At 54.8% G+C, this 852,264-nt stretch carries 747 protein-coding genes, 17 tRNA genes, 1 rRNA gene, 12 pseudogenes, 3 riboswitches and 2 other annotated features; of the genes and pseudogenes, 185 read left to right on the top strand and 592 right to left on the bottom strand.

From position 1 onward, the window contains the following. Nucleotides 1-426 precede the first annotated feature (426 nt). The 3 genes from COHPA_RS0121070 to COHPA_RS0121060 all read right to left on the bottom strand — a co-directional run bounded on the left by COHPA_RS0121070 (nucleotide 427) and on the right by COHPA_RS0121060 (nucleotide 2,358). Nucleotides 427-1,131 (bottom strand): hypothetical protein, encoded by a 705-nt coding sequence (locus COHPA_RS0121070; RefSeq protein ID WP_027088131.1) that lies wholly within the window; start codon nucleotides 1,129-1,131, stop codon nucleotides 427-429. 194 nt (nucleotides 1,132-1,325) lie between these two features. Continuing rightward, nucleotides 1,326-1,523 (bottom strand): cold shock domain-containing protein, encoded by a 198-nt coding sequence (locus tag COHPA_RS0121065; RefSeq protein WP_027088130.1) that lies wholly within the window; start codon nucleotides 1,521-1,523, stop codon nucleotides 1,326-1,328. 91 nt (nucleotides 1,524-1,614) lie between these two features. Then, entirely contained in the window at nucleotides 1,615-2,358 is a 744-nt protein-coding gene (locus tag COHPA_RS0121060; RefSeq protein ID WP_027088129.1) for a class I SAM-dependent methyltransferase, read from the bottom strand. Between the two features lie 203 nt (nucleotides 2,359-2,561). Here COHPA_RS0121060 and COHPA_RS0121055 point away from each other — a divergent pair, with 203 nt between their 5' ends. The 4 genes from COHPA_RS0121055 to COHPA_RS0121040 all read left to right on the top strand — a co-directional run bounded on the left by COHPA_RS0121055 (nucleotide 2,562) and on the right by COHPA_RS0121040 (nucleotide 5,602). Beyond that, a complete protein-coding gene (locus COHPA_RS0121055; RefSeq protein WP_027088128.1) occupies nucleotides 2,562-2,795 on the top strand; it encodes a hypothetical protein in 234 nt (77 codons plus the stop codon). 32 nt (nucleotides 2,796-2,827) lie between these two features. Beyond that, nucleotides 2,828-3,001 (top strand): hypothetical protein, encoded by a 174-nt coding sequence (locus COHPA_RS25880; RefSeq protein ID WP_035119712.1) that lies wholly within the window; start codon nucleotides 2,828-2,830, stop codon nucleotides 2,999-3,001. Nucleotides 3,002-3,238: 237 nt separating this feature from the next. Next, nucleotides 3,239-5,032, top strand: coding sequence for an oligoendopeptidase F (gene pepF / locus COHPA_RS0121045; protein ID WP_069202126.1), 1,794 nt, complete (start codon nucleotides 3,239-3,241; stop codon nucleotides 5,030-5,032). A gap of 36 nt (nucleotides 5,033-5,068) precedes the next feature. Then, nucleotides 5,069-5,602: a YfiT family bacillithiol transferase gene (locus tag COHPA_RS0121040; protein WP_027088126.1), complete on the top strand. Its 534-nt coding sequence runs from the start codon at nucleotides 5,069-5,071 to the stop codon at nucleotides 5,600-5,602. 52 nt (nucleotides 5,603-5,654) lie between these two features. Here the strand turns inward: COHPA_RS0121040 and COHPA_RS0121035 are convergent, their stop codons facing one another. The 7 genes from COHPA_RS0121035 to COHPA_RS0121005 form a co-directional block, all read right to left on the bottom strand. Then, a complete protein-coding gene (locus tag COHPA_RS0121035) occupies nucleotides 5,655-7,397 on the bottom strand; it encodes an SGNH/GDSL hydrolase family protein (RefSeq protein WP_156926715.1) in 1,743 nt (580 codons plus the stop codon). A 31-nt stretch (nucleotides 7,398-7,428) separates the two neighbouring features. Further along, entirely contained in the window at nucleotides 7,429-8,349 is a 921-nt protein-coding gene (locus tag COHPA_RS0121030) for an ABC transporter permease (RefSeq protein ID WP_027088124.1), read from the bottom strand. After that, the gene (locus COHPA_RS0121025; RefSeq protein WP_027088123.1) at nucleotides 8,346-9,218 is read right to left on the bottom strand and encodes an ABC transporter permease subunit; all 873 of its coding nucleotides are present in this window, start codon (nucleotides 9,216-9,218) and stop codon (nucleotides 8,346-8,348) included. The genes COHPA_RS0121030 and COHPA_RS0121025 overlap by 4 nt, the downstream gene beginning before the upstream one ends. Before the next feature lie 76 nt (nucleotides 9,219-9,294). Then, nucleotides 9,295-9,792 (bottom strand): DNA-deoxyinosine glycosylase, encoded by a 498-nt coding sequence (locus COHPA_RS0121020; protein WP_027088122.1) that lies wholly within the window; start codon nucleotides 9,790-9,792, stop codon nucleotides 9,295-9,297. Between the two features lie 96 nt (nucleotides 9,793-9,888). Further along, entirely contained in the window at nucleotides 9,889-10,719 is an 831-nt protein-coding gene (locus COHPA_RS0121015) for a carbohydrate ABC transporter permease (RefSeq protein WP_027088121.1), read from the bottom strand. Further along, entirely contained in the window at nucleotides 10,719-11,597 is an 879-nt protein-coding gene (locus tag COHPA_RS0121010) for a carbohydrate ABC transporter permease (RefSeq protein WP_027088120.1), read from the bottom strand. Before COHPA_RS0121010 ends, COHPA_RS0121015 begins: the two co-directional genes overlap by 1 nt. 71 nt (nucleotides 11,598-11,668) lie before the next feature. Beyond that, on the bottom strand, nucleotides 11,669-13,066 hold the full coding sequence (locus tag COHPA_RS0121005; RefSeq protein ID WP_027088119.1) for an extracellular solute-binding protein: 1,398 nt from the start codon (nucleotides 13,064-13,066) through the stop codon (nucleotides 11,669-11,671). Between the two features lie 204 nt (nucleotides 13,067-13,270). On the opposite strand from COHPA_RS0121005, the gene COHPA_RS0121000 reads away from it, so the two are divergent. The 3 genes from COHPA_RS0121000 (at nucleotide 13,271) to COHPA_RS0120990 (ending at nucleotide 15,824) form a co-directional block, all read left to right on the top strand. Beyond that, complete coding sequence (locus tag COHPA_RS0121000) at nucleotides 13,271-13,993, top strand: MBL fold metallo-hydrolase (protein ID WP_027088118.1); 723 nt, start codon at nucleotides 13,271-13,273, stop codon at nucleotides 13,991-13,993. Next, nucleotides 13,990-14,553 carry a TetR-like C-terminal domain-containing protein gene (locus COHPA_RS0120995; RefSeq protein WP_027088117.1) on the top strand — a complete coding sequence of 188 codons (564 nt, stop codon included), beginning with the start codon at nucleotides 13,990-13,992 and terminating at the stop codon, nucleotides 14,551-14,553. Before COHPA_RS0121000 ends, COHPA_RS0120995 begins: the two co-directional genes overlap by 4 nt. A gap of 143 nt (nucleotides 14,554-14,696) precedes the next feature. Beyond that, nucleotides 14,697-15,824, top strand: coding sequence for an HD domain-containing phosphohydrolase (locus COHPA_RS0120990; RefSeq protein ID WP_027088116.1), 1,128 nt, complete (start codon nucleotides 14,697-14,699; stop codon nucleotides 15,822-15,824). 64 nt (nucleotides 15,825-15,888) lie between these two features. Here COHPA_RS0120990 and COHPA_RS0120985 read toward each other — a convergent pair whose 3' ends face one another. The 13 genes from COHPA_RS0120985 to hemE all read right to left on the bottom strand — a co-directional run bounded on the left by COHPA_RS0120985 (nucleotide 15,889) and on the right by hemE (nucleotide 31,071). Beyond that, on the bottom strand, nucleotides 15,889-16,080 hold the full coding sequence (locus COHPA_RS0120985; RefSeq protein WP_027088115.1) for a DUF6954 family protein: 192 nt from the start codon (nucleotides 16,078-16,080) through the stop codon (nucleotides 15,889-15,891). A gap of 40 nt (nucleotides 16,081-16,120) precedes the next feature. After that, the gene (locus COHPA_RS0120980; protein ID WP_027088114.1) at nucleotides 16,121-16,747 is read right to left on the bottom strand and encodes a fumarylacetoacetate hydrolase family protein; all 627 of its coding nucleotides are present in this window, start codon (nucleotides 16,745-16,747) and stop codon (nucleotides 16,121-16,123) included. Beyond that, on the bottom strand, nucleotides 16,747-17,589 hold the full coding sequence (locus tag COHPA_RS0120975; protein ID WP_027088113.1) for a glycerophosphodiester phosphodiesterase: 843 nt from the start codon (nucleotides 17,587-17,589) through the stop codon (nucleotides 16,747-16,749). The genes COHPA_RS0120980 and COHPA_RS0120975 overlap by 1 nt, the downstream gene beginning before the upstream one ends. Continuing rightward, a complete protein-coding gene (locus COHPA_RS0120970) occupies nucleotides 17,570-18,859 on the bottom strand; it encodes a CapA family protein (RefSeq protein WP_027088112.1) in 1,290 nt (429 codons plus the stop codon). Before COHPA_RS0120970 ends, COHPA_RS0120975 begins: the two co-directional genes overlap by 20 nt. Nucleotides 18,860-18,980: 121 nt before the next feature. Then, nucleotides 18,981-20,558, bottom strand: coding sequence for a beta-N-acetylhexosaminidase (gene nagZ, locus COHPA_RS0120965; protein ID WP_027088111.1), 1,578 nt, complete (start codon nucleotides 20,556-20,558; stop codon nucleotides 18,981-18,983). A gap of 37 nt (nucleotides 20,559-20,595) precedes the next feature. Then, entirely contained in the window at nucleotides 20,596-22,233 is a 1,638-nt protein-coding gene (locus COHPA_RS0120960) for a response regulator transcription factor (protein ID WP_027088110.1), read from the bottom strand. Next, nucleotides 22,205-24,106: a cache domain-containing sensor histidine kinase gene (locus tag COHPA_RS0120955; RefSeq protein ID WP_027088109.1), complete on the bottom strand. Its 1,902-nt coding sequence runs from the start codon at nucleotides 24,104-24,106 to the stop codon at nucleotides 22,205-22,207. The genes COHPA_RS0120960 and COHPA_RS0120955 overlap by 29 nt, the downstream gene beginning before the upstream one ends. A gap of 205 nt (nucleotides 24,107-24,311) precedes the next feature. Next, the gene (mobB, locus tag COHPA_RS23935) at nucleotides 24,312-24,839 is read right to left on the bottom strand and encodes a molybdopterin-guanine dinucleotide biosynthesis protein B (protein ID WP_027088108.1); all 528 of its coding nucleotides are present in this window, start codon (nucleotides 24,837-24,839) and stop codon (nucleotides 24,312-24,314) included. A gap of 16 nt (nucleotides 24,840-24,855) precedes the next feature. Next, nucleotides 24,856-26,127 carry a molybdopterin molybdotransferase MoeA gene (locus COHPA_RS0120945; RefSeq protein ID WP_027088107.1) on the bottom strand — a complete coding sequence of 424 codons (1,272 nt, stop codon included), beginning with the start codon at nucleotides 26,125-26,127 and terminating at the stop codon, nucleotides 24,856-24,858. Between the two features lie 27 nt (nucleotides 26,128-26,154). Next, the gene (gene mobA, locus COHPA_RS24675; protein ID WP_027088106.1) at nucleotides 26,155-26,751 is read right to left on the bottom strand and encodes a molybdenum cofactor guanylyltransferase; all 597 of its coding nucleotides are present in this window, start codon (nucleotides 26,749-26,751) and stop codon (nucleotides 26,155-26,157) included. Nucleotides 26,752-27,596: 845 nt separating this feature from the next. After that, complete coding sequence (hemG, locus tag COHPA_RS0120935; RefSeq protein WP_027088105.1) at nucleotides 27,597-29,078, bottom strand: protoporphyrinogen oxidase; 1,482 nt, start codon at nucleotides 29,076-29,078, stop codon at nucleotides 27,597-27,599. Next, nucleotides 29,075-30,019 carry a ferrochelatase gene (hemH, locus tag COHPA_RS0120930; RefSeq protein ID WP_027088104.1) on the bottom strand — a complete coding sequence of 315 codons (945 nt, stop codon included), beginning with the start codon at nucleotides 30,017-30,019 and terminating at the stop codon, nucleotides 29,075-29,077. The genes hemG and hemH overlap by 4 nt, the downstream gene beginning before the upstream one ends. Further along, nucleotides 30,016-31,071: a uroporphyrinogen decarboxylase gene (gene hemE, locus COHPA_RS0120925; RefSeq protein ID WP_027088103.1), complete on the bottom strand. Its 1,056-nt coding sequence runs from the start codon at nucleotides 31,069-31,071 to the stop codon at nucleotides 30,016-30,018. Before hemE ends, hemH begins: the two co-directional genes overlap by 4 nt. 202 nt (nucleotides 31,072-31,273) lie before the next feature. Here hemE and COHPA_RS0120920 point away from each other — a divergent pair, with 202 nt between their 5' ends. After that, nucleotides 31,274-32,479, top strand: a complete 1,206-nt coding sequence (locus COHPA_RS0120920) for an MFS transporter (protein WP_027088102.1) — start codon at nucleotides 31,274-31,276, stop codon at nucleotides 32,477-32,479. Between the two features lie 373 nt (nucleotides 32,480-32,852). Here the strand turns inward: COHPA_RS0120920 and COHPA_RS0120915 are convergent, their stop codons facing one another. From COHPA_RS0120915 to COHPA_RS0120890, 6 genes are all read right to left on the bottom strand, one after another. After that, a complete protein-coding gene (locus tag COHPA_RS0120915; protein WP_027088101.1) occupies nucleotides 32,853-33,809 on the bottom strand; it encodes an ABC transporter ATP-binding protein in 957 nt (318 codons plus the stop codon). Continuing rightward, on the bottom strand, nucleotides 33,806-34,822 hold the full coding sequence (locus COHPA_RS0120910; protein WP_027088100.1) for an ABC transporter ATP-binding protein: 1,017 nt from the start codon (nucleotides 34,820-34,822) through the stop codon (nucleotides 33,806-33,808). The genes COHPA_RS0120915 and COHPA_RS0120910 overlap by 4 nt, the downstream gene beginning before the upstream one ends. 32 nt (nucleotides 34,823-34,854) lie before the next feature. After that, a complete protein-coding gene (locus tag COHPA_RS0120905) occupies nucleotides 34,855-35,790 on the bottom strand; it encodes an ABC transporter permease (protein WP_027088099.1) in 936 nt (311 codons plus the stop codon). Between the two features lie 3 nt (nucleotides 35,791-35,793). Further along, nucleotides 35,794-36,723 (bottom strand): ABC transporter permease, encoded by a 930-nt coding sequence (locus tag COHPA_RS0120900; RefSeq protein WP_027088098.1) that lies wholly within the window; start codon nucleotides 36,721-36,723, stop codon nucleotides 35,794-35,796. A gap of 110 nt (nucleotides 36,724-36,833) precedes the next feature. Further along, nucleotides 36,834-38,528: a peptide ABC transporter substrate-binding protein gene (locus COHPA_RS0120895; protein WP_027088097.1), complete on the bottom strand. Its 1,695-nt coding sequence runs from the start codon at nucleotides 38,526-38,528 to the stop codon at nucleotides 36,834-36,836. A gap of 481 nt (nucleotides 38,529-39,009) precedes the next feature. Then, nucleotides 39,010-39,651 (bottom strand): O-methyltransferase, encoded by a 642-nt coding sequence (locus COHPA_RS0120890; RefSeq protein WP_027088096.1) that lies wholly within the window; start codon nucleotides 39,649-39,651, stop codon nucleotides 39,010-39,012. Nucleotides 39,652-39,777: 126 nt separating this feature from the next. Here COHPA_RS0120890 and COHPA_RS0120885 point away from each other — a divergent pair, with 126 nt between their 5' ends. The 3 genes from COHPA_RS0120885 to COHPA_RS0120875 are packed head-to-tail and all read left to right on the top strand — an operon-like array spanning nucleotide 39,778 to nucleotide 42,246. After that, entirely contained in the window at nucleotides 39,778-41,748 is a 1,971-nt protein-coding gene (locus COHPA_RS0120885; protein ID WP_027088095.1) for an LTA synthase family protein, read from the top strand. 60 nt (nucleotides 41,749-41,808) lie between these two features. Then, entirely contained in the window at nucleotides 41,809-41,985 is a 177-nt protein-coding gene (locus COHPA_RS0120880) for a hypothetical protein (RefSeq protein WP_156926714.1), read from the top strand. A 27-nt stretch (nucleotides 41,986-42,012) separates the two neighbouring features. Then, nucleotides 42,013-42,246: a hypothetical protein gene (locus COHPA_RS0120875; protein ID WP_027088093.1), complete on the top strand. Its 234-nt coding sequence runs from the start codon at nucleotides 42,013-42,015 to the stop codon at nucleotides 42,244-42,246. Between the two features lie 134 nt (nucleotides 42,247-42,380). Here COHPA_RS0120875 and COHPA_RS0120870 read toward each other — a convergent pair whose 3' ends face one another. From COHPA_RS0120870 to COHPA_RS0120815, 11 genes are all read right to left on the bottom strand, one after another. Continuing rightward, entirely contained in the window at nucleotides 42,381-42,638 is a 258-nt protein-coding gene (locus tag COHPA_RS0120870; protein ID WP_027088092.1) for a YuzB family protein, read from the bottom strand. Continuing rightward, the gene (locus COHPA_RS0120865; RefSeq protein WP_027088091.1) at nucleotides 42,625-42,927 is read right to left on the bottom strand and encodes a HesB/IscA family protein; all 303 of its coding nucleotides are present in this window, start codon (nucleotides 42,925-42,927) and stop codon (nucleotides 42,625-42,627) included. The genes COHPA_RS0120870 and COHPA_RS0120865 overlap by 14 nt, the downstream gene beginning before the upstream one ends. A 69-nt stretch (nucleotides 42,928-42,996) precedes the next feature. Continuing rightward, on the bottom strand, nucleotides 42,997-44,256 hold the full coding sequence (locus COHPA_RS0120860) for a carboxylate--amine ligase (RefSeq protein ID WP_027088090.1): 1,260 nt from the start codon (nucleotides 44,254-44,256) through the stop codon (nucleotides 42,997-42,999). Nucleotides 44,257-44,335: 79 nt separating this feature from the next. Next, on the bottom strand, nucleotides 44,336-44,590 hold the full coding sequence (locus tag COHPA_RS0120855) for a hypothetical protein (protein ID WP_027088089.1): 255 nt from the start codon (nucleotides 44,588-44,590) through the stop codon (nucleotides 44,336-44,338). Nucleotides 44,591-44,674: 84 nt separating this feature from the next. After that, on the bottom strand, nucleotides 44,675-45,571 hold the full coding sequence (locus COHPA_RS0120850; protein ID WP_027088088.1) for a M14 family metallopeptidase: 897 nt from the start codon (nucleotides 45,569-45,571) through the stop codon (nucleotides 44,675-44,677). Between the two features lie 126 nt (nucleotides 45,572-45,697). Next, complete coding sequence (gene racE, locus COHPA_RS0120845) at nucleotides 45,698-46,510, bottom strand: glutamate racemase (RefSeq protein WP_027088087.1); 813 nt, start codon at nucleotides 46,508-46,510, stop codon at nucleotides 45,698-45,700. Between the two features lie 168 nt (nucleotides 46,511-46,678). After that, nucleotides 46,679-46,999, bottom strand: a complete 321-nt coding sequence (locus COHPA_RS0120840) for a YtxH domain-containing protein (protein ID WP_027088086.1) — start codon at nucleotides 46,997-46,999, stop codon at nucleotides 46,679-46,681. A 73-nt stretch (nucleotides 47,000-47,072) separates the two neighbouring features. Next, on the bottom strand, nucleotides 47,073-47,501 hold the full coding sequence (locus tag COHPA_RS0120835) for a hypothetical protein (RefSeq protein ID WP_027088085.1): 429 nt from the start codon (nucleotides 47,499-47,501) through the stop codon (nucleotides 47,073-47,075). Nucleotides 47,502-47,966: 465 nt separating this feature from the next. After that, complete coding sequence (locus COHPA_RS0120830; RefSeq protein ID WP_027088084.1) at nucleotides 47,967-48,611, bottom strand: helix-turn-helix transcriptional regulator; 645 nt, start codon at nucleotides 48,609-48,611, stop codon at nucleotides 47,967-47,969. A gap of 98 nt (nucleotides 48,612-48,709) precedes the next feature. Continuing rightward, nucleotides 48,710-49,165, bottom strand: a complete 456-nt coding sequence (locus COHPA_RS0120825; protein WP_027088083.1) for a DUF86 domain-containing protein — start codon at nucleotides 49,163-49,165, stop codon at nucleotides 48,710-48,712. Nucleotides 49,166-49,320: 155 nt separating this feature from the next. Then, the gene (locus tag COHPA_RS0120815; RefSeq protein WP_027088082.1) at nucleotides 49,321-49,608 is read right to left on the bottom strand and encodes a Dabb family protein; all 288 of its coding nucleotides are present in this window, start codon (nucleotides 49,606-49,608) and stop codon (nucleotides 49,321-49,323) included. A gap of 106 nt (nucleotides 49,609-49,714) precedes the next feature. Between COHPA_RS0120815 and COHPA_RS0120810 the strand changes: the two genes are divergently transcribed. Next, nucleotides 49,715-49,966: a hypothetical protein gene (locus COHPA_RS0120810; protein WP_027088081.1), complete on the top strand. Its 252-nt coding sequence runs from the start codon at nucleotides 49,715-49,717 to the stop codon at nucleotides 49,964-49,966. 75 nt (nucleotides 49,967-50,041) lie between these two features. Here COHPA_RS0120810 and COHPA_RS0120805 read toward each other — a convergent pair whose 3' ends face one another. The 11 genes and pseudogenes from COHPA_RS0120805 to COHPA_RS0120760 form a co-directional block, all read right to left on the bottom strand. Further along, nucleotides 50,042-50,416: a cupredoxin domain-containing protein gene (locus COHPA_RS0120805; protein ID WP_027088080.1), complete on the bottom strand. Its 375-nt coding sequence runs from the start codon at nucleotides 50,414-50,416 to the stop codon at nucleotides 50,042-50,044. 133 nt (nucleotides 50,417-50,549) lie between these two features. Next, entirely contained in the window at nucleotides 50,550-51,974 is a 1,425-nt protein-coding gene (locus COHPA_RS0120800) for an NAD-dependent malic enzyme (RefSeq protein ID WP_027088079.1), read from the bottom strand. 83 nt (nucleotides 51,975-52,057) lie between these two features. Beyond that, a complete protein-coding gene (locus tag COHPA_RS0120795; RefSeq protein ID WP_027088078.1) occupies nucleotides 52,058-52,477 on the bottom strand; it encodes a phage holin family protein in 420 nt (139 codons plus the stop codon). 69 nt (nucleotides 52,478-52,546) lie between these two features. Continuing rightward, the gene (locus COHPA_RS0120790; protein ID WP_027088077.1) at nucleotides 52,547-52,864 is read right to left on the bottom strand and encodes a hypothetical protein; all 318 of its coding nucleotides are present in this window, start codon (nucleotides 52,862-52,864) and stop codon (nucleotides 52,547-52,549) included. Beyond that, a pseudogene (locus COHPA_RS25300) lies at nucleotides 52,861-53,027 on the bottom strand (helix-turn-helix transcriptional regulator). The gene COHPA_RS0120790 and the pseudogene COHPA_RS25300 overlap by 4 nt, the downstream one beginning before the upstream one ends. 368 nt (nucleotides 53,028-53,395) lie before the next feature. Continuing rightward, nucleotides 53,396-56,143, bottom strand: coding sequence for a discoidin domain-containing protein (locus COHPA_RS0120785; protein WP_027088076.1), 2,748 nt, complete (start codon nucleotides 56,141-56,143; stop codon nucleotides 53,396-53,398). A gap of 116 nt (nucleotides 56,144-56,259) precedes the next feature. Next, nucleotides 56,260-57,705: an ABC transporter substrate-binding protein gene (locus tag COHPA_RS0120780; RefSeq protein WP_027088075.1), complete on the bottom strand. Its 1,446-nt coding sequence runs from the start codon at nucleotides 57,703-57,705 to the stop codon at nucleotides 56,260-56,262. A 148-nt stretch (nucleotides 57,706-57,853) separates the two neighbouring features. Then, nucleotides 57,854-58,735 carry a carbohydrate ABC transporter permease gene (locus COHPA_RS0120775; RefSeq protein ID WP_027088074.1) on the bottom strand — a complete coding sequence of 294 codons (882 nt, stop codon included), beginning with the start codon at nucleotides 58,733-58,735 and terminating at the stop codon, nucleotides 57,854-57,856. Next, nucleotides 58,735-59,652 carry a carbohydrate ABC transporter permease gene (locus tag COHPA_RS0120770; protein WP_027088073.1) on the bottom strand — a complete coding sequence of 306 codons (918 nt, stop codon included), beginning with the start codon at nucleotides 59,650-59,652 and terminating at the stop codon, nucleotides 58,735-58,737. The genes COHPA_RS0120775 and COHPA_RS0120770 overlap by 1 nt, the downstream gene beginning before the upstream one ends. 93 nt (nucleotides 59,653-59,745) lie before the next feature. After that, nucleotides 59,746-61,074: a response regulator gene (locus COHPA_RS0120765; protein ID WP_027088072.1), complete on the bottom strand. Its 1,329-nt coding sequence runs from the start codon at nucleotides 61,072-61,074 to the stop codon at nucleotides 59,746-59,748. 24 nt (nucleotides 61,075-61,098) lie between these two features. Beyond that, nucleotides 61,099-62,913 carry a sensor histidine kinase gene (locus tag COHPA_RS0120760; protein WP_027088071.1) on the bottom strand — a complete coding sequence of 605 codons (1,815 nt, stop codon included), beginning with the start codon at nucleotides 62,911-62,913 and terminating at the stop codon, nucleotides 61,099-61,101. A gap of 195 nt (nucleotides 62,914-63,108) precedes the next feature. Here COHPA_RS0120760 and COHPA_RS0120755 point away from each other — a divergent pair, with 195 nt between their 5' ends. Together COHPA_RS0120755 and COHPA_RS23925 are read left to right on the top strand one after the other, a co-directional pair. Beyond that, a complete protein-coding gene (locus COHPA_RS0120755; protein ID WP_027088070.1) occupies nucleotides 63,109-65,076 on the top strand; it encodes a methyl-accepting chemotaxis protein in 1,968 nt (655 codons plus the stop codon). Between the two features lie 186 nt (nucleotides 65,077-65,262). Beyond that, nucleotides 65,263-66,183 carry a class I SAM-dependent methyltransferase gene (locus COHPA_RS23925; protein ID WP_027088069.1) on the top strand — a complete coding sequence of 307 codons (921 nt, stop codon included), beginning with the start codon at nucleotides 65,263-65,265 and terminating at the stop codon, nucleotides 66,181-66,183. Between the two features lie 93 nt (nucleotides 66,184-66,276). Here the strand turns inward: COHPA_RS23925 and pgmB are convergent, their stop codons facing one another. Together pgmB and COHPA_RS0120740 are read right to left on the bottom strand one after the other, a co-directional pair. Continuing rightward, a complete protein-coding gene (gene pgmB / locus COHPA_RS0120745; protein ID WP_027088068.1) occupies nucleotides 66,277-66,912 on the bottom strand; it encodes a beta-phosphoglucomutase in 636 nt (211 codons plus the stop codon). Further along, on the bottom strand, nucleotides 66,905-69,214 hold the full coding sequence (locus tag COHPA_RS0120740) for a glycoside hydrolase family 65 protein (protein ID WP_027088067.1): 2,310 nt from the start codon (nucleotides 69,212-69,214) through the stop codon (nucleotides 66,905-66,907). The genes pgmB and COHPA_RS0120740 overlap by 8 nt, the downstream gene beginning before the upstream one ends. 140 nt (nucleotides 69,215-69,354) lie before the next feature. Between COHPA_RS0120740 and COHPA_RS0120735 the strand changes: the two genes are divergently transcribed. Next, nucleotides 69,355-69,693: a L,D-transpeptidase gene (locus tag COHPA_RS0120735; RefSeq protein ID WP_027088066.1), complete on the top strand. Its 339-nt coding sequence runs from the start codon at nucleotides 69,355-69,357 to the stop codon at nucleotides 69,691-69,693. Nucleotides 69,694-69,709: 16 nt separating this feature from the next. On the opposite strand, the gene COHPA_RS0120730 is transcribed toward COHPA_RS0120735, so the two are convergent. Together COHPA_RS0120730 and rarD are read right to left on the bottom strand one after the other, a co-directional pair. After that, nucleotides 69,710-70,738, bottom strand: coding sequence for a hypothetical protein (locus COHPA_RS0120730; RefSeq protein WP_156926713.1), 1,029 nt, complete (start codon nucleotides 70,736-70,738; stop codon nucleotides 69,710-69,712). A gap of 102 nt (nucleotides 70,739-70,840) precedes the next feature. Next, nucleotides 70,841-71,719, bottom strand: coding sequence for an EamA family transporter RarD (gene rarD, locus COHPA_RS0120725; protein ID WP_035121560.1), 879 nt, complete (start codon nucleotides 71,717-71,719; stop codon nucleotides 70,841-70,843). Between the two features lie 201 nt (nucleotides 71,720-71,920). Between rarD and COHPA_RS0120720 the strand changes: the two genes are divergently transcribed. After that, nucleotides 71,921-72,223 carry a ferritin-like domain-containing protein gene (locus tag COHPA_RS0120720; protein WP_027088063.1) on the top strand — a complete coding sequence of 101 codons (303 nt, stop codon included), beginning with the start codon at nucleotides 71,921-71,923 and terminating at the stop codon, nucleotides 72,221-72,223. Nucleotides 72,224-72,279: 56 nt separating this feature from the next. Beyond that, nucleotides 72,280-72,636 carry a spore coat protein gene (locus tag COHPA_RS0120715; protein WP_027088062.1) on the top strand — a complete coding sequence of 119 codons (357 nt, stop codon included), beginning with the start codon at nucleotides 72,280-72,282 and terminating at the stop codon, nucleotides 72,634-72,636. Between the two features lie 66 nt (nucleotides 72,637-72,702). Here COHPA_RS0120715 and COHPA_RS0120710 read toward each other — a convergent pair whose 3' ends face one another. The 3 genes from COHPA_RS0120710 to COHPA_RS0120700 all read right to left on the bottom strand — a co-directional run bounded on the left by COHPA_RS0120710 (nucleotide 72,703) and on the right by COHPA_RS0120700 (nucleotide 75,183). Next, nucleotides 72,703-74,205 carry an RCC1 domain-containing protein gene (locus COHPA_RS0120710; RefSeq protein ID WP_281173030.1) on the bottom strand — a complete coding sequence of 501 codons (1,503 nt, stop codon included), beginning with the start codon at nucleotides 74,203-74,205 and terminating at the stop codon, nucleotides 72,703-72,705. A 163-nt stretch (nucleotides 74,206-74,368) separates the two neighbouring features. Further along, complete coding sequence (locus tag COHPA_RS0120705; RefSeq protein ID WP_027088060.1) at nucleotides 74,369-74,602, bottom strand: hypothetical protein; 234 nt, start codon at nucleotides 74,600-74,602, stop codon at nucleotides 74,369-74,371. 230 nt (nucleotides 74,603-74,832) lie between these two features. Then, nucleotides 74,833-75,183 (bottom strand): helix-turn-helix domain-containing protein, encoded by a 351-nt coding sequence (locus tag COHPA_RS0120700; RefSeq protein WP_027088059.1) that lies wholly within the window; start codon nucleotides 75,181-75,183, stop codon nucleotides 74,833-74,835. A gap of 353 nt (nucleotides 75,184-75,536) precedes the next feature. Between COHPA_RS0120700 and COHPA_RS0120695 the strand changes: the two genes are divergently transcribed. Then, nucleotides 75,537-76,520, top strand: coding sequence for a glycoside hydrolase family 43 protein (locus COHPA_RS0120695; RefSeq protein ID WP_027088058.1), 984 nt, complete (start codon nucleotides 75,537-75,539; stop codon nucleotides 76,518-76,520). A 140-nt stretch (nucleotides 76,521-76,660) separates the two neighbouring features. Here the strand turns inward: COHPA_RS0120695 and COHPA_RS0120690 are convergent, their stop codons facing one another. Further along, the gene (locus COHPA_RS0120690) at nucleotides 76,661-76,855 is read right to left on the bottom strand and encodes a hypothetical protein (protein WP_027088057.1); all 195 of its coding nucleotides are present in this window, start codon (nucleotides 76,853-76,855) and stop codon (nucleotides 76,661-76,663) included. A gap of 573 nt (nucleotides 76,856-77,428) precedes the next feature. Here COHPA_RS0120690 and COHPA_RS0120685 point away from each other — a divergent pair. Then, on the top strand, nucleotides 77,429-78,097 hold the full coding sequence (locus COHPA_RS0120685; RefSeq protein ID WP_027088056.1) for a DUF559 domain-containing protein: 669 nt from the start codon (nucleotides 77,429-77,431) through the stop codon (nucleotides 78,095-78,097). Nucleotides 78,098-78,432: 335 nt separating this feature from the next. Here the strand turns inward: COHPA_RS0120685 and COHPA_RS0120680 are convergent, their stop codons facing one another. After that, entirely contained in the window at nucleotides 78,433-78,660 is a 228-nt protein-coding gene (locus tag COHPA_RS0120680) for a cold-inducible protein YdjO-related protein (protein ID WP_027088055.1), read from the bottom strand. A gap of 63 nt (nucleotides 78,661-78,723) precedes the next feature. Beyond that, entirely contained in the window at nucleotides 78,724-80,616 is a 1,893-nt protein-coding gene (locus tag COHPA_RS0120675) for a hypothetical protein (protein WP_027088054.1), read from the bottom strand. A gap of 134 nt (nucleotides 80,617-80,750) precedes the next feature. Between COHPA_RS0120675 and COHPA_RS0120665 the strand changes: the two genes are divergently transcribed. After that, nucleotides 80,751-82,256 (top strand): nitrate/nitrite transporter, encoded by a 1,506-nt coding sequence (locus COHPA_RS0120665; RefSeq protein ID WP_027088053.1) that lies wholly within the window; start codon nucleotides 80,751-80,753, stop codon nucleotides 82,254-82,256. Between the two features lie 66 nt (nucleotides 82,257-82,322). Here the strand turns inward: COHPA_RS0120665 and COHPA_RS0120660 are convergent, their stop codons facing one another. From COHPA_RS0120660 to COHPA_RS0120640, 5 genes are read right to left on the bottom strand one after another with little or no spacing between them, the layout of a single operon-like run. After that, a complete protein-coding gene (locus tag COHPA_RS0120660) occupies nucleotides 82,323-82,514 on the bottom strand; it encodes a hypothetical protein (RefSeq protein ID WP_027088052.1) in 192 nt (63 codons plus the stop codon). Between the two features lie 5 nt (nucleotides 82,515-82,519). Continuing rightward, nucleotides 82,520-83,038 carry a QcrA and Rieske domain-containing protein gene (locus tag COHPA_RS0120655; protein ID WP_027088051.1) on the bottom strand — a complete coding sequence of 173 codons (519 nt, stop codon included), beginning with the start codon at nucleotides 83,036-83,038 and terminating at the stop codon, nucleotides 82,520-82,522. A gap of 19 nt (nucleotides 83,039-83,057) precedes the next feature. Continuing rightward, on the bottom strand, nucleotides 83,058-83,603 hold the full coding sequence (locus COHPA_RS0120650) for a 4Fe-4S dicluster domain-containing protein (RefSeq protein ID WP_027088050.1): 546 nt from the start codon (nucleotides 83,601-83,603) through the stop codon (nucleotides 83,058-83,060). Continuing rightward, nucleotides 83,581-85,758: a molybdopterin oxidoreductase family protein gene (locus COHPA_RS0120645; RefSeq protein WP_027088049.1), complete on the bottom strand. Its 2,178-nt coding sequence runs from the start codon at nucleotides 85,756-85,758 to the stop codon at nucleotides 83,581-83,583. Before COHPA_RS0120645 ends, COHPA_RS0120650 begins: the two co-directional genes overlap by 23 nt. After that, nucleotides 85,733-86,890, bottom strand: coding sequence for a hypothetical protein (locus COHPA_RS0120640; RefSeq protein WP_027088048.1), 1,158 nt, complete (start codon nucleotides 86,888-86,890; stop codon nucleotides 85,733-85,735). Before COHPA_RS0120640 ends, COHPA_RS0120645 begins: the two co-directional genes overlap by 26 nt. A gap of 126 nt (nucleotides 86,891-87,016) precedes the next feature. Here COHPA_RS0120640 and COHPA_RS0120635 point away from each other — a divergent pair, with 126 nt between their 5' ends. The 3 genes from COHPA_RS0120635 to COHPA_RS0120625 all read left to right on the top strand — a co-directional run bounded on the left by COHPA_RS0120635 (nucleotide 87,017) and on the right by COHPA_RS0120625 (nucleotide 89,407). Beyond that, nucleotides 87,017-87,790 carry a P-loop NTPase gene (locus COHPA_RS0120635; protein WP_027088047.1) on the top strand — a complete coding sequence of 258 codons (774 nt, stop codon included), beginning with the start codon at nucleotides 87,017-87,019 and terminating at the stop codon, nucleotides 87,788-87,790. Nucleotides 87,791-87,902: 112 nt separating this feature from the next. Continuing rightward, nucleotides 87,903-88,532, top strand: a complete 630-nt coding sequence (locus COHPA_RS0120630) for a polysaccharide deacetylase family protein (RefSeq protein ID WP_027088046.1) — start codon at nucleotides 87,903-87,905, stop codon at nucleotides 88,530-88,532. Between the two features lie 104 nt (nucleotides 88,533-88,636). Then, nucleotides 88,637-89,407 carry a (2Fe-2S)-binding protein gene (locus COHPA_RS0120625; protein WP_027088045.1) on the top strand — a complete coding sequence of 257 codons (771 nt, stop codon included), beginning with the start codon at nucleotides 88,637-88,639 and terminating at the stop codon, nucleotides 89,405-89,407. Between the two features lie 517 nt (nucleotides 89,408-89,924). On the opposite strand, the gene COHPA_RS0120620 is transcribed toward COHPA_RS0120625, so the two are convergent. From COHPA_RS0120620 to COHPA_RS0120600, 5 genes are all read right to left on the bottom strand, one after another. Beyond that, the gene (locus COHPA_RS0120620; protein WP_027088044.1) at nucleotides 89,925-92,021 is read right to left on the bottom strand and encodes a penicillin-binding transpeptidase domain-containing protein; all 2,097 of its coding nucleotides are present in this window, start codon (nucleotides 92,019-92,021) and stop codon (nucleotides 89,925-89,927) included. Continuing rightward, nucleotides 92,018-92,503: an SRPBCC family protein gene (locus COHPA_RS0120615; RefSeq protein ID WP_027088043.1), complete on the bottom strand. Its 486-nt coding sequence runs from the start codon at nucleotides 92,501-92,503 to the stop codon at nucleotides 92,018-92,020. Before COHPA_RS0120615 ends, COHPA_RS0120620 begins: the two co-directional genes overlap by 4 nt. A 114-nt stretch (nucleotides 92,504-92,617) precedes the next feature. After that, a complete protein-coding gene (locus tag COHPA_RS0120610) occupies nucleotides 92,618-93,424 on the bottom strand; it encodes an ABC transporter permease (RefSeq protein WP_425393718.1) in 807 nt (268 codons plus the stop codon). A gap of 11 nt (nucleotides 93,425-93,435) precedes the next feature. After that, the gene (locus tag COHPA_RS0120605; protein WP_027088041.1) at nucleotides 93,436-94,446 is read right to left on the bottom strand and encodes a daunorubicin resistance protein DrrA family ABC transporter ATP-binding protein; all 1,011 of its coding nucleotides are present in this window, start codon (nucleotides 94,444-94,446) and stop codon (nucleotides 93,436-93,438) included. 152 nt (nucleotides 94,447-94,598) lie between these two features. Then, nucleotides 94,599-95,984, bottom strand: coding sequence for an MFS transporter (locus COHPA_RS0120600; RefSeq protein WP_027088040.1), 1,386 nt, complete (start codon nucleotides 95,982-95,984; stop codon nucleotides 94,599-94,601). 132 nt (nucleotides 95,985-96,116) lie between these two features. Here COHPA_RS0120600 and COHPA_RS0120595 point away from each other — a divergent pair, with 132 nt between their 5' ends. Further along, a complete protein-coding gene (locus tag COHPA_RS0120595) occupies nucleotides 96,117-96,959 on the top strand; it encodes a helix-turn-helix transcriptional regulator (RefSeq protein WP_027088039.1) in 843 nt (280 codons plus the stop codon). Between the two features lie 90 nt (nucleotides 96,960-97,049). Here COHPA_RS0120595 and COHPA_RS0120590 read toward each other — a convergent pair whose 3' ends face one another. Further along, a complete protein-coding gene (locus COHPA_RS0120590) occupies nucleotides 97,050-97,388 on the bottom strand; it encodes a winged helix-turn-helix transcriptional regulator (RefSeq protein WP_027088038.1) in 339 nt (112 codons plus the stop codon). Between the two features lie 175 nt (nucleotides 97,389-97,563). Between COHPA_RS0120590 and COHPA_RS0120585 the strand changes: the two genes are divergently transcribed. The 3 genes from COHPA_RS0120585 to COHPA_RS0120575 all read left to right on the top strand — a co-directional run bounded on the left by COHPA_RS0120585 (nucleotide 97,564) and on the right by COHPA_RS0120575 (nucleotide 100,942). Further along, the gene (locus COHPA_RS0120585; RefSeq protein ID WP_027088037.1) at nucleotides 97,564-98,280 is read left to right on the top strand and encodes an SDR family oxidoreductase; all 717 of its coding nucleotides are present in this window, start codon (nucleotides 97,564-97,566) and stop codon (nucleotides 98,278-98,280) included. A gap of 44 nt (nucleotides 98,281-98,324) precedes the next feature. Then, nucleotides 98,325-98,909 carry a P-loop nucleotide/nucleoside kinase family protein gene (locus COHPA_RS0120580; protein ID WP_027088036.1) on the top strand — a complete coding sequence of 195 codons (585 nt, stop codon included), beginning with the start codon at nucleotides 98,325-98,327 and terminating at the stop codon, nucleotides 98,907-98,909. Nucleotides 98,910-99,058: 149 nt separating this feature from the next. Then, nucleotides 99,059-100,942 (top strand): YncE family protein, encoded by a 1,884-nt coding sequence (locus COHPA_RS0120575; protein WP_027088035.1) that lies wholly within the window; start codon nucleotides 99,059-99,061, stop codon nucleotides 100,940-100,942. A 71-nt stretch (nucleotides 100,943-101,013) separates the two neighbouring features. Here the strand turns inward: COHPA_RS0120575 and COHPA_RS0120570 are convergent, their stop codons facing one another. The 11 genes from COHPA_RS0120570 to COHPA_RS0120520 all read right to left on the bottom strand — a co-directional run bounded on the left by COHPA_RS0120570 (nucleotide 101,014) and on the right by COHPA_RS0120520 (nucleotide 116,373). After that, on the bottom strand, nucleotides 101,014-102,552 hold the full coding sequence (locus COHPA_RS0120570; protein ID WP_027088034.1) for a glycoside hydrolase family 43 protein: 1,539 nt from the start codon (nucleotides 102,550-102,552) through the stop codon (nucleotides 101,014-101,016). Beyond that, nucleotides 102,552-103,586, bottom strand: coding sequence for an endo-1,4-beta-xylanase (locus tag COHPA_RS0120565; protein WP_027088033.1), 1,035 nt, complete (start codon nucleotides 103,584-103,586; stop codon nucleotides 102,552-102,554). The genes COHPA_RS0120570 and COHPA_RS0120565 overlap by 1 nt, the downstream gene beginning before the upstream one ends. Nucleotides 103,587-103,634: 48 nt before the next feature. Then, a complete protein-coding gene (locus COHPA_RS0120560) occupies nucleotides 103,635-104,573 on the bottom strand; it encodes a carbohydrate ABC transporter permease (protein ID WP_027088032.1) in 939 nt (312 codons plus the stop codon). Next, a complete protein-coding gene (locus tag COHPA_RS0120555) occupies nucleotides 104,566-105,420 on the bottom strand; it encodes a carbohydrate ABC transporter permease (RefSeq protein ID WP_425393717.1) in 855 nt (284 codons plus the stop codon). The genes COHPA_RS0120560 and COHPA_RS0120555 overlap by 8 nt, the downstream gene beginning before the upstream one ends. Nucleotides 105,421-105,473: 53 nt before the next feature. Beyond that, nucleotides 105,474-108,026: a DUF5696 domain-containing protein gene (locus COHPA_RS0120550; RefSeq protein WP_027088030.1), complete on the bottom strand. Its 2,553-nt coding sequence runs from the start codon at nucleotides 108,024-108,026 to the stop codon at nucleotides 105,474-105,476. A 17-nt stretch (nucleotides 108,027-108,043) separates the two neighbouring features. After that, complete coding sequence (locus COHPA_RS0120545) at nucleotides 108,044-108,676, bottom strand: Yip1 family protein (protein WP_027088029.1); 633 nt, start codon at nucleotides 108,674-108,676, stop codon at nucleotides 108,044-108,046. Beyond that, complete coding sequence (locus COHPA_RS0120540; RefSeq protein WP_027088028.1) at nucleotides 108,651-110,120, bottom strand: SMP-30/gluconolactonase/LRE family protein; 1,470 nt, start codon at nucleotides 110,118-110,120, stop codon at nucleotides 108,651-108,653. The genes COHPA_RS0120545 and COHPA_RS0120540 overlap by 26 nt, the downstream gene beginning before the upstream one ends. A 15-nt stretch (nucleotides 110,121-110,135) precedes the next feature. After that, nucleotides 110,136-110,942: a carbohydrate ABC transporter permease gene (locus COHPA_RS0120535; RefSeq protein WP_425393716.1), complete on the bottom strand. Its 807-nt coding sequence runs from the start codon at nucleotides 110,940-110,942 to the stop codon at nucleotides 110,136-110,138. Nucleotides 110,943-111,013: 71 nt separating this feature from the next. Further along, complete coding sequence (locus COHPA_RS0120530) at nucleotides 111,014-111,970, bottom strand: carbohydrate ABC transporter permease (protein WP_027088026.1); 957 nt, start codon at nucleotides 111,968-111,970, stop codon at nucleotides 111,014-111,016. Nucleotides 111,971-111,986: 16 nt separating this feature from the next. Then, the gene (locus COHPA_RS0120525) at nucleotides 111,987-114,860 is read right to left on the bottom strand and encodes an extracellular solute-binding protein (protein ID WP_035121545.1); all 2,874 of its coding nucleotides are present in this window, start codon (nucleotides 114,858-114,860) and stop codon (nucleotides 111,987-111,989) included. 124 nt (nucleotides 114,861-114,984) lie between these two features. Continuing rightward, nucleotides 114,985-116,373, bottom strand: a complete 1,389-nt coding sequence (locus tag COHPA_RS0120520) for an extracellular solute-binding protein (RefSeq protein WP_027088024.1) — start codon at nucleotides 116,371-116,373, stop codon at nucleotides 114,985-114,987. A gap of 275 nt (nucleotides 116,374-116,648) precedes the next feature. On the opposite strand from COHPA_RS0120520, the gene COHPA_RS0120515 reads away from it, so the two are divergent. Beyond that, nucleotides 116,649-117,404, top strand: coding sequence for a response regulator transcription factor (locus tag COHPA_RS0120515; RefSeq protein WP_027088023.1), 756 nt, complete (start codon nucleotides 116,649-116,651; stop codon nucleotides 117,402-117,404). A 298-nt stretch (nucleotides 117,405-117,702) separates the two neighbouring features. On the opposite strand, the gene COHPA_RS0120510 is transcribed toward COHPA_RS0120515, so the two are convergent. From COHPA_RS0120510 to COHPA_RS0120460, 10 genes are all read right to left on the bottom strand, one after another. Beyond that, on the bottom strand, nucleotides 117,703-119,337 hold the full coding sequence (locus COHPA_RS0120510) for a response regulator transcription factor (protein ID WP_027088022.1): 1,635 nt from the start codon (nucleotides 119,335-119,337) through the stop codon (nucleotides 117,703-117,705). Continuing rightward, on the bottom strand, nucleotides 119,330-121,075 hold the full coding sequence (locus COHPA_RS0120505; protein ID WP_027088021.1) for a sensor histidine kinase: 1,746 nt from the start codon (nucleotides 121,073-121,075) through the stop codon (nucleotides 119,330-119,332). The genes COHPA_RS0120510 and COHPA_RS0120505 overlap by 8 nt, the downstream gene beginning before the upstream one ends. Nucleotides 121,076-121,100: 25 nt before the next feature. Further along, nucleotides 121,101-122,789, bottom strand: coding sequence for an extracellular solute-binding protein (locus COHPA_RS0120500; protein WP_051421771.1), 1,689 nt, complete (start codon nucleotides 122,787-122,789; stop codon nucleotides 121,101-121,103). 1,218 nt (nucleotides 122,790-124,007) lie between these two features. Continuing rightward, nucleotides 124,008-126,011: a family 43 glycosylhydrolase gene (locus tag COHPA_RS23920; protein WP_027088018.1), complete on the bottom strand. Its 2,004-nt coding sequence runs from the start codon at nucleotides 126,009-126,011 to the stop codon at nucleotides 124,008-124,010. After that, nucleotides 126,008-127,825 carry an endo-1,4-beta-xylanase gene (locus COHPA_RS0120485; RefSeq protein ID WP_027088017.1) on the bottom strand — a complete coding sequence of 606 codons (1,818 nt, stop codon included), beginning with the start codon at nucleotides 127,823-127,825 and terminating at the stop codon, nucleotides 126,008-126,010. The genes COHPA_RS23920 and COHPA_RS0120485 overlap by 4 nt, the downstream gene beginning before the upstream one ends. Before the next feature lie 34 nt (nucleotides 127,826-127,859). Further along, nucleotides 127,860-128,753 carry an ABC transporter ATP-binding protein gene (locus tag COHPA_RS0120480; RefSeq protein WP_027088016.1) on the bottom strand — a complete coding sequence of 298 codons (894 nt, stop codon included), beginning with the start codon at nucleotides 128,751-128,753 and terminating at the stop codon, nucleotides 127,860-127,862. A gap of 3 nt (nucleotides 128,754-128,756) precedes the next feature. After that, on the bottom strand, nucleotides 128,757-131,627 hold the full coding sequence (locus COHPA_RS0120475; protein WP_027088015.1) for an ABC transporter permease: 2,871 nt from the start codon (nucleotides 131,625-131,627) through the stop codon (nucleotides 128,757-128,759). Nucleotides 131,628-131,679: 52 nt separating this feature from the next. Continuing rightward, a complete protein-coding gene (locus COHPA_RS0120470; protein ID WP_027088014.1) occupies nucleotides 131,680-132,735 on the bottom strand; it encodes an efflux RND transporter periplasmic adaptor subunit in 1,056 nt (351 codons plus the stop codon). Continuing rightward, nucleotides 132,698-133,438, bottom strand: a complete 741-nt coding sequence (locus COHPA_RS0120465) for an ABC transporter ATP-binding protein (RefSeq protein ID WP_027088013.1) — start codon at nucleotides 133,436-133,438, stop codon at nucleotides 132,698-132,700. Before COHPA_RS0120465 ends, COHPA_RS0120470 begins: the two co-directional genes overlap by 38 nt. A gap of 194 nt (nucleotides 133,439-133,632) precedes the next feature. Further along, entirely contained in the window at nucleotides 133,633-134,664 is a 1,032-nt protein-coding gene (locus COHPA_RS0120460; protein ID WP_035121538.1) for a LacI family DNA-binding transcriptional regulator, read from the bottom strand. Between the two features lie 225 nt (nucleotides 134,665-134,889). Here COHPA_RS0120460 and COHPA_RS0120455 point away from each other — a divergent pair, with 225 nt between their 5' ends. Next, the gene (locus COHPA_RS0120455) at nucleotides 134,890-136,959 is read left to right on the top strand and encodes a sugar-binding protein (protein WP_027088011.1); all 2,070 of its coding nucleotides are present in this window, start codon (nucleotides 134,890-134,892) and stop codon (nucleotides 136,957-136,959) included. A gap of 324 nt (nucleotides 136,960-137,283) precedes the next feature. On the opposite strand, the gene COHPA_RS23915 is transcribed toward COHPA_RS0120455, so the two are convergent. The 3 genes from COHPA_RS23915 to COHPA_RS0120440 form a co-directional block, all read right to left on the bottom strand. Continuing rightward, on the bottom strand, nucleotides 137,284-138,771 hold the full coding sequence (locus tag COHPA_RS23915; RefSeq protein WP_027088010.1) for an RCC1 domain-containing protein: 1,488 nt from the start codon (nucleotides 138,769-138,771) through the stop codon (nucleotides 137,284-137,286). Nucleotides 138,772-138,909: 138 nt separating this feature from the next. After that, nucleotides 138,910-139,842 (bottom strand): agmatinase, encoded by a 933-nt coding sequence (gene speB, locus COHPA_RS0120445; RefSeq protein WP_027088009.1) that lies wholly within the window; start codon nucleotides 139,840-139,842, stop codon nucleotides 138,910-138,912. Between the two features lie 69 nt (nucleotides 139,843-139,911). Beyond that, nucleotides 139,912-140,742 (bottom strand): MerR family transcriptional regulator, encoded by an 831-nt coding sequence (locus tag COHPA_RS0120440; RefSeq protein WP_027088008.1) that lies wholly within the window; start codon nucleotides 140,740-140,742, stop codon nucleotides 139,912-139,914. 157 nt (nucleotides 140,743-140,899) lie between these two features. Between COHPA_RS0120440 and COHPA_RS0120435 the strand changes: the two genes are divergently transcribed. Continuing rightward, a complete protein-coding gene (locus COHPA_RS0120435; RefSeq protein ID WP_027088007.1) occupies nucleotides 140,900-142,231 on the top strand; it encodes an APC family permease in 1,332 nt (443 codons plus the stop codon). 153 nt (nucleotides 142,232-142,384) lie between these two features. Here the strand turns inward: COHPA_RS0120435 and COHPA_RS26210 are convergent, their stop codons facing one another. From COHPA_RS26210 to COHPA_RS0120410, 5 genes are all read right to left on the bottom strand, one after another. Beyond that, on the bottom strand, nucleotides 142,385-143,662 hold the full coding sequence (locus tag COHPA_RS26210; RefSeq protein WP_027088006.1) for a putative bifunctional diguanylate cyclase/phosphodiesterase: 1,278 nt from the start codon (nucleotides 143,660-143,662) through the stop codon (nucleotides 142,385-142,387). A gap of 62 nt (nucleotides 143,663-143,724) precedes the next feature. After that, the gene (locus tag COHPA_RS26205) at nucleotides 143,725-145,443 is read right to left on the bottom strand and encodes a LacI family DNA-binding transcriptional regulator (protein ID WP_027088005.1); all 1,719 of its coding nucleotides are present in this window, start codon (nucleotides 145,441-145,443) and stop codon (nucleotides 143,725-143,727) included. A gap of 147 nt (nucleotides 145,444-145,590) precedes the next feature. After that, nucleotides 145,591-146,841, bottom strand: coding sequence for a flagellar filament capping protein FliD (fliD, locus tag COHPA_RS0120420; protein ID WP_027088004.1), 1,251 nt, complete (start codon nucleotides 146,839-146,841; stop codon nucleotides 145,591-145,593). A gap of 18 nt (nucleotides 146,842-146,859) precedes the next feature. Then, nucleotides 146,860-147,261, bottom strand: coding sequence for a hypothetical protein (locus COHPA_RS0120415; protein ID WP_156926712.1), 402 nt, complete (start codon nucleotides 147,259-147,261; stop codon nucleotides 146,860-146,862). Nucleotides 147,262-147,324: 63 nt separating this feature from the next. Next, a complete protein-coding gene (locus tag COHPA_RS0120410) occupies nucleotides 147,325-148,029 on the bottom strand; it encodes a response regulator transcription factor (protein ID WP_027088002.1) in 705 nt (234 codons plus the stop codon). A gap of 302 nt (nucleotides 148,030-148,331) precedes the next feature. Between COHPA_RS0120410 and COHPA_RS24670 the strand changes: the two genes are divergently transcribed. Beyond that, nucleotides 148,332-151,721, top strand: coding sequence for an S-layer homology domain-containing protein (locus tag COHPA_RS24670; RefSeq protein ID WP_027088001.1), 3,390 nt, complete (start codon nucleotides 148,332-148,334; stop codon nucleotides 151,719-151,721). A 121-nt stretch (nucleotides 151,722-151,842) separates the two neighbouring features. On the opposite strand, the gene COHPA_RS0120400 is transcribed toward COHPA_RS24670, so the two are convergent. Then, complete coding sequence (locus COHPA_RS0120400) at nucleotides 151,843-153,984, bottom strand: sensor histidine kinase (protein ID WP_027088000.1); 2,142 nt, start codon at nucleotides 153,982-153,984, stop codon at nucleotides 151,843-151,845. Nucleotides 153,985-154,262: 278 nt separating this feature from the next. Beyond that, nucleotides 154,263-157,925 carry an Ig-like domain-containing protein gene (locus tag COHPA_RS24665; RefSeq protein ID WP_027087999.1) on the bottom strand — a complete coding sequence of 1,221 codons (3,663 nt, stop codon included), beginning with the start codon at nucleotides 157,923-157,925 and terminating at the stop codon, nucleotides 154,263-154,265. Nucleotides 157,926-158,294: 369 nt separating this feature from the next. Between COHPA_RS24665 and COHPA_RS0120390 the strand changes: the two genes are divergently transcribed. After that, nucleotides 158,295-160,754: a winged helix-turn-helix domain-containing protein gene (locus COHPA_RS0120390; protein WP_169733286.1), complete on the top strand. Its 2,460-nt coding sequence runs from the start codon at nucleotides 158,295-158,297 to the stop codon at nucleotides 160,752-160,754. 49 nt (nucleotides 160,755-160,803) lie between these two features. Here the strand turns inward: COHPA_RS0120390 and COHPA_RS0120385 are convergent, their stop codons facing one another. The 5 genes from COHPA_RS0120385 to COHPA_RS0120365 all read right to left on the bottom strand — a co-directional run bounded on the left by COHPA_RS0120385 (nucleotide 160,804) and on the right by COHPA_RS0120365 (nucleotide 167,932). Beyond that, entirely contained in the window at nucleotides 160,804-162,453 is a 1,650-nt protein-coding gene (locus tag COHPA_RS0120385) for a helix-turn-helix domain-containing protein (RefSeq protein WP_027087997.1), read from the bottom strand. Further along, nucleotides 162,428-164,194, bottom strand: coding sequence for a sensor histidine kinase (locus tag COHPA_RS0120380; protein WP_027087996.1), 1,767 nt, complete (start codon nucleotides 164,192-164,194; stop codon nucleotides 162,428-162,430). Before COHPA_RS0120380 ends, COHPA_RS0120385 begins: the two co-directional genes overlap by 26 nt. A gap of 99 nt (nucleotides 164,195-164,293) precedes the next feature. After that, nucleotides 164,294-165,193, bottom strand: a complete 900-nt coding sequence (locus COHPA_RS0120375; protein ID WP_027087995.1) for a carbohydrate ABC transporter permease — start codon at nucleotides 165,191-165,193, stop codon at nucleotides 164,294-164,296. Between the two features lie 13 nt (nucleotides 165,194-165,206). Next, entirely contained in the window at nucleotides 165,207-166,106 is a 900-nt protein-coding gene (locus COHPA_RS0120370) for an ABC transporter permease (protein WP_027087994.1), read from the bottom strand. An 80-nt stretch (nucleotides 166,107-166,186) separates the two neighbouring features. Next, complete coding sequence (locus COHPA_RS0120365; protein ID WP_027087993.1) at nucleotides 166,187-167,932, bottom strand: extracellular solute-binding protein; 1,746 nt, start codon at nucleotides 167,930-167,932, stop codon at nucleotides 166,187-166,189. A gap of 266 nt (nucleotides 167,933-168,198) precedes the next feature. On the opposite strand from COHPA_RS0120365, the pseudogene COHPA_RS26355 reads away from it, so the two are divergent. Next, nucleotides 168,199-168,426 (top strand): annotated as a pseudogene (locus COHPA_RS26355) (EcsC family protein); the annotation flags it as partial. 86 nt (nucleotides 168,427-168,512) lie between these two features. Further along, complete coding sequence (locus COHPA_RS26350) at nucleotides 168,513-168,635, top strand: EcsC family protein (protein ID WP_342667813.1); 123 nt, start codon at nucleotides 168,513-168,515, stop codon at nucleotides 168,633-168,635. Here COHPA_RS26350 and COHPA_RS24880 read toward each other — a convergent pair whose 3' ends face one another. Together COHPA_RS24880 and COHPA_RS24660 are read right to left on the bottom strand one after the other, a co-directional pair. Further along, complete coding sequence (locus COHPA_RS24880) at nucleotides 168,636-169,442, bottom strand: response regulator (RefSeq protein WP_027087991.1); 807 nt, start codon at nucleotides 169,440-169,442, stop codon at nucleotides 168,636-168,638. Beyond that, nucleotides 169,433-173,239: an ATP-binding protein gene (locus COHPA_RS24660; RefSeq protein ID WP_027087990.1), complete on the bottom strand. Its 3,807-nt coding sequence runs from the start codon at nucleotides 173,237-173,239 to the stop codon at nucleotides 169,433-169,435. Before COHPA_RS24660 ends, COHPA_RS24880 begins: the two co-directional genes overlap by 10 nt. Nucleotides 173,240-173,598: 359 nt before the next feature. Between COHPA_RS24660 and COHPA_RS0120345 the strand changes: the two genes are divergently transcribed. Continuing rightward, entirely contained in the window at nucleotides 173,599-174,822 is a 1,224-nt protein-coding gene (locus COHPA_RS0120345) for an IS256 family transposase (RefSeq protein WP_027087989.1), read from the top strand. 332 nt (nucleotides 174,823-175,154) lie between these two features. Here the strand turns inward: COHPA_RS0120345 and COHPA_RS0120340 are convergent, their stop codons facing one another. The 4 genes from COHPA_RS0120340 to COHPA_RS0120325 form a co-directional block, all read right to left on the bottom strand. Beyond that, nucleotides 175,155-176,261 carry a response regulator gene (locus tag COHPA_RS0120340; RefSeq protein WP_156926711.1) on the bottom strand — a complete coding sequence of 369 codons (1,107 nt, stop codon included), beginning with the start codon at nucleotides 176,259-176,261 and terminating at the stop codon, nucleotides 175,155-175,157. A 7-nt stretch (nucleotides 176,262-176,268) separates the two neighbouring features. Next, nucleotides 176,269-178,098 (bottom strand): sensor histidine kinase, encoded by a 1,830-nt coding sequence (locus tag COHPA_RS0120335; RefSeq protein WP_027087987.1) that lies wholly within the window; start codon nucleotides 178,096-178,098, stop codon nucleotides 176,269-176,271. Nucleotides 178,099-178,193: 95 nt separating this feature from the next. Further along, on the bottom strand, nucleotides 178,194-179,573 hold the full coding sequence (locus COHPA_RS0120330; RefSeq protein ID WP_027087986.1) for a sensor histidine kinase: 1,380 nt from the start codon (nucleotides 179,571-179,573) through the stop codon (nucleotides 178,194-178,196). Further along, nucleotides 179,551-180,225, bottom strand: a complete 675-nt coding sequence (locus COHPA_RS0120325) for a response regulator transcription factor (protein WP_027087985.1) — start codon at nucleotides 180,223-180,225, stop codon at nucleotides 179,551-179,553. The genes COHPA_RS0120330 and COHPA_RS0120325 overlap by 23 nt, the downstream gene beginning before the upstream one ends. Before the next feature lie 140 nt (nucleotides 180,226-180,365). On the opposite strand from COHPA_RS0120325, the gene COHPA_RS25990 reads away from it, so the two are divergent. Further along, nucleotides 180,366-181,130: a hypothetical protein gene (locus tag COHPA_RS25990; RefSeq protein ID WP_027087984.1), complete on the top strand. Its 765-nt coding sequence runs from the start codon at nucleotides 180,366-180,368 to the stop codon at nucleotides 181,128-181,130. A 532-nt stretch (nucleotides 181,131-181,662) separates the two neighbouring features. Here the strand turns inward: COHPA_RS25990 and COHPA_RS0120315 are convergent. The 7 genes from COHPA_RS0120315 to COHPA_RS0120285 form a co-directional block, all read right to left on the bottom strand. Continuing rightward, nucleotides 181,663-181,911 (bottom strand): type II toxin-antitoxin system HicB family antitoxin, encoded by a 249-nt coding sequence (locus tag COHPA_RS0120315; protein WP_027087983.1) that lies wholly within the window; start codon nucleotides 181,909-181,911, stop codon nucleotides 181,663-181,665. A gap of 17 nt (nucleotides 181,912-181,928) precedes the next feature. Further along, nucleotides 181,929-182,534 carry a type II toxin-antitoxin system HicA family toxin gene (locus COHPA_RS26200; RefSeq protein ID WP_245590313.1) on the bottom strand — a complete coding sequence of 202 codons (606 nt, stop codon included), beginning with the start codon at nucleotides 182,532-182,534 and terminating at the stop codon, nucleotides 181,929-181,931. 48 nt (nucleotides 182,535-182,582) lie between these two features. Next, complete coding sequence (locus tag COHPA_RS25290) at nucleotides 182,583-182,951, bottom strand: DUF4368 domain-containing protein (RefSeq protein ID WP_027087981.1); 369 nt, start codon at nucleotides 182,949-182,951, stop codon at nucleotides 182,583-182,585. Further along, nucleotides 182,884-184,161 (bottom strand): recombinase family protein, encoded by a 1,278-nt coding sequence (locus tag COHPA_RS23880; RefSeq protein WP_027087980.1) that lies wholly within the window; start codon nucleotides 184,159-184,161, stop codon nucleotides 182,884-182,886. Before COHPA_RS23880 ends, COHPA_RS25290 begins: the two co-directional genes overlap by 68 nt. A 115-nt stretch (nucleotides 184,162-184,276) precedes the next feature. Beyond that, complete coding sequence (locus tag COHPA_RS0120295; RefSeq protein ID WP_027087979.1) at nucleotides 184,277-184,465, bottom strand: hypothetical protein; 189 nt, start codon at nucleotides 184,463-184,465, stop codon at nucleotides 184,277-184,279. Between the two features lie 33 nt (nucleotides 184,466-184,498). Beyond that, nucleotides 184,499-184,906, bottom strand: coding sequence for a DUF6075 family protein (locus COHPA_RS0120290; RefSeq protein WP_027087978.1), 408 nt, complete (start codon nucleotides 184,904-184,906; stop codon nucleotides 184,499-184,501). A gap of 132 nt (nucleotides 184,907-185,038) precedes the next feature. Next, nucleotides 185,039-185,218 (bottom strand): aspartyl-phosphate phosphatase Spo0E family protein, encoded by a 180-nt coding sequence (locus COHPA_RS0120285; protein WP_027087977.1) that lies wholly within the window; start codon nucleotides 185,216-185,218, stop codon nucleotides 185,039-185,041. 164 nt (nucleotides 185,219-185,382) lie between these two features. Here COHPA_RS0120285 and COHPA_RS0120280 point away from each other — a divergent pair, with 164 nt between their 5' ends. After that, complete coding sequence (locus tag COHPA_RS0120280; RefSeq protein ID WP_035119698.1) at nucleotides 185,383-185,595, top strand: helix-turn-helix domain-containing protein; 213 nt, start codon at nucleotides 185,383-185,385, stop codon at nucleotides 185,593-185,595. A 456-nt stretch (nucleotides 185,596-186,051) separates the two neighbouring features. On the opposite strand, the gene COHPA_RS25725 is transcribed toward COHPA_RS0120280, so the two are convergent. From COHPA_RS25725 to COHPA_RS0120265, 4 genes are all read right to left on the bottom strand, one after another. Further along, complete coding sequence (locus COHPA_RS25725; protein ID WP_169733285.1) at nucleotides 186,052-186,231, bottom strand: hypothetical protein; 180 nt, start codon at nucleotides 186,229-186,231, stop codon at nucleotides 186,052-186,054. Beyond that, a complete protein-coding gene (locus tag COHPA_RS26545; protein WP_425393715.1) occupies nucleotides 186,191-186,343 on the bottom strand; it encodes a DUF6061 family protein in 153 nt (50 codons plus the stop codon). The genes COHPA_RS25725 and COHPA_RS26545 overlap by 41 nt, the downstream gene beginning before the upstream one ends. 16 nt (nucleotides 186,344-186,359) lie before the next feature. Continuing rightward, complete coding sequence (locus COHPA_RS0120270; protein WP_027087975.1) at nucleotides 186,360-186,668, bottom strand: DUF6809 family protein; 309 nt, start codon at nucleotides 186,666-186,668, stop codon at nucleotides 186,360-186,362. A 138-nt stretch (nucleotides 186,669-186,806) separates the two neighbouring features. Beyond that, nucleotides 186,807-186,986, bottom strand: coding sequence for a CopG family transcriptional regulator (locus tag COHPA_RS0120265; protein ID WP_027087974.1), 180 nt, complete (start codon nucleotides 186,984-186,986; stop codon nucleotides 186,807-186,809). Between the two features lie 221 nt (nucleotides 186,987-187,207). Here COHPA_RS0120265 and COHPA_RS0120260 point away from each other — a divergent pair, with 221 nt between their 5' ends. From COHPA_RS0120260 to COHPA_RS0120245, 4 genes are read left to right on the top strand one after another with little or no spacing between them, the layout of a single operon-like run. Continuing rightward, on the top strand, nucleotides 187,208-187,441 hold the full coding sequence (locus tag COHPA_RS0120260) for a helix-turn-helix domain-containing protein (protein ID WP_027087973.1): 234 nt from the start codon (nucleotides 187,208-187,210) through the stop codon (nucleotides 187,439-187,441). Nucleotides 187,442-187,456: 15 nt separating this feature from the next. Further along, a complete protein-coding gene (locus COHPA_RS0120255) occupies nucleotides 187,457-188,389 on the top strand; it encodes a DNA cytosine methyltransferase (RefSeq protein WP_027087972.1) in 933 nt (310 codons plus the stop codon). Further along, a complete protein-coding gene (locus COHPA_RS0120250) occupies nucleotides 188,386-189,354 on the top strand; it encodes a DNA cytosine methyltransferase (protein ID WP_027087971.1) in 969 nt (322 codons plus the stop codon). Before COHPA_RS0120255 ends, COHPA_RS0120250 begins: the two co-directional genes overlap by 4 nt. Further along, nucleotides 189,314-190,567, top strand: coding sequence for an HNH endonuclease (locus tag COHPA_RS0120245; protein WP_027087970.1), 1,254 nt, complete (start codon nucleotides 189,314-189,316; stop codon nucleotides 190,565-190,567). The genes COHPA_RS0120250 and COHPA_RS0120245 overlap by 41 nt, the downstream gene beginning before the upstream one ends. A gap of 318 nt (nucleotides 190,568-190,885) precedes the next feature. Here the strand turns inward: COHPA_RS0120245 and COHPA_RS26540 are convergent. Continuing rightward, nucleotides 190,886-191,035, bottom strand: a pseudogene (locus tag COHPA_RS26540) (RHS repeat-associated core domain-containing protein); the annotation flags it as partial. Nucleotides 191,036-191,246: 211 nt separating this feature from the next. On the opposite strand from COHPA_RS26540, the gene COHPA_RS0120240 reads away from it, so the two are divergent. The 4 genes from COHPA_RS0120240 (at nucleotide 191,247) to COHPA_RS0120225 (ending at nucleotide 195,793) form a co-directional block, all read left to right on the top strand. Continuing rightward, nucleotides 191,247-192,104, top strand: coding sequence for a hypothetical protein (locus COHPA_RS0120240; RefSeq protein ID WP_027087969.1), 858 nt, complete (start codon nucleotides 191,247-191,249; stop codon nucleotides 192,102-192,104). A gap of 110 nt (nucleotides 192,105-192,214) precedes the next feature. Continuing rightward, a complete protein-coding gene (locus COHPA_RS0120235) occupies nucleotides 192,215-193,735 on the top strand; it encodes a tyrosine-type recombinase/integrase (protein ID WP_027087968.1) in 1,521 nt (506 codons plus the stop codon). Between the two features lie 11 nt (nucleotides 193,736-193,746). After that, nucleotides 193,747-194,847, top strand: a complete 1,101-nt coding sequence (locus COHPA_RS0120230; RefSeq protein ID WP_027087967.1) for a tyrosine-type recombinase/integrase — start codon at nucleotides 193,747-193,749, stop codon at nucleotides 194,845-194,847. Between the two features lie 16 nt (nucleotides 194,848-194,863). Further along, nucleotides 194,864-195,793 carry a tyrosine-type recombinase/integrase gene (locus COHPA_RS0120225; RefSeq protein WP_027087966.1) on the top strand — a complete coding sequence of 310 codons (930 nt, stop codon included), beginning with the start codon at nucleotides 194,864-194,866 and terminating at the stop codon, nucleotides 195,791-195,793. Nucleotides 195,794-195,938: 145 nt separating this feature from the next. Here COHPA_RS0120225 and COHPA_RS24650 read toward each other — a convergent pair whose 3' ends face one another. The 9 genes from COHPA_RS24650 to nrdR all read right to left on the bottom strand — a co-directional run bounded on the left by COHPA_RS24650 (nucleotide 195,939) and on the right by nrdR (nucleotide 207,844). Beyond that, nucleotides 195,939-197,327 (bottom strand): toll/interleukin-1 receptor domain-containing protein, encoded by a 1,389-nt coding sequence (locus COHPA_RS24650; RefSeq protein WP_169733283.1) that lies wholly within the window; start codon nucleotides 197,325-197,327, stop codon nucleotides 195,939-195,941. A gap of 69 nt (nucleotides 197,328-197,396) precedes the next feature. Then, nucleotides 197,397-197,684: a DUF2726 domain-containing protein gene (locus COHPA_RS26535; protein WP_425393714.1), complete on the bottom strand. Its 288-nt coding sequence runs from the start codon at nucleotides 197,682-197,684 to the stop codon at nucleotides 197,397-197,399. A 405-nt stretch (nucleotides 197,685-198,089) separates the two neighbouring features. Beyond that, entirely contained in the window at nucleotides 198,090-198,647 is a 558-nt protein-coding gene (locus COHPA_RS0120210; RefSeq protein ID WP_156926709.1) for a PIN domain-containing protein, read from the bottom strand. 132 nt (nucleotides 198,648-198,779) lie between these two features. Continuing rightward, nucleotides 198,780-201,347 (bottom strand): SNF2-related protein, encoded by a 2,568-nt coding sequence (locus COHPA_RS0120205; RefSeq protein WP_027087962.1) that lies wholly within the window; start codon nucleotides 201,345-201,347, stop codon nucleotides 198,780-198,782. After that, complete coding sequence (locus COHPA_RS0120200; RefSeq protein ID WP_027087961.1) at nucleotides 201,340-202,557, bottom strand: ParB/RepB/Spo0J family partition protein; 1,218 nt, start codon at nucleotides 202,555-202,557, stop codon at nucleotides 201,340-201,342. The genes COHPA_RS0120205 and COHPA_RS0120200 overlap by 8 nt, the downstream gene beginning before the upstream one ends. Before the next feature lie 54 nt (nucleotides 202,558-202,611). Beyond that, nucleotides 202,612-205,428, bottom strand: a complete 2,817-nt coding sequence (locus COHPA_RS0120195; protein WP_027087960.1) for a DNA-directed RNA polymerase subunit alpha C-terminal domain-containing protein — start codon at nucleotides 205,426-205,428, stop codon at nucleotides 202,612-202,614. A 445-nt stretch (nucleotides 205,429-205,873) separates the two neighbouring features. Beyond that, nucleotides 205,874-207,040 carry a tyrosine-type recombinase/integrase gene (locus COHPA_RS0120190; RefSeq protein ID WP_027087959.1) on the bottom strand — a complete coding sequence of 389 codons (1,167 nt, stop codon included), beginning with the start codon at nucleotides 207,038-207,040 and terminating at the stop codon, nucleotides 205,874-205,876. Between the two features lie 189 nt (nucleotides 207,041-207,229). Beyond that, nucleotides 207,230-207,305, bottom strand: a tRNA-Ala gene (locus COHPA_RS0120185). Between the two features lie 77 nt (nucleotides 207,306-207,382). Continuing rightward, a complete protein-coding gene (nrdR, locus tag COHPA_RS0120180; RefSeq protein WP_027087958.1) occupies nucleotides 207,383-207,844 on the bottom strand; it encodes a transcriptional regulator NrdR in 462 nt (153 codons plus the stop codon). 117 nt (nucleotides 207,845-207,961) lie between these two features. Between nrdR and COHPA_RS0120175 the strand changes: the two genes are divergently transcribed. Beyond that, the gene (locus COHPA_RS0120175; RefSeq protein ID WP_027087957.1) at nucleotides 207,962-208,186 is read left to right on the top strand and encodes an alpha/beta-type small acid-soluble spore protein; all 225 of its coding nucleotides are present in this window, start codon (nucleotides 207,962-207,964) and stop codon (nucleotides 208,184-208,186) included. Between the two features lie 100 nt (nucleotides 208,187-208,286). On the opposite strand, the gene COHPA_RS0120170 is transcribed toward COHPA_RS0120175, so the two are convergent. The 5 genes from COHPA_RS0120170 to polA form a co-directional block, all read right to left on the bottom strand. Beyond that, nucleotides 208,287-208,859: a lytic transglycosylase domain-containing protein gene (locus COHPA_RS0120170; protein ID WP_027087956.1), complete on the bottom strand. Its 573-nt coding sequence runs from the start codon at nucleotides 208,857-208,859 to the stop codon at nucleotides 208,287-208,289. Beyond that, nucleotides 208,859-209,452 carry a dephospho-CoA kinase gene (gene coaE, locus COHPA_RS0120165; RefSeq protein WP_027087955.1) on the bottom strand — a complete coding sequence of 198 codons (594 nt, stop codon included), beginning with the start codon at nucleotides 209,450-209,452 and terminating at the stop codon, nucleotides 208,859-208,861. Before coaE ends, COHPA_RS0120170 begins: the two co-directional genes overlap by 1 nt. 14 nt (nucleotides 209,453-209,466) lie before the next feature. Then, nucleotides 209,467-210,150, bottom strand: coding sequence for a sporulation membrane protein YtaF (gene ytaF, locus COHPA_RS0120160; protein ID WP_027087954.1), 684 nt, complete (start codon nucleotides 210,148-210,150; stop codon nucleotides 209,467-209,469). A gap of 115 nt (nucleotides 210,151-210,265) precedes the next feature. After that, nucleotides 210,266-211,177, bottom strand: coding sequence for a DNA-formamidopyrimidine glycosylase (gene mutM, locus COHPA_RS0120155; RefSeq protein ID WP_027087953.1), 912 nt, complete (start codon nucleotides 211,175-211,177; stop codon nucleotides 210,266-210,268). 45 nt (nucleotides 211,178-211,222) lie between these two features. Next, nucleotides 211,223-213,892 carry a DNA polymerase I gene (gene polA / locus COHPA_RS0120150; RefSeq protein ID WP_027087952.1) on the bottom strand — a complete coding sequence of 890 codons (2,670 nt, stop codon included), beginning with the start codon at nucleotides 213,890-213,892 and terminating at the stop codon, nucleotides 211,223-211,225. 235 nt (nucleotides 213,893-214,127) lie between these two features. On the opposite strand from polA, the gene COHPA_RS0120145 reads away from it, so the two are divergent. Next, complete coding sequence (locus COHPA_RS0120145; RefSeq protein ID WP_027087951.1) at nucleotides 214,128-214,604, top strand: cupin domain-containing protein; 477 nt, start codon at nucleotides 214,128-214,130, stop codon at nucleotides 214,602-214,604. Nucleotides 214,605-214,915: 311 nt separating this feature from the next. Here the strand turns inward: COHPA_RS0120145 and phoU are convergent, their stop codons facing one another. From phoU to COHPA_RS0120085, 11 genes are all read right to left on the bottom strand, one after another. Next, nucleotides 214,916-215,575: a phosphate signaling complex protein PhoU gene (gene phoU, locus COHPA_RS0120140; protein ID WP_035121512.1), complete on the bottom strand. Its 660-nt coding sequence runs from the start codon at nucleotides 215,573-215,575 to the stop codon at nucleotides 214,916-214,918. 21 nt (nucleotides 215,576-215,596) lie between these two features. After that, the gene (pstB, locus tag COHPA_RS0120135; protein ID WP_027087949.1) at nucleotides 215,597-216,358 is read right to left on the bottom strand and encodes a phosphate ABC transporter ATP-binding protein PstB; all 762 of its coding nucleotides are present in this window, start codon (nucleotides 216,356-216,358) and stop codon (nucleotides 215,597-215,599) included. A gap of 28 nt (nucleotides 216,359-216,386) precedes the next feature. After that, nucleotides 216,387-217,145 (bottom strand): phosphate ABC transporter ATP-binding protein PstB, encoded by a 759-nt coding sequence (gene pstB / locus COHPA_RS0120130; RefSeq protein ID WP_027087948.1) that lies wholly within the window; start codon nucleotides 217,143-217,145, stop codon nucleotides 216,387-216,389. Nucleotides 217,146-217,157: 12 nt separating this feature from the next. Beyond that, nucleotides 217,158-218,045 carry a phosphate ABC transporter permease PstA gene (gene pstA, locus COHPA_RS0120125; protein ID WP_027087947.1) on the bottom strand — a complete coding sequence of 296 codons (888 nt, stop codon included), beginning with the start codon at nucleotides 218,043-218,045 and terminating at the stop codon, nucleotides 217,158-217,160. Continuing rightward, nucleotides 218,042-218,944 carry a phosphate ABC transporter permease subunit PstC gene (gene pstC / locus COHPA_RS0120120; protein ID WP_027087946.1) on the bottom strand — a complete coding sequence of 301 codons (903 nt, stop codon included), beginning with the start codon at nucleotides 218,942-218,944 and terminating at the stop codon, nucleotides 218,042-218,044. The genes pstA and pstC overlap by 4 nt, the downstream gene beginning before the upstream one ends. A 77-nt stretch (nucleotides 218,945-219,021) precedes the next feature. After that, the gene (locus COHPA_RS0120115) at nucleotides 219,022-219,960 is read right to left on the bottom strand and encodes a phosphate ABC transporter substrate-binding protein (protein WP_027087945.1); all 939 of its coding nucleotides are present in this window, start codon (nucleotides 219,958-219,960) and stop codon (nucleotides 219,022-219,024) included. 86 nt (nucleotides 219,961-220,046) lie between these two features. Further along, on the bottom strand, nucleotides 220,047-221,201 hold the full coding sequence (locus COHPA_RS0120110; protein WP_027087944.1) for a methyl-accepting chemotaxis protein: 1,155 nt from the start codon (nucleotides 221,199-221,201) through the stop codon (nucleotides 220,047-220,049). A gap of 357 nt (nucleotides 221,202-221,558) precedes the next feature. After that, nucleotides 221,559-222,770: an S-layer homology domain-containing protein gene (locus COHPA_RS25875; RefSeq protein WP_027087943.1), complete on the bottom strand. Its 1,212-nt coding sequence runs from the start codon at nucleotides 222,768-222,770 to the stop codon at nucleotides 221,559-221,561. Between the two features lie 1,341 nt (nucleotides 222,771-224,111). Then, nucleotides 224,112-225,248 carry a Gfo/Idh/MocA family protein gene (locus COHPA_RS0120095; protein WP_035121510.1) on the bottom strand — a complete coding sequence of 379 codons (1,137 nt, stop codon included), beginning with the start codon at nucleotides 225,246-225,248 and terminating at the stop codon, nucleotides 224,112-224,114. Between the two features lie 20 nt (nucleotides 225,249-225,268). Further along, the gene (locus tag COHPA_RS0120090) at nucleotides 225,269-226,231 is read right to left on the bottom strand and encodes a sugar phosphate isomerase/epimerase family protein (protein WP_027087940.1); all 963 of its coding nucleotides are present in this window, start codon (nucleotides 226,229-226,231) and stop codon (nucleotides 225,269-225,271) included. Between the two features lie 453 nt (nucleotides 226,232-226,684). Beyond that, nucleotides 226,685-227,761: a Gfo/Idh/MocA family protein gene (locus COHPA_RS0120085; protein ID WP_027087939.1), complete on the bottom strand. Its 1,077-nt coding sequence runs from the start codon at nucleotides 227,759-227,761 to the stop codon at nucleotides 226,685-226,687. A gap of 124 nt (nucleotides 227,762-227,885) precedes the next feature. Between COHPA_RS0120085 and COHPA_RS0120080 the strand changes: the two genes are divergently transcribed. Beyond that, nucleotides 227,886-228,755, top strand: a complete 870-nt coding sequence (locus COHPA_RS0120080; protein WP_027087938.1) for a helix-turn-helix domain-containing protein — start codon at nucleotides 227,886-227,888, stop codon at nucleotides 228,753-228,755. Nucleotides 228,756-229,575: 820 nt separating this feature from the next. Beyond that, on the top strand, nucleotides 229,576-230,274 hold the full coding sequence (locus tag COHPA_RS0120075; RefSeq protein WP_027087937.1) for a hypothetical protein: 699 nt from the start codon (nucleotides 229,576-229,578) through the stop codon (nucleotides 230,272-230,274). A gap of 124 nt (nucleotides 230,275-230,398) precedes the next feature. On the opposite strand, the gene COHPA_RS0120070 is transcribed toward COHPA_RS0120075, so the two are convergent. The 4 genes from COHPA_RS0120070 to COHPA_RS0120055 all read right to left on the bottom strand — a co-directional run bounded on the left by COHPA_RS0120070 (nucleotide 230,399) and on the right by COHPA_RS0120055 (nucleotide 236,296). Beyond that, nucleotides 230,399-231,916 (bottom strand): RCC1 domain-containing protein, encoded by a 1,518-nt coding sequence (locus tag COHPA_RS0120070; RefSeq protein ID WP_027087936.1) that lies wholly within the window; start codon nucleotides 231,914-231,916, stop codon nucleotides 230,399-230,401. A gap of 151 nt (nucleotides 231,917-232,067) precedes the next feature. Continuing rightward, nucleotides 232,068-232,796, bottom strand: a complete 729-nt coding sequence (locus tag COHPA_RS0120065; protein WP_027087935.1) for a response regulator transcription factor — start codon at nucleotides 232,794-232,796, stop codon at nucleotides 232,068-232,070. A gap of 110 nt (nucleotides 232,797-232,906) precedes the next feature. Next, a complete protein-coding gene (gene pnpS, locus COHPA_RS0120060) occupies nucleotides 232,907-234,709 on the bottom strand; it encodes a two-component system histidine kinase PnpS (RefSeq protein WP_027087934.1) in 1,803 nt (600 codons plus the stop codon). 36 nt (nucleotides 234,710-234,745) lie between these two features. Then, nucleotides 234,746-236,296, bottom strand: a complete 1,551-nt coding sequence (locus tag COHPA_RS0120055) for a fumarate hydratase (RefSeq protein WP_027087933.1) — start codon at nucleotides 236,294-236,296, stop codon at nucleotides 234,746-234,748. A 104-nt stretch (nucleotides 236,297-236,400) separates the two neighbouring features. On the opposite strand from COHPA_RS0120055, the gene yfbR reads away from it, so the two are divergent. Continuing rightward, nucleotides 236,401-236,985 (top strand): 5'-deoxynucleotidase, encoded by a 585-nt coding sequence (gene yfbR / locus COHPA_RS0120050; RefSeq protein ID WP_027087932.1) that lies wholly within the window; start codon nucleotides 236,401-236,403, stop codon nucleotides 236,983-236,985. A 107-nt stretch (nucleotides 236,986-237,092) separates the two neighbouring features. On the opposite strand, the gene COHPA_RS0120045 is transcribed toward yfbR, so the two are convergent. The 8 genes from COHPA_RS0120045 to citZ all read right to left on the bottom strand — a co-directional run bounded on the left by COHPA_RS0120045 (nucleotide 237,093) and on the right by citZ (nucleotide 247,206). Next, complete coding sequence (locus COHPA_RS0120045) at nucleotides 237,093-237,929, bottom strand: hypothetical protein (RefSeq protein WP_156926708.1); 837 nt, start codon at nucleotides 237,927-237,929, stop codon at nucleotides 237,093-237,095. Nucleotides 237,930-238,291: 362 nt separating this feature from the next. Next, nucleotides 238,292-239,440: a glycerate kinase gene (locus COHPA_RS0120040; RefSeq protein ID WP_027087930.1), complete on the bottom strand. Its 1,149-nt coding sequence runs from the start codon at nucleotides 239,438-239,440 to the stop codon at nucleotides 238,292-238,294. A gap of 20 nt (nucleotides 239,441-239,460) precedes the next feature. Continuing rightward, nucleotides 239,461-240,609: an MDR family MFS transporter gene (locus tag COHPA_RS0120035; protein WP_027087929.1), complete on the bottom strand. Its 1,149-nt coding sequence runs from the start codon at nucleotides 240,607-240,609 to the stop codon at nucleotides 239,461-239,463. 143 nt (nucleotides 240,610-240,752) lie between these two features. Then, nucleotides 240,753-241,184, bottom strand: coding sequence for a DUF2269 family protein (locus COHPA_RS0120030; protein ID WP_027087928.1), 432 nt, complete (start codon nucleotides 241,182-241,184; stop codon nucleotides 240,753-240,755). A 174-nt stretch (nucleotides 241,185-241,358) separates the two neighbouring features. Beyond that, nucleotides 241,359-242,813: an RCC1 domain-containing protein gene (locus COHPA_RS0120025; protein WP_027087927.1), complete on the bottom strand. Its 1,455-nt coding sequence runs from the start codon at nucleotides 242,811-242,813 to the stop codon at nucleotides 241,359-241,361. 246 nt (nucleotides 242,814-243,059) lie between these two features. Then, nucleotides 243,060-244,004, bottom strand: a complete 945-nt coding sequence (gene mdh / locus COHPA_RS0120020; protein ID WP_027087926.1) for a malate dehydrogenase — start codon at nucleotides 244,002-244,004, stop codon at nucleotides 243,060-243,062. 655 nt (nucleotides 244,005-244,659) lie between these two features. Next, entirely contained in the window at nucleotides 244,660-245,952 is a 1,293-nt protein-coding gene (icd, locus tag COHPA_RS0120015) for an NADP-dependent isocitrate dehydrogenase (RefSeq protein ID WP_027087925.1), read from the bottom strand. Nucleotides 245,953-246,090: 138 nt separating this feature from the next. After that, nucleotides 246,091-247,206 (bottom strand): citrate synthase, encoded by a 1,116-nt coding sequence (gene citZ / locus COHPA_RS0120010; RefSeq protein ID WP_027087924.1) that lies wholly within the window; start codon nucleotides 247,204-247,206, stop codon nucleotides 246,091-246,093. Between the two features lie 294 nt (nucleotides 247,207-247,500). Here citZ and COHPA_RS0120005 point away from each other — a divergent pair, with 294 nt between their 5' ends. Beyond that, nucleotides 247,501-249,048, top strand: coding sequence for a Ppx/GppA phosphatase family protein (locus COHPA_RS0120005; RefSeq protein ID WP_027087923.1), 1,548 nt, complete (start codon nucleotides 247,501-247,503; stop codon nucleotides 249,046-249,048). A gap of 3 nt (nucleotides 249,049-249,051) precedes the next feature. Here the strand turns inward: COHPA_RS0120005 and ppk1 are convergent, their stop codons facing one another. After that, nucleotides 249,052-251,121, bottom strand: coding sequence for a polyphosphate kinase 1 (ppk1, locus tag COHPA_RS0120000; protein WP_027087922.1), 2,070 nt, complete (start codon nucleotides 251,119-251,121; stop codon nucleotides 249,052-249,054). Nucleotides 251,122-251,271: 150 nt separating this feature from the next. Here ppk1 and ytvI point away from each other — a divergent pair, with 150 nt between their 5' ends. Then, nucleotides 251,272-252,387: a sporulation integral membrane protein YtvI gene (gene ytvI, locus COHPA_RS0119995; RefSeq protein WP_035119689.1), complete on the top strand. Its 1,116-nt coding sequence runs from the start codon at nucleotides 251,272-251,274 to the stop codon at nucleotides 252,385-252,387. 7 nt (nucleotides 252,388-252,394) lie between these two features. On the opposite strand, the gene COHPA_RS0119990 is transcribed toward ytvI, so the two are convergent. The 9 genes from COHPA_RS0119990 to COHPA_RS0119950 all read right to left on the bottom strand — a co-directional run bounded on the left by COHPA_RS0119990 (nucleotide 252,395) and on the right by COHPA_RS0119950 (nucleotide 263,571). Beyond that, on the bottom strand, nucleotides 252,395-252,802 hold the full coding sequence (locus tag COHPA_RS0119990) for an FxsA family protein (RefSeq protein WP_027087920.1): 408 nt from the start codon (nucleotides 252,800-252,802) through the stop codon (nucleotides 252,395-252,397). A gap of 22 nt (nucleotides 252,803-252,824) precedes the next feature. After that, a complete protein-coding gene (locus COHPA_RS0119985; RefSeq protein WP_027087919.1) occupies nucleotides 252,825-254,567 on the bottom strand; it encodes a SulP family inorganic anion transporter in 1,743 nt (580 codons plus the stop codon). A gap of 121 nt (nucleotides 254,568-254,688) precedes the next feature. Beyond that, nucleotides 254,689-255,036, bottom strand: a complete 348-nt coding sequence (locus COHPA_RS0119980; protein WP_027087918.1) for an ArsR/SmtB family transcription factor — start codon at nucleotides 255,034-255,036, stop codon at nucleotides 254,689-254,691. Then, nucleotides 255,033-255,545: an acyl-CoA thioesterase gene (locus COHPA_RS0119975; RefSeq protein WP_027087917.1), complete on the bottom strand. Its 513-nt coding sequence runs from the start codon at nucleotides 255,543-255,545 to the stop codon at nucleotides 255,033-255,035. The genes COHPA_RS0119980 and COHPA_RS0119975 overlap by 4 nt, the downstream gene beginning before the upstream one ends. Before the next feature lie 88 nt (nucleotides 255,546-255,633). Then, nucleotides 255,634-257,388: a pyruvate kinase gene (gene pyk, locus COHPA_RS0119970; protein WP_035121502.1), complete on the bottom strand. Its 1,755-nt coding sequence runs from the start codon at nucleotides 257,386-257,388 to the stop codon at nucleotides 255,634-255,636. A 46-nt stretch (nucleotides 257,389-257,434) separates the two neighbouring features. After that, nucleotides 257,435-258,400, bottom strand: a complete 966-nt coding sequence (locus COHPA_RS0119965) for an acetyl-CoA carboxylase carboxyltransferase subunit alpha (protein ID WP_027087915.1) — start codon at nucleotides 258,398-258,400, stop codon at nucleotides 257,435-257,437. After that, the gene (gene accD, locus COHPA_RS0119960) at nucleotides 258,393-259,256 is read right to left on the bottom strand and encodes an acetyl-CoA carboxylase, carboxyltransferase subunit beta (RefSeq protein ID WP_027087914.1); all 864 of its coding nucleotides are present in this window, start codon (nucleotides 259,254-259,256) and stop codon (nucleotides 258,393-258,395) included. The genes COHPA_RS0119965 and accD overlap by 8 nt, the downstream gene beginning before the upstream one ends. A gap of 81 nt (nucleotides 259,257-259,337) precedes the next feature. Next, nucleotides 259,338-259,526, bottom strand: a complete 189-nt coding sequence (locus COHPA_RS0119955) for a hypothetical protein (RefSeq protein WP_027087913.1) — start codon at nucleotides 259,524-259,526, stop codon at nucleotides 259,338-259,340. Nucleotides 259,527-259,932: 406 nt separating this feature from the next. Next, nucleotides 259,933-263,571: a DNA polymerase III subunit alpha gene (locus tag COHPA_RS0119950; RefSeq protein ID WP_027087912.1), complete on the bottom strand. Its 3,639-nt coding sequence runs from the start codon at nucleotides 263,569-263,571 to the stop codon at nucleotides 259,933-259,935. A 168-nt stretch (nucleotides 263,572-263,739) separates the two neighbouring features. Between COHPA_RS0119950 and COHPA_RS0119945 the strand changes: the two genes are divergently transcribed. From COHPA_RS0119945 to COHPA_RS0119935, 3 genes are all read left to right on the top strand, one after another. Further along, entirely contained in the window at nucleotides 263,740-264,066 is a 327-nt protein-coding gene (locus COHPA_RS0119945; RefSeq protein WP_027087911.1) for a YtrH family sporulation protein, read from the top strand. A 17-nt stretch (nucleotides 264,067-264,083) separates the two neighbouring features. Further along, nucleotides 264,084-264,578 (top strand): sporulation membrane protein YtrI, encoded by a 495-nt coding sequence (locus COHPA_RS0119940; protein ID WP_027087910.1) that lies wholly within the window; start codon nucleotides 264,084-264,086, stop codon nucleotides 264,576-264,578. 105 nt (nucleotides 264,579-264,683) lie between these two features. Further along, on the top strand, nucleotides 264,684-264,992 hold the full coding sequence (locus COHPA_RS0119935) for a YtpI family protein (protein ID WP_027087909.1): 309 nt from the start codon (nucleotides 264,684-264,686) through the stop codon (nucleotides 264,990-264,992). 1 nt (nucleotide 264,993) lies between these two features. Here COHPA_RS0119935 and COHPA_RS0119930 read toward each other — a convergent pair whose 3' ends face one another. The 15 genes from COHPA_RS0119930 to COHPA_RS0119860 all read right to left on the bottom strand — a co-directional run bounded on the left by COHPA_RS0119930 (nucleotide 264,994) and on the right by COHPA_RS0119860 (nucleotide 283,798). Further along, nucleotides 264,994-266,337 carry a DRTGG domain-containing protein gene (locus tag COHPA_RS0119930; RefSeq protein ID WP_027087908.1) on the bottom strand — a complete coding sequence of 448 codons (1,344 nt, stop codon included), beginning with the start codon at nucleotides 266,335-266,337 and terminating at the stop codon, nucleotides 264,994-264,996. Nucleotides 266,338-266,451: 114 nt separating this feature from the next. Further along, nucleotides 266,452-267,141 carry a hypothetical protein gene (locus tag COHPA_RS0119925; protein WP_027087907.1) on the bottom strand — a complete coding sequence of 230 codons (690 nt, stop codon included), beginning with the start codon at nucleotides 267,139-267,141 and terminating at the stop codon, nucleotides 266,452-266,454. 472 nt (nucleotides 267,142-267,613) lie between these two features. Further along, a complete protein-coding gene (locus tag COHPA_RS0119920; protein WP_027087906.1) occupies nucleotides 267,614-267,844 on the bottom strand; it encodes a response regulator transcription factor in 231 nt (76 codons plus the stop codon). Nucleotides 267,845-267,987: 143 nt separating this feature from the next. Next, a complete protein-coding gene (locus tag COHPA_RS0119915) occupies nucleotides 267,988-268,707 on the bottom strand; it encodes an SDR family NAD(P)-dependent oxidoreductase (protein ID WP_027087905.1) in 720 nt (239 codons plus the stop codon). Between the two features lie 149 nt (nucleotides 268,708-268,856). Beyond that, nucleotides 268,857-269,081: a helix-turn-helix domain-containing protein gene (locus COHPA_RS0119910; protein WP_027087904.1), complete on the bottom strand. Its 225-nt coding sequence runs from the start codon at nucleotides 269,079-269,081 to the stop codon at nucleotides 268,857-268,859. 496 nt (nucleotides 269,082-269,577) lie between these two features. Beyond that, on the bottom strand, nucleotides 269,578-270,183 hold the full coding sequence (locus COHPA_RS24645; RefSeq protein ID WP_027087903.1) for a YhcN/YlaJ family sporulation lipoprotein: 606 nt from the start codon (nucleotides 270,181-270,183) through the stop codon (nucleotides 269,578-269,580). A gap of 94 nt (nucleotides 270,184-270,277) precedes the next feature. Next, nucleotides 270,278-271,009 (bottom strand): SDR family oxidoreductase, encoded by a 732-nt coding sequence (locus COHPA_RS0119900; protein ID WP_027087902.1) that lies wholly within the window; start codon nucleotides 271,007-271,009, stop codon nucleotides 270,278-270,280. Between the two features lie 845 nt (nucleotides 271,010-271,854). Continuing rightward, entirely contained in the window at nucleotides 271,855-273,927 is a 2,073-nt protein-coding gene (locus COHPA_RS26290) for a LuxR C-terminal-related transcriptional regulator (protein WP_027087901.1), read from the bottom strand. Nucleotides 273,928-274,070: 143 nt separating this feature from the next. Next, complete coding sequence (locus COHPA_RS0119890) at nucleotides 274,071-274,541, bottom strand: DUF2269 family protein (protein ID WP_027087900.1); 471 nt, start codon at nucleotides 274,539-274,541, stop codon at nucleotides 274,071-274,073. A gap of 164 nt (nucleotides 274,542-274,705) precedes the next feature. Then, nucleotides 274,706-276,664 (bottom strand): YjhG/YagF family D-xylonate dehydratase, encoded by a 1,959-nt coding sequence (locus tag COHPA_RS0119885; RefSeq protein ID WP_027087899.1) that lies wholly within the window; start codon nucleotides 276,662-276,664, stop codon nucleotides 274,706-274,708. 38 nt (nucleotides 276,665-276,702) lie between these two features. Further along, nucleotides 276,703-278,184 (bottom strand): alpha-ketoglutaric semialdehyde dehydrogenase GucD, encoded by a 1,482-nt coding sequence (gene gucD / locus COHPA_RS0119880; protein WP_027087898.1) that lies wholly within the window; start codon nucleotides 278,182-278,184, stop codon nucleotides 276,703-276,705. Beyond that, complete coding sequence (locus COHPA_RS0119875) at nucleotides 278,168-279,094, bottom strand: fumarylacetoacetate hydrolase family protein (RefSeq protein WP_035121491.1); 927 nt, start codon at nucleotides 279,092-279,094, stop codon at nucleotides 278,168-278,170. The genes gucD and COHPA_RS0119875 overlap by 17 nt, the downstream gene beginning before the upstream one ends. A 92-nt stretch (nucleotides 279,095-279,186) precedes the next feature. Further along, entirely contained in the window at nucleotides 279,187-279,945 is a 759-nt protein-coding gene (locus COHPA_RS0119870) for an IclR family transcriptional regulator (protein ID WP_027087896.1), read from the bottom strand. 124 nt (nucleotides 279,946-280,069) lie between these two features. Then, on the bottom strand, nucleotides 280,070-281,893 hold the full coding sequence (locus COHPA_RS0119865; protein ID WP_027087895.1) for a family 43 glycosylhydrolase: 1,824 nt from the start codon (nucleotides 281,891-281,893) through the stop codon (nucleotides 280,070-280,072). Between the two features lie 39 nt (nucleotides 281,894-281,932). Further along, entirely contained in the window at nucleotides 281,933-283,798 is a 1,866-nt protein-coding gene (locus tag COHPA_RS0119860; RefSeq protein ID WP_027087894.1) for a beta-L-arabinofuranosidase domain-containing protein, read from the bottom strand. Nucleotides 283,799-284,262: 464 nt separating this feature from the next. Between COHPA_RS0119860 and COHPA_RS0119850 the strand changes: the two genes are divergently transcribed. Then, on the top strand, nucleotides 284,263-284,598 hold the full coding sequence (locus COHPA_RS0119850) for a hypothetical protein (protein ID WP_027087892.1): 336 nt from the start codon (nucleotides 284,263-284,265) through the stop codon (nucleotides 284,596-284,598). 17 nt (nucleotides 284,599-284,615) lie between these two features. Beyond that, complete coding sequence (locus tag COHPA_RS25275; protein ID WP_084760832.1) at nucleotides 284,616-284,792, top strand: YgaP family membrane protein; 177 nt, start codon at nucleotides 284,616-284,618, stop codon at nucleotides 284,790-284,792. Between the two features lie 762 nt (nucleotides 284,793-285,554). On the opposite strand, the gene COHPA_RS0119845 is transcribed toward COHPA_RS25275, so the two are convergent. The 4 genes from COHPA_RS0119845 to COHPA_RS25720 all read right to left on the bottom strand — a co-directional run bounded on the left by COHPA_RS0119845 (nucleotide 285,555) and on the right by COHPA_RS25720 (nucleotide 288,155). Then, the gene (locus COHPA_RS0119845) at nucleotides 285,555-286,469 is read right to left on the bottom strand and encodes a phosphotransferase (protein WP_027087891.1); all 915 of its coding nucleotides are present in this window, start codon (nucleotides 286,467-286,469) and stop codon (nucleotides 285,555-285,557) included. 199 nt (nucleotides 286,470-286,668) lie between these two features. Then, nucleotides 286,669-287,157: a GyrI-like domain-containing protein gene (locus tag COHPA_RS0119840; protein ID WP_027087890.1), complete on the bottom strand. Its 489-nt coding sequence runs from the start codon at nucleotides 287,155-287,157 to the stop codon at nucleotides 286,669-286,671. Between the two features lie 22 nt (nucleotides 287,158-287,179). Further along, nucleotides 287,180-287,590 carry a VOC family protein gene (locus COHPA_RS0119835; RefSeq protein ID WP_027087889.1) on the bottom strand — a complete coding sequence of 137 codons (411 nt, stop codon included), beginning with the start codon at nucleotides 287,588-287,590 and terminating at the stop codon, nucleotides 287,180-287,182. 157 nt (nucleotides 287,591-287,747) lie between these two features. Further along, nucleotides 287,748-288,155 (bottom strand): hypothetical protein, encoded by a 408-nt coding sequence (locus COHPA_RS25720; RefSeq protein WP_156926707.1) that lies wholly within the window; start codon nucleotides 288,153-288,155, stop codon nucleotides 287,748-287,750. Nucleotides 288,156-288,434: 279 nt separating this feature from the next. Between COHPA_RS25720 and COHPA_RS0119830 the strand changes: the two genes are divergently transcribed. Both COHPA_RS0119830 and COHPA_RS0119825 read left to right on the top strand, forming a co-directional pair. Further along, the gene (locus COHPA_RS0119830; RefSeq protein ID WP_027087888.1) at nucleotides 288,435-289,328 is read left to right on the top strand and encodes a hypothetical protein; all 894 of its coding nucleotides are present in this window, start codon (nucleotides 288,435-288,437) and stop codon (nucleotides 289,326-289,328) included. Nucleotides 289,329-290,360: 1,032 nt separating this feature from the next. After that, the gene (locus tag COHPA_RS0119825; RefSeq protein ID WP_027087887.1) at nucleotides 290,361-291,380 is read left to right on the top strand and encodes a ketoacyl-ACP synthase III; all 1,020 of its coding nucleotides are present in this window, start codon (nucleotides 290,361-290,363) and stop codon (nucleotides 291,378-291,380) included. Nucleotides 291,381-291,419: 39 nt separating this feature from the next. Here the strand turns inward: COHPA_RS0119825 and COHPA_RS23860 are convergent, their stop codons facing one another. The 12 genes from COHPA_RS23860 to COHPA_RS26530 form a co-directional block, all read right to left on the bottom strand. After that, entirely contained in the window at nucleotides 291,420-292,874 is a 1,455-nt protein-coding gene (locus COHPA_RS23860; protein ID WP_027087886.1) for a glycosyltransferase family 4 protein, read from the bottom strand. Further along, on the bottom strand, nucleotides 292,871-293,974 hold the full coding sequence (locus COHPA_RS0119815; protein ID WP_027087885.1) for a CgeB family protein: 1,104 nt from the start codon (nucleotides 293,972-293,974) through the stop codon (nucleotides 292,871-292,873). Before COHPA_RS0119815 ends, COHPA_RS23860 begins: the two co-directional genes overlap by 4 nt. 34 nt (nucleotides 293,975-294,008) lie before the next feature. Then, the gene (locus COHPA_RS0119810; RefSeq protein ID WP_027087884.1) at nucleotides 294,009-295,109 is read right to left on the bottom strand and encodes a CgeB family protein; all 1,101 of its coding nucleotides are present in this window, start codon (nucleotides 295,107-295,109) and stop codon (nucleotides 294,009-294,011) included. A 363-nt stretch (nucleotides 295,110-295,472) separates the two neighbouring features. Further along, nucleotides 295,473-295,799: a hypothetical protein gene (locus COHPA_RS0119800; RefSeq protein ID WP_027087883.1), complete on the bottom strand. Its 327-nt coding sequence runs from the start codon at nucleotides 295,797-295,799 to the stop codon at nucleotides 295,473-295,475. Beyond that, on the bottom strand, nucleotides 295,796-296,134 hold the full coding sequence (locus COHPA_RS0119795; protein WP_027087882.1) for an alpha-helical endospore appendage domain-containing protein: 339 nt from the start codon (nucleotides 296,132-296,134) through the stop codon (nucleotides 295,796-295,798). The genes COHPA_RS0119800 and COHPA_RS0119795 overlap by 4 nt, the downstream gene beginning before the upstream one ends. A gap of 29 nt (nucleotides 296,135-296,163) precedes the next feature. Then, nucleotides 296,164-296,457, bottom strand: coding sequence for a hypothetical protein (locus COHPA_RS0119790; protein ID WP_027087881.1), 294 nt, complete (start codon nucleotides 296,455-296,457; stop codon nucleotides 296,164-296,166). Between the two features lie 48 nt (nucleotides 296,458-296,505). After that, nucleotides 296,506-297,927 (bottom strand): glycosyltransferase family 2 protein, encoded by a 1,422-nt coding sequence (locus COHPA_RS0119785; protein WP_027087880.1) that lies wholly within the window; start codon nucleotides 297,925-297,927, stop codon nucleotides 296,506-296,508. Nucleotides 297,928-297,939: 12 nt separating this feature from the next. Continuing rightward, nucleotides 297,940-298,917: a GT-D fold domain-containing protein gene (locus tag COHPA_RS0119780; RefSeq protein WP_027087879.1), complete on the bottom strand. Its 978-nt coding sequence runs from the start codon at nucleotides 298,915-298,917 to the stop codon at nucleotides 297,940-297,942. Continuing rightward, nucleotides 298,914-299,639: a sugar phosphate nucleotidyltransferase gene (locus COHPA_RS0119775; RefSeq protein WP_027087878.1), complete on the bottom strand. Its 726-nt coding sequence runs from the start codon at nucleotides 299,637-299,639 to the stop codon at nucleotides 298,914-298,916. Before COHPA_RS0119775 ends, COHPA_RS0119780 begins: the two co-directional genes overlap by 4 nt. Nucleotides 299,640-299,666: 27 nt before the next feature. Continuing rightward, complete coding sequence (locus COHPA_RS24640; protein ID WP_027087877.1) at nucleotides 299,667-300,770, bottom strand: hypothetical protein; 1,104 nt, start codon at nucleotides 300,768-300,770, stop codon at nucleotides 299,667-299,669. A 6-nt stretch (nucleotides 300,771-300,776) separates the two neighbouring features. After that, the gene (locus COHPA_RS0119765; protein WP_425393697.1) at nucleotides 300,777-301,649 is read right to left on the bottom strand and encodes a glycosyltransferase family 2 protein; all 873 of its coding nucleotides are present in this window, start codon (nucleotides 301,647-301,649) and stop codon (nucleotides 300,777-300,779) included. A gap of 334 nt (nucleotides 301,650-301,983) precedes the next feature. Next, a complete protein-coding gene (locus COHPA_RS26530; protein ID WP_425393713.1) occupies nucleotides 301,984-303,030 on the bottom strand; it encodes a WIAG-tail domain in 1,047 nt (348 codons plus the stop codon). A gap of 688 nt (nucleotides 303,031-303,718) precedes the next feature. On the opposite strand from COHPA_RS26530, the gene COHPA_RS26525 reads away from it, so the two are divergent. Continuing rightward, a complete protein-coding gene (locus COHPA_RS26525) occupies nucleotides 303,719-304,525 on the top strand; it encodes a pentapeptide repeat-containing protein (RefSeq protein WP_425393712.1) in 807 nt (268 codons plus the stop codon). Nucleotides 304,526-307,755: 3,230 nt separating this feature from the next. On the opposite strand, the gene COHPA_RS0119755 is transcribed toward COHPA_RS26525, so the two are convergent. Then, entirely contained in the window at nucleotides 307,756-308,901 is a 1,146-nt protein-coding gene (locus COHPA_RS0119755; RefSeq protein WP_027087874.1) for a glycosyltransferase family 4 protein, read from the bottom strand. Nucleotides 308,902-309,066: 165 nt separating this feature from the next. Here COHPA_RS0119755 and asd point away from each other — a divergent pair, with 165 nt between their 5' ends. The 3 genes from asd (at nucleotide 309,067) to COHPA_RS0119740 (ending at nucleotide 311,126) form a co-directional block, all read left to right on the top strand. Next, on the top strand, nucleotides 309,067-309,858 hold the full coding sequence (asd, locus tag COHPA_RS0119750) for an archaetidylserine decarboxylase (protein ID WP_027087873.1): 792 nt from the start codon (nucleotides 309,067-309,069) through the stop codon (nucleotides 309,856-309,858). Nucleotides 309,859-309,975: 117 nt separating this feature from the next. Further along, nucleotides 309,976-310,320, top strand: coding sequence for a helix-turn-helix domain-containing protein (locus COHPA_RS0119745; protein ID WP_027085583.1), 345 nt, complete (start codon nucleotides 309,976-309,978; stop codon nucleotides 310,318-310,320). After that, on the top strand, nucleotides 310,242-311,126 hold the full coding sequence (locus tag COHPA_RS0119740; protein WP_084760823.1) for an IS3 family transposase: 885 nt from the start codon (nucleotides 310,242-310,244) through the stop codon (nucleotides 311,124-311,126). The genes COHPA_RS0119745 and COHPA_RS0119740 overlap by 79 nt, the downstream gene beginning before the upstream one ends. Nucleotides 311,127-311,178: 52 nt before the next feature. On the opposite strand, the gene COHPA_RS0119735 is transcribed toward COHPA_RS0119740, so the two are convergent. Beyond that, complete coding sequence (locus tag COHPA_RS0119735) at nucleotides 311,179-311,964, bottom strand: helix-turn-helix domain-containing protein (protein ID WP_027087871.1); 786 nt, start codon at nucleotides 311,962-311,964, stop codon at nucleotides 311,179-311,181. 168 nt (nucleotides 311,965-312,132) lie between these two features. Between COHPA_RS0119735 and COHPA_RS0119730 the strand changes: the two genes are divergently transcribed. After that, nucleotides 312,133-313,434, top strand: coding sequence for an aminotransferase class I/II-fold pyridoxal phosphate-dependent enzyme (locus COHPA_RS0119730; protein ID WP_027087870.1), 1,302 nt, complete (start codon nucleotides 312,133-312,135; stop codon nucleotides 313,432-313,434). Nucleotides 313,435-313,864: 430 nt separating this feature from the next. Here COHPA_RS0119730 and COHPA_RS0119725 read toward each other — a convergent pair whose 3' ends face one another. From COHPA_RS0119725 to COHPA_RS0119700, 6 genes are all read right to left on the bottom strand, one after another. Further along, nucleotides 313,865-315,130 carry an ABC transporter permease gene (locus COHPA_RS0119725; RefSeq protein WP_027087869.1) on the bottom strand — a complete coding sequence of 422 codons (1,266 nt, stop codon included), beginning with the start codon at nucleotides 315,128-315,130 and terminating at the stop codon, nucleotides 313,865-313,867. Further along, the gene (locus COHPA_RS0119720; protein WP_035121463.1) at nucleotides 315,123-315,869 is read right to left on the bottom strand and encodes an ABC transporter ATP-binding protein; all 747 of its coding nucleotides are present in this window, start codon (nucleotides 315,867-315,869) and stop codon (nucleotides 315,123-315,125) included. Before COHPA_RS0119720 ends, COHPA_RS0119725 begins: the two co-directional genes overlap by 8 nt. A gap of 228 nt (nucleotides 315,870-316,097) precedes the next feature. Next, on the bottom strand, nucleotides 316,098-317,354 hold the full coding sequence (locus tag COHPA_RS0119715) for an S-layer homology domain-containing protein (protein ID WP_027087867.1): 1,257 nt from the start codon (nucleotides 317,352-317,354) through the stop codon (nucleotides 316,098-316,100). Between the two features lie 163 nt (nucleotides 317,355-317,517). Further along, on the bottom strand, nucleotides 317,518-318,954 hold the full coding sequence (locus COHPA_RS0119710; RefSeq protein WP_027087866.1) for a DEAD/DEAH box helicase: 1,437 nt from the start codon (nucleotides 318,952-318,954) through the stop codon (nucleotides 317,518-317,520). 21 nt (nucleotides 318,955-318,975) lie between these two features. Next, a complete protein-coding gene (locus COHPA_RS0119705; protein WP_035121460.1) occupies nucleotides 318,976-319,755 on the bottom strand; it encodes an SDR family NAD(P)-dependent oxidoreductase in 780 nt (259 codons plus the stop codon). 112 nt (nucleotides 319,756-319,867) lie between these two features. Further along, nucleotides 319,868-320,323: a chemotaxis protein CheX gene (locus COHPA_RS0119700; RefSeq protein ID WP_027087864.1), complete on the bottom strand. Its 456-nt coding sequence runs from the start codon at nucleotides 320,321-320,323 to the stop codon at nucleotides 319,868-319,870. A 223-nt stretch (nucleotides 320,324-320,546) separates the two neighbouring features. Between COHPA_RS0119700 and COHPA_RS0119695 the strand changes: the two genes are divergently transcribed. Continuing rightward, nucleotides 320,547-321,503 carry a zinc dependent phospholipase C family protein gene (locus COHPA_RS0119695; RefSeq protein WP_027087863.1) on the top strand — a complete coding sequence of 319 codons (957 nt, stop codon included), beginning with the start codon at nucleotides 320,547-320,549 and terminating at the stop codon, nucleotides 321,501-321,503. A gap of 107 nt (nucleotides 321,504-321,610) precedes the next feature. On the opposite strand, the gene COHPA_RS0119690 is transcribed toward COHPA_RS0119695, so the two are convergent. From COHPA_RS0119690 to COHPA_RS0119680, 3 genes are all read right to left on the bottom strand, one after another. Continuing rightward, complete coding sequence (locus tag COHPA_RS0119690; RefSeq protein ID WP_245590311.1) at nucleotides 321,611-322,936, bottom strand: MFS transporter; 1,326 nt, start codon at nucleotides 322,934-322,936, stop codon at nucleotides 321,611-321,613. Nucleotides 322,937-323,007: 71 nt separating this feature from the next. Continuing rightward, nucleotides 323,008-323,589, bottom strand: a complete 582-nt coding sequence (locus COHPA_RS0119685; protein WP_027087861.1) for a PadR family transcriptional regulator — start codon at nucleotides 323,587-323,589, stop codon at nucleotides 323,008-323,010. Nucleotides 323,590-323,594: 5 nt separating this feature from the next. Further along, entirely contained in the window at nucleotides 323,595-325,178 is a 1,584-nt protein-coding gene (locus tag COHPA_RS0119680) for an MDR family MFS transporter (protein WP_027087860.1), read from the bottom strand. Nucleotides 325,179-325,381: 203 nt separating this feature from the next. Between COHPA_RS0119680 and COHPA_RS0119675 the strand changes: the two genes are divergently transcribed. From COHPA_RS0119675 to COHPA_RS0119660, 4 genes are all read left to right on the top strand, one after another. Then, nucleotides 325,382-326,284: a LysR family transcriptional regulator gene (locus COHPA_RS0119675; RefSeq protein WP_027087859.1), complete on the top strand. Its 903-nt coding sequence runs from the start codon at nucleotides 325,382-325,384 to the stop codon at nucleotides 326,282-326,284. A 17-nt stretch (nucleotides 326,285-326,301) separates the two neighbouring features. Then, nucleotides 326,302-327,114: a histidinol-phosphatase gene (locus COHPA_RS0119670; protein WP_027087858.1), complete on the top strand. Its 813-nt coding sequence runs from the start codon at nucleotides 326,302-326,304 to the stop codon at nucleotides 327,112-327,114. Nucleotides 327,115-327,315: 201 nt separating this feature from the next. After that, nucleotides 327,316-328,287 (top strand): cation diffusion facilitator family transporter, encoded by a 972-nt coding sequence (locus tag COHPA_RS0119665; protein WP_027087857.1) that lies wholly within the window; start codon nucleotides 327,316-327,318, stop codon nucleotides 328,285-328,287. A gap of 116 nt (nucleotides 328,288-328,403) precedes the next feature. Next, complete coding sequence (locus tag COHPA_RS0119660) at nucleotides 328,404-328,712, top strand: winged helix-turn-helix transcriptional regulator (protein WP_027087856.1); 309 nt, start codon at nucleotides 328,404-328,406, stop codon at nucleotides 328,710-328,712. 48 nt (nucleotides 328,713-328,760) lie between these two features. Here the strand turns inward: COHPA_RS0119660 and COHPA_RS0119655 are convergent, their stop codons facing one another. Continuing rightward, on the bottom strand, nucleotides 328,761-330,752 hold the full coding sequence (locus COHPA_RS0119655) for a methyl-accepting chemotaxis protein (RefSeq protein WP_027087855.1): 1,992 nt from the start codon (nucleotides 330,750-330,752) through the stop codon (nucleotides 328,761-328,763). 169 nt (nucleotides 330,753-330,921) lie between these two features. On the opposite strand from COHPA_RS0119655, the gene COHPA_RS0119650 reads away from it, so the two are divergent. Beyond that, on the top strand, nucleotides 330,922-331,779 hold the full coding sequence (locus COHPA_RS0119650; protein WP_027087854.1) for a M15 family metallopeptidase: 858 nt from the start codon (nucleotides 330,922-330,924) through the stop codon (nucleotides 331,777-331,779). A 382-nt stretch (nucleotides 331,780-332,161) separates the two neighbouring features. Here COHPA_RS0119650 and sdhB read toward each other — a convergent pair whose 3' ends face one another. Genes sdhB through COHPA_RS0119635 form a run of 3 tightly spaced genes read right to left on the bottom strand, consistent with a single transcriptional unit; the run spans nucleotide 332,162 to nucleotide 335,412 of the window. Next, nucleotides 332,162-332,926, bottom strand: a complete 765-nt coding sequence (gene sdhB / locus COHPA_RS0119645) for a succinate dehydrogenase iron-sulfur subunit (RefSeq protein WP_027087853.1) — start codon at nucleotides 332,924-332,926, stop codon at nucleotides 332,162-332,164. A gap of 3 nt (nucleotides 332,927-332,929) precedes the next feature. Beyond that, the gene (sdhA, locus tag COHPA_RS0119640) at nucleotides 332,930-334,687 is read right to left on the bottom strand and encodes a succinate dehydrogenase flavoprotein subunit (RefSeq protein ID WP_027087852.1); all 1,758 of its coding nucleotides are present in this window, start codon (nucleotides 334,685-334,687) and stop codon (nucleotides 332,930-332,932) included. A gap of 59 nt (nucleotides 334,688-334,746) precedes the next feature. After that, complete coding sequence (locus tag COHPA_RS0119635) at nucleotides 334,747-335,412, bottom strand: succinate dehydrogenase cytochrome b558 subunit (RefSeq protein ID WP_035121451.1); 666 nt, start codon at nucleotides 335,410-335,412, stop codon at nucleotides 334,747-334,749. Between the two features lie 204 nt (nucleotides 335,413-335,616). On the opposite strand from COHPA_RS0119635, the gene COHPA_RS0119630 reads away from it, so the two are divergent. After that, the gene (locus tag COHPA_RS0119630) at nucleotides 335,617-336,525 is read left to right on the top strand and encodes a LysR family transcriptional regulator (RefSeq protein WP_027087850.1); all 909 of its coding nucleotides are present in this window, start codon (nucleotides 335,617-335,619) and stop codon (nucleotides 336,523-336,525) included. An 81-nt stretch (nucleotides 336,526-336,606) separates the two neighbouring features. Next, nucleotides 336,607-336,785, top strand: a riboswitch (cyclic di-AMP (ydaO/yuaA leader). Nucleotides 336,786-336,794: 9 nt separating this feature from the next. Then, on the top strand, nucleotides 336,795-337,445 hold the full coding sequence (locus COHPA_RS0119625; protein ID WP_027087849.1) for a 3D domain-containing protein: 651 nt from the start codon (nucleotides 336,795-336,797) through the stop codon (nucleotides 337,443-337,445). A gap of 1 nt (nucleotide 337,446) precedes the next feature. Here COHPA_RS0119625 and COHPA_RS0119620 read toward each other — a convergent pair whose 3' ends face one another. From COHPA_RS0119620 to COHPA_RS0119610, 3 genes are all read right to left on the bottom strand, one after another. After that, on the bottom strand, nucleotides 337,447-338,262 hold the full coding sequence (locus COHPA_RS0119620) for a polysaccharide deacetylase family protein (protein WP_027087848.1): 816 nt from the start codon (nucleotides 338,260-338,262) through the stop codon (nucleotides 337,447-337,449). Between the two features lie 81 nt (nucleotides 338,263-338,343). Then, on the bottom strand, nucleotides 338,344-339,006 hold the full coding sequence (locus COHPA_RS0119615) for a potassium channel family protein (protein ID WP_027087847.1): 663 nt from the start codon (nucleotides 339,004-339,006) through the stop codon (nucleotides 338,344-338,346). A gap of 11 nt (nucleotides 339,007-339,017) precedes the next feature. After that, nucleotides 339,018-340,397, bottom strand: coding sequence for a TrkH family potassium uptake protein (locus COHPA_RS0119610; protein ID WP_027087846.1), 1,380 nt, complete (start codon nucleotides 340,395-340,397; stop codon nucleotides 339,018-339,020). 47 nt (nucleotides 340,398-340,444) lie between these two features. After that, a riboswitch (cyclic di-AMP (ydaO/yuaA leader) is annotated at nucleotides 340,445-340,623 on the bottom strand. 233 nt (nucleotides 340,624-340,856) lie between these two features. Between COHPA_RS0119610 and COHPA_RS0119605 the strand changes: the two genes are divergently transcribed. Beyond that, complete coding sequence (locus COHPA_RS0119605; protein ID WP_027087845.1) at nucleotides 340,857-342,569, top strand: CPBP family glutamic-type intramembrane protease; 1,713 nt, start codon at nucleotides 340,857-340,859, stop codon at nucleotides 342,567-342,569. Between the two features lie 254 nt (nucleotides 342,570-342,823). On the opposite strand, the gene uvrC is transcribed toward COHPA_RS0119605, so the two are convergent. Beyond that, nucleotides 342,824-344,764 (bottom strand): excinuclease ABC subunit UvrC, encoded by a 1,941-nt coding sequence (uvrC, locus tag COHPA_RS0119600; protein WP_027087844.1) that lies wholly within the window; start codon nucleotides 344,762-344,764, stop codon nucleotides 342,824-342,826. Nucleotides 344,765-344,941: 177 nt separating this feature from the next. On the opposite strand from uvrC, the gene COHPA_RS25715 reads away from it, so the two are divergent. Then, nucleotides 344,942-345,088 (top strand): YqzM family protein, encoded by a 147-nt coding sequence (locus COHPA_RS25715; protein ID WP_156926706.1) that lies wholly within the window; start codon nucleotides 344,942-344,944, stop codon nucleotides 345,086-345,088. Nucleotides 345,089-345,209: 121 nt separating this feature from the next. Here COHPA_RS25715 and COHPA_RS0119590 read toward each other — a convergent pair whose 3' ends face one another. The 8 genes from COHPA_RS0119590 to COHPA_RS0119555 all read right to left on the bottom strand — a co-directional run bounded on the left by COHPA_RS0119590 (nucleotide 345,210) and on the right by COHPA_RS0119555 (nucleotide 351,850). Further along, the gene (locus COHPA_RS0119590) at nucleotides 345,210-345,419 is read right to left on the bottom strand and encodes a YezD family protein (protein WP_027087843.1); all 210 of its coding nucleotides are present in this window, start codon (nucleotides 345,417-345,419) and stop codon (nucleotides 345,210-345,212) included. 29 nt (nucleotides 345,420-345,448) lie between these two features. Further along, nucleotides 345,449-346,321: a sulfate ABC transporter permease subunit CysW gene (cysW, locus tag COHPA_RS0119585; RefSeq protein WP_027087842.1), complete on the bottom strand. Its 873-nt coding sequence runs from the start codon at nucleotides 346,319-346,321 to the stop codon at nucleotides 345,449-345,451. Nucleotides 346,322-346,325: 4 nt separating this feature from the next. After that, a complete protein-coding gene (gene cysT, locus COHPA_RS0119580) occupies nucleotides 346,326-347,174 on the bottom strand; it encodes a sulfate ABC transporter permease subunit CysT (protein ID WP_027087841.1) in 849 nt (282 codons plus the stop codon). A gap of 28 nt (nucleotides 347,175-347,202) precedes the next feature. Next, nucleotides 347,203-348,318, bottom strand: coding sequence for a sulfate ABC transporter substrate-binding protein (locus tag COHPA_RS0119575; protein ID WP_027087840.1), 1,116 nt, complete (start codon nucleotides 348,316-348,318; stop codon nucleotides 347,203-347,205). A 193-nt stretch (nucleotides 348,319-348,511) separates the two neighbouring features. After that, complete coding sequence (locus COHPA_RS0119570) at nucleotides 348,512-349,459, bottom strand: ATP-binding protein (RefSeq protein WP_027087839.1); 948 nt, start codon at nucleotides 349,457-349,459, stop codon at nucleotides 348,512-348,514. A gap of 39 nt (nucleotides 349,460-349,498) precedes the next feature. Then, the gene (locus COHPA_RS0119565; protein WP_027087838.1) at nucleotides 349,499-350,989 is read right to left on the bottom strand and encodes a DnaD domain protein; all 1,491 of its coding nucleotides are present in this window, start codon (nucleotides 350,987-350,989) and stop codon (nucleotides 349,499-349,501) included. A gap of 123 nt (nucleotides 350,990-351,112) precedes the next feature. Beyond that, on the bottom strand, nucleotides 351,113-351,514 hold the full coding sequence (locus COHPA_RS0119560; RefSeq protein WP_027087837.1) for a GtrA family protein: 402 nt from the start codon (nucleotides 351,512-351,514) through the stop codon (nucleotides 351,113-351,115). A 36-nt stretch (nucleotides 351,515-351,550) separates the two neighbouring features. Beyond that, nucleotides 351,551-351,850 (bottom strand): YuiB family protein, encoded by a 300-nt coding sequence (locus tag COHPA_RS0119555; RefSeq protein ID WP_027087836.1) that lies wholly within the window; start codon nucleotides 351,848-351,850, stop codon nucleotides 351,551-351,553. 133 nt (nucleotides 351,851-351,983) lie between these two features. Here COHPA_RS0119555 and hemQ point away from each other — a divergent pair, with 133 nt between their 5' ends. Beyond that, the gene (gene hemQ, locus COHPA_RS0119550) at nucleotides 351,984-352,736 is read left to right on the top strand and encodes a hydrogen peroxide-dependent heme synthase (RefSeq protein ID WP_027087835.1); all 753 of its coding nucleotides are present in this window, start codon (nucleotides 351,984-351,986) and stop codon (nucleotides 352,734-352,736) included. A 54-nt stretch (nucleotides 352,737-352,790) separates the two neighbouring features. Here the strand turns inward: hemQ and aspA are convergent, their stop codons facing one another. The 3 genes from aspA to COHPA_RS0119530 form a co-directional block, all read right to left on the bottom strand. Then, nucleotides 352,791-354,233, bottom strand: coding sequence for an aspartate ammonia-lyase (aspA, locus tag COHPA_RS0119545; RefSeq protein ID WP_035119673.1), 1,443 nt, complete (start codon nucleotides 354,231-354,233; stop codon nucleotides 352,791-352,793). A gap of 463 nt (nucleotides 354,234-354,696) precedes the next feature. Continuing rightward, nucleotides 354,697-354,978 (bottom strand): hypothetical protein, encoded by a 282-nt coding sequence (locus tag COHPA_RS0119535; RefSeq protein WP_027087833.1) that lies wholly within the window; start codon nucleotides 354,976-354,978, stop codon nucleotides 354,697-354,699. Further along, nucleotides 354,978-356,171, bottom strand: a complete 1,194-nt coding sequence (locus COHPA_RS0119530; RefSeq protein ID WP_027087832.1) for an NAD(P)/FAD-dependent oxidoreductase — start codon at nucleotides 356,169-356,171, stop codon at nucleotides 354,978-354,980. The genes COHPA_RS0119535 and COHPA_RS0119530 overlap by 1 nt, the downstream gene beginning before the upstream one ends. A 248-nt stretch (nucleotides 356,172-356,419) precedes the next feature. On the opposite strand from COHPA_RS0119530, the gene COHPA_RS0119525 reads away from it, so the two are divergent. Continuing rightward, nucleotides 356,420-357,415, top strand: a complete 996-nt coding sequence (locus COHPA_RS0119525) for an NAD(P)/FAD-dependent oxidoreductase (RefSeq protein ID WP_027087831.1) — start codon at nucleotides 356,420-356,422, stop codon at nucleotides 357,413-357,415. 75 nt (nucleotides 357,416-357,490) lie between these two features. After that, nucleotides 357,491-357,724, top strand: coding sequence for a hypothetical protein (locus COHPA_RS0119520; protein ID WP_027087830.1), 234 nt, complete (start codon nucleotides 357,491-357,493; stop codon nucleotides 357,722-357,724). On the opposite strand, the gene sda is transcribed toward COHPA_RS0119520, so the two are convergent. From sda to COHPA_RS0119500, 4 genes are all read right to left on the bottom strand, one after another. Continuing rightward, nucleotides 357,721-357,864: a sporulation histidine kinase inhibitor Sda gene (gene sda / locus COHPA_RS25270; protein ID WP_084760815.1), complete on the bottom strand. Its 144-nt coding sequence runs from the start codon at nucleotides 357,862-357,864 to the stop codon at nucleotides 357,721-357,723. The two genes, COHPA_RS0119520 and sda, sit on opposite strands and share 4 nt — an antisense overlap. Nucleotides 357,865-358,136: 272 nt before the next feature. Then, nucleotides 358,137-358,796, bottom strand: a complete 660-nt coding sequence (locus COHPA_RS0119510) for a YheC/YheD family protein (protein ID WP_027087829.1) — start codon at nucleotides 358,794-358,796, stop codon at nucleotides 358,137-358,139. A 742-nt stretch (nucleotides 358,797-359,538) separates the two neighbouring features. Next, nucleotides 359,539-359,898 carry an iron-sulfur cluster insertion protein ErpA gene (erpA, locus tag COHPA_RS0119505; protein ID WP_027087828.1) on the bottom strand — a complete coding sequence of 120 codons (360 nt, stop codon included), beginning with the start codon at nucleotides 359,896-359,898 and terminating at the stop codon, nucleotides 359,539-359,541. 51 nt (nucleotides 359,899-359,949) lie between these two features. Beyond that, nucleotides 359,950-360,393 (bottom strand): hypothetical protein, encoded by a 444-nt coding sequence (locus COHPA_RS0119500; protein ID WP_027087827.1) that lies wholly within the window; start codon nucleotides 360,391-360,393, stop codon nucleotides 359,950-359,952. Between the two features lie 299 nt (nucleotides 360,394-360,692). Here COHPA_RS0119500 and mqnE point away from each other — a divergent pair, with 299 nt between their 5' ends. Together mqnE and COHPA_RS0119490 are read left to right on the top strand one after the other, a co-directional pair. Continuing rightward, a complete protein-coding gene (gene mqnE / locus COHPA_RS0119495) occupies nucleotides 360,693-361,763 on the top strand; it encodes an aminofutalosine synthase MqnE (RefSeq protein ID WP_027087826.1) in 1,071 nt (356 codons plus the stop codon). 86 nt (nucleotides 361,764-361,849) lie between these two features. Continuing rightward, nucleotides 361,850-362,908 (top strand): NAD(P)/FAD-dependent oxidoreductase, encoded by a 1,059-nt coding sequence (locus COHPA_RS0119490; protein ID WP_027087825.1) that lies wholly within the window; start codon nucleotides 361,850-361,852, stop codon nucleotides 362,906-362,908. Here COHPA_RS0119490 and COHPA_RS0119485 read toward each other — a convergent pair. After that, nucleotides 362,905-363,171, bottom strand: a complete 267-nt coding sequence (locus COHPA_RS0119485; protein WP_027087824.1) for a YuzB family protein — start codon at nucleotides 363,169-363,171, stop codon at nucleotides 362,905-362,907. The genes COHPA_RS0119490 and COHPA_RS0119485 overlap by 4 nt on opposite strands. 91 nt (nucleotides 363,172-363,262) lie before the next feature. Between COHPA_RS0119485 and COHPA_RS0119480 the strand changes: the two genes are divergently transcribed. Continuing rightward, nucleotides 363,263-363,508: a NifU family protein gene (locus COHPA_RS0119480; protein WP_069202072.1), complete on the top strand. Its 246-nt coding sequence runs from the start codon at nucleotides 363,263-363,265 to the stop codon at nucleotides 363,506-363,508. A 142-nt stretch (nucleotides 363,509-363,650) separates the two neighbouring features. Here the strand turns inward: COHPA_RS0119480 and COHPA_RS0119475 are convergent, their stop codons facing one another. The 7 genes from COHPA_RS0119475 to COHPA_RS0119445 all read right to left on the bottom strand — a co-directional run bounded on the left by COHPA_RS0119475 (nucleotide 363,651) and on the right by COHPA_RS0119445 (nucleotide 371,521). Next, nucleotides 363,651-364,427: an SDR family oxidoreductase gene (locus tag COHPA_RS0119475; RefSeq protein WP_035121438.1), complete on the bottom strand. Its 777-nt coding sequence runs from the start codon at nucleotides 364,425-364,427 to the stop codon at nucleotides 363,651-363,653. Between the two features lie 26 nt (nucleotides 364,428-364,453). Then, the gene (locus COHPA_RS0119470) at nucleotides 364,454-365,161 is read right to left on the bottom strand and encodes a Cthe_2314 family HEPN domain-containing protein (RefSeq protein ID WP_084760813.1); all 708 of its coding nucleotides are present in this window, start codon (nucleotides 365,159-365,161) and stop codon (nucleotides 364,454-364,456) included. A 111-nt stretch (nucleotides 365,162-365,272) separates the two neighbouring features. Continuing rightward, on the bottom strand, nucleotides 365,273-367,054 hold the full coding sequence (locus COHPA_RS0119465; RefSeq protein WP_027087820.1) for a UbiD family decarboxylase: 1,782 nt from the start codon (nucleotides 367,052-367,054) through the stop codon (nucleotides 365,273-365,275). Next, nucleotides 367,051-367,998, bottom strand: a complete 948-nt coding sequence (locus tag COHPA_RS0119460) for a COX15/CtaA family protein (RefSeq protein WP_169733282.1) — start codon at nucleotides 367,996-367,998, stop codon at nucleotides 367,051-367,053. Before COHPA_RS0119460 ends, COHPA_RS0119465 begins: the two co-directional genes overlap by 4 nt. Before the next feature lie 142 nt (nucleotides 367,999-368,140). After that, nucleotides 368,141-369,517 carry a glycosyltransferase family 4 protein gene (locus COHPA_RS0119455; protein ID WP_035119670.1) on the bottom strand — a complete coding sequence of 459 codons (1,377 nt, stop codon included), beginning with the start codon at nucleotides 369,515-369,517 and terminating at the stop codon, nucleotides 368,141-368,143. Nucleotide 369,518: 1 nt separating this feature from the next. Beyond that, a complete protein-coding gene (locus COHPA_RS0119450; protein WP_027087817.1) occupies nucleotides 369,519-370,493 on the bottom strand; it encodes a GDP-mannose 4,6-dehydratase in 975 nt (324 codons plus the stop codon). A 2-nt stretch (nucleotides 370,494-370,495) separates the two neighbouring features. Next, the gene (locus tag COHPA_RS0119445) at nucleotides 370,496-371,521 is read right to left on the bottom strand and encodes a mannose-1-phosphate guanylyltransferase (RefSeq protein WP_027087816.1); all 1,026 of its coding nucleotides are present in this window, start codon (nucleotides 371,519-371,521) and stop codon (nucleotides 370,496-370,498) included. A 218-nt stretch (nucleotides 371,522-371,739) separates the two neighbouring features. Between COHPA_RS0119445 and COHPA_RS24630 the strand changes: the two genes are divergently transcribed. Continuing rightward, on the top strand, nucleotides 371,740-373,107 hold the full coding sequence (locus COHPA_RS24630; RefSeq protein ID WP_027087815.1) for a glycosyltransferase: 1,368 nt from the start codon (nucleotides 371,740-371,742) through the stop codon (nucleotides 373,105-373,107). A gap of 84 nt (nucleotides 373,108-373,191) precedes the next feature. On the opposite strand, the gene COHPA_RS0119435 is transcribed toward COHPA_RS24630, so the two are convergent. From COHPA_RS0119435 to metA, 11 genes and pseudogenes are all read right to left on the bottom strand, one after another. After that, nucleotides 373,192-373,581 (bottom strand): hypothetical protein, encoded by a 390-nt coding sequence (locus tag COHPA_RS0119435; RefSeq protein ID WP_027087814.1) that lies wholly within the window; start codon nucleotides 373,579-373,581, stop codon nucleotides 373,192-373,194. A gap of 135 nt (nucleotides 373,582-373,716) precedes the next feature. Next, nucleotides 373,717-374,049 (bottom strand): heme oxygenase, encoded by a 333-nt coding sequence (locus COHPA_RS0119430; RefSeq protein ID WP_027087813.1) that lies wholly within the window; start codon nucleotides 374,047-374,049, stop codon nucleotides 373,717-373,719. A 222-nt stretch (nucleotides 374,050-374,271) separates the two neighbouring features. Continuing rightward, nucleotides 374,272-374,622 (bottom strand): thioredoxin family protein, encoded by a 351-nt coding sequence (locus COHPA_RS0119425; protein WP_027087812.1) that lies wholly within the window; start codon nucleotides 374,620-374,622, stop codon nucleotides 374,272-374,274. Between the two features lie 34 nt (nucleotides 374,623-374,656). Then, a complete protein-coding gene (locus COHPA_RS0119420) occupies nucleotides 374,657-376,291 on the bottom strand; it encodes an oligosaccharide flippase family protein (protein ID WP_027087811.1) in 1,635 nt (544 codons plus the stop codon). 18 nt (nucleotides 376,292-376,309) lie between these two features. Further along, nucleotides 376,310-376,887, bottom strand: a pseudogene (locus COHPA_RS23835) (ThuA domain-containing protein). 28 nt (nucleotides 376,888-376,915) lie between these two features. Continuing rightward, nucleotides 376,916-377,671, bottom strand: coding sequence for a Cof-type HAD-IIB family hydrolase (locus COHPA_RS0119405; protein ID WP_027087809.1), 756 nt, complete (start codon nucleotides 377,669-377,671; stop codon nucleotides 376,916-376,918). 69 nt (nucleotides 377,672-377,740) lie between these two features. Next, the gene (gene mqnC / locus COHPA_RS0119400; RefSeq protein WP_027087808.1) at nucleotides 377,741-378,880 is read right to left on the bottom strand and encodes a cyclic dehypoxanthinyl futalosine synthase; all 1,140 of its coding nucleotides are present in this window, start codon (nucleotides 378,878-378,880) and stop codon (nucleotides 377,741-377,743) included. Nucleotides 378,881-378,962: 82 nt separating this feature from the next. After that, nucleotides 378,963-380,342 carry an EAL domain-containing protein gene (locus COHPA_RS0119395; RefSeq protein WP_027087807.1) on the bottom strand — a complete coding sequence of 460 codons (1,380 nt, stop codon included), beginning with the start codon at nucleotides 380,340-380,342 and terminating at the stop codon, nucleotides 378,963-378,965. A gap of 124 nt (nucleotides 380,343-380,466) precedes the next feature. Further along, on the bottom strand, nucleotides 380,467-381,654 hold the full coding sequence (locus COHPA_RS0119390; RefSeq protein WP_035121433.1) for a MalY/PatB family protein: 1,188 nt from the start codon (nucleotides 381,652-381,654) through the stop codon (nucleotides 380,467-380,469). Nucleotides 381,655-381,672: 18 nt separating this feature from the next. Beyond that, on the bottom strand, nucleotides 381,673-382,830 hold the full coding sequence (locus tag COHPA_RS0119385; RefSeq protein WP_027087805.1) for an aminotransferase class I/II-fold pyridoxal phosphate-dependent enzyme: 1,158 nt from the start codon (nucleotides 382,828-382,830) through the stop codon (nucleotides 381,673-381,675). Between the two features lie 35 nt (nucleotides 382,831-382,865). Next, entirely contained in the window at nucleotides 382,866-383,807 is a 942-nt protein-coding gene (metA, locus tag COHPA_RS0119380) for a homoserine O-acetyltransferase MetA (RefSeq protein WP_027087804.1), read from the bottom strand. A gap of 91 nt (nucleotides 383,808-383,898) precedes the next feature. Next, nucleotides 383,899-384,011: riboswitch (SAM riboswitch) on the bottom strand. A gap of 381 nt (nucleotides 384,012-384,392) precedes the next feature. Between metA and corA the strand changes: the two genes are divergently transcribed. Then, nucleotides 384,393-385,328, top strand: coding sequence for a magnesium/cobalt transporter CorA (gene corA / locus COHPA_RS0119375; protein ID WP_027087803.1), 936 nt, complete (start codon nucleotides 384,393-384,395; stop codon nucleotides 385,326-385,328). Nucleotides 385,329-385,389: 61 nt separating this feature from the next. Here corA and COHPA_RS0119370 read toward each other — a convergent pair whose 3' ends face one another. Further along, nucleotides 385,390-386,775, bottom strand: a complete 1,386-nt coding sequence (locus COHPA_RS0119370; RefSeq protein ID WP_027087802.1) for an MATE family efflux transporter — start codon at nucleotides 386,773-386,775, stop codon at nucleotides 385,390-385,392. A gap of 114 nt (nucleotides 386,776-386,889) precedes the next feature. Then, complete coding sequence (locus COHPA_RS0119365) at nucleotides 386,890-387,894, bottom strand: HRDC domain-containing protein (protein ID WP_027087801.1); 1,005 nt, start codon at nucleotides 387,892-387,894, stop codon at nucleotides 386,890-386,892. A gap of 240 nt (nucleotides 387,895-388,134) precedes the next feature. Between COHPA_RS0119365 and COHPA_RS0119360 the strand changes: the two genes are divergently transcribed. Together COHPA_RS0119360 and COHPA_RS0119355 are read left to right on the top strand one after the other, a co-directional pair. Next, nucleotides 388,135-388,425, top strand: a complete 291-nt coding sequence (locus COHPA_RS0119360; protein ID WP_027087800.1) for a DUF3055 domain-containing protein — start codon at nucleotides 388,135-388,137, stop codon at nucleotides 388,423-388,425. 60 nt (nucleotides 388,426-388,485) lie between these two features. Then, nucleotides 388,486-388,734 carry a hypothetical protein gene (locus tag COHPA_RS0119355; protein ID WP_027087799.1) on the top strand — a complete coding sequence of 83 codons (249 nt, stop codon included), beginning with the start codon at nucleotides 388,486-388,488 and terminating at the stop codon, nucleotides 388,732-388,734. On the opposite strand, the gene COHPA_RS24625 is transcribed toward COHPA_RS0119355, so the two are convergent. The 14 genes from COHPA_RS24625 to COHPA_RS0119280 all read right to left on the bottom strand — a co-directional run bounded on the left by COHPA_RS24625 (nucleotide 388,731) and on the right by COHPA_RS0119280 (nucleotide 401,890). Continuing rightward, a complete protein-coding gene (locus COHPA_RS24625; RefSeq protein WP_084760809.1) occupies nucleotides 388,731-390,218 on the bottom strand; it encodes a phosphodiester glycosidase family protein in 1,488 nt (495 codons plus the stop codon). The genes COHPA_RS0119355 and COHPA_RS24625 overlap by 4 nt on opposite strands. A 290-nt stretch (nucleotides 390,219-390,508) precedes the next feature. After that, entirely contained in the window at nucleotides 390,509-391,375 is an 867-nt protein-coding gene (locus COHPA_RS0119345; protein WP_027087797.1) for a 5'-3' exonuclease, read from the bottom strand. A gap of 78 nt (nucleotides 391,376-391,453) precedes the next feature. Continuing rightward, a complete protein-coding gene (locus tag COHPA_RS0119340; RefSeq protein ID WP_027087796.1) occupies nucleotides 391,454-392,680 on the bottom strand; it encodes an aminotransferase class I/II-fold pyridoxal phosphate-dependent enzyme in 1,227 nt (408 codons plus the stop codon). Continuing rightward, nucleotides 392,677-393,057, bottom strand: coding sequence for a Spx/MgsR family RNA polymerase-binding regulatory protein (locus COHPA_RS0119335; RefSeq protein ID WP_027087795.1), 381 nt, complete (start codon nucleotides 393,055-393,057; stop codon nucleotides 392,677-392,679). Before COHPA_RS0119335 ends, COHPA_RS0119340 begins: the two co-directional genes overlap by 4 nt. Further along, a complete protein-coding gene (locus tag COHPA_RS0119330) occupies nucleotides 393,054-394,034 on the bottom strand; it encodes an RluA family pseudouridine synthase (protein ID WP_027087794.1) in 981 nt (326 codons plus the stop codon). The genes COHPA_RS0119335 and COHPA_RS0119330 overlap by 4 nt, the downstream gene beginning before the upstream one ends. Nucleotides 394,035-394,037: 3 nt before the next feature. Next, nucleotides 394,038-394,616 carry a cob(I)yrinic acid a,c-diamide adenosyltransferase gene (locus tag COHPA_RS0119325; protein WP_027087793.1) on the bottom strand — a complete coding sequence of 193 codons (579 nt, stop codon included), beginning with the start codon at nucleotides 394,614-394,616 and terminating at the stop codon, nucleotides 394,038-394,040. Nucleotides 394,617-394,716: 100 nt separating this feature from the next. Further along, nucleotides 394,717-394,908, bottom strand: coding sequence for an aspartyl-phosphate phosphatase Spo0E family protein (locus COHPA_RS0119320; protein WP_027087792.1), 192 nt, complete (start codon nucleotides 394,906-394,908; stop codon nucleotides 394,717-394,719). A gap of 94 nt (nucleotides 394,909-395,002) precedes the next feature. Continuing rightward, nucleotides 395,003-396,208: an aminotransferase class I/II-fold pyridoxal phosphate-dependent enzyme gene (locus COHPA_RS0119315; protein WP_035121425.1), complete on the bottom strand. Its 1,206-nt coding sequence runs from the start codon at nucleotides 396,206-396,208 to the stop codon at nucleotides 395,003-395,005. A 60-nt stretch (nucleotides 396,209-396,268) separates the two neighbouring features. Beyond that, nucleotides 396,269-396,760, bottom strand: a complete 492-nt coding sequence (locus tag COHPA_RS0119310) for an Lrp/AsnC family transcriptional regulator (protein ID WP_027087790.1) — start codon at nucleotides 396,758-396,760, stop codon at nucleotides 396,269-396,271. Then, a complete protein-coding gene (locus COHPA_RS0119305; RefSeq protein WP_027087789.1) occupies nucleotides 396,757-397,497 on the bottom strand; it encodes a hypothetical protein in 741 nt (246 codons plus the stop codon). Before COHPA_RS0119305 ends, COHPA_RS0119310 begins: the two co-directional genes overlap by 4 nt. Before the next feature lie 8 nt (nucleotides 397,498-397,505). Further along, nucleotides 397,506-398,423, bottom strand: a complete 918-nt coding sequence (cysK, locus tag COHPA_RS0119300; protein WP_027087788.1) for a cysteine synthase A — start codon at nucleotides 398,421-398,423, stop codon at nucleotides 397,506-397,508. Between the two features lie 12 nt (nucleotides 398,424-398,435). Continuing rightward, nucleotides 398,436-398,969 carry a hypothetical protein gene (locus COHPA_RS0119295; protein ID WP_027087787.1) on the bottom strand — a complete coding sequence of 178 codons (534 nt, stop codon included), beginning with the start codon at nucleotides 398,967-398,969 and terminating at the stop codon, nucleotides 398,436-398,438. Nucleotides 398,970-399,083: 114 nt separating this feature from the next. Further along, nucleotides 399,084-399,503, bottom strand: a complete 420-nt coding sequence (locus COHPA_RS0119285; RefSeq protein WP_027087786.1) for a DUF350 domain-containing protein — start codon at nucleotides 399,501-399,503, stop codon at nucleotides 399,084-399,086. Between the two features lie 17 nt (nucleotides 399,504-399,520). Further along, nucleotides 399,521-401,890 (bottom strand): endonuclease MutS2, encoded by a 2,370-nt coding sequence (locus tag COHPA_RS0119280; protein ID WP_035121423.1) that lies wholly within the window; start codon nucleotides 401,888-401,890, stop codon nucleotides 399,521-399,523. Between the two features lie 127 nt (nucleotides 401,891-402,017). Between COHPA_RS0119280 and COHPA_RS0119275 the strand changes: the two genes are divergently transcribed. Continuing rightward, nucleotides 402,018-402,380, top strand: a complete 363-nt coding sequence (locus COHPA_RS0119275; protein ID WP_027087784.1) for a phage holin family protein — start codon at nucleotides 402,018-402,020, stop codon at nucleotides 402,378-402,380. Between the two features lie 215 nt (nucleotides 402,381-402,595). Beyond that, nucleotides 402,596-402,970: a cupredoxin domain-containing protein gene (locus tag COHPA_RS0119270; RefSeq protein ID WP_027087783.1), complete on the top strand. Its 375-nt coding sequence runs from the start codon at nucleotides 402,596-402,598 to the stop codon at nucleotides 402,968-402,970. 330 nt (nucleotides 402,971-403,300) lie between these two features. Here the strand turns inward: COHPA_RS0119270 and zapA are convergent, their stop codons facing one another. From zapA to pheS, 3 genes are all read right to left on the bottom strand, one after another. Continuing rightward, nucleotides 403,301-405,394, bottom strand: coding sequence for a cell division protein ZapA (gene zapA, locus COHPA_RS0119265; protein ID WP_027087782.1), 2,094 nt, complete (start codon nucleotides 405,392-405,394; stop codon nucleotides 403,301-403,303). 152 nt (nucleotides 405,395-405,546) lie between these two features. Next, a complete protein-coding gene (pheT, locus tag COHPA_RS0119260) occupies nucleotides 405,547-407,994 on the bottom strand; it encodes a phenylalanine--tRNA ligase subunit beta (protein WP_027087781.1) in 2,448 nt (815 codons plus the stop codon). A gap of 47 nt (nucleotides 407,995-408,041) precedes the next feature. Then, nucleotides 408,042-409,076, bottom strand: coding sequence for a phenylalanine--tRNA ligase subunit alpha (gene pheS / locus COHPA_RS0119255; protein WP_027087780.1), 1,035 nt, complete (start codon nucleotides 409,074-409,076; stop codon nucleotides 408,042-408,044). A gap of 55 nt (nucleotides 409,077-409,131) precedes the next feature. Then, nucleotides 409,132-409,397: a binding site (T-box leader), on the bottom strand. Nucleotides 409,398-409,589: 192 nt separating this feature from the next. Between pheS and COHPA_RS0119250 the strand changes: the two genes are divergently transcribed. After that, complete coding sequence (locus tag COHPA_RS0119250) at nucleotides 409,590-411,047, top strand: ABC transporter substrate-binding protein (protein ID WP_027087779.1); 1,458 nt, start codon at nucleotides 409,590-409,592, stop codon at nucleotides 411,045-411,047. Between the two features lie 356 nt (nucleotides 411,048-411,403). On the opposite strand, the gene COHPA_RS0119245 is transcribed toward COHPA_RS0119250, so the two are convergent. The 8 genes from COHPA_RS0119245 to pxpB all read right to left on the bottom strand — a co-directional run bounded on the left by COHPA_RS0119245 (nucleotide 411,404) and on the right by pxpB (nucleotide 420,733). Beyond that, entirely contained in the window at nucleotides 411,404-412,000 is a 597-nt protein-coding gene (locus tag COHPA_RS0119245; RefSeq protein WP_027087778.1) for a YcnI family copper-binding membrane protein, read from the bottom strand. Between the two features lie 130 nt (nucleotides 412,001-412,130). Next, entirely contained in the window at nucleotides 412,131-412,817 is a 687-nt protein-coding gene (locus COHPA_RS0119240; protein WP_027087777.1) for a response regulator, read from the bottom strand. Continuing rightward, nucleotides 412,817-413,656 carry a sensor histidine kinase gene (locus tag COHPA_RS0119235; protein ID WP_027087776.1) on the bottom strand — a complete coding sequence of 280 codons (840 nt, stop codon included), beginning with the start codon at nucleotides 413,654-413,656 and terminating at the stop codon, nucleotides 412,817-412,819. The genes COHPA_RS0119240 and COHPA_RS0119235 overlap by 1 nt, the downstream gene beginning before the upstream one ends. 39 nt (nucleotides 413,657-413,695) lie before the next feature. Continuing rightward, complete coding sequence (locus COHPA_RS0119230; RefSeq protein ID WP_027087775.1) at nucleotides 413,696-415,372, bottom strand: copper resistance CopC/CopD family protein; 1,677 nt, start codon at nucleotides 415,370-415,372, stop codon at nucleotides 413,696-413,698. Between the two features lie 188 nt (nucleotides 415,373-415,560). Next, nucleotides 415,561-415,956, bottom strand: coding sequence for a gamma-glutamylcyclotransferase family protein (locus COHPA_RS0119225; RefSeq protein ID WP_027087774.1), 396 nt, complete (start codon nucleotides 415,954-415,956; stop codon nucleotides 415,561-415,563). Beyond that, nucleotides 415,953-418,079, bottom strand: coding sequence for a putative bifunctional diguanylate cyclase/phosphodiesterase (locus tag COHPA_RS0119220; RefSeq protein ID WP_027087773.1), 2,127 nt, complete (start codon nucleotides 418,077-418,079; stop codon nucleotides 415,953-415,955). The genes COHPA_RS0119225 and COHPA_RS0119220 overlap by 4 nt, the downstream gene beginning before the upstream one ends. Before the next feature lie 105 nt (nucleotides 418,080-418,184). Then, entirely contained in the window at nucleotides 418,185-418,946 is a 762-nt protein-coding gene (locus COHPA_RS0119215) for a LamB/YcsF family protein (protein ID WP_027087772.1), read from the bottom strand. Beyond that, nucleotides 418,943-420,733, bottom strand: a complete 1,791-nt coding sequence (gene pxpB / locus COHPA_RS25265) for a 5-oxoprolinase subunit PxpB (RefSeq protein WP_027087771.1) — start codon at nucleotides 420,731-420,733, stop codon at nucleotides 418,943-418,945. Before pxpB ends, COHPA_RS0119215 begins: the two co-directional genes overlap by 4 nt. A gap of 88 nt (nucleotides 420,734-420,821) precedes the next feature. Between pxpB and COHPA_RS0119205 the strand changes: the two genes are divergently transcribed. Both COHPA_RS0119205 and COHPA_RS0119200 read left to right on the top strand, forming a co-directional pair. Continuing rightward, nucleotides 420,822-421,133 carry a hypothetical protein gene (locus COHPA_RS0119205; protein WP_027087770.1) on the top strand — a complete coding sequence of 104 codons (312 nt, stop codon included), beginning with the start codon at nucleotides 420,822-420,824 and terminating at the stop codon, nucleotides 421,131-421,133. A 6-nt stretch (nucleotides 421,134-421,139) separates the two neighbouring features. After that, nucleotides 421,140-423,611, top strand: a complete 2,472-nt coding sequence (locus COHPA_RS0119200) for an MMPL family transporter (RefSeq protein ID WP_211237886.1) — start codon at nucleotides 421,140-421,142, stop codon at nucleotides 423,609-423,611. Between the two features lie 6 nt (nucleotides 423,612-423,617). Here COHPA_RS0119200 and COHPA_RS0119195 read toward each other — a convergent pair whose 3' ends face one another. The 16 genes from COHPA_RS0119195 to ilvB form a co-directional block, all read right to left on the bottom strand. Continuing rightward, entirely contained in the window at nucleotides 423,618-424,226 is a 609-nt protein-coding gene (locus tag COHPA_RS0119195; protein WP_027087768.1) for a hypothetical protein, read from the bottom strand. Nucleotides 424,227-424,299: 73 nt separating this feature from the next. Beyond that, nucleotides 424,300-425,262: an aldolase catalytic domain-containing protein gene (locus tag COHPA_RS0119190; RefSeq protein ID WP_027087767.1), complete on the bottom strand. Its 963-nt coding sequence runs from the start codon at nucleotides 425,260-425,262 to the stop codon at nucleotides 424,300-424,302. A gap of 108 nt (nucleotides 425,263-425,370) precedes the next feature. After that, nucleotides 425,371-425,652, bottom strand: coding sequence for a HesB/YadR/YfhF family protein (locus COHPA_RS0119185; protein WP_027087766.1), 282 nt, complete (start codon nucleotides 425,650-425,652; stop codon nucleotides 425,371-425,373). A gap of 63 nt (nucleotides 425,653-425,715) precedes the next feature. After that, nucleotides 425,716-426,993 carry an MFS transporter gene (locus COHPA_RS0119180; RefSeq protein WP_027087765.1) on the bottom strand — a complete coding sequence of 426 codons (1,278 nt, stop codon included), beginning with the start codon at nucleotides 426,991-426,993 and terminating at the stop codon, nucleotides 425,716-425,718. A 28-nt stretch (nucleotides 426,994-427,021) separates the two neighbouring features. Then, nucleotides 427,022-428,521 carry a leucyl aminopeptidase gene (locus tag COHPA_RS0119175; RefSeq protein ID WP_027087764.1) on the bottom strand — a complete coding sequence of 500 codons (1,500 nt, stop codon included), beginning with the start codon at nucleotides 428,519-428,521 and terminating at the stop codon, nucleotides 427,022-427,024. Nucleotides 428,522-428,584: 63 nt separating this feature from the next. Then, nucleotides 428,585-429,982, bottom strand: a complete 1,398-nt coding sequence (locus COHPA_RS0119170) for an ATP-binding protein (RefSeq protein ID WP_027087763.1) — start codon at nucleotides 429,980-429,982, stop codon at nucleotides 428,585-428,587. 150 nt (nucleotides 429,983-430,132) lie between these two features. Next, on the bottom strand, nucleotides 430,133-431,332 hold the full coding sequence (locus COHPA_RS0119165) for an anti-sigma factor domain-containing protein (RefSeq protein WP_027087762.1): 1,200 nt from the start codon (nucleotides 431,330-431,332) through the stop codon (nucleotides 430,133-430,135). Next, nucleotides 431,329-432,123: an RNA polymerase sigma-I factor gene (sigI, locus tag COHPA_RS0119160; RefSeq protein WP_027087761.1), complete on the bottom strand. Its 795-nt coding sequence runs from the start codon at nucleotides 432,121-432,123 to the stop codon at nucleotides 431,329-431,331. The genes COHPA_RS0119165 and sigI overlap by 4 nt, the downstream gene beginning before the upstream one ends. Nucleotides 432,124-432,246: 123 nt before the next feature. Continuing rightward, nucleotides 432,247-432,672, bottom strand: coding sequence for a hypothetical protein (locus COHPA_RS0119155; protein ID WP_027087760.1), 426 nt, complete (start codon nucleotides 432,670-432,672; stop codon nucleotides 432,247-432,249). A gap of 139 nt (nucleotides 432,673-432,811) precedes the next feature. Further along, complete coding sequence (locus COHPA_RS0119150; protein ID WP_027087759.1) at nucleotides 432,812-433,360, bottom strand: peroxiredoxin; 549 nt, start codon at nucleotides 433,358-433,360, stop codon at nucleotides 432,812-432,814. Nucleotides 433,361-433,502: 142 nt separating this feature from the next. Then, on the bottom strand, nucleotides 433,503-434,582 hold the full coding sequence (leuB, locus tag COHPA_RS0119145) for a 3-isopropylmalate dehydrogenase (RefSeq protein WP_027087758.1): 1,080 nt from the start codon (nucleotides 434,580-434,582) through the stop codon (nucleotides 433,503-433,505). A 576-nt stretch (nucleotides 434,583-435,158) separates the two neighbouring features. Beyond that, nucleotides 435,159-436,355, bottom strand: a complete 1,197-nt coding sequence (locus COHPA_RS0119140; protein WP_027087757.1) for an aminotransferase-like domain-containing protein — start codon at nucleotides 436,353-436,355, stop codon at nucleotides 435,159-435,161. Nucleotides 436,356-436,377: 22 nt separating this feature from the next. Further along, complete coding sequence (locus COHPA_RS0119135) at nucleotides 436,378-437,928, bottom strand: 2-isopropylmalate synthase (protein ID WP_027087756.1); 1,551 nt, start codon at nucleotides 437,926-437,928, stop codon at nucleotides 436,378-436,380. A 112-nt stretch (nucleotides 437,929-438,040) separates the two neighbouring features. Beyond that, nucleotides 438,041-439,033, bottom strand: a complete 993-nt coding sequence (ilvC, locus tag COHPA_RS0119130) for a ketol-acid reductoisomerase (protein WP_027087755.1) — start codon at nucleotides 439,031-439,033, stop codon at nucleotides 438,041-438,043. 155 nt (nucleotides 439,034-439,188) lie between these two features. Further along, entirely contained in the window at nucleotides 439,189-439,674 is a 486-nt protein-coding gene (gene ilvN, locus COHPA_RS0119125) for an acetolactate synthase small subunit (RefSeq protein ID WP_027087754.1), read from the bottom strand. Continuing rightward, nucleotides 439,671-441,416, bottom strand: coding sequence for a biosynthetic-type acetolactate synthase large subunit (ilvB, locus tag COHPA_RS0119120; RefSeq protein WP_027087753.1), 1,746 nt, complete (start codon nucleotides 441,414-441,416; stop codon nucleotides 439,671-439,673). The genes ilvN and ilvB overlap by 4 nt, the downstream gene beginning before the upstream one ends. A 539-nt stretch (nucleotides 441,417-441,955) precedes the next feature. On the opposite strand from ilvB, the gene COHPA_RS0119115 reads away from it, so the two are divergent. Next, a complete protein-coding gene (locus tag COHPA_RS0119115) occupies nucleotides 441,956-442,429 on the top strand; it encodes a GNAT family N-acetyltransferase (RefSeq protein WP_027087752.1) in 474 nt (157 codons plus the stop codon). A gap of 72 nt (nucleotides 442,430-442,501) precedes the next feature. On the opposite strand, the gene COHPA_RS0119110 is transcribed toward COHPA_RS0119115, so the two are convergent. From COHPA_RS0119110 to COHPA_RS26345, 6 genes and pseudogenes are all read right to left on the bottom strand, one after another. Continuing rightward, nucleotides 442,502-442,792, bottom strand: a complete 291-nt coding sequence (locus COHPA_RS0119110) for a hypothetical protein (RefSeq protein WP_027087751.1) — start codon at nucleotides 442,790-442,792, stop codon at nucleotides 442,502-442,504. Nucleotides 442,793-443,005: 213 nt separating this feature from the next. Further along, nucleotides 443,006-443,365: a 50S ribosomal protein L20 gene (gene rplT / locus COHPA_RS0119105; protein WP_027087750.1), complete on the bottom strand. Its 360-nt coding sequence runs from the start codon at nucleotides 443,363-443,365 to the stop codon at nucleotides 443,006-443,008. A gap of 32 nt (nucleotides 443,366-443,397) precedes the next feature. Then, nucleotides 443,398-443,598 (bottom strand): 50S ribosomal protein L35, encoded by a 201-nt coding sequence (gene rpmI / locus COHPA_RS0119100; RefSeq protein WP_027087749.1) that lies wholly within the window; start codon nucleotides 443,596-443,598, stop codon nucleotides 443,398-443,400. A 15-nt stretch (nucleotides 443,599-443,613) separates the two neighbouring features. Next, nucleotides 443,614-444,108 (bottom strand): translation initiation factor IF-3, encoded by a 495-nt coding sequence (infC, locus tag COHPA_RS0119095; protein ID WP_035119665.1) that lies wholly within the window; start codon nucleotides 444,106-444,108, stop codon nucleotides 443,614-443,616. A 350-nt stretch (nucleotides 444,109-444,458) separates the two neighbouring features. Next, nucleotides 444,459-445,697 carry a glycosyltransferase family 2 protein gene (locus tag COHPA_RS0119090; protein WP_027087747.1) on the bottom strand — a complete coding sequence of 413 codons (1,239 nt, stop codon included), beginning with the start codon at nucleotides 445,695-445,697 and terminating at the stop codon, nucleotides 444,459-444,461. A gap of 319 nt (nucleotides 445,698-446,016) precedes the next feature. Then, a pseudogene (locus tag COHPA_RS26345) lies at nucleotides 446,017-446,232 on the bottom strand (glycosyltransferase); the annotation flags it as partial. Nucleotides 446,233-446,417: 185 nt separating this feature from the next. Between COHPA_RS26345 and COHPA_RS0119085 the strand changes: the two are divergent. Continuing rightward, nucleotides 446,418-446,663, top strand: coding sequence for a phosphatase PAP2 family protein (locus tag COHPA_RS0119085; protein ID WP_027087746.1), 246 nt, complete (start codon nucleotides 446,418-446,420; stop codon nucleotides 446,661-446,663). A 123-nt stretch (nucleotides 446,664-446,786) separates the two neighbouring features. On the opposite strand, the gene trmB is transcribed toward COHPA_RS0119085, so the two are convergent. The 7 genes from trmB to COHPA_RS0119050 form a co-directional block, all read right to left on the bottom strand. Then, nucleotides 446,787-447,557, bottom strand: coding sequence for a tRNA (guanosine(46)-N7)-methyltransferase TrmB (gene trmB, locus COHPA_RS0119080; protein ID WP_035121409.1), 771 nt, complete (start codon nucleotides 447,555-447,557; stop codon nucleotides 446,787-446,789). A gap of 33 nt (nucleotides 447,558-447,590) precedes the next feature. After that, nucleotides 447,591-448,253 carry a phosphatase PAP2 family protein gene (locus COHPA_RS0119075; RefSeq protein ID WP_027087744.1) on the bottom strand — a complete coding sequence of 221 codons (663 nt, stop codon included), beginning with the start codon at nucleotides 448,251-448,253 and terminating at the stop codon, nucleotides 447,591-447,593. Between the two features lie 71 nt (nucleotides 448,254-448,324). Continuing rightward, nucleotides 448,325-449,008 carry a hypothetical protein gene (locus COHPA_RS0119070; RefSeq protein ID WP_027087743.1) on the bottom strand — a complete coding sequence of 228 codons (684 nt, stop codon included), beginning with the start codon at nucleotides 449,006-449,008 and terminating at the stop codon, nucleotides 448,325-448,327. Beyond that, nucleotides 449,005-449,901 (bottom strand): ABC transporter ATP-binding protein, encoded by an 897-nt coding sequence (locus COHPA_RS0119065; protein ID WP_027087742.1) that lies wholly within the window; start codon nucleotides 449,899-449,901, stop codon nucleotides 449,005-449,007. The genes COHPA_RS0119070 and COHPA_RS0119065 overlap by 4 nt, the downstream gene beginning before the upstream one ends. Further along, entirely contained in the window at nucleotides 449,894-450,268 is a 375-nt protein-coding gene (locus COHPA_RS0119060) for a GntR family transcriptional regulator (protein WP_035119662.1), read from the bottom strand. Before COHPA_RS0119060 ends, COHPA_RS0119065 begins: the two co-directional genes overlap by 8 nt. Before the next feature lie 402 nt (nucleotides 450,269-450,670). Further along, nucleotides 450,671-451,075 (bottom strand): VOC family protein, encoded by a 405-nt coding sequence (locus COHPA_RS0119055; RefSeq protein ID WP_027087740.1) that lies wholly within the window; start codon nucleotides 451,073-451,075, stop codon nucleotides 450,671-450,673. A 132-nt stretch (nucleotides 451,076-451,207) separates the two neighbouring features. Further along, nucleotides 451,208-451,396 (bottom strand): hypothetical protein, encoded by a 189-nt coding sequence (locus COHPA_RS0119050; RefSeq protein ID WP_027087739.1) that lies wholly within the window; start codon nucleotides 451,394-451,396, stop codon nucleotides 451,208-451,210. A gap of 378 nt (nucleotides 451,397-451,774) precedes the next feature. Here COHPA_RS0119050 and mnmL point away from each other — a divergent pair, with 378 nt between their 5' ends. From mnmL to COHPA_RS0119020, 6 genes are all read left to right on the top strand, one after another. Next, nucleotides 451,775-452,767: a tRNA modification radical SAM protein MnmL/YtqA gene (gene mnmL / locus COHPA_RS0119045; RefSeq protein ID WP_027087738.1), complete on the top strand. Its 993-nt coding sequence runs from the start codon at nucleotides 451,775-451,777 to the stop codon at nucleotides 452,765-452,767. Beyond that, a complete protein-coding gene (mnmM, locus tag COHPA_RS0119040) occupies nucleotides 452,764-453,351 on the top strand; it encodes a tRNA 5-(aminomethyl)-2-thiouridylate-methyltransferase MnmM (protein WP_027087737.1) in 588 nt (195 codons plus the stop codon). The genes mnmL and mnmM overlap by 4 nt, the downstream gene beginning before the upstream one ends. A gap of 12 nt (nucleotides 453,352-453,363) precedes the next feature. Then, entirely contained in the window at nucleotides 453,364-453,762 is a 399-nt protein-coding gene (locus COHPA_RS0119035; protein ID WP_027087736.1) for a VOC family protein, read from the top strand. A gap of 3 nt (nucleotides 453,763-453,765) precedes the next feature. Continuing rightward, nucleotides 453,766-454,737 (top strand): type I phosphomannose isomerase catalytic subunit, encoded by a 972-nt coding sequence (locus COHPA_RS0119030; protein ID WP_027087735.1) that lies wholly within the window; start codon nucleotides 453,766-453,768, stop codon nucleotides 454,735-454,737. 76 nt (nucleotides 454,738-454,813) lie between these two features. Then, nucleotides 454,814-455,293 carry a hypothetical protein gene (locus COHPA_RS0119025; RefSeq protein WP_027087734.1) on the top strand — a complete coding sequence of 160 codons (480 nt, stop codon included), beginning with the start codon at nucleotides 454,814-454,816 and terminating at the stop codon, nucleotides 455,291-455,293. A gap of 12 nt (nucleotides 455,294-455,305) precedes the next feature. Further along, nucleotides 455,306-455,833 carry a MogA/MoaB family molybdenum cofactor biosynthesis protein gene (locus COHPA_RS0119020; protein WP_027087733.1) on the top strand — a complete coding sequence of 176 codons (528 nt, stop codon included), beginning with the start codon at nucleotides 455,306-455,308 and terminating at the stop codon, nucleotides 455,831-455,833. A 553-nt stretch (nucleotides 455,834-456,386) separates the two neighbouring features. On the opposite strand, the pseudogene COHPA_RS23825 reads toward COHPA_RS0119020, so the two are convergent. Both COHPA_RS23825 and COHPA_RS0119005 read right to left on the bottom strand, forming a co-directional pair. Beyond that, nucleotides 456,387-457,276, bottom strand: a pseudogene (locus COHPA_RS23825) (acetylxylan esterase). A 114-nt stretch (nucleotides 457,277-457,390) separates the two neighbouring features. Further along, nucleotides 457,391-459,127 carry a B12-binding domain-containing radical SAM protein gene (locus tag COHPA_RS0119005; RefSeq protein ID WP_027087730.1) on the bottom strand — a complete coding sequence of 579 codons (1,737 nt, stop codon included), beginning with the start codon at nucleotides 459,125-459,127 and terminating at the stop codon, nucleotides 457,391-457,393. 171 nt (nucleotides 459,128-459,298) lie between these two features. Here COHPA_RS0119005 and COHPA_RS0119000 point away from each other — a divergent pair, with 171 nt between their 5' ends. Further along, nucleotides 459,299-459,862, top strand: coding sequence for a sigma-70 family RNA polymerase sigma factor (locus COHPA_RS0119000; RefSeq protein ID WP_027087729.1), 564 nt, complete (start codon nucleotides 459,299-459,301; stop codon nucleotides 459,860-459,862). Next, nucleotides 459,859-461,361: an ABC transporter substrate-binding protein gene (locus tag COHPA_RS0118995; RefSeq protein ID WP_027087728.1), complete on the top strand. Its 1,503-nt coding sequence runs from the start codon at nucleotides 459,859-459,861 to the stop codon at nucleotides 461,359-461,361. The genes COHPA_RS0119000 and COHPA_RS0118995 overlap by 4 nt, the downstream gene beginning before the upstream one ends. Before the next feature lie 1,025 nt (nucleotides 461,362-462,386). On the opposite strand, the gene COHPA_RS0118985 is transcribed toward COHPA_RS0118995, so the two are convergent. Beyond that, nucleotides 462,387-463,733: a GH1 family beta-glucosidase gene (locus tag COHPA_RS0118985; RefSeq protein WP_027087727.1), complete on the bottom strand. Its 1,347-nt coding sequence runs from the start codon at nucleotides 463,731-463,733 to the stop codon at nucleotides 462,387-462,389. Between the two features lie 213 nt (nucleotides 463,734-463,946). On the opposite strand from COHPA_RS0118985, the gene COHPA_RS0118980 reads away from it, so the two are divergent. Next, nucleotides 463,947-464,750: a Cof-type HAD-IIB family hydrolase gene (locus tag COHPA_RS0118980; RefSeq protein ID WP_027087726.1), complete on the top strand. Its 804-nt coding sequence runs from the start codon at nucleotides 463,947-463,949 to the stop codon at nucleotides 464,748-464,750. Nucleotides 464,751-464,796: 46 nt separating this feature from the next. On the opposite strand, the gene COHPA_RS0118975 is transcribed toward COHPA_RS0118980, so the two are convergent. Then, on the bottom strand, nucleotides 464,797-466,803 hold the full coding sequence (locus COHPA_RS0118975; protein ID WP_027087725.1) for a GTP-binding protein: 2,007 nt from the start codon (nucleotides 466,801-466,803) through the stop codon (nucleotides 464,797-464,799). A gap of 21 nt (nucleotides 466,804-466,824) precedes the next feature. After that, nucleotides 466,825-467,199: a helix-turn-helix domain-containing protein gene (locus COHPA_RS24620; protein WP_027087724.1), complete on the bottom strand. Its 375-nt coding sequence runs from the start codon at nucleotides 467,197-467,199 to the stop codon at nucleotides 466,825-466,827. 272 nt (nucleotides 467,200-467,471) lie between these two features. Here COHPA_RS24620 and COHPA_RS0118965 point away from each other — a divergent pair, with 272 nt between their 5' ends. Further along, nucleotides 467,472-467,675 (top strand): hypothetical protein, encoded by a 204-nt coding sequence (locus COHPA_RS0118965; protein ID WP_027087723.1) that lies wholly within the window; start codon nucleotides 467,472-467,474, stop codon nucleotides 467,673-467,675. A gap of 13 nt (nucleotides 467,676-467,688) precedes the next feature. Here the strand turns inward: COHPA_RS0118965 and COHPA_RS25260 are convergent, their stop codons facing one another. From COHPA_RS25260 to COHPA_RS0118930, 7 genes are all read right to left on the bottom strand, one after another. Further along, a complete protein-coding gene (locus COHPA_RS25260) occupies nucleotides 467,689-468,657 on the bottom strand; it encodes a GNAT family N-acetyltransferase (RefSeq protein WP_027087722.1) in 969 nt (322 codons plus the stop codon). Nucleotides 468,658-468,748: 91 nt separating this feature from the next. Beyond that, nucleotides 468,749-469,738: a sulfate ABC transporter substrate-binding protein gene (locus tag COHPA_RS0118955; protein WP_156926763.1), complete on the bottom strand. Its 990-nt coding sequence runs from the start codon at nucleotides 469,736-469,738 to the stop codon at nucleotides 468,749-468,751. 129 nt (nucleotides 469,739-469,867) lie between these two features. Further along, on the bottom strand, nucleotides 469,868-470,935 hold the full coding sequence (locus tag COHPA_RS0118950) for a sulfate/molybdate ABC transporter ATP-binding protein (RefSeq protein WP_027087720.1): 1,068 nt from the start codon (nucleotides 470,933-470,935) through the stop codon (nucleotides 469,868-469,870). Between the two features lies 1 nt (nucleotide 470,936). Beyond that, entirely contained in the window at nucleotides 470,937-471,734 is a 798-nt protein-coding gene (locus COHPA_RS0118945; RefSeq protein ID WP_027087719.1) for a sulfate ABC transporter permease subunit, read from the bottom strand. Then, a complete protein-coding gene (gene cysT, locus COHPA_RS0118940) occupies nucleotides 471,731-472,534 on the bottom strand; it encodes a sulfate ABC transporter permease subunit CysT (protein WP_425393711.1) in 804 nt (267 codons plus the stop codon). Before cysT (COHPA_RS0118940) ends, COHPA_RS0118945 begins: the two co-directional genes overlap by 4 nt. Nucleotides 472,535-472,696: 162 nt before the next feature. Continuing rightward, a complete protein-coding gene (locus COHPA_RS0118935; protein ID WP_035121401.1) occupies nucleotides 472,697-473,335 on the bottom strand; it encodes a YigZ family protein in 639 nt (212 codons plus the stop codon). Nucleotides 473,336-473,460: 125 nt separating this feature from the next. Then, complete coding sequence (locus COHPA_RS0118930; protein WP_027087716.1) at nucleotides 473,461-474,810, bottom strand: glucose-6-phosphate isomerase; 1,350 nt, start codon at nucleotides 474,808-474,810, stop codon at nucleotides 473,461-473,463. A 222-nt stretch (nucleotides 474,811-475,032) separates the two neighbouring features. Here COHPA_RS0118930 and COHPA_RS0118925 point away from each other — a divergent pair, with 222 nt between their 5' ends. Continuing rightward, complete coding sequence (locus tag COHPA_RS0118925; protein WP_027087715.1) at nucleotides 475,033-476,304, top strand: NAD(P)-binding domain-containing protein; 1,272 nt, start codon at nucleotides 475,033-475,035, stop codon at nucleotides 476,302-476,304. Between the two features lie 339 nt (nucleotides 476,305-476,643). Here COHPA_RS0118925 and COHPA_RS0118920 read toward each other — a convergent pair whose 3' ends face one another. The 9 genes from COHPA_RS0118920 to COHPA_RS0118880 form a co-directional block, all read right to left on the bottom strand. Next, nucleotides 476,644-477,471: a carbohydrate ABC transporter permease gene (locus COHPA_RS0118920; RefSeq protein ID WP_027087714.1), complete on the bottom strand. Its 828-nt coding sequence runs from the start codon at nucleotides 477,469-477,471 to the stop codon at nucleotides 476,644-476,646. Between the two features lie 2 nt (nucleotides 477,472-477,473). Beyond that, complete coding sequence (locus COHPA_RS0118915; protein ID WP_027087713.1) at nucleotides 477,474-478,349, bottom strand: carbohydrate ABC transporter permease; 876 nt, start codon at nucleotides 478,347-478,349, stop codon at nucleotides 477,474-477,476. Nucleotides 478,350-478,410: 61 nt separating this feature from the next. Further along, entirely contained in the window at nucleotides 478,411-479,715 is a 1,305-nt protein-coding gene (locus COHPA_RS0118910) for an extracellular solute-binding protein (RefSeq protein WP_027087712.1), read from the bottom strand. A 54-nt stretch (nucleotides 479,716-479,769) separates the two neighbouring features. Then, nucleotides 479,770-481,509, bottom strand: coding sequence for a glycoside hydrolase family 13 protein (locus COHPA_RS0118905; RefSeq protein WP_027087711.1), 1,740 nt, complete (start codon nucleotides 481,507-481,509; stop codon nucleotides 479,770-479,772). Nucleotides 481,510-481,530: 21 nt separating this feature from the next. Further along, nucleotides 481,531-482,481, bottom strand: coding sequence for a LacI family DNA-binding transcriptional regulator (locus COHPA_RS0118900; protein WP_027087710.1), 951 nt, complete (start codon nucleotides 482,479-482,481; stop codon nucleotides 481,531-481,533). 473 nt (nucleotides 482,482-482,954) lie between these two features. Beyond that, a complete protein-coding gene (ppnP, locus tag COHPA_RS0118895; protein ID WP_027087709.1) occupies nucleotides 482,955-483,269 on the bottom strand; it encodes a pyrimidine/purine nucleoside phosphorylase in 315 nt (104 codons plus the stop codon). Between the two features lie 26 nt (nucleotides 483,270-483,295). Continuing rightward, nucleotides 483,296-485,308: a transketolase gene (gene tkt / locus COHPA_RS0118890; RefSeq protein WP_027087708.1), complete on the bottom strand. Its 2,013-nt coding sequence runs from the start codon at nucleotides 485,306-485,308 to the stop codon at nucleotides 483,296-483,298. 138 nt (nucleotides 485,309-485,446) lie between these two features. Continuing rightward, entirely contained in the window at nucleotides 485,447-486,352 is a 906-nt protein-coding gene (purU, locus tag COHPA_RS0118885) for a formyltetrahydrofolate deformylase (RefSeq protein ID WP_027087707.1), read from the bottom strand. 32 nt (nucleotides 486,353-486,384) lie between these two features. Then, nucleotides 486,385-487,521 (bottom strand): deoxyribonuclease IV, encoded by a 1,137-nt coding sequence (locus COHPA_RS0118880; protein ID WP_027087706.1) that lies wholly within the window; start codon nucleotides 487,519-487,521, stop codon nucleotides 486,385-486,387. Nucleotides 487,522-487,658: 137 nt separating this feature from the next. Here COHPA_RS0118880 and COHPA_RS0118875 point away from each other — a divergent pair, with 137 nt between their 5' ends. From COHPA_RS0118875 to COHPA_RS0118865, 3 genes are all read left to right on the top strand, one after another. Next, nucleotides 487,659-488,093: a DUF2621 domain-containing protein gene (locus COHPA_RS0118875; protein WP_027087705.1), complete on the top strand. Its 435-nt coding sequence runs from the start codon at nucleotides 487,659-487,661 to the stop codon at nucleotides 488,091-488,093. An 81-nt stretch (nucleotides 488,094-488,174) separates the two neighbouring features. After that, complete coding sequence (locus tag COHPA_RS0118870; RefSeq protein ID WP_027087704.1) at nucleotides 488,175-488,600, top strand: hypothetical protein; 426 nt, start codon at nucleotides 488,175-488,177, stop codon at nucleotides 488,598-488,600. A 17-nt stretch (nucleotides 488,601-488,617) separates the two neighbouring features. Continuing rightward, complete coding sequence (locus COHPA_RS0118865) at nucleotides 488,618-489,523, top strand: TIGR01777 family oxidoreductase (RefSeq protein ID WP_027087703.1); 906 nt, start codon at nucleotides 488,618-488,620, stop codon at nucleotides 489,521-489,523. A 10-nt stretch (nucleotides 489,524-489,533) separates the two neighbouring features. Here COHPA_RS0118865 and COHPA_RS0118860 read toward each other — a convergent pair whose 3' ends face one another. The 14 genes from COHPA_RS0118860 to COHPA_RS0118795 form a co-directional block, all read right to left on the bottom strand. Continuing rightward, nucleotides 489,534-491,072 carry a DUF6382 and FHA domain-containing protein gene (locus COHPA_RS0118860; protein WP_027087702.1) on the bottom strand — a complete coding sequence of 513 codons (1,539 nt, stop codon included), beginning with the start codon at nucleotides 491,070-491,072 and terminating at the stop codon, nucleotides 489,534-489,536. Between the two features lie 13 nt (nucleotides 491,073-491,085). Next, nucleotides 491,086-491,571, bottom strand: coding sequence for an A24 family peptidase (locus tag COHPA_RS23810; protein WP_027087701.1), 486 nt, complete (start codon nucleotides 491,569-491,571; stop codon nucleotides 491,086-491,088). Nucleotides 491,572-491,582: 11 nt separating this feature from the next. After that, the gene (locus COHPA_RS0118850; protein ID WP_027087700.1) at nucleotides 491,583-492,536 is read right to left on the bottom strand and encodes a TadE/TadG family type IV pilus assembly protein; all 954 of its coding nucleotides are present in this window, start codon (nucleotides 492,534-492,536) and stop codon (nucleotides 491,583-491,585) included. After that, nucleotides 492,499-494,691, bottom strand: a complete 2,193-nt coding sequence (locus COHPA_RS0118845; RefSeq protein WP_027087699.1) for a hypothetical protein — start codon at nucleotides 494,689-494,691, stop codon at nucleotides 492,499-492,501. The genes COHPA_RS0118850 and COHPA_RS0118845 overlap by 38 nt, the downstream gene beginning before the upstream one ends. Before the next feature lie 18 nt (nucleotides 494,692-494,709). After that, on the bottom strand, nucleotides 494,710-495,387 hold the full coding sequence (locus COHPA_RS0118840) for a hypothetical protein (protein WP_027087698.1): 678 nt from the start codon (nucleotides 495,385-495,387) through the stop codon (nucleotides 494,710-494,712). Next, entirely contained in the window at nucleotides 495,384-495,581 is a 198-nt protein-coding gene (locus COHPA_RS0118835) for a Flp1 family type IVb pilin (RefSeq protein ID WP_027087697.1), read from the bottom strand. Before COHPA_RS0118835 ends, COHPA_RS0118840 begins: the two co-directional genes overlap by 4 nt. A gap of 26 nt (nucleotides 495,582-495,607) precedes the next feature. Further along, nucleotides 495,608-496,456, bottom strand: a complete 849-nt coding sequence (locus tag COHPA_RS24610; RefSeq protein ID WP_027087696.1) for a type II secretion system F family protein — start codon at nucleotides 496,454-496,456, stop codon at nucleotides 495,608-495,610. Next, complete coding sequence (locus COHPA_RS0118825) at nucleotides 496,453-497,193, bottom strand: type II secretion system F family protein (protein WP_027087695.1); 741 nt, start codon at nucleotides 497,191-497,193, stop codon at nucleotides 496,453-496,455. The genes COHPA_RS24610 and COHPA_RS0118825 overlap by 4 nt, the downstream gene beginning before the upstream one ends. Further along, complete coding sequence (locus COHPA_RS0118820; protein ID WP_027087694.1) at nucleotides 497,193-498,434, bottom strand: TadA family conjugal transfer-associated ATPase; 1,242 nt, start codon at nucleotides 498,432-498,434, stop codon at nucleotides 497,193-497,195. Before COHPA_RS0118820 ends, COHPA_RS0118825 begins: the two co-directional genes overlap by 1 nt. Next, nucleotides 498,397-499,557 carry a CpaE/TadZ family protein gene (locus COHPA_RS0118815; protein ID WP_156926703.1) on the bottom strand — a complete coding sequence of 387 codons (1,161 nt, stop codon included), beginning with the start codon at nucleotides 499,555-499,557 and terminating at the stop codon, nucleotides 498,397-498,399. Before COHPA_RS0118815 ends, COHPA_RS0118820 begins: the two co-directional genes overlap by 38 nt. 131 nt (nucleotides 499,558-499,688) lie before the next feature. After that, nucleotides 499,689-502,241: a beta-mannosidase gene (locus tag COHPA_RS0118810; RefSeq protein WP_051421766.1), complete on the bottom strand. Its 2,553-nt coding sequence runs from the start codon at nucleotides 502,239-502,241 to the stop codon at nucleotides 499,689-499,691. Nucleotides 502,242-502,387: 146 nt separating this feature from the next. Continuing rightward, complete coding sequence (locus COHPA_RS0118805; RefSeq protein WP_027087691.1) at nucleotides 502,388-502,975, bottom strand: guanylate kinase; 588 nt, start codon at nucleotides 502,973-502,975, stop codon at nucleotides 502,388-502,390. A 154-nt stretch (nucleotides 502,976-503,129) separates the two neighbouring features. After that, nucleotides 503,130-503,714, bottom strand: coding sequence for an RNA polymerase sigma factor (locus COHPA_RS0118800; RefSeq protein ID WP_027087690.1), 585 nt, complete (start codon nucleotides 503,712-503,714; stop codon nucleotides 503,130-503,132). A 331-nt stretch (nucleotides 503,715-504,045) separates the two neighbouring features. Further along, nucleotides 504,046-504,732: a TerC family protein gene (locus COHPA_RS0118795; RefSeq protein WP_027087689.1), complete on the bottom strand. Its 687-nt coding sequence runs from the start codon at nucleotides 504,730-504,732 to the stop codon at nucleotides 504,046-504,048. 114 nt (nucleotides 504,733-504,846) lie between these two features. On the opposite strand from COHPA_RS0118795, the gene COHPA_RS25985 reads away from it, so the two are divergent. After that, entirely contained in the window at nucleotides 504,847-505,206 is a 360-nt protein-coding gene (locus tag COHPA_RS25985; RefSeq protein WP_156926702.1) for a hypothetical protein, read from the top strand. Here the strand turns inward: COHPA_RS25985 and COHPA_RS0118790 are convergent. Beyond that, the gene (locus COHPA_RS0118790; RefSeq protein WP_027087688.1) at nucleotides 505,178-505,411 is read right to left on the bottom strand and encodes a hypothetical protein; all 234 of its coding nucleotides are present in this window, start codon (nucleotides 505,409-505,411) and stop codon (nucleotides 505,178-505,180) included. The genes COHPA_RS25985 and COHPA_RS0118790 overlap by 29 nt on opposite strands. Before the next feature lie 221 nt (nucleotides 505,412-505,632). Between COHPA_RS0118790 and COHPA_RS0118785 the strand changes: the two genes are divergently transcribed. From COHPA_RS0118785 to COHPA_RS0118775, 3 genes are all read left to right on the top strand, one after another. Further along, nucleotides 505,633-507,096 (top strand): DHA2 family efflux MFS transporter permease subunit, encoded by a 1,464-nt coding sequence (locus tag COHPA_RS0118785; RefSeq protein WP_035121372.1) that lies wholly within the window; start codon nucleotides 505,633-505,635, stop codon nucleotides 507,094-507,096. 92 nt (nucleotides 507,097-507,188) lie between these two features. Beyond that, the gene (locus COHPA_RS0118780) at nucleotides 507,189-508,073 is read left to right on the top strand and encodes a helix-turn-helix transcriptional regulator (protein WP_027087686.1); all 885 of its coding nucleotides are present in this window, start codon (nucleotides 507,189-507,191) and stop codon (nucleotides 508,071-508,073) included. A gap of 110 nt (nucleotides 508,074-508,183) precedes the next feature. After that, on the top strand, nucleotides 508,184-509,464 hold the full coding sequence (locus COHPA_RS0118775) for a glycoside hydrolase family 27 protein (RefSeq protein WP_027087685.1): 1,281 nt from the start codon (nucleotides 508,184-508,186) through the stop codon (nucleotides 509,462-509,464). Between the two features lie 88 nt (nucleotides 509,465-509,552). On the opposite strand, the gene COHPA_RS0118770 is transcribed toward COHPA_RS0118775, so the two are convergent. The 5 genes from COHPA_RS0118770 to COHPA_RS0118750 all read right to left on the bottom strand — a co-directional run bounded on the left by COHPA_RS0118770 (nucleotide 509,553) and on the right by COHPA_RS0118750 (nucleotide 517,687). After that, on the bottom strand, nucleotides 509,553-512,438 hold the full coding sequence (locus tag COHPA_RS0118770; RefSeq protein ID WP_027087684.1) for a glycosyl hydrolase 115 family protein: 2,886 nt from the start codon (nucleotides 512,436-512,438) through the stop codon (nucleotides 509,553-509,555). Between the two features lie 87 nt (nucleotides 512,439-512,525). Next, the gene (locus COHPA_RS0118765) at nucleotides 512,526-513,641 is read right to left on the bottom strand and encodes a threonine aldolase family protein (protein WP_027087683.1); all 1,116 of its coding nucleotides are present in this window, start codon (nucleotides 513,639-513,641) and stop codon (nucleotides 512,526-512,528) included. A gap of 90 nt (nucleotides 513,642-513,731) precedes the next feature. Next, a tRNA-Leu gene (locus tag COHPA_RS0118760) sits at nucleotides 513,732-513,817 on the bottom strand. A gap of 103 nt (nucleotides 513,818-513,920) precedes the next feature. Next, a complete protein-coding gene (locus COHPA_RS0118755; protein WP_027087682.1) occupies nucleotides 513,921-515,342 on the bottom strand; it encodes a family 43 glycosylhydrolase in 1,422 nt (473 codons plus the stop codon). Between the two features lie 17 nt (nucleotides 515,343-515,359). Continuing rightward, nucleotides 515,360-517,687 carry a glycoside hydrolase family 95 protein gene (locus COHPA_RS0118750; protein WP_027087681.1) on the bottom strand — a complete coding sequence of 776 codons (2,328 nt, stop codon included), beginning with the start codon at nucleotides 517,685-517,687 and terminating at the stop codon, nucleotides 515,360-515,362. A gap of 100 nt (nucleotides 517,688-517,787) precedes the next feature. On the opposite strand from COHPA_RS0118750, the gene COHPA_RS0118745 reads away from it, so the two are divergent. Beyond that, a complete protein-coding gene (locus COHPA_RS0118745; protein WP_027087680.1) occupies nucleotides 517,788-518,591 on the top strand; it encodes a helix-turn-helix transcriptional regulator in 804 nt (267 codons plus the stop codon). Between the two features lie 399 nt (nucleotides 518,592-518,990). Here the strand turns inward: COHPA_RS0118745 and COHPA_RS0118740 are convergent, their stop codons facing one another. From COHPA_RS0118740 to COHPA_RS0118695, 9 genes are all read right to left on the bottom strand, one after another. Then, complete coding sequence (locus COHPA_RS0118740; protein ID WP_027087679.1) at nucleotides 518,991-520,781, bottom strand: type 2 periplasmic-binding domain-containing protein; 1,791 nt, start codon at nucleotides 520,779-520,781, stop codon at nucleotides 518,991-518,993. Between the two features lie 43 nt (nucleotides 520,782-520,824). After that, nucleotides 520,825-521,721, bottom strand: coding sequence for a carbohydrate ABC transporter permease (locus tag COHPA_RS0118735; protein ID WP_027087678.1), 897 nt, complete (start codon nucleotides 521,719-521,721; stop codon nucleotides 520,825-520,827). Further along, nucleotides 521,718-522,632, bottom strand: coding sequence for an ABC transporter permease subunit (locus COHPA_RS0118730; RefSeq protein ID WP_027087677.1), 915 nt, complete (start codon nucleotides 522,630-522,632; stop codon nucleotides 521,718-521,720). The genes COHPA_RS0118735 and COHPA_RS0118730 overlap by 4 nt, the downstream gene beginning before the upstream one ends. A 602-nt stretch (nucleotides 522,633-523,234) precedes the next feature. Then, a tRNA-Leu gene (locus COHPA_RS0118720) sits at nucleotides 523,235-523,320 on the bottom strand. Nucleotides 523,321-523,368: 48 nt separating this feature from the next. After that, nucleotides 523,369-523,444, bottom strand: a tRNA-Lys gene (locus tag COHPA_RS0118715). A 3-nt stretch (nucleotides 523,445-523,447) separates the two neighbouring features. After that, nucleotides 523,448-523,522 (bottom strand) — tRNA-Glu (locus COHPA_RS0118710). A 319-nt stretch (nucleotides 523,523-523,841) separates the two neighbouring features. Continuing rightward, nucleotides 523,842-525,233, bottom strand: a complete 1,392-nt coding sequence (gene ltrA / locus COHPA_RS0118705) for a group II intron reverse transcriptase/maturase (protein ID WP_027087675.1) — start codon at nucleotides 525,231-525,233, stop codon at nucleotides 523,842-523,844. A gap of 461 nt (nucleotides 525,234-525,694) precedes the next feature. After that, nucleotides 525,695-525,785 (bottom strand) — tRNA-Ser (locus COHPA_RS0118700). 1 nt (nucleotide 525,786) lies between these two features. After that, a tRNA-Asn gene (locus tag COHPA_RS0118695) sits at nucleotides 525,787-525,862 on the bottom strand. Nucleotides 525,863-526,083: 221 nt separating this feature from the next. Here COHPA_RS0118695 and COHPA_RS0118690 point away from each other — a divergent pair. After that, entirely contained in the window at nucleotides 526,084-526,614 is a 531-nt protein-coding gene (locus tag COHPA_RS0118690) for a TetR/AcrR family transcriptional regulator (protein ID WP_027087674.1), read from the top strand. Nucleotides 526,615-526,766: 152 nt separating this feature from the next. Further along, a complete protein-coding gene (locus tag COHPA_RS0118685; protein ID WP_027087673.1) occupies nucleotides 526,767-528,191 on the top strand; it encodes an MFS transporter in 1,425 nt (474 codons plus the stop codon). On the opposite strand, the gene COHPA_RS0118680 is transcribed toward COHPA_RS0118685, so the two are convergent. Next, nucleotides 528,154-528,627 (bottom strand): SprT family protein, encoded by a 474-nt coding sequence (locus tag COHPA_RS0118680; protein WP_035121364.1) that lies wholly within the window; start codon nucleotides 528,625-528,627, stop codon nucleotides 528,154-528,156. The genes COHPA_RS0118685 and COHPA_RS0118680 overlap by 38 nt on opposite strands. A 106-nt stretch (nucleotides 528,628-528,733) precedes the next feature. On the opposite strand from COHPA_RS0118680, the gene COHPA_RS0118675 reads away from it, so the two are divergent. Both COHPA_RS0118675 and cmpA read left to right on the top strand, forming a co-directional pair. Then, nucleotides 528,734-529,090 carry a hypothetical protein gene (locus COHPA_RS0118675; RefSeq protein WP_027087671.1) on the top strand — a complete coding sequence of 119 codons (357 nt, stop codon included), beginning with the start codon at nucleotides 528,734-528,736 and terminating at the stop codon, nucleotides 529,088-529,090. A gap of 78 nt (nucleotides 529,091-529,168) precedes the next feature. Next, nucleotides 529,169-529,306 (top strand): cortex morphogenetic protein CmpA, encoded by a 138-nt coding sequence (gene cmpA, locus COHPA_RS25695; RefSeq protein WP_156926701.1) that lies wholly within the window; start codon nucleotides 529,169-529,171, stop codon nucleotides 529,304-529,306. A gap of 119 nt (nucleotides 529,307-529,425) precedes the next feature. Here cmpA and COHPA_RS0118665 read toward each other — a convergent pair whose 3' ends face one another. The 8 genes from COHPA_RS0118665 to COHPA_RS0118630 all read right to left on the bottom strand — a co-directional run bounded on the left by COHPA_RS0118665 (nucleotide 529,426) and on the right by COHPA_RS0118630 (nucleotide 537,678). Continuing rightward, nucleotides 529,426-530,079, bottom strand: a complete 654-nt coding sequence (locus COHPA_RS0118665) for a nitroreductase family protein (RefSeq protein WP_027087670.1) — start codon at nucleotides 530,077-530,079, stop codon at nucleotides 529,426-529,428. Nucleotides 530,080-530,292: 213 nt separating this feature from the next. Continuing rightward, the gene (locus COHPA_RS0118660; protein ID WP_027087669.1) at nucleotides 530,293-530,775 is read right to left on the bottom strand and encodes an Rrf2 family transcriptional regulator; all 483 of its coding nucleotides are present in this window, start codon (nucleotides 530,773-530,775) and stop codon (nucleotides 530,293-530,295) included. A 133-nt stretch (nucleotides 530,776-530,908) separates the two neighbouring features. Continuing rightward, nucleotides 530,909-533,089, bottom strand: coding sequence for a Tex family protein (locus COHPA_RS0118655; protein ID WP_027087668.1), 2,181 nt, complete (start codon nucleotides 533,087-533,089; stop codon nucleotides 530,909-530,911). A 34-nt stretch (nucleotides 533,090-533,123) separates the two neighbouring features. After that, nucleotides 533,124-534,368 (bottom strand): aminopeptidase, encoded by a 1,245-nt coding sequence (locus COHPA_RS0118650; protein ID WP_027087667.1) that lies wholly within the window; start codon nucleotides 534,366-534,368, stop codon nucleotides 533,124-533,126. A 75-nt stretch (nucleotides 534,369-534,443) separates the two neighbouring features. After that, the gene (locus tag COHPA_RS0118645; protein WP_027087666.1) at nucleotides 534,444-534,794 is read right to left on the bottom strand and encodes a type II toxin-antitoxin system PemK/MazF family toxin; all 351 of its coding nucleotides are present in this window, start codon (nucleotides 534,792-534,794) and stop codon (nucleotides 534,444-534,446) included. 3 nt (nucleotides 534,795-534,797) lie between these two features. Then, the gene (locus COHPA_RS0118640) at nucleotides 534,798-535,079 is read right to left on the bottom strand and encodes a CopG family ribbon-helix-helix protein (protein WP_027087665.1); all 282 of its coding nucleotides are present in this window, start codon (nucleotides 535,077-535,079) and stop codon (nucleotides 534,798-534,800) included. A 134-nt stretch (nucleotides 535,080-535,213) separates the two neighbouring features. Further along, a complete protein-coding gene (gene alr, locus COHPA_RS0118635) occupies nucleotides 535,214-536,407 on the bottom strand; it encodes an alanine racemase (protein WP_027087664.1) in 1,194 nt (397 codons plus the stop codon). 161 nt (nucleotides 536,408-536,568) lie between these two features. Continuing rightward, nucleotides 536,569-537,678 carry a LolA family protein gene (locus tag COHPA_RS0118630; RefSeq protein WP_027087663.1) on the bottom strand — a complete coding sequence of 370 codons (1,110 nt, stop codon included), beginning with the start codon at nucleotides 537,676-537,678 and terminating at the stop codon, nucleotides 536,569-536,571. Between the two features lie 225 nt (nucleotides 537,679-537,903). On the opposite strand from COHPA_RS0118630, the gene COHPA_RS24605 reads away from it, so the two are divergent. Further along, the gene (locus COHPA_RS24605; protein WP_027087662.1) at nucleotides 537,904-540,045 is read left to right on the top strand and encodes a cellulose binding domain-containing protein; all 2,142 of its coding nucleotides are present in this window, start codon (nucleotides 537,904-537,906) and stop codon (nucleotides 540,043-540,045) included. Nucleotides 540,046-540,107: 62 nt separating this feature from the next. Here COHPA_RS24605 and COHPA_RS0118620 read toward each other — a convergent pair whose 3' ends face one another. The 4 genes from COHPA_RS0118620 to COHPA_RS0118605 all read right to left on the bottom strand — a co-directional run bounded on the left by COHPA_RS0118620 (nucleotide 540,108) and on the right by COHPA_RS0118605 (nucleotide 543,447). Beyond that, nucleotides 540,108-540,803 (bottom strand): ABC transporter permease, encoded by a 696-nt coding sequence (locus tag COHPA_RS0118620; protein WP_027087661.1) that lies wholly within the window; start codon nucleotides 540,801-540,803, stop codon nucleotides 540,108-540,110. Next, nucleotides 540,796-541,719, bottom strand: coding sequence for an ABC transporter ATP-binding protein (locus COHPA_RS0118615; RefSeq protein WP_027087660.1), 924 nt, complete (start codon nucleotides 541,717-541,719; stop codon nucleotides 540,796-540,798). The genes COHPA_RS0118620 and COHPA_RS0118615 overlap by 8 nt, the downstream gene beginning before the upstream one ends. Before the next feature lie 62 nt (nucleotides 541,720-541,781). Next, nucleotides 541,782-542,747, bottom strand: coding sequence for an ATP-binding protein (locus COHPA_RS0118610; protein ID WP_027087659.1), 966 nt, complete (start codon nucleotides 542,745-542,747; stop codon nucleotides 541,782-541,784). A 1-nt stretch (nucleotide 542,748) separates the two neighbouring features. Then, the gene (locus COHPA_RS0118605) at nucleotides 542,749-543,447 is read right to left on the bottom strand and encodes a response regulator transcription factor (protein WP_027087658.1); all 699 of its coding nucleotides are present in this window, start codon (nucleotides 543,445-543,447) and stop codon (nucleotides 542,749-542,751) included. Nucleotides 543,448-543,616: 169 nt separating this feature from the next. Between COHPA_RS0118605 and COHPA_RS0118600 the strand changes: the two genes are divergently transcribed. The 5 genes and pseudogenes from COHPA_RS0118600 (at nucleotide 543,617) to COHPA_RS0118585 (ending at nucleotide 547,742) form a co-directional block, all read left to right on the top strand. Beyond that, nucleotides 543,617-545,206, top strand: a complete 1,590-nt coding sequence (locus tag COHPA_RS0118600; RefSeq protein WP_027087657.1) for a spore germination protein — start codon at nucleotides 543,617-543,619, stop codon at nucleotides 545,204-545,206. 14 nt (nucleotides 545,207-545,220) lie between these two features. Then, a complete protein-coding gene (locus COHPA_RS23795; protein WP_342667820.1) occupies nucleotides 545,221-546,102 on the top strand; it encodes a GerAB/ArcD/ProY family transporter in 882 nt (293 codons plus the stop codon). Nucleotides 546,103-546,302: 200 nt separating this feature from the next. Next, nucleotides 546,303-546,524, top strand: a complete 222-nt coding sequence (locus COHPA_RS0118590) for a hypothetical protein (RefSeq protein WP_027087655.1) — start codon at nucleotides 546,303-546,305, stop codon at nucleotides 546,522-546,524. Between the two features lie 26 nt (nucleotides 546,525-546,550). Further along, nucleotides 546,551-546,676, top strand: a pseudogene (locus COHPA_RS26565) (Ger(x)C family spore germination protein); the annotation flags it as partial. Nucleotides 546,677-546,764: 88 nt separating this feature from the next. Continuing rightward, nucleotides 546,765-547,742, top strand: coding sequence for a Ger(x)C family spore germination protein (locus COHPA_RS0118585; protein ID WP_027087654.1), 978 nt, complete (start codon nucleotides 546,765-546,767; stop codon nucleotides 547,740-547,742). Between the two features lie 5 nt (nucleotides 547,743-547,747). Here the strand turns inward: COHPA_RS0118585 and COHPA_RS0118580 are convergent, their stop codons facing one another. Next, on the bottom strand, nucleotides 547,748-550,201 hold the full coding sequence (locus tag COHPA_RS0118580) for an EAL domain-containing protein (protein ID WP_245590310.1): 2,454 nt from the start codon (nucleotides 550,199-550,201) through the stop codon (nucleotides 547,748-547,750). Nucleotides 550,202-550,405: 204 nt separating this feature from the next. On the opposite strand from COHPA_RS0118580, the gene COHPA_RS0118575 reads away from it, so the two are divergent. Then, nucleotides 550,406-551,578: a M20 family metallopeptidase gene (locus COHPA_RS0118575; protein ID WP_027087652.1), complete on the top strand. Its 1,173-nt coding sequence runs from the start codon at nucleotides 550,406-550,408 to the stop codon at nucleotides 551,576-551,578. 41 nt (nucleotides 551,579-551,619) lie between these two features. Here the strand turns inward: COHPA_RS0118575 and COHPA_RS25690 are convergent, their stop codons facing one another. From COHPA_RS25690 to COHPA_RS24600, 10 genes are all read right to left on the bottom strand, one after another. Next, entirely contained in the window at nucleotides 551,620-552,396 is a 777-nt protein-coding gene (locus tag COHPA_RS25690) for a hypothetical protein (RefSeq protein WP_156926700.1), read from the bottom strand. Nucleotides 552,397-552,731: 335 nt separating this feature from the next. Continuing rightward, a complete protein-coding gene (gene groL / locus COHPA_RS0118570; RefSeq protein ID WP_027087651.1) occupies nucleotides 552,732-554,360 on the bottom strand; it encodes a chaperonin GroEL in 1,629 nt (542 codons plus the stop codon). A 121-nt stretch (nucleotides 554,361-554,481) separates the two neighbouring features. Then, nucleotides 554,482-554,766 carry a co-chaperone GroES gene (gene groES / locus COHPA_RS0118565; protein ID WP_027087650.1) on the bottom strand — a complete coding sequence of 95 codons (285 nt, stop codon included), beginning with the start codon at nucleotides 554,764-554,766 and terminating at the stop codon, nucleotides 554,482-554,484. 245 nt (nucleotides 554,767-555,011) lie between these two features. Next, complete coding sequence (locus tag COHPA_RS0118560) at nucleotides 555,012-556,283, bottom strand: methyl-accepting chemotaxis protein (RefSeq protein WP_027087649.1); 1,272 nt, start codon at nucleotides 556,281-556,283, stop codon at nucleotides 555,012-555,014. 135 nt (nucleotides 556,284-556,418) lie between these two features. Next, nucleotides 556,419-557,198 carry a twin-arginine translocase subunit TatC gene (gene tatC / locus COHPA_RS0118555; protein WP_027087648.1) on the bottom strand — a complete coding sequence of 260 codons (780 nt, stop codon included), beginning with the start codon at nucleotides 557,196-557,198 and terminating at the stop codon, nucleotides 556,419-556,421. Nucleotides 557,199-557,291: 93 nt separating this feature from the next. Next, the gene (tatA, locus tag COHPA_RS0118550; RefSeq protein ID WP_027087647.1) at nucleotides 557,292-557,528 is read right to left on the bottom strand and encodes a twin-arginine translocase TatA/TatE family subunit; all 237 of its coding nucleotides are present in this window, start codon (nucleotides 557,526-557,528) and stop codon (nucleotides 557,292-557,294) included. Between the two features lie 52 nt (nucleotides 557,529-557,580). Beyond that, on the bottom strand, nucleotides 557,581-558,642 hold the full coding sequence (locus tag COHPA_RS0118545; RefSeq protein WP_027087646.1) for a molybdopterin-binding protein: 1,062 nt from the start codon (nucleotides 558,640-558,642) through the stop codon (nucleotides 557,581-557,583). Further along, a complete protein-coding gene (locus tag COHPA_RS0118540) occupies nucleotides 558,639-559,133 on the bottom strand; it encodes a MogA/MoaB family molybdenum cofactor biosynthesis protein (protein ID WP_027087645.1) in 495 nt (164 codons plus the stop codon). Before COHPA_RS0118540 ends, COHPA_RS0118545 begins: the two co-directional genes overlap by 4 nt. Before the next feature lie 34 nt (nucleotides 559,134-559,167). Beyond that, nucleotides 559,168-559,671, bottom strand: a complete 504-nt coding sequence (moaC, locus tag COHPA_RS0118535; protein WP_027087644.1) for a cyclic pyranopterin monophosphate synthase MoaC — start codon at nucleotides 559,669-559,671, stop codon at nucleotides 559,168-559,170. Nucleotides 559,672-559,700: 29 nt separating this feature from the next. After that, a complete protein-coding gene (locus tag COHPA_RS24600) occupies nucleotides 559,701-560,342 on the bottom strand; it encodes a 5-formyltetrahydrofolate cyclo-ligase (RefSeq protein WP_027087643.1) in 642 nt (213 codons plus the stop codon). Between the two features lie 186 nt (nucleotides 560,343-560,528). Here COHPA_RS24600 and COHPA_RS0118525 point away from each other — a divergent pair, with 186 nt between their 5' ends. Beyond that, complete coding sequence (locus COHPA_RS0118525; protein WP_027087642.1) at nucleotides 560,529-562,460, top strand: ABC-F family ATP-binding cassette domain-containing protein; 1,932 nt, start codon at nucleotides 560,529-560,531, stop codon at nucleotides 562,458-562,460. A 330-nt stretch (nucleotides 562,461-562,790) separates the two neighbouring features. On the opposite strand, the gene COHPA_RS0118520 is transcribed toward COHPA_RS0118525, so the two are convergent. The 6 genes and pseudogenes from COHPA_RS0118520 to thiL form a co-directional block, all read right to left on the bottom strand. Continuing rightward, the gene (locus COHPA_RS0118520) at nucleotides 562,791-564,386 is read right to left on the bottom strand and encodes a 2-isopropylmalate synthase (RefSeq protein WP_027087641.1); all 1,596 of its coding nucleotides are present in this window, start codon (nucleotides 564,384-564,386) and stop codon (nucleotides 562,791-562,793) included. Between the two features lie 413 nt (nucleotides 564,387-564,799). Beyond that, nucleotides 564,800-565,054 (bottom strand) — a binding site (T-box leader). A 1,236-nt stretch (nucleotides 565,055-566,290) separates the two neighbouring features. Beyond that, nucleotides 566,291-567,322, bottom strand: a complete 1,032-nt coding sequence (tsaD, locus tag COHPA_RS0118505; protein WP_027087638.1) for a tRNA (adenosine(37)-N6)-threonylcarbamoyltransferase complex transferase subunit TsaD — start codon at nucleotides 567,320-567,322, stop codon at nucleotides 566,291-566,293. Further along, entirely contained in the window at nucleotides 567,319-567,831 is a 513-nt protein-coding gene (rimI, locus tag COHPA_RS0118500) for a ribosomal protein S18-alanine N-acetyltransferase (RefSeq protein ID WP_027087637.1), read from the bottom strand. The genes tsaD and rimI overlap by 4 nt, the downstream gene beginning before the upstream one ends. Before the next feature lie 4 nt (nucleotides 567,832-567,835). Next, nucleotides 567,836-568,612, bottom strand: a complete 777-nt coding sequence (tsaB, locus tag COHPA_RS0118495) for a tRNA (adenosine(37)-N6)-threonylcarbamoyltransferase complex dimerization subunit type 1 TsaB (protein WP_027087636.1) — start codon at nucleotides 568,610-568,612, stop codon at nucleotides 567,836-567,838. Then, a complete protein-coding gene (gene tsaE, locus COHPA_RS0118490; RefSeq protein WP_027087635.1) occupies nucleotides 568,605-569,123 on the bottom strand; it encodes a tRNA (adenosine(37)-N6)-threonylcarbamoyltransferase complex ATPase subunit type 1 TsaE in 519 nt (172 codons plus the stop codon). Before tsaE ends, tsaB begins: the two co-directional genes overlap by 8 nt. An 81-nt stretch (nucleotides 569,124-569,204) precedes the next feature. Beyond that, a pseudogene (gene thiL / locus COHPA_RS0118485) lies at nucleotides 569,205-570,161 on the bottom strand (thiamine-phosphate kinase); the annotation flags it as partial. A gap of 258 nt (nucleotides 570,162-570,419) precedes the next feature. On the opposite strand from thiL, the gene COHPA_RS0118480 reads away from it, so the two are divergent. Beyond that, nucleotides 570,420-571,103: a CAP domain-containing protein gene (locus COHPA_RS0118480; protein ID WP_027087633.1), complete on the top strand. Its 684-nt coding sequence runs from the start codon at nucleotides 570,420-570,422 to the stop codon at nucleotides 571,101-571,103. Nucleotides 571,104-571,421: 318 nt separating this feature from the next. Here the strand turns inward: COHPA_RS0118480 and COHPA_RS0118475 are convergent, their stop codons facing one another. From COHPA_RS0118475 to COHPA_RS25685, 3 genes are all read right to left on the bottom strand, one after another. Further along, entirely contained in the window at nucleotides 571,422-571,988 is a 567-nt protein-coding gene (locus COHPA_RS0118475) for an FAD-dependent oxidoreductase (protein ID WP_027087632.1), read from the bottom strand. Nucleotides 571,989-572,092: 104 nt separating this feature from the next. After that, a complete protein-coding gene (locus COHPA_RS0118470) occupies nucleotides 572,093-572,281 on the bottom strand; it encodes an H-type small acid-soluble spore protein (RefSeq protein ID WP_027087631.1) in 189 nt (62 codons plus the stop codon). After that, nucleotides 572,278-572,451: a hypothetical protein gene (locus COHPA_RS25685; RefSeq protein WP_156926699.1), complete on the bottom strand. Its 174-nt coding sequence runs from the start codon at nucleotides 572,449-572,451 to the stop codon at nucleotides 572,278-572,280. The genes COHPA_RS0118470 and COHPA_RS25685 overlap by 4 nt, the downstream gene beginning before the upstream one ends. Nucleotides 572,452-572,569: 118 nt before the next feature. On the opposite strand from COHPA_RS25685, the gene ku reads away from it, so the two are divergent. The 3 genes from ku to ligD are packed head-to-tail and all read left to right on the top strand — an operon-like array spanning nucleotide 572,570 to nucleotide 575,370. Continuing rightward, nucleotides 572,570-573,523: a non-homologous end joining protein Ku gene (ku, locus tag COHPA_RS0118460; protein ID WP_027087630.1), complete on the top strand. Its 954-nt coding sequence runs from the start codon at nucleotides 572,570-572,572 to the stop codon at nucleotides 573,521-573,523. After that, the gene (locus tag COHPA_RS0118455) at nucleotides 573,523-574,455 is read left to right on the top strand and encodes an ATP-dependent DNA ligase (protein WP_027087629.1); all 933 of its coding nucleotides are present in this window, start codon (nucleotides 573,523-573,525) and stop codon (nucleotides 574,453-574,455) included. Before ku ends, COHPA_RS0118455 begins: the two co-directional genes overlap by 1 nt. A gap of 24 nt (nucleotides 574,456-574,479) precedes the next feature. Beyond that, nucleotides 574,480-575,370: a non-homologous end-joining DNA ligase gene (gene ligD / locus COHPA_RS0118450; RefSeq protein ID WP_027087628.1), complete on the top strand. Its 891-nt coding sequence runs from the start codon at nucleotides 574,480-574,482 to the stop codon at nucleotides 575,368-575,370. A gap of 2 nt (nucleotides 575,371-575,372) precedes the next feature. On the opposite strand, the gene cls is transcribed toward ligD, so the two are convergent. Both cls and rfbA read right to left on the bottom strand, forming a co-directional pair. Beyond that, on the bottom strand, nucleotides 575,373-576,806 hold the full coding sequence (gene cls, locus COHPA_RS0118445) for a cardiolipin synthase (RefSeq protein WP_027087627.1): 1,434 nt from the start codon (nucleotides 576,804-576,806) through the stop codon (nucleotides 575,373-575,375). A 657-nt stretch (nucleotides 576,807-577,463) separates the two neighbouring features. Further along, nucleotides 577,464-578,372: a glucose-1-phosphate thymidylyltransferase RfbA gene (rfbA, locus tag COHPA_RS0118440; RefSeq protein ID WP_027087626.1), complete on the bottom strand. Its 909-nt coding sequence runs from the start codon at nucleotides 578,370-578,372 to the stop codon at nucleotides 577,464-577,466. A gap of 225 nt (nucleotides 578,373-578,597) precedes the next feature. On the opposite strand from rfbA, the gene COHPA_RS0118435 reads away from it, so the two are divergent. The 5 genes from COHPA_RS0118435 (at nucleotide 578,598) to COHPA_RS25680 (ending at nucleotide 583,195) form a co-directional block, all read left to right on the top strand. Beyond that, a complete protein-coding gene (locus COHPA_RS0118435; RefSeq protein ID WP_027087625.1) occupies nucleotides 578,598-579,710 on the top strand; it encodes a nucleotidyltransferase family protein in 1,113 nt (370 codons plus the stop codon). A gap of 3 nt (nucleotides 579,711-579,713) precedes the next feature. Further along, nucleotides 579,714-581,504 carry an ABC transporter ATP-binding protein gene (locus COHPA_RS0118430; protein WP_027087624.1) on the top strand — a complete coding sequence of 597 codons (1,791 nt, stop codon included), beginning with the start codon at nucleotides 579,714-579,716 and terminating at the stop codon, nucleotides 581,502-581,504. Nucleotides 581,505-581,686: 182 nt separating this feature from the next. Beyond that, nucleotides 581,687-582,478: a hypothetical protein gene (locus COHPA_RS0118420; RefSeq protein WP_027087623.1), complete on the top strand. Its 792-nt coding sequence runs from the start codon at nucleotides 581,687-581,689 to the stop codon at nucleotides 582,476-582,478. After that, nucleotides 582,478-582,738: a PqqD family protein gene (locus tag COHPA_RS0118415; protein WP_027087622.1), complete on the top strand. Its 261-nt coding sequence runs from the start codon at nucleotides 582,478-582,480 to the stop codon at nucleotides 582,736-582,738. Before COHPA_RS0118420 ends, COHPA_RS0118415 begins: the two co-directional genes overlap by 1 nt. Beyond that, nucleotides 582,728-583,195, top strand: coding sequence for a S24/S26 family peptidase (locus tag COHPA_RS25680; protein ID WP_156926698.1), 468 nt, complete (start codon nucleotides 582,728-582,730; stop codon nucleotides 583,193-583,195). Before COHPA_RS0118415 ends, COHPA_RS25680 begins: the two co-directional genes overlap by 11 nt. A 56-nt stretch (nucleotides 583,196-583,251) precedes the next feature. On the opposite strand, the gene COHPA_RS0118405 is transcribed toward COHPA_RS25680, so the two are convergent. The 4 genes from COHPA_RS0118405 to lhgO form a co-directional block, all read right to left on the bottom strand. Continuing rightward, complete coding sequence (locus tag COHPA_RS0118405; RefSeq protein WP_027087620.1) at nucleotides 583,252-587,070, bottom strand: fibronectin type III domain-containing protein; 3,819 nt, start codon at nucleotides 587,068-587,070, stop codon at nucleotides 583,252-583,254. A gap of 94 nt (nucleotides 587,071-587,164) precedes the next feature. Next, a complete protein-coding gene (locus COHPA_RS0118400) occupies nucleotides 587,165-588,199 on the bottom strand; it encodes an NAD-dependent epimerase/dehydratase family protein (RefSeq protein ID WP_027087619.1) in 1,035 nt (344 codons plus the stop codon). Between the two features lie 2 nt (nucleotides 588,200-588,201). Beyond that, nucleotides 588,202-588,771, bottom strand: a complete 570-nt coding sequence (gene rfbC / locus COHPA_RS0118395) for a dTDP-4-dehydrorhamnose 3,5-epimerase (RefSeq protein ID WP_027087618.1) — start codon at nucleotides 588,769-588,771, stop codon at nucleotides 588,202-588,204. After that, nucleotides 588,758-589,978 (bottom strand): L-2-hydroxyglutarate oxidase, encoded by a 1,221-nt coding sequence (gene lhgO / locus COHPA_RS0118390; RefSeq protein ID WP_027087617.1) that lies wholly within the window; start codon nucleotides 589,976-589,978, stop codon nucleotides 588,758-588,760. The genes rfbC and lhgO overlap by 14 nt, the downstream gene beginning before the upstream one ends. A 229-nt stretch (nucleotides 589,979-590,207) precedes the next feature. On the opposite strand from lhgO, the gene COHPA_RS23785 reads away from it, so the two are divergent. Beyond that, nucleotides 590,208-592,025 carry an apiosidase-like domain-containing protein gene (locus COHPA_RS23785; RefSeq protein WP_027087616.1) on the top strand — a complete coding sequence of 606 codons (1,818 nt, stop codon included), beginning with the start codon at nucleotides 590,208-590,210 and terminating at the stop codon, nucleotides 592,023-592,025. Nucleotides 592,026-592,092: 67 nt separating this feature from the next. On the opposite strand, the gene COHPA_RS24865 is transcribed toward COHPA_RS23785, so the two are convergent. Then, nucleotides 592,093-595,332 carry an apiosidase-like domain-containing protein gene (locus COHPA_RS24865; RefSeq protein ID WP_027087615.1) on the bottom strand — a complete coding sequence of 1,080 codons (3,240 nt, stop codon included), beginning with the start codon at nucleotides 595,330-595,332 and terminating at the stop codon, nucleotides 592,093-592,095. Nucleotides 595,333-595,502: 170 nt separating this feature from the next. On the opposite strand from COHPA_RS24865, the gene COHPA_RS0118375 reads away from it, so the two are divergent. Next, nucleotides 595,503-596,612 carry a glycosyltransferase family 4 protein gene (locus COHPA_RS0118375; protein ID WP_027087614.1) on the top strand — a complete coding sequence of 370 codons (1,110 nt, stop codon included), beginning with the start codon at nucleotides 595,503-595,505 and terminating at the stop codon, nucleotides 596,610-596,612. Nucleotides 596,613-596,686: 74 nt separating this feature from the next. Here COHPA_RS0118375 and COHPA_RS0118370 read toward each other — a convergent pair whose 3' ends face one another. The 19 genes from COHPA_RS0118370 to COHPA_RS0118280 all read right to left on the bottom strand — a co-directional run bounded on the left by COHPA_RS0118370 (nucleotide 596,687) and on the right by COHPA_RS0118280 (nucleotide 614,750). Next, on the bottom strand, nucleotides 596,687-597,214 hold the full coding sequence (locus tag COHPA_RS0118370) for an acyltransferase (protein ID WP_027087613.1): 528 nt from the start codon (nucleotides 597,212-597,214) through the stop codon (nucleotides 596,687-596,689). 42 nt (nucleotides 597,215-597,256) lie between these two features. Next, nucleotides 597,257-598,300, bottom strand: a complete 1,044-nt coding sequence (locus COHPA_RS0118365; protein ID WP_027087612.1) for a glycosyl hydrolase — start codon at nucleotides 598,298-598,300, stop codon at nucleotides 597,257-597,259. Further along, entirely contained in the window at nucleotides 598,297-598,941 is a 645-nt protein-coding gene (locus COHPA_RS23775) for an acyltransferase (RefSeq protein WP_027087611.1), read from the bottom strand. Before COHPA_RS23775 ends, COHPA_RS0118365 begins: the two co-directional genes overlap by 4 nt. A gap of 23 nt (nucleotides 598,942-598,964) precedes the next feature. After that, nucleotides 598,965-600,341 (bottom strand): sugar phosphate nucleotidyltransferase, encoded by a 1,377-nt coding sequence (locus tag COHPA_RS0118355; RefSeq protein ID WP_035119650.1) that lies wholly within the window; start codon nucleotides 600,339-600,341, stop codon nucleotides 598,965-598,967. Between the two features lie 27 nt (nucleotides 600,342-600,368). Beyond that, complete coding sequence (locus tag COHPA_RS0118350) at nucleotides 600,369-601,736, bottom strand: lipopolysaccharide biosynthesis protein (protein WP_027087609.1); 1,368 nt, start codon at nucleotides 601,734-601,736, stop codon at nucleotides 600,369-600,371. Then, nucleotides 601,729-602,604, bottom strand: a complete 876-nt coding sequence (locus COHPA_RS0118345) for a glycosyltransferase family 2 protein (RefSeq protein WP_027087608.1) — start codon at nucleotides 602,602-602,604, stop codon at nucleotides 601,729-601,731. The genes COHPA_RS0118350 and COHPA_RS0118345 overlap by 8 nt, the downstream gene beginning before the upstream one ends. Continuing rightward, nucleotides 602,601-603,362 carry a WecB/TagA/CpsF family glycosyltransferase gene (locus tag COHPA_RS0118340; protein ID WP_027087607.1) on the bottom strand — a complete coding sequence of 254 codons (762 nt, stop codon included), beginning with the start codon at nucleotides 603,360-603,362 and terminating at the stop codon, nucleotides 602,601-602,603. Before COHPA_RS0118340 ends, COHPA_RS0118345 begins: the two co-directional genes overlap by 4 nt. Further along, entirely contained in the window at nucleotides 603,359-604,654 is a 1,296-nt protein-coding gene (locus COHPA_RS0118335) for an O-antigen ligase family protein (protein WP_027087606.1), read from the bottom strand. Before COHPA_RS0118335 ends, COHPA_RS0118340 begins: the two co-directional genes overlap by 4 nt. Before the next feature lie 45 nt (nucleotides 604,655-604,699). Further along, nucleotides 604,700-605,302 carry a CpsD/CapB family tyrosine-protein kinase gene (locus tag COHPA_RS0118330; RefSeq protein ID WP_245590357.1) on the bottom strand — a complete coding sequence of 201 codons (603 nt, stop codon included), beginning with the start codon at nucleotides 605,300-605,302 and terminating at the stop codon, nucleotides 604,700-604,702. 16 nt (nucleotides 605,303-605,318) lie between these two features. Then, on the bottom strand, nucleotides 605,319-606,047 hold the full coding sequence (locus COHPA_RS0118325; RefSeq protein WP_027087604.1) for a YveK family protein: 729 nt from the start codon (nucleotides 606,045-606,047) through the stop codon (nucleotides 605,319-605,321). Between the two features lie 41 nt (nucleotides 606,048-606,088). Further along, nucleotides 606,089-606,748, bottom strand: coding sequence for a sugar transferase (locus COHPA_RS0118320; protein ID WP_051421865.1), 660 nt, complete (start codon nucleotides 606,746-606,748; stop codon nucleotides 606,089-606,091). 65 nt (nucleotides 606,749-606,813) lie between these two features. Then, nucleotides 606,814-607,704 (bottom strand): UTP--glucose-1-phosphate uridylyltransferase GalU, encoded by an 891-nt coding sequence (galU, locus tag COHPA_RS0118315; protein WP_027087602.1) that lies wholly within the window; start codon nucleotides 607,702-607,704, stop codon nucleotides 606,814-606,816. 46 nt (nucleotides 607,705-607,750) lie between these two features. Beyond that, nucleotides 607,751-608,911: an NAD(P)-dependent oxidoreductase gene (locus COHPA_RS0118310; protein WP_027087601.1), complete on the bottom strand. Its 1,161-nt coding sequence runs from the start codon at nucleotides 608,909-608,911 to the stop codon at nucleotides 607,751-607,753. A gap of 1,104 nt (nucleotides 608,912-610,015) precedes the next feature. Then, nucleotides 610,016-610,987, bottom strand: coding sequence for a GNAT family N-acetyltransferase (locus COHPA_RS0118305; RefSeq protein WP_156926696.1), 972 nt, complete (start codon nucleotides 610,985-610,987; stop codon nucleotides 610,016-610,018). A gap of 145 nt (nucleotides 610,988-611,132) precedes the next feature. Continuing rightward, nucleotides 611,133-611,945, bottom strand: a complete 813-nt coding sequence (locus COHPA_RS0118300; protein ID WP_027087599.1) for an ABC transporter permease — start codon at nucleotides 611,943-611,945, stop codon at nucleotides 611,133-611,135. Continuing rightward, a complete protein-coding gene (locus tag COHPA_RS0118295) occupies nucleotides 611,938-612,864 on the bottom strand; it encodes an ABC transporter ATP-binding protein (RefSeq protein ID WP_027087598.1) in 927 nt (308 codons plus the stop codon). The genes COHPA_RS0118300 and COHPA_RS0118295 overlap by 8 nt, the downstream gene beginning before the upstream one ends. 82 nt (nucleotides 612,865-612,946) lie before the next feature. Further along, nucleotides 612,947-613,090, bottom strand: coding sequence for a hypothetical protein (locus tag COHPA_RS25675; RefSeq protein WP_156926695.1), 144 nt, complete (start codon nucleotides 613,088-613,090; stop codon nucleotides 612,947-612,949). A 111-nt stretch (nucleotides 613,091-613,201) separates the two neighbouring features. After that, nucleotides 613,202-614,272 (bottom strand): LCP family glycopolymer transferase, encoded by a 1,071-nt coding sequence (locus tag COHPA_RS23770; RefSeq protein WP_156926694.1) that lies wholly within the window; start codon nucleotides 614,270-614,272, stop codon nucleotides 613,202-613,204. Nucleotides 614,273-614,291: 19 nt separating this feature from the next. Beyond that, nucleotides 614,292-614,750 carry a PilZ domain-containing protein gene (locus COHPA_RS0118280; protein WP_027087596.1) on the bottom strand — a complete coding sequence of 153 codons (459 nt, stop codon included), beginning with the start codon at nucleotides 614,748-614,750 and terminating at the stop codon, nucleotides 614,292-614,294. Between the two features lie 226 nt (nucleotides 614,751-614,976). Between COHPA_RS0118280 and COHPA_RS0118275 the strand changes: the two genes are divergently transcribed. Further along, nucleotides 614,977-615,348: a helix-turn-helix domain-containing protein gene (locus tag COHPA_RS0118275; protein WP_027087595.1), complete on the top strand. Its 372-nt coding sequence runs from the start codon at nucleotides 614,977-614,979 to the stop codon at nucleotides 615,346-615,348. 433 nt (nucleotides 615,349-615,781) lie between these two features. On the opposite strand, the gene gltB (COHPA_RS0118265) is transcribed toward COHPA_RS0118275, so the two are convergent. Further along, nucleotides 615,782-620,389 carry a glutamate synthase large subunit gene (gltB, locus tag COHPA_RS0118265; protein ID WP_027087594.1) on the bottom strand — a complete coding sequence of 1,536 codons (4,608 nt, stop codon included), beginning with the start codon at nucleotides 620,387-620,389 and terminating at the stop codon, nucleotides 615,782-615,784. A 306-nt stretch (nucleotides 620,390-620,695) separates the two neighbouring features. Between gltB (COHPA_RS0118265) and COHPA_RS0118260 the strand changes: the two genes are divergently transcribed. Continuing rightward, the gene (locus COHPA_RS0118260; protein WP_169733281.1) at nucleotides 620,696-621,970 is read left to right on the top strand and encodes an SGNH/GDSL hydrolase family protein; all 1,275 of its coding nucleotides are present in this window, start codon (nucleotides 620,696-620,698) and stop codon (nucleotides 621,968-621,970) included. 84 nt (nucleotides 621,971-622,054) lie between these two features. Here the strand turns inward: COHPA_RS0118260 and COHPA_RS0118255 are convergent, their stop codons facing one another. Both COHPA_RS0118255 and COHPA_RS0118250 read right to left on the bottom strand, forming a co-directional pair. Beyond that, nucleotides 622,055-624,289 (bottom strand): Ig-like domain-containing protein, encoded by a 2,235-nt coding sequence (locus COHPA_RS0118255; RefSeq protein WP_027087592.1) that lies wholly within the window; start codon nucleotides 624,287-624,289, stop codon nucleotides 622,055-622,057. Between the two features lie 117 nt (nucleotides 624,290-624,406). Continuing rightward, the gene (locus COHPA_RS0118250; protein ID WP_027087591.1) at nucleotides 624,407-624,787 is read right to left on the bottom strand and encodes a kinase-associated lipoprotein B; all 381 of its coding nucleotides are present in this window, start codon (nucleotides 624,785-624,787) and stop codon (nucleotides 624,407-624,409) included. 164 nt (nucleotides 624,788-624,951) lie between these two features. On the opposite strand from COHPA_RS0118250, the gene COHPA_RS0118245 reads away from it, so the two are divergent. Next, nucleotides 624,952-626,067: an MGDG synthase family glycosyltransferase gene (locus COHPA_RS0118245; RefSeq protein WP_027087590.1), complete on the top strand. Its 1,116-nt coding sequence runs from the start codon at nucleotides 624,952-624,954 to the stop codon at nucleotides 626,065-626,067. Between the two features lie 92 nt (nucleotides 626,068-626,159). Here the strand turns inward: COHPA_RS0118245 and COHPA_RS0118240 are convergent, their stop codons facing one another. The 11 genes from COHPA_RS0118240 to COHPA_RS0118190 form a co-directional block, all read right to left on the bottom strand. After that, nucleotides 626,160-627,035, bottom strand: coding sequence for a carbohydrate ABC transporter permease (locus COHPA_RS0118240; RefSeq protein WP_027087589.1), 876 nt, complete (start codon nucleotides 627,033-627,035; stop codon nucleotides 626,160-626,162). Nucleotides 627,036-627,051: 16 nt separating this feature from the next. After that, the gene (locus COHPA_RS0118235; protein WP_027087588.1) at nucleotides 627,052-627,933 is read right to left on the bottom strand and encodes a carbohydrate ABC transporter permease; all 882 of its coding nucleotides are present in this window, start codon (nucleotides 627,931-627,933) and stop codon (nucleotides 627,052-627,054) included. Nucleotides 627,934-628,019: 86 nt separating this feature from the next. Next, nucleotides 628,020-629,390, bottom strand: a complete 1,371-nt coding sequence (locus COHPA_RS0118230) for an extracellular solute-binding protein (protein WP_027087587.1) — start codon at nucleotides 629,388-629,390, stop codon at nucleotides 628,020-628,022. A 139-nt stretch (nucleotides 629,391-629,529) separates the two neighbouring features. Beyond that, complete coding sequence (locus tag COHPA_RS0118225) at nucleotides 629,530-630,330, bottom strand: response regulator transcription factor (protein ID WP_027087586.1); 801 nt, start codon at nucleotides 630,328-630,330, stop codon at nucleotides 629,530-629,532. Beyond that, nucleotides 630,327-632,096, bottom strand: a complete 1,770-nt coding sequence (locus COHPA_RS0118220; protein WP_027087585.1) for a sensor histidine kinase — start codon at nucleotides 632,094-632,096, stop codon at nucleotides 630,327-630,329. Before COHPA_RS0118220 ends, COHPA_RS0118225 begins: the two co-directional genes overlap by 4 nt. A gap of 96 nt (nucleotides 632,097-632,192) precedes the next feature. Then, nucleotides 632,193-634,223 (bottom strand): alpha-glucuronidase family glycosyl hydrolase, encoded by a 2,031-nt coding sequence (locus COHPA_RS0118215; protein ID WP_027087584.1) that lies wholly within the window; start codon nucleotides 634,221-634,223, stop codon nucleotides 632,193-632,195. 150 nt (nucleotides 634,224-634,373) lie between these two features. Beyond that, entirely contained in the window at nucleotides 634,374-635,303 is a 930-nt protein-coding gene (locus COHPA_RS0118210; protein WP_027087583.1) for a carbohydrate ABC transporter permease, read from the bottom strand. 16 nt (nucleotides 635,304-635,319) lie between these two features. Next, nucleotides 635,320-636,291, bottom strand: a complete 972-nt coding sequence (locus tag COHPA_RS0118205; RefSeq protein WP_027087582.1) for an ABC transporter permease — start codon at nucleotides 636,289-636,291, stop codon at nucleotides 635,320-635,322. Nucleotides 636,292-636,399: 108 nt separating this feature from the next. Then, on the bottom strand, nucleotides 636,400-638,115 hold the full coding sequence (locus COHPA_RS0118200; RefSeq protein ID WP_027087581.1) for a type 2 periplasmic-binding domain-containing protein: 1,716 nt from the start codon (nucleotides 638,113-638,115) through the stop codon (nucleotides 636,400-636,402). Nucleotides 638,116-638,241: 126 nt separating this feature from the next. Next, the gene (locus COHPA_RS0118195) at nucleotides 638,242-639,993 is read right to left on the bottom strand and encodes a sensor histidine kinase (RefSeq protein ID WP_027087580.1); all 1,752 of its coding nucleotides are present in this window, start codon (nucleotides 639,991-639,993) and stop codon (nucleotides 638,242-638,244) included. A 17-nt stretch (nucleotides 639,994-640,010) separates the two neighbouring features. Further along, nucleotides 640,011-641,588, bottom strand: coding sequence for a response regulator transcription factor (locus COHPA_RS0118190; protein WP_027087579.1), 1,578 nt, complete (start codon nucleotides 641,586-641,588; stop codon nucleotides 640,011-640,013). Nucleotides 641,589-641,792: 204 nt separating this feature from the next. On the opposite strand from COHPA_RS0118190, the gene COHPA_RS0118185 reads away from it, so the two are divergent. Further along, the gene (locus COHPA_RS0118185) at nucleotides 641,793-642,587 is read left to right on the top strand and encodes a Nif3-like dinuclear metal center hexameric protein (protein WP_027087578.1); all 795 of its coding nucleotides are present in this window, start codon (nucleotides 641,793-641,795) and stop codon (nucleotides 642,585-642,587) included. Nucleotides 642,588-642,649: 62 nt separating this feature from the next. Here the strand turns inward: COHPA_RS0118185 and COHPA_RS0118180 are convergent, their stop codons facing one another. The 5 genes from COHPA_RS0118180 to COHPA_RS25255 form a co-directional block, all read right to left on the bottom strand. After that, a complete protein-coding gene (locus COHPA_RS0118180; protein ID WP_027087577.1) occupies nucleotides 642,650-643,861 on the bottom strand; it encodes a C40 family peptidase in 1,212 nt (403 codons plus the stop codon). A gap of 945 nt (nucleotides 643,862-644,806) precedes the next feature. After that, nucleotides 644,807-645,265 (bottom strand): hypothetical protein, encoded by a 459-nt coding sequence (locus COHPA_RS26180; protein ID WP_051421763.1) that lies wholly within the window; start codon nucleotides 645,263-645,265, stop codon nucleotides 644,807-644,809. A 145-nt stretch (nucleotides 645,266-645,410) separates the two neighbouring features. After that, nucleotides 645,411-647,033, bottom strand: coding sequence for an ABC-F family ATP-binding cassette domain-containing protein (locus tag COHPA_RS0118165; protein ID WP_027087574.1), 1,623 nt, complete (start codon nucleotides 647,031-647,033; stop codon nucleotides 645,411-645,413). Next, a complete protein-coding gene (locus COHPA_RS0118160; RefSeq protein WP_245590356.1) occupies nucleotides 647,030-647,947 on the bottom strand; it encodes an MBL fold metallo-hydrolase in 918 nt (305 codons plus the stop codon). The genes COHPA_RS0118165 and COHPA_RS0118160 overlap by 4 nt, the downstream gene beginning before the upstream one ends. Nucleotides 647,948-648,835: 888 nt before the next feature. Further along, entirely contained in the window at nucleotides 648,836-650,029 is a 1,194-nt protein-coding gene (locus tag COHPA_RS25255; protein ID WP_169733280.1) for a peroxiredoxin family protein, read from the bottom strand. A 249-nt stretch (nucleotides 650,030-650,278) separates the two neighbouring features. On the opposite strand from COHPA_RS25255, the gene COHPA_RS0118150 reads away from it, so the two are divergent. Beyond that, nucleotides 650,279-651,409, top strand: a complete 1,131-nt coding sequence (locus COHPA_RS0118150; RefSeq protein ID WP_027087571.1) for a virulence factor — start codon at nucleotides 650,279-650,281, stop codon at nucleotides 651,407-651,409. A 341-nt stretch (nucleotides 651,410-651,750) separates the two neighbouring features. Here COHPA_RS0118150 and COHPA_RS24595 read toward each other — a convergent pair whose 3' ends face one another. The 3 genes from COHPA_RS24595 to COHPA_RS0118135 form a co-directional block, all read right to left on the bottom strand. Next, nucleotides 651,751-652,644, bottom strand: a complete 894-nt coding sequence (locus COHPA_RS24595; RefSeq protein WP_027087570.1) for an alpha/beta hydrolase — start codon at nucleotides 652,642-652,644, stop codon at nucleotides 651,751-651,753. 97 nt (nucleotides 652,645-652,741) lie between these two features. Next, on the bottom strand, nucleotides 652,742-653,209 hold the full coding sequence (locus tag COHPA_RS0118140) for a hypothetical protein (protein ID WP_027087569.1): 468 nt from the start codon (nucleotides 653,207-653,209) through the stop codon (nucleotides 652,742-652,744). Nucleotides 653,210-653,339: 130 nt separating this feature from the next. Next, nucleotides 653,340-654,167, bottom strand: coding sequence for an MBL fold metallo-hydrolase (locus COHPA_RS0118135; protein ID WP_027087568.1), 828 nt, complete (start codon nucleotides 654,165-654,167; stop codon nucleotides 653,340-653,342). 163 nt (nucleotides 654,168-654,330) lie between these two features. Between COHPA_RS0118135 and COHPA_RS25980 the strand changes: the two genes are divergently transcribed. Then, a complete protein-coding gene (locus tag COHPA_RS25980; protein ID WP_027087567.1) occupies nucleotides 654,331-655,077 on the top strand; it encodes a hypothetical protein in 747 nt (248 codons plus the stop codon). Here the strand turns inward: COHPA_RS25980 and COHPA_RS0118125 are convergent. After that, on the bottom strand, nucleotides 655,048-655,761 hold the full coding sequence (locus tag COHPA_RS0118125) for a TVP38/TMEM64 family protein (RefSeq protein ID WP_027087566.1): 714 nt from the start codon (nucleotides 655,759-655,761) through the stop codon (nucleotides 655,048-655,050). The two genes, COHPA_RS25980 and COHPA_RS0118125, sit on opposite strands and share 30 nt — an antisense overlap. A gap of 168 nt (nucleotides 655,762-655,929) precedes the next feature. Between COHPA_RS0118125 and COHPA_RS0118120 the strand changes: the two genes are divergently transcribed. Both COHPA_RS0118120 and COHPA_RS0118115 read left to right on the top strand, forming a co-directional pair. Beyond that, nucleotides 655,930-656,508: an RNA polymerase sigma factor gene (locus tag COHPA_RS0118120; protein WP_027087565.1), complete on the top strand. Its 579-nt coding sequence runs from the start codon at nucleotides 655,930-655,932 to the stop codon at nucleotides 656,506-656,508. Then, the gene (locus tag COHPA_RS0118115; protein ID WP_027087564.1) at nucleotides 656,501-657,292 is read left to right on the top strand and encodes a DUF4367 domain-containing protein; all 792 of its coding nucleotides are present in this window, start codon (nucleotides 656,501-656,503) and stop codon (nucleotides 657,290-657,292) included. Before COHPA_RS0118120 ends, COHPA_RS0118115 begins: the two co-directional genes overlap by 8 nt. Nucleotides 657,293-657,346: 54 nt before the next feature. Here COHPA_RS0118115 and COHPA_RS0118110 read toward each other — a convergent pair whose 3' ends face one another. From COHPA_RS0118110 to COHPA_RS0118090, 5 genes are all read right to left on the bottom strand, one after another. Further along, nucleotides 657,347-657,694 carry a hypothetical protein gene (locus tag COHPA_RS0118110; RefSeq protein WP_027087563.1) on the bottom strand — a complete coding sequence of 116 codons (348 nt, stop codon included), beginning with the start codon at nucleotides 657,692-657,694 and terminating at the stop codon, nucleotides 657,347-657,349. Next, entirely contained in the window at nucleotides 657,691-658,170 is a 480-nt protein-coding gene (locus tag COHPA_RS24585) for a DUF6147 family protein (RefSeq protein WP_027087562.1), read from the bottom strand. Before COHPA_RS24585 ends, COHPA_RS0118110 begins: the two co-directional genes overlap by 4 nt. 153 nt (nucleotides 658,171-658,323) lie before the next feature. Further along, nucleotides 658,324-659,922, bottom strand: a complete 1,599-nt coding sequence (locus COHPA_RS0118100) for a xylulokinase (RefSeq protein WP_027087561.1) — start codon at nucleotides 659,920-659,922, stop codon at nucleotides 658,324-658,326. Between the two features lie 24 nt (nucleotides 659,923-659,946). Continuing rightward, nucleotides 659,947-660,654, bottom strand: coding sequence for an L-ribulose-5-phosphate 4-epimerase (gene araD / locus COHPA_RS0118095; protein ID WP_027087560.1), 708 nt, complete (start codon nucleotides 660,652-660,654; stop codon nucleotides 659,947-659,949). A gap of 95 nt (nucleotides 660,655-660,749) precedes the next feature. Further along, a complete protein-coding gene (locus tag COHPA_RS0118090) occupies nucleotides 660,750-661,853 on the bottom strand; it encodes a GntR family transcriptional regulator (protein WP_027087559.1) in 1,104 nt (367 codons plus the stop codon). Nucleotides 661,854-662,016: 163 nt separating this feature from the next. On the opposite strand from COHPA_RS0118090, the gene COHPA_RS0118085 reads away from it, so the two are divergent. Next, on the top strand, nucleotides 662,017-662,220 hold the full coding sequence (locus COHPA_RS0118085; RefSeq protein WP_027087558.1) for a hypothetical protein: 204 nt from the start codon (nucleotides 662,017-662,019) through the stop codon (nucleotides 662,218-662,220). Here the strand turns inward: COHPA_RS0118085 and COHPA_RS0118080 are convergent. Continuing rightward, a complete protein-coding gene (locus tag COHPA_RS0118080) occupies nucleotides 662,193-662,864 on the bottom strand; it encodes an HAD family hydrolase (RefSeq protein ID WP_027087557.1) in 672 nt (223 codons plus the stop codon). The genes COHPA_RS0118085 and COHPA_RS0118080 overlap by 28 nt on opposite strands. A 221-nt stretch (nucleotides 662,865-663,085) precedes the next feature. Between COHPA_RS0118080 and COHPA_RS0118075 the strand changes: the two genes are divergently transcribed. Both COHPA_RS0118075 and COHPA_RS25870 read left to right on the top strand, forming a co-directional pair. After that, complete coding sequence (locus tag COHPA_RS0118075; protein ID WP_027087556.1) at nucleotides 663,086-663,826, top strand: winged helix-turn-helix domain-containing protein; 741 nt, start codon at nucleotides 663,086-663,088, stop codon at nucleotides 663,824-663,826. A 93-nt stretch (nucleotides 663,827-663,919) separates the two neighbouring features. Then, the gene (locus COHPA_RS25870; RefSeq protein ID WP_169733279.1) at nucleotides 663,920-664,081 is read left to right on the top strand and encodes a hypothetical protein; all 162 of its coding nucleotides are present in this window, start codon (nucleotides 663,920-663,922) and stop codon (nucleotides 664,079-664,081) included. 76 nt (nucleotides 664,082-664,157) lie between these two features. Here COHPA_RS25870 and trxB read toward each other — a convergent pair whose 3' ends face one another. From trxB to COHPA_RS0118005, 13 genes are all read right to left on the bottom strand, one after another. Next, nucleotides 664,158-665,078 carry a thioredoxin-disulfide reductase gene (gene trxB / locus COHPA_RS0118065; RefSeq protein WP_027087555.1) on the bottom strand — a complete coding sequence of 307 codons (921 nt, stop codon included), beginning with the start codon at nucleotides 665,076-665,078 and terminating at the stop codon, nucleotides 664,158-664,160. 131 nt (nucleotides 665,079-665,209) lie between these two features. Continuing rightward, nucleotides 665,210-665,473 (bottom strand): hypothetical protein, encoded by a 264-nt coding sequence (locus tag COHPA_RS0118060; protein ID WP_027087554.1) that lies wholly within the window; start codon nucleotides 665,471-665,473, stop codon nucleotides 665,210-665,212. 4 nt (nucleotides 665,474-665,477) lie between these two features. Next, nucleotides 665,478-666,284: a hypothetical protein gene (locus COHPA_RS23740; RefSeq protein ID WP_027087553.1), complete on the bottom strand. Its 807-nt coding sequence runs from the start codon at nucleotides 666,282-666,284 to the stop codon at nucleotides 665,478-665,480. A 229-nt stretch (nucleotides 666,285-666,513) separates the two neighbouring features. After that, the gene (locus tag COHPA_RS0118050; RefSeq protein ID WP_035121286.1) at nucleotides 666,514-667,980 is read right to left on the bottom strand and encodes a sialate O-acetylesterase; all 1,467 of its coding nucleotides are present in this window, start codon (nucleotides 667,978-667,980) and stop codon (nucleotides 666,514-666,516) included. A gap of 146 nt (nucleotides 667,981-668,126) precedes the next feature. After that, complete coding sequence (locus tag COHPA_RS0118045; protein ID WP_027087551.1) at nucleotides 668,127-668,489, bottom strand: response regulator; 363 nt, start codon at nucleotides 668,487-668,489, stop codon at nucleotides 668,127-668,129. A 110-nt stretch (nucleotides 668,490-668,599) separates the two neighbouring features. Beyond that, the gene (locus tag COHPA_RS0118040; protein ID WP_027087550.1) at nucleotides 668,600-669,718 is read right to left on the bottom strand and encodes a response regulator; all 1,119 of its coding nucleotides are present in this window, start codon (nucleotides 669,716-669,718) and stop codon (nucleotides 668,600-668,602) included. Further along, nucleotides 669,715-672,759 carry a histidine kinase gene (locus COHPA_RS0118035; protein ID WP_027087549.1) on the bottom strand — a complete coding sequence of 1,015 codons (3,045 nt, stop codon included), beginning with the start codon at nucleotides 672,757-672,759 and terminating at the stop codon, nucleotides 669,715-669,717. The genes COHPA_RS0118040 and COHPA_RS0118035 overlap by 4 nt, the downstream gene beginning before the upstream one ends. Before the next feature lie 215 nt (nucleotides 672,760-672,974). After that, complete coding sequence (locus COHPA_RS0118030) at nucleotides 672,975-673,787, bottom strand: TPM domain-containing protein (protein ID WP_027087548.1); 813 nt, start codon at nucleotides 673,785-673,787, stop codon at nucleotides 672,975-672,977. Beyond that, nucleotides 673,787-674,350, bottom strand: a complete 564-nt coding sequence (locus COHPA_RS0118025) for a LemA family protein (protein ID WP_027087547.1) — start codon at nucleotides 674,348-674,350, stop codon at nucleotides 673,787-673,789. The genes COHPA_RS0118030 and COHPA_RS0118025 overlap by 1 nt, the downstream gene beginning before the upstream one ends. Before the next feature lie 396 nt (nucleotides 674,351-674,746). Beyond that, entirely contained in the window at nucleotides 674,747-675,730 is a 984-nt protein-coding gene (locus COHPA_RS0118020) for a glycoside hydrolase family 43 protein (protein ID WP_027087546.1), read from the bottom strand. Between the two features lie 36 nt (nucleotides 675,731-675,766). Further along, complete coding sequence (locus COHPA_RS0118015; RefSeq protein ID WP_027087545.1) at nucleotides 675,767-676,609, bottom strand: carbohydrate ABC transporter permease; 843 nt, start codon at nucleotides 676,607-676,609, stop codon at nucleotides 675,767-675,769. 2 nt (nucleotides 676,610-676,611) lie between these two features. Further along, nucleotides 676,612-677,493 carry a carbohydrate ABC transporter permease gene (locus tag COHPA_RS0118010; protein WP_027087544.1) on the bottom strand — a complete coding sequence of 294 codons (882 nt, stop codon included), beginning with the start codon at nucleotides 677,491-677,493 and terminating at the stop codon, nucleotides 676,612-676,614. A 90-nt stretch (nucleotides 677,494-677,583) separates the two neighbouring features. Beyond that, on the bottom strand, nucleotides 677,584-678,900 hold the full coding sequence (locus tag COHPA_RS0118005) for an ABC transporter substrate-binding protein (RefSeq protein WP_027087543.1): 1,317 nt from the start codon (nucleotides 678,898-678,900) through the stop codon (nucleotides 677,584-677,586). Between the two features lie 153 nt (nucleotides 678,901-679,053). Here COHPA_RS0118005 and COHPA_RS0118000 point away from each other — a divergent pair, with 153 nt between their 5' ends. Further along, on the top strand, nucleotides 679,054-680,118 hold the full coding sequence (locus COHPA_RS0118000) for a GntR family transcriptional regulator (RefSeq protein ID WP_027087542.1): 1,065 nt from the start codon (nucleotides 679,054-679,056) through the stop codon (nucleotides 680,116-680,118). 18 nt (nucleotides 680,119-680,136) lie between these two features. Here the strand turns inward: COHPA_RS0118000 and COHPA_RS0117995 are convergent, their stop codons facing one another. From COHPA_RS0117995 to COHPA_RS0117980, 4 genes are read right to left on the bottom strand one after another with little or no spacing between them, the layout of a single operon-like run. Next, entirely contained in the window at nucleotides 680,137-681,210 is a 1,074-nt protein-coding gene (locus COHPA_RS0117995; RefSeq protein WP_027087541.1) for an ABC transporter substrate-binding protein, read from the bottom strand. Beyond that, the gene (locus COHPA_RS0117990; protein ID WP_027087540.1) at nucleotides 681,207-682,016 is read right to left on the bottom strand and encodes an ABC transporter permease; all 810 of its coding nucleotides are present in this window, start codon (nucleotides 682,014-682,016) and stop codon (nucleotides 681,207-681,209) included. The genes COHPA_RS0117995 and COHPA_RS0117990 overlap by 4 nt, the downstream gene beginning before the upstream one ends. Further along, on the bottom strand, nucleotides 682,003-682,815 hold the full coding sequence (locus COHPA_RS0117985) for an ABC transporter permease (RefSeq protein WP_027087539.1): 813 nt from the start codon (nucleotides 682,813-682,815) through the stop codon (nucleotides 682,003-682,005). The genes COHPA_RS0117990 and COHPA_RS0117985 overlap by 14 nt, the downstream gene beginning before the upstream one ends. Continuing rightward, complete coding sequence (locus COHPA_RS0117980) at nucleotides 682,808-683,929, bottom strand: ABC transporter ATP-binding protein (protein WP_027087538.1); 1,122 nt, start codon at nucleotides 683,927-683,929, stop codon at nucleotides 682,808-682,810. Before COHPA_RS0117980 ends, COHPA_RS0117985 begins: the two co-directional genes overlap by 8 nt. 166 nt (nucleotides 683,930-684,095) lie before the next feature. On the opposite strand from COHPA_RS0117980, the gene COHPA_RS0117975 reads away from it, so the two are divergent. Next, nucleotides 684,096-684,950, top strand: coding sequence for a VOC family protein (locus COHPA_RS0117975; RefSeq protein WP_027087537.1), 855 nt, complete (start codon nucleotides 684,096-684,098; stop codon nucleotides 684,948-684,950). Nucleotides 684,951-685,021: 71 nt separating this feature from the next. Here COHPA_RS0117975 and COHPA_RS0117970 read toward each other — a convergent pair whose 3' ends face one another. Further along, nucleotides 685,022-690,214, bottom strand: coding sequence for a cadherin-like beta sandwich domain-containing protein (locus COHPA_RS0117970; RefSeq protein ID WP_027087536.1), 5,193 nt, complete (start codon nucleotides 690,212-690,214; stop codon nucleotides 685,022-685,024). 226 nt (nucleotides 690,215-690,440) lie between these two features. Then, nucleotides 690,441-691,184, bottom strand: coding sequence for a ThuA domain-containing protein (locus COHPA_RS0117965; protein ID WP_027087535.1), 744 nt, complete (start codon nucleotides 691,182-691,184; stop codon nucleotides 690,441-690,443). A gap of 196 nt (nucleotides 691,185-691,380) precedes the next feature. Here COHPA_RS0117965 and COHPA_RS0117960 point away from each other — a divergent pair, with 196 nt between their 5' ends. Next, a complete protein-coding gene (locus COHPA_RS0117960) occupies nucleotides 691,381-692,301 on the top strand; it encodes a helix-turn-helix domain-containing protein (RefSeq protein ID WP_027087534.1) in 921 nt (306 codons plus the stop codon). A 104-nt stretch (nucleotides 692,302-692,405) separates the two neighbouring features. On the opposite strand, the gene COHPA_RS0117955 is transcribed toward COHPA_RS0117960, so the two are convergent. Beyond that, nucleotides 692,406-692,879 (bottom strand): C40 family peptidase, encoded by a 474-nt coding sequence (locus tag COHPA_RS0117955; RefSeq protein ID WP_027087533.1) that lies wholly within the window; start codon nucleotides 692,877-692,879, stop codon nucleotides 692,406-692,408. Nucleotides 692,880-693,157: 278 nt separating this feature from the next. Here COHPA_RS0117955 and COHPA_RS0117950 point away from each other — a divergent pair, with 278 nt between their 5' ends. From COHPA_RS0117950 to COHPA_RS0117925, 6 genes are all read left to right on the top strand, one after another. Then, nucleotides 693,158-694,009, top strand: a complete 852-nt coding sequence (locus COHPA_RS0117950) for a sugar phosphate isomerase/epimerase family protein (RefSeq protein WP_027087532.1) — start codon at nucleotides 693,158-693,160, stop codon at nucleotides 694,007-694,009. Nucleotides 694,010-694,223: 214 nt separating this feature from the next. Beyond that, complete coding sequence (locus COHPA_RS0117945; protein WP_027085160.1) at nucleotides 694,224-694,559, top strand: transposase; 336 nt, start codon at nucleotides 694,224-694,226, stop codon at nucleotides 694,557-694,559. Nucleotides 694,560-694,570: 11 nt separating this feature from the next. After that, nucleotides 694,571-695,434 carry an IS3 family transposase gene (locus COHPA_RS0117940; RefSeq protein ID WP_245590327.1) on the top strand — a complete coding sequence of 288 codons (864 nt, stop codon included), beginning with the start codon at nucleotides 694,571-694,573 and terminating at the stop codon, nucleotides 695,432-695,434. Between the two features lie 255 nt (nucleotides 695,435-695,689). Further along, entirely contained in the window at nucleotides 695,690-696,493 is an 804-nt protein-coding gene (locus COHPA_RS0117935; RefSeq protein ID WP_027087531.1) for an ABC transporter ATP-binding protein, read from the top strand. Then, nucleotides 696,490-697,293 (top strand): ABC transporter permease, encoded by an 804-nt coding sequence (locus tag COHPA_RS0117930; RefSeq protein WP_027087530.1) that lies wholly within the window; start codon nucleotides 696,490-696,492, stop codon nucleotides 697,291-697,293. Before COHPA_RS0117935 ends, COHPA_RS0117930 begins: the two co-directional genes overlap by 4 nt. 5 nt (nucleotides 697,294-697,298) lie before the next feature. Continuing rightward, entirely contained in the window at nucleotides 697,299-698,093 is a 795-nt protein-coding gene (locus COHPA_RS0117925) for an ABC transporter permease (protein ID WP_027087529.1), read from the top strand. A gap of 71 nt (nucleotides 698,094-698,164) precedes the next feature. Here COHPA_RS0117925 and COHPA_RS0117920 read toward each other — a convergent pair whose 3' ends face one another. The 4 genes from COHPA_RS0117920 to COHPA_RS0117905 form a co-directional block, all read right to left on the bottom strand. Then, a complete protein-coding gene (locus COHPA_RS0117920; protein ID WP_027087528.1) occupies nucleotides 698,165-698,647 on the bottom strand; it encodes a VOC family protein in 483 nt (160 codons plus the stop codon). 221 nt (nucleotides 698,648-698,868) lie between these two features. Continuing rightward, on the bottom strand, nucleotides 698,869-699,744 hold the full coding sequence (locus COHPA_RS0117915) for an ROK family protein (RefSeq protein ID WP_027087527.1): 876 nt from the start codon (nucleotides 699,742-699,744) through the stop codon (nucleotides 698,869-698,871). Between the two features lie 86 nt (nucleotides 699,745-699,830). Next, nucleotides 699,831-700,568, bottom strand: coding sequence for a hypothetical protein (locus tag COHPA_RS0117910; RefSeq protein ID WP_027087526.1), 738 nt, complete (start codon nucleotides 700,566-700,568; stop codon nucleotides 699,831-699,833). Continuing rightward, nucleotides 700,561-701,826 carry a M48 family metallopeptidase gene (locus tag COHPA_RS0117905; protein WP_027087525.1) on the bottom strand — a complete coding sequence of 422 codons (1,266 nt, stop codon included), beginning with the start codon at nucleotides 701,824-701,826 and terminating at the stop codon, nucleotides 700,561-700,563. Before COHPA_RS0117905 ends, COHPA_RS0117910 begins: the two co-directional genes overlap by 8 nt. Nucleotides 701,827-702,898: 1,072 nt before the next feature. Between COHPA_RS0117905 and COHPA_RS0117900 the strand changes: the two genes are divergently transcribed. Further along, nucleotides 702,899-703,987 (top strand): ParB/RepB/Spo0J family partition protein, encoded by a 1,089-nt coding sequence (locus COHPA_RS0117900; protein ID WP_027087524.1) that lies wholly within the window; start codon nucleotides 702,899-702,901, stop codon nucleotides 703,985-703,987. Nucleotides 703,988-704,007: 20 nt separating this feature from the next. On the opposite strand, the gene COHPA_RS0117895 is transcribed toward COHPA_RS0117900, so the two are convergent. Then, the gene (locus COHPA_RS0117895) at nucleotides 704,008-704,874 is read right to left on the bottom strand and encodes a LysR family transcriptional regulator (protein WP_027087523.1); all 867 of its coding nucleotides are present in this window, start codon (nucleotides 704,872-704,874) and stop codon (nucleotides 704,008-704,010) included. A 112-nt stretch (nucleotides 704,875-704,986) separates the two neighbouring features. Here COHPA_RS0117895 and dapA point away from each other — a divergent pair, with 112 nt between their 5' ends. The 3 genes from dapA to COHPA_RS0117880 all read left to right on the top strand — a co-directional run bounded on the left by dapA (nucleotide 704,987) and on the right by COHPA_RS0117880 (nucleotide 706,610). Continuing rightward, a complete protein-coding gene (gene dapA, locus COHPA_RS0117890; protein WP_027087522.1) occupies nucleotides 704,987-705,877 on the top strand; it encodes a 4-hydroxy-tetrahydrodipicolinate synthase in 891 nt (296 codons plus the stop codon). A 120-nt stretch (nucleotides 705,878-705,997) separates the two neighbouring features. Next, the gene (locus COHPA_RS0117885) at nucleotides 705,998-706,414 is read left to right on the top strand and encodes a hypothetical protein (RefSeq protein ID WP_027087521.1); all 417 of its coding nucleotides are present in this window, start codon (nucleotides 705,998-706,000) and stop codon (nucleotides 706,412-706,414) included. Then, nucleotides 706,407-706,610, top strand: coding sequence for a type II toxin-antitoxin system HicA family toxin (locus tag COHPA_RS0117880; RefSeq protein ID WP_027087520.1), 204 nt, complete (start codon nucleotides 706,407-706,409; stop codon nucleotides 706,608-706,610). The genes COHPA_RS0117885 and COHPA_RS0117880 overlap by 8 nt, the downstream gene beginning before the upstream one ends. A 59-nt stretch (nucleotides 706,611-706,669) precedes the next feature. Here COHPA_RS0117880 and COHPA_RS0117875 read toward each other — a convergent pair whose 3' ends face one another. The 5 genes from COHPA_RS0117875 to COHPA_RS0117855 all read right to left on the bottom strand — a co-directional run bounded on the left by COHPA_RS0117875 (nucleotide 706,670) and on the right by COHPA_RS0117855 (nucleotide 712,077). Then, nucleotides 706,670-707,425 carry a class I SAM-dependent methyltransferase gene (locus COHPA_RS0117875; protein ID WP_027087519.1) on the bottom strand — a complete coding sequence of 252 codons (756 nt, stop codon included), beginning with the start codon at nucleotides 707,423-707,425 and terminating at the stop codon, nucleotides 706,670-706,672. 3 nt (nucleotides 707,426-707,428) lie between these two features. Continuing rightward, nucleotides 707,429-708,712: a serine--tRNA ligase gene (gene serS / locus COHPA_RS0117870; protein WP_027087518.1), complete on the bottom strand. Its 1,284-nt coding sequence runs from the start codon at nucleotides 708,710-708,712 to the stop codon at nucleotides 707,429-707,431. 17 nt (nucleotides 708,713-708,729) lie between these two features. Beyond that, nucleotides 708,730-709,818, bottom strand: a complete 1,089-nt coding sequence (gene serC, locus COHPA_RS0117865; RefSeq protein WP_027087517.1) for a 3-phosphoserine/phosphohydroxythreonine transaminase — start codon at nucleotides 709,816-709,818, stop codon at nucleotides 708,730-708,732. Between the two features lie 277 nt (nucleotides 709,819-710,095). After that, on the bottom strand, nucleotides 710,096-711,055 hold the full coding sequence (locus tag COHPA_RS0117860; RefSeq protein WP_027087516.1) for an aldo/keto reductase: 960 nt from the start codon (nucleotides 711,053-711,055) through the stop codon (nucleotides 710,096-710,098). 26 nt (nucleotides 711,056-711,081) lie between these two features. Then, nucleotides 711,082-712,077, bottom strand: a complete 996-nt coding sequence (locus tag COHPA_RS0117855; RefSeq protein ID WP_027087515.1) for a Gfo/Idh/MocA family protein — start codon at nucleotides 712,075-712,077, stop codon at nucleotides 711,082-711,084. 122 nt (nucleotides 712,078-712,199) lie between these two features. Between COHPA_RS0117855 and COHPA_RS0117850 the strand changes: the two genes are divergently transcribed. The 5 genes from COHPA_RS0117850 (at nucleotide 712,200) to COHPA_RS0117830 (ending at nucleotide 716,776) form a co-directional block, all read left to right on the top strand. Further along, on the top strand, nucleotides 712,200-713,036 hold the full coding sequence (locus tag COHPA_RS0117850) for a helix-turn-helix transcriptional regulator (protein WP_027087514.1): 837 nt from the start codon (nucleotides 712,200-712,202) through the stop codon (nucleotides 713,034-713,036). Between the two features lie 88 nt (nucleotides 713,037-713,124). Further along, a complete protein-coding gene (locus tag COHPA_RS0117845; RefSeq protein ID WP_027087513.1) occupies nucleotides 713,125-713,499 on the top strand; it encodes a VOC family protein in 375 nt (124 codons plus the stop codon). Nucleotides 713,500-713,919: 420 nt separating this feature from the next. Then, complete coding sequence (desA, locus tag COHPA_RS0117840; protein WP_027087512.1) at nucleotides 713,920-714,936, top strand: Delta(5) desaturase DesA; 1,017 nt, start codon at nucleotides 713,920-713,922, stop codon at nucleotides 714,934-714,936. An 86-nt stretch (nucleotides 714,937-715,022) separates the two neighbouring features. Then, nucleotides 715,023-716,180: a sensor histidine kinase gene (locus COHPA_RS0117835; protein ID WP_035119634.1), complete on the top strand. Its 1,158-nt coding sequence runs from the start codon at nucleotides 715,023-715,025 to the stop codon at nucleotides 716,178-716,180. Further along, nucleotides 716,177-716,776 (top strand): response regulator transcription factor, encoded by a 600-nt coding sequence (locus tag COHPA_RS0117830; protein ID WP_027087510.1) that lies wholly within the window; start codon nucleotides 716,177-716,179, stop codon nucleotides 716,774-716,776. Before COHPA_RS0117835 ends, COHPA_RS0117830 begins: the two co-directional genes overlap by 4 nt. Nucleotides 716,777-716,822: 46 nt before the next feature. On the opposite strand, the gene COHPA_RS0117825 is transcribed toward COHPA_RS0117830, so the two are convergent. The 6 genes from COHPA_RS0117825 to COHPA_RS0117800 form a co-directional block, all read right to left on the bottom strand. Next, the gene (locus COHPA_RS0117825; protein WP_027087509.1) at nucleotides 716,823-718,307 is read right to left on the bottom strand and encodes a glutamate synthase subunit beta; all 1,485 of its coding nucleotides are present in this window, start codon (nucleotides 718,305-718,307) and stop codon (nucleotides 716,823-716,825) included. Nucleotides 718,308-718,331: 24 nt separating this feature from the next. Beyond that, the gene (gene gltB / locus COHPA_RS0117820; protein WP_027087508.1) at nucleotides 718,332-722,942 is read right to left on the bottom strand and encodes a glutamate synthase large subunit; all 4,611 of its coding nucleotides are present in this window, start codon (nucleotides 722,940-722,942) and stop codon (nucleotides 718,332-718,334) included. Between the two features lie 273 nt (nucleotides 722,943-723,215). Beyond that, nucleotides 723,216-723,899, bottom strand: a complete 684-nt coding sequence (locus tag COHPA_RS0117815; protein WP_027087507.1) for a CAP domain-containing protein — start codon at nucleotides 723,897-723,899, stop codon at nucleotides 723,216-723,218. Between the two features lie 54 nt (nucleotides 723,900-723,953). After that, a complete protein-coding gene (locus COHPA_RS0117810; RefSeq protein WP_027087506.1) occupies nucleotides 723,954-724,139 on the bottom strand; it encodes a hypothetical protein in 186 nt (61 codons plus the stop codon). 81 nt (nucleotides 724,140-724,220) lie between these two features. Beyond that, complete coding sequence (locus COHPA_RS26175) at nucleotides 724,221-724,361, bottom strand: ATP-binding protein (RefSeq protein WP_281173027.1); 141 nt, start codon at nucleotides 724,359-724,361, stop codon at nucleotides 724,221-724,223. Between the two features lie 329 nt (nucleotides 724,362-724,690). Then, nucleotides 724,691-726,043, bottom strand: coding sequence for a glycoside hydrolase family 30 protein (locus COHPA_RS0117800; RefSeq protein ID WP_035121264.1), 1,353 nt, complete (start codon nucleotides 726,041-726,043; stop codon nucleotides 724,691-724,693). Between the two features lie 132 nt (nucleotides 726,044-726,175). On the opposite strand from COHPA_RS0117800, the gene COHPA_RS0117795 reads away from it, so the two are divergent. Beyond that, on the top strand, nucleotides 726,176-726,988 hold the full coding sequence (locus tag COHPA_RS0117795; RefSeq protein WP_027087504.1) for a helix-turn-helix domain-containing protein: 813 nt from the start codon (nucleotides 726,176-726,178) through the stop codon (nucleotides 726,986-726,988). A gap of 81 nt (nucleotides 726,989-727,069) precedes the next feature. Here COHPA_RS0117795 and COHPA_RS0117790 read toward each other — a convergent pair whose 3' ends face one another. The 16 genes from COHPA_RS0117790 to udk all read right to left on the bottom strand — a co-directional run bounded on the left by COHPA_RS0117790 (nucleotide 727,070) and on the right by udk (nucleotide 745,925). Then, nucleotides 727,070-727,606: a DinB family protein gene (locus COHPA_RS0117790; RefSeq protein ID WP_027087503.1), complete on the bottom strand. Its 537-nt coding sequence runs from the start codon at nucleotides 727,604-727,606 to the stop codon at nucleotides 727,070-727,072. A 57-nt stretch (nucleotides 727,607-727,663) separates the two neighbouring features. Then, nucleotides 727,664-728,164 (bottom strand): hypothetical protein, encoded by a 501-nt coding sequence (locus COHPA_RS0117785; RefSeq protein WP_027087502.1) that lies wholly within the window; start codon nucleotides 728,162-728,164, stop codon nucleotides 727,664-727,666. Nucleotides 728,165-728,492: 328 nt separating this feature from the next. Continuing rightward, nucleotides 728,493-730,724 carry an ATP-dependent helicase gene (locus COHPA_RS0117780; protein ID WP_027087501.1) on the bottom strand — a complete coding sequence of 744 codons (2,232 nt, stop codon included), beginning with the start codon at nucleotides 730,722-730,724 and terminating at the stop codon, nucleotides 728,493-728,495. A 73-nt stretch (nucleotides 730,725-730,797) separates the two neighbouring features. Continuing rightward, the gene (locus COHPA_RS25665; RefSeq protein WP_156926691.1) at nucleotides 730,798-731,076 is read right to left on the bottom strand and encodes a hypothetical protein; all 279 of its coding nucleotides are present in this window, start codon (nucleotides 731,074-731,076) and stop codon (nucleotides 730,798-730,800) included. Next, a complete protein-coding gene (locus tag COHPA_RS24580) occupies nucleotides 731,067-731,555 on the bottom strand; it encodes an RNA polymerase sigma factor (protein ID WP_084761035.1) in 489 nt (162 codons plus the stop codon). The genes COHPA_RS25665 and COHPA_RS24580 overlap by 10 nt, the downstream gene beginning before the upstream one ends. Then, nucleotides 731,521-732,432, bottom strand: a complete 912-nt coding sequence (locus COHPA_RS0117770; protein ID WP_027087499.1) for an ABC transporter ATP-binding protein — start codon at nucleotides 732,430-732,432, stop codon at nucleotides 731,521-731,523. Before COHPA_RS0117770 ends, COHPA_RS24580 begins: the two co-directional genes overlap by 35 nt. A gap of 20 nt (nucleotides 732,433-732,452) precedes the next feature. After that, nucleotides 732,453-735,242: an ABC transporter permease gene (locus COHPA_RS0117765; RefSeq protein ID WP_027087498.1), complete on the bottom strand. Its 2,790-nt coding sequence runs from the start codon at nucleotides 735,240-735,242 to the stop codon at nucleotides 732,453-732,455. Further along, entirely contained in the window at nucleotides 735,242-736,297 is a 1,056-nt protein-coding gene (locus COHPA_RS0117760; protein WP_035119622.1) for an efflux RND transporter periplasmic adaptor subunit, read from the bottom strand. Before COHPA_RS0117760 ends, COHPA_RS0117765 begins: the two co-directional genes overlap by 1 nt. Continuing rightward, nucleotides 736,257-736,928, bottom strand: coding sequence for an ABC transporter ATP-binding protein (locus COHPA_RS0117755; RefSeq protein WP_027087496.1), 672 nt, complete (start codon nucleotides 736,926-736,928; stop codon nucleotides 736,257-736,259). Before COHPA_RS0117755 ends, COHPA_RS0117760 begins: the two co-directional genes overlap by 41 nt. After that, nucleotides 736,925-738,409, bottom strand: coding sequence for an ABC transporter substrate-binding protein (locus COHPA_RS0117750; RefSeq protein WP_027087495.1), 1,485 nt, complete (start codon nucleotides 738,407-738,409; stop codon nucleotides 736,925-736,927). The genes COHPA_RS0117755 and COHPA_RS0117750 overlap by 4 nt, the downstream gene beginning before the upstream one ends. 128 nt (nucleotides 738,410-738,537) lie before the next feature. Further along, a complete protein-coding gene (locus tag COHPA_RS0117745; RefSeq protein WP_027087494.1) occupies nucleotides 738,538-740,046 on the bottom strand; it encodes an ABC transporter substrate-binding protein in 1,509 nt (502 codons plus the stop codon). 438 nt (nucleotides 740,047-740,484) lie between these two features. After that, complete coding sequence (locus COHPA_RS0117740; RefSeq protein ID WP_027087493.1) at nucleotides 740,485-741,753, bottom strand: sensor histidine kinase; 1,269 nt, start codon at nucleotides 741,751-741,753, stop codon at nucleotides 740,485-740,487. Then, the gene (locus COHPA_RS0117735) at nucleotides 741,753-742,430 is read right to left on the bottom strand and encodes a response regulator transcription factor (RefSeq protein ID WP_027087492.1); all 678 of its coding nucleotides are present in this window, start codon (nucleotides 742,428-742,430) and stop codon (nucleotides 741,753-741,755) included. The genes COHPA_RS0117740 and COHPA_RS0117735 overlap by 1 nt, the downstream gene beginning before the upstream one ends. Nucleotides 742,431-742,501: 71 nt before the next feature. After that, nucleotides 742,502-743,428: a phosphotransferase family protein gene (locus COHPA_RS0117730; protein ID WP_027087491.1), complete on the bottom strand. Its 927-nt coding sequence runs from the start codon at nucleotides 743,426-743,428 to the stop codon at nucleotides 742,502-742,504. A gap of 5 nt (nucleotides 743,429-743,433) precedes the next feature. Next, nucleotides 743,434-744,912 (bottom strand): amidase family protein, encoded by a 1,479-nt coding sequence (locus tag COHPA_RS0117725; protein ID WP_027087490.1) that lies wholly within the window; start codon nucleotides 744,910-744,912, stop codon nucleotides 743,434-743,436. Nucleotides 744,913-745,304: 392 nt separating this feature from the next. Continuing rightward, nucleotides 745,305-745,925: a uridine kinase gene (gene udk / locus COHPA_RS0117720; protein ID WP_027087489.1), complete on the bottom strand. Its 621-nt coding sequence runs from the start codon at nucleotides 745,923-745,925 to the stop codon at nucleotides 745,305-745,307. A gap of 156 nt (nucleotides 745,926-746,081) precedes the next feature. On the opposite strand from udk, the gene COHPA_RS0117715 reads away from it, so the two are divergent. Both COHPA_RS0117715 and COHPA_RS0117710 read left to right on the top strand, forming a co-directional pair. Further along, on the top strand, nucleotides 746,082-746,423 hold the full coding sequence (locus COHPA_RS0117715) for a nucleotidyltransferase family protein (RefSeq protein ID WP_027087488.1): 342 nt from the start codon (nucleotides 746,082-746,084) through the stop codon (nucleotides 746,421-746,423). Beyond that, a complete protein-coding gene (locus tag COHPA_RS0117710) occupies nucleotides 746,393-746,785 on the top strand; it encodes an HI0074 family nucleotidyltransferase substrate-binding subunit (protein WP_035119617.1) in 393 nt (130 codons plus the stop codon). The genes COHPA_RS0117715 and COHPA_RS0117710 overlap by 31 nt, the downstream gene beginning before the upstream one ends. Nucleotides 746,786-747,011: 226 nt before the next feature. Here the strand turns inward: COHPA_RS0117710 and COHPA_RS0117705 are convergent, their stop codons facing one another. Together COHPA_RS0117705 and COHPA_RS0117700 are read right to left on the bottom strand one after the other, a co-directional pair. Continuing rightward, complete coding sequence (locus COHPA_RS0117705; RefSeq protein WP_027085582.1) at nucleotides 747,012-747,869, bottom strand: IS3 family transposase; 858 nt, start codon at nucleotides 747,867-747,869, stop codon at nucleotides 747,012-747,014. Beyond that, on the bottom strand, nucleotides 747,818-748,162 hold the full coding sequence (locus tag COHPA_RS0117700) for a helix-turn-helix domain-containing protein (protein ID WP_027087486.1): 345 nt from the start codon (nucleotides 748,160-748,162) through the stop codon (nucleotides 747,818-747,820). Before COHPA_RS0117700 ends, COHPA_RS0117705 begins: the two co-directional genes overlap by 52 nt. Before the next feature lie 202 nt (nucleotides 748,163-748,364). Between COHPA_RS0117700 and COHPA_RS0117695 the strand changes: the two genes are divergently transcribed. The 4 genes from COHPA_RS0117695 (at nucleotide 748,365) to COHPA_RS0117680 (ending at nucleotide 753,746) form a co-directional block, all read left to right on the top strand. Then, the gene (locus COHPA_RS0117695) at nucleotides 748,365-749,102 is read left to right on the top strand and encodes a hypothetical protein (RefSeq protein WP_027087485.1); all 738 of its coding nucleotides are present in this window, start codon (nucleotides 748,365-748,367) and stop codon (nucleotides 749,100-749,102) included. Nucleotides 749,103-749,114: 12 nt separating this feature from the next. After that, on the top strand, nucleotides 749,115-750,803 hold the full coding sequence (locus tag COHPA_RS0117690; RefSeq protein ID WP_027087484.1) for a VWA domain-containing protein: 1,689 nt from the start codon (nucleotides 749,115-749,117) through the stop codon (nucleotides 750,801-750,803). A 100-nt stretch (nucleotides 750,804-750,903) separates the two neighbouring features. Continuing rightward, complete coding sequence (locus COHPA_RS0117685) at nucleotides 750,904-752,043, top strand: toxic anion resistance protein (protein ID WP_027087483.1); 1,140 nt, start codon at nucleotides 750,904-750,906, stop codon at nucleotides 752,041-752,043. A gap of 182 nt (nucleotides 752,044-752,225) precedes the next feature. After that, on the top strand, nucleotides 752,226-753,746 hold the full coding sequence (locus tag COHPA_RS0117680; protein ID WP_027087482.1) for a methyl-accepting chemotaxis protein: 1,521 nt from the start codon (nucleotides 752,226-752,228) through the stop codon (nucleotides 753,744-753,746). A gap of 156 nt (nucleotides 753,747-753,902) precedes the next feature. On the opposite strand, the gene COHPA_RS0117675 is transcribed toward COHPA_RS0117680, so the two are convergent. The 5 genes from COHPA_RS0117675 to COHPA_RS0117655 all read right to left on the bottom strand — a co-directional run bounded on the left by COHPA_RS0117675 (nucleotide 753,903) and on the right by COHPA_RS0117655 (nucleotide 757,556). Then, complete coding sequence (locus tag COHPA_RS0117675) at nucleotides 753,903-755,126, bottom strand: IS256 family transposase (protein WP_027086000.1); 1,224 nt, start codon at nucleotides 755,124-755,126, stop codon at nucleotides 753,903-753,905. A 296-nt stretch (nucleotides 755,127-755,422) separates the two neighbouring features. Next, nucleotides 755,423-755,737: a DMT family transporter gene (locus COHPA_RS0117670; RefSeq protein ID WP_027087481.1), complete on the bottom strand. Its 315-nt coding sequence runs from the start codon at nucleotides 755,735-755,737 to the stop codon at nucleotides 755,423-755,425. Then, nucleotides 755,737-756,096 carry a DMT family transporter gene (locus COHPA_RS0117665; RefSeq protein ID WP_027087480.1) on the bottom strand — a complete coding sequence of 120 codons (360 nt, stop codon included), beginning with the start codon at nucleotides 756,094-756,096 and terminating at the stop codon, nucleotides 755,737-755,739. Before COHPA_RS0117665 ends, COHPA_RS0117670 begins: the two co-directional genes overlap by 1 nt. Beyond that, the gene (locus COHPA_RS0117660) at nucleotides 756,093-756,710 is read right to left on the bottom strand and encodes a TetR/AcrR family transcriptional regulator (RefSeq protein ID WP_027087479.1); all 618 of its coding nucleotides are present in this window, start codon (nucleotides 756,708-756,710) and stop codon (nucleotides 756,093-756,095) included. Before COHPA_RS0117660 ends, COHPA_RS0117665 begins: the two co-directional genes overlap by 4 nt. 117 nt (nucleotides 756,711-756,827) lie before the next feature. Then, the gene (locus COHPA_RS0117655; RefSeq protein WP_027087478.1) at nucleotides 756,828-757,556 is read right to left on the bottom strand and encodes a YqjF family protein; all 729 of its coding nucleotides are present in this window, start codon (nucleotides 757,554-757,556) and stop codon (nucleotides 756,828-756,830) included. 142 nt (nucleotides 757,557-757,698) lie between these two features. On the opposite strand from COHPA_RS0117655, the gene COHPA_RS0117650 reads away from it, so the two are divergent. After that, complete coding sequence (locus COHPA_RS0117650; RefSeq protein WP_027087477.1) at nucleotides 757,699-758,112, top strand: hypothetical protein; 414 nt, start codon at nucleotides 757,699-757,701, stop codon at nucleotides 758,110-758,112. A 312-nt stretch (nucleotides 758,113-758,424) separates the two neighbouring features. On the opposite strand, the gene COHPA_RS0117640 is transcribed toward COHPA_RS0117650, so the two are convergent. Then, complete coding sequence (locus COHPA_RS0117640; RefSeq protein ID WP_027087476.1) at nucleotides 758,425-759,147, bottom strand: type II toxin-antitoxin system prevent-host-death family antitoxin; 723 nt, start codon at nucleotides 759,145-759,147, stop codon at nucleotides 758,425-758,427. 243 nt (nucleotides 759,148-759,390) lie between these two features. Further along, nucleotides 759,391-760,647: a helix-turn-helix domain-containing protein gene (locus COHPA_RS0117635; protein WP_027087475.1), complete on the bottom strand. Its 1,257-nt coding sequence runs from the start codon at nucleotides 760,645-760,647 to the stop codon at nucleotides 759,391-759,393. A 112-nt stretch (nucleotides 760,648-760,759) separates the two neighbouring features. Here COHPA_RS0117635 and COHPA_RS0117630 point away from each other — a divergent pair, with 112 nt between their 5' ends. Next, nucleotides 760,760-761,416 (top strand): SGNH/GDSL hydrolase family protein, encoded by a 657-nt coding sequence (locus COHPA_RS0117630; protein WP_027087474.1) that lies wholly within the window; start codon nucleotides 760,760-760,762, stop codon nucleotides 761,414-761,416. 42 nt (nucleotides 761,417-761,458) lie between these two features. Here the strand turns inward: COHPA_RS0117630 and COHPA_RS0117625 are convergent, their stop codons facing one another. Further along, nucleotides 761,459-762,241: an alpha/beta fold hydrolase gene (locus COHPA_RS0117625; RefSeq protein WP_027087473.1), complete on the bottom strand. Its 783-nt coding sequence runs from the start codon at nucleotides 762,239-762,241 to the stop codon at nucleotides 761,459-761,461. Nucleotides 762,242-762,388: 147 nt separating this feature from the next. Continuing rightward, on the bottom strand, nucleotides 762,389-763,630 hold the full coding sequence (locus COHPA_RS0117620; RefSeq protein WP_027087472.1) for an MFS transporter: 1,242 nt from the start codon (nucleotides 763,628-763,630) through the stop codon (nucleotides 762,389-762,391). A 107-nt stretch (nucleotides 763,631-763,737) separates the two neighbouring features. Here COHPA_RS0117620 and COHPA_RS0117615 point away from each other — a divergent pair, with 107 nt between their 5' ends. Further along, entirely contained in the window at nucleotides 763,738-764,190 is a 453-nt protein-coding gene (locus COHPA_RS0117615) for a hypothetical protein (RefSeq protein ID WP_027087471.1), read from the top strand. 387 nt (nucleotides 764,191-764,577) lie between these two features. Here COHPA_RS0117615 and COHPA_RS0117610 read toward each other — a convergent pair whose 3' ends face one another. Beyond that, the gene (locus COHPA_RS0117610; protein WP_027087470.1) at nucleotides 764,578-765,423 is read right to left on the bottom strand and encodes an SDR family oxidoreductase; all 846 of its coding nucleotides are present in this window, start codon (nucleotides 765,421-765,423) and stop codon (nucleotides 764,578-764,580) included. Between the two features lie 5 nt (nucleotides 765,424-765,428). Next, nucleotides 765,429-766,511, bottom strand: coding sequence for a mannonate dehydratase (gene uxuA, locus COHPA_RS0117605; RefSeq protein ID WP_035119607.1), 1,083 nt, complete (start codon nucleotides 766,509-766,511; stop codon nucleotides 765,429-765,431). A 285-nt stretch (nucleotides 766,512-766,796) separates the two neighbouring features. Between uxuA and COHPA_RS0117600 the strand changes: the two genes are divergently transcribed. Both COHPA_RS0117600 and COHPA_RS0117595 read left to right on the top strand, forming a co-directional pair. Further along, complete coding sequence (locus COHPA_RS0117600) at nucleotides 766,797-767,417, top strand: TetR/AcrR family transcriptional regulator (RefSeq protein WP_027087468.1); 621 nt, start codon at nucleotides 766,797-766,799, stop codon at nucleotides 767,415-767,417. A 50-nt stretch (nucleotides 767,418-767,467) separates the two neighbouring features. Next, nucleotides 767,468-769,777, top strand: a complete 2,310-nt coding sequence (locus tag COHPA_RS0117595; RefSeq protein ID WP_027087467.1) for an MMPL family transporter — start codon at nucleotides 767,468-767,470, stop codon at nucleotides 769,775-769,777. Between the two features lie 187 nt (nucleotides 769,778-769,964). On the opposite strand, the gene COHPA_RS0117590 is transcribed toward COHPA_RS0117595, so the two are convergent. The 4 genes from COHPA_RS0117590 to COHPA_RS0117575 all read right to left on the bottom strand — a co-directional run bounded on the left by COHPA_RS0117590 (nucleotide 769,965) and on the right by COHPA_RS0117575 (nucleotide 774,775). After that, a complete protein-coding gene (locus COHPA_RS0117590; protein WP_027087466.1) occupies nucleotides 769,965-771,584 on the bottom strand; it encodes a glycerol-3-phosphate dehydrogenase/oxidase in 1,620 nt (539 codons plus the stop codon). Nucleotides 771,585-771,651: 67 nt separating this feature from the next. Next, nucleotides 771,652-773,145, bottom strand: coding sequence for a glycerol kinase GlpK (glpK, locus tag COHPA_RS0117585; RefSeq protein WP_027087465.1), 1,494 nt, complete (start codon nucleotides 773,143-773,145; stop codon nucleotides 771,652-771,654). A gap of 69 nt (nucleotides 773,146-773,214) precedes the next feature. Next, a complete protein-coding gene (locus COHPA_RS0117580; protein ID WP_027087464.1) occupies nucleotides 773,215-774,015 on the bottom strand; it encodes a polysaccharide deacetylase family protein in 801 nt (266 codons plus the stop codon). A gap of 16 nt (nucleotides 774,016-774,031) precedes the next feature. Beyond that, nucleotides 774,032-774,775: a class I SAM-dependent methyltransferase gene (locus tag COHPA_RS0117575; RefSeq protein ID WP_027087463.1), complete on the bottom strand. Its 744-nt coding sequence runs from the start codon at nucleotides 774,773-774,775 to the stop codon at nucleotides 774,032-774,034. 104 nt (nucleotides 774,776-774,879) lie between these two features. Here COHPA_RS0117575 and COHPA_RS0117570 point away from each other — a divergent pair, with 104 nt between their 5' ends. After that, the gene (locus COHPA_RS0117570; RefSeq protein ID WP_027087462.1) at nucleotides 774,880-775,617 is read left to right on the top strand and encodes an MBL fold metallo-hydrolase; all 738 of its coding nucleotides are present in this window, start codon (nucleotides 774,880-774,882) and stop codon (nucleotides 775,615-775,617) included. A 34-nt stretch (nucleotides 775,618-775,651) separates the two neighbouring features. Further along, the gene (locus COHPA_RS0117565; protein WP_027087461.1) at nucleotides 775,652-776,113 is read left to right on the top strand and encodes an acetyltransferase; all 462 of its coding nucleotides are present in this window, start codon (nucleotides 775,652-775,654) and stop codon (nucleotides 776,111-776,113) included. A gap of 52 nt (nucleotides 776,114-776,165) precedes the next feature. Here the strand turns inward: COHPA_RS0117565 and COHPA_RS0117560 are convergent, their stop codons facing one another. Both COHPA_RS0117560 and COHPA_RS0117555 read right to left on the bottom strand, forming a co-directional pair. Beyond that, on the bottom strand, nucleotides 776,166-776,720 hold the full coding sequence (locus COHPA_RS0117560; RefSeq protein WP_027087460.1) for a hypothetical protein: 555 nt from the start codon (nucleotides 776,718-776,720) through the stop codon (nucleotides 776,166-776,168). A gap of 320 nt (nucleotides 776,721-777,040) precedes the next feature. Then, nucleotides 777,041-777,487: a V4R domain-containing protein gene (locus tag COHPA_RS0117555; RefSeq protein ID WP_027087459.1), complete on the bottom strand. Its 447-nt coding sequence runs from the start codon at nucleotides 777,485-777,487 to the stop codon at nucleotides 777,041-777,043. Between the two features lie 196 nt (nucleotides 777,488-777,683). Between COHPA_RS0117555 and COHPA_RS0117550 the strand changes: the two genes are divergently transcribed. Continuing rightward, entirely contained in the window at nucleotides 777,684-778,190 is a 507-nt protein-coding gene (locus tag COHPA_RS0117550) for a MerR family transcriptional regulator (RefSeq protein ID WP_027087458.1), read from the top strand. A gap of 4 nt (nucleotides 778,191-778,194) precedes the next feature. Further along, nucleotides 778,195-779,109, top strand: a complete 915-nt coding sequence (locus COHPA_RS26340; RefSeq protein WP_027087457.1) for an SRPBCC domain-containing protein — start codon at nucleotides 778,195-778,197, stop codon at nucleotides 779,107-779,109. A 96-nt stretch (nucleotides 779,110-779,205) separates the two neighbouring features. Here the strand turns inward: COHPA_RS26340 and COHPA_RS0117540 are convergent, their stop codons facing one another. Next, complete coding sequence (locus tag COHPA_RS0117540; protein WP_027087456.1) at nucleotides 779,206-779,922, bottom strand: hypothetical protein; 717 nt, start codon at nucleotides 779,920-779,922, stop codon at nucleotides 779,206-779,208. 152 nt (nucleotides 779,923-780,074) lie between these two features. Here COHPA_RS0117540 and COHPA_RS0117535 point away from each other — a divergent pair, with 152 nt between their 5' ends. Then, on the top strand, nucleotides 780,075-780,623 hold the full coding sequence (locus COHPA_RS0117535; RefSeq protein ID WP_027087455.1) for an SLOG family protein: 549 nt from the start codon (nucleotides 780,075-780,077) through the stop codon (nucleotides 780,621-780,623). Nucleotides 780,624-780,673: 50 nt separating this feature from the next. After that, a complete protein-coding gene (locus COHPA_RS0117530) occupies nucleotides 780,674-781,774 on the top strand; it encodes a metallophosphoesterase (RefSeq protein ID WP_027087454.1) in 1,101 nt (366 codons plus the stop codon). Here COHPA_RS0117530 and COHPA_RS0117525 read toward each other — a convergent pair. The 28 genes and pseudogenes from COHPA_RS0117525 to COHPA_RS26510 all read right to left on the bottom strand — a co-directional run bounded on the left by COHPA_RS0117525 (nucleotide 781,756) and on the right by COHPA_RS26510 (nucleotide 820,499). Then, complete coding sequence (locus tag COHPA_RS0117525) at nucleotides 781,756-782,577, bottom strand: DUF817 domain-containing protein (RefSeq protein ID WP_027087453.1); 822 nt, start codon at nucleotides 782,575-782,577, stop codon at nucleotides 781,756-781,758. The genes COHPA_RS0117530 and COHPA_RS0117525 overlap by 19 nt on opposite strands. After that, a complete protein-coding gene (locus COHPA_RS0117520) occupies nucleotides 782,567-782,779 on the bottom strand; it encodes a helix-turn-helix domain-containing protein (protein WP_027087452.1) in 213 nt (70 codons plus the stop codon). Before COHPA_RS0117520 ends, COHPA_RS0117525 begins: the two co-directional genes overlap by 11 nt. 11 nt (nucleotides 782,780-782,790) lie before the next feature. Next, nucleotides 782,791-783,273, bottom strand: coding sequence for a DUF2975 domain-containing protein (locus COHPA_RS0117515; protein WP_027087451.1), 483 nt, complete (start codon nucleotides 783,271-783,273; stop codon nucleotides 782,791-782,793). A 159-nt stretch (nucleotides 783,274-783,432) separates the two neighbouring features. Further along, a complete protein-coding gene (locus tag COHPA_RS23730) occupies nucleotides 783,433-783,939 on the bottom strand; it encodes an S-layer homology domain-containing protein (protein WP_027087450.1) in 507 nt (168 codons plus the stop codon). A 327-nt stretch (nucleotides 783,940-784,266) separates the two neighbouring features. Next, on the bottom strand, nucleotides 784,267-786,462 hold the full coding sequence (locus COHPA_RS0117505; protein ID WP_027087449.1) for a tetratricopeptide repeat protein: 2,196 nt from the start codon (nucleotides 786,460-786,462) through the stop codon (nucleotides 784,267-784,269). 2 nt (nucleotides 786,463-786,464) lie between these two features. Further along, on the bottom strand, nucleotides 786,465-787,670 hold the full coding sequence (locus tag COHPA_RS0117500) for a hypothetical protein (protein WP_027087448.1): 1,206 nt from the start codon (nucleotides 787,668-787,670) through the stop codon (nucleotides 786,465-786,467). A 513-nt stretch (nucleotides 787,671-788,183) separates the two neighbouring features. Continuing rightward, on the bottom strand, nucleotides 788,184-788,966 hold the full coding sequence (locus tag COHPA_RS0117490) for a hypothetical protein (RefSeq protein WP_027087447.1): 783 nt from the start codon (nucleotides 788,964-788,966) through the stop codon (nucleotides 788,184-788,186). Between the two features lie 60 nt (nucleotides 788,967-789,026). Then, nucleotides 789,027-793,424 (bottom strand): helix-turn-helix transcriptional regulator, encoded by a 4,398-nt coding sequence (locus COHPA_RS0117485; protein WP_245590353.1) that lies wholly within the window; start codon nucleotides 793,422-793,424, stop codon nucleotides 789,027-789,029. Nucleotides 793,425-793,524: 100 nt separating this feature from the next. Next, a complete protein-coding gene (locus COHPA_RS0117480; protein ID WP_027087445.1) occupies nucleotides 793,525-793,857 on the bottom strand; it encodes a hypothetical protein in 333 nt (110 codons plus the stop codon). A gap of 23 nt (nucleotides 793,858-793,880) precedes the next feature. Then, a complete protein-coding gene (locus COHPA_RS0117475) occupies nucleotides 793,881-797,024 on the bottom strand; it encodes a type 2 lanthipeptide synthetase LanM family protein (protein WP_027087444.1) in 3,144 nt (1,047 codons plus the stop codon). Nucleotides 797,025-797,109: 85 nt separating this feature from the next. Next, nucleotides 797,110-797,550: an NHLP leader peptide family RiPP precursor gene (locus COHPA_RS24575; RefSeq protein ID WP_027087443.1), complete on the bottom strand. Its 441-nt coding sequence runs from the start codon at nucleotides 797,548-797,550 to the stop codon at nucleotides 797,110-797,112. Nucleotides 797,551-797,568: 18 nt separating this feature from the next. After that, complete coding sequence (locus COHPA_RS26160) at nucleotides 797,569-798,450, bottom strand: GNAT family N-acetyltransferase (protein WP_027087442.1); 882 nt, start codon at nucleotides 798,448-798,450, stop codon at nucleotides 797,569-797,571. Nucleotides 798,451-798,460: 10 nt separating this feature from the next. Continuing rightward, nucleotides 798,461-798,880 (bottom strand): NHLP leader peptide family RiPP precursor, encoded by a 420-nt coding sequence (locus tag COHPA_RS24570; RefSeq protein ID WP_027087441.1) that lies wholly within the window; start codon nucleotides 798,878-798,880, stop codon nucleotides 798,461-798,463. A 108-nt stretch (nucleotides 798,881-798,988) separates the two neighbouring features. Continuing rightward, nucleotides 798,989-801,733: an NHLP bacteriocin export ABC transporter permease/ATPase subunit gene (locus COHPA_RS0117455; RefSeq protein ID WP_035121220.1), complete on the bottom strand. Its 2,745-nt coding sequence runs from the start codon at nucleotides 801,731-801,733 to the stop codon at nucleotides 798,989-798,991. Between the two features lie 30 nt (nucleotides 801,734-801,763). Next, complete coding sequence (locus COHPA_RS0117450; RefSeq protein ID WP_084761030.1) at nucleotides 801,764-803,926, bottom strand: NHLP family bacteriocin export ABC transporter peptidase/permease/ATPase subunit; 2,163 nt, start codon at nucleotides 803,924-803,926, stop codon at nucleotides 801,764-801,766. Nucleotides 803,927-803,989: 63 nt separating this feature from the next. After that, nucleotides 803,990-804,949, bottom strand: coding sequence for an NHLP bacteriocin system secretion protein (locus COHPA_RS0117445; RefSeq protein WP_027087438.1), 960 nt, complete (start codon nucleotides 804,947-804,949; stop codon nucleotides 803,990-803,992). Nucleotides 804,950-804,964: 15 nt separating this feature from the next. Then, a complete protein-coding gene (locus COHPA_RS0117440; RefSeq protein ID WP_027087437.1) occupies nucleotides 804,965-806,089 on the bottom strand; it encodes an ABC transporter substrate-binding protein in 1,125 nt (374 codons plus the stop codon). Nucleotides 806,090-806,442: 353 nt separating this feature from the next. Beyond that, the gene (locus COHPA_RS23715; RefSeq protein ID WP_027087436.1) at nucleotides 806,443-806,937 is read right to left on the bottom strand and encodes an IS3 family transposase; all 495 of its coding nucleotides are present in this window, start codon (nucleotides 806,935-806,937) and stop codon (nucleotides 806,443-806,445) included. Further along, nucleotides 806,934-807,239: an IS3 family transposase gene (locus tag COHPA_RS26520; RefSeq protein WP_425393710.1), complete on the bottom strand. Its 306-nt coding sequence runs from the start codon at nucleotides 807,237-807,239 to the stop codon at nucleotides 806,934-806,936. The genes COHPA_RS23715 and COHPA_RS26520 overlap by 4 nt, the downstream gene beginning before the upstream one ends. A gap of 92 nt (nucleotides 807,240-807,331) precedes the next feature. Further along, nucleotides 807,332-807,517 (bottom strand): annotated as a pseudogene (locus COHPA_RS26515) (hypothetical protein); the annotation flags it as partial. Next, nucleotides 807,508-808,017, bottom strand: a complete 510-nt coding sequence (locus COHPA_RS23710) for a helix-turn-helix domain-containing protein (protein WP_211237883.1) — start codon at nucleotides 808,015-808,017, stop codon at nucleotides 807,508-807,510. The pseudogene COHPA_RS26515 and the gene COHPA_RS23710, both read right to left, overlap by 10 nt. A 156-nt stretch (nucleotides 808,018-808,173) precedes the next feature. Next, a pseudogene (locus tag COHPA_RS0117425) lies at nucleotides 808,174-808,513 on the bottom strand (helicase-related protein); the annotation flags it as partial. A 192-nt stretch (nucleotides 808,514-808,705) separates the two neighbouring features. Then, nucleotides 808,706-810,096: pseudogene (gene ltrA / locus COHPA_RS0117420) on the bottom strand (group II intron reverse transcriptase/maturase). Between the two features lie 1,258 nt (nucleotides 810,097-811,354). After that, complete coding sequence (locus tag COHPA_RS26285) at nucleotides 811,355-812,896, bottom strand: anti-phage dCTP deaminase (RefSeq protein ID WP_027087431.1); 1,542 nt, start codon at nucleotides 812,894-812,896, stop codon at nucleotides 811,355-811,357. 219 nt (nucleotides 812,897-813,115) lie between these two features. Continuing rightward, the gene (locus COHPA_RS0117400) at nucleotides 813,116-814,786 is read right to left on the bottom strand and encodes a DNA methyltransferase (RefSeq protein WP_027087430.1); all 1,671 of its coding nucleotides are present in this window, start codon (nucleotides 814,784-814,786) and stop codon (nucleotides 813,116-813,118) included. A 103-nt stretch (nucleotides 814,787-814,889) separates the two neighbouring features. Next, the gene (locus tag COHPA_RS0117395; protein ID WP_027087429.1) at nucleotides 814,890-817,652 is read right to left on the bottom strand and encodes an ATP-dependent helicase; all 2,763 of its coding nucleotides are present in this window, start codon (nucleotides 817,650-817,652) and stop codon (nucleotides 814,890-814,892) included. Between the two features lie 122 nt (nucleotides 817,653-817,774). Then, nucleotides 817,775-819,379 (bottom strand): Tn7-like element transposition protein TnsE, encoded by a 1,605-nt coding sequence (locus COHPA_RS0117390; RefSeq protein ID WP_027087428.1) that lies wholly within the window; start codon nucleotides 819,377-819,379, stop codon nucleotides 817,775-817,777. Continuing rightward, a pseudogene (locus COHPA_RS26510) lies at nucleotides 819,367-820,499 on the bottom strand (TnsD family Tn7-like transposition protein). Before COHPA_RS26510 ends, COHPA_RS0117390 begins: the two are co-directional and overlap by 13 nt. A 71-nt stretch (nucleotides 820,500-820,570) precedes the next feature. Here COHPA_RS26510 and COHPA_RS26505 point away from each other — a divergent pair. From COHPA_RS26505 to COHPA_RS25660, 3 genes are all read left to right on the top strand, one after another. Further along, nucleotides 820,571-820,756: an IS3 family transposase gene (locus COHPA_RS26505; protein WP_084760770.1), complete on the top strand. Its 186-nt coding sequence runs from the start codon at nucleotides 820,571-820,573 to the stop codon at nucleotides 820,754-820,756. Nucleotides 820,757-821,306: 550 nt separating this feature from the next. Then, a complete protein-coding gene (locus COHPA_RS0117370) occupies nucleotides 821,307-821,918 on the top strand; it encodes a hypothetical protein (RefSeq protein WP_027087425.1) in 612 nt (203 codons plus the stop codon). Between the two features lie 32 nt (nucleotides 821,919-821,950). Further along, nucleotides 821,951-822,505, top strand: coding sequence for a zinc metalloprotease (locus COHPA_RS25660; protein WP_156926689.1), 555 nt, complete (start codon nucleotides 821,951-821,953; stop codon nucleotides 822,503-822,505). Nucleotides 822,506-823,146: 641 nt separating this feature from the next. Here the strand turns inward: COHPA_RS25660 and COHPA_RS0117365 are convergent. From COHPA_RS0117365 to COHPA_RS0117220, 30 genes are all read right to left on the bottom strand, one after another. Continuing rightward, nucleotides 823,147-823,902 (bottom strand): hypothetical protein, encoded by a 756-nt coding sequence (locus tag COHPA_RS0117365; RefSeq protein ID WP_027087424.1) that lies wholly within the window; start codon nucleotides 823,900-823,902, stop codon nucleotides 823,147-823,149. Between the two features lie 367 nt (nucleotides 823,903-824,269). Continuing rightward, nucleotides 824,270-824,470 carry a helix-turn-helix domain-containing protein gene (locus COHPA_RS0117360; protein WP_027087423.1) on the bottom strand — a complete coding sequence of 67 codons (201 nt, stop codon included), beginning with the start codon at nucleotides 824,468-824,470 and terminating at the stop codon, nucleotides 824,270-824,272. 139 nt (nucleotides 824,471-824,609) lie between these two features. Continuing rightward, on the bottom strand, nucleotides 824,610-826,442 hold the full coding sequence (gene glmS / locus COHPA_RS0117355) for a glutamine--fructose-6-phosphate transaminase (isomerizing) (RefSeq protein WP_027087422.1): 1,833 nt from the start codon (nucleotides 826,440-826,442) through the stop codon (nucleotides 824,610-824,612). Nucleotides 826,443-827,035: 593 nt separating this feature from the next. Next, on the bottom strand, nucleotides 827,036-828,376 hold the full coding sequence (glmM, locus tag COHPA_RS0117350; RefSeq protein ID WP_027087421.1) for a phosphoglucosamine mutase: 1,341 nt from the start codon (nucleotides 828,374-828,376) through the stop codon (nucleotides 827,036-827,038). A 55-nt stretch (nucleotides 828,377-828,431) separates the two neighbouring features. Next, entirely contained in the window at nucleotides 828,432-829,733 is a 1,302-nt protein-coding gene (locus COHPA_RS0117345; protein ID WP_027087420.1) for a CdaR family protein, read from the bottom strand. Beyond that, a complete protein-coding gene (cdaA, locus tag COHPA_RS0117340) occupies nucleotides 829,726-830,559 on the bottom strand; it encodes a diadenylate cyclase CdaA (protein ID WP_027087419.1) in 834 nt (277 codons plus the stop codon). The genes COHPA_RS0117345 and cdaA overlap by 8 nt, the downstream gene beginning before the upstream one ends. A 200-nt stretch (nucleotides 830,560-830,759) precedes the next feature. After that, nucleotides 830,760-831,368 carry a zf-HC2 domain-containing protein gene (locus tag COHPA_RS0117335; RefSeq protein ID WP_027087418.1) on the bottom strand — a complete coding sequence of 203 codons (609 nt, stop codon included), beginning with the start codon at nucleotides 831,366-831,368 and terminating at the stop codon, nucleotides 830,760-830,762. A gap of 102 nt (nucleotides 831,369-831,470) precedes the next feature. Next, on the bottom strand, nucleotides 831,471-832,037 hold the full coding sequence (gene sigW, locus COHPA_RS0117330; protein ID WP_035119598.1) for an RNA polymerase sigma factor SigW: 567 nt from the start codon (nucleotides 832,035-832,037) through the stop codon (nucleotides 831,471-831,473). A 2-nt stretch (nucleotides 832,038-832,039) separates the two neighbouring features. Continuing rightward, complete coding sequence (locus COHPA_RS0117325; RefSeq protein WP_027087416.1) at nucleotides 832,040-832,972, bottom strand: EamA family transporter; 933 nt, start codon at nucleotides 832,970-832,972, stop codon at nucleotides 832,040-832,042. Nucleotides 832,973-833,046: 74 nt separating this feature from the next. Then, nucleotides 833,047-835,839, bottom strand: coding sequence for a phosphoenolpyruvate carboxylase (gene ppc / locus COHPA_RS0117320; protein ID WP_035121209.1), 2,793 nt, complete (start codon nucleotides 835,837-835,839; stop codon nucleotides 833,047-833,049). Nucleotides 835,840-835,972: 133 nt separating this feature from the next. Further along, nucleotides 835,973-836,764 carry a DUF1906 domain-containing protein gene (locus COHPA_RS0117315; protein ID WP_027087414.1) on the bottom strand — a complete coding sequence of 264 codons (792 nt, stop codon included), beginning with the start codon at nucleotides 836,762-836,764 and terminating at the stop codon, nucleotides 835,973-835,975. A 97-nt stretch (nucleotides 836,765-836,861) separates the two neighbouring features. Continuing rightward, nucleotides 836,862-837,329, bottom strand: a complete 468-nt coding sequence (locus COHPA_RS0117310) for a phage holin family protein (protein WP_051421862.1) — start codon at nucleotides 837,327-837,329, stop codon at nucleotides 836,862-836,864. 36 nt (nucleotides 837,330-837,365) lie between these two features. Continuing rightward, the gene (locus tag COHPA_RS26280) at nucleotides 837,366-837,488 is read right to left on the bottom strand and encodes a CD1375 family protein (RefSeq protein ID WP_281173016.1); all 123 of its coding nucleotides are present in this window, start codon (nucleotides 837,486-837,488) and stop codon (nucleotides 837,366-837,368) included. Beyond that, a complete protein-coding gene (locus tag COHPA_RS0117300) occupies nucleotides 837,488-837,787 on the bottom strand; it encodes a hypothetical protein (protein ID WP_027087412.1) in 300 nt (99 codons plus the stop codon). Before COHPA_RS0117300 ends, COHPA_RS26280 begins: the two co-directional genes overlap by 1 nt. Before the next feature lie 15 nt (nucleotides 837,788-837,802). Continuing rightward, nucleotides 837,803-839,398: a hypothetical protein gene (locus COHPA_RS24565; protein ID WP_027087411.1), complete on the bottom strand. Its 1,596-nt coding sequence runs from the start codon at nucleotides 839,396-839,398 to the stop codon at nucleotides 837,803-837,805. Further along, entirely contained in the window at nucleotides 839,398-839,976 is a 579-nt protein-coding gene (locus tag COHPA_RS0117290) for a YmfQ family protein (protein ID WP_027087410.1), read from the bottom strand. The genes COHPA_RS24565 and COHPA_RS0117290 overlap by 1 nt, the downstream gene beginning before the upstream one ends. Before the next feature lie 4 nt (nucleotides 839,977-839,980). Then, nucleotides 839,981-841,018 (bottom strand): baseplate J/gp47 family protein, encoded by a 1,038-nt coding sequence (locus COHPA_RS0117285; RefSeq protein WP_027087409.1) that lies wholly within the window; start codon nucleotides 841,016-841,018, stop codon nucleotides 839,981-839,983. Between the two features lies 1 nt (nucleotide 841,019). Continuing rightward, nucleotides 841,020-841,400 carry a DUF2634 domain-containing protein gene (locus COHPA_RS0117280; protein WP_027087408.1) on the bottom strand — a complete coding sequence of 127 codons (381 nt, stop codon included), beginning with the start codon at nucleotides 841,398-841,400 and terminating at the stop codon, nucleotides 841,020-841,022. Continuing rightward, nucleotides 841,397-841,687, bottom strand: coding sequence for a DUF2577 domain-containing protein (locus COHPA_RS0117275; RefSeq protein ID WP_027087407.1), 291 nt, complete (start codon nucleotides 841,685-841,687; stop codon nucleotides 841,397-841,399). Before COHPA_RS0117275 ends, COHPA_RS0117280 begins: the two co-directional genes overlap by 4 nt. Nucleotides 841,688-841,691: 4 nt before the next feature. After that, nucleotides 841,692-842,672: an XkdQ/YqbQ family protein gene (locus COHPA_RS0117270; RefSeq protein ID WP_027087406.1), complete on the bottom strand. Its 981-nt coding sequence runs from the start codon at nucleotides 842,670-842,672 to the stop codon at nucleotides 841,692-841,694. Nucleotides 842,673-842,678: 6 nt separating this feature from the next. Continuing rightward, nucleotides 842,679-843,455, bottom strand: a complete 777-nt coding sequence (locus COHPA_RS0117265) for a LysM peptidoglycan-binding domain-containing protein (RefSeq protein ID WP_027087405.1) — start codon at nucleotides 843,453-843,455, stop codon at nucleotides 842,679-842,681. A gap of 71 nt (nucleotides 843,456-843,526) precedes the next feature. Continuing rightward, nucleotides 843,527-845,506, bottom strand: coding sequence for a phage tail family protein (locus tag COHPA_RS0117260; protein ID WP_027087404.1), 1,980 nt, complete (start codon nucleotides 845,504-845,506; stop codon nucleotides 843,527-843,529). A 59-nt stretch (nucleotides 845,507-845,565) separates the two neighbouring features. Continuing rightward, nucleotides 845,566-845,739 (bottom strand): hypothetical protein, encoded by a 174-nt coding sequence (locus COHPA_RS25865; RefSeq protein WP_169733274.1) that lies wholly within the window; start codon nucleotides 845,737-845,739, stop codon nucleotides 845,566-845,568. Further along, nucleotides 845,739-846,158: a phage tail assembly chaperone gene (locus COHPA_RS0117250; RefSeq protein ID WP_027087403.1), complete on the bottom strand. Its 420-nt coding sequence runs from the start codon at nucleotides 846,156-846,158 to the stop codon at nucleotides 845,739-845,741. The genes COHPA_RS25865 and COHPA_RS0117250 overlap by 1 nt, the downstream gene beginning before the upstream one ends. A 38-nt stretch (nucleotides 846,159-846,196) precedes the next feature. Continuing rightward, nucleotides 846,197-846,658 (bottom strand): phage tail tube protein, encoded by a 462-nt coding sequence (locus COHPA_RS0117245; protein ID WP_027087402.1) that lies wholly within the window; start codon nucleotides 846,656-846,658, stop codon nucleotides 846,197-846,199. Nucleotides 846,659-846,676: 18 nt separating this feature from the next. After that, nucleotides 846,677-847,993 (bottom strand): phage tail sheath family protein, encoded by a 1,317-nt coding sequence (locus tag COHPA_RS0117240; protein WP_027087401.1) that lies wholly within the window; start codon nucleotides 847,991-847,993, stop codon nucleotides 846,677-846,679. Between the two features lies 1 nt (nucleotide 847,994). After that, nucleotides 847,995-848,180 carry a hypothetical protein gene (locus COHPA_RS0117235; RefSeq protein WP_027087400.1) on the bottom strand — a complete coding sequence of 62 codons (186 nt, stop codon included), beginning with the start codon at nucleotides 848,178-848,180 and terminating at the stop codon, nucleotides 847,995-847,997. Next, nucleotides 848,177-848,605 (bottom strand): phage tail terminator family protein, encoded by a 429-nt coding sequence (locus COHPA_RS24560; protein WP_027087399.1) that lies wholly within the window; start codon nucleotides 848,603-848,605, stop codon nucleotides 848,177-848,179. The genes COHPA_RS0117235 and COHPA_RS24560 overlap by 4 nt, the downstream gene beginning before the upstream one ends. Nucleotides 848,606-848,609: 4 nt before the next feature. Beyond that, nucleotides 848,610-848,972, bottom strand: coding sequence for a phage scaffolding protein (locus COHPA_RS0117225; protein WP_027087398.1), 363 nt, complete (start codon nucleotides 848,970-848,972; stop codon nucleotides 848,610-848,612). 173 nt (nucleotides 848,973-849,145) lie between these two features. Next, on the bottom strand, nucleotides 849,146-849,622 hold the full coding sequence (locus COHPA_RS0117220) for a sigma factor-like helix-turn-helix DNA-binding protein (protein ID WP_027087397.1): 477 nt from the start codon (nucleotides 849,620-849,622) through the stop codon (nucleotides 849,146-849,148). A gap of 207 nt (nucleotides 849,623-849,829) precedes the next feature. Between COHPA_RS0117220 and COHPA_RS0117215 the strand changes: the two genes are divergently transcribed. After that, nucleotides 849,830-850,165, top strand: coding sequence for a helix-turn-helix domain-containing protein (locus tag COHPA_RS0117215; RefSeq protein ID WP_035121195.1), 336 nt, complete (start codon nucleotides 849,830-849,832; stop codon nucleotides 850,163-850,165). Continuing rightward, entirely contained in the window at nucleotides 850,166-850,645 is a 480-nt protein-coding gene (locus tag COHPA_RS0117210; RefSeq protein WP_027087395.1) for an ImmA/IrrE family metallo-endopeptidase, read from the top strand. A gap of 337 nt (nucleotides 850,646-850,982) precedes the next feature. On the opposite strand, the gene COHPA_RS0117205 is transcribed toward COHPA_RS0117210, so the two are convergent. The 11 genes from COHPA_RS0117205 to rrf form a co-directional block, all read right to left on the bottom strand. Beyond that, nucleotides 850,983-851,056, bottom strand: a tRNA-Gly gene (locus COHPA_RS0117205). A gap of 24 nt (nucleotides 851,057-851,080) precedes the next feature. Beyond that, nucleotides 851,081-851,157, bottom strand: a tRNA-Pro gene (locus COHPA_RS0117200). 23 nt (nucleotides 851,158-851,180) lie between these two features. Beyond that, a tRNA-Arg gene (locus COHPA_RS0117195) sits at nucleotides 851,181-851,257 on the bottom strand. Nucleotides 851,258-851,260: 3 nt separating this feature from the next. Then, nucleotides 851,261-851,335 (bottom strand) — tRNA-Gly (locus tag COHPA_RS0117190). A 7-nt stretch (nucleotides 851,336-851,342) separates the two neighbouring features. Beyond that, nucleotides 851,343-851,425, bottom strand: a tRNA-Leu gene (locus COHPA_RS0117185). Nucleotides 851,426-851,438: 13 nt separating this feature from the next. Continuing rightward, a tRNA-Lys gene (locus COHPA_RS0117180) sits at nucleotides 851,439-851,514 on the bottom strand. A 9-nt stretch (nucleotides 851,515-851,523) separates the two neighbouring features. Continuing rightward, a tRNA-Gln gene (locus tag COHPA_RS0117175) sits at nucleotides 851,524-851,598 on the bottom strand. Between the two features lie 22 nt (nucleotides 851,599-851,620). After that, nucleotides 851,621-851,696, bottom strand: a tRNA-Val gene (locus tag COHPA_RS0117170). Between the two features lie 7 nt (nucleotides 851,697-851,703). Then, nucleotides 851,704-851,778, bottom strand: a tRNA-Glu gene (locus tag COHPA_RS0117165). 19 nt (nucleotides 851,779-851,797) lie between these two features. Then, a tRNA-Thr gene (locus tag COHPA_RS0117160) sits at nucleotides 851,798-851,873 on the bottom strand. A gap of 42 nt (nucleotides 851,874-851,915) precedes the next feature. Continuing rightward, a 5S ribosomal RNA gene (gene rrf, locus COHPA_RS0117155) occupies nucleotides 851,916-852,032 on the bottom strand. Nucleotides 852,033-852,264 lie beyond the last annotated feature (232 nt).

The raw sequence follows: 852,264 nt of genomic DNA, 5'->3' as shown, positions 1-852,264 counted from the left end.
CCCCACCAACGTCTCAGTTACCCGATTTTTTCAGACACCTCCTGCTCGCTAACCCCACCAACGTCTCAGTTACCCGATTTTTTCGGACATCTCCTGCTCGCTGACCCCACCAACGTCTCAGTTAACCGATTTTTTCGGACATCTCCTGCTCGCTAACCCCACCAACGTCTCAGTTACCCGATTTTTTCAGACACCTCCTGCTCGCCAACCCCACCAACGTCTCAGTTACCCGATTTTTTCGGACATCTCCTGCTCGCTGACCCCACCAACGTCTCAGTTACCCGATTTTTTCGGACATCTCCTGCTCGCTGACCCCTCGAACGTCTCAGTTATCCGATTTTTTCGGACATCTCCTGCTCGCTAACCCCTCCTACGGGCCAGTTACCCGATTTTTTCGGACATCTCATCTCCTGCTCGAGACCCCCACTATCTGAGACCCCCTGCGAGCTCAGTTAGTTGAAAGAGATGTGCTCTCCTCAAACTTCCGCCAATACCTTGGAGGATTCCGCGGGAAATCAGACTTCGTATGACCAAGCGAGCCGTATCATCCTTAAGCTGCAGCCACTCGCACGCCTCCTTCATCCCGAACGGCCTGTTGTGCAGCCATGCGCAGCGGATGAGTTCCCGCTCATAGACAGGAAGCTCCATCCAGCCGAGTCCGCCGCCGTGGGCTATGCGTCCGTTGCCGAACCGGCCGAGCATCTCGTATACGGAACGGCGGCATGCATCCGGCTTCTTGTCGAGCTCGTCCCAACTGAACGGCATGTAGCGGCAACCCAGATTCATGAACGTGCGCACGCGCATCCGCTCGAACGAAAACCGGTCTCTCGTGATTTTCTCCGCGTGCACGACAAACCCGTCCGCCTCGAACACGATTCGCCATACCCGGTGGAACACGTCCACGTAGATCTTCACGCCTGACAGACTCGTCACCTCGTATTCGAGGATCAAATCTTCAAACGAACCAAGCACCGGCCACAGCATCTCGAGCAGCTTCTTCGTGCCGGTTAGATCCTTGTTCAACATCTCCAATCGCATTCCCGTAGCGTTCCGTCTCTGTTCCGCTAGGAACGCCTCAAACGCCTCTTCAAAGCCAACCATTCGATCTTCATCCCGATTTCGCATAACCATCCGATCCCCTCCCCATCCCGATTTCGCATAACCCTCCGCGCAATGAAACAAAAAAACCGCCCGCTCCCTAAAGGGAAAGGACGGCGCGTGCCTCGCACCAAGCAGTTATGAAAAACCCCTTGCCCGGCTGACCGGTACAAGGGGCGTCGATGCTCGATTCGTGATTATGAAAATAAGTCCTCGCAACGCGAGACTTACAGTTTCACCACGTTGGATGCTTGAGGACCACGGTTGCCTTGAGTGATTTCGAACTCAACCGCTTGGCCTTCTTCCAAAGTTTTGAAGCCATCGCCTTGGATTGCGGAGAAGTGAACGAATACATCGTTGCCGTCTTCTACCGAGATGAATCCATAGCCTTTTTCTGCGTTAAACCACTTAACTGTTCCTCTCAAATGAAAAACCTCCTAAAATCTCGCCGTTCTCGGCGAATGAGGTAATTATAACCGAATCGCAGGCAAGTTGCAATATACCCGACCCTCGCCGTTAACCTAGTTTAACCAGTCGCAGCAAGGAACTAGGGGTCGGAGTAAACGGCAATCCGGTCGGAACGAGCTCCGCTTCCGCAAGCCCCGCCACCCTATCAATTAGCTTTGGAAGATAGGGGATCGGCTCCCACTTTAAGGTAACGAGCGGATAGATCCGCAGCTGTCCTCCCGGCTTCAGCACGCGAAGAAGCTCTTCGATCGCTGCCGTATGGAACCGTTCGTCGAAAGCGTCGGCATATAAGAACAAGAAGTGGCTGCACACCGCAAGCGAAAAGAAGCCGTCCTCGAAAGGCAAGCTCGGCAACGCCGCCGCGACGTAACGCTCTCGCGCGCCTTCGCTGCGGAAATCCTCCGCGAACCGCCGAAGCGATTGTTCCCGCAGCTTCCGATGCTGCTCCGGCGAGCCGTAGAAGCTCCAATCGTAAGCATTGGCATTCGCCGCGATTTTGGCGGAGGACACTTCGATCTCCTTCTCCGCGTCCGCGATCACTTGCTCCGTCAGCCCCGCGTAGAACGGGTCCGCGGCGTACGCGTCGACGCCGATCCCGCGCAAATGCGCCGTGAACGACGAGCCGCCTCCCGCGACGTCCAGCACCGGACCGGCCTGCCAATCGGCTTCCGTCAGCCGGAACATCGCCTCGTACTCCTTGAACGCCCGGCACGTGTTCGCTACGCCCGTCTGCGGATACGCCGGCGGTTTGCCCTCTCCAGCGATCCGTGAACCTTCATGAAATTCATTCATTGCACTCGTCTCCTCTCGTCTCGTCAATGCTCATCTCGTCTGACCTCGGCTCCCACTCCATGACACCATGAAATGATTACCCGTAGAATTGCACAGCGAAGCCTCCCTGTCAACCGATTCTGACGGCGCGACATTGCTTTCTACGCCCATCTCTTCTATGATGAAAAAAAACGGCAATCGCTGCCAAGACCAGGAGAGTACGCATGTTCGCGAAACATACCGTCTACAAACACGATAATTACAATATGCTTACCGTAGAAGTGCAAGGAAAGACGCTCGTCGTACGCGAAATTTCGGATCAATGGGGCGAAGAATGCCACAAATTCCTGAGCCGCCCGGAGATGATGGACTGGGCGCAACGCCGATTCCGCGCCGAAGATTTCCCCGGAGGCGAAGAGGAACTGCAGCTTACGATGGAGAAGCTTCGCAACATCTAAACCGCTGACCGCCAGGAGGTTTCGTCGTTCACATGGAAGCCAATATCATTTTCATCATTGCGTCATTCGCGCTTGCCGGCGTCATTATCATGATGCGCGACCGCATTCCGCAGAACTTGCGCCGCGGGCTCGCGCTGACTTCGATCGCGCTGGTGCTGTTCGCCTTCTTCCTCATCGTGTATAGCTTCTATAAAGCAGGCAGTTAGGCGCCGGGACGATGTAAACAACAGGCCGCGCAGGGGCATACTGTTCCAGGAAACCATTCCCGATAACCGGAGGTTCCTATGAGACTGCATCCCCTGCCTGTCGCCGCCGTCATGGCGGCTTTCGTATTGATGGCTGGCACGATCCAGCACTCATCCGCTTATTCCGCGTCGGCCGGCGAAGGAATCCGTTCTTCGCTAGCCGCGCGCGACAAACCCTTAAGGAGGTCATCGAACCCTATGAGCCAAGTACCTAAACGAAGCGAGACGCCGCAGGAGCACCGTTGGAAGCTGGAAGACTTATACCCTAACCAGGCGGCATGGGATGCCGAGTACGGCAAAGTAAAGAAGCTGTTGGGCGAAATCGCCTCCTTCCAAGGCAAGCTGAAGGACGCTGACGCGATCGACCGCTGCTTTACGCTCGATGACGAAATCTCCTTGCTCACGGAGCGCCTGTACGTGTACGCCAACATGCGGCACCACGAGGACACGGCCGAACCGACGTATCAAGCGTTGTCGGACAAATCGAAGAAGCTGAGCGTAGAAGCGAGCGAAGCGACTTCCTTCATTACGCCGGAAATCCTAAGCCTGTCCGAGTCCGAGCTGAAGGCGCTGACGGAAGCTCCGAAGCTGGCGAAATTCAAGCGCACGCTCACCGAGATGCTCCGCCAGAAGCCGCACACCTTGTCGAAGAACGAGGAATCGCTGATGGCGCAAGTCGGCAACCTGTCCCAAGCTCCGAACACGATTTTCGGCATGCTGAACAACGCGGATCTGAAGTTCCCGAAAGTCAAGGACGATCAAGGCGAAGAAGTCGAGCTCTCCCACGGCCGCTACATTCAGTTCCTCGAAAGCCGCAATCCGGAAGTCCGGCGCGAAGCTTTCAAGGCGATGTACGATACATACGCCAAGTGGAAAAACACGCTGGCCGCCACATTGAACGCCAACGTGACCAAAAACCTGTTTTACGCCAAAACCCGCAAGTATCCGTCCGCGCTCGAGATGTCGCTGTTCGGCGACAACATCCCGCAGTCGGTATACGACAATCTGATCGCGACGATCCACGAGTTCCTGCCGCTCATGCACCGGTACATGGAACTGCGCAAAAAGCTGCTGAAGCTGGATGAGCTTCATATGTACGACCTGTTCGTTCCGCTCGTCGACGAGTACGACCTCAAGATCTCGTACGAGGAAGCGAAGCAGAGGGTTTACGACAGCTTGGCCCCGCTCGGAGACGACTACCGCAAGGTGCTCCAGGAAGGGTACGATAACGGTTGGATCGACGTGTACGAGAACGAAGGCAAGCGCAGCGGCGCCTATAGCTGGGGAGCATACGGCACCCACCCTTACGTCCTGCTGAACCATAAGGACAACTTGAACAGCATGTTCACGCTCGCGCACGAGATGGGCCATGCGCTTCACTCGTATTACTCGGACACGACACAGGAGTACCGCGACGCGCAATATACGATATTCCTCGCAGAAGTGGCTTCCACGCTGAACGAAGCGCTGCTCATGCACGACATGCTGGAGAAGGCGGACGATCCGAAGGCGAAAATGTACCTGCTCACGTATTACGCCGACCAATTCCGGACGACCGTGTTCCGCCAGACGATGTTCGCGGAGTTCGAGAAGATCATTCACGCCAAAGCCGAGGAAGGCGAAGCCTTGACGCCTCAAGTACTTAGCCAAATCTACTACGACCTGAACGTGCAGTATTACGGCAAAGATATGGTCGTCGACAAAGATATCGAGATGGAATGGGCGCGAATCCCCCACTTCTACACGAGCTTCTACGTGTACAAGTACGCGACGGGCTTCTCGGCCGCGACGAGTTTCGCGAAGCAAATTCTCGACGAAGGCAAGCCGGCCGTCGACCGCTACTTGGGCTTCCTGAAGAGCGGCGGAAGCGACTACTCGATCAACATCTTGAAGAAAGCCGGAGTCGACATGTCGTCGCCTGAACCGATTCGCCAAGCGATGAGCGTGTTCCAAGGTTTGATCGAGCAAATGGAACAGCTTACGGCGAAGTAAATGTCCGTCCAAAGCCCGGGAGAGGGGAAGTTGAACATGACCGCGACATCAGAGCAATTGAAGTTCCCGATCGGCAAATTCGTCAAACCGGACGGTTTGACGGAAGCGCAGCGCGCAACGTTGATCGAAGAGCTGGCAAAAGTGCCGGCGAAGCTAAAGAAAGCAACTGCGGGGCTTAACGACGAACAGCTCGATACGCCCTACCGTCCGGACGGCTGGACCGTACGCCAAGTCGTCCATCACCTCGCGGACGCGTCGATCAACCAGTACACGAGGTTTAAGCTGGCTTTGACCGAAGACAATCCGACGATCAAACCGTTCGAGGAAGATCCGTGGGCATCCTTCGCGGATTCCAAGCTTCCGATCGCCTCCTCCATCGCGTTGCTGGACGGCTTGTTCGATCGCTGGATGGCGCTCCTGCGCGCGATGTCCGCCGAAGACTTCGCCAGAACGCTCGTGCATCCGGCGAGCAGCCGGATGGACTTGAACCTCTTGCTTCCGTTCTGCGTCTGGCACGGTAAGCACCATATCGCCCACATCACGTCGCTCCGCGAACGAATGGGCTGGTAAACGCGCGAAGCGCTCCTCGACGATCGAGGAGCGCTTCGCTTTATTACGGAATTTATTCGACGTACCCGAACCCAAGCACGGTGAAGCTCTTATTTTCTTCGCCTGCCGCCATTCGGATTTCCGCTTCGCGTACCTTCGTTTCCTCGCCGCGAACCAACAGAACGGCGTTGCAATGCGTCCAGTTGATCAGATGGGGATCGGCGACGAGTACCGGCTTCCCGTCGACGATGACTTCCGCTTTGCCGAAATCGCCATTCCCCGAGTCCTTGAACACGAGAATGAGACATCTGCACGCGAGGGTCAGCTTAAAGCTGGCGTTGCCCGAAGAAGCCGTACGCATCCAGTTGTACGGGAATTGCGGCGTGCCGTACGGATGATCGTCCATCTCCGCGTTCTGCAGCTCGGAATCGGTTTCCGTGAACCCGCCTTCTGCGATCTCTGCGACGCCATTATAGTTGCTGCGGTCGAGCAACCGCATGCCTACGAAGTCGTTGCCGATGATAGGCGGCTTATCGATCGAGATATCTTCCGCATCCGCTTCGGCTTGATCGGCCGCGGCGAACAGACGGTCGAGGCAATCCGCCATGACCGTATGGCCGGCGTTGGTCGGATGATAGATATCGTAGAAAAACTGCCTCTTGGAAATGACGTTGCCTTCCGCTTTCGTCAGACGGAACTGTTCCGCCACCGCGTCTTTCACGCTGACCATCGGCAAGCCGTAATGTCGGCCCACCTGAGAAAGCCTATCCTGCAGGTTCCAATCGTTAATGAATACGCTGAATAGGAGAATGACGGCCGGATGGTTCGGACTCGTCAGAATGTTCAGGACAAGGCTCTCGAAACAGTTCCCTTTCGTCTCGTCCCCTTCGTCGTTGACGGCGAATTCGACGACGACGATATCCGGACTTACGGCCCCGTCTCTCGTAATGTCGCGGTCATACCGGACGATGCCGAGCTCGGACGGGGTACCGCCCACTCCGGCTTTCACGAAACGGACGTTACCGCCGCCCGCCGGCTCGAACGACCGCTTGAATCTTTCGTAAGACCGGTAAGCATAGCAGTTCGTATGAATCGGCTTTGCTCCCGCGCCCTGAGTGATGGAACCGCCGATATAGGCGATCGTCACCTCCTCGCCCCGCTTCGCCTTCTCGATCGCTGCTTTTAACCGCTTATTGTTCCCCTGACTGAGCAAAGATAGCTCGATCATATCCCGGTATGCCTGGGAGCCGAATTCGACCGGAGGCTCGATCTCGATATCGGGCACCTCGTAGCCATCGTGGAGATAGAAAATCAGGCTTACGGTAGCCAAAGCTCCGGGTTGGGCAAATTCGAAGGCGTATTTGCCCGGACTATCGTCGTCCTCGGACCATTCCGCTTGCGACAGCTCGATGACCTGCTCCGTGCCGTCGACCGGACACGGAACCCTCAGCTTCGTTCCCGTCTCGTATTGGCTCGTCTTCCCCCAATTCTCCAAGACGAAGAAGACCGGCGCGTCCTCTACCCGCCGAACCTTGACGGTTACGCCGATGCTATGCACCAGCTTGCGGAAACCGCCGCAAGTTCTAAGCATTTCCAATATCCCTTCGTCTTCGATTCCTCCGTTGAATTTCGCTAGACTGGCCAAGCGACCGTTATCCAAATACACTTCCTGCGAATGGATTCCGTTGCCGCGGTCGGTCGCTTCGACGTCGGTTTCGTACATCACGTAGAAAGCGCTGCGCCTTTGGACCGGATCTCTAGGCGCCGTCGGACCTCCGTTTACCGAAATTCGAGATTCTGCGAATCTATCGTTCATCATACGTTCTCCGCCTTTTCCTGGTGTTGGATTAAATTTGAGCGAACTTAGCGTACTTTTTCTTGTACTGTTTCTCCAAGCCAACCGAAATGAGGTGGAAGCCGACGATGTACAAGACATATCCGATTAGCGGGACGAGCAATATCCATTGGTACACGTAGAACATGTTCCTAGCCTGACCGATCAGGCCGCTCCATTCGTTCGAACGGCTCATGTAAATCGGAGGCAGGAACGGATCGAGGTACCTGATCGTCCCGCCTACGAAAATATTGAATATCGCCAGTTGGCCGAACAACCCGAGCACGAGAACCGCTTCCTGCACGAACAAGATGACGACGTTCTCCTTCATGCTCGGATAAATATGGCGGCGTACGATCGCCCAAGGGCTTGCCCCGAGCGCTTTCGCCGATAACACGAACTGCTTCTCTCTCACGACCATCGCTTTCTCCTGAATCGTAACCGCGACGGAGGGAATGCCGATTATCGCCAGAACGACCGCCAATAGGGATGCCAAATATGCCGGAGAGACGCTTGGATTCATCGAGATTCCGACCATGATCATCCACGCGATGATGAACACCGGAATGCCGTTAAGCAAGCTCCATACGGAGAATTGGCCGGTGCTGCGTCCCTTCTTCTTGCCGTAATAACCGAGTATAAGTCCGATAATGCCTCCGACGAGCACGCGGACGAAGGCGATCGAGACGGATAATAAAATCGTGTATTTCGCGCCGTCCAACATTTTCGCCAGCATGTCGAAGCCTTGTTTGTCCGTACCGAGCGGGTATTCGCTTCCCGGAGCGGCCGGAGGCGCAACGACCGTGTTCTCTTCGGCAACGTAATGGATTTTCATTTGTTCGTCAACGCCGTGAGGAGAGAGATAGCGACCGAAAAGAGTGGCGAGAATCATGAGGACCGTAATCGTCAGTCCCGTCAGCAACGTCTTATTCATCTTGCGAACACCTTCTCCATGCCGAATAGCAATAATCGTTGCAAAGCGTACACGATGACATAGAGGACGAGCAACGCGACGATCCCGTTCACGACAAGCGAATATTGGTACCCCTCGTGCGCGAATGCGTTATTGAACACCATCATCGTTAATCCGCTAATGTTGTACAAATATTCGAAAATGAACAAATTCCCGAACATGATGCCCATAAATTTATGCAAGTCCGCTCTCATATAAGGCAGCACGTTCGGAAGCGCGTGGAAGAAGACGATGTACGACTTCCCGAGTCCGCGGGCTTTGGCATAGCTGATATAATCCTCGGATAGCGTATGGCCCATATGCATCGCAACGTTGCGGAGCATATAATTGGCCGGAATGATAATGGCAGAGATGAGCGGCAGCGCGATCGCCGGATCGTCCCTCGTGAGGCTGGCAACCTCGAAGACCAGCCAATCCGTTCTCGCATAAACATATACGATCAGGAACTGCAGCACGATGACGACGACGAAATCCGGCAGCACGCCCGTCAATTCTACGAATCTCTTCAACCCTTGGCGGCGGCTTACTCCGAAATAAATGCCGAGCATCATGCCGATCAACGTTCCGATTACGGCGCCGATCGACACGTAGAAGAATGTGGTACCGAAATTAGCGCCGATCTGCTCCCAGAACGACAGCTCGGTCTTACCCGCCAAATAGCGGAACGAATGACCGTTCCCGATGCCCGCGAAATAATCGCGAACGCTGGAGAAGCCTTCGCCCCAATGCAATCGGCGATCGGCTTGAAGCACGACCGGAAACATCGCGAACAGGAATACGAACAGCAATATTGCAGGTACGATCAAGGTGAGTTGTATTGCTCTCGGCATGCGCGCGCTTCCTTTCCGTCGGATATCAAAGCATTCAATTTCACTAGACTAGTATAGCTAACATCTACTTGCGTGCCTATTCCTTCATGATCTTCCATGCTTCGAGCCGGTCTGCAAGCCCGCGGTACTTGGGCGTCGGAATCGGACTTGTCGAAGGCAGCTTACGTACGCGCCGCCTAGCGACTTCCGGATGATCGCCGTAATGCTTCATCAGCTCGGCATGCGACTTCGTTCCGTTGCAGATGATCGTATGGACGTTCGGGAAGTCCTCAAGCAAACCCGGTATGTCGTTCGGTTCCACGTCCTTGATATCGCTGTCCAAGCTGCCGGGACGATCGCACGCCGCAATCGCGTCCCACAGCGCCACGCCGTGCTTAAGCGCGAACGCCAACCGATCCTCATAGGCCGGATCGGGCTCCCGATCCCCGAACACCGCGTACAGGATCCGCCACATATAGTTCCGCTCATTGCCGTAATATTGATGCGCTTTGAGCGATGCCGCGCCCGGCATGCTGCCAAGCACGAGCAGCCGCGAGCGCTCGTCGATGACCGGAGGAAAGCTGCGTACTCTCATCGGTTATTCGCCTCCTCGACTTGCCTTTGCCTCATATATAACACAAAAAGCGTCCATCCCCTAGCGGGAATGAACGCCAATCGACAACTCCTCGTTTTACCCTTTCAAACTTCCGGCCGTAAGCCCTTCGATGATCTGCTTCTGCAGCACGGAGTACAGGAGAAGAACCGGCACGACGCTGAACACGATGCCCGTGCTGATCAGGGCGTAGTTCGTCTGGTAGGCGTCCCTGAACCCGACCATGCCGGTCGGCAAAGTGCGAAGCGAATCCGTGCTGATGAAGAAGTAAGACAGCAAGTATTCGTTCCAGTTGCCGAGGAAGTTGATGATGAAGACGGTAACGAGCGCCGGAACGGTGAGCGGAAGAATAATCTTGAAGAACAGCCCCGCCGCGCCAAGTCCGTCCATAATCGCCGCTTCCTCCAGTTCGCCCGGAATCGACTTCATGAATGCCGCGACAAGCAGCACGCTGAAGGGGAGCGCGCCCGCGGTGTACGGGAGGAACAACGACCAGTGCGTGTTCAGTATCCCGAGCACGTCCACGAGCTTATATTGCGCGATGAACAAGACGTTGCCGGGAATCAGCATGGCAATCAGCACGATTCCGTAAATGAGCTTGCTGGACACGCTGAACTTCATCCGCGTAATCGCGAACGCCGTCGCCGCGGCCAAAAGCACGCCAACGACCGCGGAAGTCACCGCCAAGTACGCGCTATTGAAAAAGTAAGTGCCGATTTTCGCTTTCACCCATGCGTCCGAATAGTTCTGGAAATTCAACTCCGTCGGAAATCCGAACGGACTTTGCGAGATTTCGACGTTGTCCGTCTTGAGCGAAGAGAACAGAACGAATACGAAAGGGAACAAAATAATGGCGACATAGATCAGAAGTACGACGTGAGGCACCGAGTTTTTGAGCGATCTCGTCATCAGTATTCAATCCTTTCCGTCCGCCCGAACGTACGCTGGTAAATGAACGTAAGCACGAGAGCGAATGCGAAAATAATGAGGGCGAGCGCGGTACCGTAGCCATATTCGCCGTATTTCATCGCCTTGTTGACCATGTAGGAAGCCATGACTTCCGTCGAGCCGTAAGGACCGCCGTTCGTCATGACGAGCACGATATCGACGACGCGCATCGCGCCGGCGATGGAGAGCATGACGACGACCGAGATGATCGGCTTGATTAGCGGCACGGTCAAATACCAAGCGCGTTGCCTTGCGTTCGCGCCGTCGATGGCAGCCGCTTCGTCGATATCTTTCGGTATCGCCAAGATGGCCGCCAGAATCAATACAATATAAAAACCGACCCACTGCCAAGCGTTCGTAATCAGGATCGCGACCATGGCCCATTCGGATTCAGCCAGCCAATAGATCGGATCGATGCCGAACCAACCGAGGAAGTCCGTGATCGGTCCAATGTCCGGATCGTAGATAAACTGCCACAGAATGCCGATAACCGACGTGGACAGAATGGACGGCATGAATACCGTCGTCTTGTAAAAGCCCTTCAATCGTTTAACGTTGCTGATCAAGAGCGCGAAGATGATGATGACCGGCACCTGAATGCCGACGGAGAACACGATGAAATACATATTGTTAATGATCGCGGTGCGGAAGTTCGTATCCGAGAACGCGTTCTTAAAGTTGTCCAAGCCTACATATTCCGTTGCATCGAGCCCATTGTAATCCGTAAAGGCGAAGTAGACCGACGAAAACATGGGGTATAGGAAAAACAGCCCGTAGAGGACGAGTGTCGGCAGTACGAACATAATGTAGACAGCGGGATTTTTAAGTGTGCTTTTCATAGATCCTCCCCACTATTGGAGAAGGAGGCGCCACTCGCAGGCGGGTGGTGCCTCCTTGTCGGAATGCTGGCTTATTTCGTTTTGGCGTTCTCTGCTTCCTGCAGCTTTTGGATCGCGTCGCCGACTTGTTGGCCGGATGCTTTGCCGTCGATCAGCTTCTGCAGTTGAAGCTCGGTTTCGCTGTATACCGCTTTCTGAGCGATCGCGTCGAAGTGGACGAACGTCGTGCCCGCCGCTTTCATGACGTCAAGCACTTGCTTAACGACCGGATCCGTCACTTTGGCGAGCGATTCGTCGGACAGCTTCATCGAAGGAAGCACGCCGTCTTCAAGCAAGCCGCGAAGCTGCATTTCGTCGCTGTACAGGTTTTTGATGAAGCCTTTGACCGCGGCAAGCTCTTGATCGTTCAGATCGGAGGAGAAGCCGTAGCCGTTGGAATAGTTCGCGTTCAGGGACGTTTGGTCGCCCGCTGCGTTAGGCAATGCGGGAAGCGCCACGAAGCCTACTTTGCCGGCCATGGAAGCCGCCACCGCGCCTTCTTTGAAGGCGGAAGAACGCCAGGACCCGTCGAACATCATGCCGGCTTTGCCGGCCGCGAAGTCGTTGAGCATATCATCGTAGGATTTGCCGAGCTCGCCTTTCGTGAAGTAGCCCTTGCCCACCCAATCGCTGTAGAGGTCATAAGCCGCCACGACTTCAGGTTGGTTCCACTTCACTTCGCCGGTTACGATGCCGTTAGGGAAGCCGTTCGTATAGCGGCCGATTATCGTATTCACGAGCATGTTAGGTACCCAAGCCGCTTGGGAGCCCATCGCGAACGGCGTAATGCCTTTGCCTTTAAGCGCGTCGGCCGCTTTGATCAGATCGTCCCAAGTCGTCGGAGGGTTGAGGCCGTTCTGCGAGAACAGCTCCGTATTGTAGAATACGCCTTCCACGGAACCGCCGATCGGCAAGCCGTAGATTTTACCGTCAAGGGTGAATTGACCGAATACGTTAAGGAACTTGTCCTTGATGCCCAGCTCGTCAAGGATTGGAGTTAGATCCAGCAAGCGTCCCGCCTTCGCGTATTTCAGAGCGTCCGCGTTACCGCCGAACAAGTCGAAAATTTTGGGTTGGTTGCCGGCCGCCATTTCCGCAGGAAGCTTCGTGAAGCGGTTCGCCGCGTCCTCGACGCCGTCGAGCTCGAACTTCAACCCGGGAACCTCGGCTTCGGTTTTCTTAACGACGTCATCCAGGATCGCTTTGCGGAATTTCTGCGCATCGCCGATCTGAATGTGGCGAAGCGATACGGTGAAAGGCTCTGCTTCTTTGCTCGGTTCGGCGGACGGGGAAGCGGATTCGCTTGCCGGCGGCGCGCTGGACTCCGCTGCTTTGGACGGCTCGGAGCTGTTATTGTTGTTTCCGCAAGCTGCCAACAAGGTCGACATTGCCAATGCCGTCGTTAAAGCGAGTGTCAATTTTCTGTTCACGCGGTAGACCTCCCAAAATTTATAAGTTGTATGGCTTACAACTTTATTGTAAGAGCAGAACGGAGCGGCGTAAGGGAGTCAAACGGCTAAAGTAGGGATAAGATCATCTAGCTCGCGAACCAAAGAGAGGTGAAGTAGCCTCTTGCTTAAACTAATGTAATTAGTTATAATGTGAACATAGTTAGTTTATAAGGAGCGATGGATATGAAAATGATCCAATGGGGACCCGTCTCGCATTTGCCTTTCCTTCCGAGATTGTTTCCGATGGGCTGCACGCTCGTGAAGGAAGACGACGGCTTAACGCTTATCGACGCCTGCATGCCGCCGATGGCCAAGGCGATCGCCAAGGCGATCTCGCGGACAGGACTGCCGCTGGCGCGAATCGTCCTGACGCATGCGCACGGCGATCATATCGGCGCGGTTCCCGCGTTGAAGAAGCTATACCCCGATGCCGCCATCGGCATCTCCCGAAGGGACGCCTTATTGCTGAAAGGCGATCGCGGCTTGCTCCCGGGCGAACCGCAATCGCCCGTCCGAGGCGACGTGCCCAAGCAAGCGCCGTTCGCGCCCGACTTCCTGATCGAGGACGGAGATCGGATCGGCTCACTCGTCGCGATCGCCGCGTCAGGCCATACGCCAGGCCATATGGCGTTCATGGAGACGAGAACGAATACGATCATCGTAGGAGACGCCTTCTCGACGAAGGGCGGTATTGCCGTATCGGGTCATATGAAGCTAAGCTTCCCATTCCCGGCTCTCGCCACATGGCACGGCCCGACCGCGATCGAAAGCGCGCGCAAGCTGGCTGCGCTTCAGCCTGCAAGGCTCGTCGTCGGCCATGGTTCCCACGTGGAGCATCCCGTAACGGCCATGAACGACGCGATCGCCGCCGCCGAGCGTTATTGGCAGAAGAAGGCGGCCCTATGAGAGCGGGCATTAAGCCGGATGCCGTGATCGCCGCCGCTGCCGAAATCGCCGACCTCGGCGGCTGGAACGACGTTACGCCGTCGAACGTTGCCGCTAGGTTAGGCATTAAGACCCCGTCCCTATACAACCATATCTCGGGACAGGACGATCTGCGGCAGAGGCTCGCCGTGCACGCTTCGCGCCAGTTGCTAGAGCGGATGATCGATGCGGCCGTCGGTCAATCGGGTAAAACCGCGATCGTGAACGTCGGCTCGGCTTACGTACGATTCGTGCGCGAGCATCCCGGCTTATACGAGGCGACCTATCGCGTCGGCATGCCGAGACCGCCGGAATACGAACAGATCGCGCAAGATATTCTTCGACTCTTATATCGTCTGCTAGAGCCTTTCCGGTTAACGGACGAGGAAGCCGTGCATGCGGTCAGAGGGCTGCGCAGCCTGCTGCACGGCTTTGCTTCGCTCGAAGCGTCAGGCGGGTTCCAGATGCCCGTGGACAAAGACGCGAGCTTGACCCGCATTATCTCTCGCTATATGGACGGATTTCATCCCGAGGACCTCTAAAACCGCCGATATCCGCGCGTTCGAATCCTTCCACGGAAGGATCAGCGCGCGGTTTTTGAAGCCTTTTATCCTAAAATAGGAAGGATTTCGACAGCTTTCAGCGAATTAATGAGAGTGCAACGTAGAAGGAGTGAGTGTCTCTCATGGCAAAAGCCGAGCTGTCGCCGGAACAATTACTAAAAATTATTTTCGAATATACAGCCAAAATCGCGGGGGAAAACAACCTGAACTCCGTGCTCATTCTCATGGCGAACATGGGAAGGGAGATGATCCTGTCCGACCGATGCACGGTGTGGCTGATCGACGACGTTCGCAAAGAGCTGTATACGACAGTCGCTCACGGCGTCAAAGAAATTCGAATTCCGTACGGCACCGGCTTCGTCGGCTCCTCGATCATGAGCGGCGAACCGCTCATCATCAAGGATGCCTATAACGATCCGAGGCACAACAGGGACAACGACATCAGAACCGGTTATCATACGAAATCCGTCATTACGGTGCCGTTCACGAACAACGACGGCGAAATCATCGGAGCGTACCAAGCGATCAACAAAATGACGGAAGTCGACTACTTCACGACGAGAGACCTGGAGCTCCTGTCGCTCGCCGCATCGTATGCCGGCAAGTCGCTCGAATCCGTCATGCTTCACCAGGAGATCATCAACACGCAACGCGAGATTATATCGACGATGGGCGAAGTCGGCGAGATCCGATCCAAGGAAACCGGAAACCACGTCAAACGCGTTGCCGAATATTCCTACGTGCTGGCGCTCGGGCTCGGGCTGCCCATCGAGCAAGCCGAGCTGCTGCGCACCGCTTCCCCGATGCACGACATCGGCAAAGTCGCCATTCCGGATGCCGTGCTGAACAAGCCAGGCAAGCTGACCGAAGAAGAGCACGACATCATTAAGTCGCATACCAAGATCGGCTATCAACTGCTGCGAGGCTCGAAGCGCGAGCTGCTGCGCACCGCCGCCATCGTCGCGGAGCAGCACCATGAGAAATGGGACGGAACCGGATACCCTTCCGGACGCAAAGGAGAAGATATTCACCTGTTCGGCCGCATTACCGCGGTCGCGGACGTCTTCGACGCGCTAAGCGCCGAGCGCGTCTACAAAGCGGCTTGGCCGCTCGATAGGATCGAGAATTTGTTCCGCGAGGAACGCGGGCGGCACTTCGATCCCGCGATCATCGACGTCTTTTTCCAAGAGCTGCCGAAGCTGCTGGAAATACGCGAGCGTCTGACGGATCCTCCCGAGCAACATGGATAATGCAAAGGCTGCCTGACGGCGATTCGATTCCGTGAATCGATCCCGCGAGGCAGCCTTTATTCATTCAGATCCGGTATTTGGGGCGCAAGAAAGCAAAATGAGCGAATACGAGCACGATCACGATGACGATGACGACGACCGCCGTCCATACCCGCTCCCCTAGCGTCCCGTCCGCGAATAAGAGCGGACCGGCGCCGAAGACGAACACCGCCAAGTATAACGCGGCGAATACCGCGTTAATAAGCCATCTCACCATCTAACCCCCATTCCTTAAGGACGCTCTTGCCGCGAAGCGGCTAACCTTCCGTCTTTACGGTTGCCCGCCCGAGCTCATCTTCATTCCACCAAACTTCAAGCTCGTCGCCATCCGATAAAGCGCCAACGCCGGCCGGTGTCCCCGTGAATAGAAGGTCGCCGGCTCCAAGCCCATAAGCGCTTCCCGTGAAATCGATCAATCGCTGCAACCCGAACACCATATCCTGCATGAGTCCCCGTTGCGCTTCCGCTCCGTTAAGGCGGAGTCCGAACGCATGGGCGGACACGTTGTCCAGTCCCGGGTAATCGAGCCACCGTCCGAGAACCGCGGAGTTGCGGAATCCTTTGGCCGGCAGCCATGGAAGCCCCTTCTTCTTGATCGTCTCCTGTACGTCCCGCAGCGTGAGATCGAGACCGACCGTGAAATGCGTAATTAAATCGTCGGGGCGCATGCCCGGTTCATAAGCGCGGCCGACGGCGAACACGAGCTCGGCTTCGTAGTGCACCGCTCCCTGGCCCGTCGGGATAACGAGCGAACCGCTCTCCATCGAGGCGATCGCATGCGTCGGCTTCGTGAAAAGCATCGGCGAAGCAGGAACTTCGTTGCCAAGCTCCTCCGCATGCAGCCGGTAGTTGCGTCCAACGCAATAGATGTTGCGAATGTCCATTAATGACCCTCTCCTTCTCTAGTTGCCGCATGCCAGCGGTCCGGATAGTTCGTACAGATTTGGAAGGGCTCGTTCCTGCGCGACAACTTGGCCAGATCTTTACGCGAATTAACGGTCCAGACCATCACCTCGATACCCGCTTCGGCCGTTCGCCGAAGCAGCTCGGTCGTCATGTGGGTATAGCCGATCGACAGCGTCGTCGCTCCAAGCCCAATGACTCTAGCCGTCAAATCCGCGGGACTGTCGTCGATAATGAGCCCGAGCTTGATCGACGCGTCATACTCGCGAACCGCCTTCAGAAGCTCCGGACGGAACGAAGTGATCACCGTATCCCGAGCCATTCCTTCGGCCTTAATCGCGTCCACTGTCCGACGGGCAAGGCTCCTCTTCGTCTCCTCGTCGGCCCGATCGTCCCCTTTGAGCTCGACGTTAAGCTTGCATCTCCCGGCCGCAAGCTTAAGCACTTGCCCGAGCGTCGGCACGCCTTCGTCGGCGAAGGAACGATGGAACCAGCTGCCCGCATCCAGTAGACCGAGCTGCTCGGCCGTATAATCCCGCACGTTGCCCTGCCCGTTCGTCGTCCGCTTGAGCGTGCTGTCGTGAATGACGACGGGAACGTCGTCCCGCGACAGATGCACGTCGAGCTCCATCCATCCGACGTACGGCTTGGACAGCGCGAGCTTGAACGCGGCCATCGTGTTCTCCGGCGCCTGACCGGAGAAACCGCGATGCGCGACGCACGGATGCAGCCTCTCGCGCTCTTCGGCGTTAAGCTCCTTCCCGGGTTTGTGGGTCTTCAACCCGATTACTCTCCTGATCGCTTTACGGACCGATTGCCACAATCGTGCCATCCTCCTCTATTGCAGCCGCGAAGGAAATGCTCGACAAGCGCGCCAGCAGCGCTTTGCCCGTCTCGGCGTCCATCGGCTTGGGTTGAGCCAGCTTCGCGATCATCGGGGCGAAATGCAGCGAGCATTCGCCGCCTGTCTTACACGTCGCGGTCAATATTCCGGTCTCCGCCGTCGTTGGCGGAGACATTCCCGGGAACACGAAGTTGCCCAAACTATAAGCGATCCACTTGCCTTTGTAGGATTCAAAGCCCTGAAGCACGTGCGGATGACTCCCGACGACGAGATCCGCTCCCGCGTCGATGAGCGCGCGGGCCAGCGACTGCTGCTGCTTGACCGGCATATCCTCCCTTTCTTTTCCCCAATGGACCATAACGACCACGACGTCCGCGTTGCCGCGGGCTTCCTTAACCGCCGCCACGGCCCGTTCGAACGAATAGGCTTCCGCCAAACCCGGATGCTTGCGGTCCGCTTTCCATTCGACCTTCGGAACGACTTGCGTCAACCCGACGAAAGCGACGTTCTTGCCGCCCGCTTCCACGTAAGCCGGCGTGAACGCCTCGATATCGTCGTTGCCGGAGCCGGCATGCCGGATACCCGCTTCGTCGAGCGCGTCCATCGTATCGCTCAGCCCTTCCCAACCATAATCCATCGTATGGTTATTCGCTAGCGATAAGAAGTCGAACCCCGCCTCCTTGATCGGAACGAGCGCTTCCTGCGGGCCGCGATAGACGTATTCCTTGTTCTGCTCCGGCGTTCCCCGCTTCGTAATCGAGGATTCGAGGTTGCCGGCGGTTATATCCGCCGCCGTAAGCAGGCGGCTTGTCTCGCGGAACGGATAATCGAAGCCGTACTGATTCATATAATCGAGCACGCGCGCCGCCGGCAGAATATCGCCGACGAGCGCGATCGTCACGGTATCGCGGCCAGGGTCCGCCTGGCCCTCCTCTCCTCCGCCGGGCGGTACGCCATCGTTGACGACGTCGTCTTCGTCTTCCGTTGCATCGCTCGGCTCCGCCTTGTCAGGCGCGCTTGCTTCCTCCGTCGGCCGTTCTCCCGCCTCTGCGGAAGGCGAGCCCGATACGATCGGATCTGTCTTTGCCTGGCTGCCGCTTGCGCCGTCGTCCTTCTGACCAAGCCAGATGAACGCCGCCGCCCCGACGATGCATACGAGCATCGCCAGGTTCATCGCCAACAACCGACGCGTCCGCCTGCCCCGCCGCTGCCTTCTCTTATCGTTCGTTCGCGTTCGCGAATAGGTCATCGTGCGATTTCCTCCAAATCCGCTTTCTCCCTGCCCGTATTATACAGGATGCGTCGCAAAAAGACGATTGGCGTCAAGACCCATAAGGATCCGTACGCCAATCGTCCCAATGAGGTTCGATTTATGGAAGGGGATATCGTCCGATCGTAACCGGTTGCTTCGCTCTCATACGAATATCGCCTGCAAGCACGCCCGCGAGCGCGGTCATCATCGCCGGTTTGTTCTCGTAACAGCAAATGTAGATCGGGGCCTCCGGCGCCTGCAGCAGATCGTATGGCGTCCGCATCGCCGCCCACGCGAACGCATAGCTCGTATCCGAGGCGAGCTCCCGGATCAACGCCGTCTGCGATTCGGAGAAGCAGGCGTCGTAAGAAGCGAATACGACAGTATCGCTGCCCGCGGCCGCCGAGCGCGCGGCTTCCGCTTCCTCGGCCGTCGGGTTCAGTCCGACCCGAAGCTCCTGCACGAGGTAACCTCTGGCTTTAAGCGCCGCGCCAAGCGTCCATGACTGCTCGATGACTTCGACGACTTCGGTGGCGACGCGCGCTTCCGTCCAGACGACGAGCGTGCGGCCGGCTTTGGACAGCGGCAATGCTTCTTTGCCCTTGACGACCGTGACAGCCGCCTCGCTAAGCTCGTTCCTGACTCGCTCCGCGCGAACCGCGTCAGCTTGCGGCTTCACGCCGCCGAACAGGCCTCGAAGCTGCTTCAACGCCCAAATCCGCTTCGCCGATTGCTCGATGCGCGATAACGGAATTTCGCCCGTCAGCACCGCTTCATGCACCGCCTCGAGCGCCGTGGTCTGCCGTACGAACCTATGGCTGACGAGCACGAGATCCGCGCCCGCTTTGACCGCCTCGACGGCGCCGCGCGCGACGCCGATCGTCTCCGATATCGCGTTCATCTCCAGGCAGTCCGTCACGATTACGCCCGAATAGCCGAGTTGCTCGCGCAGCAAGCCGGTCAGTATCCTGCGCGACAGCGTCGCGGGCACTCGGTCCGGCTCGAATGCCGGGAACACGACGTGCGCGGTCATGATCGCGTCGACGCCCTGCGCGATCGCCTCGCGGAACGGCGCGAGCTCGACCGCGTTCAGCCGGTCGACGGCGTGCGGCACGACGGGAAGCTCATGGTGGGAATCCGCCGACGTATCGCCGTGTCCCGGAAAATGCTTCGCCACCGCGCTTATGCCGCCCTCGCCGTAGCCTTTGATCGCGGCGATGCCCATGCGGGCGGCAAGAGCCGGATTCTCGCCGTACGAACGAACGCCGATTACCGGGTTAAGCGGGTTGTTGTTCACGTCCAGGCAAGGCGCGAAGTTCATGTTGATGCCGATGCCGCGCAGCTCGGCTCCCGACAGCTTAGCCGCTTCGCGAGTTAAGTCCGGATCGTTCGCGGCGCCTTGCGCCATCGCGCCCGGCATGACGGTCACGCCATCCTCGAGCCGCACGACCATTCCACCTTCTTGATCGATGGCGATGAACAGCGGAGTTGCCGAGAGCTCCTGCAGCTTGGAAGACAACGCTTCGACTTGCTTCGCGTCGCGAAGATTGCGGCGGAAGTAGATGATCCCCCCGATGCCGTATTCCGTTACTAACGCTTCGATTTCGGCGGACGGCTCGGCGCCCTCGAATCCGCACATGAAGAGCTGACCGATCTTTTCTTTCAAGCTAAGCTGGTCAAAACCGGCAGATGCCATTTATTGGTTTCCCCCTACTATACGGTTCGTCATCGTCTTATTCTCGCTGCTGCAACGCCCACGCCGGAACGTCCGCTTCGCCCGACTGATTCTGGTGCCTGTCGCGGAACTCGGACGGCAGCATTCCCGTGTACTTGCTGAACACTCTCGTAAAATATCTGCGCTCGACGTAACCGACCATTTGGCCGATCTGGGTGACGCTCTTGTCGCTAAGCGCAAGCAGCGATTTCGCCATCTCCATCCGTTGCTTCGTTACGTATTCCACGAACGTCTCGCCGACGTGCTGCTTGAACAGCAGGCTGAAATAACTCCCGCTGATGCCGAGATAATCGGCAAGCGCGTCGATGCTCAGCTCGGAAGACAAATTCCGTTCGATGTAGTCTTTCGCGGACAGCATGAGCACGTCGCTCGTCTTCTTCTTCATGACGCTGTCCAGCGACAGGTCGACGAGCTTGTTAATGACCGACAGCGTCTCCCGAATGCCTTGATTGCGGTCGATCTGGCGCCAGATGGCCGCCTCCTCTTCCTTCGTCATCACGTCCATCCCGCGCATCTCGCGAAGCAGATGAATGCATAGATAATGGAGGATCGGCGCGATTCGTTCGAACGAGGCCTCGGGCAGCATGCGGAAGCTTTCGTTCAGCTCCTTGAGCGCGGATTCGGTCCGGCGCCGGTCGCAGCGTTTGAGGCCCGTAACCATCTCCTCGATGCGGTCCCACAGTTGCTCCGGCGTATCTAACCCGCCTCGCGCTTTCTCCGAAAGCACGACGCTGGCCGTGGCGTTCTGGAACAAGTTGAGCGAACGCTGCAAGCTTTTGTACGTGCGCGCAAGCTGCTCGAGCGATACCGGCGACGGATGCAGCGCGACTCGGATCGTCAGCTTCAAGTAGCTTTCGACCGCTTGCCGCAGCTGTTCGCCCCACTGGATGCAGCGCTGGCGCTCGAACGTCTCCGGCGGAAGCGTCTCGACGAGCACGCACCATTCCCCGCTCCTTACTTGCAGCACGGAGCTGGCTACCCCGAAAGAAACCATATTCTCCTGCAGCAGATTGTGGATCGCGAAGTTCCAGAGCTTGCGCTCCTTCTCCTCCCATGTGCGTTCCTTCTTCGTGTAATCGGCGACGTCGACGAGCATCATCGCGAAGCTCAGCGAGCTTTCGTCCAGCTCGTGCAGTTTCGCGAACGGCTTCGTGGAGCCTCCGCCTAAGTCGACCAAGCGGTCGTACAATATTTTCTCGTAGGCGAGATGAAACACTTGCTTCCATTCCTGCTGGATGGTGATCTGCTCGACGCTGCGTTCCCGGATGCCGTCCGCGAGCCGCGAGATCGTCTTCTCGAGCTCCTCGTAATCGATCGGCTTCAGAATGTAATCCTTCACTTCGTATCTCATGACCGAGCGAACGTAGTTGAAATCTTGATATCCGGTCAGCATAATGACCTCGGCGTCCGGGTCGAACTCGCGAAGCGCGCCAAGAAACTCGATACCGTCCATGACGGGCATCCGGATGTCGCACAAGATCAACTGCGGCCGATGCTCCCGCGCGATGTCCAGCGCAAACTGCCCGTTCTTCGCCGTGCCGATCACTTCGATATCGAGCGAGTCCCAAGGGATGACGAGCTGAAGGTTCTTCAGAATATTGATCTCGTCATCGACCAACAACGCCTTTAGTTTCATCGTCCTCGTTCCCCCTTGCGGCCTTAGGTATGATGCACTTGATCGTCGTTCCTTGCCGCGGCGCGCTGCACACGATCAAGCCGTATCCGTTGCCGTAATGGATACGCAGCCGGTCGGCGACGTTGCCGAAACCGAGTCCCCGGCGTTCCCCCGTCTCCGGAGATTCTTCATGCCGGTCTTCGAACGAAGAGATCGCGTTCTCCGTAAGCGACGCCATCCGATCATTGGACATGCCGATGCCGTTGTCCTCGATGTAGATCGCGATGTTTCGCCCTTCTTCGCGCGCCCTCACTTGAATACGGCCCATGTAATCGATCCCTTCGAAGCCGTGCTGGATGCTGTTCTCGACGAGCGGCTGCAGCGTAAGCTTCAAGATCGAATTCCCTAGCAGCTCCCCGGGGATGTCGATCTCGTATTCGAACAGTTCTTCGAACCGGTACTTCTGAATTTCGAGATAGCTGGTCAAGTGTTCGAGCTCCTGCTCGATGTTGATCTCTTCTTTCTGCTGAATGCTGATACGGAATATGTTCGCCAGCCGCTGCACCATCCTGCTCACTTTGCGGCCCTCGTTCTGCACGGCGAGTATGTTGATCGATTCCAGCGCGTTGAACAGAAAATGCGGCTTGATCTGCGCTTGAAGCAGCATCATCTCGGCTTTGCGTATGCGGCGCTGCTCTTGCTTCACGTCGCTTAACAGCTCCGACACCCGAATAACTAGACTATTGAAGCCTCTCGCCAGAATCGACGTCTCGTCCTGTCCGATAACCGGAACGCGGGTGGACAGATCGCCCCGCTCCACTTGGCGCATCGCCCGGACGACGCGCACGATGAACGTGACGATACGGCGTACGAACATCAGGTTGAACATGAGCGCGAGCAACAGCGTAATCGCCGTAACGATGACCATCCACCGGAGCACGACGATCATATCGCCGGACAAGTAAGACCAGGAAGTGACCATGACAAGCTTCCAATCTCCTACGCCTAGCCGCTCCAGTTGCAGGTCTTGCACCGACACCAAGCTTTTGTCGCCGTCGAAGTCGAGCGTTCGGGTCTGATACTCGTTCCCGTTAATATCGATGCCTTTAACGGTGTCGACTAAGCTGCCGATGGATTCCCCTTGCGCTGTGCCCCGATTATCGAATACGACTTTTCCGTCGCGTCCGACGATGAGGTATCGCCGGTCCGCGCTGCCTTGGCTGTTATAGAAGCTGAAAATGCGCGAAAGCTCGTTCATCTGGAACCGAGTGACCAATATGCCCCTGCTCGTCAACGTATCGACGTCCAGCAGCACGCGGATTTGAGTAAAAAGGTTGTTCTTGCCGTTCAACACGGGATCTTCGTTCGGACCGATCCATACGGGCGCCCCATACTTGCGCAGCACTTCCGGGTAAATCGGGTTCGACTCCAAGTCCTGTCTGTCGATCGGCGTCTCTTTGCCGAAGTTGACGTTCACGTTCCGCCCGTCGTTGCGGTACAGCGTTACGGACTGAATACCCGGATACGTGAGGAGAACGCGCTGGCGCAGCCTTTCCTTCTCCTGCAGCTCTTGGTACGACACGTTGGCGTCCATTTCGGTTGCCGACATCGTCGCGTCGTCCGTCGCCGTCGGTTCGTCCCTTGTGCCGTCGATCGACTGCTCGACCGATTCCACGCTGTCTTCCGTCGTCACCCAGAAGTCCGAGAAGTAGTTCGCTTCCTTGATCATGTTATGGATGTTGCGGCCGATCGCTTTCAGCGTGAGTTCGGTCTGCTCCGCGTATTTCTCTTGGGTCACGTTCTGAAAGACGAGATAAGAAACGCTGCCGAGCACGAACAATGGAGCGATAATAAAAGCTAAAAATGCCGCGAAAATGCGTTTGCCTAAGCTCATCCGTCGAAGCCCGTCCTCTCGCGTAAGTTGCTCTCATTATAACAGGAGGAGGCACCGGTGAAGAGATCGCAAGCGTGCCTATCGCTTACTTCCCATTATAGAGAGGATGCGAGGCGGCAATAAGTCTTCATTCCGATAATCGGGGGATAAAAATAACTTGTTAGGGCATTAAAAATCGCCTGCTCCGGTAGGAGAGGCGATCGATTTAGGACGTGCGCGCGATGGCGGCCGAGACCCATGCATCTATAAAGTCGAGCATACCGTCGAGATTCGCGTTCTCGGTTAAGTATAACGGCAGCTTTGAGGCGCGGACGGCTTCTTCAAGCCGGTCGTTCCGCCGCCGTAACGCCGCGGCGACGATATTCGGAAGAGTTAGCAGCTCGGCGTCCGCCTCGTCCCGCAGCAGGACGACTTTCGGATAAGCGGCGTCCTTGAAGCCTTCGACGATTACCGCGTCTAGCGGATGCCGGCGCATTGCGTCCAGCAGGTCTTCGAGCGGCGTCTGGCGCTCCACCGTCCATGCCGTTCGCGCGGGCGAAGTAATCGCCGTCGCGAACGCGCCGGCTTCGCGGTGCTTCCAGCTGTCCGTCCCCGGAACGTCCGGCTCGAACTCGTGCGCGTCGTGCTTAATCGTGCCGACAAGGCGGCCTCCGGCGCTTAATCGGCGGACGACGGCGGTTGCGAGCGTCGTTTTGCCCGAGTTTTTGTAGCCTGCGATTTGCAAGACGACCATAGTCGGCCTCCTCCATCTAGGATAATCGCCATGCCGTGACGAGCTGACCCGCTTCAAGACCTGCCTTGAGCGGCGGAATTTCGATGAGACAGTCGGCTCCGACGATCGTCGTCATTAAGCTGGACTTGTCATCTCCGGTCGGGAATACGTTCACCGTTCCGGCTTCGAGCTGCGTACGGCCGCGAATGTAACGCCGATAAGCATTGACTTTCGGGAACGGTACGCCCAGGCGCGCTTGGAAGCTTGCCGCATAAGGGTCTTGAACGCGAAGCATGCGCTTGATGACCGGCAACGCGAACAGATGGAACCCGACGAAGCAAGCGCCCGGATTGCCAGATAGCGCGATGATGAGCTTGTTGTGTATCGTTGCCGCGGACGTCGGGCTGCCGGGTCGCATCGCGACTTTATTGAACAGCAGCCGGACGTCGGCTTGCGCGAGCACATCGACCATGACGTCGTAATCGCCGACCGATACGCCGCCAGTCGTAAGCAGCAAATCGCATTGCGGCAGCGTCCGGCGGATGATCGCCTCCGTCTCCGCGCGATCGTCCGTCGCCGTCCCGAGCACGAGCGGTTCCGCCCCGGCCTCCCGGATCATCGCCGCGAGCATCGGCACGTTGCTGTTGCGGATTTTGGCCGGTTCCAGCGGTTGATCTACGCCGAGCAGCTCGTTGCCCGTAGCCAATATCGCGACCCGCGGCCGACGGACGACCGCAACGACGGCTTGTCCGCATGCCGCGAGCAGCGCGCTCTCCCCGGCTTGGACGATGCTTCCGGCCGGCAACAGTAGCTCTCCGCTCCGCATCTCGCAGCCGATATCGGCTACGTTCAAGCCGGACGCGATAGGCTTGGCAATATGCACGAAACCATGCTCTCCATCTTCGCGCGTGTCCGCGGTCGTCGTAGTCGCTTCGAGCATGACGACGGCGTCGGCGCCGTCCGGCACCATGCCGCCGGTCATGATTCTCGCGGCTTGCCCTTCGCCGATCATTCGCGCGGGCTCCACGCCGCAAGGCAACTCTTCGACGACGATCAGCGTTACCGGACGTTCGGGAGTCGCATCGCGGAGATCGGCTGCGCGAACCGCATATCCGTCCATGCCGGATCTGCGGAACGGCGGGAAAGGGTGCGGTGCCGCGAGCGGCTCCGCCAACCTTCTCCCCCATGCCTCGAATAAGGGGACATGCTCTATGGACAGGGGGTTCGCCTGTTCGAGAACTAACCGCTGGGCTTCCTCCGGCTGAAGCGTATGCCGTCGGAACCGATCGGATAGGGTGTCGTTATGCATCGTTACCGCTCCTTCATCGAGGTTCCGCTAACTTCGTAATCGGCCGTATTGCTCGGGAGTATCGATATCGTCGGCGAATCGGGCCGATATTCCTTGGGCTCCGAAGTCGCTTGATTCCAAGCCGATCCAATCGATTCTATCTAGTAGCGACAGCAATTTGCGCTCTCCGGAAGCGAGCAGCCGCCCGGCGATCTCGCTCGTCTCTGCTCGATAAAGGGCATGCAGCGGCTGGGGGCGGCCATCGATGATCGGGAGCGCCGCTTGATGGCCTCCATCGCGCATTCGCTCCAGCAGAAGCCGGGCCGCATTCGCGTCGATCAGCGGCTGGTCGCAGCCGATCACCCAGGCGAACGGTTTGGTCGTCTCTTGGAGCCCCGCATGCAAACCCGCCAGCGGCCCTTCGCCCGCATAGCGGTCGAGGATGACGCGAACGTCGGCTGGGACGCTTAACTCGGCAGCGCGGCTCGCGTCGTTAACGACGACGATTCGCTCTTCCGCCCATTCGCCAGCCAATCTCAGCTGCCGATCGATGAACCGTTCGCCGTCCAGCGCGAGGTGCGCCTTGTTGACGTAGCCCATGCGCCGGCCTTGTCCTCCGGCTAGAATTACCGCCGCGATGGTCATCGGTCCGCCCCCCTCTCTCTGCCTGTCCTTTATAACGATATCCCCTTCGCTCAGGAGAGAAAAATAGTGTCACCGCGCGTGCTTATTTCGGACTAATGCCTCAGTTGGAGCGATTTAGTGTCACCGCGCGTGCTTATTTCGGATTAATGCTCCGGTTGGAGCGATTTAGTGTCACCACGTGTGCTTATTTCGGACTAATGCTCCGGATGGTGCGATTTAGTGTCACCACGTGTGCTTATTTCGGACTAATGCTCCGGTTGGAGCGATTTAGTGTCACAACGTGTGCTTATTTCGGACTAATGCCCCGGATGGGGCGATTTAGTGTCACCGCGCGTGCTTATTTCGGATTAATGCTCCGGTTGGAGCGATTTAGTGTCACCGCGTGCGCTTATTTCGGACTAATGCTCCGATTGAAGCGATTTAGTGTCACCGCGTGCGCTTATTTCGGACTAATGCTCCGATTGAAGCGATTTAGTGTCACCGCGTGTGCTTATTTCGGATTAATGCACCGATTGAAGCGATTTAGTGTCACCACGTGTGCTTATTTCGGATTAATGCTCCGGTTGGAGCGATTTAGTGTCACCACGTGTGCTTATTTCGGATTAATGCTCCGGATGGTGCGATTTAGTGTCACAACGTGTGCTTATTTCGGACTAATGCTCCGGATGGTGCGATTTAGTGTCACCACGTGTGCTTAGAGGTACATATACCTTTATTCCGACGCTCCGGGGCTCCCGCGAGACTGCGACGTCCAACTCCCGCAGGCTTCCTGAGCGAACGGGATATCGATATAAATACGCTATGAGACATTGTATCGCTCATAGCGTATTCCGTACAGATTTATGTTAGGTATTGTTCCGCATGCGCTCTGCCGCTGATCGGCCTTGGGCGACGCAGTCCGGCAGGCCGACGCCGCCGAATGGCACGCCCGCCGCGAATACGCCGGGAAGCGAGCGCGATAGCTCGGCGCCGAAAGCGGAGATCGCTACCGTATGACCGACGGGATATTGCGGCATAGAGTTGCGCAGGCGCGTAATTTCCACGAATTCCGGAGCGGCGTTCACGCCCATGAGATCGCGTAAATCTCGGCGAACGGCCGCCGTCAGCTCTTCGTCGGACAATTCGACGCCCGCTTCGTCGCCGGCGCGTCCGACGTAGCAGCGAACGAGCCGCTTGCCTTCCGGCGCGGTATGCAGCCATTTGGCCGACGTCCACGTACTGGCGGTAATCGTGCGTCCTTCGTCTCTCGGAACGAGGAAGCCCGAGCCGTCCAGATCGTGGCCGAAGCTTGTCGCATCGTATCCGAATACGACGTTAGCGACGGAACCGTAGTGAATCCGTTCAAGCGCGGAAACATCGACATGCGACGAGAGCAACTTCGCCATCACGCCTGCCGGAAGCGCGAGCAGCACTTGATCGGCCTCCAGCACCGTGCCGCCGTCTTCCAACCGAAGGCGATATCCCGCCTCCTCGGCGCCGCTCGCAACCTTCTCCAACGCCGACACCTGCGCGCCAAGCCGAATCTCGCAGCCGCCATTGCGCAACTGCTGTTCCAACGCTTCTATTACCGTCGACAACCCGTTGCGGAACGTGTAGAAAAGCGAAGCCGGCTGCTTGGCGGCGGAGCTCGCAGAAGTCGCGAAGCCCCCGCCGACCGCCTGAGCGGAAGCAGCGCTCGCCCCGGCCCGAGCCGCGATCGTCCCCTCGATCAAGCTGCCGTACTCCCGTTCCATCTCCTTGAACTGCGGGAAAGTCGCCTGCAAGCTCAAACCATATAGATCGCCGGCATAGATGCCAGCGAGCAACGGCTCGAATATCCGCATCACCATCTCGGCGCCCATGTGACGCTCGAGGAACGCGCCGACCGTCTCGTCGTCGTCCGAAGTACCCGGCTTATACTCGCGATCTTCCAAGGCGCGAAGCTTCCCTGCCTCGGACACGAGCTCCGTCCGCATGAACTTCTCCGCATCGGTCGGCACGCCTAGCACGAGACCCTCCGGCATCGGCAGCAGCTTGCCGTCGCGCGATATATAAGTCTTCTTCGCAGCCGGATTCGTCCCGGTCAGCTCGCCCGTCAGCCCAAGATCCTCGGCAAGCCGAATCATCGGAAGCTTACGGGCCAAGAACGAATCCGGCCCCCGCTCGATCACGAACCCGTCCCGCCTCAGCGTGTTCACGCGCCCGCCGAGCCTGCCGGAACCCTCGAGCACGGTCAGTTCGATCTCCTCGCCGCGTTCTCTCGCTTCCCGCATCAAGTAAAAAGCGGCGCTTAGGCCGGTCAACCCCCCGCCTAATACCGCCACTTTGCGCGCGCGCCGCCGAGTCACAGCGCACGCTCCCCGATCGCCGCCAATACGGATTCGGCCATCGCTTTCATATATTGAGCGTCATCGTTCAGCATGCGAATGCGCTCGAGCTTAATGCCGCGCTCCTCCGCGAAACGCTTCGCTTCGATATCGATATCGTATAGAACCTCGAGATGATCGGACACGAAGCCGACCGGAGCGATCAGCATCGCCTTCGCGCCTTCCCGTCCCAGACGCTCGATCGTCTCCAGAATATCCGGCCCGAGCCAAGGCTGTCCCGTCTGTCCGGCGCTTTGCCACGTGAACTGCCAATGCTCCACGCCCGCTGCCTCCGCCACCGCGCGGGAAGTCGCAAGCAACTGCTCCGGATAAGGATCCTTCAACTCGAGAATTTTCTCCGGCAGGCTGTGGGCGCTGAACAGCACCATCGTATCGGACGAACCGCCGCCCAATCGCTCCAAGCCCTCGGATACGCGCTTTTTCAAAGCATCGATCAACTCGGGATGCAAATGATACTCCTCGATCCCCGCGAACGCGACGCCGTGTTTATCCGCTTCTTCCTTCGCCCGCTTCAAGTATCCGCCGACGCTCATGATCGAATATTGCGGCGTTAGCACGATGCCTACCGCTTCCTTAACGCCGTCCGCCGCCATCGCGGCAACGCCGTCTTCGATGAACGGAGCCGCATGCTTCAGCCCCTGATAGCAGACGTAGCGCCCCTCGCCAGCCAGCTCGTCAAGCGTGCGCTGGAGCGCCGCGACTTGGCGGTTCGTATTCTCGCGCAGCGGAAATACCCCGCCCACGATCGCGCGGTAACGGCTTGTCAAATCCTCCAATTGCTCGGCGGTAGGAGGATGCCCCCTGCGGATATGCGTGTAATAGGCTTCTACGCCCTCTAAGCTCTCAGGCGTGCCGTAGGACATAACTAACACGCCTACCCGCTTGTTACCGTTCGCGCTCATACCGACACCCCCGCCTTGATTTTGTCCGCGCTATACGTATGAATGAACTCCGTCAACTCCCGCAGCTTCTCTAATGAAGCTTCCGGATACAAGCCGTGTCCGAGATTGAAAATATACCCGCGTTCCTGCATCCCCTCATCCAGCAGACGGCGAGCGTGCTCGTGAATGACGGCGGACGGCGCTTCGAGAATATACGGATCGAGATTGCCTTGCACCGCGAATTTGCCTTGCAGCCGGCGTCTGCCTTCCGCGATCGGCACTCGCCAGTCGAGCCCGACGACGTTCGCGCGCAGCCCCGTCAAGTGAGGCAGCAGCTCGCCCGAGCTGACGCCCGGGAAGTAGATTTTCGGAATGTCGAGATCGGATAACCGTTCGAAAATACTCTCCACATGCGGCAGCACGAACGCTTTGAAGTCGTCCGGCGCAAGGGAGCCGACCCAACTGTCGAACAGTTGCACCGCTTTAGCTCCCGCCTGAACATGCGCGCGCAAATACGCCGCCTGCATGTCGGCCAGCTTGCCCATCAAGCGATGCCATACGTCCGGCTCGCCGTACATGAGCGCTTTCGTGCGAATATATGACTTCGAAGGACGTCCTTCGACGATATAGCTGGCAAGCGTGAACGGAGCGCCTCCGAACGTGATGAGAGGAACTTCGAGCTCGCGATCCAGAATGCGAATCGTCTCCAAGACGTGCGACAAATCGCCCTCGACGTCGATCGGTTTCAGACGATCGATGTCCGAGGCCGTGCGAACGGGATTATGAATGACCGGGCCGACGTCTTTGACGATGTCGAAGTCGATGCCGATCGATGCGACGGGATTCATAATATCGGAATAAAGAATGGCGGCGTCCACGCCCAGCTTGCGAATCGGCATCATCGTCACTTCCGCGGCAAGCTCCGGCTGACGGCAAATTTCCAGCAGCGTGTACTTTTCTTTGATTTTGCGATAATCGGGATCGTATCTGCCGGCCTGCCGCATGTACCACACCGGTATGCGATCTACGGCTTCGCCCCTGCAAGCCCGCAGGAAAACGTCGTTGTAGCTCATCTGTCCGACCTCATTTTTGTTCGTATCGTAGGGTTTTCATGGTTTGGCATTCATTGCTTTCATTATGCCCTTTTTGCCACTTGGGAACAACCTTGCCGGATGGCAGGACTATGACAATAGTATGACAATGGCGTGAATATGGCGAACGCCTTACTGTGATATACTAGCATAACGTGAAAGCCTGTCTGTGAAGGAGATCACTATGCAGCGCTGGAAAACAAACTTGGGTATCCTTATGTTCGGCAACTTCCTCGTGATGGCCGGCATGACGATGATTACTCCGTTCCTTGCTCTCTATTTGAAACAAGACCTCGGACTGACGGACGAGCATGAAATCGGAGTTTGGGCAGGGATCATATTCGCGGGGAACTTCGTGACTTCGTTCGTGTTCCAGCCGATCTGGGGCAAGCTGTCCGACCGCTACGGGCGGAAAATGATGCTGCTCCGTTCGGGCTTCGGCATGTCCGTAGTCATGGTGCTTATGGGATTCGCGACAACGCCGTGGCATTTGCTCCTGCTGCGCATCATGAACGGCGTCATCGCCGGATTCCAGCCCGCCGCCGTCTCGCTCGTCGCCTCGACGACGCCGAAGGATCGAATCGGCTTCGCCATGGGAACGTTGCAGTCCGGCGGGGTCGCCGGTTCGATCATGGGTCCGTTCATCGGCGGCTTCCTTGCCGATACGTTCGGATTCCGGCCTATATTCTATATCACGGGCGGATTGCTGTTCCTCGCCTCCTCGGTATCTTGGATTATGGTCAAGGAGAACTTCGATCGCCAAGCGGCGGCAAAGACGCCGCAGATCGGCGTTCTCAAAGGCTTGCGCGAGCTGATGACCATCCGCCAGATGCCGGTGCTGCTGTCCGTCACGTTCTTGATCCAATTCGCCATGCTGAGCCCGATGGCGCTCATCCCTTTATATGTAGAGAAGTTGCACGGGACGACGGAGAATCTCGCCTTCTATGCGGGCTTCGTCGGCTCGGTTACCGGGCTCTCCAACATGATAAGCTCGCCGATCTTGGGCCGGCTAAGCGACCGAATCGGTTCCAAGCGGATTCTGCTCGTCGCGCTCGTCGGATCGGCGGTCATGCTCATCCCGCAAGCGTTCGTCGGATCGGTCGGACAGTTGCTCGTCTGCCGTTTCCTGCAAGGCTGCTTCATGGGCGGACTGATCCCAACGGTCAACGCGCTCATTCGCAAATTCACGCCGGACGGCAAGGAGAGCCGGTCTTTCGGCTTTAACGGCAGCGCGCTGGCGCTCGGCAACATGATCGGACCGATCGTAGGCGGCGCTTTGTCCGGGCCGATCGGCATCGAGGGACTGTTTATTTTCTCCGGCGCCATGCTGATGCTGACCAGCGGCTGGGCGTACGTCGCGCTCCGGGCGGAGAGACCGGCAAGCCGATGATCGGATGAAACTACAATTGCCTAAGTCCGCGATCGATCGGCGCATAAGCCGCAGAACGTACAACCGACTTCCGCTTCGACTGCATGGAGTACAGCTCGTTATCGCCATATCGGCATTTTTCTACTGAATAACTGCATCGCATACACCTCATTACCGCCATAACGATCGAAACGCTCGTTTTCAACCCACATAGCTGCACTTCGTACCGTTTATGGTCAAGGTGTATCCCCTCGATTGGAATACCTGCCATTCATGCAGTTAATCGCGAGCGATGACGCTTCGTAGGCCTAGTTGATAGCGACCCGTAAACAACAAAGAGATTGTCGCTCGGTCGAATCGACCTTGGGACAACCTCTTCTGCTAGACTGACGATTTATGCGTAGTGACAGGCCGCAATATGTCCAGGACGCGTCTCGCGAAGCATAGGCGCTTCCGCGGCGCATCTTTCCGTCGCCGCCGGGCAGCGGGTACGGAACGGGCAGCCGCTAGGCGGGTTAACCGGGCTCGGCAAGTCGCCCTTCAGGACGATGCGTTCCTTGCCGGCTTCGAAGTCCGGATCCGGTACCGGAATCGCCGACAGCAGCGCCTTCGTGTACGGATGCTGCGGGTTCGCGTACAAGTCTTCGCTCTTCGCGAGCTCGACGATTTTGCCCAAGTACATAACGGCTACACGGTCGCTCATGTACTTTACCATCGAAAGATCGTGCGCGACGAACAAGTACGTCAGGCCCATCTTCTTCTGCAAATCGATAAGCAGATTGATGATCTGAGCTTGGATCGACACGTCGAGCGCGGAGATCGGCTCGTCGAGAATCATGAACTGCGGTTGTACCGCCAAAGCGCGGGTAATCCCGATCCGCTGCCGTTGTCCGCCGGAAAATTCATGCGGATACCGGGAGGCATGCTCGCCGTTCAAGCCGACGATTTCGAGCAACTCTTCGACGCGGCGCTTTCTTTCCGCTTTGCTCTTCGCGAGGCCGTGAATATCGAGCGCTTCGCCGATAATATCGAGAATCGTCATTCGGGGATTCAAGGAAGCGTAAGGGTCCTGGAACACCATCTGCATCTGGCTGCGGTAAGCTTTGAATTGGGACTTGGATACTTTCGTAACGTCGGTACCGTCGATCTTGATGCTGCCCGCGGTAGGCTCGTACAACCGAATGATCGTACGTCCCGCCGTCGATTTGCCGCAACCCGATTCGCCGACGAGTCCGAGCGTCTCCCCTTTGCCGATCGAGAAGCTGATATCGTCGACGGCTTTCAGAATTTGATGATTGCCGATGTCGAAATGTTTCTTCAACCCTTCGATTTCAATGAACGGTTTGCTCATACGCTCGCCTCCTTCGCCCCGGCCGACGCCGGCCGCTTCGCTTCGGGATGCTGCAGCCAGCAACGCAAGGCGTGAGTGTCGCTGAGTACGGTGGTCTCCGGACTTTCCGTCTCGCATATATGCATCGCTTCGTCGCAACGGGCGCAGAATCCGCACCCTTGCGGCGGCTTGATCAGATCCGGAGGAGATCCGAAGATCGGAACCAGCGGTTCGTTCTTATCTTGATCCAGACGCGGCAACGACTTCAACAAGCCTTGCGTGTAAGGATGCTTCGGATTGTGGAAAATATCGTGTTTCGTGCCCGTCTCCACGATTTGTCCCGCATACATCACGATGACGCGGTCGCAAATATCGGCGACGATGCCAAGGTCGTGCGTAATAAGGATGATCGACGTCTTCGTCTCTTGCTGCAAATCCTTCATCAATTGAAGGATTTGCGCCTGAATCGTCACGTCGAGCGCGGTCGTCGGTTCATCGGCGATCAAGAGCGACGGGTTGCAGGCGAGCGCGATCGCGATCATGACGCGCTGACGCATGCCGCCGGAAAATTGGTGCGGGTATTGGCTAATCCGGGTCTCCGGATTCGGAATGCCGACCATCTTCAGCAATTCGATCGCGCGGGTTTTGGCCGCTCCCTTGCTGAGGCTCTGGTGCTGAATCAAGCCCTCCATGATTTGCTTGCCGACCGTCATCGTAGGGTTAAGCGAAGTCATCGGATCTTGGAAGATCATCCCGATCTTATTGCCCCGCACCTTCTGCATCTCTTTCTCCGACAGCTTGAGCAAATCCTGGCCGTCCAGAAGCACTTCGCCGGCCTTGATTTTCCCCGGCGGAGTCTGAATCAACCGCATGATCGTCTGGGCCGTAACGCTCTTGCCCGAGCCGGATTCGCCTACGATCGCGACGGCTTCCCCTTCCTTCACGTCGAAGCTGACGTCCCGGATGGCTTGCACTTCGCCGCCGTAGACGTGGAAAGATACGCTCAAATTTTTAACGTCAAGTATCTTTTTCATGAGGACCAAGGCCTCCTTTCCGGAAAAATGCTTTATTTTTTCAACTTCGGATCGAACGCGTCGCGCAGACCGTCGCCGAATACGTTAAAGGCGAACATCATCAAGCTTAGGAATAACGCAGGGAACATCAGACGCCAAGGATACAACGTCATCGATTTGACGCCGTCGTTGATCATCGTGCCCCAAGACGCGACAGGCGACTGAACGCCGAGACCGAGGAAGCTGAGGAACGCTTCGGTGAAAATCGCGCTCGGTACGGTAAGCGTCAGCGTAACGAGAATCGGGCCCATTGCATTGGGGATCAGATGACGGAAAATAATGCGCATAGCGCCTGCGCCAAGCGCCTTGGACGCAAGCGCGTACTCTTGGTTTTTCAACTGCATGATTTGTCCGCGCACGATCCAGGCCATGTTGATCCAGCCCGTAATCGACATCGCGACGATAATCGTCGTCAAGCTCGGTTCCATCACGACGAGCAGCAGAATCGTAACGAGCAAGTGCGGAATCGCGTAGATGATCTCGGCGAACCGGTTCATCGCTTCATCCACTTTTCCGCCGTAATAACCCATGATACCGCCGTAAATAATACCGATGATCAAGTCGATCAGCGCCGCCGCAAAGCCGACGAACAGCGAGATTTGCGCGCCCTTCCACGTTCTTTCGAACATGTCGCGGCCGAGGTCGTCCGTTCCGAACAGGTGCTGCCAGCTAGGCGCCTGGTTAGCGTTAGGCAAATCGTTCGTAAAGTGGTCATGCGGCGATATCATAGGCGCGAATATCGCGAAAAGCAGCACGACGCACATAATATAGAAACCGGTCATCGCCAGTTTGTTAGAAACCAGCCGGTAACGGATATCCTGCCAAGCCGTGAGCCGTTTGCGCTCGATTCTCTCGAACACGTAGTTGCTCCGGTCGATCTTCTGAAACTGTTCGGGGCGAATAGAGCCCCTGTTCGTATCGTTGTTCAAGGTCTATTTCCCCTTTCCGCCGGCTCTCATTCGCGGATCCACCAGCACGTAGGCGATATCGGCGAGGAAACGGCAAACCATCAACAGAACGGCATAGAAAATCGTAATCCCCATAATGAGCGGATAATCGCGGTCGCTGACGCTTTGCACGAAAAACTTGCCGAGTCCGGGAATCGCGAAAATTTTCTCGATGACGACGGAACCGGTAATGACGCCGGCCGTCAAATAGCCGAGGAACGTGACGACGGGCAGCATCGAGTTACGAAGCGCGTGACGCCATACGATCCAATGTCCGGCAAGACCTTTCGCCTTCGCCGTCTTGATGAAATCCGAATTTAATACTTCTATCATGGTCGAGCGGATCAACCTAGCTATAAAGGCGATCGAAGCAGCGGAGAGAGCGATGGTCGGCAGTACGTAATCCAGCGGGCCATTCAAGCCTGCTACTTCGAACGCTCTAATTTTCACGGCCAAAGAGTACTGGAGCAGCGGCGCCATGACGAGGCTCGGGATGGAAAGCCCGATAACCGCTATTACCATTGCGAAATTATCGATAAACTTTCGATGGTGCATCGCTGCGAGAATGCCTAGCAAGCAGCCGACGACAATCGAAGTAATGACGGACGCAATACCGAGTTTAAGAGAGTAAGGGAACGATTCTTTAATAATTTTGTCTACGGCTTGGAACTTCTTCTTCATGGAGATGCCTAGATCGCCTTGCACCAAGTTTTTCAGATAGATGCCATATTGCTCGATCATCGGTTTATCTAACCCGTAATAGGCTTCAAGGTTTTTCTGAACGGCTTCGCTAGTCGCTTTCTCAGACTGCAGCGGACTGCCCGGAATGGCATTCATAAGAACGAATGTAGTCGTGACCAGGAAAAACAAGGACACGAGCATAATAACGAATTTTTTTAAGATATAGCGAATCACACATTCTCACCCGCCCTTTCTTTCCTTATTAAAGAACTAAAAAGGGTATATATAGGGGTACTATACATGCCCTTTTTAGTCCAATGTTATCTCATGCAGGTCTTTACGAATTACTTCGTTTTCTTACCGAATGCCCAATCCAAGTGACCGGCGTAGTCGGAGACAACGTCTTCGAAGCCGTCTTTTTTCATGGTAACCGTCGTGTAGTAGTAGATCGGCAATACGGCCGTGTCGTCTTGCATCGCGATTTTTTCCGCTTTCGCGATCAAGTCGATACGCGTTTTTTCGTCAGCCGCAACGACCGCTTCGTCCAGCAATTTGCCGACTTCCGCGTTTTCGTATTTGCCGTCGTTGTTCAAGGATTTCGGATGAATCAAGTCGTACGTGAAGTTGATCGCATGGTTGAAGTCTGCGCCCCATCCTGCGCGAGCGACGTTGAATTGACCGGCGTCGCGCGTCTCGAGGAACGTGCCCCACTCTTGGTTGGACAGTTTCATTTCGACGCCGAGGTTTTGACGCCACATGTCGACGATTGCTTCCGCGATCGCTTTGTGGCCTTCGCTCGTGTTGTACAAGAGCGTCGTTGCGGGAATTGCGGTCATGCCTTCTTCTTTAAGACCTTCGGCAAGCAATTTCTTCGCTTCTTCTACGTTCTCGGAACCGAAGCCGGTATCCGGATACAACTCGCGGTATCCTTTGCCGTCTACGCCTGCGATGGAAGCAGGAACGAGGCCGAACGCTGGCGTTTGGTTCGCTTTCGTTACGTTGTCGATGATCGCTTGGCGATTGATCGCCATCGAGAACGCTTTGCGGATTTTTGCGTTGTTGAACGGTTTTTCTTTCGTATTGAACAGGTAGTAGTAAGTCGAAGCGATTTCTTTGATTTCCGCTTTGCCTTCTTTAACGAGTCCAGGAACTTGATCGCTTGGTACGGAGCCAGCTTGCGCGCCGATCCAGTCGATTTTGTCCGTCTCGAACAGGTTGAACACGGTCGATTCGTCTTCGACCAACGAAATCGTCGCTTTCGTGAAGCTTACGTTAGCAGCATTGTAGTAGTTCGGGTTCTTTTCAAGCACGAGCTTGTCGCCGTGCGCCCATTCTTTCAACAGGTACGGGCCGTTAGAAACGATCGTGGATGCTTCAGCAGCCCATGCAGGCTTGCCGTCAACCGCGTTCTTGTTAACCGGCGCGTAAGTGTAGTGAGCTACCAAGCTGACGAAGTATGGCGTATTCGAGATAAGCTTCGCTTCTAGCGTGTGCTCGTCGATCGCTTTGACGCCGACTTGGCTTGCGTCAGTGATTTCACCCGCGTTGAATTTTTCGCCGTTCTCAAGGTAGAACAGCATGTACGCGTATTCCGAAGCCGTTGCCGGATCGAGCGCGCGTTTCCAAGAATATTCGAAGTCCTGCGCGGTAACCGGGTCGCCGTTCGACCATTTCGCGTCGTCGCGCAGATGGAACGTATAAGTTTTGCCGTCTTCGGAAACATCCCACTTCGTTGCGATCGCAGGCTCAGGTTCGCCAGCGGAGTTCAGGCGGGTAAGACCGTCGAACAGGCCTGAAGCAACGATCGACGATTGAGCGTCGGTCATCAGAGCCGGATCCAAGCTAGGCGGTTCGCTTGCGAGCGTAAAGCGGAACTCTTGCGGTGCGTTGTTCGCAGGAGCGGATGCCGAAGCGCCCGGACTTGCGCCCGTATCAGGCGAAGCAGCGTTGTTGTTGCCGTTGTTATTGCTGCAAGCAGCAAGCAACGAGCCCGCCAGCGTGAGGACCATCGCCGACGAGAGAACTTTTTTGAAATTCATTGTGTAGCCTCCCCGATTTCTATTCATTTCTACTGTGTCCTTCATTCCAATACGATGTCCTATTTAGTGGGCGATCACTCATCGGAACGATAACATCACACATCTTACACCGCTTCGTTTGCTTTTCGCAATGAAAGATATTGCCATTGTTATGTAATATAACTCGGTTGGTAATATTAAATTACATAATCATGACAGGTAACGCTTTCATTTTGAATTATCCATTGAATATAGTGAATAATCATGCGTTATTTTTGCGCGATTTGTTCAACTCATTTTTAACTAGATGAAAATATGTTCATTTTCGATTGAAACTTTGGAATGCTCTGCCTGTTTAAACCTCGGAGTGGTAATTTGTTTTGTATTATTCTAATTAAAATCAAAAATAACGGTTGTATAGGATATACATACCTAAAAAAGCCTCCAAAACGACTGAATTAGTCATTGTTGGAGACTTTCATAAATGGATTGTTAAGTTTTCTCATCCCGAAACGCGGGCTATTGCCAGCCCGTCATAGGAAGGGAGATGAACGCCGAGCAGTCTTGGATCGTTCGCGATTCGCCGATTGAACTCGCGAACCGCCAGCACGGACGGCCCTTGCTTGGCGGGATCGAGCGTTCTCCCCCGCAACAACGTATTGTCGGCGGCGATAATCGCCCCCGGATTCGCCAATCGGATGCATGCCTCGAGATAGTTCGGATAGTTTTCCTTATCCGCGTCGATGAAGAAAAAGTCGAAGGTTGCTCCTTCCCCGGCGAGATCGGCCAGACTGCGGATTGCGTCTCCGATTCGATACTCGGTCAATGCGCCGTAGCCGGCGGCGCAGACGTTCGCTTCCGCAACGGCTGCATAGTCGGCGCGCAGCTCGAGCGATACCAGCTTGCCCGATTCGGGAAGCCCGCGCGCGAGGCATATCCCGCTATATCCTCCCAAAGCGCCGATCTCCAGCGCCTTGCTCGCGCCCGATACCTTCACAAGCATCGTCAATAGTCGGCCGTATCCGGGAGCTACCGATATTTCCGGCATTCCCGCCGCTTTAATCGCCTCGTTCACGCGTACGAGCTCCGCGTCAGGCGGGAATAATTCGTCGAAATACGCATCCGAGGACCGTGATTGTTCCATCGCGCACACCTCCATGATTGATCATTGTACCTCAAACCGTAATCTAATTGTAATCTCCCTGTAAAGAGAGCTATACTTAATCTTGTTGGATTGTAAATGGATTGAAGAACGAGAGGAAGACGTCTAATGGGATTGCGGTTGAAAACCGCCATGACGAAATTAGGACCGCTGCTGCTGAAAGGACTGCTGCATTGGCCCTATTGGGGGTTCATGCTGTTCGTTCTCTCCATCGTATATAAGCTGGGCTGGCTGGATCATCGGTTCAACGTCGGCGGCATGAACGATTGGAAATGGAAAGTGAACTACGGCGCGGTTATCTTATCGGCCTTCTGGACGCTTCTGCTCGGACGCCGAGCTCGCTGGATTGCGCTTGTGATCATCGATCTTGCGCTATCCGCGCTTTTATTCTCGGATCTCGTGTACTTTCGGTATTTCAAGGACTTCATCTCGATTCCCGTGCTATTCCAAGCCGGCCAGGTCGGCGCGCTTCAGGAAAGCATCTGGAACCTCATTCAACCATCGGATTTCATCTTGTTCGCGGATCTTCCGATCGGCCTGATCGGTATCGTCTGGATTCTATGGCGCAAGCGCGTCGAACGCAAGGAACAACGCGCGAAGCCCGCATATCGCAAAGGCCGCCGGCTGCTTCGGCTGATTCCCGGCACGATTGCGTTCACGATCGGCTGGGCGCTCATCTACTATCCGGTCGAGACTCAGAAGGACGGTTGGGCGCGCGGCCTGTTCGTCGGCAACTGGTGGAACGTTCCGATCTACAACGTAACGGGGCTGCTCGGCTTTCACGGTTACGACACTTATCGGTACGCCAAAGAAAATTGGTTCGGCGACGGACTCTCCGAGGAAAAGGAACAAGAAGCACGCGCTTGGTTCGAGGCGCGCCGCGCCGTTCAGAAGCAGATGGAATCAGAGCCCCTCTTCGGGGAATATAAAGGAAGCAATGTGCTCGTCGTGCAGATGGAGGCATTCCAACAGTTCGTCATCGGCCAATCGATCGGCGGCGAAGAAATTACGCCTAACTTGAACAAGCTGATCGGTCAGAGCTTATACTTCCCCAACTTTTATCATCAGACCGCGCAAGGGCGGACATCGGACGCCGATTTCGCGACCAGTTGCTCGATGCATCCGCTCCCGACCGGTTCCGTGTTCATTCGGTTCGCGGGCAACGAATTCGATTGCGCGCCATCGATCATGAAAACCCAAGGCTACGATACGACCGTGCACCACGCATACGACGGCAGCTTCTGGAACCGGTACAGTATGTACAACAACATGGAATACGACCAATTTTACACCGTCAAAAATTTCAAGCTCGACGAGCCGCTCGGTTGGTCGCTCGGCGATAAATCGTTTTTCCGCCAGACCGTCGAACAGTTACAGACGCGGGACGAATCTCCGTTCTACGCGATGGCGATCACGCTTTCGAGCCATCACCCGTTCCGGATGCCTTACCAGAACCGGGCGCTGGACGTTGCGCCGTTCAACGGCACGACCTTCGGCGATTACTTGCAAGCGACCCATTACGTCGATGCCGCGGTCGGCGGGTTGATCGAGCATCTGAAGGAAGCCGGGCTATGGGAGAACACGATCGTCCTCTTTTACGGCGACCACGACAACTCTCTTTACGATATGAAGGAATACGAGCAATTTTTCGGCCATTCGCTGAACAAGATGGAGCAGGACGCGATCATTAGGAACGTGCCTTTCATTATCCACTTACCGAACGACGGGCATGCCGGCATCATGGAGAAAGCCGTCGGACAGATGGATACGCTGCCGACTCTGTTGCATTTGCTCGGCTTATCGACGGCTAACGAGCATTTAATGGGCGTAAGCATGTTGTCTGCGGCGCCGAAGTCCGTCGTATTCCGCAACGGCGGCTTTACCGACGGCAGCGTTTACTTCGTCCCGAGCTCGGACGGCGTGATCGATCACGGAGCCTGCTACTCCTTCCCTTCCGGCGACGAGGCCGGAATCGCGGCTTGCAAGCCGGGCGCGGAAGCTGCCAGGAACGATCTGACGATCTCCGACCGGGTGGTCGAGCATGATCTGATCGCGAAGTTCCGTAAAGCGGCCGAGTGATATCCGCAAATGCAGGTGCTTGTTGTCGATCTTGAGAATATTGTAGCGGAGAGCGACAATATGCGGCTGGTTTGGTTGGATTGGGCGCAGATTGTAGCGGAGAGCGACAATATGCGGCTGGTTTGGTTGGATTTGGCGCAGATTGTAGCGGAGAGCGGCAATATGCGGCTGGTTTGGTTGGATTGGGCGCAGATTGTAGCGGAGAGCGACAATGTGCGGCTGGTTTGGTTGGATTAGGCGCAGATTGTAGCGGAGAGCGACAATGTGCGGCTGGTTTGGTTGGATTGGGCGCAGATTGTAGCGGAGAGCGACAATCTGCGGCTGGTTTGGTTGGATTGGGCGCAGATTGTAGCGGAGAGCGACAATGTGCGGCTGGTTTGGTTGGATTGGGCGCAGATTGTAGCGGAGAGCGACAATGTGCGGCTGGTTTGGTTGGATTTGGCGCAGATTGTAGCGGAGAGCGACAATATGCGGCTGGTTTGGTTGGATTGGGCTTAGATTGTAGCGGAGAGCGACAATGTGAGGCTGGTTTGGTTGGATTGGGCGTAGATTGTAGCGGAGAGCGGCAATATGCGGACTGGTTTGGTTGGATTGCGCACAATAAATGAAGGCTGCCCATCGGCAGCCTTCGTTTATTTCAAATATTTGCGCGCTTTCTCAATCGCTTCGTCTTCGGTCGGCGCGGTGACGTACCGCCCGTTGATGAAGATGAAAGCGTATCTGGAACATGGGCCGCAATACGACTTGCAGGCAACTTTGACGTCGGCATTCGGATCAAGCTTCTTCAGCTTAGGCAGCATCGTCTTCACCCGCATATGCTTGCACTTGTCGCATATACGAATATCGTTAGGCGACGCCGATACCGATTGCCGGGTATCAGTGGTCTCCATGATTGCCTTTGCTAGGGTTCGTAATGACGAACCCTTCGTTCGGGAAGTACAAGTAATCGATCTTTACCCCATCAAGCAAGTCCTGATCCTTCGTCAGCAATACGTCGATCCCCTTGTCCGTCGTAACCAGCTCGTCCTTATCGGTTGGCGTGCCCAGGTCCATGCCGTAATGCGCATGGTCGCCGTGGCTATGCGTAATGAATACGCGAAGCTTCTTGTCCGCGTTCTCCGGTTTGTCCAATTCGCGGCGCAGCACGTTTGCGGCGTTGCGCGTAATCTTGCAGTTCATATTCCTTCCACTCCCGTCATTATCCTCTAAGCTATTGTAAGATAACGCCATCGCGCTTGCAACATTCGTTTAACAGCGCCGACTATCAGGAGATCGTGCTAGCCCTTTATCGAAGTAATATCGCCGAAAGTTGTTTATATGACTGAGAGAATAACGCAAAATGATGATGATTCGCTTCACGTTCAAATCCTTGTTGTCCCAAAGCGATCTGATCACTTTCTTCTGTCTGTAGAGTCCGGCAATCTCTGCCGACAACTCAAGATCCTTGACGTAACGCGTCAATACCGATCTCGGCACGTTGGTCCATAGGGCAGTTGATTGACCGTATACGCAATCTCTATCTTTGCCGTAGACGACTTGATCGATAAGCGCCTTGATCATGTTTAGCCCCGCAGCCCGTACGAATAGGCTGCTTCTTCCAAGCCGCGGATTAATCTCAAACATCATGTACTTGCCCGTTCTGCTGTCGTACTTCATGTCGATGTTGGAATATCCCACATACCCTATTTGCTCCAGAAACGCTTTGATCTTCGAATATAGTTCTTTCTCGGATCGACTAATGACGGCAGCGTAATTACCGAGCGTTGCAGGTGCATATTCCTCCAGTACGGGCTGGCCGAGACACATCATAGTCACTTTCCCATTATTATCGGAAAAACTATTAACTACACGCATCGAACTGTCGCCGCCGGGAATGAATTCTTGAATAATCAATTTACCGTGATAGTCGGAAGTATTCAAGTTGCATATCATCGCCAAATAGTCATCGCGATTATCGAAAAAGAACACCTTTTTCTTCCCTTCAAAGCGACAGTGTATGTAGTCATATGCGTTGCTGTTCTCCGGCTTAACAACAATCGGAAAACGAAACTCCATTCGTTCCAATACGATCTCTCGTTCGTGCGGCTCGCATATGATCGTCTTCGGATAGTCCAAGCCGAATCTCTCGCACAGTTCGTAGAACTTGTCCTTCGTATCGAGCGCATCCAACAGCGTTCTCGAGATGAAACGGTTCGCGATCAATCCTTTAAATTGATCGTAGTTGCGAGACAACATCCCCGCGTAATAATCGGAGCAAGGAATGACGATCAGCTTCTTATTCGGCGATGCATGCTTCTCCAATACGGACAACAACGCGCCGGGAAATACATCCTCGCGGTCGAAGCCTTCAATCTGGACAAGATCGAACAAGCCGCTATGCATCGTCGGGATTAACAGACGCGTGCAGAGCAGGAGCGGCTTTATGCGATACGTTTCATATATGAGTCTGACGTTGCCATAGGCGTTCTCGTCGCTTCCGAGAATAATCGGCACAAAATCGATAGGCATGGGACCTCCGCGTTTTCAGCAAGTTATTCGACACAAGCTATTATAGCTTACTATCAAACGCGAACAATAGCACCTATGCTCATCTCGATCGCCTTACGCCGTTACCGTATTTGCGCTCCATCGCGTTAACGAACCAATTGGCCGCGAAACCTGTAACGGTTATATCATCTATAGGGAAAAAAGGCAGCAAATCCGGCAGCACCCAATACAGCGCGACGGCTGCGACGAAGAGCAGCTTGTCCAACGCCGGCACTTGGCGAGAGCGCATGACGCGCCATAAGCGCGAGGGCAATCGCCGCAACCGGTATAGCCAAAGTAGACGAGAACGGGGCATTCGGCATCCGCCTTTCGCCCCGCGTTCGATAACGGAGCAAGTGGTGTTAACAAAGGCAGTATGCCCCTTGTTGCCGGATCTGTCTCAGGACGGAGACAGATCCAGCGCTTCGGCCAGCAGCTTAAGCACGTCGTCGTACATTTCCTCTAGATCGTCGAGCGGAAGCGGATTATGTCCCCAGCCCGCTTCGACCGTAAATCCCGGGCGGCGAAATTTCTCGATAAACCAATCTTTATATCCGGCGTCGCTTCCATCGAGCTTCACCGCGCGATACCCCGAAGCCAGCGCAAGCCGATGAGCCCAAGCCTCGGATTGAATCGGCTCGCAATCCCGATAGTTCCAATAAATCTCCTCGCCTTGCGTATGCAGGGCGAGCACCGCGTGCAAGTCCATCCGCTCCGTCCATTCGGCGAGCGCTGCCGTTTCCGGTTCGGTCAGCGGCCCGGTCCCGCAATGATCGCGGGGTCCCGGTCGATCGGCCGATCGGCGGTCCCGCTCCTCCTCCCAGTGCGCGGGAAACTGATCGTTCAAGTCGACACCGCGAATATTCGCCTTCCAACGGTGAAAGAGACCGGAGCCGCGATTCCAGATTTTCAGCTCTTTGTAAAATGGATGCTTCGGAGTCACTCCCTGTTGGACGAGCTCGACTCCGTCCGGATTGAGCATGGGCACGATCCACAACGTGGTTCGGTTGTATAGTTCCCTTGCCGTCTTCCCGCCGATTTGTCCTCTTTTGCGGCACGCCTTCGCATAATCTCCTGCGAACCTCATCAGAAGCAAAGACGTAATCCATTCGTTGGCATGGCAGGCCCCGTTGAAATGCCAGCGAAACGTTCCTTCTCCGATTCTGATCGCATGTATGGGTTTGCCAAGCACGCTTCGCCCGATCGTGCTTACGTTAACGAAAGGAAATTTTCTTTCCAGCCTGCGAATGTCGTCCGCCAATTGAGCCGGTCCGTAACCGGATTTGGTTCTGCTCATTGTCGCTCCCCTTTGTCGTCACGATTGTATGATCTATGACGGGGAAAGGGCGTATATGCCGTAACATACGAAAAGCTATGAACGTCTGCGCCGGGCAGCGATTCATAGCTAATAGTAATCCTGCTGTTATAACCGAATTTGCGGGAATTGCCAGACGACCGTGGCCAGGCGAATCGGATTACCGAGCCAATCCTGCGCGATCTGCTGAAATTTGACCGGATCGCCGCTGCAAAAAAAATGATGTACCGGGACCGCGCTTGCTTCAGCTAACTGATTGTTCGCCGTAAGAATGGCGGCGATCTCCTTCGCGGTCTCTTCGGCGGAGTGGACGAGCGCCACATCATTGTCCATCGCCTCCGAAATCGGAGCGGCCAAGAACGGATAGTGAGTACAGCCAAGAATCAAGCAATCGATCTCGCTTCTCTTGATCGGCAGCAAAGCTTGAGATACGGCCGCGTAAGCCTCCCGGGTACGGAATAGACCGTTCTCCACGAGCGGCACGAAGGTCGGACAAGCAAGGCTGACAACCTGTACGTGCGGGGCAAGTTTCGTAAGCGCATGGACGTAAGCCCCGCTCTTGATCGTGCCCTCCGTCCCGATGACTCCGATTTTTCCTACGTTCGTCAGGTCGATCGCGGCTCTGGCGCCGGGCTCGATGACACCGATGACGGGCAGGTTTACCCGACCGCGAATATCTTGGAGCGCGACCGCCGTTGCCGTGTTGCAGGCGATGACAATCATTTTGGGTTCGAACTGCGCGAGATAATCTACGATTTCACGGGTGAATGCGATAACTTCTTCAGCCGGCCTAGGACCGTATGGCGCACGAGCGGTGTCGCCAAAGTAACAGATTTTTTCCCAAGGGAGCTGTCTCATCAGTTCTTTGACAACGGTCAGACCGCCAACGCCGGAGTCCAAGACCGCAATCGCTCGCTGCACGAGAACACCGCTTTCTTCATCGTTGATGAGGTCGATTCAAGATACTGTATGAGCAACTTTCGAAAAAGGTACCTGTAGTCAACGCTTGTCCGAACCATGTAACGCAATAGGCCAAGGACCGTCTTGCGGGAGCAGGCGGCCCTTGGTTGTTCTATGTTTCCCGGGAAATTAGAGTAAAGCCGAATCCTCCGACGCGTTGGCACCCGCATCCATCGAGCCGCTGGCCGCACCATTCAACGGGCGCGAACCGAAATGCTTGCCTGCCGCTTGCTTCGTATCTACCGCGAAGCCGGAAGCCCGTTTGGCGAGCGATTGCACGGCCGAACCGGCTTGGCGACTCAGATCTGCCGTCTTCTCGCCGACTTTGACCGCCGCGTCGCCGATGTCCTTGCGCAGCTCGCGTCCGGATTTCGGCGCCAGCAACAGAGCGGTTACCGCCCCAGTCACTGCACCCGTTAACGCGCCCCATAAAAACGATTTTTTGCTCATTCCATTCACTCTCCTAAACTTGATCCGCACTCGTCCCCGCGAACGCAAGCAACTCGGCGTCGCGCAATGTTGATTATCTGGTACGCCAACCATCGAGCAGCCCTCTGAAGACGCTATGCCAGTCGATCCGTTCGCCGGCTGGACGTTCCTCTTCGGCTTCGGTTTCCGCCGCTTTACGGAAGCTCAGCCGATCCCGCCAATAGGCGGAAACCCGCGTCGCGGTTTCCCCTGCGGCCTGCGCCGCTTCGCCCAGCGCCCGCGCCCCTTCCGCGAACGTTGCGATGCTCTCGAACGTCTGCCTGCCGCTGCGGGCAATCGCCGTCGCTTCCTCTGCGAGTTCTCTAAGCTGCCGAAGCGAACTTTCCGTCTCGCCGCTTAAGCGCGTTATCGTTCGCTCGATCTTGCCAAGCGTCCGAACGGCACGAGCGACTGCAACCACGACAACTGCCGCGATAGCTATTACGGACAAAGCAATCGCATAAGCGGTTATCTCCCATCCCACGCGAACCCCTCCTCCGGTCGGCCAGCGCTCGGCTAGCTGCTTGCGGTACCCGGGCGAATGCCCATGCGGTTAAGATAGTATAAGAAGGATGGGCTTGACTTGACACTGCGGACGGGCAAGAAAATAGCAGCGGTCTGCGAAACCGTTGCAGGAACGGTGTGCGCTAGTTCTGTGCAACAGCGGTCTGTTTAGACCGTTAGCAGGTACAGGAAACTTCGGTTTCGCGTTGCTGCGGTCTACGAGACCGTTGCAGGTTCAGTTGGCGCTAGTTCCAAGTTTATCGCGCTACCTGAGAAACATTGGCGGGAACGCACACAATAGCACGCTATCATCGAGTTACTGGAGTCACTCTGGCGGAAACGCACACTTTTAGCGCTGTCATCGAGTTGCTGGGTCGTAGTTGGCGAAGCGCAGCAAAAGAACCGCCCGCATCGAGCGCGGACGGTTCTATAAGTTACATCGGCGTTAATCCGTCTTCGGCCTAATCGCATACGTGCAACGCGTGCCGCCGTCGGCTAAGCATTCTGTGCGTTCTACGTCGGCGTCGAGCAGGCGGACGAACAGTTGCTGCTCGCAATGGCATGCTTGCCGGAACTGGCCCGCCACATGCGCAATCGGACAGTTGTACTCATGCAGAGCATAAGCATCCTCTTCTTCGGTACGCTCCCACGACGCCATATAACCGCCGCCGTTCTGGATCAGCGCCAGCTCGCGAACGCGTTCCTCGAGCGGCTTATGACGCATTCGCTCCTCGTAACGCTCCGCCAGCTTATCCCGCCGACCTTGGAACATGCGATCGATCACCTCGGCGCCCTCGTCCTCTTCCTCCAGCTCGGCGAGAAGATCCAACGTTAGCTGGGCGTAGTTCTTGGGGAACCATTCATCCGCATGTGCCGTTAGGGAGTATCGATAAAGAGGACGCCCCATGCCTTGTCGGACCACGGTTACGGCGACTTGGCCGTTCTTCTCCATCGCATGAAGATGGCGTCTGACGGCCATCTCCGTAAGCGATAGCGCGCCCGACAGCTCGCTGACCGAACAGGAGCTTCTCGTTCTGAGCAGATGAAGCAGCCGGCTTCTCGTCGAGCCTTCTTCCTTCCGCAGCGGCATGCCGTCGCCCCCCGTCCTCGCGCCAACCTCGCACCCAACCCTAGCGCGGTTCATATGGCTCCATTGTAACGGAATCGGTTCATGACGTAAATCGGCACCTATTGGTCGCCCGTACCTTCGCTCCCCGGGAATCCGCGAAGCTCCTTCTCCATATACGATCGGACTTGCCGGCCGAACTCTCCGAGCAGCTCCGGCAGTTCCGGCGTCAGCTTGTGCAGCTCGTGCCGCGGCCATTCCACGTAATCCTGAACGAGCTGTTTGCGAAGGAGTACAAGCTCCCGCATAGGAGCCGCAATGTTCCCATCGATGACGTTCTCCATCGCGATAATATCGACGATATCCTCGTAACTGCTAGCATCGCGCATAATAAAACCGTCGATCAGCGCATTGCCGACGTCCGTCACGATTTCCGCGGCCAGATGCAGGGCGCGCTCTTGAACGAGTCCTTCGCTTAACGTGCCTTTCCAGCCGCGAGAGACGACGTTCATGGCCAATGCGAGATCGGAAATGCACGCCAATCGGTCGTTAATGAATTTTTCGTTTACGTAATACATGGGCGGACGGCCCCTTTCATTTACGCTTGCGCTTCGCTCGGCGTTTCAGCCAATATACCATAACGACGGAGCTTATAATGATTACGAGCAAATAAGTCATCATCTCGTAAACATCGCGCATACTTTGCGGATCCTTCTCCACGACTTTCTTCCTCTCAGCTCTCGTAGTCGACGCTAACCGATGCTTCTCGTACGGACGTCATATGTTCGATAACGAGTTTATGAACGGGGTGAACCTGATAAGCGTTAAGATCTTCCATCGAATCGAACTTCGTGTACAAAGCGATGTCGTACGACCGTTCGGAATACAGCACGTCCGTACCGACTTCCAGGTGGCGCAGCACGTCGATTTTCCCTTCCATGTCGCGCAGCACGGCTGCCGTACGAGCGATGCTTTCCGGATTGCGGTCTTTCAGCTTAAAGAGAACAATGTGCGTAATCATGGTCAAATCCATCCTTTCGTTATTCGAATAGGCTTCCCGAAGGCAACGCATGAGAACCGGCAACGGCGTGCATACTACGGGCACTAAGAGGCGGAAGGAGTAAAACATGCGTTATCCAATGACCTTGGCGTGCACGCTATTCGCCGTCGCATTGTGCCTGTTCAACGCTACCGGCTACGACCCTCACAACTTGTTCCTATTCATGTTCAGCATCCCGGTTTGGTTAACCGAACTGTTCACGGACATTCATAACGTCAACGTGTGGTTCATATACGTACTCACCGTTCTCAGTTGGGCGCTGATCGGGTATCTAGGCGATTTGGGCATTTCCCGTACCCGCGCGCGTCGTCAATCGTAACCTTACCATGCGAATGCAAGATCAACGCCGTGATGGAAAAAAAGGAGCCGCTAGGCTCCTTTTGCTGTGTATAACCTACTCGACGATAATCTTCGAGATCATGTTGCCGTGCCCTTGTCCGCACATGATTTCGCACCTGATTTCGTATTCCCCGGGCGTATCGAACGTGATGTCCGCTTCCGGAGTATCGTTGGACAAATCTACGCCGTTAACCTTCACGCCGTGTACGCCAAGCTTATTCGCGAGCTTGACCTTATAGAGCGTGCCTGCTTTAACGCGGTATTCGCTCTTGTCGAACTCGAAGTTCGTCATCGTAATCTTAAGCAACTCTTGACCTTCCGCCAAGCCTGCCGTCTCGCTCTTCGGCTTATCCGGCAATCCGGAGGACAACAAGTATACGCCCAACAAGCAAGCGATAACGACTAAAGTGGACATTACCCATTTATGCATTTGTCTGCTCCCCTGCTTCCTACAATTGTCTACCTCATATAATACCTAAAACCCGCGATCGAACTCAAGAGGTTGAAATGCGGTTCCGGACAACTTTATTAAACTTATGACAAAATGATGAACGATTTCGCGATCAATCTCCTTTCCGGAAATCGCTCGGCACTTTGCGGGACACGCCCGTGCGAATCGCTTCCAGGACGACGGCCCGCCGCACGGCCGGAACGACTTTATCGTTGAATACGCCCGGTATAATATAATGTTCGTTCAGTTCTTGCTCCGAGACGATGGACGCGATCGCCCGCGCCGCCGCCAGCTTCATCTCCTCGTTGATCGTGCTCGCTCTCGCATCCAGCGCTCCGCGGAATATGCCCGGAAAAGCGAGCACGTTATTCAACTGGTTCGGATAATCGGAGCGTCCCGTCGCGAACACGCGCACGTAAGGCAACGCTTCTTCCGGCGCAATCTCCGGCTCGGGATTCGCCATGGCGAACACGATCGGGTCCTTGTTCATCCGCTTCACGTCTTCCGAATGCAACAGCCTAGGCCTGGACAACCCGATGAATACGTCCGCATCTTGGATGACGTCGGACAAGCGGCCGGTTTCGCCGCTTGGATTCGTCTGGCGGGCAAACTCGTTCCAAACCTCGTTCTCGTAGTGTACGCCGCGATGGATGGCGCCATCCTTGTCGACCCCGATCAAGTTGGTTACGCCGGCTCTGAGCAGCATGCTCGAGCAGGCGATGCCCGCTGCGCCGATGCCGCAGACGACGACTTTGATCTGATCGATCGGCTTGCCGACGATTTGGAGCGCGTTGATTAACCCTGCGAGCAAGACGATAGCCGTACCGTGCTGGTCGTCGTGAAAGACCGGGATATCGAGCGATTCTCTAAGCCTTCTCTCGATGTCGAAGCAGCGCGGCGACGCGATATCCTCGAGATTGATCCCGCCGAACGTCGGGGCGATCGCCTTGACGATCGCGACGATCTCGTCGGGATCCTTCGTGTCGAGACAGATCGGGAACGCGTCGACGTCCGCCAGCTCTTTGAATAGCATCGCCTTCCCTTCCATGACCGGCATCGCCGCGTAAGGGCCGATGTCGCCAAGCCCCAGCACCGCCGTACCGTCCGAGACGACTGCTACCGTATTGCGCCGGATCGTCAGCGAGAACGCTTTGTTCGCGTCTTCGTGGATGGCCATGCAGACTTTGGCGACGCCCGGGGTATAGACGCGGGACAGATCGTCCCTGTTCTTGATCGGGACTTTGGAATGGACTTGGATTTTCCCGCCGAGATGGAGCAAGAACGTTCGATCCGACACGTTAATCAGTCGAATGCCGGGTATCGTCCGAACCGCTTCGGTAAGCCGATCGACGACTTGCGGATCCGGCAAGCTTACGGTTAAGTCCCGAATCTCCATCCTTTTGCCCGGTTGGATGACGTCGATCGCCACGATATCGCCGCCGTTGGTCCCGATCGCCGATACGAGTTCGCCGAACGTAACCGCTTGCTTGTCCATCTCGACGCGAATAATGACGCTAGAACCGCCGACTAGGCGCATACGAATCAACTCCGTCTCTTTTTTCATACTATACATAAGCTTAACCATTCGGCCCGATAAGCATCACAACCCCGACCGGCGGCTCAATCGGGGTTGTCGGTCGTACCTTCGGACTTATCGCCTCGGTTACGCAACGTGCGAACGAATTGCTTCAATTGCGGCGGCAGCGGAAGACCTAGCCGTCCATAGTTCTCTATAATGGATAATAGCTCGTTTACGGTATAGAACGCAATCGCTCCGCCCATCGCCACATCGACCCCGAGCACGAGATCGATCCGATGGGAGAGCAGAACGACCAGAAGGATCAAGCCTTTTTTCATCAATCCCCAGAATCCGACTTTGCTATCCAAGCCGCTGCCGTCGTAAACCGCGGCGATAATCCCCGTAACATAGTCTATGGCCATCGCGACCAACAAGAACGTCAACGACTCCGTCCACGTGCCGAAAGCGAACGTGATCGCGGAGCCGAAGACGATGCTTACTCCTGCTAAATACACATTCATGCGGACCGCCTCCAGTCTCCCTACATCATATGTAGGAAGGACAAGACCGTCACAACGCAGCCAAGCCTATTACATCTCTTTATTGAACATTAAGCGGTAATAAGTACCATATCCGACGATAAACATATAGGCAAAAACCATTAGCAATAATACGAATAATTCGATACCCATCAAGGCAATGGCGGCGGGATTATTCATCATCGCTAGCCGGACGATCGTTTCCCCCATGCCGTGACCGAAGATCGCACAGCCAAGCCCAACGCAGATAAAAGGCAAAGCTCGCCATGCGCCTTGCGGATCTTCGATTGTTCGGATGAAGTACACGCCGCAGCCCAGTAGTCCTGCGCCTACAATAATCAGAAGAAAATACGAGCCGGCCTTGTTCATAGGCTTTCATCCTCCTCATAAATAAAGATCTCTTCGATACTCATGCCGAAGTACCGGGCGATCTTGAACGCTAAAAGGATCGAAGGGTTATAGCGTCCGTTTTCAAGCGAACCGATCGTTTGTCTAGAACTTCAAGAGCCGCAGCTAAATCGTCTTGCTTCATTCCGCGTTGCTTGCGGGTATCTGACCACAATCGATCTGTTCTATGTAACGGAGTTCCTCGCTACCACAACTGCACGGAGTACTGTTCGTTATCGCATTATCGTCATTTTTCTACTGAATAATTGCATTGAATACATTTCATTATCGCCCAAACCATCAGAACTCTCGTTATCTACCCAAATAGCTGCACTTCGTACCGTTTACAGGTCAAGGAGTTCCCGCAAGTTGGAATACCTGCCATTCATACAGTTAGTGTCGAGCGATGACGCTGCGTAAAGGCCTAGTTGATAGCGATCAGTAAAAACAAACGAAAGAGGCGTCCCTCGGTCGAATCGACCTTTGGGACCCCCCTTCCATGCCCAACGCTAGTTATTCATATACTTCGATCTCGGATATCTGCGCTGCCGGCCAAGCCGTGTTCGAAGTCATCGTCACCCGGATGAATCGCTGCTTGACCGCCGATTCTAGCGGAAGCTCTATCTTGTTGTCACGCTTCGGATCGAACGTATACGGCTTCGCGGGCAGCAGCGACGCGAACGCACGGCCGTCCGCGCTGCCGAGCACCTCGATCTCCTGGTCGCGGGCTTCCCACGCATCCTGAGGCGGCAGCGCCAGCATCACCTTGCCGACCTGCATCTCCGAACCGAGATCGACCGTTAGCGACTGAGGGAATTTATTCGCGGTGCTTTCCCAATACGTGAAAGGATCGCCGTCCGTCGTCAACTTCGGATCGAACGCTTCGGCCGTGACCGAAGTCGCCAGCGCCTTCGTTCCGGCCGCGATGTTCACTTCGAGCTTCGCTTTCTCGAACGTCTCCGCGACTTGCGTCTCGGCCTCCGAACGCTTCAATTCCACGTAAGCGACCTTCCGCTCTTTAATGACGCCGACATAATCGAATATCGCGTAATCGCCTTCGTTCTTCACCCGAAGCTCGGCGATCTTCGTTCCGTCCGCTTCGTATGCCGCAGCGGAAGCGAACGGCCATCCGTCGCCCTTCTTGATCTTCAGCGTCGTGTCGGAGCCGATCGGCTGATAGACGCGAATCGAGTCCTCGCCCCGCGCTTCCACGAGGTCATGTTCTCCGATGTCCAGATCGAACCCGTTGTAGCGCGAGTAGTTCCCCGCTCTCACGGCGCCGTCTTCGGCGACGATATCGAAGCCGCCTGCCGACAACGTCGTTTCGGCGTCAAGCGCGTAAGGCTGTTTCGTATCCCAGTTCGCCGTCGCCCGATGCGTGCCGAAATCGGTTCTCGTCACCGCGGGCGCGACTTGCTCGAACCCTTGCGCGAGCGAGTCCGCATACCGGGACAGCACGAATTTCTGGAACACGCCGACCGCGTCTACCCAAGGGCTGCTTACGCCGTTGTAGAAGTCCGCGCTCAGGTTGTATCCCATCGCGACGTTCCAGCGCAACAGATCCTGATCGTCCGTCATCGTCTCCCCGGCCAAGTTATGCTGATATTGCATAACCTTGTCTCTGAACAGCATGCCGGCCAGCGGATAATAGTCGGTGTAGATCGCCGTATTCTTGCGATAGCCGAGCAAGTCCCACAAATACGTCGCGCCCATGAAGCCGATCGAATCGTCGGCCAGCACGTCCGTGCCGTCTTCGATATAGATGCGATGCTTCAGAGCATCGAAATATTGACGTACTCCCGCGAAATAAGCGGTGGAAGGATCCGTTCCCGCCGGTCTCGCATCGTTATAGACGTACGGCGAGTTGCGAATGCCCCATTGGTCCTCGAAGACGCCGTCGAAGCCCGCGACGTTAATCAGCTTGTCGTGCTCTTCGCCGGTGCGTCGCAAGAAGAACGGATCGGCCGGATTTACGACGTAGCCTTCATGCATGCCGTAGGACTCGGACGCGATCGTCTTGTTCTCCTTCTGCACGACAAGGCTTTCGAGCGTCGTCCCCGCAGGCAAATTCGCGAGCGTCGGGGAGCTTTTGCCCCACCAGGACATGTTCGTATACGGCACGATTCTGTTGCCCTTATCTTTCGCGCGCTTGACGAACTGCTCGAACGTCGCGGACGATCCCCACCTCGGATCGGGCGGTATGAAGTCCGGATAGTTCTCGTCATGGCCTCCCGTCTGGAACCCGACAAGATGGATCATCCCCGGGTAGTTCATCTTGTCGATGAAATTCGACGTCAGATTGCTCCAGTCGGCATCCTTAATCGCGGAGATATCCGTCTTATATAGAGGCAATTGGAAATAGACGTCCGCGTCTTCCCCGAGTTTATCGCCCAGCGTACGGTACTTGTCGATGGCGTTAAGCTTGCGGTAGCTCGCGATCGAGCTCGGATAGTCCCCGCCGATCTCCAAGACGACGTCCGGGCTCTTCCACTCCGCCTTGGATTCGATCCACGTGCGATAGCTATGCACGAACGCCGTTTTGCCTTTGTCGTTCGTTTGACTTTTGTATCCGATCTCGGTAAGCGGCGTGATCGACCCGCCAATATCGTAGACTGCCATGCTGCCGGCGTTCGTGCGCATCGCGAGGTACGAGGCGAACATGACCCCCGGATATTGATCGGAGAACGAGTTGCTGTCTTTGAAGAACGCATTCTTCAGCTTCGCGCCCGGCAGCATCGGAAGCATCGCGTCTTTCACGCCGTCGACTTCGACTTTCAGCTCGTATGGGAAGCGGAACGACTTGATCGTCAGATCGGAACCGTTCAACACGCCGGCGTTCATGTAGATGCGGCGATCGTCTCCGAACCTCGTCTTGATGTCTACTTGAACCGAACCGCCGTAACGGAACGTCAGTTCGCTCTTCTTGCCGTTCCAATCGTAAGTAAAATCGGTCGTTTTCGCGCTGCTGACGGACGTGTCGTCGTTCATGATCGCCCACCAAAGCGCGCCCTCGCGATTGCCGTGCGTTAAGCTGCCTTCCGCGTTCTTGTCCTTTATATAGGAGACTCCGCCGTGCGAAGCATCGAACGCGATCTCGTAATCGGAGTTGCTTATGACGAGCAGACCGTCCCGCTTCGCCATGCTCGCGTTCGCTCTCCCGCCCAGCAGGTCGGCGAACAGAAGCAGAACGCCGACCGCCGCGACTACAACGGCGCTTGAGCTGATCCATACCCACTTCTTATTCAGCATGCGCTTAGTCACATGTACACCACCTGTTCGTTGTGCTGGCAGCTGGTTCGCTGCTGACGGACAGAAAAGGGTTGCCCCCGTAGATGACGGCATCTACGAGCGGGCAACCCTCCCTCATGCGGTTTCTGTTACAGCTGGATCGTGTCGTAGAATTTCTCTTGAACCGTCTTTGCAGTCGCGTCCAACGAAGCTTTCATGTCTACGCCTTGCTTGGAGAATACTTCCTGAATGACGTTCGTCATCGCTGCGTAGTAGTCTTGCGTATTGTATTGAGCTTCCAGTTTGGCGTCGAGCAGATCCAGGAATTCTTGTTTGTATTGATAAACGTTGTCGTGCTTTTCGTATACGGCTTTCACTTTTTGGCCGAATTCGGACGTCATGTCGAAGTACTCGAATACCGGCGGGATGAAGTACTTGTTCTCGGCTTTGCGAGCCTCGATGTTCGCGTCGAGCGAAGTAAGGAAGTCGTCATTGAAGTAGTCGAATACCGCGTAACGGAATGCCATCGCTTGCTCGTCTTTCGAGGCGTTCGGATTGATGACGAGGAAGTCGCCGCCGATAATGCCCGCATGCGAGCCGCCCGGCGCAGCCGCGTTCGGATAAACTTCGATATCGCTAGGCGACATGCCGCCTTGGTTCAACGCTTGATCGACCGGGTCGCTGGCACCGGCAATAACCATTGCCGTTCTGCCTTGCGCGAATGCGCCTACCGCGTCGCCCCATCCGAGCGCCCAGTCCTGCGGAATCGCGTTCGCTTCCCATTTAAGCTTGTTGTAGAACTCGATCGCTTTCAAACCTGCATCGGAGTTGAACGCAGCCGTAACCTTGGAGTCGACCGTTTGGATATCGCCGCCGGCTGCGAACAGGAAGTTCGTCCAGTTCCAGCCTGCTTCGTTGCCTTTGCCCATCGGAGCGAAACCGGAAATGCCGGCGTTAGGATCCGCGGCGGCTTTAGCCGTGTTCAGCATGTCGTCCCAAGTCCAGTTGAACGGAGGAGGCGCGATGCCTTTGTCTTTCAGCATTTTCGTATTAACGACCGTTGCCGTGATATAACCGCGTTGCGGGATACCGTATACTTTGCCGTCGATAATGAATTGGCTGGAGAGCGTTTTATTGAATTGGTCTTTCTTCTCGTAGGAGTTCCACAGCTCCGTAATGTCGGCAGCCCAGCCTTTTTCAACGAGGAACTTGCCTTCCGTAGCATACGTATTGAACAACGTCGGCGCTTCGTTGGCGCCCATCTTGATCCCGATTTCATTCGGGTTGTATTGCCAATCGCTCTTAATGATCTCAACGTTCGGGTAAACTTGGTTGAAGCGCGCGATTTTGTCGTCCTCGAGCTTACGCTCTTGAACTTTGTCAGGCGTCGGAAAGTAGATGCTGATCGTCGCTTTCACTTGCGTAGGGTCATCTGCAGGAGCAGCGCTTCCCGTGTCGGCAGGAGACGAAGCTGGAGTCGCTGCAGCCGGAGCGGAGCTCGAAGCCGCGTTGCCGTTATTATTGTTGCTTCCGCACGCTGCCAGTACCAAGCTCGCGGCCATGAGTACCGAGATGACGCTTGTAATCTTACGCATGTTGTTATTTCCCCTTTTCGTTTCAGAATTTGACTTACACGCTCATCATAATGGAGGCGTATTCATAGAGCGATGTGTATTCCTATTTCGATTGTGTGCAGATTTACGCTCTGTCGATATCGGACAGAAAATAACATCAATGTTTGAATTACCCTTTTACTCCGCCTAGGTATAAACCCCTTAAGATATACTTTTGAAAGAAAAGGAAGATCATGATCGGCGGGAACATCACGATCGTCAAAATCGCGAACTTCATATTCAAATCCAGCATCCTCGCGTCGAGAACTAACGTTTTGATCGCGGCGGAGAGCGGCTTATAGTCTTGACCGAGCATGAAATTCGGCCAGAACCAGTCGTTCCATGCGGTGGCGAATACGAATATCGCAAGCGTGGCGAAAATCGGAATCGACAGCGGAAACGCGATTTGGAAAAACGTGCGGATTTCCGACGCTCCGTCGATCCGGGCGGATTCGAACGTCTCGTTGTGAATGCCGTCCATGAATGTCTTGAGCAGCAGCAGATAGAACGCGTTCGCGCCAGCCGGCAGCCAAATCGCGCCGTACCATCCCATCAAGCCGAGCTCCTTTAGGTTGACGAAGTTCGGAATCGCGTACGTCGTGGCCGGAACGAACAACGTCAGCAGGAAGTAGTAATAGATGCCGCGTCTGAACGGAAACTTCATCTTCGACAGCGCGAACGCCGCGAAACCGATGACGATGACGATAATCAACATATTGCCGCCGAAGATGAACAGCGTATTTTTCAAATATTTCGGCAGATCGATATATTCCCAGGCTCTCTTATAGTTGTCGAAGTGCCAGCCGTCCCGCGGAAGGAAGGTCGGCGGGAACGAGTTCACTTCCTTGTTCACCTTCAGACCGTTGAACAAGGAGATGAGCAGCGGATACACCATGACGCACATCATGACGAGAACGATCAAGTTCATCAAATAATAGCCGAGCCTGATCGACGGCTTCTGATGATCGTAGCTGGATAGAATGCCTCTTTCGAGCGATTTGGACGCCTTCATCAGTCGATCCCTCCGTTCCTGTTCAGCCTGTACTGGATGATCGCGAGGATGACAAGAGCGAAGAACATGATTACGCCCATCGCGGAAGCGACGCCATAGTCTTGACGAACGAACGCGTAACGGGTAAGCAAGAGAGCGTATGTCAACGTGGCGTTGTTCGGGCCTCCGTCGAGCATCGCGTACTGCGTCTGGAAGCCTTGCGACGTAGCGATCAACTGCAGCATCAGCAGCAATAAGATCTGATTCTTGATCGCCGGCAGCGTAATATGGCGTATGCGCTGCCAAACGCCGGCGCCGTCGATCTCCGAGGCTTCATACCAATCCCGCGGGATGCTGAGCACGGCGGCCAAGTAGATGAGCATCGCGGATCCGAAGCTTTGCCACGTCTCCATGATGACGATCGCGGGCATCGCCCACGCTTTATCGACCATGAACAGTACGGGGTCGATCCCGAACGACTTGATTACTTGGTTAATCGGACCGACCGGGTCGTACATCCACCTCCAGACGCCGTACAGCACGACGAACGGCACGACGTAAGGCAAGTAGGCCGCGACGCGGGCGAAGCCCTGGAACTTCCGCATCTCGGAGATCATAATGGCGAACAGAATCGGTACCCAGAAGCCGATGACGATACCTAGTCCCATGTATTTCAATGTATTTTTGACCGCAATCCTAACGTCCGGGTCATTAAAGACCGTCCGATAATTGTCGAATCCGACGAACGAATCGCCTTTGACGAAGTCGATCTTGTAAAGGCTGTCCATCAGACCTTTGACGATCGGATACCAAAGGAATAACGCGAAAATAACGATGGCGGGCAGCACGAAGAGATAACCCCAAAAATTCCGTCTGAACTTCCTCTTCGGTCGCTCGCGCGGCTGCAGCTGGATTGGAACGGCTGTTGTTTGCTCCATTAGATGTCCCTCATTCCTTTTTCTATCTTCCATCATTGTAGAAGGAGCGGCCGCTCCTGAACATGTGCATATCTATTCGGATGATAGGCGATCTTACTTCTTCATCTCGCTGGGGCTGATCCCGAAATATTTTTTGAAAATTTTGCTGAAATGCTCCGGAGATTCGTAACCGACGCGCTCGGCGATCTCGTAACGGCGCAAATCCGAATGCTGGATCAGCCGCTTGCTTTCCTCCATGCGCAGCTTAATCACGTATTCCCATAGGTTAAAGCCGGTATTTTTCTTAAAAAGATAGCTGAGGTAGTTCGGACTGACGTGGTTTTTCTGCGCGACATCGCCCAGCGTCAATCCTTTCTGCGCGTAGTTCTGGTGGATGTATTCGGTCGCCCGTTCGACGATCAGGTTGTTCTGGGCGGCCATCTCCTCTTCGGAAGGCTCTTCCTCCGACAAGACTCCCCACTTGAAGTCTCCGTAATAGAATACATGGTGGTCCTTGTGCTGACGCTGCCAGAGCATCGCCTTGATCGCCTGCTTGCCGAGCTCGCCCAAGAACGCGTGGCCTCTCAGGATGTGGCTAATGCCGACGACGCACTGGAAGCCGAGGAACTTATGGACGTTGAAATGCAGGCTTCTCCCGATCATCTCGAGCTGATTGATTGTATCGACGCTCGAATCGCCGTACTTGGCCTCGTCCCATTGAATGACGATTCCGATCTCGTGACCTTCGGAATAGAACGCTTGATGGTCCCATTCTCGGTCGAGCAGCTCGCTTACGATGTTGAGCACGGCGTATTGCAGCAGCTTGCCGTCCTTGCTCGCCACGTCGCGGCCTCCGGACGACAGATCGAGCCGAAGCTTGATGACGGCGAAGTACGGACCGGTTAAATGAATGTCGTGAACGTTGGACAGTTCGGCGACGAGACCGTCCCGTTCTCCGGCATGCTCGTCCAGAAGCCAGTTAAGCAGCTCCGCGCGCTTCGGGTTAGGCGTCGACAGGTGAAAATGCTCGCGCAGATCGGACATGAGCTGGTCCTGATCCTGCGCCGGCTTATCCATATGCAGGAGCACGTGTCTGACCGAGCCGAGGAACTGCTCGCTGTTCAGCGGCTTGATGAGATAGTCTTTCGCCCCCAGCCGAATCGCTAATTGGGCGTATTGGAACGTCTCGTGCGCCGAAATAATGATGACCTGCACCCAAGGTTTGATGATTTTGGCCTGCTGCATCAGTTCGATCCCGCTCATCGAGCCCATCTGGATGTCCGTCACGAGCAGGTCGATATTCTCCATCCGCAAGTAATCCAGCGCTTCGTATCCGTTGTGCGCGGTATATATATGTTCGATATTCAGTCCGGAGGCGTTCAGTAAGCTGGCTAACCCTCGGCAAATGAGCGGTTCGTCGTCGACAATGAGAATGTTGTACATGAGAGGTTGCCTCCTTATAGGTGTTTACGGTTGGTCCGTAACGGGCTGCGCGCGCAACGGCAATGTCATGATGACTCTCGTCCCCTCGACTTCCCTCGGTTCGAAGGTCAGCCCGTATCGCTCTCCGAAATGAAGCTGAATGCGCTGCTGTACGTTGCGAATCCCGTAACCCGAAGCGGAGTTCGCGTCCGCGAGCATTCGGTTGATCGCTTCGTAATCGACTGCCTTGTAGCCGTTGTCCTCGACCGTAATTCGGATTGAATCGGTCAGCTTCTTGGCGGAGACGGTGATTTCGCCATCCTCCCCCATGTTCATAACGCCGTGGATGATCGCGTTCTCGATGAGCGGCTGGAGCGTGATCTTCGGAATTTCGTAAGCGAACGTGTCGTCGTCGATTCGCCATTCGATTGCGAAGCCGTACTCGTATCGCTTTTGCTGCAAGCTCGCGTAAGCGCTCGCGTGTTCGAGCTCGTCCTTGATCGCGATCAGCTCGCGACCCCGGCTGAGGCTGATCCGCATCAGCTTCGACAACTCCTTGATCATCTCCGCCGACCCGGCATTTCCTTCGAGCGAGCTCTTCCAGTAAATGCTCTCAAGCGTGTTATAGAGCAGATGCGGATTGATTTGCTGATAGAGCAATTGCAGCTGAGATTCCTTCTGCTTAATCTCCATCAAATATTGATCGCGGATCATGTCGTTAAGCCTGTGCGTCATACTGTGCACCGAATAGATAAGCACGCCGACTTCATCGTTGCGCTCCCGCTGCGGCATCTTCGGCAACGGTTTGCCCGGCTCGTACGATCGCGAGAACGTCGCCAGCTTCTGCAGCGGAGTCATGAGCGAGCGCCAGAAATACACCATGACGACCAGCGCGAACAGCGAGTAAACGATCGAGATGAGCTGAATGACCCGCTTCAACTCGTCCTGCTTCTGAAGCAGCGATTTGGTCGGTATTTTGTAAATGAGTTTTTGCTGTTGCGCGTATCTCGTATGGGCTACGTAAATGTACCCGTCAGAAATCATGCTTATCGTGTTTTCGAATTCGGTCTCGTCTTCAATCGGATCCGGGAGGCTTATCGTCCGTCCGATCATGTCTGTCGTCGAGGAAAGCACGAGATTGTTCCAGTCCGTCAAATACATCTCGCCGCCTACCGGGAGCGATACCGTACTGAAAGACTCTTCGATCTTCTTTTCCATCTTCGTCGCGACGAGAATGCCGATGACGCTGTTGCCGCGGGAGATGTTGTTGACGACCCGCATGTACGCGAGCGTCCTCTGGTCCGACTTCGGGCCGAGGTTGTCCATGTAAGCGAGCACGCCTTTGCCCTTCTGCGCCAGCGCCGCGTCCATCCACGGAAGTTTGTTTTCGTCCGAATAATAGAATACGTTGGACGAGGTGTCCAACTTGTCGATGTTAATATTTTTCGGCGCGAAGCCGAACCGGTCGTTCGGATCAAACACGAACAAGAGGTAATAGACGGCTTCCCCGCCGAAAATACCCACCGAGTTGCTGCGAAGCAGCTTCGTCATGTCGGAGTATTTGCGAACGAGGTCGATTTCCTCGTCTCCCTTCTCTACGATCATGCTTTGCGTAATCGGATTCTGAATGATCGTCGACATAATCCGGTTGATCGTGTCGATATCCCGGTTAAGCAGGAAGTGATTCTGCTTGTTAAGCTCCTCGTACGCGCCTGTTACCTGAGTCGTTAAAATCCGCTCGGCCATCAAGTTCGCGTACCAGTTCAGGATGAACACCGGGCTGACCAGCACCAAAAACAGCAGGATCAGCTGCTGTTTGACGTTCATCTTCGTCAAGGGATTTCTAATCGATGCCTTCATCCTGGGTCCCCCCCCCGTCGGACAGATCTTTACCTCTATTATTACGGCTTGCCAGTAGATTGTGGAGCCTCCGGGCGATTTCCCGTACGAGCGCACATCATATGCGTAGAACGACACATTATCACGAATCTATCTCCGTTTACAATGATTGGTATAGACAGAACCAATAACGTAAAGGGGATGTTTGGCGTGACAATGCTGCGTTCGGTCGGTACCAAGCTTTTCTTGCTCTTATTCGCATCTACTCTCGTATCCGTGTTGCTCGTAGGCATGATCTCCTACGACAAATCCCAATCCATCATCGCGGGCCAGATGGAGGCGGTATCCCAACAAACCGTTAAGGAGTCCGCGGATAAAATCGGGCTGCTGCTCAAACCGTTCGAGGACATGTCGCTTCAATTTTCCACAAGCAGAGATTTGCAAGAAAGCTTGTCCGCGATCTTCGACCCGAACGCGGAAGTCTCCGGCAAAACCCGCGGCAAAGCGGATTTGCAGGATACGCTTAATCAGCTGGCTCGCACGAATACGTTCATACTGTCGATCACGCTGCTCGATACCGTTAACGTGAACGAGACGGTCAATTCCATCTCCGCAGGATTGATTCCGATCGATCGTAAAGCCGGGTGGTACGCCGAGACGATGGCGCTTAAAGGCAAAGCGCTGTGGCTGCCGCCCAAGAACGACGGTTATACGGGCATGGCCAAGGGCAACGTGTTCGCGCTGGCCCGCATGATCGGCAAATCGATGATCGTCTTCGAAATCGATGCCGAGCTGCTCTCGCAGACGCTGGGCTCGGTCCGGTTCAGCGAAAGCTCGCGGATGCTGCTCGCCGACGCTCAAGGTAACGTGCTGTTATCGTCCGTTGCCGAGAATATCGGACAACCGTTCTCGCCCGAACCGTGGAAAGACGATCATCTCGTCGTCTCCGAGCCGCTCTCAAGAACTTCTTGGACGTTATCCGGCATCGCGCCGCTGAAGGAGCTTGTCGCCGATACGAAAGCGATTCGCGATCTGACGATCGTCATGTGCCTCATCTCCGCAGCGCTCGCGATCGGTTTGGGATACTTAGTCATTCTGCACGTAGGCAAACCTCTCCTGCATATTCGCGGTATGCTGAACGAAGGAGCAAGCGGCAATCTATCGGTTCGGACGAAGCTGCGAAGACGCGACGAGATCGGCGAGGTGTCGGGCAGCTTCAACCGGATGATGGAACAAATGACGCGTCTCATCGATCAGACGCGTCATTCCGCGAGCCAAGTGCTTCAAACGTCAAGCGTTCTGCTCGGGGTATCGCGGCAAACCGCGAGCGCGGCAAGCGAGATATCGATCGCGACGAACGAAATCGCGGAGGGCTCGGCTCAGTTGGCCTCCGAAGCCGAGACCGTCCATCATATCGTCGATTCGATGAACGGCGATCTGGAGAGCGTCATCGGGGCGACCGACCGAATCAACGAGTCTTCGCTCGAGGTGAAGTCGGCGTCCTCCGAAGGCAAGCGGTTCATGGAGAGCATCGTCTCGGGCACGATCGAATCGGAGCAATCGATCGACCGGCTCGTCGGACGGGTCGGCCGGCTGGAACAAAGCACGGAAGCGATGCAGCGCATCTTGGATCTGCTGGACAAGATTACGAAGGATTCGAAAATACTGTCTCTTAACGCGGGTATCGAAGCGGCAAGATCGGGATCGTCGAGCAGCGGCTTCAAAGTGATCGCGTCGGAGATGGGCCGTCTGTCCGACCAGACGAACGAGTCGATCGCGACCGTGCACGAGATGACGGATGCGATCCGAGAGGAGATCGTTCAGACCGTTAAGGCGCTGTCGACCGCGCTTCCGCTGCTGCGATCCCAGATCGAATCGATTCGAACGGCGGGCGGGATCTTCGCTTCCGTCTACGAGAATTCCGAAGCTTTCTCGCTGCTCGCGGAGCGGATCAAGCACGACGTTCGCAAGCTTGGCGAGAAGCAGCGGCAACTGAACGCCTCGATCGCGAGCGTCAGCAGCTTCTCGGAGGAGGCGTCGGCAACGTCCGAGCAAGTGGCCGCGCTAAGCGCCGGGCAGCTGCATTCGAGCCAAGAGGTCGTCGACATCGCCAAGGAGCTCGAAGGCTTGTCGGGCGTGCTGCAGAAGACGCTGATGGGCTTCAAAGCGGGGGAAAGCCGTTAAACGAAGATGGGTACAATCGCTCATGAGCAATGAGGCGGTCGTACCTTTTCTTTTATCTAGCAAATAACCATTTATTAGCAGGATTTCCGCTTCACGTGCATAAGTATTAGAGTATTAACTCATGCGAGGTGATGGACGAACGCAAATGGTAAGCGTTTACAAACATTGATAAGGAGGGAATGATTCATGGGAGAACGCAGCCTCTTGGACCGCACCTTCGAAGCTTTCAAGAACGACCGAATCGAGAATGTCGTGAACGATTTTTTCTACGGTTTAGGACAAATCCGTCGTACGTTAACCGCAGAAGCCTGGAAAACTTTTATTAACGATTGTCGGGCGCATCCGGTTATGGGCATTTTTCAACAAGATCCTTTTACCCGCAGATGTTATCAGAAGCCTCGCGGATACCCCGGAGATCCCGTAGTGATGGACCTCATCTACAATGAAGATCCGGAACTTATCGCAAGCTTAAAGCAAGAATCGGATCTGGGGCTGCGTATATACCGGGAATTTCTGAAACATCCGGAGACGAGCGCGGTCCGGTCGAGGAAAGCGATACTGACCTCGAAAATAGACGAGACGCTGCAACGCTGCCCATCGCCCGCCATCATGTCCGTCGGGTGCGGCCATCTTCGCGAAGCCGAAGCATGCCAAGGCATGAGAGACCATCAAGCGGTTCGCTTTACCGCGATAGATCAAGACACGGCATCGCTTGAGGTCGTCCGCAAGACTTGGAACGGAAGGATCGGTACCGCCAGCACGTCGGTCGTCGACATCCTCCGCAAAGATACCATCCGGGATACGGGGTTTGACTTGATTTATGCAGCCGGTTTGTACGATTATTTGAATGATAACCTGTCGGAGCGGCTTACGGCCGCCTTATTCGGCAAGCTCCGTTCCGGCGGAAAATTGCTGATCGCCAACTTTATCGCGGAACCGCCTAATGTCGCGTTCATGGAAGCGTGCATGGATTGGTGGCTCATCTACCGGGTAGAGGAAGATATGATTCGGATGACCGCAAGAATCGATCGGAAGAAGCTGGCCGAGCTTCGCCTATATACCGATGATACCGGCTGCATTATGTTTCTGGAGCTGACTTCGCAATAATCTTAACAAAGAGGCGCAACCGGCTCTTAAAGCACAAAGACGACCCGCAACCCTCATAGGGATGCAGTCGTCTTCTGTTTTTGCTTTCCCCCGTTAAGACACCAACTCGTGAAGCCCGGCAACGACTTCGTCGGCTTCCCCCAGCACGTCGCCGTCGCCGATGCCGACGACGTAGATGCCGGCGGCTTTCGCCGCTTGAACGCCGGCGGCCGCGTCCTCGTATACCGCGCAGTCTCGCGGCGCCAGTCCGAGCGATTCGCAGGCGACGAGGAACACTTCGGGATCAGGCTTCGCCTTGGTCACCTTCGTGCCGTCGATTACCGCGTCGAACATGCCGCTGAGCCCTACGCGCTCCAGGATGAACGCCGCGTTCTTGCTCGCGGAGCCGAGCGCGATCCGAACCCCCTTCGCACGCAACGAGGCCATATACTCCTTCGCCCCGGGCAGAATTTCGGACTCGTCCATGCGGCGAATGTAGTCGAGATACAGCTCGTTCTTGTACGCCGCCATCGCTTCCTTCTCTTCGTCCGGCAACGTGAATCCTCCGAGCTCGAGAATAATGTCCAACGACCGCATCCGGCTTACTCCCTTCAACCGCTCGTTGTCGTGCTCGGTGAACGGAATGCCGCGTTGGTCGGCAAGCCGTCTCCAAGCCAAATAATGATACTTGGCCGTGTCGACGATGACGCCGTCCAAGTCGAATATCGCGCCTTTGATCCGGTTAAGCATGACGCGCACCTCTCTCGGCTTTATTGATCGTCCAGGAGTAAATGGCCCCGGGAGCAACGGATGCCGACTTGCCGTTCGCGATGAACGGCTGTGCGGATTCGTTGCCTGCGTCCGCGCTGACGTGGACCTCCGAACGCGACACTTCGATGCGATAACGTCCGCCTTGGAAGGCGATGCCGAACTTGATCGACCGCCACCCTTCGGGCAGCGCAGGACGAATGCGCACGGCTCCTTCGCCGGCGTCGACGCCGGCGAAGCCGAGCACGGCCGCCATCCAGGCGCCGCCGTTCGCCGCGGGATGCGTCCCGCCGATGTACAGCGTGCCGACGTATTGCTTCGACTCGCCGGTCAAATCGATCGTCGCCGTCCGGAGGAAATAGCGGTAAGCCCAATCCGGATTGCCGATATCCGAAGCGACGAGCGCGTAGATGCATGCGCTTAAGCTGGAGCCGTGCTCCGTGCGCGGTTCGTAGTACTCCCAGTTGGCTCGTTTGACGTTCTGCGAATAACGGCGCTTGAACAGATGCAGCAGGAGCACGACGTCGGCCTGCTTCAGAATTCTCGTCGTCGTCGCCAGCCCGTTGCCTCCGCCCAAATATTCGCTCTCGTTCAGAATGCGGCTTTTGAGCGTCCAGAGATCGACGTCTTCGAGCTTGCGATAGCCGTCGAATTGCTCGATGATCGAGGTTTCCGGATCGGGCCGCGGAACGTAAAGACGCTCCAGCATCTGCTTCAGCATTCGCGCATCCTCGCGGTAATTAAGCTTCGCGATCAGCGACGCGCCGTACTGCGGATGCCTTGCGGCCAGCCATTCCAGCGTCTGCAGCGCGATTTCGATCGTCTTGTGCGCCAATGCGTTCGTGAACGCATTATTATTGACGCGCTCGTGGTATTCGTCGGGACCCGTCACGTCGAGAATTTCGTAACGCTGCTTGTCATGCTTGTAGTAAGCGTACGAATAGAAGAAACGCGCGCACTCCAGGATGACTTCGGCGCCGCCTTCCAGCAGCACGCTCTCGTCGCCCGTGAACTCGTAGTACTGCCAAATTCCGAATGCGGCGTCCGCGCTAATATGAATTTGCTTGTCGCGGAAGTACGTCCGCATCGGCCGATTCGTGAACACGTCCGTAAGGTTGAACAATGTGCAGGCGTCATCCCCGGTATCCTGGCTTTCCCAAGCATAGAAGGCGCCAAGGTAGCCGTACTCGGCCGCTTTCCGGCGCGCTCCGTCCAGCGTGTGCACCCGATACATGACCAAGTTGCGGGCGATCTCGGGCTGCGTGTGGAGGAAGAACGGCAGCATGAACATCTCCGTATCCCAGAATACGGCTCCTTTGTACACTTGGCCCGACAAGCCTCTAGCCGGAATCGAGACGCGCTCGGAATGCGTCGGCGCGATAATGTGCAGCTGATATAAGCTGTAACGAAGCGCGAATTGAGCCTCCTCGTCTCCGTCGATCACGATGTCGGATGCTTCCCATTTCCGTTCCCAATGCGCGCGATGCTCCTGCAGATGCGTCTCGTAGGAGAGCGGCAACGCGGCGTTGACGATGGACAACGCGGTTGTCGCCGACGATTTCCCCTCCGATTCCCCGTAGCTGATGCAGACGTATTTCGTGAAACCGTAAGACACGCCGGGCTCGCAGCGAAGGCGGAATCGCCGGATCGATGATCCGGGGTCCCGGTTCTCCTCGATCCGCCGTGCGCCGACGTTCCATCTCACCGCTTCGGCAACCGTCAATTCCATTCGCAGTTCATGCGTGATCGCGGTTAGTCCGACGATGCCATCCTCGGCCCATACCGTCTTGTTCTCGAGATGGGGACCGTTAATGTCCCATACGTCGCCGTCGATGCCGGTCTCCACGACGATGTCGCATGCCGCTGAAGCAAGGAACTCGTACTTCATCGCGATCAGGTTCAGCTGTTCCATGCTGACGAACCGCTCGGAACGGATTTCGACCGTACCTCCGGAGCGGACCGCGAAAACCGTATCCCGACCGAAGCTCGCCTGCGAGAGATCAAGCGAGTGCGAGTGCCGGGCGACCTCCGAATGCAGTGCGCTAAGCGGCTCGCCATCGCATACGATCCGCGTGAATAATCCGTTCGGCGCGTTAATCGGCTCGCGCCACCCTTCGCCGACTTTGTCGTACAGCCCCGCTACCGTGCTCGCGGTCAATTGCTCCTTCGTATACTCCTCCAGCGTCCCCCTGTACCCGATCGCTCCGTTGCCGATCATGAACTTGTTGCCGTTCATGGCGATCCGGTCCGGATCGAACGCGTTCTCTTCCACTTTCCAGCTCAATTCGTTTCCCCCGCTTTCTATCGATGTTCTAGCTTCATTATGAAAGACATCGATAGGCGGCCCAATGAGCGATTTTACCGAGATGATGGCTAATTCCATGGATTTCGCGAATAATCTGATTACCAAAGGAGAGTGTGCGTATGCCGAAATACCGAATCATCGTCGATCTGTCGGATCGACAGCTGTATTTGCTCGATGGCCATACGGTCGTGCGAGGATTTCCGGTCGGGATCGGCAGGATGGTGACGCGAACGCCCTCCGGAGAATTTACGGTCGTCAACAAACAAGCCCATCCCGGAGGTCCTTACGGAGCCTTCTGGATGGGCTTGTCCAAGCCTCATTATGGGATCCACGGCACGAACGATCCCGCTTCGATCGGCAGGGAGGTCAGCCATGGCTGCATACGAATGTTCAATGAAGACGTGCTGCTGCTGCAATCGCTAGTCCCGATCGGCACGAGGGTCACGATCCGCCCGTAAGGAGGAGCAGCCCCGTTCACTCGATCCAATGCTTGAAGATAAAGATACCGCCGAGCGCAGCCGCCGCCCCCAGCGCGAGGGAGAACAAGAGCTTTAATCCGTATTTGTGAAAGAACCTGGTCATGATGCCGGATTGCTCCAGCCATATGCCGCGAATAAGTTCATTAAACGCCTTATTGTTCGACGATAGCAGCGTTCGGCGGATTTTGCCGTTCTTGAGAGCGCCACGGCCTTCGAAATCGAAGTAGCGAACGAGCGCTTGCTCGAAGGCCGGGGTTAGCTGTATCGGGTTGGCGGCTTTCCATGTCATGAATTCGTATACGACGCTGCTTCGGCTGCCGAAATCGTAGACGTAGGACAGCATTTCGCCGTGCTCGAAATCCCCGTAGCCCAGCTTCGAACGCCGCGAGCTCAACCGTATGTAGAAGGCGTATACGACTCTACGAAATTGCGCGTATTCCAATTGGTCCCATAGCAATCTGCGGAGAAGTTTCTGCGTGAGGTCGAACGGGGCAACTTTCATGTTGTCCAGCTTCGTTACAATATCCTTCTCGTTATAGATACGGCTATCCATAATGAAGCATAGCGCTTCTATGACCTGCCAGTTATCCCGTTCCTCGGCGGCGAGGGCGTTGCCAAGTCTAGCGACTGGCTCTACGACGATCGTTCTTAAGCATTCAAGCTCGGAAGCCGTAAGGTGATTAAGCTCAAGCCTGCCTAGCAAGGTCGCCGCGATCATCGTCTCGAAACGAGCCTTCGCTTCCGCGAACCCCGCGTAACGCCGCGCCAATCCGCCGATGCGATCATGCAACGCTTTCCCGGACTGGATCGGCTCCCGATCCGCTCCGAGCAAAGCGTGTGCCTTGCGCGAGCATAGATCGATCAGGTCATCGTCCGGTTCCGCGGCAGGCGATTGCTCAAGCCAATGATCCATGGCCAGCAATAACGACTTGAGGGTAATCGTCTGTTCCAGCCGTTCGCGCCATGAGCCGGATATGTCGGAATCTTCGGAGAGGTGCCGTTCCATGCGGTGTGCGCCGCTCATTCCAATAGCTCCTTCCTGCTCGATTAACGCGCCGAAATTAACTTCATTCATCATACCGTTCCCGTGCAGAAAATGCCATAGTATCCAAGATCCGTACGGGACTCACGCCGTCCGCAACGATCTGGCCGATTGTACCGAAGCCCAGGCGTAGACGATCAATGCGGACCATATGAGCGTAAAGCTAATGAGGAGCACCGGAGTAATGGTTTCATTGAAGACGAATACGCTTAATCCAAGCGTCAATGTAGGCCCGATATACTGGATGAAGCCGAGCATCGACAGCGGAAGCCTGCTCGCCGCTCGCGCGAAAAACAAAAGCGGAACGGCAGTCGCCACGCCCGACGCCAACAACGCGAGGAAAGTTCCCGTCGGCAAAGACCAAGCATGCGCTTCATGCGAGTAGCCGATGTATAAGAAGTACAAGAGCGCCAACGGCACGACGACCGCCGTTTCCAGCAACAAGCCGTCGGTTGCGTCTACTCTCATCCGCTTTTTCACAAGACCATATAATCCGAAGCTTATAGAGAGCGAAAGCGAGACCCAAGGGAAGCTGCCGTAATCGATGGCGACGAGCAGCACGCCCGAACCCGCGATCGCGATCGCCGCCCATTGACCCGTCGTCGGTTTCTCGCCCAGGAATGCGATCGCCAACACGACGTTGATGAGCGGCGTCAGATAATACCCTAAGCTCGTCTCGATGACATGCCCGTTATTGACGGCCCAGATGAAGATAAGCCAGTTCGAAGTAATGAGAAGACTGCTTGCCGTCAGCGTCAGCAGCGTCGCCCGATTGCCGAGAATCGCGCGGATTTCTTTCCCTCTGCGCTGGACGATGATGAGTCCCGCGACGAATACGAATGACCATACGATACGATGGGACAGAATTTCTCCCGCGCCGATCGTCTCGAACCATCTCCAATACAACGGGAGCAGACCCCACATCGTATAAGCGGCTATTGCGTACAGTAAACCTTTTCTCATGCTGTCCATTCGCCCCATCCTGCATTTTCCACGATATGAACGGAATTATACCACCATCGCTTCTTCCGTAGACATGGAAAATGTTAAGGAAAAGCGCGCGGATGCCGTGGCGGCTTCGTGAGGAATCGATTCTTGTACGGATATTTACGGCTGCGATGGCAAATTATAAAATCGCCTACATCACAATCAAAGGAGCTTTGTATGACGCCGAATACGAGTATGAACGCCGGACAACAGGGCGTGCCGATTCCGTTTCCGCCGCGGGTCATTACGACGAAAGACTTATCCTATCTGAAAGACGCGCTTTCGTGGGAGCTGAACGCGTTCAAGAAGCTGCACCATTTCGCCGGAGAGGCGAAGGATCCGCAGATCAAGCAAGCGCTCGACAGCGCGGGGCGGATGCATCAAGCGCACTACGAACAGCTGCTTAAGCATCTGCAAATCGACAACAACGCCGCCATGGCCGGACTGCCGCAGCAGCAAGCACAGCAGCTCTCGCACTGAAGGGCGAGTCAGGTCGAGCCTGACGAATATTCTATTTTATCGAGGAGGACGAACCGATGCCAAGCCAGAGCCAGAGCCAGAATCAAATCGCGAACCCGCAGACGGGACAGCTGCCGACGGTCAAAGGTCCGGAGATGAACGACCGGGATTACGTGAACGATGCGCTTAGCACCTGCAAATATTTGACAGACAGCCTGAATATCGCCGTCAAGGAAGCAAGCCACAACGAGCTGCATGCCGACTTCCAGCGCCTATTGAACGAAACGCACCAAAGCACTCGCGAACTATACAATCTCATGTTCCAGAAAGGCTGGTACAAGCTGGAGGCCGAGGACCAGCAGAAGCTGCAGACGACGTACCAGCAGTTCAGCGGTTATTCGTCGCAGTACCCGTATCCGGCAGGCGCGCAATAAAACGAGGGCTGTCCCTCAGTCGTGATTGACTGACGGACAGCCCTTGTTCGCTCTAACGCTTTTCGGTTATTTAGACGGAATTAATCGCAAATCGGTATTGTCCGGCAATTGAAAGATTTTCTTCGGCTGCGCGAAAATAGACTCGGACTGGGGAGACTTTCTGTCATCCCCGTCCACGGTGACGACTCTGAACTCATATGGTTTGAATGGACTGTATGCGAGTCCATTCACCGTATAGGAATAGGTTCCCGAGTTATTCCCGCTCAATATAATCGTAGCAACCGTCTTGAAAGGGCCGGTACTTCCCTCTCTCATTAATACGATATTGGACTTGGGATAAGGCACGTCCGAATTCCATGTCAACGTCACCTGACCCTCTCCCGCCGCAGCCTTCAGATTATATGGAGGACTCGGCGCATATTCTTCGAGCTTGAAGCCTCTCGGATAAGGAATAAATACGTTGGGCGACGGGCCGGATTGGTTCACGTCGTTCAATCCCCAAGCCCACAGTCGCCCGGAACTCGTCACGGCTAACGAATGCAGATCGCCTGCCGCTATCGATTTGATGCTGATAGGAGTTTCAATCGTTGTCGGCACTTCATGGACAGCAAGATCAGCATACAGATCGTCATTCGTCATTTCGCAGCCCCAGATGCGAATTTTGCCGTCTTTGCCAAGCGCAAGATTGTGAACGTCGCCCGCCGAGATCGCGACGATATCGCTCAGGCCTTCTACTTGAAGGGGCGTGTTACTAGATGCGATTTCCGAAGGTTTCCTGCCGAGCGCGCCGCAACTATTGGTACCCCACGCATAAACAGTACCGTCATACTTTAACGCGAGCGTATGCATTCCGCCTGCGGCGATCGATTTAACGTCATCTATACCGTACACCGAAGCCGGCGTATCCCAAAATTCGTCCGTCATGCCTATACCCAATTGGCCTTTATCGTTCGCGCCCCAAGCAACCAAAGTCCGATCGGCCTTAATGGCAACCGTGTGGTAATAACCGGCGGCAACTTCCTGCACGCTTTCATTGCCAGGAAAGTAAGGAACTTGCCTAGGAATATGGAAATCACGGTAATGGGTATCCCTTGCAGAGAAATCAGAATAGTTTTTGCCGAATTCCCAAAGCGTGCCGTCGTTTTTCAGCACGACCGAGTATAGATAGCCCGCCGCCGCAGACTTTATGTTGCTGATGCCGGGGATTTTCTTAGGCATCGACGTTGCGAACAGCTCAACCGAATCAATGCCGAGTTGGTCTTCGGAGTTATCGCCTACCCCCCATAGATCGCCATCTTTCACGATAAGCGTATGCGATCGGCCAGCCGATAAGGACGATACGCCGGTAAGTTCGAGTTTGAGCGGACCGCTATCGTATGGGGTATCGATGCGCGGTAAGGCGGGTATATAATAACGATTATTTCCCCCCCAGGACCACAACGAGCCATCCTCGCCCAACGCGTAAGATCGGTTTAGACCTGTTGCAACGGATTTAATCTTCGGAAATGCCGCCGCCGCGTCTCGCGACCCAATAACGGTTACGGCGCTTGAGCCTATAACCGCGCACATTGCGAGCTTAATTGCTAGACTCGCTTTCTTCCTCATCCTGCTTCTCATTTATTTCTCTCCTTTATCCTTTTATCGAATGTCAAAGACATCCAAAGTGATATATCGGAGTAAAATAAACAAAATTTATATATTTTATGTATTTTTTATTTAAATTTACTTTTTTTTAATAATGAAGAGGGCGATAAAAGTTAACCGCTGAGTATTCTCGCCCCGTTCGTCCAAGCCCAATGCCAAGCTCCATAGTTACGACGACATCGTCGCCGGTCACGCGAACAGCCGTATTCACGGCACGCTCGTAGTCTTCGGTCGGCAGCCGCGCCTCCGCATCCAGCGCCAAATCCGGGTCGATGGCCGCAGCCTCGCAAAACTCGTTCCAATCGTACCCTTGCGCCGCCATCGAATTTGAAGTACGTTTATCGCGAACGATTCCCCGGTGTGGTATTATCGATTATTCATGCGCAACGCCGGTCAGCGCTTGGCCAGAGGCGCCGATAAATTTCGTTGTCTCGCTATCGCTTTGCTGACGGCAGAAGTAGTATTGGACGGCGGGATTCGTTTCGGGAGGAGAAGATTAGACGAAAGACAAGAGGAGAGTCAAGAATGGCCCAAGCGTTCTACAAACGCTTGCTAGCCTTCCTTCTTAACGTTCGATAACGATTCTTTGACTAAGGCGTTAATCATATGGATCGATCTCTTCTTCATCTCCCCGTCCATCCGTTTAAGCAAATACAGAATCTCGTTCAAATCCTGCTCCTCGGAAGGCTCCTTGACCGCTTGCGGGTCTTCCCCCACAAGCAGATAGTCTACGGACACATTGAAGAAAGCTGCCAGCTTGATGATCGTCTCATAGACGGGTTGCCGGCTATTGCTCTCGTAATGGCTATAAGCCGAGCGCGTAATGCCGATAAATTGCGCTACCTCCGTTTGAGATATTCTTCGGCAATGCCGCAACGTCCTTAGACGCGCCCCCAAATTCATTTTATCACCTCAAATTCTGACAAAAATGTTATAACCGCGTAGGCCGGCGGGTTCTTGCAAACCCCATATATCGATTAATACTGATTTCTTTATAATTGATACAAAACGTATCCACAATCTCAACATTATGCTACATTTCGATTGGTGTCAATACAAAATGTATCATTATTAAAGCGATTTCATTTTTTAAACAACTCGGATCTCATCCATGCTGCTTGTGTATCGCGAATATTCTAAACATTTTAGAGTGTTAAACATAATTTTGTAGGGTTAAAACCCCTTGCTTGTCTGATACTATAGGGTGGATACGCTTCTAAACTTCGACAATGGGTACAGACTAAGGAGGAACTTAGATGGCAGACGCTACAAAACGTAATGAACCGATCGTCAAGCATATGTATACCGCGGACCCTTCCGCTCACGTATTCGAAGGAAAAATTTATATTTATCCTTCTCATGATCTGGATAATAATAATGTGATTAACGACAACGGCGACCAATACGATATGGAAGATTACCACGTCCTGTCCATGGAAGACGAAGGCGCGCCATGCGTAGACCACGGCGAAGCGCTTCACGTTCGCGACGTTCCGTGGGCCAGCAAGCAAATGTGGGCGCCGGATGCCGCTTTCAAGAACAATACGTATTACCTGTTCTTCCCTGCTAGAGACAAAGAAGGGATCTTCAGAATCGGCGTTGCGACGAGCGCGTCCCCGTCCGGCCCGTTCAAAGCCGAGGAGAATTATATCCCGGGCAGCTTCAGTATCGACCCTGCCGTATTCGTCGACGACGACGGCAAGTCGTACATGTACTTCGGCGGCCTATGGGGCGGTCAGTTGGAGAAATGGCAGACCGGAACGTTCCTGCCTGAAGAAACGGGTCCTACCGGCAATGAGCCGGCACTCGGACCTCGCGTGGCCGAGCTAAGCGACGATATGCTGTCGTTCAAGAACGCGCCGCAAGAAATTTCGATCGTCGATGGAGACGGCAAGCCTCTGACGGCCGGCGACGAGGATCGCAGATATTTCGAAGGTCCTTGGGTGCATAAGCATAACGGTTACTACTACTTGTCCTACTCGACCGGTTCGACGCACAAGCTTGTGTACGCGATCAGCAAAAATCCGATGGGCCCTTACGTATACCAAGGCGTAATCCTTACCCCGGTTATCGGATGGACGACCCACCACTCGATTATTCAATTCAAAGACAAATGGTACCTGTTCTACCACGACAGCTCTTTGTCCGGCGGCATCGATAACAAACGTTCGGTGAAATTTACCGAGCTGAAGTACAATCCGGACGGCACCATTCAGACGATCGACCCTTATAACAACTAGTTGGAATAGAACGGCCGAGCGGTGTAAACTAACCGCTCGGCCGTTTTTCGTTAGGTTACTCGTTCCGTTCATCCACGTTCTCTTTATTTCCCTCCAATTGTTCGATAGAAATTAGTTCATCTCATGCAGGCGTTCGATCGCTAACCGGTCTTCGAACACCCGTCTTCCGTCTTGCATACGATCGCGTACCGGATTCCTTCTGCCCCCGCTTCGTCCGACTGGGACGGTGTATCCCGGACCGCGGAGACGATTAGCGCAATGCCGATCGAAATCGCAACAATCGTTAAAGCAATGATCCAGAAAAGTTTTTCGTCCTTGTCGCGCCCAGCATTCACAATAATCGCAGCCCCCTATTCTCTTAAATTGACTTACCAGTACCTCCAACAGACTAATGCCCCCCTAAATACTGTCAATGACCGGAGTCCGAATTGCAAACTAGATTAAATAAAATGTCGATCTCGCATAGGGAGCGGGATGATTGTACGGCGTCGTAGCAGCGTGATCGCAAGCGGCGATCGTGCCTCTGGTGCGAAGGGGAGAAACGTGATCGCAGCGGCGATCGTGCCTCTGGTGCGAAGGGGAGAAGCGTTTAAATGTAGGATTCCTGCAAAAGTGCGGTTATTTGAGCCCCAGGCTCAGTCTAGCGAAAAACACCTGCGATAATACTGTTAATATTCTAAACTTCCAACTAACAGCCGATTTTTTTATCGATCGCCTGTACTTTCGCATTTACTGGACATCGGCAATACCGGTTTGTTCAAAGACCTGCATATTTGCATTTATTGCCACGATACACCTAGTCAGACCAACGAATATGCGCTACAATACACGCAACGAGACGAAGAACGTCCCGCTCCATCATTCTGTGGAGCCGGGACGTTTTTTTCATTATGGAGGTGTTGGAGATCATGTCGTTCGAACAAGCTCATCCTGCCTTTATTCAATACCATCTCTCTAAACGTTCAGGCGAACGCAGGGGGAGATTGGAGCGCGGGCATCGGGAGGCCGAGCAACAATTCTGCCGCAAGGTATGGTGGGAACTGCAGGGTAACTTCGACAATCTGCATCCCGAATACGAAGTGCTCGATTGGCGGGGTCAATCCTATTTCTGCGACTTTGTATGGATAACGTTAGCCGTGAAGCTCATTATCGAGATCAAAGGATTCGGTCCGCATGTTCGCGACATGGATAGGCAAAAGTACTGCAACGAGTTAAACCGTGAAACCTTCTTAACCGCAATGGGGTATCAGGTCATATCCTTCTCCTACGACGATGTAGCCAATCGCCCCGATATTTGCGTTATGTTGCTCCGAATGCTAATTAGCAGATATCGTACGCAAACTCCGAATCCTCAAAGAATGAGTCTGTACGAGAAAGAACTGATCCGGCTTGCGTTCCAGCTCGCACGTCCGATTCGCCCGATCGACGCAGAGAATCACCTCCGCATCAATCACCGTACCGCTGTTCGCACGCTGCAATCACTGTGTTCCAAAGGTTATTTCATTGCTGTAACAGGTGCATCCGGGCAGAAAATCGTTCGTTATGAGGTGCGTCTTGGCGCTATGCAGTGTCTATAGGAGGTGTAAAAGTGCACCTGTCTTACCGCGTCTTTGAGCGAAACCAATATTGACCTGCAAAAGTACAATTATTCCTCTCGTTTCACGCGTACTCGAAGTTTTTTAGTGATTTTAAATGCACTTTTGCAGGAACACCTTAGAATGAAGGGATGTACAAGTCAGTAGATGTAATTTTGCAGCTTCGGGTGCCTCTCCCGGCGTGCGTTTATGGGGTCGAAGGCGGCGTGTGTCACACATCGTAGAAGGATGGTTACCGCACACCGCTTACTTCCGATCGGTACAAGAAAAGCAGCCCTTTGGGGCTGCTTTCCTTGAAACACACAAACACATAATCGCTAGCTCAACCAAGAATCCGCCGAATCCTTCGGTTTCTTCGCGGCCTTATGCTTTTTGATCAGTTTGGGCAAATGCTTGATTCCTCGCACCATCGTTCCTTTGCACATCGGACATTCCGGAGAAGGCGAGTTCGCTAGTTCTTCCCTGATCCACGCTTTGCACGATTGGTCCCGGCAGCGCCAGATCGGAACCGGCGCCAAGTCCGGTTTAGCGACATCCGTTGCCATAGGTTCTCCACCTCCGCGCAAGTAAGATACCCGCCGCAGACGGCTTCCATTCGCTAAATCCGGCTATTCGTCGTTCAGCGCGAATTTGTAATTCGACATCGTAAATTTGCCCGCTTCGTACGCGACATCCGCGTTCACGTACCCGATAAACATCGGCGACGGAAAATCTTCCAAGAACACGCCGACGCCGAATCGCGCCTTTAATCGGTCTTTGTCCGTATCAAAATGAACGATGCTGCCGAACCAGATTCTATCCTGAACGAACCCCGAATTATCCGATTCATATTCCTTTAGGCTGACTTTATGGGTTGTACCGCCGATCTTGACTTCGCCGAACCATTCTCCGGACTCCGTTGTCGTCCGAAACCCGATGCCGGCTTGCTCGAGCTGCTCCAAGTAGTCCTCCTCATGGAAAATAACGTCCTTCACCGGGTTGTCGTTGATTTCGACGATATGCAGCTCATCGACGGCGACACCCGTGCCCGATCCGATATTCAGATTGACGAACAGCTCCTCTTGGCCGTCCTTGTCGTAATCCCGAACATCCATGGCGGGCATAACTTGCCTCGGGGTCGTATATTCCCAATCATAGGCGTACACCCGGTCTTCGACGTGCAGATCCGCGCCGTTCTCTCTGCCGTACAGAAAGATGCCGCGTTCCGGAAGCGCGGCAACTAACGTCTCCGTGAATTCGGGCGATAGCTCCGCGTCACTATGAACATTCAAGTCCATCATTGTCCGCTTCTTGATATCGTACACGTAATTTCCGACGTAATTTTCGGAATTCTGACCCATCCAAGTGAACGTCACGTTCACATGGGTATCGTCCACCCAATCCGCGAATTTAAAATAAGGGTCCGGACGATTGTCCGATACGGTCGTCTTGCCCTTCCACTGCTTGGCTACGTCATCCATGCCGGGCAGGGAAAACTCGGAACCGTCCTTCGCGTCCACGACGACCGTTCCTCCCCATATGCGCGCCTCGTGGTAGACCGAGACGTAGCGGCTATCCGGGGACCACTTAAACTCCTGAACGTAATACCCCGGCATCGACCAGATCGTAGCTCCCGAAGATTGGTCGATAAGCCGTATCCCTTCGACGGGATAAAGCCCGGCAGCCGTGATTCCTTTGTTCTCGCCATAGGTTTCGATGACGAACTTGCCGTCCGGGGATTTCTTCGACGTCTGATTGGCGATCGGTTCCAAAAACTCCCGTTCGCTCGTTAGCAGCGTCTTGACCTCGGTGGTCGCGGTCGCTCCGAAGCTAAGCGCGTCGGTTGCGGGATAATAAGCAAACCGCACGGAGGTACCGTCCGTCAGCTCGATGCGAAATAGACGATCTCCCTCGGACGTGTCCAGCGTTAGCTTCTTGGGATCGACGTAAGGGAGCTCGAGCGCTTTGACGACGAACAACTCGGCGTTAGCCTGAGGCAACTCCCGTACCGTCTGGCCGTTCGAGCGGTCTTCCTCGATGATGGCTTTCACTTTGCCGGCGACATCGAGCACTTCTTCGACGCTGCTCGCGTTCGGATTATCGTTGATTTGATACATGCGCCCGCCAGCGATAAGACGGAACGAGGTCTTGTAGCCTTTCATCGCGTAGATCGTCGTTCCTGCGGACAGGAACGACGCATCCCCGTTCGCGGGGACATGCTCGAGGCATGCGTTGCCGTACATCGTATAACCCACTTCTCCGACAGGGTCGCCGGCAAGCCTATCTGCTTGGTTTCCGGAATCGTTAGAAAACTCGGTATCGGCGTAGTACATCCTATCGTTTAACTTCACGAAATCGATGTAGTCGACGTTCGCGTCCGTCGTGCATTCCGACTCGCTTGGCGAGACGCTACCGCTTGAGCTAGGCGATGCTTCCGGCGTTTCTTGCCTATTGTCTGCGCAGCCCCCGGTTACCCATGTAATGACGCATGCTAATCCGATGACTTGGATTAATTTCGACACGAATCTCACCCCACCGTATTAGACGCGAACGGGGGCGATGCAGTTGCTAGATTTCGGAAATTTTCTGGAGATGATATTCGTTGCGCCACAGGAAATAATATGGCGTATCAACGACAATCGAGGGATGTATCGCGATGAACAAGAACATTCAACTGCCCCTGCAGACCGCAAGCTTAACGCTCGGCTTTATGGCCTGGGTCATTCTGTCTTCCTTAATGCCGTCCATTAAAGAAGATATCGCTCTGACGTCCGGGCAGCTCGCCTGGGTAACGGCCACTCCCGTCTTGCTTGGCTCCGTGCTGCGCGTGCCCGTCGGTTACTGGACGAATCGGTACGGAGCGAGGCCGGCGTTCGCGATCGGATTCGTGCTGCTGATCGCGCCGATCTTATGGCTCGGCCTGATCGCCGACACGTTCTTCGGATTGATCGTCGGCGGGTTTTTCTTGGGCATCGGCGGAGCGCTCTTCTCCATCGGCGTTACCTCGTTGCCGAAGTATTACCCGAAAGAAAAACACGGCTTCGTCAACGGAATTTACGGAGTCGGCAATTTGGGAACGGCCATCTCGACGTTCGGCGCGCCGGTAGCCGCGATTTCGCTCGGCTGGAGGCGCACCATTCTTCTCTATATCGTACTGCTGGTGCTGTTCGCGCTATTGAACGGGTTCCTTGGCGATTCCAAGGAACAGAAGAGCAACGTGTCGTTATCGACCCAGATCCGGTCGGTGTACCGCAACGAAAAGCTGTGGCTGCTGTGCTTGTTCTATTTTATTACGTTCGGCAGCTTCGTCGCGTTCACCGTCTATCTGCCCAATTTCCTCGTCTCGCACTTTGGTCTCTCGAAAGTGGACGCCGGCCTGCGAACGGCCGGATTTATCGGCGTAGCTACGCTGTTCCGGCCGATCGGAGGCTGGCTCGGGGACAAATTCAATCCGTTTACGATTCTCATGGCGGTATTCGCCGGATTAACGGTATCGGCGATTCTGCTGTCCTTCGCTCCGAACATGGGATGGTACACCGCAAGCTGCTTGACGATCGCGGTGTGCGCCGGCACCGGGAACGGGACGATATTCAAGCTCGTGCCGATGTATTTCGCCAAGCAAGCGGGCATCGCGAACGGAATCATCTCCATGATGGGGGGATTGGGAGGTTTTTTCCCCCCGCTCGTTCTAACCCTTATCTTCAATGCCACCGGACAATACGCCATCGGGTTTATGGCGCTGGCCCAGTTCGCGCTCGCCAACTTGATCCTCGTGTCCTGGATGTATTATCAAGACAAGCTGTCGGTATACGCCAACATCGTCAAATCCACCGAGCAAGGCGTCATGATTACCGACCCTGACGGCGTAATCGTGTCCGTGAACGACTCCTTCACCAAGCTTACCGGTTATACGCGGCAAGAGGTCCTGGGCCAAAATCCGAGCATATTGAAATCCGGGCGGCAAAGCAAAGACTTCTATGACCGCATGTGGGATTCGATACGCGACACCGGCTCGTGGCAGGGGGAGATATGGAACCGCAAGAAGAACGGCGACGTCTATCTCGAATGGCTGACGATCAGCAGCATCCGAGGCGACTCCGGCGACCTGAAGCAATATGCGGCGCTGTTCAGCGACATCACGGCTTTTCGCAGATCGGAATAGCGATAGGCAAAGCACGAAGATCGCCTTCCTTCATCAGGTAGGCGATCTTCATCATGACGGAATCGGTTAATCCTTGGTATCGTCCACGTTGCGAAAATACAAATACATCAGCACCCCCATGACGAACACGAACCCGGTAGCCGCGGAGTAATACGGCAGCTTGTCGTGGTGGCCGGCCAAATACTCTTCGGCCATGAATTGAATCAAGATCATCTGGGCGGCCAGGAAGAAAATAAAAAACCACCACAGCATTCTCATTCCCGCTACACCCCCTCGTGCCCTTCGATCGGCATTAATCCTACCGCGTATATCCCGTTCGAACGAAAATCCAGCTTAACCGCTGGCAATGCCCGCTGAGGCGGTCCCGCCAGCACCGAACCGTCCTCGACGTTAAAGAAGCCGTGGTGGCACGGGCATTTCATCTTGCCGGAGTCCCTGTCCCAGAAGACCGGACAGCCTAGATGCGTGCATTTGATATGGTAAGAGCGGTACTGATTGTCGGACAGCCGGATAAGCAGAGCAGGCTCGTTATCGTGGGGATACTGGAACGGCTTGCTGTCGCCGATCTGCAGCTCGTCCAATCCGGCGATTCTGTATGCGGGCGTTTGTCGTTGCTTGACCGCCCTGTACGCGCGCGCCGTGAACGGGAACGAGCTGAGGAAGAGGACGCCCAGCAAACCGAGCGAAGCGGCGATAAACCCTCTTCTGTTCATATCCAGTTCTTTTTCCCGTTTAATATTCAACGCCTGCTCGCGCAAATATTGATCGATTCGTTTCCACATGGCCGCTCTCTCCTTCTGATCAGTGGTAACCGAACTGGTGCGTCTGCTTGTCCGGGATGCCGATGACCGTTCGCGTCTCGATGGTCGTTCCCCCGAAGTCCCATACGTATTGGACCGGCTTGTTCCGCTTGTGGCGGGCTTCCTCTTCGTCCAAGAACAGGATCGTATCGGTCGGGCAGACGCTGACGCACATCGGCGGCCGTCCCTTGGAGGTTCGATCGTAACAGAGATCGCATTTGTACATCAGGTTGCGGGTTTCGTCCACTCTCGGAATGCCGAACGGGCACGCGTACGTGCAGTTTTTGCAGCCGATGCATTTCTCGTGGGAGGCGGACAGAACGACGCCATCCAGCACCGAGATCGCTTGGACGGGGCATGATTCCGCGCAAGCCGGCGTGACGCAGTGCATGCACGGCGTCGGCGACGTCGCGACGGTCTCCCCGGGATACAGTTCGTCGACGAACATGCGGGAAAGCCGGTCGTGGCCGCTGCATTCCTCGCAGCCGATCATGCAGGCCCGGCAGCCGATGCATCGCTCGAAATCAATGTACAGCACTTTGGCCATTCGGAAGCTCCCCCTTCTTAGCTTTCTCTATCTTAACCGCGCATACTTTGAATTCCGGAATTTTCGATTTCGGATCGAGCGCCGGATTGGTCAGATGGTTAATCGCCAGTTGCTTGCCCCAGTGGTAAGGAACGAACAACGAATCCTCGCGGATCGCCTTGGTGACCTTGGCCGGCACGAAGATGCTGCCGCGCCTGCTGCTGACTTTGACCATCTCGCCGTTGCCGATGCCGTGCCTCGCCGCCAAATTCGGATGGAGCTCCAGATACGGGTCCGGGCAAAGCTTGCGCAGCGCCTCGATCCTTCGCGTCTGATTGCCGCTCAAATAGTGAAAGACGACCCGTCCCGTCGTTAGGATGATCGGATATTCCGCATCCACCTTCTCGTTCGGTCCGGTATGCTCGAACGTGAGCAACCGTGCCCTGCCGTCCGGAAAATTGAACTTCAAATCCTCGAACAACCGCGGCGTTCCTTCATGCTCCTCGGAAGGGCAAGGCCAGAATACCCCGTTCATCCTGTCGATCTTGTCATAGGTGATCCCGGAATAATCCGCGATGCCCCCTTTGCTTGCCGTCCGCAGCTCGTTGAAGATTTCCTCGGGCGAGTCGAATTGAAAGTATTGCCCGCGTCCGAGACGCTCGGCGATTTCGCAGACGATCTTCCAATCCCGCTTGCTCTCTCCCGGCGTGCGATCGATCCCTTTAATGTGAATGACGCGGCCTTCGACGTTCGTCGTCGTGCCGTTATCCTCCACCCATACGGTCGAAGGAAGCACGACGTCCGCGAGCTCGGCGGACTCCGAGAGGAACATGTCGATGCAGACGAAGAAATCGAGCTTCTTGAGATATTCCCCGACGTCGCCGACGCTCGGCGCGGACACCATCGGATTGCTGCATACGAGGATCATCATCTTGATCTCTTCGCCAAGCGATTGGAGTATTTCGTAGGCGGAGATGCCCGGTCCTGGAATTTCGCTCTCGTCGACGCCCCATACGCTCGCGATGTGGGCTCTAGCCGCCGGGTCGTAAATTTTGCGATAGCCCGGCAACTGGTCCGCCTTCTGCCCGTGCTCGCGGCCGCCTTGCCCGTTGCCTTGACCGGTGAATGTCGCGAACCCCGCGCCTTTGCGCCCCACCTTGCCGGTCGTCAGGCACAGGTTCACGTAATTCGATACCGTATCGGAGCCGGTCGAATGCTGCTCGATGCCCCGGGCGAACAGGACGAATCCGTTCTTCGCCCGGCCGAACAGGCGGGCGGCTTCCACGATTTTCTCGCTCGCGACGCCGGTAATCCCGGATGCGGTCGCCGGATCGTACTTCCTCGTCATCTCCTCCAGCGCCTCGAAGCCGGCCGTGTGCTCGTCGATGAACGCCCGATCGATTAGACCTTCGTTAATCAAGACGTGGAGGATGCCGTTCGTCAGCGCGATATCGGTGCCGGGACGCAAGTCGAGATGGATGTCCGCGACAAGCGCGGTTTTCGTCTGCCGCGGATCGGCCACGATCAGCTTCGCGCCGCGGTCGCGCGCTCCCCAGACGTACGGCATGGACAGCGGATGGCATTCCGCCGTGTTCGAGCCGGCGATCAGCAGCACGTCCGCGAACTTGATGTCGGACCATGGCCCGGTCGAACCCCGATCGATGCCGACCGTCTGGTTGAAGCCGGTCGCCGCCGCCGACATGCAGTAGCGGCCGTTATAATCGATATGCTTCGTTCCTAATCCGATTCGCGCGAACTTGCCCATGATATAGCACTTCTCGTTCGTCATCGAAGATCCGCTGTACAGTCCGATCGTATCTTTGCCGTGCTTCGATTGAAGCTCTTTGATTTTGCTCACGATGAGATCGTACGCTTCGTCCCAGGACGACTCCGTCAACACCCCGTTCTTGCGGATGAGCGGCTTTAGCAGCCGTTCCGTATGCTCCGCCTGCCGATACGCCGATACTCCCTTCGGGCACAACCTGCCGCCGTTCATCGGAAAGTCGTACCTGGGCTCGACGCCGAGCACCGCCATCGTATCGTTGTCGACGCGAATGTTCATCCCGCACTGCATGCCGCAGAACGCGCAATGCGTGGCCACCAGCGACTCCCCTTCGCGAGTGATCGGCTCGTAGGGACGCTGGGAGAAATCATCGTTCTGGCTGTGCTGTTGCATCCGAATCCGTCCCTCCTCTCGTTTCCGTACGGCCGCTTACGACGGTTAACCCGTTGAACCCGTTGCCTTGCAGAACCATCTGGCTCTGACCGAGCTTGACGAACGAACCGGAGGCCGCGAGCCGGTTGGATACCCTTCTGCATTCGGAGCACAGATCCGACATCTGCAGATTCGTACCGCCGATCCGAACGGGAATGTTGCGCTCCGTCAGCACCGCCTGCACGTCTTTAATTTGCCTTTCGGTGGCGTATTCGCGCCCGCAGCGGGAGCAGCCCTTCTGGGCGTACGACGCATGGTACATCGGAATGACCACGCCAAGAAAGCGGAGCGGAATATGCCAGAACTTGCTGAAAGGCATGTAGAGCAGGAAGACGCATACGGCGACCTGATGAGACAGCGCGATGCCCAAGTAGAATACGCCTTCCATCCACAAAGCCGACACGGTCAGCAGAGAACCGGTAATGGAAATCGCGATCAACAGCACCAACGGGAAAATATCGAAATCTTTCGTCTGCTCCACCAAATTTTTGCGATCCCGCTCTCTTCGGCTCATGGCCATCAGGCATCCGATAATGACGGCGATCCCGGTCCAATTCAGCCCGTGATAGAGCATAATGGCGAGGAACGATTCGACGCCCATCCGGAACAGAGGAATGCCGAATACGACGACAGAGTATGTTCCTGGCTCCACGAGCTCGAAATGCATCCAATTCAGCACGAGCGCGTACGTAATTCCGAAGGAAAACAATACGCCCCACGACAGCAGCATATGCTGCCCCCATCGGTACCACGAGCGGCCGGAGATGAACCGCTGCCTCCCGATATTGTCGAACAGCGTGCCGATGAGGAACTTCCAGCCTCTCGCGCTTGCGAACAGCTTCATCCCTTGTTTCCATAAGGTGCGCGAAGGCGGCCTGCTTGTCCATGCCGCGATTCTGGCGGTGAACAGCAGGATGCTGATGACCGTCGCCCACAAATAGCCGTAAAGCGCAAGATCGACGTATCCGAACCGTTCCGACCCGATGTATACGGATAACAGAAGAACGACGGCCATGATACAGACATACAACGCCGCCTTCGAGAAAAACCGGCCTTTAGGGAAAGCCGTATAAGCTTGCGACTCTCGGTTCAATCCAACTTCCTCCTTGGCGCATATTCGGTTTGAATTGTTCCCTTTCCATCTATTTTCCATTCTTGTCCGATAAAGCGGCCGATTATGGGTAGCATGGATAGCATATCGATAGGAGGTTGAACAAAGATGAGAGCCATGGGACAACAACCCGTATATTTGAGTATCGTCAGCGGCAAAGGAGGCGTCGGCAAATCGACCGTAGCGGCGAACCTAGCGGTCGCACTGGCGGATCGCGGTTATCGCGTCGGATTAATAGACGCCGACATTTACGGCTTCAGCATCCCGAGCCTGATGGGTGTCCGGGACGAACCGAAGACGCTTGATGATCGAATAATCCCGGTAGAGCGGTTCGGCGTTCGGCTCATGTCCAGCGGATTGATCCGCGGCGACAATCAACCGGTCATCATGAGAGGGCCGATGCTAGGGCGCGTCATTCGCAATTTCTTGCAGGACGCAGATTGGGGCGAACTCGATTACATGCTGTTCGACATGCCTCCCGGTACCGGCGACATTCCGCTGGACCTGCATGAGATGCTCGGTCATAGCAAGGAACTGCTCGTTACGACGCCCAACGAGACCGCATCGGAGGTCGCGTTCCGCGCCGGAGCAATGACCGCAAGGACGGGGCACGAGATAATCGGCATCGTGGAAAATATGGCCTATATGGAATGTCCGGGCTGCGACGGGAAGATTTATCCTTTCGGAGAAGACGGAGGCGATAAGCTTTCGGCCGTGCTGCGGACGCCGGTTCTCGCCCGGTTTCCGATCGAGCGAACCGGAGCCGGTGCTCCCGCGCCCGGCGTATATGATCCGAGCAGCCCATGCGGCCGACTCTATTCGGCTTTGGCAGACAGCGTCGTTCGGTTGACCGGTTCGGCTCCCGCCGCGGAAATCCGCTAAGATAAGTTAACTCCCATCGCGTCCATAGCGGTGGGAGTTTCTATTAAACCCGCGTCCGATCAGGTATAATATAGCCGTAGCTATCATGCGGATTCTCGAGGGAGAGATAGGAATGGTTAAAGCAGCGAGTTACGACGAAGTGCCGACCAAAGAGAAGCTTGTCGCGTTCACGTTCGACGACGGGCCGAATCCGGAATGGACGCCTCTCTTTCTGGACGTGTTTCGGAAACATGGGGCGAAAGCGACCTTTTTCTTCATTGGATCGCATATTGAACAGTATCCGGAGCTAGCGACAAAGACGTTCGAGGAAGGACACGAGCTGGGCAATCACACCTACTCTCACCCTTTCATGTCGAAGCTCTCGAAAGAAGTGCAGCTCGAAGAATTGTCCCGGGCCGATCGGTTGATCGCCGGCGTTACCGGACGCAATCCGAGCACGTTCCGCCCTCCGTATTTCGACATGAACGACGACTTGCTCGAAGCATGCGCGGAGCGCGGTTATTCCATCATCAACGCGTTGAACACGGACTCCACGGACTGGGAAGATGCGACGAGCGCGGAACATATCTTGACAACGTCTCGCGCGCATGTCCGTAACGGAAGCATCTTTATTTATCACGACGGCTTCGGGAACCGCTCCTCGACGTTAGAAGCGGTATCGATTCTAGTCCCGGAGCTGATCGAAGCCGGCTATCGGCTCGTGACGATAAGCGAGCTGCTGGCATCGAGAGACGACGCGTAACTATCGATCGAAACAGGCTTGGAGCATACCCATCGTTGACAATCTTAGCTGAGAACGATTATCATTATTAGCTGAAGCCGTTGCTCAACGCGAGGAGTGTATCCATGCTTCCCTTCGACCCGAATCTGTTAGTCAGCCGCCATAAATTGATGTTCGATGCGCCCGATCGCGCCGCGACGACGTATTCGTTCGCCGGCTCGGACGCAGCCGGGCAGCTTTCCGTGCTTCTCGACCGATTCGGCGAGCAATTGGAGAGCGACGACCCCGGAACGACGGCCCGGATATTCTTCAAACGGTACTGCCCGCTCTTCGCGGGAGCCGTCTATGCTTGGATCCGGCATCGTTATCCGCTTGACGTTGCCTTCGGCAATATGCGACTCGTGCAATCCGGCGCGAATATGAAGTTCTACCTGATCAGCGATGCGCCGGCGGAAGGAATCGACGATAATGACGAAACTTATCTTCGTCACCTGTTCCATGAGCATGCAGCGCCGCTGATCTCCTTAGTCGCCGCTGCTTCCGGCGTGTCTCGGCCGGCTCTATGGCATACGATCGCATATGCCATCTCCTATTGGAAGCATGAATGGCTTTACGAGTCTTCCTCCGCCGAAACGAGCGAACGCATAGAACGTTGGTTTCAATATGCGACTGCCCGGGCTAATCCTGCATGGCTGCCCGGGAAATCGGCCAATCCGATCGCATGCGAATTTCGCGCGGTGGACGATCCCCTGCACGAAGGACGCAAAATTCTGATTCGCAAAGCCTGTTGCCTGAATTACAAGCTCGCCGGCGATGATCGGGGCTATTGCGTTACGTGCCCGCTCATCTCCGACGAACGGCGGCTCGATCAATATTTGGAATCGCACGCTCATTAATCGCGGAATAGAGGCTGTCCAGTAGGTCGATTCGACCGAGGGACGCCTCTTTTTATTGATCGATAGGAACTCAGCCAACGCACCGTCACCATCCACTCGACACTAACTGCATGAATGGCAGGTATTCTAAACGTTGGGATACGCCTTGAACTGTAAACGGTACGAAGTGCAGTTATTTGGGCAGAAAATGGGAGTTCCGATGGTATCGACGTTCATGCAATGTATTCAGTGCAGTTATTCGGTAGAAAAATGCCGATATGGCGATAACGAACTGTACTCCATGCAGTCGAGGTGGAAAACGGCTGTATGTTCTACAGCGTATGTTCTACAGCGTATGTTCTACAGCGTATGTTCTGAAGCGTATGCACCCGGGCCATGGCCGGAACGTGGTCGGGACGTGGCTTGAACCCGTAGCCGGAAGGGCGTTCCTGCCGTACGACATGCCTGACTTCACCCGATCCAATCCGATCGGTCGCGGACTCAAGCATGAAAGAACGCGCCTACTCGGCGCGTTCTTTCATTCGGTCTTCGATCCGGCGGACTCAAATACCCGTTTGACGATCGGCGTCACGTACTTGCTCCCCCCGCGCTTGCCGACGTCTTCGACCATGACCGACAGCAGCAGCCTAGGATCGTTCGCGTCGAATCCGACGAACCAGCCGTATTCGAGTCCTTCGACGCCTTTGCTCGCTTTCAGCTCCGCGGTTCCCGTCTTCCCGGCGATCGCCGCTCCTTCGATATAAGTTCCGTGACCGACCCCTTCGGGCGAAGCGACGGCTTTCACGAGATCGTCCTTAAGCAACGCGGCCGTCTCCGGCGACATGGCGCGTTCCTTCCATACCTGCGGGGATTTCGCTTCATCGGTCAGGATGAGCTTCGGATAGACGATATGGCCATCGTTCGCAAGGGTGGAATAGATCAGCGCGGCATGCAGCGCCGATAGCGTGACCTGTCCCTGCCCGTATCCCGAATCCGCCAATTGGATCTCGTTCTTGATCGCGCCGTTCGCGAGCTGAGAAGCGTTAAACGGGTATTCGATCGGGAGCTTCTCCCCGATTCCGAATTTCGCCGCTCCCTCCGCGAACTTCGTCTTGCCTATCTCAAGCGCCGTTTGCGCAAAATAGATGTTATCCGAATGAAGCAGCGCCTTCGACAGATCGACCGAACCGACCTCGTGCACCCGCTTGACATAATAATTGCCCCACGATTTGTCTTTGGCCCAGGTTAATCCGGCAATCTTCTTCCCTTCGTTCGGATCGAGCGATTTCGTATCAAGTCCGATCGCAGCCGTAACGAGCTTGAAAGTCGAACCCGGTACGAAAGCTTTCGAGAACCGATTCAAGAACGGATGGCGCGGATCGTCGTTCCAAGCGTCATACCGCGCCCTGGATATCCCTCGCGCGAACGCGTTCGGATCATAGGAAGGAGTACTGAGCAGCGCGAGAATGTCTCCGCTCTTCGGATCGATCGCCGAGACGGAGGAGGCGTCTTCCTTAAGCTCGTCATACAACGTCTTCTGAAGCTCCGCGTCGATCGCAAGCTGGAACGTCTTCCCTTGAACCGCCGGCTGCTCGGCTAGCGTCGATTTGACGAAGCCCTTCCCGTCCGATAAGACGACCTTAATGCCGTCCGTTCCTCTGAGCTGATCCTCCAGCAACTGCTCAAGTCCCGCTTTGCCGATATAATCGCCGTTTTCGTAGCCTTTGTCTTTCCTCTTCGCCAGCTCGTCGGCGTTAATCTCGCCTACGTAGCCGGTTAAGTGCGCGGCGGCTTCGCCAAGCGGATAGACGCGAAGCTTTTTGCCTTGGATGACGACGCCGGGAATGTCCGCGAATGCGTCCTCGCTTCCTTCGGGCACGATCGCGATCGGAACGAACAGATCGGGCTTGACCCACGAGGCGCCAAGCTTGCGATCGATGTCCTTGACGGCGATGCCCAGATTCTCCGCGATCGACGCCTTCGCTGATTCCGGATCGTCTCCGAGCTTGCCCGGCACGATGCCGAGCTGGGGAACGGTTCCGTTCACGGCCAAGCCGACCCCGGTACGGTCGACGATCTCTCCGCGCTCCCCGCTCGAATGTTGCACGCGGACGACGTCCCCTTCCTCCATGCCCGGGAAGATCAGCGACGGCTTCCAATCGATCAGCCATCTGGTCTCGCCGCCATCCTCCGACTTCCGGAGCCGCCCATGCTGCTCGAACGCGATCGGACCCGCGACCGAATCCATGCTTACGCTGTAATCGAATCCTAGCACGCTTGTATTCGGGGATAGCTCTTGCGAGCCTGCGTTAGAGTCGGGATGCGCGGAAACGGCAAGACGGTCGGCTTCGATGCCATCGTAAATTCGCTCGTAGCGTTCGACGAACTCCCGCTCGGCGATCAAGTCTTTGGCGGCAGGGGCGAGCAGCGCGTACATTCCCGCGAAATCGCGTTGCTGCCACTTCGCCAAGTAGGCCTGAACGACTTGGTCAGGAGCGGACTCTTCGATATTCGTCTCCGAAGGCGTCGGCACGGAAGACGGCGTCGGCTCGACGGTCTCGTTCTTCGCATCGTTGCACCCGCATAGCGCGACCAGCAGCAGGAAGCCGCAGATTAACGTCCCTCCCCGCTTCATCTTCCGCCACTCTCCTCGCCCGATACAGCGTATAAGCTCTCGGCTTTATTCCGGATATATTCGTTACGCCGCAAGAGTAAGCGTTCCATATACGATCTTAGGAACATCCTGTCTGCCAGTCTTCCAAGCGGTCCGAAAGGAGAAGTATAATCGAATGCATCCGTCATCAGAGTGCCGCCGTCTCGACTTTCGAACGTATGCACGTGTCTAAAACGTTTAAAAGCGCCGCTAACCATTTCATCCACGAATCGATAAGGCGGATCGAACTCCGTAATCATCGAAGCGAGTCGTTGGCGAATGCCGAAATGGGTAGCTTCCCACGTGACGGTCTCCCCTAGCGCGATTAACCCGCTCGTACGGCCCTTTATCGCCCTTTCATTGGTGTGCGAGGTCGATTCCATATGAAGCTCAATGCTGCGGGACAAATCAAAACATACCTCGATTGGTGCTCTAATGAACTGGGATAATTGAATATTGGGCATGAGTCGCGCCTCCCGCTTCATCGGCTTTGACTTCATTTTAACATGAATTAATTCGTTCCGATCATCAATATAAAAACAAGGAACGCCCGGCCTCAAGCCGAGCGTTCATCTGGGTTATGTCCGGCGCATGTAGGCGCGAACCGTAATCGGAGCGAAGATCGCCACGATAACCGCGGCGCCCGCGAGCGAGATGACGAGGTCCTGACCGACCGTTCCTTCGTTGACGAGGTCCCGGACGGCCGATACGAGGTGCGAGATCGGATTGATGTTCACGAACCATTGCAGCCAATTCGGCAGCGTCTCGACCGGCACGAACGCGTTCGACAAGAAGGTGAGCGGGAATAGAATCAGCATCGATATTCCCGAGACGCTCGCGGCCGTTCGGGCAATGACGCCGAAGAACGCGAAGATCCAACTGACCGCCCACGAACAAGCGATGACGAGAACGCCCGCCAGAGCGACATTGCCTAATCCGCCTTCCGGCCGAAGACCCATCATATAACCCATCGAGAACGTGAGCACCGTCGCGAGCGCGTATCGGATCGTGTCGGCGAGCAATGCGCCCGCAAGCGGGGCGATTCGCGCGATCGGCAGCGATTTGAAACGGTCGAAGACCCCTTTGTCCATATCCTCGCGCAATTGGACGCCGGTAACGATCGAAGTCGCGATGACGGTCTGAACGAGAATGCCGGGAATAATGACGGGCAAGTAGCTTTGAACGTCGCCCGAGATCGCCCCTCCGAATATATAGGTGAACATTAAGGTGAAAATGATCGGCTGCAGCGTCACGTCGAACAATTGCTCGGGGGTGCGGCGGATCTTGAGCAGTCCGCGATAGGCCATCGTGAGCGAGTTCCGTACCGTCTGACGGAAACTCGTACGTTTCTTAAGCGGGCTTCTTCGTACGATACCCGTCTTCATCGTTGCGTTAGTCATAAGCTCGCCACCTTCTTTGGATTCGATTCGGCGGATTCCCGCGACGAGCGATCTTCCGCCGGATGCCCGGTAATCGTCAGGAACACTTCGTCCAGCGTCGGCTTCTGCACGCTCATCTCTTCCAACCCGATGCCTTGCCCGCGAAGCGCGATGAGCAGGTCGGTTACCGCGTCGGCGTCCGCCATAGGCGCGGTTATCGTTCTCGCTTCGGACGATACGCTCGATGCGACTCTCAGCACCCGCTCGATCGTACGGCGGGCTTCCTCGATATGCTCCGGGTTCTGGACTCTCAGATGCAGCGACGAATTGCCGACCGAAGCTTTCAATTCGTCCACGGTTCCTTCCGCGACGACGTGCCCTCTGTCGATCACCGCGATCCGGTCCGCGAGTTGATCGGCTTCGTCCAGATATTGCGTCGTCAGCAAGACGGTCGAGCCCGTCTTTACGAGCCTTCGGATCGTATCCCACATCTGGGCGCGGGTTCGCGGATCGAGTCCGGTCGTAGGCTCGTCGAGGAAGATGAGGGGCGGCTGCGCGATCAAGCTTGCCGCAAGGTCCAATCTGCGGCGCATGCCGCCCGAGAAGTGCTTGAGCGGCCGCTTCGCGGCTTCGGTCAAACCGAATTCCTCAAGCAATTCCGCGGCTTTGCGACGAGCCTCCTCGCGGCCAAGTCCAAGCAATCTGGAGAATATAACGAGGTTCTCCGTCGCGCTAAGCGACTCGTCTACCGAAGCATACTGCCCGGTAACGCCGATGAGCTGTCTTACGATATGCGATTCCTTCGATACGTCGTGTCCGAAAATCCGCGCCGAACCGGCGTCGGGCCGAAGCAGCGTCGCGAGCATGCGGATCGTCGTCGTCTTGCCTGCCCCGTTCGGGCCGAGCACGCCGTAGATCGATCCGGCGCGCACGTTCAGATCGACGCCGTCTACGGCGCGGTTATCTCCGAACGTCTTGACGAGCCCGCGCGCTTCGACGGCCCATTCGTTGTTGTGCGAGTAGGTCATGAATGGTTCCTCCCAGTTCTATGATGCTTATAATCTAATGCGTAGATATGAATTGAATATGAACGTGAGGTTCATAAGTAAAAAAACGGCGACCTTCTCCCAAGTTCGGGACAAGATCGCCGCTCAGCAGCGTGACTCGTTGCCGTTATTCATTACATTCTATTTCGATTCACAAACGCGAAGGAGAGCAAACCGCCGCAAGCCATGATGACGGCTGTTACGATAAGAGATACGCGCATCCCGGCAATGAAAGTGCCTCCTCCGCTCACGATTGCTCCATAGATCGCTACGCCGAGCGTCGCGCCGAGCTGACGGCTTGAATTCAGCGCTCCCGAGGCGGCGCCTGCCTGTTCCTTGGGGACGGAAGAGATTACGGCCGCCACCAGCGAAGGAAGCGTAAAGGATACGCCGAAACCGCACAAGAGCAGGCCGACGAACGTTAACCCGTAGCCGGAGCTTTCGTCTATGCCGATAAGCAGCGAAGCACCGATCATCCCAAGGCCGAATCCTAACGTCATCGGCAATCTCGGCCCGATCTTCCCCACGAGCCGCCCCGTGAATAGGGGATTGACGGCCATCGGAATCATCATCGGGAGCAGAGATAAACCCGCCGACCGTGCCGTCTGCGCGAGCTCTTGTTGAAAAAACAGCGGCATGATGAACAAAATTCCCGAAAACCCCAAATTAATCGCCAATCCGGCAATCATGCCCGCGGATACGGTAGAATTGCGGAATAGCCGGAGAGGCAGCAACGGCGCCTTTCCTTTCGACTCCGCCATCACGAATAAACTTGCGCTTATAAACGCTAGACCGAACGCTCCCATGATAACGGGCGAGCCCCAGCCGAAATTCCCGCCTTCCATAAGCGCATAGGATAATGCGGCGATCGCCGCGATCGCCGTGATCTGACCCGCGAGGTCTACGCTCAGTTGCGGCTTGCGGTTGCCTTCCCCGATGTAAAGCGCGGCGAGCAATAAACTGACGGCTGCAAGAGGCACGTTAAGCAGGAACACGCTGCGCCAACCGAATGTATCGACCAGGATGCCTCCGGCGACAGGTCCCGCCGCCATCGCGATTCCGGTGACCGCCGCCCATGAGCCGATCGCCCGCGCGCGCTCGGCGGGATCGGGGAAAGAATGGGCAATCAACGTCAACGAGGCCGGGAGCACGGCGGCCCCTCCCGCGCCAAGCAACGCGCGCAAGACGATTAGCGTACCGAGCGATGAGACGTTCGCGGAAGCTGCCGACGCGATGAATAGAACAATCAACCCGGCGATGTACGTTCGTCTCGCTCCCCATTTGTCGGCTACCGTCCCCATCGATAAGAGCAAACCCGCGAATGCGATCGTGAAGGCGTTAACGATCCATTGCAGATCGCGAATGCTCCCGCCCAAATCTTCATGAATGGCGGGCAGGGCCACGCTGACGACCGTCATGTCCAGAAGCACCATGAAATATCCGATCGCGATTCCGGCAAGAAGCAGCGTCTTGGCGCTTCTGCCCGTCATTCGAATCTGTTTCTTCGTCGCGATTTCCAAGCTAAGTTCCCCTTTGCTGCTAGAATGTTTTCCAATTCCTCCTTTAGCAGTGTATAGTAGACCGTATACTAGAACGAGTTGAGCGTTTATCATAGGAGAAATTGTCCTAGGCAAGGAGGCTGCATCGAAATAATGAAAGCTTCGACGAACGAACGTTTGCTGGAGCTCGCCAGATTTCTAAAGACGCGGCGAGCCCGGGTTTCTCCCGAGCAAGCCGGCTTGCCCAGCTCGGGCCGTCGGCGGACTCCCGGGTTGCGGCGCGGGGAAGTCGCTCAGCTATCCGGCATTAGCGCCGACTGGTATGCGTGGCTGGAACAGGCAAGGAACATTCAAGTATCCGCTCAAGTATTGGAAAGCATCGCTCGCGCGCTACAGTTGGATGCAGTCGAGCGCCGGCATCTGTTCCTGCTCGCTTTGCAGCAATTACCCGCGGATCACCCTACGGCCGAGCCAGCCGTCAGCCCGAAGCTGCAAAGCTTCCTTGAACGGCAGGGATCTAGTCCGGCATTCATTACGGATCAGCGTTTGAATGTCCTGGCTTGGAACAAAATCACCACTTTGATATACGGCGATTACGGGACGATGTCGGCGATAGATCGCAACTCCGTCTGGCGCACGTTCACTTCGTCCTACGTCCGGCAATTGCTTCGGGAGACGTGGGAGGCCCATGCCAGGCACCGGTTGGCTCAGTTTCGGGCCAACTATGCGAAATTCGCCGGCGATCCGTGGTGGATGGAGTTCATCGAGGCGTTGAGAGAGACTAGCGTTGAATTCGACTCGTGGTGGCCGCAGCACGACGTATTGAACGGACCGGAAGGTACAAAGTTCAATTACCATCCGACAGGCGGATTACTCGTATTCGATCAAATATCGTTCGCCGTTACGGATGCTCCCCATCTTACCGTGACGATCAACATGCCCGCGAACGACGACACCCAAGCGAAAGCGGAAAACCTTCTGCTCGCCGAACGCTAAAGAGCGCAGCCTGCGTTAGGCTGCGCTCTTTACGTTAATCACCCTCTCCGTCAGACGACCTCGATGCTCTCCCGATGAAACGGGATCGTCCTACAGGTTCAACCCGAATCTCTTCAGCTCGATAAAGACGCCTTCCAAGCGCTTCCCTTGTTCGGTCAGCGTGTACTCGACGCGCGGAGGAACTTCGGGATACACCTTCCTGCTTAATAGGCCGTGATCTTCCAGCTCTCTCAGCCTGAGAGACAGCGTCTTCGGGCTGATCCCGTTCATCGACTTCAGCAGATCGCCGAATCGGAGCGTCCCTTCGATCAATAGATCGCGAATGATGAGGAATGTCCACTTCGTCCCGATAATGTCTAGCGTCTTGGCGATGGGACAAGTCGCGCCCGTGGTTCCCTTCTCCAGCTTAACCGGTGCAAGATCGCTCATTGGTTCTCCTCCTGGATAATAAATCCGACTCCATATGCTTAATATATCCCATTACTTCATTAAAGGAAACTATATGAATAATATATCACTTCTTCCGAAAATGAAATTACGGTTCTATAATGGCGTTGTGGTTGGATTCAGCTGTTCAAGGCCATCGTGATTAGGAGGTAATCATATGCTGCGTAATCGCAAAATCGTTATCATCGGCGGAAGCTCGGGCATCGGATTGGAAACCGCGAGGCAGACGATCGAACTTGGCGGGGACGTCATCGTTGTCAGCCGCTCGGAGCAGAAGTTGCGGCAGGCTAAAGAGATACTCGGATCGAAAGCCGTGACGTACGCGCTCGATACGACGGATGAACGGCAAGTGAAGGACTTCTTCGGCACCGTCGGACGGTTCGATCATCTCGTCGTCAGCGCGGCGGAAACTTCCGGCGGTTCTTTCTTGGACACGGACGCCGCGCAAGCCCGGCAATTGTTCGACAACAAGTTTTGGGGTCAATACTACGCCGCCAAACACGGGGCCCCGAACGTGATCGGGAACGGATCGATCACCTTATTCTCGGGCGTCGTCGCATATAAGCCGATGGTCGGTTCGGCTGCGCTTGGCGCGGTGAACGCCGCCGTCTCGAACTTGGGCCGAACGCTTGCCTTGGAGCTCGCTCCGATCCGCGTCAATGTCGTATCGCCAGGCATTATCGACACGCCTGCTAGAAGCCGAATGGCGGAAGAGGCCCGGAATTCATTGTACGAGACGATAGCCGACAAGCTCCCGGCGAAACGGGTCGGAAACGCCGAAGACGTTGCGCAAGGCGTGCTTTACCTCATCCGGAACGGATTCGTGACCGGCACCGTTCTGCATGTGGATGGCGGGCATCCGTTGGTATGCTAAACTGGCAATATCGGTTACTTCATCGCTAGCTAGGAGGCTGTCTTGTGAGCAAACTTATTTTCTTCCTCGGCCCTGCGGGCGCCGGCAAAACGACGTTGGCCGAAGCTTGGTTGCGACGGCACGGAGGCGCTTACCTGGATATGGACACGCTGCTTCGCCCCGCGGCGGAAGCGATCATGACGCTCGCCGGCGAAGATCCGGAGGATCGGGATTCTCCGTTCTATAAGAAGCACTGTCGCGATCTCGGCTATCGGATTACGATGGATGCGGCGCTGCAACAGCTTAAGCTTGGTTTGGATGCCGTCATTGTCGGCCCCTTCACGCGAGAGACGGAGGATGCGGTCTGGCTGTCGAACGAGCTGGCGCGCATCGGCGTTACGACGTCCCAGGTACGCGTCAAGGTCATCCTCGTCAAGCTATCTTCGGAAGCCGATTACTATGCGCGCATCCGGTCGCGAGCCTCCGCGCTGGACGCTTGGAAGCTAGCCAATTGGGAGCAGTTCCGGCAGTCGCTTCGTCCCCGCGCGATCGCATGGCCGCTCCCTGCGGATTCCGTCCTTCCCTTCGACAATTCCGCGCCTTTGACCGACGCCGCGCTTGCCGATCTAGAACGTTTCATCTTGGGTTAGTTGCCGCCCAATCTTGCTCCTTAGGGACGGAATGCCAGGGACAGCTCTGCTCCTGCGGCATAATCTGGTTATAGAATCCGGGTAGACAAGCTTCCTCTGCCGGCTTGCGCCGGATTACTATACGGTCTCCGCGCCGTAGGAGAGTGATAGTGATAGCCAATCTGCCTAGAAATTACCTTATTGCGGTCGAACGCGGTCAACGCAGAATCAGCTTCGTTGACGCGGATACGTTAGCCGTCGCGTATCAACTTGGCATAGACGGCGATCTCATCGACGTGACGGTGTCCAGCGATTACCGTACGGCGGTCGCCACCGCCTATGAGCCCGGCCGGCTATTCGAAATCGATCTGACCCAAGATCCACCGTCGGTCGTCCATCAATATGCTTCTCAAACACCGCTCGAAGACGTCAGCATAACCGCCGATAATCGTTACGCGATAAGCGTCGACGGTCTGCAACAGGCGCCGCAGGACATGATTTCATACCGCTTAGGCGCCGACACGGCGCAGCTTACTGCCTCAGATGCGCAAGCCGTAGCTGCCTCACCTGTCTCGAGCGACATAATTCTCGCCTCCCGTGCCCCCCAAGGGCGGGTCAGACGTTATTCAATCGACGCGGGCGGAGCGCTGACGGATACAGGCCAGGAAGTGACGGCGGGCGAGTTTCCGGTCAACCTTGCCTATACGCCGGACGGGCAATTCGCTTTCGCAGCCGATCGGCAGTCGAACCAGATTATCGTCCTCGCGACCGGGCAATATCTGGGCGAGACGAGCCGGATCGCGTCGGCGGACGAGCCCCAGACGATCATCGTGTCCGCCGACGGCGACAAGGTGTACGTTCTCTCCTCCCAAGAAGTGGGCATCTACGCATTCGATCCGGTCGCGCAGGAATTGACCAAAACCGGAACGTTCCTTCACCATCTGGCTATTCCGAGCTATTTCGGCGTAGATCAGATGACGCTCGATGCTAACGAGACGAAGCTTTTCGTTGCCGGCTCGAATCAGCTTGAGGCGTTCGACTTGCAAGGCAACCCACTCGGCATCGTTCCAGGGGTGGAAGCTAACGGCGGACTTGCCGCGGGTATCGGGGGCTGCCGGTTGCCCGACAATACGCTGCTTGTGAACACTTTCGGAGCGCTGATCTTCTTGAATCAAGATTTAATGAGTATTATCGGCGATGTGGACACTAATGGTTCGGAGAATGTCGTAATCTCCGAAGACGGCAACCGGGCAGTGCTTCCCGCATTCATAGAGAGTCGCTTGCTGGACGTCGATCTGACGACATGTCCGCCTTCATTGAAACATATCGCGCCATCCCCGATCTCTTTATTGAGTCTGAGTTTTACCCCGGATAGCCGGTTCGTGGTAGGGGTACCTTCTTCGGTCAACGGGCAGATGGTTTCTTATTCTTTGGCGAATCAAGCTGTTCAATCGATTCAGGCGGACGCTCAGGCGGTCGCCGTTTCGCCGGACGGCAGCGGGTTCATAATGGCAGCAAGACATGATAAGGGACTTGCGAGACGTTATAGGATCGATGCCGCGGGAAATCTGAGCGATACGGGCAACGAGGTGATCGTCGGACAATTGCCGATGAATGTGACGTATTCTCCTGACGGCGCGTTCGCTTTCGTACCGGTATGGGGCGATCAGGAGATTGTCGTCCTGTATACGGCCAATCCGTCCTATTTCGGAGTCACGCACAGAACCCCGGTTATCGGAAGACCCCAGACCGTTCTTGTATCGAAAGACGGAAGCAAAGTTTATGTGCTGACAACCCAAGAGGTGCAAATTTTCAACTTTGACCCGGTAGCTCAGAGACTGACCTTGTCCGGCGGCTTCCCTCATAACCTGACCGTCGTAAATATTTATGGAGTGAGGCAAATGCAATTGAATTCGGAGGAAAATATCGTATTCCTAAAAACGCGGGTTACGCAATCGTTGGATGGGATTACCGGCTTCACTTTATCCGGAACGATGTTGAACCAGAGCAACGGATTCAGCCGCGGCGGATTCGCGATTAGCAACCGGGCATAACGATACGTAAAGAACAACATCCCGCATCCTTTCGTCTAAGAAGGGATGCGGGATGTTGCATATCGGCCGGCTTACGAGGAAATCATTGCCTGGTTCTGTATGGCATACCGGAAATAGTCGAAATCCGCGACTCCGCCGATTTGCTTCGTCGCGTAATGGAACAAACCGATGCGGTAGCCCATGAAATGATCCAACGTATACTTCATTCGCAGCGGACGGCCGATCGGATTCCACGTCTCGCCGTCTTCCGAATAATAGAAACGAGCAAGATCGATGTTATCCGCGAAGTTAAACTCGATTCTACAATGAATCGTGTAACCTTCGAATCGAATGCGATCGGCCTCTGCGTCGCTCCCGTCTTCCTTGACATGCATCGTTACGTAGCGATCGCCGTCGTCCCCGACCCGAACGCCAACGGTCCCGTAATGGCTTTGCAAAGCGACTAGCCCGGCATGATCGCCCGGCTTCATGCCGGTCGTATCTAACGCCGCCGTGGCGACGCAGGCAGGCCCTTCCGTTCGCTGCGTCAACGTATTACGGGCGAACTCGACGCTGCGGGCGATGTGCCCCGTCGTAAGCCGGAGAAAACCGGGACGCGCGGTGACCGACCAATGCCGGTCGTCCGGGTTGTGGTTCCACTGCCAGTTCAGCGCCAGCTTGTTCTCCGCGTAATCGAATTCGTCGCTAATGACGAGCGGACTCGCTCCGCTGCCCGGCAACGGAACCTCGAACGTCCCCGGCACCTTGCCTCCGACGCCTAGAACCGGCCAATCTTCTTCCCAAGTGACAGGGACGACGCACGGAATTCGTCCGACGGCGCCGTGATCTTGGAACAATATCGCGTACCATTCGCCGGTCGGCGCATCGACGATTCCGCCTTGAGCGACGCCGTTGTTGTAATAGCCCATGTCGTCATCGAGCACGATTCGGTTCTCATACGGGCCTAGCAGCTCCCGCGAGCGATAGACGTTCACCCTGCGGCGGCCGTGCCCGACGCGCGGCCAATCGATGAACAACAAATAGTAGTAACCGTTAAGCTTGTAGGCGTGGCAGCCCTCGCAGCGCAATCCGATACCGTCTCGCTCCGTCTCGAACAACAAGCGATCGATGCCGCCCGGCTTGCGCGCGGCAAGGTCGGACGTAAGCTCCGTTATGCGAATGTCTCCGTTGCCGTGGATCACGAAGACGCGCCCGTCGTCGAACAGCAAAGCCGGATCGTGCATAAGTCCTTTCATGGCGGTGCGCTCCCAGCGTCCGCGCTCGATATCGTCCGTTCGGTAGACGTAAAATTGCTGCATGTCGTTGCTCGAGAAGCATACGTAATAGACGCCTTCGTGTTCCCGCAAGCTTGCCGCCCATGAACCGGCGCCGTAGATGCCCTTGCCGTCCAGCAGATTATGGGCATCGTTGTCTTCAAGCGTGTCGAACACGTAATTCACGAGCTTCCAATGCATGAGATCCGTAGATTTCATGATCGGGCAGCCGGGCATCGAATGCATGCTCGTGCTGACCATATAGTAATTCGAACCGACCCGGATGACGCTAACGTCGGGTACGTCCGCCCAGACGACCGGATTGCGTACGATCGTTGTACTTGCCTGAGGGTTCATCAAGATTCCTCCCGAGAAGCTTCGGCCGCGCGAACGACTTCCCCGAACGACGGCTTCGGCTCGTGTTTCGCGTCGAATAGGAGCGGCCAGTTTTTGCGGCCGCGCACGGGGAAGTGATCCAGCCACGTATAGTCGTCGGCCGCGCCCCAGAAGGTCACGGAATCGATATGCTCGCTATACTCCGTAAACAGCCGGAAGAACTGCCCGTACCGTTCGGCTTGCTCGGCAAGCATCGCTTCCGTCGGCTCTTTCAAGTCGGTGCGTCGATCCTCGAATTCGAACATGGAGACGTCCATTTCCGTAATGTGCAGCTTGAGCCCGAGACTCGCATAACGCTCGATCGCCTGGCGAATCTCATCGACGGACGGCCGCTTCAAATTCCAGTGCGCTTGAAGCCCGACGCCGTGAATGGGCACGCCTTTATCCTTCAACGACTTGACCAGCGTATAGATCTTTTCTCTTTTCTCCGGATCCGACTCGTTATAATCGTTGTAAAATAACAGCGCGTTCGGATCGGCCTCATGAGCGTACATGAAAGCTTTGGCAATGAAATCCTCTCCGGCGATCTCGAGCCACTTGGACGGCCGAAGCTGCTCCCCGCTCTTGTCGGACACCGCTTCGTTGACGACGTCCCATGCGTAGACAATCCCCTTGTACCGCTTAACGACCGTCTCGATATGCGTCTGCATGCGCGCAAGCAGCGTGTCGCGGTCAACCGCGCCGCCGTCCGGATTCTCGAACATCCATATCGGCGTTTGATTATGCCATACGAGCGTATGGCCCCTGACTCCCATGCCGTTCGCCGCAGCGAAATCGACCATTCGATCGGCGTCGTCGAACCTGAATAAGCCTTCGACGGGCTGCAAGCTTACGAATTTCATTTCGTTCTCGGCCGTAAGGCTGTTAAAGTGTCGCTTCAGAAGCTCCGATTGCGTGTTTAACGTGATCGGATTCACGGCCGCGCCGACCCGGAAATGCGGGTTAAAAACTTCGCAAAGACTAGGCATGCCGCCCGTGTGATTCAGTTTCGTCATGATGCTCGTTCCTCCAATGCATAGTCACGGTCGCTATCCATTATAACATTAGCCGACGATCCCCGTCCGCTCGACGCTTTCGACGAAGTACCGCTGCACGAAAATATAAATCAGAATTAGCGGCACGATGGCGAGCAGCATGCCCGTATCGAGCACCATGCTCTGATAGAATGGATCGGCCCTTGATGACACGCCGTCGCTCAACATAATGCCAAGATTGTAAGGCAGCGAAGACAGTTGAATCGACATCACTTTGCTTGTCGTCAAGTACGTCGTCGTATAGAAGCTGTCGTTCCACTGCCATACGAACGCGAAGAGCAGCACCGTCACGATGGCGGGAAGCGCGTTCGGCAGCATAATTCGCCCGAACGTCTTACTGACCCCCGCGCCGTCGATATAAGCGGCTTCCTCGACCTCCTTCGGAATGCCCCTGAAAAATTGGCGGAAGATGAATATATACAGCCCCGCCTTCATCGAGTTCGCCGTGAGCGACGTCAGAATGAACGGCCATTGCGTATTCAGCAAATTCAAGTCTTTCAGGTTCAAGTATACGGGAATCAGAATCGTCGTCGGCGGCACGAGAATCGTCAGGATGACGCCCGCGAACAGCAGGTTGCTTCCTTTGAACTTCAACCTGGCGAATCCGTATCCCGCGAACGCGCACGAAATCGCGGTCAGCACCGTCGTCATCGCCGACAAGGTGAACGTGTTGCCGAGCGTCGTCCAATAGTCCATGATCCTTATCGCCTGCCTGAAATTATCCCATGTAAAGTGCTCGGGAACCCAGATGACGATCGGCGAGTATAAGTCGGTTTTATCCTTGATGGCCGTGGCGATCTTCTGAAGAATCGGATAGATGATCACGAACGACAGCCCCACGATCAGACCGAGCCGCAAGAGCGACCACAGCCCTCTTTTCCAGGATTGCAATGACAGCAAACGGGCTACCATCCATCCTCCGATGAACCCCATTCTCGCTCTAATCATAGTAGAACACCTTCCTAGAAATCAGATACGAGCTAATAAGCAGGATCAGGGACACCGCCAAGAAGTAAATCCAAGCCATCGCCGAGCTTAGCCCGAAATTAAAGGTGGTGAATCCGGTTTCCTTGATCAAGTCCGTCATGGCGTTCCTCGAGAACGAATCGATGATCGTGTAGACGACGTTCACCAGAATAAGCGGGCTGACCATCGGGAGCGTGATTTTCCAGAACGCTTCGTACCCGGTGGCGCCTTCCATCTTGGACGCCTCGTATAGCTGCGGAGATATCGTCTGAATGCCGGCCAAGAAGATAAGGATCTGTACGCCCGACTGGCTTACGATCTGATAGATGCGGTCGACGGCGCCCGTCAAATAGTTAATAACGCTTTCGCTGACGCCCGCGTCCTCCATCATCATCGACAGCTCGAAGCTGCTGAGCCCGCCGACGACGGGACCCCCCGCGTTGCTGTCGTTGACCGCTTGCACCAAGCTCGTGCTGTCGAGGGCCATGATGACGCCGGAAGCAAGGATGACCGGCAAGAAGAAGATCGCTCTCGCGAGCGTCCTTCCGATGAACTTCTGATTGAGCAGCACCGCCAGGAACAAGCTGAAGATGACGATGAGCGGCACGTTGACGACCATGTTCGTGATCGATTCGGTCAGGATGCGGTTGAAGCTCGTATGAACCGTTAACGCTTCCGCGTAATTTTTGAAACCGATGAAATTCACGATAATGCCGCCCGAATTGGCTTCGACCTTGCTCAAGCTGAACCGCAGCGAGGAGATCAACGGCACGAAGAAAAAGAAGATGAAGCCGATCAGCCACGGCAAGACGTAAATAAAGCCCCACATCGCTTTGGTCTGCGCATAAGTTCTCCGGCTTAAGCGGAGCTTCGCCAGTAATCTCAAGGTTGCTCACCACCCGTCACGTAGCTTTCGGCCTCGATCGTCATGCCGTCCGCCTGCGCCGGCGAACGGTTATAGTTCACGATGACGTAGGTTCCGTTCTCGTAGACGGTTCTGAATACGCCTTCGTCCAGCTTCTCGTGCGAGATCATCCGCTGGCCTTGCACGCGTCCCAGAACCCCGTTCACCTCTTTATAGATTTCGGCGGCTTGATCGATCCACAATTCGTAATTCACGGCGAACAGTCTGTCGTAGTCCGTTTTGTTCACCTTGTAGTTCGGTTCGTAGATCCAGTCGAAGTATACGCCCGCTCCGTATTCGATGCTTCTCAGCACGTACTGTCTGACATCGTTATAGGTGGACAGATTGTACGGCTGGCCCGTGTAGTCGATATAACCGCGAACGACCATTTGATAGAACGGAATTTCTTCGTCCTCCAGCTTGAACCGGCTATTCGACATCGGCGCTTCCGTAATATCCGACAAATACGGGAGCGCGTAGGCGTTGCCTCCGTTACCCATGATCTCCAGCTTGTCGTCCCGCAGCTTGCCGAGAGCGTCCGCCGATATTCCTTGGGACTGCACCCGATCGATCAGCTTGTTCTCCCGGAAGTCGCTGTTCAACGTATCGGCCATATCCCGCAGCGAGATGCCGCCGGCCTTATATTCGCGCAAGCTCTCCCGCATCTTGTCTACGTACCGCCCGATTAGCCGAGGCGATACGACGTAGGAAGGCGGCTTGGTTCGGTCGCGCCGGTTCAATGCCAAGTTGACCGGGAACAGCATGGCCGGTTCGTCCCTCAGCGTTCTGGAAGCATCGTCGGATTCGTCGAAGCTGTCTCCGGTGTTCGCGACCAGGAAGGCGACGTCCGGGAAGAAAGCAATCGCCCGGTCGCGCGCGAATGCGACGAAGTCCTGCAATCCCTTGCTTCCGCCTACGGCCTTATCTACCGACACGCTGTCCGGAACCTCGTGGTCGAGCCCTTCGTTGAACCAGCCGGCGAATTTAACCTTGAGGTTGCAAATGCCGCGCTCCTGCGCCTGCGCGACGATATCCCGCGCTTGCCCGAACGTCGTCAGCGACTCGAGCGAGTCGTACGGGATGCCCGCGAAATGTTTTTGCTTGGAGATGCTGCCTACCAACTGCAAGTAGAACGGGACATCCTTCGCTTCCGGATTCGCCTTCGATTGCGGGAGTCCGTTCCGCTTCAGCAGGTACTGCTGGTAATAATGCGCCATCCCCGCGACGGAGGCCTCTTCCCCGCTCAGGAAAGCATACCGGACCGCGTAATCCGTCATCATCGGCCGCTCTTGGAACTTCGGCAGCGAACGCTGCTGTTCGTTGGCGAACAAAGTGACCTCGTCTTTATTGATGACGTAGAAGCTCGGATATACGTAGTTGTAGCCGTTCAGTCTGCCGGCGACGTCCGCGTTGATCGTGGCCGCGGCCGCGCCCTCCTCGATAATGCCCAGGAACGCCTCGCCTTCCCGTACCATTCCGAATACCGGCAGACGCACGTCTTGCTCCCTGGAGGGGTCCTCGGTCCGATCGACCGTCTGGTCGGAACCGTACACGACCTGTTGATACGCCGGATACTTGGTTTTACCGTTATTGAAACGAATGAGCGCTCCCGATCCGTCCGGAACGAATATCGAGCCTTCCGCATCCGCGCCTCCCGCGCCGAAGAAGCTCAACATCGATATCATGTTCACCGGGTATTCCTCGGGATAGTAGATGCTGTCCGCGGGAATCTTGGCCACGAGGCTGTCATCGTCCAAGAGGTACTCGATCGAAGCCCGGAAAATACGCGGCTCCGGCTTGGACAAATCCATGTTCAACTCGGCGGCGTCTTCCAGCAGATCTTCTTCCGTGTAATCCGCCGACTCGAGCGCTTTAAGCGCCCGGTCCAATTGAACCCCTTGCAACGCCGCGTCGTTCCGGACGAATATTCCTTTCTCTATGTCTTCCTTATAGGCGATGCTAAGCGCTCGTTGCTCCGTCTTGTTCAACTTGCCCGACAATTCCTCGAACCGGGCTTTGCTGAACAGCGGCGGCATGTCTTCGAACGATTTTTTGGCCGTCCCGAACTGATAAGACGCTCTCACTCCGCCCGGGATCGGTTCGAAACGGATTTGCTTGTACGCCGCGCTGTCCGTATACGTATTGATCGAACTGAGCTGTCCGAGATTATTGTAGAAATCCACCTTCATCTGGGATGACAGCAGATCTTTGTTGACCCCCGAAGCAAGGGAATCCGACTCGCGCCCCGGAGGATTGCTGTGCCAGATCGCGCCGGTATGCTTATTCAGCACGGCAATGGCGCCCGACGCTTCTTCCACGAACAGACGCAGGCGATCGTTCTCGGCGACGCCTTTCATGTTCGCCGCTCGGGCATCCGAGAACGCCGCGGTCAACGGTTTGCCCGGCGTAAAGGCCGTGATGGCCGGGCCGTTCGCTTGGGTCGAAGCATTCGGCGCGGAGTCGCCGCATCCGGAGACGAGTACGAGAACCACGCAGCTTGCGATCATCAGCGCCTTGTTGGCGAACCTCATCGGTAAGCCTCCTTTCATCAGCTTCTCAAGGAAATCTCCTGGGATATCGTGTAGACGAAGTTTGCGATTTGCTGAATCAGACTAAAGAACAACAGGCACAGGAACGCCATGAACGCCATCGTTACGATCGTGAGCAGAATCGTCCATACCGTCTTGACGGGCGTGAATTGATGCACCGTCATATTGCCGACGAACAAGAGGAATACGAACCAAAGGCTCGCGAGATTGCCGGAAAAATAATAAAAGGAAGCCTCTTGCAGCGAAATCACGTTACTGAGCAGCACCCACGGCAAGTTCACGATGACGATCGGAGTCAGCGCGTAGCAGGTCGAGACGAAAATTTCCTCGAATCGCCCTTCCCCGTCCATCAGCGTCGTCAGCGACCAGTTCGCCACGCACCAGAACAGCACGGGCACGACCACGTACACGATTTCCATGATGCTGTTCATGTCGTCCGGGTCGGAAAGATTGACGACGAATCCGTTGTACTGGCTTTGCAGGACGTTCGTGATAACCATCAAGATCAGGATGGCGAAGGAAACGATCAGGTTCGTCTTCGAGCTTCGTTCGTATTTCAAATCCCAATAACCTTTAAAGGGATGCACGATGAGATGAAAAGGGAATTTATACTCTCTGCTGAGCGGCGACAATGTTCTTTCCCCCTTTCGCTTTCCGGTATCTTCTCCATAGGTATAGGCTCAGGGCGAGCGCGAACAAGACGCCGGCGATCTCGGTGAAGTGATCGCGAAGCACTTGCTTGCGGTACAGAACGAACGCCTTCGAATAATTTTTCTGATCCAAGCTTCGTTCGAAGTAATCCATGGCCTCCGCGTATTCGCCTTGACGCAGCTTCGCCTTGCCGATGCCCGAATAGGCGAAATCCAGGTTCGCGTTCATCCGGGTCGCCTTCTCGTACAATCGGTCCGCCTGCTCCTCGTCGCCTCTGTAGTAGCTTCTGACCGCTTCGTTGAGCGTTCGCCCGTACTCCGTCGTCTCGAATACCGTCAATTCCCCGAGCGCCTTATCCAGTACGAGGAAGTCGTCCCCGACCCGGTCGAACGCGGACGGCGTATCGAATTCGCCAAGCTGGTTGCCGAGCTCCCCGAACACGTACATCAAATACCCGTCGCCGTTGTACGTCAGGATGCGCCCTCTCTTTACGTCGAGAAGCGAGTAGATATCGCTGTCGGTTACGTCGATGTCGGTGAGCCTCGGGTAGCCGTCGTAAGAGCTGGTCCACCAATCGCCCCCCGGAGGAAAATACCCTTCTCTTCTCAGAATATCGTTGCCCCGCGCGTTCAGCTTCTTCACGTCTTCGTACCCTTGGCCGTTCGTCGCGTAAATAAACCCTTGATCGTCGATATCGAGATTCGTGAATTCCGTCGGAATGAACATGACCATCTGGCTCTTCTGCGCTTTGGTCGACAGCATCTTCCAGAAGCGTTCCGCCGGACTGAATTGCACTTTATTGGCGCCGATGAACGACGTAAAGGCCCCGTCCGCGCTGAATTCCATGAATCCGTCGTACACGCCCGTCGCCATGACGTACATCCGCTGCGCCTTGTCCACGACGATTCGCACCGGTTTGAACTGGAAGTCGGCCGGCAGCGACTCGGACTTCGGCGAATCGACGATCTGCGCCAGCTTGCCGTCCGGATCGAGATGGACGATACGCTTATTCCCCGTATCCGCCACGTAGACGTGACCGTTATCCGTCACGAACAAGCCTTGCGGATTGTTGAACCTATCCGCTTGCCCGTCGCGGTCGAAGGAATCGATCGTTCCGATCGGCTTGAACCGATCGTCCATGGCGACGATCCGATTGTTGCCGGAGTCCAGCACGTAGATGCGCCGATCCGAAGTGACATGAAGATCGGAGGGCTCTTTGAATGCGCCGACGCCCAGCTTCTCGCCGGTCCAGAGCGTCGTCGCCTGGTAAGCCGACGGCGAAGCGACCGGATTCCCTCTTGCCGAGTAATTGTAGGAACCGCCGCTCTCGTCGGCGTAGACGGCACTGCCGCAGGCGCCGACGCCAATCATGCCGCATAACGCGACGAGGATGCAGGTTTTCACTTTCAGCATGCTTTTCGACATCTGCACGCATCCTTTCTACTCTTTCATCCCGGAAGTCGTCATCGTCTGGATGACGCTGCTCTGGGAGACGATGAAGAGCGCGATCGGCACGATCATGAGCATAAGCGCAACCGCCGCTCCGACGCCCGCCCGGGCGATTCCCCCCTGAGTGATCTGGCCGAGCGCATAATGAAGCGTCTTGAGATTCTCGCTGTAAATGAAGTTGCCACCGTCGCTTCCCCACAGGATCGGGAATTGCAGGATCATCAGCGTTAACCACGCGGGCTTCACGTTCGGCATGACGATCGTCCAGTAAATCCGATATTCGTTCGCTCCGTCGATCTTGGCCGCTTCCAGCAGCGCGTCCGGTATTTGCTCCATGAATTGCTTCATGAGGAACAGTCCGAGCGAAAAGCCGAGCGAAGGCACGATGATCGACGCGTGCGTATTGATCCATCCGAGCCAAGACATCACCATATAGTTCGGAATCGACGTAACCGCCCCGGAGAACATCAACGAGAGGACGACGATGCTGAAAAGCGCCTTGGAGCCCGGAAACCGATACTTCGCGAGCGGATAGGCCGCGGCCGATGCGAACAGGATATGTCCGACGGTGCCCGCGATCGTAATGAACAGCGTATTGGCGATATAGCGGGAAAGCGGCACCCAAGAATTCCCCATAAGCGCGAACAAATCGTAAAAGTTATCCGTCGTCGGGTTGTTCACGAACAGGCGTGGCGGGAAGACGAACAGCTCGTCGAGCGGTTTGAAAGCGTTGTTCACCGCGAAGAGCAGCGGCAGCGCCATGAAACACCCGAAGACGGCCAAGAGCAGGAACAGCATGAAGCTGACGGTAAACGAGCGGTTGAGCTTTCTCGATAGCCGAAAACCGGATAGCACTTTGACGCCCAACGTCACTCACCTACCCTTCTGAGCAATTTTTGCGTCAGCATGTTCGCCCCGATCATCATGAAGAAGAGCACCGTTGCGATGGCGGACGCGTATCCCATCTCGAAACGTATCGTTCCGTAGTCCATGAGATGCGTAACGATCGTATGTCCCGCATAGTTGACGCTCGGGAAGCCCGCCAAGGCGATCGATACGTCGGCGACCGCGAACGACGCGGTAATCTGCATGACGGCCCCGAACATTAGCTGAGGCCTCATGGAAGGCAACGTAATATACCAAAGCTCCTGCCACCGGTTCTTGATTCCGTCCATCGCTCCGGCTTCGACCAGCGACTTGTCGATCGTCTGCAGACCGGCGATGAAAGCCAGGAAGCTCGTGCCGAGACTAAGCCACAGTTGCACGACGATAATGATGGGCAGAATGTACTTCTCGGTCGTCAGCCACAATACCGGTTCCAGCTTGAATCCGTATTTCATCAAGAAACCGTTCAAATAGCCGTACCTGTCCCCGGAGAATACGATCAGCCAGATGAAGTACACGTTTCCCGCGATCGACGGAGCATAGAACACCAGCGTCATGAAGGCGCGAACCTTGGGCGACAGCTCGTTAATGATCCACGCGAACAGGAAGCAGGCGACATAGCTGATCGGACCGGTAATCAGCGCGAACAGAAGCGTATTTTTGAGCGCGATCATGAACACGTCGTCGTCCAGCAGCAGACGCGAATAGTTCTGCAATCCGACGAACCGGGGGAATTCGAGCATATTGAAATAAGTGAAGCTCAGGAACAGCGAGAACGCGACGGGAATGACGGTGAAGGTGAAGAAAATGAGCATGTAGGGACTCATCAGGATGTAATAATGCTTGTTTCTCTTCAGTTCCTTCCACTTCAGCGCGAAGCGCGACGGTTTGTTCGTCCGAACGTGGTTCGGCACGGTCGAATGCGATGTTTCGGCTTGCATCGTCTATCACCCCCAGCTAGTTCGGCAATTTGAATTCTTTGCGCTTGACCGCGATTTCGTTATTGATGTACAGGATATAGTCAGACAGCGCCTCGCGCGGATTCTCGTTCGCGTTGATGACTTTCCGGAACGCGTTGTCCAGGTGCCGTCCGGTGAAGTAACCGCCCGGTACTTGCGGGATGCCTTCGACCCATTGCCATTGGCTATCCAGGTTGCGATAATCTTTGACCGGCCAAGGCAATTCCTGCAGCGCGTCGATGTTAGCCGTCGGATAGCGCGCCGACTCGCCGAGCAGCCCTTCCATCTCGCGTCCGAAGGCGACTTGCGTCTCTTTGTCCGTCCACCACTTCATGAACGTCCACGCCGACTGCTTGTCGTCCGAACGGTCGAGCAGCATGACGGACGTCGTATGGCTGGCGACATTGTGGTTGACCGTTCCGTCTTCCTCCTCGGTGCCGGGAACCATCGTAAAGTCCCACAGGCCTTTGATCTCCGGCGCCAGCACCGTCAGCATGTTATAGGTCGTATAGTCCGCGATGCCGATCGGCATCTCGCCGGTCCGGAACCGGTTCGGGAAGTCCGCGATGACCGGAAACTTATAATTGGTATAAAACTGCGTCCATTTCTTGAACACTTCCATGGACTTGTCGGAGTCGAGAGCGCTCTTCTTCCCGTCGTCCGAGTAGAACGTTCCTTCGTTCTGATAGAGCAACATGGAGAACGTGGCGTTCGGGACGAGCATCGCGTTGTTCGTCGCCGTACCCGGATTCTCGATCGGCAGCCAGAAATCCATGTTGTGCTTCTGCAGCACGGGTATCATGTTGTAGACGTCCTGCCACGAATGCGGAGGCTCCACATTCAGTTCCTTAAGAATATCCTTGCGATAGAACAGCATCGGGAACGTCTGCTGCTCGGGAAGAGCGTAGACGCCGCCGTTGTACCGGTATGGCGTCAGCGCGCTGTCCCGGAATCTCGCGGCGACTTCCTCGAAGTCGGAGAACGCGGATAGATCGGCGGCCGCCCCCCTCATCGCGTAGTTGACGGGCACGTCTTCTCCGATCTGCATCGCGACGTCCGGGCCTTCGCCGGCCAGCGTGGCGGGAAGCAGAATATTCGCCGGCACGAGCTTGAGATGCACCGAGATGTTCGTCTCCGGCGAGAAGGATTCGTCGATCAGGCTCTTGAGCACTTGCGCCTGGTCTCGCCCCGTCGTAATCCAGACGTCTACGGAGCGGTCGCTTTCGCCGGTATTGCCGATGCTGTCGTAGTCCTCGGTGTACGATGCCGCGAAGGCGCCCAACTCGTGGCCCACCGTCGTCAGGAACGACGCTCCCGCTTTCGGAAGCTCGCGATCGGGCGATGCGACGACGATATAATCGAGCAGCAGCGGCTGCTCCCGGACGGTCAGAATCCACGTGCCCAGACCGCCGATGTTGATTTTGAAAGAATTCAAGCGTTTGGCCACCGTCTCCGGATCGTCGGCCATTAACTCCAATTGGTCGACCAACGTATGAAGAACGGCGACCTTGTCGCTTCGTTCCCCGGTCGCTTGCTCCAAATAATCGGCGACGCTCTGAATCGTAGCGGCTTGCTTCTCGAACACGTCCACCATGCTCGGTATTCGTTTCTCCAATTGATAATCGCGATACGGATCGGGCGTGTTCGAGGTGATGATCAGAATTTTGCGGTACATCTCGTTAAGCTCCAGGACGCTCGATTCGATCGTCCGAAGCAGCGGGGCGATGTCGCCGAGCGTATTCGTCAGACGGAGGACATGCCTGCCCTTCGTCAGATGGAACAAATACGGCTCGTCGCCGCCCAACACGTCCATTTCCCATTCCCTGCCGAAGTCGAAGCGAATCCGTTTCATCTCCTTGAACGGATACTCCCCGTCGATCGTCAGGCTTCTCGTGGCATAAATCCCCCGCAGCTGGTCTTGCTTCCGCTTCAGGGCGATCTTATACAAGCCGTCTTCCGGCACGTCGATTGCCCACTCGATCCATTGGCCGGGCAGCTTCCAGTTCGTTCCGCCGATCGTATTGATTCTGATCTTCGAATCGTCCTGCGGCATGACCGACGCGCTGGACCGGTCCGAGACCGGGTACAGCGTAGGGGAAGATTTCAAGATCGCGTCCTCCGCTTGGAAGAGAAGGAGTTGATCTTTCGCGGACCGTATGCCCGCGGACTCGTACGCGCTCTTCGTCTCCTCGTACGTCTTCGGGCTTCTGTCCTGATACAGCTCGATATAATCAATGGCCATAGGCTCTCTAAGCGCCGTCAGCGTAAGGGTCTGAACCCCTTGGCCGAAGCGGAACAGGTAAGGCTCGTCGTAATACCCTTCGCTGTCCGCGAACGCCGTGAGCTGCCATGCTGGTTTCTCAACTTGTTTCGGCCGCAGATCGTTGCCTCTGTCGTCGCGTACCACTTCCGCGTCCCGATTGCCCCACAGACGGTTGAATAGAATCATCTCCGCGCCCTTGAAGGGTACCTCCTGATTGATGGACAACTCCCGCTCGATCGACGAGCTTTTGCCTTGAATCGGATAATAGTGAATCCTAACGTTGTACAAGCCCGGGTTATCGATCCGAACCTCCCAACTGATCGACCCCGTATCCGGCGTAATCACGGCTTTGCCGCTCAAACCCTCATACCCGTCCGCGACTTCGAATCCGTCTCCTTCCGTTCTCGCGAAGCTTTCCCCCTCGACTCGTACGGTTTCGTTCGGACGTTCCGCGTTCGAGGCGCTGCGCAAATAAGCGTCGTACCCGTCCTGCTCGTCCGAATCGGTCACCGCTACGAAATCGGGCATCGCCTGAATGCGTCCGATTCCCGAACGATCCGAAGGGTAGAACGCCCAAACGGACAAAAAAAATAAGACCGCGACGAGCATGATCGTTCCTTTTCTTTTCTTGATGAGCTCCAATGCTTCTCCCCTCCTGCGGCGAAAGATCGAAATCCAATAATAGTCCCCATGTTAGAGGAGATCTAAATGGGGACTATTGGCTGCCTATAGATTATTGCTGGTAAACCTTATCGATCGACGCTTGCGCAGGCGCCTTGTACTTCTCGATGACCGTCGATACCGATTCGCCGTTAAGCAAATCGCCGCCGATCGCGTAGTACGGGAAGTCCGGCATGAACGTGCCGTGCTCCAGAACGGTCAAGCCTTCGACCGACAGCTTCGCGTTGTTGATGTCTTCTTCCGTGGTCAGATTGGCCTCGAAGTCCGATTGTTCCGGATAATCGTAGATCGAGTCGATGTCGTTGAATTTCTCCCAAATGTACAGAAGCTTATCCGGATCCTTGGCCGCCTTAGGAATCGTCAGCGCCTGATAGGCCGGCTCCAAGGAATGGTAGGAGCTTGCGCTCGGCCCTTTCGGGAACGGAACGAAACCGATATCGTAGTCTTTCATATCCGTCTTCAAGCCGCCGATCTCATAGAACGCGCCCGAGTACATGAGCGTGTTGCCCTGACGGAAAAATTGCCCCGGCTCGGTCCAGTCCCCGCCTTCCGTCGGTCTAGCGACTTTCTCGGTCGCTACGCGGGACACGAAGTTAAGCACTTCGACCGTTTTCGGATCGTCCAACGTCTGCTTGTCGCCGCTCGTCAGCGCCGCTTCGTTGGAGTACAATCCCGGGTCCATCATGTTCGGATTCGCCAGACCCCACGTATCCAGCTTGCCGTCGTTATTCGTATCTTTGTTCGCGTCTTTCGCGACCTGAATGAACGTATCCCAGTTCCAGTTGTCCTCGTTCACGTAGTCCTGCAGCGGCTTGATGCCGAGCTGGTTCATCAACGTGCGATTGTAGAAGACTCCCTGCACGAGATCGCCGCGCGATTCGGAGAACAAATAACCTCTTCCGTTGTATTGACCCCACTTATTCGTCGCGTTCTGGTCGAACGCGTTCGCGTTCTTCGTATATTCGTCGACCGGCCAGAACAGATCCTGCTTCACGAGCGCCGGGAACGCGTAGTTTCTGCCCACTCTGACGATATCCCCGATCGGCTCTCCCGCAAGCAGGGAAGCCGTCACCTTCTCCTGATACTCGCCGTAGTCGACGTTAACGAATTCCATCTTGAAATTGTGCTTCTTCTGGAGCTCTTCCAGGTTTTTCTTCTTGGCGATTTCGTCGGGATTCCTCTCTTGCGGAGTCATATCCCACCAGGAGACGACTTTGATCGTCCGGCCGCCCAGATCGAAGTCCATTTCGGGCGAGCCTTGGTCGATCTCCTCCGACGCCGGAGCGCTAGCGGACGCGGAAGGGTCGGCTGCCGCCGAGCTGCTCGGGGCTTCGCTCGGGCTCGCGCTGCCGTTATTGCCGTTATTCCCGCCGCCGCAAGCGGCTAAAGCGGATACCATCAACAAGCTCACTAACGTTGTTGCAACCTTCTTGTTACGCATCGTATACCCCCCAGGAAAAGTGTCGTACTGGATTACACCGAGAAGTGTAACGCTTACATTTTGGAGCAACAACCTGTCGGTATTCAGATGTTATACCCGCCTATTTATAGGTGTTGGTACCGCTTTCACGAACTTCTCCGAAGAAGGTAAACAAATGCATACGGTGTAAAGAGTTGCACATTGTCGCCTACTGCCCGAGTTGTTATTAATAGAGTAACCCGTTCGCGAAGGGTTCTCTGATTCGTAGCCGATTGAAGATAAGCGAGGTGCTTCTTATGCATTCGGTATTGCTTGTCGATCCGAACACGCAGGCGAGTGAAATCATGCGGCGAATGATCGACTGGAACGAGCTGGGCTTTGACATTCAAGCCTGCGCGAACGATCCGCGCGATGCCCTGACTCTCCTTAGATCGCAACGTTATTCGATCGTTCTTCTGAATATAAAGCGCTTACAATTTCAAGGGCTGCAGCTTTGCGGACAGATTAGACAATTCAGCCGCGTTCCGATCATCGTGGTCGGCGGCGACCATGACTTCGAGCTCGCCAAAGCGGCGTTGACTTATCAGGTCAACGACTATTTGGCCGATCCCGTTCAACCGTCCGATCTCATCGCCAGCCTGAAGAGGATGAGCCGGGAGTTCGGCGGCAGAGCCGGAATCGATCCGCAGCTTCTCGCCACCATTCCGTGGAAACGTCGTCCTCAAGCCTCGATTATCGACGTCGTCAAAAAATACGTGCAGGACGAACTTCATCAAAGCATCTCGCTCAAAAAAATATCCGACGCTTTGCATTTCAACTGCGCGTATTTGGGTCAGAAGTTCAAGAACGAGGAGAAGATGTCCTTCAACGAATACTTGCTTCAGCAACGGATGGAAAAAGCCAAACGGCTGCTGGAACAAACGGATATGCGGATCTACGAAATCGCGGGCCATGTCGGGTATACCGAGATCGACTGGTTCTATAAGAAGTTCAAGCAATATACGGGAATCAGCGCCAACGAATACAGGAAGCAGGCTCTGGTTACGGCATAAGGCTTCTGGGAACCTCGACTGCATGGAGTACAGTTCGTAATCGCAGCTTCGTCATTTTTCTACTGAATAACCCCATCGAATACATCTCATTACCGCCGAAGCCGTCAGAACGCTCATTTTCTACAAAATAGCTTCACTTCGTACCGTTTACAGGTCAAGGAATATCCCCTCGATTGGAATACCTGCCATTCATGCAGTTAGTGCAGAGAGACGAGATGATGCTGCGTTGGTCTAGTCGATATCGATCAATAAAAAAAGCCGTCCCTCGGTCTCATCGACCTTGGGACAGCTCCTTGCATTATCCGACGCTCGGTACGTTCTCCCGATACTCCTGCGGGGTCATTCCGGTTTCCTTCTTGAAAAAGCGGGTGAACGAATGGGCCGCTTCGTAGCCGACGGAAACCGCGACCTCCCTCACCTTGAGGTCGCCGTCCCTGAGCAGCTCCATCGCCTTCTTGATTCGGCACCGCTCGATATACTCCGAAAGATTGATGCCTCGCTCTTGTTTAAAGAGACGGGACAAATAAGTCGGATTAAAGTAATTGAGCTCTGCCAACCGCACCAAAGACAAGTCCTCGCCCAGATGGTCGTGAATGTACCGGCAAATTTGATCGATGACCCCGGACGTTCTCTCCCGATCGTCCATCCGCTTTCTATTGAAGAGGCAGTCCGCGATTCGGGACAAATAACCGAATGCCTCCTTCATCGACGAATGGTTATCCAGGCGAAGCAGCTTGCCGCAGCTGTCGATTTCCTTATGCAGACCGTTGCGATTGATAAAGGAATAAAGCACGAGCGCAATCATGTAATACGTCTCGGTCGCCAGATTCGCGTTATCGCGGTCTTGAAGGACGCTTGCGGCGACCTCCCCCAAGCATTCCTCGAACTTCTCTTTCCGATCGGCTTCGAGGTGCGCCGCCATGATCTCGGTCTTCCTGGAGATCGGCAACGCCTCTCTCGCTTCGCTCGGCTCCGGCTGGTCGGCACGATCGGTGATAATGACGGGAATCTCTTCGCTGAGCTTCAGCTGCAGCAATTGGCGGAGCCTTTCGTATTGGGCGGTTATGTCCTTCCATTCGCATGAAGCTCCGCTCAAAGAAAAGGCGACCTTCAATTCCAAAGCAGCTAACCCCGCTTCCTGCACAAGCTCCAAGGTCCCCTCCAGAAACCGGATAAAGCGGCCGCCCGACTTCTCTTCCGCAGCCGGAGCCGGCTGCACGAACCAGATGTGATCGCCGTACTTATCCACGATTCCGACGTAACGGGACTGTTCGGACAAATGCGAATGCCAAATTCCGTCGAAGGAACGAGCGATTTCGTTCCTTTCGATATAGGCGGCGGAATCGGGATAGAACTGGCGGCCGACGACCATCGCGACGGGTGCGGCGGGGTCCAATCCGACGGCTAGCGCTTCGAATTCCTTGCTTAGCGTCTCCAGCTCAATGCACAGCTCCGAGCTGTCCTGCAGAAGATGCCTGAAGTAATCCTTCTGCGCCATCAGCTCTAATGCGAGCTTCTGTTCCCGGGACTGCTGGGCGAGCTCGTTCGCCTGATCTCCGCGCCGAATGTCCTCGATGGCGTCCATGACCGTCCGCGTTACTTTGTCGTAGCCTTCCGTCTTCAGCAAATATTTGACGTCGGGCATCTGGATCGCTTTATAGGCGTAATCGAACTCGCTATGGCCGGTCAAGAAGATCACTTTGCATCTGGGCCAGTAGGCAAGAATGTTCTCGGTCAGTTCCAGCCCGTTCATTCCGGGCATGCTGATGTCCGTCAAGACGATATCGATTCGGGAACGGGACATCCAGCTCAGCGCCTCTTTGCCCGAATACGCTTTGCATACGTCCAGCTTATCGGGCAGCAGCCGCGCGAACACCTCGTACAGACTATCCGTAATGATCTCTTCGTCGTCGACGATCAGCAACCTATACATGGCCTTCCTCCCTCTCCGACCGGATTCGTACCGTAACCTTCAGCCCGCCAAGCTCGCTTCTCGATAAATACAGGCCGCTGCCTTCCCCGTAAATCAGAACGATTCTACGATGAATATTGAATATGCCCGTCATCTCATGAACTTCATTCGCGCGAACCAACCGCTCGTTCAATGCTTTAATTTCTGCATCGCCGATCGTTCCGCTGTTGTCGACGATAATTCGCGATTCGCCGGGTTCGGTTTCGAACGACACGCGAAGCTTCCCTTCATCCACCATTTGCTCGAGACTGTGTTCGTAGGCATTCTCGATTAACGGCTGAATGATCAGCCTTGGCACCCGAACGTGCTCCATTTCTATCGGCAATTCATCGAATTGAACGCTGATCCGCCTCGAGAAACGGAGCTTTTGAATTTCGGTGTACATGCGCGAGTGCTTGATCTCCTCCGCCAGCTTCACGTTGTCTTCCCCGTTGCGCGTGATGAAGCGGAAATATTCGCCGAGCATAATCGTGAATTGTTCGATTCGCTCCAAATCGCCGGTTTTGGCCAGCGAGTTCAGAATAAAGAAGCTATTGTATAGAAAGTGCGGGTTGATCTGCGATTGCAGCTGCTTCAGCTCCGCTTTCTGCATCATCAGTTTCTGTTTGAAGTCCTGATCGATCAGCGCCTGCAATTTCCTTAACATCATGTTGAAGCGGTTGTACAAATAGCCGAATTCGTCTTTCTGCTCGTGCTTGATTTGAATGTCCAAAGCCCCGCCTTCCATCCTGCGGAAGCTTTGCACGAGGAGCAATAGCGGTTTATGAACGAACCGATACGTGGAGAAGGCATAGATCAATATGGCGCATCCGGAGGTAAACGCGAATAACCACCCCCACTGTTCGAACCGGCTTAGCGGCCGTTTGACGGCTTCTTCGGGCAAGCAGGTCGCCACGGTTAAACCCATTTCATCGGAATGAACCTGGTCTACATGATACTTCGTTCCGTCTACCGTCAGTACCGGCAAATTCCCGTTCGCGTCCCGCATGGCGTCCAAATAGCTTGGAAGCATTTTGTCCGATTCCGCATCGCTCCCCAGCGTAAATCCAGACGCGCTCGACAGCAGGAACGACCGGCTTTCCGGATACAAACTCACTTGCCTCAACGATTCCTTCAGCTTCTGCGAATCCAGTTCGATCTGTACGATGAACAGCGGCTCCTCTCCCTTCGCTCCGCTTTGTCTGGCGACGCTGAGATTGATGGAGTTGTCCCGGTTGATCAGCCGGCTTTCCTTCTTGTACGTTATCGAACGAAAAAAGTCATAGCTGTCCGCATTGAATTCGTGCGCGGCATTGCTAGCCGATACGGTCTTGCCGATGGAGCGGATATGCACTTCGACATCCTTTATATAGGCGCTGCTCGTCTTCAACGTCATAAGCCGATGAACCAAATCATTCATGCTCATCCGTCTTTCGACGTTATCCATCATGTCCCAAGTGACCGCAAGCCTGTTCAGGTCTCCGTCTTCCAGCAAATCGAATTGCTGGATTTCCATCCAATCGATCTCTCGGTTCAGATCGCCCAAATAATCGGACAGCTGCGACAACGTCGCTCTCGACAGATCCTGGCTGGCGTTCTTATAGCTCCAATTGTATAGATAGAAACCTAATAAAATAACCGGTAGAATAACGACCAAATAAGTGACGACCAGTCTGACGAATATCGTCTTTCGAAACAAACTGGCGGGAAATTTCAACAAGAGGATTCCTCCGATGCGATCATGCCTATTCCTTCAGATTGCGACCCCGGCCGATATACCATTCGTTGACCTCGGCCGTGATCTTGTCGCCGCCGAGCCGGCGCCACTCTTCTACGAATCTGTCGAAATCCGCGATCGGATTTCCAAGGATGATATTGATATACGTATCGTATAGCAGGTTGTTCAGAATGGACTGTTTCTCGATCATCGTCTTCGTCGGTCCGCCCACGAAGTTCTCGTAGAGCAGCCGCCCGTTCCTCTCGTATTGGTCGAGAATCGCGAATGCCCCCGAGGGACCGTACGTCCGCTCCCAGCCCCAGCCCGTTTCTTTATCCGGGCCGCCGGCCAAGTACAGATCGATGTTCTTCTGGATCGCCTTCGCTTCATCCCGGAGCACCGACTTATTGCCTGTTCTGCGCGCTTCGGCGAGCTGAAGGTACGCCTCAAGATTTTTCTTCGGCGGGAACGGAGTCACGGGAGACAGCTGCCAAGCGGGATAGGGCGTACTATAATAAGTTTCGTATTCCGCCGTCGCCCCCCAATTTTTCTCCAGATGCAAATTGATGAGCTTTACGATCGCTTCCGGATGGGCGTATCCTTTTCTGACGGCTAAATATTGATTCGTGCTGAAAGGAAGCGGCACTTGGGGCGTGAGCCCGGCAATGCCGACGATCGGGTAAGCCTGCCAATCCGCTTTCGGATTACGTTCGCGGCTCAATCCCAGCCAGAAAGAGCTCCATTGTTCGCCGTATACGATTCCGATCTTGCCGTTTGCCGTATCGTTCTTGACTTTGGCCCCGTCCTTCATCGCGAATTCGCCGTCGATCTGACCGCTCCGATACATCTCTTGAAGCGTTCGCAGCGCCGCTTTGACCTCGGGCTGAATGCCGCCGAAGACGAGGCGTCCCGAATCGTCCTTCAACCAAAGCCTAGGGTAAGCGCCGTATCCGGCCATGAAGCCCATTAAGCCTGCCACGGGATCCCATATATAGTTGGTTATCGCAAGACCGTGCGTATCCTTCATCCCGTTCCGGTCCGGATCGTCTTCTGTAAACGCTTTCGAAATCGCTAGCAGCTCTTCCATCGTACGCGGAGGCTGAAGTCCGAGCGTATCCAGCCAATCCGTTCGGACCCATACGTACTGCGCACCTTCAATGGAAGACGACGTTTCCGGAATGCCTGCGAGCTTGCCGTCGATCTTAGCCGCTTCGAACGGTCCGCTGCCTTCCTGGCTAAGCACCTGCTTCGTGAACGGAGAAGCGTATTCGGCGTAAACCTCGGATAAGTCTTGAATCAGCCCGGCGTTGCTTAGCTCCCTAAGTTGCTGCGAATCGACCCGCACGACGTCCGGGATATTGCCGGTGGCGAGCGAGATACCGAGCTTCTGACGATATTGATCTCCTTTGGCCGTCCAATCGTATTTGATCCTTATGCCAAGCTCCTGCTCATAGATTCGGGTCCACCGATTGTCCTCCAGCGTCTCTCCCGGAAACTGCTTGAGTAAATGGTCCAAATCGGTCGTCTCCCGAACGAACGTGAGAGCGATCGGCTGACGGTCCGCGTTAAGCGCAGCCCCCGGCGAACGCTCTCCGGCCTGGCTCCCCGAAGAATTCGGCGTAAGGCTTGAGCCCCCTCCCTGAAAGCAAGAGGATAACAGCGCGATCGAGAAGAGGATGGCGAGGAACGGCTTCGCGCCTGAATTCATCCTTGTCATAACGGCCTCCCTGTGAACCGACATGGGGATTGGGATACAACTCTACGCTAATAAATAACCCTATTATCCAAGCTATCTCCCGTGAATACAAGGTGCAAATCTTGTTATCGTTACCCGATCTTTACGATTTGCGCATACGCGCGTTAAAAAAAACCGATACTGCTGGCTCGGTCAGGCGTGCTCGTCTCGGTCGGGCGTGCTCGTCTCGGTCGGGCGTGCTCGTTCGGTCGCCAATGTGCCGTTGCCAATCTTTTCCCGCGGCTCTCCCGGCTTCCGTCGCTGCATCGGGGATTCGCACACTTTGTCCCCACTACTTCCGTCGCTGCATCGGGGTTTCGCACACTTTGTCCCCCCTTCCGTCGCTGCATCGGGGTTTCGCATACTTTGTCCTCCCTTCCGTCGCTGCATCGGGGTTTCGCACACTTTGTCCCCCCTTCCGTCGCTGCATCGGGGTTTCGCACACTTTGTCCCCCCTTCCGTCGCTGCATCGGGGTTTCGCACACTTTGTCCCCCCTTCCGTCGCTGCATCGGGGTTTCGCATACTTTGTCCCCCCCTTCCGTCGCTGCATCGGAGTTTCACACACTTTGTCCCCCCTTCCGTCGCTGCATCGGGGTTTCGCACACTTTGTCCCTTACTGCCGTCGCTGCATCGGGGTTTCGCACACTTTGTCCCCCTACTGCCATCGCTGCATCGGGGTTTCGCACACTTTGTCCCTTACTGCCGTCGCTGCATCGGAGTTTCACACACTTTGTCCCCCCTTCCGTCGCTCCACACCTGCAATTCTGCTGTTCATCCTACCCGAAATCGCTCGTTTATCCCTTCATCCTGCAAAACTGCAGGTACTAGTCCTTCAAACCATCAACGGAGTCACTCGGCTAGCTATCACCTGCACAATTGCATCTATTGATTTAACACCCTACCAGTTCTATGAAATAGCTGTACGATCGCAGGTTCTATTGGTTGGCGGAGAGAGTGGGATTAGCTCCGTCGCTGCGCGGCCGTATTCACGGTCACACGATAGCGACTATCACGCCAGTACCTACGAACATGCCTCCCGGGCATGTCCGTTTTACGACCCGTTCTCATCCCGCATCACCCTATTGAAATAGGGCAGCCCCTATCCCCAAATTTTATACTTTCTGATAGACGCAAAAAAGCCGCACGCCAATCGTGCGGCTCTTCGTCTTAGTTTATGTCGCTCCATCTTGCTGCGGAATTTACTCCGCGAACTGCCAGCTCTTCCATTTGAACAGGTTCTGTCCCGGCTTGCCGCCGAAAACGAGGTACAAATCGTGAACGCCGACAGCCCCGGCCACTTTCGTCGTAAACTCGTACCAATCCTCTCCGGACGTCTTGGATACTTCAAGGATGCCGATCGACTTCCCGTTCCGGGAATCGAGGCGAAGATCGATAGAAGCGGGCTCGGAAGCCCCGGATATCGAAGCGGAGAACGAGGCGGCTCCTTTGCTGCCGAAATCGACTTTGGACAGAGCGATCCAATCCGCGTCGTCGATGCCCGACACGATCGCCGACTGCCGGCCTTTGTCATCGACAACCTTCACCGTCGAGATGCCTGCGTTCCATCCGATCGTGGCCGCCGCGACGGTTGCGTATGGATAGAGCGGCTTAATCTGCGGCACGCCCGCATAATCGGCTTGGATCTCCCGAATAGAGCCGTCGTCGCCGAAAGTAACCTGGTTCAATTGCGTGGAGCGGTAACCTTTCGGCACGCCCATCGCCTTTGACAACGTTTGGGCGTGATAGGCGATATACCAAGCATCCCGGAACCGGAATATGACGTGGTGATTGTTGCCGCCGACGCCGAAGAAGTGGCCCGGGTTTTTCAGGATCGAGCCGTGATACGTCCACGGTCCCATCGGACTGTCGCTCGTCATATACGCGATCTCGCCCGCGGGCGGACTTCCTTCCGGGCGTGCTCCTTCGTAGAAGTTGGAGCAATACGTATAGTAATAAGTGCCGTTCACCTTGTTGATGCCCGCATCCTCGAACATGAAAGGCGCCGGAATCGTCTTCGCTTCGCCGACCACGCTGATCATATCGGGGCCTAATTCCATGACTCGGGCGGTGTCCGGCATCGCATCTTTGCCTTCCGGAACGCCGCCTCCGAAGTAAAGATACGCTTTGCCGTCGTCGTCGACCAGCACCGCAGGGTCGAATAGCCAGGTAACGGTCTCGACGCCCGGCGTCGCGCGGGTCACGAGAGCTTGACCGATCGGATCCACCCAAGGTCCGGTCGGGCTGTCGCTCGTCAAGACGCCGATTCCGCTCGCATTGTTCGCGAAGTAGAGGAAAAACTTGTCTTGTCCGTCGATTACTTTGTGAGCGGCGGCCGGCGCCCACGATTGCGTCGCCCACTTGGCCGCGCCTTGCGGACCGGCGACGGCGATCTCGCCATGATCGGTCCAGTTGGCTAGATCGTCAGAGGAAATGACGGATAGCGTGTTGATGCTGGCATATGTATTGTCTTTCACGTTGCCGTCCGCATCGTATTCCAGCACGTCGTTCGTCGCGAACAGATAGACTCGGTCTCCGTATACGAGCGCGTAAGGGTCGGCGCCGAACCGGTGGGAGACGAGCGGATTCCCGTTCGGCGGCAGCTTGCCGACCGCATCGGCAGGCGCCGTGTAATGGACTTTGACGGAAGCTCCCTCCACGTCGTAGGATACGGCGTTATTGTCGTTGTCTTCGATCTCGAATTGGCTCAATGTAATAGCCTCCTTATAGGAATGCGTCAAATTTTGGTTCAGTCTGAATTCGACCGCGGCCCATTCTCCGCTCGCGTCCGCGTTCTTGAACGTTACCGCAGCGTCGTCCGCGCGGCGGACGACGAACTCCACGCTGCCGTTCGTCTTATTATGGAATGCCACGTCTGAAGTTGGCAAGTTGTTTCGGTTAAGAGCGATGTCGGTCACTTCGAATTCGGCGGGAAAATCGACGGTTGCGCGAATCAGATTAACCCGCCCCTCCGCCTTGTATTCGTCCATCAGCAATTTTAACGTATAGGTCGCGCCCTGGTCACGGCGAAGGTTCAAGTCCGTCTCTTGTATGCCGGCCCGTAAGCCTGCCTTCGGTTTCGTCGCCGGATCGACGTCGCTCTCGGCACGCATCGCTTGATCGGTCTTCGGCGATAAAGTCGAATAGAGAATCGCGGCCGCCCCGACTAGAACGGCGGAGAGAACGATCAGCTTCGCGGCCTTCATTTCAGCCTCAGCTCCCCGAAGTCCGTCGTACTCTGATACGACTGTCCGGACGTATCGCTCCATACCGCGACGCTGTCGCGCGCGCCGTCTCCGTCCTCGTCGTCGTTGACCTGTACGTCGAAGCCGATCTTATCTCCCGCGGCAGGCGCAGCGTCCGGCCAAGCGATGGAGGCTTCCACGATGTAGCCGGTTTCCGTCCGCTTCACTGCCGATTCGAGACGGCTCTTCAGCGAATCGGGATTTACGGAGCTTTCGTTGTCGATATTAATGCGATATTGCCCGTCGTCCGGCTCGTAAGCCGCCGTCTTCGCGTTGTTCGCGTCGATGAAGATTTCGATGGAATCCTGCTCCCACGCGTTCGCGCTTCGGTTCGACAGCTTCGAATCCGTTACTTCGGCGAGGACATAAAGATGGCCTTCATCCCATAGCGTCCGTACGCGCGCTGTCGAGCCTTTGACGCCGATGACCCAGCGGTCGGTCGCCAGCTCGTGCGTACCGTTCCAAGCGGCTTCCCTCTCCCCGTCGATGACCGGAGTGCCCGGCTTCGCTGCCGTTTCGAGCTTCGTCGCGGCCACGGTCGGCATCGTGTCTTCCGGCAGCTTGCTCGGGTCGACAAGCGCCCAATACGCATATTTCGCTTGAAGCCGTTCGTCGAACAGCAGCGGCCAATTGTTGCGTCTGACCGGGAACGTTCGCAGCCAAGTGTTCAAATCGTCCTTGCCCCAGAAAATAACGGCGCTGAGCTGGTCCTTATGCTTCTTGAATACGTCGAAAATTTCTTTATACCGGTACGCCTGCCTAATCCGCAAGTCCTCCGGGAACGTATCGAAAGCTTCGGAGTCGCTCGTATAGACGCTCATATCCATCTCGGTGATTTGCTGGTCGATGCCCAGATCCGTGAACGCTTGAATCATTTGATCGAGCTGGAGCGAGGACGGATACAGCATTCCGATGTGCGTCTGATGGCCGACGCCGTCGATCGGCACGCCTTTCGCTTTCAGCCGTTTGATCAAATCGTGCAGCATCTGGCGCTTGTCGGGCATATCCGTGTTGTAATCGTTAATGAACAGCTTGGCGTCCGGGTCGGTTTCATGCGCGTACTCGAACGCTTTTACGATGAATTCTTCTCCGGCGATTTGATACCATAAGCTGTTGCGAAGCCCGCCGGGCTGCTTGTCTCCGGGCTCGATCACCTCGTTCACGACATCCCAAGCGTATACTTTGCCTTTATACCGCCCGACTACCGTCTCGATGTGCTTCTTCATTCTCTCGAACAGCACTTCTTTGCTTACGAGGTCGCCTTTGTCGTCGCGGAACACCCAGTTCGGAGTCTGGCTATGCCAGATCAACGTGTGTCCGCGGAAAGCGATCCCGTTGTTCATGGCGAAATCCGCGATTCGGTCCGACCGCGAGAAATCGAACCGCCCTTCCCGCGGCTCGGTCGCGTCCCACTTCAATTCGTTGCCGGCCGTCAAGCTATTGAAATGCTTCTTGACGAGCCGAGCGTCGGGTCCGTCCGGATCGGAAATTTCGTTCACTAGCAAAGCGGTTCCAAGCATGAAGTCGTCTTTGAATACGTCCTTAAGAGAAGGGATGTCCTGCTCTGCTTCGATAGTCTGCGTCTCCTGAACGCTTGAGCTCGGAGAAGGCTTCGCAGCCGTATCGGATGGCGGCTTCGTGCCGGCTTCCGCGATCGGAGACGGCGATACGACAATCGAACTCTCGTCCTTCTGCATGCCGAACAGGATATACGCGATCGCCGCTGCCGCGGCAATGGCCATGGGCATGACAATCGCAAGCCTCTTGGTCTTCAATGCGTCCACCTCGTATTATCGCTTTAGCCGGGAGTCAACCGGTTTGCCTCTCCTCGGACGGATACAGTATAATCCGCCCGTCTTCCATCTCTACGCGAACTTTGTTGCTTCCCTTGAACCCTTCGGAGTCCAAATAGCCGCCGGGGATTTGCAGCCGGCCCGCCTTATCGACGACCGCGAACTCCACATGGGTCTCGGGATCGGTATGCGAGTGCTCCGCTTGAAGCTGCTCCAATTCCGCGGCGTACGATACTTTGCGAATCATCTCCGCCGACGTCTTTCCGTCCCGAATCTGAACGACTCGATCCACCTTGCGCGCGAGCAGCGGATCATGGGTCACGATAACGATCGTAATGCCCATCGTCCGGTTCAACGACCGGAATAGGTCCAGCACTTGATTGGACGTCGCCGTATCCAAGGAACCGGTCGGCTCGTCGGCGAGCAGCAGCCGCGGCTCGTTCGCGAGCGCGATGGCGATCGCTACTCGCTGCTGTTCGCCGCCGGAAAGCTCGCTAAGTTTGTTCCTCATGCGGCGGCCGAGACCTACCGCTTCCAACAGCTCCATCGCTCTCAATCGCCGGCGCTTGCCCCGCAGCAGAATGGGCAACTCCACGTTCTCCAGCGCGGTGAGATAAGGGATCAGATTCCGTGCGTTATTCTGCCAGACGAACCCGACCGTGTCCCGCTTATACTTCACGAGGTCCCTTTCGCGGAACTTCAACAAATCTTGGCCGTCCACGAGCAGCCTGCCGGCGGAAGGCTTATCCAAGCCTCCGAGCATGTTCAGGAGCGTCGACTTGCCGCTGCCGGAATTGCCGATGATCGCCATCAGCTCGCCGCTCTCGACATGCAAATCCAATCCCTGCAGGGCGACGACCTCCAGGTCCGCGGTTTTGTAAATTTTGACGAGTTCGTCGCAATGTATCATGGATTACTCCTCTCCCAGCTTCAGCGCTTGGGCGATCCGGATCCGCGAGAGACGGTAACCGAGAACGAGCAGGCCGAGCGCCAGCATAACGCCGACAATGCCGTAAAGCTGCACGTAATCGCTGAGCCGATTGACGATTTCGAACGGCGGGACTTGATCCTTCGTCTCGAACGACATCTCGAAGAGCGGAACGAACCGTTCGCTGACCGCATTGCCGATGCCGACGCCGATGAGAACGGCCGCCCCCGAGGTGAGGAACTGTTCGCTCGCCAGCATGCCGAGGATCTGAGGGAACGATATGCCCATCGCGCGCAGCACTCCGTACTGAAGCGTACGTCCGGATAAGGTCAATACCCAGAAGAGCAGGAATCCGCAAAAACAAATCAGCATGGAGACGACGAAGCCTAGCGTCATGACTCCGTTAATCGCGAGTCGGAACGGATCGTTCTTGGACTGGATCAGCTCTTGCTTCGCGTCGCGAAAGCTTGCGATCTTCAGCTTCCGCTTCTCCAACTGGTCGTAAATATGCGAATAGGAAGCCCCCTCCTTCAGCTTCAGCCATACCTCGTAGGGCTCGACCGCAAGCCGGTTCTGAATCGTGGATAAATGACCGACGATCAGATTGGGAACGACCGTCCTTGCGTCGCTTCCGCCGCCGTCGGAAGACGGCAGCGGGTTCCAGCTTGGCCAGTAATCGATGATGCCGTATACGGTAAATTGAGCTTGGTCCAACCCGTCCCAGGATACTCGGATCGGATCGCCCGGCTTGAGCTGCGCTTTGTCCGCGAGGGATCGCGAGACTAACACGGCCTTCGGATTCGGCGCGATCAGGTTCAAATAACGGTTGATGTGATGATCGAGCAGTCCGTCCTTCATCCAGGCGGTCTTGCCGAAACCCATCGTATCGATGCCGTACAGCGCCGTGCTGCCGGACGTATTCTTGCTGCCAGCCGAGAACCGGGCTTCATTCTTCTTGAATACTTTCGTAGCCGATTGCACGCCGTCCAACTCGAGGAACGGTTCGAACGGAGGCTCCGTATATTGAACCCGCTTCGCTTGCGAGGATCCGTCGCCGCTGTTCGCCGAGGGCGGTTGTCCGACGGATATCGGCGGCCTATCGCTCTCCCACCTTGTCGTTAACGCGATATCCGCCCCGACTCCGTACTGAATCTTGCTCTCCATGTTGTCGTTGATCGTGCGGGCCGCGTTCGCGCTGAACAAACCGGTGGCGACGGTCATGACCAAGAATACTTTGATCGTTAAATACTGACCGGACGAACGGCTGATCTGAATCAGCGTATGATACAGCGCTGGAGACCACCATCTGCGGCCCGCCCAGAAAACAAGCCGAATGAACCAAGGGTATATCCGCAGGACGAGCAGTCCGCAGCCGAGCGTGAACAGAGCCGGCATAAGGAATAGCAGCGGATCGAGCTGCAAGGCATCGCTGTCAAGCGCAAGCCGCTTCAGATCGGCTTGGCGGTTGCGGAAGTTGGTCAACAAATAAATCGAGAGACCGACAAGGATGACATCCAGCCCTGCTTTATGCCAGAAAGACAGCTTGGCAGAACGCGCCATCTGCTGCTTCTGGCCGACGATGCTGACCCGCGTGGCCAAGAACGCGGGAATCAGGATGAGGAGGACCGCTCCGCCCACAGCCGCTGCCGATACTTTGTAGGCGCCGCCGGATAAGCTCACGTCCAGCGCCGACCGGTTCACGAACTCCAAGAAACCGTCCGCGGCGCCGAGACCTCGCGTAAAGACGACGCCCAGGAACGGTCCCGCCGCGAGCGCGCTCAGCCCTAGAATGAAGCTCTCTATCGTATAGGCCGACATGATCTGCATGCGGCTGGCTCCGCGGCTGCGAAGAACGGAGATTTCCGTCTTCTGGCGATCGATGATCAGATTAGCCGTCATATACAAGTAGAACGCGAGCATCAGCATGACGGGGACGTACAACGAGAGCAGCATGACGTCGAGCTTCTCTTGTTTGCCTTGAAAGGAAAGCACGGTAGCGTTCGATGGAACGCTGAATTCCGCGGAACCGAGCCGCCCTTTGTAATAGCGACGAACGTCTTTGTCCGCTTGGATGAACGTCTCGATCGCATCGACGGATAATTGCTCGTAATTCAGCGCGTATCGCCACTCCATCTCCGCGACTCTAGCTTTGCCTCCTATCGTAAATTCCCTTTCGAACTGGTCGAAAGGCACGAGGAAGCCGTCGGAGTCCTCTTGGGTCAGGAACGGCAAGTAGGGATCGGCGGCGGAATCCGTTCCCATGATCCCGACGGGTACGATGCGGAACGTTCCTTCTCCGGCCGACTCCGCGACAAGCTCTTCCCCCAGATCCCGCTTCGCCTTAAGCAAGAAAGACTGCGTGACGAGCGCTTCGAAGACGCCGTCCGCGCGATCGACCGGCATTCTTCCGTCGATCAGGCGCACGCGCTCCTCCAGGTCCGATAACGATTTGATGGCGCCGGTCGTCTTCTGGGCAATCTTCTCCTTATCCGAGGCGTCCGCGCCGTACACTTTCATCTTCTGGGTGAACCGCTGCCGATAGAAGGAAAGCGGATCCAAGCCCATGCGCTGCGGAATGGACTTCGCGAACTGATCGGCCTTGGCGATCGCCTCTATCGTCTTGTCGTCCATCGTCGCGGAAGAGTTGGTCGTGCGAACGCGGACGAATCCCGGATAGACGCCCTCTTCGCTCTGAATCTGCTGCAGTTCTTTCACGAGCGTACGCTGGAGGATCGCATGGGAATAAAGCGGCATCGAGCTGAACAAGGCCACGCATACGGTCAGGCCCGCCCACAAGTTCAGTTGGAGCCATTTGTTATTCGCCATCTTCCGCAGAATCATCGTCCACAAGGCCATGCGTCACACCTCATCCTTGAACCCGATGCGATCGGGCGTTCATGGTTGCGAATTAGTTGTTAAGGATGACCTTCTGGCCTTCCTCGAGCCCGCGAACGATCTCGGCTTCGGTCGGCGTCATCAGACCGACCTCGACGTCGATTTCCTTGCGGCGCTCTCCTTCCGAGATTTGAACATAGTTGCGTCCCATATATGCCCGAAGCGCCGCCCGCGGCAGCACGATGACGTTCTCCCGCTTCTGAAGCTCGATCGTCATCTCGGCGACGTCGCCCACATGGATGCCGCCCGGCGGGTTATCCATGCTCATGACGATCGTCGTCGCGTTGCGATCGGCTTTGGCCTTATCGGCAACGACGGGCGCGCTTGAAGGCGTTTGCAACACTTTGCCCGCGTATGCCTTGCCTTTGTATTTCAAGCTGACCGGCATGCCCGGTTCAACCGCGCTCACGTTCTTCGCGTCTGCCGCCGCATAGGTCAATTGCAAGCTGGAAGGGTCGGCGACCGTAACGACCGGTTGGAACGCATTCACGTAGTCGCCCGTTTTCATCGTATCGACGAACGTCACCGTGCCGGAGAGAGGCGAATAGAGCCGCGCTTCGGAGAGCTTCTTCTCCATCACTTCTAACGAGATTTGCTCCCGCTGGAGATCGATCTCCCGAAGACGAAGGTCGGTCTCGTTCGCTCCGGATAACCTCGCTTGCTTGTATAACAGCTGCGCTCGCTCTACGTTCAGCTTCTGCAGCTTGAGCTGGACATCCAAGTCTCCCGTCTCCAGCTCCGCGATCAAGTCGCCGGCCTTCACCTCCTGGCCGAGCTCGACGTTAATCGATTTCAAGCGCCCGCCGGATTCCTTGTACGAGAGAGACTCGACGGCCGCCGATGTGAAAGTCGCGTTGCCTCTAAGGAAGGTCTGGATATTCCCCTTGGCCGCTTCCACGGCATCGAATTGTTCCTCCGCCGGCTGGATCAGAGGCGGTTGCAAGGCTTCCTCGTCCGGGAGAAGCGAGCAGCCGGCAAGCGCTATCGATGCGGCAAGCAGTACCGCCGTGCCTGCGGCGCGCGAATACAGTCTAGACGAGCGGCGCTTCGTTGGTCGTATACGATGCAATGGTTCCATCCTCCAATGCGATGACATGATCGACTAGCTCCATGATGTCCGGGTCATGCGTCGTAAGGATGACGGTCATTCCGGAGCGCTTCACGAGCTCCCGGAAGACGCGCATCACTTGCAGTCCCATCCGGCTGTCCAGCTCCGCCGTCGGTTCGTCCGCGATTAACAGACGCGGCTCGTGCACGATCGCGCGTGCGATCGCCACGCGCTGCTGCTCTCCCCCGGACAGCTCCGACGGCCGATGCCTCATCCTGTCCCGCATGCCGACGCGTTCGAGCGCCGATTCCACGGCCGAGCGGTTGCCTTCCATCGATCGGCCGGCGATACGAAGGCCGAACTCCACGTTCTCGTAGGCGGACATGAGAGGTACGAGGCCGAACGACTGGAAGACGAGGCCGATTTCTTTCCGCCTGAGGGCATTGCGCTCGGCAACCGGCAAGCCGGTTATCTCCTTGCCCTGGAACGACACCTTGCCTTCCGTCGGATCGTCAAGCCCGCTAAGAATGTTCAGCAGCGTCGTCTTGCCGGAGCCCGACCGTCCTTTGAGCGCGACCATCGAACCCGCGGGGATCGCCAGGCGAATATCCGCAAGCGCGGTGACGGACGCATGGCCTTTGCCGAACACTTTGGTAACTCCCGCCGCCGATAAGATCGTTAAGGCGCCCGTTGGTCCGCTATCCTCCGTAACCGGAACGAACACTTCTATCCCTCCGCCCCACCTGTTGCTTAGGAAAACTTTATCGTTTCCCCACGTTGGCTACAACCTGCCGATTCCCTTGTAATTACCTGCCGATTTATAGGTCTCCCGCTGCCCGGAGCCGAACTTGCAAATGCAAATAGCCCCGATTCCTCTTCACGCTGGAAGGAACCGGGGCTAGCTTTATCGTATTTGTGTCATATCTCGTAGCCGAAGCCCCCGCAGGATTCGCGGAAAATGAACGGCGTCTCGAACACGATTGATTTCGGCGGGGCTGCCGGATCGAGAATTCGTCCCATGACCAAGCGGATGCATGCGTCAGCCATTTCTTCGACCGGCAGCTTCACCGTCGATAGCGACGGAACGCTGTACTTCTCCGAATCGTGGTCGCCGTACGTCAAGATTTCCATCCGGTCCGGGATTCGGATACCTGCCTTGTGGAACACGGGCAACGCCGCGACGGCCATGATTCCGATCGGGAAGAACATCGCGGTCGGCAGTCCGCCGCCTCCCTCGACGATCTTCCTTGCTGCCGCGTTGCCGCCCTCCATCGTCATCGGCGCGGCCTGAACATGCCGCTCCTCCAGTTCGAGTCCAAGCTTCGCGCACGACTCGACGAATCCTCTGAAGCGCAAATTGTTCTCCGATTTGACGAGATAGTCCGGCACGATCGTGCCTACCTTCTTATGCCCTCGGGCCGCGAACAATTCGGCCGACTTGCGTCCGATTTCGTACGTATCCACGTAAGCGCAGCTAAAGCCGGCGCTCAGGCGATTGAACAATACGCACGGCACGCTAAGCGGTTGCTCTTCCAGATAACGCTGCTCCTGCGCGGATATGCCCGTCAATATCGCTCCATGATAGCTTCCTTGGTCGCATATCTCTTTAATGCGGTGCAGTTGCTCCCTCTTGTACGGTTGAATCGTCATTTCGAATTCGAATTCCTGTTCCAGAATCGAGCTCTGAGCTCCGAGGAAGAACCGGCCGAGCAAATCCGGCGCAAGGTCGGAGGGCCAGAACGTGGCGATGGACGGAATGTTCCGGGCATTCGATTGCCGCAGCCTTCTTGCCGAGACGTTCGGGATATAGCCGATCCCCCGCGCGGCTTCCAGAATACGCTGCTGCGTTTTTTTCGAAATGCGCATTTCGTCGCCGCGACCGTTAAGCACGATGGAAACCGTTCCGATCGAGAGCTTCGTTCGCTCCGCGATTTCATGAATCGTTGACATACTCATCCGTCCCATTCCCGTCGTAATACTCCATTAATACGGATTGGAGCCGCGATTGTCAAGGAAATAACGCTTATAGGATCTATTTTGCGTTATACGTTTTAGCTAGACAAGAAATTCGTCTTTCGACAATAATCACATATTGACAGATGACAATGCTAAAGTTACGATTCACTCGTAATGCTAAAACGAAATTGCAATCTATCATGCGAGGAGGAATTCATTATGAAGAATGGATCAAGAATGTTGCTGCACCCCGCTATGGCGATGTTGTCAATCGTATCTTTGGTACTCATGATTGTTCTCGGTCCATTGTCCTCCGTCTCCGCGGCGGCCGACAAGGCTAAGCCGACATTCAAGACGAAGGGAGCCGTAGTCCTGTCGGTGGGCGATACCTATTCGTTCGAAATCGTCAATAAACCCGCAGGAGCATCGTATCAATGGAGCATCGATAAGAAATCCGTAGCCGAGGTAGACCGGAACGGAAGCGTTAAAGCCGTCGGAGCCGGCTCGGCAACGGTCAGCTGCGTCATTACGGTCAATAAGAAGAAGGAATCTCTCTCGGCGAAAATCATCGTTAAGGAGGCCCCCGTGGCAACGAACCCAGGCAAAATACCCGTGGATAAGAACGGATTGGATGAACACGGAAGAATAGTCGCTTATTTCGGTTCCCCGACCATTGACGGCACAACCGATCCGATCTGGAATGGGGCGCAGCCGGTATTGCCGAAGCAAGTATCCGGTACAACCGATGTATCTCCTACGTTCAAAGTGATGTGGGACGACCGCGCGCTTTACATTCTCGCGGAGGTCAAAGACAAGAACCTTTCCGTCCAGTCCGGAACGCCGTATATGCAAGATTCCGCGGAAATTTTCTTGGACGAGAACAATGACAAGAACAAAGAATACGGCGCGGACGATCTGCATATCCGCATCAATTACGACAACGTGCTGACCGTGGACAACGGAGATGCCAGCCTGTATTATTCGGACGCGAGGGCAACGAACGACGGATACGTCATCGAAACGAGAATCGCTCTGAAAACGAAACCGGCGAACGGAAAAGCACTGGGCATCGACCTGCAGATTAACGATGCCGTTGGCACGGAGCGCGTAGGCACCCTGAACGTGTTCGATGCGACGGGCACCGCATGGAACGATCCGTCTAAATTCGGCGAAGTGTTGTTAACCGGCAAAGGAAAGAACGATGTCAGCGGATTGAATCCTTATGATCTCATGAACTTGATCAAGAGCACGCTCAAGATGGATTTCAAGCTTTACAAGAACGCTTCCATCGTAACGGACGCCATTGTCAAAGTGATATCCGATAGCTTGCTCGGCGGAACCAAAGTCACCCAACCGCAGATCGACGGACAGTTGGCCTCGATCAAGGCCGCGATCGGCAAGCTTGAAATGACGGAGGAAGCGGCGAACGAGAAATACTTCAAGCCGGTTCCGGACGACTATCGGGCGGAGAACGACAAACCGGGTACGATCGAAACGCTTCATTACACTACGCCTAATCTAGACAACGGTGTGGACGATAAGAAATTGCACGTTTATCTGCCGTATGGTTATGACGCCTCCGCAACCGACAAGAAATACAATGTTCTCTATCTGATGCATGGCGGCGGCGAGAACGAGGATTTGATCTTCGGCGGACCTGACCAAAGCAAAGAAATGAAAAAGATCTTGGACAATATGATCGCCAAAGGCGACATTGATCCTCTGATCGTGGTGACGCCTACCTTCAACGGAGGCAAGAACGATGTCGCCCTCTTCCACGAAGAACTGGTTGCTTCCGTCGTTCCGTTGGTCGAGACGAAGTACAACACTTATGCCAAGTCCGGAAGCTTGGCAGACTTGAAAGCTTCCAGGGAGCACCGGGCGTTCGGCGGATTCTCGATGGGTTCGGTCACGACGTGGTACAACTTCATCCACGCGCTCGACTACTTCAAATACTATTTGCCGCTTAGCGGCGACAGCTGGATTATCGAACAGCGCGGAGGCGGCCTCCAACCGGAGAAGACGGCCGAGTACCTTGCGGATGTCGCGAGGAAGTCCGGATACAAGCCGCAGGACTATTACATCTTCAGCGCAACCGGCACCGCGGATATCGCCTATCCGAACCTGAAGCCTCAGATCGATGCGATGAAGCAACACAAGGATGTCTTCGTCTACTCGTCCGATACGACGAAAGGGAACTTCTACTTTATCGCGGCCGACGGCGGCACGCATGCTTGGAACTGGGTGAACCAGTACGTTTACGATATTCTGCCGGACTTGTTCGAATAAATAGACAACCCGGCGAACATAGGAATAGAGAGGGTGTCACCTCGGTCGAATCGACCGAGTGACACCCTCTTTGTCGTTTGTTTATTGCTGATCGATTTCGACTAGATGTATTCGATGCAGTTATTCAGTAGATAAATGACCATACCGTGAAAACGAACTGTACTCCGTGCGTTGAGGCGGAAAACGGTCGTCCCTTCTGCAGCGTAAGCACAAAATTCGACCAAAAACGCGAAATGGCGGCATAGGGATAGTACCCCTATAGCCACCATTTCTATAAAATGATCGGTTTTCTTCCAGCGAGTTATCCTTGAAGCAAGCCAGTTGCTATCGTATTACTCGCACTACTTTCGCGCCCTTCAAAACGAAGATGCTGCTCTGCGGCGAATGGAATCCGTCATTATCGACGGCCTCTATCTTGAATTCATTATCCACAAACCAGTTGATTGGGAGCGAGTAAGTAGTGGCGTCATATACTCGATGCGACGAGAAGGTTGCTTCGCCTTGCCTTTTCGCATGGATAATGTAGTAGTCGATATCCGTTTCAGCGGAAGGGTCCCAGCTCACGCTCGCATCGCCGGTGAGCAACATTCTTGTTACTTTCAAGCCGGTCGGCGTGCTAGGCGGATCGTAGTCGACTACCGACACGGGACTGTACTGATCGTTCGTCGTGCCGTTCCCGACTTGGCCTTTTACGTTAAAACCCCAGCCATAGACATGACCGTCGCCCGTCATCGCTAAGCTATGCGCGAATCCTGCAGCGATCGCGACGACATTATTCAGACCTAAGGTTACCGGCGTCGCTCTCGCTGTCGTCGTACCGTCGCCAAGACGTCCTTGATAATTGCTTCCCCATGCGTAGACGAGTCCATTCTCGCCTAGAGCAAGACTATGGTCGTCGCCTAATGCGACTTCCTTAATATTCGTCAGCCCGACTACCTCTACAGGAACGTTGCTCGGCGCGTTCGTACCGTTGCCGAGCTGTCCCATCTCGTTCTTGCCGAAGGCGATGACCGTTCCGTCTGTTTTCACGGCAACCGTATGATTGTCCGACACGGCCACCGACTTGATTCCCGATGCCACTTTAACCGGCGTATAACGGGGGCTGTTATCGCCCACGCCCAACTGGCCGAATTCATTGTCGCCCCACATGTAGAGATCGCCGGACTCGGTGATCGCCCCGGCGTAATTATCGCCGGCGGCAATGGCCTTAATGTCGGTAAGTTCCGTCACTCGCTCAGGGATATGCTGACCTGCCGACTGCGTTCCGTCGGGATTGTTCACGACCCCGTCCATCAATCTCTGATCGAATGGATTATAACCCCATACCCATACGGTTTTGTCGGTTTTCAACGCCGCCGAGAAATTGACGCCTGCCGCCGCGGCTTTCACGTTATCGATCCCCGGGATGTTGATCGAAAGCGGCAAATAAGTCCAGCTATACGGATAACCGAGTTGACTGTTGTAATTCGCTCCGAAGCCTTGAAGCGTTCCGTCTTCTTTGACCACGAGCGTATGTTGCCGGCCCGCATGGATCGATTTAACGTTATCGATGTAGTGAAGCGTCGGGTTCAATACACTCGTGTCGTTCGAAATCCCGCCAAGCTGCTGAATTTCGTTCCTTCCCCATACCATTACTGTATCGTCCGTTAACAGCGCGAAGGAAGTTTCTCCCCCCGCCGCAAGGCCGGGCGCGGATTTCGCATCCGCCGAGGCTTGCTGAGGCGCTCCTCCGACCCATATTCCCGCCCCGAGGACCACGGCTAGCGCGAGTTTGAACGCTCCGCCTAATTTCTTGCCATACGAATTTACCATCCTGCTTCTCCTCTCGGGTCTAAGCCCATGTTGATTGGATTACACCCGGAGAATACAATATAAATGTCGAAAAATAAACAAATATAGTTAAAAATAGTACTTTTTGTTCATTTGACACATGTCGAACGTCACAAGTTTTCAGTCCGTTGCCGGACCTTCCCCTTTTGCCGACAGTAAATACAGCAAGTCGTGGGCGATCGTCGCGGCTGCCAATTGCGTGCACTCCGTCGGATCGTAAATCGGACACACCTCGACTACGTCCGCAGCCACTATATTCAGCCCGTGCAGGCGCGACAGCAAGGCCCTGACTTCTCGCGTGGACGGCCCGCCGACTACAGGCGTGCCCGTTCCGGGCGCATATGCCGGATCGAGCGCGTCGATATCGAAAGTCAGATATACCGGACGTTCGCCTACGATTGACCTGATCGTATCCGCCAATTTATGCGGTCCGAGCTCAAACGCATCTTCGGCGGTAATGATCCTATAGCCGCAGCCGGGCGAATTCGTTCGAATATACGCTTGCACCGACACGGACGGATCTACCCAACCGCTTAGGACGGCATCATAGGCGAAAGTACCATGGCACCGTTCGTTCGGAATCGTATCTTGATGGCTGTCCAGATGAATCAGCGCGAGCGGCCCGTAAATTTCGCTGGCTGCCCGGAGGGGGCCGTACGGAATCGTATGGTCGCCGCCGATCGTAAGCAATCTTGCGCCGGAACGAAGGATACGGCGGGCATGCTCATAAGTATCTCCTACCATGAATCCCATGCCTTCCACGCCATATCCGTAACCGACATCGCCGTAGTCAATGATTCGGCACAAATCGCGGACGTTGAACGACCACGGATGATGGAATATCCCCGCTTGCAACGAAGCTTCCCGAACCGCCCGCGGCCCCATTCGCGCGCCCGCCCGGTTCGATACTCCGTTGTCGAACGGCACGCCTACGATCGCGATATCCGCGCCTTCAAGATCGCGAGTATAATCGCATCTGAAGAACGACACATTGCCTGCATAGGGAAGGAATTCAAGGTGATCTTTCATCGACGCCTTGGCCAGATCGGTCATTCCAGACAGCTCCTTGTTACCTAATTGGATGGAAACAAGGACATCTTAAACCTTTGTCTAACCTCAAAGTCAACGCACGCGTCGCACGGGGATTTGGATTTCATAAAGAACTTCCGATACTTTGTCCGTTACGGTAATATCAATCTGAACGATCTGAACCGCATCTCCGGCCAGACGCCATCCGTTCGCCTTGGCGTATTCCATTATTCGCGAGATCGTGTTCGCGCGACCCCAAAAATCGCCGTGATAGTACGAACATAAATATTTCCCGGCTTCAACGACCTCCACATAGGCGTGATTGCGAGGCAGAAAACGTCTAAGGAAGATGAACAATTCCGACGACGACGTATAATCGCCGGCTTCAATGCTTGCCTGACTGATTAGCGAACCTAACCGATTGCTGGCGAGAATCGGGGCCGTCTCTTCCAGAATGTCCTCCAACTCAAGAAAACCGTAACCTAACTCGACCCAATCGTTCACCTGGCAACGCTTGGTTATGATCCAACGTTTATCCAAATCTTTCAGAACGACTGAGGAGATGTCGCACAGACGCTGCATCTCTTCGATATGCCGGATCTTCTCGCGCACGTTGTATTCGATCTCCTGCAGCTCTTGAATGTTCCGGCTGAGCGTCTCGACTTTGGCCTTCATTAGCGCGAGCGATTGCTCTACGTTCCGATCGGTGAAATATTGCTTGATCTCGTCCGTCGTCATTCCGATCTGGCGCAGTTCTCGAATCGTGCCGATCTCTTCATATTGCAACACCGAATAGTAGCGATACCCTGTCAGCGGATCAACGAACTTAGGCTTGAACAGCCCGATCCGATCGTAATGCCGAAGCGTCTCCGGAGTGATTCTCCGCAATTTTGCCAATTCGCTTACCGTCAACTTGTCCTTCATTTTCGCCCTCTTTTATGATAAAAGTCTAAATATTGACATTTTTGCAACGCAAAAGTTTACCATTTTCCCGTGGCGCAACCGAGCCGCCAAGTCCCGGTTGAGCCAAACATAGAAGTTCGGAACATTTTTGTAAGAAGAGAGGAGAGAATGGATAAAGATGAATCGTTCGATACAAACAAAAAAATCTTTATCGCTTGCGCAACTTGTCAGTCTCGGAATTGCTTGGACCAGCCCTATGGTTGTATTTACGAATTACGGGATCGGTTACGATGTGGCCGACGGGATGCTGGTCACGGCTTACTTATTCGCATTTATCGCAATCGGCTTCACGGCTTACAGCTACTCTCGAATGGTGCAGGCATTCCCTCAATCCGGTTCTGCCTATACCTACATCGGCAAAACCATTCACCCGGTTGCGGGATTCCTTGTCGGATGGACGCTGCTGTTAGACTACCTGTTTACTCCGATGATCTGTTGCCTCGTATTCGGGCTCTACTTAAACGCGGAGTTCCCTTCCGTATCCGTAGATTTATGGGTCGTGATCTCCGCGGTACTCATCACCGCCTGCAACCTGCTCGGCATACGGATTTCCGCTAATATCAGCCGGCTGTCGGTACTCATTCAGCTCGTATTCATTGCGGTATTCTGCGTACTCTGCATTCGATTCGTCATCAATGACGGTTCAGCCCTCATGTCATCGACGCCGATCTTAAACTCGGATTCCTCGTTAATGGCAGGATTTTCGGGCGCGGCCATACTTTGCTTCTCCTTCCTGGGATTCGACTCCGTCACCATTCTGTCGGAAGATACGAAGACGCCTAAATCTTCTATCCCCAAAGCCCTTGCGATCATTGTCGCGATCGTAGGCTTATCCTACTTGGCGGTATCTTACTTCGGCGTTCTGACGCATCCGGGGGCTGCGTTCGAAAGCCCGGACACCGCATCGTACGATGTGATCCTCAATATCGGCGGCGCTTTGTTCGGCTCTTTCTTCATTACCGTATACGTGATCTGCTGCTTAACCGGCGGCGTCGCCTCCTTGGCCAGCATATCGAAGCTGCTCTTCGCCATGGGCCGGGAATCCGCGTTGCCTAAGCCGTTCTTCGGCTACCTTCACCCGCGGTTTCAAACTCCGGTTTACAACATCCTGCTATCCGGAGCTTTGACGATGCTCGCGCTGGTCATTACCTTGGAGACGGCGATCAATTTCGTCAACTTCGGCGCGCTGACGGCATTCTTCTTCGTCAATTTCAGCGTCATCGCCCATTTCTACGCGAAGAAAGGATTGCGTTCCGGAATGGATTCGATCCGCTATCTGTTGCTTCCGCTTTGCGGCATGGCGTGCATCGGCTGGCTGTTCAGCAAGCTGTCGGTGGATGCCTACACCATCGGAGGTTCTTGGCTTGCGGCGGGCATTGTCTATGTGATCATAAAGACACGCGGCTTCCGCAACATTCCGCCGACCATCCAGTTGGATGAGAGCGCCTGATACTACTTATATCGCAAAGTCGGGAACAAAACTGAATATCCGCGGCTATAAAGTTGGTCCATGATCCATAGTATGAACAAAGAAACCGTCCCTTTCGTAAATGGCGAGTTACGCTTCCATTTACGAAAAGACGGTTTCTGCGCGTATAGCCGCTTAATCATAATTCCTCATATAAGTTAGGCACTCCTCAGGAGGAAGCGGCTTGCTATAGATGTAGCCTTGAATGCAATTGCACTGTTCCTGCATGAGCAGCTTCTGCTGAGCTTCCGTCTCTACGCCTTCGGCAATGACGATCATGCCGAGGTTGCGCGCCAACGTGATGATAGCGGTCGCAATAGCGGCGTCATCCGGATTCGCGACCATATCCTGCACGAACGATCTATCGATCTTCACGTTCTTAATCGGCAGCAGCTTCAACATGGACAAAGAGGAGTACCCGATACCGAAGTCGTCAATGGCAATATGTACGCCAAGATCATGAAGCTGCTGCAGCTTATTAATGCTGTCTTGCATGTTCATGATCGCCGTGCTTTCGGTAATCTCGAGACATAGCGCTTCGGGCGGCAGTTCCGTATCCACTAAAACCGTCTTGACCATATCCACGAAATTGTTCTGATGAAGCTGGCTGGCCGATATATTCACGGATACGACCGATTGTCGGAGTCCGAGATCGATCCAGCGCTTCTTCTGAAGGCAAGCTTCCCGGAGCACCCATTGGCCAATCGGAATAATGAGTCCGCTATCCTCGGCAAGCGGTATGAACTCTGCCGGCGATACCATTCCCCGCTCCGGAGACCTCCATCGGATTAAAGCTTCGACGCCGTAGATTTCATTTTTGTCCAGTTCGATCTGAGGTTGATAATGCAGCTCGAATTCGCAGCGTTCCAATGCTCTTCTCAGCTCATTCTCCATCGATAGCCGCTCGAAGGTTAGGGAATTAATCGCTCCGTTGTATATTTCGCTGCGATTTTTGCCGTTCTCTTTGGCCTTGTACATGGCGATATCCGCGCAACGGTATAAAGCGTCAAGATCCGAGCCGTCGTCCGGATAGAGGCTCATGCCGATGCTGGCCGTCGTAAACAACTCGAGATTCTCGATGACGAAAGGCTTCTGAAACCCTTGAATCAATCGGTCCGCGACGAGCTGCATCTGCGCAACATCCTGCACGTCCTTGAGCAGCACAATGAATTCATCGCCGCCCAATCTCGCAACGGTCGAGCCGCCTTCCCGATCCGCGCCGTTCGCCGGGCTTCCGGAGTAGACGATATCCTCCATCATGCGAGCGACGCCTTGAAGAAGCCGGTCTCCTGCCTGATGCCCCAACGTATCGTTAATAATCTTGAACCGGTCCAAGTCGATCAACATAATCCCTAGTTTGGATCGGCTGCGGTCCGCATCCCATTGGGAATGCTCGAAGCGCTCCCGGAACAATTGCCGGTTCGGGAGACCCGTTAATACGTCATGATAAGCAAGGCGGGTGATTTGGTTCTCGGCTATTTTTTTCTAAGTATGTTGGTTAGAGATCCGATCGTTCGAACTTTGTTGCCGTGTTGATCCCGAATCGAGTCGCCCGCGGCATATAGCCAGAGCTGTTTCCCTTTGTCGCAGCCTTGGATTCTGAATTCGATCTTCAAAGGCGTTCCGTCATCGATATGTTTCTGGAACGCCGAGGTTACATGATGATGATCTTCAGGATGGACTAATCCAAAAAACGAATCCGGATCGCTCGTTAAAGTCTCCCCGATGGAGCTGAACATGTCGTGCGTACGGGTGCTCCATTGAATCTGGCCGGTGACGAGATCCCAATCCCAAATGCCGTCGTTCGTCGTCCGCGATACGATCTCGAGCTGCTCGGCAATGGACCGGACTTGATTGTACAGCTGGTCGCGAACTAAGGCGGTAACCGATATGTTACAGCTGATACGGGTAATATCGACTTCGGATACTAATACCAGCTTGTCTATTGGGCCGACGAGAACGATAAAACCTAAATCTTCTCGCTCGCTGCGTATCGATTGGACGCGTACGTAATCGTTCTCTCCCAGCTTCGGCAGCCAATTGACGGGCGGGAATTGCTCGATAGGAATCCTTAGCCCGATCGGAGGCACAGGTTCGTTGGATTTGCTGAATGCCTGCTTAATGATCAGATGCCTGTGATCGTTCTTGTCCGTCTCCCACGAAGCCAGGCAGCCCCAATGGCTGATTCCCCTGAACATTCGGGAGAGATCGAAGAACCCTTCTCTGGACGCGGACGCCCAGTTGGACGCCAGTTGATTATGACTGCTGATTAACTGATCGATATTGGCTTCCGATTGCTCTAACTTTCTGTGCAACGCATCGATCGGCACGTCCTTGGACCGATAGGAGCAGCCGCAAGAAGAACGCTCGATAAACGCGGTCGGAATGTAGGTGACGTTGTGGGGCAGTTCCTCTCCGTCTAGCCTCCGGTACAGCAATTCGACGCTCGCCCGAGCCAAATCGGCAATCGATTGGTGAACGGAAGTAAGCGGCGGGTCGAAAGTTTCGGCAGACGGCAAATCGTCGAAACCGATCACCGCCATCTCTTCGGGCAGACGGTATCCATTCGCTTGCAGGGTTTCAATGAGACCCATGGCGTTCAAATCCGTAGCCGCGATAACGGCAGTGAAGTCAATCCCTCTGTCCAGCATGGCCTGAGCAGCGGACGCTCCTCCATGACGCAACGAATTGTTAGCGCGAAAATACAGTTCCTCGTCATAATCGATACCGTTGTCCTGAAGCGCCTGCTTGTATCCTTCGAATCGCTCGATTAGATCCACGTGCTCCGTGCTCCCGACGTAGGCGATTCGCCGGTGTCCATGATCGCGTATGAGATGAAGAACGGCATCCTTGATCGCTTGACGGTTATCGATGACGACGGAGTGACACCGTATGGATGTCTCTTGGTAACCGATCGTAACGATCGGTTTGCCCGATGCTTCGATAGCCGCTAAGAACTTCGGCGAAGACGGCAAGACGGAATAGGGATTCATCAGAAGCAGCCAACCGTCCGTGTCCTCCGTTCCGATCTGATAATCGAACGCCGCGGGATTCTCGACGCTCGCTAAAGCATGAATCGTAAACAGAGTAGACTTGCGTTTGTTGATCTCGCGATGCAAGGTAGTGAAGATGGTACCATAGTATTCTCCGTCTAAATAAGGAATCAGTAGATTTATACGATAATGTTCCGCCATGATGTGCGCTCCTTATTATCAGAAAATATACCCTTCGACGCTATTTGAACTTAATTCGTCAAAAAGTCCCAAATCTCCTGCCAAATTCCTAGACAAAGCGAAGCCCCCTTGCCAAGCAAGGGGGCCCCGAGATCCATCCTTATAAAGTTAATACCATGAATTTACGATCCACCCGTTTGCCTGTGTGGGCATAGCCATGAGCATCGATGATTGGTACATCGCGAATTGCTGCACCTGGCGAGCTTTCGAGTTCAGCAAGCTGCTTGCCGGTACTTCATTGTATTTTTCCGCCGCTGAAGACAGACGGTCGGCTAGGCCATAGTTGCCGCTTATCGCTTTCGTTGTTTGTTCGAAATTCGAGCTTATGCTCTTCTTAAGCAGCCCTTCATCCAGTTGGAGAGTACCATCGCCGTTGCGGTGAATACCGATTCGCTCGTAGGTAGATGAATCGACTAACGATTCCATTCTTTTACGGACCGATGCATTCATTACGCCACCGGCTTCTTTCAAACGATCATGCATCGTGTTGTAACTCGACACCAGATCTTTAACTTGCGCGAGGATTGCGTCTTCGTCAGGTTTAATCTTGATCTTCACGGTGTCCGAAGATGCGGCCTCCAGCGTCGCCGTAACTTTGCCCTTCTCCAGCTCAATCGCGTTCGACTGCGAAGTTTGAGTTGCGCCGCCGTTCACGCTGTAAGAAGCATTGGAAGCAAGATGCGAAACGCTCCGAACGCCGGTTGCCGACATCGCGTTGCCGGTGACGTCTTCAACTTCGAAAGCCTGATCGGTTCCTGTCTTGTCGCTGCTTAGTTCAAGCTTCCTATGGCCTGTCGTCTCATCCGTTACAATGCTTGCGGTTACGCCCGTCTTCGCGCCATTGACCGCATCCCTCAGCTTGTTCAGCGCTTGATCGTTCGTATCGTTATCGGAGATAGCAGCCGATATCTTCGTCGTCTTGCCGCCGATCGTAAGGTTGAACTGATTGACGCCGTTGCTTACGACGGATGGATCTGCTTTGGACAAGAATGTTCCGGTGTTCTTCTGAGAAGTCGCGATCGCATTCACTTTGACTTCATAGGTTTTGTTCGCGGCACCGGCCGATGCGGTCGCTGTAACCTTCTTGCTGTCCGATGACTCCGCCGTACGCGCCTGGAAAGACGACTGTTCCTTTTGCATGATTCGGTGCGCCGACGCTTGCATCTCCTGCGCGGATTTCAAAAAATTCGCGATCCCGGTTGCCGCCGTCTTGATATACTGCTCATACGGCTTGCTCTTCGAGAAAAAATAAGAGAGATTTGCGCTCAAACTAACAGAAGACGGGAAATTCAAGGATGCCGGTCTGCTAATCGGACTCATCAAGTTCATCGAATTCGCCGGCTTAATCGACAATGTCATATACTTACCCTCCTCCGCTCACCTAAGTGAGGCATATTGGCTCGATCGCACGAACTCGCGATGGGCTTCCCGAATCGAGTTCACCCGCATCAGCAGCTCCTCGGAGCCGCCATGCTTCAGTTGCCCGGCGATCTGCAAAAGCATGTACGTATTGTATTGGTTCGCATCCGCTTTGCTGCGGCTGAACCTCAAAGCGTCCTCATAGGCCTGGCGTTCCAACGAGAGTCTCGTTGCTTGAAGATGCAAATTGGGATCATGTCGCTGTAAGTAGTCCATTTCGTCGGTGCGCAGCTTCTTGCCCTGCATGAGTATGCTCCGAATCGATGCGACGCGGGTCTGATCTTTCGTCGCGCTCGCGTTCTTGAATGGCTGCATCGTTCTAAGATAATCTCTGACCGACTGCGCGGATATTACATTCACGCCAATCTCCCCCTTATTTACTATATCGGAATATTGGAACGCTTTATTAGCAATCATTGCCATCTATATACTTTTATCCTGCGGGTAACCGGCAACCAGCATATATCCAATCCCCCGAATCGTAATGATTTTCTCGGGATTGGCAGGGTCGGCCTCGATCTTCTTGCGTAAATTGCTCATGTGTACGGCGACCGTTCTCGTATCCTCCAGACTCTCCATTCCCCAGACGAGCTGGAACAACGCATCGACGCTGACGACACGATTCGCGTGCTGTGCCATATAGGACAATAGACTGAACTCTTTTTTCGATAGAAAGACGGTTAGGCTACCCAAGTGGACGGATTGCGCGTAGTAATCGAGCGTCAAACCCGGCAATTCCAGTTGTCGCTCTTTTTTGCCCGTCGACACTCTGCGAAGATGCGCCTTGATCTTGGCCATGAGCACGCCCGGACTGAACGGCTTGGTCACATAATCGTCGCCGCCATAGGATAATGCGCTGATCTTCACTTCGTCTTCCTCTCGGCTGCTTAGGAACACGATCGGAGCATTCGTATAGTTGCGTGCGTTCATGCACCAATCAATGCCGTTTTCATTAGCCAGAAGTACGTCCAGTACGATTAAATCCGGCTTGAATGACCCAAGCAGATTCATCGCTTCTGTCCCGTTGTGACTGTAAGAGGTTTGGAACCCTTCCCTCTCGCAATACGCCTGAACAATCTCGCATATATGGGGATCATCGTCGACGATCATTATTTTTTGCGTGTCCATTACGCCGTCACCTTCCTTCTTTGCAGCCTCTCAGACAATCGTTCACCCGAACCGATAACCCGCACTGCAGGCGACAGGTTGTTGGTTATTACCTATTTTATCACGGTAGAACCTCTAATTAATGAATGTAAAGGAATCTTTAGAATTAACCTTGCCCTGCAACTCCAGCCCTTCTCTCCGATCCTTCGAACCCCGACTTTAAAGTTTTCTTTACAATTCCTTAATGTGCTGATCCGCAATGATATATTAATAGCGATAATTTTTGACCGCCATGCATCCTATCACAGGGGGAACTAAACGTTATGAAAAAGCGAATGTTGTATTTATTATTGGCGCTGCTGGTAAGCCTCCCCCTCCCTGCTGCCTACGCAGCAAGCGAGGGAGCCGTATCAGACGTCCAAGGGCATTGGGCGGAGAAACAGCTTGAGAAGTGGATCGGCAAAGAATGGATTAAAGGATATGGGGATGGCTCGTTCAAGCCGGATGGCTCGATTACAAGAGCTGAATTCATGGCACTAGTGAATCGGTCGTTCGAACTGACCGACAAGTCAGAGATGACGGTAAAAGATGTAAAATCGAATAGTTGGGAGTACGAGCAGGTCTCCATCGCCATGCATGCCGGGTATATTAGCGGCTATAGCGATGGCACGATAAGAACGGGCAATAAGGTCACACGCCAGGAAGCGGCAGTGATACTGACCAAGCTGCTGAAGCTGGACACGTCCGCGAATGCCGATCTGAGCAGATTTACTGATGCCGCTCGAGTCCCCGCTTGGAGCAAGTCTATGATTGGCGCAGTCGTTGCAAGAGGGATATTCAACGGTTATAGCAACGGTACAATTGGCTTCGACAAGGCCCTGACCCGCGCCGAGACGATCGTCATGCTCGAGGGCGCACTGAATGTCAAAGTCTCGATCGCCTATGATCAAGCAGGCATATATGGACCTGCAACCGGTCATGAGACGATCGTCGGCGACGTTCATCTTAACGCTAGCGGTGTGTCGCTAAGAAACGTAACGATCAAAGGGGATCTAACCTTCGGCGAAGGGATTGGCGAAGGCAAAGCGATGATTCTGAACGTTAAGGTAGATGGAGACACTTTCATTCGCGGCGGTGGCGTGAATTCGATCTATATCGTGGGATCGACGCTTGGCGAGGTTGAAGTGAATAAGCCCTCCGGCGATGTGAGAGTCGCGATCGATGATCAGAGTAAGGTCAATCATATTACGACGTACAACAACACAACAATAGACTCGACAACGGCCGCTCAAGCGAAGGCTGCAGTAGCACCACAAATCGCTAAAGAGCCGGAAGTCAAAGTATTGGCGACGCCTCAAAAGCCTATAGCGCCTACAACGCCTCCTGTGGGCTCGAAACCTGAGGTTTGGTCTGAGTATTTTAAACAAGTGACGAAATACCAAGAGGATTTACTAGCATACGCATTGTATATATCAAGTCTACCTAATGTAACGAGTGCAGGAAGCAATACAACAACTTCAGTAAACGGCAACGTACACAATGCTACTAATACCGGGAACAATTCACGAATGAATGTAACAGGATCAGTCGAGAACCTTGAGAATTCCGGGAGCAATTCACAATTGAATGTAGGTGGGGGAGTTGGTAACCTTTCGATTACCGGAAGCCATTCACAAACCACGATAACAGATTTCGTTAGTGACGTTTCTGTTTCCGGCAACAATACGCAATTGCGCGTTGGGGGCACTACCGGCAGCTTGAATGTTTCCGGGAATCATTCGAACATCCAGATCGATGGTCCAACCGGTGACGTTACGATAGGCGGAAACGATACGCAGCTTCAGCTTAACGACACCAATAACATCAATCTTGTCGGGGGTAATAACACGATCACGAGCAGCGGTGGGATCGGGAACCTCACCGTCGGCGACAATTCATTGGGCAATCAGTTGGGTTTGGTAGGCAATGCGAACGACATTGCGAAGCTCACTCCACTAGAAAGGGCAGCCAAATATTCGGGAATTAGCTCCAGTAATCTGCCAAATCCGGTGCTTGTAATGCCTCCTCCTGCTCCAACGACACCTCCTGCTAATACGCCGCTCTCCTTGCAGGATGCGAAGGCAGTAGGCGCGAAGAAGATTGAAGTGAAGTTCAATAAGAGCATCGATCCAGCATCGATTCGTCTATCCGTCTCAAAGAATGGCTCATCTATAGCTTTTCAAGCCGTCCCTAATAGTGCGACGAACGTCTATACCTTGACCCTAGCTGAGAAGTTGACGAATGCAACATACACCGTGACCGCAAGCTACACCGATTCGTCAACTATAGGTTCAGCTCGATTCACGGCAGAGAACGAGAAAATTGTTAAGATTGAATATGTTACCCCTTCGGATACAGTAGCCAAAGGGACTCGGATCGGCATTGAGGTGTCGGCTCGGAATCAATACGGCGAGTCGATGCCGAATCTGTCCGGATTTGCAGTAAGCAGTACTGTTCCCGCTACAATCGAACCGAATCGTTCGATAGTTGTTGTGGATACTTCGTCCGGGTCCTTGCAATCGGGTATTTCCATTATTCCGATTACAGTGACAGATACGGCTAGCCAAGTCACAGTCGCTAAAAATTTCAGACTTGGCACTGCGCCCACTGTCTCAAAAGCAGAGCTCAGAGGCTCGCTACGGGGCACAGATGGCCAAGAAGTATCCGAAGCGGATTGGTCGCGTACTTATCATCTGAACTTCGATCTCTACGATCAATACGGCCATATGCTGCTATATCCGTTGACATCGGGCGCGGGTACTATTTCAACTACCCTTACCCCTAATTCGGCCAGTATCTCCGTTGGCGCGTTAGGCGCGGCCCCTGCTGGCGAGCCTGGTACACTCTCGCTGCCGATCACGTTGAATACGTCCGGACCGGAGGAAGGCAAAGATTACACTCTCACGATTAACGTAGGCGGGGCAACTGCCAGTAAGACTTTCCAGGTGTCCGAATCGCCGGGACCGATTCTCGCGACTCCGACAGCCGATCCTGCTGGCGGAGCTGTCGCGTCCGGTACGCAAGTATCGCTTATCGCGACGAATGGCGCAACGATTTACTATACGACAGACGGCAGCACGCCGACGAGGACGAATGGCTACGTATATAGCGATCCGATCGTCGTGAACAGCGCATTGACGGTCAAGGCTATTGCGGTACAAAATGGCGTGAGCGACAGTAATGTCATGGAAGAGTCGTATACGATCATCTTGACGAATTCGGCATTGGATTTGATCAATGAAGCGGCTGCTTCGGGCGATTGGACGGGGATTTCTGAAACAACATTTGCCGATGCTGGAATTACGGGTGTCACTTCCGAGTACTTATACGGCATTCAAGGCATCTTGCAAGACCATGATTACCCTTCAGCAGCAGTACCTAAAACAGCGGCTACGATCCAATCGATTGTTACCGAGACGATTAACTTAACTCTAATCAATAACTATTTTGCCTATGGTTACGGAACTGAACCTGATAGAGAAACTTTTGAACGCGCTGATCTCGACGGAGTTACAGACTTGAACATCGCCGACATCGTAGCGTACCTTCAATCGCAATATGGCGGCGGCCCAGGCGGCGGATTCCCAGGCGGCGGATCCGGCGGGTCATTATACTCCGGATCCAGTAAACAAGATATCCAGAATGCGATTAACGATTACTTGGACTCACTCTAAAAAACAATAGTGGCGTAGGGGAACTGATCCCTACGCCGCTATTGCTTATGCCATAGCTCTACCGGCATATACCTGGAACTCTCGGCCGGAACGGCTGCATGTCCATTACGCCGTCACCTTCTTACCTCACCGTTACACAAGGAAGCGACACGTAGAATATGGACCCCGTCTCGCCGTCGCTATCCGCCCGAACGGTCCCTCCATGCGCTTGTACGATTTCCCTGCAAATCGCCAGCCCGAGCCCGCTGCCCTCTATTCCCTTATCCGTGCCCGGTCGATCATATCTATAATTGCGATTGAAAATTTGCTCTAGCTGGTCCGGGGGGATGCCCATGCCTGAGTCCTGCACGCTAATGATCGCTTGGCAAGGCAGATTCGCCACGTCCTCCGTTAGCGCAATACGCACAAAACCGCCGCTCGAGGTGAATTTCATCGCGTTCGAGACAAGATTGAAGAGCACCTGCTCTAATCTTTGGGCATCCATCTTGACGACCGGCCCGTTAGGTCGCTGATCCTCCGATTGACCGATATCGAGGATGAAATCCAATCCCGCGTCGCGCACGACAAGCTCGTATTGTTCATAGAACCGGCGCAGGTAGCGTATCACATCAACCGGCTCCATTCGGTACGAGACCTGTCCCGTCTCTAGATGAGACAAGAAGGACAATTCCTCGATCATGCGGTTAACCCTTATCGTGTTGTCCCGGATATACTTCAGGTACTGTTCGTTGCGTTCAGGCTTCACCTTATCCTGTACGGCTTCTACATATCCAAGCATGCTGGACAGCGGCAAACGCAGATCATGCGTAATATAGGCCAGGAGCTTCTTCCTCCCTTGTTCGGAGCGAAGCAACCGATCATAGGATATACGCAGATCATCATGAGCTGCGGACAAAGCATGCGTTCGTTCCTGCACGATCCGTTCCAAATTCATATTCATTTCGGTCAGTTTGTCGTTGGCTTCCTGCAGCTCGCGCGCAATCCTCTCTTCATTCGTTGCCGTCGTCGTGAATCTTGAAGAAAGCAGGATCATCTGCGCGATCGTAAACACCAACAGACCGAGCGGAGACGTATTGGCGATCGGCGACCATTCGTTAAAGTATAAAAAATCGTTGATGACAGCCACCAAAACGACTACCGATACCAGCAGGAAAATCAGCGCTCCCTCCATACGCCGCACGGCCGCATGGACGAGTCCCGCCATCAGATACACGTTATGCAAGACAACCATGATACCGATCGCCAACAACCATTTGGTAAACACGATCGCCGGGGTCGTTACAACAACGATACAAAATGCGCCGGTGACGATCCGCGAGCCTATACGAAACCAACGCGACACGTAATTCGGAAAAATACTATCGAAATATTTCGTAATGATATAACCGCCGCTGCAAAGAATCAGATACTCGATCTTGAATTGTATCCCCCATGGAAGCGCCGGCCACAAATGCGTGATCAAGTGCTCGCCGACCAGCAAAGACCGGATACCGAACATCAAAGTGAACAGGCCGAAATACAACGGCGCCCTGTCTTTGTGTCGCAATAGGAACAACAGCAGGTGATAGATGCCGATCACTAGCAAACTTGCAGTAATGAACATCTCGCCTGCGACAATCAGATTGGCCCTGACCGTTAACGCATCGCTGCCGCCCAGCTCGATATTTTTGGTGATGCCGCCTCGATTATGATGGAAATTGGCGACTTGCATGACCAGCTCCACCGTGTCGTTCTCTGGTTGGAAGAACGCCAGCTTCGTTGCCAACTGCGGCGTCGCGCTGCTCTCGTCTTGACCAACCGTACCGACCTCTGCCAGCACCTCGCCATTAACCCATAATTTATAGGCATGAAAGATGGTTGGCAAATGCAAAGCAAGTCTCTCGTTCCGATCCTGCTCGCTTAGCTTTATGACCATGCGAAAGGTTGCAAAGCCCGTACCCTTCAATTGCTGGCCGTCTAAACGATACTCTAGCCAGGAGCTCGGGATGTTGATCCAGCGGTCGTGAGTTCCTTCCTGCGCCGAACGCAACCGAATGTCTTCCGGCGACAACAACTCTTGCCAGTAGAACTCCCAATCCCCTTGTAACTTTATGGAATGGTTAGCGACGTGAATCCGGGTTAAATCCAGTACGCCTTCTTTGCTTTGAACTTTCGGAGAATACGGCGCGTAGACGACCGCATAGCTTACGAACAAACCAACGACAATGGCTGCGACGATATGAAGCAGGATATGGCGAGAACCGATTCGGAGTCTTCCTCTCATGTTGAACCCTACCTCATTCTACAAATTTCGCTATATGGGTTGATTATTTTCATCATAACATCGTTATCGGACCTTGCGCCTAATAAGTTTATCGTCATATGCCCAACGAGACAGCGATCGTAATCGGGTCAAGCTCCCCATTCGGGACTTTCGCCCAAGAGATGACGCCCATGCTGGGCGTACAACAAAAACGCAGTCCCGAAGGACTGCGTTTTCGTATCATTATGGTGGACCTTAGCGGGATAATGAAATTCTGATCTAAATTGCCATGAAATGATCTAATCCATTAAATCCAGCGATTGAAGCATTCTGACGAACACAACCGCCGCTTGCGCGCGCGTTGATTCGCCCTTCGGATCGAACGTATCCTCGCCCGTGCCCGTCATGATGTTCAGCTTCACCATCAGCCGTACATCCTCCAGGTAGGCGGTATTCATGCTCCCGATATCCTTATACCCGTCCAAGTTGACGAGTTCCTTCGTTATCGACGCCTTATTCAGCGCAATCGCCGCCGCCATCATGCTTGCCATTTCCTCGCGGGTCAGCGGCCTGTCGGGCATGAAGTTGTTCCCTTCCGCGAAATCAAGCAATCCTAGTTGCCGCGCTTTCGTTACCGCGCCGTAATACCATGCGCCTGGCCGGACATCGCCATATGGCGACGTAGGATTGCCGGTCGATGTACCGCGCCCCAGCGCATGGACTAGCATAGCGGCGAACTCCGCCCGAGTCACGGCTTTGTCGGGAGCATACTTGCCGCCTCCGACTCCGTTGACGAGTCCTTTCGCCGCCGCAAGCTGGACGAACGGTTTACTCCAATGCGATCGCGCATCCGTAAAGCCTACTTCGTTATTCGCAACGACGTACACGCTGTTGGAGTAAGAGTGAATCATCGCGTACCATACGCCGTCGATCCGAACCGACTGGGCAGGAACGAATTCAAACTGCTTGGCGGACTCGTTATAACGGAAGGCGCCCCACTGCTTGGGCATAGATGTCACGTTCTTCGGCATAGGTATGATTCTGACCAGCGCCTGTGTGAACTGGTCCGCGGCTCCAATGACCTTGCCTGTTGAGTTGTTAATGATATCGATACTGAAATCGACGATCGACCCCATCGTTCGCCCGTTAGGCAGCCGGCTGGCAAGAGCTTCGCGAATATCCTCGTTGCCCGACATGTCGATCAGGTTGATCTTAAAGCTGATGTCCTCGGGTTTGAGGTTGTTCGCGATCAACAGTTCCTCTAGCCCTGGAATAAGCGAAGCCAAATTAACCGGTATTTGATAGCTGCCGTATTGCGTCTTGATTTCGATCATGAAGGCGGCGTTGTTACCCTCAAGACTCGCTAATATACTTGCGGGAAAGCTGGCATAAGCAACGCCGTTCTTGGCCGTTACCTCAAAGGTGATAGCCGGCTTGGCGGTATCGATCTTGTCCGGGTCGAAAGAGGTCCCGTTCAGATCGATAACCGACCGTGACACCGTTGCCGTTGAGCCTCCGCCTCCGCCGCCTCCGCCGCTAGGCAATCTCGTAAAAGCAACTTGCGCGGTTTGATCTATCGTCACGTTGTCCGTCGTATCCTCGGCGGTATACGTGACGGTTTCCGCTCTCGCGTTCGTCACCGTGAACACGGCTTGTCCATCCGCATCGGTCGTCGAGTTAACGGCCGTGATGACCGAGCTGCCGCTGCCTTGCGTCAAGCTGATCGTGTGGCCGGTAATCGGGTTGTCGTTCGCATCCGTGATCGTGACCGTCAAGGTGCTGCTAGCCGCCCCGTCCGCCGTAACGCTCGCCTGCGAAGCCGTCAACGTCGATAACGCCGCATCCGCTGCGCCGGGGTTAAAGGTCACCGACGCGGTTTGCGTCACCGTCACGTTATCCGTCGTATCCTCGGCGATATAGGTGACGGCTTCCGCTTTCGTATTCGTCACCGTGAACACCGCTTGTCCATCCGCATCGGTCGTCGGGTTAACGGCTGTAACGACCGAGCTGCCGCTGCCTTGCGTCAGGCTGACCGCGTGGCCGGTAATCGGGTTGTCGTTCGCGTCCTTGATCGTAACCGTCAAGGTGCTGCCGGAAGTCCCGTCCGCCGTAACGCTTGCCACCGAAGCCGCCAACGTCGACTGCGCCGCGCTCGCTGCCCCTGGGGTAAACGTCACCGACGCGGTTTGCGTCACCGTCACGCCCGCCGTCGTATCCACGGCGGTGTAAGTGACGGCTTCCGCTTTCGTGCTGCTAACCGCGAACACGGCTTGTCCATCCGCATCGGTCGTATCGTCTACGGCTGTAATGACCGAGCTGCCTCCCCCTTGGGTCAGGCTGATTGCGTGGCCGGAGAGCGGATTGTCGTTCACGTCCTTGATCGCGACCGTCAAGGTACTGCTGGAAGTCCCGTTCGCCTCGGCGCTCGCCTCCGAAGCCGCCAGCGTCGAATGCGCCGCATTCGCCGCCCCTGGGGTAAACGTCACCGACGCGGTTTGCGTCACCGTCATGTCGGTCGTCGTATCCACGGCGGTATAGGTGACGGCTTCCGCTTTCGTGCTCCTCAGCGTGAACACGGCTTGACCATTCGCATTGGTCGTCGAGTCAACGGCGAAGATGCCCGAGCTGCCGCTTCCTTGCGTCAGGTTGACCGCGTGGCCGGGGATCGGATTGTCGTTCGCATCCTTGATCGTAACCGTCAAGGTGCTGCTGGCACTCCAGTTCGCCGTAACGCTCGCCTGCGAAACCGTCACCGTCGACTGGGCCGCATCCGCCGCCCCAGGGGTGAACGTCACCGACGCGGTTTGCGTCACCGTCACGTTGTCCGTCGTATCCACGGCGGCGTAAGCGACGGTTTCCGCTTTCGTGCTTCGCACGGTGAACGTCGCCTGACCGCTTGCATTCGTCGTCGCCGATGTCGGCGATATCGTCGAGCTTCCGCCTCCTTGCGATAAGCTAACATTGTGACCTGCAACCGGCTGGCCGAACGCGTCCAGACGGGTAACGGTCAGCGTGGCATTGTCCGTGCCGTCGGCTGCCAAAGTCGATGCCGAAGACGAAAGCGAAGAGGACGCGGCCCCTCCCGTGTCAATCGTATACGGGCTGGCTAACGTACCCACCCCCACGAGCTTCACGTCTGCATTCAAATACACAACAGGACGAAGTGGAGCAGCCCTTTTGGCTGTATGGGAACTAATAAAGTAGTCTCCTACGATTCTTACTGAGTCGGAAAACATGGTCATTGCATCTCGCAGCCAATATTGAGAAATAGAGTGTATCGCGAAATCCTTACCATCGTCTATGGCGTCTTTGTCGAGCAAGTCAAGGAATTCCTGGATGGAAAGCAGGGAGACGAGATCCGTCGTGTTCTTGTAAATAGCATTATCGTAGTTCTTATACGCATTCGCGAACGTGCCCGTATCGTAAGAATGGTCCTCCGTTCCTCCGTCTTTCACCGGTTCGTCAATCGGGGCAATGATCGATTTGTGCGTAACCGGTTGAATCAACGATCGCTCAAAAGCCGTAAAATTGTCGTCGGACAGGAAACCGGGCTCACCGCTGTACGGGTAATCTAGAACATGATCGGCATCCGGCGCTTGATGACTGTACGTCACGGACTGTTCGCTGGAATTCAGCCACTCCCTAAGGTTGGATTTCTCCCAATAACTACTCCCATTATTTATCCTATCGGTATCCGAGCGTCCATCCGTGCCGTCACCGACAGCGTCGAAGGGTTTCATACCGAGTCCTCCGTACGCAAAGAGCATATAACTGTTGGCGTCGATGTTAATGACCTGCCATCTCAACGGATACCCCCAATAAGAGCCGAACGCAATAAAATCGCCTTCCTCGACGGTCGCAGCCGCCGATGCGCGATCTCTCGGAAATCCACAGAAAATGAATAGATTCGATAGCACGAATAACACGATGAGCAACCGGACGAATGTTCTTACCGATGGCATAACATCAAACCTCCCATGACTGGATAAAATAAAATGCTCCGTTATCGGCAAGCAACATTTGTTGTATATTCCCATGATCTGTCGAATCTTAAATGATTCTAGCAATTTCATACCTAATCTAAACACACCGATGACTACATTTCCATCCCTCGCAAAGGATGAATTTCCTTATCCTTCGATATCCCTCTTTTTCTATGAATATATCCCTCTTTTTCTAATAAATCGTTATAATGAACCTATACTCATCCGCATATTGCCAAGGGAGATTAGATGATGCGCAGTGATCACGGAGTTTGGTCTTTAACAGATGCCGCTCCCAAATTGCAAATACCTGTCACGGATAAGCACGTGATCCATCGTTCCAGATGCATGAATCTATTAAAAAAGGAAGCTTACCGGTCTCTGATTGCGCTTGTGGCTCCCATGGGATACGGCAAGACGACGATACTGGGCGCATGGGCGAACGCGTTGTCCCCGTCTCATACGATCGGCTGGCTTACGTTGGATTCCGGAGATAATGATGTTCATCGTTTCTTGTCGTCCGTCATTCTTTCATTACCGCTTGACAAGGCCACAAAAAGCAACCTTCTAGAGCAATTGCGGATTGAACGGAACGCTCCGTCCCTATTACCGCTAATCGAATCGATCGCGAATCAATTGAACGCGCGCGGCGAAGTTCATTTATTCTTGGACAATTACGAGGCGATCCGTGAAGAAGCCGTCCATCGCGTGATGGAATTACTGATTGCGCTTTCGTTGAAGCATGTCCATCTTTACATCGCCAGCCGCGAGAAGCTGCCCTTCTACTCCAATATTCGCCATCTTCATCCGGGCCCTCTGACCTTATCCCGCGACCACTTGAAACTGAGCGGGGCGGAGATCAAACAATACGTGAAGCATGCGGCTAAGATACAGCTGCCGAACGATGAAACGATGCGTCTTGAACAAATCACGGAAGGGTGGTTTCCGGCTTTAACGATCTATTCGTCGTATCTGGATGGAAGCAGGGCGACGACATTCGGCGAACCCTATCCCCCCGTCGATGCGCTTCAGTCCGAATTGCATGAGCGGTTTTTAAACGATATTTTCAATCTACTGCCGCCAGACCTGCAACAATTTATGCTGCAAACGTCGATTCCGGATTTTTTCCATGCGGATTTCAGTTTAGCTTTAACGGACAATCCGCGGAACAACATCTATATTGAACGACTCGTGCGGCAAAACTTATTTCTCTTTCAAGAGAGCAACGGACAGTATCGTTATCACGGTCTGTTTCTCCGGTTTTTGCGCGCACACTGCATAGAAATGGATCAAGACAGGTTTATGTTGCTGCATGCCCGGAGCATCTCGTGGTTCGAACAGCAGGGAATGGTACTCGAAGCGGTTCGGCATGCCTTGCGCATCGCCGCTTATGATCGGGCATCCGAGCTGCTGCTGGCCGATATGGCAACGACCTTCTCTTATCCGATGCAAAGCTTAATCGAGCTTATGGAGCGGTTTCCCGATCCGGAAATCTATCGGCGTCCATCTATCGCGATGCTCTATGCCTGGTGTTTGACTGCCGAACATCGCATTACCGCGGCGGAGACGGTTCTTCACAAGACCGAGGCTTATATGACGGATGAACAGTATCCCTTCCCCCCGACCGGAGAGGATTTGCGAGGATATCTGGCATCGATTTATTCACGGATTTATTTCCTTCGCCGCGACACGGAGAAAGGAATGGCCTATATGAGGGAAACCGGGCAACGCTTGAACGGACCCGGCTATTTGTATAGCCATATCAACACCTTGAATCCGAGCGGGAGTTCATTGTTAAGAAGCGATGTCGGTCATTGGGGGGCGATCGATCAATCGATTGCGATGTGCGAGGAAGGGAAAGCCGGATGGAAAGGAATCAACCAAGGATACGGGATCATGGAGTCGCTCTTAGGCGAGTGTCTCTACGAAAGGAATCAATTGATCGAGGCAGAGAAGTTTCTATTAAACGGCCGAAAAATCGGGTTGGATCTCATGGATCCGGGCTTGCTGTTGCCGACTTCGCTGACCCTTGCACAATTGAAGCAAGATATAGGCGAGCAACAGGCTGCGCAAAGCCTGCTAGAGGAGACGGGGAAGTTACTAAGCAAACATACGCCGAACGCCTTGCCGGTCGTTCATGCTTGCCAGGCAAGATTGGATATGAAATCCGGGAATTGGGCACAGGCGAAAAGATGGCTGAGAACGCAACCTTTCGCCACGGACGGGGAACCGGACAAGCGGCATATGTACGGCTACCTGACCATTCTCCGCGCCTATATTCACTTACGCCAATATGGACAAGGAATCCGTTTGGGAGAGAAATTGCTGCAATTTTGCACAAACATGTATCTTCAATATTATATTGCTGAAATTCAAATGCTTCTGGCCATCCTTTATGAAAAGAACGGGGATACCGGAACCGCCTTGCGCAAAATCGGACATGCCCTGGAAATAGGCCGCGAAGAAGGTTATGTCAGGCTTTTCCTGAACGAATGGGATCTTGCAGAATCCGCCGTAAGACGTTATGGGAAAATGGAGCAATTATCCCCGGCCGGCCGTTCGTATGTGGAACAATTGATTCGGCCCGGCATTGAAAGCGAGCCGTCCAACGACAAAACCAGCCTTGCCCGGAACAAGCTTTCTTCCAAAGAATACGAAGTGTTGCAGTTGTTGATTCAGGGCCAATCGAACGCAATGATCGCGAAGAACTTGTCGATCACGATTGAAACAGTCAAGACGCATTGCAAGCACATTTATTTCAAGCTGCACCTGAAAAGCAGAAAAGAAGTGCAAAGACATTTCAATTGAATTCACGCCGATCATCGAATTCCGATACCCTACGCCATCCGGGCAACCTTTACGGGTTGCCCGGGATGGATTCTCTCGCGAACTCGCGATACTCCTGCGGGGAAACGCCCGTCGCTTTTTTGAAAAACCTCGTAAAGGAGTGCGGCGACTCGTACCCGACACGCATGCCGACCTCATGGACGCGGAGCTCCGCTTCGGCAAGCAGCGCCTTTGCCTTGCGGATTCTTGCCTCCTCGATATAATCGGACAAGTTCTGGCCTCGTCTCTGCTTGAATAAGCGGGACAAATAGACCGGATTGAAGTGAAACCGGCCCGCTAACCGGACCATGGATAAATCTTCCGCGATATTCGCGTCGATGTAACCGCATATTTCTTGAATGACTCCTTCGGCCCGGCTATTCTCGCTTGTGCGTCTTAAGGCGAACAACTGCTCCGCCGTACGGGCCAAATAGTCGAATGCGTCTTGCCAGGAGGCGTGCGCCTCGAAACTCATAAGCTCGGCCGCGGGCAACTGATTGCCGAGCTGTCTTCGGTTGATGTACGAGAGCAGCATCAGACTTATGGAATAATAGATCTCGATGACCTGGGAAGCATCGGGCGGCGGCTTGACCAGCACCGCTTCGGACGACTCGCGAAGCAATTGTATGAACGCCTCGCCGCGTCCCGATTCCAACAGTCCGGCAAGCGGTTCCAGCTTCTCGATGCTCAGCCGTTCATGCGTCTGGGAAGACTTGTCGAGCGGACCGACCTCTACGGTCAATACCATGCTGGTGCCGTCGCCGACCCTATGATGCTGCATCTGCCTAAGCCTGTCATAGGCGCCCGGCAGCGTCTCCCATGCGATCGGCGTGCTGCAGATCGTAAAGGATGTCTCCGAGCCAAGAGATTTCATGCAAGCCTCTTGGAGCAATTCAAGCGTTCCCTCGAGGAACCGGGTGACTCCGCCGAACACGTCGCCTTCGGCGTCGGCATGCTCGCCGGACGGCTGTACCATCCAGAGCAAGTCGCCGAACCGGTCAATCACGCCGACGCAGCTCGTTCTGTCTCGCAGATAGACATCTCCGAGCAGCTTGACCGCGAGCGCCGACTCCTGTCGGCCGACATAACTGCCGGGCTCCGCATGCAGAACGCTTCCTAAGACGACCATGATCGGCTGGCCCCAGCGAAGCGGAACGTTCAGCTTGCGGAAGTCCTCCTCTCTGTTCTCCGGCATGCCGCTGCCGATCCCGAGCAATAAGTGGCGGAAATAATCGCCATGAGCCAGGGTCTCGAGCGTATTGCGCTGTTCCATCGCTTGCTGCAGCAAGGCGTCCGTCTGAAGCGCCTCATCCAATTCGCGAAGCGTCTCCTCCAATACGGCAATGACCTTGGCATAGCCTTCCGTCTTCAGAATATATCGGACGCCCCACACTTGAATCGCTTGATATACCGCATCGAAATCATGGTAGCCGGTCATGAATATGACTCGGCAGCGAGGCCAGTCCCGGCGAATAATGTCGAGCAGCTCGAGTCCGTCGATCTCCGGCATCCGAATATCGGACACGACGATGTCGATGCGAGTATGGTTCAACCATTCGACGGCCTCGCTACCCGAATAAGCCTTGCAAATCTCGAGCCCCGGAATATCCAATTTGCCCAATACTTCCGCAACACCGTCCGTGATGATGGCTTCGTCATCCACGATCAGCAATCGGCGCATGTATCGTATCCTCCTTTAGCGGTATACGAATCGTCACTTTAAGCCCGCCCATCTCTCCTCGCGTAACGCTAAGCCCGCTTCCCTCGCCGCACGCGATCAGGAGACGTCGATGAATATTGACGATCCCGGTCGTTTCCATCTTCTCTTCCGGCCGCGAGAGATGATCCGTAATCCGCGCCAGCACTTCGTCCGTTAGACGATCTCCGTTATCCTCTACGATAATAGATAGACATGTCTCGCCTTGCTCGAACCGTATATCGATGATGCCGTTCTTCGCTTTCTTCTCTAAGCTATGCTCGAACGCGTTCTCGATTATCGGCTGTACGATCAAACGCGGAACTTGCAAGCGCTCATACGCGGACGGCAACGGGTCGAAGCGAACGGCAATGCGCTTATAGAACCGTAATTCCTGAATATCCGCGTAGGTTCGGGCATGCTGTATCTCTTGTTGCAGCGTTACGAAATCCGAAGCATTGCGGGTCACGAACTGGAAGTACTCCCCTAGCAGGGTCGTGAACATCTCGATGCGCTCGGTATCGCCGGTTCTAGCCATCGTGTTCATGATAAAGAAGCTATTGTATAGGAAATGCGGGTTGATCTGCGATTGCAGGTGTTTCAATTCGGCGCGCTGAGCCAGCAGCTTCTGCTTCCATGCCTGGTCGATCAACGTACGAAGATTGACCACCATCTGATTGAAACGCGTGTAGATATAACGGAATTCGTCATTCGCGTCATGCGCGATCGCTTGTTCGAGATCGCCGCTTTCCAGCCTGCGGAATCCTTTGACCAATTTGATCAAGGGCTTGTGTATGAACTTGTACGTCGACAGGGCATAGACGACCATAATGACCAGCGTGCCGATTCCGAATAGCCACGCTCGGATATAGAACTTATCGAGCGGCTTGCTCACGACCCGCTCCGGTATGAAGCGGTAGATGGACATATCCAACCGTTCGGAATAGGCATGGGATACCAGATAACTTTGCTCTCCGACGCGGATCGTATCCGAGGTGCCGCTTGCGATCCGATCGAGGTTCCGCTTCGCCTCGGGCTCCAGGGCGTGAATCGATCCGCTGCCGATGTGCAAGCCGGAATGACCCGTGCGCATAATCGTACCGCTCTCCGGATAGAGGTTGAACTGCTGCAGCGCTTCCCGCAGCTTGAGCATGTTCAGCTCGATCTCGATAATGAACAGCGGCTCCTTATCCTTCCCTCCGCTCGCTTTGGCCGCGCTTAAGTACAGGTTTCCTTTCCATTCGATCAACTTGGAGCCTCTGGCCCCGCGTTCCGGACGAATGGCCTGATAACGGTCGGCTTCGAACGCGCCAGCTCCGTTCAAGGAAGACAAAGTCTTGGCGATCGGCCTAATGTGAACGCTTACATCTCGTATCACATTGCTGCTGTTCTGCACCGAGAATGCGCGATTCAGCACGGAGGTCGTACTGTCCATTCGATCGATGTCGTCCATCGTTTCCCATGCAATGGCGAGCTTGTTCAAGTCCGTATCGTCAAGCAAGCTGTATTGAAGCAGCCTCATTCTCTCGATTTCGTTCTCGAAATCGTTCAAGTAGAAGGAGATTTGCGAGATTGCGGTTTTCGATATATCGTTGCTAGCCGTATTGACGCTCCACTTATAGATGGAAACTCCGACGGCAATGATCGGCAGCAGAATGAGCGCGAACGTAACGACTAAACGTAAGAATATCGTATTGCGCAATGAAAAGTCTCGGCGTACGAACATTGCGGTATCCCCCAGCCTTATTCTCGAATATATATACGGCATCGGCAACGTCGTGGACGGTACCCATGCCGTATATGTTCATAGCTTCGTGAATATAGACTAGCCTTTTACGCTGCCGAGCACAATTCCCTTGACGAAATATTTTTGCAGGAACGGATAGGCGACGACGATTGGCAGCGAGGCGAGAAAGATCTGCGAAGATCTTAGCGTTCGATCCGAGATTTGCGCCAGACTCAAAATATCCTCGCGAGACACCGCCGTGAAATTTTGTTGAATAACGATGGTCTGAATATAGCTTTGCAGCGGATAATTGGAAGGGTCGCCCATGAGAATCAGTCCATCGAACCAACTGTTCCAATGGTCGACCATGGAGAATAACGCAAGCGTCGCAATCGCGGGCTTCGAAATGGGCACGTAGATTCTCCATAGCGTCGTCCATTGACTCGCGCCGTCGATGACCGCCGACTCTTCCAGCTCTTTGGGCACCTCGCGGAAGAAATTAAGCAGCAGGACGATGCTGAACACCGGTACCGCCCCCGGGAGCACAAGCGCCCAGATGGAATCGAGCAGGTTTAATTCCTTGAGGGTAATATACCAGGGAATCAATCCGCCGTTGAATAACATGGTCATGAAGAAGATCCAGGCATAGACGAGACGGAACCGGAATTGCCTCCGTTCCTTGGAGAGCGGATATGCGACCATGACGGTTAGAAGCAAGTTCAAAGGGGTTCCAAGGGCAATCCGCTCGATCGAGTTCAGCATCGATGTCCAGAATCCCTCTCGTCCCGCCGTAAACTTGTAGGATTCCAGCGTGAAATCGACAGGCCATAGCTTCACGTATCCGGCGGCCGTAGCGGTGCTGGAGCTGAAGGACACCGCGATGATATGAATGAGCGGCAGGACGCACAGCAGAGCAATAATGATCAGGAACGTCATATTGATGCCTGCGAACCAGTCTATACGCTTGCCGGGGATAACCTTCGCGCTTTTGTTGGACATGTTAGCTCTCCCCTTAGAAGATTCTGTATTTCGCATACCGGTAAGCGAAGAAATACGAGCCTGCGATGAGAATGAACGAAATAATGGACTTGAAGAATCCGACTGCCGTCGCGACTCCGTATTGCGCGTCGAGCAGACCGATTCTGTAGACGAACGTGTCCAGAATATCGCCGCTCTCGTATACTTGCGGACTATACAAATTAAACACTTGGTCGAATCCGGCGTTCAGCAGCTGACCGAGGCTAAGCACGGCGAGCAATACGATAACCATGCGCATGCCGGGCAACGTAATATGCCACGCCTTTTTCCACCTATTCGCGCCGTCAATCGTGGCGGCTTCATATAAACCAGGATCGATCCCCGTAATAGCGGCCAAATAAATAATCGTACCGTATCCGAAGTTCTTCCATATATCCGATGTGATCAAGGTCGTCTGGAACCAATTGTTGCTGCCGAGGAAGAAGATCGGCTCTATGCCCAGCGAACCCAGCAAGCTGTTGACGATACCTCCCGAAGGAGATAGAAGGTCGATGAGAATACCGCCGAGCACGACCCAGGATAAGAAGTAAGGCAAATAAATAGCCGTCTGAACGGAACGCTTGACGGCTTCGTTCTTCACCTCGTTCAGCAGAATCGCGAATACGATCGGCACGACCAATCCGAGCACCAGCTTCATGCTGGCGATGGATAACGTATTCCAGAATACTTGCGCGAAGCTTGGCAAATCCATTACGTAGTTGAAATTATCCCAACCGATCCATTTCTGATCTCCGAACAGCCCCTTAGCCGGGATGAATTTCTGGAAGGCGATCACGATACCGGCCATTGGAATATACGAGAAGACCACGATTAACAATAAACCGGGCAATATCATGAAGTGCAGCGGGAGCTCTCTTTTCCAACGTCCACCCATTAAGTCAAATCCCCTCTCTGACTGCAACTTACAAATACAGGGGATAGGCGCCGAAGCGCCCTTTCCCCTGTATTAACCTATTACTTCGTCGAAGCGTACCAGTCGTTCACTTCCTGCGTCATTTGTTCGCCGCCTAGCTTGTTCCAATCCGCGACGAATTTATCGAAATTATCGATCGGATCGCCCAGAATAATCTTGATGAATGTCTCGTTCTGCAGCTTCTCAAGCGTCGATTTCCGTTCGACCATCGTCGGAGTCGGAGCCGCGACGAACTTATCGATCAGGAACTGGTTGTTCTTGTCGTATTGATCCGTGATGCCCATCGAGCCCTCCGGACCGTAGATGCGCTCCCAGCCCCATACCGCGAAGCCCTCTTCGGAACCGGAATTGTACAGGTCGATCTTCTCTTGAATCGTCTTGGCTTCGCCTTTCAGAACCGAGAAGTCGTTTGCTTTGCGCGCCGCGTCGATCTCGCGGAAAGCCGTTACGTTCTTCTTAGGAGGAGCGGGCTGTACCGGAGACAGCTGCCATACGCTTTCCGCTTCCTTCGGCGCATAGTAATAGTCGAACTCGGCTGTCTCTCCCCAGTTTTTCTCTAGATGCATGTTGAACAGTTTGATGACGGCTTCCGGATTTTTCGCGCCTTTGCGGACGACGAAAAATTTAGTCGTACTGAACTTCTGCGGAACCTTCGCCAGCTCTTCCGTCTCGGACACGATCGGGAATGCCCGCCATTGCCCGTCAGGCTCGTTGTTCTTGTTCAATTGAAGCGGCCAGATCGAATTCCACTGTTCGCCGTATTCCATGCCGACTTTGCCGGCCGTAATATCCTCGGCTACCTTGCCGCCATCCTTGATGCCGAACTCCTTGTCGATCTGTCCGCCTTTGAACATGTCCTGCAGCGCTTTAAGCGCATTCTTGATTTCCGGCTGGACGCTGCCGTACACGAGCTTGCCGGAACTATCTTCGACCCAAATGTTCGGGTATGCCTTGAAGCCGGCCATGAAGCCTTCCAAACCGGTGGAGCCGCCCCACAGGCCTTTGTTCACGCCTAACCCGTACGTATCCTTCTTGTTATTGCCGTCCGGATCTCCCTCGGTGAACGCTTTGGAGATCGCGAGCACGTCCGCCATCGTCTTAGGCGGCTGCAAGCTAAGCTTCTCGAGCCAGTCCGTGCGAACCCATAGGAACATGGAACGCTCGATAGACGGTTCGACTTGCGGAATCGCCATCAGCTTGCCGTCGAAAGTTGCGGCGTCGAACGGCCCCGTTCCTTCTTGCGACAAAATGTCTTTCGTCAATGGCGATGCGTACTTCTCATATAATGCCGTCATGTCCTCGATCATGTCGGACTCCGCCAATTGTTTCAGTTGGACGGCATTCACGGCCATGAAGTCGGGCAGATCGCCGGATGCGAGGGTGACGTTCATCTTCTGCACGTACTGATCCGATTCCGGATTGCCTTTCACGACCCATAAGTTGCGAAGCTTAATGCCCAGTTGATCCTCGTACACCCGTGTCCAGCGATTATCCTCGAACGTCTCTCCGTCCAGGACTCCCAGCACGTTATTTTCTACGACATCGCTCAAGTTTCTTACCGTCGTCACCTCGATCGGCGGATCGTACTTGCCGAGCGGATCAGCGGAAGAGTCCGGGTTTGCTGAAGCGCTTTCATTAGTGGCGTCGCTAGCCTTCGCGGACGGGCTCGGCGACTCGCTGCTTGCGTTGTTGTTGTCGTTGTTCCCGCTGCAAGCGGAAAGCACCAATACCGCCGCCATAACAAGCACGAATACTTGGATAAGCCCTTTCTTGCCTGACTTTCTCATCGTAACGCCCCCAATCGGTTTATTCGAGACACTGCCGCATGCGAATTGTCTGCGCTTTCATTATAGAAAGCATAGACACGGCGCAACAATGTTCATCTCTCTACTTCTTTAACCGAATTATACTATTATACGTTTATCATTTGCCGTTCTTAGGGATAATGGACTACGCGCGACTTTAGTCGAGCAGAGCCTCCTACCGCGGTCCGTTCCGAATGAAGGAGTTCTTCCGTACAATATAATCATAGATTTAAGGGGAGCGAAATGCCATGCGCTATGAACAGAAAGCGCGCAACGAAATCGCCGATTGGGAGCGGAAGTTATTCAAGCCGCCAGGTTGGCTGGAGAGAACGTCGAAGACGATCAGCAAGCGAATAAACAACATTCTTCCGCCTAAGGTGCACACCCTCCTAACCGCCACCATTAAGTCGATCGTGCGCACGGCGTTATTCGGCGCGGAATACACGCCGCAAAGGCCGGTGCAGCGTACTTCCTCTCTCGAGGCGGCCGATCAAGAAGCGAAACGTTTATTGTCCTTGTACCAGAAAATCGCGACTCGATCGACTTTCGAAAATTGCTCCAAATGGTGCCGGGAATCGGAGCGGCGGCCGGCGCGTGGGCGAATTTCACCATCCTCGAGGAGCTCGGCGAAACCGCAACGAACGCCTATCGGCTGCGAAGATTGAACGAGCAGCCTCATGTTTAGTTAATACCAACTGATCTCCTTCACGGACCTGTACACTTCGGTATTCAGCTTCGATTTCAGAACAACATACTGATTGTTCTCTTCGGCGACGACGGCGACCGTGCCTCTGCGGCTGAGCACGATGCGGATGAAGTCGATGAACGGCTGCAGCGCGGCGTCCTGCGACACCGATACTTTTTCCAGCACGATCACGTATTTGGCGTTGTAAATGTGCAACAACCCTTGCAGACACCCTGCCAAATACGGCAGCGTATGCTCCGTTACGTACTTGTACAGCGTAAAGATGATTTTCCCGCTCTCCATGCTGACGTCGAACGGCAAGCCGATCGCTTGAGGATCGACGATTTTCTCATACACAGTCTTGGATTTGGTTTTGGCAGCCCCCGTATCCGGTTCGGGGTCCCTCGCAGCCTGAGTCTCTTTCGCCGCCGGAACGGCAATCAACGACTCGGGCAGAATGGACTTCATGACCTCGTCCACTTTCTCTCTCGTAAACGGCTTAATGATATAATGCTTTGCGCCGAGCTTAATCGCCTCGTAGATCAAGTTGCGCTGCTCGACCGAGCTGATCATCACGATGCGCGCCTCCGGATCGAAAGCTTTGATCGTCCGCACCGCTTCTATACCGCTTTTGCCGGGCATCTGAATGTCCATCGTCACCAGATCGATTCTGTGGCTGCGGTACAATTCAAGCGCCTCTTCGCCATTCTGCGCTTCGGCCACCACCTCGTGTCCGCTCTCTTCGAGAATTTCGCGCAGGCTTCGTCTTATAATCGAAGAATCGTCGACTATCATAATCATGGCCATGGGTTCTCGCCTCCCTGGAATTGAAATAATGGAATCGGCATCGAAAACCGGAATATCGTTCCTTGTTCGACGTCGCTTACGACGGCATAGTCGCCTTGCAACGCATCTATCGCATGCTTTACCGCGCTCAAGCCGAAGCCGCGTCCGGATACGCGGCTGACGGTCCGTTTCGTCGAGAACGACTCGTGGAACAGATAACGGAGCTGCTCGGCGCGGCTGGCCTCATCGAAATCCGAGGCGGTCGCCAGCCCTCGGTTAAGCGCGACGCGCCGGATGTCCGCCGTATCGATGACGCTGCCGTCATTCGCAATCGCGATCGTCACCCGCCCGTCGCTCATGTCGATTCGGCAAGATATCTTGCCGAACGTGTCCTTGCCGATCGAGGCGCGATCCTCCGGCGTCTCGATGCCATGGTCGACCATGTTGGCGAACACGTGGCTAAGCGCGCGGGCAAGCGGTAAATACCGTTCGTGATCGACCGTGAATTGTCCGCCGATGACGGCTACGGGATACACCGACTTGCCGAGCTTGGCAGCCAGCCGCTGGACGTAGTCCGGATAGATCGCCAACAGGTCGCGGAACGGCTTATAATGGAGCCGCTTCAGCTCTTCGACGATCCAAGCCCCCTCAGAGGCGGGGAACGACTCTTCAACCTTGCGCTGGAGCTGGAGCAGCTTCGTCTTCCTCACGGCGACCGTATCGGTCTCGTCGGCGAATGGATCGCCGAGCGTCTCGCGCAACACCTGCATATCCGCTTCCAACCAATCGGCGTAATCGATTTCCGTCACCCATTCGGCGAAAACTTTAGCCGCCAATATATCTTCGCTTCCTCCCTCCATTCGCTTGCGCCATTCCAGCAACTGCGATTCGAACGCGTGCAGCTTCTCGACCACTTCTATAAAGTCAAGCTGGGCGAAATTGCCCTTGAGCGTATGTACATCGCGCATCATCTCGTCGATCCGGTCTTCCATCGCCGTATCCTTCGCAAGAATCTCGCGAATGCCGGAAGCCGCGAATCGCCGATATTCCTCGGTCAATTCCTTGAACATCGCACCGTGCACCACGACGCGCACGACCATCCGCAGCATGCGCCGCTCTCGCTCCATGGTCATCTCAAGCTCGCGCCGGCCGCTTATATCGGTCATAATCACCATGATACGGCCGGGCAATCTGGCTTCGCCGCCCAATTTCTTATACTGCAACTCCACATGCTTGCCCTTGATCTCGACTTCGACGGGCAGCAGCGAGAGCAGCACGGCGACCTGCAGTTCGTCCTGCTCGCGAATGATCTGCATCAGCAGTTCCTCCAGAAACCGCCGATCGGTCAGATCCGCCGGATAAATCAGAGGAGCGAACGGCTGCCCGGTCAACTCCGCCCCGAATATGCGCTCGCACTCGACGCTGTATTCCGGCATGACAAGCATATCCTCGGCGAACGACAGGAACCCTTGCCCCGCCTCGTCCAGCAGATTGCGAATCGCGAGCGTGCGCTGCAACAATTCGTTCTCTAGCGAGCTGTTCCATTGCGCCAACTGCAAATGCAGCTTGACCCGCGCGAGCAGCTCATGCCGCGAGATCGGCTTGCTAAGATAATCGTTGGCGCCGGAGCTGAAGCCTTCGACCAAGTCCGCAGTCAAGCCTCGCGCCGTCAATAGCAGGATCGGCAACCGGCTGCGCGAAGCATAGTCCGAGCGCAGCTTCTGACACAGCTCGTACCCGGACATGCGCGGCATCATCACGTCAAGCAGAATCAGATCCGGCCGGAGTCCGTCCTGGATCAGCGCCAGCGCCTGGAACGCGCCGGACGCTTGGACGACGCGGTAACCTTCCATCGTCAGAAAACTGTCAAGCACTTGCAGATTGATAGGTTCGTCGTCGACTACGAGAATACAGGCTTGCGACGTCGCCGAGAACCTGTCCGAACCCGAGTCGTCTCGGGCGGCTGCAACGGCGTTATCCGCCTGAACGATCGCCGTAATCTCTTCTTGCGCTTCCGCCGCAAGCTTCTCCTCGATCAACGGCATCCGCCAGCTCCCTTCGGCGGGGAGGCTTGCCGTCGAACCCGATTCCTGCGGCAATTCCGCGGCCGGAAGCTCGAACGAGAATGTCGATCCCTCTCCGACGACCGAAGAGACGGCGAGGCTGCCGCCTTGCAGCTCGACCAGCTTCTTCGATATCGACAGCCCGAGGCCGGTGCCGCCGTAATCCCTCGCGATCGAACCGCTTCCCTGCGCGAACGAATCGAATATGAACGGTTGCTGCTCCGGCGCAATCCCGATGCCGGTGTCCGCGACGCGGACGATCCACCCGAGCGTCGTACGTTCCGCCGTTACCTCGATTGACCCTTCCGCCGTAAATTTGATCGCGTTGCCGATGAGATTATACAGAACTTGGTGAATGCGCCCTTCGTCGCCATCCACGTAGCAGTTCTCCGGCATTTTATTGTCCAACCGCAGCGACTTCGCCTGCCACAAAGGCCTCAGCACCGTCGTCACCACTTCGACGCTCTGATGCATATCGACCGCTTGGCGCCGCAGCGCGATTTCCTCGTGCCGCAGTTTCGAGAAATCGAGAATGTCGTCGACAAGCGATGCCAGCCGCTTGCCGCTGGCGCCGATCATCGCGATGTGATTCAACGCTCGTTCGGGCAGCGGGCCGGCCGCGCCGGCCGAGAGCGATTCGGCGATGCCGATAATGCCGTGCAGCGGCGTGCGCAGCTCGTGAGACGTATTGGCGAGGAAATCGTCTTTGAGCTTGTCCAACCGCTGCAAGGCGACGTTCTCCTCGTTGAGCGTTCTATCCTGAATGAGAATGATCCAGCCTGCCATCTCCTTCTTCTCCGTGAAGACGGCGCTGACGCTGGCCCCGTAAAACCGCTCGGTATCGGTCTTGACGGAAAACCGTATATCCGCATTCCTATGATCGGTCAGCCGGGTCAGTTCCTGCGGCCACTCGCCGATCTCCGTTATTTCGCGGCCCTTGTGATGGTGGGATAAACCCGGCATTACCCGATAAGCAGCCGGGTTGGCGCTTACGAACAGCATATCTTTATCGATCAGCACGAACGCTTCTCGGATGGAATTCAACGCCATTGCGGATGCTTGGGGCAGGATATCGAAGATGTCGTACCGGATGATATTGATAAAGAAAAGCAGGTTTAATAGGACGAGGGACACCGGCGTGTAGTTGATGCCGTACACGTTCAGCTTCACTACGTACAGAATATTGGCGAGGACCGGCGTGATGACCCCAATGACCAAGAGCAATAGCTGTAATCTGTAACGCTTCCCCCAATGAATCAATCTGTGAATCAATATTCCGCCTGCCGCGATCATGCACAACAATGCGAAAACATGATTCAGATAGTACAGCTTCCCCGGTTCCATTGCCAGACGATGAATCGGCGCGTCCGAGATATAGGTGTAAGCGGAATAAATGAGAGTCTGATACTCGGATGTCCAGACGAGCACGATCACGAAGGAGGGGATCGACAAGAGCGGGATGAGAATGAGCGGCTTTGAAATCCGCGCTTCGCAGTAGTCCGCCACGAACAGAAGAAACAGCGGAGAGAAGAACGCGGAACCCATATACATGACCTTCGTAGCCGCCATGCCGCCATCCGAGGACGATGCCGTAACCTCCAACAAGTAACCGAGCACGAAGAGAAAGACGGATACGGACAGTAGAATAAAATACGTCTTTTTGGAGCTTTGGCAGTACAACAACGTAAAGACGGCAAGAAACAGGGTTATCAGCAATGCGCCGGACAGAATGGCCGCAACCGTAATATTGACCACGATACCCCACCTTCGGCATATCGACATGCTCGAACATTATTCTTATAGTCTACTAAACGCGAATAAAAGAATAATGAAAGAATCGCCGTCTTTTACTGATCGATACTAACCTAAAACGCAACGTCATCACTCGGCACTAACTGCATAGAATGCAGGCATTACAATGGACGGGATACTCCTTGACCTGTAAAAGGTACGAAGTGCAGCTATTTGGTGGCAAATGACTAGCTCCGATGGTTTCGGCGAGTTAAGTCCATATAATTGTGTAAAATGGTTGTCCTAAAAAAGGAGAGCCATAAATAAATTCCTCTCTTAAAATGAAAGTTGTCGAGACCCATTTTAGAGGAGGATTTTTATTTATGACTCAGTATCAGATTACCGTAGATACGGCATTGTTGCATCAACTGTTTTTAGGAAAAGGACAAGATTCTGGGGTGAATGGTTTGTTGGAATCCGTGTTAAACCAGGTTCTCCAAGCACAAGTAGCTGAGCAGGCAGGAGCAGATAAGTATGAGCGATCCGACGAAAGGACGGGATACCGCAATGGGACTTATCCTCGTAAACTAACGACTCGTGTAGGAAGCATTACACTGCATGTACCTCGGCTTAGGGACGGCAGCTTCTCTACGGAGCTTTTCGCCCGGTATCAAAGAAGCGAACAAGCTTTGATGCTCTCTCTTATGGAAATGGTGATTAACGGCGTATCCACACGCAAAGTAACCACGATTACGGAAGAATTGTGCGGAGCCGAGTTTTCTAAATCGACAGTGAGCGAGCTCTGCAAACAACTGGATCCTATCGTAAGCAGCTGGAATAACCGGCCGCTTCATGAAACTTCCTACCCGTTTATCTCGGTCGACGCCATGTTCGTTAAAGTGCGTGAAGATGGGCGGGTTCGTTCCCGTGGCGTCATGATTGGCTATGGCGTAAACAAGGACGGGCAACGTGAGATTTTGGGCCTCATGCTCGGTGACACCGAAAGCGAGGCAAGCTGGAGCGAGTTCTTTAGCTCGCTTAAGGCTCGCGGGCTTCGTGGTGTCGAGTTAGTGGTTAGTGATCACCATGGCGGCCTTGTACGCGCTGTAAGGCAACATTTCCAAGGTATAACGTGGCAGAGATGCCAAATGCACTTCATCCGCAACGTTCTAGACGCAGCGCCGAAAGCACTGAAGACCGAGATTAAAGGCCGTGTCCGATCGATATTTGAAGCGCCCGATCTAGAGACTGCTCGACAGTATCTGAAGCAGACCCTAGAGGCGTATTCGAGCAAAGCAGCTAAAGCGATGGAGACGCTGGAGAGCGGTTTTGACGATGCTACAGCTATTATTGTATATCCTGAAGCGTACCGAATTCGGCTAAGAACCACGAATGGCGTGGAGCGTTTAAATGCCGAAATCCGGCGGAGGGAGAGTGTGATACGGATCTTTCCTAACCGGGAATCTGTTATTCGCCTACTAGGCGCAGTCCTGATGGAGTACGAGGAAAAGTGGACAAGCGGCCGGCGCTATTTCAACATGGATGAGTATTACGAATGGAAGAAAACAGCACCAAACCCTGCTAGTAACGTCATCCGTATCGGTTAACTTTTAAGCAGAGGATTTTACACACAATTTTGGACTTGATCTTTCGGCGATAATGAAATGTATTCAGCGCAGTTATTCAGCAGATATATGACGAACATTTGATAACGAACTGTACTCCGTGCAGTTGAAGCGGAAATCGGTTGTTGCCCGATCCGATCCGATCGATCGCGGACCCAAACTTACGATGACGCCGAAGCTAAGCCTAGAGTCCTCGGATGGCAATCTTGGAGGTCGAATGGCTGCAATGGTCCGAAACAAAACCAGGATGGAGCAGATATTAACCCTGCCCATCCTGGTTTTTTACTTTTGTGTTAGATCCATAAGGGAACTCTCTAGACATCATCGGGCGACGTAGAGAAGGATTCGTAACACCGAGTCAGTTCCTCGGACGGACGAATGCCCAGCTCTTGATCGAGCAGCTTGACGTAATCGCGATAGAGATCGCTCATCCCTTTGCGGTCTCCTTGCTGATTCCGAATCGCGATGAGCTGACGGACGACCGATTCGTCGAACGGATCGTGCTGATTCAGCTTAAGCAACAGCTTCGACGCGGCCCCCGGATCTCCTTGCCGTAGATGCGCAAGGGCAAGCCTCTGGGCGAACGAAGCGTACAGTCCCGCATAACGCTCCGTTTCGCTCGTCGCCCATACGTACGCTTTATCACCGAACAACTCGCCCGTATATCGCCGCTCCGTCTGGATCGCTCGGTCGATGTTGCTTGCGTCGATATTCGGCAATGCTTCGACTTCTCGCTCGAAATCGGCGAAATCGATGACGGGCTCCTTCCAGTCCAGCGCGTAGCCGTCGTTCTCCGAACGGATCGCGCCCTGCACGCCGAGCGATTCGAGCGATTTGCGCAATTGGTACACCGTCGTATTCAAGTAATTGACAGCCCCCGCCGACTGCTCCGAGTCTCCGAAAATATCGGCGAGCAGCCTCGAGCGGGGAATGCGTTTGCCTCGATAGAGAAGCAAGTAGGCGAACAGCTCCGTACATTTCCGCGAAATCCATTTGATCCGGCTCGTTCCGTTGCTCACGGTCATGTCTCCGAGCGCCGTTACGACGAACTCGGTAGGTGCCGCGTTCGCTTCTTGGGCGGATTTCTTGGCCTGGTAATAGGTTAACGCCCGCTGTACCGTCCGCGCCAGCCGTTCCTGGGACACGGGCTTCACCAAATAATCGAGAACGGTCAGATCGTACGCTTCCAAGGCGAATTCCTTATGGGAGGTGACGAACACGACCTGCACGGGCAACTCCAGCGCCTCCAGCTTAGCCGCGAACATCAGCCCGTTCTCTCCTTGCATCGAGATGTCCGCGAACACCAAGCCGATCTCCGGGTTCACGCGCAAATAAGCCAGCGCCGACTCCGCGTCCCGGAAAGCGCCGGCCACTTGTATGCCGGGCAGCTTGGCGAGCATTTTGCGCAATATCAGATGCATCGCCGGCTCATCGTCCACCAAGATCGTTTTCAGTCGCCATCGCCTCCGTTCCGTTCGTGTCGCTCGGTTCCCGGACGCCCGCCGAGGCCGGCAAGGTGAACGAGAAGGTCGTACCTGCGCCGGGCGCGCTCTCGAACCAAAGCCGACCGCCGTGAATGCGCACGAATTCGCGGGTAAGCACAAGGCCGAATCTCGCGTCTCCCGACTCGTCTTCGAACATCGGCAGCTTGAAGAACGGCTCCTCCGTACGAAGCAGCTCCATCGTGGCCTCATCCATGCCGACTCCGTTATCGCGGACCGACACGGTGACCGACGCTTGGCCCGGAAAGGCCTCGATCTCGATGCTGCCGCCGATTCCGGTATATTTGATCGCATTCGAGAGGAGGTTGCGGAGAATCAACTCGAGCATCTCTTTGTCGGCGAAGACCGACAGCTTCTCGTCGATGCGCTCTATCATTCCGATTCGCTTCATGTCGGCTCTCTTACCCGCAAGCGACATCGCCTGACGGACGACTTGCCGCAAATTCCAACTGACCGGGCGGAAAGAAACCTTGCCCTTCTGGCTCCGGTACCAATCCAGCAAGTTATCGACCAAGTGAAACGTGCTCTGCACTTGCGCCCGAAGCTCCCGGACCAGCTCCGCCTGCCCGTTGTCCGCAGCCGCGATCTCGTCTCCGAGCAGCTCGGTCAAGCTGACGAGAAGCGCGATCGGATCGCGAATATCGTGCGCCACGACGGTGAACAGCTTGTCCTTGAACGCGTTCAGCTCCGACAACTGGCGGGCGTTCTCGCGCAGCCTCGCTTCATTCTCTTTCAATTCGGTAATATCGCTAAGAATGAGCAGCTTGCCGATCGGCTCGTTCGTCGAATCGTAGAGGAACGACAAGCTGCAACTGTAATATCGTCTACCGTTCGCTTCCTGCGTTTCAATCGGAAACCGCTCGTCTCCGCTGCTCGCCGCGCGAAGTCGGGCGATCAGCTCCGGCTTGGCCGACAGCACCTCGCTCGCGGCGTTCGCTTGCTTCCGCATCAAGCTTAGCTCGGGCAGCACGGCTTCGGCGGCTTGGTTATAGTTGACGATTCGTTCGTCCGAATCGAGCAGCACGACGCCGTCGCCGATCGTCTCGAATACTTTGGCGAGCGCGAGCGGCGTCAGCCGCAGCAGGTTGAAGCGCAGCACGCCCCAAGCGTACGTGATGCCGGTAATCGCGAAGCCGAACGGCGTCAGGTCGACGGTTACGCCGAACCAGAGCGCCATATTGAAGAGCATCGGCGCGATGGCTCCCAGGAATAGAATGACGATCTGCTTGCGCACGTTCGGCAGCGCTTGAATATACATCGGAATGAACAGCGCCATGCCGAAGAACATGACCAAGTAACTGTACAACCCGTGCACGGTGTACCAAGGGCCTTTGACCGTGTCGTAAAGCGGTATCGTTCCGTTCAAGTTGAGCTCGTACTGCGTAAAATACAGCCCGTGCCAGTCGTTCGTCATATGGACGACGAACACGAGCGTCGGGACGATGAACAGCGCGACCGTCAGCAGCTTGCGGTATTGGCCACCGATATTGGCAAGCTGGATAATCTGCAGCAGCCATAGCGTCGAGACGAACGGGATGCCGACGTATTCGATCTGCAGCGCCAGCTTCACTTCGCCCAACGTACTGCCGAGTACCTCGAATGCATATCCGATCGCGTAGAAGGAGGCTGCGGTCATCGTCCATACGATCGACTTAGCCATCGGCAGATGCCGGTTTCGATAACACAATAGCGCGACGAACATCATCAACGCCGTCGCCATCAGGAGAAGGACCGCCATTCCAAGCTTGATGTCCACTGCCGATCCTCCTCGGTCGATTGACGAATGCTTACGAACTTAGCTGTATTTTATGGCTAGCCATCGAAAACTGTCAATGAATGCCGGCATCGCTCCTATATCGGCAGACGTACCGTAAAGACAGTACCCTGTCCGACGACGCTATCCACATGTACCGTTCCGCGCGCGGAACTCACGATATGGTTGACGATCGCCAGCCCGAGGCCGTGTCCGCCGATTTGCCGCGTCCTCGACTTGTCCTGCCTGTAGAATCGATCGAAGATATGGGGAAGCGCTTCGGGCGCGATGCCCATTCCGCTGTCCTTGATCTCGACGAGCATGACCCGCTCCCCTTTTACCGTCGTATCGGCAAGATTGACTTGTACCCTGCCGTTCTCCGGCGTATATTTCACGGCATTGTCGACAAGCAGCGTAAGCAGTTGGGTGAATTTCTCTTCGTCCCACTCGGCGATGAAATCTGCCGGAGCAGCCAGCTCGATCGTCATGTTCTTTTTCTCCCCCAACGGTCGGAGACGATCGATCGCCTTTGTCGCGGCTGCGCCGACATGGAATGGGGATCGGTTGTGCGCAAGCTCGCCGGAATCGGAACGGGCAAGCTGCAGCAAATCTCCCGCAAGCTTCGTCATCGATCCGACTTCCTCTTTCATTCCCGCAAGGATGTTATTCGCTAGAGGAATGTCCGCAGCGGATTGGTCGAGCTCCAGTTGGAGCGCTTCGATCGACGTAAGAAGCACGCTTAGCGGCGTTCTCAGCTCATGAGAAGCATCCGCGGCGAATTCCTTCTGCTTCGCGTAGGAACGAGCGATCGGGATCATCGCTTTGCGCGACATCCAGAAACTGAACCACAAAGCGATCAAGAAGAACAGAAGCGCCGTTCCGACCAACAGGTTGAGCAGCCATCGGAACAAATCGCGCTGGAACGTAACGTCTTTCCCGATGTACAACATACTGCTCTGATTCCCGTCCCACGCGATTTCCCGTGCGGTAACCAGGAATCGCGCATCGTGCGCCGACCCGCCGCTGAACGTCTGCATCGAAATTCGGGTATATTCGTTCTTTTCGAACAGCCCTTGCGAGATCGCCTGCATCGCCTGCTCGCGCAATCGAGGCTGAATCTCGCCGCCTAGCTGGACGTTCCCGCCTGCGCCGATCAAATAATAGAACGACTGATCGTTGCTGATCGAGAAAGCATCCTCTACCTCGCGAGGGGCCGGGCGGCTCGAATCGCCGTCTTGCTCGCTCCATTGCTTGAGCGCTATAAATTCGCTATCCGCGATGGCGCCCAAGGCACTTCTCTGTTCACTCCATATCACCGTGTACAAGAGCGCATACACGCCGACGATGAACAGACTCAGGAATAAAACAAGCATGCCGCTATATTGAAGCGTCAGCTTCTTGCGGGTCATGGCGAACAGATCGCCGCCCGCCTTCCGCCTCTTGAACAAGCTGCCTTTAGGCTTCAACGCGATACCCAACGCCTCTCACGCTCCTAATGAGCTCCCGCGAAGGGGAAGCCCCGAGCTTCTTGCGTATTAATTTGACGGTCGCGTCGATCGTCTTCAAGTTCACGTCGGCGTCGAGTCCCCATACTTTGTCCAAGATGACTTCTCGCGTCAGCGTAAGATTCTTATTCTGCACGAGCAGATCCAGGATTTGAAACTCGCGGGGAGACAGTTGGATTACTGCGCCGCCGCTCTTCGCCATCTGGTTGTTCCTGTGGAGCTCCAGCTCGCCGATCCGGACCACGTCTTCTTGAAGCGGGACGAACGTTCTGCGCGTCAGCGCCCGCACGCGAGCGAGCAGCTCCTCGATCTCGAACGGCTTCACCAGATAATCGTCGGCGCCCGCATCCAGACCTTCAACGCGATCCTGCAACGCGTCCTTCGCCGTCAGCATCAGAATAGCCCCGGCATATCCGTTCTTGCGCAGCTTCGCGCAAGCGTCGAGACCGTTCCCGTCCGGCATCATCCAATCGAGAACGACCACGTCGTAGCTGGAAGCGGTTGCGTAGTCGTAAGCTTCGCTGCCCGACGTCACCCAATCGACCGTATAACCGGCTTTCCTTTTCATCAGATGTGCGGTCAACTCGCCTAACCGGACATCGTCTTCCGCGAGCAGTATTTTCAAAGGGCATCCTCTCTTCTTCCGGATCCATCGTTACCCAAGAGTATATTCGATAGCGTTCGCGCTTTCACTATATTTTCACCAAATCCTAGTAATCTTGGGATCAAGCAAGACAAATTCACGATGGAAGGAAGAGATTGAATATGACAAAAACGACAAAATGGATGGCGGTTACGTTGGCGGCAGCAGTAATCATCGGCGGGGGTGCGGCTCTTGACGGTTCCAATCGCGCCACGGCGGCAGATCCATCCGGACAGATCGATTGCGTTGCAGGCGCGAACGGGCAATCGCCGGCGCAGGGCAAGAGGCAACCACGCCCGCCTAAACCGCCCGGGCCTGACAAAGGAGGCCGGGCTGCCGCGCCGACCGACGCCCCTTCGTCCAGCAACTTGACCACGGTCACTACTTCGGAGGACGGCACCGTATCCGTTACCGTCTCGGGCGGTTACGAGACCGACCCGCAGGATCATGGCCGACCGGTCGTTCTCATCGCCGCGGCACTCGGGGTGCCGACCGAAGTTTTCCGCGAAGCGTTCAGCGGCGTAACGCCGGCCGAACTAAGCAGCGGCGGCCCGACCGCCGAAGAAGCGCAGAGCAACAAAGCAGCGCTGTTGAAGGTGCTGGCGCCATACGGCATTACGAACGACCGATTGGACGAAGTATCCAATTACTATCGGTACAACGGGCAGAAATCGAAAACGTGGAAGATCACGCCGGCAACCGCTACCGCGATCGTGAAAGACGGCGTCGTAACGGGAATCTCCATCACGAACCCCGGCTCCGGCTACTCTTCGGCGCCAACGATAACGATCAAAACTCCTGGAGGTACGACGACCGCAACGGCGACGGTGTCCTACTCGAAAGACTTTGCGAAGAACGGCAGTATTTCTTCTATCAAGCTTAATTAGGGGGAGGTTGGGACTTGAAGATGCACAACAGTTGCATCTTTAAGTCTTTAGAGAAAGACCTATCTCTGGCTTTCGTCGATGTGGTTTTCTTATTATTTACCCCTCACCAATACACAACAACAATAGCAGCCTTCCATCAGCGTAAAGTGCATAGCCCTAGACAAACGGCTTGCCCACAAGTTGATTCCCCCGCAGGAGTGGCTTGCAGCCTTTCCATCTCGTTGGACAGAGTATTCCGTCTCCAACGTCTAGAAAGGCTGTAAGCCGCCCTGCGGCCTGTGAATCAACAGCGGGCAAGCCGTTTGTCTGGTCATAAGGTTAAAGCGAGGCTCTTTATGCGGCCGTGAGGCTGCTAGGAAGTTCTGATTTATGACTTGTACAGCATGCTCAGCTTTCAACTCATGTGCTATGGAACTATGGGAGAAGGTGCTGTACGGCGGCTGGAGTAAGAAGATTATCGTCTAATCAGACCCGCCTGTTTTGGTGAAAAGAAAACCACATGGAGTTGTTTCACTCGCATGTGGTAAATAAATTATATGAGAATCTCAATTACAACAATTTCTTGGTTCTTGTTGTCTACAGTGACCTTTTTAGGATCAGTAGGTCTAGGAATAGATTTTTCATCCCAATCACTTAAATACAAGCTTAATGCCTCTTTCGACATCGCTATTGCTTCTTCCCGTGTAAATCCACAAGAAATACAACCTGGCAGATCCGGGAACTCAATTGTTATTCCATCAGTATCATATGAGAAAACCGCAGGAAATGATATTTGCGTCATTTTCGCGTATCCCCCGATCACTTAAATCTAGCTTGTTTCATTATGCTTTTAAGAGTTCCTTTAGGCAACGATTTATTTCCATGGACTGGAACGATTACCGTTTCGCCATTTGGTCCTCTTAATTTCACATGGCTACCTTCTTGACCAACTTGCTTGTATCCATTTTTCTCAAGAAACTTAACAACATCTTTACCACTCATTGAACCTGCAGGCCAACCTGTATATTTTGTTAGGCCATTAGGATCAAAATTCAATCCTGCAACAAAGTCAGGAAGACCTTGGTCTATCTGATCTTCCATGTACCCCATTAATGCACGTTTTCTTAATACCTTCTGAGTTTCAGGGTCTAAATTTGGCCAAAAGTTAGGATCATCAGTTGTTAGCCACGATACATACAAATAATCTTCAACAAATGAATCCCAATAATTAACTTTTACATCTACAGGAACTTTATTGCTATTACCTAAATAGCTATCAAGTTTCCCATTCTTTATTACTGGTCTTCCTTGGGAATCATCATCGTCACCTAAATAAATCGAAGTAGGTGAATTACACTCTCCACCATGTGCATGTAAGCCATCTGCAGAAACGCAGTAATTCCCGCTTGGATCAACATTCGTCAATGGAATAGTCTATTTTTAACGAAGCAACAACCTCAGTAGTTTACGAAATTAGACCGACGAATCGGTAATAAATATCATGCGCTGTACACGTTTGCCGCCCACCTTCTCAGCATCATACACAACAGCCTTGTCAATCAGTTCATTCAAAATCGGTTTTGTTAATTCCCTCATATCCGTATACTCGCGTACCAGTTCCAAAAATCGAGTCGTGTTTTCCTGCTTGTTCTCTGCTTTTTGAAGCTGATCATCCAGTTGCTTGAGCCGCTCCTTCAATTGAGCTTGCTCTGCTGTAAAATCTCGCGACAACGCCGCATACTGCTCGTCCGTGATTTTTCCTAAAGCATTGTCCTCATATAGTTTCCGCTGAATCGTTTGCAGTTCGCTTTCCCGGCTGTTTAACCTGACGCGCTCTTTCATCGCGGCGCTCCATTGTTTTTTCTGCTGGTTCTGGCTCACCATGGCAAGCTTCTCCGTAAAGGCGCTTTCCTTTTCCTTGGCGGTCTGCACATGTCGCCGGATATCGGCCAATATAATCTCCTAGATGTCCACATAGCTGATGAATGAAAGCTGCTATACGCTTTGCCGCGCGTCCGCCCTTACCGCCGCTGGTTTTGCTCCTGCCGCCGCGAGCGAAGGACAAGCCTTGGCCGCAGGTCGAGCATTTCAGTAATCCGGCGAAGATTTGATGCTCGCCCTCCTTGGTCGGGCGCTTCCTCACCCGAATGACCTTCTGTGCCAAAGCAAAGGTTTCTTCGTCAATCAGCGGCTCATGCGTATTCCGAACCTCAATCCATTCCTCCTCGGGTACGGCGACGACCCGCTTTTTCTTAAAGGAGGGCTTGGTTGCCTTATGGCTCACCATGTGCCCCAGATGCGCCTTGTTCTGGATAATAGACTTGACGGTCGTTGCGCCCCAATCATACGGATGCTGTGTATTGGCGACCTTCAGATAACGCTGATGTTGCTCCGCCAAATAAGCGCGAGGAGTGAGAACATGATCTGCCCGCAGCAGTCTGCCGATTTTAAAGGGACTGTGACCTTCCACCGCTAATCGGAAAATGCGTTGCACAATCGCGGCGGTCTTTTCATCAGGAATCAGCTTATGCTTGTTCAGCTCGTCCTTGCGGTAGCCGTAAGGGGCAAAGGCTCCTGTATAATCGCCGTTTAACGCCCGCTGGCGATAGCCGCTTTTGACCTTCCGGCTCGTATCGCGGACGAACCATTCATTGAACAGATTCCGCAGCTCCATGAAATCGTCTTCGCCCTTGGCGGTGTCAATGTTCTCGCTGACGGCAATAAAGCGTACCTGATGCTCCGGGAAAAACACCTGAATGCACAGGCTCGTTTCGATCTGGTTGCGGCCCAAGCGGCTCAAATCCTTCACCAGCACGATATCAAACGCGCCGCTCTCGATGTCTCGCTTCATTCGCTGGAAGTCGGGGCGATCAAAGTTGGTGCCGCTCCAGCCATCGTCCGTGTACATCTCAACTACTTCAAAGCCCTGCTCCTTCGCGTAACGCCGGAGCAAAAATCGTTGATTTTCGATACTCATGCTTTCGCCACTCTGTTCATCGTCCCGGCTCAAGCGGCAGTAAATTGCGGTTCGGTTTTGCTGTTGTTTCTTCATTCTCCGTCCTTTCCCAGCAACAAATCGGCTGATTTCAGTATACCGGATTTTGGAAGGTTGAGGTAGGGTGTCCCGCGTCTATAAGAAAAGGGAATCGCGTGGATTCCCTTCCGGATCATCGGCTTCTGAACGCTGCTTGCTCCCACGTCCGCAAAACAAGCCGTTCGATTTTATCACCGAGCGTTTCATTACCGATAAAGTGACATTTAACGATATACAAGCTTTTCCCCAACTGCATCTCGTGCATCGGATCGCGGTCGCAGTCTGCCGGAGTCGATGACAAAGGAAGCTTCTCTTCGTTCATCCGCATCTCTCCCTTCCGTAAATCTCCAAACGCTCACCGCGTGCGTTCGGCATGGGGCCTGATAGCGGGTGTCAGTTGGCGAGCATATTCCGGATAGCGCAGCCGTACTGCTTCAAAAAAGTAGGGAGCTGCTTCGCAATCAAACAGCTCATACGGGGTTGAATACCGTTCCTCGCCCGCTTGGCTCCAGCCGTTCCAGAGATTAAACGCCAACCGACAGATACGTAGAGAACCTCCGGTTTGCCAGGAAGCAGCTAGCCCTTCCGGTTTAATGCCTCCATCGGAAAAATCGAACAAGTCCTGAATATGGGCGCGGGTATCCTTCGACAGTCCCAGCGTGTAAAACAAAGCGCGATGGTAGCTGTCGGTACAACGACGTTCGGCTAACATTCGATAGTAAAAAGCTTCATGCCGGTCGTCACGAAAGACGGGGAACTTCATGATCTCGCTCTCCTCTCCCAAAATAAAACGGTTAGTCGGAGGGCTTCTCCAAACAAAGCCCTCTACTAACCGTTTCATTTTCGCGCCCAAATCAGACACCTCTGTGCCAGTTACCTTAAAAAAACAGGGATCTCAGCCTTGCGTGACCTGCGCTCCCGTTTTGACCGCTTGATACACATTCAACAGACGATCGAGTTCCCTGGATTTTTCAAGCATCGTCGGACTTGGAAGACTGTCATGCAAGGCTTGCTCATTCAGTTCCCGGCGAACGCTTTCGATACGCGCCAGCAGTTCTTCGACTCCTTTCACCATGATGTCCCCCTTCGCCGACCACATCGTTCTGGCTCGCCCCGGCATGAGTAAAGGCGTGTATAGAAAATTCTAGTGTATAACACACTGAAAGTAAATAGCGGATTATCCACTGAACTATACTCATCCTGAGGTGAGTGCTTGTGGTCTACGAACGAATACGTAACATGCGTGAAGATAAGGATTTATCACAGGAGCAGTTATGCGCGCATCTGAATTGCAAACAGCGGACGTATAGCGATTACGAACGGGGAAAGCTCGATATTCCGACAGCGCTCTTAATTGCATTAGCCGATTTCCATCAAACGAGTATCGATTATTTGCTTGGCCGCACGGATCAAAAAACGCCTTATCCGCCCCGCGTGAAGAAACGCTCTTGACTCTGGCAGCCCTTCCTATTGTTCCCGGCAGGTGCTTTATGGCGCCGTGTAACGGTGCAGCAAGCACTGAATTTGGTCTCCCAAATTCGCTTGTTGAGGGCTGCGCCTCCAAGCCCCCGACGATGAGCGACGTGACGCTATCGAACTTCACTGTATTGGAAGAAAGTGTGAATGGATGATTGCGAACTGATTCAAAAGCGACGGGGGAATGAATGGATGAATCTCGGCTGTCGAGAGGGGTATTAGGGGCTTCGCCCCTAACAAGCGAATTTGGATATCCAAATTCAGTGCTTGCTGCAACTTCGGACATCGTCCGAGGTTGCCTTCCGGGCATCTGCCGGGAAAAAGAATAAGGGAAGTGTCCAGTGACGATGCTTTCGATTGTCATCCGTCCTGGCGGTCGATTGACCCGAAAGCTCCCTCTGCCTTTTACGCTTCCCTCAATGAAAGTTGGCGTTAATCACCGCGCATCATGATTTCTCTCGCGATAGCCTGCGCATAGGCCTTATCTTGATAGTGAGCTTCAAGCTGCTTTTCCAGTTCATTTTGCTGTTTCAGGTATTCCCGGCTGTATTCCTCGGCATAGCGCTTCAAATTAATTGTTGAGAACCAACTCGGCATAAGCAAATGGCTCATTCTCTTTAAGCCAGATCAACCGTGAACGCGCCGATGCATGCATATCATAAATTGCTTCGATCTCGGAGCAGTTGAGGCGACGTGTTGTTCCATCCCCAAATACAACCGTCATGATATCGCTGCATTCATTATAGTGACACGCCCGCAACTTCATTCGGTACCAACGCCTCACGCTTATCCATGATTTCTATGATCATGTTGGCACCGAGCTTGAATCCATGAACAAAGGCAGCTTCAACATGCAGACTGTTCACGCTCACACATAAATCGGAATACTTTTCAAGCTCACGAAACATCTCGTCGCTGAGTTCTTTTCTCCATTTTTCAGTCATAGCGCCAAGTTGTCGGCTTAACGGCCGATATTCAGGATGAGTCGGCACAATGATCTCCTCGGGATGAACTTGTCCGCGGTACAGGGCTTCCAAAATCAATTTCATGGTCATCCTCCCATCATTGTCATCGCATCGCTTGAATGAGATTCCTGCACATGGTAGGATATTTATGCAGTCTGCTCACGTAGCGATTGCGGGTAGGAAGTAGCGGTGTTCTTCGCGGGACTCACGCTGCTTTCTTCTTTATTTTTGGAGCTCGTCATACACCTTTTCAATTCCTTTGCGAATAACATCGGAACGGGTTGTTTTGAGCTTTTCGGTGCAAGCATCAAGCTTGCTCAAAATCTCTTGGTCGGCCCGTACTCGAATCAATTCGCTTTTGGGCTTGTCAGATGGAGGACGCCCCATCTTCTTGGACGGCATCGCTTCACCTCGCTTTTTTTGTGTCCACAATAAATATATATTTGTAGCAACAGAAAGTCAATGTATGTTTCCAAAGCTACGCAATCATGGCAAAGTCAAGCTAAATATTTCTCGCAATATCATTTCAAATACAAGCTTTCTATTATATTTATACTATTATTCTTGCATTTAAGTTTTTTTATATGCTATAACGAAAAAAACCTCACTTTGGGGGAACTCTTATGAGCGTGTGTTACAATAAACTTTGGAAAATGTTAATAGACCGAAGAATGAAGAAAAAAGATCTTCAGAATCTTGCGGGGATAAGCGCATCTCTAATAACAAAGCTCGGGAGAGAAGAACCTGTTACTACAACGGTCTTGATGAAAATATGCGCTGCTTTGGATTGCGATATTGGAGAGATAATGGAGATACTTCCCGGAGCCCCGAAGCAACGTGGGGAAACTAGCAAGTAACAAAGGAGCATACGCATGAAGATAGTATCATTATTTAGCGGCGCGGGAGGCTTGGATTTAGGGCTGCTTCAGGCTGGTCATGACATTGTATGGGCAAACGACATTGATGTTGACGCTGTCACAACCTATAGTAAAAATATCGGCAACCATATTGTCTGTGCAGACATCAAAGACATAGATATTTTGGCAGTACCAAAATCGGATGTAGTGGTCGGCGGATTTCCGTGTCAAGGGTTTTCCCAAGCTAATCTTCTAAGAACGATAGATGACGAGCGCAACCAGCTATATAAATTTTTCTACAAGATTATTAAGCACACCCAGCCCAAGTTCTTTATCGCTGAAAACGTCCGGGGGATATTGAGTCTTGGTGGTGGCGCAGTAATAAAACGAATTACTTTAGATTTTGAGGAAGCAGGATATATAACGTCCGTAAACTTAGTGAATATGGCCGATTATGGTATTCCGCAAACACGGCAAAGGGTTATTATTATTGGTCAACACAAAGATGTTGGTAAAGAAATGCTATTTCGCTTTCCGCAAAAAACAAACGGAAAGAACGGAGAACCGCAACCTTGGATACCAATTAAAGCGGCCTTACAGCATTATCCAGAACCGAACGAACCCAATAGTTATTTGAATCATATCGGCTCATCGTATAAAGTCGAATATCGCAATTTCACAGGTCACCGTGCAACCGATCCTTCGAAGCCGTCTCCAACGATATTGGCACGAGGAAATGGTAAAGGAGGAGTCTGCGCTATACCTCACTACAATGGAAATAGACGTTTGACGATCAGGGAAAGTGCGACAATACAGACTTTCCCAGAGACGTTCGAATTTATCGGGCACATGAATTCCTGCTATCGACAAATTGGCAATGCAGTACCTGTAAGGTTCGCGCAATTTCTTGGTCAAGAATTAATGAGATTGGAGCATGAATTAGAATGAAGATAGTTTCCTTGTTCAGCGGAGCTGGTGGACTTGACCTTGGCTTTAAAATGGCCGGTCATGACATCGTCTGGGCCAACGATCTTTATAGCGATGCAGTAGAAACATATCGCACCAACCTTGGCGATCACATTGTCTGTGAAGATATATTCTCTGTGAATGTTGAAGATGTGCCGGACTGCGATATTGTCATTGGCGGATTCCCATGTCAGGGCTTCTCCGTGGCAAACATGAAAAGAAATATCACTGATGAGCGTAACCAGTTATACAAACAGTTACTGAGAATTATTGAAGCTAAAAAGCCTAAATTTTTTTTAGCTGAAAATGTAAAGGGTATTTTGAGTCTTGGCAAGGGACACGTTTTGAGAATGATCTTAGATGATTTTTCAAATATAGGTTATAACGTACAAGCAAAACTTCTTATGTCAGCAGATTACGGCGTTCCGCAGTTACGCCAGCGAGTATTTATAGTCGGAGTCAGAAATGATGTGGATTTTTCATTCGACTACCCGACACCTACGCACAGTTCTGACGGACAAGATGGACTTCCTTGTTGGATAAGTGTCGGAGATGCGCTCGCGAATTTGCCAAGTCCAGACGAACCCCATAATCTTTCTAACCATGAATATTCAAAATACAAATTGCGTTTTAACGGTTATCTTGGGCACAGGGTAATTGATCCGGAGAAACCTGCTCCGACTGTAACAGCTCGTGGAGACGATAAGGGCGGTGTTGTGGTTTTACATCACCCCAACAACCAGCGGCGTATGTCTTGCAGGGAACTTGCCACCGTTCAAAGTTTTCCTCTAGACTATGTTTTTTCTGGAAACCGTTCGTCTGTTTATAGACAGATAGGGAATGCGGTTCCCCCGCTATTAGCGTTTGCCCTAGCAAAACAATTCAACGATTATCAGGAGAGATACTATGTTGCTAAAGAACTACATACCTCAAAAGCCGTTCCCTGATTTCAAGTGGAAATGGGCAAGTCTACAGTGTACTGAGGGGCTGAATGATCCTGTAGTGTTGCTTGGCGTGCTTTTTCGAATGAGGAAATTGGAGGAACGCGGGTATAAATACAGTTCCGATGAGTTTGCCAAGGAACTACTTGAACTCTCCAATGATATCAAAGATTCTGTGGGTGTTGATTTGGCTCGAAGAACTGGTGAGCGCAATCTTATCCGCAATTCTGGGCAGTATTGGCGGGCCGTAGGACTTTTAGAGGAAGGAGATCATTCAGGTAAAATTCGCTTGACTAACTTTGGACAGAGAGTTGCTGACCACGACATATCTCAGACCGAATTTTCAGCAATAACTATCCAAACATTTAAATTACCGAACATCCATATTCAAAATGAAGTGGAATGCCAACAATGGTTTGATCATGATCTTACCATCTATCCTCTTCGAATAATATTGACCGTTCTGCGTGAGTTGCAGAAATTGGGACAGGGTTACATCACTACCGAGGAACTTATACGCATAGTTATACCACTTTCCGGCAGTAAAGCTGAGGTTACGGATTATGTGAATTTTATACTGTGGTTTAGAACAAAGCAGATTACGCTAATCGGATGGCCAGATTGTGCTCCGCGTGACAATGACCCACGAATCGCGAGGGAATACTTGCTATTCTTGTCGCACTACGGTTATGTAAACCGTCTTGAAGGAGCAACGCGAATGGACGAACGCTATACCTACAACGACACGATTGCTGCCGAAATAGACTCTATTCTCGCTGAACCACCGAAAGATGAGTCCCTGCAACTAGCTGTTGAACATATCAGAAAGACAGACATCGCCTCCGAGATGGAGAGAAAACGAGTTCAGGTGCAACGTGTGAGCAGACCAAATCAGGCACGATTCAGAAAAGAAGTTCTGAAAGAGTGCGAGAGATGTGTGATTACGAATGTTGCCATGCCGGAAGTGTTGGAAGCAGCTCATATAAAACCGTTTAAGTACAATGGGGAAGATACGGTCGCTAACGGCTTTGCGATGCGCATGGACATCCATCTACTTTTTGACGCAGGGCATTTGCGTATATCAGATACAGGCGAAGTTCATTTATCCACACGCGCAAGAATGGACTACGGTGCGACTGTGCCGCCGAGAATTGTTCTTCCCGACTATACTAACAGAGAGTTCTTGCGGTGGCGGTGGGAAAACTACAATGGTATTTAGGGGAAAGACGCCGAATAGATCGGCGTCTTTTGTTTCAGGCTACAAAATGCGAACGGACTCGGGTGCCGTTCGCTTCTCTTTTCCCTGGCTGGTTTTTGAAGGCAATACGAGACGAATGTCTCGCCGTATTGCACTTGGTTGCCCACCAAATTCGCTTATTAGGGGTATCCTCTCTATGCATTTCAACAGTGAGCCCTACCGCTCATAATCTCTCGCAACATGAGAAAGGCCACATTCCAGATCAATATGGAACGTGGCCCTTCATGCCGATTTGTTACTGATTCCCATGTTTTTCAATACACCTCGTAAAAAACAGAATACCGGGTTGTTGTGCACGTAGGTGTACAAATTCAACGTTAGAGGATTATCAATCTGCCCTTCATACGTATCCTCATTGATAAAACGCCCCATAGTTGGATCGTACCAGCTAGTCCGAAGATCCTGCAAGATCGTAGCGTGATCCCAATGTCGTAAGTGTAACTGGTTGCCGAATCCATTGCCACTCTACAGGCGTCTTTTCGTTACACAAGGCGCTTTGTACGATATTTCGTATATAACCCAAGTAGAGGTCTGCTCCAAAGTGGATTTACCAAATATTTACCGTATAAGATGTCTCAACCTGTCCAAGAAAACTTAGTTGGACTAAGAGTTTTTATCGAGTATTTCAAGCTGCGGTATCATGATTATTGGTGATGAACTTATGACGTCGGATCCGATAATGTACAAGACAAATCGCGATGCAGTAAATGAAATTTACAGCGAGTACTTAAATGTGATCCAGATGGATCATCCCGTACAAAGCGTATTAGTTGAGGCAAGAAATAAGCTTCTTAATCTTTGGCACTATGAGTTGCTTATTCTGCAGAGCTCTATCAATCAGTGGAAGATGCTACTGAACGATCCCAGTCTTAATTTCAGACGGGGATTATGTGCAAAGCTCTATAAACTAAAACAGTCAGATATCATGAAACAGTTAGACTTAACGAGTGGTGCAGTCAGCAACTTATTTAATGAATCTACAAAACCAATTTGGCCGCGGCCATTTCAACTTAGCGTTCTCTTTGAACATCCATGGCAGCTTGTCAATTATGAGTTTCCTGACCCAAATTCTTATCATGAGTCACCAGAGTATTTTGATGATGGAGTAGCTAAAAAAGTACACCTTAAAGATCTGGCAAACGAAAGATTAAAAGTAACGAGCATTCACGGATACGTGATTATCGATGCCCAAAAGCTATTCCAGCAGGAACTAACTGCTGTTACAGGGCGCTGGGTAACGACGTATCCTGAGTTTGATTACTTTGAATTCTTTTTAAGTAACGAACCATTAATTGATAAGACACTTCGGGAAACACTCCAAAAACCTTTCCCTGAGAGTAAACACATGATTACAACTTACCGTCCCTTCAAATCTTTAACGAAACGCGCATTATGGGTCATTATTCCTAAAAACGAAGCGCTGCCTTCGTATGAAGGAATGCTTCACGAATTAATAGAGTATCGTGAAAAAACTGAGTACCATAAATTGAAATCTTAAGTTTACCATCGCAATCAAATATGCCGTCTTAGTTAAACTAAGAAATCCTGCTTCCCTTTCCATTCATGTCAAAGCTGATTAGCAACAAGACTTGAATGGAGGAAAACCACGTGGAAAACAACGAAATAACCCCCTCAAACAACCCCTTACAACACCAGATCAACGATCTGGTTCATGAAGAAACCCAAGAATCTTTTCGGCAGAATCCTTATTTTGCCGAAAAGATTCTTGACCCCTCTGGTATGTTTCCGACTCTCAGCGACGATCATGATATTAGAAAAGTCACGCGGGAGATGGTGGAAGACATGCTTTATGCGCGGCAACTACAACCTGCTAATCAAAATTCCACGGAGCATATTAATCTCGGCCCTCAAGGCATTAATCAATGGGTTTGGGACAATAAAGTAAACATTGAAGATGGTATAGCATCTTTAATTTTACGGGAATATCTATTGCTAGGAATGAACAATACACCAACTGTGTTCTTCTATAAATTTCAACTAGTCCGCGACCTACTAAAGCGTGCTGCTGGATATTATAAAATCTCGACGATACAGGTTAAAGATGAGCAATTGCTTAATCCTGATTTTATTATCTACGCAATTGAGCAACCGTATGATCATTCACGTGCGTCAATGCTTTTTCGTTATTTAATGAAAAAATCAATTGAATCGAATTTGTTAGATAAGAATATCACAATAAAAAAAGCCCCTCTTAGAAAGGCTAATTTGCATCCACGTATCCTTGAATATCGTGTGCATCTTGAAGCTAAGGGCTTGTCTTGTAGTCATATCCAGAATGCAGTATGTGACGTTAATCAGCTCCTCATCTGGCTCTGTGCAAACTTTCGTATGTTTGCAGGAACTTCACCAGATGGAATTTCCATTCTTCAAATTGGAAATGTCCATTTAATGGCTTATCGCACGTACAAGATGATACAGGTCCGAGAAGGCCATTATAGCCTGATCAATTTCAGCCAATGCATCTACAGAATACGAGCGTTTTTTTGCTATTTATATGAACGTTTTGGATTTGATCCCCCCCTTCAACGTTTTCGGGCAATAAAAGCCCCCTCGTACAAACCTCGGGATATTCCAACAGATCAACAATTAGAAGCTTTTTTTCAGGTAGTAGATCGTTACGCAATCGATCCTGTCCGTGAGCATCTTGGATACCGCCTAATGTTAGATCTTGGACTGCGAGTTTCGGAGGTCTCGCGAATTAGATGGAGCGATATCAACCTAGAAACCCGAACAATTGTCATCCGAAGTAAAAAGAAAAAGAACCACTATCTTCCCCTTGCGGGAAAACTCTATCCGCTTCTATTACAGTTCCAAAAAGCGCCAACATCTAAATACTTTCTTATGGGTAATCAGCCTCAATCCACTGGACACAATTTATATCTAAATTATAAATTGTATGCCATGATAGCCGGTTGGCCATTACCTGGTGGTGTCCATTTGTTCCGACATTTATTTATAACGCGACTGGCTCAAAAAGGAATCTTGCCTCAAACCATAAAAGAGCTTGCACGCGTGTCAAGACTTGATACGGTTGGCTTGTACATGCATATAGCCCATCAAGATCGAATCATGATCAGTCAGATCAATATGCTAAACTACGAAACGTGAGGCGTTAATCAATGCCAATATATGATGATGCTATCGATAATGAGGCGTTTCTCGAAGCATCTTTTTCTCAACTTGCAGACCAGTTTGGACCTGAGACGTTTCAGCGCATACTCCACCGATTCGTACCTACAAAAAATAATGATGTAACTGAACGCAGTGAAGATGTTCTATTAGAAGATGCGGCATCTCACTATTTTGGAAGTGACCTGTACCTTAGCTTAGCGACGTCTTCACAAAAAGCATATCAATATGAAATGGATCTTTTCTTGCGCTATTGCCGGCGCTTTAAAGGCTCCATTCCTAAGCTTAGGGAAGTTGCTTCTGCTGTTTTTTTGACCGAATATTTGGCCCCCGTTCAAAAGCTAAATACACGCAATAAAAAAGCTGCTTTTTTACGGAGTTTTTTGAGAGAGGTTTTTGAACATTTTTTTAACAGCGATATCAAGAAATTAAAACGCACGCTGACAATTGAAATTGACAGAAACCGTGAGCCGCGCGCGTTTACCAAAGCACAGCTGGATGAGCTCCTATGTAATGTCAGACTAGGCCGTGAATCGCATCGCAACTTCACGATAATATGGACCTTTCTTGGCTCTGGCATTCGGTTAAGTGAGTTGCTACATTTACAAGTTGAGGATATTGTACCTTCCAGGCAGGAAATTCTGGTTCGCGGGAAAGGAAAAAGAGGATATAAGCAGCCCAGTAAAATGACCAAATCTTCGCTTGATATCCTGCAGGCATATATAAGATTTCGCTATGGCGGTGTGACGGAAGCAAATGATTACCCCAAGTTGTACATTTTTTCCGATGACAAGGGCAATTCTCCCCTTCATGAGAGTACGATTCAAAAAATGATCTCTTCCTTGATTGCTGAGGCACGTTCGATTCCGGAGTCAGACAAGAAGCCCTACCAACTTTCCGTTCATTCGTTGCGGCACTCGTTTGCCTTGTACTTACTGGAGTCAGGTGTAAACCTCTATTCCATCAAGGAACTGATGCGCCATGCTTGGCTGAGCTCAACAGAAGTCTACTTAAAATTATTTGACAGCATGCTTGTTAAAGCGATCGACCAACATCCCCTCGCCCAACTTAAAGCAAACGATCTATTTTGACATAGGGAGACGATATATGGAGATTTTACGTCAGTCCGAATATTTTAAGGTTTGGAGTGCGCATTTTTCACTGCGAAAAAGTACGAAAGTTAAATATATGACTGCCTTAAAAAAATTTGATTCTTTTATTATTAAAGAAGGCTTCGAAGGTACACTTGATTTTGACAAATTCCATGCTAGTCGTAAGCATCCCGATAGATTTCAACCTATTCAACGGAAATTCATTGACCGCTTCATTAGTGATTTGCGAAGAAGCGTTCATGTCAAGGACAGTCTGATAGCATCGACTGTAACTGCGCTAAAACATTTTTTTGGATTTCTCAGCGATATGGATTTAATTCAACACAACCCTATGCAAGGTTATCCGACTCCGAAATATGAACGACCAATTCAAAACACTGCGTTATCGAGAGAGGAGTGTTTTTCGCTCCTCAAAGCTGCGTTCCGTAAAAACCCATTCTATCGGCAGGAATTTGTTTTTATTTGGTTCATGCTGATAACAGGTTTACGCATATCTGAAGCCCGCTACCTAAAGCGAAAAAGGTTAAACTTAGATACACAAATCGTGCAAGTATTTCAGGCTCAGAAAACAGAGAAGCGCTCTGTTGCAATATCAATTGAACTAGCCAAAGAGCTTGAACGATATGTGCAACATCCTGAGTATTTGAAATATGCAAATCAGGGTGAAGAATTATTATTTGCTTTTAGGGGTAAAAGAATGACCTTTAATACAGTTAGGCAGCTATTGTCCAACTTAACTCGTGATGCAGGATTGACCAGACATATCCGTGCACATGATCTCAGAAGAACTGCAGGATATTTGATGCAAACCGGTGGCATGAGTATCGTTGATATACAGCATCAGTTACGCCATCAAGATTTGGGAACCACCCTGCGTTACGTTCCGCCATTAGCTGATATGGCCAGAATACTAAATGATGAGTAAATGCTTAACGATTTGTAAAAATATAATACGCGGCCATATAGGAACTTTTGGCCGCGCAAAAAACTACACTTAATAACACACCTGCTATTACACCACTATTTGACGTGAAACTGGCTTGTATACCAAGCTATTTAACTCCAAAGGGTCAATATGCAATGAGGTCATTATCAAATAGATCCTTCATGTCTTCCATCGGTTGTAATTTTTTTGAGATATCTTCAATCTCCGCTAATGACAATGAACTTTTACAATCCCGTAATAAGACGACTAATGAGCGTAGAATCATATCCACCTCACCATTATGGTAAAAATCTGCTGAAAGCGAATCTTGTCGCTCTTTGATTTTTATGCAAATATTCTCCTCTGTCAGCCCTTTAATAGGCAACTTTGATCCGATGTAACCAAAAACACTATTACTTAATTTTGATCTAAACAAAGCAGTTCTTAGCGCCTCATAAAGGCCTTTTACAGTGTGACCAGGTGTAAAAGAGTCAAAAATAGTATAGAAACTTTGAATATCCTGCGCTACATCGTGTAGTTGTCTAACATCTGATACGATGGTTGATTTTGCTTGATTATATTTCCTAAATGCTTTTATGTAAGCTGGATAAAAATTATCAACGATCAAACAAAGTTCTTCTGCCTCCGCAGAATTCAGAAGAAAACGATTATTGGGAAATTGAACGGAGTATGTATCATTGTTTTCATTGTATCCAACAAGAAATCCTCTTTTACAGTCTTTTGAATTTGTGTTCAGACCACGAAAAAGAGTTTCTATTAAATTTCTCCCATGCATTGTTATCATACAACCAGCTAAATCTTGTCTTGAAAATAAAAAAAGGCATGAACCCAAATCGTGTTGGTTAGGTAAAAATGAGTTTAAACTAATAAGCTTGCCATTATGTTTATGACTTTTATCATCGGATACATACATTTGGTTAAAGTACTGGGATTCCTTAATACCTAATGGGATAATTTGCTCCTTTGAAGATGAACCACTCACCCTCTCCACATTTTGCAACTTAGCAATGACGTAGTCAGGAGCATCCCCAAGTGGCGGTTCTTCATGTTCTGATGTCTCATAAATTGCATAAATTAACTGCTTGTATCCTGATTCAAAGAGTACTGTACTTGATAAATCAATGTAAATCATGTGTTCCATGTATGTAGGAATATAAACATCTCCAGTGTTACTACGCTGTGAAATGATAGGTATAAATTTTCGTTGGTCCACCTTGGTAAATGTCTTGCTGGAAATAATCTGAGATTCTATCCCAACTCCGCCTTCACGTCGATCCGCTTTGAGTTTATAGTTTTCATCACAAATAACTAGAACCTTAGTTGTATGTTCAGAAGTGATAGCTGCCTCCATAAATGCAAATCGATCTTGGCCAGGTTTTAATCTCCATTCATCAATAAAGGCATCAATACCATCTTGTCGAAGCCGCGATGCTAAATCTTTCACCCATTTCTTATGTTCTTCAGATGTCCAACAGTAAGATATAAAAACTGTAGGCACAGTATATCTTTTCAAAACCTTCACCTCTGAATTGTATGATGACTTTGTACTAGGTAGCATCTATTAACATTATAAGGTATTGCGTTATATTTTCATTGTGAAACTTAACCTTGGCTGAGTAAAATCACATCTTGCCGAATGTGATCTGTAGATATCTGCAAGGCGTTTGAGCAGCCGGGCTTCCTCGCCACTCTCACTAGTAGCCAACCGAAGAATAGGAATATTGTATTTAGCAAGAATAGCATCCTTCATCCGGTCTCGTTCCAGCTGCCTGGGGTTACTCGTATGAAACGCATAGCCGTCTGCTTCTACAACCATAATCGGCTTCTTGTCCTTATTGTTAAACATAAGAAAGTCCGTATGTGTTAAAATGTTTCTCCAACAATTGTGCTATAACATAAATCGTAAACTGAAAAGTTCAGGTGATACTTCTACCTAATCGCTTTTCATCACATTCTGTACATATAGATAACAATGCAATGTCAAATGAATCGCGAAGGTAACGACCATAAATATTACTACCCTGGCGATTACAAAAGTCGCAATTATATATCAGATGTGTAGGCTCTAATATTCTTTGTTCCCACTCTTCGTCTTTCCAACGAGCGTCTTCATCTTCAAGATATTTAATAACTGCCTCATTCCATTCTTCCATTACTTTCAAAGCTGCGGGTAGTGAAACCCAATATTTTAGATCACCTCTATGTATTAAATCACTTAGATCCGGGTGTAATTTCGTTTTTTCATTATGATCACCAAAATCATTACAATTACTACTTATAAATAATGTCTCATAGTAAGTTGCTTTCTCTGCGTACCTAATACGCTAAGGAAAATAAGTGCATCACCCATGCTTGCTTTTTTATTATGAAAGGGGGCTTGTCCTTTAAGACTCAGTTCAACAGCTTGCTTGTATATGAACAAAGAATCATTGATTTCGATTCGTAGGGTTTTGGGATGATTGATTATTTGTTCGATTAAATCTATTCGCTCATCTGTATCAAATTTTATCTCATCAATCTTTTCTCTCAAATATTGACTAACAGGTTCCAAGTATATTTCTTTAGTAGTTTGATCTGTGTCATTATATATTTTATTAATCGCACTCAGACTAGCTTTAAAATTTTGAAGCTCCCTCGAATCAGATAAATTGTTTTTGCGCTTGTTCCATTCGAAATAAACCTGCTCTGGCAATATCAGTTGAATCGCACCTTTTTCAACAAGGTCTTGCAACAGTTCTAGAAGCTTTTCATCTAGACTTCCATTCGCCAGGTCTAGCCAAACACATGTATCAATGGCAACACTTTTCGGCAGTATATTCACTTTCCATTTCATTTCCTTCCGATGGTCATCAACTAGTCTATAAAACATTTTCAATGTCCCGTGTGATTGTATTAGCAGCATTTAGTGGTATCAAACTTGATACCACCTCCTCATTCCAACCTAACCGCAGAGCGCGGGATTCATCTATAATCTAAGATCAGAAAATATAAGTTCTAAATCTTCTTCCGGTGTACTACCTCGTTCAAGCATGTTGTTCTCAATCGCATCTAACATTATCTGCTCTTTTTCCTTTAGACGGAGATATATCCTTTCATCTAACGAATATGGATCTCCATCTTTGGTAGAGAATATCTTCTGTGTGAAAAAGTATTGGGTGTACTGATTGTTTGGCAGTCCTAGGCGATGGATACGATCTTTAGACTGCAGGAGATGTACGAGATTATAGCTGTACTCGAAATATATAGCATCATGGCAAACAGTGTGCAACGACACAGACTCAGCCAAAGTATGAGGGTTAGTAATAAGGACATCAAGCTCACCTTTGCGAAAAGCTGATAAAATCACTTGACGCTCATCCATACTGATCGCCCCATAAATGCATGCAGTTCGAACCCCCGCTGCTTCCAAAGCCCCCTTAATATTCATCATAGAATCAAGAAATATGCACCAAATTATTACAGGTTTGTGCTCTCTATAAAGCTGTAGGGTAACTTCTATACACGCATCAAATTTTTTTGTGGTTTTAATATTATTTATGAGAGAAAGCACATCGTCGGAAAAATCCACATAATCAAATTGCTCTATATCACCTGAGATATCTAGAATATCCGAAAACTCCGACAAGTCGAGTGACTTTAATAACATTTGTGGATTCGATTCCAACTGCAAAAGACGAATGATTAGGGCAAGTTTATTTTTTGCGTATTTTAGCAGCAATATATGAAACAATTCGTTTTCAGGGCTACTGGCCATTACTTGGATAAGAGAATCTGGATTTGCATCAGGTACTTGTAATTCCTGTTTAGTTGTACGGCAAAAGAACGGCTGAATCTTCTGGTTAATAAACGAAATATCATCTGTGCTTGGGTCTTTCAATTGTGGAATGGTAAACCCAAAAAAATCAGCATATTCATCGTAATATAGAATATCCAAGAGGTTCCTAATGTCGGTGTATGAGTTTGGTATTGGAGTGCCTGTAAGTGCAATTGTGTAGCTAGAATCCTTTGCTACTTCAAGTGCATCAGATGCGCGGCGACCATTCAAAGCTTTCACTTTATGTACTTCGTCAAACACCAGCAATGTTTCTGCATCAATTAGTTTTTTGATTTCTGTCAAGTAAGTACCTAAACTCTCATAGTTAAATAACAAAAGATTCTTATTTCCTGTATCATATAGAATTGCTTGCTGTTTTTCTTTGGTGGATCGATAGCCAAGATCTTGTATGCTAAACAATTGAACCTGTTGCTTCGTATCAAAACAGGCTTTGAATTCATCAACCCATGAGCCAAAAGCATTTTTTGGACCAACTATAACAACTCTTTTGACCAGACCTTTTGTTTTCAAATATGCGTATACCCCTAAAACAGACGCCGTCTTACCTGATCCAGGGACAGAAAAGTTGCCGGATTTTTTCATGGTACACATGAAAAACGAATCCCACATTTGCTTGTCTCGAAGTTGTCGATAAAAAGCACAATCGACAACCGTTTTGTATTCAGCAAACTGCGCTTGCACAATAGGATCTTGATTTTTAATAGAAAGCCCAACATTTGCTCGCTTTTCAATATACATTTCTCGGCTTGTGATATAATCACGTAGTCGCTGCGTGGTAAAAAAGCGATAAGCTCGCTTCTGGGCATCTTGCTCTAGAATACGTATGATTCTCTTATAACCTGGATATGTTAACCTACTTTTAAATCGAATAACTTCTTCATTGCTCTGTTCCAGGTCAACATATTGCCTGAGTCGCAACTTATAGACAGCATTATTTAATAGAAGCGAGGGTTCGATCTTAATCTCAAGCTTTAACCCATCGTCATAATCCAAAAGGAGACAATTGGGTTCTAGCTGGGCAGTGTCGACAATAACCTTCCCTTTGCTGTGAGAAACAATTTCTTGGTAAAGAGTTAGGCTCATATCACAGACGAGGATATTTTCAGCCTTATTATTCCAAATACTTCCAAAAGTTTCTTTGCTTTTTGTGATTTTGGAGTAATCAAAAGTTGATGCCTGCCAACTGCAGGTAATGTCAAACGATTCGTAGTTGGTATTATAAGCTGCCGATGTCTCATTGTTTGATCCTCGAAAGCAGATCACATCACCAACTTCATCTTCCATGACTCCAAATTTGTCGTGAAAGATCCCCTTACGCGTAAAGGCAATCTTAATATCAATAATCCCAAGTGAAATCAAATAAGCAAGATTAGAGATACTGCGCTCTTCCTCTAGAGAAAGAGATTCTCTCAGCTTTTCTAACAGTCCTTGATTGACCTCTTCCCGCAACCGGTATCCTTCTTTGATTTGCCGATAGTCATCTTCTGATATTTCCGCCGAAACAATCATGCGACACTTGTTTCCTCGACGCGCAAACACTTCTAAACCTTTGGCATAGTTGGCAAGTGCTTTGGCTGAAAAATAAGCAGTAGCCCTGTCATAACTAATACACTCTCGCAAAGTTGGGGTATAGAAAGAAACGCCAACATCGTCTTCATAAGAAGAATATGTTGCTTTCAGTAAAAGATCCTTAAACATCGAGTTCTCCCCTAATGCTATCTAATAACCCTTGAACCAAATCAAGTTTTTCTCGGATATCATCTTTTAACTCATCCGACATTTTTTTAAAAATATTCATATCAATTGTATCAAGCATTTCGTACGCTTTTTCGACTTGCTGCGCTGGACGATTTCTGCTGGCATCACCATCTGCTTTGCTGATCCACTTTTCAGTAGATCTCGCGAAATCCGATTGAATTTCTTTCTTTGCTCGAATATGTTCATTGATAACTTTTTCGGTTGTAATTGGGTGCTGCTCCAAAACATCGCAAACTTTTTCTGTCAAATCTAATTGTTCAGCAAGATATTCATCCAGAAGTCTGGAGTTTGATGCAATTTTACCAATTTTTCTTATATATCTATTTGTATCTCCAACTGGTGCCATAAGTAATTGAGCAAACACATTGTTTTTCAAGTCCTCACGACTTTCATCATTGTTCACTTTGCTTAACATACTGTACAAATCTTTCAATGATTCGGAGAGATTCATGGTACGAGCTAAATAGAATTGTTTCGGAGCGTTAATGAACTCCAAAAATTCTACCATTAGTTTTGCTTTTTCCACCTCACGCTTGATATCCGCTTCTCCTTGATTAACGCTGCTGGCATACTCCCGTATTGTAAGAAGTTTATTTTCTACAATGTCATTATATATACCCACTAATCGATCAATCGGATTATAGTCAACAGGTTTGTCCACACCATGCTGAAGCAGTAATTCTAGCATTTTGATTTGTTTAGCATTGTGAGCAATATCGTGTTCTAAAATAACAGCTTCAAAGTATTGTGTTTTCCCAGTTATTTGTTCCAGATTACGCAAGCAAGTGAAGCGCCGATTACCATCAATGATTCTGCCATCAGTCAATACTACTCCGGCCTCTTGTTGTCCAATGAGTTCGATATTATTTTGTGTTTTTTTCAATGCTTCTGGATTGCTTTCGGTAATAAACCCTTGAATGATCCGGTTATATTGTTCTTTATCTTCCGAGTCCATATGAAAAGTCCCATTTTCTGCTTTATACTGACTGATCCAAGTAGCAATACGATCATTCTGATCATTATAATAGAGCTGATCTAGCCGGATTTTATATACGGTGTAAGTTTGTATATGATTATCCACCGAAAGCTTTTTTGTCAATGTTGTTGGTATTATGCTTCTGTTTTCAATGCCTTCTTTAAGTAAGTTCATTTGGATAGTGCCTCCTCATATTTAACATGTAATATCTCATCAAAAATCTGCAGGTTAAATTTCCTCAAAATATATATCGTAGTCAGCGTAAACCTTTTGAGTTATTGTGTCATAGTACATTACGCTACCCTTAATCGCTTCGACTATTTTATACCATTCAAGACGTATGTTGTATTCACTTAGTAGTTTTTCAACCAGCTCGCGCACATCTAAAGATAGTGATTCATTGGAATACAGAATCCATTCCAAAAAATCGACTAGGGATACATTCTTACTATCTCGTCTGAAAAGTTTGTTCTTCCCCATTCGACGACAGGAAAAATGTTCTTTATCTTCTGAAAGTAGTGAAGCATAAAACCACTCGTCAAACCCAAGCTCATCGAGGATATGGGTAAACCCTTTTTCTCGCAATGAATATACAGTAAAATATTGTGAATCAACTGCTTGATATGCTCTGTGGCAATAATCCAGTATGGATTCCTTTTCTACACCAGCACGATTTAACCGACGAAAATGAACATACTTTAATGGTGCATATTCTAAAATTTCATACGCTGCTTTTAGCTTATATAGCTCACCCGTATACGCTACTGTGTTTAGCATTTCCTTAGGAAATGACTGCGCATCTACGATATCCTCTGTAGTAAGAATCGCACGAAAGTACTCCGTTGCAGATGAATACTGGTCTTTAATTGCATAGTTCGCATAAACCCGAAATCCAAGTGCCTTAAGCGTGTATGGATTGAGCAGTTTGGGATCGTCCTGTGGAAATTCGCGCACGTACATCTTCCGAATATCGGACAAGAGATAGAATTCACTGGACAATAGTTGCTTCATTTTGGCAGCCATTATATCAGAGAGCATTGGCACATCTATTTTGTAAACTCCCGAATAAAAATACTGATCGAAGTTTTTCATGTAGTTGGCCAGCACTGTTTGTGACAATACGCCGTACGCTTGCTCATAGGCTGCAGCAAATTCTGTATTTCTAATCGGAGCGAGAGCCAACAACATATCCATCAGCTGAGTATCCCTGTCTGCTACCCCGAACTCTATGTTTGGCATTCGCTTGAAGTGTATATCTGGATATTCATCCTCTGAACATATCTTTTTAAGTAAATTATGCAACTCATATTCATCCTGAATGTCATAATCACTCATCAACTCTGGATATTCTTGAAAAAGCTTGCGTGTTGAGAACTCCACATTCATATAATCATTCAAATTGAGGCCATTAAAAAGATCCGTGTAATCATAAGCGTCAATATTGTAGTAGCGAAGTTTTTGTCCATATTTCCACAGAACATGGTTACTTGCAGCTAATTTGTTGGCATACCCTCGATCCATCACCGAAAACTTAGGATTATCTTGCAGATTTAAATCTTCTAGAAGCATCTTATATAATTGCGAAAACTCTTCAAAGGTAAGGCCTTCAACACCCGCTGTACGCAATATGTATTCACTAAGCTCGGAGCGACTACAGAGAACTCTCTCGCTACCAAGAACCACGTAATTTTTATATATTATTCGTTCTGCAGCCTTTTTAAAGTAGTCGGGAAAATCAGAGTCCGTTGCCAACTCATCTATGGAATATTCCCCTTTATTATAAGCAATAGCAAGGTAATTATATGTTATCTCCGATTCCTTGAATCCTATAAGAAAATCTTTTTTTGTTATGTCGTATTTCTGATAAACAAGCGCATATAAGTCCTCACTCAGTGTAGGCGCTTTACGGATACATTTGGTTTCAATTTGCTGTATTCGTTGTCTCGAAAGACTTAAATCATTACCAATGCTATCCAATGTCTGTCCGTATAGTCGCCCAGTTAAAACAGCACATTCTTGAGGTTTTGGCAATGAAGCAGCATATTCAAGAGCGGTTGGATATTTCCGCCTATACATCTGAGCGTGTAAGCAAAGTAAATTACCGTCCTGTATCAGTTCTGATAAAAGACTATCCACTAATACTTCGTTCTGCAAAAATGAAGGTAGGGAACTCACCAAATGAAACTTATCTAGTCCATAAGGGTTGGATTCCAGTTGCTTCAAAAAAGTGTCTTTGATTGCACATCTCAAAAGGGATAACCCATAAAGTTCAGATATCAGCTCCCCATCTATCTCCACAGCTGAATCCGCTTTAACAAACCTACCATTACAATTCTCAACCAGCGCAAGAATGTCCTTATATAACTGGCCTGCATGAACTCTTACCGTCTTAACAACTTCCTGTACGATATAAAGACAAAGCTCATCAGTTCCGGAAACTGAATCATCATTTGGGGAGCTCTGTGCAGCAGGTGCTGGTTCAAGAACAAGTAGATTTATGGCTTCAGTTATTTCTTTCACGCTCTTTGCGCCCATATTAGGAATTGCAAATAGGTCAGCCTCAGTCTTATCCAATAACTTGGAAATATAGTCAATTCCAGCTCCTTTTAAACAGTTAAATGATCTCTTTGATAGCTCAATGTCTTCTATAGGGACGTCTCGATATAATAGACCGTCCTTTCCAATGAACAGCGCAACCAACTCGTCTTCTGTCTTTCGTTCTGTATTGTAAATCAAAGGATTACTCTCAATAATTTCTATCTGCTCAATCACTTCTATAATTTCTGTTATAGTTTTAACGCCCAAGTTCTTCAGTCTCGGAAAGTTTTCTTTTGGAAAATCCATCAGATCGCCCACGCAATAGATGCCTGCTCTACGAAGGGCGTGATACGCTCTTGTGGATAGGTTCAATTTTTCTATTGGATCTAATCGCGTCATGTAGTTCACTACATTCCCCTCGTTTCGCAAAAGAATTGCATAAAGAAAGCGGCTGTACACTAAAGTTAGGGCTTGATTAACTTTCTTTTTCTCCATCAAAGGTTGCATTCCCTTCTATTCCCTCCCTAAATTTTGACACAAAATTACTCATTCCCCTTAAATTAGACATCGCATCGATATCGAGTTGATAATAGTTATCTAGACAAAAAAGAAAAAAGCAGCCATCACAAAGGTTTCTCTGCGACAACTACTTTCTCAGTTTAAGACCCAAACTTGCAAACCGAGATCTTCCTAAAACAAGAAGTTCATCGGTAGCTATGTGGAAGAAATGATTGTCTACAACGAGCATCTAGAAGTCACCATTATGGTCCCGTTGTGGATTTGGCATATGGAGATGAGGGGCTTATGAACCCCTTTCTGGGCGAACTCCTGATTTTATAAGCCACAGTCACGCCCTGCTACCGGCTTATAAGGTTCGAACTACTCCAGTTGAATTCAAATAATAATCCATATTTACAATTTAAGCATATTTTTACTAAACCTATTTCTCGAATCAAATTTCCCGAACGTCAAGTAATCGATTAAACGTGTTTGCTGCCGCATGGTCTGCTGTTCGTAATGCATGACCATAAATATTCATAGTCGTTCTAATGTCAGCGTGTCCAAGGCGACTTGATATAATCTTCGCATGTACACCTTGGTTGATAAGCAACGTTGCAGACGTATGACGTAAATCATGGAATCTTATTCTCTTTAAACCAACTCTATGGATGAAGCGTCTAAACCAAGTTCCTGGTGCTGTGTGATAAAAAGGCTTTCCAGTTTCAGAAAAGAAAACGTGAAATTCCACTCCGCCTTGCCAACAGTCCCCGAGCATTTTTCTTAATTGTACAGCATGAACATAATAAGCCCGTAGATCTTCAAGAAGAGAGTCCGGAATGGCGATTTTTCTCTTCGAGTTTTTTGTTTTGGGCTCTTTCAAGATGTTTACTCCCCTGCTGTGGCTTAGTGATTGAATCACTTCTATTGTACCTAGTTGTAGATCTAAGTGCTTCCATTCCAAGCCTAACAGCTCTCCGCGCCGCAATCCTGTAGTAAGCGCTAATGTGATCATAATACGCCAATGGATAGGCTCTTTCTCTAGAGCTTGAAAAAGTAATTCAACTTCCTGTTCGCCATACACATCGACCTCGTGGTCTTGAATTTTAGGCCGTTTAACGGCGGAAACAGGATTTAACTTTATGATTCGCCACTCCACCGCTCTTTCAAAAATATCTTTAAGAATCCTATGTACAAATCGAATCGAACTTGATGCAAGCCCTCCGGATTTACCATCTTTGCGTGATCCTTCTCGAGATAGCTCGTCCAATAAAACCATAATGTGTATTGGTTTCAAATCTGAAATCCGGCATGTACCAAAACTTGGAAGGATATGATTCTTCAGCATGATGTCATAGGTCTCTAACGTTTTAACTTCAAGATGTTTCTGTCCGTATTTTTCTCTCCATACTGCAAGGAAGGTATCGAAAGACATTTTTTCAGGAGCAATATATTCCCCAACTTCTACTTCGGTTTGAAACTTAACTAACTCCTTCTCAGCTTCTCTAATGCCCTTTGCCTTTACTGTTTTAGTACGTTTAACTCGCTTCCCCTTTGCATCATACCCAACTTCGACGATCAGCCGATATGAATCTTTTCCCCGCTTTTCGATACTTGCCACGGCACTCAACTCCCAAATTGAGAAAATGTATTATTCATCCTCTCCAGTTCAGGGGCCAATAAACGGGCAGATTTTTCTTTTCGTCCCCAATCCGTCCCCAAATCATGAAAACGCGACGAAAAAATGCATTCAAAGAAAAAGAAACAACAAAAAAACCCTTACGACTGTAAGGGTTTCGGCATTTTAATTTGGTGGACCTTAGCGGGATCGAACCGCTGACCTCTTCGCTGCCAGCGAAGCGCTCTCCCAGCTGAGCTAAAGGCCCGAAACTAGCGACAAAAATGAGTTTATCACAAGGCTGCCGGGACTGTCAATCGCGAATCGCATGAAAATCGCAACCCCTTAAATGCCGTGTTTATTCATTAAACCGTTCAGCTCTTTCAGGAACATGTTGATGTCTTTGAACTGACGGTATACCGAAGCGAACCGCACGTACGCGACCTCGTCCAAACTATACAACCGCTCCATCAACAGCTCGCCGATGATCTGGCTCTCGACTTCCGGTTGCGCCGTATTGCGGACTTCGCGCTCGACGTCGGAGACGATCACTTCAAGCTGGCCCACGGATACCGGACGCTTCTCGCAAGCCCGCAGCAATCCGCGCAGCAGCTTGTCCCGGCTGAATTCTTCGCGGCTGCCGTCCTTCTTGATGACCATCAGAGGCGTCTCCTCGATCGTCTCGAACGTCGTAAACCGGCGGCTGCACTTCTCGCATTCCCTGCGGCGGCGGATCGACTTGTTCTCGTTGGCCGGCCGCGAATCCAGAACTTTCGTACCGCTATAATCGCAATAAGGACATTTCATATGCTCCGACAGACTCCTTCGACATAATAAAAAAATCGCGATTCCCAACCCTTACCTTACATGTTCGAACGCAATACGCACATAATACCTTTACCAACCGCAAGGAGGTGAACAACAATGGCTAGCAACAACAACGGTAACAGCAACCAATTGCTCGTCCCTCAAGCGACAGGCGCATTGAACCAACTGAAATTCGAAGCTGCGCAAGAGCTAGGTATCGCGATTCCACAGGACGGATACCAAGGCAATATGACCACGAAGGATAACGGATCGATCGGGGGCCATATCACGCGCAACCTGGTTCGTATCGCCGAGCAGCAACTTGCAGGCGGCGTACGTTAATCCATTCGGATGGATGAGGAAGCACTTAATATCAAGGAGGTCTTGAAGCGAATTTCGCTTCAGGACTTCCTTTTCCTATTTTACCACGTATTTCTACAGATTACAGCGTCTCGTACAAATCCCGATATTTCTTATAGTAATACAGGACGCGCTGCACGTAATGTCTGGTCTCTCCGTACGGTATATCGCTTAGACGCGACTCCGTGCCGTCCCAGCTCCCGTCGCCCAGCCAGCCTTGAACTTTGCCCAATCCCGCGTTGTAAGCCGCCAAGGTGAGCGGAAGACTGCCATCGAACTCTCTGCTCAAGTATTTTACGTAATAGGCCCCCATTAGAATTCCGATTCGGGCTTCCTGCGCGGCTTGTTCGGCCGTGACGTTCTTGAAATCGCCCTGCGACAATATTTCTTGCGCCGTCTTAGGCATCACCTGCATAATCCCGACCGCGCCTTTAGGCGAAACCGCGGAATGCTTGTAATTCGATTCGACGCGTATAATGGCCGCGAGCAGCATCGGATCGAGATTGTACTTCGCAGCGCCCGCCTTAATCTCCTCTTTGTACGAGATCGGATAGATCAACCGTCCGAGCCAGTCCGACTGCACGAACAGAAGGCCAAGCACGATCAACAACAACGGCAGCACGATGCGTCTTCGCCTTTTATCCTTTTTACTCATCAGACCCCCCGTTCTCGCCGCCATCGATCGATTTGCGCTTCGGTGTGCGCCAAGTCCGAGCTATTGTCGATCACGATATCCGCGAGCGCTTTCTTATCTTCAATGCTCATCTGTGCCGCGAGCCGGCGCTCCGCATCCTCTTCGGACAGTCCGTCCCGGTTCATCAGCCGTTTCAGTTGCTCCTCTCTCGGCACGTACACGAGCATAATTTGTTCAAAATAAGATTCCAGCTTCGATTCGAACAACAGCGGTACGTCCACGACGACGAGTTGATCCGGATGGCTGCGTTCGCGCATGTCCATCCGCTCCTTCATGACCGCGCGTATGGCCGGATGCAGAATCTCTTCCAACGCTCTGCGCTGCGCCTCGTCGGCGAACACGATGGAGCCGAGCTTCTTGCGATCCAGCGTCCCGTCTTCCCGCAGAACGGCTTGTCCGAACCGCTCCGCGACGCGCGCCAATGCAGGCTGCCCGGGCTCGACGACTTCCCGGGCAATTAAGTCTAGATCGATCACATAAGCTCCGCGCTCCGCCAGAAGGTTCGCCACCGTGCTTTTCCCCGTGGCGATGCCTCCCGTCAATCCGATGTTCATCGTATCTCTTCCTTCTAGAACATTTTGAATATCCCCATCGCGATGAGAATAATACCCGGCAGCATCGAGAGCTGCCGTACCCACCGGATGCCCGACGCCCAGAAGCCGACCCTCGTTCCCATCCAGAGGAAAAGCCCGCTGGAGGCAGCGATCAGCAAAGCCGTGATCCCAGGCTGAAAACCGACCAAAGCCGCGCCGATACCGGCACCGAACGCATCGAGCGACAGCGCCGCGCCGAGCAGGAAAGCTTCGCCCGCGCTGATCGTGCCCGAACGATCCACGTCGGCGACCGACGGCGTGCGCAAGATCTGAATCATAATGCCGAAGAGCCGAAGCTCGAGCGTCAGAACGGCAACCCGATCGGGCGGATCTCCGGCTGCCGAATCGACAACCGCCGGCTTCGCAGGCCCTTCCTTCTCGTTATCCCCATTCGTCAGGAACCGATACAAGGCCCATGACCCGATCGCGATCAAGATGCCGGCGCCGATCATCGAAGCGCCGTGCGGAGACAACCAACCGCTCATCGCTACGCCGACCATCATCGACAGCAGAATGATGAGTCCCGAACATAAGGCGATGATGAAGATCGATAGCACCGGTATTTTGATTTTACGTATGCCGTACGTTATGCCGACTCCGAAACCGTCCAAACTTACGGCGAACGCCAGCAATAAGATCGAAGCAAGATGTGCAAGCATGACTGCGTTCCTCCTGCGCGGATGCGTTCCCGCCCGTCTGCCGGGCGGTCTACGTTCATCCTATGCACGCTTTCGGAGGAATGCCCCGCGTGTTTGCTCGATTGCAGGCGAATGCCTACTTCTTCCGCTTTCCGTCCAACCGTTGCTTCACCGCGTTCGTTCCCGCAGCGCGGCTGCGAACCGCCGCTCCGGTCTTCCCGCGGCGCTTCTGGCAGACCGGACACACATGCGTCCCCCTGCCCCCGACGACGGATTTCTCGATCAACGTTCCGCACCGGTCGCAAGGTTCGCCGGTTCTGCCGTAAGCGCGAAGGCGATGCTGGAACATCCCCATCTCGCCTTGCCCGTTTACGTAGGACTTGATCGACGAGCCTCCCGCTTCGACGGCGGCGGACAGCGTCCGTACGATCGCCGCGTGCAGCCGCTCCAGTTCTTGCGTCTTCAGCAGATCCGCTTCCGTCTCCGGGTGAATTCCCGCTTCGTGCAGCGCCTCGTCCACGTAAATGTTGCCGAGTCCGACGATCACTTCCTGGTTCAGCAACAGCGGCTTAATCTTCGTCGACCTCTTGCCGATCGCTTGGCGGAACGCCTCGAACGTGAACGACTCGTCGAGCGGCTCTATTCCAAGCTTATTCAGCGGCGCGGACGCTAATTCTTCCCCGGGCGAGAATAGATGCATCGTACCGAACTGGCGCACGTCTTTATATCGCAATTCCGTCCCGTCGGTAAAATGAAAAATAACGTGCGTATGCGGCTCCATCGGTTCTTCCTGCTTATACAGCCCGTACCGTCCCTCCATCCTCAGATGAGAGACGAGGACGAGTCCGTCGAGGAGCAGCCGGATGAACTTCCCCCGCCGCTCGACCGATTGGAACGTTCTTCCCGCAAGCCGGACTTCGAACAGGTCCGGATCGGCCGGCCGCTGGATGATCCGGGGCAGCTTCACGCTGACGCGGTCGATCCGCTTGCCTGCGATCAATTCGTTTAACGTACGACAGACGGTCTCGACCTCCGGCAATTCCGGCATCGCTCTAATCCACCTTTCTCGTGTTGCTAACGCCGCGCCGCGGCTTTATTTCGCTTCGTACCAGTTCATGCCGACGCTGACGTCGGCGACGAGCGGCACGTCCAGCTTCATCGCGGACGCCATCGTCTCCGGCACGAGCTTCTCCATAACGGCGAGCTCCTCTTCCGGCACCTCGAATACGAGTTCGTCATGCACCTGCAGCAGCATGCGGCTCTTCAGTCCGCGCTGCCCGATCGCGTCGTTCATCCGAAGCATGGCCAGCTTGATGATATCCGCCGCCGTCCCTTGAATCGGCGTATTCATCGCCGTCCGTTCCGCGAACGACCGCAGGTTGAAATTGGACGCTTTAATATCCGCCAGGTATCTACGGCGTCCTTGCAACGTCGTCACGTAGCCGTCTTGTCTCGCTTGCTCGACGACCGTGTCCATATAACGCCGCACGCCGGGGAACGCCTGAAAATATTGCTCGATAAACTCGGCCGCCTCGCGCCGCGTAATGTTCAAGTTCTGCGATAAGCCGTAATCGCTGATTCCGTACACGATGCCGAAGTTGACCGCCTTCGCTTGGCGGCGCATATTCGCGTCGACCTGGTCGGCGGAGACGCCGAATACGTCCATCGCCGTCTTCGTGTGTACGTCCAGCTCCTTGACGAACGCTTCCTTCAGCCCTTCGTCGCCGGAGATGTGCGCAAGCACGCGCAGCTCGATCTGCGAGTAGTCGGCGGCCAGAATGCGCCAGCCCGGCTCGGCCGGCACGAAAGCCTTGCGAATTTGCCGCCCTTCCTCCATCCGGATCGGAATGTTCTGCAAGTTCGGATATTGGCTGGACAGCCGTCCGGTCGCCGCGATCGTCTGCCGGTAGTACGTATGGATTTTGCCCGATTCGGGACGAATTTCTTTCAGCAAGCCCTCGATGTACGTCGATTGCAGCTTCGTCAACTGACGGTATTGCAGGATTTGGCGAACGATCTCGTGGTACGGCTCCAGCTTCTCCAGCACCTCGGCGTCCGTCGAATAGCCGGTTTTCGTCTTCTTGATGACCGGCAAGCCCAGCTTCTCGAAGAGTACTTCGCCCAACTGTTTCGGAGAGCCGATATTGAATTCGAAGCCCGCCAGTCGATGAATCGTCGTCATCATCTCTTCGATGCGGCGTTCGAACTGCGAGCCCAGGTCCTGCAGCGCGGAAGCCTGGACGGACACCCCTTGCTTCTCCATGCCCGCGAGCACGATGGAAAGCGGCTGCTCGAGCTCGTAGAACAACTCGTGCATGCCGAGCTCCTCAAGCTTCGCGGACTGCGAAGGCTTCAAGCGGCGAACCGCATCCGCCTTCGCAGCCAAGTGACCGGACAATATGTCGGCGTCAGGCACATGGAACTTCGCGCCTTTGCCGTACACCGATTCGTCCGATGGAATCGACGACAAGCCATGCTTTACGAGCAGTCCGTTCAGCGACAGATCGGTGTCGGTCGGATCGAGTACGTACGCGGCCATCTGGACGTCGAACGACTGTCCTTTCAATTCGATACCGGACCAAGCAAGCACGAGCTGCGTCCGATGGAAGTCGTAGCCCGTCTTCGGCGCGTCGGCGTTGCCGAACCATGAGATCAACGGTCCCGCATCGCTCGTCTTCAACAGCGAGTACGGAATCGTGAACACCTGAGTCCCGGCTGCGATCGCGATACCGATCCCTTCGCTCTGGTGAGGGTTGTCTCCGATCGCTTCCACGTAGAAAGACTCGGCCTGCGGGAGCGCATCGTTCAATCCGCTCCAGCCCACTTCTTCCACGCGAACGACATCGAACGCGTCGGCCTGTTCCACGCCTTCCGCGTCTTGAACCTCCGCGCCGCCGAGATCGAGCCGCTCGACGAGCGATTTGAACTCCAGCTTGCGCAGCGCCGTTCCGAGCGTTGCCGCGTCATAACCGGCATAGGTAACGTCGTCTACGGTATGGGTTAGCGGCACCTCGCGGAAGATCGTCGCCAGTTGCTTGCTCATCCGCGCGCTATCGCTGTGCTCCACGACTTTCTCGCCCAGCTTGCCTTTGATCTCGCCCGCGTGCACGAGTACGTTCTCGACCGAGCCGTACTCGTGCAGCAGCTTAAGCGCCGTCTTCTCGCCGACGCCGGGAATGCCGGGAATGTTGTCGCTCGTATCGCCCATAAGCCCCTTCAGATCGATAATCTGCGCAGGCGTAAGTCCGTATCGCTCCCCGATCTGCGCAGGGTCGTACCGTTCCACTTCGCTGACGCCTTTGCGGGTCAGCAGCACGGTGACGCGATCGCTGGCCAGCTGCAGCAAATCTTTATCGCCCGATACGACGACGACGTCGCGTCCATCCGCTTCCGCCTGCTTCGACAGCGTGCCGATGATGTCGTCCGCCTCGTACCCCGGCAGCTCGAACTGCGAGATCGAGAACGCCTTCAGCAGCTCTTTCAGTACCGGGAACTGCTCCTTGAGCTCCGGCGGCGTCTTCTCGCGTCCGCCTTTGTAGTCGGCATAACCCTCGTGCCGGAACGTTACCTTGCCCGCGTCGAACGCGACGAGCACGTGCGTCGGTTTCTCTTCCTCCAGCACCTTGAGCAGCATCGTCGTGAATCCGAAAATCGCGTTCGTCTGCAAACCGCTGCTGTTCGTCAGCGGCGGAAGCGCGAAGAAAGCGCGGAATACGATACTGTTGCCGTCGATCAATAATAGCTTGTCCTTCGGGTTACCCATGAGCGCCCACCCCGCCAGTTCGACTGTTTAAACAACCATACAGCCATTTTACCATAGTGTTGCAGGGGTCGCACGGCTCTGGATACCCTCGCGGATATTGACAGATTATTACATGGAAGCGATTATATAAATGATATTTATTTTTACATCCGCAAAATCGGGAGGAGGTGCCTATAACAGCTGGACGTAAGAAGATATAACGAATCAAAACAAACCTATTGTTAGGAGGATATTCATGGCGATTCAACCGATTTGCACGCAAGTTAATGATACGAATACGTTTAAGTTCTTAGGCAACACCTCGTCTCTGCTGGTGAGCGGCGATGAGACGGACGGACAATTCGCCATCTTGCAGATGGTGGAGACCAAAGGCTGCGAACCGCCTCCGCATGTCCATCACAGAGAAGATGAATCTTTCTTTATCTTGGAAGGCGAGATCGAATACACGATCGGCGATAAAGTCTATCATGCGAAACCGGGCACTTATCTGTTCGCTCCGCGCGGCATCGTTCATAGCTTTCGACTGGAGACGAACGAAGCGAAGTATATCGTCACCGCTTACCCTGCCGGATTCGATAAGTTCGTTAAGGAATTGGCGGTCCATCTTCCGGGCCCTCTGCTGCCGGGACCCGGGCTCCCTCCCAACCCGGAGGATGTGGGACTGCTGGTCTCGACAGCCGCCAAGTACGGCATAGATATTCTGGGCGGTTAGCTGGAAAAGCAAATCAGGATGGGCCACGGTGATATCCCTGTCCCATCCTGATTTTATTACAAGGAACTTCATCGTCGATTGCAAAATCCATGGCGGGAAGCTACATGAACAATGAAGCATTTCACCCAACGGGCATGCCGGCTCTTCGTTCCACGACGGGCCGCTCGATGCCCGCTTGTCCATCTCGATCGGCTCCCGATAATCTATGTTCATCACCTTATCGCTTCGCTGTAAAGACAACGTTTTCGTTCCGTTAACGAGGCGCAAAAAAGAGCCCATCCGACACGGATCGACTCTTCCTATGCGGTTCGTTATTGGTTCAAATCCGGGCGCGTGCCGGTGACGAGGTAGACGACGCTCTCGCTGATGTTCGTCGCATGGTCCGCGATCCGCTCGATATAGCGTCCCACGAAACTGAGCAGCATCGCTTGACCGACCGTCTTCGGATGCTCGACCATAAGCGCGAACAGCTCGCGGAGGATCTGCGCGTACAACGCGTCGACTTGGTCGTCGTCCTTGGCGCTTTTATAAGCAAGATCGACGTTCTCGTCCACGTAGGATTGCACGGACTCTTGAATCATGACGCTTACGATATCCGCCATGCGGGGCAGATCGAGCAGCGGCTTGATCAGCTCCTGTCCGTCCAGCCTAAGCACGGCCTTCGCGATATCGACCGACAGGTCGCCCATTCGCTCCAGATCGGATGAAATTTTGAAGGCGATCAGAATGCGGCGCAAATCCTTGGCTACAGGCTGCTGCGTAGCGATCAGCTTCGCTCCGATCTCGCTGATCCTCTCTTCCATCTGGTTCAGCTCGGAATCTTCGGCAACGATCTTCTGCGCGGTCGCGATATCGACGTCCTTGAGCGCCTTCATCGATCTCGTCAGCGCATTATCCACTCTCTCGCCCATTTCGGCAAGAATCTTCTGCATCTCTTCCAGTCCAAGATCGAACTCTTTGCGTTTAACCATCATTCTCGATTCCCCCCGGTATCAGCCGAATCTTCCGCTAATGTAGTCTTCCGTGCGTTGGTCGGTCGGATTGGAGAACAGCCGCTCCGTCTCCGCGTATTCGACGACTTCCCCGTTCAGGAAAAACACGGTCTGCTGCGATACGCGAGCCGCTTGGTGCATATTGTGCGTGACCATCACGATCGTATAGCGGTCCTTAAGCTCCTGCGCCAATTCTTCGATCTTCAGCGTCGAGATCGGGTCAAGGGCCGACGTCGCCTCATCCATCAGCAGAATATCCGGTTCGACGGCTAGCGCCCGCGCGATGCACAAGCGTTGCTGCTGGCCGCCGGAAATACTTAACGCCGAGCGTTTCAGATGGTCCTTCACTTCTTCCCACAACGCCGCCGAACGCAAGCTCGTCTCGACGATTTCGTCCAGCCTGCGGCGATCGGTAACGCCGTGGAGGCGAGGGCCGTAAGCGATATTGTCGTAGATCGACTTCGGAAAAGGATTCGGCTGCTGGAACACCATGCCAACGCGTTTGCGAAGCGTCTCCACGTCCACCTCGTTCGAGTAGATGTCGGTTCCCGCGATCGCTACTGTCCCGTCGATCCGCGTACCGGCGATCATATCGTTCATCCGGTTGAACGTGCGAAGCAGCGTCGATTTGCCGCATCCGGACGGCCCGATGAACGCGGTAATCGCCTTCTCCGGAATGTCCATGGATACATTCTTCAGCGCATGGAAATCGCCGTAATATAAGTTCAGATCGTTGATATCGATGATTGCGTTCGCAGTCATGGTCCTATCCCCTGTTCGAAAGGATGATTTATCCGAAACGACCCGAGATGTAGTCGCTCGTTTCCGCTCTTTCCGGATCCGTGAACATTTTGTCCGTCGAATCGTACTCCACGACTTGGCCGGTCAAGAAGAACGCCGTTTTCTCCGACACCCTGGCCGCTTGATACATGTTGTGCGTAACGATTACGATGCAGAATTCCCGCTTCAGTTCCGAGATCAGCTCTTCGATCTTCGCCGTAGAGACGGGATCGAGCGCGGAAGCCGGTTCGTCCATCAGAATCATGTCGGGCTTCACCGCGATGGAGCGCGCGATGCACAGCCGCTGTTGCTGTCCGCCGGACAACGCCAGCGCGGATTTGTGCAGGCGATCCTTCGTCTCGTCCCACAGAGCCGCTCTCGTTAGCGATTCCTCTACGATTTCGTCCAGCTTCTTCTTGTTCTTCACGCCGTGGTAGCGAGGTCCGTAAGCGATGTTCTCGTAGATCGATTTGTGAAAAGGATTCGGGCGCTGGAACACCATGCCGATCTTCTGGCGAATCGCGACGACGTCCGTGCCCGGAGCGTTGATGTCGCGGTCCTTCATCCAGATTTCCCCGGTTACTTTGCAGTTCGGAATAAGATCGTTCATCCGGTTCAAGCTGCGCAGGAACGTCGATTTGCCGCATCCCGACGGACCGATCAGCGCCGTTACCGACTTGGCCGCGAAGTCCAGCGAGACGTTGCGGACCGCGCCGTGGGCTCCGTAATGCACGCTTAAGTTTTTAGCGGATAGGGCGATTTCTGCCATGGTAATTCCCCCCTATTTCGTGGCTGTAAATTTACGGTGCACATAGCGGCCTAGCATCCGAGCGCCTAGATTGAATACGAGCACCAGGATGACGAGAACGGCGGAAGCTCCCGCGGCGATTTCCGGCGTATCGGGCGCGATGCCTTCGGAATTGACTTTCCATATATGAACGGCGAGAGTCTCGGCAGGACGGAACGGATTGAGAGGAGATACCGCGTCCAGCGGATTCCAATTCGTGAAATCCAGTCTCGGGCTGCTCATGCCGGCCGTGAACATCAACGCGGCGGCTTCGCCGAATATACGTCCTGCCGCAAGAATCGTTCCTGTCAGGATAACCGGAAGCGCGACGGGCAGCATAACCGAACGAATCGTTGTCCACTTCGATATGCCTAGAGCGAGACTCGCCTCTTTCTGGGACAAGGGTACGCCCTTCAATCCTTGCTCCGTAATGCGAACCATAAGCGGCAGGTTGAATACGGTGAGCGCGAGCGCGCCCGAGAACAGAGAGAATCCGAAGTCGAAAAAGTTAACGAACACGAGCAATCCGAACAAACCGACGATGATAGACGGAAAAGAAGACAACACTTCGACGACGAGACGAATGAACCCGGTCATTTTGTTCGGCTTGGCATACTCGCTCATGTAGATGCCCGCTCCGATCCCGATCGGGATCGTTATGATCATCGTAAGCACGAGCAGGAACACCGAGTTGAACAACTGCGGACCGATGCCGCCGCCTTCGCGAATCGTCTGGGGAGGCGACGTTAGGAACTGCCAGCTGATATGGCTGACGCCGCGAACGAGTATATAACCTAACAAGCTGGCAAGCAGAAGGACGATGAATGCCGCGATGCCAATGAAGACGCCTGTCGCGATTTTATCGACGGTTTTGGCTTTCACAGTTTCGATCTCCTTTCCAGCATGCGGATAATGAATACGAACACGAACGTCATCAGCATCAAGATCAGCGCCAGCGACCAGAGCGCGTTATTATGAACCGATCCCATCGACGTGTTGCCCATGCTGAGCGTGATGGCGCTCGTCAGCGTGGAAGTCGATTCGAATAAGGAATGCGGGATGTGCGGGGCGTTGCCGATGACCATTTGAACGGCCAGCGCTTCGCCGAACGCTCTCGCGATGCCGAGCACGATGCCCGTCATTTGCGCGGGCAGCGTCGTCGGAAGCACGATGCGGGATATCGTCTGATAACGGGTGGAGCCGAGCGCGTACGAGCCTTCCTTAAGTCCCGCGGGCAGAGCGGCGAGCGCATCCGTTGCGATTGTCGTAATGGTAGGTAGAATCATGACGGCGAGCACGACGGCGCCTGCCGCGATTCCGATCCCTTGACCGGGGAACGTATCCCGGAAGAAAGGAACGATGACGCTAAGACCGACGAAGCCGTATACGACCGAAGGAATGCCGGCGAGCAATTCGATAACGGGCTGCATATATTTGCGGCCGAATTTCGGAGCGATTTCGACCATGAACACCGCCGCGCAGAAACCGAGCGGAGCCGCTATGATCGCCGCTAGAATGGAAGTGCTGAAAGAACCGAAGATGAACGGCAATGCGCCGAACAACGGGATATCCGCTTCCGGATTCCACTTCAAGCCCGTCAGCAGATCGCCGACGTTAACGCCGTTTACGAGAAAGGTGCTAAGCCCTTTGGAAGCGACGAAGTAAACCATCGACGATATCGTGATGACGAGGAACATAATGCAAACGAAGGTGTAAGCCTTCCCGACCCATTCCTCCGTAAGATGCGGCTTCCCTTCTAGTCGATCGTAAGACTTAGCCATAAACCTCTCCCTTTACGCAGTCAGTCAAGGGGCGAATAGTCAGCCCCTTGACCGGACCATAATAAGCGATAGATGAATTACTTCGTTAGGTTGCCTTGCGCATCGCGCTTCACTTGCATCTTGCCGGTAGGGATATAGCCGAGCTCTACGACGTCTGCGTGCTGGACTTCGTCGCTGAGCATGTAGTCGAGGAAAGCTTTGACCGCGCCCGTAGGCTCGCCTTTCGTGTACATATGCTCGTAGGCCCAGATCGGATAAGCTCCGGTTGCTACGTTGTCTTCCGTTGCTTCCACGCCTTCGTATTTCACCGGCTTGACTTTGTCGTCCAAGTAGGACAGAGCCAAGTAACCGATCGCGCCAGGCGTTTCGCTGACGAGCTTCTTAACCGTGCCGGAGGAATCTTCCTGGATCGAGCCTTGAAGGTCTTCCGTCTTCTGACCGAGCGCGAACTTCTCGAACGTCGCGCGGGTACCGGAGCTGGCGGGACGGTTGATGATTTGGATTCTGGCATCGGCTCCGCCGACGTCTTTCCAGTTCGTGACTTTACCCGTGAAAATGTCGATCAACTGCTGTTTCGTCAAGTTGTCGACCGTAACGTCAGGATTAACGACCGCCGCCATCGCGACGACAGCGACTTGGTGATCCACGAGCTCGGCCGCTTTAGCGGCGTCAAGCTTCTCTTCCGCGAACGGGTCGGAATTGCCGATGTCCGCTTGGCCTTCGGATACTTGCGTCAAGCCCGTTCCGCTTCCGCCGCCTTGAACTTGGATCGATACGCCCGAGTGTTTATCCATGAATTTCTGCGCCGCTTGTTCGACGAGTTTCTGGATTGCCGTGGAGCCCGTTGCGAGGATCGATCCGCTGAGTTCGCTTGCCGACTCGCTCGGCGATTCGCTAGGAGATCCGCTTGCGCCTCCGTTAGAAGCGTTCCCTGCCGTGTTGTTGTTGTTATTTCCGCATGCAGCCAAGGTCAGTGCCAACATTAAGGTCAACGATAGGATCAGCCATTTTTTCATTTCGGTAGGTTCCCCTTCCAAACTCTTTTTTTTATCTTACGAGATTCATTGTATAAGCCGAACGTTAACCGAAAGTCATAGTTTTGTTAACGCGGTGTAAAATCCGATTGCCCGGAAGGTCCGTGAAGTTGGTTCATTAATTTGCCGAACTCGCTTCGAATTTGAAGCGAGATGTTCTGCGCCTCCGCGCAAGCTTCGATAAGCCGAATAGCCGCCTCGTGATTGCGCTCCGACGTCTGCCATAGCTGAGAGAACGTGTCCTCGGTCCGCTTCACCTGGACGAAGCCGCGATCCGCCCCTTCTTTGCCCTCTCGGATGAGCGTTGCCGCGCCGTTCACCGCCGCGGTCATCGCGTGCAACTGCCGCGTGATCTGAACGGCGGACTGCTTCGTCTGGTCGGCCAAGCCGCGGATTTCGTCCGCGACGACCCCGAAGCCTTTGCCGTGCTGGCCGGCACGGGCCGCTTCGATCGACGCGTTCACCGCGAGCAGGTTGCACTGGTCCGCCAGCTCCGCGATGAGCTTGATGATTCCGTCGGCGGCTTTCGTCCGATCGGTAAGCTCCGCGACCGCCTTTTCTTGGCGAAGCGCAATATCGGACCACATGTGGAACAAGATCAGCATCTCATCGAGCTCGCGACGGCCTCGCACCGTCATCTCCGCGATTCGGTCGCTCAACAGCCTGGTGTCTTGAGTCGTCCCGGACACCTTGTCGATCGATGCGTGTACTTGCCCGATCATGCTTTCCGTATCGCGTACCGTTCTCACTTGCTTGTTCGTCGCTTCCTTTTGCAGCAATCTGGACATTTGGAGCAGATCGTTCACCGTCACGATTCCCGCCAGCTTGCCGCGATCGGTCAGCAGCACCGCGTCGTAGAACGTCGTTTCGTCCCGCTTCAACGCGCGATCGATCAACTGCCAAGGCTGTATGCCGATGTCCGCCATTAGCGGCCGATCATCCATTAATCGCGCGATCGGTTGATGTCCGAACAACGAAAGCCCGAACGCCGAACCGAGCATGCGGAAAAACCGATGCCGCATCACGAGGCCGATCGGCAATCCCTTAAAGTCGCATACGACGACGGATTCGGCCTCCTTGTTATGGCGGAATAGCGCGACGAGATCATCGCATACCTGATCGGGCGTCACCGTCGGGCAACGTTTCATCCAGTCGGCGATCTTGATCGGTTCGAGCAACTCCTGAACGGGCTTAGGCTTATCCAATACAGCCGTTATGGTCATGAGAACCCCTCCTATGTATGACTTCTTTCGCCAACCCTACCATTCGCGTGTCAAGCCACTGTTCGGGCACGGTTAAGAGATTGTAAAGTTAAGCTCAATAACAACGATTTGCATTTATTTCGTCTAAAAATGTCACTTGCGCCGAATAACAACGATATGCAGCTGTTTCCCACCGAGATCAGTGAGTTCGATCCATGATGGTGAAATAACTTCGAGTTGTTGTTATTTTTCCTATTCACTCGTTTACGCCAACAATAACCGTCGATTTGTTGTTATTCGCTCTCCCTCACACCGAACCAAAAAAGCCGTTCGAAGCTTCCCGGTCAGGGAGCCTCGAACGGCTGATTGGAATAAAGGCTAGTTTATGAATTTAATGTAGTCGAGCAATCTATTAAGCGTGGAGACCGCTTCCGCGCGAGTCGCTTTCTGTTGCGGATTGAACTTGCCTTGCGCGTCGCCGCTCAATACTTTGGCGTCGACGGATTGCGCTGCGAAAGCTTTCGCCCAATCGGAGATGTTAACGTTGTCCGCGAAAGCGGCGAGCAAGCTTGATTGTTTAGCGGATACATCGGGTTGCCGGCCGACGAACGCCAATGCTTTCGCCAACATGACCGACATCTCTTCCCGAGTAATCGTTGCGCTCGGAGCGAACGTCGTGTCGGTTCGGCCTTGTACGATGCCGGCTTGTACGGTTGCTCGCACGGCTTTCGCATACCAGCCTGTAGCGGCTACGTCCGTAAAGGCCGTGTCGGATTCGACCATCTCGAGGCCAAGGCCTCTTGCGATTAGTGCGGCAAACTCGGCGCGGCTAATATCCTTGTCCGGGCTGAATGTATCAGCGGAAGTTCCTTTAACCAGCAGCTTCGAAGCCAGCGTCTCGATATCCGATTTTGCCCAATGGGACCGTATGTCGGAGAAAGTTACCTTCGCTTTCTCTACGATGGCGTATGTGCTCGCATGCGGTGCCATAATGACGATTTCGCCTTTTGCGTTTACGCTCGAAGGAATGAATTGCAATTCGCCTGTCTCCGAATCGATTATGACTGCCATATATTCCTTGCCCGCAACCTTCTCGGATACTTGGATTGTTCTCTGCACGTACGTCTTGCCGAAGCTCGTGATTTCTTGCGACTTGCCGCCGCCCGTTGCAGCTACGCTGAAGTTTGTAATCTTCGAGATATTGACGTTCTGCGCTTTGGCTTGCTCGCGAATTTTGTTATCTTGTTCGGCATTCGGCGCCGATATCGTTACGAATAGTTTAACGTCTTCAAGAGAGACGCCAAGCTGCTTGGCCAACTCTTGATAGTCGATGGCACGAATCGGAATATCGATACTGCCGATACCGGAACTAAAGGAGATAACCGTGTCCGAGCCGGACTTCGACTTATCGGCTAGCGCGCCTGCTGGAAGCTCGAATTTCGTGCTGTCGCTCTTCTGATCCACGTTAATGTGAATCTTGTGGGAAGCGGCAGCATTGGATTCAAGCGCTTCGAACGCCTTGCTCATATCCTTGCTCTCGAGCGATACCGTCGTCTCGGTCCTGCCGTCGGCAGTCGTCACGGTTTTCACGCTATCGGAGCCTGGCCCAAGGACTACCCCGTCATTACCCATGGTGATCTTACTAAAATTACCGTTATTCGTTGTGACACCCAAAGTACCTTCATTCGATGACGGATTTGACGGCGCCGATGAATCTCCCGAAGCAGAATCGCGAATACTTACGTCATTGAATCTATGAACATTCGTGAAATCAACAACTACATTGCCATCAAGTGTATAAGGATGTCCAAGTAACACAACTAAGTCGTAAGTACCTGCTGGAAGACGCTTAATTTCATCGCCTCCCGCCGTATTCGACAAAGAGAGTACATAATTATGTCCTCTAATCAATCCGGAATCGGTCTCAAACATGAGAATATCGAACGAATACATAGGATCGAGTCTATCATAATCAATGATGAAAGGATTAACTTTCGTTATCGGTACGACAGTGGGAGTGCTAGAAGCGCTAAGGTCATACAGGCTGAAGTCATCAGGCGTAATCCGACTCATATCGAATTGGTTATCCCTGCTAAAATGGAACCCGATACTTTTCATATTCCGTGTAAAATTGATATCATTCACGTCATCATCGGATGGCGTAAAATTGACTAAGACGTCGCCCCCTTGCATATAAGCATAGGTACCAGCCGAGACGGAAGAATAATCTTCCGTTGCCTTTATACGATAGACATCCAAATGAGGGTTTTCTGCAGGGTTCTTATACCCGAATGAATGATCATCTTGCGACAATGACAACGTTGTCCAATTATCGCCGTTATCGTCGGATACTTGTATGCTGGTAGGCATATTGTCGACATTATGAATATTCAAGGCGGTTTGCCAATATAAGTCGTTGTTATCATCGTATAAAAAAGAATACTTATTGAATATGAGGTCATCAACAACGGTATAAGTCGCTTCCGTAACGGAGGTTGTAATCTTAACCTGAATGCTAGATGGATCTTTTGATTCAATATACCCGCCCAAAATATTGTCATCTGGGTAAAAATTAATGATAGCAACGCTAAATGCATTCGCAGTTAGAGGGAGCATATTAGCAGAAATCAGCACAGTCAGCATGATCGCTGCGGCTTTTCGAATCAAGTTGTTTCGAAAGCTTTTCATCAGAATCATTCCAATCATTAGTGGTATTATGCAACGGATTATAGTTTAATCCAATTTTTGGTCGTTTGAAAAGCTATTTGCATGAAAATAAGACTATTTACATATTTCATCAACAAAAAAGCCGTTGGAATCTCCCAGTTGCTGGGGTTTTCCAACGGCTTCTTGTGACGTTCGAAGTATCTCGGTAACGGGACCAAAGAACGACCTCTATTTGTCCCACTATTAATTTTGCTGTATTTCGCTTTACACCTCGTCTACGTTAACCCAAGCGCCGCGCTCGATCGACAGATCGACCGCCTCGAGCACCTCTTGGCACTTCACGCCGTCGTAGAACGTCGGGGTGAACGGCGAGTTCGTCGTCATATGCTGCACGAACTCGTACACGATGTGAACGAACGCGTGCTCGTAGCCGATAATGTGGCCGGTCGGCCACCAATTGCCGGCGTACTTGTGGGATGGCTCGGTCGCCATAACGCGGCGGAAGCCCGCCAAGTTCGGCTCGTCCTCGCGGAAGTATACTTCGAGCTCGTTCAGCTTCTCAAGGTCCCAACGGATGGAGCCCTTGCTGCCGTGAATTTCGAACGTGTTGTGGTTTTTGCGTCCTGCCGCGAAACGGGAAGCCACGAAGACGCCCATCGCGCCGTTCTTGAAATCGGCCAGGAAGCCGGTCGCGTCATCGACGGTTACTTCGCCCTTCTCGGTCGCGGAGCCCTTACCGGACAATCCCTCGGAGCCGGTTAAGATCGGACGCTCCTTCACGAACGTGCGGTTATGGCCGACGACGCGATCGAACTCGCCGATTAAGAAGCGAGCGAGGTCGATGCTGTGCGCGTTGATGTCGCCGTGCGCGCCGGAGCCCGCGACTTCCTTCTTCAGGCGCCATGCGAGCGGCGTGTTCGGATCGACGAGCCAATCCTGCAGGTACGTCGCGCGGTAATGATGAATTTCGCCGAGGCGGCCTTCATCGATAATTTGTTTCGCCAACTGCACGGCAGGCAAAAAGCGGTAGTTGAAGCAGATCGCGTGCTTGATGCCCGCTTTCTCCGCCGCTGCGAGCATTTCGCGTCCGTCCGCGAGATTCAGCGCCAGCGGCTTCTCGCAGAAGACGTGCTTGCCGGCGGCGATAGCCGCCAGCGTAATTTCTTTGTGCGCGTCGCTCGGAGCGTTAATGTCGACGAAGTCGATGTCGTCGCGGGCGACCATCTTGCGCCAATCGGTCTCGTAGGACTCCCAGCCGAATTTCTCGGCCGCTTCTTTAACGCCTTGCTCGTCCCGTCCGCAGATCGCCTTCATGACGACGTCCGCTTCGGTATCGAAAAACATTCCTACGTCTTTGTAGGCATGACTATGGGCTTTGCCCATGAATTTATAGCCGACCATGCCGACGTTGATTTTCTTTTTTACGCCCACCACATTTCACCCGCGCTTTCTTTCAGGATGAGGCTATTGAGGAAGCCTGCGGCTTTCGTGAAGCCTTCGTTCACGCTCATGATGCCGTCCTCGTGTTCGATGCTGATCGTGCCGTCGTATCCGACGAGACGCAGCACGCTGACGAGGTCTTTCCAGAATTCGTCGTCATGACCGTACCCGACCGTGCGGAACACGAAGGAGCGGTTCAGGATATCGCCGTAATGCTTCGTATCGAGAACGCCGTTAAGCGCGACGTTGCGCTTGTCGATTTTCGTATCCTTCGCATGCACGTGGTAGATCGAATCGCCGAGCGCCTTGACGCACTCGATCGGGTCCATTCCTTGCCAGAACAAGTGCGACGGATCGAAGTTGACGCCGATGTTGTCTCCGGCTTCGCGGCGAAGGCGAAGCGCCGTCTCCGTGTTGTAGACGAGGAAGCCCGGATGAGCCTCGATCGCGACTTTGACGCCGTGCTTGCGGCAGAACGCGGACTGCTCTTTCCAGTACGGAATCGCGACTTCGTTCCATTGCCATTCGAGGATCGTCAGGAAATCCGGCGGCCAAGGGCAGGTGACCCAGTTCGGATATTTGGAGTTCGGGGAGTCGCCGGGACAGCCCGAGAACGTGATGACCGTATCGACGCCGAGCTTCTCGGCCAATTGCACGGTAGCGACGAAATCGTCGTGGTGCGCCTTCGCCAGAGATGCGTCCGGATGCAGCGGATTGCCGTGGCAGCTCAGCGCGCTGATCGTCAGCCCTCGGCTGTCGACCGCGTCGCGAATTCGCTTGATCGCAGCCTCGTCGTTCAAGATCGTCTGCGCGTTCACGTGAGCCGTTCCCGGATATGCACCGGTTCCGATTTCTACGGCTTGGAGTCCCGCCGCTTTCACGGTGTCCAATGCTTGTTCGAACGGTTTCTCGCCGAACAATACGATAAATACGCCAGCCTTCATGGTTACCTTCACCGAACCTTTCCTTGTAAAAATGAAGATAGAGATGACGCGCATTCATTATGTACACGCGTTCATCTTTGCTACATTCCTAGTTTACATGATATCTCTTCCATATTCTAATAAAAAATTCAAACGCCGCCCGATCCGACGTCCTCGACTCGATCCAACGTCTTCCGCTTATCGCACGAATAACAACTATTTGCAATTATTTCGAACAACTCGACCACCGACAGGATGTATAACAACCATTTGCCGTTATTTCGAACTACTCGACCGCCGACAGCACGAATAACAACTATTTGCAATTATTTTATAAGAAAACCCCTGATTGCATGGCATATGCGCATTATAACTATCGATTTGTCGTTATTTTACGCTCTCTCCACTTTCAAGGGTGCAATAACTGCAAATAGCTGATATTTCGCTCCAAACCAAATCCCTATCAAATCTACATTATTCGAAGCTGATCGCTTGACCTTTGTTCGCCGACTCGTAGATCGCCTCGAGAATTTGCTGGACGACGAGCCCTTGCTTGGCCGTGACTACAGGCGATTGGTCGTTCAGAATGGCGTTGATCCATGCCCGCGCTTCATGCTCCGACGCGTCGTCCGGAACCGAGCCGCCCCAGCCGGCGTAGCCGGACATTTGCACCTCGCGTTTATAGAGCAATCCGTGCTCCTCGCCGTTCACGTGAAGGCCGCCCCGCATGTCCGCGCCGGCTTTCGTCCCGCATAGCGTCACTTTGGCTTCGTCCGGATCGGAGATGTTGAGCGCCCAACTGGATTCGAGCCACACGGTAGCTCCGTTCTTCATCGTGATCATCGCGAACGCCGAATCTTCGACCGTGAACTTAGCCGGATCCCAAGGTCCCCACATATTCGCCCGGCTGCCTTGTTCGGCCAGCTTGCGGTACGACGAGCCCAGCACGATTTTCGGTTCGTAGTTGTCCATGAACCAGAGAGCGAGATCGAGCGCGTGCGTGCCGATATCGATCAGCGGACCGCCGCCTTGCTTCTCCAGATCGAGGAATACGCCCCAAGTCGGCACGGCGCGGCGGCGGGTCGCGTGCGCCTTCGCCATGTAGATTTCGCCGAGATCGCCAGCTCTGCACGCCTCGTGCAGCCACCGGCTATCCGCGCGGAATCGGTTCTGATACGCGATGCTCAGCTTCTTGCCCGTGCGCTCCGATACCTCGAGCATGCGCTGGGCGTCCACGGCCGTCTTCGCCATCGGCTTCTCGCACAACACGTGTTTGCCATGCTCCATCGCGGCGATCGACAATTCCGCGTGCGTGTCGTTCGGCGTGCAGACATGAACGACGTGAACGTCCGGATCGCGCAGCAGCTCGAATACGTCTTGGTAGATCCGCGCATCCGGCGTGCCGAATTTATGCTTCGCTTCTTGGGCGCGGTCGTTCGAAATATCGAAGAACGCGACAACCTGGGCTTCTTGGATTTTGGCTAGCGAAGGAAGGTGCTTCCCCATGGCGATTCCGCCGCAGCCGATCATGCCTACGTTAACTTTTGACAAAATACACGTCCTCCTTGCGGGTTTGCTGTATTCATTCTACAATTAGTTTAACATATTTGCTTCGGAATCCCATCCGCCCTGATGGGACGATTATATGCGATTTTGCCATCGGAGGGATCGACCCATGCAGGCAGTCAGAGAGAAGATCGAATACGAGAACCCGTTGCTCTCCTTGAAAATATGGCAGGCTACGCGAAGCGAGATCGGCAACATCGCATGGCACTACCATCCGGAATGCGAGCTTATGCTCGTGAAGTCAGGTAAGCTCGACATCGATTTAAGCGACGTCACGTATACGCTGCAAGCGGGCGACGTCGTTATACTCGGCAACTCTCAGCTGCATCGGGACCGGAACACGGGCGGATTCCTGGATTACATCGTGCTTCAATTCGACTTGAATACTTTCTTCGACCAAAGTACGATTCCCTACTTGCAATATTTTAATGAAACGAAAGTGCCTTTGAGCACGATGAATTACGTCTTCCGCGAGAATCCGCAGGCGAACGAGGAAGCCGCCGAGTGCATTCGCCAAATCCTCCAAGAAGCGATCGACAAAGAAAGCGGTTACGAGCTGGCGGTCAACCTGCTCATTAAGAAGCTGCTGCTGATTTTGATTCGCAACGACACCCGCGGACTGCTCGCCGATCAAGACCGCGTCGAGCGCATTCGCCTCAAGCCTGTGCTCGATTACGTCGAGACGAACATCGACGACCGCATCGCGGTGGAAGACGCCTGCAAGCTGGCGAACATGAGCTACTACTATTTCGTGAAATTTTTCAAGAAGATCATGGGGCTGTCGTTCACCGAATACGTTAACTTCCGCAAAATCAAGCGAGCCGAGCAGTTGCTCCTCACCCGCGACATGAGCGTCACCGAAGTCGGCGACCAGATCGGCATGGCGAACATGGCCCACTTCTATAAGATGTTCAAGCGCTTTAACGGCTGCTCGCCGAAGGAGTTCCAGCGCAAGATGTTGGCCTGGGGACGCAGGTAATTGTCGCGGAGCGCGACAATCTGACGCCCACACGTCGCAATCGCACCAACTTTGTCGCGCTCCGCGACAATCTGACGCCCACACGTCGCAATCGCACCAACTTTGTCGCGCTCCGCGACAATCTGACGCCCACACGTCGCAATCGCACCAACTTTGTCGCGCTCCGCGACAATCTGACGCCTACTCGCCGCTATCGCACCAACTTTGTCGCGCTCCGCGACAATCTGACGCCCACACGCCGCTATCGCTCCTACTTTGTCGTGCTCCGCGACAATCTGACGCCCACACGTCGCAATCGCACCAACTTTGTCGCGCTCCGCGACAATCTGACGCCCACACGCCGCTATCGCTCCTACTTTGTCGCGCTCCGCGACAATCTGACGCCTACTCGCCGCTATCGCTCCTACTTTGTCGCGCTCCGCGACAATCTGACGCCTACTCGCCGCTATCGCTCCTACTTTGTCGCGCTCCGCGACAATCTGACGCCTACTCGCCACTATCGCTCCTACTTTGTCGCGCTCCGCGACAATCTGACGCCCACACGTCGCAATCGCACCAACTTTGTCGCGCTCCGCGACAATCTGACGCCTACTCGCCGCAATCGCTCCTACTTTGTCGCGCTCCGCGACAATCTGCGGCCCTCACGCCGCTATCGCACCAACATTGTCGCGCTCCGCGACAATGTTCAACTAAACTATTGCTCCCGCACGCATAACATGGTACATTCACTCCATCATACACGGACGTGAAGCACACGCCGCTCTTAGCTGGGTCGAACCTAGCTGAGGGCGGCTATTTTTATACGAAGGCGGTAGATGAGATGCGCGCGAAAGAAGAACTGCAGATGGATCGAGACTTAAAGCTAGCTTACGACGCCTGGCTTGCAGAGCACCTTAAGCATAGCAAGGGCGAGCGTCGAAGACGATTGGAGCAGCGGATCGGCCATGCCGAGAAACTGTTCATCATTAAGGTGTGGTGGCCGCTTTTCGGTCATCTCAAAAACCTGCATCCTGAATTCGAAGTCAAAGACTTTAAAGACGGTTGGCGTTTTCTCGACTTTGCCTATTTGCTGGCCGGTTGTAAGATCTGCATCGAAATCGACGGTTTCGGTCCTCACTGGCGCGATATTAATCGCAACCAATTTTCCGACCAACTGATGCGGCAAAACCACCTCATCCTGGATGGGTGGTTAGTGCTTCGCTTCTCCTATGACGATATCCTTGAGAAACCGCGTGCGTGCCAATCTATCATCAGCCAATTGATCGGCAGACGGGCTCCAGATTTCAGCTCCGAATTACCCGCGTTAGAGCCTTTAGAGATGTTGCTGTATCGAATCGCTTTGTCCATGCCCGAACCGCTGACCCCGGCTTATGCCGCGCAACATTCCGGACTGCATCGATCGACGGCGGTCCGGCATCTCCGAGCGCTTACAGAGAAGCAAGTGCTTCTATCGTCCAAACGCGGTACCAAGAAAATATGCAGCTATCGCGTCAATCCCGAGTTTCAACTTATTCCGTAATTAGGCTATATGCCGAAAACTTCTTGATTCGTCGCGCCACCAGCATCGAGTATAGGAGGCAGCGAAGAATAAATAAAGAGCGTGCCCCGCGGATTGCAGCGATCCGCGAAACACGCTCATGAGATTAAGGTCGAATAATATCCGTAAACGGATTGTTGTCGTCTTGGAACGGAACCGTAATGACCCGTTGCGGCTTCGCGAATATCGAATCGGAGGTCGTCGACTTCTTGCGAGTTCCGGTGGCGGAGGAAACGGCGTAAACGTTAAATACGTAATCCGTTAAAGCGTAGTATTTAAGATTGGGCACTTCAAACGTATATACGCCCGTATCGGATACGCCTACCAATTCCGCTTCGGTGTAAGTGCCGCTCGTTTCGAGCCGCCATCGTATGACATGCGATTCGATATCGCTCGCCAGAGAGGACTGCGTCGTCCAAGTCAGCCTCACCTTGCCGGGCCCCGGTTGAGCCGTTAATCCCGACGGTTTGAATTCCGTATACTTAATGTTCAACGGCTCTGCCAGGAAGTCGGCGTTAACGGGTCCGACTTTATTGTAATCGTTGTCTCCCCATCCCCACAGCCGGCCGTCATCCGTCACGGCCAACGAATGATGGGCGCCTGCGTCGATCGATTTCACGTTGCCGGGGATATTGACGACAACCGGAACGTGCCGGTAACTCCCGGAGCCGTACATCGGACATCCCCATGATCGTACTTTCCCGTCCGCGCCAAGCGCGATGGCGTGCTTATCGCCTACCGCGACCTCAACGATATCGCTGAGCCATTTCACTTGCACGGGCGTTCTGGAATAACTCCTCGTCGGACTGCTCACGCCGAAAATTCCGCATTCGTTCGAGCCCCAAGCCCACAAGGTGCCGTCAGTCTTCAACGCGATCGTGAAGTTAGAGCCCGCATCAACCGATTTGACATCGGTCAGGTCGGGCACGCGGGCCGGCGTTTCCCATTGCGCCACGTTCATGCCGATGCCAAGCTCGCCATTGCCGTTATAACCCCAAGCGAACACTTCACCTTCGGAATTCACCGCGAACGTGCGGTTCTCCCCCGCGAAGACGGCTTCCACGGAGTCGTCTCCCGTAAAATGCGGCACTTGTATCGGAATGGAACGCTCTTCTAGCGGGCGCTGCGACGAAAAGTCATAGGGGCTGTCGCCCCACTCCCACAGCGTATTGTCCGTCTTCAGCGCTACGGTATGGAAATTGCCCGCCGCGGCGGCTTTCACGTCGGATATCCCGTCGATCCGCTTGGGGTTTGAGTAAAATTGACTGCTTCCGCCAGCAATTTGATTATGCGAGTTATCTCCTAGCGCCCATAAGACGTTGTTCCGGACATACAGCATATGAGTGCGTCCGGCCGAGACCTGCGACACGCCGCTTTCGACGATTTTCATCGGGTTCATGCTGAATGGATCCGAATTTTGGAATTGCACTCCCCATGACCACAATCTGCCGTCTTCCGCCAACGCGAACGACCGGTTTCCGGCGGCTTCCACGGTGTTCATCCGCGGCAATTCCGCTGCCGAAGCCTCCCTAAGCGCAACAAAGCTGAAGAAGAATGTTCCCATCCATGCGCACAATAAAAGCTTACATGTAAATCCGACTTCTCTTCTCCCCGTTGCGTTCATCATTCCATCTCCTTTTCGTAATTGGAATATTTTGTTGCAAACAAATATTATCAGTTAATTTGACTTTCTACAATATTATTCTATTAAATTTTACCATCTTCTGTTAACGATCTCCGTATCCGACACCGCAAAATAAAACAAGCTCTCCGACCTATCGGCCGGAAGAGCTTGCTTGGCGATTAACATATAGCTTATAACCGACGCCTCGGATCGACTCGATCTGAACGGTCTGCTGATTCAGCTCCAGCTTCTTGCGCAGCGAGCTGACGTGGACGTCGACGGTACGCTGTCCCCCGATATAGTCGAATCCCCATACGACGTTCATCAGATCGTCGCGGGTAACGACGATGCCCGGTCTCTCCGCAAGATAGAGCAGCACCTCGAATTCCTTCGGCCGCAGCGTAATCCATTGGCCGTTCACGAACACTTCGTATTTATCCGGATAAATCTGCAACTCGCCCAGCGCTATCATTCTTTCCCCGTTCGCGGATTTCGCCGGTTGGCTCTCTTCGTTGCGCGAGCGGCGAAGTACGGCGGAAGTGCGCGCGAGCAGTTCCGCTACGCCGAAAGGCTTCGTAATGTAATCGTCCGCTCCGAGCTTCAAGCCTTGCACGACTTCATCTTCGGCGTTCCTGGCGGTAAGAATGATGACTGGCGTCTTCACGCCGTTCTGGCGCAGCTTCTGAAGCACCTCGAATCCGTTCATACCGGGCAGCATGATATCAAGGAAAATAACGGCATACGTCTCGTGAATCGCCCGATGAAGTCCTTCCGCTCCGTTGCCGACGACCTCCGTCTCATAACCTTCTTGAGAGAGATTATAGGTAACGAGGCGCGCAAGCGTCGGTTCGTCCTCAATGATCAACACTTTGTCCGACATGAGTCCCTCCGGTCTAGCAGGCAGCCCCGCCATAGAATGACTTGATAGGTTAGTTTTATCATGCCCATGTAAACCGAACCGCATGAAAGTGTTAACGGAATGTAAAATCGTTACTGCTGGAGCATCGGCAATTCCATCATAAAATGCGACCCGACTCCGACCGTGCTCTCTACCCGGATCGTTCCGCCATGGAGTTCGATAAGGTGTTTAACGATCGATAATCCTAACCCGGTGCCTCCCGAGCTTCGGGAACGCGCCTTATCCACGCGATAGAACCGCTCGAAGATCCGGTCGATGTCCTTCTTCGGAATGCCGATCCCCGTATCCGATACCGTTATTCGGACGAGATCGACCGCTTCCTCTCCTTCTCCGGGGACGATCTCCGCCCGCACGCGTACTTTCCCGCCATCCGGCGTATAGTTGATGCCGTTCTGCATCAAGTTCATGACGATCTGGCCGAGCCGGTCCTCGTCCGCTTCCAAGAACAGCTCGGGCTCCGACTGTACGTCCAGCGTAATGGACTTCCTCATCGCGTCCGCGGACAACAGCTCCGTCATCCGCTCGAGGAAATGCGTTAGATCGATCGGCGAAAAATGGAGCGGCGAACGGCGTGACTCTATCTTCGAAAGCTCGAGAATGTCTCCGATCAGCCGGTTCAGCCGATCGCTCTCCTCGCGTATGATCGTGAGGAACGAAATCGCCGTTTCGCGATCGTCCATCGCTCCGGCGAGCAGCGTCTCGGCGAACCCTTTGACGGCGGCCACCGGCGTCTTCAGCTCGTGCGAGACGTTCGCGACGAACTCGCTTCGCATGCTCTCGAGCCTGCGGATCGCGGTCACGTCCTGCAAGACGAGCAACAATCCCGGTTCCTCGTCCTCGCTCATCGGCATCGGCACAAGACCGATCTCGAGCATTCTTTCCTCCGGATAATACACCGTCAATTCGTGATGGACGACGACCGACTTCGTCAGCCCTTCCCGGATTAACCCGAGCAGTTCGTAATGGTTGCGAATTTCCGTATAGCTTCGTCCGACGCGATCGCGCGCGGAGCTTCCGAGCATTTGTTCCGCTTGCCGGTTAAACAGCGTAATTCGACCGTCGCGTCCGATCATGACGACGCCGCTCGTCATGTTGTCGAGCACGCTTTGAAGCCTCGCGCCGTTATGTCGAATCTCGCCTAACTGGCCTTGCAGGCTTCTTGCCATCGCGTTCAGAGCCCTCGCCAGCTCTCCGATCTCGTCTTTGCCGCCTTCCGGCACGCGGATCGCGTAGTCCATATTGGCGATCCGCTTCGCGGCGGACGTCATTCGCTCGAGCGGTTTCGTTACGCTAAGCGCAATTCGGTAGCTTGCGACTGCAGCGAGTGCGAATAAGAGGAACAGTCCGAAGACAAGCGCCAGCCACATCCGGTCCAAGCCGTTCTCCACATCGCTAAGACTCATGGCGAGCCTAATCACCCCAGCCGACTCGTTGCCTTCTCTCGCGGATGTCGCCATCGCCACGTACAGCATATTCATATGCAGCGTGTCGCTATAGCGGATGCTGCTGCCCGTCCCCGTCTTGATCGCTTCTTGAACTTCCTCGCGGCTCAGATGGTTATCCATGGTCGATGGCACATGATCCGAATCGCCGAGAACCGTTCCGTCCGGGCGAATATACGTGACGCGCATGCCGGCGACTTCCCTGAACTTCAGCGCCTGCCGCTGCAAATATTCGCCGCGCGCTGCAGGATCAATGTCCGTCGGCCACGGAGAAGTAGCGTCCAGCACGCGCAGCTCCCGGATCATATGCTCCTTCAAGGCGGATTGGTGATTTTTCGTGTAAGAGTTTCCCGTCAGAAGCCCTGCCGCAAGCACGGAGAGTCCGATCAGAAGCATGAAAAGCGCGGTCAGTTTCCAACGAAATTTAGTCATGGCCTTAGGACTGCTCCTTCGGATATTAACGGACGTTTAGACGAAGACCGGATCTTTGAACTGCGCAAGCTTCTCCTTGGAATCTTTGTCCACGTCGGCATGCAGGCTGTTGCCGTGCGCGTCCATCGTAACGATCGCCGCGAAGCCTTCGACTTGCAGATGCCACATCGCTTCCGGGATGCCGAACTCCATGAAGTCCACGCCGTTCACTTTCTTGATGCACTCCGCATAGTATTGCGCCGCTCCGCCGACTGCGTTCAAGTAGACGCCGCCGTGCTCTTGGAGCGCTTTGAGCGTTTTCGGTCCCATTCCGCCTTTGCCGATCACCGCACGAATGCCGAATTTCCGCATGATATCGCCTTGGTACGGCTCCTCGCGAATGCTCGTCGTCGGTCCGGCAGCTTTCACGTGCCAGCCCTCGTCATCTTTCAGCATAACCGGCCCGCAGTGATAGATGACGCCGCCGTTCAGGTCGATCGGCGCGTCGTGGTCCATCAAATGTTTATGAAGCGCGTCGCGACCGGTGTGCATTTCGCCGTTCAGAATGACGACGTCGCCGACTTTCAAGCTGCGCACGTCTTCCTCGGTCAACGGCATTTGAAGCACGATTTCGCGACGTTCGGACGTAGCGGCGATATCCGCGCCCGTCTCCTCTTTGGAAGTTGCTCCCGCGTTCATCGGAACCGCGGAGCCTCCTTCGTACACCCAGCTCTTGATCTCATGCGTCGAACCGTCGAGGATGACGCCTTGACGGCGATAAGCCCAGCAGTTGTAAGCGACGGACACGAAGAAGCTGGCCGGCAAACGGTTGTTCACGCCGACCTTGCAGCCGAGCAGCGTTACGTTGCCGCCGAAGCCCATCGTGCCGATGCCGAGCTGGTTCGCTTTATCCATAATATATTCTTCGAGCTTAGCCAGCTCCGGAATCGGATTCACGTCCTCGACATGACGGAACAGCTGCTGCTTCGCCAGCTCGTAGCCGGTCGTCCGGTCGCCGCCGATGCCTACGCCGATGAAACCCGCGCTGCAGCCTTGGCCTTGCGCTTGGTAGACCGCATGCAGCACGCATTTGCGGATGCCGTCGAGATCGCGCCCCGCCTTGCCGAGTCCTTCCAGTTCGCATGGCAAGCTATATTGAATGTTTTTATTTTCGCAGCCGCCGCCCTTCAGAATCAATCGAACGTCGATCTCGTCCTTCTCCCATTGCTCGAAGTGGATGACCGGCGTACCCGGGCCGAGATTGTCGCCCGTATTGCTGCCCGTCAACGAATCGACGGAGTTCGTGCGCAACTTGCCGTCTTTCGTCGCGCGAGCAACCGCGTTACGGATCTCTTGGCGCATAATGATCTGGTTAGCGCCGACCGGCGTATGAACGACGAAAGTCGGCATTCCTGTATCCTGGCAGATCGGCGATACGTTGCATTCCGCCATCTCGATATTCTGGGCGATCGTCGTAAGGGATAATCCCGCGCGCGTCGCGCTGTCTTCTTTCTCGCGTGCCGCCGCGATCGTGCGGCGCACGTCAGCGGGCAGGTTGGTGGAAGTCTCCACGACGAGTTTATACATGCTCTCTTCGAAAATAGACATAACGAGTAAAACTCTCCTCTCTAGTCGTTGCTTCTCTCTAATACTATAATAACATATGACAAGCATATACGGTTGACGCCAACGGAGCAAAGGAGCTTGCCCCCATGAACCATTATCTCGCCTATCTATATCGACTGCAACATATCGAACGCTGGAGCCTGATGCGCAATACGAACTCGGACAATGTCGCCGAGCACTCGTTCCACGTCGCGCTGCTGGCCCATTCTCTGTGCACCATTTCTCGGGAAATATTCGGCCGCGACGTCAATCCGGACGAGATCGTCGCCTACGCTCTATTCCATGATGCAACGGAAGTGTTCACGGGAGATATACCGACGCCGGTCAAGCATCACAATCCGCGCATTCTCGGGAATTTTCGCGAAATCGAGGATTTGGCTGCGGAACGGCTGCTCGCGACCGTCCCTCCTGCTCTGCGTCATGTCTATTCCCCGCTGATCGGCCGCAAGCCGGCGAACCCCGAGCTCGCCAAGCTGCTGAAGGCGGCCGACCTGCTCGATGCCTATTTGAAATGCATCAGCGAGACGTCCGCTGGCAACCGGGAATTCGCGACCGCCCGCCGCCAAAGCGAAGAACGGCTGCGTAAGCTCGACCTGCCCGAGGTCGAATGGTTCCTCATGAATCTCGCCCCGAGCTTCGAGCGCACGATCGACGAGCTGACGGAGGATTAAAGATACGCGCAGCGGAATCAATGGGTACCGTTCATAAGAAATCCCCTTTAAGCAGTTCGTGCCAGGTTTCACACGATTTGCTTAAAGGGGATTCTATTGCCCGCAACCTAACGTTGTGTTGGCAGTTTTATCGGTAATATCGGCGGCTTCCAGGTCATCCTATACGTATCGTAAACGAATTGTCCCGGCACTTTACTTTCCCATGTTTCCACAACGAGCATATAGGAAGAATTCGCTCTGAAATCGCCTATATGTCCGCCGATGGGCGAGCGGTTAGTTGAATCGTAGAAATTCTCTCCTAGAAATTTGGCATCAGCACCCGTACCTGAGTATACTCTTACTCTCATTCTCTGATATTCGACATGTATAGGGTCGCCATCATCAAACCTTGGTTGGTTCCACGTATGAATACGTACCCAATCATTGTTCACTAACTGAAACGCGCTGAAATCGCGAGAAAGGGGTCTAAGCAGCGATTCGCCGCCTCGGGGATACCACACCATATTCATATGGTTTTCTCTTCTAATTCCATCCTTTTGCTCAGCGTACGCAGTACCTAAGATATAATATATTTTATTTTTATCTAAAACAAAACCCTGTTCACGGCTATTAAAAGTCCAACTTTGATTGGCAACTCTCTGATCCAAAGGATGTTTCACCCAACCTACGAGCGTCCTCTTTCCATCGCTTTTTGCTTCATATATATCGACGGCCATCATGCCCTCAAAATTCGAATATGCCGGATAGTCTGAGGTGAACGTCATTTTCGCTTCAATCTTGCTTGCGATCGGATGTTCGATAAAGTTGCCGCTCAATTTGAATGGATTCCCGCCAGCCGGTTCGATCGTGTCGGCAAACACCGGAACGGAGGATACGATAAGCGAACCTAACATGGTGATCAATAAGGCCAGTTTAACGAATTTGTTCGATCTCGATTTCATCACTTTGTTAATTCTCTCCTTTAACGGTTTGTCATTCTCATGGATTCGAGCTACGCAGGCGACAGCATTGATCGGATGATATAATTTGCCTAAAATAGTTTTATCTATATTTATTATATAAAAAATGTAAATTAAAGCATATAGGGATTTAGGCTGGGTTCGTTCGTCGCCAGCCTTACAAGTTATGGTTTCGAAGTCGGAACTTGACGGCTTCCGATTCGCATGGTTTCAGAGGACACCGGCATTGAACCAGCCTTCGAGCAGGAAGTACCGGAGCACCTCCGTCATTATCGACGCGACGCAAACGAAAACCAGTAAAGCGAGCCCGTCAACCGTAAAGGTTGCCGGGCTCATTTTACTGGTTTCTAACGTAAGACGATCCGTCCGCCCAACCTAATTAACCGCATTAATTGTTCGGTCCGTTCCCGCGTCCAAGCATGCGCGTTCTCCACCGCTTCGGTTAGCTCGCAGGGACCCGGGACGATAGATAAGCATGCGATCAGTCCAAGCTTATCCATCTCGCTAGCCGGAAGCGCAACGGCTCCGCACAGCGACACCACCGGAACGCCCCGCTTGCGCGCATGCCGGCAGACGCCGGAGACGACTTTGCCCGACAGCGTCTGCCGATCGAGCCTGCCTTCCCCGGTCATAATCAGATCCGCATCCTTGATCCGTTCGCCGAACCGATAGGTTTCGGCCAACAACTCGAAGCCCGGCCGCAGCTCCGCGCCGAGGAACGCGAGCGCCCCCGCCCCCATTCCGCCTGCCGCGCCTGCACCCGGAACCGATGCGACATCGATACCGAGCTGTTCCTTCACGACCACCGCATAGACGGCAAGCGCATTGTCCAGAACGCGAATATCCGCTTCCGTCGCACCCTTCTGCGGTCCGAATACCCGCGAAGCCCCTTCGTCCCCGCACAGCGCGTTGCGAACGTCGGTCACCGCCGTCACTGTCGTCTCGGCGAGTCGCGGGTCCAACCCCGACAGATCGATTCGCCCCAGCTTGCCCAGCGCTCCCCCGCCTTCCGGCAGCTCAGCGCCGTCGCCGTCAAGAAACCGCACCCCGAGCGCGCGCATCATCCCCGTGCCCCCGTCGTTCGTCGCGCTGCCCCCTAACCCGAGCAACACATTCCGATACCCCTCGTCCATACAGCGCGAGATCAACTGCCCCGTACCGTAGGTCGAAGCCGCGAGCGGATTACGTTCCTCCTTGGAGAGCAGCGTATGGCCGGAAGCTTGCGCCATCTCCACGACGGCCGACCGGCCGTCCGCCAGCACGCCGTACGAGGCAAGTACTTCGCGCCCCAGCGGGTCGCGAACCAGCGCTTCTCGCACGCTTCCGCCGAGCGCGTGAACCAAGCTTTCGATCGTTCCTTCGCCGCCGTCAGCCATCGGAAGATGTACGATTTCAGCATCGCGCTCAACGCTCCGAATCCCCTCCTGCATCGCTAAGCACGCCTTAGTTGCCGACAAAGAACCTTTGAAAGAGTCCGGCGCAAGCACGATCCGCATGCAATATCCCTCCGAATAAGTTACGTTCTGGACATGATTCGCCTTACGACCCGATATTGCATCGCGCCGGCAGCCAACAAGGCGACCGCAAGCACGGTGAACAGCGTTTCTCCGTTCGTCGCGGTGAGCACCCAACCTCCGAGCAGCGGTCCGATTCCTTTGGCTAGCAGTACGCTCGCCCCGTTGACGGAGAAATAAAACCCGCGCTCCTCTGGCGGAGCCATGATCGAGATCGCCTTCTGATAGTGCGGACCGTACAGCATTTCCCCGATCGTGAAAATAAACTCCGACAAAAAGAGCAGCCAGACGACTTCCGAATAGCCGTAGCCGATCGCGACGATTGCGAGCAAAGAATACGAAGCTCCGATGACGAGATGCGACGCCATCGACTCCGTCCTGCGGGCGATCCAAATTTGCAGCAGAATGACCGCGATTCCGTTAAAGCTGAGCATGGCCGCGAACACCGTCTTATAATGTTCGAACGACGTTTGAAGGTGTAACGGCAGCGTCGTCTCAACCTGGGCGTACAGCATCCCGATCGGCAATCCGAGCACCGTTAATAGAATAAGCGGCTTATGTACGGCCCATCTGAACGTGACGCTCGGCCTCGTCCGTTGCGGCGACCGATCGCCGCCGACGAGCAGCGGCGCCGTTTCCTTCAGCTTAATCGTCACGAGCAGCGCGTAGAACAGGAACATGCCGGCCGAGATCAGGAATACCGCGGAGGCGTTCCACTTGAACATGAACAGTCCGATCGCCGGACCGACGGCCGCGCCGACGTTAAATGCCGTATGCATGAGAGCGAACACTTCCGCGCGTTTTTCCTCCGGCACCATGTCCGTAATTTGCGCGTTGGCAGCGGGCATGAACAGAGCCGAACCGATCCCATTGATAACCGAAAATAACGCATAATGCCATACTTCGTCCGAAAATACGTACCCGATCATGCTTACCATCTGAAGCATTAAGGCAACGAACATCAGCGGCTTGCGCCCGTACCGGTCGCTTAGTCCTCCTCCCGTCCAGCTTACGACCATGCCGAACAGCGGTTGCAGCGCAACGACCAGCATCGGCAGCATGATCGAGCCTTCCAATCGGTCGAACAAATATAAAACCAAAAAGGGCCGAATCATGAACCCGGTTATCGTCGATAAAGCCGTCCCGAGCACCCTGATCCAAACCCCTGCGTCATAACGTCTCATGTATGCGGTAAGTTGGTTTGTCATACGTGCATTATAGCATAGTGATATTTGTCTAGAATTAAGCAAAAGCCCCGCTCGCGCTGGGCGAACGGGGATCAAGCCGACCTTGTTTATTTGAACCAAGGATTCGTCATCAACCAAATCACGACGAGGAAAAGAATAAAAATGATCGCGCTGATCGTCTGAACTTTCGTAATCGAAGCGCTCGCGTTCTGCGCGTTCGCCGCCGCCGATACGATTTTCTTGAGCGGTCCTTGAACGATGCCCGACAACGCGCCTAGCGCCAAGAACACCACCACGACCAAGATCATCCATGAAACGGCGTATTCGCCGCCGCCGTTCGAAACCAAATACCCTCCGGTGAGAAGCTGAATCACGAGCGCATATTGACCGATGCGGCCTGCCGCGACAAGTCCGCTTGCGAGCCCTTCCTGAGCGGCTCCCGATAATTGCTTGAACTTCCCGACGATGAACGGCAGCACCGCGTAAATGCCCATGCCCACGGCGCCTACGATATGCAGGAACAGCATTGTTTCGTACATGATGAATCCCTCCATTTGGTAGTAGACAAAGACAAGCTTAGTATACACGATTATCAGGACGAACAAAACCGCAAGGCAAGCTAATTTCAAAAGCAAAAAGCACGCCCGTAGACGAAGACCCCTCTACTGGACATGCTCTTGGCGCACAGGCTTGCAGTTCAATATCGATTACGGCTAAGATCGATTCGGTATGCCGAAGAACGGCGTCGACTTTTCCGATTGAAGCGATTCACCGTCATCGGCTACCATTACACGGAACTCGTAGTTTTTATCTACATCAAAGTAACTCTTCGCTAACGTGAGCGTCGTACCGCTAGTCTCCGCCTGGAAGTAGTCATCCGCATCCGTGCGTTTCCATAGGACTCTATACAGCGCGCCGGTGTTAACCGGATTCCATTTTACGGTTACCCCCTCGGAACTGTATTTGAGGGTTAAACCCGTCGGCTTAACCGGCGGACCATCATGGACTAGGACCGGATTATACCGCATCGTGTTCGACCCGTCTCCGACTTCTCTATGCACGTTGTAACCCCATCCCCACAACGAGCCGTCCGCCTTCATCGCGATCGTATGCCCGTAACCTCCCGCAATGTCGATCACGTTATTCAGCGTAGTCAGAAGAACCGGCGTTAAAGAACATTGGCCGTATACGTTGGCTTCATAACTGCCCCACGCATATAACCGGCCTTCCGTGTCTATAGCCAGTGAATGTTTATTGCCGACTGCCACCGATTTCAGCTTGACGTTATTCGGAAAAACGACTTTTTTCGGCGTTTTGTCGTATACATATTCGTTGTTGCAAGAATTCACGCCCCATTGATAGACGGAGCCGTCATCCGTCAACGCCGCCGAATGAAATTGCGCCGATACGACTTGTTTGACCTTGGCAATCCCGCCCACTTTCGTCGGCTTAGACAACCAGTTAGGCGACCCGTCGGGCGATTGGCTGTTCAGGAACGCATTGTTCAGACCCCATGCGTACAAATCGCCGTTCGTGGCAATGGCATAGGATGTATTCCAACCCGTTGCAACTGACTTCACCGTAACGCCTCTCGGCATGACGACTTCCCGCGGAATGTGCATGTCCCTCCAAGTGGTTAGTTTAGACGTGTCGTTCCCCCAAATATAAACTTTGCCTGCTTCCGAAAGCGCCAGCGCGTGATCTACGCCCGCCGCGGCTTGTTTAACTTTAATGCCGTCGAAATTTAAGTTAAGAGCCGGAGAATACCACACGGTAGCCATCTCCGTAGATTTGCCTAGCTGGCCTGTTCTGTTATTGCCCATCTCCCATAATTGGCCGTCTTCGTTGACGATGATCGTAAAGAAAGGCGAGGTCGAGACGGATTTAACGGACTTAACGGCGCTCAAATCAATCGTCGTAGTCGCAACAATGCTCCTCTGATCACCGGTCCCCAGTTGGCCGTAATAACTGTCTCCCCAGACGAAAAGCTTACCGTCCCTATAGGCCAACGAATGTTCATTGGCAGCCGCTACGAATCTAACTTCCGGATCGGCAGCGGCAGCCTTATTCAACCCGCCGACGTTCCAGATACATGCGCCTGCCCCAATGGCGAAAGCCAATGCAAGCTTGACGAAGTTCCCTGCTTTGTTGCGCATTACGAAGTTCATCCTTTAATTCACTCCAATTCGATCGATAATAGATTCGAAGTACAATTGACATATCGACATCATATTGCATAAAATTTAATTATTTTTAATAAATAATACCATTTTACTGGTTCGTTTAACTCAAATTAGTTCTAACGTCTCGGACGTTTCCTGCATTTGCATAAAAAAATGCAGCCCGTATTCCGACGAATACGAGCCGCATGGGGCGATACTTTCCGATAGCTATATGCTCACTTGACGATCGCCTTACGCGTTCTCGACGATCTTGATGACATTGCGCACCGATTGCGCGGATTTCTCGAGTGCCGCTTTCTCCTCGTCGGTCAGATCGATCTCGATGATTTTCTCGATCCCGTCGCCCCCGAGCACCGCCAACACACCGATGAATAGATTATCGTAGCCGTATTCCCCTTGAAGCAGCGCGATAACCGGAAGGATCCGTTTCTTGTCCTTCAGAATCGCTTCCGTCATCTGGACGATCGACGCCGCAGGCGCGTAATACGCGCTGCCGTTGCCGAGAAGGCTGACGATTTCGCCTCCGCCGACGCGCGTACGGGCAACGATCGCGTCGATCTGCTCCCTCGGAAGCAACTTCTCGACGGGAATCCCGCCGATCGTCGTGTAGCGCACGAGCGGTACCATATCGTCTCCGTGTCCGCCGAGCACGACGCCGCGAACATCTTCCACGGACACGTTGAGCGCTTGCGCCAGGAACGTATTATAGCGAGCCGTGTCCAGGACGCCGGATTGGCCGATTACGCGGTTTTTCGGGAAACCGAGCGCTTTATTCGCCACGTAAGTCATCGCGTCGACCGGGTTAGAGAGAATGATGACATACGCGTTCGGGCTCGTCGCCCGCACGTTCTCGCACACCGATTTCACGATCCCCGCGTTCGTGTTCACGAGATCGTCGCGGCTCATTCCGGGTTTGCGCGCAATACCCGCCGTAATAATCACGACGTCGGAATCAGCCGAATCCGCATAATCGGCCGTCCCGACGATGCGGGCATCCACTCCCTGCACGGGCGTTGACTCGAGCATGTCGAGCGCCTTCCCCTTCGTCGGATTCTCCAACTGCGGAATGTCCAATAACACGACATCCCCAAGCTCTTTCTGCGCCAGCATCAGCGCCGTAGTCGCCCCCGTAAATCCCGCGCCTACCACCGTAATCTTCGCACGTTTAATCGCCATCTCCATAACCTCCTTGGCTATATCCGCCTCAAAGCGGTAGTATCCCCAACTGCGAGACTGCATAACTACACTTCTCTCAACCGTCGAACTTGAACGAGATCCCAAACCTGCACATGTGCAGGCTTTATCACCGAAATCGCCGCCAAACCGCCTAACCAAGCAAATGAACCGCACTTTCGCAGGTATTGCGACCCTCTAAACAAAATCGCCGCCCATTAACTGCATGCTTGCAGGAATAGGCGGCGATGTAAACCACTATGAAGTTATTCTCCGAGTCGCGTCAGCGACGAGGACGCGCCACGCAGTAGGCGCAATGCTCTTCAAGCGAGTCGCGCCAGCGACAAGCAAACGCCGCGCAGCAAGGCGCAATGCCCTTCACGCGAGTCGCGTCAGCGACAAGCAAACGCCGCGCAGCAAGGCGGTAGTTCCGCGCACTCAAGCTTTTTCGCTTTGGGCCGATCAACCATCGGCCCAAGAGCGAAAACGCGAGCCCCGCACCAGCCACCCGCCCCTACACCGCACCATCGATCCTGCGAGGAACTACGGGCGGGAGTCCAGAGGGCTGGCAAGCCCTCTGGGGTCCCCCTTCCGGGGAAGGGGGATTTAGGGGGATGGGCGCCAACGGGGGTCGTTAGGGGGTGTCCCCCTAACCACCTTACATGTTAGAGATAACTTTATCAGCGAACGCCGAGCACTTCACTTCCGTAGCGCCTTCCATCAAACGAGCGAAGTCGTAAGTCACGACTTTCTGATTGATCGATTTTTCCAGGCCCTTATAGATGAGGTCGGCAGCTTCCAACCATCCGAGGTGCTCGAGCATCATAACGCCGGACAGAATAACGGAACCTGGATTCACGACGTCTTTGTCCGCGTATTTAGGTGCCGTGCCGTGCGTAGCTTCGAAGATCGCATGGCCCGTAGCGTAGTTGATGTTAGCTCCCGGCGCGATACCGATGCCTCCGACTTGCGCAGCAAGCGCGTCGGACAGGTAGTCGCCGTTCAGGTTAAGCGTAGCGATAACGTCGAAGTCGGTTGGACGAGTCAATACTTGTTGCAGCGCGATGTCCGCGATCGCGTCCTTGATCAGGATTTTGCCTGCGTCAAGAGCCGCTTTCTGAGCCGCGTTAGCCGCTTCTTCGCCTTTCTCCGCCTTGATGGCGTCGTATTGACCCCAAGTGAACGTTTGGTCTGCGAATTCTTTCTCTGCGACTTCGTAGCCCCAGTTTTTGAACGCGCCTTCCGTGAACTTCATGATGTTGCCTTTGTGAACGAGCGTAACCGATTTGCGGTTGTGCTTGATCGCGTATTCGATCGCCGCGCGAACGAGGCGTTTGGAGCCTTCGGAGGAAACAGGCTTGATGCCGATACCCGACGTTTCGGGGAAGCGGATCTTCTTGACGCCCATTTCGTTCTGCAGGAACGCAAGCAGTTTCTTAACGGCTTCCGAGCCGGATTCGTACTCGATGCCCGCATAGATGTCTTCCGTGTTTTCGCGGAAAATAACCATGTCTACAAGCTCCGGACGTTTGACCGGGGAAGGCACGCCGTCGAAATAACGGACAGGGCGCAAGCAAGTGTAAAGGTCAAGCTCTTGGCGAAGCGCAACGTTCAAGGAACGGATGCCGCCGCCGATCGGCGTAGTCAGAGGCCCTTTGATCGCGATGATCAGCTCGCGGATCGCTTCGAGCGTATCGTTAGGCAGCCATTCGCCGTAAGCATTGTATGCTTTCTCGCCGGCGAACACTTCGTACCAAGCGATTTTTTTCTCGCCTTTGTAAGCTTTCTCTACCGCTGCGTCAAGAACGCGCTTGGAAGCTTTCCAGATGTCGCGGCCCGTGCCGTCGCCTTCGATGAACGGGATGATCGGATCGTTAGGTACGTTAAGAACGCCGTTCGTAACCGTAATCGGCGTGCCGGATGCGGGTGCTGCGAATTTTTCGAGTTTCATGCTTAATCCTCCTAATGGGTTTCTTGAATCGTTAAGTATTCGGTCGCCTTAAGCAACCCCAGTATAGTCGCAAGAAACCGGCGCGCCGCCCTCGTTACGCTGAAGGAGGGGCAGCCCGCCGGTGCTAGCTATCGATCGTTAGCCGCGCTTGCCGACCGGAACGTAGTGCTGTCCGACCGGACCTACGTATTCCGCGCGAGGGCGAATGAGACGGTTGTCTTCGTATTGCTCCAAGATGTGCGCCGTCCAACCGGACACGCGGCTGATCGCGAAGATCGGCGTGAACAGGTCGCGCGGGATGCCCAGCATCGTATAGCAGGAAGCCGAGTAGAAATCGACGTTCGGCTTCAGTCCTTTCTGACCCGTTACGAGATCTTCGATCTTGACCGACATCTCGTACAGCGTCATATCGCCTTTCAATTCGCCGAGCTGGCGGGACATCTGCATCAGATGCTTCGCGCGGGGGTCGCCGTTCTTGTAGACGCGGTGACCGAAGCCCATCACTTTCTCTTTGTTGTTCAGCTTGTTCTGAATGTACGGCTCGACGTTAGCCAAGGAGCCGATATCGTCAAGCATCACCATAACCGCTTCGTTAGCGCCGCCATGCAGCGGGCCTTTAAGCGCCCCGATCGCGGACGTTACGCCGGAATAAATATCGGACAGCGTAGCTACGGTTACGCGGGAAGCGAACGTCGAAGCGTTCAGCTCGTGGTCCGCGTGAAGAACGAGCGCTTTGTCCATCGCTTCGACAGCGACGGCCGCCGGCTCTTCCCCGGTCAGCATATAGAGGAAGTTGTGGGCGATGCCTACTCCCTTCTTCGGAGCGACCGGCTCTTTGCCTTCGCGAATGCGCGCGAAAGCCGCTACGACGGTCGGGAGCTTCGCTTGAAGTTTAATGGCTTTAAGCAGGTTCGCTTCGCGGCTCATGTCGTTGGCCGCATCGTCATATAAGGCAAGACTGGACACCGCTGTTCTGAGCGCCGCCATGGAATTGCTTCCTTTCGGATACAATTTCAAACCGGCGATGACTTCGGCAGGCAATTGCGCGTGCTCGCTTAATTGCGCCTTGAGCCCGTCCAGTTGCTGCTTGGTCGGCAATTTGCCGTACCACAGCAAGTATGCCACTTCTTCGAAGGAAGCTTGTTCCGCGAGTTCATCGATGTTAATGCCGCGATAGGTCAGAACGCCGTCGATGATCGAGCTGATCGACGATGCCGCCGCGACAATCCCTTCCAAGCCTTTCGTTGCCGTCATGTTCATCTCTCCTTTATCCAAAAAATGCAAGTCGACCGGATGAGCATCGTCGCCTTCCGATCAGCCCCATGATCGCTTGTGCGGGAGCGAGAACGATTCACCGCTCAATAATGCACGTAAATCGCGAATTCCTTCACATTTTTTGACCTTTTTTAATGATAATCGATTTCAACGGCGAATGGAACCGATCGTCACATAGAATTGTTTTATCGCCACCATAAAGGTTCTTTTGCCAATCCCGCCTCTGATGGTACAATAATTCGAAAATGCACGTCCCTTTCGAAGGAGACCCTCATGACGAAAAATCGAATTACGGGGATTATAGATATCGGTTCGAATACGGTCCGGCTTGCCGTCTATCAGCTCTCGGACAACGGCGCGTACAGGGTCATCGACCAAGGGCGCTGGGCAGCGCGGCTAAGCCAGCGCATGGACGATGAAGGCAATCTGACGGACGAAGCGATCGAAGAGCTTACGGAAGTATTGCGGCATTATCGGCGAATATGCCAAATGCACGGAACGGGCTTCATTCGGACCGTCGCGACGGCAGCCGTCCGGCAGTCAGCGAATCGTGAACGTATCGTCCGGCGCTTGTCGGACGCGACCGGTCTTACCATCGAAGTGTTGTCCGGAGAGGACGAAGCCCGTATCGGCAGCCATGCGATGCTCTGCACGATGGGAACGGGAGACGGCTTCGTTATCGACATCGGCGGCGGGAGCACGGAAATCAGCCTCCTCTTGGATCGGGAGGTCAAGTTCGCCGTATCCTTCCCGTTCGGCTGCGTCAACCTGGCGTCGACATTCGCTTTAAGCTCGAATCCCGTACCTCCCGCCGTTCTCGAGGACATGCAGTCGTTCGTCATGCAGCGACTTACCGGCGAGCCTTGGATCGGCCAATATCCCGGATTGCCGATTATCGGCCTCGGAGGCACCGTGCGAGCGCTGGCGAAATTTCAACAGAAGATGACCGATTATCCGTTCCATCTGCTTCACGGCTATGAGCTTCGAGCGGAAGACGCGGCATCGAGACTTAACCAGCTAGCCGCTATTCCGGTAGATAAGCGCAGAAAGCTTCCCGGCCTGTCGAAGGACCGCGGCGATGTCATCGTGCCCGGCCTGGCGATCCTGCTCGGCATCATCAGGCACGCGGCGGCCTCCAGCCTCGTCGTGTGCGGCGCGGGACTCCGCGACGGGCTGTTCTACGAAACGTGCGTCCCGCGATTTCAGCCGAAGTCGGCAGAGTCCGTTCTGCAAGAAAGCATTCGCAATTTAACGGCATTATATCCCACTTCTCCCGAGGTTCACCTGAACCAGGTTCAGAAGTTGGCCGTAACGCTATACGAATGCCTAAGCGTCAAGTATTCGCTTCGTCCGGAATCGCGCCTGCTGCTGGAAACGGCCGCGAGGCTGCATCGGATCGGCGCCGCGATCGATTACAACAACAGCGCGGAGCACACGTTCTATATGCTGATGCATACGCACTGGAACGGCCTAGGCCACCGCGAGATGTTGCTTGCCGCATCGATCGCCGCGTTCGCGAGCGCCGGCCAGCACAAACGCAATCTCGCCCCGTTCCGCGCGATCCTGAGCGACGGGGATATCGAGCTTGCCGCGCGGCTTGGCACGCTGCTCCAGCTTGCCTCGGCGCTAGACCGCAGCGAGGCGCAGGCGATATCGGCCATGGATCTCGTCGTCATGGCGGGCAAGCTGCAGATCGTCGCCCATGCCTCGCACCCGCTCCCGGTCGAGCAGCGGGAGACCGACGCGATCGCCAGAGAGTTCCATAAAACTTGGGGGTTAACTCCCAAGCTTGATGTCAAGCTGCAAGCGACTTACCTGTAACGGTTAACGACGGCTCCGCTTCCATCGCCCGAGCTCCGCCGCCGCGAATTGGCTTCTCAGCGGATCTTGGGCTTCGTTATGGACTCTGATATACCCCCCCATCGAAGACAGCTTCCTTGCCTTTACGTCGTCCTCCAAATTCATTCGCAGAAGGTTCATGAGACTGCTCCGAATGCCGGCATCGTACACCGGACATAGAATTTCGACGCGACGGCTTAAGTTGCGGGTCATCCAATCCGCGCTGGAGATGTACACCTCCTCCTCGCCTCCGCCGGCGAAGGCGACGATCCTCGAATGCTCCAGGAACCGATCAACGATGCTAACGACTCTTATATTCTCGCTTAAACCGTCCACGCCCGGCCTCAAGCAGCACACTCCCCGCACGATCAACTCGATCTTTACTCCGGCTTGCGAAGCCTCGTAAAGCTTGTCGATCATCGACTGGCTCGAGAGCGAATTCATCTTCGCCACGATTCTCGCCGGTCTCCCGGCTTGCGCGTGCTCCATCTCCCGGTCGATCAGTTCGAACAGCTTCTCCTTCAGCCCGATCGGCGCGACGGCGAAAGACCGCCAATCGTGCGGGGTAGAATAGCCGGTCATCTCGTTGAATAGAGCGGAGGCGTCCTCGCCGATGCCCGGGTGACTCGTGAATAAGCCGGCATCCGTATAGAGCTTCGCGGTAATATCGTTGTAGTTGCCGGTGCCGACATGCACGTAACGTCTTAACGCGCCGGACTCCCGCCTAACGACTAGCGTTATTTTGACATGCGTCTTTAAACCGACCAACCCGTAAACGACGTGGCAGCCCGAATTTTCGAGAAGGCGAGCCCAGGCTATGTTCCGCTCTTCGTCGAACCGCGCCTTCAGCTCGACCACGACCGTCACTTGCTTGCCCGACTCGGCGGCTCTCGCGAGCGCCTGGATCAGCACGGAGTTGACGCTTACCCGATACAACGTTATCTTGATCGCCAGCACATCGGGGTCGGCGGCGGACTCCAGAATGAAGTCGTTCACGGCCTCGAACGATTCGTAAGGGTGATAGACGAGCACGTCCTTCTCCCGCAGCACGGACAGAATATCGTCCGCGTTCTCGAATTCCTCCGGATATACGGGCTCTATCCTCTCGTATTTGAGATGATCCACGTTCTGCAGCAATGAAGCGAATTTCGATAGAAAACTTAAGTCCAGCGGCCCGTCGATTTCGAGCGGTTCGTCTTCCTCCCACAGCTCGAGCTCATCCCTGAGCAGTTGCAACGCGTGCGGATGCATGCCTTTCTCGACTTCGAGCCGAACCGGCAAGCCGTGCTTCCTTCTTCTCAGCTCTTTCTCGATCTCTTGGAGCAAATCCTCCGCGCCTTCCTCGTTCAGCGTCAAATCCGAATTGCGGGTGACGCGGAAAGCATGGACGGCCTCCATCTCGTAACCGCTGAACAGCAGGCTGATATTCTCCTTAAGCAAGTCCTCGAGCAGAATGTAGCAGCTTCGCCTGCTATTCCGCCCGCTCAGAACCGGAATGACCCTGGGCAGGATCGACGGCACCTGAACGATCGCGCACACCGTCTTGTCTTCTCCTCCGGCTTCGGGCTTTAGAACGACGGCCAGGTAAATCTCCTTGCTATGCACGAGCGGGAACGGCCGACTGACGTCGACCGCCATCGGCGTTAACACCGGGTAGATGATTTCTTGGAAATGCGCCTTCATTAGCGTCCTCTGATCGGTCGTCAAATCTTTGACGCTAAGCAGCTCGATGCCCTCGCGCGATAGCAGCCGCATAAGGTCGCGATACACTTTATATTGCTGCCTCACCGTGCGGGTCGTTCTTTTCATAATGCGTTTCAACAGGCCTTGGGGCGTATACCCGGTAAAATCCGATTTGATGTAGCCTGCCTTGCGTTGATCTTGTAATCCCGCGACCCGAACGCTCATAAACTCATCAAGGTTGCTCGATACGATGGAAAGGAACGACAGGCGTTCCATCAGCGGCGTGCTCGCGTCTTCCGCTTCTTCCAGTACCCGGCGGTTGAACTCGAGCCAGCTTAAATCGCGATTAATGTACTTCTTGGCGCCGGACATCCTACATCCCCCCGTTCGTCATTCGACACTGCGGTTCAGGTTCGAGCCTGGTCCTCGATCCATTATGTTATCCGAATGTAAAGCCCGCGTTACCGAAGGATTAACCGAATGTTAAAAGACGGAAATTCGACATGAAGGAGGCGCATGCGCGTGGATCGAAAATTAACGGGCAGACTGAAGCGATTGCTGCTCGTGATCGGGATCGTTGTCGGCGGAGGCGCATTAGTCTGGTGGACGCTGCCCCTCCTATACCCGTTCCTTCTGGGGTGGCTGCTTGCTTATATGCTGAACCCGCTCGTTCATCTCTTTCAGCGTAAAGCCCGTTTGCCTCGTTGGCTGGCGGTTACGGTCGTACTGCTGATTTTCACCGCCGCCATGATCACGCTCCTTACGACCCTTGTCATGCGGCTTGCGGAGGAGCTGATGAACGCGGCCGGCTCGATGGACGACTTCGTCGATTGGATCGAGCGCTCCTATAACGATTTTATCGCCAGACCGGAAATTCATAACCTCATCGAGCGCATCGATCATTTTTATAACGAAAATCCGAACTACCAGGACATGATCAATAACCGCATCTCGGATGCGGCTAAAGCGGTCGCCAAAGCGGGCACGAACTTGATCAGCGCGTTCCTGATGGGGATCGTAGGCTTCATCTCCTCCCTTCCGGCTATCGCGATCATAACGGTCGTCGTTCTGTTGGCTTCGTTCTTCATAAGCAAAGATTGGAACAAGTACGTACAGAGGGGAAAAGCGTGGTTTCCGCCCGCTCTGCGGGGCAGGGTCGGCAACGTGTGGAAAGATCTGCGGCAAGCGTTGTTCGGGTATTTGCGTTCCCAGTTCATCATGATCTCCATCACGACGGTCGTCGTCATGATCGGACTGTTCGTCATCGGCGTTCATAACGCGGTTTCGATCGCCTTATTCATCGGCTTCGTGGATCTGCTCCCTTATCTTGGCGTCGGCGCGGCGATGATCCCGTGGTTCGCGTACGAATTTCTTGCCGGCGAATGGGAGCTGGGCACTTCTCTATCCATTCTATACGGGATCGTGCTCGTCGCGCGCCAGTTCATCGAGCCGAAGGTGCTTGCTTCCAGCGTAGGCTTGGAGGCGCTGCCGACCTTGATGGCGATGTTCGTCGGACTTAAGCTGTTCGGAGTGTTCGGTCTCATCATCGGACCGGTTACCGTCGTCTTCCTTACCGCCTGCCACCGGGCGGGCGTGTTCAGAGACATCGCCAAATATATTCAATACGGCTCCAGGTAACGTTCCTTTAACGGCCCCATGGCGGGCCTTGGCGAATCGTGAACGCGCCGTTCCTCATCCTTCTCTCCAACCAACGATAGAGAAGCCGGCGATAGATCGGACGCGTGAACGGCAGCAGCAAGGAGATGCCGACGATGTCGGAGACGAACCCGGGGAACAGCAGCAGCAAGCCGCCGGCCAGCACGCACAACCCGTCCAGCAGCGACAAGCCCGGAATTTGTCCGGCCTGCATTTGAAGCTGCGCCTGCCGGATCACTTTGCGGCCTTCGAACTGAGCAAGCCACGTCCCTAGCACGCCCGCCAGCACGAGCAACCCCAGCACCTGCCACCCGCCGATTTGTTTACCCATCTCAATAATGCCCCACAACTCAACGCCCGGGAAAATAACAATGAGAACAAGCAGCCATCTGCGCATCTTAACACTCCAGTCCAATCGGTCATTCCGCCGCGCGGCACAACTCCTTCCTGCCGCCGGCGATCGATAATTCGGCGCATTCCTTGAACGCGTAATGCTTGCAGCCTCGGCACGCTTCCTTGTCCAGCAGCGACAAGGCGCAGTTGATCGCGTCACCGGTGCTCGCGAATAGCTTCTCCTCGCCGATCTTGTCCAATAGCCCCGTCCTCCGGATCATCTCCAGCGGCTGCGGCTGCATGCCCGAGATCAGCACGGTTCCGCCCGACTTCGCGAAGGTTGCCGTGAGTCCGGCCAGCTTGGATTCGCCCGACAGATCCAGGTGAGGCATCTTGGACAACCGCAGGAGCAATACTTTCGTCCGTACGCCGGCCGACGTTCTTAGCAGCTCGTCGAATCGCTCGGCCGCGCCGAAGAACAAAGGTCCTTCCACCGTAACGATGCTGATCTGCGGACAATCGCGCTCCGCGCTGACGCGATGCGCTTTCACCTTGGCATGCTTATGTTCGGGATCGGGCAACATCTTCGCGATTTTAAGGCTTTCGCTCATCCCTTTCACGAACAGGATGACCGCGAGCAGCAATCCGACTTCGACGGCGACCGTAAGGTTAAAGAATACCGTGAGCAAGAACGTAATGACGAGCACGACGGAGTCGCTCGTCTTCGCCTTCAGCATATGCGCGAACTCCCTGCGTTCGCTCATGTTCCAAGCGACGATCATCAGGATCGGAGCCATGGCGGCGAGCGGGATATCCGAAGCGTACGGCGCGAAGAGCAAGAGCACGAGAAGGACCGACAACCCGTGCACGATACCGGATATCGGCGACACCGCGCCGCTGCGAATGTTGGCCGCCGTGCGCGCGATCGCTCCGGTGGCCGGTATTCCGCCGAACAATGGCGCCGCCATATTCGCGATTCCTTGTCCGATCAGTTCGCGGTTGCTGTCATGGCGCGTATTCGACATACGATCCGCCACGACAGCCGAGAGGAGCGATTCGACCGCGCCCAGCATGGCGATGACGAATGCCGGACGTATCAAGTCGGTAAGCCTCTGCCACGAGATCTCGGGCCAATGCAGCGCGGGAAGCGTGCCGGGAATATCGCCGAACTTCGAACCGATCGTCGCGACTTCCCCGGGATAACAGATCGCGGCGACCGCTGTCGAGACGAGCAATCCCCCGAGCGACGCCGGCAGTCTCGGCCACCGACTCCGCATGACGATCATCGCAAGCAAGCAGATGACCGAAGTCGCGACGCCGTAGACGTTAATCGTCCCGATGCCCGATAAGAGCTCCCGCATGTTCGGCAAGAAATTCTCGTGTTTCTCGATTCCCGTCAGCCCGAGGAAGTCCGCGATTTGTCCGCTGAAGATCAGCACGGCGATTCCGCTCGTAAATCCGATCGTAACCGGCTGAGGAATATAGCGGATGAGCGCCCCAAGCCGCAGCAGGCCCATCAATACGAGCATAATCCCGGCCATGAACCCGGCAATCAACAGGTTCTCATAGCCGTATTGTAACACAATCGCGAACAGGATCGGGATGAACGCGCCCGTAGGGCCGCCGATCTGGAAGCGCGAGCCCCCGAACAGGGAGATCAGGAGGCCGGCGACGACCGTCGTGTACAAGCCGTATTCGGGCTTCACCCCGGATGCAATAGCAAACGCCATTCCGAGTGGAATGGCGATAATGCCGACGATCAAGCCGGATAACATATCTTTGCGCAATGAATCAGACGAATAACCTTCGAATCTGCCGGTCCCTTTCATGGAGTACGCCTTCTTTTCATCGTATATTTGAATATTTGAATATATACAATGAAATAGTAAATCCGACGGTGACGAAAGTCAACGGGAACTTGACGGATTATTCGCGGAAGGTGCGATTCGATTATGGTTGAGGCTTTGTCGCCGATTCATTGCTCATAACCTCGAGAAGAGAGATCGCGTCGACCAGATGATTATTGAAAATTTGCTTGGCGACGTCCAACAAATCCTTGATCAGTGGATCGCGCAACGAATAAATCACGGAAGTTCCGTCTTTAATGCCGTATACGACGTTCTTGCTTCTAAGTACGGCAAGCTGCTGGGAGACGGCGGAGCCTTCGGAGCCGAGCAGCGTTTGGATCTCGTTGACGTTCCGATTCCCTTCGGACAACATCTCGAGAATGCGGATTCTCATCGGATGGGCGAGCGCCTTGAAGAAGTCGGCTTTGAAATGATGGATGCCCTGATTCATGACGGTGCTCCTTCGCAATTCGACTTTACGACTATGATACCATAATCTTCATCTGCCAGTTCGCGCATGCGTTCATACCATTCGGGCGCTTCGCGGTCGAAACGGGTCGGTTTCCACTCCCTATTCACCCATACGTGGCTCGTACCGCCAATAACAAGAAGCTCGCCCGGCGGCTCGTCGCCTTCATAGCTGGAACCGTGGGTTGCCGTCAGGTCGCCAAGGGCGATTCGGGATCGGAAACGAACCCTGATCTTCGAGATTTCGGCGACGCTCGTGCAAACCGTCACCCAGTCGTCGTATCTCGCCGGCGTACGGAACGACGCCTCGATCTCCGTGACCGGCAGCAGCAAGCCTCTCTCTTCCATCTCTTTATATGCGATTCCGGCATGGCGAACCCATTCGGTTCTGCCGATCTCGAACCAATTCAAATAGTTGATATGGTAGACGACGCCCATCTGGTCCGTCTCTTGGTATCGCACTCTAAGCGGGTGCAAGAACCATCTAGCCATGGAACGGGCAGCTCCTTTCTTGCACAAAATCCCGCAACGATCGGCACGGATGTGCCGCATGTTGCGGGACTCGGGTTCATCGTTAACCTTACAGTACTCTAGCTTGTCCGGAGTAGATCACGCCGTGTTCGGCGTACACCGTAATCTCCGTACCGTCCTTAAGGTGTTCGAACGCGTCGTTAACGCCTACGACGACCGGAATGCTAAGGTTCAAGCCTACGACTGCCGTGTGGCACGTAATGCCTCCGACTTCCGTAATGACCGCGGCGGCTTTCTCGAATGCCGGCATATATTCTTTGTCCGTGGACGGAGCGACAAGAATGGCGCCAGGCGTCATCTTGCGGACCGCTTCTTCAGCCGAGCGAGCCGTGACGACTTTACCGGTCGCGCTTTGCGAACCGATGCCTTGGCCTTTGGCGATCAGCTCGCCGACGTTATGAATCTTGATCAGGTTCGTCGTGCCGGAGCGGCCTACCGGTACGCCGGCCGTAATGACGATCGTATCGCCGAGACGAACGACGCCGGATTCGATGGCGCCTTGAACGGCGATATCGAACATTTCGTCGGTCGTTTGGGCAGGTACGCCTTTAACCGGAATAACGCCCCATACGAGCTGCAGGCGACGCAGCACTTGTTCGACCGGCGTTACCGCCACGATCGGCGATTTCGGACGGTATTTGGATACCATGCGAGCGGTATAACCGCTCTCGGTGGACGTAACGATCGCTTTCGCGTCGAGGTCGAGCGCGGAGTTGGCGACCGCTTGGCTGATCGCTTCCGTAACCGACTTCTGTTGCGCGTTCGCTTGCTTCGTGAAGATCTCGCGATAATGCAAAGCGGACTCCGCGCGCACCGCGATGCGGGACATCGTCTGTACCGATTCGATCGGGTATTTGCCCGCAGCCGTCTCGCCGGACAGCATGATCGCGTCGGTGCCGTCGAAGATCGCGTTCGCGACGTCGGAAGCTTCCGCGCGCGTCGGGCGAGGGTTGCGCTGCATCGAATCGAGCATCTGGGTCGCCGTGATGACCGGCTTGCCTACGCGGTTGCACTTCTCGATCATCATCTTCTGGACGAGCGGAACTTCCTCGGCCGGAATCTCAACGCCGAGGTCGCCGCGGGCTACCATGAGGCCGTCGGATACTTCGAGAATCTCGTCGAGGTTGTCTACGCCTTGCTGGTTCTCGATTTTGGAGATGATCTGGATATGGCGCGCGTCGTGACGCTCGAGCAGCTCGCGGATTTCGAGTACGTCGCTGGCGCGGCGTACGAACGAAGCGGCGATGAAGTCTACGCCCATCTCGATGCCGAAACGGATATCGTTCGCGTCTTTCTCGGTAATGCCCGGCATCGAGATCGCGACGCCCGGAACGTTAACGCCTTTTTTGCTTTTGATCGGGCCGTCGTTCACGATTTGGCATTTGATCTCGGTGCCTTGGATGTCGACGACCGTCAGGCCGATCAGACCGTCGTCGATCAGGATCGTCGATCCGACGCTCACGTCTTGCGGCAGTTCCTTATACGTAATCGGGATACGGTTCTTATCGCCGAGGAAATCTTCGGTAGAGAGCGTAATGTACTCGCCTTGCACGAGCTCAATAACGTCTACGGCCAGCTTACCCGTACGAATCTCCGGACCTTTCGTGTCGAGCAGGATCGCGACCGTCTTGCCGAGTTCTTGGCAAGCTTGGCGGATCGTTTTGATGCGGGTGCCGTGCTCATCATAATCGCCGTGAGAGAAGTTCAAGCGAGCGACGTTCATGCCGGCCGAAATCAGTTTTTTCGTGTTTTCCAGCGATTCGCTGGCCGGTCCGATGGTGCAGACGATTTTCGTTTTGCGCATGATTTCGTATTCCTCCGTTTTATCCATCACAAATCTTTATAAAGAGCTATTCAAGCTCAACAGTACCGAAATGTCCGATGTCGCGGAATTTCTGGTACCGGTCTTCCACCAATTGTTCGGGTGTCATCTTCATCAGTTCCTGGAGATGACGCCATACGGCTTCCTTGATCGCTTCGGCCTGCATCTCCGGATCGCGGTGGGCTCCGCCCATCGGTTCCGGAACGATCTCTTCGATTACGCCGAACTCCTTCAGGTCTTTCGCCGTAATCTTCATCGCTTCGGCCGCTTGATCCGCTTTGGATGCATCCTTCCACAGAATGGAGGCTGCCCCGTTCGGAGAGATAACGGAGTAAATCGCGTTCTCGAGCATCAATACGCGGTTGCCGACGCCGAGCGCCAGCGCTCCGCCGCTCCCGCCTTCGCCGATGACGACGCAGATAATCGGCACGCCGAAAATCGCCATTTCCGCAAGGTTACGGGCGATCGCTTCGGATTGACCTCTCATTTCGGCCGTATCGCCGGGATAAGCGCCCTTCGTATCGATGAACGTAATGATCGGACGCTTGAATTTATTCGCTTGCTGCATGAAACGCAGCGCCTTCCGGAAACCTTCCGGGTGAGGGCTGCCGAAGAAACGCTGAATGTTGTCCTTCGTGTCCTTGCCGCGCTGATGTCCGACGACCGTCACCGGCACGCCGTTCAGCTTCGCGAGTCCGCCGACGATCGCCAGATCGTCCGCGAATACGCGGTCGCCATGGATTTCAAGAAAATCGGCAAAAATCAATTTTATGTAATCCAACGTCGTTGGACGCTGATGATGGCGGGCCATGTGCATAATTTGCGGCGCGCTCAGGTTGCTGTAGATTTCCAGCTCCATCTGCTTATACCGCTCTTCGAGCCGTCCGATTTCGTCCGCGAAATCGATCTGCTTCTCTTGGCCGAATTTCTTCAGCTCGTCTATCTTCTTGCGATGTTCCGCGAGCGGCCGTTCAAAAGGCAAATCATTAGACATCGGCCGGCTCTCCTTTCCATGCATGCATATCTAGCAGTTGCGTGAGCACCGCTCTCATGTCTTTGCGGTGTACGACTTTATCGAGCTGACCGTGCTTCGCGTTGAATTCCGCCGTCTGGAAGTTGTCCGGCAGCTTCTGGCGAATCGTCTGTTCGATGACGATACGGCCGGCAAAGCCGACGATCGCTCCGGGCTCGGCCAAATTGTAATCGCCAAGGCTCGCGAAGCTGGCGGATACGCCTCCAAGAGTCGGGTCGGTAAAAACGGATATGAAAAGTCCGCCTTGATCTTGGAATTTCGCCAGCGCCGCGCTAGTCTTGGCCATCTGCATAAGGCTCAGGATGCTTTCCTGCATCCGGGCGCCGCCGGAAGTCGAGAACATCACGAGAGGAACTTGCTTCTCGATGGCCAGCTCGATCGCGCGCGTTACTTTCTCGCCGACGACCGACCCCATGCTGCCGCTGAAGAAATCAAAGCTCATCACGCCGATCACGACGGGAAAACCGCCGATTTCGCCTTCGCCGGTTACGATCGCGTCGTTCAAGCCGGAGTTGCTCTTCTGCTGCTCCAGCTTCGATTGGTAACCTGGGAAATTAAGCGGATCTTCGGATACGAGATTGCCGTCAATCTCAAAAAGACGCCCCTCATCGAGCGTCATCGCGATGCGCTCCCAGGCGTTAAGGCGGAAATGGTGTCCGCAAGTCGAACAGATCTTCAGGTTTTTCTCAAGTTCTTTGCTGAATTGAATCGTACCGCATTTAGGACAGCGGTTCATCAAGCCTTCGGGAATGTCACGTTTCGTGCGTTCCGAAGGGACGACCGCGTACTTTTTTTTCTGAAATAAATCCTTGAACACAGCGACACCTCTCAAGCGGAAAATGGCGACCGACTCGTCCATACGGCTTCGCCGACAGATGAAAGCGGGTATCGTACAGCATTACAGATGCAGTATACTTCCGAGCACTTCTTGCACTTCCCGTACTTCGCCTGATGGTACCAATATTTCATACTGCGGTTTCGTTAGGTTAATAGGGCGTACCTGTACGAGAAATCCTTCCTCGGTTAGACGCTTCTGAATCCGTTCGGCGATCTTCGCGGTCGGTGCGATGTAGATGACCGTCCACATGAAGCGGTACCCCCAATAGCAATATCATTCGCTGGAAAAGAAAAGATAAAGAAATCATAGCACAGATGGCGCAACACTAGCAACCAAACATCGACGGCAAGCACGTCGACTAGCGGCGCGGGACTTCATATAGGAGGATATCACGAGCGAGCTGGGACCGAGCATATAGTGACACCGTGTGTGCTTAAATCCAGGAATCGAGCTGGGACCGAGCATTTAGTGACACCACTTGTGCTTAAATCGAGGAATCGAGCTGGACCCGAGCATTAGCGCCACCACGTGTGCTTAATTCAAGGAATCGAGCTGGTCTCGGGCATTTAGCGACACCACTTGTGCTTAATGTGAATGAATCGCGATACAAAACGGCACCGTCGTTAGTTGACGATGCCGTTTTGTAACAACATTGTTACTTCGCCCGGATGCTGTCCGCGCCTAGCAGCTTCTCGACCTTATCGAACAGCTCCTGCGTCGGAGTGACCTTGAACTCGTCGCTGAGCGCGACGGTTCGCTTGGTCCGCTCGTAGCGAAGCACCGTCGGCACGGGACCGGCATGCGATTTGAGCAGCAACTTTAACCGTATAAGCGTCGCAGGCTGCTCGTGCGGCTCGTCGATGCGAATGTATACTCGCTCCGGCAAACTCTCTTGGACGGCGGAAGAAGGCTTACCCGATACGGGCTGAACGTCGGAAGCTGCGGACGGCTTCGGCTGCCCGGGAGCATTCGCTTGTACCGTCGCCTGTTTCGATGCAGCCGGCTGCGCCGGCGCCGGCCTCCTAGGCTGCTGGCTGATCCGGCGAAGCCGCTCGACCTGCAGCTTCAAGTCCGGCGCGTCCAGCGGCAGGATGTCGTCGGCCAGCAGCTTGTAATCTTCGTCTCCTTGCTGCACTTTGGCTCGCACGAGGACAAGCGCTCCCTTCTTCGCGTAGGACGAAGCGTTCTTCCATACGGTCGGGAACGCGACGAGCTCCGCCGCCATAATGCGGTCCTCCAGCTCGAGGAACGCCATCGCCTGCCCCTTCTTCGTCGTAAAAGGCTTCAAAGACACGATCATGCCCGCCGTAAATACCGTCGAGCCGTCCGGCGCATCCGCGATATCGACAAGGCGGTCCAGCTTCAACTCTTCGGCTAATCCGTCGTAGGCGTCCAGCGGATGGCCGGACAAATACAAGCCCATCAGCTCGCGCTCGAATTCGAGCGTCTGAGCCTGGGAATACGGCTCGATATTCGGCAGCTCCTCGATCCAGTTCGGCGTTTCCTCGAAGTCGAACAGCTCGATCTGCAGCTCCTCTCGTTCTTTGCGCCACTGGACCGCGGCGTCCAAGGTCGGCTCCAGCGCGGCCAGAAGCTGCGCGCGATGGCCCGGCAACGTATCCATTGCCCCCGCGAGCAAAAGCGACTCGATGACCCGCTTGTTGCACACGCGGGAATCCACGCGCCTGCAGAAGTCGCCCAAGCTCTCGAACGGTTCCTTGGCCCGCTCGCGCAAGATGCTGTCGATCGCTTGCGTGCCGACGTTCTTCACCCCCGCGAGTCCGAAGCGAACGCCGCCGTAAGCCCGCGCTCCCCCATCGTCCGGCTCCGCGGAATCGACCGGCGTGAACAGCACGCCGCTCTCGTTCACGTCCGGCGGGAGCACCGGTATGCCCATATGGCGGCACTCGTCCACGTACTCCGCCGTTTTGCGCTGATTGCCGACGACCGCAGTTAACATCGAAGCCATGAACGCGACGGGATAGTGCGCCTTCAAATACGCGGTCTGGAACGCAAGCACGGCGTATGCCGCCGCATGCGCGCGGGGAAATCCATAGTCCGCGAAGCGGACGACCATATCGTATACGCGATTCGCGTCCGCTTCGGAGTAACCCATGCGCAAGCTCCCGCTAACGAACGCGACGCGTTGCTCATCCAATACTTCGCGCTTCTTCTTGCTGACGGCGCGGCGCAGCAAATCCGCCTGTCCGAGCGAGAACCCGGCCATGACCGACGCGATCTGCATGATCTGTTCCTGATATACGATAATGCCGTACGTGTCCTGAAGAATCGGTTTCAAATTCGCGTGCGGATATTCCACCTCGATAAGACCGTGCTTGGCGCGAATGAATTGCGGGATAAATTCCATCGGTCCCGGGCGGAACAGCGCAAGCACCGAGACGATATCCTCGAACGAACTCGGCTTCATGTCCTTCAACACGCGCCGCATGCCCGGCGACTCGAGCTGGAACACGCCCGTCGTCTCCCCTCGGCCCATCAGCTCGTAAGTTTTCGCATCCTCGTAAGACACGTCTTGCCAGCGCAGCTCCTTGCCGGTCAGCTCCTTGATCCATCCGAGCGTCCGCTCGATGATCGACAACGTGCGAAGGCCCAGGAAGTCCATCTTGAGCAAGCCGACCGATTCGAGGTTTTCCATCGAGTACTGCGTCAGCGGAACGCCGTCTGTCCCCTCCTGCAGCGGAACGTAATCGGTAAGCGGCCCCGAAGAGATGACGATGCCGGCCGCGTGCGTCGACGCATGGCGCGGCATCCCTTCGACGCGCCGCGCCATCGCGATCAGCTCCGCGGCGTTGCCTGCGCCTTCGGCCAACGTTCGGAACTCCGGGCTTTCCCGCATCGCGCGCTCGATCGACATGCCCGGCATGCCCGGAATGAGCTTAGCGGCTTTATCTACTTCACCATAAGGAAGATTCATGACTCTGCCGACGTCCCGCACCGCCGCCCTGGCGGCCAGCGTGCCGAACGTAATAATCTGCGCCACGTGCTCGCTGCCGTATTTGTCGACGACGTACTTAATGACCTCGTCCCGCCGCTCGTCGCTGAAATCGACGTCGATATCGGGCATCGTGATCCGCTCCGGATTGAGGAACCTCTCGAACAGCAGCTTGTGCGCCAGAGGATCTACGTCCGTAATGCGCAGCGTATAAGCCACGAGACTGCCCGCGGAAGAACCGCGGCCCGGTCCCGTGACGATGCCGTTGTCGTGCGCGAACCGGATGAAGTCCCAGACGATCAGGAAATAGTCGTCGAACCCCATCTCCCCGATCACCTTCAGCTCGTACTCCAGCCGCCCTCTGGCCCGCTCCCGAAACGGTTCGTCCGCGTTCCATTCCGGCAGTTGCCCATAACGTTCCGTCAATCCCGACTCGCACAGCTCCCGCAAATACGCGCCTGCCGTCTTCCCCTCGGGCAACGGCGAGAACGCAGGCAATATATGTCGGCCGAACTCCAGCTCCAGCGAGCAGCTATCGGCGATCCGCACCGTGTTCGCGATCGCTTCGGGCACATGGCGGAACAGCGCCGCCATCTCCTCGCCGCTCTTCAAATAAATCTCGTTCGTCGTTATTTTCAGCCGATCCTTATCGTCCACCGTCTTGCCCGTGCCGATGCAGATCAGCACGTCCTGAAGCCCCGCGTCGTCCGGATTCAAGTAGTGGGAGTCGTTCGTCGCCGCCAAAGGGATGTCCGTTTCCTCCGCGATCCGCAGCACGCCGGCCGCGATTTTCTTCTGCTCCAGAATCCCGTGATCCTGAAGCTCGAGATAGTAGTCTGCGCCGAACAGCGCTTGATACCGGAGCGCAAGCGCCTTCGCTTCCTCGTATTTGTCGGCCGCGAGCAATTGAGACAGCTCGCTGCTCATGCAGCCGCTCAAGCAGACGAGTCCTTCCGCGTGCGAGGACAATACTTCGAAATCGATGCGCGGCCGGTAATAGAACCCTTCCAAATGGCCGATAGACGTCAGCTTCATCAGGTTGCGGTAACCCGTCTCGTTCTTCGCGAGCAGCGTCAGGTGATAGATCGGCTGGTCTTTGCGGGATTGCTTGTCGTGCCGCGCCCCCGCCGTGATGTACGCTTCCATGCCTAGAATCGGCTTGATCCCGTGCTCTTTGCAAGCTTTATAGAACGGAATCGCCCCGTACATAACGCCGTGGTCGGTCAAAGCGAGCGACGTCATGCCGAGCTCCGCCGCCTTGGCTGCCATCTCCTTGATCCGCGCCGCCCCGTCGAGCAGACTGTATTCGCTATGAACGTGCAAATGAACGAAATCGCACATGACCGTCACCGCCTTACTCGTATTCGAACTTCGCCGCAAACAGAATAGAACCATTATAGCACATACGTTCGGTTTTGTCCGACGACGCTTTTTCGACCCGCGGTCGCGATAACTAATAGGAATCAGGCGGGGACAACCTCGCTATATATAATTAAAGGAGGGGTTGTTATGGGAGACTTCTATACGAGGGCCGCGTTCTGTTTTCTCGTCGCTTTCGGGATCGTGCTCGGCGGGGCGCTGCTGGCGGGCCTAGGCTCGGTCTTGCTGTGGACTCCCCCCAAGGAGAAAATGATGCAGGTCGCGGAACATTTGAAAATATGGGCGTTAGTCGCGGCCGTCGGAGGTACGATCGATCCAATTCGTGTCATCGAGTCGAATATGCTGGGGGGATATATCTCTCCCGCGATGCAGCAAATCGGCTATATTATGTTCGGGTTCCTCGGCGCGCATATCGGTACCGAGCTAGTACAATGGATGTGCCGCAGCGGCACCTAAAAGATGGAGAGATCGCGATGCGAGTGCCTTCCTTCGATAGATTCCGACGGTTCATGCAGTTGACGGCATTCTTCGTGTGCGGCTTGATCGTCGGCAGCGCCGTGTTCGGCGCGTTAATGAACGACCAATACGATTATGTAGCCAAGCAGAACCTGCTCCTTCAACAGCAGCTCGCCGGGCTCGAGAAGAACTTGGCCCAATCGGAGAAAATCCGCAAGTCCAACGTCATCAAGAGCATCGTTCCCTACGTGATCGAACAACCGGGCAAATCCCCGCTCGGCGTGCTGACCGAGACGGAGATCAAGAAACGGCTGCGGAAGGACCTCGACATTTTCCTCGGGCGAAGCATCTACAACATCGATTCCGATGCGCCTCTTGCCCGAAAGCTGCTGAACAAAATCGTCTACGAGGACATCGGCGACAAAGACTACGACGTGTCCATCCAGACGATGCTCGTCGAAGGCGGCGTGCTTCACGTATGGGTGAACGTGAACGTGCATTTGCCGAAATGAGCGCGACGATAAAGCCGCCCTTCTCCTATGGAAGCGCGGCTTCGTTCTTTTATGGTACAATACGGTTCATTACAGCCTAAATCCCGGAAGGAGCAATCTTCACCCATGGTCTTCGCGATACAACTGGCGCTCACCGTTCTCGTCATCGTCACTTGCTGCTTGTCCGTCTACTTCAGCTTCAAATCCCGCAAATCGGCCGACGTCAAGCAGCGCGGACTTTACGCCGCCCGCTTGAATATCAACATGGGGCTCATGCTCGTGTTCATCTCGATTCTGCTCATGGTTCTGTTCTCCGGGTCCAGCGTTCGCGTCGTCGTAAGCTCTCTGTTCTTCCTGCTCGGCATCTTCAACCTGTTCGCCGGCATGAAAAACCACTCTCATTACACCCGCTTGATGCAGCAGCAATCGCGCTAAGCTACGCCTGATCGATCGTCTGCACGGTCAGCATCGCTTTGGCGATCGCGTCCCCGTCCTGCATCGTCTGCACCTCGACCTTCACGTGCCTGCGGCTCGCTTCGATGATGTGCGGCGTGATCGTTACGCTCGCGTCGATCGGAGCGGTCCGCAGAAAATACGTCGTCATATTGTCGAGCACGTGCTCGCGTTTCCCCAGATCGGCCACCGCGCGGCTTGCCGCCTGCTGCATGAGCGCCGTCAGCACGCCCTCCGATATCGTCCCGAGCGGCCCCGACATTTGCGGCGTCGCCGTTCCGACGTAATAGGCCCGTCCTTCCGCATCCCGATGTTCCGTAAACCCGCCCCACATGAGCGCGTCGAACGTCTCGCCAAGCTGGGCGGGCCGGTTGGCGAACTGCATCGCCCGCAGCACCTCGCCCCTGCTGATCGCGCCGATCAGCTTCCGCTGGCGGTCTACGACCGGCAGCAACTCGATGCCTTCCGACACCATCCGGTGCGCCGCGGACGCGACCGGCGTGCTGAGCGTCACCGTCATCGGGCGCCTCGTCATCAGCTTGTCGAGCGTCTGATCCGCCTTGGAGCCCACGACGTCCTTGGACGTAATCATCCCGACGACGCGATTCCATTCGTCCGTAACGGGAAACCTGCCGCTTCCCGTCTCCGCGCTCAGCTTCAGAAACTCGGTTACGTCCGCCGATTGCTTAAGCGCGTACTGCCGGGACGACGGCGCGATCAGATCGCCGATCATCATGATTTTGCGCTTGATCAGCTGGTCGTACATCGCCCGGTTGATCATCGAAGCGACGGTGAACGTGTCGTGACGGCAGGTTAAGATCGGAAGCTGGCGTTCGTTCGCCAGCCGTTTCACTTCCTCGCTCGTGCCGAATCCCCCCGTCACGAGCACGCCGGCCCCATGCTCGAGCGCGGTGCGATGAGCGCTCTCGCGGTTGCCGACGATGAGCAGGCTGCCCGCGTCGATGTACGCCATCATCTCGTCCAGCTCCATCGCGCCGATGACGAACTTGTGCAACGACTTTTCCAAGCCCTCTTCGCCGCCGAGCAGGCTGCCCTGGACGATGTCGAGCACTTCCGCGAACGTCAGCTGCTCCGGATTGCCGCGCCTCTTCTTATCGACGCGCACGGTTCCGATCCGTTCTTTCGTATTGACGATGCCGAGCTGCTCCGCTTCCTTGAGCGCGCGATAGGCGGTGCCGTCGGACACGCCCTTGTCCTTCGCCATCTGGCGAACGGACACTTTCGTTCCGATCGGAAGCGCTCGGATATAATGCAACAATTGCTCGTGTTTCGTCGCTTCGCCGTGACTTGTCTCGTTCCCGGACATAGGGGTTCCTCCCGCTAACGGTTCATCTATATACATTAGCTTATAACAGAAGGCTGCCCCGAGCGCAATCCGCGCTTGGAGCAGCCTTCTTCGATTCGATCCGAACGATCGGCCTTACGTAAAGAGCAAATACACGATATAGACCGCGACTCCGAATCCGCCGACGGATTGGTAGATGTACGGGAATACGCGCTCGCGGCTAACTTCGTGCAGCGCGAGGCCTTGAATGACGAGCACGACCAGGCTGAGAAGGAGGAACAGCGTCGCGACGAGAGCGCCCAGCTCGGCCGAGATGAACGTGAGAATCCCGGCGATGATGAGCCCCGCGCCGGTTTGCAGTTGCGTACCGCCGTAGTATGTCGCGGCTTCCTGCCAGGTGCGCTTGCGTCCGCCGATCCAGTTGCCGACGAGCGTGAACGCCACTGCCGCAAGTACGATCGCGCAGACGCCCAGGATCAAATATTTGCCGGCGCCCATCGCGCCGTACAGGCTCCAGAACGGCGAATCGAATGCGCGGCCGAGCGAAGCCAACGCCCCGAGCGCGCCGGCAAAATCGTCGCCGAAGTCGGGAGTCGTCTCCTCATGCAACGCCCACACGAAAAACCAGAATCCGATGACGCCGATCGCGGCGCCGATAACGCCGTAGATCCAGTCGGTCGCCGGCTGCAGCTTCACGCTAGCGGTCGGATTTTTGAGCAAGCCAAGCAGCTTCTGTCCATCGATGTTGGCAGCCGGGTTCGTCGGCCGTTGCGGGGCAGGCGCCCCTCCCGGCGCGTTCTCTAAGCCGGTGTTGTTGTCGGACATCCCATATTCCTCCTCGAGATAATTGCTCTTCGTCGGGCTCGAACTAACTCGCCCTCAGAACAACTTTGGAATGATTTGCTACTTACCGTCATTCGACGGCAAAGAATGAAATCCTTTAATCTTGCCAGCATTTTAAGCCGATTAAGCTCGCCCTTCAATGTCACGAGATCCTCGTACGCGCCGATCTCGAAGCATTGGCCCATCCTCGTGACGATGATTCGGCCTTGCTCATATAACTGATATGCAGCACCCGGGTCGGGATATTCTGCACGATGACGACCATTATCCTTCTTCGCGATATTAATGAGGCTAGTCGAGACGATTTGCGATATTTACTCCATGCAACGGTCTGCGAGACCGCTACAGCGGCGCACCGGAGGGCCAAGCAACCGAAAAGCCCGCGCTTCGAATCGCTTAACGAGGTCGTCGTCAGCGAGACGAAGAACGGGCTTCGCGCACCGCGTATGTATGCTTATGCGCCGATAAGCCTTAGTATGAGCGACGCCTTGGATTTGACGTTCATCTTCAAATTGATCCGGGAGATATGAACTTTGACCGTATTCTGGCTAATACCGAGCAATAAGGCAATTTCGCGATAATTGAAATCTTTCATCCAATACCCGATGATCTCTTTTTCCCGCTCCGTCAGATGATACTCTTCGCTCGCCTGCAGCAGCATGTCCTCCAGCTTTACCTGATTCAATGTGCACGCATCCCCTTTACTCGTATCGTCCCCCGACCTCACTCCGCGAAATGAGCGTCTATATCGACGATTATAGGAGATCGGCTGCGAGAATGCTGTCGAACCCTCGTGTCGGTTTATATAATTCTAGCGATTGATTACCATTACCAGGGCAAAGGCTTGCCGAGTAGATCGACGTAAGCCGGCTTGTCGGTTCGGAATCGCTCCGGAATCCGCGCAAGGGCGATGATGTGGCCGGCGGCTTCTTCGGGCGTGTAGGTCGCGCCCGCGTCGAGTTTGCCTTGCATGAACGTCCGAATCCAGCCCGGATGCACGGACAGCACGGCCGCACCGGCCTCCTTCACGTGATTGTGCAGCAACGCGGTTTGCATGTTGAGCGCCGATTTCGACATCGCGTAGGCGAACCAATTGTTCCGCCAGCAATCGCCGACGCTGCCCGCTTCCGACGAAATATTCATGATCAGCTTATGGGCCGAGCGCTTAACGAGCGGGAGCAGCGCTCCGTTCACCCTGAGAGGACCGAGCGCGTTGACGTCGTAGACGCGGAGCATCTCCTCGTAGTCCAATTCATCCTCGATCGTACGCGTAATATCTCCTAGAATCGCCGCGTTATTGATCAGCACGTCGATCCGATCCGCGAAAGCTTCGATCGATCTCGCCGCCGCTTTAACGCTCGTATCGCTGGCAACGTCCATATGAACGAGAAGCAGCTTGTTTCCGTATATTGTACGCAGCGCGACGTGCTCTTCGATCTCCTCAGCCGCGTAGCGCCCCGCGATCACGCTCGCGCCTTGCTCCAGCCATCCTCGGACGAGCGCGAGCCCTAATCCGCGATCCGTTCCCGTCACGCACACCGTCAACATCCTACCGCCTCCAATGTATCCGTTCTATTTTCCATTGTAATCGGTAATCGACCGGAATCAAAAAAGCCTCCTCCCGTCCCCCATTGCTGGGCGGCGTTGAAGAAGGCTCGCGCTACATCGACGAGCGGCAGAAGTCGTGCATGTTGTCTTTAAATCTTCAGCTCCCCGAGCTTGATCAGCTCGACAACCGCTTGCGAACGACCTTTGACATTCAGCTTTTGCATCACATTTGAGATATGGTTTCGGACCGTTTTCTCGCTGATAAACAACTGCTGTGCAATGTCACGAGTCGTCTTGTCCTGCACAAGCAGTTCAAAGACTTCGCGTTCCCGAATGGTTAGGAGAAACTTGCTTTTATGGTCGCTGCCTTTCAACGTGTGTCACCCCTCCTTGCCCGGGAATGTAGTGAATACAAGGTATAGGGATACAGTCAACTTTATCATATGAAAGGGCTTTTCGGTCGGTGCGGCGGACGGGGAAAATGGGCGGTCTAAAATGCACCTGGGCGACATAACATAGCGGAACGCAAAAAAGCGGGTGTCCCAAAAGAGTATCTAGCTTCATCCGCCCAAACGCGCTCTCCGGCTCGATCATCCGTTTGACCGATAGCTCATCACTTTCCTCGCTACCTCAACTGCACGGAGTACAGTCCGTTATCGCAATATCGTCATTTTTCTACTGAATAACCGCATCGAATACATCTCGTTATCGACGAAACCGTCAGAACTCTCGTTATCTGCCCCAATAACTGCACTCCGTACCGTTTACAGGTCAAGCGTTGGCCTAGTTGATAGCGATCAGTAAACAACAAAAAGGCGTCCCACGGTCGAATCGACCTTAGGACAGCCTCCTTGTCTTGACAGTTCTCGATTAGCGCGGACTGCGGCTGGATTCGGCCGGGAAGATCCGCTCGACGAGCGCGTTGAACTCCGATAAAAAACCTTGGATCGGATGGCCTTGGCGCGTCTCCTCCGCGAAGTTGCGCATGCGGCTCGCGAAATCGGGATTCGCGGACACGTAGACGTTCTGCGTGGAGGTAGACATCGATTTGACGTTGTCGGCGATTTTCGTCTTCAGCGAATTGGACAACCCTGTGCCGTGAACGTGTCCGCCGCCCTTATTGTTCTGCGTTACGGCGACGTAGGCGTTGCGGTCCGTCATCACGACGTAAGCCGCGTCGATCTCGGGCATCGCCGCCAGATGGTTCGCGATCGCGTCGCTCATCTGCATGTGGGAATTGCCGTGAAGGCCGATGACGTTATTGTTATTCCTTTGGTTGCCGTTGATTCGATTCATCTCGTTCCGCTGATCGTTCGCGAACCGCGATTTCATCGTGCCGTTGCCGAGTATGCGATCGGTCCTGCCGGAATTCGGCCTGATGTTCTTGTTGCCGACGTCGCCGGTATTCTGCATGCAGCCCGTAACCGTCAACGCGGCCGACAGCAGCATCGTACCTATGATCAATCGTCTGCGCACTGATGAATCCCCCTCTTGGTGTGCTTGGCTTCTGCCATTACAAGATAAGATTCGCAAACAGGCGATTCGGTATGCATAGGCGCGATGTTCTAAACTACCACGGAACAGGGCCTTCCTCGTTGTAAAATCCGCCGGTCGGGCCGTCAGGCGGGAGAGTGGCCAAGCGTACGGCGGCGATCGCCCCTTGCGCGGGACTCCTCGAGCCGGCATGGCCGGTCATATCCGTTGCGCAATATCCGGGATCGGCCGAATTGACCTTGATCCGGGCGCCCCTTAGTTCATTCGCGAAAAATACGGTCAAGGCGTTGACGGCCGTCTTGGAGGAGTTGTACCCGAGGACTAAGAAAGAAGCAAGCTCGAAGCCGGAGTCGCTGTTCAGAGTCAAGGACCCCAAGGAGCTGGACATATTGACGATCCGTCCGCCCGCTGATTTCCGCAGCAAAGGCAGCATCGCTTGCGTCGTCCGAAATACGCCGAATACATTCGTATCGTAGACTTGCAGCAACGTGGCAACGTCGTTCTCGCTCGGCGGCTTCTCCTCCAGGAAAATACCCGCGTTATTAACGAGAATATCCAGCCTGCCGTACTTCCCTTCAATAAATTCGGCAGCCCGGTCGATCGATTGATGATCGAGGACATCCAATCGGACGAACTCCGCCGCGATCCCTTCCGCCCGCAACCCGCCTGCGGCCTCTTGGCCGCGCGCTTCATCCCTTGCTCCGAGCAACACCGTGACGCCGTGCTGCCCGCCAAGCTGCCTGGCGATTTCCAAGCCGATGCCTTTGTTCGCCCCGGTGACTAAGGCGATCCGTTCGAGTCCAGCCATGTTCATTCGACCTCCGCTGCCGCATAATTGTTCAGTCTCTTCTACCGTGTAGTACTGCTATGATTCCGTTGGCAGATCAGCCTCATTTAACCACTTCCTTTGTCATTGCGGACAGTGACTCCGGTCATCATAACTGTCACGATAGCGTCATTGCTTCCGCGCCGTACCTAGCGTTCGCATCTTCCGCTGATCATGACTTAATATAACGCCTGACGAGGAAGCGTCCCATTCTACGAAAGGATAAGGTTCGGTAGACTTTCGTCGATTTCTATCGGCTGTTTCGAATAAAAAACCGATCCTGCTCGGATCGGTCGGGCGTGCTCTTCTCAACCGCTAAGGTATCTTTGCCAATCATTTCGCGCGGCTCTCCCGGTGTGCGCTTTCTGCGCCAAATTCTGCGTGCGTCAGAGCGCAGCAGGATGGACGGCCCTCCCTACTTCCGTCGCTCCATCGAGGTTTCGCGCACTTTGTCCCCCTACTGCGTCGCTCCATCGGGGGTTCGCGCACTTTGTCCTCCTCAGGAGTCGCTCCACACCTGCGATTCTGCAGATAATCCTATCCTAAATCGCTCGTTTAACCCTTCATCCTGCAAAGGTGCAGGTATTAGTCCTGCAAACCCTCAATGGAGTCACGCGGCTAGCTATCACCTGCACATTTGCATTTGTTGATTTAACACCATATCGGTTCTATGAAATAGCTGTACAATCGCATGTTCTATGTCCGCTTTACGACCCGTTCTCATCCCACATCACCCTATTGAAATAGGACCGCCTCTATCCCCAAATTTTATATGGTGTGTCAACGAAAAAACCCGCTCGTCCGAGCGGGTCGCTGCATGGGATTCATTATCGGTTGATATCGTGCCGACCGAGACGCAAAGCCAGCTGGCTTCGGCGCTTAAGCCCTAGCTTCTCGAAGATCGTCGACAGATGCTTCTTCACCGTTGCTTCGCTGATGAACAACTTAGCCGCGATATCGGCGTTGGACAACCCGTCCGCCGCAAGCGATGCCACCTCTCGCTCCCGAACGGAAAGGAGCTTCGCCCCTTTCTGGTCTTCGGCCGACTGCTCCTCCGCTTGCCGCCAGGCGACGCCCGCCCGGATTAATAGCTGCTCCAGCAACCGGGCCAATCGTTCCCCTCGCGTATCGAGCACCAGCATAGGGGCAGGAATTCCGCCGTAGCATTCGTGTTCCGAGCCGGCAGCCGCTTCGAATCCCATTCCTTCGTGCGTTCGCATGAACACCTCGATCGGCGGCGGACAGCAAATAAGCAGCTTGCCCGAACATAAGTAGCCGAACATCAGCGAGAAAATTTCCGTATAGCTGAGATGATCGGCCCAATCGCGATAGTCGATGCAACGGATGAACCAGCCTGCCGGATGGTCGGGCGAAGCCTCCATGGACCGGCGCACCGCCGCCGACAGCGTAGCCAGATACGGAGCGCTGAACGGATCACGGCTCATATAGGCAAGCGTCCCGGCATGAATCGGCAGTATCGCTGCCAGTCCGGCAACCTCCCGATTGTGATCGCGAAGCAAGTGAAGGCTTCGAGGGTCCATCTCGTACCATTCCCGCGGATCCAATCCTTGCAGACTCGCTTTCGGCATCGCGTCCGGGAAAGACGCGCGAACTTCTTGACCGCTGTCCGGTTTAATGGCGATCGCCGAGATGACCCGCTCGGGCGCCGCGAACCGTTGCTGTACATATTGTTCCGCTTCGGTAACCGTCTCGCTGTTCACCTGCTCCCACGACGAATACGTTCGGACGTTGCGGTAAAAGGCGGATATCGTCTCTCCGCCGACGAATTGATAGAGCTCGCCGACTTCGGGAGTTACGCTCCGCGTTCCCGAATATTCCAGAATCCGACCGGCGTAATAGCGGGCGAGCCTGGCGACCAGCGCATGGTACCGGTCCGGTTCGCGCTCGCGAAGGTAGGCGGCGACCGCATCCCGCATCAGATCGTGCATGGCCCAGCCGTGCTCCGCTTTCCGGATGAACGAGATTCGAATCAAGTCGTCGAACGAAGAGGCCGGAAGCTCGGGAACGTTCAAGGCCGCGGCCAGAATGCTCGCGTTAAACCTGCGGGGCAGCGATGCCGCTTCGACGAGGAGACGAAGCTTCGGATCGGCGGCTTCCTTCAACCAGACATCCGCCAGCTCATGGAACCAGGAGCCGCCCTCCATGTCGTCCGCCCTCGTGCCGATGCTCGAACGGTGCGCCGTGGCAAGCGACATCGCAAGCGGATGACCGAAGGAAGACATCCATACGCGATCCGCTTCTTCTCCTTGCCGCAGGCCGCATCGCTTCGCATACTCCACCGATTCCTCCCGCGACAGGGCGTCAAGAGGAATCGGGTGCATGCGCTCCCTCCAAGCAGGCGACGCGGTCCAGGTTCCTCCAAGCGGGAATCGGCCGGCCGTCATTAAGAGAACGCAGTCGGAAAGCCGGGCGAACAGCCTCTCGCGCAGCCACCCTTCCAAATCGGACAACTCCTCGAACGTATCGAACGCAAGGATGACCCGCCGCCGCTTCGCGATCTCGCGCAACGTTCCGATACAAGCTTCCGCCCACGCCGATACGGCGCTGCCGCTATCGGGCATTCGATCCGGCGCGACTTCCAGCAGCGCGAGAATGGCCCGGCATACTTCGTCCTCCCGATGAAGGATGTCGCGGCTGTCGATCAGCACGAATACCGCTCCGGCACGCTCGGCGTCTCTGCGGAACGATGCGAGCAGCGACGTCTTGCCCATGCCTCCGATCCCGCTGATGCTCCAGAGGGTGCGTTGCTCCTTCCGACCTTCCAAATACCCGCGAAAGCGTTGCCGCTCCGCGTTTCGTCCGACAAAATAGTAATCCTCCCGATCCGCGAACGTCTGTCCCGTCTTTTCGGTTTCATCGTTCTCGAAAGTCGTCGTCAAATCGCGTTCACCGCCCGCACTCGTAAATGATCGTTTGTCTACAAAGAGTATAGGGCTTTTTCAACCTAGGTCATAGTGCAAAAAAGCGTCGGGAACGTAATCCCCGGCGCTTGTTCGCGTCTAGTCCTATTCGATCTGTATCCTTAGATAGAGTCGGGCTTAACGATCATGAGAATAAAGATGATAAGGCCGAGGCCGGAAGCCGCGTACAACAACCCGCTTGCCCGATTGACCCATTGTTGCTGCTGGGGAGGGAAGGCGGTAGCGTGCTCATTCACGGGATCGGACAGCCAGGCTCCTATTTTCTTAAGAGCAGGGCCGATTCCCGCGATCATCGTGATTTGGATCAGAACGTAGATCACTAGCGTGCCGTACATCCAAATTTGGGCGAACGTCCCGTAATTCCCCGACAGGGCAAGGCCGAGGCCCGATAGAACGGCGATGCTGCCTCCGATTTTCGGAAACATTTCCATGCGGCCTACGAAGCCGATCGACGAACGATATTGCGGTACGCTCTGGCTTCGCCGAAGGAACACGTGACCGAGATACGTAGGTCCGATTCCGATCAACGCCGACAAAACATGAACGACGACTAAAATTTCCCATCCACTCATTCGTTGAAATCCTCCATTCGCGCGAGCATGAGGCCTTCTGTAAGGCCCCTTCCTACTTTAGCACCCGCAACGAGGAGCGTTAATTATACGAAAGTTGTAGAACGCATTAGCCTTTCGACGTAATTGTTCTGGCGTCGATCGGGATATTCCGCCGAAGCGCCTTGTCAGCCGTCCGTCTTCGCGAGCGCGCTCATGCCGGCCTCCAGCACCCGTAAGATGCGCTCCGTATCATACACGCAACCTTTCCACGTACCGCCGCTCGCGGCTTGCAGCGCTGCCCATAATCGGGTATCGTCCGGAAGCGACGGATCCTCGGCCATGCCGGGATGCGGACTACGAACGGCCAGGACGGCAGAACCGGCTTCGGGTTCTTCCGGAACGTCGCCGCAGCCCACCATGTCGATGCTGCCTTCCAATTTCCGCGTATCGATTCGAATGTCGATCCAATCCCCGTCGCGCAACCGTCCGACCGGCCCTCCGGCGAGCGCTTCGGGACCGATGTGTCCGATGCACGCGCCCGTAGATACGCCGGAGAACCGGGCATCGGTCAGCAGCGATACTTGCCGGCCGAACGCGAGATGCTTCAGCGCCGAGGTGAGCTGATACGTCTCTTCCATCCCGGTACCCGACGGCCCTCGTCCGATTAACGCCATGATGTCGCCGGCGGAGATTCCGCCCGTCTTAATGGCCCGGATCGCTTCGCGTTCGGTAACGAACACTTTTACGCGGCCGACGTGCCGGAACACGCCGTTCTCATCCAGCATAGACGGATCGATGGCCGTCGATTTGATGACGGAGCCTTCCGGCGCAAGATTGCCGGTCGGGAACGTAACGGTCGGCGCGAGTCCGGCCTTTCGCGCCGCTTCCGGACGATAGATGACCGTGTCCGGATCGATGCCCTCTTGATCGGCCAGCAAAGCGCGCATGCGACGGCGGCGCTCGGAAGTCTCCCACCAGTCGAGCGTCTCGCCTAACGAGACCCCGGCTGCCGTAAGTACCGTGTCGTCCAATACGCCGAGCCGCCGCAGATGGAGCATGACTTCCGGAACCCCTCCGGCAAGGAACGCATGGACGGTCGGATGAGGAATCGGTCCGTTCGGAAGCACGCTTACGATTCTCGGGACGGAGCGGTTGACTTCCGCCCAATCGCTTGCTTCCGGAGCGGCGAGTCCCGCCGCATGCGCGATCGCGGGGATATGCAGCAGCAAGTTCGTCGAACCGCCGAAAGCCGCGTGCACCGCCATCGCATTCCGAATGGACGCGGGGGTCAGCAGTTCGCCCATCGTGATCCCCCGTTCCGCAAGCGACATAGCGGCACGGGCGGACTGCCTGGCCATTGCGGTCCAGACCGGTTGACCCGACGGTGCAAGCGCGGCGTGAGGGACGGTGAGGCCTAATGCCTCTGCCACGACTTGAGCCGTGCCGGCAGTTCCAAGGAACTGGCAGCCCCCGCCAGGCGTCGCGCAAGCGCGGCAGCCAAGATCGGCTGCCTCCTCCAGCGACAGTTCGCCGTTCGCGTATCTGGCGCCGATCGTTTGAATTTTCCCGGCATCCTCGCCTCGGATCGGCGGCAACGTTACGCCGCCGGGGACAATGACGCCGGGCAGATTCTTCATCCCTGCCAGCGCGATCATCATGGCGGGAAGACCTTTATCGCACGTAGCGACACCGATCACCGAGGAGCGGGTCGGAAGCGAGCGAACGAGCCGCCGCATGACCATTGCCGCGTCGTTGCGATACGGCAGCGAATCGAACATGCCCGTCGTGCCTTGCGTACGGCCGTCGCACGGATCGCTGACGTATCCGGCGAACGGTATGCCTCCCGCCCGCGTAATTTCCTCCGCGGCAGCTTTCATCAGCAGGCCGATTTCCCAATGGCCCGTATGGTATCCGAGCGCGGCCGGCGTGCCGTCCTCGTTGCGGATGCCGCCCATCGTGCCGAGCAGCAGCACCTCCCGGCCTCGCAGACGTTCCGCCCGCCAGCCCATCCCGACGTTCTGGCTCCATCCGAATAAGTCTCCGCTCGGCGAGTCTAGCAGCATTTCCGGCGTCAGCGGCAACGAGCCGGATGGGCCCTCCGCGTGCGTCGCCACTTCGAAATACGCTTCGTCCTCCGGGCCCATTAGCGTTCGCAAATGTTCAGTCATCGCTGTCCTCCCGGTTAAGGCTTGATGAATACGGTCTTAACGCTCGTGTAAAACTCGATTGCGGCCTGCCCTTGCTCGCGCGAATGCGAGCTGGAGTTCTTCATCCCGCCGAACGGCGCCTGCAGTTCCACGCCCGCCGTCTCGGCATTGACGCGGACAAGTCCTGCTTCCAGCTCCTCCACGAACGTCAGCACGTTGCGAAGATCGCGCGTGTACAGCGAAGCGCTGAGGCCGTACTCCGTGTCGTTCGCGAGCTCGATCGCTTCGCCCAGGTCCGATGCCTCGATTAACGCCAGTACCGGGCCGAAAATCTCTTCGCGAGCGATCGTCATCGACGGAGTAACGCGATCGAACACGGCAGGCGTCACGAAGAAGCCGTCCTTCAATGCCGGATCGTTCGGCGCGTCGCCACCGGTCAGCAATACGGCGCCCTCTTCCGTTCCCTTGCGGATGTAGCGCCTGACCGTGTCGTACTGCTTCTCGCTGGCGCACGGACCGAGCCACGTCTCTGCGTTAAGGCCGTCGCCGACCCGTAGAACGCCGACTTTCTCAAGCAGCTTTGCCTTAAAAGATTCATAGACGTCGCTTACGACAATAACGCGGCTCGTCGCGGTGCATTTCTGTCCGGTGGAACGCAGTCCGCCGCTGATCGTCGCATCGACCGCGAGATCCAAGTCGGCATCGGCCGCGACGATGATCGGATTTTTGCCGCCCATCTCAAGCTGGTACTTCGCGCCGCGCGCCAGCACGGTCTGGCCGACTTTCTTGCCGACGGCGTTGGAGCCCGTGAAAGTGACGCCGTGAATGCCCGGATGCTCGGCAATGCCCTGACCGATTACGGGGCCGTCGCCGATGACCATATTGACGACGCCGGCCGGGAAGCCCGCTTCGGCGAAGCACGCCATGACGAGCGCCGCCGTTACGGCCGTCTCTGCCGCCGGCTTCCAGACGACGGCGTTGCCGTAGATCAAAGCCGGAGCCATCTTCCACACCGGGATCGCGACCGGGAAATTCCAAGGAGAGATCACGCCTACGACGCCAAGCGGTACGCGGGTCGTATACATCAAAGCCTCCGCGTCCGTCGACGGAATGACATCGCCTACCGGTCTCATCCCCTCTCCCGCGTAATAACGCAGGATGGCCGCGCCGCGCGCCGTCTCGCCCTTCGCTTCGGGGAGCGTCTTGCCCATCTCGCGCGTCATCGCCCGCCCGATCTCGTCCATTCGGCTCTCCAGCAGGTCGGCCGCCTTGAATAGCAGCGCGCCGCGCTGGGCGCCCGTCATCTTGCGCCACGCGCGCCGAGCCTCGTTCGCTGCGGAGACCGCTTGGTTCAGGTCGTTAAGGTCCGAATCCGGCACGAGTCCGACCGCTTCGTTCCTCCGCGCCGGATTAATGCTCGGCACCCGCCGCCCTGCGGTCGGCGGCATCCATGCGCCGCCGATATAGTTGTCGACCGTAACTGCGTCCATGCTCGTCATTTTATCGCTTGTCGCCATTCGAAAGTCCTCCTTTAGTAGCCGTATCCAGTTCATTCGCAAATACGCACGTATTCGTCAGCGTTCCGATCCCCTCGATCTCGATCTCGATCCGGTCGCCCGAAGCCAGCGTGAATTGATTCGGCGGCACGAGACACGTTCCTGTCAGCAGCACCGTCCCTTCGTACAGCTCGTTATCCAGCTTCAAATACCCGACGAGCTCCTCCAATCGGCGCTTGAGCTCCCCGGTGCTCGCCGATTCGTCGACAACCTTCTCGCCGTTGCGGTAAATACGGCATGCAATGGAGAGAGCGTACGGATCGTCGACCGTCTCCGCCAGCCGGACGAACGGACCGATCGCGCAAGAGCGCTTCCAAATTTTCGCCTGCGGCAGGTAGAGCGGATTCTCGCCCTCGATGTCGCGGCAGCTCATGTCGTTGCCGGCCGTGTAGCCGATAATGGTTCCGTCGCTATCCAGCACGAGCCCCAGCTCCGCTTCCGGCACTTGCCAGTTCGAATCGCTGCGCAAACATACCGTTTCGCCCGGCCCGACCGTACGCTGAGCGGTCGATTTCATGAACAGCTCCGGCCGATCGGCATCATAGACTTTGTCGTAATAAGTCGTGGCGTCGAGCTTGCCCGCCGTCGCTTCATGATTGCGGGCTTCCCTGCTGCGCTGGTAGGTCACTCCGGCCGCCCATACTTCCGGCGCGTCAAGCGGCACGGCAAGCTCAAGCGACTCCAACGGCGTCCCGATCCGAGCGGTCACCCGGAGAAGCGACAGAATATACGCTGCCGTCGTTACGTTCGCGGCTTTGGCTTCGCGGACAAGCGTCATCAGATCGGGCGCTTCCAATCGATACAACCCTCCATCGCCCAATAGAACGCCTAGCATCTTACGTGATTTTTCCCAGTAACGGAATATACGCATGAACAACTTCCTCTCATTATGTTTTATAATATAAAACTGCGTTCTCATATAAGGGCTGAAAAATAGCAGCTTGAATCGCTGCATCTTTCGCGTCATCTTGGCGAGTACCCTATCCCGCGGGATATCGCGTCCGCCGTTTCGCGCAATTTCTCGACGAACGAGGACAATTCTTCGTCGTCAACCTTCGCCGCCATCGTCGATATGCTGATCGCCGCGGTTACGTGACCTTGATGATCGTACACCGGCGCGGACGCGCACCGTACGCCCGGCTCGTTCTCTTCGCGGTCATAAGCGACCCCTTGCTCCCTAACGGAACGCAGTTCTTCGCGGAATGAAGCTTCGCTTGCGATCGTATGCGGCGTATGTACGGTAAAGTCGTAATCCTTCAGCGTCGTCGCGAGCTCGGTCGCCGTCATGAACGCGGCGAGCACTTTGCCTACCGCGCTGCTGTGCAGCGGAACGCGGCGGCCGATCCGTGAATAGCGAATCGCTGCCTTATTCCCTTCTACCTTGTCGATATACACCCCCTCGGCTCCGTCTCGAATGACAAGATGCACCGTCTGCCCCGTAGCGTCGGATAATCGGCGCATCGGCCCCGCAGCCGTCTCGCGCAAATCCAATCCCTGGAGAAGAAGCTGGCCTTTCTCCAGCAATCGCATACCCAGCCGGTATAGCCCGTTCACGTCCTGCTCGATGTATCCGTGCAGTTGCAGCGTCTTAAGCAGCGAATGCACCGTACTCTTATGCAGTCCGATCCGAAAGCTGATCTCCGTGATCTTCAGCTCCCGGGTTTGTTCGTCGAACAGATCCAGAATGGTGAGCGCGCGGTCCACAGACTGTATGATCGGCAATCGTATCACGCACCTTTGTTCTAAGCTTCTGTTCTCATGATCCGATTATAGTTGAAACGCATGAAGTCTTACAATATCTTTCGCTATCAAACAAGGTCGGGCGTCTTCCGCCCGACCTTGTCCTTTACCGCCCGCCTTTAACGATAAGCTCTAGGGATACCTCCGCTAAATTCGGGTCCACGTCCCGTTCCTCCGTTAAATCGAGAACGGGATACCCTTCGAAGTCGAAGTGAACGCGTCGCACGCCGGTGCATCTGGGTTGATCGATGCCAGTCCGCGCGTGGTAGACGTTCCAGATGACGCCGTCTTCATCGGTTACGTAAGAATTATGGCCAGGCCCGTACTCGCCCGGCACGCTCCTGGAGGTCAGAATCGGATAATTCCCTTTCGTCCAGACTGCCGGGTCCAGCAGGTCCGCGTCCGAATCCGCGCTGAGCAATCCGACGCAGTAAGTCGCGTCAACCAGCGCGCAAGCGATGGTCACGAAGATCGCCTTGTCCGTGATCAGGACGTACGGCCCTTCGTCGACGAACGTGCGGTTGTTCTCCCAGCCGTATTCGGGCCGAGTGAGAGGAACCGGATCGCTCTTCAACTTCCAGGGTTCCGCCGGGTCGGCTTCCGCGATATAAATCCATGAACCTAAATCTTCCGGAACCAATCGACGCTGCGCCCAGACGGTATAAACGCGATCCTTCCGTTGGATGATCGTCATGTCGAGCGTGATTCCCGCTTCGAAAAGAGGCTTGCCGTCGCGGAGGACGACTCGGACGGGGACTTCCCAATCCGCGGCTGCCGACGGGTTTCCCCCCTTCTTTAACTTCATGACATGGGATTGAATGTCGACGAATTCACCGGTGCTTCCCGCATGGAAAATATACAAATCCTCGCCGATTGCGTGAAGCTCAGGCGCCCAAAGAAAGTTTTTCAGATGGGCATACGTTTCCGTGTCCAGAAGCTTGTTTTCTTCCGCCTCGAACAGCCCCCGTATGGTTTCTGCCTCTCGAATCGACAGAGTCTTGTTGCCGTCCGCATCGTTGGTCGCGATAAAGTAATATTTGCCCCGCCATCGGGCGATACAAGGATCCGCACGGTTAACCGCCAACGGGAACGGAAACCGTTCCTGGCGGATGCGGCCGGTAATCCGATAATTTCCCGCCCTGTTCCAATCGACTTGCGCCGTTTGCCAGTCCACCTTCTTGACGGCGCTCGTTCCGTCGCTATAGATCGCCGTCGCATGAACTTCCCTCAGCTCGTCTTCGGATGCGGCAACGACTTGTTGTTGCACGACATTGCGAACATGTGAGGGAACCGTCAGTTTCCGCAAAAGCCGGTCCGCCGTCGCCCGCGCGACCGATATCGCGTTGCCGGGCACGATTCCTTCCATATCGGCGTTTACGGATACGGCCGCCGACGCAAAGGCATCCGCTTGTTCCGGAGGCGATACTCCGTTAAGGTTCATGATATCGTCGGCATCATTCCGATAGAAATTCCCGTTCGCGTCGCTCCAGCGAATGAGATACTTTCGCAACGTTTCGTCATATTCGCACGTCACGTCTTGGACGATAGCGTCTTCCTTTAACCGCAATAGTCCGATTTCCCGATATTGCAGCAGATCCGGCGATGCGAACAGCAATACCGCTCCCTTGCTGTCCTCGTCCGGACCGCCCTCCGGTCCCGTACGCACCGCGATCACTCCGAAGGTACCGTCGGCCAAATAAAACAGATAGGGGTTTTTCAAACTTTTAGCGCTTAGCGTGCCGTTCGGTTTGTCGACGGCTTTAGCAAACAGCACGCCGGAGTTGTGATTCAATGCCCGGTAGCCCATGCCGTCCTCGCTGTAAGCCAAATGCATGCTGTAAGCCAGCTTCGGGGCGTATAGTTGTTCTTCCTGCGGCAATCTCGTGTAGCATAGGACGCGTACCATGTCCTCGTTGACTTTGGCTGCCATTATTCATTCGCACGCTCCTCAAGATCGATTCGGCCGGCGTCAATCGGACTTCTTGACTTTGAAATAAATCTGGTACGGTTCGTACCCGACGTCCCGGATTCTCCTGAGCGGAATCGACGGGTCCTGATTGGCCGTCTTGAAGAAATATCTCCAACTGCCCCATTCGCGCTCGTTCTCCGTCTCGATCTCGGAAGCGGCGTCTTCGCCGTCGATATACAGGATCCGTTCTTCTTCGCCGATGCCGGCCAGCACCTCCGGCCCGAAACGGAAAGCCCCCGTATGATCGTCGTCCGGCAACGGAATGAAGCGAATGCCGATCGGCAGGATCAGACTGATCGCGTCGCCGTCTTGCCAGACTCTGCGGACGGTATAGAATCGGTCGCTTCCGGCGGTTTTCCCGTGAAGAACGCCGTTGACGTATACGGAGGCTTCCGACATGATCCAATCCGGAATCCGGCAATGGATCGCAAAAGCTTGCGGTTCGTTCGTCCGTACGACGAAATCGTGCTTGCGGTATGACGGCATATGATCATGAATCGCCGTAATTTCGTTGATTGCCTGTTGCCCCGAGGTATTCGAGGAATTCATCATGCTCCCGCTCATTCGATCCTGCGTTTGCCGGATCCGCACGGGGACTCCCCCGATATCCGCGATGACCTCGGAGTCGAAATACTGGCAAGCATAGATGCCGTCCCCGTCCTGATAATAATAGCCTCGATTCCAAGACGCGTTCGCTTGGACCATCGTGCCGTGACAGCAGAAGAAGCTGTCCTTCTCCGTGCTCCAATCCTTGCGCAAACCTGCTTTCATCGGCAGGAAATACGTGAGCAGTCCGGTCTCCGGATGTTGATGGTTGTTGCCGTTCAGGCGATATTCCTGGTAGTACGCCTGCGCCATAATCCCGTTATACACGTTATATTCGATGTATTGCGCGTATGCGGGGTCGCCGGAATGCCGGAACAAAAACTCGGCCAAGCGGATCATATTGTACACCGTGCAGTGTTCCTGGTTTTTGTCCCCTAGGCGAGCCTTCATTTTCATCTTCGGCATCCATACTTCGCCGGACGTCTGTCCGCCCGTGGCCAGGCATCCTCTCTCCGTCACCGCGCAATTCCAATAAGCCTTTACGATTTCCATCCATCTCTCTTCGCCCGTCACCTCGTATGCGCGAGCGCAGCCGAGCACTTCAGGAATGGTCGTATTCGCATGCATGTTCGTGAGCGGGTCCTTGCCTTCCAGCAAAGGCTGGAAGAGCCTGCCGCGATAATACCGGTCCAACAGCGTCTTGTATTTCTCCTTGCCGGTGATCTGCAGGAGATCCGCCCAAACCTCCAACATTCCGCCGGTTTCCACGTCCAGAATGTCTTCGAATTTCTCCTTGGAAAATCCGCCGCTCCATTCCTCGAACCAATTCGCGAACGAATCCGCGATCTCCAGCGCTTTCGCGTTCCCGACATACCGATAGACGTCTACTAAGCCCATGAAAAGCTTATGGAGATTGTATTGGGGAGCCCAGACGTCTTTCCCTTTCGCGATCCAATGCAAATATTTCTCGGGGATCGGTCCTACCCACCGCCCGCCGTTGTCCTTCTGACATTCAGCCAGTTCGTCGACGATGACTCCGATCTTCGCTTTCAGCTCCGGGTCTTCCTTCTCGTGATGCTGCATCGCCGCCGCCGACAGCCAATGGCCGAGAAAATGGCCCCGCAGCTGGCACACCGGCGTCTCCCATCCTCCGTGCGCTCCGGGCGGGATGTCCCTGCCCGAATAACGGCCGGCTTCCAGCCTATAGTTAAATAGGAGATGATCGCTGTCCAGCTTCATCAAATAAGCCCGGTTCGCCGCTTCTCTCCGTTTGATTTCACCGTCAAGAACAATAACGCTGTTGCCTTTCAACTCGATCATAGATGTCTTCCTCCCAAGTGGGTTTCAACTGTCGATTTGCGAACCCTTCTAACCTTCTATCCCTGATACGGCAATTCCTTCAATCGCAATCGCAATATGCCAACTCGTTATGTCGTATTTATTGACAATACCATCTGCTCGACTGGCTTATCGGCAAACCCAGAAAATGACTGGAGTAATCCTTGAACAGGAATGAATAATAATACAAACGAGCATGAGGGGGACCAGTGAATGTGGTGGTATATCCTTGCGGCCATCGGAATCATTGTGATCGTAGTCGGAGCTTTCACGTCTTATCGAATAATGGACAAGCAGCGACATAACGAATTTGAAAAGAGACTCCCGAATCATGTGGCAAGTCACCCTGTGTCCCATAATTCTTTGCTGATCTGGTACATTGTCACGCCGATTGCCGCTATCGCGTTAGGAATTATTCTGGTATTGATCTTTCAGGGGTGATTCGAATGGAAAAGAACAAATATTATGTATCCGTACAATCGAGATCGATTATGTTTGACAAGGGCCAGGCGTCTTATGAATTGGAAATTGAAGCGACGGAATCCGAGGTGAAACACCTTCAATCTAAATTCGACGAGTTGGAGGAAGCCGATCATGCCACGTTCTTTCGCACATTTACGCCTGGACTGCCCTATCATCACGATCCACAGAACGATGAATATGACCGAGCTCTTAAAGATTGCTACAATTTGATATTTCAGTTGGGTACAGATGAAACAAGAGTCCATTTGTCTTCCTTCGTGAACAATCTTCAGATGGGACATTATCAAGAGGAATTATAAATGCGGAGGTGAAATGGATGAATTGCAATGTGGGAAAAACAGAGCAAATCATAAGAATTTCCGTTGGAGTAAGTATCCTTCTTTTGGGTCTCAGAAATAAAAGTTGGTGGGGACTTGCGGGACTGGCTCCGATCCTAACTGGGACTACTCGATATTGCCCTCTAAACACGGCGTTACGGATCGATAATTGTTAATGTGATCGATATTAATCAACTTCCAGTAAAAGGCTGCGAATTTTCGCAGCCTTAAAAGCATTGTATCGAGAGGAAGAGGAATGAGAGCCGATGGGTGCCTGCCCACGGTTCTGTTTAGTTCACCGTTACCAATCAAGCTCGTTGACAGGAGTATTTATTCATTTTTCCGTATATTGTCTATATATTCTCTACAATGCTGACACCACTCATTATTTGGGTGGCGTCATAATTGGTGAGAAAATGGAAACCAAAAGGCTTGATTTATCAGAGTTCGTTTTCACAATTACCGATTCCGACTGCCGCCATACGAGCCTTAAAATACCGAATGGTCATAATTTGTGATAATTCCCTCCAAAGCCACCTGCATAATTATGCAACCCTGACTTTAGACACCAAAAATATGTATTTACCTTCAGGTCTCCCAATGCAGACAACAAAAACTCGATAATCCACTATGTGACAATCGAGTCTATGGAATTTTATACAGCTTTCAAAGTATCGCTACTTCCCCAGAATGCTGACATCCTTCGTTTTGAACAATCCTGCCCGTTATTAATGAAAACGGCAGCCAATTGTTGGTCGACTGCCACGGTATCCTTATTCAACTATCGTTCTCCGTTAGCGCAACGACTTACTCTGTTGAATTTCGTGTTCCTCAACATAAAGCGGCATTAGAGAAGGCGAATCGTACCTTATCGCGGCCTATAAACGACAAAATGGTGCCGATAGCCATAGCCCCATAGCTGCAACGTAATAATGAGCCTAATCCGACAGTGCTCGCATGATGTTGGATTTCGCCTCTGCCGCAATCGCTTCATTCCCGTCATCGACCGCTTGCATCAAGATCAGTACGGGGATGTATACCGCGATCAGCCGCGCCAGCAGCTTCGTTTCCTCGTCCGCTCCTCCGTAAGTTTCGAAAAACACGCCGCGAGCGTAAGGTGGTAAAAAGCTGTAAGCAACGCTCAAATCGCAAGCCGGATGGCCTACGCTCAGATCGCCCCAATCAATGATGCCGGAAACGATCCCGTTCTCATTCACAAGCATATTTTTGAAATGAAGATCGCCATGTAGCAGTGCATTCACCGCCTCGACACGGTCCGTTTGCAGCCTGCTAATATACGCTTCGATCACACCGGACTCCTCCGACGACAAGTGTTCAACCACCTTCGACAGAAAGCCCTCCAATTTCACTTTGCGCGATGCTATGTCCGTCAAGCTTCGATGATCTTGCTGAACTCCGCACTTCAGCGCCGCCTGCACCGGAAACTTATGCAATCTCCGCAAAAATTTCGCCAGCGTCTCTGCCGATAAAGCCCGGCGTTCTTCCGTCAAACCGATGGGGAAATCTCCTGGCACGTAGGCATAGCCAAGAAATGGTGCCGGGTATTCGTCACTTGCTTCGCCATAAAATAACGGTTTCGGATAGGGGACGGTCATATATGCCTCCAGCTTCGGCAGCAGCTTCCCTTCCATACGAATCGAGCCAACTGCAATCGTTCTTCTTGGAAACCGGAACACGTACTCGTCACCGATGAGAAAAACCGTATTGTCCCAGCCCCAGCCCAATCGCTTCACTTGCTTCGATGACAGCTGAGGGAATTGTCTGCCGATCAGCGTCCGCGCCTGCTCTTCGTTAACCTCCCACTCCGCATCCCATACATTCGTTCCTCCCATGAAATGTCTGCCTCCTCGTTCCTTACTTTATTTAGACGTTTACATTCCCTGGAAGTTACGCATAACTGCCCGTTAGTTAAACAACCTGCTGGATCACTCCGGCAGGCTGCATTATGAACTAACGTTTCCCGTTAGCGTAATGAACTTTGCCTAGCCTGAACGTGAATATGATGTTAGGCGATGCCGTCATGAGTTATAATCAAGATTCCTTTTTCTTTATTGGGCAGTATATTGTAATTTCATTTCTATCATCATCATTTTCTCTGATTGTCTTTTCATCATATTTCTCAAAATAATACGAGACGTCATCATACTCGTACCCATTTTCTTTCAACCAATTAGACGTAAAATCATATGCTGTATATGTCTTACTTGCAGGTCCTTTATAGTTTGTTACTGAGTACAATCTAGGCAGAATTTGAATATGAATCATTTCATGAGGCAAGTTAGTTATCGGATCTACTTCATAACAGCAATAAAAATCAAGGAGCCCCTTATTCCCTTTGTAATTTGGAGGTGATATACCATAAGTTACTTCTAGATTCGTAACATTTTTTATTTCTTTTTTTCTCTCTTCTAACTCCTTAAATGCATGACTTACATTATCGCCCAGTTCGGACATTAAACTTATAGCCCTTATACCAACAAATGAAGTAATTTGACTTGTTTGAATGATTTCAACTCTCATAAAGAGCACCTCATTTACGGATTTATTGTGGCGGTTGAAAAACGTCAAACATATTTCCAAAAGGATCGTAAAACGTAAAGAAACTTCCATGTCCTTCTACAACGATAGGACTTACTTTTGTATCGAGTTGTGATAGATAAATATGAAATCCTTGAATATCCTTAACGCGAAATCCGATTGTGTAATGGTCTTGACCATTAACCTTAAAGGTGGATGTAGTATCATCATTTGTCTTGACTAAAAATAAACTAGGACCCATCGAGAAATCTACAAAAGCAAGCTCATCGTTAAGTAGTCCTAGTTTTGCACCCAAGTTACCACAATACCAATCAACCGCCTTTTCCAAATCGAAAACAGGGATCTCTGTGTACTGGATGCCTTCAATGTATTCGTTATTAGCTGTCTGCAGATGTTGATTGTTCATACTCTGCATAGTTTAGATCCTCTTTTCATCCTAAAGGTTTTACCATAATATTATACAAAAAATTACATTATCCTGCCCATTAGCTTAATGAAAACGGCAGCCGATTGTCTGGTCGACTGCCGCGGTATTCTCATTCAACTATCGTCTTCCGATAGCTTAATAAAATTTAGAAAGGAAAAATATTGACCTTAAAGGTAGCATAGTTAGGGATAATCATTATGTTGTTTTCTTTAATCCCTGAAGAGTCAAATATCCATTCTCCATTAACATCCCAAGTTTCGTTTGGTTTTAACCATTTATTAACTGAAATTTTTTGATTCCCCGATTGAAATTTATTCTTTATTGAATCTGCAAATAATACCTGAACTTCTTTTACGTAAACAGAATAATGACCGTCATTTTTAATAGTCGCATCAAAATTAATGTTTTGAGTATTAATATTAGTCTCTGATTTTGTTGAAGATGCACCCCAACCACTTACGTATGTATTGGGTACTATCCATGGTCTAAAATTATATCCAAACATAAGGGCAATAATTACAATGAAAATTGAAATAATAAATGATCTTCTCAACTATAAATCCCTACTTCCTAGCATCATTCATATCACTTTTTTGATTTTACAAACATATCCATTCTAACACATTTCTCCACTATCCTGCCCGTTACTTCAATGAATAAACAAACTGCCACTGTAATCTAATCCATCGAATTACTGAATAAAAATAAAACCATTTTGCTTTTATGTTTTATGTATCATTAACGAATATCCAAACATTAGGGGAGTTGAAAGAACTTGAGTATTGTTGTCGAATGGAACGAGCATCTACAGGTGTGTAAGGAAAAGATGCAGTTGGCACAGCTGTGGGAAACCCGGCTCGCGAACCTAAGGGAAAAGCTTACGGAGCAGTATCACACCGTTGATCAATGCCGACTGAGACTGCAGGGTGAACAGCAAGATGTGGACCAACTTCGGGAACCGTCATTATCGCGCTTCATGATGAATTTGTTCGGACGATTGGAGGACAAATTGCGGGAGGAGGAACGGGAAGCCGCCGAAGCGAAGCTCAAATACGACGCAGCTAACTCCGCCTTGATCGACATGGAGCTGGAGCAGACGGAGTTGATCGCCAAGCTGGCGGATATCGGTCAGCCCGACCGGGAATATGAGTGGCTCCTGGCGGAGAAGGAAGCATGGATTCGCGATCACGATACATCGACGACTGCCAGGCTGGAGGAACTGTCCGAGGAAATCGCTCTCCGGGAAGCGATAAGAAAGGAAATCCGCGAGGCGGCCGGCGCCGGAGCGGCGGTCAGCGCTGCGCTTGGTAATGCGGAAGACCGGCTTGATTCGGCCGGCAGTTGGGGAAAGTACGACCTCATCGGAGGCGGCTTGATCTCAACGGCGATCAAGCACGGCCATATCGATGAGGCTCGGGGGTATATCCACGAAGCGCAAAACTCGCTGCGCCGCTTCAACAAGGAACTCCAGGATTTGAAGTGGAACGGCGTGGATAATTCCGCCCAAATTGGCGGCTTCGCAACATTCGCGGATTTTTTCTTCGACGGGTTTATTGCTGACTGGATCGTGCAAGGGAAAATACGAGACTCGCTCGGGTCCGTTCAGTCTCAGAGAGCTGAAGTCGAGCGGCTGATCTCCAAGCTGAAGAAGGATCAGTCGGAGCAGGAACGTCTGATCGACGAGTTCAGGAACGAGTTTCGCCGCATCGTCGAACAATTGCAATAGGAGGTTGTCCTATGGCACAATGCGGACCCTCAGACCGGGTACCTAAGATCAAGATCGTATCCTCGGCGTTTGCGTCCTGTGCGGCATTCCGATGCTGTCTGCATCATGATTGTATTTATTCATATCCTGTTAGCAACAAATATCCTTATAAAGTGAATCAGTCTTAATGATTTCGGCACCGTGAAATCATTGAATTATCCTGCCCCGTTAGCTTAACCAACGGGCGCGCCAGTCTAACACTTAATTTCTTAGTCTAATACTCTATTTGCCGGGTCTAATACTTTATTTTTTTCTTACAGTATGGAGTTTCGCTCGATAACGTCGACGAGCGGAGGAGCGACAAAGGCTCGAGGCCACTTTAACCGCGATACTCACTCTGAATAGGCGACTCAGGCAATCCCTGTCGCCTCTTATTTTCGTGCAATCTACACTTTCCCTTCGGAAGACTGATCGCACAAGATTACTTTACCTTTGGAAACATTAAACGAAGTGCTTTAGCAACAAACCAATCCGTTCAAAAACCTTGAAAACATTCTCAGTATTATTGACGCCACCCATATTATTGTGGGTGGCGTCAAAATTGTAGCGAAAAGCGTAGTGGAAAAGACTATAAACATAGGGTAAGTTTTCATAATTTCTGAACTTGAATTGGGTTGGATAAGCACTTACTTCATCCATTAGTCATATTTATTGATAATGCCCTCAATTGTTGAATGTATAATTATTCAATAAGATCTTTCGCAAGATTCCTGAATTGGATGTAAGGTATCCAGGTTTCCGCTAGCAGTCTGTGTAAGTGTTCAATCGTGCCCCGTTAGTTTATTGTATATTACCTGAATATTCTTTTAAAAATTGTATATTCGCTGTATATTAGACCAATTACTATCACAAACTCTGCAATCCTTCTCAACAATGCTGACACCACCCATTATTGACAGAATAACAGAGAGGGGTCATAATTGATTTAAAACCTGGTACTAATACCAAATACTAATCACGTTCGACTGTCTTAAAATAAAAGGAGGATTCCGCATGGCTACAGGAACGAACACGACTACCGGCGCCGCCCGGATCGCTTCCCGAGCGGCGATTACCGCGATCGGCAGCTACGTCCCGGAGCAACTGATCACGAATGCCGATTTGGAGCGCATGGTAGACACCGATAACGAATGGATCGTTCGGCGTACGGGCATCGTGGAAAGACGCCGGGCGGCCGAGAACCAATTCACGAGCGATATGGCAATCGCCGCCGCTCGGGATCTGTTCCGCCGGTTCCCTACGTCGTCTCAAGACGTCGATGCGATATTGGTCGCGACGCTCTCGCCGGATATGCCGAGCCCTTCCGTCGCGTCTCGCGTTCAGCTCGCCATCGGCGCGGCTCAATGCTTGGCGCTGGACTTGAACGCCGCGTGCGCGGGCTTCGTCTCGGCGCTGCAGCTGGCGAACGGGCTCGTAATGACGGAGGCTTACCGCAAAGTGCTCGTCATCGGAGCGGAGACGCTGACGAAGCTGACGGACTATACCGATCGTTCGACGTGCATCCTGTTCGGGGACGGCGCGGGCGCCGTGCTCGTGGAACGGTCGGAGAATGGCGCATTGCTGGCCTCCAGCGCCGTGACGGACGGGAGCGGCGGCTTCCAAGTGTACGCGACGGGATTATCGGCAGCCGGCGACGGACAGCCTCTGCACGGCGCGGGCAAGCTCGTCCAGAACGGCAAGGAAGTGTATAAATGGGCGTTGTCAACCGTGCCCGGCGGCGTCGTTGAGCTGCTCGACGCGCTCGGCCTATCGACCGGAGAGCTGGATTGGTTCGTTCCGCACAGCGCCAATCTGCGGATGATCGAAGCCATCTGCGAACGGTTCGGGTTGCCCGCCGACAAGGCGTTGCACAGCGTAACGCAATACGGCAACACTTCCTCCGCTTCGATCCCGCTGGCGCTGGATATCGCTTATAAGGAAGGCAAGCTCGTCCCGGGACAACTTCTCGTACTGTACGGCTTCGGCTCGGGCCTCACGCAATCCGGCCTCGCGCTTCGCTGGACGATTCGCTAACGCCAAGGGGAGCCCATCGTCATCGATGATGGGCTCCCCTTATTTGCGTACGCGTCCCCGGGCGGATCTTCTGCGCCGAATACGTCTACTCGGCCGATTTCTTAGCCTCGCCGTCCTGCCTCTATTGGCTGCCGACCTCCGTGAATAGCGATGCAAGCTCCGCCGTCTGCGCGACCTCGCGCTTTTCCTCCCGGCGACAGGCTTCCTCCCCCTGCGTTTCCTCGTTGAAGCGGATCGCGGCTTTGTCTTCTTCTGAGCGACGGGGATATCGATCAAAGGCGGAATCGGCACGGGCGGCCTATTCTTCGGGATCGCAGCGATCATTCCCATTAACGCATGCAGCCGATCGCGGAAGCTTTCGACGCCGAATTCGCGCATGGACGTCTTGCCGTTCCGATCGGAGACCGAATGGCGAAGGGCATTGTCCCCCGCCAAGCTCCCGACGCGGTCGGTCAACCCGGACACGTCTCCCTTCGGCACGAGAAAGCGCTCATTGCGGGTAGCGTTCAATATTTCGGCCAACCCTCCGGATGAATAGGCGACGACCGCCTTGCCGAACGCCATCCCCTCGAGCGCCGTCATTCCGAACCCTTCCGTCATTAAGCTGGGAACGACGACGATATCCATCGCGGGGTACACCAGATGAACTTGCTCGGCGAACGGATAGAAGACGAACCGATCCTCGAGCCCCGCCTGAAGCACTTTCGTCCGGCATGCCATATAGTGCCCTTCGTCGACTTGGCTGCCGACGATGAGGAACCTTGCGAGCTTATGCTCCGAAGCGACCGGCAGCATCGCGTCGATAAACTGCATTTGGCCTTTATTCGGATAGATCGTCGCCGCGATGAATCCGACGACGCAGTGGTCTTCGTCCCATTGATACAGCCTGCGTAACTGCGACCTGGCTTGCGGCCAGACGCTCGGAAAGAGCTCGCTCCGCTCCAAATAAGGAGGCAGCACGTACGCCGCCCGAACGTTGCTCGTCTTCCGGAACGGCTTCAACACCGTCCGGGACATCCCGACGATCACGTCGCAGTGCGAAGCGATGAACGCCGCGCACTGATCCCGCAGCGGCGTATCGTATAGCGTCTCCATCAGCAGCCACGCCGTAGGGATGCCTTTGGAGAAAGCCGCCATCGCGGGCAGCGGATGGACCGAGGTGTTGACCATTACGGCATCGGGGCGCTCGTAAGCGAGCAGCGCGTCGAGTTTTCTCCATGCCGGCTGGCGCATCAGGTTGTCGATATCGTGGAACGCGGAGGGCGAGCAAGTATATAAAGAAAAGCAGAGCGGAATATCCATGACGATCAAGCGAATGCCGATCGCCCTCGCCTTGTGGGCGATGACGCCGATCTCCGGCACGACCAGAACGCATTCGTAATGACGGACAAGCTCCCGCAAGAATAGCGAAAGCACCTTTTCCCCGCCGGTCACGAGAACCGGATTGCAAATATGCGAGAAAATGAGCAATTTCGGCTTCGTCGTCCCGCTCATGGCGACATCGCCAAATCGAACAATTGATTCAGCCTCGACGCGTACGTATGGTCCCTCATCGTTCGATAAAGCCCCCTGAGCGCGATTTCCTGTCTTTCCGCTTCGTGAGTTAAGTAATATTCCGCCTTATTCGCCATGTCCTCCGGAGAGTCGTACGTGACCACTTCTACCCCGGGCACGTAAAATTGCTCCAGGTCTTGGCGTTTGTCCGTTAATTGAAGCGTTCCCGACGCGGATATTTCGAACGTGCGGGGATTCGGCGACACGGCTTGGATTCGGGCGCGGTTCATGTTGTACGATTCGTCGTCCGGCGCGCGATGCGAATTGATTACGATTTTGTTGGCGTTATATCTCTCGCACGTCTTCTCCGGCTCCTGCCAAGCCTGCGTGTCGAATACGCCTCTATACTTGTTGTAGTTGGATAGCCGGTCCCACCATAAACCCGATATATAGAGCCTTCGGTGCGCGATCAGCGGAATCGTACGCTCGAACATAGAGACTCTATTCCAATAAGCGCTCCCGATGAAGCACAGATCGCCTCTCAGCGAGTGCCGGGGGTTAAAGGGGCGGAAGAACGGCGGGAACACGCCGAGAGGCAAGTAGAACACCCTGCCGCAGCCTAGCTGCTGATAGAAAGGCAAGCAGTTCCGCTCCAGCGTGAACACGGATTCGTAATGCGGAGCGATGCCCGCCGTAATATCCGTATAGTACGGATCGTCGGTAAACCAAATTGCCGTCTTAATGCCTAACGCTCTTACGGCTGCGACTTTATCGGCCGGCATGTTCATGCCGTCAAGCACGAGCATGAGGTCCGGCCTTGCGTTCGCCGCGACGGACGGGATGTCTTGCGACGGACCCGCGATCGTCACCCTCGTCGCGATCGCCTTCAGCGTCTCTTGGATGCCGTAATCGAGCGGGCTGTACGGATACCCTTTGCCCGTCGTCACGTAAAGCACGTGCAACGGGCGCTGAACCGCGACCGGCAGCGCGCGTTGCTTGGCGGCCTCGCATCTTCCGAACCAATGGCCGTGGCTCCACCCGAGCGCGAAGGCTTCGCGCCTGGCCCGTATACGCGACCTCGTTCTCCATGTCGTCGCCACCTGCGATCCCTCCCGCGCTCTGTTATTCTTCGATTCAACCGATGCCGAGAATATCCAGCATGGTTCTGATCCGTTGATCGAACGTATGCTGCGTTCTCGTACGGCGGAAACCTCTGGCGGCGATCCGGAGCCTTTCTTCGTCATGGGACAGATAGTAGTCGATTTTGTCTAGCAGATCCTTCGCGTTGCGGTACACGTCCAGCTCCGAGCCCACCGCGTACAGCTCCCGCAGCTCGCTGCGCTCGTCGGTCAGCTGCAGCGTTCCGCAAGCCGACATGTCGAAGGTCCGAGGATTGATAGACTCGGCGGGCCAATCGATGGCGTTGCGGTTCTCGGGACTTTGGCCCGGGGTTCGGTGCAAGTTGACAACGATTTTCGCGCCGTTATAATAACGAGCCGATTCCGGCACCGGTACGCCTTCTTTAATCAAGAACCGTTCGATCATCCGATAATTTCTCATCCGATTCCATAACGCCCCCGCGATGACGACGTTTCTGCGTTTGAGGTAAGGCGCGAGCTGATCGAACAGAGCGATCCGGTTCGGAAAACCCGTGCCGATGAAGCAGATGTCCGAATCGTACGTTCTATCGACCGGCATCGGCCGGAACGTTCCGAAATGCGCGGCAAGCGGCACATGATGAACTTGCGCGCAGCCTAACGATTGATAGAGTCTCACGCAGGACCGCTCATGCGTAAACACGTAGTCGTAATGGGGAGCAAGCCTCACCGTATCGTCCGTCACGTACGGGTCGTCGACGAACCAGACGGCCGTCTTGATGCCCATGCGGCGCACGGCATCGATTTGCTCTAAGTAATCTTTGGCGAACAGATGAACCCCGTTCAACACGATGACGGCATCCGGCTTCAGCTGCTCCGCCTGATGCCTGACTTGTTCGTTGCCGACGAGCACGGCTTCGGCGACGTTCGCCTGCAGCGCTTCGAGGATGCCCGCGTCGATCGCCTCGAAGCCTTGCGGAACGTAGAACACTTTGGCGTTGCGCAGCGGCCCCGCAACAGGATGGATCGATTGCTCGATGCCGCGGCAAGCGCCAAGACGCCAGCCATCCATCCAACCGCTGCGGAAAGCAGCCGCGCGTCCGCGCCGTTCGACTATCGCTTGTCGATGCCTCCGCATCCTCATCACCCGCAATCAATATATGCGCGCTTGCGCGGATGGACTTGGATACTTACCCGTCCAGCAAGCGAATTTAGGCTCAAGACGGGGCAGCGGCCACGAGCAATAGATAGAGCGGGACAAGACAGCTGCCGATTGCTGCCTCATCCCGCTCGCGATCAAGCCTGCTGCTCGTAGGCGATCAGATGACCGTCCTCGAAGCCTTTGCTAAAGCCGGCATTATAACCTTCGTTGTACGCTTGGGTATGGTCCCGTCTTCTCGTCCTCGTTCGGCGCACGCTCCGCCGTCTGCGGCCGCGAAGTCTCCCGCTGCCGCTTCGCAAGCTCCGCCGGCTAACGGGCCGTCTGCCCGCGCGGCGTCTTCTAAGAATCGTTCGTGCAACGCCCCGCTTTCGCGAGAGGGCTTTCCGCGATTTGCGCTTCACTGCGATACACCTCCTTGGACAACCATGGCGCAGCCGGCGTTCCCCTTGTCGGCGGACGCCAGCTCGCTCCGGCAACGATCCTAAGCAGCGCGCCTTGCATTCCGGTCAGAACGCGGACATGCTCTTGCAGCGTCTGCGGCGTTACTCCCGTCATGTCCGTGACGTCCGCCGCGCTCGTCAGCATTCTGGCGAGCGCCTCCTGGCTCTTCGCGATGGAACCCATCAAGCAAAGCTTGATCGTCCATTCCTGCCCCAGCCGGCTCATTTGCTTTTATCCTCGGAGTTTGCTCCGAAGCCGCTCATGAAAGACGACATGGCGTCATCTTCTTTATCCGGATTGATGATCTCCTTCAAGTTCCGGCTTAAACCGTTGCACAGCTTCGTTAATCCTTCGATGACCTCGACGTTCTGCTCGTGAAACTGCAGGCAGGCCGCCAGCTTTTCGCTATGGGCTTCGTACGTATCGTTCGTAATGTGATTCAGCACCCAGTTGCGTACTTTTTCCGCTTCCGTCGCCTTCGCTTCGAGAATCATCGCCACGTTCCATTGCAGCTTGGCAATCGCGTCAAGCGTAATATTATAGGCATCTTCCCGCGTCATCGTCGTCCTCCTTCCCGGCTCGTATCCGTCTACTCGTCGTCCCCCGCGTTACCGATCGCTTTCAGAACGTGCGTCATGCTGTCCGCTACCGCTTCCTCAAGGTCGGCTAATCCGTTCAGAAATGCGATGACGCTCTTGGTGACGTCGGAGGAGCTCTCCACCAGCCCGTGCAGTCCGTTCAGGCTAGGATGCTCGTTCGGGAGCACGTCGACCAGCTGCGCCATGCGAACGGTCACTTGCCGCTTCGCGCTTAATATTCTGGCCATCTGCTGATGGGAGTGGGATAAGTGAATAACGATCTCCGTCATAAGCTCCTGTTGCATGCGATCCGACTCCTCCCGTCGATCTAATCCACTACAGCATATGCCGCCTCACAACGATTGCTTCATGACCGGCGGAGATATGATCGGCAAGCCTGCCTGAAGTTCCGACGTTCGGGCATCGTTAAGGGCCCGCTCCGGCTTCTTATGCAGCTCCCAGCCTTGCAAAGCGGCCTCGCCGTGCAGCCTGCGGATGACATTCCCTTCGATATAACAAACCGTTCCGTCCGGCATTCTCACGATAGACGAAGTTTCTCCGTCCACGCCTTCATTCCTGCCGTACCAACGCCGTTCTGCTTCATCCGCTTGGATCGGCTCGCCGATCGGCCATAAGCGCAGATCGATCTGGGACACTCTGACGACGGGGACGTTCAGAACTCCTTCCACGAGCCTTCTCCTCCCCTGTTCGATCCAGAAGCAGTCCGCTCCGAGTCCTCGAACGATGATCCGCTCCGGATAAAGCGAAGCAGCGCTCGCCGTCCGCGGCGAATGCCCGGAATGCGCATGAATCGTATCCATGAGTTCTCCAAGCATGGGCCATTTGCGATGGAAAAAGTTCTCGTTCTGGTTGTTCACCTTCACCATGCGGTCTCCGACGGCTTTAATGCTTACGCTCCCGATGTGGTGGATGAAGCAATCTGGCGCGATCACCAGCTTTTTCCCTAACAGCCTTACGCGGACGCTATAGTCGTTATCCTCGTAGTTGCCGATCTCGAAGCCCTCGTCGAAGTAGCCTACCTTCTCGAACAGCTCTCTCCGAAAAAGCAGGCAGAAGCCGATCAACAAATCCGTCTCCCGCCAGCGGGAAGAATCCGCGCGGTTGTTGCGCCTGGCGAATTCCGGCATCTCGGATAGCTTGTCGTAAGGTACCTTAACCATCTGAATCCCGCTGATGTAATTCGTGATCGGACCGACCATGCCGATATTGTCGTCGCTGTTCAAGCATCGCAGCATGTTGCCAAGCCAATTCTCCGTCACGAGCGTGTCATTGTTCAGAAGAACGATCGTGCGTCCTTTGGCCATCATAAGCCCTGCGTTGATCGCCCCCGCGAATCCGTGGTTTCTATCCATGACGCGAAACCGCAATTCGCCGCTCATTCTATGCAAATAAGCCCTCGTGCCGTCGGTCGACGCGTTGTCGACGACGATGATCTCGTAGGACTCCGGCGTATTCCAGCGGATCGTCTCGATGCACTGCTTCACGAGAGCCAACTGGTTGTAAGTCGGGATAACGATGCTGGTGCCCTCGAAAGGAACCGGATAACGCTGGATGCCGGTTTGAACGCCAAGCTGATACCCTTGTTCGTAGCCTTGGTTATATCCAGCCGTCCGTTCGGTCTCATGAAGCTTATTCCCGATCCGAACCCGGCGGACGCCGGCTCGGCCTCTTGCGATGACGCCGTTCCCTCTTCGGGTTGTCGTCCCCGCGATCCGACGGATGCTCCGTTGCGCTAAGCTTCGGGACGCCGCCATCCTCTCACCCCTCTATCCGTTTGGAATCACTTTCGTTCGCACGCCCGCGATACGGTCCGCCGAATGTCCGAAATCGATCGCGACTTTGCCTGTCGATTGGACGATGCGGACGACGATCGGAACGGCGGGAATGCCTGCCGAGACGAGAGCGATGTCGAAATCGTACGCGATCGCTTCGTCGACCGCGCGGTCGACGTCCGAATACCCTCTGACCGGACTGACTACCCCCGTGATAATCATCCCTTGAAGCCGCAAAGCTTGCGCAAGCTCGCCCGCGACGTTGCCGACGACGAGCAGTCTTCTTCCTGACAGCAGCGGCCATAGATAACCTTGCTCTTGCAAAGCGTAGTTCATCGTGGAAGTCGTAAGCTTGAGACCGGCGCACGGAATGCCATGCGCGCGAAGCGTCTGGAAGAGCAACGGCTGAAATTGCGGCTTCCTGGAGATCGGAACGCCGACCAGCGAAGCGGAGCGTATGGAACGCGCGATCTCGTCTCGCGCTTGCAGGTTCGGTACGACGATGCCCGCGTAAGGCAAGAAAGGGCTCGAAGCCCGAACCGCGGAGACCGGAATGACGACCTCCTGCGCGAGCGTCACAAGCTCCCCGTCTCCAAGCCGAATGAAGGAATAAGGACGCCGCTCCCGAACCGCGCCGTCCAGCTCCTCGTAGACGCGGGGGGCGTCAAGCAGCGGAATCGCCCTGGCGCGCAAAGCCTGAACGCCCGCAACCATCGCTTCGGAGGCGGATATGTCCGGTATGATCATATCGCTCGGCGAATGGAGTTCGAGCAGTTGCTCCGCGCCGTCGCTCAAGCCTTGCCTATAGCCCAGCTCGTAATCGGATCTATCGGTTGCGTGCGCGCCGGTTGCATGCCGCTTAACCGCTCTGCGAGCGGAACGGCGAAGATAACCATGACGGCGGAACCGGTCCCTGCGGCGCGATTGCTTCGGCTTTCTTAAGGATCGAGCAGCAAGGACGACGGCTTTCAAGTGATCGCCCCCTTCAATCTCCTTCCCGCCTCCTCCAGCGATTCGAACGTTCCGGCGTCCGTCCACCACGCTTTCAACTCTTGATAGGCGAGTACTCCGAGCTCCGCATAAGCGTTGTTCACGTCGGTAATTTCCAGTTCTCCTCTTCGGGAAGGCTTCACCCCGTCGATCAGGTTAAACACGCTCGTATCGTAAAAATACAACCCCGTGACGCAATAGTTCGACTGCGGAAGTTCCGGTTTTTCTTCGATATACAGAATGCGACCGCTCGCTTCATCCAGCTTCGGCACGCCGTATCGATGCGGATCCGCCACTTCCTTCAAGAGCAGCATCGCGCCGCCGGATTGCCGTTCGTAGGCTTCGCAGTAAGGCCGCAGGCTTTCCTCGAACAAGTTGTCGCCGAGCAAGACGACGAATTTATCCTTCGGGGCCATAACCGGTCTGGCGAGCTCGAGCGCTTGGGCGATCCCACCCGCTTCCTCTTGAATGCGGTATACGATCGACACGCCCCAATCCCTTCCGCTTCCGAGCACCTCGGCGAAGCCGCCGATCGCCGTACGGTTCGTAACGATGACGATATCCCGTATGCCGGCCTCCTTCAGCTTGGCGACGCCATAACAGATCATCGGATAAGAGCCGACCGGCAACAGATGTTTATTCGTCCAATAAGTAAGCGGTTTGAGACGCGAACCCGTTCCTCCCGCCAATATGACTGCCTTCAAGGCAATACCTCCCCGTAGTTGTGACGATCAACGATCCGGATTGTCCAATATCGTCCGATTGCGCCTGCGATCGGGACGCCCAAGCCTGTCTCCCCGCACTGCGATCGCCTCATGCCATGCCTCGGCATGGTCTCCCGCGACGATGCGGTCGTCGGACGGCAGCGCGGAGCTTCCGGCAGATCCTCCCGTAACGATGCGCAGCTTGCTCATGATCGCGACGGCATGCGCCTTGGCCGGCACGCACAACGTCGCGGCCCCGATCGTGTTCAGCGCTTTACGGGACAGCGCGTAAGGCAGCGTCGACAAGGAGTTCGACTTCAGGTCCGGACGATTCAGGCTCGCGTTCAGAAATTCTTGCAGCCTTTGGATACCGCCGCGCTGGTGGAACCATATTGACCGCATCGACAGATCGTTAAGCGCAATGTCCGCCCTTCCGTCGCATTCCCACAGAAACCTCGCCAACGCGCCTGCGGCAACAGGTTTTACGGCGTCCACGAACAGCAGCGTATCCGCGGCCGCTAGTTTGGCGCCTAATGCCCGTCCAACATCGGGATCCGTCACATTCGGCCATATCAAGAAGAGAACGCGCGGAGACGCCAGCTCCTCCGGCAGCTCCCCGATCTCAACGCCGTAGATGACGACGATGATCTGCCGAATCGGCAAAGCATCAAGCTCGCGTAGAACGCGATCCAACCCTAGGAGCGGAGCCGTAGCGCACACGATCGCGGCCGCCGTCGTCCGCAACGGAACCGGCAAGATCGGCTTCGCGTCCGCGAAGCCGCCGAGGAAGCCGGCCGCGTACTTCTGCCCGTAACCGAGAAGCTGCTTCCACCCGATGCCATTAGTCACTGTACCTCCGTAGTACTTGTCGCTCCACGCCTCGAAAGCGGCATCGCGCGCTTCCTCCGGCGGAATGCCGGCCGTCGACTTGGTTTGCCTCCACCCTTCGCCGTCCCGTACGCCCTCCTGATACCATCGCGAGGCAGTGGACGAATAGGGGGAGACCAGTTGACGCTTTGGATTCGCGATCGTTGCCGGCCGCTTCGCGTAGCTTCGATGTTTATCCGGTCCCGTTCGTGCAGGAGTCTTCTTCCTGCCAATCGCAGCCGTATGTTTGCGCCTTGTTCTCATGCTCTTCTAATTCACCATCCATCGCTGGCGCGAGCCGTCTTCATACCCGCCGCGAGAATCGGTATGCTTCAACCACCATTGAATGGCTTCCAGATGATCTCCGACAATAAGCGGTTCAAGGGAATGCCTGCGCTCCCGCTTACTCCGAAGCGGATTCAATCGTCCTACGTTCACGTGAACGACTCTCTGTACCTTGAGTCCTTCCCGTATGGCCATCGTATGCGCGAGCGGCGGGACCGCCAGCGGGCTTGCGCCGATCGTGTCCAAAGCCTTGCGGCTTAGCGCATGGGGAATCGCGGTCATCGAGGCGCCTTGCAGGTCGGGCCTAAGAAGCAACGCGTTGAGCGCATGCTTGGCAAGGACGACGCCGTGCACGACGGATTTCCGGACGGGACCGGAATAATCGTTAAGAGCAACGTCTACGCCGCCTTTGACGGCTTCGACGAATTTCCTTAGCTTCGCGGCCGGAATAACCATATCCGCGTCGATGAATAGCAGGACGTCTCCCCTCGCCTCTCGCGCGCCGACCGCCCTAGGCACGTCGTGGCCGAGCGGCTTCGCGTACGAGAGCACCTTGGCCCCCGACTTGCGGGCGATAGCTGCCGAACCGTCGGCGGAGCCGTTCGCCACGACGATCACTTCCGTTCTGGGATGGACGCGAAAAGCTTCGGCAATGACCCTTCGAAGCGTTCGCCTCTCGTTCATGACCGGAATAATGACCGAGACGTACGGCGTTGTTCCCGTAATCGGCTGCGTATCCGGCGATAGAATTCCAACTTCTGCTTGATCGGCTGGCAACGCGAACTTTGCCTTCCGCTTCGAGCCCTTCGAACGCAGCAAGGATGCGCGAGCGGGTTTCCTCCCACGCTTGTAGGTCAATTTTTCCACCCCCCAGCTCGGGCATCGGTTACAAACCATTCTATGTGTGACGTGTCCATGCGCAACGGCATATGTACTGACTAACGGCACGGCAATCTCGGGGCGCTTAATTGCGCTCCCGGGGCAGAGACGGATTAGCGTTGCCGCACAACGTTACTGCGCCGAGATCACGGGACAGAGACGGATTAGCGTTGCAGCACAACGTTACTGCGCCGCACTCCCGGGACAGAGACGGATTAGCGTTGCCGCACAACGTTACTGCGCCGCGCTCCCGGGACAGAAAAAAGCAATCCCGACTTCATCACGAATGACGAGCGGGATTGCTTCATTGCCTTTATTGAGCAGCTTTCGCCCCGACGGCGATCCATTGAATCCAGCCGCTTGGCTCGGGACCTAATCGCGTTCGAACGATTTCGAGTTCCGCTTCGCCCGGCTTCTTATCCCGCAAGTAACAGAAGCAGGATGGATGATCGCACATCGCGACAAGCACGTAGGAGAGATCGGCGAACGGCTCGGAGAAACCGACGGTCAGCCGTATCGACTCCGCCGCCCCTTGGAATGCATATGCCGCGCTACCGAATAGCAGCGAGACGCCGGGAAGCGACGCGGCCACCGGGAGGAAGGAAAGCTGCGCGCTGCCTATGCTTCTCTCGGCGATATGCTTGGCGGTTACGCTGCTCTCTTGGAGCTCGAATCCTTCCGGATCTAACGCAGGTGCCGGCAAAGGCGCAGGGAGAGGCTGCTCCTCTATTGGTTCCCGCAACTGCGCCAGCAAATCCTTTACTTCGCCGGATAGCTTCTCAAAGCTTACGCTATCGTTAGCGAGCTTAGCAGTCGTTACGGCTCCATCTGCCAAGATAGCAGCCGTTACCGCTTCGTCGGCTAGCTTATTCGTTGTTACGGCTTCGTCCGCAAGCTTCGCCGTCGTAACTGCTTTGTTAGCCAGCTTATCCGTCGTTATCGCTTCATCGGCAAGTGTAACCGTGGTTATTGCTCCGTGTGCCAACTTATCGGTAGTCACCGCTTTGTTAGCCAGCTTGCCCGTCGTCACGGATTCGCCCGAGAGCTTACCCGTCGTTATCGCTTCATCGGCGATCGCGCTCGTCGTTACGGCTTCATCGGCCAGCTTATCCGTGGTCACCGCAGCGTCCGCTAGTTTATCGGTCGACACCGCTTGATCGGACAGCTTATTCGCCGTCACGGCTCCGTCTGCAAGCTTTGCCGTCGTTACCGATCCGCCTGCCAGCTTCTCTGCAGTCACCGCTTCGTCAGCCAGTTTGCTCGTCGTTGCCGCTTTATCGGCTAGTTGATATTCCGTTACGGCTCCGTTCGCCAAACGATCCTGCGTGACGACCGAAGCGGACAGCACAATCAAATCCATCACTTGCGGAGACAGCTTATCGCCGGTTACCGCGCCGGACGCGAGCTTCTCGGTCGTAACGCTCTCTTTGGCCAACTTCTTCGAGATGACGCTGCCGTCTGCCAGCTTCTTCGTCACGATGCTGCCTTCCGCTAACTTCGCCGATGTAATGCTCTCGTCCGCCAGTTTGCTTGTGACCACGCTGCCTTCCGCCAATTTGCCGGTAATGACGCTCCCGTCGGCGAGTTTACTTGCCAATACGCTGCCGTCCGCCAGTTTACCGGACTGAACGCCGCTGTCCAGCAGCTTCTCGAAGCCGACGCTGCCTTCGGCCAGTTGGGCGTAGCCTACACTGTCATCCGCCAGCTTAGCGGCCCCGATGCTGCCGTCGATCAGCTTATCGTAGCCGACGCTGTTATCCGCAAGCTTGTCGAACCGGATACCGCCATCCGCCAGCTTCTCGTAACCGACGCTGCCGTCCGCTAATTTATCGAAGCCGATGCTGCCGTCGATCAGTTTCTCGAATCCAACGCTGCTATCCGCTAGTTTCTCGTATCCAATGCAGCCGTCCGCAAGCTTATCGAATCCGATACCGCCGTCCGCTAGTTTCTCATAACCCACGCTGCCGTCCGCCAGCTTATGGAACCCGATGCTGCCGTCGATCAGCTTCTCGTAGCCGACGCTGTCGTCCGCCAACTTTTCAAATCCGATGCTGCCGTCGATTAGTTTCTCATCGCCGACGCTGCCGGCCGCCAGTTTATCGAATCCGACGCTCCCGTCCGCCAGCTTACCGGATAGGACGCTGCCTTCCGCCAATTTCCCGGATACGACGCTTCCTTCGGCTAGCTTCGCCGACACGATGCTGCCGTCTGCCAGTTTATCGGAGACGATGCTGCCGGCCGCCAACTTATTCGAATCGATGCTGCCATCGATCAATTTATCGTATCCGACGCTTCCTTCAGCCAGTTTATCGAAGCCTACGCTGCCATCCGCCAGCTTGCCGGATACGACGCTGCTTTCGGCCAGCTTCCCGGACACGACGCTCCCTTCCGCCAGCTTCACTGCGGTAATGCTGCCGTCCGCCAGCTTGCTCGAAGTTACGCTTCCTTCCCCCAGCTTGTCGGACTCGATGCTGCCGCGCGCCAGTTTCTCCGAATCGATGCTGCCGTCGATCAGTTTATCGTATCCGACGCTGCCGTTCGCCAGCTTATCGAAGCCCACGCTGCCATCCGCCAGCTTACCGGATATGACGCTGCCTTCGGCCAACTTCCCGGACACGACGCTCTCGTCTCCCAGCTTCTCGGTCAACACGCTGCCATCCGCCAGCTTGCTAGACGTTACGCTGTCTTCCGCAAGCTTACCCGACGTGACGCAGCCTTCAGCCAGCTTATCGGACACTACGCTTCCTTCCGCTAGCTTGCTTGACGTAACGCTTCCTTCAGCCAACTTATCGGACACGACGCTGCCGCGTGCCAACTTATCCGTGCCGACTCCGCCGTCCGCTAGCTTCTCGTAGCCCACGCTGCCATCTGCAAGCTTATCGTATTCGACGCTTCCATAGGCCAGCTTACCTGCTACGACGCTTCCATCCGCCAACTTCTCGGACAACACGCTGCCGTCAGCCAACTTCTCGGACAGCACGCTGCCGTCCGCCAGCTTACCGGACGAAACCGAGTAATCTTTCAGATGCGACTCGTCGACCGCGCCCGGTTCCAGTCGATCCGCGCTGATCCGGCGTTCGGCAAGCTTGGCGATCTCCAGCAAATCCGGGGCCAGATGCGTAATCGAAATCGCGTTTTTACGCACGTGGAACCCATGGATGGACTCCGGCTTCACATGCTTGCCGCCGATGCTCTCGAGCTGCAAGTGGCCGCCGGAGATGCTGCCGTAAGCGATCTTATCGCTCGTCACGCTCTCGCTCGCCAGCTTGCTCGTCGTAACGGCGCCGTCCATCAGCGCGGTCTCGTCGACGCTGTCGACCGCCAAATGCTCGGTCAGCACGCTTTCTTTGCGAAGGTGTACCGAATCGACGGACTCGAGCTGAAGATGGACGGAGGACACGGCTTGGTTCGCGATATGGCCGTACCCGATCGCGCCCGGACGCAGATGCTCTCCGTCCACGCTGGCCTCAGCCAGCTTGGAAGACGTCACGGCGCCATCGTTCAGATGCTGTTCGCGAACGATGTTGTCCGCAAGATGGGCGCTTAGTACGGACTGCTCCGACAGATGCGTGCTTTGCACCGCTTCATCGGCCAGGTGGTACGACTGTATCGATCGCTCGGACAAGTTCCACGACGTAACCACTCCGCCGGCCAGCGCGCTCGTCGTCACCGATCCGTCGGCTAGATGATAAGGCTTGATCGCTTTCGCTTGCACGTGCTTGGACGCGACGGACTCCTCCGCCAAGGCGCGTCCGGATACCGAGCCGTTCTGAAGCGCGCGTTCGTATACCGCGAATTCGTCCAGCTTATCCGCCGTCACGCTTGCATCCGCCAGCTTCGCCGTCGTCACCGAACTATCCGCGATTTTATCCGTCGACACGCACTCCGGAGAGAGCTTCAAGGAAGTGATCAGATGATCGGTAAGATGGTGCGACAATACGGACCGGCTCGCAAGCTGCCGTTCGCCGATCGCGCCGGGAGCAACGATTCGCTCCGTTACGGACTCCGGTTGCAGCGCCTCGGTCCCGACGGAGCTCTCGGACAGATGATTCGCCTGAATCGCGTCGTCGCGAATATGCTTGCCGGATATCGTTTCCGAGGCGACGGCCTCTCCTCTTACGATCTCGGGGGCAAAATGATACGTCCTCAGCGCACCGGTAGCCAGCTGTTCGGCTCCCACGCTTTCCGGAGCGAGGTGGATGCTCTGCACGCTGGACACGCCGAGTTGCTTCGGTCCGACCGACTTATCCGCCAGCTTAGCCACGCCTACCGCTCCGTCGGACAACTGGGCCGCGCCGATCGCGCCGTCCGCGACGTGCCCCGAATGCACCGAGCCTAGCGCCAATTGCTCGGAACCGATCAGTTTGTCTCTCAGATGTTCGCGTCCTACCGCCCGCAGAGCGATATGCGCGTTATCCACCGACCGTTCCGCAAGATGACGCGACTCCACGCTTCCTTCGATGAGCTTCTCGGAGCCGACGCTTCCTCTTGCCAGATGCCTGGATTGGATCGCTTCATCCGCGATTTTGCTTGATCCGATGTTCTGATCCGCGATTTTCGTCGAAGTCACCGCATGGTCGACGAGCTTCAGCGTCGACACGGATTGCTCGGACAGCTTCGATGCCGTTACCGAGCCTTCCGCCAGGTGCTTCGATTCAACGGCTTCGTCCGCGAGATGCGCGCTTTGAACGGCCCCTGTGCTTAGATGCTCGCGCCGGATCGACTCGGATGCCAACTTGGCTCCCGATACCGACCGGTCTGCCAGCCCGCGGGTTCCGACCGCTCCGTCCGCGAGATGCTCCGCCTCTACGGCGTTCGGGGCCAAATGCTTTCCCTGCAGCACGCCTACCGCCACGTGATCGGCGAGAACGAGTCCGTCCGCCAGGTGACGAGACTCGATCGTACCGCTGGCGATCTTATCGCCGCTGACCGAGCCATGCCTCAACTTCGAATTCGTTACCGCTCCGTCCGCGAGCTTAGACGTGTCTACGCTTTCGTTCGCCAAGCTGTCGCTGCGAATCGCTCCGCTGCGTATTTTGTCCGCCGTAATGCTCTGATCCTGCAGCAGGTCCGACGTAATGATCGACACGCTCAGATGCTTCGCTTGAATGGACCCTTCGGCCAACTTATCCGAGCTGATCGTCCTGTCGGCCAGCTTCTCGGAGGACACGCTGCCGTCGCGGATTTTATCCCCGGTGATGGAACGATCGCGAATTTTATAGCCCGATATCGAGTTTTTGGCGAGATGATCGCCGAGAATCGATTCAGGAACGATCTTCGAGCTCGTTACCGAACCGTCCGCCAGCTTGATCGACGTCACGGAGAAGTCCGCCAGCGCATGCGCGTCCACGGACTCGGCTGCCAGCTTAGAGGCGCTGATCGAGAACGGGGCCAGCTTATCTCCCGTTATCGACTCGTCCGCCAAATCATCCGTGTACACGAGCGGCGCGGGGCGGACCGGCAGCCGTTTCTCCTCCAGCCTTATCGCGCGAAGCTCCCGGGATTGAAGCAACGCCTTCTCCTCTTCCTGCGCCGACTTGTCGTCCGCCTTGATCAGCGCAACGATCTCGTCCGCGTCCGAATCCGCAGCGTATACCGGACCGGTATCCGCCTGGAAAACTTCCACCGCAGGCTCATAGGTCGTCAACGCGATTATTTCGTCCATTTGTTGTGGCGTGGATACGTATTCGGACGCGATCATAAACTCTGACGGCTCCGTCAACCGATACGTTTCGATCGGCGTGACATTGGCGTTGTTCCGGTTCGCTAATCTGGCTTTCACGACGCTTAGCCGATGATCCGCCTGCTCTTGCGCCAACACTTCGACCGGCGCGGCGCCATGGACCGTAATCGGCTTGTCGTTATCGCTCGGCTTTTTTATATCGTCCAGCCACTGCAATTCCAGCTTGTTCGGGTTGTCGACGTAATAGAGCGGTCGCCGCGATTTCGCCTGCTTCGGCTGCCTCGTTGCCTTCTTCTTTTTCATGTCCGTCTCCTTCCTAACCATCGTAATCTGCACTATCATATGCATTCACCCATAGGCACGACACGAGGATAGGCGAGTAACCAGGGCACGAATCCGACATTATTCCGACGCCAGCGTCAGCCAGCGCTGCGCGGTATGCTCCCACAGAAATCCGCTCATGACGCGTTCTTTTCCTTTGGCCCCCATCTCATATCTCAATCGTTCGTCGCCTAGCAGCTCGCTAACGCGAAGCCCAAGCTCCCGTACGATTAACGGCTTTTCCTTCGCTATAAGAAAACCCGTCTCTCCGTCCACGACGATCTCCTTCATCCCGCCGGCCCGAGTCGCGACGACAGGCAGTTCGGCCGCCATCGCTTCCACGTTGACGAGCCCGAACGCCTCATTGCCGATAGACGGAACGACCGCGAGGTCCGCCATCGCGAACCAACGGGGAATTTCGTTATGCGGAACATACGGCTCGAAATGAACGTGCTTCCGCCACCGCTTCGCTTGACGATGCAGCGCTCGGGCGTATTTCGTCAGCCGATGAGATCCGTACGTCGCGCTGCCCACGACGACGATCAGCGCATCCGGGTGCTTCGCGAGGATCGCCGGAACCGCGGACAACAGATGATGTACGCCCTTCTGCGGCACGAGCCGTCCGACGAACAACACGATTTTACGCCCGACCCATCCGCGCTCCAGTCGCCCGATTGCCCGTAGAGCCATACCTTCGATCGAAGACCGGCCCGGAAAACGATACGCCTCGACGCCCAGGTGGTTTACGAGAATTTTACCGGCGGTCTGCGGCAGCCTCGAAGCGATATACGACTTTAAATAGTCGCTGTTCACGACGATCCGATCGGCGGCCTGCAAACAGACTTTACGTTGAAACTTATTCATCCTGGCGCCCGTTATAAAGGTAGTGGAGTGCAAGCTAAGCCAAACCTTCGTTTTCGGAAAACGCCGCTTTAGTCTCGGTACCCATTTCGGACGATTTTCCACTTGAATGATGTCGGGCCGATTCGCCCTGAGACTCCGGCACACGCTTGCGAAGTACCGTTCCTTGCTCCTTGCCGGGAATCTTAGGATCGGCGCGCCGTCCAGCTTCCCTATCGCGGCCAATCGCAGGCCCTTACGGCCATAGATGACGACGTCCGCGCGAGACGCCAGTCTCGGAACGACTTTCTCCACGACTCGCTCTACCGATCCGCCCATGGCGGAAGGCACGGGGAACGCCCCCGGCGTAACAAAAGCGACCTTCATACGCGCTCATCCCCTCGCTGCCAACAATGCTCGTCACAGCATATACGTCCGCCTTGCTTAAAGCGACGGACAATTGACCCGCTTACCGAAAGTGTTGCACTTTGACGAGCGATATGTCACACTGTCTCAGAACTCACTACGACAACAAAGGAGTGCACGGCTGCAATGAAACTTCCGCTGCTGCGCATGATGACGGAGCTGTCTTCACGCAAATTCATATCCCGCTTGACGGGACGTTTCGCTAAATCGGCCTATAGCCGCAGATGGATACCCAAATTCGCATCCATGTACCGAATCCCGATAGAAGAAGCCGAGAAGAAACTGGAAGAGTATCGTTCGCTGAACGAGTTTTTCACGCGCCGCCTGAAGCCGGGCAGCCGTACCGTCGATGCGGCGCCGGATTCGCTGGTCAGTCCGGTCGACGCCCTGATCACCGCATGCGGCACGATCCAAGAAGGGCTTATGCTGCAAGTCAAAGGCCAAGACTATACGATCGACGAGCTGCTGAACGGTTCCCCGCGAATCTCGCAATATTCGCACGGTTACTATTGGGTGCTTTATTTAAGTCCGACCGACTATCATCGGATTCATTCTCCCTGCGATGGAGACATCGTGGAAACCGAACACATTCCCGGCCGCGTTTATCCCGTTAACGATTTCGGACTGACGAAGATGCGCCGCGTCCTTTCGCGCAATGAACGGCTGGTTACTTACATCAGCCACGACATCGGGGAGGCCGCCGTCGTGAAAGTCGGCGCTTTGAACGTCAGCAGCATCAAATACGTCGAGCCGCGGCCGACGCGTCTGGAGCGCGGCCAAGAGCTCGCCTACTTCGAATTCGGCTCCACGATCGTCCTGTTGACGCAGGACGGAACGCTCTCCCCGCGTACGGATCTGAATGTCGGCGACCGGGTGCGGATGGGCGAAAAGCTCGGGACGCTCGCGAAAGTGGAATAGCGCGGAATACGACAAAAGAGCCCTAATGGGCTCTTTTGTGCGTTAGAGTGCACCCCTTAGAATGGACATTGGAAAAACCCCTGGTTTATCCGATGAATTCTAGGGGGTGCATTTTTTATGGCTGTTAAGGGGCAGAAGTTCAAGCGATACACGCATGAGGTTAAAGTAGAGGCAATTCGCCTCCATGTTGAGGAAGGTTGGACTTATCGTCAGATCAATGAACATTTGGGGATTGCAGATCAAGATCGCATGAAAAAATGGATGCGGAAGTATCGGAACTTGGGGCAGTTCGGGTTATTGGATCGGCGTGGCCGAAAAACAGAATACATCAACCAAGATCGACACTTACAAAGCTTGATACGGGAAAATGAAATGCTAAAAAAGTGTTTGGAAATCTGGATGCGGGAGGTGTGCGTCGAAAGTACAGGGCCATTGAGCAGGCGTCAGAGTGGTATGCGGTAAGTGAGCTTTGCAAAGCATTTAAGGTTTCGCGCAGTGGTTACTACGCCTATTTAGCGCGTAAGGGGGCTAGTCGAGATANGGATCTCAAAGCAAGAATCCAGGCCTTATATACGAAGTATGACGGTAAATACGGGTATAGGCAGCTTCAGCTTTTCCTTTTTCAAGAACAGGGAATATGGGTTAACCATAAGAAAGTTCTACGTCTAATGCAGGAGCTCGGGATACGTTCTAAAATCCGGCGTAAGCACCGCTGTAACTACGCGTCAACAGTCGGTGGGCGCGTCGTGGAGAATCTGTTAAAGCGAGACTTTCAAGCCAACATGCCCAATCGAAAATGGGTCACAGATGTCACTCAGGTTCGAGTGGCGGATACCTGGCTATATTTATCGGTCGTTAAAGATTTATTCAATAATGAAATCGTCGCTCATCATATGGACTTACGTAACGACAACCAACTCGTCTTGCGGACATTCGAGAAGGCCTTTGAAAAGCAAAAGGACATGTCTGGATTGATCGTTCACAGCGATCAAGGATTCCAGTACACGTCCTATGCATACCACGACATGCTGCCAAAGGTTGGCGCCCAAATCAGCATGTCACGCCGAGGCAATTGTCATGACAACGCCTCAATGGAGAGCTTCTTCTCGCATCTCAAAACGGAAGGGCTCTACCTCTATGATATACGAAGCGTTGAAGAGGCACAAAGGCGAATCGAAACTTATATTGCGTTTTATAACCATTCTCGACCGCAAAGAAGACTTAAAAAAATGACGCCGGTTGAGTACCGACGCCAGTTTGTTGCTTAGGTGTTTTTCATTGTCCGCTAAATGGGGTCTTGACCACGTTGGCATGAGCGTTTTATCTGATTTCCGAAGGACTCTTGCCCGTATATTGTTTGAACTGCCGGCTGAAGAAGAAAATATCGCGATAGCCAAGCGCGTCGGCCACCTCGGTCACGTTCATGCCGGCATGCATGAGCAAATGCTGGGCACGCTCGATCCGCGAACGGATCATGTACGTCTGCACGGAGACGCCGATCAACTCCTTGAACTTGATCGAGAAGTATCGCGTCGACAGCCCCGCTCGGGCGGCCAAATCGTCGACCCGATGCGCGTTGCCGGGGTGCTGCTGAATGTAGTTGGCGATCTCGTGAATGCTCTCGGTGAGCTGATTGCTCGCCCTGCGTTCGATCGGCTCCGCCAAATCCGCCCGGAGAAGGTGGATGACCAGCTGCTTGAGCAGCAGCCGCGCCTCTTCTTCGGCCGCGAACGTGCGAACGAGGAACAGCCGGACGTAACGGGAGAGCATATGCTCGAAATCGAACGTGTCTTCAAGCACGCGGTAAGGTTCTGGGACGATCTCGGCCGGCTCCGCGATGTCGAAGTGAATGTACGTAAGCACGAGAGGCTTCTGCGGGTTGTGCGTGGCGCTCGTATGATCGCCGGGGCGAAACAGGAAGCAACTGCCCTTGCCGACCCTATAGGGCTTGCCGTTCAAGACAACTTCCCCTTCGCCGCTCCACACATAGAATAAATCGTAGTTGGCAAGCGGTTTTTCTCGCTTTTGCCACTTCCAGCCCGGCTCGCACACGATTTTGGCGAATGCGCTAAGCAACACATAAGACGAAGGCGCCAACTTGAGCATACGACAAATTCCTCCCCCACCGCTGCAACTCGTCTACTAGCCCCAATTTATATGTGTTTGGATGTTCTGTCAATGTAGATGACGGTCTCTTACCGTTGGTGTATAATATCTCCTAATAACATTTGGCTCCAAGAGCTCTGATTACGATAATCCGGAAGGAAGAGAACGATGAATACGCTCGCCCAACAGTTAAACGATACGATTGCCTCGCAGGCTCCCAACGTCTTGAGCATGCTTTCCGGCCTCGGAAAAGCGATCTATTTCCCTAAGATCGGCATTCTAAGCCAAGGTGCAGAAGCGAAACAGAAAGCGCACCGTTACAATGCGACGATCGGCATCGCGACCGAGAACGGCGTACCGATGCATTTGGACGTTATCCAACGTACGTTATCTTCTTACGATCCTAAGGATATTTACGAATACGCGCCGCCGGCCGGCAAACCCGAGCTGCGTTCCGTATGGTTGGAGAAGATGATCAAGGAAAATCCTTCGATCGCCGGCAAAAAGACGAGCTTGCCGATCGTGACGAACGCGCTCACCCACGGCCTTAGCATCGTAGCGGACCTGTTCGCGGACAGCGGCGACGCCATCGTCATTCCGGACAAAAACTGGGAGAACTACGAGTTGACCTTCGGCATTCGCCGCGGCGCGGAGATGGTCCACTATCCGCTTTACAACGCGGATAACCGCTTCAACGCGGACGGCCTGCGCGATGCGCTGCTCGCCCAGAAAGATAAAGGCAAAGCGATCGTTATTCTGAACTTCCCGAACAACCCGACCGGTTATACGCCTGACGCCGAGGAGGGACGGGAGATCGTCGCCGCCATCAAAGACGCCGCGGATGCGGGCGTTAACGTCGTAACCGTGACCGACGACGCCTATTTCGGACTTTTCTTCGAGAACTCGTTGCAGGAATCGCTGTTCGGCAAGCTTTGCGGATTGCACGAGCGCATTCTCCCGATCAAAATCGACGGCGCGACGAAAGAAGAGTACGTATGGGGCTTCCGCGTAGGTTTTATTACTTACGGCGGGTTGCCGGACGGCGTATCGGCCGCGCTCGAGCAGAAGACGCTCGGCATTATTCGCGCCACGATCTCGAACTGCTCGCATCCTTCCCAAACGTTCGTCTTGCACGCGCTGAAATCTCCGGAATTCGAAGCGCAGAAGCAAGAGAAGTTCAACATTATGAAAGCCCGCGCCAACAAGGTGAAGCAGCTGCTCGACAGCGGCAAGTACGGCGACGATATGCCGTATTACTCCTTCAACTCCGGCTACTTCATGTGCTTGAAGCTGGCCGTGGACGCGGAAGCGGTTCGCCAGCGGCTGCTTAACGAGTACGGCGTAGGCACGATCGCGCTCGGCTCTTCCGATCTGCGCGTCGCGTTCTCCTGTACCGAGGAATCCGATCTGGTCGACTTGTTCGACCGCATCCACAGCGCGGTACTCGACGTGAAAGCCGGCAAAGCGTAACCGAAATGAATGAACGCCTGAACCGTTCCTTGCGAACGGCTCAGGCGTTTTTGGTTTTCGCGGCCCTTTTATCGGTATCCCCTTCGCTCAGGAGCTGGCGTGCCCCGTTTTTTTCGGGATACTCCGCGCAAGCGAGCCAGTTTCAGGCGTGTTGAAAGTTTTTTTCGGGTTACTACGTGCAAGCGAGCCAGTTTCGGGCGTGTTACACGATTTTTTCGGGTTACTCCGCGCAAGCGAGCCAGTTTCGGGCGTGTTACCCGTTTTTTTCGGGTTACTCCGCGCAAGCGAGCCAGTTTCGAGCGTGTTACCCGTTTTTTTCGGGTTACTCCGCGCAAGCGAGCCAGTTTCGGGCGTGTTACCCGTTTTTTTCGGGTTACTCCGCGCCGTTAAACTTATCCCCTTCGCTCAGGAGCGTCTGTCATCCTTCCCCTCAGTCCGCGTCCTCCGCCGGCTTCGCGATCCGGCGCGGGATGAGCCAGCCTATCCATAGCAGCCCCGCCGCGAGCACGCACAAATCCGCTGCCCCGCTAAATTCGCCGCCTGCCGTCGCTGCTGCTACAACGGCGAGCACCGCTGCAGCCGTCAGGCCGGCGACGCGGGCAATGACGGCTGCAGCAGGCAAGCGACCATCCGCGGCGATCGGCAGCGCATCGGCCGTCTCCACGAATCGTACCCGCTTCAACTCGCTCAGTTGCATGCCGCCGATGAGCAACGCTACCGCGTAAATGACCGCGTCGGCGATTTCATTGTCCGATACGATTACGATTGCCCCCATCACGACGAACCAGCGGAAGAAAGCTCCGAACGTCTCGCTGCGGAGCAGCGTCTTGGCGTACAAATAATGCCACGCCCGGCTTTGCCGCCAATCAAGCTTGTCCCCGAGCCACGCGACCCACTTCCGCTGATAGGCTTTCGCGGACTCCGTCGGCACGTCGACGAACCAGCCTAAGAATCCCATCCACCGCCGGCGGGTCGCCTCTTCCTCTTGGATGAGCCGTTCCCACGGCAACGCATGCCGCCGAGGCAGTCGCCACAATAACCGCGGAATGGCCGCGCACAGAATCAAGAAAGGGATTGACCAATAGAACGGCTTGAAGAGCAGGGCGGCAACAGCCGTAACGGTTAGCGCCCATCGGATCGCTCGAAGCCCCGTACGCCAACCGGCTGCGGCGACTTGCCGCTCGCGCCAGCCGGCGTAAGCGTTCGAACCGCCGATCAACGCGATGAGAATCGTTAGCGTAGCAAGCTCTGAGGGACGATCATTGGCGACGCCCTCAATAGCCGAAGATCCGATATAAATAGGCGAATATAACGCGAGAACGACCAAGCTGCGCCCCGCTCCCGCAACGATCGCGCCTTTGACTGCCGGTCCGATATAGCGGCTAACCAATTGCTCTTCCATCGGCAGCAGGAACACCGTATCCGCCGCCCGCAAATACGTTCGCAAAGGCGCGACGACGACAGCGATGCTTATCGCGGCGACGCCAACCGACCGGACCGGCCACTCCTCCGGTACCGCTTTGATTAAATCCGTGTACCAGATTAGCGCAGCGAAGAAACACGCCGATACGAACAAGCCGAACCCGCTTTGGAACACGTAACGGAAGTAGGGAACGATCTCGCCTCGGAAGGAAGCCGCGCGGCTTTGACGAAGCTCGCGCAGGAACGCCGCCTGCTCCTTCGTCCGATCACCCACGTCCGCTTCCTCCTTCGGCTGCCAGCACAAGCGCTTCGAACGCGTCGTCCAGCGTAGACTCAGGACCTTCGCATCGCGCCTGCGTCTTCACCGACGACGGAGCGCCTTCCGCGATCACGCGCCCGCGATGGAGCACGATCAGCTTATCCGCTCTTCGCTCGAGCGCAGGCAGAATATGCGAGCTTAGTAGAATCGCGCTCCCTTTCGATCTAACGTCTTCCAACGCCGCGAGCAAACCTCTGATCGCTAGCGGATCAAGACCCAAGAAAGGCTCGTCGATGATGAGCAGCGGAGGCGAGACGAGCAAGGCGTTCATCAGCATCACCTTCTGCTTCATCCCTTTGGACAGCGTGCCCGGCAACGAACCGAGCGCCTCGGTCATCCGGAACGTCTCGGCAAGCTCGGCCATTTTCCTCTCGGAGTACTCTTGCTCCAACCCGTACGCCATCGCGGTCCATCTCATATGCTCATGCACGGTCAAATTCGGGTACAGCGAAGGCTGCTCCGGCACGTAGGTCGTCATCGCGCGGTAACGCTGCCGATCGTTCTCGAGCGTAGCTCCGGCAATCCGAACTTCCCCGCTGTGCGGAACCATCAATCCAAGAATATGCCGGATCGCCGTGCTCTTCCCCGCTCCGTTCAATCCGATCAGGCCGACGAGCTCGCCGGGATTAACGATCATCGACACTTCGTGCAGCACCGGCTTCCGCATGCTGTAACCGCCGGTCAGCCGCTTCATCTCGAGCGCCGGGACCGTCGTTCGTTGTTGCGGCAACGTCACCTATGATTCCTCCTTGCCAACGAAACATGCTATTCCCTCATTATACCGACACGCCGCGCTCCGCACAAAAAAAGCCCGGCAGCCGAAGCCGCAGGCTATCCAGACGAGCCCGAGCATAGAACAACAGAGCGACTGCGCAGCCTTCCCTACGCGTTCGCTCTGTTATTCGTTAGATCGTATGAATAATTATTGCGCGCCTTGAATTTCGATCGTCTTGACGACGCCGTTCTCGCCTTTGGCGACGATGATCGATTGCGACGAGAGAATGCCGTTGCCGCCGGAGATCGTAACGTTAGGATCGACGTTCAAGATTTTGGACGTCGCCACTCCGTTGACGCTCACGGACATCGTAATCGTCGCGAGCTTCTGCTGGCTGTTCAGCGAAAAGCTTTCTACTTTGCCAACTTCGACGAATTGAACGATTGGAGTCGCCAGCTTCGTTACTTCGATGAACACCGCTTTGCCTTCGTACGTGCGGACGAGCACTTCGTCTCCGGCTACGATCGCCGTCGATGGCGATTTGACGCCGTTGCGGAAGACGAAGACATTAGGATCAAGCGCTACGGCTATCGTCGTATTGTCGGATTTCTTCACGGCAATCGTACCGCCCGCAACGCTTTGCACGACGCCCGTAATCGCGAGCGCATCGTTCTTTTCCGGCAGTTGCTCGTCTACGCGATCGAGCAAAGCGGCGAGTTCGGCGCGGGTAACCGGCTTGTTCGGCAGGAAAACCTTGTACGTCTTCGAATCGGTGCCGTCGTAGTCGTTCCACTTTTTCGGCATTTCGTAGCCGGAGATCAAGCCTTTATCGACCGCTTCGGCGATATAGCCGACGGAGCCCGCCGGGATTTCGTCTTCGTCGCGGAACGGAAGATCAGCGCCCATTTTCGCCTTCGCCTCGCTGTCCAGCTTCAGTGCCTTAACCAGCAGGATAGATGCCCACAGACGTGTCGCGGGTTGCTCAGGGTTAATCGAGGTGTCGTTCTCGGAGAACAGATCGTTCTGAAGCGCTACCGCTACGTATCCGACCGCCCAGCCGTATTTCTTCTTAAGCTTGTCGAAGTCCTTGAAGTTCAGGTTCGCGTTCATGTTTTCCGGTTTTTCCGCTTCTGCCTGCAAGCCGAGGAGACGAACGGCCGCTACGAGAGCTTCGACCCGGGTAATATTGTTCTGCGGCTTGAAGCTGCCATCCTCGTATCCGCTGAATACGCCTTTCGCCGCTAAGCGAATGATATTCTGGTACGCCCACTGTAATTGTTTCTCGCTAACGTCCTTGAATTCCAATTTATACGAAGATTTGATTTTACCGTAGGCATTGCCTTTTCCATGGGGGGCATTGTCCTTCGGTTTAGCTGCCGCCGCTCCCATAGCGCTTCCGGCGAGCATGCTCGTCGCAAGCAAAGCGACTGCCATTTTCTTCATCACCGATGGTTGTTGTGTCATGCGATAACACTCCTTATAAGCAAGTTAGTTGCGGCGATTAACCGTCTGCCTATAACATTCGGAGTCGTTGTCTTCTATGCGGCGGTCCTAGCGGAAAAATAAGACCATAGTACAGGGAAGGACCCACTCCCCGAGCAAAAGCCGGGTAATGGGTCCTATGTTGCTATTGTGGTTTATTCGGTTGTGCCGAGGCGTTCTCCCGTTTCTCCTTCAGCCATTTCGGCGCGCCTTTGTTCTTCCGGTCGCGCTGTCTGTCCGCCTTCGGCTTGACCGGCTTCGCCGGTTGCTTGGCCGTCTTCGCCGGAGCTGCCGCCGGAGCTCTAGACGGAGCTGCCGCCGCAGAACCCCGGGCTTGCGACAGCTTCGAGCCGCCGTCAGGCGCGCTTGCCGTTCGCGAATCCTTCCGCTCGCTTTCGCCTTGCAGCTTGCGTTCGAATTCTTTGCTTCTGCGGACGCCAGCTTCCTCCAGCGATAAAACTCGTCCTTCCGCAAGCAGCTTCGGCTCGACCTTGATATTCAGCTGCTTCTCCAGCTTATCGACGATGAACCGTTCCTGGGCCGTAATCAGCGTGATCGATGTACCCTCGCGTCCCATTCTAGCGGTACGCCCCGCGCGATGCACGTAATGATCGGCGTCGAGCGCCGGCTCATACTGGATAACGAGCGGCAAGCCCGGGATGTCTAGCCCTCTGGCGGCGACGTCCGTCGCGATCAACAGCGCGGTCCGGCCTTTGCGGAAACGCTGCATGACCTCGCCCCGTTCACGGCCTGGCGTATCGCCGTACAGCGCATCGACCGAGAAGCCTTCGTACCGCAACTTCGCGAGCAGTTCGCCGATCTTCTCCGTATCGTTGACGAATAGCAGCGCGGAAGACGGTTTCATATGGCGAACGAGCTTGCGGATGAGCTCGATTTTGTCCCGTCGGTCGCCAAGGAAGTACCAGTGCTTTAAAGTTGGCGACAGCCCGTTGTCTTTGCCTTCCGCCGCCATGTCGGCGATCCAAGGCTCCTTCTGCCATCTTCGCTCGGCTTCCTTCATCGCTTCGGAGCGCGTCGCCGACACGAATACGGTTTGCCGCTCGCGAGCGCATTGTCTCATCAAGTTCTCTACATCGCTTTTGCCCCCGAGCGCGAACACCCGGTCCGTCTCGTCCACGACGACGAACGTGACCGCGTGCAGCGACAGCTTGTTCGTCTGCGACACTTCGCGTACCCGGCCCGGCGTACCGACGACGAGCGCCGGCTTCGTCTTCATCCGCTCCAGTTGACGGGCGAGCGACGCGCCTCCGATGAGCGCTACCGCTCTTATGCCGAGCGGTTCCCCGTACTTCTCGGCTTCGCGCATAATTTGCATCGCCAGCTCTTGCGTCGGCGCGAGCACGATCGCCTGCACGTCGCGGCGCGTACCGTCGATCTTATTCAAGATCGGCAGCAAATACGCAAGCGTTTTGCCCGTTCCCGTCGGGGACACGATAACCCCGTCTTTTCCGGACAACAGTTCCGGTATCGCCGTCTTCTGCACGTCGGACGGCTCCGCGATGCCCGCCGAGGCAAGTCGTTCCGTTAGCTCTATCTTCAATCCCAAATCTCCGAATCCCATCTTAACCGCTCCTTAACTTCCCTACTTCTTATTCAGAAACTTGCCGAACAGCTTGTCCACCGTACGCGGGAACAGTTGCGCCAGCTTAGCGCCGACGCCTGCCGCCCAAGGCATGTCCAGCTCCGCCGTTCTTCGCTCCATGACGGAGACGATTGCCTCCGCCACGCGGTCCGGCTGCAAAATAAATTTCCTGACGTTGCGCACGTAGGTCCCCTCCGGGTCCGCTCGCCGGAAGAACGGCGTATCGATCGGCCCGGGATTGACCGCCGACACGTAAATCCCGCTTCCGCGAAGCTCCCGCCGCAGCGCGTTCGTGAAGCCAAGCACCGCATGCTTCGTTGCCGCGTAGCCCGTCGACTTCGCGGTCGCCATCTTGCCCGCCAGCGATGCCACGTTGACGATATGTCCGCAGCCCGCTTGCAGCATATAGGGCAGGACGGCATGCGTGCAACGAACCGTTCCCATATAGTTAACGTCCATCATCTCTTCAAAATGCGAGAGCGGCGCTTCCGCGAAAGAGATAAACTCTCCGTAACCGGCATTATTGAGCAGAATATCTATCGTACCAAAGCGGGCATGAACGGAAGCCGCAACGCTAGCAACCTGCTCTGCGGAAGACACGTCCATCTCATAGACTTCGTGATCGCTCTCGATCGTCTCGGATAATCGAAGCAGCTTGTCCCGCGACCTGGCCGTAAGCACGGGGATCGCCCCCCGCTTAGCCAGCAGCTTAGCCGTCAAAGCGCCGATTCCGCTGGACGCGCCGGTAATCAGGACGACCCGGCCTTGTAACGATACCATATTCATTCCCTCTCTCAAGCCGATATAAGCGTTCGCCCATCGCAACCATAGAAAAAGCCCCTGACGGGGCTCTTCGATTGTAAGTGTATGTTAGCCTGACGTTCGATATGCGTTACGCGATCAGCACTTGGATTTCCAGCTCGCCGATCCCTTCCATGATGAGCGGGACGGCAAGCGCACGCTTCGTTCCGAACGTCGTCACCTTCGCATCGACGATTCTCGGCGGCGTAATATCGACGTGCACGCCTTGATTGTACAGCATCGTGCTTGCGTTGCCGCTGATCATATTGCCCAGCTCGGATATCGCGCTCTTGCCCATATCGTCGATCTCCGTAATGACGAAACCGCCCATCATTGCAGAAATAATCTTGAGTGCAACGGACTCGCTAAGTCCAAACACGATATCTCCGTTCATCTGTCCCGTCAAACCGATTTGGATCCATACGTGATTGTCCTGGAACTTAATATCTCGGATGGCCAATTGACCGGTGCTGGGACGGATCTGGACCATTTGTTCGATAACCATGCGCGCGGATTCTAAAAATGGATTGATGTATTCTGCTTTCATGTTGATCCCGCCCCTTTATGTCCTGGGAATGAAACCGCTACCGTAACCACTTTCCCCCATTATACTGAAATCATGCCGTTAAGTATACTGATTTTTGTAGAAAGATAGGGACTTCCGAAGGAACGAAGGCGATTTTCCGTCGAAAAAACGCGTATCGTTGGTCGTTGGGGAGTACGGGAAGCATAGGCGAGAATACCTGCTGATGATACAATGAGGGCACGAGGTGATCAACGATATGCCTAACCTGTGGGCGCATATTCAGTTCGGACGGGAGACATTGGCTGCGCTCGGCCGCGGCGAGACGATGCTCGATGCGGAATGGAAAGTCGCTTTTCAGCTTGGCTGCCAAGGCCCGGACTTTCTATTCTATCACCGGTTTTTGCCATGGCAATCGTCAACCGCTCTTAATAGACTCGGCACGTTGCAGCATAACGTGCGTTGCGGACCGTTCCTGCTCTCGATGTTCGATGAAGTTCGCGGGAAGCCGATGAAGGACGTTGCCGTTGCGTATACGCTAGGTTACCTGCTCCATCATGTGCTCGACCGCCATCTTCATCCGTTCGTGTTCAGTCTGTCCGGCTTCCGGCGATGGCACCACCAACGCTTCGAGACCGCGATGGACGCCGCGATCATGCGCCTGCGCGCGGGAATCCATACCGGCAGCACGCCTGCGGCGCCTGAGATCGACGCCGGCGGCGGGTTACCCGGAGGATTCAGCGAAGCCTATGCCCGTATATCCGCGCGACATTACCCTGCGCTCGCTTCGGAGGTTACGCCGGAGCTTCTTGACGAAGCCGCGAGGCATATGGTTCAAGCGCAGCGGCTATTCTTCGATCCGAGCGGATGGAAAGGCAAGCTGCTGTTCGGACAGATCGCTCCCTTCTCCCCGCCGAAGCGACTGCCGCGCTGGGACGTGCTTAACGAATCCCGTTCCCCGTGGATCGACCCGTGCGACCGCACCGTCGTTCATCGCTCAAGCGCATTCGAGCTCTGGGATCGCGCGCTCGAGGATAGCCTCGGGGTAACATCAGCAGCGTTAGCATGGCTTGAAGAAAAGGACGAATCCGCTTCGCAACCAAAGCGACTGGCGTTCGCCGAGCTTCTCGGGGACGTGTCCTACGAGACGGGACGCGCTTGCGGTACGGTTTGGATTACTTTCGCCGAGTCGATCGTGCCTTGAATTACCGGCATGCGGTGCCGCTATTCCTACTCTCCCGTCACTCTCGCGCCATTACCGGCACCACATGCCGCTATTCGGCTACTCCCGACGCAGTCGCGTTCGATCAATTACCCCGCTTGCACTGCTTCCCTTTCGCCTTTGGCGGTGTTCACGAACGTCAGCAGCACCATCCCGACGACGAAAAAGAAGGCGATCGCCAGCAGCGCGGTGCGGCTCGAATCGGAGAACACGCGGACGAGCGCGAATACGAGCGGCCCGACAAACGAGAAAAACCGGCTCGTCGCGCTAAGGAATCCGTTGAATTCGGCGGCTCTGCCGTCCGGAATCAGCTTGCTGTAGATCGAACGGGCAGTCGCTTGCGATCCGCCCTGCACGAGGCCGACGAGCGCGGCAAGAATGTAAAAGTGCGTGGCGTTCGTCATGAAATAACCCAGCACCACAATGACGATATACAGCGCCTGCGAAGCGATCAGCATCCGTTTAGGCCCAAGCCTAACGGCAAGATTGCCGAACAAATACGTTGCCGGAAATCCGATAAACTGCGTAATCAGCAACGCGGTAATCAGCGGCCCCGTCTCGATCCCGATCGTCTTCCCGTAGCTCGCCGCCATGACGATAACCGTATTCACGCCATCGAAGAAAAACCAATAGGCGACCACGAACTTCCAAAGCTCGGGATACCGGCGAATTTGCGCGAACGTCGTCCGCAAACGCTTTAAGCCGGCGAGCACCTGCTCGCCGGCTTTAGCCGCGTTGCCTTTATTGCGCTCCTTCACCTTCGTGAGCAAAGGAAGCGAGAACACGAACCACCATATGCCGACCATGACGAAAGAAACCTGAGATCCCCCGGTGCTGTCGGCAAGTCCGAACCATGCCGGCTTTTGAATGATCACGATGTTCAAAGCCAGCAGCAATCCGCCGCCCAAGTATCCCGTGGAGAAGCCTCGCGCGCTTACTTTCTCCCGCATGCCCGGGGACGCAATATCGTTCAATAGCGCATCGTAAAACGTGTTGCCTGCCCCGAATCCGATCATGCCGAGGATAACGAAAGCCGAAGCCAGATAAATATCGCCCTCGCCCGGAATCGCAAGCAGCATGCTCGCGATGATGCCAAGCAGCGAGAATATCCGCAGAAACGGTATTTTCCTGTCCGAGTGATCCGCGATCGCCCCTAACAGCGGGGACATCACCGCGATCAAACCTCCGGCGAGCGACTGGGTAAATCCCCAGCCTGCGTCCGTTCCGCCGATCGCATCGATATAATAGATCGGCATGACCGCCGCCATAATCGTCGTAGCGAACGCGGAGTTCGCCCAATCGTACATGACCCAAGATTTAATCGTTTTCGGATGATCCCGCAAGTTGAATGCCCCTCTCGCTTCATGCGACTTATGACGGTAACATTCGACTCGAATCATCCGAATTCCTGTCATGAATGATGACATCGCGGCGATGAACGCAAAACTTTATGCTCTCTTTATGCGCTCTTTACGCTCTCTTAACATCAATCCTGGCTTCGGCTCGCATCTTGGCTGCCTTTGGCCGCCGTCAGTCTGCCCGATTGGGCATCCTTGAGCATTTGTTCCAGCCAAGAGCGCTCGGCCATGCTGTACCTCTTCATGCCTTCGATCAAATATTGCGAACCGAGAGGCAGCATCGAACGCTTGACTTCGAGAATATGGTCTAGATGCTCGATTTTACACTTGCACGCCTCCAGATGCTTCTCGATGTGTTCCGCAACGACCCGCGCGTCGGCATGCCTGATGAATGGCAGGGCGGCGAACATCGGATGCTGCGGATACGAGTGCTGTTCCATCTGGCTGACCATGAGCGCCATGAACTCCGATTTCCCTCGTTCGGTTATCCGGTATACCGTCTTGTCGGGACGGCTTTCTCCCGGTACGGGGATCACTTCCGCGGCTTCGATCCATCCATCGTTCCGCAACTGGTCAACCGCATAGTACAACGAACCGTCCCTCAATTTGAACGATATATTCCAATTGCGCTGTTTGATCGTCTGCCTAATCTCGTACGGGTGCTGGTCCTTCTCCATCAGCAAACCCAAGATGAACAGCTTCATGGACATGGCGGTTAACCTTTATCGTAAGAAGGTTCAGGCTTGCCGGTTGCCCCGCCGCTTTGCGGCCCTTGAGCGCCCTGCATGCCCGGTTTGGCGATCTCCATTCGAGCGCGGCCCATCATGAAGATGAACACCAGTGCAAGAATAGGCAGCAGAATGGACCATTGGAAAATAAACAGAATCGAATCCGACAACTTACCCAGCAGCTCGTCAACCATTCCGTTCGGCAACGCTTGTTGGAATTGCTCGTTCAGAAGCGCCTGCCCGCCTTTAACGCTCTCGTAAACTTCGCCGGGCAAGTTCCGAATTCCGCTAACCTCTTGGATGCCTTGCTGGAACTCATGCTTCTGAAGCGTTCCGAATACCGTTATGCCTAACGCCGAGCCGATCGTCCGGAAGAATACGATAAGCGACGAGGCGGAGCCTTTGTATTGCGGCGGTACGGCGCCCAATGTCGAGATGTTCAGCAAGGAGAAAGAAACGCCGATGCCGAGGCCGATGACGACCATGAACAGCGTAATCAACGCGCGGCTAGTCGACGGATCCATGACGAAGCCCAATAGAGTCGAGCCTCCGATCAACGTCAATGCGGATAACAGCATAACGTCGCGGTAACGGAACTTGATGGCGATCCGGCCGCCGAGCTGCGCGCTCAAGACGACGCCGAGCATCATTGGCGTAAGCACCGTGCTCGTCTCGGTAGCCGTCTTATGGAATACGCCTTGGATGAAGAGCGGAATATACGTTGCGCTGGCCATCATTACGCCGCCGTACAGAAGGCTGATGCCCATGCTGCCCGTGAACAGCCGGGTTTTGAACAAACTGAGCTTGATGATCGGTTCTTTCGCCGCCCGCTCGACGAACAGGAAAGCTACGAATAGAACGGCAGCCGCAGCGAACATCGATATCGTTTTGGCGGAGCCCCATGCCCATCCTTCCGTGCCGCCGAGCTCGAGCCCGAACATTAAGAACAGAATCCAACCGGCAAGCAGAATCGCGCCCGCCCAGTCGATCGATTGCTTCTTAACGACTTTCGCTTCATGATACCCGCGAAGAATGAACAAGACCGAAAGAATGCCGATCGGCACGTTAATGTAGAAAATCCATCTCCAGCTCAAGCTGTCCGTTATCGCGCCGCCCATGATCGGTCCGAACACGCTAGACAGACCGAACACGGCCCCGAACAAGCCCATCATTTTGCCGCGCTTCTCGGCAGGGAACAAGTCGAAGATCATCGTGAACGCGATCGGCATCAATGCGCCGCCGCCAAGCCCTTGAAGCGCGCGGTAAACGATCAATTGAACCATGTTCTGCGCCGTTCCGCACAGGATCGAGCCGACGAGGAACACGACCAGACCCGCAAGGAAAAACCTTTTGCGTCCGTACATATCCGACAGCTTGCCGAGAATCGGCGTAGCGACGACCATTGCGATCATGTATGCGGAATATACCCAGATGAAATAATCCAATCCGCCTAGTTTCTCGATAATCGTCGTCATTGCTGTCGATACGATCGTCTGATCGAGCGAGGCCATGAACAGGCCAAGCAGCAAACCGGCAACGACGAGATTAATATTGCTTTTCTTCTGATCCATGCTCAACTTCCTTCCGAATTCGGAGTAGACAACACTACTCAAATTTGATTACTATCCACCCATGATTATACTCAAATTTGAGTAGTCTGCAATCCCCCCCTTTGCGGCATGTCAAGAAATCTCCTATAATGAAGTTTATGACAAAAGCTTTTTATATCTTTCAATTTCATTGATAAATTTATTCGATGCAGGGGGCGATCCTATTGAACATAAGCCAGTTGGAGACTTTGCTCACGATCTCTAAGACGCTAAGCTTCCGCAAAGCAGGCGAGCTGCTCAATTTGACGCAGCCCGCCGTGTCCGCGCAAATTAAAAGCTTGGAAGACGAATTCAGCGCGGTGCTCGTGGACAGAAACCATCCGGTTGCTTTGACGGACAGAGGCAAAGTATTTCTGGAGCATGCCGAGCAAATATTAGCTATCGTGGAACAACTGAAGCAGAAGCTTTCCGATTTGAATCACATTCCCCAAGGTCATATCGTGCTCGGAACGACGACGTCGATCGCGATCCAAATATTGCCCCGAGTGCTTTCTTACTTCCAAAACCAGTTCCCGCTCATCAAAACCTCGATCCTATCGATGTCGTCGGCACAAGTGCTCAGCCACGTGGAGAACGGCACGGTCGACGTCGGAATCGGCTATTTGTCCGATCGCAGCCCGCAGGTAGAGACGTCCGTGCTCTATTACGACACTTTCGAATTCGTCGTCTCGCCCAAGCACCATCTGGCGTCCGTCCCTCGCGCGACGATCGGCATGCTGAAGGATATTCCGCTCATTCTACTCTCTCCGGACACGCTCGGCCGGAGGTTCGTTGACCGCATTTTCCGCGACAACGCCATCCAGCCGAACATCGTCATGGAGCTCGGCAGCAGCGAGGAAGTCAAACGAATGGTCGAACTGGATTTGGGCGCGGCCATCATCTCCAAACTGTCCATTACGAGCGAGCTGCGCCATGGCACCTTGAAGATGATACCGGTAGACGAACTTGCGACAAGCCACCCTGTCGGCGTTATGACGAAGTCGGGCCGTTACGTGAACAGCGCCATGCGGCAATTTCTGAACGACCTGAAGGGGATGCCCGAAGATCAATTCATAAGCAGCGAATAAGGAAGGGGTTGACAAGGATGAAATTCGACTTGCATACGCATCACGACCGGTGCGGACACGCATCCGGATCCATCGAGGACTATATCTTATCGGCCATTGATGCCGGGATAACGGCGATCGGAATCTCCGATCATTCTCCTTATTTCGCGCACGAACTCGATCAACCGCAGCCTAGAATCGCGATGGCCAGAAGCGATTTTCCGAACTATGTCGCCGAAGTGCTCCGATTGAAAGAGAAGTATAAAGACCGGATCGAAGTGCTGCTCGGCGTCGAATCGGACTTTTATCCCGAGCATCTCGACTTGTACCGTTCCAGCTACGCCCCGTACCCGTTCGACTACATTATCGGCTCCGTACACCAGACGCGCGGCGTAAGCATCTTCAATCGCAAACGGTGGACGAATATCGCCGAGAGCAAGCATGCGGAGGAGAAACGGCACTATTACGAGCTCATTCGCCAATCCGCCGACGCCGGCTTGTTCCAAGTGCTTGGCCATATCGACGCGATGAAAGGCTACTATCCCCGCTTCTCGGACATCCAAGGCTCGGAAGACGCCATCGACGAGGCGCTGAAGGCGGTCGCTCGGAACGATATCTCCATCGAGATCAATACGAGCGGCAAGACGAAGGACGTAGGCGGCTGGTACCCTTCCGACGACATCCTCGCGCGGGCGCTGCATTTCGGCGCGGACGTCACCTTCGGTTCGGACGCGCACGAACCGGGACGCGTCGGAGACGAATGGAGCAACGTTCAACGGCGGCTTCGGGACATCGGATTTAAGCGTTGGGTGTTCTACAGACAACGAGAGAAAGTCATCGTCCCGCTTTAATACGATGTTATAATAAGTATAAATAGCGGCCCCCTAGACATAAAAAAGGAAGCCTACCGACGGCGGCAGGCTTCAAACTTATTAAAAGGGGGTCTTAACTTCATTGTAGCCCGTCTCTGCGACAGTACCGTAACAGCCATATTTCAATTGTGTAACAAAACAAGCTTTGCCCGCAACCCAGATCGCCAAGGAGTGATGTCGATGCCACAACATGCCGGTACGGAATACGATTACCACCATCTGCAGCACGTGAAGGAACAATCCAAGTCCAAGCGCACGCTATGGATTACGCTGCTGCTGACGCTGTTCTTCACGATCGTGGAGATCGTGGGCGGGATACTCTCTAATTCGCTTGCGCTCTTATCCGACTCCGCTCATATGATCTCGGACGTTATCGCGCTCGGCTTGAGCATGACCGCCATCTATCTCGCGACAAGACCCCCTAACGCGCGTTATACGTTCGGCTTCCTCCGTTTCGAGATTATCGCCTCGTTCTTGAACGGCTTGGCGTTGTGCGTGATCGCCGTCGGCATCTTCATCGAGGGGACCCGGCGCTTCATCCGTCCCGAGGAGATGGATTTCAGGCTTATGCTGACGATCGCCAGCATCGGCTTTGTCGTTAACCTTGTCCTGACGATCGTCCTCAGCCGAAGCATGCGCGAGGAGGAGAACTTGAACGTCCAAAGCGCGCTTTGGCATTTCCTGGGCGATTTGATGAGCTCGGCAGGCGTCATCGTTGCCGCGATCGTCATCTACTTCACGGATTGGCTGTTCTTCGACCCCTTGATCAGTATGGTGATCGGCGGCATTATCTTCGTAGGCGGGGCCAAAATCCTCAAGGAATCGACCGCGATTCTGATGGAATCCGTTCCCGAGAAGTTCAACCTGGACGAAATACGCGCGGATCTTGCCGCCGTCGAAGGCGTCGAGGACGTCCATGAGATGCACCTATGGGCCATCTCGACGGACCACTATTCGCTGACCGCCCACATGTTCGTCAGAGCGGACATCCAGCCGTTCTGCATTATTCTCGCGGTCAACGAAATGCTGAAAGAGAAATACGGCATCACGCATTCGACGATCCAGATGGAGCACGCGAACATTCACCCGCACGGCGAATACGGCAAACAATTTCTGCGGCAGCAGGAAGAGAAGCAGCTCCTACAGCAGTAGGAGCTTTCTTTTTGCCGGCTCGCTTAAGCATGAAGATCATGGCAACCAACAAGTAGTTACTTACTTTTATGAAGTGGGTATGCTACAATAAGAAGCGAAGAAGGGGGGAATTCCGAATGGACTATTCCAAAATGTGCCCCAAATACGAATCGGCCGCCGAATTGCTCGGCAAAAAATGGACGGGACTCATCATCCGCGTGTTGCTCGGCGGACCGAGGCGGTTCAAGGACATTAAAGAGCAAATCCCCGATATGAGCGACAAAATGCTGACCGACCGTATGAAGGAGCTGGAGGCGCTCGGCATATTAACGCGCACCGTCTATCCCGAAATGCCCGTGCGCATAGAGTATGAATTGACCGAGAAAGGCCGCCAGCTTGAAGAGGTTATCGTATCGATTCAAACGTGGGGCGAAACTTGGATGTAAAAGAAGAGCGGCATCGCAGGAAACCGAATCCTGCGATGCCGCATTGCTTTATTGGAACTTATTCGCAGCCCGCTCGAGCTCGCGGATGCGCTCCGAAAGCGTCCCCATCGCTTCCGCGACGCGCCTTACCGCGCTCATCTGCACCTCGGCGAAGCCGGCTACGTCCTGCGATCGCTCCGCGCTCGATTCGGATATCGCCTCCGTCTGGACCACGATCGACATCAATTCCTCGACTCTTGCCCCGATCTCTTGTCCGGCGGCCGCGATTTCGCGCAGCTCCCCTTCCATGTCCTCGATGCCCGACGAGATGCCTTGGAACGCCGTTCCCGCATCCCTGACGAGCGAAGTGCCGCTCTGCACTTCGCGATAGCCGTCCTCGATATTGCGGACGACCTCGCTAATTCCCGATTGAACGTCTTCGATTCTTTGCGTAATATCATCCGTCGTCTGGTTCGCTTGCAGCGCCAGCTTGCGGACTTCTTCCGCGACGACCGCGAATCCCCGGCCTTGCTCTCCGGCGCGGCTTGCTTCGATGTTGGCGTTAAGCGCCAGAATGTTCGTTCGATAAGCGATCGCGGAGATCGCTTCGACCATCTGCCCGATTTGGGCAGACTTGTCATGCAGCATACGCGCGTCGTTAACCGAAGCTTCGACCGCGGCGGCGATCCGTTCCATCTGGCCGACGGCCATCTGGATCGTCTCGTTCCCTTCGCTCGCCTGCTTCGTCGCTTGCTCGGCGACGGCGGCGACGGAAGTCGAACGATCGCCGATGTTCATCATTTGCTGCTGGATCTCTTGGGTTACGTCGGCCCCGCGTTTCATGCCTTCGCGCTGCGAATCCGCGCCGGCGGCCACCTCTCGCATCGACTCCGCGATCCGATCCGCGCTTTGCGCCGCTTGATCCGCATCCCCGGTAAGTTGTCCGGCCGCGTCCGCCGTCACGTGAGCGGTTGTCCTAATGCCCGCTACGAGCTTCTGAAGCTGACTCGACATCTCGACTAGCGAGTTCGCGATCGAACCGATCTCATCCGTGCGACGGCTATATTGATTCGGCAGCTCGCCTGACAATTTGCCTTCCGATACTTCTTTCAAGTAATCGTCGAACTTGACTAACGGCTTTACGATCCGGAGTCTCAAAATGATCGAAATTAAAGCGATCAGCGCGATTACCAGCACGACGACGATGATGCTGAGTTGAATCATTTCGCTCTTCACCGTGCTGCTGGCTTCCGCAGGCACGGACACCGCCAGCTCCGCTACCGACGCGCCGTCAAGGCCCGCATGGCCGGAACTCACTTGGCTGAAGCTCTTCCCGTCGCGCTCGTCCATGGCGAATGTCGGGGCTTGAGAGACCGGAGGAAGCGCGTTGCCCTCGGTTAGCAGCCCGATCGTTCCCGGATCGCTGCCCAGCCTTTGTCCCGATGCCGACTTCATCGCGATGCCCGCGTTAAGAAGCGTGGCGATGTTCGCCATCGCCTCATCGTCGATCAGACTTCCGAAAATCAGAACGCCGGTCGGTTCCTCGGTCGCTTGCTCGTCGGTAATGAGCGACGCCGCGACGACGGCCAATCCTTTGCTCGTCAGGGTCATGCCGTAAAGGTCCGGAGTCTCCTGCAGCTTCGTTAATATCGACTTGTCGGCGACTTCCCCGGTAAATTCCTCGATATCGCCTGCTTGCGTAAGCACTTTGCCGTCTTTCTCGACCGTCGCGACGAAGCTTAACCCCGGTATGATGTCGAGCGATACGTTAACGTTTTCTTCGATCCAAGGCACGTCCTTGTCCTTCACGGCCTGCCAATTGTCTCTCCATTTGGCGTTCGTGATCGTCGAGCTCGACAATTGTTCGCCAAGCTGATCGACCAGACGGTGGGCGGAAGCGTTGACTTCCAATGCGTGCGATCTCTCGATATCGTTTAAATCGGAGTTCATCGTTGAATAATAGAACCATCCGACTAACGCAAGAGGTATGAATAGAACGACAATCATAAGCATCAAAACTTGAATTCTCAGGTATCCCCACCAACGACGGCGATTCATCATCCAAGCAACAGCCTCCCGTATTCTGTATATGTACATTTTGACGCATATCCACCTATTTCCTGCTTTATTTTCGTGAAAATAAGACAAAATGCGCTATTTTCCTTCGCTTTCTCCTTCTATAATGAACATACACAAATCTTCAGTCATCATACGGGGTGGGTAGACAGCTATGAATCGGAAAAGACTGCTTTTCGGTCTGGTCGCTATAATGGCGGCATATGGGGCATGGACTCAAGTACACGGCGTAATGCCTAAGCATAGCACGACGGATCCCGCGGCGCAGGGTTCCACCGCGACCGCGCCATCGTCGTCTCAGGATGCTCCGGAGTTGTCCGCGCCTCCGCCAAGCGAGCTCGTTATGGCCAACATGCCGGACCGCAATATCGCGAATAACGGCCAAGGGATTGCGGTCGTTACGAATGCGGACAGCATGCTCGTGATGGCGAATAAGCAACGCAACTTGCCTTCCGACTACGAGCCTAGCGACCTTGTCGTTCCGAATGTCGCTTTCTCCTTCTCGGGAGATTCGCCTAAGAAGCAGCTAAGGAAAGAAGCGGCAGAGGCGCTGGAGTCGCTCTTCGCCGCCGCGGAGCAAGCGAACATCGATCTTAAAGCCGTTTCCGGATACCGTTCTTACGCCACGCAGAAATCGCTTTTCGCCTATTACGTGAGCCAGCACGGAGAAGAGGAAGCTGCGCGTTTCAGCGCCCACGCCGGGCAGAGCGAGCATCAGACGGGCCTCGCCATGGACGTATCCAGCGCGAGCGTAGGTTACGGGCTTGAGGAAAGCTACGGAGAGACGAAGGAAGGCCGCTGGCTCGTCGAACACGCGGCCGAATACGGCTTTATCATCCGTTATCCGGAAGGCAAAGAGAAAGTGACCGGATATTCGTACGAGCCCTGGCATGTTCGCTACGTCGGCCAAGAGGTCGCCGTGCAAGTGATGGACAAAGGCATTACGCTGGAGGAGTTTTTCGACGCGGTTGCCGTATCGGCGGACAGGTTTGCGGAAAGTACGGATAAATAAGCGAACAAGAACCCTGGTCGTATACACATGACCAGGGTTCTTGTTCGCTATCGTTGCCGTATGCTCGAGTCCCGGAGACGACCAAGCTCGATAAATATCCATGGAGAGCGGAGCGCCGCCATTTGTATTCGGATTTCCACTATACTTCTAGATACACCGCATGTGCTTATTTCGCTGGACTCCGCTCCTATGTGCCATTTAGGTACACCGCATGTGCTTATTTCCCCGAAACCGGCTCCTCCGAGCCATTTAGATACACCGCCTGTGCTTATTTCACCCAAACTACTCTCCCAACGCCGCCCCTCCACTCCCGCGTCGACGCCGTTCCAACCAAAAAACGCCCGCGGGCGATCCGAGGATCGCCGACGGGCGTTTTCGATCATTACAGGCTTAACCACTTTTTGAACAAGTGCTTCGTCGTGTCTTTGTTCATCGCCGCGATCGAGGTCGTCAGCGGGATGCCTTTCGGGCAGGAGCGCACGCAGTTCTGCGAGTTGCCGCAGCCTTCGATGCCGCCGTCCTCCATCAGCGCTTCCAGACGCTCGTAGGCGTTCATCTCGCCCGTCGGATGGGCGTTGAACAGGCGAACCTGCGAGATCGGAGCCGGTCCGATGAACGTGCTGCGATCGTTGACGTTCGGGCAAGCTTCGAGGCAGACGCCGCACGTCATGCACTTAGACAGCTCGTATGCCCATTGGCGCTTCGATTCCGCCATGCGCGGACCCGGTCCGAGATCGTACGTTCCGTCGATCGGAATCCATGCTTTAACCTTCTTCAGAGATTGGAACATCCGCTCGCGGTTGATCACGAGGTCGCGTACGACCGGGAACGTGCTCATCGGCTCGAGACGGATCGGCTGCTCCAGGCGGTCGATCAGCGCGGAGCACGCTTGGCGCGGCTTTCCGTTGATGACCATCGAGCAAGCGCCGCATACTTCCTCCAAGCAGTTGGATTCCCAGCATACCGGAGCCGTCGAGGAACCGTCCGACTTGACCGGATTGCGCTGGATTTCCATAAGCGCGCTAATGACGTTCATGTTCGGGCGGTAAGGGACTTCGAACTCCTCCGTGTAGGAGGCCGCTTCCGGGTTATCCCGGCGCGTAATGATGAATTTGACCGTGCGCTGCGCGGTTGCCGTGTCTGCCATCGTTTAGCCCTCCTTCTTCTTGTTCGAGGAATAGTCGCGCGTACGCGGTTTGATGAGCGAAGTGTCGACGTCCTCGTACGAGATTTGCGGCCCTTCGGCCGTCCACGACGCGAGCGTCGTCTTCAGGAACTGCTCGTCGTTGCGCTCAGGGAAGTCCGGCTTGTAGTGCGCTCCGCGGCTTTCGTCGCGCTTGAGCGCGCTGACCGTCATGGCCTCGGCGAGCTCGAGCATGTTCCACAATTGACGCGTATATGCGGCGCCCGAGTTGTTCCACTTCAGCGTGTCGTTGATGTTGATCTTCGTATAACGCTGTTTGAGCTCTTTGATCTTGCCTACCGTCTCTTCAAGCTTCTTGTTGTAACGAACGACGGTCATGTTGTTCGTCATCCATTCTCCGAGCTCTTTGGAGATGACGTACGCGTTCTCGGTGCCGTCCATCTTCGTGATCGCTTCGTACTTGCCGGCTTGCTTTTTGCGCTCGCGCTCGAAGATGCTTTCGGATACGTCCTCGGCGGACTTCTTCAAGCCTTTGATGTACTCGATCGCTTTCGGACCGGTAATCATGCCGCCGTAGATCGCGGACAGCAAGGAGTTCGCGCCGAGACGGTTCGCTCCATGGTACTGGTATTCGCACTCTCCGCAGGCGAACAAGCCCGGGATGTTCGTCATTTGGTTGTAGTCGACCCACATGCCGCCCATCGAGTAGTGAACGGCCGGGAAAATTTGCATCGGGATTTTACGCGGGTCGTCGCCCATGAATTTCTCGTAAATCTCGATGATGCCGCCGAGCTTGCGGTCAAGCTCCTTCGGATCCTTATGCGTCAAGTCGAGATAAACTTTGTTCTCGCCGTTGATGCCGAGCTTCTGGTTCACGCACACGTCGAAAATTTCGCGAGTCGCGATATCCCGCGGAACGAGGTTTCCGTATGCCGGATATTTTTCCTCGAGGAAGTACCACGGCTTTCCGTCTTTGTACGTCCAGATCCGGCCGCCTTCGCCGCGCGCCGATTCGCTCATGAGGCGGTTTTTGTCGTCGCCCGGAATCGCCGTCGGGTGAATTTGGATGAATTCGCCGTTCGCGTAATAGACGCCCTGCTGGTACACCGCGCTTGCCGCGGTTCCCGTATTGATGACGGAGTTCGTCGTTTTGCCGAAAATAATGCCCGGTCCGCCCGTCGCGAGAATAACCGCGTCGCCGCGGAACGTGACCGATTCCATCGTGCGCAGATCCTGCGCGGAGATGCCGCGGCAGACGCCGTCGTCATCGACAACCGCTCCGGTGAACTCCCAGTGCTCGAACTTCTGCACGAGCCCTGCCGCTTCCCAGCGGCGAACTTGCTCGTCCAACGCGTACAGCAGCTGTTGGCCCGTCGTCGCCCCGGCGAACGCCGTGCGGTGATATTGCGTTCCGCCGAAACGGCGGAAGTCGAGCAAACCTTCCGGCGTGCGGCTGAACATAACGCCCATCCGGTCCATCAGGTGGATGATGCCCGGCGCGGCTTCGCACATCGCCTTAACCGGGGGCTGGTTCGCCAGGAAGTCGCCTCCGTACACCGTATCGTCGAAGTGCTCCCAAGGGGAGTCGCCTTCGCCCTTCGTGTTTACCGCTCCGTTAATGCCGCCTTGCGCGCATACGGAGTGGGATCTCTTAACCGGCACAAGCGAGAACAGGTCGACCCGTACGCCCGCTTCCGCCGCTTTTATCGTTGCCATGAGGCCGGCTAATCCGCCGCCTACAACTATAACTTTATTCGTAGCCATTACGTCTTCTTCCTCTCATAAAGTTCTGCGTTAGCAAAACCGCCAAGCTATGCGAATGCTTAACGTCCCGTTGCGGCAACGAGCGCCGCGGCGCCTTCGAATTCGTCGCCGCGGAACGCGACCAGCGACAGCAGGAACAACACCGCTACGATAACGAAGATGCCCATGCAGATGTTCGCGGAAACTTTCTGCGCGCGCGGGCCGATCGTAATGCCCCAGCTGACGAGGAACGCCCAGATGCCGTTAGCGAAGTGGAAAGTCGCGGCGAGTACCGCGATAATGTAAATCGTAAACACGGCTGGATTGCTCACGATGTCATGCATGTGATTCCCCAGCTCTTCGTAAGTCGTATTTCCTAGAGCAAGCTGAATCCGAGTATCGTACACGTGCCATGCGACGAAAATGAACGTAATCACGCCGGTAATCCTTTGCAGCGCGAATGCCCAGTTCCGGGAATAGCTGAACCTTCCGACGTTAAGGTCGGATTGGAACGCCATGTATAGCCCGTACACGCCATGGAACAAAATCGGCAGCCAGATTACGAACAGCTCCAGGAAGAACACGAGAGGCATTCCGTGAAGAAAATCGATACTGGCCATGAACCCCTCTTGTCCGCCTTCGAACGCGGAGTAGTTCGTTAATGCGTGCTCGATCAGAAACAATCCGAGCGGAATGACGCCGAGCAACGAGTGCAGCTTGCGCGGCAAGTAAGAATTCCCTTTCATATCCGTATACGTTCTCCTTTCGTACCCGTGCGATTGTCGATGCAGCGCGCGCTCATGCATTGCCATGAAAACCTTTCGCCGCCAAACGTCATCGCTTTTAAGGTTACTCTATTTTCGCTTATAATGGAACTGCTTATTTTTTATTATAACTTATAACGATTCTGCATATGGTATGAACAACTAACCGCCGAAGGAGCACCCGACATGCTTGAGGATATGCGCGTATTCGCCACCATCGTGGAGCAGACAAGCCTTAACAAAGCAGCAGAGCGGCTGAACGTCTCCCAGCCGGCGCTTTCCCGCCGAATCGCCAAACTGGAGGAGGAGCTTGAAGTCACGCTGTTTAGGCGCATCGGCAAGCGACTGGAGCTTACCGCGGCCGGACAACTCACCTACGAATTCGCGCTAGAGCTGCGCCGTTATCACGGCAACTACCTGCAGAAGCTGAACGCCTTCAAATCCGAGGATGCACCGGTCGCCACCATCGGAGCCAGCCTGACGACGCTGCAGACGACGTTGCCGGAGCTCATCCAAGCGATGACGGAGCGGCACCCGCAGTTGGAAATCAAAGCGGTAACGGGCAAGTCCCACGAGATCGCCACGCTCGTGAAGGAACGGAAAGTCGATTTCGGTCTCGTCGCTTCGGCCGTCGAGGCGGACCCGGCCATTACAAGTTTACCCTTATTCGAGGATCACCTCATACTCGTCCTTCCTCGGACGCACTATATATTAGAGAGAACGCAGCTGGAGCTGTCCGATTTGAACGGTCTGCCCATGATTTTGTTCGCGCCGGGCACATGGTACCGCACCCATACGGACGAGCTGTTCCGCAAATACAATTTGAAGCCCGACGTCCGCATGGAAATCGATTCGTTCGAGGCGATCATACGCCTGCTCTCCGCTTGCCGCGCGGGTACGTTGCTGCCCAAATCGTACATGCGCGAACAACTGCTGACGGACAACGATCTGTATCTCGTTCGGATACCCGAGCTGGAGGAAGCGAAGCGAACGACATCGATCATTCATGGAGATCCGGCGTGGATCGCTCCCTCGACCCGCTTCCTGATCGACGAGATGACCGCCTATTTCAACCGTCGCCGGGCGACGACTTAAACGCAGTCGCGGCGCGGCTTTGCGGGCGATTTCCGGGATTTTCCGGTTTTATCGGCATCCTGGCTGTGTTACCCTCTACAAGAATAAAGACGGCCTAAACCTTAGGGTGCGGGGGAAAATACTTTTAAAGTACGGACAGACGGCCCCTTCAACCGTCGCGTACGTACTCGGGGTGAATCCTATGAGCTAGCTCGTAGGTAGGGTTGAACTCCCAGCCCGAACCCGACAGCTAACCTCGCCGGCCTAGCATCTTAGGAGGCAATTCGCTAATGAACCACGCTATGAAGAAATTAACCCGCCGCGCGGCATGTCTTATGCTCGGCGGAGCGCTGCTCGTCCCCGCTTTGACCGCGCACGCGGCAGAAGCGACATCCGCGCACGTCGCCACGGATACGACGACGTTTTGGAAGCTTTCGCAGTACTACGGCATCCCGGTACAGGCGCTGCTAGACGCGAATCCGTCGATCGATCCGCAGAACATCTATGCCGGACTCCGCCTCGCGATTCCGCGCGGGAATATGAAAGTCGCAGCCTTCAAGTCGGAGCAACCCGCAGTAACGGCGCAGTCGATCACCACATCCTCGGGTCAATCGATCGCTTACGCGGAGGTGCTCGACATTAAAGCGACGGCTTACTCCGATTCCATCGAGGAGAACGGCAAATGGGGCGCCGTCGATTACATGGGCAATGCATTGAAGCTGGGCACGATCGCGGTCGACCCGAAAGTCATACCGCTGGGAACGAAGCTGTACATCACGGGATATGAATTCAAAGGCCTGCCGGAAGGCGGCATGGTTGGAACCGCTACCGATATCGGCTCCGCGATCAAAGGCAACCGCGTCGATATATTCGTGCCGGGCTCCCGTTCGTTCGTATCCGACTTCGGCGTTCAGAACGTTAAAGTGTACATCCTGAAATAACCTACTCGACTACCCCTTCCGGCAATCTCATCATCTGCTGGAGGGGGTTCTCTTTGTCCCTGTACACCGGCACCTCGAGCAACTCCGTCAACGGCACCGGCTCGTATCGGTTCTCTCTTAACCAATCGATGATGCGGGGCAGCGCTTGGACGGTGCCCTCCAGATTTTGCCCATGTCCTCCTCCCGCGTGCATGAGAATGACCGATCCGGGGCGTACGGCTCTCGTAACGTTCCTGAATACTTCATCCGCCTTTAACTGCCGCCAGTCCGCGGAATCCACGTCCCAATTGACAACGGTGAACGCTTCGCTTTTCGCCCATTCGAGCTGTTCGGGCAGAATTTCCCCGTAAGGCGGGCGCACTAGCTTCGGCTTGTAGCCGATAATGCCGGAGATCGTCTTTTCCGCGCGGTTGATCTGGCTTTTCACCTCTTCGAGGGCTAGCTTGGAGAAATCCGGATGGCTGTAGGAATGGTTGCCTACGTCATGACCCTCCCGGGCGATCCGCCGCAGCAAGTCCGGATGCCTCAAGCTGCGAGTGCCCATCGCGAAGAAAGTCGCCTTTACGCGTTTGCTTTTCAACACGTCGAGCACTTTGCCCGTAAACCGCGGGTCGGGTACGTCGTCGAACGTCAACGCTACCTTGCGCGACTCCCGAGAAGCGGATAAGACGAACACCCCTTCGTACTTGCGCGCAAGATCGGACCATTGAATCCCGGGCGGCACCGCTCCATCCGTACGTGCCGGCCCTATCAAACATAAAAGGGTGACGGCGCTCCCCAGCACCATCACCGCTATTCGATACCGCCAACGCTTCATCGCGCCACCCTCCCGGAGCCTTTCGTCTCCCTTCTATCCTGAGCGTGCGAGTACCATTTCATACTTATGATTTATATCCGATCAAATGGTGATCGATTGCTGGAACTGCTCGATCTGCTGATTCGTCCCGATGACGACCATAATATCCTTCTCGATCAGCACGTCTTGCGCTACCGGAGCGATAATAATGCCTCGCGGCTTATTGATGGCCACGATGCTGCAACCGAACCGTCCTCTCGGATTGACGTCGTCGAGCGACTTGCCCGACAGACAATGAGGCACGGCAAGCTCCGCGATCGTGTATTGCTTCGAGAGCTCGATATAATCGAGCAGATTAGGCGATACGAGCTGATGAGCGACGCGTACGCCCATATCCCGCTCCGGGTAGATGACGCGATCGACGCCCATCCGCTCCAGCACGCGCCCGTGCAGGTCGGATACCGCCTTGGCGACGACCTTCTTGACGCCGAGTTCTTTCAACAGGATGGTCGCCAGAATACTGGCCTGTATATCGTCGCCGATCGCGACGACGCCGACGTCGAAGTTGCGCGCCCCGATCGACCGCAGCACCTCTTCCTCCGTCGCGTCCGCCACGACGGCGTGCGTAAGCACGTTCGACAGCTCCTGTACTTTCTCTTCGTCGCGATCGACGCCGAGCACCTCGTGCCCTAGCTGAATCAGCTCGCGACCGATACTCGATCCGAAGCGGCCCAAGCCGATAATAATGAACTGGCTTTGTTTCATCTTACGTTCTCCTACCCGATTATGATTTTGCCCTCCGCATGGCGGTAACGCGCCTTTTCCAGCTTAGGCGCGAGCGCGTAGGTCAACGTTAGCGGTCCCAAACGCCCGATGAACATCAGCATGATGATCGTCAGCTTTCCGGCGATCGTCAGTTGCCCGGTCAAACCCATGGACAATCCGACCGTGCCGAAAGCCGAAGTCGATTCGAACAAAATTTTCAGAAACGCGGCGTCCTCGGTCGTACATAGAATCATCGTGCCCAGCATGACGATGCCGATACAGAACAACGTAACGGTAACGGCTTTGTATACGCGTTCCTGCGCTAACCGGAAGCGGAACATGACGACGTCTTCTTTGCCTCGGATCATGGCGAATACCGCGCCTACAAGCACCGCGAACGTCGTCGTCTTGATGCCTCCGCCCGTGGAACCCGGAGAAGCGCCGATGAACATCAGAATAATGATGAAAAACTGCGTCGCTTGGCGGAAGTCCGCGACATCGACGGTTGTTACGCCTCCGGAACGGGTCGTGACGGATTGGAAAATGGAAACGAGCGTCTTCTTGCCGAAGCCGTTATCGCCGATCGAATGCGAATTCGTAAACTCGAAGATGAAGATGACGACCGCGCCGACCACGATGAGTATGCCGCTGACGATCAGTACGACTTTCGTATGCAACGACAATCTGCGTTTCAGGTTATGTCTGAGATCGAACAAGTCCGACAGGACGATAAACCCGAAGCCGCCAACAATAATGAGCAGCATCGATACGACGTTCATGTAGAGATCGGTCGAATATTTCGAGAAGCTGCTGGAATTACCGGATAGATCGAAGCCGGCGTTATTGAATACGGAGATGGAGTGGAATATCCCGTGGTATAACGCTTGTCCGAAGTTCATGTCGAACAGGAATCTTCCCGTATATAGCGCTGCGCCTACCAGCTCGATCGCAAGCGCGAAGAAGATCACTTTGCGGACGAGCCGAACCAATCCTTCGATACTGCCCTGGTTGAGCGACTCTTGCAGTATCAGGCGTTCCTTGAGCGAGATGCGCCTCCGGAGAATGAGCGCGAACAGCGTCGCCATCGTCATGAAGCCGATACCGCCGATTTGGACGAGGGCTGCGATCACCCAATGGCCGAACGAGGAAAATTGCGTCCCCGTATCGTAGACGACCAATCCGGTTACGCATGTCGCCGAAGTCGAAGTGAACAGCGCGTCTATGTATTTGATCGAGTGCCCGTCGGCCGACGCCGCGGGAAGCTTAAGCAGCTGGGCGCCGAGCAGGATAATGAATACGAAGCCGAGGAGAAGCGTTCTCGGGGGAGATTGGCCGAACCAGCGAATCACTTTATTAACCAAGTCGATACCCACCTTTTCCGACTCGCGCATGTGCATAAAAAAGAAGCACTGGGGCTCCAATGCTTCGGATCGCATACGAGTCCTGTTCTGTCAGCCTGCGAGGTTAGCTGTCGGGTTCGGGCTCGAACAGATTGCCCTATCCGGCTGCGTCTGAAAGACAGCTGGAATTCACCCCACGACCGCTGAATACAATAGCCTGTACCGGCGATCAATTGGTTCCCCCGTTTTCCGCGCGGAAATTCGGCTGGTTCAATATGACATTCAATCACGTACCATCGAATTATATGCTTTCCAAGTCTGGGGAACAACATCAAAAAGGACGCAAACGGCCCCGTTTCGACGATAAATGGCACCGCTGCCCGCAACTTTCCGTTCCGGAAGCTTCCGTTCTACGATTATCGTTCTCTTTTCTTCTATTTTCATATAAAATGCAAGATACTTAGCGGAAAATTCCGCTCTAGATTCGTACAACGAAAGGAAGCCGGACGAATGATCCCTAACCATCAAGCGAAGCTGTCCAGAGGGTGGATGTGGACGGCCGCGGTAGGCTTGGCTCTGTTCCTGCTCATTCAGGTTTTCCCGACGTCCTACTCGTTGTTCCAGTCGGACAATCACGACGTGCTTCCCCGTACGCAGGCGGAGAATCTAGCCTTAGGCATTGCCGAAAGGCAATTCGGCATTACGCGTTCGGAGATCGGGGACGCGACGGTGACCCATCTGTCGGATAGCGATGCGGTAGGTTATTATGCGAAAAATCATCTTTTATCCGATTACAACGAACAATGGGACGCGACGATGCCGACCGATTATTACCGGGTAGATCTCCATTTAGGCGGGCAATCGGGGACATTGTTGCTGCTCTTGCATCTAGAGACCGGCAAGCTGGTCGGCTGGCGGCATCAGGCGACGAACGTTACCGCGGCGGAGTTCCCGGCAGGCGGAGACGACATGACCGCGTCCAAGGCGTTGCGCTACGCTGAAGCCTGGGGCATCGATTCCGCAAGCTGGGAATGGTCCGGAATAGCGGAGAAAGACGGGAGCACGCTGTTCTTCCACGAACAGCCTGCGCTTGGCGAAGCGAAGCCCTGGCTCAAAGTACGCATGCCGGCATCCTTCAATGAAGCGGCTTCATCGATACCGCCCTGGGAGGGCGGGTATTTAATCTACGGCACGCAGCTCCCGCTCGATTTTCTTGTTTATAAGGATAACCAGGAGCGTCTCGCTTCTAAGTTTTCCACGTTCGGCTACATTGTTCCTCAGCTGTTCATGCTCGTATGCGCGGTCGTGGCCGCGGGCGTATATGCCGCTCATAGCTCCTATAGAAGAGGAATCTTCTTGGCCGGTTTGTTCGTCGCTCTTTATATCGTATTCACGTACAACATGATCCCAGGCTTGCGGGCCGGCGCGATCGGGATCTCGACAAGCGCCCGGGACGCGTTGAGCGACGGCGTGGTTACGGCGAGCATAATCATCTATGCGGCCATGGGGCTGCTTACGTATTTGTCCGCAGTGGGCGGGGACGGCGTATGGAACAAAATGGGGCTGAAGCTTTGGCCTAGATGGCAAGAATCCGACTATGGCGATTCCGTGCTAAGAAGCATGAAGACGGGTTACTTTCTCGCATTCATTCTGCTCGGCGTCCAGTCCGTTATTCTGATCGCGCTGGAACAGTCGATCGGATCGTTCGCCGCATCGGACCCGACGCAATCGATGTACAACATGATTTATCCTTGGTTGCTGCCGATATTGGCTTGGTGCGCGGGCATCTCCGAGGAGATGCAGAGCCGGTTTTTCGGCATCGGGCTGTTCCGGCGCTGGCTCGTCGGCGGAACCAAGAAGCTGCTGGGCAGAGAACCGTCGGCCAGAACGATTTCGTGTCTGACCTTCGCCGCCATGCTGCCTCCAGGAATGCTGTGGGCGTTCGGACACGTCGGTTACGCCGTATATCCGATCTACACTCGCTTAATCGAACTCGTATTGTTGTCGTTGCTGTTCGGGTGGTTCATGCTTCGTTTCGGATTAATGGCGGTCATTTTCGCGCACGTGACGTTGGACGGCGTCCTGATGGGCTTCCAGATGATCACGGACGGCTTGCCCGGCGACTATTGGGCCGGATTGTTCAGCCTCCTGATGCCGGGGCTTGCCGGCATCGTCATCTGGCGGCTTCACCGGTATGCCTTCCGGTCGCGGGGTACTGCCTAAAGCGCCTTTATAACGATATCCCCTTCGCTCAGGAACAATGAAAAGGCTCAACGCCGTGCAGTAACGCGATATTATCGCGCTATTGCATGGCGTTGAGCCAATTTATTATCGGTAACTCGACGTCACCGCGCTATTTCGTGCGATCCCGTCACTTATGCCTCGGTAACTCGGCGTCTCCGCGTTATTTCGTGCGATCCCGCCACTTATGCCTCGGTAACTCGACGTCACCGCGCTATTTCGTGCGATTCCGTCCCCTACTCCGCGTTCAACGCCTCGAGGATGCGTTCCGCCAGCGCCTCGCCGATCGATACCGCCTTGAAGTCTTCGACTTCCGCTTCCTTGATCGCCTTAAGCGACCCGAAATGCTTCAGCAGCTGCTTGCGGCGCTTCTCCCCGATGCCGGGGATGGCGTCGAGCTTGGAGGCGACCATCGACTTCGCCCGCTTCTCGCGGTGGAACGTAATCGCGAAGCGATGCACCTCGTCTTGGATGCGCGTCAGCAGATAGAACTCCTGGCTGTCGCGCGCCATCGGCACGGGCTCCGGCGGGTCGCCGACGAGCAGCTCCGCCGTGCGGTGCTTGGCGTCCTTGGCCAATCCGCACACCGGCACGTCGAGGCCCAGCTCGTTCGTCAGCACGTCCATGACCGCGGCGATATGCGTTCGGCCGCCGTCGATGACAATCAAGTCCGGCAGCGGCAGCCCTTCCTTCAGCACCCGCTCGTACCGTCTGCGGACGACTTCGCGCATCGTCTGATAGTCGTCCGGCCCTTCCACGGAACGCACGTTGTACTTGCGGTACTCTTTCTTGTCCGGCTTGCCGTCCGTGAACACGACCATCGCGGATACCGGCGACGCGCCTTGAATGTTCGAGTTATCGAACGCCTCGATCCGGTGCGCGCTGGAGATGCCGAGCAGCTCGGCCAAGCCGTCCGCCGCCTTCACGGTGCGCGTCTCGTCCCGCTCGATCAGCTTGAACTTCTCCTCCAGCGCCACGCGCGAGTTGTCGCACGCCATCGCGACGAGCTGCTTCTTCGTACCTCTGCGAGGGAACGCGACCTTGATCTTCAGCCAGCGACGCAGGGAATCGCCGATCTCCCCTCCCTCGTCCGCGGCCGAATCGGCGGCTGAAGATTCGCCTTCTTCCTGTGCAAGCTTTCTCGTCAGCGCGATCTCGCTTTCCTTAGGCGCCCCTTCGGCCTCGCCATCTTCCGCCGCTTCTTCCGGAGGCAGCGGCAGCAGCATCTCGCGGGGAAGCGCGGGATTGTCGCTGTAGTATTGGGTAACATAGCTAAGAAAATCCTCATAAGGCTCGCCGTAATACGGAAATACGGACATGTGCCGCTGATTCATTTTGCCTTGGCGCATGTACAGAATTTGCACGCACATCCAGCCTTTGTCGACGGCATAGCCGAAGACGTCGCGATCCATCGCGTCGTTGATATTGATCGTCTGCTTCTCCATCAGCGCGTCGATCGCCGTAATTTGATCGCGGTACTCGCGGGCCCGCTCGAACTGAAGCTCTTCGGCGGCTTCCTCCATTTTGCGCTTCAACTCGCGCTTGATGTCGGTATGACCGCCGTTCAGAAACCGCGTAATCTCGCCGATCATCTCGTCGTACTGCGATTGCTCGACCGGATGCTCGCAAGGAGCGACGCATTGGCCGAGATGATAATAGAGGCACACTTTGTCCGGCAGCACGTTGCATTTGCGAAGCGGATACAGCCGGTCGAGCAGCTTCTTCGTCTGCTGGGCGGCGAACGCGTTCGGGTACGGACCGAAATATTTCCCTTTGTCCTTCACGACCCTCCGCGTTACCTCGAGCTTCGGATGCTTTTCGTGGGTGATTTTCAGATACGGGAACGACTTATCGTCCTTCAGCAGGACGTTATATCTCGGCATGTGCTCTTTGATCAAATTGCACTCGAGAATGAGCGATTCCGTGTTGCTGGCCGTTACGATATATTCGAAGTCCCGGATTTCCGAGACAAGCTTCTGCGTCTTGCCGTCATGGCTCCCGATGAAATAGGAACGCACGCGATTCTTCAGCACTTTCGCCTTGCCGACGTATATAATGCGGCCTTCGCCGTTTTTCATCAGGTAGCAGCCCGGCTGGTCCGGGAGCAGCGCAAGCTTATGACGGATACCTACCATCGCCTGTTCGCGGCTTCCGGCTTGCGGCGTCGAACGATCCATGCGAGACACCTCGATTCCTTCGGTATTCGTCCTATATTGTATCACAGCCGCGTCCTTTGCGGGTTCGACTCCGGCGGCGTTGTCGCAAACTTGTCACCGCCCTGCGCACGAGCTATCTTTACAACAAAAAGCGAAGTTGGGTATACTAACAGTATCGAATGTCTCAGGAGGCTTACCATGGAGAACGTAAGAGATCCGCGTCAACATATTAACGAAGAACCGCGCGACGATTTGCAAGATACGGCAATGGGCTTTTTCGCCATGTTCGGCTTCATGTTCGTGGTGTTTACCGCCGCGGTTGTCATTAAATTTATCATTTCGTAAGCCGAACGAACGACAAAAACGCATTCCACTCTCCCTCGGGAGTCCGGAATGCGTTTTTTTGTCGGCTTTATCGCCCTGCTCTGCCTTGCTCTGCTCTGCCCTGCCCCTGCCCTATCCTGCCCTAGCCTTGCTTGCGCTCTTTTCTGTCTACCGAATGCACCGTTCGCTGCACGGACGACGCACCGTCGTCGTAGCGGCGGCGTTCCTTGCGCTCGATCTGCACGATTCTGCCGTCGTGCACGACGATGTTCACCTCGCCGTACTCGAGCCCGTTCACTTGCTCGGCGATTCGAGCGAGCCAACGATCGTCTACTTCTACCGGTTTCGCCATCCTAATCCCTCCACTAGTCCTTTATCCTTCTAACTCTCGTGTTCCTTGCTCATTCTGCTTTCCAGTATGGACTTAATAATCAACGTGACGATAGCAAGCAGCATCAACAACGAAGCAACGGCGAACGAAGCGCTGAATTGATACTCGTTGTACAGAATCTCGATATGAAGCGGCAACGTGTTCGTCTCGCCCCGTATGTGACCGGATACGACCGACACGGCGCCGAATTCGCCCATCGCCCGCGCGTTGCACAGAATCATGCCGTATAGCAGCCCCCACTTGATGTTCGGCAGCGTCACCTTGAAGAAGATTCGCCACCCTCTGGCGCCGAGGCTTACCGCGGCTTCCTCGTCCTGCACGCCTTGCGCCTCCATGATCGGGATAAGCTCCCTCGCCACGAAGGGAAACGTGACGAACATCGTCGCGAGAACGATGCCCGGCGTCGCGAAAATAATATCGATATCGCGACTGTCCAACCACGGCCCAAGGAATCCTTGCGCCCCGAACAGCAGCACGTAGATGAGCCCGCTGACGATCGGCGATACCGCGAACGGAAGATCGATCAGCGTAATAAGCAGGTTTTTGCCGCGGAACTTGAACTTCGTGATCGCCCACGCGGCGGCAACGCCGAATATCGTATTGAGCGGTACGGCGATGGCTGCCGTAATGAGCGTCAGCCTGAGGGCGGCCATTGCATCCGGATCCTTCAGCGCTTCGAGATAGGCGTCCCATCCTTTGCGCAGCGACTCGGAGATGACCGTGATCATCGGCAGCACGACGATCAAACCTACGAAGAGCAGCGCGGCTCCGATCAGCACCCACCGGATCAATCCGGATTCCGTTAGATGGGGGCGCGTATCGGCGTTCTTGCCAGAACGCGGATTCGTGACGATTCCTGCCATACGCTCACGCTCCTTTCGTTACGCTGCGCAGGCGGCGGTTAGACCATCTTTGCAGAAGGTTAATGAAGAGCAACAAAACGAACGAGACGAGGAGCAGTCCGACCGCCACGGCGGCCGCTTGACTGTATTGATACTGCTCCAGCTTCGTGATAATCAGGAGCGGCGCGATTTCGGTTTTCATCGGCATGTTACCGGAGATGAACACGACCGAGCCGTATTCCCCGATTCCGCGGGCGAAAGCCAGCGCGAATCCGGTTAACAGCGGAGGCAGCAGCTCCGGCAAGATGACCTTGCGGAACGTGCGTGAGCGGTATGCGCCTAGCAACACGGCTGCTTCCTCCATATCGGATTCCATATCCTGCAGCACCGGCTGCACCGTTCGAACGACGAACGGCAACCCGATGAATATAAGCGCGATCGTAATGCCGAGCGGCGTGTAGGCTACCTTGATTCCGAGCGGTTCGAGCAGCGATCCGATCCATCCCTTCGGCGCGTAGATCGTCGTAAGGGCAATGCCCGCTACCGCCGTAGGCAGCGCGAAAGGAAGGTCGATGAGACCGTCGATGATTCTTTTGCCCGGAAAACGGTACCGAACGAGCACCCATGCGAGCAAAAGACCGAATACGAGATTCACTACCGCCGCGTAAAAAGAGGTAAGCAAGCTCAGCTTATACGAAGCGACCACCCGCGCGTCCGTTACGGCATCCCACCACTCCGACATGGAAAGATCGAACGATTTGATCACCAGAGCCGCTAACGGAATAAGGACGATCAAGCTAACGTAAGCGACCGTGAATCCAAGCGAGAGATTAAGCCCGGGGAGCACCCGGTCCGCTTTGCGTTGACGCATCATGAATTAACCCCTCTTACCGGTTGCACCATTAGGATCCCGGCGTATAAATTTGATCGAACGTGCCGCCGTCGGCAAAATGCTTCGTTTGCGCTTCTTTCCAGCCGCCGAAATCCTGATCGATCGTCAGCAAGCTTAATTCCCCGAACTGGTCTTTGAATTTGTCGGCGACCGATTGCAGACGCGGACGATAGAAGTTCTGCGCCGCGATCTCTTGCCCTTGCTCGGTGTATAAGTACTTCAGGTAAGCGTCCGCCGCTTCGCGGGTCCCCTTCTTGTCTACGTTCTTGTCGACGATCGCTACGGGAGGTTCGGCCAGAATGCTGAGGGACGGAGTGACGATCTCGTAATCGTCGCCGTACTCCTTAAGCGCCAAGTAAGCTTCGTTCTCCCAAGCGAGCAACACGTCGCCGATTCCTTTCTCGACGAACGTCGTCGTGGAACCGCGGGCGCCCGTATCGAGCACCGGCACGTTCTTGAACAGCTTCTTCAGAAAATCGAGCGTTTGCGCTTCGTCGTAACCGAGCGTCTTCTGGGCGTAGCCCCATGCCGCGAGGTAGTTCCAACGGGCGCCGCCGGACGTCTTCGGATTCGGCGTAATGACGCCCACGCCGTCCTTGATCAGATCGTTCCAGTCTTTAATGCCTTTCGGATTTCCTTTGCGTACGAGGAACACGATCGTCGACGTGTACGGCGTGCTGTTCTGCTCGTAGGACTTCTGCCAATCGGCTTTCAGCAAGCCCGCGTCCGCGATCGCGTCGATATCGTAGCCGAGCGCGAGCGTGACGACGTCCGCCTCCAAACCGTCGATTACCGCGCGGCCTTGCTTGCCTGAACCGCCGTGGGATTGCTTGATCGTGATTTTGCCTCCGGTCGTTTGCTTCCAATATTCGGCGAAGCTTGCATTGAACGCTTCGTACAGCTCGCGGGTCGGATCGTAAGAGACGTTCAGCAACTCGATCGGATCCGGAACTTTGCTCGGCTCCGCCGAAGACTCGCCGTTAGACTCGCTCGCTGTCGCGCTTGGGCTCGCTCCCGACGGAGAAGCCGCCGGTTCTTTGTTATCGTTCTTGGAACCGCAAGCGGATAGCAAGGTCAGGATTAATGCGGCGATAAGGATAAATTGGAATTTTTTCAATACGGTCATGATTATGCACCCCAATGTTTTTTCTTTTTCCGTTATCGCTCCGGTTCGTCCGGTCGCCTCGGTCGGTTACCCGATAATTCCTACAAACTTTATAATTCCTACCCACTTACTTGGTATTGGGAAAATAATAACAGGGAGCCTAGCTCCCTGTCAATACGGACTTATAAAAATAAATGATAAATGTCGATGCCGCTTATCCGCGCTGGTTGCGCCCCCGCACGTGCACGACGTCGACGAACGGCCTGACGCGGTCCATCAGACGTTGTCCTTTGTGCAGTTCCTCGCCCTCTTTATGCGTAAAGCTGAAGTGCTTCTCCAGCGCGTCCAAGTCGTGGTTCGACGTGTAAAAGGTAGGTTTGCGGTTCATCCGGTAGTTCAGAATCGCCCCCAGCACATGGTCGCGTACCCAAGGGCTTAAATTTTCCGCGCCGATATCGTCGAAGACGAGCAGATCCGCTTCCTTCATCAGCGAGATCGTCTCTTTAAGCTGCTGCGGCTCCAGCATGAGCGCTTTGGCGTCTTCCACGAACTCCGGCATGTAGACGATAACGCCGGAGAAGCCTTCCTTGGCAAGCTCCTTTAGCATAAAACCCGCCAAATAGGTTTTGCCGGTGCCGAAGTTGCCTTGCAAATACAAGCCTTTCTTCTGCAGCCCTTCTTGGCGGGTCTTCTCGATGTAGCTGATCAGATCGATGACGGCCGGTTCCCTGCTCTCGTCAAGATCCAGCATTTCCGAAGGATCGTATTCCGCTCCGAATAGGGTCTCGTCCACGAAAAAGCTCGTAATCCGCTTGCGGATTTGTTCCTGCTGCGTATAGGCGGTCCATTTCGAGCACGGCGTCTTCTGATCGACGACTTGCCAGCGGCCGTTCAACGTCGCGCAAGTAATGCTCGTATAGTGGCCCTGCATATCGTTCGGACAGTCCGCGAGGCCGGGACAATATTTGCAGTTGCGATATTCCGCCGACATCTGGTACAGGCGATTCAGATTAAGCCGCAGCGTCGCGTCGTCCACGTCCGGATAACGCTCGCGAAGCTTCAGAACGAGCGGATCGTTCAACACTTGCTCGGCCAGCCGATCCGGATGCATCGCGCCATCCAATAGCGGCACTCGGCGAAGAGCCTCACCCAAAGATTCCATGTTCCAGTCCTCCTGTTCGGCCAGTAATGAATGAATCGATTACCGTTCTTCCTTCATCCGCCGAGCAATTTCGCGTATCTTCTCTCGTTCTTCCTGCGACACTTCCCGTACGGGTCCGTCGTCCTTGACGACCGGCATCGCGGGCTTGCGCTTCGCGCCCCCGCGCCCCGCGCCGGTTCCGGCGGCTCCTCGCGCCGCCGGAGCGTCGCCGCTGCGCTTGCGCTCGAGCGCCGCGTTCAGCTTCTCTTGCTCTTTGACGTACTGAATCGCTTTGTCGACCGTATCGATGCCTTTGGCGAGCATGTTGGACGCGATGGAATCGATGAACGACTTCGTTAACCGTTGGTTGCTGCTCATGCCGAGAACATAATGAATGAGTACGTTGATGACCGGCTCGGGCAGTTTATAATTGATGTCTATTTTCTCGAAAATATCGATAAACCCGCTCGGAACCGCTCCCGGAAAATATCGCTCCAGCACTTTCGTATACGGCTCTTGGCGAATCATCTCGTTATAGGCGGCTTGCGTGACGTCGGCGAGGAACCGTTCCGGCACCTCCAATTGGATCGCGGAGGCCGCCGCCGCGGCGATCGAGGCCTCCTCCTTCGTTCTGCCTTCGCCTCGGGAGACGAAGCGTTCGCGCTCCTCGTCGCGTTTGCGGCTTTGGCGGTACATCTGATTGGCTCGGCTCTGCAGCTCGTCCCAGACGAGCGTGCCGTCCGGATGGAACATGCCGTCTTCGTCGAGAAGCCTGCAGATTTCCGGCGTCTCCAGGTCATACTTGAACGCTAAGTAATTAAGCTGGGACATGAGCTCCGGCGAGCGGTTCAACCGCTCCACGTATAAGCGGTTCGCCGATCCGCGCGGGAATCGCAGCATAATCTCTCCGTGGAGAATGCGCTCCTGCACTTTCACCGCGGAAGACCGTTCCATCGACGGCGCGCTTTCCGCCCAGCCGGCTTCCAGCTCGGGGTCGACGACGCTGGCTCCGATCGTGAACAGCTCGTAGAACGGCGTCGTCGCTTCCTCGCGGTTCACGAACTTCGCGAGCTCCGCGGGCGGCTCCGGCGAGAACGCCTCTCTGAGCTCCAACACGGCGGACTTGCCGATCTTGTCCCGGAGCAGCAACGTCAGATGGACGTTGGAGAAGAACTCCTCCGCCTTCAGCGGACGCATCAGGATATATTCGTATATCGTCTCGTCCGTCACCGGGTTATGGTTGCGGAACACTTGCAGCAGCCCTACGGCTTCCAGGCGAGACGCCGCTTCTACGGCCGTCTTGCGCCCTGCGGCGTTCAGCTCGAATCCCAGCCCGAGGAACAGGCGTCGCTGCGACTCGATCCCCGAGTATCCGGTCGCGTCTTCGGCGAGCATATGATAGAGATAATGGTAGAGCCCGGCCGAAACAGCCCCGATCATCGGCTGATAGAGGCATGCGAACGATTTGCGGTCGAGCGCGCTGAGCGAGAAATCCCTGCTCGCGAAGTATCGGTGATTCTCGGTGAATTCCATGAAATTCGACACGCGCATAGCGGAATCGACAACTCTTTCCTATCGAAAATGGTTTCTTTATTGTAGCATAATCCTAGCATCCGGGCAGATAAAAAATAGAGTCCTCTCGGACTCCAAATGGTTCATCTAATGGAAATCGGTCTAGCCGGCCCGCTTCTCCCCCCGAAATACCCAAAACTTATAGCCGAAGTAGTTCACGACTAACGATACGCCGACGGAACACGCCTTAGCGATCGCCGCCTCGAACCCGGCCTGCTCCAAGCCGAGAAGCGCGGCCGTCGCGGCCGCGAACGATAGCGCGTTCACGGCGATGAACTTTACGATATCCCCGAACCGCTGCCGCTTCCTTACTTGGAACGTCCACACGCGATTCAAGACGTAGCTGTTCGCGATCGCCGTCCCGTAAGATACCGGCTGAGCCCAAGCGGAGCCGAGCCCTGCCGCATAAACCAATACGCAAAAAACGGCAAAATCGACGCCCGTATTCATAACGCCTACGAGCGCGTATTTTGCCATCCTCGTCATTTCCGATCGCTTCAACACTCGATGAGCCCCCGATCGCAGCTTCAGGGCCGCAGTCTAGAACATTTTATATCCGCCCTTGCGAAGCGCGCGAATCGCCCAACCGCTAATGTAAGCCCCGGCGGCGCCCGCGATGACCAGAACGATGTCCGATACGAGCATGGAGCGAACGTTCTCCGACGCGCTTAGATCCGGTTGCCATAATTTATACAAGCCGTAGGGCACGACGAATAGAAAAAACAGCCACAGCGGCAGCCATGTCGTCTTAATCAACATGTTCAAGATGAAACCGATGCCGAAGAACAGCACGAGGCATAGCAAAGAGCCTACGATGCCGAACATAATACCCCCAAGCATATTGCGTCCCTCCAATGTAAGTTACTTTAACAGTGTACAAGATCGTTTTCCCGCCCGTCAACGTTTGCTACCCCCTGTCGGATTCGGCTACAATAGGGAGATCAGCCTATTGGGACAAGGGAGAGATTGCGAAATGAGCGAAGCCGCACAAACGTTGGATGGATGGTACGCGCTGCACGACTTGCGAAGCATCGATTGGGAAGCTTGGAACGCCGCGAGCGCCGCGGAGAAAGACGCCGCGCTGAACGATCTGCTCGGCCTCGTTGCGGGCTGGCAGGAGGTCGAAGAGCGCAAGGAAGGCAGCCTGGCGATGTATACGGTGGTCGGACAGAAAGCCGACCTGATCTTTATGCACTTGCGCGAGACGCTGCAGGAGCTTAACGATATCGAGAACGCGTTCAACCGCTCGGCGATCGGTCGTTTCCTCAAGAAAGCCTATTCTTATGTAAGCGTCGTGGAACTGAGCAACTATATGGCCGCGCCTGGCGTCGATCCGATGCAAGTGCCGGAGATCGTCGCGAGGCTGAAGCCGATCTTGCCGAAGAGCAACCATATTTGCTTCTACCCGATGAACAAGAAGCGCGAGCTTCAGGACAACTGGTATATGCTTCCGATGGACGACCGCAAGGCGATGATGCGCAGCCACGGCATGATCGGCCGCAGCTATGCCGGCAAGGTGAAGCAGGTAATCTCCGGTTCCGTCGGCTTCGACGATTGGGAATGGGGCGTCACGCTGTTCGCGGACGATGCGCTGCAATTCAAGAAGCTCGTGTACGAGATGCGCTTCGACGAAGTAAGCGCGCGCTTCGGCGAGTTCGGTGCCTTCTACGTCGGCAATTTGCTGACGAACGAGTCGCTGGCCAAGTTGTTGAAGGCATACTCGTAACATGCGAAGACCGGGGCAGCCCCCGGTCTTTTTTTGAACCCGCGCATCCCCCGGTCACCTCTGATCCTTCAGCAAATGCTCTCCCGCGATTCCCGGCGTCGTCATCTGTACCGGGTTCAATATCGCATCCATTTCTTCGGCCGTAAGCAGATGCTTCTCAAGTATAAGTTCCTTGATCGACATTCCCGTCGATAGCGCCTCTTTAACGAGCTGCGCCGCCACCTCGTAACCGAGATGCGGGTTAAGCGCCGTAACGATGCCGAAGCTGTTGTCCACGTATTGCTGGCAGCGTTCGCGGTACGCCGTCATCCCCTGCAGCGCGAAGCGGTCGAACACATCGAGCGCATGCGCAAGGATATCGAGCGATTGCAGCAAGTTGAAGGCGATGACCGGCCCCATGACGTTCAGTTCGAACTGCCCGGCTTCGCAGGCGAGACATATCGTATGATCGTTGCCCATCACTTGAAAAGCAACTTGGTTGACGACTTCCGCCATCACGGGGTTCACTTTCCCCGGCATAATGGAGGAGCCCGGCTGTCTAGGCGGCAGCGCGAGCTCGCTCAGACCGACCCGAGGGCCCGAGGCCATCAGGCGAATATCGTTGCATATCTTCGACAGGTTGACGGCAAGAACTTTCAGGGACGCCGACAGCTCCGCGTAAGCGTCCGTGTTCTGCGTGGCGTCTACCAGATCGTCCGCGGAGCGGATCGGCAGCCCAAGATCTTCGGCAAGCTTCGAGACGACGATGCGGATATAGTCCGGCGTGGCGTTCAGTCCGGTACCGACGGCAGTCGCTCCCATGTTAACGGCGAGCAAGCCTTCCATCGCCCGCCTGATCCGTCCGATGTCCCGTTGCAGCACGTGCGCGTATGCGCCGAACTCTTGCCCCATTCGTATCGGTACGGCGTCCTGCAGATGAGTACGCCCCATCTTGAGCACGTCGTCGAACTCGACGGCTTTGTTCTCGAAAGACGTGTGCGTCTCGACCAATACGGCAAGCAGTTTCTCCGTGGATAAATAGGCGGCGATCCGGAGCGCCGTCGGGATCGCGTCGTTGGTCGACTGGGACATGTTAACGTGGTTGTTCGGGCTGCAATGGAAGTAATCGCCCTTGGCGTGACCTAGCAATTCCAACGCGCGGTTGGCGAGCACCTCGTTCATGTTCATATTGATGGAGGTGCCCGCCCCGCCTTGAATCGAATCCACGATGAATTGATCCGCCCGCTCGCCGCGGATGACCTCCGTCGCCGCTTCGGCGATCGCTTCGGCGATTCGGCTCGGCAGCCTGCGCAGCTCCGCGTTCGTCTTGGCCGCGGCCATCTTCACATGAGCGAGCGCTCGGATGAGCGACGGATGAACCGGTATGCCGGTAATAGGGAAATTCTCAACCGCGCGCATCGTTTGAATGCCGTAATACGCTTCCTCCGGTACGCTCAAGCTGCCTAACGAATCCTTCTCGATCCGATCTGCCAACGCGATCCCCCCTATGTCAGACATCAATCTACGATGATCATATCTTCATTATGCTTCATGAAGCTAGTTCTAACTCCGAGCTTCCGTCCGTTGGTCAATCCCGTCGCATCGGCACTGACGTGCTCGTTGGTCAATCTATACCCTCTCTCCTCGAAAATCCGAAGCTGACAAGCCTAGGTTTACGCGTTCTTCTGATGTTGGCGAGAAACAAAATAACAACAATATGCAGTTATTACATCCTCTAATGTGACAATTTCGCAAAATAACAAAAATATGCAGTTATTTTAGAGCCGAAACAATGTATGACCTTATTCGGGACCAAATAACCTTCTATATGTTGTTATTTCCTCCATCCTCTCATTTTAAGGGAAAATAACTATTGAATAGCTGTTATTCTCCCCTCCGAACGGAAGTCTGCTTAAGATTTACGTCAAAAAAAAGCCGGCAAAGCATCTCGTCGACGCCATGCCGGCTTGGGTCTCGCTGTTTAATCTTCGTCTTCTTCGCTTAACGCGCGCATTTGGGCTTCCCATTCCGCGCGGCGCTTCTCTTCCAAATATTCCTGCGTCTTGCGGTCGCGCTCGCGGCCTTTCTCCTTCAGCCGCTCGATGCCGGGCTGAATGAGCAGGTCGACCTCGGCTTGTACGATCGCAGAGAGATCATAACGGGATTGCGACTCCAAGTAAGAGCCGACCTCCATCAGCGCGTTGTAACGGTCCAGTTCGTCGCGCGTTAACAGGCCCCGCACTTGCACGCTGCAATGTCTCATTACAGGAATTTACCTTTGCGAAGCACTAGCGGAATGCCGCCGATGATGAACAGGTAACGGATGTCGACAAGCTTCTTCAGCCATGCGGCTACGCGGCCTTTGTACTTGCGGCCGAACGCAACGCCGATCGCTTCGCCCTTGCCGAGCGACGCAACGACGCCTTTGTTCGAGAACGCGAACTTCTTCAGCGGCTGGTTGCGGATCGATGCGACCAGGTTGTGCGCGCAGTTTACGCCTTGCTGCATGGCCATTTGGGCAGTCGGCGGATACGGACGGCCTTGATCGTTGAACAACAAGGAGTTGTCGCCCAGGATGAAGATGTTGTCGTGGCCCGGAGCGCGAAGGAACTCGTCGACTTTCACGCGTCCGCGCATCGTCTCGAAGCCCGCTTCTTCGATCAAGCGGTTGCCGCGCACGCCGCCGGTCCAGATGACCGTCTGCGATTTGATTTCTTCGCCTTCTCCGACGATGACGCCGTCCGGGCTGCATTCTTTGATCGCGGTGCCGATGCGGAACGTAACGCCTTTCTTCTGAAGCACTTGCATCGCGTATTCGACGAGCTCGGGATCGAAGCCAGGCAGCGCGGTAGGCGCCGCTTCGATGTTGATGATCTTAACGAGCTGGGGATCGACGTCGAACTGCTTGCAAAGCTCGGGAACGCGATCGGCAAGCTCGCCGATGAATTCGATGCCCGTGAAGCCCGCGCCGCCGACGACGAACGTCAAGTAGTCGGTGCGGTGAGGCTCGCGCTTGAAGCGAGCGAATTGATACTCGATATGCTCGCGGATAAGGCGAACGGAGTTGATGGAACGAATGTTCATCGCATGCTCGGCCAGTCCCGGGATGCCGAACGTTTCAGGTTCGCCGCCGAGGCCGATAATGAGATAGTCGTAAGAAAGCGTGCCGTCTTCAAGAATGACTTTGCGGTCTTGCGGGCGAATTTGCACGACGGTCGATTTCACGAAGTCGATTTTGAACTCGTCGATCAGCTTGGAGATGTTTACGCGCGCGTTCTCCGGATGATCCGTGCCGGCCGCAGGCATGTGCAGGTGAGTCGTGATGTAATGGTAGTCGTGTTTGTTGACCAACGTTACGTCCGCTTCATTATAGTTCAATTCCTTTTGCAGCCGAAGAGACGTCAGTACACCGCCGTATCCCGCGCCAAGGATTACTATTTTCGGAATGCTGCTCATGTGGTGATCCCATCCAATCCTATGATGTATTTATTTGTGAAAAATTACACAATCTCCGCCGTCGATTTGCATCCGCCGGAACTATACATGCAGTATCATATCGGCTTTTTCAACAATTTTCAAGGATCTTTTTCACGAATAAATTTGTGCTTCTCTACAAAGACCTTTTCATCGGTTAGCCCGAAAGTTTATAATTGTTAATTAGATACAGCTGCCTATTGCCAGGCTATTGACGGAGGTGTCCTATCTTGAGTCAGAGCATTGAATCCACCGTGGACGTAGCCATTATCGGCGGCGGTCCCGCAGGCATGTTCGCAGCTTTCTACGGCGGCATGCGACAAATGTCCGTAACTTTGATCGAAAGCATGCCCCAACTCGGCGGGCAGCTCGCGGCGCTTTACCCGGAGAAATATATTTATGATGTCGCCGGGTTTCCGAAAGTAACCGCACAGGAGCTTGTTAATAATCTAAGTTCCCAGATGAGTCACTTCCAGGCGGACGTCCGCTTGGAGGAGAAAGTCGTTAAAGTAACGAAGCTTGAGGAGCGGTTGTTCGAGATCGTCACCGACCGAAGCGTCGTGCGTTCCCGTGCCGTTATCATCACGGCCGGCGTCGGCGCGTTCGAGCCCCGGAAGCTGGAGCTTCCGGAGGCAGCGCGTTACGAGAAGACGAACCTGCGTTACTTCGTAAGCGACCTGGAGCAATACCGCGGCCAGAAAGTGCTGATCAGCGGCGGCGGGGATTCGGCGGTAGACTGGGCGCTTATGCTGGAACCGATCGCGGAGCAAGTCATGCTCGTCCACAGGCGGGATAAGTTCCGCGCTCACGAGCATAGCGTCGAGCTGCTGATGCAATCGAAGGTGAAGGTCATTACCCCGACCGAAATCACGGCGTTGCATGGCGACAATAAGATTGAGCGCGTCGCGTTGACCGACGTCAAAACCGGCGAAGCGACCGAGTACGCCGTCGATGCGGTCATCGTCAACTTCGGGTTCGTGAGCTCGCTCGGCCCGATCGCGGAATGGGGCCTTGAGATCGACGGCGGCTCCATCGTCGTCGACTCCCGCATGGAATCGTCCATTCCGGGTATTTTCGCCGCAGGCGATATTACGACGTACCCCGGCAAGCTGAAGCTGATCGCGGTCGGATTCGGCGAAGCGCCTACGGCGATTAACAATGCCAAGGTGTACATCGATCCGAATGCCAAGCTGTCCCCGGGACATAGCAGCAATATGAAGCTATAACGCTACTTTTTCGCACAAAAGGGCACCCTACCCCTGATAACCGGCCGTTCCGGACATCAGAGGAGGGTGCCTTTTATGATGTGTCCCGTATGCAACGCTTTGAGCCTCCTAGCCGTGTCTTGTCCGCATTGCGGTGCCGCCGCCGAAGACGAAGGTCGTTGGAGCGATTGGAGCGGACCTTATTCCCCCTACGAAATGAGCGCCGAAGCCGATTTCGGTTCCGAAGCTGACCTCGTCTGCAAGCATGCCGTCCGTTGCCCGCAATGCCAGCTTTCTTTTGCCTCCGACATCGCCTTGTGGAACATCTAACATAGCTGTCTCTCGGGAAGGGTCAGCTTTCTTCTGCGGATTTCCGCTCGAAGCATGCGCACGAATTCTCTGTCCAGCTGCAAACGTAAAGCATTGCGATAGGCATCGATCAACATTTCGTCCGGCAATATCGGGAACATGAGCCCCACATCCTTTCCAACTGTAATGGAACATCGTGAGGGCATCATAGCATGGGAGTTTTTAGGGGACAAGACGTTCATTCATCCACAGCAGACTGTGAATAACCTGTGCGAATCCTGTTGAAAATGGCTGGCATACCCCGTATTATCGTGTGGAATATGTGGATGAAGTTATTCACAGTCTGCGCAGCTTATAACGGAATAAAAAAGTTTCATGGTCGTGTTGCGGGCGATTAAAGGTTTTAATAGAAAAATATGTCAAACGCCGCCATTTACTGCGGTCGAGTATTGACCTCCAAAATCCAAACGTGTCCGTTGCGGTCGATTCCGTAATCGTAACCCAATTGTCCGATTCCCGGAAACCGGCTCTCCAGCAGCGCCGTAGACGCTTTCGTCAAATTCCGCATCTCCTGCTTTTTGCGTCTGACCCATCTCGAGGACAACGAAAGCCTTATGCCCTGCGCCGCAGTCATCTGAACGCCTCCCCGGCACAGGTTCGTCACGAACAGTCCCCGGCGAGCGACCCTGCCGACTATCGCCCGGTACCTCCATGCTCCGTTCTCCTTCACGTACTTCACCCGGTAGTCGATCGGTCTGCCGGCGATGGTCGCCAGGCGAATGCCCCGCTGGATCAAATAGGGTCTTCTTCCGCGTCTCCGGTTAATGATCTTCATGATGCCGCTCAGACTGGAGGTTGTTACCGTGCGAGCCATGTACGTGCAAGAATACCGCCCGCCGATTCTCGCGACTTTCATGACGCCAAGACCGCCGCCGCCGCGAATCGGTTTGATGACCACCATGCCGTAACGGTTAAGCATCGAACGCAAATTCGTCGCATTGAACAGTCTCGAGGGAGGAATGTGCCGCGCGATATAAGGGTTCGCGGCCATAACGTTCGTTTTCAGCCATTTGCTGGCAAGCTGCCGACTCATCCAAGTGGCTCCTTTCCTGTTTATATGTATACATACTCGGGCGGACGGACAGGTTCTTGGATGGATGACGCGGTCGGTTAGCCTGTTTTGTTATGTTATCGATGGAAGGTTAACCAGGTATGTATGTCCTTTTTGCTTCATCGATAAAGACTAATGCCCGCGTCGAGGGCGGGGGAGGGAAGGCGGAATAGCGGATCCGGAGTGCGTTATTCGGGGGAAAATCGTGTGCCGGTGCGCGATAGCGGATCTGGGGTGCGTTATTCTGGGATTTTTGAGGGGATAGTGGTGTTTGAAACCGAAATAGCGGATGTGGGTTCCGTTATTGTGCGTATGTGCGGGTGTTGAGGCTCAATTGCGGAACTGTGTTCCGCTATAGAGCGAACCGCGCGCGTTGGCACGCACTAGCGGAACCGCGTTCGGCTGCTGAACTTACAACCTATTACCGCCTCAACTGCACGGAGTACAGTTCGTCATCACACTATCGTCATTTTCTTCTGAATAACTGCATGATCTACATTACATTATCGCCGAAACATCGGATCTCGCATTTTTTACCCAATTAACTGCACTTCGTACCGTTTACAGGTCAAGGAGTACGCCATCGATTGAAATACCTGCCCTTCATGCAGTTAGTTCCGAGTGATGTCGCTGCGTTCGCCCGGTTGGTATCGATCAGTAACAAAGAGGATGTCCCCCGGGTCGAATCGACCTTGGGGACATCCTCTAGCGTGCAAATTGCTTATTAGCAAGGCTCCGCTGCCGGATTGCCCGCTTCGCTTGCCGTTCTGAACGAGGAGCCGCATCCGCAAGTAGCGGTCGCGTTCGGGTTGTGGATCGTGAATCCGCCGCCCATCGCCGAATCTTTCCAATCGATCTCGACGCCGTTCAGAAACTTGAGGCTATAATCATCAACTACCACCTTTAACCCTTGAATTTCCATTTCCGTATCATCCGCGTGCTTCTCGTCGTCGAAACCCATGCCATATGAAAACCCGCTGCATCCGCCTTCTTTCACGCCAATGCGCAGAAACAAATTCGGTACTTCTTCGGCGGCGAGCATTTCCTGAATTTTCGCGCCTGCGGATTCGCTAATGTTAACCATCTTCCGATTCCTCCCCAGCCTGACTTTCTTTAAGTATACCCTAAGAAAGCCTTAAGCCTCAAGAGAGGTATCCGCCGCAGCCTGTTGGCCTAAGCCCTTCAGCTCGATGCGAACTCGGAATTGACCTTTCTCGTTCTGGAGAAAATCAGCCAATCTGCGGAACACTTGCGCAAGCTCGGGACCCGAGGAGTCGGTGTCCAGCATATAACGGAACTGGTCGGCGGAAAGCCCGCGGACTTTCGCGGCGTCCCTGACGTCGTTCTCCTGCAAGCGGCGCCATTCCTTCGAGGGCTCGAATTTGTCGGCCCTTCTGACGATTTGCTCGTAAATCCGCTGCTTCTTCAACCACATATAATATTGGATCGGATTGGAGAGCTGCCATGCGGCGCTTAAATCCTTGATCGTGTATGCGGCCCGATATTGCTGAAGCGTCTGGATTTTCTCCGCCTCGTCCATTTGTTCAAGCTGGCTTAACGGTAAAATTTCCGGTTTCATTTGTCTCTTACACCTCCCGAATACGTCATTTATTGGTTAGTTTTAGCTAATTCACCTCTAACATAACCAATTAATGTTTATTATTCAAGTTGATTCCCGATTTCCGGCGACTTTATACCTTTCATTTTCCTGTTGCTGGGGGTTGGCCTGAGGTTTATAATTGTTAACAGTTGTTTACGGCTTGCGTTTCACACTTTCAGTCGAAAGTTATTTTTTTCACAATCATTGAGATTGGAAGCCACTACTGTTATTGGGAGGCGATTGCCCTGACGCTCATCACGACCCACCCCGACCGCCGAATGGCGGATATCGCCGATAAAGTTCGGAACGGCGAGCGCTTGACCCTCGAAGACGGCGTGTTCCTTTATCGTTCGGACGACCTGCTTACGATCGGCCAACTAGCCAACGAGGTTAATCTGCGCAAGAACGGCAAAAAAGTATATTTCATCGAAAATATGAGCTTGTATTTCACGAACGTGTGCGAAGCTCATTGCGCGTTCTGCAACTTCCGCAAGGACGAGGGCGACGAAGGCGCTTATACGCTCTCCCCTCAGCAAATGATCGAATACGTCGACCAGCATATTCATCCCGGCGTACGCGAATTCCACATCGTCGGAGGGCACAACCCGCACGTTCCGTTCGAGTATTACGTCGAATCGATTCGCGCTCTGAAGATCAAATATCCCGATGTCACGATGAAAGCCTACACGGCCGCCGAGATCGACTTCTTCTCCCGAATTTCGGGCAAGAGCTATAAAGAAGTGCTTGAGACGTTGATCGAAGCCGGGCTGGAGACGCTGACAGGCGGCGGAGCGGAAATTTTATCCGATCAATACCGTAAAAAAATGCGAGTGGACAAAGCGAATATCGAGCAATATCTCGACGTTCACCGTTCCGCCCACAATCTCGGCCTACGCACGCATACGACGATGCTGTACGGATCGATCGAGACGGTCGAGGAACGCGTGCAGCATATGCTGCATATCCGAAATTTGCAGGACGAGACGAACGGCTTCCAAGTGTTCATCCCGCTGTCGATGCAGCCGATCAGCCCGAAAGCCGGCATTCGCCGCCGCAACTCCGCATACGACGATCTGAAGGCGATCGCGATCAGCCGCCTGATGTTGGACAACGTCCAGCACATTAAGGCGTACTTTATCAACATCGGCACGCAGCTGACGCAAGTGGCGCTGACGATGGGGGCATCCGACGCGCACGGCACGATCGTACGCGAACGCATCAGCCATTCGGCAGGGGCGTTGACTCCGACCGGCATTACGCGCGAGGACTTGATTTGGCTCATTAAAGGAGCCGGACGCATTCCGGTCGAACGCGATACGTTCTACAACGAAATCCAAATTTACGAGTAATGCATGGAGCCCCGTCGGGAAGACCGGGGCTTTCTTGTGTCATACTATCCATCAAAAGAGGCTTATCAGCAAAAGGAGAACTACGAATGAGCAATGTCGTGATATTGGGCGGCGGATACGGCGGTTTAACCGTCGCGCAGGAGCTGCTTGACGATATCCCGATCGATTCCATGATTTACCTCGTCGATCGCATGCCTTACCAAGGTCTTAAAACAGAATACTACGCGCTAGCCGCAGGCACCGTGTCCGACTTGGAAATCCGGGTCGCGTTCCCGATTCACGCCCAATGCCGACTCGTATACGGCGAAATTACCGACATCGACTTGGACAAGAAGCTCGTGCATATCGAAGGCAACGATCCGCTCTCCTACGATTCATTAATCATCGCCCTCGGCTGCACGGACAACTATCATGGCATCGAAGGCGTCTCGAATTACGCCTGCAGCATCCAGACGTTATCGTCTACGCGACGCACGTACCAGCAGATCAACGACACGAAGCCGTACGGCCAAGTGACGATCGTCGGCGGCGGATTGAGCGGCGTTGAAGTCGCGGCCGAGCTGCGGGAAGCGCGGCCGGACATCAACATCCGCATCTTGGATCGCGGCGGCAGCGTGCTTTCGGCTTTTCCGGGCAGATTGCAAGAGTACGTCTCCTCATGGTTCCGCGAGCATCACGTGGAAATGCGTTCGCATATTAATATTTCCCGGCTTGAACAAGGCATCGTTCACAACGGCTGCGAAGAAATATTGACCGACGTCACCGTCTGGACGGCCGGCATTCAGCCGGTTTCGCTCGTTCAGCGAATGACCCAGCCCAAAGACAATCAAGGTCGCCTCGTCGTGAACGAACATCACGAGCTGCCCGAGTACCCGAACGTCTATGTCGTCGGGGACTGTTCCAGCCAACCGTTCTCCCCGAGCGCGCAGCTTGCCGGCGCCCAAGGGAAGCAAGTCGCCGAAGTCATTCGCGCGCGCTGGAACGGCAAAGAACCGAAGCTGTCCCGCATCAAGCTGAAGGGAGTCCTCGGTTCTTTAGGCAAAAAAGCCGGATTCGGCATTATGGGCAATATGCCGATGCTTGGGCGCATTCCTCGCATGATCAAGAGCGGCGTACTCTGGAAGAGCAAGCGCCACCTCGGTTAAAGATCGTCCAACAGCTTATCCAGCGCGGATTGGTGCTCCTCCTGCGCTGCGATCTCCGCCAGGATCAGATCGTACAATTGCCCGGCCGTCTCCGCGACGACGGATTCCCCGTTCACGAGCGCGTACGGCGACAGGAAACATTCGCCGCAATTGCCTAGACAGCCGTATTCGATGACTTCGACGTGCGGAAGCTGCTCCAACTTTCGCAGCACTTCATCGGTGCCGTGGTGCATGTTGCTCACGCAAAACTCGACGATATGCATGGCGGACTTCTCCTTTCTTCAGCCGAGGTAACCGCGGTCGTCTGTTTGAAAAAACGTAATCCTGTACTATAATAGAATGAGAAAGGAGTGGATGACCATGAGTACGAACGCTACGCAATATGATGAAGTATTGGATGTGCTCGATAAGTTGCGTCCGTTCCTGCAACGCGACGGCGGCGACGTCGAACTCGTCGAAGTCGAAGACGGCATCGTCAAGCTCCGCCTGATGGGTGCTTGCGGCAGCTGCCCAAGCTCTACGATCACGCTGAAAGCGGGCATCGAGCGCGCGTTGCTGGAAGAAGTCGAAGGCATTCAGGAAGTCGTGCAAGTGTTCTAATTTTCCTTATCTCGAGGAATGAAGAAGGTCCTGCCCAGCGGCGGGACCTTTTGTCATTTCGCGAGGGTTGGTTTGCTCAGATCGAGGTTTGCTCAGATCGAGGTTTGCTCAGATCGAGGTTTGCTCAGATCGAGATTTGATCTTATCGAGGTTTGATCAGATCGGTGCGGATCGGATCGAGTCCCCCGGATACGTCGACCGTATTGCCGGTAATGAAATCCGACTCCGGCAGGCACAGGAAAGCGATCATTCTCGCCACGTCTTCCCCGGTCCCCGGTCGGCCTCGCGGAGATTCCTCGTCGATCATTCCCGCGACGTCGACGATGCTCTTCTCCTTATTGTTGCCGCGAATGTCGCCCGGACAGATCATATTGACCGTAATCCCGCTCGCCGCCTCTTCCATGGCGAGCGTCTTCGTGAAGGAAACGAGCCCGACTTTGGCGGCGGCGTATACGGCTCTATGCGGCCAAGAACGCGCTTCGCCGGCATGGCCGAAGCCGAAGTGAATGATTCTCCCCCACCCGCTCGCCCTCATGCCGGGAAGCACGCGGTGATCAAGAAGCATCGTACCCACCAGGTTGCCGTTCATGAGGTAATGGATTTCCTCCGGCTTATAATCCGCGAACAAGCGCCTTTCCCGGATGAACGGTCCTGCGTTATTGATGAGAATGTCGACGCCGCCCAGCTCGCTCTCTACCGCGGATACCAGCTTATCCGCCATGTCCGGCTTCGAGATGTCGGCTTCGACCGCGATCGCTCTCCTGCCGATCGACCGGATCTCCTCCGCGAGCTGCTCCGCTTCCTTCCGGCTCGTGACGTAGTTGATGGCGATGTCGCAGCCGAGAGCGGATAGCTCGATCGCCGTCCTGCGGCCCAATCCTTTGGCGCTGCCCGTAATGAGCGCCGTCCTGCCGATCAGCTTCAACGCGGCTCTCCCCTTGATCCTTAATGTCTACGCTCCAATCGCTTGCAGGCGAATCGGAAGCTATAGCCTAACGTAGCCTCGATCATCTCCCAGGCGCAATCGAGGTCCGCCAAATTCCCTTGCAGGTCTTCCAGCCTTCTGCTCACGGAATGCCGCTCCAGCGTCATCCGGAGATCGTCCTGCAGCTCGGCGTTCATATAATGGATTTCCGTATTCCTTCGGTTCCTCAGCCGGCCGAACGGGGCGCGATGCCGCTCCTTCAGCTCGTCCAGAGGCTTCATAAGCTCCGGATGAAGATGATTCGATCGCATGTTGCGGAGCACGGTAAAGTACGAGAACCTCGGCTTCATTCGCTCCGTCTTCAGCTCCAGCAGCTCGTTCAGCAGCGTCCCCAGCTTATCCAGCAACGCGAATACCCGAATGTAGGCGTTCTTGTCGAAGTAGACGTGCCGTTCGTAATTCAGCCTCTCTGCCGGCGTTAATTCTTCGATCCTTCTATGATGGATGAGTGCTGCGTATCGGTTCGCGGCATAGCGGCTCTGCTCCAGCTCGTCCAGCGAGCGAAGCAGTCCTTCCGCCCAGATTCCGTACTTCTGATACGCCTGCTTGCGGTGCTCGTTCTTACTGCGGTAAGAAACCGCATAGGTAAGCTTGATGAACCTATCGATCGCTTGAACGGTAACTAGCGACCCGCCGGTCCATTCCCTCGGGGGATCGCCGAATAACATCCTTAGCACGGACACTGTCTCCTTCGGTCGCTCATGCGGTATTTTCCCCATTGTAACGCATAAGAGGCGGCCCGCTCAACCGAACGGTCGAGCGTTGCCGCCTCTATCCCACTACCCTCTCCAACCGGAGGTTTGAAAATATTCCTTCCAACGCTTGTCCACGAGCTCGACGATATCCTCGCGAGGGAACAGCTCGTCCGGATAGCCGGGCTTCATGCGCGCATCGATCACGATCGGCAGACGATAGCCGATATGGTGTCTGCCCGCTTCGCTGGCCGCATAGATGTCCGCCGCCGGATTGAACCGCGTGAACGTCGCCCATAGGAACGGCGTCTGTCCGTCCGCGATATCCGCGTCGTCCGCGATGACGATGAGCGGCCAAGGGCAATCCTCGGCATTCAGCTGATCCGCCAGCCTCGCGCCAAGCTCAGGATCCTCCGCGAACGGCTTGCCTTCCACGACGAGACATCCGCGGCAGTACGGCTTGACCTTGTGAACGCCCGGGATCGGACCGCCCGCATATTCGCCTGGCAACTCGCGGATCGGATCGCCGACGCCGAGCAGCACGCCTTTGCTTCCGTGGTTCAACCGCGAGCCCGTGTAATCGAGCGTATCGTGCGACGTCTGGTCGAAGACGAACAAATCTTTGAACGGATCGAACCGTTCCAGCACGGTTTCGAGCAACAGCGGGAAATCCGCCAAGTCGAGCGCGCGATCGGTCAGGATCAGGAACTTCGTAAGCGACAGCTGTCCTTCGCCCAGGATGCGGAACGCCGTTCCGAGCGCTTCGCGCGAATAGCTCTCGCGCACGACCGCCGCGGCCAGCGCGTGAACGCCCGTCTCCGCGTACGCCCATAAGCTTCTTACGCCCGGCATGACCATCGGGAAAGCCGGAGAGAGCAGCCGCTGCAAATATTCGCCGAGGAAGTAATCCTCCTGCTTCGGCTTGCCGACGATCGTCGCCGGATAGATCGCATCCTTGCGGTGCCACACATGGTCGACGTGAAACACGGGGAAGTCGTGCTGCAGCGAGTAATAACCGAAGTGGTCGCCGAACGGGCCTTCCGGACGCCTTTCGTGCGGCAGCACGCGTCCGACGATGGCGAACTCGGCTTCCGCCGGAATGCGGTGCCCGCCGAGCGGGTTGTCCGCGACCGGGAGCTTGCCGCCCATAATCAGCGAAGCCAGCATCAGCTCTGGCATGTTCTCCGGCATCGGAGCGATCGCCGATACGATAAGTGCCGGCGGACCGCCTAGGAACACGGTGACGGGCAGCGCTTCTCCGCGCTGTTCGGCCGCGTAATAGTGGAAGCCGCCGCCTTTATGGATTTGCCAGTGCATGCCCGTCGTCCGATCGTCGTAAATCTGCATCCGGTACATGCCGAGGTTATGCCGGCTGCGATGCTCCGGATGTTCCGTGTAGACGAGCGGCAACGTAACGAACGGTCCCCCGTCCTCCTGCCAGCTCGTAATGAACGGCAATCCGGCGAGCGGCCGATCCGTGCGCGAGGATTGAAGCACCGGCGCCTGCTCCCGGCTTACCTTCTTCGTGCCGACCTTCATCAGGTCGAAGAACATGCCGCGCTGGCTCCAGAGCGAGGAGAACGACGGCGGCAGCAAAGAGTCCACCGAGCCGATCAACTGCTTCACGAGCTGCTCCGGCCTCGGACCGAAAGCCATATCCACCCTGCGCTCGGTGCCGAACAAGTTCGTTACGACAGGGAACGTGCTTCCTTTGACGTTCGTGAACAGCAGCGCGGGTCCGCCGAGATCGATGACTCTGCGATGAATTTCGGCCAGCTCCAGCACCGGATCCACGGGCGCGTCGATCACGATCAGTTCTCCGTCCGCGCGCAATGCTTCCAGGAACGGACGCAGCGAGGAATATATCATGGGTTAGCCTCCGATCCATCCGTCAAGTTGGCGCGGCTCAGTTGCCTGGTGCGAATGGCGAGCAGGCAAAGCATGCTGAACAGCGCGGAAATAATAACCGTATGAATTAATCCGGTGAAAATATAGACGTCTTCGTTGTCCAGCGTCAACGACAGCAGGCCGCCGCTTAACACCTGCAGCACGACGAGGAACGCCGTCTTGGAGGCGATGGAGCCAAGCTCCGACCCCGTCCCGACCGTGCGCCGTATGAAGGCCATAAGCACGAATACGAGCACGAGCATGAGCAGCGCGGCGATCCGGTGGGCGAAAGCGACGCCGACCGAGCCGGACAGCTCCGGAATGACGTCCCCGTTGCAGAGCGGCCAGCCTTCGCATGCCCCGCCGGAGCTCGTGTGGCGAATGTACGCGCCGAGATAGATGACGACGTAGCAATAGACGATAACGCCGACAACCGCCGCGAACAGCTTGGCCGGGATTGGCGCGATATGGCTCGCGGTGCTTGTCCGTCCTCCGCGTTTGACATACGAGTAATGAAGCCAAGTGCAAGTGAAAGCGAATAACGAAATGCCGAAGTGAAGCGCAAGCACGAGGGAAGATTGCTCCCAGACGACGGCCATCGCGCCGAGCACCGCCTGCATGACGGTGAACAGCAGCGCGCCGTCCGCGTAAAGAATCGCTTCGCGGCTGCGCGCGGGCTTCCAGAAGCGCGTCGCGATCCAGGTGGCGCCGACCAGCAATCCGACGATACCGCTAAGCGCGCGATGCGTATATTCAACCATCGATTCCACCGTGTATGCCGGAACGAATCGCCCGTTGCATAGCGGCCAGTCCGTGCCGCAGCCCCGTTCGGAGCCCGTGTTCGTCACGAGCACGCCGGCGATTAGCACCAGGAACATGCCGATGCACGTCAGAAGTGACAATTTTCGATATTTTTCTTCGGTCATGCCCATCCCCGATTTCTTGTGAAAGTAGGCGCAAAGAGGCCAATTCTCATTATACAGAACCCCATCCAGCATTGCCATGTCACAAATGTGAACAGTAGCCTTGCCGAATGGGGTTCGGGAATGAGCGGAAGAAATCATTCCGCTAACCTATCAACGCCCGCCGGGCCCTAAGACGTTCTTTGATGGCGTTGCCGACGACTTGCGGCGAGAAATGCGTGCGTATCGTCTGTCTTCCGCCCGCGGCGATCTGTTGCCGCCAGCCGTCGTCGAGCACCGTCCTGCCCATTAAATAAGCAGCATGCTCGATGTCCGGCTCGGCCCATATTTGGTGCGCTTTATAAGGCCCGTAATCTTGGCCGACGTTCACGAGCCGGAAGTTGACGGCGCCTGAATTGTTCGGGTTCATGAAGTCGGCGTTGCCCGACCAGTTCGTACCGATGACCGGCTTGCCGAGGAACATCGCTTCGGCGAGAGGAAGTCCGAATCCTTCGGAGCGATGCAGCGAAACGAAGCAATCCGCGGCGCGGATCAGCGCCTTCGCTTCGGTTCGGGTGAGCACCTTGTCGATTATCGTCACGTTAGGCAAGCCGTCCAGCTGCTCTTGCAGGGCGGCCGTCTCTCCCGGGTTCGGATGATTGATCTTCACGACGAGTCCCGCCGGAACGCGATGCGAGAGCGTCAGCTTACGGAACGCATCGATGACGGCTTGCGGATTTTTGCGGGCTTTCATGCTGTATGAATCGTACATGCACAGGAACAAGAATCGGTCGCTCGGCAACCCGAACATTCGCCGGTTCAAGTGCTCGGGCAGCTCCTCGATATGAATGCCGTGGGGAATGACGATCGTCGGAACGTTCGATTTCGCCGCTATGCTGTCCCTTACGAATTTGGAAGGCACCCATACCTCGTCGAGCCGTTGCAATCCGTGCAAGTACTCATCCGGAAACTCCGGCAGCTCCCATGCCCAATAGCCGATATTCAAGCGTCCGTGGAACAAGGCCTCCCCGAATCGATCCGTTACCAGAGGCATCTCCGGCGCGTTGATGTGGAACAGATTCGTCTTGAACTGCGGTTCCGCGATCTCCTTATGCACCCAAGAAATATCGATATTCACGAGATTGTCCAAGCCGACGTGCATGATCCCAAGCGGAAGACCGGCCGTCTCTATCGCCTTGGCGGCCAGTCGGCACGATTCTCCCATTCCGGTCTCGCTGCGCGAAAAGCCGATGAGATTGATGCCCAGCTCGCCGGCTTCCTCCGCGGCTTTTTGCGCGCGTTGCCATTCCGCATGAAGCCTCTCCGTCTCCATCTCCGGCGCCGCTTTCGGAGCGGCCGGGAACCGGCGCCTCCTTCTTGCGCTCGCCGATCTCCTCGGTACTCTATGACGCCGCGCGAATCGGCTGTGCCTGCTCGGTCTATGACGGCCTCTCGCCGCTAGCCTCCCCCGGGCCGACGCGCTTCCAGGCTTCCGACGCCTGCGCCGGTTCCTCCGGCCTCTTACCGCCGTTGTTCCCGCCATGTCAAGCACCTTGCTCGACGTGCGGCTGCGGTTGCGACCGCCAATAGTTCAGCAAATCTTCCATCGTGCGCTCGAACGGAATTTCCGGGCTCCAACCGGTCGCATCATGGAACAGATCGTAGTTGCCGAGCAGCAACTCCACGTCCGATGGGCGCATGCGGGCAGGATCTTGCCGGATTTCGATCTTGACTTCGCTAAACGATAGAAGCAACCGAAGCATATCCGCGATCGACCAGCAGGTACCCGAAGCGATGTTGTACGCTTCTCCCGGCGCTCCCTTCTCTAGCGCGAGCCAATAGGCCCGCACGACGTCGCGAACGTCGGTAAAGTCCCGCTTCGCTTCCAGGTTTCCGACGTAAATAACGGGCGGCTTCAGTCCTTTCTCGATATCGGCGATCTGCTTGGCGAAGTTGGACGTTACGAACTGTTCGCCTCTGCGCGGGCCGGTATGATTGAACGTTCTCGTTCGGACGACGCGCAACCCGTAGCTCTTAAAGTATTGATAACCCAAATAGTCCTGCGCCACCTTGCTGATCGCGTAGGGGCTTAACGGACGAAGCGGATTCGTCTCGCGGATCGGCGCTTCATGGCTTTCGACGTGACCGTACTCCTCGCTCGAGCATGCGATCTGGATTCTAGCCGGCACGTCGTAACGACGAACCGCCTCGAGTAAGTTCAACTGGCCCGCGATATTATTGGCGATCGTATCCATGGGCGAATTCCAGGAAGTCGGCACGAAGCTTTGGGCGGCCAGGTGAAAAATATAATCGGGCTTCTCCGATTGAATCAGCGTCTCGACGGAAAACGGATCGCGCAGCTCGCACTCGACCAGATGCAGCTCCTTGGCGATCGACTCGATATGGTTCATGCGGCTGCGGTTGCGGATCGTGCCGACGACCTCGACCCCTTTGCCAAGCAAGAACTCTGCCATATGACTTCCCACGAATCCGGAAATCCCCGTCACCAGTGCCTTCATTTTTAACGCGCGCCTCCTTCTTCGTTATCCAATTGCTGTACGTACTTCTTCAGAAGCGGCTCTTTGGATTTATGACATACGAGCAAGCCTTCATCGGTCGCGACGACGATCAGATCGTCGACTCCTAGAATGATCGCTTGCCGCATATCGGCATAGACGATGCTGTTCGATGCTTCGGCGAATAGGACGTCACCGATCGCGATGTTACCGGACGCGTCCGTCTGGCCGATCCGCTCCAGCGATTGCCACGTCCCGAGGTCGTCCCAATCGAAGCTGACGGGAATGCAGTAAGTATGCTCGGACTTTTCCAAGACGGCGTAATCGATCGATATTCTCGGAAGCTTCTCGTATACGGACTCGTCTATCGCTTTCGCCTCGAGCAGCGGATACCAGATCGACGGCTGATACCGCTCCATCGCGGAAGCGATCGTCGAAGGCTTCCAGACGCAGATTCCGCTGTTCCAATACACGCCTTGCATGCTTATCCATTCCTCGGCGCGCTCCTTGCTCGGTTTCTCCAAGAATGCTCTCACCTTCATCGCGCTGCCGCCTTCGTCGCCCGTATGGATGTATCCGTAATTCGTCTCGGGACGATTCGGGACGACGCCGAGCGTAACGATCGCTTCGCCCGCTTCCGCATGGACCTCGGCTTCGGCAAGCTTCGCGACCAACGCCCTCGTATCGGGAATCAGATGATCGGCGGGCATCGTGACGATAGCCTCGTCGTCGCCTTCGCGAACGAACCGAAGCGCAGCGAGGGCGATGCACGGGGCGGTGTCGCGCTGCAGAGGCTCGACGATCAGCCTTGCCGGATCAAGTTCCGGAAGCTGCTCTTGGACCAATGCAAGGTATTGGGCCGCCGTGGCGACGTACAGCTTCTCCCTGCCCAAGTATCGCGCCAAGCTGCGGTATGTCGTCTGCAGCATCGTCTCATCGGAATTCAAGGCGATGAATTGCTTCGGCTTGCCGCTCGCGCTTTTGGGCCATAGCCGATTCCCCTTGCCGCCGGCCATTATGACGATCTTCACAACGCGTTCAGCTCCAATCGGCCTTCCGGCCTTATACGGTGTCTAAAGATGCCAATTCCTCTCTATCTTATGGACTGCCCTCCGCGAAGGAATGGACGAACACCTCTATCGTCAAAAAATGGAGCGCGGAAAAACGGAAGGGTATTGGTCCAAGACATTGCGCGCACGGCACATATCATACAAAATACACATTCGTAAAATAACGGGAGGATATACCGATGAACATACTCATGGTCAGCTCATATCCCCCGCGCAAATGCGGCGTCGGAGAGTTTGCCTTCGATCTTGCGCATGCCCTTATGCGCAAGTCGCGGACGAACGTCGGCATCGCGGCTCTCGTCACAGAGGCCACTCCCCAGCTTCCCGAGGTCGTCATGCTCATCCGCAAAGACCATCGTCCGGATTACTCGGCTGTGGCGAATGCGATCAACGGCTCGCGATGGGACGTCGTCGTCGTCCAGCACGAATTCGGACTGTACGGGGGCATCGGCGGGGAGTGGGTATTGGACTTGATCGCCAACCTGAGGAAGCCGGTCATAACCGTTATCCATACGCTGGATACCGCGCCGGTCGAGCCGCGCGCTGCGATCGTGGGCAGGATTGCCGCCATGAGCAACTTCACCGTAACCGCCACGCGGCACGGGCAAGCTCTCCTGCCTAGCTTCGGAGGCGCGCCGGAGAGGACCGCGTACATCCCGCTCGGCGCTCCCGACAACGCTTCGGTCAACCGCGATGCATTGCGCGCCGCGTACGGCGTGTCCGATCACGTCGTCGCGATGACGTTCGGCTTGCTGAATCCGAACAAAGGCATCGAATTCGCGCTGGACGCCCTTCCTACCGTAGCGGCTTCGCACCCCCAAGTCCTATACTGGATCGTCGGCGAACCGCATCCGGACAACGCCGAATCCGCAGGCTATTACAGTCGGCTGCAAGCTCGCGCTCACGAGCTCGGTCTTGGCCGGCACGTCCACTTCATGCCCGTGTTTCATTCTCAGCAGGATTTGCTTCACCGGCTGACGGCCGCAGACATTTATTTGAGCCCGCACGGCGACGTGAACTTCGCATTCGCCAGCGCAACCCTCACCTATGCCGCGCGGACGGGAAAACCGATCCTATCGACGCCGACAATATACGCGCAGGAGCTGCTTGGCGACGGCACGGGCATCCTGGTTCCGTTCGGAGACGTCGCTGCGATCGCCTCTCAATGGTCCGACTTGATCGGCGATGCCAACGCCAGGCGTCAAATCGAAGCCCGTTCTCGGAATAAAGGAGCTTCGTTCGACTGGAGTCTAGTGGCAGACGAGTATTGGCGTCTTGCGGCTACGGCCGCGAAGGAGAGCGTTCGCCGCGGCTTGCCGAGCATAGACGACGTCCGAGGGAGAACTAGACGAAGAAGACGGAAGCTGCGCAAAGGCAAGAGAGGACGTTGGCGCAGAAGGGTGGTCAGGCGGGGAAAAAGGCGAAGCCGGAGAACGAGACGCTTGCTGCGAATCGGTCGCGGCAGACGGCGCTTGCGACTTCGGAGAGGAAAGTTTCGAAGGGGCGTTCGCGCGCGTAGATATACCCGACGTGCGCGAGCGAGATAGCATTCCGTAACGAAGTTCATAACCAAACAAACGAGGTCTCGCAATCATCCGCGAGACCTCGTTTTACCAGCTTCGATGCCGCAACTAGTTGCGAGCAAATACTTTTTTATCGAAAAATACCAGGGTCGTGAAGAGAATGATGCCCAGGAGCAAGATGGATGCGGTCGAAATAAACAAAATCGTGGTGAGCGTGGTCTCGTTTTTATAGTAAATAAGCATACTAAGCGGCATAAGACCGCCGCCGATCAGACTGGTCCATGCGTGCAGCTTAGCCGTTCTCTTCATGCTGACTTCTTTGAACACATAATAAAAAATACCGTATGCGAAAAGGGTTAACCAGCCGACCACCAGAATATGGGCGTGGCCTGGAACCATGGAATAATCTTTTCTCCCCGCCAGATCCGATCCGATCATCGCGCCGATCAAGGAATACACTGCCGATATACGAATCAGCCATTTCGCGTAGTTTGACAAATGATTTCCGCTCCTTCAATTCGTTTTTCACTCTCGATCAGTTCCATTTGCCGCAACCGGCCGCCGGTTTATTCCCGGCGACTGGTTGCCATACAGCGACGCGAAACATAGCCTTGCGACCCTGTCTTGGCATTGTTATTTGGCAATTTCTTTTAGAGATGCCACTTCGTACGTAATGATCTCGCTTCCCAATACGGGAGATTCTTTACTTGCTGACTCTGAGCCCGGCTCAGGACGTTTGTGCGCCGATTTAAAGGCATCGCTATTCCTCCAGGCTGTAAAGGAATCCGCGGTTTCCCAGTACATATTTACGTTTAACTCATCATAATCGGTTAAGTTCTGTGTCAACAAAACTTCTACTTTCACGAAGCCTTCGAAAGTGTCTAGCGGACCTGGCGCTGTAAAACTCGGCGCCATTGCCGCACCCATTCCTTTTTTCACTTTAATTCTGTTCGTGACGACGATCATTCTTATCCTCCCCTTCTTATATTTGACACATGTGTCAAAATGATAATGCCGACACTTAGTTTGTGCCATGCAAGATCAGTTTATCAAAAAAACAAAAGCAATAACAAGCGATGGATTAACGAATCGAGGTTTGGCGACTTACAAAAAAACCACATGGAGCCGCGAAGCTCACATGTAGCCATGGGATTATAGCCTTCTTATTCAGTTTCCTGTCGAATCCGCTCAAGCCTGGGAGGGCAATTCGTTCGATACCGCCACCGCGCGGTCCAGGAACTGCTCGATCTCCTCGCGCGTCTTGCGGAGCTTGCTGACGAACCGGACAACCTCTTGGCCGCCCTTGAACGCGATAAAGCTCGGAATGCCGAGGATGTTAAGCTCGCTGCACAAGTCGGCCATATCGTCCCGATCGATCTCCGCCATCGTCAGCCGGTCGGCGTAAGCCGCTTCGACATCCGCGATGAAAGGGTCGATGAAATGGCAATCTTTGCACCAAGTCGTCTTGAACACGACGACCGCCAGTTGATCTCCGGCGACGAACTCGCGAAATTGAGACTCCTCCGTTAATCGTTGCATGTTTATTTCCTCCCTTAGATTGAACGTAAATGGATTATGCCCCCCTGCCGGCGCGCGATGCGCGCAGCTTCAAGAACGGGGACAACAGCTTGCGAACCGGGCGCGGATAGCCCGCGATCTCTTCCGCTGTGACGACGCGCAGCAGCACGAGCAGCGCCGGATACAGCACGGCAATCGCGCCGCCCATAACCGCGCAAGCGAAGAGGAACGCGACTTTGTCCGGCACGGCGCCTCTTACGGTCGCGAGGACGATCCATTCGAGCAGCGCGATCGCCCCTGCGACGATGCCCGTCGTCAGCAGGAATCCGGTCCAACGGTTGCCGATAATGCGGATTTGCGTGCGTTTCTTCAAGCTTAGAATGTTGAACGTCATCGCCCAGATGAAGCATACCGTCGTCGCGGCTATGATGCCGTACACCCCGAAGGCCGGAGCGAGCGCGAAGCTGAGGATGACTTTAATCAGTATTCCCGTCAAGGCATGCATCGTCGCTTTTTTCGGTTGGCCGATCCCCAGCAAGATCGAGTTCGTAACCATCATTCCGATCTGGAAAATGGTGCCTAGCGTCAAGAATGCGACGATCGCGCTGCCTTCCGGCTTCTCGAATAGCAAGCCGTTTACGCTGTAAGCGCCGACCCCTAGCATCAGAATGATCGGCATGCCGCTGTACAGCGCAATTCGAACCGCCAGCGACGCTTGCTTGCCGACGCGGTCCCGGTCGTTCATCGCGTGCGCGGAGGAGATGATCGGAATGATCGATTGGCAAAGCGCGATCGCCAGAACGACGGGAATGCCCGCGATCGACTGGGCGTTCATGCCTAGCACCGCCCACCAGTGCTCGATCTTCAGCGTGTCGAAGTGTCCTTCCGAGAGCGGATTCACCATATAAGTATCCATCGTGAACAGCAATTGCACGGTAACCGAAGTCATGACGATCGGAATGGACAAGCGGAACAGCTCGCGATAGATCGTCTTCAGGCGAAGCTTGCGCGAAGGGTCCGTCCCTTGGCGCGGCTGCGTCCGGTCGATTCTCTTCAGCCTGCGGGCGTAATAGACCATGACGGCGAACGCGGCAATGCTGCCGAATACGCTGCCTAGCACCGCTCCGGCCGCGATGCCTTTGTCGTTCAACGGATTCGCGGAGTAAATGGCGTACGCGATCGCGACGGCGGCAATAACGCGGGCGAATTGCTCTACGATCTGCGAGACCGCTCCCGCCGTCATGAACTGCCGCCCTTGGAAATAGCCCCGTACCATCGCGATCATCGGAAACAGCAGCAACGATGGCGCGATGGCCCGCAATGACGCGGCCGCATCCGGCTTGCCGAGTATCGCCTTCGCGATGAAAGGCGCGAGCACGATCATGAGCAGCGTAATGACGACACCCGCCACGGCGCCGAAAAGCAACGCCGCACGGTACACCTGTTGGGCCTCTCCGATTTTGCCTAGCGCATAACGCTCCGACACCATCTTGCTGATCGCGCTCGGGATGCCTGCGGTCGCAACCATCAAAAGCAACAGATACAGGTTATTCGCCGAATTGAAGTAGCCGTTGCCTACGTCATTAAGAATATAGTCCAGCGGTACCCGCTGGAAAATGCCGAGCGCGCGGGCGATGAGCGCGGCAGCAGCCAGAATAAGCGTGCTTTTGAGCAAAGTGTCTTTTTTCAACGTGATCTAATCCTCTGTTTAGCCGATCGGCTCTAATGGTTGGTGATTGCCGCGAACGGGGACGCCGGCGCCCGAAGGCGCGGCCCAATGGACGCCGTTAGCGATAATACGGCGAACGATCGGATGATAGTAGGTCGGATAGGTTTCGTGTCCGGGACGGAAGTAGAAGATTTTCCCTTGGCCGCGTCGGAACGTGCAGCCGGAACGGAACACTTCTCCTCCCTCGAACCAGCTGACATAAATCAGCTCGTCGGGCGCGGGAATATCGAAGTGCTCGCCGTACATCTCCTCGGGCTTCAGCTCGAAATATTCCGGCACTCCGCGGGCAATCGGGTGCGAAGGGTCGACGGTCCATATCCGTTCTTTCTCGTGCGCTTCGCGCCACTTCAATCCGCAGTCCGTACCCATCAGCTTCTTGAAAATTTTCGAATAATGGCCCGAATGCAATACGATAAGCCCCATTCCGCCCATTACCCGCTCGTATACGCGATCAATCCGTCCGCAATGACGCGATGAATGCCGTCCGGATAAACTTGGCGAACGGCATCGTTCTCTTGCTCGTGCTTGAATTCGTTCCATACGGTAACGCGAATCATTCGGACACCTCCGCAAGGATGAGTCTGATTAGTCCCGCAGCACGTAGTTCCGGATCGCTTGCGCTACGCCGTCTTCCTGATGATGACCCGTAACGACGTCCGCCGCGGCTTTGACATCGTCTTGAGCGTTGCCCATCGCGACGCCGAGCCCCGCTTCCCGAATCGCAGCGATGTCGTTCAAGCTGTCGCCGACGGCGACGACTTCGGACATCTCGAACCCATTCATCCGGCATACTTCCCTCAGCGCCGACGCCTTGGAGACGCCTGCCGGATTGATCTCGATGTTGTAGGGAGAAGAGTTGCTGAGCTCCAGCCCCTCGATGGCGCGAACCTGTTCGAGAATGGAGCCAAGCAGCGCGGTATCTTCGGTATAGTAGCCGAATTTGAGCCAGTCGTGCGACGGCGTATCGTCCACCCAGCGTTCCTTGTTGTATATCGCTTGCGTCGTATACGCCCAGAACCAAGCCTCGCCATGCCGCTCTGCGATCGCGTGCAGCTTCATCACTTTATCCGCGGCCAGCAGCGTCCGCTTGTGAATCGAGTGCGGCTTCGTCCAGATCTCGCCGCCGTTAACGGTAATCATCGGGGTCTCCAGCCCTAACTGATCCGCGAAGGGCAACGCGCTGACGAAGCCGCGGCCGGTCGACACGCATACCGTTATGCCCGCATCCGCCGCTCGTTTCACCCACTCCGCGTTCGTCTCGCTGATCTCGCTTCGATCATTGAGCAGCGTACCGTCCAAATCTAGCGCCAGCAGCTTGTATTGTCCCGTCTGATTTGCCAAAGAAATTCGGACTCCCCTTCGAAATAAGCTCCGAGCAGGCACTCGCGCCTGACTCGGAGCTTCATTCTGTTAATTTTGCATGATGTAGTCTTTGGCGACCGTCTCGTTCACGTCGTCGTAGACTTTAAGAATGTGATACTTCGTATTGCGCTGTGCGGGAACTTTGCCCGCTTCGCGAATGAGCTTAAGAATAAGTTCGATATTCACTTTATGCGTCGTGCCCGCCGCGGATACGACGTTCTCTTCGATCATCGTGCTGCCGAAATCGTTGCAGCCGTACGAGAGCGACAGCTTGCCGATTTCCGGCCCCATCGTAACCCAAGAGGATTGGAAGTTATCGATATTGTCGAGCGCGATCCTGCTGATCGCGAGCGTCTTTAAGTATTCCTCCGGCGTCGCTTTCTCGCGCTTCATATTCGTATTCTCCGGCTGGAACGTCCATGGAATGAACGCAAGGAAGCCCGGCGAAGGATAGCCGTTATTCAAGCATTCGTCTTGCGCCTCGCGTACGCGGAGCAAGTGGAGCGCGCGCTCCTCCATCGACTCGCCGAAGCCGATGACCATCGTCGCGGTCGTGTTCATGCCGAGCTTGTGCGCCGTCGTCATGACGTCCATCCAGTCGCGCCAAGAGCCTTTAAGACGGCTGATTTTCTTGCGGGTCCGGTCGTCCAATATTTCCGCTCCGCCGCCCGGGAGCGAATCCAGTCCCGCTTCGTGCAACTGGCGAACGACGTCTTCGAGAGGGATGTTGCCCGCAACGTCTTGCATCTTGCGGATTTCCGCCGGAGAGAACGAGTGCATCGTAATGGACGGGAAGCGTTGCTTGATCGCGCGCAGCAAATCCAAGTAATAGCTGAACGGCAGATCCGGATTCGTCCCGCCTTGCATGAGAATTTCGGTGCCTCCGACGTCGATCGTCTCCTGAATTTTCTGGAAGATGACCTCGTCGGGCAGCACGTAGCCTTCATTCGAGCCCGGCGCGCGGTAGAACGCGCAAAACCGGCAATATACGTCGCATACGTTCGTGTAATTCACGTTGCGGCCGACTACAAACGTCGTGATCGGATCCGGGTGGCGACGCAGCATGATCTGGTTCGCGGTATGCCCGAGCTTCTCGATTTGGTCGCTTTCGAACAAGGCTACGATATCGTCTAGCTGCAGACGTTCGCCTTGCAGCGCCTGATGTAAAATCCGGTCGATCTGATTCATTGCCGGATCCTCCTTCTTGCATGTCATTAACCTGCGTTAAAAAGCTTATCCCATCGTAACACAAAAACACCGCGGGGTCACCTTAAGAGGCGACTTCACCGCGGCGGTGTTGAATGCGCGCTTTCGTTTCCTTGAACATGTCTCTCTCATGCTCGTGAAGCAGCACGTTGGGCTTCGCGAAGTAGAAGCCTTGTCCCATCTTGATGTCCAGACGGAACAGCACGTCCATCTCTTCTTCCCGCTCCACGCCCTCGGCCACGAGCTCGCATTTAATTTCCCGGGCGGCGTTCACGAACGCCTTGAGCAGGCTTTCCTTGATCGCGATGCGGTCCACGTGCTGAATGACCGACCGATCGATCTTGATCAGCTCCGGCACCAGCTCCCCGATCAACTGGATGCTCGAGTAGCCCGAGCCTGCGTCATCGACGGCGAACCGGAATCCGTGCTTGCGGTACGTCTGCAAAATATCGACCATCGCCCTGAAGTTCGTCACTTCGTGGCGTTCCGTAATTTCGAAGTAAATTTGCCCCGGGCTAAGCGGCGGGTGCTTCTCCAATAATTTGAGCACGTGCGACAGGAAAAGCGGATGCGACAGGGTGACCGCGGTCACGTTAAGGAATACGGGCTCGCGTATTCGGCGCGACGCGATCTCTTCGATCGAACGCCGCACGACCAGAAACTCCAATCTCGTGAGCAGCCTAGCCTGCGAAGCGAATTGGAACAGCTCGTCCGGGAAATGAAGGATCGAGTTCTCCGGCCCTCGGGTTAGTATCTCCCATCCATGCACGTCGCCGCTCGTCAAGTCCATGATCGGCTGGGCGAGCACCGTGATGTTGCCCGTCTCCAGAATATGCTCCATCTGACCGCGAAGCTGCTTCATCTGGGACGTCATGACGCCGGTTGCCAATGCCAATGCGCTTTGATACGCTTCGGCGAGCGAATCTTGCGTCTTGCGGTCGCCTCTCGCTTTCGCGATCGGAACGTACGCGGATGCGATATGCAAGCAATTGCGCCATTCCGGCAGCGAACCGGCCAGACCGATTTCAAGCGTTTGCTTGATTTCGTTCAGCACCGCCGTCAACCGTTCCGGAACGAGCTCTTTGCGGTAATCGTCCGAGCTCTCGTCCGTGCTGGCGATCAACGCGTAATCCGTCAGCGAGAATTGATGAAGCGCGATAACCCGTTGGTCTCCAAGCAAGCGGAGCGCCGCGATGCGAAGATGCCTGCGGCAACCGTCCTGCAATTGGGACCATACTTCATCGGACACTTCGTCCTGCAAATGGGAGAAATCCAGGCGGAACAACGCCAAATAACATTCTTTGCTCTGCGTTAGCTCCTTGGAAAGCAGAGAAAGAACGGGTCGTCTAAACGTAAATTCCGGAGAAAAAAACTTCAATGAGCGATCCGGAAGCGTCATCTTGAATGCGAGGGCTATACGGCCGAGTATCGCTTGGACATTCACGTTATCCTCATCCTTACCTGTCAGGTGGCACTATTGTAGCATGAATTCCCCATCCGTAATAGGCAAATATGGAAGAAAACCGCGGGATCTCGCATTATCCCGCGGTTTTTGTAAGAAGTTACAATTAGGATTGAACGCCTAGCCGATCCGCGGCCCGGGCGAACTGTTCGAGCGCCTGGAGCAGAAGCGAACGCGGGCACGCGAAGTTTACGCGCAAGCTCCCCGCGCCTTGCTTGCCGAAGATCGAGCCCTCCGTGAAGGCGACTCCGGCTTCCTCGAACATCAGCTTCTTCAGTTGCTGCGGACTGTTCGAGATCGCGCTGCAGTCGAGCCAAGCCATATACGTGCCTTCCGGCCGCATGACTTTAATCTGCGGGAGACGCCGCGAGACGAACTCGATCAGCGCGTTCAAGTTTCCTTCCAAGTAGACGAGCAATTGGTCGAGCCATTCGTCCCCGTGCTTATAGCTGGTCTCCATCGCCGTAATGCCGAAGTAGCTTTCCATATGAAGAGAGAGCGTCTTGAGCAGCGCGTTGTACTTGGCTCTGCGGCCTTCGTTCGCGATAACGACGGCCGCGCACTGCAGACCCGCAAGATTGAACGTCTTGCTCGGTGCGATGCAGGTCATCGTCCGCTGCGCGGCATCTTCCGACAGCGAGGCGAACGGAACATGCTTATGGCCAGGGAACACAAGATCGTGATGAATTTCGTCCGCCACGACGAGCAGATCGTACTTACGGGCGATGTCGGCGACGCGCTGCAGTTCTTCGCGCGTCCATACGCGTCCGCCGGGATTGTGCGGCGTGCAGAGCAGCAGCATCTTGGCGCCTTCCTTCGCCTGCCGCTCCAGCAACTCGCAATCCATGACGTAACGCCCGTCGTCCTGCAAGATTAACGCGTTATCGACGACGGTCCGACCGTTCGACTTAATCACGTCGTAGAACGGATAATACACGGGCGACTGCAAGATGACGCTATCGCCCGGATTCGTGAAGGCGAGCACCATCAAGCTAAGCGCGGGCACGATGCCCGGAGAGGAAGAGAGCCACTCCTGCTTGACGCTCCAGCCATGGCGTCTTTCGAGCCAGCCGATGATCGCGTCGTAATAGCCTTGCGTGCGAATCGTGTAGCCGTAGACGCCCTCTTCGGCGCGCGAGACGATCGCGTCAACCACCTCTTGCGGCGGCCGAAAATCCATGTCGGCGACCCACAGAGGCAAGATATCCTTCCGTCCGAACAGCTTTTCGGACTGATCCCATTTATAAGAAGCTTTGCCCGTTCGGTCGATCCGTTCGTCGAAATCGTATTGTATCGCCATGCGTTCACCCTCTTATCCGTTAATTTCGCGTTCAGCCGCTTCGATCGCCTGCTTGAGATCGGCGATGATATCGTCGATGTGCTCGATGCCGACCGAGAAGCGCAGCAGCTTATCGTCGACGCCGACGCTCTCGCGGATTTCGAGCGGAATGTCCGCATGCGTCTGCACGGCCGGGTACGTCATCAGCGACTCTACCCCGCCCAAGCTTTCCGCGAACGCGACCAGCTTAATATGGCGCAAGATCGGCTCGATCGTTCTGGCATCCTTCATCTTGAAGGAGAAAATGCCGGTGTTGCCCGACGATTGGGCGTTCTGGACTTCATGACCCGGATGCGAAGGCAAACCCGGATAGAACACTTCTTGCACGGCCGGGTGGGCTTGCAGCCACTCCGCCACGCGGGTGGCGTTGTATTGATGGCGTTCCATGCGCAGCGCGAGCGTCTTCATCCCTCTCATCAGCAGCCAGGAATCCTGCGCCCCTAGCACGGCGCCGATCGAATTGTGCAGGAATCCGATCTGCGCGGACAGCTCCTGCCCTTTCGTGACGATAAGGCCGGCGAGCACGTCGTTGTGGCCGCCTAAATACTTCGTCGCGCTATGGATGACGATGTCGGCGCCAAGCTCGATCGGGCGCTGCAAGTACGGCGTTAGCAGCGTATTGTCGACGATCGTGAGCAGGCCGTGCTTGCGCGCCCATGCGGATACCTTGGCCAGATCGGTAATCATCATGAGCGGGTTCGTCGGCGTCTCGATCAGCACGGCTTTCGTGTTCGGCGTGCGCTTGGTCTCCAGCGCGTCGATATCGTTCGTGTCCACGTAAGATGCGGTGACGCCGAACCGGGTCATGATCTTCTCGATCAGGCGGTATGTACCCCCGTACAGATCGAGGGAGACGAGCAAATGATCGCCTTGGCTGAACATCGCGAATATCGTTTGCAGCGCGGCCATGCCGGTGCTGCACGCGAAGCCCGCATCCCCGCTTTCCAGGTCGGCGACGGCGTCTTCCAATACCGACCTTGTCGGATTCTTCGTGCGGGAATAATCGAACCCCGTGCTTTGTCCGAGCTTCGGGTGACGGAACGCGGTCGCGTTATAGATCGGGAAGCTTACGGCTCCCGTGTCCGGATCGTTCTGCGACCCGATTTGGGCCAGACGGCTTTCGATGTTCATTGTTCCAATAGCCTCCATTCTAATTAAAAAAACCTTCAGATGGAATAGTTCCCTACGTAAGGATTGGCCCTGCCTAGCTCGTATGGCGTTGCTTGGTAGACGAAGTAATTCAGCCAGTTCGAGAAAAGCAGGTTCGCGTGAGCCCGCCAGGTCGACACCGGTTGTTTGCTCGGATCGTCCTTCGGGTAGTAGTTGCGGGGCACATGGATGCGAAGCCCCTTGGCGACGTCGCGGTCGTATTCCCACTTAAGGGACGTCGAGTCATATTCGGAATGGCCGGTAACGAAAATTTGCTTGCCGTCGGACGAAGCTACGATATACACGCCCGCATCGTCGGATTCGGACAGAATGACGAGTCCGGGAACTTTCTCGATGTCCTCGCGGCGCACCTCGGTATGTCGTGACTGCGGCACGAAAAATTGCTCGTCGAAGCCGCGAAGCAGTTTGTCTTTCGGAGTCGTGACGCGGTGGGCGAACACTCCGAACATTTTCTCGTCCAAATCGTGCTTAGGCACGCCGTAATGATGGTACAACCCGGCCTGCGCGCCCCAACAAATATGGAACGTAGAGGTGACGTTGTCCACGCTCCAGTCCATGATTTGCTTTAATTCTTCCCAATACGTGACATCCTCGAACGACAAATGCTCGACCGGCGCGCCGGTAATGATCATGCCGTCGTATTTCTCGTCCGAGATTTCGTCGAACGTCTTGTAGAACGTCTCGAGATGCTCGGATGACGTATTCTTGGACACGTGGGTTTTCGGATGGAGCAGCACGGCTTCCACCTGCAGCGGCGTATTGCCGATCAGCCGAAGCAACTGCGTCTCCGTCGTTTCCTTCGTCGGCATTAAATTCAATATCGCAATGCGCAACGGTCGAATATCCTGATGGTAGGCTACGCTTTCGTCCATGACGAAGATGTTCTCTTCCGCTAGTACTTCCTTCGCCGGCAAGTTGTCCGGTACTTTGATCGGCATGTTCGTTCCTCCCCGCTCTAACTTCTGATGACATAATAAAAACGACCCTTACTTAAGAAGGGTCGTGTAACAGGTAACGTACGCGGCGCCCTTCTCATCTGTCAGAAACATTGCTGTTTCCGCAAGAATTAGCACCGTGCGTCATGGGTGACGCCGGTTGCCGGGCTTCATCGGGCTAGTCCCTCCGCCTGCTCTTGATAAGATGGCAAAACTCGTATTCAGTTGTAGGTTAAGCTAACCTTAATGTACCCGAAATCGCCGGACCCGTCAAGCCGCCGGGCAACGCGTAACGGTGTCGTATTTTCTCCTTGAAAGGGAACTGGGGTGAGGATTATACTTATCACGTTAACCGCGCGGTACGAGCGCAAGATGAACGGAGCAAAGGGGGAAGCCGCAATGGAAGGCGATACGCCCAGTCCTAATGGGAGCATCAGCTATATGAACGCAGGATGGTATTCCGATTATGCGCAGGGAAACCCTTCCAGACCGGCTTCATCGCTTGTCCGGTAAGGCTTCCCGATCACGCGCGGATGTCGTCCTGCATGAACGTTCGAACTTCAGCGATCATGCAAAGGAGCGAATCCTATGAAAATCAGGCTCGTGAACAACGGCGTATTCACGCCGATCGAGGATATTAACGAAACGCTGCTGCCTCCGTCCAACGGCTTTTATTGGATCGATGCCGACATCGACGACCTTATCGTCCTGCAGCCTTTATTCGGCTTGCACGACCTTGCCGTCGAGGACTGCATGACGGAGGAAGAACAGCGGCCCAAGCTTGAAATTTACGAGAACCAATATTTCCTCGTGATCAACAGCATCCGATTCGACGACGAAGAAATCTTCTTGCGCGCGCTGAACATTTTCCTAGGCCGTCATTATTTGATTACCGTCACGCGCACGAAGATCAACGAGTTGCGCAGCGTCAAGCCGATCCTCTGGGAACAAGAGGTTAATACGGCCGACCGCTTCCTCTACCATCTCGTCGACCTTGTCGTCGACAACTACTTCTCAGTAGGCGACCGGATCGAGGCGCGCATCGAAAGTCTTGAGGAAGATATCCTCATGCATACGAAGAAGTCCCATCTGACGGAGATCATCGGTCTGCGAAGCGAAATTCTGTGGCTGAAGAAAGTGCTCGGACCGCAGCGCGACGTGATCAGCACGCTGAACCGCAAAGAGCTTCGGCTGATCGACGACCAGCTTCAGAAGTATTTCGGCGACATTCACGAGAACGCCGTTAAGATATCCGAGACGTTCGAGACGTACCGCGATCTGATGGCGAACTTGCGGGAAGCGTACCAGTCGAGCCTCGCGAACCGGGCGAACGAAATCATGCGCGTGTTTACCGCATTAACGACGATCTTCATGCCTCTTACTTTCATTACGGGCATTTACGGGATGAACTTCGATTTCATTCCCGGCATGCATTATCATTACGGCTCGATCGTTCTGATCGTTCTTATGACGTTCATCGGCATCGGAATGTTCTATCTGTTCCGCAAGAAGGATTGGCTATGACGGGAACGAAATAAGGAGCAAGGAATTCGCGGTTCCGCGAAAGTTCCTTGCTCCTTTGTTGTTATACCGTTACTCCGGCCTGCGCCGCGCCGATGCCGTCCAACTTCGGAGCAGCTTGCTCGGCAAGCTTGCCGGATTTCCGGTGCTTGCGCCAGCGGAACCACATGACGACGCCCCGCGTATATTCGTCGAGAATCATGCCGACATATACGCCGTACAACCCCCACTCCATCGATAAGCCCAGCGCGTAGGACAGCCCGAATGCGAGAATCCACATGCATGGCAGCGAGACCATCATCGAATACCGGGCGTCGCCGATCGCGCTTACCGATTGCCCGAGCGCCATGTTCAGCATCTTGCCGGGCTGCAGGATCAAGTTGAGCCACAACAGTTTAATCGCCGTGTCGATGATCCAAGCGTCTTCGGTGAAGTAGTTCAGAATCGACTCGCGGAACACGAGCATGATTCCCGTATTCAGCGTGACGAGGAGAAGGCCGATCCACAAGGCGCGATAACAGCAGTTATACGCATCCTTGAACTTGCCCGCTCCGAAGAAGTAGGCGACTTGAATTTGCGCGGCGATGGCCAGCGACCATCCGACGGTGAACGCGAACGATTCCATCGTATTCATGTATGTTCTGGCCGCTAGCTCGTTCGTGCCCATAATGCCGATAATGCTGAAGATCGCCAGCTGGGATAACGTCCACGACGCACCGTTCAAGCTCATCGGCCAACCGATGCGCAGCACATCCTTAAGCAGTCTGATCTTGTACTGCAGGAACTCTCTCCAGGCGATTTTCGATCCGAACGCGTGCCGGAACAACCGAATGAGCACGAGTACCCCGAGCAATCTGACGATTACAGTCGAGAGCGCGACGCCGGTCAGTCCCCACTTCGGAAAGCCGAGCGCGCCGAAAATAAAGCAAGCGTTCAGGATGACGTGCAGGATGTTCATGCCGAACGCGATATACATCGGCGATTTCGTATCGCCCGTATTGCGAACGCAAGTGCTAAGCGCTACGTTAAGCGCGGTCAGAATCATCCCCGCTCCGACGATCGTCATATAGTCGTCGGCCAGCGGCAAAATCTCGGCAGGTACGTTAAGCGCCTCCGCTAGCGAACCCGCGGAGAAGAAGATCGCCACGCTGACGATGACGCCAAGGATACTCGTAATCATAATGGCCATCGTGCCGAGCATACGCGCGTCGCGATGCTGCCCCGCGCCTAGCCGTTGCGCGATCAAGATGCCCGCTCCGCTCGTTACGAGCATGAATACGACCATAACCGCGTTGAAAAACTGGTTCGCAAAGCCGACGACGGCTACCGCATCGTTGGAGATGCGGCTCACCATCAGCGTATCGGCCGTACCGATCGCGAATTGCAGGAACATCTCGATCATGATCGGCCAAGATAACGTCCATAAGGACATTTTAGATTCGGTTTTCATTCTGACTGTGCCTCCGGTGTACTTTTCGCAGTTCCTGCCTACTATAACACGCGTTCAGATGCCGGAGAAGGTAACACAGCCGCCGTTTAACCCTGAACGTTCCCGTATCCGGCCTTATATCGCCGTTCTGCTCGTTCGGCGGAACCGAATCCGCGCCATTCTCAGCTTTACGTACTGACGCTCCGTTTCTTGTTCATTCGTGCGAACGTCGCCGTATACTTTGCGAAGGAGCGGCTTTAAGTACTTATCGCCGAGCTCGCCGAGCGCCGACTCGATCTGGCGGACCTCCTCCTCCGAGAGCCCGGACAGCTCTTGGTTCACGACGGACAGAACGTCGTATCCTTCCTCGTCGAGCTTCTCGATTCTTTCGACCAATGCACGCCGCGGGCAATTCAACGCGGATTCAAGCTGCTCCAACGTCCGGCCGTCCCGGATTCCGTATAGCAGCGCGCGCTTCTCTCGCACGGCGGCCAGCGCCTTCCCGTGCTTCTCTTCCTTCAGGCCGAATAGCCAGACGGACAGCTGCTCGGCGGATACGGCTTCGGGTACCCAGCCCGCCAACGGGAACTTGCGCTGCCGCTCCTCGTCTTTCAACTCGTCGATCAGCTCGTTGCCGTACTTGTCCGCCTTCGCTTTGCCGAAGCCGGGAATTTCGAGCAGTTCCTCGATCGTCCGGGGCAAAAATACGGCCAGCATCTGCAGCTCCCGGTTCGTCGCGATCAAGTAAGCGGACTTCTTCTCCGCGGACGCCTTCGCACGCCGCCACTGTCTCAGCTTGTCCACCGTCTCGCCGGCCTCTTGCATGTCCGCGTAGCATTGCAGCAACTGCGGCAACGCAGGACGGCGCTCCCAGAACGGCGTCTCCTCCAGCATGCCGTCGATGAGCGGCCGGAAGCCTTGTTTCATCTTCCCGGCAACGCCGTGCCGGAATGCCGCGAGCAGCTCCTCCCAGCTCATCCCTTCATACCAGACGTCCTCCTCGGACGTCTCGCTTGCGTCAGCGGACCGCCACCCCGCATTCCATATGCCCTGCTGCTCTCCGATGAATACGTGCGCCCGCTCCTCCTGACCGCCCTGAATAGCCACCCGTTCGAATTGATTCAGAAATACGACGTTCATCATGGCTCCTCCTCTTGCCGTACGACGGCGATATGGTCGTTCAAGCCGCAGCGTTCGGAGGAGGCTGTCCGCGTGACATCAACGCAAAAAAGCACCCCCCGCCGAATCGGCGATGAGGTGCTTCCTCTCTCCTGCTAACATGAACAATTCCACATTATCAAAATTGTTAACGTTAGGCAATACCCCTGCGTTGCTTTATAATGGGGACAGCGACTTGCGCCAAGGAGGATTCATTCCGCAATGAAAGATTTCGATTATCTATCCGATTCCACCGAACAGACGACAACCCGGTTCGTGACGTTCATCACGCCTAGCTTAAAGCGATTCGATCTGGCGATCTTGACGACGAACCGGTTCTACGGCAAAAAGCTCGTCACCGACTTGCAGTTCGGCCGCAGCGCGATTCTAGGGCCAGACGATCTCGAAGAGGAGGGCGTGCTCGAATCCGTCTTCCGCATTACCGAAGAGGAAGCAGGCGAGCTTGCCCAGTTTCTCGTGCTCGTGCTCGGAGCCGTTAATTTCACCGACTAAGCCGGCGGCGATCGGGGCATCCTGTGTGGAAACTCAACCGACTCCAGGGAGGTTTCCGACATGCTACCGTTCCGTTCGAAGAAGAGCCGAAGGCCGGTCGAAGACGACGTCATTATCGAGAAAGTCCGGGTGGAGCTGGCCAGCGAAGAGTTTCCGGAAGGTCCGTACGGAGCCGTCCTTCCTTCGCCCTCGCTTGGGAAGAGCACGCCTTGGAGAGGTAACCAAAGCGCCGCGAATCCCTACGATTACGAGAACAAACAGCTCCATGAAGATCTGGATCGGGTCTATCCGGGCGATAAGGACGCCTAATGGATCAGTCCGACGCCGAAGAGCAGCGAATTGCTGATCTGCCGCCCCGGCGCAGTCAGCATTCGCCCTGCGGCGAATAGACCGGACGATGCGCCTCCGTCCAGATTCATCCCCTGCGCGGCGCCGGCCGCGCGAAGAATTTCTCCCAAATCTTTAATCGTCGCGTTATTGACCGTCACGATCACGACGCTGCCGTCTTTGCGGATTCCGATTCCGCTTCGGGCTGCCGGCGTACTTAATATTTTCTCCTGTTTGAACCCTTCGGTTACCGCATCGTTGTATGCTTGTCCGTCTTTGAGCACGCGAGGTCCCGCTCCGACGGCGGTGACGACGTCTCCCCAATCGATTTCTTTCCCGTTCATATCCGTATACTTCAGCCGATAATGGATTCTTTTACCGACCTCGAACTTCGCGCGAAGCGACTTGCGTTCCGCTCCGTTCAGCACGACGACGAAACCGTCCCGCGGAATCGCGACATCCGTGTCCTCGGCAATTTGAGCGACTACGCCTGCTTTGACCACGACGGCCGTCCCGTAGGCGAAACCGAGCTTGGCGCCCCGCGCGGGCGTGAACAGGATCGAGGAATTGCCTTCGGGATTCGGCGTACGGTTCGCGAACGTCGCGTACCAGTTGTTCGGGTAGGTATAGCTGCCGTTGCCGCCGCCTTGAATTTTGATTCGCAGCGTATCCATCTTCGCCCGGCCGTCGGCGGTAAACCCGATCGTCGTGCCGTAATTGCCCAGGTGTACGGCTTCTCCGTCTTTGATCAGGTTGCCTAGCGGTTCCTGCGGGTCGCCTTCTTCGTCGTAAGCTTCGAAGAACGTCCCGTTAACGGCGAAATCCGCTTTGCGCCGGGCGGCGAGACTCTTCAGCGCTTCGACTTTGCCGACCGCGTTGCCCGCCAAGCCGATATCGACGGGCATTCCTTTCGGGATCGTGACGGTGTGCACGTCGAACGTCTTCTTGCCGACTTTGATTTTGCGCAGCTCGGCTTTTGGTTGCGTTGTCAGCTTCACCGATACGGCGTCGGCGATCTGTATTCTCGCAGCGCAGGTGTATGCTTGGAACGCGCCGTCCGGCTCTTGCTTCCATCCTTTGGCGATGACGGCTGCTTCGCCTTTGGCGAGCGGGACGACGAGTCCGTCTCCGGTCACCCTCGCGACCTTCGCGTTCGAGACCGAGTAGGCGCTGTCGGCGGGCGAGCGGATCAGCGCGGCTAAATCCATGCGCTTATTGAGCGGAATTCGGATGACTTCCGCCGGGCAGGCGAACGGGGATACGGGACCTTGCGACGCCGATCCCGACGCTTCGGACGGGCTGCCCAGCGGCGCGGAAGGAGCGACGGGATTCGGCACGGTCGGCGGCGCGGGCGGTACGGGTGCCGTCGGACTTGCCGGTCCGGCCACTTCCGCATAGGAACCGGTCATCAGCATACCGGCGCATAAGGTTAAGGCGATGATTTGCTTCAACGTTCTTGTCCTCATCTTTGCACAAAGACCTCATCTCTATTTAGTGACACCGCGCGATCTTATTTCTTCGAAACTCGGTCCATCGGCGCATTTAATGACACCACGCGATCTTATTTCCTTGAAACTCGGTCCATCGGTGCATTTAATGACACCGCGCGATCTTATTTCTTCGAAACTCGGTCCATCGGCACATTTAGTGACACCGCGAGATCTTATTTCCTCGAAACTCGGTCCATCGGCGCATTTAGAGGCACATTTACCTCTATTTCCTCGAGTATCCGCCACAGCGGCGCATTTAGAGGCACTTACGATACCGCGATCAACTTGCCGACTTCTTTCACGAGGCTGTTGAATTCGAGCTCCTCGAACAATGCGGCAATCTTCGCTTGCTCAGGGCGCCATACGCACTGTTCCGGCGTGCAGTTGACCGGCGCATCGAGCATGATCGTCGCCAGCTCTCGGCATAGGTGGAGCATCTCGACGTCTGCTTCGATTTTCGCTCTGACGCCCTTCGGCAGCTCGGCCAAGTTCTCGAGAATGCCTTCGATCGAGGCGTAATCGTTCAGCAGCTTCGTCGCCGTCTTCTCGCCGATGCCGCGCACTCCCGGGTAGTTGTCGGACGTGTCGCCGATCAGCCCCTTAAGATCGATGAACTGTTGGGCGGTCAGCCGCTTCTCCGCGAGCAACGTCTCCGGATCGTAGACCGCGTAGTTGGACGGACCTTTTTTCATGATGGCGACTTTCACTCGCTCGTCCACGAGCTGCAGCATATCATGGTCGCCGGTCAGAATATACACGTCCATATGCGAACTGAGCTGACGGGATAACGTGCCGATGCAGTCGTCCGCTTCATAGCCGACCATGCCGATATTCGGAATGTCGAACCCGCTGACGACGTCTTTCACCAGGTCGAACTGCGGAATCAAGTCCTGCGGCGCATCCGGACGATTGCCTTTGTAATCCGCGAACTTGTCGGTGCGCAGCGTCTTGCTGCCCATGTCCCAGCAGCAAACGACGTGCGTCGGCCGGAACTCGCGGCAAGCGTCCAGCAAATATTTCACGAAGCCGTAGACGGCGTTCGTCGGAAGTCCCGCTTTCGTCTTGCGGATATAACCGCCGTAAGCATTGGCGTAGTAGCCGCGGAACAACAACGCCATACCGTCGACGAGCATGACTCTATCCTTCGATGTTTGCAATCCATTCCGCCCCAATACGATAAAATAAATAGCGATAATCTACCGTTAATTCTATCATTCGAGCCCGGACTTCTCTACCGCATGCCGCGAGAAGTTATTGACATCTTCGCTCCGCATAAATTCCCCGACCCTGCGAGCCGCCTCCCGCAGCCGTTCCTCCGGCTCGACGAGCGCGAGCCGCACGTAGCCTTCTCCCCGTTCCCCGAAAGCGTTGCCCGGAATCGTGGCGACCCCCGTCGACTCGAGCAAAGCTTGCGAAAACTTGCGAGACGTCCAGCCTGCCGGAACCGGCGCCCAGAGGAACATCGTCGCGGCGGGCGACGGCACGTTCCAACCGTACGATCTAAGCGCGCCGACGAATGCGTCCCTGCGCCGCTCGTATAACGCAGCGACCGGTCGCGGAGCTGTCATATCCTGCTCCAATGCCGCGATTCCCGCTTCTTGCGTCGCGAGGAAGACGCCGAAGTCGATTTGATTTTTGAGCGCGCGAAGCGATGCCAAGATGTCGCGGTTGCCTACGGCAAAGCCGATGCGCGTGCCGGCCATATGGAAAGACTTCGATAACGAATGGAACTCGATCGCCACGTCGAACGCGCCGGGAACCTCCAGCACGCTCGGGGGCTTCGCGCCTTCGAACGCCATCTCGCTGTATGCGTTATCGTGAACGAGCAGCACGCCGTGCTTCCGCGCGGCGTGTACCGCCCTCTCGAAGAAAGCCAAGTCGGCGGTGACGGAGAGCGGGTTGCTCGGGTAGTTCAAGATCATGAACTTCACGCGCCGCCATACCGCTTCGGAAACGGCTTCGAAATCAGGCAAATAGCCGTTCGCCGCGTCAAGCGGAAGCGGAATCGCCTCGACGCCGGCAACCGCCAGTCCTGCTCCGTACACCGGATAGCCGGGGTCGGGCAGCAAAGCCGCATCGCCCGGGTCCGTGATCGCGAGCGCCAGGTGTCCCAGCCCGTCCTGAGTTCCCATCAACGAGACGATCTCGCGATCCGGGTCCAGCTCGACGTTAAACCGGTATTTGAACCATTCCGCGACCTTGCGGCGGAACCCGAACGTCCCCTCCGTTCCCGGATAGCTGTAGCTGTCCGGTTTCATCGCTGCGGCAGCCAAAGCCTCGCGTATGTTCTCGGCGGGAGGTTGATCCGGACTCCCGATATCAAGGCTGATCACCTCGATCCCCCGCTCCCTCGCTTCGCGCTTCCAGCCCGCCACTTCGGCGAATATCGCCGATCCGAGCCGATCGAGCCGCTGCGACCGCAGCGACAAGCGCGTCATCGTCCACCCCAAGCGGCGCTGAAGTCAGGCTCGCGATGGCCGACCGTAACGCGCTTGCCGTCGCTAACGACCGGGCGCTTGATCAGCATGCCGTTCGAAGCGAGCAGCTTGATCTTCTCCGATTCGGAAAGCTGCTTCATCTTGTCCTTCAAGCCCATCTCGCGGTATGCTTCGCCCGACGTATTGAACCATTTGCCGATCGGCAATCCGCTGAGCGCGATAAGGTCGGTCAGCTCATCGACCGTAGGGGGCTGCTCCCGAATATCTTGATCGTCCAACGTATAACCGATTTGCCGCAGCTGTTTGTTAGCAAGCTTGCAAGTGCTGCAAACCGGTAAATGGTATACTTTCAAGGTTTTATCCATAGAAGTTGTCATGTGCGTAAGTGCTCCTCTCCCATGTTGCGCAGCTCCCTTTCAAGCCGCTGCAAGTCGTCCGGCAACGCCGCCGCAAGATGCAATCGCTCGCCGGTTACCGGATGGTCGAAACCAAGGCTAATCGCATGAAGCGCCTGCCTGTCGATCGCCCCCGACAGCCGCGCCGCCAGCGGCGAATCGTTCCATCGTTCCACCGTATAATAGCCGTCTCCGATAAGAGGACATCCGATCGACGTCATATGAACGCGAATCTGGTGGGTGCGTCCCGTTCCGAGGCGAATGTCGAGCGCGCATGCTAATTCTCCGTAGGCTTCGGCCACTTCGTAGAACGTCAAGGAACGCGCCCCGTCCTCGCGCACGACGCGCCGATGCGGGTCCTCGTCCTGACGTCCGATCGGCTTATTGATCTCGCCTTTCGGCTCGGGCGGACGGCCGTACGCGTAAGCCCGATATCGCTTGTCGATCTTGTCCTCCGTCATCTGCGCGGCGAGCTGCATGTGCGCGTACTTGTGCTTCGCGACGATGATAAGGCCGGACGTATGCTCGTCCAGCCGATTGACCGGGCGAAACCGCACGCGTTCGCCTCGTGTCTGCCAGTAGTGTACGATCCCGTTGGCGAGCGTGTTCAGATACCGTCCCGTCGTCGGATGAACGATCACCCCGGCCGGTTTATTAACGACGAGAATATGCTCGTCCTCATAGGCGATATCGATCTCCATCTCCTGCGGCATGATATCGTCCGACGTCTCCGTCTCCATCCGGAGTTCGATGACGTCTCCCGCGGACACCTTGTCGTAAGGCATCGCTTTCGCGCCGTTGACGGTCAACCCTTCCTCCGACGTCTTAAGGCGTATCATCAGCCGCCTCGAGATGCCGATCCGCTTGCGCAGCACATCGCGCAGGTTTCGGCCCTCGTCCGAGGCTTCAGCGACGAATACGAGCGGGGTGTAATACTCCGTAGACTGTTCGCCCGACACTAGCTACGACCTCCGTCTGAATACGATCGCGCCGCGTTCATACTCGACGTCCTGCGTCCCGAGCAGCGCGTTCGCCGCGCGAGCGGCGGCAAAGAAATAATCGGACAGCCGATTCACGTACTTGACGACCGGCTGCGGGCACGGTTGCACCGCCGCGAGCGCGACAACTCTTCGCTCCGCGCGGCGGCAGACGGTCCGGCAGACGTGCAGCGCCGCTGCCTGCTCGCTCCCGCCGGGGAGAATGAACCGCGCGAGAGGCGGCGTTTGATCCGAGTACCGATCGATCCATTGCTCCAATTGGGCAGCCATTTCGTCCGTCACTTTCATTTTCTCGTGTACCGGCGACGCATAGCTTAAATCCGACCCGCAATCGAACAGCTCGTGCTGTATAACCGTTAGCTGCGCGAGCATGTCGTTCCAATGTCCGTCGTTGTCCCTTCCGATGATGGCCGCCGCTTGTCCGACGGCCGCATTAAGCTCGTCGATCGTTCCGTAAGCTTCCACGCGTGCGTCGTCCTTCGCCACCCGCGCTCCGATGACCGACGTTTTGCCCTCATCGCCCGTTCTCGTATAAATTCTCATCCCCGTTAACCCCCCGCGTTCGTTACTCGATAGCCTAACTATAGCACAATCGCCCGCTTGCAAAAGAGACCCGGCGAAAGCTCGCCGAGTCCCTTGGCCCTTATGATGTACGGGCGGATTGCTTCATATATTCGTTGATTTTATCGTCAAGCTGGCGACTGATCTCCATGACTCGTTCCGCAGTAAGGGACAGCTCGCGCATGAACGTATCGGACATCCGCTGACGCAGCTCGTCGATCTCTTCCGACAGCCATTGCTTATGCATCGCACTGTCATGCTCCGCCGCTTCCATGTTCCTACTCCCCCTCGTCTGCAGGATGACACAAAACATGGTTTAGTATAGCAGATCAGCTCGCCCTTGAACACCCATTGTTGGCTCGAATGCGTTAGGATTCCAATTTTCTTAAAAATGCATGAATCCGTTCCAGCGCTTCGTTCAATTGAGCCACGGAAGTCGCGTAGCAGCAGCGCAGGAACCCTTCTCCGCCTTTGCCGAAGACGTTGCCCGGAACGGCCGCCACCTTCGCTTCGAGTACGAGCCGTTCGGCGAATTGCTCGGACGTAAGCCCCGTGGATCTGATCGACGGGAAAGCATAGAAGGCGCCTTGCGGCTCGTGACACTCCAGCCCCATATCCCGGAAGCCTTGCACGACGAGACGCCTGCGTTGGTTGTACGACTCCATCATGCGGTCCTTCTCCTCCAGACCGCCCTTGGTGAGCGATTCCAAAGCGGCGACCTGGCCCATGATCGGAGCGCACATGATCGTGTATTGATGGATACGGAGCATCGCCCCGATCAGATCCGGATGTCCGCAAGCATAGCCCATCCGCCAGCCCGTCATCGCGAACGCCTTGGAAAAACCGCTGACGAGTATCGTCCGGTCCTTCATTCCCGGCAGCGAGGCGAAGCTGACATGCTTCTGGCCGGTAAAAGTGAGCTCCGCGTAAATCTCGTCGGAGATGACGATCAGATCGTGCTCCTCCACGATCTTGGCGATCGGCAGCAAATCCTCGTACGTCATGATCGCGCCGGTCGGATTGCTCGGATAACAAAGGATGAGCACCTTCGATTTAGGCGTGATCGCCGCTCGCAGGCTTTCCGCCGTCAGCTTGAACTGATCCTCCGCGAACGTCTCGATCCCGACGTGCACCCCGCCGCCGAGCGTCGTGATCGGCGAATAGGAGACGTAACAAGGCTCGGGAATCAGAATTTCGTCGCCCGGCTCGATCAGCGCCCGCAGCGCTAGGTCGATGCCTTCGCTGCCGCCGACCGTCACGAGAATTTCGTTCGCCGGATCGTATTTCACGTTGAATCCGCTTTGCAAATAACCGGCGATCGCTTCGCGCAGCTCCGGCATGCCCGCGTTGGAAGTGTATTGCGTTTTCCCCTTCTCGAGCGCGTACACCGCGGCGTCCCTAACCCGCCAAGGCGTAACGAAGTCGGGCTCGCCGACGCCGAGCGTGATGATGTCCTTGTCTTTGCTCGCGCTGACCAAATCAAAGAATCGCCGGATGCCCGACGGAGGAATGGCGCGCGCGCTGGCGGCCAGATGATGCTGCATGCCGCTCGCTGCCGACCGTTCAACCTGCATTTGCGGCTTTTCTTCGTTTTTTATCATGGGGACGACTTCCTTTTCGTTTAGGCTGCCCGTTTACGGGGATACCGGCATCCGATGATCGTCTTCGAACTCCTCGAACACGATGCCGTCTTGTTTGTATTTTTTAAGGATGAAAAAGGTTTTGGTCGAAATCACCGATTCAATCGTCGAGAGCTTGTTGGAGACGAACGAGGCGACTTCCTTCAAGTTTTTCCCTTCGATCTCGACGCACAGATCGTACGCGCCCGACATCAGGAACACCGATTTCACTTCCGGGTACAAGTAGATGCGCTCCGCGATGCTTTCGAAGCCGCGGCCTCTTTCCGGCGTGCACTCGACTTCGATCAACGCGGTAACCGTCTCGTCGCTGACTTTGCTCCAATTGACGACCGTCGCGTATTTGACGATCACGTGCTCTTGTTCCATCTCTGCGATCGCGGAAGTAACGTCGGCTTCCGCCGCGCCCAGCATCGTTGCGATAGTGGCTGCGGACAATCTGGCGTCTTCCTTGAGTAGATCCAAGATGCTGAGTTTAAGTTGGTTCATCGCGATCCCTCCTGAATTACTCTCCATATTACATCACAAACAGGCTTGATGGAAAGCAAAAAAGTCCGCTCGGCAATCTGCTTCGCGAACGCCTTCACGATATGGAAATTAAAGTTTGACTTGAACCTGAATTCCTTCGGCGGCGATTGTTGGAGAAAGAAGTTGCACTGCATCATAAGGTTATTATGCTCTATTCGTTTATCTTGTTGTCGCTCTGTCTGGACTGCCACTTTGTCGCTCTCCGCGACAATCTTGGGCCTAACTCGCCGCACCCGCACCACTTTGTCGCTCTCCGCGACAATCTTGGGCTTACCTCGCCGCATCCGCACCACTTTGTCGCTCTCCGCGACAATCTTGGGCCTAACTCGCCGCATCCGCACCACTTTGTCGCTCTCCGCGACAATCTTGGGCCTAGCTCGTCGCACCCGCACCACTTTGTCGCTCTCCGCGACAATCTTGGGCTTACCTCGCCGCATCCGCACCACTTTGTCGCTCTCCGCGACAATCTTGGGCTTACCTCGCCGCATCCGCACCACTTTGTCGCTCTCCGCGACAATCTTGGGCTTACCTCGCCGCACCCGCACCACTTTGTCGCTCTCCGCGACAATCTTGGGCTTACCTCGCCGCATCCGCACCACTTTGTCGCTCTCTGCGACAACCTTGGGCCTAACTCGCCGCACCCGCACCACATTGTCTAACATGCCTATGTCGTTGCCGACGAATATCAGGTAAATCATTCGTTTACCTAGAATATATTCATGCTCAAGTAGCGCTCGCCGGTATCCGGCGCGATGCAGAGCACGCGTTTGCCCGGACCGAGCTTGCGGGCGATCCGCAGCGCCGCCCACACGGAAGCGCCCGACGACGGGCCGACGAGCAGCCCTTCGCGTCTTGCCAGCTCGCGCATCGTCCCGATCGCGTCCTGATCCGTCACCTGCACGATCTCGTCGTATACCGACGTGTTCAGAATCGCGGGAACGAAACCCGGACTCGTCCCGACCAGCTTATGCGGACCCGGTTCGCCGCCGGACAGCACCGGAGAGCCTGCCGGTTCGACGACGGCCACGTATAAGCCGGGCAGCTTTTCCTTCAACACTTCGCCCGTACCCGTAATCGTACCGCCTGTCCCGGCCGTCGCTACGAAAGCGTCCAACCGTCCTTCGGTCTGCTCGATAATTTCGAGCGCCGTCGTCGTGCGATGGATGTTCGGATTCGCCGGATTGTCGAACTGATTCGGCATGAAGCTTCCCGGATGCTCCGCCAGCAGTTGCTTTGCTTTGGCGATCGCGCCGGGCATGCGTTCCGCGGCCGGCGTCAGCACGACTTCCGCGCCGTAGCCCCGCAATAAGGCGATCCGTTCCTTCGTCATATTGTCCGGCATGACCAGAATCAGCCGATAACCTCTGGCCGCCGCGTTCATCGCGAGGCCGATGCCGGTGTTGCCGCTCGTCGGTTCGATGATGACGCTGCCGGGTGCGATGAGTCCCCTGGCTTCCGCGTCGTTCATAAGGCCGAGCGCCGCCCGGTCCTTCACGCTCCCGCTCGGGTTCATTTTCTCCAGCTTGACCAGCACTTGCGCGTGCTCCGGCCCCGTCAACCGCTGCAACGCGACCGCGGGCGTATTGCCGATAAGCTCCGTAACGGAGCGTACGATTTTAGTCATGTCGATTGCCCTCTATCTCTCTGATGCTTCAGCTTGCGCGCTCAGACGCCGAATCATCTGCTCGCGGCCGTTCTCGGCAAGCTGAGTTTGAACCGTAAAGCACGCCGGGCACACGTAGAGCGTAAGGGCGAACGGCGCTTCCAGCACCGGCTCTCCTAACGACTGCGGCACTCTCGGTTTGAATTGCCCCGCCGCAACCTGCTGCTCTCCCGCTTCCACCATATATTCCCGACAGTTCGGACATTCGGGCACAAGCTCCTGCTCGTCCAGCACCTTTTCGACGGACTCCTCCAGCAGCAGCCCCTCCGGTCCGCTCTCCCTGAACGAAAGCGCATCGTCCCATGATTCTTCTTCTTCCTCTTCCTCTTCCTCATCGTCCCGCAACGATTCGCGCCGAAGCTCCTCTTCTTCCTCGTCGCCGATATCAAGCGTCAGCGTCCGGTAGCCGTCAAGCTCGTTCTCGCACACCGGACAATACTTGTCGGGCTCCTGCCCTTCTTCGAGCGGGATTTCGCTCTGGCACCACGGACATAGCGTAACAGCCATAATCGATTAAGCCTCCATCAGTCTATATTTACCCAATATATAACGCCGATCGCCACGAACAGCAGCGCAAGCGCCAGCAAAGTTCCCCATAAATACTTCATATTAATCCTCCGATCAACCAACGGCCGCGCCAATAATATATGAAAGCGATACCGATAAGACCATAGCGAGCAAGCCGACCGCGCGGTTATCCTTGGCGATTTCCTCATCGATCCGGAACACCGGCGTTAAAAATTCGAACAGAAAATAAGCGGCGAGCAAAAGCACGAAACCGAGCGATGCCCATACCATGCTCTCGTATATCGAATCGTTCGCTTCGATCGAAAACCGAAAAATATTGCAGATGCCGAAAATTTTACCCCCCGTCGCCATCGCCACTGCTACGTTGCCTTTACGAATTTCGTCCCAGCCGTCGTATTTCGTCACCCATTCGAACGCCGACAGGAAGACGATCAAAGCCAAGATGCCGACCGAGAAATAAGCCAACACCGCGGTATAAGGCTGCGACATCATTTTATCGACGACGCCCTGCATGAACGATCACGCTCCCGTCAATGGAGTTCTGCTACGGTAACCCCCGCTCCGCCTTCGCCGAAACTGCCGATGCGGTAGCTCTTGACATGCTTATGCCGGCGCAGAAATTCTTGGATGCCCGTTCGGAGCGCGCCCGTGCCTTTGCCATGAATGACGTACACTTGCCCGAGGTTGGACAGGAACGCTTCGTCGAGGAACCGATCGACTTCCAGGATCGCCTCGTCCAGCGTCGTCCCGCGAAGATCAAGCTCCGTCCGGATATTCTCGTCCCGGGAGCGCTTGACGACGGTCGCTTGCGCCTGCTGCTTCGTCTTGGCGGAAGCTTGCTGGCGCACCGGATCGAGATCGGCCAAAGCGACTTTCATCTTCATGATGCCAAGCTGCACGACCGCTTCTTGGTTGCCGGACAATTCGACGACATGGCCGCGTTGCCCGCCTAAGCTGAGCACCTTCACTTCGTCTCCCGGCTCGATCTTGACCGCTTTGCCTCCCGCCGCGGCGCGCGACGCTCTCTCCGCGGGAGCGGGGATCGCGTCCTCGAGCTTCTTGCGGGCTTCGATCAGCTTGTGCTCCTTGACCGACGCGCCCTCGTCCTGGGCTAGCTGACGAAGCTCGGCGATAATGTCCTCGGCTTCGCGCTTGGCCTTGGCAACGGAAAGTCTTGCCTGCTCCCGCGCCTCGTCCATAAGCTTCGCTTTCTGTTCCTGGAACTTCGCGCGCTCGTCGGCGATTTGCTGCTGCAGCTTCTCGACGTCAAGCCGCAGCCGTTCCGCCAGCTTGCGCTCGGACTCCGCCGTGCGGCGATCCTGCTCGAGCGACGCGATCATCGTATCGACCTTCAGCTCGTCTTCGCTGACTTCGCCTCGCGCGTGCTCGATGATGCTTTTCGGCAAGCCGAGCCGCTCCGCGATCGCGAACGCGTTGCTTCGGCCCGGCACGCCCACGAGCAGCCTGTACGTCGGACGCAGCGTGGCCACGTCGAACTCCATGCTGGCGTTAATGATTCCTTCGCGGTTATACGCGTATGCTTTCAATTCGCTGTAGTGCGTCGTCGCGATCATACGGCACCCGATGCGGTGCAAATGCTCCAGAATCGCGATCGCCAAAGCCGAGCCTTCCGCCGGATCGGTTCCCGCGCCGACTTCGTCCAGCAGCACGAGACTTCGGGAAGTGACTTGGCCGAGCATCGAGATCAAATTCGTCATATGGCTGGAGAACGTGCTTAAGCTCTGCTCGATGCTCTGCTCGTCGCCGATATCCGCGTATATGCCGTCGAATACGCAGAGGACGCTTCCTTCGTCCGCGGGCACGAACAAGCCGGACATCGCCATTAAGCTAAGCAGACCGATCGTCTTGAGCGATACGGTTTTGCCTCCCGTATTCGGTCCCGTCACGATGATCGCGGAATAGTCGTCGCCGAGCTCGATGTCGATCGGCACGACGTTCTTCTGATCGATTAGCGGATGGCGGGCTCTGCGCAACAATAGCTTTCCTTCGTCGTTGACCGCGGGCAGCGTCGCCATCATCGAATGGGCCAAAGAAGCTTTGGCGACAATAAAGTCGAGCTGCCCGATCAGTTCCACGTCCCCGGTAAGCAAATCCGCCCGTTCGCCGACCGCTTCGGTAAGCTTGCGCAGGATGCGCTCGATCTCTTGCTGTTCCTTCAGCGTCAACTCGCGCAGCTTGTTGTTCATCTGCACGACGGCTTCCGGCTCGATGAACATCGTCGCGCCGCTTCCGGATTGATCGTGTACGATACCTCCGAAGTGGGAACGGTATTCCGCTTTGACCGGAATGACGTAACGGTCGTTCCGCTGCGTAATAAGCGCGTCCTGCAGCATCTTCTGAACCGAGCTTGAACGAATGAGGCTTTCCAGCTTCTCTCTTGCGCGGCCGGCGTTGATGCGAATATCGCGCCGCACCGAAGCAAGCTCGGGACTCGCGGAATCCAGAACTTCGCCTTGCTCGTCGACGCAGCGGCGGATTTCGTCCTCGATTGCTTTGAAATCCGTCAGCGGCTCGCATAAATCCGTCAGCAGCGGAAGAGTGAGCTCTTCGTCCGCCGACGAGATGAATTTATTCAGTCTTCTCGAGCCCATAATGAACTGGGCGATCTCGAAAAGCTCCGCGGGCTGCAGCATTCCTTGCAGCTTGGCTCGATACAGCGATGCGCGTACGTCCGTGATGCCTCCGAAAGGCGGAGAACCTTTCAGAGCGATCGCCCTTGCCGCCTCGTCCGTTGCGGCGAGCCTGCGTTCCACGACGCGAAGCTCCTGCGACGGGTACAGCTTCTCGGCTTCTTCCCTTCCGAGGCTCGTCGCGGCCGCGGCCGCAAGCTTCTGGATGATTTTATCGTATTCTAACGTATGCAACGCCTTGGCGTTCACGGTATCGTTCATCTCCTTACGTATCTCTACAATTCACTATTATAGCCGAATGATCGATCTAAGCGAAACCTTGCCACTCATACGCAAGGCGATGGACGGACAGACTACGGATAAGGAGGTCGATAAGATGCATGTGCTAGGTACAATCGTTAGGTTCATCGTGTCTGCCATCGTTCTGATGATCGTCGGGTATCTCGTCCCGCAATTCGCGGTCGGCGGATTTTGGAGCGCGCTCATGCTCGCTTTGGTAATCGCCGTGCTCGGCTGGATCATCGAAGGCATTTTCGGCAAAAAGGTTACTCCGTTCGGACGCGGGATCGTCGGCTTTCTCTCCAGCGCGCTAGTCATCTGGCTCGCGCAATTCGTCGTCGGCAATATGCGCGTCACCGTGCTAGGAGCGATACTGGCCGCGCTCGTTATCGGGATTATCGACTTGTTCATTCCGGTCGCCAGCCCGTACCAAACGACGCACAACCGGCATCGCGGCTAAGCCGGATGCAAGGCACATGGGCTGATTCTCGGTTGCTCCCAGGCCGAAGGATCGGCCCTTTTGTCATGCCCGAATGTTCACCGAGTTTTCAAGGTTCGTGCGGATAAGCGCGGTTAAGCTATGATACAATCAATTATGCAATGACCAGATTTGCCATTTAGGATGAGTAAGTTCGAGCCCGACGAAGATTCAGTTTATCAAGGAGGAAATTCGTTATGCACAAGAAACTCGGTTACGCCCTTGTAGCTATCGCATTCGTACTCGCGCTTGTCGCTTGCGGCAGCAACAACGACAACAACGCGGCGGGATCTTCTTCTCCGGCGGCGACAGCTTCCGAGGAAATCGTCATTAAAGCAAGCAGTTGGGAATTCGATCAGGCCGAATACGTGATTCCGAAAGATACGCCGGTCCAAATCACGGTCGAAAATTTGAGCGGAGCGCACGGTATCGAGAATAAAGACGCTGGCATTAAAATCCGCGGAGGCAAGTCGGAGATCGTGACGTTGGCCGCCGGAACGTACGAGATCATATGCAATATCCCTTGCGGCGCCGGACACAAGGAAATGGTAGCGAAATTGGTCGTACAATAAGGGTTGGAAAGACGCGGTTGCTCGGATTGAGCGGCTGCGTCTTTTTTTGGGGCGTGAGTGTTGTTACGGATTGTAGGATTGTAGGGAATCGAATAACAACCATTTGCAGCTATTTCGTGCGTTCCTCGCTCCTGCGGATGAAAATAACAACCATTTGCAGCTATTTACCCCACTTTGAGCGGTTTCCATCGATCTACGCTGAAATAAATGTCGGTTTGTTGTTATTTGTCCCATTCTTCTATTTTTCGGGAGTAATAAATGTCGATACGCTGTTATTCGCGCACAAATGCCTGCAGAAATCTGCAGGCATTCGTCATTACGTATGGTTAATTAGTCTTGCTCGAGCATATCGATCCACTCGTTGTATTCTTCCTTCAGCTTCGCGTACTCCACCTGCAGCTCCTCGTGCGCCTTGCTGAGCGCGCCGTGCGCTTCGCGCTGCGCCTCCAGCTGCGTACGCGCGCGGTCGCGATCCTCCGCGAGCTCGCGCAGCTCCTCCTGCGAGGCGCCGAGCCCCGCCTCGCGCGAAGGTGCGGCGGCGGCTTCCGCCTGCGCCGCCTCAAGCTCCCGCGAAGCGCGTTCCGCCGCTTCGCGCCAGGCCGCCTCCGCCTCGCCCAGCTCGGCAAGGCGGGCTTCCAGCGCCGCCGACCGCTCCGCGGCGGCGCGTTCGCTTTGCTGCGCGGCGGCTAGGCTGCTCTGCAGCCGCTGCACCGCGTCGCGGGACGATGCATCCTGCTCGTCCCGCTCCCGCAGCTTCGCGAGCGCGGCTTCGAGCTCGCGCTCGGCTTGCTCTCGCGCCGCGATCTCCATGCGCAGCATATCAACCGATTGACCCTCGACGGCATGCAGCATCTCTTGTTGCTCGATAACGGTTCGCCGCTGATCGTCGGCTTCGCTCGTCCAATGCGCAACGTCCGCCTCCAGCTTGTCGCGAAGCTTCTTCCACTCGGCTTCGATTTCCGCCCAACGCTTCTGTTCCGCCCGCCACTCTTCCAACTCCGCTCTCCAGCTCGCTTGCGCAAGGGCGGCAGCCTCGGACTCTTCCATTCGTACCGCCTGCAACGCCTTAATCTCGCCGGTCAACTTGCTTTCGAGCGATGCCAGCTCCTCGAAATACTCCTCTTCCAGCGCTTCGCGTTCCCGCTTGTGCAAGCTCTTGAGCTCTTCGATGGCCATCGCTTGGCTCTGCTCGGCGGAGACGAGCTGGGCCGCAAGGCTTGACGCCCATTCTTCTTCTTTGGCGGAATAACTCGCTTTCGTATGCGCAAGCTCCCTTTCCAAAGCCGCGATCCGGCCTTCGAGCTGCTCGCGCACGCCTGCCAGCTCTTTGGCCGCTTCTGCGGTCTGGCGATCCAGCTTCACGTTCGCTTCCAATTTCACTTGGTTGATCGCTTGGGTCGCCTTCGTCCGCATATTCTCCAGCGCTTCCGTCGCGCCCGCTTCGGCTTTGGCGGCGTCCTCCGCCGCCTGCGCCTTCACTCTTTCCAATTCTTCCGTCAGGCTCTTCGCCGATTCGCCGGCAAGCTTCTTCGCTTTCGCGATTTCCTCCGCCGCTTGCGCTTTGGCAAGCTCCACCTCTCTCAGAGCGTTCGCCTGCGCCTGCTCCGCTTCCGCCCGCGCGCTTGCCGCTTCCTCGGCCGCTTGCGCCTTGGCGATCGCGGCTTCCTCCTCGGCTTGCGCTCTCGCCAGCGCCAGCTCTTCCTCGGCTTGCGCCCTGAAGATCGCCGCCTGCTCTTCTGCCGATCTCTTGGCTTGCTCAAGCTCGCGGGACAATCTTGCAAGCTCTTCCGCAGCATTCGCTTCCGCTTTCGCCAACGCTTCCGCAGCGGCCGCTTCAACTTTAGCCAGCTCTTCGGCCGCCTGAGCTTTAAATCCGGACAGCTCCTCCGCCGCAAGCGCGTTCAAGCTTTCCAGCTGTTCGGAAGCCGCTTGCTTAGACAGCTCCAGCTCCCGCGACAGTCTTCCGATCGCTTCGGCAGCTTTGCTCTCCGCGTCCGCAAGCGCTTCCACGCCCATCGCATCGGCCTTCGCCAGCTGTTCCGCGGCTTGCTCCCTTGCGCTCGCCAGAGCCGCCTCGATTCTCGCGACTTCCCCGGCTGCCCTCGCCTGCGCAGTCGCGACTTCTTCCGCCGCCTGCATTCTGACGTATTCGATTTCCTCGGCAAGCCGCTTGCGCTCGGCTTCTTCCTTCGCCAGCCGCTCGGCTTCGCGGCGAATCTGCAGCAGCTCGTCTCCCATGTTCACCGCCGCCAGAACGGCAAGGCGCGGCAAATCGAGCCTAGGGGAACCGCTGTTGATTCTGCTCATCTGTTCGTTGACGAGCGCAGCGACCCTTCTCATATACTCGGCGCTATTGTGACCCGTCAGCGTATACTGCGTTCCATATATGTCAACGGTCACACGCAATTTCTCGTCCATGCTCACGGCGTGATCCTCCCATTGTTTCCGTCATCCGCAACTATCTTTCGACAACCTTCCGCACCCGAAATCCCGCGCCGCACAAAGGAAAATGCAGCGAATCATCAGGCGCCAACCAGCGTCTTGATGTATTCGCTGCATCCATTGCCGTTTCCTGCCTACTTCCGAAGTTCAGCTGCGAAAGATTGTTCCAATCGTGCCAAAACATTGCCATGGGCCGCCGTTACCTCATCGTCGGTCAGCGTACGCTCCGCATGTCTGTAGACGAGCGCCAACGCTACGCTCTTCTTATCGGCCGCCACGCGATCTCCGGTATATACGTCGAATACGCGAACCGACTCCAGCAACTCGCCGGCGGATGCCTCGATCGCCGCCGTCAAGGCGCCTCCGGACACGCCGCGATCGACGACGACCGCGATATCCCGCTCCATCGCCGGATAGCGCGGCAACGGTTTGTATTCGATCCGGTTGTCCGCATACTCGTAGACCGGCGCAAGCGACAGCTCCGCCGCGAAGGTGTCCGGGAGATCGAATTCCCGCTGCAGCTCCGGATGAAGCTGTCCCACGTAACCGATCGTCTCCGCGCCGCGCTCCGTTTCGAGCTTGATCGCAGCCGTGCGTCCGGGATGGAAGCCTTCCGGCTGCGCCGCTTCGTACGATATGCGCGCCTCTATGCCAAGCCGGCGGAATGCCGTCTCCAGCAATCCTTTCGCATCGTAGAAGTCGACCGTTTCCGCAGGCCGATTCCAGCCGGCCGCGCGGCGACTGCCGGCAAGCAGCAGCGCCAATCGAGGCTTTTCCTGCGGAAGACGCGTCAGCGCCTCTTCGTCCGAATGATACACGCTGGCGATTTCGAACAGCGCGATATCGTTGTTCTTCCGGGTCAGGTTGTAAGCGGCCGCTTCCATCAAGCTTGGCAGAATCGTCGTCCGAAGCACGCTCCGCTCTTCGCTCATCGGCATCGCAAGCGCGATCGGTTTGACGTCTTCGCCTGACAAGGCCGGGAACAAGCCCGTACGCTGAGCGGACGTGACCGAATAGCTGATCGCTTCCTGCAAGCCCGCGTTCGTCAGCAGCGTCCGCAGCTCGCGGCGAATCGCCTGCGGCTTCGTCAGCGAACCGGCCGTCGAAGCTCCTTCGATCAGCGTCGTCGGAATTTCGTCGTAACCGTGCAACCGCGCCACTTCCTCAATGAGATCGACGTCCCGGGTCATATCGCCGCGGCGGGTCGGAACCGTCACGTCCCAGACGTCGTTACCGGCGGAAACCGCAGCGAACTGCAGCCTCGTCAGAATGGTCTCCGCCTCGAGAGAGGACAGCGACGTTCCGAGCATGCCGTTCACGCGATCGAGCGACAGGCGAACGACCGCCGGTTCGAACGAGGCCGTCTCCGCTTCCGCGATGCCTTCCGTTACGAGTCCTTCCGCATATTTGGCCATCAATCCGGCCGCGCGATCCAAAGCTTCGCGCACGCGGGAAGGATCGACTTCCTTCTCGAACCGCGCCGAAGCTTCCGAGCGCAAGCCGAGCTGGCGCGACGTTCGGCGAATGGTGCCGCCGTCGAACTTCGCGGACTCGAGAACGATGTCAGTCGTGTCCTCCGTCACCTCGGAGTTCGCGCCGCCCATGACGCCGGCCAAGCCGAGCGCCTTCTCCCCGTCCGCAATGACGAGCATGTGCGGCTCGAGCTTGCGCTCTTGGTCGTCGAGCGTTACGAGCGCTTCGCCCGGCTTCGCGAGACGGACGTCGATCCGTCCCTCCGCGATTTTCTTCGCGTCGAACGCATGCAGGGGCTGGCCGTATTCGAGCATGACGTAGTTCGTAATGTCGACGATGTTGTTGATCGGACGAACGCCGGCCGCGATCAGCCGGTTCTGCATCCACAGCGGGGAAGGACCGACTTTGACTCCCTTAATATAACGCGCCGTATACAGCGAGCAGTTCTCGGTCGCGGTGATTCTCACGCTAATATGATCCGAAGTTTTGTCCGCAGCCGCGTAAAGGTCTTGGCCCGGGTCCGGCAAGCGAAGCGAACGGCCCGTCAACGCGGAGACCTCGTAAGCTACGCCTAGCATGCTCAAGCAGTCGGAACGGTTCGGCGTCAAATCGAGTTCGAGAATGTGGTCGCTCAGCGCCAATACGTCCAGAATGTCGCGGCCGATCTCCGTCTCCGACGGAAGCACGAGAATCCCTTCCTGCTGCTCCTTCGGCAGCAGCTTGTCGTTGATGCCGAGCTCGCGAGCCGAGCAGATCATGCCTTGGGACTCGACGCCGCGCAGCTTCGCTTTCTTGATCTCGATGCCCGGCAGCTTCGCGCCGACTTTGGCGACCGGCACTTTCTGTCCTGCCGCGATGTTCGGCGCGCCGCACACGATTTGCAAATCTTCGCCGGTGCCGGCGTCCACGGTAACGACGCTTAGCTTGTCGGCGTCCGGATGCTTCTCGCGGGTTTTGACGTAGCCGACGACGACGTTGCTAACGCCCGCGTTGCGGGACGGCACGGAATCGATCTCTATGCCGCCGCGAGTCATCATTTCTGTCAGTTTCTGCGGCTCGATGCCGCTTAGGTCGATATATTCGGATAACCACCGATATGATACGTTCATGGGAAACTCCCCTTATTAGATTCTCGTTATGGAAGAAGCGGCGACCGTCACTGCTTGGCGAACTGGCTCAAGAACTTCGTGTCGTTCGCGTAGAAGTGGCGAATATCGTCGATCTCGTACTTCAAGAGCGCGATCCGTTCGACGCCAATGCCGAACGCGAACCCCGTTACTTCGTTCGGATCGTAGCCGCCGTGCTCGAGCACCTTCGGATGCACCATGCCGCAGCCGAGAATTTCGATCCAGCCGGTATGCTTGCACATCCGGCAGCCGCTGCCGCCGCATTGCACGCACGTCACGTCGACCTCCGCGCTCGGCTCCGTGAACGGGAAGAAGCTCGGACGCAGGCGAATTTCCATCTGCGATCCGTACATTTCGCGCACGAATTGCAGCAGCGTTCCTTTGAGGTCGCTCATCCGGATGTTCGGTCCGATGACAAGCCCTTCGATCTGATGGAACATGAACGAGTGGGTCGCATCGTCGTCGTCGCGGCGGTACACTTTGCCCGGGCAGATGACTTTGACCGGCGTCTTGCCGTTCATCGCCTTCATCGTGCGGATTTGCACCGGCGACGTATGCGTACGAAGCAGAATCTCGTCGGTAATGTAGAACGAATCCTGCATATCGCGAGCCGGGTGGTTTTTCGGCAGGTTCAACGCCTCGAAGTTGAAGTAGTCGGTCTCGACCTCCGGTCCTTCCGCGATCGTATAGCCCATTCCGATGAAAATATCCTCGATTTCCTGCGCCACTTTGTTCAGAGGATGCACGGCGCCGACGCTCGGCGCTTTGCCCGGCAGCGTGACGTCGATCGTCTCGGCCGCGAGCCGGCCGGCGGTCGCCGCGCGGTCGAACGCTTCTTGTTTCTCCGCGATGACGATCTCGATGTCGGCGCGAACGTCGTTGGCCGCTTGCCCGATGATCGGGCGTTCTTCCGCGCTTAGCGCGCCCATGCCCCGCAAAATCTCGGTAAGCTGTCCTTTCTTGCCTAGATAATGAACGCGCAGGTCGTTCAGCCGTCCCGCGTCCGCAACCCCTTTAAGCTGCTCGAGCGCTTCTGCCCGCAACGCTTCCAATCGTTCCTTCATGACGATCGCTCCTTGGTCTAATGTGTCTCGGAAAATAAAAAAAGCCTTCTCTCCCGTAAGGGACGAAAAGACCGTGGTACCACCCTTGTTGAAACGTCCGTCTGCCGATATAACGGCATTCTCGAAGACGAGCTTGGACGCTTCCGCTTGAACGGCGTAACGGGCCGTTGCCGGAAACCTCTACTGGCAGCCTATGGCCGCGTTCAAAGTTCTGCTCCGGAGCGAACTTCGGCAGCCTGGTTTCTTAGGAACGCTTCCAGTCGACGGCGCTCCCTCCCTGGTAAGAAGGCACTGCTTACTTTTCTCCATCATCGCATTTGCACATTTATCCACCATTATAGGGCAACCGGTCGCCGCAATCAAGCCAAGATCCGTTCGTCATGTCGCTAAATCCGCCGTTGCCTCCTTTTTTCGCCTCAACTTGTTTATTTTTAACTTCTTTTTAGCTCACTAAGCGCTGATACATGCTATACTGGCACATAATTAGCATTTTTTAGAAGGAGTTGTGATGTAGTGGCACAAAGCTTTAAATTCGGCACCTATCTCGGAGTAGGCCTAACGGCGGCTATGCTTCTCGTAAGCGGCTGCAGCAAGGGAAACTCGGCGAACGGCGACGAGACGAGAACGACGCTGAAGGTGATGTACTACGACGAGCGCGCATTCTTCCAATCTTACGGCATGATTTATTCGGCCCTTCATACGAACGTCGACTTCGAAGTCGTCTCGAATCAAACCGCTTATCAAGACCCCAATGGGGACTATAAAACAAGCATGCAGAAATTGATCGAAGAGCAGAAGCCCGACATCCTTATGCTGGACAACAGCCTTTTCCGCGAGTACTCCGAAGAAGGCAAGCTTCTCGATCTGGAGTCGATCGCCCAGGATAAGAGCTTCAAACCCGACACGCTCGTGCCCGGCTTAATGGAATATTTGCGCGATCTCGGCGGCGGCAAGCTGTACGGCATGTCCCCGAATATGTACTCTCAAGTCGTTTATTACAATAAGGATCTATTCAAGAAACACGGCGTCGATCTGCCTAAGGACGGTATGTCTTGGGACGAGCTGTTCGCGCTGGCTAAGCGATTCCCGACGGACGGCGACAAGGATTCCAGAACGTACGGACTAAGCCTGGGATGGAACGGCGCCGACGCCTACCAATTGGGCAGCATGATCGCATCCACGCAAAATCTCAGCATGATCAACCCCGTAGACATGAAGGTAACCTTGAATACGCCGGCTTGGAAGAAATCGTTCGAAACCGCCTTCGAAGTGGTCAAGTCGAACGTCCTCCACTCGCAGAACATGAACGGTGGCATGGATGCCGTTTTTAATTACGACGATTACCTGCTGCAGGATCCGTTCGTATCCGGCAAAGTCGCCATGAAGATGGAAGCCCAATACTTAATGGATCAGATCGAACAAGCGCAGAAATCTCCGGCCGTCAAAGACAAAGCGGTCAAAGATTGGGGCATCGTCACGATGCCGGTAGATCCGGCCAACCCGGATAGAAGCCCTTACGTCAACTTGAATTCCTTGTTCGCCATCAACGCGAAGTCCGAGAATGCCGACGCCGCCAAGGAGTTCTTGACCTACGTGATGGGCGAGGATTTCGCAAGAGTGTCCTCGAAAGCCCAAACGGGCGGCTTGCCGGTTAGAACGACCGCGTACGAGGACAAAGAAGGCCGCAACGTGAAAGCATTCTATATGCTCAAACCGATGGAAAGCCCGATGAACAACTTGTACGCCAAACTGCCTATGAACTTCTACGGCATCCTCGACGGCACGGTACGCGGAGCCGTCCAAAGCGCCTACGACGGCAACAAATCGCTCGACGACGCGCTTAAGGAAGCGGAGACGCAGTTGCAAGCCGAGCTGATCAAAGCGCAGGAAGAGCAGAAGAATAAGAAGGCGGAAGACGGAGCTGCGGCTTCTCCTGCCGCGTCCGTCTCGGCGGAGGCCGTTGCGCAATAATCTACTTATACGAAAGCGGTGCGAGGATGATCCTTGTACCGCTTTTTTGTATCGCTTTAACAGCACTAGATACAGCTAATACAGCCGATCGTACTGCTCCTAAAAAGTCAACTGCGCGAAGTACAGTTCGTTTGACATATCATGAGGATTTCGATGGTTTTGGCGATAATCAGCTGTATTTCGTGCAGGTATTTGCATAATAGATAACAATTGCGCAGGATTAACTGCAGTTGGTGCAGTTGGTGCAGTTGGTGCAGTTGGTGCAGTTGGTGCAGTTGGTGCAGTTGGTGGCCTGATGCTAAAGCGTTCCGGCAAAGTCAAGAGCCATCCCGCATCGGGATGGCTCTTCTTCCCCTCTATCTCCGCTTTCGAAGCGACAGAGCGAACGCGACAACGCTAAGTATCATGGCCGCTACCGCAAGCGAGAACGTCAACGGATCTCTGCCTTCGCCGCTCTCTTCGTGTGCCGCGGCAGCACCATGAGCGTTGCCGGCTGCTGCCGTCACCTTGGTCACGGATGCCGGCTTATCCGCGTCCGGCGCGCCCGTCCACTCCACGACTTCTCCGTCCGCGTACGTTTGGTAGGCTTTCCAGACGAGCTCCTTGGCGTCTTCGGCTACTTTGCCCGACATGCGGAAATCGCCGAATTCCGTTCTGCTTAAACCCGTTCCCGTCGCTTTCCACGTGACCGAGGCGATCGCCCCGTCCGCGCCTTTTTCGACCTCGTAGCTCCAATCGAACTTCGGCTCGAAGCGGCTTACCGTTACGCCTGCCGGAATGACGACTTTGACTTGGGTCGTCGCTGCTTCCTTCTCCGTCGGTACGCGGACGGTGAATACTTGGTACGAGTTCGCCGGCGCTTCGTTCGGCTGCACGGTGACGTGCGCGCTCGCGACTCCCGCAAAGCCGATAGCCAGCATGAGGGTTAGCAGGATTGCTGAGATTTTCTTCATACGGGGTGATCCAACCTTTCAACGTTAAAGTTGTCTTGTACCCCAGTATAGACCGCCTTCCATGGAAGGGCATGACTCGAAAGAGTCATAGGCGGGTGACGATTTGTGACGGTTTGGAGGCGGCGCAACGCTATTCCGAACCTCTTGGTTCCACTAGTCCGCGCTCGTATGCGTATCTCGTCAATTGAACCCGATTGTCCAAGTGCAGCTTCTGCAAAATGTTCTTGAGGTGATTTTTCACCGTATGCTCCGATAAGCCAAGCGATAAAGCGACTTCCTTGTTCGTGAGCCCCTGCGCTACCTCGCGCAGCAGCTCCTTCTCGCGCGGAGTCAGCCCTTCGGCTTGAGCGGTCCCGCGATCCTTGCCCCCAGCGTCCGATTGCGCAGGACGGTTCGCGAACTCCCGCAAGATCGACAGCGCCAGCTCCGGATTAAGCGGCGCTTCGTCCAACGCCACCGCGCGCAAGTAATCCCGCCAAGCGGACGGATTCAAGTTCTTGAGCAAGTAGCCTTGGGCGCCTTTCTTGATCGCTTCGAACAGGTGCGAAGGCTCGTCCGATACGGTCACGATGACGATCTTCGCATGCGGCTGCGATGATTTGATCGCTTTAACGGCTTCTAGTCCGCCCATACCCGGCATGTGGATGTCCATAAGCACCAGCTCAGGCTGCAGCTCGTCTGCGAGAGCGATCGCTAGCTCGCCGCTTGAAGCCTCTCCGACGACGAGGAACGACGGCTCGGCGGACAGAATCGTTCGCATCCCTTCGCGGGCGTGCGGATGGTCGTCCGCGATCAATACGCGTATCGGCTGGATCATCAGGCTTGTCCCCCTCTTTTCAAGAGCTCGATGACGGTACGGCTATCGCGGCGTTCGGCCGCGAAAGCCCAGCCCATGCGCGTTGCCCGATCCTTCACCATTCGCAGCCCGAATCGGCCCGGCGCGTTCAGCGGATCTCCGGCAAAACCGATTCCGTCGTCCTCGACGGCGCAACGGAAGCCGCCCGTCCCGTCGGGCTCTCCGATCACGTACACCGTTTGCGCTCTCGCATGCTTGCGAACGTTCATTAACGCTTCGCGGACGCACGCATGCAGTTCCACTTTTTCTTTATCCGATAAGCTCCCGTCCGGTATCGTCCAAGTAAACTCCGCCCGCGCCTCGGTAATGCCCGCCGTCTCTCCAAGCAGCTCGCGGAGGGGCATCACCCACGCGGCTTGGTCGGGCGAAGGCGGCAGACGCAAGCTGGCGATCGCTTGCCGCACGTCCTCGTGCATGACGCGAACGGTTTCGCGAAGTCCCGCCGCCAGCGGCTTTACCGGCCCGTCCCGCACGGCGGCGTCAAGCTGATCGAGCTTTACCGCGAGCAAGAACAAAGACTGAGAGATTCCGTCATGCAGCTCTCGGGCGAGCCGCTCCCGTTCTTCCAATGCGGCGCTGGTCGACTTCTCGCGCTGTAGCGCGCTCTGCGAATGCTCCAGCCGAACGAACAATCCCCGCACGATCGTTAACGTAACCGCGAGCACGATGAACGGCGCCAGGAAGTTGCCCAGTTCCATCGACATATAGGGCAGCAAGAACGCGTGCCGGACGTATTCCCACAAGCCGATCGTAAGCGTCGGAATAAGCAATATGAGCCACTTGAGCCGTCCGTTTCGCATTAGCGTTCTCCCTTAGGGTCGAATGGTGGTCTTTGCCGTTTAATAGTTTCTGAACGTCGTTTCCTTGACATATTCCGTATCGGCCGCGTCCGTAACGCGAACTTGCGCGGTCCATTCCCCGGCGAACGGCATGAACGGCCCTTTGGCCGTATACGTGGATTTGACGAAATCCGGGAACGCGTCCAGCTCTTCATCCGTGTAAGGCTCGAGCGGGACGTCGATGTAACCGACTTCGCTTTTATCGTGCGGCAGAAGCCTCAACTGCACTCTTTTAGCTTTGCCTTCCCCGATCGATAGCGGCAGCCATATTTTCAACTTAAACTCGTTGTCTCCGGGCGCGTTCGGAGAAATTCTCAACGTGAAGTGCATATCCGTCCCCATCTGATGATAGCTGAGCGGCTTGTTCGCCGGCAACGGCGTCTGATAGGTCAGCACGCCGATCGTCACCACGATCGCGCACAACAATCCGATGTCCGCTTTCAGCAGCGCGCCGCGCGGAAGATCTCCTTTGCGGAGCCGCAAGCGGATGAGGAACGCCGTAACGGCAACGAGCAGCGAGAGCGCCGCTTTGACGATGAGCCAGGAGCCCCACTTCGTATATTGCAGATAAGCGATCGACGGCAGAAAACGAAGCGTGGACAGTATTCCCGTCACCCACAGCGCGAGGAAAGCGAGCAGCGCCCACTTCGAGAACAGCAGCGCGAATCGGCCGGCCTCCGGTCTCTCGCGAAGCCAGACGGCAAGCAACAGAACAAGCCCTCCGCTCCATAACGAAGCCGCGAGCAAATGGACGAAATCAAGTCCGACCGAGTAACCGATCGGTTCATAGACGACGGCGTGACCGGACCAGGACTCGATGAAGAGCGCGATCGCGATCCAGAATAAGCGGGCGATCGGAGCGAAGCGCGTTAGCAGCAGCGCGGCCAACGCCATCAGCAGCTCCGCTATGTAGAGGCGGCCGATCGTCGTCTCCGTCAGAATGCGGCCCCATTCCGACAACGGCTCGTCTTCCGCCAAATCCTTCAGGCTGAAGAACACGTAAGTCAGCGTAGCAACCAGAGCGAATTTCCCCGCAAGTCCGATCGCATGCTCGCGAACCCGTCGCACGAGCGGGGAAGCTTGGCGATGCAAGCTCCAAAGCAGAAGCCCGGATAGCGACAGCAATCCGGCGTAGTATAACACCCTCGAGGCATAGTGCAGGAACGATTCGATCGTCAACCCTTCGCTCGCCCCGGGATGATTGTGACCATGGCCGACTTGGCTATGCGGATCCAGTTCGCGGGCGTCCGTCAGCGGCGCCGGATCGCCTACCGTAAAGACGTAAGCGCCGGAAATCGGATGCCCATCCGCCGATATCACCGAGTAAGAGACGGTATAGTGTCCTTCTCCGAGTTTAGGCAACGCGACCGTCAAGCCTTTGCCTTCTTCGATGTACGAGAGCTTGCCTTTGGCGACGTTGCTCGAACTCTCGTCCAGAACCTGCAGCTTCGCCCCGCCCGAATCAAGCCGTTCGTTGAATACCAGCCGGACCTCTTGCGGGCTTGCGTCCGATTGGCTGCCCGCGACCGGCGAAGTGCCGACTAACTCTGCGTGCGCGTCCGCTCGCCCGATGAATCCGGCAGCGAGCATCCACAATGCTCCGATCGCGACCAACATCAACCGCGTAAAGGTTGTCCGATTGCGGTTTCCGAGCGCCGCCCGGTCTTTTATATACATAAAGGAAGCCTCCTCATTGCAGAACTATGAACGCACGCTAGTCTCGCGACGGTCTATTCTTCCATCCTAACCGAACGCCACTGCCTGTTCAACCGGAGACAATGACGGAAAAGTGTCGAATAACGAAACGACGGAACAGGGACAAATCCCTGCTCCGTCGTTTCTCATAATAGGTGGTTGTACGACAGCTATTGCGGCTCGTTGCCCTTGTCGTGCACCGCGTCGGGCCACCAGTCCGTATCGAGCAATCGGCACCCTCGGGGGTGCGTCCAAATATACATCCATCCGGACAAGTCGGGATCGTCTGCGTCTGTCGTCCACACCCGCTCGTAGTCGTTGTTTTCCTCGATGCCTATGAACTCTTCAAGCTCGTCCAATCTGGGTATGCCGTCGATCGTTACGGTCAACCACATTCCGCGTACCGTGCGTCTCTCGTCTGCGATCAATGCCGGGTAAGGCCCCGCGTCTACCAATCTTCCGCGAACGCGCCCAAGCTTGGCGGCAACGACGTAGGGAGAGATCACGCTATAATTGTGCAAACCCGGCAGCAGCGATCCGTATACGAATACACGAGCCTCGCTCATGCGGTCGATTCTTTCTGCCTCCCCGGGCAGTCGCTCTCAGCTTCGAACAAGGCAATGAACTGGTCCGGCGGGACCGGACGGGAGAAAAAGTAACCCTGCGCCTCCTGGCAGCGCTGCTCCCGCAGAAACACGACCTGACCCTCGCTTTCCACGCCTTCCGCCGTTACGGTCAAATTCAAGTTACGCGCCATTGCCGAAATGCCGGAGACGATGGCCGCATCGTTGCGGTCGGTTAAAATGTCGCTGACGAACGAACGGTCGATCTTCAGCTTGTCGATCGGGAAACGCTTCAAGTAGTAAAGCGAGCTGTATCCGGTACCGAAGTCGTCAATGCTGATGCGCACTCCGATTTTCTTCAGCTTCTCGAGCATCCCTGTCGCGAACGCGACGTCCGCCATAATGCTTTCGGTAATTTCGAGCTCGAGATATTGCGGCTCAAGGCCTGTCTCTTCCAGCACTCTCTCGATACGTTCGCATAGGTCGTGCTGACGGAATTGACGAATGGACAAGTTCACGGACATAATAAGCGGCCGGTAGCCGCCGCGTTGCCATTCTTTCGACTGAATGCAAGCGGTCCGCAGCACCCACTCCCCCAGAGGAATGATAAATCCGTTCTCCTCGCACAGCGGGATAAACTCCGAAGGAGGGATCGAGCCTTTCTGCGGATGGTTCCATCTGATGAGAGCCTCCGCGCCGACCAGCCGTTCGCTTTCCAGATCGACTAGCGGCTGATACGCCAGGTGGAATTGGCCGAGCTCCAGCGCGATGCGAAGATCGTTCTCGAGCAGCAGTTTTTCCTTTGCCTTCAAATTCATCTCCGCGGCGTATCTCGTCCACCCGTTGCTCGTCTGCTTCGCGCTGTACATTGCCGTATCCGCGTTCTGCAGCAACAGGTCGAGCGAATTGCCGTCCTCCGGATAGATCGCCATGCCGACGCTGATCGTCAAATGAAAGTCGTGCATCCCGACGCGGATCGGCGAATCGAACAACTCGACGAGCCTCTGCGCCTCTTGCTCCGCTTGTTTCACGTCTCGGATTTCCGACAGCAGGCACGTAAACTCGTCCCCGCCAAGGCGGAACACCTTCTCCGGCTTGCTCGTGAACTTCGAAATCCGCTCCGCCACCGCAACGAGCAATTGATCGCCGAACGAATGGCCCATCGAATCGTTAATCGTCTTGAAGCGGTCAATGTCAAGCCAGAGCAGGACGAATTTGCTGCCGTTGTGCTCCGCTCTGCCGACTTCCGCCTTCACCCGTTCGGAGAACATTCGACGGTTAGGCAATCCGGTAAGCTCGTCGTGAAAAGCCAAATAGTTAATGCGAGCCTCTGTTTTCTTCTGCCGCTTGTACGGTTCCTCGATCAGAACGAAATAAATTCCTTTGAGCAAATAGTAATATCCGAATACTTTGATGCATTCCGCGAACAAATAGTGAATATCGCCGATTCCCGACCCGAGCGCCTCCTCCATCTTCGAGACGGAGAGCCAGATAAGCGCCTGAACGATCGTCAGCATCGACTGCGGACGCTCGACCCGGTGGCGGTATAGAATGACGCTGGCAGCCGCCGCGTATAGAAGCAATACGGATGCGTGCTGGTACGGTTGAATCGACCTTAAGGCATCCTCATTCCAGCTATCGACGCTGAAAACACCCCATGCGATCGCGCTGACGATGAGGAATGCCGGTATGATCGTATAGGTACGGGTCTTCGCTTTGACGGGGGCGTTATTCAGCGAAAAGACGATCAGAAGCCCTACCGCGCCGATCCACTGGGAGATCCAACCTAGCATATCGCTCGGCATGTTGCCGAATCGGTCGTTAGCAAGCGGCATGTTCTCCCTGCTTAGCGAATGAAGCAAATTCAGCAGGCCCACGCTCGCGAACAACGCCGAAGTCATGAGCCTTTGCCTGCATAGCGTCGGAACGAACACCATCCAACCTAGAGCCAGAATGGCGAAGCAGACGGCAAAACCCAGCGATTCTAGCAATACGTTAGCGGTCTCGCCGGCGATCGGTTCAATCCAATCCGCAAGCAGGCGGTCCGCCGCTTGCAATATAACGAACGAGCATAGGGCGGCTAACACCGTCCACATCGTTTTCATTTCCGCACGATTAATCGACATGCTGGACCCCCGAAGCAGAGATGTACCCTTACAAGTTCCACACGAATCGAGTTTTTCCTGCTAGATGGAAAAATCTCGACACCGTTTCGACGGCATTCTACGAAATTATCGCTTCGGTCGGCGAATTTGCACGCCGTTCTTCACCAACGCTTGTCGAATCGTTCGCGCGCGCTCAGCCGCATTCGGCGCGTCTCCATGGATGCACAGCGTACGAACGCCCACCGCAACGTTCCCGCCGTCGATCGTCGAAGCCTCGCCCCGCATTGCCAACATGACGGCCTGCTCTGCCGCTCTGCTATCATCGTGCAGCACGGCGCCCGGCAACCGCCTTGGCGCGAGGCTGCCGTCTTGCATGTAAGCGCGATCCGCGAACCCTTCCGCGACGAATGCCATGCCCGATTCAATCGCCGAAGCTTCGAACCGGCTGCCGGGCAGGCCGAACAGCATGAGCGACCGGTCAAGACGGCATAAGTCTTGCACGATCGCGTCGGCCATCGCCTGATCGGTCATCGCCATATGATACAACGCGCCGTGAAGCTTGACATGCCCGAGCGTACCGCCCGCGGCGCGAACGAACGCCTGCAGCGCACCCGCCTGATACAGCACGTAATCGGACGCTTCTTCCGGCGTGACGCTCATCTCCCGGCGGCCGAAGCCGACCCGGTCCGGCAGGCCCGGATGGGCGCCGACCGCGATGCCGCGCGCTAGGCATCGCTCCACGGTTTCTCTCATCCGATGGGGGTCGCCCGCATGATATCCGCACGCGACGTTCGCCGATGATATCGATTCCAGCAGATCTTCGTCAGAACCGAACGTATATAGGCCGTAGCCTTCGCCGAGGTCGGCGTTCAAATCGATCGCGATCACGCGCGTACACCTCTATTCTCTAACTCGCAAACTTTCGCGAAGACGCCCGCTTGGAGCAGGGCGATATCCCGTCCCTGCTCTTCCCTTGCTCGCCCGGCATCCTCCAGCTTCGCCAGCTCGAACCTTACGATGCTCCCGGGGGCGAGCTGCGCGAGCAACGGCAAATCCGCCGTTATAACGTGCGCCAGCTTCGGATATCCTCCCGTCGGTTGACAGCCCGGCGCGAGGACGATCGGCTGTCCGCTTTGCGGCACTTGTATCGTGCCTGGCACGACCCCGTGCGACCGCAGCTCCGTATCGGATAACCTGGATAGGACAGGCCCGGATAAACGAATTCCCATACGGTCGGACGAGGCTTCCACCCGATAGGCTGAATCCAGCAGCGTCCGCCGCGCTTGATCTCCGAAAGTCTCCCATTCCGCGCCGACGAGCACGCGCAGACGACATTCGGATAGCCGTTCCGGCGCACGCTTCGGCCCGAGTAAGCTTGCCGCCCAAGGCACCGTGCCCCACCTGCGCCCGTCGGAACGAACACGGCGGAGCAGGGTATCGGCTAACACAAGCGACAGCGCGGTAGGCTGACCTGCGCAAAGCGAGTCTCCGGTTGACAAGGGCAATCCTCCTCCGCCTCCGATGCGCGCGCGCAGATCTGCGCTTCTGCTGCCCATCTCGAGCGGAACGTCGATGCCGCCCGCGACGGCCATATAAGCTCGGCAGCCGCCGGTTACGCGACCGAACGACAACTTCGTTCCGCTACGCAGCAAGATCGGCTTATTCATCGGGAGCGGCTCGCCGTTCGCGAACGCCTCGACGTCCGCCCCGCTTATCGCTACGAGCAAGTCCTGCGCCACGTCCAACGTCGGACCGAGCAACGTCATCTCCAATCCCGCTTCCTCTTCCTTGTTGCCGACGAGGATGTTCGCCGCACGCATGGCGATCGCGTCCATGGCTCCTCCGACCGACACTCCGTAAGCTTGCCAGCCCGGTCTGCCTAAATCCTGCACGGTCGTCAGCATACCGGGCTTCACGACGGCAAGCGCCGCCGGGCCCCTTGCAACCGCGCGTTCGCTTGCCGTAGGTTCGACATCCGGCAGCCGGGTCGACGCAACCGATTCGGTCTCGCTACCTTCTATAGGAACGAATTTAACGCGGTCGCCTGATGCCAGCAGGAACGGTTCGCCGTCCTCCGGCCGAAACAGCTTTGCCGTCGTTCGGCCGATGATCTGCCAGCCGCCCGGCGACGCTACAGGATAGACGCCGGTTTGTCCCCCGGCGATTCCGACCGCTCCCGCAGGAACGCTCAGCCTCGGCGTCTCATGCCTTGGCTGCGAGAGCTCGGCGGGCAGCCCGCTCAAATAAGGAAATCCGGGAGCGAATCCGATCATAGCCACTTCGTACTCGGCTTCCGAATGCTTCTCGATGAACTGCGGGACGGTTAATCCGCTTCTCGAGGCGGAAGCCTCTAAGTCCGGACCGTCCTCTCCTCCGTAACGCACGAGCAGCTCCACGAGCCTCGTGTCGGCTGCTTTGGGAGCGATATCGAAGACTTCTAGCGCGCGAAGCAGCTCTTCCGACGCCTGAAGGGGAGATAGACCCGCGAAGCGCATATGTATGTGTACGGCAATCGAACGATAGGCGGGCACAAGCTCTTGCAGCCACGCCGGGGCAGCCCTCCGGATGCGCCGCGCGACGGCGGCGACTTGCCGCGCCGAAATATCCGCTCCGCCCCACGCAAGCAGGAAAGCGCGATCGCCGAGCGGTTGTACGATCCATTGTGCAGCCTGCATCCGAACGCTCCTCTCCGCTTCGAGATTGCAACCTTTTCCATTAACGCGTTACAATTAAGTTTATCGGCAAAGGAGGAACAGATCACAAGTGGAAACGGTTGAATTGGCGAACATAACGATATCGCAAGGATCTTACGCCAGATCGCTTGCTTATGAGCGCGCTAAGCTGTTCATTATAACGGAGCACGGCTCCAAGCATTGGTACATAGAGCTGGACGGCGTCTCGGACGAGCAAGCATTGCGCCGCTTCGAGGAGAGCGAAGACATCGGCGTGTCGGTCGCCGCGACGACGGCGGACGGCATTAGCTGGACCGGCCGCGGCTACTTCCATCCCAATTCGCGGCACCATGCCGCCAACATACGAGGCGAAGGTCCGCTCGAAGGATTCGGAACGCCTTAACGGAGCGTGAACAACCGGATGATGAACCGCTTCATCGACTGGACGTCTCGGCTGCGGCTCGTCCTGCTCGCGGGTTGGATCGCGGCCGCGGGCGTATCGGCGTTGGCGTTGCCTAGCTTGTCCGTCGTCGTAAGCCATACCGAACAGAACTTCATACCGAGGCATGCCGAATCCGCGCAAGCTCTCAAGCTGCTGCAAGAGATCGATCCGACCTCGAAGTCGCGAACGAGCGCCGTTATCGTGCTGTCGCGCCAAGAAGGCATTACCGCAGACGACAAAGTCTGGATGACCGAGGTAACGAATGAAATTTCTTCGCGCCAAGAGGAGCTGAACATCGCCGGACTGCTCGATGCGCAAACCCAGCCTGAGCTCGCGGAGCGGTTCATAAGCAAAGACGGCCGGGCGATGCTCGCCGTCGTCTATTTGCCCGGTTCCGATTTCGACGAGTCAACCAAGACGGCTTTGACGGGAATCAAGCAGCTTCTTGACGGCGCGCCGGATGGAGCCGATGTCGATTTAACGGGCAGCGCGGCCATCTCGCAGGATTTTCAGGACTCTTCCCGCCAAGGCCTGCGGCGTACGGAAATCATCACGATCGGGCTCGTCCTAGCCATCCTGCTGATCGTCTTCCGTTCGCCCGTCGCCCCTCTCGTGCCGCTGCTTACGATAGGGATCAGCGTTGTCGTATCTCGCGGATTGATCGCCAAGGCGGCCGATTATGGATTAACGGTGACGAGCTTCACCGAATCGTTCCTGATCGCCGTTTTGTTCGGCGCGGGTACGGACTACTGCATCCTGATGATCCAGAGATACCGCGAGGAGCTTGCAGCCGCCGGCGATCCGGTCGATGCGATGCGCAGAACGCTGCGCGGCGTCGGGCCTACCGTATTCTATTCCGCGAGCACGGTGTTCGCGGCGTTCTTCCTGATCGGCTTCGCCCAATTCGGCCTATATAAATCCGCGGCGGGCGTAGCCATCGGGCTGCTCGTGACGCTGCTTGCCGGGATGACGCTGACGCCGGCCCTCATCCTCTTGCTAGGCCGATCGTTATTATGGCCGATGTGGCCGAGAAGCGGCGCGGCCGGCGCACGCGGGCGTTCCAAGCTATGGGCTGCCGCCGCGCGGCTGGCTTCGAAACGGCCGGTCATCGTGCTGCTGACGGCCGTTCTATTGCTTACCCCCGTTACTTTGCTCTATCAAGGCAACCGTTCCTTCGACGATATCTCCGAGATAGATCCGTCCTTAGGCTCCGTCGTCGGCTATCACCGGGTCGAGCAAGCGTTCGGGGCGGGAGAGGTGTTCCCGCTGACGATGGCGGTCACGTCAACGGAGTCGATGCGCACCCCATCCGCGTTCGCGGCGTTGGAGCAGGCAAGCTCCGACCTTGCGCTTATCCAGGGCGTCAGAGAGGTGCGCAGCGCCACCCGGCCTCTCGGCGCCAGGCTGTCGCTCGGACAATCGGGGTCGAAGCCAAGCGACTCTGCCGCGGACGCGAACCAATCGGAAGACGACAAGCAGTTCGTGCAAGGTCTCCAAGCGATCGCGCTTCGCGCCGTTACGTTCAGCCAAGGCCTTGTCGGCATCGTGCCTTCCATAAGGCCGATCATGGATGCCATCGTTCCTTACCTCAACGAGCAATTGAAGGCTTCGGAGGACATCGCCGACTTGAAAGATTTGCTGGAGCAGAGCCCGAGCGCCCCGCCGCGCGCCGAGTCCGATCCGATCAAAGCCGGGATGCAGCGGATCTTGCAGTTCTACATGTCGCCGGACGGCCGAACGACGAAGATCGATATCGTCATGAACACGAATCCGTTCGCGACGGAGACGATGGACAACGTCGATAAGTTGACGGCCGCATTGCGCGACAGTCTTGAGCTGTCCGTCATTCCCGAGCCTCGGGTTTACGCTTCCGGCGCATCGGCCAAGTATAACGAGCTGCGCGGCATATCGTACGACGACTTCGTCCGGACGGCATCGCTCGTCTTGGCCGGAATTGCCGTCGTGCTCGTCGCGCTCCTGCGATCGATTATCGCGCCGCTATACGTGCTTGCCGCTCTCGTATTCAACTACCTGATCACGATGGGCTTGCTGGAGTTTCTGTACGTGAGAATCCTCGGATTCGACGGCTTGTCCTGGACGGTATCTTTCTTCATCTTCATGGTCGTCGTTGCGCTTGGCGTCGACTACAGCATCTTCCTGATGTCCAGGTACAAGGAAGAGTCCGGCCTAGGGAGCGACGTCCGCGAGGCGATGAAGACAGCCATGACGACGACCGGCGGGGTTATCGTCTCCGCCGCCGCGATTATGGCCGGCACGTTCGGCGCGCTCGGTTTCTCCGATGTCGACACGCTCGTGGAGATCGGCATCGGCACGATGATCGGCTTAATATTGTACGCGACGCTGTTCATGTCGCTCATCGTCCCGGCGCTGGCCTTCCTGTTCGGAGAACGCGGCTTCGGACCGCTGCGCAGACGGTAGCGTCGACTACAAGCGGACGTCGTCCCCTGCGTCGATTCGGCCGCCGATGAAGCGCAGCATCGCTTCGAGCTCCAGTTGTTGTAGCTGCTCGAGCAGGAGTCTGACCGCATCGTTATCGCGGTTCGTCCGCGTCTCGTGAATTTCGATCGTATTCGTAAGCAGCGACGGATTCCAGCTGCCTTGACCCCGCATGGCCGATAGCGCTTGACCGATCTGGCCCGCAGGCATCGGTTCGCTTGCGAGCAACAGCACGGCGCGCGATTGCAAGCCGTGGTAAGCCGGATGGTCGCCCGCGCGAACGAACCAGTACCGGGCGTTATCGTAGTCTCCCTCGCGGCGGTGCACGATGCCGTGCAACGACGATCCCGTAACCGAATGCAGCTCCTGAACGAGCTCGTGCGCCGCTTCCAAATCATCGTTCCATAGATGCAGCGCGGCTTTCCATGCCGGCGCGGAAAGGTTCCCGTCCGGCAGGCTGCCGGCAATCGTCTCCTCCGACAAAGCCGCTATATCTCTCGCAAGCCCCGGATGCCAGGCGTGCTGCGGCGATAAAGGCGGCAACGATTGGCGGCTTTGCAGTCTTGCGATAATGTCGGCGCTTCGTATTTCGGACATCGTTAATCCCTCCAATGTTCAGCAAAAGAGCTTGCCTCAGTCCATGAACTGGGGCAAGCTCTTCATTGTCGACTTACTTGTTGTACACTTCGGGCGTCGTCATCTTGTCGTAGAAGTCAACGAAGTTGTTGCGCTTCTCGGATGCGCGCCAGCCCATCGCCGAACGCGGATGTTCGTCCAGCATGCCGGTGATCATGTCCGGGATGAGGTAGCCCCATTCTTCCTTCTCGCGAAGCTTGATCATATGCTTCTCGATCATGCCGAGCACCGGACGCAGATCGTATTCCGGACGCGTGATCTTGGCGAGCAGGAGCTCGGTCGGCGTGTTGCCGGCCGCGCGGCCCATGCCGTACACCGACGCGTCGAGCAGCTCTACGCCGAGCTGCGCGGCCGCCATCGTGTTCGCGAACGCCAGTTGCATGTTGTTGTGCGTATGAACGCCGAGGCGCTTGCCTTTGAGCGCGCGGCCGAACTTCTCGACCAAGTAGCGGAAGTCGTCCGGATCCAGGCTGCCGAAGGAATCGACGATGTACACGTAGTCGATCGGGCTGTCGTTGATCATCGCGAGCGACTCGTTAAGCTCGTTATCCATGACGTTGGACAGCGCCATAATGTTGATCGTCGTCTCGTAGCCGCGTTCGTGGAACAGCGTGCCGAGCTCGATCGCTTTGGCCGTATCGCGGGCGTACGTTGCGACGCGAATCAGATCGAGCATCGATTCGCCGCGCGGCAGCACGTCAGCCTCGTCTACCCGTCCCACGTCTACGAGCGCGGACAGCTTCGTGTTCTTCTTCTGGATGACGTCCCGCAGGAACGAATCGTCCAAGAAACGCCAAGGGCCTTCCTTCCCTTCGCTCTTCAGTAGCTTAGGGGAGTTCTTATAGCCGATCTCCATGTACTCGACGCCAGCCGCGTTCAAGGATTCGTACAGATCTTGAACGAACTCCACGCTGAAATCCCAGTTATTAACGAGTCCTCCGTCGCGGACCGTGCAATCCACGATTTTGCAATGGCTTGTCTTGCTTTGTACGCTCATGTTCCGTAAATCTCCTTTGGTCTCCACTGGCCTGTACGGTTTCTGGAATAATGATTACTAGTTTACAACAAACCGGTAACGTTTACTACCTCAATCTGCCAACCGGCGTTATGTCATGATAAAAATGATGTTCTCGCCTAAGCGATCGATCTTCAAGCTTCGGCCGTTCAGAAACCAGATGTCCTTGCTTTCCATATAGAACGTTAAAGGCTCGGCTGTCGTCGTCACCGCCGCGTCGATCGGCGTATCTCTCGTAATGCCGAAAGCAAAAGGAGTTTCCGCTCCGCTGACGTACCTGACGAACACGCGAATCATCTCGCCGTCCTCGAATCCCCATTCGTTCTTGATGCAGGACAGCGCGGAAGGCGTTACGACCAATTCCACTTCCATCACCCCATCGCCTCGATTGAATACCTTATTATTGTACAGCTAATCGGCCAATAAAGAAACGAGCTATGTCTCGCGAGGCTTGAACACGGACGGGGCGAACAAGGCGCCGAGAGCAACCATGCTCAGACCGGCGAAAGCCGTAATCCCGTAGCTTCGCAGCCACTCGGGCCCGCTCTCGGCAAGATCGTACAAGTAACCGCCGAGCGTCGGCCCGACGAACCCCGCCAATCCCGTAAGCGCGGAGAAGACGGCGATGTAGATCGGCCGCTCGGACGAGGGCGTGTCCCCGATCAAGAAGTTAAAGACAAGCAGATTGTACCCCGCGAGGCCGAAGCCGAGCACCGCATGGACGAGCACGAGCGCGAGAAGCGCGGGCATGACCGCCATGCCCGCCCAGAGCACGCACGCGACGGCGATCAAAGGGAACGTCCATAACAACAGCGTGCTTGTCGCGAATCTGCTGTTCAGAACGCCCCAATAGTAATAGCTGATCATCATCACGATGTTCTGCAGCATAATGATCAGCGTCACTTCGCTCGTCCGTAACCGTACGATTTCCAGCATCGCGTACGAGAATAGCGGCACGACGACATTTTGCAGCAGAAGGAATGCCGAGATGAATATCGTTGCCGAGCGGAACCTGCGGTCTGCGAACGGACGCGACAGCATTCGGAGCGAACGCCCGCTCTCCGACGGTCGGAACGACGGATTCGGATGACGGGACAGCGTCCAGCTGTTCCAGACGACGCAAGCGGCGCTGACCGCGAACAACACGGTGAACCCGCGAGCTCCCGGCAGCCATTCCATGATTTGGCCTCCGACGAGCAGCGTGACGCTCACGACGAACCAATGGATCGTGTTGCGAATGCCGAAATATTTGCCGCGAACCGGCGCGGGGACGACGTCCGCCATAAGCGTCGTCCAGATGACGCCGGCGGCTTGCGCCGCAATCTGCGAGATCAGCCACAGCGCAATATATACGGGCGTCCACGCGTCATCCGGGAAAAAAAGCGGAATAAGGCCCGTTCCGACCCACAACGCCCGGTTGACGGTGGCGAACAACGTCATATATAACCGGCGATTGCGCCACTTCTGCATGGCGAAGGCAATGAACACCTGCACGAGCAACGCCAAATAAGGAATGGCCATGACGATGCCGATATGGAACGCCGTGAAACCCAAGTAAGTCAAATAGACGGTCTGCAAAGGACCGCCCAATAAATTCCCGATGATGCTTGCTGGAATGCCTTCGATCAAAGACATCCGCAAGCTGCGCCGGCTTTCCGATTCGCTTGACCGTACCGTCAGCGTCCTTCGCAAGCCTCCGAGCCATTGTTTCATTCCTGCTCCCCCATGAAGTTGCCCGTTGTCAGTCGGCGGACAAGCGTATATACTCCGCCAGCGTCCGAACCATCACGCCCGTGCCGCCTTTGCTCTCGAAGCCGCGGTCCGACCACATCCACGCCGTTCCGCCGATATCGAGATGAACCCAAGGCTTTCCTTCGGTAAAATGACGCACGAACAGCGCGCCCGCGATCGCTCCCGCCCAAGATCCGCCGTGGTTCTTCACGTCGGCTACGTCGCTCTTGAGCAGTCTGTCGTACTCGGGATGCAGGGGCAGTTGCCAGACGTATTCGCCCGCACGGCTCGCTGCTTGCAGCACGTCGCCGAGCATGCTCTCGTCGCTGGTGAACGCGCCCGTCGCCAGATCGCCGAGCGCATGCATGACCGCGCCGGTCAACGTCGCGACGTCGATCAACTTCGTCGCGCCAAATCGGATCGCCGTCGTGACACCGTCGGCCAATACGATGCGGCCTTCCGCGTCCGTATTCAGCACTTCGACGGTCTGGCCGCCGTAAGCCGTCAGCACGTCGCCGGGCTTAAACGCGCTGCCTGAAGGCATATTCTCCGCCGCGGGGACGACCATAACGACGTTGACCTTCGGCTTAAGCTCTCCGATAGCCCGCATGGCGCCCAGCACGGCAGCCGCTCCGCCCATGTCGGAGATCATCTCCTCCATGCCTTCGGCCTTCTTCAGCGAGACGCCGCCGGTATCGAACGTGATGCCTTTGCCGATCAGACCGATCGATTGCCCGCTGCCCGGATCGCCGCCATAACGAAGGACGATCATGCGCGGAGGGTTAACGCTGCCCATGCCGACGGCCAGCAATCCGCCCATCCCTTCGGCCGCGGCGGTTTTCTCGTCGTAGATCGTGCAATCGAACCCGTACCGCTCGGACAGAGCGCGGGCCTCTCCGGCCAGCAGCTCCGGCGTCAGCCGGTTGCTCGGCACGTTCGTCAGCTCGCGGGCGTAGCAGACGGCGTTCGCCGCTATGTACCCGCGCTGCAAGGCGATCTGCCAAGCCTCGATGTCGGCCCCTTCTTCCAATAAGAAGCTTACGCGCTCAAGCTTCGCTTGCTCCCGGCCGCCGACGGCAAGACTGTTGCGCCTATACAGGCCAAGCAGCAGCCCTTCCATCAGCGCGTTTGCCGACGCTGCCGGCTGGCCCGCCGGCACGACGATGTCGGCGCTGCCCGCCTTGAGCTCCAGCAGCTTGTTGCCGATCGTGCCCGCGACGTTCCGAAGCGCTTGTTCCGACATCGGCGCGCGTTCGCAACCCACGAACAACGCATAAGGCTGCTGAAGGAGCCCTAACGTCGGCATCGACACCGCTTCTCCCGGCTTTCCGCTATAAGAACCCCGCCCGTATAAATCACGAAGCGCATCGTCCAGTCGCGGATGCAAGATTAGCTCTCCGCGATTCTGGAACGATGCGTCCACGAATCGAATGATCATATCGGCACGGTCGCCGTCGTTATGATTCGCTCCGACGACCCGCCAGTTTATATTCCAATCTGTCCACAGCATCTTATCGATACCACCTTGCGAGTAGTGAATAGCCCTCTCGATAGAATAGATCTAACTTGCATTCTACTCTTTCTCGTCCACGCAAGGCAAATAGATTAGAAACTCCGTACCCTCGTTCACTTGGGTCTCCACGTTGATCATGCCGCCATGGTTCGTGATGATGCGATAGCTTACGGCAAGACCGAGGCCGGTGCCTTCTTCCTTCGTCGTGAAGAACGGATCGAACAGTCTCGCGAGCGTCGCTCTTTCCATGCCCTTGCCGTTATCGCGGAAGGAGATGACGGCGAACTTCCCTTCGCGTCTCGCGGAAATATCGATTCGCCCTTTGCGTCCGTCCCCGACTTCGCTGATGGCGTCCATCGCGTTCTTCAGCATGTTCAGGAACACCTGTTTTACTTGCTTTACGTCGATCGCGATCAGCATATACGGATCGAATACTTCGCAATGCAGCTCGCAGCCCTTCATGTGGGCTTCGCTTTCGGAGAGAAGAATCGTCTCCTTCAGCAGCAGTCCGACTAGCACCGTCTGCTTCATCGGCGCCGACGGCTTGGAGGAATTCAGAAACTCGTAAATGATGTCGTTAGCCCGATCGATCTCGGAAATGATAATGCGTCCGTATTCCTGCTTGCCGATTTCGTTCAGGAACGGATGGAGCAGTTGGATGAACCCGCGAATGGAGGTCAGCGGATTACGAATTTCGTGGGCGATCGCCGCGGCGATCTTGCCGAGCATGGCCAGCTTATCGTTCTGGAAGGCGGCCTGCTCGATCTGTTTGTACTCGGAGACGTCTTTCACGCTGACCAGATAATCTCCGTCAAGCTCGTCGATCTGCGAGATCGTCACGAGGAAGAACCGTCCGCTCGCATCCCGGAACTCGCCTTGGAATCTTCGGTACATGATCATATCTCTGTAAATGCGGACGAAGTTTTTCCGAATCGGAAGCTGAAGGCACGCATGAAAAAAAAGCTGATGCAACGTGCAGCCGATCAACGCTCTTCGGGGGGCTTGCAGCATTCGCGACATCGTAACATTAAGGAATCGCAAGTTTCCGGCATTATCGAACAACGCGACTCCGCTATCCATGTGCTGCAGCACCGTCTCGAATTTATTCGGGCGCTCCTCTTCGATCGGCACCCCGTTCATCGCGGCGGAGATCAATAGCCGCTCGGCGCTCACGTCCGGAAGAGGCTCCTCGCTCGTCGCCGCGGTTTCGGGCAGACGCATCGCGATCAGCAATTCGGTAATAAACAAAAGAGACCGATGAACGAACGTCATCCGGTCTTCGGGATCCGCGTAAGAAAGCAGGAACTTCACGCTCTCTTCGTGATGGTCCATAATGGCGTCGGCGGGGATGTCCTGCAGCGCGTGCCTTAGGGAATCCAAGTCTGCGCGAGCGACTTCTCCGCCATGGCGAACGAATTCGGCAAGGATCGGCAAATATAGCGTTCTCCACCTCTCCATGCACTGTTCCCCCTCTCGACTGCCAGAGTCTTTGACAAAAACCACATTTATCATAGACATTGATTGGCAGAGCTGTCAACGGGAGATGTTGTCGATAATTGGTAATCCGTGTCGAGCAAAGTCGCTTCATCCTTCAAGCCGTTCCTTCGCTCACGGACGTCGTCGGTCAGGGTCAGGGTTCGGCTTTCGTTCCACTTCGCGCTTATCTTCCTCTCTGTCCTTGCTGCCGCTTTTACGGTCGTCGTCCTTCGGTCCGTTCTTCGGGTTGCCGCCTTTGTTCCAGTCGGACTTATCGTGGACCTCTTTACGCTCGTCTTCCTTCTTCTTGTCTTCCTTATCCTTACGGTCGTTATCCTTGCCCTTGTTGTCTTTGCTTCTGCCTTTGTTTATGTCCCCGTTCTTGTCATCGCTCTTCTTGTCCTCGTTCTTCTTGTCTTCGCGCTTCTTGTCTTCGCGCTTCTTGTCTTCGCGCTTCTTCTTATCGCTATTCCTGTCGTCAGCCGCTTTGTTCTCTTTCGAGGCGGACAGCTTGTTCTCCGCTTGACCGATGCGTTCCTTCCATGCCTTGGCGTCATTCTTGTGCTTCGCGTCGTCGCCAAGCACCTTGTCCACGCCTCCCCATTCCTCCGCGATCTTCTTCAGCGACTGCTCCTTCAACTTGTCGATCGAGACGTCGCGCCCTTGGCTTTCCGCCGCAAGCCAGAACGCCATCTTACCGGAGGAGACTCCCTGCTCGTTCGCGAGTTTCCTGATTTCCGGCGGTACGGAAATCGTCGTCACTTCGATTTCGACCGCGGCTTGGTCATTGTTCTGCGGGTTGGTCGCTTCGTTAAGGACGGCTCTCATCTTCTCCGTCACCTGCGATTCCCATTCCGCCGCGATCGATTTCACGGGAACGCTAGCGATCACGATATCGGAGCTGTGCGGCGTCAACAGCTTTGCCTCGACCAATCTGGCGGCTAGAGCCTGCATGACGGCCTCCAGCGCTTCGCCTTTAAACTTCACTTCCGCAACGATTGCCTCGGCATCCGGATTTACCGCGCGAAGCTTGCGTACGTTCATCTTTTCATCGAGCCCGATCTCGACGCTCGGATTGACGTCCATCGACACGTAGGCTACGACGCTTGGGGGCTGCATGAGCCAGAACCCGAAGAACAACGCGAGCAGTACGGCCGCGCCTGCGCCGCCCTGCAGCCAGCGTCTAAGCTTGACGGCATTGCGGCGCACCCGATACGTGATCTCCGCGCCGATCTCGTATCCGGGAAGCCTTCGTACTTTAACGAACTCGCCGCCCGGCGTGAGCACCACTGCGGTTGTATGATCCAACGCCATTATCGTTCCGCGATTCATGACGTTACCTCCTCCTTGCGGCGATCCAAGCCGATGTAGTGCTGAAGATACGGATAAGCTCCGCTGGCGATCAACGAGACGGCGATCAAGTATTTGCGATGGCGTTCCGCGGTTTTCCGCGATACGGCTTCCGCTAAGCAAAGCTCCTTGATCGGCAGTTGCCGCTTCTCTTTCAAATATCGAACCATGCTCTCGTTCCGGGCCAGTGCGGTCCCTAGACGAAGCAGCGAATCCCTGGAATCTTGATGGCTGGGCGACAGCCGAACAAGGTCGGCGAACGTGATGCCGTATACGGCCAACTCCTCGGTGAACGTCGCGATCTCCTGCTTGCGTTCATCCGCGGACTGGGCGCGTTCGTAAGCATCCAGCGCCTGATCGACCTCGATCCGGTTCATCGGCGCATCGCCTTCGTTCTCATCGAACGAGCTGTAAGGAATGACGCCGTTATGCCTGCTTTCTTGCCGAACGTAATCGACTAGCCTCCGGCGTATGACGGTTTCCGCGAAGCTCAAAAAGAGCCTGCCGCTTGCCGGTTCGAATCGGGTTATCGCCTCGTCGAAAGCAGCCAGCGCAACGCTGAAAGCGTCATCCCGCTGCGGATCTATGTATCTGCGGAAAAAACGGCTCGTGATTTTGATGATGTACGGATGATAGCGAACGATCAGCTCGTTGCGCAGTTCCGCTTCTCCAAGATGTATTCGTTCCACGATACTCTCCGGATCGTTCTCCGAAGGGGACCTGGAGGCGAATCCCGAAGCGCTCACCCATTTTTTCCATAATACGAGTAGCACGAGCTCACCTCACAACCATAACTATTCGGACGACATCTTCATTTTAAGGGGGTAGTCCCCTTAATGAAACAACAAAAAAGCCGGCGAAAGACAGGTAAGTTCTGCCTAACGTCCGGCTCTTATCTACAATGCGCCGCCCGGCGCACGCTTCAACCTCAGCTTATGTCTTCTCTGGCTTAATACGATCAACCGCTTCTTCAGTTGCTGCATCCATTCCCCGTCGCCGATCTCCTTCGCGAAGGTGAGCAGGTCGAGCGCCATGTCGATCTGATTCTGGACGATGACGATCGGTTCCTCGTCTTCGTTGTTCACGCAGTTTTCGTTCAGGGCTTTGTCGGACTCGTCGACGTAGTCGTGAAAATCGACTTCCGAAGCTCCGTCTCCATGCGCATATTCGGCCAATATTTCATATTCGTTCTCCACCAAATAATGGACCTCTATCCGATGGCAGACCGGACATAAAAGGATCGGAACGTTGTGAATTCTCGTACGGTAATGTTTCAACGTTCCCTTGGTCCCAATCATACTCGCTCCGCAGCAGAAGCTCATCCGCTTCACCCCCGAAATACCGAAACCCGATTTGTTCGATTTGTTCACTATATTCTATACCGCAACGCGCAATTCCTTCCCGAATAGAAAACAAACTCCCCGGAAGAAACCTTCCAGGGAGAATGCGGGCCGAGTCGTCTTATTTCGCTACTAGGTGCTTGTCGCCGGCTTTCCAGTTCATCGGGCACAAGCCGCCGGATTGCAGCGCTTGAAGCACGCGCAGCGTTTCTTCGACGCTGCGGCCGATGTCGTTATGGTTAACGACTTGGTACTTCAGTTCGCCTTCGGGGCTGATGATGAACAAGCCGCGCAGAGCGACGCCTTCTTCTTCGATCAGGACGCCGTAATCGCGAGCGACTTGTTTCGTCAGGTCTGCCGCGAGCGGGAAGTTCAGTTGACCCAAGCCGTTGTCGTTGCGAGCCGTATTGATCCACGCGCGGTGGCTGTGTTTGCTGTCTACGCTGACGCCGAGAACTTCGGTATTCAAGCCTTTGAATACATCGGCTGCGTCGGACAATGCCGTAATTTCCGTCGGGCATACGAACGTGAAGTCCAGCGGATAGAAGAACAATACCAACCATTTGCCGCGATAATCAGACAAACTTGCCGTGCCGAAATCTTGACCGTTGCCAAGTGCCGTTTCCATTGTAAAATCAGGCGCAGGGCGGCCTACCAAACGTTCTGCCATGAAGATTTCCTCCTATCGGTCCGGCTTGTCCGCCGGTACTCTCTGTAATTTGTCGAACACTTTTTAGATCGTACCACTGCGGACATGCCCAGTCAAGATAGTAATTGTTCCTTGTTAATAATCACTATAAATTAGTGACGAATTAGCGAACCATCGCTTGGACGATCAAGTCGCCCATTGCCGTCGTGCCGATCGCTTTGCTCTTATCGACGGCGATATCGCCCGTGCGGTGACCCGCGTCAAGCACTTGCTTAACCGCGCGCTCGATCACGTCGGCCGCCTCTTCGAAACCGAGCGTCAGACGGAACATGAGCGCAACGGACAGGATCGTGGCGATCGGGTTGGCGATGCCTTGGCCGGCGATGTCGGGAGCGGAACCGTGCACCGGCTCGTACAGGCCGAAGCTGCCTTCGCCCATCGACGCGGAGGATAGCATGCCGATCGAACCGGTCAGCATAGCCGCTTCGTCGCTCAAGATGTCGCCGAACATGTTCTCGGTCACGATAACGTCGAAGCTGGACGGACGGCGAAGCAATTGCATCGCGCAGTTGTCGACGAGCACGTGCTCGACTTCAACATCCGGATATTCCGGAGCGATGCGGTTAACCGTCTCGCGCCAAAGGCGGGACGTCTCGAGCACGTTCGCTTTGTCGACGGAAGCGAGCTGCTTGCGGCGCTTCTGCGCGACTTCGAACGCTTGGCGGACGATGCGCTCGATCTCGCTTACGTTATAGACGCAAGTGTCGACCGCTTCTTGTCCGTTCGCTCCGTCGCGACGGAACTTCTCGCCGAAGTAGATGCCGCCGGTCAGCTCGCGCACGACGATCAGATCGGTGCCTTCAAGCACTTCGGGCTTCAGCGTGGAGGCGTCCTTCAAGCAGTCGAACACGACGGCCGGACGAAGGTTGGAGAACAGGCCGAGCGCTTTGCGAATGCCGAGCAAGCCGGTTTCCGGACGAAGCTCCTTCGGATTGTTGTCCCACTTCGGTCCGCCTACGGCGCCGAGCAATACTGCGTCGGCTTTGCGGCAAATTTCGAGCGTGTCATCCGGCAGCGGCGTGCCTCTCTCGTCGATGGCGATGCCGCCGAACAAGCCGTGTTCGAACTCGAATTTGTATCCGAACATTTCTTCCGTGCGTTTCATGACTTTAATCGCTTCGGCGACAACCTCCGGGCCGATACCGTCCCCGGCGATGACCGCGATTTTTTTCACTTGTGCCATTATTATCCACTCCAATTGTAGGTTTGGTCGATCGATGAGACTATTTATCAATTGTAGTACATTCCGTTCAAGAGGCAAAATAGATAATAACTATGGTTTCTATAGGAATAGACTATTATGGAATTCGATTATAGTCCCGATTATTACCTGCATCTCTGCAGGTATTCAGTAGATAATGGAATTTCGGAGTAAGTAATTGTACCTGGTGCAGTTGACGGTGACGCATATGAGGGGCCGAGTGCAAATTTATCCGTTTGATGTGTAGTTGCCTGCATGGAGTACAGTCGGTCCTGCGGGTTCGTTTCTGCCTTAGCCCGTAGCCTGCACGAAGTACAGTTAGTTTGGCAATAAACGAGGATTTCGGGAGATTTAGCGGTCTTGAGATGTATTCCGTGCAGATATTCAGTAGAAAAATGGACTTTCGGAGTAAGTAACTGTACTTGGTGCAGTTGACGGTGACGCAGATAGGGGGGAGTGTTTGCAACAGTTAAACGGCAATCCATTGACTTAATAGAAGAAAAACGGGACAGAACGACTCTATCCCGTCTCTTCTTCGTTAATAAGGTAATGACCAACTCACCGCACCAATACACTACTCACCGCTTGAGACAGCCGCTGCATACCTCTTACGGTTGCGTCCGCGTCGTTATGCGTGAAGTTCAGGCGCATGTTGTTCGTCTTCGACTCTTCGGCATAGAACGTCACGCCGGGAACGAACGCGACGCCGAGATCGACGGCCGTCTTGAGCAGTTCGGACGTATTGACCGGCTCCGGCACTTCGAGCCAGAAGAACATGCCGCCCTTCGGCTCGTTCCACGTCACGCCCGGCCAAGCGGCCTCCTGGAGCAGATCGGCCATCTGGCGCATCCGCTTCTCGTACTCCTTGCGCACGAATTCGATATGGCCGGCCAAGTCGTAATGCTCCATCAGTTGATGAAGCGTCTGCTGGTCGAGGGAGCTCGAATGCAGATCCGCCGCCTGCTTGGCGCGGGCCATATGGCGAATGATTTCCGGATCGCCCATGACCCATCCCGTGCGAAGCGCCGGAGCGACCGTCTTGGAGAACGTGCTCGTGTACACGACGCACGAACCGTTCGGATGCCGGTCCAGCGAGAACAGCGACGGGTAAGCGACCGACGCGTCGCCGAACTTAAGCTCGCCGTACGGATCGTCTTCGAGAATGAGCGCATCGGATTCCCGGCACAGCTTCAGCACGCCTAGACGGCGCTCCAGACTCCAAGCGTTGCCCGTCGGATTCGAGAACGTCGGGATGACGTATACGAGCTTCGGTTTGTGCTGTTTGAGCTTGAGCGCGAGATCGTCCAAGTCCATGCCGTCTTTGTCCGTCTTGACCGACACGAGCTTCGCGCCGTAAGAACGGAATACTTGCAGCGCGGACAAGTACGTCGGGCTTTCGACGAGAATGACGTCGCCCGGGTCGATGTAAATCCGCGTGAGCAAGTCGATCGCCTGTTGGGAACCGGTCGTGATGAGCATGTCGTCGGGCGTCACCGTGACGCCTTTCTTCGTCATCCACTTGCAGATCGACTCGCGAAGCGGCAAGTAGCCTTCCGTCAAGCCGTACTGCAGCGCCTTGTTCCCCGCCGCCAGCACGCGGTTGAACGCTTCGCCGATCGCGGCCACCGGAAAATGCTCCTCCGCAGGCAAACCGCCCGCGAAGGAAATAATCGACGCCTTCTGCGTAAGCTTCAGTATTTCGCGAACCGCCGAGGAGGAGAACGTGCTTAATCTAGCGGAAAATTGATAATTCATCGATGCTTCCCCATTTCGATTCTTAGATCAACGTGACGTTGTCGCGGCGGCTGCGGGTCGGCGCGTTGCGCTTGTCGATGAGCCGGTTCAAGGCATCGACGTACGCGCGGGCGCTTGCTTCGAGAATATCGGTGCTGACGCCGCGTCCGTGAGCGGACGAGTCGCCTTGCTTAAGCACGACGTGCACTTCGCCGAGCGCGTCCGTGCCGTCCGTTACGGACTTGAGCGTGTAGTCGTCCAGTTCCACGGCTTCGCCGGTAAGCGCGTCGATCGCTTGGTAGATCGCGTCGACCGAGCCGTTGCCCTCCGAACGCTTCTCCACCGATCCGTTTGCTGTTTTGAGTTTCACTGTAGCCGAAGGGGTCGCATGGCTGTCGAAGGACACGATCAGCTGCTGCAGAGAGTACACTTCCGGCGTCTCGATGATTTTCTCCTCGAGCAAGGCGCGGATGTCTTCGTCGCTGACGTTCTTCTTGCGGTCCGCCAAGTCCTTGAATTTGCCGAAAGCCGCATTAAGCTGCTCTTCGGACAAGTTGTCGTACCCGAGGTCGACCAGCTTCTCGCGGAACGCGTGGCGGCCGGAATGTTTGCCCAGCACGAGCTTGCTGTCCTTGAGACCGATCGTGTCCGGAGAGATGATCTCGTACGTCGTCTTCTCTTTAAGCATGCCGTCCTGATGGATTCCCGATTCATGCGCGAACGCGTTAGCGCCGACGATCGCTTTATTGCCCGGTACGACCATGCCCGTCAGCTTGCTGACGAGACGGCTCGTTCTGGCGATCTCCTTCAATTGAAGCGTCGTCTTCGCTTGGAAGAACTCCGATCTCGTCTCGAGAGCCAGCGCCACTTCCTCGATCGCGGTGTTGCCGGCGCGTTCGCCGATGCCGTTGATCGTACCTTCGATCTGGTCGGCGCCGTTCAGAATCGCCGCGAGCGCGTTCGCCGTCGCCATACCCAGATCGTCGTGACAGTGCGCGGACAGCTGGATCTTCTCGATGCCCGGCACTTTCTCTTTCAGCGTCTTGAAAATATTGCCGTATTCGTACGGCGTCAAATAACCGACCGTATCCGGAATGTTCACGACGGTCGCTCCCGCCTTGATCGCCATCTCGGTCACTTCGACCAGGAAGTCCAGCTCCGTGCGGCCGGCGTCTTCGGGAGAAAACTCGACCTTATCGAAGTATTGCTTCGCGTACCGAATCATCCGGTCCGCCGTCTCCAGCACTTGCTCCTTCTCCATGCGCAGCTTGTGCTTGCGATGGATCGGGGAAGTCGCGAGGAACAAGTGGATACCCGGATCTTTGGCAGCTTTCACCGCTTCGCGAACGGCATCGATGTCTTGCTCGCGCGAACGGGCAAGCCCGATGACCGTCGCGTTCTTAACGGCGCGCGCTACCGCGTCGACAGCCGCCAAGTCGCCCGGCGAAGCTGCCGGGAAGCCCGCTTCGATCCGATCGACGCCGAGTCTCTCCAATTGCAGCGCGATTTCGACCTTCTCCTGCGTGTTCAGGTTAACGCCCGGCGATTGCTCGCCGTCTCTCAACGTCGTGTCAAAAATGTATATTTTCCGCATGGCTGAGTGTTCCTGCACCTCCTGCTGATCTATCTTCGTTAATCCGATTATAACATGAAAGCCGCCGCCCTCAAGGACGGCGACGGCTTGCGTGTCTACTATTCGATTCGAATTACTTCTTGATCCAGTGCATCAAGCCGCGAAGCTGCGCGCCTACGACTTCGATCGGATGCTCGGCTTCGTTGCGGCGGGTAGCCGTAAGGAACGCGCGTCCGGATTGGTTCTCGAGGATGAAGTCGCGAGCGAATTTGCCTTGTTGGATGTCGGAAAGCACGGCTTTCATCGCTTTCTTCGTCTCGTCCGTTACGACGCGAGGACCGGTAACGTAGTCGCCGTACTCGGCCGTGTTGGAGATCGAATTGCGCATGGAAGCGAGTCCGCCTTCGTACATCATGTCGACGATCAGCTTCAGCTCGTGCAAGCACTCGAAGTAAGCCATTTCCGGAGCATAGCCGGCTTCGACGAGCGTCTCGAAGCCCGCTTTAACGAGGGCGGTAGCGCCGCCGCAAAGTACGGCTTGTTCGCCGAACAGGTCGGTTTCGGTTTCTTCGCGGAACGAAGTTTCGATAACGCCCGCGCGCGTACAGCCGATGCCTTTCGCATAAGCCATGCCGATCTCGAACGCTTTGCCCGTACCGTTCTGGTGGATCGCGATCAATCCTGGAACGCCGAAGCCTTCCGTATAAGTACGGCGAACCATGTGGCCAGGGGATTTAGGAGCGACGAGAAGAACGTCCGCGTCCGCCGGAGCAACGATTTGACCGAAGTGGATGTTGAAGCCGTGGGAGAACATGAGCGCAGCGCCTTTTTTGAGGTTCGGCTCGATCTCGTTCTTATACACGCTGGCTTGCGTTTCGTCAGGCATCAGAATTTGAACGACGTCCGCTTTGCGAGTCGCGTCTGCAACGGACAAAACTTCGAAGCCGTCGTTGCGAGCCGCGTCGGCGGATTTGCCGTTGCGAAGGCCGATGATGACGTTAAGGCCGCTGTCGCGCAGGTTTTGCGCTTGCGCGTGCCCTTGGCTGCCGTAACCGATAATTGCGATTGTTTTGCCTTTCAGTACGCCGAGGTCTGCATCTTTTTCGTGAAACAACTTGACTGCCATTGGATTGTGTTCCTCCTTCGGATATGTGAATCGATGTATTACCTTACCCCTCGAAGCGGGCGTTCCAAGAGAGAGCGTGCCTGGCGTTCGCGCCGGGCCGGCTATCCCCTCGAACCCCCGCTCCAAGCGGGGCCTTCATCCCATTGCGAACGACTTTAGCGGCTGCCGCGCGCCATTGCCGTAACCCCGGTGCGGGACAGCTCCCGGATGCCGTACGGTTTAAGAAGCTCGATCATGGCGTCGATTTTCTCCGTATCCCCGACGACTTGAACGATTAACGTGCTTGGGCCGATGTCGACGACCGCCGCGCGGAACGTCTCGACGATGCCGAGAATTTCCGGGCGGGCCGACGGCTCGGCGCCGATCTTGATCAAGCCGAGCTCGCGTCCGACCATCGGATTCGAGCTGACGTCCGTCACTTTGATGACGTCGATAAGCTTGTACAACTGCTTTTGGATTTGTTCCAGCGTATGGTCATCGCCGGTAGTAACGATGACCATACGGGACAATCCGGGTTCTTCGGACGCGCCGACTGTAATGCTCTCAATGTTGAAGCCGCGGCGTCCGAACAGGCCGGAAACCCGTTGCAGCACGCCTGGCTGATCGTTCACGAGAATGGCGATCGTATGTTTGTTCTTCATTCGGAATCCCCCATCAGCATATGGTCGATCGTGCTGCCCTGCGTGACCATCGGGTAGACGTTCTCTTCCTTGCGCACGACGAATTCGACGAGCGCCGGACCGTTATGCTTGAGCGCTTCTTCCCAGACGCGACGCGCCTCTTCCTTGTTCGTCGCGCGGAAGGATTTAACGCCGTAGGCTTCTCCCAGCTTGACGAAATCCGGGCTGCCCGCAAGATCGATATGGCTCTCCCGATTCTCGTGAATCAGCTCCTGCCACTGGCGAACCATGCCTAGCACTTGGTTGTTGATAATGGCGACTTTGACCGGAATGTTGTTGATCGCGCAGATCGCCAGTTCTTGGGCGCACATTTGCATGCCGCCGTCGCCGTTGATCGATACGACCGTACGATCCGGATTGCCCATCTGAGCGCCGATCGCGGACGGGAAGCCGAAGCCCATCGTCCCGAGTCCGCCCGACGTTACCCAAGAGCGCGGTTTATTGAACGGATAATATTGAGCCGCCCACATTTGATGCTGACCGACGTCCGTCGTTACGATCGCGTCGCCTTTCGTCGTCTCGTGAATCATCGAGATGACCCACTGCGGCTTCAACTCCACGTCGGAATCCTTATACTTGAACGGGTAGCTTGCCTTCCAAGCCGCGATCTGAGCGCGCCACGCATCCGCCAAGTTCGCACGCTTCGCTAGCTCGTTCGCCGTCTTCAGCACCGATTTGGCATCTCCTACGATCGGGATGTCAGTCGGTACGTTCTTGCCGATCTCCGCCGGATCGATATCGATATGAACGATCTTCGCCTTCGGCGCGAAGCCTTTCAGCTTGCCCGTCACGCGGTCGTCGAAGCGAGCGCCGATATTAATCAAGAGGTCTGCGTTCTGGATCGCGTTATTCGCGGTATAGGTCCCGTGCATGCCCGGGAATCCCATGTGAAGCTCGTGTCCCGTCGGGAATGCGCCCAGGCCGAGCAGCGTCGTCGTTACCGGAATTTGCGTCTTCGTCACGAACTCGTGCAGTTCCTCGTGCGCTCCCGAATAGATGACGCCGCCGCCGACGAGCATGATCGGACGTTCTGCCTTCTCGATCGCCTTGATCAATTTGTCGACTTGATTGCGGTTCGGTTGCACCGTCGGATTGTAGCCGCGCAGTTGAAGTTCGCCAACCGGCTTGAAGAGCGTCTTCGCCGCCGATACGTCCTTCGGAATGTCGATCAACACCGGACCTTTACGACCCGTATTCGCAATATGGAACGCTTCGTGGATGACGCGCGGCAGCTCTTCTACGTCGCGAACCATGTAGCTGTGCTTCGTGATCGGCATCGTGATGCCGACGATATCCGCTTCCTGGAACGCGTCCGTACCGATCAAGGTCGAGAAGACGTTGCCCGTAATGACGACGAGAGGAACGGAATCCATGTAAGCCGTCGCGATCCCCGTGACGAGGTTCGTCGCTCCCGGTCCGGACGTTGCGATACATACGCCGACTTTGCCGGTGGAACGCGCGTAGCCGTCCGCCGCATGGATTGCGCCTTGTTCATGGCGAGTCAGCAAATGCTGGAAATCCGAGAAGCCGTGCATGGCGTCATAGATGTACAGAACCGCGCCGCCCGGATACCCGAAGACGCATTCCGCGCCCTCCAACAACAAGCTGCGAAGAAGCATTTCCGACCCGGAGATGACTTCCGACTTGCTCCATTTCGCGATTAATTCTTCTTTGGATTTCAGCGTAGCACTTTGTGCGCTCATCCATAATTCCTCCCTTCAAAGTGCGATCAGTTATAGTGCCTGATCACGATAAAAAAGCCTTTCCGTCCCGCAGCCATATTCATGGCTATCTTGGGACGAAAGGCTTGTCGCTTCCGTGGTACCACCCGAGTTTGCCGTACGCCTCGCGGCGACGACCTTCGAAAGTATGGCGGGGCGTGCGCACGCGGCGACGTTACCATACTTGGCGCAATAACGAGCGCTACTCCGGTTCACCCTACTGCGCCAGCGGCGGTTCAGGCGAACAGCTCCGAGGAGACTTCGCATTCAGGGATTAAGGTATCGGTCTCAGCAGTTCCGATACTCTCTGAGCATAAGAGCCCTAACGCTTTTTCCTCTTCACGGCTGTTAATTGTTCAGTGAATTAAAATTAATTATATGCTTCCGACAAGCTTTCGTCAATACGCAAGTTCGCGAAATCGCCAAGTCGCCGTTACCGCCTTGGCGACCCCTACATACGTTATACCACGGGCTGGTTACGTTCCCTAATAGCATGTCTCGCGCACGAGGAGGCGATGCGGATGATCCGTTGGAAACAGCAAGGGGATACCCGGGGAATCGTGGAGTTGGTACGCAAGCAGCTTGTACCGTTGTCGCCCTGGCAGCATCCGAGGGATGGGAAGCTCCGGTTCGAAGTGGTGCGCCGTCTGCGCAGAGGTCCGACGTTCGTAGCCTCACGTTCGCGGCAAAGCCTCCCGCACGGCTTCGTCCACATTGAAATTCGAGGCGCGGCGCTCTTCGTCGATTTGCTCGCCGTGGACGGAAGACATCAGAACCGCCGGTGGGGGACGGAGCTGATGAACCGAGCGGAATCGTACGGACGCCATAAAGGCTGCACCGTTGCCTATTTGTTCGTCGATGAAGGCAACGCTCGCGGAATTCGATTCTATAAACGTCTCGGCTACCAATCGCTGGCGTATGTAGATGCGCTCAAGGCTTATCACATGCACAAATCGCTCGTTAGCCTAAACGATGCTTTCGGGAATGCGTTCTGAAATACGTTGGGTGCATTCAAAAAGCGTACTCGCCCCGGGAAGTTCCCGTATGGCAAGTACGCTTTATTCAGGTTACCACCATCCGCCGAAGCCGCCGCCGTATGGGCCAAACCCGCCGTATCCCCCGAATCCCCCGAATCCCCCGAATCCGGCGAACGGAATCGTGCCGATCGCCAGCAAGTCGAACAAGACGAGTGGAATGATCGCCTTCGTGCGAACCGTTTTGCCTTTCGGCGCTTCGAGCAGGAGCCTGTTGCCCGAAATGCGGACCAGCTTGCCCGAGACGACCGAACCGTCCTTCCGAACGGCATAGATGTTCTGACCGACCAACTTCTGCGCTTGCGCGCGAGTGACTCGCGACATCTTTGAAACCCTCCTCCCTTGTTGCGGACGAGGACGCGGACTGCCGTGAGCAGCCGTCCCCCCGTTACTTTATAGGGTATGGGGAGGGAACAAGCTTGGCTTGTACAGGTGTACCTCATGGATATGCCTTAATCGTATGTCTCCCAAAGCAAAAACCGCGCCTCTTGTCCCGTTCGGGACGAAGAAGACGCGGTTTGAAGAGTCCATACGCGATTAAGCGTTGATTTTGGATTTCGCGGCGCCGGCAAGCGAGTTGAACGCGTTGATGTCGTTCACTGCGAGGTCGGCGAGCATTTTGCGGTTCACTTCGATGCCGGCGAGCTTGAGGCCGTGCATCAATTTGCTGTAGGAAAGGCCGTTCTGACGAGCAGCCGCGTTAATACGCACGATCCACAATTTGCGGAAGTTGCGCTTCGTCTGACGACGGTCGCGGTATGCGTACATCAGGGACTTCATTACCTGTTCTTTGGCTTTCTTGAACAGGCGGTGCTTGGCGCCCCAATAACCTTTAGCCAGTTTCAACATTCTATTGCGACGGCGGCGCGTGACGAATCCGCCTTTGACTCTTGCCATGATTCATTACCTCCCGGAAGTCTAATTAACGTTTATTTCAGGTTTGCGAGTTGTTGTTGCAAGCGGCGCACGTCGCCTTGAGCCATCAGAGGCTGGTTGGACAATACGCGTTTTTGGCGTCCCGATTTGTGGGACAGCAAGTGGTTTTTGTAAGCTTTATGGCGCTTGACTTTACCCGTACCGGTAATTTTGAAGCGATCCTTCAAGCTGCTGTGCGTTTTCATCTTAGGCATGGATTGTTCCTCCTGTCAGTGGCTTTTCGGAGCCAAAATCATAATCATGCTGCGGCCTTCCAACTTAGGTTGGCGTTCGACGACGCAAAGATCGTTCACTTCGTTCGCAACGCGCTCCAAGATCTTCTGTCCGAGCTTGGCATGCGTAATTTCACGGCCGCGGAAACGCACGGAGCATTTAACCTTGTCGCCGTCATTCAAGAACTTCACGACATTGCGGAATTTCGTCTGGTAATCGTGCTCCTCGATGTTCGCACGGAACCATACTTCTTTCAGGTCGACGATCTTCTGATTCTTCCGGGCTTCTTTTTCCTTCTTCTGCTGCTCGTAACGGAACTTGCCGTAGTCCATGATGCGGCATACAGGCGGCTTTGCCTGCGGCGCTACGTTGACCAGGTCAAGATTCGCGTCGATTGCCATTTGCATCGCTTCGCGGAATGGTTTGATTCCGATTTGCTCGCCCTCTGGGCCGACCAGCCTGACTTCCTTCGCCCGGATTTCCTCGTTGATTTGATGATCCTTGCTAATCGTGTTCCACCTCCACAGTGAAAGTGCATCCTTGAGTTACTTGATTTCGCCTCGCTTGAATGCAAAAAAAATACGAGTCGCATCGACCCGCATCCTAGTCCTACGTATACGGGACGCGGAAACGTATGCTCCGGCAATCTCCGTCTTCGTGGCTACGCATACCCGTCAGCCGTGGCCGATCAGGTGAGAAGCGGGCGCTTCTGCTTGTGCGTGCTGAATATAACCAAACAAATCAGACACTCGAATACTATAGCACGGCGCAGACGCGATGTCAACGCCGGTTTCAGACAGCTTCCCTCGGCGCATGTCCGAGGGAAGCTTCCTGCCCGGCTTTACATTTGTTTGCCTTGCACCTCTTCGAGGCGAATAACGCGCGTATGCTTCGTGTGGCTCCACGTCTTGTTGTTCTGCGTGAAGAACGCGTAGAACGCGATCGGCCACCAGGACAGGAAGAAGACCGGGAACGATATCAACCTGAGGTACATGCGCCAGTTCACTCTCTCCATCAACATCGCGATCGGACATTGCAGGTAACCGTACAGCACGATCGTGAGCGACAAGCCCAGAGGCATCTTCGAGTAGATCGACGTCAAATTCGGCTCGCCCGGCAGCATGACGTCGAACCAGAGCGTCAACGTGAGCAGGAAACCGATCAAATAGACGAATGCATTAAAGACATACAGCGCGGCGTCGATCTTGACGATGCTCCGTTCTTTAATGCCTTGCCACAGCAGCGGCATCATATACCTGCGGCAGACGTCGAAGTGGCCTTGCATCCAGCGCAGCCGTTGGCGCGCGGAAGCGCGGAACGTGATCGGCTTCTCGTCGTATACGCGCGCGTCGTAGTTGAATTTCGGATAGATGTTGCGTTGAATGCAGCGTACCGTGAACTCCAGGTCTTCGACCAGGCTCGTCGCGCCCCAGCCCATATCCTTAAGCAGCTTAGTCTCGAAGCACATTCCGGTGCCGCCAAGGAAGTTCGACAGCTTCAGATTCAAGCGAGGCAGCTGCCACAACCGGTTACAGAACCAGTACGTGATGCCGTTCGCCGCGCTGATCCAAGAATCGTGCGGGTTTTTCGTATCGAGATAGCCTTGAACGACTTTATAGCCGTTGCACAGGTCTTCGTTCATGTAGTGCAGGAAGTCCGTCGCGACCAGATTGTCGGCGTCGAACATGACGATCGCGTCGTATGGCTTCGGATGCTTCCATAGCTCCTTGAGCATCCATTCGATCGCGAAGCCTTTGCCGCGTTGATTCGGATTCGTACGCTCGCAGGCGTATACGCCAGGGTAGCCTCGCACGATGTTCGCCGTTCCGTCGGTGCAATTGTCGCAGATGACGAAAATATCGAACAACTCGCGCGGATAATCCATCTTGAGCAAGTTCTCGATCAGCGCTCCGACGACGGCCTCCTCGTTATGGGCGGCTACGAGCAGCGCGAACGATTTGGTCGGCTTGTGCGTAATCCGCTCCTTCCTGCGGTACCAACCGAAGAACGAAAGAGCGATTTGGTATACGCCGATTGCGGCGGCCAATGCTTGCACGACCATTAGAAAGCTGTTGAACATATTCAGTTGTGACCCCCTAAACCCCTATTTTTCTTTGTCCCTTTTTATCTCTCTGTTTGTTTTCTGTGAATTGTCTTTTCTGTACAGTCTCCGTAAGGGCCCGAAGATACATCCTTGATTTTCTTTCCTTTACTGCCTTTTGTCAAAAGCGCTATACACCCGATTTCGCTCCCGATAACCAAGAAACAGGGTTCTTGGAGATAAAGAGCCCCCGAAGATACCCATTGGCGGAAGAATGCTCCGCTTTGCATCGAATAGCAATCGTTTTGTTGCCGAGGACCTAGCGTTTCGCGAATTTCCGACTTTAAGCCGAGCAAACTTACTTGACGACCGGTCTGGCGTAAGCCGCGGCCAGTCTCGCCCGGACGGACGGCTCCTTGTACAGGCTAGGGACATAGATCGTCCGGCAAGGACGATGAAACCAATGCAAATATCTGTATAGCAGTTTACCCAACCATTGGAGGTTGTAATACGGCAAATATCGAGCGAAATGCGTATGATGCGACGCGACGAGCGGAATTCCGTGCTTAAGCGCAAGCGCGCGCCCCGCTCATAAACGGCTTCCTCTCCTTTTGCCTTCCCTATTGACCTCCATTGTAAGAACCGGACGTTAACGGAGTATCAAGAGGCTCGTTAATACTCGCATGACAATCGAGATTTACAATGAAGAAGCGATAGGACTACAGCGTCTAGATACTCTAGCGCCAAAGGAGAGGAACAATGCGCCGAATCTATCATCTGCTGCAGCAAGCCGAACGACCGCTGTTCCTGCACGTCAATATTCGTTGGCATCGCTCGGCGTTGAACGGGCTGTTCCTCGCCCTCTCGATCATCGGAGGCGCCGTCTTCAGCCTGACGTTCTCCCTGCTGTCCCGCATCTACTTCGGATTGCATTATCCGAGCGACACGTTAGCCGGAGCGATGCTTGGAAGCTCGACGGCCATGCTGGTTGGTTTGTGGATTTGATGCGAGATGAGATGGGGACGGAAAATTAGTCGGGTCGGACGACTAACTCCGAGCAGGTATCTGACAGGTTGCGGAAATAGCAAAGGCGACCGCCACAATGGGCGATCGCCTTTATATCCTGGCTTATTCGTCGTCCTCGGCGGACTCTCTCGCTTTCGCGGCTTCATGGCGCCGCGCTTGCTGCGCGAGATCGGCCGCGACCTGCCGGCGGTGCTCCGCGACGACACGTTCTCCGATCACTGCCTCCAAGCGGTAAATCGGCATGCCCTGGCTCGAGAACTTCGTCTCGTATTCCGTCATGACGAGATCCTCGCGAAGACCGTTCCGATGAAGATCGAGCGAGATGTTCCTCATCTGAAGCAGCGACGCGGAGAAGCTGTTCAAGGAAAATTCGAACAAGCTAAGCGAATCGGTCTTGAAATGGATTTCGCCCTTCTCGTTCAGCGCTTGCTTATATTTGTCGAGGAATCTCGGGTGCGTCAGCCTGCGTCGCGCATGCTTCGCTTTCGGCCACGGATCGCTGAAGTTCAAGTAAATGCGTTCCAATTCGCCGGTCTCGAACATAAGCTCCAGCTCTTCGACGTTCCCGCGGATCAGCGCCAAGTTAGGCACTTCCTCGGTACCCTTTTGCGCCCGCCACAACGATCTGGCTTTCTCGCAGCCTCGTCTGAGCAGTTCATCGTATATGTCCATGCCCAGAAAATTAACGTTCGGGTTGTTGAATGCCTGGCGGCTTATAAACTGCCCCTTGCCCATGCCAAGCTCGATGTAGATCGGATTGTCGTTCCCGAAAAATTCGCTCCATCGTCCTTTGAGCTTATTCGGTTCCAGTACGACCAAATCCGGTTGTTGCTCCAAGCTCTCGCGGATATTTTTTCTCCCGCGCAAACGCATTGCCATTGCCTGATTTCCTCCCGAAGTCGAATCCTAACCTTTGCGTCGGACCGTTCGCTCGAACACTTCGATCGAAAGCCCGATCCACGCCCCGCTCAGCAAATAACCGCCGATGACGTCGCTTGGGTAATGTACGCCCAAGTAAATGCGGCTGATGCCGATGAATAAAGTCAACGCCAACCCGATTACGATCATAAGCGCTCTTCCCCACGCGCTCGGCACATGCCGCCACAGCAAGTAAACCAGAATGCCGTACACCGTGAAGGCCGACATGCTGTGCCCGCTCGGGAAGCTATAGCCTACCTCCTCGATCAGCCGATGAAGGGTCGGGCGCTCGCGCTCGAATATGCTCTTAATCAGCCTATTCAATAACGGAGCAAGCCCCACGACGAGGACGAACAGCACCAGTTCCATTCGATGTTTCAACAATACGGCCAGCACCACGATTGCGACCAAAGCGATAATGATAGCGACATTCGTAGATCCAAGCCAAGTGAACGTCTCCATCAGGTCCGTTAGACCGGGAGATTCCCAGCCTTGAACGATCCGGATAAGATTGTCATCGATATAGCCCGCTTTACCCGCAAGCACGATGACGCATACGTAAATGAACATGGCGGCCGATAAGACTGCCCAAGTTGAAGCGCGCCGCCAATGCGAACGTTCGATCATTCCCGTCTTCGCTCCCGTCTCCATTGTTACCCCTATATCAAATCAAAGTGTAGCATGAATGTACGGGAAAGTGTAGCGAACCCGGGAACGGCAACTTAGACTGCCGCTTTTCTCAAAAGCAGATGCGAAGCGAAACCGAAGATAACGGTTAACGGGAATAAATACGTCGATAATTCGGCAGCGGTAGGCGGATTGTCTCTCAGCCAACGTCCGATGGCGTCCCATCCGTCGTTCGTGCTCACGAGGAAGATGACGACGGACAAGATCAACGATATGCCGATGAAAAAGGCGAACATGCCGTTCTTCCCGAATTTACGATGAATGCTCGAAATGAGAAAACCTCCGACCAGCATGTTCAGCATGATTCCGAAATGTACCCACCATTGCGCCAATAGATTGCCTTCGCTCAAATATCCGAGATGAAAGAAGTTCAGATCCACGCCCCAGCCGGTTTCCTTCTCGATCGCGCCCAGCAGCATGAGCACGATGGCGGAGTATGCGCTGAACCCTGCCATCGTCGCGAGCGTGCCGATCACGTAATCTTTGCGCCTCATCGTAAAACCGACCGCGAAAGGGTACGTCTGTACCAAGCTGACAATGCCTCCAACAAGCATATAGATGTAGATCGATGCCAAGCCTCCCGTCGTGATCGTCTCTTCGGCGTAAGCCGCGATACCCAGATTGACGACGAAACTGCTCCCGAGAATCACCCACGGCAAAATAAACCAGCCCAACCGGTCTTTCATATGCATGTGGACGACGCTCCGTATTCTATTCATAGGGATACCGCCTCCTTATTCTTGTGATTGCTTTTCGTCAAGTGGACGACAAGCTGTTGCAACGATACCGGAGCGATCTCCAGCCCGAGTTCCTCCGCTTGCCTCCGATCCTCGGCGTCCAGCCGACCCATGAACGTAACGGACGCCAGCCCCCCCATCGATTCGCGATGGATGATCGTCCGGCCCATTGCGAACGCCTCGGCTTTCGCCGCCGCGCCGACGACCGTGGACGCTTGCCCGCGGAGCTCTTCCGCGTCTTCGTTCAAGATCACCTCGCCGCTATTGATAACGATGACGTGCTCCAGCAGCTTGCTGACTTCATCGATCAGGTGCGTGGATAGCACGATCGTGCGCGGATTCTCCGCATAATCATCGAGCAGACGGTCATAGAACAAACCGCGCGCGACCGCGTCTAGTCCAAGATAAGGTTCGTCGAAAATCGTAACCGGCGCCCGGCTCGCCAGTCCGACGATAATGCCGACGGCGGACAGCATGCCTCTGGACAGCTTCTTAACCCTGCGCTTCAGCGGCAACCGGAAGTCCTCGATCAGGGCAAAGGCGAACTCGCGATCCCAATTCGGGAAAAAGGTAGACGAGACGTCCAGCACGTCGATGACGCGGTAATTATCCGGATACTTTTGGCTTTCCTTAATAAAGCAGAGCTGCGTTAATACCCGGTTGTTCTCGTAAGGATTCTCGCCGAACACTTTCAGTTCCCCGCTCGTCGGGAACGCCTGCGCCGTTATCATATGCATAATGGTCGTTTTACCGGCGCCGTTACGTCCGAGCAGTCCGTATATTTTATTCGCTTCGAGCATGAAGCTGACGTTGTTGACGGCGATCTGATCCTTGTACTTCTTCGTTAGTCCGTTAATTTCGACGACCTTATTCATGGCGACTCTCCCCTCTGCGGATCATATCCGTCAGTTGATCTACCGTAATGCCGAGTTTCTTCGCTTCGCTAATCATCGTTACGACGTACTGTTCGAAAAAATGCTCCTTGCGTTGCTCCATGAGCCGAGCTTTCGCACCCGTTGCCACGAACATGCCGATCCCTCTCCTCTTGTAAAGAATGCCTAGATCCACGAGCAGATTTACGCCTTTCGCCGCCGTTGCCGGATTAATCTGATAGAAGGCCGCGAATTGATTCGTCGACGGCACTTGCGACTCCTCGGGCATCGCGCCGTCAATAATGTCGTTCTCGATGCGTTCGGCGATTTGTACGAAGATCGGGCGGCTGTCGTCCATTTGTAAACTCATTGTCCCACCACCACGTTAGTCGGTTAGTTACTCATGTAACTAACTATATAACCAATGAAGCAAAAAGTCAACACGAATAAAAGAGGCTGTCCCCAAGGCCGATTCGACCGAGGGACAACCTCTACGTGTACGGATCCATATCAATTAGGCCAACGCTGCGTCAACGCTTGATACGAACTGCATGAATGGCAGGTATTCCAATCGTGGGATACGCCTTGGCCTGTAAACGGTACGAAATGCAGTCGGTTGGGTAGAAAATGAAAGTTCTGACGGTTTCGGCGAGTGTGAGGTGTATTCAATGCATTTATTCAGTAGAAAAATGACGATATTGCGATAACGAACTGTACTCCATGCAGTTGAGGCAGTAGTCGGCAGTTAAGTTCCATTAGTTACCCCTGATCTTCAAATCGCGTCCCTGTTCATGTGGCTGATTGCCCAAATATGCCCGTCCAGGTCCTGGAAAGCCCATTGATACATGAATCCGTAATCCTCCGGTTCGCCTAGCGATTTTCCGCCCAGGGAGACCGCCTTGTTAACCGTCTCATCCACTTTGTCCCGGCTCTCGAACGCCAACGCGATCGTCATCTGAGCATATTGATCGGTGTCGACGGGTTCCTTTTTCGTAATCAACTTAAAATAATCATCCGCGAGCAGCATGGCAAGCATGTTGTCGCCGATCACGAAGCGCGCCGCCTTCTCCTTATCCGCGAAGTCGAACTCAAATCCGATTTCGGCGAAAAACGCCATCGATTGTTCTACATTTTCTACATGCAAGTTTACGCAAGCGGTCGTGGACTTCAAGGCCATCTCGATCACCTCGTCTTTTTCGTTGAATCGTTATTTGTCCTTCGCCTATATAGACGAAACCCGACTCCGATATTCATCGGTGCCTTGTAAAATAAAAAGCCGGAATCCCGTATGCGGGACCCGGCTTCGATACTAGTTCACATGGTGATGGTCATCGATTTCGTAATGATCTTCGAGCGCTTCCTGCAGCTTCTTCTTCGCCGACACTTCGATCATCGGGTTGCCGTGGAATTTGATTCCCGACAGGGCCATGACTTCCTTCAACGTCAGCTCTACCTTCAGGGTATCGTCCCCGTGTGGAATGCGTACGACCGTACTCATTCTGATCACCTCTCCAATTCGTAAATAGATCGTTCTGCCCAGTCTGCTCTCAGGTGTAGAATTGGTATGAAATCGGCTGCGAAAAATGTTGCTAATGTTAGGTTTTTTCGTTGATTCGGCGCAATTTCAATATAACACATCATGTTAGGTTTTTCAAGAAGGAAAGCGTTCACATTCGCCCTTTTTTCCATGTTGATTCGGGATCGTAACGTCGTTAACCGATCGTTGTAATGGAACGGATCGAATGTCGGGTTCCGGGGGGGACGATGCGCTCGTGTGAAGCTCTCTCGCAATTTCTCCTTATTTTCGCTACAATTAATACCGACCAACGGCTGAATCCGATACGGACAACGCCGGACGGATAAGGACGGATGCAACATGGCAACCCATCGGATCGACACTCGATCGCCGCTGCTCTGGGGAGACAAGCGGTTTCATACATGGAATTACGAAATGCGCGAGGCGTTCGGCGCCAAGGTGTTCAAAGTCATGCTCGACGCCGGATTCACTTGCCCGAACCGGGACGGTACGATCGCTGCGGGCGGCTGTACGTTCTGCTCTACGCGCGGCTCCGGAGACTTCGCGGGCAGCAGGCGCGACGACCTGGTCACGCAGTTCAATAACATACGCGACCGCCAGCACCTGAAATGGCCGGAGGCGAAGTACATCGGCTACTTTCAAGCCTATACGAACACCTACGCGCCGGTGGAGACGCTTCGCGAATATTACGAAGTCATCCTGGAGCAGCCCGGCGTCGTCGGCTTGTCCATCGCGACCCGCCCGGATTGCCTGCCCGACGATGTCGTCGATTACTTGGCCGAGCTCAATGAACGGACCTATCTATGGATCGAGATGGGCTTGCAGACCGTTCATGAATCGACCTCCGAGCTGATCAACCGGGCCCATGATACGGAATGCTTCCGCGACGCGGTGCGCCGGCTTAGAGAACGGGGCATTCGGGTATGCGCGCATATCATTCACGGTTTGCCGGGCGAGACGCGCGAGATGATGCTCGAGACGGTGCAAGCGGTGGCGGGCATGGACGTGCAAGGGATCAAAATCCACCTGCTCCATCTGATGCGCAAAACGCCGATGGTACGCCAATGGAACGCGGGCCTGCTGCGGTTCCTCGAGCAGGACGAGTACGTAAAGCTCGTCGTCGACTCGCTGGAGATGCTGCCTCCGGACATGATCGTTCACCGGTTGACGGGCGACGCGCCTAGAGATTTGCTTATCGGGCCGATGTGGAGCTTGCGCAAATGGGAAGTGCTCAACGCGATTGACGCCGAGCTCGTCCGCAGAAACAGCTGGCAAGGAAAATTATGGGGCGCCCGCTCCTCCGAACCGGTCGTAGCGGGCGATACCGTATGAGCGCAGGTTTCCTCTCCGTCTTAAGCCAAGCTCAGCGTTACGTTACGGAACGGGTACAGGGCGGCGAACCCGTGATCGACGCGACGACGGGGAACGGCGTTGACACGCTGTTCCTCGCGAAGCTGTCGGGACCTCGAGGCGCCGTATTCGCCTTCGACGTCCAAGCCGCCGCTCTAGAGAGGACGCGCGCGCGGCTGGCGAACGCGGCCTCGGCCGGCGAACGACTGGCGCGGGTCGAGTTGCTGCTGGCCGGGCACGAAGAGATGAATACCCTCGTCCCTTCCGAGTATCACGGCCGAATCGCTGCGATCATGTTTAACCTCGGTTACTTGCCCGGAGCGGATCGGCGGCTTACGACGAAAACCGATACGACCTTGATCGCGCTAGTGTCCGCACTAATGCTGCTGCGCGGCGGCGGCTTGCTGACGATCGTCGTCTATCCGGGCCACGAGGGCGGCGACGCGGAAGCCTCTGCGGTCGAACAATGGGCGTCGACGATCCCGCCAATGATCGCCCAGTGCGTCGTCTATCGTTTTCCGCAGAAGAATGCTTCGCCTTATTTGATCGCCATCGTTAAGAAATAGGAGGAATCTACTATGGCTGTCCGCAAAATCGAGCACGTCGGCATTATGGTAAGCTCATTGGAACGTTCGATCGAATTTTACGAGAAAGTCGTCGGCCTGACTTACTTGGAGACCATGCTGCATACGAACGGCGTCATTCGGCTCGCGTTCCTTGCTTTCCCCGGGTCGCGCGATACCGAAGTCGAGCTGATCGAAGGCTATACCGGCAGTCTGACCCGCGAAGGCCGCGTCCATCACGTCGCGTTCAACGTCGACGATCTCGACGGGGAGTTCGCTCGCATTCGTTCGCTTAACGTTGACGGATTGGACGAGCGCATCACGACGCTGCCGAACGAAAGCCGTTACTTTTTCTTTAACGGACCGGACGGAGAAGCGTTGGAGTTTTTCGAATCTACCCGAGGGGGCCGCTAGCTCATGTCTGATCTTCAGCCTTATCCGCTTCATTTTAAACCGGAATTCAAAGAGAGAGTTTGGGGAGGCCGCGCGCTCGAGCGCTTCGGATTCGAAGTGCCTCAAGGCGCCATCGGGGAAGGCTGGATGATCGCCGATCATCCGAACGGCGTCTCGCACGTCGCGAACGGGGCGCTGGCCGGCAAAGGCTTGGACGAGATTCGCGAGCTCGCGGGGGCGGCGTGGTTCGGCGCGAAGGGCGCGACCGGCAACGGACGGTTTCCGCTGCTTATCAAGCTGCTCGATTGCAACGACGATCTATCGGTACAAGTGCACCCGAACGATCATTACGACCGCCTGCCGGAAGGCGAGCTGGGCAAAACCGAAATGTGGTACGTGCTTGATGCTAAGCCGGGCGCGACCATCATATACGGTCTTACGCCGGGAGTCGACCGTGCCAAGCTGGCCGCGGCAATCGACGAAGGCCGCATCGCGGACTGCTTGCAGGAAGTATCCGTTAAAGCAGGCGACGCGTTCTATATTCCCGCAGGCACCGTCCATGCCTTGTGCGCGGGCGTAGTCGTGGCGGAAATCCAACAAAATTCGGATACGACTTACCGCTTGCACGATTACAATCGCCCGGGCTTAGACGGCCGAATGCGCGAGCTTCACATCGAAGATTCGCTTAACGTCATCGCCTACGACGGCGCGGGCGCGTCCCGCATGTCGACCGACGCGGCTAAACCCGGAGAATGGCTGACGCTTGCCTCCTCTCCGTACTTCGTCACCGACAAAGGCATCGTAGCGGGCGAATGGTCGCAAACCACGCACGGCGACAGCTTCGTCATCGTGATCGTGTGCGAGGGCTCGGGCAGCATCGACTGGGCCAACGGCGTCGTCGACGCGAGAGCCGGGGACTGTTTCCTGATCCCCGCTAACCTTGGACGGTATTCCCTGAACGGCAATATGACCGTTCTGCGCAGCGTCCTTCCTTAAAGGAAATCGACCGTGTCTGTCGAATAATGCAATCAAGATCAAACTATGACATCGGTTGTCGAAAGGGCGGATTGCTATGCGTCAAAGATTGTTGATGGCCGGATGCGGCGCTGCCGTGTGGGCAGTGTCTACCTTGTTCTTCCTGTTGCTGGGCGATTGGATATTGCCTGGCGAGGGCGAAAAGCTCGGATCTTCGCTGTTCCTATTGTTGTTGCTTACGTTCTTGCTTCTTATCGGAGCAGCCTTCGTCATTCGGCTGAGAGTGTTCCGCGAGAAGGGCTCGGCGACTCAATTCGGATACGTCGCTACCGTCATCGGTCTTTTCTTGAATTCGATTACGATCGCGAACCGGGATTCGGTCTTTCCGAAATTCGATTCGTTCCAGCATCAGTCGTTCACCGTATGGATGACCGCGGCTTTCGCCTTGACGCTCGTCGTCCCCGCGGTCGTGGACCGATTGATCAAAGAGACGGCGCAACCTGCCGCGCAACAGGCGAATGCAGACCCGTTGCTCGCAGAGTCGCATGATGAAGCAACGCCGAACGAAACGGAATAGGCGGGTAATGACATGGCCGATACACCGACTTCTACCGAGCAACACCGGCAAGAAGCGCCGCGAACCGTCGCTTGCCGAATCATTACGGTATCCGACACGCGAACGCCGGAGACGGATTCGAGCGGCCAGCTCATCCGTCGATTGCTCACGGAGCATGGATACGCGATTACCGGTTACGGGATCGTCAAGGATGACTACGATGGCATTCGCGCCTTGTTGCGCGAGGCGGCGGACGCCCCCGCCGTGGAAGCCGTGCTGCTGAACGGCGGCACCGGCATCGCGGGCAGGGATACGACCTTCGAGGCGGTTCGCTCCTTGCTCGATAAGGAGATGCCCGGCTTCGGGGAAATTTTCCGCATGCTGAGCTTCACCGAGGACATCGGCTCCGCGGCCATCCTATCGCGGGCGATCGCCGGCACGATCGGCCGGACGGCCGTCTTCTCGATGCCGGGTTCGACCGGCGCGGTAAAGCTCGCGATGACGCGGCTTATCGTGCCCGAGCTCGGGCACGTGATGCGGGAGCTGTATAAGGATAAATAAAATAAGGCGCGAGGATGCTCGATATCCTCGCGCCTTATTTTATCTGACTCTCGTCTGGCTAGAAGCCCATTCGCCCCTTAGAATGCGTTTATGCTCCATGTGACCCTTAAGTCGGCGTTTAGCCGGAAGTGTTGTGAATAGAGGTCGATTCGACCCTTAAATCGGCGTTTAGCCGGAAGTGTTGCGAATAGAGGTCGATTCGACCCTTAAATCGGCGTTTAGCCGGATGTGTTGCGAATAGAGGTCGATTCGACCCTTAAATCGGCGTTTAGCCGGATGTGTTGCGAATAGAGGTCGATTCGACCCTTAAATCGGCGTTTAGCCGGAAGTGTTGCGATTAGAGGTCGATTCGACCCTTAAATCGGCGTTTAGCCGGAAGTGTTGCGAATAGAGGTCGATTCGACCCTTAAATCGGCGTTTAGCCGGAAGTGTTGCGAATAGAGGTCGATTCGACCCTTAAATCGGCGTTTAGCCGGAAGTGTTGCGATTAGAGGTCGATTCGACCCTTAAATATCCCCTGAGCGAAGGGGATATCGACGCAGCACGCCCCGCCTTATCCCAACAACCGTTCCGCGATGAACGCCATCGCCTTGCGGTTCTGATCGCCGGTTACCGTATGGCCGGAGAACGGCGACGGGACGATCCGTTTGTCCGATGTAATCCGGTTGTAAGCCGCGTAGATCGTTTCCGGCATCGTCGTCAAATCCTTCAAGCCGACGCTCGCGAACACCGGAATGCGAATCCGATGAGCCAGATTCATGTTGTCGTAGTAGCTCAGCGTCTCCAGCACCGCGTCCAGATGCTCGGGGAACCTCTCGCAGAACGCCGCGGCTTCCGACAGAGAGCTGCTCGAGTTCAGCATGCCGAAGTCCATCTGGCACATGTTCGGAATATGCGCGACCGCGATAGCCGGTTTGTCCGACAAAGCCGCCGCGATCAGCGCCAGCCCTCCGCCTTGGCTGGACCCTGTGCGCAAATGCGCGACGGGTCGACCTCAGGCTGTTCGCATGCCCAATCGAGCGCTTTGATCGCGTCGATCGCGATCGCCTTGTAGTAACACGTGTCGCGATGCAAAATCCCCTGCGTGATCCACCCCTTGGCCATGCCGTGCTCTTGCGGAAGAAGATTGCCCGTCTCGCCGTTCTGCCCCCGCACGTCGATCGCGAATACGGCGACTCCCATCATTACGAACGCGGCGTACTCTTCGGGAAAACCTCTGCTTCCCGTATAACCGTGATACAGTACGACGCAGGGTATTGTCTCGCCCGATTCCGATTGTCTACGAGGCAGGATGTACCAGCCGCGAACCTTGGTGTCGTCGAACCCCTCGTAAGAGACTTTATAAACGGTCATATCGACGAATGGCGTAACTACCTTTTCTCGCGTCGCGTTAAGAGGTTTGTTCGCGAAATTCGCCAGCGTGTCGTCCCAATAGCGCTCCAAATCCGCTCTAGCCGTCAGAGGCGGCGACAGTCGTTCTAAATCTTCAATTCTTCGGGCAATCGCGTTGCTGAACATTCGGCTAATCCCCTCCCGATAGATACAACCTTAGGATCGCTATTTCGCAATTTCCTCTGGCAACGGCAACTCGACGATGCGCGGCGGTCCATCCTCGCCGGAATAGAGCACCGCCAGCAGCGAAGAACGCGACCTGTCGATCGTGCCGTCCGCGTCCCATACCGCATAATCGAACGGCAGCACGTCCAATACGGCTTTCTTCTGAAGCTCCCGCTCGTCCGTACCGAGATGTTCCGCGAATAGCTTCATGCGGGCCGACCAGTCCTTCTTCTCCATGCGATCTTCCCACCACGGTTTACGAGGTTTGTATTTATGCTGCGCGTAGTAATCGAGCTTAAGCAGCCCGAACGCCGCATCGGAGTCGAGTCCAGGCGCCTCGTCGGCTTCGAGAAAATCCCACAGCCTCGTAAACAAGTCTTCCAGTTGGTGCCCGATCCGGCTCCAGCCGCGAGCCTCCCAATAATCTCCGAACGCTTGGAAGAAATCGAACGGTGACGGATACGCCTGCGCGACCAAATATTCCATCGTCCGATTCATCCGGTGCGCGTTCCAATACTTCTCGAGCACGTCCTCCACCCGCTTGATGCGCACGATGTCGGAGAACGGCATCAGCTCGTTGCCGAGCATTTCGTACGGCGCCCGCTCCATATACGTATAGCCGAACTTCTCCGCGTCGTTGCGCAGCCCGGTACCCCGGAGCATCTTAAGAAACCCGAGCTGCAGCTCTTCCGGACGAAGCGCGAATACGTCGTTGAACGTCTTGCGGAACGTATCGTAGTCTTCGTGCGGCAATCCCGCGATCAGATCGAGATGCTGGTCGATCTTGCGGCTTTCCTTGATTTTCACGACCGTCCGCGTCAGCTTCGCGAAATTCTGCCGGCGCTGAACCGCGAGATTGGTCGGGTCATTCGTCGATTGCACGCCGATCTCGAACCGGAACACGCCCGGAGGCGCGTTCTCCGCGAGGAAATCGAGCACTTCGGGACGCATGATGTCCGCCGTGATCTCGAACTGGAACACGCAGCCCCGATGGTTATCGATGAGAAACTGAAATATCTCCATCGCATAGTCGCGTTTAATGTTGAACGTCCGGTCGACGAACTTGATCAGCTTCGCTCCGCTGTCGATCAAGTAGGTCAGCTCCGCCTTTACCCAATCCATATCGAAGTAGCGGACGCCGACCTCGATGCTGGACAAGCAGAATTGGCAACTGAACGGACAGCCTCTGCTCGTCTCGAAGTACACGACGCGATTGCGCAGCGACGGAATGTCTTCTTGGAAGCGATACGGGGAAGGGATCGCGCTTAGTTCCAGCTTCGGACGACCAGGATTGATAATGACCTGCTCGCCTTTGCGATACGCAAGGCCGAACACGAAGTGGTACTTATGATCGCCGGCAATCTGACGAAGCAGGTCGCGGAACGTCTCCTCCCCTTCGCCCATGACGATGTAATCGACGGCCGGGAGACGATTCATCCAGAACTCGGTGTCGTACGACACCTCGGGTCCGCCGAGCATAATCTTGACGTCCGGCAACACTTTGCGGAGCATGTCCACGACGACGATCGTCTCTTCGATGTTCCAGATGTAACACGAGAAGCCGATGACGTCGGGCTTGCGCGCGAATAAATCCGCGACGATGCTCATCGCGGGGTCTTTGATCGTGAACTCGGCGATTTGCACGTCGAATTCGCCCTGCGCGAACGACTTCAAGTAGCGCAGCGCGAGGGAAGTATGAATGTATTTGGCGTTCAGCGTCGCAACGACGACGTTCATGATAGGATCCTCTTTCTAGGTTCAGACATCCCTACTATTGTAACGGATAACGGCGCCGGATGACAAAGATCACCCTCTTATTGAGGTCTTACGAAGGAAAATGGGTTTGTTTGTAACATTAAGGGAACTTTTCGCGCTCCGAATCGTCCTATTGCTAAGGAGGTCATCCGAGTGGATTACGACTATCTTAAGCAAATGAACGACGGTCTCGACCGGAATGCCCTGCTTGACGAATTGATGGTTACATACGGCAAGGAAGTGTGGAATTACGCGTTTTTCTTGACGCGCCGCAGGGAACTGGCCGAAGATATCGCCCAGGATTCGTTTATCAAAGCCTATCACCATATCTATTCCTATCGCGGCGATCGCTCGATGAAAGCATGGCTGCTGGCGATCACGCGCAATACGGCGCGAGACTACTTCAAGTCCGCATGGTTTCGGAAAGTCCAATTCATCCCCGAAGACTTCGGCCAAGGACTCGCGCGGCCGTCGGCCGAAAACGAATGGTTCGGCACGCAACGGCAACGGGAGATATGGAACGCCGTACTCGAGCTGCCTCGCAAGCTTCGCGAAACGTTGCTGCTCTATGCCCATCACCAGCTCTCCATCAAGGAAATTTCGGAGCTGACGCAACTAAGCGAAGGTACGGTCAAGTCGCGTCTCTTCCGCGCGCGGGCGGTCATCAACCGAACATTCGGCAAGTCGGCCGTATCGGAAGGGAGAGATCGAACATGAACCATGACGATCACTGGGAGAAGCAGCTTCAGCAGCTTCCGCTCGGCAACGGCGGATTCTCGGTCGAATCGATGAACAAGATCAAGGAGAGGATTCGGTTGAATCGAACGACCCGACTACGCTCCGCGCGGATTGCGGTCGCCGCAGTATCCATCGTATCGGTCGCCGCGGTCGCATGGGCGATTAATCGCGGCATGCAGCCACAGCAGGTAGCCACCGAACCTAGGGTGGATGAGACGGAAGCGCAACTGATCGTACAATATTGGGATAACCAGAGCTTTATGAATCAGATCGGTCAGCCCTACATGATTCGGCATCCGAACATCGATTTTAAAATTGTTACCTCGCAAAGCAACGACTTGGCATCCTACCGAAAGTGGTTGGAAGAGTCGAATGCGGACGTCCTGCAAATTCCGTTAGCCTACATCGACGATTTGGCCAAAGATGGGGCGATCATTCCTTTGGACGATATGCTGAAGCGCGATCGTGTCGACTTGGACGAGATGTATCAACCTATGATCGAACTCATGCGCGAAGCCGGCGGAGGCAAGCTCTACGCGCTTGTCGATCAGTTCAGCACCGATCTTCTGTTCTACAATAAGACATTGTTCCAACGCCATCGCGTTCCGCTCCCTGATGAAGGCGATACATGGGACGATATTTTCCGGCTTGCCGGGCGTTTCGACGGTTCGACTGAAGACGGTAAGCCTGTTTATGGCCTATCTTTCGGCTGGAGATCCGACCCTTACAACGCCATTATGAAAGTCGGGCGTTCGGAAGGCTTGTCTCTCGTCGATGCGAAGGGCTTGCCCCAGGTCGATAGCGATGCATGGCACAAAGTGTGGAGTCAAGTTACGGAAGGCTTCGGGAAAGGATGGATCAACAACGAGCCCGGCCCGGCAGCCTCGAACATCGGTTGGACGGAAGAATCGATTATGAAAGCGGACACGTTCATCAATAATCGCGCCGCCATGTCGCTTCAATCTTACAACAGCTCATGGAATTTCATATCGAAAGCCATCGAGAAAGGGATTTTCACAGGGGACTGGGACGCGTTGCCCGTAAGCAGCAGCACCGCTCCGGAAGTTACCCGTTCGTTCGGAGGCGCGATCATCTATGCCATCAACGCGAAATCCCCGAACAAGGACCAAGCGATGAAATTGATCGAGTATATCGTCAGCAAAGAGCAATCCGAGAGAGACTACGTCTCCGGCAACTTCCCGCTTCACGCCAATCGGGCAACTTCCGTTAGCATCGCTAACGATCCGGCGGATCGCGTCTATGCCGCCAAGCTGGACGCCGATACGATCCTGGAACAACTCGAACGGAATCAATTGCCTGGCGTTCTCGAAATGAGCGCGGCGTTGAACGCCAAAGGAACCGAAGCCGCGCAATCGATTATCGCCGGACGAACGACCGTGGAAGAGACGCTTTCTCAACTGCAAGAGGAAGCCGTGTCGGCTATTCAGTCGAGCGGCAGAACCGATGGCTTGCCATAATACAAAAACCGGCCTTCAGGCCGGTTTTTTGATGCCGCGCTATCCCCTCAAAGAAAGCAGCCAATCCTCGTAACAAGGTTCGCAGAGCGTTTCATAACGTTCTTCGCGGCCGTCTTTGTCGTATACCGTTACGGAGCGGGCCGATTCGCAGTCCCGCTCGCAATATTCGCAAATATAGGGCATTCGTATCCTTCTTTGCCGAAGATTTAAACGCGTTCGCAGTATGCGTTCGTTCGGGTTCAATTATCCCTGGAAAATCAGCCCGCTTCCTATGAAGATTAATAAACCGGTCCTACTCGGATCGCGGACGTGCTTATCTCACCCCTTAAGGTACCGTTGCCGATCTTTTCCGGCGGCTCTCCCGACGTGCGCTTTTGGCGCCAAAGGCGGCGTGCGTCAGAGCGCGGCAGGATGGACGGCCCTTCCTACTTCCGTCGCTGCATCGGGGTTTCGCACGCTTGTCCCCTACTTCCGTCGCTGCATCGGGGGTTCGCACGCTTGTCCGCTACTTCCGTCGCTGCATCGGGGGTTCGCACGCTTGTCCCCCACTTCCGTCGCTGCATCGGGGGTTCGCACGCTTGTCCCCCACTTCCATTGCTCCACACCTGCAATTCTGCTGTTAGTCCTACCCGAAATCGCTCGTTCAACCCTTCATCCTGCGAAACTGCAGGTATTAGTCCTGCAAACCTTCAATGGAGTCACGCGGCTAGCTATCACCTGCACATTTGCACTTATTGAATTAACACCTTACCGGTTCTATGAAATAACTGTACGATCGCAGGTTCTAGTGGTTGGCGGAGAGAGTGGGGTTCGCACCGTCGCTATCGTGCGATCGTATTCACGGTCACACGATAGCGACTATCACGCCAGGACCTACGAACATGCCCTCCAGGATGTCCGCTTTACGACCCGTTCTCATCCCGCATCACCCTATTGAAATAGGCTGCCTCTAACCCCACATTTTATAGTTTCTGATAAGACAAGAAAAAAAACCGACCGCTAGGGTCGGTTTATGGAGAGATGTTCTATACGTCGAATCCGTTGTTTTGGATCACGTCTTGAATGAAATAGTAGCTGTCTTTCGGATGACGCTCCAGCGACTCGTAGTTCGTATATACGATTCCGAAACGTTTGTTGTAGCCTTCCGCCCACTCGAAGTTATCGAGCAAAGACCAAGCGAAGTAACCTTTGAGCGGTACGCCGGACTCGATCAAACGGTGGCATTGAATGAAATGCTTGCGGAAATACGCCGTGCGCTGAACGTCGTGAACTTTATGGTCCGCCGTCAACACGTCGTCGTAGCAAGCTCCGTTCTCGGTAATGTAGATCGGCGTATCGCCGTATTCCTTGTGTACCCAAGAGAGTACGTTGTACAGCGCTTCAGGGTACACGTTCCAATCCATGAACGTGCGGTCGAAGCCGACTTGCACTTCTTCGCAATCGAACATTTCATGATCCTTCTTATAACGGCCGTAGCCGCCGCTGTAGAAGTTCACTCCGATGAAGTCGATCGGCTGGGAGATCGTCTCCATGTCGCCCGGAAGAATCGGTACGACGCCGCCTTTGGCTTCGAACCATTCGACGAGCGCTTTCGGATACGTGCCCCTGAACGTCGGCTCCATGAACCATTCGTTGTTCCAAGCGCGCAGGCGCCATGCCGCGTCTTGATCCTCTTGTTTCGTCGTATAGCCTTCGAACCAGTACAGGTTGTGCGTCGTGCCGATCTCGCCGGCAACGCCGAGCTTGCGGAACAATTTAACCGCTTCGCCATGGGCGACCATGCAATGATGGGCAACGGTGATACCGAGCTGAAGGTCTTTGTTGCCCGGCGCGTGAGCCCCGATCGTGTTCGAAAGGAACGATACGCACCATGTCTCGTTGAACGTGATATATTGCTTGATTTTGCCGTCGAACGCTTTGAAAATAGCTTCCGCGTATTTAACGAACGCGTCGATCGTCTCGCGGTTCGCCCAGCCGCCTTTGTCCTGCAGCGCTTGCGGAAGATCCCAGTGGTACAGCGTCGCGCAAGGCTCGATGCCCGCGGCGATCAGAGCGTCTACGACGCGTTTATAATAATCCAAGCCTTTCTCGTTCACTTCGCCGGTTCCTTGCGGGAAAATGCGCGGCCATGCGATCGAGAAGCGGTAAGCTTTGACGCCAAGCTGTTTCAGCAACGCGATGTCTTCTTCGTAACGGTGGTAGCTGTCGCAGGCAACGTCTCCGTTGTCTCCGTTCACTACCGCGCCGGGAACGCGCGAGAACGTATCCCAGATCGACATGCCTCTACCGTCTTCGTTATAAGCGCCTTCGATCTGATATGAAGCCGTTGCCGTTCCCCAGACGAAATCTTTCGGAAAATCCAAGCGAGCCAAATGAATCCCTCCATGTGTGTGTGCGGTAACCTGATAGAAAACGATTTCCAATCCATATATTATTCAAGATCGTCGGGCTTATTCCTTCTGTTCGATATTGGCTTGTTTATATCATATTTTGGTACATTAACTTTCCGTCTTCGCCCTGATAAGATACAATGGAACGAAATCGTTTACTGTCGGCAACCGCCTAGAGAGAGGGAGAAACCTGTTATGCCTTACCGCCTTATTGCCATGGATCTTGACGATACGCTGTTGACCGACGACTTGACCGTAAGCGAGCCGACGAGACAAGCGATGGCCGACGCCATCGCGCGAGGCGTCCGCCTCACGATCGCGACGGGACGCATGTTCGATTCCGCTCAGCGGATCGCTCGTCAGATCGGACTGAACGTACCGATCATTACGTACCAAGGCTCGTTGATTAAAAATCTCATGGACGAAGAAGTGCTATACGAGCGCTCGGTGCCTGCGGGCGTCGCTTTGCGCCTATACGAATACTGTATCGCGAACGGCTTGCATCTGCAGACCTACATCGACGACAAGCTGTACGCGCCAGAAGAGAACGACAAGCTGCTCGGCTACGCCGCGCAATCCAAAATCCCGTACACGATCGAGCCCGACTTCAAGAAGATCATCGCTCGCCCGAAGCAAACGAAGATGCTCGTAATCGACGAGCCCTCCCGGCTGGATGCGCTCCTGCCGGAAGTACGCTCCTTGTTCGGCAACGAGGTGTACGTGACGAAGTCGAAGCCGAATTACTTGGAGTTCATGCACCTGGAAGGAACGAAAGGTCATGCCCTTCGCTTCCTGGCCGCGCATTACGGCATACCGATAGAAGAGACGATCGCCATCGGCGACGCCATGAACGATCACGAGATGGTCGAAGCGGCTGGACTCGGCGTCGCGATGGCCAATGCCGTGCCTGCGCTCAAAGAGATTGCCGACTACGTGACGTTAAGCAACAACGACGATGGAATCAAGCACGTACTGGATAAATTTGTACTGAACGCCTAGGAAACATGCGAAGGGCCGGGAGCGATCGCTCCCGGCCCTTCGCATGCTATTCGCTTGATAACGCGTTGCGGGTCGCCAGAATCCACTTAGACGTGTCCAGCGGATTCACGCCCCGGCGTCCGCGCGTCGCTTCTACATCCGGCGGACAATCCTGATAGCCTCCGAACAACGTCTTCAGCATCCCTCGTCCTTTCGTCAACGAACCGAGCCTCGCCGGAAAATCCAGCGAAGTCGCGACGGGCAGCATCCCTTCGATCTCCATGCGCTCATTCCGCACGACCGGGGTATCGAACGTGCCTCGCATGAACACGAGCTCGCTCATGATCCTGCCGCCGAATTCCTCCGGAATGGACAGCCTATAATGGAGCATAGGCTCCAGCAGCTTCGTCCCCGTATTCACAAGCCCGTCCATAATGCCCATCGGCGTCGCGACGACGAAATCGAGCGGATGCGTATGCCAGACGTGATGCTCTCCCTCGACCAGCGTAATCTTCAGGTCGGTGACCGGCCATCCCTTGAGCCCTTGCTCCAACGCTTCGGGCACCCGCCTGGCTACCTCGTTCTGATAACACTCCAGCAGCCGTTCCGTCCGTAAGATGGAGCTGTAAGACAAGCCGCTGCCCCTCGGCATCGGTTCGATCTTGAACCGCAAGATCGCCCAGCACGGCTTCGGCATCGTATACGCTACAAAGCCTTCGCTTGGCGCGATCGGGGTCTCCTTATAGATGACCGAAGGCTCGTCGAAGGTGACGTTCAAACCGAACCGGCTGGCCATCATCTGCCCCAGCACTTCCACTTGGATCGGTCCCATGACTTTGAGATGAAGCTCGCGGTCTTCCGGCAGCCACTGCACGTCAAGCTGCGGGTCCTCGTCCGCCAGCTCCTGGAACGCCGCGACGACGGCCGCGTATTCCGCCTCGTTCTGCCAATGGGCCTGCACCGTCAGCAACGGCTCTGCCAAGCGGCGTTCGCCGGGCACGCCTTCCGGCGATCCGATCACGTCGCCGATTCTCGCCCGGCTCCAGCCGTATACCGCCGCGATGTCCCCGGCGCTCAGAACGCCCACGTCTTCGCTGCGCTGTCCTTCGACTTTGCGGATTTGCGTGATTTTCTCCTCGATGTCCTGCGTGGCATTGCGCACGGAGTCTCGGTTGCGCAGCATGCCGCCATACAAGCGCACGTAAGAGACTCGCCCCATCGCCGGATCCTTGTCCAGCTTGAAGACGATACCGGATAGCCGGCCTTCCGGATCGCCCGCAGGAGAGGGAAGCAGCGTTACGATCGCATCCATAAGCTTGTCTACGCCAATGCCTCTGTTCGAAGCCCCATACAATACGGGGAACAGCTTACCCGATGCGGCAGCGTCGATCAACGTCGGCACGAGCTCTGCGTCCGGGAGCTCCCCCGTTTCCAGGTAGCGCTCCATGAGCGCATCGTCTTGGAGCGCTACGGCATCCGCTAATCGCTCCCGATCTTCTCTTACGGACGGCAAATTGGACGTTCCGCTATGTCCCCATTCCACTAAGTCGATCGAACCGTCGAAGTCCGCTTCGATGTTCGTCACCGCCTGAATCGGCACGGCCCGATCCGTCAATAACCGATGGATCTCGCTCAGCACCCGCATGGGGGCCGCTCCGATCCGATCCAGCTTGTTGATATAGAGCAAAGTCGGAATGTTCAAGTCCCGAAGCGCCTGCCAGATCACCTCCGTCTGAGCCTGCACGCCTTCGACGGCCGACACGATAAGCACGGCGCCGTCCATGACGCGAAGCGAACGTTCGACTTCCGAGAGGAAATCGACGTGACCCGGCGTATCGACGAGATTCACTTCCGTGTCTCGCCACGAGTATCGCGTCACGGCCGCGCGAACGGAGATGCCTCTCGTCCGCTCGACATCCAGCCAGTCCGTCTGGGCGGTTCCGTCATCGACGCTGCCCAACGACCGAATGCTGCCGCTCCGAAATAAGATTTGTTCCGTCGTCGTGGTCTTTCCCGCGTCTACATGGGCGAATATCCCCACGTTCCGCAATGGCCTTCCTTGCTGCTTGTACATCGGCGTCTCCCGAATCTCTAGTTAGTCTCCTGAACGGCGTGATTGAGGCGCCCGATTGCCCGCTTGATCTTTCTCTCGTTTGGCGCGAAGGAGACGATACATCTCCAAGCTGTCGACCAAATGAAGCGCTTCGCCGCGCGTAAGCGGTTGAAGGACGCCGTCGACGCAAAGCGTATCGACAGGTTTGCCGGGCATGGCTTGTCCGGATATAAGCCAATCCAACGACACTTCGTATAGCTCGGCGAGCTCGCGCAGTATCTCGTTGTCCGGCTGGGATTTATTGTTCTCGTACTTGGAAATCGTCGTAAAATCGATGCCTAGCTTGCCAGCGACGTCATTCTGGGTCAGCTTCTTGTTCGATCGGGCCTGTTTCAATCGCTTTCCGAACGTAGTCATCCGTCATCCCCTCTTGCCTCTCAGTATAAGGGAAAGTGTGTATTCACCCTATAAAAATTGGAGATTATTCAAATTTGTTGTTGTAAATTGAATATATTTCAAGTTACAATAGGAATACGCAGCCGATATCAATAAGAGCAGGGGCGGTTACATATGTTACAAGCGCCAATATGGTTCAATGTTTTAATCGTCATCTGTTTAATTGTCGCAGTAGTAGTGGAAATACGCAAGAGTCGCAAATCGCCCGACTCACCTTCGGAGGAGGACAAGCCATGACCGTGTTCTGGAAGCTCCCGGACGGATCGCAAACGGAGAACGCCGTTCCCGACATCGAACAGCTTCTCTTGCTGCTGCGACTCGTGAACGGCGTTACATTAAACGGTATTTCCTATCAAGTGGCCGACGCTCAATTGGTGGTAGACGACCAAAAACCGCACGTCTGCGTCTCGCTTCAACTCAAGTCCGACGTTCATTGACGCGCATGAATCTTTATTGCGGCCTTAGGCTTTTCTCCATCGACAGCGCCTTGACCGTCCCCGTCGAACGTACGACCAGCTCCGTATCGAGAATCTCATACCCCATGTCCTGATACATTCTAACGTTGTTCTGTACGGTCTGGCGCACTTTGCAACGGCTGGCGTTCATGCCTTTGGACGTGCCTTGGTGCTCGATCCACTTCACAAGCCGCTTCGCGTATCCTCTGCGGCGCTTGGACGGAATGACCGAAAGCCGGAAGAAATAAACGGCGTCTCCCTCGAACTTATAACGCACCATCGCGACGGCGACATCGTCCTCGTACAGAATCGCCGCGGACTCGCTGCCGTTTTGCAGCGCCTCAAGAATGCTTTCGCTCGTTTCCTCTAGCGCGCTCGAAGGCGGTATGCTCGTGCGGTATTCCTCGAAGGACATCAGCATCAACGCGTGGATCGTATCGGCATCCTCCGGCGCGGCTTGGCGAATCGACACTTCCAGGTCCGTCTTCGCTTTCGTCTTAGGCGCGGCGGCCGGGCGGCTCGGCGCCTCCTCGGCGGAGTCCGAACCTTCGTGGACCGTCTCTCCTTCCGCCTCGATCGCCTCGGTTTTGCCGCCGCCAGCCTCGTTGCTCTTGGCGATCGGCCGCGCGCTATTCTTGAAGTAATCGCGTGCCGAGCGCTGGAGGAACAATACCAATATGACTGCCGAAGCGATTAAATGCGGGTAGTTCATAATAAGGGCGAGGGGGATGGCGGCTAACGCGCTGATTAATGCAGGCATATATCTACGCTTCCGCGCGAAATAAACGAACGCTATCGTGATCAATAGCGACAAGGTAATGATCGAGATGATGGTTTGAAGTTCCTCTGAGGTAAAATCTTCCGGCACTTTCGCGTTAAATAGCGATGGAACAACCAATAACGTAATGATTATTTTAAAGTAAGCAAGAAAAAGCATCGTTCGAACGGTCGTTGGTCTTTGCAAGGATAATCCTCCTAGTAGAAGTCGTCCACCTTATTCTAACAAAAAAAGCCGCCCTTCGCACGTTCGCGAATGACAGCCCCTTCTTTCGTCCTTATTGCCCTGCGAGCACCCGATACCAGACGCCGCGCTTCGAATACAGCGTCTCGCGCACTTCGTCCCATCCGCCTAGATAGTTGATGTCGAACAGATCGGCCGGCAGCGGAAACTGGTCTGCATAAGCGGCGGAGACCGTCTCGCTAATCGGACGGAAGCCGTGCTGCGCGAACATTCGCTGAGCCTCTTCGCTTTGCAAGTAAGCGATGAACGCATCCGCGACCTCTCTCACGCCGTGCTTATCGGCGTTGCGGGCGACGACCGCCGCCGGGTTCTCGATGAGAATGGTGCTGTCCGGGATGACGATGTCGTAGTTGACGCCTTGCGCCTTCCTCGCGAGCAGCTCGTTCTCGTACGTTACGATAACGTCGCCGACGCCGTATTCGAAGGCAGCCATGGAGGCGCGGCCGCTCTTGTCCATCGATTCGATGTTGCGGTGGATGTCGGCCAGATACTGTTTCGCATAGGCCGGATCGGGAGCTCCTTGCTCCTTCTCCGATCGCTTGAGACCTGCTCCGTAGATCGCGTTAATGTCCCATTGCGCTCCTCCGGACGTTTTCGGATTAGGATAAAGCACTTTAACGTCCTCGCGCCTCAGATCGTCGAAGGTTCGAATCCCGAGCGGATTCCCTTCGCGCGTCCCCAAGACGACGATGGAGCGCGTCACCATCCCGGCGGCCGCGTCGTCGTTCCACCCCGGCTCCACGAGCTCAGCCTTCACCAGCTTATCTATATCCCCGACCATGGCGAGCAGCGTTACGTCCGCCTCGAACCCCCCGACGATCGATCGGGCTTGCGTCCCCGACGCCTCATACGACTCTTGGAACGATACCGTCTGTCCGGTCTTCGCCTTCCAATAGGATTTGAAACCGGGCAATATATCCGCCAGCGCGTCCTTCGCGACCGAGTAGGCGCCAACGACAAGCGTCACGTCTCCCGATGGATTCGCGCCCGCCGCGTCGTCTCCGTTGCCGCAAGCGGGCAGCATCGTCGTCAGGACAAGCGTCAGCAAGAGGAACAAGAACGCCAGCGCGCGCTTTCGATTATAGGAATGAGGATTGCCAGCCAACATGTCATACCTCCCGCGGTGCCTCCGAAGGCTCCCGCCCTTGCGCGTTTAAATGTGAACCGGCAGCGGATCTTCCTTGAGCTTGTTCTCCATGATCCAGCTGTCGTTGTCGTTGAACAAGTAAGCGCGGTGAATCAGCACCTGCACTTCTTCCCCCGGGTGAAGCACTTGCTTCTCGAGCGAGCGGTACGTCACGAGCTTCGTGTCGCCGACTTCTACTTCGACAAGCCACTCGCTGCCGCGAAAATGAATGTGACGAACGCGCCCCCGCTCGGTCGCGGACAGCTTCGTCGCGAACTCGCTCGCTTGCCCGATCTCGATATACTCCGGACGGATGAGCGCCTTCGTGCCCGGCCAGGTGCTAGCCGTATCGAAGCCCCGAAGCGACGACACGTTGTCCACGATCGTCGACTCGCCGATGAAGCCGGCTACGAACGGCGATTGAGGGTCTTTATAAATTTCCCAAGGCGAGCCTTTCTGTTCGAGGCGGCCCTTATTGATGATCATGATCTCGTCGGCGACTTCGATCGCTTCGTCCTGGTCGTGCGTGACGAAGATCGACGTAATGCCGAGTCGGTCGATCATATCGCGAAGCCAAGAGCGCAGCTCGTGCCTAATCTTCGCGTCGATCGCGGCGAACGGCTCGTCAAGCAGCAGCAACTGCGGTTCGGGCGCCAGCGCTCTGGCGAAAGCGACGCGTTGGCGTTGCCCTCCGGACAGCTGGTGCGGCAGGCGGCGTTCGAAGCCCGACAGCCCCGTGAGCTCGACGAGCTCGGCGACGCGGTCTTTGATCTTAGCCTTCGACCACTTCTTCACTTCTAGCCCGAACGCGATATTGTCCGCTACGGTCATATGCTTGAACAGCGCGTAGTTCTGGAACACGAACCCGATGCCTCTCTCTTGCGGCGGCAAATCGTTCACGCGCTGGCCGTGAAAAAGAATATCGCCGGAATCGACCGTCTCTAAGCCTGCCAGCATACGCAGGATCGAAGTTTTGCCGCCTCCGCTCGGGCCGAGCAACCCGATCAACTGGCCTTTGTCGATAGAGAAGTTCACGTCGTGAACCGCCTGGAAGCTGCCGAATTTCTTATGGAGACCACGGACTTCTACATGCATCCTAGTGCACTTCCTTTCGGGATTTAGCCCATTCCATGAATAAGAGTAACGCTACCGATCCCGCCGCAAGCACGAGCGCGACGGCATTCGCCGCGGTCAGGTTGAAATTCTCCACGTCTTGATAGACGAGCGTTGTCGCCGTCTGGGTCTTATTAATAATGTTGCCGGATACGACAAGCACGGCCCCGAACTCGCCCATCGCCCGCGCCACCGTCAGGACGACGCCGTAGACGACGCTCCAACGAATCGAGGGCCATGTTACGCGCCAGAACGTGGTCCAAGCGCTTGCCCCTAGCGTAGCCGCCGCTTCCTCCTGCGAGTTGCCGATCTCCTGTAGAACCGGCATCACCTCGCGGACGATCAGCGGGAACGTCACGAACAACGTAGCGATAACCATCCCCGGCAAGGCGTATACGATATCGACGCCTGCCCGGCCGAGCAATGCGCCGATCGCGGTGTCCGGACCGAGCAGCAATACGATCATAAGGCCGCCGATCACGGGCGATACCGCGAACGGCAAATCGACGATGCTGTTGAGCAATTGCTTAAGCTTGCGTCCGAGCCAAGTTGCCCGCACGAGGTATAAAGAAAGCATGACCCCGAATACCGTATTGATCAACGTAACGATGACGACGATTAAGCCGGTCATGAATAGCGCATGCCCGGTTTCCGGACGCGTGATGCCCCCGGAGAAGCCGCTCCAGCCTTCGTTCCAAGCCCCCATCGCGATTCGTACGACCGGAATGATGAGCAGCAACGTGAACACGACGACGGTACAACCGATCCATAGCCGCCTCATAGGCCTTTCCTCCGCATCTGCACATAGTTGACCGACCAGAGGACCAGCAGGGACAGCGTCAGGAGCAGCACGCTGACGGCCGTAGCGCCGCCAACGTTATCGCTCTCGATTTCCCCGAAAATGTATACCGAAGCGATGAGCGTCTTGCCGGGAATATTCCCGGCCACGAGCACGACCGCGCCGAATTCCGCGAGCGCGCGGGAGAAAGCCAGCATCGCGCCGCTCAAAATGCCGGGCAGCATATTCGGTAGAATGACCTGCCAGAACGTCTTTGCTTTCGTCGCGCCAAGCGTGTAGGCCGCCTCTTCTTCCGAGGCGTCCATCTCCTCCAATAACGGTTGAACCGCGCGAATGACGAAAGGAAAAGTCACGAACACCATCGCGATGACGATCGCGGGTTCATGGAACAGAATCGTAAATCCGAGGCGTTCCGCCAACTCCCCTACGAAACTGCGGGGTCCAAGCAGAAGCAGGATCATCAGTCCCGCGACGGCCGTAGGCAGCGCGAAAGGCAAATCCACGAGGCTATTCAGAAGTCTCCGTCCCGGGAAACGGTACCGAATGAGCACCCAAGCGGACATCGTTCCTACGAACACGTTAACGAGCGTCGCGAACAAAGCCAGCTTTACGGTTAATAGCACGGCATTCCAAGCCAACGGCTCGGATAAATTATCAAAGAACGCAGACCACCCTGCGGATAGCGATTGACCGTATATGCCGCAAATCGGAAATACGATCAATAGAACGAAGTAGAGCATGACAGCGCTGCGAAATCCCCAGCTCCACCAGCGATTGTGCATCACGGAACTCACGTGGTCGTGTACCTCCTGAAGCTTAAAAGCTGTATATAAAATAATTCCTATTAACTTAGTAGGTATTGTTACTTTACCATCAGGCGGCTAATCCCGTCAATCGTCGAAGCCGTTTTTATTAAAAAAACTAATGCAGTCTATTCATTCGCATTATGGGCGGTCACCTACGGTTATGTATTTCGCTTCTCCGGCAGCAATGACGGCTTGCCCTTGGGTGATGTCCGTGATCCAAGCCCGGAAGTTCTCCGCTTCCCCCTCTTCCGGCAAGCAGAGCACGGCAACCCGGTCCGTGAAAGAAACATCGCCTACCCGATATCCTCTCCCGCGGAGCTCGTTCTCCAGCTTCCCGTACCACGTATAATCGACATCTACGAACACTTCGCGATGCAACACGTTCACGATCGGCTCTGCCGCGTCGATCCCGGCTATCGCTCCGTCCGTATAAGCGCGGACAAGCCCTCCCGCTCCCAGCATGATCCCCCCGAAATAACGGGTCACGACGACGACGACGTTTTTCAAGCCGCGGTTTTTGATAACCTCAAGTATCGGTTTGCCCGCGGTGCCGCTCGGTTCCCCGTCGTCGAGCGCCTTCTGGTATTGGTCGCGATCCCCGATCATATAGGCGGAGCAGTTGTGCGTCGCGTCCCAGTACTTCTTCTTGATCTCTTCTATGAAAGCGGTCGCTTCTTCCTCGGTCCGGGCCGGCTTGGCGTGACCGATGAAGCGCGATTTTCTGATGACGATTTCTTGCGAGCCGTATTGTCTGACGGTGGAGTATCGAGCAAGCACTTGCAACACCTCTGAGTCGTTATTCACCCTATTGTACCCCTAGACGATTAGCGATGGAAGAATAAGAAAAGCCTTAGCTCGGCGGCATGGCCAAACTAAGGCTTTAAGACAATGGCATATGTGGCTTACAGGCGCGCTTCGAGCGCTTTCTTCTGTTCCTCGAAGCCCGGCTTGCCGAGCAGCGCGAACATGTTCTTCTTGTACGCTTCGACGCCTTCTTGGTTGAACGGGTTGACGCCGAGCAGATAGCCGCTCACGCCGCACGCGATCTCGAAGAAGTACACCATGTAACCGAACGTGTACGGAGTCATGTCCGGAAGGTTCACGATCAGGTTAGGCACTTGGCCGTCGGTATGCGCGAGCAGCGTGCCTTCGAACGCCTTCTTGTTAACGAAGTCGAGCGTCTTGCCGGCCAGGAAGTTCAGGCCGTCCAGGTCGTCCTCGTTGCGCTCGATCGTGATGTGGTCCGCGACTTCGCCGACTTGCAGTACCGTCTCGAATATAATCCGGTTGCCCTCTTGGATGAACTGTCCCATCGAGTGAAGGTCCGTGGAGAAGTCGACGGATGCCGGGTAGATGCCTTTGAAATCTTTGCCTTCGCTTTCGCCGTACAGCTGTTTCCACCACTCGGACACGAAGTGAAGACCCGGCTCGTAGTTGACGAGAATTTCGACCGTCTTGCCTTTGCGGTACAGCGCGTTGCGCACGGCCGCGTATTGGTAGGCGCCGTTCTCGCTCAAGTTCGGGTTGTTAAGCTCCTTCGCCGCGTCTTGCGCGCCTTTCATCATCGCTTCGATGTCGATGCCGGCTGCCGCGATCGGCAGCAAGCCTACCGCCGTCAGCACGGAGTAACGTCCGCCTACGTCGTCCGGAATGACGAACGATTCGTAGCCTTCTTCCGTTGCCAGCACTTTAAGCGCGCCGCGCGCTTTATCCGTCGTCGCGTAAATGCGTTTGCGGGCTTCTTCTTTGCCGTACTTCTTCTCGAGCGCTTCGCGGAAAATACGGAAAGCGATCGCGGGCTCGGTCGTCGTGCCGGACTTGGAGATGACGTTGATCGACCAGTCTTTGCCCTCAAGCGCCTGCAGCAAATGGGTCACGTAGGTAGAGCTGATGTTGTTGCCGGCATAGAAAATTTGCGGGGTTTTGCGTTGTTCCTTGGACAGCGTGTTGTAGAACGAGTGCTGAAGCATCTCGATCGCCGCGCGAGCGCCGAGATAGGAACCTCCGATGCCGATGACGACGAGCGCGTCCGAATCGGATTGGATTTGGCTCGCGGATTTCTGGATCCGGGCAAACTCTTCTTTATCGTAGTTGGACGGAAGGTTAATCCAGCCCAGGTAGTCCGAGCCCGCGCCCGTACCGTTATGTAACTGCTCATGCGCCAGCTTCACCGCGGGTGCCAGGTTGTCGATCTCATGCTGGGCAACAAACTGAAGTGCCTTGGAATAGTCGAACTTTACGCTTTTGCTCACGGTATTCTTCTCCCTTTCGCGACCTGAGCGGTCTAGAACATTAGATATAGAATACTTAAAAAAGGATGTTCGCACAAGTGAATCCGCAATCGTTACGTCATAAATAAATATATTGTATGTCATAAACGTTTTCTATTGCCCGCTCCGTCTCGATAGGTATTCCTGTATGAATTGAGCTATAATGAGGTCAAAACGAATGATGACGCACAAGGAGACGATCGAATGAAGTCCATCGGATTCATCGGATTGGGAGTCATGGGCGAACCCATGGCCGCGAATTTATTGCGCAAAGGATATTCGGTCACGGTATACAATCGCAGCGCCGGGAAAGACGAGCAGCTCGTCAAGCTGGGCGCCGATTCGGTTTCGACGCCTGCGGCTGCGGCCCGGTCGGTAGACGTCGTGATTACGATGGTCAGCAACGACGCCGCTATCGAGGAGATCTATTACGGCGCGGACGGCATGATCGCCGCTTTGAAACCCGGAACCGTCGTGATCGATAGCAGCACGATTTCGCCCGAGCTGTCTCGCAGGCTGGCCGCCAGCGTCGGCGAACGTTTCGGCGATTTCATCGACGCGCCCGTTACCGGCAGCAAGCCGGCTGCCATTGACGGCACTCTCTTGTTCATGGCGGGCGGGGACGAGCAGGTTGTCGAGGCGCATCGCGAGCTCTTGCTGACGATGGGACGCGAAGTGATCTATATGGGAGCCAGCGGCAACGGATCTACGGCGAAACTCGCGCATAACACGATCGTCGGCATTAACGCCGCGGGCCTGATCGAAGGCATGGCGATCGCGGCCAAGAGCGGCATCGACGCGTCCGCGTTCCTGCGCATCGTACAATCCGGCGGCGCGGCAAGCAAGCAGGCGGATCTGAAAGGCCGCAAAATCATCGACCGCGACTACGGCGTCCAGTTCTCGCTCGCTCTCATGCTGAAGGATTTGCGCCTGTCCTCCGTGCTGACGGACGGTATCGGCGTATCGACGCCTATGCTCGAAGCGGCCAAGAGCTTATTCCAAATCGGGCATGCCGCGGGCTTAGGCGAGAAAGACTTGTCCGCGCTGGCCCAAGTCTATGAAAGCTGGATCGGCAAGCGAATCGGGGAGACTCCCGTCGCCGCGGCGACGAAAGCTGCCGTCGGGGACGAGTCAAGCGCGGAACGGCGGAAACAAACGCGGGTCCCTCTCGATATTCCCGTCATGATGTCGATCTATCAATGGCAGGAAGCCGGCTCGTTCAGCGGCCAGTCCGTGGAAGGCTCGCTTCTCGACGTCTCGGAAGACGGCGTGCAGATCGCCTCGAAGTTCCCGCTTGAACAGGATATGTTCGTCGTCATCCATTTCCTGAAGAAGTCGGAGCTCCCGCCGATGACCGCCAAGGTGATCCGCATCGAGCGCAAGAACGGCCAGTTCCAGTACGGCTGCCTGCTCGCGGGATTGCCGCTGTATCAACGGTTGCAATTGAAGCAGTATATCGACAGTCATGAGGGGTAACAGCACAACGGTTGAACAGAGCGGGACTCTGATCAACCGTTTTTGTTATTAACGGATAATTTCGCGATTTCTCGAAATTCCTCTAATGCTGAATAACAACAATTTGCACTTATTTTCTCTAAGAATCCCTTCACACGCAAAAATAAAAACAATGCGCAGTTATTCGGAGTGGAAACCGACCGAAGAACGAGTTCGCTCTCGATTAACTATCGATTCGTTGTTATTTATGCAGTTGGAAGGCGAATGGTGATAAATAAATGCCGAATTGTCTCTATACAGCATTAGCCCTTATCTCGGTATCCCCGTTGCTAAGGGGGTCCGTTGAGCCTTCCTAATCGTTTATCCCTTCACGGCCCCGGCCGTCATTCCCCGAATCAAATAGCGCTGCAAGAACAGGAACAAGACGAGAATCGGAAGTAGCGCGAGCAGAGAGCCCGCGAATACGACGCCCCATTGCGTCGTATATTGGCCTTGGAAATTCGCCAAGGCGACGGGGAGCGTTCGTTTGGCGGGATCGTTGATGATCGTCAATGCCCAAGGAAACTCCTCCCAAATATACAGCGCGTTAAAAATGATCGCCGGAACGAAAGCCGGTTTGGAAAGAGGCATGACGATCCGGAGGAACAATAGCCGCGAGCTTCCGCCATCCATAAATACGGACTCGTCGATCTCCCTCGAGATGGAATCGAAAAATCCTTTTAGCAAGAACGTCGTAAAAGGAATCCCGCTTGCCGTATAGACCAGAACGAGCGCCCAATACGAATCGTATAAACCCATATCCCGAATCATAACGAATTGAGGAATGATGAGCGTCATGACCGGGATCGTCAAACAGGCCATCAATACGAGCCAACTGATTCTTTTTCCCCGGAATTCGAATCGCGAGTAAGCGAACGCCAGCATGGACGATAGAGCGAATAGCGCGAAGAACGCCGCAACGGTTACAAAGGCGCTGTTGAGCAAGCTTCTGCCGAACTGTTGGCTGTTCCAGGCCTCCCAATAATGATCCCAGGTTGGCTCGGACGGCCACAGACGCGGCGGATATTCTAGAATGACGGCGTTGGGCTGAAGCGATGTCGACAGCATGAAGAACAAAGGATAAAGCGAAATCGCCGCGCCGATGAATAGAGCGATTCCGATGCTAACGCGAGAAAGACGAGCGCTCATGATCAATCACTCTCCTTGTCTCTGCGCATTTGCAGCCAGTTCAATACGGCGATCGGGAGCGCGAAGAGATAGGCCAGCGCCGCCGCATATCCCAGGTCGTAATGTTTGAAAGCTTTATTGTACATCCAGCTAAGCAGAACCTCCGTCTCATGGAGAGGCCCGCCTCCGGTCATCAGCATGACGGAAGTAAAGACGTTGAACGAACCGATGATCAACATCACTTGAATAAAGCTGGAGGTCTGGCGTACGGAAGGAATCGTAATATGAACCAAGCGTTGCCAAGCTCCCGCGCCATCCACCTTTGCGGCGTCGTACAGCGACTGCGGTACGTTCTGGAGCGCGGCCAAATAGAGAACCATGACCCAGCCTATGCCCTTCCAGATGCCGAGCAAGGCAAGCACCGTCAGCGCTAGAAACGGAGTGCTCAACCAGGATACCGGCGCGGACGTCCAGTGAAGCTTATCCGTGAGCAGGTAATTCAAAAATCCGCGATCCGTGAAAATAAACTTGAATACGAGCGAAGCGACGACCCAGGAAGTGACGACGGGCACGAAATACACGGCCCTGAAAAACTTCACCCCCGGAAAGGAACGATAGAGCGCGTACGCGGCCAAAAATCCTAAAACCATTTGTCCGGGAACCGTAAGCAGGCCGTAATATAACAAGTTGCGCAACGAAATCCATAACAGCTTTTCGTGGAAAATCGCATGATAGTTATCGAGCCCGATGAACGTTTTGTCGCTTAACCGGGTCAGTCGAAAGTCGTAAAAGCTATATAGGAAATTTTGAACGAGCGGGTAGACGATAAACCAGCAGACGAACAAAAATCCCGGAATAAAAAACAAGTAAGCGTCTCGCCGCAGTTTTTTCGCGTACATAAGGTAAAACTCCTTTAAAGAACGAGGACACCAGGGGGTAGTGTCCTCGTCTTCTCATTCTTTATGCATTCAATAGATCGTCGATTTGCTGAGCAGCTCCGTCCAACGTTTTTTGGACGTCCGCTTTTTGAAGGAAAATCTGCATGAAAGCGTCGTTGAGCACGTCGTCGATTTGCGGCCATGCGCTTACCGGCGGACGGGCTTTGGACGTCGTTAACTGCTCCAGGAACGGCGCGAAGTAAGAAATCGCTTTAATATCCGGGTGCTCCATCGCCTTCAGATTGACCGGAATTTGTCCGACCTTGCCCATCTCTACTTCCGCTGCCTCGGACACCATGAATTTCACGAACTCCCAGGATTCTTCCGGATGCTCTTTGCTCAGAATGCCGATGTCCTCGCCTCCGAGCACTTGAACGGAGCCGCCTTTGCCCGCCGGGAACGAAGCCGCCATCGGTTTGAACTCCTTGAATTGGTCGGTAAATTGGGCGAACGCCCAAGGGCCTTCGGCCATCATGCCGTAGACGTCTTTGGCATGGCCTTCCGTCACGGGAGTGTCTCCCGGCTTAAAGCCGGTGATCAACCCTTGAGAGAACGCTTGTTGCAGCTTCGTCGCGATCTCGACGGAAGCGGCGCCGTTCAAATAGCCTTGCGCCGTTGTGTTGTCCGGGGATAATACGTCCCCTCCATTGCTCCAAAGCCACGGAAGAACGTTCCACCCGCGAAGCGCCGGTTCGCCGAATCCCCACGATTGCGGGAATTTGTCCTTCAGCTTCGGCAGCGCCGCGAAAAACTCGTCCATCGTCGCCGGAGCTTGATTCAATCCGGCTTCTTTGAACATTTTTTCGTTCCAGAACAACACTTTCGTATTCGTATTGAGCGGAAGCGCGTAAGTATGCGCTCCAATAACGGCCGTGGACAACGGTCCTGCCAACAGCTCTTTGCTTACTTCTGCGAAATCGTCGAATTTCTCGTCCAACGCCACGAGCATATCGTTAGCTTGCAGTTCCGGCACCCAAATGATGTCTAGTCGCGCGACGTCCGGGAGCTCTCCGGCGGACGCGCCGATCTGAAGCTTCTGGTGCAACTGGTCCCACGGGAACGATACCGCGTTAACGCGAATGTTCGGATGCTCGGCTTCGAACTTCGGAATAAGCACTTCTTTGAGCGTCTTTTCTTCCGCGGAAGCCGTGCTGTAATGATGCCAGAACGTTAGCGTTACGTCTTCGGCAGGCTGTTCGGCATTCGGCGACGCGCCGGCCGTCCCTTGCGCTTGCCCGTTATTGTTATTGCCGTTGCCGCATCCCGCGGCCAGCAAAGCCAGAAGCATTAAGGTTACGATTAATCGAAGCGATTTACGGTTTCGCATGTTCGAATTCCTCCTTGATATACTGACTCTACGTCGGGCTCGAACTAACTCGCCCTATATATGTGCTTCCCTATACAACGCGTATTGCATATACTCCGTTTGATCGGCGCGCCCATTGCTCGAAGTTACGAACTCGAGCCGTTCCGGCATCAATCCGAATCCGATAAGCGTCTCTTCATGCGCGCGTGCCGCGTCCGACATGTTGACGATTAAATAAAGCGATTCTTCTTCGCTTGTTCTTTGAATCTTGATGGTCGCGTTCGCTCCATCGATCGCGAGTTCGAGCGAGCCGTGCGTAAGGCTAGGCGCAGTCTTTCGGAGCGTCGTCCATAACCGGTAATGCCGCCATAGCCCGTTGTTCTCATGCGGTTGGCTCCAATCCATAGCTCCACGGCAGCCCGGATCGTTCTCGCCGGTCATGCCGATCTCGTCGCCGTAATAGACAACCGGCGTTCCGGGCAGCATGAACTGCGCGGCGGTTATCGTCTTCAGCGCATTCTCGTCCTGCTTGCAACGGGTCAGCACGCGCTCCGTGTCATGACTGCCGACCAAGTTGAATTGCTGCAAAGATTCCTTTAACGAATAACGGTGATAATGACGCGTTAACCGCTCATGGAACTCCTCGACCCGGATCGACTGGTCCGCGAATAGTTCTAGCAGAATGGCGCGCAGCTCATAGTTCATGAAGCTGTCGGCACCTCTGGCGACCATTAGCGGCTTGGCATCGTACCAAATCTCTGCAATAATAAAAGCGTCAGGTGTCACCCGCTTGACTTCGGCGTTCAGCTCCCGCAAGAAGCTGAGCTCCACTTCGTCTGCGACATCAATTCGCCAGCCGTCTATTCCCGTTTCTTCCTGCCAGAAGGCAACGAGATCAAAGACGTATTGACGAACCTGGGGGGTTGATGTCCGCAGCTTAGGCATGAATTTCCAGTAACCGACCGAATCGTATCGATCCTCGCTCAGCTCGATCGGGTACTCGTGAACATAAAACCAATCTTTGTACGGGGAATGGGCTCCTCTGGCGATGACGTCCTGGAAAAAAGGATGGAAGTACCCGCAATGATTGATGACCAAGTCCAGCACGACCTTGATATCTCTCTCGTGGCACTTGGCTACGAGCTCCTTCAAATCTTCCTTCGTCCCGAACGCAGGATCGATCGCCATGTAATCTTCCGTATCGTATTTATGATTGCTTCTCGATACGAAGATCGGATTCAGATATAAGGCATTGACCCCCAGCGCCTCGATCGCGTCCAGCTTGTTAATGATTCCCCTTAAATCACCTCCCATGAAGTTATCCCGCGTCGGCTCTGATCCCCAGGCTTCTACGCCCGCCGGATCGTTGCGACTATCTCCGTTATGGTAACGCTCCGGAAAGATCTGATACCAGATCCTGTCGCGAATCCACCGGGGGGAATGGACCGCGTCCCGATCTCCCGCATACGAGAACTGGAATGCGTGCTGCGGACGAAACTCCGTCTCGACGCCGTGGGAAAGCACCCAATAGGTATGCCCGTCCAGCTCGAACCGAAACGCGTACTGCAAATAACGGATCCGGGATTCTTCCGCTCGAAGCGTTATACGGTAATAGCTGCCGCTGGAAGTCGATGACCATGCGTTCATCGCTTGTTCGCGTCTGCCGAGCGTTTGATGCCGGTATTTATTCCAGTAGACGATTGCTACGCTTGTCGCCCGATCGGGAACCCGCAATCGGATTTCCGCGCGATCAAGCTCCAACAAAGTGAAATCCAACGCCGGATCGTGACACCCGGCATAAGTCCATGCTTGCATACGAATCGTTCCTTCTCTGAATTAAGTTCGCGCCCGTACGTTGATGTGCGAAGGAGCATCTTCGGTGCCGTCTATGACCTGGAGGAGCAGCTTGGCGGCTTGCGTTCCCATTCTCTCGAGCTGCAACGATATCGACTCCACCGGCGTCGGCAAATGCCGATACAACGGATGCTCGTCGAAAGCCGCGACCGGAATCGCTTGATGCGCGGCCGTCTTCTCGGCTTCCAGCCACTCGTACAGCTTCTCCTGGCTAGAGGCGATAAGCGCATGAGGCGGCGAATCCTCTTGCCCTAATCGATCCGGCTCGGCGATCCTCGAAGGAAGCCCGTGCCTAGTCATCGCCGCCGCATAGCCTCTTATGCGGTTCGCGACGTAAATGTCTTTATGTCCTTGCTCAGGAGAAGCTAATAGAACGATGTCCTTGCAGCCTTGGCCGATCAGTCTCTCGGTCAGCGCTTCCGCCGCTTGCGCGTTATCGACGTCGACCCATCGGACGCCCTCTCTAGGCGATTCGCCTATGACGACGAAAGGCATCGCATGATCGATCAGAAACCGATAATGTTCCTCCGTCAGCAAGCTTTCGGGGATCAGCACCCCGTCAACCCGATGCTCTCGCACGATTTTCTGGAACGTCGTCGTTTCGCTCTTATCGATATCGTGCACGCTCATCAAGAGGAACAAGTAGTCGTTCGCATAAATTTCTTCCTCGATCCCTCTCAGGACTTCGTTGAAGAACGGATTCGCGTAAGCTTGGCGATTCGTGTAGTCGAAGCAAAATCCGACCGTGTATGTCCGGCTTGACGCCAATGCGCGCGCGGCCGTGTTCGGTACGTAGTTGTGCTCCCTGACGATCTCCATGATTTTGTTTCGCGTCTTCTCCGAAATGTTAACGCTTCCATTCAACACTCTGGATACCGTCGCTTTATTAACGCCAGCTATTTCCGCGATTTCCTTGATCGTAAGACGGCTCAACGACACTTCCCCCTTCACTCAATGCAACCGGTTGCATAAATGATTATAATCGATCTTTGGTCTTCTCGCAAGATGCGGAGCAAAGAAAAGCAAGGTTCCCCGAACGGGAGCCTTAGCGGTGACTAATCGTGTCGTAGTTTCATATCGGACTTAGAGCGGACAACTGCACGGAATACCGATATTCCAGCGAATCGGTTGCCGCTGATTCGACCAACGGCACGAAGTACAGTTAGTTTGGCGTATAGCGAGATTTCGGCGGTTTTTGAGTACGTTAGATGTATTCGGTGCAGTATATGGCTGGTATAAGCGATTCCGAAATAACTAACTGTACTCTGCGCAGTCGCAAGCCAGACGCTGCTTGCTCAGGTGACGCATTTAACGAATTAGCGGCACTTGCCCTGCAGCGATATAGAGTATAACGACCAAAAAAAGGCTCCCGTCAGGGAGCCTTAGCGGCTTTACCGCATTCGGAATTAATCCAAATACGAGCAAATATAGTCGGTTACCGTTCTGACCTTCAGCTTGAAGCTGGCGTTAGCCGGAACTTCGAAAGCTTGCGGATTCGTGATCTCAAGCCACTCGGCGTTGCCTGGGAGCAATATGGAAAGCTCTCCGGACTGAATGTCCATGACTTCCTTCTGCGAGGTGCCGAATTCGTATTCGCCCGGCAGCATAACGCCGAGCGTTACTTTCGATCCGTCATCGAATACGACGGTGCGGCTCGTAACTTTGCCATCGAAATATACGTTCGCTTTTTTAACTACGGATACGTTGTTGTATTGCGACATGGCTCTCTCCAGCTCCCTTATGCGTACTACAGCAATTTATTGAATTGCGCCACGACGTTCTCCACCGTGAAGCCGTATTCTTTGATTACGCGATCGCCCGGTGCGGATGCGCCGAAAGTGCTGATGCCGAGAACCGCGCCGCCGTCGCCGACGAAACGATCCCAACCGAACGGATGAGCCATCTCGATCGCAAGGCGAGCTTTAACGCTCTTAGGCAGAACGCTTTCTTTGTATGCCGCGTCTTGAGCATCGAACAGATCCATGCTTGGCATGCTGACAACGCGAACGTGTACGCCTTGCTCGGCAAGCGCTTTTTGGGAAGCGACCGCAAGCTGAACTTCGGAGCCCGTTGCGATCAAGATGCCTTGCGGTTTGCCGTTCGCGGCTTCGGATACGACGTAAGCGCCTTTGGAAAGTGTCTCGCGTGCGTTAGCCGTGCCTTCGAGAATCGGCAAGTTTTGGCGCGTTAGGACAAGCGCGACCGGTTTGCCTTGGTTTTGCATCGCGTAAGCCCATGCCGCGGACGTTTCGTTGCCGTCGGCCGGACGGATAACCGTCAGGTTAGGGATGATGCGGATCGAAGCGAGCTGCTCGATCGGTTCGTGCGTAGGGCCGTCTTCGCCGACCGCGATAGAGTCATGCGTCAAGACGTAAGTAACAGGCAGGTTCTGGATCGCCGACAAACGTACAGCCGGACGCAGGTAGTCGGTGAACACGAAGAACGTACCGCCGTATACTTTCAAGCCGCCGTGCAGCATAATGCCGTTCATGGCTGCCGCCATGCCGAACTCGCGAACGCCGAAGTAGATGTTGCGGCCGTCGTAGTTGCCTGGTTTGTAGACCGGCAAGCCTTTGAGGTGCGTCATCGTCGAGCTTTCGAGGTCGGCGGAACCGCCAACGAGCTGCGGGATGTTCTTAGCAAGTCCGTTCAATGCGTTACCGGAAGCAACGCGCGTGGAGAGCGGTTTGTCTTCCGTCGTGTACTTCGGAAGATCCGCATCCCAACCGCTAGGCAATTCGCCTGCGACAGCCGCTTCGAATTGAGCAGCCAATGCCGGGTGGGCGGATTTATATTTCGCGAATTGGGCTTTCCAAGCCGCGTGCGCATGCTCGCCTGCTTTCTTCACTTCCGCGAAGTGAGCGCGAACCTCTTCAGGCACGTGGAATTCTTCATGCGGCCATTCATAGAACGCTTTGGTCAATTGGGACTCGTCGGCGCCGAGCGGGGAACCGTGAGGACCTGCATGGCCGCCTTTGCCGCCTTTGTTCGGGGAACCGTAGCCGATGACCGTTTTCACTTCGATCAGCGTCGGTTTGCTCTTCTCAGCTTGCGCCTCCGCGACCGCTCTCGCCAACGCGTCCAAGTCGTTGCCGTCTTCTACGCGCAGCACTTGCCAGCCGTAAGCTTCGAAGCGCTTGCCCGCAAGCTCGGACATCGAGAGGCTAAGTTCTCCGTCGAGGGAAATATCGTTCGAATCGTACAGCACGATCAGCTTGCCGAGCTTCATGTGGCCCGCCATCGAAGCCGCCTCGTGGGATACGCCTTCCATCAGGTCGCCGTCGCCGCAGATCGAGTACGTATAGTGATTGATAATGTCGAAGCCTTCGCGATTATAAGTCGCGCCAAGCTGCGCTTCCGCAATCGCCATGCCGACCGCCATCGCGATGCCTTGGCCGAGAGGACCTGTCGTCGCGTCAACGCCGGCCGTGTGGCCGAATTCCGGATGTCCTGGCGTTAAGGAACCCCATTGACGGAAGTTTTTCAATTCATCCATCGGCAGGTCGTAGCCGCTCAGGTGGAGCAAGGAATACAGCAGCATGGAACCGTGGCCCGCAGAGAGAACGAAACGGTCGCGGTCGATCCAAGTAGGTTCGGACGGATTATGTTTCATCGACTTGGCGAACAATTGGTAACCCATCGGAGCTGCGCCCATCGGCATGCCCGGATGTCCGGATTTGGCTTTCTCGATCGCATCGATCGCTAGCGTGCGGATCGTCGTAACGGATAATTGATCAATCGTTTTCGTACTTGCTGTCATTACGGTAAAACCCTCCTCATGTCTATTCACGTACGTTCCCGGACATAACGTCCATAATCGTACAGATAAAACTATTTTGCCTATTGTACCATGGTCCCCATCGGATTGCTATAAATGTATGTACAAGTTCGAAGCCTTCTATACGAAGGCAACCGTCTTGTTCTGGAACACGAGCAGTCGGTCTTCGATGTGCCACTTCACCGCGCGGGCGAGCACGATCCGCTCGATGTGGCGTCCGATGCGCTTCAGCTCGTTGACGTTATCGCGGTGGCTGACGCGTTGAATGTCCTGCTCGATAATCGGTCCGCCGTCCAGCTCCTCGGTCACGTAGTGGGCCGTTGCTCCGATCAGCTTAACGCCGCGGTCGTACGCTTGTTGATACGGCTTGCCGCCCACGAACGCTGGCAAGAACGAATGGTGGATGTTGATGATGCGGTTGTGGAACTGCTCGATAAACTTCGGCGGAATGATCTGCATATAACGAGCTAGCACGATGAGATCGACTTTGCCGACCGTGAGATCGCGCTGCCGGCGCTCCGCTTCCGGCTTCGTATCGGGCGTAACCGGTATGTAGTGATACGGAATTCCGAACGATTCGACAAGCGCTCTCATGTCCTCGTGGTTGCTGACGACCATGCTGATCTCCGCGTCCAAGTCGCCTGCTTGCCATTGCCATAGCAGTTCGAGAAGAGCATGATCCTCCTTGGATACGAAGATCGCTACCCGCTTGCGGCGCGCCGCGCGGAAAATGCTCCAGCGCATCTCGAAACGGTCCGCCACGCGGGTGAAGTCCTCTTGAAGCGACGCTAAGCGCACTTCCAGATCCTGCAGATCGAACTCGATCCGCATGAAGAACATGCCGCCCTCCGGATCCATCGTATATTGGTCGGATTGCACGATATTCGCGCCTTGCTCGTATAGAAATTGCGATACGGCCGCAACGATCCCCGCGCGGTCCGGGCATGAAATCAGCATGCGCGCCCGGTTGCTCTTGTCCTCTCGCCGCTTGGCGTCTTGCGGTTGATAGATCGATTGTTGACTCATCTGCTTCGCTTCCTCTCTGCAATCGGCCGAAGTTACAGCGACTTCAGCCATTCCTTCCCTGCAAGCCATCCCAGCAGCCGCTGGTTGAGCGCTTCCTCGCTCAACTCGCCGGACAGCAGGCGCTGCTCGACGATGATATCGTACAGACGCTCCATCGGCTCGCGCGGATCGGCCTTCCTGGCTTTGGCGTCCGATTTGAGCAACTCCCACGTCTGCAGCACGTAATCGCGGTGATGGATGTCTTCTTTATCGAAATAAAAGTGCAGACGCTCGACGTCCTCCAAAAATTCGCCGCCGAACCGTTTGGACGTTTCGCCGCGCAGCATCGCGATTTCCGCTTCGTACATCGGACGCTCGGTCGCATCGGTTTTGCCGATCCATGGCGTTTCCAAAATAAACGGTTTGTCCTTCAACCATTCATGACCGACGACGCCTGCAATCCCTTGATAGCCAATCCAGCCCGAGCCGATCGGAGCATGGCGGTCTTTGGCGGCTCCTTGCGGATTTTTGCTGTCGTTGACGTGAACGACGGCGATGCGATCAAGGCCGATGACTTCGTCGAATCTACGAAGCACGCCGTCGACATCCCCGACGACGTCATAGCCCGCGTCGTGAATGTGGCAAGTATCCAAACACACGGTCAGACGGCTGTTATCGTTCACTTTCTCGATAATTTGCGCAAGCTCCTCGAAAGTGCGCCCGATTTCCGTTCCTTTGCCGGCCATCGTCTCGAGCGCGATGTTAACGTCGGTTTCCTTCGTCCCTTCGAGCACTTCGTTCAAACCTTCGGCGATGCGCGCGATGCCGTATTCCGGATCTTTCTCGGTATATGCCCCCGGATGCAGCACGATATTGTTCACGCCGATCCGGTGCGTCCTCCGCACTTCCTCTTGCAGGAAGCTCACGGCGAGTTTAAACGTATCTTCCTTATAGGAACCTAGATTAATAATGTACGGCGCGTGGACGACGATGTCCTTGACGCTTATCCCGCTGGCGGCCATCGCCTGGATGCCTTCCGGGATGTACAAGTCCTCGATCGGCTTCCTCCGCGTATTCTGGGGCGCGCCCGTATAAATCATAAACGTTCCGGAACCGTACGATTCCGCTTCATTCGCCGCATTCAGCAGCCCTTTGTCCGAAAAAGAAACGTGCGAGCCGATCTTAACCATCGCCAATATGCTCCTCTCGTCTACCGATCCGTACCCCGCGGGCCCGCGGGGCCTGTCCAAGCAATCACCCTTTATTGTAGCGCGAACGTCGAAATAAATCTAGAAATGAGCTATAATTTCGGAATGAGGTGATAATGATGTCTGGATCTCCAACTTGGTTCATCTATTTCATCTGGTTTTGGACTTTCGTGCTGATCGGCTTCATGACGATCGGCGGATACTTCATGTTCCGCAAGTTTCTGAAGGTGATGCCGCAACGCGACGGCAAGTCCAAGCTGGATTGGCAAAACTATTGGGTCGAACGCAGCCGTCCGCTGTGGACGGACGAGTCCAAGGCGATGCTCGACAAGCTCGTTTCCCCGGTGCCCGGTCCTTTCCGCGATATCGCGAAACACTCGATCGCCGCAAGAATCGGCCAGCTCGCCGTCGAGAGCGGAGCCGAACGCGTAACGAACGAGCACTGCATCGAAGGCTACATTCTGGCGACTCCGAAGCGCGACCACCGCAGCTTAAAGGATTTCCTGGAGAAAAATCAGATCGACTATTCCGCCTACCGGCACTTGCTCGGTTAATGGAGAATCGAAGACGATCGCGTGAAAAACGAAACCTTTGCGCGCGATATTCGTCTAACCTCGTAGGAGGTGCTTTACAACATGAACAAGAAAAGAAGTACGACGCTTGCTTTAAGCTCCGCGGTTCTAGCGCTAATGCTGATCACTGCCGCGTGCAGCAACAACGACGGAAATGCCAACCCTTCCAATAACGCCAACGTTACGCCATCCCCTTCGCCAACCGTGACGGCGAGCTCCGAAACAGGCGGAGAGTCGAGTGCGGAGCCTTCGACAGCTCCGGAAACTCATCCGGGAGAAGGCGAATATGTCGGGCTCATCGACAGCCATTCTATCGAGGTAAAATTAGAAGATTCAACAGTCGCGTTCCAGATCGGTCCTGAGATTGCGGAGAAAGTCGATCAATGGGAGTCGGGCACTCTCGTTACGTTCACTTATTCCGAGAATAAGATCGACGTGAACGGAGAAACCGTCACGCAATACACGATTCATTCGATCGATAAGCAGTAAAAGTGAGGAGGAGCGCGATGCGTGTAGTCGTGTGCGGGGGTACGGGTTACATTGGGACCGCTTTGACGCAAGCGCTCCTTTCCCGTGGAGACGAGGTTTGGATCGTTACAAGGCGGCAACCGAAGAAGTCGCCCTTCGATACGACGATGCCTCACCCCGGTTATATGACCTGGGCAGAGTGGGAGACGAATCCGGATCGGCTTGGCGCCATCGACGGCGTCGTCAACTTGACCGGCGAATCGATCAACCAGCGTTGGACGGCCAAAGCCAAAGCGCGCATCGTATCCTCGCGAACGGAAGCCGCGCATCGGCTCGCGGATATTATCGGCCGAATGAGCGAACCGCCTCCGGTCGTCGTGAACGCTTCGGGAATCTCGCTATATGGTCACTCGGGGGACAAGGTGTTCGATGAAAGCTGCCCGGCCATCCCAGCCGATTTTCTCGGAACGACGGTCGTGACGTGGGAAGACGCGATCGACCGTATTCCGGGTAGACGACTGGTCAAGCTGCGGATCGGACTGGTGATCTCCCGCAGCGGCGGAGCGTTCGGCTTCATACGCTTGCCTTACCGTCTCTTCGGCGGCGGAAGAATCGGAAGCGGCGAGCAAGGTTTGCCCTGGATTCACCTTCAAGACATGATCTCGCTCATCCTGTTCTGTCTCGAGAACGAGAGCATATCCGGCCCCGTCAATGCGGTTGCGCCGGACCCCGTATCGAACGACGAGTTCGGACGGACGCTCGGCCAAGTCACCCGGCGCCCTCACTGGTTCCCCGTTCCGGGCTGGCTGCTGAAGCTGGCGCTTGGCGAGATGAGCACGCTCGTCCTTACGGGACAGCGGGCGATGCCGAGAGTCGCGTTAGACCGCGGATTCGAGTTCGCGTTTCCGAAGTTGGATGAAGCCCTGCGGGATATTACCCGCTAGGGCTTCTTTGTTAGGCGTGTTCCTGAACGAAGCGATATCTGGAAGCCGCGAGCGTCAAGCTGTCTCCAGGTTGCAGCGGATACAGCTCGTAAGGCGTCATGGGCACGTCGTTCAGCTTGCTGCCGTTGCGCGAGCCCAAATCTTTGACCTTCCACTGATCGGCCACTCGCACAACCTCCGCATGAGCGCGGGATATTCCGCTTGTCCCGTCGACATGGTCGGACGCCTCCGAGGATCTGCCGATCACGACCGATTGTTCGCCAAGCGGCACACGGCAGCCGTTACCCTTGGTCTCCCAGAGCAAGTAACAGGCTGCTTGGGGTTCTCGCGGAACTATTGCGAGCATTTCCGTGCGATCTCCGAGACCGGCAGGCAGCCAGGTCGTCTCCGCGGGTTGTTCGCGCTCTTGCGGAGCTGCGGCAAGGCGCTCGGGAGCAGGCCATCTTGGCTCCGCCACTTGAATCTGAAATCTGCGCGCTCCGGAATCCGAAAACTCGTCTTCCTCCTCGCCCGATGGTTGATGATATGCTTTCCGGCCAGGCGTCGCCGTTTGTTCGATGGATTGCGCAACCCGCTCCGGCGCCCAATTCCACAGCAGCAACACGCCGGCAAGCGCGATGACCGTAACCCCGAGCCCTAACAGCAACCCGGGCTGTCCCGGATGATCCATGTAACCGAAACGCCACGCCGCGGCTACGGCTGCGGCGGCTGAGGCTCCCGCCAACGTTCTCCGCCTATGCGGATCCATTGCCGGTTTAGCCGGTCTGGGTTTGTCCGTCTCTCCGGCAAACCGATCTCCGCCCAACAGCTCCGACAAGGCATGCGGATCGCCTGACGGCGGCTGCAGCAGCCGCCAGGGCAGCCCGATTCGCTTATCGCCTTCAGGCTTCATTCTATCCGGCTTGTCCGCCATCTCATCCTCGCCAGGCTCGGCCGACATCATGGATAAAGAAGGCTCGCGCTGAGCGTCCGAATGTCTGTCCGTCGAGGAAGAGGATAAATATTCTCGTATAAAGTCGCGTAACGTTCTCGGGGCGAATTCCGGCGCGTTAACGATGCGCAGCACATGCTGCACGGCTTGTCCGTCCAAGTTCTCCACATGCGTCATCCAGCGCACGACGAGCCGCTCCAAGCGATCCGCGTTCTCCATCCCGGCGGCAATCGGCAAGTACGTAAATCGTAGATCTCGGCCGTCTCCTGCCGTGAAGATGAATTCGTCCGAGAGCAGGATGCGGTTCGCGTCCAGCAAATACAGCCTGCAATCCTCGAGCGCTTCCGCGAGGCGGCATAACGCGTTCATGAAATCGCCCATCGTCCATTTGACGATTCGAAGCGATTCGACCAGCATTCGGCAACCAATCAAGTCGTACCTGAACGTAATGACGCCGTCGAGCTCTTCGTTCTCTACCGGAAGCAATCCCGGCACCTCGCAATGCCTCAGCATTCGAAGCTGCGTCCAATTGACCGAATCCCGGGTAAATCCGTTGTCGCTGCCGATGGTCATGAATAAACCTCTGCGCTGCTCGAATCCGACCCTCAATTTCTCCATTCTCATCCCCTCCCTACCCTTGTCCCAACAGCATTATAAAGCTTGGCGCAACGGCTAACATGAACGGAAACCGCGCGCCTTTGCCTTCCGAAACCGGATGCGTGCCCCACGGCCACTTCAGGCGCGCCCCGACCTTATTCAGCGCCGGCAATCGAAGCAGGACGAGGACAGCGGCGATCGCGCCGGCTGCGATGATGGCGTACATCATTAGCCGAAGCGTAGGCAGCGCGCCCATCCATATGCCGAAAACGCCGAACCATTTGACGTCTCCTCCGCCCATCCCCCGAAGGAGGAACAGCACGTACAAAGGGACAATCCCGGCGGCCGCGCCGATCGAAGCCGCGATTACTCCGTCTTGTCCGCGAGATAACCATTGATAGAGAAGTCCGCCTGCCGCGAACCATACGTTCAATGCGTTCGGTATTCGCATCGTCCTCATATCGGTCCAACAGGCGGATGCCAGCAATAGACAGACGCCGATTAATGCTCCTTTGTCCAATGAACTCCCTCCTACGGAGCGGATGCGCTCCCGACTTCAAATGAATGCTCCCACTGCCCCTCATGCCCGCCGCCTGAAACCTTCATGCTCCATTGCCCCGGCGTCGTTCTTCCCGAGACATGCCAGGTCCAGCTAACCGTACCGTCCTCCCCCGCGACCGCCGTGCCGAGATGCTTCGCTTGGCTTTGTCCGCTCTTGTAGATGACCGAAAGATCTACGGAAACTCCCGGCTTCGTGCGAATGACTAGCGTCGCCTTCCGCCCGGGCCTTACCGGATTCGGTTCCAACGAAACGAACGTAACCTGCAAGCTGTCGGCATCCCCGTCCGGCAGCCTGGCGTTCGTCGCGCTTCCCCCGATCCATACCCTCTCTCTCGCGGATTGGCTTAATACCAGCTTCGTGCCGATGAACGGCACTCTCATCGGCAACGTATACTCGGCATGAAGCGTTAAGTAGGCATTGCTTCGGTCCGAATCGTCCGGAAGTTCTACGATCGTCAACCGCATGCGGGAACTGTCCAATACCGATTCGTCGATATACGGTTGGACCCATTGTTCGAACGCCAGCTTCGCGCCTTGCCGCTCGACGGACCACTCGCCGCGCGCCGCTTGTCCTGCCCACTCCTTGGCAGGCGAAGGCAGCCAGGGTCCGATCTTGTTCACCGTTTCTCCGACCTTCGTCAGCTTGTCGCTCCACTTGTCGGCTTGTTCATATGCGCCAGTGCCTTTCGCTTCCTCGATCGCCAGAGAAACGGGATACCACGCCCCCGCGGCCTGCCGGACCGTCTGCGATAATACGCCATGCAAAGCCATGGATATCATGGCGGTCTGCACCATGAATATAAGAAAGAAAATGAGCAGCAGAAACACGGGCATGAGCATGGCGGTTTCTAGCGTAACGCTTCCCCGATCGGATAACGACCGCCGTCTACTGATAGGCATAATCCGCTTGATAGGCAGCCTCATATCGTCCTTCTCTCACCGTCCCGCCTAAGCTTCCATAGCGTCCAAGCATCCGCACTAACCCTGGGAAAAACCACAGCTTGACCGACGCGGTTCCTTCCACGCTCGCATACGTATAGGCTCCTTGGAAGGACACCCCCGTCTCCAGCTCCATAATCGCGATGCTTCTAGCCGTTTGATTGGCCGAGCCACCATGAAGCAGCAAGAACAAACGCATGTAATCGACATAGGTCGTCGCGATGTCGGCGTATTTGGACAGCTGGATCGTCCCTTTCTCCACCAGCGACTGCAGGTCCGCGACCGCTCCCCGGATGCCGTAGACAAGCGCCGCAACAAGAACGAGCAACGGATTCCCCAGCTTGCCGCATTCCACGAAGCCTTCCATCGTTCGGATCGCGAGCCTAACCGCGAAAATTTCACCGTACGCAGCAGCGATGTTCCCCGACGGATTATGAAACCCGTACAGGATATACTCCGTCTGCTGAACGCCTATCGAAAGCGGCGCCTCTCCTCCGTGAAGCAACCCCTTGGCGTAAGCGGGTTCATAGCGAGACAATCGGGATATCGCGTACTCAGAGTAATAGAGCTGATCCCTTACTCCGAGCAGGCTGTCCTCCACGACGGCAAGAAGATCGCCGGACAACGACAGCGCTTCGTCTCGGCCGTCGCCCGGTTCGTCGGCTTGCTTATTGTCCGCGAGCTCCGCCTCCGTCCGATTCCATTGCAAGTTACGCTCGTACAGCTCTTGCAGCCGATCGAATTCCGCGCGTTCTTCCGGCGTGCCGGAACGGCCCGACAGCAGGTTTAGCAGTCTTTTGGCCCCGGCCCACTCGCTTGTCGCCTTCTTCTCCTCTTGTTTCCGTTCCTCGTCTTGCGACCGGTGAGCCTGGAACGTCGCAGACCGTGCGGTCGCAACGGTTCCGGTTGGACCATGGGCTTTAACAAATCGAGCATATCCGTTCTGCAAGCTCGAGGCTTCGCTTCTTAGTGCGCCGCCCTTGCCGGTAGACCCGGGAACGGAGGAAGCTTGCGAGGCAAAGCTTGATGCATGACCGATAACCTCAATGCCCTGCGAACGCTGCGCCGCGATCTCCGCCTCATAGCCCGCGAAGAACGACGGATCGAGCACCATTTCCGCCGTTTTGCGGCGCAGCTCCGCCATCGCCTCCGCCTGCTCCGGAGACGCCGGGGATTCAGCCGCGCCGATCGCTGCGGCTTCAGCCGCAATCAGGCGCATCTCTTCGTTGGCGTCCTTCGCTTCCTCGATCGCCTCGCGCGCATCGTTATGGGCACGCTCGGACTTTTTTCTCGCAGCTTCGGCATCCGCAGACAGCACCGATGCTAGCCGCGAAGTACCCGATTCGTAGCCCGCCACGATGAACATATATCGCGGAAACGCCTCCGGCGGAATCGGAGTCCCTTGCGCCGCCAAGATCGCCCGCATCCTGGCTTCGTCTTCCAATCGTTTGCTCACGTAATCGTCATACTGGTTAGAGATGTCCGCGACATGTCCGACATTGCCGGTTGCGAGGCTTGGAGTAAGCCGCAGCGGCGGATTCGGAACTTCTTCCGCGAACGCCGCGCGAACGATCTCCCCGTAAGATCGCTGCCGTTCCAGCGCCCGATCCAGGGCTTCTTCCCTGCGGTCGTAAGCTTCCTGCACGCGTTCGAGCACATCGACCGTCTGCTTCGTGTCTTCGATCATGCCGGACATGCCGCGCAATCGCGACGCTAACTCAATCGTTAAATCGATCGGCGCTTTATACTTCATCTCTTCGAGCACTTGCCTGCGGAGGATGTCGTGGTCGGCGATCGGCCTGCTTTCCGTAACCTCGGTCCCTTCCCATCGCGTATCCAGATAGGGGAATGGCTCCGAATCCGACGGCACCGCATTCCCGGCGAGCGTATCCGCGAAGATGCGATCGGCAGGCTCGCCTCCCCTAACGAATAATCCGTATCGCGAATAGAGCTCTGGATCGAAGGAAGACAATACCGACCGGGCGCCCGATTTGACCGTCAGCTCCGCCTGCCGCCGGAATGCCGCCACTCTTGCGAAGTCAATGAGCAACGCGGTAATGAGAACGAACGCGGCCGTCAGAGCGATGAAATAGATCGATACGGAGCCGCCCTCGCGATCCGCAAGTGGTCTGCGTGCCACGTCTTCACCTCCTGCCTGTTATGGCTGGCGTTTACGCAAGATTCCCGCGGCTTCCTCTCGATAGACGTTCGCGCCTTGCGGCGCGTCTTTCATCTTCGCCGTATAATACCGGATCAGATCGAAGGATCGGATAAGCTCCGCAGGCTCCACGACTAAGGCCGACACGTCTGCCGAAGCGGGCTTCTGGCCCCTGAACTTGACGAGCGCTTCGGGAAGCCATCCCGAGCGGGCTTTAACGGTTACGGTTCGCTGAATTCCGATATTCCGGTATTCGATAACACCCGACAAGGAGCCGGGCATTGTCGTACCGATTCTCGCCAGCTTGCCGGACGCCGAGCTGTCTCCTTCGGCATTCGAAGCTAGCGCGATAGGCACGCTGACAGGACGATTTCCGGTCGCCATGCCAAACCAGCCTTGCAGCAACGCATCGTCCTTCATTCTCCAATAAAGCCCGTCGTAACGCTCGGCAGGATAAGCCCCCGTTCTTGCGTCCTTGGCGGAATTCGACCAACCGTACGCCGCGCGTTCGGCCGCAATCGAAGAGCTAAAATAAACTTGCGAATGCAACGAAACATACAAGGCGAACAGAAGCACCAGGCAGGAGAGTACCATCACCCAAGGCAATACCATCGACGCTTCTAATGCAAAGACTCCGGAGCTGTCCTGGCGCAACGAGCTTCGAGATCCGCCTATCATTCGAACAGCTCATCCGACTTGCCCGTGACCTTGTCCATTAATCCGTTCAAGAACGTAATGATCTGATCCTTGAACACAAGCACGACCGCGATCAGCACGGCGACGATCAGCACGATCTCCAGCGTCCCCATCCCTTTCTCGTTGCGCCACAGCGCGATTCCAGCCTTTCGTAATGCAACCAAAGATGCTCTCATGCACGATCAACTCCCGTTCGAATAATTTAAAACATCAATAAAGCCGGAGCGCCTACCAAAACCATGATGCATAGAAAAACGAGAGTAAGAGGAAAAACCAGCTTGGACGATGCCTGCTCGCCGAGCGTGCGGACCGCGGCTTTGCGCTTCTCCCACATTTGTCTCGTCAGCTCTCTTAGCGCCGGAACGAATACTTCTCCGCCTCTTCTCGCGTTGATGAGCAGCGTCGAAGCGAACAGCTTGACTTCCGGGACCGCGCATCTTCGCCCCATCTCCTCTAGCGCGGCAGCCATGCTCTCTCCCCGCTTCATGGCGGCCAAAGCCGACTTTAGCTCGTCGTATAGCGGATTTCTCCCCGGCGGCTGTTGCTCCACGCATCTCGTTAAAGCCCGCAACACGGTGTCGCCCGCGTTCACGATCAGAAGCAGCTTGCCGAGCAACTCCGGCAATTCCATCACGATGCGCTGCCGGCGCATCGCGACGCGATTGCGGAGCTCTCGCGCGCGGAGTAAAGGCACGCAGACGCAGACGACTATTCCGAGAACGGCAAGCGAATCGTTGTCCGTAACCCATGCCACACATCCGAACGCCAGCCAAGCGGCATAACCAAGACCGACGCTTTCCCCTGCGAATGACAACAATCGATCGCGGCTGCACGTCCCGCCGTTCAACTGGGCAAGCGCATACCTAGGCCGGATGAGCAGCGGTTCTATTCGATCCGCGATCGTCCGAACCGCAAGAACATAAATAAACGGATCGACCAACGGTTTGATGCCGCCCAATCGGCCTTTGCGAGCCACGGCGACCCTGCTTATCAGCACGGCATAGAGAACCAGCAGCATGACGCAGCAAATGCCTATCCAACCGATCATCATAGCCGAATGTCCATGATCCGGGCCGTCCACCAAGAACAACCGAGCAGCGCGACGAATACGAGCGTAACCAGCGCCCAGCCGAAGCCCTGATGAATCGGTTCCATATAATCTCCCGCTACTAAGCCGAGCATGCCCACGAACAGATAGGGCATGACCATCATGATTCGCGACTCGAATCGCTTCTGGGCGATCAGCACCGATACTTCAAGCTCGATATCCAGCTTCTCGCCGATGAATTGCGACGTGTTGCGAACGACTTCCACCATGTCCCCGCCCGCCTTCTTGCAGATGGTGATCACGTCGGCAAAGCTCTTCACCTCGGCCAGGTCCGACCTTCTCGCGAAATCCTGCAGCGGAACGTCCAGCGGATCGCCGTTGCGCAGCCGATTGGCGATAACGCCCAACTCCTTCATCAGGTCGGACTTCGTTCCTCCCAGCAATAGGGCCAGATCGGCCTCCAGAGAGAGAAAAGCATTCTCCACCGACCTCCCCGCGGACAGCAGAGAGGACAAAGCATGCAGCGCTTCCTTGAAATGCTGCCGAAGCTTGTTCTTGCGCCTCTTGCATAACGCTTGCGCATAGTGTTTCGGATACAGCAAACCAAGAGGCGCCGCAGCACATGCCAGGGTCCACGTTCCGTACATAAGCCCGACGAGCAAGGCGCACGCGCCGGCTCCGATCGAGATCGCCGCCATTCGTTCCAACCTGCTTAGCTCGTAATGGCCGTATTCGGTCATTAATCCGCCGCCTCCCTTGCGAACCCGGCCTGCCGCAGCTTGTCCGAGTTATTTAATTCCGCGATGCGGCGCAAGCTCCCGACAATGCGTCCGTTCTCTTCGCCGTCTTCCTCGAACCGGTAAAGCGTACGAAGCTCCACTTCCCCGTTGCTTACGCCGACGACTTCGCAGATTTCCGCCACGCGGCGGGAAGCATCGCGATATCGGCTAAGCTGGACGACGATATCGAGCGCGGACGCGATCTGTTGCCGAATGACCGCCATCGGCAGCTCCGCCCCGCTCAGCACCATCGTCTCCAAGCGCGATATCATATCCCTGGCGCTATTCGCGTGCCCGGTCGATAAGCTTCCCTCGTGACCGGTATTCATCGCCTGCAGCATATCGAGCGCCTCCGCCCCCCGGACTTCGCCGACGATAATCCGATTCGGGCGCATTCGCAGGGAGGCGCGGATAAGCTCGCGAATGCCGATCGTCCCCTTGCCCTCGCTATTGGGATTGCGAGTCTCGAGCGATACCAAGTTATCGACGCCGCGAATTTGCAGCTCTGCGGAGTCTTCGATCGTAATGATCCTCTCGCCGGACCCGATCCATTGCGACAGAGCGTTCAGGAGCGTCGTCTTGCCCGATCCCGTCCCTCCGCTTATGAACAGGTTGTACCTCGCTTGAACCATGCGACGCAGAAACTCCGCGGCTTCCTCGGTCAACGCTCCGCCCGCGACCAGCTCCCGAATTCCTAACGGGTTGCGAGGGAATCGGCGAATCGTAACCGTCGGTCCCTTCAGCGCGACGGGCGGCAATACGACGTGAACCCGCGAGCCGTCGGGCAGCCGGGCATCCACGATCGGAGAAGCTTCGTTCACCATCCGGTTCACCTTGCCGACGATGCTATGGATCAAATCCTCCAAGCGCTCCGCGCTTTCGAATCCGATCTGAACCCGGCGCAGCCCGCCCTTGCGTTCGATGTAGATCTCGTCATGAGCATTGATCATAATCTCCGATATTTCTTCGTCGTCGAGCAGCGGCTGGAGCGCGTCCAGGCCGCGAAAGGCGTGAAACAGCCTGCTTACGGCCGCACTCCGCTGCACAGCCGTCATCCGGCGCGTTCTCTCGCGGCGGAACAGTTCTTCCTCGATCATCAGGCGAAGCTCGTCGTCCGTCACTTCTCGCTCCCAAGAAAGCAGCGAACGGACCGCTTCCTTCAGCTCAGCCAGCTCCTCGGACGTGAGCCCGGAACGATCCATGGGACTCTACCTCCTTCCGCCTCCTGGCGGACGGCGATCGCTCGCGAAGTTCGAGCAACTCCAGCAGCTCGTCGACCGCGCCGCAGAACGAAGGCGCGCCAAGCAGCCGCCCCGGCTGTTCGACCGTCTTCCATTGCGGAACGTACGGCAGGCTCATCCCCGGTCCGTCTCCCGGCAAGCTCCAACGGTTAAGCGGCCGTTGACCCTGCGCCTTATTCATGACGAACAGCAGCTTGTCCGCAAGCGCCTCCGAGTCCGACTGCTCCTCCCAATACCGGAACAGTCTGTCCGCCTTCTTCAGCCCTTGCACATCGTCGATCGCGAGCCAGACGACACGGTCGCTGAGCAGCAACAATCCGCGATGCCAGTCGCCCGCTCCTTGATCGGGATCAACGACGATTAGATCGTAGCGCCCCGAAGAACGTATACGGTCTATCAACTCGGAGAGGACGTCGGAAGTCATCGCCAAGCGTTCACCAGGGTGATCCGGCGCATCGATGTAATCGGTTCTTAGGTAAGGCTGATGCCGGCACAGCCGATTGAACGAAGACTCCCACTGCTCCGGATGCGCCCGTAACCCGTAGAGCAGCCTGGACAAGCTGTCCGGTTCGCCATGACCGAACAAGACCGATGTCGCGTTAAGCGCCTCGAGATTGAGATAGAACGTTCGCAACCCGCGCTCTCCCGCTTGGCGAAGCAGATTGAGCGCCAGCGTCGTCTTGCCCGTCCCCCCGGAGGCGGAGAAAACCGTCACGATCCGGCATCCTTCCCCCGTCTCGCCCGGCTGGTTCGCTGCCGTTCTCCTTATCGCGGCCAGCAGCATCGGCAACGACTGATACTGGTTAACCTCCGTCCAGCCGTCATGGCCGCAAGCCCCCGCGCTCTCGACAAGCGCCAACGTCTTCCGCGCCCGCTCGCAGGACGCGCCCGCCTCCCGCATCATCGACGGTTCGGCGACCAACAGATCAATACTCCTGTTCCCTTCGAGCAGTTCCATCCTCAGAGCGCCGGCGAACGTGAACGCCGCGACTTCCCAGCCCGGCTCCTGCTCCCTGACGAATTCGGCGAGCTTAGCCGCGTACTCCATCTCCCTTGCCGCGATAACGACCATTTTAGTCCCCAATGAAACCCCTCCCTCGCGATAGACGCAAAAAAACCGCAAACCCCGACGACGAACCGTCGGAATTTGCGGTGCTTCCGCTTGCTATTGCAATGTACCGATACCTTACCACATCGCATAAAATCTGGCAATACTCATCTTGCGTAATCGATCATCGAGGCGACGACGAGCTCCCCCGGAGATGCCGGAGCGAACGCTCGGCCGCCCTCGCCTCGTTTCAGAAACTGGACCGTGCGCGGCTGTCCGGGCACAAGGTCGAAGAAGTTGTCCGTGAAGATGCCCTCTTCGTCGGATTGCAGCCATACTTGCTTCGCCAGACTTTTCGCCGACAGCTCGAACTCCGTGCCGTTGCCGCCTTCGACTTCGCGTACGGCAATCGCCGGGTCCGACAACTCGAGAAACTTCGAATAAGCGAAATAATGCTCCTTCGTCTCCACGACCTCTCCCCCGCTGACCAGCTCCGCAACGATAACCGAACGGTTAGGTTCGCAACCCTCCAGCAGCTCGCTAACCGAGAGTTCAAGCGCGACTGCCGCGGAGTTCGCGGCAACGCGTGCAGGCGTAGAGCCCGATTTCAGCACCTTGCCCGAGAAATCAACCATTGTCCAAGCGAGCGTTCCTGCCACGGCATCGAGCCGATCCGACACGACGTGGAACGACAGCCGATCCTCCTCTTGGTCGATCGAGACGATCACCTCGCGGTAGCTGCGCTTGGCGTAATATTGCGTCGCTTTCCAACGGCCGTAATAGTCCATGCTCGACCATGAGGCGACCGGCCAGCAATCGTTGATCTGCCAATAGAGCGTCCCCATGCAATAATCCATCGCGCGGCGATGCGCTTCGATCGCCGTCTTCATGCCTTCGGCTTGAAGCACGGAGCTCATGTACAGGAACGAGGCAAAGTCTCTGGCGTCCTTCATGTACCGGTCGGAGTAGTCCTTGATCAGGAAGTTGCCCCGTCCGTTCTTCTGGTGATGGAGCATGACCTCGGAATCGAGCGCCATGTCGGCCTCACCGGCGAACGATCGCACCGTCTTCAGCTCGGGGAACGACTGGAAGCCGTACTCGCTCATGAACCGGCCGATGTTCGTCTTATAGTTCTCGAACGGCTCCTGCGCGTGCCATACCGCCCAGAAGTGAATGTCCCCGCTTGGCGTATCGGAGCCCGCATGCTGCGACGCGTCGTTCGTAACGCCCTGCATCGGCGAGGAAGGCCAGTATGCGATATCCGGCGCCATCGCCTCTACGACGTCAGGCAGAATCCGGTGGAACAGCGCTTCGTAATCCGCCCAAATCTTCTCGCGCTGCTCCATCGTGTAGAGCTTCTTCCAGCCCCAACCGCCTTCTTCGTTGAACTGAGACCATGCGACATCGATCTCGTTGTTGCCGCACCAGAGCGCGATGCACGGATGGTTGCGCAGTCGGCGGACGTTGTCCTTCGCCTCTTCGCGCACGTTGTCGAGGAACGCTTGATCGCCCGGATACATGCTGCAGGCGAACATGAAGTCTTGCCAGACGAGAATGCCGTACTCGTCGCACAGCTCGTAGAACGTATCCTGCTCGTAGATGCCTCCGCCCCACACGCGGATCATGTTGTAGTTCGACTCCGCCGCGCTCGCGATTTCATGACGGTACCGCTCGGCGGTAATCTCGTTCGTGAAGCTGTCGTTCGGGATATGGTTAGCTCCTTTGGCGAATACCGGGATTCCGTTCACTTCGAAATAGAACGAAGATCCCTTCGCATCGGGTTTGCGCACGAGTTTCACCGAGCGTAGTCCAGTACGCACGCTGCGTCTCGCCAGCTCATCCCCCCCTTCAACGATCTCGACCGTGAACGTATACATCGGCTGATCGCCCAAACCGCGAGACCACCATAGCTTCGGAGATTCGATCGTAAGCGGAAGCTCGACCGTCTGCACGCCCGATTGCAAGCGGAAGCTGCCGCTCCATTCCACGCCATCCGTGCCGACGTTCAGCGTAATCTCGCGATCCCGCTCCGATTCGATCTCGACGACGGCCGTCAGCTTCGCAACCGCAGCCGAAACTTCGTTCTGACGGATGAATACGTCGCTCGGACGCAAGCCGCTCCAGCCGCGAAGATAGATACTGCGCCAAATCCCGCTCGTGACGAAGCGCGGCCCCCAGTCCCAGCCGTAATGGTACGGCGCTTTGCGGGAGAACATGCTGACCTTCTTGTCGCCTAGCCCTCCGATCGCGGAATCGTCGTTGGGCGCGGGGTAACCGAGGCCGTTCGCCTCCAGTTTGCGCAAGCCTTCTTCGATCGGCGAACGGAATACGATGCGCAGCCGGTTGCCTTCCGCTTGCACGCAGGACTTCACGTCCGCAACCCAGGTGCGGAACATATTGCCCGCGGACAGGACGAGCTGATCGTTCACGTAGACGTCAGCGTAAGTATCCAAGCCTTCGCAGACGAGCTCCAGCTTGTTCGTGGCCAGCCGCTCGGCCGGAACGTCGAAGGTCGTGCGGTATTCCCAGATTTGCTTGTCGATCCACTGCAGCGCCTTCTCGTTCGTGCCGACGAACGGCGCCTCGATTCGGCCGTTCTTCAGCAAATCCGTATGTACGCACCCCGGTACGCGCGCAGGAAGCCAGGTTTGTTCATCCGAAGCTCTGAATTGCCAATTGCCAAGCTGCTCTGTCCATTCGTTCACGCGGTAATCCTCCATCGTCTCACGTTAGTATTTTTGTTATCCTAAAATTATATCATATAACTAACAAACACAACCCGATAAATACGAAAAAACCGCCGTTTCCGAATACGATCGTATCCGAAACTGACGGTTTCATCGCCATGTTCAACCCTGGCCGGAATTTAATCCTTATCCACTAAGTTTCTTTGCAAATAGGTTTCCAGCACGTTCGTAATCTCATACGTCGTCTGACCGAGATCGTAATTCTCGAAAGCATGCTCGCAGGAAGTCCGATACGCCAACTCGCTATCGTAATGGCTAAGGTGCGCGGCGATCGTTGCCGGATCCAGCCCAAGCCTCTGCTGGCGCTCCTCGACGGTTCGGCGGTCGGCGTACACGAACAACCGGACGACCTTGTCCCCGTATACTTTCTTGAGAATGTCCGCGCCTTCGCGATTCAAGATCAAATAGACGCAACCGCGGGAATCCAGATGCTCCTCGACGTCGAGCCCGCGAATGCCGTAATGATGGCCGTCGATCGATACGCTTTCGAGAAACTCGCCCTGCTGTTCCATCTCATCGTATATCTTATGATCGATAAAATGATAGTCTTGCCCGTTCACTTCGCCTGGCCTCGGCGGACGCGTAACATAGGATACGACCTTGGCGATTCCGAACGTCTGCCCGACCGCCTCCGCGACGGATTTGCGTCCCGACCCGTCCGGCCCCGTAAATACGATAATAGTCTCCTTGCCGTTGTATTCGTACATCCGCGTCATCTCCCTTAAGTTATGCAACCGAGGTACTGTGCCAAATGCAGAATTATCTGTTAATTATTCATTATAGCCGCTGGGTAGCGATGTCGTCAAAACCCCGCCGGATCATTCCGAGACGGGGTTTTCGGTTATTTGTTGTTCGTTGTCGTTAGACAAGCAGCATGCCCGGCGCGGTCAATAGGGCAACGACCCACTTCTTCTTCAACTGCTGCCTCGCGCGGGACAGCCTGGACTTGATCGTGCCTTCGGGCAGCTTCGTCAGCTGGCTGATCTCCGTAAGCGACAAGTCTTCCATATAACGGTTGTACAGAATTTCCCGGTCTTTGGCCCGAAGGGTGGCGAGCAAGCTTCTGAACTCCTCCGCCTGCTCCCGCTCCAAGCACTCCTCTTCCGGGCTTCGGCCCGCCGCCTGAGGGCGGACGAACTCGTGATCCCGCGCCGCCAGTTGCTGAGGGCGAGCTTTCTTCCTTCTAATGAGATCGAGACATAGATTTTTCGTAATCTGATGAATCCATGTCGTGAATTTCTTGCTTTCGTCGTATTTGTCGATATGCAGCAGCACGCGGATGAACGTCTCTTGAATCATGTCCTCGCATTCCTGCCGGTTCTTCAGGAGCCGATGAGCAAGCGAGAACAGACTGTTATAATACTGGTTCATCAACTCCGTGAACGCGGTGGAATCGGGATCCCCCGCTTTGATCTGCCGAACTAACGCCGCCGTATTCATCCTCATCGCCCGCTTCCCGTATTTGCCTTCGGAATCCTTTACCCGATTTTACCAAAATCTCGACTCTGCGAATATATGAAAATTGTACGCCGAAGGCCGCCTTCGCGCAAATCGCGGGGCTTTCTGATCTATATGAGCGACAAGAGCCGTGTATGTGGAAAATAATGAGCCCGGATCGACCGCCGAACGGGGAAATGACGCGCATGTATTGACCCTAACGGAGCACCGTTCCGCTGTATCGTCCCAAGTACCGTTTATCTTGGTGTAAACACATGCTATTTTCGATTTAACGGCGCACGGTTCGTTCCGTTGCCGGAGGTTCGTTCATATGTACGCCTTACGAATTTCCTTCGACCGGCTTTCTACGCCGGCTTTGCTGCGCTCTCAGCACGCCAACGATCAATATTCCCGCGGCGAACGCGATCGGTACGACGTTGTGCAGACCGGCCAACCACGGTTGGACCCATTGCCGGACGACTTCGTCGGAGACGATCATCTCTCCCGACGTGTACCCTAGAAGGCCTGCGCCGAGCACGACGATAATCGGGAACCGTTTCATCAAATTCGTCAGCAGTCGGCTGCACCATACGATTAAAGGAATGCTGACTCCGAGGCCGACGCCGATCAGCAGCCAATCGCCGTTCGCGGCGCCCGCCACCGCCACCACGTTATCCAAGCTCATGACGACGTCCGCGACGACGATCGTCTTGACGGCCTGCCCGATCGAGAGTCCGCCTTTGTCGATCTCTTCTTCCTCTTTGCCAAAGAGCAGTTTAATCGCAATGTATAGCAGCAGCAAGCCTCCCATCGCTTCCACCATTGGGATTCTCAGCAGCCATACGGCGACGAAAGTCAGCACCAGACGCAAGCCGACGGCGCCGAACGTCCCCCAGAATATCGCCTTCTTCTGCTGCTCCGGCTTTAAATTCCGGCAAGCCATCGCGATGACGACCGCATTGTCGCCGCTAAGCACGATATTGACCAATATAATTTCGGCTAACCCCAGCAACCACTCCGTGCTCATCGCTTTCCTCGCTTCTCATGGCTCTCTAATGTACCTAACTTATTATTGCCAAGCCGGAAAAATTTAGAGAGCACGCCGCCCGGCACATTATAGAAAAAGGGGCTCGGATTAGCGTTGCCACGCAACGTTACTGCGACGTACTTCCGGGATAGAGTCGGATTAGCGTTGCCACGCAACGTTACTGCGGCGCACTTCCGGGATAGAGTCGGATTAGCGTTGCCACGCAACGTTACTGCGACGTACTTCCGGGATAGAGTCGGATTAGCGTTGCCACGCAACGTTACTGCGACGCACTTCCGGGATAGCGTCGGATTAGCGTTGCCACGCAACGTTACTGCGGCGCACTTCCGGGATAGCGTCGGATTAGCGTTGCCACATGCTGTTGCAGCCGCGCGCGGGAACGCGAAAAACCCTTGCTTTCGCAAGGGCTCCGTTCGCCCCGCCGTTAGATCAATGCGATCGCGAGCAGCGTGAACAACGACAGCGCCAGGATGTCGAACCCGTATCCGAAACCGTACCCTGGGCCGTACCAACCGGAAATTCTCAGATCGCCCGATGTCCGCAAATACATGTTCTCGCGGTCCACGTTCACGATCGTGCCCTCGTACACGCCGTGGCGCGTATGAACGCGCACTCTGCAGTTCATATGCTTTCTGCACACCTGATACCAGTCATCCATCTCGGAACGGTTCCTCCTATAAGCTTATTCGTAAGGCTGTTATAAGCTATGTGGGGCAAGCACCCTCGGCATGGACGGGTATCGAGAATGTGCGATTGTCCGAAGCACTCGCGGGAGGGCTCTTCCCCGCGTTCGCCTTGACATTCGAACATGGGTTCGGTATTGTGTTGTCGATTGGAAAAAGTTGAGCACAGGAGGATTTTCGCGTGGATTTCAGTAGCGTGGACAACAAAGAAGCGAATGTCGATTTGAGCAAAATCAAACGCGGACCGATCGTAGCCGCACTCATCATCGGAGCGTTCGTTGCCATTCTTAACGAAACGTTGCTCAATATTGCGTTTCCCGATTTGATGAAAGATTTCGGAATATCGGAAAATACCGTACAATGGCTTGCCACGGCTTACATGCTCGTAGTCGGCATGCTCGTGCCGGTAACGGCGCTATTGCAACAATGGTTTACGACGAGGCAGATGTTCATCGGGGCGATGGTGTTGTTCCTGACCGGTACGATCGTCAGCTCGGTCGCGCCGGAGTTCGGCGTGCTGCTCGCCGGTCGCGTCATACAAGCTTTGGGCACCGGCTTAATGATGCCGGTCATGATGAACGTCATCTTGATCATTTTCCCGCCGGAAAAACGCGGCGGCGCGATGGGCATGATCGGGCTCGTTATTATGACGGCTCCCGTTATCGGCCCAACTTTATCCGGATTGATCGTCGAGCACCTGTCTTGGCGCTGGTTGTTCTATCTGGTTATTCCTCTCGCGGTGTTCTCGATCCTCTTCGCCTGGGCATACTTGAAGAACGTGACGACGGTAACGAAGCCGCGCGTCGATTATCTATCCATCCTGCTCTCGTCCGTCGGCTTCGGCGGCATCGTATACGGCTTCAGCTCCGCCGGCGAACGCGGTTCATGGTCTGATCCAGTCGTCGTGTGGTGCTTGGTCGCCGGAGGCGTCAGCTTATTGTTGTTCGTATGGAAACAGCTCGTATCTAAGAATCCGATTATGGATTTGCGCGCCTTTAAGTATCCGATGTTCTCGCTAGTCACGGTACTGATGCTCGTTATTATGATGTCGCTCTTCTCGACGATGATCATGCTTCCGCTCTTCATGCAACAGGTGCTGCTCCTGACGGCATTCGCTTCGGGATTGGCTTTGATGCCGGGGGGTATCATTAACGGCATTATGGCGCCGGTGTCCGGCATTCTGTTCGATAAGTTCGGCCCGCGCGTGCTCGTCATTCCCGGAATCGTGCTCATGTGCGTCTCGATATACATGTTCATGGGCATCGAATCGGATTGGTCCAAGAGCCGCATCATCTTCATTAACATCATCATGATGGTCGGAATCTCCTTGGTCATGATGCCGGCGCAGACGACTGGCTTGAACCAGCTTCCGAAAAGCCTGTATGCGCACGGAACCGCGATTCTGAATACGCTCACGCAGGTCGCCGGCGCAATCGGCGTCGCGCTGTTCATCAGCATCATGTCTTCCGGCGCCAAAGACTACTTGAAATCGCCCGACCTATCTTTGACACCCGAAGACATTCAAAGAGAAGCAATGGTCGCAGGCTTGCACAATGCGTTCCTGATCGGTCTTATCCTGGCCATCTTGGCGCTTGTCATCAGCTTGTTCATCAAGCGCACGCATGCTCCGAAGGAAGAGACGGATAAATCCGCAGCGTAACGCATCGATCATCAGGCCTGCCCCATGCAGTCGGCAAACTGCGCGGGGCAGGCCTTTATCGTGGCGTTGCACCGCGTACATGAGGTGATCCTATGCCTGCTACACCGGAATACGGCACTTTCGGCTTCCGTTTCTCGGAAAGCTCATCTCTTGCGATGTGCAATCTGTTCGCCGTCGGTTATGATCGGATCGACAGCGCCTCGTACAGCTGGGACGGTCTCACGAGAACGGACGGGCCTCTCCTGTTATTCCAATATTCCGTCGACGGCGCAGGTTATCTGGAATGGGAAGGCCGCAAGGAACGTCTCCCCGCCGGAAAAGCGTTCATGGTCGAAATCCCCGGCCGTCATCGTTATTGGTACGACCCTGCCGAGCACCCGTGGGAATTCTTCTTCTTATTGATCCGGCCGACCTTGATTCTCCCCAACTGGCTGGAAGCGAAGTCGCGGATCGGAACGACGCCCGTCCTGTCGCAGACAAGCGCGCCGATCCGCCTGATGAGGAATATTTATACGGAGGCCCGAGCGGGCAGAATCGCCGATGCCTACATTGCATCCTCTTACGTGTATCAATTTATCGCCGAGCTCGGACGCTTCGCCCTCTCCGACCAGCGGGACCGGGCGGGCTGGCCGGACAAAATCCGGCTAGCCGCAAACTATATCGAAACCAACTACGCCAGATTAGTCTCGCTTGACGAGCTTGCGAACAGCTTGCATGTATCCAAGTACCACCTTCAGCGTACGTTCGCGGAGACGGTCGGGCTGACGCCGCACGAGTATGCGAATCGAATTCGAATCGAACGGGCGATGGAACTATTGCGCCGGACGGAATCCAGCATCGAAGAGATCGCCGGGCTTATCGGCTTTTCCAGCGGCAGCTACTTTATCAAGGTATTCGCCAAGCTTACCGGCATGACGCCCGGGGCGTTCCGGCACGGGGAGGACAATCTGCTCTATAGCCGATTGTTCCTCGATTAGCCGACCGCAACATCCTACCATCGGAATGCGATTATTATCGTGGACCGGGCTTTTTCCCGGAGGTTACGATAGGCTTATAAGCATGTCTTCACATATAGGAGGAATCAAGCATGTCGCATAAGAGCTTCGCGCCTACGCCCCCGATGGGCTGGAACAGTTGGGACTGCTACGGAGCGGCCGTCAGGGAGGAAGAAATTCGAGGAAACGCCGATTACATGGCCGCGCATCTGAAAGATTTCGGCTGGGAATACGTCGTCGTGGACATCCAGTGGAGCGAACCGGGCGCGGTGTCGTCCAGCTACCGTCCGTTCGTGCCGCTGGAGATGGACGAATACTCGCGGCTGATCCCTGCCGTCAATCGGTTCCCTTCGGCTGCCGGGGGACAAGGCTTCAAACCGCTAGCCGATTACGTGCACGGCCTAGGATTGAAGTTCGGCATTCATATCATGAGGGGCATCCCTAGACAGGCGGTTCATCGCGATACCCCGATTAAAGGGACGAACGTCACCGCCAGACAGATCGCCCATACGAATTCCATCTGCCCATGGAATACCGATATGTACGGAGTAGACGCCTCGAAGGAAGGCGCTCAAGCTTATTACGATTCGCTGTTCGAGCTGTATGCGGAATGGGGAGTCGACTTCGTTAAGGTCGACGATATCGCCGCCTCTAGACTCTACGGCGCGCATCTGCCGGAAATCGAGCTCATTCGGGGCGCGATCGACCGCTGCGGCAGGCCGATGGTGCTAAGCCTCTCCCCGGGTCCTGCGCCGGTCGAGCAAGCCGATTTCTTCGATTCGACGGCCAACATGTGGCGCATAACCGACGATTTCTGGGACTTATGGCCGCTCCTGCTCGATATGTTCGATCGTTGCGAGAAGTGGCAAGGCCGGCCCGCGCCAGGCAACTGGCCGGACTGCGACATGCTGCCTCTGGGCCACATCGGCATCCGTTCCGTGGATGGCGGCGGTAGCGACCGCTGGACCCGCTTTACGCGCGACGAACAGGTTACGATGATGACGTTATGGAGTATCTTCCGTTCGCCTCTCATGTTCGGCGGAGAACTTCGCGACAACGACGAATGGACGCTGTCGCTATTGACCAACCGCGACGTGCTGAACATGCACCGCAATAGCACGGGCGCCAAGCTTGTATACCGCGAGGGCGACAAAGTCGCTTGGACGGCCGAAGGCGATCAAGATGAGGTTTATGTCGCTCTCTTCAATACGGGCGACCGAGCTCTGGATGTATCCGTCGCCTTGCACCGACTGAATGCGAAAGGACCTCGGAAGGTCAAAGAGCTTTGGTCCGGCGAAGAGCTCGGGACGATAACGGACGCCGTCACGGCATCCGTTGCGCCCCACGGAGCTAAATTATTCCGATTACAATAAATCATCGGCAATAAACAAACGGGGCTTCCCTCGGGTCGAATCGACCTTTGGGACAGCCTCGTCTTTGTTGCGATTAGCTCGATCGGTTTTAGACTTTGCCGGTATAATACGATTCCGCCGGACCTAAGTAACTCTCCGGCGGCTTTTTCCCTTGCGGGTAGATAACCAGCTTCTCGAGCACGAATCCCGGGCTCGCCACGTAGATCCTAACGGTGTTGAGCCCGCTCCGGCAGACGACTCTGCCGCTATGACGCCGAATGTTGTCAAGTACGCCGGCAGCCCATTCATGACTGGAGGATTCGCCGACTTTAAGACCTTGGGATACCGTATTAACGATCTCGATCTCGCCGTCATTCGCTTGAATGCCGTAATACAGCGTGTTATCCGCGGTTACCGGATTGGACGGCTGCATATACAATTCTACTTCGTAGGCGCCGGCTTCTTGAACGACGAACCGATACTCCAGATAAGGAGCATCATGACCGGCCGTATAATACCGCGTCGTCGGAAAAGCCTTCACGGCGGACAACGTTTTGCCGTAACCCTCGATCACCCGGAAACCCGCTTCTCCTATATCCTTCTTCGCTGCGTAGCGCTCTGCTTCAATGGAAACGTACCCGTGAGTATCCACGTAGGTGGTGTCCGGTAATCCGCTTATATCCGGTTGCTTGGCATCCACGATAATCGTACATTCGCCGGTCGGAAGCTTCACCGCGATCCGCGCTTCGGTCTCTTGATTCATTGTTCCGCGATCGATACGTACCGTTATCGTGTCGGCAGCGCGGTTCGTACCGTCCAGCACGCCCTTCCGGCGCGAGAACGATAACCAAGGCGCTTCGCAAGCAATCTCGTACGAAGCTTCCAGATCGCTAAGGCTGCTGACGGTGAAGGAAGCCTCCGTAATGTCCGGACGCTTGAAGTCGTTCCAATAGAGCTTGTTGACGTGCCAACCGCTGCCCTCCGACATCATCTGCGTACCGTCTATGGAGACGCTTAATCTTGGCTTTCCGGCAGGCATGACTTGCGCGAGAACGGGATATCGGCACTCGTCCTCGTTCCATTTCGTAAAGCCGATATGCTCCGACAGTCCCATGCCGTACCATTTGCCGTTATCGATGGAATGATACTCGTCCACTAGCTCCCGGTCCCGCTTCATGCAGGCTTTGATCTGCTCGGCGAGAATATTCGCTTCCATGCGGTTAAGCTTGGCAGCATAGTGATTTTTGCCGGTTAGAAGCTGCATCTTCTGAAGATTCAAATTGCCCATCGCCGGATAATAGACGAGCGAGAAGAAGCCGGGCATCGCCTCTTCGTCCATTGTCCCGTAGAGTTCATTAGCCGCATCCATGAGCTTCTCGATCTCGGCGAGCAATCTGTCGGTTTCTTGATCGTTAACCGGATGATAGACGTACGCGTGCATCGCTTCCGCTCTGCGATTGTGCGCGATTCTCGTATACCCGTCCAGAATGCGATGGATGGTCTCTCTGTCTTCCTCGCCGCATACGGCCCCGAACTGCCGCTCGACCCACGACCGCGTGTATTCATGCGTCCGATTGATCGCGCTTGTTCCCCAACGATCGAAATCGTAAGCCAGATCGAGAAAATACGCCAAAGGGAACTCCTGCGTGCAAATGTCGCCTACGTTAACGATCCACAGATCGCGGATGCCGAAATCGTAAGCCATGCTCATCTGCTCCCACACCTTCGGCAGATAGGAGCTGTTGATCCATTCATAAGAGATCGGTCCGCCGTGATAGTCGAAATGATAGTACATTCCGTAGCCGCCCTTATGAGAACGCATCTCCTCGGTCGGCAGCGTGCGCAAATTGCCGAAGTTATCGTCGCAGAGCATCAGAATGACGTTCTCTAATTCCTCCGAGCCGATCAAGCCCGGCGTATGTTCGTCTCCGTAGAAGAACGGCTCCACTTCCTTATATAGCGCCAACATGCGAGGGACTTCGTCCAGATCGGAGTTCACATGCTCCTTGATCAAACGGTTTTGCGCACGGATGACGTCGCGAAGCAGGTTGATGTTATCCGCGAAAGTGGCTTCCTCGCCCATGATCGCCGTATCGGCTTCGCCGCGCATCCCGACCGTAATGACGTTCTCGAACTTGCCGCTTCGCTTCAGGCCGTCCGCCCAGAATCGGGTGATGCCTTCTTCGTTCGTTCTGAAGTTCCATGCGTCGCCATAGATCGAATCCTTGCCCCGCAAGTACTTGTACTCTTCCCCTTGACGCAGGCACGGTTCATGGTGGGAAGCGCCCATCACGACGCCGTACTCGTCCGCCAACTCCGAGTTGGCAAGTCCCGGGCCGTCGTCGTGGAATCTGGCAGACCACATGGCCGGCCACAGGTAGTTGCCTTTCAAGCGAAGCAGCAGCTCGAAGACGTGATCGTAAGCTTCGGCGTTGAAGCCGCCGAAATGATGATTCACCCAGGTTCCGAAGGCGGGCCATTCGTCGTTAATGAAGAATCCTCTGTAGCGGACGGACGGCTCCCTGGATACGTGTTTATATCCGTCGCTCAGCACGAATTCCTCGCGGCGCGGCGGCTTTACATCGCACCAGTCCACGTACGGGGAAATCCCCATAAGTTCGGACAGATGGAACAACCCGTAGATCGTTCCTCTTTTATCGCTGCCGGCAATGACTAACGCTTGGTCCACTCCGCACGCGGGGGCATCGATCGTCTGGAATAAATAAACTTCGTTCTTGCCTTTAATCGCATCTAGATCGATCAATCCCCGCTCCGACAGACTCTCCAGCATGGGGCTGCGGCCGATCGTTCCGTAGATGACCGCGCGGGAAGCCAACCGATCGGATTCCCTGGCGGATGCCGGGCGAACGCCGATGACCCGCTCGATGTCCTTCATGACTTTGTCGGCGATTCTGCGAACGCCGCTATAGGCTTGCTGCTCGTTAAGGAAGAATGCGCCGCCGCTCAGTAAAGCCCGGTTAATCGTAAAGTTCATGTCGTTCTCCTTATGCCCTTGTATGAGACTTTATCCATTATACAATCGTTAGCGCTTATATTGATTTCGATAATCTTAGAATTAATGTTATAAATTAAAGCTATCGCTCGCCGAAGCCTTCAATCGCCTATCCAGTACCCGGAACGCCTCGCGCAACCGATCCTTCGGCAGCTCGGCGTAACGGTCGCCGATGCTGATCTCGAATGCGCACCCGCCATCCTTGTCTTCCCGCAAGTATGGCGTGAAGCCGAAGCCCGTCTCCTCCGTGACCGCGACGATGACGGGTCCCAATCGTTCCTTCGGCATGCCGACGCGGACATGGAACATATTCGTCGGCGGCACGACCGGCAACGTGGAGACGGCATGACATTCATTGAATAGAGCCGCAAGCTCTTGCGCATCCCGGCGATATCTGTCCATGAGGGGCAACCGGCGCTCCATGTAGTATTCGGCGCTGAGGATGTACGGATAGAGGCTGATCAGATCGCCTCCGTGCCGTCTTTTCCATATTTTCGACGGCTCCGTCAACTCGGGCTCGCCCGCAAGAACGGCGCCTGCGATGCCCCCGAGCCCTTTATAGAACGACACGTACACGCTGTCGAACAGCTCGCTTATTTCCGCGGCCGTCTTGCCGTAGTAAGGCAGGCATTCGAACAATCTCGCTCCGTCGAGATGCAGCTTGATCCCTTTCTCGCGGCAGTAAGCCGACATCTTGACCAGCTCCTCGTAAGCCGGAAGCTGTCCGCCTATTTCCCGCTGCGGCAGCTCGAGCAGCACGCAGGCGACGTCCTCTTCAAGCTGCAGAAGATCGGCGAGCTCGACCGGCCTCGTGCTGTCCCCGATCAGTACGGGCTCAAGACGGTGAAGCTCCTTCACTCCGTCCTTCTCGTGCAGCTCTAAGTGGGACAACGGATGGTAAGCGACCTTCTTCGTTCCCGCCGCATCGGACCAGATGCGAAGCGCGATCTGCTGCGCCATCGTACCGCTCGGGAAGAACACGGCCGCCGGTTTGCCCAGCAATCTCGCCATTCGCTCCTGAAACGGCTCGATGACGGAGCCTTCTCCGTACTTGTCGCTGTGGATGTCGCCGTCATAAGCGTCCAGCGCATCCTTCAGGACTTGGATGTTTCTCTTGCCGTGTCCCGCAATCGGAAAGCTCGCGTGCTCGTATGCTTCGGTTATCGTCCGTGTAAGTTGCGTCATCTTTATCAGCTCCTCATCGATCTTCAATGTAGTTTCTCTGACAACGCACAAAAAATCCCTTGCTCGGCAAGGGATTTCAGTTAATCAGTATGGTGCGGTCGAGAGGACTCGAACCTCCACGGTATTGCTACCGCCAGCCCCTCAAGCTGGTGCGTCTGCCATTCCGCCACGACCGCTCGCGCAGCGTTCGAAGACCTGAATTCTTCGGACACTATCGAAGTATAGTGCCTCGCCGCGCAAAAGTAAAGCAGGAATCGAAAAGTTTAAATATTCAATGACTTATTCGAGGGCGAACGACGCCAAAGACGCGCCTGCGCCTCCCTCGGCTCTGTACGTAAAGTAAATGGAATGAACCCCGTCAGGAATCGCGACGTCCGCCGTGTAGGCCGTCCACACGTTCGTAAACTCGACCGGAATCGATGCGAGCGCGGGACCGTCCCAGGCGGTTTTGACCTCGAAGGCGCCTTTGCAATATCCGCGAACTTTGATCGTGACTTTGCTGATTCCTTCGCAGCGCAAATATTTGAAACCCGCCGTTGCGGTGTCCCTCATGTTGGCGATATAGCCGACTTCTTCGTCCCCGTCCTTGCCGTCTTGGGTAATCTTAGGGAATCGGCTGTCCATCCATTCGCCGGGACCTCCCGTGTAGAACGCCTCGTCTTTGCAGAACAAGTGGCACGCCAGATAAGCGGGATATTCCCCTCGGCCTTCGAGAGGGCCGCCGTTCGGACCGCAGGACGTCATCTCCGCCTGGATGATCGTGCCGTCTTCGCGGAAAGAGATCGGCTCGACGCAGGCCTGCCGGCTGAAGTTCGTTCCATTCGTGTGCCGATGATAGAAGACGTACCATTGTCCTTCGACTTCCACGATTCCGCCATGATTGTTGCCGCCGTAATACATCGGCTTGCCGGCGGGTTTATACGTATCGATATAGAGATCGTTGTTGCTGACGATAACTCCTTGATAGACGAAATCCCGGGTCGGCGATTTGCTCGTCGCGTAGCACAATTCGTGCATCAACACCGACGAGTAGGTCAAGTAATACGTATCGCCGATCTTACGGATGGAAGGCGCCTCGAAATATTCATGTCCTTCGAAGCCGGTTCCTTTGCCGTAAGGCTCGTTAGGAAGGACGAATACCGGTTCTTCCAAGATCGTGAGCATATCCGGACCTAATACCGAAGCCATGGCGCCGTGTCTCGATTTGTCTCCGATCGCGCAGAAACCGGTGTACAGGTACGTCTTATCCCCCTCGGTCAATACGGCCGGATCGAATTGATGCTCGTCCCCTTCCCGGTCTCCGAGACGCGTGCCGTCGCTATATTTGACGTAGCCGTAGAACTCGTACTTTCCTGCCGGAGTGTCGCAGACGGCCACCGAGACCAACGACGTCTTGTCCAGCACGTAGAACAGATAATATCGTCCGTCCGGCCCGACCGTAACGTCCGGCGCATAGAGGCACATGGCCCCTTCCGGATTGATAGGATCGTCCGTCTTGCAATAGATGACGCCTTCGTAACGCCAATCCGCGAGATCCTTCACGGGCGCCGACCAGCAGACGTAATCGTTCAAACAATAGGCGTGACCGTTGAATTGATCGTGAGATCCGTATACGTACACTCTGTCGTTGAATACGTAAGGTTCGCCGTCGGGGGTGTATTCCCAAGACGGAAGATAAGGGTTAAATCCTTGTTTTTTCATGTCCATGCTCTCCCTTGTCATTCGTTTGTTGTTTGTAATCGGACAATCACTTCGTCCCCTGCCGCAGCCTTAATGAAGCAGGTGCCGTCATCGAACCGCTCGGGCTCAAGCGGCGCTCCCGCGATCGTTGCGGAGATCGGAACGTCGCAGCGCAATCGGAAGCCGCCCCCGCGATCAGGCTTCAGCCTAGCCCAGCTCAGCCTGCCTTCCTGCCAAGCGATGTCGACCGTCACGGCGCCTCGCGCGCGAAGTCCGGAGACTTCGCCGTCCGGCCACGCTTTCGGAAGCGCCGGCAGAAGGTGAATCGCATCCGCATGGCTTTGCAGAAGCATCTCCGCGATCCCTGCCGCTCCTCCGAAATTGCCGTCGATCTGAAACGGCGGATGGTTATCGAGCAGGTTCGGCAAGGTGGAATGGGTCAGCAGCGCTTTCACGTTCGAGTAAGCCTCCTCCGCATCCTCCAGTCTCGCCCAGAAGTTGACGATCCAAGCGCGGCTCCAGCCGGTATGACCGCCCCCGTTCGCAAGACGTCTCTCCAGCGTGCGCCGCGCGGCAGCGCTCAGGTTCGGCGTTGCGCGAGGCGCGATCTGCGTCCCGGGGTACAGGGCGAACAGATGGGAAATATGCCGATGTCCCGGCTCCACCTCGTCGTAATCCTCAAGCCACTCCTGAAGCTGACCATGGCGCCCGATCCGCGGCTCCGGAAGTTTGTCCATCGCCGCCTTGAGGGACGCGGCGAATTCCGGATCGAGCTTCAGCCGGTCTTCCGCCTCCAGACAAGCGGAGAACAGTTCCCTCGCAATCTGGCTATCCATGGAAGGACCATAACATAACACACCGGTCTCCCCGTTGGGCAATCGATACTCGTTCTCCGGAGAGACGGACGGACAAGTGACAAGCTCGCCCGTCGGCAGCTCGACCATGTAATCCAGCAGAAATACGGCTGCTTCCTTCATGATCGGGTACGTTCGCCGCAGGAACTCGTCGTCCCTGGCGAACAAGTAACGCTCCCACAGGTGCAAGCTTAACCAGGCAAGGCCTAACGGCCAATAGGTCGCGGGCAAATATAGGTCCTGAGGAGCCGTATCCGCCCATATGTCCGTATTGTGATGAGCGGCGCTTCCGCGGCAGCCGTACATGAACTGCGCGGTTCGGCGGCCGTTCTCCGCCAACCGTTCAATCAGGTCGAACAGCGGCTCATGGCACTCGGACAAGTTGCAGAGCTCCGCCGGCCAATAATTCATCTGGGCATTAATATTAATCGTGTATTTGCTGTCCCAGGCGGGCAGCATGTCTTTGTTCCAGATGCCCTGCAGATTCGCGGGCAATGAACCGGGACGGCTGGACGAGATCAGCAAATATCGGCCATATTGATAATAAAGCGCCATTAACGCGGGGTCTTCGGCACCTGCCTTCATCCGCTCCATTCGCTCAGCCGTATCCTGCGCTTCGGAGAAGTCTTCCTTCTCTCGCGATCCGCCGCGAAGGCGTAATGAAGTCCGGTTAAACAGAGATTGATAATCTTCCCTGTGCGACGACTTCAATCGATCATACGACTGGCCGACGACATGCTCGGCCCTCGCGACCGCTGCCGCTTCCGGATTCTGATCGCGATAACTCGTCGTCGCGGCGACAACCAGCGTGACGGCATCGGCTTCTTCCACGACCAGGTGCTCCCCGATCGTCTGCATGCGGCCTCCCTCCGGCCGGCATGCCAGAACCCCGCAGTAATCGACTCCGCCGCCGCTGTTGCCGCTCATGACGATCATCCGGCCGCCTTCGGTGCGCAGATGTTCTACATAGCGAAAATTCTCGCGCCCCAATCGAGCCGTGAACGAGATCCGGCCCGGCGCGTCTGCCGTCAGCAAAATCACGATGGCCCCATCGGGATGGCTGGCCAACATCTCGCGGCGATAGTTCACCGCGTCTGCCCGAAAGGCAACGCGGACGACCGCTTCGGATAGATCAAGTTCCCGTTCGTAGTGCGTGACATGACTCTCTTCGATGGCGAATCGAAGAAACAGATCGCCCAGCGCCACGTAGTGCCGCTGCGTCTCGGGGATTCCCGTCAGCGCCAGCGCGGCTAACCGCTCCGCTTCTTTGAGCCGCCCTGCGAGGATCAGACGGCGAATGTCCGCCAGATGGTTCGGGGCATCCGGATTATGACGATCCCGCGGCCCGCCGTACCATAACGAGTCTTCGTTGAGCTGGAGCCGCTCGGACACCGGATGGCCGAATATCATGGCGCCCAGCCGCCCGTTGCCTATGGGCAAAGCTTCATCCCATCTTGCGGCGGGTTGGCGATAGTAAAGCTTAAGCTGCCCGTCAGGGCGTTGATCTCGCATCTCTATCCTCTCTCTTCGGCTCTATATTGTTACCTTTGCAGGCTGCACTCTATTATAATGGATGCTAGGACGATTAACGCAATGGGAAGGGAGCTATCGTATGAACCATATCTACTATGTGGAATGCGATGCGACGCATGCCAGCAACTTCGTGTTCGATATTCCTCAAGGCCATCATTGCTGGTTGCTCGTGGTCACCAAGACTCCCGCTCAATTCTGGGTCGACGGAGAGCTTAAGGAATACCCGGCCCACAGCGCGATCCTCTATCAAGCGAACCAGAAAATCTATTATAAGGCCTGCGTCGATAAATACGTCAATAACTGGATTCGCTTTGAATCCGACGAGCCATACGTCATGAAGACTTCGCTGCCTTTCGGAGTTCCCTTCTCTTTGGATGACCCGGACTATTGCCACAAGCTGTTCGAGCTTCTCGTCATCGAGCATAACTTCAATCGAGACTACAAGAACTCGTCCATCGACGGCTTGCTTCGGACGCTATTCAACAAACTGCGGGAATCCTATTGCCACAACGGCTTTACGCCTCAATACTACAGCCTTCTAAGACTTCGCTCAGCCATTCAGAGCAATCCGAGCGACGCATGGACGGTTTCGAAGATGGCGGATATTCTCAGCATCAGTCCCGGTTATTTGCAGATCATTTACAAAAAAACGTTCGGCATCTCCTGTATGGAGGATGTCATTAACGGCCGTATTCGGCTCGCGAAGGAATATTTGTCCCATGGATCGCAAAGCATCGCGGAAGTGGCGTTTCAGTGCGGCTATCATAATGTAGAACATTTCTGCCGGCAATTCAAACAGATCACCGGGCTTACTCCGAAGAAATTCCAGAATCAAGCCCCTCTTTTCTCGGAGGCGCAAGAAGAGCCGGTCATCTCCTCTTGAATCGGCAGAACAAGCCGTCTGTTCCCCGCCTGCCATGCATGCATGTCCAGCAATCCGGCCACTTTCCAGGCGCATACGATGCAGAACGTACAATCGGTTTTTGCCTCAACTGCATGGAGTACCGTTCGTTATCCCAATATCGTCATTTTTCTACTGAATAGCTGCATCGAATACATCTCACACTCGCCGAAACCGTCAGAACTTTCATTTTCTACCCCAAATAACTGCACTTCATACCGTTCTCAGGTCAAGGAGTATCCTCTCGATTGGAATACCTGCCATTCATGCAGTTAGTGTCGAGCGATGACGCTGCGTAGGCCTAGATGATATCGATCAGAAATAAACAAACAAAGAGGTGTCCCTCGGTCAAATCGACCTAGGGACTGCCTCTTCAACCTATTATTGGCTAGCTAACGCATCGGCGCGCATTTTAACGATCTTCTGCGCTTTAGCCGTATCTACCGCAAGGACGTCGTCCCAGCCGAGACCGACTACGTCTTTCTGCATTTTCGTCCACATTTGTTCGAAATCCGCTTGGTCTTTGGCGAATACCATTTTCCAAGACGTGTTTTTCACGTAATCCGAAATCTGGCTGCGTTTGTTCTTGATGTCGGATGAATCGGAACCGAGGCTCGTGTTAATGTTCGGAACGATATCGATCATATTGTTTTTCAAGTAATAGTCGGTAGCGTTCGTCGCGTTGTAAGTCTGCTGCCAATCCGTCGTGAGCGCCGTCTTGTTCGCTTCGATCGTAGAGCTCCAGTAGTTGTTGTTATAAAACTCGCCCGTATCCGGATCTTTGGTGAAGTCGCTCATGATCATCGTGTTAAGCTTGCTCTGACCGTCCTGATAACCGCCGCCGCCGTACTCGTCCGGAACCGGAGTGTTTTTCTGGAAAGCGGTTTGACCGACTTCGGTCAGCTTGAATTTGCCGTCTGCGGTTTTCTCGTAGTTAAAGCCTTCGAATCCGTTCGTATAGTAGCGCATTCCTTCCGGAGATACGGTCCAATCGAGGAATTCGATGATCCGGTCGGGATCCTTCGCTTTGGATCCGATAGCGAATACTCTGCCGTTGCCGTAGTAAGCATCGCTGCTTTGAATAATGCGAGAATCCGCGATCGGAACAGCTACGTTGCCGTCCCCGTTCTTGCCTCTCTCGATGGAGTTGTAGAAACCTCTCTGCCAGGAATACCACAACAGAAGAACTTGTTTGTTCGTCAGCTTCTCGGCGACTTTGTTCCAGTCTTGAGATGCCGAATCGGGATCCACTAACCCCATTTGGTTGGCGTCGAACAGGAATTTCAAGATTTTCTTGTACATGCTGTTATCGTCGACGATCGGCACGATATCGCCCTTCGCGTTCAATTGAATCGTCGTCGTGCCGTCCGGCTTCTCGTAGCCGTACCAGTTGCTGATCCAGCGAACGTTCTCCATCGCGCCGGTTCCGCCGTCCCAATCTTTCCACAACGTAATCGGAACGATAGGCTTGCCGTCAGGCGTCTTCGGATACTTCTCTTGCATTTGCTTCAACACGTTCAGAAGATCGGATAGATTATTCAGCTTCGGAGCCCCTACTCCCTTGTAATAATCCCAAGGCATGATCGGGCTGGAGTACGGAATTTCTTCCGAGAAGGTCGTAGGCGAAGTATCGGCTTCGAATGTCGGCATCGCGTAAATCTTGCCGTCCGGATTAACTTTATCGAAGGCGGCATTGAACGGCTTGAAGTGATTGTCCACGTATTGGGACAAGTACTTCGTATTCTTGAGCTTATCCGTTAAATCCATAATCATGCCGGCAGGAAGCAATTCTTCCAATTGGCTGTTGTCGATGATCAGGAGGTCTCCAAGATCTCCCGCTGCCGATCTCGTCTTGTACAACTGATCGCCGGCTACCTGCGGGGCGAGGATGTTGAGCGTTATGTTGAACTTATCCTTGACAAGCTTGCCGTACCAACCCGTCTGCTCCCCTTGATAGTTCGCCGCATTGTTGAATACGGTAATGGTCAACGGTTTGCTGTGGTCGATGCCGCTTGATGCGGACGCTTCCGTGCCGGAGCTCGACGGCGCCGCCGATGAAGCCGTGTTGTTGTTGGAATCTTTACTGCAGCCTGCTAACGCGGTCGACGCCAGCAACAGACCGGCTAACGTTACCAACATAGATTTCTTTGCAGGATGTCTGCTCTTGCTCATGTGTAACCCCCCAAATTCTATCAATTTATTATAATGGCGCGAATTAACCTTTCACTGCGCCAATCATAATCCCTTTCACGAAGAACCGCTGGAATACCGGATAGACGAGCAAGATCGGCGCTACGACGATTATGGTTACCGTCATCCGTATGGAAGTCGTCGTCTGCTTGGTCGCCAGACTGGCTATCGTAGTCGAGCCGGCATTCTGCAGATTGACCATCGTGGATAACGAGCTCGCCTGATTAATGTAGTTATAGAGAATAAACTGCAAGCTGTAGAGATTGCTGTCCGTCATGAGCAACAACGTGTCTTGGAACGCGTTCCACTGGTCTACCGCCGCGAATATGGCGACCGTCGCCAATATGGGCTTGCAGATGGGCAGCATAACCCTGAAGAAGATCGTCATCGTACCGGCCCCGTCGATGCTGGCCGCCTGCTGTAATTCTTTAGGAGTCGATTCCACGAACGTCTTAACCAGGATGATGAAGAACGGAGCGACGATGGTCGGTAAAATATAGGCTAAGAAATTGTTCGTCAAATGAAGCGATCTCATCGTTAAATACCACGGAATAATCCCGGCATTGAAGAACATCGTGATGACCGTGAACCGGTACCAGAACTTACGTCCCCACATGTCCGTCTGGGAGAACATAAATCCCAAGAAGGCCGACGCCCCCACCGTCAACGACGTCCCGATTACCGTTCTTGCGAGGGAGATGAGCGCCGCGTCCCCGAGTCCGGGTATTTTGAACACGTCGATATAGTTTTGGAAATGAATTTGTTTCGGATAAAAGACGATTTCGCCTCTGGCGCTAATATCGTTCGCGCTAATTGTATTGATGATGATAGAGTAGAACGGATATATGCAAATCAAAGCGAATAGAGAAAACAACGTGTAAATGATTACGGTAATCAACTTGTCGGTCGCGCGGATCGTCATACGATGCTCTCTCCTCTCGTCAATTTGGATAACCCGTTCACCGAGAAGAGAAGAATGACGCTAATCAAGCTTTTCAGCATGCTAATCGCAACGGATACGGAGTAGCTGCCGCCTCCCATAGCCAGGTTGTACACATACAGGTCGAGAACTTGTATCGTTTCCTTATTGAACGCGTTCTGGAATACGAAATACTGTTCAAGGCCGTTGTTGAGGAAGCTCGCGACTTGCAGCATAAGCAACACGAAATAGGTCGGGAGCATATTCGGTATGACGACATGCCGAATCACCTGCATTCTTGTCGCTCCGTCTACGCGGGCCGCTTCATAGAGCGATTCGTCAATTCCCATGATGGCGGCGATATACAGAATAGCCGACCAGCCTAGCGCTTTCCAAGTGGTCCACATCCACATCGTCAGCCACACATTATCCGATTTCTGAAGGAGCAGGACCGGAGAATCGATCAAACCCAATTGGCTTAACATTCCGTTAATGATCCCTTCGCTGGAAAACATGGAGAATGCCAGCGAGTAGACGAGAACCCAGCTAATAAAGTTCGGAAGCGTCGTTACCGTCTGGATGAATTTCCGGAATCGAACGGATTTGATCTCGGCCAGGAAGATGGCGAAAACCATCGGCAGCCAAGAGAAGAGCAAGCCCAAGCCGCTAATTCCGAATGTATTCTTAATAACCTGTAACAGCTGATCGACTTTGACCTGGTTCTCGACTAGAGAATGGAACCATTTAAAACCGACGAACTCCGATTGGGACAGCGGAATCGGCGGCGTGTAGTCGTAGAAGGCGTACACCCAACCATATAGAGGATAGTAAGCAAAAACGCCTAACAAGATCATAAAAGGAAGGATGTAAAGAAACTTCCGAAACGCCATTCTTCTCATGCTGTTACTTTGCATCGGCAAATCACCTTTCCATGTTCTCGGCACTACGCCGATAATAGTCCACACAACAAAAATTGATATTTTAGACTTTCTATCATAAATAAATCAAGTGTTATGACAGCGCTTCCATACTTGCAATGTAGTTATACTAAGTTATATATCCCTTCAGTTCAATGACGTATCCTACTGCAAAATTGATCTATTGGCATATTGTATTTGAAGAAAAGGTTTTCCATATTTCAGCCATCATGAAAACTTCAATTAGGAAGTGATTCTTTGGGGGGGCTGGAAAATAAAAACTCCCTTGCTAGGCACTTCACATAAAGTGCCTGGACAAGGGATTTTACATATCGTTGGAGGCTTAGGGCGAAGTCCTCCGGCTGATCTAAAGAGATCGCCGCCCCCAGTATGAAGCAATTTCCCCGTGGGGAGATGTGGCAATAATCGCTGAATACAACCGCTTCTTCGCCGAACTCTCGTAAAGCTTGTATTTGCTTTTCGATTTTATCGGGCGTGTACAAGGAAACTTTATAATCCTCAACCATTTATCTCTGCTTTCCGTAAAAAGACAACAAAAAAATCCCTTCTGCACAAAGGGATTTCGCCATTAATAAATATGGTGCGGTCGAGAGGACTCGAACCTCCACGGTATTGCTACCGCCAGCCCCTCAAGCTGGTGCGTCTGCCATTCCGCCACGACCGCATATTCGTTTGTCGTCCGATCCGATTTGCGCCAAGCTCGAACATACAATGGTGAGCCATGTAGGACTCGAACCTACGACACCCTGATTAAAAGTCAGGTGCTCTACCAACTGAGCTAATGGCTCGCATGGTGACCCCTAGGGGACTCGAACCCCTGTTACCTCCGTGAAAGGGAGGTGTCTTAACCGCTTGACCAAGGGGCCAAATGTTGCCTGCGAGGTTGATCTTGTCCGCTGCCCATTTCAGACGACAAATATGAGTATATCTGAACCTAGGGACAAAGGCAAGTCATTTTTCGCATTATTTGCGAGGAAATTTCACACAGGAAAAGCGGCGCTGCTAAGTTGATTTTCAACTCGTTATTGTCGCGTTTTTGCGCGCTGATCCGCCGCTTTCCACGCTGTAACTCGATATTGTCGCGCTATTGCGATACTTCGGAGCAAATCGAGTAGATGGGGGCGGCTAGCCCCCGACCTCTCACACCACCGTACATGCGGGTCCGCATACGGCGGTTCCTAAAAGTTAACGAGTTTCAAGATAACGAGTTGTCAGACTTAACAGCCCTTGGTCACTCCAGTAGGAGCGATTAAGGGCGTTGTTTATGTTTCGGGACATTTCCCAGCATCCGCGGCGAGCGTTTGCCATCATTCTTGCCGCCCACTCCGGTACACCTAGGGCACGTAAGTTTCGGAGCCTGGATTTAGGTAGTTTCCACTGCTTCCATAGGCACATGCGTAGTCTTCGGCGAATCCATTCGTCGAGTCGTTCGCAGTGCGTCTTTACGGATGCTAGCCGGAAGTAGCCTATCCAACCCATCAGGTAGCGATTTAATTCTTGCAGCCTCTTCTCCATCGAGACGCCTCGCGTACGCGAGGTTATCTCCCTGACGCGTTCCTTTAGTTGTTCCAGTTTCTTCGGCGCGATTCGAATCGTCGCGACTTTGTTGCTGAGAAAGCTGAATCCAAGGAACTTGCGGTTCCATGGGCGGTCTACCGCACTCTTGTCCCGATTCACTCTTAGTCTGAGCCTCTCCTCTACAAAGCGAATGACCGACGCCATTACGCGTTCACCTGCACGCTTGCTTCGGACAAAGATGTTGCAGTCGTCCACATAACGCACAAACTTCAAGCCGCGTTCCGTTAACTCTTTGTCCAGATCGTCCAACAGGATGTTAGCTAAAAGCGGGCTGAGCGGACCGCCTTGCGGCGTTCCTTCCAGCGTCTCCTGCTTTGTCCCGTCGACCATGACTCCGGCATTGAGGTAGGAACGAATCAGCTTCAAGACACGCTTGTCCGCGACTTTTCGTGCTACCCTTGCCATGAGGATGTCGTGGTTCACTCTGTCAAAGAACTTCTCCAAATCTATGTCTACGACCCAGCGATTTCCTTCTTGAATGTAGGACTGCGCTTGTTTTACTGCGTCATGGGCACGTTTCCTTGGGCGGAATCCAAAGCTGTTCGGTGAGAATAACGGGTCNAAAATCGGTGTCATTACTTGCATGAGGGCTTGTTGGATCAAGCGGTCCATTACGGTTGGGATACCTAACAGCCGCACCCCGCCTCCGGGTTTGGGGATTTCCACCCGTTTGACTGGCATCGGTCTGTACGTACCCAATTGGAGCTGCGCTTTCACGGTTTCCCAGCATTCCCATACGTGTGCTTGTAGCTCGGCTACCGTCACGTTGTCTATGCCGGGCGCTCCTCCGTTTTGTTTCACTCGCTTGTAGGCTTCTCGGAGATTTCCCTCCTCGAGCATTTGATCCAGCAAGTCGTGCTTTCCTTCGCGAGAAGAAAGGTCGGTTTGTGCCGACGAAGAACTCGGCGCTCCGGCATACCCTTGCGGTTTCACCGCTACCCTTTGCCGCGAGCTCCCTTGCGGGATATTCTGCTGTCGTTGTTCTTCGCGCGAACGCATCGATTTCTTTTCTCCTTTAGGTTCAGCCCTTCCGGTGTTGTTGCAACAACACCGTACTATGGCTTCTGCTGACTCCTGCGGATTCAGCGCGACTTCTCAGCCACGGTTACGCAAATACTTCGCATATTCCACAGGTCTCCCCAGATAAGAACGTCATCTTTCCGCCCGCGCTCGCCCAAGTTTACGGCTGCAGCCTTTGGCAGCTTAGGATTTCGTCATGTGATGGTGACTCATCCGACTGCAACCGCCTCAAATTGGATTCGTGTACCTCGAGCCGTGCGTTTGCCTCCAGCTTCCTTCGGATTCCGCCTCGCGGCGGACACCCTTGCTCTTGGCTATGGTAGGCGCTTGCCAGCCCCCATTCCGGACTTTCACCGTAGAGATGACGCCCATGCTGGGCGTACATCAAAAGAAGCACGCCGGCCGGCGTGCTTCTTCAAGTCGTCTTTTGGAGTGTTTCGTGGCGGAGAGAGAGGGATTCGAACCCTCGCACCACTTGCGCAGTCTAACCCCTTAGCAGAGGGTCCCCTTGAGCCACTTGGGTATCTCTCCATGGCTCCCCGAACAGGACTCGAACCTGTGACAACTCGATTAACAGTCGAGTGCTCTACCAACTGAGCTATCAGGGAATATGTTCTTTTTTTCAAAAGCGACAATTAGTAATTTACCATGGTTCAAAGTCTAAGTCAAGCATCGCCAAACAAATATTGATTTGAAAATTAACCCAGCCCGAAATGCTTTCCGCCATGTTGACATCAACATCCGATTCGTGTAATTTATTGATTAATAAATCATTTTGCTAGGCATCCTCGCCCCCTATTCATCTCACACCCGCGAAGGAGCAAACGCCATGAGTCCGAAGGAAGACGTAATCGCCAATCGCAAAGATCAGATCATGAGATGCGCGGCCGCGTTATTCGCCGAACAAGGCTACTATAAGACGACGACGGCTCATATCGCCTCCGCGGCCGGCGTGACGCAGCCCTATGTCTTTCACTTCTTCAAGTCGAAGGAGCAGTTGTACCTCGACGTACTCGATCATGCTTTCGTTAAGCTGCGCGACGCGTTCATATTCGTCGAATCTCCGCCTGAAGAATTGATGCAGCGCATGGGTGAATCGTTCCAGGAGCTTCTTCAAAGCCATCGCAACGAGATGTTGCTGCTTATGCAATGCTTCACGATGCCTGAAGCCGACGTGAGGCAATTCGCGAGGGAAACGTGGTCGCAAATCTACGAAACGATTAAAGCCCGGTTCGAGCAATCAGGCGCGGCGAATCCAGCCATGGAAGCCAGTATGTTCGTCTCGTGCGGCATGATTATCACCCTCGCGGAAGTACTGTCATTGCCTAAGCTGAATCCTTGGGCAGAGCCCCGTGAATGACGGGGTTTATTTATCGGATTAAATTTATTAATCGATAAATAAGAATGTGTTAACGAGCAGCACATCTCTTCTGCAGAGCCCTCGCTCTCCTGCGAGGTTTTTCTACAAGCTCTACTTATTAATCAATAAATAAAATTAGGAGTGATTACACGATGTTCACCCCCGCTCGAGTTCGCCTGCTTTTCGTTACGTGCACCGTCTTATTCATGGCCATGCTGGACAATTTAGTACTCGGAGTCGCGCTTCCTTCCATCCAGGAAGATCTCGGCGCCACGATGTCCGATCTGGAATGGTTCATGAACGCTTACACGCTGGCTTTCGCCGTTCTGCTCATCCCGTTCAGCGTCCTCGGAGACTCTATCGGACGCAAGCAAGTGTTCCTCGCCGGCACCGCAGTCTTCACGCTCGGATCGCTGCTGTCCGGCCTGTCGGACTCCTCGATCGCGCTCATCCTCTCCCGCGCCTTGCAAGGCGTAGGAGGCGCGGCGGTCGTGCCGCTAAGTCTCACGCTCGTCAACGCCGCTTTCCCTCCCGAGAAACGAGCCGTCGCGCTCGGCATGTGGTCGGGCATTTCCGGGCTTGGGTTAAGCATTGGACCGCTGGTCGGCGGGCTTATTATGGAAGGCGCGCCATGGCAAATGATTTTCTACGTGAACGTCCCGATCGGCATCATTGCTTTCGCCTTGGGTCTGAAATGGCTGCAGCCTTCCCGCGGAATCCGCAAACCTCTCGATCCGGTCGGGGTTTTGCTGCTGACGTCCGGCTTGCTGGGAATCGTACTCGGGCTGGAGCGCGGCAACTCCGATGGCTGGGACTCGGCGATCGTCATCGGTTCGCTCGCCGCCGGACTTCTGTTGCTCGTCCTGTTCTACTTCTGGGAAAGAACGCGAACGAATCCGTTCATCCGCTTCGACCTGTTCCGCCGCAAAACATACGCCTTCTATGTATTCGCTGGCTTCTGGATGAACGCGGGCGTATTCGGCGCGATCTTCCTGCTGACGTTGTTCCTGCAGCAAGCGCAAGGCAACACGCCGCTCGGCGCCGGGGCTCGCGAGATGGCGTGGACGACGATGACGATGATCGCCGCGCCGCTCGCCGGACTCGCCATCAACAAATTCGGCAACAAGAACGTGCTGCTTATCGGTCTATCCATGCAAGCCGTAGCTCTCGCCCTGTTCGCATGGATCATCGGGACTCAAGGCGCCGACGTTCCGTTCGTTAACTACCTTCCGGCGATGATGCTTGCCGGTACCGGCATGGGCCTCAGCTTTACCCCGCTATCGCATGGCTCGCTCTCCTCCGTGCCGGAGGACGCCTCCGGCGAAGCCAGCGGCACGGGGAACGCGACAAGAGAATTGGGCGGCGCATTCGGCATCGCGATCGCCGGTCTCATCTTCCAATCCGGCAGCGAAATCCGCACGCCTCAGCAATTCGCCGACCATATCGTCCCCAGCCTCGCATCCAGCGCGATCATGATGACCGTGGCGCTGATCGGCGTCGCGCTGTTCGTCCGAAACCGCGCGGATGCCAAAGCCCTCTTCAAGGCGCCGGCGAAGGCTGCGCATGATGGAGCGTAAGCTTCCCGCGACAACGTCCGCACACGTACTTGCGCGGGTCCACGCGCCGCTTGCGCGGATATTCCATCCCGCAGTTCCGGCAAGCGAGCACGTATTTGACCGGCAATCTTCTGGCTGCTCCCGGCAGCGCGCGGCAATGCCGGGTGGCGCCTACTTGCTCCAATAAAGCTTTGAAATCCGCATCGCGATGCTGGTATCCCTTGCGTTGCAAATGCAGATGATAATGGCAGAGCTCGTGCTTGATGATCGCTTCCGTCTCGGCTTCGCCATGAGCCGCAAGCTGATGCGGACTAATCTCGATATTGTGGCTTTTCAAGAAATAACGCCCGCCCGTCGTTCTCAGTCGCGCGTTAAAGGCTGCTTTGTGCGTAAACGGCCTTCCGAAGGACGCGAGAGACACCCGCTCGACCCATTGCTGCAACTGTTCGTTCGTCATTAACGACATGTCTTCTCTCCCCTTGCGAAGCTTGGCTACTTGAATTGTAGTCCGCGATTGGGCTACACTGTCAAGTAGTAACGGACCGAGGGGAGACCGGTTTCTCATGCCAGAGATGTCGTACGTGATTCTGCAACACGAACAAGGCGCGCTGGAATTCGTGGAAATGCCCGCGTCGCATGCTTACCAACTAAGCGCGCTTAATCTGCGCTTGCATAAGGAATTGTCGAAATTGACGGCCGACAACGTTCCTAAGCTGCCAAGAGCCGTCGCCGAATGCGGCAGGCTCGAGTTGCTGAACGAGAACGATGCGCTGATCGGCGGATTGGATTATATTAACGATCTCGAACGAGCCTTCTCCGCTATCCGCGAAGGGGCTTATCCGCTGATCTCCTTGCTGACCGAAATTCGCGCGCTGCAAGCGCAGCTGGAGCAATGGTACGAAGAAGAAGATAGGTTCTGACGAATCGGACCTGCACGGACATTCGCCTATCCCCATATGCTAAACGTGACAGCATGCGATGGGAGGAGGACGATTCCGATGCCGCAATGGCTTTGCAATCAGCTCATGTCCGCGTTTCAGAAGAAAGACCGCCGGCAAATTCGCCTTTTGAACGACTGCTGGTTTTATTACAGGGCGAAACCAGAGAAGACGAAGGATCAGCCCAACGTCCATTGAATACCGGCCTTATCGCGCGAACGCGCGCAAGCCTTCCGGCGCCTTGCATCGACTCTCACAAGAAGAAGGATCCTTGCCGCCGGACTTGGCGGGTAAGGGTCCTTCTTTTATCCTTGCGTTCAGTTGGTGAACTCGTTCCAGCTCGCGACTTCGTCCACGGTCAGGCGCACCGTCGGATGACCCGGCTTCGCCGCTTTGCCGATCGCGATCAGCATGATCGGAACATACCTTTCGCCGATACCGAACGCCTCCGCGAACTTAACCGCGTCATAGCCGCCCATCGGCACGGTATCGTAGCCTCTTGCTTTGGCTGCCAGCATGAGCTGCATCGAGATCAAGCCGCCGTCCGTGCTGACGATTCTCGTCGCGATGTCCTTCGGCAGCGAGCCGTACGTCTTCACGGTGCGTTCGACGAACGCGTTTTTGGTGTCCTCCGGCATATATCCGGCTTCGAACGCCCGCGTATAAATCTTGTCCGCGAGCTTGTAGCTCTCCAAGTCGCCCAGCACGGCGATGACCGCTGAAGCCTCGACCACTTGCTGCTGGTTCCAGGCAATCGGCAGCAGCTTCTCCTTCATCTGTTGGTCGTCGATGACGAGGAACCGCCAGGGCTGAAGATTCGAGGATGACGGAGCGAGAATCGCCTCGCCTAGCAGCTCGGTCATTTCTTCCTTGGAAATCGTGAAATTCGGATCGTAGGCTCTCACCGAGCGGCGTTCGCGAATCACCTCGGAGAATGCTTTCTCCTTGCTTGTTACCGTTGTCGTTGACATAAGTACTGCCTCCTTCTGGGCATTCAAGAGTGGATTACTAATCTGAGCAATAACTAACACAGTTAACGCGAAAATGATGACGAGCCCGCGCGACCGCCGACAGTAGTGTTCCTTCACACATCTGTGTCGAATCCTGCACAGTATAAACAAAAAAATAAAAACAACGTTAACTGTTGTATTTATTGCACAGTATACGACGATCAAAAGAAGATGTCAACTCCCGGTCGTCAATTCCTTAGCTGCCGGTTTGTTCGCGCAATACAACGCACGGTCGGCCAGATGTCCGATCGTATAACGGCTAAGCACCTCGCGCATCGAACGGTCCATCTCCGACGTCAGCTCGCAGAAAATCGCCTTCATCTCTTGGCCGAAAGGATGCGTGCCCGTCGTCTCCTTGATGCCGAAGCAAAGCGGGTCGCTGACTTGAAGCACCGTATACACTTCCTCAAGCGTCACCGATTGAGGGTCGCGCCGAAGCCGATAACCTCCGTCTCGGCCTTCCCTCGTCTCCAATATGCCGCCTTTAACCAAAGTTGCCATAATCCGGCGCAACAGCGTCGCTTCCGATTGCAAATAAGCGGCAAGCTCCCCGCTCGGGCAAGTCTGGGCATTATCGCGCGACAAGATGACCAGTGCTTGCAACGCTAACCCGAACCACTTGGGGTGATGGGACCCGATGCACTTGTCCTGAATCATGCTATCGCCTCCTTAAGCACAGATTTGGTTGCTTGAATTGTATCGAACTTCGCCGCGATGCACAAGATGCAAACGATTGCTAAAAAGAAGAAACCGCCGGAATCGGCCTCCGGCGGCTCCGTACGGAATCTGATTAAGGCTGACGCATCGTCAAACTGACGCGGCCTTTCTTGAGATCGACGCCGATGACCCAGACGGTGACGGTATCGCCTACCGCGACGACTTCTGTCGGGTGTTTCACGAACTTGTTGCTGAGCTGCGATACGTGGACAAGTCCGTCGTTCTTGATGCCGATATCGACAAACGCGCCGAAGTCGACCACGTTGCGAACCGTTCCTTTCAGCTCCATGCCCGCTTTCAAATCCTCGATGTCAAGCACGTCGGTATGGAAGATCGGCTGCGGCAGCTCGTCGCGAGGGTCTCGGCCCGGACGCATCAGGCTGTCCACGATATCCCGAAGCGTCGGAACGCCAACCCCGAGCGTGACGGATAGCTCGGAGAGATCAAGCGCTCTCAGCTTCTCGTTCACTGGGTCCGAACCGATATCCGACACGTTCAATCCGAGCTCCTTGAACAGCTTCCCCACGACGTCGTACGATTCCGGATGAATCGGCGTCCGGTCGAGCGGATTCGCTCCGTCCGTAATGCGGAGGAAGCCTACGCATTGCTCGAACGTCTTCGCTCCGAGTCTAGGTACCTTCTGCAGCTGAGCGCGCGACGCGAACTTGCCGATCTCTTCGCGCTGCTTGACGATATTCTTCGCCAGCGTAGCGTTAATGCCCGACACGTAGGACAACAGGGACGGAGAGGCGGTATTCACGTCTACTCCGACATGGTTTACCGCCGACTCGACGACGCCTGACAAGCTCTCGTCCAGCCGCTTCTGCGTCACGTCGTGCTGGTATTGGCCGACGCCGATCGCCTTCGGCTCGATCTTCACGAGCTCGGCCAGCGGATCCTGCAGGCGGCGCGCGATCGATACCGCGCTGCGCTCCGCGACGTCGAGCTCCGGGAACTCCTCTTGCGCGAGCTTCGACGCCGAATAGACGCTCGCGCCCGCTTCGTTAACGATGAGATACTGCAGCTTGCGCTCCGGCATCGCGTGAATGACGCTTACGACGAATTGCTCCGTCTCGCGGGAAGCGGTGCCGTTGCCGACGACGATCAGCTGCACGCCGTATTGCGTGATAAGACGGCGGAACAGCGCCTCGGCCTCCGCTTTCTTATTATGCGGAGGCGTAGGATAGCTGACCGCCACCTCCAGCAACTTGCCCGTCTCGTCCACGACGGCCAGCTTGCAGCCCGTCCGGTAAGCCGGATCGACGCCTAGCACGACGCGGCCTTTGACCGGCGGCTGAAGCAGCAGGTTGCGTAAATTTTCCGAGAAAATCCCGATCGCGTGCTCCTCCGCCTTATCGGTCAGTTCGCCGCGAATCTCGCGCTCGATCGACGGGGCGATGAGGCGCTTATACGCGTCCTCAAGCATCGCGGCAAGCGTCTGCTGCACGATCGATGCGCCCCGAATATATCGGCGGCTCAGCTCCGCGTGAATCCGATCGGGCTGAACGTCGATGGAGACGCCGAGCACTTCCTCTCGTTCGCCGCGGTTGATCGCCAGCACGCGGTGCGGCGGCAGCCGCTTCACCGGCTCGGAATACTGATAATACATCTCGTATACCGATTCCGCGTCCGCGTTCTTAGCTTTGCTGTACAACACGCCCTGCTCCCACGTAAATCGGCGCACCCACTTGCGGATATCCGCTTCGTCGGCGACGTTCTCCGCAATGATGTCGCATGCGCCTTGCACCGCTTCCTCGGCGCTGTTGACGCCAACCTCGGGGTTTATGTATTTAGCCGCCTCGGCGAGCAGTTCGCCTTGTCTCGGCTGCGATAGAATCCATTGCGACAGCGGCTCCAGCCCGCGCTCCTTGGCGACGCTGGCACGCGTCTTGCGCTTCTGCCGATAGGGCCGGTACAGGTCTTCGACCTCCTGAAGCTTCGCGGCTTTCTCGATCGCCGCTTGCAGCTCCGGCGTCAGCTTGCCCTGCTCCTCGATGAGCCGGATCACTTCCGCTTTGCGATCCTCCAGCCCTTTCAAATACGTCCGGCGATCGTCGATCGCGCGAAGCTGATTCTCGTCCAGCTCGCCCGTCATCTCTTTGCGGTACCGCGCGATGAAAGGGATCGTATTGCCGTCATCGAGCAACGCCGCCACCGTTCGGATTTGGCCGATTCCGATCCCAAGCTCCGCCGAAATCTGGCGTATCATTCTTTCCTGAATATCCGCGCCTGACACAACCTGTAACTCACCCATGAACCTTAAGCCTCCCGCACCCAACCGACTATTTTTAGAACGCCCAATTCCCTTCGCGGAACACCGGAACAACGTTACCGTCCGCCGTTACGCCGTCGATGTCCATCTCGGCCGAGCCGACCATGAAGTCCACGTGCGTGATGCTCGCGTTCACGCCGCAAGCCTCCAGTTCTTCGGGGGACATCTCTTTGCCTCCTTTGACATTGAACGCATAACCGCTTCCGATCGCAAAATGGTTCGAGGCGTTCTCGTCAAACAGCGTGTTCAGGAACAGCACGTTCGACCGGGAGATCGGCGACTGGTGCGGCACGAGCGCCACTTCACCCAAGTAGTGCGAGCCTTCGTCGGAGTCGACCAGCTTCTGCAAAATCTCTTGCCCTTGCTCCGCTTCGACCTTCACGATACGCCCTTGCTCGAACGTCAGCTTGAAGCCGTCGATAATGTTGCCTCCGTAGCTGAGCGGCTTCGTGCTGGACACGTACCCGTTAACGCCGTTCTTATTCGGCACGGTGAACACTTCCTCCGTCGGCATGTTCGCCATGAACGGAGTCCCTTGCGCGTTCACGCTGCTGGCCGCCACCCACAGATGCTTCTCCGGCAGCTCTACCGACAGCTCGGTGCCCGGCGCGCGATACAGCAGCTTCGCGAAATGCTTCTCGTTCAGCCAATCGCTCTTCGCGTGCAAATTGGCGTTATGCTCATCCCATGCCTTGACCGGATCTTCCTCGTTCAAGCGGACCGCCTGGAAGATCGCCTCCCACAGCTTCGCGACCGCCGTCTCCTCGTCTTCGCCCGGAAATACTTTCGTCGCCCAGTTCTTCGTCGAAGCGGAGACGACGCTCCAACTGATCCGGTCCGCCTGAATCGCTCGTCTGAATTCTCGAAGTCCAGTGCCGGCCGCCTTCTGGTAATTCGAGATCCGCTCGGCCTTAATGCCCTTGAGCAGGTCCGGGTTCGGAGCGCTGATGGATACGACGACCCCGTTGTTCTGTACTACTTCGTGCCGCTTGATCGTCTCCCACTCCGGAAACCGGGTGAACGTTTCGTCCGCGGCCTTCTCGTACTTAAGCCGGGACAGCGCTTCGTCGACCCAATCGACGTGCACGTCGCTCGCTCCCGCCTCGTACGCTTTCTCCGCGATCAGCCGAACGAGCGGAGCCAGCTCGAGCAGCGCCCCGTTAATAAGCACCGGTTGCCCCGGCTGCACGTTAACGCCTACTCTGACGATCAACTCGGCGTATTTTTCCAATTGCGCGTTTAAATCCAACGTTGTCGACATGCTGTCAACTCTCCCTTTGATCGCAAATAAGACAGGCAACCGCCATAAGCTAGCAGCCCCTGTCTTTCGTGTTTTTTAAAAATCAATTAAGCCGACGCTGATCTGCAATGCCTCATCGACTTTGCGCATCGTATCGTCTTCCAGATGCGTGATTTTATCGGTTAGCCGCTGCTTATCGATGGTACGTATCTGTTCGAGCAAAATGACCGAATCGCGCTCCATCCCATGCGTCTTCGCATCGATTTCCACGTGAGTGGGCAATTTCGCTTTCTGGATCTGCGCCGTGATGGCGGCTACGATCACCGTCGGACTGAACCTGTTGCCGATATCGTTCTGGATCACCAGCACGGGGCGTACGCCGCCTTGTTCCGAGCCGACGACCGGAGACAAATCCGCATAGTATACATCCCCGCGTTTAACGATCAAGTGCTACACCCCGCTTACGAGGCGTCCGAGTGATCTTTCGGCGTCTTCTTCCGCTTGGAACGCTTCCGAAGCCATATGGAGGTTGATCTTAGCCATCTCGAGATAGCCGCGCTGCATCGCGTCGCGAATAAGCCGATTTTTACGATCGACCAAGTACTCCTTCATCGCCTGGCGAATGATCTCGCTGCGATTCGTGTTTTCCTTAGCTACGACAAAATCGACCTCGCGCAGCAATTGATCGGGAAGACTGATCATAATCCGTTTCGTATTATGAAGATTGGCCACCGAACAGACACCCCCAAAGGTTTTCCAGCACGCAACCTAATTCCCAGTATGCATGTGTATGAAGCAAAATATACGAATACTCTCGTAACCATTCTAGATATATAACATACTTTCCTGCTCGATGACGAGATTTTTCATGAACCAGATGTTCCCAATACCGGGTTCGTTACGGCTGCCGTTGATCCGCCCCGCTTGTAGACGCGCGGCACTCTCGCCGCTATCATGCACGCGACCTCGTAGGGAATCGTGCCGAGCTTGCCGGCGACCTCCTCGATGGTGATCGACGCATCGCCTTGGCGGCCGATCAGTACCGCTTCTTCGCCAAGCCGTACATCCTCTTCTCCTGCCTCAACCGCGTCGTCGAGCCGAATCATGCACTGATCCATGCAGATCGTGCCTAGCACCGGCACCCGCCGTCCGCGCACGAGCGCTTCCGCCTTACCGGTCAGCATCCGGCTGAAACCGTCCGCATAGCCGATCGGAATCGTGCCGATCGTCTCTTCGCGCTCCGTGAAGTATCTCGTACCGTAGCTAATGCCTTCCCCAGCCGACAATCTCTTCGCATGGACGACCTTCGTCTTCAGCGTCAGAACAGGCTCCAAAGCGACGGACCCGCCGTTCACTTCCGAGCTCGGATAACACCCGTACATGCTGATGCCCAGTCTAAGCATCCCGCCGACATGCCCGGGGAGATCGATCCCCGTCGCGCTGTTGCCGGAATGGACGATCGGTATATGGAAGCCGCTCTGCTTCGCGAATTTCACGACGCTGGCGAAGCGCTCGGCTTGCATAAGCGTATACTGTTTATCCGACTCGTCCGCGCGCGCGAAATGAGTGAAAATGCCCTCGATTTCCAGACCCGGAATCCCGAAAGCACGCCGGATAAACCTCTCTGCGGGCTCTCCCGGAAGAACGCCAAGCCGTCCCATTCCCGAATCGATCTTCACGTGCGCTTTCAGCTTGCGGTCCGACGGAGGCAACGCTGCCGCCGCGTCGAGAATGTCGTCGCGGTACAACGTCACCGTAATTCCTTGGTCCCGGGCGATAGGCAGCCCTTCCGGCGGCGTGAAGCCCAGCACGAGGATCGGCGCTTCGATCCCCGCCTCCCTAAGCTGCAACGCCTCGTCCAAGAACGCTACGCCCAAATAATCGATGCCCGCATGTACGGCGGACCGCGCAACCTCTACCGCCCCGTGTCCGTACGCGTTAGCTTTCACGGACGCGAGCAATAGCGTTCCGTACGGCAGATGCTTGCGGAACGCTGCAATGTTGCTCTCCAGGGCATCGAGGGAAATCTCGGCCACGGTCGGCCGGTAATAACTGTCCACGGTCGAGCCACCTTCCCCGCTACTCTAGCTACAATAAAGTAATGTTAACGGGCGGCGGCGCTACTGTCAACGATTCAGAGGCATGCAACGATTTCCTATCGAGAGTGCCCGTATGGCAAAGAGGCCGATCATTCGTTGATCGGCCTCCGTTTCCGCCATCGTTACTTACCGGAAGTTTCCTCCATCGATTGCGCGATCTTCACCATATCCGCTTGCTCGAGATCGGAGCTGATCAACCTATACTCCGTTCCGTTGTAGGTCCAAGTCAACGTTCTCGTCTCGCCTTGCGTCAGGTGGCCCATCGTGAAGCCGAGATCGATCGCCAGCCCTTTCATCAGCGTTACCGCTTGATCTCTGGATACCATCTCGAGAATCGTGAAGTCATAAGCTCCGGAATAGCGCAGCATGACGCCCGTGCTCTCGCCGAGCTGCACGTCCGTCGGCTGTTCGAGCAGTTGCACGCCGACCGGCAACGCTTCCGGATCCGGTTCGACGATCGTCACGCTCGCTTGCGGCGCGGCGGTCGTCGGATCGACTTCCTGACCCGAGGTTTGGTTGTCCTTGGACGCATCCGGCGAATTGGCTTTATCCGCGCTCGAGCTTGGCTGCGCCGAGTCGGAAGGCTTCGCTTTCTGGCCGCCCATGTTCTGATTCATATCGAAGGCGGAATTATCGAATTTCGTCCCGAACTCGAACGAATCGAAATTGACCTCGACCATCGTATGGGCGCTCGTGTCGGTGACTTCCACTCTTAGCGGCTTGTAGTTGTCTTGATCGAGCCAAATTTTCTGCCTTGCGAACGAGCCGTTCTGATAGTTGGCCGCCATGACGTCGAACACGTAGGCGTCCTTGTCTTCCGCGAATTGTCTCGAATTATCCATTACGATGCTTTGCACGAGCGTCTGGTACAAGTACACTTGGCCTTGGTTTTTCGGCCAATCGCTTTGGAACCGGTAGCTCTTGTTCAACTGAGGCGTAAGCACGAATACGCCTTCGTTGTTGCGGAGCACGATCTGCGTGATATCGCGCTTCTCGTTCGTGAGGGAGATCCGATAATAATCCGGCTTTTGGTACCACACTTCCACTTTGTACTTCTGCGGCTGCTGACCCGTATGTAAAGTCATCGTGCCGCTTCCTTGATAGCTTTCCATTTTGCTTACCACTTTGTCCAGGTCCTTCACGATCGAATCCGCATTCTTGCCCCCGCAACCCGCTAAGACGAAGGTCATTAGCAGGGCAAGAGCGGCGATCCAAGTAATTCGGCGACGCATGCGATCCACCCCTCTGCACATTGGTTAATCCATGGTTCATGCATATGAGGGGACTTGGACGATTATGCAGACAAGTTCGGCTCGGACGCGAGTCAAGCTCTAGAATTAACAAAAATATTGGAATTGAATGTCAGTTGAGGCGTGATATAATTATTTTGGTTTTGAAAACGTTTTCTTAAAAGTTCATGATTCATGTTTGCAAGCTTAATTCAAGGAGGATGGAACATGGAGGACATTAGGTTGTATGCTCAACGCAGCAATAAGCGATTATGGATGTACGCCCTGCTCGCGTTGGCCCTGGCGATGGCTGCCGTCTTCGGCGCCGCGCCGGCGAAAGCGGCTGCAACGCCTGAAATTACGGATTTTTCGTTTTACGCGGGTCCGTCGGAACTGCAAGCCGGCGCAGTCAAGCTGCAATGGACGGGGAAAAATGTAAGTCGATTCGTTATGACCCGATACGATGGGAATAGCTGGGTAACGTTCTACGAGACTACGGAGGAGGGGGCATATTTAGATCAGGGTTTGCAGCTCAACAAATATTATCAATATAACGTGATAGCCTATGATCTCTCGGGCAACGTTGGAAGACAGACCGGGTACGGGTTTAATCTTATTCACCTGTTCGTCGAACCGGATGCTGCCAACGGTAAGTTCAACGTGCATTGGACGTCGACGGTAGGCGATGATGTCATCTATGAGTTAATCGTAATGAAACCTTCCGGCTCAACTTTCATTGACGTACTTCCGCCTCAACCGATCTCGGGCTTGAGCGCGGTAGTCACCGGTCTTAATTATGACCAAACGTATGTTTTCTATCTTCATGTCAACAAAGCATCGACCGGGCAATATACGGGTATCTATACAAACCAAGTGTATTCAACGCTCTATTCGCAGCCGTTCCAGCTCCAAGCGACCGAGGGCAGCTCGCAAGTGAGCTTGAATTGGAATTCGCTGACGAATACGCAGAAATACACCGTTAAGCGCGCGACGCAAAGCAACGGTCCATACAGCATCGTATCGCCGGTGCTCACCGGCACCAGCTTCATCGATAATACTGTCCAGTACGGCACGATTTACTATTACATCGTCACGGCGACGAGCAATGCGGGCGCGAACCGCAATTCCAACGAAGCGGTCGTCACCCCGCACCCGCCTAACGGGCTGGCCGTTCAATATCGCGCGGCGGACAACCAGGACAATACGATGCTGCCTTTCCTGAGAATTAAGAATTTCCGCGGCACGCCGGCCGATCTGAGCAAGCTGAAGGTCCGGTACTGGTACTCCCAGGATTCCGCAACGCAAGACAACGTCTATTGCGACTGGGCACAGGTCGGCTGCGCGAACGCGCCGGCCGTCATCAAGATCGCGAGCGCCCCTTCCCCGACGGCGAATAGATATATCGAGCTATCGTTCCTGCCTTCCGCCGGATCGATCCAGCCGGGATCGACAAGCGGAGATATTCGGCTGCGCGTCGATAATACGACGTTCACGAACTACAACAAGCTGAACGATTATTCGTATATCGACGCGCAGACGTCATTCGCCGACTCCTCGCGAATTACGCTGTACGAGAACGGAAGCTTGATCTGGGGCGTCGAACCTAGCTCCGATCTGCCTTCGCCTCCGCAGAACGTAATGGCAATAGGAGGAAATTCGCAAGCGATGCTAAGCTGGGATCGACCGATCGGCGCCACTCGCTACACGGTCAAACGCGGAACAACGCCTACGGGACAGTTTACGCCGATTACTCCTTATGGCTGGACGCAGCAGCAGTTTACGGATGTAACCGCTCAGAATGGAACTAGATATTACTATATCGTAACCGCAGCCAACAACGGCGGCGAGAGCGCCCCTTCCGCGGTCGTCAGCGCCGTTCCGACCGCAAGCGAGCCGAATACGCCGCAATCTCTCGCCTCCATCTCGGCACAGTATCGACCAGGTGACAACAACGCGACGAATAATACGATCAATCCCTATATAAGTCTGAAGAATACCGGCAGCTCGCCGGTCGCGCTGAGCGAATTAAAGGTTCGATACTACTTCACCGTCGACGGAGATACGTCGCAGAACTTCGTCTGCGACTGGGCCCAGGTCGGTTGCGCCAACGTGCAAGGCAAGCTGGTGAAGCTGTCCACGGCGAAGTCCGGCGCGGATTACTATGCGGAATTCACGTTCGCAGCAGGAGCTGGCATGCTTGCGCCAGGCGCTTCTATCGGAGATATCCAAAGTCGAATCCACAAAACGAACTGGGGAAATTACAACGAGACGGGCGACTACTCCTATGACGGCTCTCGATCAACGCTAACCGACTCGAATAAGTTGACGATCTATCAGAACGATGTCCTTATCTGGGGCATTGAACCTTAAAGACATGGCAGAAGCCATCCTGGCGTCCTATACGGACTACCGGATGGCTTCGCTGTTTCATCTTATGCGGCGACGTCGGCGTGCTCCACTTTCCTGATCGCCAGATAAGCGATGACGATCCCTAGAGCGGCCAACGAAATCGGAATCGCGATGATCGAGTTTAAGGAGAACTCGTTCGTCCCGGAACAGACCAGCAACACGACGCCCAAGGAAGAGACGATCGTCGTCGAGACCGACAATTTCCTCATGCCGAAGAACAGCGGAATCAAACCCATGAAGCTGGCGGCTAGCGCATTCATCCCCATGCTGATCGCGGTCTCGGAGACGATGCCCGACGAGAGCTTCTCCGGTACGACATTCGCGAAGCGGTCGAACAGATAGAACGCGCAGCTTACCATGATGTCCGTATATACGATCGCGGCGAAAGTAAACAGAACGACGATAACGAGCTTCGATACGATTATCTTCCGGCGATTGACCGGATACATGAACAACAATGTAATCGTCTTGTTCTTATACTCGCCGATTACGATGCGCGCGATGAGCGTGGCGGCGAAAACGATGAACGTCCCTCTCACCATCGTGTCGATAATCATGAAGGCGTCCGCATACGTAGGGAACGCGACGGTGCCCTCGCTTTTCTCGGCTAACGCCAGGAAACAGAGCAAGGCGAAAATAACGAAGCTGGCGATGAAAGCTCCCCGAATATAACGGCCCATCTTGAACTTTTGCATTTCAAGTCTCATCAGTTTAAGCACTGAACTCCGCCCCCTTCATGACGCCTAAGAAGTACTCCTCGAGCGTGCTGCTCTTTTTGCCGATCGATTCGATGGCTACATCGTGATGGATTAACGTTCTCGTGATATCCTGCTGTTCCTTGCTCAGATCATAAATGCGAATCGACTCGTTACCGATGACGCGGAAGTTGGACAACCGAAGCTCGTGCTCGATGACGTAAGCCGCTTTGGCGCAATCGTGCGTCTTGAGCTCGATGTAAGATTTGTTCTTCTCCCTGACGTCCTCCATGGACACTTCCTCAAGGAGCATGCCGTTATTGATGACGCCGATCCGGTCCGCGACGAGCTCGATCTCCCCGAGAATATGACTGGAGATCAAGATCGTGATTCCGTACTCCCGGCTTAACGCCTTGAATATATCGCGAAACTCTTTGATGCCCATCGGATCGAGACCGTTGATAGGCTCGTCTAGAATGAGCAGCTCGGGCTTCGTTACGATCGCTCTTGCGATCCCGAGTCTTTGTTTCATTCCCAGCGAGAAATCTTTCACCATTTTGTTCTCGACGTTCCGTAGCCCGACAAGCTCAAGCGATTCGTCTATCGCATTCTTGTCGTGATAGCCCATATATTCGCAATGAAGCTTTAAGTTGCCCGCTGCCGTCAGCTTGTCGTAGAACACCGGATACTCGATGATCGCTCCCATTCTGCCCAACACGTCGTACGAGCCGGATGTCAGTCGTTGCCCGAACAGTTCGATCTCCCCTGCGGTCGGCTTCACCAGATTGGCGATCATTCTCATCACCGTCGTTTTGCCCGCCCCGTTCGGACCGAGAAACCCGTAAATTTCCCCCGCCCGCACGTTCATGTTGACGTTCCGAACGACGTCTTTCCCTTGATACGTCTTCGTTAATTGCCTTGTTCTTAATACGGTTGTCATAACGGCCTACCTCCCATTCGTTCTGCCTGTAATCATCATATCAGCCGAAATGATCTTTCTTCTTAACCGTTCCTTACGAGTTTCTTAAGATCGGTCGTCTTGAAGCGAATGGTGAATATCGTCTTGATGTTCGGATTGCTGTAGAGGTGAATCGTACCGCCCAGATGCTCGACCAACCTCTTCGTAATCGTGAGGCCAAGTCCGCTGCCCTGAAAAGCGCGATTCCTCGCGTCATCCAACGTATACATCCGTTCGAACACGCGGTCTCCATGCTGTTCCCCGATGCCTTTGCCTTCGTCCCAGACGTCAATGCGGGCATGTTCGTCTTCCCGCTCCAACGTGAGTCCGATGACTTTGCCGTCTCCGCCGTGCCGGATCGCATTGGAAATCAAATTGTTCAAGATGCGGTCGAGCGCGTCCTCATTGCCGTGTACGTATATCGGGTGCTCCGGAATGCGGATGATCACCTCGAAGCCTCGGGCCGTCAGAGCATCGTAAAATTGCAGAATGTTCCTCGAGCACGCTTCATTGAGCCGTACGGTCGAGATCGGAATCGGCGCGTCCTCGGACTCCAGCCTGGCCAAATCGAAAAACTTATTCATAAGCGTCAGCACTTCTCCGGCTTTGGCTTGCACTTTGGCTAGAAGCCGGTCTTTCTCTGCGGGATCGATGGCGGGATCGAGCTGAATCGTCTCCAAATAACCGAGGATGACCGTAAGCGGGGTTCTGAGATCGTGGGAGATGTTGGAGATCATCTTGCGCATCGCCGACTCCGTCTTGGAGAAATGAGCTTGCAACTTCTGATTCCGGTCGAGAAGCCGATTCATTTCGGCAAGAAGCGCCTTTAGCGGCTCGTCGTCCGTAAACAAGAGCAGCCTCTCTTTGGATTCATCGCCGATAATCCGGGATAGGTTGCTCGCGACGAGGGAGAGCTGACGGCTTCGGGAAATTTGGGAGCGACGTTGAAAATAGATGATGGTTAACAATATCGCGACAACGAGCAACAACGCGGCAATCATAAGATTCATTCTATTTACCTTCCCACTTGTAGCCGATCGCCCATAACGTCTTGATCAGCTGCGGATCGGACGGATTATCCTCGATTTTCTCCCGCAATCTTCTCATATGTACGTTGATGACGTTATCGTCGCCCATATAGTCGTCCTGCCAGACCAATCCGTAAATCTGAGCTTTCGTAAAAACGCGGTTCGGGTTCGTCGCGAGAAGCTTCAGAATGTCGAATTCCTTGGAAGTAAGCTTGATCGTTGCTCCGTCCTTCATCGCCGAGAAGTTATCCAGATCGATCGTCAATCGGTCGAACGTAAGTAATCGCGTCGCCTGTTGTTCTTCCCGGCCCGCGTATGTCGTCGCCCTTCTGATTCCCGCCTTGATTCTGGCGGCAAGCTCCAACATCGAGAACGGCTTCGTGATGTAGTCGTCGGCGCCGAAACCCAGCCCGAGCGCTTTGTCGACTTCGCCGTCCTTCGCCGACATGATCAGGATCGGAACCGCGCTCGACTCCCGCACTCGCCGGATCATCTCCAGCCCGTCCATTCCCGGCATCATCAGATCCGCGACGATGAAGTCGAGCCGCTCGCGCGCGGCGATCGACAAGCCTTCCTCCCCGTCGGCCGCCGTCGTGACCCGGAACCCTTCTTTCGTTAAATAGCCGCCGACCATCTCCGCGATCGACGCATCGTCTTCGACTAGCAATATATGATGTTGCATCCTTACCGCATCCTTCCGACTACGCCATATAAATCAGGATAAATATACCACTAGACGTTGCAAACGTCGATTTCGGCTGGAAATCGTGCATGAAGTTGGCAATTCCATCGCAACTTATGATGGAGAGGGACTAGGCTGTGCAAATCGGGCCACGGGGAGAATGCGCAGGATGCGAACGATAAAGGGTCTGATCGACGGCAAAAGAAAGAGAAAGTCGGCATCGTCAGCCTCCGAAGCTCCGGATGCGGTCGATCCTTTTCAGCCGGATCGGATGCATCCGGAGTTGAAGCGGAATGAACAAGCGCTTCGCGACGCCTTTAAGAGCTGCAGCGATATCGTATACCGCTCGTTTCAGTTCGAAGGTCGCACCGAATGCTTGCTCGTTTACGTAGAAGGACTCGCCGACTCCGACGGCCTCCAAAAGTTCGTCATTGCTCCTCTGACGCAAGGCAGCGGGGAAGCTTCCGGAGACATCGCTGCCAGTGTGAAACGTTCCGTTGCCGTTTCGGAGATTCGGGAAATGAGTACGTTGCAAGATTGCTCCAATCGCCTTCTCGACGGCGAACCGATTTTGCTGGTTGACGGCGTTGCTTCCGGACTGGCGCTTGGCCTCACGAAATGGGAATCCCGCAGCATTGAAGAGCCGGTTGCCGAATCGACCATTCGGGGACCTCGCGGAGGCTTTACGGAGACGCTGCGCATCAATACGGCGCAATTACGGCGGATTATCAAGAGCAGCCGGTTGAAGCTGGAGCCGTTGGAAATCGGCGAATATACCCGGACGAAAGTCGTTGTCGCCTATGTAGAGGGTCTTGCGGACACTAAGTTAGTAGATGAAGTCAAAGCTCGGCTTAGCCGAATCCGAATAGACGGCATCCTGGAGAGCGGCTATATCGAAGAATTGATCGAGGATCAGCCCTTCTCCCCTTTTCCCCAGCTAATCAGCACGGAACGGCCGGATACCGTGTGCAGCTCCTTGCTGGAAGGACGCGTCGCCATAATGATCGACGGTACGCCGTTCGCGCTCGTGGCACCGGTCACTTTTGTCTCTTTTCTGCAGGCCGCGGACGATTATTATCAACGGTTTCTCATCTCTACCATCGTCCGCTGGCTCAGGTACATCTTCCTTGCCCTTTCGCTTTTGCTGCCTTCTATTTATGTCGCGATATTGACGTATCACCAAGAGATGGTTCCCGGGACTTTACTGCTGAGCATGGCGAGCTCGCGAGAAATCGTACCGTTCCCCGCGTTAGTCGAAGCTTTGCTCATGGAGGCGACCTTCGAAGCGCTTCGCGAAGCGGGCGTCCGGCTGCCTAAGCAGATCGGCGCGGCGGTGAGTATCGTCGGGGGGCTGGTAATCGGACAAGCCGCTGTACAGGCAGGCATCGTGACGGCGCCGATGGTCATCGTCGTCGCCTTGACCGGGATCTCTTCCTTTATGATCCCCCGCTACGTTGCCGGAATTTCGGTCAGGATGCTTCGGTTTCCGATGATTCTTCTCGGCGGAACGCTCGGGCTTCTTGGCGTCATGATGGGGACGATCGCCATCGTACTTCATATGGGCAGCTTGCGTTCATTCGGCGTTCCCTACCTGTCCACCTTGCAAACGCCGATATTCGACGAAATGAAGGACGTATTGATCCGTGCTCCCTGGTGGTCGATGAGGCGTCGTCCGCGATTTACGGGAGAATATAACGCTCTTCGTCAACCGCCCGCCCAGAAACCTGGACCTGACAAGGGAGGCGGTGCCGGTAATTAATGGAGGGATGAAGTCTGGATAAAGAAGTTAAAATTTCCGCTTTACAGCTGGCGCTGATGATGTATCCAACCGTGCTCGCTACAGGTTTCCTATCATTGCCGACCATTTCGGCCCAATTCGCGAATAACGATCTATGGCTAACGCCGATATTCGCTTCGTTATCCGGTTTATTGGCTATATTCCTCGCCACGCGACTGCATAGGCTCTATCCGGGCCAGACCATTGTCGAGTACAGCCGGAGTATCGCAGGCGCCATTCCTGGAACGCTGTTCGGCTGCTTTTATTTACTCTCTGTCCTGCAGGACACGGGACTGATGATCCGGCAATACGCGGAATTCGTGACAGGGGCGTTCCTCTTCAAGACTCCGATGCTGCTCGTCATCTCTTCCCTTATGCTGCTCTCGGCGATAGCCGTGCGAGGCGGGGTCGAACTGCTGGCCAGGTGCGCCGTCATTTTCACGCCGCTGTTCTGCCTTCCGCTTTTCTTCTTATTGCTGTTGATCCCGGAGCTTCATGCCCAATATCTATTACCGGTTCTGGAGCGGGGGATTGTTCCCGTACTGCAAGGCTCGGCGACTCCGCAAGCTTGGTTTAGCGAATTATTCATCATGTCTTTCTTCCTCCCCCGCTTGGCGGATCCGGACAAAGCAGGAAAGTGGGGGGCGATCTCGCTAACCGCCGTCATCCTCAGCTTGCTATATATCGACTTTATCGCTCTGCTTCTGCTCGGACCTGATCTTAGCAACAAAATCTATCCCGTGCTTGTCGCGTTCCGCTATATCAGCCTTGCCGACTTTTTCGAAAACCTGGAAGCTATGCTGCTTGCCATATGGGTAGTCGGCAATTTCGTTAAAATCAGCGTTTTTCTGTATGTAGCCGTTGTCACGCTGTCCTAAACGATGAAGCTTCGGAATTATCGCCCGATCGTTTATCCTGTTGCGCTATGGGTTGTCATTTGCAGTATTTGGGGCTTCCCGTCATTCGACATCTTGTCTGATGATCTCCGGTATGTAAGGCCATTCGAGCTCCCTATCGTGAACCTGTTCCTTCCGTCGATCCTGCTTGCCATCGCCTACTTGAAGGGAGCTGCCAAAGGTTGAACATCGGCATGTTCGCTGTAACGACGGTTGCCGCCGCAGTCATTGTCCGGCTGGAATGGAACAACGTCAAACAGATGTCCGCAAAGGATAAGACCGTATTTTTCGCCGTGATTGTCTCCGGGTGGGTGATGACCGGTCTCAATTTACCGCAATTGCCCGGACTCCACACGATATTCGGCATCATGTTCAAGCCGTTCAGGCCGCTCTTGGAGCAATAGTCTGTCGACCGAAAGGGGAATCATCGATGAAATTCGCGCTTGCGGCAGCGATCTCCTTCGCGCTGCTCGCGTTAGCAACGGGATGTTGGGACAGGGTAGAGCTAAACGATCTGTCTCTCGTTACCGCGATCGCGATCGATAAGCCTGAAGACGCTCCGATTCGGGTTACCGCTCAAATGCTTTTGCCGAGAACGCTTGGGGGCGGCGCAGGGGGGTGGCGGTGGCGGTGGCGGCGGTTCGATGCATCAGACGACGTTGCGATCCGAACAAGGGATCGACATTGCCGATGCCTTATCCAAGCTGCAAATGAAGCTGCCGCGGAAATTTTTCTGGGGGCAATGCAAAATTTTTCTGTTCGGCGAGGAAATCGCAAAGGACGGAATTCTCGAGTATATGGATTTTCTCCTGCGTCATCCTCAACCTCGCGAGACGGGATATGTGATGATCGCCAAAGGAGAGGCGGCGAAAATGCTCGAGCTGTTCCCGCCGATCGAAATCTCTTCTTCGGAGGTTCTGCAGGAGCTTTCGAAGATGAAGCATGGCCTGAATGTAACGTTGGAGGAATATAGCATCATGTTGAAGGGGGAGTCCCCGGCGACCGCTCTGCCGTTCGCACATATCTTGCCTCCGCCTAAGTCGGCCAAAAAAAACGATACAATCGCTTACCTTTCCGGGACGGCTATTCTCAAGCGCGGGAAGTTGGCCGGCGAGCTCTCGCCCGTCCTGACGCGCGGAGTCTTATGGATCCGGAACGAAATTGAAGAGTATACGATAACTTTTAAGGAACGGCAACAATCGGGTAATGTGGCGCTTAAGCCGATTCATGCGTCCGTTAGGCTTATTCCCCATATCGACGGCGAAGATTGGACGATGATCGTGAAAGTGAGGACGAATGGAGACATGGTAGCGAACGGTACAAACCTGAATCCGATGATTCCGACAATCGCGCGCCAAATAGAGACCGTCTTCGCAGAAGATGTCAAAGCCCGGATCGAAGAGACGATCGAGGAAGTCCAACGCAAGCAGAAAGCGGATATATTGGGATTCGCCGCGGCGTTCCACCGGAAGTATCCTAAGCAGTGGGCCAAAGTAAAAGGCCATTGGGATAAAGCATTCGCCGAGGTGCGGGTGAAGGTGGAAGTCGACGCGATTATCCGCAGATCTGGCCTGTTGAGCTGGCCCGACGGGATGTCCAAGGAAAAGGCGGAGCTCAACTAATCGGGTTATCCTAGAGAATCGTTCATCGGACGCTCGTCCAAATTATCGGCTACGTAACGCACCAATTCTTCCGCCGCCAACGGCTTGCTGTAATAATAGCCTTGAATCTCGTCGCATCCGTTATCGAGCAGCAGCTGCAATTGTTCTTTCGTCTCGACGCCTTCGGCGATGACGTTCATCTTAAGATGGTGGGCCATGGAGATGATCGTCTCGACGATCGCGCGATCGTCCTCGTTCGTCGTTATCTCTTGTACGAAGGTCCGGTCGATCTTAAGCCGCTCGATCGGGAACATGCGCAAGTAGCTTAACGAGCTGTATCCCGTTCCGAAATCGTCCAAGCTGAACCGAATGCCCATTTCCATTAGCTTCTGCAAGATCGAGCTCGCCCTCGAGGCGTCCATCATGATGCTCTCCGTAATTTCCAACTCCAGGTAAGCCGGGTCAAGCTCCGTCTCCCGCAGTACCGCCGCGACCAGATCGACAAGACGGTCGTCGAGCAGTTGCTGGGACGACAGATTGACGGACACCGGCACCTGCCAGCCGTACTGCGTCTGCCACTGCTTCATCTGCCGACAAGCTTCCCTGAGCACCCAGGCGCCGATGTCGCCGATAATTCCCGCCTCTTCCGCGACGGTGATAAATTGACCGGGCGGAACGAGCCCTTTGTCCGGGTGCGTCCATCTAAGCAACGCCTCGACGCCGATGATCCTGTTCTGCTCCGCGTTAATTTGCGGTTGATAGTGCAGCATCAGCTCGTTTCTTTCGATCGCTTTGCGCAGGTCGCTCTCAAGCTCCAGCTTGCCCAGAAGGTTCTCGTCCAATTGCTCGGAGTAGAAGCAGTAACCGTTCTTGCCGTTGCGCTTGACGTCGTACATGGCGGAGTCCGCCTTCTTCAGTAAATCCTCCACGCTGTCGCCGTGTTCCGGATATAGGGCGATGCCTACGCTGGCCGATACATAGAAGTCGTTGTCCTTGAGCCGGTACGGAATTTGCACGGCCTCGATAATACGCTCCGCCGCGCGCACGGCTGCAGACTCGATCGGATCGCCGTGGCAGATGACCGCGAACTCGTCCCCGCCCATCCGTCCGATCGTCACGTTCATGCCGACAGCCGCTTGGCGGAGCCGATCCGTAACCTGCAGCAGAAATTGATCGCCATAGGCATGTCCGAGCAAATCGTTAATGAGCTTAAAGCGGTCGATATCGATGACCAGAACGGCGAAATTGTCGGCCGACGATTCGCTTCGCTGAATCGCCTTGTCCAGCATTAGGTTGACCAGCCTGCGGTTAGGAAGGGACGTAAGCTCGTCATGATAGGCCAGATGTTGAATCTGTTCCTTCGACTTCTTCTCCTCGGTAATGTCCCTGAAGATGAAGTAAATTCCTTTAACTTCGTCGTCGATCGTCACGGGGACGCTCATGGCGCTCAAATTCACGGAATGGCCGGAAACGTGGTTGATGGCGGATTCCAGACGTTTCACTTGCGCGTCCTTCAAAGCGTAGATAAGCCAAAGGCTTGCCTTGCCGCGCTGTTCCTCGACGAATAGACCGATGATTCCGATCAACGGCTGATGCAAGAAATACTCCGCGGATCGCCCCGTCATGTTTACGAACGCCGGGTTGACGTCCACGATTACGCCTTTCGTATCGATCGTTACGATTCCGTCCGTGTGGTTCTCGTATAGCGAAATGTACCATTTGTTATGCTCGTACAACGCATGGTCCTTGCTCGACAACCGATGTCCGAGGATCGATACGGCAATGGCGATCGCCATCGCGACGAACGTGCTGGCCGCGACGAAGTACGCAAGCATCTCCTGATTCATGCCGACCCCGGCAACCTCGGAATGCGCGTTCATCTCGAAATGGGCGGCGATCATGCCGGTATAATGCATGCCCGCGATCGCCGCGCCCATCAGGACACCGCCGCCAAGCTTGTATAGAACCGAAATCCACGAATTCGCGCTGCGAAAATGAAAGGCGAACGCCAATGCGACATAAGAAGCCGCCATGGCGATCAGCACGGATAAAGCGAACCAGAACGGATCGTACCGGATTTGTACGTGCATGGCGGCCATGCCGGAATAATGCATAGCGGCGATTCCTGTACCGAGCAGCAAAGCTCCGGACAGATGCCGCTTGAGGGAAAGGCGGGCCACGCTAACGGCTTGAAGGGCAATGGCCGATGCGGCAATCGCGACGATATAGGAGACGACGATCCAATTCATATGGTATGTAATCGGCTCGGACAGCGTGACGGCCAGCATGCCCACGAAGTGCATCGACCAAATGCCTGTTCCGATAAGAAGCGCTCCGCACAGGAGCCAGACGATGCGGTTTTTGAATGCTTTCGCCGCGCTCACGCGGCCCGTTAGGTCCAACGCGGCATAGGAAGCAGAGACCGCGATGAGACACGATAAGAAGACGAGCGAATAATTGTAGGTGGCGTGTAAATGCATGAATTCCCGCTCCATTCTGACTGACAAGGCTGTGTCGGTTTCCTTCCTTTCAATATAGCATCTTTTCGTTTCGATGTACGTTAGAATCGACGGGATTTCGCGGTAAATTCACAGGTTATTCGCATACGCGACAACCGACTTGATTGCGCATGGTCGAAGCGATACGATGGTACATAGACAATGAAGATCAAGGGAGCTGGTCCCATGAATGAACATAAAAGGAAGATTCGCGAAGCCATCGACAACTATGCGCCGCGATTAAAGGAGCTTGCCGCTTACATCGGCGCGCACCCGGAGCTAGGGCATGAAGAGAAGCTGGCGTCGGCCAAGCTGGTGGATGCGCTAGAGTCGCTCGGCTATTCGGTAGAACGCGGTACGCTTGGCATCCCTACGGCCTTCCTAGCCGAATACCGTTCAAGCAAGCCGGGGCCGATCATCGGGCTGCTGGCCGAGTATGACGCGCTGCCGGACATCGGGCACGCCTGCGGGCACCATCTCATCTGCACGATGGCGCTCGGCGCTGCCGCGGGCTTGCGAGCCGTGGCGGACGGCACGGGAGGTACGATCCGCGTGTACGGCACGCCGGCCGAAGAGACGAAGGGCGCCAAAGTCGATATGGCGAACGCCGGTCTGTTCGACGATTGCGACGTCGCCCTGATGGCGCACCCGTATCATCGCCATGAACGTTCGGGAAGCTCGCTGTCGATGGACGCGCTGCAGTTCGAATTTCGCGGCAAGCCCGCCCATGCCGCTGCCAATCCCGAGCAAGGCGTTAACGCGCTCGATGCGGTCGTCCAGCTGTTCAATAACGTCGCCATGCTCAGACAGCAGACGCGCAGCGATACGCGCATTCACGGCATTATCGCCGAGGGCGGACAAGCGCCGAACATTATACCGGACTATACGATGGCGCAATTCTACGTGAGATCCGCCGCGCGGGCCTATACCGACGAGCTCTCCCGCAAAGTGAAGGCGTGTGCGGAAGCTGCGGCGCTAGCGACGGGCTGCACCGTCGAGGTCAGCAACTACGAATATTCGTACGACGAGCTCCGCACGAATCACGCGTTGTCCGAAGTATACACGGCCAACTTGATGGACGAGGGAATCACCCCGGACGAAATCCATGACGCCGAGGATCACGGCTCGCTCGATCTCGGCAACGTCTCGCTCAGATGCCCGGCGATTCACCCGTTCATTAAAGTCGTCGATCAGCCCTTCAATCTGCATACGGTGGAATTCCGCAATGCCGCGCAAACGCCTCCTGCCTACGAGGCCATGGTATTCGGCGCCAAGATGCTGGCGTTCACGGCGATCGAGGTGCTGACGAACGCGCAACTGCGGGCGCGTATTCGGGAAAAGTTCGAAGCTAGCCGTTGATTACAGCAACCCCCGCGACTCGGTTCGCGGGGGTTGCTGTATTACGGAGGTGCGCCGTAATAACGTTGTATGGCAACGCTAATCCGTCTCTGTCCCGGTGATGCGCCGTAATAACGTTGCGCGGCAACGCTAATCCGTCTCTGTCCCGGTGGTGCGCCGCAATAACGTTGTATGGCAACGCTAATCCGTCTCCGTCCCGGTGGTGCGCCGCAATAACGTTGTATGGCAACGCTAATACGTCTCTGTCCCGGTGGTGCCCCGTAATAACGTTGTATGGCAACGCTAATCCGTCTGTCCCGGTGGTGCGCCGCAATAACGTTGTATGGCAACGCTAATCCGTCTCTGTCCCGGTGGTGCGCCGCAATAACATTGTATGGCAACGCTAATCCGTCTCTGTCCCGGTGGTGCGCCGCAATAACGTTGTATGGCAACGCTAATCCGTCTCTGTCCCGGTGGTGCGCCGCAATAACATTGTATGGCAACGCTAATACGTCTCTGTCCCGGTGGTGCGCCGCAATAACGTTGTATGGCAACGCTAATCCGTCGCTGTCCCGGTGGTGCGCCGCAATAACGTTGTATGGCAACGCTAATACGTCTCTGTCCCGGTGGTGCGCCGCAATAACGTTGTATGGCAACGCTAATCCGTCTCTGTCCCGGTGGTGCGCCGCAATAACATTGTATGGCAACGCTAATCCGTCTCTGTCCCGGTGGTGCCCCGAAGTAACGTTGTATGGCAACGCTAATCCGTCTCTGTCCCGGTGGTGCCCCGAAGTAACGTTGTATGGCAACGCTAATCCGTCTCTGTCCCGGTGGTGCATGAATCGGCTTGCTGTCGATTCGCGCCTATATACACCTCGACTTTCGTTGGTGTAAGTGACGTTGTGGTTCCTGTGATAAAATAACAACAGTTTGCATTTATTTCGACTACCGACATGTCGTTATTAACATATAACAACGATTTGCATTTATTTCAGACCTCTAATCATTAATCCTCATATATATCGATCAAATACCTTTCGATTTGTTGTTATTTTTTCCACATCTTTTGATTTACCGAAAATAACTGTCGGTTTGCTGTTATTCGCGCTATCGATCAACTAAAAGAGGCTTCCCCGGAATGAATCCGGGGAAGCCTCCCAAGCCTTACGGCTTATTACATCATGTCCATGCCGCCCATTCCGCCCATGCCGCCTGGCATAGCCGGTTTATCCTTCTCAGGCTTGTCGGCGATAACCGCTTCGGTCGTCAGGAACACGCTCGCTACGGAAGCCGCGTTCTGAAGCGCGGTACGCGTAACTTTAACCGGATCGATGATGCCGGCTTCGAACATGTTGACCCACTCGCCGTTAGCGGCGTTGTAGCCGTTGCCTACCGGCTCGTTCTTCAGGCGCTCGACGATGACGGAGCCTTCTTGGCCCGCGTTCGCCGCGATCGTGCGGATCGGTTCTTCCAAAGCGCGAAGAATGATGTTAACGCCGGTTTTCTCGTCGCCGTCGGCTTTAACCGCAGCAACGGCGTTGTATACGTTCACGAGAGCCGTGCCGCCGCCGGATACGATACCTTCCTCGACAGCCGCGCGCGTAGCGTTAAGAGCATCTTCGATGCGAAGCTTGCGCTCTTTGAGCTCGGTTTCCGTCGCAGCGCCGACTTTGATAACCGCTACGCCGCCGGCCAATTTAGCCAGGCGCTCTTGCAGCTTCTCGCGGTCGAAGTCGGAAGTCGTCTCTTCGATTTGCGCTTTGATTTGGCTGACGCGAGCTTGAATGTCGGCCGAATCGCCTGCGCCGTCGACGATGATCGTGTTTTCTTTGGAGACGCGCACTTGGCGTGCCGTACCGAGCTGTTGGATGCTCGTCGATTTGAGCTCGAGGCCGAGCTCTTCCGTGATCACTTGGCCGCCCGTAAGAGCCGCGATGTCTTGCAGCATCGCTTTGCGGCGATCGCCGAAGCCAGGCGCTTTAACGGCAACGCATGTGAACGTGCCGCGAAGACGGTTCACGATCAGCGTCGCTTGCGCTTCGCCTTCTACGTCTTCCGCGATGATCAGGAGCTGCTTGCCGGATTGTACGACTTTCTCAAGCACAGGCAAGATCTCTTGGATGTTCGTGATTTTCTTATCCGTGATCAGGATGTACGGGTTGTCGAGAACCGCGATCATCTTGTCGGTGTCGGTAATCATGTAAGGAGAGATGTAACCGCGATCGAATTGCATGCCTTCCACGACTTCAAGTTCGGTTTGGAAGCCTTTCGACTCTTCGACGGTAATAACGCCGTCTTTGCCGACTTTCTCCATCGCGTCGGCGATCAGTTGGCCGACTTCTTCGTCAGCCGCGGAGATTGCGGCGACTTGCGCGATGTCGTTGCGGCCTTCGACTTGCTTGGAGATCGCTTGCAGCTTCTCTACTGCAGCGCGAACCGCTTTGTCGATGCCTTTGCGGATAACCATAGGGTTAGCGCCAGCGGTAACGTTCTTCAAACCTTCGCGAATCATCGCTTGGGCAAGAACGGTAGCCGTCGTCGTACCGTCGCCGGCAACGTCGTTCGTCTTCGTCGCGACTTCTTTAACGAGCTGTGCGCCCATGTTCTCGAAAGAATCCTCGAGTTCGATTTCTTTGGCGATCGTTACGCCGTCGTTCGTGATCAGCGGGGATCCGAATTTTTTCTCCAGAACGACGTTGCGGCCTTTCGGTCCAAGCGTTACTTTAACAACGTTCGCAAGAGCGTCTACGCCGCGAAGCATCGCGCGACGAGCGTCTTCGCTGAATCTGATTTCTTTAGCCATCGTTAAGAACCTCCTTGATAAAAATCAATTTTCGTCGGGCTCGAATGTTCTCGCCCTTAATAAAATTCAATCTTCGTCGGGCTCGTAGTTTGCCGTATGGTTCGTTCGATCCGACGACGGGTTAGCCTACGATCGCGTGGATGTCGCTTTCCTTCATAATCAAGTACTCTTTGCCCTCGTACTTGATCTCGGTACCTGCATATTTGGAGAACAGTACGCGGTCGCCGACTTTAACTTCCAGCGCGATCCGTCCGCCGTCCTTGTTCAAGGCGCCAACGCCTACAGCGACAATCGTGCCTTCTTGCGGCTTTTCTTTAGCCGTATCCGGCAATACGATTCCGCTCAGCGTCTTTTCTTCTTTCGCGCTCGCTTCAACAAGAACGCGATCACCCAAAGGTTTGATCATGAAAATTGCCTCCTTCTCAAATAGGTGTCTGTTGGCGTAACCAACTCATTTGTTAGCACTCATTTGTGTTAAGTGCTAATAACCATTTTCTATGATACTTATTTTGGATGTTGTTTTCAAGTCCCCTTGCGCGAATCCGCAATAAAAAAAATGCGGACCCGCATCTGAATGCGGATCCGCACCTTGCAGGTACGATTTCCATTGTATCCCGTTCGGGGACGCCTCATTCATGAGGCGGTCCGGCTTTAGGTTCTGAAGTTCCCGACCAAACCTTTCAGCTTCGCCGCCATCGCGCTTAGGCGCTCGGCCGTGCGAGCCATCTCTTCCGTGGACGACAGTTGCTCTTCCGTCATCGCGGATACTTGTTCCGTGAACGAAGCCGTCTCTTCCGTAATGCGGGAGATATCCTGAATCGATTGGACGACGGATGCGCTGCCGGCCGTCATCTGCTCTACCGATGCCGCTACCTCGACGATGTTGCCCGACAGCTGGCCGACTTGGTCTACGATATTGCGGAACGTCTCTTCCGCGTTGCGCATGCCGGAGACGGCGGAGAATACGGAGCTCGCGCTCTGTTCGAACATCGCGGCGACTTTGCCGATATCGCCCGACATCGTGCCGATCGTTTCGCCGATCTGGACGGCGGATTGCTGCGTTTGGTCCGCGAGCTTGCGGATCTCTCCGGCGACGACCGCGAAGCCGCGTCCGTGTTCGCCCGCCCGCGCCGCTTCGATCGCGGCGTTAAGCGCCAGCAGGTTCGTCTGGTTCGATACTTCGGATATGTAACCGATGACTTCCTGAACTTGCTCGGACTTCTGATTCAAGCCTCTGACGATCTCTTGCAGCGATCGGAACGCGGTATCGACCTCGGCGATCTCGTCCGACGTCGTCCGCAGCAGCTCGGAGCCCGCCTGAGCGCTGCTGACCGTCGTCTGCGCGGCGTCGGATACGCCCGTCGTCGTCGCGGCGACTTGATTCAAGCCGTCCAGCGTCTCTTGCATGACCGCCGAAATTTCCTGCGATTGAGCGACCTGCGTCTCGGAACCGGAAGCGACCTTCTCTACCGCTTTGGACACTTCGCTGCTGACGCGCGCATTCTCGCTCGCGCCCTGCTGCAACTGCAGCGCCGAAGCCGCAAGCTCTGCCGTGCTGTCGCGGAATTCTTTCATCATCTTCTGCAAGCCGTCGAGCATCTGGTTCGCCGCGTCCGCGAGATTGCCGATCTCGTCCGACGCGCTCACGTGAATTCTGCGTGTCAGATCTCCGCCCGAAGAAGCGATATTACGAAGCGTGGAGGTTACGTTGCCGATCGAACCGGAAATATTGCGCGTAATCCACAAGACGCCGAATCCGGATAGTGCGGCAATCGCCACGAAAATAATAATCAGCTCAGTAAACAAGGCGCCGTGGTCGGACAGTTCCAATTGCGTGACAATCATGATGAAGCCGATAACCAACAACAACACGAGTCCCAAATAGCCGATAGTCATTTTACGACCAATTGTCAAGTTGCGCATGCGCTATTCCTCCCGATATGCTCCTGAAAGCCCTTTCTTGAAAGATTGTACCATATTTTCGGGTATTGGCATATCGAAATTTGGCACATTTTGACCAGGGAAAACAGGTCTACGAAGCAGGATATCGGATCGGAATCAGCTCTCGGATAGCTGGGCTTCCCGTTCCTCGCGGGCAGCTAGACGCTTGCGGTACGCGCCTCTCGACAGCAGCACGCTGAACTCGAACAACAGAATGAGCGGAATCGCCACGAGCAAGTCGGAGATCACGTCCGGAGGAGTAATCGTTACCCCGACCACGACCATGACGAACCAAGCGACCCGGCGCATCTTGACGAGCAGGAACGGATTCAATATCCCGATTCGGGTGAGGAACAGAATGACGATCGGAAGCTCGAACAGAAGCGAGATCGGCAACAGAATATTAAACAGAAAGCTGAAATATTGAGTGACGCCGTACGTCTCGCTAAGCCCCATGCTCTTCGTCACTTTAGCCGTGAACAAATACGCCATCGGAAACACGACGTAATAAGCGAAAGACAGGCCGGCCAGGAACATGATCAACGCACCGGGTATGTATCTCAGCGTCGCTCTCCGTTCCTTCATTCCGAGCGCGGGTTTAACGAACAACCACAATTGGAACAACGTGAAAGGAATCGCCGCGATGAGCGAGATGAGGATGGCGAACTTCATGTAAAGTCCGATCGCGTCCCAAGGCGAGAACACATGGAGATCGAGGTTATCTACGGGCGCGGCTTCGACGAAGTAATCGAACGAGGGCTTCGCGCCGAATAAGCCGCCGACCAAACCGACGACGAATACGATAAGACAATAGATTAGCCGCTTGCGCAGTTCGCCCAAATGGTCCATGACCGGCATCCATTCGTCATCGCGCTTAGCCTCTGGACTTTGATTCATGTATGGCTTCCTCCATGCGACAAGAGGGCTGTCCCTTCGCAGTAGAACTACTGCTAGAGAGACAGCCCCTGCTCGTATGCTCGTTATGATTCGTTACTCTGGAAGACGGCGTTCCGACTTCGGCAGTTCGCTCTCTTCCGGCGTTACGTCTACGCGGTTCGCATTCGCGCCGCGATCCTTCGATTCATCCATCAAATCGTTGGCGCCCTTCTTGAATTCGCGAAGCGTCCGTCCGAATGCGCGGCCCAGCTCCGGCAGTTTATTCGGTCCGAACAGCAAGAGCGCGATCAACACGAGCAAAATAATCCCCGATGCTCCAATACCACCCATGTGCTATACCTCCGTTCCTCGTCTTGTTGTAGTCTCTCTTCTACACGTGTATTCAACAACGATACAGTCCGCCGTAGCCCATACCGACGATATCTTCTTTAACGATCGTGTCTCCCGCCAATATACGCGGCAATAATACGTCGAATGACGTGTAAGGATCGTGCATGACGCAACCCGGCAAGCCAAAAATCGGCACGCCCCGCAAATAGCCGAGCAGCAGCATCGATCCGGGCAGCATCGGCGTACCGTAGCTGACGATATCCGTGCCTGCCGCCGCGATGGCGCCCGGCGTGCGATCGTCCGGATCAACCGACATTCCGCCTGTTACAAGTATCATATCATACCCTTGTTGCAGGAAATAGTGAATATCCTTGACAATTGTTTGTCTGTCGTCGGGAGCGAAACGCTGCTCCGCGACTTCCGAACCGAGCGATTCGAGCTTGGCGCGCACGGCCGGCCCGAATTTGTCTTGGATTCGGCCGGTGTACACTTCCGTGCCCGTCGTCAGCAAGCCCGCTTTCATCCGGCGGAGCGGGCGAACGCGGATCGGTCCGACGCCGTGCCGCTCGAGGTGGCGTTCCGCGATTCGTTCGACCTCCCGCACCTTGAGCTCGGGGACGATGAGCGGAATCGCCCGCGTCGCCGCAACCGCATCGCCCGGCTGAACGACCCGATGGTTCGTAACGGTAGCCAAGGCGATATCCCCCAGCCGGTTAATCTCGTCGACGACTTCCCGATCGACGCAGGCCAGTCCGCGAATATCGGACTTGATCGTCACTTTGCCTTCATGCGGTTCCCCGTACCCCGTATGTTCGCCGCCTAGCGCGACCGCCATGCGATGGGCCGCGTCGTCCTCGTGAAGATCGGTCGACGCCAGCTCGACGACGTACAGGTTTTCCTTCCCTATATCTTTCAGCTTCGGGATATCCTCGCTCGTAACGACATGGCCTTTGCGAAACAACCGTCCCTTGAACTCGCCGGGCACGATCTGCGTCAGATCGTGGGCAAGCACCATGCCGACCGCGTCATCCGTACTCACTTCGCGGACGATCGAATCGCTGATTCGGGCCGTTCGCGAATGCGTTGCCGGTTCGTTCTCCAGAGGTCCCGTCATCGTTCCGTATCCCTTCCCATGCCTTTGACTTGCTCCATCGCTTCGGGCAGCATGTCCATGATCGCCATCAGATGTTCGCTGACGCCCTTCGGATCGCCGGGCAAGTTCACGATCAGCGTGTTGCCGCGGATGACGCACACGCCGCGGAACAGCATGCCCATGCGGGAACGCTGCATCTCCGCCGCCCGCATCGTCTCGGCCATGCCCGGTATGACGCGTTCCGCGATCTTAAGCGTCGCCTCGGGGGTAACGTCCCTGAGCCCGAGGCCGGTGCCTCCGGTCGTCAGCACAAGATCGGCTTGATAATAATCCGCCATCTCGATCAGCGCGGCGCGAATTTCATCCTGATCGTCCGGAACGATGCGATAGTCGACGATGTCGCCGCCAAGCTCTTCCTCTACGAGCTCCCGGACGACCTGCGCGCTCGTATCTTCCCGTTCTCCCCGCGAACCTTTGTCGCTTGCAGTCAATAGGGCTACTTTCCAACGCATCTCTATATCCCCCGCTCCCCCTGAATACGGATTGTTATTCGCCTTGCCGCAGCGTATCGGCGGTATAATCGCCGCTCTTGCCTCCGGTTTTGGACAGCAGCGCTATCGGTCCGACGATCATATCCTTCTGGATCGCCTTGCACATATCGTAGACCGTCAACGCGGCGGCGGAAACGGCGGTTAACGCCTCCATCTCGACTCCCGTCTTGCCGGTCGTCTTCACTTCCGCTTGTATATATAAGGTATCGATGCCGTTGTCTGTGAAAGATAAGTTGACCCCGGTAAGCGGCAACGGATGGCACATCGGAATCCAATCGGAAGTCCGTTTGGCCGCTTGAATGCCCGCGATCTGCGCAACGGCCAAGACGTCTCCTTTGGAGACTTTGCCTTCTTGGATCCGCGCCAGCGTATCCGGAGCCATCGTCACCTGTCCTTGCGCGACGGCGACTCTGGAGGTGACCGGCTTATCGGTCACGTCTACCATCGCCGCCCGTCCTTGTTCATTGAAATGAGTCAAACGATCGTTCGGTTGCGTCATGCGTTCTGCTCCTTCATTCGGCATATGTCCTATTCCGATTCGCCCGCGAACCGGCGCAAGCCCGTTTCCGTCGCGAGCGCGCTTAAGCGCAAGTCGTGCGGTTCCATGGGCAACGGCTCCGCGATAACCTGCAGTTCGTAAGCGAAACCGATCCACCGTGTCGTCAATGTTCCCCCCGATTCCCGCAGCTTCGCGTATAACCTGTCATAATACCCGCCGCCGTAACCGAGTCTGCCGCCTTGCTCGTTGAACGCGAGCCCCGGAACGAGCACGACGTCCGGCCGAATCGACAAGTCCCATTCGGAGGTGTTGTCCGGATCCGGCTCGGGGACGCCCCATCGTCCGGATACCCAGCTAGACAAACTTTCGACCTTCCTTAACTCCATTCCTTCTCCGTCAGGCAAAATTCTTGGCGCCATAAGCTGATCGCCTGTCGTCAGACAATCTAGTATCAACTGCGCAGGATCGGCCTCCGAGCGAAAAGCGGCATAGACGCACACATTGAGCGGGCGTCCTAGCTTCGCGCGCATCGGATTAAGGACGTGAAGGGACGTTTGCCCGCATAACCGCCTCGATCGTTCCTCTCTATCGCCGGGGGTCAGCGAATCGCGGACGGCTCGCATGCGCGCGCGCCATTCGGATTTATTCCAAGGGCCGGAAACCTGATCCATATCCCGCATGCCACCTTAGATGAAAATAAAGATAAAGCTACTCATTATCTTAGCATTTTTCACCTTTTTTCGCCAAACGGGGACGGCTTGGACGATCTCCCTCATTTAAGGTAAACTTGGGTGGATATCTAGATGTTATAGATAGCTTGGTATATTACTGATCACATGATGTCGGAGGGATTCCTCTTGCTCTTGCAAGCGAATGGCATTTCCAAACATTACGGCGTTACTCCCGTGCTCGAAGGGATAACGCTGCTCATTAATGAACGCGATCGTATCGGGCTCGTCGGCGTGAACGGAGCCGGCAAGTCCACGCTGCTCAAGGTGCTCGCCGGCGAGCTGCGCGCCGATCACGGATCGATATCGAAAGCGAAGGACGTAAAGATCGGTTACTTGGCGCAAAACGGCGGACTGCAAGGTCATCGGACGCTGATGGAGGAGATGACTTCCGCATTCGGCCCGCTGCTGGAGCAGGAAGCGAGCCTGCGCGAGATGGAGGCGCGAATCGCCGATCCCGCCGAGCTCGAGAACGCGGTTCGATATGAATCGCTGCTTTCGCAGTACGCCGATGCCAGCGAGAAATTCCGCGAAGCCGGCGGTTACGAGATGGGCAACCGTACCCGCAGCGTGCTTAACGGAATGGGATTCGGCGATTTTGCGCCGGATACCGAAGTCGCCTCGCTCAGCGGAGGCCAGCGGACGCGTCTCGCGCTTGCCCGCCTGTTGCTCGTGCAGCCGGATCTTCTTCTTCTAGACGAGCCGACCAACCATCTGGATATCGATACGTTAACTTGGCTCGAGCAATACTTGCGTTCCTATAACGGCGCGATGGTCATCGTATCCCATGACCGTTACTTCCTTGATGCGACGGTTACTTCGGTCATCGAGATCGAACGGAACGCGGCGACGAGGTACACGGGCAACTACAGCCGCTACATGGAGCTGAAAGCCTCCGCGTTCGCCCAGCAGATGAAGCTATACGAAACGCAACGCAAAGAAATCGCGCGCATGGAGGATTTCATTCAACGCAACATCGTCCGCGCGACGACGACGCGGAGAGCGCAGAGCCGGCGCAACGCGCTCGAGCGAATCGAACGGCTGGAGAAGCCCGGCGCGCTGCGGCAAGCCAGCTTCTCGTTCACGACCGAGCGGCGCAGCGGCAAGGAAGTATTGCGCGTCGTTAACGCTTCTGCCGCGCCGAAACCGGACATGGCGCCATTGTTCCGCAACGTCGGCTTCGAAGTCAGACGCGGAGAGCGGCTTGCGCTGCTCGGACCCAACGGCGTCGGCAAAACGACGCTGCTGCGCGCGCTGATCGACAGGCTGCCGTTGCGAAGCGGCGCGGTGGAATGGGGAGCCGGCGTATCCATCGGTTACTACGACCAGGAGCAGCGCGAGCTGAATCCGGACAATACCGTACTCGAAGAGTTATGGAGCGCGTTCCCGATGCAGCCCGAGGCGGAGATCCGCACCGTGCTCGGCAACTTCCTGTTCAGCGGCGAGGACGTCAAGAAGAAGGTAAGTTCGTTAAGCGGAGGCGAGAAAGCCCGCGTCGCGCTCTCGAAGCTTATGCTTCGCAAAGCGAACGTGATGATCATGGACGAACCGACGAACCATCTCGATCTGATGAGCCGCGAAGTGCTCGAAGCGGCGCTCGACGAATACGATGGCACGCTGCTCTTCGTCTCCCATGACCGCTACTTCCTGAATCGGATCGCGGATCGGATCGTCGAGTTGAACGCCGACGGCGTTCGACATTTCCTGGGAAATTACGATGAAATGGTAACAAAAAAACAAGATATGCTGGAGTGGGAAGCCGAACAGGCGACGCCCGCTGCTTCATCATCCTCCTCTTCCGCCGCTCAGCAGCCCGCGAACGATTACGAGGCCGAGAAGCAGCTTAAACGCGAGGAACGCGCCAAGCAGCGCAAGCGCGAGCAAGCCGAGGCGGAGATTGCGAGGCTGGAGGAACAGCTTGAGGCATTGCAGTTGGAGATGGCTTCTCCCGAGCTGGTCACGGATTATATGAAGCTTCGGGAAAAGCAAGCCGAGGTGGAGCGTACGAAAGCCGCACTAGACGAAAACTATGCGATATGGGAAGCGTTAATGGAGGAATAGACAGACCTTCGAAATTACCAATACGATATACACAGTTCTATCCACAGCTTGCGAGCAACAGACTTCGGGGATTTTGTCGAATCCGCAACCCGAGAATGTTGATGCGCAAGCTTTTTTGTCGACCTTTGCGCTTGTTCGATTAGTTTTCCACCGTTCTATCCACATTGTCCACACTATCCACAGCTCCGTTGTGAAAAACTCATCCCATTTTCATGGACAACTCCCCCCTTGCCCCACAGTGGATTTACGAGTTTGTCCCCATTATGCACAACAGGTGTGGATAAGTTGTCCACACCTGTTGAATTGGCAATTATGCGATTGTCGCTTGGATTATTCTCCCGCCGCTTCCTTTCGCTCGGCTTCGGCTGCCTGGCGACGGGCGATGACGACTCCGTTGCAGGCTGCCACGTAAGCTCTGGCGGCCGCCAGAATAATGTCTCTGTGGATCGCGGTGCCGCGGAACCGCTTGCCGTTGCTGACGACGGAGACGACCGCTTCGCCCGAAGCGTCTTCCCCCGTGGACAGCGAGTGCAGCTCCAAATCCTCGAATTCCGCGTCGACCGGCATCGCTTGGCGGATGCATTGGATAACCGCTTCGAGCGGACCTTCGCCTACGCCGGTGTAGGTGGCATCCGTCCCCTCTTCAGAGCTGTGAATCGTCACCGACGCGATGCGGGATCGTTGAGAACCTGCCAGCACTTGCAGATCGACCAGCGAGTAAGGCTGCACGATCGTATCCGTCGATTCGCCTACCAGTTGCATGAGCACGTCGTCGGTAATGATTTTCTGTTCGTCGGCTTTCGCCTTGAAGCGGTTGTACAGATCCTCCATCTCCTCGTCGTTCAGCTGGACCCCGAACTCCGCTACCCGGTGCTTGATCGCATGGCGGCCGGAATGTTTGCCCAGAATGATCATGCTGCGCGGGATGCCCATCGCCTCGGGATCCATGATCTCGTAGGTGTTGCGGTTTTTCAGGAGGCCGTCCTGATGGATGCCCGATTCGTGTTGAAAAGCGTTGCGGCCGACGATCGGTTTGTTGTACGCGATCGGGAAATGCATCGCCCGGCTGACGACTCGCGAAGTTTCGTAAATTTGATCGATGTTGATATTCGTCGTCACGCCCATCGATTCGCCTCTCGTCTCGATCGCCATAACCAGCTCCTCCAACGAGCAGTTGCCCGCGCGCTCTCCGACGCCGTTAACGCTCACTTCCACTTGCGTTACTCCGTGGCGGATCGCCGCCAAGCTGTTCGCGACCGCAAGTCCGAGGTCGTTGTGGCAGTGCGTGCTGTAGACGACTTTGTCGCCGCCCCGCACGCCTTTGCGGATTCTCGTAAACAACGGGCCGAATTCCTCTGGGAGCGCGTAGCCCATCGTATCCGGCACGTTGATGATCGTCGCTCCCGCTTCGATCGCGGTCTCGATGACCCGGAACAGAAACTCCTCGCTTGCGCGGGATGCGTCCATCGGCGAAAACTCGATTTCGTTCACGAACTGCTTACCGTAGGAAACCATGCCGCGAACCATCTCGACGACTTGATCCTGCGTTTTGCGCAATTGGAAGTCCAGATGGATCTGCGACGAAGAGATGAACAGGTGAAGCCGGCGGCGAGCCGCGTCCTGCGTCGCTTGGACGGCGGCGTCGATGTCGATCGGTACGCAGCGGGCGAAGCCGCATATTTCCGTGTTCTGCAGCTCGCGGGAAATGTGCTGGATCGCTTGGAACTCGCCGGGGCTGGATATCGCGAAGCCCGGCTCGATGATGTCGACGCCGAGGCGCGCCAGCTGGCGGGCGATGACGATTTTCTGCTCGGGGCGCATCGAAGCGCCTGGCGCCTGCTCTCCGTCGCGGAGCGTCGTATCGAAAATGCGGATTTGTTGTTTAGCGGTCGTTGCTTGGGTGTGCGTTTGTGTTTGATTGGTCATCGTAAAGCCCTCCTAAGGTTTGGGATTGGTTGGCGAAGCCCCGGGAGAACGACAAAAAGCCCGCCGTCTCCTGATGATTTTCAGAGACGACGGGCCGATCAGACCGCCGCGGTACCACTCCGCTTGGAGGGGTTTGCCTTCCGAATGGCAAACGAGTCCTCCCCCTTGTGTGCTTCGGCTTCCCCCGTTCGGTCGGTTGAAGTCGCCGCAAGCGCCCGATATCGGGGGCCAGCCGTATCGACGTACGTGAAGGTTTCGGCTTGCGCCGAACTTCTTTCCGCCGTTACGCTCCCGGGCGAGTTTCGGAACCCTCTTCGGCTGCGTCGCACCAACCCGCAGCTCTCTGCACCCGAGGTATTCTTACTGCTCCCGTTCATCGCGATAGTAATATAAAAGCCCGCCAGTCTCTTGGAATAAGAGACGGCGGGCATGTTAGCCTTCCGCGGTACCACTCTTGTTGACGCGACCGAGTCCCGGAGGATGGAGGCGTCCGCTTAATACCTTGTATCGGGGGTTAGCCGTATCGATGTACGCTTAGGAGCGATGGCGCTCCGCCGTTCCAACGATCCGCTCACAGGCGAGCTTCAGGTACCCTTCCGCTGCGTTGCACCGTCCCGCAGCTCTCTGTATGCCGGGCATTCCCTACTGATCCTGATCATCGCGTTTACTTAGGTTATGCTCCCTGTATCGGGATTGGTTTTTATTATATTCACCAACAAATCGTCTGTCAATTCGGAAATCGCTTGTTTTTGGAAAAAGTTTTGTCCGCCTAAATCCAGCACCGCTGGCAATTTAGTGACACCACGTGTGCTTATTTCGCCGAAACCCCGCACCGCGAGCAATTTAGTGTCACCTCGTGTGCTTATTTCGCCGAAACCCCTCACCGCTGGCAAATTAGTGTCACCTCGTGTGCTTATTTCGCCGAAACCCCTCACCGCTGGCAAATTAGTGTCACCTCGTGTGCTTATTTCGCCGAAACCCCGCACCGCGAGCAATTTAGTGTCACCTCGTGTGCTTATTTCGCCGAAACCCCGCACTGCTGGCAATATAGTGTCACCTCGTGTGCTTATTTCGCCGAAACCCCGCACTGCTGGCAATTTAGAGACTCCACATGTGCTTATTTCGCCGAAACCCCGCACTGCTGGCAATATAGTGTCACCTCGTGTTCTTATTTCGCCGAAACCCCGCACCGCTGGCAATTTAGTGTCACCTCGTGTGCTTATTTCGCCGAAACCCCGCACTGCTGGCAATTTAGTGTCACCTCGTGTGCTTATTTCGCCGAAACCCCGCACTGCGAGCAATTTAGAGACTCCACATGTGCTTATTTCGCCGAAACCCCGCACCGCGAGCAATTTAGAGACTCCACATGTGCTTATTTCGCCGAAACCCCGCACTGCTGGCAATATAGTGTCACCTCGTGTGCTTATTTCGCCGGAACCCCGCACCGCGAGCAATTTAGTGTCACCTCGTGTGCTTATTTCGCCGAAACCCCGCACCGCGAGCAATTTAGTGTCACCTCGTGTGCTTATTTCGCCGAAACCCCGCACCGCGAGCAATTTAGAGACTCCACATGTGCTTATTTCGCCGAAACCCCGCACTGCTGGCAATTTAGTGTCACCTCGTGTGCTTATTTCGCCGAAACCCCGCACTGCTGGCAATTTAGTGTCACCTCGTGTGCTTATTTCGCCGAAACCCCGCATCGCGAGCAATTTAGTGTCACCTCGTGTGCTTATTTCGCCGAAACCCCGCACCGCGAGCAATTTAGTGTCACCTCGTGTGCTTATTTCGCCGAAACCCCGCACTGCGAGCAATTTAGTGACACCACATGTGCTTATTTCCTCACAGCCTCTCCCCTGAGGGAAGGGGATATCGTTGTAAAGAGAAAAAGACCGATGCATCGCGCATCAGTCCTTAACCGACCATTCCTCCAGCGAGAATACGGGCTCCGCCTTCAAATCGAGGGTGGAAAACTCTCCGCGTCGCCACTTAAGATCCGCAGCGGCGGCGATCATGGCGGCATTGTCCGTGCACAAGGAGTGCGGCGGGATCAGCAGCGGCAGACCCGCTTCCGCGCACAGCCCGGCGAGCCGCTCGCGCAGCCCGCGATTCGCCGCGACTCCGCCACATAGCAGCACTTGCTGCGCGCCGTAAGCACTCGCCGCCTTCATCGCCTTCGTCGTCACGACGTCGATGACGGACTGCTGGAACCCCCGCGCGAGCGCGGAGAAATCCGGCGACTCGCCCTTCATCCGAGAGCGGTTAATCTCCGCGAGCACCGCGGATTTCAAGCCGCTGAAGCTGAAATCGTAAGAATCCGGCTCCAACCAGGAGCGCGGCAGCACGATCTCCTCCGACGCCGATTGCGCCAGCTTGTCCACGTAAGGGCCGCCCGGATACGGGAATTGCAGCGCCCGTGCGACTTTGTCGTACGCTTCGCCGACCGCGTCGTCCCGCGTGCGCCCGAGAATGCGGAACTTTCCTTCCGACTCCAGCAGCACGATTTCCGTATGCCCGCCCGACACGACGAGCGCCAACGAAGGATATACGATATCTCCGACGAGATGGTTAGCGTAAATATGTCCGGCGATATGATGCGTCCCGATGAGCGGTACGTCCAGCGCCATCGCCAAGCTTTTGCCCGCAACGACGCCTACCAACAAGGCCCCGACAAGACCCGGACCTTGCGTAACGGCAACCGTGTCGATATCGGACAAGCCGATGCCCGCGACGGAAATCGCCTCTTCGATGATGATCGTCATGCTCTCCACGTGCTTCCGGGATGCGATCTCGGGAACGACGCCGCCGAATTGCCGATGCGTGTCGATCTGGCTGGAGACGACGTTGGACAACACTTCGCGTCCGTTGCGGACGACCGCCACCGACGTCTCGTCGCAACTGGTCTCTATTGCAAGGATGTAATAGTCGTTCAAGCTCATCCGTCTTCCCCTTCCGCGGTGAATGCCGTCTCCTCGTTCGCGCCTTCCGGAGCGAGCTCGGCCCACATGATCAGGGCGTCCTCCATGTTATCCGAATAATAATTCGGACGAATGCCCGAAGCAACGAAACCCATGCGCTCATACAGCGATTTGGCAATCTCGTTCGTTACCCGTACTTCGAGCGTCATACGAACCGCGCCGAGCCATTGAGCCGTTCGCATGAGCTCCTGCAAGAGTCTCTTGCCCAGCCCTTGGCCGCGATACGTCTCACGAACCGCAATGTTCGTGACATGCGCCTCGTCGACGATCATCCACATGCCGCCGTAACCGAGGATGCTGCCGTCCCGTTCCATGACCATGTATTTGGCGAACAAATTGTTCATCAGTTCGTTGCGGAACGCTTCCTCCGACCACGGCGCGGTGAACGACTCCCTCTCGATCCGGGCGATCGTGCCGACGTCGCTTAGCGTCATGCTGCGAAATACGAGTTCCCCGCCAACTTCCCGCATCGTGTCACTCTCCCCGCGACGCGGACAGTAGCTTCGCTTCCGCTTCCGCCAATTGCGTGTAATTCGGCACGAACGCATGAACGTCGTCCCGATGTCCGCTCCGATATCGGCGTTCCGCCAGCAGCCCGAGCGCTCCCGCGTCCAAATCGCATGCCAACGTCCGAAAACCGGCGAACGACGCCTGCGCTTCGGCAATGACCGCCTCATGGGCCGCCACATCCCCGACGAGCCACACCTCGACCTGCTCCGCACCGATCTCCGCATGCTCCTTCAGACGAACGGTCCAGTCCGCGATCAATCGGATGCCGTCCTCGTTCGCCCGATGCCATTCCGCGTCTTTACCTGCCACATAACGTGCCGTGTACACTTGACCTCGGCGCGCATCCATAAGCGGGACGATCCACGCTTCCGGCCGAACTGCCTCGCCCGAATCCGTCTTTAGCCTAGCGCTGTATGCAAGCGCCTCTAGGCTGGATACCCCGATGAGCGGTTTGCCCCACGCCCATGCCAGCGTCTTCGCCGCCGTAACTCCGATACGCACGCCCGTATAAGAGCCCGGTCCTTGTCCGATTGCGATTCCGTCCAGCTCTTCGCCCCGGATTCCGTTGCGCGACAGTATCTCTTTGATCTCCGACACGACGCGTACCGAATGGTTGCGCTCCGTGAACGTCGTAAACGATTCGAGTACTTGCCCGTCTCGAACGATCGCCACGGACATCGATGCGGTCGAGGAATCGAGCGCCAGCAGCGTCACCGTCGTCGGTTGCCTTACATCAGTCATTCGCTTGCTCCTCCTCGGCTTTCAGTAACGCGATCGCTTCGCACCATTTCTCGTAACGCTCGCCGATCGGCGTGCACCGTATCGTCCGGGAAGTCGGTCCTGTCGATCTCAGCTCGATATGCAGCCGCTCTTCGGGCAAGATCGGTTCGATGATCGACGCCCATTCGACAAGCGATACGCCCCTGCCGTGAAAATACTCGTCCAATCCGAGCTCGTCCGCTTCCGCCAGCGACAGCCGATAGACGTCCATATGGTATAAAGGCAGCTTGTCGCCTTCGTATTCTTTAATAATCGTAAAAGTAGGGCTGTTGACGATACCCGGCACTCCCAGCGCGGCCGCCAAAGCTTGCGCGAACCGCGTCTTGCCCGCGCCAAGGTCGCCGTCGACCGCGAGCACGGTACCCGGAACGGCTAACGCGGCCAACGCGTCCGCGAACTCGACCGTGTCCGCTTCCGAAGAAGCTTCAAGGACATACCGCTTCGTATGCTCTCTTCTCTCGTTCAGCTGCATATGTCCGATTTATCCTTTCGCAAAATGATTATACCCGCGCTTAAGCAACGGTTTGCGTTTCCCGTTCGACATTTCCAGCTCGACGCCGGAAGCTCCTTCTTCCACGAAGCCGATCACGAAGAAAGGAAGCCGTTCTTCGCGGAACTTGCGTCTTAACTCGGCCTCATGCTCGAGATCCGCCGTTCCCAGCAGCACGTAATCCTCGCCGCCGTATAGAATCCAATCCAGCGCCGAACATCCGCATCGTCCCGCATACCCTGCAAGCTCGCCGGAAATCGGCAGTTCCGTCTCCCGAAGCACGAGTCTCGCGCCCGACGCGTCGGCGATCTCCCACGCTTCGCTGGCCAGCCCGTCGCTTACGTCATTCAGCGACGAAGCGAAGCCCTGCAGCAACCGGCCGGCCTTCACCGACGGCTGCGGCCTTCGGTGCGCATCGGTCAGCCGCTTCGGCGGCACGGGCACGCGCGCGGAACCCTTCGCCGCGTCTCCCTGGGCGAGCATGCCGTGCAAGCCGCCTGCCGACAGTCCGGTCGGGCCGGTCAGGAACACGAACTGACCCGGCCGCGCCCCGCTTCGGCGGATCGCCGTGCCGGTTTCCACGCACCCGATTAACGTAACGGCCACCACCAAATGCCCGGGCGAGGATGTCGTATCCCCGCCGACGACGGCGATTCCGTACTGATCCGCGCAAGCGTAAAGCCCTTCGTACAACCGTTCCATGCGTCCCGCATCCCAACCCGGAGGTACGCTTACGGATATGAGCGCATGCTTAGGCACGCCGCCCATCGCCGCGATATCGCTAACGTTGGCAGCTAACGCTTTGTAACCGATATCCGCGTCCTCCATCGTGTCCGGCTTGAAATGAATCTGTTCCACCATCGTATCGACCGCGAGCAGCCAGTCCGTACCGGTATCGGCAGCCACGACGGCCGCATCGTCTCCAATGCCGACCGTAACGCCTGCCGAAGCGAGGAAAGGCTCGGCCTGGCGCCCTTCCGTCCAAGCGCGGATGAGCCCGAACTCGTCAAATGGCGGCACGGCGGAGTCCCCTTTGCGACGTGATTTTGTCCTTAATTATAAAGGGGCGGGATAGAACATGCAAAAAGTGGTTCATTCCCGCGCGAAACAACCTCTAAAGATTAAGAAATATTTATTAACCGTCACAAACGCACTGCCTCTGCGGCATTCCGCGGCACGAATCTAGCAATGGTAATTATTATGGGATGCCTCCTCTAGCGAAGAGCTGATAGACTGTGGTCATTCCAAGCCTTTGGCGACTATGAGGAGGAAACATACATGAATAAGCAACCAAACAAAGGTTTGAAGAGAACACTGGTGCTGGGCGCGATGGCATTAACGCTTTCCTTGCCGATTGGGGCGGCCGGGGCATTGGCTGCGACTTCGAATACCGCGCCTGTTACGCAGAAAGTAACCGTGAATTACGGCTTCGACCTGAACGCGTTCCTTAAGCAGTACTTCCCGGGGTACTATTACAATAAGCCGACTACGACTACGACTAAACCGACGACGACCGCGAAACCGACCACGACGACAACAACGAAACCGGTAACGACTACGCCGGCTTCTTCCAGCCAAGGTACGGTCGCGACGTCCGAATACGCGACGCAAGTCGTCTCGCTCGTGAACCAAGAGCGCGCGAAAGCCGGGCTTCCTGCTCTTAAAGTAACCAACCCCGCGCTGAAGCTCGTCGCGTTGGACAAAGCCAAGGATATGTACAACAACAATTACTTCAGCCACACTTCTCCGACGTACGGATCTCCGTTCGATATGATGAAGCAATACGGCGTCACGTACCGCGCTGCAGGCGAGAATATCGCCAAAGGCCAGCGTTCGCCGCAAGAGGTCATGAACGCCTGGATGAATAGCGCAGGCCACCGCGCGAACATCCTGAACGCCGGCTTCACGACGATCGGCGTCGCGTACTACAACGGCGTATGGGTGCAAGAATTTATCGGCTAACGGGATCATATGCGTGTCCGAAAGCTGTCGCGAAATGCGGCAGCTTTTCGTTTACGGTTTAACTGTACCAAATACCGTACCTGAATCGTATTCATTCCCGTTAAAGTAAATGAGATGCACGGAGTACATTCCATATTGCTAAAAATAGCATGTTGACGGAAGAATGGAGCGAATAGATGTAAGTGGTGCAATTAGAACTACTATAGTGCAGCCCTGAAACCCATCAACGGTACTCGATACAGTTACTCCGTCCCCCATTCCAAGAACGCAAATACAGCGGATATCCGTGTAGGATACCCGCTGCATACCGACTTTAGCTTATGCCTTCAACACATCGTGGTCCACGTAACGCTCGCCGTTCAGCTCGCTGATGACGTTGAACGCGACTTTCCCGCCGTCTCCGGCCGTAATGATCGTGTGCATGCTGACGCCCGCGGCGGTACCCGCCACCCAGACGTTGTCCATGCTCGTCTTCCCTTCCGGCGTGCATTCGAGAATCGTCTTGATGCGCGGCTCCGTGCCCGGCTTCGTGCGAATGCCGCTCGCTTCCGCGACGTCGACGAACAATCCGGTCGCGATGACGACGTGCTTCGCTTCGTACGTATCGCCGCCTTCGGTCTCGACCTTCACGACGCCGCCTTCGGAGCTCACCTTGGTCGCTTTCGCGGACACGAACTGGGCGCCGTGCTTGATCGCCTGTTGCTTGCCGATCTCGACGAGATCCGGTCCGGAGAGCTCCGGCGCACCGTAGTGATTCGCTATCCACGCGCGTTTCGTTACGCTCATGTCGTTGTCGATGACAAGCGTCGATTTGCCTGCTTTAGCGGTAAAGATGGCGGCGCTAGCGCCCGCCGGTCCTCCGCCGATAATGATGATATCCGACATCGTTGGCTCACTCCTCATTTTAAGCGGATTAAATGACTGTTTAAATTTTAGCACAATTTAATTCCGCTTACCAAAAGTAAGCCCTCGTATCGATACCCGTAGCCTCAGTGCGGTTTCTCTTGGAGCCGATCGACGTTCACGGTTTGCGTGTTCACCGGATTCGCGCCGACTTGAACGGTGGCTACGCCGTTCGCGACGTCGACGTTCTCGATCCATACGGACTGCTCCCCGTCCAACTGGACGGCGATCGCGTCGCTCGATTCGTATATTTCCCGCGCTCTCTCGGCCTTCATGGCTCGTCCCTCTCGATCCAATCGGTCGTCGATTCGGTAATCAGGCCGTTATGAAGCGTCACGTTGCCGCCGCCGAGCCCTTCGTTGATCATCCGGTCGATGTCCATATCGTATACGTCTTTACCCTCGTTGATCGAATCTCCCTGCGAATCCTCCGTCGGCATGGCCATCGTGCTCCAACTCCTTTAGGTTCTGTCTATAGTCAGATCGATACCAATATTCCCTAAGCGGTTGATTTTCATTCAAAACGGGCACCCTGTTACTAATACAATGGGAGGAGTTGTCGCCATGCATACCGTCTGGAAGGGCGCGATCAGCTTCGGACTGGTTCACGTCCCCGTCAAAATGTTCACCGCAACGGAGGACAAGGACGTCCACCTGAGAATGATTCATAAAGAATGCGGAACGCCGATCTCGAACGTCCGCACTTGTCAGCATTGCGATAAGGAAGTCGTGTGGGAAGACATCACGAAAGGCTACGAATACGAGAAAGGCAGCTTCGTCTTGTTCGACGATCAAGAGCTGGAGGCGATCAAGCCGGAGACGACCCGAACGATTCAAATTCTGGACTTCGTCGATCTAACCGACATCGATCCGATCTACTTTCAGAAGCCCTATTACTTATCGCCCGATCAAGCCGGAGCCGGCGCGTATAGCCTGTTGCTCGAAGCGATGCGGCAATCGGGCAAGATCGGCATCGCTAAAGTCGCGATTCGTTCGAAGAGCAGCCTCGCGGCCATTCGCGCCGTCGACAACTGCATCTGCATGGAGACGATGCATTATCCCGACGAAATCCGCGCGCTCGCGCAAGTGCCGAACTTGCCGGCAGAGCCGAAAGTGAACGAGAAAGAGCTTACGATGGCGAAAATGCTCATCGAGCAGCTCTCCGCACCGTTCGAGCCCGATAAGTACACCGACGATTACCGCGTTGGCCTCATGGATGCCATCCAGCGCAAAATCGCCGGCGAAGGCACCGATATCGTCACCGCCCCGGCTGCCGAACGGACGAACGTCATCGACCTTATGGCGGCGCTGCAAGCGAGCCTCGAAGCTTCCAAAGCGGGCAACGCAACCCCTGACACCGCGGCAACGACGCCGGACGCCGACCCGGCAGCGAAGACGTCCGCGAGCAACCGCACCCGCGGAGGCGGCACGCGCGTAGCGAAAGCCGCCGGCGCAGAAGCCGCGGCCGCGCCTAAACCGCGCGCTCCCCGCACGCGCAAGAAAGAGCCCACGCCGTAATGCAGCTCCAGCCTGTCCTGCCCTTCGAGCCGATCACCGGCGAGCGGTTGCCCGAGGGCGATCGGTGGATCGCGCAACTGAAGTGGGACGGCGTGCGCATGCTCTCCTACTACGACGGCGCGCGGACGCGCCTCGTCAATCGCAAGCTTCACGAGCGCACGGCCCGTTATCCCGAGCTGGCTGACGCGTCCGCCTATTGCTCCGCCGATTCCGTCATCCTCGACGGCGAGATCGTCGCCTTCGCGGAAGGCAAGCCCTCGTTCCAGCAAGTGATGCGAAGGGACAGCACGAGCAGCGGAAAGCTCGCCGGACTGCCCGCGGTGACGTATATGGTGTTCGACATTCTGTACGTGAACGGCCGTCCGGTCGCGGGCGAGCCGCTCTCGGAGCGGCAACGGCTGCTTACGCGCTACGTTCGGCCGAACGACAACGTGCAGCTCGTGACGAACTTTCCCGATATCGCCGGATTGCTCTCCGTCACCCGCGAGCATCGGCTCGAAGGGATCGTCGCCAAAGACTTGGACAGCGTCTACGCGATCGGCGGCAAGGATAAGCGCTGGCAGAAGTTCAAGCATTACCGCGATCTGATCGCGGTAGTCGGCGGCGTAACTTTCCGCGGGACGATCGTGAATTCGCTGTTGCTCGGCTTGTATGACGAAGCCGGGAGATTAACGTACATCGGCAACGCGGGCACGGGAAAGTGGACGCAGCAGCAGTGGAGAGCGATCACCGATCGGATGAAGGCGGAAGCGAGCGAGCAATGCCCGTTCGCTGTCGCGCCGTCGCGAAGCAAGGAGATAGTGTGGGTGGAGCCGAGGACGACGGTAAAGGTAGAATACTTGGAATGGACGTCGCACCGAACGCTCCGCCATCCGGTCATCCAGGCGCAGACCGAGACGGACCCGGCAACTTGCACGTTCGGACAAGCTTAATGGCGAGGGGGTACGGCATAGAGCATGGCGACAGCGCAACGTACGAGGATTAAGCTAGGGGATTTCGAGCTTTCGTTGTCTCACCCGGACAAGCTGATCTGGCCCGAAGCGGGGCTGACGAAGCTCGGATACGTGGAAAGGCTGGCCAGTCTCGGCCCTTTCCTTCTTCCCTACACGAAGAACCGCTACTTAACGACGATCCGTTACCCCGAGGGCATATACGGAACTTCCTTCTATCAGAAAAACTGCCCGGAGCCGACCCCGGAGTTCGTGCATACCGCGAGAGACGGCAACATCCGCTACGTCGTGCTCGATTCGATTCCCGCCCTGCTGTGGATGGGAAGCCTGTATAGCCTCGAATTCCACGTGTCGTCGGACGAGATCGACACCCCGTTGCCGAACGCTTGGATGCTGGACATCGATCCGTCGCTGGACGTCGAGCCGCGCTTGATGGAAGCGACCGCCTATGTCGGCGACCTGCTCGCCTCGCTCGGTTTGTCCGCCGTCCCGAAGACGTCCGGGGCGACGGGCGTACAGATCGTCATGCCGATCGAACGTGGTCCGACCTTCGACGACCTTCGACGGTTCGGGAAGTTCGTATCCGAATATTTGGTCGCCAAGCATCCGAAGCTGTTCACCGTCGAACGGATGAAGAAAGACCGGGGAGACCTTATCTATCTCGATTACATCCAGCACTTCGCCGGCCGCACGCTTCCCGCCGCTTACTCCCCGCGCGCCCGCCCCGGAGCGACGGTATCGACCCCGCTCTCTTGGGACGAAGTCCGCCGGGACGCGAAGCCGACCGATTTTCATTTGCTCAACGTCGTGGAACGGCTTCACGCCCAGGGAGATTTGCTGGCGGCCGCACCCCGGCAAAGCCTCGGACCGATCCTGTCCGGCCTGCCGACGAAATAGGTTTACAACAACGGCGACAGAATGCGAGCCATCGCTTCTTTCGCCTTTTGCTTGCGCGGACGCTTCATGAACGCGCGCAGATCGATCTCGGACGCCCCCGTCAGATCGAGCAGGAAATCCTGCTCCAGTCTCTTGATCGCATCCGGGCCGAACAGATGCGCATTCACTTCGAAGTTGCTGTAATAGCTGCGCAGGTCCATGTTCGCCGAACCGACGACGCCGACCATCTCGTCCACGATCATCGTCTTGGCGTGAATGAAGCCTTTGCGGTATTGCCATACGCGCACGCCGTGCTGCAGCATCGTCTCCACGTAGGAAAGCGTGGCCAGATGAACAAGCCAAGTATCCGGAACGTAAGGAACGATGATACGCACGTCAAGCCCGTTCATCGCCGCGTCGCGAAGCGCCATCGCCACGGCCATGCTCGGAATGAAGTACGGCGTCGTGATCCATATGCGATGCCTGGCTGCCGTCATGATCGCGTAGACGGAATCGTGAATCGCTTCTCCGTGCCGGCTCGGACCCGAGTGCACGATCTGGACCGGCTCCTCCGCCACGCACGCATGCTCGGGCAGGAAGCCGGGATGATCGGGATTTTCCCGCGTCGCGATCTCCCAATCTTTCAGGAAAATTTCCTGCAGGCGATAGACCGAATCTCCCTCCAGCCGCATGTGCGTATCCCGCCAATAGCCGAGACGCGGGTGCCTGCCGACATACTCCTCGCCGATGTTGATGCCCCCGATGAACCCGATCAGCCCGTCCACGACCAGGATTTTCCGATGATTCCGGTAGTTCATTCGCCTTTTCAGAAAAGAAGGCCGCAAAGGGAAGAAGCAAGCGCAACGCACGCCGCCTTCCCGCAAAGTCCGAATGTAACCGTCGTTCAGCTTAATGCATCCGATGCCGTCATAGAGCAGGCGCACCGTGACGCCTTCGCAAGCTTTGGCCAGAAGCGCCTGCTGGAACAGCCGCCCGATATCGTCGTCGCGCAGAATATAGGTGGCCAGATGGACATGGTGCTTGGCGTCTCGGATCGCCGCCAGCATCGCCTCGTACGTATCGTGTCCGTTGTTGTAGATGTCGGCCCTGTTGCGGCCCGTAATCGGCAGCTGGCCGTTCTTCACGAGCGCTCTGAACAGACGCTGCCGGAACGTGAACACCGGATCGGGCAGCGCCGTCGGATATTTCAGTACCGCGCTGCGCGAGAGCAGCAGCTCTCTCCTGCGCCAGTCGAGGCTTCCTCTCTTCTTCGTCTTCCTTCTCCTTCGGTATTCGGTTGCAAGGAAGTAGTACAGAATAAATCCGACGAGGGGGAAAAGGAACAGAATGAACAGCCACGCCGTAGCGTTCGAGGGCCTGCGGAACTCAAGCAATAGAATCGTGGCGGCTTGGAAGATGAAGATGAGCAGCGCGATAAGCAAACCCCAGACGATCATGCGGTTGTCCTCTCTAACGGTTGATAAGCGTTAGGCTTATTTTATCATTTTTGCCCACTCCCCGAGTTTAGAATCCTTGTGCATGAAAAAACCGATCCTACTCGGATCGGTCGGGCGTGCTCGTCTCAACCGCCAAAGTGCCGTCACCAATCCTTTCCCGCGACTCTCCCGGCGCGCGATCGGCGTGCGTCAGAGCGCAGCAGGATGGACGGCCCACCCTACTTCCGTCGCAGCATCGGGGGGTCGCACGCTTTGTCCCCTACTTCGGGGGGTCGCACGCTTTGTCCTCCTACTTCCGTCGCAGCATCGGGGGGTCGCACGCTTTGTCCCCAACTGACTGCACACCTGCAATTCTGCATTTAATACTACCCGAGATCGCTCGTCTTACCTTTCATCCTGCAAAGGTGCAGGTATTAGTCCTGCAAACCTTCAATGGAGTCACGCGGCTAGCTATCACCTGCACATTTGCATTTATTGATTTAACACCCTACCGGTTCTATGAAATAGATGTACGATCGCAGGTTCTATCGGTTGGCGGAGAGAGTGGGATTCGCTCCGTCGCCGTGCGGCCGTATTCACGGTCACTCTCTGATAGGTTGAAAAAGAAGCAGTCGGGACTCATCCCGCCTGCTTCTTGCGTTACAGCCTTGCGCCTATTCACTTGATGCCGCCTGGAACGGATAGCGGCAGCTTTTTCATTTGATAATTCGCGATCGTCGCCAAGTATTTCCCGTATTCGTTCTTCATCATCGGTTCCGCCAAATTGAGCAATTGCTCCCTCGAGATATATCCCCTTTGATAGGCGATCTCCTCCAGACAAGCGATCTTCAGGCTTTGCCTTTTCTCGATCGTCTCGATAAACTGCGAAGCCTCCAACAAGGACTCGTGCGTCCCGGAATCCAGCCAGGAGAAGCCTCTGCCCAATATTTCCACGTGCAGGTCCCCGGAATCCAGATAGGCTTTGTTTACGTCCGTAATCTCGAGCTCGCCGCGAGCGGAAGGTTTAATGCCCTTCGCGATTTCGACGATGCGGTTATCGTAGAAGTACAAGCCCGTCACTGCATAGTTGGTCTTAGGAATCGCGGGTTTCTCTTCAATAGAAACCACTTTCCCGCCGTCGTCGAAATCGACTACCCCGAACCGGCCCGGATCGTTCACGAAATAGCCGAATATCGTTGCGCCGTGCGGTCTCTGCACCGCTCGGTCCAGCATCTGTTGAAGCCCGTTGCCGTAAAACAAATTGTCTCCCAGAATGAGCGCCACATTGTCGTTGCCGATGAACGATTCGGCGATCGTGAACGCCTGCGCGACCCCGTCTGGGGAAGGCTGAACGGCATAGGTGAACGATACGCCCAAATCCGCTCCGTCTCCGAGCAAGCTTCTGAATCTCGGCGTGTCTTCCGGCGTGGAGATAATCATAATGTCGCGAATTCCCGCCAGCATCAAGACGGACAGCGGGTAGTAGATCATCGGTTTATCGTACACCGGCAACAATTGTTTCGATACCGCTCTCGTTAAAGGATATAACCGCGTTCCGCTTCCTCCGGCCAATAAAATCCCTTTCATAGGAACCTCTCCTTCGAATCTTAATCTTCATTTTAAAAGCGACGATATGTATCTAATGAACTTAATTTATGATACAAATAGTATCATGTCAAGGGTTTTGTTTTCACTTTTCGATGGGCGGCTATGTAAAATAAAAATATACAAAATGTGTCAGATAACGCTTGACATGATACAAATTGTATCTTAAAGTGTGTGTAGAAAGTTCTTGTTAGGAGTTGGGAAGCCGTGCTCGTTCGTTTTCTGCAAGCCCTTTACGATCCTCAAATAGACTTAGGGTATTCGGAGAAAGATTATGCCGGGTTGATGACGGTAATCGAGCGGTCCGCGATTGGAGCTCAGGTTTACGCGCTTCTCAAGTCCGGCGGGCGGCTTTCGCAAATCCCTCCGCCGGTCCGGGATCGGCTTACGCGGAACTATCAAGCGCTATATATTCAGAATTTACTCATTAAGCGGGAGACGGAGCATCTGCTTCGCGAATTCGACAGTAACGGCATAGCCGTCATTCCGCTCAAGGGAACGTTGATGGCGGAACGGTTCTTCGGTCACTTCGCGGCCCGCGGCACTTCGGATATCGATCTTCTGATCAAGCCCGAACAAATACAAGAAGCGATCGCCTGTACGGTGAAGATGGGATACTCGACGGCGCATCAGCATGACCCGACCCACTATCACCTGGAATGGAGCAAACCGCTGGAGGGCGCATCGGAGACTTTAACCGTCGAGCTGCATTGGGGCTTGGCATCCGGCGGTTCCTCCCGAATGAAGATGGATTCCGCATGGGAAACCTCCGAACGGCTTCCCGGCCACGAGAACGTTCGGATGCTGGGAACGACCTATACGTTCTATTCCTTATGTCTTCACGGCGCCAGCCATCAGATGGATTCGCTGAAGCATGCGCTGGATATCTATCAACTCCTGCGATGCCATCGCGAACGAATCGATATGGACGAGGTCTGGCGGCAGGCGCTTGCGGATGGCACGCGCAATCGGGTCAGGGCGGCGTTATCCGTCGTATACGGCTTGTTTCCCGAACTGCACGAGGAGATGAAGCTGACTTTCCGGCCGACAATCCGATTCTGGACCCGGGATCACGTACTGAATCCCGATCATCGCGCGCCTCCTCGCTTCCATTCCATCAAGAAGACGCTATTCATTATGGCCGCGATGGATAATTGGCGCTTCCGTCTAGGCTATATCGTTCGCTTGATATTCCCTTCGCGGGAACTCGCCCGCTATAGCGTGGACGTCGGCGGACCTCGAAGCTCGCTTGCTCTTGTCTACTACCGTCTATATAAACAGCGTCTCCGCAAATTATTCGGCGGCATGCAAGGGAGCTAGCCTATGCGCGTCATCGTCAGCATTGCAAGAAACTCGGCGGCGATCGGATTCCGGCTCCGCAAGTTCCTGGGCTTCGACGAAATGAAACAGCCGTTCGTTCGGCTGCTGCCCTACGTGATCCAATATCGCGGCATCTATTCGGCGTTAGCCGCGCTGCTCTTGTTCGATATCGGACTGACTCTGTTCTTTACATGGTTCATGAGCCAGGCGGCGGATGCCGCGATCGCGGGAGAGGCCGGGCGAATCGCTTGGCTGATGGTACTAGGCGCTTGCATCGTCTTCTTAAGCTTCATCGCGGAATTCTACGAGGCGATATTGCAATCCGAGACCGTGAACCGAATCAAGAGAGACTTAAAGACGACGTTGTTCGGACATATGCTTCGATTGCCGACCCGTTTCTTCTCGGCGCACCACTCCGGAGAGCTCGTGTCCCGGCTCACGTTGGACATTAACGGGGTCGAAGGCGCGCTGGGATCGAATCTGCTGAACTTGGTCCGAATGCCGCTGCTCGCCGCCGCCGCTTTCGCCTACTTGGTCGTCATTCACTGGCAGTTCGCTCTGGTCTGCATGCTGATCGGGCCCGCTGCGCTCCTGATAGGCGGCATATACGGCAAATTGGTGCGGGATAACGGCAAGCTCCTTCAAGCGCAATTCGGCAAAATTAACGCGTATCTCCACGACGTATTTTCCGGCTTCACCGTGATGCGGGTATTCGCCATGGAGCGGAGGCTTGCCGCGAAATATGAAGCATTCGCCAACGATGTACTGACGTTGGAGCGCAAGGAAGCAAGGCTCATGGGCTGGTTGCAAGCCGGTTCGAGCACGTTGTCGTTGGCTTCCTTCTTTATCAGCCTCGGACTCGGAGCCTACTTGGTCGCCATCGGTCAAATCTCCATCGGATCGTTGTTCGCTTTCGTAACGCTCATGCAATATATCGTCTATCCTTTCTCCGGCATTGCCAGGCAATGGGGCGGACTTCAACGTTCGCTCGCGTCGGTGGAGCGGATTTGGAACGTCTTGGACACGAAGCCGGACAGGACGAATATGCCCGCGTACCTCCCGTCCGCTTCTTTAACGGAGGGTATCCGCATCGAGCAACTATCCTTCTCTTATGAAGGCGGCCAAAAGGCGATTAACGGCATCGACCTGTTCATTCCCGCGGGAAAGACGGTTGCGCTCGTCGGACCGAACGGCTCCGGGAAGAGTACCTTGTTCCAGCTTCTGACGGGCTTGCAGCATCCGTCGGAGGGAAGCATCCAGTTCGACGGACATCGCCTTGGTTTCACCGATCCGGATGTATGGCGAAGCTATATTTCCTACGTTCCGCAGGAGCCGTATCTGTTCGCCGGGACGATTCGCGACAATATCGCGGGAGGACGTCCCGACGCGACCGACGAGGAAATCGAGCAAGCTGCCCGTGACGCCAACGCTCACCCGTTCATCATGGCGTTACCGGATCGTTACGACACGCCAATCGGCGAACGCGGAGGCGATCTATCGGGCGGCCAAAGACAACGCATCACGATCGCCCGCGCGATCCTGAAGAACGCTCCGATTCTATTGCTCGACGAAGCGACGTCTTCCTTGGATGCGGAATCGGAGTCGGCGGTCCAAGAGGCCTTGACCCGTCTCATGAAGAATCGGACCGTCATCATGATTACTCATCGTCTGTCCGCCATTAGCGACGTCGATCGGATTATCGTCATGAGTCAAGGCAAGATCGCGGAGCAAGACACGCACGACGAACTGCTTCGTCAGAACGGCTTATACGCCAGACTCTATGAAAGGAGGTGAATATACATATGAAAAAAGCTTATGCCGCTCCGGCCGTTATCGAGCAACGCCCATTCGCTTTCGAAACGAGACAATCCAGACCTAGATGGCCTCATCACTAATCATTTACCATTAGAACCGCAAGCAGGGGCGCACCAGCGCCCCTTGTTTGTACAATCAACGAAAGGGAAAGTGAGCTTACTATGCACATCAGTAAAATCCAAATCGGCGATCATTACGTTCTCGTTAACACGGATGACTTATCCGTACATAGCTGGATACACGATCAATTCAAAGTCATTCCCCGGGAGCAGTGGGACGGCAATACGCCGGATCTGTACATGAACATTCGCAAAGGATACGGCGTTCCCCTGGAAGATTACCACGTCGATATCAGCCAGCAAGACGGCGTCCTGATCTATGCGCGGGACGACTTCATGATTCGGTCGCTGCCCGATTACCGGCAAGTAGAGCTTCAAGTCCACGATGATCTGGCTCTTAAGCATGCCCTGATGACCATCTACAGCGCGTTCATCGTTCATTCCGGCTGGGGCTTGCTGATTCACTCCTCTTGCGTCGTCAACGGCAATAAGGCTTACTTGTTCGCCGGGCCGTCCGGAGCCGGTAAATCCACGGTCGCCATGCTCTCGCGGCCTAGAGAGGTTCTGTCGGACGAAGCGACGTTGATCAAGATCGAACCAGATCGGGTCGTCGCCTACGACTCGCCGTTCCGAAGCGATTCTACGACGAATTACGAGAAGGAAAGCCGGCCTTTGGCGGCCATTCACCTTCTGGAGCAATCGCCGCAGATCGAACGGAGCCGAATCTCGCAAGCGGAGACGGTTTTCCGGCTGATGGACAAAATCTTCTACTGGGCGCATGACCCCGCGGAAACGCGCAAAGTGCTGGGCATGTGCCGTACGCTGACGCTGCAGGTAGCCGCCTATAACTTGAAATTCCAAAAAAACGATCTGTTCTGGGAGAGGATCTCTTAATGTGGAAATGCGCTGAACATATGGAAGCCGTCGAGATGGAAGGCGAGTGGGTCGTATTGGACTCGGAAAAATACTTGATCACCAAGTTGAATGAAGTCGGCGGATGGATATACAGCCGCATACAGGCAGGCGATACGTTGGAGACGCTGGTGCAAGCGATGTGCGGCGAATACGGCATCTCCGAGGAGCAAGCCAAGAATGACATTCTCGTCTTCGCGGATCAGCTTGTCCAATGCGGACTGATCGAGAATGTCGCCTAGTCCCCCGTTAACCGTTGCGAAGAAGCTGATGTCGTCTTGCGGTTCGGTTATTATCCCGTCTGCCGGGTACAGCATGTACCCGACCATTCGACCTCAAGACGAATGTCTCTTCATCCCCGCTCATGAGCGGGAATTAATCCTGGGCGATATCCTCCTATTCTGCGACCAAGAAGGACACTTGGTCGGCCATCGGCTCGTCGGCATCTCGGAAAGCCCGTCCGGCAGAACGTACACTTGCAAAGGCGACACGAATCTGTACCCCGACCATCCTGTCGCATTCGATCGGATCGTCGGTAAACTATGGAGTATCGAACGAAAGCCCAAGAGGGTCGGCACGAACAGGATTGCCTCTGCCGGACGAGGAATGGCCCTCTGGGGAAGCGTAATGATTCGGTTTCCCTTCCTGTCCTTCTGGTTACGAAAGTGGGTCCATTATTCTTTCTATAGAACGAACTGAAACGCACCTTATCCTTCAATCGGATAAGGTGCGTTTCATTGTCGTTCTTCTAAGAATTAGCGCTTATCGGTCTGATCGAGAAGCCGGCTAATCATGACCGCCGCTTGCGCGCGATCGGCGTATAGATCGGGCTTGAAGCTGCCGTTCATCCCGTAAATCAGTCCTTGCGCGGTTGCGTTGCTTACGGACCCGAGCGCCCATTCGCTGATCTCGGCAGCATCGACGAACGGAAGCTTGCCGGCGGGATCGTTCTGACCGGCGGCCCCTGCTTTAGCGGACGCGTACGCCTTCCATATCATGACCGCCATCTCTTCGCGCGTGATTCGGTTGGCCGGAGCGAACCGTCCGCCGCCGACTCCTTGAATCCATCCGGCTTCGTATGCCGCAGAGATAGAGTCAAAGTACCAGCTTCCTTCCTTCAGATCATCGAAAGGAGGTCTTTCGGCAGGCGGTTTAAGATGGAATGCCCGGGCGAGCATGGCCGCGAACTCGGCTCTCGTGACTTCGCCCGACGGATGGAATCGGTCGCTCGTCACGCCGCTGACGATCTGTCTGGCCGCCAGCGATTCGATTTCCTTCCTTGCCCAATGATTCGCAATGTCCGCGAAAGTCTTCACTTTGGCGAAGACGGCATATTCCGAGAAGCGGGACAGTTCGAGCGCTACGTTCCCGTCGGCATCGACCGTTCCGCCAAGATCGTTCCATACGCCGTTCGTATCGTCCCAAACATAAATTCCCGTAAGATCCGAATCCGGTTTCTCCTTGGTCGATAGGCTTAGCCGGACCGGTTTGATAAATTCGGCCGCTTCCGCGCCGTTACGTTGAACCGTGAAATCGTAAGCATCCGATAACGGTCTCAGCGCTTGACGGATGGAAGCTTGATTTCCTTCTAAAGACTTCTTGACGATCGTGAACGTCACTTTGTCTTTGTCCGCGACATTCAGCCAACCCGGCGTAAGCTCCAGGACTAGACTGCCCATCCGAACCACAACCGGCTTCTTCTTGTCGGCGGCAAGCTTCAACAGAACGCCGTCCAACCTCAGCTCCAGCAAATCGAAGGGTTTGCCGGACGGAATGTCGATCGCCCACCGCGCATCCGAACCGTTCAACGACCTCAACGACTCCAATTCATTCGGCGAATGAGTCAATTTAATGCCCTTATCCGTCGTTTCGTATTTCGTATTCCTATCGGCAAGAGGAGCTCCTCCGCCTCCTCCGCCTCCTCCGAACATAGGCGCAGGCGGTAATTTCTCGGTTTTCATCTCGACCGTAACGCTGAGCTCGGATGTAAGTCCTTCCCCGAATAGAGATTGGACGGCAAAGGAATACGAGGTGTCCGGTTTCAAGCCTCCCGCGCGATAGGTCGGTTCGGTCGTCGTCGCTACCCGAGTCCCGTTCATGTACACATCGTAGCCGGAAGCTCCGCTTACCGGCGACCACCGAATGTCGATCGAATGAACCGTATTCGCGGTCATGGCCAAGCCTATCGGGGCTCTAAGCTCCATCCGCACGGTTAGTTCGGCTGACCGAAGCGTCTCGATATCGTTCCTGTCCACTGCCGTTACTTCGAACTTATACGTCTGTCCCGGCGTTAACGCCTCGATGGCGAAGGAGGTTTGATCCGTCTCCGCAATGCGCGATCCGTCTTTGTATATCCGGTATGCTAGGACTCCATCCTTATCCGTCGCCGCGTTCCATGACAAGGTGGCGCTGGTTGTCGTCTTCTCCGAGACGCGCAGATCGGACGGCGGCGCGGCCAAGGTCTCAACCGAGATTGCAGCGCTGGTTTCCGATTCGTTCCCGGAAAGATCGATGGAGAACACATCGAAGTCGTAACGCGTCTCCGGTAATAAACCGGTAACCTCGGCCTTCATTCTATCGGTTCCGTATACGATATCGGTGACGCTGGCGGAGGAACCGCCGTATCTGATCATATACTCGCCGATTCCGACATCGTCTGTTCCTGGGAGCCATGAAAGCGTGACGCCATTATACGAAACGCCGGTCTCTCTCAGATCCGATGGCGGCGTTGGAGGAGTGTCGTCGGACACGGCCGGCGTCGCGATACTCACCTTGTTGCTGACGGTCTCGTTACCGGCCTTGTCAACGGCCGCGACGGAGAAGGAATAGACCATCGAAGGCGCCAGGTTCGATACGATTCCGTAGGTAGAACCGGTAACGCTCATTTTCTCCTCGTCGTTCATAAAGATCTTATAGCGGTCAACGCCGACATTGTCATACGCTTCTTGCCATGTCAATTGGATTGCCGTGTTGTCTGCGATGAGCACGGGATCGTTCAATACCGGATTCGACGGGAACCTTCCGGAGACGTCGCCCGTGTCGATGGCCGCATCGAGAGCGTCGTGCCAAACCTCCGCCATGACGTTGTAGCCGCTGGCGTCAGGATGGAAATAGTCGCTGTCCGGATAAGTGAAGTAGGATTCCTTCAGCATGGCGTTGATGTCTATGAAACCGATCTTCTTGCCTGCCGCCTTCAAAGCCGCTACGGTTTCGGCCAGCTCATTGTTGTATTGCACGATGCGCGCCCGGAGCGGCGGGTCGTTCAAATAGATATCGGGGATGGAGGACACGATGACGTACGTGTCCGGAAGACTATCCGCTATATTCTCCAGCGTTACCTTCATGTAGAAAGCCGCTTCGTTGTCGCTGTCCCACATATCGTTCGTCCCGGACATGAGCAGCACGTAATCGGGGACATAGGCTGCGATCTGACTGTCAACCAACTCGGCAATCTGAATCGCTCTATGTCCGGGGTGGCCTTCGTGATCCGGATCGAAATTCGCGACCGACGACGGATTCTCCCTCAGAGAACCGACGAACAGCGCGTTCGGGTGACTAGATTGGAGCAATTCCCAGAGCGCCCCCCGGTAACCGCCCGGGCTGGGGACTCCAGAAGTATATCCTTCCGTAAGAGAGTCGCCGAGCGGCATGATCGTTACCGCATTCGCGGGCTTCTGCGTTGCGGCACGGAGCTTGTTGCTAGGCCAAGAAATAGCCGCGTCCAGCTTCGCCTTCACATAGAACGAATATGCCGCGACCGCGTCGATCGGACTCGTCGGCGGATTCGCATCCGTCCAAGTGAACGAGGTATTCTCCGTCTCTGCCAGCGCTACTTCCCCGGCTTCCGTCAACCGGTATACCTCGTAGGCATATCCGTCGCCGTAGAGAGGCTTGTCCCATTCCATGGTGATGGAAGTCTCCGTTCGGTTCGTCGTTCTAAGATTCGTCGGCGCCCATTGATAGACCAATAATGCGTTATCGAAATACGCCGTTCCTTTGGCGTTCGCTTCGTACGCCTTAATATCAAACTCGACTTTGACGTAACGAGTTCCCTTCGGCACGGTTCCGGTAATTTCCGCCTTTTCGAATCCATCGTTTACTTCGAAGAAATCCTTATATATATGAGTAATATAGGCCTCTTCCAAATTCGGGTTGCTCTTATCAAGCGTGTCATCGAAGAAATCGATCCGCATCGTCACTAACGAATTTTCGGCGGATTCGAAGAATACGTCGGCAGTAAATTTGAAAAGCTGCCCCGGCACGACGTTGTCGATCCATTGGTGAGCTTCGGATACTCCCCATTTGACGGGAATATCGTCCGTGTGAATTTTGAGCACGGTGTTAGTCGAAAGGTCAGGTGACGCGGCAATTTCGGTTTCATCCTCCGATAACCATGTATCCCACGCTCCGATCGATCCCGGCAGCTCCGGAATCGCGTCAAATGCGCCGTTGTCGATTAAATTGAGATCATAGTCGCCTATCCCGCCCTCTTCGTTTGGTGCGGCTAGGACATTCATGGGCACGATCGAAACGACGAGAAGGACGACGAGACAGAATCTAAAAACTTGTTTCATTAATAATCTCCTTTCAAGTAAAAACAGGCTGGAATCGCAATGAATCCGCAAAAAAATAGGCCACCCAGAAAAATCCGGCTGACCCGATCCGGCTTTACACGACCGCAATAATACCGCCGTACAGCTCGCATTCTTTAATGATCTTGTGCCACTTGGCCAGCTCCTGGTACCAGCCCAGCGTGATCGTTTGCTCGTTCTTCACGAGCTTGCCGGTTGCCAGCGCGTCGTAGATTTCAAGCGCGCCGTCCGCCGCCGTCCATTTCGCCTTCCAATTGAGCGTTTTCTCGATCTTCTCGAAGTTGACCCGGTAAGAGCGATGGTCGGGATCTCCGTACCAGGAGATCGTCACATCGATCGGAAGCGCCCCGGCGATTTCATCCGCTAATCGGCCCAACTGATAGTTGTTCCGGTCGGAGCCGACATTGAAAATTTGGCCGTTAACGTCCGATTCCTCGGCTTCCAACAATAAGCACATGACGTCGGTCGTATCTTGCACGTGCACCATCGGTCTCCACTGCGACCCGTCCCTCATGAGCGGGATATCGCCTTTCTCCCAAGCTCCGAGCGTCATCCCGTTAATCGCCAGATCGAACCGCATTCTCGGCGAATAACCGTATACGGTCGCCTGCCTGATCACGACGGCGGTGAAGGTGGCATCCGCAAGGGGAAGGATGTCGCGTTCGGCTTGCTCGTTCGCTTTGGCATAGGTCGTCAGCGGATTGGTCGGAGATTGCTCGCTCACGATAACCCCTTGATCTTGAAACCCGTAAATGCTGCAGGATGAAGGAAGAATATATCGTCTAACGCCGGATTTCTTCGCCAACTTGGCGCAATTGACCCTGGCCTCATGGTTAATTTGATAAGTGGCTTCCTTGAACAGCTCTCCGCTCGGATCGTTCGAGATCGCCACCAAGTCGATGACGGCATCCACGTCTTCGAAATAAGCTTCCGTCAGCTTTCTGCAATCTTCCTTAATGACGGTCAAATTCTCATGCGAAGGGGGAAGTTTATCCGTTCCGAAGAAAAACCGATCGATCGCCTTTACGTGATAGCCTTTGTTCAGCAATTTGGGAACCAATACGCTTCCGATATAACCGCCTGCTCCAGTAACGAGTACGTTCTTGACCATGTTCATCCTGCCTCCGTGAAATTAGTGTCGAGCTGACTAACGAAATCCTTGAACGTAGGTTGCTTGCGATCCTTATCCGATAAAATCGGGTCCGTCGTCGGCCAATCGATCCCGAGGTCCGGATCGTTCCACAGAATGCCGCTGTCATGCTCCTGGGAATAAAACTCGTCCACTTTATAGAACACTTGAGTGTTCGGAAGAATCGTGCAGAAGCCATGCGCGAATCCCTTGGGGACGACAAGCTGGAACTTGTTCTCTTCGGAGAGATGGACCCCGACCCATTCGCCGAAGGTCGGCGAATCTCGCCTCAGGTCAACGACGACATCGTAGATCGCGCCCGTCAACACCCTCACGATTTTGGTCTGGGCTTTCGGGTCTTTCTGAAAGTGAAGACCGCGAATGACGCCTGCCTGTACCGATAACGAATGGTTATCCTGAATCAAATCGAATCGCAGACCAAGCTTCTCGAACTTTTCCTTGCTGTAGCTTTCCATGAAAAATCCCCGATGGTCGCCGAACACGTCCGGCTCGATGATATACACGTCTTTGATTTTCGTCTCAACCAGCCTCAACTTTTTGACCTCCTTGTTTGTCGCAGATCGCATCCACAACATATTGGGCAAACGGGAACGAGCAAGTAAATGCAGGCGAAACCGCGTTTAGAATATGCATCGACCGGTGGTCCCCTTCGATGACGAAATCCTGCAGCAGCTCAAGCGTCTCCTTATTCAGCAACTGGGCGCGGATGCCCGGTTTCATGAACTCGCCGAAGCCGTCGCTGTCGATCCTCTTCACCATTTTCAGGGACAGTCCGATGAAATGCCGTTTCATATATTTCTTCATTTCCTCGAAAGCCAAAGTTCTGAAATTAAAGGCGTTCTTGTAGAACAGCTTCAACTCGAACTTCAGTATGGTCAGGAACTCTCCGAGCTTGAACCGGGATAACCCTTTATAATTTTCCCTCCAGAAGGCCGGGATGGCCGTCGGCCCGATCTTAATGGTGCCGTCTACCGTTTTCGTAAAATGTACGCCCAAGAAAGGATTTTTCAGATTTGGCACCGGATACACGTTCGTGTGGAGATCCGTTTTATTTTTGGCGTACTTCAGATAGATGCCCTTGAACGGAATGATCGTGTACGCTTGGCCGAAGCCGGCTTCATGCGCGATTTTATCCGCGTACAAGCCTGCCGCGTTGATCAAGTAGCCGCACTCGAATATTTCGTTGCCGGCATAGACGAGACCGTCTTTCTGGCTTCGATAAGGACAGTTGAAGAAGATCTCCACGCCGTTTGCCGTAATTTCCTCTTTGAGTTTGGCGCACACTTCCACGGGATCGACGGTCGACGTCGTCGGCGAATATAACGCCCTCTTGAACGTACGAACGTTCGAATCGATCCGGCGTAGCTCGCTCTCGGCGATCCAATGGAGCTCCACCCCGTTGCGGTCCGCCCTTTTCTTCAATTCATAGAGGCCTTGCAGCTCTTCCTCGTTGGTCGCCACGACAATCTTTCCGCATTTGTTGATCTTCAGGCCGTTCTCCTCGCAATACCGGGTCATCGCCTGGTTGCCTTCTCTGGTGAACCTCGCTTTAAGACTGTCGGCCGAATAATAGAATCCCGCGTGCAGAACGCCGCTGTTCCTGCCGCTGGAGTGCTTGGCAACGTCCTCCTCCTTCTCGAGAATGGCTATCGTCCGGTCGGGAAACCGACGTCTCAGTTCCCTCGCAATGGTCAATCCTATAATGCCGCTTCCTACGATGAGATAGTCATAGTACCGCATATCAGGAAGCCCCTCCCCCGGCCGATAAATCCTGTGCGATCCGCGCCGATTTGTTCGCTTGTGCCATACGGTCGTCTCCTCGCCAACAATATCAGATACGATTTGTATCATTTCCCCTTTTTACATTATGATACAAATAGTATCGTGTCAATAGTTTTTTATTCGAGATTATGATACAATCCGTTTCAGATAAAGAGGACCTTATCTATGCAGAGGGGAGCGTAGTCCGATGAGAATTCATCGACTGGTTTTTATTGCGTTGATCGTTTCGTTAATCTTGCTTCCGCTTTACGGTCAACCGGGATCGCTATATGCCGTGGATAGCTTTGACAACATGCTTGTGCTTGCGAAGAACAAGAAAGAGATGCTGCATAACGGCAAGCGCGTCGTCGCCTCGCAACCGTACGAGATCATCAAAGGGACGGCATACGTCGCGCTGAACGGAATCGCTCAGCCATTCGGGTTCAAACTCTCCTACGATGCAGCCGCGAAAGAATCGATAGCGGTTTCCGAATCGATGAATATCCGATTGAAGTGGAACAGTAACCTCGTTACCGTGAACGGAACGTTGAAAACCTGGTCGGAACCGACGCTCTTGAAGCGCGGGTCGCTTATGATTCCGCTCCGCATGTGGGCCGATCTGACCGCAAGTACCGTCTCTGCCGAAGGGAATGATACGATCGTCCAATGGCGGTCAGCGCCGGTAAAGCCTCTGGCTCCGCTTCAGGTGAGCGATAACGGCAGATATCTCGTAACCTCGAGCGGCGAGCCCTTCTTCTGGCTCGCGGACACGGCCTGGGAATTGATACAGAGGTTGACCCGCATCGAAGCGGATACTTATCTGACCAACGTGGCCGAACAAGGCTTCAACGTCGTTCAAGTTACGGCGTTATCGCATTTCTGGAACCTCAACGTACCGAACGCGCATGGGGATCTGCCTCTAGAAGGAGCGGACCCGGACAAGCCTCTCGCGACGGCAGGCAGCAACCCTGCCAACGCCGCGCAATACGATTATTGGGATCATGCCGACTACGTGATCGATACGGCGGCATCGCTCGGCATCTACGTTGCGCTGTTGCCGACCTGGGGCAAATACATCATCGACAACGGCGCCCCTCCCGACAATCAGCCATACCAAGGTATATTTGATTTCAATAGCGCTTATAACTTCGGAAAGTGGATCGGAAGCCGCTACGCAGACCGGAGCAATATCATATGGGTACTCGGCGGCGACCGCGCGCCGAATACCGAACCGGAGAGAGAGCTTGTTAGGCGAATGGCGCGGGGAATCAAAGATGGTGGGGCTACACAGTTGATCACCTTTCACCCGATCGGCGGGAAATCTTCCTCGGAGTGGTTCCAGAACGAATCGTGGCTGGACTTCAATATGTATCAATCGGGCCACCTGTCCGTTGATTATCCGAATTACAAAGTCATTGCTTCCGACTATCTCAAGAAGCCCGTTAAGCCGATCATAGACGCGGAGCCGCGATACGAGGATAGCGGCATCAATTTCAGTTCCGCGAACGGCAGGTTCTCCGCCTATGATGTCAGGCAAGCCGCCTATTGGTCGGTATTCGCGGGTTCGTTCGGACACTCGTACGGCAACGGGGCCATTTGGCAAATGCACGCTTCCGGGTATAAGGCCGATGAAATTCAATATTGGCACGATGCCTTGAACGCAGCCGGAAGATCGCAAATGAAGCACCTGCGCAAGCTGATGGAATCCAGACCGTTTGTCGAACGAGTTCCGGATCAGTCGTTAGTTACGAATGCCTTATCCGGAGGAAGCCGTATCCAGGCGACAAAAGGAACGAATTACGCGATGGTATATTCCCCTAGAGGCGCTGCGTTCTCGGTTAGCATGGGGACAATAACCGGAGATACGGTAACGGCGCGCTGGTATAACCCTCGAACGGGAGTTAGCGACTTAATCGGGGAATTTGCGAATGCGGGGACACAAGCCTTTCAACCTCCGTCCGGCGGAGTCGGGAATGACTGGGTTCTCCTGCTCGACGATACGAACGCCAACTTCTCCAGTCCTTGACAGAGGAGTCGTGGAACAACGAACAAGCAGCCGCTTCCGGCTGCTTGTTCGTTTATGCCGTTCTTCCTCACCTTGGATTGGTCGTCACCACTAACGGTTGGCTGAACGGCCCCCAGTTCTGCGCTTTGTCTTTCGCTTTGACCGTGAACGTGTAAGTCGTATTCGGAGACAGTCCCGTGGCCGTGTACTGTAGATTGGCGAAGTTCTGCGTATAGGCGATCCAAACTCCGTTCCGGTAAATGTCATAGACATCGATCCCGCTGGGGTCCGTCGACGCGGCCCATCTGAACGTAACCGAAGTGGCCGTCTTGGAGACAACGGTCAGATTGCTCGGGGCCGTCGGAGGATTCGTGTCGTTCCCTGATGCAGCGTTCGTCGTCACAACCAATGGGCTGCTAAGCGGTCCCCAGTTCTGGGCCTTGTCTTTCGCCTTGACCGTAAACGAATAAGTCGTATTCGGAGATAGCCCCGTGGCCGTATATTCCAAATTGGCGAAGTTCTGCGTGTACGCAATCCATACGCCGTCCCGATAGATGTCGTAGACATCGATTCCGCTCGCATCCGTCGAGGCGTTCCATCTGAACGTAACGGAGTTGGCCGTCTTCGATACCGCCGTCAGATTGCTCGGGGCCGTCGGGGGTGTCGTATCGTTCCCGGGCGCCCCGTTCGTCGTCACGACCAATGGGCTGCTGAGCGGCCCCCAGTTCTGCGCCTTGTCTTTCGCTTTGACCGTAAACGAGTAAGTCGTATTCGGAGATAGTCCCGTGTCCGTATATTGCAGACTGGCGAAATTTTGCGTATACGCAATCCACACGCCGTCCCGGTAGATGTCGTAAACATCGATTCCGCTCGCATCCGTCGACGCCGTCCATCCGAACGTAACGGAGTTGTTCGTCTTGGAGATAACGGTCAGATTGCTCGGGGCCGTCGGGGGTGTCGTATCTCCGGGTACGGGTACATCGCTTTCTCCGGGAGGCGGATAAGCTTTAGCTTTATCGTCCAGAACGAGCACCCAATCGTTGTTGACACCGGTTGACGGCGGCGTGAACGCCCGCGTCCCCGTATTGGCGAAGTCGCCGATCAGCGTATTCGCGCCAGTCCTCGGATTGTACCAATAGGCCGTAACCGTCGTGCCCGATATTCGGCCCATGTTGACCGTGAAGGAGGTACGGGCGTAAATCATGGCGTAGCTTGAGCCGCGGGTACAGCGAATATGATCTCCGCCGGACAACGCGCCCGTCACCAGGGATTGATCCGGCACGCGCTCCAGGAAAGGTCTGGATTCGATCAGTCTCCGCAAATATTTCATGTCGGATCTGCCCTCTGCGTTCAGAGCGTCGTACCAGTAGACGTTCTCGTCCGAAGGACGTCCCGGCGCGTACATTTGCCATATGGAACCATGACCGTACGTATGACCGAACGAACCTGCGAATACCGACCAATAGGCAGCTTGACGAACATCATAGGGGGTGAAGCGCCCATTCGCCGAGTTGAAGTTAATCCCGGCATTCTCGTACCTTGGCTCTCCATCTTGCACGGGCTTAATCGGCGTCCTTCCATAATCGGACGCGATGACGTTGTAGTTCGGAAAGTTCTGCGAGACATGGCCCGACTGGTACATATTAAAGCTAAGCCAAGCTTCGTTCTGAAACCATTCGGAGGACGACTTTCCTCCGATCGGATGGAACGTCTTGATCTGCGTGCCGCCTCCGTCGTTAATTCCTTGGACCATTTGCCGGATTAGCTGCCTCTTGGCATCGGTGTCCGGCGCGCGGTCGCCGCCGAGAACCCATACGACATTGCTTCTGTTCGCGTACCGGCTTCCGATCCACTTGCCGTAGTTATACGCCTTGGCGTTCGTGAAGATGCCTTTGTACGGCTGATTGTAAGGAGGGGCGCTGTTATCGATGATATATTTGCCCCACGTCGGAAGCAGACCGACATAGATACCGAGCGATGCCGCCGTGTCGATTACGAAATCCACATGGTCCCAATAATCGTATTGCGCGCTATTGGCTGGATCGCTTCCCGCAGTCGTGAGCGGCCGGTCCGGGTCCGTTCCCGTTAGCGGCTGATCCCCCTGGGCATTCGGCACGGTGAGATCCCATTTCTCCGATAAAGCAGTGGCCAGGACGAAAGTGAAACCTTGTTCGGCGGTACTCCTCAAGTAAGTTTCCACTTCGGAGCGGTTCAATCGCTCGAACAATTCCCAGGCGGTGTCTGCGAGCCAGAAGAACGGTTTGCCGTCCGAGGTGACAAGAAATCTGCCATTGCTGCTTACTTGTACCTTGTTAGTAGCGGTTGGCATCTCGATTTCCTCCCTTGTAATCGCATACGCGTCCGAATAATATTGTCTTTTGTTCGCCTCCGTGTTTTCGTTCGACCAGAAGGGCTCGCCCCATGCGATGGAAAAAGCGTAGCGATATTGGCTAGTCTTCATCGTCTGCATATTGGGCAAGCCTCCGACCTCTGATATTCCGATCGGTTTGCCGCCGCCGAAGCGCCAAAGATTATCGTGATGGCTTTGCAGAAATTCGCTATGATAAATATCCCAGCTCAGGACGTCAACCTTGCCGTCCGTACCGATGACACCGTTCGTAACCGTGCCGGGATAATAGAGTCTATAATCATCGATGTTAGGGTCCGACTGCCGTTGGCACTGGACGTTCCATACGAACAATAGATTGTTCAGTCCATGATGGACGACCAACCGGTTATAAATCAGCTCCCAGAGCGCCCTGAAATTCTTTTTCTTTCCCCACCAGAACCAGTATCCGTTCATCTCGTGATACGGACGGAATAATACCGGCACGTCGGCATCCTTAAGCACCTGGAATTGCCCCGCAAGCTTATCGTACTCAGCCAAGAGCCAGTTGTATTGGGCGGTTCCCGGCGTGACGCATTGATTAAATTCCTCTTGCGTTTTGAAACCTGCGACTGGATTAGAATCGTTCCATAGGTTCTCCCATTTGTAGGAGGTTAGCGGATATTGCTGATGCCAGCAGAACGCAGGGATGCCCCCCGCCCTCCAATAAGCAAGCGCCGCATCGATGACTGCCTTGCGTTGACCCATGACGACCTGCTCGGTTTGTCCCATGATCGCTCCGAGCTCGAAGCTCGAAATCGCGGGGTACTTCCCGCCGGAAATCGGCAGTACCAGATTCGTAATGTTGTCCGTGGGCGCCTCAAACCAGTTGTGTTGCCCTGTAAGCATCCCCGCGTCCGGATTAGTCAAGGTATATAGATAGGACAGAAGCTGCTTCGTCTTCAGCGTCGCGTACGGATTGACCGGCAATTGCCCTTCCATCTCGTTCACTCCTTTGTCTGAAGGATCGTAATAGAATAGAATATGCGATTCATATACAAACTTCCACGGACGATTGCCCAAATCCGATACAAAATGTTAATTTTTCTTGACATGATACAAATTGTATCTTAGATTGGATGGTAGTAACCAGATACGTGGAGGGAACGGAAATGAAGAAAATCTTGATTATCTCGCCGGATTTATCCGTAAAAGGCGGGGTATCGTCGGTGGTTAAATCTTTAATGACGGAAATGGAAAAGAGAGGCGACAAGGTCAGGCTTTATAGCAGTTATATCGATTCGGTTCATCCGATTCTAAGGGTGTTGTATTCTCTCATCCGGTTTTTCGGTTTTATCGCTCGGTTGCACCCTTTTAAATACGACGTGTATTACTTGCACGCGTGCGCATTCGGAAGTTTCTACCGAAAATTTCTTTACGTCATGCTATTGAGTATTCTGCGCAAGAACGTCGTTCTGCATCAGCACGCAGCGGACTTGGAGCTATTCCTGAATAAAAACAGGTTCAACAAGCGGCTGGGCAAGCTGGCCTTCAAATCTTCAACGAAAATTTTCGTGCTTTCGGAAGATATGAAGCGAATTACCGCAACCGTTACGGATAACGAATCTATTCACATCATCGAAAATCCCATTCGCCTGCCCGAATTCTCGAGAGCGGATGATCGCCGCCCGAATGAACAAATCAGGTTAGTATTCCTTGGGGAAATCGGAAAGAGAAAAGGAATTTATGATTTAATACAAGCCCTATCGAGGATGACGGATGAACAAAAAAGTACAATACATCTCGATATCGGCGGGAATAAAGAGCTGGATACGTTAACTTCGATGATTCGACAGTATGGGCTCGAGAAAACCTGCACCGTGCATGGTTGGGTTGACGGAGACAAGAAATCCGCGTTACTGAAAGAAGCAGCCGTATATATATTACCGTCCTATTTCGAAGGAGTCCCGATATCCATTCTCGAAGCGATGTCGTATGAATTGCCCGTGATCAGCACGAACGTCGCAGGGATTCCGGAAATCGTCCTCCATCGCTATAATGGCCTGATTATAGAGCCGGGGGACATAGAAGGACTGAAGCAAAGCATCTTGTATCTCGCGGAGAACTTAGAAATAACCGAACAGTACGGCAGGAACAGCAGACGACTTGCCGAGAAGCATGACGTTCCGATCGTCGTCGATAAGATCATGGGATTATTCGAGAATGACGCGCGCAAGAGCAAGGTGAATAACACCCGGGTTTCGAGCGCCGGAAAAATTTGAATCGGTAGAGCGCAACGAAAAAGCACCGCCCGCCGGCGGTGCTTTCTTATGATTCGTACAAGGCGCGATCATGATTAAATGGCATACAACCCCCTGTCGTCGGCCTTCGACAACTCCTTGATCCTTCTTGCCGGCACGCCGGCGTACAGTCCGTCCGGCTCGCAATTCGACGCGACGACGGCACCCGCGGCGATGATGCAACCGTCGCCGATCGTAATCCCCGGCAGTACGGTTACTCTGGCTCCGATCCAGCATCCGTCGCCGATCGTGATGGGCAGGTTAACGGACTCGCCGCCCCTTTTCTCATGCGTTCCGATTTTGTGCGTAGACGTGCACAAGATCACGTCGAATGCGATCATGCAGTTGTCTCCGATCTTTACGTGGTCTTCCACCAGGCAGGAATGATTGAGGAACGAACCTCGGCCGATCTCGATATGGTTGCCTCTGAAGTTGCACTTCGAACGGATGTCGTTCGTCTTCGTTCGAATGCCTAGCCATCTGTACAGCATCGCCCTCACTCGATTCGGCAAAATGACAGAAGCCGCAATATGATTGACCAGTACATCCCAGATGACCTCTTTAATAAATTCTATCATATCCATCCGAACACAACTCCCAGCGCATACTCGAATCGGCCATCGCGCCTAATTCCCCTTCATTAGTCTCGATAATTCGCCTCTCGTTAAAATGCGGTCGTCTGCGTACAGCGCTTGAACCTGGTCCGCAGCATTATTGTTCTCGATCATATCGGCCCAAGTCATAAACCAGACGTATTGGCTTTGTTCATTCGCCAGCATCTCGGCACTCGGCAGTTCTCCGTTCTCCCCGATGGCGATCGGTTTACCTTCCGCAAGTTGGACAAGCCGATCGTAGTAATCTTGTTCGTATTGATTGTTATAGACATCGATGGCGATCACGTCCGCCCGGTCCGTTCCGACATAATAATTCTCGAAATCGTCTGCCCATTCCAGCGTTGCCGCGCTCCACACCCATAGCAGATTGTTCAACTGATGAACCTTCGTATATCTTTCGTACATGATCTCCCACAGTTGTGCGAATTCAGGCTGTTGCCCCCACCAGAACCATTTGCCGTTCATTTCGTGATAGGGCCGCCATAACACCGGGACGCCAGCGTCCCGAAGCTTCTTCAGGTATACGGCCGCTCGGTCGAGATCCTTGACATGCTGCATGTAAAGCTCCGTGCCCGGCGTAATGATCTCATTGAACTTCTCCGCCGATATGCCGCCGTTATTGACCGAGTCCCAGCAATAACAGCCGCCAGGCAGGTTCATGTGGTAGGTGATCGTCACGATGCTCCCCGATTTATGCCAGGCGATCGCGTTTTTAATGACCTTATCCCGGTAGGCGGCGAGCTCCTTTTCGGTTTGGTTCGTGATTCCGCCCAGTTCGTAGCCCTTTAGCGCCGGGTATTCACCGGTAAGCTTCTTCACGATGTTGGAATGATGATCGGGAATTTCCAAGTAATCGTGCTGACCGCTGAGCGTTTTATTGCCCTTGATCTCATAGAGCAGCTTGAGCAGCTCGCGCGCGCCGACCGTCGCATTCTTATTCACGGCCTTCGTCTTCAATAGCTTTTTATCGGTATCCGCGAAGCTGCCTACGCCCATAAACACGAGGAGGAACGCCGTTCCCCAAGTGAAAAGCAACCCTAGCAGTTTTATATTCATAATTGTACTTGCCTCAGCACATTGATTTCTTTCCCGTCCGACTTGACCCAGGCTTGGGTGTCGAAGTTGTAGCGCTTGATGACTCGAGCCGGCGTTCCTACCGCGATGCTATAAGCAGGGATATAGCCATTGACGATGCTCCCTGCGCCGATCACCGAACCTTCCCCGACATCCGCGCCGGCCAGAATGCATACATTCTGTCCAAGCCATACGCCCTTGCCGATACGAGTGTGCTTCGAACTCGCAGGTTGCTTCTTATAGGGCGGACCCAGCGGATCGAATGAATGGTTATTGTCGCTTATGTAACATCTCCCGGCGATCATCACATCGTCTTCGATGACGAGAGATTCTGCGCAGGAGATATGCACGGCATGTTCCATCGTCACGCGGTTTCCGATAGTCAGCGTCGGTTTTTTCCTGCGGCTCATCCCATCCGGTGGATAGGCTTCAATCCGGCAGTATGGGCCGATATACACCTTGTCTCCCAGTTGGATGAGCTCTGGATTCTCCGTGTAGAACGGATGGCTAACGCTGCTTTTGCGGCCGATTCGATAAAACAGATGCCTGTACCAGAACTCCGTCATGAACTTGTTTTTGATCCTGCGAAATCCCTTATGAAGGATCCAAACCCCCTTTGCCATATGCTGCTTCCCCCTATACTCTCCTACACGGCGCTTTTGATATAGAAAGTCGAGATATCCGACCAACTCGTGCATATTCGTAATTCATCGGAGTCCGGCTTTTCTCCCCGCTGTACGCAAATCAGTTCCATATCCGATATCCCTCGCATGCTGTGCGGCTTGCCCGAAGGAATGACGAACACGTCGCCGGGCCTGGCTGCCAGCAGCTCCCCGTCGATGACGGCTTCGCCTTCGCCTGAAATCACGGTCCAAACCTCCATGCCGATTTCGTGATAGTGATAGCTGAAGTTATGCGCTGCGGCAAGCGAAATCCGACTCGTAACGGTAGCCTGTACGCCCGAACCTAGTCGATCTACGATTCGCCTGACTCCCCAGGATCGAACCTCGAGCCGCGGATAGGAGCTAAAGCCTTCGGAGACTTCCTTAATTCGATGGCTGGAGGATTTCTCCGCGACGATAATGCCGTCCGCACCCGCGGCTACGATCGCCCCTTCTATGCCGATCAAGGCGATCGGGATATCCAGCTCATTAATGAGATGACTGTTATGGCTGTCCGGGCTTACATATCCGTTGCCGATAACGTTGTTCTCGATCTCTTCCGTCAAGGTGGACCAGGTGCCGAGATCCTTCCACGTTCCTTTGTAGGTTAGGGCGGCGATTCGCTCTGCCCGCTCGACCACTTCATAGTCGAAGCTGGTCTTGGTCAGCTTATCGTACTGTCTCAACAGATGATCATATTGAAGAGGCAGTCCCTTCTCCATGAGCAGCTCGATCATGAATCCCAGACGAAAGGCGAATACGCCGCTGTTCCATACCGCTCCGTCGCGAATTAACGCGGCTGCCTCGTGGGCGGGCGGTTTTTCGCGGAAATGGCCGACGCACCAGCAGTTGTCGCCCTCTGTCGCCGCGCTTGAATCCGCCGGTACGATGTAACCGTACTTCTCTGTTGGATAGCCGGGTTCGACGCCGATCAAGGCGATGTCCGCCTCCGTTTCCTCAAGCACGGATTCCAACCGGCGTACGGTATGAAAGAAGCTGGAATCTACGTGGGGGTCCACGGGGAGAACCGCCACCGTCTCATCTAGTCCAATGCCGTTCGAATATAAATACGCGGCTGCCAGAGCGACGGCGGGGAACGTATCCCGCCGAGACGGCTCCAGAATAAGCGGCACTTGAGGTCCGAGTTGCTGCCTCAGAATGTCTTCTTGATCTTTGGAAGACGCTATATGCGCGGTGCGGGACAAGCCGATTTCTCCGAGCTGCCTCCACACCCTCTGTACCATGGACTCCAGATTGCCGTCAGGGTCCTGCAGTACGTTCAGAAACTGCTTCGACCTCGTCGCATTGGACAGCGGCCACAATCGTGTCCCCGAACCTCCTGAGAGAAGTACCAAACGCATCTCTCTCATCCCCTCTCTTTGTTGCTGCTATTGCACGGCAGTGCCTGTCTTTCTGTTCCGGATCATGCTCATCATCCATCCGAGATCGTCCCGACCCGGCAACAGAGCTAGCAGACTGAACCGAAACCGCCATTCGAACATCGCCACAACATAAAGTAGCCTGATGAAAGACGGCAAGAGAAGCGCCCATCCCGCCCCGATCACACCGTACTCCGGAACGAGATAATACATGAGCGGAATGACGAGCAGAACGCCGATCGCCTGCGACACGGTAACGACAAAAGGCTTGCCGACCGCCATGAACGCCTGCGCCAGCACGAGAGCAGCGCCGCTGAGTACGACTTCAAGCACAAGCAGACGGAAGACTCCGGTCGACTCCGCAAAGCGTTCGCCATATAGAAGATGAATCATCATCGGTGCGGCGACCATAAATACGATTACGAACGCCAGCGCGGCGAGCAAGCTCAATTTGAACACTCTTAGGGTCAGGAGCGCCGCTTCCTTAGGCGGAAGGCTCGAAGCTTTGGGATACAGGACCATAATGATCGAGGAAGAGAAAATAGCGGTCACCCGAGATAAACTTACCGCGACGACATATAGTCCAAGCGGACCGGGCGCCAATAGGTTGATTAGAATGATTTGGTCTATATAGAGAATCAAATTCCCCAATAGATCGATGCCGTACGCCCCGAATCCGTAGGCCAGAACTTTCTTGCAGGTCGATAACATGCCGGCGAAGACGGGACTACCGTACACCCGTACGGCGCGGATTATCGCGAGCATCGTCACCGGTACGTATGGAGCGAGGTAGACGACGGCCGACGTCGTCGGCGTCAAACTGCCCAGCATGGCCAGCAATAGCAATGCCGCCAGCGTCAACAGAGGCAGAAGATATCTCATCCGGTTGAATAGATGAAATTCCTCCCGGCCGCGGAACAGCGCGTTGTGCATAAAGAAGAGCAGCATAAACGGCGTCCCGGCCAATAGCCACTGGGCGACAGGCACGGCGTCCGCTTCCAGCCATGCCGGAATCAGGAACAGTCCTGCAACAACGCAAACGACTCCGGCACAGAGACTTAGCCACAACGAGGCGTAGTACAAGCTCGCCTCGCGCTCCGGATCTTTCTTCATATGGTATAGCAGTGCGGCATGAATCCCGAAGGTGCTGGCGAAGGCAAGGAACTGCGGCCATAGGATCATGGCCGTCTGCAACCCTCGGCCCTCAGGGCCTAGGAGGCGGGCGGTTACCATGCCGGTCGCCATGTTGATGACAAGGATGGCCATGCTGAAAGCCATCGTCTTCAGCGTTTGCCCGAACAGCCCTTTTCGGTGGTGCACCGTCGCACGCGGGGGCAGCCCGACTGTCGCGGCTGCATCCGATCCGGCGCTAGCCATGACGCCACATCCTGGTCCATGCAACCTGGCATACGGTCCAGTAGAAGCGGGGCCGGAGTACGAGCATTGCGTTAAGGCGCAGCGCTTTGCTTAACGCTTCCCAATCCGCCGCCCGACTGGAGTATCTCATATAGCTGTAACTCTTGATCGCATGTTGATTGCGTAAACCGTTAAGTTTACCTTCCACGATGTGCAGCTCGGACCGCAGCATCTTGCCGTAGTTCAAAGACTGGTTCGAATCGTGCAAGCGATAGTTCATCAGATAACGGTCGAGGAACACGAGTTTTCCGTATTGCGCTTGCCGGATCCACATATCCCAATCGTCTGCCTGGTCGGCGTTCACATCGAAAGCGCCGATCTTCTCCACGAGCGGCTTACGCTTCAGCAGCACTTGGGATGCCGTGCACAGCTGATTCCCTTTCAACAGCGAATCGTAGGTCAATACCGGCTTGTTGATCCGATACATTCTCCGGATCACGCGGCCCTCCCCGTCGATCAATTGTCCGTTAACGGCAACTCCGGTCGCTCCCGTGCGTTCCAGTTCTAGAATGGCAGCTTCGAGGAACTGCGGCTCCAGAACGTCGTCCTGATCCAGAAACAGGACGTATTCCCCCCGGGCCAGCTGCAAGCCTCTGTTCCGGGTATAGGTAGCTCCCCGATTAGCATGGTGAAATTGTTGGATTTTCCCGTTATTCAGCCTCTCGATGATGACAGCCGAGTCATCGCTCGTACCGTCTATCATGCATAAAACTTCATAATCGCCATAGGTCTGGTCGAGTATGCTCCTAATCGTCGTCTCAATATATCGTTGACCGTTATAGATCGGTATAATGACGCTAACCATGCGGTTCGGACGTCCTGCAGTCATCGGCTCTCCTCCTTCCGGACTCGCATTTCCCTGATCAGTAGGCCCAGGAACTTCACATCGTCTACCAAGTACCGCCTCCAAAGCCTCTTCGGCTCCTGAAATAATCGCCACAGCCATTCCAGAGACGTTCGTTGAAACCATACCGGCGCCCTCTTGATTTCTCCCGCCATGAAGTCCAGGGCTGCGCCTACGCCAATCGATATCGGCGCGCCATACTCGCGGTAATGGCGGTAAATCCACTTTTCCTGCTTCGGGGCGCCCGCGCCGACAAGCACGATATCAGGTTTCGCGATTCGGAGCATCGCATTAATCCTCTCGCATTCTTCTTCATTGCGATCGAATCCGTAGGATGGCGAATAGGTACCTACGACGTTGATTCCCGGAATCTTAACCTCAAGGTTACATCTCGCCCTGTCGGCGATCCCCTCGGCAGCCCCGAGAAGGAAAATTCGGTACCCCCTCTTCGCAAGCCGATTCCCAAGCTCATTGACGATATCCGCGCCTGCAACCCGTTGCTTCAGCCGCCTCTTCAGCAGACGGGATGCCCAGACAACCGGCATCCCGTCTGCGACGATCGCTCCCGCGTCGTTGTATACTTCCCGGAAATGAGCGTCGCTCTGAAGCTTCATTAAATGATCCACGTTGCAAGTGAGAATATAAGAAGGCTTACCCGATTGAATCGTACGGTCGATATACCCCAGTAGGTCGTCATAATCGTAATTGTCGAAGAGGACGTTAAACAGCTTCACTTTGCTCATGCGGGCTTCTCCTTATCTGTCCCCGATAAGGCACCGGACGCATTAAGGTAAATACAGAACGGCAGGATAAATTGCAGGGTCGACAACGTATTGTCGGAGATTGAGTAAATTAGAAAACCGATGATCAAAGCGGTCATAAATATCCGCAGTTCTTTAGCGGTTTCGCGTATGACGTTCCTGAATACGTAAAGGATTGCCGCGAACAGAAGAATCGCTCCAATGATGCCGCCGTCGTAATAAAAACGGATATATTCGTTATGCGGCACGTTAAAGCCCTCATAGATGCTTCCGTCGTTCGCCACAAGGACCGCGCCGAGCCCTTTGCCAAACCAAGGCGATCCGCTGACTCCCTTAAGGAAGAACTGCCAGGCTTCGAGCCGTCCGGATAGATCGATTCCCGCTTCGGTCGCCCGTTCGAACGACCTCTTCTGCAAGTTGTCAAGCTGCAGCCACACGGACGTTACGAGTACGGCTATAAATCCGATCAACGGGATGATGAGCGCCGTCTTTCCTTTCAGGAATTGCTTCGTCAAGTCATACATGAACAGAAATACCATTAGCATTAACGAAATCAGCGCGCCTCTTGTGCCGGTCAGCAATAGAATAAGGAAATTGACCGACATCATCGCGTAATAGAAGACTAGCCGATCGGGCCGGCGCTTCGCTTCAATGGTCGCAACCATGAACGCCATGAAAGCGAGGAAAGCGAGGTGAGCCGGAATATTGGCGCCTGTTAACCGCGTGGAGCCGTTGAACTCTTGGACGAACAAACTGCCGATTCCGGCCGCCTCCAATACGAAACCGACAAGCACGCTGATAAGCGGCAGGAAACAGAGAATGTTGACAATCATGGCGGCCGTCTTCTTAGGCCAACGAATCAGAAGCAGCACGAACGGCGATGCCAATCCGATGAACGATTTAATCGGTTCGATCTCGCCAAGCAACGGAGGCGTATCGGCCAGAAAATAAGTGAAGCCCAGCATGGCGGCAAGCGCGGCTACGGGCATCGCATGCTTCGCGTAGACACCGTACCGGAAAGCGGCCGGAATGGAGAGCAACAGAATGCCGAGCTTATGGAGGGATAGCAGATCCAATCCTAGCACTTGGCCGTCGTAGAGATACTGGACCGAGATGGCGGACGAGACAAGCAGCATATAACTGACCCGCTCCGGAGACAGCACGGAAAGAAGGAGTACGGCTATTCCGACGAGGGCTGCGGCAGTAAAGAGCGGCTGATAAGCAATCGAGAGGCCAAGCCCGACCGCGACAAGCACGAGTAATAATGAAGTCATATTGCCCGTCCTGTATCCACCAAGCGCAAGTCTATACATAGGCGGTTACGCTCCGTTCAGCACGAAGCCCAGAACGTTGGCTTTCACATGAATGAGCAGCTCTTTCGCCTTGACCGCCGCAGATTGCTTCACTTTGCCGGAGCGTATGACGAGCAGAATGCCATCGCACTTCGAGGCAATGAGCTGAGAGTCGGTAACTTCAAGCAGAGAAGGCGTGTCAATGATCACGATTTCGTACTTCTTTCTGGCATTCTCCAGCAGCTCATCCATTCGGCGGGACGCCAGCAATTCGGACGGGTTGTAAGGAGTCGGCCCGGAAGTCAGCAGGTTTAGCCGATCAATCCCGCTATGCATCGTGCAGGTATCGATTGGAGTCCCTTCGGCAAGCACCTGAGTTAAACCCGTCCGGTTCGTTATGCCGAACGCGGTGTGCAGGACAGGGTTGCGGAGATTAGCGTCAATCAATAGCGTGCGCCGGCCTTCTTGCGCATAAGCGGCCGCCAAGTTAAGCGACGTCGTTGATTTTCCCTCGGAGCGTTGGCTTGATGTGACGGCAATGACGGGACTCTCTATACCGTCGAGCGTGTATTGCGTATTCGTTCGCAAAGAACGGAAGGCTTCGGATACGGATACCCCCGGAGTAGACATCGTCACTAACGGAATCTCATTGGTTTGCCGTGGCATAGACGCCATCACTCGCCTTTCTTACCGCCGTTTTCCCTGGCTTGCTCGTTTGCTCGATTCGGCCGATCGAGGCCAAAGAAGGTACGCCGAGTACGTTCTTAGCGGTCTCTTCGTCTCTAATCGTTTCGTCAAGATTTTCTAGCAGGAACGCTACTGCGACAGCAACCGCAAGCGAAAGGATGAATGCGATCGTTGTGTTCATGGCGATGCTTGGCGATACCGGCGGCGGCACTTTATCAAGCGACGCGTGATCGAGTATTGTAATATTGTCTTCCTTCATGATCTCGGACGCCTTCGTCTGCAACGCCGAAGCTGCCGCATTAACGATCGTCGCAGCCCGTTTATAAGACGCGTCGCGCACCGTCATGGTGATCACTTGCGTCTTGTCGGCTGCAGCGAAATGAACCTTGTCTACCAGATCGCCGCTATCAAGCCCGAATTCAGGGTATTCGCTGGCTACTTGCCCCATTACGGCATCTGTCTGGGCCAGCTCCAAATAAGTCTCGGTAAGCAATACGTTCACCGACACGTCATCGAGCGTGATTCCGGCGTCGGACGTTTTGTTGACCATGACTTTAACGGACGCCTCGTATTTCGGCTCGACCAGGTACTGGGTGGACAATCCGGCGGCTAGACAGCAGATGATCACAATTACCGAAATCATTCCGAGTCTGTTGCGGATTACGCCTGCCATTTTCCTAAGATCCATCGGCTATAACCTTCTCTCTTCGATTCTGTTATCGTCTTGCCTCAATAAGCGTTTTTCGGATATACGATAACGACGAATGTTTTTAAGATAAGCCGCAAATCGAACAACAGGCTTCTGCGGCTAATATAATCCAAATCCATCTCTACCATTTGCATAAAAGAGAGTCCGTTTCTTCCGCTCACCTGCCACAATCCAGTACAACCTGGCGGCACCAGTAACCGAAGACGGTCGCGGCTCGTATATTGGGCCACCTCCTGCGGCAGTCCCGGCCTTGGGCCGACCAGACTCATATCGCCCTTCAGTACGTTCCACAATTGAGGCAACTCATCCAAACTCGTCTTGCGGATCAGCTTCCCGATCCTCGTTACGCGCGGATCGGACTTCATCTTGAACATGGCGCCCTGAATTTCGTTCCGGTGTTGCAGCTCCGCCAGCAATTGCTCCGCGTTCTCCACCATTGACCTGAACTTATACATGTTGAACGGCTTGCCGTCTTTGCCGATTCTGGTTTGTTTGAAGAACACGGATCCTCGGGGCTCCGTTATTTTGATCACAGCCGCGACGATGATGAAGACAGGCAAGAGGAACAAAATTCCGGCGGCAGCGAAGAATACGTCGAACAATCTTTTTCTGAAGATATAACCACGGTCTGCCGTAGCGATACCGATATAAGGGGATTCGACGGAATAGGCCCCTCCCATGACAAGCGCTTCGTTATTATCGGAATAGTTGTGCATGCCTCCTCTTCCTCTCCCTTTCTCTCTGTTTATACAATCGCCTGCGATGCGGTCTGTTGCTTCAAGATGTTCTCCAGTTCGTGCAGAAGAGGATGTTTAAGCTCGTCGTTCTGCAGCGCGTACCTCAGCGTCGTCATGATGAACCCGAGCTTCTCCCCGACGTCGCTTCTGACGCCTTCGAAGTGACAGGCAAATACGTCTTGCAGTTCATTCAACTTGCGAATCGCATCCGTAAGTTGAATCTCCCCGCCTGCCCCTGTCTCCTGATGCTCGAGAATCTGGAAAATTTCAGGCGTGAGGATGTAGCGGCCCATAATCGCGAGGTTCGACGGGGCTGTACCGGGCAGCGGCTTCTCCACAAGCGTGCGTACGTGATAGAGACTGTCTTCCCGCTGATAACCGTCGACGATGCCGTACCGATGCGTCTCTTGGTCATGAACCGGCTGTACGCCGATAATGGAAGACTGCATTCGATCGTACTGGCGAATGAGCTGTCCGAGGCACGGGTCTTCCCCTTGCACGATATCATCCCCAAGCAGAACGGCGAACGGTTCGTCGCCGATGAACCGCCTGGCGCACCATACCGCATGGCCGAGACCTCTCGGCTCCTTCTGGCGGATATAATGAATGTCGAAGCCGGAAGGCCGGCGTACCTCCTCGAGCAGCTTCAGCTTCCCTTTCTCCGTCAGCGTAGACTCGAGCTCGAACGCATGGTCGAAATGATCTTCGATCGCGCGTTTTCCTTTGCCCGTCACGATAATAATGTCTTCGATGCCCGACGCGATGGCTTCTTCCACGATGTATTGAATCGTAGGCTTGTCGATAATAGGCAGCATTTCCTTCGGCATAGCTTTCGTAGCGGGCAGAAACCGAGTGCCGAGGCCCGCTGCCGGAATGATCGCTTTTCTTACCTTCTTCATGGCGACTCCTCCATAACGGGTAGCATGTTAATTGGTCCAAGCAGTGTTACTGGGCGACAGCATGAAGAGCGCCTTCTCTGATTTCCAACCATGCGTTCAAAGCCAGGCTAGGCGGAAGCTCGACATCCTCGAAGGTGAGAATCTGCCCCGCCGATACAGGTCGCCGGATGACGGCCTGCGACAACAATCCGATCGGAACATGTTCCGGATTACGGGCGATCTCTACCGCAACGCCTCTAACTTCGAAGCTGCCGATTCCTCTGTCGATCGTATCTCCGGGATGAAGATCCTTCTTCGCGACGGCTGCAGCGCTGATTCTTGGATGCTCTCCGTTGTTCAGCAAGATGCCTCCGCCGGCTAGCACTCGACGAACCGTCTTCAGAATTTCGAGATGGCAGAGATGATAGTTCACGAGCAGCGTATAGTAAGGCCCTTCCCCCATCTTGTAATACCGAAGCGCATCCTTGTGCCGCTCATCGATTTCGGCGGTTACGAATACGCCCGGAGGAGACTTCGGAGAGAGTATGTAATCGCTTAGCGGCTCGCCGACCTTCTTGGCTTGCTCCGCCATCTGAACGCCGCCTTCGTGAGCCGTTTCGCATGCTACGCCGAGCAGACCGTCCTGGGCGATTCCGGCGCCAAGGCCGTTCGCCACGAGCACTTGCTCCATCTGAACCTTCGTCCCGTCCGTGAAGGAAGTCGTCATTCCGAGCGTCGTACCGTTGCGCCCGGACCAATACTCCATCTCTTCCCTGCTAGGATCCAGCTTCAGAAACCCTTTGACGTTGCCGTATACGAGAGGGTTGAATCCCATCTGCAGAACGTTCTCCCTCAACGCCGCGATACAGCCGGGCTGATCGCCCTCCGCTTCCGTAATCAGACCTCTGCGCGCGAAGTACGAGCCGGTCGTTACCTGCAGCTCCGTATTCATCGTGACGACCGGGAGGGAAGCGCGGATGGCTTGGTCGATAACATCCGTTCCGTACAGAACGTCGCCGCTGCATTCCACGATCAGGTCCGAATTCGCGATCAACTCGTCTATGCTATTGGTCAGAACCGTCGAACTGGGGAACGATTGCATCGTTTCGATGTTTCGCCGGGTCAGAATTCTCGAAATTTCAAGCTCCGAATCATTCTCGATGGCCATAATGAGACCCCGACCGATTAGTCCCGTACCGACAACGCCAATTCTTTTCTTTGTACCCATGGAGAGTCTCCTTTAATGTGGTTTTGATACCATATGTATCATTTTGTAGCTCTAATATAAGATACAATATGTATCACTGTCAACTCATTTTTTCGCTTTCCATGCAATAAAACCCGACAATCATACATCTTTCTAAATAAAGCGCATACATAATGATACATTTGGTATACGAAACCGCTGGCGCATCGTTTCTTTGTTGATACATTTTGTTTCTATAATAATATAAAAACCGATCCTACTCGGATCGGTCGTGCGTGCTCGTCTCAACCATTAAGGTACTGTTGCCAATCTTTTTCCTCGGCTCTCCCGGCGTGCGCTTTAGGCGCCAAAGGCGGCGTACGTCAGAGCGCGGCAGGATGGACGGACCTCCTACTTCCGTCGCTGCATCGGGGGTTCGCACTCTTTGTCCTCCTACTGAGCCGTACCATCGGAGGTTCGCACGCTTTGTCCTCCTACTGAGCCGTAGCATCGGGGGTTCGCACGCTTTGTCCTCCTACTTCCGTCGCTGCATCGGGGGTTCGCACGCTTTGTCCTCCTACTGAGCCGTACCATCGGGGGTTCGCACTCTTTGTCCTCCTACTGAGCCGTAGCATCGGGGGTTCGCACACTTTGTCCTCCTACTTTCGTCGCTCCACACCTGCAATTCTGCAGGTAATCCTACCCGAGATCGCTCGTTTAACTTTTCATCCTGCAAAAATGCAGGTATTAGTCCTGCAAACCTTCGATGGAGTCACGCGGCTAGATATCGCCTGCACATTTGCATTTATTGATTTAGCACCCTACCGGTTCTATGAAATAGCTGTACTATCGCAGGTAGGTTCTATTGGTTGGCGGAGAGAGTGGGGGTCGCTCCTTCGCTATCGTGCGTCCGTATTCACGGTCACACGATAGCGACTATCACGCCAGGACCAACGAACACGCCCCTCGGGCATCCGCTATACGCCCCGTTCTCATCCCGCATCACCCTATTGAAACAGGGCAGCCTCTAACCCCAAATCTTATACTTTCCGAAATGACAAAAAAGCAACCTGCCGCATAGCGACACGGTTGCTTTCATGCGTACAATGCCTTGAACGGAAGGACTTTCGTACAGGAGCCATAAAATTAACGAAAGATCCGATATGCATCCTTCGCCAGCAAAACCATTTTCATTAACTTTCCGTTTGTCTTGGATAATTGAAAATAGGGCTTCTGTACTGCTCCGAATCCTCTAAAGAACCTGTCGATCGATTCGTACATGCTGCCCACGAAGTCGAATTGCCGCGAAAGTCCCGACGCTTCCTGGATCGCCCGCCACATTAACAGCGACATGGCGCCGCTTGTTCGCAACAAGGGGTCTCCGCCCCCCATGAGATAGTACACGTATTTGGAATCCCATACGACATACATGACGCTGTGTACTTGTCCTAAGGAATCGGCAGCGAACCACATCGCACGACAGCTTCGGCGTTTGCATGCATCGTCCAGCTTTTTCAGAAATTCGAAGGAGTAGGGCATCTTCAGGTTCTGACGCTGATAGGTTTTACTCTGGATCTCGTAGAACTTTGCAATATCTTCCGATCGCTCTACCGTCAACTGCTTCTGAGCCTTACGGATTTCCCGACGGATATTCTCCCTGAATCCGGCGAACACCGCGTCTAGGTCGCTTAAATCCTCCAACAGATATGTATAGTCCGTGCTCTGAGTGAATCCCTTCCAATGAAACGGCATCCAATTCGTTATCGTCCAGTAGAAGTGTTGATAAAAGGAGTCGAATTCTGGCAATTGGTCGATGAGCTTCGTGAAGGTCTCCTTTTCATACGCCAACCTGGTCGCATATTTCTGATCGCTGGGATAACGAATCCATACGCCCATCGCTGGAGTCAACTTCGGCATTCGAATCATCTCGAGACCGTACTTTTTAAACCGGTAATAGGGAAGGCTGGCGATAATCTCTCCTCCGCTTTCCACCACGCTGACATCCCAATTGGAATCACCCGCCGTAATGTCGAGCCACCAATCCATAGAGAAGATCGGAATATCGTTGCTGACCTTGCACAGCTCCCTGTACTTACTCTTGCTATTCAGGCTGACCACCCTTTCCCAAATGATACGTATTGTATCTATCTTATGATACAATTATGAGCAGGTCAACCCTTCTGGACAAAGTTCGCCAATAAACAAAATAGCCTTCGCCTATCCGACATAACGTCTTTAGGCGAAGGCTATTCGTTTAACTGCATTAAGCGGCTACATCCCGTTTGCGGAATACCAATAACGAGATGGCGTTGAAAATAACGAAGTATGCGGCCAGTACGCCGACTGCGAAGCCAAGCGACATCGGATCGTCATCGATCGGTCCCGTATGCCCGTTCATGAATTGCATCAAGTCCAGGTTAAGGAACAACACGAATTTGATCCACGGCTGATCGATCATCAGGAACAGGCTCGCGAACGCATCCGACAGGAACACGATGGCGAGCGACAACCCGATCGCCAGACCGTTGCTGCGCAGCGCCGCGGACAGCATGAAGGAGAACGAGGCAATGACGAGTGTGGCCACGAACTCCGTCCACACGAATTCGCCCAGTTCCCTGAACATGACGCCCGCGCCCGCGTTCAACTCGGGGATCACCTCGTCGACCGCGTTCGTCGCGCCGAAGAAAGCGAGATTGACGAAGAAACAGGTCAAATAAGCGATGATCGAGGTTAATAGCAAGAACAGCACGAGCGCGATAAATTTAGAGAGCAGAATGCTGGTGCGGCTCCATGGACGAATGAGCAACAGTTTAATCGTGCCCCATGAGAATTCGCTCGCCACCGACCCCGAAGCAATGATGACCGAGAAAATCGTCACGAGCATGAACGCGAATATCGCGTCGACCTGCATCATCTCGAAGCCCGTTACTTTACTGCCGTCATCCTGACCGGCGAAATAGAGGAGCGTCGACACCAATATCGGAAGAAGAATCAATATGCCGAGCATCACCCAGGTTCCGACTCTGCGATAGATTTTCATATTCTCGTTCTGTACGAGCTTCACGAAGTTAGCCAATGTGTTCACTTCCCGTCATTTCAAGGAATTGGTCTTCCAACGTCTTCGTCTTCACGCGAATGCCGTAGACGTTAATCCCCGCTTCCACGAGTCTGCGGTTCGTTGCCGCAACCGAACTGCGGTCCGCCTTAATCGATAGCAATCCGTCCGCAATCCTAGCGCCGTACGAACCTTCCAGTACGCCGAGCGCCGCATCGGGATGATCGACTTCGAACAACACCTCGTTATCGGCCTGCGTATGTACGGCCGCGTCGTCGCCGCGGATCGACCGGACGTCGATGATCTGGCCCTTCTGAAGAATGGCGACGCGATCGCACATCAGCTCCATCTCGGACAGCAAGTGAGACGATACGAGCACGGCCACGCTTTCGTCTTGCGCGATCTTGCGCAAATAATCCCTTAGCTCGCGGATTCCCGCGGGGTCCAGTCCGTTCGTCGGCTCGTCAAGCACGAGAAGCTTCGGGCGGTGCATCATCGCTTGCGCGACGCCAAGCCGCTGGCGCATGCCGAGCGAATACTTCTTTACCTTGTCGTGAATGCGGTCCTGAAGTCCGACAAGCTCGATAACCTCTTGGATTCTTTCTTTCGTTACCGCCGGATTCATCCGCGCGTAATGGAGCAAGTTCTGATAACCCGTCAGGAATTTATACATTTCCGGATTTTCGACGATGGCGCCGACATGGACGATCGCCTTCGGAAAATCGGTCTTCACGCTATGGCCTTCGATCTGGATGTCTCCCGACGTCAGAGCCATTAATCCGACCATCATGCGGATCGTCGTCGTCTTGCCCGATCCGTTCGGACCGAGAAATCCGAACACTTCCCCCGGGTATACGTCAAAGGATACCCGGTCGATAATCGTTCGTTTGCCGATCACTTTCGTGACGTTATCCAAGCGAACGACAGGTGCGAGTGACATGAGCTTCCCTCCGTAGATCAATTGCAAAGCACCCTCATTATACCAATCTAAGGTTCAGCTACATACCTTATTTAGGCAAATTTTATTTTGCCCGCCATTCGCAATTGACGCAGCAACCGAGCGGATGCAGCGCTTTATAGTATCCGGTCCGGAAAAGACAGTTCGCTTGCTCCATCGTTTTCAGCTTGTTGCACACGAGGCAGTAAAACAATACGGAATGGTCCATGATTCTCTCTCCAATTCATACAAATTGTCTCATGTGTATACATTGTGTATCATAAAATAAAGATAGGGCAGTTTCCTGCCCTTGTCAAGGAATTTGTCAGAAAGTGCTGATTTACGCCCCTCTGAGATGCGACAACAGCTGCTGCTGTATCTTCGCCCGGTCCTTCGGCTGAACCGAGTAGTAATAGATGCCGTCCATCATTCGGCCCGTACCGTTCAAGTACAACGTATCGATCTGCTTGATCTCGGACTTGTACTCGGTCGCCAGATCGAACAGATCGCCCGATGTCAGGTTCGTCCTGACGTCCTCCGACAGCTTGGACAGAATATGCGGCAGCTTGCCGAGCGAACGGAAGCTGACGACGCGATCGATAATGGCGGACAGCAGCTGGCGTTGCCGCTGCGTGCGGCCGAAGTCGCCGCTCGGATCCTCCTTGCGCATCCGCACGTACAGCAGGGCGTTCGCGCCGTCCAAGCGCTGCTCGCCCTTAGGGAACGTAACGCCTTCATAGGTGAATGGCCGAGCATTGTCTACGTCCACGCCCCCTACCGTATCGACGATATCGACGATGCCCTCCATATTCGTCTTCATATAGTAGGCGATCGGTACGCCGAACAGTCTCTCGACCGTCGCTACCGAAAGCGCCGTGCCTCCGAACGCGTACGCATGATTGATTTTGTCGTAAGCTTCCCGTTCCGGGATAAGCACCCTCGTGTCGCGCGGTATGGAAATCGCGAGCGCCGAATGCTTGGCAGGCTGAATCGACAGCAGAATCATCGTATCGCTGCGCCCGCGATCCGACGGCCGCTCATCTACTCCGAGCAAGAGGATGCAGAACGGGTCCTTCCGGTCCAGATTCGGGTGCAGCAAGCGGTCGACCTCTTCGTCGGTAAGCTTCTCGTCGCCGGTCGCCTGCACGGCTTTGACGACTTTGCCTCTCCCCTCATCGACGTCCTCCGCTTCCTTCTCCTCCTCTGGATCCGATTGCCGTCCGGGTACGTCCTCTTGCGCGGTCTCCTGCTCGAATACGGGCTGCGTCCACTCCGTGCTCGGCAACGGCTCATACATGGCATTGATCGTATTCTCCAGCTTATACCACGCCAAACCGGCCCCTGCAGCAACGATGACGACACACGCAAGGAGCGTATAGAGGCTGATTCTCATCCATTTAGAGCGTCTCAATACGAATACCCCCAAGGCTTCAAGAGATGATGTCGAATTTCTTGAATTGCTGATCGGCGGTGCGTTCCATCACTTGTCGATATAACGTCTGAATATGCGGCGCGAAGACGTAAGTCGCCTGCAAGTACTCATTCAGACGATATTGGAAAAGGTGGCGTTCGTAAGCGGAGAGCTTCCACTTCGCGCCGTACAGGTTATACCCTTCCTCATCGCCCGAACGAACGACGATCGCTTTCGCATGCATCGCGTACCGTCCGAATCGAAGCCTTAACAACCACTCCACGTCCTCTCGGGGCGGAATGATCAGATTCGTTCGGAACAGACAACCGCCGAAGCTGATATTATCCAGCAATACGATCGCCGATCGGCTCCTTCGGTATTGCGCGCCGACACGATGCAATGACAGCTCCGCATATAATGGAGCGTATAACCCGAATCGAATATACTTGCGGCGATTGAACGGTTCATCCGAATCCATAGGATCACCAGGCCTTAAGATACAATATGTATCAGCAACTACCCTCTACTCTACGATACATTTTGTATCAAGTCAAGGCCGAACGTGTTGCTTTTCCGCCCAGGTATAGGAATCTCGCGGATTGGAAATACCGTTGATATAAGGTTGCGACATTTTGTCGCAATGAATGCATTTATCCACCAAACCTATTATGATGAAAATAGATATCCATCCTGGGAGGGATATAATGAACATCGGTAACCGTATCGCGTTCCTACGGGATCAGCGCGGACTCACACAAGAAGAACTAGCTACTTCCCTCGGAATCTCGCGAGCGGCGTTATCGCATTACGAGAAAAATCGCAGGGAGCCCGATACCGAGACCTTATCCAAGGTAGCGGATCTGTTCCACGTCTCTCTCGATTACTTGGCGGGCAGAACGTCCCAGCCTACGACAACCTTGGACCCGGACGTCAGACAGTTCACTGACGAGCTTGAGCTCTCCAACAACGAGCTGCTGGAGAAGTTCTCGCTGACGATCGACGGACGCAAATTGACTCCGGCCGAGGCCAGAAGATTCATCGCTTTCATTCGGGCCGAACGGAATATGGACGAATAACGAATGAAACGGCAAAAACCTCGAATCGGTTGCGGCGGCAACTTGATCCGAGGTTTTTATCGTTAAGAGCGTATGTAAGCTTAGCAGTATTGCGATACAGGCTTCTTGAATTCTTCAGGCCATTTATCAGACTCAATACCCAGCTGCGTTAAGATCCTATGGATGTCGATTTCCAACGGTTGCTTACCCTCTTGCAAATCCTTCTCCATTGCGCACCCATACCCTCTCATTTCGTACTCTATGAAACATTAAGGTTATTATAGGAGAACCGGCGCGCAGAGGGTGTCGAGCGCTGTTGTCATGTCAGCCTTTTTTTAACGGAGGTTTTGTCGAAATATTCCAAATCTGCACATTTTATTGAACAACCCTTACATTCTAGCCATGAAAAACAGTCCGTAGAACGATTCGTTCTACGGACTGCTTCATGATATGACTAGTTGCCGCCAACGCGGGACAGGTCGCGCATATTCGCTTCGAACGCCGCGAGCATCGCTTGTTCTCCGCTCAATCCTTGCGCTTCGACCTTGGCGATCTGCTCCATCATCCGTTTGTAGTCCTTCGGAATGACTTTGACGAACTTAGCTGCGTACGCCGGCCAATCCGCCAGCACCCGGCGACCGAGATCGCTGTCCGTATACTTAGCGTGCTTGACGATCATATCGCGAACTTGCGCGATTTCATTCTCGTCCTCCAAGCGCTCAAGGCCGACCATCTCCAGGTTGCAGCGATTCACGAAATCGCCGTCCCCATCGATGACGTAAGCGATGCCGCCGGACATGCCCGCCGCGAAGTTGCGTCCGGTCGCGCCGAGAACGACGACGCGTCCGCCGGTCATGTATTCGCACCCGTGGTCGCCCACGCCTTCGACGACGACGTTCGCGCCGCTGTTGCGAACCGCGAAGCGCTCGCCCGCAACGCCGCGGATATAGGCTTCGCCGCTCGTCGCGCCGTAGAACGCGGTGTTGCCGATAATGATATTGTCTTCCGACTTAAAGGTAGCCTTCTTCGAAGGATAAACGACGATTTTGCCGCCGGATAACCCTTTGCCGACATAGTCGTTCGAATCGCCTTCGAGCGTCAGCGTCATTCCCTTCGGCATGAAGGCGCCGAAGCTTTGTCCGGCCGTGCCTACGAATTGGAAGCGGATCGTATCTTCAGGCAAGCCGTCCTTCCCATAGCGGTTCGTCAATTCCGATCCGACGATCGTACCGACGACGCGGTTCGTGTTCTTGATCGGGAACGATGCTTCCACCGGTTGCCGGCGAGAGAGCGCCGGCTCGGCCGCCGCGAGCAGTGCCTGCATATCGAGCGACTCCTCGAGCTGGTGGTTCTGGGATTTGGCGTTATAGCGGAACGAACCTTCGGGCAGTTCCGGCATATGAAGCAGCGGCGACAGATCGACGCCCTGCGACTTGTAGTGGCTGATCGCTTTCTTGGGGTTCAGACGGTCCACGCGTCCGACCATCTCCTGAATCGTGCGGAAACCGAGCTGAGCCATGATTTCGCGAAGCTCCTGCGCCACGAAAGTCATGAAGTTGACCGCATGCTGCGGATCGCCCATGAACTTTTTGCGCAGCTCCGGATTTTGCGTCGCGACGCCTACCGGACACGTATCCAATTGGCACACGCGCATCATGATGCATCCGAGAACGACGAGAGGCGCGGTCGAGAAGCCGAACTCTTCGGCGCCGAGCAGCGCGGCGATCGCCACGTCGCGTCCGGTCATCATTTTGCCGTCGGTCTCGACGATGACGCGGTCGCGCAAGTTGTTCAGGATGAGCGTCTGGTGCGTCTCGGCGAGGCCGAGCTCCCACGGCAAGCCCGCGTGGCGGATCGAGCCGATCGGGGATGCGCCGGTACCGCCGTCGTAACCGCTGACCAGGATAACGTCCGCGCGGCCCTTGGCAACGCCTGCGGCTATCGTGCCGACGCCGACCTCGGATACGAGCTTCACGTTAATGCGAGCGCGCGGATTCGCGTTCTTCAGATCGTGAATCAGCTCCGCCAAATCCTCGATCGAATAAATATCGTGGTGCGGCGGCGGCGAGATCAAACCTACGCCCGGCGTCGTTCCGCGAACCTCGGCAACCCAAGGATACACTTTGCGGCCCATGAGCTGTCCGCCTTCGCCCGGCTTCGCGCCTTGCGCCATCTTGATTTGAATTTCGTCCGCGTTGGACAAGTAGTAGCTCGTTACGCCGAAACGGCCGGAAGCGACTTGCTTGATCGCGCTGCGGCGGGAATCGCCGTTCGCGTCCGGCACGTAGCGCGCCGGATCCTCGCCGCCCTCGCCGGAGTTCGACTTGCCGCCGATCCGGTTCATGGCGATCGCGAGCGACTCGTGCGCTTCCTTGCTGATGGAGCCGAACGACATCGCGCCCGATTTAAAGCGCTTGAAGATCGATTCCACCGACTCGACTTCCTCGATCGGCACAGGCGGCTGGTCGAAGTTAAAATCGAGCAGCGAGCGAAGCATCTTGACGTCTTCGTATTCGCCTTGAATGAGCGAAGAGAACTTCTTGAACGTCTCGTAATTGCCCGTACGGGTAGCAAGCTGCAGCATGTGGACCGTCCGAGGGTTGAACAGATGCTCTTCCCCGTCTTTGCGCCACTGGTAATCGCCGCCGGAATCGAGCTCGTCCTCGGCGCCTTCTTGCTTAGCGTAAGCGCGATAGTGAGCGGTCAGCGTATCCTTCGTAACCACGTCGAGGCCTACGCCCTCGATGCGGGATGGAGTCCACGTGAAGTACTGCTCGACGACGTCGGTAGCTAGACCGATCGCCTCGAAAATTTGCGCGCCGCGGTACGATTGAATCGTGGAAATACCCATCTTGGACAGTACTTTCACGACGCCTTTGGTAGCCGCTTTAATATAGTTCTTAACAGCCTTCTCGTGAGAGATGCCGCGCAGTATGCCTTGACGAATGAGATCGTCGATCGTCTCGAACGCGAGATACGGATTGACCGCGCTGACGCCGTAGCCGATCAGCAGCGCGTAGTGGTGTACTTCGCGCGGTTCGCCGGATTCGAGCAGGATGCTGACTTTCGTCCGCGTGCCTTGGCGAATCAAGTGATGGTGCAGCGCCGAGACGGCGAGTAGCGACGGAATGGCCGCGTTCTCCGCGTCGGTTCCTCTGTCGGAGAGGATCAGAATGTTGTGTCCGCGCGCCATGACCCGGTCCGCGGAATCGCAGAGCAGCTGCAGCGAGTCGCGCAAGCCTTGCTCGCCGGCTTCAGGATTGAAGAAAATCGGCAGCGTGATCGACTTGAAGCCCGGGCGATGCACGTGGCGAAGCTTCGCGAATTCCTCGTTGGATAGAATCGGCGTGTAAAGACGAATATGACGGCAGCTTTCCGGCTCCGGATTCAGCAGGTTGCGCTCCGGTCCGACGGACGTATACGTCGAAGTGACGATTTCCTCGCGGATCGCGTCGATCGGCGGGTTCGTAACTTGCGCGAACAGCTGCTTGAAGTAGTTGAACACGCGCTGCGGCTTCTTCGACAATACCGCGAGCGGCGCATCGTAGCCCATCGAAGCAAGCGGTTCGACGCCGGACAGGGCCATCGGTTCGATCAACCTGCGAACGTCTTCGAACGTGTAGCCGAACGCCTGCTGGCGCTGCTGCACGGTCTCATGGCCAAGCTCCGGAACTTCCGGCGCTTCCGGCAACTCTTCCAGATCGACCAAGTGATCGTTAAGCCATTCCCGGTAAGGATGCTCGGTCACGATCGAGCGCTTCACCTCTTCGTCGGAGATGATGCGGCCTTCCTTCGTGTCGACGAGAAGGATGCGGCCCGGACGCAGGCGATCCTTCAGCACGACCTCCTCAGGCGGAAGCTCGATGACGCCGGCTTCGGAAGCCAGAATGATCAGATCGTCTTTCGTCACGTAGTAGCGGGCTGGACGCAAGCCGTTGCGGTCGAGCACCGCGCCGATTTGCACGCCGTCGGTAAAGCCGACCGCCGCCGGACCGTCCCACGGCTCCATCAACGTCGCATGATATTCGTAGAACGCTCTTTTCTCTTCGTCCATGTGCTCGTCGTTCTGCCAAGGCTCCGGAATCATCATCATCGCGCAATGCGCCATGGAACGTCCGGACAGGTGCATGAACTCGAACGTATTATCGAACATCGCCGTATCCGATCCGTCCGGCGCGATAATCGGCTTGATCTTCTCCAGATCTTCGCCGAACAGCTCCGTCGCGAACAGCGTCTGGCGCGCATGCATCCAGTTGACGTTGCCGCGGAGCGTATTGATTTCGCCGTTATGAATCAAATAGTTGAACGGATGAGCGCGCTCCCAGCTCGGGAACGTGTTCGTGCTGAACCGCGAGTGCACGAGCGCCATCGCCGTGACGAGCTCCGGATCATGAAGCTCCGTGTAGAAATGTCCGACTTGTTCCGTCGTAAGCATTCCTTTATATACGATCTTCCGGCTCGAAAAGCTTGGGAAGTAGAAACTTTCCGCCCCTTCGATCTTATCGTTGTACCGAATCGCCAGCTCCGCGCGCTTGCGGATCACGTACAGCTTGCGCTCGAACGCCATGTCGTCCGCTAACGCGGCAGGACGGGCGATGAACGCTTGGCGAACGAACGGCTTGACCTTCTTGGCCGACTCGCCGAGCTTCTCGTCGTTCGTCGGCACCGTACGCCAGCCGAGCAGCTTATGCCCTTCCTCGGCGATAATGCCTTCGAAGATGCGTTCATGCTTCGCGCGAGCGGCTTCGTCTTGCGGCAGGAACACCATCGCTACCGCATACTGTCCCGGTTCAGGCAACGCGAACCCGAGCTTTGCCGTCTCCTTCGCGAAGAACTCATGCGGAATTTGCAGCAAAATACCGGCGCCGTCGCCCGTGTTAGGTTCGCTTCCCTGGCCGCCCCGATGCTCCATGTTGATGAGCAACGACAACGCCTGTTCCACGATCTCGTGCGACTTTCTTCCTTTAATATGTGCGACAAAACCCATACCGCAGGCGTCACGCTCGAATTGCGGATCGTATAGCCCTTGCTTCGTCGGCAAACCGTGATGCATCGCTTTCATATAAAGCAACCTTTCTATATGCGAATTTTAATGCATTCGGGGTTCAACAATCATTCTGAACTTCCGGCTTCATTTCCCTAGCAAAATCACCTAGAATAGTGAGATAAGGTTTCGATTAAACAACGACAGGGTCGGGAAAGGCGGATTTCGCGGAGGAATACAGTAATTATTCATAAATATTCATAAAGGATTATGTTATTTTAACACCATCGTCGTTGGGATGGCAATTTAATATTTTTTATAATGCCGATAAACATTCCTAAGGATGTTCGGAATGTTAACGGGAAAAGGGAGGAAAATCAGGGTATGAAGCGTTTCGTCCATGTATTGATTGTTAGTTTTTTTGCACTAATTGTCACTTTACCCTCAATTGCCTATGCCGAAGAGGGGGTTTCTGTCGCTAAACCTGACGTATATAAAATCGTAGCCCTAGGCGATTCCATCACCGTCGGTTACGAGAAGGGGATGAACGAGAAGTCCGTACCTTACGGGTACGCAGAACGGATTTACGAGCAAGCGCTGTTCCGCGGCCGCGCGCAGCTTGCGAACTACGCCATCCTCGGATTGACGACGCCCGGACTGACAAAGCTGCTCGAAGGCGCGCAAGCGGGCCGATCGCTAACCGCGGACGACTTGCAAGACTACTCCGGTTTCCCTGATCCAAGAACGAAGAAGCAGGCCGATTCGATCGCTGCCAGAGCTTCGGAGATCGCCCCGGCGCTTGCAGACGCGAATCTGGTCGTCTTGACGGTCGGAGGCAACGACTTCGGGGATTTCATCAAAAAGATGTTCGATAACGACAACGACGCCAAGACGATCATGCAGACCGAGTTCGATACGAATATGAATAATTATACAGCGAACGTGGATACGCTTATGCGCAAGCTGCACGAGATGGCTCCGAACGCCGAAATCGTGCTCGCGGACCAGTACTTGCCGTTCCTGGAATTGCACCCGCTCTACAAGGATCTGCTCGCTAACGTGTATAAGCTTTCGGCTGCGCTCGACGAATTGGCAACGAAGCTTCAAGCGGACGGAATCCCTCTTCGCATCGCCCGCGTCAGCGACAAATTCGCCTATCAGGTCAAAGAGTTCACGTACTTTACGGCGATCGAGCCCGACAATCATCCGAAACAAGCCGGATACGAAGCGATGGCCAAAGCCTACGTCGAAGCGATCGACGATTGGAAGACGTATCTCGCGCCCAAACCTAAACCTGAAGGGGTAACTCTCTCCGTTATCGTGAACGGCCAAGAGCTTCCTTACAAACCGATCAACAAGAACAACACGAACTTTCTGCCGATCGGGGATTTAGCGACGGCCGTGCAAGCGGAAAGACAATGGGACAAGGCAACGAAGACGGTAACGCTAAGCAAAAATAACCACGTCGTCAAAATGACGATCGGCGCGTCTTATATGTACGTCGACGGAGTGCGAATAAAGCTGGAGACGCCTCCGGCATTCATCCAGGCATTCGGCAAAGAAGGCAAAACGTACGTTCCGATCGCCGTCATCGTCAAAGCGCTCGACTTCGACCTGGTGTACCGCAACCCGATCCAAACCGCATTCATTAATTCCTAACATAAGATTAGCGTCTTGAACCTATAAGATACGCAACAACGCCTCCGCGGCCATCTACATGGCACGGAGGCGTTGTTATTGACTTTATTTCGCGGAGACGGACACGGTTACGGTTTTGCCCCCATAGGAAGCTTTGATCGAAGCCGATCCTTTGCCCACGAACTTAATGATTCCGTTCGTTACCGTAGCGACTCTGGCGTTCGACGTCGTCCATTTCGCTTCGGCCGTAACGTCGTTCGATTTACCGTTCTCGAAGTCTGCCGTCAGCTTAACCGTTTCGGTCGTGCCGATCGCAACCTGTTTGATCGACTTGACGGAAGCGGCGAGCTTCGTCAGCTTGGCCGTTACTTTATACGACACTTCCAACGTTTTGCCTTGAATGACCGCCGTCAGCTTGCCGCTGCCTTCTTTCAGCCCTTTGATCGAAGACTTGTTGATCGACACCAGGTCCGGTTCGGAAGCTTGCCAATCGAGCCGGGAGGCAAGCGATACCTTCTTCCCGCTCTTCGTCAACCCGGTCACCTTGATCGATTGCGACTTATTCAGCGTAAGCTGCAGACCTCCCGTCGGAGTAATCTGGAACGAAGTAAACTCTTCTTCGATCGTCACTTTGAAGGTTATCGTCTTGCTTAAGTAGCTGCCCGTCAACGTTACCGTCGAAGCTTTCAGGCCTTTGATCTTCGGCGCCTTTACGAGCAAGTTCGGACTTGATACTTTCCATGTTATTTTATCGGTAATAACCTCTTCGTTGCCGTTCTCGTAAATGATCTTCACCGGAGGAAGATTGGCTTCTTTACCCGTCACTACGCTTATCGCCGTAATATCCGAGTCCAGGGTAAGCACTTTGTTGTGTACGTTCACCGTAATCGTGTCGGTCTTGACCGCGCCAGGGACGCCCGCTTCGTTCTCGACCTTCGCGGTCAGCGTCGCCGTGCCCGTCTTCAGCGCCTTCCACTTGCCGTCCTCGATCGCGACGACCGCGCTGTCCGACGATGTCCATTGTACGAGCTTGCTAATATCCTGCGAGCCTCCGGCCGCCGTACCGCCAGAAACCGCGGGCAACGAAGCCGTATCCTCCACGAATACATCCAGCTCGTCTTTGGCGATATCCACGCTGACGATGCTCGGATAGACGGTAATCGTCTGCTCCTTGGTCAGCCCTTTGTAGGTTGCCGATACTTTCGTCGAACCTACGCTTCTAGGCACGACGGTAACCTTATCGCCCGACTTCACGATCGTGGCGATGAAAGCATCCCCCGTCTTCCATTCCGCCTCGCCGGTAACGTCATCCGCAGGGCTCGTTCCTTTGACGACGCTGGCCTCGAGCTCCACTCCCGCGCCGTACAGCGTGACCGCGATCGGTTTGTCCGGCAGCAGCTTCATCGCCTCGAACGCCGTACGCACATAGAACGTAACCGACTCGGATACGCCGTGCTGCTTAGCGGTGACGACCGCCGTACCCGCTCCGACGGCCGTTACTTTGCCGTCTTCGACTTTGACGACGTTGCTGTTGCTCGACGTCCACGTCGCATCCTCGGTTATCGTCGCTTCCGCTCCGCCCGACTTCGGCACGGCCTTGGCAACCAGGATACGATCATTATCGCCTACGTACATCTCGATCGGACCGTCGATGACCGGATCGGAATAAATCTTGATCGCCGAATAAGGCGATTCGACGGTCAACTCGATCGTGTCCGAGCGGCCAAGACGCTTCGCGATTATCGTCGCCTTGCCCGCGCTTACGAGCGTAACCTTACCGTCGTCGACGGTCGCGACGGCCGTGTTGGAAGACGTCCAAGTCGCCGCTTCCGTCACGTTGTCCACGCTGCTATCGTCCTTTACGCCGTTGGCCTTCAGGATCAGTTCATTGCCCAACTGCACGGTCTTGGTCGCAGGCGCGTCCGCGCCTTCCAGCTCCAGCTTGACTTCCTTGTATTGATAGACCGATTTGACCTTCACTTCGTCGGTAAAACCCGAATATTTGACGGTAATCGTCGCCGACGACACTTCGCCGGTCGCGGTGATCACGCCTTTGTTCACTTTAATGAGAGAGGACGAGGACGTCCATGTGGCGCTATCCGATACGTCCTTCTTATTGGACGTGGTCGATACCGTCGCCCACGCTCTAATCGAATACGGTTCGCCTTCCACGATTACCGCTACCGGCTCGCTGACGGAATCCAGCTCAACGCCGAGCACCGTCTCTTCGGCCGCGCTAACGCTGGACCAAGGGACGATCGTCAACGCGATCGCGATAACCGCCGCGCACAACCGCCATGTCCAGGATTGCCTTCTAGTCGTTTCGTTCCGCATGTTCATCTCAAGCTAGTCCTCCATAGGCAGAATTTCGGAAACTTCTACCTTTATTAACGGATTGACCGGACCGATCCTGAAGACGAAATGGCAAATTAATCCTCGCCGGTCGAATTTCGCGACTTAATACCCATAATCCCGGCGCAACGTTTCAAGGTTCTCCGCGCATCGGGCAGCCCAACGGCCCAGCGTATCCATTCGGCCGAGCTCCTCGCCGAGCGCGCGCTTCAAAGAATCTCCGAAGTCCGGCACCTCGCCGCGATAGGGCTCCGCGCTTTGACGCGGGACCCATACTTTTTCCGTATACGATAAAGCGCGCCTCTCGTGGAAGAGAGGAACGTCCGGATCGTACGGATGATGCAGATCCCCTTGCATGGGGTGCTTGAGCACCGCCAATATTCGCACAAGCGCCCTTCTCTCGTCCCGCTCTACGATTTCTCCTATGTATTCTCCCGTTTTATGGCCTACTCTCGCGATTTCCGGCAAAGCTTCGCCTTTTTCCATTGCGGCATCCATCCTCCATTCGTATTACTCCCATTGTACTCAACGCCATCCCCGAAGAAAACTTCCAGGAAATTATGGTTTTATGCTTTATCCGCGCTTACGCACTTGTTCCAGGGCTCTCTAAAGCGTAATATGGTAGTAGGTAAAGTGGGGGATTGTCTCTAATGCGCAAAAAAAGAGTTCTGCTGCTTTCCGAAGGTTTCGGTACCGGACACACGCAAGCCGCATATGCGCTCGCTGTCGGATTAAGACAGCTTTCGCCCAAGATTCAGACGAGAGTCATCGAGCTCGGTACGTTCCTGAATCCGATCATCGGACCCTTGATCTTGTCCGCTTACCGCAAAACCGTAAGTAATCAGCCTAAGCTGGTCGGCAAGATCTATCGCAGCCATTACCATAAATCATTGAATAAAATTAAGCAGTTCGCGCTGCACCGGCTATTCTACAACCACGTTTCGGAAGTGCTTCGACAATTGAAACCGGATTCTATCGTCTGTACCCACCCGTTTCCGAACGCTGTCGTCAGCCGCTTGAAACGATTGGGACTAGACGTGCCTTTGTATACGCTCATAACGGATTACGACGCGCACGCGACTTGGACGAATCCCGAGGTCAACACGTATCTCGTGAGCACGCCTACCGTACGGAATAAGCTCATCGCGCGCGGGATTCCGGCGTCCAGCATCGAAGTAACCGGAATACCCGTACATCCGAACTTCTGGCATCCGCATGACCGCGCGGACATCTTGGCTCAGTTCAAATTGAAGGACATGCCTACCGTTCTGATCATGGGCGGCGGTTGGGGATTGCTATACGGCGACAATCTGGTAGAGTATATCGCGAGCAAAGCCGACAAAGTACAGATCATCCTGTGCCTCGGCAACAATCAGAAGTCCCGGGAGAAACTTCTTGCCAATCCTTTATTCCAGCACCCGAACGTTCATGTGCTGGGATTCACGAAAGAAGTCAGCAAGCTGATGGACGTCTCCGACCTGCTCGTGACGAAGCCTGGCGGAATGACGTGCACCGAGGGCATGGCCAAAGGCATTCCGATGCTCTTCTACGAGCCGATTCCCGGCCAAGAGGAAGAGAACGCGGATTACTTCGTCACCCACGGGTTCGGCGAACTGATGACGTCGACGGAGACGATCGATCGTTGGCTGCGGCTCATTCAGGAACCGTACGCGGCCGATCAGCATCGGGACACGCTGCTGGCGCTGCGCAATGCGGAGTACCATCCTGCCAAGTGCTCGGAAGCGCTATTAGCGCTCATGGAATAACGAAGAGAAGCACCCTTCGCCGATTTCGCGGCAAGGGTGCTTCTCCGTTCCAACGTCTATTCTTCAACCCACAGTATGCTCGATTCGAAAACTCAACCTTTGACCGAACCTGCGGCAATGCCTTCTACGATGCGGTTGCTAAGCGCCAGGAATACGAGCAGAATCGGCAGAATACTGAGCATCAGCGTCGCGCCGATCGCGCCCCAGTTCACCGTGTATTGGCCGATGAAGTTCTGAACACCGACCGTCAGCGTCTTGAGCGAGTCCGAACTGATGAACGTATTAACGAAGATGAACTCATTCCAGTTGTAGATCATGTTGATGATCGCCGCCGTCGCGATGACGGAAGAAGTCATCGGCAGAACGATTCGGAAGAACAACCGGTTCACGCTGCAGCCGTCCATAATGGCCGCTTCCTCGACTTCGCGCGGGAGGGCGTAATAGAAGCCGAGCAAGATCATGATCGTCAACGGCAAGTTGAACGCCGTGTACGTGATCAGCAGACTAAGCTGCGAATCGATCAGATCCGCTTGATTGAACATATTGAAGAGCGGAATCAGGGTCGAATGCACCGGAATCATGATCCCGATCATGAACAGACCGAGCACGAGCGAGCTCAGGCGCCATCTCATGCGCGTAATCGCGTACGTAACGAAGCTCGCGAGCAGGATCGTGAACGCTACCGATGCGGCCGTAATCCATACGCTGTTCCACAAGTACCGGCCGATATGACCTCTTGTCCATACGAGCTCGTAGTTTTCCCAACGCAGCTCCTTCGGAAGCGAGAACGCAGGCAAATTGAACACTTCTTGATTGTTTTTGAGCGAGAAAAGAAGCAGCCAGACAAGCGGCAGCAACTGAACGACGGCTGCTACGACGAGCACGATATATAATACGCCCTTGCCGAGTCGACCGGCGAACGAACGGGACTCCGTTGCTGGCAGTTTCATTGTATTGGCGGAATTCATCCGGATCTCCTCCTGCTTAAGAATATTCGATCGTGTCTTTGGTCGCCGTCAGTCTGCGGATGCCCCATGTCGCGATTAAGCAGATGACGAGCAGGAAGAAGCCGACTGCGCTTCCGTATCCGAATTCCTTGCGGTCGAAAGCCGCATTGTACATGAAAGACGCCATGACCTCGCTCGCGCCGTTCGGACCGCCGCCCGTCATGACGTAGATGAGATCGAAATATTTCAGCGAGCCGACAACGGCCAGCACGATAGTCACTTTGATCACTTCGAAAATTAACGGAAGCTTGATGCGAAGCGCGATCTGGACGGAAGTCGCTCCGTCGATGCGGGCCGCTTCGACCAAAGTACCCGGAATGTTCTTGAGCGCGGCATAGTAGATGATGATGTAGAACCCGGCGTACTGCCATAGGATCGGAATGAACACGGCCCATAGCACGACTTTCGGATCCGAGAGCCAAGCGGGCGTATTCTCGATGCCGATCCATTCAAGAAAGCCGTTCAGAATGCCCGTAGTCGGATGATAAATTTTCAGCCAAAGCTGGGCGATCGCAACCGAAGACAGCAGCATCGGAATCAAATAAACTTTGCGCAGCAGATTCGCGCCGCGAATGTTGCCGGAAAGAATCATGGCAACGGCTAAGTAGAGAGCCAAGCTCAACGTGGACATTACGGCGAACACAAGCGAATGCCTGACGCTGGCCCAGAACGCTCCGTCTTCGATCAGTCTCGAATAGTTGTCCAGTCCGATGTATTGCATCGGGCTGACGGCATCCCACTCCATCAGTCCGTAATAGCCGGTCAGTACGATCGGCACGTAGATAACGGCCAAGATCAGAAGCAAGGACGGCAATACGTATAGCGCGATTATCCCTTTGTTCGACATCACTTTTTCCATGGCGTGTGTATTACCTCCTCGGTCGTACAAGCAAGAGAAGGACGCAGCCAATGCGCCACGCCCTTCTCTTGTTTAAGAACTAACGTTTATTTGCCTGCTTTCAGCGCTTCTTCGTGCTTCTTCAAGAAATCTTCAGGAGAGATCGATTTGCCGTACAGCGCTTGCGCGAGTTTCTTATGCTCGTCGGCTGCGACCGGCTTCATCTGAACGTCAAGGAACAGCGTCAGGTTGTTCGCGTTGTTCAGCTCGTTAAGCAGCTCGATGAACAGCGGCGGAAGATTGATCTTGGACGTATCGACCTTCGTAGCCGGGATAACGCCTGCGTCTACGACCGAATGTTCGCCCCACTTCTGTACGAAGAAGCTGACGAATTTCTTCGCTTCTTCCTTGTGCGGGGAGCTCTCGGAGACGTACAGGCCAACGCCCGGACCGCCGACCCAATCGTTAACGCCGCCTTTGCCGCCGGTTACGGTCGGGAATTTGAAGAAGCCGACTTTATCTTTGAATTCTTGAGGCACGTCAGGGTTCGTCGTGTAGTTCGGAACTTCCCACGTACCCATGGCGTACATCGCCGCTTGCTCGCTGGCGAATTCGGCTTTCGCCTCGTCGTTGGACAAGCCGTTGAAGCCTTTGATGAACGCGTTCATGTCGACCAGCTCTTGCGAAGCTTTAGCCGCTTCTAGCAACGCCGGATCGTTGAACGTGTTGTTCGCGACGGATTGATCGAGCAATTCCGTACCGCCGAAACGTTCAGCCAGGTACATGTACCAGAACGATACCGTCCAAGCGTCTTTGCCGCCGAGCGTGATCGGGGTAATTCCTTTGTCGCTCAACGTCTTGATAATGTTCTTCAGGTCATCCAGCGTTTGCGGTGGCTGAAGGTTGTTGTTCGCGAAAATTTCTTTGTTATAGTAGATCGGTACGATATTAAGCTCGAGCGGAAGACCGTATACTTTGCCGCCGGAGGAGTAAGCTTCCGGCGTGCCCGGAACGAACTTGTCTTTCAGCTCGCCTTGGAGCAGATCGTCAAGCGGAGCGAAGCGGTTACCCTTGACGTATGGCTCCAAGAAACCAGCCGCCCAAGTCAGGCCGACGTCCGGAAGTTCATTGGAGGAAGAGAGCACGCTGATCTTGTCTTTGTACTGTTCGTTCTCCAATACTTCCGTCTTGATCGTTACGTTCGGCGCTACCGATTTGTATTCTTCGATGATTTGATTCACGAGCTTGAATTGTTGCAGGCTGCTGCCTTCCGGCCACAGATGCATCATGTTGAGCGTGATCGGCTCTCCGGATGCTTCGCTTGCAGGCGCTTCGGACGACTCTGCCGCCGGCGCGCTTGGGGAAGCGGCTGGAGAAGCCCCATTGTTACCGTTGTTATTGTTACTTCCTCCGCAGGCGGCAAGCACCAGCGAGAGCGAGAGCAGCATTGTGCTCGCCGTTAACGCTTTCTTTTTCATGAACGAAAACCCCCTGTATCGATTGTAAAGGAATTGAATGCGCTTTCCTTCGATATTCAGTGTATCATTGCCTTCTGCTCGAGATAAGGGCACTGCTGTTGGCTATTGTTCCACCATTATTGGATATCATTCGGATCTTCTATTGGATATCGTTAGGATCTTCCGTTAACTCGGAACGGTATTGTCCCGGGCTTCTTCCCTCGTATTCCTTGAATACTTTATTGAAGTATTTCGCCGTCTGGTAGCCGACGCGCTCCGCGATTTCCGCGATCGGAAGCTTCGTCGTCACGAGCATCTCCTTCGCTTTCTGGAGCTTCTTGCGCGCGATGAACTCGCTGAACGTCATATGAAGCTGCTCTTTGAACAGCACGCTGAAGTAGCTGGCGTTCAGATGGACGTACTCCGCCACCTCGCGCAGGCTGATCGTGCCCGCGAGATGCTCGTCGATGTAGTCGAGCGCTTTGCGAATCGTCTCGCTAAGGTTCGCGCGATCCGCATCCGTCTCGAGAAGCTGCGGATCGACGAATTTGCGCATGATGCCGACGCGGTTGCGCTCTTCTCCCGCATCCAGCGCTTGTCGGGCGGCTTCGATCAGCTTCTCCCGGCTGACCGGCTTCAGCAAGTAGTTCACGACGCCGAGCTGAATGGCTTGCTGGGCATATTCGAACTCCGCGTAGCCTGAGATCAAGATGACCGCCGGCTGATGGGGCAGCTGGCTCTCTTGGATTTGCGCCGCGAGTTGCAGACCGCTGATCTCGGGCATGCGGATGTCCGTAATCATCAGGTCGATCGGAGATTCACGGAGCATCCGCAGCGCCTCATGTCCATTGTCGGCGGTCATGATCCTGCAGTTGCCCGTCCCCCACTTTTCGAGCATGCTTTTCAAGCCTTGCCGAGTCCGCGGTTCATCGTCCACGATCAATATCGCTTTCGTTCTCATTCTGTTCCCCCCGCCAGCGGAATCCGGATCCTGACGATCGTTCCCTGATCCTTGACGCTGTCAATGGTAACCGCGTCGGTTACCGTAAGATTATCGCCGTAAAATAATCGCATCCGTCGTTCCACGTTCGTAATTCCCATACCTGTCTTCTTCGTGGACGGCAGTTGGATGTTATCGCTCACCAAGCTTTCCCTGAGTAAGCCCAGCGTCTCTTCGTCCATGCCGGCTCCATCGTCTTCGACGGTGACGAGCAGGCTTTCGCCGTCATCCGCAAGCTCAACGGTCAACGATACGGTGCCCGGACCGATCTTGCTCTCGAAGCCATGGAGAATGGCATTCTCTACGAAAGGCTGAATGAGCAGCTTAGGTAATTTCGCGGACCCGAATTCGACGGGACAGTCGATCACCCAGCGCAGACGTCCGCCGAACCGAAGCTTCATGATGAGCAGGTACTTCTCGATATGGTCGAGTTCGTCCCGCAGCGTCACCCATTCCGCCTTGTTCGGTCCCGTGATCGTATAGCGGAACAGATCGGACATCGCTACGACGAAATCGGCCAGCTCTTCCTCTTCCTTCTCCTGAAGAGACCAATATAACGCTTCCAACGTGTTATACAAAAAATGGGGGTTGATCTGCGCCTGCAGCGCCTTCAGCTCCGACCGGCTCTGCAGCAGCTCTTTTTCGTACACGAGACGGATCAGCCCGTTAATATCCTCGACCATCTTGTTATACGTATGGTTCAGCTCGTTAATCTCGATGGTCGAAGACACGATCTCCGCGGGCTTTAACCCTCCGAGCCTCGCGCCCCTCATCGTCTTGATCAGCCGCAGGATCGGACGCGAGATGACCGTCGAGAGCAGCAGCGACAACAAGATGAATAGCACCGTTCCGATGGCCGCCGATACGACGATCGTCGTTCGAAGCACCGAGATGCCTTCCGTAATCGCGTGAACCGGTGTCAAGATGAGCAGCGTCCATCCGGTGACCGCCGATTGCTGCTTCACCATCACGTATGTCCGGTCATGCAGGTGCACGGTCTCGCGATCCGTCGCGGCCAGGCTCAGCGCTTCCTCTTCATTGACGCTCTCCGTATTGGAGGCGAGCAACTGCCCTTCCGTCCCGACGAGCAGCATCGTCTCTTGTCCGTTCGCTTCTCCCTGCAGCGAGTCTAGCGCGAACGCCTTGCGATCGATGCGGACGAGCAGATAGCCGCCCGTCGCGAAGTTCTGATGAAGCAGACTGACCTGCCGAATCGCGATCAGCGCGCTCGCATCCGCGGGATCGATACCGAACCATACGAGTCCGCCTTTCCCTTCGGTCGTCTTCCTTATCCACTTCTCGCTCACTTTCTCGTCCAATCTCACGTTGTTCAGCGGAAATAACCGTTTGAGGTCATGCGTATATAGCTCGACCGATCTCACTCCGCTGGCGAAGAGCGGAATCGTGTTCATGATCGCGGGCAGCGCTTGCCGTTCCGTTAACAACGCTTCTCCGCCGTTCCTCACTTTAAGCAGCAACTGCTGCACGTATGCGTTCGTGGCCACGAGAGTGGTGTGCGAGTCGACCTGCTCGAGAATGCCTTCCAATCTTCCGTTCGCCTGCACGGCGGTCTGTTGAATATGCTTCGCCGCGTTGTTCTTCAACATCGTCGAGACGGAATCGAACGTAATGGCGCCCACGAACGTGAGAATGGCGATCATCACGAAGAGGAATCCGAACAGCATCTGGTTCCGAAGCGAATTGAGCTTGGCTAGTTTGGGCCACATCGCGTAATCAACCTTTCTCTGCGGGGCATGCCTATCGTTCGCGCGGTGCACAAAAAGGGATGAAGTCGAAGCTTCACCCCTTAGTTGACTCATGTGTTAGTAAATGGTTCTGCCCTTCTCGTCCGGCACGCCGGACTTGCGGTAGAAATACGTATTAATAACGTCGCGCCAATGCTTGGCATGCTCGGCTTGCTCGCGCAGCCGCTCCCGTACCGGTCCGAATCGAGCGGAGTCGATCAAGCCCTCCAGCTCGCTCCACTGCTTAAGCAGACCGTTCGCCTGTTCCGCGCCCTCGAAGTGAGTATCGTATATGTGCTGAATGACCGTCAAGCCGGAATGCAGCCGGTGCGTGTAAGGAACATGGTGGAAAAAGAGCAAAAGCTCGTCAGGACACGTCGTGACGTCGTTATACACGGCCGAGTTAGGAGCATGGTATTGCGCGCTATAGCCGGTACCCGTCCCGGTCGTCCGATCGACGCCGATTCCGTCCCGGTCCGCGAAGTGGTACGTACCCCAACGCGAGTATTCGTAGCCGTCTACATCCGGACCGTAATGGTGGTTCGGCGCTACCATCCAGCCTACGCCGAGCGGCGCCGTATAGTTCTCGTAGGTTCTCCACGAGCCCATTAACATACGGCTGATCACGGATACGACGCGCTCTTCGTTGCCGAACGTCTGACGAATCCATTCGTCCGCGATCCGTTCTGCCGAAAGGTCCGGATTCCAGATCAACCGGCCGTAACCGTACAAGTTCGCTTGCGCCAGCGTGTGTCCGGTCCAGTTGTCGTCATCCCCGATGTTGGATACTGCCGCATACCCCGAATGTTTCGTCCCGAACAAGCTACCGTCCGCAACGCGCTTGACCAGCGAGCCCGATCCCTTCGCGTGCGTATCGAATTCAAGCACTTCTTTCCACTGCGGAACGAGATAACACAGATGTCTCTGCTGCCCAGTATATTCCTGGGTAACCTGGAACTCCATGACCTGGTTCGTCCGTGTCATCGCTCCGAACAGCGGAGATACCGGTTCGCGTACTTGGAAGTCCATCGGTCCGTTCTTGATCTGCAGGATCACGTTGTCCTTGAACTTGCCGTCCAATGGCGTGAAATGATCGTAAGCGGCCCGTGCCCGATCCGTCGAACGATCGCGCCAGTCCTGCATGCAGTTGTATACGAAGCAACGCCAGATGACGATGCCGCGATGCGGAGCGAGCGCGTCTGCCAACATATTCGCCCCGTCCGCGTGATCCCGTCCATAGGTGAACGGCCCCGGCCTGTGCTCGGAATCGGCTTTGACCAGAAATCCGCCGAAATCCGGAATAAAATCATAGATCGTCTTGGCAGTCTGCTTCCACCATTGGCATACGCCCGGATCAAGGGGATCGGCCGTTGCCAATCCGCCGACTTGAATCGGGGCGGCGAAGTTAACGCTTAAGAACAGGCGAATGCCGTACGACCTGAACACGTCGGCGACTCGAGACACTTCCGGAAGGAGACTCTCCGTAATGAACGCCGTCTCGGCTTTATGCACGTTAACGTTATTAATCGCGATGCCGTTAATGCCGACGGAGGCTGCCAGACGGGCATAGTCTCTAACCCTGTCGAGCCTTGAGGCGATTTGATCGTTATAGTAAAAGATCGATTGGCCCGCATAACCGCGTTCGATGCTGCCGTCTGCGTTATCCCACTGGTTCAGCATGCGAAGCTCGCTTGCCGGCTTCTCGCGAATATCGATGTCGGACAAAGACGCTTGCGAACCGATAAGCCGCAACAAATGGAAGACTCCGTAGATCAATCCGGACGGTCCGCCGGCGACAAGCGACAAGCAAGTGCCGGCATCCGTCGGTACCGAATGAATGCGATAGCCTTCGTCCCGCAATTGCTCCCGTTCCGAACCCGTTGCATATCCAAACTTCGTATAAGAAGGATTGCTTGGACGTTCGGACGCAAGGGGTTCGATGCCGAGCATCGACCTGCAGGCATCCTTCAGTTCTCGAAGCGCCGGGCTATATTCCGATATTTCGGACGGCAGCACCACGTTGCCAAGCAGTTTAATGTATGCGTTGCGAATACCTACCTGTTCGATTCTCTCGTATTGCAGCCATGCTTTGTATGCTTTGCTTGCCAAGATTGCACCCCCGCTAGTTCATCCTTGTTCTATGCAGTAAAGCCGTTAATGTGCTCTAATAGCAGTGAACGCTGCGACGTGGTCGTCGTAGCGTTCATGGCTTCCATATAAGGAAATCGTGTGTGAAAGCCTCGTACAGCTTTCTTGTTCTTAACCTTTTACGCCGCCTACGGTCATACCTTTAACGAAGTACTTCTGCAGGAACGGATACATCATGATCATCGGAACCGAGGCTACGATCGTCATCGTGGCGCGAATCGAAAGCGGCGTAACCATCGTGGCTGCTGCCTGCGAATTCGAGAACGCGCTCGTCGCGGACGATGCGGCGCTGGAGTTCTGAAGAATCTTCTGCAGCTCGTATTGCAGCGTGCTTAACTTTTCATTCGAAGAGTTGTACAGGAATACATCGATCCAAGAGTTCCATTGGAACACCGCGGTGAATAGCGCAATGGTTGCAAGAACGGGAAGACAGAGCGGCAATACGATGCTCATTAACGTCTTGAACTCTCCCGCGCCGTCGATTCTCGCGGATTCCATAATGCTTTCCGGAAGCTCGTCGATGAACGAACGAACGAGAATCAGGGTGAATACGCCGATCAATCCCGGCCAAATATATACCCAGAAGCTATTAACCAGATGCAAATCGCGAATGTTCAGGAAGTCAGGGATAATCCCCGGGTTAATATAAGCGGTCAAGACGAATGCGATCGTAACGAACTTCCGTAACACGAAATCCGGCCGGCTGATCGTATACGCCACTATCGCGGTAGAGAATACGGAGAAGACCGTACCTACAATCAAACGGAGGAAGGAAATCATAGTTGCCTGATAGACCTGATTATCTTTAAAAACGTATTTATAGTTCTCTAGCGAGAAATGTCTCGGCCATATATAGATGCCGCCCTTGATCGAATCCATCGCTTGGTTCAACGATAGCGCAAGCTGATTCAAGAAAGGGTACAAAGATGCGACCATCAGTAAACAAAGGAATACGATATTAGCTATGTCGAAGATCCGGTCGCCGATAGACGAGTCTCTGCGAAGTTTCTTGGGCGCCGTCCCTGAAGCTGAATTTGCCATCTAGTAAACCTCCTTCTTAGAATACTCTGCTACCGCCGAATCGTTTAGCAACGTTGTTCGCGATGACCAGTAGCACGATGCTGACAACGCTCTTAAACATACCGCCCGCAACGGCTAATGAGAAGTTGCTTTGTTCAAGACCGTATTTCAGTACGAATATATCAATGTTCTCGGAATAATCGATGTTCATGCCGTTACCAAGCAGATATTGCGCCTCGAATCCCGATTGCATCAGATTGCCAATGTTCAGAATAAGCAAGACGATGATAACCGATCGGATGCCCGGCAACGTAATATGCCACATTCTTCTAAAACGTCCGGCTCCGTCCATCTCCGCAGCTTCGTACTGCGAGGGATCGATCGTCGCGATCGCAGCTAAGTACACGATCGTATTCCAGCCAATTTCTTTCCATACCGTACCCGCGCCGAGAATGCCCCAGAAATCTTTAGGAATCCCAAGGAACAGGATTTCATTGCCCTTATCGATGAAGCCTAGTTTAATCAATAAAACGTTGATGATGCCGTCTGTTGAAAGCGTCGATTGAATAATGCCCGCCGCTACGACCCAAGAAAGAAAGTGAGGCATATAAGTTACCGTCTGTACGACGCGCTTGAAAATGACCGAACGCAATTCGTTAAGCAACAATGCCAGTATTACTGCAGTAACAAATCCAAGTATAAGGTTGATTCCGCTCATCGCGAGCGTATTCCTTAATACGCGCAAAAACCGTTCGTCGCTGAACAGAAAGTTGAATTGATCCCAGCCGACCCACTCTTGCTCGGAGAAACTCCTAGCCGGCTTGTACTTCTGGAACGCCGTTGTCCAACCCCACAGCGGCATGTATTTAAAGAGGAAAAGCCAGATGACGAAAGGAACGGACATCAAGACGAGCATCCGTTGCTGTACTAGTTTCCTAAAAAAAAGCTTCAGTCCCGTTGGCTTGTTCGACGTCACGGATGACGTTGCAGTTGTGATATTGCTCTCCATATATATTCTCCTTCCGGACCGGTCTTACTAATTGAATAAGCGAAAGGTCGAACTTATTCGCGACGATAGCACGTATAAGCCGGCCTTTCGCTTATTACTATTTAGCTATTACTTAACTTTAGCAGCTTCGACTGCAAGTTTGATTTGCTCCGTATACCATTTCTCGTATCCAGCAGTGTCAAGCTTGCCGAACTCTGCAGTGTACTCCGCCCATACTTTCTCGAAGTCCGCCGGTTTCGCAAGGACGATCTTAGGATAGTATTTCTTGATAACTTCGTCATGCTTCGTTTCCCAGATTTGTTCTGGCGATCCTTGAGCTTTAGGAATACCCCAAGCTGGGAACCATGGACGGTCATCCGGTTTAGCGAAGAGCTCGGAGTAAGTCTTAACGCCATACGCATTAAGAATCGTTTTGTCGCCTTCCGTCAAGCCTAATTGGAACACTTCCGGTTGGAAGCCAGGAGCGAACGCGTTGCCGTCTGCCAACGTCGAGTTCGCGCCGTATTGCGGCCAGTCGAAGTTGAAGTATCTGAAGCCGAATTTCAAGTTGAACGGCTCGTCGATCATCTTAATCATCTCAGCGGTGCGGAAGAAGCGGCCATTCGCGTCCACATCATACGTCTCGCCTTTGATGCCCCAGCTCTTCATGACTTGGTTCTCTTCATTAAGCAGGTTATCCCAGAATGCCATGATTCTTTCTGGATCTTTCGCGCTTACGGAGATACCGATACCGCGGTTTTTAACGAATCCAGGAGGATCTTGCAATTGGTCTTTGCTGCCATCCCATGTCAGCGGCATTGGGAAGTATACGAAATCGTCTTGAGACTGATCTGCCCTTGCAGCATCTCTCAACAGGTTGCGGGCGTTGCCCGATTGCCAACCGTAATCGAAGAAGCCGACGACTTTCTTGGAGGACAGCTTCGCAAGGTATTGGTCGTAGTTGTCTACGAAGGAAGCCTTGTCGAACAAGCCTTTAGCATTGAAGTCGTTCAGTTTCTGTAGGAAACGTTTCGTGGAATCGGTCGTGAAGTACGTCTTCGCTTCCAACGTATTCATGTCGATTTCGACGTTGCCGTCGTTCGGATATCCGTCAAGGTGCATCGGCACGTTAGCGATTGCGAAGAAGCGCCAGTCATGCGTCAGGGAGATGAAGCCCGTCAGATCTTCGTCTTTGTGCTTGCTGACGAATTCTTCGATCAGGTTCATGTACTCGTCGAACGTTTTGATCTTCGGATAGCCGGCTTCTTTCAACACGCGGCGTTGAATCCAGAAAGCGCCTTGGTTGATTTCAGGATCCGGAGCGTATTCGCCTACTTGAGCCGTGATCGGCAAGTAGTAGATTTTACCGTCTGCCGCCTTCATTTGAGGAAGGAACGGACCGTATACGCGTTTGATGTTCGGGTTTTTCTCGATCAAATCCGTCAGATCGATGAATGCGCCTGCATCGACGAGCATGTCGATCGCGGCATCCGGGTTGATAACGTCAGGATAGTCGTTGGATGCGATCATCGTACCGACTTTCGCTTTCAGGTCGCCTACCACGTGTTCGATTTTAAAGTTGACGCCGGTTTGCTCTTCGAGAAGCCTGCCGATCGTCGTTTCGTTCGTGTTAACGTCCGGTGCATTCGCTACGCCGAGGAAGTAGGAATAAGTTACTTTATCTTTCGGAGCTTCCGATGCGGGAGCGCTTCCAGACGCATCCGCGGAGCTTGCCGGCGCGCTGGACGATGCCGTATTCTTCTCGTCGTTGTTGTTCCCGCCGCAGGCGGTAGCCGAGAGAACCAGTGCAGCTGCCATCGTGCCATAAAGCAGTTTCTTAGCCATTCATGAGATCCCCTTTCATAGATAAAGCTTTTTTTGTAAGCACTTTCATTATAGAGGCATGATGCGTCTTTGTTCACCCAATAAACTATAGTCTGTACTTTGAAAACCATAGTAGGTTTGTCGCGGTTAATCGATAGGAATCCGCAAACTAATATAAGTCCCTCGTCCCGGTGCGCTTTCGATCACGAGTCGGAACCTGTCGCCATACATCAATTTAAGTCGATATATGACGTTTTGTACGCCGATTCTTTCCCCGATTTCCGCCTCGCTCTCTAAATATCCGTAGAAGCGCTTGACCTTCTCCGCGTCCATACCGATGCCGTTGTCGCGTATTTCGAACAGAAGCTCGTCCTCTTCGCGAGCGATCTTAACGTCGATCTGACCGCCGGTCTTCAGCGGCTCGATCCCATGAATGCTGGCGTTCTCGACGAACGGCAGGAACATCATCTTGGGAACGGTGCAGCGCCGCGCCGCGGGATCGATGTTCAGGTTGTATTTCATTCTGTCTTCGAACCGGTATTTCTGGATTTCTAGGAAACAGACGATGAATTCCATCTCTTCGCTGACGGTTACTTTGTCCTTGCCCCAGGTGAGCGACGTCCGGAAAATTTTCGCCATATTATGAATGATTTTGGCCGTCTCCGTCTCGTTCTTGATCAAGCTGCGCATCCGGATCGTCTCCAGCGCATTGAACAGAAAATGCGGGTTGATCTGGCTTTGGAGCGCGTTAAATTGCGCCTTGCGCCGTTCGAGCTCCAGTTCTTTCTTCTGGATGTCGGCTACGTACACATCGTCGATCAAACTCTTGACCTGCAGCGTCATACGGTTGAATTCGCCCGTCAGCTGGCCGATCTCGTCTTTGGATTCTTGGTCCTCGATCGTCTCGAACGACTGATTCTTGACCCGCTTCATTTGCTTCAATATCCGGATCAACCGGGAGTTAAGGGAGCGAGTGAACCAAATGATAATTAACGTCGGCACGACGAGATTCGGAGCCGCCATATAAAGCACGAATTCTTTGGATTTGCTTACCTCCGACAGGACGATCCTATCCTCGAATTCGCCTACGATTCGCCAATTCTTCAGATAGTTCTGATTCAAGTTCTCCTCCAGCACGACCGAATCGCCGCGCATGGAAACGGCTTTATAGGAGTTCGATTTGGCAAGATCGACGTCCGGATTATTCGAATAGATAATTCGGTCGCCTTCAAGCAAATAGAGCTTGCCTTCCAACGTAACGTCGCTGAAGATTTGCCCGAGCAGCTTGGGGTGGACCTCGATTCTCAGAATTTTGTTGGGCTCGCCCGTGGCGACGCTGTCCATCTTCTGAATGAAGCTGAGTTGCTCCGCGTTGCCGGAATCGATCGGCGCGGACTTGTCCACCAGAATTTCAGAGGACGACATTCCCGACAACGTATGGAACCAATTCGTGGTTTGTATCTCTTCCGTAATCGGGAATATTCTTCCGCCGAATATGATCGACTGGTTATTCGTAAAGATCGTGATCGATTGAACCGCTTGATACAACGGGCTGTACTTCTCCAGCCGATTGGCTATATACGTGTTGTAGTTCTCGACGTAATCCGCGGACTTCTCATAGTACTCGTCCAAGTACGAATTAAGCACCGAATCGGCGTAAAGCTCATAGGCGACTCCCGCCAGGAAATTGAATTGCGCCGACAGTTCGTTGCGCAGCTGCTCGAGCGTAAGCGATACGTCCCGCATCTTCTGCTTCTTGACGTTGGTGGTCGTAATGTCGTAGAAAATAACGTTAGTAAGCACGACAGGTACGAATACGGACACGATGTAGACGAGCAGCATTTTGTTGCGCAGCCTCACGTCTTTCAGACTTAACGCGCGCTTCAGCTTGACGAGCATTCGATAATCACCGCGTCTTATTTTTTAGTGAGAAGACTGTTCTTGTATTCGGTCGGCGTCTTATGCTCCACCTTCTCGAATTGCGTAACGAAATAGTCCGGATTGCAGAAACCGACGCGCTCAGCGACCTCGTAGACTTTAAGGTCGGTCTGCCGCAGCAGCTTTTTCGCCTCCGTAATGCGGATCTCGAGCAAGTAATCGTTGAAATAGACGCCGTACGTTTTCTTGAAAAGCTGCCCGAGATAAACAGGATTCATATAGAAAGTTTTGGAGATGCTTTTGAGGCTCATGTTCTCGTGATAATGGGCTTCGATATATTGCTTGACCTTCTGGATGCCGCCTTTCGAGCGGTATTTGCGCTTGTCGGTAATGTAAGCGACGCTCTCCATGACGAAAGCGATGATCATGCTTTTCAGTCCGAACGCCGTTTTCGGCTCGTTCGACCACTGCATCATCGCTTTCAAGGAAGCGAGCTCGTTCTCGTCGCCATCAAGCTCGCGGACGATCTTCGTAATTCCGAGCACGCTCTGCGCGATGGACGCTTGCACCGATTCGGGAGCGAATTTCTCCACGGTGAACGCTTCGAACAGCTTGTCGATCGCCGCTCGCACCGCAAGCTCCTTGCCCTCCTCAATCGCCTCCATCAGCTCCGCGTTCAGCTTGGCGTCTGACTGCTTGTATTTAAGCGACACCCGCGAAGCTTCTTCATAGGAAATCACCGATTGTCCGTCCAACGCGAACTTGTATTGCACCAATTCCTTAGCGGTCTTATGCGATTCGGTAACACCCGCTACGCCCATGCCCGGTTTGCCGACGTACAAGCGCATATTCGGCCTAAGCTCCTGCGGCGTCGCCCACAGCATCCTGGCGGCGAACGCTTCCCACTCCTGAACCGTATCGCCCGGCGCCCCCTGCGTCGTCAGCAAGCCGAACGCGGATAAGCCCGCATCGTATACAATCGCTTTGCGATCGGGAGCAATCGCTTCGAATAGGATCCGTTTCAGGTCGCTCATCTGTTCGATCGCCCACGGCTCCCGCTCTTGCCCGAAGCCGATGTTGTTGCGTTCGACCAGAATGCAGCAGTATTCCTTGTCTTGGCGGATATCGAGCAGCTCCGCGGTAACCGAAGCCATCTCTTCGTTCACCGCGCCCGAATACCAGCTTTCCAGCAAGGCGGCGTCGAAATCTACGCGCGGCGCGGATTTTCCTCTATGTTCTTCTTCGATCATGTCTTTGATCCGAATCAGCGCGACCGTCAGCTCGTCCTCGTCGATCGGCTTCAATATGAAATCTTGCACGCCGTATCGGACGGCCTGCTGGGCGTATTTGAAATCGCTGTAGCCGCTGATAATAATAAATTTAGGCGCATATCCTCCGTTATCCCTTATGTTCCCGATCATCCGCAAGCCATCCATCACGGGCATCCTGATGTCCGTGATGACCACGTCCGGGCTTAACCGCTCGATCAGCTTCGTTGCTTCCTCGCCGTCATCCGCTTCGCCGACGACCTCGTAACCAAGCCGCTGCCAGGGGATGAGCGCAAGCAGACCTTTACGCACAAAGATCTCGTCGTCGACCAGTATGACTTTCATCATGCGTATCCCTCCCAATATATGTAATCGCTTTCATCCCGAACAAATACACAATGCAATCCATTTTACCGCATCGACACCCCGAAAGAAACTTAGAAAAGTTTATATTTTATTTTGTAAAACTTACAAATCTAAATTTATCAAAGTTAATAAGTAAATGACAATACCCAAATCGTGGTATGCTTCTTGCTAAGGAAGGTGCGAATTATGAAGATTACGATTGGCGATATCATCGCCGTAATGACGATGCCGGATCGCGATCCACGTTCGTCGGACATCTTGATCGCCGGCGAGCCGGACTCGACGGTTCGAGCGATAGCGGTCTCGTTCTCGGCTTCGATCGAAGCGATCGAGAAAGCGATCGAAGCCGGCGCGAATCTGCTCGTGACTCACGAAGGCATTTATTACAACCACCACCACGATCCTCGCCGGTACGAGGACGATCCCGTCGTTCAAGCCAAACGCGAGCTCATCGCACGCGCGGGCATGTCCGTCTACCGCAATCACGATCATTGGCACCGACTCGAGCCCGACGGAATAATGCTCGGCCTAGTCCGCTCCATGGGATGGGAGGCTTCCGTCGTCCGACATGATTCTACCGCGTCTTTCTTAGCTTTACCCGGCGACGTTACCGTGGATGAGATCGCACGGTTAATGAAGCGGCGCCTCGGGTTATCATCGGTGCGCGTCGTCGGCGACGTATCGCGGCTTTGCAACCGGGTCGGCATAGCCGTCGGCTACCGCGGGGGCGGCGATCACGCGATACCGTTGTTCGAAAGGGAGAAGCTTGATCTGCTGATCGTCGGCGAAGGCCCCGAATGGGAAACGCCCGAGTACGTTAAGGATGCTGCCCGGCTCGGCCGGAGCAGAGCTCTGATCGTCCTCGGACATAGGGAGAGCGAAGTGCCCGGCATGCGCTTGTTGGCCGAATGGTTAAGCGCTAAATTTCCGGGCGTGCCTATACATTATATTGAAGAAGAGCCTTTGTTCCGATACATCTAAAATGACAAAAAGCTCGCGCAACGCCTCATTCGGCGGATGCGCGAGCTTTATGCTTTATGAAGTTAGAGCGCGCTGCCTCCGTACAAGAAGCGATGCTCCCATGCGGTTCCTTCAATGTGATCGACTCGCACTCCGCCGGATTCTTTGGAGTAGGTATGCAGGATTTGGCCATTGCCGAGATAAATGCCGACGTGGGTAATCGTTTCCCCGAAAGGAGATTTATCCGCATAATTCGAAGCGGCGGAGCCGGCGTAATCCATGAAGAACATCAGATCGCCACGCTTCAGCGTACGCCAATCCGTCGATACGGAGTTGTTCGCTCTTACGTATTCCCCCTGCTGGCGCGAGTCTGCCGGAAGGACGAGCTCCAACGCGTCCTTGAACGCTTGCCGGACGAAATCCGAGCAATCGAACGTGGCCGTCGTTCCGCGGTCCGAGCCGAACTCGTAAGGCGTGCCGAGGTACTTGTTGCCAGCCGCGATCACGAGCTCGACTTGCTGGGCGATCGGCAAATTTTGAGCCGGCGGCTTCGGGATGTCCCCGGTGACCTTCACATAGGAGCCGGACGTGCTGATGTAGCCGGCGACGCCTTTGGCATCCGTTATCGCGTACCAATAGTCGTTTACCTTCTTGGTAATGCGCACCTTCTCGTCCTTCTGCAAATATCTCATGCGCGTTCCGCTCGTCGAAGGCGCGTCGCGGAAGGAGACCGAAGCTACGATTACCGCGTTGCTTGCGGTCGTGTCCGGGTTCGTGTCGCTTCCGGCCGGGGGAGCCGGGATGGAGCCCGTTACTTTGACGTAATCCGCGGACGTGCTGATGTAGCCGGAGACCCCGCCTGCATCCTTGACCGCGTACCAATAGCTGTTCATTTTGCTCGTAATCGTAACTTTCTCGTCCTTCTTAAGGTACCTGATCCGCTCGTCGCTAGTCGAAGGTCCCTTGCGGAACGAGACGGAGCTGACGATCACGGCGTTGGTCGTCGTTACGGCTTGCTCGACCACGTCTATGTATTTCTCGTTCGACGACACGTACCCGATCTGACCGTTGCTATCCTTCACTTTATACCAGTACGAATTCGTCTCTTCCACGATCGTAACTTTGTCGCCAGCCTTTAAATACTTCATAACCGTCGATGATGTGCTTGGACCGCTGCGGAAGCTAACCGTGCTGACGATGTTGGCGGAGCTCCCTCCGGTTGCCGCCGACGCGAACGTCGGAACAGACATAAGCATCGCAAGCGCAGACGTCACGATCAATAAACCTTTCCTCACTTCGATCGCTCCTTTGGTGTGAACTCTGGTAGTGGGGATGACACTTCCCCAACCTCATTATAGAACGGCTAGATCAGCCTTCCATCCGCCGTCATGACCAGGCTAGATTTCCTCCGTGGGAAATCAGTTCCATGGCAGGACTAGGTATATGGTAGCGAAGTGCCGTTATATCAAGGGGTAGCACGCGCTTACAAGGAATGATTTGGCAACGCCAAAAAACCGCCGATCGGCGGTTATAGGCGGTGAATCACACGGTGTCTATTCGGGTGTAACGCCGACATTCGACTCGGCCTCGGATAACTGCAAATGGTTGCTATTTAGGCCATCTCCCCCTTAACTCGTCGTTGTAGTCCGTGTCACCCCCGTCGTTGTAGTCCGGAACGGGGCCGATTTGAAAAAATAACAACCATTCGCAGTTATTTCAAGCAATAAGCTCCAGCGTGAGGCGAATACCAACGATTTTCAGTTATTTTAGTAAAATGCAGCCTTATGCTTGTCCGGAACAGTAAATACATGCGGATGTGTTTTATTGTAACGCCGACATTCGACTCGGCCTCGGATAACTGCAAATGGTTGCTATTTAGTCCGGATTTTCCTCTCTCCGTCGATGTAGTCCGTGTCACCCCGTCGTTGTAGTCCGGAACGGGGTCAATTCGAAAAAGTAACAACCATTCGCAGTTATTTCAAGCAATAAGCTCCAGCGTGAGGCGAATACCAACGATTTTCAGTTATTTTAGTAAAATGCAGCCGTATGCTTGTCCGGAACAGTAAATAAATGCGTATGTGTTTTATTGTAACGCCGACATTCGACTCGGCCTCGGATAACTGCAAATGGTTGCTAATTAGGCCATCTCCCCCTCACCCCGTCGTTATAGTCCAGGTGAATGTCATAAGGAAACATAAAGAAAGAAACCGGCACCTAGACTGCAGGCGCCGGCCTCATCTTTAGAAGCACGTATAGGAGCGGATTCGGGACGTATCTATGCCGAAGTAGGACCAGAAGAAACCGAACCATCTAAACCCGGCGACGGAGGTTCTTCCCACGAAGACGGGGTAAAACCAAAACTGTTCTCCGTTGTTCAACCAAACGTAAGTGTTGCGGAATAAGCAGAACCGGATGCCGCCCGGGTCGACCGCGAACGTGCCGGCTTGCGCCTGAGGGGGCAACTGCGGCGTGAACTGCGGAGGCGGGGCGGTCGGTGCCTGCGCCTGCCCCGGTCCCGGACCTCCGGGCGCTCCGGGGAACCCTCCCCCCGGAAATCCCGGGCCTCCCGGAAACCCTGGTCCTCCTGGTCCCCCTGGAAATCCTGGTCCCCCTGGTCCCCCTGGAAACCCCGGACCTCCCGGAAATCCCGGCCCTCCTGGAAATCCGCCTCCCGGGCCCGGTATCGGAAAAAATCCCATAATCGCTTTCGCTCCTTTTATTAGGCTGATTCATCCTATGCAGGAGCGGAATTCTCGCTTGGGCTGTGCCATTGTCCCTATTCGCCGCGACGCAAAAAATTCCTATCCGCGCTAACGCGAATAGGAATTGTAGAGGCTTATTGCCTTATTGCACGGGAATGTATCTCTCCCGCAGCTCTTTCACTTCCGGATGCTCGAGGTACTCGTCGAACGTCATCATCCGGTCGATAACGCCGTTCGGCGTAATCTCGACGATTCGGTTCGCGATCGTCTGCACGAATTGATGGTCATGCGACGTGAAGATGATCGGGCCGTCGAAGTCGATGAGGCCGTTGTTGAGCGCGGTGATCGATTCGAGATCCAAGTGGTTGGTCGGCTCGTCGAGCAGCAGCACGTTGCCGTTCGTCAGCATCATGCGGGACAGCATGCAACGAACTTTCTCTCCCCCGGAGATGACCGATGCTTTCTTCAGCGCTTCGTCGCCGGAGAACAGCATGCGGCCAAGGAATCCGCGGATGAACGATTCGTCGGGGTCCTTGGAATATTGACGCAGCCATTCCGCCAAGTTCAGATCGACGCCTTCGAAGTAAGCGGAGTTATCCTTAGGGAAGTACGAGTGCGTTGCCGTAACGCCCCACGTAACGGTTCCCGAGTCCGGTTCGCGTTCGCCGACGAGCGCTTGGAACAACGAGGTCTTCGAATGGCCAAACGGTCCGACGAGCGCGATCTTGTCGCCTTTGTTGACGACGAGATTAAAGTTATCGAGCACTTTCTCGCCTTCGATCGTCATCGTCAAGTTCTCCACGGTTACGACCTGCTTGCCGACTTCGCGCTCAGGCTTGAAGTTAATGAACGGATATTTGCGGTTGGAAGGACGGATATCGTCAAGCGAGATCTTGTCGAGCAGCTTCTTCCGGCTCGTCGCTTGCTTCGCCTTCGACTTGTTGGCGGAGAACCGTTGAACGAACTCTTGCAGCTCTTTGATCTTGTCTTCCTTCTTCTTGTTCTGGTCGCGCAACAGCTTCATCGCCAACTGGCTGGACTCGTACCAGAAGTCGTAGTTGCCAACGTACATTTGAATTTTGCCGAAGTCGATGTCGGCGATATGCGTACAAACTTGGTTCAGGAAGTGGCGGTCGTGAGATACGACGATAACGGTACCTTCGTAACGGGATAAGAAATCTTCCAGCCAGTTAATCGATTCAAGATCCAAATGGTTGGTAGGTTCGTCGAGCAGCAGGATGTTCGGCTCGCCGAACAAAGCTTGCGCAAGCAAGACGCGGACTTTCTCGTTGCCGCTCAGCTCCGACATCTTCTTATCGTGCAGCTCGGTCGTGATGCCGAGGCCGTTCAGCATGCCTGCCGCTTCGCTCTCGGCTTCCCAGCCGTTCATCTCCGCGAATTCCGCTTCGAGCTCGCCCGCCCGCATGCCGTCTTCGTCGGAGAAGTCTTCTTTCATGTATATCGCGTCTTTCTCTTTCATGACTTTATAGAGACGCTCGTAGCCCATAATAACCGTCTCGAGCACGTTGAACTCGTCGTAGGCGTAATGGTTCTGCTTCAGGACGGCTAGGCGCTCGCCCGGGGTAACGTGGACTTCCCCCGTAGATTGCTCCACTTCGCCGGACAAAATTTTCAGGAACGTTGACTTACCCGCACCGTTGGCGCCGATCAAGCCGTAGCAGTTGCCTGGCGTGAATTTGATGTTGACGTCTTCGAACAGGGCGCGCTTGCCGAATCGCAAGCTTACGCCGGATACGCTAATCATGAGTCTAATCCATCCTTTGCATCGTAATCTGGCTTATTGCTCGTAAATCTCATCGTTTCTCCATGCCGCAGCAGACAGATCCTGTCCTCCGGTACGCCATTCGCCTTGCGGGACGCCTCCAGCCGCTGAAGCGCTTCGAGCGGCGTATCGTCTGATAGCTTGAACGCTCCGTAATGCATGGGCACGAAATATTGCGCCCTCAAATCCAAGAACGCTTGCAGCGCTTCCTCCGGACTGACGTGCTGAGACGCCATGAACCATTCGGGATCGTACGCCCCGATCGGCAGCAACGCCATGTCGATCTTGAACTTCCGGCCGATTTCCGAGAATCCGCGAAAATAACCGCTGTCCCCGGCGAAGTAGATCGTAGGGCCATGATCGCACTGCATCACCCATCCGCCCCAGTGGGACGTATTCATATCCCAAGGGTTGCGCCTCGTCCAATGCTGGGCGGGAACGAACGTGAACTTGATGCGGTGATGCGCGGTATCTTCCCACCAATGCAGCTCTTCGGCTTGAAGGAAGCCCCGAAGCAGGAGCTTGCGCCGGAGCCCGGCGGGGACGATCATCCTCTTCGGCCCCCTGAGCCTGCGCAGCGAAGGAATATGAAGGTGGTCATAGTGGGAATGGGAGATGAGCACGACGTCTACGGACGGCATGTCCGACAGTTCGATGCCCGGCGGAGTCATTCGCTTGCGGAACGCCATACGCCTCGCCCATACCGGGTCTGTAACGATATTCAAGCCTGCCATCTGAATCAGGAACGTCGAATGTCCGATCCAAGTGATAGTGGGTTCGCTTCGATTATGCTGCAAGAAACGAAGATCGGGAACGACATTAGGAACAACGTTGCCATAGCCTTTGTTCCGCAATTTACGGAGACGGTCCTCACGCCAACGGTCGAATTGATCCATCGATGCTTTGCCGGCAAAGATGGAATCCAAGTTGCCGAAGCGCCTTCGCAATTGTAATCCCTCCGGATGATAATCTCTCCTCATACTATAGCAGGAAACCTAGAAATGTACCAATGAAGGAGGGAAAATAGCGCCCGTAATGCGCATTGAACGAGACTCTAGCGGCACGAGGTGCCGTTAAAACCTGCAAGCGCGCTGGGACGTGCCTTTAGCGGCACGAGGTGCCGTTAAAACCTGCAAGCGCGCTGGGACGTGCCTTTAGCGGCACGAGGTACCGTTAAAACCTGCAAGCGCGCCGGGACGTGCCTTTAGCGGCACGAGGTGCCGTTAAAACCTGCAAGCGCGCTGGGACGTGCCTTTAGCGGCACGAGGTGCCGTTAAAATCTGCAAGCGCGACGGGACGTGCCTTTAGCGGCACGAGGTGCCGTTAAACCCTGCAAGCGCGCTGGGACGTGCCTTTAGCGGCACGAGGTGCCGTTAAAACCTGCAAGCGCGCCGGGATGTGGGTTTAGCGGCACGAGGTGCCGTTAAACCCTGCAAGCGCGCTGGGACGTGCCTTTAACGGCACGAGGTGCCGTTAAAACCTGCAAGCACGCTGGGACGTGCCTTTAGCGGCACGAGGTGCCGTTAAAACCTGCAAGCGCGCCGGGACGTGCCTTTAGCGGCACGAGGTGCCGTTAAAATCTGCAAGCGCGACGGGACGTGCCTTTAGCGGCACGAGGTGCCGTTAAAACCTGCAAGCGCGCTGGGACGTGCCTTTAGCGGCACGAGGTGCCGTTAAAACCTGCAAGCGCGCCGGGACGTGCCTTTAGCGGCACGAGGTGCCGTTAAACCCTGCAAGCGCGCTGGGACGTGCCTTTAGCGGCATATGAAAACATAATGGCGAATCTATCGCAACAAAGTCTCCATAAAATCGGTCGTCATCGGACCGACAATAATGTCCTGCGAGACGCCGCGTTCGTCCAGCACGTACGTGGTCGGGTAAGCTCTGACTTTATAAAGGTCAAGAACGGCGCCATCCTCGTCCAGAGCGATCGGGAAGCTAATCCCGCTCTTATCGACGAACTTCTTCGCCGCTGCGCCCGACTTCTCAAGCGACGTCAAATTGACGCTTAGCAGCACGATATCGTCGCTGCCGTATTTCTTGTAAAAACGTTGCATATGCGGCATCTCCGCCTTGCACGGCGGGCACCAGGACGCCCAGAAGTTCACGATGACTTTGCGTCCCCGATATTCGGATAAGCTCACGGCGTTGCCTTGCAGATCACGCAGCGTAAAGTCGGGAGCGAGCTGGTTGAGATGGAGACCCGTCGTTAAAGACGCCGCTTGTCCAGGCTCCGCAACCGACTCGGACGGACGAATGGCGGAGTCGTATAAAGAGTAGGCGATCGCCCCCATGACAAGGAGAAGGACAGGCAGCTGGCGGATTGCCGTCCGGGAGCTCTGGCTAACGCTCGACACCCAGAACGCGGCCGCCAGGCAGAACGCCTGCATGCTGCTAAGGGAGAAGAGTATCGTCAGACGATGTTCGGTCGGAAACGCAAGCCAAGCCAGCGAGCCAAGAAAAATCGCGCTCGAAGCGATCGGGTACCGTTGCCGCTGCCGAGTCAGCGCGTACGCCGCGTAGACGGCGGCCCATGCCAGCGTCAAAGCGGGATATAGAGGCGGGTCGATACGGATGACGAGAAGCGCGGCCTGATAAAATATCGTGCCTCCCGCGATATAGACGGCTAAAGCCGACGCAAGCTGCTCCAAGGGCCAATGTCTGCGATTCAACTGATAAACGATGTAGACGACGACCGCAGTCCCTGCCAGCAATTGCCCCATCGCTCCGCCGTCCAGGAACAGCAGCGAGCTCCAATTGCCGCTCGTTATGCCGAAATCGAGCAGCAGTGGGCTCAGCTTCCATACGGCGAGCCATAGCAAAAAAGCCGGCCCGGCCGCTTCCGTTAAGCCGGCCGACCGATCCAAGCCTTGCCGTGCCGACCAAAAACGCAGCGCCGAATATCCGATTAAACCGAAACCGATGTATAACAAGAGTTGACCGTTCAACACCAACGAACCGATTTGAAAAGAATACAATTCCATATCCTCCCGTGAACGCCATTGCCTCGATTATAGCACTCCATTTCATGAGCAGTGAAGACCTTGATTTCATTCCTTGTTTCGTCATCGCTTGCTCCCCCCGCTTATATTGGAGGATAATAGTGGCAACCGCCCGAACGGGCGTGATCGACTTAGCACGAGCCGGTTCAAGTAGAAACCCTAGTACGGGGACACAATAGTTCTTAACCCCTGCACCACTTTACGGAAAGAGAGGGACTTTTCTTTATGAAACTGTTATCGATCGAACCTACTCCAAGCCCGAATACGATGAAGCTGAACGTCGACGTTCGGCTCGATGCCGGGGTATGGCACAATTACGTTCCGGAGAAGCTCGGAGCCGCTCCGCCTCTGATCGCGAAACTGCTCGGCGTGCCCGGCGTGAAAGCCGTGTTCCACGCATCCGACTTTCTCGCCATTGACCGCAGAGGCAACGCCGATTGGGCGGCGATATTGGACGGCGTGAAGGAAGCGTTCGGCGCGGCCGGGGAAGGAGTCGTCAGCAACGGGCTCGTCGCCGACGGCTTCGGCGAAGCGGTCGTAAAAGTGCAGATGTTCCGGGGCATTCCGATTCAAATCCGGGTCAGAAGCGGCGGACAGGAGTTCCGCGCGGCGATGCCGGAACGGTTCTCGCAAGCGGTCACCGAGGCGGCCGGCGCGACGATGATTCGCGAGCGCAAGCTGGAAGAGCTGGGCATTCGTTACGGCGAGCCGCAAGAAATTCTCGACGAGATCTCGCGCGAGTTGGACGCGGCGTATTCCGAGGCTCGGCTGCGCGACCTCGTCGCGCAAGCGATCGCCGCGGGCCCGGAAGCGCCTCCTCCGGCTCCGCCTGCCCCGCTCTCCTCGGCAGAAGTGAGCCAAGCTCTCGATGCTTCCGATTGGCGCGAACGTTATGCCGCATTGGAACGGCTGAAGCCGACGCCGGACGATTTGCCGGTGATCGCGAAGGCGCTGCGCGACAGCCAGATGTCCGTGCGGCGGTTGGCCGTCGTCTACTTGGGCGACCTGCGGACGCCGGAGACGCTGCCGTACTTGTTCGAAGCGCTCCGCGACAGCTCCGGCGCCGTTCGGCGGACGGCCGGGGACACGCTGTCCGACATGGGCGATCCGGCCGCGATCGCGCCGATGATCGGCGCTCTGAGCGATTCGAACAAGCTGGTCCGTTGGCGCGCCGCGCGGTTCCTGTACGAGATCGGGGACGATACCGCGCTGGAAGCGCTGAGTGCCGCCGCCGGCAGCGAGACTGAATTCGAGGTGAAGCTTCAGGCGGAGATGGCCGTGGCGAGAATCGAACGCGGCGAGGAAGCAGCCGGTTCCGTCTGGCAGCAAATGACGCGTATGCGCGAGCAGCAATAATAGATTAGGCAAGCGGTTTTGCCATAACGGAACTTGGGAGCCTCTATTTCGCTCAATCCCGGGCGTGCGCTCATTTAGCGGCACCACGGTTCCGTTATTGTTGCGTTGTTGGGTTGGATGGAGTACGCGGCGCCGGATTAACGGAGCTACATTCCGTTATCCGATTGTCATGACGGGTTGATGGAGGAAATAGCAGAACGGAGTTCCGTTAACGCTCCCATTTGTAATCGAACCGTAATATTACGTTCATGTTCTCTTCATCTTCCGGGGTTATGATGTTTACATGACCCCCCTTTTCAATCATATATATTTTGAGGCTTGCGACGGACGATGTCGCAAGCCTACTTTTTTAGTCGCTCGCCGAAAAATCGTTTGACGACCGGCCAGAACGCCGGGTCGCGGTCCGAGGCGCTATGCCCCTCCGCTTCCACGTACAAGTGGGGCAGTCCCGGTGCGCCGGCCAGCACGAGATTCAGCTCCGACACGGGAATGAGTTCGTCTCTGCGCGAATGGACGAGCAGCACGGGAGCTCCGTTCTTCTCCGCGTTGTCCCGCAAAATCTTGACGGGATTCGCCCGGCGCATCATCGCTCGGGGAATCCGGCTCCGCCAAACCATGAATTGCGGAATCAAATGCGCGAGCGGAAATTGCGGCAGCTTTCTGCGCCGCAGCTCTGCTCCGATCATCGTCGCCAAGCGGACCGGCATCGAATCGGTGACGAGAGCCGCGATCGGTGCGCCCGCGTCGATCGCCAACACCGCGCCGAATGCGCCGAGCGAATGGCCGATGACGCCGATGCGGTTAACCTCGATGTCCTGCCGCGTCCGAAGCCAATCGATCGCCGCGCACAGGTCGTCCCGGAATTGCAAGCCGGAAGGCGTGCGGTAATGATCGCTTTCGCCATGGCTGCGAGCGTCGTACATAAGAATCGCGAAGCCTTCTTCATGCAGCGGGAGAGCATAGCGCAGCACCCGCGAACGGTTCGAACCCCAGCCGTGAGCGACGACGATAACGGGCGATGCTTCCCCGTGAACCGTTCCCGGCCGCGGCATAAACCACCCTCGTACCGATTTGCCTTGGCTCTGCCACGATACGTCTTCGTAAGGAACGGGCGGAACGGTCTCATTCGGCAATTGGCGCGGTTTTTGCGCTTTTACCGTCAAGCCGTACACGGCAGCCGTCATGCTACCCGCCGCCGCGCCTATCCCGCCTACCAACCATGCCAAGACCGACATCCCTCATACCTCCTCCGATGTTTGGTCTTAATATTCGCATAAGCTAAAAACTCCAATCCGCGAAAGCGGATCGGAGTTATCGTATCATGACAGGAAATTATTGGATAGCCGTTGCAAACCTCTTGACGATCGTCATCGCCTCGTACGGGGTCAAGTAATGCTTCGGCTTGATTTCCGCGTTCGGACAACCGATCCATTGCCGATCGACCGCCGTCGCCAGCGCCTGCATCGCCCATGCGGACACAAGCTTTCCGTCCTTGTAGCTCGAGATCGTTCGAACGACTTCCTCTCTGCTCAGCTTCGGCGAATACTCGCCGATCTGCTCGGACGCGATCGCCATCAAGGCCGCCGCCTCTTCGCGGCTAATTTCCCTTGAGTGTCGGAAAGCGTCGTCGGAATAGTACGTATACGCGCCCGGCTGCAGGCCCCAGCTCGTCTCCATGCTCAGTACCGATTCCGCCCGGACCAGAAATTCCGCATGTTCGTCCCAGGTTAAGTCCAGTTCCCGACTTACTAGCGCCGTAAACTCCCCGGCGGTAATCGCACAGGATATTTTGTCCTTCATCGCTGCTCACGCTCCGGCATAGGCTGCTTTATTGCTTATCGCAATTATAAACAAAAGCTTCTGAACAATCTCTGATCAGAATAACGAAACCTATATCGCATTTGACGAGACGAGACGAAACGAGAATCCCTTAATGCGGAACGGCGATCCGGTCGAACTCGTCCACCAGCCTCTTCAAGTTAGCGGTAAGCTCCATGCCCGACATAGGCGCCCCGTGTCCGGTCACCGCGACCGACGGGTTTAGCGCCGCGAGCTTCTTCGCCGATTCGTATGCGTCCCGCCAGTCCGACGTGAAATACTGAGGAGGACCGCTGATCTCCTGCTTCTGCATGGCGACATCATATACGTATTCCTGCTTCACCGTAACGAACGCGTCCCCTGCAATCAATGCGCGGTCTTCCTTCCTGAGCAGCGACACGTGCCCTGGCGTGTGTCCCGGCGTATGAATCCATTCCCAACCCGGCAGTCCCGGAATCGAGCCATCCCCGGGAAGTGCGATAACGTTCCCGCCGAGGTCGATCGGCTCGTTCGGAAACCACGGGGACAGCTTGGCGACAAGCCCTCTCGAGACCGAAGGATCTCCCGGGGGATACGCTTGTCGGCCCGTCAAATACGGAAGTTCTTCGACATGGGCATATGCCGGAACGTTCCACCGCTCCGTTAGCTCGATGATCGCGCCCACGTGGTCGAAATGGCCATGCGTCAGCACGATCGCCTCAGGCCGGGAATCCTCGCCGAATCGGTCGCGGGCTGCGGCGACGATCTTCTCGGCTGATCCGGGCATGCCGGCATCCACGAGCACCCAACCGGCATTGCCTTCGAGACTCGCGAAGATGACGTTCACGATCTGTACCGTTAAGCAGAACAAACCCGGCGCGGCTTCTTGTTCCTTTCCGCTGCCCAAAGACGTTAAGGGCAAGTAATGATAGTCGTCGCCATAACTCATTTCAGTCTCCATCCCGATTGCTCCTTCATGCGCAAAATCCGACTTCGGTAACTTTCCTCATTCGCGATTCGTTCATCCGCCTTCTCCGGAGCTCGATTCGATTGGAAGCACCATGCTTCCCATGGGCGCATATCCTGCTGTATCCCGACATGCGCCTACACAAGGAGGAATAACGATGCCGAAGAATAAGTCGCCCTTCGCTCAGCCGCTGCTGCGCCGGTCGTCCAGCGAACCGAAAGCGAAGCTTTCGGCCCGGCAGCCCCAAGCGAAATCCGCCGCCTCGTCGAAAAACAAAAAAAAGCCGGCCCGAGCCGACGTCGTGCATCTGCATTATAGCGAACCGCCATCCTATTTGAACCGTCCCCTTCCTTGGTGGGTATCGCCGGGCACGCGCGGATTGTTGCACCCGGTCGGACCGGGGCATTCGCCTCACCCTCCGTCACCCGGCCCGCATCCGCCAGGGCATTTCCCGCCACCGCCACCGCCACCGCCGCCTCATCCTCATCCGCATCCGCATCCGTTCCCGCCCGGCTTCGGGCCTTTCCCCATTCCGATCCCGTTGCCGATTCCCGGACCGCAGCCTATCCCGATTCCGCAGCCGATTCCCGGTCCAAGCTTCGTCACCGTCACGATAAACGGCGGTTCATCGTTCCAAGGCGTGAACTACAGGAACTTCGTTCCGTTCTACCCGGGCATCACGATCCGGCAAGCCCTTGCATCGACGGGAATCGTCGCGTTCGGTCCGCTCGGGTTCATCCATAGCGTCGCCGGCATTCCGATATCCGGCGGCGTGAACGCCCGCTTGCGCTACAACGGGCGAGTCATCCCGCAGACGCTGCTGTCGCTGCCCGCCGATCCCGGCAGCCTGATCGGTCTCGAGCTCTATTACGCCTTAACTGACGCGATTCCCGTTCCGCTCTAAGCTCGAAGCTTCAACCGTTTTATCCTTAGGCGACGACGCGCTCTCTTCCACTTGCTTCTCGACCTTGCGCCGGAATAGGAACGGCACGGATAACGCGACCGCGAACACGATCCCGGCGATGACATAATCGCGCCAATTCCCGGAAGTTAAGGTAGCGCCGAGGAAGTTGTATGCGAACGTGCCCGGCAGCGTTCCTATGATCGTTCCGATCAAGTACGCTCGCAACGGCACATGAGCCACGCCCGCTGCGTAGCTTACCAAGTCGAAAGGAACGAATGGCGCGATTCTCAGCATAAGAACCATCGTGAAGCCCCGTTTCTCCATCGCTCGTTCGAGCTTGAGGAAACGGGGGTTTTCTTTGCCGCCGAACAGCCCCGCCCCGACTTTGCGAGCCAGCAGGAACGAGAGCACCGCGCCGATGACTTCGCCGATCAACGTATAGAGCATGCCGTACCAAGTACCGAACGCAAGACCCCCCGCCATCGCCAGCACGGACGCCGGGAACAGGATGAAGGGCCTCACGACGTACATGCCCATGTAGATCACGGGAGCGTACCATCCGAAGTCGTCCACCCATCCGCGGAGCGTCTCCGGAGTAACCTTCAAATATCGGAAATCGAACCACAGCAGCGCGGCGACGATGCCGGCTATGATTCCGATTTTCACCCAAGTAGAACGACGCAATCGACGGGCCCCTTCCTTTGTTTGCCAACACTATGTGTAATCATACAGGAATAGACAGAAGTTCACAAAACCGAGGGTTAACGCTATCCGATTGGCGAAATTTCCCTTAGAATAGAAGAACAAACCTCAATCTATTTTATCCGAAAAGAAATCAGGTGAATCCCCCTCATGCAGACGAGCTTGCTGCTGTTGCTCGGTTCCAATTTCCATCGTCTGTCCAATACGGTGCAGGAACAAATTTATAGGGAGTTCTACCAATTTCTCTATTCCCCGATCATGTTCATGATCAGCGACCACTCCGCGACGGAGGACATCATTCACGACACTTTCTTGATGACCCTGCGCAAATCGCCCGAGGTCGAAAGCGAGGAACATCTGAAGGCGTGGATCAAAGTCGTCAGCCGCAACTTTACATACACCTATCTGCGCAAACGCAAACGCCAGATTACGGGGATCAGCCTGGACGACGAACGGGCCGATCTATTCGCTTATCAACCCCCCGTCGCCACGTCGGTGGAACAAGAAGTCGTAGCGAAATCGCTGGAAGAACAAATCGGAAAGCACCTGCAGGAATTGAAGGAAGATCAACGGGCTATCGTAGAGCTTAAATGGAAAAAAGGATTGTCGTACAAAGAGATCGCGTCGCAAATCGACGATACGGAGAACGGCGTACGGCGGAAATTGCACCGCGCCCGTGTATTGCTGAAGAAAAAGCTGAGTTTCGATTGGGGGGACCGACATGAATAAACAGGAATTCGAGAGGCTTTACGAAGCGGCGTTCGAGGCGGCTGCCCGGAGCGGCTCCCCGCAGCCGAGCACGGATTACCGCCCCTCTTGGGAGAAGCTTCAGACGAAACTCGGCAGATACGACAGCTCCCGTAGAAGGCGAGCCAGAGTCGGCAAATTTGCGATTCTCGCCTCGGCGCTCCTGCTCGGCGCGTTCCTGTTCGGCAATACGTCTAACGTTCGCGCGATTCCGCCTGTCTTCTCGACTTTATACGAATCTTCCGCCGGCGTATTATCTTACTTTTTCGGGCGTGCCGAAGATCAGAATCCATCCCAAGCCAAGACTCCCCCGCCTCCCGACGCCATGCAGAGCGGAAGCGCCGGTCAACCGGTGAGCCGTATGATCGTGACGGACGCCGCGCAGGCGGACGGGCTGCTTTCTTTTCCGTCGCCGACGTTTCGCTATATCCCTGACGGCTATCGGCTGAACAACGTTCAGGTCAGCTACTACGGCGACAAGACGCGCGCCGATTCCGCCGTTTACTTGTACTTGAACCAAGACGGCAACCAAATTGCATTCAGCTTCGTCAAGCTGGAGGACCGGACGAGCTTGACGGCGAGCGAAGGCAGGAAAGGCGTTAAAGTCGAACAAGTCGAGCTCGGAGACGGTCCCGGCGTTCTGTATGCGGCCGACAACGGGTCGACGCGACTGGAGACGGTTGTCGGCAGCCTGCATGTATCGTTGTCGGGCATACTGCCGCCGGATCAAATCGTGCGCATATACGACGGAATCGCTTACGAATGAGGAGGGAGCAGCCCGTGCCGAAAGGCATGCGGGCTGCTCCTTTTCATTAAGCGTTTAACGCGTATGAAATCGCAAATGATAGGGAACTTCCATTCGCTCGTTGCGACGGGTCGCGATTCTTCCGGTCAGTATAACCTCAATGACGTTATCCGGCCCGAAACGCTTGGCGTCCTCTTTCAGATAGATGAAAAGCGTCCGACGTTCCGACTCGTAGTGAAACAGAAAGTGCTCCGAGATGAGCCTTCCGCCCTGGTTGCCGTCTAGAATCAGGATGTTCCTGGCGTTAAGAGAGTGGCTGTTCATCTCATGTATGAACGTAATGGAGACCAGCGTATCCATAGGAACTCCCACGGCATTCGGATGAGGATGGGTATCCTGAATCCAGTAGCCGATATCGATCATGAGACAAGCACGGATCCCGATACGTTCTCGCCTTGCTCGTAGACTCCGTTCTCGATGACCCAGTGAATCGCGCGAGTACGATAATAATAGCCCGGCGTCACGGCAATAGACACCGCATTGGAGTAAAAGCCCGTATTGTTGCCGCCGAGCGTACTGCCTGAGCCGAAATTCCCCCAAGACGAACCGTCCCATTTCTGCACGTAGATCGTGACTCCGATGGAATCCACGTTCTGGTTGGCGCTGGTGTTGGCCGCTGCGACAACGGAGCCGGTCTTGGCGGTAATCGAACACGAGCCGCTGTCCAAGTATAGATGGTTAGGATCGAAAATGCTGAACGGCATAACGTCTCCCGGCAGAAGTTTGAAGCCTACGGGTTCGGCGAGCGCGCTGCGAGGAGACGGTCCCGCGATTCCCCCGACTAACAATGCAGGTACGATCAACGCTACAGCCAAGCTAAGTAACCGACGACGTTTCATTGTGATCAACCTTTCTTGTTATGAAGTGAGTTCAACTATATACACTTCCGGGAAACGAATTCGTTCCAGCGGTTTTCGACAATTAAAGAAAAAATTTGCGCGCGACAAAAAAAGCCGCCGATTACGCGGCAGCTTTCTTGAATGAATAGCGATCTATACGAGATGCTCCACGGCCGCTCTCTCGATGGCAAGTCCCTTCGTATACCGTTCCATGAAGGCTTCGAAGCCCTCCACGTCCACGGCATCGGGAGCAACCCTGGAGCCGGCTTTCCCCGCGAAAACATTGTCTCCGAGATACGCTTCCAACGTTTCGCCTTCCGACCGATTCATCATATACGACGCCAGAAGGGCGATGCCCCAGGCGCCGCCTTCGCCCGCCGTATCCATGACGGACACCGGAACGTTAAGAGCGGCGGCCATAATCTTCTGTCCTACGCCCGCGGTCTTGAACAAGCCGCCGTGGCCCAGGATCTCGTCCAGTTTAACCTTTTCCTGCTTAAGCAGGATGTCCATGCCGATCTTGAGCGCGCCCAAAGCGGTAAACAGATGAACCCGCATGAAGTTGGCCAAGTTAAAGTTGCTTCCCGGGGAACGAACGAACAAAGGACGTCCCTCTTCGAAATGGGTCATATGCTCGCCGGATAGGTACCCGTACGCCAGCAATCCGCCGCCGTCCGGGTCGCCTTGAAGCGCCAGATTATATAGCGTTCCGTAGAGCTTGTCGGCGTCTGCGCTTAGTCCCATCGCCTTGGCGAACTCGTCGAACAAGCCTACCCAAGCGTTCAGGTCCGAGGAGCAGTTATTGGAGTGAGCCATCGCGACGAGGCTGCCCGTCGGCGTCGTCACGAGATCGATCTCGTCGTAGGCTTTGGACAATTGTCGCTCGAGGACGACCATGGCGAATACCGAAGTTCCGGCGGACACGTTGCCGGTTCGCTTCGCTACGCTGTTCGTCGCGACCATGCCCGTCCCCGCGTCTCCCTCGGGCGGGCAGAACGGAATGCCGGGCTGCAACGTTCCGGTAACGTCCAGGAGCCTTGCCCCTTCTTCGGTGAGCACGCCGGCATTCTCGCCCGCAACCAACACCCGCGGAAGAATATCCTCGAGCTTCCACGAGAAGTTGCCGGCGGCAACCCGCTCGTTGAATTGCCGAATCATCGATGCGTCGTAAGTCCGCGTATGGATATCGATCGGGAACATGCCGGACGCTTCGCCGACCCCGAGCACCTTCTGCCCCGTCAATTGCCAATGAATATATCCGGCGAGCGTCGTCTGGAAACGAATATCCGCGACATGCGCTTCCCCGTTCAAGATCGCTTGATACAAATGAGCGATGCTCCAACGTTGAGGAATATGGAAATCGAACAGCTTGCTCAGTTCCGCAGAGGCTTGCTCGGTAATGTTGTTCCTCCAAGTGCGGAAAGGAACGAGCAGTTCACCTTCTTGGTTGAAGGCCATGTAGCCGTGCATCATGCCGCTAAAGCCGATGGCGCCGATCTTCTGCAAGGGAACGCCGTATTGACGTTTCACGTCATCTGCCATCGCGCGATAGCTTTCTTGCACGCCCTTCCAGATGCTAGACAAGCTGTACGTCCAAATATTGTCGACGTACTGATTCTCCCAATCATGGCTGCCGGAAGCGATAGGCGCGTTGTCTTCGCCGATGAGCACCGCTTTGATTCGGGTCGAGCCAAACTCGATTCCGAGCACCGTTCTTCCGCCCAGAATGGCATTCGTCACATCGATTTCCATGAATGTTCCTCCGCCCGTGTAAATTTAGGAATGTCTCGTGTCGCCCGGCTGACCGTAGTAAGCGTTAGCGCCGTGCTTGCGAAGATAATGCCGGTCTAGCAGCGTCTGCGACATCGACGGCACGCCCGCGTTCAACTGGCGCGTGTGGTAGGCCATCTTCGCGACTTCCTCGAGCACGACGGCGTTATGCAGCGCGTCCATCGCGTCTTTGCCCCAAGCGAAGGGCGCATGGCTGTTCACGAGAACGCCCGGCACCTGGTTAGGGTTAAGGTTGCGGAACGCTTCCACGATGACGTTGCCCGTCTCCGCTTCATACGCGCCGTTGATCTCTTCGTCGGTCATCGCGCGCGTGCACGGGATCGTACCGTAGAAGTAGTCGGCTTGCGTCGTGCCGAGCGCCGGAATGCCTTGACCGGCTTGCGACCAGATCGTCGCCCATGGGGAGTGCGTATGCACGATGCCCCCGATGTTCGGAAATTCGCGGTACAGCACGAGGTGCGTAGGCGTATCCGACGAAGGGCGCAAATTTCCTTCCACGACTTTGCCGTCCGGGTCGACGACGACCATCTGCTCCGGTTGCAGTTCTTCATAAGGAACGCCGCTCGGTTTAATGACCATCAGTCCCGATTCGCGGTCGATGCCGCTGACGTTGCCCCAAGTGAACGTAACAAGGCCGTAATGAGGTAATTCCCGGTTCGCCCGGCAGACAATTTCCTTCAGTTGTTCTAACAAGTACAACACTCCTCTCGCAAGTCCTGCAGGCGTTTCTGACAGGTATTGTTGCCTTTCATTATACACTTGTACGTACATGTGTGTCGAGGAAAAGCTTACTTCGGCTTAGCCGTCGATTGCCGCTCGATCAGCTTCGGCGCGTACAGCTTGTCCCGAGCCGAGGAATCGTCCCCCGTCTCCAAGCGGTCGATGAGCCATTGCGCGGCCAGCTCGCCAAGCGCGGACTTCGGGTGCTCGATCGTCGTCAGCTTGATTTCGGAAGCCGTCGCGAGGAAAGAGTCGTCGTAGCCGACGATCGATAAATCTTCCGGAACGCGCAGCTCCAGCTCGCGGATCACGTCGAGGAATCCGACGGCCAGTTGATCGTTATAGCAGACGAGCGCCGTCGGCGGCAGGTCGGTCTTCAGCATGTCCCGAAGCGCTTGTTGAGGCTTGCTGTCCTTGTCCTCGGTGGCGTATCTCACGATCAAGCTCGGTTCCGCCGCGACGCCCCGTTCGCGAAACGCGCGCATGAAGCCTTTCATCCGGCGGACGCCCTGCAGGTCGTCCGTCTTGAAGAAACCGGCGATTCTCGTATGTCCGAGCTGCAGCAGATGGTCGGCCGCCAGGAACCCGCCCGCTTCGTCGTCCATCCGTACGCCCGGGCATTCGAGATCCGGATATCGCTCGTTGATCATCACTAGCGGGATTCCGTGGTCCTCGAGCGCCAAGTAGTTATCGAAATTCGGATTGCCCTCCGCGCTTTTCGTCGGCTCGACGATAAGTCCGCATACGCCATGGCCAAGCATGTCTTCTAGGCTCTCCCGTTCGCGGTCCTTGCGGTTGTCCGTGCTGGAGAGAAGCAGCCGATATCCGCGTTCCTTGAGCGTCGCTTCGACCCCGCGCACGATCGAGGGGAAAATGTAGTCCGAGATATAGGTCGTAATGATGCCGATCGTCCGATTGTCGGCGTTCACTCTGCGTTCCGCGGGCAGCTTGCTGACGAACGTGCCTTTGCCCTGCTCGCGGGCAAGCCAGCCTTCCTGTACGAGCGCGCCGATCGATTGGCGTACCGTCTGGCGGCTGAGCCCGAATTGCTCGGCGAGCTCGTTCTCGGACGGCAGCTTGTCCCCGGGACGGAACTTCCCGCCCGTGATCCAGGACAAAATCTGCGTCTTCAACTGCAAATATTTCGGAGACTGGCTATTCTTACCGGACATGTCGGCACCTCGGCAACGGTTGTAGTGTACCAATTATAACATATTCGATCACTTGTACGTACCAGTTGGAACGCATTGAGCTTAGAAGTCGGTATTGTCCGCATTTTCCAATGTATGGTATGTTAGTCGCAATTCTATTATTGAAGGTTGAGGTCTTCTCTATATGTCGAATAACGTACTGTATTCTACCGATAACATTCTGATCGTCGCGAACAAAGCCAAGAGACACGTACAACTCGAGCTGTCGACCAGCGGCTACCGCCCGAAATTCGTCACCCATTATATCGAAAGCCGCGCCGAGCTAGACGAGCTGATTGCGGCTCTCGAACGGGCAAGAGCTCACTTGGACTTCGACGAGGCTGGGTAACGGCCGGCTAATTCCGCGAAAGTGATATGCTCGAGGTCTTGGACGATGGCATCCGCGCCGGAGAAATCCATATGGGACGTGACCGGATTCGGCGTGACGAGCGCGACGAGTCCGGCAGCCTTGGCGGCGCGAAGCCCGTTCATCGAATCCTCGATCGCGATCGCCTCTCCCGGTGCGACGCCTAACGCTTGCGCCGCATGCAGATAGAGGGCCGGATCCGGTTTGACGCGCTCGACGTCGTCCGCGGAGCAGACGGCTTCGAAGTATTCGCGGATGCCCGCCAGCGTGGTTACCTTCTCGATCCACCACCTCTGCGAGCTGGATGCCAGCCCGATCTTGAGCCCTAGCTCGCGCGCTTCTTCGAGTCTAGCCAGGACGCCGGGTCTGAGCGGCATCTTGCTCACCCGTTCCTCGTGCAAATCCCAGAATTGTTTATGGATGGCTTTGCGGTCCAGCTTCCTCCCGATTCTCTCCTCCAAATACCCGTACCCGTCGAATCCGCCGTGCGTGCCGATCGCCAGGGACCACTTGTCGAGCGGCAGCTCCTGACCATGTTGCTTATAAATGTCGCGCATCGCCTCGTACGCGCAAGTTTCCGTATCGACCAACGTCCCATCCAAATCGAACACGACCGCTTTAATCATCCGTCTCTCTCCCCTTCTATCCATACTCGAATATATAGTGACGATTATATCACGAGGAAGACGGACGATGGCGCGTTTATGGAAATCGGCAAAGTTCTACGGTTATTATGCGCGGTTGACAGACCTAGCGATTATGATTACATTAATACTCATTCAAGCAATATCGGATTTCGGAAAAATTACGCCGCGGAGACGATAAGCGAATGGAGAGGAGGGTCCGCATGCAGGAGCAAAGGCAGCTACAAGAAGATCCGCAAGATACGTTCGATCCGGAAGCGATCGAGCTGTGCGAGATTACGAACCGCGTGCTCGTGATCAGCCCTCGTCCGGCTTCCCTTCGCTCTCTCGTCGCCGACTTGGCGGTTCGTTGCTACGACGTGTTGCTGCTTCATCACGCGGACGATCCGCTGCTTGGGATCATGAAGGGCAACGTCGTCATCGTAGACCGTACCATGGACAGCGCATCGCCCGGCTACGCGGAGCTTGGATCAACCCCGGCGATCTCGCTCGTTAAGATCGCGCCGGAAGATCCGGATGCGTACGGCGGCCACTGGGTGCAATGGCCGAGCCCGATCGGGCATGTCATCCAGCGAATCAAGGCGCTGGCGGCCCTGTTGCCGGATGCCACGGCGGCGGAAACCGAGCGGTCTTCCGAGTTGCTCGCGTTCAAGGACCTTGCGCTCGACCCTCATCGGATGACCGTGATGCGAGGCGGGGCAAGAATCGAATTAACGCGGACCGAGTTCGATCTTCTCCGATCGTTGCTCGCCGCGGAAGGCCGCGTGAAGTCCCGCGACGAGCTAATCAGCGACGCACGCGGGGAAGCCTCCGCGGCGGAGTGGGGCAGCAACACGGTCGACGTCCACATTCGCAGCTTGCGCAATAAGCTCGGAGACGATCCGCGCACGCCGCGCTATATCAGCACCGTCCGAGGAGTCGGCTATCGCTTGGCGGATCTATAGGTTTGGCAGAAGCTTCGAATTCTGCCGAACCTTTTTCGTTTTTTGGCGCATCCTAATCGGTGCAACCATTCTATCGCGGAGGAGGGTGACAAGGTGTCGGGTCGCAACAACAAACCGGACAACGACGGTCCGGTCGGCAAGCCGGGAAGCTTGGACCAATTCGGAGACAAGCTTGGATCGTCCAACGAGGAAGAATTCCAATCGGCCGTCAGCGCGAATTGCAGCGTCGACGAGGCCGAAGAGCCGGACCACTAATCGCGCAGGAGTAGTTGCATAGAAAGCACATTGGGCACGGGAGCTTCCGCTCCCGTGCCCTTCCCTGTCTAACTCTTCAGTGGCCTTCCAAGAATCGCTCGCAATCGAGCGCCGCCATGCATCCCGTTCCCGCGGCGCTGATCGCTTGACGGTAACGATGATCTTGCACGTCGCCGCAAGCGAACACGCCCGGAACGTTCGTCTCCGTCGTGCCCGGCGTGACGAGCAGATAGCCGTTCTCGTCGGTGTTCAGTTGACCGCCGAGGAACTTCGTGTTCGGCGTATGGCCGATCGCGACGAATACGCCGCTCGCTTCGATCACTTCTTCTTCGCCGGTCTCGTTGTTCTTCACTTTCAGCCCGGTTACGCCAAGCGGTCCGCTTAGCACCTCGAGCGGCGTACGGTTCAAGCTCCAGCTGATTTTCTCGTTGCCGCGCGCGCGGTCTTGCATGATCTTCGAAGCCCGCAGCTCGTTACGGCGATTGACCAGCACGACCTCGCTGGCGAAGCGCGTCAAGAAGTGAGCTTCTTCCATCGCCGAGTCGCCGCCGCCGATCACGATGATTTTCTTGCCGCGGAAGAAGAAGCCGTCGCAAGTCGCGCACGTGCTTACGCCGCGTCCGACGTTGTCTCTTTCCCCCGGAATGCCTAGATATTTAGCCGATGCGCCCGTGGAGATGATCAGCGTCTCCGCGACAAGCTCGCCGAGACCTTCGACTTGCAGCTTGAACGGACGCTGCGACATGTCGACCGAGTTCACCCAGCCGGAGCGGAACTCGGCGCCGAAGCGCTCCGCTTGCTTGCGCATGTTCGCCATAAGCTCGGGACCCATGATGCCTTCAGGGAAGCCCGGGAAATTCTCGACCTCTGTCGTCGTCGTTAATTGGCCGCCCGGCTCGGGTCCTTCGATAACGAGCGGGTTCAAGTTCGCCCGTGCCAAGTAGATTGCCGCGGTCAATCCCGCGGGACCGGTACCGATAATAATGGTTTTATACATCTAACGACACTTCCTTCGTCTTCAATCTATCATTCATGATACCACCCCTACGCCGATGCTTCATGAAGGGTTGATGAACGTATCATGAAGATTTCATGAAGAAGAAGCCGCAGATTTGCCTCGCGCGTAATCTACGCTTTATTTTCCCCCGCTGCCCTATCGTTCAGGCGGTCCAACGTCGTTACCATAGCCTGTTGGCTGGCCGATAGCATGCCGGTTTTCAAGGCGCCGAGAATGCTGCCGACCGTAAGGGGAGTCCCGGGATTGCCCGTCGATTCCTTGATTTGTTCGTTCACGCTCCGCAAACCGCTTGCGGCGGCTGCCGATAGGATCGTCTTGCCTTCTATTTGAAAGTTCTCATAGAGATAGGAGATTACTTTGTTGCGTTTGGACATTCGCTCACCTCCTCGCTCGATCCCCGTTCCTGTCTCTTCGGGCTCCGCTTTGATTGCCGATCTTTCTCTTGCTTCCCTTGCCGCGCCGGAAATTCGGGCTATTCCTGCCGATTCCGGCCATATCCAAAAGCGTGTTGCCCGTTACGCCCGCAACGAGGCCAACGAGGATGGACGCGGCGGACACGTCTGTCGTCCGTTTGACTTTCTCGACCGGAGGCCTGCCTTCCACGGACTTAAGCTTCGTTCGCGCCAGTTGCTGATAGGCCGGATATTCCGTCTGTTGCTCCAATCGTCTCCAACAATTCGCCGCATCCTGGTGCAGCCCGACTCTGAGGTACGCGTCTCCGAGCTCGTCGATCAGTTGGGGCACGCCTTCGGGATTCACTCTTTTCTTCAGTTCGTCCTCGTGCCGCAGCAGCAAGGTATAATCCTCGATGACCGTCGCCGTACGGCGAAAATGCTCCTCCGGCAAATGGAATACCGCCTTTCCGCGAAGCAATCGTACGGTAAGATCCTGCGGCGCCGCTGCCGCGGCATGGTCTAGAAGCTTCAACCCTTTGCGGGCGTGTCTCAGTTTCAGCAACGGAATGCGCTTATCCCGCGCCTTCAGGATCATAATCCCTCCGTGATAGGCATCCGCAAGCGGACGACCCGGATATTCGCCGCGAAGGCTTTCGAGCAACTCTTCGGCTTCGTTCAACGCTTGTTTGTCGCCGGCAATGCACCGTCGATACAAGACGACGACTTGCGCAAGCCTCGCTCCGTACGCAGATGGCTCCTCGGAAGTCGGTTCATGATTTTCAGTGTTCAACGGTTAACTTCCTTCCTGTCGCGGATTTATTGCCGACCGCGCAAGCACGGCCGCTTTTTCAAGCGCGACGGCTTGTACTGATCAAGATATGACCATTTGTCGCAAACCGATTGGATAACAGACTTGCTCTATGAACCTATTTTTGAACGGTGCGCAACGGAGCGCCTATGAACAACAAACAAGCATCGATCCCCCCTAACCTGACGGATGGGGATATCGATGCTTGTAATTAAATAGATGTCCGGAACGGCGCAGCCGGAAGGCCGATCCCGTTCTTCAGCGTCGCGGCGGGCCAGCTTGCCCACGCGTACCGCACCGCGGCCGGGGCAGCCACTTCGGCGCTGCTCACCGCTACCGTGCCGCCTGCGATAACCGCATCGGCTTTCACGAATCTGCCGTCCGTTCCCGCGATCTCGAATCCGAGCACTTCGCCGGAGGCCGAGGGCGACATGAGCCCGCTCTCCGCATGGCTGAAGCTTACGATCGCCTTGGTCCCTTCGACAGCCAAGCTCTTGAAGAACGGTCCGTAGCATGCCGTGTCCCGCCCGTAAACTTCCTTCAGCGCGATGCGGCCAAGGCGTTCGCCGACGGGCCGTTTGTCGCGCGGATGGATGTCGTTCTCTTCGCCGCAATCCAGAATGACCGCCATCGCCGTATTCGGCACCTGTTCCGTTACTTTTTGCTGCGCCTCGCGCAGCAGCGGCCAGTTCACGCCCTCGGGATCGTAGGGGTCCGCGTAACCTGGCAGTTGAACGAACAAGAACGGCAGCTCGGCGTCGCCCCAATCTTGGCGCCATTGGCCGATCAAGACCGCCATCAGCCGATCGTACAGATACGTCCGGTCCGCGTCGCTCTCGCCTTGATAATAAATAAAGCCTTTAATCGCGTAAGGCGCCGCCTGGCTCAGCATCGTGCCGTACAGCCCGCTTGGCCGCAGAAAGCTGAGCTCGTTCAGCGGAGGCGGCCAGGGGAAATCGCCGAGTTCCGCGCCCGTGAGCCCTTCGGACTGCCTGCGAACCCAGGCATCCACGGCAGCTTGATAGTCAGCCTGTTCCTTCTTGGCGGTCTCCGGATTAAGATCCTTGATCTTCTCTTTATACACATCGACGTATACGCGCAATTCCGGATCGTTCGCGAGCGCCTCCTCCGGCACCCAGCACGACGCGGACGTACCGCCCCAGTTGCAGCCGACGATACCGATCGGCACGTCCAGTTCGCCGACGAGCGTTCTCGCGAAATGGTAGCCGACCGCCGTGAACCGCAGGGCCGTCTCCGGAGAGCATACCGCCCAAGCTCCCGCATGCTCTTGACCGTCGTCGTATGCGACGCGCGGCACTTCGTAATAGCGTACTCGCGGGAAATCTGCCGCGGCCGCCTCCTGCTCCGCGTTCAAGGAGTCCGCTAGGCGCCACTCCATGTTCGATTGCCCGCCCGCTAGCCACACGTCGCCGACGAGCACGTCGCGGAACGTCAGCTTGTCACCTCCCGCTTCCACCGTCAACTCGAACGGGCCGCCGGCTTGCATCGCCGGAAGGGTGACCTTCCATTCGCCGCCGCGTACGACATCCCGCACGGATGTTTCCCGGATGCGCACCGTTACGGTATCGCCGTCCGTTCCCGTTCCCCACACGGGAATACCCCGCTCTCTTTGCAGCACCATATGATCCGTAAACAATGCGTTCGCTTGCAGTTTCATCGACACGTAGATCCCGCCTCTTCTCCGAATTCTATCTTCGATGGTGTCACAAAACCCGTACAGTGTCCACCCTTCAACTTATCGTTTTCGCCGCGCGACCATACAAAAAGCACGCTGCCAGGCAGCGCGCCTTTGTCTGCTTCCGATTACATTCCGATCGCCCGATGCACGGCCTCCAGCACCCGCGACGAGTGGAACGGCTTCGTGATGAAATCTTTGGCGCCGCTCTGAATCGCCTCGATGATGAGATTCCGCTGACCGACGGCCGAACACATCACGATGTTCGCCTTCGGGTCGAACTTGCGGATTTGTTTGACCGCCTCCACGCCTTCCATAACGGGCATCGTGATGTCCATCGTCACGACGTCCGGTTTGAAAGCCATGTACCGCTCCACCGCTTCTTGGCCGTTGCCCGCCTCGGTGACGACCTCGTGACCGGCCCCAACCAGTATATCCTTCAGCATCGCTCGCAAAAAAGCCGCATCGTCAACTATCATTATTTTAGCCATGCCCGAACCTCCTGACAGACAGAACCGATCGTCTAACTTGATGGTTCGATCTTATCCGACAAGGCTGATCAAATTCTGAACATCCCCGTTCAGCGGCCGGCGGCCTCTCTTTATTTGCGTTCGTTCCATTGCGTATACCACGTCGTAATCGGTTCGCCGGGCTCGGCGTCGAAATCTTCCCTAAGCATCTCCGCGAGCTTCGCATACTGCTGATGAACCTCGCTATGATTGCCCAGCTTGCCGTATAGCCGCATCAGGCCGAAATAGCTTTCCTCGTTCTCCGGATAGCGCTGCTGCATCTGTTGATAGAGCGTCAGGGCGTCGCTGGATGAGCCGTTCTCTTCCAGCCGGGCAGCGTTCTTAAGCGCATAATCGAGCCACAGCGCGCGAAGCCGTTCCCGTTCTCCGTCCGACCACATGTAGTCCTCGGTCTCGAGATAGTCGCCGCGATAGTTTTGCGTCAATAGACGCGTTACCGCTTTGTCGTCCCCCGCTTCGATCGCGTCGCGGATTGCCTTTTCCCACACGATCACGTCGACTTGGGTGTCGCGCAGCTCGACGCGATAACGGCCTTCCTTGTATTGGAGGTTTAACGGAATGCCCATCGTCTTCATCGATTGCCGGATCTGGTATATCGTCGTGTGCAGGTGCGTAATGGACTTGTCCGGATCGGCATCCGGCCAAATGCGGTCCAGCAGCTCTTCTTTGCTCGGCGTTTTATCGCCCGAATGAATCAAATAGGCGAGCAGCTCGCGAGCCTTCGCGGTGCGCCATGCGACGTCGATCGGATTCCCCTGCGCGTCTTGGAAGCTCAAGTGGTGGAAAAAGCATACGGTCGCAGCCATCATGCCCTGAGGCTCGGGGCGGCCTTCCGCGGGTCTCGACCGCAACCGGCGAATCGTCATCTCGAGCCGCCTCAGCTCGATCGGCTTGAGCAGGTAATCGATTGCCGCCAGCTCGAACGCTTCGATCGCATACTGTTCATAGGCGGTCACGAACACGATCTGCAAATCCGACTGCGCCGCCTGCAAGCGGGCCGCCAGCTCCAAGCCGTTCAGCTCGGGCATCTCGATATCGACGAACGCGACATCCGCATCCAGCTCCTTCTGTCGCTTCAGCGCTTGCCTGGGATCCTGGAAAGCTCCCGCCACCTGCACGTCGAACCGCTGCAGCAGCCGCGTCATGCTCTCCAATGCTAAATACTCATCGTCGACGACAATGGCTCTCATACGTTGTCCTCCTTCATAGCAGGCACCCTGAAGCTTACTTCGGTGCCTTCCCCAACCGTGCTCTTGATCGTCAACCCTGTCCCGAACGCGTTCCGCAGCCGTTGATGGACGTTCACGAGGCCGATGCCTCCGCGGTGCGTTCCGGACAACACCGCGTCGATCTTCTCTTGCGGGAAGCCGACGCCGTTATCGCGTATGGAGATTAAGTAACCGCCCGCTCCCCCCGACACTTCGATATGAAGATGTCCGCCCTCGAATCGGGTGAGAATGCCGTGACGCAGGGCGTTCTCCACGATCGGTTGGATCGTCAGCGGAGGCAAGCTGAAATTCGGATGCTCCGCCAGCATCGTCGTGACGCTCATCCGGCCGCCGAAGCGCGCCTGCTCGATTTGAAGATACGAATGGACGAGCGTCCATTCCTTGCCGAACGAGACGAATCGATCCAAGTTCCGCAGATCGAAGCTGCTTCGCAAATAGCTGCCGAAATCGTTAAGAAGCTCCCGCGTCCGCTCGGGATCGATCTCGCTTAAGCTGGCGATCGTGTTCAGCGTGTTGTATAGAAAATGTGGTTTGATCTGCGCCTGGATCAGCGCCATCTCCATATGCAGCTGATCCCGAATGGACTGCTTCATCCGAAGCAGCGTGCGCGTGCGGGCCCTGAACTCGGAATCGTTGATCGGCTGGATCGCGTAATCGTTCGCTCCCGCGTTATAGCCGACGAGCAGGTCGGCCGGCTGATGGCGCGAAGTGAGGAACAGCACCGGCAAATCGTAGAACGTGTGCCGCTCGCGGATTTTACGGCATAGGTCGTAGCCGGTGAGGCGCGGCAGCATGACGTTCAAGACGACCATATCCCACTCCGCCTCGCGTTCCCAGATCCTTAAGCCTTCCAGTCCGTCCGTAGCGATCGTAACTTCCAAACCTTCTTGGATGAGAATGTGCTCCATGATCTGAAGCGAGACCGGATCGTTCTCCACGATCAGCACGCGCTGTGCCCCCGTCTTGACGCTTTCGTCTTTCTTCGCCGCCTTGCGCATCGTCGTCGCGGCCGCAAGCTTGCCGGCTTCAACGAACGCGTGCGCGTTCGATACGGCGGTTTCCGCGGGATCCGCAAGAGGCAAGGTGAACCCGAGCTCCAGCATGTGCCGCGACGGCCGGTTCGCGACGAAGCGTCCGCCGTGCATTTCCGCCAGCTTGCGGCTGATCGCCAGACCGATATCCGCGTCAACCGCGGATTCCTGGGCGACTTCCGCGCCGAAGCCCGGGTCGCTCCGGCTGGCCGTTACTTGTACGTTAATGGCGTTGTCCCCCGTCTTGCGAGACGCTTTCACCGTCACGGAGCCTTCGGCGCCGGACTTCACGGCGTGATGAAGCAAATTGAACAGCAACTGCATCACGCGCTGGTCGTCCGCCTTCGCATAAGGAAGCCCGGGGCTTGTCTGATTGTCGAAGCGGATGTCTCTTCCGCCCGTCATATAACGCATGACTTCGATCGCGCCGTTAATCGTCATCCGTACGTCCACGGCATGAAGATGAAGCTCGATATTTCCTTCGTTAAGCTTAGTCAAATCCATCATATCGCTTAGCTGTTGCGACATCCGCCTGCCCGTAGCCACCATAAGCTGAAGCCGTTCCGTCTGCGTCTGATCCTTCGGCGTTTTCTCTTCGAGCATCAACTGCGCCAGATTGATCATCGCTTGCAGCGGAGCGCGGATTTCCTGCGACGTATTCGCCAGGAAATCGTCCTTCAGGCGATCTTTCAACTGCAGCTCCTTCGACAGCACTTCCACCCTGTCCATGTTCGTGAAGAACCGTCTGGCGATCAGTATCGCCATGCAGAAGATGAACATCAACCGTTCCGCCGGGAATGCATCGGAGCTTTGCAACATGCCCGAATACACGAACAATTGCATTAAAGACTCAGACAGAATGCTCAACGCCGCGATGAAAATATAGATCGAACCGAATGCCCCCGCGATTCCCGCGCGAACCAGAATGTACAACGCATAGAAAAAGAGCATCGAGACGCCCCCGATCGCCTGCGCCTCGTACCGGGAATATAGCTGCACCTCCGTGACGATCGTAAACAGCGCGATCGCGCCCGCAATCGCGATCAGCGGTTTCGTTACCCGCGGGCGATCGAACCCCGGGAACATGGCGCGGACGAATAGCAATAACGATGAATAGATGCCGAGCGACGAGAGCATTTGCAGCTTCGATTGCCATTCATAGTTAAGCGGCGGGAAGATCAGCAGCAGGAGTCTTTCCCCGTGCGTCCCCCAGAACAGCAAGGAGGACCAGAACACGCAGCTGAAATACAGCAATTCGGGATGTCGTTTACGGAACAGGTACAGCAGCAAGAAATATACGCCGCTAACGATATAGAACCCCATCATCAAGCTGTTTCCGCCGAAAGCCAGCTTGCTCTCGCGTTCGATCGCGGTTTTGCTGCCGAATTGGATATCGTCGAATATGCCGCCTAACGTACCGTAGTGGAAGTTGGCCGTCTGAATCAGCACTTCGAACTGCCCGCCGCTTGGCTCGAAGCTCGCCGTGTAGGGCAGCATGCCTGCCGTCGTCCGGTCGCTGCTCGCCCCCGGCACGCCTTGTTGTCCAAGCCATTTGCCGTCCACGAATAACTTATGTGCCGTGCGGATTCGCTGCACCCTCAGCCCGTAAGGTTCATGAACGTCTTCCTGCTCCGGGAGGCGGACGAGCAGCCGATACGTACCAACGCCAATAGCGGTTGGTTTATCGCCCCCAACCGCATGGTCCCATCCTCCAGGGACGCTAATCACTCGCCTTTGTGACTCGTCCGGCAGCCGCTCGCCCGGTTCTAGCAATACGCCCGGATAGAACGTCCATTCGCCGCGGAGCGCCAAAACATCGTTGAGCGAGCCTTTCCACTGCGTTAGATCGAGCACGCCTGCTTCGGCGCGCGGCGAATCTTTGCCCGTCTCTACCGTCCATATCAGTCGCGCGCCGAATAATAAGAAGAACGCAGCCGCGATCAATCCGAGTTTAAGTTTCATTGCTTTCATTGCCGCACCTATTCTTGCCGACGTTCGTTGACGTCGTCTATGAATAGATATTCGACAAAATACGCCCGTTTTCCTCTACGCTCTAGCGGTCTGCGAGGCCGTCGCAGCATTGAAATTCAGGCATCGCCCGCTCTAGCGGTCTGCGAGGCCGTCGCAGATACAACCGGGAATTCTCCGCAATGGGGCCGAGCGATGCGGGAAAACCCGTAACCGTTCTACCTGCTTGCGCCGCCTCCCCCGGAGGAGCCGCCTCCGCCGCGACCTCCGCCGAATCGTCCGCCTCCGCCTCCGCCCCTGCGTCCGACCATGCTAAGAATAGACCACGTGACCGCGCCGCCGGTGAACTTGAAATCGAGGACGATAAGCAGCACGACGCCGAATCCGAGCAGAACCTTCACGTACGACGGCACGCTTGCGAAGAAACCTGGTTCGCCGCCGGACGGCTGCGGCGTCAGAGGCGCGATGTTCTCGACGCTGCCCGTCGCGTCGATCCCGTACTCCGCGGCAACCTCGACGATTATCGCGCTCTGGGTTTGGGTGAACGCAGCGTCGAGCTGGCCCGCGTCCCGGTTCGGGACGAAATATTGGTCGAGGATCGCCCCCGCTTTACCGTCCGGAATTCGTCCCTCTAACCCATAGCCGACTTCGATCCGCACATGCTTATCCGCAGCGGAATAGAGCAGCAGCACGCCATCGTTGCGCCTGCTGCTGCCCAGGCCGAGCTTGCGGAAGGTGTCTACGGCCAACCGCTCGAGCGTCGTTCCTTCCAACGATGGAACGGTGACGACGCCGACCTGCGCCGAACCGGTCTGATCGCGCAACCATCTCGCGCTGCTGTAAAGCCGATTCTTCGCCTTCGCGGAGATGACTTGCGCTTCGTCGACGACGTAAACGCCGTAACCGGAATCTCCTATCGCCGCCAAGGCTATGCCTGAGAAAGCGACAACGACATGCCCGGCGAACAGAACCGTCAGCAACAGCAACGCGACAATCTTCCGGCCGCCGTCCATTCGAGCTTCCGCCGTCATCAGAAGTTCACTTCAGGCACGGTTTCCGCGCCCGGCTTCGCTTTGAACAGCGCCTTCTTCTCGAATCCGAACATGCCCGCGAAGATCGATGACGGGAATTTGCGTATCCGCGTATTGTACGAGGTTACGGCGTTATTGTAATCTTGGCGCGCGACCGCGATCCGGTTCTCCGTACCCGCTAGTTCATCCATCAACCTCGTAAACTGGGCATCCGCCTTCAGCGTCGGATAGTTCTCGACGATGACGAGCAATCGGGACAACGCGCTCTCCAGCTCGGCGTTCGCGTCCGATACTTGCTCCGGCGTCGTCGCGCCGGCCAGCTTGCTGCGCGCGTCGGCGATCGCCGTGAACACTTCCTTCTCGTGCGCGGCGTAACCTTTGACCGTATTAACCAAGTTCGGAATGACGTCCTCCCTGCGTTGCAACTGCGTATCTATGGACGCGAACGCATTGTCCGCCGCGGTATCCGCGCTGACGAGCTTGTTGTACGAGCTGACCGCCGCCAGGATGATGACGACAACGATCGCCCCGACGATCAGCAACGCCTTCATCGAACCTTTCATCCTTAACTCCCCCTTCGTTCCTTGCAAGCGCACAAGAATTTCCTAGACAACCCTACTGTATGCGGCTCGTCTCGTATCATGCATCAGGCCTTCCCAATCTAGTATTTACCCAAATCTTGCTGCACATAACGAAGTATTCGGAAGCGTTACGCACCAATCCCAATGCACCTTATTCCGCTCAATACCTGCACAGAATACAGCCCAAGTCCGCCATATCCGCCCGTTTGCCCGTTATCTGCTAAATTAACTGTACTCTGTGCAGGTATAGTGAGCTATGGCCGTTTGGTGTCACAGGCGTAACTGTACTCCGTGCAGGCGCAATGATCGGCCAATCGCTTCCCCTAACGCAAACAACCCCAAGCCGCAAGAGCAGCCTGGGGTTGCAACCATCATCGATTAAGCTCTGAAGCGCGGAAGCATAGAGACGGAACCGCGAAAATCCGGCCTTCCGTCGGCCGTCCATTGAAGCTCCGCGACGAACGTGTGCCGGTTCGGATCGTATAGCGGATCTCCCACGATCTCCTTATACGTCCTTGCGTGAAAGACGAACAACGCCTTCGTCCCGTCCTCCGAGACGGTGAAGCTGTTGTGTCCCGGGCCGTACATGCCGATGCTTTCGTCCGTGGTCAGCACGGAAGCCGGCGATTTGCGCCACGATGCGGCGTCGAGCAGGTCGGCGTCGGCGTCGGCTTCGAGCAGCCCTAGGCAGTAGTTGAAATCCGTCGCGCTGGCCGAATAGGAGATGAACACCTTATCGTCTTTGCGCAGAAAAGCGGCACCCTCGTTCACCTTGAAACCGATGGTCTCCCAGTCGTATTCGGGGATCGTCAGCATCATCTGCTTGCCGGTTAACGTCCACGGATTGCTCATGGCCGAGATGTACAGATTGGAGTTGCCAGGGATGTCCGGGTCCTTCTGCGCCCATACGAGGTAACGCGTGCCGCGGTGCTCGAAGGTCGTCGCGTCCAGCGAGAAGCTTTCCCATGCCGCGCGGATTTGCCCTTTCTCTTCCCACTCCCCTTCCAATGGATCGGCGTTCCCGTTCTCCAGGACGAACATGCGATGATCGAACAGCCCTTCGTTCGTCTCCGACGTGTGCGCGGCGGCAAAATAGATATACCATTTGCCGTCGATATGGTGAATTTCGGGCGCCCAAATGTTCGCGCTAAGCAAGCCGGACTCGCGCTTCCTCCAGATGACGACCGGCTTAGCACGAGCCAGCTCTTCTATCGTTCTTGCGCCGCGGATTTCGATTCTGTCGTATTCCGGCACGGAAGCGGCGAAATAATAGAACCCGTCCGTATGCCTGATAATATGCGGATCCGCGCGCTGTTCGATCAACGGCTTAACGCCGTTCATATTCGATTGTTGGACTCCCATCCTGTCACCTGCTTTTTGTTTTTAGCTAGCCCTTATTTACCCCTTAACGCCGCCGACCGTCAGTCCGGATACGAAGTATCTTTGGAAAAAGACGAATACGAGCATGATCGGCACGATCGCAAGCACGGAGCCGGCGATCAGAATATCGTAATTGTTGCCGTATGGCGTCACAAGACTGGACAAGCCGATCGGCAACGTCAGCTTCTCGCCCGAATTGAGCACGATGAGCGGCCATACGAAGCTATTCCAGCTGGCAAGCGCCTGCACGATAATCATCGCGCCGAAGGCCGGCGTCATTAGCGGCACGAAAATTCGGAAGTAAATGCCGTATTCCGAGCAGCCGTCGATTCTTCCCGCATCGAGGAAGTCTTTCGGCAAACCCGCGGCGTACTGCCTGAAGAAAAAGATCGGCAGCGGAGATACGACGAACGGCAGAATGACCCCGCTGAACGTGTCGATCAGGTTAAGCGCGATCATTTGCTTGTAAAGCGGCAGCATGATGATCTCGATCGGAACCATCATGACGAGCAGCACGAAGATGAAGATCAGGTTGCGTCCGAAGAATCGGTACATCGCAAGGCCATAGCCGACCATCGAAGACAGCAGCATGCACAGCACCGTGTAGACAGCCGTAATGACCAAGCTGTTCTTATACCAGGTAATGTACTTCGCGCCGCCCGCCGAGAAAATGAAAGAGTAGTTGTTCCACGAGAGCAAATCCGCCTGCAGCTTGATATTAAGGCCGAACCGGAGAAGCTCCTTCGACGGTTTGAACGAAGCGAGCGCCAGACAATAGAAAGGGAACAAAGCGAGAGCGCCCAGGATAACGAACAAGACGAGGAGAAGTAACGTTTGCGGGCTGAATCTTCTAACGCTCATCGTTAATCCTCCTTCTTGAACAAGCCGAATAAGCGAAGCTGAATGACATTAATGACCATCGTAATCGTCAGCAGCACGACACCGATCGCTGATCCGAGACCTAGCTCGTTCTTCTCGATACCGTGACGATAGAGCAGCCCGATCATCGTCAACCCGATATCGTTAGGCGAACGGTTGCCGCTCCACAGGATGAAGCTTTCGGTGAACATCGCGTACCCGCCGTAAATGCTGATCGTAATGACATAGATCGAGATCGGCTTTAAGAGCGGCAGCGTAATGCGCCAGAACTTCTGCCACGTGTTCGCACCGTCGATGGACGCCGATTCATAGAGCTCGTCGGGAATAGATTGCAGGGCAGACATGAAATACACGATGTTAATGCCCGCATATCGCCAAGTCGCCAGAATAACGAGAACAAGCATGCCCGTCGTGCTGCTAGCCAGCCAGTTAATCGTCTCGAAGCCGAACAGGTGCCGTATCGAGTTCATGACCGAAGCGTCCAGCGATCCGAACACGAGCCGGAACACGATGCCCGCCACGACGACCGACGTCAAAGCCGGTACGAACAGCGCCGACCGGAAAAATCCGCTCCACTTCATCCTCTTGGAATTCAAGAAGACGGCGAGCACGAGCGGCAGCGGAATTAATACGACAATTGTCCAGAACGTATACTTCGAGCTGTTCCACAGCGCCGTGTAGAATGACTCGTCCCATAAATTCTCGTAGTTCGCCCAGCCGATGAAATGCGTCTGACCCGGCAGCACTTCCTGGAAGCTCATGATGAACGTCGACAGCACCGGATAGACGAAAAAGACCGCGAGCGAAAGCACGAACGGAAGCACGAATACGTAGGGCGCGAGCCGCTGGGAATACATCCATTTCATACCGCCGTTTCGCTCCTTTCCTGTCGCGAGCGAGCGATGCCGAAGAGCCCGGTTGCGACCCTTCGGCAAAGTTGCCCGTACGTTTGTTATTTACTTAATGCTGCCCGCAGCGTCGTCCAGGACGGCCTTCGGATCTTTCAGATCGTTCAACGCTTGGAACATCGCTTTCGTCTTGATGACGTCGGATACCGCAGGCGTTCTCTCCTTAATGTTCGTAGGCGCGATTTCGCTCTTCAGGCTGTCTAGGAAAGTGAAGATGCCCGTGCCGAAGTAGTCGGTATATTTGTTCACTTCGTTCATGGCCGGGTCGGTCCAAGCGTCCGTACGGATCGGATCGAAGCCGAGCTGCTTCCAAATTTCGACATTGCCTTCCTTGGACACTTTCGCGAACTCGAGGAATTTTTTGGCCAGATCGGCGTGTTTCGTCTGATTCGTAATCACCGTGCCCGTGCCGCCCATGCCGGATGAGCGCATTTCGCCTTGTTTGAACACGGGCATCGGCTTGATGATGATTTTTCCTTTCAGATCCGGCATGTAGTCCGTAAAGCGCCCCATATACCACATCGGCATCCAGATCGAGGCCGCGCCTCCGCCATTCATAAAGCCGTAGTATTCTTCGGCATGGTGGAAGCCGCCCGGAGCCGCGACGGCGACTTTCTCCTTCACGAGCTTCTGCAAATAGGTCAATACGTCCAAGTTCCCCTGATCGTTCAACGTCACGTTGCCGTCTTTGTCGAGGAAGTCGGAGCCGTGCTGCACGACCATCGGCCAGTACGTCCATTGGTCGGTCGTCTCGACGGTCGTCATCGGTTTGCCGGTTTTCTCGAGCACGAGCTTGCCTGCCGCTTCGAAGTCGTCCCAAGTGACGATCGTATCGGCGTTGACGCCAGCCGCATCAAGAATTTCTTTGTTATAGTAGATGACCTGCGCTCCGACGTGGTAGTCGATGCCGTAATACTTGCCGTCTTTGGCATAGTTGTCCAGGCGGGACATGACGAGTTTGTCTTTAACCGGCTCTACGATATCGTTGAGCGGAACGAATTGCGGATCGCCTTTCAGATAGTTGCCGATCTTGCTGATCTCGATATCCGACAAGTCCGGAGCGCCTTTGCCGGATTGCAATGCCACAAGCAGCTTATTGTGCGCGTCGTCGTATGGGAAGGTCGTGGCTGTCAATTTAATCGGTGTCTCCGGATAAGCCGCGTTCCATTTCTCCGTCATGCTTTCGAAAAACTTCTGATGCAATTCATTGAAGGTCCAGAATTCTAGGTTGGTCGGCGTTCCGGATGCGGCTTTGGACGAATCGGATGCGGATGCATTGCTGTCGTTATTGTTCGAGCTGCAACCTGCTAATACGATGCTGCTGGCGAGCGCCAAGGCAAGCGAGTAATGTAGCGCCTTTTTCATTCGGATATTCCCCCTCAAAGATTTGGTTAATGCGCTTAAATTTTCCTTATTTCAGGGTTGTAAGCGCTTTATAACTGAATTATAATATCAATTAAATATAATTTGTATAATCAATTGGTATTAAAACTAATAATTTTATTGGGAGTGAACGGCGTGAGCAGAAAAACAGCTCTGTATAAACAAATCGGACAGCACATTAGAGAGAAGATCGCTTCCGGCAAGCTGAGGCCTGCCGACCGCATCCCCTCCGAGCAGGAGCTGATGGACGAATACAAGGTGAGCAAGATTACGGTGAAGAACGCCTTGTCCGAGCTCGCGGACGAAGGCCTCGTCATCCGCATCCAGGGCAAAGGGACGTTCGTATCCGCCGAATTGGAGATGGCCGGAGCCTTGTCCGCGCCGGAGCCCGCGAAGGACGCCGTTCCGCTCATTGGCTTCATTATTCCGACAATGAAGACGAGCGTCATCCGGAAGCTTGTCGACTACACGGAGCTTTATTCGAAGGAAGCCGGCTTTCGAATGATCCTGAGCATTACGCGGGAGTCGGCAGCCGAGGAATCCCTTTCGATCCGCGACCTGGCCGATGCCGGCGTCAAAGGCCTCATCGTCTTCCCGACCGAGGACGAGAAATACAACGAATCGCTGCTGCGCCTGTCGCTCGACAAGTTCCCGTTCGTATTCATCGACCGGTACTTGCGCAACATCGAAACGTACTCGATTACTTCGGACAATCATGGCGGGGCGTACGATACCGTATCCTACCTGCTATCCAAGGAACATCGCCACATCGCGCTCATTTCTCCCGAGAACGCAAACACGGCCGTCCAAGATCGGACGACCGGGTTCGAGAAGGCGTATATCGACCAAGAAATCTCGATCGATAAGAGCTTATGGTGCCATGTCCCGCTCGATATTCTTCGCAGCGACAAGGCTCAAGAACATATTACGGAATTCCTGCAGGCGCACGGCTCGATCACCGCCGCATTCACGCTGACGGAGGAAATCGCCCAGTTAACGTCGCGGGCTCTGGCTCGCATCGGCAGAAAATCGGAGGTCGAGCTGTTCTCGTTCGACGACCCCGACATTCCGGGCGTCTCATACGTGCAGCAGGACGAGCAGGAGGTGGCGCGTACCGCCGTGTCCCTGCTGTGCGATCAGATCATGCATAGCTATGCTCCGCAGAACGTCGTCGTGCCGGTTAAGCTTGTATTCAAGTGATCGCACGGAACGATACGATTACTTCCGGTGCATCTTGAACTCGAGGAACAGCTCGTTATAATGGGACAGCATCCGCTTGCCGAGATTATCGTACACCTCTAACTTATCGGTTAACTCGGGCGCCGGATAGAACCGTTCGTCGCCGGAGATGTCCTCCGGCAGCAAAGCGAGCGCCGCGGCGTTAGGAGTCGAATACCCGACGTATTCGGTGTTCCGCGCGGCGATCTCCGGATCCAGCATGAAATTGATGAACTCGTGAGCCCCCTCGATGTTCTTCGCCGTTGTCGGAATGACCATGTTGTCGAACCACACGTTCGAGCCTTCCTCCGGGACGACGTAATCGAGATTTTCGTTCTCCCACATCATCTCCGCCGCGTCCCCGGACCATACGACCCCGGCGGCCGCTTCCTCGTTCGCGAGCAGCATCTTGATCTCGTCGCCGACGATCGCCTTGACGTTCGGCGTCAGCTCGTTCAGCTTCCGCTTCGCCTCCTGCAAGTGCTCCTCGTTCTTATCGTTCAGAGAATAACCGAGACTGTTCAGCCCCATCCCCATCACTTCCCGAGCCCCGTCCACAAGCAAGATATCGTTGTGAAGGGCAGGATCCCACAGTTCGTTCCAACTCGTGAACTCGTGATCCCCGACAAGCTCGCGATTATATACTACGCCGACCGTCCCCCAGAAATATGGAATCGAATACGCGTTGTCGGGATCGAACGACAGATTCATGAAACGCGGGTCGATGTGCTTCAAATTCGGCAGCTTCGCGTGATCGATCGGAAGCAGCAATCTGTCTTCCTTCATTTTGCTGATGGCGTAGTCGGACGGAACGCTAATATCGAACGTCGTGCCTCCCTGCTCGATCTTCGTCATCATCGCCTCGTTGGAATCGAACGTCTGGTAAATGACCGTAATGCCGGTCTGCTCCTCGAATTCCGCGATGAGATCGGGATCGATGTAATCGCCCCAGTTGAAAATCGTCAGCGTATTGCCGCCCGAATAGCCTTCGGATGCGTTCAACCTGTAAGTCGCAAACAGCAGGACAGCCGATAGGACCAGCACCGAAACGAATAGATTTACGAGCTGCTTCATTGCGTCGGCACCCCCAGTCTGGCGCGCTTGCCGCCATTGCGGCGGTTAATGAAGTAGTAGCCGACGACGAGCACGATTGTCACGAGGAAGATAAGCGTCGACAGCGCGTTGATCGACAGCGAGATTCCTTGTCGCGCCCTCGAATAGATCTCGACGGACAGCGTCGTGTAGCCGTTGCCGGTGACGAAGAACGTGACCGCGAAGTCGTCGAGCGAATACGTCAGCGCCATGAAGAAGCCGGCGAATATACCCGGTTTGATGAACGGGATGACGACCTTGGACAGCACGTTCCAATTGTTCGCTCCGAGATCGCGCGCCGCGTCGATTAGCGTCGGGCTCATCTCCTGCAGCTTCGGCAGAATCATCAGCACGACGATCGGCACGCTGAACGCGATATGCGACAGCAGCACCGAGGTAAAGCCGAGCTGTATGCCCGCGATCGTGAACAGGATGAGGAACGACGCCCCGATAATGACGTCGGGACTGACGATCAATACGTTGTTCAACGAGAGCAGCGCATTCTTGCGCCGGTAACGTCTGATCCGGTGTATGGCCAGCGCGCCCGCAATGCCGAAGATCGTCGAGATCGCCGCCGACAGCAGCGCGATCACCAGCGTGTTCAGCACGATGATGAGCAGGCGCGTATCTTGGAACACTTCCTTGTACCAGTCGAGCGTGACTCCTTCGAATCCGTGCATCGTTCCTCCGCTGTTGAAGGAATAGAAGACGAGATAAGCGATCGGCGAATACAGAACGAGGAACACGCACGCGAGATAGAGCTTCGACCAGAGGTTATTGCGACCCATGCAGGGCACCTCTCTTCCCGCTGCCGGTTAAGATCATGATGACGGCCATGGCGATAATCAGGACGACGGCGATCGCCGACCCCATGCCCCAATCCTGCGTAACCAGAAAATGCTGCTCGATCGCCGTGCCGAGCGTAATGACCCGATTGCCCGCGATCAGCCGAGTGATCATAAAGAGCGACAGCGCCGGAATGAACACCGCTTGGCACCCCGCCTTCACGCCTTCCAGCGTCAACGGGAACACGACCTTGCGGAACGTCAGCCACGGCGACGCGCCGAGATCTCTCGAAGCGTAGATCAGCGAAGGATTCAATTCGTCCAGAGCGTTATAAACCGGCAAGATCATGAACGGGATGAAAATATAGACCGATACGAAGACGAAGCTGAAGTCGGTGAACAGGATTTGCTTCGTGCCGATGCCGGCCAGCTCAAGCACCTTGTTCGCGAAACCGTACGTGCCGAATATCCCGATGAACGCGTACGCCTTAAGCAGCAGATTGATCCAGCTCGGTACGATAATGAGCAGCAGCCATAGCGACTTGTGCTTCGTTCGGGTTAGAAAATAAGCGGTCGGATACGCGACCAGCAGAGAGAAAACCGTAATGAGCAGCGCGTACCAGAACGAGTTAAGCGTCATCTGCAAGTATACGGGCGATAGAAATTTCGTATAGTTGTCGAACGTGAACCGACCGTCCACGTCGAATAACGAATAATAAGCGATGAGCACGATCGGCGCGACGACGAACAACACCATCCATGCCAGGTAAGGGACGAGGAACAGATTGCGCGACTTAGTCATGAGCGTTCCCTGCCTCGCCGTAGGTTTCCAGCCGCTTGTCGAACTCCTCTTCCGTCTCGCCGATGCGCATGACGTGTATCGCTTCGGGATCGAATCGCAGTCCGATGTTCTGTCCGACCAATGCCTTGCGCGTCGAATGCACGAGCCATTCGTTGCCGGCGTCGTCGTTGCAGCTGATCTCGTAATGCACGCCGCGGAACAGTTGGCTGCCGACCTTCGCTTGCAGATTGCCTAGCTCGGGCGTCGTAATCTCGAGGTCTTCCGGACGGATGACGATCTCGACCGATTCGTTCGGGTTGAACCCGCGATCGACGCATTCGAACGTCTTGCCCGCGAACCGGACGACGCCGTCTTCGATCATCGTGCCCCCGACGATATTCGATTCGCCGATGAAGTCGGCGACGAAGCGGTTGATCGGCTCGTCATAAATGTCGACCGGCGTACCGCTTTGTTGAATGACGCCTTTGTCCAGAACGAAGATCTCGTCCGACAACGCAAGCGCTTCCTCTTGGTCGTGCGTGACGAAGATGAACGTGATGCCCAGCCTGCGTTGCAGCTCGCGAAGCTCGTATTGCATCTCGGTACGAAGCTTCAGATCGAGCGCGGACAACGGCTCGTCAAGCAGGAGTACCTCCGGCTCGTTAACGATCGCGCGCGCGATCGCGACGCGCTGGCGCTGGCCGCCGGACATCTCGGATATTTCCCGGTTCTCGTAGCCGTTCAAGTTAACGAAGCGCAGCGCTTCCTTCACCTTGGCGTCGATGTCGGATTTTTTCCACTTTTTGACCCGTAGTCCGAATGCTACGTTCTCATATACGTTCAAATGCGGGAACAACGCATAATCTTGGAATACCGTGTTCACCTTACGTTCATGCGCGGGTACGCCGTTGATGACTTTCCCTTGAAAAAAGACGTCCCCTTGCGTCGACTCCGTGAAGCCCGCGATAAGGCGCAGAATGGTTGTCTTACCGCAGCCGGACGGACCCAGCAGCGTGTAAAATTTACCGCGTTCGATCGCGAAACTGACATCGTTCAGCACTTTCGTGCCGTCGTCGTACTGCTTGCTGATCCGATCAAACCGAATGATCGGCTGTTGTTGCTCTAGATGTGACATGACTCGATACGCCTCCGCCTTCTACGACATCCTTACATCGCCATCATTGTATCATGATACCCTCGCATTAAACATTCACTCTGATGAAGCTATTTTGACAGAAATCCGTCCATCTGATATAGTTACTTACATTAAGTAATTAAATAACCATTATGGAGGTTTATCCATGTCTTATATACTGCCCGCGAATACGGTACTTGGCGAAGTGAAGCTGAAAGTGCGTAATCTCGCGAATTTAGTAACGTTCTATACGGACGTCATCGGTCTGCAAGTGTTGAATCGAGATACTCATCAGGCGGAGTTGACGGCGGACGGCAAGAAGGCGCTGCTCGTGTTGGAGGAAATTCCGAACGCGATTACGCTGCCGGAACGATCGACGACGGGGCTGTACCACTTCGCGATTCTCGTGCCGAGCCGCAAGCAGCTCGGGCTGTCGCTCCGCCGGCTGGCGGAATACGGAGTGCGAATCGGGCAAGCCGATCACCTCGTGAGCGAAGCGTTATATCTGTCCGATCCCGAGGGCAACGGCATCGAAATTTACCGCGATCGCCCTAGGTCGGAATGGAAGTGGGAGAACGGCAACGTAGCGATGGCCACCGATCCGCTCGACATCCCGGGCATCCTGCGCGAAGCGGAGGACTCGCCGTGGCAAGGGTTGCCCCCGGAGACGATCATGGGACACATCCATCTGCACGTCGCGGATCTAGAGCAAGCGCGCGCGTTCTACTGCGACCTCCTCGGCTGGGGAATGGCGGCCGACATGTCGCGCGTCATGCGCGCCCTGTTCATCTCCGCCGGCGGCTACCATCACCATATCGGGCTGAACGTATGGGCCGGCATCGGCGCCCCTCGCCCGCCGGCGAACGCGACCGGACTCGATTACTACAAGGTCGTGCTGCCGACGGCGGCGGAATTGGAGGAGCTGGTTGCGCGCGTACGCGAGGCTGGCGTGGAGATCGCGGAGCAGGATGGCGCGTGGGTCGTGGAGGATCCGTTCGGGAATGTGATCAGGTTTCAATAAATGCAAACAACGCCGCGTATCTCCATCGAGACACGCGGCGTTGTTCTATTGTTCATTCCTATTCTTTACTCTTAAGCAGATCCTCCGACGGTCAAGTTAAGCGTGAACTCTTTACTCCAACCGCTTCCGTCAGATACATGAACGATCAAGGTGTTTAATCCTGCGTTAAGATTGCTCCACGTCCCCGACACGGCGTCATAGTCGAGGTTCCCGCTGAACTCGACAGTATAGCCTTGTTCAGCCGTTATCCCTAGAAGTATTTGGGTTTGGCCATACTCGATTTCCGCGTTCAGCTCGTCTGCCCATCCGTAATGCCATTCGATCGGCTCTTGCCCGACCGATGACGTTATTCCCTCGATATGAGACGGCAGCGCGTCCATATAGAAGTCATAAGTCTGATCTATATCGCCAACTGAAAGCCGGACGACAATATGATTAGAACCTACTTTTAGATTTAACGGATAATCTTCAATTCCGGCTCCATACACGCTCCCCGTTACGGTATTCCCGTTGAGCTCTACGAAATCAATCCCCGAGCTTTCATCGTGTTTGGTCAAGCGAAGCGTCACCGCTTCGTTAACATCGATTAACGGAAAGTTGAACGACGTTTGGTTATTGTCCCGTGTAAAGCCAGTAGGGATAAGCTCAGCTTCGTTATAGCTCAAACCCCAGGACAACGATGCATCGCCCAACAATGCAATCGGCTCGGATTCAATCACTTCTCTCGCAAGATGAATCGTATACGTATAATATTGCGTATAAGGTGGATAAATTTCTAATACGATCGTATCCGCGGAATGTGTGAAAGTGAACTCGTCGCTATACGATTCGTCATCGAAAACGCTGATTTCTTCGTATTCGTTCTCGCCATACTCGTTCACGCCGACTATATATTTAGCTTTAATGATCGTTCCTGGCGAATTCAGATCCGTTCTAAACTTCAATCCTGTCGTATCGAACGGTACCGTTAGTTCAATATTGCTCGATGCGGTGTACGATTTCGAAGAAAGCAAAGTCGCCCCGTCGCCATCCCACACCTCGATTTGACCGTCTCTCCAAAAGTTGTACAAATGTTGTTGATAATACTGGTCCTGAGGCTCAAAAACGTCAATATAGAAGCTGTTATGTCCGAAATGCAGATTATGATGCTCATAATAACCGTGCACGTTAGCGGTCAATTCCGTTCCGTCGCTCGCATAAACCCTGGAATGAACTCCGTCGGATCCGGTACCGTATTGAAGTTCAAGAGAGACGGATTCAACTTCTTTGTCCAGATTGCTATAAGGACTCAACCAATAAGAATTGGTCACGTTAGAATAGTATCCGCTGGAGGTGTACAAGCTGTTCTGAGATCTAAGAATAATATTATTCAACACCAAATTATGCGGAGAATGATTCTTAACGACGTAAAGATTGTAGGTTTCTATGTTCCCGGCTTCTGCCGTTACCTCGATCGTGATGAGATTGCTGTCCACGTTGTTTAGAACGAAATCATAGTTATGGGCTTGATCATCGTATTCCACTCCCTCCGTCGAGCCATTCAGCTTGACGGTAACGGATGCGTTCGGAGCAATTCCGAACGAAACGTCGTTTAAGGCAAACTGCTCCGGTTCTCCCTCTACCTTCGGAATGACATAATAGTAATCCGCGCTTGCCACTGCACTGTATAGTACATAGTAGTAGTTACCGACCATAAGATTGTTTATCCCTGCGTTGTTTATAGGGTATGGGCTGACAACAAAGGGATATTCCTTACTACTCTCGCCATCCGCGGAGGTAACAACTATATTGAAACTCACATTGCTACCGTAATAAGGGAAAAGATATTTTCCGTCTGTCGGGAAAATCTGTTCATCGTCTTGATAGACTTCTACGGATTGTCCAATCTCCGGCGCCAATTCGAGTCCGAGATCCAAACTCGGCGGCGTCGTAAGGTTGAGCATGCTTGGATCGTAGGCAACGTTCATTAGATCGTTGATCGTTATCGGCAAGTACGCCCAAGTATCCATATTATATATTTTTGCCGAAGCCAATTGAGGAGGAGCAGGAAGCTCCGCCTCCGCAACGCCCAGATCAATCGTATAGGCATGCGTAAACTTACCTGACGGCGAGGTTATGGAGATCGGGATCGTCATCTCTCCAGAGAACTCGGCCAACCGATATTTGGGCTCGACGAACGGTTCGAACGTCTTTCCGTTTATCTCCACTCTGGTAAACGGAGCGTTGGAATTGAATTGAGGCAATACATAGATATCCTGGTGCAACAATTCCTCCGGCACATTAAAACTGCCGTTTCCGGATTCGTCGATATCGATATTTCCAAAATTGACGTATTCGTCGTCCGACATGGAGAACAAGGCAACGTTATACAGATCGGGGTCCGAATCCGGCATAAATAGGATCGTATACGCCCATTTCATTCCTTCCGACGAAAGCGCCGCAATAACCTGGTAACCGAACCTTTCAGCATTAACACTGTAGTACCCGTTATGGGGCTGAAGAACTTCGAGAGTGTCTCCATAAGAAGATAGTAACATCGCGTCAAGCTGTACGCCTTCAGGAAGCGAATGCGGCTTGAATTGAATGTCTTCTCCGTACTCGCCTATTTCAACGAACAAGGAAGTCGGATCGAAGTAGGCTTCACCCGAAACCTCAGCGTTAGCCGTTATGACGCTGAACCCTTCGAAAGGTTCCGGCACGCCGTCGCCGACCCGGAAATGCAGTTCGTACTCGGTTCTCTCCCCGTCTCCGCCGCCCACGGAAACAATGAAATCATACCAACCTTCGACTAATTTTCCCGTCTCGTCTTCTACGGGCAATTGCGCGAGACCGTTCTCCAGCCGCACCCGTTCACCGTCTACGAGCTGATAGACGTCGTTCATTAAATAGATTCCGTACGGATGAATCGTAAATTCGTATGCATCCAAATCCGTGTTGACATGAGCTACGTACTCATTGTTCCCGATCGGCAATGCGGATAGGTATCCCTCACCTCCGTATCCAATACCGATGCCGTGGAACTCATACGGATAGTGCACGTATACAAGCCAATCCGTGAACATTCCGTCCTCTGCTGAAATCCGATATACGACAGGTCCATAGAAGGACTGGAGCTCCCCGCTGGCTCGTTCGTCCCAATCGTTTTCACCAATCCGGGTATAGGCTTTGGCGCCGGGAGACAATTCGAAGGTCGCGATTAAATCGTGCAGACTGGATTCTTCGTGAACTTCAATGTCTACGATACGGTCAGCGGCGTTGATGATCGCGGGCCTGGATTGAGACTCTCCAACGTCGAAAGAAAGGATGGCCGTTGTACTGGCCGACGCTTCCCTTGTTACGTTAAGCGTATACGTCTGCGGCAAGCCGGAAGAGATCACTCCAAGCATACTCATGTCTGAGATGGAGGCGGCCAAGACTGCATGGGTAACCGTAACGGTAATCGTGTTAGAACCTGGTCTTAGCGGAACCATAAACGTACCGTTCTCAACCGCATATACAGATTCCCCGTTGTTAGAGACGAATACGTTAACTCCGGAAGGTTGACCGAAGTTCAGCGGAAGCAACGTCGTGTCGTTCGCGACCGAGAACGTATATACGCCTTGATCAGGCCGGAATCCCTTGATTCCGGCGACCGTGCCCGTGAGCAGGCTCGCCTGTCTGTCTACGACAACGGTGTAGCTTTTGGTCGTTCCGTTCTGAGCCGTAACGATGATCGGAATCGTCGTGGTCGTCCCTTCGGACGTGCCCGATGAAGCTAACGTTACCGAAGCTCCGGTACCCGCTCCGACAGCTTGACCGTTGACTTTAACCTTCGCGTTCGGCTGCTCAACGGCAGGTTTAACGACGACGGATCCGGTCGTATTGGCAACGCCGACCGTGTACGTATTCTTCGATTGTTCGAATACGATCAGGTTCTGGGACGATCCTGTCTCGCTGACGGTTAACCCGCTCAAGTTCGCATTGCTCGACAACGATGTCCCGCCGCCGGGCGATCCTGAAGACGGGCTCGGCGTTGGCGACGGAGACGGCGAAACGCCGCTCTGCCCGGACTTAATCTCGTTCTGGCGCTGAGTCTCGTCCGACTTAAACCGCGCTTTCTCCGCATCGCTCAACTGTTTCTCGTAGGCTTCTTTCGCTTTCTTCTTCGCGTTCTCCGCGGCTTCCTCGTTCGCTTTCTGCTGGGCTTTGCGCGCTTCTTCAACCTTGCGCAGCGTCTCCTCCAGCTTCTTGCGCTCCGCTTCTTCCTGGACTTTACGTTCAGCCGTGCGCTTGGCGACTTCCTCTTCCTTCTTGCGTTGGGCTTCCTGCTTGGCCTTCTCGGCCTCGGTCAGCTGCAGGCTGCGCTTGGTCAAATCCACTTTGTACCCGGATTGATTGCCGGCTTCTTCGATGAGTTGATTCATGCGCTCTTGGGTGATGAGCCCCGTCTGCACCGCTTGCGTGGCGAGAGCGCCCAACAGATTCTGCGTATTGTTCTTGAAGCGCTCGAGGTCCGCGCTCGAGCCGCCGATTTCCTCAGGCATTTCGCCGTTCTCGTAGCGCTGAACATACTGCTCGTTCTCAGCGGTTATGTCCGCGGCGCCTTGGATGATCGCCTTAACGATCTCGGCATTCCCTTGCTTCATTAACGCCTCGAGATCGGCGGGAGCGATCGTAATATCCGAGTCGTCGGTTCCGTCATTCGTAATGAGAGCGTTCTGCGTCGGATACACGCTCTGTGCCTGGCCGCTTCCGGCAGTCGGCGTCGTCTGCACGACGCCCGCGGCGACCATCAGATTCGTTGCCCCCGTATTCGGGTTAACCGTCACGAGCAGGTGCGTGCCGCGGACGCCCATGACGGCGGTCGGCGTCTCCAGCGTGAACTGGTCTTCCTTGTTCGTGATCGATTTGACGTCGACCCATGCGGATCCGCTCCACATGCTGACTTTGGTCGTCGTCCCTTTCTTGTTCGACAGCTTGGAGAACGTCAACTTCGTGTTCGAGGCGACGGTCATCTTGTCGTCCTCGCTCGTACCGTTGGCGAACTGGAGCACGGCCGATCCGCCCGAGCCCACGGCCATGACGTCCCCTTCGTTCAAGCTCATCTTGGCGAATGCCGTGAACTCTTTGGAGCCGCCGGCCTTCTTCACTTTCACGGAGCCTTTGAGCTCCTTGATGACGGCGACCCTTGTCGACGCCGCGGCCGCCTCCGTCGAGAACGAACCGAGCAGCGGCACGGCAACCACCAAGATCGCGAGCCACACCACCAGAATTTTGCGTTTCATATATAACCTCCTAATTTGTAAAGAAGCGCTATGCCTCAAGTCGTATGCTGGGGAATCCGCCCATCGGATGAAAATATGCCCACTACCCTATCATTTTACAGGAAAGTCGTACTATATTTCGATACAAAAATGTGAAAATTGACAATTAGCGCCGAATATTTAGATACAATTTAAAAAAAGCGCGCAAAGCTGTTTCCAGCTCGCACGCTTATTTGTAATATAATCCCTATTTCTTTCCTTTAATCGGTTCGATAGACGGTACCGCATGTCCGTAACGAGGGTAAGTCGATTCTCCCTTAGGCGCAGCCCAGAGAACGGCATTCGAGATGACGCGGCGCACTTTGTCGTTGTAGTACGTCGGGAACGTCTCGTGGCCCGGCCGGAAGTAGAATATACGTCCGAGTCCGCGCGTATAGCAGCAGCCGCTCCGGAACACTTCCCCGCCCTCGAACCAACTGACCATGACGAGCTCGTCCGGTTCCGGGATATCGAAATGCTCGCCGTACATTTCCTCTTCCGGCAGCTCGATATACTCTCCGATTCCTTCGGCGATCGGATGACCCGGCTTGACGACCCAGATCCGTTCCTTCTCGTCGGCTTCGCGCCACTTCAGGTCGCAGGACGTGCCCATGAGCTTTTTGAATATTTTCGAAAAATGTCCGGAGTGAAGCACGATAAGCCCCATTCCCTTAAGTACCCGCTCATATACCCGTTCAACGATTTCGTCGCTTACGTCGCCATGCGCGAGATGGCCCCACCATGTCAACACGTCGGTCTCGTTCAGCACTTCTTCCGTCAATCCATGCTCCGGATCGTCAAGCAACGCGAACTTGATCTCGAATCGATCGGTTCCGAGCCCTTCGGCGATCGCGGCATGCATGCCGGCGGGGTAAATGCTTGCGACTTTCTCGTTCTGCTTCTCGTGACGAAACTCGTTCCATATCGTGACTTTGATTTTATGGTTGCTCATTGCGCGACAACTCCCTCGTTATCCAGATCGTTTACTTTCATTAGTATAGTCAAAAGCATTCTCCTCCAACAATAGCCGTACGCGCACTTTTATTACGCTTTTCTGCTATTTTGTTCGGTTTTATGACGATTGATTTCGATATTTTAATACGCTATTCTGTTATATAGCAAGCACACTCAGCCGAGGAGCCGAGCGTATGTATCCGGAATTGCGCAACGAGCACGTCATCTATCAGAACCCGTTCCTGGCGATACGAATATGGCAGATCGACGGGGAAATCCGCCACCGGGTGACCGAAGAAACGAAACGGCAATCGGAGCTGGAATGGCGGCTGAAACGTTACGTCAAATGGCATTATCATAAAGAAGTCGAGTTCCTGCTCGTGCTGCGGGGAGAGCTTACCGTATTCTGCCCGGACGAACAACTCGTCCTGAAGGAAGGGGATATTGGGCTGTTCGGGTCGAACGAGCCCCACCATTCTTTGCAGACGGACGCGGAACTCCGCTACCTCGTTTTCCAGATCGACCTGCATCAATATTGGGATCAAAGCACGCTCGGCAGCATGCGCCACTTCGCCGAGGTGATCCGCCCGCTCAGCGCCTTGAATTATATTTACCAGAACGATTCGGAAGTACGCGAGAAAACCGCCGCTTTAATCCGAAACATTCATCAAGAGATGAACGACAAGCGGATCGGGTACGAGCTGGCCGTCTCTTCTCAGATCAAGAACATCTTGCTGCTGCTCCTGCGCAACGACACCGAATGCAAGCTGCATTACAGCGATAGCGGTCTACTCGACCGGATGCAGCCCGCCCTCGACTACGTCGACAAGCATCTTGGGGAGAAGCTGACGGTCGAGACGCTGAGCCGGAAGATGAACATGAGCTACACGTATTTCATTAAACAATTCAAAGCGGCCGTCGGCATGCCGTTCACCGATTACGTGACGTACAAAAGAATCAAAAAAGCGGAGCAGCAACTGTTGACCGGCAGCGCGAGCATTGCGGAAATCGCCGAATCCGTCGGCATGACGAATCTCGGACACTTCTACGACATGTTCCGCCGCATCAACCATTGCACGCCCAGACAATTCAAAGACCGTCTCGATCCTGGCTGAGCGCCGGGTCGGACGGTCTTCGTCGTCAAGTCATTATTTACCATGCGGAAAGCCGTAACCTTTGCCTCGTTGCCTCCGTCAAATACAACATCATCCCAAGAGAGCTACAATACTCTGCGAGCCGTGACGTAAGCTTTATTCCAGTAGCTCGTGTTGATGTTGGACAGCGTTACGCCCTTGCTGCTGCTCGCGTGAAGCATGTTGCCGTTGCCGGCGTAGATGCCTACGTGGCTAATGCCTGCTCCGCCGGTGCGGAAGAAGATCAGGTCGCCTACGCTCAGATAAGCTCGATCGACCTTCTCTCCCATATAAGCTTGGGCGGAAGACGTACGCGGCAACCAGACGCCCATCGCGCCGAAAATGTGCTGCGTGTACGAGGAACAATCGAACGTCGAAGTCGTCCCTGGCGCGGAACCGTATAAGTAAGGCGTGCCTATATAGTTTTTGCCGATGGATACAAGAGATAAGGAAACTTGAGTTGCCGCGCTCGCCTTCTCTGCCGTGCCGAACGCGACCGAAGCGAAGCCTGCAACGGCGATGAGTCCCGTTAATAGTGCTCTTGCTGCGAATTTCTTCATGGATGGGCTGCCTCCCGATCGATATCGTCATTATTGTCTTATTCGTCTGAGATGAATATACCACAGGCAACTCCCCCCAATTGTTACCAAGGTGAACCTCGCGCTCCGCCTCCCAAAGCATTGATGCGCTTTCTTAGAATCGTATTAGAAGTTTCTCATAGGCCATCCCGTCGAAAATAGCAACATAACGCATCATTATGCCAATTGCGAGCATCCATTCCGCCTGAAGCCTATGGTAATCTCTGGTTGAGACGATCCATAAAGGAAGGCGATTATAGATGCGCAAGTCCTCTTACTTATCCGTCAGCACTTGGAGCCTGCACCGGCTGCTCGGCCCGCTGCGCTGGACGGCTTGGAATGCCGCGACCGGCGAGCATGATACGCATATCGAAGACCAGCCGCAAATACACTCCCTGCTGGAATTGCCCGCGGAAGCCGCGCGGCGAGGCTATCAAGCGATCGAAGTGTGCCATTTTCATTTGCCTCGGACGGGTGCCGCTTACTTGGCGGAACTTCGCGCGGCATTCGATGCGGCTGGCGTACGCTTCGACACGATGTTGCTCGACTACGGCGACCCAACGTCCGCAGATGAACGGCGACGGGACGCCGATGCCGCGTTCGTTCGCCGCTGGATCGACATCGCCGCTCAAGCGGGAGCCAAGCAAATCCGCGTCGTCGCGGGCGAAGCGCCGCCGACGGACGACGCTGCGATCGCGCAATCGGCTCGGACGCTCGCCGAGTTGTCCGCTTACGCTTCCGCACTGGACGTGCGGGTCATTACCGAGAACTTCAAGTCGCTGACTTCGACCGCCGACAGCTGCTTGCGCCTGCTCGAACAAGCGGGCGATTCGGTCGGCATGGTGACCGACTTCGGCAACTTCGCCGGCCCCGCCAAATACGACGAGATCGCCGCCATCGCGCCGCGAAGCGTCTCCGTGCACGCTAAAGCGGCGTATAATGAGTCAGGCTTGCCGGACGTCCCCGAATTCGTCCGTTGCTTGGAAGCCGCCAAGACTGCCGCATTCGCAGGTGCTTATGTGCTTATTTACGACGGCCCCGGCGACATGTGGGAAGGGCTGGAACGCATTAAGCGCATCGTGCTGCCTTATGTCGCCGCAGAGGCCATATAAAGCTACGTCTGACTCGCGACTGCATAGAGTACAGTTAGTTAAAGCCAAATCGCACACTTCAACTCATTACTTGCACCGAATACATCTGATTAACAGACAAACCACCCACCCCCCCGCTCCAAGGTACTATAACTGTACTTCTGGAACTAGAATATAAAGTGGACACCCGTTAAGTGTAACTAGATAATTACATTAACGAGAAGAGGTGTCCTGTATGGAAAAGCAAACACGTAATCGATACACAGAGGAGTTCAAAAAGAGAACTGTAAAGTACATTTTGGAGCAATCCAAGACAATGCCGGAGATAGCCGGTGAATTGGATATCTCAGCTGGCGTATTGCACGGTTGGAAGCAAAAATACCGTACTGAGATCCAAGCTGAGATGCAGACAGAGATCCAAGCCTCACCAGATAAAGTCCGTCAATTGGAGCAACAGTTGCGAGAGATGGAGTTGGCTAAACAAAAGCAAGAAGCCTTGAATGCTGACCTGCAAGAGGAGCTTGCTATTTTAAAAAAGGCTCTGCACATCTTCGGGAAAGAAAGGAACTAAGGTTCCAATTCATCGAAGATCATCGCTCTGAATTTCGATTGGAGAAGATGTGCATTGTGCTAAAGGTTTCAAGGAGCGGCTACTACAAGTGGCTTTCTGAGAAGGCTAATTTGAATCGGTACCAGCTCCGGAGAAAGGCTCTGCTAGCGCGTATCTCTTGGCTATTCCACGACAATAAAAAGCGTTATGGAAGCCCCAAAATTACGGACACGCTGCGCAAAGAGGGGTGGCAAGTCTCCACCCGTCTTGTCAGTAAACTGATGAAGGAAAATGGGATGCGTTCTTGCGTCGCCAAGAAGTTCCGGGTTTGCACAACAGACTCGAATCACAGTAATCCGATTGCACCAAACCTGCTCAAGCAGAATTTCAAAACCACTGCACCGAACAAAGTTTGGGTAACCGACATCACCTATATTCCCTGCCGTGAAGGCCGCCTGTATCTCGCCAGCGTCCTTGATTTGTACACTCGTAAAATCGTGGGCTGGCAGCTTGGAGACCGCATGACAGAGGATCTGGTGCTTGCAGCGCTAGACAACGCATACGCCGCTCAGAAGCCTAAACACAAGCTCATTCATCACTCCGACCGCGGATCGCAGTACACGTCAGACGAATACCGCAAGCGATTGAAGAAGTACAGAATGAAAGCCAGTATGAGTCGCAAAGGGAACTGCTACGACAACGCCTGTATTGAATCATTCCACAGTGTGCTGAAGAAAGAGTTTGTTTACTGTACGAAATTCCATACTAAAGCGCAGGCGCAACAAGAAATGTTTGAGTATATTGAGCTGTTTTACAACCGCAAACGAATTCATGGCACCTTGGGATATATGTCGCCTACGCAATTTGAAGCGTTATATTACAAACGCGTAAGTTAAGCAATTCGGGGTGTCCACTTTCTTGACTGAGGTCCATTCGTGCTGTTGATTGGTACTTAGGCGACCGGTTTGCCGAAATAAGTGTATTCCGTGCTATTGTCAGCGTCTCGACTACAGATCTGTGAGGCTCCCTATTTGGGAGCCTTTCGTCTTTGTTGCTAGGGATTGACAGTCATCAGGACGGAATGGTAATATCTTTTCCCTGTCTCTTCCCGGAGCCGGGGCAGCCTTTCAAACCATCTTAGGAGGTTCTGAATGATCACGGTAAACGGCATTAACAAATCGTTCAAGGTGGCGAAGCGGACCGCGGGGGTCGGCAGCGCGTTCAAGGCGCTTTTCCGCCGCGAGTATACGGATGTCGCCGCGCTTTCCGACATCTCCTTCTCGATCGGGCAAGGGGAAATCGTCGGCTACATCGGACCGAACGGCGCCGGAAAGTCGACGACGATCAAAGTCATGAGCGGCATTCTCGTCCCCGACAGCGGTACCTGCAGCATTATGGGATACACGCCATGGCAGGACCGCGTCAAGTACGTCAAGCACATCGGCGTCGTCTTCGGACAGCGCTCGCAGCTATGGTGGGACGTGCCGGTCATCGACTCTTTCGAGCTGCTGCGGGATATTTACGACGTACCCGAAAGCGAGTATCGCGGCAACTTAACGTTATTGACGGAGACGCTTGACCTCAGCGGAATCCTACACACTCCCGTTCGTCAGTTAAGCCTCGGACAGCGGATGCGCTGCGAGCTGGCGGCGTCGCTGCTGCATAGCCCGAGCATTCTGTTCCTCGACGAGCCTACGATCGGCCTCGATGCCGTATCTAAGCTCGCCGTACGCGATTTCATTAAAGTCATGAATAAGGAAAAAGGCGTCACCGTCATTCTGACGACCCACGATATGAACGATATCGAGGCGTTAGCCCAGCGCATCTTGCTTATCGGCAAAGGCCGGCTGCTGTACGACGGCGGCGTGGAGGATCTAAGGGGACGATACGCGGCGGATAACGCGTCGATCGAGGATGTCATCGTGCAGATGTATAAGGAGTACCAAATCACATGAAGGCATACGTATCGGTCTTCAAGCTCCGGATGGCTAACGGAATGCAGTATCGGATCGCGGCGCTGGCGGGGGTAGCTACGCAACTGTTCTTCGGCCTTATTTTCATCATGATTCTAGTGGCCTTCTATCGTCACGGCGGCGCCGAGATGCCGATCACTCTCCCCCAACTAGCCGCCTACATATGGCTACAGCAAGCTTGTCTGTCGCTCATCATGTTATGGTTCAGGGACAACGAGCTGTTCCAGCTCATCACGACCGGCAACATTGCCTACGAATTATGCCGGCCGACCAACACTTACGGCTTCTGGTTCGCCAAGCTTCTCGCCATGCGGTTGTCGAGCGCCATCATGCGATGCATCCCCGTTCTCTTCATCGCGTTCCTGCTGCCCGAACCTTACCGCATGTCGCTTCCGCCGAGTCCTGTTCATCTGATTCTGTTCGTCGTCGCGTTAATACTCGGCCTGATCATCCTTGTCGCCATCTCCATGCTGATCTATATCTCTACGTTCATCACGATGTCGCCGACGGGGTCGCTTCTGGTGTTCGCTTTATCGGGCGAATTTCTCGCCGGGTTAACGGTTCCGATTCCGTTATTCCCCGGCTGGCTGCAGAATATCATCTACGCGCTGCCGTTCCATTGGACAGCGGACTTTCCGTTCCGGGTCTACTCCGGCCACATCTCGGCGCATGACGCTTGGCTAAGCTTTCCGCAGCAGCTCGCATGGATCGTCATTCTCGTCGGCCTCGGGATGATCGCGATGCGAGCGGCGCTCAAGCGCGTAGTCGTGCAGGGAGGTTGAGAAGCATGAAGCTGTTCGGCGAATATTGCTTAATCCTGTTCAAGTCGCAGTTGCAATACCGCGCTTCGTTCTTGCTGCTGTCGGCGGGTCAATTCCTCATTCCGCTCACCAGCTTGGCGGGGTTGTATTTCCTCTTCGAGCGATTCGGGAGTATCGAGGGCTGGAACTTCTATGAGGTCGCGCTTATCTTCGCGGTCATTCATATGACGTTCGCGCTTAGCGAATGCTTATCGCGGGGATTCGATATGTTCTCCACGCTGATCGTGAACGGAGAGTTCGACCGGTTGCTCGTCCGGCCTCGCAGCACGGTACTGCAGGTGCTCGGCTCCAAGTTCGAATTTACCCGCATCGGAAGGCTGCTGCAAAGCGCGATCGTGCTCGGCTGGGCGATCAGCGGATTGTCCGTGGATTGGACGGCTTGGAAGGTCGTCGTGTTGGCGCTGATGATCGCAAGCGGGACGTTCATCTTCACCGGCATCTTCATGATTATGGCCGCGCTCAGCTTCTGGACGATACAAGGACTCGAAGTCGCCAACGTGTTCACGGACGGCGGGCGCGAGATGTCGCAATATCCGATCTCGATCTATCAGAAGTGGATCACGCGGTTTTTCACTTTCGTCATCCCGTTCGGCTGCGTTAACTACTTGCCGCTGATGTACATTCTGGGGAGGGCGGAGGACGGCAGCGGGGGCGTCGGCTTCCTGTACTCCCTCGCTCCGCTCGCCGGCTTCGTCTTCATCGTGCCGTGCCTGCTCGTCTGGCGCGTCGGCGTGCGGCATTATCGCTCAACGGGGTCATGAGCGGTGTCCGTTCAGAACAAGAGGTCGATCCAACAGGATCAACCTCTTTGTGCGTTATGGAGCCACGTAGACTAACCCTGATAAGCTTCTACCAACCGTTGAATATCCAGCTTGTTCATTTGGAGCATAGCGCGCATCGCCCTTTGCGCTTTGTCGGCATCCTCGTCGTTCAACATGTCGCCCAAGACGGAAGGGATGATTTGCCAGGATACGCCGAATTTGTCCTTTAACCAACCGCATCTTCCTTCTTCCCCGCCGTTCGCCGTCAGCTTCGCCCATAAATCATCGATCTCCTCCTGCGTGTCGCAGCTGACGAAGAACGAGATGGCCTCCGAAAACGCAAATTGCGGACCTCCGTTCAGAGCCATGAACCTTTGCCCTTCAAGCTCGAAGATCGCAGACATCAGCGTTCCTTCCGGGCCGGGTCCGCCTTCTCGGAATCGGGTGGCTTGTACGATCTTTGAATTGTCGAAAATCGAGACATACAGATTGATCGCTTCCTCCGCTTGGTTGCCAAACCATAAGGAAGGCGTGATCCTCTGAACTTTACTCATGAATATACATCTCCTTATTCATCGCTTCTTTAACGTTATGATCCTGTCGTGTCTTCCCTAAAACCACAATAAACCATTTTCTTTATAAAGTAAATGCTTAAATAATAAACAGAACTCTTGAGAAAAATATCGCTAATGGGAGACAAACAAAATGCAGCCCATATCCCAACGGACACAAGCTGCATTGTTAACATAGCCCCTATGATTACTATACTTGCGTCCTAATCCTGCAGAGCCCGCAACCCTAGCGCGATAGAGCCGCATAAGCCGGCGTTGTCGCCGAGGCCCGGCGGCACGATGTAGCCATCGATGTTCTCAGCGAGCGCGGACGCGCCAACGTAGCCGTTCAAGTTGCGGCGCACTTGCTCGCGGATGAGCGGGAACAGCTGCTTTTGGTGCATGACGCCGCCTCCGAGAATGATTCGCTTAGGCGACACGAGCAGCACCGCCGAAGCGATCGCTTGCCCGATATAGAAAGCTTCGATCTCCCATGCCTCATGGTCGACCGGCAGCTTGTCCGCTCTTACGCCCCAGCGAGCTTGAATCGCCGGTCCGGCGGCGACGCCTTCCAGGCAATTGCCGTGATACGGGCAGACGCCCTCGAACGTATCGCCCGGGTACAGCCGCGTCAGTACGTGGCCGCCTTCGGGATGAACAAGACCGTGCGTCAGCCTGTCTTCAAGATACACTCCTACGCCGACGCCGGTGCCGATCGTATAGTACAAGCAACTGTCCAACCCTTGGGCCGCGCCCCAAGTCGCCTCGCCGAGCGCTGCCGCGTTGACGTCCGTGTCCCAGCCGAACGGAACGTCGAGCGCTTTCTTCAGCTCCGGCAACACCGGATAATTGCTCCAGCCCGGTTTAGGCGTCGTCGTGACGTAGCCGTATTGCGGGCTGGCCGCGTCAATATTAATGGGACCGAACGAACCGTATCCGATCGCCGCTACGTCCTTATCGCGAAAGTATTCGACGATGCGTTCGATCGTCTTCTCGGGCTGCTCCGTCGAAAAGCTCACCCGTTCCAGCACTTCTCCAGCCTCATTGCCGATGCCGCAGACGATTTTCGTTCCGCCCGCTTCTACCGCCCCGATGAACAATTTCGACCCCTCCATAGAATAACCGTTAACTTGCTTACTCCAGTGTACTGCCTCGGGCCAATGCCTGTCAGCACTCTAAATTGTCATTATAGGCGCTGTTTTAGCCATTTTATGACGGCTTCAGCGGTTACAGCCATATTCGAAAGTCCCCTCGCGTTCACGTACGGATGCTGTTCTCGAAAATAATCCGCATGCCCCCCGACGATCCGCAGCCCGCTCGCATGAACAGGCGCATGCTTGTCCATCTGCCAGCGCGGCAATCTCCATCTGCCGGTATGCCATCCGCCGAACGAGCCTAGACGCGTAATCGGGTCGAGGAGCTTCGCGCTTATCCATCCAGCCCCTTGCGAATCGGACCGCGCGGCATAGACGTACAGCACTTGCTCGCGCAGCTCGTCCGGAATGCGGCAACGGGGAGAACCGATCATGACGACGAGCGGAGGTAACCCGCCGTCGCGCGCATACAGCAGCCGCGCCGCGTGCACGGCCGCCACGCCTCCGGCGCTATGGCCGACAATGATCGTACGGGCAGGCATGAAGTCTCCCCGAAGTGCGCGCCTACTCTCGTCGATCATTCCAAGCAGCCGGTTGCCCCCAAGCGAGCCATCGAGCCGGCGATCCCTTAATCTCAAATCGCGGCCGACTTCCCTCAGCTGGCCGAAGAGCGACCGCTCGTTGTCGCCGTACGGGAACGACAGAGAAGAACGGACGATCGCCCCGGTTTCCTCGATCCCCCGCTCGACCACCTGACGCAGCCGCTCCATGAACATCGGCGACGTCGCTACGCCTGCTGGCAAATAAAGCTCGATCAACCGTTCACTCATGGGTCTTCCCGAAGTCGAGCGCCTGCACGATTCGCTCCATATCGCTCGGATGCGTGCTCCGGAACCATTGGACGAGCAAAGGCGGATGAATATCGCTCAGCGAGACGACCGCCATCGTCTGATTCATCGTGACCGACCCCTCCGCGCTCCCGATCAATTCGAGCGCATAAGCGTCCGCTGCCGATTCCGCCTGGCGCGATATCGCGTTCGATACCGGCATGGATGCGAACGAGAGAACGGACAGGAGCAGCAATGCGAGCGGCAACGCGGCCAAATCCGACGGCGAACGCAAACCCCACTGCCTGCCGCGCCTTCGCACGATTCGCGCGTATAGCCATCCGCCTAGGCCCAGCATGACGAAGGAACCGCCGACCGCTCCCGCCGCGCTCCACTCCAGATGGCGCTTGACGTAGTGTCCCATTTCGTGCGCCATGATGAGCAATATCTCTTTCTCGTTCAGCTTGTTCAGCGTCGTATCCCACAGCACGATCCGCAGCGACGAACCGAGCCCGCTCACGTAGGCGTTAAGCGCGTTCGTTTTCTCGGACATATCGACCTCGTACACGCGATCCGCCGGAATGTCCGCCCGCTGCGCCAGGTCGAGTATTTTTCGCTCCAGCACGGGATCTTTCAATCGATAGTAGTCGTTATATAACGGGTCGATGACGACCGGTTGAATATACATCATGAATAGGGTAAAAGGAATCGAAAGCAGCCACAGCTTCAGCCACCACCGTCCCCCCCGCGAGATGATCCAGAACGCGACAGCCGATACCGCCAACAACGTGAGGTAACCGATACCGAAGGCGACAAGCTTGTCCCGAATCCAACCGGACACCGGCTGCGTCGATATCCCGTAATGCTTGGAAATCGTAAACCCGATGACCCGAAGAGGCAGATAGAGCAAGAACGCCGCCGCATCGACGAGCAGCACGAATATCGGAAACCGAACATAGACCGGCAGCCCGCGCCGCTCCAGCGCGTCGCGCCAATACCGCGCAAGACCGCCGGCGATTAACGCGAAGTAGATGAACCATTCCCAAGGACTGCTTATGAAAAATAGCCAGTAACGAGCCGCGTTAAGCGATTGGCTATCCCGCAATTGCTCGGGCGAGAAGAAGGTCGCCGGATCGGCCGGGGTACCGGCATAGGTTGCGGGCACGTTATTCGGGGACGTATACCAAACGTAAACGGCCATTGCAGCAGCGTATAGAAGGAACAGGATGAATACGTTCAATAACGCGGAACGTTTGCGCACGTCGTTGTCTCCCCTTAAGGAAGTGATTGGCAATAGTATAGCCTATTCCTTCCCGCCAATCGACTTCGGCAGCAGTATAGCGGCAACTTCGGCGCATTAGCGGCACCACATGCCGCTAACTCGCGCATTCGGGTAGCTTGGGCGCATTTGCGGCATCACATGCCGTTAACTCGCACTTTCGGGCAGCTTGGGCGCATTTGCGGCATCACATGCCGTTAACTCGCACTTTCGGGCAGCCTCGGCGCATTAGCGGCACCACATGCCGCTAACTCGCGCATTCGGGCAGCTTCGGCGCATTAGTGGCACCACATGCCGCTAACTCGCGCATTCGGGCAGCCTCGGCGCATTAGCGGCACCACATGCCGCTATTCCGCGCATTCGGGCAACTTCGGCGCATTAGCGGCACCACATGCCGCTAACTCGCGCATTCGGGTAGCTTGGGCGCATTTGCGGCATCACATGCCGTTAACTCGCGCATTCGCACAACTTCGGCGCATTAGCGGCACCACATGCCGCTAACAAGCTCATTCGCACAACTTCAGCGCATTAGCGGCACCACATGCCGTTAACTCGCTCATTCAGGCAGCTTCGGCGCATTAGCGGCATCACATGCCGTTAACTCGCTCATTCAGGCAGCTTCGGCGCATTAGCGGCACCACATGCCGCTAACAAGCGCATTCGCACAACTTCAGCGCATTAGCGGCACCACATGCCGCTAACTCGCACATTTGCACAACTTCGGCGCATGAGCGGTACCACATGCCGCTAACAAGCGCATTCGCACAACTTCAGCGCATGAGCGGTACCACATGCCGCTAACTCACGCATTCGCACAACTTCGGCGCATTAACGGCATCACATGCCGTTAACTCGCTCATTCAGGTAGCTTCGGCGCATTAGCGGCACCACATGCCGCTAACTCGCGCATTCGCACAGCTTCGGCGCATTAGCGGCATCACATGCCGTTATATTCGCAAAGAGACGCGGTAGCCATATTTTTCATCCAATTCCGGTCCGGACTGTTATATAATACCTGTATTGTGTTTATGACAAGCCGATTAGGAGAATCGACATGGATATAATCGAGATCGCAACCGCGCTTATCGACGAGGATACGGATCAGCCCCGCTACCAATTCGACGACGAGGCGCTTCAGGAGCTGATGAGCAGCATCGGCGAAATCGGCCTGCTGTCTCCGATCAAAGTTCGCGCGATGCCGGGCGGCCGCTATAAGATCATCTACGGCAACCGCCGATACAAAGCTTGCAAAATGCTGAACAAACCTACGATTCCGTGCATCGTCTCGACGGCGACGGACGAGATGGAAATCTACTTCGAGCAGATCGCCGAGAATTTGACCCGTCAAGGCTTCTCCCCGATCGAGGAGGCGGAAGCGTTCCACAAGCTGCTTACCGACCCGAAGTTCAGCAGCTCGACCAAGTACATCTCGAGCAAGCTCGGCAAGCCCGAGTCGTACATCAAGAACAAGTTGGAGCTGCTGAAGTTCAGCAACGCCGTCAGGAAGCTGATCGTCGCCGGAACCGAAATCCGCAAGGACAAGCTGACGGAAGATCAACTCATGCCGCTCAAGGATTTGCCGATGGAGCACCGCGATTCGCTGGCGCTCATCATGGCGCGCGACGAGATGGCGGTCACCGACGTGAAGAAGATCGCCAAGCTGTTCAAGGATAAGGACATCTCCGACAATACGAAGGGCAAGCTGCTGTTCAAGTCCGGTTACGAGTTGCTGGAGACGTGGGCCACGTTCGAGCACAATCGCAAAGAGCGGGAAAAGGCAGCGAAAGCGAGAGCAGAAGCGGAAGAGGCCGATGAGGAATCGAAAAAAACGGTCGCTAAGCAACCGGCCCCTTCCGCCCTCCAAATCGAGCTTATTCCGCAGCAGGGACAAGCAAACGCCACCGAGCCGCAAGCCGCCGCTCCGTCGGCCGCCTCCCTATTAGGCTATCTTCAGCCGTTGCTAGCGTCGATCCCCGCTCCGACTCCGCTTCCCGCGGAGCTCGTGCAATCGATCGAACGCCTGACGTCAGGTGAGACCGATCAGTTGGTCGACGGTATCAATAAGCTGATCGGCAGTCTCGAGCAGCACTTGGCCGAATGGCGCGCGATCCGCGATGCGGCTAACAAGTACCAAGCTCAATAGTTGTCTAATCAGCTTAACAATTAACGTAACATGTCTATAAAATCCTTAAGCGAATTGGAAATCCATTTCTTCGGACGCATGACCATTTGCAAGTCCAACCTAATGTCGGGATGGCTGAACGGAAGGACAACTAACTCCCTTCTTAGCACCTCTTCACGAACAAGCATTTGAGGAAGCAGCGAGATACCGGTGCCTGACAACAGACAACGTTTAATGGCTTCGGGATTACCAAGCTCTAATCCGATCCTGTACGAGATGCTCTGCTCTCGAAGAACCTTCTCTAACATAATCCTATAATTGCAGCTCGCTTCGGTCATAATCCACTCCTCATCATTCAGTTGGTCAAGCTGGATGGTGCGGAGAGAGGACAAAGGATGGTCGGGGCTCGCGATTAGAACCAGCGGTTCTTCTCTGATTGTTGTCCACTGCAGTGAAGGATCGGTAGACTTATTTTCTAGCAGAAGCCCGATATCAAATTCTCCTTCTTTAACTTTTTCTACAATGGTGCTTTCGCTGTCCGGTTGAAGCCTGACTGTGATAGCCGGATATTGCCGGCGGATATTCTGAATCAATGAAGGAAGGTAGTAGGCTGCCAGCGAATCGATCGTCCCGATCGTAAGAACACCTCCTCCCTGAAGAGTTAGCATTTCTTTGGACTGCTGAAACAGATTGAGCATTTGGACGGTAACTTGCAGCAACTCCTCCCCTGCCGAAGTTAGGCGAAGCCCCTTGCCATGCCTCTCAAACAGCCGAACGCCATACAGCTGCTCTAACTTCTGAATTTGCATGGTGACGCTAGATTGAGCGTACCCGAGTTCCCCCGCTGCTTTAGTGAAACTTTGATGGAAGGCAACTTCCCGAAAGGTCTGAAAATAGGCGAGATCCATTTATTCACCACTTCAAAATTATTGATAATTCTCATCACTTATTATAGGTAACGCCGATACTGATTGCTATGTTAAATTATTAGCGATACGGAATATTCGGAGGGGAATCATCATGCTGACAGAGCGGGATTTAGCAGGGGTTTACGTACCGACCGTTACGCCTTTTGCGCCGAACGAAGAGTTGGATTTGGATTCGTACCAAGATTATTTGGAGAAGCTGCTGAATCACGACATTCAAGGTTTAGTGATCAATGGGACGACTGGCGAAGCTCCTACTTTATTGTGGGAAGAGGTGAGGACTCTCGTACAAGCGACGAAAAATGTCCTGAGCAATCTTCATAAACAGATTCCGTTAATTATAGGCACAGGAACCAACAGCACCTTCACGACTGTGAAACGGACGGAACAGGCTGCACAGCTTGGGGCGGATGCCGTCCTTGTCGTGACTCCCTATTATAATCGTCCCTCGCAAGAAGGCGTCATTGAGCATTTCCGCAGCGTTGCGCAAGCCGGAGTTCCGGTAATCGCTTATGAGGTCCCTAGCCGCACAAGTATTCATCTAACGACGGATACGATAAGTAGAATCTTGGATTTGAACGGAGTCATCGGGTTAAAAGATAGCTCCGGCGGCCTTGATTTGATTTCCGAGCTCGCCCCCTCGGCTGCGAAACCGATTCTCTGCGGCGATGACCTTCAATTCTGTTCCATGTTAAAGCATGGGGCTTCCGGCGGCATTCTAGCGTCTGCCAATATTCAGACCGGCACGTTCTTGCAAGTTTACAAGCTGACGGGTCAAGGCGAATTTACTAAAGCGCGACAAATGTTCGACTCCCTGGTTCCTTTGGTCACAAAACTATTTCAAGAGTCAAACCCCGCTCCAGTAAAGTGGGTCCTCGCCAAACAAGGCATCCTGTCATCGGACACCTTGCGTTTGCCTATGAGCTCCATCAGCAAAGATTTACAGTTGGATTTGGAAAAACTATTGCAAGATTATGCCCCGTAGAAAACCCGATTTTGCATTTCGTGTGTCATGGCCGTCATCTTTCCTCCAATAGTTGGATAAAATAAATGTACAAATTGTACAAAACGTACTATGATTGGGGGTGTAAAGGTGGTGAAATTGATGGAAACCATTCAATCTTCCGAAGTCCGTAAACATTGGGGTAAGACGTTCGACGAAGCATTCTACAAAGGGCCTGCGGTTATCGAGAAGAACAACCGCGTGAATCTTCTGATCGCCGCGCCACACGTGAAATCATTGCTTAGTCGTGAGTTCCCTATTCAGATTTCGATTGAGAAAGCTGAAGGGGTCCTCATGGCGACCATGACAGGGATCCCAGACATTTTCGGATATGGGGACACGGAGAAAGACGCACTTGCCGATCTATTCAGCCACCTGAAGGTTCTAATCGATGAAATGCTTGAGGACTTCGGCCGTTTTTCGTCTGAACGACCACGTGACGCGTTCTATTTGCTTCAACTCGTCGAGACGGAATCCGAGAAAGTCGAGGAGCTGGTTGCCGTCACGGTGCATGGCTAAATGGGCGGAACTAAAGCGTTACCTCGACAAGAACGGGTGGGACAACTACCGAACAACCGATCATTATTATTACCGCAAGGACGGTTACCGTACCAAGGTATCGTTCGGAAGCGGAGAGATCCCGCCACCTGTTTTCCGAAAAATTCTGAAGGATCAGCTCAGGATCACGCTCGAAGAATTCAATAACTTCAAATAGACACAGCCATTAGGACCTGAAGGCTGTGTCTTTGCTATCTCAGATGAAACGCTAAGCCCCTATAATTCGCCCCAGAACACTTCGGTCTCGTAGTCGAAAGACACGAGACCTTTGTCATTGCACCGATCGTGAATATTCCGAAGCCCCGCGATCATCGGCTCGTAGCTCGGATGGCCCGGCTGCGGGACGTAGGAGGAGGATAGCATCCGTCCGGCCAACGCCTCGAAGTCGAGCAGTTGACCGCTCGGAAAACGCGCGACGCGCATGGCGGCCGGTTGAAAAAACTTCGCAAGCCCATCTTCGGAAATGTTCTTATGCCCCACCTTCTCATAATCGATCCCGTACGTGCGCAACAGCTTATCGTACGCTTCGAGGAACGGCGTGCCATGCGTCAGCCGCGAGTTCCAAATGAGCGCTACCTTGCCTCCCGGCTTCAGAATACGTTTGAACTCTGCCTTCGCCTTCTCGCGGTCGAACCAATGGAACGCTTGCGCGCACACGATATGATCGACCGAACCGTCAGGCAGGAGCGTATTCTCCGCCGATCCCGGCACCGCGCGGAAGCCCGGCGTTCCGCCTAGCGCCTGCTCCGCCGCCGCCCGCATCGCGTCGTTCGGTTCCACCGCGTGCACGACGCTTCCCCGCTCGAGGAGCAGCCGCGTGAACTTGCCCGTTCCCGCGCCGACGTCGGCGATTTCGCCGTCGGCGCCTAACCCGACCGTATCGTACAAATAATCGATCGCCTCTTCCGGGTAACTCGGCCGATATTTGACGTACGTATCGACTCTGTCGGTGAACCTCTGCGTATTGTCCATTCTTTATCCCTCCGGCTTAAGCTCGGTTTGGCCTTGCATATAAGGTCGCAGCGCTTTCGGAATATATACGCCGCCGTCCTCGCGTTGATGGTTCTCCAGCAGCGGTATGAGGATGCGCGGCGTTGCGATCGCCGTATTGTTGAGCATATGGCAATAATGAAGCTTCCCGTCCGCGTCCCTGTACCGGATATTCGCGCGGCGAGCCTGAAATTCATGCACGTTCGACGACGAATGCGTCTCGCCGTACGACTCCCTGCTCGGCATCCACGTCTCGATGTCGTATTGCTTATAGTTTTTCTGCGACATGTCTCCGATGCACACCGAGACGACCCGGTAGGGCAGCTCGAGCAACTGCAGGATGCGTTCGGCGTTGCCCGTAATTTCCTGCAGCAGCCTCTCCGATAGCCCGGGATCGTTCGCGCATAGCACGACTTGCTCGACCTTCGAGAATTGATGGACCCGGTACAAGCCTCGAACGTCCCGTCCTTGCGAGCCGACTTCCCTGCGGAAGCACGCCGACATCGCGGCCAGCTTGACCGGCTTGCCGACGTCGATCACCTCGTCGCCGTAATACGCCGCCAAGCTGACTTCCGACGTGCCGACCAAATACTTATTGTCGTCTGCCAATGCATAAGTCTGATCCCGCCCCAGCGGAAAATAGCCCGACCCGACCAGCGCGTCCTCCCGGACAAGCATCGGAACGTCCATCGGCGTGAACCCCGCTTCCTCCAGCACATCCATGGCCAGATGCTGAACCGCCCGGTGCAGACGGAAGCCCGCGCCTTTCAGCACATAGTTCCGCGCGCCTGCCATCTTCACCCCGCGCGGAATATCGAACAAGCCGAGCGCCTCTCCGATGGCGACGTGGTCGCGCGGCGCGAAGGCGAAGTCCGGCTTCTCTCCGACGCGCTTGATCTCTACGTTGTCCGCGTCCGACTGCCCGGGCGGGGTGTCCTCCGACACCGGATTCGGTACGAGGCGCATCAGCTCGATGTACGCCGTCTCGACCTGCGCCTGTTGCCCCTCCAATCTCTTCAGCGTCTCGTTGTTCCACTTCACTTCCGCCTTCAACCGCTCGGCCTCCGCTTTATTACCGCTCTCCATCAACCCCCCGATCTTCTCCGAAGCTCGGTTGCGTCCGTGCCTTAGCTGCTCGATCTCTTGCATGAGCGCGCGCCGATGCTCGTCGACTTCAAGCAGCTTGACGATCGAAAGTCCGATTCCTTTGGCATCGGCCGTCTGTTGTATTTGCTCCGCATGATCCCGAATATAACGAATGTCCAGCATATCGCTCTCCTCCCGTCTTATCCGTTGCGCCGCTGATAATCGCGCATGAATTGGACCAGCGCCTCGCATGCCTCTACCGGCACCGCATTGTAAGCCGAGGCGCGCAGCCCGCCGACGCTTCGGTGGCCGGCCAATCCCTCGAATCCGTTCTGCAAGGCCTCTTGCACGAATCGCTTCTCGATCGCCTCGTCCTGCATTCGCCACGTGACGTTCATCCGCGAACGGGCTTCCTTGTCGGCGAAGCCGTTATAGAAGCCGCCGCTCGCGTCGATCGTCTCGTACAACATGCCCGTCCTGAGCGCGGCGCGCCGTTCCATCTCCGCGACGCCGCCTTGGCGCTTCGTCCATTCCAGCACCAGCTTCATCATGTAGATCGAATGAACCGGCGGCGTATTGTAGAGCGACTCGTTACTAGCGAACGTCGCGTACTTGAGAATCGTCGGTATCGCGCGCTCCGAGCTGACATGAAGCATATCTTCCCGGACGATCGCTACGGTAACGCCCGCCGGACCTAAATTTTTCTGCGCCCCCGCATACATGAACCCGAATTTCGTCCAATCCTGCTTGCGGCTCAGCATATCGCTCGTCATATCGCCGAAGAGCGGCGCGTCGCCAACGTCCGGGAGCTCGCGGAATTGCGTGCCTTCGATCGTATTGTTCGTCGTCAGATGGACGTAGGCCGCCGTCGCGTCAACCTGTAGTTCGCCTACGTCCGGAAGCTTCCGCCACTTATCAGCCTTGCCGCTCGCGATGACGTTAGCTTCGCCGACGGTGACGGCCTCTTGGTACGCTTTGTCCGAGAAGCTGCCCGACAGCACGTAATGACCGACCCGGTCCGCCGCCAGGAAATTCATCGGGATAAGCGCGAACTGGGTGCTGGCGCCTCCGCCCATGAACAGCGCCTGATAGCCCTGCGGGAGGCCTAGCAGCTCCGCCAACAGTTGCCTCGTCTCCTCCATCATCCGCTCGACCGGCTTGCTCCGGTGCGACATCTCCATGAGCGACATGCCTTTGCCGCCGTATTCGACCAGTTCCTCTTTCGCTTGCTCCAACACCTCTAGCGGCAGCGCCGCCGGTCCCGGATTGAAGTTGTACGCTCTCTTCACCTTATACCGCGTCCTCTCAAGTTTGGATGAAAACACAAAAACGCTCCTGTCCTGAATTGGGACGAGGAGCGTTCGCTCGCGGTGCCACCCAACTTGATCGATCCGCGCGCGCGGCTCGACCCTCTTGGTTCCGCTGTAACGGGCGGAGGCCGGTAAACTTAGGATGCAGCCCGGCAGGACTGCTCTTGTCGGAAACGCCTCGGAGTTGGATGCTCTTCATCGGCATAATGTCCGTATCGAATTGTTAGGGCTTATTATACGCCGATCCGATCCGTTGTCAAGAGACGAACTCCGCGGGCCGCCGCAAATCGAGCCACTCCGCTTCCTGCTCCGTTAGGCTCACTTCGAGACCCGGCAAGCTGGAGCGCAGCTCGGACGGATTGCTCGGCCCGATGATCGCGCAAGCCGGATAACGTTGATGCAGGACGTACGCGAGCGCGATCTGGTTCGGGTCGCAGCCCTTGCGCCGCGCAAGCAGCCTCGCCCGGCGAAGCCGCTCCCAGTTGGCGTCGCTGTAATAAACGCGAACCGCTTCCGCATCCTCGCGGAGATCCGGCGAGAAGCGCCCGGTGAAAAATCCGCCCGCCTGCGACGACCAGGACAGCAGCGGCAGCTGCGACCGCTCGTGCCACGAGATGTCCTCTTCGCCCGCCGATACGCAGCCTTCCCAGCGGGGCTCGTTCGGCTTGGCCAAGCTCAGGTTCGGGCTGTTGCAAGCAAAGCCGGTTAGCCCGTGCGCCGCCGCATACGCGTTCGCTTCCGCGATGCGCGCGACCGACCAATTCGAAGCGCCGAGCGCAAGGCAGCGCTTCGATTCCAGCAACGCGTTCAGCGACTCGAGGATGTAGCCGACGGATTTGCCCGGGTCGTCGCGATGCAGCATGTAAATATCGACGTAGTCGGTCTGCAGCCGATCGAGCGACTCGTTCAAGTCCTGCCCCATCGCCTCGAGCGTCACGCGCGGGCCGAGTTCGTTCGGATGCGCGCCCTTGCCGATAAGGACGAGCCCGCTCCGGTTACCGCGGTCCCGCATCCATCTCCCGAGCGCTTTCGCGCCGGAAGGACCGTAGACATGCGCCGTATCGATCGCATTGCCGCCCGATGAGACGTATGCGTCAAGCAGCTCGGCGGATTCCGCCGTCCGTTCCTCGCTTAGCATCATCGATCCGAGGATGAGTTTGGTTACCGGACGGCTTAGCCCGTATATCGCAATCGAATCCATCTGTGCATGGCTCATCTCGACCATCCTCCGATGCTATAGGGTTAGAGCACGATTCTGGCTTTGCTTCGCGCGGATTTCAGGCAAGCCTCGATCAATTTCATGTTCCGAACGGCATCGTCCTCGGGGAACAGCGGTACCTGCTCCTTCCATACGGCGCGGGCGAAATCGTCGACTTGACGGGCATACGTGTTGACGATATCCGGTTTCACTTCGCGGGTGCCGTTCTTGTTCGTCACCGTGAACGCGGCGTCCTCGCCGTTCGCGATGAAAGCGTTCGGAATGTCGATCCGGCCGTCCGTTCCTACGATTTCGAACGATTGGCGGAAGTTCGCCCACATGCCGCAATCGAACGTCAACGCGACGCCGCCCTCGAATTCGACGAGGCCCGAAGCCATCATGTCGACGTTGTCGTGCTCCGGCGAGAAGAACGCATGAACGGTTACCGCCTCCGGTTCTTGGCCCATGAAGTATCGCGCCGCGGTAAGCGGATAACATCCGACGTCGAAGAGTCCGCCGCCGCCCCAATCCGCGCGGTAGCGAATATTGTTCGAGTCCGCCGCGTTATTGAACGTGAACGCGCCTCTCAATGCCCGGAGCTCGCCGATTTCTCCATCCGCGATGAGCTGTTTGATCTGCTCCATGCGCGGGTGATGGCGATACATGAACGCTTCGGCGAGCACGACTCCGGCTTTCGCGCACGCGTCGACCATCTCTTGGGCTTCCGCCGCGGTCAAGGCAAGCGGCTTTTCGCACAATACGTGCTTGCCCGCTTCCGCCGCGCGGATCGTCCACTCCCGATGCAAATGGTTCGGCAGCGGAATGTAAACCGCATCGATATTCGGATCTTGCAGCAACTCCTCATAGCTTCCGTACGTTTGAGAGACTCCGAATTGGGCCGCGGCCGCGCTCGCTTTCTCGAGCCCCCGACTCGCCACCGCTTGAATGACCCCCGTAGCAGAACCCTGAATGCCCGGCATGACCGACCGCAGCGCAATATCGGCAGCTCCGACGATGCCCCATCTCAACTTCTTGTCCATCTCATCCTCTTCCTTTGCATATATGAATATTGTTATTATAAATTTACGATTTCTGCATGTATATAAAATGATATTGATTTCGATATAACGATATTGTCATTTAAGATTAGGCGGTGTGTCTATTGAGAATCCACTGCTCGTTCCCGACGATGGAGCTTAGCCCGTACCTTATTCTTCCGGAGTCGGTCGGCCGGTACGCGGAGATGCCGGATCATGAAGCCGTCCGCGCTTCGGGCACGTTGCCGTATTTCAACCTGCACGTCGTCGCGAGCGGAGAAGGTTACGTCGAGGAAGACGGCGAACGGCGCTTGCTGCAAGCCGGCGACGCGTTCTTCTACTTTCCGAACCGGCCGCAGCGTTATTACTCTTGCACGGATGAACCGTGGGACGTGTACTGGATTCACTTCTACGGACAGTTGCTGCCGGAGCTGCTGACCGGGCAAGGACTGCGAAGCTCGATCGTCTGGTCGATCCATCGGCCGGAACGGCTGCTCGACAACTTCGAAGCGTTGATCGGGGAGGCGCAAGGCAGCAAGCTGCTTCGGCCGTCCGTCCTTTCAACGCTGACCTACGGCGTATTGGCGGAATTCATGGCCGAGGCGGTACCCTACCGCACGAGAAAATCGCCCGCTCCCGTCATCGGCATCGCCGATCTGCTTCCCGCCTTGCAGGATGCGGCTTGCGAGCCGTTCTCGCTCGAACGCTGGGCTTCCGAATTGGATGTCAGCGTCCATTATTTCTGCAAGCTGTTCCGTCGGACGATGCAAATGTCGCCGATGGATTTCGTCACGCTGTGCCGAATTCGCCGCGCCAAGCAGCTTCTGCTGGACGATCGGGACCAACCCGTTCAGCGAGTGGCCGAAGCATGCGGATATCCTAGCGCCAGTTACTTCATCAAACGGTTTAAGGAGAAAGAGGGAGTGACGCCTGCCGCGTATCGGTTGTTGCACGGGAGGTAGACGTTGGTGCGGTGTTGCGGTATGATAAACATATCGAAAAATGAAACTTAATTTCACTGAATGAAACAACATGCAAAGAGGGTGTCCGATGGCATTCGCATACGAAGGTCTGGATCACGTTCAATTGGCAGCGCCGGAGGGGTGCGAAACGGACGCGCGCGCGTTCTTCGGCGAACGGCTCGGCTGGGCCGAAATTCCGAAACCGGAGCCGCTGCGGGCGCGCGGCGGCGTCTGGTTTCAATGCGGCGCCCACCAGGTCCACATCGGCGTGCAGAGGGATTTCGCGCCGGCCAAGAAAGCCCACCCCGCCTTCCTCGTACGGAATCTCGGGGCTTTCCGCGAGCATCTGCGGCTCCGAGGAATCGCCGTCATCGACGATGATGCGCGCGCCGAGGAAGGCATCGAGCGGTTATACGTCAACGATCCTTTCGGCAACCGGATCGAGTTCATGGAGCGGCCTTGAGGTTACGAACTGGACGAGAGGATGGCAATAATCGACTCCGACTGCCGCCTCCGACCGGTTCTTCTTATCGTCACGGAATAACAGCCATTTGCATTTATTTCGCCCCCCAATGTGCCATCATCGCGAAATAGCAACGATGTGCAACTATTTAGGTTCTGTATCCGCCAACTCACGTCTTCGTGATCAAATAACCGTCGAACGGTTGTTATTTTCCCGCTACCGCCTGATTCCTCGAAAATTACTATCGAATGGTTGTAAATCCATCCTCTCGCCCGACTTGAACGCCTTGTCGGCCCGACAACATATGACATTCGTCATATATGTCCCCCTGACGTTTATGACTGTCTCGCCTTCCGGTCCCTCACCTACAATGATAGTAGTAGACTAGCGACTCGCAACCGAGTCCGAGGAGGAACCCGATTGGCGACATCCCCAGAATTGCAATTGAAGAGGAAGATGACCCCCTTCGAGAAGAACGATGCGAAAGCAAGCGTCCGACAACTCATCAATACGCTCGTTCCGCTTGCGCTTTCATGGCTAGCCGCTTATTACAGCTTGGCCGTCTCTTATTGGCTTACGCTTCCGATCGCCGTCATTACGGCCGGTTTCGTCGTGCGGACGTTCATTATTTTCCATGATTGCTGTCATCAATCGTTCTTCAAGAGCAAGCTCGCCAACGAGATCGTCGGCACGATTACGGGTATCCTGACGGTCGTCCCTTACCATCAATGGAAGACGACCCATTCCATCCATCACGCGTCAAGCAGCAACTTGGATAAGCGCGGAATCGGCGACATGTGGATCATGACGGTCGACGAATACGCCGCCGCGTCTCCGTGGCAGCGGTTCACTTATCGCTTTTATCGCAATCCTCTGGTCATGTTCGGCTTAGGGCCGATTTATATTTTCCTCATCGACTACCGGTTCAATCGCAGAGGTGCGAGACGCCGCGAGCGAATCAATACGTACGTGACGAACGTCTCCATCGCGTTACTCTACGCCTTGCTGTGCTGGGCCGTAGGTTGGGAAGCGTTCCTGCTCGTTCAGGCCCCTGTCTTCTTCTTCTCGGGACTCGCGGGCATCTGGTTGTTCTATGTTCAGCATCAATACGAGGACTCCTACTTCGAGCACGAAGAGGAATGGAGCTACGTGAAAGCCGCGGTCGAAGGAAGCTCGTATTACAAGCTGCCTAAGGTGCTGCAATGGTTCACCGGCAATATCGGGTTCCATCACGTCCATCACCTCAGTCCGAGAGTGCCGAATTATCGGCTGGAAGAAGCGCATAACGCTACCCCGCCTTTGCATAAGGCGACGACGATCGACCTCCGCACAAGCTTGAAGTCGCTCCATTTCCGTCTGTGGGATGAAGAGAACAAGAAGTTCATCGGATTCAAGGAATTTAAACGCGGGAAACGAGCCCGGAAGCTTGCCGCTTAATCGGCGCTTTGGAGCGAACGAGCATGCCTATCGGACGGTTATGATAAAATAAGAGACATAAAGCCGTACGCGAGGGGGCGCCGACAATCCAAAAGTGGCATCAGACGTTTCACCGCAATACCGGCCTAAGCCCTTACGTATGGGTCGTGTTCTGCATACTGCCTTTCTACTTCATCATTCACTCCTCGTCGATGCTGGAGACCGTCATCGGCATCACGATGGTGATTACGTTCTTCGGATGTTATGCCCTGTCGTTCCTGGCGAAGGGATGGCAGATTTACTTCTGGACCGGCGCCCAGATCGCGATCTCGGTCGCCATGACCGTTGTATACGGATACGTCTATTTCTCTTTGTTTCTCGCTTTTTTCATTGGCAACATCCGCAATCGAGCAGGATTCTTCACGTTGTATACGATCCACCTCGTGGGCACGATCGCTACGATCAACTACGGATTCGTCACCAAGAACTCGCTCCTGCTCACCCAGTTCCCGTTCGTTCTCATTAGCCTGATCGCGGTCATCCTGTTGCCGATCAGCACGTACAACCGCAACAAACGGGAGCAACTGGAGGGCCAGCTCGAGAACGCGAACAAGCGGATTTCCGACCTCGTTAAGCTGGAGGAACGGCAACGCATCGCCCGCGACCTTCACGATACGCTGGGCCAGAAGCTGTCGCTCATCGGTCTGAAAAGCGATTTAGCCATGAAACTGATCAGCCGCGACCCCGATCAGGCGCAGGCCGAGCTGCTCGACGTCAGATTGACGGCCAGAAGCGCGCTCAAGGAAGTCCGGGAAATCGTCACGAATATGCGCGGCATGCGGATCGAGGACGAAATCGTCCATATGCGGCAAATGTTGAAGGCCGCGGAGATCGAACTGAGTCTGGAAGGCGATTCGAAGTCGATCTCCATGTCGCTGCTGAGCGAGAACGTCGTAAGCATGTGTTTGAAGGAAGCCGTCAACAATATCGTGAAGCATAGCCATGCCACGAGCTGCACGGTATCGATGGAATCCACGGACTCGGAGCTTCTCATCAGAGTGACGGACAACGGGGTCGGATTGGGCAAGCTTGACAAGATGCCGGACAAACCGCTAGGCAATACCCAAGGCAACGGCTTGCGCGGCATGAAAGAACGTCTCGAGTTCATCAACGGGAGTCTCGAGATCGAGTCGGGGAACGGAACGACGCTGCTGATGCGGGTGCCTAATCTCGTCAAACAACCGCTCGAGGAGGTCAGATCATGATACGGATCGTCGTCGCCGAAGATCAGCGGATGCTGCTCGGCGCTTTCGCGTCGCTGCTCAATTTAGAGCCGGACATGGAAGTCGTAGGCCAAGCGGGCAACGGCAAGGAAGCGGTCGAGCTCGTTCGCCGGCTCAAGCCGGATATCTGCCTGATGGATATCGAGATGCCGGTCAAGAGCGGGCTGGAAGCGGCCGAGGAGCTCAAGGACCACGGCTGCAAAGTCATCATCCTGACCACGTTCGCGAGATCCGGTTATTTCGAGAAAGCCATGAAAAGCGGGGTTCGCGGCTACTTGCTGAAGGACAGCCTGATCGAAGAGCTCGCGGATTCCATTCGCAGCATTATGGCCGGACGCCTGATCTACTCCTCCGAGCTGGTGGACGAAGCGTACCGCGAGGAGAATCCGCTGACCGAACGGGAACGCGAAGTGCTCGGACTGGTCGCCGACGGCAAGACGACGAAGGAAATCGCCGGACAGTTGTATATTACGACGGGCACCGTGCGCAATTACATCTCCGTCATCCTCGATAAACTCAAAGTATCGAACCGGATCGAAGCCATTACTCGGCTGAAGGAGAAGGGTTGGTTCAAATAACAAAATCCTGCTAGGGCATTACGAGCCCGCAGCAGGATTTTGTTGTTTAAGGCAGCAACGTCTCCCCCATCAAGTACCGGTCGCACTCGCGGGCGGCTTCGCGCCCTTCGTTGATGGCCCAGACGACGAGGCTTTGGCCGCGACGCATGTCTCCGGCGGCGAATACTCCGGGCAAGTTCGTCGCGTAATTGCCGTATTCGGCTTTGGCGTTCGAACGTTCGTCCTTCTCCACGCCGAGCTGGTCTAACACCGTCGGCTCGGGTCCGAGGAAGCCCATCGCGAGCAATACGAGCTGCGCCGGCCATTCGCGCTCGGAGCCCGGCACTTCGACCGGACCGAATCGCCCGTCGGCGCCGGCTTTCCATTCGATCTCGACCGTGTGCAGCGCCTTTAGATTGCCGTCCTCGTCCCCGACGAACCGTTTCGTCGAGATCAGGTACTGACGCGGGTCGTTCCCGTACAGCGCTTTCGCTTCCTCTTGGCCGTAATCCAGCTTATACACCCGGGGGAATTGCGGCCACGGATTGTTGGCCGCGCGCGTCTCCGGCGGCTTGCCCATAATCTCGAACTGCGTGATGCTGTTGCAGCCATGCCGCAGCGACGTGCCGACGCAGTCCGTGCCGGTGTCGCCGCCGCCGATGACGATGACGTCTTTGCCTTCCGCGGAAATGTACGTCTTATCCTCGTGATCGGAGTCTAGCAGGCTCTTCGTATTACCGTGCAGAAACTCCATCGCCAGATGAATACCTTTCAGCCCGCGCCCTTCGATCGGCAGATCTCGTCCGTTCGTCGCCCCGCCGCAAAGCACGATGGCGTCGAACTCCTCCCGCAGCCGGGCAGCCGGGAGGTCTCGACCGATTTCCGTACCGGTTACGAACGTAACGCCCTCCTGCCGCAGCAGCTCGACGCGCCGCTCCACCGTCCGCTTATCCAGCTTCATGTTCGGAATGCCGTACATCAGCAATCCGCCGACGCGATCCGCGCGCTCGTACACCGTTACCGAGTGGCCCGCTTTGTTGAGCTGCGCCGCGCACGCCAGCCCCGACGGCCCGGAGCCGACGACGGCGACCTTCTTGCCGGTGCGCACGGCAGGCGGCTCCGGCACGATCCACCCTTCGGCGAACCCGCGGTCGACGATCGCCTTCTCGATGTTCTTGATCGTAACAGGCGGGTCATTGATCCCTACCGTACACGAACCTTCGCAAGGCGCTGGGCATACCCGTCCCGTAAACTCCGGAAAATTGTTCGTCTGATGCAGCCGGTCGAGCGCCTGCCGCCACAGCCCGCGATACACGAGATCGTTCCACTCCGGTATGACGTTGTTGACCGGGCAGCCGGCCGCCATGCCGTTAATGATCTGCCCGGTATGGCAGAACGGAATGCCGCAATCCATGCATCTGGCGCCTTGTTCCCTCAGTTGCTCCTCGGACGCCTTAAGCTGGAATTCCCTCCAATTGCGGATGCGTTCCAAGGGGTTCATCTCAGGAGGCAATTCCCTTCGGTACTCCATGAAACCGGTCGATTTCCCCATCGTTACTCCTCCGTCGCCTCAGGCTTAGTTGCCGCTTACGCGGGACAAGTCCTTCATATTCGCTTCGAATGCGGCCATCGCGGCTTCGTTCGCGCCAAGACCTTCCGTCGTAAGCCGCTCCATCGCCTCGAGCATCCGCTTGTAATCTTTCGGGATCACCTTCACGAACTGCGGCAGCCGTTCCTCCCAATGCTCGAGCAGCGAGAGCGCCCGTTCGCTATCCGTGTACCGGGCATGCCGTTCGATCATGCGGCGCAGCATCTCGGACTCCACCTCGTGCCCCATACGCTCCAGCAGCACCATCTCCAGATTGCATCGATCGAGGAACGTGCCGTCCTCATCCCATACGTACGCGATTCCGCCCGACATCCCCGCGGCGAAATTGCGCCCCGTTCTGCCGAGAATAACGACGCGTCCGCCCGTCATATATTCGCAGCCGTGGTCGCCCACGCCTTCGACCACGGCGTATACGCCGCTGTTCCGAACGCAGAACCGCTCGCCCGCAATGCCGCGAATGTAAGCCTCTCCGCCAGTAGCTCCATAGAGACCGACGTTGCCGACAACGATGTTGTCCTCCGCCTTGAACGCGGCTTCCTTCGGCGGAGCGACGATGATTTTGCCGCCGGACAGCCCTTTGCCGACATAGTCGTTCGCGTCCCCGAACAGCCGCAACGTCATCCCGCGCGGGACGAACGCGCCGAAGCTTTGTCCCGCCGAGCCGTGGAAATCGAAGCTGATCGTATCGTCGGGCAGCCCCTTGGCGCCATAGCGCCTGGTGACCTCGCTGCCCAGAATCGTGCCGACGACCCGATTCGTATTGCGGATCGGCAGCGTCGCGCGGACCGGATTGCCTGACGTTAACGCCGGTTCAGCGAGCTTAAGCAGCTCCGACCGATCCAGCGAACGATCCAAGCCATGGTCTTGTTCGGTTGAACGGTAACGGCCGACGTCCGAGCCGACCTCCGGCTGGTATAAGAGGGGCGACAGGTCGACTCCTTTCGCTTTCCAATGCGCGATCGCTTGACGAGGGTTCAACCGATCGGTCCGGCCGACCATCTCGATCATGGTTCGGAAGCCGAGCCGAGCCATGATCTCCCGAAGCTCCTGCGCCACGAATCGCATGAAGTTGACGACGTGCGCAGGATCGCCGCCGAACTTCGCGCGCAGCTCCGGATTCTGCGTGGCGACGCCGACCGGACACGTGTCGAGGTGGCAGACGCGCATCATGACGCAACCGAGCGCGATGAGCGGAGACGTCGCGAAGCCGAATTCCTCCGCGCCGAGCAGCGCCGCGATCGCGAGGTCGCGGCCCGTCATGAGCTTGCCGTCCGTCTCGACGACAATGCGGTTGCGCAGGTTGTTGAGCACGAGCGTCTGGTGCGTCTCCGCGAGCCCGAGCTCCCACGGCAAGCCCGCGTAGCGTATGCTCGTCTGCGGCGACGCGCCCGTGCCGCCGTCGTAGCCGCTGATGAGCACGACGTCGGCCCGGCCTTTGGCTACGCCCGCCGCGATCGTGCCGACGCCGACCTCCGACACGAGCTTCACGTTGATCCGCGCCCGCGGGTTGGCGTTCTTCAGATCGTGGATCAGCTCCGCCAAATCCTCGATCGAATAAATATCGTGGTGCGGAGGCGGCGAGATCAAGCCGACGCCCGGCGTCGAGCCGCGAACTTCCGCGATCCACGGATACACCTTTCGCCCCGGCAGTTGACCTCCTTCGCCCGGCTTCGCTCCTTGGGCCATCTTAATCTGAATCTCGTCCGCGTTGACGAGATAATGGCTGGTCACCCCGAACCGTCCCGAAGCCACCTGCTTGATCGCGCTGCGACGGGAATCGCCGTTCGCGTCCGGCACGAACCTGGCCGGGTCCTCGCCGCCTTCGCCCGTATTGCTCTTCGCGCCGAGCCGGTTCATCGCGATCGCCATGCTCTCGTGCGCCTCCTTGCTGATCGAGCCGTAAGACATCGCGCCGGACTTGAACCGCTTGACGATGTCGTCGACCGACTCCACTTCGTCGAGAGGCACGGCATCGCCGTCGGACGCGTTGAACTCGAGCAACCCGCGCAAAGTGAATAGCTGCCCCTGCCGTCCGTTAACCGCCTCGGAGAACTTCTTGAACAGCCCGTAATCGTTCGTCCGGCACGCCTGCTGCAGCGCATGGATCGTCTGCGCCTGGTAAATGTGCTCCTCGCCGTCCCTGCGCCATTGGTACTCGCCGCCAGGCGGCAGCACGAGCTCGCTCCGCTCCTGCTGAGCGAACGCTTTCATATGTGGGATTAAGGCCTCACGGGCAATGACGTCCAAACCGATCCCCTCGATCCGCGATGGCGTCCACGTAAAATATTCGTCCACGAACGATTGCGACAACCCGACAGCCTCGAAAATTTGCGAGCCTCGGTAGCTTTGGATCGTCGAGATGCCCATTTTGGACAATACCTTCACGACGCCTTTAATTGACGCCTTCATATAGTTTACGATCGCCTTATCGTGCGTGATGTTCACGAGAAGCCCTTGGCGAATCATGTCCTCCAGCGACTCCAGCGCCAAATAAGGATTGATCGCGCTCGCCCCGTACCCGAGCAGCAACGCGAAGTGATGCACCTCGCGCGGATCGCCCGACTCCACGAGCAAGCTGACCTTCGTGCGCGTCCCCTGCCGAATGAGGTGGTGGTGCAGGCATGCCACGGCGAGCAGCGCCGGAATGGCCGCGTTGTCCCGATCCATCCCTCTGTCGGATAGGATGAGCAGATTGTGCCCGTGCGCAATGACGCGGTCGGCCGCCTCGCACATTCCTTCGAGCGCCGCTTCCAATCCGGCCGCGCCTTCGCTCGCTTCGAACAGCATCGGCAGCGTGATCGACTTGAAGCCGGGCCTGCGAATATGCCGAATCTTCGCGAACTCCTCGTTCGTCAGAATCGGCGATTTCACCTTGATGTGCCGGCAGCTCTCCGGCTCGGGACGCAACAGGTTGCGCTCCGGTCCGATCGTCGTCCCGGTGGCCGTAATGATCTCCTCGCGAATCGCGTCGATCGGCGGATTCGTCACTTGCGCGAACAGCTGCTTGAAGTAGCTGTAGATGCGCTGCGGGCGCTCCGATAGGACCGCGAGCGGCGCGTCGTAGCCCATCGAGCCGATCGGCTCTACGCCGCTTTGCGCCATCGGTTCGAGCACTTTGCCCAACTCCTCGTACGTGTAGCCGAACGCGCGCTGGCGCATGAACACCGTCTCGCGGCCTTGCTTCGGCAATTCCGGCGCGTCCGGCAGCTCCTCGAGCTCGATCAGATGCTCGGCCAGCCATTCCGCGTAAGGATGCTGGGACGCAATGCCGTTCTTGACTTCCTCGTCGGATATAATCCGGCCTTCCTTCGTATCGACGAGCAAGATTCTGCCGGGACGCAGACGTTCCTTGCGAACGACGCGTTCCGCAGGAATGTCGAGCACCCCGACTTCCGAGGAGAGAACGATCAGATCGTCGCTCGTCACGTAATAACGCGACGGCCGAAGTCCGTTCCGGTCCAGGAACGCGCCGATGCGGGTACCGTCGGTGAACGCCATCGCCGCCGGTCCGTCCCACGGCTCCATCAACGCGCCATGATACTCGTAGAAAGCTTTTTTGTCCGGGCTCATGCTCTCGTGATTCGCCCACGGCTCCGGCACCATCATCATCGCGGCGTGCGGCAGCGAACGGCCGGACATGTACAGGAACTCGAGCGCGTTATCGAACATCGCCGTATCGCTGCCGTCCTGGTCGATGACCGGCTTGACTTTGGCCATCTCCGATTCCGGGCCGAACAGCTCCGAGTAAGCGAGCGACTGGCGCGCGTGCATCCAGTTCACGTTGCCCCGCAGCGTGTTGATCTCTCCGTTGTGAATGATATAGCGATACGGATGCGCCCGTTCCCAGCTCGGAAACGTGTTCGTGCTGAACCGGGAGTGGACGAGCGCAAGCGCCGTCACGACATCCGGGTCCTTCAGCTCCGAATAGTACGAGTCGACTTGCTCCGGGACGAGCATTCCCTTGTAGACGATCGTACGGCAAGACAAGCTGGATACGTAGAAGGATTCTCCGCCTTGTTCACCGCTATATCGAATCGCTTGCTCGGCGCGTTTGCGGATGACGTACAGCTTGCGCTCGAAAGCGAGCTCGTCGTCGCCGACGTCCCCCTGCTTCCCGATAAACACTTGCCTGATATACGGCTGTGCCGCCTTTGCCGTCCGGCCGAGCAGCTCGTCGTTCGTCGGAACCGTACGCCAACCGACGAGCGTCTGTCCTTCTTCCCGCACGATCCGCTCCAGCCGCTGCTCGAACGTCCCGCGGAGCGTTTCGTCCCGAGGCAGGAACAGCATGCCGACCCCGTAATCCCCGGCTTCGGGAAGCTCGATCTCCGACCGTTTCAGCTCGCGCCTGAAGTACGCGTCGGGAATTTGCAGCAGAATGCCCGCGCCGTCGCCGCTGTTCGTCTCCGATCCCTGTCCTCCCCGATGGTCCAAGTTCCTTAATACCGTTAATGCCTGCCCTACGAGCTCGTGCGATTTGCGCCCCTTAATGTTCGCGACGAACCCCATGCCGCAGGCGTCGTGTTCATAGCGGGGATCATACAGCCCTTGCTTCTCCGGTAACCGATTCCGCATCATCGTGTGCAACCTTTCTGTTCGTAGAATGAGGTTTTAAGCACGCACGACTGACTGGATGTCTATCTATTGTTAATTCAAGATTTGAGCCGATATTCCTTTTTTTGCAAACCACTCCGTTACGGGATGTCTGCAGGGAGGAAGGCGCTGCAGTTCGGGGTGGTCGAACCGTAAGGAGTAAAATGTCCCATTGATGCGCTGCAGTTCGGGCTAGTCGAACTACAACTCTTCCGCCAAAAAAGAGCACCCCCGCCAAAGGGCGAGGGTGCTGGTCAACTATTTTCCGATAAACTGCTGCGTCCAGTAAGGCTTGCCGTCTTCCACGATGTAACCGACGCCAAGATGCGTGAACGAGCCGTTCATGATGTTGGCTCGGTGTCCGGGCGAGTTCATCCATGCGTCCACGACCGCTTGCGGCGTCTGCTGGCCCATAGCGATGTTCTCGCCCGCCGAGTTGAAGGTGACGCCGAAGTTGCGCATCATCGCGAACGGATCGCCGTAAGTGGGGGACTCGTGCGCAAAGTAATTGTTCGTCGCCATGTCCTCCGACTTCGCCTTCGCGGAGCGGTTCAAGTTCGCGTCCGATCCCGAGCACGGCTGCAATCCGGCTTGCGCCCGCATCTGGTTCGTCAGCGCGAGCACCTGTGCCTCGAATCCGCCCAAGTTCTGGTTGGACGGAACGTTGATCGTCTGATTCGGATAGATCGTCGCGTCGCCCGACAGCGCCGGATTCGACGATAGCAGCTGCTCGACGCTCACATGGTACTGCTGCGCGATTTTCCACAACGTATCGCCTTGCCTCACGACGTACGCATTCGAGGGCAGATTCGTGACGACCGAGCTGACGTGCGCCTTCATGCCGTTGTCATTGTCTTGTCGGCCGCAACCGGAGCCCATAACCGTCAATGCGCACAACGCCGCAACAAGTCCAAGTAACACCCGCTTGTTTCTTACGTTCATAAGCCGCCTCCTATAGAAGGTTGAACCGGATGCTGCGGCTTATTGTCCCCACACTTACGCGGCCTCATTCGGATTACGAAAAAGCTGGACGACTTGCACGAACACGGCCGGAAACTCCAGATCCGGGAACGTCTGCTGCTTGATTTGCGTCGTCGAATAAAATCCGTACCCGAGCACGAGCAAACACAGAATAACGACGGCGACGCCGTTCTTCAAACTGATTTTCGTTAATCCGCTCACTTGCGGTTCTCTCTCCTCTGTCTAAGTTGCATGATAGCGACCGAATTTGTACGGACTGTGTACGGAGAATACAATGTCGGTTTACCTGTGCTTCGGCAGCCGTACGGAAATCTTCGTGCCTTCGCCGACGCGGCTCGAGACTTGGATGTCGCCGCCGTGCAAATCGACGATGCGCTTCACGATCGACAGGCCGATGCCGTGCCTTGTATCCTTTGTGACTATTGTGCGTCTCTCTCCTGTACCATTATAACGGCGGAATTTGTACGGAGTTTGAACGGATTCAATCGTATGTTATCTTCCCTGGGATGGAAGACCTGCAATGGTGCAGTTTGTGAGCTCGGTGAATCCCATTGGATGACCATTCCTGCGAAAATACTGTTATTATGCGGTGATGGCGTCCATCTGCGTTACACTTAACAAATACCTGTATCATTGCAGCAACTGACCACATGATGCGGCATTGAGCGTAATTCACCTGCACATATGCAGGTTTCGGTGATCCGAACGCCAAAGAGCCCCGAACGAGTCGGGGCTGGGAAGCGCCTAAACCATTACTCCGCCGGGAACAGCAGCGTCTGGATCGAGTGTGCCGGGATCGTCGTCTCGGCGACTTGGTCGCGGTTGCGGAGAATGTACGGCACTTCGGCATCCGTACGGTTCAGGACGACGACCGCGAGCGTGCCGTCCGTGTTCTTGAACGCCGTCGTCGAGAGCTGCCCGGTGTACTTGGACGAGCCGACGCGCACCGCGCCCGGGCGGATGTATTTGCTGAAATGACCGATGTAATAGTAAGAGCTCTGGAACGTGAGCGAGTCGTTCTTCGTATTCGCGATGATCGGCGCGTCGCAGAAGTTCTCGACGTGGTTCGGTCCGCCGAGCTCGTCGAGTACGATGTTCCAGTCGGTCCACGCTTGCATCCAGTTGTTCAGGTTGCCGATGATGTCGTGCGCGTAACGCTCCCCGCTCCTCCAAGACCCGAGCTGCACGCCGCCTTCATGGCACCCTTCGGTGAAAATAAGCCCTTTGTTCGGGTACCGATCATGCGTCACGGACAACGCGTCGAAGTGATCTCCGGAGTACCAGTGGAACCCGATGCCCCAGATGTACGGGCTCGCTTCCGCGTCCTCGTAAGCGACTTTGGCGCGGTCGTAAACGCGTTCCTTGTTGTGATCCCAGATCATGAGGCGGATGTCCTTGCGTCCCGCTTCCCACAGCTTCGGTCCGAGATAATCGCGAACGAAGTCTTTCTCTTCTTCGGCGGAGTAGATGCAAGAATCCCACGGTTGAACCGCTTTGGCTTCGTTCTGCACCGTCAGGCCCCAGACCGGAATGCCTTCCGCTTCGTACGCTTCGACGAACTTAATATAGTAACGCGCCCATGCGTCGCGGTATTCCGGCTTCAACCCGCCGCCGTTGTTCTTCTTGCCGTTCGTCTTCATGAACGGAGGCGGGCTCCACGGGGATGCGTAGAACGTGAAGTCATGGCCGACCAGATCTCGCGCGCCTTGGATATACGGGATGATCTTTTCCTTATCGCGGCTAATATCGAACGTCTCCAGCTTCTCGTCGCCGTCTTGCACGTAGTCGTAGTTGCCGAGCGAGAAGTCGCAACTGCCGATATGCGTGCGGACGACGTTGTAACCGATGCCTTTGTCCGCGTCGAAATATGCCTCGAGGATTTTGTTGCGATTTGCTTCTCCGAGCTTGTATGCCGTAACCGCGGAAGCTTCCGTGATCGCGCCGCCGAAGCCGATGATTTGCTGGTATTTAACGTCGTCGTAGACGTTGATCAGTTGGTTCTCGATGCCTTTCGCGTCGTCGCGAAGGACAATCGCTTCTTTCTCCGTCAATCGGTCGGACGAGCCTTGGGACGTCTGTATGACTCTGACTTTGCGTTCTGACATGATGATGCGAATCTCCTTTCGATGCCCGTAATGGTATAGTTTCATTATAAGAGGATTCCTGCAGGCTTTTGTAGAAACAATATGGCTGTATACCTCAACAATCCGGCTAGTTAAACGAGAGGATCCTTCATCGTGAAACCGATTAATGTGAACTTATGCGGATATTCGCAGCACCTTGAGCCGTTCAGGCATCACTTCGGAAACGGCCTTGAAACCTATATTGTCCGTTTGCAATTCGAGGGAGTGTGCCAAGCGCTGATCGAAGGGGAATATGCCGCGATCGAGCCGGGCGAGCTCATGCTATTCCGACCGGGGGACATCTACGATCTGCGAATCGGCAAGGCAGAGAACCCGGTGAAGGCGAGCGCCGATTATTTCATCATGAGCACGGGGCCGGGAATGGACGAGTGGTGGGCAAACCGCCAAAGACCGACGAAGGTGAAAATAGCCGAGGATAGCAAGCTGATCTCTCAGTGGCACCAATTAATCGCGGAAAAAAGAAGACTGGACGGAGGAGATCCGCAGCTCGTTACGCTGCTCGTCTCGACGCTGCTCCTTATGCTGGACAGGGCAATCGATGAAGCGCCGAGCGCGCAATCTTCTTCCGCGTTCCATGCGATTCGCATGAAAAACTACATCGAAGCGAACGTATCCCATACGCTTAGGCTGGAAGACGTCGCCCGGGATTCGGGGCTAAGCGTATCGCGGGCCGTGCATTTGTTCAAAGAGCATTACGGAACGTCCATTATCGGCTATGCGCAGCAAGTCCGAATGGCGCACGCGCTCGAACTGCTGCACCACAGTCCGCTGTCGCTAGAACAAATAGCCGCCGAGACGGGTCTCGGCAGCTACGCGTACTTTCATCGTATTTTTCGTGCGCAGCACGGCATTTCTCCCGGCGCTTACCGGAAGAAGCATGCGGCTAAAAGCTGGCGGAGTGAGTGAGGAACGTTGCAACGGCCTGCGAGACACGCCCGGTTCATCGCTCAGTTCACTCCGTCCGCCACCTCTTGCCTGATTGCAGTGTTAATGCCCCGCGATCGCTCTTCTCCCGATCATCCGAATTTGGCCGCGATGGCTGAGCTCGTCCTCGACCACATGGAACCACATGAAGTAATGGTTCGCTTCTTTGCCGTACCAGAATGGCTCCTGGATCGCTAACCAATCGTCGTCGACCGTCTTGAAAAGCTCGAACGTGCGGGCGCGCACTTCTTCTAGCTGACGCAAGTAAAACTGCAAGTCGTTGCCTTTAATATGCTCGCGGCCTTCTTCCCCTAAGTCGAGTGCCGGGCCCCATCGCTTCATCTCTTCCTCGTTCAAATCTTTTCTTTTCTCGAACGTGTATACCTGATAGAAGTATTCGACCGCCGCCATGTGCGACAGTAACGCGCCGATCGAGTTGCTTTGCTCGTCTAGTTGGAAATCCAGCTGCTCGACCGTTAGATCCCTGACCGCTGCGGTAACCGTATATCTCGCGTAGTTCATCATGGAAAGAAGTCTGCTGATCTGCGGCGTGTACCCTGGCTGATCCGTTACGAGATAGATGTTGTCCATATTGATCATGTATAGCCTCCTGGGCATAAGGATTGGGAATCTATTCTATCATGAAGCTGCTGGATTTCAATCCAGTACGAAATATTCCTCATGACGCGCCAACACCCGCTCATTCATGCGCTTAATCAATCGCGGCGTTAACTTCCGGTATCGGTCGTAGATGGCCTGCATGGCCGTCCGAAGCGAATCGTGCGTATCGATATCCTGCGGCTTAGCCATCGTCCATTCGCCTTCGTTGTTAAGCTTTCTCCCGATAGCGGATTGAACGTGTTCGAGCGTCTCGACAAGCTCCGGATCGTCGAAGTAACGAATAGCGTTTGTCAATTCGTCCCAAACTTTATACTCGATCATATAGTAAGCGGAGAACCAATAAAATTCCGCGAGCGTGCCCGTATGATTATGATAGGCGTAAAAGAGATAGAGCGCCCGTTGACCCTCGGACAACTGCCGATAGATTTCCGTTTTGGCAGGAATGTCTTTGCCCCGAATCGAGAGCAGCATCGGTTTGACGCTTAACCAGCTTAATTGTTCGGAACGTAACTCTTCTCGATGAATCGCAGCTTTCATTTCAGTCCGCCTCCCGTAAAAACCCTACAATATTTTACCACGGCAAAGGCGCTTAATGGTTTATTTTACCTACTCTTTATCTGGCTTCCGCCCTGCGTTGAGAACGTATGAAAAAGGGCAGCCGGGAACGTAATTTCCAGGCTGCCGCTAAGGAGCATAGTAAATATTATCGGAGATTGCGTCGGTTTTTGCCAGGTAATTTTGTTAAATATAGTTATATTGTAAAGCGTTACGCTGATATTTGACTGCCTGACTTAAGATACTGCGACGATTTCGGCGCAGCGGCGGTGAATAGCGCGATATTATCGTGTTACTGCGACGATTTCGGCTAATCCCCTGCTTCCGCAGGCGACAGCAGCCCGCGCTCCAGGCACGTCGCGACCGACAGCGAGCGTTCGCCGTCCGCGAAACGGATGCGAAGCTGTTCGCGATCCGCGTTCGCGATTACGCCGATGCCGAACACGCGGTGGGAAACGGTTAGCCCGGCGACCAATCCGGACCGGCGCCGTATCGCGTTCGGAGCGATCTCTTCGACAGCCGCCTGCTGCCCGCCGCCTTTCGGAACGGCGCGAACCTTGCTATAGCGGTTGTCCTTCGCCGGATTCATGATGTCCCGGACCGCCGACACGAAGCGCGATTCCGTCACTTTCGATCCGTCCCGTTGCTGGTAGGCGATGAGCTCCAGATGCCGCTTAGCCCGCGTCATCCCGACATAGAACAGCCGGGTCGCTTCTTCTAGGCTGCCGCCCATGCCTCCTTCGCTCCCGACGCCGGCTTTGATCTCCTCTGAGGAAGGAATAACCCCTTCCGCCAAATCGATCATGTATACTCGCTCGAACTCCAATCCCTTCGCGCTATGCATCGTGGACAAGGTCACCGCCTGCTGCCCGCGCTTAGCCTTCGCCTGTCTAAGCGCCTTCTCCAGTTCCTTCAGCCGAGCCGCGAAATCCTCCATCGTCTTCAGCGGCTCCGCGATCTCTTCGAGCGTGTTCAGGATACCGATCAAGTACTCTTTGCGGAACCCGAGCCTCTCGCACATTTTCTCGATCGATTTCTCGTAACCGAGCCGTTCGCGAATCACCTTGATCGCCTCGAGCGGCGGCATCCCGCGCATCTCGATGAAAGTATCACGAGCCAGCTCGATCTGCTTGACCTGATAACCTTGCAACGTCACATTCGCGAGCAAGTTGTCGAACACCGACTCCCCATTGTTGATCATGAGCAATTGCGCCATCTGCTGCTTCGTCACATACCCGCTCACTTTCGTATGAATGCGCTCGAACAGCTCCGGCCGCCTGTCGGTGAACGTCATCCGCATGAAATTCAGCACGTCCTCGACGACCCAATGCGAGAAAAACCGATTGTCCGAATCTTTCATATAAAAAGGAATGCCTGCCCGGTCGAGCGCGTTCATCAATGCGATCGAAGAAGAGTTATTGCGATAGAGTACCGCCACTTCCGCGAGATTGCCTGCTTTGCGAACCTCCTGCACGATGTACTTCGTCTGTTTCGGGTATTCCGAGAAACTCTTGATCGCAACCGGTTCATTCGGCGGATTGTCGGTCGTCATCTTTTTCTCATAGCGATGCTTATTGCGCTTAATGAATTCGTTCGCCACGTTAACGATGTCGGCTGACGACCGGTAATTCCGCGACATGAACAGGGTATTCGCCCCCGGGTAGACGTCCTTGAAGTTCAGTAGGTACGCCGGCTCCGCCCCGCGCCAGCTATAGATCGACTGGTCGTCGTCGGCGACGACGCACAGATTGCCGTGCGTGCGCACGAGTTTCTCGACGATTCGGTGCTGCACGAGCGAAGTATCTTGACTCTCGTCCGTCAGCACGTAATCGTAACGGCTTTGATATTGGCGCAGCAACGCCGGACGCCCCTCGAACGCCTGCTCGGCGATCGTCAGCAAGTCGTCGTAATCGAGCAGCGGCCGGTCCGGGTCCGCGCGTTTGATAGACTCGTACTCCCGCATGACGCGCTCCGCCTGCGGCACGTCGGTCTTGTGGGTCGACCATCGCTCCTCGGGAATCATTTTATTTTTGAGGTAGCTGATGTAGGTCAACAGCTCGTCAAGCTGATCGTCGGTCACGTTATCGCCGTTAATCGTCCGGAACAGCTCCCGCAGCATCATTCGCTTATGCAACTTCGGCGTGCCGGATGGCGACTCATCCCGTTCCCCGTCCCCTTCGACCATCTCGAAGCTTTTTCCCGCGATCCGAAAATAGTGCCGAACAACCTCGTATGCCAAACTATGTATAGTCGAGAAATCGACGGACGGCAGATGAGGGAACAATCGCTCGAACCGGTCCTTCATCTCCGCCGCCGACGCCCGGCTGAAAGTAACCGCTTTGATCCGCCGCGGCGGTACGCCCTTCTCCTCGATCAAGTAGCCGATGCGCATCATGAGCGTCGTCGTCTTGCCCGAACCCGGCGTCGCCAGCAGCAGCAACGGGCCATCCGTATGCAGCACCGCTTGCTTCTGCTCGTCGTTCAGCGAGACTCCGGTCTGTTGCTTCATGCGTTCGAAGAACGCCTCCGTTACAGCTTGCATGACTCTATGACTCCTTTTTGTTCTAGCACGTTCTACGAGTATATCATGTCGCGGACGCGCAAAACCCGCCTCATTATATGGAATGAGACGGGTTCGTTATTGTCGCTCTCCGCGACAATCCGAGCGTGGATTGCCGTTGCCGGTGCGTCATTGTCGCTCTCCGCGACAATCCGAGCGTGGATTGCCGCTGCCGGTGCGTTATTGTCGCTCTCCGCGACAATCCGAGCGTGGATTGCCGCTGCCGGTCCGTCATTGTCGCTCTCCGCGACAATCCGAGCGTGAATTGCCGCTGCCGGTGCGTTATTGTCGCTCTCCGCGACAATCGAGTACCGACCTTCGCGCTTATAGCCACTCGGACAGCTTCTTCCTGCCGCGCCGGATGAACGATTTGACCGTATTCTCGGAGCAGCGCAGCCTCCTCGCGATTTCGCCGTAGGGATACGACTTGAATAGTCGCATATACAGGGCGGTTCGCATCGGCGCCTTGAACCGAAGGAGCAGCTTTTCCAATTGACGCTCGAACTCTCGGTCCAAGACGGTTTGCTCCGGCGCGGCCGACGATAGCGGCTCCTTGCCGCTATCGAACCGCAGCAACGTCATCCTGCGCCTGCGGCGCCAATGGTCGACGAATAGCCGATAGCCGGTTAGAAAAAGCCATTCCTTAGGATTCGGAGGCAAGCTCTCCTGCTGGCACAGCCGCAAGAAGCTCTCTTGCGCCAAGTCGCTCGCTTCCTCCGGATCCCGGGTCAGCTTGCACAAATATCGGTTCAAAGGCACGGCGTACGCGGCATATAACTCATCCAGCTTCGCCGCTGCCGGCTTCATGCCCATCGTCGCCTCCTCCCGGATCGTCCGGCGACAAGAGCGTCACCCGTCTGCCGTCGAATTCGAGCACCGCTTTGCCGTCCACGTTCATCGCGTCCAAATACGCTTGCGGAATTTGCAGCCGGCCGGCGCGGTCGATGACGACGTACTCCGCGTGACGATCGCCGAACTTGGAGCCCTCCGCAGCCTCGTGCGCCCGCTCCTCCTCCCGCTTCACCCACTCCGTGCTCGTCATGCCGTCGCGAATCGCGACGACGCGGTCCACCTTGTCCGCGACGGACAAATCGTGCGTGACGATGACGATCGTGACGCCCAGTTCCCGATTCAGCCGCCGGAAAATGCCGAGAATCTGCTCGCCCGTGGCGCTATCGACCGATCCCGTCGGCTCATCCGCCAGCAACAGCGGCGGACGGTTCGCCAGCGAAATCGCGATCGCGACGCGCTGTTGCTCGCCGCCGCTCAGTTGCACGAGACGGCTGTGCATGCGGTGCTCCAGCCCGACCGCGGTCAGCAGCTGTTTGGCGTAGGCGCGATCCGCCTTGCCTTGGATCAGCATCGGCAACTCGACGTTCTGCAGCGCGGTCAAGTAAGGAACGAGGTTGCGCGCGTTATTTTGCCAGATGAATCCTACCGTACTGCGTTTATAAGAGATCAATTGCTCCTTCGTCATCTTGAGCAAGTTCCATTGCCCGACGACGGCTTGCCCCGCGGAAGGCCGATCCAATCCGCCGAGAATGTTCAGCAGGGTCGACTTTCCGCTTCCGCTGTTGCCGATGATCGCCATCATCTCGCCTTGCGCCACCGTCAAGTTGAGGCCTTGGAGCGCAACGACTTCGATGTCGTCGGTTTTGAATATTCTCACCAAGCCTTCGCAATGAATCAACGCCCGCGTCTCCCTCCTCGTTATCTCTCCTCGCCCAGCTTGACGGCTTGCGACACCTTCAACCGACGCAACTGCACGAGCAGCAGAACGACGCCCGCAGCCAGCATCGCGCCGGTCGCGACGTACAGCTTCTGCATATCCTCAGCCTCGAACACTACCCGGAACGGCGGAATTTGCTCCGCGACCTCCGTGCCCCCGCTTTGCAAGAACGGCAGGAACAAGCGGCTGGCCGCCATGCCGAGCAGGATGCCGATAGCGACCGACAAACCGGTCGTGAACAACTGCTCAAGCATGAGCATCGTCGTCACCTGGCCGCGCGACAGTCCCATCGCCCGTAATATCCCGAGCTGGACGACCCTGCGCGATAGCGTGAAAAACCAAAAGATCAAGTACCCAAGCAGCGAGACGAGAAGCGACAGCAAAAAGCCGAGGCTCAGAATGCCGGATACGCCGCCATGGGCCGGATGACCGCGAAGCTTCGTGAGCTCCGTGCGCGCGTCCTTCGCTTCCACGATCGCAACGCCGCGATCCGCCAACTGATTCAGCGCCGGAGCGAGCTTCGCGCCGTCCTCCATGGACAGCCATACCTCGTACGGAATTTTCTCGATCTGCTGGTACAAGTAGTCGAGGTTCGCGATGAAGAACGGCGTACCCTCGTCGTACATGCTCGGCCAATACGGCACGATGCCGACGACGACGAGATCGACCGGCTCGTTGCCGTACCCGATCGAAAGCCGCACCGGGTCTCCTTCCTTCAGGCTGTGCTTTTCCGCGAACGATGCGGATACGAGCACGGCCTGCTCCGTCATCCCGAGCGCGTCCAAGTAATAATAGGGATGTATCGGATACATATCCTTGCGGAAAATAGCAGTCTTGGCGAAGCTGACGTTGTCGATGCCCATGACCTGGACGTTGCCCGCGCCTTTGCCGCCGATATCGGCTTTGCCCGTCGCCTTCAGAACGCGGGAGGCCGCTTCTACCCCTTCCAGGTTCGAGTACGATTGGAACGACGGCTCGTTGTAGTAGATTTTGTTCTGATCGTTCTCGTCTTGCACCCCTTCCCACGCCGCTTGCAGCGTAACCTCTCCGCCGTGCCGGTACGTCGTGCGGTCTTCCGCGTTGACGTCGATCGTTCGGGCTGCCGAGGCGTTATACACCCCGAGCCCGATCGTCAGAATGAGCAGGATCATAAGCGGGTAGAAGGTTGCCGCCGAACGGGCCAACTGCGTCAGCGTAAGGTACATCGTCACGGGGACCCGCCTGTTCGCGACGATATGCCATAAGCGCAGCAGCAACGGGAACACGCGTAGACACAGAAGCCCCGCCGAGAACAGGAACAGCGCCGGTATAATGAATAAGTAAGGCTGGATTTGGGCGTCGTCCCCGCCGGGCACGACGGTGGAGATTTGCCCGCTGCGCAGCATGTACCAGCCGGCCGCCGCCGCGAGCAGCAAAGCGACGTCCACATAGAATCGCTGCCAGAACGGTGGCTTATCGACGCGCGCCTTCTGCTGCGTATAAGCGATGATCGAAGCGTCCGCATAATGGCGAATCGGGGCAACCGTCGCGATGACGGCCAAGAGAGTCGCAGCCCCGCCGAACAACCAGACGGCGTTGTTCGTGCCGACGGGGATCGCCTTGCGCCCTACGAAGCTGAGGAACCCGCTGGACGAACCGATCATGGCGGCCAAGAACCATGCGATCCCTACGCCGATGAGCAATGCGACCGCTCCGAGCAATAGCGCTTCGATCGCGTACAACGCCGTTATCTGGCGCGGACTCGCCCCCCGGCTGTGCAGCACGGAGATGTCGCCCCGCTGCCGGTCGAGCGACTGCTTCGCGCTCATCGTCACGTAATAGAGCACCATTGCCAACACCGGCGCCGCAAGGGCGAACAGCATCGCCTGCAGCAGGATGCTTTGGCGATTGAAGTCGTGCAGCATATCGACGAACGATAGATTAACCATCGCGCCATCCAGCATGCGATGGAGGTTAACGTCCAGCCGCTCCAGCTCTCCGATGAGGGACGGCAGATCGCCGATCCGAATGTTGCGCAAGTCGAAGGCGTAATACCAGCCTGCGGTGCCTAGAGTCAGCTTCTTCTCGCCTAATAGCGCGCCCGTCATTGTCTCCCGGCTGACTAGCAGCGTCTCGGCCAGCTTATCCTTGCCGTCGACCGCAAGCCGCAAGTCGGTCTCGTCTTTCAGCTTGTAAGCGCCGACGATTCGCACGGTCAGACGCTTCGTCTTGCCGTCTTCGTCTTTAGCGTTGTAAGTGAACCCGTCGCCGAGCTTCCAGCCGTTGCGGCTCATCGTCTCGTTCAGCACGGCCGCCTCGACGGCGTCGTTCTTGATCCCATCCTCAGGCAATCGCCCGGCGGTCAGCTCGATCAAATCCTCGATGCCTTGTTGCGACCCCAGCTCCATCCGCGTCAACCGGCTCGTGCCGGCGGAACCCGTCTCCGCTTGGCGCACCGTGGACGGCATAAGCGCCATCCGACTCGAATACGCGTCGACCGGAAATCCGATCCGTCCCGGAAGCTCGCCGGCAATCCAGCCGTCCGCTTCCGCGAGACTTTCCAAGTCCGTCTTCTCGCCGCTCTCGCCCTGATAGTTCATATAGAGGGAGGCGGCGGGCAGTCCCTTCGTCTCCTCTTGCAGCGACTTCTCCACCAGTCTCTTGAGCGTCCCGTCCGCGTACATCGGAATGCTCATCGCGAACGCCGCCGCTACCGTAAGGCCTAACAGCGTGCTGAACGTGAACCAGCGGTTTTGCCACATTTTCAGGATCAAATAGAGCAGGATGCGCATTATTTCCCCACGACCTTCTGGCCTTCCTCCAGCCCTGAGATGATCTGAACGTCCGTCACCGTCTGCAAGCCGACCCCGACGTCCACTTCTCCCTTCGTACCGTCCGCATTCGCGACGAGCACGTAGTTGCGGTCGTTCTGGCTGCGGAGCGCCGCCAAAGGGATGTACAGGGCGTTTTCCCGCCGTTCGACGACGACGGATGCGGACAACGGGGTGCCGAACCGCGCTTCTTCCGGCAGCTTATCGACTTCGATCAAGGCGTAACCGTCGAGCGAGTCGGAATCCGAGGAACCCCCGTCGACCGGCATTCTGCCGACTTTTCCCTTCAACTCGCCTATGGCATTCAGGCTGACCGCGGTTTCCATGCCCGGGGCGAGACCGGACAGATCGCCCGAATCGAACTTCACGGCAACGACAAGGTCGTCCGTATCGGCGATCCGCCCCACTTTCTCGTAAGCCCGGGTCAAGTCGCCCTTCTCCGCCGTAAAATTGACGATCGTGCCGTCGTACGGAGCGACGAGCGTAGCGTTCGCGAGTTTCCCCCGCAGCTCCTCGAGCTCCTGCTTCAGAAGCTTATAGTCGAGCTGAGCTTTGCGAAGCGCGATCCCGTTCTGCTCGGATTCGCCCCGCATCGCGTCCTTGAGGTCGAGCTCGGCTTTCTCGATCTCGATCTCCTTGCGGGCGATTTGGTTAGCCGTGTCTCCCGTCTCCAGCCTAGCCAGCGTCTGCCCTTTCTTCACGCGGTCTCCGGCTTTCACGTACACGTCGGTAACGCGCCGGTTGTCCTCCGCGAACGTCAAGTTATCCTCCCTGGCGGACATCAGCTTGCCCGTTCCGGTAACGCTTGCGACGAGCGTGCCTTTCTTCGCCGGATATTCCGGTTTTTGCGAGATTTTCGGAGGGCGAATTTCGGGCAACGTCTCCGGTTCCTCTTCTTGCGGCAGCATCGAGCAGGCCGTCAGGAGCGCAAGGCACGCTGATAGCATCAGCAAAGCCCCGGCAATACGCCGCCTCCTACTCTTGTACGATCCGGCCGTCGGCCATTCGATAGACAAGGTCAGCCGCCTCCCATAGCGTAGAATCGTGCGTCGTCATGCAGATCGCGATGCCCTCGGTCGCGGCGATATCCCGGAACGCCGCGATGACGCGCCCGGCCATGACGGTGTCGAGCTCCGCCGTCGGTTCGTCGGCGAGCAGCAGATGCGGGCGGTGAGCGATCGCCTTGGCGATCGCCGCCCGCTGCTGCTCTCCGCCGGACAGCTCGGCAGGCCGGTGATGCATCCGCTTGGTTAAGCCGACGAGCTCGAGGCAATGCGCGACCCGAGTTTCCCACTGCTGCCTCGGGACGCCTGCCATTCGCAAGCTCAGCAGCACGTTCTCCCAAGCGGTGAGCAGCGGCAACAGCGCGGACGATTGAAAGATAAAACCGATTTCCTGCCTTCGCAGCACGGTCAACCTCTTGTCATTCCACGTATGAAGCGGACGCCCGCGAAACACAATGTCTCCCGATGTCGGGCGATCAAGTCCGCCGAGCAGGTTGAGCAACGTGGTCTTACCCGAGCCCGACCGGCCTCGAAGCATCGTCAAGCTCCCCGAGGCGACGGACATGTCGATCCCTTTCAGGACCTCGACCGTCCGCGCGCCCGATTGAAAAGCTTTGCTAACGTTGCGAACGTCGAGCATCATTGCCCATCCTCGTCCACGACCGCTTTCGTCAACAAATCTTGTCCCTGCGTCTGAATCGCGGCGAGCGCGTTATCAAGCGTTTCGGCGCCGTCAACGACTTTCTTGATATAGTCGGAAGCCATCGTAGCGAAAGGTTCGGCGAAACCCGCAGGCAGCTCCTGCAGCAGCAATTGCGTATTGGCGCCGTGCGCGTAGAACGCGTCGATGTTCTTGCCGCCGGCGTCTTTCTTGTAAGCCGTGCGGGAGGACAAGGCGGATGGCCCTTTCATGCCGGTTTTGGCCAGTTGCTCGCCGTTGATGTATTTCACGAGCTCCCATGCGGCGGATAAGTTCTGGGATGAGGCGTTAATGGAGAACACCTCGTCCAAGCTCAAGCTCCCGTCGACGTCCGGCTGGGAAGGATCGACCGGGATCGTGACCACGTCCCAATCGAAGCTCTTGAACGGGCTCGGTCCAAGTTTGACCTCGCCGCCATCTGAGGATGATTTCGCACCGCCTTCGATCCTGATCGCGCCTCCGAGCTTCGATCCCATGTCCATCATGTCCATCATCATCGGACCGTCGATCGTCATCGCCGCTTGTCCGGACTGGAACCGCATCGAATCCGGACCGAAGGTGATCGCGGCACCGCCGCCTCTGCGAATCATGACCTGTCCTTGGCGTAGCCCGTCCTGCATTCCGCCGCTTCCCGGCATCGTGACGCTTCCCGACTTATAGGCGTCGATCACCGATTGGAAGATCGCTTTCCATTCCGGCGAAGAGATCGTCACCGTACCGGCATCGGCATCCGCGTAGGAAAGTCCCTTGGCTTCGCCGATCGTGCGGATCAAAGCGAACGGATCTTGGGCGGAGGATGGCAGGGATATGCCGAATAACGCGTCTTCTCCGTCCCTTTTCACCGGAAAACGGGCAGCCAGCTTCATAACCTCGTCCCAGCTCATGCCGTCCGTCGGATGAGGTATCCCGTTCGAGTCGAACAAACCCTTGTTGTAGTACAGCGCATAGCTGGAGAAGCTCGGACTAAGCCCGTACAGCTTGCCGTCTCCGCGAGCCTTAAGCAGCTCGATGACGGAGGGCTGGAAAGCGCCGATATCGAACTCGTCTTGTTTGGTCACTGCGTCGAGGTCGTAAAGCTTGCCTTTCTTCGCCAACGCCGCGTACTCGTCCTCGTTTAAGTAGAGAACGTCCGGCTGCTGCTCGTCGATCAGCTTCTCCATCGCCGCGAGCGGGTCTTCCGCATCGAACACGGACTGCGTGGAGACGACCTCCACTTCGACGTTAGGGAACATCGCTTGGAACGCGTTGCCGTACTGCGTATAGAAAGCCTGGTCATTGAAGTAAGCGACCTTAAGCGAGCCTTTGTCCTCCCGGTCGAGCTTCGCGAGCCCTTCCTTGTCGTTGCCTCCCGACGAGCACGCCGACAGAGTCAGCGTCATCGCGAGGCACAACAACCCCGCCTTGGTTCCGTTCACCCTTCTCATCGTTTCTATCACCCTTCCATTAAGTTTGGATCTATGACCCACAACCCAGTATGAGGAAGGATTTTTAGAAAACCGTTAGAATAGCTGAAAATCAGCTTAAAATAAAGTAAATTTCAAATTAGAAATCGTCATTGCGGATTCTCGTTCACGATTCTATTCCATACGACTCGCCCTTCCGCTTGGATGGCGGCGATCGCAGCATCAAGCGTCTCCTCGCCGTCCACGACTTTGCGGATGCGGGCGGACACAAACTCCGAGAAATCCCAGTCAAATATAGCGAACGAAAATTCGAACTTCGGCTGCATGTTGACTCCATGCGCATAGAACGCATCAATGTTTTTCCCTTCGACGTTCTTCTTTAATGCCGTGCGCGTAGACAGCCCTTGGATCGCCGATAAGCCGGTTTTGGACATTTTCTCGCCGTTGACCAGCTTCATAAATTCCCAAGCAGCCGATAAGTTCGCCGACGACGCATTGATTGCGATCAAATTGTTCAAACGCAATCCGCCGGCGACGTCAGGCATGGAAGGATCCACGGGAAGCGAGACGACATCCCAATCGAACGGTTCTCCCGGGTTGGAACCGTCCCCGTGGCTAATGTGCATACTCGAACCTTTTATGTCCTCGACGACAATTTTGCCGCCCATCCGCTTGGCCTGGAGCATCGTGTCCATCAGCGTAGCTTCGTCGATCGCCATCGCCGCTTGTCCGTCCTGAAACTTCGCGGAGCCTGGATTGACGCCAATCATCTCTCCCATTTGTTGCCCGCTATACACGGTAAGACCCATGGTGTTCGAGCCGTTATCGCTTTGCGGTAGCGCGATGCTTCCCGATTTATACCCGTCGATGACCGTTTGGAAAATTCTCTTCCATTCCGGGGTATCGATATTGAACGTTGCATCTTCTTCATTAAACGCCGATAATCCCTTGGCATCGCCAATCGAAGCGATCAAAGAAAGCGGCGTACGATATTCGGAATACAGTGATAACCCGTATAGAGGAGCGTCTCCGTCTTTATGCACCGGGAACCGAGCGGCGAGCTGGAGCACCTCCTCCCAACTCATGTCGTCCGTCGGATACGGAACGCCGTATTGATCGAACAAATTTTTGTTATAAAACAACGCCCTGCTTGTGAATGTGGGACTAAGCCCGTACAACTTCCCGTCGCCGAGCGATTTGAGCAATTCGACGAAGGGCGGATGGTAACTGTCGATGTCGAACTTGTCTCGCTTCATCACTGCATCCAGGTCGTACAGACGACCTTTCTTGGCCAAACGCTCGTACTCGTCCACGCTTAAGAAAAGCACGTCCGGCTGCTGCTCTTCCAGAATCTCCTCTGGCGTCGGTGGCTTGATGCTGTCTTTCAACTTCTCCTTAATCTCTTCCTCGCTTGCATTCGTGAACGTAATGCTGGTAGAGATAATTTCCAATTCAATATTCGGGAACATCGCCTTGAACGCGTTGCCGTACCGCGCATAAAAATCCATTTCGTTGGGGTAGACGATCTTAAGCGTTCCTTTGGCATCCGGGTCCAGCTTGACCATGTCATTCTTGCCGCTAGACATGCACGCCGTCATCGCTAGGGTGATCGCAAGACAAGCGGCTAATTTTCCCTTATTCTTCATTCTTCTTAGCATCGATTCCGACACCCTTCCAAATTTTGTTATGTTATATCCGAAATCGATTATAATTAACATTTTTTAGAATTTCGTTAGAGAGGCTGAAAATCAGCTTAAAAGACGCTGAAGATACGATAAGAAAGGGGGATGGCGGAAGTAAGAGTGGCGAGAGCATGCTCGGTATAACGCGGTGGCGGCGTGTTACTGGAGGGGAAATGGCATGGATGCTCGGTATAGCGCGGTGGCGGCGAGTTACGGGAGTAACTTGGTTGATGCTGGTTCGTCGGACAACTGTATTTCGTGCAGCCGACGCGTTTGGGTTGATGATGGTTCGTCGCACTACCTGTATTTCGTGCTGTTAAATTGTGCTTGGTGCGACTGGTCCGCGGAAAGATCGAGTTGCGCCTCGACGAAAAAAACGCGGCAGAATGCTAAAGAGCAATCTGCCGCGTTCCCCTACCGCTGCATCGGCAACGTAATATACACTTGCGTCCCGATCATGAGCTTGCTCTCGATCCGGATTTTGCCGACGTGACGCTCCACGATCCATTTGGCGATGGCCAGCCCAAGCCCTGTGCCGCCATCATGCCGCGAACGCGACTTATCGCCGCGATAGAAGCGATCGAAGACATGCGGCAAACCGTCCGGCTCTATACCGATGCCGGTATCTTCGATCTCAAGCTGCGCCGAGTGCGCAAGCTTGCGGCACGTGACCCGAACGACGCCGCCTTCCGGCGTGTACTTGATCGCGTTGTCTAGCACGATGATTAAAAGCTGGTGAAGCCGCTCTTCATCGGCATACATCGAAATAGGCGTGTCAACATCCGTTTGGAGAACGATATGCTTGTGGTCTGCCAGCATCTGCATCTTGCCAACGCTCTCCCGTACGATCAGATCGAGCAGCACCGGCCTTCGTTCCAGCTCCAGTTGGTTGGAGTCTGACCTGGCTAGCATCAACAAACTGCCCACAAGCTTGCTCATTCGCCTCGTTTCCTGCAACACGGTCGAAATAGTACCGCTATCTTGTTCGATCGTATGCTCGGGATGGCGAAGAAGCAGCTCCGTATTCGCTTGAATAACGGACAGCGGAGTTCGTAGCTCATGCGAGGCGTCCGAGACGAATTGCTGCTGTCGTTCCATCGACTTGCGGATCGGTATAAGCGCTCGGTTCGCAAGATAGTAACCGGCCGCTATCGCGACGATTATCCCGAGAGCCCCGCCCATGAGCATAATGAATTTCAGACGTTTCAGCATGCCGATCTCCGCCGAAACGTTAATCAACAGTTGAATTTTCGTTACGTTATATATATTGCCGTCAATACCTACCAACAAATTGTTGAGGATCGGATACATGTTGTTTTTTACGCGAAAATATTGCCCGTCCACCTTCACCGTTCGCGGTTCGACGGAGAACCCTGCCGGTTCAAGCTGCTTAAGCTGAGCCTCGCTGAACATGCTGCTTCCAGGCATCGGCAGCACTCGGCCGTCTTCCGACCATAATAGCTTAATAATCGGACGATCCGTCTCGCCGATGTCAAGCATAATGTTCTTGCTCGAAACGATAGTGAATTCTCGACGATAATCTATTTGGTTAATCGATCGGTCGATCTGCTCGAACAGCATCTCTTTCATCGTAAAATAGACGAACAAATTCAAGCCTATCAGAATAACAGATAGAATGGCCGCGTTGCGAATCGTCAGCTGCCTATGAATACGATTGAACATTAGCGCTTCTCCTTCAACATATAGCCGACTCCGCGAATCGTATGGATGTAACCGTCGCACCCGAAGGGAGCCAGCTTCTTGCGCAAATAATGCACGTATACGTCGACAACGCCGATTCCCGCTTCCGAATCGATGCCCCACACCCGGTCGAGCAACTGCTCCTTCGTCAGAATTTGCTCCCGGTTCAGCATCAAATACTCCATCAGCTCGAATTCCTTCAGCGTCAGCTTCAGCGGCTCGCAGCGGGCGTAGCCTTCCATCGCCTGACATTTCACCGTCAATTCCCCGTAACCGATCTCGCCGTCCGGCGATCCCTGCGAATGACGTCTGAGCAACACCCGGATTCGCGCCAGAAGTTCCGGAGTCGCGAACGGCTTGATCAAATAGTCGTCCGCGCCGGAGTCGAGTCCCCTTACGCGTTCGTCCACGCTGTCAAGCGCGGTAAGCAGCAGGACCGGCGCGGCGTTGCCGCTCGACCTTATATCCGATAGCACGGCCAGTCCGCTCATGCCGGGGAGCATAATATCAAGGACGATCAAGTCGTGAACCCGCAGCCTCGCCAGATGTGCCCCGTCGGACCCGTTGTCCGCTTCGTCCACCTGATAGGCTTCTTCCTTGAGCAAGGTCACGACCGCGTCGCGCAACGGCCGATCGTCTTCCACCACGAGTATTCTCAAGCCGCGCCCCTCCGGTTCCGCTTCATGGCACTATTGTACAAGCCGAACCTTAAAAAAGACTTAGAGGAGAATTAAACCAAATTAAGCATAAAGCTTCGAATATAGTCGTACCCGTCGTCCATGCCCATTTTCGCGTAAAAGCGGAGTCCGTCTAGCCCTTTGTAATAATGCGCGCCGACGAGCCGTTCCTTGAAATGCGGGATGACGATGCCCGATTGCTCCTGATAGCGCTCATACGCTTCAATAATGCCTACCCGTCCGAGAATCCCTTCTAGCGTCGCGAGATCGATAAGATAATCCCCGTAGGCGAAGTTGCCGTCGATAAAGCCCGTAATCCGTTCGCCGTCCGAAAGGATATTCCAAGGATGCAGGTCGCCATGGACAAAATGCCGGTGCGGTTCGTTATAGGGGGCGTAAGCCATCATCCGCGCGCGGCACTCTTCGAACACGTCTCTCTCGAGCCGGGTCGTATGGAATAAGTCGGTCCAGTTCTCCCAGAACGTCCCCGTCTGATCCTCCGCGAAAGTCGCGTCCAGACATTCCCGCCACGTGACATGCGCCCCGTCGCCGTTCGGCTGGATTCTTCCGTATCCGCTAGTCGCGCTTACGTCGATATGATTCATGCGGGTCAACAGGCGAACCAGTTCGGGAACCTGCCGTGCTTTCCGGTCGTCCGGGTAATCCGCCAATACGCCGCCCTCGATCCAATCGAAAATAACATAGCTAAGCTGCGGTCCATGCTTGCCGACGGCGATGCACTTAGGAAACGGAATTCCGCTGCTCGTCAGCAGGTGAGAGACGAATCGTTCGGTATCGAACCCTTCCGTCAGCGACGTGAACTTAACGACGTATTTCTCTCCTTCGTGGACGAAACGGTATACGCCGCCCAAGTTGCCGCCCTTCAGTTCGGCGATATCGGCAACCGGAGATGGGAAGTGCTCGCGCAGTACGCGTTCGATATCGGCTTGGTCCGGATTAGGTCTCTCGTATGCGGACATCTTCTTTACACCTCTTTCAATATAAACGGAGCATGGTGCCGCGTCGCTTGCTCGTATCCGTAGGCGATCTTGATCAGCGTAGGTTCGCTGTACGCGCCGGCGGAGAAGACGACGCCGAAAGGTCCTTTCGTCGGGTCGCCGTCCGCATCAATCGTACCTTTCCGGACGAAGCCGGCCGGAACGGAAATCAGCGGGTAGCCGAGTCGCGCCGCGATATACATGCCGTCTACGTCGCCCGGCAGCATGAGCGCGTCGAGACGATGCTGCTCAAGCACGTAGTCGATGCCCCGCGTTCGCGCGAGCACCGAGTACTCCTGCTTTTTGCGCGCGTATTCCTCTTCGGTCAGCGTATTCGCTTCCGATAGTTCCAGCACGTCTTGCCCGTATCTCGCGGCAGTCTCCGCATGCTGCCCGTTATAGGCGATTAGCTGCGATAAGCTTCGCACGGGAGCGGACGGCGGAAGCTCGGACAAGTACGCGTTGATGCCCCGCTTGAATTCGTAGGTTATCACATCGTTATTCCAAGGAAGCTGCTCGATATAGAGCTCTACGGGATCGATGACGGCAGCTCCCGCGCTTCTCAAGTCGGCGATCGCCGTTTCCATTAACGCCAGCCGCTCGGCATCGAGATGGTTGTAATAGTGTCTCGGAATGCCGATACGCGCTTGCTTCAGGAAGTCCGCGTCCAAGAACGGCGTATAGTCCGCGCAATCTCGCCGAGCCGCCGTCCGCATGGCCGGATCGCGTTCGTCGAGACCGGTCATCGCGCCGAGGACGATCGCGGCGTCCGCGACCGATCTCGCGATCGGTCCTGCCGTATCTTGGCTGCTCGAGATCGGGATAATGCCGGAGCGGCTCAGGAGGCCGACCGTCGGCTTAATGCCGACGACGTTGTGTTGGCTGGCCGGGCCGACGATCGAGCCCGCCGTCTCGGTCCCGATCGCCGCCGCGGCGAAGCTAGCCGCAGTCGCGGCCGCCGGGCCGGAGCTCGATCCGCTTACGAATACATCGGCGCCGTATGGATTGATAACCTGGCCTCCGCGCGAGCTGTAGCCGGCCGGCATACGGCTGGACATGAAGTTGGACCACTCCGTCATGTTCGCTTTGCCGAGAATGACGGCTCCGGCTTCCCGCAGCCGAGCTGCGATGAACGCGTCTCCCCTGGCGATGGAATCGGCCAGAGCGACCGATCCCGCGCTCGTATGCATGAGGTCTCCGGTATCGATGTTGTCTTTCAGTAGGACCGGGATACCGTGCAGCGGGCCTCGGCTTCCCCGAGCAGCACGCTCTTCGTCAAGCCCGCGGGCGATCGCCGTCGCATCGGGATTAATCTCAAGCACGGCGTTAATGCGCGGATCGAACTTCTCGATCCGCCCGAGGTAACCCCGCACAAGGTCCTCCGAGCTGATCTCCCCTGCCTCCATTGCTGCTTGCATGGCGGCAATATCCGTTTCCGACAACCATTGTTCTATTTGATTTCGCATATATTGACTCCTCTCGGGACTTTAATTAGATGGACGAGGCATGGCGAACGCAAAAAAGCCGCGAATGAACGAATGTTCACTCACGGCACGATGGCGATGACAACGATGAATAGACGGACTTCTCGTCTAATCGATCCCAGCTATCGTTTAAGCGCGTTAATGTTCAATGTGTTCAAATCGGACAAGCCCGAGTTTGCGGACAACGAAGCTAGCCTACCGATTCGGGTGGCTTCCCGCGTTGCATGCTCCCGGCGTATTCAGTTCGGCAAGAAGCCGCTAACCGATCGTCTCGAACACATTAGTTGGTCACATGATCCCGCCTAAACTCAAAATTACCCCCATTATAGGCGTAAGGATGAGCAATTGTCTATCCGGAATCCGGAATCCTCCAACTACATTTTCGCCACCAAATGCTTCTCCATCAGGACGGACAGCAATTGAATTCCGACTTCGTTCTCCCCGCCTTGCGGGATAATGAGGTCCGCGTATTTCTTGGAAGGCTCGATAAACGCCTCGTGCATCGGCTTCACCGTCTTCAAATATTGCTCGTGGATCGAATGGATCGAGCGGCCGCGTTCTTCGATGTCGCGAAGCACCCTGCGCAGAATCCGCACGTCGGGGTCGGTGTCCACGAACACTTTGATGTCGATCATCTCGCGAAGCTTCTCGTCGGACAGCACGTGCAGCCCTTCGACGACGACGATTTTGCACGGCGCGAGCGTGATCGTCTTGTTCGGGAACCGGGAGTGCGTCGTGAAATCGTATACCGGAGCCTCTGCCGGCTGCCCCTCGCTCAGTTGCTTCAGGTGCTCGATCAACAGTTCGTTCTCGAATACGAGCGGGTGGTCGTAGTTGATCTTCTCCCGCTCCGCCATCGAAAGGTGAGGATGGTCTTTGTAGTAATTGTCCTGCGAAATGAAGGTCACCTTATCCGCGCCGAGGCGGTCGATGACCGCGCGGGCTACCGTCGTTTTACCCGAGCCGGTTCCGCCTGCGATTCCGATCGTAAGCATGGTTGTCCCCGTTGCCTCCCTGTCTGAATACCGAATCAATTTCAGTATTGTAGCACAGCAAGTGGAGGATTACATCTCGTCCCGCCAAGAGCATCGCTTTGGCTTTTGAGAAGTATGGTTTATAATGGAAACAAATAATGGACGAGGCGATTATCGATGGGAGACTACGGTAATGTCACCGTACGTAATAACATCTTGCGGCAAACTAAAGACTTGGTTTTGCATCATTTAACCGGAAAACCCGCGAAGGCGTATTTATTCGGGTCCTGGGCGCGCTCCGAAGAGAAAAAGACGTCGGATATCGATATAGCGATTGAATTCGAAACCGATGACGAATCCAATCATGTTACTCTGGCTACGCTGCGCAACGCTGCTCATGAGTCAACGATTCCGTATAAAATGGATATTGTTTATTTGAACAAGGCAGACGAGTATATTATTGATAAAGTGAGAAAGGAAGGGGTTTTGTGGGAAGATCAGCGGAACGAATCGAGTTAGCACGTAGAGCATTGTCCTCCTTCGAAGAAGTCATGAGAATCGAAAATCCGAGTTTGATTGAAAGGGATGCAGCGATTCAGAGATTTGAATTTACCTTCGAAGCGGTATGGAAAGCAGCGAAGGAAGTACTGTACGAACGGGAAGGCATCGACAGCGGTTCCCCCAAAAGCGTAATCCGATCTTGTCGCGAGACGGGGATACTCGATACGGAGCAGACTGCTGCGGCTTTGCAAATGGCGGATGATCGCAATCTATCCGTTCATACATATAACGAGAAGCTGGCTGCCGAAATTTATAGCCGCCTGCATGCTTATCAAGCCGTATATTCCGCATGGCTGAGCGGACTAGAAGGTAACGACTGATATCGAGACAATAGCGAGCCGTTCCAATTTCTCCGAATGAGGGGGACTTTGAGAAGGCTCATTGTCGCTATTGGACCGCCGATTCGGCCATCGCCTCTGATCGCATCATCGCGGTCTCGCGCCAGCAATCGCGGAACTCATAAATTTCTGCACACCTATCAAAGCCCCGAATCAGACAGGCGCCCGGCTTGGTCAAGACCCCATTTAGCGGACAATGAAAAAACACCTAAGCAACAAACTGGCGTCGGTACTCAACCGGCGTCATTTTTTTAAGTCTTCTTTGCGGTCGAGAATGGTTATAAAACGCAATATAAGTTTCGATTCGCCTTTGTGCCTCTTCAACGCTTCGTATATCATAGAGGTAGAGCCCTTCCGTTTTGAGATGCGAGAAGAAGCTCTCCATTGAGGCGTTGTCATGACAATTGCCTCGGCGTGACATGCTGATTTGGGCGCCAACCTTTGGCAGCATGTCGTGGTATGCATAGGACGTGTACTGGAATCCTTGATCGCTGTGAACGATCAATCCAGACATGTCCTTTTGCTTTTCAAAGGCCTTCTCGAATGTCCGCAAGACGAGTTGGTTGTCGTTACGTAAGTCCATATGATGAGCGACGATTTCATTATTGAATAAATCTTTAACGACCGATAAATATAGCCAGGTATCCGCCACTCGAACCTGAGTGACATCTGTGACCCATTTTCGATTTGGCATGTTGGCTTGAAAGTCTCGCTTTAACAGATTCTCCACGACGCGCCCACCGACTGTTGACGCGTAGTTACAGCGGTGCTTACGCCGGATTTTAGAACGTATCCCGAGCTCCTGCATTAGACGTAGAACTTTCTTATGGTTAACCCATATTCCCTGTTCTTGAAAAAGGAAAAGCTGAAGCTGCCTATACCCGTATTTACCGTCATACTTCGTATATAAGGCCTGGATTCTTGCTTTGAGATCCTTATCTCGACTAGCCCCCTTACGCGCTAAATAGGCGTAGTAACCACTGCGCGAAACCTTAAATGCTTTGCAAAGCTCACTTACCGCATACCACTCTGACGCCTGCTCAATGGCCCTGTACTTTCGACGCACACCTCCCGCATCCAGATTTCCAAACGCTTTTTTAGCATTTCATTTTCCCGTATCAAGCTTTGTAAGTGTCGATCTTGGTTGATGTATTCTGTTTTTCGGCCACGCCGATCCAATAACCCGAACTGCCCCAAGTTCCGATACTTCCGCATCCATTTTTTCATGCGATCTTGATCTGCAATCCCCAAATGTTCATTGATCTGACGATAAGTCCAACCTTCCTCAACATGGAGGCGAATTGCCTCTACTTTAACCTCATGCGTGTATCGCTTGAACTTCTGCCCCTTAACAGCCATAAAAAATGCACCCCCTAGAATTCATCGGATAAACCAGGGGTTTTTCCAATGTCCATTCTAAGGGGTGCACTCTAGCTCGCGTCCGTCAAGATCGGGGCTTTTTTTTGTTGTCCATTGTGACCAAGTACCACTCAAGTTCGCGGCCGGAACGACATATTCATTTGTAATGGAGCAAATGCCAAGCAATCGGGAGGTGTTGCCGTTGAGCCGGTTGATGAAGCTGGTCTTGCTGATCGCCGGAGTCGTTCTCGTCGACGTATTCGCGCTGTCTCCCGGATTGCTGGGCGCGGATATCGGCGGCGGCGGCATCCTCGAGACCGCTTTCGGCGTTACGCTGCTCGTCATGAGTCCCATCGTCCTCCTCTACGGCAGCTACTCGTTGCTGTTGAAGCCTCCCGTAACGGCGGCCATTCGCGGGCTCGCCACGCAGGAGGATTTCATAGACGCGCTCCGCCGATTCAGAAGCATCAAAGCACTAAAGCCCGATATTACGCAGGTAATCGACCAAATCGAACGCTTGGAAAAGAAGAAACTCGCTCTATTCGACCTCCTCGGCCACAAGTTCGATCCAAGCGAGCTCAGCTACAGAAGGTTCAGCAACGTCATTCACGAGGTCAACCGGCTTTTCTATCAATACGTCCGAGGGATCGTAAGCCGGCTTAACGTGTTCGACGCGGCCGAGTACGACAAGTTCGCCGGAACGCGGAAGCCCTCTTGGCTCTCCGGCAAGCTATTGCAAGAACGGGCGGCGCTCTATCAGGAGTACGTTACCTACATAACCGGCTCCATCGGCGCCAATGAAGAGATTCTGCTGAAGCTCGATAAGCTGCTGCTCGAGATTTCGCGACTCGACAGCACCGACTACGAGGCCATCGAAGCGATGCTCGGCATGCGGGAGATCGACGCGCTCATTCAGCAGACGAAATTTTATAAACAGTAACGGGGGATGCGTATGGCAACGAGGGGCAAAGCGTTCGCGGTCCTGGCCGCCATTGCGGTCATCGTGTTCGCGCTCGTGTACTTCGGAATCCAATGGACTTCGAATTGGGGCAAGACCGACAAGGAAGCGACGGCGGAGAACGCGGCCGAGCGGCTGGATAAACTGTACCGCCGCATATCCGCGACGACCGCGGAGCCTGTCAAAGGCCAGATCGACCTCGACCCCGCCTCCGTCGCCGATTCGCTGCCGGACATCTCGAAGTACCCGGTTTCGGTGGAGGCGACGACCGGCGGCTTCGTCGAAATTTTCTCCTCCACCGAAAAGTCCGGCACGGGCAACGACGGCTGGTTGAACGAAGTCGCCGAGGCGTTCAACGCCGCGAATATCGAGGTGAACGGACAGCCGGTATCCGTGCGCATCCGCAACATCGCATCCGGGACCGCTACGGATTACATCCGATCCGGTAAATACGTACCCGATGCCTTTACCCCTTCGAACGAGCTCTGGGGCGAGATGGTCAAGGCTCAGGGTACGCCGATCGAGCTTGTCGCCCAGCGGCTCGCCGGCAACGTTGCCGGCATCGTCACTTCGAAGGCCAAGTATCAGCAACTCGTCGATAAATACGGCGCCGTGAACGTCAAGACGATTACCGACGCGATCGCCTCGGGCGAGCTGGCCATGGGATACACCGATCCGTTCGCCAGCTCGACGGGACTCAACTTCCTCGTCACCGCCCTGTCCACGTTCGACAGCGCCAATCTGCTCGGAGAGCAGGCGGTTCAAGGGTTCGAGCGGTTTCAGGCTAACGTCCCCTTCATCGCGTCCACCACGCTGCAGATGCGCGACGCGGCCAAGACGGGCATGCTCGACGCGTTCGTGCTGGAATATCAGCAATTCGCGAACGCGCCTGAATTAAAGGACAGCTACGTGTTCACTCCTTTCGGCGTCAGGCACGACAGCCCGCTCTTCGCGCTCGGCCAGCCGCCTGCGGATAAGCTGGACATTCTGAAGAAATTCGCGGAGTTCGCGATGCGGGATCCTTACCAGAAGCTAGCGAAGGAACGCGGTTTCAACGGTCTCGAAGACTACCGCTCCGAGGTTGCGCCCACAGGCGGCCATCTGCTCGCATCCGCCCAGAAGCTGTGGAAGGAGAAGAAGAACGGCAGCAAGCCGATATCCGCCGTATTCGTAGCGGACGTATCCGGCAGCATGGAGGGCGACCCCCTTAAGCGATTGAAAGAGTCGCTCCGCAACGGACAGAAGTATCTCGGCCGCGACAACCGGATCGGCTTCGTCTCGTATTCCGACACCGTAACGATCAACGTCCCGGTCGGGAAGTACGACGCCAACCAGCAATCGCTGCTCATCGGCGCGATCGACAGTCTGCAGGCCGGAGGCGGAACGGCCACGTTCGACGGCATCGTCGTCGCGATCAAGATGCTGCAGGATGAGCTAGCTGCCAATCCGAACGTCAAACCCCTCATCTTCGTGCTTAGCGACGGCGAGACGAACAAGGGCAACTCGCTCGAGGACATCCGTTCGCTCATCGAGACGTACAAGATCCCGATCTACACGATCGGCTACAACGCCAACATCCAAGCGCTGCAGAGCATCTCGTCCATCAACGAGGCGGCTAGCATCAATGCGGATACCGACGACGTCACCTATAAAATCGGCAATCTGCTCAACGTTCAAATGTGAATCGGAGGGTGAGTCAGATCGAGCCCGACGAAGATTCATTATATCGAGGGTGAGTCAAATCGAGCCCGACGAAGATTCAATTTATCGAGGAGGTACTATCATGTCGTTCACCATGGAAGTCGTAAACCCGGAGACGCTGAAGACGGCGATCGAGGAACAGGTAAAGCCGGTGCCCGAGGAGGTCGAACAGTTGCAGACGCTGGCGAAGAATAACGTCTCTTCCCTTCTGGATCTCGATCTCGAATCGACGGAGAAGCGCAGGAAGATTCTGCAGTCGATCGATGACTTCGGTCTTCATTCCATGAAGTCGTCGTCGGAGAAAAACGCGCTGCTGCGAGTATCGGTCGGGACGCTGTCCAAATCCGGAGACGAAGGCGGTCAAGTGGCTAGAGGGCTGACGGCGCTCCAGCAGCAGCTCAAGGATCTCGATCCGAGCATGGTGGACTTCGCCAAGACCGGTCTGCTCGGCAAGTTTTTCAACCCGATCCGCAGCTATTTCGCCAAGTACCAGAAGGCCGACTCCGTCATCTCCGACATCATCGGCTCGCTCGATAAAGGCAAAGTCGTCTTGAAGAACGACAACACGACGCTCGAATTCGAGCAGCAGGCTTTGCGCGAGCTGACCAAGAAGCTCCAGAAGGAAATTCAGCTCGGCGCGCTGATGGACGCGGAGATCGAGGCTCAGGTAGAGGCCGCCAAGGCGCGAGGAGAGTCCGAGGACAAAATCAGGTTCATTACGGAGGAGGTTCTGTTCCCGCTGCGGCAACGGGTGATGGATTTGCAGCAAATGCTCGTCGTCAACCAGCAAGGCATCATGGCGATCGAAGTCGTCGTCCGCAACAACAAGGAGCTCGTCCGCGGCGTCGACCGCGCCCGCAACGTGACGGTATCCGCGCTCAAAATATCGGTTACGGTCGCGAGCGCGCTATACAATCAGCGGATCGTACTGAAGAAAATCGAGCTGCTCAATCAGACGACCGACGCGCTCATTAGCGGCACTTCCCGCATGCTCAAAGACCAAGGCGCGGCAATTCAGAAGCAATCGATGGAAACGAGCATCTCCGTGGACACGTTGAAGCAAGCGTTCACCGACGTGCTGTCCGCGCTCGATTCGATCAGCACTTACAAGCAGGAGGCATTGCCGAGGATGCGCGAGGCGATCAACCAGTTCAGGGAGCTGGCGAATCAAGGCGAGCAGCAAATCCAGCGGCTGGAAAAGGGACAAAAGCTGGGGTTGTAGAAGACTGAGACGAGCGGGGAATCGCGAGGGCCTGCCGAATGTCGGCAGGCTTTCGTTATGGGCTTTGTTATTAAACTATTTTGATTTGTAACGCGCGATTTTTGTCGAACTTTGTTGACTGTGAAAACTAAGGGTGGTACTTTCTAGGTGAGCCTATTCTACTACCGAAGGAAGATGACAACATGCGAGCAAAACTTAGGCAATTGAAACGGTATACAGCGGAAAGGGACAAGCAATTATCCGTTAAAGAGCTGGACGCGGTACGGCGCAATAACGTCGCGTTCCTGGGCATGGCATTCACGGCCGCGCTCACGACGTTGACCGTTCTAGCCTTTATCGGCAGCAGCGGTCTCACATTAGACTCTCTGCTTATTGTCGGGTTGCTCCTCCTTTCGACCGGTACGTTCGCATTTTTCCATTTTACCCGCCGTTTTATTTTCTCGATCTCCTATATCGCCGTCATCGGCTGCGCCATCAGTTCGATTTATACGATCCTCAACACTCCGAACTTATCCAACACCTTCTCTATCATCTACTTGCTCTTGATCAGCACTGTCTTCATGCAGCATATCCCGCTTCTGCTAGGTCTCGGGCTTGGCTTCGCCATGCTTCTTTATGTCGTGATCGGGCAGGCCGAGCAGTTGAATCTCGATTCGGAGACGTCTCCGACTTATATCATCGTGTACGTTCTGATTTCCGCGATGTTCTATGCGATCTACCGCACCTCGGCTTTAATGAATAAAGATATGGAAAGCGCGCGACTGGAAGCCGAGAAGCTATCGGGCGAGCAGCAGGAACAGAAGCAGAAATTGCTCGATAACGTATCTTCGGTGTCGGTTCACTTGAATTCGATTACACAGGCATCCGAACATAACGTCGAGAGCTTCGAACAGATGAACGCCGCCTTCGGCGAAATATCCCGCGGCGCGAACGATCAGGTCGAATCGACGCTCTCGATCAGCGATTCGATCTCCGGCCTGAACGGCCTCGTGCACGAAATGTCCGACTCGATCCATGAGCTGCTGGAGAAGACGGACAGCGCAGCCGAGCTATCGGAGCAAGGCGCGAGAAGCATGGAATCGCTGTTCGAATCGAACGCGAGCTTCCGCAACGATATCGAAGCGGTGACGGTTGAAACGACGACGCTGATCGATCGGCTGGCGGAGACGAGCCAATTCAGCGCGACGATCCGCGACATCGCCAGCCAGACCGACTTGCTCTCGTTGAACGCCAGCATCGAGGCGGCCAGAGCCGGCGAGCAAGGCCGCGGCTTTGCCGTCGTCGCGACGGAGATTCGCAAGCTCTCCGATATGACGTCGCAGGCGGCGATTCGGATTACGGAGCAGTTGAACGAATTTACCGCGCAGTCCGAACGTACCCGCGCCAAGCTGAACGAAGCTTCGACCCGCATGCACGAGAGCAACGAAGTCGCGCTGCGCGCGCAAGAATCGTTCGTCTCGATTACAACCGCGATTGCCCAGTTGCAGAAGCTGTCCCAAGGCTACGGCACCTTGATGGACCGGATTAGCGGCTCGTCAGGCGTCATCGCGGATTCTACCTCGAACTTGGCTTCGATCAGCGAGCAAGCATCGGCAACGCTGCAGCAGTTGTCCGCGACGCTGGAGTCGCTGCTCCAGAGCAACCGTAACAGCATGGAGCGCATTAAAGAAGCCGAGGAGAACTTGGTTAAAGTTGCCTTGTAAGAATGCCATAATAATGGCCTCGCCCTTTGATTAGGGCGAGGCCGTTTGGTATGAGTGCTTTGTAACATTAGATCATTGAATAACTGTATCGAATACAGTTTTAGGAGTGAGTTAGGATCAAGTCCAAAATTGTGTGTAAAATCCTCTGCTTAAAAGTTAACCGATACGGATGACGTTACTAGCAGGGTTTGGTGCTGTTTTCTTCCATTCGTAATACTCATCCATGTTGAAATAGCGCCGGCCGCTTGTCCACTTTTCCTCGTACTCCATCAGGACTGCGCCTAGTAGGCGAATAACAGATTCCCGGTTAGGAAAGATCCGTATCACACTCTCCCTCCGCCGGATTTCGGCATTTAAACGCTCCACGCCATTCGTGGTTCTTAGCCGAATTCGGTACGCTTCAGGATATACAATAATAGCTGTAGCATCGTCAAAACCGCTCTCCAGCGTCTCCATCGCTTTAGCTGCTTTGCTCGAATACGCCTCTAGGGTCTGCTTCAGATACTGTCGAGCAGTCTCTAGATCGGGCGCTTCAAATATCGATCGGACACGGCCTTTAATCTCGGTCTTCAGTGCTTTCGGCGCTGCGTCTAGAACGTTGCGGATGAAGTGCATTTGGCATCTCTGCCACGTTATACCTTGGAAATGTTGCCTTACAGCGCGTACAAGGCCGCCATGGTGATCACTAACCACTAACTCGACACCACGAAGCCCGCGAGCCTTAAGCGAGCTAAAGAACTCGCTCCAGCTTGCCTCGCTTTCGGTGTCACCGAGCATGAGGCCCAAAATCTCACGTTGCCCGTCCTTGTTTACGCCATAGCCAATCATGACGCCACGGGAACGAACCCGCCCATCTTCACGCACTTTAACGAACATGGCGTCGACCGAGATAAACGGGTAGGAAGTTTCATGAAGCGGCCGGTTATTCCAGCTGCTTACGATAGGATCCAGTTGTTTGCAGAGCTCGCTCACTGTCGATTTAGAAAACTCGGCTCCGCACAATTCTTCCGTAATCGTGGTTACTTTGCGTGTGGATACGCCGTTAATCACCATTTCCATAAGAGAGAGCATCAAAGCTTGTTCGCTTCTTTGATACCGGGCGAAAAGCTCCGTAGAGAAGCTGCCGTCCCTAAGCCGAGGTACATGCAGTGTAATGCTTCCTACACGAGTCGTTAGTTTACGAGGATAAGTCCCATTGCGGTATCCCGTCCTTTCGTCGGATCGCTCATACTTATCTGCTCCTGCCTGCTCAGCTACTTGTGCTTGGAGAACCTGGTTTAACACGGATTCCAACAAACCATTCACACCAGAATCTTGTCCTTTTCCTAAAAACAGTTGATGCAACAATGCCGTATCTACGGTAATCTGATACTGAGCCATAAATAAAAATCCTCCTCTAAAATGGGTCTCGACAACTTTCATTTTAAGAGAGGAATTTATTTATGGCTCTCCTTTTTTAGGACAACCATTTTACACAATTATATGGACTTAACTTGAGTTAGCTGAATTTGAACTCTCTATATGCACGAAGTACACTTATTTCGGTTGAAAATGGTTTATGAAGTCGTTTAGAGATATCCGCATGTATTCCGTGCAGGTAAATTGCCATAAACTCATTCTCTTTAGCCAACAAACTGTATTCCATGCAGGTACGGCCACGATTTCCGCATCTTAAGTTACTCCGTCAACTTCAAGCCGACTACGCAACCGACAATTCCGATGATGCACGCGATCCGCATCACGTTGCGCGGCTCCCGGAAGAACGCCATGCCGACGATAGCGGCACCGACCGTGCCGATTCCCGTCCAGACCGCATACCCCGTCGACAGCGGGATCGTCTCGAGGGCCTGGAGCAGGAATTGGAAGCTTACGATGAAGCTGCCGATCATTAGAATGTTGTTCGGCCAGTTGTTGTTGGCCGCGACCCTCTTAATGCCAATTACGCCTAGCACCTCCATCAGGCCGGCGAAGATGAGCATCATCCATGCCATCAGCGTTCCTCCTTGCCCGACGTCAGCTTCAATCCGACGATAAACCCAAGCAACAGCAGAATGATTCCGATTCTACGGATAGAGACGTCGCCGTTCGAGGCAACCGCTTCCACCGCGACCGTTCCGATCGTCCCGATAGCCGCGAACACGGCATACGTCGTGCCGACGGGAATGACTTTCGTTGCCCGTATGATAAGGTCGAAGCTCAAGAGAAGGGAGATCAGCACGACGATCGAAGGGACCGCTTCATACTTGAAGCCCGACGCCCATACGATTTCCAGCGCGCCCCCCAGAGTGACATACGCCCATGCCCGATTCGCGGTCAGCGGTTTGTCTGGCTTCGCTTGCCCTTCGCTCATGTTCTATCGCTCCCTTCCTTATCGCATAGGGAATTCAAGTGATGCGTCAAGACGGCTTCCATCATGGCCGGCGATAGGCTGCCCGGTCGCAACATGCGGTGCAGCGCCAATCCGTCGATCAACGCGTACAATCGCTCCGCTTCCAATTCCTCGTCCAGCCCCGGCTTCGCCGTCTCCGTCCGAATCATCGCGCCAACGATATCCATCATGACTTTGCGCAGTTCGTCGTACACCTCGTCGCTGCGCGGCTTCAATTCCGGATCGCTAAGCGACTTCGCAGAGAAGGCGAGCCATACTTCCATCTCCAGCGTACTCTCCTCGTCAAGCGGCAGGAGTTGCATTAGCAATCGCTTCGCGTCCTCCATATTGAACCCGGAGGCGAACAATCGCATCGAGCGGATCCGTTCCTTGACTCTGTCGGAGACCAGATTCATCGCAAAGCGGAGCAGTTCGGATTGGCTGTTGAAATAGTGGCGCATCGCCCCGAACGATAACCCGGCTTCCTGCGCGATGTTGCGCACGGTCGCTTGGGCTAAGCCGCCGCTCCGGATCACTTTCCAGGCGGCTTCCGCGATTTTCTCTCTTTGTTTGTCATGATCGACGACTTTGGGCATGCCGCACGAGTCCCCTCGTATATGGTACATTTGTATGATAATAAATTTATTTTAGCACGCATGTACGATAATAACAATCCGCGCCTGCACGACCTCCCTTTCTATGCCCGGCTTCTCTTATCTATTCACCTCCTCCAACCCCCACACCACGACCTCCTGTCGCTCCGCGTAATGCAGTAGCGGCTCCTCTTCAGGAAGCTTTAGTCCTAGCGGCTCTACCATCGTATTCGTATAGATCGTTCCTTCCGCATCGTGCAGCAGCCACGGTTCATGAAGAATCTCGCAGCGATAAAGACGTTCCCGATGCGCTGCGTATAGGCAGTATCTCTCCGTCAGCCAGTGAGCCAGCGAGCCGGGCTTCGCGCGATAGGCAGAAGACAACGGCCTGTATTCCGCGCGAAAAAGATAACCGTCTTCGGCGTTTCTCCGCACGCTCTGAACATGCACGCGGTTCTCCCGTTCTCTCCACTCGATATCCGCCCAATGGTAGGGCAAATGAAATAGCCACTTCGCGCCTTTGACCACGGGCAAGCATGTCGCGTCCATACTGAAGAAATACACGCCCGGTTTGTCGTTTACCGTTACGTAGGTCCGCACGTTCAATTCTGGGAACGCCGAAACGGGCGGCACGGGCGGTAAATACTTCAGTCGGACGCCGTCCATGCGGAACGGCACGATGCCGAGCCATGCTTTGCCGTCATTGGTGTCAAGCTTCAACCCCCTTGGGATAAACCGCTCCATCGTGCCGGGGTCAATCGGCCAGTGCGCGAACAATAGCCTGTTCCATATTTGCTTCATAATCCAGGATCGATCGGGTATCGGCCAAGGCCGATGGTCGGTTCTCATCGCGGACGCCTCCTGTCGCGAATGCTCCAGATACTCCCATTATGATCAACGGACTCGCGAATAACCCTAGGACATCCGTACAAGCCGAGCGCGCCTTCGCGCATATCCTATACCATCCATTACTCATATAAAGGAGCACGCCATGAACGAATCTGCGACTCGGAAGATCGAACAGGCCAGGCGATTGGCCGGTGAGCCCGTTTGCGTCGTGCTGAACGACGGAACCTACTATATCGGACGGATACAGGGCGTAAAGAACGGACAACTGCTGCTCGCCGGGGCCAAAGGGCAAGGCCGCATGCGCACTCCCGCTTCGCGGAAGGGCAAAGCGAAAGTATCCGGTCTATTCCCCGCGCTCGGCGGGGGCTTGCTCGGCGGAGCCGCCGCGGGAGGCGCCGGTGCGGCGGGAGCGGCTGCCGGAGGCGGATTGCTCGGAGGTCTCGGAGGCATTGCCGGACTGATGAGCTTCATGAAACAGGCTTGGCCGATCGTCCAGATGGGCATGGGCGTTGTGAAGTCGATAATGCCGCTCATGAACTTGTTCAACAAAAAATAACAGCATCAAATAAACCCGCTCGTGCCTTTAAATTGGCTCTTCAGGACGATCTCGGATTGACTTTCGACTTTACCCTCGATCTTACCTTCTTGCTTGGTTCCTTCCATCGACGATACCCAGTCCATTTGCGCCTTTTCCCTCATTTCGGAACCCGCCGCTCTTCTTTACTGGTTACTTGATAGAATGGCACAACTATAAAACGCAAAAGAGGTTGTCACAAGGTCGATTCGACCGAGGGACACCTCTTTATTTTTTACTGATCGTTATCAAGTAGGCCAACGCAGCGTGTGCGCCCGGAACATGGCCGGACCCTCAACCGAATAAATCGTCCAACGCGACCGTCAGCCCTTCGAAATAAAACGATCGCGCCTCCGGTTCACCGCGCCGGACGTAGGTTTTGTGATTCTCGATTTCATTGTCTTCGAGCCGGTATACGGTTAGTTGATCGTTCATGGGGTCGATGATCCAATATTCTTCGACCCCGCATTGCTTATATAAATCTAGTTTCTTGATCATATCTTTGCTTCGAGTGGATGGAGACAACACTTCAACGACGAGGACGGGTACTCCCGTATACCGATCCTTCTTATCTCTATTGTCTTTATCGCATATTACGATGACGTCAGGCTGAACGACGCAGATGTTGTTCTCTGCTTTATGCAGCGTAATATCGAACGGAGAAGGAAGTGCCGTGCAATTCTTCCCTTTGAACCAATTATGGAAAGAGACGAGCAGCTCCGCAATGATTTGCTGGTGCTTGAACGACGGCGAGGCCAGATTGTAAACGACCCCGTCAATCAGTTCGAACCTCTGCTCGGAAGCTTCCGTCAGCTCCACAAACTCCTCGTACGAGACCCATCCGCCGCTTGTATGGTACTCTGCCGCCCCTTCCCTTACGCCATCCGGATAAGGATCGGCAAGCACGATTTTGGCAATATCCTTGCCTTTGCGGGTCACGATGATTTCTTCGTTCGCTTCGACGTACTTCAGATACTTGCCGAAATTGTTCTGAACTTGCGTGGACGGAACCCTCATGGTACGCACTCCTTTTAGCTAATATAATTATATTATATACTATATTAGCTATTTCAACCAAAAAGTCATTCGTTTTAGCTAAAATAGACATCCAGCAATACGTTCCCCGTAACTGTACTGAAAACAGTTAGTAAGCTTGAAATCGCCTTATTGATCCAAATGACCTGCACCAATACATCTCACAACCGCCTCTTCCATCGGCGCCGCCTAACGCAAAAAAACCTTAGCGCGGCTTTCGCCGAACTAAGGCTTGATCCCGTCGAATTGCCCCGCCGCATCGAGACGATATTGCTTGGGGGTAACCCCCGTCTGCTTCTTGAACGCTTTCGTGAAATGGCTTTGATCGTGGAAGCAAAGCCTCGCCGCGATCTCCGTGAACGACAGCTTCGTGAATTTAATGAGCCGGCAAGCCTCCTCGATCCGCCTGGACGTCACGTAAGCCCGGAACGGCATGCCCGTCTCCTTCTTGAACCGCTGCGAGATGTAATTGCCGTTAAAACCGGTCAAGCCCGAGAGCTGCTCTAACGTAATTTCTTCGAACAGATGGTTGAAAATATAGTTCTGGCACTCGCCGATCGTCCGGGAAACCCGCCCCTCCCGTATTTGCCGCACTCGCTCGGCGAAGTCGGCCACGACGTCCTTCCGCGCATGATCGACTTGGCGCACCTCCCGAAGATCCTCGATCTTCTGAATATGCAGATCGCTCAGCGTATAAGCCAGCTCCCAGAACATTCCTCCGTCAATGGCGGCTCGAGTAGCCATCGTAACCGTTACGATGGCTAAATTTTTGCGATTGCGCAGATGGCTTGTCCGCGACAGAACGCCGAACGATTCCTCCGGAAACGCGGCCAGCATCCGAAGCGCCCCCGCTTTGTCCCCGTTCCGGATGCAATCGAACAGCCGGCCTTCCATGTACGGATCGTGATGGAGCGTCTCGTTCTCGCGCCTCGAGAGCAGTTGTTGCTCCAGCTCTTCCGAGGGAACGAGCGGACGTTCCAGCGCATGAGTCTGATTAAGAATATCGTGCGCCTCCAGAGCGACGTCATGTACGAGCAGATGCAGCATGATCGCCGCATGGGCGAGCTGCATCTGCGTCACGACGGGCAGCGTCCGATAGTAGGCGGTCCATTCCGCGCGTTCCTCGCGCGGGATGCCGTTGTCTTCCAATAACGCCTGTATCGTCTCGGCTAGAGGCGCCGAGTAGAGAACCGGACCGATCGCGACGTACCCTCGCTCCGAACCCGCTTCATCCACAGGCAGCACGATCGCATGCTCTAGATCATTCGTGCTGCGGATAACGGGCACCGTCGCTGCCGTTGCGCCATCCGCCATTCGAAGCAATAGCTTCTTCTGCGTGCCCGAGCGCGGATGGTCTCCCGACAGATCCCCCCACTCCTGTATGGCCGTGTAATCTGGACCGATCAGCGCCACGGGGAGCCTCAGCGTTTCGTGGACTAACTTGCAGATGTAGGGAAGACGGCTTGAAGGTTCGCGATTCATCTGGATGTTCTCCCCTTCGCTGGGTACAAGTTTGCTACGAATCTTACCATAAACGCACGAACAAATGCAGTATGATAATAGCAACCGCTTAAGAATGAACGGAGGGAATCGCGTGCAGTTACGTACAGGACAATCGTTGCTCCTCCTGTCTCATGCCCGGAACGTCGCCGCTGCGAACGACACCGGATGGGCATCCATCGTGGAAAGTTTGTTGGAATCGGTATATCCCGAGCTCGGTATTCGGGTCGACGCCCTTTCGTACGCAACGGTTACCGACGGGCTGACGCAGCCCGTATGGATGGATGTCGCCCGCAACCGCAGACCGGAATGGCTTGTCATGCCTCCATTGACGCGGGCGGACTTGTCCACCCTAATGCCTGACGAGGCGACGAGAACGCCCGAACGTCTCAAGCATTCGTTGCTTCGCATGCTGCACGAGCTAAGTATGTATGCCGAACGCGTCGTACTGTTCACTCCGTTCGACCTGACCGCATCGGACGGGAACGACTTCGCGCCGTTCGAAGCAGCCGTTCTAGAAGCCGCATCGGAAGCCGGCTGCATGCTCGTGAGCGTGAAATCCGCCCTCGACGAGACGAAAATTAAGCATGCTTGCCAACCCGATCGGGCGAACGACGATGCGCTGCATACGGACATCGAATTCGCGCTGGCGAACGCTTTTCTGCGCAGCGTCGGATTTCAGTGGCTTCGGAGACCATCGTTCTTCAGCATGGCAGATCAGACGAAGCTGCGCGTGTCGCACACCTCATAAGATGAAGCCGCGAAGGAACAATCCTTCGCGGCTTATTATTTTTTACCCGATAAACCGGCGAATTTCCTCCATCACCTTCCGATGCTCCTGCGACAGGACGCCATGGCCCGCGTTCGCGTACATCAACAGCTTGGAGTCGGGAATATAGCGGGCCAGCAGAACGGCGTGCGGCGGACGGAATACCCAGTCCCGGTGGCCGTGAATGATAAGCGTAGGCGAGACGATCCGGCCGAGCCGGGCTAAGCTATCGAACTTTCTGCTTGCTTCCTTATGAACGGCCATCGTTCTCGCCGACGGTGGGAAGCTGCCCATCCGTTCGGCGGCTTCGGCGATCTTATCCGCGTACTCGCGCATATAGGTTTTCGAATACAACATATTCAACGTATCCCGAGGCGAGAAGACGGACGGCTTCCTGAACATCCACTTCAGCATTCTGAGCGACGGTCTTACGCGGGTAACGCCGCAAGTCGTGCTCGCCAGGATCAGCTTCGCCACCCGTTCCGGATATTCGATCGCGATCTCCTGCGCGATCATCCCGCCCATCGATTGGCCGAGAATATGCGCTTGGCTGATTCCTAACGCGTCCATTAATCCGACGACGTCTTGGGCCATATCCGATATGCCGTAAGATTCGGGCGGAACTTCGCTCCTCCCCGTCCCGCGATTATCCAGCAGAATCAGGCGGTTATTCGCGCTTAATGCTTCTTTGACAGCCGGATGCCACCATTCCATGTTACTATCTTTCCCCGAAATCGCGATCAACGGAAAACCCTCGCCATACGTTGCGTAGCTTATTCGAATGCCGTTTACCCTGACGATACTCAAGCTCTCACGCCCCCGTTCCGAAGTTCTGACGCGCTTGCGCGTATCATCGTTACGTTATTCGGCTCGGGGAAGCCTGGCAACTCCGTTCGTCCTGAATACGCGCGAAAAAGCGTGCCGGAATTGGACTCCCTGCACGCTATTCGTAGTTCATACCTTGGCCGGGTTATTGCATGTAAGCCTAGCCCTCATCAGCATCCAACTGACGATCGGCGAGCTGCCGACCGCAAGCAGCAGGCAGTTGATGACCATCGGCGCTTTGCTGATGCTCAGCGTAATCAGGAAGATGATCATTCCGGCAACTCTGCCGACGTTCAGCCCGAGCTCCCGCAGGACGACGAATTCGACGCGCCGTCTCGCGCTTTCTTCGTCCTGCCCGATTAGGTCGAACACCGACGACGTGATCGGAATCAGATACAGCGGATAGAACAGCGCGACTCCGATGCCGAAGATGAGCAGCGTCGTATAATCGACGCCGAAGAAGAAGGCGAGAATCACCGCCGTAATCACGACCGATCCGACCAACATGCCGCCGCTTCGCCATCGCGGCTTCAACCACCTGCCTGCCGCGAAGAAACTCGCGAATGACACCGCCGACGTGATCAGAACGTAGTTGCCGAGCTTAAGCTCGCTTCCGGTATGGATATAGACGAGTAACCCGATCATGACGCCGAACACGCTCTCGCGCAAGCCTTGGGCGGCCAACGCGCCGAACACCGGACGCCAAGGCGTCGACGAGCTTCTTAACGTACGGAAGGGCATTGCCCACTCGTAATGCCCTTCCGTCTTGCGGTCGCGGAGCAGAAAGCTGAACAGCACGCCCCCCAAGAATATCCCGAGCGAGATCATGAATATCGTCCGGTAACCCCGATCTCCGGCCATATGCGAGAGCAGAAAGCCCGAGCACCATGGGACGACGATGCCGACCAGCGAACCGACGACGCCTGCCAGGCCGTTATAGCGGTCGCGGGTAGTCGCGTCGGTCGCCTCGAAATAGACGACGTTGTAGGCGAGCCAGAACAACCCCACCGCCAAGCCGTTAATGATGCCAAGGAGCCAGATGAAACGGAACGCGCTTGAGCCAAGCAGCAGGACGGTGCCGTAGAATACGGCGGAAGCCCCGATCCCCAGCCTCAGCACGAGCATTTTGTTGCCTTCTTTCACGACGTTGCCCGCCACCCAGAAGGTAGTCGCCATGACGACGTGCGACAACAGCGTATACCAACCGAGCAGCAAGTAGTTCTGGCTTGCTTTCCATATGTACACCCCAAGGAAAGTACCGGATAACGCATTCGCGGTAATAAAAAGTCCGTTGACCACAAGCAGAAACCGAGTTTGACGGTCAAACCGCCCGGCTTTCGCTCTACCGGCGCCGAGTTCGCGTGTGGGCATGAGCATCTCCTTTGAAAGTCGTTGTTGACGGGCACCGTCTTACGTTTCCCCATGAGCCGAAGATTAGTCCGATGAATAGTGTAGATAACCGACATTGAACGAAAGGCGTGATCCCCCTGCGCTATATCGATCAGAAGTACGGGTTCATTCTTCGTATTCCCGACTGGTGGAAGCCCTATGTTATCGTCAGAAAATGGGGGGAATCCGGCGATCCGGCATACAACGTGCAATTTCTGTTCACTTACAAAGGCGCCGTCTATACCGACATCTTCACCGTCAGCGTCTATCGCATGACCTTGAGACAATGGCGCCGCCAAGGCTACGACGAATCTCCCCTCGTCCTCGTCGCATCGCGCAACGGCCGGCTTTTCGCCTATTCGACTCCTTCGGAGCCTCCCGCCTTATTTTTCGACGAGCATGCGGAGGACGGCTTCAACCCCAAATACAGAAGACCGCTCAACCTGCTTAGGCGCATGATTAACGACGAGGTTCCCGAGATGGCGAAAGCGATTCAGTTCATGAAGGATAAGCCGCGTAGAAAACTCGCACGTATGGACTGAATCACATTAGATGACATGACGGCATGAGCAACAGAAACCAGGTGATGTCGCGTTATTAGCAACAGAAACCAGGTGACGTGTGTTATTAGCAGCTATTTGCAGTTATTTTCGGAAAAACCAGGTGACGTGCGTTATTAGCAGCTATTTGCAGTTATTCAGCTTATGATGGACCCTCTCGGCCAATCCTGCCGAAAATAACTATCGATTTGTTGTTACTTATTAGGAAAATGCGGAATCCAATAAAATAACTATCGATTCGTTGTTATCCCAGTAAAACCGACGCGCAGGCTGCTTCCGCACCACATACAAGGCGAACCCGACGGCGCGGGCTGCCTCGGCACATAAAAACCCGCAAGCTCTTCTGAGCTGCGGGTTGCTGTTGATGCTTTAGACGCCGGAGTAAGCCATGAATCCGCCGTCTACCGGTATCGTCACGCCGGTGACGAAGCCGGAGGCGCTGTCGTCGACGAGCCACATGAGCGTGCCGAGCAAATCCTCGGGCTTGCCGAACCGTCTCATCGGCGTATGGGTGATGATCTTGTTCGACCGCTCCGTTAAGGAGCCGTCTTCGTTCGTCAGCAATCGGCGATTTTGCTCCGTCAGGAAGAAGCCGGGGGCGATCGCGTTCACGCGAATGCCCGTCTCCGCCATGTGTACGGCCAGCCACTGCGTAAAGTTGTCGATGGCCGCTTTGGCCGCGCTGTACGCGGGCACCTTCGTCATCGGACTAGGCGCGCTCATCGAGGAGATATTGATGACCGTCGAACCCGGTTTATTCACCATGTGCTTCGCGAACGCCTGCGTCGGGATAAGCGATCCGAGGAAGTTCAGGTTCAGTACGGAGGAGAAGCCGTCTACGGTTAAGTCGAAGAACGTCTTCACCTCCGGCTTCTGCAGATCCTCCAGCTCGAAAATCTCTTTCGTCGTAATGCCGTCGGGATGGTTGCCGCCCGCTCCGTTAATGAGAATATCGCAAGGACCAAGCGCTTGCGTAATGACTTCGTCCGCCTTCTTCACGCTTTCCGGATCCAGCACGTTGCAAGCGACCGCGATCGCTTCGCCGCCGGCGCTGCGGATTTCCTCCGCTACCGATTCGCCCTTCTCAACCGTGCGGTTAAGGATCGCCACTTTGACGCCGTGCTTGCCGAGCTCCTTCGCCATCGCCGAGCAAAGAACGCCGCTCCCTCCGGTAATGACCGCTACGCGCCCCTTCAAATGTCCTTGTTCGCTCATGTTCGTTATGCCCCCTGGCCTTTCGTCTGTTTCGCCCGTTCCGCGGCGTCCCAAAGCCCCCATAAATACATAATGCCTAACGCCCTATCGTACAAGCCGTAGCCCGGTCTGCATTGCTCGTCCCAAATATGCCGGCCGTGGTCCGGTCTCGCGTAGCCCGTGAAGCCGATCTCGCTATACGCCTGCACGACGCCGGTCATGTCAACCGAACCGTCCTGCGTCCGATGCGAAGACTCGATGAAGTCGCCGTTGTCGTACACTTTGACGTTGCGCAGGTGCGCGAACGGAATGCGGTCTTTAAACTCGCGAACCATCGCCGCGATATCGTTGTTCGGGTTGGCTCCGAGCGAGCCGCTGCACAGCGTGACTCCGTTCGACGGGCTGTTCACGAAATCGAGAATGCGCCGGATATCTTCGCGGTTCTTCACGATGCGCGGCAAGCCGAAGATCGAATACGGCGGATCGTCCGGGTGAATCGCCATCTTGATTCCGTTCTCTTCGGCGACGGGTACGACCTGCTCCAGGAAATAACGCAGGTTATCCCGCAGCTTCTCCTCCGTGACGTCCTTGTACGCTTCGAACAGCTCGGTCAAGCGTCCGAGTCGTTCCGGCTCCCAGCCCGGCATCGTGAGATCGGGATTGTTCGCGATACTGCGCACGAGCTCGTTCGGATCCATATGCTCGATCTTCGCCTTCTCCATGAACAGCGCGGTCGAGCCGTCTTCCATCTCCTTGTACAGATCCGTGCGGGCCCAGTCGAACACCGGCATGAAGTTATAGCAGATCGTCTTGACGCCTACCGTGGCGAGCTTGACGATCGTCTTCTTGTAATTGTCGATATAGAGATCCCGCGTAGGCAAGCCGATCTTGATGTCGTCATGCACGTTAACGCTTTCGACCACCTCGAGATGCAAGCCGGATTGTTCGGACAGCCGTTTGTATTCGAGGATCTTCTCCATCGGCCATTCCTCGCCCGCGGGCACGTCATGCAGCGCCCAGACGATGCCTTCGACACCCGGAATTTGCTTGATTTGCTTTAACGTAACCGTATCATTGCCTTCGCCGTACCAGCGAAACACCATTCTCACTGCTGAACCCTCCCTTGAGATATAAACAGCACGTCCAGACGCAAGCGAGCTCTACGTCGGGAAGCGCATGATAGTCGATATGTTGGTTGTAGCATTTATATAGAGCATGGTCAATGCTGCAATTCAATTATAATAGGGCGGTTTTCTCACACTTATCGAAGAATGTAGAGAAATTCTTAGTAAGCGATCGTTTTGCGTTCACATAATTGCCCTAAATGCAAAGTTGCACAATGGGCAACGAAAATGCTAGAGTTAGGTTAATACTCCCAGACGCGAAGAGGTGAGATGAAGTTGAACAAACCCAATTTGCGCGACTTGAAGAAAGAGGCGACCGCGCACGCGCTCGCGGAGGCAGCGTTCGAGCTCGCGATGGAGCGCGGGTTGAACGGATTCGTCGTCGAAGACGTCGTACAGCGGGCGGGCTATTCACGCAGAACGTTCGCCAACCACTTCTCGTGCAAAGAAGAGGCCGTCGCAGGCGCCGCGATCCCTTTTCACGGAGTGGACGAAGCAGCCGAACTGCTGGAACGCATGCCCGTAAGCGCCCTTCCGCTGGATGCGCTGTTCCAATTTACGAAGCTGCAGCTCACGGCCGAATATTTTCGCAAGATGCGCAAGCTCGTATCGTTAACCCAAGAGTATCCGACGCTCGTGCCGTACATCCTAAGCGTGCACTACAAGCTGCAAGTGGGAGCGCAGGAAATGTTAAACCTCCTGTTCCATGACCGGTACACGACGGAATACACCCGCTTGCTCACGAGCGCTTTCACCGGGGCTCTCCTGCCTATGTTCGACGGAAGCATGAACGTATTGCTGCCGGGCCAACCGCCGGAAGAGGCTTCGGGCGCGATCGCGTTCGATGCGTATATGGATACGGTTTTCGGCTATTTGCGCAACGGATTCTAAACTGACAAATATAGAGAGCTATGGAGATTGAGAGGAGAGACATTAACGCTATGTCTAAATTGTTGTATCGAATAGGGAGAACCGCTTACGACAACCCGTGGAAATTCATCGTAAGCTGGGTCGCTATACTGGGGATCGTCTTGGCCATTCTTGGCGTCAACGGCATTCACACGAGCTCCGAGATGAGAATCGCGGGCACGGAATCGCAGAAAGTGCTCGACAAGCTGGCACAAGAACTTCCGGCCGCGTCCGGCGGATCGGGAAGCGTCGTGTTCACCGCGCCGTCTGGCGAACGGCTGGACACGCCGGAACGACTCGCCGCGATCGGCAAAGCGGTTAACGACGTATACAAGCTTGACTTGGTGCTGAATCCGGCCGACTACGCGGCAGCTCAGCAGGCTGCTTCCGGCGACGCCGCTCAGAGCGCCGAAGTGCAGCAACAGCAGCAGCTTGCTGCTTCTGCCGAACTGCCGCCCTACGGACCGCTCATGATCGACGGCGTTCCGCTACCCGGCGTATTAATCGCCAACGACGGCAGCATCGCCTTGTTCCAATTCAATTTCACCGTTCAGCAGACAGCGGTGCCCGATGACCTCAAAACCGCGGTTATCGACGCGGTCGAATCCGCCGAGCAAGGTACCGGCATTGCCGCATTGCCCGGCGAAACGTTAACCGCTATGCCTGCGACAGGCGCAACGGAAGGCATCGGCATCGCCGTGGCCGCGGTCGTGCTCTTCCTTACGCTAGGTTCCGTCGTCGCCGCGGGACTTCCGCTGCTGATCGCGATCGTCGGCGTCGGGGTCGGGGTCGTCGGCGCCTACGGGATTTCCGAGTTCATTACGATGACGAGCATTACGCCGGTATTGGCGCTCATGATCGGACTCGCCGTCGGGATCGACTATTCCCTGTTCATCATTAACCGGCAGCGCCGGATCATTCTCGACCAAGGGCTGAGCGCCCGCGAGGCGGCTAGCCGGGCGATCGGCACGGCCGGCAGCGCCGTGTTCTTCGCCGGCTTGACGGTCGTCATCGCCCTAAGCGGCATGCTCGTGATCGGCATCGAATTTCTAACCACGATGGCGCTTGTCGCGGCCGCGACCGTCTTCATCAGCGTACTCGTGGCGCTCACCTTGCTGCCCGCGATGCTCGGATTGGTCGGCGAGCGCATCTGCTCGGCCAAGCTGCGCGAGAAGAACAGATCGAATGCTCACGCTAACGAGCACAATGTTTCGTCCAAGTGGGCGAACGGCGTCGTGAGGAATCGGTGGGCGATCATCGTCGCCGTCGTCATCCTGCTCGGAGTAGCGGCGATTCCCGTCGCGAGAATGGAACTCGGCATCCCTTCCGGAGCCACCGCGAACTTGGATACGACGACAAGGCAGAGCTACGACGCGATTGCCGGCGGCTTCGGAGAAGGCTTCAACGGACCGCTGCTGCTCGTCGCCGAGCCTAAAGACGCCTCCGGAACGATTTCGCAAGAAGCGCTAGGCGGCCTTGTCCAAGAGCTTATGCAGCTCGAGGACGTCTCGATCGTGAACCCGATGGGCGTCAACGAGACCGGAACTATGGCGATTCTGAACCTCATTCCTAAATCCGGGCCGACCGACACGGAAACGCAAGATTTGGTCAAAGCGCTGCGCGATCCTGATTCGTCCTTCGCGAAGACCTACGGCATCGCGCTAGGCGTAACCGGCTTTACCGCGATCAACATCGATATGTCGGCGAAGCTCGCGGAGGCGTTCCCGCTCTACGTCGGAGTCATCGTCGTCCTATCGGTTATCATTCTGCTGCTCGTGTTCCGTTCCGTTATCGTTCCGATCAAAGCTACGGTGGGTTTCCTGCTTAGCGTTCTCGCCACGTTCGGCATTACGACAGCCGTATTCCAGTGGGGCTGGGCCCATTCCCTGTTCGGCTTCGACACCGGCGGGCCGCTGCTCAGCTTCATGCCGATTCTCGTCACCGGCATCCTGTACGGCCTCGCGATGGACTACCAAGTATTCCTCGTCAGCTCGATGCGCGAATCGTACGTTCACGGCCATCGCGGAACGGACAGCGTCATCGACGGCTACAAGCAGTCGAGCCTCGTCGTCGTGGCCGCCGCGGTCATCATGGTGTCCGTCTTCGCCGGATTCGTGTTCGGCCACGACATCATGATCAAGCAGATCGGCTTCGCGCTCGCCATCGGCATCCTGATCGACTCGTTCCTCGTCCGCATGACGCTCGTCCCTGCGGTGATGGCGATCTTCGGAGACAAAGCCTGGTGGCTGCCGAGATGGCTGGATCGCCTCGTCCCGAACCTGGACGTCGAAGGCGATAAGCTGCTCGCGGAACTGAAAGCCAAAGAACATAACGCCGCATAAAAGATTAACGCCGTTAAACGACCGTACAGCTACGGAAGTTTAACGGCGCTTTTTAGTTGTTGATATTAACGTGTGGATAACAAAAGCTGTGGATATGTGGACGGTTGCGAGCGAAGCTAGGACTCATCCCCAACCAAGCATAGTTGATATGTGCATAACCCTGTTAGCAACTATTTGTGCTTGCGGGTTATTCGTCTGCAGGCGTATTCGCTTGCAGAATGCAACGCTTCATCCCGAGCCGGTATTCCCGGCTTGTTGCATCGTCCCATTGGCACAGCTCCGCCATGCCGGAATGTACGGCGTCTTCCCATTCCCGGACGAATGCGATGTCGAAGAAGAGTTTTCCGGTTCGGCGAATCCAGAAGTCTTCGGGTTTCACCGCGCATTCCTCGCTTACGGCATAGGCAAGCTCGGCCGCGAGGCCGAGAGGCAAACCGTGCCGGGCAGCGTAATCGGACAGCCTGCCGGCCAAAGCGAACAGCACGGGACAGTTGGAGCCGTATCGGCGCGCGGTCGATCCCGCTTCCGCTTGGTCCAGCCCGTTTGCCGCGCCAAGCGGAATTTGCCGTTGGACGTAGCTTTCGTAGCCGCCGGAGCCGCCGACTTCACCGCCGGAGATCGGAAGGTTTGCCGTGCCCTTCCCTTTCGGCTTCGCATGGCCCTTAGCTTGTAACATCCCGGAAACTTTGCCGACGACCGCCTCCGCCATTGCGCGATAGCCCGTCAGCTTGCCGCCCGCGATGGAGACGAGACCCGATTCGGAGACGAAGATTTCGTCCCGTCGGGAAATTTCCGACGGGTCTTTTCCCTCCTGCCGAATAAGCGGGCGGATTCCCGCCCAGCTTGATTCGACGTCTTCGCCGCGCAGCGCGAGCGAAGGGAACATAGCGTTCGCCGCCTCCAGCAAATACCGGCGATCTTCCTCCGTCATACGCGGATGGCGAAGGTCCGGCGATTGAAAGTCCGTATCCGTCGTGCCTAAGTAGGTTTTGCCTTCGCGGGGAATCGCGAATACCATCCGTCCGTCGGGCGTATCGAAGTAGACCGCTTGCCGCAAAGGAACGCGGCGTCCGGAAAACACGAGATGGACGCCTTTCGTCAGACGAAGCGTCTTACCGCGTTTGGAACCGTCGAGATCTCTCAGCGCGTCGACCCAGGGACCCGCCGCGTTAACGATTGCGGACGCCTTGATTTCGAAGGTTTCCCCTCCGATCGTATCGCGAACGACCGCTCCGACCAGCTTGCCGTCCTCGTAAACGAACGACTCCGCTACGGCGTAATTCACGGCGAGCGCGCCGAGTTCGACCGCTTTTTTCATCACTTCGATCGTCAGCCGCGCGTCATCCGTCCGGTATTCGACGTAATATCCCCCGCCTACGAGCCCCTGACGGTTCAACAGCGGTTCTTTCTCAAGCGTCTCGTCAACGTCAAGCATCGTGCGGCGCTCCGACTTCTTCACTCCCGCCAAAAAATCGTAAAATTTGAGCCCGACCGAAGTCATGAACGGTCCGAACGTTCCGCCTTTATAGAGGGGCAGGAGCATCCATACCGGCGTCGTTACGTGCGGCCCGTTCTCGTATACGATCGCCCGCTCCTTGCCGACTTCCGCCACGACCCCGATATCGAGCTGCTTCAAGTATCGTAGTCCGCCATGCACGAGCTTCGTCGAACGGCTCGAAGTTCCCGCGGCGAAATCCTGCATCTCGACGACATACGCGCGCATGCCTCGCGCAGCCGCGTCAAGCGCGATGCCCGCGCCGGTAATGCCCCCTCCTACGATCAGCAAATCCGCCTTCTCCCGCGCCATCTCCGCCAACCTTCGTTGCCGATCGGCCGCAGACCATTTTCCCCTGTTCACGATGCCGCACCTGTCTTCATTCTGCCTTGAACGACATAGCCGCCCGAATCGCCCGAAGCCATCCGCCGTGCAATCGATCCCGTTGTTCCTCTGCCATCCGGGGCTCGAATATCCCGTCTGTCTTCCTCAGCTTGCGCAGTTGCCCTTTGTCGTCCCAATATCCGACCGCAAGGCCCGCTAGATAAGCCGCGCCTAACGCAGTCGATTCGTGAACGGCGGGACGTTCGATCCGGACGCCGAGAATATCGCTTTGGAATTGCATCAGCAAGCCGTTCATGACGGCTCCGCCGTCAACGTTCAGCCTCGCGAGCGGCAACCCGGCATCCGCTCTCATCGCGTCGAGCACGTCCTTCGTCTGGTAAGCCAGCGATTCCAGCGTCGCGCGGGCAATATGCGCCTTCGTCGTGCCCCGGGTGATGCCGAACATCGCTCCCCGGACTTCGCTGTTCCAATGCGGCGTGCCAAGTCCCACGAATGCCGGGACGACATATACTCCGTCCGTCGATTCGACTTGTTCGGCCAGTGCCTCGGACTCCGCGGCGCTCGAGAGGATTCCGAGTCCGTCCCGGAGCCATTGAATCGCCGATCCGCCGACAAAGATGCTTCCTTCCAAAGCGTATTCGACTTCTCCGCCGATGCTCCAGGCAACGGTCGTCAATAAGCCGTGGGAGGAAGGCTTTGCCTCGCCGCCGGTATTCATCAGCAGGAAACAGCCGGTCCCGTACGTATTCTTGGCATCTCCCGGATTATGGCATCCTTGGCCGAACAGCGCGGCTTGCTGGTCTCCGACCAGCGAGGCGATCGGGATCGGGACGCCGAACCATTCGGATTCCGTGAGGCCGAATTCTCCCGATGTCGCCCTCACTTCCGGCAGCATCGCCGCGGGAACGCCTAAGATGCCGAGCAGCTCCTCGTCCCAACGATGATAGTGGATATTGTAAAGAAGGGTTCGCGAAGCATTGGACGGATCCGTTGCATGCACCTTGCCGCCGGTCAGCTTCCACAGCAGCCAGGTGTCGACCGTCCCGAACAGCAGCTCGCCGCGCTCCGCTTGCTCCCGCGCGCCTTCCGTATGATCGAGCATCCACGCGATTTTCGTACCGGAAAAATACGGGTCCAGCAACAACCCCGTCTTCTCGCGGAATACGGGCTCGTGACCCGCCTCCTTCAAAGCCTCGCAGAGACCGGCGGTTTGCCTGGATTGCCAGACGATCGCCGGACGGATCGGCTTGCCGGAATCGCGATGCCATACGACGGCAGTCTCGCGTTGATTCGATATGCCGATGGCCGAGACGGCCGAGCCCGGCACGCCGGCGCTTGCGAGCGTCTCCCGTACGACGCGCACGGCCGACTCCCATATTCGCTCCGCGTCGACTTCTACCCACCCGGCGTGCGGATATTGCAGTTTCAATTCCTCGCGGGAGATATGGGACAGCTCTCCTTGAGCGTCTACCAATAGCGAGCGGGTGCTCGTCGTCCCTTGGTCTATCGCTAGAATATACGGCTTCACCTTCTATCGCCTCCCCATCGCCAAGCTAGCCGAGCGCTTCGCTTATGAAATCCTTCATGACCCCGTGCGTTAGTCGAGCATGACCGATTGTCCGCCCGGCACTTCCACCGTTCGTCCGTTCGCGATCAACCATACCGTCTGCGCGCTCGGATTGCGGACGAACGAGCAATCGGCCGCGAACTTCAGACGCTCGAACGCCTGCATGTACCAGACGATCTCGATGCTCGTCGCGTACCAAATATCGTCCCGTCCGCCGACATATCGGCAGAACGCCTCGATCAGCTCCCAATTCCCGTCCTGATCGAATTCGTAGCTATGTCCCCACACGTACATTAAATAAAGATACTGCGATTTACGCGATTCGACGAACGACTCCGCCAGCTCCATTAATCTTTGCTTATGATGGCAAGTCGGTTTCCATTCGTGCCAATCGTCCGGCATGCCGAAGTTGCCCGTGCTTGGAACGACCCGCGAATACTCGATTCCTAGCCGCGGCAGCAGTTCCTTGATGGCCCGATTATACGAGCCGTTCGGATACGACATCCCCCGGACCGTGTACCCGGCTACGCGCTCAAGGCTCTTCCGGTCCTCCATGATTTCCGCGACCAGCGTCTCGTTCGGGCTTCGCTCGAGCGTCGGATGGGTAACCGTGTGGGCGGACATTTCGTGTCCGGCATACAGCCCGGCAGCCTCCTCCGCACCGATCCGGCCATCTTGGCCCATTAAACCCGAGTTGAGGTGAAACGTGCCCTTGACGCCGAATTGGTTAAAGATCGACACCAGCCGCCGGTCGGCGGCCGGTCCATCGTCATAACTCATCGTAAGCGCCTTGTGCTTGCCCCCGGGGAAAGCCGCCATAATCGTTGCCATCGCCATCGTTCCTCCTTTATCGGGTTACATCCTGTTTGGTTGCCGACACGATCAGCATCATAGGGCGACGCCTTTCATCCGCCATCCCCGGCATATCCATCATGTTCTCCGGCGGCTGCGGCTCCACAATCCGATTGACGGTAAAACCGTTGGAAAGCAGCGACCCGAGATAGGTCGTCAGCGTTCTATGATATTTGATCACCTTTTCTCCCAAAAACACGGTAGCCCGTTCGCCCTCATCATAATAATGATCCACCGGAAAATGCAGAATTTCACCTTGTTCGCTATAGTGCCAGTCTTGCGATCCATGAGCGGTAAACACAGGATGTTCGACCGTGAACACGAAATGGCCGCCAGCCTTCAGCATCCGATAAATCTTGCGTACTAACCTCTCATAGTCGGCCACATAATGAATCGCAAGCGAACTTAGAACGACTTCAAAGCTCTCTTCCGGGTAATCCACGTCTTCTATTGCGCAGCATTCATACCGGATCTGCGGAAAATACGTTTTGCTTTTCGCGACTTCGAGCATTTTCCGGGAAAGATCGACGCCCACGACGGAGGAAGCCCCTTGTTCCATCGCATGGATGCAGTGCCATCCGTAACCGCATCCCAAATCAAGCACTCGCTTGCCTTTAAAATCAGGCAGCAGCTTTCTAAGCGACTCCCATTCTCCCGCTCCGGCCAGCCCTTTCCGCGAGCGATTCATTTGGCTGTATTTTTCGAAAAACGAATGATCGTCGTATTTGTTTTCCTTCATCCGAACGAATCCTCCTCTTGGCGAAAAATATCTTCGCGCTGAACCTTAGACTCTTGTCTATCGTATCATCTAATACAGGTTGTTACTATCGGAGGAGACTACTTATGCACAGCATTCATACGCTTGATATCGAATTCGAGCAGGGCGGACAACGGCAAGTCATTACCCCGACCCTTCTTCAAGACGGGCAGGATACGATTCTCGTCGATTGCGGATATCCGAATTTCGAAGCTTATCTGGAGGCAGCGGTTAACCGGGTAAACCTCGCTTTATCATCGATCACCAAACTCATCGTCACGCACCACGATATCGATCACATGGGCTCGCTTGCCGCTCTGAAACGAATGTACCCGAGGATCGAGATTATCGCTCACGAGTTGGAGAAGCCTTATATTGTGGGAACCGCCAAGTCGCTGCGGCTTGAACAAGCCGAGTCGGGATTGGAAGCTATGCCGGAAGAGGCGAAGCCTTTCGCCGAACAGTTCATTGCCTTCCTGCGAACGATGGAACCGGCCGCGGTGGATCGCACGGTCTATTCCGGCGAAAAGTTGCCTTGGTGCGGAGGCATAGAGATCGTCCACACGCCGGGACATATGACCGGTCATATCTCGCTATACGTACCTTCCAGCAAAACGCTTATCGCCGCCGATGCCGTCGTCCTGGAACAAAGCAAGCTGGACATCGCGAATCCCCAATACACTCTAGATATGGAAGCGGCATTAAACTCCGTTCGAAACCTGCTTGCATTCGATATCGATAGATTGATTTGCTACCACGGCGGCGTTCTCGAAGGGGATGTACGCGGAGCACTCCGGAAGCTTCTAGAGCATTATAGTCAATGATCCGGCGGCTATCGCCATACAGGGAGGAAGATAAGTGACGCACGAAATCATACCTTACAATGAACGGCATCACGATGAGCTTGTGGACATCTGGCACCGGGCCGTCGTTCGTACCCACGCGTTTCTGACGGAGGCCGATATCCGGTTCTACCATCAAATCGTCCGCGACGGCGCATTGAGAGCGATCGAGATTTGGATTTCAGTGGACGAGGATCGAACGCCTACAGGGTTTATCGGGCTCGACGGAACCGCAATCGAAGCTTTATTCGTAGATCCCGATCATCATGGAAAGGGTATAGGCAGCCGATTCATCCAGCATGCGGCAATCTTGAAAGGGGACATTCTCCAGGTCGATGTCAATGAGCAGAATGAAGGAGCATGCGCCTTCTATAAACGTCTTGGATTCGCTCAGATCGGGCGGTCGGAGCTCGATCCTTCGGGCAAGCCTTTCCCCATCCTTCACCTGGAATCGAACTTTCATCGTCTCCGCGGCTAGTTGCATGCGCGCATCAAAAAACCCGCGCAGAACGCGGGTGCCCGAGCAAGCCTTATTCGTTCGTCGAAGGTTTCGGATCCAACGTAGCCGTCGGTATGTCGTCTACCAGATGGCTGCGCTTCGCGATATGGATCCGCAGCATGCCTTCGAAGCCTTGAAAGTTGTCCGCCGACGTTCCGCCGATGACCTGAAAATCGTATAGCGTACCCGATTGGTCCTTCTCGAGGCGATTGAATCGGATTTCCTTTACGGACGGGCTCGAGACGTCGTAAATCGCCAGCTTCTTCTTGAGCCCCGGCGTGGGAGCCAAATACGCATCGACGCCGGCCGGTCTCTCTCCCGTGACTCCGAGATCCCGCTTGAGGATCGCTACGACCAATCCTGCCGCGGTTTTCTCGTCTTTGCCGCGGACGCTTGACAGCCGAGACTCCCACCAAGCCGAATCCCCGCCCTCCCCCGGCTTGAACAAAACCGATCCTTCTTCCTTCGCAAGCGCGATTCCTGCCGAATCGGAGTTCATCGACGCAGGATCGGCGCTAGCCTGAACGATTCCGCCCCACCCCATCAACATCCATCCGATAACGGCGAGCAGCCCTGCCCGTTTCATCGTTCGATCTCCTTTCGTACTTCCTAATTGGCAATCCAAGGAAGTAGCATGGCCAAGAAGCAAGGAATTCATGCGTAAGCAGATCGATTCGCTAGCGAACACCCCCTAAGAACAAGAGACTGTCCCAACTCGGCCAACGCAGCGTCCTCGCTCGACACGAACTGCATGAATGGCAGGTATTCCAACTTGCGGGAACTCCTTGACCTGTAAACGGTACGAAGTGCAACTATTTGGGTCATGCAGTTGAGGTAGCGAGGAAGGCTATGCGCTGCCGGTCAGAGGAAATGCCCTTTTGGGACACCTCGTCTGGTTCGAATTCGCTAAAGTCTGACCTCATACTCGCAATACTCGTCTCCATTAATGTTGCATTTGACCTCCTTAACCGTCACTCTTCGATTCATGATGCGGGTTAAGGCGCCTTCCATAATCGCCCCTTCCAAGTCGCACACCATCTTTTCATCCTGCACGGGCAGCCCCTTGCAGAAACAATCGTCCACGGCAATTCGAATATCGTTGTTGTCTTGTTGAATAATACGCGGTTTGCCAATCCTTAAATCTTCGAATAGCCGCAACAACTCTTCCAGAGAGTCAACCGGCAAGCTTTCCCCGATCTTCCTTCCGATAGTGAGCGTCGTGCCTTTGCCTCCGAGCGGCAACGCTTGGTACATCCCGATCAAGCGAATCGTCCTGAACAATTCCAGCGGAACCGTGTCTCCGAGCTCCTTGCGATCAATCTTCTTCATATCCTCGAATGTAAATCCGTTCATACGATCCTCTCCTCTTCGATGCTTCGATAGATTCGGATTCGAGTACAGTATACGAGATTGAATCTCGGAGATTGTGATAGCAATCACACAAAGCGTGTGAACAAAATTTGTACATTTCGCTTGCACCTTACGTTACGTAAGGTTCTATAATGAAGCTACCGGTGATCGAGCTAGCGGCAAAGAACGGAGATGATTCATGAAACGATATTGGAAGGTCGGAGACTTGGCCAAGCTGACGGGGCTTACCGTGCGTACGCTCCGCTTCTACGACCAGATCGGGTTGCTCTCGCCGTCGGCTGCTACGGAATCGGGGCACCGGCTCTATGGCGACGAGGATTTATCGCGACTCTATCGAATCGTCTCTCTGAAGGAGTTGGGCCTGTCGCTCGACGAAGTGAAGGCGGCGCTGACGGGCCGCGGTATTGCCCCTCTCGAGGTCGTCGGCCTGCAGATCGAGCGGGCGCAAGAGCAAATACGGCGGCAGCAGAAGCTGCTGGATCAACTGCGGCACGTATCTAAGCTGATGAAAGGCAAGGAACAGGTGACCGTAGACGATTTCACCGCCCTTCTTCAGGCGATGAAGAACGACTACGAGAAGCCGATTCTGAATCGCAGGCAAAGCTGGGAGCAACGGTTCGGTCTGCTGGGGATGTTCTTAGCGGGCGGGAACGAGGAATCAAATATTAATAACAAGGAGGATTAAGATCATGCAAGAAAAATTCGTAAAGCATGGAACGTTCGTAATAGATAAAACATACCCGGCATCCAGGGAGCAGGTATACGAAGCAATGGCCGACGCCGAAGCCAAAGCTCGTTGGTTCACGAAGCCGGAAGTGTTCGAATTCCGGGTAGGCGGACGGGAATTCAGCAGCGGCGAATCCCCGGACGGCCGGTTGTTCACGTTCGACGCGACCTATCAAGAGATCGTTCCCCTCGAGCGGATCGTTTACACGTACGCGATGGACTTGGACGGCGTGCGCTTCTCCGTTTCCGTTACTACGATCGAGCTTACGGACGCGGAAGGCGGCACCAAGCTGACCTTTACGGAGCAAGGCGCCTTCTTCGATGGGCTCGATGCGGTGGAGAATCGGGAACACGGGTCGAGGGAACTGCTGGAGCTGCTGGGCAATTCGCTTGCTCGGAGCGAAGAAGCCGCTGCCGCGGAGGAAGACGCGGACCCGGCTCCCGGCGACTTGGAGTTCGTCCATACGCGTATGTACGATTATCCAAGGGAAGAGGTTTACCGGGCATGGGCGCAACCGGAGCTTCTGACGCGGTGGTGGGGGCCTAACGGCTTCACGAGCACGTTTCATGAGTTCGACTTCCGCGAAGGCGGCTTCTGGCGCTTTACTTTCCACGGACCGGACGGCAAGGAGTATCCGAACGAGAATAAGTTCATCGAGATCGAGCCGGGGAAGCGTATCGTTCTGGAACATCAAGGCGCTCCCGAGTTCCGGCTTACGGCGACATTCGCCGATAAGGGTGGTCGAACTCGGTTGACGTTCCGTCAACAGTTAAAGGACGAGAAGCTATTCGAGCAAGTGAAATCATTTTGCCCGGACGCCAACGAACAGAACTTGGACCGTCTTCAGGCCGTGCTAGAGGGACGGCGCGAATCGTAACGATCCGACGAGCCTCACCGACAGACCTGCCTATCCGCCCCACGGCGTCTGCTCCGTTTCGAGAGACGGTACGGAGCGACACCTATGGGGTTGTAGTTAATGTCCGGCTTTCTTCGCGGCTTTGGCTTGCTCATGCGCAGCCTTCTTCGCCGCCTTCGCTTGCTCGCGAGCCGCTTTCTTGGCTGCCTTGGCTTGCTCATGCGCAGCCTTCTCGGCTGCCTTGGTTTGCTCGCGAGCGGCTTTCTTCCCTGCTTGGGTTTGCTCGCTTCGTGCTTCTACGGATGCTTGCTCGTCATCGACTTCCTCTTCCTCGGACACCCCCCCGCCTTTAATCGCCTTCTCCAGCGACCTCTCGATATTCCGGGTAAGCGCAGCTCTCGCGGTCGGGTTCTTCACGTACTCCAACGCTTTCGTCAATGCTTCGATATTGTGCTTTAGCCGAAGCTCGAACACGACGGGTTCCATCGGCCTAGCGTTATCCTCGACCTTGCTTGCGGCTTCCGAGGCAGCCTTCGTATCGATCACGGTTACGTCTTTCTCGGATACATCGTTAATGGTCACCTCTTCAGTCTTCAACGCGACTTCTATTGTCTCTATGAATATTTTCAGGATGTAGAACGGATGGCCGGGCACGAGAACCGGTATCGTATCGGAAGTCGTCGATCCCGCATTCGCGGATATCGTCACGGTCGCTTGTTCCGTCGTCGCGTTCGCTTTGCCGTCGTCCGCGTATGCGCCGGTTGTTCCGAACCCCATCGCAATTGCGCCGCCAAGCAAGCTGTTCATCATCACTTTGTAGTACCTATTGTTCATCGTTGCGTTCCCCTCTACTCTTAGCTGTCGAATCGATCTCCTATAACTTTCGACAAGCATCGTCTTTTTGAGGGGGTACGCCGCCCGACGCGACGTTGACAATGCGTCCTGCCGAGGCTACGCTGATAGCGACCCGCTACAAGGAGGCATGCATGAAAAACTTGCTCGTCTGCGGTTACCGCGCGAACGAATTGAATATTTTCAACCAGAAGCACAAGGGGATCCCCTATATTAAAATGGCGATCGAAGCCCGTCTCGTACCGCTGGCCGACGAGGGCTTGGAATGGGTGCTGACCGCGGGGCAATACGGCTTTGACCTGTGGGTGTGCGAAGTGGCGAACGAGCTCAGGTCGCGATATCCGCAGCTCAAGACGTCTATTCTGACCGCCTATAAGAGTCCGGAGGAGCGGTGGAGCGAGGAGAAGCAAACCTACTTTCGCGACATCGTTAAGGCCGTGGACTATTACGGCACGGTAAGCAACCAGCCGTACAACGGTGCCTGGCAACTCCGCAACCGCGACGACCTGTTGCTCCGCAAGTCGGACGGAATGCTGCTGTTCTACGACGAAGACGCCGGAGAGGCAAGCCCGAAGCATATGAAGCATCGGGCGATGAAGCGGCAGCAGGAGGACGGCTATCCCATCTACACGATGACCGCGGAGGACGTGCAGTCGATTGCGGACGAGCAGGGGCGGGAGTAAGGATGCCGGCAAGTTCGTCGGTAGTCTCGCGGATCTGAAAGGAGTACTCCATGTTCATTCTCATCCTCATCATCGCGTTGCTGCTGTATGGCGCGCTCGTCTACTATATCGGCTGGCGGGGGTATCGTTGGCTTCGACCGGGAGCGTCAAGCCGGCGTTTCAAGATCCTGTACGTCTTCGTCGTCGTTCTGGCCGCCGTGTCGTTCATCGTCGGCCGCGTGTCGGATCTCACCTTCCTGAACATCGTCGGCGCCTACTGGATGGCCTGTTTCTATTTGCTGTTAATGCTTGTCCCGCTCGCCCATCTTACGGTTATCCTCCTGCGCATGACCCGGCTGCCTCGGCAGCGAACGCACCGATGGGCGGGGATCGTCACGGTGGCGCTGCTCCTATCCTTAATGGCGTACGGCACCTATAACGCCTACAGTCCCGTCGTTCGGAGTTATGACCTGAAGATGGATAAAGGCTCTTCTTCGCTCGAAACCCTTCATATCGCGATGGCGGCCGATACGCACTTCGGCTTGCTGTCGGGCCGAGATCACGCGAAGCGTCTGGTGAAGGAAATGAACGCGCTCCAACCGGACTTGATCCTGCTTCCGGGCGACCTCTTCGACGACGACGTGAAGCCCTTCCTCGATCAGAAGATCGATCAGGTGCTGTCCGATCTCCATGCCCCTTACGGCGTCTATGCATCGCTCGGCAATCACGACAAGCATGACGGCCCCATGCGGGAACTCATCGAAGCCTTGGAGCGCGGCGGAATACAAGTGCTCTATGACGAGACCGTAGACGTACAAGGGCAATTCACGCTCATCGGGCGCAGAGACAAATCCGACAACTACCGGCTTCCTTTAGAACACCTTATGAACGGCGTGGATTTGAACAACCCGGCCATTCTATTGGAGCATCAGCCTTACGAGTTCGACATTGCCCGGCAGGCAGGCATTGACCTGGTCGTGTCCGGTCACACCCATCGCGGGCAGATCTTCCCGGGCAACCTGATCACGGACGCGATCTATGAGAACGATTGGGGTTACTTGAAGAAGGAAGGGATGCACACGATCGTGACGTCCGGTTTCGGCTTCTGGGGTCCGCCTATTCGGATCGGCACGCGTTCGGAGCTCGTCTCGATTCATATCCAATTCGAGTAGTTCGAATGCGATTGCGATTGCCTTCCCGCCTTTACGTGTTTGAGCTGGGCCACGATAATGACGCTGATGATGACGAGCAGAAACCACGAGCTGATCTTGCTTAAGCCGACCATCCGCCAGCTCTCGTGCTGGTCGGGATATTTCCACGCCTGGAAGAACGTAGCGATGTTCTCGGCCAGCCAGATGAAGAAGCCGACAAGGACGAAGGCGAGCGACATCGGCATTCGATACGTCGCGGTTCGAACCCGATAGACGATCCAGGTGCGCCGAAAGACGATCAGCACGAGCGCCGTCAGCCACCAACGGTAATCGGGCCAATAATGATGCGTGAAAAAGTTCAAATAGATGGCGCCTCCAAGCGCCCCCGCGGGCACGAGTCCCGGCCAACCGGTAATGTCCATCTTCAGCCTGCGCCATACTTGGCACATATAACTGGCGACGCTCGCGTACATGAACCCGCTATAGAGCGGAACGCCGAACAGCTTCGTATAGGCGGGCTCGGGATAGGACCAAGACCCCATCCCGACCTTGTAAAGTTCGAGCGCCAGCCCGATGAGATGGAATACGCAAATGACCTTGATCTCGTCGCGCGTCTCCAAGCCGCCGCGATACATCGCGTATTGCACGGCCAGCAGCGCGAGCAGAATGGCGTCGTATCGGTGCAACGGCGGTACGTCCAAGACGTTCGACAGCGATAACGTGCCGAAGATCGCCACGGGAAACACGCAGCTCATCGCTTGCTGGCAGCCGAAGTGCAGCAGTTGAACGAACGGCGCGAATCGGCGCCGGGCCCTACTGCTCATCGCTGCGGTATTCCAGAATATCGCCGGGCTGACAGTCGAGCGCCTTGCAGATCGCCTCCAAGGTGGACAAGCGGATCGCCTTCGCTTTCCCGTTCTTGAGCACCGACAGATTCGCCAGCGTAATTCCGATACGCTCCGACAGCTCCGTTACGCTCATTTTCCGCTTGGCCAGCATCACGTCAATATGGATAATCATCGCCATTTCCGTTCACCTCAGACCGTAAGATCGTTCTCGGATTTCATGTCGATCGCCTGCCGCAGCAGCTTCTCCAGGACGGCGGCGAACACCGCGACCACCATGGACGCGAAGATCAGCACCAAGCCGATCAGGATAATGCCCGGGGCGTCGTCCCGCTCCGCGAGTAGATAGAAGAGCGGTAAACCAAGCACGTACAGCGCGCTGATCGCGAGCGCGCACTGCTTGATCCGCATGAGGGCCGTCACGGACTGCTCCGAGAAAGCGTCGTTGCGGTCGATATAGGTTAACAAGTTGAAAGCCTGGTACAGAGCAACGTAGAACGGGATCGCGGACGCGTATAGATCGACGTACACGAGCGCTCTCAAATACGAGTGGTCCGGGTACAATTCCGCCATGAAATTCCCGATCTCGGGCACGACGAAAATGCACAGAGCAAGAACCGGAATGCCCATCAATACGACGGCCGACTTGAGGAAAAGCGTGGGTACTCGTTTCATAACCTGCACCTCTGTTCAATGGATTCGCATCGAATATAGCATAATATTTATCGTAATTCAATAAATCATTATCGGAATACAGCTATAAACGAAACGACGGCAGCCTTGGACCGGGATAGATCAAGTCCAAGACTGCCGCCGTTATAAGCGATATGACCTTTATTCTTTTGTCACGTCCAACAAGCCCAGAAGAACAGTCACCGCCTCCGCTCTCGTTGTCTTGCCTGTCGGATCGAATTCGCCCGAGCTTCTGCCCTTCACGAGTCCAAGCGTCCGGATGGCGTTCACCGCGCCTTTCGCCCACGTCGAAATCAGCCTGTCGTCCGCGAAGCCGGTTGCGGCGTTCGGATCGACGATAAGGTCCGAAGCATTCGCGACCATGACGGCCATCTCGGAACGGGTGATTTCCGCATTCGGACGGAAGGTGCCGTCCGCATACCCGTCGACGAACCCGGAGCTCGCCGCCCGGTTGATGCTCGACTCCGCCCAATGGCCGACTACGTCGCGGAATGCGGCATTCGGCGTCTCATTCGTCGACTTTGCCGCCGGTTCCTCCGTTACGGCCAAGCCCGTGTCCCCGTCGACGACCAGCACCGCGTACTTCGTGAAATGATCGACTTCCGCGCTGATGCGTTTACCTTCGATTTTACCTCCTTCTGCTTTCACCCATACCCTCTTCGCTTCATCGTAATAGAAGATCGCTGCCGTTCGTCCGCTATTTGCTTTCTCCTGATCGAGCCGACCGCGATATATTTGCCGTCGCCGTATGCGACTGCCTTTAAATTTCCGCCGACCGGAGACGGCCGGACGCTCCAACTGTCAAAAAAACCGGCAGCCGAGACGCTTGGCGTCGCATAGTAAACCGTCGCAAGCGTTAGCGCTGAAAAGAAAGCGCCTCCTGTCAGGTATTGCAGTAAATAATAGAAAAAACAGGAAAAACCCGCGACTTTCGCGGGTCTGCGTCCATTTTAGTCCTGTAGATTCTTTTTCACTTCATGAGGACGTAGGCGAGTGCGTAAGATGCACCAGCTCGGGCATTTGTCCGAATATGTTCTCCGTGTTAGGCGAGTCTCCGAACGAGAGATGACGAATCCAATGTTCGCGGGCCGCAGCATGATCTGCTGCCTGAAAGCAGCAGAAGCCCAGCCGATAATAAATGTCCTGGATATCGGCATCATCGAATGTCATTGCTCTCCTATAATCGCTTATTGCCAATTCCCATTGACCGAGCGATTCGTAGACCCATGCGCGGTTGTAGTAGATCGTCGCGTTCTCTTGTCGGATCAACGCTTGATTTAAATCCTCGATGGCCAGATCCGGCTCATGGCGTTCATAATAGAGAACCGCGCGGTTCATCAAAGCTTCCGTCAATTCCGGATCGGCCTCAAGCGCGCGGGACAATGCCCGAAGCGCGTCGTCCCCGTTCCCCTCGGCCATCTCGATCAGTCCGAGCGTGCACAGCAATTCCGCATTACCTTCGTCGAACTTAAGTCCCCGCAACGTATCTTGGCGCGCATCTTCCAATCGGCCGGACTCGTAATACAACGTCGCCCGGTTCAACATGCCGTCCAGGTGATCCGGTTCAAGCTCCAGCAAGCAACTGTAATCGGCTATCGCCCGATCGGTTTCCCCAAGACGATTCAGCACGCCCGCGCGGTTATAGTAAACTGCCGGGAGAGGCGGGCCATACCGAATCGCTAGATCGTAATCCGCCAGCGCTTCGTCCATTCGGCCGCAATAACTATAGTAGTTCCCGCGATTGAAATAATAGTCCGCATAATAAGGATCTTGATCGATGACGCGGGAGAGGATGTCGATCGCGCCGTTCCAATCCTTCTTGGCCGCGAGCAGATTGGCTTGGTTATTAAGCAGAACGGTGCGTAGGAGCATGTGCTCTTTCGGCTCCAATACTCTATTTAATAACTCCCGACCCTGGGCGACGATCTCCAATGCGGCATCCAAATGACCTATTTTCATCTCGATGAGCGCAAGTCCGTTCTGATTGAATACGGTATGGAAGCTGCGTTCCCGCTCGTCATCGAGTTGAGCCGCGCAAGCGATGCTCCGTTCGATATAGGATCTGGCAATCTCGTAATCCTTCTCGTCATAGTACCGGGTATAAAGCATGGAGAGTCCATAATAGCATCCCATATGCATCATCGTATCGCTTGTATTCGATAAAACCGCCTCGTATAGATCCCTCGCGTCATCCATCCGATCTAATGAAATATATGCCAACGCCATGAGATTCGCCAATGTCCAACGTTGCTTGACCATGCTCTCCCAATCGGTATACGTCCAACCGCGTCGACCCAAATCGATGACCGCCTCGTAGAAGCCCATTCCGCTGCAGTAGTCGATGGCGTCTAATAGGGCTTCTAGCGCCTTTGCCGGGGAAGAACCCTTCTCTAGATGATAGAGTATGGCGCCTATGCGAAGCGACTGCTCATCCAGTAGAGCAAGCTCGTCGGCACGACTATCGTGAAGGGATTTGCGTTTCTCCTCCGGTAGGGAGGAATAAGCCGCTTGCAGCTGTTCGCATTCGGTAGTGCACTCCGATTCGAAATATTCGGCAACTAACCGATCAGCGGGTAAGGTTACGCTATCTCTTCGGCGAGATGGAGCGGCGACCCGCGTCGCATAAAGACGAATCGCATCTTGCAATTTACCTGGCTGTATAGCCGGCGGCGAACTGACGATCACTTTGACTTTGGAAGGTTCCGCGCGACGCAACAGCACGGATAAAAACTCCGCATCCAGCGAATCGCATGCGTGAGCGTTCTCGACGATCAGCGTGATCGGCCCTTCCAGCTCCGCGCACCGTATATAGAAGTCGGTCAATCCATGCGCCATGCGCAGCGTTTGTACGCCAGCGTAGAAGCGAACACGTTCATTATGCGACGCGGCGGAAGTCAATGTCTCGATGCGCTCGGGAATATACGTCTTTAGTTCCGGAGCGATAGCTAATATTTCAAAGCTATGGAAGCTTAACAGTTCTCTTCTTCGCCCAGCGAATGCGGGAACAAGCTGCCTAAGCCATTCGTTGCTTGCCGTATAGGGCCCCCTTCGACGCTTATGGCCGTCTGCAACGAGCGCCAATCCCGATGCTAGATCGTCCGCGTAATACGCTTGCCTGTCTTTCAGGTCAGGAGCAACCAGCCATACATGCCTTTCGTTTGCTTTCGTCAACTTTAGGCCCCCAGTTCTTGGTTAGCGGCAACCCCCGCCCTTGCTCGTTTGCGTTGAACGATCTCTTTCCTATATAGATATGCAGCAAACCCTAATTCCACAAAAGTTAGACCCGCAAAGACGATCGCATCCCAACGTTGAATGCTTGTACCCGAGACGAGGTGATGATAGGTATCCCACAATAATCCGAGCATAACGGGAGTCATATAGAGCAGCGTGCCCGCCATGAACAACCAACCTCCGGCATACAAGAATACATACCAACCGGCGACTTTGCGATCGCGATCCGTGAATTGCGACATGTCGATTTTCTTCTCTCTGGCATTACGCACCGTGTACCAATAATTTCGCAGCGTCGCGCGGGCCGCTTGCTGCAAATTTCTACTTCCCGAAAGGTTCAGGATCACATAGTAGATGTCCGTCTGCAGGAAAAAATAAAATTGCCATACGAAATGAAGGATCGTCAAGTACGCCAGCGCGCACAAATAAGAAGCCCACCCTGCGCTGCCGCCGCTGCGGATCAACCATCCGGCGACTAGAATGCATGCGGAGTAGAAGATCACATCCGCCAGCATTCCTGCTAGAAAAGGCATGTATCTACGTTTCTTTGGAATCCCCCAGATACCCGGCATGGAGGATTCAAAGACGATCATGTACATTCTGCGGCCAATACCCAGCTTGCTAGGCATTCCTAAACGGCGACCGGCCGCCAGATGCATTCCTTCGTGAAAGAACGTTGCGGGCAAATCGCCTACGAGCAGTCCGAGCACAACGATCGTCGAATACTCCGAGAACGCAATGTGCTCTCTAGATGGCAATAGCGACGGATCATTCCACATCATCCATGCCGCCCCGCCGATGATTAACAGATATAACAAATATGCCGGAGACTTGAATAACCATCGGCCCAGACGTTGCCCTTTAATATAGCTTGTCTCGCCTGGGTCCGTCTCATCGGCCGTTTCCTTAATGAACGTTAGCTCTTGCAAGGTAGCCAGAAAGTCCTCTATGTCCAGTTCCTCGTTATAGGTCGCTTGGTACCACTCGCATACTTCCGATATCGTCTTGCCTTCCTGAAACCTCCGAACGATCTCGGCGCCTTCCTCGGGAAAGACGGCAAACGTGTCGGTTCCGTATCTTCCGATGTTCACGCCTTCTTCCTCTGTGAGGAATGTCAAAGGATGAAGGTTGACGGTGTTATGATTCAATGTAAATAATCCTCCCGCACCTTCCAATCACGGAATGATGCAATGATTGAAAGAGCAGGACGACAGGCGCCCCGCTCCTTTGTTCTACAATGACGGTTTTTTAAGCATAGCAGCCTTTCCACATGTAGACGGATGTTCCTTTGGGCCATCGCGTGACCTTAACCGCCTCCGTCTTCTTAACCGTAATCTTCTTCATCTGATTTCCCTCCTTAACTCTTTGTATAATTGCCCGCCCTTTTCGGCGCACAATACTAACATCATAAAAGTTGCATAGATTATGGTAAATATGCCAATGTGCTCATTCGTTGCAAAATTTAGATCGATTTTCTCAGGGCCAAATATCCTCACGCGTGCGCTTCAAAACCGCTCGACCCGCTAATTTTCGATTCAAATGACCCTCAGGTAAAACAAAAGTCCCGATGAGCGACTGCATCATCGGGACCTACAATAGTTCGAAGATCTAAAGGCGATTATACCAAATCCATACTGAGTAGCTTATCGTCATACGCTGAATTACATCGAACAAGAATTCGTTATCTCGGCCGCAGGTTTCGACAATAGCGTTTTTACATACATTCTATCCGAAGTGATCGTGTGAATCGAATTGTCATTCAACGACCGAAGAACAAGCTCATTCCCATGATGAGCGATTCTCAATCCGAGCAATACGTTATGCTCGACTCCCGTAGGGTGGGCGAATTCTACACATACATAATCATTATCAAACTGCGCTAGATTCTTTCCTAAAGCGCCCCACTGAATTGCTGAGTTTTCAAGCAATTGTTCGAACGGGCTTGGAGCAGTCAGTCTGTATAGTAAAAAATAGACCAAGCGCGGAAACAGACCCGTCGTAATTGTGAAATAAAGGGTTACTGCGCCCAGCGCCGCGAGAAGAAGAAGTGCTGCTGTTGATATTACTCGATACCGTTTACTCTTATTTTTACTGGTTGCAGTAGGAAGATGAACATTGTGTAAATATTGAATAATCATATATAGGAATAATACGGGAAGTACTGCCCCAACAGCAAGAAACGAGTAAACAAAACCATACGAATATACGAGTTCTTTCGGCAATGTAATAGGGTTGGTGTATGCCGAAACCAATGAAAGCACATCATTTTTGGCTTTACTCTGCAATATTACAAATCCAATATTGTAGATTAGAAATGCACTAACGGTACCGAAAAAAAGACTTATTGTCAGGTGATAAAAAAGTCTGGAACTATTTTTGTCGATTTTATTGGGGCTGCCGCTGCACGTGATAATCACGAAAAAAAGAAAGTCTGGAACCGCCAAAAATCTCCACGTAAAGAAAGTCGGAAACCATATTCGCCAAGCATAGGGTTACCTGCAAACCTATTCCTTTTTTGTCAACAGATTCATTCTTTTCGCTTCATGCACCGCTTTCGTGCGTCTGTTCACATTCATTTTACTGAAAATCCGGTTGATATGAAGCTTGACGGTTCCGACCACCAGATGCAGCCTTTCGGCAATTTCTTTATTCGATAAACCAAGCGACATGAGCTGCAACACTTCCATCTCGCGATCCGTCAACGGATCAAGCGGGAGAGCAACGTCGCTATTGCCCGCATCCCTCTCTTCCTGGTATTGCGGAATGAGCTTGAGCAGGAACACCGCTTGCGTCGCCAGCAACCATAGCATATCCGTCTTGCTCGAACTGAAAGTTCCCGGCAGCAGATTGTTTTCCAGATACAACACCCCCGATTGTCTGCCGTGCAGCGGCAGCGGCAGACACAGGAGCGATTTCGACTGGCGTTTCATCACATAGGCATCCCGAGTGAACGGGCCGCTATTGGCCGCATGGTCCAGCAGGACGGTTTCGCCCGTATGCAGCGAATAGTGAACGGCTTGCAGACAAACGTTGCCGTACTGCTCCAGCGGCACCCTCTGACGAACGATCGTACCGTCATCCATCGCCATTACTTCCACATAAAGCTGCTGGGCAGACTCTACAATGATGCAGCCCTTCTGCGCTCCGGCTTTTTCGAGAATGACGCGAAATAGTCGAACGAGCAGCCGATTCTGGTCTGCCTCTCCCGCGATCGATTGGAACGCCTCCTGAATGATCGAAATATCCAATACTTCCACATCTCTAGGAAGTTCTTCCGCTCTCGTTGCAGCCGTTTGTTCGGCAGCCGTTGCTTCAGGCGACGTGGCATCGGTTAAGACGCCATTCAGCAGTTCGCCATGTTCGCTCAGCAGCTGCTTCGCTTTCCCTCGCGCGCCCCACTCATCGTAATTCGCATAAGCATTCATCAGATAGCCTTTGGCTAACGTAGGTCTGGACAGCTCCAGATAGAGCCGCCCCGCACGTTCGTTAGCCATCGCTTCATGCTGAATATAGCCGCTTCTTCGCGCATTCTCGGCTGCTTGATCGTACAGGGACGCCGCATCGGCGAAATCCCCCTTGACCTTGGCGATCTCGGCGGCAAGCATTAGCGATTTATGCAGGATATGCTCCGGGCAAACTTTAGCCCAGTTGCGAAGCTTGCGCAAGATCACCTTCAGCTGTTTTCCGTATTCCTTCTTTTCGGCAGAAGCGTACGTATCCCATGCCGACGTGACAGCTAAACCTTTATAGAGGTAAAACTCGGACAGCTGCAAATAATGAATGTGATGCCGCTCATACTTGACGGCATCTATGGCCATGTCCAGCGCGCTCGTCCCCTCGCCGAATATCGCCTCCTCCTGCATTCGACAAATGTAGTAGTAGAACATCATAATGCCGCTTATTCCGGACTGATGGATCTGCTCCATCATTTCCGCGTCCGATGGTAACGAGCTGCGACCTTCCGTTCCTTCCTTTAATTTGGCCGACCAGTTATCTTTAATCGTCAAATAGATGTGCAGGTATTGATTTTGCGTCTCGTCCAGCAATTCCCGATACTCCGCTATCTTAGCTCCTATTCGCTTCAAGTCTCCGACCAGATTCATGTTCAGGACGTGAGCGGCAATGGAGTGCCCGACAAAGAAGAAATCGCCGGCCTCGCGTCCATAGGAGATCGCCTTGCTCAGATGGTCTTGAAAGTCGACTTCCTCTTCTTGCGGCACGGCAAAAAAGGAAGCCCCGAAGGCAAGGTGAATACGACAGGAAACGGAAGGAAACCGCTGGTTCTCGGCGATACGCAAGCTTTCTTTCATCGCAGCGATGCCGAGTTTACGATCTCCCATAAACAGCAGGAACGAGCCAAAATTCCCGTAGCTCGCTACCGAAAAAGGCGAATTCCCGTTGCGGAGGGAAAGCCGCACAAACTTGCAGCCCAATACGCACGAGAACTCCTTATCGTACAAGAAAGCCGCCGCGATAATCAGATATAACACATCCATAGCAGCCTTAATCTCCGGTCGTTCAACGGGAGGCAGCTCGTCTAGTTGGCCAATGTGCCGCTTCAATATCGCTCGGGTATACAAAATTTCGGCCGCCAGCTTGAGTTTTCCCGGCCTAACGGGAACGCGAATGCCTAGATCGCTTAGGCACTTCACGCCCAGGGCAACACCTTCCTCGTACTTATCCGCATGGAGCAGCCGCATAATCGTCACCTGATGAACTCGCGTTCTTTCCGTTGCATTCCTCGCTCTTCTGAGCAGTTCGGCAATCCATGCATCGGTCAGGGTATCATGACCGCTAATATACGCGCAGCCTAGCAAATCCAGCCCCAGCTCGAAATAATAGGGAAAGTCTCTGTTCCAATGCTCCTCCGTAACGTGCTCGCACGCTTTAAGCAAATACGATAGAGCTGCTTCATAGGCCGTAGACGACTTCGCCTTTCTCCCCGCTTGCGCATTGAGGTGCACAAGCCGTTCTATATCCTCTTGTTTTAGCGAGGACACGTCCGCTTTATTCAGATGCTGGGCGATCTCGAATAATCTCTCTTCTCGGGCAGAAGCATCCGCTAGAAGGAGCATGCCCGCCCGCCAGTGTAAACTCGACCGCTCGACGGGCGCGAGCAGAGAGTAAGCTGCTTCCCGTACACGGTCGTGAAAAAAACGCAAGGTTGGCGCTCCCGCATCTTCTCCATATTTCCGTTCTTTGATGGTCAATACGATCAGTTGCTGCTTCATCGCGGAATGAAGCGTATCGAGCGTCGCCTCCTGGCTTTCGTTTTGAAGGCTGGATAATAGATGCAAGGGGAATTCATGGCCTAGGCAAGACGACGCCAGCAACGCTTGTCTTGCCGTGTCCGGGAGTCGCTTAATGCTTGCAACCATATAATTCAATAGATCGTTCGTATCCACGTTATGATTGAGGCGATCGACAGCATCCTCCGACCAAGTCCATGCTTTGCTCTGCTCGTCATAGAACAGCCATCTGTCCAAGATGCTCGATTGGAACCATTGGCGGAACAGGAGCGAGTTGCCTCCCGTTCTATGCGCCAGAGTATCGGCAATACTAGTTGCTTCACGATCCTCTATGTTGAGCGTATCCCTAACCAACTGCACCATATCGTCCGCCTCTAAAGGTGCTACGGAAAGTTGGTGTATTAGTACGCCTGATTGCTCCATTCTCTGTAACTCGTCCGCAAAGTTGACGATCGAGACCGCGTCGCCTTCCCGATAAGCGCCGAGCAGCAGCAAGCTGTGACTGAGCGGATCGGTCATCATCGAGCGAACGATTCGCCAAGAAGCCGCATCGACCCACTGCAGATCGTCGAGAAACAAGACAAGCGGATGTTTCTGGTGGCAGAACACTTGAATGAATCGACGAAACGCGAAATCGAATCGTTTCATAGACTCCTCGGGCGGCAATATCTCTACCGGATCGCATCTTCCGATAAGAGGTTCGATCTCGGGTATCACTTCGGCGATGACCGCGCCATTCGAGCCAAGTGCCTGCTTGAAGGCCGATCTCCAGTGCGCGGCGCTCTTCTCGCCCTCATCCGGCAGCTTCTTCACTAACTCGCGGAATGCTTGAATAAGCGGCAGCATCGGATTGTCCTGCTGCATCTGATCGAATTTCCCTGAAGCCACATAAGCATGTTCGAGCGATATTCTCTGAACCGCTTCTCGGACTAAAGCCGTCTTGCCAATGCCTGATGGTCCCGTAATCGCAACCATCTGTGTCGTGCCGAGCGAGGTCCACTGAAACACATGCTGCAACTGAGACAGCTCTCGTTCGCGTCCATATAACGTGTCCGGGATCCGAATGCGATCCGCATTCTCGAACCGCGCCAGAGGGAACGGCATAATCTCACCCGATTGCTCGTATTCGTTCCGGCAGTGCAGCATGTCTTTCTCCAGAGCGTGCAGCGTTTGATAGCGTTCATCGACGGATTTGGACAGCAGCTTCCCAAGAAGCATGGACAAGCCAAGCGGAACCTGCTTATCCTGCTCGTGAGCGGGAATCGGAGATTGAGCCAGATGAGCATGAATCCACTGCGACTTCCCCTCAGCCGCATAGGGGTACTTCCCTGTTAATAGACGATAGAACAACATGCCCAGCACATAGAAGCCGGAGCGCTGATCGAGACTCCGACTTGTTCGAATCGTTTGTTCGGGCGATACATATATCCATTCCTCCAGATCCGTTCGTACGCGTTCGGTTGCCGATACGAGTCCCCATCTCAGGATGTCCAACGTCTTTGGGTGAACGCTTACCAGATGCGGATCGAAAGGAATAGCGTCATTGCGGTTATCGTTATGCTCCGTCCACGTGCGGAATAGCTGATCGGCTAGATGAAAAAAGAGCGATAGCTTGATTTTCCTGTTCTCCGCGACTTCGCGCAATGACATCACATTGAGCAAGCTTGTCTCTCCTTACGAGAAAGATCAAATTATGATGATTACCTAGATTTTATGCCATATTTTACTATTATTCAACAGAGTTGCAATTCCGCTACCCTCGATGCCGCTTCATCAGATCTCTGACCCATTCTCGCGAAGGCTCGGACATTTCCTTACCGCTCGCTCCAATCCCCCCCGTCGTTCGTTCCAGATCGCTGTGCTCCAGTTCGTCCTCATCCGATCTCGGATCGGGAAGCACCAGCGTATAGTCGGCGCCTGCATTATCTACGATGCGAAGCCGGAACCCAGATGGCAGCTCGAAGCCTGTCGCTTGCTTATAAGCCGCTTTCGGCTGCTCCAGACACAACGCTCTGAAATCCTTATCGATGACAGCTCTCGCCGTTATGGATTGAATCGTCGCGCCTATATCTTTGGAAGAATACACCACTGCTCCTCCTTGTGATCTAATTAATTAAGAAGCAATATCGAACCGACGGGCTCTTGTTGTTCCATGACATCGCACAGCCGCAATAAGGTATAACCAATGCCTGATATCCCCCGGTAAAAGCCGATATCAAGAGCCCCATTGGGCAAGGCCGCCAGCGAATGGTGCGCAAATCTGGAGCCCAATGCGTCCGCATGACCATAAAGCGCGCTTGTAACTTGGTGGTGAGCGATTGCGGTCAAGTCGGGGCGGTTCAGCGTTTGAGCCGCGGCGATCAGCATCTCGACGCGACCGAGATTGCCGCAGCAAATATGATCGGCTGAGGCGAGCGGCTCCCGCGTGACGGCTAAGATCGCTTCCTCCACATCCTTAACCATCGAGGCCGTTCGATAGCAGCTTAACGAACCCAATCGGGCCAATCCGATCCCCGTTGCGCCATGACACCAGCTATTCATGAATCGGAGAGGCTCATACGGCCTGTAGCCGCGATAATCCGGCCAATTATGCCGTTCCGTATGGAATACCGCCGTTTCGTATCGAAGCCCTTCCTCTGCCGCTTCCTTGAACCGCTCCATCCCCGTTGCCGCATACAATCGGAACAGAGCATAAGCGATCCCGGCCGTACCATGAGATAGACCCGTTAACGCATATTGGTGCTCGCCAACGAACCAAGCCCGATGTCCAGTATGCGTCGGCTTGTGGACATGCAGCAATCGTTCCCCTGCGCACCGCGCGAGTTCTAACAACCACTCTTGTCCGACCTCGTCGTATAGAGTCAATAGACTAGCGATTACGCCTGCCGATCCGTACATCATATCGAGCGCGTCGTCGCAAGCGATTCGCTCCGGCGTAATGAACCGGGCGGCTTGTACGGCTTCTTCCAATAATGTTCGGTCATCCGATAGCCGCTTCAACCGGGTGAGGCCATAGACAATAGAGCCCCAGCCATACGCGGAGCCTATGCCTAACGTACGAGAACTCGTCATCTTGCTTCTGACCATGCGTCGAACCGGATCCGCCAGTCGCATGGACAACTCCGCGAATTCGTCATCTCCGAGCTTGCGGCCGGCAGCCATCAGGAACAGCGACACACCTAGGATTCCGTCATACAAACCATAACCCATCGGATGAAATCGGAAGCTTGGCAAATACGGTTCAATGCCTGCGACGATCCAGATGGGAGAGTCATCAGCACGGGAGAAGGACCTGTTTCGGATATCGTCCGCCAGCTTCCAGACGAGCCCGCGCAGCTCATCTATCGTCCGCAAGCTCGGAGCTTCCTCCACCATCGCGCCAGACTTGCGCTCTATCTGACTTGTGACCGCAGCCTGCAGGGCCTCCTCGATCATATTCGTCTGACGCTGTATTTCCCGCTCGTCCCACTGCTCAAGGCGAGAAAAGACGCGTTCCAAGGCGGATTGTGCCAATGGAAGCTCAGAGGCCTCTAACCGCCTGGAGAATGCGGGTATCGTAAAATAAGGGATATCGCCTTCAATCAACTGCTTCACTTCGGCATCGATGACAGGCAGCAGCTGCGGCACTTGGTCCGAGATATAACGGCGACTTAGCGTTTCCAGCTTGATCGAGGCCGTCAGCCCGTCTCTCAGGTTGGAAGGATGAAGGATTTTGGCCAACAGCAATGCATACTTGAACGTGGCGCGAAACAAGAACCGACCATGAGCGCCAAGGAAGCCGTCTAATACCTTATCATGAAGAAGCTGATCTTTGTTCTCCATCAGGAAAACGGCGGTTTGCCGAAAACCATCCAACAGCTCGGGAATGAAGGCATGAACCGTGTGCATCTGCTGATCCAGCTTTGGCAGATTCGAGAGTTTACGATTCCGCGTCCCGGACTTCTCCTCGACTTTCATCGCATCCCGATTGACGTTCTTCCATTCGAGCTTCACCGCTCTTCCGTCTAGGCCTCTCTCGCCCGATAAACCGGACAATTCCAGCTCATGATACGGCAGTAAATGCGTAGCGAAAACCGAGTTCATCATGGCCCGGAACTCGGCATCCTCCTTCTCGCGTTCTTCCGCGAATACCCCGAATGGCTTGATCCACAATGGATGCAGCAGCGTTTCCAGATCAATCAGCACGGGAACGTTGCCGGCGGCTACAATATTCTCGGCATGGAAATCGTTGCCACTGAGCAGATAAACCAGGCACACTAACCCGCCGTAATTTCGATAATACGCTGAAATGCCGGACATAACCTTACAAGGGTCATTGGCGATCCACTCCGCCCAGCCGTAATCGCCGCGATTCCATACTTTCGGCGTCCGCAACCGTACGGGAACAGCTCTCTGCTCCAGCCACGCGATCAAATCTCCGAAGGCGTGATCGATCGCTAACGACTTTGGTTTGTAGACGACTTTCTTCTCATCGTTAAACTCCAATATACATACCGTTCGGCCTTGTTGATGGGAGTCGGACAGGCCCCATTGCAGACGCTTCACCATTCCGCAAGCGTCATACCGCTCGTATAACCCTTCGCGATCCTCTGCCAGTCTGCGACATAGCTCGGAAGCGGATGACAGCCAATATTGGCAGCGAGTGGCGACGAGGCGGGCAAGGAAACTATACTGTTGGAAAAAGTCAACGATTCGTCCTTGGCGCATCGACGCGATATACGCGGTATAAGCGGATGTGGAGGATTCGTTCTTAAAAGCAGCCATAAGTCCCTGATGCTGAAACTGAGCCCCCCGAAACACGGCAAAGTCAACCCATAAAGCACGACCGCATAGCTCCGACAGCTCGGCGAGCAGACGCTCCATCAAATCCGCGCAAGCCTCGTCAGAATAGATCTCGTGCAGCGATAGCGCCTCTTGTTCAAGTTTCATGTACGCCGCGTCCAGAACAGGCAGGAACAGGTCCTCGAAAGGGTAAATCTTGCGCCGATTCAGCTTCCTGCCATGCATGGCTGCGTGCTCCTCATCTTCAGACAAGATGGCCTGGATCACTTCATCCAATACGAAAGCCCATTCCGGCAAAGCTTCACCCTCGCGGAGCCGAACATCTCCGAGCAATCCGCGCGCTTCATCCGCCGGTAAATCCGTATTTACCGTCTCCAGCAGCTCCCGATCGTCTTGCGCATCCGCGTATCGTCGCCACTCTTCCCAACGTTTGACGAGAAGTCCGGCATGACGTTCCTCATTGTCCGGCACGGCAGCGACAACCCCTCCGCTCAGACGTTCGCGGAGGGTGCTCGCTTGCGCTGCGATCTCGGCCAATTGTTTCTGGTGTTTACGATTACATTGTAAAAACAATTTTGGTGTCGGCATCATAAGGATGTCCCTTAGGAACTGTACCACCGGCAATACGCTGTTGATCGGGCCCCTTGCAGAAATATATAGCATCGTATTCATTATCGTCTTTCACAGGTACAACATAATCGTGCGTATATATCGCTGCCCCGCCAACCACTGTCTGCAGCTCGATTTCGGTCAATTCCTCACCTTTGGCTGCCGCGTCAGGCAAGACTAACGTATAATGCGCTCCATCGTTCTCAATGACTTGCAGCTTGAACTCTTCCGGCAAGTCGATGCCGGTTGCCTGCTTCACCGCTTCACGCGGGTTCGATAAAATCAATGAGCGAAACTCTCTGTCCGTTACGGCTTTGCTTGTTATCGCTTCAATGGCTTTGGCTGTTTGATTTTCTGTGGCTTTGGCTGCCTGATCTTCTTGCGACATCGTTGTTTTCTCCTTTTTTTATCCTTGCGGTTGCTTGCTTGTCAGACGCGCTAATCTGAATTCCGTTTGTTCCCCCCGATAGGGCAGAATCATTCTGTCGACTAGGCGAAGCATTCGCCTATTGCTGGCAATCACCTGAAAAACGATGCATTGAATATTCCGGTCCGCCATCCGGCTAACAGAGTAGCCGATCATGGTTAATCCGATCCCGTTATTCTGAAGCGATTCGGCAATGAATAGCGACCTGCTTAGCACGGCATGCTTCACATGACGGTGGTAAATAATCCAGCCCATAATAACGCCATCGCCCCGCAGCAAGACGAAGCTTCCCGATGCCTCAATGACTTCCTCTTGAATGAACGGCGATAACGTTTCCGGATAATCGCAATATCGCTTCTCCTTCAGGTCTTGTCTTTGTTGCTCCGTGATCTGTTGCCATGGAACCATCCGATACCCAGGCGATCGCTTGCACCTGCTGATCCAAGGAGCAGCCGCTAGAGTTGACAGGTCAACTTGATAATACACGCTTGCCAATTCGGGAGGGTCGAATCCGACCTGATGCAACGCTCTCTCCAAATAAGATACCTCAGATAGGTTGGTAAAGTATTTAATATCGATACGGGAGCCTTTCGAATGTTCAATTACGGCCTTCAATAGTCTTGTGGCTATTCCCATGTTCCGAAATCGAGGCGCAACGAAGATAGAATTAATCACGACAATCGATTTATCTGCAGAATAAATCGCAATTAGCAGACCTGCAGGCTGATCGAACATCGCAGCGCCTAGCAGCAAATGGTGCGGGTCTTGACACCATTCAGAGAGCATGGCACGGACATTGGGATAGGCGTAGGAATTAAATAAAGGGATCTGTTCGAGCGCCAACTTATCGATACTGAGCATGACTAGAATTTTAAGGCACTTTCTTTCCTGCTGTAAGCCAACTTATTGAATCGCCATCAATAGGCGTTTTATTACCGGTAACGACATCGCTGAAAACACGTTCGTTAAAATCGCAGAAATACTGAATCGACGATTTCGTATACATATACCAATAATCGTGCGTGTAAACAGCCGCCCCCCCAACCACCTTCTGCAGTTCGCTCTCGGATAATTCCTCATCTTCAACTGCCGCATCCGGTAACACCAGCGTGTAGTGCGCGCCGTCATTTTCTACGACTTGCAGCTTAAAATAATCCGGCAATTCAATACCTGTTGCCTGCTTCACCGCTTCATGCGGGTTCGACAGAATCAAAGAACGAAATTGTCTGTCCGTTGCGGCTTTGCTTGTGATTGCCTCAATGGCTTTGGCTACTTGATCTTCTTGCGACATGGTTGGTTCCTCCTCATAATGGGTAATGATTTCACCGCAATCATAACGGAATCCGTCTGATTTTGTCGTATACCCTAGGATATATCTTTGATTACAAGCGCCGCTTGCTCAGGCTAATTGTCTCTTCGCCAATTCGGCGAACGGTCCCTCCTGGTTCATCAACTCCGAATAGGTTCCTGCTTGCGCGATCCGCCCTTGATCGAGCACATAGATCCGGTCCGCGTTCATAATCGTACTTAGCCTGTGCGCGATCACGACGCGCGTCGCATGCAGCTTCGCCAAGCTTTCGCCGACGATTGCCTGCGTGCGATTGTCGAGCGCGCTCGTCGCCTCGTCGAAGAGCAATATTCTCGGCTTGCGGGCAATCGCTCTGGCAATGAGCAGCCGTTGGCGCTGACCGCCGGAGAACGTACCGCCGCCTTCGGACACGACCGTATGCATCCCCATCGGCATTGCCCTTATGTCTTCATCGATCCCGGCCATCCGCGCCGCTTCCCATGCATCGCTCATCGTCAGATTAGACGAACCGACGATGTTGGTGAAGATGTCGCCCGACATCAGCTTGCCGTTCTGCAACACAACGCCGAATTGGCTGCGCAAAGAGCGCACATCGAGCGTCCTCATATCTTGACCGTCGTAATAGATCGCTCCCGCTTCCGATTTCTCGAAGCCGAGCAGCAATCGCAGCACCGTCGACTTGCCGCAGCCCGAAGCGCCGACAAGCGCCACGAACTGACCGGCCCGGATGTCCAGCGATAGTTGATTTAAGACGGCAGGTTGATCGGATTTATAACGAAAACTTACATGCTTGATTTCAATTGCGCCGACAAGCTCTCCCGAGTCTTCGGCCGCATCATGGATCTCAGGCAGCTCCAGCATGATCGGCTTCGCTCTTTCATACAAAGGGATGATGTTAACAACGGAGAGCAGCGACGACGTCATCGCGAGCATGGACGTAAGAAAGGTGCTGAATGCGGCGAAGAACGCGATGAATTGTCCCGCGCTGACGACTTTCGCGCCGGACAGCGCCATATAGAACAGAATCATCGAGGCAACGAGCGGGAATACCGCGTTAAACACGGCATGCGCGTTATTCAGCGTCTGCGATTTGAACGACGAAGCCTTCATGTCGCCGAATAGCTTAGCCCAAATGTAAAACGCCCGTTTCTCCGCCGCGGCCATACGGAACTTAGCAATGCCGTTCAGAAGCTGCAGCACCGTACCGGACAGCTTGCCTCCCAGGTGCAGCAATCGCTTCTGCCTTCGATACTGAAGCATCCCGACGCCGGCGGTCTCGATCATTGCCGCTAATACGATCAAAGAAGCGACGAGCGCCATTCGAAGATCGTACAGAAACAAGAGAACCAAGTTGAACGATGAGAATATGCCCGCGAATATCGAGGTTAAGACGACTCCCGACAACGTTTGGCGAATCGTATTCATGCTGCTTGCCCTGAGTGCCAAATCTCCTGCCGTATAGCTTCGGAAGAAGGACAATGGCAGTTGGAGCAAGCGATCCCAGATCGCCGCTTGAATCGAGCCGTTTACTTTCCCTTCGATGCGCAACATCGCGAGCGAGCGGGTAATCTGAAACAGCAACAAAGAGATCGAGATCGACACTAAGATAAAGCACATCTGGAGTAGCAACCCACGGTCTGCGGCCGGAATAATGGTATCGAACAACATACCGTTCGCGATCGGCGTAAACGTGCCAAGCACTCCTCCGGCAATGCCCAATACCAGGATCATGAGGAAATCGCGTTTCAATGCGGGATGCGCGCTGTATTGGAGAATATCCCATACTCGCAACGCTCGGCTGGGCAACGGCCGGAAGAACATCGTTGCGATCGGAGCCAGTTCGTTCGCGAGTTGCTCCGTCACTTTCACTTTGACACCGTTGGCCGGATTATTGAACCAATAGCTCGTATTGCGATTAGGAATAAGCGCAACCGGATACATCCCGTCCTCCACATAGGCAAGCAACGGGCCGTTATCTTCCTCCCACCAACGATTCTTGAGAGCAACCTTCCGGCAACGGATGCCCGATGCACGGGCAATGTCGTTGATCGGATCGCGCGACTGAAGGGTGTACGTTCTCTTGATCCGATTGGCTGGAAAGCCAACCGCTTCGGCTACAAGCTTACAGGCTTCGATTAATAGATCGTTTGGATTCGCCTCGTCCGCTTCGATCGCCGCAGTATCTTCCTTAGAGACTGTTGTTAACCTGCGCAATGCCCGATGCATGACGGATCTGTCATACTCCGTCTTCTTCTGCAATTGCTCATAGCTACGATAGTCCTCTTTGACGAGAAAATCTCGTAAACCAAGTTGTATCACGCGATGAAATTCAGATAATGAGGCCGCTATCCACCCCGTCTCTCGCCCGATCCCCTCCTCCGAGCGTGAACAAGCCTCTTCCCACGCGGTGTATGCGGAGGGAGGACAGCCGTCGCCAAGCGCCGCCGACCACTGGTACATCCACCCGTTGATCGCTCCTAAGACCTCCGGCTGTACGCTTGGCTCTGCGCATATCGCATAGAAGCGTTCCGCTTCCATCCGATATACCTCCGTATTGGATAAGCCCGAGACGAGCAGCGCATCGGAAGCTTCGCGACCTCCCGCAAATCCGAGCACAAGGCCGCCTGCATCCACACCGAACAAAAAACGGCGCGAGCTGGCGACCTCCCCTTCATGGAGCGTAATGGCGAACAGATCGACATGTCCGGCGCTTACATACCAAACATTGTCTTCATCCTTAATAAGAAGAGGGTTGTTGCCCTCCAGCAAAGCCGGAGTCCCCCATCTCCTGAATTGCTCGGCTAGTCGGGACGGAGCATCAGGGCTTGGTTCCATCTTCATTACCTCCATCGTCGCCATATCGAGCTAATACTCTTGTATCAACTTGGCATATTCGCCGTTGTGTACGATTAATTGTTCATGCGTTCCGCGTTCAGCGACTTTACCCCGCTGCAGTACGATAATTTCATCCGCATCGCGAATCGTACTTAAACGATGCGCGACGATAATACATGTGCAGCCTCTTCTGCGGAAGCTTGCATCCACCCGCTGTTCCGTGTTCGGGTCAAGCGCGCTCGTCGCTTCATCGAGGACGAGAATCGACGGGTTGCCGGCTAACGCTCGGGCAATTTCCAGACGCTGCCTCTGACCGCCGCTGAAATTACCGCCGCCTTCTTCGAGCATATGGTCGTAGCTCCCGACTCTCGCGCTAATCTCATCATGAATGCAGGCATCCTTCGCCGCCCGAACGATATCGATCTCGGGAACGGTGGCATCCCATAACGACAAGTTATCATGGATCGTGCCTTCGAACAGAACGATGTCTTGATCCACGACGGCAACGGAATTGCCGATCAATGACCGCGAGATCTGCTTCCGATTAACGCCGTCTAACAGGACCTCGCCTGAGCTCGGCTCATACAGGCCCACGATTAACTTGGCGATCGTCGACTTCCCGCTCCCCGAACCTCCGACGAGAGCGACACGTGAGCCTGGCTTCAACTGCAGGCTGAAATCTTCGATAAGCGGCGGTTCCAGCCTGTTATAACCGAAGGTGACGTTTCTCAGTTCCACAGAACCCGACAGCTTGGCTAGACTATTCTGAGCGACTGCCGTATTCGGAAGTGCGGCTTCCTCGTCATCCGTCTGACTGTCGATTGGGTAATTCAGCACATCGTCGAGCCGCTTTAATCCGCCCTGCGCTTCTTGAAGCGACCCGCCTAATTGGACGAGCTGATTCACCGGCTCGATGAAACTAGCGGCCAAGCTTTGAAAAGCGACGAGCATCCCGACTGTGAGCGCTCCGTCCATAATCTGAAAGCCGCCGATGACGAGAATGACAACCGTGCTTAACCCCGTTAACAGCGTCGGTACCGCAGTCAGCCATTGCGATGTGACGCCGATCCGCTGCTCCGAATTCAACTGCTTGCTCTGGTGCCCCGCCCAATGGGCAAAAAAATCCGACTCCGATCCGCTCGCTTTCAGGGTCTCGATCATTTGCAAGCCGTTCATCGCGATCCCTTGCGCTTTGCCGCTTTCCTGGATAATCCGCATGCTCAAGTCCACTCTCTTGCGAGACACGAACCGCAGAAATACGACGTTAAGCATAGCGGCCAACACCGCCGAAACGGTGAGCAATACGCTGTATTGCAGCATAAGTATCATATAGAACACGACCATAATGGAATTGACTAACGCGACGGCCACATCGCCGGATAACAGCTTCGCCACCCGATCGTTAATCATGACTCTTGAGCTGATCTCCCCGCTGATACGTTGCGCGAAGAACACGATTGGAAGTCTCAGCACATGCCAAAAAAAGAGGCTCGACGTGCTTAACGAAAATTTCATCTCGAGCCTGAGCAAGTAATATCGCTGCAGCCATACCAGCAACGCTCGGACAATCGCCGTCGCGCCCATCCCGAGCAGCAACGGCACCATCCAGTTGTACGTATGTCCGAGCAATATATTATCGATGAAAATTCGCGAGAAGGTTGGAATGACAAGGCCCGGCACAACGAGAAACAGCCCAGCCAGAAATACGAAGATGAGCGCGGCTTCCGAGCCCTTCAGCCTTCTCGCGAGCGCTGCGGTCATTCCGGGCTTCGTACCGTGAGGCTTGTATTCGGGCGAAGGCTCGAACGTCATGACGACGCCGGTGAACGATTGGTCAAATTCCTGGAACGTGACAACGCGCGGCCCGCTTGCCGGATCGTTCAAGAACACGTTGTCGCCCTTGAATCCTTCGACGACAAGAAAGTGGTTGAAATTCCAATGCACGATCATCGGACCTTGCATCTGCTTAAGAGCTGCTGGTTCCTTCCGGTAAGCCTTCGTCGTGAAACCGTATTTCCGTGCTGCAAGGACGATGTTTGACGCTTTGCTGCCGTCTCTGGACACGCCGCACTCCACTCGAAGCTCTTCAAGCGGAATGTAACTTTGATAGTAAGCGAGAACGATCCCCAGTGCGGCCGCGCCGCATTCGACCGCTTCCATCTGCAGCACAGTCGGTGTCTTAACTCGTTTCATGCGCTTATCCGCTCGTTTGAACGAGAACATGAGGAAGCTCTCCCTTCTTCTCTCTCGCACCGATTAATGAATGGCCGGAATGATCGAAGTAATCGGTTTTTGCTCCCGAATCGTCACAGCGCCCGCCACCAACGTTCCATTTTCGATCCGCGTATTCGGGCCTTTACCGGTGGACCATTTGTAACCGCTGACCGTATGCTTGTCCGGAATCAATTCAATGCGCACTTCCAACATCGCCAACCCGCTTCCCGCCAGCTCCGCCACCAAAGCCTCATTGCCAAGAGCGACCATCATGCCTTCTGCCGACATCGGAAATTCGGAGACCGATGCAACCCGTCCGAGCATGAATCCGAATTCTTCTTTATTAACAGAACTGGGCGACAGCTGCGCATGCATCCCTGGCACAATAGTCTTGCCCACTTGTACAGGAGCGTAAATCACCGCCTGCAGAAGACCGCCCGTTCCCGACTCGACAGAGATGATCGGCGTTCCAGGCCCGATTATCGCGCCCTTCTCCACCTTTACTTCTAGAACGCGCCCCTCTTGAGAACTGACGATTGTCGAAGCATCCGAATATTCCCTCTGCAGGTCCGCGATCGAAGCCTGCAGCTTGCCGATTTGTTCGCTCAATTGCGCTGACGGCTCGCGTCGGTTAAGATCTTGCGCGGCTTGCAACTCATCGTGCAATTGCTTGAGCTCCATGAGAAATGCGGGCTGCTCCACTCTAGCGATGACATCGCCCTTATGTACGAACTCGTTCGCTTCTACCCGAATATCCGTAATCGAGCCGCCCGACTGTGCATAAATATTGTGAACGCCTTCCGGATTAATCAATACTCCTTGCGACTGAACCTTCGTGCTCATCGTGCCGAAGAAGCTCCATATCATCGCAGAGGCAAGCAATAGGCCCGACGCCAACAGCGCAAGCCACCCTCTAGGCGAAGTAACGGTCATCAAGGTGTCCAACTGTTCAGGCGACGATAATCGTTCCACGGACACTTTGCGATAGAGGTTAGGATTCACGCGGCTTCAGCTCCTTCATTTCAAATCGTTGAACTGGCCGTCCTTCACTTGTTTCAGCATGATGGGCATATCATACACAACTCCGTAAGCGTCGAACGAACGGGGTCCGGCAACGCCGGGCCATAGCTTGGACTGCTTCAAGACGGCAGCAATGTCATCAGGCCGGCGGGAACCCGCTTTCTCGATCGCAGAGACTAATAACGTTAGAGAATCGTAAGCTTGTACAGCCCAAGTAGACGGCTCATGGCCATATTTGCGCTTGAATTTGTTCATGAAGCTTTGAACCGCCTCATCTCCGCGGTCAGGATCGAAAATACTGACAACAACCGCGCCTTCCGCCGCATGTCCCGCCTCCTGCAGCAGCTTCAGCGAATCTATTCCTTTGCCTCCGATAATCGGAACTTGTATGCCGTCGGCGCGAAAGCTCGCCAAAAACTGCGCGGCGTTCGGCATCATTTCGGCAAGCAATACGGCGTCATACCCAAGCAATTTCCACTTCTCGTCATAGTGCCTTAAACGTTTAGGGTCCTCATAGTCTGAAACGCGGTCAACGATTTGCATGCCATGTGCTTTCGCGGCATCTTCGAAGGAATCAGCCAACCCTTTGCCATACTCATCCTTGGAGTAGAAGATCACGATTTTCTTATATCCGGCCGATGCCGCGTATTCGACCAACCTCTCGCCTTCTTGGCGATCGTTCGGAATGAGACTGATATATCGGCTCAGCTTGCTTGCCGCTAGCTTGTGCGAGGTCGCGGAAGGAGATAGGTAGAGCAACCCGGCGTTCTGGTATATACTCGCTACCGGCAAAGCGATGGAAGAACTGCGATGGCCGATCACCGCTACCATCTCCGGATTCTCGGCGTACGACTGCGCAATCGTCATTCCGGTCGCGACAGAGGTCTGCTCGTCCTCGATAATGAGCTTAACCAGCCTGCCCGATCCCCCTGTCGCATGGATCTCATCCAGCGCGAGCTCCAGCCCTTCACTGAACCCGTCGTCCATGTCGGCAAACGGCCACGATACGCCGACAATGATGTCCCCCCTACTGTCGCTCAGCTTGTGTTCCCGTTGCCTCTCGTAGTCGTCCTGCTGCACACAGCCCGACACGATAACAATCATTATCAATAGAAGCCACATCGTTATGATCCTCACGGCGGACGACCCCTTTCTTGTTGAAGCCAGGAAGCTTTAGTCGAACGATAGCTCATTGTGTCTAAGATATTCTATTAAATAAGCCTTCCTGATGTCGTATAACCAAAGATATATATTGGGATACTCTCTAAAAACAAAGAATGCATGGGTAGATTTCGTCGGCCGCTGAGTCGGGCACGACCGTGACCGACGTCCAAGCCTTCAAGTTTCGCCAAGGTTCATCTCGATCAGCTTTAAAAAAACAAAAATACCCCGTAAACTGAAGTGCATCCTGTAAAGTAGACAGTTGATATATTAAAAACTCGGCATCGACCATATTCGTGGTCGGTGCTATTTTTTTAGGCGGCTGAATGGAGAAGATATTGTCTGTATTCTAAAGGCGTCATACAGTTCAGCCTCTTCTGGTAGCGATGGTTATTGTAGTATTCGACATATTCGATAATGGCAGCTTCCAACTCTTCGTATGTATTGAATTTGTTGAGGTAGTACATTTCGGATTTCATCATTCCCCAGAATGATTCCATCGGGCCGTTGTCGATACACCTCGACACCCTAGACATGCTTTGTGTCATGCCTGCATCGTCCAGTTTCTTCTTAAAACTTTTGCTCGTATACTGGAAACCACGGTCACTATGAAAAATGGGCTTAACTCCAGGATAGATCTGGCGGGCAATATCAAAGGTTCGAAATACGAGCTCATTGTTATTGGAATGTCCCACCACAAAAGAAACAATACTTTTGTCCGACAAATCAAGGATGGCACTAAGATACGCCTTGTTGTGACCGTACTTCATCTCGGTCACGTCAGTGAGCCACTTTAGTACCGAACTCAATCGGATTTGAAATCTCTGTTCAAGACGTTCTCCGCCGTAATTTCAGGCGTGGACGAGACATAGCTCTTTCGCTTCCTACGGCATACCGATTTTAGATGTAAGATGCTCATGAGCCTGTAAATTCGTTTATAATTCACTCTCAAATGATGTTCTCGGTTTAGCTTGATGGTCATCTGGCGATACCCGAGGATGCCGTTCTTTTCCTCGTAGGCGTTCTTAATTAGGGGTAGTAATGTTTTGTTAAATTTCTCGTTGTCACTCTCTCTCCGGTTAAGCCACTTATAATACGAAGAACGCTGAATGCCTGCAATTTCGCAGAGTTGACCTATAGGGTATGCTTTTGCAGCATGAAGATCGCGTATGGCAAGATACTCGGGTTCTAATCGGACTTGGCTTAGAACCGCCTCCTTTTGATCTCTTTCAGCTTTTTTAGAAAGTCGATCTCCATCTGTTTTCTTTTGTTCTCAGCCTGGAGCAGTTTGTTCTGAGCCCTCAGTTTCTCGACCTCGGACATCTCATCCTCAGACTTCCTTTTTCCACGTTTGTCCTGAAGTGCTTCCACACCTGATTTTAAGTATTTATTCGTCCATGAGTAGACTTGTTGGTAGGATACCTGAAATTTCTCTCAGCTGTCTGGGCATAGTCGTGTTGATGCTCAATGCAGAATCTGACGATTTCTACCCTTTCATCGTAAGTGGTTGCTCGTCCTTTAGTCATGATCGGTGTTCCCCCTGTACCGGAAGCTTTCAACTCCTCATGACCATTATACTTTAGGATCCAATTACGCAGTTGACGGGTTGATTTAATCCCATATCTTTTACAGATCTCCATATGTGAACCGCCGCCAGATAAATAATCTCTGACAGCCACTACCTTTAATTCCGCAGAATATGCAATGTTTCTGGATGAACTGTGGAGTCCATTTGGACCTAATGAGTGATAAACTTGAAGCCATTGTTTGGCAGATGAATGAGAAACGCCTAGCGAGATAGCTATGTGATTGAGTGAATCTTCCCCCCTCAGATAATTTTCAATGGCAGCTATCTTTTCTAATCCAGAAATCTTTGCTTTACGAGACATAAAGAACTCCCCCAATGATAAACAGTTTTATTATTTCAACTGTCTACCATAGGGGGAGCATATCAAACGAGTTACGGGGTCATGCTTATGATATCAGGTTTTTTAGTGTGTCTATGCCGGAAGCAGCAAAAAGAATCCGCCCAATCCAACGATACGACGAACGCGGCACATGAAGACGGGGTTCGTGATGCTCGGAATATCGATGCCGGTCGTCAGTAGATCGACGGTAACGACGATATTGGGCAGCCGTTCATTCTTGAACAGCTTGATGGCATTTAGCGGGTCTTTTATCGAACCGGTGATTTTCAGAACCGCATTGTCGTCTACCTCGCCGTATACCTTCTCCAGCTCTTCCTTGAAAATCCGAACGACCATATCCCGCATGATCGTCCGTCGCAGCGAAGATGAGCGTCTTCCCTTCAGATTCAGGGTCGATATACTTCGTGAGTTCATCCAGAATGACGTGGTTGAAGCTTTCTGTGATAACGGTTTTGTTGTTCCCCAACTTGCCACTTGATACCGTACTCTTCTTGGCTCATATCATTCAGTTTCCTTATTTTTCTTTATTTTTTGACCAATTGTATCCGCCATTGCTTGCTCATCCTTTGAATCGAGTAGATGGGGGCGGCTAGCCCCCGACCTCTCACACCACCGTACATGCGGGTCCGCATACGGCGGTTCCTAAAAGTTAACGAGTTTCAAGATAACGAGTTGTCAGACTTAACAGCCCTTGGTCACTCCAGTAGGAGCGATTAAGGGCGTTGTTTATGTTTCGGGACATTTCCCAGCATCCGCGGCGAGCGTTTGCCATCATTCTTGCCGCCCACTCCGGTACACCTAGGGCACGTAAGTTTCGGAGCCTGGATTTAGGTAGTTTCCACTGCTTCCATAGGCACATGCGTAGTCTTCGGCGAATCCATTCGTCGAGTCGTTCGCAGTGCGTCTTTACGGATGCTAGCCGGAAGTAGCCTATCCAACCCATCAGGTAGCGATTTAATTCTTGCAGCCTCTTCTCCATCGAGACGCCTCGCGTACGCGAGGTTATCTCCCTGACGCGTTCCTTTAGTTGTTCCAGTTTCTTCGGCGCGATTCGAATCGTCGCGACTTTGTTGCTGAGAAAGCTGAATCCAAGGAACTTGCGGTTCCATGGGCGGTCTACCGCACTCTTGTCCCGATTCACTCTTAGTCTGAGCCTCCCCTCTACAAAGCGAATGACCGACGCCATTACGCGTTCACCTGCACGCTTGCTTCGGACAAAGATGTTGCAGTCGTCCGCATAACGCACAAACTTCAAGCCGCGTTCCGTTAACTCTTTGTCCAGATCGTCCAACAGGATGTTAGCTAAAAGCGGGCTGAGCGGACCGCCTTGCGGCGTTCCTTCCAGCGTCTCCTGCTTTGTCCCGTCGACCATGACTCCGGCATTGAGGTAGGAACGAATCAGCTTCAAGACACGCTTGTCCGCGACTTTTCGTGCTACCCTTGCCATGAGGATGTCGTGGTTCACTCTGTCAAAGAACTTCTCCAAATCTATGTCTACGACCCAGCGATTTCCTTCTTGAATGTAGGACTGCGCTTGTTTTACTGCGTCATGGGCACGTTTCCTTGGGCGGAATCCAAAGCTGTTCGGTGAGAATAACGGGTCGAAAATCGGTGTCATTACTTGCATGAGGGCTTGTTGGATCAAGCGGTCCATTACGGTTGGGATACCTAACAGCCGCACCCCGCCTCCGGGTTTGGGGATTTCCACCCGTTTGACTGGCATCGGTCTGTACGTACCCAATTGGAGCTGCGCTTTCACGGTTTCCCAGCATTCCCATACGTGTGCTTGTAGCTCGGCTACCGTCACGTTGTCTATGCCGGGCGCTCCTCCGTTTTGTTTCACTCGCTTGTAGGCTTCTCGGAGATTTCCCTCCTCGAGCATTTGATCCAGCAAGTCGTGCTTTCCTTCGCGAGAAGAAAGGTCGGTTTGTGCCGACGAAGAACTCGGGCTCCGGCATACCCTTGCGGTTTCACCGCTACCCTTTGCCGCGAGCTCCCTTGCGGGATATTCTGCTGTCGTTGTTCTTCGCGCGAACGCATCGATTTCTTCTCTCCTTTAGGTTCAGCCCTTCCGGAGTTGTTGCAACAACACCGTACCATGGCTTCTGCTGACTCCTGCGGATTCAGCGCGACTTCTCAGCCACGGTTACGCAAATACTTCGCATATTCCACAGGTCTCCCCAGATAAGAACGTCATCTTTCCGCCCGCGCTCGCCCAAGTTTACGGCTGCAGCCTTTGGCAGCTTAGGATTTCGTCATGTGATGGTGACTCATCCGACTGCAACCGCCTCAAATTGGATTCGTGTACCTCGAGCCGTGCGTTTGCCTCCAGCTTCCTTCGGATTCCGCCTCGCGGCGGACACCCTTGCTCTTGGCTATGGTAGGCGCTTGCCAGCCCCCATTCCGGACTTTCACCGTAGAGATGACGCCCATGCTGGGCGTACATCGAGTAGGCCCATGCGCATTTGCATGGGCCTCTCACAGATCCGGACGTGCGGGTCATCGCATCCGGCTCCTCCAGCGTCTATCCCCTTTGGGGATGAAGTTCATTGTAAATGGCAAGCAGACTACTTAGACCGAATTCTTCAAACCATTTGTTTGGCATTGCGTACTGCGCATACGCCGAATAGGAGCTTCTCCACGCCGTCATTCGTAGTCCTGGGAGATCTTTATTATCCCACCCGCGTTTTCTCATTTCGCGATGGAGCCTTCTCACTTTCTTCATCCTCTTCACTCGTTGACCAATCGTATCAGACAAATTTACCTACCCCTCCACACAAACAAGCCCGATGATCAAAGAAAGCATCATCGGGCTTGTTCTAGAAGTTCCACACTTATATTACTAGTTCCACAGTTTCTTTACTAGTTCCAGACTTTATTAACTGGTTCCAGAGTTTTTTATCACTGGACAATAATGTTCGAAGAAAATAAAGTATTAGACTGGAGTTGTTGATTTGACGCGGTTTTTAAGTTTGAAAATCGTTAGCTTTTGAGAAATAAGTATTAGACTAGTCTTAATGAAACAAGTAAATATCATAAATCACGGAAAAATAAAGTATTAGACTTATGAATGTAGAATTAAATACAACAGCCCCAAAAAAATTCTGGGGCTGGAATTATTGATAATTTATATTATTGGCTCGTAACCGACTTTCGATAAACGTTTCGAGGAGATTGGCTCTTATATACAGCCTTTTTCCAATCAGGCCAATTGCTTACCACCCTAGATGCTAACTCAATGTGCAGATCAGTATTTCTGTTATCTGAGTTAACTCCTTCGTTTTTTAGCAATCGCTCTTTAGTTCTCATTTAAAATTCTCCTCTTTTCTTCAAAATCATTTGTAGCGTATGTTTCTCGTTCCAAATAAGAAACAGGAAGCAATTGGGATCGCATTCTTGATTCCTTAGGTTTCCACTTAAGGGCTTCGCCATCCTTATTCTTCCTAACCTTATTATAACCTGATCCTAATGACATTGAGAAGAGTTCAAAAAATTTTCTTGGCCCAATTCCAACGAAAGGAGTAAAAATAACTCCCTCAGTAGAGGCGTTTGAATCCGTAGCAATTGCATCGGAGTGAAACTCAAATGCCTTGCTTTTAGGATATGGCTCTACATAAATTACCTTGGTAATTCCTGCAGCTATGATATGCTTTGCACAATTATGACACGGAAATGTCGTACAATAAATCGTTGCTCCACGAGTAGAAACATTATTACGGGAACACATTAATAATGCTTCCATTTCAGCATGAACGACTCGCCCATACTCTGTAATATCCTTAATTCTACTCTTTTTCAATTTATCCCTTATTTTTTTCTTTGTTTCCTCATCATCAATCTCTAATGCAAGAATAATATTCTCGATAATTCGTGCCTGTTCCTGTTTATTGGAATCCACACCTCTAGTGTAATCCCTACCATTCTGAAAGTCCTTAAATTCATTGTTTATAATATCAAATTCGGGCCAGTATAACCCTCCGCCATACTTAGGTGTATCATTTGCTCCTAACGCGATAATTTCATTGTCTCTTGCAATTACTGCACCGACCTGTCGAGATAAATCTGCTGATCTTAAAGCTGATGTAAATGCCATATACATTGCAAATTCATCGAATGTTGGTGTTAAATGATGATGCCCGAATATTAGATCAAGAATTCGCCAAATACTATTTTTCGCTTGATCATGTACGTCTAGATGAACATAAAAATCCGCCAACTCAAATGTATCTCTTGTATGTTGACCATGCCCATCTACTTCATCCATATCCCGTTTAATGAGATCATTAGCCTGATCTTCTGTCATGAACTTTGAATTAATCAAATGTTTCCGTCTTTTATTTTCGTCCGAATGAATACCAATTAAATAAAAACCATTCGAGTAGATTTCTCTTAACTTCTCAACCTCCGCAGGATGTTTCAATGAGTTAATAATATACGCAGTTCGCAATTTCGGTTTCACTGTTTCGGTGTTCTGATCTATTTCTCTTCTTTTGAAAATTTCTGAAGCAACACCTAGTGCAAGAATTGAGTGATCACCTGATTTTTCTCTAGCTGTATTCCCAAGCACTATTAATTCCTGTACACGATCATAATCGGATTCATGATTGCCGGGTGTATATAGATTAGAAATGACATCCTTAGAAACATGGACTGTATCCACGTTGTATCGAAAAGCAGTTTGCAATCTTTCTTTGATTATTTCAACTATGAAGTTCTGTTCTGTTCCAACAGCCCCTACAAGCCCAATTACTAATTCTGAATCAGAGTACTTATTATCAAGTACATCTATAGGCTCTTTTCTTGCTCGCTTTATCATTGAAGAGTCTGGTTTCTTTAACAATTACTCTCCTCCTGTGTACGACATATTAATGAGGATGCAAATTATCACTTTATTCGCCATCTTTCTCCAAATATCCTCCTTTTGCCAGTTTAATTTCTTGTGCCCGAGCAAATGGGGGTATTTTTGAGAAAATTCCCAACGAGTTCGAAGAAATGAACAGTCCAGCTTTATTTAAAAGAAAAAGCAGTTGAACACTTAGAAGTGGTCAACTGCTTATCATTACTTTTTTTGGACTACTAAAATATATTCCTGCATCATTGTTTTAATTTCGTCATTACGAGTTATTGTCGAGTTAATATGATGGGGTAATCTCTTGAATGAATATTGACGATTTAATGATGTAATCTTTCTATACCCCAAATTCTCAAACCAATCCTGCAATACTCCCATTAAATTAATTGTAACTTTACCTAATACTGTTCGGTGACCGACAATCCACGCTTGAACTCCGCCAGATGCAAGCACTCTATCAGTTTCTTTAACTACGGAATAGAGATCTCGAAAGAATTTTATTATTTCATCATAACGTTCTGGTTGCGATTCAACTCTTCTTTCAAGAGTTTCGTTAATAAACGGAAGTTTACTCTTTATAATTTCCATTTTCCTATAACGCCTTGAACCTTTTAATGCACTTAGTTGACTCATAAATCTATCTGCTGATTTTTTAGCAATCTCTTTAATCTTTTTTGTCGGTAGGTTAGCCTTACTATTTAACTTTCTATATATATCCAATCTAATCCGTTCTTTTATTAATTTAAATAACTCATCATTTTCAAGAGCCTTTATTAACATATCCAAATTCGAATTAATTAGCAGAATGGCCACACAATTTTTCAAATCAATTATCTTTTTAGTTTCCGAAGTAACAACACTTTTTAATTCTTCATCGAGTAAAGAAAGTGTCTTTGAATTACTGATAATCCCGGAAGAGTTTTCAAGAATTTCCGACTTGTTGCCACCTAATAAATATTCATCGCAGTTATCTGCATAAACATCAATGCTGAGATATTTTTTCAGCAAATCTTGCATCCACTGAATAGATAATCTAGAAAATTGTCCATATGCTACAGTACTTTGTGAGTCCCCATATGGTGGGGATGTTATTACTAAATCAATCGTTTTATTTTTCAAATACGATAAACTTTTTGCATTTGCGAGACGAAATTCAGCCTTCGTTTCGTTAGTGAAAGCATCTTTAGTATGCTCTAACAAATCTAAAAGATCTTCAATTTTCTTTTGAAACAGCTCAATCGAATTGACTGAAAAATTGCTAATCTCCATAGGTGATATTCGGTACAATTTAAATTCACCATTACGAGTTAAGGAGCTTGATCGAATAGTTGTACTAAAAGCTGTGAGTAGTATTAGAGCAAAAGTTTCTCTGCTTGTGCCGCGTTTTCTTTTTAAAAAATCGGAAATGCACGATTTAATATATGAAAGTTGCTTTATGTTATCTTCTTTAAACCAGTATGAGATATTATTAAAATGCTCAATTCCTTGAACATGTAAGGGCTGATAGTTTTGACTTACTTCTATGGAAAAAGATCTTAATTGCTTTTCAATATAGCTTCCATTATTCATGGTAAGAGTTTTTGTGCGGGATAGCAAAATAGATAAGGGATTCAGATCCGAACCATAAAAATCTAAACCCATATATTTAGCCTCTACTGCGACTGTCCCACTACCTACAAATGGATCAAGAACAGTATTAATTTCAAAACTCTCTTTAATTTTGGTTATTAATGAATTAACCATCTCTGGAACAGCTTTAGCTGGATACGAGTGAATAACTCCGTTGGATCTAAAGAAAGAAGCAAAATTATTTTCACCACTGTAATCTAAATCGAGTTGCCATTGTTCCTCTACTTGTCTATTTTCCAACATAAGCATTCACCAGCCTTCTAAACTCCAGGAATTAAGCCGCGCACCTTGGAAGATGAGCGGCTTACAATCAAGTTATTACTATAATTATAACATGCTTGATCCGAATAATCTAAAGCTTTTTCAAACATGCGTTCTTATATTTACAACTCGTGCAAATAGGGTGATCATGATTGTATCCCTTAACCTTATTGAAACTATTACCTTCAATACTAGATTGAACTTGAAGAATCTTCTGTTCAATATCTTTTAATAGAGTCTCTGTAACTTCAATTTGCTTTGGATAATTTTCTTCTAATATATATGATTCTACAAAATTCGGTGCTTGTCCCGTCAATTTCTTATATCCCAACGCATATATCGCTAATTGATCATTTATTAGTTCATCAGATTGGGCGGATTTATCGGATTTAAAATCAATAATTGTAGTTGTATTGGTTTCAGTATTTCTAACTAAATCAATTCTTCCGTTCACAAAGAGCTGATCCGTTAAACTAATCTCAATTTGTTTCTCAACATAAATAATCTGTGGGAACTTATGTCTATTAAGCCTGATGTAATTAATTAAATCCTTTCGCGCACGTGCTATCATCGAATCGCGTAGCATTTTAGCTGCGTAAGGGATATAAAAATGTTTATTAATCAATTGCTCTGCTATTTCTGGACCAGGTAGCGTGCTCTCGCGATAATTTTTATGCAAATCCTCTAACATATTATGCATCGATTTCCCATATCCCATTCTATAATCCAGTGGCTGAACAAAACCATATACTGATGAATACTTAAATTGTGTTGGGCACTCGAAATAACTTTTTAATGTCGAGAAATCCAAATTAATAACATCTTGATCAATTCGATCGATAATATCAGATTTCTTTATAGAAGCATGATTAAAGTTTTTGTCTTGCACAACATAGTCGGAATGCAATATTTCAATAAAAGCTTCTGCAGGTTTGCTAAAAGATTTATTGCCACCCCCAAACAAATGTGGCGCTTGAGACATAAATAAATATTTTTTACTTCTAGTTACACCTACGTAATACAGCCTTCTTAAATCTTCAGGACCACTTTCATATTCACGTTTATCTAATATGTCACCAATTATTGCCCACTTATTTTTCCCCCCTTTTTTAGGTGGGAACATAAATGATTGAGTTAAGAAGGGCATAAACACTACTGGAAACTCCAAGCCTTTAGCCTGGAAAAAAGTCATAATTTTAAGCCCTTTTGTACTTCTATAGGATGGAGAGAGCCATCCTTCTGGGTAATAATCAGCTGCAGCATATTTAAGAAACGCACAGAATCCATATAACTTGTTTGTTGGTGAATTTTTTAAATGTATCTTTTCATAATCATTGATCACTTCGGTGAATTTAGCGAAGTTGTACAATAACCTATCATATTCATTTTCATCCAGTTCAAATACACCGATATTTTCAAGAAACTCCTTATAGATTCCTTGTAAGATAAAATCCTCCCAAGGAATGCAGTCTATGTCTTGTTTCATTTTTGATAAACTATTTAACGCTGCAGTTAATACAATCTCTTTTATTGAAAAACTTTGATTTGACCAATATTGATATAATTCTTCATAGCTGCATTGATTGTGCAAGTAATTAAATAGCATAACACTCGCTTTAATTTCTAACGTCTCAAATAAATTCTTCATACCTTCAACGACAAATTTAATTCCCTCATCCGAAAGACGATCTATTAAGTATTGTGGAATCTTCTTGACCGAGTACACAAGAATGGACATATCACTATACGTAATGCCACGTTCTGCAGCACCTGGTACATCTTGAAATGATGCTCCTTGTAACTGTTTAATTTTATCGATAATAAAATCTATTTCTTCTGTTTCAGAATTAAATCTATTCCCGAGAATATCATACTGTGAATATTCTTGATTATTAGCACTGATCATCATTTTGTGCAGTCTGGCCTGGTTGTGATTGATAACCACAGCAGCTGAATCTACTATCCCTTTGCTGCTCCTGAAATTTTCAAGCAGTTCTATACGTTTTATATTTTTATATCTGGAATCAAAATTAATAATATTGTCAGATTTACTTCCTCGCCAGTGATATAAGATTTGATCATCATCACCAACCACACATATATTAGTGTTCAATGAATATATAATGTTTATTAACTTTTCTTGAATTGGGTTAACATCCTGATACTCATCTACAATCAAATACTTTAATTCCTTTTTTATTTTATTCCTAATATGATTATTGTTTTGCAACAATTTAATTGCCTTCAACATAATCGAGGTATAGTCAAAAAAGCTATTTTCATCCAAGCATCTTTCATACTTCTCGACCGCTGACCGCACATTTGCTGGTACTGTGTAGTTCTGTAACTCCAGTACATCTGACTCCCTAATCGTGTTTACTACCTCGATATATAAATCAGTGTCAATAAATCTTTCTAGACTTGATTCATTACCCTTTTTATCCACATATTTTATTTGGTTTGACCCATTGATTTTAAATGTTTTATCAACAAAAAGCTTAGTTTGAATCTCGTTGAGAATTTCATATTTTGAATATTCATTGCTATGTTCCTGCAATAAATTTAAACAGTAACCGTGAATGGTACCTATATATAGCTCAGCTAGTCCAGTTGCATTTCCAATTTTATCTTTAGCAAATTTATAGGTACGTTCTTTCAATTCGTTAGCCGCTTTTTCAGTGAACGTAAATGCCACAATATTCTTAGGCTCAATTTCTGGTTGACTTAAAATATTGATAATTCTCTCAACCATTGTTGTAGTCTTCCCGGAACCTGCACACGCAATAATTTGAACATTGTTTATTAACTCTTCACTTGCTTCCTTTTGCTTTGGAGTTAGCGGTTTTTTTTGCATACATACCCTCCCGAAGTATTCACTTGTCATGAGATAATTTTACCATAATTTCAAAACAATATTTTACACTTTTGGTTCATGGGCACTACCTAATCGTAATATATTTCAGTAATTACTATAGATTACACTAATTTTTCATATATTCGACCTGCCCAATCTAGTAATGTATCACTTTGAAAATGCTTTACCTTATTAACCCGCATCTCACTTTGGTCAAGTACATATTGATCCCAATGTCCACCCTTTTGAACCAAACCATCGAGTAGCTGCTTAATATTGTCCTCAACTGCTCGAATCTCGATCTGATTAATAGGACGCAGAATAAGTGTCGATATAGACCAATCATCAGGCCTTGCTACTTCAATAACGTAAGAGACCGAGTTCCCATATGTAACCTGAACAACTGCACAGGTCCTACGAGATCCATTCGGACAGATGGAGAAGCGTTTCCCAGGAGGAATTCGTAAGACTAACATTCTGATGTTCACCGGGAAAGACTTCTTAAGAATCTCAATCATTTGGAAAAATAATTCAAGCCCCATTGCTTCGCTTACAGGAATCGTCTCCAAAGACTGAAAATCAATAGGAGGGGTGTCTCCTCCAACTATTGAGTCCTGAGTACTTACCTCTTTAGTACCTGCATATTTACCGCCCCGCCCTGATGATACAATAACGTCTGTTCCTGTGTTCGAATGACGAGCATTAAGCCGACGAGTCTCGACAACAGGATAATTGATGAACTTCATAACCGTTGGGGGGGGTTCGAGAACATCCTGGTTCATGTCTTCTTTGGCGTTGTCACTTTGATCACTCAGTACGTAGTCATCATTTTTTGCTCTGTCTATAATACGAACAGACTTTTCGCCCGAACTCCATTCACGCCTCCTCTTAGAAGGGTGCCAAAAGAGGATCTCGTCTGAAGGATGGCGGAAACCGCCGATTGCCAAAATCTCTTTCACCAAAATATGATCAATGAACTGCACAGCTCGAACATATAACTCAAGAGGCCCAATTGCTGGCAGCGTAACTTCTAGAGGGAAGCCCTTTTTCAACGCTGCGGTAGGATTGCTTGGCGAGCTCTTAATCGCCCGGCTAAACAGATTCTGATAAACGGAATCCCAAAGAAATCGAATTCGTGAATCTTCATGTATCCATGTCAAATGTCGCGCGTTACTATCAGTAGCTAATTTCGCAGGTACACGATTGCTTAAATCGAAATATAGAATCCCTCCTTGAATATGGCTATTGTCAACGAGCAAATCCAGACCATGAGGCTGAAGCAAATAGTAGGCCAAATATCTCGAGTTAATGAACAAAGCCCTGACTAATTCAATAACTGGGATGCAGTATGTCGATCCGTTGAACCGATACTGGATAATGTTTTGCAATCCGAGTTCCGGATTCTTCCCAAAGTCGATTAGACGTTTAGGCAACTTAAAACCATTAACAATTGTTCCTTGATCTAAGGAATCTATCGTGAATTGAAAAGTCGAACCACTCATCGGTCTTATCTGATCGTAAATACCGTTCGAATAGATTTGGCCGATGCGTAGATATGGAAGGGTGCCCCAAGGGTACGATATAACTTTAATGCCCGAGGTACTCGTCCTGAATGCTACGCGTATGCGCCAATTCCCCTTGTAATCCATGTGCGGAGAGCCGAACCAAATCAGCTCTGCCTCTTGATCCTCTGGAAATGGCCAGGTTTTCAATATCAGTGCAGCCATGAAGTGATCCCCTCTAAAGACATGAAAGTGTGAATATATCTGTTATGACCGATACAACGATTGATTTCATCAGATACTTCTTGCGAATAGTCTGGTCGTAACCCGGCAAGTTTTTCGATTCTCCACCGTTTCAACGGCCATTCACCAACCATTTGATCCGCCGCCCAGCGCACTCTTCGCATCTGAAATTGAGATACCGATTCCACATATTTAGCTAGAAAGCTCATTGTCACTGGGAGCTTATCTGAATGCTTCTCAAGCCATCTTAGCTTACCGACACGTTTGCCAATCAAAGCAATTGAGATCTGTATAGGCTTGGATTCTTGATCCGTCAGAATTGATTGACAAGCTGATTCGACCTCCCAACTCAGCTCCAAATCTCGTTTTTTCCAGTCAACTCGCGGCTTTGGTGAATTCCTTGAAACAGTAGTAATCTTCTTTTTAACTTTTGGTCGTGGCTTCTTATCAGACTCTTTTATAGTTTCAGCAATGCCATTACTTGCATATTTAATCACGGTATTCGTGTCTACCCCGAGAATTTTCGCAACAACTCGATAGGATAACCCTTCTTTCATACATTGTTTTAGTTTTCCTATCCATACGGAGCCAAACGACTTTATCCTTCCTCGATGGAACTTATCTTCCTCTGATTGATCAGGTCCCCTTCGAGAATAAGAGAACCCGCAGGAACAGGTGAAAGTACCAACTGGCCGTCCTGTATCTGAACAACGAGTTACTACGCATCTTGTAACAACAAACTCTTTGTAATGTTCCGCAGCTTGATTTAGACACGGCCAAGGTCCGATTCCAAACGGTTCGTCGGTGGCTTTTGTTCGACTCATAAATTCGCTAAATGATCCATACAAAAATCGAATAGCAGGAGCTGCCGTAAAGGATGAATCGCTCGACGCGATTTTCTTGTTGATAGCGCCAACCATGAATATTCACTATCATCCGGGCTACTCTGCAGCACATCTAAAATCTCACGACTGTAAAACAGTAAAAACTGCTCCTTCAATTGTTGTTGTCGAATGTGTTTCCCAGCCGTCACAAATCCTTTCTCAGCCAATCTAGGGAGAAAGATAGGCCGGGAGTTATACAACGCTGGCTGATCTCCCATATTGATAAGCATCCATACATCATCTGCTACTCCTAGCAGACGATCCATCATTTTATCCGACAAACGGCCCGATGGAGTCATTCTGGGGAATGATGAAATCCGAAATGTACTACCTCAATAAATTCAATACATACGAAGAGTTGGAAGCTGCCATTATTGAATATGTCGAATACTACAATAACCATCGCTACCAGAAGAGGCTGAACTGTATGACGCCTTTAGAATACAGGCAATATCTTCTCCTTTCAGCCGCCTAAAAAAATAGCACCGACCACGAATATGGTCGATGCCGAGTTTTTAATATATCGACTGTCTATTTGACGGGGTGCACTTCATTGATTTGACGCGGTTTTTGAGTAGGAAAATCGTCAACTTTTGAGAAATAGGATTTAGACTCATTTCCCTCTCCTAGATTGCGGAATTGTAAATCTCAAAAATAAAGTATTAGACTGAATCTCAGATCACTCACTAATTTACTAGTCGCCGAAACGCACTTAAATAGGAAACTTTCGCAGCCAAAATGTCTGTATCACGGTGACAGAATTCGACACCAGATCAGACTCAAGCATCATTCCCAATCCAGAGTATATTTGGTAACATTTAGGAGTCAATAGGGGATTTAAAACTTTTTATCCCCTATTGACATGGGGCGGAAAATACATTGTAGGAAAGGCGGTATTATATGCAAAAGACATTGGAGAGGGGCACGCTAATCATGTTTGAGTGAAGTTTTAACTCGATGTGCAATATTCACTTTGGAAGAAATGTGAAATTACTTAATAATCCTAAAAGGGAGTGTGAGTTTTGATGAGTTTGATAGCTGTTTTAAGATCAAAGATGTTTGTTGTAGTTATTACTCTTGCCTTGCTTTCAACAGTAGTGTTCGTAGCTTTCAATCAGCTGAGTGGAAAAGAAGAAGAGCAGGGCGGCAATATTCACGCTTCATTAGCGACTTATAGTTTTGATGAATCTGTTCAGAAATCCGCTTTAATTGCAAAAGTACGTATTGTTGATAAAGTTAGTGAAATTAATGAACCAAGTCCAAAAACAATCTTCAATGCAGAAATAGAACAGGTTTACAAAGGGAATAGAACCCAAAATGAGCAGATACATATTTTACAGAACGGGACGAGTAAATGGACTTTTAACGATAATGCTCTTTTTCAACCAGATGATCAAATGATTCTTTTTTTAATGGAAGCACAGGGTTATGAAAATACCTATTGGCTCCTCGCAGAGGAAACAAATTTTTATAAAGTTGTTGATGACAAGGTTATCAAACCACGACTAGAATACGAAGAATTAAAATCTGTAAGTCTGGGAAAAGAAATTAAATCTTTACAAGGTAAAACAGAAAAGGGTGTACAGATCCTCAAAGAAAAAGACCTTATTGGAAAAATTAAGCAGCATATAAAATAATGCATTCCAAACCATTGAAAGGTGGAAATATTATGATTAAGAAGAGCATGGTACTGCTCATACTTATTATGATTTGCACTGTTCCAAACGTTGTATTTGCTCATACGTCGGGGTCAGTAGGTGGAGAATCTAGCGGATGGAGTTTAGATATTGATAACCATAATGGCAGCGCATCATTCAAATATAAATTTGATTCTTCCGTCGACGATGAACACAAAGAATATATAAGAACTGGCGCTACAAGATGGAGTTCAAAGGTAACTATTACAGAATCATCCACCGGATATAAAGGAACCATTAATCAATATTCAGATGAGAATACTTCCACTGAAGCGGCATTTTACAATTATATTTCATCGAGTGGTCACTTGACCTCATGGAAAATCAAGTTGAATAGACCTCTAATGTCGTGTGTTTCACCTGCTAAAAGAGAAGGTATCGCAACACATGAATTAGGCCATGCCATTGGCCTAAACGACCTGTACAACTCAACTAACGACAATAAACTTATGTATGGTTATTCCTCCCGTACAACGAATTCTCCAGCAACAGCTGATCTAACTGGGGCAAGTGAAGGTATAAAATAAATCCAACTCTTCAGATTTGCTTTTTTGAAATAATTTAGGATGAAAACAAACCTCGGTCAAGCAATGACCGGGGTTTGTTTTCATCTGCGTAGACCGTCGGTAAATGCGTTTTTATGTTTGAGAATCGTCAACTTTTGATAACAAATACAACTTGAGATCCCCTTAGTTCTGGGTGCAACTTCAACAGGATGATCATATATAATTTAGGTATTAGGATGTCGTGTTGCATAAATAGCGCAAGCCATAGAATGAGGACGTGTACCTAATGGTGCCAATGCATATGTTTCTCCTCCGCGTGGTCGAAGAGATTTAATTAATTCATATGCATCAAAAATACTCTTGGCATTACACTTGTAAATATTATTTGTTGTATCCGTTAGTTTAATCTGTTTGGGCTGACACTAAAATTGATAAACCACGTTCTTCTCCATAATCCCACATTTTCGCCCATGGATATGTTCCAGGAGGCAGAAGAAATGTCCTTATCTCCAGTGGTTAATACTATCCACAATGCACGTCAGCATCTGGAAAATAAGTATTAGACTAAGCAATACCGTAATGACGAGGTTATAGAGGGTATTGTCCTTAAAATCTCTGATAAAAAAGCACTATATTCACATGATCAGTCTAACACTTTATTTTCATATAACACCTAAAACATCAGTAGATACCTCTTTTATCAGCGAAGAATCAATCTTTGAAATTTCTAACAAATAGGCTTTATTAAATCTTGGGTTATAAATGCCTAATTGCGTCACCCCGTAAAACTCCTTATGAATCGATCGACGTCCAAGGATATAGTACATCAATAGTTGTAGAGTGTGTTTATTTGTTGGCGCATTCTTAGACACTTTAAAATCCCATAGAGTATCTTCTGTCAGATAGTCTCCATCTCCTGAAGTGACCAACTGTGTGTACCCAGATTCAAAAGTGAAGCCTTCCTTGATGACTGGTCCAAAATGTTCCCAAAAAGCAAGACTACGCTTTACCATTGTACGAACGTTATATATGGTTTTCTCATCGGGATGAATTTCCTCAACAGGTCGATATTTGAATATACCGGCCCGACGGCATACGTCATATCCTACAAGTTTACAGGCGTTGAAGATAGACTGATCATCCAGCCCCTTCACTTGCTGTAAGAGTGTCCTTGCTTTGTCCTCTTGTTTCACTATCGATGAACCCAACAATGAGATTTTAAATGCTTGTTCCGCAGGAGTCCCTATTGTGTAACGGGTCATATACTCAACTGCTAATCCGACTAAACTTGCATGAATGTTCTCTTCTGGATATAGTTCAACCCCATCATCCAAAACTATCTCAATAAAATCTTTTGGTTTCAGATACCCCCCGCGAGGTTGCTTAATTTGTGTGATTCTTTGTGTGACTGATGTCATGAGACTCTCTCCTTAGTCCATTTTCCGATTCCCTATCTAATACACAAGCTTTACTCAGTGGACTAAAGTCAGAACTTTCAAAATATAAAGTCCACCACAAGAGAATCAGTCTACAACATTATTTTACTAGTCTAATACTTTATTTTTAGTCTAACAAATTATTTTCTTATAACAGTAGATATTGTCGAGGCTCTACATCAACAATAAACGTTGATGTATATGGGTCAATTCGGTCAACGATTCCGATAGATCAAACATGGACTATGTTTCCATCAGAATCCTCGGGAACGAACCCTAAACCTTAGCATTTGTTTTAGACTGGGTGGATCAAATGCACTCCGTCGAAAACATTACTTGAGAAATCTCACTAATCGGTAAGTAGCCAATTCAGATCGACATTATACCGCTTACGCAGAGCAATAAGTGTTTCTGCAGAAGGCTTAGTAATATCTTTCTCGATCTCACTCAGGCGACCCTGGGAAATGCCCAGCCCTATAGAAAATTCAACCTGGTTCATTTCATATGCTTTCCTGGTTTTCTTTATTTTCTGACCTATTGTATCCGCCATTTATGATCACACCTTTACAAAGAAGGGCAACCAGAATCATTTCTGGTTGCCCTCTTGATGGTTATATATTGTTGAACAAAACTTTATTGTTCAGAACAAAACTTAATTGTAATGAATCATCTTGAATCTACCGCTTCCCCTACTCCACCGTAACGCTCTTCGCCAGGTTCCGCGGCTTATCCACGTCATGACCCAGCGCCAGCGAAGCATAGTAGCTCAGCAACTGCAGCGGCACTACCGACAGAGCCGGCGTCAGAATCGGCAGCGTGCGAGGGATCGCGAACAGCCGGTCGACCGACTTGGTCACTTCCGCCTCGTGGCCGGCGTTGACGATACCGAGCACGTCCGCGCCGCGAGCCTTTACTTCTTTAATGTTGCTAAGCGTCTTCTCGTACAGCGCCTCTTGCGTGATGAGCGCGATGACCGGCGTGCCCTCTTCGATGAGCGCCAGCGTGCCGTGCTTCAGCTCTCCCGCGGCGTAAGCTTCGGAGTGAATATACGAGATTTCCTTCAGCTTCAGCGAGCCTTCCATCGCGACGGCGTAGTCTACGCCGCGGCCGATGAAGAACAGGCTGTGGTGATGGGAGATCGACTCCGCCACCTGTTTAAGGACTTCCGCTTGCGCAAGGATGTGCTCGACTTGTTCAGGCAGCGCCTGCATGGCGGCAAGCACGTTCGTGATCGTCGCTTCGTCCTGCGTGCCAAGCGTCTGAGCCCAATACAGGCCGAAGAGATAGAACGCGATAAGCTGCGATGTATAGGCCTTCGTGGAAGCTACCGCGATTTCCGGTCCCGCAAGCGTGATGATGACGTCGTCCGCTTCGCGGGCAACCGAGCTTCCCACGACGTTCGTGATCGCCAGCACGCGCGCGCCGCAGCGTTGCGCTTCGCGCAAAGCGGCCAGCGTATCGGCCGTCTCGCCGGATTGGCTGACGACGATAACGAGCGTATCCGGGGTAATGATCGGCGAGCGATAACGGTACTCGGAAGCGACATCGGTCTCGACCGGCACCCGGACGAGCGATTCGATTACGTTCTTGCCGACCATACCGGCGTGCATCGCCGTACCGCAGGCCACGATGTGCACGCGATTGATGCCGCGCAGTTGCTCCGCCGTCATATTCAGCTCGGGCAATACGACCGATTTGCCGTCTTCGCTCACGCGTCCGAGCATCGTGTCGCGGTAAGCGCGCGGCTGCTCGTGAATTTCCTTGAGCATGAAGTGGTCGTACCCGCCCTTCTCGGCGGTCATCAGATCCCAGTCGACATGGAAAATTTCTTTGGAGATGAAATTGCCCTCGATCGTCATCAGTTCGACGCCGTCGCGCGTCAGAACGGCCATCTCGCCGTCATTCAGAATATAGATGTCGCGCGTATGCTCGAGAATCGCCGGAATGTCCGAAGCGATATATTTCTCGCCTTCGCCGACGCCGATAATAAGCGGGCTCGCATAACGCACCGCTACGAGACGATCCGGCTCATGCTCCGTGAGCACGCCGAGCGCGAACGCGCCGCGCATTTTCTTCACCGCGCGTTGTACCGCTTTAACGATGTCCCCTTCGTACTCGACCGAGATCAGGTGAGAGATCACTTCCGTGTCCGTCTCGGACAGGAAACGGTGACCCGCCTGAACCAATTCTTCTTTCAGTTCCAAGTAGTTCTCGATAATGCCGTTATGCACGACGGAAAACTTCAGCGAATTGTCCGTATGCGGATGCGAGTTCACGTCCGACGGCTTGCCGTGCGTCGCCCAGCGCGTATGTCCGATGCCGACCGTGCCGCGCAGCGGCTCCCCGCTCAGACGGCTCTCCAGGTTAGCCAGACGGCCGACCGATTTCGTTACTTCCAATCCTTGCTCCGTGAATACCGCAATACCCGCTGAATCATACCCGCGGTATTCCAGCTTGCTCAGCCCTCCAAGTAGAATGGGCTGCGACTCTCTATGACCAATATATCCAACGATTCCGCACATATTTAAATGAGCCTCCGTTTCGGTATCAGCCCGCGATACCGAACCCGTTGCCTGACAAGACGCACAAGCCGTATTTAACTAAGGGGTACGCTCACGCGGCGCCCCAACGCCCAACGACATGCCCGCTCGCGGCCGGATCCGGTCCGCCGGGGACATCTCTTATCCATAATCGTCTCATCATCGTATCGGAATATTGTCCGCCTGGTTGCCCTAAGCGATTTGTCTTCCGACTGTCGGCTCCGATGCGAAGCCGGGAGGTCCCCGCCGAACGTTCCGAACACCTCCACCTCGTCAACTTGCCTGCCGGACAGCCGCCCTTCCCGGGCGCCGCGCGAGAAACGCTTTTCCGTCCCCGTTTCCCGCAGCCCTGGAATCAGCCGCTATCCCTCGACAAGTTCTGGCGCTTATGTTGCAAGATGTTCCGCTACCCTGCCTTTCACTTCTCGAATATAATCCTTATCTTATTCGTTTTAAAATCGGGTTGCAACCGTTTCGCGATTATTTCCCGGGAAAAGACAGACATTGTCATCCATATTAATCAAAAAATCGACATTCCCTCAGCCGATGCCAAGAAAATGCCGATCTCCTCTAACCTACGCTAATTCGCGGCGAACGACATCGACGATGTTGCCGACCAGCCGCTCGATTTCGCCTTTGTCCGCGCCTTCCGCCATGACGCGGATGAGCGCTTCCGTACCCGATGGACGAACAAGCACGCGGCCGTTGTCGCCAAGCTCGGACTCCGCCGCTCTCACCGCCTCCGCGATCGCCGGGTTGCCCGGATACCGGGACTTATCCGCGACTCTGACGTTAACGAGTACTTGCGGGAATTTACTCATCATCCGTTTCAATTCGCCGAGCTTCTTGCCGGAGGCAACGATCGTATCGACGAGCTGCAAGCCCGTCAGAATGCCGTCCCCCGTCGTACTGTAATCGAGGAATATGACATGTCCGGACTGCTCGCCGCCCAAGTTATATCCGCCGTTCACCATCTCTTCCATGACATAGCGGTCGCCGACCGCCGTCTTCGCCGTCTTCAGCCCGAGCATACCGGCCGCTTTGAAGAATCCGAGGTTCGCCATGACCGTCGTAACGACCGTATCCTTGGATAGACGACCCGCGCGTCGCATGGCGTCGCCGCAAATGCAAAGGATGTAGTCGCCGTCGACTTCCTCGCCGTTCTCGTCGATGGCGATCAGTCGATCCGCATCGCCGTCGAACGCAAGTCCAAGGTCGGCGCCGATCTCCTTCACCTTCGCCGCAAGCAGCTCCGGATGGGTCGAGCCTACGCCCGCATTAATATTCAAACCGTTCGGTTCCGCGCCGATCGTGACGATCTTCGCCCCAAGCTCGCGGAAGATATCCGGAGCCAGCTCGTAAGCCGAGCCATGCGCGCAATCTAGCACGACGGTGAGCCCTGCGAAGGATTGGGTAACCGTCGTCTTCAGATAGTCCAAGTAACGTTGCTTCGCCGTCAAATCCGTCGTCAACGTGCCGATCGCGCCGCCGACCGGACGAGGCAGATGATCCTCTTCCGCATCCATCAGCCGCTCGATTTCGGCTTCCGTCTCGTCGAGCAACTTGAACCCGTCCCCGCCGAAAAACTTAATGCCGTTATCCTCGACCGGGTTGTGGGAGGCCGAGATCATGACACCGGCTTCCGCGCCGAGCACTCGGGTCAAATACGCGACCGCCGGCGTGCTGACGACGCCAAGGCGAACGACGTCCGCACCGATCGACAATAGCCCCGCCACAAGCGCGTTCTCCAGCATAGCGCCGGAAATCCGCGTGTCGTAACCGATGATCACTTTAGGACGCTCTGCACGACCCGCCAATACTACGCCGCCGCAACGCCCGATTTTATAGGCAAGCTCCGGCGTCAAGCCTTGATTGGCAACGCCGCGAACCCCGTCCGTACCGAAATATTTTCCCATATGCCTGACTTCTGCTCCTTCATTCTGTCATTCATTCTTGTCATTAACCTTGTGCTTAACGAAGAGCAGGTTCAGACGGAGACTCCCCTTCTCCTTGGCCGGTCTCCGCGCCATCATCGGGGACGGCATCGACGTCAGGAACGCTGGCGATCTCCACCGTGATGCTGTTCGTTCCCCCGACTTGTTCCATGAACCTTTCCAAATTCACGTTGAGCTGCAGCGTATGCGTACCCGGACCTCGCCCGCTCAAATCTACGTAGACGTCCACGTCGCCCGGTTCAAGGCTGCCCAATATCGACGGCGCGCCTTGGACGACGATATCCGCCACTCCGGAAGCTGGATCGACGATCTTAACGTCCAGCCCTTCGCCGAGACCGTTGAATACGATCGGCAAGCCTTCCAGCGTACGCGTCTCCGAAAGCACGACTTCGACCGTGACTTCGATCTGTACCGGCGACACCTCGATGAGCGGAGGATCGATCTTCAGCGGAATCGTATACTTGCCTGAACTGCTCAAGCCGTCGAGCGAAAACTCCGCATGGAGGAACTCCAGCTTATCCAGCGCATCCTGAGGTCCATATACGGTCGCCTGCTCCACGTCCGGCTTGAAGGACGCGATGCTAAGGCCCTGAGGCATATGGCCCATCAAGCGGAATTGAACCGGAACGGTCTTGAACGGCGAAGTAATCGGAACTTCGACTTCCACGACAGCAGGCTCGAGCTTCGCGTTCTCGATCACTTTGCCGTTCTTGTCGTAAGCGGCCAGCTTAACGCCTTTATTCTTAATCATCTCCTGCTCGCCTTCAACCGAGATGGATGCCCTTACGCTGGCGACTTGGTCCATCATGTTATCCGGGAGCGTAACATGCACTTTGTTGCTAGGCTTTACGATCGGCGTGCCCGCTTGGAATCCTTTAGCCGGGTTGCCTTCCGTGACGACTTCGACTTCATATTCTTTCGTCTTAAGCGCGACGAGCGTGACCTGAACCGTTGAAGGCTCCATCTCGATGAGATCGACGCCTCTAGGCAGAACCTCATCTATCTCCACTCTATGCGTGCCTGCGCCCAGCGGTCTCAGGTCGACCTGCAATTTGTAATTTTCCGTCTTCGCGAACAAGGCGGCATTCGGCGCGCTTACTCTGATCGTCACGCTGGACGGGTTAAGCTCGGTGAGAACGAAATTGCTTTCGTCCATCCCATATGGCTGTACGTTAAGCGTTAACGTCTTCTGCTTCGCCGTCGAAGCTACGGTGTTCGGCGTCGTCTCCGGATTATAATGCACGACTGCCCACATTAAGAGAGCGAGAGCGAGAGCGACCAGCTTGGCGATTGTCGGGTGATTTAACCATCTATCCACGGTTGCCACCTTCTTTCCGCTTCCAGAACGCTTTCCACTCCGTATTTTTCGTCTTGAACTGCGGACGCAGCTCCTCGAACAGCTTCGAGATCAACGATTCTTCCTTGATGTCCCTGACGATTTGTCCGTTAATCGCGAGGGAGACTTGTCCGGTCTCCTCGGAGACGACGACGGAGATCGCATCGCACACTTCGCTCACGCCGATCGCGGCCCGATGCCGCGTGCCGAGCTCCTTGCTGATGAACGGATTCTCCGACAGCGGCAAGTAACAGCCGGCAGCCATGATTTGATTGCCCCGTATGATAACGGCTCCGTCGTGCAGCGGCGTATTCGGCACGAACACGTTGCTGAGCAGCTCCGAGCTAAGCGTGGAGTTCATCTTGATGCCGGATTCGATGTAATCGTTAAGTCCCGTATTCCGCTCGAAGACGATTAACGCCCCGATCCTTCTAGGCGCCAAATAATTAACGGATTTAATGACCTCGTTAATCTGATGGCTGATATCCTGCTCTTCGGGCGTCGACCTTGAGAACAGCTTGCCGCGTCCGAGCTGCTCGAGCGCGCGCCTGAGTTCGGGCTGGAAAATAATAAGAATCGTAACGACGCCGAAAGGAAACAACTGATTCATCAGCCACTTAAGCGTATACAGATTGAACCACGTGCTAAGAGCCCATACGATGACAAGAAGCAGGATCCCTCTGAGCAGTTGAACCGCGCGGGTACCCCTCACCATGATGATGAGCCGATAAATAATATAACTGACGATGAGGACATCGACGATATCTTTAATGGAGTTCTTGAAAGTCAGCCCGGCAAAATAGTCCAAGACGCTTGCCCCCCGTCCCGGCGCTGGATTAGTTATTTTTCTAGTGTACCTTGGAGATTCGTGTCGAAAAACAGCGAACCTTCCTTTTATCTTTCTCTACGGTTGCCAAGAAATCCTGTCTCTTACATAAAAAAACCTCTCTGGCCGTCCAGAGAGGCAATCGCAAGCGGACGAATTCCATACGTCCATCATACCTTACCTTATGTCCCGTATGCCAGCGTACCGAACCACGAACTGACTTTGTACCAGATCCAATCGACCGCCCGGTCGATTTCTTTGACCTCTCCGGCGATATGCGCGGTCGATGCGAGCGTGTAACTGCCGTCGATAACCGTCAAATCTCCTTCGACTTCCCCGTCGATCTCCGCGATCCCGTTCACGACCGTCAGGTCGCCCTCGACGTGCTGGCCTGCGGGAACGATAACCTTATTGCCTTCGATAATGACATGATCCAGATCTCCGGACACCGATAATTCCTTATCTTGATTCCACATGGCAACGAAACTCGATAGCATGACGACCATGAAGATCGCCGCGGCCGATACGGCCGGATGACGGCGAACCCAAGACGTCCAAGCGGCAGGACGACGCGTCTTCGGCAACGACTTCATGATACGATCGGACAAATAAGACGGAGGCGCTTCGGCCGGCAACGCTTGGAATAACGCATTCGTCTTCTCGAGCGTATCGAGTCTAGAGCTGCATGCCGGACAGCCTTGAAGATGCTGCTGCAGGCGGCTGATCTCTTCGCGGGTCAGATCCCCGTCCAGATACTCGTGTATGGACGCGACGGCGGCATTGCATTTCATATCTGCCATCCCTTTCTTCAGCGGTGAGTACAACCCACGCAATCGTAGCTTCTATACTGTACGTTCGGCTTTCCTCTAAAGTTTCAATTAATTCGCCTAAGCTTACAATTTGTGCTCCAGTTTCTTTCTTAGGAACTCCCGGCCCCGGTGCACTCTCGTTTTCACCGTCGTCACCGGTATGTCCAGAACGTCGGAAATTTCTTGCAGGGACAGGTCTTGCAAGTATCGTAAGATCATGATGGACTTATATTTAACGGGCAGCGTCTCGATCGCGTCTCGAATGAGCTTCTGCGTCTCGGTCAAGATCAGCTCGGTCTCCGGCGTGCGCTCGTCGCTAGGCATCATCGAATAGCCGTCCAGACCGTCATGATCCGTCGATTCCGCATCCAGCGAGTATACCGCGCGTCTCTTGCGCAATCGATCGATGCATAGGTTCGTCGCAATGCGGTAAATCCAAGTCGAGAACTTCTGATTCTCGTCGTACCGGTCCAAGTTCTTATACACCCGCAAGAACGTCTCTTGAACGACGTCCTCCGCCTCTTGCCGATTGCTCGTCATCCGATAAGCGAGGTGATAAAGCTTGTCCTTATATAAATCCACGATCTCCGCGAACGCGCGCTGATCGCCCTTCCGGGCCAATCTCGCTAGCCGCGTCTCCAATGGCTTCAAAGTCAATCCTCACCTTCCCTGCCGGCTTTAACGACTTCGTTCGTACGATTCTGCGCGGCCCATAACCCAATAAGAATGAGCGCGACGCCCGCTGCCTGCCACCAAGTGAGCGGTTCGCCCAGCAGGAGGAATGCGGTAATGACCGCCGCAGGCAGCTCCATCGAGCCGAGCAATGCGGCAAGGCCGCCCCCCAGCTTCGGAATGCCTGCGTTGAAACAAATAAAAGGAACAGCCGTATTCAACAATCCGAGCAACAGCCCCCACCCGATGATCGAGCCGCCGTCTCCCCATGCGAAGTCAATCGGAAAATGCAGCAGCGCAACGAAAGTGAAGGATGCGGTGGACATGACGGTTGATTTCGAAATGGAGTCTAGCTCCGGCGGCAAGAAGTCCGTCAAGAAAAAGAATAGGCTGTACGTCACCGCGGACAATAAACCGAACGCAACGCCCGCGCGGTCGAGCCCGCTCAGATCGTGCTCGAGCAACCCTACCGCCAGTACCGTGCCCGCCGCGATGAAGAGCATGGCCAGCCACTCCGGCTTCTTCGGCCATGCGCGCTTGCGAATGCTTTCTAGCAAAATGGTAATCCACGTGAATTGAAAAAGCAAGACGATCGCCAGCGACGCATCGATCCGCGCCAGCGCTTCGTTATATAACATCGTCGTCATGGCGAGCCCGACGATGCCGATCAAAGTCAGCTTCAGCCAAGAACGCCTTACTCCGGCGTACGCGGAGCTGGCTGCCTTCCGCCTTCGCAGAAACCGAACGCCCGTAACAAGCCATAACATCGCCGTACCAGCCAACACCTGCGTGAACGTAAGATGAGCCGAACTCCATCCATCCTCGTTAGCCAGCTTAAAGATGGATGAGCTGAACCCATAGCTGCTCGCCCCGATTAAGACGAGAACGACCGCCCACATATAAGTACGATTCATAAAGGATAGACCCGCCTTTTACGCAAAAGAGGCTCAGGTATGCACCCGAGCCTGATTGCTTTATGTCCGTAGGATCAGCCGGTATTGCGAAGACCGGCGGCAATTCCGTTAATCGTCAGCAGCACCTCGCGGAGCAGCTCCGCGTCGTCGCCATTCTGCGCGCGCAGGCTGCGCAGCTCGGCCAGCAGTTGAACCTGCAAATAGCTGAGCGGATCGACGTACGGGTTACGCAGACGAATCGACTCTTGGATAACCGGCGTATTGTCGAGGATGTCCTCTTGTCCGGTAATCTGCAGAATCATGTCCTTCGTTCTCGCGTATTCCTCTTCGATCTGCGTGAAGATCCTCGCGCGGATCGTATCGTCTTGAATCATCGCCGCGTATTGGCGGGCGATCGTCAGATCGGCTTTCGCCAGCGCCATCTGCAGATTATCGACGAGCGAACGGAAGAACGGATACTCGCGGTACATGACGCGTAGCACTTCAAGGCGCGAAGCATCTTCGCCTATGAACTTCTGGAAAGCCGTGCCCGCCGCGTACCATGCCGGCAGCAAGTAGCGACTTTGCGTCCACGCGAACACCCATGGGATCGCGCGCAAATCCTCGAAGCGGTCGCTTCCTTTGCGCTTGGCAGGACGGGAACCGATGTTGAGCTCCCCGACTTCCGGCAGCGGAGTCGACTCCTTGAAGAACGTCATGAAACCCGGATCGCGGAAGATCAGATCCTGATACTTCGTCTGCGCATCCTCGGAAATGCCGCGCATAATGGTCTCCCACTCCGCTTCGGAAGACTTCTCTTGCGTCGGGTAACGGGACAAGTAAGCCCCTAGGAGGAGCGCGCTCGTCGCTTGCTCCAAGCTGCGGTAAGCGATACCCTTCATCGAGTAACGGGAGGACAGCACTTCCCCTTGCTCGGTGATCTTGATGCCTCCGCCGATCGTATGCGGCGGCTGGGCGAGAATACTGCGGTTAAGCGGCATGCCTCCCCGACCGAGAGCGCCTCCGCGGCCATGGAAGAACTTCAAGCGCACGTCGTATTCCTTCGCCGTGCGAGTCAGATCGTTAAGCGCTACGCGCAGCTCCCAGTTCGCCGTTACCATGCCCCCGTCTTTGTTGCTGTCGGAGTATCCGAGCATAATCTCGTGCAGATTGCCCATCGCTTGAAGCGTCTCGCGATAGATCGGCAATTCGAACAGCGTCTTCATGATCGCCGGCGCCTCGTGCAAGTCGTCGATCGTCTCGAAGAGCGGCACCGCCTGCAGCGTGCAAGTAATGCTGCCGTCCTTATTGCGTCTGAACAAACCGGCTTCCTTCGCGAACACCATGACTTCCAGCAGGTCGCTGGCGCCTTGCGTCATGCTGATCAAGTAGCTGGAAATGCAATTGCGTCCGAATTCGGCCTGCGCGCGCCCGATCGTGCGATAGACGTCGAGAACTTCCTTCGTCATCTCGCTCAATTCAGCGGTCTCGTGCAGCAGAGGACGCATATCGCCGAGAAGCTTATGCAGCAGGTCGATCTTCTCTTGCTCGCTAAGCGACGGATAGTCGCTCGTAATGCCTGCTTTCGCAAGTATTTCCGACATCGCGTTCTCATGCTCTTGGCTATGCTGACGAACGTCCAACGCGGCGAGATGGAATCCGAACAGCTCGACTTGGCGAATAAACTTCTTCAGTTGCGTATCCGCTACGTAATCGGCGTAATGATGTCGCAGGCTGCGATCGATCAGCATTAGATCGGCGACAAGCTCCTCTACTTTGTGGTAGCGCTTGTTCGCATCCTTGAAATCGTCCTCGCGCATGTTCTGCAGCTTCTGAAGTATGTACGTCAATTTCACGCGGTACGGTTCCTTCTCGTTCGTCCACGCTTCGACCGTCCGAAGCTCCAGTTGCTCCGCGTCCTGACGGATCGATTCCAGCAGCTCTGGACTTACGTTCACGATCGTCGTGCTGAAGCTCATCTGACGCATAAGCGCTTTAATGATGTTCTCGTATTTGTAAATGACGAGGTTCCGTTGCATGTGCAACGTTTTCCACGTAATATCCGCCTTAACCGATGGGTTGCCGTCGCGATCGCCGCCGATCCACGATCCGAATCTAAGGTAAGTCGGCACGTGCCACTTCTCGTCCGGATACGATTTCGCCAGGCAACGTTCAAGCTCTTCGTATACATCCGGGAGCACTTCGAACAGCGTCTCATGGAAGAAGTACATCCCGTTGCGCACTTCGTCGAGCACCGTCGGTTTGCGATCGCGCAGCTCGTCCGTCTGCCACAGCGTGAGCACTTCGTTCAGCAGCTTCTCCCGTAGCTTCTCGCGCTCGCGATACGTCAGCGTAGGATTGTCGAGCTCCATCACTTCGTCGGCGATGCGCTTATGAATATCCAGCACGGCACGGCGTGTCGCTTCGGTCGGATGCGCCGTCATGACAAGCTCAAGCGATATATCGCGAAGAATCTCTTGCACTTCTTCGACAGGCAAGTTCTTGCTTCTCAGCTCTTGAACGATGCTCTCGATCGAGCCCGGTTGAACCGCTTCTCCCGCCGAGCGCTCATAATCCCTCTTGCGGCGAATACGATGGTTCTGCTCCGCGATATTCACCAGTTGGAAATAAATCGCGAACGCACGAATGACGCTGTGCCTAATTCCCGGTTCAAGCGTCTTGATCGTATTCATGAATTCCTCGTAAAGCTCCGGCGAAGATTCCGCACGGAGCGACTTGCTCATCTCACGAATTTTCTCTACATGTTCCAGCAGTTCGCGTCCACCCTGATGCTCGAGCACGTCACCCAAGATGTTACCTAGAAAGCGTACATCCCTACGCAGCAGATGGTTGGACGGAGAACGCCCGCTAGCGGCTAATTCCGTCATCTGTTTCACCCCAACATAAGCTTTCAACGCCAAAAAGTCCTTCTTAATATCATACTACATTGCTCGTCAGAAATCTCCATTTTCATAAAAAAAGGAACCTCTCCGAATCACTTCGAAGAAGTCCCCCTTGGTACTACGGCTGGGGCGGGACCCCCGCCGCTTTGCGAACTTCGTTGGCTAGCCGGTGAAACTCATCGCGCGCTTCCTGATGCTCCGTCGTATTCCATGCCGCGCTGAGGAATCGAATAATTTTCTCCGCGTCTTCCGGGCTCATCATGTATTCATCCTCTCCTCCCGATTCTTCCGAACGATCCGAACCATTCGATCCTTCCGAAGCTTCCGTGTTCCACCAACCCTCGTTGCCATACGATTCGTTCAGATCAACGGGATGGCCCGCGACCGTCACGCCGTTCTTGTGCTGCCACACGTTGGCGCTTGCGGACTTCTGCCCGCGACTCCAGGCGTACGTCTGCCAGAAATGCCGGGCTGCGCCTCTCCTTCGCATCTCTTCTATGACGGCGAACGAACCGTATATGCCTGTCCGGTACTGCCCGAGTTCCGCTGCAGCCGCGCGGAGATAAGCCTCGATCTTGTCATAATCGTTCGGCTGCGCGTCGTAATCGACGGCGAAATAGATCGCCGTTCCCTTGGGTTGCCCGATGTCGGTCGCTTCTTTGAAAGCCGCCCGTCCGTCTGCTCGTCCGTTGCTCGCACCGCCCGCCGGTCTGTTAGCCGTCGTCTCGAACACGCTGATAATGGTCATACCCGCAGCCGTGATGCCTTCGGCTTCCTTGCGCGTTAGCCTTTTCCATCTATAACCGGCGGGCACTAAATACCTCGCGGCGAATCGATATCCCTGCGCCGCGATCGCTTTCGCGGTGGCGGCCGGTATCGGTTGCGCGCAATCGATTCCTCTGGTTGCCATCAGTAACCACCTCAGTAACGAGTATATTAATTCTATTCTACGAAGGTTATCGTTTTTGGTGAGGAAGGTGAGAAAAGATACAGCAAATGAGCATGGATCAGTGGCTGCTATTCCTATCGATTTGTCGTTTGAAGGCGCGATCGATCTTAGATTCGATTTCCGATTCGACCCAAACCGTAACTTTCTCAAGAATGCCTACCGGCAGCCAATCGGCCCAACCTGCTCTGATTGCATTCGCCGTCATCGACTTTATCGTATGATGGAGCAATCCCGCGACGAGAATGCCGAATAAGATCCCCGGACTGGACATGATGTTGTCGAGAAAATGTCCGCCAGCCGGAAGGAGCAGCATGAAGAAGGTTCGAAATACGCCGTCAATCCCATAGTGCGAAGCGTAGGTCTTATCCTTGCGTGACGCTGCCGATCCGGACAACCAGTCCATCCCGATAAAGAACGCGACCGCGATAACCGCCCCCATGACCGCCGTTCCTTCGCCATAGAGAAATTCAAAGATAGGCAACGCCACTGCCCCGATCGCGCTTGCAACCGTTTGTTCTTTGCCCACTTTATTCACCACCCCCATGATCCAAAAGAGCCCCGCTTATGCGGAGCCCTCTTGGATATCTGCGTCGAGTAACGTTTGTACTGCCGACCGCCAGCGAATCGGTACGTTCTCGATTTGCCACTGTCCGGCTGTAATGAGATCGTAGTAGATTTTTGCCATTAATCCGCACCTCCGGTGATAATTGCGGCCAGTTCAGCTAGCGCAAGCTTTAGGGACAAATTATCCATTTTAAGCTGTGTGATCTCTTGCTCGGGCGTTGATGCAGGTTGCAGAATATCTTCCAACTCATACGTGCCGGATTCACTTCGTACGACTCTCATACCCCTTGGCGTGTTTAATATGATTTCGGGGATTTCTTCAACCAACTCGTATTGCGCCCCAAGCGCTTCAAAATCCTCGATGTCCGGTGATTCATGATACCCGATAATATAAGATCCTGAAAGAATGATAGCTTTCATAACTTCTCACCTCACTTAGTATCGTACGATAGTCCCCTTGATAGCTATATTGCGCACATAAACACTTGTCGCCGTGCTACCGTCATTACTATTAAGAACTAAAAAAATAGGTTTGCCTGCGGTAACTAAGTACGTTGTACCGACACTAGTATACGTGGTCGAAAGATTAGTAAGAGTAGAACCAATACCTCCATAGCCACTCAAACCGCCAAAATTTAATGCTGTACCTATCGGAATAGATGTATTTAATGCTGCAAAATCTTTTGCGTCTGTAGTACCAGCAGACACGTAAGCAAATAAGTTTGCCCTAACACTCCCATTACCACCAGTTTGTCGTATATCCGCAGTAACTTTAATTTCACCATTAAACTTTGGTGTAAATTTATAGACCAACACGCCAGCAGGAGAAGATGCAGTTGTTGTACGCTCCGTTGCGTCTGATTCTAAAACACTATCACTTGAAGAATAATAAGCATTTCCCCCCACTGGCTTCCACCCCGTTCCGTCATTCATTTCAAGATTTCCAGCGATTATTCTCAAACTAGAACTATCCCATAGGGTTCTCCATTCCGTCCAAGCGTTCGCAGGATATATACCGTAGCGATACCTTATAGGGACATCTTGATTATATGGGTAAAAATATTGGATTGCGCCCACAGAAGCGTCAGCAAATCCTTTAATTACAACAACAGTCCCGTAAGTATTGGGAAAGCCGTGTGCCCCAACGTCAGCGCTAACAAAAAACATCGTTTGTCCTTTTGAGTATGCACTAGGCGCTGAAGACTCAAGACCCCAATTGTCAGGTTGGTGAAAATGCCTTAAAACGTTACCGCGAACAGTATCCGCATCCAACCCGCTGCCCGCACCATCAACGGTCTTGATTTTTCCCAGAATATCCGACGCTTCATCCGGACCATCACCCTGCACAATAAAAGCCGTGCCGTTATAGCGCAGCGTATAGATACTATCCGCCTTCAACTTACCCGCAGTCATCGCATTGCCTTTGCTATCAAGGATCGCTTTGGCGCCGAGCCCGTTGACGTTAAGCGTCGACGCCCCCGTGTTGGCGACATTGATCTTCACGGCGACGCACACTCCAGCAGCGTAAGCCGCCAAAGCAGGCGATAGCGTAACCGCATAAACGTTAGCGGAGCCGGTTGCCGCGGCATAACCTGGCTGACGAATGTAGTCGCTTACCGCCGATTTGGCGTCCAACTGGGATTGGATCGGACCCGTGACTCCGTTCAAATAGCCGAACTCGGCATTGTCGACCGTGCCGTCTGCGATCTTGGTCGCATCGATGGCGGCCGATGCGTTAATATCCGCGTTCACGATGACGCCTGGCGCGATCGCCGTAACGCCGTCGCCGTTGCTCGTTACGTCACCGGTATGGTTCGGGTGGACGTATTGATTCGCGCCTGCCGCGATTCCCGCAAGCTTTGTTTTCTCCGCTGTCGTGTAATCCTCTTGCGACAGCCCCTTGCCTGCCGCCTTGTCGACCTTCCCTTGCAAGGCGGCGTCGAGAATGTCGGCGTTGCCGTTAAAATCTTCGACGTTCACCGTATCGGTGCTTTCCGGCTTTTTGAGATTCAGATTCGTCGTGTACAACATTACGTCGCACCTCCATAGGTTCTTAATTCGTACCACGTCAATCCCGAAGCTTCGCCCCAGCTCATCTCCGGAAGGGCGCCCCAGGCCGTGTACGTGTATTCGAAGCTGTACGCCAAATGAGCGGGTTTAATCTCCTCCAACATGCGGACGAACCCCGCCATATTGGGCGGAATGCCGAGCGTGCCGACGAAGCGAACGACGAACCGGTGTTCGTCCGGATATTCGACCAATTCGACTTCGCCGCCGCTGAACGCGGCCGCCGATCGAACGATCATCTCTCTTGTCGTTGTCCCGCTTCCGCGCAATTTCGCCGAGACTTGCTCGCGTCGCCATGAGATCGGCTTAGCCGGTTCGATTGCCAAACCGAGCTCCCTCTCCCATCTCTCGATTCCCCACGTCGTCGTCGGAAGGAACATCTGCGCCAGCACGGACTCTTTCTCGCTTCGAAGCGCTTCGAGCTCCTCTCCCTCCGAGGACATGATCTTCTTGAACTCGAGAATTTCTTCATAATACGGGGGCAAGTACTCCATTAAGTTGACGGGAGAAACGCCGAATAGATCCCCCATAGCCTGCGTCATCGCCTTACACCTCCAGTTCGACCGTGCCGACGACCGGCACTTGATCGTCCGCCAGCGCAACGTTCACCGTTCCGCCGTTCACGGTCAGTACCGAGTAGTCGATGACGCCCGGCGTACCGAGCAGCAACGTCCCGATTCGCGCGTAGCTCACGTAGGTCGACTCGAAAGCCGCCGCCTTTAAGTATCCCGTCAAAGCTTCCTCGAAGGCGCTCCGTACGTCTTGAGTCGCGTAACCCGATGCCAGCGTTACGATAGCCGCGACGCTAACCTCCAACCCTGCGGCGGATACGACCGTTACTTCGGCGCCGATCGGCCGCATCGCATCCACGTACTCCGCGACGTCGGCTACAAGCGTCGGCGTTGCCGGTCGCCGGTCGGCGTCGACGACGATGAGCTTGACCGTTCCCGGCCCGTTCCATAATGATGCGACGCGGACAGCGCCTACACCGGCTACTTCCGATGCCCATTGCTTGTAATGCGAGACGTTCCCGCTTGTGGCCGGCTGCCTAACGGCTTGAAGATAGCGCACCCTCAGATCGTCATCCGATTCCTCGTCCCGACCGGGCACGAGCACTTCCGCCAATTCTGCCCTTACCAATCCCGGAACGTAATCCAGGGGCAACATCGCTCCGAACTTCTGATTGCCGCTCTCGCCCGCCGTTTCGGCTTCCATCACGAACTGCCCCGACTCCAGCTTTTCCGTTACGACGTAGTAATCGCCGGCAATGCCGTACCTGCTGCCCAAAGGCACGTCGAACGGCAGCGACCCGTCCGTATAGAACAGTCCTTGCCGTTTGGCATGCGAGGCCGCTCTGCGCGTAACGCCGCGATCGGACGCGCGCAGGTCGAGATAACCGCCGGACGACGTGTCTCCGAACGCTAAATTCAATGCGGTATTCAATTCCGCGTACAGCAGGTTCATTTCCCAAGCCGCAGGCGCTAACGCATCGTATATTACACTGCCTTCGCGCTTATCCACCGAGTCCGGTATTCTCCCCAGCATTCGTTCCATAATCGCCTCGAAAGATTGTCCTTCGTACAAGTCAAATCACCCCCCGAATCATCGTTGCTCCATAGATCGTGACGACCGTGAACCCAACCTCGATCGCATCACCGCTTACGCTAGTCCGGAAGTCGATCACTTCCTTCACCCGGTCGTCGACCAATAACGCTTCGGCGACAAGCGTCTGCAGCTCGGCTTGGTAACCGAACCCGACCCGAATCGAATGCCCGATATTACCCGAGTAAATGACGTGCCTGAAACGTTCCGTTCGCAAAATTTTATACACCTGCTGCCGAACCGCCTCCAGGTCGTCGACCATGCCGATCACCCTTCCGCGCGCCCAATCTATCCGATACGTTCGGCTCGGCATCGGCTGAACGTTCCATTCCGCCGCCAAGGCGGCTCCAACCGGCAAACTCATGCCGTCAACCTCCCCGCGACGACGTACTGTCCGCCTCCCGACGATCTCAACAACGCTACTTTGTCTCCCGCCTCGAGCCCGCGGCGAATGACCGTTTCCGATCCTGCGATTGTCACGGTTAGAGCGGTCATATGCTCCGGAACGACTAAGAAGGCGTCCGACAGCACGAACCGCTGATCGATCGTAATCTCCAGCGGTTCGGATCTTGTAACAACGCCATACACGACGTCCATCAGTTGCTGCGACTGCAAGTACGCGCCGACCGCGCGTTTAATTTCGTTCAGCACCGATTTACCCCCTTAACTCCAGCGACATCGTGTGGCTGCCGCCCTGAAAATGGTGTTTGCATTCCTCGACGAGATAGTATTGATTAATTCCCTGTTCCGCGATCGTGACCTGGACGACCGATCCGGCGCGTATGGATACATCCCCAATCGCTTCGACCGAAAATTTGCGCTGCTCCCGGTTTTTCAGCTCCAGCAACCTTTTCCCCATCGCTTCGATCTGAGCGGCATTCAGACCGTCGTCGATTTTCTGAAACAGTTGGAGCCGCCCCCACTTGGCGATCGTGCCGCTGTCTTCGTAGACGTAAGCTTCCAGCTTCCCCTTTTCCTTGTTCTCCCGCGCGAGCTTAATCCTGTTGTACGTCTCGGAATCGATGCTTCTGGAGATCGAATAGCCGTAAGCCAAGCTGGTATCGCCGATGACGACGTCGGCTCGCATCTCCGTCAAATTCCGAAGCGTCAGCTTTCCCGCGTCATCGTAGAGCACGAACGAAGTTCCTTTCGAAAGCAGCGTCTGATCAAGCGCCTTGTAGATCATGTCAAGCCGCTTCTGACCCGCCTCGCCGAACTTCGGAATGGCGAACTCCGTATCCGTCACGTGACCGACCGCGAGTCCCATCGCTTTCGCGTTATCGATTACGACTTGCGATGCTTTGACGTTCGTCGCGAAGTAAGAATCCGTCTCGAGCAAGTAGCGGATCTGATCGTATACCGTAAGCCGATACTCTCGTTCGTCCGAGCTGTCGATGGAGAATACGTAACCGTAAAAAAAATCTTTCCCGTCCATCCGAATGCGAATAACGTCTCCGCAACCGATGCTAAAGCCCGATGACTGCCACGCCGGCGGAAACACGACGGTCATATCGAGCGATCCGGGCTTGCCGGCACGACTCGTCTTCCAGTCGAATTGCGGCACGAGCCGCGTCATATCCCAAAGCGTCCCGTTTTTGTTGTCCACGGTAATTTCTAAATCGCGAAAAGCACTCACTTCCCGTCACCTCTTCTTCGGCGGAAGCTGCAGCACGCGGCCGATGCGAAGCGAACGAAGCTCGCCGTCGGCGATCCGATTCAGCTTCTGGATTTCCCGCCATCTCGAATCGTCCCCGAGCTGCATTCGCGCGATCTTGATCAGATTGTCTCCGGGCTTAATCGTATAAGTCATTTGCGGCACTCGATCATCGGCGCGTTTCTCCGGTTCTTTAACTTGCTTCTTGGATCCGTCCGCCTGTTCGACCGTCTTGATTCTGAACGGACTGTAGAATACGTACTCGACCAGATCGAGCTTGAAATAGATGTCGCCCGGGGAACCTGCTTTCTCCCAATAGTCGAACCCGTCGATCGAGACCGGGAGGTTGATGATGGACATGTGGTCCTCGGTGTCCTGTCCGACGTAAATGAATCGCGCCGGATGCTTGGATGACATCCAACTCGTAATATCTTTCACGAATCGGTGCGGCTTGAACGCAACCGCCTCTTCGGCTTTCTTCAAGTGATCCGCGATGCCGTTGCCGTCGGTTGCCGACTGTGGAATAAACCGATATACGTACGGCGCGGATGAATCCGAAGGAAAGAAGCTCTCGATCGATATTTTCCTAAGCTCCGGCTCCTCGATCGCGTTCACGCGTCCTAACCCGACGATGTTGTATTCTTTGCTTGCTCCGGCGCGCTCGATTTTGATCTCCTCCGGAAGTACGGGAATAAACCACCCCTCATCCGCATTGTTGTACGATAGCGCCATCGTGAATGGTTTTATCTCGTATTGTGCTGCCATTGCCTCACCTCCGGCATAATAAAAAGCGCCCCCTTAGGAGCGCTTGCTGCTTGATCCGATATGCAATATCGCTAGCCAGCGTATGCGCCGTTCGCCGAAGATTCAATTTCCTGGCTAACGCGCGCGCCGATCTTCAGAATGACGTCGTCCACGTCCACTTCCTTGCTGACCGGTCCCGTCGTGACGTTGACCGTAGGCGTCAGCGTAACGAAGTTCTGGATCGACTGAATCTCCGCCAAATCGCGAATGACCTTCAAATCTTCGCTTGAGATCTCGACCGTCGAATTGACTTTACCGACTTCGTCGACTTTGCCGATGTTCATATTCCTCTCCGTATCTTTTCCGATACTGGATGGACCGAACATCCCTTTTGCCTTATCAACGAGCCCATGAAGGCCGCTTGCCGCCTTGTCGCCAAACTTCTTGCCCATATCCTGCCCTACGTCAAATGCGGTTCCATAATCGATTTGCTCGAAGCGTTTGAGTTTAACGACGTCCTTATCGCTCTTCAAATTGTCCCTGGCGTCTTCTAACTGTTGCAGAATGTTGTCCATTCCGCCTGTTAGGTTGACTTTCAAACCCGGTATCGCATTAATGATTTTCTCCACGCCTTTGGCCAAGTTGTTCAGGTAGCTTAGCGCATTAATGACCAAGTCATAAAATAGCTTTTTAACGGCGTAGATCGGATCGCTCCATACGTTAACGAAGAACTCGGCAACCGAGAGCACAATGTTCGCGAAATAGGCAAACCGATTAAAGAGAAACGCAAACAACACCCCAAAGATTCCGCCTACAATACCAAGAACCTCGGACGTCGTATCGCTCCACTTGTACAAGCAGTAGATTAGGAAGCCGATCAATGCGCCAATGAGTAAGATCGGCCAATTGGCGACTAGCCAAGCGCCTGCCTGGGCAAGAATCGGCTCTACCATTAACCACAGCTTAATGAGCATCGCGTTTAATTGCCCTATAAGCGCGGGGATCTGCGTAACCGCCCATAATAAGAAAGCGCCCCCCACCATGAATAGAACAGGCTCAATCACGCCATAAAGACTCTCAAACAAATCTCCTATACCTGCCAGCGCGCTTATCAACCAGTAGGCAGCCTGTCCCGCGAGCTGCAGCCCTTCGTTTAGCATTTGAAAGAACGCTGTACCAGCAGGTGAACTGAGGAGCTCATTTAATTGCTCTACGATTGGACCTATTGCTTGAAGCGCCCCGCTTCCTGCATCCGCCATAACCGACTTGAACCGGTTTCCGAGCTGATCGACTTGATTGGCTGGACTAGCCATCATCTGATCGAACGCTTCCTTGCCCATATTCTGTTTCTCGAGCAACGTATCGAACGCTTGCAGGAACCCGTCCATATCTCCCGCGTCCGCGAGCGCTTCGATATTGGAAGCGTCGATTTCGGCTTGCGGAATATTGTACTGCGACGCAAGAGCGCCGGCATCGCCGGCCATCGCTTCTTTCAGCGCTTCCGCCGCCGCGGAAATGCCTCCACCCGACATATCGAACGCAGCCATACGCGACGCGAACGCATTCAATTGGCTTAATAGGTCCGTGTTGTCAATATTCCCCATGAAGGAGAGCGTGTTCTTCATCGTCTCGTTCACGTCCTGCCCCGCAGCCAGCGCTTCCGACTTTATTTGCTCGAACAACGCTTTTCCGACTTGCGCATCGCCGGTACGGGCTACGAACGCATCCAGCAACTTTTGCTGCTCCATCGCCCCGCCTAGCGTTGCCCCGAGCAAGATTTTGATATTGTCCATCGAGAATACCGTCGACGCGATACCTTTGAACCTTCCCAATAGCCCCTTCGCCGCAGAGTCGCTTGCACTCAACTGTTCTTCGACATTCGCCTGCATCTCGGTAACCCTCGTCAAAGATGCTTCCATAGCGGATACGTCCGTAGACATCCGAATTGGCGATTCGAACGCAGACTTCATTTTTCTCGCGGAGTTCTCCATTGCGCCCATATTCATTTGTATCCGGGTCATCGACAGAGAGAGCTTCTCGTATGTTTTCAACGATGCATTGATCGTTGTCATTTCCTCATCTCCTTTCCCGCACGGCGTAAGCCATGATTATAGACAACGAAGAGGCTGCCTTACCGCCTCTTCGCCGATTTCATTTTCCGTTTCTCCGCTTGCACGCGCTCGTCGATCATCGCGTATATCGCAGCTTGCTCGTACCGATTCATTCGCATAAGCTCGTGCGGCAGGATATGAAGCTCGTGGAGGGCGTAGTAGGCGTAATTCGCCTCGGCGTCGCCCTCCTTCATCAGTTTTTTACGTCTTCGATCAATTCTTCCGTATCGCGATCGAAGCCGTTGATTTCTTGGACTTTATTCACGAGCTGCGCGTACTCGCCGGGAAGCAGCATCGCGCGAAGCAGTCGATCCGTACCGAGCACGCCGTACGACTTCTGCAACTCGGCATCCCTCAAATTCGGGAATTCGACGCTGGCCGCGACGAGCTTGACGATGTATTCGTCCCCGTTCACTTCCGTCGTTCTACCGCCTTTGGACTTCACTTGACGCGTCGCGGACTTGCGGATCGACTCGTTCTCTTCCTCGGTCATGCTGCGCAATCGCCAAGGAATCGGTTTGCCCTCCGCGTCTTTGAACCGGCTCGACACGATAACTTCCTCTACATGCGCCGCTTGGGCATTCTGCGCGAAAAATGCGCTTAAGCTGGACATCGTTCTTTCTCCTCCTCTGGAACCGGCCGATTAGGCGGTTATACGGTTGATGGTTTAATGAAGCTTTCTTGAATATGGAAGCCTTCGAACGTGAACGCGACTTCCTCTTCGAGAAAATCCGCCTCCGTATCCAGCTTGGCGATGATGACGCTGTCCAGGTTTACGCCCGTAAGCGTGACCGTCTGTTTGCCGATCGACGAATTCGGATCCTCGTTCACGACCTGAATATCGAAGTAGGTATCTTTACCGTCCCGAACATACTCGTTCATCAGTTCGCGGAAGCGAGAAGTCACATAATAGACCGTCATCGTTCCCGTACCGTTCCAGCCGTTCGACTTATGTTGCGTGCCCCGGCGGCCGAGCGTCTTCACTTCCACTTTCGCTTTTTCCACGGTTGCTTCCAGCGATTTGATATAGAACATCTCGTGTTGTTCGTTACCGATCGTGGCGTAAGCCCGGCCTTCTTGGCCGGAAATGGTGTCTCTCGCGTGCAATGCCATTACGCATCACCCTCCTGATTAGCGCACGTTAACGCGCATATAAATTTTGTCAACCGAATCGACCGGTTGGATATTCGCATCGATGAGAATGCTGTCCGCGTCCGTCCCCGCCGTAACGGCGGCGTCCGTGCGCGCGTTGAAGTTCTGAATCGCGCCCAGGCGCTGCAGGCTTTCGAGGTAAGACACGACAGAGGCTTGGAACAAGCCGCGACCGTCGGCGTTATTGCTGATCTTACCGACATAGGACGCCTCGAAAATACGCTTGCAGTCGTTGCTTACGCTATCCAGCACGCGAATGACGCGATTTTTACGGAGCGAGGCCGGCTTATCCGCCGACACGCTCTTCAGCGTGTTCACGTCCTGCTCCACGTAGGCTCTTCCGTTGCCGGCGGTGAATACGACTTCTCCCGCGAGCAATGCCGCCTCGGTCTGGCTGTTCGTATACCTTGGCGATGCGTCAACCGCATCGTCGTAATTGGCGTAGGTCAGCGATTCGTTTACGCCTGCCGCGGCAGTCGCCGCCGCAACCCATGCGGTTGCTTGAGCCGCCGTTAGAGTCGCTCCGTCGGCAAGCACGACGCCGTTCTTGACGCTGATGATTCCCTCATGGTCAGCTACCGGATAGTCGGCCATAATGCCTTGAACCTTCTTGCCTTCGTCCTCTCGCTGCCTGCGGACGAAAGCCGCGTATACGCCCTTGAGCGTCGCATCCGTTCCCGCGTAGGCAACCGTATGGTAATCTCGAAGTTCCAGCGCTGCCAGAAAACCCGCATGGTCGCCGTTGGCCGCAGTACCGTTCGCCCCGCCCGTAAGCGGAACGCCGGCTGTCGCCGCAAGGCTGCCGGTACCGCTGAACGATACCCAATCATTGGCGGAAAGATCCGCGACGACGGCGGCAATCTGCGTGTTTACAACAACGCCGTCCAGCAGCGTCGCGACATCGAACTTGGCGGCGTCGTCCACGTTCACTTGAATCGCGACCGACAGATCGTTGCCGCGAACGCCTCCATGCTTCGCCGTGGCGGTTAAATTGCCAAGAGTCGCGGTCGCTTGCGTTCCGGCGTTAAGCCGATACAGCAATAGCGTTCTTGAGCGCTTCAACGCTTCTTTCACGAGCAGGAGCGAAGCGTCCGTCAGATCGTAACCTAGCAACGTGCGAACATCGTCCTCCGCCCGAATTTCGAGCAACGTCTTCGCCGGTCCCCAAGGAAGCTCTAACGCCAACGCCGTAACCCCTCGTTCCCCGATCGTTCCAACCGGTTGTCCCTCTCCAGCAAAACGCACGTATACGCCTGGGCGAACTTTATTTTGTACCGTCCAATTTCCTCCCGCCATCTTAAGACACCTTCCTCTGCATGAATGTGCGAATCAACTGCTCGGCTTGCTTCACCGTGTAAGTCTTGTCCTCTTCAAGCAATGCCGATAACAAATCTTTCTGCTGAGGCGTGAATCGCCGCGCCGTCAGCAACTGCGCTTTGCCGTATGCCGCGTCCTCCGACGCGTTGCGCGCTAGCTCGCTCATATAACGGAAACCTCCTGATCCATACGTTGCATCGATGGCAGACTTGCCGATTCGACGCGCATATGGAGTTGATAAGTAACGTAAAAATGCATTTTGCCTTCGGTGAATTCATATCGCATGTCCGAACCGCGTATCGAATGGCCTCCGACCTCGATCTGCTCCATGCATTCGAACAATAGCTCGATCACATCGAAGATCGCTTCGTATCCGCTCCCTGCCGGCGCGATGTATTGAATGTCGAACCGATAGCTTCTCAAGCGTCTAGGTCCTATCGCACGCGCTTGCTCTACGGGGGACAGTGTAATAAGGAACCGTTCCCCATCGGCTTGCGGTTCGGCATCTTCACCTTGGTGCGGTACGCTTGGAAAACGTTCGTCTAGCGCTCCCATGACGCCGCCGTACACGTCGTTGATCGTTATGTCCACTCGTTCACCTCGAACTTTCGGTCGGCTCGCGGCAGCAGCCGCCAATCGCAATCAGCAGCGCCGTTAACAGCCGCAGTTGGCGAATCTCCGACTCGTACTTTTCTTTCAAACGCTTATTTTCGATTCTGAGCTTGTCCATGCGAAGCTTTCGCGTCTTGCTCGAATCGATCGAAGCCTGCAGCTCTTCCAACTGCTTGTCGCGTTCGCGGAGCCGCTCGACGACCTTCTTCTTGGATTCGTTCAAAGCGTTGTACCGCTGCTTCGGAATCAAATGTTTCGGCAGCTCCTTACCGATACGGTTGACGAATTCGTTCACCCTCGGGTCGGCGATGCCATGTGACCTTGCCAAATCCTTTAACCAATCCATCCACGTTCTCCTCCGTCCTTTTTATACTGGAAGTGCCAGTTATACGAAGGCGTTTATGCTCCGCCGGCGAGCATGCCTAGTTTAATGCCTTGCGACAGGGCCGATGGAGAGTCGGTTACTCACCCTCCTATACACTAATGCCGATTCGTACGTCAGCCGTACGACAAGAACGCTCAAATCGCTTGGGCCACCTTGGCTTTCGCTCTCGTAACGAATTGCTGCACGCTGCTCTTCGCCAGCTTCAGCTCCTTGCCGATTTCCGAGAAACTCAATCCCTGACTGATATGGAGCAAATAACATTGCAGCTCCCTTTCGGACAGCTTGAGCAACAATTTCGCCACTTCCGCTTTTTGCTCTTCCGTTATTCGGGACTCCTGTTGCGGCGGAGCATTCGGTATCAAGTCCATATCCATTAAGACCGAGCGCTTGTACGCGTCCCGAATATCCGCTCCTCTAGCCGAATTCGGTTGCCGCCCGGAACGCATCCATTCGATGGCATAGCTCATATCCGCGATCATTCCTTTGACGATCTCCATCTCGCGTATGACCGTTTCCGAAGGTTCTTCGGCCAGTAGCTTCTCTCTGTATTTCTCCAGTTTGCGGCGGCCGGCAACGTATTGTCGCTGCAGTTCTTTAACCCATGTCATCATGTATCGCCCCCCATACTCTTTTTTGAACGCATTTGCGTATACTGTATTTTCGAATTTAACCTCAATTGCGTTCAATGTCAACTATTTTTTTGTATTTTGAACGCAAAAGCGTTCATTTCATTGTTTACAATGCGAATCAGTTGTTGTAGGATGTAAGAACGAACGAATATTCGTATATTTCGTTTTTGGGATGTGTTGAATGTGAACATGGAACGGATGGGTGAAATATTAGCGGAGCTAATCGATAAAAGAGGCAGCCGAAGGGCGTTCGCCGAAGAGATCGGCATGCCTCCGACGACGCTTCAATCGATGCTGACGAGGGGACTGGCAAGGGCTTCTGTCGTTAACGTCGTTAAAGTTTGCCAAGCTTTAGGGATCACCGTGGAACAGCTCGGGGATATGGCCAACGAAGATGATCGTCGAGAACCTGACACGATAGCCGCGCACCATGACGGCGACGTCTGGACCGACGAAGAGCTTGCGGAGATCGAACGGTTCAAGCATTTCGTCCGGATGAAGAGGAACGAACAAGGGAGCGATTGAATGCACTATGAAAGCCTGCTAAAGGAGGCAAGGCAACGAAGGATCGACGTTCACGAGATGCCGCTGCTCCCTGCTACGAAAGGCTTGTACGCCGAACGCACCGTTTGGATCAACCGTGCGATTCCGACTAACACAGAGAAAGCATGCATCCTCGCGGAAGAACTTGGTCATTACTATACGACGACCGGCAACATTCTCGATCAGACGGATGTCCGTAACCGCAAACAAGAACTGCGTGCCCGGCAATGGGCATACGAGCGCCTTGTTCCATTAGAAGGGATCGTCGACGCCTTCCTAGCCAGAGTGAAGGGACGCCACGAGATTGCGGACTTTCTTGGCGTAACGGAAGAGTTCCTGCAATCCGCGATCGATCGGTATAAAGACCGGTACGGTTTATACGCGTATGTAGGGGACAAGCATATCGTCATTTTCGAACCGTTAAGCGTTGCCGAGCTATTCGTTGCGCAAACAAGTCGGTGACGTTTCAATTCCTGAAGTAAAATAACAACGATTTGCATTTAATTCGTCTACAGATAAGCTGTCATCACCGAATAACAACGATTTGCATTTATTTCAGTCCCTAATCTATAAATCCGCACATGTATGATCAAATAACTATCGGTTGATTGTTATTTCTTCCACTTCACTTGGTTTCTCGAAAGTAACTATCGATTTGCTGTTATTCACGCTCTCGCACCCTGGCCGCCGGCCGCCTCTAACCCATGAACTTAAAATAAGCCCTGGAGCATTAGCTCCAGGGCTGTGTATATACAAAAAAGAAGCCTTATGTATCAAGGCTTCTCGATCATTTAAAAACTGGAGCGGGTGATGGGAATCGAACCCACGCTATTAGCTTGGAAGGCTAAAGTTCTACCATTGAACTACACCCGCAAGTCATTCCCACGATAATTAAAATGGTCGGGACGACACGATTCGAACATGCGACCCCCTGGTCCCAAACCAGGTGCTCTACCAAGCTGAGCTACGTCCCGATGATTATGATGTAAAGTGAGAATGGCGCGCCCTGAGAGATTCGAACTCCCGGCCTTCAGATTCGTAGTCTGACGCTCTATCCAGCTGAGCTAAGGGCGCATATGGAGCGGAAAACGGGATTCGAACCCGCGACCTTCTCGTTGGCAACGAGATGCTCTACCACTGAGCTATTTCCGCGTATAAGTGGTGCGCGTGGAGGGACTTGAACCCCCACGGTTGCCCGCCAGATCCTAAGTCTGGTGCGTCTGCCAATTCCGCCACACGCGCACGTTTGTGAAACTGGTGAGCCATGTAGGACTCGAACCTACGACACCCTGATTAAAAGTCAGGTGCTCTACCAACTGAGCTAATGGCTCGCTCAAGAATGGCTGGGGATCTAGGATTCGAACCTAGGAGTGACGGAGTCAAAGTCCGTTGCCTTACCGCTTGGCTAATCCCCAACGGTAAGCCAAATTGTATAGATGGTGGAGGCTGAGGGGATCGAACCCCCGACCCTCTGCTTGTAAGGCAGATGCTCTCCCAGCTGAGCTAAGCCTCCGTATGAATGGTGACCCCTAGGGGATTCGAACCCCTGTTACCTCCGTGAAAGGGAGGTGTCTTAACCGCTTGACCAAGGGGCCATGTATGGCGTCGGAAAGATGGAGCTCTCAACCGGGATCGAACCGGTGACCTCATCCTTACCATGGATGCACTCTACCTACTGAGCTATGAGAGCATGAATCCAATACCATCAATGACTGCGGTATGAATGACTTCAGCCTGGCAACGTCCTACTCTCCCAGGACCCTGCGGTCCAAGTACCATCGGCGCTGGAGGTCTTAACGGTCGTGTTCGGGATGGGAACGCGTGGAACCCCTCCGCCATCGCCACCAGACCAGAAGTCATGTGGTTCAAGGCTTGCGCCTTGAAAACTGGATGCGAAATCGAGCAGCTTTAGCTGACTCGAACCGTAAAGCCTGTTAAGGCGATACGACCAAAGCGTTTGGTGAAAGATTGAAACATCTTGGCCATCCGTTGTCATTAGGATAAGCCCTCGACCGATTAGTACTCGTCAGCTCCACGCGTTGCCGCGCTTCCACCCCGAGCCTATCAACCTCGTGTTCTTC

The sequence above is a fragment of the Cohnella panacarvi Gsoil 349 genome, assembly GCF_000515335.1.
Taxonomy (GTDB): domain Bacteria; phylum Bacillota; class Bacilli; order Paenibacillales; family Paenibacillaceae; genus Cohnella; species Cohnella panacarvi.
The sequence above is the reverse complement of the archived record's forward strand: the minus strand, read 5'-3'. Positions and strand labels throughout refer to the sequence as shown.

Excerpts from the sequence above, each read along its gene's own strand:
- COHPA_RS0121070 (WP_027088131.1), bottom strand. The coding sequence starts at position 1,131 with ATGGTTATGCGAAATCGGGATGAAGATCGAATGGTTGGCTTTGAAGAG.
- COHPA_RS0121060 (WP_027088129.1), bottom strand. The coding sequence starts at position 2,358 with ATGAATGAATTTCATGAAGGTTCACGGATCGCTGGAGAGGGCAAACCG.
- COHPA_RS0121055 (WP_027088128.1), top strand. The coding sequence starts at position 2,562 with ATGTTCGCGAAACATACCGTCTACAAACACGATAATTACAATATGCTT.
- COHPA_RS25880 (WP_035119712.1), top strand. The coding sequence starts at position 2,828 with ATGGAAGCCAATATCATTTTCATCATTGCGTCATTCGCGCTTGCCGGC.
- pepF (WP_069202126.1), top strand. The coding sequence starts at position 3,239 with ATGAGCCAAGTACCTAAACGAAGCGAGACGCCGCAGGAGCACCGTTGG.
- COHPA_RS0121040 (WP_027088126.1), top strand. The coding sequence starts at position 5,069 with ATGACCGCGACATCAGAGCAATTGAAGTTCCCGATCGGCAAATTCGTC.
- COHPA_RS0121035 (WP_156926715.1), bottom strand. The coding sequence starts at position 7,397 with ATGAACGATAGATTCGCAGAATCTCGAATTTCGGTAAACGGAGGTCCG.
- COHPA_RS0121030 (WP_027088124.1), bottom strand. The coding sequence starts at position 8,349 with ATGAATAAGACGTTGCTGACGGGACTGACGATTACGGTCCTCATGATT.
- COHPA_RS0121025 (WP_027088123.1), bottom strand. The coding sequence starts at position 9,218 with ATGCCGAGAGCAATACAACTCACCTTGATCGTACCTGCAATATTGCTG.
- COHPA_RS0121020 (WP_027088122.1), bottom strand. The coding sequence starts at position 9,792 with ATGAGAGTACGCAGCTTTCCTCCGGTCATCGACGAGCGCTCGCGGCTG.
- COHPA_RS0121015 (WP_027088121.1), bottom strand. The coding sequence starts at position 10,719 with ATGACGAGATCGCTCAAAAACTCGGTGCCTCACGTCGTACTTCTGATC.
- COHPA_RS0121010 (WP_027088120.1), bottom strand. The coding sequence starts at position 11,597 with ATGAAAAGCACACTTAAAAATCCCGCTGTCTACATTATGTTCGTACTG.
- COHPA_RS0121000 (WP_027088118.1), top strand. The coding sequence starts at position 13,271 with ATGAAAATGATCCAATGGGGACCCGTCTCGCATTTGCCTTTCCTTCCG.
- COHPA_RS0120995 (WP_027088117.1), top strand. The coding sequence starts at position 13,990 with ATGAGAGCGGGCATTAAGCCGGATGCCGTGATCGCCGCCGCTGCCGAA.
- COHPA_RS0120990 (WP_027088116.1), top strand. The coding sequence starts at position 14,697 with ATGGCAAAAGCCGAGCTGTCGCCGGAACAATTACTAAAAATTATTTTC.
- COHPA_RS0120985 (WP_027088115.1), bottom strand. The coding sequence starts at position 16,080 with ATGGTGAGATGGCTTATTAACGCGGTATTCGCCGCGTTATACTTGGCG.
- COHPA_RS0120980 (WP_027088114.1), bottom strand. The coding sequence starts at position 16,747 with ATGGACATTCGCAACATCTATTGCGTTGGACGCAACTACCGGCTGCAT.
- COHPA_RS0120970 (WP_027088112.1), bottom strand. The coding sequence starts at position 18,859 with ATGACCTATTCGCGAACGCGAACGAACGATAAGAGAAGGCAGCGGCGG.
- nagZ (WP_027088111.1), bottom strand. The coding sequence starts at position 20,558 with ATGGCATCTGCCGGTTTTGACCAGCTTAGCTTGAAAGAAAAGATCGGT.
- COHPA_RS0120960 (WP_027088110.1), bottom strand. The coding sequence starts at position 22,233 with ATGAAACTAAAGGCGTTGTTGGTCGATGACGAGATCAATATTCTGAAG.
- COHPA_RS0120955 (WP_027088109.1), bottom strand. The coding sequence starts at position 24,106 with ATGAGCTTAGGCAAACGCATTTTCGCGGCATTTTTAGCTTTTATTATC.
- mobB (WP_027088108.1), bottom strand. The coding sequence starts at position 24,839 with ATGGTCGTCTTGCAAATCGCAGGCTACAAAAACTCGGGCAAAACGACG.
- COHPA_RS0120945 (WP_027088107.1), bottom strand. The coding sequence starts at position 26,127 with ATGCATAACGACACCCTATCCGATCGGTTCCGACGGCATACGCTTCAG.
- mobA (WP_027088106.1), bottom strand. The coding sequence starts at position 26,751 with ATGACCATCGCGGCGGTAATTCTAGCCGGAGGACAAGGCCGGCGCATG.
- hemH (WP_027088104.1), bottom strand. The coding sequence starts at position 30,019 with ATGAGCGCGAACGGTAACAAGCGGGTAGGCGTGTTAGTTATGTCCTAC.
- hemE (WP_027088103.1), bottom strand. The coding sequence starts at position 31,071 with ATGAGCTACAACGACGTTTTCCTGCGGGCTTGCAGGGGCGAAGCCGTA.
- COHPA_RS0120920 (WP_027088102.1), top strand. The coding sequence starts at position 31,274 with ATGCAGCGCTGGAAAACAAACTTGGGTATCCTTATGTTCGGCAACTTC.
- COHPA_RS0120915 (WP_027088101.1), bottom strand. The coding sequence starts at position 33,809 with ATGAGCAAACCGTTCATTGAAATCGAAGGGTTGAAGAAACATTTCGAC.
- COHPA_RS0120910 (WP_027088100.1), bottom strand. The coding sequence starts at position 34,822 with ATGAAAAAGATACTTGACGTTAAAAATTTGAGCGTATCTTTCCACGTC.
- COHPA_RS0120895 (WP_027088097.1), bottom strand. The coding sequence starts at position 38,528 with ATGAATTTCAAAAAAGTTCTCTCGTCGGCGATGGTCCTCACGCTGGCG.
- COHPA_RS0120890 (WP_027088096.1), bottom strand. The coding sequence starts at position 39,651 with ATGGAACAATCACGGTCCTCGGATGCGTATTTCGACGAATTATTCCCG.
- COHPA_RS0120885 (WP_027088095.1), top strand. The coding sequence starts at position 39,778 with ATGGGATTGCGGTTGAAAACCGCCATGACGAAATTAGGACCGCTGCTG.
- COHPA_RS0120880 (WP_156926714.1), top strand. The coding sequence starts at position 41,809 with ATGCGGCTGGTTTGGTTGGATTGGGCGCAGATTGTAGCGGAGAGCGAC.
- COHPA_RS0120870 (WP_027088092.1), bottom strand. The coding sequence starts at position 42,638 with ATGGAGACCACTGATACCCGGCAATCGGTATCGGCGTCGCCTAACGAT.
- COHPA_RS0120865 (WP_027088091.1), bottom strand. The coding sequence starts at position 42,927 with ATGAACTGCAAGATTACGCGCAACGCCGCAAACGTGCTGCGCCGCGAA.
- COHPA_RS0120860 (WP_027088090.1), bottom strand. The coding sequence starts at position 44,256 with ATGCCTATCGATTTTGTGCCGATTATTCTCGGAAGCGACGAGAACGCC.
- COHPA_RS0120855 (WP_027088089.1), bottom strand. The coding sequence starts at position 44,590 with ATGCCCCGTTCTCGTCTACTTTGGCTATACCGGTTGCGGCGATTGCCC.
- COHPA_RS0120850 (WP_027088088.1), bottom strand. The coding sequence starts at position 45,571 with ATGAGCAGAACCAAATCCGGTTACGGACCGGCTCAATTGGCGGACGAC.
- COHPA_RS0120840 (WP_027088086.1), bottom strand. The coding sequence starts at position 46,999 with ATGAGCAAAAAATCGTTTTTATGGGGCGCGTTAACGGGTGCAGTGACT.
- COHPA_RS0120830 (WP_027088084.1), bottom strand. The coding sequence starts at position 48,611 with ATGCCGCTGCGGAAGGAAGAAGGCTCGACGAGAAGCCGGCTGCTTCAT.
- COHPA_RS0120825 (WP_027088083.1), bottom strand. The coding sequence starts at position 49,165 with ATGTATTACGTAAACGAAAAATTCATTAACGACCGATTGGCGTGCATT.
- COHPA_RS0120815 (WP_027088082.1), bottom strand. The coding sequence starts at position 49,608 with ATGATTACGCACATTGTTCTCTTTAAGCTGAAAGACCGCAATCCGGAA.
- COHPA_RS0120810 (WP_027088081.1), top strand. The coding sequence starts at position 49,715 with ATGCGTTATCCAATGACCTTGGCGTGCACGCTATTCGCCGTCGCATTG.
- COHPA_RS0120805 (WP_027088080.1), bottom strand. The coding sequence starts at position 50,416 with ATGCATAAATGGGTAATGTCCACTTTAGTCGTTATCGCTTGCTTGTTG.
- COHPA_RS0120800 (WP_027088079.1), bottom strand. The coding sequence starts at position 51,974 with ATGCGCCTAGTCGGCGGTTCTAGCGTCATTATTCGCGTCGAGATGGAC.
- COHPA_RS0120795 (WP_027088078.1), bottom strand. The coding sequence starts at position 52,477 with ATGAATGTGTATTTAGCAGGAGTAAGCATCGTCTTCGGCTCCGCGATC.
- COHPA_RS0120790 (WP_027088077.1), bottom strand. The coding sequence starts at position 52,864 with ATGAACAAGGCCGGCTCGTATTTTCTTCTGATTATTGTAGGCGCAGGA.
- COHPA_RS0120780 (WP_027088075.1), bottom strand. The coding sequence starts at position 57,705 with ATGCGTAAGATTACAAGCGTCATCTCGGTACTCATGGCCGCGAGCTTG.
- COHPA_RS0120775 (WP_027088074.1), bottom strand. The coding sequence starts at position 58,735 with ATGAAGGCGTCCAAATCGCTCGAAAGAGGCATTCTATCCAGCTACGAT.
- COHPA_RS0120770 (WP_027088073.1), bottom strand. The coding sequence starts at position 59,652 with ATGGAGCAAACAACAGCCGTTCCAATCCAGCTGCAGCCGCGCGAGCGA.
- COHPA_RS0120765 (WP_027088072.1), bottom strand. The coding sequence starts at position 61,074 with ATGTACAACATTCTCATTGTCGACGACGAACCGCTCATTTGCCGAGGG.
- COHPA_RS0120760 (WP_027088071.1), bottom strand. The coding sequence starts at position 62,913 with ATGAAGGCATCGATTAGAAATCCCTTGACGAAGATGAACGTCAAACAG.
- COHPA_RS0120755 (WP_027088070.1), top strand. The coding sequence starts at position 63,109 with ATGCTGCGTTCGGTCGGTACCAAGCTTTTCTTGCTCTTATTCGCATCT.
- COHPA_RS23925 (WP_027088069.1), top strand. The coding sequence starts at position 65,263 with ATGGGAGAACGCAGCCTCTTGGACCGCACCTTCGAAGCTTTCAAGAAC.
- pgmB (WP_027088068.1), bottom strand. The coding sequence starts at position 66,912 with ATGCTTAACCGGATCAAAGGCGCGATATTCGACTTGGACGGCGTCATC.
- COHPA_RS0120735 (WP_027088066.1), top strand. The coding sequence starts at position 69,355 with ATGCCGAAATACCGAATCATCGTCGATCTGTCGGATCGACAGCTGTAT.
- COHPA_RS0120730 (WP_156926713.1), bottom strand. The coding sequence starts at position 70,738 with ATGAGCGGCGCACACCGCATGGAACGGCACCTCTCCGAAGATTCCGAC.
- rarD (WP_035121560.1), bottom strand. The coding sequence starts at position 71,719 with ATGAGAAAAGGTTTACTGTACGCAATAGCCGCTTATACGATGTGGGGT.
- COHPA_RS0120720 (WP_027088063.1), top strand. The coding sequence starts at position 71,921 with ATGACGCCGAATACGAGTATGAACGCCGGACAACAGGGCGTGCCGATT.
- COHPA_RS0120715 (WP_027088062.1), top strand. The coding sequence starts at position 72,280 with ATGCCAAGCCAGAGCCAGAGCCAGAATCAAATCGCGAACCCGCAGACG.
- COHPA_RS0120710 (WP_281173030.1), bottom strand. The coding sequence starts at position 74,205 with ATGTGCGCGGTTATAGGCTCAAGCGCCGTAACCGTTATTGGGTCGCGA.
- COHPA_RS0120705 (WP_027088060.1), bottom strand. The coding sequence starts at position 74,602 with ATGGCGGCGCAAGGGTACGATTGGAACGAGTTTTGCGAGGCTGCGGCC.
- COHPA_RS0120700 (WP_027088059.1), bottom strand. The coding sequence starts at position 75,183 with ATGAATTTGGGGGCGCGTCTAAGGACGTTGCGGCATTGCCGAAGAATA.
- COHPA_RS0120695 (WP_027088058.1), top strand. The coding sequence starts at position 75,537 with ATGGCAGACGCTACAAAACGTAATGAACCGATCGTCAAGCATATGTAT.
- COHPA_RS0120685 (WP_027088056.1), top strand. The coding sequence starts at position 77,429 with ATGTCGTTCGAACAAGCTCATCCTGCCTTTATTCAATACCATCTCTCT.
- COHPA_RS0120680 (WP_027088055.1), bottom strand. The coding sequence starts at position 78,660 with ATGGCAACGGATGTCGCTAAACCGGACTTGGCGCCGGTTCCGATCTGG.
- COHPA_RS0120665 (WP_027088053.1), top strand. The coding sequence starts at position 80,751 with ATGAACAAGAACATTCAACTGCCCCTGCAGACCGCAAGCTTAACGCTC.
- COHPA_RS0120660 (WP_027088052.1), bottom strand. The coding sequence starts at position 82,514 with ATGAGAATGCTGTGGTGGTTTTTTATTTTCTTCCTGGCCGCCCAGATG.
- COHPA_RS0120655 (WP_027088051.1), bottom strand. The coding sequence starts at position 83,038 with ATGTGGAAACGAATCGATCAATATTTGCGCGAGCAGGCGTTGAATATT.
- COHPA_RS0120650 (WP_027088050.1), bottom strand. The coding sequence starts at position 83,603 with ATGGCCAAAGTGCTGTACATTGATTTCGAGCGATGCATCGGCTGCCGG.
- COHPA_RS0120645 (WP_027088049.1), bottom strand. The coding sequence starts at position 85,758 with ATGCAACAGCACAGCCAGAACGATGATTTCTCCCAGCGTCCCTACGAG.
- COHPA_RS0120635 (WP_027088047.1), top strand. The coding sequence starts at position 87,017 with ATGAGAGCCATGGGACAACAACCCGTATATTTGAGTATCGTCAGCGGC.
- COHPA_RS0120630 (WP_027088046.1), top strand. The coding sequence starts at position 87,903 with ATGGTTAAAGCAGCGAGTTACGACGAAGTGCCGACCAAAGAGAAGCTT.
- COHPA_RS0120625 (WP_027088045.1), top strand. The coding sequence starts at position 88,637 with ATGCTTCCCTTCGACCCGAATCTGTTAGTCAGCCGCCATAAATTGATG.
- COHPA_RS0120620 (WP_027088044.1), bottom strand. The coding sequence starts at position 92,021 with ATGAAGCGGGGAGGGACGTTAATCTGCGGCTTCCTGCTGCTGGTCGCG.
- COHPA_RS0120615 (WP_027088043.1), bottom strand. The coding sequence starts at position 92,503 with ATGCCCAATATTCAATTATCCCAGTTCATTAGAGCACCAATCGAGGTA.
- COHPA_RS0120610 (WP_425393718.1), bottom strand. The coding sequence starts at position 93,424 with ATGAAGACGGGTATCGTACGAAGAAGCCCGCTTAAGAAACGTACGAGT.
- COHPA_RS0120605 (WP_027088041.1), bottom strand. The coding sequence starts at position 94,446 with ATGACCTACTCGCACAACAACGAATGGGCCGTCGAAGCGCGCGGGCTC.
- COHPA_RS0120595 (WP_027088039.1), top strand. The coding sequence starts at position 96,117 with ATGAAAGCTTCGACGAACGAACGTTTGCTGGAGCTCGCCAGATTTCTA.
- COHPA_RS0120590 (WP_027088038.1), bottom strand. The coding sequence starts at position 97,388 with ATGAGCGATCTTGCACCGGTTAAGCTGGAGAAGGGAACCACGGGCGCG.
- COHPA_RS0120585 (WP_027088037.1), top strand. The coding sequence starts at position 97,564 with ATGCTGCGTAATCGCAAAATCGTTATCATCGGCGGAAGCTCGGGCATC.
- COHPA_RS0120570 (WP_027088034.1), bottom strand. The coding sequence starts at position 102,552 with ATGAACCCTCAGGCAAGTACAACGATCGTACGCAATCCGGTCGTCTGG.
- COHPA_RS0120565 (WP_027088033.1), bottom strand. The coding sequence starts at position 103,586 with ATGACGAAACTGAATCACACGGGCGGCATGCCTAGTCTTTGCGAAGTT.
- COHPA_RS0120560 (WP_027088032.1), bottom strand. The coding sequence starts at position 104,573 with ATGATTAGAGCGAGAATGGGGTTCATCGGAGGATGGATGGTAGCCCGT.
- COHPA_RS0120555 (WP_425393717.1), bottom strand. The coding sequence starts at position 105,420 with ATGTGGGGCTTTATTTACGTCTTGCCGTGGCTGATCGGCTTCATCTTC.
- COHPA_RS0120550 (WP_027088030.1), bottom strand. The coding sequence starts at position 108,026 with ATGAGGTTCGCCAACAAGGCGCTGATGATCGCAAGCTGCGTGGTTCTC.
- COHPA_RS0120540 (WP_027088028.1), bottom strand. The coding sequence starts at position 110,120 with ATGTCGAAAAGCATGCTGAAAGTGAAAACCTGCATCCTCGTCGCGTTA.
- COHPA_RS0120535 (WP_425393716.1), bottom strand. The coding sequence starts at position 110,942 with ATGCTGTTCCTGCTCTTGGCCGTCTTCGGGTGTTTCATGGCGCTGCCG.
- COHPA_RS0120530 (WP_027088026.1), bottom strand. The coding sequence starts at position 111,970 with ATGCAAGCCGAAACATCGCATTCGACCGTGCCGAACCACGTTCGGACG.
- COHPA_RS0120525 (WP_035121545.1), bottom strand. The coding sequence starts at position 114,860 with ATGCTCGTCGCGGTCTTATTTTTTTTGTCCGTTTGGGCGTTCTACCCT.
- COHPA_RS0120520 (WP_027088024.1), bottom strand. The coding sequence starts at position 116,373 with ATGCGTAACAAGAAGGTTGCAACAACGTTAGTGAGCTTGTTGATGGTA.
- COHPA_RS0120515 (WP_027088023.1), top strand. The coding sequence starts at position 116,649 with ATGCATTCGGTATTGCTTGTCGATCCGAACACGCAGGCGAGTGAAATC.
- COHPA_RS0120510 (WP_027088022.1), bottom strand. The coding sequence starts at position 119,337 with ATGTATAGGTTGCTGATCGTCGACGACGAAGAGATCATTACGGATAGT.
- COHPA_RS0120500 (WP_051421771.1), bottom strand. The coding sequence starts at position 122,789 with ATGACAAGGATGAATTCAGGCGCGAAGCCGTTCCTCGCCATCCTCTTC.
- COHPA_RS23920 (WP_027088018.1), bottom strand. The coding sequence starts at position 126,011 with ATGAAGGCCGCGAAGCTGATCGTTCTCTCCGCCGTTCTAGTCGGGGCG.
- COHPA_RS0120480 (WP_027088016.1), bottom strand. The coding sequence starts at position 128,753 with ATGATACATTGCGACGAACTCGTCAAAATTTACAAAACCGCGGACCTG.
- COHPA_RS0120475 (WP_027088015.1), bottom strand. The coding sequence starts at position 131,627 with ATGGCCTTGTGGACGATGATTCTGCGGAAGATGGCGAATAACAAATGG.
- COHPA_RS0120460 (WP_035121538.1), bottom strand. The coding sequence starts at position 134,664 with ATGTCAACGATTCATGAAATCGCGGAGCGAACGAAGCTCTCGATCGGA.
- COHPA_RS0120455 (WP_027088011.1), top strand. The coding sequence starts at position 134,890 with ATGAAGAATGGATCAAGAATGTTGCTGCACCCCGCTATGGCGATGTTG.
- COHPA_RS23915 (WP_027088010.1), bottom strand. The coding sequence starts at position 138,771 with ATGGTAAATTCGTATGGCAAGAAATTAGGCGGAGCGTTCAAACTCGCG.
- speB (WP_027088009.1), bottom strand. The coding sequence starts at position 139,842 with ATGACCGATCTGGCCAAGGCGTCGATGAAAGATCACCTTGAATTCCTT.
- COHPA_RS0120440 (WP_027088008.1), bottom strand. The coding sequence starts at position 140,742 with ATGAAGGACAAGTTGACGGTAAGCGAATTGGCAAAATTGCGGAGAATC.
- COHPA_RS0120435 (WP_027088007.1), top strand. The coding sequence starts at position 140,900 with ATGAATCGTTCGATACAAACAAAAAAATCTTTATCGCTTGCGCAACTT.
- COHPA_RS26205 (WP_027088005.1), bottom strand. The coding sequence starts at position 145,443 with ATGGCGGAACATTATCGTATAAATCTACTGATTCCTTATTTAGACGGA.
- fliD (WP_027088004.1), bottom strand. The coding sequence starts at position 146,841 with ATGACATTGTCGATTAAGCCGGCGAATTCGATGAACTTGATGAGTCCG.
- COHPA_RS0120410 (WP_027088002.1), bottom strand. The coding sequence starts at position 148,029 with ATGGACACGCAAAAAATAATGATCGTCGACGATGATCCCCATATATGC.
- COHPA_RS24670 (WP_027088001.1), top strand. The coding sequence starts at position 148,332 with ATGAAAAAGCGAATGTTGTATTTATTATTGGCGCTGCTGGTAAGCCTC.
- COHPA_RS0120400 (WP_027088000.1), bottom strand. The coding sequence starts at position 153,984 with ATGAGAGGAAGACTCCGAATCGGTTCTCGCCATATCCTGCTTCATATC.
- COHPA_RS24665 (WP_027087999.1), bottom strand. The coding sequence starts at position 157,925 with ATGCCATCGGTAAGAACATTCGTCCGGTTGCTCATCGTGTTATTCGTG.
- COHPA_RS0120390 (WP_169733286.1), top strand. The coding sequence starts at position 158,295 with ATGAATCTATTAAAAAAGGAAGCTTACCGGTCTCTGATTGCGCTTGTG.
- COHPA_RS0120385 (WP_027087997.1), bottom strand. The coding sequence starts at position 162,453 with ATGCGCCGATTGCTGATCGTGGATGACGAAGCCATCATCACGGACGGT.
- COHPA_RS0120380 (WP_027087996.1), bottom strand. The coding sequence starts at position 164,194 with ATGTTCGTACGCCGAGACTTTTCATTGCGCAATACGATATTCTTACGT.
- COHPA_RS0120375 (WP_027087995.1), bottom strand. The coding sequence starts at position 165,193 with ATGTCCAACAAAAGCGCGAAGGTTATCCCCGGCAAGCGTATAGACTGG.
- COHPA_RS0120370 (WP_027087994.1), bottom strand. The coding sequence starts at position 166,106 with ATGGGTGGACGTTGGAAAAGAGAGCTCCCGCTGCACTTCATGATATTG.
- COHPA_RS0120365 (WP_027087993.1), bottom strand. The coding sequence starts at position 167,932 with ATGAGAAAGTCAGGCAAGAAAGGGCTTATCCAAGTATTCGTGCTTGTT.
- COHPA_RS26350 (WP_342667813.1), top strand. The coding sequence starts at position 168,513 with ATGGTGCCGGGAATCGGAGCGGCGGCCGGCGCGTGGGCGAATTTCACC.
- COHPA_RS24880 (WP_027087991.1), bottom strand. The coding sequence starts at position 169,442 with ATGGCCATGATTATGATAGTCGACGATTCTTCGATTATAAGACGAAGC.
- COHPA_RS0120345 (WP_027087989.1), top strand. The coding sequence starts at position 173,599 with ATGACTCAGTATCAGATTACCGTAGATACGGCATTGTTGCATCAACTG.
- COHPA_RS0120340 (WP_156926711.1), bottom strand. The coding sequence starts at position 176,261 with ATGCATCTGATATTGCGCAAAATGCTCGCCAAGCTGCCCGGCATACAA.
- COHPA_RS25990 (WP_027087984.1), top strand. The coding sequence starts at position 180,366 with ATGACAAAAACGACAAAATGGATGGCGGTTACGTTGGCGGCAGCAGTA.
- COHPA_RS0120315 (WP_027087983.1), bottom strand. The coding sequence starts at position 181,911 with ATGACGCAAATATCATTTCCTGCGGTTTTCTCATATGATACTGATGGA.
- COHPA_RS25290 (WP_027087981.1), bottom strand. The coding sequence starts at position 182,951 with ATGAAAGAGCGCGTCAGGTTAAACAGCCGGGAAAGCGAACTGCAAACG.
- COHPA_RS23880 (WP_027087980.1), bottom strand. The coding sequence starts at position 184,161 with ATGAAGAAACAACAGCAAAACCGAACCGCAATTTACTGCCGCTTGAGC.
- COHPA_RS0120295 (WP_027087979.1), bottom strand. The coding sequence starts at position 184,465 with ATGAACGAAGAGAAGCTTCCTTTGTCATCGACTCCGGCAGACTGCGAC.
- COHPA_RS0120290 (WP_027087978.1), bottom strand. The coding sequence starts at position 184,906 with ATGAAGTTCCCCGTCTTTCGTGACGACCGGCATGAAGCTTTTTACTAT.
- COHPA_RS0120285 (WP_027087977.1), bottom strand. The coding sequence starts at position 185,218 with ATGGTGAAAGGAGTCGAAGAACTGCTGGCGCGTATCGAAAGCGTTCGC.
- COHPA_RS0120280 (WP_035119698.1), top strand. The coding sequence starts at position 185,383 with ATGCGTGAAGATAAGGATTTATCACAGGAGCAGTTATGCGCGCATCTG.
- COHPA_RS25725 (WP_169733285.1), bottom strand. The coding sequence starts at position 186,231 with ATGAGCCATTTGCTTATGCCGAGTTGGTTCTCAACAATTAATTTGAAG.
- COHPA_RS26545 (WP_425393715.1), bottom strand. The coding sequence starts at position 186,343 with ATGACGGTTGTATTTGGGGATGGAACAACACGTCGCCTCAACTGCTCC.
- COHPA_RS0120270 (WP_027087975.1), bottom strand. The coding sequence starts at position 186,668 with ATGAAATTGATTTTGGAAGCCCTGTACCGCGGACAAGTTCATCCCGAG.
- COHPA_RS0120265 (WP_027087974.1), bottom strand. The coding sequence starts at position 186,986 with ATGCCGTCCAAGAAGATGGGGCGTCCTCCATCTGACAAGCCCAAAAGC.
- COHPA_RS0120260 (WP_027087973.1), top strand. The coding sequence starts at position 187,208 with ATGAGCGTGTGTTACAATAAACTTTGGAAAATGTTAATAGACCGAAGA.
- COHPA_RS0120255 (WP_027087972.1), top strand. The coding sequence starts at position 187,457 with ATGAAGATAGTATCATTATTTAGCGGCGCGGGAGGCTTGGATTTAGGG.
- COHPA_RS0120250 (WP_027087971.1), top strand. The coding sequence starts at position 188,386 with ATGAAGATAGTTTCCTTGTTCAGCGGAGCTGGTGGACTTGACCTTGGC.
- COHPA_RS0120245 (WP_027087970.1), top strand. The coding sequence starts at position 189,314 with ATGTTGCTAAAGAACTACATACCTCAAAAGCCGTTCCCTGATTTCAAG.
- COHPA_RS0120240 (WP_027087969.1), top strand. The coding sequence starts at position 191,247 with ATGATTATTGGTGATGAACTTATGACGTCGGATCCGATAATGTACAAG.
- COHPA_RS0120230 (WP_027087967.1), top strand. The coding sequence starts at position 193,747 with ATGCCAATATATGATGATGCTATCGATAATGAGGCGTTTCTCGAAGCA.
- COHPA_RS0120225 (WP_027087966.1), top strand. The coding sequence starts at position 194,864 with ATGGAGATTTTACGTCAGTCCGAATATTTTAAGGTTTGGAGTGCGCAT.
- COHPA_RS0120210 (WP_156926709.1), bottom strand. The coding sequence starts at position 198,647 with ATGAAATGGAAAGTGAATATACTGCCGAAAAGTGTTGCCATTGATACA.
- COHPA_RS0120205 (WP_027087962.1), bottom strand. The coding sequence starts at position 201,347 with ATGTTTAAGGATCTTTTACTGAAAGCAACATATTCTTCTTATGAAGAC.
- COHPA_RS0120200 (WP_027087961.1), bottom strand. The coding sequence starts at position 202,557 with ATGAACTTACTTAAAGAAGGCATTGAAAACAGAAGCATAATACCAACA.
- COHPA_RS0120195 (WP_027087960.1), bottom strand. The coding sequence starts at position 205,428 with ATGCAACCTTTGATGGAGAAAAAGAAAGTTAATCAAGCCCTAACTTTA.
- nrdR (WP_027087958.1), bottom strand. The coding sequence starts at position 207,844 with ATGAAATGTCCTTATTGCGATTATAGCGGTACGAAAGTTCTGGATTCG.
- COHPA_RS0120175 (WP_027087957.1), top strand. The coding sequence starts at position 207,962 with ATGGCTAGCAACAACAACGGTAACAGCAACCAATTGCTCGTCCCTCAA.
- COHPA_RS0120170 (WP_027087956.1), bottom strand. The coding sequence starts at position 208,859 with ATGAGTAAAAAGGATAAAAGGCGAAGACGCATCGTGCTGCCGTTGTTG.
- coaE (WP_027087955.1), bottom strand. The coding sequence starts at position 209,452 with ATGAACATCGGATTGACGGGAGGCATCGCCACGGGGAAAAGCACGGTG.
- ytaF (WP_027087954.1), bottom strand. The coding sequence starts at position 210,150 with ATGCTTGCACATCTTGCTTCGATCTTATTGCTGGCGTTCGCCGTAAGT.
- mutM (WP_027087953.1), bottom strand. The coding sequence starts at position 211,177 with ATGCCGGAATTGCCGGAGGTCGAGACCGTCTGTCGTACGTTAAACGAA.
- polA (WP_027087952.1), bottom strand. The coding sequence starts at position 213,892 with ATGGGTAACCCGAAGGACAAGCTATTATTGATCGACGGCAACAGTATC.
- COHPA_RS0120145 (WP_027087951.1), top strand. The coding sequence starts at position 214,128 with ATGGCGATTCAACCGATTTGCACGCAAGTTAATGATACGAATACGTTT.
- phoU (WP_035121512.1), bottom strand. The coding sequence starts at position 215,575 with ATGGTTAAACGCAAAGAGTTCGATCTTGGACTGGAAGAGATGCAGAAG.
- pstB (WP_027087949.1), bottom strand. The coding sequence starts at position 216,358 with ATGACTGCGAACGCAATCATCGATATCAACGATCTGAACTTATATTAC.
- pstB (WP_027087948.1), bottom strand. The coding sequence starts at position 217,145 with ATGGCAGAAATCGCCCTATCCGCTAAAAACTTAAGCGTGCATTACGGA.
- pstC (WP_027087946.1), bottom strand. The coding sequence starts at position 218,944 with ATGGCTAAGTCTTACGATCGACTAGAAGGGAAGCCGCATCTTACGGAG.
- COHPA_RS0120115 (WP_027087945.1), bottom strand. The coding sequence starts at position 219,960 with ATGAAAAAATGGCTGATCCTATCGTTGACCTTAATGTTGGCACTGACC.
- COHPA_RS0120110 (WP_027087944.1), bottom strand. The coding sequence starts at position 221,201 with ATGACCATAACGGCTGTATTGGATAAGCCTAAGCCCGTTCAGGAGTTG.
- COHPA_RS0120095 (WP_035121510.1), bottom strand. The coding sequence starts at position 225,248 with ATGGTCGGCTATAAATTCATGGGCAAAGCCCATAGTCATGCCTACAAA.
- COHPA_RS0120090 (WP_027087940.1), bottom strand. The coding sequence starts at position 226,231 with ATGAAGGCTGGCGTATTTATCGTATTGTTCGGCGAGAAACCGTTCGAA.
- COHPA_RS0120080 (WP_027087938.1), top strand. The coding sequence starts at position 227,886 with ATGCAGGCAGTCAGAGAGAAGATCGAATACGAGAACCCGTTGCTCTCC.
- COHPA_RS0120075 (WP_027087937.1), top strand. The coding sequence starts at position 229,576 with ATGCGCGCGAAAGAAGAACTGCAGATGGATCGAGACTTAAAGCTAGCT.
- COHPA_RS0120070 (WP_027087936.1), bottom strand. The coding sequence starts at position 231,916 with ATGAACGCAACGGGGAGAAGAGAAGTCGGATTTACATGTAAGCTTTTA.
- COHPA_RS0120065 (WP_027087935.1), bottom strand. The coding sequence starts at position 232,796 with ATGTCGGACAAAGTGTTGATCATTGAGGACGAACCGACGCTTGCGCGC.
- pnpS (WP_027087934.1), bottom strand. The coding sequence starts at position 234,709 with ATGACTAAATTTCGTTGGAAACTGACCGCGCTTTTCATGCTTCTGATC.
- COHPA_RS0120055 (WP_027087933.1), bottom strand. The coding sequence starts at position 236,296 with ATGTCTATTTTCGAAGAGAGCATGTATAAACTCGTCGTGGAGACTTCC.
- yfbR (WP_027087932.1), top strand. The coding sequence starts at position 236,401 with ATGAACCATTATCTCGCCTATCTATATCGACTGCAACATATCGAACGC.
- COHPA_RS0120040 (WP_027087930.1), bottom strand. The coding sequence starts at position 239,440 with ATGCGGATCGTGCTTGCGCCGGACTCTTTCAAAGGTTCTTTGTCGGCA.
- COHPA_RS0120030 (WP_027087928.1), bottom strand. The coding sequence starts at position 241,184 with ATGTACGAAACAATGCTGTTCCTGCATATCGTAGGCGCCGTGGGCATG.
- COHPA_RS0120025 (WP_027087927.1), bottom strand. The coding sequence starts at position 242,813 with ATGAACTTCGTAATGCGCAACAAAGCAGGGAACTTCGTCAAGCTTGCA.
- mdh (WP_027087926.1), bottom strand. The coding sequence starts at position 244,004 with ATGGCGATTAAACGTGCGAAGATTACGGTGGTAGGCGCGGGATTTACG.
- icd (WP_027087925.1), bottom strand. The coding sequence starts at position 245,952 with ATGAAACTCGAAAAATTCGCAGCACCCGCATCCGGCACGCCGATTACG.
- citZ (WP_027087924.1), bottom strand. The coding sequence starts at position 247,206 with ATGACGGCAACGAAAGGCTTGGAAGGGATTGTCGCGGCGGCATCGTCG.
- COHPA_RS0120005 (WP_027087923.1), top strand. The coding sequence starts at position 247,501 with ATGACGAAAAATCGAATTACGGGGATTATAGATATCGGTTCGAATACG.
- ppk1 (WP_027087922.1), bottom strand. The coding sequence starts at position 251,121 with ATGTCCGGCGCCAAGAAGTACATTAATCGCGATTTAAGCTGGCTCGAG.
- COHPA_RS0119990 (WP_027087920.1), bottom strand. The coding sequence starts at position 252,802 with ATGCGCAGATGGCTGCTTGTTCTCATTGTTATTTTCCCGGGCGTTGAG.
- COHPA_RS0119985 (WP_027087919.1), bottom strand. The coding sequence starts at position 254,567 with ATGAAAGGGACCGGCAGATTCGAAGGTTATTCGTCTGATTCATTGCGC.
- COHPA_RS0119980 (WP_027087918.1), bottom strand. The coding sequence starts at position 255,036 with ATGAATCAGGGCATCCATCATTTCAAAGCCGACTTCTTCAAGGCGCTC.
- COHPA_RS0119975 (WP_027087917.1), bottom strand. The coding sequence starts at position 255,545 with ATGGCTAGATGGTTCTTGCACCCGCTTAGAGTGCGATACCAAGAGACG.
- pyk (WP_035121502.1), bottom strand. The coding sequence starts at position 257,388 with ATGCGCAAAACGAAAATCGTCTGCACCATCGGACCGGCCAGCGAATCG.
- COHPA_RS0119965 (WP_027087915.1), bottom strand. The coding sequence starts at position 258,400 with ATGTCTAATGATTTGCCTTTTGAACGGCCGCTCGCGGAACATCGCAAG.
- COHPA_RS0119955 (WP_027087913.1), bottom strand. The coding sequence starts at position 259,526 with ATGTGGACGGTCATCTACATCGCACCGACCGCGAAGATCGCCGAACGG.
- COHPA_RS0119950 (WP_027087912.1), bottom strand. The coding sequence starts at position 263,571 with ATGTGCGATTTCGTTCATTTGCACGTTCATAGCGAATACAGTCTGCTC.
- COHPA_RS0119945 (WP_027087911.1), top strand. The coding sequence starts at position 263,740 with ATGGGAGACTTCTATACGAGGGCCGCGTTCTGTTTTCTCGTCGCTTTC.
- COHPA_RS0119940 (WP_027087910.1), top strand. The coding sequence starts at position 264,084 with ATGCGAGTGCCTTCCTTCGATAGATTCCGACGGTTCATGCAGTTGACG.
- COHPA_RS0119935 (WP_027087909.1), top strand. The coding sequence starts at position 264,684 with ATGGTCTTCGCGATACAACTGGCGCTCACCGTTCTCGTCATCGTCACT.
- COHPA_RS0119930 (WP_027087908.1), bottom strand. The coding sequence starts at position 266,337 with ATGTCCGGGAACGAGACAAGTCACGGCGAAGCGACGAAACACGAGCAA.
- COHPA_RS0119925 (WP_027087907.1), bottom strand. The coding sequence starts at position 267,141 with ATGTCCGACAACAACACCGGCTTAGAGAACGCGCCGGGAGGGGCGCCT.
- COHPA_RS0119915 (WP_027087905.1), bottom strand. The coding sequence starts at position 268,707 with ATGTTGACGGTGTGCGTGACGGGAACGGATCGCGGATTAGGGCTCGCG.
- COHPA_RS0119900 (WP_027087902.1), bottom strand. The coding sequence starts at position 271,009 with ATGGCTGGACTCGAACGGATCGCCTTAGTCACCGGGGCGAACAAAGGC.
- COHPA_RS0119890 (WP_027087900.1), bottom strand. The coding sequence starts at position 274,541 with ATGAGTGGATGGGAAATTTTAGTCGTCGTTCATGTTTTGTCGGCGTTG.
- COHPA_RS0119885 (WP_027087899.1), bottom strand. The coding sequence starts at position 276,664 with ATGGGCCCGGAGGACGAAGCGTATTTCGAAGTGGCGACGCACGCGGAG.
- gucD (WP_027087898.1), bottom strand. The coding sequence starts at position 278,184 with ATGGCGACAAGCGATAAAATGACGAGCATGGACGCAGTTACGGTCGAC.
- COHPA_RS0119875 (WP_035121491.1), bottom strand. The coding sequence starts at position 279,094 with ATGCGTATATTCCGTTACTGGGAAAAATCACGTAAGATGCTAGGCGTT.
- COHPA_RS0119865 (WP_027087895.1), bottom strand. The coding sequence starts at position 281,893 with ATGGCAGCCAAAGTCAACGAGGACATGGTACGCGTCCTATGCTACACG.
- COHPA_RS0119860 (WP_027087894.1), bottom strand. The coding sequence starts at position 283,798 with ATGATCGAGTTGAAAGGCAACAGCGTTATTGTTCTTGACGGTGAAATC.
- COHPA_RS0119850 (WP_027087892.1), top strand. The coding sequence starts at position 284,263 with ATGGAAAAGAACAAATATTATGTATCCGTACAATCGAGATCGATTATG.
- COHPA_RS25275 (WP_084760832.1), top strand. The coding sequence starts at position 284,616 with ATGAATTGCAATGTGGGAAAAACAGAGCAAATCATAAGAATTTCCGTT.
- COHPA_RS0119845 (WP_027087891.1), bottom strand. The coding sequence starts at position 286,469 with ATGGGAGGAACGAATGTATGGGATGCGGAGTGGGAGGTTAACGAAGAG.
- COHPA_RS0119840 (WP_027087890.1), bottom strand. The coding sequence starts at position 287,157 with ATGAGAGTTGAAATCATTCAAACAAGTCAAATTACTTCATTTGTTGGT.
- COHPA_RS0119835 (WP_027087889.1), bottom strand. The coding sequence starts at position 287,590 with ATGCAGAGTATGAACAATCAACATCTGCAGACAGCTAATAACGAATAC.
- COHPA_RS0119825 (WP_027087887.1), top strand. The coding sequence starts at position 290,361 with ATGGCTACAGGAACGAACACGACTACCGGCGCCGCCCGGATCGCTTCC.
- COHPA_RS23860 (WP_027087886.1), bottom strand. The coding sequence starts at position 292,874 with ATGAGCGGGACGACGAAGCCGAAATTGCTCATTTTCTCGCATATTTGC.
- COHPA_RS0119810 (WP_027087884.1), bottom strand. The coding sequence starts at position 295,109 with ATGCGGAGGCATCGACAAGCGATAGTCGAACGGCGCGGACGCGCGGCT.
- COHPA_RS0119800 (WP_027087883.1), bottom strand. The coding sequence starts at position 295,799 with ATGAGCCGGCTGGGGCAGGAATGGACGATCAAGCTTTGCTTGATGGGT.
- COHPA_RS0119795 (WP_027087882.1), bottom strand. The coding sequence starts at position 296,134 with ATGACGCGGGAAGATGCCTATAATATTACGCTTGACGCGATTGCCAAG.
- COHPA_RS0119790 (WP_027087881.1), bottom strand. The coding sequence starts at position 296,457 with ATGCAACAGGAGCTTATGACGGAGATCGTTATTCACTTATCCCACTCC.
- COHPA_RS0119785 (WP_027087880.1), bottom strand. The coding sequence starts at position 297,927 with ATGGCGGCGTCCCGAAGCTTAGCGCAACGGAGCATCCGTCGGATCGCG.
- COHPA_RS24640 (WP_027087877.1), bottom strand. The coding sequence starts at position 300,770 with ATGAGAACAAGGCGCAAACATACGGCTGCGATTGGCAGGAAGAAGACT.
- COHPA_RS26530 (WP_425393713.1), bottom strand. The coding sequence starts at position 303,030 with ATGGATTTGATTGTGCTGTCCGCTTCGGTCGTCACGCAGGATCGTTTG.
- COHPA_RS26525 (WP_425393712.1), top strand. The coding sequence starts at position 303,719 with ATGCTGCCGTCGATTAGTTTCTCATCGCCGACGCTGCCGGCCGCCAGT.
- COHPA_RS0119755 (WP_027087874.1), bottom strand. The coding sequence starts at position 308,901 with ATGAAGGTCGCTTTTGTTACGCCGGGGGCGTTCCCCGTGCCTTCCGCC.
- asd (WP_027087873.1), top strand. The coding sequence starts at position 309,067 with ATGAAACTTCCGCTGCTGCGCATGATGACGGAGCTGTCTTCACGCAAA.
- COHPA_RS0119745 (WP_027085583.1), top strand. The coding sequence starts at position 309,976 with ATGGCTGTTAAGGGGCAGAAGTTCAAGCGATACACGCATGAGGTTAAA.
- COHPA_RS0119735 (WP_027087871.1), bottom strand. The coding sequence starts at position 311,964 with ATGCTCAAGTTGGCGCCTTCGTCTTATGTGTTGCTTAGCGCATTCGCC.
- COHPA_RS0119730 (WP_027087870.1), top strand. The coding sequence starts at position 312,133 with ATGAATACGCTCGCCCAACAGTTAAACGATACGATTGCCTCGCAGGCT.
- COHPA_RS0119720 (WP_035121463.1), bottom strand. The coding sequence starts at position 315,869 with ATGAAGCGGCTGACCGGCGGTTACAGCATGCGGAAGCCGGTGCTGCAC.
- COHPA_RS0119715 (WP_027087867.1), bottom strand. The coding sequence starts at position 317,354 with ATGACACAACAACCATCGGTGATGAAGAAAATGGCAGTCGCTTTGCTT.
- COHPA_RS0119710 (WP_027087866.1), bottom strand. The coding sequence starts at position 318,954 with ATGGGATTCGGAGATTTGGGATTGAAGATAGAGCTAACGGAACGACTT.
- COHPA_RS0119705 (WP_035121460.1), bottom strand. The coding sequence starts at position 319,755 with ATGGTATCGTTACAAGGCCGGGTCGTCCTGATTACCGGCGCGTCCAGC.
- COHPA_RS0119700 (WP_027087864.1), bottom strand. The coding sequence starts at position 320,323 with ATGAAAGCAGAATACATCAATCCATTTTTAGAATCCGCGCGCATGGTT.
- COHPA_RS0119690 (WP_245590311.1), bottom strand. The coding sequence starts at position 322,936 with ATGACAGGAATTCGGATGATTCGAGTCGAATGTTACCGTCATAAGTCG.
- COHPA_RS0119685 (WP_027087861.1), bottom strand. The coding sequence starts at position 323,589 with ATGTCCATGAAGCTGTTCATCTTGGGTTTGCTGATGGAGAAGGACCAG.
- COHPA_RS0119680 (WP_027087860.1), bottom strand. The coding sequence starts at position 325,178 with ATGGATCAGAAGAAAAGCAATATTAATCTCGTCGTTGCCGGTTTGCTG.
- COHPA_RS0119670 (WP_027087858.1), top strand. The coding sequence starts at position 326,302 with ATGAAATTCGACTTGCATACGCATCACGACCGGTGCGGACACGCATCC.
- COHPA_RS0119665 (WP_027087857.1), top strand. The coding sequence starts at position 327,316 with ATGCCACAACATGCCGGTACGGAATACGATTACCACCATCTGCAGCAC.
- COHPA_RS0119660 (WP_027087856.1), top strand. The coding sequence starts at position 328,404 with ATGGACTATTCCAAAATGTGCCCCAAATACGAATCGGCCGCCGAATTG.
- COHPA_RS0119655 (WP_027087855.1), bottom strand. The coding sequence starts at position 330,752 with ATGATGAATCGCCGTCGTTGGTGGGGATACCTGAGAATTCAAGTTTTG.
- COHPA_RS0119650 (WP_027087854.1), top strand. The coding sequence starts at position 330,922 with ATGAATCGGAAAAGACTGCTTTTCGGTCTGGTCGCTATAATGGCGGCA.
- sdhB (WP_027087853.1), bottom strand. The coding sequence starts at position 332,926 with ATGGCAGACACGGCAACCGCGCAGCGCACGGTCAAATTCATCATTACG.
- sdhA (WP_027087852.1), bottom strand. The coding sequence starts at position 334,687 with ATGGCTACGAATAAAGTTATAGTTGTAGGCGGCGGATTAGCCGGCCTC.
- COHPA_RS0119635 (WP_035121451.1), bottom strand. The coding sequence starts at position 335,412 with ATGAAAGGGAATTCTTACTTGCCGCGCAAGCTGCACTCGTTGCTCGGC.
- COHPA_RS0119630 (WP_027087850.1), top strand. The coding sequence starts at position 335,617 with ATGCTTGAGGATATGCGCGTATTCGCCACCATCGTGGAGCAGACAAGC.
- COHPA_RS0119625 (WP_027087849.1), top strand. The coding sequence starts at position 336,795 with ATGAACCACGCTATGAAGAAATTAACCCGCCGCGCGGCATGTCTTATG.
- COHPA_RS0119620 (WP_027087848.1), bottom strand. The coding sequence starts at position 338,262 with ATGAAGCGTTGGCGGTATCGAATAGCGGTGATGGTGCTGGGGAGCGCC.
- COHPA_RS0119615 (WP_027087847.1), bottom strand. The coding sequence starts at position 339,006 with ATGAAACAAAGCCAGTTCATTATTATCGGCTTGGGCCGCTTCGGATCG.
- COHPA_RS0119610 (WP_027087846.1), bottom strand. The coding sequence starts at position 340,397 with ATGCGCGAGTCGGAAAAGGTGGGTATCGACTTGGTTAATAAAGTGATT.
- COHPA_RS0119605 (WP_027087845.1), top strand. The coding sequence starts at position 340,857 with ATGATCCCTAACCATCAAGCGAAGCTGTCCAGAGGGTGGATGTGGACG.
- uvrC (WP_027087844.1), bottom strand. The coding sequence starts at position 344,764 with ATGGATCGTTCGACGCCGCAAGCCGGAAGCCGCGAACAGGCGATGGTA.
- COHPA_RS25715 (WP_156926706.1), top strand. The coding sequence starts at position 344,942 with ATGGAGAACGTAAGAGATCCGCGTCAACATATTAACGAAGAACCGCGC.
- COHPA_RS0119590 (WP_027087843.1), bottom strand. The coding sequence starts at position 345,419 with ATGGCGAAACCGGTAGAAGTAGACGATCGTTGGCTCGCTCGAATCGCC.
- cysW (WP_027087842.1), bottom strand. The coding sequence starts at position 346,321 with ATGGCAGGAATCGTCACGAATCCGCGTTCTGGCAAGAACGCCGATACG.
- cysT (WP_027087841.1), bottom strand. The coding sequence starts at position 347,174 with ATGATGCGTCAACGCAAAGCGGACCGGGTGCTCCCCGGGCTTAATCTC.
- COHPA_RS0119575 (WP_027087840.1), bottom strand. The coding sequence starts at position 348,318 with ATGACCGTATTGAAAAAATTCCAATTTATCCTTATCGCCGCATTAATC.
- COHPA_RS0119570 (WP_027087839.1), bottom strand. The coding sequence starts at position 349,459 with ATGGAATCTTTGGGTGAGGCTCTTCGCCGAGTGCCGCTATTGGATGGC.
- COHPA_RS0119565 (WP_027087838.1), bottom strand. The coding sequence starts at position 350,989 with ATGCGCGTGTCGAATTTCATGGAATTCACCGAGAATCACCGATACTTC.
- COHPA_RS0119555 (WP_027087836.1), bottom strand. The coding sequence starts at position 351,850 with ATGCTTGGGGGTATTATGTTCGGCATCGTAGGCTCTTTGCTATGCCTC.
- hemQ (WP_027087835.1), top strand. The coding sequence starts at position 351,984 with ATGAGCGAAGCCGCACAAACGTTGGATGGATGGTACGCGCTGCACGAC.
- aspA (WP_035119673.1), bottom strand. The coding sequence starts at position 354,233 with ATGTCTGACATAGGGGGGATCGCGTTGGCAGATCGGATCGAGAAGGAT.
- COHPA_RS0119535 (WP_027087833.1), bottom strand. The coding sequence starts at position 354,978 with ATGAGACATTGCAGCGTGCAAGTGCGGGGCCTGTTAACGCGCGACGAA.
- COHPA_RS0119530 (WP_027087832.1), bottom strand. The coding sequence starts at position 356,171 with ATGAGCAGCATTCCGAAAATAGTAATCCTTGGCGCGGGATACGGCGGT.
- COHPA_RS0119520 (WP_027087830.1), top strand. The coding sequence starts at position 357,491 with ATGATGTGTCCCGTATGCAACGCTTTGAGCCTCCTAGCCGTGTCTTGT.
- sda (WP_084760815.1), bottom strand. The coding sequence starts at position 357,864 with ATGTTCCCGATATTGCCGGACGAAATGTTGATCGATGCCTATCGCAAT.
- COHPA_RS0119510 (WP_027087829.1), bottom strand. The coding sequence starts at position 358,796 with ATGAGTCGGCAGCTTGCCAGCAAATGGCTGAAAACGAACGTTATGGCC.
- erpA (WP_027087828.1), bottom strand. The coding sequence starts at position 359,898 with ATGGTTAACATTAGCGAATCCGCAGGCGCGAAAATTCAGGAAATGCTC.
- COHPA_RS0119500 (WP_027087827.1), bottom strand. The coding sequence starts at position 360,393 with ATGAAACCGGAAATTTTACCGTTAAGCCAGCTTGAACAAATGGACGAG.
- mqnE (WP_027087826.1), top strand. The coding sequence starts at position 360,693 with ATGGCGGATATCGCCGATAAAGTTCGGAACGGCGAGCGCTTGACCCTC.
- COHPA_RS0119490 (WP_027087825.1), top strand. The coding sequence starts at position 361,850 with ATGAGCAATGTCGTGATATTGGGCGGCGGATACGGCGGTTTAACCGTC.
- COHPA_RS0119485 (WP_027087824.1), bottom strand. The coding sequence starts at position 363,171 with ATGCATATCGTCGAGTTTTGCGTGAGCAACATGCACCACGGCACCGAT.
- COHPA_RS0119480 (WP_069202072.1), top strand. The coding sequence starts at position 363,263 with ATGACCATGAGTACGAACGCTACGCAATATGATGAAGTATTGGATGTG.
- COHPA_RS0119470 (WP_084760813.1), bottom strand. The coding sequence starts at position 365,161 with ATGTTATTCGGCGATCCCCCGAGGGAATGGACCGGCGGGTCGCTAGTT.
- COHPA_RS0119465 (WP_027087820.1), bottom strand. The coding sequence starts at position 367,054 with ATGATATATTCCTCGCTGCGTCCGTTCCTGGAAGCATTGCGCGCGGAC.
- COHPA_RS0119460 (WP_169733282.1), bottom strand. The coding sequence starts at position 367,998 with ATGACCGAAGAAAAATATCGAAAATTGTCACTTCTGACGTGCATCGGC.
- COHPA_RS0119455 (WP_035119670.1), bottom strand. The coding sequence starts at position 369,517 with ATGGCGGGAACAACGGCGGTAAGAGGCCGGAGGAACCGGCGCAGGCGT.
- COHPA_RS0119450 (WP_027087817.1), bottom strand. The coding sequence starts at position 370,493 with ATGAAGGCACTGGTGACGGGGATTTCCGGATTCGTGGGAAGTCATATG.
- COHPA_RS24630 (WP_027087815.1), top strand. The coding sequence starts at position 371,740 with ATGAACATACTCATGGTCAGCTCATATCCCCCGCGCAAATGCGGCGTC.
- COHPA_RS0119430 (WP_027087813.1), bottom strand. The coding sequence starts at position 374,049 with ATGATCGTCGTCACGAACAGAATTAAAGTGAAAAAAGGAATGGGTGCG.
- COHPA_RS0119425 (WP_027087812.1), bottom strand. The coding sequence starts at position 374,622 with ATGCAACGATTAACGGAGGAGTCTCAATTTCGCGAGTTCGTCGCCGGA.
- mqnC (WP_027087808.1), bottom strand. The coding sequence starts at position 378,880 with ATGAATCAGATCGACCGGATTTTACATCAGGCGCTGCAAGGCGAACGT.
- COHPA_RS0119385 (WP_027087805.1), bottom strand. The coding sequence starts at position 382,830 with ATGAACATCGAAAGCCGTCTGGCCCAAATCGGGTCGCAGAACGATCCG.
- metA (WP_027087804.1), bottom strand. The coding sequence starts at position 383,807 with ATGCCGATCAAAGTACCGGACAACTTGCCGGCGAAGGAAGTACTAGCG.
- corA (WP_027087803.1), top strand. The coding sequence starts at position 384,393 with ATGAAAATCAGGCTCGTGAACAACGGCGTATTCACGCCGATCGAGGAT.
- COHPA_RS0119370 (WP_027087802.1), bottom strand. The coding sequence starts at position 386,775 with ATGAAAACCGAATCTAAAATGTCCTTATGGACGTTATCTTGGCCGATC.
- COHPA_RS0119365 (WP_027087801.1), bottom strand. The coding sequence starts at position 387,894 with ATGAACGTCGTATTTCTGAATCAATTCGAACGGGTGGCTATTCAGGGC.
- COHPA_RS0119360 (WP_027087800.1), top strand. The coding sequence starts at position 388,135 with ATGAAAGATTTCGATTATCTATCCGATTCCACCGAACAGACGACAACC.
- COHPA_RS0119355 (WP_027087799.1), top strand. The coding sequence starts at position 388,486 with ATGCTACCGTTCCGTTCGAAGAAGAGCCGAAGGCCGGTCGAAGACGAC.
- COHPA_RS24625 (WP_084760809.1), bottom strand. The coding sequence starts at position 390,218 with ATGAGGACAAGAACGTTGAAGCAAATCATCGCCTTAACCTTATGCGCC.
- COHPA_RS0119345 (WP_027087797.1), bottom strand. The coding sequence starts at position 391,375 with ATGCTCGTCGACGGTATGGCGTTGTTGTTCCGCGGCTACTACGCCAAT.
- COHPA_RS0119340 (WP_027087796.1), bottom strand. The coding sequence starts at position 392,680 with ATGACGCGCTTGTCGCTGCGGTCGCAGCGGCTCGATCGGCTCGGATCG.
- COHPA_RS0119335 (WP_027087795.1), bottom strand. The coding sequence starts at position 393,057 with ATGACAACTTCTATGGATAAAACCTTGAAAGTATACCATTTACCGGTT.
- COHPA_RS0119325 (WP_027087793.1), bottom strand. The coding sequence starts at position 394,616 with ATGAGAATTTATACGAGAACGGGCGATGAGGGCAAAACGTCGGTCATC.
- COHPA_RS0119320 (WP_027087792.1), bottom strand. The coding sequence starts at position 394,908 with ATGGAAGCGGCGGAGCATGACAGTGCGATGCATAAGCAATGGCTGTCG.
- COHPA_RS0119315 (WP_035121425.1), bottom strand. The coding sequence starts at position 396,208 with ATGCAGGTTGAACGGTCGGCAGCGAGCGGCATGCAGCATCATCTGGCC.
- COHPA_RS0119310 (WP_027087790.1), bottom strand. The coding sequence starts at position 396,760 with ATGAACCAACTTAAACTCAGCATCTTGGATCTACTCAAGGAAGACGCC.
- COHPA_RS0119305 (WP_027087789.1), bottom strand. The coding sequence starts at position 397,497 with ATGATTTACCTGATATTCGTCGGCAACGACATAGGCATGTTAGACAAT.
- cysK (WP_027087788.1), bottom strand. The coding sequence starts at position 398,423 with ATGACTAAAATCGTACGCTCCGTTACGGAGCTTATCGGCAATACGCCC.
- COHPA_RS0119295 (WP_027087787.1), bottom strand. The coding sequence starts at position 398,969 with ATGGCTGTTACGCTATGTCCGTGGTGCCAGAGCGAAATCCCGCTCGAA.
- COHPA_RS0119285 (WP_027087786.1), bottom strand. The coding sequence starts at position 399,503 with ATGCAGGGCGTCGTCGATAAAATGATGTCGCAGCCTTATACCGCGGTG.
- COHPA_RS0119275 (WP_027087784.1), top strand. The coding sequence starts at position 402,018 with ATGCATGTGCTAGGTACAATCGTTAGGTTCATCGTGTCTGCCATCGTT.
- COHPA_RS0119270 (WP_027087783.1), top strand. The coding sequence starts at position 402,596 with ATGCACAAGAAACTCGGTTACGCCCTTGTAGCTATCGCATTCGTACTC.
- pheT (WP_027087781.1), bottom strand. The coding sequence starts at position 407,994 with ATGAACGTATCATATCGGTGGTTATCCGAATATATCGACCTAAGCGGC.
- pheS (WP_027087780.1), bottom strand. The coding sequence starts at position 409,076 with ATGAAGGAACGATTGGAAGCGTTGCGGGCAGAAGCGCTCGAGCAGCTT.
- COHPA_RS0119245 (WP_027087778.1), bottom strand. The coding sequence starts at position 412,000 with ATGAAGAAAATCTCAGCAATCCTGCTAACCCTCATGCTGGCTATCGGC.
- COHPA_RS0119240 (WP_027087777.1), bottom strand. The coding sequence starts at position 412,817 with ATGATCCAGCCGATACGCGTATTGATCGCGGACGACCATCCGCACGCC.
- COHPA_RS0119235 (WP_027087776.1), bottom strand. The coding sequence starts at position 413,656 with ATGCGAAACGGACGGCTCAAGTGGCTCATATTGCTTATTCCGACGCTT.
- COHPA_RS0119230 (WP_027087775.1), bottom strand. The coding sequence starts at position 415,372 with ATGTATATAAAAGACCGGGCGGCGCTCGGAAACCGCAATCGGACAACC.
- COHPA_RS0119225 (WP_027087774.1), bottom strand. The coding sequence starts at position 415,956 with ATGAGCGAGGCTCGTGTATTCGTATACGGATCGCTGCTGCCGGGTTTG.
- COHPA_RS0119220 (WP_027087773.1), bottom strand. The coding sequence starts at position 418,079 with ATGTCGATTAATCGTGCGGAAATGAAAACGATGTGGACGGTGTTAGCC.
- pxpB (WP_027087771.1), bottom strand. The coding sequence starts at position 420,733 with ATGCAGGCTGCACAATGGATCGTACAACCGCTCGGCGATCGCGCTTTC.
- COHPA_RS0119195 (WP_027087768.1), bottom strand. The coding sequence starts at position 424,226 with ATGTCCGAAATACGAAGCGCCGACATTATCGCAAGACTGCAAAGCCGC.
- COHPA_RS0119190 (WP_027087767.1), bottom strand. The coding sequence starts at position 425,262 with ATGAGCGTACAAAGCAAGACAAGCCATTGCAAAATCGTGGATTGCACG.
- COHPA_RS0119185 (WP_027087766.1), bottom strand. The coding sequence starts at position 425,652 with ATGGAAGTGGAATTGGTCGTAACGCCTTCCGCGCTGTCCTGCATCAAG.
- COHPA_RS0119180 (WP_027087765.1), bottom strand. The coding sequence starts at position 426,993 with ATGAAACAATGGCTCGGAGGCTTGCGAAGGACGCTGACGGTACGGTCA.
- COHPA_RS0119175 (WP_027087764.1), bottom strand. The coding sequence starts at position 428,521 with ATGCTGTGGACAGATTGGAATATAAACTGGCGGGTCGTCGGAGCGAAT.
- COHPA_RS0119170 (WP_027087763.1), bottom strand. The coding sequence starts at position 429,982 with ATGGAGAGGTGGAGAACGCTATATTTGCCGATCCTTGCCGAATTCGTT.
- COHPA_RS0119165 (WP_027087762.1), bottom strand. The coding sequence starts at position 431,332 with ATGAATCGCGGAACGATAATGGCGTTGGATCATACAACCGCAGTGGTG.
- COHPA_RS0119155 (WP_027087760.1), bottom strand. The coding sequence starts at position 432,672 with ATGAGCTTCTGCTGCGGAGCGAGTATGATTGGGACCAAGGGAACGTTG.
- COHPA_RS0119150 (WP_027087759.1), bottom strand. The coding sequence starts at position 433,360 with ATGGCAGAACGTTTGGTAGGCCGCCCTGCGCCTGATTTTACAATGGAA.
- leuB (WP_027087758.1), bottom strand. The coding sequence starts at position 434,582 with ATGGCACAAGTGAAAAAAATCGCGGTCATCGCCGGGGACGGTATCGGC.
- COHPA_RS0119140 (WP_027087757.1), bottom strand. The coding sequence starts at position 436,355 with ATGAATTATCAATTTTCCGCTAGATTAAGCACGTTCTCCTCCTCGGCG.
- COHPA_RS0119135 (WP_027087756.1), bottom strand. The coding sequence starts at position 437,928 with ATGCGGAAAATATACATTTTTGACACGACGTTGAGAGACGGCGAGCAA.
- ilvC (WP_027087755.1), bottom strand. The coding sequence starts at position 439,033 with ATGGCAGTCAAGTTGTTTCACGAAAAAGATGCAGACCTCGGCGTACTG.
- ilvN (WP_027087754.1), bottom strand. The coding sequence starts at position 439,674 with ATGAAGAACAAACATACGATCGCCATTCTCGTGAACGATCAGCCAGGC.
- ilvB (WP_027087753.1), bottom strand. The coding sequence starts at position 441,416 with ATGAGCGCACAAAGTGCTACGCTGAAATCCAAAGAAGAATTAATCGCG.
- COHPA_RS0119115 (WP_027087752.1), top strand. The coding sequence starts at position 441,956 with ATGATCCGTTGGAAACAGCAAGGGGATACCCGGGGAATCGTGGAGTTG.
- COHPA_RS0119110 (WP_027087751.1), bottom strand. The coding sequence starts at position 442,792 with ATGTCGCGAGTCACTCGCGCGCAAGCGCAGAAGTTGGTCGGTCAGAAC.
- rplT (WP_027087750.1), bottom strand. The coding sequence starts at position 443,365 with ATGGCAAGAGTCAAAGGCGGATTCGTCACGCGCCGCCGTCGCAATAGA.
- rpmI (WP_027087749.1), bottom strand. The coding sequence starts at position 443,598 with ATGCCTAAGATGAAAACGCACAGCAGCTTGAAGGATCGCTTCAAAATT.
- COHPA_RS0119090 (WP_027087747.1), bottom strand. The coding sequence starts at position 445,697 with ATGTTCAACAGCTTTCTAATGGTCGTGCAAGCATTGGCCGCCGCAATC.
- COHPA_RS0119085 (WP_027087746.1), top strand. The coding sequence starts at position 446,418 with ATGCGCCGAATCTATCATCTGCTGCAGCAAGCCGAACGACCGCTGTTC.
- trmB (WP_035121409.1), bottom strand. The coding sequence starts at position 447,557 with ATGCGTTTGCGCGGGAGAAAAAATATCCGCGAGAGCTTGGAGCAACAA.
- COHPA_RS0119075 (WP_027087744.1), bottom strand. The coding sequence starts at position 448,253 with ATGGAGACGGGAGCGAAGACGGGAATGATCGAACGTTCGCATTGGCGG.
- COHPA_RS0119070 (WP_027087743.1), bottom strand. The coding sequence starts at position 449,008 with ATGAATAGAATACGGAGCGTCGTCCACATGCATATGAAAGACCGGTTG.
- COHPA_RS0119065 (WP_027087742.1), bottom strand. The coding sequence starts at position 449,901 with ATGAATAAGGTCGTCGAAATTAACGGACTAACGAAGAAGTACAAGGAT.
- COHPA_RS0119060 (WP_035119662.1), bottom strand. The coding sequence starts at position 450,268 with ATGAGTTTACAAATGGACGACAGCCGCCCGATCTTCGTACAAATCGCC.
- COHPA_RS0119055 (WP_027087740.1), bottom strand. The coding sequence starts at position 451,075 with ATGGCCTTGAAGTCCACGACCGCTTGCGTAAACTTGCATGTAGAAAAT.
- COHPA_RS0119050 (WP_027087739.1), bottom strand. The coding sequence starts at position 451,396 with ATGAGTACGGTCGTACGCATTCCACACGGGGACGATACCCTGAAGGTA.
- mnmL (WP_027087738.1), top strand. The coding sequence starts at position 451,775 with ATGGCAACCCATCGGATCGACACTCGATCGCCGCTGCTCTGGGGAGAC.
- mnmM (WP_027087737.1), top strand. The coding sequence starts at position 452,764 with ATGAGCGCAGGTTTCCTCTCCGTCTTAAGCCAAGCTCAGCGTTACGTT.
- COHPA_RS0119035 (WP_027087736.1), top strand. The coding sequence starts at position 453,364 with ATGGCTGTCCGCAAAATCGAGCACGTCGGCATTATGGTAAGCTCATTG.
- COHPA_RS0119030 (WP_027087735.1), top strand. The coding sequence starts at position 453,766 with ATGTCTGATCTTCAGCCTTATCCGCTTCATTTTAAACCGGAATTCAAA.
- COHPA_RS0119025 (WP_027087734.1), top strand. The coding sequence starts at position 454,814 with ATGCGTCAAAGATTGTTGATGGCCGGATGCGGCGCTGCCGTGTGGGCA.
- COHPA_RS0119020 (WP_027087733.1), top strand. The coding sequence starts at position 455,306 with ATGGCCGATACACCGACTTCTACCGAGCAACACCGGCAAGAAGCGCCG.
- COHPA_RS0119005 (WP_027087730.1), bottom strand. The coding sequence starts at position 459,127 with ATGAACGTCGTCGTTGCGACGCTGAACGCCAAATACATTCATACTTCC.
- COHPA_RS0118995 (WP_027087728.1), top strand. The coding sequence starts at position 459,859 with ATGAACCATGACGATCACTGGGAGAAGCAGCTTCAGCAGCTTCCGCTC.
- COHPA_RS0118980 (WP_027087726.1), top strand. The coding sequence starts at position 463,947 with ATGCCTTACCGCCTTATTGCCATGGATCTTGACGATACGCTGTTGACC.
- COHPA_RS0118975 (WP_027087725.1), bottom strand. The coding sequence starts at position 466,803 with ATGTACAAGCAGCAAGGAAGGCCATTGCGGAACGTGGGGATATTCGCC.
- COHPA_RS24620 (WP_027087724.1), bottom strand. The coding sequence starts at position 467,199 with ATGACTACGTTCGGAAAGCGATTGAAACAGGCCCGATCGAACAAGAAG.
- COHPA_RS0118965 (WP_027087723.1), top strand. The coding sequence starts at position 467,472 with ATGACCGTGTTCTGGAAGCTCCCGGACGGATCGCAAACGGAGAACGCC.
- COHPA_RS0118955 (WP_156926763.1), bottom strand. The coding sequence starts at position 469,738 with ATGCTGCCCGCTTGCGGCAACGGAGACGACGCGGCGGGCGCGAATCCA.
- COHPA_RS0118950 (WP_027087720.1), bottom strand. The coding sequence starts at position 470,935 with ATGCATGTAGAAGTCCGTGGTCTCCATAAGAAATTCGGCAGCTTCCAG.
- COHPA_RS0118945 (WP_027087719.1), bottom strand. The coding sequence starts at position 471,734 with ATGAGGCGGCTATGGATCGGTTGTACCGTCGTCGTGTTCACGTTGCTG.
- cysT (WP_425393711.1), bottom strand. The coding sequence starts at position 472,534 with ATGCACAATCGCTGGTGGAGCTGGGGATTTCGCAGCGCTGTCATGCTC.
- COHPA_RS0118925 (WP_027087715.1), top strand. The coding sequence starts at position 475,033 with ATGAAGTCCATCGGATTCATCGGATTGGGAGTCATGGGCGAACCCATG.
- COHPA_RS0118920 (WP_027087714.1), bottom strand. The coding sequence starts at position 477,471 with ATGAGCGCTCGTCTTTCTCGCGTTAGCATCGGAATCGCTCTATTCATC.
- COHPA_RS0118915 (WP_027087713.1), bottom strand. The coding sequence starts at position 478,349 with ATGTACGCGAAAAAACTGCGGCGAGACGCTTACTTGTTTTTTATTCCG.
- COHPA_RS0118910 (WP_027087712.1), bottom strand. The coding sequence starts at position 479,715 with ATGCGAAACCGTAAATCGCTTCGATTAATCGTAACCTTAATGCTTCTG.
- COHPA_RS0118905 (WP_027087711.1), bottom strand. The coding sequence starts at position 481,509 with ATGCAAGCATGGACTTATGCCGGGTGTCACGATCCGGCGTTGGATTTC.
- ppnP (WP_027087709.1), bottom strand. The coding sequence starts at position 483,269 with ATGTCGCAATACAACAACGTATCCGTAGTTAAAAAAGCGAACGTATAT.
- tkt (WP_027087708.1), bottom strand. The coding sequence starts at position 485,308 with ATGACAGCAAGTACGAAAACGATTGATCAATTATCCGTTACGACGATC.
- purU (WP_027087707.1), bottom strand. The coding sequence starts at position 486,352 with ATGAGTCAACAATCGATCTATCAACCGCAAGACGCCAAGCGGCGAGAG.
- COHPA_RS0118880 (WP_027087706.1), bottom strand. The coding sequence starts at position 487,521 with ATGGTTAAGATCGGCTCGCACGTTTCTTTTTCGGACAAAGGGCTGCTG.
- COHPA_RS0118875 (WP_027087705.1), top strand. The coding sequence starts at position 487,659 with ATGTCTGGATCTCCAACTTGGTTCATCTATTTCATCTGGTTTTGGACT.
- COHPA_RS0118870 (WP_027087704.1), top strand. The coding sequence starts at position 488,175 with ATGAACAAGAAAAGAAGTACGACGCTTGCTTTAAGCTCCGCGGTTCTA.
- COHPA_RS0118865 (WP_027087703.1), top strand. The coding sequence starts at position 488,618 with ATGCGTGTAGTCGTGTGCGGGGGTACGGGTTACATTGGGACCGCTTTG.
- COHPA_RS0118860 (WP_027087702.1), bottom strand. The coding sequence starts at position 491,072 with ATGGAGAAATTGAGGGTCGGATTCGAGCAGCGCAGAGGTTTATTCATG.
- COHPA_RS0118850 (WP_027087700.1), bottom strand. The coding sequence starts at position 492,536 with ATGAGGCTGCCTATCAAGCGGATTATGCCTATCAGTAGACGGCGGTCG.
- COHPA_RS0118840 (WP_027087698.1), bottom strand. The coding sequence starts at position 495,387 with ATGATAGGCGGATCTCGAAGCTCGTTGCGCCAGGACAGCTCCGGAGTC.
- COHPA_RS0118835 (WP_027087697.1), bottom strand. The coding sequence starts at position 495,581 with ATGAGAGCATCTTTGGTTGCATTACGAAAGGCTGGAATCGCGCTGTGG.
- COHPA_RS24610 (WP_027087696.1), bottom strand. The coding sequence starts at position 496,456 with ATGATGATCGGTTGGATAGGCATTTGCTGCGTCATGCTGCTGGTTCTC.
- COHPA_RS0118825 (WP_027087695.1), bottom strand. The coding sequence starts at position 497,193 with ATGACCGAATACGGCCATTACGAGCTAAGCAGGTTGGAACGAATGGCG.
- COHPA_RS0118820 (WP_027087694.1), bottom strand. The coding sequence starts at position 498,434 with ATGGATCGTTCCGGGCTCACGTCCGAGGAGCTGGCTGAGCTGAAGGAA.
- COHPA_RS0118810 (WP_051421766.1), bottom strand. The coding sequence starts at position 502,241 with ATGGAGGATTACCGCGTGAACGAATGGACAGAGCAGCTTGGCAATTGG.
- COHPA_RS0118805 (WP_027087691.1), bottom strand. The coding sequence starts at position 502,975 with ATGTACGAATACAACGGCAAGGAGACTATTATCGTATTTACGGGGCCG.
- COHPA_RS0118800 (WP_027087690.1), bottom strand. The coding sequence starts at position 503,714 with ATGAGGATGAATACGGCGGCGTTAGTTCGGCAGATCAAAGCGGGGGAT.
- COHPA_RS0118795 (WP_027087689.1), bottom strand. The coding sequence starts at position 504,732 with ATGAGCACGGAGTGGTTGCTGGGGTTAGCCGAAATTATATTGGTCAAT.
- COHPA_RS0118790 (WP_027087688.1), bottom strand. The coding sequence starts at position 505,411 with ATGGATGACTGGTATCAGGTGTGCAGAAAGCATATGAACTGCAGAGTG.
- COHPA_RS0118780 (WP_027087686.1), top strand. The coding sequence starts at position 507,189 with ATGCCTGCTACACCGGAATACGGCACTTTCGGCTTCCGTTTCTCGGAA.
- COHPA_RS0118775 (WP_027087685.1), top strand. The coding sequence starts at position 508,184 with ATGTCGCATAAGAGCTTCGCGCCTACGCCCCCGATGGGCTGGAACAGT.
- COHPA_RS0118770 (WP_027087684.1), bottom strand. The coding sequence starts at position 512,438 with ATGAACTTTACGATTAACCGGGCTTTACTGAGCGGCGGCGCATTCTTC.
- COHPA_RS0118765 (WP_027087683.1), bottom strand. The coding sequence starts at position 513,641 with ATGACGCAACTTACACGGACGATAACCGAAGCATACGAGCACGCGAGC.
- COHPA_RS0118755 (WP_027087682.1), bottom strand. The coding sequence starts at position 515,342 with ATGAAAAAACAAGGATTTAACCCTTATCTTCCGTCTTGGGAATACACC.
- COHPA_RS0118750 (WP_027087681.1), bottom strand. The coding sequence starts at position 517,687 with ATGCGAGATCAACGCCCTGACGGGCAGCTTAAGCTTTACTATCGCCAA.
- COHPA_RS0118745 (WP_027087680.1), top strand. The coding sequence starts at position 517,788 with ATGAACCATATCTACTATGTGGAATGCGATGCGACGCATGCCAGCAAC.
- COHPA_RS0118740 (WP_027087679.1), bottom strand. The coding sequence starts at position 520,781 with ATGAGCAAGAGCAGACATCCTGCAAAGAAATCTATGTTGGTAACGTTA.
- COHPA_RS0118735 (WP_027087678.1), bottom strand. The coding sequence starts at position 521,721 with ATGACGATCCGCGCGACCGACAAGTTGATTACCGTAATCATTTACACG.
- COHPA_RS0118730 (WP_027087677.1), bottom strand. The coding sequence starts at position 522,632 with ATGCAAAGTAACAGCATGAGAAGAATGGCGTTTCGGAAGTTTCTTTAC.
- COHPA_RS0118690 (WP_027087674.1), top strand. The coding sequence starts at position 526,084 with ATGAGTCCGAAGGAAGACGTAATCGCCAATCGCAAAGATCAGATCATG.
- COHPA_RS0118685 (WP_027087673.1), top strand. The coding sequence starts at position 526,767 with ATGTTCACCCCCGCTCGAGTTCGCCTGCTTTTCGTTACGTGCACCGTC.
- COHPA_RS0118680 (WP_035121364.1), bottom strand. The coding sequence starts at position 528,627 with ATGACGAACGAACAGTTGCAGCAATGGGTCGAGCGGGTGTCTCTCGCG.
- COHPA_RS0118675 (WP_027087671.1), top strand. The coding sequence starts at position 528,734 with ATGCCAGAGATGTCGTACGTGATTCTGCAACACGAACAAGGCGCGCTG.
- cmpA (WP_156926701.1), top strand. The coding sequence starts at position 529,169 with ATGCCGCAATGGCTTTGCAATCAGCTCATGTCCGCGTTTCAGAAGAAA.
- COHPA_RS0118665 (WP_027087670.1), bottom strand. The coding sequence starts at position 530,079 with ATGTCAACGACAACGGTAACAAGCAAGGAGAAAGCATTCTCCGAGGTG.
- COHPA_RS0118660 (WP_027087669.1), bottom strand. The coding sequence starts at position 530,775 with ATGATTCAGGACAAGTGCATCGGGTCCCATCACCCCAAGTGGTTCGGG.
- COHPA_RS0118655 (WP_027087668.1), bottom strand. The coding sequence starts at position 533,089 with ATGGGTGAGTTACAGGTTGTGTCAGGCGCGGATATTCAGGAAAGAATG.
- COHPA_RS0118650 (WP_027087667.1), bottom strand. The coding sequence starts at position 534,368 with ATGTCGACAACGTTGGATTTAAACGCGCAATTGGAAAAATACGCCGAG.
- COHPA_RS0118630 (WP_027087663.1), bottom strand. The coding sequence starts at position 537,678 with ATGCGTCGCCGAATTACTTGGATCGCCGCTCTTGCCCTGCTAATGACC.
- COHPA_RS24605 (WP_027087662.1), top strand. The coding sequence starts at position 537,904 with ATGGAGGACATTAGGTTGTATGCTCAACGCAGCAATAAGCGATTATGG.
- COHPA_RS0118615 (WP_027087660.1), bottom strand. The coding sequence starts at position 541,719 with ATGACAACCGTATTAAGAACAAGGCAATTAACGAAGACGTATCAAGGG.
- COHPA_RS0118610 (WP_027087659.1), bottom strand. The coding sequence starts at position 542,747 with ATGAATCTTATGATTGCCGCGTTGTTGCTCGTTGTCGCGATATTGTTA.
- COHPA_RS0118605 (WP_027087658.1), bottom strand. The coding sequence starts at position 543,447 with ATGCAACATCATATATTGCTAGTCGAAGACGATGCGTCGATCGCGGAG.
- COHPA_RS0118600 (WP_027087657.1), top strand. The coding sequence starts at position 543,617 with ATGCGAACGATAAAGGGTCTGATCGACGGCAAAAGAAAGAGAAAGTCG.
- COHPA_RS0118585 (WP_027087654.1), top strand. The coding sequence starts at position 546,765 with ATGCATCAGACGACGTTGCGATCCGAACAAGGGATCGACATTGCCGAT.
- COHPA_RS0118580 (WP_245590310.1), bottom strand. The coding sequence starts at position 550,201 with ATGCATTTACACGCCACCTACAATTATTCGCTCGTCTTCTTATCGTGT.
- COHPA_RS0118575 (WP_027087652.1), top strand. The coding sequence starts at position 550,406 with ATGAATGAACATAAAAGGAAGATTCGCGAAGCCATCGACAACTATGCG.
- COHPA_RS25690 (WP_156926700.1), bottom strand. The coding sequence starts at position 552,396 with ATGCACCACCGGGACAGAGACGGATTAGCGTTGCCATACAACGTTACT.
- groL (WP_027087651.1), bottom strand. The coding sequence starts at position 554,360 with ATGGCTAAAGAAATCAGATTCAGCGAAGACGCTCGTCGCGCGATGCTT.
- groES (WP_027087650.1), bottom strand. The coding sequence starts at position 554,766 with ATGATCAAACCTTTGGGTGATCGCGTTCTTGTTGAAGCGAGCGCGAAA.
- COHPA_RS0118560 (WP_027087649.1), bottom strand. The coding sequence starts at position 556,283 with ATGCGCAACTTGACAATTGGTCGTAAAATGACTATCGGCTATTTGGGA.
- tatC (WP_027087648.1), bottom strand. The coding sequence starts at position 557,198 with ATGAATCAAAGTCCAGAGGCTAAGCGCGATGACGAATGGATGCCGGTC.
- tatA (WP_027087647.1), bottom strand. The coding sequence starts at position 557,528 with ATGGGTGGTATTGGAGCATCGGGGATTATTTTGCTCGTGTTGATCGCG.
- COHPA_RS0118545 (WP_027087646.1), bottom strand. The coding sequence starts at position 558,642 with ATGACGGGACCTCTGGAGAACGAACCGGCAACGCATTCGCGAACGGCC.
- COHPA_RS0118540 (WP_027087645.1), bottom strand. The coding sequence starts at position 559,133 with ATGCGTTGGAAAGTAGCCCTATTGACTGCAAGCGACAAAGGTTCGCGG.
- moaC (WP_027087644.1), bottom strand. The coding sequence starts at position 559,671 with ATGACGCAACCGAACGATCGTTTGACTCATTTCAATGAACAAGGACGG.
- COHPA_RS24600 (WP_027087643.1), bottom strand. The coding sequence starts at position 560,342 with ATGGATCAGGTTTCCGGCCCTTGGAATAAATCCGAATGGCGCGCGCGC.
- COHPA_RS0118520 (WP_027087641.1), bottom strand. The coding sequence starts at position 564,386 with ATGACCAATCAAACACAAACGCACACCCAAGCAACGACCGCTAAACAA.
- tsaD (WP_027087638.1), bottom strand. The coding sequence starts at position 567,322 with ATGAGCTTGAACGACTATTACATCCTTGCAATAGAGACCAGTTGCGAC.
- rimI (WP_027087637.1), bottom strand. The coding sequence starts at position 567,831 with ATGCGGGAAGTTGGCGGGGAACTCGTATTTCGCAGCATGACGCTAAGC.
- tsaB (WP_027087636.1), bottom strand. The coding sequence starts at position 568,612 with ATGACTGATGTAAGGCAACCGACGACGGTGACGCTGCTGGCGCTCGAT.
- tsaE (WP_027087635.1), bottom strand. The coding sequence starts at position 569,123 with ATGCAGCTGAACGAGAGAAGAGAGCATACGAAGCGGTATGTCCTTGAA.
- COHPA_RS0118480 (WP_027087633.1), top strand. The coding sequence starts at position 570,420 with ATGAATAAGCAACCAAACAAAGGTTTGAAGAGAACACTGGTGCTGGGC.
- COHPA_RS0118475 (WP_027087632.1), bottom strand. The coding sequence starts at position 571,988 with ATGTCGGATATCATCATTATCGGCGGAGGACCGGCGGGCGCTAGCGCC.
- COHPA_RS0118470 (WP_027087631.1), bottom strand. The coding sequence starts at position 572,281 with ATGAAGGCCGAGAGAGCGCGGGAAATATACGAATCGAGCGACGCGATC.
- COHPA_RS25685 (WP_156926699.1), bottom strand. The coding sequence starts at position 572,451 with ATGGCCATGCCGACGGAGGATTCGCAGGGAGATTCGATCAACGAGGGT.
- ku (WP_027087630.1), top strand. The coding sequence starts at position 572,570 with ATGCATACCGTCTGGAAGGGCGCGATCAGCTTCGGACTGGTTCACGTC.
- COHPA_RS0118455 (WP_027087629.1), top strand. The coding sequence starts at position 573,523 with ATGCAGCTCCAGCCTGTCCTGCCCTTCGAGCCGATCACCGGCGAGCGG.
- ligD (WP_027087628.1), top strand. The coding sequence starts at position 574,480 with ATGGCGACAGCGCAACGTACGAGGATTAAGCTAGGGGATTTCGAGCTT.
- cls (WP_027087627.1), bottom strand. The coding sequence starts at position 576,806 with ATGATCGTCTGGGGTTTGCTTATCGCGCTGCTCATCTTCATCTTCCAA.
- rfbA (WP_027087626.1), bottom strand. The coding sequence starts at position 578,372 with ATGAAAGGGATTTTATTGGCCGGAGGAAGCGGAACGCGGTTATATCCT.
- COHPA_RS0118430 (WP_027087624.1), top strand. The coding sequence starts at position 579,714 with ATGCGCGTCATCGTCAGCATTGCAAGAAACTCGGCGGCGATCGGATTC.
- COHPA_RS0118420 (WP_027087623.1), top strand. The coding sequence starts at position 581,687 with ATGCACATCAGTAAAATCCAAATCGGCGATCATTACGTTCTCGTTAAC.
- COHPA_RS0118415 (WP_027087622.1), top strand. The coding sequence starts at position 582,478 with ATGTGGAAATGCGCTGAACATATGGAAGCCGTCGAGATGGAAGGCGAG.
- COHPA_RS25680 (WP_156926698.1), top strand. The coding sequence starts at position 582,728 with ATGTCGCCTAGTCCCCCGTTAACCGTTGCGAAGAAGCTGATGTCGTCT.
- COHPA_RS0118405 (WP_027087620.1), bottom strand. The coding sequence starts at position 587,070 with ATGAAACAAGTTTTTAGATTCTGTCTCGTCGTCCTTCTCGTCGTTTCG.
- COHPA_RS0118400 (WP_027087619.1), bottom strand. The coding sequence starts at position 588,199 with ATGGTCAAGAACGTACTCGTTACTGGAGCAGGCGGTTATATCGGAAGC.
- lhgO (WP_027087617.1), bottom strand. The coding sequence starts at position 589,978 with ATGCGGTACTATGACTATCTCATCGTAGGAAGCGGCATTATAGGATTG.
- COHPA_RS23785 (WP_027087616.1), top strand. The coding sequence starts at position 590,208 with ATGAGAATTCATCGACTGGTTTTTATTGCGTTGATCGTTTCGTTAATC.
- COHPA_RS24865 (WP_027087615.1), bottom strand. The coding sequence starts at position 595,332 with ATGGAAGGGCAATTGCCGGTCAATCCGTACGCGACGCTGAAGACGAAG.
- COHPA_RS0118375 (WP_027087614.1), top strand. The coding sequence starts at position 595,503 with ATGAAGAAAATCTTGATTATCTCGCCGGATTTATCCGTAAAAGGCGGG.
- COHPA_RS0118370 (WP_027087613.1), bottom strand. The coding sequence starts at position 597,214 with ATGGATATGATAGAATTTATTAAAGAGGTCATCTGGGATGTACTGGTC.
- COHPA_RS0118365 (WP_027087612.1), bottom strand. The coding sequence starts at position 598,300 with ATGAATATAAAACTGCTAGGGTTGCTTTTCACTTGGGGAACGGCGTTC.
- COHPA_RS23775 (WP_027087611.1), bottom strand. The coding sequence starts at position 598,941 with ATGGCAAAGGGGGTTTGGATCCTTCATAAGGGATTTCGCAGGATCAAA.
- COHPA_RS0118355 (WP_035119650.1), bottom strand. The coding sequence starts at position 600,341 with ATGCGTTTGGTACTTCTCTCAGGAGGTTCGGGGACACGATTGTGGCCG.
- COHPA_RS0118350 (WP_027087609.1), bottom strand. The coding sequence starts at position 601,736 with ATGGCTAGCGCCGGATCGGATGCAGCCGCGACAGTCGGGCTGCCCCCG.
- COHPA_RS0118345 (WP_027087608.1), bottom strand. The coding sequence starts at position 602,604 with ATGACTGCAGGACGTCCGAACCGCATGGTTAGCGTCATTATACCGATC.
- COHPA_RS0118340 (WP_027087607.1), bottom strand. The coding sequence starts at position 603,362 with ATGAGCAAAGTGAAGCTGTTTAACGTCCTCTTCGACAATTACGATTAT.
- COHPA_RS0118335 (WP_027087606.1), bottom strand. The coding sequence starts at position 604,654 with ATGACTTCATTATTACTCGTGCTTGTCGCGGTCGGGCTTGGCCTCTCG.
- COHPA_RS0118330 (WP_245590357.1), bottom strand. The coding sequence starts at position 605,302 with ATGTCTACTCCGGGGGTATCCGTATCCGAAGCCTTCCGTTCTTTGCGA.
- COHPA_RS0118325 (WP_027087604.1), bottom strand. The coding sequence starts at position 606,047 with ATGGATCTTAGGAAAATGGCAGGCGTAATCCGCAACAGACTCGGAATG.
- COHPA_RS0118320 (WP_051421865.1), bottom strand. The coding sequence starts at position 606,748 with ATGGGAGGGGCCTATTCCGTCGAATCCCCTTATATCGGTATCGCTACG.
- galU (WP_027087602.1), bottom strand. The coding sequence starts at position 607,704 with ATGAAGAAGGTAAGAAAAGCGATCATTCCGGCAGCGGGCCTCGGCACT.
- COHPA_RS0118310 (WP_027087601.1), bottom strand. The coding sequence starts at position 608,911 with ATGGGTACAAAGAAAAGAATTGGCGTTGTCGGTACGGGACTAATCGGT.
- COHPA_RS0118295 (WP_027087598.1), bottom strand. The coding sequence starts at position 612,864 with ATGTCACTCGCACCTGTCGTTCGCTTGGATAACGTCACGAAAGTGATC.
- COHPA_RS25675 (WP_156926695.1), bottom strand. The coding sequence starts at position 613,090 with ATGGACCATTCCGTATTGTTTTACTGCCTCGTGTGCAACAAGCTGAAA.
- COHPA_RS0118280 (WP_027087596.1), bottom strand. The coding sequence starts at position 614,750 with ATGGATTCGGATGAACCGTTCAATCGCCGCAAGTATATTCGATTCGGG.
- COHPA_RS0118275 (WP_027087595.1), top strand. The coding sequence starts at position 614,977 with ATGAACATCGGTAACCGTATCGCGTTCCTACGGGATCAGCGCGGACTC.
- gltB (WP_027087594.1), bottom strand. The coding sequence starts at position 620,389 with ATGAAAGCGATGCATCACGGTTTGCCGACGAAGCAAGGGCTATACGAT.
- COHPA_RS0118260 (WP_169733281.1), top strand. The coding sequence starts at position 620,696 with ATGAAGCGTTTCGTCCATGTATTGATTGTTAGTTTTTTTGCACTAATT.
- COHPA_RS0118255 (WP_027087592.1), bottom strand. The coding sequence starts at position 624,289 with ATGAACATGCGGAACGAAACGACTAGAAGGCAATCCTGGACATGGCGG.
- COHPA_RS0118250 (WP_027087591.1), bottom strand. The coding sequence starts at position 624,787 with ATGGAAAAAGGCGAAGCTTTGCCGGAAATCGCGAGAGTAGGCCATAAA.
- COHPA_RS0118245 (WP_027087590.1), top strand. The coding sequence starts at position 624,952 with ATGCGCAAAAAAAGAGTTCTGCTGCTTTCCGAAGGTTTCGGTACCGGA.
- COHPA_RS0118240 (WP_027087589.1), bottom strand. The coding sequence starts at position 627,035 with ATGAATTCCGCCAATACAATGAAACTGCCAGCAACGGAGTCCCGTTCG.
- COHPA_RS0118235 (WP_027087588.1), bottom strand. The coding sequence starts at position 627,933 with ATGGAAAAAGTGATGTCGAACAAAGGGATAATCGCGCTATACGTATTG.
- COHPA_RS0118230 (WP_027087587.1), bottom strand. The coding sequence starts at position 629,390 with ATGAAAAAGAAAGCGTTAACGGCGAGCACAATGCTGCTCTCGCTCTCG.
- COHPA_RS0118225 (WP_027087586.1), bottom strand. The coding sequence starts at position 630,330 with ATGAGAACGAAAGCGATATTGATCGTGGACGATGAACCGCGGACTCGG.
- COHPA_RS0118220 (WP_027087585.1), bottom strand. The coding sequence starts at position 632,096 with ATGTGGCCCAAACTAGCCAAGCTCAATTCGCTTCGGAACCAGATGCTG.
- COHPA_RS0118210 (WP_027087583.1), bottom strand. The coding sequence starts at position 635,303 with ATGGCAAATTCAGCTTCAGGGACGGCGCCCAAGAAACTTCGCAGAGAC.
- COHPA_RS0118205 (WP_027087582.1), bottom strand. The coding sequence starts at position 636,291 with ATGGAGAGCAATATCACAACTGCAACGTCATCCGTGACGTCGAACAAG.
- COHPA_RS0118200 (WP_027087581.1), bottom strand. The coding sequence starts at position 638,115 with ATGGCTAAGAAACTGCTTTATGGCACGATGGCAGCTGCACTGGTTCTC.
- COHPA_RS0118195 (WP_027087580.1), bottom strand. The coding sequence starts at position 639,993 with ATGCTCGTCAAGCTGAAGCGCGCGTTAAGTCTGAAAGACGTGAGGCTG.
- COHPA_RS0118190 (WP_027087579.1), bottom strand. The coding sequence starts at position 641,588 with ATGATGAAAGTCATACTGGTCGACGACGAGATCTTTGTGCGTAAAGGT.
- COHPA_RS0118185 (WP_027087578.1), top strand. The coding sequence starts at position 641,793 with ATGAAGATTACGATTGGCGATATCATCGCCGTAATGACGATGCCGGAT.
- COHPA_RS26180 (WP_051421763.1), bottom strand. The coding sequence starts at position 645,265 with ATGGGATTTTTTCCGATACCGGGCCCGGGAGGCGGATTTCCAGGAGGG.
- COHPA_RS0118165 (WP_027087574.1), bottom strand. The coding sequence starts at position 647,033 with ATGATTAGCGTATCCGGCGTAAGCTTGCGATTCGGCAAGCGCGCCCTG.
- COHPA_RS0118160 (WP_245590356.1), bottom strand. The coding sequence starts at position 647,947 with ATGGATCAATTCGACCGTTGGCGTGAGGACCGTCTCCGTAAATTGCGG.
- COHPA_RS0118150 (WP_027087571.1), top strand. The coding sequence starts at position 650,279 with ATGAAACTGTTATCGATCGAACCTACTCCAAGCCCGAATACGATGAAG.
- COHPA_RS24595 (WP_027087570.1), bottom strand. The coding sequence starts at position 652,644 with ATGTCGGTCTTGGCATGGTTGGTAGGCGGGATAGGCGCGGCGGCGGGT.
- COHPA_RS0118140 (WP_027087569.1), bottom strand. The coding sequence starts at position 653,209 with ATGAAGGACAAAATATCCTGTGCGATTACCGCCGGGGAGTTTACGGCG.
- COHPA_RS0118135 (WP_027087568.1), bottom strand. The coding sequence starts at position 654,167 with ATGGAGACTGAAATGAGTTATGGCGACGACTATCATTACTTGCCCTTA.
- COHPA_RS25980 (WP_027087567.1), top strand. The coding sequence starts at position 654,331 with ATGCCGAAGAATAAGTCGCCCTTCGCTCAGCCGCTGCTGCGCCGGTCG.
- COHPA_RS0118120 (WP_027087565.1), top strand. The coding sequence starts at position 655,930 with ATGCAGACGAGCTTGCTGCTGTTGCTCGGTTCCAATTTCCATCGTCTG.
- COHPA_RS0118115 (WP_027087564.1), top strand. The coding sequence starts at position 656,501 with ATGAATAAACAGGAATTCGAGAGGCTTTACGAAGCGGCGTTCGAGGCG.
- COHPA_RS0118110 (WP_027087563.1), bottom strand. The coding sequence starts at position 657,694 with ATGATCGATATCGGCTACTGGATTCAGGATACCCATCCTCATCCGAAT.
- COHPA_RS24585 (WP_027087562.1), bottom strand. The coding sequence starts at position 658,170 with ATGAAACGTCGTCGGTTACTTAGCTTGGCTGTAGCGTTGATCGTACCT.
- COHPA_RS0118100 (WP_027087561.1), bottom strand. The coding sequence starts at position 659,922 with ATGGAAATCGATGTGACGAATGCCATTCTGGGCGGAAGAACGGTGCTC.
- COHPA_RS0118090 (WP_027087559.1), bottom strand. The coding sequence starts at position 661,853 with ATGTCCGGTAAGAATAGCCAGTCTCCGAAATATTTGCAGTTGAAGACG.
- COHPA_RS0118085 (WP_027087558.1), top strand. The coding sequence starts at position 662,017 with ATGTCGAATAACGTACTGTATTCTACCGATAACATTCTGATCGTCGCG.
- COHPA_RS0118080 (WP_027087557.1), bottom strand. The coding sequence starts at position 662,864 with ATGATTAAAGCGGTCGTGTTCGATTTGGATGGGACGTTGGTCGATACG.
- COHPA_RS0118075 (WP_027087556.1), top strand. The coding sequence starts at position 663,086 with ATGCAGGAGCAAAGGCAGCTACAAGAAGATCCGCAAGATACGTTCGAT.
- trxB (WP_027087555.1), bottom strand. The coding sequence starts at position 665,078 with ATGTATAAAACCATTATTATCGGTACCGGTCCCGCGGGATTGACCGCG.
- COHPA_RS0118060 (WP_027087554.1), bottom strand. The coding sequence starts at position 665,473 with ATGTCCAAACGCAACAAAGTAATCTCCTATCTCTATGAGAACTTTCAA.
- COHPA_RS0118050 (WP_035121286.1), bottom strand. The coding sequence starts at position 667,980 with ATGAAACTGCAAGCGAACGCATTGTTTACGGATCATATGGTGCTGCAA.
- COHPA_RS0118045 (WP_027087551.1), bottom strand. The coding sequence starts at position 668,489 with ATGGCTAAAATAATGATAGTTGACGATGCGGCTTTTTTGCGAGCGATG.
- COHPA_RS0118040 (WP_027087550.1), bottom strand. The coding sequence starts at position 669,718 with ATGAGAGCCATTGTCGTCGACGATGAGTATTTAGCATTGGAGAGCATG.
- COHPA_RS0118035 (WP_027087549.1), bottom strand. The coding sequence starts at position 672,759 with ATGAAAGCAATGAAACTTAAACTCGGATTGATCGCGGCTGCGTTCTTC.
- COHPA_RS0118030 (WP_027087548.1), bottom strand. The coding sequence starts at position 673,787 with ATGACGGCGGAAGCTCGAATGGACGGCGGCCGGAAGATTGTCGCGTTG.
- COHPA_RS0118025 (WP_027087547.1), bottom strand. The coding sequence starts at position 674,350 with ATGAAAGGTTCGATGAAGGCGTTGCTGATCGTCGGGGCGATCGTTGTC.
- COHPA_RS0118020 (WP_027087546.1), bottom strand. The coding sequence starts at position 675,730 with ATGGGAGTCCAACAATCGAATATGAACGGCGTTAAGCCGTTGATCGAA.
- COHPA_RS0118015 (WP_027087545.1), bottom strand. The coding sequence starts at position 676,609 with ATGAGCGTTAGAAGATTCAGCCCGCAAACGTTACTTCTCCTCGTCTTG.
- COHPA_RS0118010 (WP_027087544.1), bottom strand. The coding sequence starts at position 677,493 with ATGAAATGGATGTATTCCCAGCGGCTCGCGCCCTACGTATTCGTGCTT.
- COHPA_RS0118005 (WP_027087543.1), bottom strand. The coding sequence starts at position 678,900 with ATGAAAAAGGCGCTACATTACTCGCTTGCCTTGGCGCTCGCCAGCAGC.
- COHPA_RS0117995 (WP_027087541.1), bottom strand. The coding sequence starts at position 681,210 with ATGAAGCAGCTCGTAAATCTATTCGTTTCGGTGCTGGTCCTATCGGCT.
- COHPA_RS0117990 (WP_027087540.1), bottom strand. The coding sequence starts at position 682,016 with ATGGGTCGCAATAACCTCTGGTCGAAGCTCTATCTCGCGTGCGTGTTC.
- COHPA_RS0117985 (WP_027087539.1), bottom strand. The coding sequence starts at position 682,815 with ATGACTAAGTCGCGCAATCTGTTCCTCGTCCCTTACCTGGCATGGATG.
- COHPA_RS0117980 (WP_027087538.1), bottom strand. The coding sequence starts at position 683,929 with ATGTCACATCTAGAGCAACAACAGCCGATCATTCGGTTTGATCGGATC.
- COHPA_RS0117975 (WP_027087537.1), top strand. The coding sequence starts at position 684,096 with ATGTCTTATATACTGCCCGCGAATACGGTACTTGGCGAAGTGAAGCTG.
- COHPA_RS0117970 (WP_027087536.1), bottom strand. The coding sequence starts at position 690,214 with ATGAAACGCAAAATTCTGGTGGTGTGGCTCGCGATCTTGGTGGTTGCC.
- COHPA_RS0117965 (WP_027087535.1), bottom strand. The coding sequence starts at position 691,184 with ATGAGCAACCATAAAATCAAAGTCACGATATGGAACGAGTTTCGTCAC.
- COHPA_RS0117960 (WP_027087534.1), top strand. The coding sequence starts at position 691,381 with ATGTATCCGGAATTGCGCAACGAGCACGTCATCTATCAGAACCCGTTC.
- COHPA_RS0117955 (WP_027087533.1), bottom strand. The coding sequence starts at position 692,879 with ATGAAGAAATTCGCAGCAAGAGCACTATTAACGGGACTCATCGCCGTT.
- COHPA_RS0117950 (WP_027087532.1), top strand. The coding sequence starts at position 693,158 with ATGCGCAAGTCCTCTTACTTATCCGTCAGCACTTGGAGCCTGCACCGG.
- COHPA_RS0117945 (WP_027085160.1), top strand. The coding sequence starts at position 694,224 with ATGGAAAAGCAAACACGTAATCGATACACAGAGGAGTTCAAAAAGAGA.
- COHPA_RS0117935 (WP_027087531.1), top strand. The coding sequence starts at position 695,690 with ATGATCACGGTAAACGGCATTAACAAATCGTTCAAGGTGGCGAAGCGG.
- COHPA_RS0117930 (WP_027087530.1), top strand. The coding sequence starts at position 696,490 with ATGAAGGCATACGTATCGGTCTTCAAGCTCCGGATGGCTAACGGAATG.
- COHPA_RS0117925 (WP_027087529.1), top strand. The coding sequence starts at position 697,299 with ATGAAGCTGTTCGGCGAATATTGCTTAATCCTGTTCAAGTCGCAGTTG.
- COHPA_RS0117920 (WP_027087528.1), bottom strand. The coding sequence starts at position 698,647 with ATGAGTAAAGTTCAGAGGATCACGCCTTCCTTATGGTTTGGCAACCAA.
- COHPA_RS0117910 (WP_027087526.1), bottom strand. The coding sequence starts at position 700,568 with ATGAGTGAACGGTTGATCGAGCTTTATTTGCCAGCAGGCGTAGCGACG.
- COHPA_RS0117900 (WP_027087524.1), top strand. The coding sequence starts at position 702,899 with ATGGATATAATCGAGATCGCAACCGCGCTTATCGACGAGGATACGGAT.
- COHPA_RS0117895 (WP_027087523.1), bottom strand. The coding sequence starts at position 704,874 with ATGGATCTCGCCTATTTTCAGACCTTTCGGGAAGTTGCCTTCCATCAA.
- dapA (WP_027087522.1), top strand. The coding sequence starts at position 704,987 with ATGCTGACAGAGCGGGATTTAGCAGGGGTTTACGTACCGACCGTTACG.
- COHPA_RS0117885 (WP_027087521.1), top strand. The coding sequence starts at position 705,998 with ATGGAAACCATTCAATCTTCCGAAGTCCGTAAACATTGGGGTAAGACG.
- COHPA_RS0117880 (WP_027087520.1), top strand. The coding sequence starts at position 706,407 with ATGGCTAAATGGGCGGAACTAAAGCGTTACCTCGACAAGAACGGGTGG.
- COHPA_RS0117875 (WP_027087519.1), bottom strand. The coding sequence starts at position 707,425 with ATGGACAATACGCAGAGGTTCACCGACAGAGTCGATACGTACGTCAAA.
- serS (WP_027087518.1), bottom strand. The coding sequence starts at position 708,712 with ATGCTGGACATTCGTTATATTCGGGATCATGCGGAGCAAATACAACAG.
- COHPA_RS0117860 (WP_027087516.1), bottom strand. The coding sequence starts at position 711,055 with ATGAGCCATGCACAGATGGATTCGATTGCGATATACGGGCTAAGCCGT.
- COHPA_RS0117855 (WP_027087515.1), bottom strand. The coding sequence starts at position 712,077 with ATGGACAAGAAGTTGAGATGGGGCATCGTCGGAGCTGCCGATATTGCG.
- COHPA_RS0117845 (WP_027087513.1), top strand. The coding sequence starts at position 713,125 with ATGGCATTCGCATACGAAGGTCTGGATCACGTTCAATTGGCAGCGCCG.
- COHPA_RS0117830 (WP_027087510.1), top strand. The coding sequence starts at position 716,177 with ATGATACGGATCGTCGTCGCCGAAGATCAGCGGATGCTGCTCGGCGCT.
- COHPA_RS0117825 (WP_027087509.1), bottom strand. The coding sequence starts at position 718,307 with ATGGGGAAATCGACCGGTTTCATGGAGTACCGAAGGGAATTGCCTCCT.
- gltB (WP_027087508.1), bottom strand. The coding sequence starts at position 722,942 with ATGATGCGGAATCGGTTACCGGAGAAGCAAGGGCTGTATGATCCCCGC.
- COHPA_RS0117815 (WP_027087507.1), bottom strand. The coding sequence starts at position 723,899 with ATGAACGTAAGAAACAAGCGGGTGTTACTTGGACTTGTTGCGGCGTTG.
- COHPA_RS0117800 (WP_035121264.1), bottom strand. The coding sequence starts at position 726,043 with ATGTCAGAACGCAAAGTCAGAGTCATACAGACGTCCCAAGGCTCGTCC.
- COHPA_RS0117790 (WP_027087503.1), bottom strand. The coding sequence starts at position 727,606 with ATGATCAATATGGACAACATCTATCTCGTAACGGATCAGCCAGGGTAC.
- COHPA_RS0117785 (WP_027087502.1), bottom strand. The coding sequence starts at position 728,164 with ATGAAAGCTGCGATTCATCGAGAAGAGTTACGTTCCGAACAATTAAGC.
- COHPA_RS0117780 (WP_027087501.1), bottom strand. The coding sequence starts at position 730,724 with ATGCAAGCTGTAACGGAGGCGTTCTTCGAACGCATGAAGCAACAGACC.
- COHPA_RS24580 (WP_084761035.1), bottom strand. The coding sequence starts at position 731,555 with ATGGGCATGAAGCCGGCAGCGGCGAAGCTGGATGAGTTATATGCCGCG.
- COHPA_RS0117765 (WP_027087498.1), bottom strand. The coding sequence starts at position 735,242 with ATGCGCATCCTGCTCTATTTGATCCTGAAAATGTGGCAAAACCGCTGG.
- COHPA_RS0117755 (WP_027087496.1), bottom strand. The coding sequence starts at position 736,928 with ATGATGCTCGACGTTCGCAACGTTAGCAAAGCTTTTCAATCGGGCGCG.
- COHPA_RS0117750 (WP_027087495.1), bottom strand. The coding sequence starts at position 738,409 with ATGAGAAGGGTGAACGGAACCAAGGCGGGGTTGTTGTGCCTCGCGATG.
- COHPA_RS0117745 (WP_027087494.1), bottom strand. The coding sequence starts at position 740,046 with ATGCTAAGAAGAATGAAGAATAAGGGAAAATTAGCCGCTTGTCTTGCG.
- COHPA_RS0117740 (WP_027087493.1), bottom strand. The coding sequence starts at position 741,753 with ATGTTCAATCGTATTCATAGGCAGCTGACGATTCGCAACGCGGCCATT.
- COHPA_RS0117730 (WP_027087491.1), bottom strand. The coding sequence starts at position 743,428 with ATGTCCGCATACGAGAGACCTAATCCGGACCAAGCCGATATCGAACGC.
- COHPA_RS0117725 (WP_027087490.1), bottom strand. The coding sequence starts at position 744,912 with ATGCGAAATCAAATAGAACAATGGTTGTCGGAAACGGATATTGCCGCC.
- udk (WP_027087489.1), bottom strand. The coding sequence starts at position 745,925 with ATGCTTACGATCGGAATCGCAGGCGGAACCGGCTCGGGTAAAACGACG.
- COHPA_RS0117715 (WP_027087488.1), top strand. The coding sequence starts at position 746,082 with ATGGGAGACTACGGTAATGTCACCGTACGTAATAACATCTTGCGGCAA.
- COHPA_RS0117700 (WP_027087486.1), bottom strand. The coding sequence starts at position 748,162 with ATGGCTGTTAAGGGGCAGAAGTTCAAGCGATACACGCATGAGGTTAAA.
- COHPA_RS0117690 (WP_027087484.1), top strand. The coding sequence starts at position 749,115 with ATGGCAACGAGGGGCAAAGCGTTCGCGGTCCTGGCCGCCATTGCGGTC.
- COHPA_RS0117685 (WP_027087483.1), top strand. The coding sequence starts at position 750,904 with ATGTCGTTCACCATGGAAGTCGTAAACCCGGAGACGCTGAAGACGGCG.
- COHPA_RS0117680 (WP_027087482.1), top strand. The coding sequence starts at position 752,226 with ATGCGAGCAAAACTTAGGCAATTGAAACGGTATACAGCGGAAAGGGAC.
- COHPA_RS0117675 (WP_027086000.1), bottom strand. The coding sequence starts at position 755,126 with ATGGCTCAGTATCAGATTACCGTAGATACGGCATTGTTGCATCAACTG.
- COHPA_RS0117670 (WP_027087481.1), bottom strand. The coding sequence starts at position 755,737 with ATGGCATGGATGATGCTCATCTTCGCCGGCCTGATGGAGGTGCTAGGC.
- COHPA_RS0117665 (WP_027087480.1), bottom strand. The coding sequence starts at position 756,096 with ATGAGCGAAGGGCAAGCGAAGCCAGACAAACCGCTGACCGCGAATCGG.
- COHPA_RS0117660 (WP_027087479.1), bottom strand. The coding sequence starts at position 756,710 with ATGCCCAAAGTCGTCGATCATGACAAACAAAGAGAGAAAATCGCGGAA.
- COHPA_RS0117655 (WP_027087478.1), bottom strand. The coding sequence starts at position 757,556 with ATGAGAACCGACCATCGGCCTTGGCCGATACCCGATCGATCCTGGATT.
- COHPA_RS0117650 (WP_027087477.1), top strand. The coding sequence starts at position 757,699 with ATGAACGAATCTGCGACTCGGAAGATCGAACAGGCCAGGCGATTGGCC.
- COHPA_RS0117640 (WP_027087476.1), bottom strand. The coding sequence starts at position 759,147 with ATGAGGGTTCCGTCCACGCAAGTTCAGAACAATTTCGGCAAGTATCTG.
- COHPA_RS0117635 (WP_027087475.1), bottom strand. The coding sequence starts at position 760,647 with ATGAATCGCGAACCTTCAAGCCGTCTTCCCTACATCTGCAAGTTAGTC.
- COHPA_RS0117620 (WP_027087472.1), bottom strand. The coding sequence starts at position 763,630 with ATGCCCACACGCGAACTCGGCGCCGGTAGAGCGAAAGCCGGGCGGTTT.
- COHPA_RS0117610 (WP_027087470.1), bottom strand. The coding sequence starts at position 765,423 with ATGAGCGAACAAGGACATTTGAAGGGGCGCGTAGCGGTCATTACCGGA.
- COHPA_RS0117600 (WP_027087468.1), top strand. The coding sequence starts at position 766,797 with ATGAAGTTGAACAAACCCAATTTGCGCGACTTGAAGAAAGAGGCGACC.
- COHPA_RS0117595 (WP_027087467.1), top strand. The coding sequence starts at position 767,468 with ATGTCTAAATTGTTGTATCGAATAGGGAGAACCGCTTACGACAACCCG.
- COHPA_RS0117590 (WP_027087466.1), bottom strand. The coding sequence starts at position 771,584 with ATGGCGCGGGAGAAGGCGGATTTGCTGATCGTAGGAGGGGGCATTACC.
- COHPA_RS0117580 (WP_027087464.1), bottom strand. The coding sequence starts at position 774,015 with ATGGCAACGATTATGGCGGCTTTCCCCGGGGGCAAGCACAAGGCGCTT.
- COHPA_RS0117575 (WP_027087463.1), bottom strand. The coding sequence starts at position 774,775 with ATGAAGGAAAACAAATACGACGATCATTCGTTTTTCGAAAAATACAGC.
- COHPA_RS0117570 (WP_027087462.1), top strand. The coding sequence starts at position 774,880 with ATGCACAGCATTCATACGCTTGATATCGAATTCGAGCAGGGCGGACAA.
- COHPA_RS0117560 (WP_027087460.1), bottom strand. The coding sequence starts at position 776,720 with ATGAAACGGGCAGGGCTGCTCGCCGTTATCGGATGGATGTTGATGGGG.
- COHPA_RS0117555 (WP_027087459.1), bottom strand. The coding sequence starts at position 777,487 with ATGAACGGATTTACATTCGAGGATATGAAGAAGATTGATCGCAAGGAG.
- COHPA_RS0117550 (WP_027087458.1), top strand. The coding sequence starts at position 777,684 with ATGAAACGATATTGGAAGGTCGGAGACTTGGCCAAGCTGACGGGGCTT.
- COHPA_RS26340 (WP_027087457.1), top strand. The coding sequence starts at position 778,195 with ATGCAAGAAAAATTCGTAAAGCATGGAACGTTCGTAATAGATAAAACA.
- COHPA_RS0117540 (WP_027087456.1), bottom strand. The coding sequence starts at position 779,922 with ATGAACAATAGGTACTACAAAGTGATGATGAACAGCTTGCTTGGCGGC.
- COHPA_RS0117535 (WP_027087455.1), top strand. The coding sequence starts at position 780,075 with ATGAAAAACTTGCTCGTCTGCGGTTACCGCGCGAACGAATTGAATATT.
- COHPA_RS0117530 (WP_027087454.1), top strand. The coding sequence starts at position 780,674 with ATGTTCATTCTCATCCTCATCATCGCGTTGCTGCTGTATGGCGCGCTC.
- COHPA_RS0117525 (WP_027087453.1), bottom strand. The coding sequence starts at position 782,577 with ATGAGCAGTAGGGCCCGGCGCCGATTCGCGCCGTTCGTTCAACTGCTG.
- COHPA_RS0117520 (WP_027087452.1), bottom strand. The coding sequence starts at position 782,779 with ATGGCGATGATTATCCATATTGACGTGATGCTGGCCAAGCGGAAAATG.
- COHPA_RS0117515 (WP_027087451.1), bottom strand. The coding sequence starts at position 783,273 with ATGAAACGAGTACCCACGCTTTTCCTCAAGTCGGCCGTCGTATTGATG.
- COHPA_RS24575 (WP_027087443.1), bottom strand. The coding sequence starts at position 797,550 with ATGTCGCAAGAAGATCAGGCAGCCAAAGCCACAGAAAATCAAACAGCC.
- COHPA_RS26160 (WP_027087442.1), bottom strand. The coding sequence starts at position 798,450 with ATGCTCAGTATCGATAAGTTGGCGCTCGAACAGATCCCTTTATTTAAT.
- COHPA_RS24570 (WP_027087441.1), bottom strand. The coding sequence starts at position 798,880 with ATGTCGCAAGAAGATCAAGTAGCCAAAGCCATTGAGGCAATCACAAGC.
- COHPA_RS0117455 (WP_035121220.1), bottom strand. The coding sequence starts at position 801,733 with ATGGAACCAAGCCCTGATGCTCCGTCCCGACTAGCCGAGCAATTCAGG.
- COHPA_RS0117450 (WP_084761030.1), bottom strand. The coding sequence starts at position 803,926 with ATGAAACGAGTTAAGACACCGACTGTGCTGCAGATGGAAGCGGTCGAA.
- COHPA_RS0117440 (WP_027087437.1), bottom strand. The coding sequence starts at position 806,089 with ATGTGGCTTCTATTGATAATGATTGTTATCGTGTCGGGCTGTGTGCAG.
- COHPA_RS23710 (WP_211237883.1), bottom strand. The coding sequence starts at position 808,017 with ATGTCTCGTAAAGCAAAGATTTCTGGATTAGAAAAGATAGCTGCCATT.
- COHPA_RS0117400 (WP_027087430.1), bottom strand. The coding sequence starts at position 814,786 with ATGCTTATGTTGGAAAATAGACAAGTAGAGGAACAATGGCAACTCGAT.
- COHPA_RS0117395 (WP_027087429.1), bottom strand. The coding sequence starts at position 817,652 with ATGCAAAAAAAACCGCTAACTCCAAAGCAAAAGGAAGCAAGTGAAGAG.
- COHPA_RS0117390 (WP_027087428.1), bottom strand. The coding sequence starts at position 819,379 with ATGGCTGCACTGATATTGAAAACCTGGCCATTTCCAGAGGATCAAGAG.
- COHPA_RS26505 (WP_084760770.1), top strand. The coding sequence starts at position 820,571 with ATGGAGTCATTCTGGGGAATGATGAAATCCGAAATGTACTACCTCAAT.
- COHPA_RS0117370 (WP_027087425.1), top strand. The coding sequence starts at position 821,307 with ATGAGTTTGATAGCTGTTTTAAGATCAAAGATGTTTGTTGTAGTTATT.
- COHPA_RS25660 (WP_156926689.1), top strand. The coding sequence starts at position 821,951 with ATGATTAAGAAGAGCATGGTACTGCTCATACTTATTATGATTTGCACT.
- COHPA_RS0117365 (WP_027087424.1), bottom strand. The coding sequence starts at position 823,902 with ATGACATCAGTCACACAAAGAATCACACAAATTAAGCAACCTCGCGGG.
- COHPA_RS0117360 (WP_027087423.1), bottom strand. The coding sequence starts at position 824,470 with ATGGCGGATACAATAGGTCAGAAAATAAAGAAAACCAGGAAAGCATAT.
- glmS (WP_027087422.1), bottom strand. The coding sequence starts at position 826,442 with ATGTGCGGAATCGTTGGATATATTGGTCATAGAGAGTCGCAGCCCATT.
- glmM (WP_027087421.1), bottom strand. The coding sequence starts at position 828,376 with ATGGGAAAATATTTCGGTACGGACGGGGTTCGCGGCGTTGCCAATCAA.
- COHPA_RS0117335 (WP_027087418.1), bottom strand. The coding sequence starts at position 831,368 with ATGAAATGCAATGCCGCCGTCGCGTCCATACACGAGTATCTGGACGGG.
- COHPA_RS0117325 (WP_027087416.1), bottom strand. The coding sequence starts at position 832,972 with ATGAATCGTACTTATATGTGGGCGGTCGTTCTCGTCTTAATCGGGGCG.
- ppc (WP_035121209.1), bottom strand. The coding sequence starts at position 835,839 with ATGACGGAATTAGCCGCTAGCGGGCGTTCTCCGTCCAACCATCTGCTG.
- COHPA_RS0117315 (WP_027087414.1), bottom strand. The coding sequence starts at position 836,764 with ATGGCAACCAGAGGAATCGATTGCGCGCAACCGATACCGGCCGCCACC.
- COHPA_RS26280 (WP_281173016.1), bottom strand. The coding sequence starts at position 837,488 with ATGGCAAAAATCTACTACGATCTCATTACAGCCGGACAGTGGCAAATC.
- COHPA_RS0117300 (WP_027087412.1), bottom strand. The coding sequence starts at position 837,787 with ATGAAAGCTATCATTCTTTCAGGATCTTATATTATCGGGTATCATGAA.
- COHPA_RS24565 (WP_027087411.1), bottom strand. The coding sequence starts at position 839,398 with ATGTTGTACACGACGAATCTGAATCTCAAAAAGCCGGAAAGCACCGAT.
- COHPA_RS0117290 (WP_027087410.1), bottom strand. The coding sequence starts at position 839,976 with ATGACGCAGGCTATGGGGGATCTATTCGGCGTTTCTCCCGTCAACTTA.
- COHPA_RS0117280 (WP_027087408.1), bottom strand. The coding sequence starts at position 841,400 with ATGAGTTTGCCGGTTGGAGCCGCCTTGGCGGCGGAATGGAACGTTCAG.
- COHPA_RS0117265 (WP_027087405.1), bottom strand. The coding sequence starts at position 843,455 with ATGGCAGCACAATACGAGATAAAACCATTCACGATGGCGCTATCGTAC.
- COHPA_RS0117260 (WP_027087404.1), bottom strand. The coding sequence starts at position 845,506 with ATGACAACGATCAATGCATCGTTGAAAACATACGAGAAGCTCTCTCTG.
- COHPA_RS25865 (WP_169733274.1), bottom strand. The coding sequence starts at position 845,739 with ATGAAGGAGGGCGACGCCGAGGCGAATTACGCCTACTACGCCCTCCAC.
- COHPA_RS0117250 (WP_027087403.1), bottom strand. The coding sequence starts at position 846,158 with ATGTCCAGCTTAAGCGCATTTTTCGCGCAGAATGCCCAAGCGGCGCAT.
- COHPA_RS0117245 (WP_027087402.1), bottom strand. The coding sequence starts at position 846,658 with ATGGCATTGCACGCGAGAGACACCATTTCCGGCCAAGAAGGCCGGGCT.
- COHPA_RS0117240 (WP_027087401.1), bottom strand. The coding sequence starts at position 847,993 with ATGGCGGGAGGAAATTGGACGGTACAAAATAAAGTTCGCCCAGGCGTA.
- COHPA_RS0117235 (WP_027087400.1), bottom strand. The coding sequence starts at position 848,180 with ATGAGCGAGCTAGCGCGCAACGCGTCGGAGGACGCGGCATACGGCAAA.
- COHPA_RS0117225 (WP_027087398.1), bottom strand. The coding sequence starts at position 848,972 with ATGGATTGGTTAAAGGATTTGGCAAGGTCACATGGCATCGCCGACCCG.
- COHPA_RS0117220 (WP_027087397.1), bottom strand. The coding sequence starts at position 849,622 with ATGATGACATGGGTTAAAGAACTGCAGCGACAATACGTTGCCGGCCGC.
- COHPA_RS0117215 (WP_035121195.1), top strand. The coding sequence starts at position 849,830 with ATGGAACGGATGGGTGAAATATTAGCGGAGCTAATCGATAAAAGAGGC.
- COHPA_RS0117210 (WP_027087395.1), top strand. The coding sequence starts at position 850,166 with ATGCACTATGAAAGCCTGCTAAAGGAGGCAAGGCAACGAAGGATCGAC.